Origin of the sequence: Rhizobium sp. SL86, assembly GCF_026672545.1 — a bacterium.
Lineage (GTDB): Bacteria > Pseudomonadota > Alphaproteobacteria > Rhizobiales > Rhizobiaceae > Neorhizobium.
The window spans coordinates 56,876-979,621 of record NZ_JAPPRJ010000009.1 but is presented as its reverse complement, the minus strand read 5'-3'; the positions used below and the strand labels follow the sequence as shown (position 1 = coordinate 979,621).

835 protein-coding genes, 16 tRNA genes, 1 other RNA gene, 11 pseudogenes, 1 CRISPR repeat array and 1 riboswitch (2 of these 865 only partly in view) are annotated in these 922,746 nt (G+C 61.6%); of the genes and pseudogenes, 429 read left to right on the top strand and 434 right to left on the bottom strand.

Annotation, left to right across the window (positions count from 1 at the left end):
- Positions 1-927: the 3' end of an NAD-dependent DNA ligase LigA gene (gene ligA, locus OU993_RS27755; protein ID WP_268162356.1), read on the top strand. The gene continues 1,233 nt to the left of window position 1, outside the view; the window shows 927 of its 2,160 coding nt (coding positions 1,234-2,160); its start codon lies beyond the left edge, outside the window; the stop codon is at positions 925-927.
- A 262-nt stretch (positions 928-1,189) separates the two neighbouring features.
- Here ligA and OU993_RS27750 read toward each other — a convergent pair whose 3' ends face one another.
- A complete protein-coding gene (locus OU993_RS27750; RefSeq protein ID WP_268162354.1) occupies positions 1,190-1,720 on the bottom strand; it encodes a GNAT family N-acetyltransferase in 531 nt (176 codons plus the stop codon).
- Positions 1,721-2,035: 315 nt separating this feature from the next.
- On the opposite strand from OU993_RS27750, the gene OU993_RS27745 reads away from it, so the two are divergent.
- The 3 genes from OU993_RS27745 to OU993_RS27735 all read left to right on the top strand — a co-directional run bounded on the left by OU993_RS27745 (position 2,036) and on the right by OU993_RS27735 (position 3,495).
- Complete coding sequence (locus tag OU993_RS27745; RefSeq protein WP_268162352.1) at positions 2,036-2,281, top strand: DUF982 domain-containing protein; 246 nt, start codon at positions 2,036-2,038, stop codon at positions 2,279-2,281.
- Positions 2,282-2,321: 40 nt separating this feature from the next.
- Complete coding sequence (locus tag OU993_RS27740) at positions 2,322-2,912, top strand: 3'-5' exonuclease (protein WP_268162350.1); 591 nt, start codon at positions 2,322-2,324, stop codon at positions 2,910-2,912.
- Between the two features lie 88 nt (positions 2,913-3,000).
- Positions 3,001-3,495 (top strand): CreA family protein, encoded by a 495-nt coding sequence (locus OU993_RS27735; RefSeq protein ID WP_268162348.1) that lies wholly within the window; start codon positions 3,001-3,003, stop codon positions 3,493-3,495.
- Between the two features lie 70 nt (positions 3,496-3,565).
- On the opposite strand, the gene OU993_RS27730 is transcribed toward OU993_RS27735, so the two are convergent.
- Together OU993_RS27730 and OU993_RS27725 are read right to left on the bottom strand one after the other, a co-directional pair.
- Positions 3,566-4,030 (bottom strand): chemotaxis protein CheW, encoded by a 465-nt coding sequence (locus OU993_RS27730; protein ID WP_062554154.1) that lies wholly within the window; start codon positions 4,028-4,030, stop codon positions 3,566-3,568.
- A 2-nt stretch (positions 4,031-4,032) separates the two neighbouring features.
- The gene (locus OU993_RS27725; protein WP_268162346.1) at positions 4,033-5,967 is read right to left on the bottom strand and encodes a methyl-accepting chemotaxis protein; all 1,935 of its coding nucleotides are present in this window, start codon (positions 5,965-5,967) and stop codon (positions 4,033-4,035) included.
- 278 nt (positions 5,968-6,245) lie between these two features.
- On the opposite strand from OU993_RS27725, the gene OU993_RS27720 reads away from it, so the two are divergent.
- The 3 genes from OU993_RS27720 (at position 6,246) to OU993_RS27710 (ending at position 8,091) form a co-directional block, all read left to right on the top strand.
- A complete protein-coding gene (locus tag OU993_RS27720) occupies positions 6,246-6,374 on the top strand; it encodes a hypothetical protein (RefSeq protein WP_268162345.1) in 129 nt (42 codons plus the stop codon).
- Positions 6,375-6,520: 146 nt separating this feature from the next.
- Positions 6,521-7,120 carry an SCO family protein gene (locus tag OU993_RS27715; protein ID WP_268162344.1) on the top strand — a complete coding sequence of 200 codons (600 nt, stop codon included), beginning with the start codon at positions 6,521-6,523 and terminating at the stop codon, positions 7,118-7,120.
- Between the two features lie 89 nt (positions 7,121-7,209).
- Positions 7,210-8,091, top strand: coding sequence for a 50S ribosomal protein L11 methyltransferase (locus OU993_RS27710; protein WP_268162343.1), 882 nt, complete (start codon positions 7,210-7,212; stop codon positions 8,089-8,091).
- A 218-nt stretch (positions 8,092-8,309) separates the two neighbouring features.
- On the opposite strand, the gene OU993_RS27705 is transcribed toward OU993_RS27710, so the two are convergent.
- A complete protein-coding gene (locus OU993_RS27705) occupies positions 8,310-8,483 on the bottom strand; it encodes a hypothetical protein (protein ID WP_268162342.1) in 174 nt (57 codons plus the stop codon).
- Positions 8,484-8,733: 250 nt separating this feature from the next.
- Between OU993_RS27705 and OU993_RS27700 the strand changes: the two genes are divergently transcribed.
- Positions 8,734-10,563, top strand: a complete 1,830-nt coding sequence (locus tag OU993_RS27700) for an aminopeptidase P family protein (RefSeq protein ID WP_268162341.1) — start codon at positions 8,734-8,736, stop codon at positions 10,561-10,563.
- An 8-nt stretch (positions 10,564-10,571) separates the two neighbouring features.
- Here the strand turns inward: OU993_RS27700 and OU993_RS27695 are convergent, their stop codons facing one another.
- The 3 genes from OU993_RS27695 to pncA all read right to left on the bottom strand — a co-directional run bounded on the left by OU993_RS27695 (position 10,572) and on the right by pncA (position 12,316).
- Complete coding sequence (locus tag OU993_RS27695; protein ID WP_268162340.1) at positions 10,572-10,874, bottom strand: AzlD family protein; 303 nt, start codon at positions 10,872-10,874, stop codon at positions 10,572-10,574.
- On the bottom strand, positions 10,874-11,587 hold the full coding sequence (locus OU993_RS27690) for an AzlC family ABC transporter permease (protein WP_268162339.1): 714 nt from the start codon (positions 11,585-11,587) through the stop codon (positions 10,874-10,876). The genes OU993_RS27695 and OU993_RS27690 overlap by 1 nt, the downstream gene beginning before the upstream one ends.
- A 102-nt stretch (positions 11,588-11,689) precedes the next feature.
- Positions 11,690-12,316 (bottom strand): bifunctional nicotinamidase/pyrazinamidase, encoded by a 627-nt coding sequence (gene pncA / locus OU993_RS27685; protein WP_268162338.1) that lies wholly within the window; start codon positions 12,314-12,316, stop codon positions 11,690-11,692.
- Between the two features lie 188 nt (positions 12,317-12,504).
- On the opposite strand from pncA, the gene OU993_RS27680 reads away from it, so the two are divergent.
- Both OU993_RS27680 and OU993_RS27675 read left to right on the top strand, forming a co-directional pair.
- Positions 12,505-13,731 (top strand): YeeE/YedE family protein, encoded by a 1,227-nt coding sequence (locus tag OU993_RS27680; protein ID WP_268162337.1) that lies wholly within the window; start codon positions 12,505-12,507, stop codon positions 13,729-13,731.
- 290 nt (positions 13,732-14,021) lie between these two features.
- The gene (locus OU993_RS27675; RefSeq protein ID WP_268162336.1) at positions 14,022-15,389 is read left to right on the top strand and encodes a DUF2778 domain-containing protein; all 1,368 of its coding nucleotides are present in this window, start codon (positions 14,022-14,024) and stop codon (positions 15,387-15,389) included.
- Positions 15,390-15,398: 9 nt separating this feature from the next.
- On the opposite strand, the gene OU993_RS27670 is transcribed toward OU993_RS27675, so the two are convergent.
- Positions 15,399-16,544 (bottom strand): amidohydrolase, encoded by a 1,146-nt coding sequence (locus OU993_RS27670; protein ID WP_268162335.1) that lies wholly within the window; start codon positions 16,542-16,544, stop codon positions 15,399-15,401.
- A gap of 57 nt (positions 16,545-16,601) precedes the next feature.
- Positions 16,602-17,228: a cupin domain-containing protein gene (locus OU993_RS27665; protein WP_268162334.1), complete on the bottom strand. Its 627-nt coding sequence runs from the start codon at positions 17,226-17,228 to the stop codon at positions 16,602-16,604.
- A gap of 142 nt (positions 17,229-17,370) precedes the next feature.
- Here OU993_RS27665 and OU993_RS27660 point away from each other — a divergent pair, with 142 nt between their 5' ends.
- Positions 17,371-18,309 carry a LysR family transcriptional regulator gene (locus tag OU993_RS27660; RefSeq protein ID WP_268162333.1) on the top strand — a complete coding sequence of 313 codons (939 nt, stop codon included), beginning with the start codon at positions 17,371-17,373 and terminating at the stop codon, positions 18,307-18,309.
- A 74-nt stretch (positions 18,310-18,383) separates the two neighbouring features.
- Here OU993_RS27660 and OU993_RS27655 read toward each other — a convergent pair whose 3' ends face one another.
- Entirely contained in the window at positions 18,384-18,938 is a 555-nt protein-coding gene (locus OU993_RS27655; RefSeq protein WP_268162332.1) for a hypothetical protein, read from the bottom strand.
- Between the two features lie 167 nt (positions 18,939-19,105).
- Entirely contained in the window at positions 19,106-21,601 is a 2,496-nt protein-coding gene (locus tag OU993_RS27650; RefSeq protein ID WP_268162331.1) for an ATP-dependent helicase, read from the bottom strand.
- 256 nt (positions 21,602-21,857) lie between these two features.
- On the opposite strand from OU993_RS27650, the gene OU993_RS27645 reads away from it, so the two are divergent.
- The 4 genes from OU993_RS27645 to OU993_RS27630 all read left to right on the top strand — a co-directional run bounded on the left by OU993_RS27645 (position 21,858) and on the right by OU993_RS27630 (position 31,500).
- The gene (locus tag OU993_RS27645) at positions 21,858-23,063 is read left to right on the top strand and encodes an efflux RND transporter periplasmic adaptor subunit (protein WP_268162330.1); all 1,206 of its coding nucleotides are present in this window, start codon (positions 21,858-21,860) and stop codon (positions 23,061-23,063) included.
- Positions 23,060-26,215: an efflux RND transporter permease subunit gene (locus OU993_RS27640; RefSeq protein ID WP_268162329.1), complete on the top strand. Its 3,156-nt coding sequence runs from the start codon at positions 23,060-23,062 to the stop codon at positions 26,213-26,215. The genes OU993_RS27645 and OU993_RS27640 overlap by 4 nt, the downstream gene beginning before the upstream one ends.
- A 130-nt stretch (positions 26,216-26,345) precedes the next feature.
- Positions 26,346-27,773 carry an FAD-binding oxidoreductase gene (locus tag OU993_RS27635; protein ID WP_268162328.1) on the top strand — a complete coding sequence of 476 codons (1,428 nt, stop codon included), beginning with the start codon at positions 26,346-26,348 and terminating at the stop codon, positions 27,771-27,773.
- A 61-nt stretch (positions 27,774-27,834) separates the two neighbouring features.
- Positions 27,835-31,500: an AsmA family protein gene (locus OU993_RS27630; RefSeq protein WP_268162327.1), complete on the top strand. Its 3,666-nt coding sequence runs from the start codon at positions 27,835-27,837 to the stop codon at positions 31,498-31,500.
- A 60-nt stretch (positions 31,501-31,560) separates the two neighbouring features.
- Here OU993_RS27630 and OU993_RS27625 read toward each other — a convergent pair whose 3' ends face one another.
- The 5 genes from OU993_RS27625 to OU993_RS27605 all read right to left on the bottom strand — a co-directional run bounded on the left by OU993_RS27625 (position 31,561) and on the right by OU993_RS27605 (position 33,993).
- A complete protein-coding gene (locus OU993_RS27625) occupies positions 31,561-31,782 on the bottom strand; it encodes a ribbon-helix-helix domain-containing protein (RefSeq protein WP_268162326.1) in 222 nt (73 codons plus the stop codon).
- A gap of 29 nt (positions 31,783-31,811) precedes the next feature.
- Positions 31,812-32,042, bottom strand: a complete 231-nt coding sequence (locus OU993_RS27620) for a DUF4169 family protein (protein WP_268162325.1) — start codon at positions 32,040-32,042, stop codon at positions 31,812-31,814.
- A 16-nt stretch (positions 32,043-32,058) separates the two neighbouring features.
- The gene (locus OU993_RS27615; RefSeq protein WP_268162323.1) at positions 32,059-32,568 is read right to left on the bottom strand and encodes an SspB family protein; all 510 of its coding nucleotides are present in this window, start codon (positions 32,566-32,568) and stop codon (positions 32,059-32,061) included.
- Between the two features lie 131 nt (positions 32,569-32,699).
- Positions 32,700-33,078: a transfer-messenger RNA gene (gene ssrA / locus OU993_RS27610) on the bottom strand.
- A gap of 63 nt (positions 33,079-33,141) precedes the next feature.
- A complete protein-coding gene (locus tag OU993_RS27605) occupies positions 33,142-33,993 on the bottom strand; it encodes a PhzF family phenazine biosynthesis protein (protein ID WP_268162321.1) in 852 nt (283 codons plus the stop codon).
- A gap of 138 nt (positions 33,994-34,131) precedes the next feature.
- On the opposite strand from OU993_RS27605, the gene OU993_RS27600 reads away from it, so the two are divergent.
- From OU993_RS27600 to OU993_RS27580, 5 genes are all read left to right on the top strand, one after another.
- Positions 34,132-34,926, top strand: a complete 795-nt coding sequence (locus OU993_RS27600; RefSeq protein WP_268162318.1) for a thymidylate synthase — start codon at positions 34,132-34,134, stop codon at positions 34,924-34,926.
- Positions 34,923-35,459, top strand: a complete 537-nt coding sequence (locus OU993_RS27595; protein WP_268162316.1) for a dihydrofolate reductase — start codon at positions 34,923-34,925, stop codon at positions 35,457-35,459. Before OU993_RS27600 ends, OU993_RS27595 begins: the two co-directional genes overlap by 4 nt.
- 145 nt (positions 35,460-35,604) lie before the next feature.
- Positions 35,605-36,732, top strand: coding sequence for an FtsH protease activity modulator HflK (gene hflK / locus OU993_RS27590; protein WP_268162315.1), 1,128 nt, complete (start codon positions 35,605-35,607; stop codon positions 36,730-36,732).
- On the top strand, positions 36,729-37,682 hold the full coding sequence (locus tag OU993_RS27585; protein WP_268162314.1) for an SPFH domain-containing protein: 954 nt from the start codon (positions 36,729-36,731) through the stop codon (positions 37,680-37,682). The genes hflK and OU993_RS27585 overlap by 4 nt, the downstream gene beginning before the upstream one ends.
- 167 nt (positions 37,683-37,849) lie before the next feature.
- The gene (locus OU993_RS27580) at positions 37,850-39,382 is read left to right on the top strand and encodes a DegQ family serine endoprotease (protein ID WP_268162313.1); all 1,533 of its coding nucleotides are present in this window, start codon (positions 37,850-37,852) and stop codon (positions 39,380-39,382) included.
- Positions 39,383-39,412: 30 nt separating this feature from the next.
- Here the strand turns inward: OU993_RS27580 and OU993_RS27575 are convergent, their stop codons facing one another.
- Together OU993_RS27575 and serB are read right to left on the bottom strand one after the other, a co-directional pair.
- A complete protein-coding gene (locus OU993_RS27575; RefSeq protein ID WP_268162312.1) occupies positions 39,413-39,997 on the bottom strand; it encodes a GNAT family N-acetyltransferase in 585 nt (194 codons plus the stop codon).
- Positions 39,994-40,884 (bottom strand): phosphoserine phosphatase SerB, encoded by an 891-nt coding sequence (gene serB, locus OU993_RS27570; protein WP_268162311.1) that lies wholly within the window; start codon positions 40,882-40,884, stop codon positions 39,994-39,996. Before serB ends, OU993_RS27575 begins: the two co-directional genes overlap by 4 nt.
- On the opposite strand from serB, the gene miaA reads away from it, so the two are divergent.
- Positions 40,883-41,809: a tRNA (adenosine(37)-N6)-dimethylallyltransferase MiaA gene (gene miaA / locus OU993_RS27565; RefSeq protein WP_268162310.1), complete on the top strand. Its 927-nt coding sequence runs from the start codon at positions 40,883-40,885 to the stop codon at positions 41,807-41,809. The genes serB and miaA overlap by 2 nt on opposite strands.
- A 64-nt stretch (positions 41,810-41,873) precedes the next feature.
- Here miaA and OU993_RS27560 read toward each other — a convergent pair whose 3' ends face one another.
- On the bottom strand, positions 41,874-43,853 hold the full coding sequence (locus OU993_RS27560) for an ATP-binding protein (protein ID WP_442793050.1): 1,980 nt from the start codon (positions 43,851-43,853) through the stop codon (positions 41,874-41,876).
- A 462-nt stretch (positions 43,854-44,315) separates the two neighbouring features.
- Here OU993_RS27560 and OU993_RS27555 point away from each other — a divergent pair, with 462 nt between their 5' ends.
- The 4 genes from OU993_RS27555 to ilvN are packed head-to-tail and all read left to right on the top strand — an operon-like array spanning position 44,316 to position 47,458.
- Entirely contained in the window at positions 44,316-46,094 is a 1,779-nt protein-coding gene (locus tag OU993_RS27555; protein WP_268162308.1) for an acetolactate synthase 3 large subunit, read from the top strand.
- Between the two features lie 58 nt (positions 46,095-46,152).
- Positions 46,153-46,473: an AbrB/MazE/SpoVT family DNA-binding domain-containing protein gene (locus OU993_RS27550; RefSeq protein ID WP_268162307.1), complete on the top strand. Its 321-nt coding sequence runs from the start codon at positions 46,153-46,155 to the stop codon at positions 46,471-46,473.
- Positions 46,454-46,855: a type II toxin-antitoxin system VapC family toxin gene (locus OU993_RS27545; RefSeq protein WP_268162306.1), complete on the top strand. Its 402-nt coding sequence runs from the start codon at positions 46,454-46,456 to the stop codon at positions 46,853-46,855. Before OU993_RS27550 ends, OU993_RS27545 begins: the two co-directional genes overlap by 20 nt.
- Positions 46,856-46,885: 30 nt before the next feature.
- Positions 46,886-47,458, top strand: coding sequence for an acetolactate synthase small subunit (gene ilvN, locus OU993_RS27540; protein WP_268162305.1), 573 nt, complete (start codon positions 46,886-46,888; stop codon positions 47,456-47,458).
- A gap of 91 nt (positions 47,459-47,549) precedes the next feature.
- On the opposite strand, the gene OU993_RS27535 is transcribed toward ilvN, so the two are convergent.
- From OU993_RS27535 to OU993_RS27510, 6 genes are all read right to left on the bottom strand, one after another.
- Positions 47,550-47,957 (bottom strand): hypothetical protein, encoded by a 408-nt coding sequence (locus tag OU993_RS27535; RefSeq protein ID WP_268162304.1) that lies wholly within the window; start codon positions 47,955-47,957, stop codon positions 47,550-47,552.
- A 161-nt stretch (positions 47,958-48,118) separates the two neighbouring features.
- Positions 48,119-48,964, bottom strand: coding sequence for an aldo/keto reductase (locus OU993_RS27530; protein ID WP_268162303.1), 846 nt, complete (start codon positions 48,962-48,964; stop codon positions 48,119-48,121).
- Positions 48,965-49,149: 185 nt separating this feature from the next.
- Positions 49,150-49,692: a hypothetical protein gene (locus OU993_RS27525; RefSeq protein WP_268162302.1), complete on the bottom strand. Its 543-nt coding sequence runs from the start codon at positions 49,690-49,692 to the stop codon at positions 49,150-49,152.
- Between the two features lie 104 nt (positions 49,693-49,796).
- Positions 49,797-50,441 (bottom strand): hypothetical protein, encoded by a 645-nt coding sequence (locus OU993_RS27520; protein ID WP_268162301.1) that lies wholly within the window; start codon positions 50,439-50,441, stop codon positions 49,797-49,799.
- A gap of 66 nt (positions 50,442-50,507) precedes the next feature.
- Positions 50,508-51,116: a protein rhiA gene (locus tag OU993_RS27515; RefSeq protein ID WP_268162300.1), complete on the bottom strand. Its 609-nt coding sequence runs from the start codon at positions 51,114-51,116 to the stop codon at positions 50,508-50,510.
- Positions 51,117-51,473: 357 nt separating this feature from the next.
- Positions 51,474-52,544: a helix-turn-helix domain-containing protein gene (locus tag OU993_RS27510; protein WP_268162299.1), complete on the bottom strand. Its 1,071-nt coding sequence runs from the start codon at positions 52,542-52,544 to the stop codon at positions 51,474-51,476.
- Between the two features lie 196 nt (positions 52,545-52,740).
- Between OU993_RS27510 and nthA the strand changes: the two genes are divergently transcribed.
- The 3 genes from nthA to OU993_RS27495 are packed head-to-tail and all read left to right on the top strand — an operon-like array spanning position 52,741 to position 54,453.
- Positions 52,741-53,412, top strand: a complete 672-nt coding sequence (gene nthA / locus OU993_RS27505; protein WP_268162298.1) for a nitrile hydratase subunit alpha — start codon at positions 52,741-52,743, stop codon at positions 53,410-53,412.
- Positions 53,409-54,068 carry a nitrile hydratase subunit beta gene (nthB, locus tag OU993_RS27500; RefSeq protein ID WP_268162296.1) on the top strand — a complete coding sequence of 220 codons (660 nt, stop codon included), beginning with the start codon at positions 53,409-53,411 and terminating at the stop codon, positions 54,066-54,068. Before nthA ends, nthB begins: the two co-directional genes overlap by 4 nt.
- A complete protein-coding gene (locus tag OU993_RS27495) occupies positions 54,055-54,453 on the top strand; it encodes a nitrile hydratase accessory protein (protein ID WP_268162294.1) in 399 nt (132 codons plus the stop codon). Before nthB ends, OU993_RS27495 begins: the two co-directional genes overlap by 14 nt.
- Here the strand turns inward: OU993_RS27495 and OU993_RS27490 are convergent.
- The 3 genes from OU993_RS27490 to OU993_RS27480 are packed head-to-tail and all read right to left on the bottom strand — an operon-like array spanning position 54,432 to position 56,146.
- The gene (locus OU993_RS27490) at positions 54,432-55,208 is read right to left on the bottom strand and encodes an anti-sigma factor family protein (RefSeq protein WP_268162292.1); all 777 of its coding nucleotides are present in this window, start codon (positions 55,206-55,208) and stop codon (positions 54,432-54,434) included. The two genes, OU993_RS27495 and OU993_RS27490, sit on opposite strands and share 22 nt — an antisense overlap.
- Positions 55,205-55,720, bottom strand: a complete 516-nt coding sequence (locus OU993_RS27485) for an RNA polymerase sigma factor (protein ID WP_268162290.1) — start codon at positions 55,718-55,720, stop codon at positions 55,205-55,207. Before OU993_RS27485 ends, OU993_RS27490 begins: the two co-directional genes overlap by 4 nt.
- Before the next feature lie 21 nt (positions 55,721-55,741).
- On the bottom strand, positions 55,742-56,146 hold the full coding sequence (locus OU993_RS27480) for a COG4315 family predicted lipoprotein (protein WP_268162288.1): 405 nt from the start codon (positions 56,144-56,146) through the stop codon (positions 55,742-55,744).
- A gap of 131 nt (positions 56,147-56,277) precedes the next feature.
- Here OU993_RS27480 and OU993_RS27475 point away from each other — a divergent pair, with 131 nt between their 5' ends.
- Positions 56,278-57,402 (top strand): ATP-dependent DNA helicase, encoded by a 1,125-nt coding sequence (locus OU993_RS27475; RefSeq protein ID WP_268162287.1) that lies wholly within the window; start codon positions 56,278-56,280, stop codon positions 57,400-57,402.
- 9 nt (positions 57,403-57,411) lie between these two features.
- Here the strand turns inward: OU993_RS27475 and OU993_RS27470 are convergent, their stop codons facing one another.
- Together OU993_RS27470 and OU993_RS27465 are read right to left on the bottom strand one after the other, a co-directional pair.
- Complete coding sequence (locus tag OU993_RS27470; RefSeq protein WP_268162286.1) at positions 57,412-57,918, bottom strand: DUF4405 domain-containing protein; 507 nt, start codon at positions 57,916-57,918, stop codon at positions 57,412-57,414.
- Positions 57,919-58,056: 138 nt separating this feature from the next.
- Entirely contained in the window at positions 58,057-58,737 is a 681-nt protein-coding gene (locus OU993_RS27465; protein WP_268162285.1) for a MerR family transcriptional regulator, read from the bottom strand.
- Between the two features lie 248 nt (positions 58,738-58,985).
- Here OU993_RS27465 and OU993_RS27460 point away from each other — a divergent pair, with 248 nt between their 5' ends.
- Positions 58,986-59,738 carry a pyridoxine 5'-phosphate synthase gene (locus OU993_RS27460; RefSeq protein WP_268162282.1) on the top strand — a complete coding sequence of 251 codons (753 nt, stop codon included), beginning with the start codon at positions 58,986-58,988 and terminating at the stop codon, positions 59,736-59,738.
- A 28-nt stretch (positions 59,739-59,766) separates the two neighbouring features.
- Here the strand turns inward: OU993_RS27460 and OU993_RS27455 are convergent, their stop codons facing one another.
- Both OU993_RS27455 and OU993_RS27450 read right to left on the bottom strand, forming a co-directional pair.
- The gene (locus OU993_RS27455) at positions 59,767-60,690 is read right to left on the bottom strand and encodes a bifunctional helix-turn-helix transcriptional regulator/GNAT family N-acetyltransferase (protein ID WP_268162279.1); all 924 of its coding nucleotides are present in this window, start codon (positions 60,688-60,690) and stop codon (positions 59,767-59,769) included.
- Between the two features lie 111 nt (positions 60,691-60,801).
- The gene (locus OU993_RS27450; RefSeq protein WP_268162571.1) at positions 60,802-61,686 is read right to left on the bottom strand and encodes an SDR family oxidoreductase; all 885 of its coding nucleotides are present in this window, start codon (positions 61,684-61,686) and stop codon (positions 60,802-60,804) included.
- 136 nt (positions 61,687-61,822) lie between these two features.
- On the opposite strand from OU993_RS27450, the gene OU993_RS27445 reads away from it, so the two are divergent.
- Positions 61,823-62,233: a winged helix-turn-helix transcriptional regulator gene (locus OU993_RS27445; protein WP_268162277.1), complete on the top strand. Its 411-nt coding sequence runs from the start codon at positions 61,823-61,825 to the stop codon at positions 62,231-62,233.
- A 24-nt stretch (positions 62,234-62,257) separates the two neighbouring features.
- Here OU993_RS27445 and OU993_RS27440 read toward each other — a convergent pair whose 3' ends face one another.
- Complete coding sequence (locus tag OU993_RS27440; protein ID WP_268162569.1) at positions 62,258-62,623, bottom strand: DUF4087 domain-containing protein; 366 nt, start codon at positions 62,621-62,623, stop codon at positions 62,258-62,260.
- A gap of 223 nt (positions 62,624-62,846) precedes the next feature.
- On the opposite strand from OU993_RS27440, the gene OU993_RS27435 reads away from it, so the two are divergent.
- The 7 genes from OU993_RS27435 (at position 62,847) to OU993_RS27405 (ending at position 68,586) form a co-directional block, all read left to right on the top strand.
- The gene (locus OU993_RS27435) at positions 62,847-63,485 is read left to right on the top strand and encodes a TetR/AcrR family transcriptional regulator C-terminal domain-containing protein (RefSeq protein WP_215567462.1); all 639 of its coding nucleotides are present in this window, start codon (positions 62,847-62,849) and stop codon (positions 63,483-63,485) included.
- 40 nt (positions 63,486-63,525) lie between these two features.
- On the top strand, positions 63,526-64,545 hold the full coding sequence (gene ilvC, locus OU993_RS27430; RefSeq protein ID WP_268162276.1) for a ketol-acid reductoisomerase: 1,020 nt from the start codon (positions 63,526-63,528) through the stop codon (positions 64,543-64,545).
- A 384-nt stretch (positions 64,546-64,929) separates the two neighbouring features.
- Positions 64,930-65,667 (top strand): GntR family transcriptional regulator, encoded by a 738-nt coding sequence (locus OU993_RS27425; protein ID WP_268162275.1) that lies wholly within the window; start codon positions 64,930-64,932, stop codon positions 65,665-65,667.
- Between the two features lie 21 nt (positions 65,668-65,688).
- On the top strand, positions 65,689-66,474 hold the full coding sequence (locus OU993_RS27420; protein ID WP_268162272.1) for a transporter substrate-binding domain-containing protein: 786 nt from the start codon (positions 65,689-65,691) through the stop codon (positions 66,472-66,474).
- Positions 66,475-66,546: 72 nt separating this feature from the next.
- Positions 66,547-67,218 (top strand): amino acid ABC transporter permease, encoded by a 672-nt coding sequence (locus OU993_RS27415; RefSeq protein WP_268162269.1) that lies wholly within the window; start codon positions 66,547-66,549, stop codon positions 67,216-67,218.
- Positions 67,215-67,874: an amino acid ABC transporter permease gene (locus OU993_RS27410; RefSeq protein WP_268162267.1), complete on the top strand. Its 660-nt coding sequence runs from the start codon at positions 67,215-67,217 to the stop codon at positions 67,872-67,874. Before OU993_RS27415 ends, OU993_RS27410 begins: the two co-directional genes overlap by 4 nt.
- On the top strand, positions 67,852-68,586 hold the full coding sequence (locus OU993_RS27405; RefSeq protein ID WP_268162265.1) for an amino acid ABC transporter ATP-binding protein: 735 nt from the start codon (positions 67,852-67,854) through the stop codon (positions 68,584-68,586). Before OU993_RS27410 ends, OU993_RS27405 begins: the two co-directional genes overlap by 23 nt.
- Positions 68,587-68,639: 53 nt before the next feature.
- Here OU993_RS27405 and OU993_RS27400 read toward each other — a convergent pair whose 3' ends face one another.
- Positions 68,640-69,761 (bottom strand): GGDEF domain-containing protein, encoded by a 1,122-nt coding sequence (locus OU993_RS27400; protein WP_268162263.1) that lies wholly within the window; start codon positions 69,759-69,761, stop codon positions 68,640-68,642.
- A gap of 362 nt (positions 69,762-70,123) precedes the next feature.
- Between OU993_RS27400 and OU993_RS27395 the strand changes: the two genes are divergently transcribed.
- From OU993_RS27395 to OU993_RS27345, 11 genes are all read left to right on the top strand, one after another.
- The gene (locus tag OU993_RS27395; protein ID WP_268162260.1) at positions 70,124-71,350 is read left to right on the top strand and encodes an aminotransferase-like domain-containing protein; all 1,227 of its coding nucleotides are present in this window, start codon (positions 70,124-70,126) and stop codon (positions 71,348-71,350) included.
- A 129-nt stretch (positions 71,351-71,479) separates the two neighbouring features.
- Positions 71,480-72,310, top strand: coding sequence for an SHOCT domain-containing protein (locus OU993_RS27390; protein WP_268162258.1), 831 nt, complete (start codon positions 71,480-71,482; stop codon positions 72,308-72,310).
- Positions 72,311-72,421: 111 nt separating this feature from the next.
- The gene (locus OU993_RS27385; RefSeq protein WP_268162256.1) at positions 72,422-73,405 is read left to right on the top strand and encodes an ABC transporter substrate-binding protein; all 984 of its coding nucleotides are present in this window, start codon (positions 72,422-72,424) and stop codon (positions 73,403-73,405) included.
- Between the two features lie 13 nt (positions 73,406-73,418).
- Entirely contained in the window at positions 73,419-75,113 is a 1,695-nt protein-coding gene (locus tag OU993_RS27380; protein WP_268162255.1) for an ABC transporter permease, read from the top strand.
- Positions 75,101-76,132: an ABC transporter ATP-binding protein gene (locus OU993_RS27375; RefSeq protein WP_268162254.1), complete on the top strand. Its 1,032-nt coding sequence runs from the start codon at positions 75,101-75,103 to the stop codon at positions 76,130-76,132. The genes OU993_RS27380 and OU993_RS27375 overlap by 13 nt, the downstream gene beginning before the upstream one ends.
- Positions 76,133-76,182: 50 nt before the next feature.
- Positions 76,183-77,289, top strand: coding sequence for an endonuclease/exonuclease/phosphatase family protein (locus tag OU993_RS27370; protein WP_268162253.1), 1,107 nt, complete (start codon positions 76,183-76,185; stop codon positions 77,287-77,289).
- Positions 77,289-78,029: an NUDIX hydrolase gene (locus OU993_RS27365; protein ID WP_268162252.1), complete on the top strand. Its 741-nt coding sequence runs from the start codon at positions 77,289-77,291 to the stop codon at positions 78,027-78,029. The genes OU993_RS27370 and OU993_RS27365 overlap by 1 nt, the downstream gene beginning before the upstream one ends.
- A 75-nt stretch (positions 78,030-78,104) precedes the next feature.
- On the top strand, positions 78,105-79,022 hold the full coding sequence (locus OU993_RS27360) for a PhzF family phenazine biosynthesis protein (protein WP_268162251.1): 918 nt from the start codon (positions 78,105-78,107) through the stop codon (positions 79,020-79,022).
- A gap of 350 nt (positions 79,023-79,372) precedes the next feature.
- Positions 79,373-79,591, top strand: coding sequence for a hypothetical protein (locus OU993_RS27355; protein WP_268162250.1), 219 nt, complete (start codon positions 79,373-79,375; stop codon positions 79,589-79,591).
- A 180-nt stretch (positions 79,592-79,771) separates the two neighbouring features.
- The gene (locus OU993_RS27350; protein WP_268162249.1) at positions 79,772-80,710 is read left to right on the top strand and encodes an NAD(P)H-dependent flavin oxidoreductase; all 939 of its coding nucleotides are present in this window, start codon (positions 79,772-79,774) and stop codon (positions 80,708-80,710) included.
- Between the two features lie 219 nt (positions 80,711-80,929).
- Positions 80,930-81,154, top strand: a complete 225-nt coding sequence (locus OU993_RS27345) for a hypothetical protein (RefSeq protein WP_268162248.1) — start codon at positions 80,930-80,932, stop codon at positions 81,152-81,154.
- Between the two features lie 206 nt (positions 81,155-81,360).
- Here OU993_RS27345 and OU993_RS27340 read toward each other — a convergent pair whose 3' ends face one another.
- Together OU993_RS27340 and OU993_RS27335 are read right to left on the bottom strand one after the other, a co-directional pair.
- On the bottom strand, positions 81,361-81,504 hold the full coding sequence (locus tag OU993_RS27340) for a DUF1127 domain-containing protein (RefSeq protein WP_165218874.1): 144 nt from the start codon (positions 81,502-81,504) through the stop codon (positions 81,361-81,363).
- 260 nt (positions 81,505-81,764) lie between these two features.
- Positions 81,765-81,911 carry a DUF1127 domain-containing protein gene (locus tag OU993_RS27335; RefSeq protein WP_268162245.1) on the bottom strand — a complete coding sequence of 49 codons (147 nt, stop codon included), beginning with the start codon at positions 81,909-81,911 and terminating at the stop codon, positions 81,765-81,767.
- Positions 81,912-82,634: 723 nt separating this feature from the next.
- On the opposite strand from OU993_RS27335, the gene OU993_RS27330 reads away from it, so the two are divergent.
- A tRNA-Leu gene (locus OU993_RS27330) sits at positions 82,635-82,719 on the top strand.
- Positions 82,720-82,879: 160 nt separating this feature from the next.
- Positions 82,880-84,376, top strand: coding sequence for a trigger factor (tig, locus tag OU993_RS27325; RefSeq protein ID WP_268162561.1), 1,497 nt, complete (start codon positions 82,880-82,882; stop codon positions 84,374-84,376).
- Positions 84,377-84,789: 413 nt separating this feature from the next.
- Here tig and OU993_RS27320 read toward each other — a convergent pair whose 3' ends face one another.
- Positions 84,790-85,041, bottom strand: a complete 252-nt coding sequence (locus OU993_RS27320; protein WP_268162244.1) for a CrpP-related protein — start codon at positions 85,039-85,041, stop codon at positions 84,790-84,792.
- A 278-nt stretch (positions 85,042-85,319) separates the two neighbouring features.
- Between OU993_RS27320 and OU993_RS27315 the strand changes: the two genes are divergently transcribed.
- Positions 85,320-85,637: a DUF6894 family protein gene (locus tag OU993_RS27315; protein WP_268162243.1), complete on the top strand. Its 318-nt coding sequence runs from the start codon at positions 85,320-85,322 to the stop codon at positions 85,635-85,637.
- On the opposite strand, the gene groL is transcribed toward OU993_RS27315, so the two are convergent.
- Together groL and groES are read right to left on the bottom strand one after the other, a co-directional pair.
- Positions 85,634-87,259: a chaperonin GroEL gene (gene groL, locus OU993_RS27310; RefSeq protein ID WP_268162242.1), complete on the bottom strand. Its 1,626-nt coding sequence runs from the start codon at positions 87,257-87,259 to the stop codon at positions 85,634-85,636. The genes OU993_RS27315 and groL overlap by 4 nt on opposite strands.
- 69 nt (positions 87,260-87,328) lie before the next feature.
- Positions 87,329-87,643, bottom strand: a complete 315-nt coding sequence (gene groES / locus OU993_RS27305) for a co-chaperone GroES (protein WP_268162241.1) — start codon at positions 87,641-87,643, stop codon at positions 87,329-87,331.
- Positions 87,644-87,921: 278 nt separating this feature from the next.
- Here groES and OU993_RS27300 point away from each other — a divergent pair, with 278 nt between their 5' ends.
- A complete protein-coding gene (locus OU993_RS27300) occupies positions 87,922-88,194 on the top strand; it encodes an usg protein (protein WP_268162240.1) in 273 nt (90 codons plus the stop codon).
- Positions 88,195-88,232: 38 nt separating this feature from the next.
- Here the strand turns inward: OU993_RS27300 and glgB are convergent, their stop codons facing one another.
- From glgB to OU993_RS27275, 5 genes are all read right to left on the bottom strand, one after another.
- Entirely contained in the window at positions 88,233-90,443 is a 2,211-nt protein-coding gene (glgB, locus tag OU993_RS27295) for a 1,4-alpha-glucan branching protein GlgB (protein ID WP_268162239.1), read from the bottom strand.
- On the bottom strand, positions 90,440-93,724 hold the full coding sequence (treS, locus tag OU993_RS27290; protein WP_268162559.1) for a maltose alpha-D-glucosyltransferase: 3,285 nt from the start codon (positions 93,722-93,724) through the stop codon (positions 90,440-90,442). The genes glgB and treS overlap by 4 nt, the downstream gene beginning before the upstream one ends.
- Positions 93,725-93,748: 24 nt before the next feature.
- Positions 93,749-97,009 carry a maltotransferase domain-containing protein gene (locus OU993_RS27285; RefSeq protein ID WP_268162238.1) on the bottom strand — a complete coding sequence of 1,087 codons (3,261 nt, stop codon included), beginning with the start codon at positions 97,007-97,009 and terminating at the stop codon, positions 93,749-93,751.
- Positions 97,010-97,199: 190 nt separating this feature from the next.
- Entirely contained in the window at positions 97,200-97,421 is a 222-nt protein-coding gene (locus OU993_RS27280; protein WP_268162237.1) for a DUF982 domain-containing protein, read from the bottom strand.
- A 106-nt stretch (positions 97,422-97,527) separates the two neighbouring features.
- The gene (locus tag OU993_RS27275; RefSeq protein ID WP_268162236.1) at positions 97,528-99,423 is read right to left on the bottom strand and encodes a diguanylate cyclase domain-containing protein; all 1,896 of its coding nucleotides are present in this window, start codon (positions 99,421-99,423) and stop codon (positions 97,528-97,530) included.
- 194 nt (positions 99,424-99,617) lie between these two features.
- Between OU993_RS27275 and OU993_RS27270 the strand changes: the two genes are divergently transcribed.
- Both OU993_RS27270 and OU993_RS27265 read left to right on the top strand, forming a co-directional pair.
- Positions 99,618-100,298: a thermonuclease family protein gene (locus OU993_RS27270; protein WP_268162235.1), complete on the top strand. Its 681-nt coding sequence runs from the start codon at positions 99,618-99,620 to the stop codon at positions 100,296-100,298.
- Positions 100,299-100,428: 130 nt separating this feature from the next.
- The gene (locus OU993_RS27265) at positions 100,429-100,683 is read left to right on the top strand and encodes a DUF6074 family protein (RefSeq protein ID WP_268162234.1); all 255 of its coding nucleotides are present in this window, start codon (positions 100,429-100,431) and stop codon (positions 100,681-100,683) included.
- 218 nt (positions 100,684-100,901) lie between these two features.
- Here the strand turns inward: OU993_RS27265 and OU993_RS27260 are convergent.
- Positions 100,902-100,977 (bottom strand) — tRNA-Lys (locus tag OU993_RS27260).
- 270 nt (positions 100,978-101,247) lie between these two features.
- Between OU993_RS27260 and OU993_RS27255 the strand changes: the two genes are divergently transcribed.
- A complete protein-coding gene (locus OU993_RS27255; protein ID WP_268162233.1) occupies positions 101,248-101,739 on the top strand; it encodes a heme-degrading domain-containing protein in 492 nt (163 codons plus the stop codon).
- A 75-nt stretch (positions 101,740-101,814) separates the two neighbouring features.
- On the opposite strand, the gene OU993_RS27250 is transcribed toward OU993_RS27255, so the two are convergent.
- The gene (locus OU993_RS27250) at positions 101,815-102,066 is read right to left on the bottom strand and encodes a GlsB/YeaQ/YmgE family stress response membrane protein (protein ID WP_268162232.1); all 252 of its coding nucleotides are present in this window, start codon (positions 102,064-102,066) and stop codon (positions 101,815-101,817) included.
- 213 nt (positions 102,067-102,279) lie between these two features.
- Between OU993_RS27250 and OU993_RS27245 the strand changes: the two genes are divergently transcribed.
- The 4 genes from OU993_RS27245 (at position 102,280) to OU993_RS27230 (ending at position 109,888) form a co-directional block, all read left to right on the top strand.
- Positions 102,280-104,775 carry a mechanosensitive ion channel family protein gene (locus OU993_RS27245; protein ID WP_442793049.1) on the top strand — a complete coding sequence of 832 codons (2,496 nt, stop codon included), beginning with the start codon at positions 102,280-102,282 and terminating at the stop codon, positions 104,773-104,775.
- A 194-nt stretch (positions 104,776-104,969) separates the two neighbouring features.
- Positions 104,970-107,483, top strand: coding sequence for a GcvT family protein (locus OU993_RS27240; protein WP_268162230.1), 2,514 nt, complete (start codon positions 104,970-104,972; stop codon positions 107,481-107,483).
- Between the two features lie 146 nt (positions 107,484-107,629).
- Positions 107,630-108,487 carry a response regulator gene (locus OU993_RS27235; protein ID WP_268162229.1) on the top strand — a complete coding sequence of 286 codons (858 nt, stop codon included), beginning with the start codon at positions 107,630-107,632 and terminating at the stop codon, positions 108,485-108,487.
- 18 nt (positions 108,488-108,505) lie between these two features.
- A complete protein-coding gene (locus tag OU993_RS27230; RefSeq protein WP_268162228.1) occupies positions 108,506-109,888 on the top strand; it encodes a diguanylate cyclase in 1,383 nt (460 codons plus the stop codon).
- A gap of 4 nt (positions 109,889-109,892) precedes the next feature.
- On the opposite strand, the gene OU993_RS27225 is transcribed toward OU993_RS27230, so the two are convergent.
- Positions 109,893-110,912 carry a GlxA family transcriptional regulator gene (locus tag OU993_RS27225; protein ID WP_268162227.1) on the bottom strand — a complete coding sequence of 340 codons (1,020 nt, stop codon included), beginning with the start codon at positions 110,910-110,912 and terminating at the stop codon, positions 109,893-109,895.
- Positions 110,913-111,177: 265 nt separating this feature from the next.
- The gene (locus tag OU993_RS27220) at positions 111,178-111,393 is read right to left on the bottom strand and encodes a hypothetical protein (protein ID WP_268162226.1); all 216 of its coding nucleotides are present in this window, start codon (positions 111,391-111,393) and stop codon (positions 111,178-111,180) included.
- A 149-nt stretch (positions 111,394-111,542) separates the two neighbouring features.
- On the opposite strand from OU993_RS27220, the gene OU993_RS27215 reads away from it, so the two are divergent.
- A complete protein-coding gene (locus OU993_RS27215; protein ID WP_442793048.1) occupies positions 111,543-112,481 on the top strand; it encodes a LysR family transcriptional regulator in 939 nt (312 codons plus the stop codon).
- Between the two features lie 331 nt (positions 112,482-112,812).
- On the opposite strand, the gene OU993_RS27210 is transcribed toward OU993_RS27215, so the two are convergent.
- A complete protein-coding gene (locus OU993_RS27210) occupies positions 112,813-113,589 on the bottom strand; it encodes a formyl transferase (protein ID WP_268162222.1) in 777 nt (258 codons plus the stop codon).
- A gap of 230 nt (positions 113,590-113,819) precedes the next feature.
- Here OU993_RS27210 and OU993_RS27205 point away from each other — a divergent pair, with 230 nt between their 5' ends.
- Entirely contained in the window at positions 113,820-113,933 is a 114-nt protein-coding gene (locus tag OU993_RS27205) for an entericidin (RefSeq protein WP_268162557.1), read from the top strand.
- An 81-nt stretch (positions 113,934-114,014) separates the two neighbouring features.
- On the opposite strand, the gene OU993_RS27200 is transcribed toward OU993_RS27205, so the two are convergent.
- From OU993_RS27200 to OU993_RS27180, 5 genes are all read right to left on the bottom strand, one after another.
- Positions 114,015-114,365: a hypothetical protein gene (locus tag OU993_RS27200; RefSeq protein ID WP_268162220.1), complete on the bottom strand. Its 351-nt coding sequence runs from the start codon at positions 114,363-114,365 to the stop codon at positions 114,015-114,017.
- 207 nt (positions 114,366-114,572) lie between these two features.
- Entirely contained in the window at positions 114,573-115,640 is a 1,068-nt protein-coding gene (locus OU993_RS27195) for a quaternary amine ABC transporter ATP-binding protein (protein ID WP_268162218.1), read from the bottom strand.
- Positions 115,633-116,541 (bottom strand): ABC transporter permease, encoded by a 909-nt coding sequence (locus tag OU993_RS27190; RefSeq protein ID WP_268162216.1) that lies wholly within the window; start codon positions 116,539-116,541, stop codon positions 115,633-115,635. Before OU993_RS27190 ends, OU993_RS27195 begins: the two co-directional genes overlap by 8 nt.
- 161 nt (positions 116,542-116,702) lie before the next feature.
- Complete coding sequence (locus OU993_RS27185) at positions 116,703-117,701, bottom strand: ABC transporter substrate-binding protein (protein WP_268162214.1); 999 nt, start codon at positions 117,699-117,701, stop codon at positions 116,703-116,705.
- Positions 117,702-118,342: 641 nt separating this feature from the next.
- The gene (locus OU993_RS27180) at positions 118,343-118,486 is read right to left on the bottom strand and encodes a hypothetical protein (RefSeq protein WP_268162212.1); all 144 of its coding nucleotides are present in this window, start codon (positions 118,484-118,486) and stop codon (positions 118,343-118,345) included.
- Positions 118,487-118,935: 449 nt separating this feature from the next.
- Here OU993_RS27180 and cobU point away from each other — a divergent pair, with 449 nt between their 5' ends.
- Entirely contained in the window at positions 118,936-119,475 is a 540-nt protein-coding gene (cobU, locus tag OU993_RS27175) for a bifunctional adenosylcobinamide kinase/adenosylcobinamide-phosphate guanylyltransferase (protein ID WP_268162210.1), read from the top strand.
- Between the two features lie 3 nt (positions 119,476-119,478).
- Here cobU and OU993_RS27170 read toward each other — a convergent pair whose 3' ends face one another.
- A complete protein-coding gene (locus OU993_RS27170) occupies positions 119,479-120,264 on the bottom strand; it encodes a TSUP family transporter (protein WP_268162555.1) in 786 nt (261 codons plus the stop codon).
- A 181-nt stretch (positions 120,265-120,445) separates the two neighbouring features.
- Between OU993_RS27170 and OU993_RS27165 the strand changes: the two genes are divergently transcribed.
- From OU993_RS27165 to OU993_RS27135, 7 genes are all read left to right on the top strand, one after another.
- Positions 120,446-121,405, top strand: a complete 960-nt coding sequence (locus OU993_RS27165; RefSeq protein ID WP_268162208.1) for a nucleoside hydrolase — start codon at positions 120,446-120,448, stop codon at positions 121,403-121,405.
- A 135-nt stretch (positions 121,406-121,540) separates the two neighbouring features.
- Complete coding sequence (locus OU993_RS27160) at positions 121,541-121,819, top strand: acyl carrier protein (protein ID WP_046797252.1); 279 nt, start codon at positions 121,541-121,543, stop codon at positions 121,817-121,819.
- Positions 121,820-121,840: 21 nt separating this feature from the next.
- Positions 121,841-122,314, top strand: a complete 474-nt coding sequence (locus tag OU993_RS27155; RefSeq protein ID WP_268162202.1) for a 3-hydroxyacyl-ACP dehydratase FabZ family protein — start codon at positions 121,841-121,843, stop codon at positions 122,312-122,314.
- A 36-nt stretch (positions 122,315-122,350) separates the two neighbouring features.
- Positions 122,351-123,556 (top strand): beta-ketoacyl-ACP synthase, encoded by a 1,206-nt coding sequence (locus tag OU993_RS27150; protein ID WP_268162201.1) that lies wholly within the window; start codon positions 122,351-122,353, stop codon positions 123,554-123,556.
- A gap of 10 nt (positions 123,557-123,566) precedes the next feature.
- A complete protein-coding gene (locus tag OU993_RS27145) occupies positions 123,567-124,856 on the top strand; it encodes a beta-ketoacyl-ACP synthase (RefSeq protein WP_268162200.1) in 1,290 nt (429 codons plus the stop codon).
- A gap of 66 nt (positions 124,857-124,922) precedes the next feature.
- Positions 124,923-125,951, top strand: a complete 1,029-nt coding sequence (locus tag OU993_RS27140; protein WP_268162199.1) for a zinc-binding dehydrogenase — start codon at positions 124,923-124,925, stop codon at positions 125,949-125,951.
- 4 nt (positions 125,952-125,955) lie between these two features.
- The gene (locus OU993_RS27135; protein ID WP_268162198.1) at positions 125,956-126,891 is read left to right on the top strand and encodes a lipid A biosynthesis lauroyl acyltransferase; all 936 of its coding nucleotides are present in this window, start codon (positions 125,956-125,958) and stop codon (positions 126,889-126,891) included.
- A 230-nt stretch (positions 126,892-127,121) separates the two neighbouring features.
- Here OU993_RS27135 and OU993_RS27130 read toward each other — a convergent pair whose 3' ends face one another.
- Positions 127,122-127,544, bottom strand: coding sequence for an SRPBCC family protein (locus OU993_RS27130; RefSeq protein WP_268162197.1), 423 nt, complete (start codon positions 127,542-127,544; stop codon positions 127,122-127,124).
- 216 nt (positions 127,545-127,760) lie between these two features.
- Between OU993_RS27130 and gndA the strand changes: the two genes are divergently transcribed.
- The 3 genes from gndA to OU993_RS27115 all read left to right on the top strand — a co-directional run bounded on the left by gndA (position 127,761) and on the right by OU993_RS27115 (position 130,904).
- Positions 127,761-129,191, top strand: coding sequence for an NADP-dependent phosphogluconate dehydrogenase (gene gndA, locus OU993_RS27125; protein WP_268162196.1), 1,431 nt, complete (start codon positions 127,761-127,763; stop codon positions 129,189-129,191).
- A gap of 132 nt (positions 129,192-129,323) precedes the next feature.
- Positions 129,324-130,367: an L-glyceraldehyde 3-phosphate reductase gene (gene mgrA / locus OU993_RS27120; RefSeq protein WP_268162195.1), complete on the top strand. Its 1,044-nt coding sequence runs from the start codon at positions 129,324-129,326 to the stop codon at positions 130,365-130,367.
- 201 nt (positions 130,368-130,568) lie between these two features.
- Positions 130,569-130,904, top strand: coding sequence for an RcnB family protein (locus OU993_RS27115; protein WP_268162194.1), 336 nt, complete (start codon positions 130,569-130,571; stop codon positions 130,902-130,904).
- A 55-nt stretch (positions 130,905-130,959) separates the two neighbouring features.
- Here the strand turns inward: OU993_RS27115 and zigA are convergent, their stop codons facing one another.
- A complete protein-coding gene (zigA, locus tag OU993_RS27110) occupies positions 130,960-132,165 on the bottom strand; it encodes a zinc metallochaperone GTPase ZigA (protein ID WP_268162193.1) in 1,206 nt (401 codons plus the stop codon).
- A gap of 89 nt (positions 132,166-132,254) precedes the next feature.
- Complete coding sequence (gene znuA / locus OU993_RS27105) at positions 132,255-133,328, bottom strand: zinc ABC transporter substrate-binding protein ZnuA (protein ID WP_268162192.1); 1,074 nt, start codon at positions 133,326-133,328, stop codon at positions 132,255-132,257.
- Between the two features lie 100 nt (positions 133,329-133,428).
- Between znuA and OU993_RS27100 the strand changes: the two genes are divergently transcribed.
- The 3 genes from OU993_RS27100 to OU993_RS27090 are packed head-to-tail and all read left to right on the top strand — an operon-like array spanning position 133,429 to position 135,561.
- Entirely contained in the window at positions 133,429-134,343 is a 915-nt protein-coding gene (locus OU993_RS27100; protein ID WP_268162191.1) for an ATP-binding cassette domain-containing protein, read from the top strand.
- On the top strand, positions 134,336-135,163 hold the full coding sequence (locus OU993_RS27095; RefSeq protein WP_268162190.1) for a metal ABC transporter permease: 828 nt from the start codon (positions 134,336-134,338) through the stop codon (positions 135,161-135,163). The genes OU993_RS27100 and OU993_RS27095 overlap by 8 nt, the downstream gene beginning before the upstream one ends.
- The gene (locus tag OU993_RS27090) at positions 135,160-135,561 is read left to right on the top strand and encodes a Fur family transcriptional regulator (protein WP_268162189.1); all 402 of its coding nucleotides are present in this window, start codon (positions 135,160-135,162) and stop codon (positions 135,559-135,561) included. The genes OU993_RS27095 and OU993_RS27090 overlap by 4 nt, the downstream gene beginning before the upstream one ends.
- Before the next feature lie 25 nt (positions 135,562-135,586).
- On the opposite strand, the gene OU993_RS27085 is transcribed toward OU993_RS27090, so the two are convergent.
- The 7 genes from OU993_RS27085 to OU993_RS27055 form a co-directional block, all read right to left on the bottom strand.
- Positions 135,587-136,792, bottom strand: a complete 1,206-nt coding sequence (locus tag OU993_RS27085) for a GGDEF domain-containing protein (RefSeq protein ID WP_268162188.1) — start codon at positions 136,790-136,792, stop codon at positions 135,587-135,589.
- Between the two features lie 102 nt (positions 136,793-136,894).
- Positions 136,895-137,422, bottom strand: coding sequence for a gamma carbonic anhydrase family protein (locus OU993_RS27080; RefSeq protein WP_268162187.1), 528 nt, complete (start codon positions 137,420-137,422; stop codon positions 136,895-136,897).
- A 25-nt stretch (positions 137,423-137,447) separates the two neighbouring features.
- Entirely contained in the window at positions 137,448-138,134 is a 687-nt protein-coding gene (locus tag OU993_RS27075; protein ID WP_268162553.1) for a fumarylacetoacetate hydrolase family protein, read from the bottom strand.
- 180 nt (positions 138,135-138,314) lie between these two features.
- Positions 138,315-138,950 carry an outer membrane protein gene (locus tag OU993_RS27070; RefSeq protein ID WP_268162186.1) on the bottom strand — a complete coding sequence of 212 codons (636 nt, stop codon included), beginning with the start codon at positions 138,948-138,950 and terminating at the stop codon, positions 138,315-138,317.
- Positions 138,951-138,991: 41 nt separating this feature from the next.
- A complete protein-coding gene (locus OU993_RS27065) occupies positions 138,992-139,639 on the bottom strand; it encodes an SH3 domain-containing protein (RefSeq protein WP_268162185.1) in 648 nt (215 codons plus the stop codon).
- A gap of 9 nt (positions 139,640-139,648) precedes the next feature.
- On the bottom strand, positions 139,649-139,903 hold the full coding sequence (locus OU993_RS27060) for a hypothetical protein (protein WP_268162184.1): 255 nt from the start codon (positions 139,901-139,903) through the stop codon (positions 139,649-139,651).
- 20 nt (positions 139,904-139,923) lie between these two features.
- Positions 139,924-140,229 carry a hypothetical protein gene (locus tag OU993_RS27055; protein WP_268162183.1) on the bottom strand — a complete coding sequence of 102 codons (306 nt, stop codon included), beginning with the start codon at positions 140,227-140,229 and terminating at the stop codon, positions 139,924-139,926.
- A 221-nt stretch (positions 140,230-140,450) separates the two neighbouring features.
- Between OU993_RS27055 and OU993_RS27050 the strand changes: the two genes are divergently transcribed.
- Both OU993_RS27050 and OU993_RS27045 read left to right on the top strand, forming a co-directional pair.
- The gene (locus OU993_RS27050) at positions 140,451-141,170 is read left to right on the top strand and encodes a response regulator (protein ID WP_268162182.1); all 720 of its coding nucleotides are present in this window, start codon (positions 140,451-140,453) and stop codon (positions 141,168-141,170) included.
- On the top strand, positions 141,170-142,558 hold the full coding sequence (locus tag OU993_RS27045; RefSeq protein WP_268162181.1) for a sensor histidine kinase: 1,389 nt from the start codon (positions 141,170-141,172) through the stop codon (positions 142,556-142,558). The genes OU993_RS27050 and OU993_RS27045 overlap by 1 nt, the downstream gene beginning before the upstream one ends.
- A 100-nt stretch (positions 142,559-142,658) precedes the next feature.
- Here the strand turns inward: OU993_RS27045 and OU993_RS27040 are convergent, their stop codons facing one another.
- The 13 genes from OU993_RS27040 to OU993_RS26980 all read right to left on the bottom strand — a co-directional run bounded on the left by OU993_RS27040 (position 142,659) and on the right by OU993_RS26980 (position 160,778).
- Positions 142,659-144,389 carry a PP2C family protein-serine/threonine phosphatase gene (locus OU993_RS27040; RefSeq protein WP_268162180.1) on the bottom strand — a complete coding sequence of 577 codons (1,731 nt, stop codon included), beginning with the start codon at positions 144,387-144,389 and terminating at the stop codon, positions 142,659-142,661.
- Complete coding sequence (locus OU993_RS27035) at positions 144,379-146,475, bottom strand: hypothetical protein (RefSeq protein ID WP_268162179.1); 2,097 nt, start codon at positions 146,473-146,475, stop codon at positions 144,379-144,381. The genes OU993_RS27040 and OU993_RS27035 overlap by 11 nt, the downstream gene beginning before the upstream one ends.
- Positions 146,472-147,545 carry an ABC transporter substrate-binding protein gene (locus OU993_RS27030; RefSeq protein ID WP_268162178.1) on the bottom strand — a complete coding sequence of 358 codons (1,074 nt, stop codon included), beginning with the start codon at positions 147,543-147,545 and terminating at the stop codon, positions 146,472-146,474. Before OU993_RS27030 ends, OU993_RS27035 begins: the two co-directional genes overlap by 4 nt.
- 25 nt (positions 147,546-147,570) lie before the next feature.
- A complete protein-coding gene (locus OU993_RS27025; protein ID WP_268162177.1) occupies positions 147,571-149,739 on the bottom strand; it encodes an MFS transporter in 2,169 nt (722 codons plus the stop codon).
- Complete coding sequence (locus OU993_RS27020; protein ID WP_268162176.1) at positions 149,729-150,520, bottom strand: hypothetical protein; 792 nt, start codon at positions 150,518-150,520, stop codon at positions 149,729-149,731. Before OU993_RS27020 ends, OU993_RS27025 begins: the two co-directional genes overlap by 11 nt.
- Before the next feature lie 75 nt (positions 150,521-150,595).
- A complete protein-coding gene (locus OU993_RS27015) occupies positions 150,596-150,961 on the bottom strand; it encodes a hypothetical protein (RefSeq protein ID WP_268162175.1) in 366 nt (121 codons plus the stop codon).
- Positions 150,962-150,963: 2 nt separating this feature from the next.
- Positions 150,964-152,814, bottom strand: a complete 1,851-nt coding sequence (locus OU993_RS27010) for a tetratricopeptide repeat protein (RefSeq protein ID WP_268162174.1) — start codon at positions 152,812-152,814, stop codon at positions 150,964-150,966.
- 12 nt (positions 152,815-152,826) lie between these two features.
- The gene (locus OU993_RS27005; RefSeq protein ID WP_268162172.1) at positions 152,827-153,492 is read right to left on the bottom strand and encodes a DUF3540 domain-containing protein; all 666 of its coding nucleotides are present in this window, start codon (positions 153,490-153,492) and stop codon (positions 152,827-152,829) included.
- Positions 153,493-153,507: 15 nt separating this feature from the next.
- Positions 153,508-154,485, bottom strand: coding sequence for a hypothetical protein (locus tag OU993_RS27000; RefSeq protein ID WP_268162170.1), 978 nt, complete (start codon positions 154,483-154,485; stop codon positions 153,508-153,510).
- A gap of 41 nt (positions 154,486-154,526) precedes the next feature.
- A complete protein-coding gene (locus OU993_RS26995; RefSeq protein ID WP_268162168.1) occupies positions 154,527-156,044 on the bottom strand; it encodes a type VI secretion system Vgr family protein in 1,518 nt (505 codons plus the stop codon).
- Between the two features lie 46 nt (positions 156,045-156,090).
- Positions 156,091-156,495: a PAAR-like domain-containing protein gene (locus tag OU993_RS26990; RefSeq protein ID WP_268162166.1), complete on the bottom strand. Its 405-nt coding sequence runs from the start codon at positions 156,493-156,495 to the stop codon at positions 156,091-156,093.
- Between the two features lies 1 nt (position 156,496).
- A complete protein-coding gene (locus OU993_RS26985) occupies positions 156,497-157,609 on the bottom strand; it encodes a pentapeptide repeat-containing protein (protein WP_268162164.1) in 1,113 nt (370 codons plus the stop codon).
- A complete protein-coding gene (locus tag OU993_RS26980) occupies positions 157,599-160,778 on the bottom strand; it encodes a DUF2169 family type VI secretion system accessory protein (protein WP_268162162.1) in 3,180 nt (1,059 codons plus the stop codon). Before OU993_RS26980 ends, OU993_RS26985 begins: the two co-directional genes overlap by 11 nt.
- Before the next feature lie 426 nt (positions 160,779-161,204).
- Between OU993_RS26980 and OU993_RS26975 the strand changes: the two genes are divergently transcribed.
- The 4 genes from OU993_RS26975 to OU993_RS26960 all read left to right on the top strand — a co-directional run bounded on the left by OU993_RS26975 (position 161,205) and on the right by OU993_RS26960 (position 168,137).
- Complete coding sequence (locus OU993_RS26975; protein ID WP_268162161.1) at positions 161,205-161,717, top strand: Hcp family type VI secretion system effector; 513 nt, start codon at positions 161,205-161,207, stop codon at positions 161,715-161,717.
- A gap of 441 nt (positions 161,718-162,158) precedes the next feature.
- Positions 162,159-164,831, top strand: coding sequence for a type VI secretion system ATPase TssH (gene tssH, locus OU993_RS26970; RefSeq protein WP_268162160.1), 2,673 nt, complete (start codon positions 162,159-162,161; stop codon positions 164,829-164,831).
- 118 nt (positions 164,832-164,949) lie between these two features.
- Positions 164,950-166,602, top strand: coding sequence for a sigma-54 interaction domain-containing protein (locus OU993_RS26965; RefSeq protein ID WP_268162159.1), 1,653 nt, complete (start codon positions 164,950-164,952; stop codon positions 166,600-166,602).
- 62 nt (positions 166,603-166,664) lie between these two features.
- Complete coding sequence (locus OU993_RS26960; RefSeq protein WP_268162158.1) at positions 166,665-168,137, top strand: serine/threonine-protein kinase; 1,473 nt, start codon at positions 166,665-166,667, stop codon at positions 168,135-168,137.
- 25 nt (positions 168,138-168,162) lie between these two features.
- On the opposite strand, the gene OU993_RS26955 is transcribed toward OU993_RS26960, so the two are convergent.
- From OU993_RS26955 to OU993_RS26940, 4 genes are all read right to left on the bottom strand, one after another.
- On the bottom strand, positions 168,163-168,939 hold the full coding sequence (locus OU993_RS26955) for a MinD/ParA family ATP-binding protein (RefSeq protein ID WP_268162157.1): 777 nt from the start codon (positions 168,937-168,939) through the stop codon (positions 168,163-168,165).
- A 122-nt stretch (positions 168,940-169,061) separates the two neighbouring features.
- Positions 169,062-169,505 (bottom strand): hypothetical protein, encoded by a 444-nt coding sequence (locus tag OU993_RS26950; RefSeq protein ID WP_268162155.1) that lies wholly within the window; start codon positions 169,503-169,505, stop codon positions 169,062-169,064.
- 83 nt (positions 169,506-169,588) lie between these two features.
- On the bottom strand, positions 169,589-170,011 hold the full coding sequence (locus OU993_RS26945) for an ATP-binding protein (RefSeq protein WP_268162153.1): 423 nt from the start codon (positions 170,009-170,011) through the stop codon (positions 169,589-169,591).
- A 14-nt stretch (positions 170,012-170,025) separates the two neighbouring features.
- The gene (locus tag OU993_RS26940; RefSeq protein WP_268162152.1) at positions 170,026-170,379 is read right to left on the bottom strand and encodes an STAS domain-containing protein; all 354 of its coding nucleotides are present in this window, start codon (positions 170,377-170,379) and stop codon (positions 170,026-170,028) included.
- A 104-nt stretch (positions 170,380-170,483) separates the two neighbouring features.
- Here OU993_RS26940 and tssA point away from each other — a divergent pair, with 104 nt between their 5' ends.
- From tssA to OU993_RS26840, 20 genes are all read left to right on the top strand, one after another.
- A complete protein-coding gene (tssA, locus tag OU993_RS26935; RefSeq protein ID WP_268162151.1) occupies positions 170,484-172,274 on the top strand; it encodes a type VI secretion system protein TssA in 1,791 nt (596 codons plus the stop codon).
- A gap of 152 nt (positions 172,275-172,426) precedes the next feature.
- Positions 172,427-172,930, top strand: a complete 504-nt coding sequence (gene tssB / locus OU993_RS26930) for a type VI secretion system contractile sheath small subunit (RefSeq protein WP_268162150.1) — start codon at positions 172,427-172,429, stop codon at positions 172,928-172,930.
- 91 nt (positions 172,931-173,021) lie between these two features.
- Positions 173,022-174,503 carry a type VI secretion system contractile sheath large subunit gene (gene tssC, locus OU993_RS26925; RefSeq protein ID WP_268162149.1) on the top strand — a complete coding sequence of 494 codons (1,482 nt, stop codon included), beginning with the start codon at positions 173,022-173,024 and terminating at the stop codon, positions 174,501-174,503.
- A gap of 88 nt (positions 174,504-174,591) precedes the next feature.
- Positions 174,592-175,002 carry a type VI secretion system baseplate subunit TssE gene (tssE, locus tag OU993_RS26920; RefSeq protein ID WP_268162148.1) on the top strand — a complete coding sequence of 137 codons (411 nt, stop codon included), beginning with the start codon at positions 174,592-174,594 and terminating at the stop codon, positions 175,000-175,002.
- An 11-nt stretch (positions 175,003-175,013) separates the two neighbouring features.
- The gene (gene tssF / locus OU993_RS26915) at positions 175,014-176,762 is read left to right on the top strand and encodes a type VI secretion system baseplate subunit TssF (protein WP_268162147.1); all 1,749 of its coding nucleotides are present in this window, start codon (positions 175,014-175,016) and stop codon (positions 176,760-176,762) included.
- 56 nt (positions 176,763-176,818) lie between these two features.
- Complete coding sequence (tssG, locus tag OU993_RS26910; RefSeq protein ID WP_268162146.1) at positions 176,819-177,823, top strand: type VI secretion system baseplate subunit TssG; 1,005 nt, start codon at positions 176,819-176,821, stop codon at positions 177,821-177,823.
- Positions 177,820-179,736: a type VI secretion system-associated FHA domain protein TagH gene (tagH, locus tag OU993_RS26905; RefSeq protein ID WP_268162145.1), complete on the top strand. Its 1,917-nt coding sequence runs from the start codon at positions 177,820-177,822 to the stop codon at positions 179,734-179,736. The genes tssG and tagH overlap by 4 nt, the downstream gene beginning before the upstream one ends.
- Positions 179,733-180,218: a type VI secretion system lipoprotein TssJ gene (gene tssJ, locus OU993_RS26900; protein ID WP_268162144.1), complete on the top strand. Its 486-nt coding sequence runs from the start codon at positions 179,733-179,735 to the stop codon at positions 180,216-180,218. Before tagH ends, tssJ begins: the two co-directional genes overlap by 4 nt.
- Before the next feature lie 72 nt (positions 180,219-180,290).
- Positions 180,291-181,631, top strand: a complete 1,341-nt coding sequence (gene tssK, locus OU993_RS26895; RefSeq protein ID WP_268162143.1) for a type VI secretion system baseplate subunit TssK — start codon at positions 180,291-180,293, stop codon at positions 181,629-181,631.
- On the top strand, positions 181,628-182,512 hold the full coding sequence (gene icmH / locus OU993_RS26890; RefSeq protein WP_268162142.1) for a type IVB secretion system protein IcmH/DotU: 885 nt from the start codon (positions 181,628-181,630) through the stop codon (positions 182,510-182,512). The genes tssK and icmH overlap by 4 nt, the downstream gene beginning before the upstream one ends.
- A 9-nt stretch (positions 182,513-182,521) precedes the next feature.
- Positions 182,522-186,085, top strand: a complete 3,564-nt coding sequence (gene tssM / locus OU993_RS26885; protein WP_268162141.1) for a type VI secretion system membrane subunit TssM — start codon at positions 182,522-182,524, stop codon at positions 186,083-186,085.
- A 12-nt stretch (positions 186,086-186,097) separates the two neighbouring features.
- Positions 186,098-186,862 carry a type VI secretion system-associated protein TagF gene (tagF, locus tag OU993_RS26880; protein ID WP_268162137.1) on the top strand — a complete coding sequence of 255 codons (765 nt, stop codon included), beginning with the start codon at positions 186,098-186,100 and terminating at the stop codon, positions 186,860-186,862.
- Positions 186,852-187,541, top strand: coding sequence for a PP2C family protein-serine/threonine phosphatase (locus OU993_RS26875; protein WP_268162134.1), 690 nt, complete (start codon positions 186,852-186,854; stop codon positions 187,539-187,541). Before tagF ends, OU993_RS26875 begins: the two co-directional genes overlap by 11 nt.
- Positions 187,534-188,472 carry a serine/threonine-protein kinase gene (locus OU993_RS26870; protein WP_268162131.1) on the top strand — a complete coding sequence of 313 codons (939 nt, stop codon included), beginning with the start codon at positions 187,534-187,536 and terminating at the stop codon, positions 188,470-188,472. Before OU993_RS26875 ends, OU993_RS26870 begins: the two co-directional genes overlap by 8 nt.
- A gap of 346 nt (positions 188,473-188,818) precedes the next feature.
- Positions 188,819-190,645 carry an ABC transporter permease gene (locus OU993_RS26865; protein ID WP_442793047.1) on the top strand — a complete coding sequence of 609 codons (1,827 nt, stop codon included), beginning with the start codon at positions 188,819-188,821 and terminating at the stop codon, positions 190,643-190,645.
- Between the two features lies 1 nt (position 190,646).
- Complete coding sequence (locus OU993_RS26860) at positions 190,647-191,756, top strand: ABC transporter ATP-binding protein (RefSeq protein WP_268162128.1); 1,110 nt, start codon at positions 190,647-190,649, stop codon at positions 191,754-191,756.
- Positions 191,757-191,842: 86 nt separating this feature from the next.
- Positions 191,843-192,955 carry an ABC transporter substrate-binding protein gene (locus OU993_RS26855; RefSeq protein ID WP_442793046.1) on the top strand — a complete coding sequence of 371 codons (1,113 nt, stop codon included), beginning with the start codon at positions 191,843-191,845 and terminating at the stop codon, positions 192,953-192,955.
- A gap of 70 nt (positions 192,956-193,025) precedes the next feature.
- Entirely contained in the window at positions 193,026-193,859 is an 834-nt protein-coding gene (locus OU993_RS26850) for an inositol monophosphatase family protein (RefSeq protein WP_268162126.1), read from the top strand.
- Positions 193,860-193,883: 24 nt separating this feature from the next.
- Positions 193,884-194,501 (top strand): protein phosphatase, encoded by a 618-nt coding sequence (locus OU993_RS26845; protein WP_268162124.1) that lies wholly within the window; start codon positions 193,884-193,886, stop codon positions 194,499-194,501.
- Positions 194,502-194,513: 12 nt separating this feature from the next.
- A complete protein-coding gene (locus OU993_RS26840; RefSeq protein ID WP_268162122.1) occupies positions 194,514-195,530 on the top strand; it encodes a LacI family DNA-binding transcriptional regulator in 1,017 nt (338 codons plus the stop codon).
- Positions 195,531-195,561: 31 nt separating this feature from the next.
- Here the strand turns inward: OU993_RS26840 and OU993_RS26835 are convergent, their stop codons facing one another.
- A complete protein-coding gene (locus tag OU993_RS26835) occupies positions 195,562-195,684 on the bottom strand; it encodes a hypothetical protein (protein ID WP_268162120.1) in 123 nt (40 codons plus the stop codon).
- A 1,060-nt stretch (positions 195,685-196,744) separates the two neighbouring features.
- On the opposite strand from OU993_RS26835, the gene OU993_RS26830 reads away from it, so the two are divergent.
- Both OU993_RS26830 and OU993_RS26825 read left to right on the top strand, forming a co-directional pair.
- Entirely contained in the window at positions 196,745-198,052 is a 1,308-nt protein-coding gene (locus OU993_RS26830; RefSeq protein ID WP_268162118.1) for an HlyD family efflux transporter periplasmic adaptor subunit, read from the top strand.
- Positions 198,053-198,109: 57 nt separating this feature from the next.
- Complete coding sequence (locus OU993_RS26825; protein ID WP_268162116.1) at positions 198,110-200,110, top strand: glycosyltransferase family 2 protein; 2,001 nt, start codon at positions 198,110-198,112, stop codon at positions 200,108-200,110.
- 555 nt (positions 200,111-200,665) lie between these two features.
- Here the strand turns inward: OU993_RS26825 and OU993_RS26820 are convergent.
- The gene (locus tag OU993_RS26820; RefSeq protein ID WP_268162114.1) at positions 200,666-201,676 is read right to left on the bottom strand and encodes a helix-turn-helix domain-containing protein; all 1,011 of its coding nucleotides are present in this window, start codon (positions 201,674-201,676) and stop codon (positions 200,666-200,668) included.
- Between the two features lie 420 nt (positions 201,677-202,096).
- Here OU993_RS26820 and bcsA point away from each other — a divergent pair, with 420 nt between their 5' ends.
- The 6 genes from bcsA to OU993_RS26790 all read left to right on the top strand — a co-directional run bounded on the left by bcsA (position 202,097) and on the right by OU993_RS26790 (position 211,532).
- Positions 202,097-204,331, top strand: coding sequence for a UDP-forming cellulose synthase catalytic subunit (gene bcsA / locus OU993_RS26815; RefSeq protein WP_268162112.1), 2,235 nt, complete (start codon positions 202,097-202,099; stop codon positions 204,329-204,331).
- Between the two features lie 2 nt (positions 204,332-204,333).
- On the top strand, positions 204,334-206,637 hold the full coding sequence (locus OU993_RS26810; protein WP_268162105.1) for a cellulose biosynthesis cyclic di-GMP-binding regulatory protein BcsB: 2,304 nt from the start codon (positions 204,334-204,336) through the stop codon (positions 206,635-206,637).
- Complete coding sequence (locus OU993_RS26805; protein ID WP_268162103.1) at positions 206,634-207,725, top strand: glycosyl hydrolase family 8; 1,092 nt, start codon at positions 206,634-206,636, stop codon at positions 207,723-207,725. The genes OU993_RS26810 and OU993_RS26805 overlap by 4 nt, the downstream gene beginning before the upstream one ends.
- Entirely contained in the window at positions 207,704-209,563 is a 1,860-nt protein-coding gene (locus OU993_RS26800; RefSeq protein WP_268162101.1) for a hypothetical protein, read from the top strand. The genes OU993_RS26805 and OU993_RS26800 overlap by 22 nt, the downstream gene beginning before the upstream one ends.
- A gap of 256 nt (positions 209,564-209,819) precedes the next feature.
- Positions 209,820-210,035 (top strand): transposase, encoded by a 216-nt coding sequence (locus OU993_RS26795; RefSeq protein WP_268162100.1) that lies wholly within the window; start codon positions 209,820-209,822, stop codon positions 210,033-210,035.
- A gap of 288 nt (positions 210,036-210,323) precedes the next feature.
- A complete protein-coding gene (locus OU993_RS26790; protein WP_268162099.1) occupies positions 210,324-211,532 on the top strand; it encodes an MFS transporter in 1,209 nt (402 codons plus the stop codon).
- Positions 211,533-211,579: 47 nt separating this feature from the next.
- Here the strand turns inward: OU993_RS26790 and OU993_RS26785 are convergent.
- The 3 genes and pseudogenes from OU993_RS26785 to OU993_RS26775 all read right to left on the bottom strand — a co-directional run.
- Positions 211,580-211,708 (bottom strand): annotated as a pseudogene (locus OU993_RS26785) (IS3 family transposase); the annotation flags it as partial.
- Positions 211,709-211,738: 30 nt separating this feature from the next.
- Positions 211,739-211,909, bottom strand: a pseudogene (locus tag OU993_RS26780) (ATP-binding protein); the annotation flags it as partial.
- A gap of 141 nt (positions 211,910-212,050) precedes the next feature.
- A complete protein-coding gene (locus tag OU993_RS26775) occupies positions 212,051-212,998 on the bottom strand; it encodes a LysR substrate-binding domain-containing protein (RefSeq protein WP_268162098.1) in 948 nt (315 codons plus the stop codon).
- Between the two features lie 1,328 nt (positions 212,999-214,326).
- Between OU993_RS26775 and OU993_RS26770 the strand changes: the two genes are divergently transcribed.
- The 5 genes from OU993_RS26770 (at position 214,327) to OU993_RS26750 (ending at position 221,755) form a co-directional block, all read left to right on the top strand.
- Positions 214,327-214,650: a hypothetical protein gene (locus tag OU993_RS26770; RefSeq protein WP_268162097.1), complete on the top strand. Its 324-nt coding sequence runs from the start codon at positions 214,327-214,329 to the stop codon at positions 214,648-214,650.
- Positions 214,650-215,957: a type IV secretory system conjugative DNA transfer family protein gene (locus tag OU993_RS26765; RefSeq protein WP_268162096.1), complete on the top strand. Its 1,308-nt coding sequence runs from the start codon at positions 214,650-214,652 to the stop codon at positions 215,955-215,957. The genes OU993_RS26770 and OU993_RS26765 overlap by 1 nt, the downstream gene beginning before the upstream one ends.
- A 24-nt stretch (positions 215,958-215,981) precedes the next feature.
- The gene (locus OU993_RS26760) at positions 215,982-216,701 is read left to right on the top strand and encodes a hypothetical protein (RefSeq protein ID WP_268162095.1); all 720 of its coding nucleotides are present in this window, start codon (positions 215,982-215,984) and stop codon (positions 216,699-216,701) included.
- A gap of 116 nt (positions 216,702-216,817) precedes the next feature.
- Complete coding sequence (locus OU993_RS26755; RefSeq protein ID WP_326493871.1) at positions 216,818-217,267, top strand: phage regulatory CII family protein; 450 nt, start codon at positions 216,818-216,820, stop codon at positions 217,265-217,267.
- Positions 217,268-217,411: 144 nt separating this feature from the next.
- Complete coding sequence (locus tag OU993_RS26750; RefSeq protein WP_268162091.1) at positions 217,412-221,755, top strand: DUF2610 domain-containing protein; 4,344 nt, start codon at positions 217,412-217,414, stop codon at positions 221,753-221,755.
- A 207-nt stretch (positions 221,756-221,962) separates the two neighbouring features.
- Here the strand turns inward: OU993_RS26750 and OU993_RS26745 are convergent, their stop codons facing one another.
- From OU993_RS26745 to OU993_RS26735, 3 genes are read right to left on the bottom strand one after another with little or no spacing between them, the layout of a single operon-like run.
- Positions 221,963-224,698 (bottom strand): hypothetical protein, encoded by a 2,736-nt coding sequence (locus OU993_RS26745; RefSeq protein ID WP_268162090.1) that lies wholly within the window; start codon positions 224,696-224,698, stop codon positions 221,963-221,965.
- The gene (locus tag OU993_RS26740; protein WP_268162089.1) at positions 224,695-228,108 is read right to left on the bottom strand and encodes a toll/interleukin-1 receptor domain-containing protein; all 3,414 of its coding nucleotides are present in this window, start codon (positions 228,106-228,108) and stop codon (positions 224,695-224,697) included. Before OU993_RS26740 ends, OU993_RS26745 begins: the two co-directional genes overlap by 4 nt.
- A gap of 56 nt (positions 228,109-228,164) precedes the next feature.
- Positions 228,165-228,419 (bottom strand): toll/interleukin-1 receptor domain-containing protein, encoded by a 255-nt coding sequence (locus tag OU993_RS26735; RefSeq protein ID WP_268162088.1) that lies wholly within the window; start codon positions 228,417-228,419, stop codon positions 228,165-228,167.
- 757 nt (positions 228,420-229,176) lie between these two features.
- Here OU993_RS26735 and OU993_RS28800 point away from each other — a divergent pair.
- The 3 genes from OU993_RS28800 (at position 229,177) to OU993_RS26720 (ending at position 235,788) form a co-directional block, all read left to right on the top strand.
- Positions 229,177-229,383, top strand: coding sequence for a helix-turn-helix domain-containing protein (locus OU993_RS28800; RefSeq protein ID WP_326493870.1), 207 nt, complete (start codon positions 229,177-229,179; stop codon positions 229,381-229,383).
- Between the two features lie 316 nt (positions 229,384-229,699).
- Complete coding sequence (locus OU993_RS26725; RefSeq protein ID WP_268162086.1) at positions 229,700-233,890, top strand: nSTAND1 domain-containing NTPase; 4,191 nt, start codon at positions 229,700-229,702, stop codon at positions 233,888-233,890.
- A 23-nt stretch (positions 233,891-233,913) separates the two neighbouring features.
- Positions 233,914-235,788, top strand: coding sequence for a hypothetical protein (locus tag OU993_RS26720; RefSeq protein ID WP_268162085.1), 1,875 nt, complete (start codon positions 233,914-233,916; stop codon positions 235,786-235,788).
- Between the two features lie 14 nt (positions 235,789-235,802).
- Here the strand turns inward: OU993_RS26720 and amrB are convergent, their stop codons facing one another.
- The gene (gene amrB, locus OU993_RS26715; RefSeq protein ID WP_268162084.1) at positions 235,803-237,404 is read right to left on the bottom strand and encodes an AmmeMemoRadiSam system protein B; all 1,602 of its coding nucleotides are present in this window, start codon (positions 237,402-237,404) and stop codon (positions 235,803-235,805) included.
- Between the two features lie 238 nt (positions 237,405-237,642).
- Between amrB and OU993_RS26710 the strand changes: the two genes are divergently transcribed.
- A complete protein-coding gene (locus tag OU993_RS26710) occupies positions 237,643-238,749 on the top strand; it encodes a WG repeat-containing protein (RefSeq protein ID WP_268162083.1) in 1,107 nt (368 codons plus the stop codon).
- A 372-nt stretch (positions 238,750-239,121) separates the two neighbouring features.
- On the opposite strand, the pseudogene tnpC reads toward OU993_RS26710, so the two are convergent.
- From tnpC to OU993_RS26690, 4 genes and pseudogenes are all read right to left on the bottom strand, one after another.
- A pseudogene (gene tnpC / locus OU993_RS26705) lies at positions 239,122-240,712 on the bottom strand (IS66 family transposase).
- A gap of 54 nt (positions 240,713-240,766) precedes the next feature.
- Positions 240,767-241,120, bottom strand: coding sequence for an IS66 family insertion sequence element accessory protein TnpB (gene tnpB / locus OU993_RS28975; protein WP_442793045.1), 354 nt, complete (start codon positions 241,118-241,120; stop codon positions 240,767-240,769).
- Positions 241,108-241,575 carry an IS66-like element accessory protein TnpA gene (gene tnpA, locus OU993_RS26695; protein ID WP_268162082.1) on the bottom strand — a complete coding sequence of 156 codons (468 nt, stop codon included), beginning with the start codon at positions 241,573-241,575 and terminating at the stop codon, positions 241,108-241,110. The genes tnpB and tnpA overlap by 13 nt, the downstream gene beginning before the upstream one ends.
- Before the next feature lie 475 nt (positions 241,576-242,050).
- Positions 242,051-244,453: a transketolase-like TK C-terminal-containing protein gene (locus tag OU993_RS26690; protein ID WP_268162081.1), complete on the bottom strand. Its 2,403-nt coding sequence runs from the start codon at positions 244,451-244,453 to the stop codon at positions 242,051-242,053.
- Between the two features lie 125 nt (positions 244,454-244,578).
- On the opposite strand from OU993_RS26690, the gene OU993_RS26685 reads away from it, so the two are divergent.
- Positions 244,579-245,061 carry an Lrp/AsnC family transcriptional regulator gene (locus OU993_RS26685; RefSeq protein WP_268162080.1) on the top strand — a complete coding sequence of 161 codons (483 nt, stop codon included), beginning with the start codon at positions 244,579-244,581 and terminating at the stop codon, positions 245,059-245,061.
- 213 nt (positions 245,062-245,274) lie between these two features.
- Here the strand turns inward: OU993_RS26685 and OU993_RS26680 are convergent, their stop codons facing one another.
- Complete coding sequence (locus OU993_RS26680) at positions 245,275-245,538, bottom strand: pyocin activator PrtN family protein (RefSeq protein WP_268162079.1); 264 nt, start codon at positions 245,536-245,538, stop codon at positions 245,275-245,277.
- A gap of 786 nt (positions 245,539-246,324) precedes the next feature.
- Between OU993_RS26680 and OU993_RS26675 the strand changes: the two genes are divergently transcribed.
- From OU993_RS26675 to OU993_RS26655, 5 genes are all read left to right on the top strand, one after another.
- The gene (locus OU993_RS26675; protein WP_268162078.1) at positions 246,325-248,562 is read left to right on the top strand and encodes a ParB/RepB/Spo0J family partition protein; all 2,238 of its coding nucleotides are present in this window, start codon (positions 246,325-246,327) and stop codon (positions 248,560-248,562) included.
- Between the two features lie 838 nt (positions 248,563-249,400).
- On the top strand, positions 249,401-249,712 hold the full coding sequence (locus OU993_RS26670) for a DUF736 domain-containing protein (protein WP_024896525.1): 312 nt from the start codon (positions 249,401-249,403) through the stop codon (positions 249,710-249,712).
- Positions 249,713-250,084: 372 nt separating this feature from the next.
- Entirely contained in the window at positions 250,085-251,281 is a 1,197-nt protein-coding gene (locus tag OU993_RS26665) for a DUF932 domain-containing protein (RefSeq protein WP_268162074.1), read from the top strand.
- A gap of 340 nt (positions 251,282-251,621) precedes the next feature.
- The gene (locus OU993_RS26660; protein ID WP_268162071.1) at positions 251,622-252,599 is read left to right on the top strand and encodes a GHMP family kinase ATP-binding protein; all 978 of its coding nucleotides are present in this window, start codon (positions 251,622-251,624) and stop codon (positions 252,597-252,599) included.
- Positions 252,596-253,606, top strand: a complete 1,011-nt coding sequence (locus OU993_RS26655; RefSeq protein ID WP_268162068.1) for a PLP-dependent cysteine synthase family protein — start codon at positions 252,596-252,598, stop codon at positions 253,604-253,606. Before OU993_RS26660 ends, OU993_RS26655 begins: the two co-directional genes overlap by 4 nt.
- Positions 253,607-253,916: 310 nt before the next feature.
- Here the strand turns inward: OU993_RS26655 and OU993_RS26650 are convergent, their stop codons facing one another.
- The 8 genes from OU993_RS26650 to OU993_RS26615 form a co-directional block, all read right to left on the bottom strand.
- The gene (locus OU993_RS26650; protein WP_268162066.1) at positions 253,917-254,372 is read right to left on the bottom strand and encodes a PIN domain-containing protein; all 456 of its coding nucleotides are present in this window, start codon (positions 254,370-254,372) and stop codon (positions 253,917-253,919) included.
- Between the two features lie 2 nt (positions 254,373-254,374).
- Positions 254,375-254,614 carry a type II toxin-antitoxin system prevent-host-death family antitoxin gene (locus OU993_RS26645; RefSeq protein WP_024896532.1) on the bottom strand — a complete coding sequence of 80 codons (240 nt, stop codon included), beginning with the start codon at positions 254,612-254,614 and terminating at the stop codon, positions 254,375-254,377.
- Between the two features lie 212 nt (positions 254,615-254,826).
- Complete coding sequence (locus OU993_RS26640; protein WP_268162063.1) at positions 254,827-256,335, bottom strand: tripartite tricarboxylate transporter permease; 1,509 nt, start codon at positions 256,333-256,335, stop codon at positions 254,827-254,829.
- Positions 256,335-256,760, bottom strand: a complete 426-nt coding sequence (locus OU993_RS26635; protein ID WP_268162061.1) for a tripartite tricarboxylate transporter TctB family protein — start codon at positions 256,758-256,760, stop codon at positions 256,335-256,337. Before OU993_RS26635 ends, OU993_RS26640 begins: the two co-directional genes overlap by 1 nt.
- On the bottom strand, positions 256,757-257,719 hold the full coding sequence (locus OU993_RS26630) for a Bug family tripartite tricarboxylate transporter substrate binding protein (RefSeq protein WP_268162549.1): 963 nt from the start codon (positions 257,717-257,719) through the stop codon (positions 256,757-256,759). Before OU993_RS26630 ends, OU993_RS26635 begins: the two co-directional genes overlap by 4 nt.
- A 61-nt stretch (positions 257,720-257,780) precedes the next feature.
- On the bottom strand, positions 257,781-259,028 hold the full coding sequence (locus OU993_RS26625) for a pyridoxal-phosphate dependent enzyme (protein ID WP_268162059.1): 1,248 nt from the start codon (positions 259,026-259,028) through the stop codon (positions 257,781-257,783).
- On the bottom strand, positions 259,028-260,218 hold the full coding sequence (locus tag OU993_RS26620) for a M24 family metallopeptidase (protein WP_268162057.1): 1,191 nt from the start codon (positions 260,216-260,218) through the stop codon (positions 259,028-259,030). The genes OU993_RS26625 and OU993_RS26620 overlap by 1 nt, the downstream gene beginning before the upstream one ends.
- Positions 260,208-261,005, bottom strand: coding sequence for an IclR family transcriptional regulator (locus OU993_RS26615; RefSeq protein ID WP_268162055.1), 798 nt, complete (start codon positions 261,003-261,005; stop codon positions 260,208-260,210). Before OU993_RS26615 ends, OU993_RS26620 begins: the two co-directional genes overlap by 11 nt.
- A 129-nt stretch (positions 261,006-261,134) precedes the next feature.
- Here OU993_RS26615 and OU993_RS26610 point away from each other — a divergent pair, with 129 nt between their 5' ends.
- The gene (locus OU993_RS26610; RefSeq protein WP_268162053.1) at positions 261,135-261,338 is read left to right on the top strand and encodes a helix-turn-helix domain-containing protein; all 204 of its coding nucleotides are present in this window, start codon (positions 261,135-261,137) and stop codon (positions 261,336-261,338) included.
- Between the two features lie 77 nt (positions 261,339-261,415).
- Here OU993_RS26610 and OU993_RS26605 read toward each other — a convergent pair whose 3' ends face one another.
- On the bottom strand, positions 261,416-261,649 hold the full coding sequence (locus OU993_RS26605; protein ID WP_268162051.1) for a helix-turn-helix domain-containing protein: 234 nt from the start codon (positions 261,647-261,649) through the stop codon (positions 261,416-261,418).
- Positions 261,650-261,912: 263 nt separating this feature from the next.
- On the opposite strand from OU993_RS26605, the gene OU993_RS26600 reads away from it, so the two are divergent.
- From OU993_RS26600 to OU993_RS26525, 16 genes are all read left to right on the top strand, one after another.
- Positions 261,913-262,137 (top strand): helix-turn-helix transcriptional regulator, encoded by a 225-nt coding sequence (locus tag OU993_RS26600; protein ID WP_024896541.1) that lies wholly within the window; start codon positions 261,913-261,915, stop codon positions 262,135-262,137.
- Positions 262,138-262,260: 123 nt separating this feature from the next.
- The gene (locus tag OU993_RS26595) at positions 262,261-262,473 is read left to right on the top strand and encodes a transcriptional regulator domain-containing protein (RefSeq protein WP_268162046.1); all 213 of its coding nucleotides are present in this window, start codon (positions 262,261-262,263) and stop codon (positions 262,471-262,473) included.
- Positions 262,451-263,098, top strand: a complete 648-nt coding sequence (locus OU993_RS26590) for a DUF2285 domain-containing protein (RefSeq protein ID WP_268162044.1) — start codon at positions 262,451-262,453, stop codon at positions 263,096-263,098. Before OU993_RS26595 ends, OU993_RS26590 begins: the two co-directional genes overlap by 23 nt.
- Positions 263,099-263,236: 138 nt before the next feature.
- Positions 263,237-263,509 (top strand): helix-turn-helix transcriptional regulator, encoded by a 273-nt coding sequence (locus OU993_RS26585; RefSeq protein ID WP_268162042.1) that lies wholly within the window; start codon positions 263,237-263,239, stop codon positions 263,507-263,509.
- 17 nt (positions 263,510-263,526) lie between these two features.
- Complete coding sequence (locus tag OU993_RS26580) at positions 263,527-264,402, top strand: replication initiator protein A (protein ID WP_268162040.1); 876 nt, start codon at positions 263,527-263,529, stop codon at positions 264,400-264,402.
- Positions 264,403-264,663: 261 nt separating this feature from the next.
- Positions 264,664-265,203, top strand: coding sequence for a DUF2840 domain-containing protein (locus OU993_RS26575; RefSeq protein ID WP_268162038.1), 540 nt, complete (start codon positions 264,664-264,666; stop codon positions 265,201-265,203).
- Positions 265,200-265,757 carry a S26 family signal peptidase gene (locus OU993_RS26570; RefSeq protein ID WP_268162036.1) on the top strand — a complete coding sequence of 186 codons (558 nt, stop codon included), beginning with the start codon at positions 265,200-265,202 and terminating at the stop codon, positions 265,755-265,757. The genes OU993_RS26575 and OU993_RS26570 overlap by 4 nt, the downstream gene beginning before the upstream one ends.
- A 35-nt stretch (positions 265,758-265,792) precedes the next feature.
- Positions 265,793-266,119: a DUF736 domain-containing protein gene (locus tag OU993_RS26565; RefSeq protein WP_268162034.1), complete on the top strand. Its 327-nt coding sequence runs from the start codon at positions 265,793-265,795 to the stop codon at positions 266,117-266,119.
- A 47-nt stretch (positions 266,120-266,166) separates the two neighbouring features.
- Positions 266,167-267,132 (top strand): lytic transglycosylase domain-containing protein, encoded by a 966-nt coding sequence (locus tag OU993_RS26560; protein ID WP_268162032.1) that lies wholly within the window; start codon positions 266,167-266,169, stop codon positions 267,130-267,132.
- 241 nt (positions 267,133-267,373) lie between these two features.
- Positions 267,374-269,113 (top strand): relaxase/mobilization nuclease domain-containing protein, encoded by a 1,740-nt coding sequence (locus OU993_RS26555; protein ID WP_268162030.1) that lies wholly within the window; start codon positions 267,374-267,376, stop codon positions 269,111-269,113.
- A gap of 22 nt (positions 269,114-269,135) precedes the next feature.
- Positions 269,136-271,121: a conjugal transfer protein TraG gene (locus OU993_RS26550; protein ID WP_268162028.1), complete on the top strand. Its 1,986-nt coding sequence runs from the start codon at positions 269,136-269,138 to the stop codon at positions 271,119-271,121.
- Positions 271,122-271,130: 9 nt separating this feature from the next.
- Positions 271,131-271,568, top strand: coding sequence for a CopG family transcriptional regulator (locus tag OU993_RS26545; protein WP_268162026.1), 438 nt, complete (start codon positions 271,131-271,133; stop codon positions 271,566-271,568).
- Positions 271,569-272,281: 713 nt separating this feature from the next.
- Positions 272,282-273,226, top strand: a complete 945-nt coding sequence (locus tag OU993_RS26540; protein WP_268162024.1) for a M15 family metallopeptidase — start codon at positions 272,282-272,284, stop codon at positions 273,224-273,226.
- Between the two features lie 36 nt (positions 273,227-273,262).
- Complete coding sequence (locus tag OU993_RS26535; RefSeq protein ID WP_268162022.1) at positions 273,263-275,494, top strand: lysozyme inhibitor LprI family protein; 2,232 nt, start codon at positions 273,263-273,265, stop codon at positions 275,492-275,494.
- A gap of 82 nt (positions 275,495-275,576) precedes the next feature.
- Positions 275,577-276,677: an IS110 family transposase gene (locus OU993_RS26530; RefSeq protein WP_268157561.1), complete on the top strand. Its 1,101-nt coding sequence runs from the start codon at positions 275,577-275,579 to the stop codon at positions 276,675-276,677.
- A 500-nt stretch (positions 276,678-277,177) separates the two neighbouring features.
- Entirely contained in the window at positions 277,178-279,514 is a 2,337-nt protein-coding gene (locus tag OU993_RS26525) for a hypothetical protein (protein WP_268162019.1), read from the top strand.
- 112 nt (positions 279,515-279,626) lie between these two features.
- On the opposite strand, the pseudogene OU993_RS26520 reads toward OU993_RS26525, so the two are convergent.
- Positions 279,627-279,777, bottom strand: a pseudogene (locus tag OU993_RS26520) (IS3 family transposase); the annotation flags it as partial.
- Between the two features lie 44 nt (positions 279,778-279,821).
- Positions 279,822-279,965: pseudogene (locus tag OU993_RS26515) on the bottom strand (IS630 family transposase); the annotation flags it as partial.
- A gap of 211 nt (positions 279,966-280,176) precedes the next feature.
- On the opposite strand from OU993_RS26515, the gene OU993_RS26510 reads away from it, so the two are divergent.
- The 9 genes from OU993_RS26510 to OU993_RS26470 all read left to right on the top strand — a co-directional run bounded on the left by OU993_RS26510 (position 280,177) and on the right by OU993_RS26470 (position 306,742).
- A complete protein-coding gene (locus OU993_RS26510) occupies positions 280,177-282,483 on the top strand; it encodes a hypothetical protein (protein ID WP_268162017.1) in 2,307 nt (768 codons plus the stop codon).
- 400 nt (positions 282,484-282,883) lie between these two features.
- Positions 282,884-284,182, top strand: a complete 1,299-nt coding sequence (locus OU993_RS26505) for a TolC family protein (RefSeq protein WP_268162014.1) — start codon at positions 282,884-282,886, stop codon at positions 284,180-284,182.
- A gap of 79 nt (positions 284,183-284,261) precedes the next feature.
- Positions 284,262-285,653, top strand: coding sequence for a VCBS domain-containing protein (locus tag OU993_RS26500; RefSeq protein ID WP_268162012.1), 1,392 nt, complete (start codon positions 284,262-284,264; stop codon positions 285,651-285,653).
- The gene (locus OU993_RS26495) at positions 285,637-299,922 is read left to right on the top strand and encodes a VCBS domain-containing protein (RefSeq protein ID WP_268162010.1); all 14,286 of its coding nucleotides are present in this window, start codon (positions 285,637-285,639) and stop codon (positions 299,920-299,922) included. Before OU993_RS26500 ends, OU993_RS26495 begins: the two co-directional genes overlap by 17 nt.
- The gene (locus OU993_RS26490; protein ID WP_268162008.1) at positions 299,919-302,108 is read left to right on the top strand and encodes a type I secretion system permease/ATPase; all 2,190 of its coding nucleotides are present in this window, start codon (positions 299,919-299,921) and stop codon (positions 302,106-302,108) included. The genes OU993_RS26495 and OU993_RS26490 overlap by 4 nt, the downstream gene beginning before the upstream one ends.
- A gap of 41 nt (positions 302,109-302,149) precedes the next feature.
- The gene (locus OU993_RS26485; protein WP_268162006.1) at positions 302,150-303,451 is read left to right on the top strand and encodes an HlyD family type I secretion periplasmic adaptor subunit; all 1,302 of its coding nucleotides are present in this window, start codon (positions 302,150-302,152) and stop codon (positions 303,449-303,451) included.
- Between the two features lie 831 nt (positions 303,452-304,282).
- Positions 304,283-305,782 (top strand): IS21 family transposase, encoded by a 1,500-nt coding sequence (gene istA / locus OU993_RS26480; RefSeq protein ID WP_268154920.1) that lies wholly within the window; start codon positions 304,283-304,285, stop codon positions 305,780-305,782.
- Positions 305,775-306,548 (top strand): IS21-like element helper ATPase IstB, encoded by a 774-nt coding sequence (gene istB, locus OU993_RS26475; protein WP_268154921.1) that lies wholly within the window; start codon positions 305,775-305,777, stop codon positions 306,546-306,548. The genes istA and istB overlap by 8 nt, the downstream gene beginning before the upstream one ends.
- Positions 306,545-306,742 (top strand): hypothetical protein, encoded by a 198-nt coding sequence (locus OU993_RS26470; RefSeq protein WP_268155107.1) that lies wholly within the window; start codon positions 306,545-306,547, stop codon positions 306,740-306,742. Before istB ends, OU993_RS26470 begins: the two co-directional genes overlap by 4 nt.
- A gap of 157 nt (positions 306,743-306,899) precedes the next feature.
- Here the strand turns inward: OU993_RS26470 and OU993_RS26465 are convergent, their stop codons facing one another.
- The 11 genes and pseudogenes from OU993_RS26465 to cas3 all read right to left on the bottom strand — a co-directional run bounded on the left by OU993_RS26465 (position 306,900) and on the right by cas3 (position 322,176).
- Entirely contained in the window at positions 306,900-307,535 is a 636-nt protein-coding gene (locus tag OU993_RS26465) for a transglutaminase-like cysteine peptidase (RefSeq protein ID WP_268162005.1), read from the bottom strand.
- Positions 307,536-307,674: 139 nt separating this feature from the next.
- On the bottom strand, positions 307,675-308,520 hold the full coding sequence (locus OU993_RS26460) for a LysR family transcriptional regulator (RefSeq protein WP_268162548.1): 846 nt from the start codon (positions 308,518-308,520) through the stop codon (positions 307,675-307,677).
- Between the two features lie 33 nt (positions 308,521-308,553).
- Positions 308,554-308,822: pseudogene (locus tag OU993_RS26455) on the bottom strand (integrase core domain-containing protein); the annotation flags it as partial.
- Between the two features lie 359 nt (positions 308,823-309,181).
- A CRISPR array of direct repeats spans positions 309,182-313,542; the repeat unit is 29 nt; unit sequence GGGTCTATCTCCGCGGGTGCGGAGGAACC.
- A 52-nt stretch (positions 313,543-313,594) separates the two neighbouring features.
- Positions 313,595-313,906: a type I-E CRISPR-associated endoribonuclease Cas2e gene (gene cas2e / locus OU993_RS26450; RefSeq protein ID WP_268162003.1), complete on the bottom strand. Its 312-nt coding sequence runs from the start codon at positions 313,904-313,906 to the stop codon at positions 313,595-313,597.
- Positions 313,906-314,802 carry a type I-E CRISPR-associated endonuclease Cas1e gene (gene cas1e, locus OU993_RS26445; RefSeq protein ID WP_268162000.1) on the bottom strand — a complete coding sequence of 299 codons (897 nt, stop codon included), beginning with the start codon at positions 314,800-314,802 and terminating at the stop codon, positions 313,906-313,908. The genes cas2e and cas1e overlap by 1 nt, the downstream gene beginning before the upstream one ends.
- A 1-nt stretch (position 314,803) precedes the next feature.
- A complete protein-coding gene (locus OU993_RS26440; protein WP_268161997.1) occupies positions 314,804-315,619 on the bottom strand; it encodes a type I-E CRISPR-associated protein Cas6/Cse3/CasE in 816 nt (271 codons plus the stop codon).
- On the bottom strand, positions 315,616-316,380 hold the full coding sequence (gene cas5e, locus OU993_RS26435; protein ID WP_268161994.1) for a type I-E CRISPR-associated protein Cas5/CasD: 765 nt from the start codon (positions 316,378-316,380) through the stop codon (positions 315,616-315,618). Before cas5e ends, OU993_RS26440 begins: the two co-directional genes overlap by 4 nt.
- Positions 316,367-317,500: a type I-E CRISPR-associated protein Cas7/Cse4/CasC gene (cas7e, locus tag OU993_RS26430; RefSeq protein ID WP_268161991.1), complete on the bottom strand. Its 1,134-nt coding sequence runs from the start codon at positions 317,498-317,500 to the stop codon at positions 316,367-316,369. Before cas7e ends, cas5e begins: the two co-directional genes overlap by 14 nt.
- A complete protein-coding gene (locus tag OU993_RS26425; RefSeq protein WP_268161989.1) occupies positions 317,497-318,027 on the bottom strand; it encodes a hypothetical protein in 531 nt (176 codons plus the stop codon). Before OU993_RS26425 ends, cas7e begins: the two co-directional genes overlap by 4 nt.
- Complete coding sequence (locus tag OU993_RS26420; RefSeq protein ID WP_268161987.1) at positions 318,020-319,612, bottom strand: hypothetical protein; 1,593 nt, start codon at positions 319,610-319,612, stop codon at positions 318,020-318,022. Before OU993_RS26420 ends, OU993_RS26425 begins: the two co-directional genes overlap by 8 nt.
- A gap of 2 nt (positions 319,613-319,614) precedes the next feature.
- Positions 319,615-322,176, bottom strand: coding sequence for a CRISPR-associated helicase Cas3' (gene cas3, locus OU993_RS26415; RefSeq protein ID WP_268161985.1), 2,562 nt, complete (start codon positions 322,174-322,176; stop codon positions 319,615-319,617).
- 1,117 nt (positions 322,177-323,293) lie between these two features.
- Between cas3 and OU993_RS26405 the strand changes: the two genes are divergently transcribed.
- The 14 genes from OU993_RS26405 to OU993_RS26340 all read left to right on the top strand — a co-directional run bounded on the left by OU993_RS26405 (position 323,294) and on the right by OU993_RS26340 (position 335,645).
- On the top strand, positions 323,294-323,938 hold the full coding sequence (locus tag OU993_RS26405) for a hypothetical protein (RefSeq protein ID WP_268161981.1): 645 nt from the start codon (positions 323,294-323,296) through the stop codon (positions 323,936-323,938).
- A gap of 147 nt (positions 323,939-324,085) precedes the next feature.
- Positions 324,086-325,090 carry a P-type conjugative transfer ATPase TrbB gene (gene trbB, locus OU993_RS26400; protein WP_268161979.1) on the top strand — a complete coding sequence of 335 codons (1,005 nt, stop codon included), beginning with the start codon at positions 324,086-324,088 and terminating at the stop codon, positions 325,088-325,090.
- Entirely contained in the window at positions 325,087-325,431 is a 345-nt protein-coding gene (locus OU993_RS26395; RefSeq protein ID WP_268161977.1) for a TrbC/VirB2 family protein, read from the top strand. The genes trbB and OU993_RS26395 overlap by 4 nt, the downstream gene beginning before the upstream one ends.
- Positions 325,431-325,712 (top strand): VirB3 family type IV secretion system protein, encoded by a 282-nt coding sequence (locus OU993_RS26390; protein ID WP_268161975.1) that lies wholly within the window; start codon positions 325,431-325,433, stop codon positions 325,710-325,712. The genes OU993_RS26395 and OU993_RS26390 overlap by 1 nt, the downstream gene beginning before the upstream one ends.
- 10 nt (positions 325,713-325,722) lie before the next feature.
- Positions 325,723-328,227 carry a conjugal transfer protein TrbE gene (gene trbE, locus OU993_RS26385; protein ID WP_268161973.1) on the top strand — a complete coding sequence of 835 codons (2,505 nt, stop codon included), beginning with the start codon at positions 325,723-325,725 and terminating at the stop codon, positions 328,225-328,227.
- Complete coding sequence (trbJ, locus tag OU993_RS26380; RefSeq protein WP_268161971.1) at positions 328,224-328,970, top strand: P-type conjugative transfer protein TrbJ; 747 nt, start codon at positions 328,224-328,226, stop codon at positions 328,968-328,970. Before trbE ends, trbJ begins: the two co-directional genes overlap by 4 nt.
- Before the next feature lie 14 nt (positions 328,971-328,984).
- Positions 328,985-329,272, top strand: coding sequence for a putative entry exclusion protein TrbK-alt (gene trbK-alt, locus OU993_RS26375; RefSeq protein ID WP_268161969.1), 288 nt, complete (start codon positions 328,985-328,987; stop codon positions 329,270-329,272).
- On the top strand, positions 329,269-330,654 hold the full coding sequence (trbL, locus tag OU993_RS26370) for a P-type conjugative transfer protein TrbL (protein ID WP_268161967.1): 1,386 nt from the start codon (positions 329,269-329,271) through the stop codon (positions 330,652-330,654). Before trbK-alt ends, trbL begins: the two co-directional genes overlap by 4 nt.
- A complete protein-coding gene (gene trbF / locus OU993_RS26365; protein WP_268161965.1) occupies positions 330,654-331,343 on the top strand; it encodes a conjugal transfer protein TrbF in 690 nt (229 codons plus the stop codon). The genes trbL and trbF overlap by 1 nt, the downstream gene beginning before the upstream one ends.
- Positions 331,340-332,380, top strand: coding sequence for a P-type conjugative transfer protein TrbG (gene trbG, locus OU993_RS26360; RefSeq protein ID WP_268161963.1), 1,041 nt, complete (start codon positions 331,340-331,342; stop codon positions 332,378-332,380). Before trbF ends, trbG begins: the two co-directional genes overlap by 4 nt.
- Positions 332,377-333,597 (top strand): TrbI/VirB10 family protein, encoded by a 1,221-nt coding sequence (locus OU993_RS26355; protein WP_268161961.1) that lies wholly within the window; start codon positions 332,377-332,379, stop codon positions 333,595-333,597. The genes trbG and OU993_RS26355 overlap by 4 nt, the downstream gene beginning before the upstream one ends.
- Positions 333,594-333,830, top strand: a complete 237-nt coding sequence (locus OU993_RS26350) for a DUF2274 domain-containing protein (RefSeq protein WP_268161959.1) — start codon at positions 333,594-333,596, stop codon at positions 333,828-333,830. Before OU993_RS26355 ends, OU993_RS26350 begins: the two co-directional genes overlap by 4 nt.
- 335 nt (positions 333,831-334,165) lie before the next feature.
- A complete protein-coding gene (locus OU993_RS26345; protein WP_268161957.1) occupies positions 334,166-334,783 on the top strand; it encodes a type IV toxin-antitoxin system AbiEi family antitoxin domain-containing protein in 618 nt (205 codons plus the stop codon).
- Complete coding sequence (locus tag OU993_RS26340; protein WP_268161955.1) at positions 334,776-335,645, top strand: nucleotidyl transferase AbiEii/AbiGii toxin family protein; 870 nt, start codon at positions 334,776-334,778, stop codon at positions 335,643-335,645. Before OU993_RS26345 ends, OU993_RS26340 begins: the two co-directional genes overlap by 8 nt.
- A 72-nt stretch (positions 335,646-335,717) precedes the next feature.
- Here OU993_RS26340 and OU993_RS26335 read toward each other — a convergent pair whose 3' ends face one another.
- Positions 335,718-336,791 carry a site-specific integrase gene (locus OU993_RS26335; protein WP_268161953.1) on the bottom strand — a complete coding sequence of 358 codons (1,074 nt, stop codon included), beginning with the start codon at positions 336,789-336,791 and terminating at the stop codon, positions 335,718-335,720.
- Positions 336,792-336,972: 181 nt separating this feature from the next.
- Between OU993_RS26335 and dusA the strand changes: the two genes are divergently transcribed.
- Positions 336,973-338,001: a tRNA dihydrouridine(20/20a) synthase DusA gene (dusA, locus tag OU993_RS26330; protein WP_442793062.1), complete on the top strand. Its 1,029-nt coding sequence runs from the start codon at positions 336,973-336,975 to the stop codon at positions 337,999-338,001.
- Positions 338,002-338,052: 51 nt separating this feature from the next.
- Here the strand turns inward: dusA and OU993_RS26325 are convergent, their stop codons facing one another.
- From OU993_RS26325 to OU993_RS26315, 3 genes are all read right to left on the bottom strand, one after another.
- On the bottom strand, positions 338,053-338,250 hold the full coding sequence (locus OU993_RS26325; protein ID WP_268161950.1) for a hypothetical protein: 198 nt from the start codon (positions 338,248-338,250) through the stop codon (positions 338,053-338,055).
- Positions 338,251-338,315: 65 nt separating this feature from the next.
- The gene (locus OU993_RS26320) at positions 338,316-338,747 is read right to left on the bottom strand and encodes a hypothetical protein (RefSeq protein ID WP_268161949.1); all 432 of its coding nucleotides are present in this window, start codon (positions 338,745-338,747) and stop codon (positions 338,316-338,318) included.
- A 1,959-nt stretch (positions 338,748-340,706) separates the two neighbouring features.
- A complete protein-coding gene (locus OU993_RS26315) occupies positions 340,707-341,987 on the bottom strand; it encodes a hypothetical protein (RefSeq protein ID WP_268161948.1) in 1,281 nt (426 codons plus the stop codon).
- A gap of 236 nt (positions 341,988-342,223) precedes the next feature.
- On the opposite strand from OU993_RS26315, the gene OU993_RS26310 reads away from it, so the two are divergent.
- Positions 342,224-343,435, top strand: a complete 1,212-nt coding sequence (locus OU993_RS26310; RefSeq protein WP_268159800.1) for an IS256 family transposase — start codon at positions 342,224-342,226, stop codon at positions 343,433-343,435.
- Between the two features lie 367 nt (positions 343,436-343,802).
- Here the strand turns inward: OU993_RS26310 and uvrB are convergent, their stop codons facing one another.
- Positions 343,803-346,958, bottom strand: a complete 3,156-nt coding sequence (gene uvrB, locus OU993_RS26305; protein ID WP_268161947.1) for an excinuclease ABC subunit UvrB — start codon at positions 346,956-346,958, stop codon at positions 343,803-343,805.
- Positions 346,959-347,277: 319 nt separating this feature from the next.
- Entirely contained in the window at positions 347,278-348,471 is a 1,194-nt protein-coding gene (locus OU993_RS26300) for an IS701 family transposase (RefSeq protein ID WP_268161945.1), read from the bottom strand.
- Positions 348,472-348,576: 105 nt separating this feature from the next.
- On the opposite strand from OU993_RS26300, the gene OU993_RS26295 reads away from it, so the two are divergent.
- Complete coding sequence (locus OU993_RS26295) at positions 348,577-349,182, top strand: class I SAM-dependent methyltransferase (RefSeq protein WP_268161943.1); 606 nt, start codon at positions 348,577-348,579, stop codon at positions 349,180-349,182.
- 13 nt (positions 349,183-349,195) lie between these two features.
- Here OU993_RS26295 and OU993_RS26290 read toward each other — a convergent pair whose 3' ends face one another.
- On the bottom strand, positions 349,196-351,124 hold the full coding sequence (locus OU993_RS26290) for a putative bifunctional diguanylate cyclase/phosphodiesterase (protein WP_268161941.1): 1,929 nt from the start codon (positions 351,122-351,124) through the stop codon (positions 349,196-349,198).
- Positions 351,125-351,590: 466 nt separating this feature from the next.
- Between OU993_RS26290 and OU993_RS26285 the strand changes: the two genes are divergently transcribed.
- Entirely contained in the window at positions 351,591-352,931 is a 1,341-nt protein-coding gene (locus tag OU993_RS26285; protein WP_268161939.1) for a DUF1800 family protein, read from the top strand.
- Between the two features lie 2 nt (positions 352,932-352,933).
- Complete coding sequence (locus OU993_RS26280; RefSeq protein WP_268161937.1) at positions 352,934-354,073, top strand: DUF1501 domain-containing protein; 1,140 nt, start codon at positions 352,934-352,936, stop codon at positions 354,071-354,073.
- A gap of 6 nt (positions 354,074-354,079) precedes the next feature.
- Here the strand turns inward: OU993_RS26280 and OU993_RS26275 are convergent, their stop codons facing one another.
- A complete protein-coding gene (locus OU993_RS26275; protein WP_268161935.1) occupies positions 354,080-354,469 on the bottom strand; it encodes an acyl-CoA thioesterase in 390 nt (129 codons plus the stop codon).
- A 174-nt stretch (positions 354,470-354,643) separates the two neighbouring features.
- Between OU993_RS26275 and OU993_RS26270 the strand changes: the two genes are divergently transcribed.
- The 4 genes from OU993_RS26270 (at position 354,644) to OU993_RS26255 (ending at position 359,836) form a co-directional block, all read left to right on the top strand.
- Positions 354,644-356,458 (top strand): methyl-accepting chemotaxis protein, encoded by a 1,815-nt coding sequence (locus OU993_RS26270; protein WP_268161933.1) that lies wholly within the window; start codon positions 354,644-354,646, stop codon positions 356,456-356,458.
- Positions 356,459-356,609: 151 nt separating this feature from the next.
- Positions 356,610-357,188, top strand: coding sequence for an NAD(P)H-dependent oxidoreductase (locus tag OU993_RS26265; RefSeq protein ID WP_268161930.1), 579 nt, complete (start codon positions 356,610-356,612; stop codon positions 357,186-357,188).
- Between the two features lie 122 nt (positions 357,189-357,310).
- Complete coding sequence (locus tag OU993_RS26260; RefSeq protein WP_268161927.1) at positions 357,311-358,618, top strand: extensin-like domain-containing protein; 1,308 nt, start codon at positions 357,311-357,313, stop codon at positions 358,616-358,618.
- Positions 358,619-358,783: 165 nt separating this feature from the next.
- Positions 358,784-359,836, top strand: a complete 1,053-nt coding sequence (locus tag OU993_RS26255) for a D-alanine--D-alanine ligase family protein (protein ID WP_268161924.1) — start codon at positions 358,784-358,786, stop codon at positions 359,834-359,836.
- On the opposite strand, the gene OU993_RS26250 is transcribed toward OU993_RS26255, so the two are convergent.
- The 3 genes from OU993_RS26250 to OU993_RS26240 all read right to left on the bottom strand — a co-directional run bounded on the left by OU993_RS26250 (position 359,785) and on the right by OU993_RS26240 (position 361,409).
- A complete protein-coding gene (locus OU993_RS26250; RefSeq protein ID WP_268161921.1) occupies positions 359,785-360,462 on the bottom strand; it encodes a tyrosine-protein phosphatase in 678 nt (225 codons plus the stop codon). The genes OU993_RS26255 and OU993_RS26250 overlap by 52 nt on opposite strands.
- A gap of 138 nt (positions 360,463-360,600) precedes the next feature.
- Positions 360,601-361,143, bottom strand: a complete 543-nt coding sequence (locus tag OU993_RS26245) for a cytochrome b/b6 domain-containing protein (protein WP_442793043.1) — start codon at positions 361,141-361,143, stop codon at positions 360,601-360,603.
- Complete coding sequence (locus tag OU993_RS26240) at positions 361,143-361,409, bottom strand: PepSY domain-containing protein (RefSeq protein WP_268161919.1); 267 nt, start codon at positions 361,407-361,409, stop codon at positions 361,143-361,145. Before OU993_RS26240 ends, OU993_RS26245 begins: the two co-directional genes overlap by 1 nt.
- 158 nt (positions 361,410-361,567) lie before the next feature.
- On the opposite strand from OU993_RS26240, the gene OU993_RS26235 reads away from it, so the two are divergent.
- The 6 genes from OU993_RS26235 (at position 361,568) to OU993_RS26210 (ending at position 367,198) form a co-directional block, all read left to right on the top strand.
- Positions 361,568-362,233, top strand: coding sequence for a response regulator (locus OU993_RS26235; RefSeq protein WP_268161917.1), 666 nt, complete (start codon positions 361,568-361,570; stop codon positions 362,231-362,233).
- A complete protein-coding gene (locus tag OU993_RS26230) occupies positions 362,226-363,581 on the top strand; it encodes a sensor histidine kinase (protein ID WP_268161916.1) in 1,356 nt (451 codons plus the stop codon). Before OU993_RS26235 ends, OU993_RS26230 begins: the two co-directional genes overlap by 8 nt.
- Positions 363,582-363,673: 92 nt before the next feature.
- A complete protein-coding gene (locus OU993_RS26225; protein ID WP_268161914.1) occupies positions 363,674-364,597 on the top strand; it encodes an ABC transporter ATP-binding protein in 924 nt (307 codons plus the stop codon).
- Positions 364,598-364,599: 2 nt separating this feature from the next.
- Positions 364,600-365,361 carry an ABC transporter permease gene (locus OU993_RS26220; RefSeq protein WP_268162546.1) on the top strand — a complete coding sequence of 254 codons (762 nt, stop codon included), beginning with the start codon at positions 364,600-364,602 and terminating at the stop codon, positions 365,359-365,361.
- 205 nt (positions 365,362-365,566) lie between these two features.
- Complete coding sequence (locus OU993_RS26215) at positions 365,567-366,724, top strand: hypothetical protein (RefSeq protein ID WP_268161907.1); 1,158 nt, start codon at positions 365,567-365,569, stop codon at positions 366,722-366,724.
- Positions 366,725-366,739: 15 nt separating this feature from the next.
- Positions 366,740-367,198, top strand: a complete 459-nt coding sequence (locus OU993_RS26210; protein WP_268161905.1) for a hypothetical protein — start codon at positions 366,740-366,742, stop codon at positions 367,196-367,198.
- 70 nt (positions 367,199-367,268) lie between these two features.
- On the opposite strand, the gene OU993_RS26205 is transcribed toward OU993_RS26210, so the two are convergent.
- From OU993_RS26205 to cobS, 3 genes are read right to left on the bottom strand one after another with little or no spacing between them, the layout of a single operon-like run.
- Positions 367,269-367,973 carry a retropepsin-like aspartic protease family protein gene (locus OU993_RS26205; protein WP_268161903.1) on the bottom strand — a complete coding sequence of 235 codons (705 nt, stop codon included), beginning with the start codon at positions 367,971-367,973 and terminating at the stop codon, positions 367,269-367,271.
- Positions 367,970-368,206 carry a DUF1289 domain-containing protein gene (locus tag OU993_RS26200; protein ID WP_268161901.1) on the bottom strand — a complete coding sequence of 79 codons (237 nt, stop codon included), beginning with the start codon at positions 368,204-368,206 and terminating at the stop codon, positions 367,970-367,972. Before OU993_RS26200 ends, OU993_RS26205 begins: the two co-directional genes overlap by 4 nt.
- Before the next feature lie 18 nt (positions 368,207-368,224).
- On the bottom strand, positions 368,225-369,040 hold the full coding sequence (gene cobS / locus OU993_RS26195) for an adenosylcobinamide-GDP ribazoletransferase (protein ID WP_268162545.1): 816 nt from the start codon (positions 369,038-369,040) through the stop codon (positions 368,225-368,227).
- A 101-nt stretch (positions 369,041-369,141) separates the two neighbouring features.
- Between cobS and cobT the strand changes: the two genes are divergently transcribed.
- Positions 369,142-370,179, top strand: a complete 1,038-nt coding sequence (cobT, locus tag OU993_RS26190) for a nicotinate-nucleotide--dimethylbenzimidazole phosphoribosyltransferase (protein WP_268161899.1) — start codon at positions 369,142-369,144, stop codon at positions 370,177-370,179.
- Between the two features lie 4 nt (positions 370,180-370,183).
- On the opposite strand, the gene OU993_RS26185 is transcribed toward cobT, so the two are convergent.
- Entirely contained in the window at positions 370,184-370,492 is a 309-nt protein-coding gene (locus tag OU993_RS26185) for a type II toxin-antitoxin system RelE/ParE family toxin (RefSeq protein WP_268161897.1), read from the bottom strand.
- Positions 370,471-370,698: a hypothetical protein gene (locus OU993_RS26180; protein ID WP_268161895.1), complete on the bottom strand. Its 228-nt coding sequence runs from the start codon at positions 370,696-370,698 to the stop codon at positions 370,471-370,473. The genes OU993_RS26185 and OU993_RS26180 overlap by 22 nt, the downstream gene beginning before the upstream one ends.
- Positions 370,699-370,853: 155 nt before the next feature.
- Between OU993_RS26180 and OU993_RS26175 the strand changes: the two genes are divergently transcribed.
- Positions 370,854-371,969, top strand: a complete 1,116-nt coding sequence (locus tag OU993_RS26175) for a hypothetical protein (RefSeq protein ID WP_268161893.1) — start codon at positions 370,854-370,856, stop codon at positions 371,967-371,969.
- A gap of 18 nt (positions 371,970-371,987) precedes the next feature.
- Here OU993_RS26175 and OU993_RS26170 read toward each other — a convergent pair whose 3' ends face one another.
- Positions 371,988-373,523, bottom strand: coding sequence for a sensor histidine kinase (locus tag OU993_RS26170; RefSeq protein WP_268161891.1), 1,536 nt, complete (start codon positions 373,521-373,523; stop codon positions 371,988-371,990).
- Between the two features lie 147 nt (positions 373,524-373,670).
- On the opposite strand from OU993_RS26170, the gene OU993_RS26165 reads away from it, so the two are divergent.
- From OU993_RS26165 to OU993_RS26155, 3 genes are all read left to right on the top strand, one after another.
- Positions 373,671-374,240: a thermonuclease family protein gene (locus OU993_RS26165; RefSeq protein WP_268161889.1), complete on the top strand. Its 570-nt coding sequence runs from the start codon at positions 373,671-373,673 to the stop codon at positions 374,238-374,240.
- An 8-nt stretch (positions 374,241-374,248) separates the two neighbouring features.
- Positions 374,249-374,881 carry a uracil-DNA glycosylase family protein gene (locus OU993_RS26160; RefSeq protein WP_268161887.1) on the top strand — a complete coding sequence of 211 codons (633 nt, stop codon included), beginning with the start codon at positions 374,249-374,251 and terminating at the stop codon, positions 374,879-374,881.
- A 67-nt stretch (positions 374,882-374,948) separates the two neighbouring features.
- The gene (locus OU993_RS26155; RefSeq protein WP_268161885.1) at positions 374,949-375,437 is read left to right on the top strand and encodes an Lrp/AsnC family transcriptional regulator; all 489 of its coding nucleotides are present in this window, start codon (positions 374,949-374,951) and stop codon (positions 375,435-375,437) included.
- Between the two features lie 76 nt (positions 375,438-375,513).
- Here OU993_RS26155 and OU993_RS26150 read toward each other — a convergent pair whose 3' ends face one another.
- From OU993_RS26150 to OU993_RS26125, 6 genes are all read right to left on the bottom strand, one after another.
- Positions 375,514-377,445, bottom strand: a complete 1,932-nt coding sequence (locus OU993_RS26150) for a methyl-accepting chemotaxis protein (protein ID WP_268161883.1) — start codon at positions 377,443-377,445, stop codon at positions 375,514-375,516.
- 265 nt (positions 377,446-377,710) lie between these two features.
- On the bottom strand, positions 377,711-378,580 hold the full coding sequence (locus OU993_RS26145) for an NAD(P)-dependent oxidoreductase (RefSeq protein ID WP_268161881.1): 870 nt from the start codon (positions 378,578-378,580) through the stop codon (positions 377,711-377,713).
- Positions 378,581-378,659: 79 nt separating this feature from the next.
- Positions 378,660-379,070, bottom strand: coding sequence for a CopD family protein (locus OU993_RS26140; RefSeq protein WP_268161879.1), 411 nt, complete (start codon positions 379,068-379,070; stop codon positions 378,660-378,662).
- A 6-nt stretch (positions 379,071-379,076) separates the two neighbouring features.
- A complete protein-coding gene (locus OU993_RS26135) occupies positions 379,077-379,637 on the bottom strand; it encodes a DinB family protein (RefSeq protein ID WP_268161877.1) in 561 nt (186 codons plus the stop codon).
- Positions 379,638-379,721: 84 nt separating this feature from the next.
- Entirely contained in the window at positions 379,722-380,540 is an 819-nt protein-coding gene (locus OU993_RS26130; protein WP_268161875.1) for a class I SAM-dependent DNA methyltransferase, read from the bottom strand.
- A gap of 81 nt (positions 380,541-380,621) precedes the next feature.
- Entirely contained in the window at positions 380,622-380,888 is a 267-nt protein-coding gene (locus tag OU993_RS26125) for an usg protein (RefSeq protein ID WP_268162544.1), read from the bottom strand.
- A gap of 323 nt (positions 380,889-381,211) precedes the next feature.
- Here OU993_RS26125 and OU993_RS26120 point away from each other — a divergent pair, with 323 nt between their 5' ends.
- Positions 381,212-383,359, top strand: coding sequence for an OmpA family protein (locus OU993_RS26120; protein ID WP_268161873.1), 2,148 nt, complete (start codon positions 381,212-381,214; stop codon positions 383,357-383,359).
- A gap of 55 nt (positions 383,360-383,414) precedes the next feature.
- Here OU993_RS26120 and mobB read toward each other — a convergent pair whose 3' ends face one another.
- The 4 genes from mobB to OU993_RS26100 are packed head-to-tail and all read right to left on the bottom strand — an operon-like array spanning position 383,415 to position 386,707.
- Positions 383,415-383,942: a molybdopterin-guanine dinucleotide biosynthesis protein B gene (mobB, locus tag OU993_RS26115; RefSeq protein ID WP_268161871.1), complete on the bottom strand. Its 528-nt coding sequence runs from the start codon at positions 383,940-383,942 to the stop codon at positions 383,415-383,417.
- Positions 383,939-384,571 (bottom strand): molybdenum cofactor guanylyltransferase MobA, encoded by a 633-nt coding sequence (gene mobA, locus OU993_RS26110; protein WP_268161869.1) that lies wholly within the window; start codon positions 384,569-384,571, stop codon positions 383,939-383,941. The genes mobB and mobA overlap by 4 nt, the downstream gene beginning before the upstream one ends.
- Complete coding sequence (locus tag OU993_RS26105; RefSeq protein ID WP_268161868.1) at positions 384,568-385,782, bottom strand: multidrug effflux MFS transporter; 1,215 nt, start codon at positions 385,780-385,782, stop codon at positions 384,568-384,570. The genes mobA and OU993_RS26105 overlap by 4 nt, the downstream gene beginning before the upstream one ends.
- 19 nt (positions 385,783-385,801) lie before the next feature.
- Complete coding sequence (locus OU993_RS26100) at positions 385,802-386,707, bottom strand: DMT family transporter (RefSeq protein ID WP_268161867.1); 906 nt, start codon at positions 386,705-386,707, stop codon at positions 385,802-385,804.
- Positions 386,708-386,959: 252 nt separating this feature from the next.
- Between OU993_RS26100 and OU993_RS26095 the strand changes: the two genes are divergently transcribed.
- Positions 386,960-389,503, top strand: a complete 2,544-nt coding sequence (locus tag OU993_RS26095) for a methyl-accepting chemotaxis protein (RefSeq protein ID WP_268161866.1) — start codon at positions 386,960-386,962, stop codon at positions 389,501-389,503.
- A gap of 53 nt (positions 389,504-389,556) precedes the next feature.
- On the opposite strand, the gene OU993_RS26090 is transcribed toward OU993_RS26095, so the two are convergent.
- Both OU993_RS26090 and moaA read right to left on the bottom strand, forming a co-directional pair.
- Positions 389,557-390,006 carry a hypothetical protein gene (locus OU993_RS26090; protein WP_268161865.1) on the bottom strand — a complete coding sequence of 150 codons (450 nt, stop codon included), beginning with the start codon at positions 390,004-390,006 and terminating at the stop codon, positions 389,557-389,559.
- Positions 390,007-390,009: 3 nt separating this feature from the next.
- Positions 390,010-390,996: a GTP 3',8-cyclase MoaA gene (moaA, locus tag OU993_RS26085; protein WP_268162543.1), complete on the bottom strand. Its 987-nt coding sequence runs from the start codon at positions 390,994-390,996 to the stop codon at positions 390,010-390,012.
- Positions 390,997-391,200: 204 nt separating this feature from the next.
- On the opposite strand from moaA, the gene OU993_RS26080 reads away from it, so the two are divergent.
- From OU993_RS26080 to OU993_RS26070, 3 genes are all read left to right on the top strand, one after another.
- The gene (locus OU993_RS26080; protein WP_268161864.1) at positions 391,201-391,599 is read left to right on the top strand and encodes a DUF971 domain-containing protein; all 399 of its coding nucleotides are present in this window, start codon (positions 391,201-391,203) and stop codon (positions 391,597-391,599) included.
- Between the two features lie 6 nt (positions 391,600-391,605).
- Positions 391,606-392,817, top strand: a complete 1,212-nt coding sequence (locus OU993_RS26075; RefSeq protein WP_268161863.1) for a low temperature requirement protein A — start codon at positions 391,606-391,608, stop codon at positions 392,815-392,817.
- A gap of 62 nt (positions 392,818-392,879) precedes the next feature.
- Positions 392,880-393,488, top strand: a complete 609-nt coding sequence (locus tag OU993_RS26070; RefSeq protein ID WP_268161862.1) for a pyridoxamine 5'-phosphate oxidase family protein — start codon at positions 392,880-392,882, stop codon at positions 393,486-393,488.
- A gap of 18 nt (positions 393,489-393,506) precedes the next feature.
- On the opposite strand, the gene OU993_RS26065 is transcribed toward OU993_RS26070, so the two are convergent.
- Together OU993_RS26065 and fumC are read right to left on the bottom strand one after the other, a co-directional pair.
- Positions 393,507-394,577 (bottom strand): GGDEF domain-containing protein, encoded by a 1,071-nt coding sequence (locus OU993_RS26065; RefSeq protein WP_268161861.1) that lies wholly within the window; start codon positions 394,575-394,577, stop codon positions 393,507-393,509.
- A gap of 272 nt (positions 394,578-394,849) precedes the next feature.
- On the bottom strand, positions 394,850-396,238 hold the full coding sequence (fumC, locus tag OU993_RS26060) for a class II fumarate hydratase (protein ID WP_268161860.1): 1,389 nt from the start codon (positions 396,236-396,238) through the stop codon (positions 394,850-394,852).
- A gap of 455 nt (positions 396,239-396,693) precedes the next feature.
- On the opposite strand from fumC, the gene OU993_RS26055 reads away from it, so the two are divergent.
- Entirely contained in the window at positions 396,694-398,616 is a 1,923-nt protein-coding gene (locus tag OU993_RS26055) for a L,D-transpeptidase family protein (RefSeq protein WP_268161858.1), read from the top strand.
- Between the two features lie 246 nt (positions 398,617-398,862).
- On the top strand, positions 398,863-399,657 hold the full coding sequence (locus tag OU993_RS26050; RefSeq protein ID WP_268162542.1) for a class I SAM-dependent methyltransferase: 795 nt from the start codon (positions 398,863-398,865) through the stop codon (positions 399,655-399,657).
- A 29-nt stretch (positions 399,658-399,686) separates the two neighbouring features.
- Here the strand turns inward: OU993_RS26050 and OU993_RS26045 are convergent, their stop codons facing one another.
- On the bottom strand, positions 399,687-400,331 hold the full coding sequence (locus OU993_RS26045; protein ID WP_442793061.1) for an HAD family hydrolase: 645 nt from the start codon (positions 400,329-400,331) through the stop codon (positions 399,687-399,689).
- A 242-nt stretch (positions 400,332-400,573) separates the two neighbouring features.
- Here OU993_RS26045 and rpiA point away from each other — a divergent pair, with 242 nt between their 5' ends.
- From rpiA to gor, 3 genes are all read left to right on the top strand, one after another.
- Positions 400,574-401,269, top strand: coding sequence for a ribose-5-phosphate isomerase RpiA (gene rpiA, locus OU993_RS26040; RefSeq protein ID WP_268161856.1), 696 nt, complete (start codon positions 400,574-400,576; stop codon positions 401,267-401,269).
- Positions 401,270-401,287: 18 nt separating this feature from the next.
- Positions 401,288-401,851: a DUF2059 domain-containing protein gene (locus tag OU993_RS26035; RefSeq protein WP_268161853.1), complete on the top strand. Its 564-nt coding sequence runs from the start codon at positions 401,288-401,290 to the stop codon at positions 401,849-401,851.
- A 137-nt stretch (positions 401,852-401,988) separates the two neighbouring features.
- Positions 401,989-403,380 carry a glutathione-disulfide reductase gene (gor, locus tag OU993_RS26030; RefSeq protein WP_268161850.1) on the top strand — a complete coding sequence of 464 codons (1,392 nt, stop codon included), beginning with the start codon at positions 401,989-401,991 and terminating at the stop codon, positions 403,378-403,380.
- Between the two features lie 93 nt (positions 403,381-403,473).
- Here the strand turns inward: gor and OU993_RS26025 are convergent, their stop codons facing one another.
- Positions 403,474-404,724: a pilus assembly protein TadG-related protein gene (locus OU993_RS26025; protein WP_268161847.1), complete on the bottom strand. Its 1,251-nt coding sequence runs from the start codon at positions 404,722-404,724 to the stop codon at positions 403,474-403,476.
- Between the two features lie 309 nt (positions 404,725-405,033).
- On the opposite strand from OU993_RS26025, the gene OU993_RS26020 reads away from it, so the two are divergent.
- From OU993_RS26020 to bluB, 5 genes and pseudogenes are all read left to right on the top strand, one after another.
- Positions 405,034-406,407 carry a class II 3-deoxy-7-phosphoheptulonate synthase gene (locus OU993_RS26020; RefSeq protein WP_268161845.1) on the top strand — a complete coding sequence of 458 codons (1,374 nt, stop codon included), beginning with the start codon at positions 405,034-405,036 and terminating at the stop codon, positions 406,405-406,407.
- Between the two features lie 360 nt (positions 406,408-406,767).
- Positions 406,768-407,166 carry a GFA family protein gene (locus OU993_RS26015; protein ID WP_268161843.1) on the top strand — a complete coding sequence of 133 codons (399 nt, stop codon included), beginning with the start codon at positions 406,768-406,770 and terminating at the stop codon, positions 407,164-407,166.
- Positions 407,167-407,249: 83 nt separating this feature from the next.
- A pseudogene (locus tag OU993_RS26010) lies at positions 407,250-408,924 on the top strand (NAD+ synthase).
- Positions 408,925-408,973: 49 nt separating this feature from the next.
- Entirely contained in the window at positions 408,974-409,807 is an 834-nt protein-coding gene (locus tag OU993_RS26005) for a TolB family protein (protein WP_268161841.1), read from the top strand.
- A complete protein-coding gene (gene bluB / locus OU993_RS26000; protein WP_442793042.1) occupies positions 409,804-410,511 on the top strand; it encodes a 5,6-dimethylbenzimidazole synthase in 708 nt (235 codons plus the stop codon). The genes OU993_RS26005 and bluB overlap by 4 nt, the downstream gene beginning before the upstream one ends.
- A gap of 9 nt (positions 410,512-410,520) precedes the next feature.
- Here the strand turns inward: bluB and OU993_RS25995 are convergent, their stop codons facing one another.
- Entirely contained in the window at positions 410,521-411,201 is a 681-nt protein-coding gene (locus tag OU993_RS25995; RefSeq protein WP_268161837.1) for a hypothetical protein, read from the bottom strand.
- Positions 411,202-411,296: 95 nt separating this feature from the next.
- Positions 411,297-413,627, bottom strand: a complete 2,331-nt coding sequence (locus OU993_RS25990) for an NADP-dependent malic enzyme (RefSeq protein ID WP_268161835.1) — start codon at positions 413,625-413,627, stop codon at positions 411,297-411,299.
- A 223-nt stretch (positions 413,628-413,850) separates the two neighbouring features.
- Between OU993_RS25990 and OU993_RS25985 the strand changes: the two genes are divergently transcribed.
- A complete protein-coding gene (locus tag OU993_RS25985) occupies positions 413,851-414,669 on the top strand; it encodes a UDP-2,3-diacylglucosamine diphosphatase (RefSeq protein WP_268161833.1) in 819 nt (272 codons plus the stop codon).
- Between the two features lie 261 nt (positions 414,670-414,930).
- On the opposite strand, the gene OU993_RS25980 is transcribed toward OU993_RS25985, so the two are convergent.
- The gene (locus OU993_RS25980; RefSeq protein ID WP_268161830.1) at positions 414,931-415,443 is read right to left on the bottom strand and encodes a ClbS/DfsB family four-helix bundle protein; all 513 of its coding nucleotides are present in this window, start codon (positions 415,441-415,443) and stop codon (positions 414,931-414,933) included.
- 310 nt (positions 415,444-415,753) lie between these two features.
- Between OU993_RS25980 and OU993_RS25975 the strand changes: the two genes are divergently transcribed.
- Entirely contained in the window at positions 415,754-416,962 is a 1,209-nt protein-coding gene (locus tag OU993_RS25975; protein WP_268161828.1) for an MFS transporter, read from the top strand.
- On the opposite strand, the gene dgcA is transcribed toward OU993_RS25975, so the two are convergent.
- Entirely contained in the window at positions 416,914-417,894 is a 981-nt protein-coding gene (dgcA, locus tag OU993_RS25970; protein ID WP_268161824.1) for an N-acetyl-D-Glu racemase DgcA, read from the bottom strand. The genes OU993_RS25975 and dgcA overlap by 49 nt on opposite strands.
- Before the next feature lie 90 nt (positions 417,895-417,984).
- On the opposite strand from dgcA, the gene OU993_RS25965 reads away from it, so the two are divergent.
- The 5 genes from OU993_RS25965 to OU993_RS25945 all read left to right on the top strand — a co-directional run bounded on the left by OU993_RS25965 (position 417,985) and on the right by OU993_RS25945 (position 422,706).
- Positions 417,985-419,148: an ABC transporter permease gene (locus tag OU993_RS25965; protein WP_442793041.1), complete on the top strand. Its 1,164-nt coding sequence runs from the start codon at positions 417,985-417,987 to the stop codon at positions 419,146-419,148.
- A gap of 7 nt (positions 419,149-419,155) precedes the next feature.
- Positions 419,156-419,992: an ABC transporter ATP-binding protein gene (locus tag OU993_RS25960; RefSeq protein ID WP_268161819.1), complete on the top strand. Its 837-nt coding sequence runs from the start codon at positions 419,156-419,158 to the stop codon at positions 419,990-419,992.
- Positions 419,993-419,997: 5 nt separating this feature from the next.
- Positions 419,998-421,368, top strand: coding sequence for an MlaD family protein (locus tag OU993_RS25955; RefSeq protein WP_268161817.1), 1,371 nt, complete (start codon positions 419,998-420,000; stop codon positions 421,366-421,368).
- A 23-nt stretch (positions 421,369-421,391) separates the two neighbouring features.
- Positions 421,392-422,012 (top strand): ABC-type transport auxiliary lipoprotein family protein, encoded by a 621-nt coding sequence (locus tag OU993_RS25950; RefSeq protein WP_268161815.1) that lies wholly within the window; start codon positions 421,392-421,394, stop codon positions 422,010-422,012.
- A gap of 67 nt (positions 422,013-422,079) precedes the next feature.
- Complete coding sequence (locus tag OU993_RS25945) at positions 422,080-422,706, top strand: LysE family translocator (RefSeq protein WP_268161813.1); 627 nt, start codon at positions 422,080-422,082, stop codon at positions 422,704-422,706.
- Positions 422,707-422,932: 226 nt separating this feature from the next.
- Here the strand turns inward: OU993_RS25945 and OU993_RS25940 are convergent, their stop codons facing one another.
- Positions 422,933-429,979, bottom strand: coding sequence for a hypothetical protein (locus OU993_RS25940; protein WP_268161811.1), 7,047 nt, complete (start codon positions 429,977-429,979; stop codon positions 422,933-422,935).
- A 455-nt stretch (positions 429,980-430,434) separates the two neighbouring features.
- Between OU993_RS25940 and OU993_RS25935 the strand changes: the two genes are divergently transcribed.
- Positions 430,435-430,803: an Hpt domain-containing protein gene (locus tag OU993_RS25935; protein WP_268161809.1), complete on the top strand. Its 369-nt coding sequence runs from the start codon at positions 430,435-430,437 to the stop codon at positions 430,801-430,803.
- Between the two features lie 144 nt (positions 430,804-430,947).
- Entirely contained in the window at positions 430,948-431,268 is a 321-nt protein-coding gene (locus OU993_RS25930; RefSeq protein WP_268161807.1) for a 2Fe-2S iron-sulfur cluster-binding protein, read from the top strand.
- 431 nt (positions 431,269-431,699) lie between these two features.
- Here OU993_RS25930 and OU993_RS25925 read toward each other — a convergent pair whose 3' ends face one another.
- Positions 431,700-432,317, bottom strand: a complete 618-nt coding sequence (locus OU993_RS25925) for a DUF922 domain-containing Zn-dependent protease (RefSeq protein WP_268161805.1) — start codon at positions 432,315-432,317, stop codon at positions 431,700-431,702.
- A gap of 109 nt (positions 432,318-432,426) precedes the next feature.
- Between OU993_RS25925 and folP the strand changes: the two genes are divergently transcribed.
- The 3 genes from folP to folK are packed head-to-tail and all read left to right on the top strand — an operon-like array spanning position 432,427 to position 434,172.
- On the top strand, positions 432,427-433,296 hold the full coding sequence (folP, locus tag OU993_RS25920; RefSeq protein ID WP_268161803.1) for a dihydropteroate synthase: 870 nt from the start codon (positions 432,427-432,429) through the stop codon (positions 433,294-433,296).
- Positions 433,293-433,658, top strand: coding sequence for a dihydroneopterin aldolase (gene folB / locus OU993_RS25915; RefSeq protein WP_268161801.1), 366 nt, complete (start codon positions 433,293-433,295; stop codon positions 433,656-433,658). Before folP ends, folB begins: the two co-directional genes overlap by 4 nt.
- 10 nt (positions 433,659-433,668) lie before the next feature.
- Positions 433,669-434,172 carry a 2-amino-4-hydroxy-6-hydroxymethyldihydropteridine diphosphokinase gene (gene folK, locus OU993_RS25910; protein ID WP_268161799.1) on the top strand — a complete coding sequence of 168 codons (504 nt, stop codon included), beginning with the start codon at positions 433,669-433,671 and terminating at the stop codon, positions 434,170-434,172.
- Positions 434,173-434,174: 2 nt separating this feature from the next.
- Here folK and OU993_RS25905 read toward each other — a convergent pair whose 3' ends face one another.
- The 4 genes from OU993_RS25905 to OU993_RS25890 form a co-directional block, all read right to left on the bottom strand.
- Positions 434,175-434,729: a hypothetical protein gene (locus tag OU993_RS25905; RefSeq protein ID WP_268161797.1), complete on the bottom strand. Its 555-nt coding sequence runs from the start codon at positions 434,727-434,729 to the stop codon at positions 434,175-434,177.
- A 103-nt stretch (positions 434,730-434,832) separates the two neighbouring features.
- The gene (locus tag OU993_RS25900) at positions 434,833-435,903 is read right to left on the bottom strand and encodes a YcjF family protein (protein WP_268161795.1); all 1,071 of its coding nucleotides are present in this window, start codon (positions 435,901-435,903) and stop codon (positions 434,833-434,835) included.
- Positions 435,900-437,372 (bottom strand): YcjX family protein, encoded by a 1,473-nt coding sequence (locus tag OU993_RS25895; RefSeq protein ID WP_268161794.1) that lies wholly within the window; start codon positions 437,370-437,372, stop codon positions 435,900-435,902. The genes OU993_RS25900 and OU993_RS25895 overlap by 4 nt, the downstream gene beginning before the upstream one ends.
- Before the next feature lie 39 nt (positions 437,373-437,411).
- Positions 437,412-438,314 carry a LysR substrate-binding domain-containing protein gene (locus tag OU993_RS25890; RefSeq protein ID WP_268161793.1) on the bottom strand — a complete coding sequence of 301 codons (903 nt, stop codon included), beginning with the start codon at positions 438,312-438,314 and terminating at the stop codon, positions 437,412-437,414.
- A gap of 84 nt (positions 438,315-438,398) precedes the next feature.
- On the opposite strand from OU993_RS25890, the gene OU993_RS25885 reads away from it, so the two are divergent.
- Positions 438,399-438,782: a tautomerase family protein gene (locus OU993_RS25885; protein ID WP_268161792.1), complete on the top strand. Its 384-nt coding sequence runs from the start codon at positions 438,399-438,401 to the stop codon at positions 438,780-438,782.
- Between the two features lie 81 nt (positions 438,783-438,863).
- Complete coding sequence (locus tag OU993_RS25880) at positions 438,864-439,382, top strand: HIT family protein (RefSeq protein ID WP_268162539.1); 519 nt, start codon at positions 438,864-438,866, stop codon at positions 439,380-439,382.
- On the opposite strand, the gene OU993_RS25875 is transcribed toward OU993_RS25880, so the two are convergent.
- Complete coding sequence (locus OU993_RS25875; protein ID WP_268161791.1) at positions 439,372-439,881, bottom strand: SixA phosphatase family protein; 510 nt, start codon at positions 439,879-439,881, stop codon at positions 439,372-439,374. The two genes, OU993_RS25880 and OU993_RS25875, sit on opposite strands and share 11 nt — an antisense overlap.
- A gap of 274 nt (positions 439,882-440,155) precedes the next feature.
- On the opposite strand from OU993_RS25875, the gene dksA reads away from it, so the two are divergent.
- Complete coding sequence (dksA, locus tag OU993_RS25870) at positions 440,156-440,575, top strand: RNA polymerase-binding protein DksA (protein ID WP_062554305.1); 420 nt, start codon at positions 440,156-440,158, stop codon at positions 440,573-440,575.
- 122 nt (positions 440,576-440,697) lie between these two features.
- On the opposite strand, the gene OU993_RS25865 is transcribed toward dksA, so the two are convergent.
- Positions 440,698-441,819, bottom strand: a complete 1,122-nt coding sequence (locus OU993_RS25865; RefSeq protein WP_268161789.1) for a flagellar biosynthetic protein FliO — start codon at positions 441,817-441,819, stop codon at positions 440,698-440,700.
- Between the two features lie 353 nt (positions 441,820-442,172).
- Here OU993_RS25865 and cckA point away from each other — a divergent pair, with 353 nt between their 5' ends.
- From cckA to OU993_RS25840, 5 genes are all read left to right on the top strand, one after another.
- Complete coding sequence (gene cckA, locus OU993_RS25860) at positions 442,173-444,785, top strand: cell cycle histidine kinase CckA (protein WP_268161786.1); 2,613 nt, start codon at positions 442,173-442,175, stop codon at positions 444,783-444,785.
- 226 nt (positions 444,786-445,011) lie between these two features.
- On the top strand, positions 445,012-446,100 hold the full coding sequence (gene recA, locus OU993_RS25855) for a recombinase RecA (RefSeq protein ID WP_268161783.1): 1,089 nt from the start codon (positions 445,012-445,014) through the stop codon (positions 446,098-446,100).
- A gap of 165 nt (positions 446,101-446,265) precedes the next feature.
- Positions 446,266-448,926 (top strand): alanine--tRNA ligase, encoded by a 2,661-nt coding sequence (gene alaS, locus OU993_RS25850; protein ID WP_268161782.1) that lies wholly within the window; start codon positions 446,266-446,268, stop codon positions 448,924-448,926.
- 115 nt (positions 448,927-449,041) lie between these two features.
- Positions 449,042-449,911 (top strand): tRNA 2-thiocytidine(32) synthetase TtcA, encoded by an 870-nt coding sequence (ttcA, locus tag OU993_RS25845; RefSeq protein WP_268162538.1) that lies wholly within the window; start codon positions 449,042-449,044, stop codon positions 449,909-449,911.
- Positions 449,912-449,920: 9 nt separating this feature from the next.
- The gene (locus tag OU993_RS25840) at positions 449,921-450,736 is read left to right on the top strand and encodes an inositol monophosphatase family protein (RefSeq protein ID WP_268161781.1); all 816 of its coding nucleotides are present in this window, start codon (positions 449,921-449,923) and stop codon (positions 450,734-450,736) included.
- A gap of 85 nt (positions 450,737-450,821) precedes the next feature.
- Here the strand turns inward: OU993_RS25840 and OU993_RS25835 are convergent, their stop codons facing one another.
- The 11 genes from OU993_RS25835 to purC all read right to left on the bottom strand — a co-directional run bounded on the left by OU993_RS25835 (position 450,822) and on the right by purC (position 458,626).
- Complete coding sequence (locus tag OU993_RS25835) at positions 450,822-452,027, bottom strand: multidrug effflux MFS transporter (protein WP_268162537.1); 1,206 nt, start codon at positions 452,025-452,027, stop codon at positions 450,822-450,824.
- 132 nt (positions 452,028-452,159) lie between these two features.
- Positions 452,160-452,495, bottom strand: a complete 336-nt coding sequence (grxD, locus tag OU993_RS25830) for a Grx4 family monothiol glutaredoxin (RefSeq protein ID WP_268161780.1) — start codon at positions 452,493-452,495, stop codon at positions 452,160-452,162.
- Positions 452,496-452,635: 140 nt separating this feature from the next.
- Complete coding sequence (locus OU993_RS25825; RefSeq protein ID WP_268161779.1) at positions 452,636-452,869, bottom strand: BolA family transcriptional regulator; 234 nt, start codon at positions 452,867-452,869, stop codon at positions 452,636-452,638.
- A gap of 88 nt (positions 452,870-452,957) precedes the next feature.
- The gene (gene purL, locus OU993_RS25820) at positions 452,958-455,165 is read right to left on the bottom strand and encodes a phosphoribosylformylglycinamidine synthase subunit PurL (protein WP_268161778.1); all 2,208 of its coding nucleotides are present in this window, start codon (positions 455,163-455,165) and stop codon (positions 452,958-452,960) included.
- A 114-nt stretch (positions 455,166-455,279) separates the two neighbouring features.
- Positions 455,280-455,855 carry an acyloxyacyl hydrolase gene (locus OU993_RS25815; RefSeq protein ID WP_268161777.1) on the bottom strand — a complete coding sequence of 192 codons (576 nt, stop codon included), beginning with the start codon at positions 455,853-455,855 and terminating at the stop codon, positions 455,280-455,282.
- A gap of 166 nt (positions 455,856-456,021) precedes the next feature.
- The gene (locus OU993_RS25810) at positions 456,022-456,414 is read right to left on the bottom strand and encodes a hypothetical protein (RefSeq protein ID WP_268161776.1); all 393 of its coding nucleotides are present in this window, start codon (positions 456,412-456,414) and stop codon (positions 456,022-456,024) included.
- 34 nt (positions 456,415-456,448) lie between these two features.
- A complete protein-coding gene (purQ, locus tag OU993_RS25805; protein ID WP_165219319.1) occupies positions 456,449-457,120 on the bottom strand; it encodes a phosphoribosylformylglycinamidine synthase subunit PurQ in 672 nt (223 codons plus the stop codon).
- Positions 457,117-457,374 carry a hypothetical protein gene (locus OU993_RS25800; RefSeq protein WP_442793040.1) on the bottom strand — a complete coding sequence of 86 codons (258 nt, stop codon included), beginning with the start codon at positions 457,372-457,374 and terminating at the stop codon, positions 457,117-457,119. The genes purQ and OU993_RS25800 overlap by 4 nt, the downstream gene beginning before the upstream one ends.
- Positions 457,367-457,576 (bottom strand): hypothetical protein, encoded by a 210-nt coding sequence (locus OU993_RS25795; RefSeq protein WP_268161775.1) that lies wholly within the window; start codon positions 457,574-457,576, stop codon positions 457,367-457,369. The genes OU993_RS25800 and OU993_RS25795 overlap by 8 nt, the downstream gene beginning before the upstream one ends.
- A gap of 24 nt (positions 457,577-457,600) precedes the next feature.
- Complete coding sequence (gene purS, locus OU993_RS25790) at positions 457,601-457,843, bottom strand: phosphoribosylformylglycinamidine synthase subunit PurS (protein ID WP_268161774.1); 243 nt, start codon at positions 457,841-457,843, stop codon at positions 457,601-457,603.
- Positions 457,844-457,861: 18 nt separating this feature from the next.
- Entirely contained in the window at positions 457,862-458,626 is a 765-nt protein-coding gene (gene purC, locus OU993_RS25785; RefSeq protein WP_268161773.1) for a phosphoribosylaminoimidazolesuccinocarboxamide synthase, read from the bottom strand.
- Between the two features lie 234 nt (positions 458,627-458,860).
- Here purC and OU993_RS25780 point away from each other — a divergent pair, with 234 nt between their 5' ends.
- Positions 458,861-459,175 carry a DUF1476 domain-containing protein gene (locus OU993_RS25780; RefSeq protein WP_268161772.1) on the top strand — a complete coding sequence of 105 codons (315 nt, stop codon included), beginning with the start codon at positions 458,861-458,863 and terminating at the stop codon, positions 459,173-459,175.
- Positions 459,176-459,251: 76 nt separating this feature from the next.
- Positions 459,252-459,566 carry a DUF1476 domain-containing protein gene (locus OU993_RS25775; protein ID WP_268161771.1) on the top strand — a complete coding sequence of 105 codons (315 nt, stop codon included), beginning with the start codon at positions 459,252-459,254 and terminating at the stop codon, positions 459,564-459,566.
- 73 nt (positions 459,567-459,639) lie between these two features.
- Here OU993_RS25775 and OU993_RS25770 read toward each other — a convergent pair whose 3' ends face one another.
- Together OU993_RS25770 and OU993_RS25765 are read right to left on the bottom strand one after the other, a co-directional pair.
- Positions 459,640-462,183 (bottom strand): sensor domain-containing protein, encoded by a 2,544-nt coding sequence (locus tag OU993_RS25770; RefSeq protein WP_442793039.1) that lies wholly within the window; start codon positions 462,181-462,183, stop codon positions 459,640-459,642.
- A gap of 131 nt (positions 462,184-462,314) precedes the next feature.
- Positions 462,315-462,869 carry an RBBP9/YdeN family alpha/beta hydrolase gene (locus OU993_RS25765; RefSeq protein WP_268161770.1) on the bottom strand — a complete coding sequence of 185 codons (555 nt, stop codon included), beginning with the start codon at positions 462,867-462,869 and terminating at the stop codon, positions 462,315-462,317.
- A gap of 169 nt (positions 462,870-463,038) precedes the next feature.
- Between OU993_RS25765 and OU993_RS25760 the strand changes: the two genes are divergently transcribed.
- Positions 463,039-464,694 (top strand): tannase/feruloyl esterase family alpha/beta hydrolase, encoded by a 1,656-nt coding sequence (locus OU993_RS25760; protein ID WP_268161769.1) that lies wholly within the window; start codon positions 463,039-463,041, stop codon positions 464,692-464,694.
- A gap of 75 nt (positions 464,695-464,769) precedes the next feature.
- Here OU993_RS25760 and purB read toward each other — a convergent pair whose 3' ends face one another.
- From purB to OU993_RS25740, 4 genes are all read right to left on the bottom strand, one after another.
- On the bottom strand, positions 464,770-466,071 hold the full coding sequence (purB, locus tag OU993_RS25755; protein WP_268161768.1) for an adenylosuccinate lyase: 1,302 nt from the start codon (positions 466,069-466,071) through the stop codon (positions 464,770-464,772).
- 93 nt (positions 466,072-466,164) lie between these two features.
- Positions 466,165-466,668 (bottom strand): hypothetical protein, encoded by a 504-nt coding sequence (locus OU993_RS25750; RefSeq protein ID WP_268161767.1) that lies wholly within the window; start codon positions 466,666-466,668, stop codon positions 466,165-466,167.
- Positions 466,665-467,342, bottom strand: a complete 678-nt coding sequence (gene rpe, locus OU993_RS25745) for a ribulose-phosphate 3-epimerase (protein ID WP_268161766.1) — start codon at positions 467,340-467,342, stop codon at positions 466,665-466,667. Before rpe ends, OU993_RS25750 begins: the two co-directional genes overlap by 4 nt.
- A gap of 79 nt (positions 467,343-467,421) precedes the next feature.
- Entirely contained in the window at positions 467,422-468,489 is a 1,068-nt protein-coding gene (locus OU993_RS25740) for a branched-chain amino acid ABC transporter substrate-binding protein (protein ID WP_442793060.1), read from the bottom strand.
- A gap of 295 nt (positions 468,490-468,784) precedes the next feature.
- Between OU993_RS25740 and OU993_RS25735 the strand changes: the two genes are divergently transcribed.
- From OU993_RS25735 to OU993_RS25705, 7 genes are read left to right on the top strand one after another with little or no spacing between them, the layout of a single operon-like run.
- Positions 468,785-469,234 (top strand): flavin reductase, encoded by a 450-nt coding sequence (locus tag OU993_RS25735; RefSeq protein ID WP_268162534.1) that lies wholly within the window; start codon positions 468,785-468,787, stop codon positions 469,232-469,234.
- 24 nt (positions 469,235-469,258) lie between these two features.
- Positions 469,259-470,188 (top strand): AAA family ATPase, encoded by a 930-nt coding sequence (locus tag OU993_RS25730; protein ID WP_268161764.1) that lies wholly within the window; start codon positions 469,259-469,261, stop codon positions 470,186-470,188.
- Positions 470,189-470,192: 4 nt separating this feature from the next.
- On the top strand, positions 470,193-471,458 hold the full coding sequence (locus tag OU993_RS25725) for a vWA domain-containing protein (RefSeq protein ID WP_268161763.1): 1,266 nt from the start codon (positions 470,193-470,195) through the stop codon (positions 471,456-471,458).
- Complete coding sequence (locus OU993_RS25720; protein ID WP_268161762.1) at positions 471,455-471,775, top strand: XdhC family protein; 321 nt, start codon at positions 471,455-471,457, stop codon at positions 471,773-471,775. The genes OU993_RS25725 and OU993_RS25720 overlap by 4 nt, the downstream gene beginning before the upstream one ends.
- On the top strand, positions 471,775-472,473 hold the full coding sequence (locus tag OU993_RS25715; protein WP_268161761.1) for an XdhC family protein: 699 nt from the start codon (positions 471,775-471,777) through the stop codon (positions 472,471-472,473). The genes OU993_RS25720 and OU993_RS25715 overlap by 1 nt, the downstream gene beginning before the upstream one ends.
- Positions 472,470-474,104, top strand: coding sequence for a molybdopterin-binding/glycosyltransferase family 2 protein (locus tag OU993_RS25710; RefSeq protein ID WP_268161760.1), 1,635 nt, complete (start codon positions 472,470-472,472; stop codon positions 474,102-474,104). Before OU993_RS25715 ends, OU993_RS25710 begins: the two co-directional genes overlap by 4 nt.
- A gap of 3 nt (positions 474,105-474,107) precedes the next feature.
- Positions 474,108-474,431, top strand: a complete 324-nt coding sequence (locus tag OU993_RS25705; RefSeq protein WP_268161759.1) for a TfoX/Sxy family protein — start codon at positions 474,108-474,110, stop codon at positions 474,429-474,431.
- Positions 474,432-474,437: 6 nt separating this feature from the next.
- Here OU993_RS25705 and OU993_RS25700 read toward each other — a convergent pair whose 3' ends face one another.
- The 5 genes from OU993_RS25700 to bcp all read right to left on the bottom strand — a co-directional run bounded on the left by OU993_RS25700 (position 474,438) and on the right by bcp (position 479,282).
- The gene (locus OU993_RS25700; protein WP_268161758.1) at positions 474,438-474,854 is read right to left on the bottom strand and encodes an NUDIX domain-containing protein; all 417 of its coding nucleotides are present in this window, start codon (positions 474,852-474,854) and stop codon (positions 474,438-474,440) included.
- Between the two features lie 8 nt (positions 474,855-474,862).
- The gene (locus tag OU993_RS25695; protein ID WP_268161757.1) at positions 474,863-476,386 is read right to left on the bottom strand and encodes a DEAD/DEAH box helicase; all 1,524 of its coding nucleotides are present in this window, start codon (positions 476,384-476,386) and stop codon (positions 474,863-474,865) included.
- A gap of 178 nt (positions 476,387-476,564) precedes the next feature.
- Positions 476,565-477,869: a M23 family metallopeptidase gene (locus OU993_RS25690; RefSeq protein WP_268161756.1), complete on the bottom strand. Its 1,305-nt coding sequence runs from the start codon at positions 477,867-477,869 to the stop codon at positions 476,565-476,567.
- 89 nt (positions 477,870-477,958) lie between these two features.
- Complete coding sequence (locus OU993_RS25685) at positions 477,959-478,801, bottom strand: ferritin-like domain-containing protein (RefSeq protein WP_268161755.1); 843 nt, start codon at positions 478,799-478,801, stop codon at positions 477,959-477,961.
- Positions 478,802-478,814: 13 nt separating this feature from the next.
- Positions 478,815-479,282 carry a thioredoxin-dependent thiol peroxidase gene (gene bcp, locus OU993_RS25680; RefSeq protein ID WP_268161754.1) on the bottom strand — a complete coding sequence of 156 codons (468 nt, stop codon included), beginning with the start codon at positions 479,280-479,282 and terminating at the stop codon, positions 478,815-478,817.
- A 114-nt stretch (positions 479,283-479,396) separates the two neighbouring features.
- On the opposite strand from bcp, the gene OU993_RS25675 reads away from it, so the two are divergent.
- Positions 479,397-482,801 (top strand): YhdP family protein, encoded by a 3,405-nt coding sequence (locus OU993_RS25675; protein WP_268161753.1) that lies wholly within the window; start codon positions 479,397-479,399, stop codon positions 482,799-482,801.
- A 57-nt stretch (positions 482,802-482,858) separates the two neighbouring features.
- On the opposite strand, the gene tyrS is transcribed toward OU993_RS25675, so the two are convergent.
- Positions 482,859-484,115 carry a tyrosine--tRNA ligase gene (tyrS, locus tag OU993_RS25670; protein ID WP_268161752.1) on the bottom strand — a complete coding sequence of 419 codons (1,257 nt, stop codon included), beginning with the start codon at positions 484,113-484,115 and terminating at the stop codon, positions 482,859-482,861.
- A gap of 220 nt (positions 484,116-484,335) precedes the next feature.
- Here tyrS and OU993_RS25665 point away from each other — a divergent pair, with 220 nt between their 5' ends.
- The gene (locus tag OU993_RS25665; RefSeq protein WP_268161751.1) at positions 484,336-485,508 is read left to right on the top strand and encodes a GGDEF domain-containing protein; all 1,173 of its coding nucleotides are present in this window, start codon (positions 484,336-484,338) and stop codon (positions 485,506-485,508) included.
- Between the two features lie 60 nt (positions 485,509-485,568).
- On the opposite strand, the gene OU993_RS25660 is transcribed toward OU993_RS25665, so the two are convergent.
- On the bottom strand, positions 485,569-486,246 hold the full coding sequence (locus tag OU993_RS25660) for an alpha/beta hydrolase (protein WP_268161750.1): 678 nt from the start codon (positions 486,244-486,246) through the stop codon (positions 485,569-485,571).
- 211 nt (positions 486,247-486,457) lie between these two features.
- On the opposite strand from OU993_RS25660, the gene OU993_RS25655 reads away from it, so the two are divergent.
- From OU993_RS25655 to sufA, 8 genes and pseudogenes are all read left to right on the top strand, one after another.
- A complete protein-coding gene (locus OU993_RS25655; protein WP_268161749.1) occupies positions 486,458-487,624 on the top strand; it encodes a cysteine desulfurase family protein in 1,167 nt (388 codons plus the stop codon).
- A 141-nt stretch (positions 487,625-487,765) separates the two neighbouring features.
- Positions 487,766-489,235, top strand: a complete 1,470-nt coding sequence (gene sufB, locus OU993_RS25650) for a Fe-S cluster assembly protein SufB (protein WP_268161748.1) — start codon at positions 487,766-487,768, stop codon at positions 489,233-489,235.
- 173 nt (positions 489,236-489,408) lie between these two features.
- On the top strand, positions 489,409-490,164 hold the full coding sequence (sufC, locus tag OU993_RS25645) for a Fe-S cluster assembly ATPase SufC (protein ID WP_268162533.1): 756 nt from the start codon (positions 489,409-489,411) through the stop codon (positions 490,162-490,164).
- Positions 490,165-490,189: 25 nt separating this feature from the next.
- A pseudogene (locus OU993_RS28970) lies at positions 490,190-490,400 on the top strand (Fe-S cluster assembly protein SufD); the annotation flags it as partial.
- Between the two features lie 113 nt (positions 490,401-490,513).
- Positions 490,514-491,464, top strand: a pseudogene (gene sufD, locus OU993_RS25640) (Fe-S cluster assembly protein SufD); the annotation flags it as partial.
- A gap of 83 nt (positions 491,465-491,547) precedes the next feature.
- Positions 491,548-492,768, top strand: a complete 1,221-nt coding sequence (locus OU993_RS25635; RefSeq protein ID WP_268161746.1) for a cysteine desulfurase — start codon at positions 491,548-491,550, stop codon at positions 492,766-492,768.
- 10 nt (positions 492,769-492,778) lie between these two features.
- A complete protein-coding gene (locus OU993_RS25630; protein WP_165219402.1) occupies positions 492,779-493,159 on the top strand; it encodes an SUF system Fe-S cluster assembly protein in 381 nt (126 codons plus the stop codon).
- 236 nt (positions 493,160-493,395) lie between these two features.
- Positions 493,396-493,788: a Fe-S cluster assembly scaffold SufA gene (sufA, locus tag OU993_RS25625; protein WP_268161745.1), complete on the top strand. Its 393-nt coding sequence runs from the start codon at positions 493,396-493,398 to the stop codon at positions 493,786-493,788.
- Between the two features lie 28 nt (positions 493,789-493,816).
- Here sufA and OU993_RS25620 read toward each other — a convergent pair whose 3' ends face one another.
- The 4 genes from OU993_RS25620 to OU993_RS25605 all read right to left on the bottom strand — a co-directional run bounded on the left by OU993_RS25620 (position 493,817) and on the right by OU993_RS25605 (position 497,762).
- The gene (locus OU993_RS25620) at positions 493,817-494,458 is read right to left on the bottom strand and encodes a GntR family transcriptional regulator (protein WP_268161744.1); all 642 of its coding nucleotides are present in this window, start codon (positions 494,456-494,458) and stop codon (positions 493,817-493,819) included.
- A 74-nt stretch (positions 494,459-494,532) separates the two neighbouring features.
- Complete coding sequence (locus tag OU993_RS25615) at positions 494,533-495,735, bottom strand: ABC transporter permease (RefSeq protein WP_268161743.1); 1,203 nt, start codon at positions 495,733-495,735, stop codon at positions 494,533-494,535.
- Positions 495,725-496,441 carry an ABC transporter ATP-binding protein gene (locus OU993_RS25610; RefSeq protein ID WP_268161742.1) on the bottom strand — a complete coding sequence of 239 codons (717 nt, stop codon included), beginning with the start codon at positions 496,439-496,441 and terminating at the stop codon, positions 495,725-495,727. The genes OU993_RS25615 and OU993_RS25610 overlap by 11 nt, the downstream gene beginning before the upstream one ends.
- Positions 496,442-496,454: 13 nt before the next feature.
- A complete protein-coding gene (locus OU993_RS25605) occupies positions 496,455-497,762 on the bottom strand; it encodes an efflux RND transporter periplasmic adaptor subunit (RefSeq protein ID WP_268161741.1) in 1,308 nt (435 codons plus the stop codon).
- A 237-nt stretch (positions 497,763-497,999) separates the two neighbouring features.
- Here OU993_RS25605 and OU993_RS25600 point away from each other — a divergent pair, with 237 nt between their 5' ends.
- The 6 genes from OU993_RS25600 to OU993_RS25575 all read left to right on the top strand — a co-directional run bounded on the left by OU993_RS25600 (position 498,000) and on the right by OU993_RS25575 (position 501,493).
- Positions 498,000-498,260, top strand: coding sequence for a DUF2171 domain-containing protein (locus OU993_RS25600; RefSeq protein ID WP_268161740.1), 261 nt, complete (start codon positions 498,000-498,002; stop codon positions 498,258-498,260).
- A gap of 144 nt (positions 498,261-498,404) precedes the next feature.
- Positions 498,405-498,480: transfer RNA gene (locus OU993_RS25595), tRNA-Lys, on the top strand.
- A 130-nt stretch (positions 498,481-498,610) separates the two neighbouring features.
- Positions 498,611-499,234, top strand: a complete 624-nt coding sequence (locus tag OU993_RS25590) for a DUF2799 domain-containing protein (protein WP_268161739.1) — start codon at positions 498,611-498,613, stop codon at positions 499,232-499,234.
- 54 nt (positions 499,235-499,288) lie between these two features.
- A complete protein-coding gene (locus OU993_RS25585; RefSeq protein ID WP_268161738.1) occupies positions 499,289-499,621 on the top strand; it encodes a hypothetical protein in 333 nt (110 codons plus the stop codon).
- Between the two features lie 113 nt (positions 499,622-499,734).
- Positions 499,735-500,481: a cytochrome c biogenesis CcdA family protein gene (locus OU993_RS25580; protein WP_268161737.1), complete on the top strand. Its 747-nt coding sequence runs from the start codon at positions 499,735-499,737 to the stop codon at positions 500,479-500,481.
- A 49-nt stretch (positions 500,482-500,530) separates the two neighbouring features.
- Entirely contained in the window at positions 500,531-501,493 is a 963-nt protein-coding gene (locus OU993_RS25575) for an AEC family transporter (protein WP_268161736.1), read from the top strand.
- On the opposite strand, the gene OU993_RS25570 is transcribed toward OU993_RS25575, so the two are convergent.
- On the bottom strand, positions 501,458-502,672 hold the full coding sequence (locus OU993_RS25570) for a UbiH/UbiF family hydroxylase (protein ID WP_268161735.1): 1,215 nt from the start codon (positions 502,670-502,672) through the stop codon (positions 501,458-501,460). The genes OU993_RS25575 and OU993_RS25570 overlap by 36 nt on opposite strands.
- A 153-nt stretch (positions 502,673-502,825) precedes the next feature.
- Between OU993_RS25570 and pcsA the strand changes: the two genes are divergently transcribed.
- The 9 genes from pcsA to OU993_RS25525 all read left to right on the top strand — a co-directional run bounded on the left by pcsA (position 502,826) and on the right by OU993_RS25525 (position 513,063).
- A complete protein-coding gene (gene pcsA / locus OU993_RS25565) occupies positions 502,826-503,560 on the top strand; it encodes a phosphatidylcholine synthase (protein WP_268161734.1) in 735 nt (244 codons plus the stop codon).
- Positions 503,561-503,703: 143 nt separating this feature from the next.
- Positions 503,704-505,302, top strand: a complete 1,599-nt coding sequence (locus tag OU993_RS25560) for an ABC transporter ATP-binding protein (protein ID WP_268161733.1) — start codon at positions 503,704-503,706, stop codon at positions 505,300-505,302.
- A complete protein-coding gene (locus tag OU993_RS25555) occupies positions 505,292-506,380 on the top strand; it encodes an ABC transporter permease (protein WP_268161732.1) in 1,089 nt (362 codons plus the stop codon). The genes OU993_RS25560 and OU993_RS25555 overlap by 11 nt, the downstream gene beginning before the upstream one ends.
- Entirely contained in the window at positions 506,377-507,297 is a 921-nt protein-coding gene (locus tag OU993_RS25550; RefSeq protein ID WP_268162532.1) for an ABC transporter permease, read from the top strand. The genes OU993_RS25555 and OU993_RS25550 overlap by 4 nt, the downstream gene beginning before the upstream one ends.
- Before the next feature lie 44 nt (positions 507,298-507,341).
- Positions 507,342-508,415 (top strand): BMP family ABC transporter substrate-binding protein, encoded by a 1,074-nt coding sequence (locus tag OU993_RS25545; RefSeq protein ID WP_268161731.1) that lies wholly within the window; start codon positions 507,342-507,344, stop codon positions 508,413-508,415.
- Positions 508,416-508,547: 132 nt separating this feature from the next.
- Positions 508,548-509,936, top strand: coding sequence for a bifunctional UDP-N-acetylglucosamine diphosphorylase/glucosamine-1-phosphate N-acetyltransferase GlmU (glmU, locus tag OU993_RS25540; RefSeq protein ID WP_268161730.1), 1,389 nt, complete (start codon positions 508,548-508,550; stop codon positions 509,934-509,936).
- Between the two features lie 106 nt (positions 509,937-510,042).
- Positions 510,043-511,869 (top strand): glutamine--fructose-6-phosphate transaminase (isomerizing), encoded by a 1,827-nt coding sequence (glmS, locus tag OU993_RS25535; RefSeq protein ID WP_268161729.1) that lies wholly within the window; start codon positions 510,043-510,045, stop codon positions 511,867-511,869.
- Positions 511,866-512,369, top strand: a complete 504-nt coding sequence (locus OU993_RS25530; protein WP_268161728.1) for a GNAT family N-acetyltransferase — start codon at positions 511,866-511,868, stop codon at positions 512,367-512,369. The genes glmS and OU993_RS25530 overlap by 4 nt, the downstream gene beginning before the upstream one ends.
- A gap of 13 nt (positions 512,370-512,382) precedes the next feature.
- Complete coding sequence (locus OU993_RS25525; RefSeq protein ID WP_268161727.1) at positions 512,383-513,063, top strand: DUF502 domain-containing protein; 681 nt, start codon at positions 512,383-512,385, stop codon at positions 513,061-513,063.
- 31 nt (positions 513,064-513,094) lie between these two features.
- On the opposite strand, the gene OU993_RS25520 is transcribed toward OU993_RS25525, so the two are convergent.
- Positions 513,095-515,389, bottom strand: a complete 2,295-nt coding sequence (locus OU993_RS25520; protein ID WP_268161726.1) for an FdhF/YdeP family oxidoreductase — start codon at positions 515,387-515,389, stop codon at positions 513,095-513,097.
- A gap of 139 nt (positions 515,390-515,528) precedes the next feature.
- A complete protein-coding gene (gene recG / locus OU993_RS25515) occupies positions 515,529-517,643 on the bottom strand; it encodes an ATP-dependent DNA helicase RecG (protein ID WP_268161725.1) in 2,115 nt (704 codons plus the stop codon).
- Positions 517,644-517,736: 93 nt separating this feature from the next.
- Here recG and OU993_RS25510 point away from each other — a divergent pair, with 93 nt between their 5' ends.
- Together OU993_RS25510 and mfd are read left to right on the top strand one after the other, a co-directional pair.
- Positions 517,737-518,066 carry a succinate dehydrogenase assembly factor 2 gene (locus tag OU993_RS25510; RefSeq protein WP_268161724.1) on the top strand — a complete coding sequence of 110 codons (330 nt, stop codon included), beginning with the start codon at positions 517,737-517,739 and terminating at the stop codon, positions 518,064-518,066.
- Positions 518,063-521,578, top strand: coding sequence for a transcription-repair coupling factor (mfd, locus tag OU993_RS25505; RefSeq protein WP_268161723.1), 3,516 nt, complete (start codon positions 518,063-518,065; stop codon positions 521,576-521,578). Before OU993_RS25510 ends, mfd begins: the two co-directional genes overlap by 4 nt.
- A gap of 147 nt (positions 521,579-521,725) precedes the next feature.
- On the opposite strand, the gene OU993_RS25500 is transcribed toward mfd, so the two are convergent.
- From OU993_RS25500 to OU993_RS25490, 3 genes are all read right to left on the bottom strand, one after another.
- On the bottom strand, positions 521,726-522,664 hold the full coding sequence (locus OU993_RS25500; RefSeq protein WP_268161722.1) for a DMT family transporter: 939 nt from the start codon (positions 522,662-522,664) through the stop codon (positions 521,726-521,728).
- Positions 522,665-522,740: 76 nt separating this feature from the next.
- On the bottom strand, positions 522,741-523,412 hold the full coding sequence (locus OU993_RS25495) for a DsbA family oxidoreductase (RefSeq protein ID WP_268161721.1): 672 nt from the start codon (positions 523,410-523,412) through the stop codon (positions 522,741-522,743).
- 34 nt (positions 523,413-523,446) lie between these two features.
- Positions 523,447-525,258, bottom strand: a complete 1,812-nt coding sequence (locus tag OU993_RS25490) for an extracellular solute-binding protein (protein ID WP_268161720.1) — start codon at positions 525,256-525,258, stop codon at positions 523,447-523,449.
- Between the two features lie 271 nt (positions 525,259-525,529).
- Between OU993_RS25490 and OU993_RS25485 the strand changes: the two genes are divergently transcribed.
- On the top strand, positions 525,530-526,165 hold the full coding sequence (locus tag OU993_RS25485; protein WP_268161719.1) for an invasion associated locus B family protein: 636 nt from the start codon (positions 525,530-525,532) through the stop codon (positions 526,163-526,165).
- A gap of 73 nt (positions 526,166-526,238) precedes the next feature.
- On the opposite strand, the gene hspQ is transcribed toward OU993_RS25485, so the two are convergent.
- From hspQ to OU993_RS25465, 4 genes are all read right to left on the bottom strand, one after another.
- Positions 526,239-526,568, bottom strand: coding sequence for a heat shock protein HspQ (gene hspQ, locus OU993_RS25480; RefSeq protein WP_268161718.1), 330 nt, complete (start codon positions 526,566-526,568; stop codon positions 526,239-526,241).
- Positions 526,569-526,656: 88 nt separating this feature from the next.
- Entirely contained in the window at positions 526,657-527,583 is a 927-nt protein-coding gene (locus tag OU993_RS25475; RefSeq protein ID WP_268161717.1) for a DMT family transporter, read from the bottom strand.
- Between the two features lie 114 nt (positions 527,584-527,697).
- The gene (glnA, locus tag OU993_RS25470; protein WP_268161716.1) at positions 527,698-529,107 is read right to left on the bottom strand and encodes a type I glutamate--ammonia ligase; all 1,410 of its coding nucleotides are present in this window, start codon (positions 529,105-529,107) and stop codon (positions 527,698-527,700) included.
- A 63-nt stretch (positions 529,108-529,170) separates the two neighbouring features.
- Positions 529,171-529,509, bottom strand: a complete 339-nt coding sequence (locus OU993_RS25465; protein WP_165219483.1) for a P-II family nitrogen regulator — start codon at positions 529,507-529,509, stop codon at positions 529,171-529,173.
- A gap of 330 nt (positions 529,510-529,839) precedes the next feature.
- Here OU993_RS25465 and OU993_RS25460 point away from each other — a divergent pair, with 330 nt between their 5' ends.
- Positions 529,840-531,324: an NAD(P)H-hydrate dehydratase gene (locus OU993_RS25460; RefSeq protein WP_268161715.1), complete on the top strand. Its 1,485-nt coding sequence runs from the start codon at positions 529,840-529,842 to the stop codon at positions 531,322-531,324.
- Between the two features lie 16 nt (positions 531,325-531,340).
- Here OU993_RS25460 and OU993_RS25455 read toward each other — a convergent pair whose 3' ends face one another.
- A complete protein-coding gene (locus tag OU993_RS25455; protein ID WP_268161714.1) occupies positions 531,341-532,147 on the bottom strand; it encodes a DUF72 domain-containing protein in 807 nt (268 codons plus the stop codon).
- 160 nt (positions 532,148-532,307) lie between these two features.
- Positions 532,308-535,229 (bottom strand): excinuclease ABC subunit UvrA, encoded by a 2,922-nt coding sequence (uvrA, locus tag OU993_RS25450; RefSeq protein ID WP_268161713.1) that lies wholly within the window; start codon positions 535,227-535,229, stop codon positions 532,308-532,310.
- Positions 535,230-535,495: 266 nt separating this feature from the next.
- On the opposite strand from uvrA, the gene OU993_RS25445 reads away from it, so the two are divergent.
- Positions 535,496-536,044, top strand: a complete 549-nt coding sequence (locus OU993_RS25445) for a single-stranded DNA-binding protein (protein WP_268161712.1) — start codon at positions 535,496-535,498, stop codon at positions 536,042-536,044.
- A 243-nt stretch (positions 536,045-536,287) separates the two neighbouring features.
- Here the strand turns inward: OU993_RS25445 and OU993_RS25440 are convergent, their stop codons facing one another.
- Positions 536,288-536,917, bottom strand: coding sequence for a MarC family protein (locus OU993_RS25440; protein WP_268161711.1), 630 nt, complete (start codon positions 536,915-536,917; stop codon positions 536,288-536,290).
- A 218-nt stretch (positions 536,918-537,135) separates the two neighbouring features.
- Between OU993_RS25440 and gyrA the strand changes: the two genes are divergently transcribed.
- Positions 537,136-539,955, top strand: coding sequence for a DNA gyrase subunit A (gene gyrA / locus OU993_RS25435; protein ID WP_268161710.1), 2,820 nt, complete (start codon positions 537,136-537,138; stop codon positions 539,953-539,955).
- A gap of 151 nt (positions 539,956-540,106) precedes the next feature.
- Here gyrA and OU993_RS25430 read toward each other — a convergent pair whose 3' ends face one another.
- Positions 540,107-540,241, bottom strand: coding sequence for a hypothetical protein (locus OU993_RS25430; protein WP_268161709.1), 135 nt, complete (start codon positions 540,239-540,241; stop codon positions 540,107-540,109).
- A 33-nt stretch (positions 540,242-540,274) separates the two neighbouring features.
- The gene (locus tag OU993_RS25425; protein ID WP_268161708.1) at positions 540,275-540,430 is read right to left on the bottom strand and encodes a hypothetical protein; all 156 of its coding nucleotides are present in this window, start codon (positions 540,428-540,430) and stop codon (positions 540,275-540,277) included.
- Positions 540,431-540,854: 424 nt separating this feature from the next.
- On the opposite strand from OU993_RS25425, the gene coaD reads away from it, so the two are divergent.
- The 5 genes from coaD (at position 540,855) to tgt (ending at position 544,849) form a co-directional block, all read left to right on the top strand.
- Complete coding sequence (gene coaD, locus OU993_RS25420; protein WP_268161707.1) at positions 540,855-541,349, top strand: pantetheine-phosphate adenylyltransferase; 495 nt, start codon at positions 540,855-540,857, stop codon at positions 541,347-541,349.
- A 29-nt stretch (positions 541,350-541,378) separates the two neighbouring features.
- Entirely contained in the window at positions 541,379-541,945 is a 567-nt protein-coding gene (locus tag OU993_RS25415) for a peptidylprolyl isomerase (RefSeq protein WP_268161706.1), read from the top strand.
- 33 nt (positions 541,946-541,978) lie between these two features.
- Positions 541,979-542,494, top strand: coding sequence for a peptidylprolyl isomerase (locus OU993_RS25410; RefSeq protein WP_268161705.1), 516 nt, complete (start codon positions 541,979-541,981; stop codon positions 542,492-542,494).
- Positions 542,495-542,639: 145 nt separating this feature from the next.
- A complete protein-coding gene (queA, locus tag OU993_RS25405) occupies positions 542,640-543,725 on the top strand; it encodes a tRNA preQ1(34) S-adenosylmethionine ribosyltransferase-isomerase QueA (RefSeq protein ID WP_268161704.1) in 1,086 nt (361 codons plus the stop codon).
- Positions 543,725-544,849 (top strand): tRNA guanosine(34) transglycosylase Tgt, encoded by a 1,125-nt coding sequence (tgt, locus tag OU993_RS25400; protein ID WP_268161703.1) that lies wholly within the window; start codon positions 543,725-543,727, stop codon positions 544,847-544,849. The genes queA and tgt overlap by 1 nt, the downstream gene beginning before the upstream one ends.
- Before the next feature lie 21 nt (positions 544,850-544,870).
- On the opposite strand, the gene OU993_RS25395 is transcribed toward tgt, so the two are convergent.
- Positions 544,871-545,296, bottom strand: coding sequence for a DUF4864 domain-containing protein (locus OU993_RS25395; RefSeq protein ID WP_268161702.1), 426 nt, complete (start codon positions 545,294-545,296; stop codon positions 544,871-544,873).
- Between the two features lie 234 nt (positions 545,297-545,530).
- Here OU993_RS25395 and OU993_RS25390 point away from each other — a divergent pair, with 234 nt between their 5' ends.
- Positions 545,531-546,733, top strand: coding sequence for an MFS transporter (locus OU993_RS25390; protein ID WP_268162531.1), 1,203 nt, complete (start codon positions 545,531-545,533; stop codon positions 546,731-546,733).
- Between the two features lie 59 nt (positions 546,734-546,792).
- The gene (locus OU993_RS25385) at positions 546,793-547,374 is read left to right on the top strand and encodes a J domain-containing protein (protein WP_268161701.1); all 582 of its coding nucleotides are present in this window, start codon (positions 546,793-546,795) and stop codon (positions 547,372-547,374) included.
- A gap of 275 nt (positions 547,375-547,649) precedes the next feature.
- Here OU993_RS25385 and OU993_RS25380 read toward each other — a convergent pair whose 3' ends face one another.
- Both OU993_RS25380 and OU993_RS25375 read right to left on the bottom strand, forming a co-directional pair.
- Positions 547,650-547,880, bottom strand: a complete 231-nt coding sequence (locus OU993_RS25380) for a hypothetical protein (protein WP_268161700.1) — start codon at positions 547,878-547,880, stop codon at positions 547,650-547,652.
- Positions 547,881-548,067: 187 nt separating this feature from the next.
- Positions 548,068-548,259, bottom strand: coding sequence for a CrpP-related protein (locus OU993_RS25375; RefSeq protein ID WP_268161699.1), 192 nt, complete (start codon positions 548,257-548,259; stop codon positions 548,068-548,070).
- 172 nt (positions 548,260-548,431) lie between these two features.
- On the opposite strand from OU993_RS25375, the gene OU993_RS25370 reads away from it, so the two are divergent.
- The 3 genes from OU993_RS25370 to OU993_RS25360 all read left to right on the top strand — a co-directional run bounded on the left by OU993_RS25370 (position 548,432) and on the right by OU993_RS25360 (position 551,311).
- Positions 548,432-548,749: a hypothetical protein gene (locus OU993_RS25370; protein ID WP_268161698.1), complete on the top strand. Its 318-nt coding sequence runs from the start codon at positions 548,432-548,434 to the stop codon at positions 548,747-548,749.
- A 317-nt stretch (positions 548,750-549,066) separates the two neighbouring features.
- Complete coding sequence (locus OU993_RS25365) at positions 549,067-549,777, top strand: TetR/AcrR family transcriptional regulator (protein ID WP_268161697.1); 711 nt, start codon at positions 549,067-549,069, stop codon at positions 549,775-549,777.
- Positions 549,758-551,311: a carboxylesterase/lipase family protein gene (locus tag OU993_RS25360; protein ID WP_326493867.1), complete on the top strand. Its 1,554-nt coding sequence runs from the start codon at positions 549,758-549,760 to the stop codon at positions 551,309-551,311. The genes OU993_RS25365 and OU993_RS25360 overlap by 20 nt, the downstream gene beginning before the upstream one ends.
- Before the next feature lie 96 nt (positions 551,312-551,407).
- On the opposite strand, the gene OU993_RS25355 is transcribed toward OU993_RS25360, so the two are convergent.
- Positions 551,408-551,497 (bottom strand) — tRNA-Ser (locus tag OU993_RS25355).
- Between the two features lie 339 nt (positions 551,498-551,836).
- Between OU993_RS25355 and OU993_RS25350 the strand changes: the two genes are divergently transcribed.
- The 7 genes from OU993_RS25350 (at position 551,837) to OU993_RS25320 (ending at position 559,373) form a co-directional block, all read left to right on the top strand.
- Positions 551,837-553,006 carry a septal ring lytic transglycosylase RlpA family protein gene (locus OU993_RS25350; protein ID WP_268161695.1) on the top strand — a complete coding sequence of 390 codons (1,170 nt, stop codon included), beginning with the start codon at positions 551,837-551,839 and terminating at the stop codon, positions 553,004-553,006.
- A gap of 67 nt (positions 553,007-553,073) precedes the next feature.
- Positions 553,074-554,246: a D-alanyl-D-alanine carboxypeptidase family protein gene (locus OU993_RS25345; protein ID WP_268161694.1), complete on the top strand. Its 1,173-nt coding sequence runs from the start codon at positions 553,074-553,076 to the stop codon at positions 554,244-554,246.
- 135 nt (positions 554,247-554,381) lie between these two features.
- Complete coding sequence (gene tmk / locus OU993_RS25340) at positions 554,382-555,065, top strand: dTMP kinase (protein WP_442793059.1); 684 nt, start codon at positions 554,382-554,384, stop codon at positions 555,063-555,065.
- Positions 555,062-556,090, top strand: a complete 1,029-nt coding sequence (locus OU993_RS25335; RefSeq protein WP_268161692.1) for a DNA polymerase III subunit delta' — start codon at positions 555,062-555,064, stop codon at positions 556,088-556,090. The genes tmk and OU993_RS25335 overlap by 4 nt, the downstream gene beginning before the upstream one ends.
- A gap of 112 nt (positions 556,091-556,202) precedes the next feature.
- Positions 556,203-557,762, top strand: a complete 1,560-nt coding sequence (gene metG / locus OU993_RS25330; protein WP_268161691.1) for a methionine--tRNA ligase — start codon at positions 556,203-556,205, stop codon at positions 557,760-557,762.
- Positions 557,763-557,766: 4 nt separating this feature from the next.
- Entirely contained in the window at positions 557,767-558,549 is a 783-nt protein-coding gene (locus OU993_RS25325; RefSeq protein WP_268161690.1) for a TatD family hydrolase, read from the top strand.
- Positions 558,550-558,554: 5 nt separating this feature from the next.
- Positions 558,555-559,373, top strand: a complete 819-nt coding sequence (locus OU993_RS25320; RefSeq protein ID WP_268161689.1) for an MBL fold metallo-hydrolase — start codon at positions 558,555-558,557, stop codon at positions 559,371-559,373.
- A 130-nt stretch (positions 559,374-559,503) separates the two neighbouring features.
- On the opposite strand, the gene OU993_RS25315 is transcribed toward OU993_RS25320, so the two are convergent.
- Complete coding sequence (locus OU993_RS25315) at positions 559,504-559,893, bottom strand: nuclear transport factor 2 family protein (RefSeq protein WP_268161688.1); 390 nt, start codon at positions 559,891-559,893, stop codon at positions 559,504-559,506.
- Positions 559,890-560,099, bottom strand: a complete 210-nt coding sequence (locus OU993_RS25310) for a hypothetical protein (protein ID WP_268161687.1) — start codon at positions 560,097-560,099, stop codon at positions 559,890-559,892. Before OU993_RS25310 ends, OU993_RS25315 begins: the two co-directional genes overlap by 4 nt.
- A gap of 462 nt (positions 560,100-560,561) precedes the next feature.
- Between OU993_RS25310 and proV the strand changes: the two genes are divergently transcribed.
- The 5 genes from proV (at position 560,562) to OU993_RS25285 (ending at position 564,543) form a co-directional block, all read left to right on the top strand.
- Entirely contained in the window at positions 560,562-561,794 is a 1,233-nt protein-coding gene (gene proV / locus OU993_RS25305) for a glycine betaine/L-proline ABC transporter ATP-binding protein ProV (RefSeq protein ID WP_268161686.1), read from the top strand.
- Between the two features lie 24 nt (positions 561,795-561,818).
- Positions 561,819-562,712, top strand: a complete 894-nt coding sequence (locus tag OU993_RS25300; protein ID WP_268161685.1) for an ABC transporter permease — start codon at positions 561,819-561,821, stop codon at positions 562,710-562,712.
- A 54-nt stretch (positions 562,713-562,766) separates the two neighbouring features.
- Positions 562,767-563,648 carry a glycine betaine ABC transporter substrate-binding protein gene (locus OU993_RS25295; protein WP_268161684.1) on the top strand — a complete coding sequence of 294 codons (882 nt, stop codon included), beginning with the start codon at positions 562,767-562,769 and terminating at the stop codon, positions 563,646-563,648.
- A gap of 86 nt (positions 563,649-563,734) precedes the next feature.
- Positions 563,735-564,064, top strand: coding sequence for a helix-turn-helix domain-containing protein (locus OU993_RS25290; RefSeq protein WP_268161683.1), 330 nt, complete (start codon positions 563,735-563,737; stop codon positions 564,062-564,064).
- A gap of 317 nt (positions 564,065-564,381) precedes the next feature.
- The gene (locus OU993_RS25285; protein WP_268161682.1) at positions 564,382-564,543 is read left to right on the top strand and encodes a hypothetical protein; all 162 of its coding nucleotides are present in this window, start codon (positions 564,382-564,384) and stop codon (positions 564,541-564,543) included.
- Positions 564,544-564,551: 8 nt separating this feature from the next.
- On the opposite strand, the gene OU993_RS25280 is transcribed toward OU993_RS25285, so the two are convergent.
- Positions 564,552-565,952, bottom strand: a complete 1,401-nt coding sequence (locus tag OU993_RS25280; RefSeq protein WP_268161681.1) for a sensor histidine kinase — start codon at positions 565,950-565,952, stop codon at positions 564,552-564,554.
- The gene (locus tag OU993_RS25275) at positions 565,949-566,626 is read right to left on the bottom strand and encodes a response regulator transcription factor (protein WP_268161680.1); all 678 of its coding nucleotides are present in this window, start codon (positions 566,624-566,626) and stop codon (positions 565,949-565,951) included. Before OU993_RS25275 ends, OU993_RS25280 begins: the two co-directional genes overlap by 4 nt.
- Before the next feature lie 151 nt (positions 566,627-566,777).
- On the opposite strand from OU993_RS25275, the gene OU993_RS25270 reads away from it, so the two are divergent.
- The 5 genes from OU993_RS25270 to OU993_RS25250 all read left to right on the top strand — a co-directional run bounded on the left by OU993_RS25270 (position 566,778) and on the right by OU993_RS25250 (position 572,222).
- A complete protein-coding gene (locus tag OU993_RS25270; RefSeq protein WP_268161679.1) occupies positions 566,778-567,848 on the top strand; it encodes an ABC transporter substrate-binding protein in 1,071 nt (356 codons plus the stop codon).
- Positions 567,849-568,058: 210 nt separating this feature from the next.
- Positions 568,059-569,003 (top strand): tripartite tricarboxylate transporter substrate binding protein, encoded by a 945-nt coding sequence (locus OU993_RS25265; RefSeq protein ID WP_268161678.1) that lies wholly within the window; start codon positions 568,059-568,061, stop codon positions 569,001-569,003.
- On the top strand, positions 569,000-569,491 hold the full coding sequence (locus OU993_RS25260) for a tripartite tricarboxylate transporter TctB family protein (RefSeq protein ID WP_268161677.1): 492 nt from the start codon (positions 569,000-569,002) through the stop codon (positions 569,489-569,491). Before OU993_RS25265 ends, OU993_RS25260 begins: the two co-directional genes overlap by 4 nt.
- A gap of 10 nt (positions 569,492-569,501) precedes the next feature.
- Entirely contained in the window at positions 569,502-571,019 is a 1,518-nt protein-coding gene (locus OU993_RS25255) for a tripartite tricarboxylate transporter permease (protein WP_268161676.1), read from the top strand.
- 213 nt (positions 571,020-571,232) lie between these two features.
- Entirely contained in the window at positions 571,233-572,222 is a 990-nt protein-coding gene (locus OU993_RS25250; protein WP_268161675.1) for a lysylphosphatidylglycerol synthase transmembrane domain-containing protein, read from the top strand.
- Here OU993_RS25250 and OU993_RS25245 read toward each other — a convergent pair.
- Positions 572,219-573,484 (bottom strand): DUF763 domain-containing protein, encoded by a 1,266-nt coding sequence (locus OU993_RS25245; protein ID WP_268161674.1) that lies wholly within the window; start codon positions 573,482-573,484, stop codon positions 572,219-572,221. The two genes, OU993_RS25250 and OU993_RS25245, sit on opposite strands and share 4 nt — an antisense overlap.
- Positions 573,485-573,714: 230 nt before the next feature.
- Here OU993_RS25245 and OU993_RS25240 point away from each other — a divergent pair, with 230 nt between their 5' ends.
- The 7 genes from OU993_RS25240 (at position 573,715) to OU993_RS25210 (ending at position 581,364) form a co-directional block, all read left to right on the top strand.
- Positions 573,715-575,601, top strand: a complete 1,887-nt coding sequence (locus OU993_RS25240) for a peptidylprolyl isomerase (protein WP_268161673.1) — start codon at positions 573,715-573,717, stop codon at positions 575,599-575,601.
- 18 nt (positions 575,602-575,619) lie between these two features.
- Positions 575,620-576,636 carry an anthranilate phosphoribosyltransferase gene (trpD, locus tag OU993_RS25235; RefSeq protein WP_268161672.1) on the top strand — a complete coding sequence of 339 codons (1,017 nt, stop codon included), beginning with the start codon at positions 575,620-575,622 and terminating at the stop codon, positions 576,634-576,636.
- A 7-nt stretch (positions 576,637-576,643) separates the two neighbouring features.
- The gene (gene trpC, locus OU993_RS25230) at positions 576,644-577,459 is read left to right on the top strand and encodes an indole-3-glycerol phosphate synthase TrpC (protein WP_268161671.1); all 816 of its coding nucleotides are present in this window, start codon (positions 576,644-576,646) and stop codon (positions 577,457-577,459) included.
- Positions 577,459-577,974, top strand: coding sequence for a cyclic pyranopterin monophosphate synthase MoaC (moaC, locus tag OU993_RS25225; RefSeq protein WP_268162529.1), 516 nt, complete (start codon positions 577,459-577,461; stop codon positions 577,972-577,974). Before trpC ends, moaC begins: the two co-directional genes overlap by 1 nt.
- 4 nt (positions 577,975-577,978) lie before the next feature.
- On the top strand, positions 577,979-579,208 hold the full coding sequence (locus OU993_RS25220; protein WP_268161670.1) for a molybdopterin molybdotransferase MoeA: 1,230 nt from the start codon (positions 577,979-577,981) through the stop codon (positions 579,206-579,208).
- A 59-nt stretch (positions 579,209-579,267) separates the two neighbouring features.
- Positions 579,268-580,722, top strand: a complete 1,455-nt coding sequence (locus tag OU993_RS25215; protein ID WP_268161669.1) for a cryptochrome/photolyase family protein — start codon at positions 579,268-579,270, stop codon at positions 580,720-580,722.
- A 69-nt stretch (positions 580,723-580,791) separates the two neighbouring features.
- The gene (locus OU993_RS25210) at positions 580,792-581,364 is read left to right on the top strand and encodes an NADPH-dependent FMN reductase (RefSeq protein WP_268161668.1); all 573 of its coding nucleotides are present in this window, start codon (positions 580,792-580,794) and stop codon (positions 581,362-581,364) included.
- 39 nt (positions 581,365-581,403) lie between these two features.
- On the opposite strand, the gene OU993_RS25205 is transcribed toward OU993_RS25210, so the two are convergent.
- The 4 genes from OU993_RS25205 to OU993_RS25190 form a co-directional block, all read right to left on the bottom strand.
- A complete protein-coding gene (locus tag OU993_RS25205) occupies positions 581,404-583,032 on the bottom strand; it encodes a CTP synthase (protein WP_268161667.1) in 1,629 nt (542 codons plus the stop codon).
- Between the two features lie 136 nt (positions 583,033-583,168).
- Positions 583,169-583,552, bottom strand: a complete 384-nt coding sequence (gene secG, locus OU993_RS25200) for a preprotein translocase subunit SecG (RefSeq protein ID WP_268161665.1) — start codon at positions 583,550-583,552, stop codon at positions 583,169-583,171.
- A 117-nt stretch (positions 583,553-583,669) separates the two neighbouring features.
- Positions 583,670-584,440, bottom strand: a complete 771-nt coding sequence (gene tpiA, locus OU993_RS25195) for a triose-phosphate isomerase (protein ID WP_268161664.1) — start codon at positions 584,438-584,440, stop codon at positions 583,670-583,672.
- 153 nt (positions 584,441-584,593) lie between these two features.
- Positions 584,594-585,478 (bottom strand): alpha/beta hydrolase, encoded by an 885-nt coding sequence (locus tag OU993_RS25190; RefSeq protein WP_268161663.1) that lies wholly within the window; start codon positions 585,476-585,478, stop codon positions 584,594-584,596.
- Between the two features lie 209 nt (positions 585,479-585,687).
- Here OU993_RS25190 and parE point away from each other — a divergent pair, with 209 nt between their 5' ends.
- Together parE and OU993_RS25180 are read left to right on the top strand one after the other, a co-directional pair.
- Positions 585,688-587,745: a DNA topoisomerase IV subunit B gene (gene parE, locus OU993_RS25185; RefSeq protein ID WP_268161662.1), complete on the top strand. Its 2,058-nt coding sequence runs from the start codon at positions 585,688-585,690 to the stop codon at positions 587,743-587,745.
- 286 nt (positions 587,746-588,031) lie between these two features.
- Complete coding sequence (locus tag OU993_RS25180; protein ID WP_268162527.1) at positions 588,032-589,144, top strand: AI-2E family transporter; 1,113 nt, start codon at positions 588,032-588,034, stop codon at positions 589,142-589,144.
- A gap of 8 nt (positions 589,145-589,152) precedes the next feature.
- Here OU993_RS25180 and OU993_RS25175 read toward each other — a convergent pair whose 3' ends face one another.
- The gene (locus OU993_RS25175) at positions 589,153-589,632 is read right to left on the bottom strand and encodes a GNAT family N-acetyltransferase (protein WP_268161661.1); all 480 of its coding nucleotides are present in this window, start codon (positions 589,630-589,632) and stop codon (positions 589,153-589,155) included.
- Positions 589,633-589,723: 91 nt separating this feature from the next.
- Here OU993_RS25175 and OU993_RS25170 point away from each other — a divergent pair, with 91 nt between their 5' ends.
- Positions 589,724-590,143, top strand: a complete 420-nt coding sequence (locus tag OU993_RS25170; RefSeq protein ID WP_268161660.1) for a hypothetical protein — start codon at positions 589,724-589,726, stop codon at positions 590,141-590,143.
- 32 nt (positions 590,144-590,175) lie between these two features.
- On the opposite strand, the gene OU993_RS25165 is transcribed toward OU993_RS25170, so the two are convergent.
- The 3 genes from OU993_RS25165 to OU993_RS25155 all read right to left on the bottom strand — a co-directional run bounded on the left by OU993_RS25165 (position 590,176) and on the right by OU993_RS25155 (position 592,662).
- Positions 590,176-591,312, bottom strand: a complete 1,137-nt coding sequence (locus OU993_RS25165) for a DUF2336 domain-containing protein (RefSeq protein WP_268161658.1) — start codon at positions 591,310-591,312, stop codon at positions 590,176-590,178.
- Between the two features lie 157 nt (positions 591,313-591,469).
- The gene (locus OU993_RS25160; protein WP_268161657.1) at positions 591,470-592,075 is read right to left on the bottom strand and encodes a flavin reductase family protein; all 606 of its coding nucleotides are present in this window, start codon (positions 592,073-592,075) and stop codon (positions 591,470-591,472) included.
- Entirely contained in the window at positions 592,075-592,662 is a 588-nt protein-coding gene (locus tag OU993_RS25155) for a nitroreductase family protein (protein WP_268161656.1), read from the bottom strand. The genes OU993_RS25160 and OU993_RS25155 overlap by 1 nt, the downstream gene beginning before the upstream one ends.
- A 107-nt stretch (positions 592,663-592,769) precedes the next feature.
- Here OU993_RS25155 and OU993_RS25150 point away from each other — a divergent pair, with 107 nt between their 5' ends.
- Positions 592,770-593,744: a hypothetical protein gene (locus tag OU993_RS25150; RefSeq protein ID WP_268161655.1), complete on the top strand. Its 975-nt coding sequence runs from the start codon at positions 592,770-592,772 to the stop codon at positions 593,742-593,744.
- 52 nt (positions 593,745-593,796) lie between these two features.
- Here the strand turns inward: OU993_RS25150 and OU993_RS25145 are convergent, their stop codons facing one another.
- The 5 genes from OU993_RS25145 to OU993_RS25125 all read right to left on the bottom strand — a co-directional run bounded on the left by OU993_RS25145 (position 593,797) and on the right by OU993_RS25125 (position 598,172).
- Entirely contained in the window at positions 593,797-594,636 is an 840-nt protein-coding gene (locus tag OU993_RS25145) for a lysophospholipid acyltransferase family protein (RefSeq protein WP_268161654.1), read from the bottom strand.
- A gap of 105 nt (positions 594,637-594,741) precedes the next feature.
- Positions 594,742-596,763 (bottom strand): threonine--tRNA ligase, encoded by a 2,022-nt coding sequence (gene thrS, locus OU993_RS25140; protein WP_268161653.1) that lies wholly within the window; start codon positions 596,761-596,763, stop codon positions 594,742-594,744.
- Positions 596,764-596,900: 137 nt separating this feature from the next.
- Positions 596,901-597,326, bottom strand: a complete 426-nt coding sequence (locus OU993_RS25135) for a DUF2267 domain-containing protein (RefSeq protein ID WP_268161652.1) — start codon at positions 597,324-597,326, stop codon at positions 596,901-596,903.
- A 3-nt stretch (positions 597,327-597,329) separates the two neighbouring features.
- Positions 597,330-597,725, bottom strand: coding sequence for a membrane protein insertion efficiency factor YidD (yidD, locus tag OU993_RS25130; protein ID WP_268161651.1), 396 nt, complete (start codon positions 597,723-597,725; stop codon positions 597,330-597,332).
- Between the two features lie 3 nt (positions 597,726-597,728).
- Positions 597,729-598,172, bottom strand: a complete 444-nt coding sequence (locus tag OU993_RS25125) for an iron-sulfur cluster assembly scaffold protein (RefSeq protein WP_268161650.1) — start codon at positions 598,170-598,172, stop codon at positions 597,729-597,731.
- Positions 598,173-598,491: 319 nt separating this feature from the next.
- Between OU993_RS25125 and folE the strand changes: the two genes are divergently transcribed.
- From folE to OU993_RS25110, 3 genes are all read left to right on the top strand, one after another.
- Positions 598,492-599,100 carry a GTP cyclohydrolase I FolE gene (folE, locus tag OU993_RS25120; protein ID WP_268161649.1) on the top strand — a complete coding sequence of 203 codons (609 nt, stop codon included), beginning with the start codon at positions 598,492-598,494 and terminating at the stop codon, positions 599,098-599,100.
- A 27-nt stretch (positions 599,101-599,127) separates the two neighbouring features.
- Positions 599,128-599,589, top strand: a complete 462-nt coding sequence (gene hisI / locus OU993_RS25115; protein WP_268161648.1) for a phosphoribosyl-AMP cyclohydrolase — start codon at positions 599,128-599,130, stop codon at positions 599,587-599,589.
- A 106-nt stretch (positions 599,590-599,695) separates the two neighbouring features.
- Complete coding sequence (locus OU993_RS25110) at positions 599,696-600,658, top strand: patatin-like phospholipase family protein (RefSeq protein ID WP_268161647.1); 963 nt, start codon at positions 599,696-599,698, stop codon at positions 600,656-600,658.
- Between the two features lie 67 nt (positions 600,659-600,725).
- Here the strand turns inward: OU993_RS25110 and OU993_RS25105 are convergent, their stop codons facing one another.
- On the bottom strand, positions 600,726-601,160 hold the full coding sequence (locus OU993_RS25105; RefSeq protein WP_268161646.1) for a CBS domain-containing protein: 435 nt from the start codon (positions 601,158-601,160) through the stop codon (positions 600,726-600,728).
- A gap of 133 nt (positions 601,161-601,293) precedes the next feature.
- On the bottom strand, positions 601,294-602,055 hold the full coding sequence (locus tag OU993_RS25100; protein WP_442793058.1) for a rhomboid family intramembrane serine protease: 762 nt from the start codon (positions 602,053-602,055) through the stop codon (positions 601,294-601,296).
- 330 nt (positions 602,056-602,385) lie between these two features.
- On the opposite strand from OU993_RS25100, the gene OU993_RS25095 reads away from it, so the two are divergent.
- From OU993_RS25095 to OU993_RS25065, 7 genes are all read left to right on the top strand, one after another.
- On the top strand, positions 602,386-604,311 hold the full coding sequence (locus tag OU993_RS25095; protein ID WP_268161645.1) for an acid phosphatase: 1,926 nt from the start codon (positions 602,386-602,388) through the stop codon (positions 604,309-604,311).
- 125 nt (positions 604,312-604,436) lie between these two features.
- A complete protein-coding gene (locus OU993_RS25090; protein WP_268161644.1) occupies positions 604,437-605,024 on the top strand; it encodes a PAS domain-containing protein in 588 nt (195 codons plus the stop codon).
- A 67-nt stretch (positions 605,025-605,091) separates the two neighbouring features.
- Positions 605,092-605,697, top strand: coding sequence for a PilZ domain-containing protein (locus OU993_RS25085; protein ID WP_268161643.1), 606 nt, complete (start codon positions 605,092-605,094; stop codon positions 605,695-605,697).
- Positions 605,698-606,346: 649 nt separating this feature from the next.
- Positions 606,347-606,910 (top strand): transglutaminase-like cysteine peptidase, encoded by a 564-nt coding sequence (locus OU993_RS25080; protein WP_442793057.1) that lies wholly within the window; start codon positions 606,347-606,349, stop codon positions 606,908-606,910.
- Positions 606,911-607,034: 124 nt separating this feature from the next.
- Positions 607,035-607,796, top strand: coding sequence for a hypothetical protein (locus OU993_RS25075; protein WP_268161641.1), 762 nt, complete (start codon positions 607,035-607,037; stop codon positions 607,794-607,796).
- A gap of 176 nt (positions 607,797-607,972) precedes the next feature.
- A complete protein-coding gene (locus OU993_RS25070) occupies positions 607,973-609,391 on the top strand; it encodes a serine hydrolase (RefSeq protein ID WP_268162524.1) in 1,419 nt (472 codons plus the stop codon).
- Between the two features lie 94 nt (positions 609,392-609,485).
- Positions 609,486-609,755: a hypothetical protein gene (locus OU993_RS25065; RefSeq protein ID WP_442793038.1), complete on the top strand. Its 270-nt coding sequence runs from the start codon at positions 609,486-609,488 to the stop codon at positions 609,753-609,755.
- A gap of 106 nt (positions 609,756-609,861) precedes the next feature.
- Here the strand turns inward: OU993_RS25065 and OU993_RS25060 are convergent, their stop codons facing one another.
- A complete protein-coding gene (locus OU993_RS25060; RefSeq protein WP_268161640.1) occupies positions 609,862-610,299 on the bottom strand; it encodes a DUF1489 family protein in 438 nt (145 codons plus the stop codon).
- A 57-nt stretch (positions 610,300-610,356) separates the two neighbouring features.
- Positions 610,357-611,760, bottom strand: coding sequence for an L-serine ammonia-lyase (locus OU993_RS25055; protein WP_268161639.1), 1,404 nt, complete (start codon positions 611,758-611,760; stop codon positions 610,357-610,359).
- A gap of 537 nt (positions 611,761-612,297) precedes the next feature.
- Between OU993_RS25055 and OU993_RS25050 the strand changes: the two genes are divergently transcribed.
- Together OU993_RS25050 and OU993_RS25045 are read left to right on the top strand one after the other, a co-directional pair.
- Complete coding sequence (locus OU993_RS25050; RefSeq protein ID WP_268161638.1) at positions 612,298-613,002, top strand: DUF599 domain-containing protein; 705 nt, start codon at positions 612,298-612,300, stop codon at positions 613,000-613,002.
- A 36-nt stretch (positions 613,003-613,038) separates the two neighbouring features.
- Positions 613,039-614,007, top strand: a complete 969-nt coding sequence (locus tag OU993_RS25045) for a heparan-alpha-glucosaminide N-acetyltransferase (protein ID WP_268162522.1) — start codon at positions 613,039-613,041, stop codon at positions 614,005-614,007.
- 18 nt (positions 614,008-614,025) lie between these two features.
- On the opposite strand, the gene OU993_RS25040 is transcribed toward OU993_RS25045, so the two are convergent.
- Together OU993_RS25040 and mgtE are read right to left on the bottom strand one after the other, a co-directional pair.
- Positions 614,026-614,412 carry a MerR family transcriptional regulator gene (locus tag OU993_RS25040; RefSeq protein ID WP_268161637.1) on the bottom strand — a complete coding sequence of 129 codons (387 nt, stop codon included), beginning with the start codon at positions 614,410-614,412 and terminating at the stop codon, positions 614,026-614,028.
- 86 nt (positions 614,413-614,498) lie between these two features.
- On the bottom strand, positions 614,499-615,914 hold the full coding sequence (gene mgtE / locus OU993_RS25035; RefSeq protein ID WP_268161636.1) for a magnesium transporter: 1,416 nt from the start codon (positions 615,912-615,914) through the stop codon (positions 614,499-614,501).
- A 203-nt stretch (positions 615,915-616,117) separates the two neighbouring features.
- Here mgtE and OU993_RS25030 point away from each other — a divergent pair, with 203 nt between their 5' ends.
- Together OU993_RS25030 and OU993_RS25025 are read left to right on the top strand one after the other, a co-directional pair.
- The gene (locus OU993_RS25030; protein ID WP_268161635.1) at positions 616,118-616,612 is read left to right on the top strand and encodes a peptide deformylase; all 495 of its coding nucleotides are present in this window, start codon (positions 616,118-616,120) and stop codon (positions 616,610-616,612) included.
- Between the two features lie 63 nt (positions 616,613-616,675).
- Positions 616,676-617,173: a BON domain-containing protein gene (locus OU993_RS25025; RefSeq protein ID WP_268161634.1), complete on the top strand. Its 498-nt coding sequence runs from the start codon at positions 616,676-616,678 to the stop codon at positions 617,171-617,173.
- 3 nt (positions 617,174-617,176) lie between these two features.
- On the opposite strand, the gene OU993_RS25020 is transcribed toward OU993_RS25025, so the two are convergent.
- The 12 genes from OU993_RS25020 to OU993_RS24965 all read right to left on the bottom strand — a co-directional run bounded on the left by OU993_RS25020 (position 617,177) and on the right by OU993_RS24965 (position 632,775).
- Positions 617,177-617,605: an OsmC family protein gene (locus OU993_RS25020; RefSeq protein ID WP_268161633.1), complete on the bottom strand. Its 429-nt coding sequence runs from the start codon at positions 617,603-617,605 to the stop codon at positions 617,177-617,179.
- 127 nt (positions 617,606-617,732) lie between these two features.
- Entirely contained in the window at positions 617,733-618,812 is a 1,080-nt protein-coding gene (locus OU993_RS25015; RefSeq protein WP_268161632.1) for an alpha-hydroxy acid oxidase, read from the bottom strand.
- A complete protein-coding gene (locus OU993_RS25010) occupies positions 618,809-619,471 on the bottom strand; it encodes a tetratricopeptide repeat protein (protein WP_268161631.1) in 663 nt (220 codons plus the stop codon). The genes OU993_RS25015 and OU993_RS25010 overlap by 4 nt, the downstream gene beginning before the upstream one ends.
- On the bottom strand, positions 619,471-620,157 hold the full coding sequence (locus tag OU993_RS25005) for a Fe2+-dependent dioxygenase (RefSeq protein ID WP_268161630.1): 687 nt from the start codon (positions 620,155-620,157) through the stop codon (positions 619,471-619,473). The genes OU993_RS25010 and OU993_RS25005 overlap by 1 nt, the downstream gene beginning before the upstream one ends.
- 81 nt (positions 620,158-620,238) lie before the next feature.
- Complete coding sequence (locus OU993_RS25000) at positions 620,239-622,512, bottom strand: TonB-dependent receptor (RefSeq protein WP_268161629.1); 2,274 nt, start codon at positions 622,510-622,512, stop codon at positions 620,239-620,241.
- A 302-nt stretch (positions 622,513-622,814) separates the two neighbouring features.
- Positions 622,815-624,236, bottom strand: coding sequence for a YncE family protein (locus OU993_RS24995; RefSeq protein WP_268161628.1), 1,422 nt, complete (start codon positions 624,234-624,236; stop codon positions 622,815-622,817).
- Between the two features lie 133 nt (positions 624,237-624,369).
- The gene (locus tag OU993_RS24990) at positions 624,370-625,146 is read right to left on the bottom strand and encodes a 2,3-dihydro-2,3-dihydroxybenzoate dehydrogenase (protein WP_268161627.1); all 777 of its coding nucleotides are present in this window, start codon (positions 625,144-625,146) and stop codon (positions 624,370-624,372) included.
- 1 nt (position 625,147) lies between these two features.
- Positions 625,148-629,044 (bottom strand): amino acid adenylation domain-containing protein, encoded by a 3,897-nt coding sequence (locus OU993_RS24985; protein ID WP_268161626.1) that lies wholly within the window; start codon positions 629,042-629,044, stop codon positions 625,148-625,150.
- Between the two features lie 26 nt (positions 629,045-629,070).
- Positions 629,071-629,307, bottom strand: a complete 237-nt coding sequence (locus tag OU993_RS24980; protein ID WP_268161625.1) for a phosphopantetheine-binding protein — start codon at positions 629,305-629,307, stop codon at positions 629,071-629,073.
- 3 nt (positions 629,308-629,310) lie between these two features.
- Positions 629,311-629,958 (bottom strand): isochorismatase family protein, encoded by a 648-nt coding sequence (locus OU993_RS24975; protein WP_268161624.1) that lies wholly within the window; start codon positions 629,956-629,958, stop codon positions 629,311-629,313.
- 4 nt (positions 629,959-629,962) lie between these two features.
- Complete coding sequence (locus OU993_RS24970) at positions 629,963-631,597, bottom strand: (2,3-dihydroxybenzoyl)adenylate synthase (RefSeq protein ID WP_268161623.1); 1,635 nt, start codon at positions 631,595-631,597, stop codon at positions 629,963-629,965.
- The gene (locus tag OU993_RS24965; protein ID WP_268161622.1) at positions 631,594-632,775 is read right to left on the bottom strand and encodes an isochorismate synthase; all 1,182 of its coding nucleotides are present in this window, start codon (positions 632,773-632,775) and stop codon (positions 631,594-631,596) included. Before OU993_RS24965 ends, OU993_RS24970 begins: the two co-directional genes overlap by 4 nt.
- Positions 632,776-633,054: 279 nt before the next feature.
- On the opposite strand from OU993_RS24965, the gene OU993_RS24960 reads away from it, so the two are divergent.
- The 7 genes from OU993_RS24960 (at position 633,055) to OU993_RS24930 (ending at position 641,494) form a co-directional block, all read left to right on the top strand.
- A complete protein-coding gene (locus OU993_RS24960; protein ID WP_268161621.1) occupies positions 633,055-635,370 on the top strand; it encodes a bifunctional salicylyl-CoA 5-hydroxylase/oxidoreductase in 2,316 nt (771 codons plus the stop codon).
- A gap of 11 nt (positions 635,371-635,381) precedes the next feature.
- Positions 635,382-636,170, top strand: coding sequence for an SDR family NAD(P)-dependent oxidoreductase (locus tag OU993_RS24955; protein ID WP_268161619.1), 789 nt, complete (start codon positions 635,382-635,384; stop codon positions 636,168-636,170).
- Positions 636,167-637,018 (top strand): enoyl-CoA hydratase family protein, encoded by an 852-nt coding sequence (locus OU993_RS24950; RefSeq protein ID WP_268161618.1) that lies wholly within the window; start codon positions 636,167-636,169, stop codon positions 637,016-637,018. Before OU993_RS24955 ends, OU993_RS24950 begins: the two co-directional genes overlap by 4 nt.
- 2 nt (positions 637,019-637,020) lie before the next feature.
- Positions 637,021-638,193: an acyl-CoA dehydrogenase family protein gene (locus OU993_RS24945; RefSeq protein ID WP_268161617.1), complete on the top strand. Its 1,173-nt coding sequence runs from the start codon at positions 637,021-637,023 to the stop codon at positions 638,191-638,193.
- A gap of 29 nt (positions 638,194-638,222) precedes the next feature.
- Positions 638,223-638,618, top strand: coding sequence for a RidA family protein (locus OU993_RS24940; protein ID WP_268161616.1), 396 nt, complete (start codon positions 638,223-638,225; stop codon positions 638,616-638,618).
- A gap of 11 nt (positions 638,619-638,629) precedes the next feature.
- Positions 638,630-640,597, top strand: a complete 1,968-nt coding sequence (locus OU993_RS24935) for a 3-hydroxyacyl-CoA dehydrogenase NAD-binding domain-containing protein (protein WP_268161615.1) — start codon at positions 638,630-638,632, stop codon at positions 640,595-640,597.
- Between the two features lie 96 nt (positions 640,598-640,693).
- Entirely contained in the window at positions 640,694-641,494 is an 801-nt protein-coding gene (locus OU993_RS24930) for an endonuclease/exonuclease/phosphatase family protein (RefSeq protein WP_268161614.1), read from the top strand.
- 76 nt (positions 641,495-641,570) lie between these two features.
- On the opposite strand, the gene OU993_RS24925 is transcribed toward OU993_RS24930, so the two are convergent.
- Positions 641,571-641,655 (bottom strand) — tRNA-Leu (locus tag OU993_RS24925).
- A 188-nt stretch (positions 641,656-641,843) separates the two neighbouring features.
- On the opposite strand from OU993_RS24925, the gene lipB reads away from it, so the two are divergent.
- The 8 genes from lipB to sugE all read left to right on the top strand — a co-directional run bounded on the left by lipB (position 641,844) and on the right by sugE (position 648,625).
- Complete coding sequence (lipB, locus tag OU993_RS24920) at positions 641,844-642,566, top strand: lipoyl(octanoyl) transferase LipB (RefSeq protein ID WP_268161613.1); 723 nt, start codon at positions 641,844-641,846, stop codon at positions 642,564-642,566.
- A gap of 87 nt (positions 642,567-642,653) precedes the next feature.
- Entirely contained in the window at positions 642,654-643,583 is a 930-nt protein-coding gene (locus OU993_RS24915; RefSeq protein ID WP_268161612.1) for a DMT family transporter, read from the top strand.
- A 111-nt stretch (positions 643,584-643,694) separates the two neighbouring features.
- Positions 643,695-644,822 carry an S-(hydroxymethyl)glutathione dehydrogenase/class III alcohol dehydrogenase gene (locus OU993_RS24910; RefSeq protein ID WP_268161611.1) on the top strand — a complete coding sequence of 376 codons (1,128 nt, stop codon included), beginning with the start codon at positions 643,695-643,697 and terminating at the stop codon, positions 644,820-644,822.
- A gap of 93 nt (positions 644,823-644,915) precedes the next feature.
- Complete coding sequence (locus OU993_RS24905) at positions 644,916-646,151, top strand: class I SAM-dependent methyltransferase (RefSeq protein ID WP_268161610.1); 1,236 nt, start codon at positions 644,916-644,918, stop codon at positions 646,149-646,151.
- A gap of 4 nt (positions 646,152-646,155) precedes the next feature.
- A complete protein-coding gene (locus OU993_RS24900; protein WP_268161609.1) occupies positions 646,156-646,629 on the top strand; it encodes a YaiI/YqxD family protein in 474 nt (157 codons plus the stop codon).
- A complete protein-coding gene (locus OU993_RS24895; RefSeq protein ID WP_268161608.1) occupies positions 646,626-647,312 on the top strand; it encodes a DUF1345 domain-containing protein in 687 nt (228 codons plus the stop codon). Before OU993_RS24900 ends, OU993_RS24895 begins: the two co-directional genes overlap by 4 nt.
- 24 nt (positions 647,313-647,336) lie before the next feature.
- Positions 647,337-648,170, top strand: a complete 834-nt coding sequence (fghA, locus tag OU993_RS24890) for an S-formylglutathione hydrolase (RefSeq protein ID WP_268161607.1) — start codon at positions 647,337-647,339, stop codon at positions 648,168-648,170.
- Positions 648,171-648,310: 140 nt separating this feature from the next.
- A complete protein-coding gene (gene sugE, locus OU993_RS24885; RefSeq protein ID WP_268161606.1) occupies positions 648,311-648,625 on the top strand; it encodes a quaternary ammonium compound efflux SMR transporter SugE in 315 nt (104 codons plus the stop codon).
- Between the two features lie 63 nt (positions 648,626-648,688).
- Here sugE and OU993_RS24880 read toward each other — a convergent pair whose 3' ends face one another.
- From OU993_RS24880 to crcB, 7 genes are all read right to left on the bottom strand, one after another.
- Positions 648,689-649,084, bottom strand: a complete 396-nt coding sequence (locus OU993_RS24880) for a DoxX family protein (RefSeq protein WP_268161605.1) — start codon at positions 649,082-649,084, stop codon at positions 648,689-648,691.
- Positions 649,085-649,233: 149 nt separating this feature from the next.
- Positions 649,234-650,544: an alpha/beta hydrolase family protein gene (locus OU993_RS24875; RefSeq protein ID WP_268161604.1), complete on the bottom strand. Its 1,311-nt coding sequence runs from the start codon at positions 650,542-650,544 to the stop codon at positions 649,234-649,236.
- A gap of 106 nt (positions 650,545-650,650) precedes the next feature.
- The gene (locus OU993_RS24870; protein WP_268161603.1) at positions 650,651-651,139 is read right to left on the bottom strand and encodes a hypothetical protein; all 489 of its coding nucleotides are present in this window, start codon (positions 651,137-651,139) and stop codon (positions 650,651-650,653) included.
- A gap of 51 nt (positions 651,140-651,190) precedes the next feature.
- Complete coding sequence (locus OU993_RS24865) at positions 651,191-651,979, bottom strand: ATP12 family chaperone protein (protein WP_268161602.1); 789 nt, start codon at positions 651,977-651,979, stop codon at positions 651,191-651,193.
- A 14-nt stretch (positions 651,980-651,993) separates the two neighbouring features.
- Positions 651,994-652,647 carry an HAD-IA family hydrolase gene (locus tag OU993_RS24860; RefSeq protein ID WP_268161601.1) on the bottom strand — a complete coding sequence of 218 codons (654 nt, stop codon included), beginning with the start codon at positions 652,645-652,647 and terminating at the stop codon, positions 651,994-651,996.
- Complete coding sequence (locus OU993_RS24855; protein ID WP_268161600.1) at positions 652,644-653,630, bottom strand: RluA family pseudouridine synthase; 987 nt, start codon at positions 653,628-653,630, stop codon at positions 652,644-652,646. Before OU993_RS24855 ends, OU993_RS24860 begins: the two co-directional genes overlap by 4 nt.
- A gap of 96 nt (positions 653,631-653,726) precedes the next feature.
- Positions 653,727-654,104 carry a fluoride efflux transporter CrcB gene (gene crcB / locus OU993_RS24850; RefSeq protein WP_268161599.1) on the bottom strand — a complete coding sequence of 126 codons (378 nt, stop codon included), beginning with the start codon at positions 654,102-654,104 and terminating at the stop codon, positions 653,727-653,729.
- Between the two features lie 111 nt (positions 654,105-654,215).
- Here crcB and OU993_RS24845 point away from each other — a divergent pair, with 111 nt between their 5' ends.
- On the top strand, positions 654,216-654,488 hold the full coding sequence (locus OU993_RS24845; protein ID WP_268161598.1) for a hypothetical protein: 273 nt from the start codon (positions 654,216-654,218) through the stop codon (positions 654,486-654,488).
- A gap of 58 nt (positions 654,489-654,546) precedes the next feature.
- On the opposite strand, the gene OU993_RS24840 is transcribed toward OU993_RS24845, so the two are convergent.
- Positions 654,547-655,569, bottom strand: a complete 1,023-nt coding sequence (locus tag OU993_RS24840) for a DUF1775 domain-containing protein (protein WP_268161597.1) — start codon at positions 655,567-655,569, stop codon at positions 654,547-654,549.
- 75 nt (positions 655,570-655,644) lie between these two features.
- On the bottom strand, positions 655,645-656,049 hold the full coding sequence (locus tag OU993_RS24835; RefSeq protein WP_268161596.1) for a hypothetical protein: 405 nt from the start codon (positions 656,047-656,049) through the stop codon (positions 655,645-655,647).
- Positions 656,050-656,190: 141 nt separating this feature from the next.
- A riboswitch (glycine riboswitch) is annotated at positions 656,191-656,278 on the top strand.
- 156 nt (positions 656,279-656,434) lie between these two features.
- On the opposite strand from OU993_RS24835, the gene gcvT reads away from it, so the two are divergent.
- The 5 genes from gcvT to OU993_RS24810 all read left to right on the top strand — a co-directional run bounded on the left by gcvT (position 656,435) and on the right by OU993_RS24810 (position 662,318).
- Complete coding sequence (gene gcvT / locus OU993_RS24830) at positions 656,435-657,571, top strand: glycine cleavage system aminomethyltransferase GcvT (protein WP_268161595.1); 1,137 nt, start codon at positions 656,435-656,437, stop codon at positions 657,569-657,571.
- Positions 657,572-657,767: 196 nt separating this feature from the next.
- Positions 657,768-658,130, top strand: a complete 363-nt coding sequence (gene gcvH / locus OU993_RS24825; RefSeq protein ID WP_268161594.1) for a glycine cleavage system protein GcvH — start codon at positions 657,768-657,770, stop codon at positions 658,128-658,130.
- On the top strand, positions 658,130-660,994 hold the full coding sequence (gene gcvP / locus OU993_RS24820) for an aminomethyl-transferring glycine dehydrogenase (protein WP_268161593.1): 2,865 nt from the start codon (positions 658,130-658,132) through the stop codon (positions 660,992-660,994). The genes gcvH and gcvP overlap by 1 nt, the downstream gene beginning before the upstream one ends.
- A 290-nt stretch (positions 660,995-661,284) precedes the next feature.
- The gene (locus OU993_RS24815) at positions 661,285-661,608 is read left to right on the top strand and encodes a flagellar basal body protein (protein ID WP_268161592.1); all 324 of its coding nucleotides are present in this window, start codon (positions 661,285-661,287) and stop codon (positions 661,606-661,608) included.
- Positions 661,609-661,703: 95 nt separating this feature from the next.
- Positions 661,704-662,318: a LysE family translocator gene (locus OU993_RS24810; protein WP_268161591.1), complete on the top strand. Its 615-nt coding sequence runs from the start codon at positions 661,704-661,706 to the stop codon at positions 662,316-662,318.
- 64 nt (positions 662,319-662,382) lie between these two features.
- Here OU993_RS24810 and OU993_RS24805 read toward each other — a convergent pair whose 3' ends face one another.
- The 4 genes from OU993_RS24805 to OU993_RS24790 form a co-directional block, all read right to left on the bottom strand.
- Complete coding sequence (locus OU993_RS24805; protein WP_268161590.1) at positions 662,383-663,207, bottom strand: ferredoxin--NADP reductase; 825 nt, start codon at positions 663,205-663,207, stop codon at positions 662,383-662,385.
- A gap of 130 nt (positions 663,208-663,337) precedes the next feature.
- A complete protein-coding gene (locus OU993_RS24800) occupies positions 663,338-663,841 on the bottom strand; it encodes a DUF934 domain-containing protein (RefSeq protein ID WP_268161589.1) in 504 nt (167 codons plus the stop codon).
- A gap of 17 nt (positions 663,842-663,858) precedes the next feature.
- Entirely contained in the window at positions 663,859-665,529 is a 1,671-nt protein-coding gene (locus tag OU993_RS24795; RefSeq protein WP_268161588.1) for a nitrite/sulfite reductase, read from the bottom strand.
- A gap of 8 nt (positions 665,530-665,537) precedes the next feature.
- Positions 665,538-665,852 carry a DUF2849 domain-containing protein gene (locus OU993_RS24790; protein WP_268161587.1) on the bottom strand — a complete coding sequence of 105 codons (315 nt, stop codon included), beginning with the start codon at positions 665,850-665,852 and terminating at the stop codon, positions 665,538-665,540.
- Positions 665,853-666,143: 291 nt separating this feature from the next.
- On the opposite strand from OU993_RS24790, the gene OU993_RS24785 reads away from it, so the two are divergent.
- Genes OU993_RS24785 through OU993_RS24775 form a run of 3 tightly spaced genes read left to right on the top strand, consistent with a single transcriptional unit; the run spans position 666,144 to position 668,372 of the window.
- Positions 666,144-666,731 carry a deaminase gene (locus OU993_RS24785; RefSeq protein WP_268161586.1) on the top strand — a complete coding sequence of 196 codons (588 nt, stop codon included), beginning with the start codon at positions 666,144-666,146 and terminating at the stop codon, positions 666,729-666,731.
- 25 nt (positions 666,732-666,756) lie between these two features.
- Positions 666,757-667,590, top strand: a complete 834-nt coding sequence (gene mazG, locus OU993_RS24780) for a nucleoside triphosphate pyrophosphohydrolase (protein WP_268161585.1) — start codon at positions 666,757-666,759, stop codon at positions 667,588-667,590.
- A gap of 5 nt (positions 667,591-667,595) precedes the next feature.
- Complete coding sequence (locus tag OU993_RS24775) at positions 667,596-668,372, top strand: hypothetical protein (protein ID WP_268161584.1); 777 nt, start codon at positions 667,596-667,598, stop codon at positions 668,370-668,372.
- A gap of 9 nt (positions 668,373-668,381) precedes the next feature.
- On the opposite strand, the gene hflX is transcribed toward OU993_RS24775, so the two are convergent.
- The 8 genes from hflX to dusB form a co-directional block, all read right to left on the bottom strand.
- On the bottom strand, positions 668,382-669,722 hold the full coding sequence (gene hflX, locus OU993_RS24770) for a GTPase HflX (protein WP_268161583.1): 1,341 nt from the start codon (positions 669,720-669,722) through the stop codon (positions 668,382-668,384).
- A 274-nt stretch (positions 669,723-669,996) separates the two neighbouring features.
- Positions 669,997-670,239: an RNA chaperone Hfq gene (hfq, locus tag OU993_RS24765; protein ID WP_165221854.1), complete on the bottom strand. Its 243-nt coding sequence runs from the start codon at positions 670,237-670,239 to the stop codon at positions 669,997-669,999.
- Positions 670,240-670,502: 263 nt separating this feature from the next.
- The gene (trkA, locus tag OU993_RS24760) at positions 670,503-671,879 is read right to left on the bottom strand and encodes a Trk system potassium transporter TrkA (RefSeq protein WP_268161582.1); all 1,377 of its coding nucleotides are present in this window, start codon (positions 671,877-671,879) and stop codon (positions 670,503-670,505) included.
- Between the two features lie 53 nt (positions 671,880-671,932).
- Positions 671,933-673,297, bottom strand: coding sequence for a nitrogen assimilation response regulator NtrX (gene ntrX / locus OU993_RS24755; protein ID WP_268161581.1), 1,365 nt, complete (start codon positions 673,295-673,297; stop codon positions 671,933-671,935).
- A complete protein-coding gene (locus tag OU993_RS24750) occupies positions 673,287-675,554 on the bottom strand; it encodes a sensor histidine kinase NtrY-like (protein WP_268161580.1) in 2,268 nt (755 codons plus the stop codon). Before OU993_RS24750 ends, ntrX begins: the two co-directional genes overlap by 11 nt.
- A gap of 197 nt (positions 675,555-675,751) precedes the next feature.
- Entirely contained in the window at positions 675,752-677,203 is a 1,452-nt protein-coding gene (gene ntrC / locus OU993_RS24745; RefSeq protein ID WP_165219758.1) for a nitrogen regulation protein NR(I), read from the bottom strand.
- Positions 677,204-677,222: 19 nt separating this feature from the next.
- Positions 677,223-678,347, bottom strand: a complete 1,125-nt coding sequence (locus tag OU993_RS24740) for a two-component system sensor histidine kinase NtrB (protein WP_268161579.1) — start codon at positions 678,345-678,347, stop codon at positions 677,223-677,225.
- Positions 678,344-679,363, bottom strand: coding sequence for a tRNA dihydrouridine synthase DusB (gene dusB / locus OU993_RS24735; protein WP_268161578.1), 1,020 nt, complete (start codon positions 679,361-679,363; stop codon positions 678,344-678,346). Before dusB ends, OU993_RS24740 begins: the two co-directional genes overlap by 4 nt.
- Positions 679,364-679,532: 169 nt before the next feature.
- Here dusB and OU993_RS24730 point away from each other — a divergent pair, with 169 nt between their 5' ends.
- Positions 679,533-680,729, top strand: coding sequence for a bifunctional 2-C-methyl-D-erythritol 4-phosphate cytidylyltransferase/2-C-methyl-D-erythritol 2,4-cyclodiphosphate synthase (locus OU993_RS24730; RefSeq protein WP_268161577.1), 1,197 nt, complete (start codon positions 679,533-679,535; stop codon positions 680,727-680,729).
- Positions 680,726-681,226, top strand: coding sequence for a CinA family protein (locus OU993_RS24725; RefSeq protein WP_268161576.1), 501 nt, complete (start codon positions 680,726-680,728; stop codon positions 681,224-681,226). Before OU993_RS24730 ends, OU993_RS24725 begins: the two co-directional genes overlap by 4 nt.
- Here the strand turns inward: OU993_RS24725 and OU993_RS24720 are convergent.
- From OU993_RS24720 to eno, 13 genes are all read right to left on the bottom strand, one after another.
- The gene (locus tag OU993_RS24720) at positions 681,217-681,660 is read right to left on the bottom strand and encodes a type II toxin-antitoxin system RatA family toxin (RefSeq protein WP_268161575.1); all 444 of its coding nucleotides are present in this window, start codon (positions 681,658-681,660) and stop codon (positions 681,217-681,219) included. The two genes, OU993_RS24725 and OU993_RS24720, sit on opposite strands and share 10 nt — an antisense overlap.
- Before the next feature lie 160 nt (positions 681,661-681,820).
- The gene (locus OU993_RS24715; RefSeq protein ID WP_268161574.1) at positions 681,821-682,222 is read right to left on the bottom strand and encodes a hypothetical protein; all 402 of its coding nucleotides are present in this window, start codon (positions 682,220-682,222) and stop codon (positions 681,821-681,823) included.
- A 9-nt stretch (positions 682,223-682,231) separates the two neighbouring features.
- The gene (lipA, locus tag OU993_RS24710) at positions 682,232-683,209 is read right to left on the bottom strand and encodes a lipoyl synthase (RefSeq protein WP_268161573.1); all 978 of its coding nucleotides are present in this window, start codon (positions 683,207-683,209) and stop codon (positions 682,232-682,234) included.
- Between the two features lie 36 nt (positions 683,210-683,245).
- Positions 683,246-683,494: a GlsB/YeaQ/YmgE family stress response membrane protein gene (locus tag OU993_RS24705; protein WP_268161572.1), complete on the bottom strand. Its 249-nt coding sequence runs from the start codon at positions 683,492-683,494 to the stop codon at positions 683,246-683,248.
- A 77-nt stretch (positions 683,495-683,571) separates the two neighbouring features.
- Positions 683,572-685,017 (bottom strand): dihydrolipoyl dehydrogenase, encoded by a 1,446-nt coding sequence (gene lpdA, locus OU993_RS24700; protein ID WP_268161571.1) that lies wholly within the window; start codon positions 685,015-685,017, stop codon positions 683,572-683,574.
- Positions 685,018-685,102: 85 nt separating this feature from the next.
- On the bottom strand, positions 685,103-685,369 hold the full coding sequence (locus OU993_RS24695; protein WP_268161570.1) for a YdcH family protein: 267 nt from the start codon (positions 685,367-685,369) through the stop codon (positions 685,103-685,105).
- 98 nt (positions 685,370-685,467) lie between these two features.
- Positions 685,468-686,106 carry an SGNH/GDSL hydrolase family protein gene (locus tag OU993_RS24690; protein WP_268161569.1) on the bottom strand — a complete coding sequence of 213 codons (639 nt, stop codon included), beginning with the start codon at positions 686,104-686,106 and terminating at the stop codon, positions 685,468-685,470.
- Positions 686,107-686,113: 7 nt separating this feature from the next.
- The gene (locus tag OU993_RS24685; RefSeq protein WP_268161568.1) at positions 686,114-686,347 is read right to left on the bottom strand and encodes a hypothetical protein; all 234 of its coding nucleotides are present in this window, start codon (positions 686,345-686,347) and stop codon (positions 686,114-686,116) included.
- A gap of 90 nt (positions 686,348-686,437) precedes the next feature.
- On the bottom strand, positions 686,438-687,775 hold the full coding sequence (locus OU993_RS24680; protein WP_268161567.1) for a pyruvate dehydrogenase complex dihydrolipoamide acetyltransferase: 1,338 nt from the start codon (positions 687,773-687,775) through the stop codon (positions 686,438-686,440).
- 15 nt (positions 687,776-687,790) lie between these two features.
- On the bottom strand, positions 687,791-689,200 hold the full coding sequence (locus tag OU993_RS24675; protein ID WP_268161566.1) for a pyruvate dehydrogenase complex E1 component subunit beta: 1,410 nt from the start codon (positions 689,198-689,200) through the stop codon (positions 687,791-687,793).
- Positions 689,201-689,218: 18 nt separating this feature from the next.
- Entirely contained in the window at positions 689,219-690,259 is a 1,041-nt protein-coding gene (gene pdhA, locus OU993_RS24670; RefSeq protein WP_268161565.1) for a pyruvate dehydrogenase (acetyl-transferring) E1 component subunit alpha, read from the bottom strand.
- A 145-nt stretch (positions 690,260-690,404) separates the two neighbouring features.
- Positions 690,405-690,722, bottom strand: coding sequence for an FtsB family cell division protein (locus OU993_RS24665; RefSeq protein WP_268161564.1), 318 nt, complete (start codon positions 690,720-690,722; stop codon positions 690,405-690,407).
- A 157-nt stretch (positions 690,723-690,879) separates the two neighbouring features.
- The gene (eno, locus tag OU993_RS24660; protein WP_268161563.1) at positions 690,880-692,154 is read right to left on the bottom strand and encodes a phosphopyruvate hydratase; all 1,275 of its coding nucleotides are present in this window, start codon (positions 692,152-692,154) and stop codon (positions 690,880-690,882) included.
- Positions 692,155-692,463: 309 nt separating this feature from the next.
- Here eno and OU993_RS24655 point away from each other — a divergent pair, with 309 nt between their 5' ends.
- Entirely contained in the window at positions 692,464-694,284 is a 1,821-nt protein-coding gene (locus OU993_RS24655) for a methyl-accepting chemotaxis protein (RefSeq protein ID WP_268161562.1), read from the top strand.
- Between the two features lie 55 nt (positions 694,285-694,339).
- On the opposite strand, the gene kdsA is transcribed toward OU993_RS24655, so the two are convergent.
- The 11 genes from kdsA to OU993_RS24600 all read right to left on the bottom strand — a co-directional run bounded on the left by kdsA (position 694,340) and on the right by OU993_RS24600 (position 703,205).
- On the bottom strand, positions 694,340-695,188 hold the full coding sequence (gene kdsA / locus OU993_RS24650) for a 3-deoxy-8-phosphooctulonate synthase (RefSeq protein WP_268161561.1): 849 nt from the start codon (positions 695,186-695,188) through the stop codon (positions 694,340-694,342).
- 376 nt (positions 695,189-695,564) lie between these two features.
- Positions 695,565-695,957: a helix-turn-helix domain-containing protein gene (locus tag OU993_RS24645; protein WP_268161560.1), complete on the bottom strand. Its 393-nt coding sequence runs from the start codon at positions 695,955-695,957 to the stop codon at positions 695,565-695,567.
- 71 nt (positions 695,958-696,028) lie between these two features.
- Positions 696,029-696,607 (bottom strand): hypothetical protein, encoded by a 579-nt coding sequence (locus OU993_RS24640; protein WP_268161559.1) that lies wholly within the window; start codon positions 696,605-696,607, stop codon positions 696,029-696,031.
- Positions 696,608-696,764: 157 nt separating this feature from the next.
- A complete protein-coding gene (locus tag OU993_RS24635; RefSeq protein WP_268161558.1) occupies positions 696,765-697,658 on the bottom strand; it encodes a Mu-like prophage major head subunit gpT family protein in 894 nt (297 codons plus the stop codon).
- Positions 697,655-698,623 (bottom strand): phage protease, encoded by a 969-nt coding sequence (locus tag OU993_RS24630; protein WP_268161557.1) that lies wholly within the window; start codon positions 698,621-698,623, stop codon positions 697,655-697,657. Before OU993_RS24630 ends, OU993_RS24635 begins: the two co-directional genes overlap by 4 nt.
- Before the next feature lie 229 nt (positions 698,624-698,852).
- A complete protein-coding gene (locus OU993_RS24625) occupies positions 698,853-699,101 on the bottom strand; it encodes a hypothetical protein (RefSeq protein ID WP_268161556.1) in 249 nt (82 codons plus the stop codon).
- A gap of 170 nt (positions 699,102-699,271) precedes the next feature.
- A complete protein-coding gene (locus OU993_RS24620) occupies positions 699,272-699,712 on the bottom strand; it encodes a regulatory protein GemA (RefSeq protein ID WP_268161555.1) in 441 nt (146 codons plus the stop codon).
- Positions 699,705-700,106 carry a hypothetical protein gene (locus OU993_RS24615; protein WP_268161554.1) on the bottom strand — a complete coding sequence of 134 codons (402 nt, stop codon included), beginning with the start codon at positions 700,104-700,106 and terminating at the stop codon, positions 699,705-699,707. The genes OU993_RS24620 and OU993_RS24615 overlap by 8 nt, the downstream gene beginning before the upstream one ends.
- A gap of 96 nt (positions 700,107-700,202) precedes the next feature.
- Positions 700,203-700,985: an ATP-binding protein gene (locus OU993_RS24610; protein ID WP_268161553.1), complete on the bottom strand. Its 783-nt coding sequence runs from the start codon at positions 700,983-700,985 to the stop codon at positions 700,203-700,205.
- Positions 700,985-702,778, bottom strand: a complete 1,794-nt coding sequence (locus OU993_RS24605; RefSeq protein ID WP_268161552.1) for a hypothetical protein — start codon at positions 702,776-702,778, stop codon at positions 700,985-700,987. Before OU993_RS24605 ends, OU993_RS24610 begins: the two co-directional genes overlap by 1 nt.
- A 226-nt stretch (positions 702,779-703,004) precedes the next feature.
- Positions 703,005-703,205, bottom strand: coding sequence for a DNA-binding protein (locus tag OU993_RS24600; protein WP_268161551.1), 201 nt, complete (start codon positions 703,203-703,205; stop codon positions 703,005-703,007).
- A gap of 59 nt (positions 703,206-703,264) precedes the next feature.
- On the opposite strand from OU993_RS24600, the gene OU993_RS24595 reads away from it, so the two are divergent.
- Both OU993_RS24595 and lexA read left to right on the top strand, forming a co-directional pair.
- Entirely contained in the window at positions 703,265-703,819 is a 555-nt protein-coding gene (locus OU993_RS24595) for a helix-turn-helix domain-containing protein (RefSeq protein ID WP_268161550.1), read from the top strand.
- Between the two features lie 330 nt (positions 703,820-704,149).
- A complete protein-coding gene (lexA, locus tag OU993_RS24590; RefSeq protein ID WP_268161549.1) occupies positions 704,150-704,866 on the top strand; it encodes a transcriptional repressor LexA in 717 nt (238 codons plus the stop codon).
- Here the strand turns inward: lexA and OU993_RS24585 are convergent.
- Complete coding sequence (locus OU993_RS24585; protein ID WP_268161548.1) at positions 704,847-707,225, bottom strand: ComEC/Rec2 family competence protein; 2,379 nt, start codon at positions 707,223-707,225, stop codon at positions 704,847-704,849. The two genes, lexA and OU993_RS24585, sit on opposite strands and share 20 nt — an antisense overlap.
- Before the next feature lie 128 nt (positions 707,226-707,353).
- Here OU993_RS24585 and OU993_RS24580 point away from each other — a divergent pair, with 128 nt between their 5' ends.
- Positions 707,354-707,575, top strand: a complete 222-nt coding sequence (locus OU993_RS24580; protein WP_268161547.1) for a hypothetical protein — start codon at positions 707,354-707,356, stop codon at positions 707,573-707,575.
- Positions 707,576-707,695: 120 nt separating this feature from the next.
- A complete protein-coding gene (gene gltA / locus OU993_RS24575; protein WP_268161546.1) occupies positions 707,696-708,985 on the top strand; it encodes a citrate synthase in 1,290 nt (429 codons plus the stop codon).
- Positions 708,986-709,093: 108 nt separating this feature from the next.
- Here the strand turns inward: gltA and lpxB are convergent, their stop codons facing one another.
- The 13 genes from lpxB to rpsB form a co-directional block, all read right to left on the bottom strand.
- Positions 709,094-710,263, bottom strand: a complete 1,170-nt coding sequence (gene lpxB, locus OU993_RS24570; RefSeq protein WP_268161545.1) for a lipid-A-disaccharide synthase — start codon at positions 710,261-710,263, stop codon at positions 709,094-709,096.
- On the bottom strand, positions 710,260-711,147 hold the full coding sequence (locus OU993_RS24565) for an LpxI family protein (protein WP_268161544.1): 888 nt from the start codon (positions 711,145-711,147) through the stop codon (positions 710,260-710,262). Before OU993_RS24565 ends, lpxB begins: the two co-directional genes overlap by 4 nt.
- A 1-nt stretch (position 711,148) precedes the next feature.
- A complete protein-coding gene (lpxA, locus tag OU993_RS24560; protein ID WP_268161543.1) occupies positions 711,149-711,964 on the bottom strand; it encodes an acyl-ACP--UDP-N-acetylglucosamine O-acyltransferase in 816 nt (271 codons plus the stop codon).
- Positions 711,964-712,428, bottom strand: coding sequence for a 3-hydroxyacyl-ACP dehydratase FabZ (fabZ, locus tag OU993_RS24555; RefSeq protein ID WP_268162521.1), 465 nt, complete (start codon positions 712,426-712,428; stop codon positions 711,964-711,966). The genes lpxA and fabZ overlap by 1 nt, the downstream gene beginning before the upstream one ends.
- Positions 712,421-713,482: a UDP-3-O-(3-hydroxymyristoyl)glucosamine N-acyltransferase gene (gene lpxD / locus OU993_RS24550; protein WP_268161542.1), complete on the bottom strand. Its 1,062-nt coding sequence runs from the start codon at positions 713,480-713,482 to the stop codon at positions 712,421-712,423. Before lpxD ends, fabZ begins: the two co-directional genes overlap by 8 nt.
- 50 nt (positions 713,483-713,532) lie before the next feature.
- On the bottom strand, positions 713,533-715,860 hold the full coding sequence (bamA, locus tag OU993_RS24545) for an outer membrane protein assembly factor BamA (RefSeq protein ID WP_268161541.1): 2,328 nt from the start codon (positions 715,858-715,860) through the stop codon (positions 713,533-713,535).
- A gap of 188 nt (positions 715,861-716,048) precedes the next feature.
- A complete protein-coding gene (gene rseP / locus OU993_RS24540) occupies positions 716,049-717,173 on the bottom strand; it encodes an RIP metalloprotease RseP (protein ID WP_268161540.1) in 1,125 nt (374 codons plus the stop codon).
- Between the two features lie 28 nt (positions 717,174-717,201).
- Entirely contained in the window at positions 717,202-718,035 is an 834-nt protein-coding gene (locus OU993_RS24535; RefSeq protein ID WP_268161539.1) for a phosphatidate cytidylyltransferase, read from the bottom strand.
- The gene (locus tag OU993_RS24530; protein ID WP_268161538.1) at positions 718,035-718,778 is read right to left on the bottom strand and encodes an isoprenyl transferase; all 744 of its coding nucleotides are present in this window, start codon (positions 718,776-718,778) and stop codon (positions 718,035-718,037) included. The genes OU993_RS24535 and OU993_RS24530 overlap by 1 nt, the downstream gene beginning before the upstream one ends.
- Positions 718,779-718,828: 50 nt before the next feature.
- Positions 718,829-719,389, bottom strand: coding sequence for a ribosome recycling factor (gene frr, locus OU993_RS24525; RefSeq protein WP_268161537.1), 561 nt, complete (start codon positions 719,387-719,389; stop codon positions 718,829-718,831).
- Positions 719,390-719,445: 56 nt separating this feature from the next.
- Positions 719,446-720,171 (bottom strand): UMP kinase, encoded by a 726-nt coding sequence (gene pyrH, locus OU993_RS24520; protein ID WP_268161536.1) that lies wholly within the window; start codon positions 720,169-720,171, stop codon positions 719,446-719,448.
- Positions 720,172-720,269: 98 nt separating this feature from the next.
- Positions 720,270-721,196 carry a translation elongation factor Ts gene (gene tsf / locus OU993_RS24515; protein ID WP_268161535.1) on the bottom strand — a complete coding sequence of 309 codons (927 nt, stop codon included), beginning with the start codon at positions 721,194-721,196 and terminating at the stop codon, positions 720,270-720,272.
- Between the two features lie 241 nt (positions 721,197-721,437).
- On the bottom strand, positions 721,438-722,205 hold the full coding sequence (gene rpsB, locus OU993_RS24510; RefSeq protein ID WP_165219824.1) for a 30S ribosomal protein S2: 768 nt from the start codon (positions 722,203-722,205) through the stop codon (positions 721,438-721,440).
- Between the two features lie 294 nt (positions 722,206-722,499).
- On the opposite strand from rpsB, the gene OU993_RS24505 reads away from it, so the two are divergent.
- Positions 722,500-722,853 carry an STY0301 family protein gene (locus OU993_RS24505; protein WP_268161534.1) on the top strand — a complete coding sequence of 118 codons (354 nt, stop codon included), beginning with the start codon at positions 722,500-722,502 and terminating at the stop codon, positions 722,851-722,853.
- Positions 722,854-722,877: 24 nt separating this feature from the next.
- Here the strand turns inward: OU993_RS24505 and OU993_RS24500 are convergent, their stop codons facing one another.
- A complete protein-coding gene (locus tag OU993_RS24500) occupies positions 722,878-723,714 on the bottom strand; it encodes a cell envelope integrity EipB family protein (protein WP_268161533.1) in 837 nt (278 codons plus the stop codon).
- 127 nt (positions 723,715-723,841) lie between these two features.
- Here OU993_RS24500 and OU993_RS24495 point away from each other — a divergent pair, with 127 nt between their 5' ends.
- The 5 genes from OU993_RS24495 (at position 723,842) to OU993_RS24475 (ending at position 727,981) form a co-directional block, all read left to right on the top strand.
- Positions 723,842-724,312 carry a RidA family protein gene (locus OU993_RS24495; protein WP_268161532.1) on the top strand — a complete coding sequence of 157 codons (471 nt, stop codon included), beginning with the start codon at positions 723,842-723,844 and terminating at the stop codon, positions 724,310-724,312.
- Positions 724,309-725,046, top strand: coding sequence for a glycerophosphodiester phosphodiesterase (locus OU993_RS24490; RefSeq protein ID WP_268161531.1), 738 nt, complete (start codon positions 724,309-724,311; stop codon positions 725,044-725,046). Before OU993_RS24495 ends, OU993_RS24490 begins: the two co-directional genes overlap by 4 nt.
- Complete coding sequence (locus OU993_RS24485) at positions 725,043-726,272, top strand: GNAT family N-acetyltransferase (protein ID WP_268161530.1); 1,230 nt, start codon at positions 725,043-725,045, stop codon at positions 726,270-726,272. Before OU993_RS24490 ends, OU993_RS24485 begins: the two co-directional genes overlap by 4 nt.
- The gene (locus tag OU993_RS24480) at positions 726,253-726,678 is read left to right on the top strand and encodes an HIT family protein (RefSeq protein WP_268161529.1); all 426 of its coding nucleotides are present in this window, start codon (positions 726,253-726,255) and stop codon (positions 726,676-726,678) included. The genes OU993_RS24485 and OU993_RS24480 overlap by 20 nt, the downstream gene beginning before the upstream one ends.
- Positions 726,679-726,844: 166 nt before the next feature.
- Complete coding sequence (locus tag OU993_RS24475; protein ID WP_268161528.1) at positions 726,845-727,981, top strand: GGDEF domain-containing protein; 1,137 nt, start codon at positions 726,845-726,847, stop codon at positions 727,979-727,981.
- A gap of 13 nt (positions 727,982-727,994) precedes the next feature.
- Here the strand turns inward: OU993_RS24475 and OU993_RS24470 are convergent, their stop codons facing one another.
- From OU993_RS24470 to OU993_RS24435, 8 genes are all read right to left on the bottom strand, one after another.
- A complete protein-coding gene (locus tag OU993_RS24470; protein ID WP_268161527.1) occupies positions 727,995-728,330 on the bottom strand; it encodes an AzlD domain-containing protein in 336 nt (111 codons plus the stop codon).
- Complete coding sequence (locus OU993_RS24465; protein WP_268161526.1) at positions 728,323-729,096, bottom strand: AzlC family ABC transporter permease; 774 nt, start codon at positions 729,094-729,096, stop codon at positions 728,323-728,325. The genes OU993_RS24470 and OU993_RS24465 overlap by 8 nt, the downstream gene beginning before the upstream one ends.
- A gap of 95 nt (positions 729,097-729,191) precedes the next feature.
- Positions 729,192-731,723 (bottom strand): ATP-dependent Clp protease ATP-binding subunit ClpA, encoded by a 2,532-nt coding sequence (gene clpA / locus OU993_RS24460; RefSeq protein ID WP_268161525.1) that lies wholly within the window; start codon positions 731,721-731,723, stop codon positions 729,192-729,194.
- Between the two features lie 9 nt (positions 731,724-731,732).
- Positions 731,733-732,086 carry an ATP-dependent Clp protease adapter ClpS gene (gene clpS / locus OU993_RS24455; protein ID WP_268162520.1) on the bottom strand — a complete coding sequence of 118 codons (354 nt, stop codon included), beginning with the start codon at positions 732,084-732,086 and terminating at the stop codon, positions 731,733-731,735.
- 260 nt (positions 732,087-732,346) lie between these two features.
- Positions 732,347-732,697, bottom strand: a complete 351-nt coding sequence (locus OU993_RS24450; protein ID WP_268161524.1) for a phasin family protein — start codon at positions 732,695-732,697, stop codon at positions 732,347-732,349.
- 208 nt (positions 732,698-732,905) lie between these two features.
- On the bottom strand, positions 732,906-733,109 hold the full coding sequence (locus OU993_RS24445) for a DUF3126 family protein (RefSeq protein ID WP_268161523.1): 204 nt from the start codon (positions 733,107-733,109) through the stop codon (positions 732,906-732,908).
- A gap of 126 nt (positions 733,110-733,235) precedes the next feature.
- On the bottom strand, positions 733,236-734,060 hold the full coding sequence (gene cysE / locus OU993_RS24440; protein ID WP_268161522.1) for a serine O-acetyltransferase: 825 nt from the start codon (positions 734,058-734,060) through the stop codon (positions 733,236-733,238).
- A gap of 83 nt (positions 734,061-734,143) precedes the next feature.
- Positions 734,144-734,929 carry an alpha/beta fold hydrolase gene (locus tag OU993_RS24435; RefSeq protein WP_268161521.1) on the bottom strand — a complete coding sequence of 262 codons (786 nt, stop codon included), beginning with the start codon at positions 734,927-734,929 and terminating at the stop codon, positions 734,144-734,146.
- A gap of 155 nt (positions 734,930-735,084) precedes the next feature.
- Between OU993_RS24435 and OU993_RS24430 the strand changes: the two genes are divergently transcribed.
- Positions 735,085-735,330 (top strand): zinc-finger domain-containing protein, encoded by a 246-nt coding sequence (locus tag OU993_RS24430; RefSeq protein WP_268162519.1) that lies wholly within the window; start codon positions 735,085-735,087, stop codon positions 735,328-735,330.
- A gap of 16 nt (positions 735,331-735,346) precedes the next feature.
- Positions 735,347-736,516: an FAD-dependent oxidoreductase gene (locus OU993_RS24425; protein ID WP_268161520.1), complete on the top strand. Its 1,170-nt coding sequence runs from the start codon at positions 735,347-735,349 to the stop codon at positions 736,514-736,516.
- Here the strand turns inward: OU993_RS24425 and OU993_RS24420 are convergent, their stop codons facing one another.
- Positions 736,517-737,707 (bottom strand): cystathionine beta-lyase, encoded by a 1,191-nt coding sequence (locus tag OU993_RS24420; RefSeq protein ID WP_268161519.1) that lies wholly within the window; start codon positions 737,705-737,707, stop codon positions 736,517-736,519.
- Positions 737,708-738,065: 358 nt separating this feature from the next.
- Here OU993_RS24420 and OU993_RS24415 point away from each other — a divergent pair, with 358 nt between their 5' ends.
- From OU993_RS24415 to OU993_RS24400, 4 genes are all read left to right on the top strand, one after another.
- Entirely contained in the window at positions 738,066-739,088 is a 1,023-nt protein-coding gene (locus tag OU993_RS24415) for an amino acid ABC transporter substrate-binding protein (RefSeq protein WP_268161518.1), read from the top strand.
- 120 nt (positions 739,089-739,208) lie between these two features.
- Positions 739,209-740,411 carry an amino acid ABC transporter permease gene (locus OU993_RS24410; protein ID WP_268161517.1) on the top strand — a complete coding sequence of 401 codons (1,203 nt, stop codon included), beginning with the start codon at positions 739,209-739,211 and terminating at the stop codon, positions 740,409-740,411.
- A gap of 1 nt (position 740,412) precedes the next feature.
- Positions 740,413-741,567, top strand: coding sequence for an amino acid ABC transporter permease (locus tag OU993_RS24405; RefSeq protein WP_268161516.1), 1,155 nt, complete (start codon positions 740,413-740,415; stop codon positions 741,565-741,567).
- 17 nt (positions 741,568-741,584) lie between these two features.
- Entirely contained in the window at positions 741,585-742,364 is a 780-nt protein-coding gene (locus OU993_RS24400) for an amino acid ABC transporter ATP-binding protein (protein WP_272955615.1), read from the top strand.
- Positions 742,365-742,449: 85 nt separating this feature from the next.
- On the opposite strand, the gene OU993_RS24395 is transcribed toward OU993_RS24400, so the two are convergent.
- Positions 742,450-743,106, bottom strand: a complete 657-nt coding sequence (locus tag OU993_RS24395) for a hypothetical protein (RefSeq protein WP_268161515.1) — start codon at positions 743,104-743,106, stop codon at positions 742,450-742,452.
- 422 nt (positions 743,107-743,528) lie between these two features.
- Here OU993_RS24395 and OU993_RS24390 point away from each other — a divergent pair, with 422 nt between their 5' ends.
- On the top strand, positions 743,529-743,690 hold the full coding sequence (locus tag OU993_RS24390) for a hypothetical protein (protein ID WP_268161514.1): 162 nt from the start codon (positions 743,529-743,531) through the stop codon (positions 743,688-743,690).
- A 196-nt stretch (positions 743,691-743,886) separates the two neighbouring features.
- On the opposite strand, the gene OU993_RS24385 is transcribed toward OU993_RS24390, so the two are convergent.
- The 7 genes from OU993_RS24385 to OU993_RS24355 form a co-directional block, all read right to left on the bottom strand.
- Positions 743,887-750,129: an autotransporter outer membrane beta-barrel domain-containing protein gene (locus OU993_RS24385; RefSeq protein ID WP_268161513.1), complete on the bottom strand. Its 6,243-nt coding sequence runs from the start codon at positions 750,127-750,129 to the stop codon at positions 743,887-743,889.
- 262 nt (positions 750,130-750,391) lie between these two features.
- The gene (locus OU993_RS24380) at positions 750,392-750,547 is read right to left on the bottom strand and encodes a hypothetical protein (protein ID WP_268161512.1); all 156 of its coding nucleotides are present in this window, start codon (positions 750,545-750,547) and stop codon (positions 750,392-750,394) included.
- 212 nt (positions 750,548-750,759) lie between these two features.
- Positions 750,760-750,836, bottom strand: a tRNA-Arg gene (locus tag OU993_RS24375).
- Positions 750,837-750,865: 29 nt separating this feature from the next.
- The gene (locus OU993_RS24370; RefSeq protein ID WP_268161511.1) at positions 750,866-751,171 is read right to left on the bottom strand and encodes an ETC complex I subunit; all 306 of its coding nucleotides are present in this window, start codon (positions 751,169-751,171) and stop codon (positions 750,866-750,868) included.
- A gap of 147 nt (positions 751,172-751,318) precedes the next feature.
- Positions 751,319-751,395 (bottom strand) — tRNA-Pro (locus OU993_RS24365).
- Positions 751,396-751,477: 82 nt separating this feature from the next.
- A complete protein-coding gene (locus tag OU993_RS24360; protein ID WP_268161510.1) occupies positions 751,478-751,966 on the bottom strand; it encodes a DUF192 domain-containing protein in 489 nt (162 codons plus the stop codon).
- 2 nt (positions 751,967-751,968) lie between these two features.
- A complete protein-coding gene (locus OU993_RS24355; RefSeq protein ID WP_268161509.1) occupies positions 751,969-752,547 on the bottom strand; it encodes a cold-shock protein in 579 nt (192 codons plus the stop codon).
- 214 nt (positions 752,548-752,761) lie between these two features.
- On the opposite strand from OU993_RS24355, the gene gloA reads away from it, so the two are divergent.
- From gloA to OU993_RS24330, 5 genes are all read left to right on the top strand, one after another.
- Positions 752,762-753,202 (top strand): lactoylglutathione lyase, encoded by a 441-nt coding sequence (gene gloA / locus OU993_RS24350; RefSeq protein ID WP_268161508.1) that lies wholly within the window; start codon positions 752,762-752,764, stop codon positions 753,200-753,202.
- A gap of 118 nt (positions 753,203-753,320) precedes the next feature.
- Positions 753,321-753,950, top strand: coding sequence for a hypothetical protein (locus tag OU993_RS24345; RefSeq protein ID WP_268161507.1), 630 nt, complete (start codon positions 753,321-753,323; stop codon positions 753,948-753,950).
- A gap of 152 nt (positions 753,951-754,102) precedes the next feature.
- Positions 754,103-754,177 (top strand) — tRNA-Glu (locus OU993_RS24340).
- Between the two features lie 174 nt (positions 754,178-754,351).
- Positions 754,352-754,426 (top strand) — tRNA-Glu (locus tag OU993_RS24335).
- A gap of 174 nt (positions 754,427-754,600) precedes the next feature.
- Positions 754,601-754,675: transfer RNA gene (locus tag OU993_RS24330), tRNA-Glu, on the top strand.
- Positions 754,676-754,768: 93 nt separating this feature from the next.
- Here the strand turns inward: OU993_RS24330 and recJ are convergent.
- The 5 genes from recJ to OU993_RS24305 form a co-directional block, all read right to left on the bottom strand.
- Complete coding sequence (gene recJ / locus OU993_RS24325) at positions 754,769-756,571, bottom strand: single-stranded-DNA-specific exonuclease RecJ (protein WP_268161506.1); 1,803 nt, start codon at positions 756,569-756,571, stop codon at positions 754,769-754,771.
- 81 nt (positions 756,572-756,652) lie between these two features.
- Entirely contained in the window at positions 756,653-756,871 is a 219-nt protein-coding gene (locus OU993_RS24320) for a hypothetical protein (RefSeq protein ID WP_268161505.1), read from the bottom strand.
- Between the two features lie 123 nt (positions 756,872-756,994).
- On the bottom strand, positions 756,995-758,314 hold the full coding sequence (locus OU993_RS24315; RefSeq protein ID WP_268161504.1) for a homoserine dehydrogenase: 1,320 nt from the start codon (positions 758,312-758,314) through the stop codon (positions 756,995-756,997).
- A 61-nt stretch (positions 758,315-758,375) separates the two neighbouring features.
- On the bottom strand, positions 758,376-759,599 hold the full coding sequence (locus OU993_RS24310; RefSeq protein ID WP_268161503.1) for an LL-diaminopimelate aminotransferase: 1,224 nt from the start codon (positions 759,597-759,599) through the stop codon (positions 758,376-758,378).
- Between the two features lie 95 nt (positions 759,600-759,694).
- Entirely contained in the window at positions 759,695-760,009 is a 315-nt protein-coding gene (locus OU993_RS24305) for an SHOCT domain-containing protein (RefSeq protein ID WP_268161502.1), read from the bottom strand.
- Positions 760,010-760,243: 234 nt separating this feature from the next.
- Here OU993_RS24305 and OU993_RS24300 point away from each other — a divergent pair, with 234 nt between their 5' ends.
- The 7 genes from OU993_RS24300 to sthA all read left to right on the top strand — a co-directional run bounded on the left by OU993_RS24300 (position 760,244) and on the right by sthA (position 767,037).
- Positions 760,244-762,085, top strand: a complete 1,842-nt coding sequence (locus OU993_RS24300; protein ID WP_268161501.1) for a PHA/PHB synthase family protein — start codon at positions 760,244-760,246, stop codon at positions 762,083-762,085.
- A gap of 10 nt (positions 762,086-762,095) precedes the next feature.
- Positions 762,096-762,812 carry a DNA/RNA nuclease SfsA gene (sfsA, locus tag OU993_RS24295; RefSeq protein ID WP_268161500.1) on the top strand — a complete coding sequence of 239 codons (717 nt, stop codon included), beginning with the start codon at positions 762,096-762,098 and terminating at the stop codon, positions 762,810-762,812.
- 33 nt (positions 762,813-762,845) lie between these two features.
- Complete coding sequence (map, locus tag OU993_RS24290) at positions 762,846-763,685, top strand: type I methionyl aminopeptidase (protein WP_268161499.1); 840 nt, start codon at positions 762,846-762,848, stop codon at positions 763,683-763,685.
- A 39-nt stretch (positions 763,686-763,724) separates the two neighbouring features.
- The gene (radC, locus tag OU993_RS24285) at positions 763,725-764,519 is read left to right on the top strand and encodes a RadC family protein (protein ID WP_326493869.1); all 795 of its coding nucleotides are present in this window, start codon (positions 763,725-763,727) and stop codon (positions 764,517-764,519) included.
- 99 nt (positions 764,520-764,618) lie between these two features.
- On the top strand, positions 764,619-764,897 hold the full coding sequence (locus OU993_RS24280) for a type II toxin-antitoxin system Phd/YefM family antitoxin (protein WP_268161497.1): 279 nt from the start codon (positions 764,619-764,621) through the stop codon (positions 764,895-764,897).
- An 11-nt stretch (positions 764,898-764,908) separates the two neighbouring features.
- Complete coding sequence (locus OU993_RS24275; RefSeq protein ID WP_268161496.1) at positions 764,909-765,355, top strand: plasmid maintenance toxin (PemK-like); 447 nt, start codon at positions 764,909-764,911, stop codon at positions 765,353-765,355.
- A 182-nt stretch (positions 765,356-765,537) separates the two neighbouring features.
- The gene (sthA, locus tag OU993_RS24270) at positions 765,538-767,037 is read left to right on the top strand and encodes a Si-specific NAD(P)(+) transhydrogenase (RefSeq protein ID WP_268161495.1); all 1,500 of its coding nucleotides are present in this window, start codon (positions 765,538-765,540) and stop codon (positions 767,035-767,037) included.
- A 107-nt stretch (positions 767,038-767,144) separates the two neighbouring features.
- On the opposite strand, the gene rpsD is transcribed toward sthA, so the two are convergent.
- On the bottom strand, positions 767,145-767,762 hold the full coding sequence (gene rpsD, locus OU993_RS24265) for a 30S ribosomal protein S4 (protein WP_268161494.1): 618 nt from the start codon (positions 767,760-767,762) through the stop codon (positions 767,145-767,147).
- Between the two features lie 427 nt (positions 767,763-768,189).
- Here rpsD and OU993_RS24260 point away from each other — a divergent pair, with 427 nt between their 5' ends.
- The 3 genes from OU993_RS24260 to OU993_RS24250 all read left to right on the top strand — a co-directional run bounded on the left by OU993_RS24260 (position 768,190) and on the right by OU993_RS24250 (position 771,068).
- On the top strand, positions 768,190-769,182 hold the full coding sequence (locus tag OU993_RS24260) for a TerC family protein (protein WP_268161493.1): 993 nt from the start codon (positions 768,190-768,192) through the stop codon (positions 769,180-769,182).
- A 122-nt stretch (positions 769,183-769,304) separates the two neighbouring features.
- The gene (gene pepT / locus OU993_RS24255) at positions 769,305-770,552 is read left to right on the top strand and encodes a peptidase T (protein WP_268161492.1); all 1,248 of its coding nucleotides are present in this window, start codon (positions 769,305-769,307) and stop codon (positions 770,550-770,552) included.
- Positions 770,553-770,597: 45 nt separating this feature from the next.
- Complete coding sequence (locus OU993_RS24250; RefSeq protein ID WP_268161491.1) at positions 770,598-771,068, top strand: hypothetical protein; 471 nt, start codon at positions 770,598-770,600, stop codon at positions 771,066-771,068.
- A gap of 5 nt (positions 771,069-771,073) precedes the next feature.
- On the opposite strand, the gene OU993_RS24245 is transcribed toward OU993_RS24250, so the two are convergent.
- Together OU993_RS24245 and OU993_RS24240 are read right to left on the bottom strand one after the other, a co-directional pair.
- On the bottom strand, positions 771,074-772,600 hold the full coding sequence (locus tag OU993_RS24245; protein WP_268161490.1) for an ATP-binding protein: 1,527 nt from the start codon (positions 772,598-772,600) through the stop codon (positions 771,074-771,076).
- 123 nt (positions 772,601-772,723) lie between these two features.
- On the bottom strand, positions 772,724-773,359 hold the full coding sequence (locus tag OU993_RS24240) for a LysE family translocator (protein ID WP_268161489.1): 636 nt from the start codon (positions 773,357-773,359) through the stop codon (positions 772,724-772,726).
- Between the two features lie 124 nt (positions 773,360-773,483).
- Between OU993_RS24240 and OU993_RS24235 the strand changes: the two genes are divergently transcribed.
- Both OU993_RS24235 and OU993_RS24230 read left to right on the top strand, forming a co-directional pair.
- Positions 773,484-774,194 carry a helix-turn-helix transcriptional regulator gene (locus OU993_RS24235; RefSeq protein WP_268161488.1) on the top strand — a complete coding sequence of 237 codons (711 nt, stop codon included), beginning with the start codon at positions 773,484-773,486 and terminating at the stop codon, positions 774,192-774,194.
- A 47-nt stretch (positions 774,195-774,241) separates the two neighbouring features.
- Positions 774,242-774,619: a VOC family protein gene (locus OU993_RS24230; protein WP_268161487.1), complete on the top strand. Its 378-nt coding sequence runs from the start codon at positions 774,242-774,244 to the stop codon at positions 774,617-774,619.
- Here the strand turns inward: OU993_RS24230 and OU993_RS24225 are convergent.
- From OU993_RS24225 to OU993_RS24200, 6 genes are all read right to left on the bottom strand, one after another.
- Positions 774,595-774,978, bottom strand: coding sequence for a GNAT family N-acetyltransferase (locus OU993_RS24225; protein ID WP_326493866.1), 384 nt, complete (start codon positions 774,976-774,978; stop codon positions 774,595-774,597). The genes OU993_RS24230 and OU993_RS24225 overlap by 25 nt on opposite strands.
- Positions 774,979-775,164: 186 nt before the next feature.
- A complete protein-coding gene (locus OU993_RS24220; protein ID WP_268161486.1) occupies positions 775,165-775,386 on the bottom strand; it encodes a hypothetical protein in 222 nt (73 codons plus the stop codon).
- A gap of 410 nt (positions 775,387-775,796) precedes the next feature.
- Positions 775,797-776,603, bottom strand: coding sequence for a glutamate racemase (murI, locus tag OU993_RS24215; protein WP_268161485.1), 807 nt, complete (start codon positions 776,601-776,603; stop codon positions 775,797-775,799).
- Positions 776,581-777,429, bottom strand: coding sequence for an RNA methyltransferase (locus OU993_RS24210; protein WP_268161484.1), 849 nt, complete (start codon positions 777,427-777,429; stop codon positions 776,581-776,583). The genes murI and OU993_RS24210 overlap by 23 nt, the downstream gene beginning before the upstream one ends.
- Positions 777,430-777,536: 107 nt before the next feature.
- Positions 777,537-778,052: a hypothetical protein gene (locus tag OU993_RS24205; protein ID WP_268161483.1), complete on the bottom strand. Its 516-nt coding sequence runs from the start codon at positions 778,050-778,052 to the stop codon at positions 777,537-777,539.
- A gap of 89 nt (positions 778,053-778,141) precedes the next feature.
- Positions 778,142-778,675: a hypothetical protein gene (locus OU993_RS24200; RefSeq protein ID WP_442793056.1), complete on the bottom strand. Its 534-nt coding sequence runs from the start codon at positions 778,673-778,675 to the stop codon at positions 778,142-778,144.
- A gap of 188 nt (positions 778,676-778,863) precedes the next feature.
- On the opposite strand from OU993_RS24200, the gene OU993_RS24195 reads away from it, so the two are divergent.
- The 3 genes from OU993_RS24195 (at position 778,864) to trmFO (ending at position 782,361) form a co-directional block, all read left to right on the top strand.
- Positions 778,864-780,078 (top strand): NADP-dependent isocitrate dehydrogenase, encoded by a 1,215-nt coding sequence (locus OU993_RS24195; protein ID WP_268161481.1) that lies wholly within the window; start codon positions 778,864-778,866, stop codon positions 780,076-780,078.
- A gap of 133 nt (positions 780,079-780,211) precedes the next feature.
- Positions 780,212-780,838: a glutathione S-transferase family protein gene (locus OU993_RS24190; protein WP_268161480.1), complete on the top strand. Its 627-nt coding sequence runs from the start codon at positions 780,212-780,214 to the stop codon at positions 780,836-780,838.
- Between the two features lie 50 nt (positions 780,839-780,888).
- Positions 780,889-782,361 carry a methylenetetrahydrofolate--tRNA-(uracil(54)-C(5))-methyltransferase (FADH(2)-oxidizing) TrmFO gene (gene trmFO, locus OU993_RS24185; RefSeq protein ID WP_268161479.1) on the top strand — a complete coding sequence of 491 codons (1,473 nt, stop codon included), beginning with the start codon at positions 780,889-780,891 and terminating at the stop codon, positions 782,359-782,361.
- On the opposite strand, the gene OU993_RS24180 is transcribed toward trmFO, so the two are convergent.
- The 5 genes from OU993_RS24180 to yajC form a co-directional block, all read right to left on the bottom strand.
- The gene (locus OU993_RS24180; RefSeq protein WP_268161478.1) at positions 782,317-782,790 is read right to left on the bottom strand and encodes a hypothetical protein; all 474 of its coding nucleotides are present in this window, start codon (positions 782,788-782,790) and stop codon (positions 782,317-782,319) included. The genes trmFO and OU993_RS24180 overlap by 45 nt on opposite strands.
- Before the next feature lie 78 nt (positions 782,791-782,868).
- A complete protein-coding gene (locus tag OU993_RS24175; protein ID WP_268161477.1) occupies positions 782,869-783,723 on the bottom strand; it encodes a phytoene/squalene synthase family protein in 855 nt (284 codons plus the stop codon).
- Between the two features lie 26 nt (positions 783,724-783,749).
- The gene (locus OU993_RS24170; protein WP_268161476.1) at positions 783,750-784,136 is read right to left on the bottom strand and encodes an Mth938-like domain-containing protein; all 387 of its coding nucleotides are present in this window, start codon (positions 784,134-784,136) and stop codon (positions 783,750-783,752) included.
- Between the two features lie 2 nt (positions 784,137-784,138).
- Positions 784,139-786,703: a protein translocase subunit SecDF gene (gene secDF / locus OU993_RS24165; protein WP_268161475.1), complete on the bottom strand. Its 2,565-nt coding sequence runs from the start codon at positions 786,701-786,703 to the stop codon at positions 784,139-784,141.
- Between the two features lie 57 nt (positions 786,704-786,760).
- Positions 786,761-787,111: a preprotein translocase subunit YajC gene (gene yajC / locus OU993_RS24160; protein WP_268161474.1), complete on the bottom strand. Its 351-nt coding sequence runs from the start codon at positions 787,109-787,111 to the stop codon at positions 786,761-786,763.
- A 200-nt stretch (positions 787,112-787,311) separates the two neighbouring features.
- Here yajC and OU993_RS24155 point away from each other — a divergent pair, with 200 nt between their 5' ends.
- Entirely contained in the window at positions 787,312-788,184 is an 873-nt protein-coding gene (locus OU993_RS24155; RefSeq protein ID WP_442793036.1) for an ATP-binding protein, read from the top strand.
- 110 nt (positions 788,185-788,294) lie between these two features.
- Here OU993_RS24155 and OU993_RS24150 read toward each other — a convergent pair whose 3' ends face one another.
- From OU993_RS24150 to OU993_RS24085, 14 genes are all read right to left on the bottom strand, one after another.
- Positions 788,295-789,860 carry a LysM peptidoglycan-binding domain-containing M23 family metallopeptidase gene (locus tag OU993_RS24150; RefSeq protein WP_268161472.1) on the bottom strand — a complete coding sequence of 522 codons (1,566 nt, stop codon included), beginning with the start codon at positions 789,858-789,860 and terminating at the stop codon, positions 788,295-788,297.
- Positions 789,861-790,017: 157 nt separating this feature from the next.
- Complete coding sequence (locus tag OU993_RS24145; protein WP_442793055.1) at positions 790,018-790,659, bottom strand: protein-L-isoaspartate(D-aspartate) O-methyltransferase; 642 nt, start codon at positions 790,657-790,659, stop codon at positions 790,018-790,020.
- An 8-nt stretch (positions 790,660-790,667) separates the two neighbouring features.
- Complete coding sequence (gene surE, locus OU993_RS24140) at positions 790,668-791,435, bottom strand: 5'/3'-nucleotidase SurE (protein ID WP_268161470.1); 768 nt, start codon at positions 791,433-791,435, stop codon at positions 790,668-790,670.
- 5 nt (positions 791,436-791,440) lie between these two features.
- Complete coding sequence (gene serS / locus OU993_RS24135; protein WP_268161469.1) at positions 791,441-792,724, bottom strand: serine--tRNA ligase; 1,284 nt, start codon at positions 792,722-792,724, stop codon at positions 791,441-791,443.
- Between the two features lie 95 nt (positions 792,725-792,819).
- Positions 792,820-793,650: a twin-arginine translocase subunit TatC gene (tatC, locus tag OU993_RS24130; protein WP_268161468.1), complete on the bottom strand. Its 831-nt coding sequence runs from the start codon at positions 793,648-793,650 to the stop codon at positions 792,820-792,822.
- Positions 793,647-794,447 (bottom strand): Sec-independent protein translocase protein TatB, encoded by an 801-nt coding sequence (gene tatB, locus OU993_RS24125; RefSeq protein WP_268161467.1) that lies wholly within the window; start codon positions 794,445-794,447, stop codon positions 793,647-793,649. The genes tatC and tatB overlap by 4 nt, the downstream gene beginning before the upstream one ends.
- 50 nt (positions 794,448-794,497) lie before the next feature.
- Positions 794,498-794,695: a twin-arginine translocase TatA/TatE family subunit gene (locus tag OU993_RS24120; RefSeq protein ID WP_268161466.1), complete on the bottom strand. Its 198-nt coding sequence runs from the start codon at positions 794,693-794,695 to the stop codon at positions 794,498-794,500.
- 42 nt (positions 794,696-794,737) lie between these two features.
- Positions 794,738-795,841 (bottom strand): ABC transporter ATP-binding protein, encoded by a 1,104-nt coding sequence (locus OU993_RS24115; RefSeq protein WP_268162518.1) that lies wholly within the window; start codon positions 795,839-795,841, stop codon positions 794,738-794,740.
- Between the two features lie 97 nt (positions 795,842-795,938).
- A complete protein-coding gene (gene scpB / locus OU993_RS24110; protein ID WP_268162517.1) occupies positions 795,939-796,604 on the bottom strand; it encodes an SMC-Scp complex subunit ScpB in 666 nt (221 codons plus the stop codon).
- A gap of 50 nt (positions 796,605-796,654) precedes the next feature.
- The gene (locus OU993_RS24105) at positions 796,655-797,536 is read right to left on the bottom strand and encodes a segregation and condensation protein A (protein WP_268161465.1); all 882 of its coding nucleotides are present in this window, start codon (positions 797,534-797,536) and stop codon (positions 796,655-796,657) included.
- Between the two features lie 37 nt (positions 797,537-797,573).
- Positions 797,574-798,596 carry a beta-N-acetylhexosaminidase gene (gene nagZ, locus OU993_RS24100; protein WP_268161464.1) on the bottom strand — a complete coding sequence of 341 codons (1,023 nt, stop codon included), beginning with the start codon at positions 798,594-798,596 and terminating at the stop codon, positions 797,574-797,576.
- Positions 798,597-798,699: 103 nt separating this feature from the next.
- Positions 798,700-801,696 (bottom strand): SPOR domain-containing protein, encoded by a 2,997-nt coding sequence (locus tag OU993_RS24095; protein ID WP_268161463.1) that lies wholly within the window; start codon positions 801,694-801,696, stop codon positions 798,700-798,702.
- Between the two features lie 65 nt (positions 801,697-801,761).
- Positions 801,762-803,519 carry an arginine--tRNA ligase gene (gene argS, locus OU993_RS24090; protein WP_268161462.1) on the bottom strand — a complete coding sequence of 586 codons (1,758 nt, stop codon included), beginning with the start codon at positions 803,517-803,519 and terminating at the stop codon, positions 801,762-801,764.
- Positions 803,520-803,584: 65 nt separating this feature from the next.
- A complete protein-coding gene (locus OU993_RS24085) occupies positions 803,585-804,802 on the bottom strand; it encodes a deoxyguanosinetriphosphate triphosphohydrolase (RefSeq protein ID WP_268161460.1) in 1,218 nt (405 codons plus the stop codon).
- A 148-nt stretch (positions 804,803-804,950) separates the two neighbouring features.
- Between OU993_RS24085 and erpA the strand changes: the two genes are divergently transcribed.
- Together erpA and xth are read left to right on the top strand one after the other, a co-directional pair.
- Positions 804,951-805,283: an iron-sulfur cluster insertion protein ErpA gene (erpA, locus tag OU993_RS24080; RefSeq protein WP_268161459.1), complete on the top strand. Its 333-nt coding sequence runs from the start codon at positions 804,951-804,953 to the stop codon at positions 805,281-805,283.
- Between the two features lie 75 nt (positions 805,284-805,358).
- Complete coding sequence (gene xth / locus OU993_RS24075) at positions 805,359-806,144, top strand: exodeoxyribonuclease III (RefSeq protein WP_268161458.1); 786 nt, start codon at positions 805,359-805,361, stop codon at positions 806,142-806,144.
- A 77-nt stretch (positions 806,145-806,221) separates the two neighbouring features.
- Here xth and exoR read toward each other — a convergent pair whose 3' ends face one another.
- From exoR to OU993_RS24050, 5 genes are all read right to left on the bottom strand, one after another.
- A complete protein-coding gene (gene exoR / locus OU993_RS24070) occupies positions 806,222-806,989 on the bottom strand; it encodes an exopolysaccharide production regulator ExoR (RefSeq protein ID WP_326493868.1) in 768 nt (255 codons plus the stop codon).
- A gap of 587 nt (positions 806,990-807,576) precedes the next feature.
- Positions 807,577-808,809, bottom strand: a complete 1,233-nt coding sequence (locus tag OU993_RS24065; RefSeq protein ID WP_268161457.1) for an OmpP1/FadL family transporter — start codon at positions 808,807-808,809, stop codon at positions 807,577-807,579.
- A 356-nt stretch (positions 808,810-809,165) separates the two neighbouring features.
- A complete protein-coding gene (locus tag OU993_RS24060; protein ID WP_268161456.1) occupies positions 809,166-812,081 on the bottom strand; it encodes a valine--tRNA ligase in 2,916 nt (971 codons plus the stop codon).
- A gap of 116 nt (positions 812,082-812,197) precedes the next feature.
- Positions 812,198-813,175 carry a PopZ family protein gene (locus OU993_RS24055; protein ID WP_268161455.1) on the bottom strand — a complete coding sequence of 326 codons (978 nt, stop codon included), beginning with the start codon at positions 813,173-813,175 and terminating at the stop codon, positions 812,198-812,200.
- Between the two features lie 182 nt (positions 813,176-813,357).
- The gene (locus tag OU993_RS24050; RefSeq protein WP_268161454.1) at positions 813,358-814,011 is read right to left on the bottom strand and encodes a protein-L-isoaspartate O-methyltransferase family protein; all 654 of its coding nucleotides are present in this window, start codon (positions 814,009-814,011) and stop codon (positions 813,358-813,360) included.
- A gap of 178 nt (positions 814,012-814,189) precedes the next feature.
- Here OU993_RS24050 and OU993_RS24045 point away from each other — a divergent pair, with 178 nt between their 5' ends.
- The gene (locus tag OU993_RS24045; protein WP_268161453.1) at positions 814,190-814,384 is read left to right on the top strand and encodes a hypothetical protein; all 195 of its coding nucleotides are present in this window, start codon (positions 814,190-814,192) and stop codon (positions 814,382-814,384) included.
- A gap of 107 nt (positions 814,385-814,491) precedes the next feature.
- Here OU993_RS24045 and OU993_RS24040 read toward each other — a convergent pair whose 3' ends face one another.
- The gene (locus tag OU993_RS24040; RefSeq protein ID WP_268161452.1) at positions 814,492-815,265 is read right to left on the bottom strand and encodes a GntR family transcriptional regulator; all 774 of its coding nucleotides are present in this window, start codon (positions 815,263-815,265) and stop codon (positions 814,492-814,494) included.
- Between the two features lie 176 nt (positions 815,266-815,441).
- Between OU993_RS24040 and dctP the strand changes: the two genes are divergently transcribed.
- The 5 genes from dctP to OU993_RS24015 all read left to right on the top strand — a co-directional run bounded on the left by dctP (position 815,442) and on the right by OU993_RS24015 (position 819,504).
- Positions 815,442-816,449 (top strand): TRAP transporter substrate-binding protein DctP, encoded by a 1,008-nt coding sequence (gene dctP / locus OU993_RS24035; protein WP_268161451.1) that lies wholly within the window; start codon positions 815,442-815,444, stop codon positions 816,447-816,449.
- 76 nt (positions 816,450-816,525) lie between these two features.
- Complete coding sequence (locus OU993_RS24030) at positions 816,526-817,017, top strand: TRAP transporter small permease (RefSeq protein ID WP_268161450.1); 492 nt, start codon at positions 816,526-816,528, stop codon at positions 817,015-817,017.
- Positions 817,014-818,309 carry a TRAP transporter large permease gene (locus OU993_RS24025; RefSeq protein WP_268161449.1) on the top strand — a complete coding sequence of 432 codons (1,296 nt, stop codon included), beginning with the start codon at positions 817,014-817,016 and terminating at the stop codon, positions 818,307-818,309. Before OU993_RS24030 ends, OU993_RS24025 begins: the two co-directional genes overlap by 4 nt.
- Before the next feature lie 21 nt (positions 818,310-818,330).
- Positions 818,331-819,290 carry a dihydrodipicolinate synthase family protein gene (locus OU993_RS24020; RefSeq protein WP_268161448.1) on the top strand — a complete coding sequence of 320 codons (960 nt, stop codon included), beginning with the start codon at positions 818,331-818,333 and terminating at the stop codon, positions 819,288-819,290.
- 140 nt (positions 819,291-819,430) lie between these two features.
- Positions 819,431-819,504, top strand: a tRNA-Cys gene (locus OU993_RS24015).
- Between the two features lie 545 nt (positions 819,505-820,049).
- Here the strand turns inward: OU993_RS24015 and OU993_RS24010 are convergent.
- Complete coding sequence (locus OU993_RS24010) at positions 820,050-820,577, bottom strand: hypothetical protein (RefSeq protein WP_268161447.1); 528 nt, start codon at positions 820,575-820,577, stop codon at positions 820,050-820,052.
- Positions 820,578-821,040: 463 nt separating this feature from the next.
- Here OU993_RS24010 and OU993_RS24005 point away from each other — a divergent pair, with 463 nt between their 5' ends.
- On the top strand, positions 821,041-821,412 hold the full coding sequence (locus OU993_RS24005) for a hypothetical protein (RefSeq protein ID WP_268161446.1): 372 nt from the start codon (positions 821,041-821,043) through the stop codon (positions 821,410-821,412).
- 594 nt (positions 821,413-822,006) lie between these two features.
- Here the strand turns inward: OU993_RS24005 and OU993_RS24000 are convergent.
- A complete protein-coding gene (locus tag OU993_RS24000) occupies positions 822,007-822,330 on the bottom strand; it encodes a hypothetical protein (RefSeq protein ID WP_268161445.1) in 324 nt (107 codons plus the stop codon).
- A gap of 246 nt (positions 822,331-822,576) precedes the next feature.
- Between OU993_RS24000 and OU993_RS23995 the strand changes: the two genes are divergently transcribed.
- Complete coding sequence (locus OU993_RS23995; protein WP_268161444.1) at positions 822,577-822,780, top strand: hypothetical protein; 204 nt, start codon at positions 822,577-822,579, stop codon at positions 822,778-822,780.
- A 109-nt stretch (positions 822,781-822,889) separates the two neighbouring features.
- Here the strand turns inward: OU993_RS23995 and OU993_RS23990 are convergent, their stop codons facing one another.
- Positions 822,890-823,129 carry a hypothetical protein gene (locus tag OU993_RS23990; protein ID WP_268161443.1) on the bottom strand — a complete coding sequence of 80 codons (240 nt, stop codon included), beginning with the start codon at positions 823,127-823,129 and terminating at the stop codon, positions 822,890-822,892.
- A gap of 215 nt (positions 823,130-823,344) precedes the next feature.
- Between OU993_RS23990 and OU993_RS23985 the strand changes: the two genes are divergently transcribed.
- Entirely contained in the window at positions 823,345-823,482 is a 138-nt protein-coding gene (locus OU993_RS23985) for a hypothetical protein (protein WP_268161442.1), read from the top strand.
- Positions 823,483-823,618: 136 nt separating this feature from the next.
- Positions 823,619-824,260 (top strand): exopolysaccharide biosynthesis protein, encoded by a 642-nt coding sequence (locus tag OU993_RS23980; RefSeq protein WP_268161441.1) that lies wholly within the window; start codon positions 823,619-823,621, stop codon positions 824,258-824,260.
- A gap of 33 nt (positions 824,261-824,293) precedes the next feature.
- Here OU993_RS23980 and OU993_RS23975 read toward each other — a convergent pair whose 3' ends face one another.
- Positions 824,294-824,575, bottom strand: coding sequence for a hypothetical protein (locus OU993_RS23975; RefSeq protein WP_268161440.1), 282 nt, complete (start codon positions 824,573-824,575; stop codon positions 824,294-824,296).
- 139 nt (positions 824,576-824,714) lie between these two features.
- On the opposite strand from OU993_RS23975, the gene OU993_RS23970 reads away from it, so the two are divergent.
- The 11 genes from OU993_RS23970 (at position 824,715) to OU993_RS23920 (ending at position 833,337) form a co-directional block, all read left to right on the top strand.
- Positions 824,715-824,789 (top strand) — tRNA-Asn (locus OU993_RS23970).
- Between the two features lie 169 nt (positions 824,790-824,958).
- Entirely contained in the window at positions 824,959-825,132 is a 174-nt protein-coding gene (locus tag OU993_RS23965; protein WP_268161439.1) for a hypothetical protein, read from the top strand.
- Positions 825,133-825,262: 130 nt separating this feature from the next.
- Positions 825,263-825,568 (top strand): hypothetical protein, encoded by a 306-nt coding sequence (locus tag OU993_RS23960; RefSeq protein WP_268161438.1) that lies wholly within the window; start codon positions 825,263-825,265, stop codon positions 825,566-825,568.
- Between the two features lie 212 nt (positions 825,569-825,780).
- Complete coding sequence (locus OU993_RS23955; RefSeq protein ID WP_268161437.1) at positions 825,781-826,818, top strand: cysteine synthase A; 1,038 nt, start codon at positions 825,781-825,783, stop codon at positions 826,816-826,818.
- Positions 826,819-826,831: 13 nt separating this feature from the next.
- A complete protein-coding gene (locus OU993_RS23950; RefSeq protein ID WP_268162516.1) occupies positions 826,832-827,569 on the top strand; it encodes an alanyl-tRNA editing protein in 738 nt (245 codons plus the stop codon).
- A gap of 41 nt (positions 827,570-827,610) precedes the next feature.
- Positions 827,611-829,032, top strand: a complete 1,422-nt coding sequence (gene sseA, locus OU993_RS23945) for a 3-mercaptopyruvate sulfurtransferase (RefSeq protein ID WP_268161436.1) — start codon at positions 827,611-827,613, stop codon at positions 829,030-829,032.
- A 90-nt stretch (positions 829,033-829,122) separates the two neighbouring features.
- Positions 829,123-829,590 carry a DUF1203 domain-containing protein gene (locus OU993_RS23940; RefSeq protein ID WP_268161435.1) on the top strand — a complete coding sequence of 156 codons (468 nt, stop codon included), beginning with the start codon at positions 829,123-829,125 and terminating at the stop codon, positions 829,588-829,590.
- A 109-nt stretch (positions 829,591-829,699) separates the two neighbouring features.
- Positions 829,700-830,131 (top strand): hypothetical protein, encoded by a 432-nt coding sequence (locus OU993_RS23935; protein ID WP_268161434.1) that lies wholly within the window; start codon positions 829,700-829,702, stop codon positions 830,129-830,131.
- 137 nt (positions 830,132-830,268) lie between these two features.
- Positions 830,269-830,595, top strand: a complete 327-nt coding sequence (locus tag OU993_RS23930; protein WP_268161433.1) for a PilZ domain-containing protein — start codon at positions 830,269-830,271, stop codon at positions 830,593-830,595.
- 232 nt (positions 830,596-830,827) lie between these two features.
- The gene (locus tag OU993_RS23925) at positions 830,828-831,199 is read left to right on the top strand and encodes a PilZ domain-containing protein (protein WP_268161432.1); all 372 of its coding nucleotides are present in this window, start codon (positions 830,828-830,830) and stop codon (positions 831,197-831,199) included.
- A gap of 149 nt (positions 831,200-831,348) precedes the next feature.
- On the top strand, positions 831,349-833,337 hold the full coding sequence (locus tag OU993_RS23920) for a bifunctional 2',3'-cyclic-nucleotide 2'-phosphodiesterase/3'-nucleotidase (protein WP_268161431.1): 1,989 nt from the start codon (positions 831,349-831,351) through the stop codon (positions 833,335-833,337).
- Positions 833,338-833,516: 179 nt separating this feature from the next.
- On the opposite strand, the gene OU993_RS23915 is transcribed toward OU993_RS23920, so the two are convergent.
- Positions 833,517-834,236 carry a Crp/Fnr family transcriptional regulator gene (locus tag OU993_RS23915; RefSeq protein ID WP_268162515.1) on the bottom strand — a complete coding sequence of 240 codons (720 nt, stop codon included), beginning with the start codon at positions 834,234-834,236 and terminating at the stop codon, positions 833,517-833,519.
- Positions 834,237-834,464: 228 nt separating this feature from the next.
- Here OU993_RS23915 and OU993_RS23910 point away from each other — a divergent pair, with 228 nt between their 5' ends.
- Entirely contained in the window at positions 834,465-834,722 is a 258-nt protein-coding gene (locus tag OU993_RS23910; protein WP_268161430.1) for a hypothetical protein, read from the top strand.
- Between the two features lie 41 nt (positions 834,723-834,763).
- Here the strand turns inward: OU993_RS23910 and OU993_RS23905 are convergent, their stop codons facing one another.
- The gene (locus OU993_RS23905; RefSeq protein WP_268161429.1) at positions 834,764-835,126 is read right to left on the bottom strand and encodes a hypothetical protein; all 363 of its coding nucleotides are present in this window, start codon (positions 835,124-835,126) and stop codon (positions 834,764-834,766) included.
- A 134-nt stretch (positions 835,127-835,260) separates the two neighbouring features.
- Positions 835,261-836,229, bottom strand: coding sequence for a LysR family transcriptional regulator (locus OU993_RS23900; protein WP_268161428.1), 969 nt, complete (start codon positions 836,227-836,229; stop codon positions 835,261-835,263).
- Positions 836,230-836,359: 130 nt separating this feature from the next.
- Here OU993_RS23900 and OU993_RS23895 point away from each other — a divergent pair, with 130 nt between their 5' ends.
- Positions 836,360-836,974, top strand: coding sequence for an FMN-dependent NADH-azoreductase (locus tag OU993_RS23895; protein ID WP_268161426.1), 615 nt, complete (start codon positions 836,360-836,362; stop codon positions 836,972-836,974).
- A 66-nt stretch (positions 836,975-837,040) separates the two neighbouring features.
- Here the strand turns inward: OU993_RS23895 and amt are convergent, their stop codons facing one another.
- From amt to ilvA, 3 genes are all read right to left on the bottom strand, one after another.
- A complete protein-coding gene (gene amt, locus OU993_RS23890; protein ID WP_268161424.1) occupies positions 837,041-840,145 on the bottom strand; it encodes an ammonium transporter in 3,105 nt (1,034 codons plus the stop codon).
- 204 nt (positions 840,146-840,349) lie between these two features.
- Complete coding sequence (locus OU993_RS23885; RefSeq protein WP_268161422.1) at positions 840,350-840,670, bottom strand: HlyU family transcriptional regulator; 321 nt, start codon at positions 840,668-840,670, stop codon at positions 840,350-840,352.
- Between the two features lie 74 nt (positions 840,671-840,744).
- Entirely contained in the window at positions 840,745-841,995 is a 1,251-nt protein-coding gene (gene ilvA / locus OU993_RS23880; protein ID WP_268161421.1) for a threonine ammonia-lyase, read from the bottom strand.
- Between the two features lie 119 nt (positions 841,996-842,114).
- Here ilvA and OU993_RS23875 point away from each other — a divergent pair, with 119 nt between their 5' ends.
- The 3 genes from OU993_RS23875 (at position 842,115) to OU993_RS23865 (ending at position 845,517) form a co-directional block, all read left to right on the top strand.
- Entirely contained in the window at positions 842,115-843,569 is a 1,455-nt protein-coding gene (locus OU993_RS23875) for a TrkH family potassium uptake protein (protein WP_268161420.1), read from the top strand.
- A 290-nt stretch (positions 843,570-843,859) separates the two neighbouring features.
- On the top strand, positions 843,860-844,444 hold the full coding sequence (locus tag OU993_RS23870) for a hypothetical protein (protein WP_268161418.1): 585 nt from the start codon (positions 843,860-843,862) through the stop codon (positions 844,442-844,444).
- Positions 844,441-845,517 (top strand): DUF262 domain-containing protein, encoded by a 1,077-nt coding sequence (locus tag OU993_RS23865; protein WP_268161417.1) that lies wholly within the window; start codon positions 844,441-844,443, stop codon positions 845,515-845,517. Before OU993_RS23870 ends, OU993_RS23865 begins: the two co-directional genes overlap by 4 nt.
- 130 nt (positions 845,518-845,647) lie before the next feature.
- Here the strand turns inward: OU993_RS23865 and OU993_RS23860 are convergent, their stop codons facing one another.
- Positions 845,648-846,208 carry a recombinase family protein gene (locus OU993_RS23860; RefSeq protein WP_268161415.1) on the bottom strand — a complete coding sequence of 187 codons (561 nt, stop codon included), beginning with the start codon at positions 846,206-846,208 and terminating at the stop codon, positions 845,648-845,650.
- 133 nt (positions 846,209-846,341) lie between these two features.
- Positions 846,342-847,535 (bottom strand): hypothetical protein, encoded by a 1,194-nt coding sequence (locus tag OU993_RS23855; RefSeq protein ID WP_268161414.1) that lies wholly within the window; start codon positions 847,533-847,535, stop codon positions 846,342-846,344.
- Positions 847,536-848,216: 681 nt separating this feature from the next.
- Between OU993_RS23855 and OU993_RS23850 the strand changes: the two genes are divergently transcribed.
- Positions 848,217-849,269, top strand: a complete 1,053-nt coding sequence (locus OU993_RS23850; protein WP_268161412.1) for a type I restriction endonuclease — start codon at positions 848,217-848,219, stop codon at positions 849,267-849,269.
- A gap of 17 nt (positions 849,270-849,286) precedes the next feature.
- On the opposite strand, the gene OU993_RS23845 is transcribed toward OU993_RS23850, so the two are convergent.
- Together OU993_RS23845 and OU993_RS23840 are read right to left on the bottom strand one after the other, a co-directional pair.
- Entirely contained in the window at positions 849,287-850,927 is a 1,641-nt protein-coding gene (locus tag OU993_RS23845; RefSeq protein WP_268161411.1) for a hypothetical protein, read from the bottom strand.
- 95 nt (positions 850,928-851,022) lie between these two features.
- A tRNA-Leu gene (locus OU993_RS23840) sits at positions 851,023-851,107 on the bottom strand.
- A gap of 185 nt (positions 851,108-851,292) precedes the next feature.
- On the opposite strand from OU993_RS23840, the gene OU993_RS23835 reads away from it, so the two are divergent.
- On the top strand, positions 851,293-851,547 hold the full coding sequence (locus tag OU993_RS23835; RefSeq protein ID WP_268161410.1) for a hypothetical protein: 255 nt from the start codon (positions 851,293-851,295) through the stop codon (positions 851,545-851,547).
- 86 nt (positions 851,548-851,633) lie between these two features.
- A complete protein-coding gene (locus tag OU993_RS23830; protein ID WP_268161409.1) occupies positions 851,634-852,050 on the top strand; it encodes a response regulator in 417 nt (138 codons plus the stop codon).
- A gap of 68 nt (positions 852,051-852,118) precedes the next feature.
- On the opposite strand, the gene wrbA is transcribed toward OU993_RS23830, so the two are convergent.
- Positions 852,119-852,718, bottom strand: coding sequence for an NAD(P)H:quinone oxidoreductase (gene wrbA / locus OU993_RS23825; RefSeq protein ID WP_268161407.1), 600 nt, complete (start codon positions 852,716-852,718; stop codon positions 852,119-852,121).
- 240 nt (positions 852,719-852,958) lie between these two features.
- On the opposite strand from wrbA, the gene OU993_RS23820 reads away from it, so the two are divergent.
- From OU993_RS23820 to OU993_RS23790, 7 genes are all read left to right on the top strand, one after another.
- Positions 852,959-853,732, top strand: a complete 774-nt coding sequence (locus OU993_RS23820) for a competence/damage-inducible protein A (protein WP_268161405.1) — start codon at positions 852,959-852,961, stop codon at positions 853,730-853,732.
- A 121-nt stretch (positions 853,733-853,853) separates the two neighbouring features.
- Positions 853,854-854,696: a universal stress protein gene (locus OU993_RS23815; RefSeq protein WP_268161403.1), complete on the top strand. Its 843-nt coding sequence runs from the start codon at positions 853,854-853,856 to the stop codon at positions 854,694-854,696.
- A 149-nt stretch (positions 854,697-854,845) separates the two neighbouring features.
- Entirely contained in the window at positions 854,846-855,343 is a 498-nt protein-coding gene (gene gpt / locus OU993_RS23810; protein WP_268161402.1) for a xanthine phosphoribosyltransferase, read from the top strand.
- 441 nt (positions 855,344-855,784) lie between these two features.
- Positions 855,785-857,566, top strand: a complete 1,782-nt coding sequence (locus tag OU993_RS23805; protein ID WP_268161401.1) for a methyl-accepting chemotaxis protein — start codon at positions 855,785-855,787, stop codon at positions 857,564-857,566.
- Between the two features lie 98 nt (positions 857,567-857,664).
- A complete protein-coding gene (locus OU993_RS23800; protein ID WP_268161400.1) occupies positions 857,665-858,243 on the top strand; it encodes a hypothetical protein in 579 nt (192 codons plus the stop codon).
- A 250-nt stretch (positions 858,244-858,493) separates the two neighbouring features.
- The gene (locus tag OU993_RS23795) at positions 858,494-860,347 is read left to right on the top strand and encodes an ABC transporter ATP-binding protein (protein WP_268161398.1); all 1,854 of its coding nucleotides are present in this window, start codon (positions 858,494-858,496) and stop codon (positions 860,345-860,347) included.
- 126 nt (positions 860,348-860,473) lie between these two features.
- Entirely contained in the window at positions 860,474-862,639 is a 2,166-nt protein-coding gene (locus OU993_RS23790; RefSeq protein ID WP_268161397.1) for a TonB-dependent siderophore receptor, read from the top strand.
- 78 nt (positions 862,640-862,717) lie between these two features.
- On the opposite strand, the gene OU993_RS23785 is transcribed toward OU993_RS23790, so the two are convergent.
- Positions 862,718-864,625: a methyl-accepting chemotaxis protein gene (locus OU993_RS23785; RefSeq protein ID WP_268161396.1), complete on the bottom strand. Its 1,908-nt coding sequence runs from the start codon at positions 864,623-864,625 to the stop codon at positions 862,718-862,720.
- Between the two features lie 666 nt (positions 864,626-865,291).
- On the opposite strand from OU993_RS23785, the gene OU993_RS23780 reads away from it, so the two are divergent.
- From OU993_RS23780 to OU993_RS23765, 4 genes and pseudogenes are all read left to right on the top strand, one after another.
- Positions 865,292-869,107 carry a vitamin B12-dependent ribonucleotide reductase gene (locus OU993_RS23780; RefSeq protein ID WP_268161394.1) on the top strand — a complete coding sequence of 1,272 codons (3,816 nt, stop codon included), beginning with the start codon at positions 865,292-865,294 and terminating at the stop codon, positions 869,105-869,107.
- A 420-nt stretch (positions 869,108-869,527) separates the two neighbouring features.
- Positions 869,528-869,812: a GIY-YIG nuclease family protein gene (locus OU993_RS23775; protein ID WP_268162514.1), complete on the top strand. Its 285-nt coding sequence runs from the start codon at positions 869,528-869,530 to the stop codon at positions 869,810-869,812.
- A gap of 213 nt (positions 869,813-870,025) precedes the next feature.
- A complete protein-coding gene (locus OU993_RS23770) occupies positions 870,026-870,271 on the top strand; it encodes a hypothetical protein (RefSeq protein ID WP_268161393.1) in 246 nt (81 codons plus the stop codon).
- A gap of 24 nt (positions 870,272-870,295) precedes the next feature.
- A pseudogene (locus OU993_RS23765) lies at positions 870,296-870,433 on the top strand (helix-turn-helix domain-containing protein); the annotation flags it as partial.
- 362 nt (positions 870,434-870,795) lie between these two features.
- Here OU993_RS23765 and ftsZ read toward each other — a convergent pair.
- From ftsZ to OU993_RS23750, 3 genes are all read right to left on the bottom strand, one after another.
- Positions 870,796-871,767, bottom strand: coding sequence for a cell division protein FtsZ (gene ftsZ / locus OU993_RS23760; RefSeq protein ID WP_268161391.1), 972 nt, complete (start codon positions 871,765-871,767; stop codon positions 870,796-870,798).
- A 220-nt stretch (positions 871,768-871,987) separates the two neighbouring features.
- Entirely contained in the window at positions 871,988-872,629 is a 642-nt protein-coding gene (locus OU993_RS23755) for an outer membrane protein (RefSeq protein WP_268161390.1), read from the bottom strand.
- Between the two features lie 242 nt (positions 872,630-872,871).
- On the bottom strand, positions 872,872-873,285 hold the full coding sequence (locus tag OU993_RS23750) for a c-type cytochrome (protein WP_268161388.1): 414 nt from the start codon (positions 873,283-873,285) through the stop codon (positions 872,872-872,874).
- Positions 873,286-873,642: 357 nt separating this feature from the next.
- On the opposite strand from OU993_RS23750, the gene OU993_RS23745 reads away from it, so the two are divergent.
- Positions 873,643-873,960, top strand: coding sequence for a DUF1883 domain-containing protein (locus OU993_RS23745; RefSeq protein ID WP_268161386.1), 318 nt, complete (start codon positions 873,643-873,645; stop codon positions 873,958-873,960).
- A 12-nt stretch (positions 873,961-873,972) separates the two neighbouring features.
- Here the strand turns inward: OU993_RS23745 and OU993_RS23740 are convergent, their stop codons facing one another.
- Positions 873,973-875,289 carry a replication-associated recombination protein A gene (locus OU993_RS23740; RefSeq protein ID WP_268161385.1) on the bottom strand — a complete coding sequence of 439 codons (1,317 nt, stop codon included), beginning with the start codon at positions 875,287-875,289 and terminating at the stop codon, positions 873,973-873,975.
- Positions 875,286-876,686, bottom strand: a complete 1,401-nt coding sequence (locus OU993_RS23735; protein ID WP_268161384.1) for a DegQ family serine endoprotease — start codon at positions 876,684-876,686, stop codon at positions 875,286-875,288. Before OU993_RS23735 ends, OU993_RS23740 begins: the two co-directional genes overlap by 4 nt.
- Before the next feature lie 208 nt (positions 876,687-876,894).
- On the opposite strand from OU993_RS23735, the gene OU993_RS23730 reads away from it, so the two are divergent.
- Positions 876,895-877,263 carry a lysozyme inhibitor LprI family protein gene (locus OU993_RS23730; protein ID WP_268161383.1) on the top strand — a complete coding sequence of 123 codons (369 nt, stop codon included), beginning with the start codon at positions 876,895-876,897 and terminating at the stop codon, positions 877,261-877,263.
- A gap of 75 nt (positions 877,264-877,338) precedes the next feature.
- On the opposite strand, the gene OU993_RS23725 is transcribed toward OU993_RS23730, so the two are convergent.
- A complete protein-coding gene (locus OU993_RS23725) occupies positions 877,339-877,671 on the bottom strand; it encodes a hypothetical protein (RefSeq protein WP_268161381.1) in 333 nt (110 codons plus the stop codon).
- 305 nt (positions 877,672-877,976) lie between these two features.
- On the opposite strand from OU993_RS23725, the gene OU993_RS23720 reads away from it, so the two are divergent.
- Positions 877,977-879,161, top strand: coding sequence for an endonuclease/exonuclease/phosphatase family protein (locus tag OU993_RS23720; protein WP_268161380.1), 1,185 nt, complete (start codon positions 877,977-877,979; stop codon positions 879,159-879,161).
- A gap of 12 nt (positions 879,162-879,173) precedes the next feature.
- On the opposite strand, the gene ilvD is transcribed toward OU993_RS23720, so the two are convergent.
- Positions 879,174-881,009, bottom strand: a complete 1,836-nt coding sequence (gene ilvD / locus OU993_RS23715; RefSeq protein WP_268161378.1) for a dihydroxy-acid dehydratase — start codon at positions 881,007-881,009, stop codon at positions 879,174-879,176.
- Positions 881,010-881,258: 249 nt separating this feature from the next.
- On the opposite strand from ilvD, the gene msrP reads away from it, so the two are divergent.
- The 3 genes from msrP (at position 881,259) to OU993_RS23700 (ending at position 883,368) form a co-directional block, all read left to right on the top strand.
- Positions 881,259-882,206 (top strand): protein-methionine-sulfoxide reductase catalytic subunit MsrP, encoded by a 948-nt coding sequence (gene msrP / locus OU993_RS23710; protein WP_268161377.1) that lies wholly within the window; start codon positions 881,259-881,261, stop codon positions 882,204-882,206.
- 2 nt (positions 882,207-882,208) lie between these two features.
- The gene (gene msrQ, locus OU993_RS23705) at positions 882,209-882,841 is read left to right on the top strand and encodes a protein-methionine-sulfoxide reductase heme-binding subunit MsrQ (RefSeq protein ID WP_268161376.1); all 633 of its coding nucleotides are present in this window, start codon (positions 882,209-882,211) and stop codon (positions 882,839-882,841) included.
- A gap of 158 nt (positions 882,842-882,999) precedes the next feature.
- Positions 883,000-883,368: a YciI family protein gene (locus tag OU993_RS23700; protein WP_268161374.1), complete on the top strand. Its 369-nt coding sequence runs from the start codon at positions 883,000-883,002 to the stop codon at positions 883,366-883,368.
- Between the two features lie 117 nt (positions 883,369-883,485).
- Here OU993_RS23700 and OU993_RS23695 read toward each other — a convergent pair whose 3' ends face one another.
- Entirely contained in the window at positions 883,486-883,812 is a 327-nt protein-coding gene (locus OU993_RS23695; RefSeq protein WP_268161372.1) for a DUF1330 domain-containing protein, read from the bottom strand.
- An 11-nt stretch (positions 883,813-883,823) separates the two neighbouring features.
- Positions 883,824-884,225, bottom strand: coding sequence for a hypothetical protein (locus OU993_RS23690; protein ID WP_268161371.1), 402 nt, complete (start codon positions 884,223-884,225; stop codon positions 883,824-883,826).
- A gap of 128 nt (positions 884,226-884,353) precedes the next feature.
- On the opposite strand from OU993_RS23690, the gene OU993_RS23685 reads away from it, so the two are divergent.
- Complete coding sequence (locus tag OU993_RS23685) at positions 884,354-885,175, top strand: helix-turn-helix domain-containing protein (RefSeq protein WP_268161369.1); 822 nt, start codon at positions 884,354-884,356, stop codon at positions 885,173-885,175.
- 84 nt (positions 885,176-885,259) lie between these two features.
- Here OU993_RS23685 and rplQ read toward each other — a convergent pair whose 3' ends face one another.
- The 31 genes and pseudogenes from rplQ to rpsL all read right to left on the bottom strand — a co-directional run bounded on the left by rplQ (position 885,260) and on the right by rpsL (position 904,531).
- Complete coding sequence (gene rplQ / locus OU993_RS23680; protein WP_165220107.1) at positions 885,260-885,685, bottom strand: 50S ribosomal protein L17; 426 nt, start codon at positions 885,683-885,685, stop codon at positions 885,260-885,262.
- A 45-nt stretch (positions 885,686-885,730) separates the two neighbouring features.
- Positions 885,731-886,751: pseudogene (locus OU993_RS23675) on the bottom strand (DNA-directed RNA polymerase subunit alpha).
- A 182-nt stretch (positions 886,752-886,933) separates the two neighbouring features.
- Positions 886,934-887,323, bottom strand: coding sequence for a 30S ribosomal protein S11 (rpsK, locus tag OU993_RS23670; protein WP_015915761.1), 390 nt, complete (start codon positions 887,321-887,323; stop codon positions 886,934-886,936).
- A gap of 129 nt (positions 887,324-887,452) precedes the next feature.
- Positions 887,453-887,821: a 30S ribosomal protein S13 gene (gene rpsM / locus OU993_RS23665; RefSeq protein WP_066875641.1), complete on the bottom strand. Its 369-nt coding sequence runs from the start codon at positions 887,819-887,821 to the stop codon at positions 887,453-887,455.
- A 247-nt stretch (positions 887,822-888,068) separates the two neighbouring features.
- Positions 888,069-888,659, bottom strand: a complete 591-nt coding sequence (locus OU993_RS23660) for an adenylate kinase (RefSeq protein WP_268161367.1) — start codon at positions 888,657-888,659, stop codon at positions 888,069-888,071.
- The gene (secY, locus tag OU993_RS23655; RefSeq protein ID WP_268161365.1) at positions 888,656-889,996 is read right to left on the bottom strand and encodes a preprotein translocase subunit SecY; all 1,341 of its coding nucleotides are present in this window, start codon (positions 889,994-889,996) and stop codon (positions 888,656-888,658) included. Before secY ends, OU993_RS23660 begins: the two co-directional genes overlap by 4 nt.
- A gap of 230 nt (positions 889,997-890,226) precedes the next feature.
- Positions 890,227-890,700, bottom strand: a complete 474-nt coding sequence (gene rplO, locus OU993_RS23650) for a 50S ribosomal protein L15 (protein ID WP_268161363.1) — start codon at positions 890,698-890,700, stop codon at positions 890,227-890,229.
- 16 nt (positions 890,701-890,716) lie between these two features.
- Positions 890,717-890,914, bottom strand: a complete 198-nt coding sequence (rpmD, locus tag OU993_RS23645) for a 50S ribosomal protein L30 (protein WP_268161362.1) — start codon at positions 890,912-890,914, stop codon at positions 890,717-890,719.
- A 12-nt stretch (positions 890,915-890,926) separates the two neighbouring features.
- The gene (gene rpsE / locus OU993_RS23640) at positions 890,927-891,496 is read right to left on the bottom strand and encodes a 30S ribosomal protein S5 (protein ID WP_165220119.1); all 570 of its coding nucleotides are present in this window, start codon (positions 891,494-891,496) and stop codon (positions 890,927-890,929) included.
- 132 nt (positions 891,497-891,628) lie between these two features.
- Entirely contained in the window at positions 891,629-891,991 is a 363-nt protein-coding gene (rplR, locus tag OU993_RS23635; RefSeq protein ID WP_268161360.1) for a 50S ribosomal protein L18, read from the bottom strand.
- Between the two features lie 12 nt (positions 891,992-892,003).
- Complete coding sequence (gene rplF / locus OU993_RS23630) at positions 892,004-892,537, bottom strand: 50S ribosomal protein L6 (RefSeq protein ID WP_268161358.1); 534 nt, start codon at positions 892,535-892,537, stop codon at positions 892,004-892,006.
- Positions 892,538-892,579: 42 nt separating this feature from the next.
- The gene (rpsH, locus tag OU993_RS23625; RefSeq protein ID WP_165220125.1) at positions 892,580-892,978 is read right to left on the bottom strand and encodes a 30S ribosomal protein S8; all 399 of its coding nucleotides are present in this window, start codon (positions 892,976-892,978) and stop codon (positions 892,580-892,582) included.
- A gap of 12 nt (positions 892,979-892,990) precedes the next feature.
- Positions 892,991-893,296 (bottom strand): 30S ribosomal protein S14, encoded by a 306-nt coding sequence (rpsN, locus tag OU993_RS23620; RefSeq protein ID WP_268161356.1) that lies wholly within the window; start codon positions 893,294-893,296, stop codon positions 892,991-892,993.
- Between the two features lie 32 nt (positions 893,297-893,328).
- A complete protein-coding gene (gene rplE, locus OU993_RS23615; protein WP_268161355.1) occupies positions 893,329-893,886 on the bottom strand; it encodes a 50S ribosomal protein L5 in 558 nt (185 codons plus the stop codon).
- The gene (gene rplX / locus OU993_RS23610) at positions 893,879-894,187 is read right to left on the bottom strand and encodes a 50S ribosomal protein L24 (RefSeq protein ID WP_268161353.1); all 309 of its coding nucleotides are present in this window, start codon (positions 894,185-894,187) and stop codon (positions 893,879-893,881) included. Before rplX ends, rplE begins: the two co-directional genes overlap by 8 nt.
- Positions 894,188-894,202: 15 nt before the next feature.
- Entirely contained in the window at positions 894,203-894,571 is a 369-nt protein-coding gene (gene rplN / locus OU993_RS23605) for a 50S ribosomal protein L14 (protein WP_007770138.1), read from the bottom strand.
- Positions 894,572-894,807: 236 nt separating this feature from the next.
- Complete coding sequence (rpsQ, locus tag OU993_RS23600) at positions 894,808-895,044, bottom strand: 30S ribosomal protein S17 (RefSeq protein WP_210102768.1); 237 nt, start codon at positions 895,042-895,044, stop codon at positions 894,808-894,810.
- Positions 895,045-895,056: 12 nt separating this feature from the next.
- The gene (gene rpmC / locus OU993_RS23595; protein WP_268161352.1) at positions 895,057-895,257 is read right to left on the bottom strand and encodes a 50S ribosomal protein L29; all 201 of its coding nucleotides are present in this window, start codon (positions 895,255-895,257) and stop codon (positions 895,057-895,059) included.
- Between the two features lie 12 nt (positions 895,258-895,269).
- Positions 895,270-895,683, bottom strand: coding sequence for a 50S ribosomal protein L16 (gene rplP, locus OU993_RS23590; protein ID WP_268161351.1), 414 nt, complete (start codon positions 895,681-895,683; stop codon positions 895,270-895,272).
- A 38-nt stretch (positions 895,684-895,721) separates the two neighbouring features.
- Entirely contained in the window at positions 895,722-896,441 is a 720-nt protein-coding gene (gene rpsC / locus OU993_RS23585; protein ID WP_165220146.1) for a 30S ribosomal protein S3, read from the bottom strand.
- On the bottom strand, positions 896,441-896,830 hold the full coding sequence (gene rplV / locus OU993_RS23580) for a 50S ribosomal protein L22 (protein ID WP_165220158.1): 390 nt from the start codon (positions 896,828-896,830) through the stop codon (positions 896,441-896,443). Before rplV ends, rpsC begins: the two co-directional genes overlap by 1 nt.
- 2 nt (positions 896,831-896,832) lie before the next feature.
- Entirely contained in the window at positions 896,833-897,111 is a 279-nt protein-coding gene (gene rpsS, locus OU993_RS23575) for a 30S ribosomal protein S19 (RefSeq protein ID WP_028735901.1), read from the bottom strand.
- A gap of 16 nt (positions 897,112-897,127) precedes the next feature.
- Complete coding sequence (gene rplB / locus OU993_RS23570) at positions 897,128-897,964, bottom strand: 50S ribosomal protein L2 (RefSeq protein ID WP_268161349.1); 837 nt, start codon at positions 897,962-897,964, stop codon at positions 897,128-897,130.
- Between the two features lie 17 nt (positions 897,965-897,981).
- Positions 897,982-898,275 (bottom strand): 50S ribosomal protein L23, encoded by a 294-nt coding sequence (locus OU993_RS23565; protein ID WP_165220162.1) that lies wholly within the window; start codon positions 898,273-898,275, stop codon positions 897,982-897,984.
- Complete coding sequence (gene rplD, locus OU993_RS23560) at positions 898,272-898,892, bottom strand: 50S ribosomal protein L4 (RefSeq protein WP_268161347.1); 621 nt, start codon at positions 898,890-898,892, stop codon at positions 898,272-898,274. Before rplD ends, OU993_RS23565 begins: the two co-directional genes overlap by 4 nt.
- Before the next feature lie 15 nt (positions 898,893-898,907).
- Entirely contained in the window at positions 898,908-899,549 is a 642-nt protein-coding gene (gene rplC / locus OU993_RS23555; RefSeq protein WP_268161346.1) for a 50S ribosomal protein L3, read from the bottom strand.
- 36 nt (positions 899,550-899,585) lie between these two features.
- Entirely contained in the window at positions 899,586-899,894 is a 309-nt protein-coding gene (rpsJ, locus tag OU993_RS23550; RefSeq protein ID WP_003547547.1) for a 30S ribosomal protein S10, read from the bottom strand.
- Positions 899,895-900,229: 335 nt separating this feature from the next.
- Complete coding sequence (tuf, locus tag OU993_RS23545) at positions 900,230-901,405, bottom strand: elongation factor Tu (protein ID WP_268161334.1); 1,176 nt, start codon at positions 901,403-901,405, stop codon at positions 900,230-900,232.
- Positions 901,406-901,480: 75 nt separating this feature from the next.
- Complete coding sequence (gene fusA / locus OU993_RS23540) at positions 901,481-903,580, bottom strand: elongation factor G (protein ID WP_268161343.1); 2,100 nt, start codon at positions 903,578-903,580, stop codon at positions 901,481-901,483.
- Between the two features lie 33 nt (positions 903,581-903,613).
- Positions 903,614-904,084: a 30S ribosomal protein S7 gene (gene rpsG, locus OU993_RS23535; protein WP_268161342.1), complete on the bottom strand. Its 471-nt coding sequence runs from the start codon at positions 904,082-904,084 to the stop codon at positions 903,614-903,616.
- A 75-nt stretch (positions 904,085-904,159) separates the two neighbouring features.
- Positions 904,160-904,531 (bottom strand): 30S ribosomal protein S12, encoded by a 372-nt coding sequence (rpsL, locus tag OU993_RS23530; protein WP_003507760.1) that lies wholly within the window; start codon positions 904,529-904,531, stop codon positions 904,160-904,162.
- A 647-nt stretch (positions 904,532-905,178) separates the two neighbouring features.
- On the opposite strand from rpsL, the gene OU993_RS23525 reads away from it, so the two are divergent.
- Positions 905,179-905,472, top strand: a complete 294-nt coding sequence (locus OU993_RS23525) for a transcriptional regulator (protein ID WP_165220178.1) — start codon at positions 905,179-905,181, stop codon at positions 905,470-905,472.
- 184 nt (positions 905,473-905,656) lie between these two features.
- Here OU993_RS23525 and rpoC read toward each other — a convergent pair whose 3' ends face one another.
- The 13 genes from rpoC to OU993_RS23460 all read right to left on the bottom strand — a co-directional run bounded on the left by rpoC (position 905,657) and on the right by OU993_RS23460 (position 920,213).
- On the bottom strand, positions 905,657-909,871 hold the full coding sequence (gene rpoC / locus OU993_RS23520; RefSeq protein ID WP_268161341.1) for a DNA-directed RNA polymerase subunit beta': 4,215 nt from the start codon (positions 909,869-909,871) through the stop codon (positions 905,657-905,659).
- 186 nt (positions 909,872-910,057) lie between these two features.
- A complete protein-coding gene (gene rpoB, locus OU993_RS23515; protein ID WP_268161340.1) occupies positions 910,058-914,194 on the bottom strand; it encodes a DNA-directed RNA polymerase subunit beta in 4,137 nt (1,378 codons plus the stop codon).
- A 257-nt stretch (positions 914,195-914,451) separates the two neighbouring features.
- On the bottom strand, positions 914,452-914,829 hold the full coding sequence (gene rplL, locus OU993_RS23510) for a 50S ribosomal protein L7/L12 (protein WP_268161339.1): 378 nt from the start codon (positions 914,827-914,829) through the stop codon (positions 914,452-914,454).
- Positions 914,830-914,889: 60 nt separating this feature from the next.
- Positions 914,890-915,408, bottom strand: a complete 519-nt coding sequence (gene rplJ, locus OU993_RS23505; RefSeq protein WP_143128065.1) for a 50S ribosomal protein L10 — start codon at positions 915,406-915,408, stop codon at positions 914,890-914,892.
- A gap of 357 nt (positions 915,409-915,765) precedes the next feature.
- A complete protein-coding gene (gene rplA, locus OU993_RS23500; protein ID WP_268161338.1) occupies positions 915,766-916,461 on the bottom strand; it encodes a 50S ribosomal protein L1 in 696 nt (231 codons plus the stop codon).
- 2 nt (positions 916,462-916,463) lie between these two features.
- Positions 916,464-916,895 (bottom strand): 50S ribosomal protein L11, encoded by a 432-nt coding sequence (gene rplK, locus OU993_RS23495; RefSeq protein ID WP_062553865.1) that lies wholly within the window; start codon positions 916,893-916,895, stop codon positions 916,464-916,466.
- Between the two features lie 146 nt (positions 916,896-917,041).
- Positions 917,042-917,572: a transcription termination/antitermination protein NusG gene (gene nusG, locus OU993_RS23490; RefSeq protein WP_268161337.1), complete on the bottom strand. Its 531-nt coding sequence runs from the start codon at positions 917,570-917,572 to the stop codon at positions 917,042-917,044.
- A gap of 17 nt (positions 917,573-917,589) precedes the next feature.
- Positions 917,590-917,790 carry a preprotein translocase subunit SecE gene (gene secE, locus OU993_RS23485; protein ID WP_268161336.1) on the bottom strand — a complete coding sequence of 67 codons (201 nt, stop codon included), beginning with the start codon at positions 917,788-917,790 and terminating at the stop codon, positions 917,590-917,592.
- Between the two features lie 191 nt (positions 917,791-917,981).
- A tRNA-Trp gene (locus OU993_RS23480) sits at positions 917,982-918,057 on the bottom strand.
- A gap of 118 nt (positions 918,058-918,175) precedes the next feature.
- Positions 918,176-918,478 carry a hypothetical protein gene (locus OU993_RS23475; RefSeq protein WP_268161335.1) on the bottom strand — a complete coding sequence of 101 codons (303 nt, stop codon included), beginning with the start codon at positions 918,476-918,478 and terminating at the stop codon, positions 918,176-918,178.
- A gap of 201 nt (positions 918,479-918,679) precedes the next feature.
- On the bottom strand, positions 918,680-919,855 hold the full coding sequence (gene tuf, locus OU993_RS23470) for an elongation factor Tu (protein ID WP_268161334.1): 1,176 nt from the start codon (positions 919,853-919,855) through the stop codon (positions 918,680-918,682).
- A gap of 174 nt (positions 919,856-920,029) precedes the next feature.
- A tRNA-Gly gene (locus tag OU993_RS23465) sits at positions 920,030-920,103 on the bottom strand.
- A 25-nt stretch (positions 920,104-920,128) separates the two neighbouring features.
- Positions 920,129-920,213 (bottom strand) — tRNA-Tyr (locus OU993_RS23460).
- Positions 920,214-920,409: 196 nt separating this feature from the next.
- On the opposite strand from OU993_RS23460, the gene rlmB reads away from it, so the two are divergent.
- Positions 920,410-921,291 (top strand): 23S rRNA (guanosine(2251)-2'-O)-methyltransferase RlmB, encoded by an 882-nt coding sequence (rlmB, locus tag OU993_RS23455; protein ID WP_268161333.1) that lies wholly within the window; start codon positions 920,410-920,412, stop codon positions 921,289-921,291.
- A gap of 30 nt (positions 921,292-921,321) precedes the next feature.
- Here rlmB and OU993_RS23450 read toward each other — a convergent pair whose 3' ends face one another.
- Together OU993_RS23450 and OU993_RS23445 are read right to left on the bottom strand one after the other, a co-directional pair.
- The gene (locus OU993_RS23450; protein WP_268161332.1) at positions 921,322-921,732 is read right to left on the bottom strand and encodes a response regulator; all 411 of its coding nucleotides are present in this window, start codon (positions 921,730-921,732) and stop codon (positions 921,322-921,324) included.
- Positions 921,733-921,822: 90 nt separating this feature from the next.
- A protein-coding gene (locus tag OU993_RS23445; RefSeq protein WP_268161331.1) for an HD-GYP domain-containing protein crosses the window boundary here: on the bottom strand, positions 921,823-922,746 show its 3' portion. Its footprint extends 138 nt past the window's final position; the window shows 924 of its 1,062 coding nt (coding positions 139-1,062); its start codon lies off the right edge, out of view; it ends in the stop codon at positions 921,823-921,825.

The window sequence follows — 922,746 nt, the reverse complement described above, 5'->3', positions numbered from 1 at the left end:
CTCGACGTGGTGCTGGAGAAGCGCCCGGCGGAAGCCGTGGCTTACACTTTCCCGAAGAAGTGCCCGGTCTGTGGCAGCCATGCGGTGCGCGAGCGCAACGAAAAGACCGGGCGGCTCGATTCCGTCACCCGCTGCACCGGCGGTTTCGTCTGCCGGGCACAGGCGGTGGAGCACCTGAAGCACTTCGTCTCGCGCAACGCCTATGACATCGAGGGGCTCGGGTCGAAACAGATCGATTTCTTCTTTGAAGCCGAGGATCCGTCTCTGCAGATCCGCACGGCACCCGACATCTTTACGCTGAAGAAGCGCCAGGAGGCGTCAGTCCTCACCAAGCTCGAAAACATCGAGGGCTTTGGCAAGGTGAGCGTGAAAAAGCTCTTCGACGCGATCGACAATCGTCGCGAGATCGCGCTGAACCGTTTTATCTTCGCGCTTGGCATCCGCCATGTCGGCGAGACGACGGCGAAGCTTCTGGCACGGGCTTATGGCACCTATGAAGCCTTCGAGAGTGCCATGCGGCAGGCCGCTTCCTTCTCCGGCGAGGCCTGGGAGGAGTTGAATGCCATCGAGGGCATTGGCGAGATCATGGCGCGGGCCATCGTCGAATTTTTCAAGGAACCGCGCAATGTCGAGGTGATCTCCCGGTTGCTCATGGAGGTGACCCCGCAGGCGATGGAACAGATTGCCGCCAGCGACAGCCCGGTGGCCGGCAAGACGGTGGTGTTTACCGGTTCGCTCGAAAAATTCACCCGCGACGAAGCGAAGGCTCGCGCGGAGAGCCTGGGTGCCAAGGTTTCCGGCTCTGTGTCGAAGAAGACCGATATTCTGGTCGCCGGTCCCGGTGCCGGTTCGAAACTCGACAAGGCCCGCGAACTCGGCATCCAGACGCTCGACGAGGATGAGTGGCTGGCGTTGATCGGCGGGTGAGGAACCGTGTGCGGCGCGAGACCCCTCCCCAACCCCTCCCCACAAGGGGGAGGGGCTAACCTGTGGCGCATACAGTCCCTCAGTAAACCTGGCTTCGGTCGTAATCGGGTCGATTGATGCCAGGGAGTGCCACATGCGGTCTCCCCCCTTGTGGGGGAGATGGCCGGCAGGCCAGAGGGGGATTTGATAGGCCGCACCATTGGCTTTCCCTCGCCCCGCTTGCGGGGAGAGGGTCAGGATGAGGGGCGAAGACTGCCCGTGTTCACGCCTTCAACCGCGCCATGGTCAGTGCATCCACAAACGCCCCGTCGCGGAAGGCGAAGTTGCGCAGCGTGCCTTCCACCTCGAAACCGAATTTGCTGTAGAGGGCGAGGGCGGGATCGTTGTCGGCATAGACGGTCATTTCCAGCCGTTTGAGATTGTACCAGTTGTCGGCAGTCGCGACGATTTCGCCGAGCAGGGCCGAGCCGATGCCCCGCCCACGATAGGCGTCGTGTACGCCCATGCCGAAACTGCCGCTGTGCGCCCGGCGCCCGGAATGACGCGTCAAGCCGATGTCGCCGACCACCTGGTCGTCCAGGATCGCGACGAGCGCCGTTGTCGTGGCCGACTGGTTTTCGATGCCTTTGCGGATTTCCTCGGCGCTGTGATAGGGCGTGCGCAGCGTGCCGTAGCGGTAACCGGGCAGATTGTGCAGGGCGCAGATGCCGGCTGCATCGGAGGCCAAGCGAGCGCGGATGGTGAGGCCGTCCGGCCATCGGGCGTCGGGATTGATGGGGAGTATGGTCGTCATGGCGTCTGTCCTTCGGAGTGGCCGAGGCAGAGCGGATGAAACCGAAACCCTGCCAGATCGGCAGGGCGTGCGGGGAATGATCAGATCAGGTTATCAGAACCCGCACACCGATCGTCCACGCGCCCTGCAGGGCGAATGGTCATCACGAGATGCATATGGGTTGCCGTTCTGATCATGCCTCATAGAAGGCCGGAAAAGTGGCCGCGGGTCAAGTCCTCCCGTCCATGGGATCTTCCATCTTCGCCCTCGCACGCCGCCCCGATTGCGGTTAAGAGACGGGTTCGTGATTGACAGACTGGACGATGGAGACGAAGCGTGAGCAAGGACTGGAACAAGGGCGTTACATTGGCTCTCGAAGGCCCTGGCCAGTTCCGGACGATCGAGACGGTGCAGGAGGCCTCCTGGGTGCTGATCGAGGACTGGCCGCTGGAAGACGGGACGGAACTCGACAAGGCGCTGATCGTGTTCGAGGCGGTGCTGAAGGGCAAGAAATCGCCCGAGGCGGCGCGGCTTGCCTTCATCGCCGCCGCCATGGAGGCCGGCATCGAGGTGAAGGCCTGACAGCCGCGACCCACAACACATCATTGACCGGACCCATGCCGTGAAGACCATTGCCATCGATTTCGAGACCGCCAACGAACAACGCGCCAGCGCCTGTTCGGTCGGCCTTGCCTGGATCGAAGACGGGCGGGTGGTGAGAGTGGAGGAGCGGCTCATCCGGCCGAAGGAGATGCGCTTCTCCTCGTTCAACATCGCCGTTCACGGCATCCGTCCGGAACATGTGGAGGATGCCGGCGAGTTTCCCGAGGTGATGGACGAGTTCCTCGACGATTTTGCCGACGCGACGATGATCGCCCACAATGCCGCCTTCGATTTCAGCGTCTGGCGCGCCTCGCTCGATCTCTACCGGCAGTCCTATCCGGCGCTCTCCTATCTCTGCAGCGTCAAGATGGCGAAATCCATCTGGCCGCATCTCACCTCGCACCGGCTGAACGTGCTGGCGGCGCATCTGGGGCTGAGCTTTGCCCATCACCGGGCGGGCGAGGATGCGTTGGTCTGCGCCGAAGCGACGCTGGCGATGGCACGGGCCGTCGGTGCTGCGAAACCACACGAAATCGCTGAGCGGATCGGCATGACGGCGGGCCGGTTGTTTGCCGGCGGTTATACGCCCTGCACGCTCAGGAAGCGCTGACGCGCTCGCGGGCTTTGCAACGCCGGGCGTATTGTAAATGCGTGCGGCGATCTTATCTCGGGATCACGATCCGTTGATGGAGTATCCCATGCGCCGCTTCCCGCTGTTTCTTGCTGCCGCCGCTCTTCTGACCGGTCTCGGCACCGCCGCCGTCCGCGCCGAGGAGGTCGGCAAGGTTGGGGTCGACTGGATGGGCAACGATATCGTCGTTGATGCCGTCAACGATCCGAAGATCAAGGGGGTGACCTGCCACGTCACCTATTTCGACCGCGGCATGCTGGATCGCCTGAAGAACGGCAACTGGTTCGAGGATCCGTCGAACAATTCGATTGCCTGCCGCCAGACCGGGCCGATCGAGATCGGCGACATCGACCTGTCGAAGGAAGGCGAGGAAGTCTTCAAGCAGGGCATGTCGCTGATCTGGAAGCAACTGGTCGTCAACCGGATCTACGACAAGGCGAACAACACCTTGATCTATCTCGTCCATTCGCGCCAGATCGTCGACGGGTCGGCGAAGATGGCGATTTCCACGGTGCCGCTCTTCAACCAGTCCGTCACGTGGAAGAACGGCGAGCCGAAATAAACCGAGAAACGCCCAAAACCCCGGTCGCAAAGACCGGGGCCGGACCATCCAGCAGCAATGTTTCGGCCGGTCAGGCGGCCTGAGCGAGCTCGTCGGCGATGACCGTGTCGAGGTTCAGGAAGCAGACCATCGTCTTTTCCAGCGCCACGATGCCGCGGCAGAAGGCACGCTGGGCTTCCGGAATGATTTCCGGTGCCGGCTGCAGGTCTTCCGACTTGATCGTCATCATGTCCGACACCTGCTCGACCAAAAGGCCGACCAGCTTGCCGGCGATGTCGGTGACGATGATGGCGGCGCGTTCCGACGGCTCGGTCATTTTCATGCCGAGACGGCAGGCCATGTCGATGACCGGGATCACCGCACCGCGCAGGTTGATGAGGCCGAGCACGTAAGGCGGTGTGTGCGGCATCGGGGTCACCGGGGCCCAGCCGCGGATTTCGCGGATGGCCATGATGTCGATGCAGAATTCCTGATCACCGAGGTGGAAGGAGACGATCTCGAGATAGGCGCCGGACTGCTTGATTGCATTGCTCATGGTTAGAACTCTTCCCATTTTTCATTGGTTGCCGTCGCAAGTGCCCTTGCGGCGGGGGTGCTGCTGGTGATGGCGCTCGCAACCCTGTTCATCAGGTTGCGGGCGGGAGAGGGGCGTGACGGGGCCGCATGGTCTGCCGTTTCCACGGCGCGGGGTCGTGTTGTGTCGACCTGGAACTGACTCATGAGGCGGGTCAGATTGTCAGCATCGCTCGCCAGCGTGTGGCTTGCGGCATTGGTCTCTTCCACCATGGCCGCGTTCTGCTGTGTCGTCTGGTCCATCTGGCCGATGGCCGTGTTGATCTCGTTGAGGCCGGTCGACTGTTCACGCGCCGAGGTGGCGATCATGCTGACATCGTCGTTGATCTTCAAAACGTCGTCGCCGATGCGGGTCAGCGCGTCGCCGGTTGCCTTGACGAGGTCGACGCCGGTCTGAACCTCGGCACTGGACCGGGTGACAAGCGCCTTGATGTCCTTGGCGGCGCCGGCTGCGCGTCCGGCAAGCTCGCGCACTTCCTGGGCCACGACGGCAAAACCCTTGCCGGCATCACCGGCACGGGCGGCCTCGACACCGGCATTCAGCGCCAGAAGGTTGGTCTGGAAGGCGATCTCGTCGATGACATTGATGATCTTGCCGATCTCGCCGGTTGCTTCCTCGATACGCTGCATCGCGGACATCGCATCGGTGACCACGGCAGAGGAGGTTTCGGCAAAATCCTTGGCATTGCTGACGCGCTTGCGTGCCGTCTCGGCGCGTTCGGTTGCCGTGCGCACGGTGCGGGTGATCTGTTCGAGAGCCGCGGAGGTTTCCTCAAGCGAAGCGGCCTGCTGTTCCGTGCGCTTGGCGAGATCATCGGCACCCGAGCGCATCTGCTGGGCGTTGGCCTGAATGGAAGCAGCGCTGGTATTGATTTCGCGGATGACCGTCTGAAGTTTGCCGGTCAGGCGATTGAAATCGGCGCGGACCGGTTCCAGATCGGCCGGGAAGGGGGTGGTGAGGGAGACGTTGAGGTCACCGTCGGAGAGGCGCGTGAGAGCCTGGGCCAGCTGCTGGGTAGCCTTGCCAACGGCTTCCGAGGCGGCGCGTTCCGCCTCCATCCGCCGACGCTCTTCCGCATCGAAACGCTGGCGTTCGCTGGCGGATTGCTGTTCCAGGCGGATCTTGTCGAGGCTCGATACACGCAGCACCTCGGCTGCCCGGGCCATGTCGGCGATCTCGTCGCTGCCCTCGGCCCCCGGAACCGGAGCGTCGCAATCGCCATCGGCGATGCGTCTCAGGCTGTGCTTGATGCCGCTGATGCTGCGGCGGATGGCTGTTCCCTGCGTGTATTGCAGAAGACCGACCAGCAGCATGGCTGCGGCGCCTGCGATCAGCTGCATCGACAGGGACTGGGTGATCCGATCCTGTGTCGTCTGGATCATTGCTTCGCTATGTGCCGTCGCAAGCGTCGCCAACTCGTCCAGCCGATTGCCGATCTTCTCGCTCGTGCCGTCAATGGCATCGTCGATCGCGTCGAACTGTTCGTCCGGCGCGCCGGTTTCCACCAGGGTTCTGAGATCGGTCTGAATGAGCTTGGAGACGAGTTCGATGTCGCGCGGCAGACCTTCCGTGAGATCCGGGCGGCCGATGATCTTGGCCAGCGCCGCGACCGAGGTCATCTCCTGCTTCAGATAGCTGCTGCTGTCCTGAAATGTCTTGATGCGCTCCGGCTGAACGGCCTTCTCGTCCTTGTCGACGATCGTGTCCATGGCCGTCAGCGTCAGTTCCAGGTTGGTCGCCTTCAGCGAATTGATCGTCTCGAGCAGGCCGGCGATCTGGCTGACCTGGTGAAGCGCGCTGTCAACCTTCGTCTGCTGGTACCAGCCGAGCCCGACGATGACGCCCACGCCTGCGAAGGCGGTAATCCCCAGCGTCATCAGCCGCTGGCTGATCGACATTGTTTTCCTGCCGTTATTGCTCGCCATGATGTTCACTGGTTCCCGTTGTCGCGGATCGTTTGGATGACATGTCGCAAGCCGGTCAGGATCGGACTTCAAGGCTGCGGCATCATGCCCTTGCGGATGGTGTCACGTCATCGAAACTGTCTCAAACAGGGGTTAAACATTCGCTAATCCTGTAATACGTTGTTTCCCATGTATTTACCGGGGAATCGCTAGGATTTTTCCGATTGTCGCAGTAGACTGTTGCTATGTCGTTACCTGTCGAACCCCGTTTGTTGCCTATCTGGTGCGCCGTCATCCTTCTGATCGCGGCGCTGTTCGGCGTCGCGTCCTATGGCTGGATGCTGCATGGGACCGATATCTTTCTTGCCATGTCCGAAAGCTTGGCCGCCTGGTGCATGTGACGGCGCCTCTCAGACGCTGGCGCGGGACGGGACAAAACCGCACGTCTGCGTGACAATTCCGCACAATCTTGCATCGACAATTGCGGGCGGGGACGCCTCGGCGTATCCATGGGCGCAAGACGTAAAGTGGGAGCCAGGCATTTATCATGAAGACCGTCCGGATCATCCTGTGGGCTGCCGTCGTGGTCATGGCGGGGGTTCTCGGCTGGCTGACGCTGGAAGTCACCCGCACGAAGGACCAGATCGCCGAGGGACCGTTCGGCGTGCCGTTCCAGCTCGTGGCACAGGATGGCAAACCGATCACCGAAGCGGCCTTCCAGCAGAAGCCGACGGCGGTGTTCTTCGGTTTTACCCATTGTCCGGAAGTGTGCCCGACGACGCTCTTCGAAATGAATGGCTGGCTGCACAAGGTCGATCCCGACGGCACGAAACTGAACGCCTATTTCGTCACCGTCGATCCCGAGCGCGATTCGCCTGAAATCCTCGGGCGTTACGTCTCCAACGTGACGGACCGCGTGATCGGCATCTCCGGTTCGCCCGACAAGGTGGCCGAGATGGTCAAAGGGTTTCGCGTTTATGCCCGCAAGGTTCCGGTCGACGAAAAGAACCCGAACGGCGACTACACGATGGACCATACGGCCTCCGTCTTCCTGCTCAACAATGGTGGCCGTTTCGTCGGCACCATATCTTATGGCGAGGCGACGGAAACGGCCGAAAAGAAGCTGCAGAACCTGATCAAGGGCTGAGTGCAGCCTCCTACCGTCAAGCCGGTTGAAGCGAGGGGGCCTTCTGTGGCATTGCAGCCGCACATTCATCAGTCGGAAAGAAAAGAACCGTGAGCGAGCTGCGCCTCTACGTCACCGTTACCGAACGGCAGGCCGAAGATATCCTGGACATGTTGTCCTTCACCTTTGGCGAGGAGGATTATGCAATCGGCACCACCGAGGTGGACGAGAAGGCCGATCGCTGGGAAGCTTCGGTCTACATGCTGTTCGACGAAGAGGACGAGGTTCGTCCGCGTTTCGAGGCGACGATTGCCGAAGCCTATCCGGACCTTCCGATCGAACGCGAGGTTTTGCCGGAGATCGACTGGATCGCCAAATCGCTGGAGGGATTGAAGCCGGTCAGAGCAGGGCGTTTCCTGGTGCACGGCTCGCACGACCGCGACAAGGTGCGCATGGGTGATCTTGCCATCGAGATCGATGCCGGTCAGGCGTTCGGCACCGGTCATCACGGCACGACCGCCGGCTGCCTGGAGATGATCGAACGTGTGACGCGGGCACATCCGCCGCGCAATGCGCTGGATCTCGGCACCGGCAGCGGCGTGCTGGCGATTGCCGTTGCGAAACTGAAGAAGATCCCGGTGCTGGCCACAGACATCGATCCGGTGGCGGTGCGTGTGGCGGCGGAAAACGCCGGGCTGAACGGTATCGTGAGCAGCCTGGTGCTGGAAACGGCGCCTGGGTTTCATTCCTCGGCCTTCCGGCGGCACGGGCCCTTCGATCTGATCATCGCCAACATTCTGGCGCGGCCGCTGATCAAGATGGCGCCGCAGCTTGCCACGCATCTTTCTCCCGGCGGCGATGTGATCCTGTCGGGCATTCTGGCCGCACAGCGCTGGAAGGTGATTGCCGCCTATAACGGCGCAGGGCTTGCCCATGTCCGCACCATCTGGCGCAATGGCTGGGTCACCATTCACCTGCGGCACGAGGCCTGACGTCTGTTTGCATTGCAGCATTGCATCTTGTGCATGTCTGCGCAGTCAATTTCGGGGGCAGATACAAGAAGGGCGACACCCGGAGGTGTCGCCCTGGATCGTGCCGGGAGAGGGCAGATCCGATCCCGCGAGCCTTGGAGGAGGAGGGCTCGAGCGGGTCATGCCGTGTTCTGTCAGGGCCGCGGGTTTGGGAGGAGGAGAACCACCGGCCCCGGTGATTAGAACACGTAGCGGGTTGCGCCCTTGCGGTGCAGCTCTTCGCGGGAGGTGCCGAGCGCCTTCAGGCTCTCGTCGTCGAGATACATCAGTGCGCCGTTGACGTAACGGCTGGCCTGGCGCTCGCGTGCGGCGACAACGCGGTCGAATGCATTGCGGAAGAACGAGTTTGCCATGTGAGTGGTCCTTGGATCGTGGGGCGATGCGTGTTTGCTCGCCGATGATTGGAATATAAGCGTCCTCTGTTTGCTTAGTCAGTGGGCTTGCCTCAATGGTGTTATGCATTGAGCGCATGGATCGCTGTCTTTTGTCTCTTGCCGCCTGTGCAATTGCACAAAGGGTGGGCGGCCCTGCAAGATGCTGGCCTCGGCGAGGATTTTCGCTAACATCCGCCCTCTGTCCGGAATCGCGTTTGAAAGCAGCTCCATGTTCCAGTCCTTCGATACCACCTCGTCTCCTGCCTTCGGTCCCGCCCGCGTCGAGAGCCTCCGCTCCCGTTTCGACGAACTGGGCATCGACGGTTTCCTCGTGCCGCGCGCTGACGAATTCCAGGGGGAATATGTGCCGGCTTCGGCGGAAAGGCTGGCCTGGCTGACGGGATTTACCGGTTCTGCCGGTGTGGCGCTGATCATGCGCCGCCAGGCGGTGGTGTTTGTCGATGGCCGTTACACGACGCAGCTTGCCCAGCAGGTGGATGCCGGAACCTTCACGCCCGGGGATCTGGTGGGCGAGCCTCCGCATAAATGGCTGAGTGCCCATGCGCCGGTCGGTTTCCGTCTTGGCATCGATCCCTGGCTGCACAGCGGGGCCGAGGTTGCCCGGCTCACAACGGCCCTTGCGGCGAAGGGCGGTTCACTCGTCTTCGTCGAGGCCAATCCGGTCGACGCGCTGTGGAGCGACCGTCCGGCGCAGCCAATGGGCGCCGTCGTCGTGCAGCAGGAAAGCCATGCGGGCAAGTCAGCCGCAGAGAAGATCAGGGAGATCGCCGAGGGTGTGGCGGCCAAGGGGGCGGCCGGCGTTTTGATTTCCGATCCGTCCTCGGTCGCCTGGATCTTCAATATTCGCGGTGCCGACGTGCCGCACACGCCGCATCCTTTGGCGCGCGCCATCATCACCGCTGCTGGCAAGGCGGAGCTTTTTATCGATGCCGGCAAGGTGGCCGGGGAAGCGGCGGATCACCTTGATGCGCTCTGCACGCGTCATGCTCCGGCGGAATTGACGGGGCGGCTGGCGGCGCTGGCAACGGATGGGGCGAAGGTTCTGGTGGATGCGGACACCACGTCGGTTGCTTTGTCGAAGGCGATCGAATCGGTCGGCGGCGTGGTGGTCGAAGCGATGGACCCGGCCCGCTTGCCGCGGGCGGTGAAGAATGCGGTCGAACTTCGCGGTTCGGCCGAGGCACATGTGCAGGATGGTGTCGCCATGGTGCGTTTCCTGCACTGGCTGGATGCCCAGGCACCCGGCAGCGTCAGCGAGATTTCCGCGGTCAAGGAGCTTGAAGCCTGCCGCGCGCGCGTCGGCGAAAGTCTGCAGAACCCGCTGAAGGATATTTCCTTCGACACGATTTCCGGTGCCGGCGAACATGGCGCCATCATGCATTACCGGGTGACGACGGAGACCAACCGCACGCTGCAGCCGGGTGAGCTCTTCCTCATCGATTCCGGCGCGCAATACGTTAATGGTACGACGGACATCACCCGCACGGTCGCCATCGGCAGCGTGCCGGAGGAGCAGAAACGTTTCTTCACGCTGGTGCTGAAGGGCATGATTGCGATCTCTGTCGCCCGTTTCCCGAAGGGCACGCGCGGCTGCGACCTCGATCCGTTGGCACGCATTGCTTTGTGGAAGGCCGGTGCCGATTTTGCCCATGGAACCGGCCACGGGGTCGGTTCTTATCTATCGGTGCATGAGGGCCCGCAGCGGATCGCGCGCCTGTCGACGCAGGAATTCCTGCCGGGCATGATCCTCTCCAACGAGCCCGGTTATTATCGCCCCGGCTCTTTCGGCATCCGCATCGAGAACCTCGTCTACGTGACGGACCTTGCAATGATCGAGGGCGGTGACCTGCCGATGATGGCGTTCGAGACGCTGACCTGGTGCCCGCTCGATCGCCGTCTGATCCTCAAGGATCTTTTGACCGCCGAGGAACTGGCCTGGGTCGATGCCTATCATGCGACGGTGTTCAAGAAGCTCTCGCCGCTCATCTCCGAGCCCGATGTGCAGGCCTGGCTTGAGCGGGCGACGCAGCCGCTCTGAATCCGGTTTCAGACGAAAGGCAGGTGGCGCAGCAGCAGAGCTGCGCCCCAACCGGCTGCAATCAGCAGCAGGCCGGGATGCCGGAGCCCGACAAGAAGCGCCACGATCATCGCCACCTTGACGTCCCAGCCGCCATCGAAGAAGGCGGGTGCGACGAGTGTGGTGAGAACCGCCGCCGGCACGGCGTTCAGCGCCGTTTCCATGCGTGGCGGAATGCGTGACATGCGGGTGACGAGCACGTAGCCGGCAATACGGGTGACATAGGTGGCGAGCCCTGCCGCGAAGATGATGAGCGTCGTGTGCAGATCCATCAATGTTGATCCTCGCGCGGCACCGCGTTCGCCGGTGCGTCGCGGTGGAACAGGACGGCCGCCAGCACGCCGGCCAGCGCGCCGATGCTGACATGCCAGGGTGATCCGACCGTATGGGCCGCGATGATCGAGGCGGCGGCGCTGACTGGTACGACCAGCAGGAAGAGCGGCCGTTTGCGGAAACCGAGCACGAGGCCGAGGAAATAGACCGGCAGCAGCACGTCCATGCCAAGGGCGGCTGGATCGCCGATCAGGCTGCCGAAAACCGCCCCGAGCGCCGATGCCGCAACCCAGATGACATAGATGGTCAGCGCCATCGCGAGATAGAAGCGCGGCTCCAACACCCCCTGCTGGTCGATCCGCCGAGCCGATTCGGCAAATTGCGGATCGGTGAGGAAAAACAGGCTGACATAACGTGTCAGCGGCGAGAAATGCCGGATATGCGGGGCAAGCGCCGCCGAATAAAGGATGTGGCGGAAGTTGACGGCAAAGACCGACAGGATGATCAGCCAGGCAGGCACATGGCTGCCGAACATCTGCACGCCGACCAACTGGCTTGCGCCCGCAAAGATGATGCCGCTCATCAGGGTTGCGTGCAGGGGTGTCACGCCTCCGTCCACCGCCACAGCTCCGAACAGGAGGCCGAAGGGGCTGGTCGAGAGGCCGATGACGAGCCCTTTGTGGGCTCCCTTCCAGGTTATGGTGTCGAGCATCGGCCGTCCTTGATCGGTGAACCCGGCTCGTAACGCCGCAGAGACGCAACGACAAGTCAGCAAAGCTGATGGAATAATGACGGAAATTGAAGCGGGCGTCGCTCAGTCGGCCAGGATTTCCGTGCTGTGGACGACGGTGACGCCCGCCTCTCGCATCTCGGCGATCGCCGCCTTGACGCCGTCGGCCGCGATGCCGCGGCTCGCATCCTCGATGAAGCGCACCTTGACGTCTGGCAGCATGTCGCGGGCATCGAGCGCCGAGAACTTGACGCAATAATCGGTCGCGAGCCCGCAGACATCGAGTTCCGTCACCAGTTGTGCTTTCAGATAACCCGCAAGGCCGGTGATGGCGGCCTGGTCATTGTCGCGGAAGGCCGAATAGCTGTCGACCGCGGGGTTCTCGCCCTTCTGCTGGATGTAATCGAAGGCATCCGTGATGAGGTCGGGGTGGAAATCCGCGTCCGGCGTCCCCTGCACGCAATGATCCGGCCACATCACCTGCGGCTGGCCGGAGAGCGTGCCCATGTCGAAGGGTTTCATGCCGGGATGCTGTGAGGCGAAGCTGCCGTGATTGGCGGGGTGCCAGTCCTGCGAGGCGACGATCAGATCATAAGCGCCGTCCTCGATCAGCTGGTTGATGATCGGCACGATCGTGTCGCCCTCCGGCACCGGCAGGTTGCCGCCCGGGCAGAAACCGTTCTGGACATCGATGATCAGCAGGGCCTTCATGTTCGTCTCCAAATCGCAGTTATCCACCATGCCAAGGGCTGCGTGCGCAATCAAGCCGCAGGTCTCGCGGTTCCGTGGCACGCTCGGGGCAATCTATTCCGGGAAGGCAGGGTAACATTGGTACAGCATGCTTCGAAGTGGACGGGATAGCCGTCTATCTTCGGCGCAAAACTTTAGGAGATTTTATCATGTCTATTGCACAGACTTCACCGACCGGCCGGGCGTCGAGCCTTCCGCCGCTGGGCGCGCCGGGACTGGCGGCGCTGGTGGTGCTGGTTGTCGGCACGCTTTGGCTCGGCAGCGCTTACGGAACGGCGCAAGGCGCGCTCTTTCTCATCGGCGGCGCGCTCGGGATCTCGCTTTATCACGCGGCCTTCGGCTTCACCTCCGCCTGGCGGGTGTTCATTGCCGAGGGCAGGGGGCGCGGCCTGCGCGTGCAGATGCTGCTTCTGGCGCTTGCCGTCATCCTGTTTTTCCCGGCGCTTTCGAGCGGATCGCTGTTTGGCCATGCGGTGCGCGGCAATATTTCGCCGGCCGGCATCGGGGTGATCGCCGGTGCCTTCATGTTCGGCATCGGCATGCAGCTGGGTGGCGGATGCGCGTCCGGCACGCTGTTTACCGCCGGCGGCGGCAATGCGCGCATGCTGGTGACGCTGTTCTTCTTCATCGTCGGTTCGGTTCTGGCCACCATCCACTTCGATTGGTGGGCAAGCCTGCCGTCGCTCGCCCCCGTTTCGCTCTACCAGCCCTTCGGGGCGCTTGGCGGCATTGCGGTCTCGCTTGTAATCTTTGCTGCGATTGCGGCGCTCACCGTCTATGTCGAACGTCGCCGGCATGGCAGCCTTGAGCTGGAGGCACCGTCGCCCCGTCATGGCCTGCAGCGTTATCTGCGCGGCCCCTGGCCGCTGGTGGCGGGCGCGATTGCGCTGGTCGCCCTCAACTTCCTGACGCTCGCGATTGCCGGTCGCCCCTGGGGCATCACCTCGGCCTTTGCGCTTTGGGGGGCCAAAGGCGCGCAGCTGATCGGCATCGATCCGACGCAGTGGGCCTATTGGCAGACGCCGGGCAATGCCAAGGCGCTGGCGGCCAGCGTGTTCGCCGATGTCACCTCGGTCATGGATTTCGGCATCATTGCCGGTGCCATGCTGGCGGCGGCGCTGGCGGGGCGGTTCGCGCCCTCCTTCGATATTCCGCTGCGCTCGGTGCTGGCAGCCGTCGTCGGCGGCCTGCTTCTCGGTTACGGCGCGCGCATCGCCTATGGCTGCAATATCGGGGCCTATTTCTCCGGCATCGCATCCGGCAGCCTGCACGGTTACCTCTGGGCGATCGCCGCCTTTGCCGGAAACGTGATCGGGGTACGTCTGCGCCCCTGGTTCTTCTTCGAACGTTCGGTCGTTCGGCGTGCGGACGGCTAAAACGCCCCGAAATTGACAAAAGTGAAGCGAAGCTGCGGCATTTTGGACCTTCTGCCGCGGCTTTGCCGCATTCGCATTAAAGTTTAGCCCCACCGCACATATATCGCATGAAAGGGACACACAGGGGCGCTTGTAAACACATTGGTTACCATAATCCGTCATTCTATCAGCTCGTCGGCATGCAGGTTTCGCTTCGTTCAGCGGCTTGCTCAGTGGTGCCGACAGCAGAGTTCCGGCCAGGTTCAGTTGGTGCCGGGTGTGTGTATGACGGGTAAAGGGTAACGCGTATCATGGCATTGGCTTTTGCAGCGGCGCAGGCCGCATCTCCTTCCCGCCGCCCGTCCATTTCCCGTTCGAAGACGTCTCTGCAATCCGGCCTGCTGAAGGCGACCGCCGCGCTTGGCCTTACCCTTGCCGTTGGCGGCTGGATGATCGGCGCACTGGCCACCGTCCAGAACGTCGCTTCCGTCAAACCGCGTGGATTTTCCTACGATCTGCGTGCTTCGCTCGATCTGAAGCCGCTTCAGGCGCCGGTTTCGGATGAACAGCGGGCGCTCAAGATTGCCAAATTCTCCCGCCTGTCGACGGTTGCCGCACCGAAGGGGGCGCGGCTTGATGGTGCGCATCTGGCGCATCTGGAAGCTCAGCGCCCGTCCGAGGGCGAGGTGAAGGATATGCTGTCGCTCGCCTTTGCCCGCGAACAGGCGGAACAGCGTTTTGCCGCGCTCGCCGAAAAACGGCCGGCCGATTCCGAGGTGAAGAGCGTGCTGGCCTCCGCGCTCCAGGATACGGTTCTGGTGGCACCGCCGAGCGAGACCGCCTGGGATGCCAACCCGCCCGGCAATGCCGAGGATGGCCAGGTGGAGGTCGCCGACCTGCAGAGCCCGGCGGAACTGGCTGTCGCCGAAGCCACCGGTCCGACCGAAGACAACAGCCTGCCGATGGCCGGGCCGCTGCCGGTCGGGCGTCCGCCCGTCAATGCGCTCGCCATGGCGATTGCGCCGTCTGCGGCAAAACCGGCCGTCCGTGCCCCCGTTGTTGCCGAGGATGAGGAAGAGGATGAGGCGCCGAAGGCACTTGCTTTCGCCAAGCCGGAAAACCCGATGAAGAGCACGGCGCGCTCCGTTCCGTGGCCGGATCGTGGCACGAAGATCGCCGTTTATGACATCACCGCCGCCAAGGTCTACATGCCGAGCGGTGCCGTTCTCGAGGCGCATTCCGGCATTGGCCCGATGCGCGACAATCCGAAATTCACCCATGTGAAGATGCGCGGCCCGACGCCGCCGGGCACCTACAAGCTGTCGATGCGTGAAAAGCCGTTCCACGGGGTTGCCGCCATCCGCCTGACGCCGACCGATGGCGTGGCACCGCTTGGCCGTACCGGCCTGCTGGCCCACACCTATCTTCTGCGCAGCGCGCCCGGGGATTCGCACGGCTGCGTCGCCTTTGCCCAATACGACAAGTTCCTGAAGGCCTTCCAGCGGGGCGAGGTGACGCACATGATCATCGTGCCGCGCCACGACGGCAGCATCCCGATGGCGGCACTGCGCAAGATCAACCCGCGCGCCAGCACCTCGTCCAACGTCGCGGCGACGCCGGTCTCGTCCGATGGCGACAGCCGCCGCACGCTGATGGATTACCTGAAGAACGACGGCTGAGGGTTTGCCTCAGCCAAGAACATCGCTCGCTATCCTGAGAAAGATGCGCGAACCGATGCCGATCAGCGCATCGGGAAAATCATAGTCCGGATTGTGCAGCGCCGGGTGTTTCTCTCCGGCCCCTAAAAAGAACATTGCGGATTTCGAGACGGTCCCGAACCGGCCGAAATCCTCCGAGGCGCGAAAAGCCTTTCCCTCTTCGAAGGGCAGGTCCTCCGCGGCGATCGCCCGGCGGATGATGTTGGCGGCCTGCGGATCGTTGCGGCAATGACCGAATTGATCGTGATAGCTGAAACTGACGGCAAGGCCATGCGCCTCTGCCGCTCCGCGCGCCATGCGTTCGGCCTTATCCTTGAGGGCTGCCATCTGGTCGTCGGAGACGGTGCGCAACGTCACCCAGATCTCGCCGTCTCCCGGCGCGATGCCGAAGGCCGCTTCGCCGATCGCCACATGGGTGACGGTTGCGAGCGTCAGGTCGCCGTCCTCCAGCGTGCCCTTCGCTAGTGCGGCAAAGGCCGGAATGAGGGCTGCAATTGCAGGGGCCGGCGAAATCCCGGTCTCCGGCATGGAGGCGTGCGCCGTCTTGCCAGTCAGGCGGATCGTCAGGCCCGCGGAGGCGCAATTGGCCGGTCCATCCTTGATCCAGCTGGTGCCGAGCGCAATGCCCGGCATGTTGTGAAGCGCGAAGGAAAAATCGGGCGTGAGCGGCTTGAACTTGGCATCCGCCAGGACGGCCGCGGCGCCCGCGCCGTTTTCCTCCGCCGGCTGGAACAGCAGCACCACGCGGCCGCGCGCCGGGCGCTTGCGCTGGAAGGCGAGGGCCAAGGCGGCAAGGGTTGCCATATGGCCGTCATGGCCGCACATATGCCCCTTGCCCGCGATCCGCGAACGGTAGGGCAGGTCGGAGATTTCGGCGATCGGCAGGGCATCGAGTTCGCAACGGAACAACACCGTCGGACCCGGTTCGTGCCCGCTGAATACTGCCGCGACTCCGGTGCCGCCGAGCCCCGTGACGATGACATCCGGCTCTGTCTTTTCCAGGAAACGCACGACCTCGGCTGCCGTCTCATGCTCGGCTCCCGAAACCTCCGGCATCGCGTGCAGTTGGCGGCGCCAGAGGGTGAGGTCGGAGAGGTCGGTGTCGGTGAGCGGCATGGCAAAATCCTGGAATCAACTACCAGGAGAATAGTAGCCTTGCCGCGATTTCGGGAGTCAGTTGCCTCGCACCTGCGCCAGAGTCCGGCTCGCCTCCGGTGCCGGTTGCTGCCGACGGACGGACGGCTTGATGGCGAGGCGCCTTCCGGTTAGCCCGGCAATCGGCGCCAGCACGGCAAAAAGCAGCTTCTGAAACCAGATGGGCGGTCCCGCGATGTAAAGATGATCGCGATAGGCATGGAGCGCCAGCGCCATGGGCAGGAGCTTTGCGTCTCCCTTTGCCGAAAAGTTGCGGGGTTCTTCCGCCGTCCACATCGCCAGATTGAGAAAAAAGCGCAGTTGCTGCTGTGGAGGGTGGAAGGAGACGGTCGCGCGCGTCTCGCCCGAAAAGGCATTTCGGAAACAGTGCGCGCTGCCTTTCGGCACCGTCACGGAATGGCCAGCCTCAACGATGTGCGGCGTGCCGTCAATCATCACTTCAAGGCATCCCTCCTGAACATGGAAGGTCTCGTCAGCCTCCGGGTGAATGTGCGCGATGGCATTCCCGCCGCCGCTGCCGCCTTCACCCAGAATGACGTCGAAACGGGCCGGATCTTCGCCGTCATAGGGATGCGTGAAGACGAAGGTTTCCTTGTTGTAGGCATTGGTGATGTGAGTGTTGGCGGTGACAAGCGCCTGCTGCATGACCGATCTCCTCGATGTTGTCAGAGAGGGTTCCGATGAGAACCGTTTGGTGATTTCGGGAGGACGTGTAAGTTGACGTGCTACAACCAGCAAACACCGTTATTGCCGTGAACTTCTGCAAATTTGCATAACGAGGGGCAGCATGAATTACGATGATCTGCGCTACATGCTGGCCGTTGCCGAAACCGGATCCACTCTGTCCGGCGCAAAGATGCTGAGTGTGAGCCAGAGTACCGTGTCGCGTCGCATTCTGGCTTTGGAGCAGTCACTCGGCCTTGAGATCTTCGACAAGCGGCCGAGCGGGTATGTTCTGACAGACGCTGGAGTGGAACTGCTGGAACGCGCGCGCGCCGTGCGCGATGCCGCGCACCAGTTTTCGATGACTGCGGAAAGCCTTGCACGCGATGTGTCAGGAACGGTGCTGTTCACCACAAATGAAGTGATGGCCGGACTTTTTCTGGCGCCGCTGATTGGTCGCCTGAAGCGACTTCATCCCGGCATCAGGCTGGAAGTCGATACCACCAATGCCTTGCGCGACCTGAAGGCCGGTGAGGCGGATGTCGCTCTTCGAGCCGCACCGCCACCGACTCAGCCCGATCTTGTCGGCTCCAAACTGACCTCGGACTGGTGGAACCTTTATTGCTCTCGCGATTATGCTGCAGCACATGGGATCCCTCACGACCTCGCAAGCCTTGTCGATCATGCTCTCATAGGCCTTGATCCGCACGGTCGTCACCACGATGCGGTGGATTGGGCTGCCCGGAACTTTCCCGAAAAGGCCATTGTCGTGCGCCAAAACTCCATTCCGGCCGCGTTCACCAGTATTTTGGGTGGCGTGGGCGTCGGCTTTTTCTCCGAAATCCTTGCGGCCGGACGCGACGATCTTATCCTCTGTTTCCGCCCCGACCTGCCGCCGACAGCCGAGATCTGGCTGCTCACGCATGAAAGATTGCGAAACGTTCCGCGCGTCCGCGCCGTCATGCAGGTTGTGCGGGATCTGTTCCAGGAGCATCTGGTGAAGCTTCGGCAAGATCGGATTGTCAGAGGCACGGGGGTCGTCGAATCGCAGGAAAACGCGTGACTATCGACGGTATTGAAGTGCAGGGCGATGTCTCATGAGTGGAACGCCCGGGGCTATATCGCATCGCCCTAATCTCAGCCTTTTTGCACCTGATAGATGCCGATGTCGCTCGATATGACCGTGAGTGCCTTTGAGGTATCGTCTTCCTCGGCGACGCCCGCTTCCCGTGCCAGGGCCGTTTCCAGCTTCTTGGTTACGTCGCTGTTCGGCTGTGTCATGGAATCGATCAGGTCTTCCAGGGAGATGCCGAGCTTGTCCAGACCGAGTTCTTTCTCGATGGGACGCAGGCTTTTGCCTTCGATCTTCAGCTTCCCGACGGCCTGCCGAAGGGCGTCGGCATATTCGCCAATGTCTTCGAAATCATCCTGATCGACGCCCAGCGCCTCTCCCGTCTTCCGGTAGAGGTCGAGCTTCATCGACTGCGCGTCGACATGATTGACGCTGAAGATGGTGTCAGAGATCTTCGAGGCGGACGGGTCGGGCTGCGTCTGCGAGCTGACTTTTGCGCCATTGGCAACGGCGACCAGATCCGGCTCGACCTTTTCCTGATCGGACTGGATGTTGGCCTGCTGCGTGGATTGCAGGATCAGGAGAGCTGCGTTCTGGGTGGTGATGCCTGAAACGGTCATCGCGGGTCTCGCCGACTGGCCGGGCGGGGGGCATGTCCGCACGCAGTCCTGCTCCCTCGCATCATGCAAAGGCGTGGTCGTTGAACGGCTGCATGGTTGCCACAATGCGACGTCAGAATGCCGCAACGTGGTTAACGCACGATTACTGCCGGGCGGCGGGCCCCCTGTCACACCCTCTCCACAAACCCATCCAGCACGCGCTTCTGCCCCGCGCGGTCGAAGTCGATGGTCAGCTTGTTGCCCTCCACCGTCACCACATTGCCATTGCCGAACTTGATGTGGAAGACCCGGTCGCCGACGGAAAATTTCGAGGGCTGGTCGGCCACGGACTTGGCGATCAGTTCACCCTCGATCGTCTTCGTGCGCGGGCCGCTCTCGCCGTAGCCGATGCGCTCTACCGCGTGGCCTGAGCGGCTGCCCCAATTGTCGCGCGTCGCATCGCTCTTGTTGGCCTGGGCACGTTTCCAACCGGGTGTCGAATAGGAATTGGCAAAGGGATCGGCCTTGTCGAAGCGCGACTGGCCGTAACCGCCGCGGCCATAACCGCCATAACCGCTGTCTGCCTCCGCCACATCGACATGCGCCGGTGGCAGTTCGTCGAGGAAACGCGAGGGCATGGTGGATTGCCAGAGGCCGTGGATACGCCGGTTGGAGACGAACCAGATATGGCAGCGGCGTTTGGCGCGTGTGAGGCCGACATAAGCGAGGCGACGTTCTTCCTCCAGTCCGGAACGGCCACCTTCGTCGAGCGCCCGCTGGTGCGGAAACAGGCCTTCCTCCCAGCCGGGCAGGAAGACGGTGTCGAATTCCAGCCCCTTGGCCGAATGCAGCGTCATGATCGAGACGGCATCCATGTCCTCGTTCTGCTCGGCATCCATGACCAGCGAGACGTGTTCGAGGAAACCGCGCAGGCTTTCGAAGGCCTCCATCGAACGGATGAGTTCCTTCAGGTTTTCGAGCCGACCCGGCGCCTCCGCCGACTTGTCGTTCTTCCACATGTCGGTATAGCCGGACTCGTCAAGAATCTGCTCGGCGAGTTCCGTATGCGGAGTCGTTTCAAGCAGTTCCGACCAACGCTTAAAACTTTGAATCACGTCAAACAGCGCCTTGCGGGCTTTTGGTTTCAGTTCGTCGGTTTCGATCATATCGCTCGCGGCGGCGAGCATCGGAATGTCACGGGCACGGGCGTAATCGTGCAATGCGCGCACCGTCGTGTCGCCGAGCCCACGCTTCGGTGTGTTGACGATCCGCTCGAAGGCGAGATCGTCGGCCGGCTGGCAGACGAGGCGAAAGTAAGCCATCGCATCGCGGATTTCGAGCCGTTCGTAGAAGCGCGGGCCGCCGATGACGCGGTAATTCAGGCCGAGCGTGACAAACCGGTCTTCGAACTCGCGCATCTGGAAGGAGGCGCGCACCAGGATCGACATGTCGTTCAGATTGTGCTTTTTGCCGGAGGAATCGCCGCGCTGCAGCTGCTCGATCGTTTCGCCGACGGCGCGGGCCTCTTCTTCCGAATCCCAGGCGGCGTGCACCACCACCTTCTCGTCATCCGGTTCGCGCCGTTCGGTGAACAGCGTCTTGCCGAGGCGGCCTTCGTTATGGGCAATCAGATGGCCGGCGGCACCGAGAATGTGTTCGGTCGAGCGGTAATTGCGCTCCAGCCGGATGACCTTGGCACCGGGAAAATCCTTCTCGAAGCGCAGGATGTTATCCACCTCCGCGCCGCGCCAGCCATAGATCGACTGGTCGTCGTCACCGACGCAGCAGACATTCTGCGCAACATCCTTCGGGCGTTGGGCGAGCAGCCTGAGCCACATATATTGGGCGGTGTTGGTGTCCTGGTACTCGTCCACCAGGATGTAGCGGAACCGCTGGTGGTATTCCTTCAGGATATCGGGGTTGCGGCGGAAGAGATCGATCGGATGCAGCAGCAGGTCGCCGAAATCGCAGGCATTCAGCGTCTTCAGCCGCGCCTGGTAGGCGGCGTAAAGCTCGCGGCCCTTGCCATTGCCGAAGGCGCGGGCATCGCCCTCCGGAATATCCTTTGGTGTCAGACCCTTGTTCTTCCAGCCGTCGATCATGCCGGCGAACTGGCGGGCCGGCCAGCGTTTGTCATCGAGGCCTTCCGCCTGGATCAACTGTTTGACGAGGCGGATGACGTCGTCCGTATCGAGAATGGTGAAGTCCGAGCGCAGGCCGGCCAGTTCCGCGTGGCGGCGCAGCAGTTTGACGCCGATCGAGTGGAAGGTGCCGAGCCAGGGCATGCCTTCGACTGCACCGCCGACGAGAACGCCGATGCGTTCCTTCATCTCGCGCGCCGCCTTGTTGGTGAAGGTGACCGCCAGGATCTGGCTTGGAAAGGCGCGGCCCGTGGCAAGGATATGGGCGATGCGGGTGGTCAGCACACGGGTTTTGCCGGTGCCGGCACCGGCCAGCACCAGAACCGGACCGTCGACGGTTTCCACCGCCTCGCGCTGTTCCGGGTTGAGGCCGGAGAGATAATCCGGCGCCCGGTTCTGGTCGCGGGCTGCCATGGCGCGCGCGGCAATGCCAAGGCCACCCGCCGCCGGTTGGTGCGGGGCAGGGTGCTGGCCGGGCTTGTTGCGCGGGGCGTGATCCGGCTCTTCATCGAAGAACGGAATATCATCAAAACTGTTCGTCATCAGGCCAATCTAATGATTCCGGGAGAACATGGCCATAGAGCATGTTCTGGTTTTATTCCAGCAAACGCGATCAACTGCGGTAAAATGCGACAGAACCCGCCCGTCGAACGGCGAGATTAAGGCCGCTCTCATCGTTTTCACGCCAGCGTGATGGTTTTCAGATTACAATTCAGCAAGGTTGCGCATCCGACCATTGCCGAACAACCGTAGAGACATGATACTTCGCCCGAAAATTGTTCTCCCCTCGGAGTTGTGAATGCGAATCTGGAAGCAAGTGCTCCTCAGTCTTGCCGTGCTGTTTGCCGGCCTCTGTCTCTGGCTGTTCGTTCGCCCGGATGCAGCATCCACTCTTGTTGGTTTCGGCGTGCCGCAGTCTCTCGTTTCGATGATCCAGCCGGCACCCGCCGCACCTCCGTCCGGCAATCGGCCGGCACAAAGCGGTGCAGGCCAGGGGGCAGGCCAAGGGGCTGGCCAGGGGCCAGGGCAGAGCGGTGCGCCGCGCGGCGCACTCGTGGTGGTCGAAGCGGCAGACATCGGAACGGTGAATGACCGGCTGGCGGCCATCGGCGACGGCCGGGCAATCCAGACGGTCGTGGTGATGCCGCAAGTGAGCGGCACCATCACCGAGATCCATGTCGCCTCCGGCCAGGCCATCAAGAAGGGCGACCTGCTTGCCAGGCTCGACAATGAGGAACAGTTGATCGAACGCGACAAGGCGCAGGTGGCGCTGCGCAGCGCCCAGGAGAAGTCGCAGTCCTACAAGAACCTCCAGTCGGTGCCGCGCCTTGACGTGCTGGATGCGCAGATTGCCGAGGAATCGGCGAAGCTGGCGCTCAGCACCGCGGAGCTCGACCTGCGCCGGCGCGATATCGTGGCGCCCATTGATGGCGTGGCCGGCATCGTTGCCGTCAATGTCGGCGACAACGTCACCACGCAGACGAGCGTTGTGACCCTCGACGACCGTTCGAAGATCCTGGTGGATTTCTGGGCGCCGGAGCGCTTTGTCGCCCAGCTGAAGCCCGGCCAGCCTGTCGAGGCCAATCCCGTCAGCCGTCCCGGCGAGACCTTTACCGGCGAAATCGAATCGATCGACAACCGGGTCGATTCGGCAAGCCGCACCATCCGCGTGCGCGCCAAGATCGACAATGCCAGGGACCAGTTGCGTGCCGGCATGTCCTTTAATGTCACCATGCGGTTTGCCGGCGAACCTTATCCGGCTGTCGATCCGCTCTCCGTCCAGTGGGACGCTGAAGGCGCGTATGTCTGGAAGGTGGCGAATGACAAGGCACAAAAGGTGCGTGTGCGCATCATCCAGCGCAATTCGGACCGGGTTCTGGTCGATGCCGACCTGAAGGCCGAGGACATGATCGTGATCGAGGGCCTGCAGCGGGTGCGGCAGGGCCAGCCGGTGCGGATCCAGGGTGCGCCGGCGCCGAAGGTGGCGGAGGCTGCGCGCACATGAGCGAGACCAACGAGATTTCGACGGAAGACGCCAAGGCGACCTTTACCGCGCTCTTCGTGCGCCGCCCGATCCTGGCCGCCGTCATCAATACGCTGCTCGTCGTGGCCGGCCTTGCCGCCTTTGTCGGCGTCGAGGTGCGTGAGTTACCGGACGTGGACCAGCCGGTCATCACGGTGCGCACCACTTATGACGGTGCATCGCCGCAGACGATCGACCAGGAACTGACCCAGGTCATCGAAGGGGCAGTTGCGCGTGTCAGCGGCCTCAAGGCGCTGTCGTCGGAATCGCAGTTTGGTTCCAGCCGCGTGACGATGGAATTCTCCGACAATGTCGATCTGGCTGAGGCGGCAAACGACGTGCGCGATGCGATCGGCCGCGTGGCCGGCCAGCTGCCCGACGATGCCGACGACCCTCGGATCGTCAAGGCGGATTCCGATTCGCAACCGATCATGCGCGTTGCGGTGACTTCGCAGACCATGTCCATGGAGAACCTGACGCAGCTCGTCGACAACGAAATTGTCGACCGGCTCGCTGCCGTCGAAGGTGTCGCCGATGTCGAGCTTTACGGCGACCAGGAAAAAATCTTCCGTGTCGACATCAACCAGGCGGCGCTCGCCAGCCGCGGGTTGACGATTGCCGACGTGTCGAACGCGCTCGCGACGGCGGCGCTCGATGTTCCGGCCGGCTCTCTGACCAGCCGCACCCAGGACATCGTGGTCAGGGCAACCGCCAACCTGTCCACGCCGGAGGACTTCGGCAATGTGCTGGTGAAGGACAATATTCGCCTGCGCGATGTGGCCAACGTGCTGCTCGGTGCCGATGACGGCACGACGACGCTGCGTTCCAACGGCGTGCAGGGCATCGGGCTTGGCATCATCCGCCAGGCGCAGTCGAACACGCTCAACATCTCGACGGGCGTGAAGGCCGTTGTGGACGAGTTGCAGAAGGCGATGCCGGAGGGCACGCGCATTTTCGTCACCAGCGATGACGCCGTCTTCATCCGCGGCGCCCTGCACGAAGTCGAGCTGGCGCTTGGCCTATCGGCGCTCATCGTCGTCGTGGTGCTCTATCTCTTCCTGCGCGACTGGCGGGCGACGCTCATTCCGGCGCTGACCATGCCGGTGGCGCTGATCGGCACGCTGACCGCCATCTATCTCGTCGGATTTTCGATCAACATTCTCACTCTTCTCGCAATCGTGCTGGCGACGGGCCTTGTCGTCGACGATGCGATCGTGGTGCTGGAAAACATCGTGCGGCGGCGCACGGAAGGCATGGGGCCGCGCGCGGCGGCGGTGCTTGGCACGCAGGAGGTGTTCTTCGCGGTTCTGGCGACCACGGCAACGCTGGCCGCGGTTTTCATTCCGCTCTCCTTCCTGCCCGGCCAGCTGGGCGGCCTGTTCCGCGAATTCGGCTTCGTGCTCGCCTTTGCGGTCGCGCTCTCCTCGATCACCGCGCTGACGCTTTGCCCGATGCTTGCCTCGCGGATGCTGACGCGGCCGATGAGCGAGCCGAAGGGGCTCTTGCCTTCCTTCGGCACCCTGTTTGCCCGCGTTTATGCCTCAAGCCTGCGTTTTTGCCTCAACGCGCCGCTGGTGGTGATTGCCGGCTCGCTGCTGTTTGCCTTTGCCGCCTTCGTCACTTTCGGCACCATCAAGAGCGAGTTGACGCCGCAGGAAGACCGTTCGGCGGTGCTACTGCGGCTCACCGCGCCGGAAGGCGTGAGCCTTGCCTATACGCAGGACCAGTTGAAGCGCATCGAGGAAAACCTGCAGCCGCTGTTGCAGTCGGGCGAGATCCAGAACGTGTTTTCCATCTCCGGCATGGGAGGCTCCACCAATAGCGGCTTCATGGTCCTGACCCTGGCACCCTGGGAAGAGCGCAGCCGCAGTCAGAATGCCATTGCGAGCGACGTGAATGCCGCCGCAGCACGGGTGCCGGCGCTGCGCGGTTTTGCCATCCAGACCAACAGCCTGCGCATCCGTGGGGCCGGCAGCGGCATCCAGGTGGCACTTGTCGGTTCCGATCATGCCCGCCTGACGGAGGCTGCCGTCAACCTCGTCCAGGCCATGGAGCAGAGCCCGTCCTTCGAGACGCCGCGCCTCGACAACGAGCCGACCCAGGTGCAGCTCTCCGTGTCGATCGATCGCGAACGCGCCTCTGATCTCGGCATCGACATCACGGGTTTGTCGACCGCCATGCAGGCGCTCCTGGAAGGCCGCTCCATCGTCGATGTCTTCGTTGAAGGCGAGGCGATCCCGGTCAAGCTCACCTCCAGCATGCAGCCGGTGGATGACCCGACGGATCTCGAAAACATCTTCCTGCGCACCGGCGACGGGCGCGTGGTGCCGATGTCGACGATCGCCACGCTGAAGGAAGGTGCAGTCGCACCGGAGCTCAACCGCGAACAACAGCTCGCCGCGGTTTCGCTTTCGTCCGGGCTCAAGAACAATGTTCCGCTTGGCCAGGCGCTCGACGAGGTGATCCAGCTCGCACAACCGCTTCTGCCTGAGGGGGCGCGGGTGATGCCTCTCGCCGAAGCCAAGACGCTCGGCGAAAACTCCAATGCCATGGCGATCACCTTCGGCTTTGCGATCGCCATCATCTTCCTCGTGCTGGCCGCCCAGTTCGAAAGCGTGCTGTCCTCGATCATCATCATGACAACGGTGCCGCTCGGTCTTGCCTGCGCCGTCTTCGCGCTGGTGCTGACCGGCTCGACGCTGAATGTCTATAGCCAGATCGGCCTTGTGCTGCTTGTCGGCGTCATGGCGAAAAACGGCATCCTGATCGTCGAATTCGCCAATCAGCTGCGTGACCAGGGGGCAGGGGTGCGCGATGCCATCGAGCGCGCCTGCAGCATGCGCTTGCGTCCGGTGATGATGACGATGATCGCCACCATCCTCGGCGGCGTGCCGCTGGTCCTGGCTGCGGGCGCCGGTGCGGAAGCCCGCATCGCGCTCGGCTGGGTCATTGTCGGCGGCCTGGGGCTTGCCACGCTGGTGACGCTGTTCATCACGCCGGTCGCCTATCTGCTGCTTGCCCGCTTCGCCAAGCCGCATGCCCATGAGGAACAACGGCTGCATGACGAGCTGGAACTGGCACAGAACCGCGCCGCCAACGAAGAGAAGAAGCCCCCTCTGCTGGCCGCAGAGTGAGCGGATTTGCCAACAGTGAAGAGAAGGGCGCGGGAGCGTCCTTCTTTCGCATATGGACAACCCCGGATGTCTCGCTTACCAAACGTTGCAGAGACTGTCGGCCGTCATGGCCGGATCTGGAGACATCGCAATGGTAATGAGAGACGTGCAACCCGGTCCGCGCAACGAGGAGGGGATTGCCACCGTCCTCTCGATCCTGAAGCAGCAGCTGGGTGAACGGTTGCAGACCGGCCAGGCCTTTCGCGAACAGCATGCCCACACCACCACCTATCTGCCGCGGCAGATCCCGGACGGGGTCGTCTTTGCCGAAAGCGTCGAGGATGTGAAGGCGGTGGTGAAGGTTTGCGCCACGCATCGTGTCCCCGTCATTCCCTTCGGCACCGGCTCGTCGCTCGAAGGTCAGGTGAATGCGCCGTCCGGCGGTATCTCCATCGATTTTTCCCGCATGGACAAGGTTTTGCGGGTGTCCCCGGAGGATCTCGACGTGACCGTCCAGCCGGGGGTGACGCGCGAGGCGCTGAACACCTATCTGCGCGACACCGGTCTGTTTTTCCCGATCGATCCCGGCGCCAACGCTTCGATCGGCGGCATGACGGCAACCCGCGCCTCGGGCACCAATGCCGTGCGCTACGGCACGATGAAGGACAACGTCCTGTCGCTGACGGTGGTGACGGCGGATGGCGAGGAAATCTCCACCGGCACGCGGGCGAAAAAATCCTCTGCCGGTTACGATCTGACGCGGCTCTTCGTCGGCTCGGAAGGCACGCTGGGCGTCATCACCTCGATCACGCTGAAGTTGCAGGGCATTCCGGAAAAGATCGGCGGCGGGGTCTGCGCCTTTCCGAGTGTCAAGGCCGCCTGCGATGCGGTGATCATGACCATCCAGATGGGCATTCCGATCGCCCGTATCGAGCTGCTCGATTCCATGCAGATGAAGGCCTGCAACGCCTATTCGGGCCTTGCCTACGCGGAAAAACCGACGCTGTTCCTGGAGTTCCACGGCACAGAGGATACGGTGCGCATGCAGTCGGAACAGTTTGCGATGATTGCCGCCGAATGTGGCGGCGACGAATTCCAGTGGACGGGTGACGCGGCCTCGCGCGCCAAATTGTGGAAGGCACGCCACGACGCCTATTGGGCGGCCCGCGCGCTTGCCCCGCATCTTGGCGCCTTGTCGACCGATGTCTGCGTGCCGATCTCCAGGCTCGCCGAATGCGTGGCCGAAACCCATGCGGATATCGTCGAGAACAATTTCCTCGCCCCGATCGTCGGGCATGCAGGGGATGGAAACTTCCACCTTCTTTTGTTGTTCGATGAAAAGGATCCGGCCGACATTGCCCGCACGGAAGCCTTTGTCGAACGCCTCAACCGGCGCGCGCTGGCCATGGACGGCACCTGCACCGGTGAACATGGCATCGGGCAGGGGAAAATGAGCTTCCTGGAACAGGAAGCGGGCGCGGCTCTCGCGCTGATGGGCACCATCAAACAGGCGCTCGATCCGCACAATATCTTCAATCCGGGCAAGATCTTGCGCCCGAAGCGTGATGGTATGTGCTAAGATCTTGCCGCAGGGAGAGGTCGGATTAAACTCTTCGCCCTGACCCAAGGAGAATGGTGCGGTGCTCGGACGGATATTGCTGGTGATCAGCGGCCTGGTGGTCGTCGCCTTGTTCACGGCCCTGTTGGCGCCCTTCTTCGTCGATTGGTCAAGCTTCCGGCGCGACTTCGAACAACAGGCAAGCCGCATTCTCGGCAAGAAGGTCACCGTCAACGGCACGGTGGATGCGAGGCTCTTGCCCTTCCCCTCGGTGACCATGACCGATGTGCGGGTGGGGCAGGATACCGATGGCACGCCGATCGTTCAGGTGGCGGCGTTTTCGATGGATATGGAGCTGGCGCCCTTCCTCTCCGGTGAGGCGCGCATCTTCGACATGCGTCTCGACCGGCCGAAGGCCCGCATTCGTGTGCTGAAGGATGGCAGGCTCGACTGGATGCGCGGTAGCCGCCCTGAGCTTCCGGCGCGCAATGTCGTGCTCGAGGATGTGCACGTCACCGGTGCGGAGATCGAATTCGTCGACGAGGCGACGGGCCGCACGCGCCTGCTGACGGGGCTCACGGCGGAAATGTCGGCCAGTTCGCTTGCCGGCCCCTGGCGCGCCGACGGCAATGCGACGCTCGACGGTTATGAGGCGAAGTTCACGCTGTCCAGCGGTGAACCCGATCCTGCCTCCGCCAGCGTTCCGCTTCGGATGCGGATCTGGCCGGATGTGCAGCCGGTCGAAGTGCAGCTCGATGGCGCGCTTGCCGTCAACGAGGCCAAGCCCGAATACAAAGGCGAGTTCAGCCTGAGTTTCCTTGACCAGCCGATCAATCCGGTGCTGCCGCGCACCGCCGAAAAGCCGGTGCCGCCGCCGCGCACCAAGGGCAAGTTTGAACTCACCAATGACCGCATCCGGATTGCCGAATACAGAACGGAGATCGGCGGGCTCGACAATCCTTACGTGGTCACCGGTGAGGCGACGCTCGATACCGGCGACAAGCCGGAATTCCTGCTGACGGCCGAGGGCCAGCAGGTGGATGTGAACCGCCTGACGGCCGATCTCGTGAAGGGCAAGACGGCCCGCAACCCACATGTCTCCGGTCAGCAGCGGCTGAATGCTTTGATCGCGATGGCGGCACGCGTGCCCATCCCGCAGGTGCCGGGCAAGGCGACCATCCGCCTGCCGGCGATCGTCGCGGATGGAACGACGATCCGCGACGTGCGGCTGGACCTGCGCCCGGCCGGCAAGGGTTGGAGGGTCGAAAATGCCGTTGCAACTTTGCCCGGCCGCACCCAGGTTGAGGCGCAAGGCGCGCTGCGGCTCGACGGCGCTGCCTCGTTTGCCGGGCGTATGCTGCTTGCCTCCAACCAGCCATCCGGTCTGTCTGACTGGCTAACCGGCAAGGTCGATCCGGCGATCCGCCAGCTGAAGGCGGCCGGTTTCTCTGCCTCCGTCAACCTGACGCCGACGCTGCAGCGGTTCGACAATCTGGAACTGGCGGTGGGCGCCGCGACGCTGAAGGGCAGGGTGGAGCGCGAATCGCCTGCGGACGCGACGCCGACACTCTCCATCAATCTCGCCGGCGACGAGGTCGATCTCGACGCGCTGCGGGCGCTTGCCTCGCTGATGACCGGCGACGATGCGGGCGAGGACGTGCTCGACCATCGCCTGGCGGCGCAGATCAAGGCGGGCCGTCTGACGGCCTTCGGCATCGCCGCCGAAAAGGTCGAGACGGTGCTGGAACTCGGGGCCGGCAAGCTCTCGCTGCAGAAGCTCACGATCGGAAACGTCTCCGGCGCCAGCATCACGGCAAAGGGCACGGCGGAAGGTTCCTTCCTCTCCTATTCGGGGACGGGTTCGGTGACCTTTAGCGCCTTCGACCCGACGCCGTTCATCACCATGCTGCACCAGAAGCTGCCGCGCCATCCGCTGCTGGACAGGCTGCTGCGCAATGCCGCCTGGTATGCCGATACCAATCTGTCCGCCAATGTCGCGCTGCAGGACGGCGCATTGGCAGCCAATATCAGCGGCCGCAGCAATGGCAGCGAGGTCAGTGCCAATCTCGACCTGCCGAACCTCTTCGACATCACCGCCGAGACCAGGCTGGACCTGACGGCCAAGCTCGCCAATCCCCAGGCGGGCACGCTGCTTGGCCAGATGGGGCTCGATTCATTGCCCTTCGACGGTGACAGCAACGCCACGTTGTCCCTCGAACTGCATCAGGTTGGCAGCAAGCCGGCCCGAACGGTCCTGGCTTATGCGACGGATCGCACGCAACTCTCGGCGAACGGTACGGCGGCCCTGTCGGCCGAGGGTTTTGGGGTTGGCCAGTTCGAGGTGGCGCTGAAAAGCGAGGATCTGGAACCGACGCTTCTGACGGCGGGTATCGGCCTGCCGCAGTTCGGGCTCGGCCTTGCTGCGGATCTGTCCGCGACGCTTGCCATCGCACCACAGGCGGCCCGTTTCGACGGCATTCGCGGCGTGATCGGCGGCAATGGCGTCAATGGCACCGTCACGATCGACCGCACGGCGACGACGGCCAAGGCCAGCGGCGAGGTGACGCTCGATCTCGTCGATCTCGGCTGGCTGGGCGAGGCGGTCTATGGACCGCTGACGGACGGCGAGACGGGCGCGCTGTCACAGAAATCCTTTGCTCTGCCGATGTTTGCCGGCACCGATCTTGCCTTTACCCTGCATGCCCGCACGCTCAAGGGTTTTGGTCTGCCGCCTGCGCAGGATCTCACCGCGCGGCTGACCAGCCGCGCCGGCGGGGTGACGATCGAAGAAGCCAGGGGCCAGTGGCTCGGCGGGCAGGTTGCCGGGCGTGTCGCCATGTCGAACAGCGAAGGTGTCGGCCTGTTCCAGACACGGCTCAGCGTCGAGAATGCCGATCTTTCGCCGCTTGTCTGGCAGTCACAGGGGAAGCCGGTTGCGACCGGGCGGGCCTCCTTCGAACTTGCGGCGGAAGCGACCGCAAAGACGCCGGCTGGTTTGCTGTCCGCCGCCAGTGGTTCTGGCGCCCTGCACCTGACAGATCTTTCCCTGACGCGGCTTAATCCCGCGCTCCTGCCGTCGCTGCTGCCCCGCGCAGACGGTATCGACGGGGAGGTGACCGAAACGAAGGTCGAACCGCTGCTCGAAGACCTCATCCATCAGGGCACGGCGAGCCTCGGCCGGGTGGATATTCCCTTCACCATGACCGGTGGGCAGGTGCGTGCGCAAAACATTGCGGCCATGGCCGGAGATACCGGTCTGAGCGCCGATCTGCGCATCGATCTGGTCGAGGAGGCGCTGGAGGCGCAGTTACAGGTGAGCTATCAGCCCGGCGAGGACGCCATAGCCGGCGGCGATGCGTCCCTGAGGCTGCTTTATGCCGGCGCTCTCTCGGATCCCGCTGAGACGCTGGATGCCGGCGCGCTGACCAACTATCTTTCGCTGCGGGCCTTTGAACGGGAACGGCGGCGGGTCGAAACCTTGCAGGCGAGCGTGCTCGAAAAGCAGCGCCTGCGCCGCGAGGTGGCGCTTTACACCTTCGAGGACAATCGTCGGCGTATCCTGCGCGAAAAGGCCGAGGCCGAGGCTCGGGTGAGGGCAGCGGAAGAGGCGCGGCTTGCGGCGGAGGAACAGGCGCGTGCTGCCGAGGAGCAACGGCGCCGCGAGGAGGCCGTGCCGCAGCTGAGTGTTCCGCCGACAGGCGATGTCTTCCGCCAGAACGGGTTTGCACCCGGCGCTGCTGGAAACTGAGCCGATAAAGGGGGGTGACCGGCCGTGCCGCGGCGGGTCACTGCTGTCCGGTCTATCGTGTTAAGCCTTGGTGCCCTGCTGTTTCAGCCAGGACAAGACATACAGTCTCAACGCCGAAGAGAGATTGCTGTCGGCGGGACGGGCGTCATCGATTTCGGCAATCAGGGCCGCGATGCTGAGCTTGCGGGCGGCGGCGATCAGTTTCAGCTCGTCCCAGAAGGCGTCTTCCAGCGAGAAGCTCGTGCGGTGTCCGTGCAGTGTGGCGGAGTGTTTTCTGATCATCGACGCGCCCGCCACCTGAGCCTTTGCGGCTATTTCCGCTCGACGGGCGCGGTTTTTCCGTCCGTGCCGTCGGAGGGGCCGGTTCGTTCGATCCGGCCCTGATCCAGCCTTTTTTCAGCCTTCTCGTTCAGCGCCCTCGTCAGCGTCTTTTCCTGCTTCGTCCGACCGAAGCTGATGCGGTTCTGCTCGGCCTGGCGTTCTTTTTCGGAACGCGCCTTGGCCTTGCGGGCCAGACGAAGGTTGACGATCTCGGCGCTCATCGGAGCCTCGTTCGGTTCAGTGCTTTTTGCGGAAGGAATCGAGCGAGACGACCGAGCCCTGCTTCTTTTCCTCGTCGGACTTAGCCTCGTCCTCGGTTTCCGGTTTTGCGGCGACGGCTTCGACCGGATAGGCGGTGATTTCCGCCGACTGATCGTCTTCCTCGATCAGCGGAACTTCGAATTCGAGTTCGAAATTCACCGAAGGGTCATAAAAGCCGCGAATCGCGTTGAACGGGATGGAGAGGCGTTCGGGCGTGTCGGAGAAGGACAGACCCACTTCGAAATGGGTGTCATGCACCTTCAGGTCCCAGAACTGGTGCTGGATGACGATCGTCATCTGCTCGGCATATTTCGCCTTCAGATGCGGCGAAATGCGAACGCCCGGGGCGCCGGTCAAAAATGTGATGAAGAAATGATGATCACCCGGAAGACGGCCGGTTGCTGCCACTTCGGACAGAACCTTGCGGATAACGCCGCGCAGAGCATCCTGCGCCAAGATATCGTAACGGATGTGATCCTGCCCCATAGGTGCTTTCTTCCAATCAATTTGCGTGTGTCACAGGCGATTTGTCCGCCCGTTATACGGCAGGTCCCGTCCTCGCGGAAGACCTTGACAGCTTATCGGGCCATCATAACCAAAAACCGATGAAGGGAGAAGGTGAAGGCTTCTGTTGCCAGGTGCCTTCGGACCCCGCCTCAAGGGGCTAACCAAGAGGACTTAGAGCGGAATTCCCGCACCGCCATTAGGCAGCGAGAGCGTATTCCTTAGCGTTGTTGTCGTTTGCAACTACACTTGTGACCCGATAACGGCGGTATCATGCCGAGCAAAAGTTCGATCTTTACGCCCTTGTCGATCCTATTTCGCCCCCATCAAAAGCCGGTCTGACCCTGTGCAGGAAGACCGACCGGTTTTTGGTGGAGGCGCCGGGTACCGCCCCCGGGTCCAATAGGTTTATTACACCGACCGTTTATTGCCATAGCCGGAGCAAGCCCCGGCACGAGTGATATAAGTCTTTCGCAGGCCGATGAAAAGGGGCAAGCATCGAACTCGTTGTCATTGTTGGGCGGGACACTCCAGGCTGCGGTCTTGCGCAGTCATTCAAGGAGCGGTGGTGCCCGTTTCGAACTCTGCCTTGCCCGAAATCACGGTATGGCAGTGACCACCGAGCCAGATCTCGCCGCCGTCACGGGTGACATGCAGGCGGGCCTTGCGACCGATCATCGTTCCCTGCGCGGCCACATAGCGGTTCGGCGCGTGACCGTTCCCGGTCAGCCAGACGGCAAGGCCGGCATTCAGACTGCCGGTTGCGGCATCCTCGAAACCGGCGGCGGTGAAGGCACGCACTTCGAAGTCGCAGTCTGTCCCGTCACCCGTTTCGACCGGTCCGATGACGCCGACGCGCATCCCTTTCAGACGTGGGAAATCCGGCTTGATTGCGAGCACGTCGAGGCTCGATCGCAGCAGGAGCCCCATCCAGCCCGGACCATTGTCGACCCATGCTGCATCGACCACCGTTTCCGGCGTCAGTCCGGTTCCGTCCAGGGCTTTTGCAAAAATCTCCGGTTCGACCGCGCCGGATCGCACGAGCGGCGGCGCCTTGAAGGCCAGCCGGTCGTCCTCCCGACGTACCTCGATGAGGCCGGCGGCACATTGCTGCACCACGCGGTCGCCGGACGCCTTGCCGCCAGCGCGGAGCCAGGCATGGCAGGAGCCGAGCGTCGGATGGCCGGCAAAGGGCAGTTCCTGCAGCGGCGTGAAGATGCGCAGCCGGTAGTCCGCATCCGGCACCGTCGGTTTCAGCAGGAAGGTCGTTTCGCTGAGGTTGGTCCAGCGGGCAAAGGCGGCCATGTCGTCGTCCGTCAGGTCATCCGCATCATGCACAACGGCAAGCGCGTTGCCGCGCGTGGGGCTGGCCGAGAAGACATCGACCTGGGTGAAACGATGGGACATGGCATTACCTTATCTGTCGGGGATAGGCCCCGCCTCAACCGAGGGGCATTCATTGCATGGGGACGGGGGATGGGAAAGGCTGTCGTTTCGGGCCACACGCGCCTATAATTGCGCCGCGACAAGAATCGGCAGGACCCAATGAAACAATATCATGATCTTCTTCGCCACGTGATGGAGACCGGCTCGGACCGTGGTGACCGGACCGGCACCGGCACGCGCTCCGTCTTCGGTTATCAGATGCGTTTCGATCTTGCCGAGGGCTTTCCGGTTCTGACCACGAAGAAATTGCACCTGCGCTCGATCATCCATGAGCTTCTGTGGTTCCTGAAGGGTGAGACGAACATCGCTTACCTCAAGGAAAACGGCGTTTCCATCTGGGACGAATGGGCCGATGAAACGGGTGAACTCGGGCCCGTCTACGGGTACCAGTGGCGCTCGTGGCCGAAGCCCGATGGCGGCCATGTCGACCAGATCGCCAACCTGATCGAGGGCCTCAAGACCAATCCGAATTCCCGTCGCCACATCGTGTCGGCCTGGAACCCGGCGCAGGTGGACGACATGGCGCTGCCGCCCTGCCACTGCCTGTTCCAGTTCTACGTCTCGGACGGAAAACTCTCCTGCCAGCTCTACCAGCGCTCGGCCGACATCTTTCTTGGCGTGCCCTTCAACATCGCCTCCTACGCGCTCCTGACGATGATGGTGGCGCAGGTGACGGGCCTGAAGCCCGGCGACTTCGTCCACACACTCGGCGACGCGCATATCTATTCGAACCATTTCGAGCAGGCCGAACTGCTTCTCACGCGCACGCCGAAAACGCTGCCGGTGATGGAGATCAATCCGGCGGTCAAGGATATCTTTGGTTTTGCCTTCGAGGATTTCTCGCTCGTCGGTTACGAGGCGGACCCGCATATCAAGGCACCGGTGGCGGTATGAGTGCTGCGGCCGTTCCCGTCGTGCTGATTTCCGCGGTGTCGGAAAACAATGTCATCGGCCGCGAGGGCGACATGCCGTGGAAGCTGTCGACCGATCTCAAGCGCTTCAAGCAGATGACGCTCGGCAAGCCGGTCATCGTCGGGCGCAAGACGCTGCAAAGTTTTGGCGGAAAGCCGCTTCCCGGGCGTCCGCATGTGGTGGTGACAGGCGATCCCGCCCGCGTGGTTGAGGGGTGCCGCATGGCGGCGTCACTCGACGAGGCGCTGCTGATTGCGCGGCAGATCGCTTCCGACACGGGGGCGTCGGAAATCTGCGTGATCGGCGGCGGCGAAATCTATGCGCAGGCGATCGGCAGGGCGGACGCGCTCTACATCACCCATGTCGAGACGGTGATCGAGGATGGTGATACCCTGTTTCCTGCGATCGACCCCGCGATCTTCGAAAAGGTTGAGGAAGTCTCCGTACCGGCCGGGGAAAAGGACAGTTTTCCCACCCGTTTTGCCTGTTATCGGCGGCGGACTGCGGCAAACTGAAACATTTCGTTACCCAACACCGGGAAGTGACGCCATCGCGCGTTGAAAGGCGCACCTCTCATACCTATAACGGGGCATGACCCGATTGCCGCAATTGTGACGCGGCGCGTCGAGGGGTGGGAGTGACTCGAACAAAGAGGTTTTGATGCCCTGGAGCAATCAGAATGGCGGCGGCCCCTGGGGGGGCGGCGGCAATAATCAGGGGCCATGGGGCCAGGGGCCGAACCGCCCGCGCGGTGGCGGTGGCGGCAATGGCGGTGGTGGCAACGGAGGGCCGCCGGATCTCGAGGACATCATTCGCCGCAGCCAGGACCGGCTGCGCGGTGTGGTGCCCGGCGGCTTCAATGGTGGCATCTTTGCCATCATTCTGGTCGTGATCGCCGCGTTTTTCGTCTTTCAGTCGATCTATACGGTCCAGCCGGATGAACGTGGTGTCGAACTGCGCTTCGGCAAGCCGAAGGACGAGATTGCCGGCCCTGGCCTGCACTTCCATTTCTGGCCCTTCGAGACGGTCGAGATCGTCAAGGTCACCGAACAGCAGATCAATATCGGCGCGCGTGGCAATGCCAATTCCAGCGAAGGCCTGATGCTGTCGGGTGACCAGAACATCGTGAATGTGCAGTTCTCGCTGCTCTTCACCGTGACCGATCCGCGTGCCTATCTGTTCAACCTGGAAACGCCGAACGCCACGCTGCAGCAGGTCGCCGAAAGCGCGATGCGCGAAGTGGTCGGCCGGCGTCCGGCGCAGGATGTCTTCCGCGACAACCGTGAGGGGATTTCCACGCAGGTGCGCGACATCATCCAGGGCACCATGGACACCTATGGTGCGGGGGTAGCGATCAACGCCGTTCCGATCGAGGATGCGGCACCGCCGCGCGAAGTGGCCGATGCCTTCGAAGAAGTGCAGCGCGCCGAGCAGGACGAAGACCGTTTCGTCGAAGAAGCCAACCAGTATGCCAACCAGAAGCTTGGTCAGGCACGCGGTCAGGCGGCTCAGGTTCGCGAAGAGGCGTCCGCCTACAAGGATCGCGTCGTCAACGAGGCGACCGGTGAGGCGCAGCGCTTCATCTCGATCTACGATGCCTACAAGACGGCGCCGGATGTCACGCGTGAGCGTATCTTCCTGGAAACCATGGAGCAGGTCCTGAAGAACTCCAACAAGATCATCCTCGATGACAAGCAGGGGGTCGTGCCCTACCTGCCGCTCAACGAGATGCTGCGCCAAAACAATGCGCAGCCCGGCGCGGCAACGAACCGGGGAGGCAATCCATGAACTCGAACCGTCTCCCCGCTCTCCTGATCGGCCTCGGCATCGTCCTTTTTCTCGTTTATTCGTCGATCTTCGTGGTCAACGAAAAGCAGCAGGCGATCGTGCTCCGCTTCGGCCAGATCCAGGACGTCAAGACCGAACCGGGCCTCTACTTCAAGCTGCCCTTCGCCTTCATGGATGCCGACAGCGTCCAGTATGTCGAAGACCGGGCCCTGCGCCTCGACCTCGACAATATCCGCGTCCAGGTGCGTGGCGGTGCCTTCTATGAAGTCGATGCCTTCGTCGTCTATTCGATCACCGATGCCCGCCGGTTCCGGTCGACGGTATCGGGTGACCGTGATTCGGCAGAGGCACGTCTGCGTACCCGTCTCGATGCGGCGCTTCGCCGGGTCTACGGTCTGCGCGATTTCAGCGCGGCGCTCTCCGATGAGCGTTCCTCGATGATGCAGGAGGTCCGCAACGATCTGCAGGCCGCAGCCGAATCGCTTGGCCTGTCCGTGCGCGATGTGCGCATCCGCCGGACCGATCTCACGCGGGAGGTCTCGCAGCAGACCTACCAGCGCATGAAGGCGGAACGTCTGGCGGAAGCCGAACTGATCCGCGCCCGCGGTAACGAGCAGGGCCAGCGTCGCCGGGCGATCGCCGATCGTCAGGTGGTCGAGCGCGTCTCCGAAGCCCAGCGCGATTCGGAAATCCTGCGAGGCGAGGGCGATGCCGAGCGTAACCGCATCTTCGGCGAAGCCTTCTCGCGCGATCCGGGCTTCTTCGAGTTCTATCGCTCGATGCGGGCCTATGTCGGCGCGCTGTCGAACACGGGAACGACCATGGTCCTGAGCCCTGATTCGCAGTTCTTCCGGTATTTCAACGAAAGTGCGGGTTCGAATGCGCCGGCTGCCCAGCCGCCCGCGGCTCCGACCGCTCCGGGGACGGCGCCCCAGGCGACGCAGCCCTGATCAAGGCACAAACAGGACGAAGGGCGGCGAAAGCCGCCCTTCTGCATTGGGCCCGGATGGTCCCGCCATTGCGATCTTCTGGGGGTCTCACGAAAAGGTAATTTCCACCGTCTTCATTCCGCCTTATGCTTGTCCAAAGCTGCCGTCTTTTCAACCGAGGATGCCTGATGGTGAACTCCCTTCGATTGTCGTATCGACACTCCCTGGCAACCGTGATGGCGCTGACGCTGCTCGGAAGCACTGCCGCTCCCGCCTTCTCTCAGACCGCGCAACCGGCGCCGCCGGCCTCGATGTCGTCGGGGCCTGCCTCCGTCGCCGATCTGGCGGAAGGGCTGCTGGATGCGGTCGTCAACATTTCGACCTCGCAAAGTGTCAAGTCGAATGGCAGCGGGCCAAAGCCCGTCGTGCCGGAAGGTTCGCCCTTCCAGGAGTTCTTCGACGACTTCTTCGACGGCGACAACAACCAGCAGGGCAACCGCAAGGTCAACTCGCTGGGCTCTGGTTTCGTCATCGATCCCTCCGGTTATGTGGTGACCAACAACCACGTGATCGAAGGCGCCGATGACATCGAGGTCATCTTCCCGAACGGCAACAAGCTGAAGGCGAAGCTGGTCGGCACCGATACCAAGACCGACCTTTCGGTGTTGAAGGTCGAGCCGAAGGCGCCGCTGAAGGCGGTCCGCTTCGGTGATTCGAAGACCATGCGCATCGGCGACTGGGTCATGGCGATCGGCAATCCCTTCGGGCTTGGCGGTTCGGTGACGGTCGGGATCATCTCGGCCAGAGGCCGCAACATCAATGCCGGCCCCTACGACAACTTCATCCAGACCGATGCGGCGATCAACAAGGGCAATTCCGGCGGTCCTCTGTTCAACATGAAGGGCGAGGTCATCGGCATCAACACCGCGATCATCTCGCCGAGCGGCGGGTCGATCGGCATCGGTTTTGCGGTGCCGACTGAGCTTGCGCAGAACATCGTGCAGCAGCTGATCGAGTTCGGTGAAACCCGCCGCGGCTGGCTGGGCGTCCGGATCCAGCCGGTGACGGAGGATATTTCCGCCAGCCTCGGCATGACGACGGCGCGTGGCGCGCTCGTCTCGGGTGTCATCAAGGGCGGTCCGGTCGACAATGGCGTCATCAAGTCCGGCGACGTGATCCTGACGTTCGACGGCAAGCCGGTGAAGGAAATGCGCGATCTGCCGCTTGCGGTGGCCGAAAGCCCGGTCGGCAAGGAAGTCGATGTGGTGATCCTGCGTGACGGCAAGGAGCAGACGGTCAAGGTTACGCTCGGTCGCCTTGAAGACAGTGCTGATGCGGCAGCAGAAGGCGAGGATCCGGCGCTGGCCCAGGGCGACGAGCAGAAGGAGCCCACCGATCAGGATCAGGCCAGGGCCGAAGCGCCGGCGGAAGCCTTCGGCATGAAGGTCGAGATGCTGAGCGACGAAAAACACAAGAGCCTCGGCATTGCCGACAGCGTCGAGGGTGTGGTGATCACCTCGGTTGCTCCCGGCTCGCCGGCTGCGGAAAAGGGTCTGAAGGCTGGCGAGGTGATCGTCGAGATCGGCCAGGACTTCATGGAAACCCCCGGCGACGTGATTGCCCGTTTCGAGGAGCTGAAGGGCGAGGGGCGCCGCAACGCGCATATCATGGTGGCAAACCCGGCGGGCGAGCTGCGTTTCGTTGCGTTGCCGCTGGAATAACCGCCTGTCCTCATCCGGCGGCAGGTCCGTTCAGACTTGTTGTCCGGCAGCCTTCGGGTTGACCATGGCGTAGGTCACATGGCGTTTCAGGTGCGGGTGGGTTTCCGGCACCTTGGGGCTGTCGAAATCCATGTCCGGGCAGGCGAACATGCCGATCCGCTTCATCACCGCGATCGAGCGATGATTGGTCTCGACCGCGAAGGAGACGACGGCCTTCAGTTGCAGGTCCTCGAAGGCATAGGTGAGCAGCGCGCTTGCCGCTTCCGTGATATAACCATGGCCCCAGAACCGTGTAGCCAGCCGCCAGCCGATCTCGATCGTCTCGGCCGGAAAGATCGCCGGCATGTTGGCCGGCGCCAGGCCGCAGAAGCCGACTGCTTCGCCGAGTTCCTTCACCTCCACCGCATAAAAGCCAAGTCCGTCCTCGCGGATCATGGCGTTCACCCGGTCGAACAAAAGATCCGCCTCCGCATAGGTGCGCCGGAACGGAAAGAACTCCATCACCTTGGGATCGGCATTGATCTCGCGAAACAGGTTGCGGTCGGCTTCCGTCCAACTGCGCAACCGCAGCCGGTCCGTTTCCAGGATGATGCGCGGTTCCGGCTGTTCGGTCACGGTGTCACGAAGTCCGTCTTGCGATAACCCTGGATATAGAGAAGCGCGGTCAGGTCGCCATGGTCGATGCGCATCTTGGCCTGGGCTGCCACCGTCGGTTTGGCATGCAGGGCGACACCCGAACCGGCAAGTCCGATCATGCCGAGATCATTGGCGCCATCGCCGACCGCCATCGCCTCGTCCGGTGTGATGCCGAGGCTTGCGGAAATCTCCTCCAGCGCATCGACCTTGGCCTGTTTGCCAAGGATCGGTTCGGCCACCTCGCCGGTCAGGATGCCGTCCTTCTCGATCAGGATGTTGGCGCGGTTCTCGTGGAAGGCCAGCATCTCGGCGATGCGGCTGGTAAAGACCGTGAAGCCGCCGGAGACGAGGGCTGTATGGAACCCCTTGGCGCGCATCGTGGCGATCAGTGCCGGACCGCCGGAGGTCAGCGTGATGCGTTTTGCGATCACCTCGTCGACGACGGTGATCGGCAGACCCTTCAGCAGCGCCACGCGTTCGCGCAGCGCCGGTTCGAAGGCGATCTCGCCGTTCATGGCGCGTGCCGTGATGGCCGAGACCTTTTCCTTCAGGCCGACGACGTCGGCCAGTTCATCAATACATTCCTGGCCGATCATGGTGGAATCCATGTCGGCGATCAGAAGTTTCTTGCGCCGGGTTTCCGCATCCTGCACCACGAGATCGATCGGCAGGCTTGCGATCACCGCGCGCAGATTGTCCTCCGCAGCCTTCGCATCGGTACCGTCGGGAAGCGCGATATCGCAGGCAATGCCATCCGCCAGCCAATAGAGGCCGGCAGCCTTTGCGGCTTCGGCCGCCTGTTCTCCCAGCTTTCCATCGAGAACGGGATTTGACGGATGGGCGATGAGCGTGGCAACCAGAGCCATGATGAAAAACCTTCGGACACATTGCGAGGCCATCCTGATAACCGGGCCGACGGCGAGCGGCAAGTCGGCGCTTGCGCTGGAACTTGCCGATCGGCATGGCGGCGTGGTCGTGAACGCCGACAGCATGCAGGTCTACGATACGCTGAGGGTGCTGACGGCGCGTCCCTCGGAGACCGAGATGGCAGGCATCCCGCACCGGCTCTATGGCCATGTGCCGGCCACCACGGCCTATTCCACCGGCGACTGGCTGCGTGATGTGGAGACATTGCTCGCCACGCTGCGCGAGGAGGGCCGTCTGCCGGTCTTCGTTGGCGGCACGGGGCTTTATTTCAAGGCGCTCACCGGCGGCTTGTCCGACATGCCGACTATCCCGGACGAGCTCCGCGAGCGGCTGCGGCAACGGCTGATCGAGGAGGGGCCGGCTCCACTCCACCGGGAGCTGGCCGTCCGTGACCCGGTTTCCGCCGGTCGGCTGCAGCAGAGCGACGGGCAGCGGATCGTGCGTGCGCTGGAGGTCGTCGAGGCAACCGGCCAGTCGATCGTGACCTATCAGGAACGGCGGGGCCCGATACTGGTCGATCCGGATCGGGCTGAAAAGATCGTGGTGCTGCCGGATCGCGCGCTTCTCCACCGGCGGATCGATCGCCGTTTCGAGATCATGCTGGAAACGGGCGCGATCGACGAGGTGAGGGCGCTTCAGGCGCTGTCGCCCTCGCCGGACATGCCGGTGATGAAGGCGATCGGTGTTGCTGAAATTTCCGCGCTTCTGCGTGGCGAGATGACGCCTGCGGCCGTCATCGAGCGCGGATCAGCCCTGACCCGTCAATATGCCAAACGTCAGATGACCTGGTTCCGCAACCAGATGGACGAGAGCTGGCGGCGCCACGATCCGCTTGCTGCGGTCGGGACCGGGGAGCCGTCCTGATCTGCCGAACCGCGCCTGCGCATCGGCCGGCAGGATCAGCGGCAGCCTGGCTACGCGAAACGTCTCAGTCCTTGTCGTAGAGGCTGCTCAACGGCTTCTTGAAAAGACTGTCGCGCAAGGATCCCTCCCGCCGCAAGGAGAGCCCACGGGCGGCGCTGGCATCGTCATATGCGCTGCCTGCCGAAGGAAGCGGGTCGCGGCGGATGATGCGGCTGTTGTCCGGTGGCGCCTGGTACAGATCCGGGCGTGCGCCCGGCAGCATGTCGGGTCGGTAGGGCTCCAGCGGCGCTTCTGCTGCTGTTTCCACGGGGTGCCGTTCGGTCTCGCCGGTCAGTTCGCGCCGCCAGCGTTCGAATTCGGCGTTGCCCGCCGGTGCATCCGGCGCCAGGCGTGGACCTACGTCGCTGCCCGACACGCTTTTCTGGAAGGCCGTGATATCCGGTCCTGACACGGCCCGCATACGGGCAATTACGGTGCGCAGGTCGACATTGTCCGGTGTGATTTCGCTGCCCTTGTCCGATACCCCGTTCGCTTTCGGCAACATGTTCGCCTCGACACGCGAAAACTTCATGCGCATCGGCACGCTGATCGCTTCACCAAAGGCGATGGCCTCGCCATTGCCGATCGACGACAGGAAACTGATCGTCGACAGCGAAGAATTCGGAATGGCGGAGCGAATGATCTCCTGGTCGCTGTCATTGGCCAGACGCATGGCAAAGACGGTAGAGCACTGCGACAGGATGGTCTGATCGAGTTCGCCGGGGCGCTGCGTGATGACACCAAGCGAGACGCCGTATTTGCGGCCTTCCTTGGCGATACGGGCGATGGCCTGCCGGGTGGGGAAGAAACCCAGCTCGCGGTCTGCCGGCACATAACGGTGCGCTTCCTCACACACCACCAGCATGTGGATCGCGCCCTCGCTCCACAGCGCCAGCTCGAACGACATGCGGCAGAGGATGGAGGCGACCGAATTCACCACTTCGGACGGAATGCCGGCCAGCTGGAAGGTCGAGATCGGGCGATCTCCACCCGGAATGCGGAAGATGTGCGCGATCGTCTCCATGATCGTGTCATTGATCGTGTTGTTGGAGAACATGAAATGATAGCGCGGATCGTTGATCGCCGAGGTGATGCGCACTTTGAGCGAACGCAGCGCCGGTTTTTCGGAGCGACCTTCCAGGCGACCGATCCGTTCGTCGATCAGCGCCAGGAGGTCGGCGATACGATAGGGAACCGGCGTATCGGCGGTGACAGAACTCTTCTCGCTGGTGCGCCGCATCAGGGGGTTATCGTTGCCGCGAAAGGCGCGTTTGGCCTCCGGGATCACGTCACGCAGGATGTCGAGTTCTTCGGCCACCGGCGTGCGACCGCGAAACAGAACTTCGGCAAACTCTTCGAGCCGCATCAGCCAGAAGGGCAGGTCGAGCGTGTCGGTGTCGATCACGACGGCCTTGTCCGGGAAGGCGGCGGCAAATTCGTTGTGCGGGTCGAGGATCAGGACACGCAGCTTCGGATCGGACTCGATCGCCTTGTGCAGCAGAAGCGAGACGGCGGTGGATTTGCCGACGCCGGTGGAGCCGACAATGGCAAAGTGTTTCGACAGCATGGACGGGATGTGGATCGTTGCGTCGATCGAATCATCCTGGGTCAGCTTGCCGATGACACAGGTATCGGCCTTGCCCGTATCGTAGATGCGCATGAGGTCGGCCGAGCGGATCCGGTGGGCGATGGCGCCGAGATAGGGATAACTCGAAATGCCCCGTGAAAATTCCTCGCGCCCATCCGGGCCGACATGCACCTCGCCGAGCAGTTCCACCTCGATACGGAATTCGTTGTCGCGGCCTTCCGACCATTCCTGCGAGCCGGTCGACATCGAGCAGGTGAGGGCGACCACGCGGTTGTGACCGACGCTGATCGAAATCAGCCGCCCGACGGACCAGAGTTCGGTGAGATCGGTGGTGCCGCTTTCGGCAACGGCGGCTATGGTTGCCCTTGCGCCGCCGCAAGCGACCACGCGGCCCAGCAGCCGGTTTCGCGGGTGCATGCTATCACGCCGATCCTGCTCGCCGGCAGATATGGAGTGGTGCAACTCGTGATTACGCAAACGTCGCCCCTGTCATCGGGCTGGAACTAAGGCACTCTGGCGAAACCGATTTTTGTCGATAACAGCGGGACCATAGAGGCTGCGACTTAACAACTTCTTTCCGAGCCCCGCTCATGAAGTTCGGTTTTGCGACAGCGGTTACCCGTATGCATGCCGAAAGTTACAGCAGCGGCTGACGTTTTGTTGCGCAGTTGCATTGACGTTTCGTAATTTTATGGCTAACAGTTCCCGCCATGATCGTATCGAACGCACTTATCGTGGTGGGAAGGCGCATGGGCAGGACGGTGTAACCGTCCGGCGATAGCCACCCATGCGCAAACCGAAGGCTCCTCAAGGGGCCTTTTTTTATGCCTTCAATCTGGCTACGGCCTCGTGACAATCAGAGCAGACGGACTTTTTGACATGACGGGTACAGACAATCGGATGACTGGGGCGGAGATCGTCCTGAAAGCCCTGAAGGATAACGGGGTCGAGCATATCTTCGGTTATCCGGGCGGCGCCGTGCTGCCGATCTATGACGAGATCTTCCAGCAGGATGACATCCAGCACATTCTCGTCCGTCACGAGCAGGGCGCCGGCCATGCGGCCGAAGGTTATGCCCGCTCCACCGGCAAGGTCGGCGTCATGCTGGTGACCTCGGGCCCAGGGGCGACGAATGCGGTCACCCCGCTGCAGGATGCGCTGATGGATTCGATCCCGCTCGTCTGCCTGACCGGCCAGGTGCCGACCTCGCTGATCGGTTCGGATGCCTTCCAGGAATGCGATACCGTCGGCATTACCCGCCCCTGCACCAAGCACAACTGGCTGGTCAAGGACGTCAACGAGCTGGCTGCCACCATCCACGAAGCCTTCCGCATCGCCCAGTCTGGCCGTCCGGGTCCAGTCGTCGTTGATATCCCGAAGGACATCCAGTTCGCTACCGGCACCTATACGCCGAAGGCGGATCACGTTGCGCAGAAGAGCTACAAGCCGAAGGTCGAGGGCGATCTCAACGCGGTTCGTGCCGCGATCGAACTGATGGCCTCGGCGCGTCGCCCGATCCTCTATACCGGCGGCGGCGTCATCAATTCCGGGCCGGAAGCCACGAAGCTGCTGCGGGAACTGGTGGAACTCACCGATTTCCCGATCACCTCGACGCTGATGGGGCTCGGCGCCTATCCGGCCTCGGGCAAGAACTGGCTCGGCATGCTCGGAATGCACGGCTCCTACGAGGCGAACATGGCGATGCATGATTGCGACGTCATGGTCTGCATCGGCGCGCGTTTCGATGACCGCATCACCGGCCGCCTCAACGCATTCTCGCCGAATTCGCGCAAGATCCATATCGATATCGATCCCTCCTCGATCAACAAGAATGTCCGCGTCGATATCCCGATCGTCGGTGATGTCGGCCGGGTGCTCGAAGATATGGTTCGCCTGTGGCGGGCGCTGCCGAAGAAGCCGGAGGCGGCGCAGACCGCCGAATGGCACCAGCAGGTCGATCGCTGGCGGGCACGCAAGTCGTTCGCCTACAAGAACTCCAACGATGTCATCATGCCGCAATATGCGATCCAGCGGCTCTACGAGGCCTCCAAGGGGCGCGAGACCTATGTGACGACGGAAGTCGGCCAACACCAGATGTGGGCAGCACAGTTCTTCGGCTTCGAGGCGCCGAACCGCTGGCTGACCTCCGGCGGCCTCGGCACCATGGGCTATGGCTTGCCGGCGGCGATCGGCGTACAGGTCGCGCATCCCGAAGCGCTTGTCATCGACATTGCCGGCGACGCCTCGATCCAGATGTGCATCCAGGAAATGTCCTGCGCCATCCAGTACGGTCTGCCGGTCAAAATCTTCATCCTCAACAACCAGTACATGGGGATGGTGCGCCAGTGGCAGCAGCTGCTGCACGGCAACCGCCTGTCGAATTCCTATACGGAGGCCATGCCGGATTTCGTCAAGCTGGCGGAGGCCTATGGTGCGGTCGGCATGTATTGCGACGATCCGAAGGAACTGGACGACAAGATTGCCGAGATGATCGCGGTCAAGCGCCCGGTGATCTTCGATTGCCGGGTTGCCAACCTCGCCAACTGCTTCCCAATGATCCCGTCGGGCAAGGCTCACAACGAGATGCTGCTGCCCGACGAGGCGACCGACGAGGTTGTCGCGTCGGCGATCGACGCCAAGGGGCGGCAGCTCGTTTGATCGACGGTGGGGGACAGGCTAGACTGATCCTGTCCCTTTTCCGATGGAGGTCGGTGCCATGGCCAGAGCAAGAATGAGCGAGGACGGCGCGGTGGTGATCCCGAAATCGATGCGCGATGCGCACGGCTTGAGACCGGGCAGCGAGTTCGAAGTGATCGACGGTGGCGAGACGATCACCTTGCGTCCGCTCGAGACAGACTTGCCGGCCCCTTTTGGTGGGCAGACGCTGACGATGGCGGAATTTCTGGCGTCCATCCCCAAATATGATGGGCCGCCGCTCGATCTGTCGCCTGAGGCATTTCGTCATGCCATCGATCAGGTCGTTATTGAGGATTGGCAGAGGCTGGAGCGCCAGTGGGATGACGACAAGAACGGTTGATACGAACATTCTTGTGCGCCTGCTGGTGCGGGACGACAGCGAGCAGTGGGCGACCGCCGCAAGGCTTGCTGCGGACTACCGTATCGTGGTCGTGCCGACTGTCCTTCTCGAAACGGCATGGGTGCTTCGAAGCCGTTTTCAGTTTGCGCGTGAGCAGATGGTTGTGCTGTTTCGTCACTTGGCGAGCACGCAGGACGTCGTTCTCGTCGAGAGGGAAAACGTGCTGAAGGCCATTGACGCATTTTCGAAAGGCATGGATTTCGCCGACGCCATGCATCTCTACCTCATGAACACGGGTGACACCTTCATCACGTTTGACCGTGATCTGGTGCGGTTCGCCAACACACATCTCAATTCCGTCAGCGTCGAGCTGGCTCGCTGAACAAGAACGTTAGAGGAAATGGACAGACCCATGAATGCACAGCTTCAACCCACCGGCTCGGCCTATTTCATCTCGCCGGAAACCGCGCGCCAGGAACGGCACACGCTCTCGGTTCTGGTGACCAACGAGCCGGGCGTGCTGGCCCGCGTCATCGGCCTGTTTTCCGGCCGTGGTTATAATATCGAGAGCCTGACCGTGTCGGAAACCGAGCATGAGGCCCATCTGTCGCGCATCACCATCGTGACGACCGGAACCCCGACCGTTCTCGAACAGATCAAAGCGCAGCTCGACCGCATCGTCCCTGTTCACCGGGTTGTGGATCTGACGGTGCGCGCCAGCCAGCTCGGCCAGGAACGGCCGATCGAGCGTGAAGTGGCATTGGTGAAGGTTGCCGGTTCCGGCGAAGGCCGCGCCGAGACGCTGCGTCTGGCCGATGCCTTCCATGCCAAGGTGGTGGATGCGACGGTGTCGCATTTCATCTTCGAGATCACCGGCAAGTCGTCGAAGATCGACCAGTTCGTCGCCGTCATGCAGCCGCTCGGGCTGATCGAGGTCTGCCGCACCGGCATTGCCGCGATGAACCGCGGCCCGCAGGGCATGTGATTGTTTGGGAGGGCGGATGGTCGATTGATCGTTCGCCCTTGCCAACCTTATCTGTCCGGAACGGGTCTATTGCGCGATCCTGCCAACGATCTCAGGGCGTCTTGTCGTCGACGACCTGGACGTCCATCACCTCACCGGTCTCAAAGTTGCCAAAGATCATCCAGTAGGTGGGATACGGGATGAAGGGGGCAGTCATGTTTGGCTGCGCCTCCGTGACGAAGGTGCCGGAGCCGGCCATTCCGATGCCGACAGCCGTGTTGTTCGGCGCCACGCTGGAAAACGGTTGGGTTGCCGGTTTCAGCACCGTCGTTTCCGTTGGATTGAAACGATAGTCCGCGTTCCAGGCTGAACTGCTGCCTGCACCGGTTTGCCCGGGGCCTACGACCCAAGCCAGAGAGAAGGGATGGTTTGGTGGGTAGAGTGCCGGATTTTTCTGGAATATCGCCCAGCTGTGACTCAGTTTGTCATCATTTTGGAACGTTAGGGAATAGGTCGGCATCAACTTGCTCCCGCCCACGAGCCGCTCCGTTGGTAGCGTCTGCGGCTTTATTGCGTTGCTCTTGCCGTCATCATTCCACATCTCTACCTAAATTCAACCTGTGATTTCAGGTGAAGTGATGGTGCAGATCGCGGCGATAGAGGCGGGCGAGCCTCCCGTTCTCACAGCATCTCAAGCGGCTGCTTGCGTGTCGGCGGCGGGAAGGCGGCGTCGAGGACGGCCCAGTCCTCATCGCTGATGTCGAGATCAACGGCGCCACGGTTTTCCTCGACGCGTGCCACGCTCGAGGTCTTCGGGATCGCTACGACACCGTCGCGTTCCAGCACGAAGGCCAGTGCCAGCTGGGCGGGCGTTGCCTGGTAGGCCTTGGCGATGCGGATGAGGTCTGGATGCTGCAGAAGCCTTCCCTGTTCGATCGGAGAATAGGCCATGACGGCGATGCCGCGATCCTGGCACCAGGGCAGCAGGTCGAACTCGATGCCGCGGCGCGACAGGTTGAACAGCACCTGGTTGGCGGCGCAGTTTTCGCCGCCCGGCACCGCCAACAGTTCCTCCATGTCATCGACATCGAAGTTGGAGACGCCCCAGGCACCGATCTTACCGGCCTTCTTCAGGCTCTCCATGGCGGCAACCGTGTCTTCCAGCGGATGTTCGCCGCGCCAGTGCAGGAGATAAAGATCGAGATGATCGGTGCCGAGCCGCGTCAGACTCGCCTCGCAGGCCTTGATCGTGCCTTGGCGGCTGGCATTCCACGGATAGACCTTGCTGACCAGGACCACGTCATTGCGCCGCCCGGCGATTGCCTCGCCGACCACCTCCTCGGAGGCGCCGTCGCCATACATTTCCGCCGTATCGATCAGCCTCATGCCGTGGTCGATCGCGGCCCTCAGCGCCGCGATTTCCGCCCGGCGCTGGCCAGGATGTTCGCCCATCTTCCAGGTGCCGATGCCAAGCACCGGAATTTCGGCGCCGGAGGGGAGGGTGACGGAGGGCATGTCTTCATGCATGGCGGGATCCTTCGAACTCAAACGTGCAACCGGCGCGGAAACGTCCTCCAAGATAGCTATGGTTCTTATTCCGATTTCAAGCGTCGGGTCGCAGATGCTCTTCATTCTGCCGCAGCTTCGCGGGAGGAGGGGGCTCACAGTTGAAGCGCCCCTGCCGGATGGCAGGAGCGCTCGGCCTTGCGGCATCAGTTGAAGGAGTTGAAGGATTTGGGGCGATCGCGGCAATCATCGTCGCTGTCGCGTCCGGGAACGCCGACGATATAACGATCGTTGAACCTCTCGGGGTTGTCGATCGCCTCCGCGCGCAGATCATTGGCGAATTCCTGCGCGGGATTGGCGACAGGGACCCCTGGGCTTGGCTGAACACTGACGTGCCCGATCGGAAGGAGAGGCGGGTTCTGATCGAAAGTTGCGGTGAAGATTGCGAAGCCCGCGAGCGGCGAGCTATCGCCGACGTTCGGGATGGGCGCTGTCGTGTTCATGCGAAGCGCGCAGCGAAAGTTCGAAGGTGCCGCGGCGATCTGATTGAGGTCCTTGTTGAACGACAAGGCCGGATTGAACTGGAAGCGGTTGGTTCTCAGATCAAGCGCTCCCTGTCCGTCAATGAGCAGCCCGCGGTAGATGTATTCTGCCGCTGCTGGGCCTGCTGCAAACAGCAGGGCCATCATCAATCCTGTCACGGCCAACAGGCGTCTCATCGTCTGAAGCATGTAGATGTGCGTGTTCATGGTCTTATCTCCATGTGAGGTTGAAGGGTCGCCCGCGAGGCTGTGCCGGCTCCGCCCAGGCCGGAGTTCCATGACGCAGTCTGTTGCTGCGTAGAGCGTGCAGGTCAGTTGCCGGGTCGCGACCGTATCCAGGACGCCTCGGCGACCGGCCGGATGATGTTGTCTGTTCCCATGCTGACGGTTTGGGCTGGCCGCGACGCCGTAAACTCGAGACGTTGGCTCCCATCCAGTTGGGCCTGGTCAAGCAGCTCGCCGGCCCTGCAGTCGTTGAAATGGACCCAGTAGGTGACGGGGTCGACCACAAAGGTCGTGCTGACGTTCATGTGGAACGGAGCGATCAATAATGGGGCGCTGTCGCGGGCGATCCCGTGAAAGATCGGGTAATCAAATCGCGCATTAAGCTGACGGATCGTCAGACCGTCCGAGGAAGGCGTCGCCCGCAGGTTGCTGAAAGCCGGCGCACCAAACGGACCTGCGCGCAGATCGACGAGATTGTCGCGGTCGATATCGGCTTCAATCTCCTGCGATGTGATGAAACGCGGGCTCCCGCCATATTCTCCATGTTCGCCCCAGATGAAGGCGGTGCTGGTCTGCCAGCAGAAGGTCACCCGGGTTCCGGGCGCGGTGGCGCGCGATTGCCAAGCAAGGCTGCGGATATGTGCCGACCCTTCGCTGCGTTCGGGGCGTTGATACAGCACAAAGTTGCCGTGCATGTCCGAATTGTTGATGCAGGTGAGCCGGTATTCCATTCCATGGTCCTCCAGGTGCTACAAGTGTGTGGGTGGCCACACCGACAGCGTGGCCACCTTGTCCGGTCAGGAAACCGTGATCATGTTGTCGAGGTTGAGGACGGCGTTGCGCGAGGTGCGGGCGCCGCCATAGGTGACTTCCACAGCGTTGGTGACGTCTTCGACGTCCATCACGTCACCGGTCTCGAAGTTGCCGAAGATCACCCAGTAGTTCGGATGCGGGGTGAAGACGGCCGTCATGTTCGGCTGTGCCTGCACGGCAAAGGTGCCGGAGCCGGCCATGCCGATGCCGACGGAGGTTTCGTTCGGCTTGACGTTGGAGAGCTGCTTGATCGTCAGCGAGCCGAGCGAACCGCCGGCACTCAGCCCGGAGAAGGTCGTCGCACCGTAATCGTCCTTCTTCAGTTCGATCTGGTTGAGCGCGTTCGGATCGGCCGGAACAACCTGCGAGGCGGCAAAATTGATGCCGGGTTTCAGGATGCCGGTTTCCGACCAGGTGAAGCTGTAGTCCAGCCCCCAGGTGAAGGTGACCCGCGTGCCGGGTGCCGTCGGGCGGGCAAACCAGGCGAGCGAGAAGACATTGCCGGGCATGGTGGACGGCAGCGGCTTCTGGAAGACCGCGAAACTGCCGGAGAGCTGGGAATCGTTGACGCAGGTGAGCGAATAGGTGGTCATGTGTTTAACCTTTCTGTTTCGGTGGGTTCGCCCTGGTGAGGGTGGGGAGCCGACGCTCTTGCCGAGGGGGCGGGCAAGACGCGTCGGCTCATCCGTTCCCCGCTGGTCGCGGGCGGTGGTTCCAGCAGGGGCGGATGTCAGGTCGTGCCGAAGGCCTTGCGGTTCCGGCGCGAAAATCTTGTCGGACGCGGCGTGTCTGCGGCGTCGGTAGCTGTTGTTCCGTGTCTTTTGGGGTGCCCGGCTCCTGTTGATCCGCTGCATCTCGTCTCGACTGGGGTGAGACTAGCCAAGCGGCTTCCCGGCGTCCGGTGGCGAGCGTTCCAAAAACTTGCACCAGCGTTCCAAACCGTCGTCGGATCAGGCATCGCGCAATTGTTCCAGCCAGGAGAGGAGACGCTCCGCCGGCTGCGGGGCTGCTGCGCCCGCCTCTCGGCTGCCGGGCCGGATTCCGGTTCTGCCACCCTTGCGAAAGGCGCGCGGCGTCGTGCCATAGGTGGCGCGGAAGAGCCGGCTGAAATGCGCCTCGTCGGCAAACCCCGCCGCATAGGCGATCTCGCCGATATTGCGGCTCGACAGAGCCGGGTCGGCGAGATCGACGAGCGTGCGGCGCAGCCGACGGCGGCGAATATAGGTTTCGACGCCGCCTGCACTGTCGAACTGGCGAAACAGCTGGCTGCGCGACAGCCCGAACCGGGCGATGATCTTGGCGGGGACGAGATCCGGATCGCCGAGATTGTCCTCGATGAAGCGACGGATGTCCCGCCCGCGCCGCAGTGTCTCGCGTGCCGTCTCGGGTCCCTCCGCAGCGGCAAGGCAGAAGGCGAGCGGTGTGCGCAAGACTGCGGCAAGCCCCGAGGCTTCCCCTCGATCGGCATAGGCCGGCATGCGGATCAGCATCTGCGCGAGATCGATCAGAAAACGGGCGGCAAGCCGTTCTCCCCGCAGCAGGCGAAGCTCGGATATGTCCGGCGGTGCCACCGATGCCGGGAGAAACATGCGCGGCAGGATGAGATGGACGGCCTCGCCCGGCCCCATCGAGAAGGCGAGTTCGCCCCGCAGATCCGCCACAGCCACATCGCCCGGCCGCAGCCGCTGCGGGCGCGGCGCGCAGAATGCCAGCGATCCCTGCAACGGGATCGTCACCACAAGGTGATCAAGATCATCGAGGTTCAGCCGGATCGGCGTCCGCCGGAACCGGCCCGTCACACCGGTCATATGGCAGACGAGAAAGAAACCGAAATGATGCACCGACAGGCTTTCTGCACCATCCATGCGGCGGCGTGCGGGAAACGGTTTCCAGTCGAACAGCGTGCTGACCAGCGACTGCCAGCCGGGCGTGTCTCCGGCGGCCGCCACGCCGACGGCAATCCGCTCCATCGGCTCGGACGCAACAACAGATGCGGTGCTGGTCGGATCGCGTGATCCCACATATGTCCCCGGAAGAGAAATGTGGGAAGGAATATAATCCTATTAACTTTCGATTGTATAGGAGTTAATTCAATCAACCTCCGGTGACGTGGCGTGATGATTGCCAATCAGCTGCCCGATCCGTCCCCTGCCTGGTTGCCCGCTTGACCCATTGGCCGTTCGGTGCTGTCTAGCTGTGATCCGTCGGGAGAATGTGATGAGCGGCCAAGACCACCACCATGACCATGATCACCCTCATGATGACCATCATGAGCACGCGCATGACCATGACCACGAGAACCACTATTCCGACATGCAGGCGAGGGTTCGGGCGCTCGAAACACTTCTGACGGAAAAGGGGCTGGTGGATCCGGCGGCGATCGATGCGATCGTCGAGACCTACGAGACGAAGGTCGGCCCGCGCAATGGTGCCCGCGTCGTGGCGACCGCCTGGAGCGATCCGGATTTCGCCGACTGGCTGAAGCGCGATGCGACCGCAGCAATTTCCAGTCTCGGTTATACCGGCCGCCAGGGCGAGCACATGCGGGCGGTGTTTAATACGGAGGAGACGCACAATCTCGTCGTCTGCACCTTGTGCTCCTGTTATCCCTGGTCGGTGCTGGGTCTGCCGCCGGTCTGGTACAAGGCGCCGGCCTACCGCTCGCGCGCCGTCATCGATCCGCGCGGGGTGCTTTCGGAATTCGGCCTTGATCTGCCTGAGGAAACAAAGATCCGTGTGTGGGATTCGACTGCCGAATTGCGTTATCTGGTGGTGCCCGTGCGCCCTCAGGGAACAAAGGGCTGGACAGTCGAGCAACTCGCCGATCTCGTCACCCGCGACAGCATGATCGGCACCGGCCTTGCACGTCAGCCGGAGGTGCTGCGATGAACGGACCGCATGATCTCGGCGGACAGATGGGGTTCGGCCCGGTCGCGCCGGAGCCGGATGAGCCTTATTTTCATGCCGAATGGGAAGAACGGGCGCTGGGGCTCACTCTGTCCTGTGGTGCCTTCGGGGCCTGGACGATCGACGAGAGCCGGCATGCACGGGAAAATATTCCTCCGGCCGCTTATCTCTCGGCGAGCTATTACGAGATCTGGATCCGCGCGCTGGAGACGCTGTTGTCGCGCCACGGTTTCGTGACCCCTCGGGAGCTGGCAGCAGGCCAGTCGGAGACGCAAGGTGCTCTTCCGAAGCGGGTGCTCAAGGCCGACATGGTGGCGGGCGTTCTCGCACGCGGCGGGCCATGCGACCGGCCGGTCGAGGCGGCGCCGCGTTTCGTGGTGGGGCAGGCGGTGCGCACGAAAAACCTCAATCCCGTGACCCATACCCGCCTGCCGCGTTATGCCCGGGCCAAGACAGGTGTCATCGAAGCGGTGCAGGGCTCCTTCGTTTTTCCCGACGACAATGCGCATGGCCACGGCGAAAACCCGCAATGGGTCTACACCGTCGTTTTTGACGGGCTGGAGATCTGGGGCGAGGGGAGTGACCCGACGCTGACGGTGTCGGTCGATGCCTGGGAGAGTTATCTTGAGCCAGTGTGAAACGTCGTCCCCGCTTGTCCAGTCGCCGGGGCTGCCAAGCACGGAGAACGGGGAGCCGGTGTTTGCCGAACCGTGGCAGGCGCAGGCCTTTGGCCTCACGGTGCATCTGTTCGAGCGTGGGCTGTTTTCCTGGAGCGAATGGGCGGGTCATCTGTCGCATCAGGTGCATCGCCCGGAACGGGCCGCGGACGGATCGGATTATTTCGAGGCCTGGGTCGCGGCACTCACCCATCTTCTCGTCGAAAAAGGCATAGCCGACGAGGCAAGCGTGTTTGCCCTGCAGCAAAGCTGGCAGCGGGCGGCAGAAGCCACCCCGCATGGCCGGCCGATCGAACTGTCGAACGATCCGATGGCAAAACCGCGTCAGGCGGGAAACTGTTTATAACATTCCTCCGCCACGTCTCGCAGCAGATCGCGTGAGATCTCCCCGGTCACGGCATAACCGAAGCCGTTGTCGATCCAGTAGAAGGTTTCCACCGATCCGCTGGTCGCGAAACGAAAGCTTGTTTCCCGGTTCTCGGCATTCCGACCGACCAGCATGGTCAGCCTTTGCCCCTGCTGATCCTCGTACATAAAGAGGGCACCAGGCCCGCCTTCGACGGGTACCAGGCGGCCACCGACCAGTTGAAAACCAAGCCGCGATAGATCGGGCACCGCAAGCCGCTCATAGGAGAGGCGTTTGCCGAGCCAGGCGGCGAGGTGCGCCTCCTGCTCCGCGGCCACTTCGACGGGATGGCGTTTTTCGCTGGCATAGATCAGGTAGGCGGTTTCGGCCTCCTGCGGCAGGCTGGTGCGCTGGAGAGGTGCTGCAGCGTCCGGATGCTGGGTCAGGGAAATCAGATAACCGGTGCCGCAGCCGGTCAGGAACAGAAGACAAGCCGCGGCCACCCGGTTCCAGGCGAAGCGTGGCGAAGGGCGTGGCTGACGCACCATGGCTGCGTCGGATGGCGTCCGCCGGGCATGGCCGGCAAAGGCCTTGCGGATGGCGTCGTTCTGGGCCTGCCAATCGGCGACCTGTTTTGCCGCGTGCGGGTGATCTGCCAGCCACAGACGGATGGCAGCCTGCCTCGCTTCATCCAGAAGACCGTCGGCGAACGCGTGCAGTTCATCCTCATCGGGTGCGGGAGGGTGGGCGGTCATGTCTGTCTCCTCAGCGGAATGACGTTTTCCGCTGCCATCGTATCGGATATCTTCTGCCTGGCGCGCGAGAGGCGCGACATGACGGTGCCAAGCGGGATCTGCAGCAGGTCAGCCACCTCCTGGTAAGGCATGCCCTCGATGACCACCAGCATCAGGACCATCCGCTGGTCCGGCGACAGGCTGTTTAATGCCGCCTCCAGACGCATTCGTCCGATCGGGTCCGGTTCCGCCTGGGGCACCGGCACATCCAGGGCTTCGTCCAGCGGCGCGGTCGGGTGGCGACCATGGCTGCGCCGGCTGTTGCGGTAACGATTGCTGATGATGGCGAGCATCCAGCTGCGCAGGTTCAGGCCGCGCCATTGGGCGCGGCGGGACAGGGCCGCCACGATGCCATCCTGCAGCAGATCCTCGCCTTCGGCATCCGACCGCGCCAGACTGCGGGCGAAACGCCTGAGCGCCGGGAGGAGGGCCAGCAACTGGCCCTCGAAGCTTATATCCTGCGGCTCCGTCATGGTGCTGACGCTAACAGAGAATCAGGGTCTTGCCACGTCCCAGACACCGTTGACGCCGTCCCCGGTTGTATCGCCGGCGGCCTTGTCCTTGATCCAGAAATACAGCGGCATTCCGCCCTTGGCCCATTGTTTGGTGCCGTCCTTGCGGGTGATCACCGAAAAGGCGCCGTCTGCCTTCGCGTCGGCGGCGGCCGTCAGCGGCGGCCAGTTGGCCAGGCACTGGCCTTCGCAGTTGGAAACGCCCTGCGTATCCTTGCGGAAGGTGTAGAGCGTCATGCCGTTTTCGCCGGCAAGGGCCTTTCCTTTGGTGGTATCGACCGTCTTTACCGGAGCGCCGGCGGCGAATGCGGACGTGACCGGTCCGGAAATCCCGAGCGAAAGCGCGAGGCCGGCAAGAGCGATGAATGCGTTGCGGTTGGAAAACATGAAACTTTCTCCCTCAATGAACCGGTCGTCGTGACCGGACAAACAGGAGACACCGCAGCCTTCCTGTTTATTCCCGCCCTTCCCGGATTTTTTCGGTTGTCACCGCAGGCAGAATCCTGCCAAGTCGCGCCATGCAGTTTGCTCCGCAACAGGATGAGGCCCTCAAGGCCGTTTCGAAATGGCTGAAGGACGGGCGAAGCCCTGTCTTTCGCCTGTTCGGTTATGCCGGAACGGGCAAGACGACGCTTGCCCGGCATTTTGCCGAAAATGTCGATGGCGACGTGTTGTTTGCCGCCTTCACCGGCAAGGCAGCGCAAGTGCTGCGGTCACGCGGCGCCTCCAATGCGAAAACCATTCACTCGCTGATCTACCGCCCGCGTGGCGAGGAAGCGGTGGAAGATGAGGAAACGGGCAAGACCTCCGTCTCGCCGATGTTTTCCATCAACCGGCAAAGCCCGGTCGCCAAGGCGGCACTGATCGTCATCGACGAGTGCTCGATGGTGGATGAACAGCTCGGCCGCGACCTGATGAGTTTTGGCACGCCGATTCTCGTCCTCGGCGATCCCGGCCAGCTGCCGCCCGTCTCCGGCGGTGGCTTCTTCACCGAACAGGAGCCGGATTATCTCTTGACGGACATCCACCGCCAGGCGCGTGACAATCCGATCATCCAGCTCGCCATGCATGTGCGTGAGGGCAAGGAGATCATGCACGGCGATTACGGAACCGCGCAGGTGATTTCCCGCAACGAGGTCAACCAGCAACTGGTGCTGGAGGCGGACCAGGTGCTGGTCGGCACCAACAAGACACGGCGGCGCTACAATCAGCGCCTGCGCGAGCTTAAAGGGTTTTCGCTGCCCTATCCGCAATCGGGCGACAAGCTGGTCTGCCTGCGCAACGATCCGGCCAAGGGGCTGCTCAACGGCTCGCTCTGGCAAGTGATGAGTTCTTCGCGCGAAACCGTCAAACCCGGCATCAACCTGATGATCCGTCCGGAAGACGACGACATGGATCGCGGTGCGGCGAAGATCAAGCTTTTGAAGCAGGCCTTCGAAGAAGAGGGGGAGATCCCCTGGACGACCAAGAAGCGCTACGATGATTTCGATTTCGGTTATGCGCTGACCGTGCACAAGGCTCAAGGGTCGCAGTGGAACAAGGTCGTGCTGTTCGACGAAAGCTGGGCGTTTCGCGATACACGCGAGCGCTGGCTCTATACGGCCATCACCCGCGCGGCCGAGACGATCACCATCGTCCGCTGACGACCTCCGTTACCGGCGAAGCGAGGCGACATGTACCATCAGGTCGCGGTCGCTCTTGCCGGAGGATTGCGCGATATCGCCCATCGAACGATCCGCGGCGGCGGCGGCAAAACCCTTGTCTTTGAGGAAGCTGATCACCTCTTCCTCCGTCCGGCCGACCAGGCTTGCGATCTGCGAGGGCTTTGCTGCGGAAATCAACTGCAGGATGGCGACCTGCGGCGGCGCGCCCTTCTGGCCGTTGCCGGAGCCAAGCGGGATGAAGAAGGCCAGCGAAGCCAGGAGCGACAGCGCAAGCGCAATCGCCATCGGTGCCCGCTTGAAATAGGCCGTCATCGGCCGCCAGTTCTTCCATAGATGCAGCACGAAGGGCAGGATCAGCACCATGCTCAGCCATTCGTGGATGCCGTGGAAGGCCATCGGTCCCCAGTGAAAGAACAGTGCGATGCCGGACACCAGCGACACCAGAAACAGACCGGTGATCAGCGGTGTCGCGTAACGAAGGAGAAGGTTTGCCATCAGGTTCCTGCTTCAGATTAGAATCGTTCTGAAGAAAACCTAAAGGGATGGCTCGCCGCCGTCACGTTACAAAACGGCAATCATGGTTTTGCCATAATTCAACTTGGGTCCTGTCCCACGCATGGTTGGGAGCGGAAACTAATGGGGCATGATGCCGATCATGACGGCCTTGGCCGCGGCCTGAAACCGGTTGCTGGCGCCGAGTTTCTCCATCAGCTCGTCTTCGAGCCGGACGAGTGCCGCAAGGTCGATCCCCAGCCGTTCGGCCAGTTCCCGGCCACTGTAACCTTCCATCATCAGGATCAGGCAGCGCCGTTCGAGATCCGATACGGAGGGGCGATGTTCGACACGCACGCCCGACAGGACTTCTGTGCGTTCGATCAGGGTCCGGATCTGCTGGATCTGGCGGTTGATCGAGGAGAGATCGGCGGTGATTTCCCGTTTGCGCGCTTCCAGCGCCTGCTGGAACAGATTGTCGGCCTCTTCCTGGGTCCGGGCGTCGCCCAGTTCCTCCATCAGGTCCTGGATGGCGGCGAGCGAAATGCCGATCTCGCGGCAGGCGCAGATGACGGCCATCCGGCGGATGTTCTCCGCGTCATAGACCCGCATCGTTCCGAGCCGCTCGGCCTTGATCAGCCGCTTTTCCTCGTAGAAATGCAGGGTTCGATGGGTGACGCCGAAAAGATCCGCCATATCGGCAATCGGCAGAGGTGCGTGGCGCGCTGCATCCGCCCGGGCGAACCTGGGCAGAAAGACCATTGTTTCCTGCCGGCCCTCCCATGGTTCGGCTGGTTTGCCGTAAAAGAAATCCGATTGCATTGACACCTCCCGCATCTGGCCGAAAGCCCGCTTTCGGCATTTTATCGTTTCCTTCCCAGCGACGGCTCTGGCCGTCTTATAGTTGTTCTAAAATTAGCAACTTTTGATATAAATGAAACTGCGATTCCATCACCACAAGAATTCATAGAGGCTTCAGCATTTTGCATGTGTTCTGGCGGCGCGTGCCGTTGCCGGCCTGCTGCGGTTTGGTCTAGACAATCTACTCATCTGCCGAAGGAACAACCGCGATGCCCGCCAAGCTTTCCGTCAATCTGAATGCCGTCGCCATGCTGCGCAATCGCCGCGATCTGCCCTGGCCGAGTGTCGCTCACCTCGGACGGATCGCGCTGGAAGCAGGCGCCTATGGGCTGACGGTGCATCCGCGCCCTGACCAGCGGCACATCCGGTTTTCCGACCTTCCGGTGCTGCGGGCATTGATCGATGATGCGTTCCCCAATGCCGAGTTCAATATCGAAGGGTATCCGAGCGAGGATTTTCTCGCTCTGTGCGAACGCACCGAGCCGGAACAGGTGACGCTGGTGCCGGATGATCCGTCGCAGGCCACCTCCGATCACGGTTTCGATTTCCGCCAGCAGGGCGAGATGCTGAAGCCGATCGTCGCGCGGCTGAAAGCCAAGGGCATGCGTGTTTCGCTGTTTGCCGATGGCGATGGCGACGAAGAGGCGGTGAAGCTTGCCAAGGCGACCGGTGCCGATCGCATCGAGCTTTATACCGGCCCTTATGGCGGCTGTTTCGATGCGCCGGACAAGGCCAAGGAGATGCTGGAGCTGCTGGGACGGACCGCCGATGCGGCCAAGGCCGAGGGTCTCGGCGTCAATGCCGGGCACGATCTGACGGTCGCCAACCTGCCGGCGCTGGCAAAACGCATTCCGCATCTTGCCGAAGTCTCGATCGGTCACGGGTTGACCGCCGATGCGCTGGAATACGGCATGGCCGAGACCGTGCGCCGTTTCCGTCGCGCCTGCGGCGAGGCAATCTGACCCCATTCTTCTGACCTTAGCAGGCCGTTCAGGCGGGCCTGAGGTCCAGCACCCAGGTCTGGCCGGTCAGTTCCGGCCCGAACATCCTGTGCCGCTCCTCGGACACCAGGCGAAAACCTGCCTTCCGGTAGATCGACCGCGCGGCCTCCAGATTGTCATTGGTCCACAGCGATAACTGACGATAACCGCACTGGCGGGCGAAGTGGATCGCCTCGGCGACGAGCAGTTTGCCGAGGCCGAGACCGCGGGCGGTGCCATCCACATAAAGCAGGCGCAGTTTGGCGATGCCCTCGCCGCCGTTGGCAATAAAGACAGAGCCGACACGGCGTCCGTTCCGTTCGGCAATCCATCCCCGTTCCAGAGCCGGGTCGAAGCTCTTCAGGTATTGCCCTGCTACCTCGGCGGCCAGCGCCTCGAACTGGTCATTCCAGCCGAAGGTTTCGGTGTAGAATCGCGTTTGCGCCTCGATCACCCAGCCCATGTCGCCGGGCCGGTGCTGACGCAGGATCGCCGGAGTGTTGTTGTTCTCTGCCAAATCAAGCAGATCCCGGACAGTCTTCATGGCGTCCACCAGGGTGTTTTTCGCGTCGGTATCAAGCGGCGCCAGCGACTGTTCGATCTGCCGGCGCGATTGGTCGCCAAGCGTTTGCCACTCCGATTGGCCGGCGTCGGTCAGAAACAGGTTCTGGCTGCGGCGATCGTTGGCGTCGCGTTCGCTGCGCAGCAGGTTTTCCGCGCGTAACCGCCGCAGGATGCGGCTGAGATAAGCGGGATCGAGCGTGAGGTCGCGGGTGAGATCTGCGGCGGTCACGCCGGGCCGTGCACCGATTTCGTAGATCACCCGCGCTTCCGTCAGGGAATAAGGTGACTGCAGATAGGCTTGCGACAACAGGCCGAGGTGGTCGGTATAAAAGCGGTTGAAGCGCCGGATGGTATCGAGCAGATCGGACATGGTCGCCTCCCATATAGGAGACTTTGTCCATTATTTCGTTGACTGAGTCAACTATATGCCGGCGGCGCGCAAGGCGCACGCCACCGGCTCTTCCGGCTGATCAGGCGGTGGTCAGCCGAGCGCTGCCTTGTGGGCGGCGAAGAAGTCCGCGACGGTCTGCGGCTTGCGGCCGGTCAGGCTCTCGAAATCGTCGGTGACCATGTCGAAATTGCCGGCGCGAATATTGGCATCGGCGGTGACCACCAGCTGGACGACAAATTCCGGCATGCCGGCACCGCGCAGGCCACCGGCGAGCTGTTCGTCGCTGACCTGGACCACAGCGAGCGGCTTGCCGGTCAGGTTCGAGACGATCTCGGCAATCTCTTCGGCGGTCAGAGATTGCGCGCCCGTCAGCGTCAGGAGGGCGTTGCCTTCCGGCGGAGAGACCAGTGCGGCGGCCGCCGCTGCCGCGCAGTCCGCACGAGAAATGTTCGGCAGGCGACCGCCTGCCTGCGACGTGTACCAGCTGCCGACCTCGAGCGCGTGCGGCAGGCCCATGAAATGGTTGTCGGTATACCAGGAATTGCGCAGGATCGTGTAACGCAGGCCGCTCGCCTTGATGGCCTCTTCCGTTCCCAGGTGATCCGGGGCGAAGCTGATCAGCGATTTGTCCGGGTTCGGCATCGACGTATAGAAGATGTGCTTCACGCCCGCCTTGACGGCGGCGGCAACGGCTGCCTTGTGCTGCGCAAGCCGCTTGCCGGGCACCGCCAGTTCATCCGTCGAAATCAGCAGAAGGCGGTCGATACCGGCAAAGGCGGCTTCGAGGCTTGCCGGATCGTCGAAATCGGCAGCGCGGGTTTCGACGCCCTTGCCGGCAAGGTCGGCAAGCTTGGCCGGATTGCGGCTCGCAGCCACGATCTGATCGGCGGCAACGCCGTCATTTGCCAACAGATTGGCCAGCACGGCGCTGCCCAGTTGGCCGGAGGCACCGGTCACGAGAAGTTTCGTCATCAGTCATGTCCTTCACTGGAGACTGCGGGATGCAGCCTTGAAACTTGCTCTCAATTTGAGAGTAGCACTAGACTATGAATTGACTGCGGCCTGTAAAGAAGGCAGTTTTGCGGGAGATCGTTACCTTCAGGGAACCAGCATGGATCAGCGCACGCCTCGCGAACTCTTGAGTTTTTCATCCTGCGACAAACAGGAATGGAATGCCGACAATTGCCCGGTGCGCGATGTCATGAACCAGATCGCCGGCAAGTGGGCGACGCTTCTTCTACTGGCGCTGTCGGAGAAACCCTACCGTTTCGGCGAGTTGCGCCGTCTCGTCCCCGATATCTCCCAGCGCATGCTGACCCAGACGCTGCGCGACCTGCAACGCGACGGTTATGTGGAACGGACGGTTTTCCCGACCAAACCACCGAGCGTCGAATACAAGATGACACCACTCGGCCATTCGCTGTTTTCGCGGTTGCAAGGCGTGATGTCCTGGGCCGCTGCGCATCATGGGGAGATCCGGGCGGCGCGCGAAAAATTCGATGCGTCCGAGCTCGCTGCCTGACGTTTCTTTCGGTGCCAGCGGTTTTCAGCCTTCCGGGTTCGGCAGCGTCCGGTCGTTCTTGCACTTCGACAAGGGAAGCTGTTTGACGGAGCGGATCTCGGTGATGCGCATCTCCGCCTTGTCGGTTTCCACCGACATGCAGGCGCAGGCGTAACCGTAATAACCATTGGTCTGCACGAACTGGCCGGCAGAAAAATCCGGCATGTTGTCGATGCCGTCCGGTTCCAGGTCCGAGCCCTGGGTCAGGATCGTCCACGATCCGTCGCGATCATCCAGCCAGTAATTGCCGGGCGTCGGGTTCTGCACCCAGCCGCAGCGGTTTTCCGCTGCCGTTGCCTGCGATGCCAGAAGCCCGGTGCCGACCGCCAAGGTCAGCGCAAGAAAATTCATCCGCATGGTCGCCACTCCCTCCACTTCCTTCGCCTTGCATAAGATGTTGTTGCGATTCTTGCCAGACCTTCCGATTCCCCTCTTGACGTCTTCGGTCCGCCCGCTTAAACGGAAGGAACCGTACCGTACGGTACGCAAGACTGCGTGATGCACCGATGTGCGCTCAGCAGCGTTATGATGTGCAAGAGGGAGGGTTTGCAACGTGTCCGCCGAGCTGTCAGAAATGCCGGAGTTTTCGCCCCGCCAGAACGAGGTTCTGGAGCAGGCGCTCAAGCTTCTGGTGGATGGCGGCGAAAAAGCGTTGACGACCTCCGGCCTGGCGCGGGCTGCCAACTGTTCCAAGGAAAGCCTCTACAAATGGTTTGGCGATCGCGACGGTCTTCTGGCCGCGATGATCGCCCATCAGGCGAGCAAGGTGCGCACCTTCGAGCGGGGTTCGGCGCGGCTGACGCCCGATCTTCTGCGCGAGCATCTGGAAACCTTTGGTCGTGACCTGCTGGAAGTGCTCTCCGGCGAGGTGTCGCTGGCGCTCAACCGTTTGGCGATCGGCCAGGCCAGCCGCGAAGGCTCCAAGCTCGGCCGGTTGCTGATCGAGCACGGCCGGCGGCAAATCGACCGGCGCGCCATCGGCCTGATGGAGGCCGGGCGCCGGGCGGGGCTGTTGCGTTTCCACGATGCCGACAGCGCCTATCACACACTTTACGGCCTCATCGTCTCGGATCTGCATGTGCGCATGCTGCTCGGCGAACCGGGGCTGAAGGACAATCAACGCCAGGCGGCGAGGGCGGTCGACGCCTTCCTGCAGCTGCATGGCGTCTCAACGGATACCGGGGGCGCCCAGCGGGCGTCTGCGGGCAGGTAAACCAAGCTTTATAACAACGCATAGGGAAGGACGAACTCACATGCGCGTCTATTACGATCAGGATGCCGATCTCAACCTCATCAAGTCGAAGAACGTGGTCATCGTCGGCTACGGCTCCCAGGGTCGCGCTCACGCGCTGAACCTGAAGGATTCCGGCGCAAAGAACGTCGCGATTGCACTGAAGGCCGGTTCGCCGACCATCAAGAAGGCCGAAGCCGACGGTTTCAAGGTGATGACCGTTGCCGAAGCCGCTGCCTGGGCCGACCTCCTGATGATGGCGACCCCGGACGAACTGCAGGCCGACATCTACAAGGCCGATATCGCACCGAACATCCGTGATGGTGCCGCAATCGCCTTCGCACACGGCCTCAACGTGCATTTCGGCCTGATCGAGCCGAAGTCGACGGTCGACGTCGTCATGATCGCGCCGAAGGGCCCGGGCCACACGGTTCGCGGCGAATACCAGAAGGGCGGCGGCGTGCCGTGCCTGGTTGCCGTTCATCACAATGCTTCCGGCAACGCGCTTGATCTGGCGCTCTCCTACGCCTGCGGCGTCGGCGGCGGCCGTTCGGGCATCATCGAGACCAACTTCAAGGAAGAGTGCGAAACCGACCTCTTCGGCGAACAGGTCGTTCTGTGCGGCGGTCTCGTCGAGCTGATCCGCGCCGGTTTCGAAACCCTGGTCGAAGCCGGTTACGCGCCGGAAATGGCCTATTTCGAGTGCCTGCACGAAGTGAAGCTGATCGTCGACCTGATCTATGAAGGCGGCATCGCCAACATGAACTACTCGATCTCCAACACGGCCGAGTGGGGCGAATATGTCACCGGTCCGCGCATCATCACCGCCGAAACCAAGGCTGAAATGAAGCGCGTTCTGCACGACATCCAGACCGGCAAGTTCACCTCGGAATGGATGCAGGAATACCGTTCGGGTGCTGCCCGTTTCAAGGGCATCCGCCGCATGAACGACAGCCACCAGATCGAGGAAGTCGGCACGAAGCTGCGCGCCATGATGCCCTGGATCGGCAAGAACAAGCTGGTCGACAAGTCCGTCAACTAAGGCGGCTCGCCGATCCCGGTCATCTCCGTGGCACGCCTTCGGCGATGCGGGATCGGCAAGAACAAGCTGGTCGACAAGTCTGTCAACTAAGTCGGCTTGCCGATCCCGGTCATCTGGTTCGCACGCCTTCGGCGATGCGAGGATCGGCAAGACCAGGCTGGTCGACAGGTCGGTCAATGAAGACCTGAGCCCGTTCGGGCTGGACAAGGCAGACAATCAAAACGAGGCCGGGCAGTCATTTGCCCGGCCTCTTTCGTTGGCGCTCTGCCTGCTTTTTTACGGTCGTCCGCCTTAGAGATCGGCATATGCCTGATGTCTCATGCAGCCAAAACGCCGATCTGATGGGTTTTCGGTTCTGGCACGCCGATTGCTTTCCAGTCTTGTATGCAAGATTTGTCCACCTCGCCGCCACAGCTCCAGTCGATCGACAAGGCGATTGTCGATGCCATCCTGTCGGCGCGCATCCAGCCGGGCGCGCGGCTCAACGAAAACCAGCTCGCGACGCTGTTCTCCGTCTCGCGCACCCGTGTGCGCGAAGCGATGATGCGGCTTGAGGCGCGCTGCATCGTCACCGTCAGCCCGCGGCGCGGCTGGTTCGTGGCCGAACCCTCCGCCGAGGAGGCGCGGCATGTCTATGGCGCTCGCCGCATCGTTGAATACGGGCTGTTGCGCTCCATGCCGGCGCTTTCCGAGGCGGATCGGGCAGCACTCCACCAGCATCTGGAGGAAGAACGCCAGGCGATTGCGGCCGGCGACCGGCAGAGGCTCACCTGCCTGATGGGAGATTTCCACATTCGTCTTGCGGAGATTGCCGGCAATCCGGTGCTCCGCGAGGTGCTGCGTGACCTGACCGCGCGCACCATCCTGATTTCGCTGCTCTACCAGTCGGAATTCCACGCCCTGCAATCGCATGAGGGCCATTGCGCCATCGTGACCGCGCTGGAGGCCGGAGAGCCGGAGGCTGCGGCGGCACTCGCAATCCAGCATCTCGACGAGGTGGAGGAGGGGCTGGATCTCACGCGCCGCCCCGATCCGCTCGCCGATCTGCGCCGCAGCCTTCAACCGGATTTGGAGGCGGGTCTTTCGTCCCTGTCGTCCATGCCATTCACCAACCACAGATAACCCTCAAAGGAGAACGCATTCATGTTGACCAGACGTCTTTTTGTCGCCGCCGCTGCCCTTGCCGCTTCGCTCGGTTTTGCCGGTGTTTCGCATGCCGATGCCCTGGCGGACATCACCGCCCGCGGCACGCTGCGGGTGGCCGTGCCCCAGGATTTCCCGCCCTTCGGCAGCGTCGGCGCCGACATGACCCCGCAGGGTTATGACATCGACATGGCCAAGATGATCGCCGAGAAAATGGGCGTGAAGGTGGAACTGGTGCCGGTGACCAGCGCCAACCGCATTCCCTACCTGCAGACCAACAAGGTGGATCTCGTCATCTCCAGCCTCGGCAAGAATGCCGAGCGCGAAAAGGTCATCGACTTCTCGACCGCCTACGCACCCTTCTTCAACGGCGTGTTCGGTCCGGCCGATCTGGCGCTCTCCAAGGCCGAGGACCTGAAGGGCAAGACGGTTGCCGTTACCCGCGGTTCGGTCGAAGACCTGGAACTGACGAAGATTGCGCCGTCGGACGCCACCATCAAGCGCTACGAAGACAATAACGGCACCATCTCCGCCTTCCTCTCCGGCCAGGTGGAAGTCGTGGCGACTGGCAACGTGGTTGCTGCCGCCATCCTCGCCAAGAACCCGCCGAAGCGCCCGGAGATGAAGTTCCTGATCAAGAACTCGCCTTGCTATATCGGCCTCAACAAGAACGAGGCAGCGCTTCTGGAGAAGGTCAATGCCGTGGTCGCCGCTGCCAAGGCTGACGGTTCGCTGAATGCGATTGCCAAGAAGTGGCTCGGCCAGGACCTGCCGAAGGATCTCTGATCCCGTCATCGCTAAGCCATCCCGGTTCTGCCGGGATGGCACCTTCTCCGGCCAGCGCAAGGGGATCCTGACGTGAGCTACCAATTCGATTTCCTGTGGCTTGGCGAATACTGGCCGCAGATTGCCAAGGGTATTGCCATCACCGGCCAGCTGACGCTTGTCGGCGGGGTGGTCGGCGTGTCGCTCGGCATTGCCTGTGCCTGGGCGCGGGCGCTTGGCCCAGGCTTCCTGAAGCCGGTCGTCGGCGCTTATGTGGAACTGATCCGCAACACGCCCTTCCTCATCCAGCTGTTTTTCATCTTCTTTGGTCTGCCATCGCTCGGGGTCCAGCTCGGCGAGCTGTCGGCCGCCAATCTGGCGATGATCATCAATCTCGGCGCCTACAGCTGCGAGATCATCCGCGCCGGCATCCAGGCGACGCCGAGAGGCCAGTTCGAGGCGGGCGCGAGCCTTGCCATGACCCCCTTCGAGACCTTTCGCCATGTGGTGCTGGTGCCCTCGCTGCAGCGCATCTGGCCGGCGCTCTCCTCGCAGGTGGTGATCGTCATGCTGGGCTCGGCGGTTGTCTCGCAGATCGCCGTGGAAGACCTCACCTTTGCCGCGAACTTCATCCAGTCGCGCACCTTCCGCGCCTTCGAGGCCTATATCGTCTCGACCCTGATCTATCTGGCGCTCGCCATCCTGCTGCGGCAGGCCATGCTGGCGCTCGGCGGCCTTGTCTTTCCGAGGAGGGCGGCACGATGACCGAATTCACCACCTGGGACATCCTGCGCAACCTGTTGCTGGCGACGCGCTGGACGCTGCTGCTGTCGCTCGTCTCCTTCATCGGCGGCAGTGTGGTCGGCCTTTGCCTTCTGTGGCTGCGCATCAGCCCGCGGGCCGCGCTGCGCCGCCTCGCCAAAGGCTATATCGAGCTTTTCCAGGGCACGCCGCTTCTCATGCAGCTGTTCATCGCCTTTTTCGGCCTCGGCCTGTTCGGCATCGATGTGCCGGCCTGGCTTGCGGCGGGGGTGGCGCTCGTCCTCTGGTCGGCGGCGTTCCTCGCGGAAATCTGGCGCGGCTGCGTCGAAGCGATCGCCAAGGGGCAATGGGAGGCGTCCGCCAGCCTCGGCATGGGCCGGCTGCAGCAGATGCGCTACGTGATCCTGCCGCAGGCGCTGAAGATCGCCATTCCGCCGACTGTCGGTTTTTCGGTGCAGGTCATCAAGGGCACGGCGCTCACCTCCATCATCGGCTTCGTCGAACTGTCGAAGGCCGGCACCATCGTCACCAATGCCACCTTCCAGCCCTTCACGGTTTATGGGCTGGTGGCGCTCATCTATTTCGCCCTCTGCTGGCCGTTGTCGAAATCCAGCCAGATCCTCGAAAGGAAGCTCAATGTCGCTCATCGAAATCACTGAAGTCCGCAAGAGCTTTGGCGACAACGAGGTGCTGAAGGGCATCAATCTCGATGTCGAACCGGGTGAGGTGATCGCCATCATCGGCAAGAGCGGATCGGGCAAATCGACGCTTCTGCGTTGTATCAATGGTCTTGAGACGATCAGCAGCGGCTCGATCCAGGTGGCCGGGGCCCAGCTTCTCGATGACGAGCTACACCTGAAGGCGCTGCGGCTGAAGGTCGGCATGATTTTCCAGCAGTTCAATCTCTTCCCGCACCTGACGGCGGGCGGCAATGTCATGCTGTCGCAGATGGTGGTGAAGAAAACGCCCAAACCGGAAGCCGAAGCCATGGCCCGTCGGATGCTGGAACGGGTCGGGCTTGCCCACAAGTTCGATGCCTTTCCGGATGAACTGTCGGGCGGCCAGCAGCAGCGCGTGGCGATTGCCCGTGCGCTTGCCATGCAGCCGATCGCGCTTTTGTGCGACGAGATCACCTCGGCGCTCGACCCGGAACTGGTGTCGGAGGTGCTGGCCGTCGTGCGCGAACTCGCCAAGGAGGGCATGACGCTTCTGATGGTCACCCACGAGATGAAGTTTGCCCGCGACGTCTGCTCGCGCGTTGTCTTCATGCATCAGGGGCGTGTGCACGAGATCGGTCCGCCGGAGGAGGTATTCGCCAACCCGCAGACGCCGGAGCTGCGCCAGTTCCTCGGCCTGCAGGCGGCGGCCTGATCGTCGTTCGACGCACGGTCGGGTAGACGGAGCCTCCGCGCATCGACGATGGTTTACGCCATTACGAGGTCGGGATCCTCATGCTCCACCCTGTTCCGGCCCAGCTGTTTGGCGCGGTAAAGGGCCGTATCGGCTTTCATCAGCAGGCGCGACCGGTCGTCCGTCGCGCCCGCCGCCAATGTCGCAACGCCGAGGCTGGCGGTGATGCGCGCGCTGGAGCCCGAGGCCTGAATCTCGATTGCCGCCAGCTTCTGTCGGATCTTTTCCGCCAGCCCGATGGCCGTTTGGCCATCCGTCCGCGGCAGGATGACCACGAATTCTTCCCCGCCATACCGCGCCACCAGATGGTCCTGTGGCAGGGGCAGGGCGCGCAAGGCGTCGCCGATCGCGGCAAGGCAGGTGTCGCCGGCCTGATGGCCGTGCGTGTCGTTGAACGGCTTGAAGTGGTCGACATCGAAGAGGATCAGAGAATAGGGCGTCAGCCTCGGGTCTCGTCTCGGATCATGGGCCTCCATCCAGCGGTCGAGGGCGCGCCGATTGGGCAAACCGGTCAGAACATCGGTCAGCGCCGTCTTGTGCAGCAGCTCGTTTGCCACGCGAAGGTCCTCATTGGTCCGGGCGACCTGCTGCAGCAGGGCATCCTTTTCCGCCTCTGCCTGCAGCTGCCGCAGACGAAAGCGGATCAGGCTTCGCATGTGCCCCAGCTGGAAACCGGCAAACAGGATGGCGGCCGGCGCTATGATCCAGTCTCCATGGTAAAGACCGACGCCGACGATCTGGATGATGAGGAGAGAGGTCTGGCCGATCAACGGCAGCGGCGCCATGAATGCGCGTGCGGTGGCCGACTGGATGATGACGCAGGCGACGGTCAGGATCAGATAACGGTCGCTTGGCGTCGCGCCATGCAGAAGAAGCATGATCGAGGCGCCCCAGGCGGCGCCGGAGATGAGTGCCGACCAGACGAAGACGTTCATCCAGAATTTTGGGTTCTGCCGGTTTGCGCGTCGATAATACCATTGTCCGCCGGCCCATCGAAATAAAAGGTGGCAGACCGCCACTGTAATGGCGAGCCCGGCATAGGTGCCGCCGCCGCCCCAGAGCGTAAAGGCTGCCGTGAGAAGGATCCCCGCCATGGCAATGACATGCGGCCAGGGTGCAAACAGCTCATCCAGCATCTGCCAGGTTAGTTCACCTGACGCATCTGTCTTGAAGAGGGTCGTTCGAAATAGGTCTGACCACAATAATTTCATGTTTTTGCTACGTTTTTCTCTAATATGCGTAGAGCTTATAGAGTAAGGTTGAATAAAGTATTAGACGCGTGGCCAGATCGCATCCGCTTCCCATCCGGCGGTTCTCTCTGCTAGATCGAGATCGCGATGGAGCAGCAAGATCCGTATGATCGTCGGTCTCGACGTGGAGAATGCATCCGTCCGGATTAATGGCGGCGGGATGGAAAATCTCGATAGGTCAGTATTGCTGACCTGTTAGAGTTTGTGCTAAGAAAACCGCCATAAGATTGAAATAAGAGGAAACACCGGTGCTCGATTGGGATCATATTTTTGCGACGCGCTCCTCGCGCATGCGCGCTTCCGAAATCCGCGAACTGCTCAAGCTTTTGGAGCGTCCGGACATCATCTCGTTTGCCGGCGGCATTCCTGATCCCGCACTGTTCCCGGACGTGGCGTTCAAGGATGCCTATTCGGAGATCTTTTCGAGCCCCCAGGTGAATGCCGCCCTGCAGTATTCGGTCAGCGAAGGTTACAAGCCTCTGCGCGAATGGCTGGTCGGCGAAATGGCGAAGATCGGCATCGCATGCGGCGTCGACAACGTCTTTATCACCTCCGGTTCGCAGCAGGCGCTGGATTATCTCGGCAAGCTGTTTTTGTCGCCGAAGGATACCGCGCTCGTCACCTGGCCGACCTATCTCGGCGCGCTGCAGGCCTTTAATGCCTATGAGCCGAACTACGACCAGCTGACGCCGAACGGCAACCGCACGCCCGACACTTACCGCGAGACGGCGGCCAAAAACGGCGGCGCGGTGAAGTTCGCCTATCTGTCGGCCGATTTCTCCAATCCGACTGGCGAGACTGTGGACCGCCAGGGCCGCGAGAAGGTGCTGGATCTGGCCGACGAACTCGACATCGCCGTCATCGAGGACGGCGCTTATCAGTCGCTGCGTTACAACGGCGAACCGATCCCGCCGCTCTTGGCGATCGAGATTGCCCGCAAGGGCGGCATCGAGAACACCCGGACGATCTATTCCGGCAGCTTCTCGAAGACGCTGGCGCCCGGCCTGCGTGTCGGTTTCGTCGTCGCCAACAGGTCGGTCATCCGCAAGCTGGTGTTGATGAAGCAGGCCGCCGACCTGCATTCCTCGACGATCAACCAGATCGCCATCGCAACGGTCGCCGAGCGGATCTTCGATGCGCAGGTGGCGAAGATCAAGGCCGCCTACAGTGCCCGGCGTGATGCGATGCTGTCGGCGTTGTCGAAGTATATGCCAGCCAGCACCAGCTGGACGAAACCGGAAGGTGGCATGTTTATCTGGGTCACGCTGCCGGCGGGGCTGGATGGTGCAGAACTTCTCGCCCGTTCGATCGAGACGGAAAAGGTGGCCTTCGTTCCGGGCCAGGCCTTCTTTGCCGATCGCTCCGGCGCCAACACGTTGCGTCTCTCCTTCTCCTGCGCCAACGAGGCGATGATCGAGGAGGGCATCCAGCGTCTCGGCCGCCTGATCCGCAATGCGGAGGCGAAGGCCGCCTGAGGCCCGCTTGGGCAAGCAAACGGCTTCCCTCTCCAATCTCTTCGCTTTCCCGGCGGGGCTGTGCCATAACAGGCGCATGGCCCCGCCGGGCGCTTTCGCATGCCGGCGCGAAGGCAGGAGAACAAGCTGATGCAGGGCATTTCCGAGGATACACGCCGCGTGCTGGGCGAGATTGCCCGTCAATACGGGGTCAGCGAGGATGCGGCCCTTGCCATGCTTTGGGCGGTGCAGCGCGGGCAGGGCACCATGGCTCAGTTCAATATCGGCGAACTCGGCGGTAGCGGCCAGTGGATGCAGGGCGGCATGACCATGGTCGGCGACATGTTCAATTACGGGCTGAAGAATACGGTGGACGGGCTCTGCAATGCCTTGTCGCAGGCTTTGTCGTCGGGGCGCATCCATCTGCCGAGTGCCACCGGTGCCGCCTCGGCCTGGTGGCCGCAATGGCTGGGTTCCCCCTCCAGCACCGGCGCGCAGAATGACAGCGCCTATGCCGTGTTCCCGAGCCATCGGCGCCTCGCCATCAAGGATGGCGGCGGCGTTCATCTCTACGATACGGGCGACCATTTCATCTCGGGTGTCGGCCAGCAGCAGGGCTCGAATACCGGCCTGACCTTTTCCAGCCAGTATGGATCGTTTTCCGTCAGCAGCCTGCGGCGCGTCGATGACGGGGCACCATCCACGACACCGGTGACCGACGCCGTCACCACCAAGGCCGATGCCTGGTCTCCGGCGGCAGCCGCATCGGAGGTGGCCGAACCCGTGGCAACCGAGCCGGTCGCCATCCCCGCCGTGCAGCAGCCCTCGGCATCTCCCGTTGTATCGCCGGTTGCGGCTCCAATGGCTGACAGCAGCGCGATCCTTGCCCTCATCGAAAAGCTTGCGGCACTGCGCGAGGCCGGCATTCTGACGGAGGCGGAATTTGCGGCCAAGAAGACGGAGCTTCTCTCGCGTCTCTGACGGATCGTGCCATGGGTCGGCTGTTATTCCTGCATCCACAGGTCGACTTTGTCACATCTCTGTTAGACAGCCATGATTTAGCGGGGGCAACGTTCACGAGGAGTTTGCCCCATGAAGACGCTTCTTTCCGCCCTGACCGCTGTTGTCGCCTTTGGCGCCCTGGCAACGTCCGCCACCGCTGCCGATCTCGTCATCTATACCAGCCAGCCGAACGAGGATGCGCAGGCAACCGTCGACGGTTTCAAGGCTGCTAATCTCGGCCTGCAGGTCGAGTGGGTGCGCGACGGAACGACGAAGATCATGGCCAAGCTGATGGCCGAGATCGAGGCCGGCAATCCGGTCGCCGACGTGCTCTTGATCGCCGATACCGTGACGCTGGAGCGCCTGAAGCAGGACAAGCGCCTGCTGGCCTACAAGTCGCCGGAAGCCAAGGCCTATGACGCCTCGCTCTTTGATGCCGACGGCTTCTATTACTCGACCAAACTGATCACCACCGGCATCATGTACAACACCCAGGCTTCGATGAAACCGACCAGCTGGAAGGACCTGGCGAAGCCGGAAGCCAAGGGCCTCGTCACCATGCCGAGCCCGCTGACCTCGGGTGCTGCCCTTATCCATGCCCAGACGCTGACCGCCGATCCGGCCCTCGGCTGGGATTATTACCGTGCCCTGAAGGACAACGGTGCAACCGCTTCTGGTGGCAACGGTGCCGTGCTGAAGTCGGTTGCCTCGGGTGAAAAGGCCTATGGCGTCGTCGTCGATTACATGCCGATCCGCGAAAAGGCGAAGGGTGCGCCGGTGGAGTTCGTCTTCCCGGCTGAAGGCGTGTCTGCCGTCACCGAACCGGTCGCGATCATGGCCGGTACCAAGCACCAGGATGCCGCCAAGAAGTTCGTGGACTACGTTCTCTCCGAAAAGGGCCAGGAAGGTTTCCTGAAGCTCGGTTATATTCCGGCCCGCAACGGCATGCCGGTTCCGGCTGGTTTCCCGGCTCGCGACAAGATCAAGCTGATGCCGTTCAACGCCTCCGACGCCCTGAAGAACACTGACAAGGATCTGAAGACCTTCTCCGAGATCTTTGGCGGCAACGGCTGATTTTCGGCGCGCCATGCCCCGTTTTTTGACCTTGGGAAACAGCCAGCCGCGCTGGCTGTTTCCTTTTGTACTGAGCGTTCTGTTTCTGCTCAGCATACTGCCGCTTGGCCGGCTTGCCATAACGGGCATCCTGTCGCTTGTACGTGGCGGCGGAGATGGACTGCTGTCCGATCCCGGACTCTGGGCGGCGCTGTGGAACACGCTCACCACTTCGTTTTACGGCATGTTGGTCTCCGTCCTGATCGGAGGCAGCTTCGCGCTGCTGCTGACGCTGTTCGACATTCGCGGCAAATGGATCCTCGGTTTTCTCTTCATGCTGCCGATGATGATCCCGCCGCAGGTGACGGCGCTCTCCTGGGTCGGGCTGACGGGACCGTCCAGCACGCTGTTGAAGGCGATCGGCATGGCGCCGCCGCTCGGCAGCCCGCAACCGCTGTATTCGATCGGTGGCATCGCGCTTCTGCTCGGTGTACAGAATGCGCCGCTCGTTTATCTGGCGCTCAGGGCCGGGCTTCTGGCGCTGCCGCGCGATGGCATCGAGGCGGCACGGCTTTCCGGTGCCTCGGCGCTGCAGGTGTTGCGTGACATCATCCTGCCTCTGGCTTTGCCGGGTTTTGCCGCCGGTGCCGCCATGGCCTTCGTCTCGAATGTCGGCAATTTCGGCATTCCGGCGATCCTCGGCATTCCCGCCTCGATCTACACGCTGCCGACGCTGATTTATGCGAAGTTCGCAAGCTTCGGCCCCAGCACTTTTGCCGATATCTCGTTGCTGTCGGGCCTCATCGCATTGCTCTCGGTCGCCGGCCTGCTGGTCGAGGAGCGCGTGCTCCGCGGCCGGGATTATCGCATTATCGGACTGTCGGGTCGCACGGCCGTCTTCCAGCTGAAGGGGTGGCGCGCGGTCAGCGAGATCCTGTTGTGGCTGGTCCTGCTCCTGATCCTCATCCTGCCGTTTGCGGCCCTTGTTGCCAGTTCGCTGGCGCCCGCTTACGGCGTGCCGCTCAGCCTGAAGACGGCGACCATCCACGCCTATGAAGAGGTGCTGCTGCGCCAGTCGGTGACGCAGACGGCCTTCCGCAATTCGATCGGGCTGTCGCTTGCCACCGCCTTCGGCCTGCTGCTGGTGACGGTGCTGATGGGCTATGTCGTTGCCCGCAGCGGACGGCGGCTGGCGGCGCTGATCGGTGCGCTTGCCGATATTCCCTATGCGCTGCCGGGCATCGTGCTCGCGGTCGCCTGTATCCTTTTGTTTGCGGCACCTTTGCCGGTGTTCGGCGTGTCGATCTACGGCACGATCTGGATCCTGCTGTTTGCCTATTTCTCCAGTTTCCTCGCCGTCAGCCTCAGGCCGATCGCCAGCGCCTTCCGCCAGCTCGATCCGTCGCTGGAGGAGGCTGCGCGGCTTGCCGGAGCCGGTTTTGCCCGGCGTATGCGCGACATCCTGGTGCCGCTGATTGCGCCGGCGGCGGGCGCGGCGGTGATCCTCGTTTTCCTCATTGCCTGCAACGAGTTGACGGTCTCGGCGCTGCTCTGGTCGGCGGGCACGCAGACCCTCGGTGTTGCGATCTATAATCTCGATGACAGCGGCAGCTTCAATCTCGCCTCGGCACTGTCCGTGCTGGTGGTGGGAATGGTGGTCGTCATGATGTTTCTTCTGGAACTTCTGGCGAACCGGCTGCCCAAAGGAGTGGTGCCGTGGCGCAGTTGATCCTCAACCACCTGTCGAAGGATTTCGGCACCGGCAAACCCGCCGTCACCGGCGTGTCGCTGAAAATCCGCGAAGGCGGTTTTCTGGCCCTTCTTGGCCCGTCCGGCTGCGGCAAGACGACCGTGCTGCGGATGATCGCCGGTTTCGAACAGCCGAGCGATGGTGAGATTTTTCTCGGCGAATGGCGGCTGGCGGATGTGAATGCCATGGTGCCGCCGGAAAAACGCAACATGGCGATGGTCTTTCAGTCCTATGCGCTCTGGCCGCATATGTCGGTGGCCGACAATGTCGGTTATCCGCTGACGGTGCGCGGGCTTTCGCGTGATCTGCGCGACCGCAAGATCCGCGAGGCGCTGGAGGCGGTCAGGCTCGACGCCTATGCCGACCGCCGCCCGGCCGATTTGTCGGGCGGCCAGCGTCAGCGTGTGGCGCTGGCCCGCTGCCTCGTCACCGATCCCGACGTCGTGCTGCTCGACGAGCCGCTGGCCAACCTCGACCGGCATCTGCGCCAGGAGATGGAAGAGACCTTCCGTGAGTTTCACGCGCGTTCCGGCGCCACGATGATCTATGTGACGCATGACCAGGCGGAAGCCATGGCGCTGGCCACCGATGTGGCCGTGATGGCGGAGGGCAAACTTTTGCAGGTCGCCCCGCCGCAGGAAATCTATGCGCATCCGGAAGGCCGCATCGTCGGTGGGCTGATCGGGCAGGGGGCGATCCTGTCTCTCCCCTGGCCGGACCGCGCGGAGCGCGAGGCGGACTGGTCGGTGATCCGGGAGATGTTTTCGCCGCAGGCGCTGTTCACCCAGTCCTTCGCCGATGTGCTGGTGCGGCCACAGGATGTCATCCTCTCCGACGAAGGTCTGGACGCGACGGTCGAGGCCGCCGTTTTCGAAGGTGAACGGCATGCGCTGCGCCTGAGGCTCGAAAACGGTCAGCGGCTCAGGGCCTTCAGCCGACGCCCGCATGGAGTGGGCGACCGGGTGCGGGCCGTCATCCGGTCCGGTTGGCGGTTGTAACAGCGGGCAGGCGCGCTATGCTTCTTGTCCCGTCGCCTTGAAAGCCTGCCATGCCGCTTCGCCTCGCCACCTTCAACATCGAAAACCTGATGGCCCGCTTCGATTTCTCCGGTTTCCGCAAGCATTGGCGGCAGGATCGGGTCGTCCGCCTGTTCGATGTGGAGGATCAGGAGCTCTACCGCGATCTGGAACGGGCGCGACTGATTTCCGAGACCGACGATACACGCCAGCTCTCCGCGCTGGCGATTGCCGAGACGGGTGCCGACATTCTCTGCCTGCAGGAGGTGGACGACATGGCCGCCCTGCAGGCCTTCGAGGAAAGTTATCTCTTTCGTATGCTGGGTTATGGTTACCGGCAAAAGATCCTCGTCGAGGGCAATGACAGCCGCGGTATCGATGTCGCGGTGATGATGCGCGACAGGACACGCGATGGTCTGCCGATCGAACTGGTCGACGTGCGCAGCCATGCGACGCTGACCTATCAGGATCTCGACCTTTTTACCCCGCAGATCGCGCTGACCAACCAGCCGCAGGACCGGATCTTTCGCCGTGACTGCCTGGAGGTGGATGTGAAGATCGGCGGCAAACCACTGACCCTCTACGTCGTGCATTTCAAGTCGATGGCCGGTTCGCGCGAGGATGGCGATGCGCGCATGGCCACCATGCCGGTGCGTGAGGCGGAGGTGCGCGCCGTCCGTCACATCATAGAGCAGCGTTTCGGCCGGGACACGGGCAACCGCAACTTCGTCATCTGCGGCGACATGAACGATTACCAGGAACGGGTGAAGGTGATCGGCGACCGTCTCGACGGGTATCGGTTCGAACCGGTGCAGGACGAGATGAGTGCGCTCGACATTTTTAGCCGCGACGGTTTTGCCGAAAACATCGTGCGTCGCCGCCCGGAACTGGACCGCTGGACGCTCTACCATGCCCGCGGGCCGGAGGAACAGCATCTCTGCCAGCTCGATTATCTGTGGCTCTCGCCGGCGCTGTCACGCGCCAATCCGGACGTGGTGCCGCAGATCATCCGCAACGGCCAGCCGTACCGAACCGTGTTTCCGCCGGGCCAGACGGTGGAACGGTTTCCGCGCATTGGCTGGGACCGGCCGAAAGCCTCCGATCATTGCCCGGTCGTCGCGTCTTTGGAGATTGCGTGATGTGGGGACATGCAGGTTTGCCGGCGGATGGCCAGGTGTTTGCCATTTCGGGGATCGACATGCGCCTCGAACCCGGGCGGCATTCGTTCGAAGAGGCCGAAGAAGCGGCGATTGCCGAGAACTGGGAGCGCGAAATTGCCGCCAATCCGGCGCTCTTCAACGGACCGATCGTCCTGCAGGAGGAGATTGCGCTTCTGGGCGGTGCCGTGCAGGCGCGGGCCCGGATGAGCAATTTCGCGACGCTGCTGTGGTGGCGAAAACAGACGCCGCCGCGAAGCGGACGGATGCTGGTTGCAAGCGCGGTGCCGATTTCGTCTGATGGTGCGGCGATTGCGATCCGTATGGCGTCGCACACCGCCAATGCCGGTATGGTGTATTTCGCCGCCGGTTCTCTGGATACCTCGGATTTGAGGACGGACGGAACGGTGGATGTTCTGGGCAGCATGGGCCGGGAAATGGTCGAAGAGACGGGGCTTCGGGTGGAGGATGCGACCGCCGATCCTGTTGTCTATGCGGTCTCGTCTGGCAACTGGTTCTACCTGTTCCGTTTGCATCGGTTCCCCTGGACGGCCGCCGAGATGTGCCGCCGTGTCGAGGCGCATATGGTGGCCGATCCAGATCCGGAGATCGATGCCGTCTATCCGCTGACCAGCGCCGACCTTGGCCTGCATCGTTACGATCGTCTTGCCCGGATCATCCTGCCTTTCTTTTTCGGGGACGAGACGAACAAGGCGGGTTGATGCAAAAGCCTGTCTCGGGCAGGTTGTCGCGCATGTTTCGGACAGCTTTGTTGGATGCCGCGGCGGGAGGTTTTGTTGGTACTGCGTTACATGATCTACGATGTCTTCACCGACACCCGCCTTGCCGGCAATCCGCTTGCCGTCGTTTTCGGCGCGGATGCGCTGTCCGATGAACTCATGCAGGCGCTGGCCGGCGAAATGAACCTGTCGGAGACCGTCTTTGTCCAGACGGCCCAGAATCCCGCGCATGCCGCACGCCTCAGGATCTTCACGCCCGCCCGCGAGCTGCCTTTTGCCGGCCACCCGACGGTTGGGGCGGCGATCGCCATTTCCGAAGTCAACCATGCGGAAAAACATCCGGACTTCGATATCGTCTGTGTGCTTGAGGAGAATGTCGGCCCGGTGCGTTGTGCGGTGAAGCTGTCGGACACCGGCGCCAGTTTTGCCGAGTTCGACCTGCCGCGTAACCCGACGCGCACCGATCTCAATCTCGACCGGCAGGGGCTTGCGGATGCGCTCGGCGTCAAGCTCTCCGATCTCGGTTTCGAAAACCATGTTCCCGCCATCTGGAGTGCCGGCGTGCCGTTCTTGATGCTGCCGCTGCATAACCTTGCCGCCGTCGAAGGCGTCGAATTCGACGTGACCCTGTGGGAAAAGGCGGCACCGCTGGTGGAGGGCCGGCTTGCCTCGGCCTATGTTTATTGTCGCGGCGGCGTGCACCATGCGGCGAAATTCCATGCGCGGATGTTCTCGCCCGACATGGGCATTGCCGAGGATCCGGCAACCGGTGGTGCGGCGGCGGCACTGGCCGGTGCCATCCACCAGTTCGATGCGTTGCCGGATGGCTTGCACCCGATCCTGATCGAGCAGGGGGTGGAAATGGGCCGTCCCTCCTTCATTCATCTTCACATCGACGTGAAGGATGGAGCAATCTCCAGGGCCCGTATCGGCGGTCAGGCAATCCGGATCGCCAGCGGCGAATTCCACCTCTGAAATTTTATCCGACAGAGGGAACCGGATTCCAATTCCGCCGTTATAGGGCGCGAGCGGGAGAAGGACGATGCAGCCCCTTATCGAGATGATACGCCACTGGTGCGTCAGGCCACGCGGGACGCGGCTTGACCCGTCGCGCGCCACCTTTGTCGCGCGGGATCGATCTTGATGCTGCAGTTCCCTTAATCGGCCGGATGGCGGACTGCGCAAGCGGGGTTTCGACCCATGCCGGTCCCTTCGGCAGACCTCCTTTCCCAATCACCAGATTGTCGCCGTCTTGTTGGGGCCTATGGCCCGGCCGAATCCACCGCAGAGGTGATTCGCAAGATGCATTTCATGCAGGAGTACCCATGATCAGGAGTGAGAAGAGACCGAGCGAGGAGCCCCTGAATTCGGAGGATCTGGCGCGCTGCCAGCAGGTCTTCGAACGGCTCAAGGCCGATATCTGCCTCGACGAGGACCATGAGGAGATCAACCGTCTCGCCGCCATCACCATCGAGCTCTATCGCCAGGGCGTGCGGCGGGAAGAACAGCTGCGCGACATGGTGGCGGCCGCCCGCGGCCATTGAACACCGGACGCGCTCATGACGTGACGCAGGCGCGGCCTTGATCGAGGTCGCGCCTTTTTGTTTCCGTCTCGCCTGCCGCAACACCGGAAGACTTGCCGTTTACGTAAACTGCGGTTTATAACCGAACCCACGAGGCCGGGCGTTTTTGCGAGCGCTCATCATCATCCTGGGGAGGATCTCATGCCGTTGCCGTCGCGCTTTTCAAACCTGCGTCTGCCTGCCGTTGCCGCACCGATGTTTCTCGCCTCCGGCCCCGATCTGGTGGTCGAAACCTGCCGCTCCGGTATCGTCGGCACGTTTCCGGCACTCAACCAGCGGACCACGCAGGGTTTTGTAGATTGGCTCGCCGAAATCCACGAGCGCCTGAGTGCCCACGCCAATGCCGCGCCCTATGGCGTCAATCTCATCGTGCATCGTTCCAATCCGCGCATCGAGGCGGATCTGAAGGCGGTGGTCGACAACAAGGTGCCGCTTGTCATCACCTCGCTCGGTGCCGTGCCGGATGTGGTGAAGGCGGTGCATTCTTATGGTGGGCTCGTCTTTCACGATGTCATCAGTCGTCGCCACGCGGAAAAGGCAGCCGAGGCGGGTGTCGACGGTATCATCGCGGTCTGTGCCGGCGCCGGTGGCCATGCGGGCACACTCAGCCCCTTTGCGCTCATCCCCGAAATCCGTTCCTTCTTTGCCGGCACCATCCTGCTCTCCGGTGCGATGAGCAATGGGGCCCAGATTGCCGCCGCCCGGATGATGGGCGCCGATCTTGCCTATCTCGGCACGCGCTTCCTCGTCACCAAGGAATCCCTGGTCAGCGACGAGCAGAAGCGGATGACGATGGAGGCGAAAGCCGGCGACATCATCTACACCGACGCCATTTCCGGCGTGAATGCCAATTTCCTGCGCCAGAGCATCGTCGCGGCCGGGCTCGATCCCGCCAATCTCGTCTCGCATGGCCCGATGGACATGGCGAACGAGGCAAAAGCCTGGAAAAATGTCTGGTCAGCCGGGCAGGGTGTCTCGGCGATCGACGACATCCCCGCTGCGGCTGAGCTCTGCGAGCGACTGATTGCGGAATACCGCGCCGCCATGCAACAGGCGCTGGCTGATCCCTTCGCGCACTGATCCCGGTTCTCTTTTGGCGAGGGCTATCCTTTCGCAGTCGCGGAAAAGTGAGCATCCACGGGGCAATCTGGCCGTTGATGCGCCATTTTCTGCTGCCCATATCATTGTGCATGGCAGCAGGAACAGTTGCCGCTCGACGGCGCGATCTTCGGATCGGCCGACGTCCGGTTGTCTCGGATGGTCCGCTTGCTGCCCGCCTGTCGAAAAGGAGTTTCTGAGATGAAACGAGTTGCAGCTCTTGCCCTTGTGGCTCTTCTGGGTGCCGGAACCATCGCATTCGCCACGGAACTTTCGCATGCCAGCGAAGGCCGACTGAGTATCCATTCGGTGGGCGATACCGTGTCGCAGGTGGATGTCGTGCACGGCGAGCGGGTGGCGGAAACCTACCGCGTGAAACCGGACCACACGTTGACGCTCGTGGCCCGCACGCCAATCGACGGCTGAGCGCCGGAACCAATTCCAGGACAGATCACGAGGATAAGCCCGCCGGTCCGGCGGGTTTGTTGTTTTCACCTCAGGGCCACTGCCTCCGGCTCTTCTTGGTGGATGCCGGACAGCAAAAAGCCCCCGAAGGCCAAGCCTGGGGGCTGCATGCATGCTTTTGGTCGGTCTGCGGCGATCATCCCGTGGGAGACGCCGCTCTCCTGTCCTTAGCGGAAGGAGCGGGATGCGATGTTACGGATGTCGTAACGGGTCAGGCCGATGTCGCTGAGGGCCTGGTTGGAAAGGCTGCTCAGCTCGTTCATCGTGCGGCGATAGCTGATCCAGCTCTTTGCGAGACGAATCGGGTTCATTGGGTGTTTCCTCGAACTTGTTTGCCAACCGACATCTGATCGGTTGTGATGCACTCTTATAGCCCAGCTCATCAAGGTTGTGCACTGCAAAAGGCAGAGTGCTGCTATGCAAATGTGCAATGTGATGCCGAAAAAAGCATCTGTGGCCACAAACTGGGCTGCTGCAGGCGTGCGCAGCCGGAAAACGTGCACAAAAAAACGCCCCCCGATTGGGAGGCGTTTTGGCCGGGCGGCGGTTGTGCCGCGGCGGGTCGGCTTGATCAGAAGCCGACGGCAGTGCGGGCAACGCGACGGATGTCGCCACGGCCGATGCCGAGGTCGTTCAGTTCGCGGTCCGACATGCGGCCGAGTTCGGTTACGGTCTGACGATACTTGCGCCAGTTGTTCAGCGAGCGTGCGATGTTCATGGTCATCTTCCTCTTTGGTGTCGTCGGAGCGGAGCGTTTCCGTCTCTCGATCTCTTGAGGTCTAATATATGCTGCACTGCGCAAATGAACAGCGCCCATCCCGTATGTCACCCATGCGCTCTGTGCATCGCTGGTTGATGCTTGTTAACCCGTGTGGCGAAAAATTGAGCGGCGGTCGAAGTGGGGTGAGGTGGGATGCGTATGGTCCGCGCGCATGGCGGCCACCTCGGCGGTGTCGGGTGATTGCGGTGATGAGGCATGGCCCAAAAACAATAACGCTCACCGGGGGAGGAGGTCCGGTGAGCGTCATTTGGGGTGGCTGGCGATTGGGAGGAGGAGGGTCGCCAGTCCAATCGAGGTCCGCTGGGAGGAGGAGATGCGGTGCCTCGAATATGTGAAGCAGACTGTCGTCCGCTGTTGTCGCCATCATACGCGCAGCTGCCGATTTGTGCAGTGCGATAAAAACATGTGAGCTATACGAAAAACGCATGGCTCGAAAACGGCATGGAACGAGGCTACGACAAGTCTATTAGAAAGTGGTAAATAGTGCCGATTTGCGTCATGATGCGACGCTGAACTTGGAAAACCGTAAAAACCGCCGCTCCGAGGACGATAGGGGCGAGAACTGTCATTTTTTCTTTGCGTGGGGAAAAAACGGTTGTTATAGAGACGCGCGCTCCGGGAGGCCTCTGCGCGAGGTGTTTTTCGACGCGGCTTTGGGGCGCGGGTATGGTGAAATTGGTAGACACGCCAGATTTAGGTTCTGGTGCCGCAAGGCGTGGGAGTTCAAGTCTCTCTACCCGCACCAGTTCCGCGGCAGCTTCTGCCGCAGGTCTGATCCGGCTGGCGGCCTCTCGCCCCAGCGCAAACGAGATTGCATCGAAGCCACGACCGGCGACAGGTTCCGGCGTCGTGCTCATGGAAACCACGGCTGTCTGAGCACCGCCGCATGATATGAAGGTATGACAATGCAGGTTATCGAAACGCTCGCTGAAGGGCTGAAGCGCGAAATCAAGGTCGTAATCCCGGCCAAGGACATGGAACAGCGCATGAATGAGCGCCTGGCGGAAGCCAAGGACAAGGTGCGCATCAACGGTTTCCGTCCGGGCAAGGTGCCGGTTGGTCATCTGAAGAAGATGTACGGCAAGTCGATCATGGCCGAACTCGTCAACGAAATCGTTCGTGACCGTCCGAGCGCGATCCTGTCCGAGCGTGGCGAAAAGTCGGCCACCCAGCCGTCGATCTCGATGACCGAAGACGAAGCCGAAGCCGAGAAGATCCTCTCCGCACAGGCCGACTTCGAGTTCACCCTCTCCTACGAAGTCATCCCGCCGATCGAGCTGCAGCCGACCTCCGGCATCAAGGTGACCCGTGAGGTCGTTGAAGTCTCGGAAGACGAAGTCAACGAGCAGATCCTCAAGATCGCCGAAAGCGCCCGCGCTTACGAAGCCAAGGACGGCGCTGCCGCAACCGGCGACCGCGTCACGATGAACTACCTCGGCAAGGTCGATGGCGTTGCCTTCGATGGCGGCGCTGCCGAAGATGCCGATCTGGTCATCGGTTCCAACCGCTTCATCCCGGGCTTCGAAGACCAGCTCGTCGGCGTCAAGGCTGGCGATGAGAAGGTCATCACCGTCACCTTCCCGTCGGAATATCCGGCTGCGAACCTTGCCGGCAAGGAAGCCACCTTCGACATCACCGTCAAGGAAGTTGCTGCCCCGGCCGAAACCGAACTCAACGACGAACTTGCGTCCAAGCTTGGCATCGAGTCGCTCGACAAGCTGAAGGAAATCGTTCGCGATCAGATCCAGGGCCAGTACGGCAACGTCACCCGCCAGAAGGTCAAGCGTCAGATCCTCGACCAGCTGGACGAGATGTACAAGTTCGAAACCCCGGCCGGTCTCGTTGACGCCGAATTCGACAACATCTGGCGCCAGATCAACACCGATCTGCAGCAGTCCGGCAAGACCTTCGCCGACGAAGACACGACGGAAGAGGAAGCCCGCGAAGAATATCGCAAGCTGGCCGAACGCCGCGTCCGCCTCGGCCTCGTTCTCTCCGAAATCGGTGAGAAGGGCGGCGTCGAAGTGACCGAAGAAGAAATGCAGCGCGCGCTTTACGCCCAGCTGCAGCAGTTCCCGGGCCAGCAGAAGGAAATCCTGGATTTCTTCCGCAACACGCCGGGCGCCGCCGCTTCGCTGCGTGCACCGATCTTCGAAGAGAAGGTCATCGACAAGCTGCTCACCGAAATCGACGTGACGGACAAGACCGTTTCGAAGGAAGAGCTTCTGGCTGACGACGAAGACGGTGCTGAAGGCGCTGTGAAGTCGGACAAGAAGAAGGCCGCTCCGAAGAAGAAGGCCGCCAAGGCTGACGCCGCCGAAGCTGCTGAAGGCGAAGAAGCCGCAGCGCCGAAGAAGAAGGCTGCTCCGAAGAAGAAGGCCGCCGAAGGCGACGCCGAATAATCTTCGTCGCAAGACACAGATTGAAAGAACCCCTGGCAGCAATGCCGGGGGTTTTTCGTTTGGGGAAGACGTCGGCGGCCATCCGATACGGCGAACGACGGCCGGTGACGGGAAAGACGCGGGAGGGGATGCGGAGAGGGGCTCACGGCCCTGTGCGGGCGCTATAGACGCGTTTCGCGGTCATCGGCCGTGGTCCAGGCGTGTCGGGCTGATTGGAGAAAGCCGCCTGTTGCGGCTCTGGAAAGCTTGGCGCCCGATCGTGATGTGGGCGCCAGGTCTTGGCAAAGAACGCTGTGTTCCGCGGGCGTCCTGTGTTTGGACGGGGCTCACCAACTCTTGCGAGCAGGGGGTCCGCGAGCCCCTAACCGGCATCATGCCGGCTGCGCCCAACTAACGGTTCCCTTTGCGTTTCCTCAAGTCTGAGGCGCGCGAAGCCCCGCCAAAGCTGCCTCTACCCTTAGGAAACCGTAAATACCCGTATCGATCTGGCGCACCGTGTCCTCGATTGCCCAGCCGAATGCCCAGGCTTCGTACAGGGCGTTACGGTCTTCCTCATGACGACAGTCCGGCGCCGAATCAGCATAGGGGTTATCGGCGGCTGACAGGCCGAGGATACGGGCATTCGCCCCGCGTTCCTGGCTGTTCAGGAGAGACTCAAAATTCATGCACTTCACCTTCCAAGAGGAGGCGTATTAGGGGTCCCTATGAGAGCTTGCAAGTGTACAGATGCGGGACGAACGGCTTTTCCAACATCGTTCGGGACATAACAAAAGACAGGCGAATCAAAAACTTCCTGAGATAACGGCATATGAATGGCTTGTCGTAGTGCCGCGCCTGACGCACCAGTGGTTCCTGTTTCTCGTCGAGGTCCCGCGGCTGGCGCCCTCGACGGACGGAACAATGGCGCCGAGCCGGAGTTTCTATCTGAAATCAGGATCTTGGCATGGCCCTTTATCATTTCAGCCTGGGCAGCGACGTCGTGGCGACGACGGATGTGGCAATTGTCGAACTGTCGTCACCGCAGGCGGTCGTCGAGGAGGCGGGACGTATCCTCGCGGATATGGCGCGTGACGAATTTCGCGGGCGCGACCGCGCATCCGTCTTTTTGATGGTGAAGGACGAGGAAGGGCGGCCGGTCTTCGTCTCCAGCTTCTCCTTTGCCGCCGTCTGGCCGGATCCGCCGCCGGAAGGATCGAAACGAAAAGGCCCGCCCCGGATGAGGAGCGGGCCAGATGCTGGCGCGACGCGTCAGGGCGATTAGAAGTCCATGCCGCCGGCCGGCATGGCCGGAGCCGCTTCCTTCTTCGGCTTCTCAGCGATCATCGCTTCCGTGGTGATCAGCAGGCCGGCAACGGAGGCGGCATCCTGCAGCGCGGTGCGCACGACCTTGGCCGGATCGATGACGCCCTGGCCGAACAGATCGCCGTATTCACCGGTCTGCGCGTTCCAGCCGTAGGAGAAATCGGTTTTCTCACGCAGTTTGCCGACGATGATCGAACCCTCGGCGCCGGCATTTTCGGCGATCTGGCGCACGGGGGCTTCGATGGCACGGCGAATGATGTCGATGCCAACGCGCTGGTCCTCGTTGACCGGCTTCAGGCCATCGAGGGCGGCAACCGAGCGCAGCAGGGCCACACCGCCGCCCGGAAGAATGCCTTCCTCCACGGCCGCACGGGTGGCATGCAGCGCATCGTCCACGCGATCCTTCTTTTCCTTCACCTCGACTTCGGTCGAGCCGCCGACACGGATGACCGCGACGCCGCCGGCAAGTTTTGCCAGCCGCTCCTGCAGCTTCTCGCGATCGTAGTCGGAGGTGGTTTCCTCGATCTGCGCACGGATCTGTGCGGCGCGGCCATTGATCTCGGTCTTGGAACCGGCACCATCGATGATAGTGGTGTTCTCCTTCTCGATCGAGACCTTCTTGGAGCGGCCGAGCATGTTGAGTGTCACGTTTTCCAGCTTGATGCCGAGATCCTCGGAGATCACCGTACCGCCGGTCAGGATCGCGATGTCTTCCAGCATGGCCTTGCGGCGGTCACCGAAGCCCGGTGCCTTGACGGCGGCAACCTTCAGGCCGCCGCGCAGCTTGTTGACGACAAGGGTGGCGAGCGCTTCGCCTTCGACATCCTCCGCGATGATCAGAAGCGGCTTGCCGGACTGCACGACAGCTTCCAGCACCGGCAGCATGGCCTGCAGGTTCGACAGCTTCTTTTCGTGGATCAGGATATAGGGATCGTCGAGTTCGACGCGCATCTTGTCCTGATTGGTGACGAAATAGGGAGAGAGATAACCGCGGTCGAACTGCATGCCTTCGACGACTTCCAATTCGGTCTCGGCGGTCTTGGCTTCCTCAACGGTGATGACACCCTCATTGCCGACCTTTTCCATGGCCTCGGCCAGATAACGGCCGATCTCGGTATCGCCATTGGCGGAAATCGTGCCCACCTGGGCGATTTCCGAATTGCTGGTGATCTTTTTGGCCTTCGCCTTCAGATCGGCCACCACGGCGTCGACAGCAAGGTCGATACCGCGCTTCAGGTCCATCGGGTTCATGCCGGAGGCCACCGCCTTGGCGCCTTCCTTGACGATGGCCTGGGCGAGCACGGTTGCGGTCGTCGTGCCGTCACCGGCCAGGTCATTGGTCTTGGAGGCCACTTCGCGCAGCATCTGCGCGCCCATGTTCTCGAACTTGTCTTCCAGCTCGATTTCCTTGGCAACAGACACGCCATCCTTGGTGATGCGCGGTGCGCCAAACGACTTGTCGATGACGACGTTGCGCCCCTTCGGGCCGAGCGTGACCTTGACCGCATTGGCCAGAACATCGACGCCGCGCAGCATGCGTTCACGGGCATCGGTATGGAATTTGACTTCCTTGGCAGCCATGTTCCTTACTCCTCAATAGGCAGCATTGTGATGACTGAGTGTTGTTGGGTTTTTGAAGGACGGTCGGTTTTAAGCCGCCTTCTTGGCTTCCGCCTGGGCTTCGATCACGCCCATGACATCGCTTTCCTTCATGATCAGCAGATCCTCGCCGTCGATCTTGATCTCGGTGCCGGACCACTTGCCGAACAGGATGCGGTCGCCGACCTTCACGTCGAGCGCGACGATCTGGCCCTGCTCATTGCGCGCACCGGGGCCAACCGCGATGACTTCGCCTTCCTGCGGCTTTTCCTTGGCGGTGTCTGGGATGATGATGCCGCCCTTGGTCTTTTCTTCGGACGAGACGCGGCGGACGAGGATGCGATCGTGAAGCGGTCTGAACGTCATGTTTTCCTCCTGGACAAACAATCGTGGACAAATCTCCCCTGCCGGACCGGTGACCAACCCGGCCGGGTGCCTGACCCTCTCCGGCATCAGGCGGCAGAACATCTGGTTTTTCGATTTTTCCGTTTCAAGAGGATGGGCGCGAAAAAATCAGCACTCGCGCCTATTGGCTGCTAACACTCTGAATTTGATCAGAAAAATCTTCATTGATCTTGTCACATTCGGTCTTTTGCGCAAGCATGGTCGGTAGATGCAGTGGCAAGGAGAAAGGAGACATCCGCATGGCAGCCTCTTCGGATTTCGAGCTTCAGCTGAACGGTTACGGCCTGACGACGGCGCATATCTTCTATCGCATGCCGGACTTTCAGTCCGTGCTGCAAACCTATGTCTGGCAGGATTACGATCTGGCGCCTGATTTTCCGGAAATGACAAAGTTCCTGAGCTTCTGGGAAAAGAATCTCGATGGCGCCCTGCATTCCGTCCGCTACATGCACAAACGGCTGATCGGCCCCAATGAATGGCGCAAGGTCAACGGCGAGTTTAAGCTGCATTAGGCATGCGGGACGTCTAGACGCCCCGCACAGGCTGGGCATCACTCTGCGTCAAATCTGAGGTAGATCGTTGCCAGAGGCGGGAGCGTCAGCAGGATCGACTGCTCGTGCCCATGCGCCGGCTGGGCCTCGCTCCAGGCCTCGACATTGCCGAGGTTTGATCCGCCATAGACGCCCGCATCGGTGTTGAGGATTTCCCGCCAGCACCCGGCTTTGGGAATACCGACGCGGTAGCCGGGGCGAGGGACGGGGGTGAGGTTGCTGATGGCGAGAACAAGACCGTTCCCGTCGGCCGATTTGCGCAGCATGCCGAAGACGGAATTGGCGGCATCGTCACCGATCACCCACTCGAAACCCTCCGGGTGCAGATCGCCGTATTGCAGGGCGGGTTCGGCGGCGTAAAGCCGGTTGAGGTCGGAAATCAGACGCTGAAGCCCGGCATGGTCGGGTCGGTCGAGCAGGTCCCAGTGCACGGAGCCATCATGGTTCCATTCGGTGATCTGGCCGATCTCGCCGCCCATGAACATCAGCTTCTTGCCGGGATGGGCCCACATGAAACCGAAATAGGCGCGCAGGTTTGCCATCTTCTGCCAGTGATCGCCGGGCATCTTGCCGACCAGCGAGCCCTTGCCATGCACCACCTCGTCATGGCTCAGCGGCAGCATGAAACGCTCGGAATACGCATAGACCATGCCGAAGGTCATCATGCCGTGGTGATACTGGCGAAAGAGCGGCTCCTTTTCCATGTAGTGCAGCGTGTCGTGCATCCAGCCCATGTTCCACTTGAAATCGAAACCGAGGCCGCCCTCTTCGACAGGCTTGGTGACGCCCGGCCAGGCGGTCGATTCCTCCGCCACCGTAAAGGCATGCGGGCAACGCTGGTGGATGATGCTGTTCAGGTGCTTGAAGAATTCCACGGATTCGAGATTCTCGCGCCCGCCATACTGGTTCGGTATCCATTCGCCGGCATCGCGCGAATAGTCGCGGTAGAGCATCGAGGCCACCGCATCGACGCGCAACGCATCGATGTGGAAATGTTCGAGCCATTCGAGCGCGGAGGCAATCAGGAAACCCTTCACCTCGTTGCGGCCGAGATTGTAGATCAGCGTGTTCCAGTCCTTGTGGAAGCCCTCGCGCGGGTCCTCGTGTTCGTAGAGTGCGGTACCATCGAAGCGTGCCAGCCCCCAGACATCGGTCGGGAAATGCGCGGGCACCCAATCGAGGATGACGCCGATGCCGGCGGCATGGCAGCGGTCGATGAAATAAGCAAAATCCTCCGGCGTGCCGTAACGGCCGGTCGGCGCAAAAAGGCCGAGCGGCTGGTAACCCCAGGAACCGCCGAAGGGGTGCTCCATGATCGGCAGCAGTTCGATATGGGTAAAACCGAGCTTCTGTGCATAGGGCACCAGGCGCTGGCTGAGTTCCACCCAGTCCAGCGAACGATTGTTTTCCTCGGCGATCCTGAGCCACGAGCCGAGATGCACTTCGTAAACGGATATCGGCCCTTCACCGGAGCGGAGTTCGGTGCTTCCGCGCATCCATTCGTCATCCGTCCAGCGGAAGGGCTGGCTGGAGGCGACGATGGAGGCGGTGGCAGGCGCCGCCTCGCTGGCGCGTGCCACCGGATCGGCCTTCTGCGGCAGGACGGTGCCGTTGCGGTCGACAATTTCGAACTTGTAGCGATCGCCCGGCCCCAGCCGTGGCACAAAGAGTTCCCAGACGCCGGAGGCCTGGCGAAGCCGCATCGGGTTGCGGCGTCCGTCCCAGGCATTAAAATCTCCGACGACGGAAACGCGTCTGGCATTTGGCGCCCAGACCGAGAAGCGCACTCCCGACACTCCGTCGACCTCCATGGCGCGGGCACCGAGCGTGCGGCCGAGATCGTAATGTGTGCCCTGGCCGATCAGGTGCAGGTCGAGGTCACCAAGCAACAGATCGAAGGAATAGGGGTCTTCCGTCTCCTGCACCGCGTCCGGCCACTGAATGCGCAGGCGATAACGGCTGCCGCTTTCGACCGCGGCGGCAAAGATGCCGCCGGGGTGGATCGCATGCATCTTCGCGTCCACATGGCCGGTGTCGCGGTTCAAGATCTCGACCCCCTCGGCACCGGGCAGGAAGGCGCGGATAATGCTTGCGCCCTGCACCGGATGCGGGCCGAGGATCGAGAACGGGTCGCCGTGACGGCCTTCGACCAGCGCGGTGAGCGCCTCGCGGTCGAGGCCGGTCGTCAGTTCGGAGCGTTCGATGTTCATGCGGTCTTCTCCGTCAGCCGGTCCACGATGGCGGCAAAACCGCCGAGCGGGATGGGCAACCATTTCGGGCGGTTTCTGGCCTCGTAGCCGATCTCGTAGGCGGCCTTTTCGAGGAGGTAGAGGTCGAGCATGCGAAGGCGGCGTTCCGGATCGACGGCGAGCGCCTCCGACTGGTCGACGGTCGCCAGATACCCATCGAGGAAGGCCCGTTCCGCCTGGTCGGTGAAACGGCGGATCAGTGCCGTCCGGTCCGGATTTTCCGTCTCCGTCACAGCCTCGTTTTCCAGATCCGCGGTGGCGGCGAGATAGCTCAACGACCTTAGGAGACCCGCCACGTCGCGCAGCGGGATCGTCTTGGCACGCCGTTCGGAGAGGTCGCGGGCGGGCTCGCCCTCGAAGTCGATGATATAGGCATCGGCTTCCGCCACGAGGATCTGGCCGAGGTGGAAATCGCCGTGATTGCGGATCATCATCGCGCCCTCGGCCGCCGTTGCGAGTTCGGCGGCAAGGCCCAGCAATTCGTCGCGACGGGCAAGAAGCGGTTGCGCCATGGCGGTCGTCTCGGCATCGAACTCGCCGTTGTCGTCCTCAAGGATCGACAACGCCTTCTCGATCTGGCCGACGGCACTCAGCCGCCACAGTTCAACATTCTCGGCCCTCGCCGGCAGCGGGCGAAAATCCTCGTCGTCAGTGTCGATGGCCAACGCCGCATGCAGTTCGCCGAGCCGCGTTCCGATCATGCCGGCCATGGTGACGAGCGGGCGCAGCATGTCGTCGATGGCCTCGTCTTCCGGCTGTGTCAGTCCGATATCATCGAGCGCGCGGCGCAGGTTGGTGAGCATCCAGTTCCAGGCGTCGCCCTGGTTGCGGATGGCGCCCTGCACGAGGATGAGAGTAAAACGCGTGCCGTCGGGTGCGATACGCGCCACTTCGCCGAGCAGCGGTGCGGTGTTTTTGTACCCAACCTTGGTCAGATATCGGGTCATTTCCACTTCCGGATGCACGCCGGAGAAAATGTGGCGGATGAGCTTCACCATCGCGAGGTCACCGATGATCAGCGAGCTGTTCGACTGTTCGGCAGAAAGCCAGCGGACTTCCATCTCGTCGCTCAACGTCATGCAGTCCAGATGATCGCTGCCGAGGAATTCGAGCGTGCCGGCCCTGCCGGAAATGACCGACCGTTCGCAAAGCCCGCGAATGACGCCGCGCGCCAAAGCTTCCACGGCAAATCCATCGGTCAGAAAGCCCACCCGGCGGCCCTGGCGGATGCGGGCGAGCGCCAGCTGCTGGGAAAGGGCGGAGGGCTGCTGTTCGTCCCAGACCGGGGTCAGCGGCAGAAGATAGGTTTCGGTGTGGCCTTCCAGCTCGGCTTCCAGTTCGCCCAGCATGATGTTGTGGGTAAAACCCATCGGCGTTGCCGCCACCAGCCGCGCGCTTTTCAGCTTCTCGCCTTTCGAGCCGAACCAGCGGCGTTTGGCGAGATAGGCCGGCAGCACGTCGCGCGACAGCGCCGAGGAGAGCCGCGGTTCGTCGACCAGTTCCGTCAGGTCGCGGCGAACGACAAGCGTGGTGAGATCCGGCAGCTGTTCCGGCGGTTCGGTACGCCAGGCGGGACCATCCGCCTCTGCCACCAGCTGGAACCAATAGAAGGAGAAGGGCGGCAGCGTTAAAAGATAAGTCAGCTGGCCGATCGGCGGGAAGGGCGACATGCCGGTGAGTTCGATCGGGACGCGACCCTGGAATTCCGACAGATCCAGTTCGACGGCCTGCGGCAGGCGGGAAAGGTTCGCGACACACATGATCGTTTCGCCGTCATATTCACGCAGATAGGCGAGGATTTTTCGGTTGCCAGGTGTGAGAAAGCGTAGCGAACCGCGGCCGAAGGCTGGATGGCGACCACGCAGCGCCAGCATGCGGCGCGTCCAGTTAAGCAGCGAATGCGTATCGACGCTCTGCGCCTCGACATTCAGCGCCTCATAACCATAGAGCGGATCCATGACCGGCGGCAGAACGAGACGGGCTGGGTCGGCGCGGGAGAAACCGCCATTGCGATCCGGCGACCATTGCATCGGGGTTCGCACCCCGTCGCGGTCGCCGAGATAGATATTGTCGCCCATGCCGATCTCGTCGCCGTAATAGAGAACGGGTGTGCCGGGCATGGAAAGCAGCAAGCCGTTCATCAGTTCGACGCGGCGGCGGTCGCGCTCCATCAGCGGCGCCAGACGCCGGCGGATGCCGAGATTGATGCGCGCTCTCTGGTCGGACGCGTAGATGCTCCAGAGATAATCGCGCTCCTCGTCCGTCACCATTTCCAGCGTCAGTTCGTCATGATTGCGCAGGAAGATCGCCCACTGGCAGTTTTCCGGGATCTCCGGTGTCTGGCGCATGATGTCGGTGATCGGAAAACGGTCCTCCTTGGCGATCGCCATGTACATGCGCGGCATCAGCGGGAAGTGGAAGGCCATGTTGCATTCATCGCCGTCACCAAAATATTCGCTCGTATCCTCCGGCCACTGGTTGGCTTCGGCCAGAAGCACCTTGCCCGGGTGGGTGGCGTCGAGGGCTGCGCGGATCTTCTTCAGGATGTCGTGCGTCTCGGGCAGGTTCTCGTTGATCGTGCCTTCGCGCTCGACGAGATAGGGGATCGCGTCGAGGCGGAAACCGTCGATGCCGGTCTCCAGCCAGAAGCGCATGACGTTCAGGAGTTCATCCAGCACCTGCGGATTGTCGAAGTTGAGGTCCGGCTGGTGGGAATAGAAGCGGTGCCAATAATAGGCGCCGGCCACCGGGTCCCAGGTCCAGTTGGATTTTTCCGTATCGAGAAAGATGATCCGGGTTTCCGGAAACTTCTGATCCGTGTCCGACCACACATAAAAGTCCCGCTCGGGCGATCCGGGCGGCGAGTTGCGGGCCCGCTGGAACCAGGGATGCTGATCGGAGGTGTGGTTGATGACAAGCTCGATGATGACGCGGATGCCCCGGGCATGCGCCGCATCCACGAAGGCGCGGAACTCCTCCATCGTGCCGTAGTCCGGGGAGACATTGCCGTAATCGGCAATATCGTAACCGTCATCGCGGCGTGGCGAGGGAAAGAAGGGCAGCAGCCAGATCGCGGTCGCGCCGAGCGAGGCGATATGATCGATCTTTTCCGTCAGCCCGGCAAAATCGCCGATCCCGTCGCCGTTGCTGTCATAGAAGGATTTGACGTGCAGCTGATAGATGATCGAATCCTTGTACCAGAGCAAGTTCTGGTCGGTCTGCTGCGTCGGTGCGCTCTGCATCATATTCATTCTTGTCTCCTCCCGTTACCGCACGCGCCAGATGGAAAAGGGCAGGTGCGGCTGAAGCCTCAGCCTCTGCCACTTGCCCGTCGCCACGAAGGTCTGGCCCGTGACGAGGTCTTCCAGGTTAAGCGCGCCATGGTCCGGGAGGTTCCATGACCAGAGCGGTATCTCGACATCGGCCTCCTGTGCGGCGTGCGGATCGAGGCTCACCCCGACGAGCAGGACGTTCTCGCGGCCCGGGCTCGCCTTCTCGTAGAACATGATGTTGTCGTTCCAGGCGATGAGCTGGGTGAGGCCCAGATGCGAATGCAGCGCCGGGTTTTCGCGGCGGATGCGGTTCAGCAGGGCGATCTCGCCCTTGATGTTGCCGGGACGGTCGTAATCCCAGGCGCGGATCTCGTATTTCTCCGAATCCGCATACTCCTTGCGCTTGGCATCCGGTCGGCCTTCGCAAAGCTCGAAACCGTTATAGACGCCCCAGAGGCCGGAGAGCGTGGCGGCGAGTGCTGCACGGATGAGATAGGCCGAGCGCGGCGCGTTCTGCAAAAAGTCCGGGTTGATGTCGTGCGTGTTGACGAAGAAGTGCGGCCGGAAGAAATCCTTTGGCGCCTCTGTGGTGATCTCGCGCATATAGGTTTCCAGCTCCCACTTGGTGTTGCGCCAGGTGAAGTAGGTGTAGGACTGCGAGAAACCGACCTTGGCGAGGCGGTACATGACCTTCGGCCGGGTGAAGGCTTCCGAGAGGAATACCACCTCCGGATGGCGGTTGCGGATATCGGCGATCAGCCATTCCCAGAAGGGCAGGGGTTTGGTGTGGGGATTATCGACGCGGAAGAGCTTAACCCCGTTGTCGACCCATTTCTGCACCACGTCGCGCAGTTCTGCCCAGAGCGAGGGCACAGCATCCCTGGCATAGAAATCGACATTGACGATGTCCTCGTATTTCTTCGGCGGGTTTTCGGCATATCGCACGGTGCCGTCCGGCCGCCAGTCGAACCAGCCGGGATGCTCCTTCAGCCAGGGATGATCGGGCGAGGCCTGAATGGCGAGGTCGAGCGCGATCTCCAGCCCGTGCTCTTTGGCGGCGTCCACCAGCCGGCGGAAATCCTCGAAAGTTCCAAGTTCGGGATGGATCGCGTCATGGCCGCCGTCCTCCGAACCGATGCCGTAGGGGCTGCCCGGATCGTTCGGCCCGGCCGTCAGGGAATTGTTGCGGCCCTTGCGGTTCGTCTTGCCGATCGGGTGGATCGGCGGAAAATAAAGAACGTCGAAACCCATCTCGCGGATGGCGGGAAGCCGTTTGATGACGTCGTCGAAGGTGCCGTGGCGGTTCGGATCGCCGCTCTGCGAGCGCGGAAAGATCTGGTACCAGCTGGCGAAAGCCGCCTCCCGCCGCTCGGCATCAAGCGGGATGGCTTTGGAGCGCACCCGGTGCGGGCGCCGGTCTGCCTTTGCCATCAAGGCATAGGTTTCCGGCGACAGCAGAAGCGCGATACGCTCCGCCTCCGGCGCCTGCTCCAGCCGGGTCAGAAGGTCCTCCAGCGCCGCTGCCGTTTCTCCAGAAGTCCCGTCGAGCGTCGCACGGATCAGGTTCAATCCCTCCTGAAGCTCCAGCGCCAGGTCGAGACGTGCCTCGTGTTTCTTGGAAAGCTCGTAGCGGAAGATCTGGAAGGGATTGCGCCAGGTCTCCACGGCGAACTCGTAGCGGCCCATGCGGCGCGGGGTGAAGTCCGCTCGCCAGCGATCGTTTTCGACGAGGCGCATCGGGACCTCGGTCCAGTCCGTTTCGTCGGCGGCGCGGAAGACGAGGGCGGCGGAAATCGGGTCGTGCCCGTCGCCGAAGAGATCCGCCTCCACGGTTACCGTCTCGCCGACGATCCTTTTTACCGGAAAACGACCGTCATCCACCGAAGGCGTAATGGCCTCGATGGCAAGGCGAGGGGAGGCGGCGGCCTCCATCACATCCTGCGCCGGAACCGCGTCGCGGATTGCCGGCGAGGCACTGCCTTCCAGAAGGCGAAGTTCTCCCGGCTGAAGGCGAAGCGCGGACGGAATGGCGTCGGCCTCGGGCTGATCGATGGGCTTCAGCGGCAGGAATGCGGAGGCCGCTTCGCGCAGCGCATTCAGCGGTGCCGGGGCTGTGCGGCGCAGGTCGCGGTTGACGACGACGAGGCGCACGCCGCCGGCCGTCCGCGTATCCTCGCTGTCGGCCTGCAACAGGGCAAGCGCCGGGCTCTGCGTGCTGGAAATGAGGCGCAGCGGCTTCTGGGAAAAACGGTCGTCTGACCGGTCGAGCCGCTCATTGGTGGCGCGGATATCCGCCGAAAGGTCATAGGTCTGGCGCTCGGCGAGGCCCCGAAGCCCCTCGCCATCACCAAAGGTGGGGTCGAGCGGCGACGTCGCTCCATATTCAAAACCCATCGGCACCATCAGACCCTGGCCGAGCGTTGCGGCGAGTTGCAGCGCCTGGTGTGCCCGCCGCAAGCGGATTTCGGTGCTCTCCATGCCATGCGCCAAACGCCGTCCGAAAGGCGCTTCGGGAAAGGCGATCTGCCAGGCAAAGCGTCTCTGGATCTCGTATTCTTCGATGAACCAGCGGCTTTCCAGGTCCCACCAGGCCAGCGAGGAAAAACAGCCGTCGAAACCGAGACCGGGCAGGGTCCGGCGCAGCTCGAAACTGGTGCCGGGCGTCCAGGCGAGGAAGGCGGTCGAGGGATCGGCGGCGCGGCCTGCCTCGATCAACCGGCGCCAGGTGTCTTGCGGTACGCGGTCGAGGCCAAGGCACCGGAAGCCGGATATCCCGGCACGCGCCATCCTCTCCACACGGGCACGCCAGCTCTCTTCCAGACGGTGTGCCGCGTCGACGTCCGTTTGCCCTGGCAACCGGCTGCCCCGATCATTGGGGGAGAGGCGGGGATCGGCCAGTACGGGCGAAGGATCGGTGTCATCTGCCGCTTCGCGGTCAATCACGAGATCCATCATGAGGCGCAACCCGTGGGCGGCGGCAAGCTCTGAGAGACGTTTCAGTCCCGGCTCAAGCTCCTCGCCGAGGCCGTAGGCGGGATCGATACGGGTGGCGTCGCGCGCCACGAAGACACTGCCGCCGGCGGCGCGCGCAAAAAGCGGGGCGGTCAAAACCGTGTCGAAACCGAGGCTGCTCGCGTGCCGGAACAGGGCCTCCCAGGCGCCGCCATCGGAAAACATCAGCGGATGAACGTAATACAGCCGGGGCGGTCGGGAAGGGGTGGTGATCCTGGACGACAGCGGCTCTGCGGCATTCATGGGAAACGTCCTCCTTGGCGGGTGTGCCTGGGCCTAACGCCAAGAGGAGGGGCAGGTTCCCGCAGAACACCATGAGGTTCCGCGGGGAGATGCCGAACGCCGTCCGTTCGAGCGGACGGCAAAAGACGATAGGGCACGGGATGCCTGTGCCCCCACGGTCCCGGATTCCGTTTCTGATCCCGGTCTGGGTTCAGTGCACCTGCGCTTCGTCGACGGCGTCCTTGAAGCTTGCCCGCGCGCCATCCGCCGGCTCGCGGCCGTCAAGGGCTGCGAGGCAGGCCTGGTGTGCCTCGGCAAAACTCATGGTCTTTTTGCCCGGCCACTCGCGATCCATGAAACGGATCGCCTCGAGCGGATTGTGGATTGCTCGTCCGCCCGCCTGGACGGGTTTGCGCCAATGTGCCTCGTGCATGTCTTCCTCCCGATGTGCTGCCTGATACGGCAGGCAAACTACGGAGGGGCGCGAAAGGTTCCCGTTCGGATCTTTTCGGCCGCAGGACGGGATTCTGGGAGGGATTTTAGACGTTGACGACCTTGCCGATATCCTGGCCGTGTCCCGGTTCGTCATCGCAGACGACACGGTTCCGACCTGTCTCCTTGGCCGTGTAGAGCGCCGTATCGGCCGATTCGAAGAGTTTCTGCGCCGTATTGGCCGCGATTGCGGTTGCATCCGCGGTCGCGGTGCCGACACTGACGGTCGTATAACCCCAGGGCAGGTTACGTTCGTGCGGGTGTCTCAGGGCGACGACGGCTCGACGTATTTTTTCCGCCACCACCCGCGCGGTATCGCGATCGGCTTTCCCCAGAATGACGGCGAATTCCTCTCCGCCATAACGCGCCGCAAGATCGTCGCGGCGCACGGCGGAGCGGATCGCGGTGGCGACAGCCTTCAGGCACTGGTCGCCGCTCGCATGGCCGTAGGTGTCGTTGTAGAGCTTGAAGCGGTCCACATCGATCATCAACAGCGAAAGCGGCGTTCCCGTATCGCGGGCCGTCTGCAGGCGTGCGGCAAGAGCAGTATCGAAGGCGCGGCGATTGGCAAGGTCGGTCAGCGTATCGGTATTGGCGAGCGCATCCAGTTCGTCGTGGCGCTGCTTGCGGCGCGTCACATCCCGAGTGATCGCGACGAACCCGCGCAACACACCCTTGGCCTGTAGCCGTGTGAGTGTCGTCTCGAGCCAGGCCTCGCTTCCGTCCGGGCGGATGTAGTGCGTGACCACACGTTTGATCTCGCTGCCGTCGCGCTTGAACTCGACGAATTTCTCGATCGGCGTGTTACGCTCTGCGCCGGAGAGGTGATCGAACACGCCGGTGCCGATCAGATCGGCGGGGCGGCAGCCCAGCACGTCGATGGCGGCGGCGGACACGTATTCTCGAACCCCGTCGACACTCAGGCGCTCGATGAGATCGCCGGAGGCATCGGCAAGAAGCTGCAATTCCTGTTCACGCTGGCGCAAGGTCGCGACGCTTGCATGGTGGAGTTTCGCCTGCTGGTGCCAGCGCAGGCTGAGCGCAACCGCCCCAACCAGCATGGCGATGCCGATGAGCCAGCGGCTACGGCTCTTGGAGGCCCATTGCTGCGCAACGGTCTCCGTCGTCACGCCGATGAAGATGGTGAATGGCGGATGACCGGAGGCGAAACTCGCTGTCCGGCGCAGCCTGTCATCGAGCGGCCACGTGGTCTCCGTCACTTTCGACAGGGTGGTTTCGTCCGGCTGGACGGACGAGGCATTCAACGAAACCTTCTCTCCCACCAGTCCGGAAAATTCGCGGGTTGCCGCCAGGAGCGTTCCGTCTCTGTGGACGAGCAGCGCGCTCGCATCACCGAAAGCGCTCAGGTAACGCTCCAGCAACGCGTTAAATTGGTCGATGGACAGATGCGCGACAAGCACGCCGGCGAAACCGCCTGCCGGGTCGTTCAGGCGTTTGGTGATCGTGACGATGCGTTCACCGCTCAATCGGCTGAGGATCGGTGAACCCAGCAGAGGCTCGTCTGTGGAATTGGCGGCGTGGAACTGAAAATAAGCGCGGTCCGCAAAACCCTTGCCCGTATCCGCATTGGGAACGGTGGTTGCGAGCAGCCGCCCCTCCTTGTCGATCACATGCAGGTTGCGCAGATCCTCAGCATGTTCCGCAAGTCGGGTGATCATCAGTTCGAGCCGACCGCCCATTTCCCGAACCCCGCCATAGGCGGAAATTTCGGCCTCTAGGCCGACCAGGACGAGGTCGGCGATCTCGATGCTGTCGCTGATATTGTTGCCGAGCGAAAGGGCCGACTGGCGCAGCGCCTCGTCGAGCCCCTCCAGATGGGCGTTTCTGCTGGTGTGTTCGGCCCAAAACGCCAGTCCGGCCACAGCGAAGATACCGCTGAGCATGACGATCAGAATATGCAGAGGGTTCCGAGGTTCGGTCATTCTCAGGCGGTTCCAGCATGAAGCTCGGATCACCTTATAAGCGGCGAGTTAGCAACTGCTAAATTCGCCCGATGCGCGCGCCGCAAGACCGCCCGCTCCAGGAAATACGATGAACGAGCCGTTAAAAAGTCTGCGTCGAAAACACTTTGGCAACCTCCTCATCCGATGATGCGCTGCATCAGGATGGGACGCTCATGGCACAGGCAACCGCAAGCAAAGGACGCCGTCCGCGGCGCAAATCGGGACGCAGCCGGCAGGCCGGCGCGAAAGGCCGCACCTGGCCCTGGCTCGTCGCCCTTGTTGCGACGGCGGGTGCGATTGCGGCTATCGATCACAAACAGGACGTCCTGCAGTGGCTGCCCCCAAGCAGCCTGCTCGGCACAAAACCCAAGACGGTGACCGAACGCACTTCGCCGGCGGGTGAGAAAACCGCGCCAGCGCTCCCGACGCATCCGGCCCAGCCACTGGCCCGTCCCGCTGCGGCTCCGGCCAAGGCGGAGGTGAACGAGATGACCGGCAAGGGTTTGACCGGCACATTCTATTTCTGCGGCACGTCCGGCCTCGACAACTGCGTGGAGAGTGGCGACCTCTTCTGGTTCCGCAAACAGGCGGTCAACCTTGCCGATGTGGTGGCGCCGGAAACCGAAAAGGCACGGTGCCAGGCGGAGCGCGACAAGGGGTTCGCCGCAAAGGTGAGGTTGCGCGATCTGCTGAATGCCGGCGCATTCGATCTCGTCGACTGGCCGAACAGCGACACGGATGCACGCGGCCGCAAATTGCGGGTGGTGATGCGCAACGGGCAGTCGATCGGCGGACAGATGATCCGCGAAGGGCTGGTACACGGTGTATCCGACCGGGCGAAAGGGTGGTGCTGAAGGAAGGCGCGGTTGTGCCGGCGCGGGAATCAACTCGAAGTCTCTAAGCTTTGTTTAGAATTTGGGAACCACTTCCGGCGATTGTTGCGGTCTAGTCAGTGATTCGAAGATGTGTGTATCAGGAGAGAGTATGACGCTTGCACATTTCCCAGCCGACAGGCGGACGGCAGACATTCGGCGGTGTGCGCAGGCGCTCCTTTCTCTTCACGGTGAAGAGGCAAATCTCTTCTGGCGCCAGGAGATGGCGGTGTTTGCCCGTACTCTGGCAGCCCAGGGTGCCGAACCTGCCGAAATTTCCCATCAGGCAGCCTTGTTCATGAACGCCGTGCAGATGGAATTGCAGCATCTGTTTGCGGAAGACGAGGCACTGGACGCCTGGGCCTGACACTTTTATCGGTCTGCGCCGAAGCCTTGAGCCGTCGCCGAAAGCGACGGCTTTTTCATGTGCCGTGCACTGATTCGGCCGTTCGAGCGAAAGCGGTCGCGATTTCTGGATCTGCCATGGCGAGGACGGACGCGTCTTTTGAACGACGACATTGCGTTGTCTCTGCAATGCTCGTGTTATCAGCGTCTTGGAATGTTTTGTTGAAGTCACCGGTTAAGTGGTGGGTGATGTAGGGCTCGAACCTACGACCCGCTGATTAAGAGTCAGCTGCTCTACCAACTGAGCTAATCACCCGTCCGTTTGGCTTCCGTTTGTCTCGGCGCCGCCGGTGTGATGGGGCGTATAAAGAGGAAGTTTCGGCTTGTCCAGCACCCAAACAAAAAAACTTTCGGCTTTTTTGGGCGCAGCCTTTCCAGGACTGCGAAAAGCCCCGGAATTGCGCGCTTCGCAGTGCAAACAAATATCTCAAAAAAATCTGCACCGGTTCCGCAAAGGCACCTCCTTTACAGCCGCCAGGGCACAAGCCATCTAGTGACAGCCATTTTTGTCGGGAGGATGAAGGCTGTGAGCATCAAGAGCGATATCGCACGGATTGCGGACCAGGAGCGGGCCCTGAGGTTCGATCGGTTTGATCTGGGGGCGGCCTGGTCGGTGGGGCAACATATTCGCGCGGTCGCGGCGGCAGCGGGCCATGTGCTCTCGGTCGATATCCAGATCAACGGCATGCAGGCCTTTTTTGCCGCCATGCCGGGCGCGAGGCCCGATTTCGAGCATTGGATCCGCCGCAAGCGCAACATTGCCTTGCGTTTCCTGCGCCCCAGTTACGCCATAGGCCTCGAGCTTGCGGCGCAGAAGACGACGCTCGAGGAGAAGTGGGGGCTTGCGACCGCCGATTATGCCTCACATGGCGGCAGTTTTCCGATCCTGGTCGAGGGCGTCGGCTGCATCGGGGCCGTTACCGTCTCCGGGCTTCCGCAACGCGATGACCACAATCTGGTCGTTGAAGCGCTGGCGGTGCATCTGGGGCTCGATCCGCAGGATCTGCGTCATCCCTGACAAGGCGGCTAGCCGGTGCCGACAAAAAAGGGCCGCCCGAGGGGCAGCCCTTTTGTCCGATCCTGTGCCGAAAGCCTATCGCCTGATCATGCGGGCAACGGCAATCAGGATACAGGCGCCGATAAAGCCGGCAATGAGATAACCGATCCAGCCGCCGAGCACGATGCCGAAGATGCTGAGAATGGCATTGGCGATGATCGCGCCGACGATGCCGAGGATGACATTCATCAGAATGCCCATGTTGCTCTTCATGAACTGCTCGGCGAGCCAGCCGGCAATGCCACCGATGATGATCGCCGCGATCCAGCCGATTCCTGCGCTTTCCATAACCTTACTCCCTCTGTTCCAGTGTCGGCCAGTTAACGGCGAAGCTGCGTCTTGGTTCCCGGCGAGTTCCCGGTTCGGAACAATCGCCTTAGTTCTGCCCGGTCTTTTCTGTTGATGAGCCGCCCGGCTGATCGGTGGTTGCCCGGCTTTTCTTCCACGCCGCTTGCCGGTATCTGGTGATGTCCCTGTCGAAGGTTTCTCATTGTGCGGATCATGTCCTTGCGCTCCATTCTCGTGGTCGTCTCCTACCTGTTCGTGCTTTCTCTGTCCGCCGTGGCTGCGCCGGGTATCGGATCGATGTTTGTCGCCTCGGCCGCGGCACAGACCGCCCCGGCACCATCCGCTGCGCCGGCCAGCCAGGAATCGCTTCCGGCCCGCGCGCAGGCCCTGACGGCCCAGGCACGCAAGACGCTTGACTCGCTGACGGCGCGTTCCGCCTCTGAAAATGTCGAGGATGTCCAACTTGCCGACTTCAAGGTCCAGGCGGATGAATTGGGCGGACAGCTGGACGGGTTTCTCGCCGAGACGAAACAAAGGCAGGACCAGATCCTGGCGCGCCTGACGGAAATCGGCGAGCCGCCGAAGGAGGGGCAGCCGCCGGAGGCTGCGGTGGTGACGGAGGAACGCAACCGCCTGACCGCCGAGCGCACCGAACTGACCGCGATCAGCAGCGAAGTGGGGCAACTTGCAGCCACCTCACGCGCACTGTCGGCAAAGATTACCGAACAGCGCCGCCGCCTGTTTTCGGCGACCATTCTCAAGCACACGGACCTTTCGCCGGCCGTCTTTTCCGATGCCGCGTCGGCCTTCCTGGCCGAGGTGGGTGCCTTTGGCGAGACGCTGAAGAGCTGGCTGACCTTTGCCTGGAAGTTCAAGACGCTGTCGCTGCTCGGCGCGGTGGTGCTCTCGATCGGTGCTGCCCTCCTGTTTCTTGCCGGCGGTTACCGCCTGTTCGGCAGAATGGTCACACGTGATCTGGCGATGGAGAACCCGCCCTATATCACGCGGCTGTCCTTCGCCTTCTGGTCGCTGATCATCCAGACGGTGTCGCTGTCGGCCTTCCTTCTTGCCACTTTCTTTTTCCTGTCGAGCTTCAACGTGTTGCGGCCGGATATCGCGCCGATCATCGCCTCCTTCCTCGGCATGATCTGGGTCGTCGTTTTTGTGGCGAGGCTCGGCGGATTGATCTTTTCGCCGGCCCATCCGCACTGGCGCCTGATCCGGCTGTCGAACCTCGGCGCGCGGCGCCTCTACTGGCTGACGATGATGATGGCGATCATCAACAGCCTCGACTACTGGCTTGCCGAAATCAGCGAGGTGCTGAACTCGCCGGTCGCACTCACCATCACCAAAAGCGTCGTGGCGACGGTGCTGATCGGCACGATCCTGATCCTGATGTCGTTCATGAAGCCGGTTCTGGCCGAGGACAAGGATCCCGAAGCGCCGGGCCGGCCCTGGCCGAGGGGTTTTCCGCTGTTGCTGCGGCTGGCCGGTGCGGCCCTCATCCTGGCGGTGCTGTCCGGTTATGTCGGACTGGCGCGGTTCGGTGCGACGCAGATCGTGCTGACCGGCGCGATCGTGGTGACGATGTATATCGGCATCCTGTCCGGCCGGGCGGTCGGCAAACAGGGGGCCTTCACCAAAACCGCCGTCGGGCGTTATCTCGCAAACCGCTACAAGCTGAGCGAGATTGCGCTTGACCAGATCGGCCTCGGCGCGGGCCTCAGCATCTATGCGGTGGCGCTTGCGTTCGGCGTGCCGCTCATCTTGCTGACCTGGGGGTTCCAGATCCAGGACATCCAGACCGCCGCGGTCCGGCTGTTCACCCAGATTTCCATCGGCAGCATCTCCATCTCGCTGATCGGCATCCTGGTCGGTATCCTTCTGTTTGCGGCCGGTTATTTCGTCACGCGTTTCGTGCAGGGCTGGATCGACCGCAACGTCATGGCGCGCAGCCATGTGGATACGGGTGTGCGCAACTCCGTCAAAACCGGCATCGGTTACATTGGTGTTGCGGTTGCGGTGATCATCGGTGTCTCTGCTGCCGGCATCGACCTGTCGAGCCTGGCGCTGGTCGCCAGCGCGCTGTCGGTCGGCATCGGCTTTGGCCTGCAGAACATCGTGTCGAACTTCGTCTCGGGCCTGATCCTGCTCGTCGAGCGTCCGTTCAAGGTCGGCGATCACGTGGTGACCGGCACGACGGAGGGTATCGTCAAGCGCATCTCGGTGCGCGCCACGGAAATCGAAACCTTCCGCAAGCAGACCATCATCGTGCCGAATTCCGACCTGATCAACGCATCGGTCGGCAACTGGACCCATAAGAACCGCATGCAGCGATCGGAAATTCCGGTCGGCGTGACCTATGGTTCGGATCCGCGCAAGGTCATGGAGATCCTGCTCGACATCGCCTTGACCACGCCGAACGTGCTGCACAATCCGGAACCGCATGTCGATTTCATCGCCTTCGGTGCCTCCTCGCTCGATTTCGAACTCCGGTTCCATCTGGCCGATATCAGCGACGGGATTGCGACGCGGGCCGCGGTACGGACGGAGATCCTGCGCCGCTTCCAGGAGGAGGGGATCGAAATTCCCTATCCGCATCAGGACGTCAATATCAGCGGAACCGTGTTCACTGTGCCGGCCCGCGATCGTGGCACGGTGACTGCGGGCGAAGCGGAAAGCGCACCGGCTGGAGAGGTCGCGCCATGACATGGCAACGGGGACTGGAAGCCCTCGGCTCGTTACAGCCAGGGGCAAAGTGTACCTCGTCGCGGCAAAGCGTCGCCCATGTCGTAAACAGGCGTTTGGACCGTCGACGGGAATTGCATAGTCCGCTCGAATGAGATGTCACCGCTTGGCGCACATGCCTTGGCCGGTGGTTCGTACCAGAGGGGTCGAAAGCGATGAAGACACAGGCGCGGGCAGTGGTGATCGGAGGCGGCGTGGTCGGTGTGTCCACGCTCTATCACCTGGCAAAAAAGGGCTGGAGCGATGTCGTCCTGATCGAGCGCAAGGAGCTGACCTCCGGTTCGACCTGGCATGCGGCGGGTCTTCTGCCGCTGTTCAACCTGTCCTATTCGGTCGGGCAGCTGCACAAATATTCGGTCCGCTTTTACGAGGAACTGCAGGAAGAGACCGGCATGAATGTCGGTTTCTCGAAGGTTTCCAACATTCGTCTCGCCCGTACCAAGGATCGCTGGGACGAATACATGTATTATGCCGGTATTGCCGAGACGATCGGCGTCAAGGTCAATATCCTGACGCCGGGTGAGGTGAAGGAGATCTGGCCGCTCTGCGAAACCGACGGACTGCTCGGCGCCATCCAGCACCCGGATGACGGATACATCCAGCCGGCGGATCTCACCCAGGCGCTCGCCAAGGGCGCACGCGACCGCGGTGCCACGATCTATCGCAATACCACCGTCACCGGCATCGAACAGCTTGCCGACGGCCAGTGGAAGGTGACGACCGACAAGGGTGAGATCACCGCCGAACACATCATCTCCTGTACCGGTTCCTTTGCCCGCAAGACCGGCGAGATGGTCGGGATCAACATTCCGGTCATCCCGGTCGAGCACCAGTACATCGTCACCGAGCCGCATCCGGCGATCCAGGAGCGCCGCAGGCAGGGCCTGCCGGAAATGGGGGTTCTGCGTGAGTCCGATTCCGCCTGGTACATGCGCGAGGAAGCGGGCGGCCTGATTCTAGGCCCCTATGAGGTCGGCGCACCGGTCTGTTATGTCGATGGTCCGTCGGACGAGAGCGAATACGAGCTCTTCCAGGAGGATCTCGACCGCCTGATGCCGCATATCGAAACGGCGATTGCCCGCGTGCCGGCCTTCGGCGAAGTCGGCATCAAGAAAGTCTATAACGGCGCGATCGCCTATACGCCGGACGGCAACCCGATCGTCGGTCCTGCACCGGGGCTGAAGAATTTCTGGCTGAACGAAGGCCATTCCTTCGGCATCACCGCCGCCGGCGGTGCCGGCTGGCAGCTGGCCGAATGGATCGTCGACGGTGAACCGACGGTCGACCTTATGGGCGTCGATCCGCGCCGTTTCGGCCCCTATGCGACCGAAGGTTACCTCATCGCCAAGAACGAGGAGGCCTATGCCAACGTCTTCACCATGCATTATCCGGACGAAGAGCGTGCTGCCGCGCGTCCGCTGAAGACGACGCCGATCTATGATCGCCTGAAGAAGCTCGGCGGGGTGTTCGGTTCCCTGTATGGCTGGGAGCGCGCCAACTGGTATGCCCCGGAAGGTTACGAACTGCCGGAAAGCGAAAAGGGTGTTGGTGCTGATGTCATCACCAACCACAATTATGCAGCCCCCCTCGAAGACGGGCGTTATGTCGAAAAGTGGTCGTTCCGTCGCTCCAACTATTGGGAACATGTCGGCAACGAGGTGAAGAACGTCACGACAAATGTCGGCGTGCTCGACATGTCGCCGTTTGCCAAGATGGAAGTATCCGGTCCCGGCGCGCGGGAATGGCTGGAGACGATTTTCGCCAATGCCATCCCGAAGAAGCGTGGCCGTATCGCGCTCGCCCATATCCTGACGCCGGCCGGTGGCGTGCGTGCGGAATTCACCATCTATGAATGGGCGCCGGGCCGATTCTACATGGTGTCCGCAGGCGGTCTGGAAGCGCATGACCACGATCTCCTCTGGCGTCTTGCGCCCAAGGATGGCTCCGTCGTGCTGCAGCCCATCACGCAGAAATACGGCGTGCTCGTTCTGGCAGGACCAAAGTCGCGCGCCGTCCTGAAGAAGCTGACGCGTAGCAGCCTGGAGAACAAGGATTTCCCCTGGCTGACAGGCAAGCAGATTTCGGTCGGTGTGGCCTCCGCGCATGCTCTTCGCGTGAACTTCGTCGGCGAATTGGGCTGGGAATTGCACCACCCGATCGAGATGCAGGCCTATATCTTCGACCGGCTGATGGACGCTGGCGCCGAGTTCGGCATCAAGCCCTTCGGCATCCGGGCGATGGTGTCGATGGCGGTCGAAAAATCCTACCGCAACATGGGCCGTGAACTGTCGATCGAATACAATGCCTATGAATCCGGTCTCGACCGTTTCCTGAAGCCGGAAAAGCCGTTCATCGGCCGTGACGGTCTCGTCGCCTACAAGAACAACGGCTTGAAGTGGATCTTCTCGACGCTTGAGGTGAAGGGCACGACAGAGGTCGACGCCCGCGGCTCCGAAGCGATCTATGACATGACGGGGGCTCTGGTCGGTCGCGTGACAAGCGGCGGTTATGGCTGGCGTGTCGGCAAGTCGCTGGCGCTTGCCATGCTGAAGCCTGAGCGTTCCGCCATCGGTACGGCGCTGAAGATCAAGATCCTCGGCACGCTCTACGAAGCGGAAGTGGTTGGCGAAAGCCCGTTCGACCCGGAGAATGCGGCGCTCAGAGCCTGAGAAACCGTTTGTTGACCACGCCAAGAAAGCGGTCCGTTTCGGGCCGCTTTTTTCTTGCAAATCCAGATTGCAAGCAATTCCGCTTAATGTTTCAGCAAGTCACGATGTGTAGGGTGTATCGTCAGAGATCACACTAAAGGTTGACCATGACTTATCTGGGCGTATCTGGAATGCAGTATTCTGGCGAACAGTTTCCGGAGGCCCGCATTATTGTGGCGGAAGACTCCAATGTCTTCACCTCGATGATTCGGCAGCGCCTGAAGGAGATCTTCGGTATCGAAGCCGAGATTTGCCGGACCTACGAAGATCTGATGATGGCCAACGAGTTGTCGGAGGAGCCTGTTACGCTGGCGATCTCCAACATCAACCTTCCTGGCGCCGAAAACGGCGAGGCGCTGGAATATCTGCTCGATCTCAACATCCCGACGGTCGTCTTTACCGGGACCTTCCAGGAACAGACCCGCGAAAAACTGCTCGCCAAGGATATCGTCGACTACATCCTGAAAGACAACGTCTTTGCCGTCGAGATGCTGGTCGAATCGGTCTGCCGCTTCCTGACCAATCATCGCCACCACGTGTTGATCGTCGACGACAGCCCGACCGCCCGGGCCCTCTTGTCGACCCGCCTGAAGCGTTACAATTTCCGCGTCAGTGTCGCCGAAAGCGGCGCCAAGGCGATCGAGCTTCTGAAGAAGAATGCCGACATCGGCCTCGTCGTGACGGACTACAACATGCCGGATATCGACGGTTTCGAATTGACGCGGCGGATCCGTTCCGTGCGCGGTTCGCATGAACTGCGCGTCATCGGCGTTTCGTCCTCCACCGATCGTCTTTTGTCGGCACGCTTCCTGAAGGCCGGCGGCAACGACTTCATGTTGCGACCATTCATCGACGAAGAGTTCTACTGCCGCGTTAACCAGAACCTAGACACTCTGGTCCAGATTAAGTCGATGCAGGCCAGCCAGGAACGGCGTCCCGCAGGAAAGGCCGCGGTGCCGGCGTAATCGAGGGAAGGGGCCGGAATGCCGTATGTTCATCAGATCGTCGCACCCAAGCGCGATCGCAATGACGGGCCGGTGCTTCTTGTCGAGGATTCCCGCACCTTTGCCTCCATCCTCTCCTATCGCTTCCGGGAAGAGATCGGCCGCACTGTCGTCCACTGCGCCTCAATGCTGCAGCTTGAAGAGACGCTGAAGCGCGGCGAGCAGAATTTTCCCATCGCCGTGGTGGACCTCAATCTTCCCGGTTCGCCGCATGGCGAAGTTCTCGATCTCGTCATCCGTTACGGTATTCCCGTCGTCGTTTTCACCGGCAGCTTCGACCTTGCCGCGCGTGAACGGATTCTCGATCGACATGTCGTCGATTACGTCATCAAGGACAATGAGCGCGCCTGCGACATGATCGTGGAATCGGTTCGCCGGGCGCTGGCCAACCGCGATGTACGTGTGCTTCTGGTGCATGAACCCGGTGAGGCGCGCGACCAACTGGCCACACTGCTGCGGGCACAACTCCTGACCGTTGTCGAGGTGGCGACGGGCGAGCAGGGACGAAACCTGATCGAGACCAATCCGGACATCGAACTCGTGCTGATCGGCCAGAATCTGCCGGATATGGACGGACTGCAGTTCTGTCGACGGATTCGCCGCAAACATGGCGACGATCGTCTGCGCGTGATCGGCATTCTGTCGACCGCCGATCGGTTCCTGTCCGTCGGCTTCATCAAAGCCGGTGCCAATGACGTGATCTACCAGCCGCTGCTTGCCGAAGAGGTCCAGTGTCGCGTCGCGCATACCATCGACACGCTGTCGCAGATGAAGCAGCTGCGCATCGCGGCCTCCAGCGATTACCTGACCGGGCTGTGCAATCGGCGTTACTTCTATATGATGGGTCCCGAACTCATCGAGAAATGTCTGCAGACCGGCATTGCCTGTACCATGGCGTTGATCGACATCGACCACTTCCGACGCGTCAATGACACCTATGGAAGTGATGCGGGCGACACCATCCTGATCGGGCTCGCCTCGCGCGTGCAGCAGCTTCTCGACACGGACAAGCATCTCGTTTCCAGGCTCGGCGGCGAAGAGTTCGCTGTGCTGCTGCATGGCATGGATGGCGCCCGGGCCTCGATCTTCTGCGAGATGCTCCGTCAGGAGCTCGCCAAGCTGCGCTTCATCGCCGGGGGACAGGAAGTCTCCGTCACGGTCTCGATCGGGGTTGCCGAAATCGAGGCGCGCGAGACCTTCGACAATTATCTCAATGCAGCCGACCAGTTTCTGTTCATGGCCAAACAGAGCGGCCGTGACCGGGTTTTCTCCGATCACTGGATGCGGGTGATGGGCGAGGCCGGACAATCGCGCCGCCCGCAGCCCTTCGAGACGGGCGGCGACGTTCTCTACCTCAGCTGATCCGTCACACCACCACGCCGGTGCGCGACGGGTTCATTGTCAGCTTGCGCTCGGCGCGCTCCTGTTGCGGCGAGCGATTGTAGACCTCGCGATAACACTTGGAAAAATGCGAGGCGGAGACGAAACCGCAGGCAACCGCCACCTCCACCACCGGCATGGACGACTGCACCAGAAGGTGCCGTGCGCGGTCGAGCCGGATCTCCAGATAATAACGTGCCGGAGAGCGGCCCATTTCCTGGCGGAACAGGCGCTCGATCTGGCGCCGCGACAGGCCGACCTGGTCGGCGATCTCGACGAGCGACAGCGGCTCGGCCAGGTGGCTTTCCATCAGCTCGATGATCGACAGCACCTTGCCGTTCTGCACGCCGAGACGGGCGCGCAGCGGCAGGCGCTGGCGGTCGTGCGGGTTGCGCACCCGGTCCGTCAGCTGTTGTTCGCAGACCCGGTTGACGAGTGTTTCGCCAAAATCCTGGCCGATCAGGTTCAGCATCATGTCGAGCGACGCCGTGCCGCCGGCACAGGTGTAGAGATTGGCATCGACCTCATAGAGGTCGGCATAGACCTCCACCTGCGGGAAGGCTTCGGCAAACCCCGGCAGGTTTTCCCAATGGATCGCGCAGCGCTTGCCGTTCAGCAGTCCTGCCTGGGCCAGCACATGCGCGCCCGTACAGAGGCTGCCGACGGCCACACCGCGATTGTAGGTCTCGCGCAGGAAGGCGTTGACCGACTTGTTGTTGAATTCCTCGACATAAATGCCCGAACAGACCAGCACCATGTTCGGCCGATGCTCGCCGCTCAGGTTACGGCGCTCGTCGGCGAGCGAGGAGTTGACTTCGATCGCGATGCCGCTGGAGGAGTAGACCTTCTCGCCATCGGCAGACGTGAGCCGCCAGTCATAGGCGGGATAACCCAACATGCGGTTGGCAATGCGCAGGGTTTCGACGGCGGCTGCAAAGGGCAGCATGGTGAAATGCGGGACGAGGAAAAAGACGAGCGTACGCTTCTTGGCGGGGGACTTGTTCATCGAGGGTCGGGCTCCGTGGCGGCTCGATATTCCTCGCGTGGAATTGCGGTTTCTCAATGTCCTATATGCGACATATAAGTCGGTATCTGCGCCTGCCTGATGAAAGCCTTCGGTTTCATTGTTCCCTGTGCGACGCAGCATGCCGCAAGTTTGCGCAAATGGCTGGAAGCTGGGCGGTGTCACGTATAAAAATGATGCAGAGCGTAAAAAGGCCCTTGCTTGCGGTCAGGCAGGCAAGGGCCTGTCGGGACACGGCATCTGCATGTCAGCGGTTCTCGCGGGCAGTCATGTCGTGGGCAGGCCAGCCGATATCCTTGCGGACATCGAACGGGAGGCTGGCGAGTTCGCGTGCGGTCCGGCGGGCGGCGTGCTCGCGCCGAAGCCGGGTGACGTCCTCCTGAAGCTGACTCAGCTGCACTTCGAGCCAAACGAGGGCACGGTGCGTGTAGGAGGGGGGACGGTGCTCGATGATCAGGGTCATGGCGGTTCCTTTCTCTGCGCGTGACGGCATCAGCATTGCTGCGTCCGGATCGATCAATCAAGCGAATGAATTTTATATCACTCATGACATTCGGTGATCTTTCCGTTGCAATGAAACCCTGGACCTCCATTGACGATCAATCAAACGAAATGATATGGTGCTTAAGTTCATTTATTTTGAAAGAGAGCCCGATGAACGCCCCCTTCCGCCAAGCGCTTCCGCTGCTTGATAATGACGTCCTGAGGACATTCGTCGCGATTGCCGACACCGGGAACTTCTCCACGGCGGCGGAAGCGGTGCTGAGAACGCCGTCTGCCGTCTCGATGCAGATCAAGAAACTGGAAGACCAGCTGCGCACGACGCTGTTCCTGCGCGATGCCCGCTCGGTGACGCTGACGCCGCATGGCGAAATGCTGCTGTCCTATGCGCGCCGCATGATCGCGCTGTCGAACGAGGCCGTGTCGCGTTTCGTGATGCCGGAGCTCGCGGGCGTGGTGCGGCTCGGTGCGGCGGATGATATTGCCGAGCGCCTGCTGCCGAGCATCCTCAAGGATTTTTCCGGCAAGTTTCCCGGGATCATGGTGGATGTCACCGTCGACATGAGTATGAAGCTTCGCCGGCGCATGGAGGAGCAGAGGCTCGACCTCGCCCTTGTCAACTATTCCTGCATGTCACAGATGCCGGTGGGCGAGGTGGTCTATCAGGATCGGCTTGTCTGGGCGGGGGCGAAATGCGGTACGGCGCATCTGCGCGATCCGCTGCCGATTTCGATCTGGGAGGAGGGTTGCATCTGGCGCCAGGCGGCCGTCACCGGCCTCGAGCAGATGAAGCGCCCCTACCGGATCGCTTATCTCAGCGCCAACACGATGGCGCAGCGCGCCGCAGTGGTCTCGGATCTCGCCATTGCGCCATTCCCGCGCTCCTACATCACCGACGACATGGTCGTACTTGGCCCCAAGGAAGGTTTGCCGGAGCTGATGTCCTTCGACATCCGCCTACTGTCGGCGCCGCAACTGTCGGTGCCAGCAAAGGCCGTCGCCGAGCGGATCCGGGATGCCTATGTCGATTACGAGAAGGCCGCGGCCTAGACGCCGGCAGAAAAGATGCTCTGCAGCCGGCCGGGCGCGAGGTCGGCTGCAGATCGGGAGAACTCAAACGACAGCCATCACTGCGATGGCGAGCAAGGCCGTTACGGATGTGATCACGAAGCCGAAGCGGACGAACATGCGACGGCGGTAATCACTCCCGGTCCAGTCATATTGCATATTGCGGCCTTTCCACCTGCCGCACCCAGGCTCGTCATGAACGGGCCGGTGGTCCTGGCGGACTGTCCATTCCGCCTGATTGCTAATATAGGCGGCAAAACCTGCGCGAGACTGACGAAAAATCGTGTCCGATGGCCCGGATGGTGCAGGCTTTCTACCAGATTTTGCGTGTCAGCCCGTGGAAGAGATAGGTCCAGACCGGTGGCGGAAAACGCAGCACCGAGGGTCCTGCGGGCGTATAGGGCCGCGCAGTGCCATCCAGAACCTCCGACAGCACCCGTATCGTCGTCTCGGTGCCCGCTGCCGTCAGCAGCAGCGGATAGGTCGAGATCGTGTCGCCGGGGGCGGGCCTGACTCGGATTTCACAAAGCGTCTGGCCGGTATCCGTGCCGGCGTCGACGAGGTGCAGGGTGGCGCCGAAATTCTCCTCGTCACGCTCCACCCGCGCCCAATAACCGCCCATCTGGCCGCGATAGGCTGGGTTGATCCCCGCATGGAAGTTGACGATGGGGCAGGGGATGGCGGCGAGCGTGGCGCGCGTCAGCAGGCGGCAGGAAATCGTGAAGACAAGATCCGGTCTCAGCGCGGCGATGGCGGCATGCGCAGCCGCATCGTTGAGCGAGGACACGCGCGTCACGGGAATGGCGGGGTCGGCATCGGCCGAGAGACCGTAGGCAGCGAGGATTTCGGCCGTGCGCCGGCTTGCCAGGCGTTTGCCGAAGCGGGAGACGACCATGGTCGCCAACTGTCCGATCGCGGTCAGCCAGCCGAGCCTGCGAGCCCGTCGCCGCAACAGGACGGATTTCGGCTCATAGGCTTCCTCGATCACGAAAACGGTCTCGAAGTGGCGTGCGAGCGCGTTGATCATGACCTGCGGGTTTGGTCCGCCCGCCGTCAGCACCACGAGTCTTGCCTGTCTCGTGCCCTGCATCGTCCATCGCCGCCAAGATTGTGGCGGCGAGTGTGCCTTGCGCCCGGCAAGAAACCGTTAATGAACGCGAATGCCCGATCACGTTCTCGTAAGAGGCCTCGTGAACTTTTTGCCTCCTCGAACGTTCCAGTGCCGGAAACATGATTTCCAAGCGGATCTGGTTCAATTCTTCTGGAGTTTACAACATGACGGTCAAGACAATCACCGTAGTCGCTGCGCTCGCCACCACGATGCTCTCGCTGACGTCCTGCGGCAACACGATCCGCGGCATGGGCCAGGATACGGCCAACACGGTCAATGCCACGCAGGATGCAGGGCGCCGCGTCGAGCGGGCCGCCAACTGATCCTCCCAGGCGATCCTGTCGCCGATATCCGTGCCGTCAGCGGTTTGACATCAACAGCCGCTGACGGCTATTTTTTTGTGCTCAGACGGGAGCCTTCGGGTAAGCGCGCTCCATGCCGCCGGAGCGCACGAGCCCCTCGCGGAAGGCCTGATAGGCGGGATGCTGGCTCGATTTCGCAGCTTCCATCAGCCGGATCTGGATGCGGCCCGGTGCGGTGTTTCCGATCCATTCTCCAGTCTTCTGCAGCTTCAGCGAATTCAGGAATCGGCTTTCGGAGGCGCGGTCGAGAAACAGATGCAGCCCGTCGAGCAGGACGTCGTCGGACTTCGGATTTTCCATCATCAACTGAAGCCAGGACTTGTTCTCGTCGGAGAACCCGTTGAGGGCGTCTGCGACGGATTCGCGGGTGCCGATGGTGGCCATGCTGCTCATGTTCGTCTCGCGTCTTTTGTCCGTGATCACCAGCCCGCAGGCCCTCTGCAGTCTGCGTCCCTTGCCGCTGCCGTGGCGCCCAAAGGACATGGATCCGGGGATCACGTGTTGCCATTCCCGCGCCGGGCGGCGTGATTTGCCGCCTGCACAGGCTTCAGCCTTTCTCAGATCCGCCTTGCGTCAGCCTTGCACGGGACGGCGCCCGGCCTATTCCGCCGCCAGGCTCGGTGGCTTTTCGTGGTCGGCGGGTGTCACCATCGCCCCGATCAGGCTCTGCAGGTCGAGTTGGCCGACCGGTCTGCCCTCGGCGCTGACGATCTGCACCAGTGCGACGCCGCCGGCCGTCATGGCCTTTGCCGTTTCCTCGAGCGTCGTCCCGACCGGGATCGGCATGACACCCGATGCGGCAGCTGCCTGGCCGGTCAAGGGTGTCATCACCGTCTGCACCTGGATCACCCGGCCGCGATTAACCTCCCGGACGAAGGACGCGATGTAGTCATCCGCCGGGCTCAGCACGATCTGCTGGCCGCTTCCCTGCTGGATCACCTCGCCATCCCGCAGGATGGCGATCTTGTCGCCGAGCCTCAGCGCCTCGTCGAGATCATGGGTGATGAAGACGACGGTCTTCTTCAGCTCGGCCTGCAGGTCGAGCAGCACTGTCTGCATGTCGACGCGGATCAGCGGGTCGAGTGCCGAATAGGCCTCGTCCATCAGCAGGATGTCGGCGTCGTTGCTGAGCGCGCGGGCAAGCCCGACACGCTGCTGCATGCCACCGGACAACTGGTTCGGATAATGGTTCTCGAAACCGGAGAGGCCCACCCGGTCGATCCAGTAACGGCCCTTCTTCGTGCTTTCGCTGCGCGGCACGCCCTGGATATCGAGGCCGTAGACGGTATTTTCCAGCACGGTGCGGTGCGGCAGGAGGGCGAATTTCTGGAACACCATCGCCGTCTTGTGGCGGCGGAATTCCCTCAGTTCCTTGACGCTCATACGGCAGACGTCGGTGCCGTCATAAAGAACCTCGCCGACCGTCGGTTCGATCAGCCGGTTGATGTGGCGGATGAGCGTGGATTTGCCCGAGCCGGAGAGGCCCATGACGACGGTGATGCCGCCGCCGGGCATGGAGATGTTGATGTCCTTCAGCCCCAGCACATGGGCGTGCTTCTCGTTGAGTTCGGCCTTGGACATGCCCTCCTTCACCGATTGGACGTGCCTTTGCCCTTCCGGGCCGAAGATCTTGTAAAGGCCGCGAATCTCGATGCCGTGGCTAGCCATGCACCACCTCCGTATGTTTCTGCAGGCGCTTGCCGAATGTCTGGCTGGCCCGGTCGAAGATGATGGCGATGGCCACCAGCGCAAACCCGTTCATGAAGCCGAAGGTGAAGAACTGGTTGTTGATGGCCTGCAGCGTGTTTTTGCCGAGCCCGCCGACGCCGACCATGGACGCGACGACGACCATGGCGAGCGACATCATGATCGTCTGGTTGATGCCGGCCATGATGGTGGGGAGCGCCAGCGGCATCTGCACGTTCCACAGTTTCTGCCCCGGCGAGGAACCGAAGGCATCGGCCGCCTCCAGCACGTCGCGGTCGACGAGGCGGATGCCGAGATTGGTGAGCCGGATCATCGGCGGCACCGCATAGATCACCACCGCAATCAGTCCCGGCACCTTGCCGATGCCGAAGATGACGACGACCGGGATGAGATAAACGAAGCTCGGCAAGGTCTGCATCACGTCGAGGATCGGGTTGATCGCTCCCTGCACCCGGTCGGAGCGCGCCATCAGGATGCCGATCGGGATGCCGATCAGGATCGCGATCAGTGTCGCAACGGTAACGATCGCCAGCGTCACCATCGTATCCTGCCAGAGGCCGATCAGGCCGATCAGCACCATGCCGACGGCCGTGCCGATGGTGATCGCGATGCTGCGGCTCGCCAGGTAGACGATCGCCAGCATGACGGCGAGCACGAGGATCCAGGGCGAGTTGACGAACAGCCGTTCCAGCGCGTTGAGAAAGACCTGCAGCGGCTGGACCACGGCATCGATCAGGTGAGAATATTCCCGCACGAGGCCGCGAAAGCCGTCGTCGATCGTCTTGCGCGCCAGGCGGATATAGCTGTCGCTGACGGCCGGAAAGCTGCAGAGCACGTCCGGCAGGATGGAACAGGAGGCCATCGTTTTCCCCTTTATGTCGTGTCGTCGTGCCGCGTCTTTTGGGACCGCCTGACCTCGATGCGCTGCTCTTTCAGCACCCGGTGGCTGCGGTCATTCTTGCGGCAAACGGTGATGCGGCCCCGCGCCGGGGAGGGCGGGGCCTGTTGGCTTTAGGGGCTTTTTCAGAGTGCGGCCTTGACCTTTTCGGCAACGTCCGGTGCCACCCACTTCGTCCACATGTCGGGATAGGTCTTCAGGAAGTGGCGTGCGCCATCCTCGTTCGTCCCCTGGTTTCCGTCCATCCAGGCGAGAACCTTTCCGACCGTCTGGTTGTCCCACTGACGTGTCTTCACATAGGTCATGGCGACACCTGCCTTTTCGGCGAAGTTTTTCGTCACGACGGTGAAGACATCCGAGATCGGATAGGAATTGACCTTCGGCGTGGGGCAGTCGGGGATTGCCGTGCACTTATCCCATTCGGCCTTTTCGTGCGGCACGCCGAACGACAGGCGCACCATGTCGTATTTGCCGAGGATGGCCGTCGGCGCCCAGTAATAACCGAGCCAGCCCTTCTTGTTTTCGAAGGCATTGGCGATCGAGCCGTCAAGGCCGGCGGCGGAGCCGGTGTCGACCAGGTCGAAGCCTGCCTTTTCGGCGCCGAGCGCGCGGTAGAGGTTGGCGGTGGAGACCTGGCAGTTCCAGCCCGACGGGCAGTTGGTCACGGCCCCCTTGGAGGGATCTTCCGGAGCCGGGAACAGCTTGGGCTGCTTCAGCGCATCCTGAACCGTCTTGATTTCGGGGTGGGCGTCGGCGAGGAATTTCGGGATCCACCAGCCTTCGACACCGCCATCGGACAGAAGCGGTGCGGCCTGGATCAGGCGTCCCTCGGAAATGGCCTGGTCGAGCGCGGTCCGCACCGCATTGACCCAGAGTTCCGGCGCCACGTCCGGCTGACCCTTTTCGTTCATCGAGGTGAAGGTCGGCATGGTGTCACCGGTCACCAGCGTCACGCTACAGCCGTAACCCTTTTCGAGGATGATCTTGTCGACATGGGCGGCAACACCTGCCGAAGCCCAGTTCATTTCGGCGATCGAGACATCGCCACAGTCTGCCGCCTGGGCCGAGCCCGCCATGGCGTAAAGACCTGCAACGAGTGCGGTAGAAGCGAGGAGTTTTTTCATCGTCTAAGACCTCCCAGTCTTAACTTGACTTCATTTACATCGGGGCACACCAGACTTCACGAAACATAGAGCCCTGTCATTGTTCGCCCATGGCAAACATCATCGGCTATTGGGCCGGTTGAGCCCGGCCTCCGTTCAAGACCTGTCCGCGTCGTCCGTGTCTGCCGGACTTACGCGTTGGTTGTGACAGTCATTAAAGCCTACGGTTTCCTTGCGGAAAATCAACCTTGGCAGGCTTCTTCTTCATGAGTAGGCGCTGAATTACGCGTTATCGAGAGGGCTTGGCGGCGTGATCTTTTGAGCGTTTGCCCTAAATCTGGGCAGGCTTGCGCGGCGGATCGAGGTGCGGATCAACACTGCGAAAATTGTCACCTCCGACATTTGACAAGCACTGTCCGAAAAGCGGCGCGGCAAGCCGGACGGCCCGCCGGTACGGCGACAAAATTTTTTTTGAAGGAAGCAGAAAAAGATGTCCGAGATAACGGCTCGGTAAGAAATGAGCGGCTATCAGTCGTGCGTGGCCAAGCCGCGAAGGCTCCGGATGGGTAGTGCGTCCCGGAGCCCATTTTCCTCTCCCGCCGGGTGGCAGGAGAGGCCGTTCAGGAAAGGCCGATGCGCGAGCGTAAGGCGCCGCCTTCCTTTCAGCCTGAATTTCCCGTGCGAATGAAACGAAGCCAGGGGCGGCGGGTGTCGAGTTGATTCACACGGCTTTCTGGCTGCCGGACGGGCGCCTTCGAACCCCAGGCGATGGCGATCCCATCGCCGGTCTTGAAGATGTAGAGCATGGGTTTTCCTCGGTGGCGCACGGTGTTTCCGGCGCTTGGTTGTTTGCGCCATCCGATACGCCTTTCCCGGCCTCGCCGCGCGTGGGGGCTGCGACGGGTCCTGTCGCAAACACGATAGTGCGACAATCGGCAACACAACCGTTCCGCCGGCCTTCGGGGGCGTTGACAGACTGCGGCTCTTCGCGCACCCTTGCGCGACTACCGCGTCGGTTTCGGCCATGCGGCAGACGGGCAACCGGTCGCCATCTTTGCTTTGATGGCGCCAGCAGGTGGAAGGTGCCGACGGCCGCATGGGCGGCGGGTGTGTTTCTCCTCGCTGAACCGGGGCCTGCACGAATGCACCATGATCAGCCGGGCGGCGACCTCTTGATCTACGAATTCGCCGCTTTTCATGGACATGCCTTCGCGCAGGCCGGCCCCGTTTCTCTTTTCCCGTCACAGGTTCAGCCATGATCTCCAGTACACTCGGCACGTCTGCCCGCAGGATCAGCCTCGTGCTGGGCGGTGCGCGGTCCGGCAAATCCCGCTTTTCCGAAAACCTTGCCCTGGAGAGCGGCTTGCTGCGCCACTACGTCGCCACTTCGCAGATCTTCGACGAGGAGATGCGTGCGCGGATCACACAACACCGCGAGCAGCGCGGTGAGGGCTGGGTGACGCATGAGGAACCGCTGCGCCTCTCAGAGGTGCTCCGCGACGTGGCGGGACCTGACCGCATCGTGCTTGTCGACTGCCTGACGCTCTGGGTGACGAACCTGATGATGGCCGAAGCCGACGTGGAGGAGGAGGGGAGGGCGCTTGTGGATTCCCTGTCGCGGCTCTCCGGTCCGGTGATCTTCGTGTCCAACGAAGTCGGGCTCGGCATCGTGCCGGAAAACCGCATGGCGCGCGCTTTCCGCGATCATGCGGGGCGCCTGCATCAGTCGCTCGCGGCGGCGGCGGACGAGGTGTTCTTCATCGCCGCCGGTCTGCCGCTGAAGATGAAGGGCTGAGGATCAGATCCCCAGCCAGATGCGGATCGGATGCGCCGGGTCCGACAGGAGTTTCGTCGCCATCGCGATGCAGGAGATCACCAGGAGCGGCTTGATGATCTTCGCGCCGCCGCGCATGGCAAGCCTGGACCCGATCTGCGCCCCGATCAGCTGACCGACGCCCATCATCAGGCCGAGCTTCCAGAAGATCGCGCCGTTGACGGCAAACACACACAGCGAACCGAGGTTGGAGCCGAGGTTCAGGAGTTTTGTGTGGGCGGTTGCCTTCAGCAGGCCAAACCCCGCCAGAAGCACGAAACTCAGCATATAAAAGGAGCCGGCGCCGGGGCCGAAAATGCCGTCATAAAGTGCCACCGCCGGCACGGCGAAGGCGGCAAACAGGCCGGTCGTCAGGCGTCTTGTGCGGTCCTCGTCGGAGAGGTTCGGCTTCAGGGCAAAAAAGAGCGCGATGCCGACGAGCAGGAAGGGAATGGCGGCGCCGAGAAAACGGCCCGGCACGTGCGAGGCGATCAGTGCACCGACACCACCGCCGACAAAGGCGATCAGCGCCATCGGCACCTGTTCCCTGAGGTTCACATGCCCACGTCTGGCATAGGCGATCGTGGCCGACGCTGCGCCAAACGGACCCTGGACCTTGTTGGTCGCGAGCGATTCGAGTGGCGGGATGCCGGCGAGCAGCAAGGCCGGGATGGTGATCAATCCGCCACCGCCGGCAATCGAATCGATGAAACCGGCGAGGATGGCAACGAGGAACAGAAGCATCAGGATCTGAGGGGCAAGGTCTTGCACGGGAAGGCTCTGGCTGGCGAGGAAGGAGTGGCAATGAGGGGCCGGCCCTTCTGGCACCGCGTATCCTCGCTGGCAAGCCGTCCTTCAGGGACATCCGGCATGGTCCGCCAAAGCACGCTCTTGCGTCTTGGCCGCGCGGCGTTATGGTGCGCCGCTTTCCATACCCTGCAGGACACTTCTGATGCACAAGGTCATATTCGACACCGATCCCGGCATTGACGATGCCATGGCGCTGCTTTTCCTGCACAAGCACCCGGAAATCGATCTCATCGGTGTCACCACCGTCTTCGGCAATGCGCCGATCGACATCACCACCCGCAATGCGCTCTATCTTGGCGAGGCATGGAATATTGCGGCGCCCGTCGCCCGCGGCGCCGACCAGACCTTTGATCCGGCGCGCGGCGGCAGCTATTGGCCGACCGCCATTCACGGTCACAACGGCATCGGTGACGTGCCGGTGCCGGACACGATTGCGCGTGAGCCGGATCCGCGTCCGGCCTACCAGTTCATTATCGACACGGTGCGCGCCCATCCGGGCGAGGTGACGCTGATTGCCGTTGGCCGCATGACCAATCTGGCGCTCGTTCTGAAACACGATCCGGATGTCGCGGCCCTCGTCAAGCAGGTCATCATCATGGGCGGTGCCTTTGATTTGAACGGCAATGTCTCGCCGGCGGCGGAGGCGAATATCCATGGCGATCCGGAAGCCGCTGACGTGGTGTTTACCGCGCCGTGGCGCGTCGTGGTCGTCGGCCTCGACGTCACGATGCAGACCGTCATGACCAGCGGCTATCTTGCCGAGATGGTGGCGACGGGCGCGCCGGAGATCCCACTGCTCTCCGACATCTCGCAGCTCTACATCGATTTCTACAAGTCGCGGGTCGGCGACGGCATGGTGGTGCATGACAGCTGCGCCTGCGTTTATCTCGTCCGCCCGGACCTGTTTCAGACGCGCAGCGGCCCGATCCGTGTCGTTTGCGGCGGCATTGCCGATGGCCAGACGATCCAGAAGCCGGACGGCAAGACATTCCCGCCCGGTCCCTGGGACGGACATCCGAGCCAGCTGATCACCACCGGTGTCGATCCGGACGGGGTTTTGTCCGTCATCCGCGCCGCCCTGGTGGAAGGCCGGGCTCTCTAAGCGCTTTTCGCTTCCGATTGCCGTTGGGCAACAGTAAAGGTGCAAAATTCCGCCCCCGGCTTCGCAGGCCATTGGCATCGAAGCCGGTTTTCCCTATGTGGAACATCAAACGATCAGAATTCAGAGGATAACAGCGTGACCGCTACCTTCGACAAAGTCGCCGACATCATCGCGGAAACCAGCGAGATCGATCGCGAGACCATCACCCCGGAAAGCCACACGATCGACGATCTGGGCATCGACAGCCTGGACTTCCTCGACATCGTGTTTGCGATCGACAAGGAATTCGGCATCAAGATCCCGCTCGAGCAGTGGACGCAGGAAGTCAACGAAGGCAAGGTTTCGACCGAGGAATACTTCGTTCTGAAAAACCTCTGCGCCAAGATCGACGAGCTGAGGGCAGCCAAGGCCTGATCGGCCGGCTGACGAAGCCTGATGCTTCTTGAATATTTTCAGATGATCGACCGCGTGGAAGCGGTTGATCTTCAGGCCCGGACACTTTCGGCGCGTTCCGTCGTGCCCTCCAAAAGCCCCGTCTTCGAAGGCCATTTCCCCGGCATGCCCCTGGTGCCCGGCGTTCTCCTTATCGAGACCATGGCCCAGGCGAGCGGTTTTCTGGTGCTGGCTGCGACGAATTTCGCCGCCATGCCGTTCCTGATGTCCGTCGACGGCGCCAAGATGCGCACCTTCGTCGAGCCCGATGCGGTGCTCGACATCGAGGCGTTTCTGGAGCATGAGGGATCGGGTTATGCGGTAACGAAGGCGAAGATCTCGTCGGCGGGCAAAAAGGTCTGCGATGCGCAGTTGAAGCTCCGGACCATGCCCTTCGATCAGGTCCCGCTTGCCGATATCGTTCGCAAGCGTGCCGGCGAAGTCGGCCTTTTGGATGCACTTGCCGCCCGCGCCTGATCGGCCAACGGGACGGGTGAGAAGGATGATCTCGAAATGAGCAGTTCAGACAAGGATGTCGTGATCACCGGGGTTGGCATCGTGACGTGCCAGGGCGTTGGCAAGGAGCCGCATGTCGCGCTTCTGACCGGTTCGGCACCGGCCCGCCCGCCGGTGGAGACGGATCGCTTCAAACCCTATCCCGTGCACCCCATGCCGGACATCGACTGGTCGCAGCAGATCGCCAAGCGTGGTGATCAGCGCCAGATGGAAAACTGGCAGCGTCTCGGCGTGTTTGCTGCAGGCCTCGCGCTCGATGATGCGGGCCTGAAGGACAATGCGGAAGCTTGTGGCACGATGGACATGATCGTCGCGGCCGGCGGCGGTGAGCGCGACATCAAGGTCGATTCTTTGATCGTCGACGAGGCGCTGAAGCGTAACGACCGCGAAATGCTGCTGAACGAGAAGCTGACGACGGAGCTGCGTCCGACGCTGTTCCTGGCGCAGCTGTCCAACCTGCTTGCCGGCAATATTTCCATCGTCCACAAGGTCACCGGTTCCTCGCGTACCTTCATGGGCGAAGAGGCGGCGGGTATTTCCGCCGTCGAAACCGCCTATCATCGCATCAAGGCCGGCCAGTCCACCCATTCGCTGGTGGGCGGGGCTTTTGTTGCTGAACGTGCCGATATCATCCTGCTGGTCGAGGGCATCCGTGCCCATGCGACCGGTGACTGGCATCCGCTCTGGTCGCGCGCCATCGAAAACGGCGGTGGCATGATTATGGGCTCTGTCGGTGCTTTTCTCGTTATGGAAAGCCGCACCCATGCGGAAGCCCGCGGCGCGCATATCTATGCGGTCATGGACAGCATCGAGGGTGATCGCGGCAGCCGCGACGACCGGGGCCTCGAAAAGCGTCTCGGCCGGATGAGCACGCTCGCCGCCGATGCCACTCCGGGCGATCTCGTCGTGTTCTCCGGTTCGAGCGGTGTTGTCGATCTGGCAGCCCGCGAACGGGCGGCGCTGGAAGCGGAATTCCCCGGTGCGGCGATCCGTGGTTATGGCGGCATGACCGGGCATGCCATGGAAGCGCAGTTCCCGCTGGGGCTGGCGCTGGCCGCCCTTTCTCTCGACCAGGGCACTGGGGTGCCGGTGTTCGATGCGGATCACGAAAAGCCGATGAGCGGCGGTGCGACCCATGCCGTGGTAACCACTGTCGGTTACCTGCGCGGCGAAGGGCTTGCAGTGCTCTCGAAGAACGGCTGAGGACGACATCATGAGCAATGCTGCTTTTAAAGACCATCTTGGCCGTCCCATCATCGCCATCACCGGCATGGGCGTCATCACCTCGCTCGGTCAGGGGCTTGCCGACAACTGGGCGGCGCTGACCTCCGGCACCTCGGGCATCCACAAGATCACCCGTTTCCCGACCGAAGGGTTGTCGACCCGCATCTGCGGCACGGTGGATTTCATCGACGTGCCGCATCCGAATTCGGTCGAGCGTTCCTTTGCCATGGCGCGGGAAACCACGACGGAGGCCTTGGCGCAGGCGGGGCTTTCCGGCGATTTCGCCGGTCCGCTGTTTCTGGCCGCACCGCCGGTCGAGCCGGAATGGAGCGCCCGTTTCGAGCTTGCCGACCGCGCGCCGCCGCCGCAGGCCGAAGCCGATGCCTATGACCGGTTTCTTGCGGCCATGCGCGAGCGCCCCGATCCGGTGTTCCTGGAAGCCGTGCAGTTCGGCTCGATCTCGGAGCGTCTTTCCGACCATTTCGGCACGCGCGGCCTGCCGGTAACGCTGTCGACCGCCTGTGCGTCCGGCGCGACCGCCATCCAGCTCGGTGTCGAAGCGATCCGCCAGGGCCGCACCGACCGGGCGCTGACTGTTGCGACCGACGGGTCCGTCAGCGCGGAGGCGCTCATCCGCTTCTCGCTGCTGTCGGCACTCTCCACCCAGAACGATCCGCCCGAAAAGGCTTCGAAACCCTTCAGCAAGGATCGCGACGGTTTCGTGATTGCCGAAGGGGCGGCGACGCTCGTGCTGGAATCGTTGGAATCGGCGGTTGCCCGCGGCGCCAAGGTGCTCGGCATCCTGAAAGGCTGCGGCGAAAAGGCCGACCATTTCCACCGCACGCGCTCCTCGCCGGACGGTGGTCCCGCGATCGCGACGATCCGTGCCGCGCTCGAAGATGCCGGCATGGACGAAAGCGGCATCGGCTACATCAATGCTCACGGCACCTCGACGCCGGAAAACGACAAGATGGAATATGGCGCGATGCTGGCCGTTTTCGGCGACCGGCTGAAGGATGCCATTCCATGCTCGTCCAACAAGTCGATGATCGGCCATACGCTGACGGCGGCTGGTGCGGTCGAAGCGGTGTTCTCGATCCAGACCATGCTGACGGGCACGCTGCCGCCGACGATCAACCACGTCAATCCGGATCCGGCGATCGTTCTCGATGTCGTGCCGAACAAGAAGCGGGATCAGCAGGTGACGGCAGTTCTGTCGAACTCCTTCGGTTTCGGCGGGCAGAATGCCAGCCTTGTCATGACGGCGGAGCCGGCCTAAAAGCCGTCCCCATTCGGCTATCATGCCCAAACACTCTTTGACGCCTCCGGGCGAAGGGAAAGACTTATGCGCGCCTTGCAACTGATCGATGACCGCCGTCTTGAAGCGACCGACATTCCGGAACCGGAAGCGCCGGCACCGGGCGAGGTGACGCTCCGGGTCAAGGCGGTTGCGCTCAACCACATCGATGTCTGGGGCTGGCGTGGCATGGCCTTTGCCAAGCGCAAGATGCCGCTGACGATCGGCGCGGAAGCCTCCGGCGTGGTGGAAGCGATCGGCCCCGGCGTGTCGAACGTTCTGCCCGGCCAGCTCGTTTCCGTCTACGGTGCCCGCACCTGCGGCCTCTGCAAGCCCTGTCGCGAGGGCCGTGACAACCTGTGCGAACACGTGGCCGGTGTCCACGGTTTCCACCTCGACGGTTTTGCCCAGGAAAAGATCAATATCCCGGCCCGCCAGCTTGTTCCGGCCCCGCCCGGCATCGATGCGGTCGCAGCCGCTTTGGCCCCCGTGACCTTCGGTACCGTCGAGCACATGCTGTTCGACAATGCCAAGCTCGAACCCGGCGAGACGATCCTCGTGCATGCCGGCGGCTCCGGCATCGGCACGGCGGCGATCCAGCTCGCCAAGAAGATGGGCTGCACCGTGATCACGACCGTGGGCTCGGACGACAAGATCGAAAAGGCCAAGGCACTCGGCGCCGATCACGTCATCAACTACCGCACCGACCGTTTCGAGGGCGTGGTGCGCAAGCTGACCAAGAAGAAGGGCGTCGACGTCGTCTTCGAACATGTCGGCAAGGATACCTGGGCGGGTTCGATGCTCTGCCTGAAGCGCGGCGGCCGCCTCGTCACCTGCGGCTCCACGTCGGGCGTGTCGACCGAAATCAACCTGATGATGCTGTTCCAGCAGCAGCTGAAGCTGCTCGGCTCCTTCGGCTGCCGCATGGAAAACATGGCGAACGCCATGCAGAAGATGGCGCGCGGCATCGTGCATCCGGTCATCGATACGGAAGTCACCTTCGGCGAGATCGACAAGGCGCTGGAGCGTATGGAAGGCCGCCAGATCTTTGGCAAGATCGTGTTGAGGATGGACTGATCCGTTGAAGATGCTGATCACGCGGATCGTTTTGGCTTTGCGCCACTTCCAGCAATGGCTGGTGGCGCAGGCGGCGTTCGGTTTCCTCAACCTGTTGAAGATCCTGCCTGCCGATCCGGCGATCCGTTTTGCCGACTGGCTGGTGCGCAAGATCGGCCCGCTGACCAACCGCCACCGGCTGATGCTCGTCAACCTCGCCAATGCCTATCCGGAGAAATCCGAGGCCGAACGTGAGGCGATTGCGCTCGCGTCCTGGGGCCACATGGGCCGGCTTGCGGCGGAATATGTCTTTCTCGATCAGCTGTTCGACTTCGACCCGGAATCCACCGAACCCGGCCGTATCGAGGTGGACGGCATTCCGATCTTCCTCGATCTGCGCGACAATCCGCGGCCTTTCATCGTCTTTACCGCCCATACCGGCAATTTCGAACTGTTGCCGGTGGCCGGCAATGCGTTTGGCCTGACGGTGACGGTGATGTTCCGCCCGCCGAACAATCCCTATATTGCGGAAAAGGTGTTTTCCTTCCGTGCGGCGCGCATGGGCAAGCTCGTTCCCTCGCATGCCGGCTCCTCCTTCGCGCTGGCGCGCCAGCTGGAAGCGGGCAGGGGGATCGGGGTGCTCGTTGACCAGAAGTTCCAGAAGGGGCTTTCGACGGATTTCTTCGGCCATCCGGTGCAGACCAATCCGCTGCTCGCCAAGCTCGTGCGGCAGTTCGATTGCGAGGTCTACCCGGCCCGCTGCATCCGCCTGCCGAACAATCGCTATAGGCTGGAGATCGAACCGAAGATCGACATTCCGCGCAACGACAAGGGCGCAGTCGATGTTCAGGCGACGGGCCAGCTTCTCAACGACAAGGTGGAAAGCTGGGTGCGCGAACATCCCGAACAGTGGCTCTGGTATCACGACCGCTGGAACATCAAACACAGCCTGAAGGGCTGACGAGATACCCAGACCCCTCCCCACAAGGGGGAGGGGCTTATCGTGCCGCGCCCGCCGTTCCTCGATGCACCTGACCCTTTGTGTTCTTCGCAGAGATTGAAGCGGGGCGTTACCTCACGCAGTCTCCCCCCTTGTGGGGGAGATGGCGGCAGCCAGAGGGAGCTTCCTCCCATACGCTTTAGCCCGCTGCCAGGCGGGGAGCGGGCGGCGTCGCGCTTCGCGGAGTCGCCTCAATCCTCCGCGGCAGCACCTTCCTCCTCCAGGATCGCCTTCAGGCAAGCGAGGTCCTTGGCGACGTGGGCGACGTCCTGTTGAAACTGTTCGATCGTCTGCTCCGGCAGGCGGGTGACGAGAAAGATCGCTTCGGCGCCATCGCCGTTCGGCACGATGCGGAAGGCGTTGTGCACCTTGAGGCCGGAGGGCATGTGCACGACATGGTCGATCACGCCAAAGTCATTGGCCGGTGAAAAATGGACGCGCACCTGGCCGATCGGCCCGCCATCCGCCAGCCAGTCTTCGCCGTCGCGGGTCAGGCCACTGCCGAGGCCGGAGGCCCATCGGGCCATGTTTTCGGGCTTGCCGGCAAAGGCATAGACGGCGCGCCAGTCCCGGTTGATCGATAGATGCACGGCTTTCGCCTCCATCGGCGGCATGGGTTTTCCTCCTTATATGTTCATGTAATGTTCTTTATGGATCAGATTGCCGGAAAGGCAAGGGGCGTGACCGCGTACGGTTGCCGCGCCTGTCCGTCGTCTGATGCATGGCGGTTATGCTGGCGGCAAATTTAAACCGTTTCGATCGGCTCTGACCTTGCCGTTCGTCAGTTTGAGTGCCAAAACAGCCACGCAACTGTATTGGAGGCATCCCCCGTGGAACAGGCAGAAATCGGCCTTATCGGCCTTGGCGTTATGGGTTCCAACCTGGCTCTCAACATCGCGGAAAAAGGCAACAAGATTGCCGTCTTCAACCGCAGCCCCGAGGCGACACGAAAATTCTTTGCCGAGGCCGGCAGCCTGCAGGGCCAGATCATTCCCTGCGAGACGCTTGAGGAATTCACCGCCGCCATCCGCCCGCCGCGGCCGATCATCATCATGATCAAGGCCGGTGATCCGGTGGACCAGCAGATGGAACTGCTGAAGCCGTATCTGTCCGCCGGCGACATCATGATCGATGCCGGCAATGCCAATTTCCGCGACACGATGCGCCGTTTCGAGGCGCTGAAGGACAGCCCGCTCACCTTCATCGGCATGGGTGTCTCCGGTGGCGAAGAGGGTGCCCGCCATGGTCCGTCGATCATGGTCGGCGGCACGGAAGAAAGCTGGAAGCGCGTCGAGAAGGTTTTGACCTCCATCTCCGCCAAGTTCAACGGCGACCCCTGCGTCGCCTGGCTCGGCAATGACGGCGCCGGCCATTTCGTCAAGACGATCCACAACGGCATCGAATATGCCGACATGCAGATGATCGCCGAAATTTATGGTATCCTGCGCGACGGGCTGAAACTGTCGGCCGCCGAGATTTCCCAGGTCTTCGGTCGCTGGAACGAGGGCCGCCTCAACTCCTACCTGATCGAGATCACCGAAAAGGTGCTCGCCGCCACCGATCCCGTCACCGGCGAGCCGATGGTGGATGTCATTCTCGACGCCGCCGGCCAGAAGGGCACCGGCAAGTGGTCGGTCATCGAGGCGCAGAATCTGGGCGTTGCCGCAACCGGTATCGAGGCTGCTGTCGCCGGCCGCATTCTCTCCTCGCAGAAGGCGGAACGCATCGAAGCCGAGAAGATCCTCGGCCTGCCGGATACGGTCGCCTTCCCGGCCACCGATGGCGTTTCCTTCCTGCATGATCTCGAAAACGCGCTGCTCGCTGCCAAGATTGGCGCTTATGCGCAGGGCTTCGCGGTCATGGCGGCAGCCTCCAAGGAATATGGCTGGAACCTGCCGATGCCGACGATCGCAAAGATCTGGCGCGCCGGTTGCATCATCCGTTCGCAGTTCCTCGACGAGATCACCTCGGCCTTCACCAAGGAGCCGGATGTGGCCAATCTCATCGTGACGCCGGCCTTCGCGCAGCTGGTCAAGGACACCGACGCGTCGCTGCGTCGTGTCGTATCAACCGCCGTCATGGCCGGGCTTCCGGTTCCGGCGCTTGCTTCGGCGCTGGCCTATTTCGACAGCTATCGCCGCGCGCGCGGCACAGCAAACCTCATCCAGGCGCAGCGCGATTTCTTCGGCGCGCACGGGTTTGACCGCGTCGATGGCGTCGACAAACATCATGGCCCCTGGGGCAGCGGCCTCAACGCCTGATCACGATCGCGCGCGGCAGGACCTTTTGTTGCCTGCCGCGCCCTTCGCCGCGCGCCCTCATGATCTGCGCGCGGCTTTCCGTTCCCGTCCGGAACGAAAACCACCCAAGCATAATGATGGAGGAGACACACCATGGCCTGGACGCCTTCCGAAGACCGTTATTCGCGCATGACCTACAACCGCTGCGGTCGCTCCGGTTTGAAGCTGCCGGCGCTGTCGCTCGGCCTGTGGCACAATTTTGGCGATGACACGCCGCACCAGCGCAAGCGCGACATCTGCCGCACCGCCTTTGACCTCGGCATCACGCATTTTGACCTTGCCAACAATTACGGTCCGCTGCCGGGCAGCGCGGAAACGGCCTTCGGCGAGATCCTGAGGACCGATTTCGCCGGTTACCGCGACGAGCTGATCATCTCGTCCAAGGCAGGCTACAACATGTGGCCGGGTCCCTACGGCGAATGGGGCAGCCGCAAGTACCTGATCGCGTCGTGCGACCAGAGCCTGAAGCGCATAGGTCTCGATTACGTCGACATCTTCTATTCGCACCGTTTCGACCCGGATACGCCGCTGGAAGAGACCTGCGGTGCGCTCGATCACATCGTCCGCTCCGGCCGCGCGCTTTATGTCGGCATTTCCTCCTACAATTCGAAGCGCACACGGGAAGCGGCGGCGATCCTGAAGGACCTCGGCACGCCCTGCCTCATCCACCAGCCGAGCTATTCGATCATCAACCGCTGGGTGGAAGAGGATGGCCTGCTCGATACGCTGGACGATCTCGGCATCGGCTCGATCGTCTTTTCGCCGCTCGCCCAGGGCATGCTGACGTCGAAATATCTCGGCGGCATTCCGGAGGATAGCCGTGCGGCGCAGGGCAAGTCGCTGCGTCCGGCCTTCCTCAACGAGCGCAACGTGGAAAACCTGCGCGGCCTCAACGCGATCGCCGAAAAGCGCGGCCAGACGCTGGCGCAGATGGCGATTGCCTGGGTGCTGCGTGGTGGCCGGGTGACTTCGGCGCTGATCGGTGCCAGCCGGCCGGAACAGGTGGTCGATTGCGTCAAGGCGCTGGACAAGCCCGATTTCACCGATGCGGAACTCGCCGAAATCGCCGTCTTTGCCAAGGATGCCGACATCAATCTCTGGGCGGCATCGGCCGAGCGCGAAGGTCCCTCGCGCTGAGGACACGCAGCGTTTTCACTCTTCAGGTAAGCCCGGCCTAGTGCCGGGCTTTTCCGTCTCACGTAACGGCAGGATCTTTCCGAGTTGAGGCAGGATCCTTGAATAAGGCCATTGTTTTATTGCTAATTTTTAATGTGCGGTTCATCTGACATTCAGTCAGAAAATCGCAAGGTCAGGGTGTCAAACACGAGGAGACACCCGATGAAAACGATCCTTTCCATTCTGACCGCCGCCACCATTCTGGCCGCACCCATGGCCCAGGCGCAGGATTATCGCGGACACGACCGTGGCCGTCATGCGCCGGTCGAGCGTAAGGTGATCATCGAAAAGAAGAAGGTCGTCGTGCATCGCGGGCATTGGAAAAAGGGCCAGAGGCTCAGCCGTGCCGAACGCGCCCGTTATGCGGAAATCCGCGATTATCGCCGTTACCGCCTGTCGGCGCCGCCGCGCGGTTACCACTGGGTGCGCGCCGATAACGAGTTCCTGCTGATCGGCGCCGCGAGCGGCCTGATTGCTGGCATCATCGCCGGCCGTTGAGGCCATCCGACTGCAAACAACGGGCCGCCGGATCGCTCCGGCGGCCGTCTCTGTCTCAGGCAGCCTGCCGGCTCCAGCTGGCGAAGGGATCGGGCAAATCCCTCCAGCGATCCGGATGAAAGCGGCTGTCTGGCAGGAGACAGATGTCGAGCTGGTTGCGGATCCAGTGTTCGTCCATCGGGTTTGCACCGATAAAGACGATTTCCTGACGCCGGTCGCCCCAGACGGGATCGAGATATCGGGCGAGCCCGTCGCGGAAACCCTGGTCCTGCGGCCACTGTTCGCGTGGCACTGCATCCCACCACAGGCCGAGTTTCTGCGTGCGGATGAGCGCGCCGGCCTGGGAAATCTCGCCGACGTGGTAGGGGCGTGTCGCCAGCCAGAAGAAACCCTTGGCACGGATGACGCCCGGCCAGGGTTGGTTGATGAAGGCGTGCAGCCTTGCCGGATCGAAGGGTCGGCGGGCCCGGTAAACGAAGGAGCGGATGCCATATTCTTCCGTTTCCGGCACATGCTCCTTGAAACCGTGCAACTCCTTGAACCACAGCGGATGCGTTTCGGCCTTGGCGAAATCGAAGAGCCCGGTGCCCAGGAGATCGCCGGAGGCGACCTGACCGAAATCGGTCTCGATGATCCGCGCATCCGGGTTGAGGCCAGCCACGATCGCTCGCGCGGCGGCGCGTTCGTCCGGCGTTGCGGTCGAGACCTTGTTGATGATCACCACATCGGCGAACTCGATCTGTTCCACCAAGAGATCGACGAGCGTCCGGTTGTCGCCGTCGCCGGCAGTCTCGCCGCGATCGGCCAGGAAGTCGGAAGACCCGTAGTCCTTCAACAGGTTGGCCGCATCCACCACCGTCACCATGGTGTCGAGCCTGGCGACATCGGACAGGCTGTCGCCGTTTTCGTCGCGGAACTCGAAGGTGGCGGCGACCGGCAGAGGTTCGGCAATGCCGGTGGATTCGATCAGCAGGTAATCGAACCGCTTCTGCTCGGCGAGCTGACGCACCTCCTTCAGGAGGTCGTCGCGCAATGTGCAACAGATGCAGCCATTGGTCATTTCGACGAGCTGTTCCTGTGTGCGCGACAGTTCGGCCCCACCGTCGCGCACCAGGGCCGCGTCGATGTTGACCTCGCTCATGTCGTTGACGATCACGGCGACACGCAGGCCGTCTCGGTTGGTCAGGATGTGGTTGAGGAGGGTGGTCTTGCCGGCGCCGAGGAAGCCGGACAGGACCGTCACGGGAAGCCGCTGATCCATGGGAGAAAATCCTAATTGTTATAACATTACATAATGTGATCCAGAAAAAGGCGGATGTCGACCGCCTTTTCCAAGAGCCTGCATGGTTCTCAGCTGTCGCGGCCGAGGCATTCCGAGAGCGACGCGGCGATGCCGGTCATCAGCTGGAAGTACAGATCCGGCCCGGCCTTCAGCGTGGCACCTTCGGGATCGAGCACGCCGGACTTGGCCTTCGTTCCTTCAGTCACGACATTGATGAGCTTCGGCGTGAACTGCGGTTCGGCAAACACGCAGGTGGCGCCAAGATCGGTGATCTTTGCCTGGATTTCCTTCAGCCGCTCGGCACCGGGGGCGGTTTCCGGGCTGACGGTGATGGAGCCTGCGACCTTTACGCCGTAATGATGCTCGAAATACTGGTAGGCGTCGTGGAAAACGACGAAGGGTTTGTCCTTCACCGGTGCGACGGTTCTGGCAATATCGTCGTTCATCGCATCGATGCGCTTCAGAAGTGCCACGGTGTTCTTCGTGTAGATGGCAACATTGGCCGGATCGGCTGCGACGAGCTTGGCCTCGATCGCCTTTGCCATGGCCTTGGCATTTTCCGGATCGAGCCACAGATGGGCGTCGAAACCTTCGTGTTCATGCGCATGGCCGGCATGACCATGGTCATCGTGATCGGCATGGGCTGCCTGTTCCGCCGGCTTTTCCGCCCCATGGTCGTGGCCGTGATCGTGTCCGGCATGCGCAGCGTCGGCATGGTTCTCGGCGCCATGGTCATCATGGTCTTCGTCACCATCGTCATGGGCTTCGAAGGGGCCGCCCTCGCGGAATGGCAGCTTTTCGATACCGGCCACGTCGCCGAGCGCCACGACGGTGGCCTTGCCGGCCAGCGCATCGAGCGGCTTGTCCAGGAAGGCCTCCAGGTTCGGGCCGATCCAGAACACCACGTCGGCACCTTCGATGGTGCGGGCATTCGACGGCTTCATCGAGAAGGTGTGCGGCGAGGCCGCACCATCGACGATCAACTTCGGTTCGCCGACGCCCTGCATCACGGAGGCGACCAGCGAATGGATCGGTTTGATCGACACCACGACATCCGGCGCTGCCGCGGCGTTGGTCGCTGCCATGGTTCCAGCAGCGAAAAAGGCGGCCGATGCGAAAAGGGCGGTTGCGGTTCGCGTCATGCGTTCGCTCCTTGAATGGTCGTGTTATGTTATTACATAGATTGCGTTACGCTATAACGCGTGTCATAGCAAGAGGGCAATGCCGCCTGAGGTTTTATGAATGTTGATGCATGTTGAACCGCGCGAGGGGCTGCTGGTCTCGCTGAGCCAAGCCGGGGTCGTCCGGCAGGGACGCTGGCTCGTGCGCGGGGTGGACCTCGCGATTGCCAGGGGCGAAATCGTCACCCTGATCGGTCCGAACGGCGCTGGCAAATCCACGACGGCCAAGATGGCGATCGGCGTTCTGGCCGCAGACGAGGGCAAGGTGCAGCGTGCCGACCGGCTCGTTATCGGTTACGTGCCGCAGAAGCTTGCGATTGACCGCACCATGCCGCTTTCCGTCGAGCGCCTGATGCATCTGACGGGCCGGCTCTCCCGTACCAAGCTCGAAGCCTCGCTGGAGGCTGCCGGCGTGCTGCATCTGCGCAACGCCGAAGTCCAGCATCTCTCGGGCGGAGAATTCCAGCGGGTGCTGCTCGCGCGGGCCATCGCCCGCGATCCGGATCTCCTCGTGCTGGATGAACCGGTGCAGGGTGTCGATTTTGCCGGCGAAAGCGCGCTCTACCAGCTGATCGGCGATATCCGCGACCGCACGGGCTGCGGCGTGCTGATGATCAGCCATGACCTGCACATGGTGATGGCGCGCACCGATACGGTGATCTGCCTGAACGGCCATGTTTGTTGCCGCGGCACGCCGGCAGCCGTCAGCCAGAGCCAGGATTACCAGCGCCTGTTCGGTCAGGCGCCGGCCGGCCTTGCTTTTTACGATCACCGTCATGACCATACGCATCTGCCGGATGGCCGCGTGCTGCATTCGGATGGCAGCGTGACCGATCACTGCCATCCCGGCGACGGGCATCATCACGACCATGGCCATTCGCATCCCGAGGACGCGCATGATCATGATCACCACCATGACCATGCACATCATCACGAAGCGGGGCATCATCACCGCGAGGACGGCCGTCATGCTTGACGATTTCTTCGTGCGCGCGCTGATTGCCGGTGTCGGCTTGGCTTTGACCACCGGTCCGCTCGGTTGCCTCGTCGTGTGGCGGCGGATGGCCTATTTCGGCGATACCATGGCGCATTCGGCGCTGCTTGGTGTTGCCCTGTCCTTGTTCTTCGAGATCAACCTGCTCGTCAGCGTGTTCGCCGTAGCGGTCGGGGTCTCCCTGCTGCTTCTCCTGCTGCAGAAGCGCCAGGCGCTGTCGGCGGATTCGCTGCTCGGCATCCTCTCCCATTCGACGCTGGCGATCGGCCTCGTCCTTGTGGCCTTCATGTCGTGGGTGCGGATAGATCTCATCGCTTTCCTGTTCGGCGATATCCTTGCCGTCACGACGCAGGATATCCTGCTGATCTGGGGCGGCGGCGCCTTGGTGCTCACCTGCCTTGCCTTCCTCTGGCGTTCGTTGATCGCGTCCACTGTCAGCCACGAACTGGCCGAGGCGGAGGGGTTGAGGCCGGAGCGTGCCCGGTTGATCTTCATGCTTCTGATGGCGCTGGTGATTGCGATCGCCATGAAGATCGTCGGCATCATGCTGATCACCGCGCTCCTCATCATTCCGGCGGCGAGCGCCCGACGTTTTTCCGCCAGTCCGGAGATGATGGCGGTGCTGTCGTCCGTCATCGGCGCGCTGGCTGTCGTCGGTGGCCTCTTTGGGTCACTCTACGGCGACACGCCGTCCGGCCCGTCCATCGTCGTCGCCGCCCTTGTCCTTTTTGTCGCGAGCCTGCTTCCCTCCGCCGGCCGGACACTTGCAGGCCGCCAAGCCCTCCCGGGAGACCGCCCATGAACACCCCGAACTTGACCAAGAACCAGGCTCTGGTGCTCGACGTCCTGTCGCGTTCGGAGCAGCCTATGAGCGCCTATACCATCCTCGACAAACTGCGCGACAATGGATTTCGCGCGCCGTTGCAGGTTTATCGGGCGCTGGAGAAACTTCTGGATTTCGGCCTCGTGCATCGGCTGGAAAGTCTCAATTCCTTCGTTGCCTGCTCGCACAAGCATGAATCCTGCTGCCAGCACCACGGCACCGTCGCCTTTGCCATCTGCGAAAAATGCGGTCAGGTGAGCGAATTCCATGACCATGCCATTGATGACCGTCTGCGTGGCTGGGCGCAGCAGAAGGGCTTCAAGGCGGAAAAGACGACGATCGAACTGCGCGGTCTCTGCAGCGCCTGCATGGGCTGATCTCTGTTGCGGAGGGGCGGTTGCCTCAGGCGGCGGTCGCGGTGATGATGGTACAGTTGCGGCCGCGGTCCTTGGCCTCGTAAAGGGCCTTGTCGGCGGCTGCCATGATCGCTTGCGCCGCGGGGCAGCGCATGATCGCAAGTCCGATACTCACGGTGACCGGCGCCAGCCCCTCCGGCCAGCAGACCGCCAGAGCGGAGTGAATGCGCTCTGCCACCTTGCGAGCGCCTTCTTCGGTCGTTTCCCGCAACAGGACTGCAAATTCCTCCCCGCCGATGCGGGCCGGCAGGTCGCGCTCGCGACGCACCTGCTGGGCAATCGTCGTCGCCACCTGCTTCAGGCAGGCATCGCCGGCCAGATGGCCGTGCGTGTCGTTGTAGCGTTTGAAATGATCCACATCGACGAGCAGTAGGCCAAGCGTCGCGCGGCCGTCGCATGCGGTGCTGCAGGCGGTTTCAAACTGCTTGTCGAACAGGCGTCGATTGGCGATCCCCGTCAGCGGATCGGTCAACGACATTGCGGTGAGTTCCTGGTTTGCCCGTTGCATGTCGCCGGTCCGGATCTGCTCCCTCAGGATCATCAGGTAGAGATGGCGCATCGTGCACTCCAGGCGAAAGTTGGCGAGGAGTGTCACGACAGCCGTGACGGCTACAAAGAGGATCGCCAAGGCATCTTGCGGCGAAGGGCCTTCCAGTCGCGACGACAAAAAGCCCGCCGTAACCAGCATGACGGCAATCGAGACGCAGATGGCGACCGTCGTGCGCAGATGAAAGACAATGTTCGTGACAATGATCAGGATCGCGACGCTGAAGGCGATGTAACCGGGTGGCACGCCGCGCATGGCAACCAGAATGTTGACGCCGAAGCTGATCCAGATGAGGCTTGCACCGGCGATCCAGTCCCTGAGGGCAACGGCTGAGACCCTGCTGCTCAACCAGACGAGAAACAGGCAGGGAAGGGTGGCAAATACGCAGCGCAGCAACAGGAACTCCCAGAGGAGGTCCGGCCGCGCGGCGTAATCCATGAAGATTCCCAGATTGAAGATGATCAGGCAGGCAATGGCTGCCCGCATCGCCTGACGCGATTTCACCGACGCGGCATATCTTTGGTAGGCCGTCTCCAGAGGCTGCGGGAACCGGTGGAGGCTGGTGCGGCCTGACGCCAGAATCTGATCCACCTGCGGCGCGAGTTCATGTGCGGAGGCAGAGGAGTCCTGATGCAAATCGGTCATGAATACATCTACCCGTCCGGACAGAGCGGCAGCGAAAGCGCAGTGAATCGTATCGAAAAAGTATGAATGATCACTTATTGGGAGTGGTCTACAGCCAATGCGTCAGATCTCCTGCAGACTGCAAGCAAAACGTTGCCAATTCTTGACATAATTTTCCGCAGACAGGCGCAATTTTGCGACACCGGCCTCGTCAATCGTCCGGATGGCCTTGGCCGGTGCCCCGACGATCAGCGAATTGTCGGGAAACTCCTTGCCTTCGGTCACCAGCGCATTGGCGCCGACGAGGCAGTTTCTGCCGATCCGGGCACCGTTCAGCACAGTCGCGCCCATGCCGATCAGCGAATTGTCGCCGATGCTGCAGCCATGGATGATGGCGCCATGACCGATGGTGCAGCCTTCGCCGATCGTCACCGGAAAACCCCAGTCCGTATGGATCACGGTGTTTTCCTGGATGTTGGTCCGGGCGCCCAGCGTGATCCACTCGTTATCGCCGCGGATCGTCACGCCGAACCAGATGCCGACATCCTCGCCGATCTCGACCTTGCCGATCACATGGGCGCCGGGGGCGACCCAGAAACGATTAGGCTCCGGTGTCTTCGGGGCCTGGTCTTCGAGTGCATAGAGCGGCATTATCGTCTCCTCCCGTTTTTTGTTTTCAGATGACCTCGACCTCAAGCTCCGCGACGCCCTCGACGGCGCACAGGATTCGGTCGCAGCGCAGGATCGGCCCGACACCCGCCGGCGTTCCGGTCATGATGATGTCACCGGCGGACAGGGTAAAGAGCTTCGAAAGTTCAACGACGATTTCCGGCAGTTTCCAGATCATCTGGGCGAGATCACCCGATTGTTTGCGCTTGCCGTTGACATCCAGCCAGATCGCACCCTGCTGCGGATGGCCGATTTTCTCCGCCGGCACCAGCGGCGAGACCGGGGCGGAGGCTTCGAAGGCCTTGGCAGCCTCCCAGGAGCGGCCGGCCTTCTTCAAGCCGTCCTGCAGGTCGCGGCGGGTGAAATCGATGCCGACACCATACCCCCAGACACAATTGAGCGCGTCGTCCACGGCAATGTCGTTGCCGCCGGCCTTCAGCGCCATCACCAGCTCGACCTCGAAATGCACATTGGACGAAAGCGGCGGATAGGGAAAAAGGCCGTCCGTCACCAGGTTCTGCGGGTTCTTCTGGAAAAAGAAAGGCGGTTCGCGCGAAGGATCATGCCCCATCTCGATCGCATGGTCGGCATAGTTGCGGCCGACGCAATAGACCCGGCGCACCGGGAAGACAGCGTCCGAACCGGCAACGGGCAGAAGCACGGGCGCGGGCAGGGGAATGACGGTGACGGGCAGGGTGGCCAAAGGAATCTCCCTCGGAATGATGATCTGTCGTTCATCCCTGTCCTAACGGAGGTCCGTTGATTTGTCTTGCCTTTCCTGACGGCGTGCCGTGAACGCGGCTTTTATCTCGCCCGGCGCCGAAGACCGGTATGGCACCGATCTTGTCTTGTGTGTTTGGCGGAAGGCCTCGCGTCAGAAACGACGCTTGAGGCCGAGATTGATCGACTGGGCGCGGTAGCTGCTGTCCACCGCCACCCCGGCCGAGTTGACGGTTGCGTGCTCACCCGTCCAGACATGGCGGTAGTCGGCAAAGGCATCCCATTTGTCGTCGATCTTCAGCGACACACCGGCGATCGCCTGGCCGGCGATCGTCGTATAGTCGTCATGCACCGTATCGCCGGCGACGCGCTGCACCAGCCCGTGGCTGACATGGGCAACGCCGATGCCCGCGCCGAGATAGGGTGTGAAGCGGCTTTGTGTGTCGATGTCGTAGATGATGTTGGCAAAGGCGGTATCGGCGCGTGTCTCGCCGCCATCCGCATCGGTGATCGAGGTGTCGATGTTGGAGATATCGTTCTGCCGGATGCCAAGTTCCAGTTCGGCGCGCAGACCCTGTCCGAAGGCGTAGCCGGCAAAACCGGACAGGCCGTAACCGAGATCGTATTCGGCTTCATCGGTGCCTCCGGCATGGGAGAAATCGGTTCGGGCGCCGGTCAGGGCTCCGGATGCGCCAAGATAAAATCCGGCGTCGCCTGCCTCGGCCGCTGCCGTTCCGGTGAGCAGGACAAGGACGGCGAGGAGGGGCGGACGATTGAGCAAAAATGCCATGGAACGGGTATCTCCAATCACGGGTGTCTTGAAACACGGGGTCAACGCTGGATGATGCGGGTATGGCTGTTGCCACGCGGGCCGGTGCGGCTGAGCGAACAGCTCTGGTCCGGCCGGCTGCAGGTCCGTTCGCGGACGGCCTGTCGGCCAGCCGGACCAGTCACCACACGCTCTCCGGTGCAGGCGCCGTGGTCACACCGGATCGTGCGGTCGACGGTGGTTCCCGGCGGCGGCAGAGGGTGCAGGGGCGGGCGGTAGGGCGGTGGATAGACAGGTCTGTAGGGCCAGGGCGCGTACCAGGGGTAACGCAGGTAATGGCGTTCCCAGTAGGCCCGGTCGTAGTTCACCACGACAATCCCAAGACGCGGCGCCACGGCAGGTGTCACGATCACCGGGGCACTGCGGTAGATGACCTGCACATAAGCGGCAGAAACCCAGCCGCGATGGATGCCGTAGGCGATGTCGCACCAGCTGTAGCTCGCATTGCAGCCATGAAGCGAAATCGCGTTGCCCGCCGGCACCACAGTGACGACCGGATAGGTGGTGGAGGGGCCGGCCCGCAGGTTGACGGTGGTGACGGCAATCGCGGCGGTGGCAGCCTTCGCGGCAGTGGCGGACAGTGCCGCCAGCACCGCCGCCGCAACGATCAGGGCGCGTTTCGGTATCTGGTTCAATACGTGTTTCAACATGGCAGCCTCCTATCGCGGCATCAGATCGGAGAGGGCTGCACCGCAGGGCGGCGAGAGCTTCTCGCGGTTGTCGCGCAGGCAGGCGGCAATACGGCCTTCGCCGGGTTCGACGCGGGCGCACAGCGTCCTGATATCGGTGCGGCAATCCCGTGCGACCGTCTGTGCCTTGGCGCGCATGGCGGGGGTTACCTGCATCTGGGCAGAGGCCACGTTCGAAAGGCTGCCGGCCAGCAGGAGGGAAAACAGGAGATGGGGCGTCGTCATGATCAGGCTCTGCCGTCTTGTCAGTAACGCGCAATGCTGCCGGAACGACTGACGGCGCCACCATTGGGGCCCGTCGTGGTGCGGCTGCCGGTGCAGCGACCATCCGCACAGCTCACCGCACCGCTGCGGGAGGTGGTGGCGCCCTGCGGCCCCGTGCGGGTGATGGAGCGCGAGCAGGTGCCGCCGGCGCAGCTGCCTTGCGCGTGGACATTCGCACTGCCGTAGGGACCGGAGACGGTGCCCTGGCGGCTGAAGGCATTAGCCGGGCTGGTGGCGGCGAGCAGCAGAAGTGCGCTGAACACACTGGCGGAAACTGTCTTGAACATGGGCTCATTCCTTGCGTCTCGGGTTCCTGCGCCAGAGCCGGCGGAACCGGGGCAGAACCGGCCACGGCAGTTCCGGCGCAGGGCAAAGAATGAGGCCCGCATGTCGTTTGCCTGTGTCGCGCGCGTGTCGATGTGTAGAGATTTGTCGGCGCTTTGTAGCAATTTGTATCGCCGCCCCGCGGGCGCTTGATTTCCGGGGGCCGCTTGTTCATCGTCCCGCCATGGACCACACGCCTCAGACAATCCTCGTCGTGGATGACGATGCCGACATCCGGCAGCTCGTCGGCGATTTGCTGCGGCGCGAGGGTTTTCTGGTGGAGACCGCAGAGGATGCATCCGCCATGGACGGGGTGCTTGCCCGCCACCTGCCGGATCTCGTGATCCTCGACCTGATGATGCCGGGCGAGGACGGCTTGTCCGTCTGCCGCCGCCTCAGGGCGAGCCAGGCCGCTCTGCCGCTCTTGATGCTGACGGCAAAAAGCGACGAGACGGACCGGGTCGTCGGCCTGGAGCTCGGCGCCGATGATTATCTTGTCAAACCCTTCGGGCCGCGTGAGCTTCTGGCGCGGGTGCGCGCATTGCTGCGCCGGGCCTCGTTGCAGACGTTGCGTCCGCCAAGCCGCCGTTATGCCTTCGACCGTTTCACGGTCGATCTCGACGCGCGGCAGGTGGAGGTGGACGGACGGGAACTGCTGGCGTTGACGAGCGGCGAATTCGACCTGCTCTCCTGTTTCGTGCTGCGCCCACGCCGGGTGCTGTCGCGCGACCAGATCCTCGACTGGACCCATGGCCGCAGCGCCGATCCCTTCGACCGGACCGTCGACCTCCTGATTTCTAGGCTGCGCCGGAAGCTTGATACGGCAAGCCCTGGCACTCATCTGATCAGCACCGTGCGCAATGGCGGTTATCTGCTGACAGCACCGGTGAGACAGGTGCCGTGATGGCCGCGCTCAGCCTGTCGCGTCGGCTGATCGCCATCGGCGGCGCGAGCCTGCTGGCCCTCTGGCTCTGTCTGCTGGGTCTCTATTATGTCGCGAATGGCTACAGCCGCGCCAGCGTCGATCCGACACCGCAACAGCTGCTGGCCATGACCCTCTTGTTTCGCCAGCAGGATCTCGACGACTGGCCGTTGCTCATCGATGCACTGGCCACGCCCTATCTCGCCGTCACCGTTACGGCGGAGGGTGCGCTTGCGGATGACACGACGGATCTGGAAGGGTTGCCGGACTACGGCGCCTACCGGCAGATGCTGGGAGATCAACTGCTGTCGATCCGCCTGCTGGCGCCCGACCGTGGACGGCGGTGGCTCAGGCCCTATATGGGCGCCCGAAATCCGGTGCAGTTCCGCATCCGCCTGGAGGCCGGTCGGGTGCTGGTGATCGAGACGCGGTCTCCCGTCATCTTTAATGGCCTCGGCCTGCCTGCGGGACTGGGCGCCGGGCTGATCGGCACCCTGTCCGGCGTGGTGGCCCTGCTGCTGCTGCACCGGGAAATCCGCCCGCTCACGCGGCTGGCGGAGGCGGTCGATCGGATCGACCCGACCGGCGCGCCGGTGCCGTTGCCCCAGCTGAAGGGCGCGGCCCCGGAAACCCGTGCGCTGGTAACCGCCTTCGAGCGGCTGCAGAGCCGGCTTCACGTCCTGATCCGGGCACGCCTCGCCTTGATCGGCGGCATCCAGCACGACGTGCGCACCTTTGCCACGCGGCTGAGGCTGAGGCTTGAGCATATTCCGGACGAGGCCGTGCGGGAGAAGGCGGTCTGCGATATCCGCGACATGATCGACCTTCTCGACAATGCGCTGCTGACCGGGCGCGCCGGTGTCGGGGCGCTGGACGAAGAACTGCTCGATCTCGCAACGCTGCTGGAACAGGAGGTGGCGGATCGCCGCGCGACCGGGGCACCTGTCTCCTTTGCCAGGCAGGGGAGCAAGGCCGTGGCGGACACGGCAGGCGACACTGGCGACATGGCGGCTCTCGTGCTCGGCGACCGCCTTGCGCTGCGGCGCGTTTTTGCCAATCTCATCGACAACGCGCTGATCTACGGTCATTGCGCGGAGGTGACGCTTCACGAGGGCACACCGGTCCTGACGGTCACCATCGACGACGAGGGCCCGGGAATCCCGGCAGAGCAACGCGACCTGCTGCTCGAACCCTTCGTGCGGCTTGAGGCCTCGCGGGCCCGCAAGACGGGAGGAGCGGGCCTCGGCCTTGCCATTGCCCGCACGCTGGCGGAAGCCCATGGCGGCAGACTGCGTCTTCTCGATTCCCCCCGCGGCGGCGCCCGTGCCGAACTGCAACTGCCCCGCTTCTGTGACGCACCCGCGTCCTGATCTGCTCCAGGACAGCAGTGTTCGCAAGGAGGCCGAGCGGACGTCAGGAACTGGAGAGGCTCTTCATCACGGGTGAACCGCGTACGGCAATGACCGGGTGTCAATCCGCGCCCGGGCTCGCGCTCCGGCCAAACGCGCCGATGCAGAGCGTGATATCGTCATATTGCTCCCGGTTGCCCGTGAAGGTCAGCAGATGTGTCTGGACTTCCTGCATGAGCGTCGCCGGATCCTTCGTCGCAAGCGAGCCGACGAGGCGCAACAGCCGGTCGTCGCCGAACTGGTCGTCGTGTTCGTTGTGGGCTTCGGGTATGCCATCCGTGTAGCAGAGCAGCATGCTTCCCGGCGCAAGATCGATCTCGGTCGTCGTATAGGTCATGTCGGAGATCATGCCGAGCACGAGATCGTCGGTGGCGGGCAGGTAGGCGACCTCGCCGGCAGCGGATTTGATGATTGGCGAGACGTGGCCGGCATTCGCATAGGAGAGCGTTTTCCGACTGCGGTCGAAGACAGCGTAAAAGATCGTCACGAACAGGTTCTGGTCGTTTGATTCCGCCAGCGCGTTATTGGCGTCGCTGAGAACGGTGCCTGGGGGGCGGCCGGTCATGGCGAGCGAACGAATGATGGTGCGTGACATGGCCATGAAGAGAGCCGCTGGCGTGCCCTTGCCGCAGACATCGGCGATCAGGAAACCGACACGCTCGTCGTCGATGGTGAAATAGTCGAAATAATCGCCGGCAACCTGCTGCGAGGGAACCATCTGGCCAAGCAGGATGACCCCTTCGGCCCGCAGCGGGGCATTCGGCAGAAGCGCCTGCTGGAGTTCCGAGGCAATTGCCAGTTCGGCCTGCAGTTTGTGCAGGGTTTCCTGATTGGCCTGAGCATGCCGGAGCGCTTCGACCGCGCGGCTGAGACGCTGGATCTCGATGCTGCCGGTGCTGGTGTCGAGCGGGGGCGCTTCCTCGCCGTGGGTCAGACGGTCGATGACGTCGATTGCCGCATCGAGGGGTGCGAAGGCACGCTTGATCATCCAGACCAGTCCGCCGAGCAGATGCCCCACCAGAACGACGACCAAACCGCCCGACAGCCATTGCAACCAGCGCGCCTGCGCCAGATCGGCCGACGGATCATCGGTCACGCGCAGCAAGGCCAGGGAGCGTCCGTGCGTGAAACCGTCGGCAATGGCAATCACCGCCTTTTCCGCGTCAAGCGAGCCCGTATCGACGGCTGATACATCCGGCGCGACGGGCATCGACAGCGTCACATCGAGCGACATGCCATGGTCGAACTGCTGGACAAGCCCGGAGAGCGGCGTGGCCACCAGCGCATAACCGACGACCCCGAACCGGAAGCGCAAGGGCGCGATCTTCAGCCGATAGATCGAATTGCCTGAACCGAGATCGAATTCGGCGTAACCTTCGCCGTCGCTGGCGCGCACCATGCGCGTCAGTGCCGGCTGAAAGCCTGTGGGGAGGGGCAGGTCGCTGCTGACAAAGAGCGGGTTGAGCGCCTGATCGACGAGAATGACCAACCGGCTCTCGCGGTCGAGGCCAGACAGGGCCTCCGTCATCCTGTCCGCAAGATCCTCGCTCTTCTGCTGGAAGATGTCGTTCAGAATTTCCGTATCCCGCCGGATCGTGGCAATCAGCTGCTCTTGCGCCTGTGCCTCATCCCGCTCGTATTTTTGCCAGATCGCGCCGATCAGCACGTTCATGTCGCGTTTTGCGGATTGATCGGTCACGCGCACGCTGAGGAAGACCTGGAGAACGAAGATCAGGCTGAGCAGCAGCGTCGCAACGCCGACGAAAAGCGCTACTCGGGTTCTAAGCGGCATCGGGAGCCTCATGCCTGCGGCGGACGCGCCAGGAGGGATTGGCCGCTGCCAGCACCGCAAATGCCAGCGGCGCAAGTGCGATCAAGGCGATAACGACGGCTGGCAGAGCCGCCTGATCGGGCGTGTCGATCCACAGTCCACAGGCAAGGGCACCGGCCAGGATCGGCAGTTGCAGCCCGTGGGCGATGGTTGCGCCGGCTCGCGGCGACGGGGCGGCAAATGGAAGGCTGGCGCTCCAGGAGAGCGCGCTGCCGGAAAGAAAGGCTGCGATAGCGCCCGCCAGCGCGCCGCTCAGAAGATTCATGTGGCTGCCGGCAAACAGAATGACCGCGGCGATCACCGACAGTTCAAAACAGATCCAGCGGATGCGCAGGCGCCAGTCCGTCGTCAGGCCGGCCAGGAATTGGCCGATCAGTGCGAGCATCCAGCCGATGAGCCCGTAGGCAAGCGGGCTCGCCGCCGTGATGTCGGCCTCGCGGCGCGCCGTGACGATCAGGAGCAGCAGCAGGCAGGCGTGAATGACGCCGATCGAGATCCAGGACCAGAAGCCGCCGATGAGACCCATCCGGACGCGGGCCCGGGCCATGGCTTCGCCGCCAGCCGGTGCTGCCGTCGTGACCATCAGGCCGGCCAATCCGAGCAGTCCGAGGGCGAGGCACACGCCCATCACGATCGCCGGCTGACCCGGTGCCGAAAGCACTCCTGCATAGATGACGGCGGTGGGAGCCAGCGTCGCCGCCATCAGGTGTTTGACCGATAGGGTACGGCCGATGGTCTTGACCGAGAGGCCACCCATCAGGCCAAGCCCACCGGCAAGCAGGCCGGCATCGAAAAAGGGCGCGCTCAGCATCATCGCGGCAGCGAGAGCCGCCATCGGGCCTTTCCAGGTGGTCGGTATCATCGATGACACACCAAAAGTGACGCCGATCACGAGCATCCAGGGCGCCTGCGCCAAGCTTGATCCCATCGCCAGCTGGTCGGCGCCGAATAATGCGGCCAGGAGGGCCGCCGGCGCTGCCGCCATTGCCGCCGGGGCAAGAGCCCCGTCACCGCGCCGGCCGCAGGCGACCAGCCAGAGCAGGCTCGCCGCCCCGCAGATGAAGACCAGCAGCAAGGCGGCCAAACCGCCCATCTCGGTGAGGATCGGCTGGACCGCGATGGCGGCGTCAATCCGGACGCCGCTGGGCAGCGCATGGTTGACGTTCAGATCCGCCAGCCACTGCGCAAAGGGCAGGGACCCTAACAGGCTGCTGCCCAGGCGTCCGGTGTCTGCCTGCGCCAGAAAGACATACCCATCCGGTGCCATCACGCTCAGGGCATCAAGGGCGCGGTTCGCCTGCAGTTTTTCCGTCAGATAGTCGTTGGCGCCGACGAGATCGGTGAAACCGATGCCAAGTTCGGCGGCGCGGCTGAAATCCGACGCCGTTTCCATGACGGAAACCGTGGCTGCCTGGCGGAAGATCACGGCGGACTGTTCAAACAACGATGCAAGCTGGACGGCCGCCACCAGCACGAAACCGGCCATCGCAACGCCCAACACGCTGCGTGGTCGCGCAGCAGCGTAAACCTGCACAGCGCCAAGCGTCAGGGCGACGACAAGGATCAGGCCCGCAACCGTCAGCAGGCGCGAACGGGTCGCCGTCTCCAGACCTTGCATCGAACGTCCGAGAGACAGGTTCGCCACCGGCTCGCCATGGCTGTCGAGGACCTGCTGGGTGACAACAAGCTGGCCGTCCCGGTTCGTCGGAGCGGAGGACGGCTCCCGTTCGCGTGCTTCTCCGAGACCGACCTTTCTCAAGGACAGCGAAAGCGCATTCGGGCCGGTTGCGATCGAGGGTGGCAATTGCAGTGACTGGGCAATGCTGTCCTCGCCCGAAAGCGGCAGGCCGAAGTCGAGCAGGGCCTGCGCGTGGCTGACATAAGTATTCGTCATCAGCCTCAGGCTCTGCTCCAGCCGTTTTTCGATACGTTGGTTGACCAGCACATCGAGCGCCAGCGCGCCGACAATAAGAAGCACGACCGCGACGACCCATGTCAGCGCTCGAGCAAAGAGGCTGCCGGACGGGCTCGCGTGTTGTGCGCTCATGGCTGGCCAGACTGTCCCGGCTGCGGAGACTGCCCAGGCTGCCCAGGCTGGTTGACGATTTCCGCATAACTCAGCAGCGTCATGGGGGGGTAGAGCTTCAGAGCCGCAGCCGTCTTCATGTTGATGACGTAGGAATGCCGGTCGAGGGCCGCGATCGGCAGATCGATCGGTTTCATCTTGTCGACGAGCATTCGCTTGGCCTGGTAACCGGCCAGGCGCCCGACCATGCTGTATTTCGAGGCGACAGCCAGCAGTGCGGCACTTTCCGTCACCGACGTCTCGTAGCTCGACGCAACGGGAATGCCGACCTTGAGGGCTGCCTCGGTGTAGATGTCGTCATGAACGCTGATGAACGAACTGCTGCCGATATACAGGAATTCGGCGCCGCGGTCGGCGGCCTCCTGGATCAGCTGCGGAATGTCGGCCGGATCCGGTTTGCCGTTCTTCAGGGGCATGGGCAGCATCACGAGGTCGATACCCAGTTCGTCTGCGGCACGTTTCACCACCTCGGCATTCAGTTTGGAATTCAGCTCGTCCTCGTTGTAGATGATGGCGAACCGCTTGAAGGGCCTGTATTCCAGCATCGCCTTCAGCTGCGTGATCTCGGGCACGCGGTTGCGGGTGCCGCTGACATAAGGGCGTCCCGAGCTTTCATAGGATTTCACGATCTTGGCTTCGACGGGATCGGCCACCACCATGAAGATGCTCGGAATGTCACCGATGAAACGGGACTGGTCCGGCGCGTCGTAGGTTCCGACCATCTGCAGCGTGACGGTCGTCCCCCAAGTGATGACGAGATCGGGACGCGTCTGTTTGACTTCGTCGATGAAGCCGGTCAACGCCTTCTTGTCGGTCTTGGCATCCCGCACGATGACCTCGGCCGGTACGCCGCTTTCCTGGATGTAATCGATGAAGCCCTGGCAGGCTTCCTCACATCCACGCCAGGCCGCCATGTAGATCCTGAACGGCTTTGTTGGTGTCGCCGCAGCCTTGTCTTGCGCAAGCGCGACACCGATGCCGGCAAAGGTCAGGTATAGGCCTGTCAGCAATGTCATGACCATCCGCAACATGGCGGGACCTCCTCTTGCAACGCGTTCAGGTCGAAACGGCCGGTTTCGGTTTGCCGGCACCTTCCCGCGCAATGATGATGTAGAAGAGCGCGGAGGATGCGACGATCGCGATCCCGACGATCTGGATCGTGTTCTGGAAACCGAACTGAACCACCAGGAAGGCCGCCATGACCGGTCCGATGACGCTGCCGACGCGCTCCAGCGTGCGCAGCACGCCAAGCACCGTTGTGCGACCGATCCGCGTTGCCTCCTCCTCGGCGATCTCCAGGGCATAGGCGATCTGCGGGCTTTTGGTGACGGAATGGCCCAACCCCATCACGAAGACCATCAGCACCACCGACCAGATATTCTCCCAGCCGGAGAAGACCACCAGGCCGATCGCCGAAATAACGCCCCCGAAGGCCAGCATGAAACCGGTGCGCCCCAGCCAGTCGACGACCCGGCCGCTTGCGGATCCGAGCAGAATGATGGTCAGCGAATACAGCAGCATCACCCGGCCGATTTCCGCCTCGTTCGAGCCGAGGCTCGCGAGATAAAGCGGTACCAGATAGAACAGGAAACCGGTCAGCAGGATTTTTGACGGAATGGCCGCAAGCAGAACCATGGCGGTATAACGGGTGTTCTGCATCAGGGCGGTGATGCCGCGCATCAGGCTGAGCTTCGGCGAGTTGTCACCCGCCAGCTCCGACAAAAGCATGGAGCGGGCGAGAAGCCCGGCGGCAATCGACAGGCCGACCGAAATCCAGAAGACGGCACGATAGCCGACGCGATCCGCCAGCACGCCGCCGATCGCTGTTCCGCACATGGTCGCGCTCATCAGGACACCGACGAACATCGCCATCGCCCGGCCCCGGTTCTCGCTGGTCGCGATGGCGGCGATATAACCCTGGCACGAGATGATGATGATCGAATAACCGAAAGCCGTCACCCCGCGGCCGATGATCAGGTACAGGGCATCCGGCGCGACAGCACAGATGACATAGCCGGCAATGGCGGGGAACAGGCCGAACAGGAACATGGTCCGGGCGCCATAGGTGTCGGACCAGCGCGACGCGAAGGGCGTGACGATGGCAATCGTCGCCATGTAGACGGAAATCGGCAGGCCGATCAGGATCTCCTGCGAGATCATCGATCCGGATCCCACCAGGCTCGTGGCGTAAAGCGGCAGCCAGGACTTCTGCAATTCGTCGGCGAAGCTGAACAGGAAAAGCGGGACGCGCACGTCGACGAAGCTGCCGATGAACAGACGGCGAGGGCCCTCCGCATTGATGTTGTAACGGGACGAGGCCTCTGCCAGCCGATCCTGCAGGCCGGGGGCGGTGGTTCCAAGCGAGGACATCAGATGCACGAAACGCCGGTGCAACCCGATGATCACGTCGGAAACGCGTTTGGTGATCTGGCCGATCTCGTCGTTGTTCTTGGGGTCGATATAGGTGTCGAAGCGGCCCTGTGCGCCATTGACCACGAGAAAGATCAGGCGGCGGATCGGGCTGACAATATGAAACAGAATGAAGGCCGTCATGATCTCGAAGGCCACCAGCAGCGACACGATCAGGATGACGACCATGTCGAACAGGATGTCCTGGAACTGGCGGTTGATCACGTCCGGCGCGACTTCCACGAGAAGCGCTCCGTAAAGCTCACCCTGATGCAGAATGGGCTGGCGGACCACCGGAACGGAGCTCGACAGGATGCCGAGGATGCTCTCGGCGCCGGATATCAGCATGAGGCTCAGGCTGTCTTCCTCTGGCTCGATCCGGCTTCCTTTGGCAAGGCCCGGCAGCTCCGTCGAGGCCCCGGGTGTATGATTCATGGTGCTCTGATGCTCCGGACTGTAGGAGACCTTTGCCAGCACCCTGCCGTTCGGAGCCGTCAGCGTCAGCGACCGGATCTGCGGATTGTGTTCGAGTGTGTCGCGAAAGAAGGCTTCCACGCCGGTCAGGCGATCGATCGGGATCTCCAGCTTGGCGGCATAATCCAGCGTGTTCGTCAGGGATTGGGCAATCTGGGTGCTCGCCGCGCGGATATCCGGCTCCAGGTCCTTCTGGAAGGCCTGGATCATCAGGATGAACAGGCCGCAGCTGGCGAGGACGACGAGGGTTGCGACTGCAATGCCGATATGCCGGGTGATGCGCTGCGCCGCATGGTCAACGAGACGCTCGCTGTTGACCATGCTGTCTGTGTCATTGACCATGCTTGCCACTCTCCATCCGCGCCAGGGTCTCGATCGCGTCGAGGGTTTCGTCCGCTTCCTTGCGCTGCTTTTCCAGATCTCCGAAGATGCGGCTGAACCACTGCAGCGTGGGTGCCAGCGGACCCGTCGTCAGGTTCACGCCGTCTGGCTGCTCACGCTCTTCCACGACGTTGCGCATGGCGTGGATCGACCGTCCGAGTGGGCGGATGCTGAAGAAGATCAGAACGGCGGCCAGGATCGCTGTTGGGACGAGGACGATCACGCCGAACTGAATGATGCGCGCAAGCATGGCGTCATCGCGCGTTTCGATGACCGCATCCGGGAGGAGGGCAACGATGGCCCCTTCCGCTTCGCCGAAGGAGTTGATCACGGTCGTGCCGGCGATCAGGAAACCTTCGGCGCGCAGGTGCCAGCTTTTCTCCTTGGCGGCGATCCGGTCAGCCATCAACTCGGTCGAAAACGGCAGACGCTGCTGTTCGCCGCCGACGGCGATCGGCCGTCCCGTCATGTCGAGGGCCAGAACGGTCGCGGTGCCGGCCAGCAATTGCCGTGCGCCGGCGACCGGACCTGTCGGCTGCTGCGCCAGCGAGCGCAATGTCACGCCGAGGGTTCCCGCCTTCTCGATCGAGGAGCCGGTGTCATCCACGACGACGGAGAGCCGCTTGGCCAGCGTCTCGGTCAAGATGGTCTCGTATTTGACAATGCTCATCATGCCGAGCAGCGCGAGCGCCGCGATGATTACGAGCATGCTGTAGAGATAGACACGCAACCCCACGCGCATGGCGTCTTTCCCTTCCCCCTGGCTATCAAGGGGTTGTAACATCGCCGCTTGACACTTCCGTGAAACCCTTGGCGCTTACCTGGCCCCCAGCGGATCGCGTAGGACGCTGCGCAGAGAGACGTCGAGGAACAGGAAACTGCGGGTTTCCACGTCAATTATGGCCTTTCCGGTCACCGCGTGGCCGGCCCGCGTATCGGCAGCCTGACCGGTAACCGCGAAGACGAGGGCAGGCCGCCCGCCGTAACCTGTTTCCTCCTCCAGCGTCAGGGACAGGTCGATACCGATTCGGCTGGCATCGGCCAGGACAACTTGCGCCATGCCGAGCGGATAGGCGCCCTGGTTCGGGCGGGTCATAACAAGGCCCGCACGGTCGCGCAGATAATCGAGAAGTGCGGCTTTCAGCGGATCGGGCTCGCGCTCCATGGGTCTCCAGTCGGTCATGGCTATGCCATCTCCTCTGCGAACGGAACGGGCGAAGCAGGCGTCTCCTTGGACAGGGTGACGTCCAGGGCCCGGCAATAGTCGGTGATCTCCTGCCGAAGGTCGTCTCGCCGCAGCGCCCAGTGTCCGGTGTCACGCGCCTGCATTACCCGAAGCGAGGGGTACCAGACCGATCGTCCATCGCGGTGCAGCCAGTACCACGGGGCGCCGGGCTGGATCATGACCGCACCGGGGCGGCCGAGGGCGCCGGCCATGTGCAAGGGCAGACCATCAGGGCCGATCACGGCGTCGCAGAGGGTCAACAAGGCCGCCAGATCCGCGAGCCCGCGAATGTGGACGCCGGCGTCGACGATGTGCGGATACGCGCGCAACTGATGCCGGCTGTCGTCCCAGGCGACGCCGATCAGCGTACCCGTCTGGTCGCTCAGCAGGGGCGCCAGGTCGGCCAGCAGCATGCCGGGCCGATGTTCGTTCCAGGCGAGCGCGATCCAGGGCCGCGGAAAAGCCGCCAGCGCCGATTGCCAACGCTGCACGGCATCGCGGGGCGCCTGGATATAGGGGCGGTTCCAGGCGGCACGTTCGGGGTTTGCGAGAGACAGTTCGGCCAGTTGCACGAGCCCCGGTGCCATTGGAGACGGCTCACCGGTCTTGAGGGTCTCGAAGTGCAATCCGGGGACGAGGGCGAACAATTCGGCCAGAGGCTGCGGTCCGATCAGCGTGATGCCCGCCTCGCCCTTCGAACTCAGGCACAGGCGAAGGAGAGGAATTACCTCGGTTGCCGGAGTGGCTGCCGCAATCGCGATGCGATCCGGCAGAAGGAGCGCATCGACGCCGATCTGCGCCGTTTGCTGGTCGGGCTGGCCGACATTGCCTCGCGCAAGCTGCAGTTCGCGGTCCAGAGCCTCGGCGATCTGCCGCTGGTCCTCGGTGAGTTTCGGCGATTTGCGGAGCGAGGCAAGCAGCCTTGCCGCCGTTTCAAGCTCGCCGCAGGCGCGGTAGCCCTGGATGAGGCAGATGACGGCGCTCATCTGATCCTTGTGCCGACGGGTGATCTCGGCAAAGCGCTTCAGGCTTTGGCCTGCCCTTCCTTCCAGCACGGCGATCTGGATGGCAACGTGCCAGACGGGCAGGGCATCGGGAGACAGGGCCAGCGCACGGTCGATGAGCCGGCGGGCTTCCGTCAGTTCGCCGCATTTGGCGTGCGTGTCCGCCAGTCCGGCCATGATCGACAGGTCGGAAGGTTTGGCAAGCAGCATCTTTTGCCGCCAGTGCAGCGCGGAGCGGTGGTCGTGCAGCAGCTCCAACTGCCCGGCCAGATGGCCGAGGGCTGTGAGATCCGATGGCGCCAGATTGACGGCTTTTTGCGACAGGGAAAGCCCTTCCTCCGTCATGCCGAGCATAAAGTAGAGACGCGACAGGGCCAGGATCAGCGCCACCGTCTCGGGCGCCTGCTGGAGTGCATCGACGAGGATCCGTTCGCATTGCATGAGGTCGCCGGTCAAGGCTTCCCGTTCGGCCCGCAGAAGGGCGGTTGCCGGACCGTCAGGATCAAGCGCGACGATCTGGTCGAGGAGCGCCATACGGCGCGTCTGGTCGCCGGATGCGGCACTCAGGTCCGCCAGCAGCTTTAATGCCTCCACATCGTCTGGCTGTGCCGCAACGGACGCATTGGCCGCGTCCAGCGCCGCATCCAGCTGTCCCAGTCTTGCCTGAACGGTCGCCGCGCCCGTCAAGGCCTTGCTGTTGCGCGGATTGATGTCGAGGACGAGCTGGTAGAGGACCAGCGCATCGTCCAACCGGTCTTCGCGCGCGTGGCGGGCGGCTTCTTCCAGCTTGCTGTCGGCGGAAAGCATGAGTGTCATCTCCTAACCGACGCTGACGCGTTCGCCGTCCAGGCGAATGTCGCGCGACGCGGTGATCAGCGCGATTTCGCTGTTGTGCGTCGAGACGGTCTCGACCGTCTGCACCTGCATGCGCGCCTCCAGCATATCGACCTCCTTCACCAGGGTCGTGCGGTTGTGAAAGGTCGCAGTGAGGGAGCGCGCCGAGGAGATTTTGTCGCTCACGGTCTCCGTCATGCGCCGGAACCGGGAGGTCAGGGACTCTCCCGCCAGCAGCAGCGTTTTCGACAGGATCTCGATCGCGCCTGCCGCAAGGCCCACCGTCTGCGCCGACAGGTTCAGCCGACCGGCAACCGAGAGGGTCACATCCGTCGCATCCGGCACGCCGAGTTCGGCGGTGCGCGCCGCGGAGCGTTCCAAGACAGCGAGGATGTAGGAGTCGTCCGCCGCGATATGCACGAGTACGGTGTCGCCGATGGCCGGCGCGAGCAGGCAGCTCGCCGCCTGGCGGGCCATCACCGTGTCACCGTTCGGCAGATCGAGCTTGAACTGGCTCGGTGTCAGCAGGAATTTCACAACGGCACGGCTGAGCGGGATCGGAGCAGGAGCTGGATCAAACTGTCCGCGGGATGCCGCCGTCAGGTCCTGCGGTGGCCGATCGTCATGGTTTGGCCGGGATCGTTCGAGCATCAGTAATCTCCGACCCTAGTTGACCAAGTTGATGCCATTGGTGGCGCTGTCGACCCCGCCATTGTTGGCGACCACACCGGAGTTTGCCGTGTCTACGCCCGTAGTCGTTGCATCAACGCCGGTCGTTTCGTTCTTGGTGGCGTTCAACTCTGTTTTGTTGGCCGACGCTTTGAAAACCTGTCGCTTGTAGGACCACTTGAAGTCTTTAAACTCCCCTTTCCAAAGACAAATGTCGATCTTTTGAATGCCTACATCGATTTTTCCCAGGTATAGGGTGATGTCGTATGTAGCCTTGAGGGCCAGGGACACCGACAGGTTCAGGGATATTGCGATGCCGGCCGTGATCGAGATGTTCGAGCCGAAGAATACGGACCATGAGTCGCTGCAGGTCAGTGCAAATGTCTGCCCGAGTCGGTAAGTGTGCGTGTCGGCCTTGATCAGCTTGTACTCGTTCTTGTCCGTGATCGTGAATGTCTCTCCGATATGCCTTTCCGTCTTCTTCGCCGTGGTCATCGTCAGATCTGCATTTCCTTCGTCGGCGGAAATGGTAATGCCTTTTTTATTGTAGGTCCTGATCGTCATGGCGTCGCCGGATTCGATATTCATCGTGCCGGTTGCCGCGATCTTCATGTTGGCGTTGGAATCGATGTCCATGTCGCCGACGGATTGCAGGTAGAATTTCTCGCCGGTGCGCATCAGCATGCGCCCGTCGCAGGAGAGAAGGATGCCGCCGCGATAACCGCCGGAGGAGGGACCGACCGCGTTCGTCAGGTTGTTGCCGCCCTCCGCCGCGTTGTGGTTCTCTGGATAAAATTTCGTAAGATCGGTCGCGGCCTGCTCGACGCTCGAATAACCGCCAAGGCGCAGGATTGCGCCCGGCTCCTTCGAGTCGTCCGAGGTCGACCGGGTCCGGCCGGCATCGTAGGGCACGAAGAGATGGGCTGAGCCATCCTGAATGGAACTGCGTTGGTTGGTCGACGATCTCGTGCTCACGAAGGGTTCCTCCAGCTTGCGCTTCTATTGGTTCACACGGTTCAGAAACCGCCATCGTTGAATTCGAAGATGATGCCGGAGGCGGTGCGCATCCGATGCGCGACGGAGGCATTTGCATCCAGCACCGGATTGGTCTTTTCCGCGTTGGACATGGCGCCGAGGATGATCGGCCGGTCGGGATCGCCATGGACGAAGGTCAGCATGATCTCCGTACCGACCAGCAGGGTCGAATGCGAACCATAACCATCGCCGCCGCCATAGGGCTCGAGCTTGCGCACGAGATGGCTGGCATTGCCGCCCGTCAGGCCGCTCTCGTCATCGAGCAGGCGCAAGCGATAACGGCCCTGCGCGTCGACTACTGCCCTCGTTGCATCTTCGGGCCCGTCAACAAGCGCATGAAGCACGCCGTGAACCACCGGTCGCGGTGTCTTCAGGCCCGGACGATAGGGCGTGTCCATCGGAATGCAGCGGAATTCGTTGGTGTATGGTTCGGCAATCTTGTCGGCGGACGAAAAGCCGAGCGGTGTCGGTTCGGTGATGCGGTGCGTCACCTCGGTCACGACATAGGTTGTGTCGAGAGCACTGTCCGGGTGATCCGCAAGCCTGAAAAAGACGCCGGGCCGCAGCAGCGGCACATTGCTGCGGCCGACAAAGGTCAGTCTTTCGGCGGCCATCAGTTCCGTTCGGAGTTTGGCGAGCATCTGGCCGACCTGGGTGTCCGGATAGTTCTCTCCATAAAACACGCGGACACCCTGGCCGTCGAACGGGGCCGAGGCGGATATGCTGAGATCGACACTCGGGGTTTCATCATTGTATTCGCGCAATTCGATGCGGGAGGGCTGCACCTGCCATTGCGCATTAAAGGAGCGGATGGCGAAATCCCCGGTGCTCGCCAGTTGCTCGGCGCTGCGGTAGGCAAGTTCCTCGTCCAGATTTTGTCCGGACAGACGGGTGAAGTGGACATTGCGGTCGCACAGGACGATCTCTTCCCCCTCGTCCTTGTGCTCGAAACGATAGAAGATGCCGAATTTTTCGCAGAGCCGCGACAGGAAATCGAGGTCGCTTTCCCGGTATTGCAGGACGAAATCGAGCTTCGGATACTGGCCCTGTGCGAGCATCTGGAACGGGATGCGGCGAGCGACACGCGCGCCGCCGGTGCGCGAGCCGGTCTTGACCGCGTCATTGAGCTCGGCTTCGAGGATCTCGATCACGGTCATGTCGCGATCCGTGCCATAGACCTGGTTCTGGCCGCTGAGTGCCATCAGCGACAGGCGCGGACCGATCCGCAGCCGGTAACAGAATTCCCGGTTGCGCGTGGCATCGAGACCGAAGGCGGCCAGTACGATCCCCTTGACCGGCAGGCTCTCCTCGAGGATGCGCACGGTCAGCGCGGCGGATTTTCCGATCATCGCCTGCAGATCGAGCGCGCGCGGCGAGATCACGTCGACGTCGAAACTGTAGGGTTCGTTCATTGCCTCGCGACCCTGCACCCGGTCGGCATGGACGGCATCCTCGGACAGGCCGGGAAGCGAAATCTTGATGTCTTGCGCAGTCGTCATCGTATCCACCTTGATATTCTCGCCACGGACGGGGTGCGATAGTCGGCTAACCGCTCGGGTTGAGCAGTCGGATTTGCGAGGGCACGATGGTCGTGCCGAAAGAATTGGGAGACATGCCGTTCTGGACGGTCGGATCCATCAGGGCGCGTGTCGCCGGCATCGCCTGGATGATCAGCTTGACGGACCCCTTCATGTTGGCCGTCTTGGAGCAAACCATGCCGGAGAGAACGCCTGGTCCCGGTCCGGCAATACAAACGGGAGCCGCGTTCATCAGGTTATGGCTCGGCATGCAGCTGATCAGGAACCGGAAACAGGTGGGGATCTCGGTCGGGCGCATGCCGACGGAGGGCATGGGCATGGGGATTGGCCCGACGGGTGTCGGCTGCAGATAGATATCGGGAAAGGAGAAGTCGATGCCGGGGATCGGCCCCTGCGAGTTGACGAACGGCATGTCAGTGTCCTCCCGATGGCAGGTCGCGGTCCAAAAGGACCTTGCGCGGGGCGTAGAGCTCGGCGATGGCGCGCGGCTGGTCGGTGCCGATCGTCGTTCCGGATGCGCCGAAGGTGAGCGCGCCTTCGACCCGTGCGGCATGCATCTTCGTGTTGTTGAACTGCGCGCCCGAGAGATTGGCGCCCCGAAGGTCGGCATGTGACAACTCGGCCTGCGACAGATCGACATTCTCCAACTGCGCGTTGCGGCAGTCCGTCTCGCTGAAAACGGCGGAAGCGAGGGCGCTGCCGTTCAGCCTTGCCTGTGCCAGCTGCGCGCCGTGAAAGTTCGCCATGGAGAGATCGCTGCCGCCGAGGTCGACCCCGTGCAGCCGGCTTTTCGTGAAGGCTGTCATGCGTGCCGTGACCGCGTGCAGCGAGGCGCCGGCAAAATCGCAGGCATTAAAGACGCTGCCGCTGAGACGCGCGCCATCGAGATTTGTGTTGCGCAAATCCGCCTCGTGAAAGGTGCAGCGCTGCCAGAGCCCGCCGCTGAGGTCGAGACCGGAAAAATCCGCCTCGCTGAACACGCCGCCATCGACGCGCAGATTGTCGATGTCCGCCCTGTTCATCTTCGCTTTCGTGACGGCCAGTCCGTTGAACAATCCGTCGCGGAAGCTGGCGCCGATGATCGAGGCGTCAAGAAAGGCGCATCGTTCGCCGGTCGAGCCGCTGAAATCCGCCTGATCGAGTTCCGTCGTGGCAAACTGCGTGCGATCAAGCGACACCCCGGAAAACCGTGCCGCTGTGGCCGTTCCGGCGGCAAACATCGTCTCTTCCAGCTCACATCCGTCGAACCGGCTGCGTGTCAGCCGGCAGGAAACAAAGCGTGTGCGTGTCAGCGCAGCGCCAGCGAAATCGGCACCGGTCAGGTCGCAGTTGACGAACACGGCATCAACGAGGTTGGCGCCGCGAAAGCTCGCATCGATCAGATCGCAATCGATGAACTGGCCTTTGGCGAGATCCTGACCATTAAGATCGATGGCGCGCGCCGCCTTCATCAGGACCGGCGCGCTGTGTGCCAGATAATCCAGGATCTCGTTGACATCCGTCTGCGCGCGTTCGTCAATAACCATGCGCTTTGCGCTCCATTGCCGTTCCGCTGAGATTGGCACCCGTCAGGTCGCAGGAGGCCAGGATGGTGTCCTGCAGGACGCCCGCATAAAGATTGGCGCCCCGAAGCGAGGCCCTCGTCAGATCGCTGCCGGTCAGCGATGCGCCGAAAAGATCGGCGCCAAAGAGATCGGCGCCGACGAGGCCGGTCTTTTCCAGGCGGCAGGCACGCAGCCTTGCGAGCCGCAGGTCGGCCGCCGTCAGGGTGCAGGCATTGATCATGCAGCCGTCCAGATCGACACGGGCCATGGAGACTTCGGTCATGTCGGCGGTCATCCAGGACGAACTCTGTGCCGTGACGTTCTCGAAATTGGCGGACTTGATGCTGCTTTTGCCGACAAAACTCGAGCCGCTGAACCGCGCGCGTGAAAAGTCGACGCCATCGGCCTGTGTTTCGATGAAGCTCGTGCGGGCAAAGGCGGTGTCGGTCAATCGGGCCTTGCCGAGGCTGGTCTGAATGATGGTCGTGGTATTGATCTCGGCTTGCGAGAGATTGAGGCGGTTGGCGCGGCACTTGATGATCTGCACATCGGTGAGCGCGCACTGCGACAGATCGGCATCTTCGAGATTGCATTCGATGAAGGTCACTTTGTTCAGCTGTCCCTGCCGCCATTGCAGACCGCTCAAGTCCATCTGAATGAAGCGGCATTCGGCCAGCCGGATACCGTCCAGGCAGGCCTTGACGAGGGAGGTCGATCCGAGGTTCGTTCCCACCAGGCTGGCGCCGGCAAACATGGCGCCGTCCAAGCGCGCGCCGGCAAACACGGCGCCATCGAGATTGGCCTGACGGAAATCCGCCTCGCGCAGATCGCATTGCTCGAAGAATGTCCCGCGCAGATCGGCGCCGCGAAAATCCGCCCCATGCAGGTTCGCACCGGCGCAATCGGCGCCGGCGAAACTGATGCCGGCCTGCATCTGCATGCGGATCCAGTCGCCGAAGCGTCTGGCCGCGGTCTCTGTCAGAGGTTCCATCGGGAAGAGGGGCGCCGGCGAGGCGGTGCGGGCCTGACGCATCTCCTTTTCGACATCCTCCTGCATGCCGTCCAGCCGCTCCAGGCTGCTGCTGACGGCAGCGTTGTGCCGTTCGCGCATGGTCGCGCCGCTTGCGCCCTCATCGCTGGGCACGGTCGCCATGAGTTCAGCCAGAATGTCGTCGAGCCCGCCGCCATTCTTGACGGCATCGAGATTGGGAAGCAGGCCGGCGATCGCCTGCGCGCCCGGCAGTGGCGGAAGCGTCACATCGTTCGGGATGAAATCGTTGGACAGGCCATCGCTGAGCCCGGATCGCGGTGCGGCGGTCTCGGCCACCAGTTGGTCCAGATCCGGGATCGATGCCTGGAATTGCCGCTCGAAGTCATCAGTGCTGTCGAGGTCGCCGAGACCCACGGGCGTGAGGGACGACTGCGCCTTCATGTCTTCCAGCGTGCGGCGCGCTTCGGCCATGGGGCCGGTCGCGGCCGGGTCGAAAGCCCGCGCGCACGCCTCCTGGAACTGCCGTTCTGCCTTTTCCTCGTCGTCTATCCTCGGCAATTCGATGAGTTGTGCAATTTGCGCATCGAGATCGGCACTGTCAAAACCCTCGAATTCGCCGGGCTGAAGCCTTGGCGGTGTGATCAGTTGATGACCGGGTGCCTGGCCGTGAAGGCCGCTCGTCAGACCCGGGAATTCACCGAGTGCCTCGTCATCCGCCAAGGCTTTTTTGAGGATTGCGGGCTGAAACTGCTCGGGAATGTTCGTCTCGAGCCAGCGTCGATCAAGCTCTGCCTCCGCGATGTGTTTGCGGACGCGCGCCTGGTTGTGGTCGTTCAGCTTCTTCAGGTCGTCGAGGATTTCCGCCAGGTCAAAATCGCCCTTTTCGATCTCCTCGCGTGTCGGTGTCGCGACAAGCGGTTCGTCGCCGGCATCGTCCACCGAAAACGGCCGGAGCAGTTTCGGCGACAGGCCCTGATCCGCTGCCATCTTGAACATCGACCAGTTCTGGTTCTCGATGAAGCGCTCGCGGTCCTGGCGTGCCCGCTCGAGACGCGCCTTACGTCGTTCACCGACGGCGGCCTCGTCGCGCTTCGGCATCAACTGGAAATCCGAGAGGGCATGTTTGTAGCCTTCGTCGGGATGCGTGCGTTTGCGGAAGATCTCGCCGTAATAGGCGGCATCGCGCGGCACGTCGTCGGCATGCTCGGCGGCAAGCATGACGCTGCCGATATCGTCCGCAAACGAGGTGTCGCAGCGGATGAGGCCGCGGAAGGCGAGCGACATCTTGGTGATATTCGGGAACAGCGTGACCGTGTCGCAGACCATGCGGATCTCCGTCAGGTTGTCATCGGCTGGCCGGTGCACGAAACAGCGCATGACGGCGTTCGGCAAAGCCCCCGCGGCAAAGCCGCCGCGTGTCATGCCGGTCACGGAAAAGGCTTCGCTGCCGGTGAAGTAACCGGCAAGCCGCTGGTCCTCCGGCGCGTCGCAATAAAACAGCGGATTGAAATCGTCCGGCTTAAGCGGAGCCCGCGTCTTCAGCCAGGCCTGGTCATAGGTGCCCGCATAGCGCAACCGACTGGCCGCATCTGGCGGCATCGGGCCGATCCGGGCAGGCACCACGCTATCGTCCGGCTGACGGATCAAATGCGCGGACAATTCGACATTGGGAAGCGGCGCGTCGAAACCTGCCTCGAGCAAAGCCCTTGCGTCATGCCCTTTGCCGCGCGGATTGGCCTTGAAGGCCTGACCGCCGAAGGCGTGCGCGTCGTCGATCGGCATGCTGTGAAAGGGGGTGGCCGGCAGCAGGGTGACGCCGCGATCCGTGCGCCGCCAGAAGCGGTCACCAAACACCGAAAGCCGTTTTTCGACAGCGCCGAGCCGCACCGTCACCGTCAGGCCGGTGACGGGATCTTCGCCGGGCGACAGGGCCGCCCCGGCAATGATCCATTCACCGCACGGCTTCAGGCTGCCCTTGTCGAAGATGGCCTCTCCCATCTGTTCGGCAACCATCGGCCACAGCGCTTGCTCGCTCAGAAACTGGCGGGGGCTCTCGAAGTCCGACAGCAGGAAGGCCGAGACCGTCAGCAGGCCGCCATCCGGCGTCGGTTCGGCGCGAACCGCGGCGGCGACACTGGTCGGTTTGATGATCGCTGGCATCCATTCCCCCCGGTTTCTGCGCCGACAGTCCGGCGCATCCCGTGGCTTGGCAGCCTTCCATCCTGCGTTGTCGGCGTCAATGAACGCTTTTCTGCACAGCAGCAGGAGGACCCACGAGACCTGCGGAAATTCGTCAATGCTTTCAAAGCAAGCGTGCAATGACCGTCGCGCCGCAGGGAGGGGCTGACACGAAAAGCCGTTCGGCCGGCGCGGGGGAAACTGCGCTGTCGTGGCCGCAACTGCGCGCTTTCCTTCTCAGTGCGAAGCAGGCGGGTGGACGTGCCTTCCCGAAAATTGCCCCGTTGCGTCAAGGGGTTGCGAAAATGCTTCGGCCTTGAAGCCCGGCTGGCACGCGGTTTGCGGCACGAGGGGCATCGGCTGCGGCTGATAGAGTTTCCTCATCACAAGCACCCATTGGAGGGCAACATGGCTAGCATCGCATACGTGAAAATCAGCGGTAAGACGCAGGGCGAGATCACCAAGGACGCCTCGAGCGACAAGTCGATCGGCAACATCTGGCAGGAAGGCCATGAAGACCAGTCGATGGTCTTCGCCTTCGAAAGCAATGCCATCGTTCCGCGCGATCCCAATTCCGGCACCGCCATCGGTTCGCGCCGGCACGAGCCGGCCACGTTCATCAAGCCGCTCGACAAGGCGTCGCCGATGCTGTGGCAGGCCCTTTCCACCGGTGAGAACCTCGAGATCGAGATGCAGTTCTTCCGCACCGGCACTGACGGCAAGCAGCAGCACTACTACACGATCAAGTGGACGGACGCCGTGCTCGTCGGCGGCAAGATCATGCTGCCCGACACCACCGACGATGCCAATGCCAATCGCGGCCATCAGGAACAGTGGTCCTTCACCTATCGCGTCTGCGACTGGACCCATGAAGTGGCCGGCACCTCGGCATCCGACGATTGGCGCAAGCCGGTCGCCTGATTTTTTGGCCTCACGCCAAAGGGCGGACAGCTGTCCGCCCTTTGGCTTGCCGAGATGAAAGCCGTTCCATCGAACGATAGCGAGCAAGGGCCGGTTGGCGGTCCGTCCGGCGCCGATTTTCGGCGCAACGCAGCGATCATGCGTGTTTGAGAAATTACTGTCACAGACGTGCCTTACGCCTAGGGCGGGGACACTTGCAGATCCGCTCGTCGGCCGGGCCATACGTCACGGCGCCATATGTGACGGCGAGAGGACAGGATCGGGACGCGCATTTTCGTGGAATGGATGAAGCCGGTCATATGCCCCCGAACGGGTGCAGGGCCGTGAATGACGCGGACCGGCCATGCGTCCAGGCCTTGGAAGGGTCCGCGCCAGGACTTCGGATTTTTGCCTGTTTGAGTCAATTTCCGGCCGATTGCGGCCCAACACGGGACATGAGTTGTGATCGATATCGACCTTCGCCGCCTGATCAACCGCCTCAACACCTATTCGCGACGCGCCCTGGAGCAGGCCGCAGGTCTGGCTGTTTCGCGGGGTCACTACGAAGTGTCCATCGAACATCTTCTGGCGGTGTTTCTGGAAGATCCCCAGCATGACGTACAGACCGCCTGCCGCCACTTCGAGGTGGACGTGGCGGGCCTCAAGCGCCGGCTGCAGGCGATCCTGGAGAATTTGCGCAGCGGCAATCAGGGGCGGCCGGTCTTCTCGCCTTTGCTCATCGAATGGCTGACGGAAGCCTGGCTTGTCGCCTCCGTCGAATTTTCTCTCGACCAGCTCCGCTCCGGCGCCCTGTTTGCCACCGTTTTTGCCAAGCCCAACCGCTTTGGTGACGATCGCTGGCTGTCCGGTCTCGAGGCGATCACCTATGGCCGCTTCAAGGCGGACTTCAAGGCGATCGTCGACATGTCGCAGGAGACGACCGCGGCGGCGGTGAGCGCCGAGCGGGCGGCGGGTGCGTCCGCACCGGGTATCAGCGGCGATTCCGCGCTTGCGAAATTCTGCACCAATTTCACCGAACAGGCGCGCAAGGGGCAGATCGATGCCGTGTTCTGCCGCGATCGCGAAATTCAGCAGATGATCGACATTCTCGGTCGGCGGCGCAAGAACAACCCGATCTGCGTGGGTGAGCCCGGTGTCGGCAAGACGGCGGTGGTGGAAGGTCTCGCCCTGAAGATTGCCGAGCAGGATGTGCCGCAATTCCTCAAGGACGTCGAATTGATCGGTCTCGACCTCGGCATGCTGCAGGCCGGCGCGGGCGTCAAGGGCGAGTTCGAGAGCCGGCTCAAGGGCATCATCGATGAGGTGAAGGCATCGGTTAAACCGATCATCCTGTTCATCGACGAAGCGCATATGCTGATTGGCGCCGGCGGGCAGGCCGGTGGCGCCGATGCGGCCAACCTGCTGAAGCCGGCCTTGGCGCGTGGCGAACTTCGCACCATCGCCGCCACCACCTGGAGCGAATACAAGAAGTATTTCGAAAAGGATCCGGCGCTCGCCCGCCGTTTCCAGCTGGTGAAGCTGGACGAGCCGAGCCCGGAACAGGCGGTCACGATCATGCGCGGTCTGCGCGGCGCCTATGAAAAGGCCCATGGGGTCTATATCCGCGACACGGCGGTCGAGGCGGCTGCAAAACTTTCCGCCCGCTACATTTCCGGCCGTCAGCTGCCGGACAAGGCCGTCGACGTTCTCGATACCGCCTGTGCCCGCGTTAAGCTGTCCCTGTCGTCGACGCCGCCGATCATCGAATTGAAGCAGAAACGGGTGGCGGAACAACAGCGGGCGCTGGAAGCTCTGCGCCGCGATCACCACCATTCCGGTGGCGCATCGACCGATTCCAGGCTGGCCGAGATCGAGGCGGATATCGTAGCACTGGAGGCGGAGGTCGAACGGCTGTCTGCCAAGCGCGAGGAGGAACTGGCTCTCGTCCATCGCATTCTGGAGATCCGGCGCAGCCTGGGGCTTTCCATGGAGGGCGATGCGCAGGCGAGCGTCGACGAGGACGCCGCAGCCGAACCGGTCGATGAAGCCGCGCTGCGTGCGGAATTCGACCAGGCGGTTCGCTCGCTTGCCGAGATGCAGCGGGGTGATCCGCTCGTCTCCTTCGAGGTGACGGCGGATTCGGTCGGTCAGGTCATCGCCGACTGGACAGGCATTCCGATCGGCAACATGGTGAAGGACGAGGCCAACGCGATCCTCTCGCTGGCGGACAACCTGTCGAAGCGGGTCATCGGCCAGGATCAGGCGATTAAGGCTATCGATGATGGGGTGCGTGTGGCGAAGGCCGGTGTGCAGAACCCCGATGCGCCGCTCGGCATCTTCCTGTTCGTTGGCCCCTCCGGTGTCGGCAAGACCGAGCTTGCCACGGCCATTGCAGACCAGCTGTTCGGCGGCGAACGGTTCCTGATCGCCATCGCCATGTCGGAATTTCAGGAGAAACACACGGTCTCGAAGCTGGTCGGTTCGCCGCCCGGTTATGTCGGTTATGGCGAAGGCGGGCTGTTGACCGAGGCGGTGCGCCAGCGTCCCTATTCTGTGGTCTTGCTCGACGAGGTGGAAAAGGCCGATCTGGAGGTGATGAACCTCTTTTATCAGGTTTTCGACAAGGGCGTGCTGACCGACGGTGAGGGCAGGCTGGTCGATTTCAAGAACACCATCATCGTGCTGACCAGCAATCTCGCGACCGACATCTTGACGGACCTTGGCACGCGCGAGGATCGGCCGGCACCCGATCAGCTCGTCGAAGCAATCCGGCCGGTGCTCAGCCGCCACTTCAAGCCGGCGCTTCTCGCGCGCATGCAGATCGTTCCCTTCTATCCGCTGATCGGTGAGCCGCTGCAGAACATTGTCCGGCTAAAGCTCAACAAGATCGGCAAGCGCCTGGCGGAAAACCAGAAGATGAGCTTCCGTTATACGGATGCCGTCGTCGACGCCATTGCGGCCCGCTGCACGGAAGTCGAGACCGGTGCGCGCAACATTGACCACATCGTCAACCGCACGCTGCTGCCGGAACTGGCGACGGAGCTTCTCAGCAACATGGGAGAAGATGCCAAGGTCTTCGATGGGGTGACGATCGATGTCGGCGATCAGGGACAGTTTGTCTATCAGCTTGCGTGAGCGGGTCGGTGCAACACCCGGTCCCGCCCAGGCATCTGACCCCCGGCAAGCACGGGTGCGCCCCGTCGCCGGGACGATGCCGGCGGAAAACTGCGCAACTGGCAAGGGGACCGTGCCGATGAGCGAAGGGGCCTATGAGGAACTTCTGGAACTGACGATACGGCTTGCCAAGGAGCGTCGGGTGGAAGCCCTTCTGGTGCATGTTATCGAGGCTGCCCTGCGACTGTCCAAGGCCGAGGGGGTGGCGATCTTCACGCTCGACCGTCTCGCGCGTCATCTTCACCGTGTCTGCTTCAACTATCGCGGCATGACGGTCTCCGGCCATTCGGAAAACCGCATCGCGCTCTATGATCGTTCGCTCGCTCCGAACCTGAAGGATCCGGCGACGTTTGCCGCATCGACCTCGTCGATCGTCGCCGTGGCGGACATCGACAATGCACCCGGTTTCGACTTCACGAGCCTGAGGGAATTCGACAAGACGATCGGTTTTCGCACCCGTTCGGTCACGGTCCTGCCGATGAACGTGGAGGGAGAGGAGACCATCGGCGTGCTCGTCCTCGTCAACCTGCCCGATCGCAGCGGCAATCTGCTTGGAACATTGCCAAAGTCGATGGTGCGGCCGATGCAGGGACTTGCGGCGCATGCGGCGGCGGCCATCCGCAATGCCAGGCTCTTCGAGGAAAACCAGCGTCTCATTCGCCAGCTGGGCCGAATGAACGAGGAACTCCAGCAGGAGAATACCCGCCTGATCAGCAATGCCCGCCGCTCGGGCAAACCGCGCGGCCTCATCGGCAACAGCGCACCGATGGAAAAGGTTTTCGACCTGGTCGAGCGTGCGTCCGGCTCCTCCGTGCCGATCCTTTTGCGCGGCGAAACCGGCACCGGCAAGGAGATGCTGGCGAAATACATCCATCTGTCGAGCGTACGCAGCGGCACTCCCTTCGTCGCGCAAAACTGTGCGGCGCTGCCGGAAAACCTCCTGGAAAGCGAACTCTTCGGTTACGTCAAAGGTGCCTTCACCGGTGCGGTTGCCAACAAGCCGGGTCTGGCGCACGAAGCGCATGGGGGAACGCTGTTTCTCGACGAGGTGGGCGACATGCCGCCCGGCCTGCAGGCAAAGGTGCTGCGCCTCTTGCAGGAAGGCGAGATCCGGCGCGTCGGTTCGACCAAGACCGAAATCGTCGATGTGCGGATCGTGGCTGCAACCAATGTGAACCTGGAAGAGAAGATCGAGCGGGGAGAGTTCCGCAAGGATCTCTATTACCGGCTGAATGTGTTTCCGATCATCGTGCCGCCACTGCGGGAGCGGCCCTCGGACATTCCAAGGCTGATCGAACATTTCCTCAGCGAGGCGGCAAACGACCCGCAAAACCGGCCGGAACTGATGCCGGAAACGCTCGATACCCTGCTCAGGTGGAGCTATCCCGGCAATGTGCGCGAACTCAAGAACATTCTCGAACGAGCGGTGCTGCTTGCCAATCGCGGCGAGCCGATCCGACCGGAACACCTGCCGGCGGAAATCGCCGGTTTCCGCAACGACGATCAGACGGTGCGCCAGCCACTCGTGACGGATGGCGATCTGAAGACGATTGTGGGACAATACGAGGCGATGGTGATCGAGACCAAGCTGCGCGAGGTCAACTGGAACCAGAGCCATGCGGCGCGCGACCTCAAGGTAAGCCGCCGGACCATGGTGGAGAAGCTGAACCGGTACTCCATCCGCAAGCCGAGAAGCGCGGATCGGTACCCAGTCGAAAGAAGCGAAAACTGAGATTCTTTGGCGGCAGGAACGGCGAACGCAAGCAGACACCCGAGGCCAACGGTCCCGAGGCCGTGCTTGCCGCGTTTCTGGCGGGACGGCTGAGTTATGACGTCGTGGTGGAGCGCCTTGCGGCGGAAACTGCCCTTGATGCCCGGCAAGTCTGGTCCGCGATCGCCACCTTGAACGATGCCGGACGTCTGCCGGACGACGTGGCCGCCGTGCTGCGTTCCGCGCTGTCGCTCAGCCCGCCGCCGGCCGGATCCCCCACCGGCACTTCGCCGGCAGACAGTCTTTTCGACGAAGCCACCATACCACATGCGTTTGCACCAAAGGGCGATTGGGGCGCGGCGGAGAAGGCTCAGCAGGCGAGGCCTGCAGAACGGATTGAGACGGCGGACGTGGTTCTGCCGCCGGTTCCGGCACCTGTGCCTGCGGGCGTCCTGCCGCCATCGGCCTCACCGGCGGCCGACGCGTTGCCGCAGTTTCATCACCTGCAGGCGCGGGTCGATGATGCGGTTCTGTCCGGCCTGATCGGCGACTACAAATCCATGCGTGGCGGTCGAGGCTCGGAGGAAGCGGGCGCCGGACGCCCGGATGGCCTGAATTCGCTGCTCGGCACCTATCGCAGTGCGCGGTTTCGTTCGGATGCGCGGCGTATCGCCAGGCAGGGGGCGGGCAGCGCCTTGTCCCTGTCGCAGCTCAGCGATCACAGCCAGCAGCGGGCAGGGATCGGCTCGATCCTGCGCGACCGCTTCATCCTCGATGCGGAGATCGGACGGGGCGGCATGGGCATCGTTTATTCCGCGGTCGATCGTCGGCGGCTTGAGGCGGGCAGTGCGCAGCCCTATGTCGCGGTCAAGCTGTTGAACGATGCCTTCCGGTCGAATTCGAATGCGCTGCGAGCGCTGGAGGCAGAGGCCCGCAAGGCGCAAAGCCTTGCCCATCCGAACATCGCCACCGTCTACGATTTCGATCGCGACAAGGCGGAGGTCTTCATCGTGATGGAGCTCCTGAGCGGTACGCCGCTCAACAGGCTGCTGGCCACCTCGACGGGGCAGGCGATGCCGGCCGGCGCCATTGCCCGGATCCTGCGCGGGATCTGCTCGGCCATTGCCTATGCGCATGCCAATTCCGTCGTGCATTCGGATCTGAAGCCGGCCAATGTGTTTGTTGGCGAGGGCAACCAGGCCAAGGTGATCGACTTCGGTCTCGCCACGGCGGCCTCCGGCTTCGATGCAAGCAGTCTCGGCGGGCTTACCGCCGCCTATGCCAGCCCGGAAATGTTCGACGGGGCGATCCGGGATCCGCGCGACGACATCTTTGCCATTGGCTGCATCGCCTACCAGATGCTTGCCGGCTTTCATCCCTTCGCCCTCAAGCCGGCGAACGAGGCACGCGATCGGGGCCTTGTTCCCGAACCGGTCCCCGATCTGGACCCGGCCGCCTGGTCGGCGCTGGCAGGGGCGCTTGCCTTCGATCGCGGCGAGCGCATCGCCTCCGTCGAGCTGTTCGTTTCAGCCTTCTTCGAAAGCGACGGGCCGTGACAGTCCTGTCATCGGCCGCCGTCGCTCAGTCGAGGATCGCCTCGACCAGGCTTTCGATCCCCTGCGAAAAGGGATGGTCCGGGTAAAGCACGCGCATGAGGCCGGTGCTGCCGATGCGCACGAGATCGGTCGACAGCGGCAGAACTGCCGCGACCGGCGTGCGGTAGCTGGAGAAAACCCGTTGGGCGAGATCGCGGAAATCGAAGCTTTCCAGAGCCTTGTTGACAACGAGAAGCAGCTGCGGCACTTCCAGCTTGCGGGCAAGTTCGAGTGTGACGGCCGTGCCCTGATAATCCTGGATGTCCGGTCTCAAGAGCAGCATTAACGTATCGGAGATTGCGATCGACAGCAGCGTCTCCTCGTTGACGCCGGGATGCGTGTCGATCAGCAGGAAATCGAGATCCAGTTCGTGGCACAGATCGTGGAACCCGTTGTTCAGATCCTCGACATCGTATTTTTCCTTCAGAATGCGTGCGATCTCTCCCGTCTTGATACTGGATGGCACGAGAAACACCTGTCCACCCGCTGGCACCTGGCAGACACCTGCCTCGTCAACAACGCCCGAGGTCACATCGAGGGCTGCCTCGCGGACCCCGCATTTACCCCAGAGGTAATCGTTGAGCGTGAAGTGGACGCTGTGTGGATCGACGCGAAAAAGCGTGTGGATGCCCGGCGACTGGATATCGGTGTCGACGACCGCGACCCGAAGGCCGCGCAAGGCGAGGCCGGCCGCCAGATTGGCGGTGACGTTGGATTTGCCGGTGCCGCCCCGATAGGAATGTGTGGAGATGATCTTTGTCATGCCGCCTTACCGTTCCGCTCACATTGAATGCATTTTGGAATGCGCTGGGGAATGCATTTGGGATTACGCGTCGGGTGATGTGTCCGCTGTCGCGACCGCGCGGACGCACCGATTACGCAAGTCTACCGTTCCCGCTTAAAACGCTGGCGCAGTGACTTCGCCCGCTGTTGAAGATCCTGGAAATATTCGCTCTGAACGATTTCCTGGATTTCGTGCTCCGCCTGTTCCTCGTCGAAATCGACATCGAGCTTCTTCAGCTTTTCCCGCAGGTCGAGGTTCTCGCGCTTCAGCGCCTGTTGTGCCGTCTCCAGCTGGCGCTGCGTCTCGCGCAACTCCTCGATCAGCTGATTGGCGTGGAATTCGCGTGCCTCGATCTGCACGACCATGCCGGCAAAATTCTCCGCCAGTTCCCGGATGTCCGAGGGCAGGGCCTCGTCGGAGATGATCGAAAACAGCTGGTCCATGTCGTCGAAACGACCGTGCGCGATCGCCTCGCAGGTGAGAACCAGGCTTTCCATCGCCGTGCGGTGGGGGGATGCCGGGGCCTGCTGATCATCGGAGTGCATGTCTGTCCTTTCGCGGCATGGAGGGGCCATTGGGGCCGCCGACCGGAGGTGCCGGCCCTCCGTCCGTCCGGCGTGGATCGGGTTCAGATGCCATCGAGCACCACTTGCGTTCGGTTGATGCCGTCGCGGCGCTCCCAGGAAATCTGGCGGGCCAGTTGATGCACCAGAAAGACGCCAAGGCCACCCACCTTCATATCCTCGAGGCTTACCTCTTCCGGAGAGGGAGGTGGTTTGGACACGTCGAAGGGTTCGGACTGATCGTGGATCTCCAGACGCAGGCGGCCATCGTCCATCACGCTGATGCCGATCGTGACGGTATCTGCCGCGGCTTGCTCATAACCGTGGCGGACGATGTTGACGAAGAGTTCCTCGACCACGAGAAGCAGGGTGTGTTGTGCCTGGTCGTCGAGGGCATTGCTGCGGGAAAAATTCTGGATCGCCGTCTGCACGCGCGCAAGCTCGTCGAGGTCGTTGGTGACGTCGATCGTGCAGGCGCGACTGGTCATCGCCTTTTTTCCTCTCAAGCCTGTGCTTGCGGAGCGGCGAGGGCGATGGCATCCGCCGCCGAACCGACCACCGCGATGATCTTCAGGAAACCCGAAATCCGAAGGACATCGTGTACGGGAGGCTGAAGCGCAAACAGGATGTATTTGCGGCCCGAGGGGGCCAGCTGTTTGGCGGCAACCAGCAGCGATCGCAGCCCGAAGCTGCTGACATAGTCGACCCCGCTCATATCGATGACGACCGGCCCCGTGCCCTCGTCGATGTGCCGCTTCAGATGCGCCTCGAAGGCCTTGGCGGTCAGTGTGTCGATCTTGCCCTTCGGCTCGATGACCACCAGGCCTTCCTCACTGCGTTCCGTGATATCGATCATGCCGTTGACGTCCTTCCCCGATCCAATCCGCGGGCTCTGCAGCCTCTGATCGGACCCTCTCGTCTTTTCATAGAAGTTACAATTTACACGACTATGACCAAGTATTGATTTTCGAACAGATCGATCAGGCAGTGTTCATCGCCATGTCACAAGGGCGGCGCTGCTGCCGCAACCCGAAGGACACGCAGCGGATGCCGGATCTGGACCTTGATGCTCTTCTCGATGATCCGCGCGCAGGGGTTGGCAGGCAGCCGATCCCTGGCGATGAACCGTCCGGGCGCGACCTGCGCGGCGAGGCCTCCTTCGATGAACTGGACAACGAGGTCCGCAAGATGGAAAGCGACGGACCGAAGGCCGTCGACTGGAAACTCGTCAACCGCAAGACTCTGGAAATCCTGGCGGGCCAGTCGAAGGACCTGGTCCTCGCATGCCGGCTTGTCTACGGCCTGCATGTCGCGGAAGGTTATAAGGGGCTCGCCGTTGGTGCCTCGATCCTTGCAGGCATGGCACAAGACCACTGGAACGGACTGTTCCCCGGCTTGAACCGGGAACGGGCGCGGGCCGGCAGCCTCGACTGGATGGCCGAACGTCTGGCGCAGGTGGTGGAAGGGCAACCGCCGGCCTCTGCCGATGCGAAGCTGTTTGCGCTTGTGGCGCATGACCGGCTGGTCGATCTGGACAATGCGGTCAGCCAGCGCATGACCAAGTTTCAGCCGGCGCTCGGCCCGCTGATCCGGGCCCTGCGTCCCTTTGCTCGCGAGACAAGAGCAGAGCTGGAGGCGAAGGCTGCGGCAGAGGCCGCGGCGAAGGAGCCGCCTCCGGTCGCAGACGTGAAAGCGCAGGACACCACCGCCAGCCCGCCGCAACCGGCAGCGGAGCAGGCCAGCCCATCGGCAGCCAACACCGCTGTGTCGACGCCCCCGCAGCCGGCACCCGCGGCCGACCGTGGGGTGCCCGCGCCGCCGCTGCCGGCGCTTGGCGCCATTCCGGTTGCGGAAGGTGTCGATGCTGCCTTCGACGCACTGTTTTCGGCAGCTCTGCGCGTTTCCGGCGCCTTGAGGGAGGGAGCCTCCCAGGATGCGCGCGTCTATCTGGCATCGCGTTTCGGCGCCTGGAGCAATCTGCGCCAGGCGCCGCCGGAGCGGGCGGGAAAGACACTCATTCCGCCGCCGCAGCGAACGAAACTGGCAGAGCTTCAGGCGCTCACCGCCGCCGGCAATCACCTGGGCCTGCTGATGGCAGCAGAAAGTGCCTTCATCACGTCGCCCTTCTGGTTGACCATGCAGTTCACCATCAATCGCATGATGCTGCAGCTCGGCGCGCCCTATGACGGATGTCGTCAGGTGGTCAACCAGTCCCTCGCGCTGCTGCTCGAGCGCATCCCGACGCTCATCGAACTCAGCTTTTCCGACGGGACGCCCTTTGCCGACGCCGATACCCGCGCCTGGATCGCCACCGAAGTTCTGGTCTCGCGCAGCTCTGCGCAGCCGGGTGGCGAACTGGAGGACGGGCTGGCGCAGGCCGAACGGCTTGCGCAGGACGGCAAGGTCCTGGAGGGGCTGAAACATCTGGCCGATCTTGCCGATCAGGCCGCCGATGGACGCCGCCGTTTCCAGGCAAAACTCACGCTGGTTTCCTTCTGCCTGCGTCACGATCTCGTCCAGCCGGCCGCCGCGCAGATTGCGGCGCTGGAGCGGATTGCGGAGGAGTGGCGGCTTGCCGCGTGGGAGCCGGCGCTTGTGTCACGCCTGCTCGTCCTGTCGTGGCAATGTCACGATCACAAGAATGCCGTGCGCCTGTTCGGCGAGGCGGGCGTCGTTCAGGCCAAGGCGAAAATTGCCGAACGCCTGGGCAGTATTGACGTCGTTCAGGCGGCGCGGCTCGTGTTGTCTTGAAGTTTCCGCGCTAGTTTAGGCCCGCGTTATAAAAGTTACACGGAAACCCGCCAAGATGGTGTCGATGGGGATGAAAAAGGCATAATTGTCGGGCTGTTTGCCCTTTCGACCCCGTGCGACATGAATTCATTGTTTTGGCGGGGGATTTCAGCATGACGAAAGATTCGACAGTTGCGCCCAAGGAACGGGTGAATATTCGCTACAAGCCGGCGACGGGCGACAGCAAGGAAGAGGTCGAACTGCCCCTGAAGATGGTGTTCCTGGGCGACTATACGATGCGCTCGGACGATACGCCGGTGGAAGATCGTGAACTCGTCAATGTCAACAAGGACAATTTCAACGAGGTCATGAAGGGCCACGATCTGCGCCTGGACCTCGCAGTACCGAACCGCCTCTCCGAAGAGACGGATGCCGGCGAGATGTCGATGTCGCTCAAGTTCGAAAGCATCAACGATTTCAGCCCGGAAGCGATTGTTCGCCAAAGCTCGGAAATGAGCAAGCTGCTCGAATTGCGCGAGGCTCTCGTCGCTCTCAAGGGTCCGCTCGGCAACATGCCGGCCTTCCGCAAGGCCATCCAGGGTGTGTTGGGTGACGAGGCCGCACGGGAACGGCTTCTCGCAGAGCTGACCGGTGCTGCCGCCAAGGAAGAGAAATAAATTTTCCGCGATGTGAGGGCGTGCCGCCCGCTGCCCGATCCCCATGCAGGTTTCGGGCTTTCTCCGTCCATTCTGAAGAAAGATTGCGTTCATGGCAGAAAGAGAATCCGCGCAGCAGCAACTGGCCGTCGAACAGACCGAGGTTTCGCTGCTTGACCAAATCCTGCAGGAAACCCGGCTGACTCCCAGCGATGATGGGTACGACACCGCGCGCAAGGGGATCAGCGCCTTCATCTCCGAACTGTTGAAGCCCACCCGTGCGGATCAGGCCGTCAACAGCGCGGCGATCGATCACATGATCGCCGAGATCGACAAGAAACTGTCTGCCCAGGTGGACGAGGTGCTCCATCACCAGGACTTCCAGGCCATGGAATCCGCGTGGCGCGGGCTGAAGTTTGCCGTCGACCGGACCGACTTCCGGCAGAACATCAAGATCGAGATCATGAATGTCTCGAAGGACGATCTTCTGACCGATTTCGAAGACAGTCCGGAAGTGACCAAATCCGGCCTCTACAAACACATCTACACCGCAGAATACGGCCAGTTCGGCGGGCAGCCGGTCGGCGCCGTCGTCTGCAATTATGCCTTCGGTCCCGGGGCTCAGGACGTGAAGCTTGCGCAGTATTGCTCCAGCGTCGGCTCCATGTCGCATGCGCCGTTCATCGCTGGCGCGGCTCCTTCGATGTTCGGTGTCGAGACCTTTGAGGAAATCCCGAACCTGAAGGACATGGAATCGATCTTCGAAGGCCCGAAATACGCAAAGTGGAATGCCTTCCGCCAGACCGAGGACGCACGCTATTTCGCCCTCGCTCTGCCGCGTTTCCTGCTGCGCACGCCCTATGGAGCGGACACGGTTCCCGTAAAGAGCTTCAATTACGAGGAACGGGCAGCCGGAGAGACCGGCAATTACGTCTGGGGCAATGCCGCGATTGCACTGGCGACCCGTATTTCGGACAGCTTTGCCAATTTCCGCTGGTGCCCGAACATCATCGGTCCGCAGTCCGGCGGTGCCGTCGAGGATCTGCCGGTCCACACCTTCGAGGCCATGGGCCAGCTGCAGAACAAGATCCCGACCGAGGTTCTGATTTCGGATCGCAAGGAATTCGAACTGGCAGAACAGGGCTTCATTGCGCTGACCATGCGCAAGGGCAGCGACAATGCCGCCTTCTTCTCGGCCAATTCGGTGCAGAAGCCGAAGGCCTTCGGCAACACGTCGGAGGGCAAGGCTGCCGAACTCAACTACAAGCTCGGTACGCAACTGCCCTACCTGATGATCGTCAACCGCCTTGCCCACTACATCAAGGTGCTGCAGCGCGAGAACATCGGCAGCTGGAAGAACCGCGGCGAACTCGAGTCCGAACTCAACAACTGGATCCGCCAATACGTCTCGGACCAGGAGAACCCCTCGGCAGAAGTTCGCTCCCGCCGTCCGCTCCGCAAGGCGCAGATCACCGTGTCGGATGTCGATGGCGAACCCGGTTGGTACAGCGTCGGCATGGCTGTGCAGCCGCACTTCAAATACATGGGCGCCGACTTCACGCTGTCTCTCAAGGGCAAGCTGGACAAGGCCTGACCTGTTTCAGGTCACAGGCATGCGGCGTTCAGGAGGATTGGTCGTCCGCATGCGGCGGGCGGCCAAGAGTGCAGAGTCGAGGTAGGCAATGGTGTCCGTCAGTCTTCTTCAGCGTCTTGAGCTCGATAGCACAAGTGCGGGGATGGCTGACGTGACCAGCGATTATGCCGTGATGCAGAGCATTCTGCGCAATCTGCAGATGATCCTCAACAGCCGGAAGGGCTGCTGCGAGACACGCCCCGACTTCGGCCTGTCGGACTTCAATGCGACGGGCGATTACCGGAATGCCCTGATGTCGATCGCCCGAGATGTCGAACGGCAGATCCGTGCCTTCGAGCCCCGCCTGCGCGGCGTTGCCGTGCGGCCGGTCGAAGACAGATCGCGCCTGACGGAATTCCTGTTCCATGTCGAGGCCGAGCTGGCGGATGAAGGGCGCGTCGTCAAGGTCCGCTTCGATTCCGTCCTCGGTTCGGACGGCCGCCTTCGGTTCAACGGGTAGGGGCGGGCGGCATGGCGATCAACACCTATTACCGCGACGAACTTGCCTATCTGCGGGAGCTCGGTGCGCTGTTTGCCCGCGAAAATCCGCGCCTGGCACGTCATCTCGGACATGAATCCTCCGATCCCGACGTGGAACGTCTGCTGGAAGGGGTCGCCTTCATGGTCGGCCGGTTGCGCCAGCGGCTCGATGTCGAAATGCCGGAGCTTGCAACCTCTCTGTTGCGCCTCGTCTGGCCGCATTATCTGCGTCCGGTGCCGCCCATTACGATGATGGCGATGCGGTTTGCCGAAGGGGCGGCAGGCGCCTCGATCCAGGTTCCGCGCAACACCCGGATCCAGTCGCGGCCGATCGACGGTGTCCCGGTTGTCTTTTCGACCTGTTATGACCTGACCGTCCTTCCGTTCGAGCTTCAGAACGCGCATCTGGACAACCGCAAGGGTTCCAGCCGTTTGACCCTATCCTTCCGCAGGCTGGCGGGGGCGGGGCTCCAGCCGCTGGCGCTCGCTCCTCTGACGCTGTTCTTCAACAGCGTCAAAGACCCGGGGACGGCGCGACGGCTGTTTCTGTTCTTCCTGGAACGTTGCCGCGGCATCCAGTTTTCCGCCGGTTCGGGAACGCCGGAGGCGGCGGACCTTCAGATCGAACCGATGGGCTTTGCCGCGGAGGAGGCGGTTCTGCCCTATCCCGAAGGGTCATTCGATGGGTTCCGCCTGATGCAGGAATATTTCGCCTGCCCGGAAAAGTTCATGTGCGTGCGGCTGCGTGGTCTGGAACGTTTCGCGGAGCGGGCTGGCGACGGTTTTTCGCTGTCCTTCGAATTCAACCAGACCTTTTCCGAAACCAGTCTGCTCGACAAGGGGCTCTTCGTCCTCAACGCGACGCCCGCCGTCAACCTCGTGGAAACCGAAGGCCGGGCGCTGACCGTCTCGCATGAGCGGTCCGAATACCCGGTGCGGCCGGTGGGGGACGCCAGCCATTTCAGCATCCACACGGTGGAAAAGGTGGAGGGCTGGGTCCAGGGCAGCGGTCGTCGGATCGAATACGAGCCCTTTGAGAGCTTCCGGCACGATTCTCCCGACGAGACCCAGCGGAAGCTGTATTTCCGCACGCAGGTTCGTTCCGCCATCGTCGGAAACGGGATCGACCATAACATTTCCTTCGTCACGCGGCTGGGAATGCTCGGTTTGCCGGAGACGGAAACGGTGTCTCTGAAGCTGATGTGTTCGAACGGGCCGCTGGTGCAGCGCCTCGGGATCGGCGCCGTCGACCAGCCGACATCCTCGACGCCTGCCAAACTTGCCTTCTCCAATGTGACGCCGGTCCTGCCGGAGGTCGCGCCGCCCATCGATGACAGTGTTCTGTGGACGCTGATCGCCAACCTCGCCAGAAATTTTGCCTCCATTGTCGATGTCGATGCCTTGCGTACGGTCGTTTCCGCCTACGATTTCCGGGCGCGTTCGGACCGTCAGGCCGCGCTTCAGCGTGACGCCCTGCTGAAGAGTTTCCGGGCCTTCGAACGCAAGGCCGTCGATGTGATCAGCCATGGGCGGCCGGTGCGGGGCTTCGAGCTGAGGCTCTCCCTTTCTGAGGGGATGATGGGCGGCGAGGAGGAGGTCTATCTGTTCGGCACGATCCTCGATCGTTTTTTGAAGTCCTATTCCAGCATCAACAGCCTGCATCGTTTCTCGATCCAGGGCATCGATGCCAATGTGGTGTTCCGCTGGGCGCCGAAATGGGGCGAGGCGACGACGCTATGAGCAAGACCGGGCTTGACCTTGCGGCCGCCGTCGGGCCTCTCGCTGGATCATCCGCAATGACGGACGATGCCGCGGCCTTTCACGAGTTCCGTTTTCATCAACTTGTGGCGCTGATGGAACTTCGCCGCCAAGACCGGCCGGCGATCGGTCAGATCGGTGATCCGGCGCTCGAATATCTGCGCTTTCGCGCGGCGCGTTCGCTCAGTTTCGGCCCCTCGGACATCCGCAGCGTCACCCATGATGCGGAGGCTGACCGGCTGGAACTGCGCGTGAACTTCTTTGGCCTGTATGGGCCGTCATCGCCCCTGCCGCCCGCCTTTACCGAAGCCATTATCGAGGCCGACCTCACGCCCGATCCGGTGGAGGATTTCCTCGATCTCTTCAATCATCGTCTGATCAGCCTGCTGCATGTGATCTGGCGCAAGAACCGGTATTATCTGCGATATGCGCCGGGCGGCAGCGATGCGCTTTCGCAGCGTTTCCTTGCCCTGTGCGGATTTCCGATCGAAGACCGCAGCACGATGGGCAGCATCTCGCGGGCTGCGCTTCTGCCGCATATGGGTCTGATCTCGCTGTTTTCGAATTCCGCCGATGTGGTCGGGGCCACGTTGTCGAATTTCTTCGCCATTCCCTGCCGGATCGAGGAGTTCATTGCGCGGACGGTGGACATTCCGGAAACCTCGCAGCTCTGCCTGGGTATCGCCAACAATCAGTTGTCGGAGGACGCGATCCTGGGGGTCGAACTCTCCGATTCCCTCGGCAAGTTCCGCATTCATATCGGCCAGGCGGATTTCCATCGCCTGGCTCGGTTCCTGCCGCATGGATCGGAACACCGACGCTTCTGCGATCTGCTGACCATGGTGACTCGCGAGCCGCTCGACCTCGACCTGATGTTCGATTTCATTCCGGAGACGGTTCCCCAGGCACGGCTCGGCGCGTCCCGGCTCGGCTGGAGTAGCTGGCTTTCGGCGACCGCATCCGCCGATGTCGAACATGCGGTGGTCATCTTCATCGACCCGTCGCCTGCGACTGCTTCCGGGACAGATGGAGGGCTCCAATGAGGCTGCGGCTTGTGACGGTCGGGACAACGGAACGTATGGAGCATGTTTTCGGTCCGGAAGGCGGTGTGTTCGGCCGTTCCGCGCGCTGCGACTGGGTGCTGCCTGATCCGCAGCGCATTCTCTCCTCCGTGCATGGCCGGATCATCATGCAGAATGGTGGTTTTCTCCTCATGGACGAAAGCACCAACGGCATCTTTCTGCAGGGCGCAACCGATCCGGTCGGACGCGGCAATGCCCTGCCGCTGACGAATGGCATGCGCTTCCATGCCGGCCAGCTGACGGTCGAGGCCGAGGTTCTGCCATCGGCGTCGATGGCCGGTGGACTGCCGGTCCAGGCGGCCCAGTCCAACCTTCTGCAGTCCTCTCCCCTGCGGCCCACCGGTCTCTCGTCAACGCAGCAGGCGGAAAACGCGCTTCGCGAGCGGGAGCAACTGGGGGATCTGTGGGGCCGTCATTCGCAGGATCCGCTCGACTATCTCTCCGGCGCGGCCGCACCCTTAGGGCGCCCGGCCTCTGTGGCGACCGATCCGCTTGTCGATGTGGGGCGTGGCTCTCTCCTGCCGCCCGACGTGCTTGCACCGGCGCGTTCCCCGGCAAACGCGTCCGCGCCGCCTGGCGCGGCCGGTAACGGTGCAGCCAACGTCGGGCATGCCGACCGTGTCCCGCGCGGCCCGAGCATTTCGCCTCTGCCCGACAGGGACCGGCCGGCAGATGCCGCAGTCTTTCCTCCGGCGCCGCAGCCGTTGATCGAGGTCTCGCCGGTTGCCGCCCCGGGTCCTGCCGCGGCGGCAGCGCCCGCAAGGCCGGCTGATCGCCCGGTGTCAAACAAACTGATCCCGGATGATTTCGATCCGCTGTCGATGCTGGGTGTCGTGCCCCGCACGGCGGCGGAACCGCCAAAACGTCCTGCCGATGCCGGAAACTGGCCGTCACCGCAGCCGGTGCGCCGTCCGCTCAGTCCCGAACTGATGGCGGATCTGATGGCGATCGAACCACGGCAGGCCCCGTTGCCGGCGATGCCGCGCGCGCCTGTTCCGGCACCGCCCATGCCAGAACCGCCCATGCCGGAGATTGCTGGGCAGGGGCCGGCAGATTTCGATCCCGCGCAGGTGATGCGCCAGCGCAGCGACGAACGGCGGGCGCGCCTTCAGGACAAGCTTGTTCAGCGGGGAGGTGTGCCCGCCTCCGTTGTCACGCCGGTCGGTACTCGTCCAAGTGTGGCGGCTGCCGGTGGTCTTCTGCCCGCCGAAGCCGTGCAGGTTTCCGCATCCGCGCCGCCGGTCAGCACAGCCGGCGGCGCGGACGGGGCAATGAGCCCGGCCGCACGCGCGCTTTTCCGCGGCATGGGGTTTGCCGACGCCGCGGTGTCGCGTGCCGATGAAGAGCGCATCATGCAGGATGTCGGGGAGATGGTCCGGGCCTTGACCGATGGCCTCGTTTCGCTGCTGGCGGCGCGGCGCATGGTCAAGAGCGAGTTCCGGATGGATGAGACGCAGGTCCAGCCGGAGGAGAACAATCCCTTCAAGCATTTCCGGATGGCCGAACTCGCCCTGGACGAACTTTTCCTCACCCGATCCGGCGGTTTCCTGCCCCCCGGCGAGGCGGCTGCTGCGGCGCTCGACGATGTCAAGGCGCATGTGATGGTCACCATGGCCGCGATGCAGCGGGCGATCCGCCTGTTTGCCGAACGCCTCGACCCCAAGCTGATCGCCCGCGAAGACGGCGAGGGGGCGGACCGCATTCGCGGGTTCGGCGCGCGGAAAGGCAAATGGGAAAGCTACGTGGACATCCACCAGCGCCTCTCCGCCAACCTGGATGGCGTTGCCCGGCAAATCATTGCGGAGGCCTTTGCACAGGTGCAGGAGGAACACGCACGTCAGGCCGTTTCCCAGTTTCGAGAGGATAGACCATGAACCTTACCCGGCGTGATTTCTGTGCCAAGTCGCTGATTGCGACGCCGTTCCTCCTGGCGGGCTGCTCCAGCCTCCCGGATCCGACGCCGATCGATGTCATCATCAATGCGGATGCCAACATCAATCCGGGCGAGACCGGCCAGCCATCCCCCGTCGTTGTCCGTATCTACGAACTGAAGGGTATCAAGGCCTTCAACAATGCCAGCTTCTTCGATTTCGACGACGATACCAAGCTGCTCGGTGCCGATCTCATCTCCAGCCGCGAATATGAACTGCTGCCCGGAACGGAGCGGAAATACGACTCCGAGATCTCCAGCGAGGCGGCGCATATCGGGATCGTCGTCAGTTTCCGCGACATTCAGGCTGCCAAATGGCGCGACAGCATCGAGCTCGAAAAGGGCTCGAAGAACCGTTTCATCATCTACGTGACCAGTCTTGCGGTCCGCATACAGAAATATTCCCGCTTTTCGCTCGGAGGCTGACATGGCGCAGCCGCGGTCGGGAGGTCAGCATTACTGGTTGTCGCGGAAGCACGGGCCTGAAGGAGGTTTTCATTGACGTCGAACGGCAAGCCCATCTGGCTCGAGGGCATGTTTCTGCGCCCGCAGCATTTTCAGCAGTATGACCGCTGGATCGAGGCATCCATTGATCAGCGCGTTGCGCCGCTGACACCATTCCCCTGGGGTATCCGCAGGCTCGAATTCGATCGCGAGGCGCTGAAGGTCGGTCAGCTTCGTATCACGGAGATCGAGGCGACCTTTCCGGACGGAACGACCTATACCGCTCCGGACAAACAGCCGCTGCCACCGGCAGTCCACGTCGGCAGCGAACAGCAGGGCAAGCAGGTCTATCTGACCCTGCCGATCCGCACGCCGGGCGGCGTCGAGGTTGGCGAGGCGGAGGCCGGGCATCAACGCCTGCGCCCGGCTCCCTTGCAGGTCATCGACAACAGCAAGGTGGCGCGCGCCGCCGTCGATATTCAGGTGGGGCTTCTCAATGCGCGACTCCTGTTCAACGACCAGCCGCTCGATGAACTGACCGTCCTGCCGCTCGCGGAGATCGAGGCGGTCGACGCGCTGAACAATGTGACGATGTCCGAGACCTTCATCGCGCCGGTGACGGCCACCGGTGCAAGCCGCCGGCTGACCGGCATCATCGAACAGATCCGGGGACTGCTGAGAAGCCGTGCGGCGGCGCTCGCAGCCGGTGCGCTTGGGCAGGCCGGCGAAAGCCGGTCCGGCATGCTCGACATCATGATGCTCGGCATCGTCAACCGCTTCGAGGCGAGACTTGCGCATGTCAGCCGGATTGGACTGCATGCTCCGGAAACCGTCTACCACGATCTCGTGGCCCTGGCCGGCGAGCTGTCCGCCTATGCCGGCTCGACGCGGCTGCCGCCGGAAATGCCGCCCTATCGGCATCTGGACCTGCGCGCAACGTTCGAACCGCTGCTGGCTCTTCTGCGTACGATGCTGAGCGTCATCGTCGAGCGCAACGCCGTCTCCATCGCGCTGACCGAACGGGATTTCGGGATTTGGCTCGGCCAGATCGAAGATCGGATGACGTTTGCCGAGCGCCGGTTCGTGCTGATCGCCCGCGCCAATGTCGCGCAGGAAGTGGTTCGCCAGCAATTGCCGATCCACATCAAGATCGGTCCGGTCGAGCAGATCCGCGATCTGGTCAATCTCCAGCTTCCGGGCATTGCCATCCAGCCGCTGTCGGTGGCCCCGCGGGAAATTCCCTTTTTGCAGAACGCCGTCTATTTCGAGGTGGACACACGCAACCCGCTCTGGGCGCGGTTCCGTGAATCCGCGGCCATCGCCCTGCATGTCAGCGGTGACTATCCCGGCCTCGTCCTTGAGATCTGGGCAATCCAGCGCGAGGCGAACGGATGACCCCCGGCGACGACGACAACGATCCGCCGACCGTGCTGCGTCCGCTCAGCCCGCGCGCACGTACGGCCCTCGCCGCCGGGGAACCGGCGGATGAGCCGACGGTTGTCGTTCGTCAGGCGCCGCCTGCCGCAACGCCGGCGCCTGCTGCTGCGGCTGCTCCTCTGCAAAGTTCCGTCGCTCTGGTGCAACAGCTCGATGCATCGCCCGAGCGCCGGCTTGTCCGGGCCGCAGCACCGCTCCTGCTGATTGCGGCGCAGTTGCGCGCCTCCACAGAACGCGCCGATGTGACGGCCCTGCGCCGCCAGGTCATCGAGGAGATGGACCGGTTTCAGCAGCTGTCGCAGAAACAGGGCGCCGAGGCCGGAGATATCATCGCCGCACGGTACGTGCTCTGCGCGCTGATTGATGAGACCGTTCTGATGACCCCGTGGGGCAGCCGCAGCGAGTGGAGTTCCAATACGCTGCTCAATCATTATCACAACGAAACCTGGGGCGGTGAGAAGGTCTTCTCCATCCTGGAACGGGTGACGGCGCAGCCGGTTCAACGACTGCCTTTGCTGCTTCTCATCCACAACTGCCTCATGCTTGGTTTCGAGGGGCGTTACCGCGTGATGGAACGCGGTCGCGATCAGTTGGAGGATCTGCGCAACGATGTGTCGCGGACGATCCGCCGTTATCTCGACACGGCGGCCGATGCACCGCTCTCGGCGGTCAGCCGGGGAGCAGGCGGCGGGCGCAAGATCCGCAGCTTTCTGCCACTCTGGCTGGCGGCAACGCTCGCCGCGCTGCTGCTTGCGGTCATCTATCTTTCCCTGGAATTCCGTCTCTCCGGCGTCATGGCTCCGCTGCTTGCGAAGATCGCCGCCCTGAACCTCGGTTAGGATGCCGGCATGCTGAGGACCTATTTTTTCAACCTGCTGCGCCCGTCGAACCTCATCATCCTGATGCTGCTGGTGCTGCTCGCCACCTTGTTCTGGCTGTTTGCGGGCGCACTCTCGTTCGGCGGTATCGCACCCTTCGCGGACGAATTCCTGCGCCTGGTCCTCGCCATCTCGGCCGTCGTGCTGTTCTTCGTCATCACCTTCCTGCGCTATTATCTGGCGCGGCGTGCCAATGCCCGCCTGATCAACTCCATGCTGCAGAACGACGAGCTGGTGTCGATGAGCGGCTCGATGTCGTCCGACGAGATCGAGATGATCCGCCAGCGGTTCGAGAGCGCGCTGACGACATTGCGGGACCGGCCGCTCGATGGGCGGCGCAAGCGGGAATATCTCTTCGATCTCCCCTGGTACATCATCATCGGGCCGCCCGGCACGGGCAAGACGACGATTCTCAAGAATTCCGGGCTGGACTTTCCACTGGCCGACCAGGATTCGGTCGCATTGCAGGGCATTGGCGGCACGCGGTATTGCGACTGGTGGATTTCCAACGAGGCGGTGCTGATCGACACGGCGGGCCGCTATACGACGCAGGATGTCAATCAGGGGATCGACGCGGCTGCCTGGAACGGTTTTCTGAAGCTGTTGAAGGAGAACCGCAGCCGGCGCCCGATCAATGGTGTCCTTTTGGCCATCAGCGTCGCTGATATCGTGCTGGCAAGCGAAAGCGAACGCCAACGGCACGCGGAAATCCTGCGTCAGCGCCTGCGGGAACTGCATCGCAATTTCGAGATGCGCCTGCCGGTTTATGTGATGCTGACGAAGTGCGATCTGATCGCCGGTTTCGAGGAGTTCTTCGACGACGCGACGGATGCCGGCCGCGAGCAGGTTTGGGGCATCACGCTGCCGCGCGATGACGATCAGGTGACCTTCGGTTCGGCCTTCGACAAGGGTTTTGCCGATCTGGTGGAGCGCATCGAAAAACGGCTTCCGGCCAAGCTCTCTGCGGAGCGCAACAACAGCCGCCGTTGCCGCATCTATGGTTTCCCGCACGAATTCGCATCGCTGGGCGATACCTTGCGCGGCTTCATCAGCGATGTGTTCCGCCCCAATCGTTACGAGGCGCAGCCGCTACTGCGGGGGGTCTATTTCACCTCCGGCACGCAGGAAGGCACACCGTTCGACCGGCTCCTCGGGGCGATGGGCCGCAGTTTCGGCCTTGCTGCCGGGCGGCAGCCGGCCATGAGTGGCAAGGGCAAGGCCTTTTTTATCCGCAAGGTGCTGACGGACATCGTGTTTGCCGAACAGAACCTGGTCGGTCGCAACAAGCGGCTGGAGAGGCGACTGATCCTGGCACGATCCGGTACGTACGCCGCCATCGCGCTCTTTGCCTTGCTGATGATCGGATATTGGCTCTACGGCCTGCAGACATCGATGAACGTCATCCGTCAGGCCAGTGCCGCGGTCGACAAGATGGCGGACAGCATCGCCCAGGCCGGCAATGACCGTTCGATGCAAAGCATTCTGCCGGTGCTCGACAGCGCGGGCGAGTTGCGTCGCATCGCACGATCCGGTCTACCGCTGCCGGATATCCTGTCGATCGACGCGCGCCCCGAACTGCGGGAGGTTTCCGAAACTGCTTATGACAAGCTGCTGGACGCCTATCTTCTGCCCGCCGTCGTTGCGCGGCTGCAGACGCAGATCCAGCTGCTGTCCACCTCGGCTGACCCGAATAATCTTTTGCTGCGCGATCAGCTGGAGGCCTATCTGATGCTCACCTCCGGCGAATCCTTCGACCGTGCCAAGGTCGAGGAGGAATTTCGCCGGCAGAGTGAGGCTGCTTTCGTTCTGTCCCCGGATGCGCGCAGCCGTATGGACGAACACACCGGGCGCCTCGCGATCCTCCTGCCCAAACGCGTCGCTTCCGATGCGCCCACCGTGCAGGCCGCCCGCATTCGTCTGAACGAGGTCCCGCAAGCCGCCGACATCTATGCGCGTATGGTTTCGGATGCGCAGCGCCGCTATCAGCTGACGCCGATCAGCATCGTCAACATTCTTGGCGGCGGTTCGCTGCAGGTGGATGCCTCGGCCGCTGGCAGCGGCGTCGTGCCCGGGTTCTACACGAAGAACGGCTTTTACCAGTTTTTCTTGCCGCGACTGCCGGAATATATCCGCAGTTCGACCGGCACGGACTGGGTTCTCGGCACCAACAGCATCAGCAACGACGCGTATCAGCAGCTCGCCAAGGAGATTGCCGCCGCCTATGTCAAAGACTACATCGCGGCCTGGCGGAATGCGGTCAACCAGGTGCGGGTCGTGGATTTCGACAACCTCAACCGCGCCCAGACCGTGTTGCGCGACCTGTCGAGCCCCCAGTCACCTCTGGTGGCCTTGCTGACACGTCTGCGTGAGAACACCGAATTGCCGCTTCCCGGCGACGAAAAACAGCAGGCCGCGGCGCAGCCGGGGCAGGCCTTGCCTTTGCCTGGCGTTGCGCAGCCGGTGGTGGGGGCAGTCAAGGACGCTCTTGCCAGCACGGCTCTGTCCACGGCTTTTGGTGATGCCCCTTGGCCGGGCACGACGATCGGTTCTGCCTTTGCGCCGTTGACACGTCTTGTCGATCCGCAGTCCGGCCAGAATCTCAACCAGGTGCAGCAGCTGTTTGCCGATCTTTACGGAACGGCGGCAAGCATCGCCGCGGCGCCGAGCCCAGAGGCTGCGGCCTTCGATTATGTGCAGCAGCGGATCAAGAACCCGACCAATGACAGCTTTTCCCGGTTGCGCTCCGAAGCTTCGACCAAACCCAATCCGGTGCGGCCGATGGTGGAATTTGCCGCCAACCGCACCTGGCTGATCCTGCGGCGGCTTGCCTATAACCATGTGAACCAGCGCTGGCAGCAGGAGGTTCTTCCGGTCTGCGACATGACGCTCCGCGGGCGTTACCCGTTCGCGGCCGCGTCACCCGATGAGGTGTCGCTGCAGGACTTCTCCGATGTCTTCCGGCCGGGTGGCCTGCTCGACCAGTTCTACAAGGACAATCTGCTTCCGTTTACGGTGGTGCGCGGGCGTCAGGTCATTCCGATCGGCGAGCAGACGGGCGGCATCGGCCTGTCTCAGGAGTCGTTGTCGCAGTTTGCGCGCGCCCAGCAGATCCGCGACGCCTTCTTCGGCGCAAACGGCACGACGCCCGAGGTGACCTTCACCATCGAGCCGGTCTATCTCGACCCGAAGGCGCTCCGGTCGAATTTTGTGCTGGATGATACGGAACTCGTCTACCGTCATGGCCCGATCCGCGGGCAGAACTTCACCTGGCCCGGCAAGCGGGATGCGAGCACGGCAACGCTGCGGATCACGCTTCTCGACAACACGACGGAGACCGTGGAAAAGACCGGCAATTGGGCGGTGTTCCGGGCCTTGACCGCCACCGGCCTTGCCCGCTCGGCGGGGCAGGAGCAATTCGAATTCGGTATCGAGAAGGACAAGGTGCGGGCAAGCTTCCGTCTGCGGGCGGCAAGTGTGGTCAATCCCTTCAACGGCGCACTGCTGGCATCCTTCCGCTGCCCGCCGGCTCTTTGAGGAGGCGCACTCGTGGAAGCGGCAGGTTTTTTCGGAAAACTCCCCTCCGAGCGCGACTTCGTTTTCCGTGACCTTCCTGCGCAACTGACCGAAGCCTGGTCGGCCCGCATCGCCGCCTGGATGCAGGCCGGCCGCCAGGCGAGCGGTGAACTGACCTGGAAACAGTACTTTCTCGGCTCACCGGTGTGGCGTTTCGTCCTGCCCGAAGGCATGCCGGAAACGGGCGGTGCGCCTCTCGCCGGGGTGATGGCCGGGTCGATGGACGGGGCAGGCCGCCTTTTTCCCTTCACCGTCCTGATTGTCTGGACCGCTTCATCCGGCCAGATGCCGCGGCTTGATTGGCTCGACCAGATCCTTGATACAGTCGAACCGCGGATGCTCGCTTATCTCGACGGCCAGGGTGAGCAGGAGGCGCTGGTGCAGGCCGTGTTCCGGGCCGGGCAGGCCTTGCAGCAGCAATCCACGGATACCGCACCACTGCCGAACCTGCTGTGTAGCGGCGAGCAGGCCGCGCTCCTCCTGCACGGCGCGCCACCCTGGCGTGGCGATCTGGCGCCGCGGATCTTGGCGCGTGTCGATCGTGGCGAAGACAGGAATTCTGCCGACGCCTGTGAAACGCTCTGGTGGCATGACGGACTGGGGGAGACGCTGGAGCCGCAATGCCTGGCGGTGCGCGGACTTCCGGCGGTGGCATCCGCGGCCCCGCTCTTTTGTCCGATCCTGACGTCCGACTGGCAGGAACGGCAGGCGGATCCGGGAGCCTTCGATGACAGGTGATCATGGCCATCTGACCGTTCTGGATGCCGAAGCCGCGAGCCGCAGGGGCACTCAACACACGGTCAATGAGGATGGGTATCTGGTACTCGCCGAGCGGGGCATCTTTTGTGTTGCGGACGGCATGGGAGGGCATCGGGACGGTGAGGGAGCCAGCCGCAGCCTCATCCAGGCGCTTGACGCAGCCGCAGCCGGCGAGGGCGGTTTCGAAGAGAGGATCCGCGGCGTGGAGACGGCGATCCTTGCCGTCAACGAGGCGCTGCACGCACCGACCCGGACGGTGCCCGGTCTGGATATTTCCGGCACGACCGTCGTGGTGCTTCTGGTGGGTGATGGTTATGCCTGTTGCCTCTGGGCGGGGGATTCCCGCCTCTATCTGGTGCGCAGTGGACGGCTTTATCTGGTCTCGGAGGACCATGCGGCGGCCGGCGGCGCATTGACCCGGGCGGTCGGCGCCAGCGCGCATCTCGTGCTCGACCGCCGGGTGATCGAAATCGCCGAGGGCGATGTTTTTCTGCTGTGCACCGACGGCCTGTTGAAGGGGATCGGCGAGGATGACATGCTGGCCGTGATCGGGGCACCGGATGGTCATCCGGCCGAGCGGTTGATCGCCAAGGCAGTCTCCGGAGGTTCCAACGATGACATTACCCTCGTCATGGCCTGGATCGGTCGTCATGGATGAGGCCGAGAGGGGGCCGGGTGAGGATATTGCCGTTGCCCGCCCGCTCGCAGCACCGGCCGTGCCGGCAGTTCTGCGCGGCCGTTTCGAGATCATCGAGGAGATCGGTCGCGGCGGTCTGACCTGCGTCTATGCGGCGCGTGATCTGGTCGCGGCGCGCGCCGGGCTGGCGGAACCGATGGTCGCCCTGAAGATCATTGCCGAGGACGAGGGCGTCGATCCCGATCTCGTGGCCCTGATGCATCGCGAGGCCCGGCGGCTGCGCGACCTCGTCCATCCCAACATCGTGCGTGTCTTCGACATGGAGCAGGACGGCAGGCTGCATTTCATGGTGATGGAACGGCTGCAGGGGCAGTCGCTGGCGGCGCTGTTGCGCAAGGCCGAAGGGCATCGCCTGCCGATTGCCGGCATCGACCGCATCGTCGTCGAGGTCTCAGCCGCTCTTGCGTTCGCCCATGACCGTGGCATCGTGCATGCCGATCTGAAGCCGGGCAATATTTTCCTCGAGAGCGGCGGGCGCATCAAGCTGATCGATTTTAACATCGCCTTTCCGCTGGCGCGCCGGCCGAAGGCGAAGGAGGAGGACACCATCGCCATTCTCGGCCGGCTGGGTGCGCTGACGCCGGCCTATGCCTCGCCGCAACGGCTGGCGGGCGCAGAACCCGGCAGCGGGGACGATGTCTATGCGCTGGGGGTGGTGGTCTATCAGGCTCTGACCGGGGAGAAACCCTATGGCGGGGCCACGGCAACCGAGGCACAGGCCTCCGGCACACCGCTGAAACGGCCGCCCGGCCTTTCCTTCTGGCGCTGGCAGGCGCTGCGGGCGGCGCTTGCCCTCGACGACGGACGACGGATCTCCGACATTCGCCAGTTCGCCGACCTGTTCCTCGGACGTCCGGGCAGCTGGATCGCCTGGCGACTCGGTTTGCGCTGACGAGAACAGCCGCGCTCTGCATCCTCCATGACGGTCACGTCCGTGTCGTCTTTGCCGTAGCGCACATCCAACGCGGTGCCGAGATGCTCCTCCATCCTGTTGCTGAACAATAGGGATGCACACGCTTGCAACCTATTGACCCGATTTCCGTGGAACCTCTCCGTGAGACGGGCGTATTGCCCGCCACAGTTGGTCTATTTGTGTCGTCCATGACATCTAAAATTTGCACATAGGTGCAAATTGTCATCGCCCTGTCATCTCGCAGCCTTAACCGTCCCTCGACCGGCGGACGAAGAAAGACGCCCTGCCGCTCGAGATGTTTGACACGAAGAGAAGGAGCCGGAGGATGGTACATGCGCTGGAACCCGCCGCTCGCCATCCGGCACCGCTTCAACGTCTTGCACGCATGGTCGCCGTCATGCGGCACGAGCCGGCACTGGCCATCGGCGCTGTTCTGACCCTTGCCTTTGCTTATCTGATCGTTGCGCCAGTGGTTTCGATCCTGCTGCAGGCGGTCGTGGTGCAGCCGGGGGATTCGGCCCGCCTGCATCAGGGGGAGGGGGCATTCACCCTCTATTATCTCGCCCGCGCCTTCGCCTCGCGCATGTCCGGCATCCTGCTCTGGGGACCGCTCGTTCATACGCTGACCATTGCCGCGGGTACCGTGGCACTGTCGGTCAGCCTTGGGGTCGTGCTCGCCTGGCTGGTCAACCGGACGGATCTCGTCGGCCGTGGCTGGTTCGCCACGGCCCTCGTCGTGCCCTTCATGCTGCCCACCTGGACCTTTGCGCTGGCCTGGACCACCATCTTCAAGAACGGCGTCGTGGGCGGTCAGCCGGGCTGGCTGCAGGCCATGGGTTTTGCAACGCCCAACTGGCTGGCCTATGGCACGCTGCCGATCATCGTGATCCTGGTGCTGCATTACACGCCGCTGGTCGTCCTGATCGTCGGCAATGCGCTGCACCGGCTCGACGTGCAGATGGAGGAATGCGCCCGCATTCTCGGCGCAGGCCCGCGAATGATCGCCTTCTCCATCGTGCTGCCGCTGGTGCGGCCGGCGCTTTTGTCAGCGGCACTGCTGATCTTTGCCGATTGCATCGGCGAATTCGCCGTGCCCTATATTCTCGGCCTGCCGGTCAATTACGACACGCTGTCCACCGGGCTCTACCGGGCGCTTTCCTCGCGCCAGACGGGGGTCGCCGCAGTGCTCGCCGGCGCGATCATGATCATGGGTGTCGTCACGCTGATGATCGACCTGCGGATGATGCGCGAGGCGCGCCGTTTCGTCACCGTCGGCGGCAAGGGTGGCCTGATGCGGCGCCAGTCGCTCGGCCGGCTGCGGCATCTGGCGGCCCTGCTGCCGGCCGCCGTGGTGCTGATCGGCGTGGCGTTGCCGCTGCTTGCGTTGTTTCTTTCCACCGTGATGATCCTGCCCGGTCGCTTCACGCCGGATAATTTCACCCTCGACTTCTGGATTGGCAGCAACCTGCATACGGTCGCGCTGCGCAACGGCATCCTGCTGACACCGGAATTCTGGGCTGCCGCCTGGAATACCGTGCGCATCGTCGGCATTGCCGCGGCCATTTCCGGCACGCTCGGCCTGCTGGTCGGTTATGCGGTGCTCAGAAGCCCGGTGCGGCTGATCGGCCAGGTGCTGCGGCAGATCACCTTCCTGCCTTATCTGGTGCCGGGCATCGCCTTTGCCGCCGCCTTCCTGTCGTTGTTTGCCGTCAGCAGAGGCCCGATCCCCGCGCTTTACGGCACGCCCTTCATCCTGATCCTGGCGCTGGTGGCGGAAAACATGCCCTTTGCCAGTCGCTCCGGCATCGCCGCCATGACCCAGCTCGGCCGCGAGCCGGAAGAGGCGGCGCGCGTCGCGGGCGCCGGTTTCCTTACCCGGATGCGCCGCATCGTCATCCCGATCCAGGCTGGGCCGCTCGCAACCGCAATCCTGCTGCCCTTCATCTCGGGCATCAAGGGCGTCAGCCTGTTCGTCATCCTGGCCGTGCCGGCCACCGACGTGCTGACCACCTATTCGCTGCGCCTGCTGGATTACAACTACGATCAGGCCGCCAATGCGGTGGTGCTGATGATCGCCCTGATTGCCTGGCTTGGAACCGTGCTGATCCAGCGGATCTGCGGCACGGGACTTGCCCGCGGACTGGAGAGCTGACATGCCGGACATCCTTCTTGAAGGCCTGACCAAGACCTATGGCAAGGGCGCGGCCCCTGCCGTCGACGGCGTCAGCCTCACCGTGCCGCACGGCGAATTTCTGTGCCTGCTCGGCCCTTCCGGTTGCGGCAAGACGACGATCCTGCGGATGATCGCCGGCATCGAGCACGCCACGGGCGGCACCATCCTGATGGATGGCGAGGCGGTCGACAGTGTCGATCAGGCGCGTTTTGTGCCGCCGGAGCGCCGCCGCGTTGGCCTCGTCTTCCAGAACTATGCGCTCTGGCCGCACATGACGGTGGCGCGCAATGTGGATTTCGGCCTGCGCCTGCAGAATGTCTCGCCCGCCGAGCGCGAGGCGCGTTGCCGCGACGTGATGACCAAGCTGAAGATCGCCGACTATGCGGATCGTTATCCCGCGCAGCTGTCCGGTGGGCAGCAGCAGCGCGTGGCGCTTGCCCGTATGCTGGCGATCAACCCGGATGTCCTGCTGCTTGACGAGCCGCTCTCCAATCTCGATGCGGCCCTGCGTCTGGAGATGCGCGCCGAACTGCGGCGCATTCACGAAACCTTCGGCACAACCATCATCTTCGTCAGCCATGATCAGTGGGAGGCAATGACGCTGGCGAGCACCATTGCCGTGATGGATCGCGGCCGCCTGCAACAGGTTGGCTCGCCTGACGAGATCTATGCCCGTCCCGCCAATCGCTTCGTCGCCGAGTTCATCGGCAATCCGCGCATCAACATGGTGAACCTCGCGGACACGCCGGCAAGGGCAGGGGAGAGTGTTGCGGCCCATCTTGCCGCGCGCCTTCCGCAGGCCGCGGGCGCAAGCGTCTGCGGCATCCGCCCGGAGGAAATCCGGCTCGTCCCTGAGGTTTCCGGCGATGCGCTGTGCGTCACCGTCGCCGGCATCATGCCGACCGGCGGCAGCTGGGTGATCGAACTGGCATATGGCGCGGATCGCCTGTTTTTCTCCACCCAGAGCCGCCCGAAGGTGAAACCCGGCGAGCGGATCGGCTGCATGCTGCCCGACGAGGCGCTGCACCTGTTCGACGCCGAGGGTCGGCGTCTTGCCATTCCCGGCTACGGCCTCTCCGAAGCCGCCTGACATGGTGGCCGCGGGGTGCCGCGGTCGCCAGAATACCTGGCCGAGCATCCGGTCAGTCCCCTTTTCAACCTCAACGGAAGACGACCATGACCTTTTCCATGAAGACCAGCCTTCTGGCATTCGCGGCCTGCCTTTCCGCAGTCTCGGGCGCCGCTGCCGCCGAACCTTTCGACCTCGACGCACTGATCGCCGCCGCCCGCAAGGAAGGCCCGATCCATGTCTACGACTCCACCGGCAAGATCGTCGAGCAGGCGAAGGCCTTCTCCGCCAAGTATGGCGTTCAGGCGATCGGGACCAAGGCCAAGGCGCCGGACATCCTCGAAATCGTCAGCCGCGAGGCACAGGCCAAGAACGTGCAGGCGGACGTGGCGATCATCTCCGATGCGCCGGCCGCCCAGGAGCAGCTGATCGCCAAGGGTTATGCGACGAGCTGGGTACCCGGTGATCTCGCCGGCGATATTCCGGCCACCTACCAGAACCCGCTGACCGTGATCCTGGCGCCGAATGTCTGGACCTACAACACGGCGCTGAACGCGTCGTGCCCGGTTACCAACATCTGGCAGCTGACGGAGCCGAAGTGGAAGGGCAAGGTGTCGATGCAGGACCCGGTGGGCAAGCCTTCCTATACGGACTGGTTCAACCAGATGGCCAAACATCACGACAAGGACCTGGCCAAGGCCTATGAGGCCGAATTCGGCAAGCCGCTGCCCGCCGGTGAGGAAAGCGCCACCGCCGCCTTCGTCAAGGCACTGGCCGCCAATGGCCCGCTGCTGACCGATTCCGATGGTGCGGCAGCCGATGCTGTCGGTGCCCCGGATGTGAAGGAGGCCTTTGTCGGCCTCGTCAGCACCGCCAAATACCGCGAAAACAAGAACGGCATGAAGCTCGGCATCTGCGCCGGCCTGCAGCCTTTTGCCGGCTGGAGCTATCCCTCGCTCGGCCTGATTGCCAGCGGCTCGAAGAGCCCGAATGCGGCAAAGCTGTTCATCCACTACATGATGACCGCCGAGGGCATTGCGCCCCAGGCCGACGACGGCAAGATGTCCACCAATGTCAAGGTCACGCTGCCGGCAGACGAACCTTCCGGCATCGCCAGGATCAGCAACCAGATCATGGGGTATGACGCCGCGACGGCCGCCGACGACTGGCAGCGCCGGCAGGATTGGCAGGACCTGTGGAGCCTGAACTACAAGAAGTGATCTCCCTCAGGGATCGGCCGTCCGGAGGCTCCGGACGGCCATTACATGATTTTTTTTGGACAGACAGCCCTTGATCGATACCCTCACACATCTCCATCCGACGGACCTTGAGATCGACAGGCGCGAGGCCGTGCTCCACGACCTGATCCGCAGCGCCGGCGCGCTTGCGCTCTCCTGCTACCGCAGCCGCAAACCCGGCGATTTCAGCCTGAAGGGCCGGCAGGATTTCCTGACTGAGGCCGATGGACGGGTGGAAACCTTCATCCGCGCCGAGCTGGCAAGGATCCTGCCGCTGGACGGACTGCTTGGCGAAGAAACCGGCGGAACGGTCGATGCGCGTCCCCTCTGGGTCGCCGATCCGATCGACGGCACCGCCAATTTCGCCCGGGGCATCGATCACTTCTGCGTCTCGATGGCCTTCGTGCAGGATGGCGTGACCGAACTCGGCGCCACCTTCAATCCGGTAACGGACGAACTTTACCTTGCGCGGCGCGGTCGCGGCGCCGTCAAGAACGGAAAGCCGCTTTCCACGGCCACGACGCCTGAACTGGCGCAGGCTTCGGTCGAACTCGGCTGGTCGCCGCGTGTCGGCAATGCCGCCTATCTAAAAACCTTCGGCGCCATTCTTGATAGCGGCGCCAATATCCGTCGCGGTGCTTCAGGCGCGCTGGCGCTGGCCTGGGTCGCCGAAGGTCGCAGCGATGCCTATGTGGAATTTCACATGAATGCCTGGGATTGTCTGGCAGGGCTGCTGATGGTGCGTGAGGCCGGCGGTCGTATCGGTCTCTTTCCCGCGTCGCACGCTGCAATTGCCGACGGCGGCCCGATCATCGCTGCGGCCCCCGCCATTGCGGAGGCGCTTTCGGCGGCTGTTGCCATGCCGCTTGCTCCGTCCGCCCCCTGACCGAATTGAAAGGCCGACAATACGATGTCTGCGCATGCCACCAAACATTATCCCCGTCCGCCGATCAGCCTGATTGCCGAAAACCTGCCCGGCTGGGGCATCAATCTCTATATCGGCGGCTCCGACGGTGCGGCCGATGCGGCACTTCTCGCCGAACACGGCATCAAGGTGGTGCTGAACTGTGCCGTCAATCTCGATATCGACCTTGTCGATGTCGCGAAGACCGGCGTTGCCGCACATCTGCTGCGGCACGGCGCCGGCCATGTCCGCTATTACAAGCTCGGCCTCGTCGACGGTCCCGGCAATCCCGAGGTGATGATGCTGGCCGGTTACCACATGCTTCGCTCCTTGCTCGACCAGCACCTGCCGGACAAACCCTCCTATCCGCTGCGCGACAAGGGCCATGTGCTGGTGAATTGCCGGGGGGGACGCAGCCGTTCGGTCTCGCTCGTCGCGCTGTTCCTGCATCTGGAGTTTCCCGATCGTTATCCGGCATTGGCCGATGCCATCGCCCATGTGCGCCAGGCGCGTGCGCTGCATCCGGACGAATGGCACGAGACGCCGAAGCCGGAACTGGTGCATCTTGCCGAGCGGGCCGCCGCCATGGCAAAGCTTTTGAAACAGGCAGGCTACGGCCTCTGAGACGGACTGCGGATGACCGGAAAGACGCCGAAGACCATTGCCAGCGCCGCCGAAGTGGCACGCCTTGCCGGCGTGTCCCGTTCAGCCGTCTCGCGCACGTTTACGCCGGGCGCCAGCGTGTCGGATGAGACGCGCGAGCGCGTGCTGGCAGCCGCCGAGCAGCTGAACTACCACGTCAACCATCTGGCACGCGGTCTTTCCACCGAACGCAGCCGGCCTGTGTGCATTCTCGGCGCCGATCTCAACGCCCCCTACCAGTCGAAGCTGTTGGATGCGCTGACGCAGCGTCTGCAACTGGCCGGCCGCGCCGTCATGCTGATCAATACGGCCGGCGGCGAGGCGACCGCCAGTGCAGCACTCCGCCAGACGCTGAACTACCGCGCCTCCGCCACCATCGTCTTGTCCGGCACGCCGCCCGCCTCGCTGGTGGATACCTGTGTGAAGAGCGGCCAGCATGTCATCCTGGTCAACCGTGCCGGCCAGTTTGCAGGCGCCGACCATATTTCCGTCGACCATGCCGGCGCCATGGCGGATGCGCATCACATGCTGGCGCGCGCCGGCTGCCGGCGGCTGGCGGTCGTCTCCTCCACCATCGGTTCGCCCAGCCTGACAGCACGCGAGCGCCTGTTTCAGGCCGCAGCAGAGGCGGGGGGACACGAATGCCGCGTGCTGCGTGCCGGTCCGACCAGTTATGCCACCGGGGTGGAGGCGGCCCGCCGGCTGCTGGCGGCCCGCGACAGGCCGGACGGCGTCTTCTGCGCAACCGATCTGATCGCCTGCGGTTTCATGGACGCTGCCCGCCAGGAATTCGGCCTCTCGATTCCGCAGGATCTCTGCGTCGTGGGTTTCGACGACATCGAGATGGCCGGCTGGTCGAGCTACCGGCTGACCACCTTCGCCCAACCGCTTGCCGAGATGGCCGAGGCCATCGCAGCCCTGCTGGAGCGATCCGGCGAGGCGGAGCGGACCGAGGCGCATCACCTGTTTGCCGTCCCCCCGGTCTGGCGCGGCAGCGTTCGCCCGGCCTGACGCAGAGCGCCGGGCGTGGCTGCGCGGTTAATCACGCCCCCGGCCGGCCAGTTCGCCCGCGCACCTTCAGCACCACGTCGACGACCGCGACCAGCGCGCATGAGGAAACCGGCTTGGTCAGATGGGCAAGCAACCGCGCCCCGATCTTGCGCATGACGGAACCCCGGTGAAACTGACCGTCACCTTGCTGTTTGGCGAACGTCATCGAGCATTATATGATACGCAAATTTAATATGAAATGTGTCGTCGTCGCGACTTTGTATTACTTATTATTGGAAAATTTCTATGTAACTCGTCTTTTCAGCTGAAATATAATATCTTGTCCAAGATATTTTCAATTATGAATTCATTTTAGTCCTTAGATATTGCGGGGTCATAATCGCCATCCAAGGTCGAAACTATCTATAAAGATGCAAATTACGGGATTCGTCAGAATGCCGTCAGCGCTGCAGATCTATGCATGTGACTTCAGACAAAGAGCGCAAGAACACGGACTTTGGCGCAAGGATCCGGACGCCCATCTTTCGTCGATGATCAATAGTTCATTAATATTGGTTAACGGTTGCCATGTTTGGGACCATCCCTGTCGGGTGTTTTGTGCCTGGGCTGGCCTGCGCGACCTAGCTGGAAGTCTGCAATTGCAACGGGGAGTGCGCTACCTTGGTTAGGGTCCTGACAATCGGCTTCTGGTTCTGCATTACCGTCGTGAATATCCTGTTTGTGGCCGAGTTCGTCGGTCATTCCACGAGGCTCAGCCTGCCTCTGCTGATGATTGCCATCTTTGCGGCAGTCATGCTTTTCCGGCTTGGGGACAATTGGCGCGATGTTTTTGCTGCACTGGGAGTAGCAGCAGCCTGCAATATGTCGACTGGTAAACCACGAGCATATTCCGCCTATGGCCAACCTGACCTCGTTCTACCGGCCAGACGTTAGTACTCGAGACGGCTCGGGCCCAGTCACTCTTGGCGGCGCGTGCCGCGATGATCACCGTCGGCGAAGCACTCACTGTTACGCCGGAAAATTGGGAGGGTTCATTCTATTGTCGAGTCTGCGTCGTGGGGGCGGCGCAAGCTAGGTCCAGGCCTTTCGTGTCCAGGCCATCATCAAAACTGAATAGGACGCATTTCTCGGATCTCAAGGCACCTGCTCGGAGGAGGATAATTGCAGGTACGCTTCGACATCTTGCCATAGCATAATCAGGGGCTTGACGTTAGATGAAGTCGAAAATTATCCGGTACACGATTGTATGGTCCGTTGTGCTGGCTGCGTCCTACTTTGCGGTCAGCCCCATCCTCTTCCCCCGCAGTATCGAGGCTATCATCAATGCACCAATCGAGGTGGTGCGGGCGCCAATCGATGGCCGCGTTTCCGCTCGTTCTGTGCGTGCAGGCGAATTCCTGGCTTCCGGAACAAGAGTCGCCAGCATTGCGAATGAACGCGTTGATGAAAAATTCCTGCTGGAGATGAACAACAGCATTGTTGCTTCCCGTGCCGAGATGCTCTCCTTGGACAATCAGATACTACGGCTAAAAAGCCAGTTGGATGATTTGCGAGACCTGATCGCGATGTCCAGCGGCAGTGCAGTCGAGCGCCTTCAATCGCAATATCGTCAAAAACAGATCGACGCAGCAGCACTTGCGACCGAACGTGATCTGCTGATTGAGGAGGCGCAGCGTGCGGAGCGGCTTGCACATCAGCAGATCAAGTCCGGATCGGAAGCTATCAGGGCGCGCCGTGAGGCCGATATTGCCGCATTTCGTACCGAAATCGCACGCGAGGAAGCCGCCGAACTATTGCTGCGTATCGAGGCAGTTAAGGCGCGTCTAATTACCGATTTCGATTCATCCATGTCGAGTTTGCGTATTCGGGAAAGTGAGATGACCGAGCGGCTCGAGGAGAAGCGCAATGAGCGGGATGCCGTTGCCCTGTCGGTGGCGCAATTTGAAAAATCAGCGCGTGCGGAAGCACTGCGCACCGAGCGTCTGCGGCAGGTGGAGCTGACGGCACCGGTCGGCGGGCGGGTGTGGCAGATCGCCATGACCGACAGCGAATTCGTGCAGGAAGGCGACACCCTCATTGAGGTTGCCAACTGTGCCGCGGAAGTCGTGACCGCAACGGTGACTGAAAGGATTTTTAACACGATCCGTGTGGGGCAACCCATCGACTTTGTCGCGGAGAGCGATCGAATCCGTCGTCCAGGAGTGATCATCCAGGCCAGTGGTCCTGCCTCACGCGTGGATGAGGTGCGCTATGCCATCCGCTCCAGTGCCAACGAAAAGAAGGAATTCCGGATTGCAGTGCGTCTTGATCAGGCCGAAAACGATCCGGACGTCTGCAGCATCGGTCGGACCGGCAAGATCCTGTTTCGCAGTCGTCTCGGCGATGAAGTTGAGCTCTTGTCCGTGGCGATCAAGGGCTGGATTGGCAAGATGTGGCTGACAACAGCACAGGCCTTCCCCCTGGTGCAGGAGGGCAACTTCCCTGCTGACCACGCAACAGGAACACCTGATGCATCTCGCTGACGGCGGCTAAACCGCCTCGAGTGAAGCCTATCGGATCAGCCCTTGTAGGAGCGGGATGTGACATCTTTCCTTGACTTCGGTTTTATAACCGAGTTTGCCGGACTTGATTGGCGTGGCGTGCTGATCCTCGTCGTTCTTGTGATGTGCCTCACAACGTCGCCGACGAGGTCTGGTATCCGACTTCTGATGGCATGTTTCGTCCTTTTTCTTGCTGGGCGTTATCTGGTTTGGCGCTTTGAGACGCTTCCCGATCTGACGCGCACGCCTTTGCCTGTTGTGTGCTGGCAGGTCGGTTTCTTTGTCGTGGAGGGGCTTGCGCTCAGCGGCGCGTTTCTGACCTGGTTGTTTCAGTCGCGCTATGTTGATCGCTCGGCCGAATCCACCCGGCTTGCAGGTCTGATGGAAAGGCAGCCGTTGGTCGATGTCTTTATTCCGACCTACAACGAATCTGCATATATCCTGGAGCGGACCTTATGCGGCGCTACCGCGATGGATTACGATAACTATCGTGTCTGGTTGCTGGATGATGGCAAACGGGATGAGATAAGAGACCTGGCGGAGGACTTCGGCGTCGGCTATCTGCGCCGCTCCGACAATGCCCATGCGAAGGCTGGAAACATGAACCACGCACTTCGACATGTTTTGGCGGACGTGCGCCCCCCAGAATTGATTGCCATCCTCGATGCTGATTTTGTCCCGACACCGCGTTTTCTGTCACGGGCGGTTCCCTTCTTTGAACGTGGGGATGTCGGTCTTGTGCAGACACCACAGCATTTCTTCAATCCGGATCCCTTGCAGGTGAACTTGAAAGGCGAGGGCCTGTTGTCGGACGATCAGCGTTTTGCACAAGGAGTGGATTTGCCGGCACGGGATGCCTGGGGGATCGCAACTTCATGCGGAACATCCTCGTTGGTACGGGTCGCATCGCTGCAGGCGATCGGAGGCTTTCCGACAGAAAGCGTCTGCGAAGATACACTCACCTCCGTCAAGTTCTGGACAATCGGACAAAAGACCGTGTTCCTGAATGAGATCCTGACCCAGGGATTGGCGGTCGAGGGCATTGGCGAGCTGCTTGGGCAGAGGGGGCGCTGGTCGCTGGGCAACATGCAGATCGTTCGATCCGAATGGGGCCCGTTCAGCCGCCATTCCATGCCGGTTCTGGCGCGTCTGTTTCTCCTCTCTCTGCTGATGGGGGCTGTCATCTCTCCGCTCATGCGATGCCTGATTATCGTGGCGCCGATCCTGTACCTGTTTTTCGGCGTGCTCCCGGTGTCGGTCGATGTGGTAGAATTGTTTGCCTATCTCGGCCCATTTCTGTTTGTCCACTATGTCGGGATGGCCTGGCTGTCGCGTGGCAGCTGTCTGCCGATTTTGACGGAGGCGATCACCACGGTCGAATATTTCTCGACCTTTCGGGCGGCATTGGTGGGGCTACTGAAACCCCTGGGTCACAAGTTCAAGGTGACTGCCAAGGGCGTCGAACGTTCCGCAAGCGTGTTTCACTGGCGACAGATTATGGTGCTCTCCCTGCCATTGATAGCATACGGCGTGGGCATCTATCTTAATCTTGTCGAGTTTCCGTTGAACGTGGCCAATGCCGAAACGATGATCGTGATTTGCGCCTGGTGTTACTTTAATTCTCTGATGCTCATCATCGCCATCTATCTCTGCATCGATCTGCCGCGTTCGCCCCATACCGATCTCATACACCTCGACCGACCCGGCGAACTGGTCCTGGACGGGCAGAGGCAAAGGGTCATCATCTCATCGTTGTCGCCGCACAGCGCTATCGTCAAAGGGCCGGCGCTGAAAGATCCATGCATTGATCAGGCAATGACTTTGCACGTCGAAGACTTCGTTTTGCCTGCGCGCTTGGAACAAACGAACGGGAAACCGGAAGGCCGCGACGGTCTGGTTCTCCGTCTGGAAACAGATGCGGCGACGAGGCGCCGCCTGATCAGGCGCCTGTTCAGTGGAGAGATGGTCAATTCGGTTGAAAAAACGGAGGCGCTTACGGCGTTTGCACTAGCGCTTTATCGTCCTCTACGGACGACGTGACAGGGAGCCATGACCTTCCATTCCGGCAATTGCTAAGAGGCTGCCTGAAAAAGAGATGGGCGATTTCGAAAGGTTATGATTCCTTCGGATTTGCGACGATTCGATCGAGGTCACGATGGCCTGAATAGAAATCGCCCGTCGGCATTCTGCCCGGCCGACGGTAGCTGTACAAGCGACAGCACAGACCGGGATTGCGCACTGCTTGAGCCGTTGCTGCCGATATCCCGCGGCTGGATCGGCCTCGCATCACTGATTTGCCGAGGGCCGTCCAACGATCCCGCCAAATGACACTGGAAACGATCGCCGCAATGAGCTGATGATCCGTTGATCGGTCTGCCACCCGCCACTCATCCCTCCCTCTGGGACGAACCGTGGTCGTCGAAGCTACACAATGTCCTGGGACGCGATCCCTTTTCGAGTCCGTCTCTTATGGAACGCTGTCGGCCAGATCGCCACACTACTTCGAACTGCAAGAATACGCCAATCACTTCAAATCATGCGGATATCACTCCGAATAAAGTGGTCATGCTCTAAGCGTCTCCAGATCGATTACATTTAATGGGTGCGCGCCGAAAGACCCGAAGGGCGGTCCTGCATGCTGTCGGATTTCCTAAACATATCGATGGGCACTATTTGCTTCATGCGAAATTTACTGGGTGATTGTCCCAGTTTCGTAATGAACAACTGTCGCATGTTGGCTTGACTTCCAAGTCCGCTGAGACGTGCAATATCCTTGATCTTGCGGTCGGAGTTCAGAAGCAAATCGCAGGCGTGCCCAAGGCGAACGGATAGGATAAAGCCCCCAAGGGTCTGACCAGTCCGATCCTTGAACGTCCGTGACAGCGTCTTTTCGGTCATGGATACCATTTTGGCAAGCGCAGGAACCGTGAGGTCAGCGCTCGGATTCTGCTCTATCCAGTCCTTTAGCTTATCCATGGATGAACTTCGCACCGAATTGCGAGATCCACTGACCATCTGGCTCATTCGCTCAAAGACTCCGATGCGCCTGGCAAGCTCCTGGGCGAACGGCAGCCCGAATTCGCTCCCCACCAAAGCCAATACGACGTTCTTTGCCCTGTTGTTGGATGTCCAGGTCCAGAGAAAGCCAGCATCGCAAAAGTCCGCAAAAGGTTCGATGGTTGCCCGACGATCAATGGACAGAATTGCTGGGACGTCCGCAGGGTCGCAGGCAATCCTGCGCCCCTGGGTCACGCCGGATGCCGCCGCGAAGACGACACCGTTCCCCCATGCGCAGACCCGACGGACATTGTTGCGGGAAGCAAAAAAGGTCACGCAGTCAGCGTCTGAGGCTTTGGGGGTCAAACACTCCGCCGGCGGTATCAGAATGATCTCAAAATCATCAGGCACCTCCTCCAAGCTATAGGCAGCACTGCACACCAACCACGTGCCAATACGTGACACGGCCCCTCGCGATTTTGCGAAGGTTGTCAGCGAGAAGATCTCCTGTCCCGCAAGCTTATTGACCATTTCGATACACTTCGCGAGATCAGCCATCTCGGCAAGTGATACATTGTCCCAGAGTAAGACGCCAATCCTCTTTGTCATGCCGAACCTTCTCGTCTATTAACAAAGCATATAAGCGGAATTCATGATCTAAATTCCATCATGCAGCGCACAAAAAAAGAACATATTGCTACGAAATTGTGACTATTTTTTCATCTCACTCGATTAATTCGAAGCAATATGCGCATCAAGATCGAACTTACGGTGTGGATATTTGTATGAATATATATTCACGGGTAAATTTTCGGTCAATACTTTAATTATACGCGTACGATTCTGGACAATAAGCATAAGAAAACGGACAAAGCCGCAACAATTGAGACAGACGCCTTTCATTGCGGATTAACCTCTCCTTTACCTTACGAAAGTGGGCACGCCTCGACTGTCGATCTTGCTGAACGCACAGCCTTTGTCGTCTCACACACGAAGTGATGTTCGTAACCCACATGGGAGTGCGTTATCTTGGTTAAAGCCCTTACATTTGGCTTTTGGTTCTGCGTTGCCTTGCTGATGCTCCTGCTGGTCGCTCAACCCGTCGGGCATTCGACGCGGCTCAGCCTCTCGCTGCTGGTGATTGCCATTCTTGCGGTGATCATGCTCTTCAGACTTGGCGGTGTATGGCGGCATGTCTTTCTGGCTTTGGCCAGTATCGTCATCTTGCAATACGCCTACTGGCGCACCACAAGCACCATCCCGCCCGTCGATGACTTGTATTCATTCGTGCCGGGTATTCTGCTCTACGCTGCGGAGATGTTCTGCATCCTGATGCTCGCCATCAGCCTCTTCGTGATTGCCGATCCTATCGAGCAACCTCCTGCGCCGGAGATCGACGACGCTGACTGCCCCACAATCGATGTCTTCGTGCCAAGCTATAACGAGGATCGAGAAATTCTGGCGCTGACTTTGGCGTCCGCGGCAGCTATGGACTATCCTGCAGACAAATTCACGGTCTATCTGCTGGATGATGGCGGCACGGACGCCAAACGGCTCAGCAGCGATCCAGACACTGCCGCAAAGGCAAATGCAAGGGCCGCGGATCTGATGAGTCTGTGCAGCGACCTTGGCGTCGTCTATCTGACGCGGGCGGAAAACCTTCATGCCAAGGCAGGCAACCTCAACGCGGCCCTGTGGCGCACAACCGGCGAACTGGTCGTCGTCTTTGACGCTGACCATGCACCAGAGCGAAGCTTCCTGCGGCAGACGGTGGGACACTTCCTGACGGATCCCAAGCTCTTCCTGGTTCAGACGCCGCACTTCTTTTCCAATCCGGACCCGATCGAACGCAATCTTGGCACTTTTGGCAAGATGCCTTCGGAAAACGAAATGTTCTACGGCAAGATCCAGAAGGGACTGGATCGTTGGAACGCGTCCTTCTTTTGCGGATCTGCAGCTGTTCTTCGGCGCGAAGCTTTGGAAGAAGTCGGTGGGTTTTCCGGAATTACGATCACCGAAGACTGTGAAACGGCCCTTGAGCTTCACTCTCGCGGCTGGAACAGTCGCTACATCGACAAGCCGCTTATCTCCGGCCTTCAACCGGAAACCCTGGCAAGCTTCATCGGCCAACGTTCTCGCTGGTGTCAGGGAATGGTCCAGATCCTTCTCCTGAAGAATCCGCTGTTCAAGCGCGGCCTGAGCTTTCCACAGCGTGTCAGCTACCTATCCAGTGCACTCTTCTGGTTCTTTCCGTTCGTACGGGCGGCATTTCTGATCGCGCCCATTCTCTTTGTATTGTTCAACATGAAGATCTTCGTCGCATCCTTCGAAGATTTTATCGCCTATACGGTGATGTATATCATCGTTGCTGAAATGGTTCGCACGTATCTCTACGGAAATGTACGCTGGCCCTGGGTTTCAGAGCTTTATGAATATGTTCAGAGTGTCTACCTCATCAAAGCCATCGTAAGCGTCATTCTCAAGCCGAAAAGTCCAACCTTCAAGGTCACGGCAAAGGGCGTTTCGCAGAAACATGACAGCATTTCCGAGCTGGCATTGCCTTACGTCGTCATCTTTGCGGTTCTGGCCATCACCCTCTTTGTTGCGGCTTACCGCTACAATACAGAGCCGGAAATTTCGAGCCTGCTACTGATCGCTGGTATCTGGAACTGGATGAACTTGGTTATCGCCGGGGCAGCACTCGGCGTGGTGACGGAACGAGGCCAAGATGTTGCCGGGGTCGAACTGCCCGTGCGGGCATCCGTGGAAGTCGAGTTTGGTGAGACGGTGCTGAAAGGGGCAATCATCAATGCCTCTGCACGTGTTGGCCGCCTTGTGCCGGTTGAAGCGACCACGCGCCAGTTGCGCAAAGGTGAGTACGGCCGACTTCGCCTGCTCGATCCATCTGCGAATATGCTCATCACCAGCCTGCCGGTTCACATCGGTGCTATTTCAGGCACCGGCGACAACAGCATCGAGTTGAAATTCGAAGCAGAAGCTCATCATTTCCCGATTATCGCTGAACTGATGTTCCGAGATCTTTCAGTTGTGCGAAATCAAAGGGAGCTTCGCCGGAAGCCCAAGAGCCTGATCGCAGGGAGCATCCGCTTCATCCGCTGGGCGGTGACCTGCCCGCTTTCCGCTCTGTCGATTGCATTGAGCGGTACTCCGAACCAGCCGGTCGGCGAGCGCAAAACGAAGTCCGTTTCCACCTCTCCGGTTGTCGCCACGGCTGCCTTGCGCCATCGGGAGATTGGAGAATGAGAATGTTTTCGCGTCTGGCCACATCGGCTCTCATCCTGACAATCCTGGCGGAAATTGCTCACGCCAGCTCGGCCACTGGCGGCTTCGTTCTCGCGCCAAAAACGCGCCCTCAGCCAACGGCACCTCAGACGACGCAAATCGACCGATCCTTGCGTCCCATCATGGCCGATAGCAATGAGCTGTTTTTCGCTGGCGAAGCGACAAGTCGCGAGTTCCCGTTCCTCGTCCTCCCCTCGGAAATGACGGGAACGACAAAACTCATCATCAAGCTGCAGACGGCAATTTCGGTTGCTCCGGAACGCTCCCGCTTGCGCCTGTTCGTCAATGACCAGGATATTGGCAATGTCGAGCTACTCTCGGGCAATGCCCGCCGCATTGAATTGGACGTGCCAAAGGGCGTGTTGCAGCCGGGTTACAACTCTCTGGTGATCCTGGCCGACCAGTCCCATCGGGTCGATTGCTCGATCGATGCGACCTATGAACTCTGGAGCCAGATCGATCCTGCCGGTACCGGCTTTTCGTTCACCAAGTCCTCCGGCGATAAAGGCGACGATTTGTCAGCCCTGCTGGCCTACAGCAATATGACGGGTCGTCCTGCTGTGCGAGCCATCTTGCCGCGTACAGCATCCAGCAACGAAGTCGATCAAACCATATCAATGGTTCAATCTCTGGTGATTGCCGGGCAGCTCGATCGAGCCGTCATCAACATCGCCAGCGCTCCAACCAAAGAACCTGGTGTTGAACTGGCGGTCGGAACGTTTGCAACGCTACGGCAGGCACTGGGAGAAAAGGCAGGCGATCTTACCGAAGGGATCCGCATCGAGACCAATGCTGAGACAGGGGAGGCCAGACTGATTGCATCTGCCCGATCCGACGAGGCACTTGCCCAGTTGGTGGACCAGTTCGCGCTCGACAGTCGGCAGCACTACAAGGACGGATCTATCCAGGGCCGCCGGGCAATGGAGAACAGGCGCGGTCAAACACTGAATTCCGGTAGCCGCACAGCGCTCTCCAACCTCGGCTTCATTTCGCGTCCGTTCTCCGGTCGGCATTATGATCAAGATTTCGCATTCAATCTTCCTGCGGACTTCTATCCCGGCGATTATGGCGCAGCCACCCTCAATCTCAATGCGGATTACGCCGCCGGACTGTCCTCCAATGCGCGGCTGCTCGTGCGAGCGAACGGAGACACGGTTGCCACGGTGAGCCTTGCCGACGGACGGTCAGGCCGCATCGTGGACCAGCATCTCCCCATCCCGCTTAACAAGCTGCGTCCGGGCAAAAACATTATCCGCTTCGAGGCTGATCTGAGTGCTGGTGCGGATACCGTGTGTGATCCCCAAACCCTGATGTCCGTGGCACCCCGTCTGCATGTGAAAGCGGACAGCTCCCTGGAAATGCCGGTTTTCGCGCGGGTTGGTCATTCGCCAGATCTGGCTGTTGCCACGGCCGGCAACTTTGCCGGTGGCAGCCTCAGCGAGGCGATCCCTCTTTATATCAGGGATTACAACAAGCCTTCGCTTGGGGCGGCAGCTACCTTCCTTGCCAAGTCAGCCTACCTCTCCGGTGTGGCCACAAAGGTGACCTCCACCAGCGAATGGCCCGCTGATCGCACGACCCCTCTGCTGGCGGTTGGCACCTTCGGCGATCTCGGCCGAAACGTGCTCTCGGACCTGCGCATCGATCTTACTCCCACGCTCGGCAACCTGACTGCAGCGAACACATCCATGACTGTGTTGGGAGATACGGGCTTTGCAGCATTCGGCGACAATGGTTCCAGCGACATACCCGCAGCGCAAGACGGTAAGCTGAAGCAATATGCCGATCTGGCTAAAACTGTTGCGGAAAATGCCTATGAGCGTCTGAAGGCCCAGGCCGCCCATCTCCAAATGATCGGCAACCCCCAGGTCCTTCCAAACGACGAAACCTACGAAATGCCGGTCCAGGCGGATCTTGTCTTGGCTCAACGCAATACCGCGCCAAGGTCCTCATGGACGATATTGGCGGCACGGGATGAGGCGGTTCTTCAAGAAAGCGTCAACGCAATGACGCAGGCAAAAGCCTGGAGCCAAATTGGCGGTACCGTTCAGGCGTTTGACCGCGGCGGAAAGCTGATCGAAAGAAAAGAAGCACAGAGCCAGGAGCTTTATGAAACGCAGGCAATGTCGCTGCGAAACGGAAGGCTCATTTTGGCCGGTTGGCTGGCGAACAATCCGCTGGAATTCACCATCGCACAGGTTGTTGCAGCAATCTTGCTGGGGGTCTCCTCGTTCTTCGTCCTTCGGGGAGGTCGGCGCAAGCAATGATGGCATTAAAGAAGCTGATCATTCCCTTCGCGGCGATGATGTTGTGTTTAGGTCCGCCTGTTTCGATGGCACAGCCTTCGGGAGGCGACAACCCGGCGGCGGACCTCGCCTCCGGAGCGTGGGAACTTTACCGGCATAAATTTGTGACCGGTGAAGGACGTGTCATCGATAACAAGGCGGGCGATATCAGCCATAGCGAAAGCCAAGGTTATGGCATGCTGATGGCTGTGATCGCAAACGACCGCAGATCCTTCGAGTCGATCTGGAAGTGGACACGCGCCAATCTCATGACGCGCGACGATGCACTGGCATCATGGCGATGGGATGGATCACAAAAACCGCACGTCAAAGACAAGAACAATGCAACGGACGGCGACCTGCTCATTGCCTGGGCGCTGTTGCGCGCGAGCAAACTCTGGGGACGTGCGGACTACAAAAAACTGGCGCTTCAGATTGCACAGGCCATTACCGCGAAGGCAACGCTCGACACGGCTTACGGCAAGATGCTGATGCCGGGAGTTCACGGTTTCAAGGCGAATGATCAGCCCGATGGTCCGATCGTCAATTTATCCTACTGGGTATTTCCGGCGCTCAATGACCTGGGGTTGACGTCGGAGGCTTTTCCGGCGCGGCCACTGTTGCGGAGCGGACTGTCGCTGATGAGGGAGGCCCGCTTTGGGCCGGCGCAACTGCCGCCGGACTGGATCTCCCTGTCTCAACGGGAGCCAAGGCCTGCAAAGGGATATCCGTCGCAATTCGGATACGATGCGATCCGGGTGCCGCTCTATCTTGCCTGGTACAGCGCCGAATATCCTGAACTGCTTGAGGTGTTTGCACGTCAGTGGCGCAAGACGCCAGCAAACGGCCTGGCGGTGGTCGAACTGGCAACGGCGACTCAGACCTCGTTCTTGACAGACGCCGGATACAAGGCGGTGGCCGAGGTTGTCGAATGCAGCTTAGGCAGACCCTTGAATGTCGACGCGATCTCTAACTTTACGCCAACTGATTACTACCCCTCAACTCTCCACGTTCTCAGTCTCATGGTCATCGCAGAAAGGTACCCGACATGTTTGACCGGCTCTCGCTGAAGTCCGTTCTACTCGGTGGTTGCTGCCTGATCTTGCCAATCAGCTATGCGACCGGCGAAAACGGCACATCCAGTCCTCTTGGAACCGTCCTTCCCGCGGCTTCTCCTCAGACATCCCCTCTGCATGCTGCCCATGTAAGCGCTGTCTTGCCAGCATCGGTACAGTCACCTGATTATGCGCCCAACGGGGCGGTTCAAGCGAACCCGGTCACGACCAAAATTGCCATGACGGTGGCGCCGGCTGCACCGGTAGCGAACGCTCCGGTTGTCGTGCCGATCGCCCCCAATGCGACGTCGGTGCCGGCTCAGGTTCAGACAATTCCATTGAGGCCGGGCGAAAACCCGTTTTCGCCGCAGCCGCGTGCCCAGACGACCGTCGGAGTGGAACCGCGACTGAATGAGCAACAGCTGCTCAGCGTTGCTCCTTCGGCACCGCGCACGCCCGCCGAGGCGGCAAATCAGCCGGAAAAGGCAGTGGATGAAACCGCCTTGCGTTATTATGCCTCGCAGCGAGACTTGAAGCGACTGGGGGCAGAAATTCGACGGCTGAAGGCACTCTATCCGGAATGGGAGGCACCGGAGGACCTATTCGATCAACCGACCAATATTTCCGAGCAGCCCCTGTGGGACATGTTCGCACGCGGTGACTATGCGGGCGTACATAACGAGATCGCCCGATTGCAGGTCGATAACGTCAACTGGAAACCCTCGTCCGACCTGCAGAACAAGCTTGCACTTGCCGAAACGCGAACACTGATGGAGCGATCTTTCGCACAGCGTAACTGGAACCAGGTCATCATGCTTGCCGAAGCGACACCAGGCCTGATGGTGTGCCAAGAGATGAACGCCATCTGGCTGACGGCTGAATCACTCGCCCGCGTTCAGGACTTTTCGCGATCGTTTGATCTCTACAAATACGTGATCAGCACGTGTGACAATGCCAATGAGCGTCTTGCAACCGTCCAGAAGGCCAGCTTGGTGCTCCCTGAGGCTGGCTTTATGAGCCTTGCGATGATGGGCAAGCGACTTCCCGATGGAACCTCCGAGTTCGAGGATGTCGCTTTCAACCCATTGCGCGCAAAAATGGGTAGTATCGCCCGCGGCGATGTTCTCAGCGATCCCGTTTCGAATGACGAATTGCAGCGCTTTGCCGATTTCGTACAGCGCAAGCAACTGATGAACGACGCGTCTCTGTTCGGTTGGTATTACTACAGTCAGAAGGCGTGGAATGCCTCATACCAGTGGTTCAATCTTGCCAGCCGACTTGGCTACGACACCAAGAATATCGAAGGCATCATATTGAACAAGCGTAACATGGACCAGTTGGACGAGGCAATCGCCCTAGCAAAAGCTCATCTTGCCGACAGCAAGGAGATCACCAAGATCTACATCGAACTGATTGCCGACGGTCTCACAAACGAGACACCTATGGTGCTGAAGGGCGATGACTTCCAGTTCTTCAAGGGTCTCGTCCTGGAGCAGGAATCCGCGCTTGGTGCCCAGGCCCTCGGATGGTACCTGATGTCACAGAAAAAGACGGCTGAAGCCAGTGAACTCTTTAACAAATCCGTCGCCTGGGAGCCGACGGAAGGTGGTGTCATGGGACAAGCCGTTGTGGCAGCGCGTGCTAAACGGTGGTCCACGGTATCATCCATAAAGGCAAAATACGGCGATGAATTTGAGGGCCTTTCTCAGATACAGGTCTACCGCACAAAGTACACGCCAAGGCGAAACGCCGGCACAGCGTCCCAGCACGAGCCGCCGAACCTTGTCGATTGGCTGAGTGATGACAAAAAGAAAGAAAAGAGAAAGAAGATTTATTATACGTTTGCCGACTGATATCCCGCAGGCGGCGGCATCCAGGCTGTGCTGAAAATGCCCAGCAACATGTGTGTAGCGAGATTGGGCGCCGATATGCATTGGGCAACTGCATACCGGCGCCCGTTTGCCTGATCACTGTCGATCTTCATCCGGAGAAGCAGCGGAAGCCCCGCCCGGTGGTATCCCTTCCATGAAGATCGTCTGCCCTGAATTGCTGATTGTCTTTAAGTCCATGCCTTATGACATGCGCTAAATCATTTCGCCCATTGAGGTCTTGCCGCCCGATGATCTTGGTCGCCGACGGGATTGGTCGGATGACGAGAAGCTTCTGACCGTCGAGGAGAGCCTGCAAGGCTTTCGGCAGGGTGCGGTGACGGCGCGGCTTTATGGATTGTCGCGGTCACTGTTGACCCGTTGGCGTCGCGACTACCGAAGCGGGTTTCTGCACGTTTCCGCGTCAACGGGCTTCGTGCTGCTTGCGATTTCGTGACCGCCGGCGGCTATCTTGCGAGATAGCCTCACTGGCCACAATGACAGCAAAGTTAACACCGCGGCGTGATGTCACTGGTGCTACCGAAGGGCAGGTCGCAGGATATCGCGATATCGGCCCCATCACACTATCCCTAGGCCAAATTGCGTATGGGAAGACGGAAAATGACGATATAGGCAAATTGAGTAATTTTTTATCAGAGTCCCGGAAGACTGACAGTTGACGCTGTTCGCGATGGAGGGATGCGGCTGCTCTCTCGATGCCGACGTATTGCTGTCTGGAGTAGGAATGCGCTTAACCTATTGGCTTTTGTTTGCGATCTACGCGGCGAACTACCTTGACCGGCAAATCTTCAGCGTGATGCTCGAGGCGATCCGCCAGGAACTTGTCCTTGGCGATGTGGAAATGGGACTACTGTCTGGCCTTGCTTTCTCTCTCACCTACGGACTTGCATCCATCCCGGCGGCGGTCTGGGCTTCGATTGGCAACCGTCGCAACCTCGTTGCCTGTTCCGCCTTGATCTGGGGGCTGATGACCATGATGACGGGACTTGCGACGGGCTTCTTTCAGCTCTTCGTTGCGCGGGCGGCAATCGCTGCAGCGGAAGCCGCCTCGATCCCCGCCTCCCATTCGATCCTTTCGGATTCCACTCATTCCAGCGGGCGTGTGAAACTGTTCGGGCACTTTACCAGCGCTTCCGCCGTTGGAGGCCTGTTTGCCGTCCTGATCGGCGGCGTCGTTGGACATTTCTATGGCTGGCGGGTGGCCATGATCTGCGCTGGACTTGTGGGTATCCTGCCGGGTCTGCTGCTGTTTCTGGTGCCGGAGCCGAAGCGGGACTATCCCGCGAGACGGCCGGGCGAACCGTACCGCTATACGGTTCTTGGCACCGCTCTCCAGGCGATCTATGCCAACCGCCGCGCCAGACTGATGTTCTCGGCCGAAACGATCAACCAGATCGTCCTGTCGGGTGCCATTGCCTGGTATCCGGCCTTTCTGGTGCGCCAGCATGATTTTTCGCAGATCCAGGCAGCGGCAACCGCCTCCGTCGGCGGCCTTCTCGCCATCATCGGCACGATTACCACAAGCCGCATCATTGCACGCCTGACGGATCGAGACCGTGATTGGCTGTCCCTTGCGCCTTCGCTGGTCATCCTGCTCGGCAAACCGTTCAGTCTGGTCTTTCTGCTCGCAGGAGATCCGATGCTTGCGCTCGTCGCCTTCGTCGTTCCGGCGGCCCTGTCGCTGTCCACTTACCCGCCAACGCTCACAGTGTTGCACGAAACCGTATCCCCGGTGGAACGCCCTGTCGCATCCGCCATGCTGATTTCCTTGGCAACGGTTTTGGGGCTGGGCGTCGGGCCGACATTGGTTGGGCTTCTGAGCGAGGCAATTGGCGGCCCGATCTCGCTCAATCTTGCCCTCGTTTGTCTGCAAGGGTTCGGGCTGGTGTCGGCCTACCTCTATTGGCGGGCATCCCGCGCGCTCAGTCAATAATCACTAAAGAATGTTGCTTGGGAGGTGCGGACGAATTCTTGGACTGCTTATGCCGCAATTCCGAGATTCCGGCGGTATTTAGCTGGGCCACTGCCGCCCGATGAGAGCTTTATGCGATGCTGATTGTACCACTGGATGTAAGCGTCTAGCTGCTGCATGAAGTCGATAGCGGTCGTGATCTTCGCGTCGCCGAAGAGGGTGGCTCAGTCGCTGAAGCTGAGGTTGGTGGGGATGGTGCCGCCGCTGCGCTCATAAAGCTTGCTCCTCAGGTGGAAGAGCAATGGGCCGCCCGAAGCGCTGACCGGAAGATGCCCGAGTTCATCGAGTATCAGCACATCGAGGCGAACCAGTGCTTTTGCGATCTGACTGTTACCGCCATGGTCCCATCCGTAGGTGGATATGAGACATTGTTACGCTCTCAGTTTTGTCTGGGCGTTTACGTCAGTCTGCACAATTTCAACGGTGGCTTATTTAGGAGTGTGTCTCTCTCCAAAGGTTTGACCTTATGGTTATCGAATCTATGTCGTCGAGAGCCAGTTCTCTTCGCTGGCGTTCTGGGTGGCGGCCTGATGAAGCTGGAGGCGAAGCCATTGGATGCCCGGATCCGTCGTTTTGTCGGAAAGCGTGGCGATCTGCAGCCGCGGCCCGGATGATTGGAAGGGCAGCGGCAGAACCTGCAGGTCGTAATGCCGCGCCGCATTCCTGGCGAAAGGGGCCGGCAGAACGGCAATCAGGTCCGTCGTGGTGATCAGAGACGGGATCATGATGCAGTTCGAAACTTCGCAGATGATGCGTCGTGTGACACCCTGCGACAGGAGGATCGCCTCCGCATGCGCCCGCATGCGTGAGTCCTGCCTGAGCACGACGTGCCCGAGCTCGGAAAACTGCTGCTTGCTGATCTCGCCCTGCAGGATCGGATGACCACGGCGGGCGACGATCACGCCCTGCGGAATGTGCAGAGGAATGAAATCGACACCGGGGACCTCCTTCATGAAGCTGTCGAGTGCCACGTCTGCTTCGCCCGCCAGCAGCGCGTCGATCGGCGGCATGACTTCATGGCCGATCACGTACAGCTTCACGCCACTGGCGCGCCGGGTGATCTGGTTGAGAAGATCCGGGATGAGCCCGACCACTGTGAAGTCGTTCATCGCCAGGCGGAAGGTGCGCACCGCGTTGGCGAGATCGAAATCCCGGTTCATCGAAAGAGTGTCCCGCAAAATCGACAGCGCCTGGCGGATCGGAAAGATCAGACTTTCGGCGAAGGGGGTCGGCGCAACGCCTTTTTCCGCCCGTTGAAACAAAGGATCATCAAACTGACCTCTCAACCGGCCGAGTGCATTGCTGACGGTCGGCTGGTTCATGCCGAGCTGCTGCGATGCGCGTGTGATATTTCCTGCCGTGTAAACTGCCTCGAAAATGATCAAAAGGTTGAGATCGATATTCCTTAGGTCAATATTCTGCGGCATGGCCATCCTATTTTGCTTGGGACTTTGTCTTCGCGACAGGCCCGAGTGAAAAACATAATGATATTGGCCCTGTCCAATAATTTATATCTCGTGTCTGGCTTAACGCGGGTGATCATACGACAATGTAACTGTAGGCTGTATAGTGTCTGTTTCAACCTGGTACTTATCATCACTTCCGCTTCGCCATTTCTAAGGGGCAGGGGTGTGCCGATTATTATAGTCCTGTCTACATCATCATCGACATGTTGTTCAATGGAGAGAGAGCTGGTTCGGTTTGTCGGATCGGTGCCGGCCCCTTATCTCAATTCTTCATGCATGACGGCCATCTTCTCTGTCACGACGCCGATCGGGATCGTGCACCGGGGAGAAGGTCGCTCCTGTCTGACAAGATGTCATGGTATACGGGGAAGCGAGGGCGCGGTGACTGCCGCCCGCCTATCTGGCTATCAAATCTCTGCGCCTCGTGGTACGTGACGCCGTCGCGCTTAACGGTTACATGTGCCCAAGAGCCTAAGGCTTGATCGTTTCGCTTGCGCGGTGATGCTGTCCATCGACGTATGCGCAATTGCTGCATGGCGACTTGCATTGGACCCCAGTGCCAGGAGGGGCTCCGGAAGAGATCGATTTGGCACAGGCGGGAGGACGAGACGGAGACGAAATCATTGCAAAAATCCGAAGCAAAAGAAAAAAAGAATCATCTCAAAGCTCCCGTTTTCGCCGTTGCGCCGATGATCGACTGGACGGATCGGCGCGATTTGTTTAGATATAACAGCATGATATGCCAATGTGCATGTACCAAGTACCAACTATTTCTTGAGTGAATCGTGATCGGAAAATCGATTTTCGATTTTCGATTTTTCGTAACAGGTCTGCCGCCTGGATGCTTCGCGACGGACTGCATCACCATAGCTGGACATCTCGCGGCAATCGAATCGAGGCTGGAGACCATCCCCGTTGATTGGGGTGCGTTTGCACGTATTTGCCTTCGCTTCAACCATTGCGCCCTGACTGGGTTGAAGGAGCACGACGGCTTGGCCCTGCCGCGGCAGATGATGCAGCCGAGGCTTGAGTGCGGAGGACGTCATATGTGCTGCCGGAACCCATCGAGGTTGCAACAGCGCGTCCTCTGAACTCCGCCTGCATGGTGGCGAAGATCCTTGCTGTGACATCGTTATCTTACCCTTATGATCCCAGAGGCGGGTGGCTCGCCGTCAAAATCGGTCCATTCGTTTTGATGGCATACAATGTCTAAGGCAGCATAACCTTTTCCTGGATTGTAGCTCAGCGTCGTCGCGGGCATCAGGAATAGGAGGCATAGGTCGTTCGCCATGATCGAGGACAGGCAGAAAACCGTCATGACCTTCACAGGCCGGCTCATTGCGCAAGGCAGCCAGGAAGTTGCCAAACTCAAGGCCAAGGACAGTACGGAGCGCTGGGCCTACTACGTGGTTCGGCTGAAGCCCGGCCGCGAGACGGCCTTTCATCGGGCCGTGGATGGTGTGGGTATGATCGACCTGTGCACCTATGGCGAGGTCCTGGCCTCGACCTATCTCGACGACACCGGAGAAATCCCCGCCGAGTTCATCGCAAGCACCAAGGCGTGGTTCGGCATTGAGCTGACGCCGCTGAACAGCTTTGGAGGGCGGCGCTGATGTCCGGGAAAGGTTTTCTGCTCGGTGTCGAGGGTGATATTGTGCCAAGGGCGGCGATCGGCTTTTCGGCCCGCAGTGCCGCTGAAGGCGGGGCGTCCGGCGCGATCCTGTCTCAGGGCCCGGATGACGGGCATCTGATCGTGGTTGGGGCCACCGGTACCGGAAAATCGGCCTCATTTGCCATTCCGAACCTGCTTGCCTGCGACGACAACGGGATGATCGCCATCGATATCAAAGGCGAACTCTATAACGTCACCCATCGGTATCGCCGTGCCCTCGGGCCGGTGCTAGCCATTGACCCATTCGGCCTGCTGCCCAAGGTCGAGCGCTCCGGCTTCAATCCGCTGTCGCCGCTGAGCATCGACGACGGCGATTTCGAGGATGGCCTCTATTCGCTGGTTGCGATGTTGTGCACTGGCGATGCGGCCTCGCGGTCCGGTGTCAACGACGCCGAGTTCTGGCACGAGTGGTCTGCCATCGTCATTTCCGGAATGCTGGCCTTCAGCAAGTCAAGCGAGGAGCCTGAACATCATCATCTGGGGCGAGCCTATGAAATCTTTTCCGCCGATGACGCCGTCTATGCCTTGGCCCGTCTTCTGGACGAGCACCCGGCGGCCCATCGCCTGGCAGGGTCAAATCTTGGCAAATTCCTGTCACTGCCGGACATTACCCGCGGCGGCGTGCTGTCCACCGTGGTCCAGCATCTCAGGATCTTCTCCAGCCAGAATGTCCGCGACAGTCTGAGCTTCAATAGCCTCACGCCTGCCGAAATCCAGGCGGCGGATCAGCCCTATACCATCTACCTCATTTTCCCGCCCGACCGTTTGAAATCCCATGCGGCGCTGCTCCGCGTCTATCTGACCAGCCTGATGCAGTTGATGACCCGGCGCAGGCATCGTCCTGCCCATCCCACCCTGGTGCTGGCTGACGAGGTGGCGCAGCTCGGCAATGTGCCGGCGCTGGTATCGATGACCACGCTTGGGCGCGGTTATGGTGTGCGGATCGCCTGGCTGCTGCAGAGCCTGACGCAGTTGCAGGCGACCTATCACCACGATTACCGCGCCATCCTGGAAAATTGCGACATGCTGGCCATGGGGCCGATGAAGAGCTTTTCCATGGCGGCGGGCCTCAGCGAAGCCGCCTTTGGCGATGTCACCGCCGACAGCCTGTTTGCGCTGAAACAGCGGGAGGCGGTGGTCAGCAGGGCGGGCGAGAAAAGCCGCGTCATCACCAAACTCGATTATCGCCACCATCCGCTGTTTGCCGGGCGTTTCGACGATAATCCGCTCTATGCCAATGCGCGTTGATGCGCCAGACACGAGGATCATTGCATGTACGACTACGTTTCGTCCCGCAGGCGCCGCCTTTCGCGCATCGCGCTGGGCATGCTTCTCTCCAGCCTCGCCGCCGTGCCGGCGGTGGCAGCCGAGATCACCACGCGGCGCATCTCCTGTTTCCAGCACATCCATATCGAAGGCGAGATCGGCAGGGGCGATGATCTGCGCATCGAGCAGCTTCTGAGGGAGAATCCTCAGAATGTCGTCTCCTTCAACGGGGTTGGTGGCGATGCCATCCTTGCCGCCCGCATCGGCGCGGCAATTTCGGAGCATCGCGCCTGGACCTTCGTTCTCTCGGAGGCCACCTGCCAGCGCGGCTGTGCGCTGGCATGGCTGGGCGGGGTGAAGCGCTATATGGGCCGCGATGCGGTCATTCGCTTCGGCCAGGCCAATCCGCCGGCGCCGGGCGAGGAGGACTTAAGTTTTGCCGCCAGCACCACGGGCTATGCGCTGACAGGGGCTTATCTCGCCCGGCTCGGCTTCAAGGAAACGACGATTGCCCGGATCGTCCGCGAACCGCTGAATTCGCCACCCGCCCTCAAGCGACCAGAAAAGGATGATCGCCTGACATTCGATGAGGCCGAACAGCTCGGTATCGATGTGCTGGAAGTCGAGAGCTACACGGCCGATACCTGCCGCAAGGCCAGCCCCGACGATCCCGATCCCACCGGCGATATAGCGCAGCAGATGAAGGGCCGGCGGTGCAAGGGGTAGGATAATCTCGGGTCCGCATGCCGCCACCCAACACCCACTGACAGGCTTGAAACCTCGGCCAATTCCTGTTCAATCCGCCAGGGGACGGAACCGGGCGGCAGGGACAAGGGGTGAGCATGGCGGATCGTGGGGCGGAATTTGCGCAGCTCATCTATCAATTGCTGGTGGTGGAAAAGCGCGTGAGCGTGGAGCAGGCGGCGCGCGCCATCGGCATGGGCACTGATGCCCTTTACGCCAGGCTGAACGGACGCACGGTGTTTTCCGCCGATGAAATCGCCGCCCTGCTCGGCTCAATCCCCGATCCGCGCCCGCTGGCCTATCTGGTCAAACAGAGCCGCTATCTCGCCGTCGAGCGGGTCTCTGGCGCGCTGGACGATCCCGAAACCGATATCATCCGCGCCACCCACCGCATCTTGCTCGAAGCCGCCGACGTGCTGGAAGCCGTCGACACCGCCATCCACGACGGCCGCATCGACCACCGCGACGCCCTGGTGATCCAGCGCGAAATCGAAGTGGCCGAACGCGCTTTGGTCTCGCTGCGCGAACATGTGCGGGCGCTGGCGTGAGCGTGGGTCAACGACACATCAAGGATAGAATTATTCCTTTCGGACTCCACTATTGATCGAGTATAATTTCTAAAACTATTCGCGGAAGATTTTTAAGACTGATAGACTGCTGAGGCAAAACCCACAGATCGACAGGGCGGGGTGATGACGCGGATTTTTGTCAGCCATTCAAGTCTTGACAACGCTGCGGCTGCGGCGATCGACGGCTGGCTGCGCAAAGCCGGCTGGGACGATGTGTTTGTCGATTTTCATCCCGAGCGTGGCATCGCGGCAGGCGAGCGCTGGGAAGAGGCGCTGACAAAAGCCGCGAACCGCTGCGAGGCGGTCATCTTCCTCGTCAGTCGAAACTGGCTAGGGTCGGAATGGTGCACACGGGAATTCGATCTGGCCAGACGGCTTTCCAAGCGCCTTTTCGGAGTCCTGATCGACGACATCACCCTTGAGGCCATTCCGCTACGGTTCAAGGAAACATGGCAGTTCACCGATCTCAACGCTGGCGAGGATCACGAGATCTTCCCTGTCACCGTTCCACCGGATGGTCGACAGGCGCATGTTACCTTTTCCAGGGGCGGCCTGACGCGGCTGCGCGCCGGTCTTGTCAAAGCCGGTCTGGATCCGCGTTTTTTCGAATGGCCTCCTGCGGAGCAGCCAGACCGGTCCCCTTATCGCGGCCTCGCCCCGCTCGATGGGGTTGATGCTGGCATTTTCTTTGGCCGCGAGGCCCCGCTGGTTCAAGCCATGGACGCGCTACGCGCGCTGTCCGAGCGTGCAGCGCCACGGCTTTTCGTGATTCAGGGAGCGTCCGGCGCGGGCAAGTCCTCCTTTCTGCGGGCCGGACTTTTGCCGCGCTTAGCACGGCAAGACCGCATCTTCTGCCCCCTGCCGGTCATCCGCCCCGCCCGAGCCGCGCTGACGGGCGACACCGGGCTTGCTGAATCACTGCTGAAAGCTCTTGAGCTTGCTGGCATGCCTGAAAAGCGGGCGGCCATCCGCGACCTTGTGGACGATCCTGAGGCCGTGGCCGCCCGCCTTGCTGCCATCGCGGCAAATCGGCGGGTTCCGACCATGCCCGGCGAAGCAGAGGCGCGACAGCCGGTCATCGTGATCCCGGTTGATCAGGCAGAGGAACTCTTTCTGGCCGACGGCGGCGCAGAAGCAGCGCGCTTTCTGGAACTGCTCCGACATCTGACCGAAATCGATCAGGTGACCATGGAGCGAGCCGAACCGCTCCGAGCGATCGTCCTGTTCACGATCAGGACCGACAGCTATGGATCGCTACAATCCGCCCCCGCCCTGTCAGGCCTCTCGCAGTCCGTCTTCAGTCTTGCACCCATGCCGAAGGGCGCGTTCGAGACGGTGATCGAAGGCCCGGCACGCCGCCTCAATGCCGCCGGCGGCAAGCCCTTGCGCATCGAACCGGCTCTGACGGCGGCGCTGCTGGCGGATATCGAGCATGGCGGCGGCAATGATACCCTGCCGCTGCTGGCGTTCACCCTCCAGCGCCTGTTTGCCGAGCAGGGCGGCGATGGAAATCTCTCTCTTGCCGAATATGAAGCATCGGGGAGACTGGCCGGCGCCATCGAGGCCGCCGTGGCGTATGCCTTTGCGGCCTGCGATGGCGACCCGGCGGTGCCCCGCGATCACGCAGCCCGTATTGCCCTGCTGCGGCGCGGACTGATCCCCTGGCTTGCGGGAATTGATCCGGAGACCCGACAGCCCCGCCGCAAAGTTGCGCGCCTGTCGGAGATCCCGGAGGAAGCGCGCCCCCTGATCCGCCATCTGATCGACGCTCGGCTCTTGTCCACCGACCAGGCCCCTGGCGCCGATGAACCGACCATTGAACCGGCGCATGAATCGCTGCTCCGGCAATGGGCGGCGCTGGCCGGCTGGCTTCAGGAGGATCAGGCGCACCTCGCCGCGCTTGAAGGGGTGCTTTCGGCCACGCGGGACTGGCTTGCCAACGACAAGCGGAGCGACTGGCTTGCCCATACGGCGGGCCGCCTGGAGGATGCGGAAAACCTCCTTCTGCGACCCGACATGCTGGACGAAACAAGCGGTGAAGACGACCGCCGCCGCGCTCAGATCGGCCTGAAGCTGGGTCGTGAGGAGCGCGCCTATCTTGCCGCCTGCCGCGCAGCCGACGATGCGCGGCGAGACCGCGAGCTGGAAGATGCGCGGCGTATTGTCGAGGAAGCCAACCGCCGGGCCGAAGCTGAACGCAGCCGCAGCCGTGCACAACGCATTGGCCTTGCAGTTGCAACGATATTACTGGTTATGGCTTCTGGGTCTGGGATTCACGCGCTGCGCACCGGTTGGGCGTTGGAGGAACGGAATACCGAACTTGCCGTAGTCAACGGTGAGCTCGCCGGTGCAAACACCGCGCTCGAATCGGCGAACGTAGAGCTTGCCCATACAAACACTGAGCTTACCCAGACGCTTGGCACACTTGAGCGTACCAACACTAAATTGGCCGCGGCTGTTCGCATCTCGGAACTCCGGTTGGCAACGGCACGAGGCATCATTGACCAGGTCCTTCGAGAGATTTCGAGTGCGGATATGTATGAAGTATGGGGGTTTGACAAAATTAACAACAGGATCGTCAGCCAACTAGGCAAGGCGCAGGTCGATCTCGCGGCAGGCGACAGTGCGGTGGACGCTCGCGTTCTGGCGCTTGCTGAATTGCGGCAGGCCGAAATCGTGGCAGAAAACGATAACGTGCTCGCCGACCTTGCGCTGTACGAATCAGCGTATCAGCGGATTCGACCGCTTGTTTTGGTCTCTCAACCCAGGCCCGATGATATTCGATTGTTTGCCAGAGCGTCCTATCGCTATCATCAGGCTTTGTCCTTGATCGGCGATCCGCGACAGACGCAAGTCGTCGCTGACATATTGAACGTGCTGTCCGATCCGCTGTTGCCTCTGCTGGAGAATTTTTCATCGACCGACGTAACCTGGATTAGTTGGAGTCTTGATTCGGCGCGCCGGGATGCCCAGAACCGAGGGGATCTGAGGCTAGCTTTGGAGATCAGCGCCCGCAGTATCGAAGTTGCTGAGGCGGCGGTTTCAAAGGCACCGCAAGGCACTGCTGCCGTTGTAGACCTGAATACGTTGCGTCAGAACTATGCACTTATCCTGACCTTGCTGGGTCGAGCTGAGGAAGCCCGCAAGATTAATGACGAGGCATGCGACTTCTTTATCGGCAGTCTGGTGGAGTATGAAGGCAACCGGCAGTTCAGGCTCCAGACTCTCTCTTGTTTATTCGACCGTTCAAAAGCTGCGCGGGATTCGGGTAACCGCGATCATTCCCTTGACCTTTTGTCTCAAGCGACAGAAATCGCGGAATCGGTAACTGATGTCGATTCAACTGGCACCTTCTCAAATGCTATTGCAAAGATCCTGTACGAACGCCATTTCATCGCGCGATATGTCGATAAGGACATAAAGGCCGCGCTTGACTATGCCCGTCGATCGACCGATGCCTATCTAACTGGCATTGAGCGGGCCAGTACCGCTAACAGTTTTGACCATTCTGGCGACGCCGCGGGTGATGTCGTAAATTTACTTCTCGAATTGGAAGTTGCCGGAGACTCGAGTGTATCAGCGGCTCAGGTGACAGCTGAAATCCTCGATTTACACCGGCGGTTGATGGTTTGTGCAAATGTGTTGGGAGGCGGCGCAAATTGTGGTGCAGGTGCGCGCACTGCCAGCCTTTCCGGTGGCAAGCGCCTTCTAAAGGACGGGCGGACTGCCGAGGCAGTGGCGATCTTGCGCGACGCCGTGAAATTGAGTGAAGGACGTGTCGCTGATCCGTACTATTTAAGATTCTCGGAGCCCATTCAGCAACTTTGCGAGGCCCGTCGTGAACTTTCCCGCGCCCTGATTGCGGACTCACAGGTTGATGCAGCAATTGCGCTCTTGGACGAGAACATAAGCTATTGCCGCACCGCTTATCTGGAACGGTTCCCGGATGATTTTTACGTCCGTAGTGCATGGTTTGGGTCCGTGGCGTTGCGTGCCAGTGCTTTTGTAGCCCTCGGACGGCTAGAAGACGCCAGAGGCGCATATCGCGACTGTGTCGCAATCTACCATTCCGGTTGCTATGCGCCTTATGCCGAAATGCTAGAGAACGGTGCCGGCGGCCCAATTGCGATGGATGAGGCCGAACGGGTGCGCGCCCTGACAGCCAATACGCAGATTAAGCGATTTACGGTTCCGGTCGCGGCGCCGGGCTCCTCTGTGACATTTCCTTTCCACGTCTATATATTCAATCGTCCCCCTGGTTGGCCTTGGCGGGGGATAGAGGATCAGGCGGAATGGTTGCGTCGGGAAAGGGACTTGGTTGTACCGCAGGATGTGCGGGATTCGTTCATTAAATTGGAGAACATTGCCGAGAAGAATAACGTCTCATTCCCCGACCTCGCGATCTATGCTTTGGGTACTGCACAGGATAAAGACACCGCCAAGGATGCAAAGGGCGCAAAGGAGTGATCAACCCTAAACTGAAGGATTCTCTGAATTTCGGCGAGAAGCCGCCAGCTGCTTCTTCAGGTGCATGTAAAAGAACTTGAGCAGACGGGCCTGACCTTGCCGGAGAACTGCGACACCTATAACCCGCCGATCCCGCCGCTGGGGTCGCAATGACGCGCGCAGGGCAATTCAAGCGCGCCGCTCTGCCCCATTTCACGCGGGCGCTGGTTACTCCGGCCCAACCCCCATCACCCTCTTCCCCCCCTCGCGCGCCCGTCGCACCGTCTCCACCGTCCCACCCGCCAAGGCTTCCCGGCTCTCGTCCACCACCGCGACGATCCAGTCCGCGCGCGCCAGCAGCGTTTCCGCCTGGGCTCGGTGGCCGGTGCCACTGTCCGGAAGGGTCGGCGCGCCGATCCGGCTGAGGGCGGTCTCGGCAAACTGAGTGTCGGGCGTCGCCTGGCTTGGGTCGTCGGTGTGGAAAATGCGGCCGCCGGCTTCGGCCGTTTGGACAAAAGGAAAGATCAGGCGGGGGGCGGGCATGCCGAGCGAGGTCCAGGCCTTGACCGCCAGTTGATCGGCGCCGGGGGCATAGCCGCAGACGAGGTGTTCCACGCCGTGGCGTGCGATGAGCGACATGAAGGCCTGGCGCAAGCGTTCGACAAGGGTCTCGCGGTCGCCGAAGCCGGTGAGGTCGCGGTGGCCGACCACGCCTACGGTGCGGCCCTCGGCCCGCCACGACCAGAGCGGCTCGATCCTCAGCGCCGATCCACGGCGCTTCAGCAGTTCCGTCGCCAGCCGATTGGCCAGCGCCAGCGTGCGTTCGCCCGGCGGCCGGGCAAAATCGAAGCGCAGCCGGCGCGGCGGGATCTGGCGCTCGGGGTCGAATTCCCGTTCCAGCGCGGAAAGAAGCGCAGCAAAACAGGCGTCGGGATCGGCGGGTTCTCGTGCCAGGCAGAGATGCACCTGCAGTTCGGTCACATCCCGGCCCTCCGCCGCGCCGAGATCCGAGACATGAGGCGCGCCGACACGCCCATCGGCCAGGACCGGCAGGAACAGGATGCGGGCCCGCTGCCGTCGCGCCGTCGCCTGGCTGCCATCGCCGGAGCGGGAGAGAAGGCCCCGCAGCATTACCACATCGTAGCGGCGGATCGTCGCCTGCTGAAGCGCATACCAGTCATGCATGTTGTTGTGCAGGCGGCGGGTATCGTCGCGTAGCGCCCGGTCGGGCCGCTCGGTCGGCACGAATTGCTCCAGCGCCCGCTCGATGGTCCAGCGATTGTGCTCGCAGATCGCCGCATCGCGCAGGCGGATCGCGGTCTCGGCGTCCTCGTCCGCAAGGGTCTTGCCAGCGGCAACCCAGCCGCGCGGGTCGCCGTCGCGGTCGATTCGGGCGTAGTCCAGCGCGGCATCCACCCGTTCCAGGCGATGCAGCAGGCCGGCATCGGCCTTGGGCGGCATGGTCAGCACCGGCTGGGCCTCGGCGCCGAAATCCTCGAGCTTCATGGCCGCATGGCGGAACAGCGCCCGGTTGGCCTTGCGCTTTGCCTCGGAAAGGCTCTCCCATTCTTCCGGCTCAGCGGCAAGACCCATGGCGACACTCGCCTGCGCATAGGCGGCATGAAGCGCCTTGGGCATGGCATCTGGATCGGGCAGGAGCAAGGGCGAGCGGGCAATCACCGCATCGATGGCGCCAAAGGTGCGGGCCATGGCAAGTGGCTGGCCGACGAGGTCAGGGGCTTCCTCGGCATGGCCGCTTGGAATGCGCACATGGATCGGCGCCGGGTCGATCCGGCGCTGGGCCATCGCCCGGTGCAGGGACAGACTGGCGCGCAGGTTCAAGGCATCATTGCCAGTGGCGAAGACCCAGGCCGTCACCCCATCGCGCAAACCCTCAAGACAGGCATCGCGCGCGAAATCCAGCGTCTCGGCATCGCAGGCGCGGAAATCGAGCTCAGGCCGCGCGGCTTGCGGCAGGGCCGCGCCTTTTTCCTTCAGGAACCAGGCCGGCATCCGGCGGCGCAGGCGCGCCTCGATCCCGGCCTTGTCCCGATCGAGAAAGGTGATGCGCGGGGGCCCAAGCGTCGTGCGCCAGCCGGTAAGCAGGGTTTCCACGGCAATCGCCTCGCCCTGGCTGCCGCAGCCAAGGATGACGAGATGCAGCCGCTCGGCCCCGGTCTCCACCGCCACCCGGTCGAAGCGCGCCTCGGCCATCAGCAGCCGGGCGGTCTCATCGGCGAGCGAGAACCAGGCAAGGCCCGCCACGCCGAGAAAGCCGCTGCCCGCCGCCTCGGCCATCTGCCCGGCCACGGCGCTGTCATTGAGCACCACGCGAATATCCCGACCGGCATCGCCTGCATGTTCACGCACGGCAACGGCCGTGTCGATGGCGCGCAGGTCGTCGCTGTCGCTCACATAGATCCGCTCCGCCTTGCGGGCAAAGACATGGCCGAGCAGGCGCGGATCGGAAGGGTCGCCCTCCAGAAGCAGAACGCCATCCATCGCCGCGCGCGCGCCAAGCTCGGGCGTCAGCGCGCGTTCAACGGCGGTGATGCGACGGATGCCGCTATCGGTCTGCCGCAGGCCGGCGCCGATTGCCTGACCGACGGGGCCATAGCCGAGGATCAGGGCGCAGCTCGTGCCACTGCGGCGCATCAGGCGGAGGATGGTCTGGCGCACCTGCGGGAAGAAGGCCTTGAGGATGACCCAGACCGTGGTGACGAAGGCGCCGAAGCGGGCGAGTTGCAGCGGGAGGCAAATCGGCTCGACCTTTTCACGCGGGTCCTCGAAATTCATGAAGAACAGTTGCAGCGAGCGATAGGCGGCTTCAACCCAGGACCCGTCCCCCGCCTTATCAACCTCATCAAGCAAGCCGTGAAAGCCCCAGGTCCCCAGCAGAAAGCTGGAGACCGCCAGCACGGCCAACGCAATGTCGAACCAGTCGCGCGGACGGCGAATGTTCATGCTGTAGCTCCGTCTGGGTTAGCGGCAGCGCGGGCCTTGGCGAGGGTGGCAGTAAGTAGATCCATCAGCGCCTGATGCGCGGCGGGGCGGCGGACATGATGGGGAGTTAAGAGGGCTATGCCCTCTTCGGCCGCAGCAGCCGCCTCGGCCCTGCGGTCGAACGGAAGGAGGTGATCCGACATGTTGTTGAGGCTTGCAGCGAGGCGCGGCTCGAATGTTTCCGGATGCACGGCAGCCAGACGGCGCCCAATTGCCACTGCCTCCTCGGTGGCGGCCAGCGCTTCCACCGTACGACCGAGGTTGAAGAGGTCAACTCCGAGGTCAGTAAGACTACTTGCTAGGCTTGGCTGGAATGCCGCTGGGTTTGCGACGGCCAGCCTGCGGTGGATTGCAACTGCTTCCTCTGTCGCTACTATCGCCTCCGCACTGCGGCCGACAGCAGCGAGAAAGCATCCACGGTTATTCAGATTTCGTGCAAGGCTTGGCTCATAGGCGTTGGGGTGGGCTGCGGCCAAACGCCGATAGATCTCTAACGCCTGGTCTGTTGCCGCAAGCGCCGCTTCCAGTCTACCGAGATGGTAAAGGTGGACACCGTAGCAAGTGAGATTGTCTGAAAATTCAGCCTCAAAGGCGTCAGGGTGTGCTTCGACGAGACGGCGGCGAATCATCAATGCTTCTTCTGTCGCTACCAATGTCATTTCGTGCTGGCCAAGATGGCCAAACCTGTTCCCGAGGTTTTGCAATCCTCTTGCAAGGTCCGGCTCGAAGACGTCTGGACGCTCTGAGGCGAGACGGCGGAGGATTGCCACTGCGTTCTCAGTTGCGACAAGTGCTGCTTCGAGCTGGCCGAGATTGGAAAGTGAGTTCCCGTGGTTGACCAAGCATTTTGCGAGGTCTGGTTCGAAGGCGTCCGGGCGGGCGGCGGCGAGGCGATTGTAGATTGTCAAGCTCCCCTCAGTCGCCGCCAACGCCTCCTCCCGCCGGCCGAGATCGGCAAGACGGATTCCGAGGCTGTATAGACTTGAGGCAAGGTCAGGTTCGAAAACGGTTGAGCGTGAAACCGCGAGACGGCGATAGATCGCCACGGCCTCTTCAGATGCCACGACAGCATCCACGTGGCGTCCAAGCTCCGCCAGAGAGATGCTCAGGCAATCAAGGCCATGAGCTAAATCCTGCTCTGCGGCGTCTGCACGGTTGGATGCAACATGGCGTAGAATTGTGACAGCCTCATCCGCGGCCGTCAGCGCCTGATCCCTTCGACCTAGACATGAGAGAGTGAGACTGAGATTACTAAGACTTTTCGCAAGCTTGGGTTTGGTGCCATCCAACTGGGTTGATATGAGCTGTCTGCCAGTTGCTACGGCCTCCTCCCATACTACTAAAGCGTCCTCCCAGCGGCCAAGCATGTGAAGCGACCGCGCCCGATCGTGCAGGACCTTTGCGAACGCAGCTTGGGCAATTTCGTCGTTCGTTGATGGTTCGCTGGCGCGCAAGTCCTTTTCGCGACGGGTGACTATGGCTTCAGCTACTCCAGCGAGCCTCACCGTTAACGCAGGAACGGACGCTTCGATAGCTGCGAGCACATCAAATGGCACGGTCGGAACCAGCTCCTCGATCACGCCAGCGAGTGGCCCCTGTGTCTCTATCGCCACCGCGATCAGGTCCGGCACCTCGTCCTCGGTCAGCCCGGCTACCAGATGACGCGACAGCGCCTCCGCCACCCGGGCGCTGGCCCCGTGTTCGCTCCGCGCGGCGCGTTGCAGCATGGTGAACAGGATGCGGCGACGCGGGCTGCGGTCGGGCTCGGGCAGTCCGTCGATCCAGGCGCGGCAGGCGTCCAGCATATCCTCGTCGCCCGAGGACAGGAGTTCGTGTTCCCCGATAAGGTCCGGCTCCAGCGGGGCCACCCAGGTCTGCCCCCGGCCATAGAGCCTGTTGAGTTCGGACAGCGGCATGTCGATGGGCGCACGCTGCCCAAAATAGAGGTCGCGCTGCATCAAGCGTTGCAGCGCGGGCTTGGCATCCACCCCGCCCAGTGCGGTAACCTGACTGATTCCCCGGCGCATCGCCATTTCGCGCCGCCCGTCATCTGCCAGCCCGACGATCACCTTGCGCCAATGATTCCGCTCCAGCAGCAACACGCTTTCAAGAAGTTCCGCAATCTCGCTGCCACTCTCGCCGGCCAACGACAACAGTGCCTCCATCTGCAGGGCGAGTGGGCGCGCATAGGCGGTGTTCGTCGCCAACCGGTCGCGCTTGTCCTGTAGCAGTGCGGTCTCATTGACCGGCGGAAAGCGTCCGGCGGCGGCCTGTTGCGCGACGATGGGCGCTAGCGCGGCGCGCATGGCGTCGAAGACCTGCAACCGTTCGGGACCTTCGGGCAAGGGCGCTGCCGCGATCACGTCGCCATGCGGTGCGCCGCGCTTGTTGAAGACGACCTGCACCTCGGGCTCGGTGCGGTAGATATCCTGCCACCAGCCCTCGCCCCGCGAAAGGAGCACAAGGCGGAACGGGCGGATCGCGTCATCCGGGCGTTTGCGCGCCATCCGGGCCAGTTCGATCACATCGGAGGCGCGCGACTCGGCATAGTCCAGCACCATCAGGACGCCTGATTCAGGTCCATGCGACAGCACCTGCTGGATGGCCAGACGCCGCATGTCACTGCGCGCCGGGTCGCCCGTGGGCGCGGCCGGGTAGAACCCCGCCAGCCAGCCCTCGGCCCGCAGGCGACGCACGGCCTCGATCATCAACCGGGTCTTGCCCAGGCCCCCCGGCCCATGCAGCAGGCGCCCTGCGGCCAGACGATTGATTTCTGAATAAGTCCCGGCGCCGTGGCACCAGTCCAGCATATCGGCAAGGACGCCCGCAGCATCGGCATAGTTTGCCACCTCAAATGGGGCCTGCAGTAGCACCGAGGGGGTGACCATTGCCGGGTCCTTGGGCAGGGCCTGCCTGCGTGGATCGAACAAGGACTCGCCGAACCTCTCGCGGTAGTGCTCGTGCAATTGTCGTGCGCCGACAAGGGTTTCGCCGCGGCGGACCGTGTCGATCGCCTTGAGCACTGGCGCGAGGTCATCCAACTCCAGTGTCTGAATATGATCCACCGCAGCATAGTTCAGGGGGACGTCACTCAGCGGAAAGTCCGGCGCGCGGAGATTGACAAGCTTGCGTGACAGGAGCGCCCGCTCAACCTCGGCCTTCACGAATCGCGACGCGACGGCACCCGGGCTCCAGATGACGACTACAACATCCGCAGCAAGAAGCGCCTCGTTGATCTGGGGTTCGTATTCACCCCAAGCTTCCAGTTCGCGATCCCACCAGACGGTGAGACCTTCAGCAACCAAACGGGCCGCAAAGTCCCGCGTAAGATCGCGGTGCCGGGACGAGTAGCTGATGAAGACCTTTGCCATGTAACGGCTCCCCCCAAAATTGAAGTGCAGGCAATTCTTATCGACGCATCACGACATCATTGTCGCAACGAAGCTGTATCTTGAATAGCGGACTTCGACCGCAGCCAGTGATCGGTGACGACGATCACCACCGCCTGCGCCCGCTCCACCTCGCGATACAGCGTTCTTTCCCATTCGGCGCCGGGCTGGATTCCGCTGTCCTTGTCGAAATCCAGAAAGGTCTGCTGGAAGCCCTTGCTTTCCAGCCAGAGCTTCAGGTCGGCGGCGGCCTCGTTGTCCAGACTGGAATGGGAAATGAAGATCCGGGCCATTCGTTAAACCTTCTGAACGAGGCAGCGCAGGATTGGCCTCGGCGAAAAACAATCCGCAATGTCTGCGCATGGAGGCGTGGCGGGCAGAGAATAGCGTGCCAATAGATGGGTCATGGCAGGTTTTCCGCAAGCAACGAGTCTGCAACTTCAATAAGAGGCGTGAATGACATCTTCGCGTTCACGAGATCGTTTTGGAAGCGTTTTTTGTGGGATGTCGAACAAAACGGAGCCGTCGTTTTTGTTGATGCTGTGGGCCGGGCGGCGATGGCGACGAAGTCCGCGGCGATGCGTTCTCGCGGTCCGCCGCGATCCGACGTGTCGTCGATGCAGCAAGGGGGGAGGCGCGCCTGGTCTCTGCAAAATTGACAAAACGACGCGTGGCTTTTCGACTTCGACGAGCGTTTAGCCGGCATAAGACGCACGAGATCGATTAGCGGATGTCGCGGCTAAAACGACGCGATATCCGCAATTCGCTGTCCCTGCAACTTCGCAGGGGTATACCCCAATTCTGCGTTGGGTGTGATACTAGAGGGGTCCGTTCGCGTGAGAATGGAACGGGCTATTCTTACGGGGGGCTTTCTCATCATCTCGTTTTTTGACGGCACCTGGCCGAAGTCGGGCGGAAACTCCTGCCCGCTCGAGCCCCGACACAAGTATCGTGATCGTCAGACTTGGTTGGTCTGCCTTTGCCGATGCTCTGACCCTAGCCGCCCAGACTGGTCTCAAGGACCATGCCAGGCTGGCTCTGGCGCGTCAGATGTTGCAGTGTGAGTTCATGCGGAAGCTCGACGGACGGCGTACGTCTTCTAGGTCGTTTGGGCTTGTAGAGCTTGTGATGGCGACGCCGTTGATCTCGGCAGGCGCGGCGGCGAGGGCACTTGATGTCGCGCCACAGGCGGTGCGGCGCATCGTTCAGAAGTTCGGCTTTCGCGCGATGATGGTGAGAAGGAGGTTTCGGGCTTAGGGCGCGAAAATGGTGGCTGGATACCTGAATTTGCAATTCGCAGAACATGACCATTGATGATGCTTGAAGTCTCTGGTGAGTAATGATTTCAGCGGCACAATATGATCTCGACGCTGCGTAGCCGGCGGCTCTGCCGCTTTCCCTGCTGCGGGTAACGGAGAATTTTTCCTCTTGCACTTGCCGGCCGCATTGGAAAAGATTGAGATCCGCAAGTAATAGGTGTGCGCCATGGGCGCGTGCGCGCAGGACATTAGTGAAATGGTACGCGAAGGCATGCATTAGGATTTGAATGCAAGATTGACGGGAAAGGCGCTTGATGACCGGTCAGGGACGGCTGTTCATAAGTCACGCAAGTGCTGACAACGCCGAAACTCTGGCGTTGAAGGACTGGCTGCGAGATGAGGGATGGTCACGGCTTTTCCTGGATATAGATGAGGTAGAGGGCATAAAAGCTGGTACCCGCTGGCGGGATGAACTGGCGAATGCTATAAGGCAATGTGATGCCGTTCTGGTCCTATTATCCCCCGCATGGACCGCATCGAGATGGTGCCTTGCAGAACTCAATACAGCCAGTCTCCAGCACAAGCCTGTCATCGCCTGCATTGTAAAGCCGCTTCCCTACGATGAAATTCCCGCCGCGCTTACCGCTGAATGGCAAATTGTCGATCTGACGCAGGGTGTGCTTGATCATATTGTGGAAGTTCCCTATGGCGACGGCAATCAGCCAGTTTCCGTTGCGTTCTCCTCGACCCAACTTCGTCGGCTGAAGATCGGCTTGCAATCGATGGGCGTCGAGGCGGGTTATTTTACTTGGCCGCCCCCCGGTGATCCTGGCCGCCTGCCTTATCCCGGCCTTGCGCCTCTTTTGGAAGAGGATGCGGGGATATATTTCGGGCGAGACGGTAAGATCAGTGATGCCTTGAAACTGCTGCGTCGGATCAGGTCCGACGGCAATTCAAAGATGATGGTCATTCTAGGCGCATCGGGTTCGGGAAAGTCTTCCTTCATGCGGGCAGGTCTGCTGCCGCGGCTGAAGCGCGACGATCGTCATTTTTTGTGTTTGCCAGCCGTTCGCCCTGCGATGCGGCCGCTCACAGGTCAGACCGGGCTCGTTCCCGCGCTTGTCGCGGCCTTTCGCGCGGCTGGAATACCTCGCAGCCTTGACGCGGTGGAAGCCGCCGTCGAAGCCGGCCCACAACATGTGCATGACATGCTGTGGGCGCTTGTCGCCGCAAGGCCTGTCGACGTGTTCGCCGACACGGCAAGCTCCGAGCCAACTTTGGTGCTGCCGGTCGATCAGGGGGAAGAACTGTTAGTTGCCAACGCGACTGGTGAGGCGGGACGCTTTCTTGAATTGATAGAATGGCTAATGACGCGCGACCGTGGCGAGAACGAAACCAATGCGTTCCAACTCGTTGTGCTCATGACGATAAGAACCGATCATTTTGACGCTTTTCAGTCCTTACCGCGTGAAAAGGATATCCAGCGCGAGGATTTCAGTCTCCCGCCCATGCCCATCGGTGAGTACGGCGAAGTTATCCGCGGACCGGGGCGTCGGCAGGTGGAAGCCGGGAGACCGCTTGCGATCGATGATGCTCTGATCGATGCGTTGCTGAGCGACATCCAGAATGGCGGAACCAAGGATTCACTGCCGCTTCTGGCCTTCACGTTGCAGCGCATGTACCGTCGTTTCGGGGATAGCGGGGCGATGACGCTCGAGGGGTATGAAAAACTCGGTCGTCTTCGCGGTTCGATCACGGCGGCTATCGAGCGGGTGATGGAACTGGCCGATGAGGACCGTCGCATACCGGTCGACCGCAAGGCGCGCATGGTCCTCATGCGCCGGGGGCTCATTCCATGGCTGGCGGGGATCGATCCGGAGACGAATGCCGTGCGGCGGCGGATCGCACGAATGTCGGAAATCCCCGAGGAGGCGAGGCCGCTAATGGACATCATGCTGAGAGAGCGTCTGCTTTCCAGTGACCGGGATCCTGAAAACGGCGAGGTCACAGTGGAGCCAGCGCACGAGGCATTGCTTCGGCAGTGGAGCGATCTCGATGAATGGCTCAAGGAGCGGCTGTCCGATTACAGCACTGTCAACGGCGTGCAGCGCGCCGCGATGGAGTGGGCGGCAAATGGAAGGAGCGAGAACTGGCTTTCCCATCGCGGCGACCGGTTGAAGCATGCGGAAGTCTCGGCGGAGAAAGAAGATTTTCATAAGCTTCTGGAGCCGACTGATTTCGAATACATCGACGCCTGCCGCACGATGGAGGAAGCGATTGAGGCCGCGAAGACCGAGGCGCTACGTAAGGAAGCGGACATGGCGCGCAGGATCGCCCGCACGCTTAAGCGATTACTGAACTTAGCTTTGGCCACAACCGGAATCGTCGCGGTCGCCGCTGTTCTCGTTTTCTATCTTTACCGGCAGGCCGAGGCTGAACGGACGAATGCGTTGGCCGCACTGGATGTTATACACTCGCAGGATGCCCTTCTGGATGGCGACTTTGTGGATGCGGTTTCAAGCGGCTTGTCAGCTTTTCGACGTGTGGAAAACGAGGAAACCCGTTCGGCATTTCTCGGGGCCGCGCTGGAGATATCTCCTTACCTTGACTTCATCTATCCGCTGGCAAACGCCGCGCCGATGTCAATCGCATGGAGATCGGACGGGAGGCTCGATATAGCTGCGCGTCAGGGGTTCCTACTGACCGTGCCGTCTGCCGGCGACGCTTTTCGTCGTGGATTTGCGCGGAAGGGTGATGCACCCGAAGATTCTACGATTACGGTCGGACTCTATCCGGCCTTCGGCGGTATGCTCGGCCTGTTAGCTGAAGGTGGTCTGCTTTTCTACGACGGGCGGACTTCGGCGGTCGAAATACCGACGGAGGCCGACGATTTGCCTTTGAAGCAGCGTGGCGTCGCGGCTGATGCCTCGCAGGACGGGCACGTTATTGCCGCCGTAACCGCCAATGGCATGGCTGCGATGTGGTCTTGCCATTCAAAAGATCAGGAAGAGGCACCCGTGTGCAAGCGTCGTCTAGCGGATCTTGAAAATGTAACCGCCGTAACGGTCGGGGCCGATGGAACGCGCATTCTAGCTGGTGACTCGTATGGCATAATACGCGAAATAGGCGGCGACAAGATTACCGATACCGAATTCGCTTACGTTCCTGGTGGGATCGAAGCTATGGATCTGTCCAGAGATGGGCGCTATCTTGCCACCGCCCGCGCAAACGGAGAGGTCTATGTACTAAACCGGGACATCGGGAGGGGAGGGCAGGCGCTGAGGATTGCGGTTAATGGCTCGCGGGTTCCTCTACTTGCTTGGTCGCCCGCGCGTGACGAACTTCTATACGCCTGTGGCTCTACAGCTCTATGCCTATGGCGGGTCGGAGCGGGTCAGGAGCAGCGGCCCGCTTCATTTTTCGGCCACAGTCAGATGATCCTTCAGGCGGCATGGGCGGAGGATGGAGAGCGCGTTGCTTCTATCGACGGCGAGAACTTGCTGGTCTGGACCCGGACGCCGGACGTCCGTGTCAGGACAACTCTTGCCGGTCCCGATATCGCTCCGAAAAGCTTCGCCCTTAATCGCGCTACAGGCACCTCGGCCATCGGCGATGAAGAGGGATGTATCTGGCTGGTCAGCCGTGATGGTTCGTTTGGGCGATGGGATGTGGAGAATGCGCCTAAGGCCCGCGTCTCCGGCCTCGCATGGGGCGCGGATGGGCGGCTGGCAGCGCTCTTCCGGCGGACAGGTTTCGCCGTGGGAGCGACGTCGATGCCGGGCGCCTTCCGCGCTGTTGAGGTTGCGGGGGAAATGCAGAATATCGCTTGGGCGGGGGGCGAGCGATTGGCGTTGATGCCGATTCGTTCCTCCGAGATCGCAATTGCGGCTGTCAGCGGCGGTGCGCCGACGGTTCTTCTGCCTAAAGTGGGTGAGCCCGTTGCGCCGTGGGGCGCGATTGCGAATGCCGCGGGCGATCTGCTCTACGCGAATTATACCGATGGTTCACTGCGGCGCTGGGCTATCGCGGATGCGACGTTCGAGACGCTTCTGGAGGCTGCTCCTGCCGGTCCGAACAAGCGGATCGGTATGAAGAGTCTTGTGCTTAGCGGCGATGAAAGGACGATCGCCACGACCGAACAAAAGGGTAATATTATGCTCGTCGATGTCGATGGCGGCGGCATGCGTTCGTTGCGAACGAACAGCCCAACTTCGAAAACCGTGGCGTTTTCACCGGCAGGAGACCGCCTTGCAGCACTGTCGACGGAGGGGGATCTTTATGTCTGGCGGTTGGCTGATGATGAACGGATACTGTCCCTAAGGATTGTACCGCAACGTTCGTTCGCCGGGGAGCTGAAGAACGGCGTGATGAAGGCGGTTTCTCTGGACTGGTTTGACGATGGCCATCTCGCTGTGGCGACTGGGACTGGCGACGTCGAGATCGTAGCGCTTGATGCGGTGCTTTGGGAAGAACGTGCCGGCGCTGTCTTGCGCCATTTCAAATGAATGCCAAGACAAGAGGGGTGGTCATGAAGACTGAGGGAATCGTTGCCGGTTTTCGGGAAAGCGCGATGTTGGTCTACGCTGTGCTTGCTGTCGCCACTTCTCTATCCGGCAGCGCCAATGCCGGTTCGGCTGTGCGTCTCGCGGCTGCGAAGGAAACGGCGGAGGCCACCGTGCTTCCCGGATTTTCCGCCGGGGCGTGGCGTGATCTCGTCCAACTCGTATGGGACCGCCATGAAAAGCGTCTCGTTCGTCGAAACTATCGGGTGTGGGACCCGCTGGCCGCGCAGGGGTACGCGTTGACGTGGCTGGCTGACGATGTGACCGCGGACCGCGACGGTACCGTGACTGGCAGCGGTCGTCTTGTTTGGCGCGAAAAAGGAGCGGCCTCTTATGACAAGAGTGCGGCGGTGGCACGGTTTATCGGGACGCTGATCGAGGGGCATGCCGAAGGTCAGGGAGTATACCTGCACCGGGCAGGCGCCAGCTATAGAGGTAGTTGGAAAAATGGTCTGATGGATGGCCATGGACGCCTGCAATTACCGAATGGAGACGAGTATGCGGGGTTCTTCCAGAGTGGTAAGCGTCATGGCAACGGTGTCTACATCGGCCGCACAGGGATAGTGTACGAAGGCGGGTTCGCCGCTGGACTGCGCGACGGAATGGGACGCATTCGTATCGGCGACGGTCCGGCACTTTATGCACGCTGGCAGGCCGGCAACGAAGTCGAAGGGTCGCGCGTGATGCCCGCGGATCCGGGGCAGGTGGAACTCTTGCTTGCCAAGTACGACAACGCTGCGAACATTGAGGCAGGTCTTGTGGTCGATAGGCGTCAGGTGATCGACCCCGTCGCCGATGTTCAGGCGCTCGGCTACACATCGCAGGCTTCTGGCGAAGTCTTGAAGGTTTTGCCAGACAATGCAAGGCTTTTCGATGTGTGGCGCGGCAGGGTTCCGATTCAGATTACTCAAGACGAGCGGTTTTCGGTCATCACAGAACTAAGCTTCCTAGGTCCGATCGAATATTACCAGCCAACCCCGTTCATTCTCGATTTGAGCAATCTTTCCGAGGAGACGGTTCGCATAGCTGGCGGTTATATCGATGTCAGCCGAAGCGTTTCCGATCGCGAACCGGCAGTTCAGGTCGATGGGCCGTTCCCGGGAGCCTGCCAAGGTCCGGAGTTCACGACGGCCTTCGACGTGCAGAATTTCGGTTGGAGCGACATGTCAAAGGTCAAGGTGACAGGCACGCTCGCCGTCAAGGACAAAGTTTTATTCGAACTTCCCCTGCAGGCTTTCGAGAAGATCGCGGAATTGCAACACGTGGACTACGCGCCGTTTTTCAAGCAATTCGGCATCGAAGATCAGGTGGCGCTTGAATGCGACAGAGAAACAATTGGGGCTTGCCAGAAGGCGATCAAGGAGCATCCTTCTCTGGAGAAGTTCGCCGAAATCGTGACCGTCGATTATGGCAGCTTTGTCGTGCCCTATCACGGGGAGATTGCCTATGAATGGGCGGACGCGAATGGCGAGACGCATATGAAGACATCGTCTTTCGATCTGAGTTTCCAGATCGCCTACAGTCCCTCCATGATTGAATGCGGCGAGGGTGGTACGGAAGAAGGCAAGTTCCGCAAGCCGTTCAAACTGAAAGCGGACGGCGAGAATTATCGCATCCCGCTCCAGCTTGCTGACGACATTCCTCCAGGCGTTACGGGGCGCTGGCGCGTACAGATTGAATCCGACATGAGCGCCGTTCACGATTTTCGCATCGTATTGCAGCTTGCCGATGGCCGTGACGTTGCTACGCGCCCTGTGAATCTCACCTACTTCAAGCCGAGACCCCAGCCGGAAAAGACTGACGATGACGGTGACGAATATGACGGCGACGGAAAGGAATAAAATACATCCTACCGTTAGTTCCGATCCCTGTGGAGTGCATTGGCGAGATCGAACAGATTCGGCAACGGCACCAGCCGTGTAACGATTGTACCCTGCTGAAAGCTGCGCAATTCCAATAGGGCACTGGAACTGCGTGTTCCATTCTGATCGAAGAGGAAGTTTCCAAGCGAGAAGACGGATTGCGTATGGCCGCTGATCAGGTCGATCCTGTCGGAGGCCAGATGGCTGTGGGCACCGATAATTGCCGATACGCCGCAAGCCGCAAGCGCTTCGGCTGCGCTGAACTCTTCCGGCCCGGTTCGCGAGGTGTATTCCGCGCCCCAATGCGCCATGACGATAAAGGGTGGCGCTGCATCTGCGCGGCAGGCGGCGGCAATGGCTTCCTCTACACGCTTTTTGCCGCCGGGTATGGTTGTCGGAAGTGTGAGGGGCATGAGACGGAAGGTTCCGAAATCGCTGACCTGCCCTGCGCGCAACGGTTTCACGCCGATTGTTTCAAGAGCCGCGACCGTTCCCTCGAGCCCTTCGGACCCGAAGTCGCCAGCGTGATTGTTGGCCAACCCGGCAGCGGTAATGTTCATGACGCGAAACAGGGGAGCGGCGACATCGGTATGCATAAGGTGTGCGCCCGGCGGCGGATTGGTTACGACCTCGGCGCTCAGCACACCTTCGAGATTAACGATAATCTCGCCGCCCGCGGTTTTCGTTCTGACAGCATCTGCCAGCCTCGATACGACGGCTTCGTCTGTCAGGGACGGTAGGAAGAAACGGCCCACCAGTGTGTCGCCGCCGAAGTAGGTGACCGAATGATCCGGATAGCGCGCGGCGGAAAACGCATCCGGTTGCCGATGGTAGACCGTTACGACGTAGCTTGTGGTATTGTCTTGCGATCCGCCATATTCGGCGGAATTCCGGTTCGCGAGAATGGTTGGCGCTGCGGCGAAGACGTCTTCCTGCAAGCGCATCTGGATGAACTGCGCGGCTTTCGAGTCCATATGCGCTGGTTGGAGCATGGCGACAACCGCGGCTGGATCGCGCGCAGTGATAGCTGCTATCGTTTCTTGGTCGCGTTGCACCGCCTCGCTGAGGGGTAGGTAGTGGGAATAGTCGGTCGACTGCACTACCAGCGTATCTTCGTCGATGGTTCGGCGGAGAAGATCGGCTGCGGCCTTCCAGTCCTCGGGCGTCGTGAAGATGGAAGCGAGCACGGGCACGACTTTCGCTTCTGGAAAGAAATGACGGATGAACGGCATTTCCGCCAGTAGCCCGTGTTCGGCGTCAAAGCTGGCGGTTTCGAAGAGGCTTTTTTCCTCTAGGAGCTTTTCTACGGCGGCGTGATCAGCGTCGAGGGTGCCGAAGACGGTTTTGAATGAAGTATATCCGGTTGCAAAACGGCCTTTCACCAAACGAAAATGATCGGGCGCAAGCACGATAACGCGTTTGTAGCTCTTTTCCGATGCCGCCCAGAACCCTCTGGCGATTAGATCGGCGGAGAGCAGGTGGTGCGGCACCGTAATTCCTGTCACGCCAGTGGGCACGGGAAAGGACGGTTTTTCGGCAGCTATAGCACCGGACAACAGGGCCCTGTCATAAACGGGGGCAAGCAATTGGTCCATCGGTCCTGCGGCTGGCGCTGGTTTAGCCGTGAAAAGACACACGAGAATGGTGGCGAGCACGCTAGCCCGCGATGGCCTCAGTTTTATCATCACAAGCGTCTTACCTATGATTGTTGCATCATCATAGTCTTGCTGTCGTGATGGCACAACTTTGCGCTTTTCCTTTCTTTCGTCTGGCGTAATCTGTCCGGGCGATGACGATATTCACCGTTTTGCGATAGGAAAAAGGGAAGACGCCATGCAGCAACGCACAGAACCCTTCCAGTTCAGGCTGACGGTCAATCGTATTAGTGCCGTGATGATATTGGCTTTCCTGTTTTGGTGTCCGCCCGGCGGAGGCTTTGCGCAGGAATTGGTCATTGCGCCGACCTTTGATGAAGTCGGGCATTTTCACGAGGGAATCGCACCGGCCCTGTTTGCCGGGAAATGGGGTTTCATAGACAAGTCTGGGAAATGGGTTTTGAAGCCCAGGTTCGACGAGGTTCAGACCGGAAGTGGTGGGCGCTTCGGTGTGCGGGCCGGTAATGTTTGGGGATTCCTCAATACCGCGGGAAAAGTCGCGGTAGAGCCGGTTTATGAAGCGGTCAAGCCGTTCTCGAGCGGCTTGGCGACCGTGCGTGAGAACGGCATGTGGGGCTACATCGACCCCGCTGGAACGATGGTGGTGGAGCCAACTTATACATTCGCCGGTGAAGTCTTTAATGGCTTCCGGTTTGTAAAAGATGACGAATCCGGATTCCGCATTCTCACCGGCTCTGGTGTTCCGGTGGATATATATCTGGAAAGTGACTCCGAGCACTTCGAGGCAGGGGCCTTTGCCGATAACGGTTGGGCGCCGGTGAAAAGCGGTGGTGCGTGGTATTTCAGTTCGGTTCGGGGTGATGTGATGTCGACGCCGTTTAAGAGTGCACGTGGCTTTAGCGAGGGTCTTGCTGCGGTGAGCGTGGATGGCAAGCTTTGGGGATTTACCAATGTTGAGGGCAGGATGGTAGTACCTGCCCGTTATGAGGGCGCGCGTGACTTCGTAGGCGGCGTCGCGCCGGTAAAGATTGGCGGTAAGTGGGGTTTCATCGATAAGAAGGCGAAGGTTGTTCTTTCTCCACGATACGACAACGCATATCCGGTCAGGGACGGTTGGGCGATTTTCCGTGTCGGGGACCGGCGCGGTTTTCTGAAGGTGTCGTCGCCCGTGGATATAGTGGAGGCCGTTAAGGCGCGCTTCGAGGATGTCTATTCGCCAAAAGAGGGGCTAGCTCCGGTCAAACTCCACGGGAAATGGGGATTTATAAGACTTTCCGAAACAGGCAGTTTGGTGCGGGATGTTGTCGATCTTGATGGTCAATGAGGCTTCGATAGGCGATCCTCACAAGCTTGAAATCTCTAGCGGGTCGCACGAACATAATGTCCCTGGTGGACTTCACGTCAACCGCAATTTTAAGTTCGTCAGGACGCCGAATTGCGGGCGCAGACGAGCTCATTCCATGGAGAACACTTCTGGATCGACTGCTAGCGGAGAGCGGCGGCGCAAATATGGGCCAAGGTAGTGGCTTGATGGTGCGGCTTCGGCGGGGAAACGCTGGCCCCCTATTTTCCTTCTGCTATGAATAAATGAGACGCGAAAATACACGCCGTCGAGTGATCAGTGAGTAAGCGCTTGTTTCCATGCACATTGACGCAGCGTGTTTGACCGGATTCGCTGTCATCCGGTCGTATCGGATCAGGCAGCGACGGTTTTGGCGAAGTTGAATGGCAGCAGGTCGGTGATATCGGCGTCTGTGGCGCGCTGCGGCAATTCGGTCAGGACATGGCGCAGGTATGCCAAGGGTTCGACGCCGCACGCCCGGCATGTCAGCATGATGCTGTAGACAACAGCACTGGCTTTGGCTCCCTCGACAGTGTCGCTGAAGAGCCACGATTTTCTACCCGTTGCAAAAATCCTGATGTCACGCTCAAGAAGGTTGTTATCGATCGGCATCCTGCCGTCTTGCGCGTAGCGGGTCAAATAGTCCCATTGGTTCAAGGTGTAGGAGATGGCATCGCCGAGCTTGCTGTCCGGCAAGACCTTCGGCTTGATGTCATCGAGCCATGTCTTGAGGGCATTGAGGATGGGGACACTGTGAAGCTGGCGAACGCGGCGAATGCAATCGTCTTGCGTTTCGCCTTCGTTCGGCGTTTCCTCCTTCGCCAATCTTTCTATCCGGTAGAGCTGCTCGAAGAACTTCAGCGCCTGCTCCGGCGGACCACCACCTTTCTTTCTCGCTTTGAGGGCATTGACGAAGCGTCGTCTGGAATGGGCCATGCATCCGATATGGGTTGCCCCCTCCAGGGTGCGCCAGGCGGTGTAGCCGTCACTCATGACGATGCCGCGATAACGCCCAAGGAATGTCTGCGGATGGATCTGGCCGCGGCCCGGCTGGTAATCGAAGAGAACGATCGGCTCCTCGCTGTCCTCGCCGCTGCGATAGGCCCACATATAAGACGTGTCAGCGGCCTCCCTGTCCTTTTCCTTCAGGACCTGGACCGTCGTCTCGTCGCCATGGATGAGCGGCTGCGCCCGAAGTCGCAGTTTCAGCGCGTCATAGATGCGGGAGAGATGCCGCTCGCTCGAGCCGATCACCCAGTGACCCAGAGCGCCGCGGCTGACGGGAACACCGGCACGCTCGAAGGCCTGGGCCAGACGGTAGAGCGGTGTGCCGTCGACATATTTGTGAACCAGCGCAAAGGCCAGCGTTGAAGCCGTGGCAATGCTGCCAGGCAGCGGCTGCGCGGGCATCGGCGCAAGGACAACCGGCGTGTTGATGCCGGTTCGATCGCAATGACGGCAAGCGTACTTGAACCGCACATTCTGCAGGACCTTGGCCTTCACCTCGATATGGAGCTGCTCGGTGACGGCTTCTCCCATGCGATGCATCTGATGCCGACAGCAGGGGCAAGCCTTCTCATCGTCGGCAAGGTCGTATTCGACACGCTCGCGGGGAAGGTTTTCCGGCAAGGGCTTACGGCCACGCTTCTTGCCTTCGGGCCTTTCCGCAGGCGGCAGGCCAGTGTCCGGCAGGTCAACGAGATCACCGTCGTCACCAGCATCCTCGTCAACGGCAACCTGCTCGGCTTCATTGAACAGGCGATCGACGTGCTTTTCGCTGCGAGGCGCAAAGCGATGCAACCGCGCCAGCGCCAGCTCTTCCTCAAGTTTGACGATGCGCTGCGAAAGCGCTTGCCTCTCGGCCTTTGAGCGCGGCGATCTCGGCAGCATGCGCCGCCAACTGCGCCATCAACTCCGCAACATCAGGTTCGCCGGTTCGATTCATCAAATTCTTGAATCGAAAGCAGGCCGCTACGTCAACTCCTCGATTCGAGATGCGTCAGCCAGCCACCTGATATTGCCGCACCGGATGGCGCACCATCGCGTCGATGTCGATGCCGTCGAGAATCCAATGGAGCTGCTCGGTCGAAAGCGACACCACGGCCGTCTCCCGACGGGGCCATCGGAACCTGTCTTCTGTCAATCGCTTCAGCACCATCACAAAACCGGATCGATCGAAGAACAGGAGCTTCATCCGGTCACGGCGACGGTTGCAAAAGGCAAAGACCGCTGGCGCAAACGGATCCAGCTCCATATCCTCCTGGACCAGGACAGCAAGGCTGTTGATCCCAGCCCTGAAGTCGATGGGCTCGCGATGCAGGTAGACCTTGAGATCAGCGCCTAATCGGAACATGGCACCGCCTGAACCCGACCAAGTGCGCCGATGATCGCCGTCAACGCGTCCACATCACCACATTCCAGCGAGAGCTTTACGCCGTTCGGCAGCAAAGCCCGGATTTTGGAAGAACCTTGCAGCACCGCCGTCCTCTCCACTGATGCCGCTTGGTCTTCACCACCTGCGACCGCCATATCCAGCGAACGGGCCCCGACAGGCTTGCCGCAGTCTGCGGCGATGACCGGGATGAACGCAGAACGGACAGGTGCTGCCGACAAGCCAGCCTCCCTGGAATCCTTCACCCATTTGCGCAGAACGTTGGCGTTGATCCCATGGGCAAGCGCCATGCCTGATATCGAAACGCCAGGCTCAAGACAGGCCGCTACAAGCCGGGCCTTTGATGCTGGGTCATAGCGGCGTCGGCCATCACGCCCCACAAGGCGCACACGCAGTGTCTGCTCTTCGTCACTCATAATTTAGTGTCCACCTATTTTACGTGGACGCTTCATGCGGCAGGGCGATCAACGGGAAAAGGTGCGCCGAAATGAGCGCTTTCCTCAGTGAAGGTTCGACTGGCTTGCTCGGAAGCGATGTGCTGGAGCCATGTTGCAAAGCCTTTCGACATTATCGCCTGGCAGCGTTGCGAGAATCTGGTCGTATTTGAGACCATCCGGTTATCGACAGCAAGTACCGATACGGCGCGCGAACCTGTATGCGGTTGTCTCGACCATAGGTCACGGTCTCGATGGGGATAGGCAAGTGCCGGCCAAGCAGCGGCGTTTGGCCGCCTTCCCAGCAAAGAAGCCAATCGCCAGATCTCCATGGAGTTTAGGCGGCAACTAGCGCTGCGGGTTTGTGAGCCACTGAGAAAATTTGCACGAAACGTTTTCTGGAACAACCATTTTACGGCTTGAACTGATTAGGGCGAAATCCAACCACGTTTGACACTCAACCGACAGCCGAAAATCCGGGGTTATATCTCTGACTGTGTCGAACGGTCGCCTCCGCTGCTTCCACGATCGAATGGGTATCGATGCCGAAATGCGCGTAGAGATCTGATATCGTTCCGGTCTGACCGAAATGCTCGACACCGAGGCTTGTCAGCGCATGGCCGTACACGGAACCCAGCCAGCCGAGTACTGCCGGATGACCGTCGGTCACGGTTATCATATGGGCGTGCTGGGGCAGGGGGGCGAGCAGGTTTTCCACGTGGCTGCGGGCCGCTGCATATCCGTGTCGCCTGGCGCGCTGTGCTGCCGTCCAGCCGGCATTGAGCCGGTCAGCCGACGTGACCGCCAATACGGCGACGTCCCGATGGCGCTCCGCGAGGCGTCCGGCAGCGGTCAGCACATCAGGCGCAACACAGCCCTGATAGGCCAGGACCAGAGACGTATTCGGTTGCGGTTCGCGAAGCCAGTAGGCGCCATCGACGACGCCTTGACGAAACGCCTCGCTCTCGCGGCGCACCGGCTGTTCCAGTGGCCGGGTCGTCAGGCGCAGATAGACCGAGCCGCCCGCTTCGTCCCGCAACCAGGTCCGCGGGTCATGCCCGCCTTTGCCTTCCCGCTGCATATAGTCGAACGACCAGTCCATGATAACAGATAGCTCATCGAGATAGGCCGGTTCGAAACTCGCCAAGCCATCCTGGCTCATGCCGATCAATTGCTGCCCGATGGACTGGTGCGCGCCACCCTCCGGCGCCAGCGTCACGCCCGATGGCGTGCCGACGATCATGAAGCGGGCATCCTGATAACATGCGTAGTTCAGCGCATCGAGACCGCGGGCGACGAATGGATCATAGACGGTGCCGATCGGGATGAGCCTTTCCCCGAAGATAGAATGAGACAGTCCGGCGGCCCCCAGCAGCAGGAACAGGTTCATCTCTGCGATTCCGAGTTCGATATGCTGTCCCTTCGGCCCGAAGGACCATTTCTGCGTGGAGGGGACTTTCTCGTCCTGGAACGTATCCGCCAGCGCGTCCCGCGCAAACAGTCCGCGCCGGTTCACCCAGGGCCCGAGATTGGTGGACACGGTGACGTCAGGTGCTGTCGTGACGATCCTGTTGGAGAGGTCGTCGTTGCGCCTTGCGATCGCATCCAGGATCTTGCCGAAGCCTGCCTGCGTCGACAGTTCGCGATCCTCCAGGAAGACTGGCCCCGGCGATGCAACACGAGCAGCGGCATAGCGGCGCGTGCCCTTGGCGAAGAAGGGCACGGTCTTCATATAGGTCTGGACCGGCGTTGGATTCGGGATAGCGCCGAACTCCTCCCATTCCTCGCCTGCGGCGACCCCGATGCGGTTCTGGAACGCCTCCATCTGGGCCTTGGTCATCAGGCCGGCGTGATTGTCCTTATGGCCGGCAAGCGGCGTGCCCCAGCCCTTGATCGTATAGGCCAGAAACACTGTCGGGCGATCATGGTCGATGCTGTCGAAGGTGTTCGTCAGCGTCTCGATGCAATGGCCGCCGAGGTTGTTCATCAGCTCGGACAGTTCCGCATCCGAGCGCCGGTCGATCAGTTGCGTGACCTCGCCCTGGTCGCCGATCTCGTCGGTGAGGCGCTTTCGCCATGCCGCTCCGCCTTGGAAGGCGAGGGCGGCATAGAGTTGGTTCGGGCAATGGTCGATCCAGTCGCGCAGCGCCGTGCCGCCGGGTTCTCGAAATGCGGCCTCCTGCAAGGCGCCGTATTTGATGACTTTCACCTCCCAGCCGAACGCCGCAAATATGGCCTGGATGCGCTTCCACAGTCCCTCGCGCACGACGCCGTCAAGGCTCTGCCTGTTATAGTCGATGATCCACCAGGTGTTGCGCAGGTCGTGCTTCGAGCCCTCCTGCAGGCATTCATAGATATTTCCTTCATCCAGTTCGGCATCGCCTGCAAGTGCGATCATTCGGCCCATGGGGCGCGGCGATGACAAGGACTTGGCGTCGATATAGTCCTGGATGAGCGAGGCAAAGGCCGTGATTGCCACGCCCAGTCCGACCGAGCCGGTGGAGAAGTCGACGTCGTCGACATCCTTGGTGCGGCTCGGATAGGATTGGGCGCCTCCGAAACCACGGAAATTGACGAGATTTTCACGGGTCTGGTTGCCCATCAGATACTGGATCGCATGAAAGACCGGGGAGGCGTGGGGCTTGACTGCGATCCGATCCTCCGGCTTCAGGCTGTGGAAATACAGTGCCGTCATGATCGACACCATCGAGGCGGAAGACGCCTGGTGGCCGCCCACTTTGACATCGCCCTTTTTGCGGATGTGGTTGGCGTTGTGGATCATCCAGCACGCATGCCAAAGCACCTGCCGTTCAAGTTTCTTCAGGATCTCAAGCTTTTCCTGCGACAGGCTCGATTTCATCTGCGGTCCTCCCCTTCTGCAGTGAAAAGGTATCACCCATGATGGGGATTTACTGGTCTAACTCGCTTGCTCTTTCTCCATTCTTCGGTAAGATTTACCGGCTTGATCAGGAGAATGGAAATTTCATGCCTGCTGTCAGTTATGATGCCGCGACGTTGAAGCTTCTGGATCTTTTGCAGCACAATGCCGAACTCAGCACGGCGGAACTCGCATTGGCGACCGGTCTGTCGGCGTCTCCCTGCTGGCGGCGTGTCAATGACCTGAAGGAAAGCGGTGTGATCAAGGGAACGGTTGCGCTCGTGGACGCGCAATCCCTTGGTCTCGCCGTCAATGTGTTCGTGCATATCTCGTTGAAGCAACAGGACAGGGCATCCCTCGACATCTTCGACGAGGCTGTGCGGTCCATGCCTGAAGTCATGGAATGTTATCTGATGACCGGCGAAGCGGACTATCTTCTTCGTGTTGTCGTCGAGGATCTCAGGAAATACCAGGCGCTCGTCATTGACCGGCTGACGACCATTCCCTGCGTCTCCAACATCCGGTCCAGCTTTGCCCTGGGCCAGGTCAAGTATACGACCGCACTGCCAACCACGCATCTTCGGAAATAGCACGGAGACGAAGATCAACTGATCGGATACGCGTGGTTACGCGTTCGAAGTGCCGGATTGCGAATGAACGGTTTGAATCTGTGTCGATCTTTCGGTGCAGCAATCCACCCTCTTGGCAGCCGCAGTCGGCAGCAGAACAGCGATTGGGAAAGATGCTCTGGAGTTCCACCGCGCCGTCATTCATGGCGACAACGTATGCTGATATCATCCAAATCACCCTTTGCCATGAAGCTGCTGGCATTCCTTCACTGCGGCGGCGCGACGCTCGTCTAGATAGGCCGCGAGGTCGTTGAGATGCACGCCCTTCGCACATTTTTGCGAAGCCTCCATGCGAACAAGGGGAAGGGCGATGTCGCCGGCCGACACCTTGCGAACAAACTTGTCAGTTGTCAGCCCGAAGAAGCTCTTCGCCACTTCGTCGGCCGGTATGATCGGTCGGCCGGAATACATCGCCATCAAAAGGAAAGCCGTGTCCACGATTTCACACTCGCTTTGATGACGTCCTGGGTCGTGCTGATCGCCAATTGGGGCCAGACCGAATGCCCGGCATGCTTACCTTTTGGACAGTCGGCGTATAAAATGCGGTGCGCGCATAGCGCTCCATTCGTGGCGACGCCAAAACCACCTATGCCGCACGGCTGCAATTCTCCACGGCAGGCTGTCGGTATGTCGTCGACAGATTTTGTGACGACACCGCTTCTCGGACGTCGCGGCACCATAATGTTTCCGTTCTCGTTTTCTTGCCTCAGGTTCGGGATTCAGAGTGGCTCTGTCGGCGGCGTTGTTTCCTGATGGTCTAGACTTTCATGGAAACGCGCCGAAGGGAATGCGCGTTCGCGCGCAGTTTCGCGCGTGGGGTCGTATCCCAAAGGGTTTCATCGTTCATGCTCACCGCTGGGCGGAGTGATGACACTCACTGTCGGGGCGACCACGGGAAAGCGGCCGCCGACCCATCTTTTCAACGGCACCGACTTTCGAATTGCAAAGCTTCGCAACTTGAAGTCGATCCCGCTGGGGAGGAGAGGGAGCCAAGGGGTCTTACCCCTTGCTCCCCCGCAAATGCCACCTGCGCATGGCAGGGCCGCCGCCTCGCAGGCCGGCGCCCGATAGCCATGACAATCCCAGAGTTCAGATCCGTCCCGCCTGGCCTGGCAACCCGGCCGTGCTCGCTGGCATTTGCCCCCTCCATCCCCGCGCGCTCGCGCGCCCCCGGGAGGCATGTCGGGGACATGCCTTCGGCATTAACGCGAAAGGATTGGAACAATGGTAAGGACACAGAAGAAGACGAAGGTCGTCACGGTTGCACCGGTGGACGTGGTGGAGGCGGTGGCACCACGTGCGGAGGTATGCAGCATTCGGGAAGCAGTGGCAGAGGTGATGCTAGCCTCGCCCGGACCCGGCGCTGCTGCTGAGATCGTCTCCGTGATGGACGCCGTCGAGGGCGCCGCAAACGGTGCGGAACTCTTCATTCCGCTCGCAAAGCTCAAAAAGTCGCCACGCAATGCAAGGAAGACCCCGCACAGCGAGGCGCATATCGAAGCGCTTGCGGCCAGCATCGGCGCCAAGGGCATGCTGCAGAACCTTGTGGTGGAGCCGGAGGTGGACGAGGTAGGTCAGCCGACCGGCTTCTATTTCGTGACGGTCGGCGAAGGCCGCAGGCTGGCGCATTTGCTCCGCGTGAGGCGCAAGGAGATAAGGAAGTCGGAACATGTCCGGTGCGTGCTGGATACCGCCAACGATCCGCAGGAAATCAGCCTTGACGAAAACATCACCCGCGAGGCGATGCACCCGGCAGACCAGTTCGAGGCATTTCGCGCGCTTGCAGAACATCGCGGATGGGGGGCCGAGGAAATCGCTGCCCGTTTCGGGGTGACGGCGCATGTTGTGAAGCAGCGAATGCGTCTCGGCGCCGTCAGCCCGACACTCATGCAGGTCTACCGCGATGGCGAACTGACGCTGGACCAGTTGATCGCTTTTGCCGTCACCGACGATCATGCGCGGCAGGAACAGGTCTATGCCGGGCTTGGCTATAACCGTGAGCCGTGGATGATCCGCCGCGACCTGACACGGACACATGTGCAGGCGAACGACCGCAAGGCCATATTTGTCGGAGCGGAGGCCTATACCGACGCGGGCGGCACCATCATCCGTGACCTGTTTACCGAGGATCGCGGCGGATATTATGACGATCCCGCACTTTTGGACCAGCTTGTCATCGCAAAGCTGGGCGGAATCGCCGCAGGCCTCAGAGAAGCCGAAGGCTGGAAATGGGTGCAAGCCTTCATCGATTTCCCGCACGCCCATGGTATGCGGCGTGTCTATCCGCAGACGGTGGCGCTTTCCGAGGAAGACGAAGCGGCCCAAGCGACTGCGCGGCAGGAGTTCGCTCACCTGACGGCGGAATGGCAGAACACGGACGACGACCCGCCGCCCGATGTGGATGAACGTTTTGCCGAGCTTGAAGCCGAGATCGAGCGGATCGATGCCATGCGCGAAGGTTATGATGCCGGCGACATCAGCCGGGGCGGCGTTTTCGTCACACTGAACCATGATGGAACGGTCCGGCTCGAACGCGGCTTTGTCCGCCCGGAGGATGAAAACCCGGAACCGGAACAGGTGGGTACAGGAGGCGTCATCGATGGTATCCGCGTTACCGCAGATGGCGAAGTCATCGAAGACGATGCGCATGACGGGGAGGGCAACCCCATATCCGACCTTGCGCCGCAGGAAGAGGCGGAGGGTGATGCGGGTCAGCCGCTTACCGATCTTCTGACGCGCGACCTGACCGCGCACCGGACGCTTGGCCTTCGCCTCGCACTTGGTGAGCAGCCGGATATCGCCCTGATCGCCGTCACCCATGCTCTTGCCGCACAGACATTCTATCGCGGCGTCGATGCCCACGCTCTCGAAATCCGCCCCGGCAGTGTATCGCTTGGCGGGCATGCCGATGGAATCGAAGACATGGCGGCGGCGAAGATGCTGGCGCATCGTCATGACGGGTGGGCGGCAGACATGCCGCGAGACGTGGGCGAACTCTGGGACTTCATCGCGGGACTGGATCACGTGAGCATCATGGCACTCTTCGCCCATTGCGCGTCCCTGACCGTCAATGCCCTCAAGCTGCCATGGGAACAAAGGCCCCGCGCGCTACGGACCGCCGACAAGCTGGCGACGGCGCTCGCGCTGGACATGAACCAGCACTGGACGCCAACGGCGCGCACCTATTTCGGGCGGGTCACCAAGGCGCATATTCTGGCAGCTGTGCGGGAAGCGGTGGGCGACGAGGCGGCGGATCGGATCGCCACCATGAAGAAGCAGCCCATGGCGGAAGCAGCAGAGCCGTTGCTGGCAGGCACCGGATGGTTGCCGCCACTGCTGCGCACCGCGTGGCCTGGGTCGACATTGGCACCGCAAGGGTCGAACGGCAGCCGTGCGGCCTTCGGCACCGATGAACCTGATCCGGATCTGGGCCAGCTCGTTCTCCCGGAAGCAGCCGAATGAGGCCACGGGCCGGGGCATACTGCTCCGGCCTTCCTCATGGTCTTGACGAAAAAAATCGGCCGCGCCCATGGGACGCGGCCGTACCTCGGAGGGAACACGCACGCCATGACCAACAAAATGCGCTGGCGCAAGGGCGGCGAATGGCGACAGACCGATCGCGCTGCTCGGCCCCGTCATATCCTGGGCCTGGTGGCGTCCATCAGAGGGGAAACACTTTGCCACACCAGGCATGGACTGCCCTGCGAACCTGACCAGAGCCATGCTGGCGGGTGCGGCGACGAAGATGGATTGCTCAGTTTGATGGTATGGAAAGTGGTGTCCATGGCAGTACGTTCCGTATCGACTCGAATGCCGTGACGCATGAGAGCGAACTACGAAAATACCGGGCGGAAGGGCCGCTCCGATCGGCAAAGGTTCAACGGTCAGCATGAGCGGAAGGCCTTGCCCCGCGTGAGCCGAAACGTCTTTGTCTAGAGGCAGGCGAGGGTGCCGACATCGGCCGTGACGCGATTGTCTGTCTTACCGAACAGATTTCGCCCAACACGAACTCGATTGATCTGGTCTGACCGAAGCCCGGCGGCAAGCCAGCCGCCTCGATCTCAGTTCCGCAACGTCGGTCATCCGCTTTTTTCCGCCGCCGGCCAGATGGCCCGCTTTGCATCGCGAATTCAAAATAGCGGCTGTCCGACGCCCTCCATTTCATTGCGGCCCAACGCGCCACCCCATTGCGCCAAGCGCAACAGGGACCCCGGGGGTGCGTCTCGATCGTCTCCGGTCCGTCGACCATCATCGAGGTCGCGATGGGCGCGATCCGATCAGCAAAAAGGACTTAAATCTCATGGCAACGATCGGCACCTTCACCCGCACCGACAACGGCTTCACGGGCTCGGTCAAGACCCTCACCCTCAACGTCAAGTCCGTGAAATTCGTGCCCGCCGAGGGCGACACCGACAACGGCCCGGACTACCGCGTCCTCGCATCCAACGTGGAATTCGGGGCCGCATGGAAAAAGCAGTCCGACAAGGGCAACGCCTATCTCTCCGTCAAACTTGACGATCCGAGCTTCGCCGCTCCGATCTATGCCAGCCTGGTCGAGGCGGAAGGCGAGGAACTGTCCCTCATCTGGTCGCGCCGCCGCACGGCTAACTGATATGGTCAACGGCCGGGCCCCGCGAAAGCGGGGCTTTGCCATGCTCAGGCCCGCCGCCCTTCGAATATGCGGAGAGCTGCGCTCCCATTGTCCTGATCGGCTTCACGGGTGTTCAGCTGATCGATGCGGGGAGCCAAGGGGAACTTTTCCCCTTGCTCCCCGCAAACGCCGCCTGCGCATGGCAGGCCCGCCGCTTCGCAGAACGGCACGGATCCCCCTATGCGATCTCCGCCATGTGGTTCCGCTTAAGCCTGGCAGGCCGGCCATGCTCGCCGGCATTTGCCCCCTCCATCCCCGCGCGCTCACGCGCCCCCGGAAAGCATGTCGAGGGACATGCCTTCGGCATTAACGGGAAAGAAAAGGAGCAAGGTCATGAATTTAATCGATACCAGGGAGACCACCCAGCAGGTTGACAAGGCGTTTCGGGTCGACGTGTCGCGTGGCGTGCATGACGGTCGGGTTTCTTCGGAATGGTTTTCGCGTCCAGATGATGAGCGCTACCTGTCGTTGCCGGACCTCTATGACAACGTCAAGGCGAGGGCGGATCGTGCCACTGCCCGCACAGTGGAAAGCTGCGCGGTGCGTGTCGAGGCAAGCCGAGACAATGCCGAGCGGTTGACGCTGATCGTGCCCGGACGCGATGAACCCATCGCCCCGACCCATTGGAGCTTTGGCCAGCTCTGCAGCCTTGTCGGTGCACCATCCACCTATCTGCGCCACCTGCCTGCGCCGCTGGCAGCCATCAACCTGCAGCACGGCCTGCTGTCGCACCGCTCCGAGTTCGTGAAAACCTATGAGGCGGACAGCGGGCGCATCGAGCTTCGGGCGGTCACCGGTCCCGACTACGGCAGGATATTCGACCATGAACTGGTGGCGGCGGTGATGAAGATCGCCGGCAATGGGGTCGGCGATACCATCTGGAAAGTGCCCGGCGTGCTGGACTGGGCGTCGATGACGCACAACCCTTTCGTGGACGTCACCAAGGACACGACGACCCTTTATGCCAGCGACCGGGATGTGTTCCTGTTTCTGGTTGACGACACGCATCCGATCGAGGCCGGACGCCTGCCAAACGGCGATCCCGACCTGTATTTTCGGGGCTTCTATTGCTGGAACAGCGAAGTCGGCGCCAAGACGCTCGGTATCGCCTCCTTCTATCTTCGCGCCGTGTGCATGAACCGCAATCTGTGGGGCGTCGAGAGTTTCGAGCAGATCACCATCCGCCACAGCAAGTTCGCCGCGCAGCGCTTCGCCTATGAGGCGGCACCCGCATTGATGAGCTTTGCCAACTCGAGCGCCGCACCTTTCGTTGCCGGGATCAAGGCGGCGCGGGAAAAGATCGTTGCCCGCACGGACGAGGACCGCGAAAGCTTCCTGCGCAGACGCGGTTTCTCCAAAGCGGAAACCGGCAGGATTATCGAGACCGTGTTGCGCGAGGAAGGCCGCCCGCCGGAAAGTATCTTTGATTTCGTGCAAGGTCTGACTGCCCATGCCCGTACGAAAACGCATCAGGACGGGCGCCTTGAACTGGAGGCGAAGGCAAAGCTCCTGCTGGAGCGCGCAGTATAAACGACAGGACCGGGCGCGGCGTTGCATAGGCGTCGCGTCCGGTTTCCCCGGCCAGACGCGCGTTCTTCCGATTTATGACCGAGCGAATGCCGTTCGCGAAGGGTGGATCTCGCTGGCGGCGGCGGTGCCTGATGCACCGCCGCCGCTCGCCGGGCGTCGCCCGGCTCGCAAGATCACCCACTGGCCCCGCGAAATGACCAGCGATCAAATCTTCCAGGGCAGTCGGCACTCGTGCCGTAGTGCGGCGCAAGGGTCTGACAACTCCTGATATGTGAGGAGGGACGCAAGCGCCGACTTGTAGGAAAGTCGGAGAAAGCGAAAGATCACGGGAGATTGCGGCATGACCCAGTCAGACGCGAACCATTCTTCTGCGGCGATCACGCCAGGTGGAACGACTTCGCGGTCCCTGCAGGTTGGCTCCGGCACGGCCATGGCCCATCACGGCGAAATTCTCCAGGGTGTCTTTCCAGCCGATGACGGCAGACTTCACCGAGGTTTGCTGACGCTCCCGCTTCCCGGCAAGCAATCGCATGTCACTTTCTGGCCTGATGACGGACCGGGCATTCGCACCCGCCCCGAAGGCAGAGCCAAGGCGGCCCGCGCAGCCCGGCTCGCGCTTGATGCGCTGGGCCATCCAAATGTCCAGGGCTGCCTGACAATTGAAAGCTCGATACCGCTGGGCTGTGGTTACGGATCATCGACGGCCGATGTCGTGGCGAGTATTTACGCCATTGCGGCGGCGGCCCGCGCGCAGATCAGTCGCACAACTCTGTGCCGCCTTGCCGTCGCCGCAGAGACCGCGACAGATGCGATCGCCTTTGCCGGGCAGGCCGTGCTGTTTGCCCATCGCGAGGGGAGGGTGCTCGACTATCTCCCCGGCGATTATCCGCCGCTTTACGTCATCGGGTTTTCCTCATCGGAGGACAAACCGGTCGATACGGTCGGCATGCCGCCCGCGCGTTACACCAGCACGGAGATCGAGACCTTCAGGGTTCTGCGGGGCCATGTGCGCCAAGCGATTGCGCAGCAGGATCCGAAATCGATCGGCCGCGTCGCAACAGCCAGTGCCCGAATCAACCAAGGCTATCTGCCGAAGCGGCGGTTCGGCGACCTCGTCCGGCTGGCGCAGACCGGTGGCGGCCTTGGCGTGCAGGTCGCGCATAGCGGAAACCGCATGGGCATCCTCCTCGATGCGCGCGACGACAGCGCAGCCGATCGGGCCGAGAGCATTGCGCGTGCCGCTGAGACGGAAGGGTTCACCGATATCATCCGCTTCGCGGTGAATGCGGACGGTGCGCCAGCATGGGTGCTGGAATGACCATCGAAAGCTATCTTGCGGATTACGAAACGCCCCGGATCGTGCCGCTCTTGCCAAACCTCCATGCCGCGCAGTTTCGGCTGATGAAGCTGCTGCCTGCCCGTTTCATGCTGGATCGGGCCGAAGAGCGCGGGCTCCTGAAGCGCGGCAGTCATATCGTCGAGACGAGCTCCGGCACCTTTGCCCTGGCCCTGGCGATGCTGTCGGTCGAGCGCGGCTACACGCTGACGATCGTCAGTGCCACAAGCCTCATGGATGCGTCGTTTAAGGAGAGACTGGAGCAATTGGGTGCATCCGTTATCCTGGTGGAAGACGAGGGGCGCACTGGCAATCAGGGCGGCCGCCTTGCAGCACTTCGCCGCGTCCTCGACAGCCGTCCGGATGCGTTCTGGCCGCAACAATATGATAATCCCGACAATCCTGCCGCCTATTCACGGCTTGCGGAAATCCTTGTCGAGAAGATCGGTCGCATCGACTGCCTGGTTGGCTGTGTCGGATCGGGCGGCTCGCTGTGTGGCACGGGGACCTATCTGCGCCGGTTGTTTCCCGGGTTGCGTGCGATCGCGGTGGATACGCACAACAGCGTTCTGTTCGGGCACCAGGCTGGTCCCCGCCTGCTGCGTGGGCTCGGCAACAGCATTATGCCGAAGAACCTCGATCATGCACTGATCGATGAGGTGCATTGGGTCGGTGCGTTTCAGGCTTTTGCCGCCACCCGCGACCTGTATCGCCATCATGCCATGTTCGTCGGACCCACCAGCGGCGCTGCCCATCTCGTGGCCGACTGGTTCGCCAGAGCGCACCCGGACGACACTGTTGCGGTGATCCTGCCGGACGAGGGGTATCGCTACCAGTCCACGGTCTATTCTGACGACTGGCTAAAAAGCATTGAGGGATGGCCGTCTGTGAGGAGAACCGCACCGTCGAAGCTCTTGCACATCGCGCCGGCGAGCGAAGACGCGTGGACGCATATCGAATGGTCGCGGCGCCGGCTGCAAAACGGCTGATCCAAGATGAGCGTTGGGCCACGCGGCAGGGCAGCGCGTGACGCCGTCATTCGGCCAGTCAGAAAAGTCGCACCATACGGAACGTTTTTGCCGGGGGACGTCGATCCCGGTTTCCGCTTCGCGGCGCGATGCTAAACCTCCTGCGGCGTCCCTGCTTCCGTCAAAAAGCGTGTCGAGAATTCCCGCTTTCGCGGCCCTTCAGACAGGCCCGCCGCTATGCTGAAAGCTCCGATGCTCTACATTTTTCTCCGGTAGAACGGCCATCTGCAGGGCCTTGGTATGGAACGTATCCGGATGCTTCCGACCCGCCCTATCCAGATCGTTCGCCCAGGAGAATGGCGAGAAGTTCGTGCCGCGTGTCCGCGAATGGATTGACGACTGTCACGCCGCCCCAGGTGAACCCCTCATGCATGTCTTCCGACAACAGGATACGGCAACCGGCCTGCGCGGCGACGGTGAGGATGACGGCATCCCAGATGCTGAACTGGTGATCGCTGACGAGATCCATGGCCGTCACCATCGTCTCGGCCGTGGTGGCCGCAATCGGAAACGTATCGCGCCAGCCAAGCACCGCATCACGCGCATCGCTGTGGCTTTTGCCCGCCTTGCGCACCAGGACGTTGAAGAGTTCACCGAGTGCCTGAACCGGGATCACGACCGACGTCTGGGAAATCCGTTGCAGCAGATCAAGCGCGATATCCCGCTTGTCGCTGTTGTTCACGCCCTCCGCATAGGCGAGAACATTGGTGTCGAAAGCGACCTTCACGCTCAGTCCTCGTAAAGCTCATCGCGCGACCAGCGTCCGGCATCGACAACCGGTTGTTTGGCAAGGCGAGAAAGCAGGGCGGAGCGCGCGCCGGATGTCGTTTCCTCCTGTGCATCAGCCGGCAGGATACGGGCGACAGGCTTGCCGTGGCTGGTGACCACATAGCTGTTTCCCTCCCGCACACCACGCAGGATAAGGGAGAAACGACGATTGGCATCTGCGGCCGAAACGGCTTCGTCCATGATGAACCCCAGAAAGTAGTGATACAGCCTACAATAGGATTGTTGGTTCGGTTTGACAAGATGTCATGGGGGCTGCAGCAGCGAGCGGCTGGCACGCGCAGGACTTCGGATTCGACGCTCTGAGATCAGGCCAGGCGTGCGGGTCGCTGGGCTGAGAATGAAAGCCGTGTCTCGGACAATGGCGCGATGACCTGACATCGCGCCATTCTGTGTCAGCATGACTTGCGCGCCATCCGGGTTTTCAGTCCCTTTGCCAGCGGGGCCATCAAGACCGCGATCGTGAAGAGGATCACCGTCAGGCTGATCGGACTGTCGAGGAAAACCAGCGGATTGCCGAGGCCAAGGATCAGCCCCTGGCGGAGGTTTTCTTCGAATAGCGATCCGAGCAGAAAGGCGAGCAGCAGCGGAGCCAGATCGAACCCGGCCTTGCGCAGCCCATAGGCGATAAAGCCACACCCGATCACCACCCCGACATCGAACAGACTGTTGTTCATGCTGAATGCGCCGATGACGCAGAAGAGCACGATGAGCGGCGCCATCATCGCCTGCGGTATCCTCAAAAGCAGCACGAAGACCCGGATCAGCGGCACGTTGAGGATAATCAGCATGGCGTTGCCGACCAGCATGCTGGCCACGATGCCCCAGAAAAGCTCGGGATGTTCCGTCATGATTTGCGGACCCGGCACGACATTCTGCATCAGCAGCGCGCCCATGATGATGCCGATAACCGCATTGGCCGGAATGCCAAGGCAAAGCATGGGAATGAAGCTTGCCTGGGCGGCGGCGTTGTTGGCGCTTTCCGGTCCCGCGACGCCTTCGATCGCGCCCTTGCCGAAACGTTCCGGCGACCGGGAGATCTTTTTCTCCAGCATGTAGCTGGCGAAACCGGCAACGAGTGCGCCACCGCCGGGCATCAGCCCGAGAAAGAAGCCGAGCACCGTCCCGCGTGCGATCGGCCCGGTTGAGACCTTCCAGTCGTTCGCTGTCGGAAGCAGGTCCCGCAAACGGTAGGACGGCATCGGGGCTGTGTCGGGCGATGCTTTCCGCTCGATCAGCATCAGCATTTCGCTGACGCCGAACAGACCCATGGCAAGGACGGCGATATTGAATCCGTCGCGCAGATAGCTGACCCCGAAGGCGAAGCGCTCCTCGCCGGAGATCAGGTCGACGCCCACCGTCGACAGAAGAAGACCGAGCGAGACCATCGTCCAGGCCCTGATGCGCGGTCCTTCGCCGATGCTGGCGGCCAGCACTAAGCCGAGCGCCACGATGGATGTCTTTTCGATGGGGCCGAAGGCGAGAGCAACCGAGGTGAAGGCCGGACCAACGATCGTGATGGCAAGGGTCGCACTGATGCCGGCGATGAAACTGCCAAAGGCGCTGATGCCAAGGGCGGCGCCCGCGCGGCCCTGTTGCGCCATCGGATACCCATCGAAGCAACTCACAAGGCTGGCGGCTTCGCCCGGCACGCGCATCAGGACAGAGGTGATGGACCCACCATAGAGCGAGCCGTAATAAATGCCGGCGAGCAGGATGATGGCGCCGGTCTGGTCGAGCATCATCGTGACCGGCAGCAGGAGGCTGACCGTGGCAGAGGGCCCAAGGCCTGGGAGAACGCCAACGGCTGTTCCCAGGATTGCGCCGAGGAGCGCGATGGCGAGATGGGTAGGCTCGAGCGCGATACCGAGACCCATGACCAGTTGCGAAAAGGAATCGAGCATCACAGCCTCCATTCGCCGCGCGGCAGCGGGACGGACAGGAGCCCTTCGAACAGGCCCCAGGTCGAAAAGGCGAAGCCGAAGGCCAGAAGCAGCGACCAGGTCCAGCCCATTCGTTCGATGAACCTGAAGACGGCGACAAGAAAGAGAAATGCAGAAAGCGCAAATCCGATCAACTGCAGCATCAGGCAGAAGAGCCCCAGCGCTGTGCAATAGGTCAAAAGACGGGAAAGCTCGACGGGCTCCGTTGCCGCCGTCTTCTCCAAGCTGCATCCGAGGCTTGTGCAAATCAGGAGAATTGATGCCAGGAAGGGGAACATGCCCGCGCCGGGTTCTCCATAAGCCCAAAGCTGGAGATTGGCGGCGTTCACCGCCGCGCCAAGGCCAAGGACCGTCAGTGTGTATGGGACAAGGCGGGCGATGCTCATAGACGGATCCCCATCTCGTCGATCTGTTGCCCGATCCGGGTATAGGCTTGCCCGGCCATCTGTGTAAATTCAGCACTCTTCAGGAACAGCGGATAGCCGTTGATGACCCGGATGAAGTCGGCATACATCGGAGTGGCGATCATCTCGCCGATCGCGTCTTCCCACCAGGCAATGACGTCCTTGGGCAAACCCGCTGGTCCAAACAGGCCATAGGAGGCCGGAATGGCAATCGGATAACCCCGCTCGGCAAAGCTGACTATGCCGGCATGTCCCGCATTCGGATTGGGGCTGGTCTCCGCCAGCAGGCGCACGGAGCCTGCGGCCAGATGCGGTCCGAAGTCGGAGGATACGACCATATCGATATGGCCGCCCAACAGGGCCGTCACTGCATCGGCACCTCCGCGAAACGGCACAAAGGTCGCCACTGCTTTCTCCGTGCGGAATGCCGCATCGGTTGCGATATGGGCTAGGCCCCGGGGTGCAGCGGTTGCCCATCGCAGCTTTGACGGTTCCTTGCGGGCATAGTCGAGCAGCTCGTCCCAGGTTTGGAAGGGGCTGTCGCTGCGCACGAAGCAGGGCACCGAGATCCCGGCATAGCTTGCGATAAAGGTGAAATCGCGGGTGGAATTGTAAGGGACCTTCTGAAGGTGCGGCGCAACAAGCAAGGGGCTGACCGAATAGAGTGACAGGACCGATCCATCAGCGGGTGCGCGGCGCACCTGATCCGTCGCGATCGTGCCGCCAGCACCTGGACGAAAGTCTGGCGTGGCCACGACGCCGCGTGCCTCTTTGAGATAATTGGCAACGACGCGGGTGGCGATATCGCCGGCGCCTCCGGCAGCAAAGCCGACGATCAGAGTTGGATTTTCCGGTGGATAGCCGTTTTGCTGCGACCAGGACATTCGCGGCGCAATTGTCGTCAGAAATGCGGTGGCTGCTATAAATTTTCTTCTTTCCATAGGCATAGGTGTTCCCCTTATTCTTGAAACATATGCGTGGCCGGCCCATCGTTGGCCGATGTCAGTGCAGTCCTCCATTCGCGAAGACCGCGAGGGCGCTTTCGACATCACCAAAGGGCGTTGCCGTGTCCGGCGATGCGGATCTGTCAATGTCTTTCAGGCCGGATGCCGTCACCACCGCCACGACCGTTTCATCCCGGGTGATGACGTCTCGCTGTCTGGCCTCTCTGATCGCTGCAATCGGGATCGTTGAGGACAGTTCGAGAAACAGGCCTTCGGTGGCTGCGACTTTCTCTTGCAGGGCCACCAGCCCCGCATTGGAGATGGCCAGGGCAGCGCCTTTGGTTTGGCGCAGCGCCTTCAGCGCCTGGAAGGTGCTGCGGGTCGCGCCGATCGAAACGGCCAGCGCGTCGAAGGCTGCTGGCATATCCGGGATACGATCCGTCTGCTGCGCGATGGCCCGCTCCAGCGACCCGTGCACTTCGGCCGCCAGCAGTTTTGGCATCCGGTCGATCGCACCACGCTGAAGCATTTCGTGAAAACCAAGCCAGGTGCCAGCCAAGGCGTCGCCGTAACACACCGGCAAGGCACACCAGTCAGGGGGCTTGCCGCCCATCTGTTCGACGATTTCGAACGCAATCGTCTTGTAACCCTCGATGCCGATCGGGTGGCTGCCGACGACAGGGTGGCGATAGGGTGAAGTCGCAAACCATCCGAACCGCTCGACGCCTTCCGCGAGAAAAGCCCAGCGGTCCGACTTGTCCTTGAAGGGCACGACCTGTGCTCCATATTTCCGGATCTGCGTCAGCATCGGGCCAGCCGATCCGGCAAGCGTTGCGACGATACAAGACAGTCCGGCTCGCGCGGCATAGGCGGCAAGCGATGCCCCCGCATTGCCCGTCGAGCTGGTGGCCATCAGTTTTGCTCCCGATTGGACAGCTGCCGTGATCGCGACGGTCGAAAAGCGATCCTTGTGCGACCAGGTTGGATTGCAACCCTCGTTCTTCACGAGAAGACCGGGGACACCGATTGCCGCGCCGAGCTTTGTCCCCGGCAGCAGCGGCGTGAGCCCTTCGCCAAGCGAAATCGCGTCCCGCCTGTCAAATGGCAGCCTGTCAGCATAGCGCCAAAGCGAGGGCAGGGACCTGTTCGAACTGACCGGCGGACCGCCACCCGCATGTCGATAGACCATGTGGAGGTTCGACGGCGCCTCGGCAAAGCAGGTAGGGCATCCCCTGGAGTCGATCACCAGATCAAGCGGGAATTCCTGCCCACATCGGTAACAGGCATAGGCCGCGGCGCGGGCCATTAGCCCAGCACCGTCATGCTGTTGCCGTTGTTCGACAGCATTTCCGCGCCATCGGCCCGGACGACGATCATGTCCTCGACCTGCAGGCCGATCCGACCAAGCTCGTAATAGGGCGTCTCGATGCAGACGACCATGCCTTCCTCCAGCACGTCACTGCTTGTCGCCGAAAGCAGCGGCGCGTCGTAGCCGTCAAGGCCAATGCCGTGTCCGACATGGCTTCGCTGATACTGAGCGATCCCTTCGCTCCGGACGGTCTCGACAACAGCCTGGAAGACGTCGCGGGCAGCGAGGCCCGGCCGGATCAACTCGATGCCGCGTTGAACGCCCTTGTTCAGGGCATCATATTTCATCTGGATCTCCTTGGAGGGTGAACCCAGGCTGGCGATGCGGGCAATATCGGCGCGGTAATTGCCATAGTGACCGCCCACGTCGAAGCGAATGATGTCGCCCTGGCGCAGCCGTCGCTCGGAAGGCTGGACGTTCATCAGGGCGCTGCGTTCGCCAAAGCCGATACACCCGAGAACGGGGACAGCATCCTCGCGTACCGTTTGGCCGTGAAATGCCCTGGCAAGCTCGATTTCGGTCACGCCCTCCGTCGCTATAGCGAGTGCCGCCGCGACAGACCGCTCCGTGATGGCCGCGACCGTTCTAAGCCGGTCGATCTCCAGCGGCGTCTTGACGGCACGGATGTTGCGAAAGATCGATGTCGCCATGACCCATGTCACACCGGGCAGTTCGCTGCGCAGTCGTTCGGTGTCGCCGGGGAGAAGCCCCATTTCGTCGATACCGATCCGGGCTTTCACAAGTCCGGCCTGCCGGATTTCCAGGACAAGGGCCTTGATCGCATCACCGTCGTCGCCAAGGGCATGAAGCGCCGCCTGACGGGCGCTAACCGGGTCGAGATCAATCGACGGCGCGTGATCGATGGGGAAGGTACCAAACCGGCGTATTCGCGCTGCCACCTGTTGATCCGCCACCAGGTCCAGTGTCGATGTGCCGGCGATGACGACAGGCTGCCCATCGCCTTCACCTGATGTCCAGACGACAAAGGCCTGTGGGCCACGCCGTATCCATTGTGGCAGCGACCAGAACCCGCTGGTGTAAAGCACGTTCTCAGGTGCCGTGGCGACAATGACGTCGAGTTGATGCGCGGACATCGCAGACCGCAGCCGCTCGTGATTAAGCAACATCGGTTTCTGGCCTCCCTTTGCTCGAAGTGGTTTCGTCGAACCCCATGGCTTTGGAAATGCGGGCTGCAGCGCCCAGCACTTTTTGCGCAATGTCTGTGATCTTGGTCTTCGGTTGGAGCGCGCGGGGGAAGGCGACACTCATCGCGGCGATGGTGCCGCCGCCGGCATCGTAAATCGGCGCCCCAACGGAGATCACACCCTCGATATTTTCCGAGATTGCGGTGGCATAGCCGAGCGAATTGGCGAGATGCAGCTGTTCAATCAGGCCTTGTAGGTTCGTCAGGGTCCTTGACGTACGGGACTCGAAAGGACCTTCCCCGAGGAGGTTAGCGACTGCCTCATCCGACAGGTTGAACAACAGCGCCTTTCCCAGCGCCGTCGAATGCAGCGGCATCACTTCCCCCGGTTGGGCGCGAATGACCACCGGACTGTCGGACTGCACCGCCAGCACATAGACGCCGGTGGCACCTCGCCGCACGCCCAGGAATCCGTTGAAGCCACTTTCCGATGCCATGGTCTGCAGCTCAGCCTCTGTGAGCGACAGCAGCCGCCCGCGCTGAAACACATGCTGCGCCAGTCCGAGAACCGCGTAACCAATCTGATAGCGGCGGGTATCTGCGTCCTGCTCGACATAGCCTTGCGAGGCCAGCGTGTTGAGCATCCGCTGTGCAACGGCCGGGCTCAGATCCAGCCGGCGCGCGACCTCTCTGACGCCGAGCGCTTCGTTCGAACTTTTCAGGAGGCCGAGGATGTGAAGGCCCTTTTCGAGGGAAAGGCTGTTAGACATCTAGTGTTCCTAATATCGAAACAGTGTTCCATATAGTGCACATTAAATGCACCCGCACCGTGTCCTGTCAAGATGAATGTTCACTATAGTGTGTCGTCATAGAGTGTGCGCGAACCGAAAAATCACCCGATGGATATACGGGCGATTGTCGGTCTCAATGTTCTGCGCATCCGGCGTGAGCGGGCTCTTTCACAGGAAGAGCTGTCGCATCGCTCTGGGCTCACGCGGGCTTATCTCAGCGGTCTCGAAGCAGGCCGGCGCAACCCGACGATTGTGTCGCTCAGTCGCCTGGCAGCGGCCTTGGGCGTCGAGGTAAAGGATCTGGTTTCGTAAATGACGACGATCGGATCTTAGATTTTCTCTCACTAAATCAATTTATTATGCGAGACTTTCGCAACGCTCTTCAGACCTCAGTGCCTTTTTGGGGCATCGGGAGGCTGTCGCCGGATCAGAACCTCGAAGTCGATCTGCATGGCAGATGACAGGGCCTCGACCGCGTCCAGCGTCGGAGAACTCAGCTCGCGTTCCAGCTTGCCGATGTAGCTTCGGTCAAGCCCGGCGAACACAGCCAGGCGTTCTTGCGAGAGCCCGCATTGCTGCCGACAGAGTCGAAGATTTCTTGCAAAAATCGCCGTGAGTTTCATGGGGAAAAATAATCAAATCGCGGCCTCATAGACCACATACTATAGTCATCATTCGCAAGCTCCGGGACTTGTGTCGCCGCTTTTCGATGATGATAATCGGCTCAAGGATTGTTGTTCTTTAGAACGTTACGGATGATCCTTGGCGGCTTACATCGCAGATTTCCGCATTTTGTTGCGGCTATAGAACTGAATTGAACATCGGCCTCACCACTCAGGCGAGGCTCATGAATGCCTTTTCATGCCTTTTGCTCGTGAGACGACGAATGATGGGTCTATCGATTTCACAGTTCAGAAAACTGACGCCCCGGGAAGTCGAGGTTCTCACCTGGACTTCGCAAGGCAAGACGGCCTGGGAAGTGTCCGTCATCCTGAGCATTTCGAAAAACACGGTGAACACCCATCTTCGAAATTCGAAAGACAAACTCGACACGTCGAATGTCGTTCATACTATTGTTGAAGCAGTGCGGCGGAATCAGATCAAGATCTGACGTCACGCCATAGTTAACCTTCCCCTCCAGTTCGTCTGTTCATCGGTCCGTTTTGTCCCGATCCGCTGCTGGCCGTGTCGTCAGCGGTCCTGTGCTTCCTGTTGTTTCGCGTAGGAGTGTCCCATGGTTTCCGAGACGGTTTGGTCCTCGCCGCAGTTCGCCATTCAATTCCCGCCCCTTGATCGCAGTGGGTTTGCCTTCGAATTTCTCCGACGAAACAGCGATTATCGATCTGACTTTGCTGCCTTTGCCAATGAAGGCGGCACGGTTTCGACACGCAAAGCCCGGCAGGTCCTGACGACCCGATGGGGGATTGCCTTTCGCGCTGGACCCTGATGTCCCTGCATGGCTGGCGCACCCTCTTTGGCGCCCCGATCTTGATCCGGAGGCCATCGTCGTTGCTGACGCTCCAGCCGGATTTTCAGGATGCCTGGAATTTGATCCAACAGATCTGCCGGCATCGGTGAGTGGAGTGGATCGCGATAGTGCGGTCTACGTTCCAGCCACTGAGGTGAGTGCCAGTTTGCGGATCTGGTTTGCCGGGAGCGCGCCACCCTCCAGACTGGCTGTCATGCTGGCGATGGACGCGGATCTCGATATTCGTCTGCACAGCCTGCGACGAATGCACGGATGGCTGACGCGCAAAGAGGCGGGGCCTGCCATGCGCCAGCAACAGATTTCAGCATTTCATCGCCATCGCTTCATTCTCATGCTGCGGATCCTGGACGGGCTTCGTGACGGCGCAACGAGGCGTGAGATTGCCAGTGTCGTCTTCAGTCGTGACTTTCGGACCATCTCGGCCGTGGACTGGCAAAATACCTCTGCGCGACGGCACCTTGCTCGTCTTATCGCTGAGGGCAGGGATTATGTCGGCGGTGACTACCGTCGCATCTTGCGGGGTAGTCCGACCAAGGGACAGCTTTTCCGCAACGCCGCTCATAAGCGCGCCAGCTCCGCATGAATGGCGGTGTGGCCGGCGTTCGTTCGCGGGGGGACAGGTTGCTTGCTAGCGAATTCTGTCACTCCGCCGGACCGCATTTTTTTCGCCACTGTCGCAGCCGACCCGCCGCTTTGACGGCAGCCGCGATGGAGGCAGACGATGCAGGAAAAAACCGACAGCACCTGGCCGCGCTTCGTGCGCACCCCCGAAGCGGCCCGCCTTCTCGACCTTTCGCCCCGCACGCTCGAAAAGCATCGCTGCGACGGAACCGGGCCGATCTATCACAAACTCGGCGGCCGCGTTGTGTATACCGTCACCGACCTCAACGCCTGGATTGATGCATCCGCACGGCGGTCCACGTCGGAGGCCGTTTCGAGCCCGCGCATGCCGCAAATGTCGATGGCCGCTCGCGCCATTGGAATGACGCGTTGATCGCCCGGATGGCCGCGATGCCCGGGCACAGGACATATCAGGGACAGCAGCTTGAGCTCTTTCAGCCAAGTGGCGGCAATATCGCCGCCCGCGATGCGCAGGATCTCATGTCCTGGCCGTTCTTCTCACTGGCCAAATCCCGCCGCGTGACACCGATCGATTTTCGCATGGGCGAGGTATCGATCCGCGTGGAGGCGACTGCCGAACACGGCATGGCGACGATATGGGACGCGGACATCCTGATCTGGGCTGCGTCGCAGATCGTCGAAGCCCGCGACAATGGCTTGCGCACATCCCGGCTGATGGCGGCCACCCCTTATGAAATCCTCACCTTCATCCGCCGGGACGATTCCGCCCGCAGCTACGAACGGCTGAAGGCAGCCCTCGACCGGCTGCAATCCACCACGATCGCCACCACGATCCGCCAGCCATCCGAACGGCGCCGGCATCGCTTCTCCTGGATCGCCGAATGGAAGGAGCGGCTTGATGCCCAGGGCCGCCCGCTCGGCATCGAGCTCATCCTGCCGGACTGGTTCTACGCCGGGGTCATCGACGATGCGCTGATCCTCACCATCGACCGAGACTATTTCGATCTCAGAGGCGGCTTTGAACGTTGGCTCTACCGGCTGGTGCGCAAGCACGGCGGTCGCCAGACAGGGGGCTGGAGCTTCGATCTCAAGCACCTGCATCTGAAGTCCGGCAGCCTCTCGCCCCTCAAGCATTTTGTCTATGACCTGCGCGGCATCGTCGAGCGTCAGCCGCTGCCTGGCTATCGCCTGGGACTCGTCACCGATCCGGACGGTCGTACCCGCCTGACCTTTCAACCCACCTCAACCGATCCGTCTGGCATCGCTGCGTTGCGCGCGCCGCGTCGCCGGACGATCAGACTGTGAGCAAGCTGTGGACAGACCCGTGCTATTGAGGACCACGAGGTCCGTGCTACCGGGGACCGGATTCCCGTGCTATCCGGGACCGAAAGCGGACTTAAACCTCCGTATTCCCTCGGTTATTCGCTCCCCTAACGTTCCTAACCTGGATTCCTTCGGGATCTTTCTAACGGACCGCCCTGCATCGGCGGCCGGTGGATCGCATGAAGCGTCATACGCCTGCACCCTCATTGTCCCCCTCTCGCCTTCCACCTTGGGAGCGGGACGATGAAGATGGGGACGCACAGTGGCAGCATTTCGCCCAGTCGAACGCTGGTTGAGCTGACATGGCGCGAGAAGCGGATCGAGCACTGGATCCGCTTCGGTCGCATCGCTGAAGAACAGCGCATCGATCGCCACCGCCGCATCGTCGGCTTTACGCCCGGTAGCGTGTTCGCCTTCGTCCGTTGGGCGGCGAACGATTACGGCACGGTCGTTTCCCGTATCGATATTCTGCGCGCGGTGGCGGCAGGCGAAGCGTTCCAGACGCTTCCCTTCGTGCGTCCCGGCGGCGACATCCTGTTGCGCATCCATGGTTGGCCGAAGGTCGAGACGGTGCTCAACACCATCGACGGGATCGAAGCACTTGGCATCGATCCGGCCGAGGTCGCGCCAAATCACTGGCGGCATGTCCACAATCGCCTCAGCGTCAACGAGCCGTTTCGGACCTACACCCGCGAGCAGCATCGTGCCTGGCTCAAGCGTAGAAGCTTTCTCCCAACCGCAGGCCACACCACCGCCAACGATCGCACTGGAGGCACAGCATGACGCGCTTTGCATGGGTGATGGTGACATACTTTTCGGCACTCACCACCGGTGCTTCGGCATTTATCGAAATACCAAAGATGCTGATCTGGAACGCCAGCGCCAGTGCGCCGGTTGGGCTTTATCGAGTCGTTCCGGTCGATCGCATCGACGTCACCGATCTGGCTGTGGTCATGCCGCCCGACGAGCTGGCAAACTTCCTTGACGAGCGTCGCTATCTGCCGAAGGGCTTGCCGCTTCTCAAGCGCGTGCTGGCGCTCGGTGGCACCGAAGTTTGCCGCTCCGGCACTGACATCACCGCTTACGGCATGAGTTACGGACAGGCTCGCGGGCGCGACAGCCAGGGCCGATCGCTGCCCGTCTGGCAGGGATGCCGGCAGATCGCCGAGAGCGAAGCCTTCTTCATGAACTGGGATGCACCCGACAGTTTCGACAGCCGCTATTTCGGACCGCTTCCCCTCACAACCGTCGTCGGCCGGGCGGTCCCACTCTGGACGGCCGACGATCCCCATCCGGCCGCAGAGAGTTTCCACGAGCCGGTATCCGACGAGCCGTGAATGGCTTGCTCCCCCACCAACGAAAGGATTTATCCATGACCCAGATCGGGACCTTCACCCGCAACAGTGACGGCTTTTTCGGCCGCATTCGCACGCTCACCCTTGATGCCGAGGTGACCATTTTGCCAGCCGATGAGACCGACGCCGAAAATGCGCCGAACCATCGCATATTCGGCGATGGAATTGAGGTTGGCGCGGCGTGGGATCGCACTGGGGAGAGGGCAGGGGCGTATCTGTCCGTGACCATAGATGATCCGTCCTTCGTCGAGCCGATCCGCGCCCGGATGTTCGAGTCTGGCACCGAGAAGGATGTCTGGGCCCTTCACTGGACGCGCAAGACGCGGCGCGATGAACAGGGGTGACCGCCATGCGCTGCCGTCCTTCCCGCGAACCTTCAGGCGTAATCCCCTTGATCGATCGAGCGCTGATCAATCCCCTCGACCCGATCGCCTGCAAGCAAGCCGTTGCGCGCAGCGCAGGTCAGGGGCGGTGGCCTGTTTTCCGGGAAGTGGACACGTCATCAGGCGTCGACCGTCCGGAAAATAGTGGTCGGCGGCGAAGCCTTGCCCTTGACCGAAGCGAGCACGATGGCAGGCTCATGGCGTTTCTGGACGGCGGTGCTTACGCTGCTGTCCCGACGATCACGGCGATGTTCGTCGCGGTCATCATGATCGTCACGCAGCCATGCATAGCGTTGGCTGATCCCCTGAAACCCGATGCTCTGTCGGATCGCGCAGTCACGATCGCTTCGCTGTCCGATCCATGGGCAAAGCATATCAATGAAGCTGCCAGCCGTTTCGCCATTCCCGAACGATGGATAAGCGCCGTCATGCAGGCCGAAAGCGATCGTGACCCGCTTGCCGTCTCGCCGAAAGGCGCGATGGGCCTGATGCAGATCATGCCGGCGACATGGACAGAATTACGCACCCGGTATCGCCTTGGCGCCGATCCTTATCAGCCACGTGACAACATTCTCGCGGGCGCTGCCTATCTCGCAGAACTGCATGATCTCTATGGCTTCCCGGGTTTCCTCGCGGCCTACAATGCCGGCCCAGGTCGCTATGAAAAACACCTTGTTTCAGACGAACCACTTCCGTCCGAGACTGTCGATTACGTTGCGAAGATCCTGTCGCTGATCGACGGGGATCCAGCGCCCGTCATGTGCAAGCGAGTTCAGCCGTCACGCTCTTCATGGTCGATTGCGCCGCTGTTCGCCGCGCGTTCTCCCGCCGGAAATAGTGATGATAACAGGACCGCCAATCTCCCCTCCGACCGTCCTTCTCACGACCGTGCGATTGTCGATCTGTCGGCGCTTACACCGCCGTCCGATGGCCTGTTCGTGGCCCGCAACGTCGAACAGGAGGCATTGCGATGATTGTCGTGGTCTCTGTTGTTGCATGCGGCTGGATCGTAGGGATTGCGGGGTGGGGAGGGGTAGCGGGAGACACGACCGAGGGAGGGCGAGATAAAAGCAGGCGATGTGCGCCTGTGTTCGGTCGTGTGTTTTCAGTGGCTTATGGCGCATTTGCGCGAGGTGCGCCTGATCGGCGCAGCCTGTCTATTTGCCATTTTAGCAAGGATTTCCGGGAGCTTGCGCGATGTGCGGGACCGGGGACATGAGCGGTGAGGACGATTTCCGCCTCCGGCCTGGCCGTATCCGCTCCACCCGAACGCAACAGGCGCGGCCCTTCATCGCCCAAGCGCTCGCGGCCGCGGAGCGGGCCGGTGGCAGCGTCTCGCGCTCCGGCAAGATCAGCTCGGGCAGCCGCTCGCGTTTCGGGCGCGGCCAGCGTGCAACCGTGCAGGCCAATCGTCTGCTCACCAGCCGATCGCGCAACACAGTCATCAAGACGCGCGTCGTCCGGCACACTGCTCGGGCCGCGCCGTTCTCCGCCCACCTCAGCTATCTCCGGCGTGAGGGCGTTACCCAGGATGGTGAGAAGGCGCGGCTGTTCGGGCCGGAGACCGAGGACGCCGATCCAAAGGCCTTCGCCGAGCGGATCCAGGACGACCGGCATCATTTTCGCTTCATCGTCTCGCCCGAGGATGCGGTAGAGATGTCCGGCCTCAAGAGATACGCCCGTGAGCTCATGGGACGAATGGAGAAGGACTTGGGCACCCGCCTCGACTGGGTCGGCGTCGATCACTGGAATACGGATAACCCCCACGTCCATATCATTCTGCGCGGGCGCACCGATGACGGCCAGGACCTCGTCATCTCCCGCGACTACATCAAGGAAGGCATGCGCGCCCGCGCACAGGATCTCGTTACCCAGGAACTGGGGCCCCGCACCGATCACGAGATACGCCGCAATCTGGAACGCCAGATCGAGGCCGAGCGTTGGACCAACCTCGATCGCCAGCTTGCTCGAGACAGCTATCGCACCGGCGTCGTCGATCTCGCCCCGCACGCCGCTCAGCAACCCGACGAATTCCATGCGATGAAGGTCGGTCGGCTGCGGAAGCTGGAGACGCTCGGCCTCGCCGACCAGATCGGTCCCGGTCAGTGGGTGATGGCGGACAATGCCGAGGCGACGCTGCGCGAGCTGGGCGAACGCGGCGACATCATCAAGCGCATTCATCGTGGCCTGACCGACCGTGGCATCGAGCGAGGCACGGCCAACTATGTGCTCGCCGGCGAAAGCCTCGACGAGTCCGTCGTTGGGCGGTTGGTCGATCGTGGTCTCGATGATGAGCTAAAGGGCACGGCCTATGCCGTGGTCGATGGCACCGACGGGCGCACCCATCACATCAAGCTGCCCGACCTTGATGCCGCTGGCGACAGCGCGCCGGGCTCGATCGTCGAACTGCGTAAGTTCGATGATGCGCAGGGCCGCCGCCGCGTCGCGCTCGTGGTCCGCTCCGATCTCGACATCGAACGGCAGGTCAGTGCGTCCGGCGCGACGTGGCTCGACAGGCAAGCGATCGCCCGCGAGCCGTTGGCGCTCGGCGGCGGTGGCTTCGGCGCGGAGGTGCGCCAGGCGATGGACAGGCGCGCCGAACATCTCGTTGGCCAGGGTCTCGCCGAGCGGCAATCGCGCGGCGTCAGCTTCTCGCGCGGTCTCATTGACACGCTGCGTCAACGCGAGTTGGACGCTCTCGGCCAGAAACTCGTTACAGACACCGGCCGGCCGTTCACCAAAGCCGAGGCCGGAGAGTATGTCGCCGGCACTTATCGGCAGCGCTTTGCGCTCGCGTCTGGCCGCTTTGCCATGATTGACGACGGACTCGGCTTCCAGCTCGTGCCCTGGACGCCATCCCTCGAAAAGCAAATCGGCCAGCATGTTTGCGGCGTCTCGCGCGGCAATAGTGGTGTCGACTGGAGCTTCGGGCGCAAGCGCGGGCTCGGAATGTAACCAACCAAGGAAGGAACACGCCATGTCGGCGACCAAGATCCTGTGGGGCCAAATCATCACCGTCTGCCAGATCGTCCTCATGACGATCTGGGCGGCGACACAGTGGACCGCTTGGCGGCTGGGGTTCCAGCCGCAACTGGGTATCCCCTGGTTCGAGCTGGCGGGCTGGCCGATCTACTATCCGCCGGCCTTCTTCTGGTGGTGGTATTTCTACGATGCCTACGCACCGCCGATCTTTGTCGAAGGCGGATTGATTGCTGCTTCCGGGGGCTTCATCGCTGTTGCCACGGCGATCGGCATGTCGGTCTGGCGCGCGCGGGAGGCGAAGAATGTCGACACCTACGGCTCCGCCCGCTGGGCGGGTCCCGACGAAATCAAAGCGGCCGGTTTGCTCGGCGCCGATGGTGTCGTGCTCGGTAAGCACGATCGCGATTACCTTCGCCATGACGGGCCGGAGCATGTGCTATGCTTTGCGCCCACGCGGTCCGGCAAAGGCGTCGGCTTGGTGGTGCCGTCGCTGCTGACCTGGCCTGGCTCAGCGATCGTCCACGACATCAAGGGTGAGAACTGGACGTTGACCGCTGGCTTTCGCGCCCGCCATAGTCAGGTCTTGCTCTTCGATCCGACCAACGCGAAGTCTGCCGCCTACAATCCGCTGCTGGAAGTTCGCAAAGGGGAATGGGAGGTTCGCGACGTCCAGAATATCGCCGACATTCTGGTGGATCCGGAAGGCTCGCTGGAAAAGCGCAATCACTGGGAGAAGACCAGTCACGCGCTGCTGGTTGGAGCGATTCTCCATGTCCTCTATGCCGAGGCTGACAAGACACTCGCTGGCGTCGGGGCCTTCCTGTCTGATCCAAAGCGGCCAATCGAGTCGACGCTGGCCGCCATGATGAAGACGGCGCATCTGGGCGAGGCGGGGCCTCATCCCGTCATCGCGTCCGCCGCGAGGGAACTGCTGAACAAATCCGATAACGAACGGTCCGGCGTGCTGTCGACGGCCATGTCGTTCCTCGGGCTCTATCGTGACCCTGTCGTCGCCGAAGTCACACGCCGCTGTGATTGGCGCATCGTCGACATCATCGGTGCAGAACATCCGACCACGCTCTACCTTGTGGTGCCACCGTCCGACATAAACCGGACAAAGCCGCTGATCCGCTTGATCCTCAATCAAATTGGACGCCGCCTGACCGAGGAGCTGCAGGCGAAAGGCAACCGCTATCGGCTTCTCCTGATGCTCGACGAATTTCCGGCACTCGGCCGCCTCGACTTCTTTGAAACTGCGCTTGCCTTTATGGCCGGATATGGCCTCAAGGCATTCCTGATTGCCCAGTCGTTGAATCAGATCGAGAAGGCTTATGGCCCGAACAACTCTATCCTCGACAACTGCCATGTGCGCGTCAGCTTCGCGACCAATGATGAGCGTACGGCCAAACGGGTATCCGACGCGCTCGGCACCGCCACCGAGATGAAGGCGATGAAGAACTATGCCGGCCACCGGTTGTCGCCGTGGCTGGGGCATCTGATGGTCTCACGCTCCGAGACGGCACGGCAGTTGTTGACGCCGGGCGAAATCATGCAGCTTCCGCCTTCGGACGAGATCGTCATGGTGGCCGGCGTCCCGCCGATCCGGGCGAAGAAGGCGCGGTACTACGAGGATAGCCGACTTCAGGAGCGTATCCTGACCCCGCCGACGCTGACCAAGCCAAAGGCAGGACAAGCCGACGACTGGAGCAGTCTGGCCCTGCCCAAGCCGCTCGACCTGAACACGCTCATCGCGACGCAGGAGGTGGCAGACGACGACCCGACGGAATCCGAGCCTCGCCATCAGCCCGAACTCAGCCGGACGAAAACCGTCGAACGTAAGGATGTGATCGAGAACGAGTTCGAGATCAATTCCCGCGATGAGGTCGAAGAGGACGCCGCCCGTTTCAGCCGCATGAACCAGACCATACGCCAGGTGGCGCGGCAGGCCGCGCTCGACCCAGGTGATGGTATCGAGATGTAGGAGAAGATTGTGATAAAATCTCCGAAGAAGCAGCGCCTTTCTGTCTATCTCGATCCTGATGTCATGAAGGCGCTTGTGGCGTATGCTGCGCGGCGCGATCAATCGTTATCACTGATCGCCGAAGCGGGTATTGCGTCTTTCCTGTCGCCGGACGCGGCCGAGCGACAGGAGGCCGCTACCACGAAACGGCTCGACCAGTTGGACCGCCGCATGACACGCATTGAACGCGATGTCGGCATTTCCATCGAGACGTTGGTAGTGTTCGTGCGATTTTGGTTGTCGACGACTCCAGCCCTGCCAGAGCCTGCCGCACAGGCTGCACGAGCCAAATCAAGCGAGCGCTATGAGGCGTTTGTCACCGCCTTGGGGCGCAGGCTGGCGAAAGGTCCCAAGCTAAGACAGGAGATTTCCGAAGACATTGGGCAAAGTGGCCACGACGACCGGTGATCTTCTTTCATATGCGATGTGTTTGTCATCGGATTAGCCGCCGGAAATCTCGTAGCATCGTCCACTTGATTTCCTCTCCGCTCGAATAACCGTGTATCCAGCTGCCTTCAGTGCCGCCTCTTGTATCCGCCAAGTCCTGACCAATCGTGCTGACCCGCGCATACTCATAAATCGCCATCAAACGTATCATTAGGTTCTAGACCTCGATTGAGGAGCGTCTCACAATGGCAAAATCAACCCAAATGATACGCCGATACGTGTCTCACGGATGATGTCTCAGTATGTATACCCAACGATACATTTGTTGCGGCTCCCAATCAGCCGCTTTATCGGCAGACCTTGAACGATCACGGCATCTTTTAACGAAACTCGTGGTAGGATGCTGAAGATCGGCTTCGTTGGTTGTTTTGCTGACGCATTCGATTGGCTATTGGACTTGATGCCGTAAGCGTCAGTCGGGGCCTTTCGCCATGCGCCGGTCGAGCATGGCGAAGGTTGCCCCGCGCCCGGGCAGTCGAGCCATCGGCATCAGTTCGCGATCAACAGCAAACTTGTCGCATTTTCCTTTGGGGCGGGCCGATGCAGCAAAGCCGGCTTACGACTGCCGGTCATCTTACAACCTCTCAACATTGTCAGGTTCCTTGTTCTGAGGACGTGTGCTATCCTCTTGCCCGACGAGCGCTGAGACCGTCTTTGTCTACTGGGATCTGAACATGATCGAGCGACACCGAACCACAGGCATGGCACTGGTGGTGTCGCATCCTGTTTGCAAAGCGCGTTTCGTGCCTGCGACAGGTCCGGCCAAGACCATGCGATCGCGCGTTCAGGCGGGAATGAACTTTCTGCCTTTGGCGCTTGTACTTTGGCTGTCATTGACAGTAGCGTCCGCAGTTGCATGCGAAGCCATGCGCTTTACAGAAATTCCGATCGTCAGAATGTCAGCATCGCCTGCCAAAGATGCCGTGCGACTGGCCTATCCGCAGTCCCGTTTTTCCACCGATGGCAGGACGCTGACGCTTGATGGCCAGCACTGGTTGGATTGGGGCGAAGTGAGGAGTGTGGTGCCGGAAGAGATGCTTGAAACGCCGACGGTCGCCGAGCAATTTCGCTATATATACCCGCTCGAATTTGATCTTCGCCAGCGGGAGGAGGCCTTCTTTGATCCGGGACGAATACGGAATCATGGCTTCTTTTCCACCCTTTATTTCGCGGAGGAAGCAAGCTCCCGGCGCAGCCTCGTATCGGTGCGACATGAGGGACTCGGCAACGCTTCATTCCAGGTTACTTCACGCAATAATGTCTCCTGCCAACTCGCAGCGGCACTCGCTGCACTGGCCGATATGAAGCAGGATTTCAGTCCCTTTTTTCGAGAGGTTGGTGGCGGCTTCTTCTGGCGCAAGGTCAGCGGGACAGATCGTCTGAGCCCGCACAGCTTCGGGATCGCCATCGACCTCAATCCCAGACTGGGAGGCTATTGGCTTTGGTCGGGCGCTAGACCCGGAAAAGTCGGTCGCTATGACAACCACATACCGGAAGCCATCGTCCGCACGATGGAGAGTTTTGGCTTCATATGGGGTGGCAAGTGGCACCACTATGACGGGATGCATTTTGAATATCGACCTGAGATCATTATCCATGCCAGGATGATGAAACCCTAGCCATCCATGCCCGGATAACAAGGAAGGAACGGCAGAATGACACCCTTCGTTCAGAATGAGAAAATCGTGTCAGGCTCATCAGGAACCCGCTCTACATTTCCTGCAGTGCTGCTTGGATCTATTCTGAGCGTGGTTGCCGCACTCGGCATGGGTATTCCTGACGTGCGCGCGCAGGAACCGAGCTTCGACTGCCAGCGCGCGACGAGCAAAGCAGAGCATGCAATCTGCGGCTCTCCACAACTGATGCTTCTCGACCGTCAGCTCGCTGAGCTCTATGCGATCATCATGGGCAAGGCGGGCGCCGCCGAGGCATCGCAATTGAAGCAGTCGCATCGCAATTGGCTTGTCGCTCGCGATGCCTGCACGACCGTAGATTGCTTGTCCAAAAGCATGCTGGAGCGGTTTGGCACACTGGTCTCGGAGAGCGGAGGGGCAAGCACACAAGCCCAAACCAAAACGCGGTCTACCTCCGGGGATATTGTCGAGACTTATACCGCCGTCATTGCTCAAGCCGATCGACGCAATTCCAGCGGTGCGTCTCTTCGTTCGGTCGCAGATATCCTGGCGCAGGACCGGGCAAATGTGCATCGGTTCGGCATCCGGCAAACGGGCGACAGCGAAGACAGCTTTTTTCGCGACCGAGTTAATCGTACCCTGCTCCCTCGGCTGCTTGCGCGTGGCCGGGTAGAACCCGACGCCGAGCAGGCTATTCTGTCCGGGGGCGATGTCGCCATTCGCGTTGAATTGCACGGGCTATCCGATACGGTCGAGTCCGTCAGCGTACAGCTCGACAACCCTGGCGTATCCTCGCTTGTGTCCTCGGCGCAGCCCATTCTACCGGGGCCGTTTTCCCGGCAGAAGAACCCTGCCGGCAGTTGGCTTTCCGCACCCCAACAGCAACCCGCGTCGGGGCAGGGTGATCCTGGCACGGCGGCTCTTGGTAGTGCACCCGCCGGCGGCCTCGAGCAGGGCGCCGGAGAGGGCGTTTTCATTCAGGGCAATGAGGAGATTGCGAGGCATCTGGCCCTCTGGGTCATCGGCCAGCGTCCGTGGCTCGTGCGCGAACCCGGCGTCTATCTGGAGTTCAGCAACAACCCATTGCCGCCGGATTTTCCAACAATGAATTACAATGGCGCCAAGGGCCGCGAGGAGATTGCGAGGGTAACCAACCAGTATCTCGACGCGATCGCCGCGAAAGCGGCAGACTACGCGTTACCGGACAGGATCGCGGTTGATGTCAGGGTGTCCTTGACCCAGAAGGTTGACGGTTCGCAGGTCCGGTTAACACTTAGCGACGTCTCCACACCCCATGCAAATATGGGACTGGAAGAGACGGTCCCGGCGGCGTTGCGCACGCTTCAAATCCAGTCTCCCTACGATTCCGGAATGGCGAGGCTGACGGAGGTCAGGCCGGTGCCCTTGCCGCTTCCCGAAGGCCTGGCCAAGGACAAGACAGAGGTTACCCTGGGGTCGAAGCCCGACCAATGGGTGGATGTCTTTCCGGAAAACAACGTCTATGTGCGTTTTACCCTGGCCCTTCGGGAAGGCCGAATCATACTTACCAAGGCTCCTGGCAGGGCCCCAGGCAACCACAACGTGGCCGCCGAAATCCAGATGCATGTGCTCGACGCCGTCCTGATCCGCCAGCCATGGGGAGGGAAGAAAGGCGCGCGTCCCGACGAGATTATCGTTCATCACTGGGAGGTTGAAAACACCGATGCGCCGATGTCCGTCGCGAGTCTGGACAGTCTTGAGGAGGTTGCCGCGCGTTACAATCTCGGGACGAGCAACGACGGAAGACTGATCCATCTCAATTCTTTTCTCCGTAAGGAGTTGGGTCTTGGCACAGAGAAGGGGGGGTGGGGCGATAGCACCAATCGTGCGGCCGATCTGGCTCTCCGGGCTGCAGCCGTGATCCGCGCCTATCCTGAACGCAAGCTGGACGTGCTTCTGGCCGTAAAGCTTGCGTTCGACGCCATGCTACCGGCCGAGCGTGATGCAATTCTTCCAGTTGGCTTCCAGCCTACGGCGCAGGACTCGTCGATGAACGACCTAGAGTGGAGCATCGCACTGAGGGAAGCGGAGCCGTATATCCGGAAGGCAATGCTTGCCTCCGCGCCGCGACTTCCTCTGTCCGTTCGAAGCTATGTCAACGCAAGGCTTGAAGAATACTCGCTCGAGCTTGGCGGATTTCCCGTTCGTGTCGAAGGCGGGCTGGATTGGCTGCCTGTACCGCCAGCGGAGGTGGGGCTGAACTGCCGCCCGTAATCGGCAGGTCGCGTGCGCGGCGCCGACTGAGGCGCCTGGCGCTGATAGTATTGCCGCCTCGAAACCATGCAGGAGGCGGATGATGGAGTATTTTTGCGGACTAGACGTTGCGACGGTGGAGACGGCGGTTTGCGTCGTTGACGATCATGGCGAGGTGCATCTGGAGGTGAAGGTGGCAACCGATCCGCAGGCCTTGCTTGCGGCTCTGAAGCCGTTCCTTTCCCGTCTGCGGCGTGTCGGCCACGAGGCCGGCTCGCTGTCGCCGTGGCTGCATCCGGAGCTTGTCAAACTTGGCATTCCGGCTGTCTGCCTGGAAACGCGGCATGTGCGCGCGGCGATGGCGGCGCAGCGCAACAAGACGGACCAGAAGGATGCGCTGGGCATTGCGCATATGATGCGCACCGGCTGGTTCCGCCGTGCCCATGTGAAGACGCCGGAATGCTACCGGCTGCGATTGCTTCTGACGCACCGGCGCAACCTGAAGCGCAAGTTTCTCGATCTGGAGAACGCCATCCGCCATTCCCTGAAGGCATTCGGCATTCGCCTGAAAGGCACGGGTCGGACCGGCTTCGAAGCGGCGGTTAGAGAGGCGGTGGCGCAGGATGAGCTGACGCGCGACCTGATGGATGCCATGCTGTCGGCGCGCGCAGCGTTGTGGAAGCAGTACAAGCGGCTGCACCAACTTGTCGTGCAGTTTGTTGCCCGCCATGAGCTTTGCCGACGCTTCATGGCGATACCGGGTGTCGGGCCGGTGGCGGCACTTTCGTTCATGACGGCGGTAGAGGACCCGGCGAGGTTCCGCCGTTCGCGCGATGTGGCAGCCTACTTCGGGCTGACATCGCGGCGATGGCAGTCTGGCACGTCGATCGATGTGCAGGGGCGAATATCGAAAGCCGGAGACCCCGACGTGCGGCGCGCGCTCTACGAGGCGGCGTCGGCGCTGATGACGCGCTTTCGCGGCAAGGACAAGGTGAAGCAATGGGGTGAGAGCCTGGCCAAGCGCGGCAGTCACCGCAAGGCAACGGTCGCGGTGGCGCGCAAGCTGGCGGTGATCATGCACGCCATGTGGAGCGACGGAACGTTTTATGTCGGCGACCCGTCGGCGAGCGAGACGGATCTGGCGGCGCGGGCAAAGGGCAAGGAGCTGAGGCTTCTGGGTGCCCAGGCGTTGCGCGGCCTATGATGCGGGATGCAGATGGGAGCGAACAGTTTACCGCCGCTTTGACGGTGGTGTGACGGACAACACGGCTCCGCGTGAGCGGATGGGAAAGGTACAGACCAGGAAGACGGGACGCACGTTATCTTGCCTGTGGCCGCACCGACGACAAGACGGGTGGACCACGTTTTGACTGCCTGTGACGTTGCCCCGTCCATCCGATGGTAAAATGCACCGCGATGGCAAAAGCGCTGCCAAAGGTCAGCCCGAAAAAGCCTTCGATGCGTGCGCAAGAGTGCACGGCGTACCCGACCCCGATGATCACCGGCAGTGGCGTGTTGCAACGTCAAACATTATGGATTTTAATCAACAGCAGGAAAGGTTGCGATTATGGAAAACACACCAAAAAGTCGACCGATTAAGAGCGCAAGATAAAGGAAATCCCCGATTTCCTGCAGATCGACGAAGAGGCGGCCCTCGCGCTTCTCGAACGCTTGCGTCTTGCCTCGAATGATCCGCGACGGCTCTTGTTCGCCCTGGATTTCGAGGTGGGGGAAATCTCGGTGCCTGTCCTGAAGCGAGAGACGACCATAACCGAGGACGAACTGAAAAACATCGTCATTCCGATCAAGCCCGAAAGGCTGACCCTCGTGGAAGACATTGCTGGCACGCGAGTCCTGCTGGAACGTCAAATCGAGCAGCAGGCGATAGCAGAAAATGCCGGTTTTCCAGACGACTATTACGCGACATCAGTCGATTCTCTCAGGGCGGCCATGCTGAACTTTGAAGGCGGCCTGGAGCTCGTGACCGAGGGCGTGGGGCAGTACCAGGGCATTTTCCAGGCCTCGCCAAGCGCCAAGCCACCACTTGTCGCGCAAGAGCTTCAACGTTTGACATCGCTGATCCGGGAAACCTATCTGGTCGGTGCCAAGCTCAGCCTCGGCAAATACGACGAGGAACGAGGAGGCTTTCCTGCCAGGCTCGAGGGCTTCTATCCCGTGGTCCACGATCAGGACGTCACCCGATTCCGTGAGGGGCCACCCGATTTGGTAACGAACGATCGTGACGGCTATGCCTTCCTGCCGGCAACCGCGATTGACGCGGCCAGAATTGCGACATTCCAGCGCGGCAACGAGATCATGACCCTGGTGCGCGTACGTCCACTCGGTATCGACAGGTATCAATTGGTGGTGTCGCGACCGAGCGAAGTCATGATTGGCCCGCTGCTAAAAGGCGGCCCTGCTCTTCAACGCATTGCACTGACAATCGAGATGGCCGCCAAACCGCAATTCGGGGCTGCGTCGCCACAGATGATTTCTCCACCCGAACGGTTTTATCTGGACCATGAAACGGTAGACCTTTTCGCCCTCGCAAGCGCTGCGGAGCTTTATGATGACGATGCCTTCCGGCGGATGATGCTCGAGCGCATCGCCAAGGAGCGGTACTATGCGAAGAACGAAGCCGTGGCCCCCTGGGGTATGTTTTTCGAAAACCCGCATCTCGAACTGACCGACCAGATTTTGACGGAACTGTTGCCCGCCTTCACCGACTGGACGAAGGCAAGAGCGGCGGCTCTTCCAGACAAGGTGATCCTCTCAATCATGGGCCGCCATCCGGTCACTGCTTGTCAGGAATTTCGCGAACTGGAACGTGGCAAGACCGAACTTACAGTCAGCGCACGCTATGACGATATACTGGGAGCCCGCGCCGATGCATTGGCGCAGGGGTTCGGCCGGTATGTCAGTGGTTCTTCGCCCCTGCCCGGCGGCGACAGGGTCTTTGCCATGTCGGGCAGGCCGAGCCAGACAACCCGGCTGACGGATTTCCTGACCTGCGAGTGGCTGAGGAGCGATTCCGATAACGACATAGGCCAGAAGATAGCGAAGTCGAAGACCGACACGTTACCTTATGTCGATGCCATCGTCGTAGCACAGGCTCTTCCCAGCCCGGGATCGATAAAGGGTCACCCGGACGCTTTTGACTATCACCTGCGGCTGGAGGACGTCAGCATCAAGCCCGTCGAAAGGGGTGATGCAGATCTTCCCGGATTCCGAGGCGTGCTCGTGTTTGACGCGCATGTCGAAGGCATCGACGTATGGTCCAAGGAGAATGGGAAGCCATCAAAAATCGTGAAAAGCGTCAAGCCGGAAGACTGGCAGGTGGCGCTGCCTCAAAACGCGGCGGCTATGGACATGTTGGGGCTAACACTCGGCGCGAAATATGAGGAGTTCACGGCCCTTGCCGCGCAGCGACTTCCTGATGGTATTTCCTATCACAGCATCGCCAGAGAAAGGCGCGGACTTTTCGATGAGGCTTCGGCAGTTGTCAAACCCGATGGTACCGAAACGTTTCTGGCCATCACTCGCTCGGTTCAGGAAGGCAAGCAGGTCATCGGCCTGATGCGTCACCTCGTCTTCGCGCCGGGCAAAGCAACCAGCCAGGCTGTCAGGGACAGTCTGGTTAAAAAATACGGTGCGGCCAGTCGTGAGGAACGAGGCGAACTCTATTGGGGAATCCCGTCGAAAGAAATCGACGGCTACCAAGTGTGTGGCGGGCCGATGCAATTTGTGCATTCCGACGCGCCGACGGCCATGCCCGATGAAAAGGATAAAACTGTCCAGGACAAGACCGGGATATGGTCGGAGGCATGGAATATCTTCGGCTGGCCACGTGAAATCCAGGGAATGCCCGAGCCTTTCGTAAAGAATGCTCTACCTTATTGCGGACCGACCATCTCGGCCCGCGTCCGGGAAACGATCGGAGACCAGGTGGATCTCACTCTCTGGATCCACGATCTCAATTTCGCGATCGAGCTCGACAAGCGCAGGGTTGAGGAAAAGGTCACCCTTGATATCGATCTTTAGTTTCGGGAGAAGAGGCTGCAACAATCGGCATCCTTAAATTCTGGATCACGGCAGCGCAGCAATATGTTTGACTGTAAAACGGTATGAATAGCACTCACCTGCCACTGAACTTTCATCCGGCAGCGATTAGAGCCTCGGCGATTTTTTGATACGCCAAGTGGCGCGGTGGGAGCAACCGGTGGAAACGCGTAGCTTTCACATTGCGCAGCGTTGGAACCGGTTGCGGCGATGGTTCCGGCATAGGCAGCCGGGGTCTGGTATCCTGCGCCTATCCGGAGTAGGCCGGCCTAATACGCATCCTCACTGACTAGAACCCATTTGCCCATTGTCTGCGCCCTATGGACATGATGCGCCAAGGCTGGCTTTCGAGCTTTCGCCAGGCATCGCAGCAGTGAGCGACAATGTCGTCGTAGGATTTGAAGATGCGGTTCGATAGCCAGTTCTCGCGGATCTTGACGGCGATCGAGGAACGCGTGAACGAAGGCGACCTTCCCGACTGGCGAAAGCTTCGTAAGGTCGTGAAGAACGCTGTAAACCGACCACCGTTCTATGGCCAGCCCATTGCAAAGCCCGGTCTCAGGTGCTTCCTTAAGACTGGTACCAGGCGAATTGAAATAATGCGTCCGAATCTGGATTAGATCGAACGATCTGGAGGGCCTTACGTGAAGATATATACACTGACAGTGTTATGTTCTCTTTTCTGCTCGCTGGGTTGGGCTGCCGATGCTGCCTGCACCGCGCCAGAGCAAGTTCACCTCCGCCCAAGTTTGGACTCAAGATTCGAAAGCGTCTGGACGGCTTATGCACCAGCCAAGGGGTGCATCGATCTAAAAATGTTGATCGGAAAGTCGGTTGAGATCACGTCTTCACGGGTCGATAAGTTAACCGGCTGGATCGGTGACACGCTTCTTCGCGATGACTTCAACAACCTTGTCGAGATTACCCCGCAAAACGCGAGGATTGAGGTTACCGAATTGGGTCAGGAACATCCTTATCGGAAGGCGGTACATCCATTTGAAATCCGCGTTCGCAAGGCCGCCCTGGCATCGACAATTCTTGACACTTACTGGGTATTTCGGGGTGGGGAAGGGATCTCCCCACCTCAGGCCATTCTCACCGACGGAATGAGCGAAATTGTTCGCTTCACCTGCCCTCGGGGCGAATTGTCGACACCCCGCGACTACGGGGACTTTTCGACGGATCGACGGTTTGAGGCAACGCTCAAACTGGAAGACCGCACACCAGTAGATTGGCTGGAGAACTACAACTCGAGAGTGGACGGAACCGGCAGGCATCTGGGGATCAATAACGAGTATCTCGGAAACGCAATCCCAGAAAATATGACGCAACGGCATAGGTCATTCGCAGACTCCCAGGTCATCTGGTTAGGAACCGGCGCCACGGCGGCCCGCAACCTGGGAGCGGGGCCAGCCTACGCGGCACTCAAGCAGTCCTGTCGTGTCGGGACGAGTTTCGGGAGCGGGGAAGCGGACATCTGCACCAGGGTCCCCCGCGAAACGGGTAGATGCGGCGGTTACGCCGAAGTCGGCACGCTCACGCGCAAAGCGGCCGACGCCTATGCCATGATCAGCGAGCGCATGTCTCTTTCCGAGCTGAAGCCTTATTGGGAGAGCTATGCCAATACGCTGTATTTGGTGAGAAAATGTCGGACAGACAATACGCTGGACTCTGACTGCGCAGTGGAACAGCTGGAGCGTCTAATGCTGAAATTTGAACCGGCACTTCCAGCAAACCTATCATTGGACGAAACCGTTGCGCCGGATGTCGACAGCTATCCCGTGCCCGATGCCGAACTGCTTCAGGAACTCACGAAGCATGGCTTCTCCGCCGAACAGCTGCAACTGGCGAAGCTGGTCGGAGAGACCCTAGACTTTTCCTACGTCCTGCAGTTTGACAAGGAAAACAGAAAAAGCGACGCCATTCTGATTGTCTTGCATCACAAACAGGCCGGTCGCGATCTCTCGCGCATAATGATCGACCCCATAGCTGCCGTCCATGATCGTATCGGCGGCAAGGTGATTGCACCTTATATTGTTTCCAACCGGGCGCGTGAGCAAAAGCATCGTCAGGTCACGGGCGGGCAATCTGTTAAGGTGATGCACTTCGTCGAAGGATCGAGAGATCGGCATCCGGTGCCGATCGACCAGGGGCCCAGACCGGTCGCGCATGCCGTGTATGCGGCGCGGGGCGAGATCTTCCCGGATGGTGAGATAGCCGCCCAGTGGAGCATTAGTCATCGAGGATCGCCCGCCATCCCGGAGGAGGTTATTGCCAGGGACATCCTCGATGAGGAGCAGCGGGAAAAGCAACTGCAGGCTCTCGAGCGCCGCATGAAGGAGGACACGGAGCGGGAAAGACGTGAGGCTGCGGCCGCCGCCGCGAAAGGCTATATCTACAAGTCGCCCGAGTTCTGGGAGAAGAACTTCACCGATGGAGATCTTGTTCGAAAGGTGTTTGATGGAAAGTCTCACGCCGACGATCGCCTTATCCTCGGCTGGTCTGTCGCTTATGATGATCAATGCCGGCGATACCTCGGCGAAAATACATATGTTTTCAAGGACTCGGTCGTTACCACGTGGCGCAACGGTTACGGCCGGGTAGTCGATCGCCGAACGCATCTCCAGGAATTTCATGTCGATATCCGCTTTGCCGCGGCAGTTGATCGCGGCCGCCAGTCGCGACTTCCGGCAGCTGAAGCCTTGTCGGCACTCAATTTTGGCGGACAGCGTTTGAGCTTCGACTTTTCGCGTATCCGGCAAGCGGCTGAGAAAATCGCTCAGCCCTATCGTGACTCCCTTGCGATTATCGCTGCTGGAGGCTGCAACGGTCCCGTCGCGCAGCAGTATCATAGAAACCTGCTGTGGAGTGTTGGACAAAGCCCATCGGCGCAGCAGGCTCCTTTCATGCCACGACAGGAGGTCGAGGCGATCACCGACCCTCCACCATGAACTGCTTGACGGGCATCATACTCCGATGCCGGCCGGAGGGGGCATCCACCCCATCAGTTCACTCGCAATGGCGATCCTTTATCGCGGATAATTCTCGCGCTTAGGTGAAGTATTCTCATATTGAATAATGGCGGTGCCAAAATTTACCATGAGATCGGAAACATGCGCCAAATGACGTAGGCAGGCAACACGCCGGTGACGAGATATTTTTCCTAACAGCCTGTTTTGATTGAACTTCGTTCTTTTCTTTGGCTGCCTCTATTCAGTTTTGAAATATGCTATATTTGAATAAACGTAATTGTTGACCTGTGCGTGCTGAGCTACACCCGCTTCCAGTGTTAAGAACTGGTATACGGGGGTAGCAATGGTGGGGATGAGTGTATGGAACTGGTACAGTTCCGTGCGAAAAGTGAGCGAGCTCGATGCGCTTAAGCATTGCTCCGCGCTCATCGTCGCAACGGTTGTCCTGTCCTGTTGCGTTGCCACAAGTTCCGCTGCGGCCGAGACGGTCTACTCGACGATTGCTACGGTCACTGCCAATCATCCGTCGATATCCTCTGTCCGTAAGCTCCAACGCTCCGCCGATGAGGATCTGACGGAAGCGCGTTCGGGCTATTTTCCGGTCATCACGCTCGACGGTAAGATCGGCACGACAAAGGTTGATCAACTCACGGGCAATGGCGGGACGCACACATCCGAAATCGCCGGCGGCGTGAGCGTACCCCTGTATGACGGGATGCGGACGCGCAACCTGACGAGAGCTGCCAAAGCCAGCCAGGAAGTTGCCGCGTTCGAGGTCATGAACCAGCAGGTCAAGGTTGCCTTCGAGGCAGCGCAGGTCTTCATTGATGTACAGCGCACGCGGGAGCTGGAAACCGTCAGCCGCGCCAACGTCGGTCGTGTCAACGATCTCAGCCGCAAGCTTGCGGAGCGGGCCAAGAGCGACCCGGGTTTGCGCTCGGAAATAACACTGGGTGCGGCGAGCGTGACGGAGGCCGAAATCGAAGCCAACATCGCCTCTCAGGACGCTGTGCTCGCTGCGGATCTCTTTCTTCAGCTTGTCGGCCGCAAGCCGAACGCCCTGACCCAGGTGAATCTCAGGTCTCTGGCCTTACCTTCCTCGATGGAACAGGTCCTGCAGACCGTGACCCTCGATCATCCATCCGTCCGTTCCGCCAATTCTGAAGCGGAGAAGGAAATGGCGAAGGCGGAGGCAGATCGGAGCCGGCTTCATCCCAATATCGACCTCGTCGGCCAGATCCGTGCCGGTGAAAACCTCGACGGGAATATCGGGCGGGACAATTCCAGCTTCGTCGGCCTGAAAATGTCCTTCAAGTTTTCGACGGGGGGAGGGGATATTGCGCACGCGAGATCCTCGACGCTGCGCGCCGAGGCCAGCAAGGATCAGGTGCTTGAGGCGCAGTTGCGGGTTCGCAAGCAGGTGTTGACGGTCTGGTCGGAATGGCAGGTCGCAAACAAGAACTACCAGACGATCGTCAAGCGCAAACGCAACAGCGACGAGATGATGCGGGCCTATGAAGGGCAGTTCGCCGCGGGCGGGCGCAACCTTCTCGAATTCTTCTTCGTGTTGAAGGAACAGAACGAGGCGCGCAAGGCCGAGGTCAACGCAAGATACGACCGCATTCTCGCCGGCTTCAAGCTGCTGGCGGCCATGGGACGGATGCCGGCCTCCGGCTGACGACCGTCGCCAGAACGACACACAAAAACGAACCTTCCGCATGAGCAGGCGACCCGTGGAGGCGCCGCAAGGAGAGATCATGTCGCTTCGTCTCAAGATCGTCCATGCCGATGGCACCGCCGAAATCATCACTCTGGGTGGGAATGACCGGCTCGCTTACGCGCCAGGAACCGTTGTCAGCATCGATCAGATCGACGGGTTGAAGGGGGCATCGATCAGTGCAGATGGCACGCTCGTTCTCGTCTTCTCTGACGGCGAGGTGGTCCTGGCAGGCATCCCCCTTGATCAACTCCAGCAAATGGAGCCGATGATTGATCCGAACGCGGTCGAAACCGCTTCGCTCGGAGGTGATCAGTCTGACGATACGTCCGGTTCGATGAGCGGCCTTCTGGGGTGGACCTATCAATCTGCCGGTACGTCCGTCGACACGTTCGGCCAGCCCATAGCAACGGGGTTTGAAAGCGCATTGATCCAGACCGGCGCCGGTCTTCTGGTCAACGGCGACGGCACACGCGCGGGGGAGAGCACCCTTGTTCAGAACGCCGTCCCCGTGATCGCCGGTACGGCGCGTAGGACTGTGGTCGAAGATCTGACCCCGACAATATCCGGCACGCTAACGATCAGCGACGCCGATGACGGGCAGTCCCTCTTTGTGGCACAGGCGGATCAAGCCGGTCTCTACGGACGGTTCACCCTGCTCAGCGACGGAAGCTGGTCCTACGTGCTCGACAACGGCCGCACCGAAGTCCAGGCGCTCGGCGCCGGCCAGAACCTCACCGAGAGTTTTGTCGTGCTTTCTGCCGATGGTACAGCATCGCAAACGGTCACCGTTGCAATCACCGGCACGAATGATGCGCCTGTGGTGAGCGGTGCGGTGCTGGGTTCTGCGACGGAAGACGGCGCGGTGGTCTCGGTCAATGCGCTCGCCAATGCCTCGGATGTGGATGCCGGGACGGTTCTGTCGGTGGTGGCACCGTCCGAACTTCCGTCCGGTGTCAGCTTCGACGTGGCAAGCCAGAGCTTCCGGCTTGATCCGAGTGTGTCGGCCTACCAGTCGCTGGCGGCAGGCCAGACGATAGAGGTCACCGTCCGCTACGGCGTCTCGGATGGCACGGCAACGACACCGGCAGAGGTGCGCTTCACGGTGACCGGCACGAATGATGCGCCTGTGGTGAGCGGTGCGGTGCTGGGTTCTGCGACGGAAGACGGCGCGGTGGTCTCGGTCAATGCGCTCGCCAATGCCTCGGATGTGGATGCCGGGACGGTTCTGTCGGTGGTGGCACCGTCCGAACTTCCGTCCGGTGTCAGCTTCGACGTGGGCACGCAGAGCTTCCGGCTTGATCCGAGTGTGTCGGCCTACCAGTCGCTGGCGGCAGGCCAGACGATAGAGGTCACCGTCCGCTTACGGCGTCTCGGATGGCACGGCAACGACACCGGCAGAGGTGCGCTTCACGGTGACCGGCACGAATGATGCGCCTGTGGTGAGCGGTGCGGTGCTGGGTTCTGCGACGGAAGACGGCGCGGTGGTCTCGGTCAATGCGCTCGCCAATGCCTCGGATGTGGATGCCGGGACGGTTCTGTCGGTGGTGGCACCGTCCGAACTTCCGTCCGGTGTCAGCTTCGACGTGGCAAGCCAGAGCTTCCGGCTTGATCCGAGTGTGTCGGCCTACCAGTCGCTGGCGGCAGGCCAGACGACGGAGGTCACCGTCCGCTACGGCGTCTCGGATGGCACGGCAACGACACCGGCAGAGGTGCGCTTCACGGTGACCGGCACGAATGATGCGCCTGTGGTGAGCGATGCGGTGCTGGGTTCTGCTGCGGAAGACGGCGCGGTGGTCTCGGTCAATGCGCTCGCCAATGCCTCGGATGTGGATGCCGGGACGGTTCTGTCGGTGGTGGCACCGTCCGAACTTCCGTCCGGTGTCAGCTTCGACGTGGGCACGCAGAGCTTCCGGCTTGATCCGAGTGTGTCGGCCTACCAGTCGCTGGCGGCAGGCCAGACGATAGAGGTCACCGTCCGCTACGGCGTCTCGGATGGCACGGCAACGACACCGGCAGAGGTGCGCTTCACGGTGACCGGCACGAATGATGCGCCTGTGGTGAGCGGTGCGGTGCTGGGTTCTGCGACGGAAGACGGCGCGGTGGTCTCGGTCAATGCGCTCGCCAATGCCTCGGATGTGGATGCCGGGACGGTTCTGTCGGTGGTGGCACCGTCCGAACTTCCGTCCGGTGTCAGCTTCGACGTGGCAAGCCAGAGCTTCCGGCTTGATCCGAGTGTGTCGGCCTACCAGTCGCTGGCGGCAGGCCAGACGACGGAGGTCACCGTCCGCTACGGCGTCTCGGATGGCACGGCAACGACACCGGCAGAGGTGCGCTTCACGGTGACCGGCACGAATGATGCGCCTGTGGTGAGCGATGCGGTGCTGGGTTCTGCTGCGGAAGACGGCGCAACCGTTTCGATGAATGCGCTCGCCAATGCCTCGGATGTGGATGCCGGGACGGTTCTGTCGGTGGTGGCACCGTCCGAACTTCCGTCCGGTGTCAGCTTCGACGTGGGCACGCAGAGCTTCCGGCTTGATCCGAGTGTGTCGGCCTACCAGTCGCTGGCGGCGGGCCAGACGACAGAGGTCACCGTCCGCTACGGCGTCTCGGATGGCACGGCAACGACACCGGCAGAGGTGCGCTTCACGGTGACCGGCACGAATGATGCGCCTGTGGTGAGCGATGCGGTGCTGGGTTCTGCGACGGAAGACGGCGCGGTGGTCTCGGTCAATGCGCTCGCCAATGCCTCGGATGTGGATGCCGGGACGGTTCTGTCGGTGGTGGCACCGTCCGAACTTCCGGCCGGCGTCAGCTTCGATGTGGCAAGCCAGAGCTTCCGGCTTGATCCGAGTGTGTCGGCCTACCAGTCGCTGGCGGCGGGCCAGACGACAGAGGTCACCGTCCGCTACGGCGTCTCGGATGGCACGGCAACGACACCGGCAGAGGTGCGCTTCACGGTGACCGGCACGAATGATGCGCCTGTGGTGAGCGGTGCGGTGCTGGGTTCTGCGACGGAAGACGGCGCGGTGGTCTCGGTCAATGCGCTCGCCAATGCCTCGGATGTGGATGCCGGGACGGTTCTGTCGGTGGTGGCACCGTCCGAACTTCCGTCCGGTGTCAGCTTCGACGTGGCAAGCCAGAGCTTCCGGCTTGATCCGAGTGTGTCGGCCTACCAGTCGCTGGCGGCAGGCCAGACGATAGAGGTCACCGTCCGCTACGGCGTCTCGGATGGCACGGCAACGACACCGGCAGAGGTGCGCTTCACGGTGACCGGCACGAATGATGCGCCTGTGGTGAGCGGTGCGGTGCTGGGTTCTGCGACGGAAGACGGCGCGGTGGTCTCGGTCAATGCGCTCGCCAATGCCTCGGATGTGGATGCCGGGACGGTTCTGTCGGTGGTGGCACCGTCCGAACTTCCGTCCGGTGTCAGCTTCGACGTGGGCACGCAGAGCTTCCGGCTCGATCCGAGTGTGTCGGCCTACCAGTCGCTGGCGGCAGGCCAGACGATAGAGGTCACCGTCCGCTACGGCGTCTCGGATGGCACGGCAACGACACCGGCAGAGGTGCGCTTCACGGTGACCGGCACGAATGATGCGCCTGTGGTGAGCGGTGCGGTGCTGGGTTCTGCGACGGAAGACGGCGCGGTGGTCTCGGTCAATGCGCTCGCCAATGCGTCGGATGTGGATGCCGGGACGGTTCTGTCGGTGGTGGCACCGTCCGAACTTCCGTCCGGTGTCAGCTTCGACGTGGGCACGCAGAGCTTCCGGCTCGATCCGACTGTGTCGGCCTACCAGTCGCTGGCGGCAGGCCAGACGACGGAGGTCACGGTCCGCTATGGCGTCTCGGATGGCACGGCAACGAGCCCGGCAGAGGTGCGCTTCACGGTGACCGGCACGAATGATGCGCCGGTGGTGAGCGATGCGGTGCTGGGTTCTGCGACGGAAGACGGCGCGGTGGTCTCGGTCAATGCGCTCGCCAATGCCTCGGATGTGGATGCCGGGACGGTTCTGTCGGTGGTGGCACCGTCCGAACTTCCGGCCGGCGTCAGCTTCGATGTGGCAAGCCAGAGCTTCCGGCTTGATCCGAGTGTGTCGGCCTACCAGTCGCTGGCGGCGGGCCAGACGACAGAGGTCACCGTCCGCTACGGCGTCTCGGATGGCACGGCAACGACACCGGCAGAGGTGCGCTTCACGGTGACCGGCACGAATGATGCGCCTGTGGTGAGCGGTGCGGTGCTGGGTTCTGCGACGGAAGACGGCGCGGTGGTCTCGGTCAATGCGCTCGCCAATGCCTCGGATGTGGATGCCGGGACGGTTCTGTCGGTGGTGGCACCGTCCGAACTTCCGTCCGGTGTCAGCTTCGACGTGGGCACGCAGAGCTTCCGGCTTGATCCGACTATGTCGGCCTACCAGTCGCTGGCGGCAGGCCAGACGACGGAGGTCACGGTCCGCTATGGCGTCTCCGACGGCACGGCAACGACACCGGCAGAGGTGCGCTTCACGGTGACCGGCACGAATGATGCGCCTGTGGTGAGCGGTGCGGTGCTGGGTTCTGCGACGGAAGACGGCGCGGTGGTCTCGGTCAATGCGCTCGCCAATGCCTCGGATGTGGATGCCGGGACGGTTCTGTCGGTGGTGGCACCGTCTGAACTTCCGTCCGGTGTCAGCTTCGACGTGGGCACGCAGAGCTTCCGGCTCGATCCGACTGTGTCGGCCTACCAGTCGCTGGCGGCGGGCCAGACGACAGAGGTCACCGTCCGCTACGGCGTCTCGGATGGCACGGCAACGACACCGGCAGAGGTGCGCTTCACGGTGACCGGCACGAATGATGCGCCTGTGGTGAGCGGTGCGGTGCTGGGTTCTGCGACGGAAGACGGCGCGGTGGTCTCGGTCAATGCGCTCGCCAATGCGTCGGATGTGGATGCCGGGACGGTTCTGTCGGTGGTGGCACCGTCCGAACTTCCGTCCGGTGTCAGCTTCGACGTGGGCACGCAGAGCTTCCGGCTCGATCCGACTGTGTCGGCCTACCAGTCGCTGGCGGCAGGCCAGACGACGGAGGTCACGGTCCGCTATGGCGTCTCGGATGGCACGGCAACGAGCCCGGCAGAGGTGCGCTTCACGGTGACCGGCACGAATGATGCGCCGGTGGTGACTGCGGATCATGTGAGCCAGACGGCGGAAGAAGGTTCTGCCTTCAGCTATGTGGTTCCCGAAGATGCCTTCACGGATGTGGATGCGGGTGACGTTCTGAGCTTTGAGGCCTCTGGCCTGGCGGCCTGGCTGTCCTTTGATACGGCGACGCGCACCTTCTCCGGCACGCCGGCGAATGGTGATGTCGGATCATTCAAGGTGACGCTGACGGCGCGCGACGGGGCCGGTGCTGCCGTCCAGACGATCACCTTTACCGTCGGCAACGTCAACGATGCGCCGGTGGTGACGGGTGCGGTTCTGGGGTCTGCTGCGGAGGACGGCGCAACCGTTTCGGTCAATGCGCTGGCGAATGCGTCGGATGTGGATGCCGGGACGGTTCTGTCGGTGGTGGCACCGTCCGAACTTCCGGCCGGCGTCAGCTTCGATGTGGCAAGCCAGAGCTTCCGGCTTGATCCGAGTGTGTCGGCCTACCAGTCGCTGGCGGCGGGCCAGACGACGGAGGTCACGGTCCGCTATGGCGTCTCCGACGGCACGGCAACGACACCGGCAGAGGTGCGCTTCACGGTGACCGGCACGAATGATGCGCCGGTGGTGACTGCGGATCATGTGAGCCAGACGGCGGAAGAAGGTTCTGCCTTCAGCTATGTGGTTCCCGAAGATGCCTTCACGGATGTGGATGCGGGTGACGTTCTGAGCTTTGAGGCCTCTGGCCTGGCGGCCTGGCTGTCCTTTGATACGGCGACGCGCACCTTCTCCGGCACGCCGGCGAATGGTGATGTCGGATCATTCAAGGTGACGCTGACGGCGCGCGACGGGGCCGGTGCTGCCGTCCAGACGATCACCTTTACCGTCGGCAACGTCAACGATGCGCCGGTGGTGACGGGTGCGGTTCTGGGGTCTGCTGCGGAGGACGGCGCAACCGTTTCGGTCAATGCGCTGGCGAATGCGTCGGATGTGGATGCCGGGACGGTTCTGTCGGTGGTGGCACCGTCCGAACTTCCGTCCGGTGTCAGCTTCGACGTGGGCACGCAGAGCTTCCGGCTTGATCCGACTGTGTCGGCCTACCAGTCGCTGGCGGCAGGCCAGACGACGGAGCTCACGGTCCGCTATGGCATCTCCGACGGCACGGCAACGACCCCGGCAGAGGTGCGCTTCACGGTGACCGGCACGAATGATGCGCCTGTGGTGAGCGGTGCGGTGCTGGGTTCTGCGACGGAAGACGGCGCGGTGGTCTCGGTCAATGCGCTCGCCAATGCCTCGGATGTGGATGCCGGGACGGTTCTGTCGGTGGTGGCACCGTCCGAACTTCCGGCCGGCGTCAGCTTCGATGTGGCAAGCCAGAGCTTCCGGCTTGATCCGAGTGTGTCGGCCTACCAGTCGCTGGCGGCAGGCCAGACGACGGAGCTCACGGTCCGCTATGGCGTCTCGGATGGCACGGCAACGACACCAGCAGAGATCCGCTTCACGATCACAGGGACAGACGACGTGCCGATTGTGGTGGCCGATAAGGGCACGATGACCGAGGATACGGTGTCTCAGATTTTTGACGTTCTGGTCAACGACACGCTCGACAAGGATGCGGGGGCGAGCAATGCATTGTCGATCAGCGGGGTTAGCGTTGTTGGTCCGACCTATTATGGGATCGACGCCAACGATGTCCGAGTGAGCTTCAATCAGGACAACAAACTGTTGGTGGAACTCCTCGGTTCCGACTGGCAGAAGCTGCCGAAAGGCGCCTCGATGGTGCTGAAGGTAAGCTACAGCATTGAGGGCGACCATGGGAGCGTCGGAGGCACCCTGGATGTCACGGTGACAGGCATCAATGACGCTCCGGTGCTGGATGCCTCCGCCGATCTGAGCGTCACCATCACGGAGGATGCCGGTGCGCCGCATGGTGCCGTCGGTTTCCTGGTCTCTGATATCATCGATCCTGCCACGAGTGGCGGCGCTCTCGACAATGTCTCGGATGCGGATCTGTTTGCGGCTAGCGGGATCGCCTTGTCGGGCATTAATAGCGATCACGGCACCTGGTACTGGTCGCTCGACAACGGCACGACCTGGATAAAGATCACTTCCGCGTCGGAGAGCAAGGCGCTGCTGCTCTCTTCTGACTATCGGCTCTACTTCCAGCCTGCTGCCAACTATTCCGGTACGGGTGATGCCGCGCTGACATTCCATGCCTGGGATCGCAGCTTTGGAACGCCCGGAGACACGGTCGATCTCACCGTCGCTGGTGCCACGGGTGGCTCCACCGCCTTCTCAGTCGCAAGTGATACGGTGACCGTGACCGTCGAGGCGGTCAACGATACCCCCGTTCTGACGCTCCCGCAGCCGGGCTCGATTGCGGAGGCGGCGAATGCCTCGGCGCAGGACATCGCTGCGGTAACCGGCAATCTGACGGTGTCGGATGCCGATATCGGCGATCTTCTGACGGCAAGCGCCGGAACGCAGACACTTTCCTGGAGCGGCGGCCCTCTGACGAGCGCGCAAGTGGCCGCGCTGACGGCGGCTCTCGCCGATGGAACGCTGACCTTCGGCGATCCGGTGACGGCCAACGGCGCAACGCAGACGATTGGCTGGACCTGGGACCCGATGGCGGCAAACCTGGATTTTCTGGCGAAAGGCCAGACACTGACGGTCAGCTACGACATAACCGTCGGCGACGGTCATGGTGCCTCCGCGACAAAGACCCTTGCCTTCACCATCACCGGGACCGACGACAAGCCGCTCGCGCTCGCCGATAGTGGCACGATGACGGAAGACGCCGCGGCGACCTCGTTCGATGTGCTGGCCACCGATACGCTCGACAAGGATGCGGGCGCGCTCAACACCGTCACCATCGGCAATGTCGCTGTTTATAGCAACAGCTACGGACTGACGGCGTCTGATCTTTCCGTGACGGTGACCGCCGACAATCGGATCCAGGTGGCGCTCACGGGTGCTGGCTGGCAAAAGATGTGGAATGGGGAGCAGATTCCTGTAACCATCACCTATCGTCTCAATGGCGACAATGGCGACTACTCCACCAACCAGCTTCAGCTTACGGTTCTGGGCCGCAACGACGCCCCCGTCCTCAATGCGGACATGGATCTCTCCATCGTCTTGGACGAGGGCTCGACTTTGCCCCGTGTCGGCGGCGGCATCCTCGTGTCCAGCCTTGTCAGCCGGGTTGGGACCGGCGGGCCTGAGAATGTCACCGACGACAGCTTCGTGACCGGTATCGCTATTGTCGGCGCCGATACCAGTCATGGAACGTGGTACATCTCGACCTATGATGACACTAATGGCGGCTGGACTGCCTGGAAGGCGCTGGGAACGGTGTCGGACAGTCATGCGATGATCCTGCGCGGGCAGGACCGGCTTGTCTTCGTGCCGGCGGCGGGTTTCAGCGGAACGGTGGACGCTGGTTTGACCCTCCGTGCCTGGGACGGCAATGGCGCCACCTATGGTAGCTATTGGAACACCACGACCAATGGCTGGACGACGGGCTATTCCGCCGCAACCGATACCGTCTCCGTGACCGTCAATCATGTCAATCACGATCCGGTCATCAACGAAGCGACCTCGACGCTCAGTGCCGCGACTGACGAAGACAAGGCCGTGACCGGCTCAATTGTCGCCGAGGACGTCGATGGTGACACACTCACCTATGCACTTGCGACCGGCAGCGCTCCGGCGCATGGCACGGTGACCTTTACCGGCAGTCGGTACACCTATACGCCGGTTGACAACTACAATGGAGCCGACAGCTTTACGGTTGTCGTGTCCGACGCCCATGGCGGAACAGACACCGTTCTGGTCAATGTCACGGTGGCGCCGGTTAATGACGTGCCGGTTCTGGGTGGCGACGTCGCAGGTTCGGTGAAGGAAGACACGACACTTTCAGCAAGCGGCACTCTCACCATCGTCGATCCAGACGCCGGCGAGTCCAGTTTCGTGCCTCAGACCAACGCGTCAGGCCACTACGGAACCTTCACCGTCGATGCCTCCGGTCACTGGACCTATACGCTCGACAACGACAAATCCGACGTCCAGGCACTGGGCGAGGGCCATACGCTGTCGGACACGTTTACCGTCACCTCCGCCGATGGCACTGCTTCGAAGACGGTGACCATCACTATCGATGGTACCAACGACGTGCCGGCCATCGACGAAGCGACCTCGTCTCTCATCTTGTTGACCGACGAGGACAGGGCGGTCACGGGCACGATTGTCGCCGGTGACGTCGATGGCGACGCGCTCACCTATGCGCTTGCCAACGGCGGCGCGCCGACGCATGGCACGGTGACCTTTACCGGCAGTCGGTACACCTATACGCCGGTTGACAACTACAATGGAGCCGACAGCTTTACGGTTGTCGTGTCCGACGCCCATGGCGGAACAGACACCGTTCTGGTCAATGTCACGGTGGCGCCGGTTAATGACGTGCCGGTTCTGGGCGGTGACGTCGCAGGGTCGGTGACGGAAGACACGACACTTTCAGCAAGCGGCACTCTCACCATCGTTGATCCGGACGCCGGCGAATCCGGTTTCGTGCCCCAGACCAACGCCCTAGGCCAATACGGAACCTTCACGGTCGATGCCTCCGGTCACTGGACCTATACGCTCGACAACGACAAATCCGATGTTCAGGCGCTGGGCTTAGGCGATACGCTGACGGACACGTTCACCGTCACCTCCGCCGATGGCACCAACTCGCAGACGGTGACCGTCACTATCGATGGTACCAATGACATGCCGGTTACGGTGGCCGATATGGCGTACATGTCAGAAGATTCTCCGGCAACCGCATTCAGAGTTCTCGAAAATGACACGCTCGATCGTGATGCGACCGCGTTGAACACCGTATCCGTGACGGAGATCGCAATTGAGGACAATCCGTACGGCTTGACGGCGGACGATGTGCAGGTTTCTATCCTAGCAGATAACAGGCTGAATGTTACGCTAGGGTCGAAGTGGCAGCTTCTGCCGCAAAGCGTCAGTAAGCAGATCACAATCACCTATAGCCTGGAAGGCGATCCGGGCGCGTCCTCGAGCAGCACGCTGACGATCAACGTAGGCGGTAGCAACGACGCCCCCCTTCTCGACCAGTCTGTCGATTTGGCCATAGCGGTGGAGGAGGGTACCGAGCTTCCCGGAACAGGCGGTGGAATTTCGCTATCCGCTCTAGTCGATTTTGTCGGAGGAAGCGGTCTCAACAATGTCAGCGACGACGGCACTATCCTCGGCGCCGCCATCGTCGGGACAAATACGGCGAACGGTCAGTGGTATGTCTCATCGAATAACGGCGAGACCTGGCAAGCAGTTGAGACCGTTTCGGACAGTCACGCCCTCATTATCGCGTCGTTCACAAGGATCGCCTTCGTTCCGAATCCCGGATTCACAGGCACGATGGCGGATGGCCTCGTCATTCGCGCAATCGACGATCTTATGTACGCTGGCGACTATCGAGATTTGACTGCACTTATCGGCGTGAAAGCTTCGATTAATACCGACCAAGTTCAGTTGACGGTGATTTCCACGAACCACGCGCCCGTGGCGATCGGCCAAAGCGTCACTATTGACGAGGACCATGCGTTGACGGGCACAGTCGGTGCGATCGATGCGGATGCGGGCGATACGGTGACCTTCACCGCAGTTGCGGGCTCTGCCGTGGGAGGCACCTTGACGGCCTTCGATTCGGCGACCGGTGCCTTCACGTTCGTGCCCAACGCGAACTTCCACGGAAGCGCTTCGTTTCAGTTCGTCGCCAATGACGGTCGTGCGACATCGCAACCCGCGACGATCTCGATCGATGTCGAACCGGTCAATGATGCGCCGGTGCTTGCGCTCACTCAACCCAATGCCATCGCGGAAGCAGCAAATGCCGCGGCGCAGAATATCTCGGCGGTTAAGGGCAACTTGACCATCAGCGATGTGGATCTTGGTGATGCATTGTCTGCGCAAGTCGTCGGATCACCGGCACTTGCCTGGAGCGGCGGTCCGCTGACATCAGAACAGCAGACAGCGCTGACGGCTGCTCTTGCAACAGGCGCACTCGCTCTCGGCAGCAGCGCCATTGCCAACGGAACTTCGCAGACAATTGCCTGGACCTGGGATCCGGCTGCGGCGAACCTCGACTTTCTCGCCACCGGCCAGACCCTGACGGTGACCTATCAGGTGGCGGTATATGACGGCACGGTCACGTCAGTGGCCCAGCCACTCACCTTCACAATCTCGGGTGCCAACGATGTGCCGGTCATCGGGGGAGGGACAACTGGATATGTCGTCAAGACCGGTTCGCTTTCAACGAGCGGGACGCTGACGATTGTCGACAAGGATGCCGACCAGTCAGGTTTCGTGGCGCAATCCAACGCTTCGGGCAAGTACGGAACGTTTACAACGGATTCGGAGGGACACTGGAGTTACAACCTCGACAGCAACAACGCCAGTGTGAAGGCTCTTGCTGGAACGGCGAAACTGACGGATACGTTCACCGTCACATCACTCGACGGAACAGCCAGCAAAACCGTCAGCGTCACGATCTACGGATCCAATACGGCGCCGGTCGCGACGAATGTCGATATCACGCCCGTCTTGTCAACGACAGAATTTCGGGTCAACACCAGCAATACGGGCTATCAGTTCCAGCCAAGCATCGCAACGCTTGCCGACGGCGGCTTCGTCATCGCCTGGGAGAATGCCAATTCCAGCAAAGTGGGAGATATCGCCGCCCAACGCTACGACGCTGTGGGCAACAAGATCGGGAGTGAATTCGCCGTCAACAGCGTAACGACCGGCGACCAGCAATATGTAAAGGTTGCCGCCCTGACAACGGGTGGATTTGTCGTGACGTGGGAGAGTACCGACGGTGGAAGCGACAATTCGGGATACGGCATCAAGGCACAGCGCTATGCGGCCGATGGGTCGAAGCTGGGTACCGAGTTCCTTGTGAACACCGTGACGACAGGTGACCAGACCCGGCAGGGCATTGCGGCACTGCAAGACGGAAAATTCGTCATTGTCTGGCAAAGCACCAGTGATGCTACCGATACGTTCGGCGCAAGCACGAAGGGGCAGATCTATAACGCCGACGGCAGCAAATCGGGCGGTGAGTTCCTCGTGAACACTACGACCGCGTATGACCAGATGGATCCCGAGGTCGAGACGCTTACCAACGGCAATTTCGTCGTGACATGGTACAGCTACGACGGGACGGTTGACACGAGCGGTGCCAGCATCCGGGCGCAGATATTCAGTGCCAGCGGACAGAAGGTCGGCAGTGAACTGCTGATCAACACGACCACGGCTGGTGATCAGATACAACCCAGTGTCACGGGCCTCGCCAATGGCGGATTTGTCATTACCTGGGGCAGTTCAGATACGGTCCTGGATACGAACGGTGGCGCGATCAAAGCACAAATTTATTCGGCAACCGGTGCGAAGGTTGGGACAGAGTTCCTCGTCAACACCTACCAAAACGGAACTCAGGAAAGGCCCGTCATCACCGCGCTGACAAACGGTGGATTCGTAGTTTCCTGGATCAGCGACACGGACAGCGTCGACACCTCTGCGGACAGCATCAAGGCCCAGATATTCGATTCCGCCGGCAACAAGGTCGGAAACGAGATCCTGGTCAACACCGTCATAACCGGCTCGCAGTTCGACCCCTCCGTTACGGCACTCGACAGCGGAGGCTTCGTCGTGACCTGGTACAGCGCCGAAGCCGGCAACCAGATCAAGGCACAGATCTTTGATGCCACTGGTCAACGCGTTCAGGAGGTTCCCAGCAGCGAGACGGTTTCCACGTTTGCCGTCTCGAAACTGCTGGCGGGAGCCAGCGATGCAGATGGCGACGCTCTGACCGTTACCGCGACATCCGCAACAAGCACCAAGGGCGCAACAGTCACGCTGCTTGATACGGATAGCAACGGCACCTACGATAGCGTGCGGTACGATACGTCGACATCCACCTCCATTGGTGCGCTGATTACCGGGGAAACGATAGAGGATACCTTCACCTTCACCGTTTCCGACGGGCGGGGCGGAACCAGTACGGCAGTGGCCAGCATCACCGTTGCCGGCAAGAACGACAATGCTGTCATCAGTGGCGTTTCCAGCGGTTCCGTCGAGGAAGATGGAACGTTGACCGCCAGCGGCAAGCTGACCAATGCCGACCCCGACGCCGGACAGGCTTCGTTCGTGGTGCAGACAGCAACGACCGGAAGCTATGGCACATTTGCCATTACGGCTGCGGGAGCCTGGTCCTATAAGCTGACAAACAGTCTCGCCGCCGTTCAGATGCTGAAGACGGGCGAGACCCTCACCGAAACCTTCACGGTCACCTCCTTTGATGGCACCGCGACGCAACCGGTGACCATCATCATCAACGGCAAGGACGACACGTCGGTCATCACGGGTACGTTGACCGGACTGGTGGCTGAGGACACTCTCTCGACGGCGACCGGCGCGCTTTTGGCCAAGGACGGGTCCACCGTGCTCGGCTTCATTGCCCAGACCGCAACGCAAGGGACGTATGGCACATTCGCCATCACTGCGGCAGGGACGTGGACCTACACCCTTGATAACAGTCGCACAGCCACTCAGGCCCTGGCCTCTGGTCAGTCGGTCAACGAGACGTTCACCGTCATATCCAAGGAAGGGACAGCTGCGAGCGTCGTGACCGTTACCGTCTACGGCACCGCGGAACCAGGCGAGAAGATCGACACGGCATCCTTGTCGAGCAGCGTCGGTCTCGAGTATGTTGGAACTGCGGCCGGAGACAAGCTCTCTACATCGATGTCCGCCGTTGGGGACATCAACGGCGACGGATACGACGACTTCCTGATCGGTAGCCCCTATGACGACGAGGGCGGCTCCAATGCCGGCGCGGTGTATGTCGTGTTTGGTTCGTCTTCAGGTGTGCAGTCAGGTCTCGGCACAATCACCGAGGGCGCCGGTGGTTTCAAGATCACCGGTTTGACCGCCAGCAGGACACTTGGCTACGCGGTGTCCGACGCGGGCGATGTGAACGGAGATGGTCGAGACGATTTCATCGTCGCGGATACCAACAGCAGTTACGTCATCTACGGATCCTCCAACCTATCGACTGTGGATTTGAGCAGCATCAAGGCCGGGGTCGGCGGGTTCTCGATCCAGAACGTCAACTTCGCGTTCGCGGCAGCCGGCGACTTCAACGGCGATGGTCATGATGACATCTTGATCGGTGATCGCTTCAATGATGTCAGCGCGTCAGACGCGGGCGCCGCCTATATCCTCCTCGGGTCGAGCACACCAGCGACGAATGTCGACATTTCGGCTGCCGTCAGTAACGGTACTGCGCTCCGCATTCTGGGAGAAAATGCAACAGACTACGCAGGTTTCAGCCTGTCTTCTGTCGGAGACTTCAACCATGACGGCTATGATGACATCGTCATCGGTGCTTACGGTAACGATACCGGCGGATCGAACGCCGGGGCGGCCTATGTGATCTATGGCTCGGCAACCGCAGCATCGACGATATACTTGTCCGACGTCGCGAACGGAATAGGTGGCTTCAAGATCTTTGGTGAATCACAGAACAATCAAGCGGGCTATAAGGTCTCATCAGCCGGAGACGTCAATCATGACGGCTATGACGATGTCCTGATTGGAGCCAACGGAACATCAACTGGCGCAGGCGCTGCCTATGTCGTTTATGGAACGCATACTGCGCTGACGACCGTTAATCTTGACAACGTCGCCTCTGGTTCCGGTGGCTTCAAGATCGAAGGCGAGGGATCATTCAACTATGCTGGCTACAGTCTAGCGGATGCCGGCGATATCAACGGTGACGGGATTGATGATCTGGTCGTTAGCGCCTACGGCAACCAGGAGGGTGGGACGACCGCCGGGGCCGCCTATGTCGTGTTCGGAAACGCGGCGGGCCTCAGCACTATCAGCCTCAGCGACGTGGCGGCTGGCACCGGTGGTTTCAAGGTTCTGGGCGATACCGGGGATTCGCTCGGGAAGACGTTGTCGGCGGCGGGTGATGTCAATGGTGATGGCTATGACGACATCCTCGTCGGGGCGCCTGACAGCGACGCCGGAGGAACGGACAGCGGAGCAGCCTTTGTCATCTACGGCAGTGCTAACTATGGCGGCCAGACCTATGTCGGGACCAATGACAGCGACAGGTTCAGCGTTGCAAACTCCTCGTTAGTCTCTGCTGACGGAGGATCGGGCTTCGATACGCTTGCTCTCGATGGCGCCAACCTCGTTCTCGACTTCACCAAGGTCGCGCAGGACGCCGTCAAGAGCATCGAAGCGATCGACATCACGGGATCCGGCGACAACCTGCTGCAGATCGCAGCAGCCGATGTGCTCGACATGTCGAGCAATGTTTCCGGTGGGGTGACGACACTGACCGTGAATGCCGATACCGGGGATACCGTCAGCCTGACGGGTACCGGCTGGACGAACGCCGGCACAACTTCATCGGGCGGTGTCGATTATGCGGTCTACAACAATGCCTCACAGCATGTCTCCGTGCTCGTTGACGATCATGCAAATGTGGTTCTGGCGGCATGAATATCATCGCGAGTGAGGTCGTCGCCGAAGAGGCGGGAACCTGGGCGTCCGTTGGCAAGCAGCAGCCGGATTTCATGCCGGCGCTGCTGGATGCTGTGCAGTTTTATGGGCGCCGGGGAAGCATAGCCTCGCTTGGCCGCAATTTGCCGCTCGATGAGGACAGGTTGCCGCGCGAGCATCTGGCCGAGGCGGCGTCGCATGCCCGGCTCTCGGTCAAGCCGCTGGCCGGGCTTGCCCTGCTGGGGAAGGCCAGCCTTCCTGTCATCGTGGAACTGGCTGACGGACGTGTCTTGACGCTCCTGAAGCGGGAGACGGCGGGCTATGTGGCGGGAAGCGGCGGACGCCCTGAGCCCGAGGGCTTCCTGTCCTTCGAGGAACTCAAACGGAATGCGCCGCGTGCGGCCTGGTACATCCGACCGGATTTCTTCTTCGACCACCGCAGCGTGCATTTTGATCTTCCCGAGCGGCGCCATTGGCTGATCAGCCCGTTGATGGCCAATGCTTCGACCTATGCCTATGCGGCGCTTGCCGGACTTGTGGTCAACGTGATCGCGATTGCCACGTCGCTCTATTCGATGGCCGTCTACGACCGCGTTTTGCCGAACAATTCGCTCGACAGCCTGATCGGGCTGACCAGCGGCGTTCTGATCATCATCGCCGCTGATCTGGTGCTCAAGATAACCCGGGGCTATCTCGTCGATGTCGCCGGCCGACGGTTCGATGTCGAGGCGGGGTCGCGGGTCTTTTCGCAGATGCTGTCGGTCCGTCCCGAGGCTAGACCCGCTTCATCCGGTGCGCTTGCGCAGCTGGTGCGCGAATTCGATTCCGTGCGTGATTTCTTCACATCCGCCACCTTGCTGGTGCTGGCGGATCTTCCTTTTGTCTTCTTCTACCTGGCCATCATCGCCTTCGTCGGTGGCTATCTCTTCTTCGTCACCCTGACCGCCATCACTTTGCTCATCCTCGCCGGCGTCGTGATCCAGTGGCCGATGAAGCGTAGTCTCGCCAAGGGGTTTCGTGAAAGCAACCAGAAGGCTGCGTTTCTGCACGAGGTGGTCTCCGGCCTTGATACGCTGCGCGCGTCCAATGCCGAGGCCTGGGCACGCCGGCAATGGGAGCACTTCATTGCCCAGAGTTCGGCAACCAGCATGGAAACGCGCGGCCTGTCGCTTGGTTTCGGCATTCTGACGGCATCGATGTCGCAGATCGCCTGGGTGGCAACGGTCGCTTTGGGCGCCGTGCTGGCGTCGCATTCGGAAATGACGAGCGGCGGCATCATCGCGGCCGTCATCCTGTCCAGTCGTTGCATCGCGCCCTTCACCCAGGTGGCCGGGTTGATGGCACGCTGGCAGCAGGTCCGGCTTGCCGTTGGCGCGCTCAACCGCTTCATGCAGGCGCCAACGGACGTTGCGGCGGGACAGCACGCCCTGCAAAACTTTGAGGTGAAAGGAGCGATCGAATTCAACGCCGTGCGGTTCACCTATCTGGCCGAAGGCATGGCTGCGGCGGGCAACATGGCCGCGCTGACGGACCTCTCGGTGCGGATCGGCGAGGGAGAAGCGGTCGGCGTGATCGGGCGGGTCGGCTCGGGCAAGAGCACGTTGCTCAAGCTTCTGGTGCGGCTGATGGATGCGCAGGAGGGGCACATCCGCCTCGACGGTGTCGACATCCGCCAGATCCATCCGGCCGAACTGCGCCGGCAGCTTGGCTATGCCGGGCAGGATACGGTCCTCTTTCACGGCACGATCCAGGAGAACCTCCTTATTGGAAAACCGTCCGCCTCAGATGCGGAGATCCTCGATGCGGCCAAGGCTTCGGCACTCCTGGATGTGATCGGCAACTCGGCGCTGGGACTTGCAACCCCTGTGGGGGAGAGGGGCGGCAATCTTTCCGGCGGGCAGCGACAGGCCGTCGGCCTGGCGAGGGCACTCCTCATGAACCCACCCGTCCTGCTGCTGGATGAGCCGACCAGCATGATGGATTCAACGACCGAACAGCGTTTTCTTGCGGAGCTTGCCGAGCGGCGGCGCAACAGGACGACGTTGATTGTAACCCATAAACTTCAACTGCTGCGACTTACGCCGCGTGTTCTCGTGCTCGATGGGGGCCGGATCGTTGCGGACGGGCCGCGCGATGAGGTGATCGCGCGGCTGACAGCGAAACCATCGGCGGAGGCGCTGTCATGAGCTTCGCATCCACTGCAAGCACGTCCGGAAGAGACCAGGCCATGACGGATATGTCGGCAGTTGCCGAACCTTCGTCCGGGCCAAGGCGCGCCAGCCTCCTCGTGGTCGTGACCATTGTTCTCCTGGCTTTCGCCATGCTCGTCTGGGCAAACGTTTCTACGTTGGAAATCTGGGCAAGCGGCCCCGGAAAGGTCATCCCCTCCAGCCAGATCCAGGTCGTCCAGAATCTGGAGGGGGGGATCGTGCGCGAAGTCTTCGTGCGGGAAGGGGACCTCGTTCATCTCGGGCAACCGGTGGCACGGATCGAGGCGATAGAGGCGCAGTCGAAATACCAGGAATATCTGGTGACATGGCAGGGTCTGTCGGCGCTGGTCGCGCGGCTTCAGGCTGAAGCGAATGGAACGCCGCTCGTTTTTCCGGCCGATCTGCAGGATGGGTCTGCCGGCGCTGCAAATGCAATTGCTGCGGAGCGTGCAGCCTATGCCGCGCGCAGTCAGGAACTGAACTCGACCCTGAGCGTGTATGACCGCCAGAGGACCGATCAACTGCAGTCGGCCGAGGATGCTTCCGTCCAGGACGAGAAACTCTCACAGATCGATGCGCTGGTCGCCAAGCAGATCGACATGCTGAAACCGCAGGTCGCGAAGGGACTGGTGTCCGAGACGGAACTTTTGAAGGCTCAGCGAGAACTAGCCGATACCGCCCTCAAACGCGCGGATCTGCAGGCGGCCATCAATGCGGCAACACGCAAAGCACATGAGATCGAAGCGCAAATGCAGGCGACGCGCGCCAAGTTTGTGGCGGAAGCCAATGGCAATCTGTCGGAAAAGAAGACCGCACTGGCCGGCATGGCCGAGCGAGTGATTGCCTCCAAGGATCAGGTCACCCGCAGCCTCATTACGGCGCCCGTGGAAGGTATCGTCAAGCAGGTCAAGGTGACGACCCCAGGCGAAGTCGTCAAACCCGGCGACACCATTGCGGAATTCGTGCCCACCAGGGATGACCTGCTGATCGAGGTACATGTCAGTCCGAAGGATATCGGTTTCATTCGCACGGGCCAGGAGTCCACCGTCCGGCTCACCGCTTATGATTCATCGATCTACGGTTCGCTGCCGGCTGTCGTGGAACGGGTGGGGGCGGATACGCTGGTGACGCGGGATGGCGACAGCTATTATTCGGTCGTCGTGCGCATCACCAATGCCGCAGCCGCGAATGGACAAGAACTCGACATCATTCCCGGCATGATGGCAGTGGTTAACATCACCACCGGACATCGCACGATCTTCGACTACATCTTCAAACCGCTGACGAAGATCGGAAGTACGGCGTTTCGCGAACGGTGAACCATTTGTCGGTGGCTGTTGAGAACCGCGCATATTTGGTGCCGAGACGGGATTACGGCGAATCTGGACGCGGCGGACAGGGCCCTGAGATTATTGCAAAGGTTTTGATGGGGGAGATGAGCGCGGGATGTGGCGTCAGGAGCCCGGAGGGCGACTGAGGCACATCCCGCGCTGCGTCCGTCAATGATAGACTGGCGGAGCGCCGCAAACAGACATCGACCAAAGCTACCAGGCCAATTCGATGTCCAATCCCTCAGGCATCTGTGAGATGACGTGGCTGTCATCACGCAGGACTGCCGACTGGTTCACGGTGAGCGTCATTATAATGGTATTGGCGCATTCCGTCGAGCTTCTCCGATCAATCCCGACGGCGCTTCGAAAGGTGCGCCGCCGCGATGCAAACTGCTCGTTTCTTCCTCTGCGGGCGGTGTCGCGCGCAGGTTCTGCTTTGCCGCCATTGCGATCGGGGTCAGCGCTATTGCGGTTCTGCCTGCGCCCATGCGGCGCGCCGTGACAGCCTGCGGGCAGCCGGACGGCGCTACCAGAGCACCCGGCCGGGGCGCTTTGCCCATGCCGATCGCTCCCGCCGATATCGGCAGGCTCGCAAAAACGTGACGCATCACTCTCCACCCGTCGTTCCAGAGGGTTCACGACTGAAGGCGTCCACAAACGGCGGCATCGTTGCACCGGGCGATGGCACCGCTGGCGTGGTGTCATCGATCGAGCCGTGGTGCCGGCGCTGCGGCAGCTCTGTGCCGCTGTTCTTTCGCCGCGGCTTCGTGCGTCGCCGGGGGACACACGTGCGTCCATTCGACCATGGAGATCGAACCGATGACCATATCTGCCGAGAAGGAAGCGATGATCCTGCGCCTGTACCACGTTGAGAAGTGGCGCTGCGGCACGATCGCCAAGCAATTGCATTGCCATCACACCACCGTCTTCAGGGTCCTGAAGGACGCGGGCTTGCCTCGACACAGGCCGGTGATCCGCCCCGCCGAGATCGACCTGTACCTGCCGTTTATCCAGCAGACGCTGACCAAATATCCTGACCTGACGTCCAGCCGCCTTTACGGGATGGTGCAGGAGCGCGGCTATAAGGGATCGCCCGACCACTTCCGGCACATGGTGGCGCTGCACCGACCACGGAAGGCGGCGGAAGCTTATCTACGACTACGCACCCTGCCGGGTGAGCAGGGCCAGGTCGACTGGGGTCATTTTGGCCACATCGAGATCGGCAGGGCCCGCCGCCCGCTGATGGCCTTCGTCATGGTGCTATCCTACTCGCGCGACATCTATCTGCGCTTCTTCCTTGATGCCCGCATGGAAAACTTCCTGCGCGGCCATGTCGGCGCATTCAACGACTGGAACAGCCTTCCCAGAGTGCTGCTCTACGACAATCTGAAGTCCGCCGTCCTTGAACGGCAGGGCGATGCCATCCGCTTCCATCCGACATTGTTGGCCTTCGCGGCTCATTATCGCTTCGAACCCCGTCCTGTCGCGGTAGCACGGGGCAACGAGAAAGGCCGTGTCGAGCGCGCCATTCGCCACATCCGGGAAGCCTTCTTCATCGCCCGCACCTTCAAGGACCTCGACGATCTCAATGCCCAGGCCGAACACTGGTGCCGGACCCAGGCTGCCGACAGGCCATGCCCGGAGGACCGGGCAATGACGGTGCGTGAGGCGTTCTCAAAAGAACAGCCCATGCTTCTGCCCTTGCCGGCCAATCCCTATCCCGTCGAGGAGCAGGTGGCCGTGAAGGTTGGCAAGACACCCTACGTGCGCTTCGATCTGAACGATTACTCGGTCCCTCATACGCATGTCCAACGAACACTCACCGTTCGCGCCGATCTCGTCCAGGTCAGGATATTCGACGCCGCCACGATGATCGCCAGCCACCGTCGCAGCTTCGATAGGGGCCAGCAGATCGAGGATCCTCAGCACCTGAAGGCACTCGTCGCCGTCAAGCGCGAGGCACGCCAGCATCGCGGCCTCAATAGCCTGACGCGGGCCGTGCCGGCTTGTCAGAAGCTGATGATGCATGCCGCAGAACGTGGCGCCAATATCGGCGCAATCACCAACGCCATGCTGACGTTGCTCGACCTCTACGGCGCCCAGGAACTCCAGGCGGCCGTCGAAGACGCTTTGCGCGCCGGCGCCTCGCATTCCAAGGCGGTTCGATCAGTGCTCGAACGCCGCCGGATTGCGCGGGGCGCTCCGCCCCCGGTCGAAACCAGGCTGCCCGAGCATGTCCGCAAGAAGGACACGACTGTCATTCCCCACAAGCTCGACCGTTACGATCAACTCACATTGAAAGGAAACGACGATGAATAAGATCGACACCCTGTTCAATCGCGCCAGACAATTGCGCCTTTATGGCCTGACGGCCCATTGGGACGAGATCGCCACACAGGACTGGGTGCCGACCGTGATCCGGTGGGAAGAAGACGAGCGCTCCGACCGCTCGCTGCTGCGACGCATGCGCACCGCCAGGCTCGGCCACTTCAAGCAAATGGCCGACTATGACTGGAAGTGGCCGCGCCGCATCGACCGCGCCACCGTCGAGGAACTGATGACGCTGGCATTCATGAAGGATGCCACCAACATCGTCTTCATCGGTCCGAACGGCGTCGGCAAATCGACGCTCGCCCTCAACATCGCCTACCAGGCACTCATCCGGGGCCATTCGGTCCTGTTCCGCACCGCCAGCGAAATGCTCGGCGAACTCGCCGCCATCGACAGCGATTCCCTGCTGCGCCGCAAGCTTCAGTACTATGCTTCCCATGACGTCCTGCTGATCGACGAGATCGGCTACCTATCCTATTCCAACCGCCATGCCGATCTGCTCTTCGAGCTCATCAGCCGCCGATACGAGAAACGCTCGACCATCGTCACCACCAATAAACCCTTTGCGCAATGGTCGGAGGTCTTTCCGAACGCCGCGTGCGTCGTCAGCCTGGTCGATCGTCTCGTCCACCACTGCGAAGTCGTCGCGATCGAAGGAGATTCCTATCGCTTCAAGGAAGCCAACGAGCGCTCCATAGCCCAGCGTCAGCAACGCGCCAGTCACCAATCCGGCGAAACAGAGCCCGCATCATGACCGAAAAGACGCACCACTCTTCAGGTCTCAAGCGTGGCCTGCCAATCCTCATCAGTGCCGAATGGACCCCCGAGCAGGCATGGGCCGTCTTCGAACTCCTCGATGATCTGCGCGACGCCATCTGGAACCATTACGCCCCTGACATCCAGCACATGGTCCAAAACCAACAAGCTTCCGACGATAATCAAGATTAGCAACACTGAAGGCGGCTTCTTCAGCCGCTTTCAAAGTTCTCAATCCTCGGCACCATTTATCCGCGCTTTTGGACAGCCGCCAACACCATTCACCGTCCTGACGCGATCATCTGGCCGGAAGACCGCATGATGATGTCGAACGGTCCAATTCCATGAGCTACATGATCAGGGGAGCGAGCACCGGCTTTGCCACGGCCAGCCAGACTCGTGGATCCTCCGAGGACTGGATCTTCAGCCACTGCAGTCCCGCTTCCCGCCAATCCCGAATGTCATCGGTGCGGTTGTCCAGAACCCAGTCGCCATCCGTCGTGCTCACCACCAGGACGGCGTGACCTTCGCCGGTTAGCGTGCGGGTGACGGCGAGGCGAAGAGCCGGTGCCGGCCATCCGGCGGCGATCAAGGCAGCCCGTTTGGTAATGGCGTAATCCTCGCAGTCACCGCTTTGCGGCCATAGGCTCCAGACATCCGGGCCGGTATCGTTGGCCGGGATAATGGCGGCATTGATGCGGGCGTTGAGAGCCTTCAGGTCATCCATCTTCGCACTGTCCACCGTCGCAAGCGGGGGGGCGTCAACGACCGCGCATTCTTGCGGCGATTTAAGGCAGAACCTGACATGCGCAAAGGGCGCCAGCGTTGCTTGCGAGGTTGCGATGCGGCTCGTCGACAGATCGGGATCTGCGTTCCGGGCAAGTCCTGCAGGTCCTGCTGCCGCCACCTGAACTGCAGTCAAACCGAGGGCGATCACGCTCGAGACAAACAGAGATCCAAGATTTTTACCGACCTTCACCATCATCGTCCCATTCCGAAGTGGACATGAGACCGTGGTACGCTCTGACCTTTGTGAGGGCGCTTAAGTCAGTCTGTGCAATTTTAACGATGAACCATTGAGAGGGTGTCTGGGTGCGGATGATCGACGCTATGGTTATCGGAATCTATGCGGTAGAGAGCCAGTTTTCCTCGCTGGCGTTTTGGCTGGCGGCCTGATGCAACTGGAGGCGAAGCCATTGGATGCCCGGATCCGTCGTTTTGTCGGAAAGCGTGGCGATCTGCAGCCGCGGCCCGGATGATTGGAAGGGCAGCGGCAGGACCTGTAGGTCGTAATGCCGCGCCGCATTCCTGGCAAAAGGGGCCGGCAGAACGGCAATCAGGTCCGTCGTGGTGATCAGAGACGGGATCATGATGCAGTTCGAGACTTCGCAGATGATGCGTCGTGTGACACCCTGCGACAGGAGGATCGCCTCCGCATGCGCCCGCATGCGTGAATCCTGTCTGAGCACGACGTGCCCGAGTTCGGAAAACTGCTGCTTGCTGATCTCGCCCTGCAGGATCGGATGACCACGGCGGGCGACGATCACGCCCTGCGGAATGTGCAGAGGAATGAAATCGACACCGGGGACCTCCTTCATGAAGCTGTCGAGTGCCACGTCTGCCTCGCCCGCCAGCAGCGCGTCGATCGGCGGCATGACCTCATGACCGATCACGTACAGCTTGACGCCACTGGCGCGCCGGGTGATCTGGTTGAGAAGATCCGGGATGAGCCCGACCACCGTGAAGTCGTTCATCGCCAGGCGGAAGGTGCGCACCGCGTTGGCGAGATCGAAATCCCGGTTCATCGAAAGAGTGTCTCGCAAAATCGACAGCGCCTGGCGGATCGGAAAGATCAGACTTTCGGCGAAGGGGGTCGGCGCAACGCCTTTTTCCGCACGCTGAAACAAAGGATCATCGAACTGACCTCTCAACCGGCCGAGTGCATTGCTGACGGTCGGCTGGTTGGTAATCCTCCCCGTTTTAACGGGGTTCAGCGGTAGAATTCACGCGGCCATTTTCAGTTTCTGAGCGGGTGTAATGCCGCCAATGCCCACGTTGGGCCGCTCGTGGTTATACGTCCAAAGCCATCCGTGGCGATCTCCTGCACCTCCGTTATGCTGTCAAAAATATACAGATCGAGCCATTCATGCCGAACAGTTCGGTTGTAGCGCTCGACATAGGCGTTCTGCTGAGGCTTGCCGGGCTGAATGTAGTTCAATGCGATCCCTTGCTTCTCTGCTCATTCGACCAGCTTCGAACTGACATATTCGGGTTACATATCGGAAGTGAGAGTGTTCATATCAGGATGGGTGAGATGACGGACAATAATGATCAAAAAAGGTCTATTTAATAAATTTTTTACTATAAATTCAACGCCTTGTTACTTTTCGAAAATCCCGAGGACGGGGTAAGCGGGGCTAATCCTGTGGATTTTAGCTGCCAATTTCAATTGAAGCGCTGAGCCAAAAATCCGACATGCGATTTGACCTAACGCCTCCGTAATGCGGTGAGGGATGGATTCTTAGCAGGAAAGCGTTGTTCTTTTCACACCTTAAAGACGAAGCTATTTAAATACGAAACCTAAGAAGCGCGAAGGAGCCGTCAAGGCTGGGCCGGGGGGAACATCGCTCCGGGTCTATCTCCGCGGGTGCGGACGAACCTACACTAGCTCGCTTCCCCTTTAGGGTGCCGAGGGTCTATCTCCGCGGGTGCGGAGGAACCAGCCAATCGGCCTCTCGGCTCCCCGCCGACAAGGGTCTATCTCCGCGGGTGCGGAGGAACCTTGAAGTCATTCCGGCCAAGGTCCCAAAACGTGGGTCTATCTCCGCGGGTGCTGAGGAACCCCGGTACTGGTCGAACAGTACCGGGTCCTTCCGGGTCTATCTCCGCGGGTGCGGAGGAACCAACACGCGGCCCATCCGCACAAACTCGACCATGGGTCTATCTCCGCGGGTGCGGAGGAACCCCAGGACGAATGATCCATTCCGGGATGGCAAAGGGTCTATCTCCGCGGGTGCGGAGGAACCCGCATGGTGCGCGCCCGGCTTTTCTATGAGGAGGGTCTATCTCCGCGGGTGCGGAGGAACCACCTCGAAGTGACGCTGTCGGTCGAAGCTGATGGGTCTATCTCCGCGGGTGCGGAGGAACCCCATTCCACCGCCGCCATGATCTCCTGTGTGCGGGGTCTATTTCCGCGGGTGCGGAGGAACCCCGATCGCTTTCGCATCGTCGCGAAACTGATTGGGTCTATCTCCGCGGGTGCGGAGGAACCGCGGGAAAGCCGCCCTTTCATGCGCTTTTTGCGGGTCTATCTCCGCGGGTGCGGAGGAACCCATTGGATTTCTACAGCACAACGACGCCATACGGGTCTATCTCCGCGGGTGCGGAGGAACCATTGAGCGTCTGGCCGGCAAAGGCGGCAGCCAGGGTCTATCTCCGCGGGTGCGGAGGAACCCGGCCGCACATTTCGCGCGTCTGGTTTGCTGAGGGTCTATCTCCGCGGGTGCGGAGGAACCGGTGTCGGCACACCGATCGTCCGGCCGTCGCTGGGTCTATCTCCGCGGGTGCGGAGGAACCCGGTCCATGATTTTCAGCGGATTGCCGATCCGGGGTCTATCTCCGCGGGTGCGGAGGAACCATCGGCCGGATCCTCGGCGCCTTTGACGACAAGGGTCTATCTCCGCGGGTGCGGAGGAACCGAATTGCGTGTCACCGACGCCGGGAAGATATGGGGTCTATCTCCGCGGGTGCGGAGGAACCTGGCGTGGAAAACCGCGGCTGGCCGGGCGACAGGGTCTATCTCCGCGGGTGCGGAGGAACCGCCATACGGATGCAATCGCCTCCGCCTGATCGGGGTCTATCTCCGCGGGTGCGGAGGAACCGGGCAAAGACCGGAGATGTGGTGCTGGCGCAGGGGTCTATCTCCGCGGGTGCGGAGGAACCTGGAAAAGATCTCTGATGACGAGATTATCAAGGGGTCTATCTCCGCGGGTGCGGAGGAACCTCCGGCTTCTACTGGTCGGAATGCCTTGGCCGGGGTCTATCTCCGCGGGTGCGGAGGAACCCCCCATTCCTTTGCGGGATCATTGCGGATGTCGGGTCTATCTCCGCGGGTGCGGAGGAACCCGCTGACAAAGCACAACCGGACGAACAGGCTGGGGTCTATCTCCGCGGGTGCGGAGGAACCGTTTCCGTGCCGTCTCCGCGCTTATCTTGCCAGGGTCTATCTCCGCGGGTGCGGAGGAACCGAATTGTGTTATTTCAATAACTTAGGTGTGCCGGGTCTATCTCCGCGGGTGCGGAGGAACCCGACATCGGCGGCCAGAACTTCACCGTCGAGGGGGTCTATCTCCGCGGGTGCGGAGGAACCGCCATTGCCAAACGGGAAGGCTGCGACGTGGTGGGTCTATCTCCGCGGGTGCGGAGGAACCGCTCTGATAAAACGCGTATCCCCGGCTTCATGGGGTCTATCTCCGCGGGTGCGGAGGAACCCGGCAAGATCCGTCACGCGCACAATCCAGTAGGGGTCTATCTCCGCGGGTGCGGAGGAACCGGCGTTGGCGGGATTGGTTTGGACGATTTCAGGGGGTCTATCTCCGCGGGTGCGGAGGAACCGCGCCGCCTGCCGAAGCCGATTAATACCATAAAGGTCTATCTCCGCGGGTGCGGAGGAACCCCGCTACTTGGCTCTCCCACGCGGCTTCTGGGGGTCTATCTCCGCGGGTGCGGAGGAACCCCAAGGGCCTCTGCCGCCGTTGTTTGGTTGCCGGGTCTATCTCCGCGGGTGCGGAGGAACCGGTGTGGGTGTTGACCCGGGACAGGCGGTGACGGGTCTATCTCCGCGGGTGCGGAGGAACCCCTGGTGGTGACGGTTGTCTCCGAGGTGAAGGGGGTCTATCTCCGCGGGTGCGGAGGAACCACAACATAATTGCCGCCGCCTATGTATTTGTAGGGTCTATCTCCGCGGGTGCGGAGGAACCTTCAGCAGATCGTCCCAGACGCTCGAAACAAGGGGTCTATCTCCGCGGGTGCGGAGGAACCGGCGGGCTGTCATGGGGCTGCGTCCTTGCTCGGGGTCTATCTCCGCGGGTGCGGAGGAACCGCAAAAATGGAAGCACCTTCATGCCGCGCCAGGGGTCTATCTCCGCGGGTGCGGAGGAACCTGTGACGGTGCAGGGCAATCTGCAGGCGACCGGGGTCTATCTCCGCGGGTGCGGAGGAACCACCTTGGCAAGGCCCGCAAAGATATCCAGCGGGGGTCTATCTCCGCGGGTGCGGAGGAACCCTTTACCCGCATTCACCGGATCGAGCCGCATGGGGTCTATCTCCGCGGGTGCGGAGGAACCTTGCAGAGCTTGCGCATGCCGTCAACGAACTGGGGTCTATCTCCGCGGGTGCGGAGGAACCATCTCGCGGATGTCCTCGCGGATCTCCTTGAGGGGTCTATCTCCGCGGGTGCGGAGGAACCTTCGCTTTCCGCTTCCTTGGCCTTCTGTGAGCGGGTCTATCTCCGCGGGTGCGGAGGAACCCGCAGCGTCTCGCGACTGTTGCCGGCAATCAGGGGTCTATCTCCGCGGGTGCGGAGGAACCAAGCAGCCGGTGCACACCACCATGGGCGTCGTGGGTCTATCTCCGCGGGTGCGGAGGAACCGTTTCGAACGTCTCGCCGCGGATCTCGCGACCGGGTCTATCTCCGCGGGTGCGGAGGAACCCATCCGACCATGCAAGACACGTCCTGCGCTTCGGGTCTATCTCCGCGGGTGCGGAGGAACCGGGAACTGCACCTCGCCTGGGGATTCAAAGCAGGGTCTATCTCCGCGGGTGCGGAGGAACCCTATGCCTGAAATGGTGCGGGTGGTCATCTCGGGGTCTATCTCCGCGGGTGCGGAGGAACCCAGCATCGGGGATGCGGTGATCGTGTAAGCCTGGGTCTATCTCCGCGGGTGCGGAGGAACCCAAGCATTTCCGCGTTGTCACCATCCTGGCGCGGGTCTATCTCCGCGGGTGCGGAGGAACCCTTGACCGTGGCAACGAACGTGTCGGTATGGCGGGTCTATCTCCGCGGGTGCGGAGGAACCATGGTCAGGAAGTACCAGTCGCTGTCATAGGCGGGTCTATCTCCGCGGGTGCGGAGGAACCCGAACATAAGCCCGAAACGAGCGACATTCTTTGGGTCTATCTCCGCGGGTGCGGAGGAACCCCATTCCGTTTGCTGAAGTCCGCACCAGCCAGGGGTCTATCTCCGCGGGTGCGGAGGAACCGGTGTGGGTGTTGACCCGGGACAGGCGGTGACGGGTCTATCTCCGCGGGTGCGGAGGAACCGTGGTGGCGGCGGAGGATCTTTCGGGCGCGGCGGGTCTATCTCCGCGGGTGCGGAGGAACCTTTGGGCAAACCAGGCAGGCCACCTTTTTGGCGGGTCTATCTCCGCGGGTGCGGAGGAACCAGCCAAGCCGAACTTGAGGCAGTGCTGTGACGGGGTCTATCTCCGCGGGTGCGGAGGAACCGGCGCTACGGCCTTTGCCTGGTCATGCGTCAGGGGTCTATCTCCGCGGGTGCGGAGGAACCCGGTAAACATCGGATCGGCGGCGCTGACTGCTGGGTCTATCTCCGCGGGTGCGGAGGAACCTTATTGCGCATGTCGACCACGGCGCGGAAAGCGGGTCTATCTCCGCGGGTGCGGAGGAACCGCGCGGAAAAGGCGCAACAGTCGCTCGATTGGGGGTCTATCTCCGCGGGTGCGGAGGAACCTCACTGTGACGCGCAAACCATCAAACTCACGCGGGTCTATCTCCGCGGGTGCGGAGGAACCCCGTCAACGGCAAAGTCGAAAAGGAATGGGTGGGGTCTATCTCCGCGGGTGCGGAGGAACCCATTCGAAGAGATACCCCATCACCTTCATGAAGGGTCTATCTCCGCGGGTGCGGAGGAACCGGAGGCTGGAACCTCGACCACCGGCGTCTGAAGGGTCTATCTCCGCGGGTGCGGAGGAACCTCTTGCAGTTAAGTGCCTGAAGAATTTAACAATGTCAAAGAACAGTTCGCGATTACGGGCTTGCGTTGGCAATCGTTCTTCGAACGAGCAACATCGCATCATGCGCCACGATCTGCTTGGGCGGCTCGCCAAGGGTGGACAAACCAAGGCCGCCATGAGCGGCGCTGTCGGCCCAGGTCATGACGATACTACCCTGCCGCAACTGGCCATGCCAATCCACCATGACATCCCAGATGCGGTTCCTAACGCCGGCGCTCATGCGGGGGTGTGCATAGACACCGGAAGAGAGTTCGAGCATGATTGAGCCGAGGAAGCCACGGTAGCGGGCTTCCACATCGCGGGTCATGATCACCACCATCGGCATCAGTCTTCGTCCTCGCTCGGCGGTTCGGCCTTGTCCGCCTCAGGCCCCACAAGTAGTTTGATGCGGTCAATCATTGTGGGAATGACATCTCGCTGGCGAAAAAGCTTTGCCGCGCGTTGTCGAGTCAGGCGTTCCACCGGTTCTCCTGATTTCAGCGCCTCCTTCGCCGCTCCAAACGCGATGTCCAGCGTCACATCATGTCGGTAGAGATCGGCGATATCGAGCACGAAGGATTGGCCGGAATCCTCATGCACGAAACCCAGTTGCGGAATGGCACCGACGCTGGCCACCGCAACCGCTGCGGCGGCCCGCATGGCACTTGCGGCATGGTTGATGGCCTGATTGGGCACATCACCGGCATTGGGGTTGTTGCGATCGTAGTTGCGCCCTTTCCAAGGCACGCCGTGACGCTCCGCTGCCAGCTGATAGCTGCGTTTGATCCGCGCACCTTCCTGCCCGCGCAGCACGTCGATATCGCGCGTGCGCACGATTTCATCGAAGCGGATGGCATACATGGCGCGCGCCACCTCCATGCGTTTCGCGGGGTCTGCCCATCGGCGTACCTGCTCGCGGGCCAGCGCAGAGGTATCCGGCATCAGGGGAGAGGCGGTGTAGAAGCGCACCGCACCCTCGCCAATCGCCGCCAGCGCGGAGCCGTGGCGTGCCAACAGGCGAAGTGCATCATGCGTGACGCTGGAACCTGGACCCAGCAGGATGATCGAAATCGCCTGATGCGGTATCTGATAGTCGCCGGCGGCAAGCTCTCCGCCTCCCGCCGTCACGAAGCGGAGGCAACCGTCTTCCACCTCAAGCCGTCCGCGGTCCAGCCAAACGAGGCCGTGCCTGTCAGAATGGGGGATACGGGCTTTTTCGAGACCCAGACGACCGATTAGCATGTCAGGAACCTCCGGGGCGCAGCAGCAGCATCCCAAAGCCAAAGGCGGTGTGACGCCCGACACCCGAGGTGAGAAGCTTTTGAAACGCGTCCCCATCCGTCACCGTCAGTTCGCCATGGAAGGTTGCGTCTGGCCCTTCTGAGATTGCTTCCTTCCCATTTTCGGCGCTGCGCTGAACCCGATTGCGTGCAAAGCGCGTCATTCTCGTTGCTTGCCGGTCAAGCACTGCGGCACCTTCAAAGCGCTCGGCCAGCCAATCGAGATAAATGCTTTCCCGAGAGAATTCGCCCGTCTCCGCATCTTCCGGCAGACCTTCGGGAAATTGCCGCAGCCGGGAAATCAGGAAGGCATCCACTTCACTGCCTTTTTTCATCGGCCCGCGCAGATCCTCACCCTTCAGCCCTCTGCGGTTTTCTTCGCGGCTCCAGCCCTCCAGCGGCTTCAAAAGCCGCCGAACCGGCCGTACCCGCAGATCGAAGGCCAAGCGTCTGCCTTCACGCCAGGTCTCAGGCATTTCCCGCAGCGCCAGATGCGCGGTTCCCAAAGCGTTCAACAGTTCCGGTGCGGCGAGTTCCAGATTTTCCCGCAACACCTCTTCCGGCGTTCCCGTATAGGCATAGAGCGTTGCCCCATGCCCACCGCCAGTCCCCTTGGGCGCAGGCATCAGCCGGAAGGGTTGCAACAGGCCCTTGCCGAAGGTTTCGCTGAGCAGGTGGTGCAAGGCACGGCCTTCGTCCGCTCCAAAGCCGCGAAACGCGGCCAACCGGCGAAACTCACGCAGGTTTATTGGCAGGCTTGCCAGGTGTAGCGCGCTCATGGTGCCACCTCTTCCAGCCTCACAAAACCCTCGATGATCCTGCGATGACCACCGTGCAGGCCGCTTTTCCAGTTTCTCAAGTCCGGCAGATCGTAGATGTGTACTACGGCTTCGCCCTCTTCAGGGCCTTCTCCCGGCGGCCAGAAGGCGCGCAGCCTGTCCTTCCGGCTCTGTCTGTCGGCAGCGGGTAGGCGTGTCAGTGCGGCATAGGCTGTCGGGGCATCAACGAACCAATCGTCGCGCCGGGCAGCGAGCATCGGCCGGGAAGGAAGGCAGGGCTTACGGCCGATAAAGAGTGGTCGCGCCGGGCGATAAAGCGCCTCGGCCAGCCTTTCCAGATCGGGTTCGCCATTGGCAGGTTCGAGCCTGATGGCAATCACCATACGTGCATCCATATGGTAATCCCGCTTGCGGCGAAGAGGGGCTTTATATGTGGCGTCACTTCCATCCCGCTCCTCAACGATGCCCCACGTGGTCCAGCCTTTGTCGTTTTTTTTCAGCTGGGCGTTCTGCATGTCGGTTAAGGTGCCGGCGGGAAGCTCCCGATCAATGCGGGCGGCAAAGACTAGCCGATCCTGCAGCCCCTGATGCTTTTCCGCCTCTGTGCGTTTCCACCCCAGCGCATTGGCAAACAGCCCGGTCAGCATGGAGGCTGCCGGGAAGTCACGCGTAGCGCCGATCTGGTCGATCACGACACCGCCAAAGGCGAGCAGCGGCGCTTCAAGATCGAGGATCAGCCACCGCTTCTCAGTTATCGGCATCGACCGCATCCTTCACCTGTTCGGCTGCCCAGGCTGCCAGATCCGAAAGCGGCATTTTGTCGATGTCGTGCAACTTCCCCTCGACGCTCAGATGACGGCGCGCTTCGCCGGTGGCATAGGCTTGATCGAAGGCGGCCAGTTGCCGCGCCAATGCATCGCGTCCCTCGGCAAAGCTGTGCCCCACGGCCTTGCGATAGGCCGTCGACAGTGAACGCGGCTGACGATCTCCCGCCTCCACCAGCATCAGTTCCGCGCGGCCATAAGGTGCCGTAGAACCGAGCTTGGCACCCGGCGAGACTTCCGCAATCAGATAGAGGAGATTGTGAACAACGCGGGCGGCCAGTTCGCGATCCCCGCCGCAATTCTTAATCAGCCCTGGCAGATCAATCACCACATAGCCGTAATAGAGGCCGGAGGTGAGTTCGGTTTCTTGGATGGTATCAGCGCCGCTATCGTCATCATCCCGCTTCAGATCATCCACAGCGGTGAAATAGTCGTCCTCGCTTTCCGCCGGGTGAATAGTGAAGGCATGCGCCACATGCACCGGCGCATCAATGTTAGCGGCGGGATCAGATGTCACCATGCGGCCGAAGAGAGCGGCCGTCAGACCGCCCGGCAGGCTTGCGCCCTCTGTCATGGTTTTGAAGTTCTTGTCCTTTGCCCATTCCGCGACGGCCTTTTCGGCAGCCTTGGCATCTGTGGCCGATGCGGCAATGTCTTCGGCGCGTGCGGCGAGCCAAGTGATTTCCGGCTCACCGAGCAGCAGCGTCTGGCGGCTCTTTTTTCCTTTTGCACCATTGTCGCCATAGACGAGTTTCTGGAAGGCTGGCTCCAGCGCATTAACTACCTCATCGGCAAAACGGCCACGCAGCGGCTTGATGACCTTTTCCGTTACCAGTTCGCGGGAGCGGAAGGAATCCACATAGCCGGCAAGCTGTTTCAGCGCGTGCGGGTCGTTCTCTGCCTTGCGCCAATGGCGTTTCAGGCTTTGGGAGGAAATGCGGGTGCGCGTGGTGCCACCATATACGAGACGCTTGGCCTGACCGGTATCGTCACGGTTCAGCAGGGCTGCCGTATAGGTATGAAGAGTATGAATTTGCAGAAAGCGGGGCTTGGTCATTTGTCGTCTCCCTTGGCCTCAGCGGCGGCAATGCGGTCAGATGCCGTGTAATAATGTCTTGCGAGCTGGCGCAGCGGCCAGACGTCGTCCACGAAGAGAAGCTGGGCGATATCGACACAGTTCACGCCGCTTTCCATTTTGCGCGTGATGAAGCGTGCAATGCCTTCCAGCGTCTCTGCGCGCCGGGCAAAGGGCAGGGCCATGAAGCTTGCCAGCCGCTTTTCGGAGAAACCAGCTTCGGCCAGAACCTCGCCAAGCGGTTCGCCCAGCCTGTGAAAGGGAGCGCGTGATCCAACGTCGCCACGCGGTGCCAGCAGTGCGAGGATCTTCACCAGCTGCATGCCGGATGTATCGCTGCGAATGCTGGTGCCGTGCACGAGACGCCAGAATTCCAGTTCGCCGGGGCCATCCGTATCCATGCGGCGTAACCGGGCCAACTCGCCGGGATCGAGTTTCATCATCTTGCCGACGACAGCGGCGATATTGGACTTCAGATCGTCATCTTGTGTTTGGACGGCGTCATGCATCTTCCGTCACCTCTCTCGCGTTGTGAGCCGTGAACAATTCGGGGTAGTTTTCCCGTAGGTCTTGTGATCGAAGCGCCCGCCGTGCCCGCACTTCGGCTCTCAGCCGATAGAGGGAATGGCAGGGCATATCCGGCAGGAACTGCTCGAAAATTGCCTGCGTGCGCTCCCAAAGGCGGGAGGCAAAGGCAAGCGCTTCCGCCTTTCTGGCAGCCTCGTCCAGTTCCTCAACCTCGAAGCGCTGCCAGAGATGTTCGAAGAAAATCGTATCGGCAAAGCGATCCAGCGCGGCTCTGGCTGATGTTGTGAGTTGATAGCTGTCTCGGTTGATGCGCTCTTTCTCGCCAGAGGCCGCCGCAAGCACCAGCGAATAGGCCAAGGCCTTGCCGAAGCGGTCGATCGCCTTTGTCTGCTCTTGTGCCAACAGTCGCAAAACTTCCTGCGATCGGGCAGCGCCCCACCCGCGTATAATTTGCTGGCTTTCAAGGGGAACAATGCGGGAGCGAAAGCCGCCAGTCTTCGAATTGCCGCGCGCCAAGGCCTGGGCAACAATGGCAAGCGGCGTATCCGGCCCCTCAAAGGAGGCGCGAGCAGCAAGAAGCGGAAGCACCCATTCCCCGGAAAAGAGCAGTTTGGTCAGTGTTCGATAATCGAGCTCGCCTTCGTCTCCAATCGTCAGGCTCTTGTTTTCCGCCTTGTGGATGGGCGCCCAAGGATCTTCCAAACTGCCTTTGGCCGATTTGGCCGCAATGCGGGTTTCACGCGATGTGCTTTTGACCGCCGTCATAACCCCGTCGCGGTTCAAAACTCGTACCCTTCGGCACACTTCGATGAACCATATGTCTAGATCCTTCAATTGAAGCTGATCACCCTCTGCCCAGGACTCCAGCCAAGTCAGGCCAATCCCGTTATCCGAATATGGGATTAGGGTGGCTTCAAGAACGCGCTCACGCGTTTCCAGGAGAACCCGCACATCCCGGCGAAACCATGCACCGGGCCGGACGACCATTGCCTTGGCCGTCGCCAAAGGTGCCAAGGTCAGCATAGCGCGGGACGAGGAGCCGCCATTCATTCGGACAATCCCCTGATTGCCAGCACCACCGTAACCTTCGCCGGTCTGAAGCGAGACAAGTGCAAACAGCCAGTCCTCTGCCGATCCTTCGCGCGCAATCATCTGCTTCAAATCATGATTGCGCGATGTGATCAGAAGATCCAGCCCATCAGCGGTCGCGACATCGTTGCCAAGCTTCACACCTTCAGGCACGGGTGGCTGCAGAAAGGCGGGCTTCAACCAGTCATCGACACTCAGGCACCAAGGCTCGTCGTTCGGGTAAGCCGGTGTCAGGCCCCGCAGCAGCGCTAACCATTCGTCCTCACGGTCCGGGATATCCTCCTGTTCGGCCTTGTGCAGCGCAAGCGCTGCCAGTTGCACCAGAAACATATGCCAGGCTGGCCCTTGATGGGGCCGAAGGGATGTAAAGCTCTCGAGTTCGTCACGCGCCAGTGCTGCCAGAACGTCGGGAAGCGTGAGGTTGGCAGAAGGTGAGACGGTGATAAGCGGCTCCTGAAGAAGATTCGTTGTGACCAAATTTAATCCTCCCGCATCAGACCAGTCCGCCCGTAGCGGAAGGCCGCGTCATTGATCCTGAATGTGATTGACCCGCTGTCCGTGACGGCCTCGACCGGCTCTTCGGAAAACACACCCTGCCAGTGCGAGGGCAGGTTGATGCCGGTGATCTGCTGCCCGAACGGGCTGGTGACGGGCGTGGCAAATTCCACGCGCGCGCCTTCTGCGCCCAGCCGGGTGCGAATCCTTTCCTCCACATCCGCAAAGGGCGGCAGGCTCATGAAATCGCATTCGACTGGCAACCGCAGATGCTTGGCTGATTGAGCATCGGCGACATCCTTGCCGTAAACGCCGTTCCAATAGGTCTGCCACAGCGGCCCCAGTTCCCCATTTAGCGCTTCAATGCGTTCCGGGTGGGTCGCGCTTTCCACGAGAAAGCGGTTCATCTCCGGAATTTTCCAGGTGGGATGATCGAGCACCAATCTGCGCGTCAATTCACAGGAATGCAGGTTGCGATAAACCCCGCCGCCATCACGGAACTGTCCGAGACCGTTTGCGAAGGCGGGCTTTGCCAGTCGTTCCAGCCCATCCTGTGGCGACAGCACCAGACATTGCGGCACTTCGAAACCTGCCGGACGGGCCAGCCTGTGACGGTGCAGCCGGCCAATGCGCTGAAGAAGCACATCCACCGGGCAGAGATCAGTGATCAGCAGATCGGCATCAATATCCAGAGACTGTTCGAGCGTCTGCGAACCGACGATGATCGCTCCCTCTCTGTCGCGGACACTTTCGTCAGGGCTCAGCAGGTGTTCCACATGCGCGTCGAGAAGCGTCCTATCTTCCGCGGCAAAGCGTGAATGGTGCAGCGCCGGCCCACCCACCACCTGCATGAGGAGGGCCTCAGCACCCATGCTGCGCGCGGCTTCGAACGTCTCCTGCGCCGCGCGCACCGTGTTTCTGATAACCAGAACTTTGGCACCCCAACGGGCTGCTTCTATGGCGCGGCTTGCGGCGATTTCCGCCGACCATTCGTCCACCAGCGTCATCGCAACCTCTTTGCCGGGCTGCTCTGCCTGCCTGGCATCGCGCACGCCATCGCGGCGGCCCCAAACTGCGGGATAGGGGGCGGCAATCGCATCCTGCAACGTTGGTAGTATCCGACTTCTGCGATCGGTTCCCAGCCATGCCACTCGGGCCTCGGCGCCAAGTGTGGCCGACATCAGCATGGCATGACCGCCACGCTCCAGATGCATCTTCAACAGATGGGTCTGGATATTGCTCATATAGCGATCGGACGAATGGATTTCGTCGATGACAAGCAACGAACGGGAAAGGGCGGCTGCGCGCAGGTGGGCATGTTTCACCTGAAGTGCCGCCAGCATGGCTTGATCCACGGTGCCAACGGCAACAGTTGCCGCCAGATAGCGTCGCCCGCTTTCAGCCGCCCATCGAGCAATGCGCCGGGCTTCATCGGGGTCGTCGTCCCACAAGACCTCAAAGGCTGGTAGCCTTTTGCCGGAAATTTTGCCCGAACGAAGATAGCCTGGCACGGCCTGCACGGCTTCGGGCGCATTGTCACCCATCAGCCGCTTCAAAACATCATTCACCCGCTGATGGATCTGGCGCGCAGCGGCGCGCGTCGGCAGCGCGAAATAGAGGCTATCCACTTTCCCCGCTTCAAAGAGTTGTGCAAACCGCCAGAGCGCTGCTTCCGTCTTGCCGGATCCCGTTTCCGCTTCGAGAATAACGAGCGGATCATCCAGCGACCACTCACCGGTTACCTGTTGTGCCCGACGCGCAGGTTTTCCGCCGGAAAGCACGCCGAAACTTGCCTTGCCTTGAATTGCATCTCGCCAGTGCCGGACATCCAGCCCGATACCGCTCACCGCACGGACCGCCTGTTGTTTGGCACGCTCCATGTAACCGGGATCGCATTCGGCCACGAATGGAAAGAGGGATTGAGTAGACCCCAGCCAATCCGCCAGCGACACCAGCCCGCAAAACAGATGCTGGAAGTCCGGACGAACTGGAAGCGCGGCGCCCCCTTCCGAAAAGGCAAGCGGGAACCATGTGCGCATCAAGCCGCCCAGTTGATGCGCCGCGGCAAGGGGTGCGTAGGCAGGCCGCAATACCTGCTCCCACCCCTTTTTGGCTTTCGGCTCTACGGAAAACGGCCGTCCATGATGCGCGATTGCCGCCCAGAGAAGACCCTGACTAACGTTCCATGCTCGTAACTCAGCGAAGTGTAGCGCTTCGGCCAAGGCACTATCTTGGATCCTGTCAAAGATCGCCGCGCCTTCCTGGACGTGACCGTGGAGGGTGAGCGGTGGCCATGAGATCCCGTCGATATCTCCCTTGGCCTGGAAGCCAGGATGAAGTTTGCCGCAATCATGCAGAAAGGTCAGTGCTGAAAGGCGGGAGATATCGGTATTCGTGAGGACGCGTCCCGCCGATTGCTCCATTCGGCTACGCACGACTGAAAGATTTGTCAAAGCCTCAAAACATGCGGCTACATCCGCACAATGGTGCGCGAGATGGTGCGTCAAACCAAACGACGACTTTCCCCAAGGAAGCAGGCGCTCCACAGGGACTCTCCCTTGTCATTACACAATGCAACCAGAAGAGTGGTTTTTCGGGTTTTGCGCAACTATTATGTTTGATGCCTCACAGAAAATTGGGCGTAAGTATTTCTTCGCAGGGAGAAAAATCGTGAAATATTGAACGCCAGCGTTTCAATGTCACAACGGAAGACGGTAATCCCGATGTTGTATAATATACGCATGATCTATGCGCTTGATGATCAGGTATTACATGGGCGCGCCACAAAAAGATGCTAATGCACTGCGAAGAAATTTTCTTCACCGCCTCGTCGATGAACGTTCCAGGCGTCTGTCACTTGAATATACTTAGTATATAAAGATCACTGATTTAGTGGTGCGCCTTCAGCGTCGATGATGCATTTTCATTCAGGCTTTTAGAACGTTCCGGTTGTGAGATATACAGGGCCAAACGTCCTTACTAACGCAACGTCGTCTGTTTTCCGCTTTGCGGATTCGATAAGCGGAATCAGATGGTTCGGTGATTGCGATGACTCTAATAATTACGGGTCGGTGGAGCGAATCCGCTCAAGGCGAGGGACCTCCAGGTTCGAGCCATTGAAGTGCAGGAGTTGGCGCATCAGCCGTTCCACGGCAAGCGCGTTCGACTAACGGGCCGGCGAGCATTTTACTGGCAACGCCAGAGACTGGGGTGGGGTAGATTGGAGTTCGGGCACGAGATCTGGGCCGTGGCTGCGAGGTAGGCCTATTCCGTCCCATCTCTACCATGCGGCCGGGATGAATTTGTTAGCCGAACACCCACGCCCTTGCCATCGATCTCGTCTATAAACTCGATGCCTGCGGACCGAAAAACTGTCGCAATAGATTCCTTGGTCGCTGCACGCAGCGGTTCTCCACGTTCGAATCTCACAATGGTATTCGTCGACACCTTTGCAAGCTTGGCGAGGTCTAGAACGCCGAGCTGCAAAGCGGCCCGCGCCATGCGGCATTGCATCGAGTTCATTTTCTAAATCGCCATAATATGTTCATAGCTGTTGATCTGATGACTCGCCCTAGTGTATCGTTTGCCCAGAACTAGCGGCCAACAGCATGTGTCAGCATCCTGTTGGCCTGACCGTAACCCAAGTTGATAGGAACTCGGATCATGGCTGATTCCGACAATAGCAGAACTTTGCCTGTCGTCACGCGACGCAGATTGCTTTCCGTCTCTGCGACGTGGCTGGCGGGGTTGGTTGGTGGTGTGGGAGAGGGGCTCCATTTCGCCGGCGGTCGTAATGACCGTGCCGATCCGGCGCTTATGTTGTGGCAGGAATGGTGGTCAGTCCATGAGCTTGTCGAGAAGCTCTGCCGAAAACAGCAGCGCCTTGAAACTGCTCTGATCGCTGCTGTCGGGTTTCCCCATGTCGAAATTGCCTTGCCCGATAAGGGTTGTGTGGTGGCGGCGTTCTCCGCGGAGGAAATCGATCGTCGTTTTGCGGGTTTGCCGGAAGATGCCGAGGAGAAGGCGACGGCGGTTTTGGCAGATCGGCAGGCTGCCTGGGACGCGCTGGACGAGCGGCTTGGATACAGTCGTGCCAAGCGGGCGGAGGAAGAAGCCTTTGCGCTGCGGGCAGAACGATTGGATGGGCTGTTTGCGATGCGGGCTTGCTCGGTTGCTGGTGTGGCCGCCAAGCTGCATGCAGTACTTGCTATGGGAGAAGAGGGCCCAGCCGATGAGTTTCCGTGGCCGCAGATTCGGGCTGCGATGACGGACCTGCTCAGTCTCACTAGCGGACCTTCGGGAGTTTGAGGTGCCGCGCTCTGCAAGTATTTTTTCGCTCGTCTACGCCGGCCTGCGATGCCTGAGAGAATAGTGTTGCGGGCGCTTAATTTGTGCCTTTCTTGATTGTCCCTGTTGCCATCCGACCGTTTTGCGGATGGCCCGAACGGGGACATCATGGCCAACCATCATCACCAAGGGCAGTCTGTATCACGCGGCGAGCGAATGCTCCGCACGGCGCTCGGTCCTGCCATCGCCCGCTATCTCGAAGATCCCAGCATCGTTGAAGTGATGCTGAACCCGGACGGGCGTCTGTGGATCGATCGTCTGAAGGAAGGTCTTGTCGCAACGGACGAAATACTGATCCCGGCTGATGGCGAACGCATCGTGCGGCTGGTCGCCCACCATGTTGGCGCCGAAGTTCATGCCGGCGCGCCCCGCGTCTCGGCCGAGCTGCCCGAAACCGGCGAACGCTTCGAGGGACTGCTGCCGCCGGTCGTTGCCGCCGCGACATTTGCCATCCGCAAGCCTGCTGTCGCTGTCTTCACCCTCTCCGATTATGTCGCCGCTGGCATCATGACGCAGCACCAGGCTGAGGTGCTTCGGCTGGCGGTGGTGAAGCGCAAGAACATACTTGTCGCCGGTGGCACATCCACCGGCAAGACGACACTCACCAATGCGCTGCTGGCGGAAGTCGCCAAGACGTCCGATCGCGTCGTGCTGATCGAGGACACCAGAGAGCTGCAATGCGCCGCTCCCAATCTCGTGGCGCTGCGCACCAAGGATGGCGTGGCCTCGCTTTCCTCTCTGGTGAAGTCATCGCTCCGCCTGCGACCTGATCGCATTCCGGTAGGTGAGGTACGCGGCGCTGAAGCCCTCGACCTCCTGAAGGCCTGGGGCACCGGTCATCCTGGCGGCATCGGCACGATCCACGCTAACACGGCGATAGGCGCGCTGCGGCGGTTGGAGCAACTCGTACAGGAAGCCGTGGTCACGGTTCCGCGCGCGCTGATCGCCGAAACCATCGACGTCATCGCCGTTCTGTCCGGCCGTGGTGCCAACCGCCGCCTTGTGGAAATCGCCCTGGTCGACGGGCTCGATCCCGTCTCCGGCGATTATCGCACCCTCAACGCTCACCTTCCTCCCGCTCACCAACCACTCCCGAAAGGAGACCAGCAATGAATACGTTTGTCTCGTCTGTCCTTCGTCGTGCTCGCAATCGCTTTGTCCATACAACAGCACTCGCCTCGATCACCCTGTTGATGGCGGCGCCCGCCCGCGCTTCCGGCTCGTCCATGCCATGGGAGGAGCCGCTGCAGCAGATCCTGGAATCTATCGAAGGACCGGTCGCCAAGATCGTTGCGGTGATCATCATCATCGCCACCGGCCTGGCGCTTGCCTTCGGCGACGCGTCCGGCGGCTTCCGCAAGCTGATCCAGATCGTCTTCGGGTTGAGCATCGCCTTTGCGGCCAGTTCCTTCTTCCTATCATTCTTTTCCTTCGGCGGCGGAGCGCTGGTCTGATGGCGGGCGGTTTTCATGAGGAAGGTGAGGTGCGTGGTTACTTCGCCACCGTCCACCGTTCGCTCGCCGAGACGATCCTGCTCGGTGGTGCTCCGCGTGCCGTTGCCATTGCGAACGGCACGCTTGCGGCTGCTGTCAGTCTCGGTCTTCGTCTCTGGATTGCCGGGCTGGTGATCTGGGCCATCGGCCATTTCGCGGCGGTCTGGGCAGCGAAACGCGATGCGCAGTTCGTCGATGTCGGGCGCAGGCACCTGCGCTATCCGGCGCATATGGGCGTGTGAGGTCTTGCCGATGATGAACCTAGCCGAATACCGCAAACGCGCTTCCCACCTCTCCGACTTCCTGCCATGGGCGGCGCTGGTCGCACAGGGTGTCGTCCTGAACAAGGACGGTTCGTTCCAGCGCACTGCACAGTTTCGGGGTCCCGATCTCGATAGCGCTACGCCGGCCGAACTGGTCGGCACCACGGCACGGCTCAACAACGCACTGCGTCGCCTTGGCTCCGGCTGGGCGATCTTCGTCGAAGCACAGCGCAATCCGGCCACCGACTATCCGGAAAGCCTGTTTCCGGATTCCGCATCTGCGCTTCTCGACATTGAGCGGCGTGAACAGTTCGAGGAATCCGGCCTTCTCTACGAGAGCAGCTATTTCCTGACCTTCGTCTGGCTGCCGCCTGCGGAAGAAGCCTCGCGCATGGAAGGTTGGCTCTACGAGGGCAGGGAGATTAGCGGGGTCGATCCTTGGGAGCTTCTGAACAGTTTCGTCGATCGCACGGACCGTGTCCTCTATCTCGTGGAGGGCTTCGTGCCGGAAGCCGCATGGCTGGATGACGCTGAGACGCTCACCTATCTGCATTCGACCATTTCCACCAAACGCCACCGTGTCCGTATTCCGGAAACACCTGTCCACCTCGACGCGCTGCTGGCCGATCAGCCTTTGGCCGGTGGTCTGGAGCCGAGGCTTGGCGACTTCCATCTGCGTACGCTGACGGTGATCGGGTTTCCGACGGTCACCTTTCCCGGCATCCTCGACGATCTCAACCGGCTGGCCTTTCCCTATCGGTGGAGCACCCGGGCGATCATGCTCGACAAGACCGACGCGACACGGCTGGTGACGAAGATCAGGCGGCAGTGGTTCGCCAAACGCAAATCCATTGCCGCGATCCTGAAGGAAGTCCTGACCAACGAGCAATCGGCGCTGCTCGACAGCGATGCCGCCAACAAGGCGGCAGATGCCGATGCAGCCCTGCAGGATCTCGGCTCCGATCAGGTTGGTGAAGCCTACGTCACCGCCACGGTGACCGTGTGGGATGCCGATCCGGCGATTGCCGATGAGAAACTGCGGCTGACGGAAAAGGTCTTCCAGTCACGCGATTTCACGGCGATCTTCGAAAGCGTCAATGCCATCGAGGCATGGCTCGGCAGCATTCCCGGCCAGACCTATGCCAATGTCCGCCAGCCACCGATCTCGACGTTGAACCTCGCCCACATGATCCCGCTGTCCGCCGTCTGGGCGGGGCCGGCGAAGGACGAGCATTTCGAGGCGCCGCCATTGTTTTATGCCCGCACCGAAGGATCGACGCCGTTCCGGTTTTCTCTGCATGTCGGCGATGTCGGTCATACCATGATCGTCGGCCCGACGGGTGCCGGAAAGTCCGTGCTGTTGGCGATGATGGCCCTGCAGTTCCGCCGCTATCTCCGTTCCCAGGTCTTCGCTTTCGACTTCGGCGGAAGCATAAGGGCAGCAACGCTCGCAATGAATGGCGACTGGCAGGACTTGGGCGGCTCGCTCTCCGACGATACATCGCCTCTTAACACCGTATCACTCCAACCGCTCGCCGGGATCCAGGACACGCCGGAACGTGCATGGGCCGCCGACTGGCTTGTCGATATCCTCGTCCGAGAGGGCGTTACCATCACGCCTGACATCAAGGAACATCTCTGGACGGCGTTGACGTCCCTGGCTTCTGCACCGGTCGGGGAGCGGACCATCACCGGCCTGACGGTGCTGTTGCAGTCGTCGGCGCTCAAGCAGGCTTTGCGGCCTTACTGTATCGGTGGCCCATACGGTCGCCTGCTCGATGCAGAAATGGAATGGCTTGGGGACGCGCAGGTCCAGGCGTTCGAGACCGAAGGACTGATCGGCACGGGAGCGGCGCCCGCCGTTCTTTCCTATCTGTTCCACCGGATTGAATCCCGCTTCGACGGACGGTCAAGCCTGCTGATCATCGACGAAGGCTGGCGGGCGCTGGATGACGGCGGCTTTGCCCAGAAAATCAAGGAATGGCTGAAGACGCTGCGCAAGAAAAATGTCAGCGTTATCTTCTCCTCCCAATCGCTTGCCGACATCGAAGCCTCGCCGATCGCGCCCGTCATCGTCGAAAGCTGCCCGACGCGCATCTTTCTCGCCAACGAGCGGGCCATCGAGCCGCAAATCACCTCTATCTATGAGCGGTTTGGGCTCAATGCGCGCCAGATCGAGATCATCGCAAGGGCGACCCCGAAGCGGGACTATTACTGCCAGAGCCGGCGGGGCAACCGGCTGTTCGAGCTTGGCCTTGGCTCCGTTGCGCTGACGCTTTGTGCTGCATCCACAAAGGTTGACCATGCGCTGATCGATGAACTGATCCGCGACGGCGCGCGCGCTCACTTCCTGGAAGCCTGGCTCGAGGCCAAAGGCCTGCGCTGGGCAGCCGACCTTGTCCCCCACCTCACAAACGTCGTCGACCAATCGGCGGAAAAGACGGCTGGTCCGGCCTCCATCCCCCCGTCACCAGAAGAGGAGATTGCCCCATGAACCATGTATCCCTGAGCGTCAGCTGGTGCCGTGTCCTTTCAACCAGCGTTCTTGCCGTCACACTGGCATCCACACCCGCATCGGCGCTGATCGTCTACGACCCGACAAACTACAGCCAGAACCTGCTTTCGGCCGCGCGGGCACTGGAGCAGATCCAGAACCAGGTCACATCGCTTCAGAATGAAGCCCAGATGCTGATAAATCAGGCGAAGAACCTCACCAGCCTGCCAACCTCGATGCTGTCTGAGATCGAGGGGAATTTCTCTGAGATGAAAAGCCTGCTCGGTGAAGCGGACCAGCTTGCCTATGGCGTCCAGATTATCGAAGAGCAGTTCAACGCCACCTATCGTGATTTCGCTGCCGGCGATCGGTCGGCCTCTCAGCTTGCATCCGCCGCGCAACAGCGCTGGCAGCAATCGGTTTCCGCTTTCGAGCATTCGCTAAAGGCGGGAGCCGTGGCAGTCGACAATATCGAGGGGACTCAACAGCAGACCAGCGAACTGGTCAATGCCAGCCAGTCGGCAGTCGGCGTGCTGCAGGCGACCCAGGCCGGCAATCAGCTCATGGCCGTGCAGGCGAAACAGATCGCCGATCTGACCGCCATGCTCGCTGCGCAGGGCAGGGCCAGTTCGCTGGAGCAGGCGAGGGCTGCGGCAGCACAGGAACAGGCCCGTGAGCAGTTCAGCCGCTTCATGACCGGCACAGCCTACAGTCCGTCCAGCGTCCGCATGTTCCACGATTGAGGGGCACGGAGACAATGGACCTGAAGATCGCCGCCCGAATACTTGCCGTCTTTGCACTTGGTGCAGGGCTGACCGCCGCAATCGCGGCCCTGCGAGAAGAAGACGCAACCGATGCCGATACCCCCCGCATCGGGCGTCCGGGCGGCGAGCCTGTCAGTACCGGGCTCTCTCGCTGCCGTGACCTTGGCGTGGCCGCTGCCGATGATGCCGCCTGCCGCAAGGCCTGGGCGGAAAATCGCCGCCGGTTCTTCGCAACCGATCGGCCGGTCGCGCCGAAGACCGGCGAGGTGCCGTCGCCATGAACAACACCGGCATCATCGATCGTTTCCTCGAAACCTTCACCGCCTACATCGATAGCGGTTTCGGCTTGCTCGGCGGGGAGGTGGCTTTCCTGACCTCGACGCTGATCGTCATCGATATGGTGCTGGCCGGCCTGTTTTGGGCATGGGGCGCGGATGAGGACGTCCTGCAGCGGCTGGTGAAGAAGACTCTCTATATCGGTTTCTTCGCCTTCATCATCGGCAACTTCAACAAGCTCGCGGGCATCGTCTTCGAAAGCTTTTCCGGGCTTGGCCTCAAGGCCGGTGGCTCCAGACTGTCGGCCTCGGACCTATTACAGCCCGGCCGTGTGGCGCAGGTCGGTATCGACGCCGGCAATCCAATACTCAAGGCGGCCGGTGAGCTGATGGGCTACATCGCCTTCTTCGAGAATTTCGTGCAGATCTTCGTGCTGATGGTCGCCTGGGTCATCGTTCTCGTCGCTTTCTTCATTCTCGCCATCCAGATCTTTGTCACGCTGATCGAGTTCAAGCTGACGACGCTTGCGGGCTTCGTCCTGATCCCCTTCGCGTTGTTCAACAAGACGTCCTTCCTCGCCGAGAAGGTGCTCGGCAACATCGTCGCCTCCGGCGTCAAGATACTGGTGCTGGCCGTCATCGTCGGCATCGGCTCCGGCCTGTTCGACGAATTCACATCCGGTTTCTCCGAGCAGCCGACCATCACCGAAGCACTGTCACTGGTGCTGGGCGCGCTGTCTTTAATGGGCCTGTCGATCTTCGGTCCCGGCATTGCAAACGGTCTCGTGTCGGGCGCCCCGCAACTCGGAGCAGGCGCTGCCGTCGGAACCGGTCTTGCAGCGGCCGGTCTCGGAGCCGCCGGCTATATGGGTGCCAGGGCTGGACTTGGTGCTGCCGCAAGTGCTGCCAGCGGTGCGGCAAGGGGAGGGGCCACACTCGCCGGCGGCGCCAGGACCGCATACGGTCTTGGTGACGCAACCGCCGGATCGACAGGGACCGGCGGTGGTGCTGCCGCTTTTGCCGGTGTCGCAAAAGCAGCCGCGGGTCTTGCCATGAACAAGGGCAGGGCCATGGCATCAGGCGCATCCCAATCCATGAGCTCCAGCTATCGCAATGGACAGGCCGCCGCATGGAAAGCGACCGGCGGCAAGAACGACGCCGGCATGCCCGAAGCCACCAACGATCCATCGTTTGCCGGTTCACAGTCCGCAACCTCCGCCACCGTGTCCGGCTCCGACATTTCGTCCTCGACGCCGCCCGAATGGGCGCAGTGGATGAAGCGGAGCAGCACCGTCAGTCACGGTGTCAGCACCGCCGCCCATACGGTCCGCTCTGCCGATCACGGCGGCGGTTCCATGTCCGTCTCTCTCAATCAGGATGACCGTTGATGACCATCTTCAGACGACCTTCCGTGCGTTACGCACGCACCCCGGAACCCGAAACGCCCTACCAGAAGGCCGCGCAGGTCTGGGACGAGCGCATAGGCTCCGCTCGTGTGCAGGCGAAAAACTGGCGGCTGATGGCCTTCGGGTCTCTGTTTCTAGCTACCGGTTTTGCATCGGCGCTGGTCTGGCAATCGACGCGCGGCACCGTGGTGCCGTGGGTGGTGCAGATCGATAAATTCGGGGAGGCGCAGGCCGTTGCCTCTGCCGCGACCGACTATCGACCGACTGATCCACAGATCGCCTGGCATCTCGCCCGTTTCATCGAGCAGGTTCGCAGCATTCCTGTCGATCCCGTCATCGTACGGCAGAACTGGCTTCGCGCCTACGACTATACCACCGATCGCGGGGCGATCGCGCTCAATGATTATGCCCGTGCCAATGACCCGTTCACGAAGGTTGGCAAGAACCAGATCGCCGTCGAGATATCCAGCGTCATCCGTGCTTCGCCCGACAGCTTCCGTATCGCCTGGACCGAACGACAGTTTGAGAACGGTCAGCTTTCGGCCACCGAACGCTGGACCGCCATCCTGACCGTCGTGATCCAGCCGCCGCGCACCGCTGAAAAGCTGCGCTCCAATCCACTCGGCGTCTACGTCAACGCAATCAACTGGTCGAAGGAGCTTTCGCAATGAAGGGGGCATACAGGAAAAGTGCATCGCTGCTGCTGGCAACGCTAATATCCACATCGGCGCTTGCCGGCTGCGCGAAAAAGTACATTCCGCCGGAGATCGACTACGATGATGCGGCACCCGCCGTGCTGACTGCCGATCCGGTCGGGCCCGTGAAGGTGGTAGAACTGCCGAAACCCCTGCCGCTACCCGGCCAGTTGAAGCCGATCAACGGGGAGAAGGCGAAGGCCGAGCCTGTCGATCCGAAGGCACGGATTACGTTGGCCAACGAAGCCGCCCGCATCCAGCCGGTTCGCGACGGCTTCATCAACGCCGTGCAGGTCTATCCCTTCTCGGGCGGCGCGCTCTATCAGGTCTATGCAGCACCGGGACAGGTGACGGACATTGCCCTCCAGGCCGGCGAGCAATTGGTCGGCTCAGGCCCTGTGGCTGCCGGTGACACCGTGCGGTGGATCATCGGCGATACCGAGAGCGGTATGGCAGCTTCAAAGCAGGTACATATTCTGGTGAAGCCGACGCGCGCCGATCTCCAGACCAATCTTGTCATCAACACCGACCGGCGCACCTACCATTTGGAACTGCGTTCCACCCCTTCGACCTACATGGCATCGGTCTCATGGCAATATCCGCAGGACCAGTTGATCGCGCTGCGACGGCAGAATGCGCGGGCGACGGAGACGCAAGCGGTCGCCACCGGCGTCGATATCTCGAAACTGAACTTCCGTTACCGCATCGAGGGCGATCCAGCACCATGGCGGCCAATGCGCGCCTTCGACGATGGTGCAAAAGTCTACATCGAATTCCCGTCCGGGATCGGACAAGGCGAAATGCCGCCGCTGTTCGTGATAGGACAGTCCGGGAATTCCGAACTGGTCAACTACCGCGCCCGTCAGAACTACTATGTCGTCGATCGGCTGTTTGCTGCGGCTGAATTGCGGCTGGGCGACAAGGACAGCCAGAAGCGTGTTCGCATCGTCCGCACCGATGGCCGGACAGTGGCTAAGCGGACCACGTTGTTCTCCTCGGAGCGCAGCCGATGACAGGGGCTGCAAAATCATCGGATATGGGCCTCAGGGCTGAACTGCGCCTGCGGCCGGAGCCGCGGCGTGTCGCGCGGTTGTCTCGTAAGGTGTTGATCGGTCTCGGCGGCGTTGCCAGTATCGCCATTTCGGCGGCGCTGTTCTGGGCGCTCGACACCAACCGGCGCGGCACCCAATCCGCGACGGAGCTCTATAATGTCGACAACACGACACCAGCCGATGGCCTGGCCGGCCTGCCGAGAGATTACACCAACATTCCGAAACTGGGTCCGGCGCTGCCGGGGGACCTCGGCCGGCCGATCCTGCGGGCGCAGGAGGCGGGCAAGCCGGTCGTAACACCTAGCATCCAGACACCGCGCGTCGATCCCGAGGAGCAGCGCCGTCTTGCCGAGATCGAGGCCGCCCGTCTTGCAAAGCTGTTCACCGACAGTCGTGGGGAGCGAACGACGGGAGCCCAGACAAGCCCATCGGCAACTTCACCCGCTTCTGTCGTCGATCCCTCCACCGGCATGTCGATTCCGTCCGAAACGCTGCCGTTGGACGCCGGGTCCGCGCAGAACATGCAAGATCGCAAGCTCGCCTTCCTCAATGGCGCGACTGACCGGCTAACCGTCAGTGCCGACCGCGTGCAGGAGAAGGTTTCTCCCTATGTCGTGCAGGCGGGTACCGTCATTCCCGCGGCCCTGATTACCGGCATTAAATCCGATCTGCCCGGCCAGATCACCGCACAGGTGACGGAACACGTCTATGACAGCCCGACCGGTTCGCATCTCCTCATTCCGCAAGACACGCGCCTGATCGGCCAGTACGACAGCCAGGTCGCCTTCGGGCAGAGTCGTGTGCTGCTGGTCTGGAACCGCCTCATCATGCCGGACGGTTCGTTCATCGTGTTGGAGCGTCTGCAGGGCGCCGACACTCAAGGGTTCTCCGGGCTCGAGGACGAAGTGGATTATCACTGGGGACAGCTGTTCAGGGCCGCAGCGCTTTCGACGCTTCTCGGTATCGGCGTGGAACTCTCGGCCGATGACGAAAGCGACATCGCTCGCGCCATCCGTGAGAGCGCCCAGGACAGTGCATCCGACATCGGCCAGCAGATCGTTGGTCGCCAGCTCAACATCCAGCCGACGCTGACGATCCGGCCGGGTTTTCCTGTCCGTGTGATCGTCAACCGCGATCTTGTGATGAAGCCCTACGGAGCGGCGAGGGAGCCGACATGACGAAACTAAGGCTATCCAGTATTCCCGATGACCGGCCAGTCAAGATTACGGTCGAGCTTCCGGCGGCGGTGTTCAGGGATTTGCAGGCCTATGCCGCGATCCTCGCGCATACCGCTGGCGAAGCTGCTCCACCCGACCCAGCCAAACTCGTCCCTCCGATGCTTCAGAGGTTTATGGCGACGGATAAGGGGTTCACCAAGGCGAAGCGTGCTGCCCCATTGTGGGAGAATTGATTCGAATTTTAAAGCCTGACCCACCGGGTCACCGTGCAGCGGGACGTGAGGTTTCTGGAGGCATCGTTGATGTCATGTCCACGATGCTTTTAAACGCAGGCAGATGTTTCGGACGGTTGACGATCAGATAGCTGCGGGAATTTCCGAGACGTCGTTTGAGGTGATCTTTGTAGGGCAATTGCTTTTTCGACTGCGTCAGCTCGCTCCAGACGCGGCGTTGTGATTATGATCTGGTGCCTTGTTGAAAAATTCTAGAGCGTCAAAGCTTCCCTTAACGGTCGATTTTTGATACAAATCCTCGGAGAGTGAATTCTTAGTTCCGAGCTATCGTATCAATGCCCGCATCCATCTCGCAGCGTCAAATAGCCCAAGACCTTCTGAAGGCGCGTGGAATTGCGCGGCTTGTAGAGCTGCGCGACGCTGGCGTAACGGCCGCTACGATGAGCCGCATGGAGCGGGATGGGGAGGTGCTCCGGCTTGCACGGGGCCTTTATCAGCTTTCCGACGCCCCGCTTGATTCCAATCATAGCCTGGCTGAGGCCGCCAAACGGGTACCCAAGGGGGTTGTCTGCCTTGTGTCGGCCCTCGCGTTCCACGGCCTGACCGACCAGCTTCCAAGACAGGTATGGCTGGCCATCGGCCAAAAGGACTGGACTCCGAAACCCGACAGCACGCCGATCCGTATCGTGCGTTTTACCGAGAGGCTGCTCAATGAAAGCGTAGAGAGCCATGTTGTCGAGGGTGTGCCCGTAAAGGTCTTTGGGATCGTCAAAACGATCGCGGACTGTTTCCGATATCGCAATAAGATCGGCCTGTCGGTGGCGATCGAGGGCCTCCAGGAAGCGCTTCGGCAGCGCAAGGCCACGCCCGGCGAAATTGCAAAACAGGCAGAGCACGGCGGCGTCATTACGGTGATCCGGCCTTACCTTGAGGCGCTGACCGCAAATGGCTAAGGAGATCAAGAACATCGGCGCGTCGGTGCGCGCACGCCTACTGCAACTCGCCAAGGCAGGTGGCCAGAGCTTCGACTTGGTTCTGACACGCTTCGCTCTTGAACGCTTGCTTTTCCGGCTCAGTCAATCACCCTACGCAGACCGCTTCGTACTGAAAGGTGCGATGCTAATGATGAGCTGGTTCGATGATCCGCACCGCGGCACGCGCGATCTTGATCTGCTGGGCTTCGGCGATCCCAGCGCCGAGCCAATGCTGGCGACGTTTCGTGAGATCCTGATGCAGGACGCCGGTGACGGCGTGGAATTCGACGCTGATGCACTTCGCGTTGACCGCATTCGAGAGGAGCTGGAATATGGCGGGCTCAGGCTACGGACGACGGCCTCGATCAGCGGCGCCCGAATCAGTGTGGCGATCGACATCGGCTTTGGTGATGCGCTGGAGCCTGGCGCCGAAGAATTGGATTATCCTTCAATGCTTGATTTCCCAATACCCCGACTGCGGGGCTATGCGCGGGAAACCGTCATTGCTGAGAAATTCCAGGCGATGGTGGCGCTCGGGCTAGCCAACACTCGGATGAAGGATTTCTACGACATCTGGATTCTCAGCAGGTCGTTTGATTTCAACCAGGACAGGTTGGTACGGGCAATTACCGCCACTTTCGATCGGCGTGAGACGCCGATCCCAACGTTAATACCGGATGCTTTAACGGAAGCATTTGGCAAGGATCAGCAAAAGCAACGGCAATGGCGAGCGCTTGTTGAAGAACTTGCCCATAATCCAGGTGAATTGATGGCTGTCATCACGGATATCGCTGCATTCCTGATGCCTCATGCTGTTGTAGCCGCGAACCGGGGCAAATGAGCGGCCTGGTGTCTACCGTTTCCTGATGCGAAGCGTCGGCCAATGTGATCTGCCAAGGATATGGTAAGTTCTCTATTTGGTCTCGATCGCCATCTTGAGCCCATCCCAGCCCGCATATTTATCGCCCGTCTCGCGAATGTGCGTATATCGCTTGAGGCTGATCCATGAACGGTGCCCGCTGACAGCAGCCACATGCGGGATATTCCAACCCATCTCAAACAACCGTGAAATGCCCTCATGGCGCAGGTCGTGAAAGCGGAGATCATCGATGTCCAACAACTTGCAGGCTCGCGTGAAATTCGCTGAGATGGCGTCGGTCGAGTAGGGGAGTATCTCTGACTTGTCCTTTGGCATGCTGCCGATGATCTGGATCGCCTGATCGGGAAGGTCTACCCAGGTGTGATTGCCGATCTTTTCTCCAGGATGCTTCATATCGCGCACAAGGACACGCTTGTGCTCTCTCTGGAAGTCTTTCCATCTGATCCGCGTAATTTCCTCCTGGCGACGGGTCGAAAACAGCGCGAAAGCGATGACTTTGTGCATCGGCATTGCTTGCGGGACCTTCTTCCGCCGTTCAATGAAATAGCCGATCAGACGATCGAGTTCATCCAACGTGGGTCTTCGATCGCGTTGCGCTGACCGGGATATGATACCCATCCGGCGGGCAACCTTGACAGCGTCCTTCATCTCCTGCTCGTCAAGCCGATAGCCCCACATTGGCCGCGCGATCGCGAAGATCGCAGCGAGATGGCTGGCGTAGTTTCCGACGGTCTGCGGCTTTGACGTGAGTGCCTGCAGGAATTCAACGATGTCTTTCGATTTGATAGAAGAGCAGGGCATGTTGGCGATGTCATAGTTCTTGATCGCCGTTAGGACCTGCGCTTTTGTCCGACCAATCTCCTTGACGGTCTCCTCAATGTAGCGGTCGATGACCTTGGCCAATGTTGTCGGATCATCATTTTTAGATTTGGCGACTGCCCCTGGTTTGGAGAGTTCCCGTTCGCGTTTTGAAATCCAGGCAGCAGCCGCAGGACGTCTGTCAAAGGTCTCGGTCTCGTGATAAGTCACGCCATCCTGCATGACCCGCACCCGCGCCCGGTAGGCGACGCTGCCATCCTTGCGCTTGCGCGCGCTGATAGTGCCCATGGCCGGCTCCTAATTTGGTCCACGGATTATTGTATTTGGTCCACTGGACCAAATCCAGTGCTAAAATCGGCGGAAATAGACCCGAATGAGTGTAAACGAGACGATGAAGAAAGTGCCGTAAGTGTCTGTAAAACAACAAAACATCAATTATTTCAAGGCTCCCGTGTTTGCCGTTGCGCCGATGATAGACTGGACGGATCGGCATTGTCGGTATTTTCACCGGCAGCTGTCGGGGCGGGCGGTGTTGTTTACCGAGATGGTGGTGGCGGATGCGATCCTTCATGGGCCGCGCGAGCGGCTCTTGGGGCATGATGCGGCCGAACATCCGGTCACGTTGCAGCTCGGGGGCTCGGATCCGGCAAAACTTGCCGAGGCGGTGAGGATTGCGGCGGATTTTGCCTATGACGAGATCAACCTGAATGTCGGCTGTCCGTCGGACCGGGTGCAGAGCGGCACGTTCGGTGCCTGCCTGATGAAGACGCCGGAGCTGGTGGCGGAGTGTGTGGCGGCGATGAAACGGGTGACGACGCTTCCCGTCACCGTCAAATGCCGCATCGGGGTGGATGACCAGCAGCCGGAACAGGTGCTGCCGGAGTTCCTTGCGCGGGTCATCGAGGCGGGCAGCGACGCGGTGTGGATCCATGCGCGAAAAGCCTGGCTGCAGGGGCTGTCGCCGAAGGAGAACCGGGAAATCCCGCCGCTCGACTACGATCTCGTTTATGCGATGAAACGGGAGTTTTCGAAGACCTTCATCGGCATCAATGGTGGGATTGCCGATCTCGATGCGGCAGTGGCGCAGCTGGCGCATGTCGACGGGGTGATGCTGGGGCGCGCCGCCTATCAGAATGCCGGACTTTTGACCGGCGTCGATGCGGCGATTTATGGGGAAACACCCCTCCCTGATGCCTCCCCGCAGGGGGGAGGGACAGCCTCGTTCGACTGGCTCGCGCTGCGCGACACGATGATGGCCTATGCGGAGCGGGTGATGGCGGACGGCGGGCGGCTGCACCATGTCACGCGCCACATGGTCGGCCTGTTCCAGGGATTTTCGGGCGCCCGGCGTTATCGGCAGATCCTGTCCTCGGAGGCGACAAAAGCGGGCGTCGGGCCAAAACTGATCGCGGAGGCCTTTGCGGCGGTCGATCTGTCGGCGGGACCGAAACCGGCGGTGCGGGACGGGGCGACCGAGGCGGCACGGCTGGCCGGCTGAGCGCGGCATCGGCCTCGATGTCGTCGGCCGGGGCTGGCCGCCGCGCGGTTTTCAGGCGGCGGCGCGGCTCACGAGACGTGCCTGCACCTCGTCGACGCTGCCGCGCACATAGATGGTGACCGGTTTGCCGGCGCCGCCCATCACCGCGAGCGCGATGATCGAGACCTCGGCCTCGTAGACGGTGACATAGAGCACCTGGGCCGGGTTGACGTAGACGGGCTGGTTGTGCGTGTTGATAAAGCCGATCATCGTATTCCTGCAGTTTCGACTATGCGTGCAAACACATGTTCTGGCATGGCCGGGTTGACGCGGGTTTAACGCGCCGCGTTTTTGTGTCGCTTCGATGTCGGCTTGCGCCGCGACGGCAAGGGGGAGGGGATGCCGGCTTTTGCCAGCGCCCGCCGGACCCAGCGCCATCGGCGTTTTGGAATCATGCGGAGAAACAGGGTGACGGCCATGGCGCTTTCGGCGGGATCGGCCGCCTTCAGCCGATCGATCGGTTCGCCTCTCAGGATATGGCCCCCGATGACGGAATGCAGGTCGCGGATCCCGAGGAACTGGTCGTGGGCGTCGCTGGGCAGGCGCCCGTAGCAGGGAGTGTCCTCCATCTCCAGTCCGCTGCCGGCGCAGCGGCGATGGCGGCGGCAGGATCGTCGCCCGCAGGCCAGCGCCGGGGCGGCCAGGGCCTCCATCGTCCACCGCATGACGGACGCCACATCGGTGTCCTTGCCAGGCTCCTTGCTCATCAGCGACAAAATCCTCCGCCGGCTGCCGCGCAGCCCCTCCCGTTCACGCGACCTGTCGGCCCGTGGTTTGATCCTTGTTTCTCTCCACATCCCCCTTCGGAGATGGCATCGGCCGGGGCGCTGAAAGCTGCCTCGTAAGCAAATAATAATGTGGCACCTCTCAGCGCCCCGTTCGGCATTTTTATCCGCCGGTCGATCCCTCTGACTGGATGGATGGGCGGGAGACGTTGCCATCACCGTTCCCGGCGTCATTCCTGATCGGACGACGCGGGCGGACAACGGGCGATGCGACCCCCGACCTCCATCCCCTTGTGTGCCCCATAAGGCACGTCCGGCGCGCAACGCTGGGAACTCTGGAGACACTGCGCTGACGTCCGACGCGCATTGCCTCCACCCGGTCGCCGGAGGGGGATCCTGTTGACGGACTCAGGTCATGAGGCTTTGCGTCTTGTCCTCATGACCCGAACCGGCCCCGCATCGCCGGCACGCCTGCCGGTGTATCCGCTGCGGGACGAAAGGATTGTAGGCACAGGTGTTGGGGGCGGGGATGAACTATTTTTGTCGTCATCCTCGGGCTTGACCCGAGGATCTAGAAAAAGCTGTTTTGCAACAGTGTCTTAACGAAGTCGGTGCGTCGGCAAAAACACCCCCTCTGGCTGCCGAGCGGGTTTAGAAAGTCCCCCTCTGGCTGCCGCCATCTCCCCCACAAGGGGGGAGACACTTCGCGGCACCCGCCCGGGCTTCAATCAGCTCCGGCGGGTCGGCCGGGTTAAGCCCTCCCCCTTGTGGGGAGGGTTGGGAGGGGTCTTTTGGTGCTTGATGACAACATATGTTGGCGTGCCGGTGGCGCACCCCCCTCTGTCCTGCCGGACATCTCCCCCTCAAGGGGGGAGATCGGCAGAGTGGTTGGCCGCTCTGTCTATAGAGAGGTCGGTGCGGTGCTTCGATTGCGACGGTCATGGGGCGGGAAGCCGGTGCCGCGATGCGATCTCCCCACCCTTGGGGGGCGAAGGACGGGTTGAGACCCGTGGCTCAACCCCGGTCAGCCCGGCAGGGCAGAGGGGGGGCTGGCGGGGGTGGGCGGTGACATGGATCCTCGGGTCAAGCCCGAGGATGACGACGTTGGTGGGGGGCAGGTGGTGCCACAAGAGATTGTGCTGCTGGTTCCCGGGAGGACGCTGGTATTCGTGGTGGGGCAGGAGCCTCTCGGTCGTCATCCTCGGGCTTGACCCGAGGATCTATGGAAAGCGTTGTGAGATCATTGGGGTGTCTGTCTCACGGTGAGCGTTTGCGGGTGGCGCACCCCCCTCTGTCCTGCCGGACATCTCCCCCTCAAGGGGGGAGATCGGCAGAGTGGCTGGCCACTCGGTCTATAGAGAGGTCGGCGCGATTTCTTCGATTGCCACGGTCATGGGGCGGGAAACCGGCGCCACGATGCGATCTCCCCACCTGTGGGGGAGATGCCCGGCAGGGCAGAGGGGGGGGCTGGCGGGGGGTGGGCGGTGATATGGATCCTCGGGTCAAGCCCGAGGATGACGGCGTTGGTGGGGGCAGGTGGTGCCACAAGAGATTGAGCTGCTGGTTCCCGGGTGGACGCTGGTATTCGTGGTGGGGCAGGAGCCTCTCGGTCGTCATCCTCGGGCTTGACCCGAGGATCTGCGGAAAGCGTCGTGAGATCATTGGGGTGTCTATCTCACGGTGAGCGCTTGCGGTGGTGCACCCCCCTCTGTCCTGCCGGACATCTCCCCCTCAAGGGGGGAGATCGGCAGAGTGTTTGGCCGCTCGGTCTATAGAGAGGTCGGTGCGGTGTCTTCGATGGCGACGGTCAGGGGGCGGGAAGCCGGCGCCGCGATGCGATCTCCCCACCTGTGGGAGATGCCCGGCAGGGCAGAGGGGGGCGGGGAATGCGCCTCCCGGAGCTTAACGCCCCCTTGGGAAGAAACACAGCGAAAACGCTGACTACTGTCTTGGCAGAAAGCCAGCAAACTGCGCGTGCCGCTTCAATGTTACCTGGACTGCAGATGCTATCGTTGAAGGCATTGTGTTGTCTGGACTAAACGCCTTTATTTCCACAATAACGTTGGGGGGCGATGTATGCGTCCTATTTACTAGAATATCCGCCCGAACTTTGCCGTGAGTTGAGGAAATTGTTTTTTCGTATTCTGCAGACACGCCGGATCTGTTTAGGCAAGTAGCCAATCTCTTGCCAAGCAGTGTCGGCTTTGAAGTGACAGTCTCATACCATTCTCTTGCTGCGGTGGCGCGTTTCGAAGTACGCTCGCGAAGAGGTGCGTAATTCTCCGGAAGCCAACTCCCGTTTATAATCGAGAAAAAATGCGTTTTCTTCAGGCGCTCCAAGTAACTATCGCCAAGATCATAGTCATCATCTTCTAAATCTCTACATAATGGGTGTATGTCAGCAGCCGCAATCGGCACGAGTCTGAAATCAAAATAAAGCCTTGCTCTATTGAATTCCCTTAATGGTAGTTGGCTTTGATCATCGGAGTTTAATTGTCTATACCATGAATTCCAGTCAAGTTTGTATCCTTGGCGAGGATCTGTGAACTGCTGTATCCTTGATATTCTAAGTCCATCGGTAACTGGCCAAAGCATTATTACCTGATAAGTCGAAAGGTCGTGAAGAGTGCTTGCATAGTTTGCCAGCTTGCTACCGACCCGCTCTATTGAGCTACCAAGTGTGTTTTCATTATAAGTAATTTGCTCGACGTCAACATCCAGAATTTCGTAGTCTGAAAGACTTTTATCTTGATTGTGAAACTGAAAAGTCTCCTGAATAATTTCAGGCCATTCATTTCGATCGATGCTCGAAATCTCAAAATCTTGTGACAATAGTATTCTTTGATTTCTACTCGTTGCCTGAGACAGTGAAGACTGGAATTCGCGACTAGTTGTTAACCATATAAATAATATGGGGGTGGATATATTTTTGTTTCTGTCTAGCAGGCTAAGTGCCTCAACGAAGTTAGAAGGAATTGCTGTGCGTTGAGCGGCTACTTCTTCATATTGATCAATGACGGCAACAATTTTTTTATCTCTGCCCTTTCTGATCTCTGACAACAAGGTTGCGTTTAAAGTTTCGGGCTTTTCTATTGCCTCTCTCGGCAGCAAAAATACGTGAAGTTCGGGAAGATGTGTTGCAATCTCTAATGATGCTGAAGTCTTCCCGCTTCCACTGCTCCCGAACACTGGTAAAAATCGGATTCCACCGCTTATCTCCATGGATTTAAATGCTTGCTGAGTAATCGTTATAAGTGAGCGGTTCGGCTTCAGCCGTCCTCTGAATGCCAGATCCAGATCTTGATAACGTCCGCGCAGCTGGTGTAATTTCGGGGGCGATTTTCGTGGAGAAAGCGGTGGAGATTTCGCTTTGGTTTTCCGCGAGACGTCAGGTGGGCACCGGGCCCGTCGGAGAAGGTGGAGTTGCGAGACTTCAACCTGACCGAAAGGAAGACCCGATGACCGACGACAGATTACCTCTTGCCGAGCTTGCCGCGAAGAGCGGCGATCCGGATTTTCTTCGATTGATTGCCGAAAGCGTGCTGCAAATGATCATGGAGGCCGATGTGGACGGCCTGATCGGAGCCGGACGCTACGAGCGTGGCGAAAGCCGCCAGACCTGGCGCAACGGCTATCGCGACCGGACGCTCGACACGCGGCTCGGCACCTTGAACCTGAAGATCCCGAAGATGCGCTCCGGCAGCTATTTTCCCGGCTTTCTGGAGCCGAGGAAGACGGTGGAGAAGGCGCTGGTGGCCGTCATTCAAGAAGCCTGGATCAATGGTGTATCGACCCGCAAGGTCGATGAGCTGGTGCAGGCCATGGGGATGACCGGTATCTCCAAATCCTCCGTTTCCAAGCTGTGCAAGGATATCGATGAGCGTGTGAACGCCTTCCTCAGACGCCCACTTTCCGGCGCCTGGCCGTATCTCTGGCTAGATGCGACCTATCTGAAGATGCGCGAAGGCGGACGCATCGTCTCTGTCGCGGCAATAATCGCGGTGGCTGTCGACACGGACGGCAAGCGGGAAATCGTCGGCCTGCATATCGGCCCTTCCGAAGCCGAACCGTTCTGGACGAGCTTCCTGCGTGATCTGGTGCGCCGAGGGCTGACGGGCGTCAAGCTCGTCATCTCCGATGCTCATGAGGGATTGAAGGCCGCCATCACCCGTGTGCTCGGCGCGACGTGGCAGAGATGCCGGGTTCACGCCATGCGCAATGCACTCGCCTATGTGCCCAAGGGACAGCACACCATGGTGGCCGCCGCGATCCGCCAAGCCTTCATCCAGCCTGACCATGACGGAGCCGTTCAGACCTGGCGGCATGTCGCTGACCAGCTCCGCGCCAGATGGCCGAAGCTCGGAGCCTTCATGGACGATGCAGAGACTGACGTACTTGCCTACATGGCGTTCCCGTCCCAGCATCGCACCAAGCTCCACAGCACGAACCCTCTGGAGCGCTTGAACAAGGAAGTGAAGCGCCGCGCTGATGTCGTCGGCATCTTTCCCAACGAGGACAGCATTGTCCGGCTCATCGGAGCCGTGCTCCTCGAAGCCAACGACGAATGGCAGCTTCAGCACCGCTACATGCAGATCGAGGGCATGGCAGAGCTCAACACACCAAGAATTGAGGAGGAAAAGCCCCTTCAGATGACACCAAAAGCCGCCTGATCATGACGGCCCGGTCCAGCGCCCGAATTTACACCAGATTGACGGACGCTATCCAGATCTTCATACCGAGACGGTAGTCGTATGCTCATATTTCGGTTTCTCCAGAATCGTCTATGATTTCAATATACAACCATATGTGGAAACCGTAAGTTAATCTTTAAACTAAGCGCGCGCGTAATTTGGAAATTTTCAAATTTGCTGACCTTTTCTCCAGTGCGTTTGGCGTCGTCGCCATCGTCTTCAGGTTCTTGCTGCGATTGGCGGCGGATGGATGTGCTTGCTTTGCTTCCGGCGTAAGGCGGGAGCGCCCCGGCCCCTCATCCGCCCTGCCGGGCACCTTCTCCCCAAGGGGAGAAGGGACTCGGGGTTACCGCCCCGGTCGGCCCGTCTTGCCCTTCGTGCGGCCCTTGCGTTTGACCTCGGCCGGGTCCTCGTAGGAGCCGATGCCGGTTTTGCCGCGCACGAGGGGGCGGGGGTCGTCGCGGGATTGCCCCTCATCCGCCCTTCGGGCACCTTCTCCCCCACGGGGAGAAGGGGAAACCGGCTTTTCCGGCAGTTTTCCCGGCAAAGGTTTTTCCGTGCGGCCGACGGTCATTTCGTCCAGGGTGTTCTTGCGGAACAGGGGTCCTCGGGTCGAGCCCGGGGATGACGGAATACTGGCGTCCGTGCCCGGGCCCATGTCGTCGAGCGAGGGTTTGGCGAAGTAGGAGGCCTGCGGCTGCCCCTCACCCCGACCCTCTCCCCGTTCTGACGGGGAGAGGGGGAGCGACGCGCGTGCGGCTTGTCCCTTCTCCCCGTCTGACGGGGAGAAGGTGCCCGGCAGGGCGGATGAGGGGCTGTTGCCGCCCGTTTGCGCCAGCGACGGGTCGAGCGACTGGCGGGTGGCTTCGGCGCTGCGGCGCACGCCTTCCTGGGCCCGGGTTTCTTCGCGGGCGATCGGATCGTCCATCGACGCCAGTTCGACGGCCTTCAGGCGCTTGATCTCGTCGCGCAGGCGGGCGGCCTTTTCGAAATCGAGGTCGGCGGCGGCGTCGCGCATCTGTTTTTCCAGCGCGTTGAGATGGCTCTGCAGGTTGTTGCCGACGAGGTGGCCGCCATCGGCAAAACCCTTGCCGGCGGCACCGGAAATGTCGGCGCGGACGTGGTCGCGTTCGTAGACCGAGTCGAGGATGTCGGAAATGCGGGCCTTGACCGATTCCGGCGTGATGCCGTGTTCGGTGTTGTAGGCCATCTGTTTTTCGCGGCGGCGCGCGGTTTCCTCCATCGCCCGTTTCATCGAGCCGGTGATGGTGTCCGCGTACAGGATGACCTTGCCGTCGACGTTGCGCGCCGCGCGGCCGATGGTCTGGATAAGGGACGTTTCCGAGCGCAGAAAACCTTCCTTGTCGGCATCGAGGATGGCGACGAAACCGCATTCGGGAATATCGAGGCCCTCGCGCAGCAGGTTGATGCCGACCAGCACGTCGAAGGCACCGAGGCGGAGATCGCGGATGATCTCGATGCGCTCCAGCGTGTCGATGTCCGAATGCATGTAGCGCACGCGCACGCCCTGTTCGTGCAGGTATTCGGTGAGATCTTCGGCCATGCGTTTGGTGAGCACGGTGCAGAGGGTGCGATAGCCCTTCAGCGCCGTCTCGCGGATTTCGCCGAGCACGTCGTCGACCTGGGTGCGGGCCGAGCGGACTTCCACCGGCGGGTCGATGAGGCCGGTCGGGCGGATGACCTGTTCGGCAAAGACGCCGCCGGACTGGTCCATCTCCCAGCCGCCGGGCGTGGCGGAGACGGCGACCGTCTGCGGCCGCATGGCGTCCCATTCCTCGAAGCGAAGCGGGCGGTTGTCCATGCACGAGGGCAGGCGGAAGCCGTATTCGGCGAGCGTCGCCTTGCGGCGGAAGTCGCCGCGATACATGCCGCCGATCTGCGGGATGGTGACGTGGCTTTCGTCGATGAAGATCAGCGCGTCGTCGGGGATATATTCGAACAACGTCGGCGGCGGTTCGCCGGGGCGGCGGCCGGTGAGATACCGCGAATAGTTTTCGATGCCGTTGCAGGAGCCGGTCGCCTCCATCATCTCGATGTCGTAACGCGTGCGCTGCTCCAGGCGCTGCGCCTCCAAGAGGCGGCCGGCCTTTTCCAGCTCGGCAAGCCGCATCTTCAGCTCGTCCTTGATCGCCTTGATCGCGCCGTTCAGCGTCGGGCGCGGCGTGACATAATGCGAATTGGCGTAGATCTTGACCGATTTCAGGTCACCGGTCTTGTGGCCGGTGAGCGGATCGAATTCGGTGATGCTGTCGATCTCGTCGCCGAACAGCGAGATGCGCCAGGCGGCATCCTCCAGGTGGGCGGGGAAGAGTTCGATCGTATCACCGCGGACGCGAAAGGAGCCGCGGACGAAATTGATGTCCTGGCGTTTGTATTGCTGGGCGACGAGATCGGCGAGCAGTTGCCGCTGGTCGATGCGGTCGCCGACCGACATCTGGAAGGTCATGGCGGTGTAGGTTTCCACCGAGCCGATACCGTAGATGCAGGAGACGGAGGCGACGATGATGCAGTCGTCGCGCTCGAGGATGGCGCGCGTCGCGGCGTGGCGCATGCGGTCGATCTGCTCGTTGATCGAGCTTTCCTTCTCGATATAGGTGTCCGAGCGGGGCACATAGGCCTCCGGCTGGTAATAATCGTAGTAGGAGACGAAATATTCCACCGCATTGTCGGGGAAGAAGTTCTTGAACTCCGAATAGAGCTGGGCGGCGAGCGTCTTGTTCGGCGCGAGGATGACGGCGGGGCGCTGGGTCGCCTCGATCACCTTGGCCATGGTGAAGGTCTTGCCGGAACCCGTGACGCCGAGCAGCACCTGGGAACGTTCGCCGGAGTTCAGGCCCTCGACGAGATCGGCGATCGCGGTCGGCTGGTCGCCGGCCGGCTGGTAGTCGGAGACCATGCGGATCGGGATGCCGCCCTCGGATTTTTCCGGCCGGGCGGGGCGGTGCGGCGTCCACAGCTTGCCGTCCTTGAACAGCGGATTGCCGCTTTCGATGAGTTTTGCCAGCGCATCGACGGTGGCGGTGACCGCACCCGGCGCGAGAGACTGGGCCTCTTCCAGCGACACATCCATGCCGGCGACCGGGTTGAGGCCGGCGGCGGCGCGCGTCTTCGGATCGGAGGAGGCGCCGATCGACACGCCGCGGGAGGTTTTTTGCGAGGTGGTGTTTTTGGCTGTGCCGGATTTTGCCGCCTGGCCGCTGCGCTTCGCTCCGGCTGCCTGCTCCTTCGCTCTGGCGGCTTCCTCTTCCTTCGCCTCGCGGATCGCCTGTTCGCGGGCGGCGATCTCGATCTTCTTGCGGTGTTTGCCGGCCTTCGAGGCGATCTCGCGCTGGGTCTCGACGGAGGAGGCTTCCGCCTCCGCCTCCAGCTGTTTCACCCAATCGGCCACGGAGCCGGAGAGGGGGGCGCCCTCGAACGAGGACTGGGGAGCCTCCGCAAATCCGGGGGCCTTGGACGGGGATGGTTTCGGCGCTTTCGACATGGCCGGAATATGGAGGGAGTCCGGCGGAAATGGAAGGGTGGCGGCGAAACAAATTGGGAACAGAACCGGGCGCCGTTGACGCGATTTTGAACGCTGCACCGCAGCATGGGCTCTGGCCAGACGCGGGCTTTACCCTAGTACTACAGTTGGATTTTTTGTTGTTGCAATCCCTTTCGATGAGCTATCGCCGCTTTCAACTGATGGCGTCTTCGCCATCGGGACCATTGCCAGATGAGTGGAACGGAAACCGATCGCGATAAAATCATCGCCGTCAGATGCAGTATTTCCGTAGTCGTGTAGGACTGCTTGAGCCTATGGATCACGCCACAGCCATCACCTGATCGTCTGGACTCGTTTCGTTCCATTTCCCGAATGCGTGGCGGCGTTGCTGAGCACTGATCTTCACGAGAAATGCAGCTGCAACCATCACCAGGCTCATATGACGATGCCACCCATGCCAGGAGCGCGCCTCGCAATGGTCGAGACCTAGATCATCCTTGGCGCGCAGGAAGCATTCTTCGATTGTCCAGCGCAATCCGGCAGCGGCCGCAAGTTCAGCCAATGTCGTCTCAGCAGGAGCGTTTGCGAAGTAGTAGGCGATAGCGTCTGGATTACGCAGACTACGCCGCGCAAGAAGCCAGCGCTGAAAGCCATCTTCATTGGGTCGGGCAATTGGCAGACGTGTCCATTCATAAAGGCGCGGCCCCTTGGTTCCTTCTCCCGCAGACAGTGCCTGCCATGCCTGTGCATCCAACTCATCGATCATCGTTTCCGTATCCGTGAGGATGAGCTGTTCTTCGCGAAAGATCCGCAGTGTATGGTTCGAGCGAACCGCGAGGACATAAGGCTGTTTGCGCCTTTCCAGTGCACTCCTGAATTTGCTGTCCGAGCCATAAAGAGCATCCGCCAGCACGAAGGCGCATGGGACGCCCTCGTCAAGAATCCGTTCAATCATCATGCGCGCGATCGTAGGCTTGGTCGCAAAGGCAAGATCCTCCGGAACGCTCGCTTTTTGCAGACGCTCCGGATCTTCGGCCCATTCCTTGGGAAGGTAGAGTTGCCTATCGATGAGAGCATGACCAAAACGACTGGCATAGCCGGCAAATACGCCTACCTGACAGTTCTCAATCCGACCTGCTGTCCCGGAATATTGTCGTGCGACACCGACAGATTGATCGCCTTTCTTCAAGAACCCCGTTTCATCAACGACAAGAACTCCGTCAGGGTCCCCCAGCGCCTCGATCACATAATGGCGAACACGTTCACAGAGCTCATCCGCAGACCACAAGGACCTTCCCAATAATGACTGGATACGATAGGGGCGATCCAGGCCGGCTTCTTCCGCCAGCATCCAGCCCGTCTTACGTTCAGCGCGGGATAAAAGCCCATCGATGAAAATTCCAGCGGTCTGCCTCTGCTCAATGCGCTTGAATGCGGGGGCAATGAACCTCTTTATTTCCGTCAGTGTACGCCGCCAATCGACAAGCCCGCCCGCCCAGGATGAAACAGACATTGCGTATCTCCCTATTCGCCAACCAGCGGAAGGGAATCATGATTTACCCCAAAACACAACTGTAGTACTAGGTTAGGCGCATCTGTCATGGAGTGTCTCCCACCGATGTTATCGCTTGACCAGCGGATCGCGCTGAAAACCAGCACGCCGCGCACCATGTTGTCCCCGCAGCACACCGAACATTGCCGCGTTTTGCCGAACCGCACCGACCTGCTGCATCGCCTGCCGCAAGGCGGCGTCGCGGCGGAAATCGGTGTTGCCTTCGGCGATTACACCGCCGAGATCCTCGCCCACAACCGCCCCGCCCGGCTGCATCTCATCGATGCCTGGGATCTCAGCCGTTATAACGAGGGGTATGAACGGGTGACCAGCCGTTTCGCCGAGGAGATCGCGGGCGGGCAGGTGCAGCTGCATATCGGCGGTTCGACCGAGCAACTGGCGGGTTTTGCCAATGCGACCTTCGACTGGGTCTATATCGACACCGACCATTCTTATGCCAACAGCTGGAACGAGCTGGTGTTGTGCCAGACCAAGGTGAAACCGCACGGGCGCATCTGCGGCCATGATTTCTGCACCGGCAATGTGATCAAACCGGTCGTCTATGGCGTGGTGCAGGCGGTCAACCGGTTTTGCGTCGAGTATGGCTGGCAGTTCGAGTTCCTGACGCTCGATCCGGATGCGCATTTTTCCTACTGCCTGAAGCGGTTGTGAGAACCGCCTTCGTTCAGCCGATCAGGCGCGTGCGCTGTTCCTTGTCCTGCCGTTCGGCGATCCAGCCGGCAATACGTTCGACCGGCATGGGCCGGGCAAAAAGATAACCTTGGCCCTGTTCGCAGCCGAGCGCACGCAGCGCCTCGGCATCTGCTTCCGTTTCCACCCCTTCGGCCAGCATCTCCATCGACAGCGCATCGCCAAGACTGATGAGCGCGGAGACGATCGCCTGGTTGCGTTTGGAGGCGGCGATGTGGGCGATGATGCCGCGGTCGATCTTCAGCCGGTCGACCTTCAGGTCGATCAGCCGGGTCAGCGAGGAATGGCCCGCGCCGAAATCGTCGACGGCAAGCGCAAAACCCGACTGTTCGAGCCGTTTCAGCTGTTCGCCGGCAATCACCGTGTCGAGCAGCGCCTCTTCCGTGATCTCGACTTCCAGCAGTTGCGGATCGATGCCGTGGCGGGCAACGGTCGCATCCAGCAGGTCGGCGACCGAATAGAGGGCAAACTCGCGCGGCGAGACGTTGACCGCAACGGTTGCCTCCGGCAGGCCCAGTCCGGGCAGGTCGATGAGCAGCCGGCAGCATGCATCGGCAATCGCGCCCGTCAGCTTGTCCGACTGGTGCACCGTATGCGCGGCCGCCACGATTTCCGGCGGGGCGATAAAACCGAGCGTCGGATGGTGCCAGCGCACCAGCGCCTCGAAACCGGTGATGCGCTGGGTTTTCAGGCAGACTTGCGGCTGGAACCAGGCCTCCACCTGGCCCGTCTCGATCGCCGGCACCACGTCGGTCTCGATCTGCCGCTGGCGTTCGGCCGCGGCGCGCAGTTTCGGATCGAACTTGCGCCAGCGACCACGCCCCTGATCCTTCGACCGGTACAGCGCCATATCCGCGGAGACGAACAGTTCGTCGGCGGTTGTGGCATGGTCGGGATAGATCGCCAGCCCGATGGAGGTGCCGACCATACAGGTCTGGCCATTCAGCACAAAAGGTTTGCGGCCCTGGCGCAGCACCGCTTCGGCAACGCGCGGCCCTTCCGCCGCCGGATCGCGGCCGGACACGATGATGGCGAATTCATCGCCGCCCAGGCGTGCAACGACGGTATGGGCCGGCGGAAGATTGTTGCGCAGGCGGGTGGCGAATTCCGTCAGAAGCTCGTCACCGATCTTGTGCCCCATGGTGTCGTTGACGTGCTTGAAGCGGTCGAGATCGATGACCAGCAGGCTGAGTTTCTGCTCCGAGGCCGCCGCCTCTGCAATGCCGTCACGCAGCGCCTCGTTGAAGGCGGCGCGGTTGGCAAGACCGGTGAGCGGGTCGCAATTGGCCAGAAGTTCCAGACGGGCATTGACCTGCAGAATGTCGTGGTTGGCCTCCTGAAGCGAGGTTGTCATGGCATTCGCTTCAAGCTTTCGGTTGGTGCTTTCGATGAAGATGCTCTCGCCCATGATGGCACTACGGTGCAGGATGATGGTCAGCGCGACAACGTTGAGGGCCAGGATGATGCTGGTGAGGCCATCCTGCAGCAGCAGCGACAGGGCGACGGACAAATGGCAGGGGAGCGCGAAGGCAAGGCCGTTCCAGCGATAACCGATGCTCATCAGGACGGCACCGGTGGCGACGCCGAGGATCATCAGATAAAAGCCGCCGTCGACACTATAAACGCTGAAGTCGTTGAGAACGAAGGGAAGCGAGGCCCAGGCGAAACCGCTGCTGCCCGCACCCGAGGCGAGCAGGGTCAATGAGCGTTCCGGATTGCTGTTCTGAAGCCGCTTACGGAGGATCAGGCTCCTGAGGACCGCACGCGCCACGAGTGTCGCAAGCACCGTGGTGAGCCACCACCACGCCGCCTTATCGCCCGGTGCACGCAACCAGACAAGTGCAAAGGCCGACAACGACACCAGCATATTGGTGACCAGCGTCGAGGGCAGGCGCTGCAGCAAGGTTTCCGCCTGGATGCGGTGGACCTCTTGAATGGAGGGTTTGTCTGCTTTGATCGTAGGCCTCCCCGGTCGTGGCATGACCGACCTGCATCTTTATTAGAAAAACTGACAGGCTCTTGATAAAATTCCCTTAAACACAGGCCGTCCGGGGCAACCAGAAGACGAAAATCTGTGGATCGGGCCGGCTGATCCCGACGATCCCCAGCGGGATGGGAGAAACTTCCTGCTGGCGATGCCGGAAAATGGCCTCATTCAGGCACCTCTAAGGACGTGATGACACGGCTGATGTCGAGCGAGGGTGTCGAGCGCAGGCCGGCGGGCTGGCGGACGGGCATCGCCGGAAGAGGAGCCCAGGGCCACATGACGGCATCTTTTGCGACAGTGGCGGCGCGGCGCTACGGTTACGGCCTTTGCCCGGGCGAAACACCTCCGGGCGACATTGATGCACTCATGCGGCAGGTCACCCGTGGGGCTGGCCGCCAAACCGGTCTTTCCGCGGGAAGGTCTGACCGGGCGCAAGGAAGCGGTCGGCCGTCTGGTCGCCGTGCGCACTGTCGAGGCGAAGGCGGCGCAGCAGGGGCGACCGAACACCGCGCTGCGGCAGGACAGCGAACGCGAGGCCGAGCGGATGTTTGCCCGCGACGCCCTTGCCAGGCTGTTCCAGGCGGTGCAATCGGAACTTGGCTTCTATGAACGGCTGGTCTCGTTCTGGATGGACCACTTCGCCATTGATGCCCGCGCCCGTTATGAAACCCGGCTGATGATCGGCCTGTTCGAGGCGGAAGCCGTTCGGCCGCATCTCGGGGGTGCCTTTGCGGATCTGCTCCGCTCGGCAACCCTGCACCCGACTATGCTGATCGCCTTCGACCAGACACGCTCCGCAAGTCCTCAATCGCCGTCCGGTGCCGCTGCTGGCGCCGAACTGCGGGATCATCTGGCCCGTTATCTCCTGTTTCACCAGACCATGGGCGGGACCGGCGTCACCGAGGAGGACGTGCGGGGTGCCGCGCTCCTGCTGGCGGGGGTTGGTGTCGATCCGGCAACGCTTTCGCTGACGCATGTTCCGGCGCAGGCGGATCCTGTCGCGCAGGCCGTGCTGGGCAAGACCTATGGCGCGGAGGGGCGCAAACCCGACGATCACCTGCGGCTGATCGAGGATCTTGCCTCGCGGCCGGAGACGATCGACCATATCTGCCGCAAGCTCGCGACGCATTTTCTCGGCGCCGAGGTGGCCGGTGAGGTGACGGACGGCATGCGAGCAGCCTGGGTGGCGAGCGGCGGAACGCTGAGTGCCGTCTACCGGGCGATGCTGGCGCATCCGGCGGCGTTTTCGCCGCAACCGCGGGTCTTGCTGCGGCCGTTCGATGTCGTCGTTTCCGCCTTGCGCGCCTTCGGCCTTCCGGCACGGCAACTGGACGAGATTGCTGCCCAGGCGAGCGGCGTGCCGATTGAAAGTTCGGCGGAGCCGGAGGCGAAGACGGGCGCGCGGCTTGCGCCAGGTGTCGCCGCGCAACTCACGCTGGACGGTTTGCGCCGCATGGGCCAGCCGATCTGGCAGCCGCCGGTGCTGGACGGGCCGCCGGAGGAGGAAACGTCATGGCTGACGGGGCCGTTGCTCGACGAACGAATTGCCTGGGCGCGGCTGGCGACACGGGTACTGCCGATCACACCCGATCCGGAACACCTGTTGCAGGCAGCACTGGCGGATGCGGTGCCGGACGATCTGGTGAGGCTGGTGCGCGAGGCGCCGAGCCGGTCGCAGGCGCTGACCATGGTTCTCGTTTCGCCGGCCTTCAACAGGAGATGATCATGCCCCTGTTTGCATGCCTTTCCCGACGCGCCTTCCTGGGGGGCGCCGCAAGTTTGCCGCTGATGCCGGCACCCCTGTTTGCCGCCGTGCCGGGCGACAATCGTCTCGTCGTCATCCTGCTCAGGGGCGGCATGGACGGGCTCAGCCTGGTGCAGCCGCTGGACGATCCGCATCTTCAGGTGCTTCGGCCGGAGTTGGCGCTGACCCTTGACGACGGACTGCTGGATCTCGACGGGCAGTTCGGCCTGCATCCGGCGGCGTCACCGCTTCTTGCCTTGTGGCATGCGAGGGAACTGGCCTTCGTGCACGCCATTGCCTCGTCCTATCGCAGTGCCACGCCCCGGCATTTCGAGGCGCAGGACATGCTGGAGGCGGGGGAGGCGCATGGCGCGACGCTGCCGACGGGCTGGCTGAACCGCGCTCTCTCCTCCATTCCCCGTGCCGGCGCCCGCAAGGCGGAGAATCTCGACGGCCTGCACGGCCTGTTGCTGTCGGGACCGAACGACAACATGGTGAATGCGAGGCCGCAGATCCCGCCGCTCGGTGTCGATGAGATCGCTTTCCTCGAGCGGCTTTATGGTGATGATGCCGGTTTCCGCGATGCGCTGCGTGACGTCGGGCCTTTGCAACAGGGCGACGACTGGATTGCCAGCGTGATGGGCCTGGTCGTGGAGCGGCTGACCGGCGAGGCGCGCCTGGCAAGCCTGTCCCTGCCCGGTTGGGATACGCATGCCGATCAGGCAACGCTGCTTGCCACGCCGATCAGCCAGCTTGCGACCGCAATCCTCGCCTTGCGGGCGGCCGTGTCCCCCGCCATCTGGGCCTCGACCGTTGTCCTGGCGGTGACGGAGTTCGGCCGCACCGTGGCACAGAATGCCGGCGGCGGGACCGATCACGGGACGGCCAGCCTGGCGCTGGTCGCCGGCGGGACGGTGTCGGGTGGTCGTGTGCTCGGCACCTGGCCGGGCCTTGCGCCGGAGCAATTGTACGAGGGCCGCGACCTGATGCCGACAACGGACGTGCGGGCACTGGCTGCGGCGCTTCTGCACCGCCAGTTCGACATCAGCCACTCCAATCTTGCCGGGCGGGTGTTCCCCGGGCTCGACCTGTCGCAGGCGTCCGACGTTCTCAGCCTCTAGGCGAGGTCAGTCCTGCGGCACTTGTGCCGGCTTGCCCTCGGCATCCAGCGCAACCATGATGAAGGTGCCTTCCGTGACCTTCTCCTTGTTGCCGATGCGGGAACGGTTGACCCAGGCCTCGACCTGCAGGGTCAGCGACGTGCGGCCGATGCGGGTGAGTTCCGTATAGATGCTCAGCGTATCGCCGATCTTGACCGGGCGCTGGAAGGCCATTTCCTTCACCGCTGCGGTCACCACACGACAGCGGGCCCGTTCTCCGGCACGAATGCCGGCCGCCAAGTCCATCTGCGCCATGACCCAGCCGCCGAATATATCGCCGGCGGGATTGGCATCACCCGGCATCGCCAATGTTCTGAGCGTCAGTTCACCTTCAGGTACATCGCTGGTCTTCGTCATGGGATCCGCACTTATGTTGCGTTGCAAAACAACGCGACTGTATTGCCGCCGATCCGTGCTGGCAATCGGCTTCGTTTCGGAATGCGAAGAAAACAGAGTGTGTATCGGCATTTACCAGTCCTAAAGATTGTAAATGTTATTAGCTCAAATGCTGAATTTTTTGGGGGACTGCTGATGAACAACTTGCGACTCTCGACTCGCCTCTACTTCCTGGTCGCACTCGCCGTGGTCATCCTGGCGGGCGCGATGACGATCAGTCTGTCACAAAGCTACGAAGCACTTGAGAAGGAACGAAAATCAGCGCTTGCTTTCATGAATGCGAACGCGCTCGGCGTGCTGAAGATGTATCATGAGCAGGAAAAGTCCGGCGCGCTGACCCGCCAGCAGGCGCAGGAGGCGGCCAAGACGATCCTCGCAGCCATGCGTTACGACAATGGTAGCGGTTACTTCTGGATCAACGACATGCATCCGAAGATGGTGATGCATCCGATCAAGCCGGAAATGAACGGCTCGGACCTGACCCAGAACAAGGATCCGAACGGCAAGTTTCTTTTCGTCGAGTTCGTCAACACGGTGAAGGCGAGCGGCCAGGGTTTTGTCGATTATGACTGGCCGAAGCCGGGTGCTGACCAGCCGGTCGAGAAATATTCGCATGTGGCGGGCTTCGAGCCCTGGGGCTGGGTGGTCGGTACCGGCGTTTATGTCGACGACCTGGAGGCCCTGTTCTGGCAGAAGGCGCTGCGGTTCGGCCTGATTTCCTCCGCCGGCCTGCTCATCTTGGCCGCCGCCGCTTTCCTGATCGTCAAGAGCGTTACCGGTCCGGTCGGCCAGCTGCGTCTTGCGCTGCAACGGATGGCGACCGGTGATGCGAACGTGGAGATTGCCAGCGCCGAGGCCCGTGACGAGCTGGGCGACATCGCCCGCTCCGTCATCGTGCTGCGGGATGCGGTGAACGAACGGGCGCAGCTGCAGGCACGCGATGCCGACCAGCAGCGCGCCATTGCCGCGGACCGTGAGCGGACGGCGCAGGAAGCGCAGCACAATGCCTTGCGCCAGGAACGGGCGATGCACGAGCTGGGACATGCGCTGGAGGAACTGGCACGCGGCAATCTTGCGGTGACGCTTGGTGATCTCGGCGAAGACTATGCCAAGGTGCGGGACGACTTCAACCGCGCCGTCGGTTCGTTGCGCAAGACGATCACCGCGCTCGCCGAGACCGGCCATGTGGTGCACGGCAGCGCGTCCGACATTTCGAGCGCGACCGGCAACCTGTCGCGCCGGACCGAACAGCAGGCGGCAGCCCTCGAGGAAACGGCCGCGGCGCTGGAAGAAATCACCGCGACCGTCAAGACCGCCTCCGAACGGGCCGCCGAAGCCCGCGCCATGGTGGCCGAGACGAAGCAGAGTGCCGGCCGCTCCGGCGAGATCGTCAGCAAGGCGATCACCGCGATGGGCCGGATCGAAGATTCCTCCAGCCGGATCGGCCAGATCATCGGGGTGATCGACGAGATCGCCTTCCAGACGAACCTCCTGGCGCTGAATGCCGGCGTGGAGGCCGCGCGGGCGGGCGAGGCGGGTCGCGGTTTTGCGGTCGTCGCCCAGGAGGTGCGGGAACTCGCGCAGCGGTCCGCCAATGCAGCTAAGGAAATCAAGTCGCTGATCCAGAACTCCACCAGCGAGGTGGAGGCCGGTGTCTCGCTGGTGCGCACGACGGGCGAGGCGCTTGTCGAGATCGTCACGCTGGTCGAGCGGGTGAATGCGCAGGTGGAAGGCATTGCCACCGCCTCGCGCGAACAGGCAACCGGCCTGCAGGAGATCAATTCCTCCGTCAACCACATGGACCAGATGACGCAGCAGAATGCCGCCATGGTGGAGGAGACCACCGCGTCGAGCCAGACGCTTGCCGAACAGAGCCGGCAGCTGCAGGCGTTGCTCGCCGGTTTCCAGCTGGGGCAGGGCGGTTTTGTCCAGAGTTCCAGGGCGGCCTGAGGCGGCTGACCCAGCGCCCAAGCATACAGAACGCCCGCTGTGCAGAACGGCGGGCTTTTTGTTGATCCCGCGTTGATCCGCCGCAAGGAAGGGCCTGTTCGTCCGGGCGATACAGGAGCGCAACCTGCTGTTTGGCACGGGGAGACGGACAATGACGAAGATCGTGATCATCCAGGGCCATCCGGATCCGGCGGGCGACCATTTGTGTCATGCGCTGGCGGGCGCCTATGGCGCGGCGGCGGAGGAGGCGGGGCATTCGGTGACCCACATCGATATTGCCCAGCTCAGGATCGAGTTCCTGCGCAACCAGGCGGAGCAGGAGGAGGGCATGCCGAACGAGGACATCCTGTCTGCCCAGCACAAGATCCGCGAGGCGGAGCATCTGGTCTTCGTCTATCCGCTCTGGCTCGGCGGCATGCCGGCGCTGCTGAAGGCGTTCCTCGAGCAGGTGGCGCGGCCGGGTTTTGCCTATGATCCCAGCAAGGGCCCGTTTGGCGGCAAACTTCTCTCCGGCCGCTCGGCGCGGGTGATCGTCACCATGGGCATGCCGGCCTGGTGGTATCGGGTCGTCTATCGGGCGGCGAGCCTTGCGGCGCTGCGCATCGGCATCCTGAACTTCGTCGGCATCAAGCCGGTGCGGGCCACGCTGATCGGCATGGTGGGGGCCAAGGATTTCGATGCGGATGGCTGGCTGATGCGGATGGCCAAACTTGGCGGTGACGCAGCCTGATCCGTCACCGAAAGGCCGGGACATCGCCCTGAAATGACCTTGATCGTGAAAGTGTTCGTTTACCGTGTCCGCCTACACTTGTCCTGTGTGGCATTTCTGCACGCCGGGATTGGGCAGATTGTATGGCGTATGCTTTTTTCGCAAGGCGGGCAGCAGCCTTCCTGATGATATCGACGCTCGTGGTGAGCTGTACCGCTGACGGCCTGGTGCCGCCGGCCGCGATCGATCGGGGCACGCGTGTCTCCGCCATCGCTCCGCAGCCGATCGAGGCCGCCCCTTCCTATCCCGTTGAACCGCAGCCCTTGCCTCCGCAGTCCTCCCAGGCCGCAAAACCGATGATCGACAGCGACGAAGCATTGGCCCTGACCCAGCCGCAGATGCAGGCGCCTGCCTATCATGCGCCGCGGGTGATGGGCGCGCCGGCAAGCAATCTCGGCACGCTGACCTATTCCGCCAATGGCGTGAACATCGATTCCGAACTCGGCCTCGGCGAGGCTGCCGCCCCGCGGGTCGTTGGTCTGGCGGAAGAACAGAATGCCGACATCGCGGAAGGCGTGAGCAACCAGCCGGTGGTGGACGGGATCGGGACCGATAACCCGCGCCCCGTCGGGCGCCGGCCCGCTTATCCCGTGGCGCAACCCATGTCGGCGCCCGTATCCGCGCCGGTGGCACAGACCCCGGATGTGATCACGATCCCGCCGAAACGCAGCGGGCAGAACCAGCGCAGCGATCTCGGCCAGCAGCCGCGCTGGGCCGACCAGTCGCTGGTGACACCGCCGAGTACACCGCAGACGCAGGAAGTGGCGATGCTGATGCCGAAAAAACCGAGCACCGACGCGCCACCACTGAGCCCGCGTTTCGACGAGCCGATGCCGGCCTCGGAACTCGCCTGCCGCCGTGAGCTGAAACGGATGGGTGTCATCTTCACCGACAAGCCGCGGATTTACGACGGGCCGAGCTGCGGCATCGATTATCCGGTGTCGCTGACGGGGCTTTCCGGCAATATTTCGGTCAGCCCTGCCGTGACCTTGAATTGCGAAACGACGCTGGCCTTCGCGAAATGGGTCAAGAACGAACTCGCGCCCTCGGCACGGGCCCGTTATCTGACCGGCATCGGCTCGATCCAGCCGATGGGCGGTTATTCCTGCCGGAGGATGAACAACAGCCGCCAGCGCTACAACCCGATGTCGGAGCATGCGCGGGGGAACGCCATCGATATCGGCCGTTTCACGCTGAAGAACGGCCACGAGATCGATGTGCGCAAGAAGGGTTTCTTTGCCTTCCGCGAAAAGGGTCTCTTGAAGGCGGTGCGCACCGACAGCTGCAAATATTTCAACACGGTGCTGGGTCCGGGCAGCAATCCCGAACACTGGAACCATTTTCACTTCGACCTGCGTGACCGGGCGTCCGGCAACCGTTACTGCGACTGAGTTTTTTGGGACACGGCACGGTGGCTGCGACCGCCGGTGCCCGGTCTCATTGTCGACACAGAGGCATTGATGCTTGGCGCGCCGGCGCATCCTCGCCTGCTGATTCCAAGCCACCTCATTTCATTCCAAATTCTTCGCCACACCCTCCCAGAAAGGATTTTCCGCATGAGCCTCATTACCGTCGGCGTTCTCTATGGCGGCCAGTCGGCAGAACACGACGTGTCGCTGATGTCGGCGGCCAATGTGATGAAGGCCATGGATCGTGCCCGCTACCGGGTGGTGCCGATCGCGATCGGCCGCGACGGGATCTGGTGGCTGAATGCGGATGCGGGCGATGGAGCGGTTGCGCAGCCGGGTGGCGGCGTGCAGGTGGCGCTCGTGCCGGGCGGCAAGGGCCGTCTGGTCGCAGTCGATCAGCCCGGCGCCGGCGACCTGCCCAAACTCGATGTTCTGTTTCCTGTCCTGCACGGTCGTTTCGGCGAGGATGGCACGGTGCAGGGTTATGCCGAAATGGCGGGTTTGCCCTATGCCGGCTGCGGCATCCTGGGCTCTGCGGCGGCGATGGACAAGGATGTCGCCAAACGGCTGTTGCGGGAGGCGGGCGTGCCGGTGGCGCGGTCGATCTGCCTCGATGCACCCGCGACCATAGATGCCGATGCTCTGGAGCGACAGTTCGGTTATCCCTTCTTCGTTAAGCCCGCGCGGCAGGGCTCTTCCTTCGGCGTCTCGCGCGTCGATGGCGCGCAGGCGGTGCGTCCGGCGCTGACCAAAGCCTTCGAGTTCGACACCAAGGTGCTGGTGGAAGAGTTCCTGCCCGGCCGCGAAATCGAGTGCGCGGTGCTGGAGCATGCCGACGGCCGGCTGACGATCTCGCCGCCCGGCGAGATCGTGACGGCAAAGTCGCACGACTTCTACAATTACGAGGCCAAATATTTCGACCCCGACGGCGCCAAGATCATCATCCCCGCCGAGGTGGGCGAGGATGTGGTGGAGCGCGCCAAGGCGATGGCCGGGAAGGCGTTCCGGGCGCTCTCCTGCGAGGGGATCGCGCGCGTCGATTTCTTCCTGCTGGAAGACGGCCGCCTCTACCTCAACGAGATCAACACCATGCCCGGCTGCACGAACCGCTCGATGTATCCGCTGGCGCTTGCCGAATGCGGCGTGAGCTATTCCGGCTGGATCGACGTGGCGATCGAATTCGGGGTGAAGCGGGGGTGATGGCTGGTCGTCGGGCCTGTGAAGCCCAGCCAAGGCTCCAGCGCTTCGAAGGTACGGTCCATGGCCTGTTCGGCGATGAAGGGCAGGGGCAGATGGCCAAAGTAGAGCGAGAGCTGCTGCTCGGCGACCGCTTCGCTCTGTCCCGCAAGCGCGGCGAGGTAGAGAGCGCTGGCAAGGCCTGAGCGATCGGCGCCGGCCTTGCAGTGGATCAGGAGCGGCTTCGGGGCATCGCGCATCAGGTCGATCAGCTGCTCCGCCTTCTCGCGGGTCAGCTCCTTTCTGGCACTGATGCCGAAATCGATATGGACGATGCCGAGTTCGCGCGCGGTGGCGACTTCGTCGTCGTACCAGTCGCGTCCCTCGTTCTCGCCGCGCAGGTTGATGATCGAGCGGATCTTGTGACGCTCGACGTAGCTTTGCAGTCTGGCCGGTGTCGGCTGTGCGGACCGATAGAGTTCGCCCGGAATGACGGGAGCAAAATTGCCGAAAAGCTGCAGGTAACCGAGATAGGCGCCGATCACGCCGAGCGTCAGCAGTGCCGCGAGCAGCAGCCGCGAAAAAACTGCGACGAGCAGCTTTTGGTCGATGCGGTTGTTCCCGGTTGTCTGCAGTGTTCTTGTGTTCATTCGACGGAAGCCTTCGGCACGGATCGGATGGTGGGTGGCGGTGATGGCTGTCTGGGCTTCTTTCCTGACAGACAGCTGAACGCTTTCCGCTGCCGCGGCCTTGCAACAGCGCCGCGGCGGTGATCACTGTGTCAGAGGTCAGCCGAGGTCGCTGCCCGAGGCCGCCCGCTTGCGTCCGGTGATCATGGCGGCCACCAGGTTTTCCCGGTGACGGCGGCTGGCATGGATGACGCCCAGCACATGCAGCGGGATCGCGACGAGGAAGATGTTGGCGAGCGTCTCATGGGTCTCTTCCACCCATTCGACACCCCAATAGGCATCCGTCGTCTGCAGCCAGCCGGTCAACGCGACGGCCGCCGTCAGGGCGATCAGCAGAACCACCATGGCGGCGCCGAGCGGGTTGTGCCCGAGATAGCGCGCCTCGCGGTGTCTGAGCATGTCGCTGGCATAGAGCCATGTCTGGCGCGGGGAGCGGATGAACTGGCCAAACCGCGCATAGCGGCTGCCGACGATGCCGAGCACCAGCCGCACGACAATCAGGCTGCCGGCGGCATAACCTGCGAATTCATGCAGGTTCTGCAATTCGTCGGCGGTGAGCCATGCCGTCACGATGGCTGTCGCCAGTCCCCAGTGGAAGACCCGCAGCAGCGGGTCCCAGACCTTGACAGTGGCGGTCGCCATCAGTCGCCGCTCTTCGTGCTGACTGCCTCGAAGGTCTTCGGATTGAAGTAGGCTTCCACCTTCTTGCCCTTGGCATCGATGGCATAGGCCTCGTAGCAGCCGTCTTCGGTCTTGATCGAGCGCACCTTCCAGCCTTCGCCTTCCAGCTTGGTTTTCAGGGCTTCCCGGGGTTGCCAGTCGTTCATCGGCACAGAACACTTGTCGGAGGCGTGTGCGCTCGATCCGAGGAGGGCGGTGGTTGCAAGTACTGCAACAAAAATACGCATGTTCGTCGTCCTTTCCGTTGTGGATGATGCAAGCTGGGTGCAGAACCTGACGCGCTGCTGAACGCGTCTGCCGGGCAAAACTTGCGCTGGCTTCAGCAGGCTGTCAGCTTTGACTGCCAGAGCCGTCGTTTCGGAATCGGTGGAGGGGGAGCCTGTCTGTGCGAGTCTTGCTGGTCGAGGATGACGACCTTCTGGGAGATGCCGTGCGCACGCATGTGGCGCGCCAGGGCCATGCGGTGGACTGGGCCGAGGACTGCGCGGCAGCGGAGGCGTGCCTGGACGCCAGCCGCTACGATCTCATTCTGCTCGACCTGCGCCTGCCGGATGGGCATGGCCTCGACATCTTGAAGCGCCTCAGGGTTCGGCGCGACGTGACACCCGTGATCATCCTGACCGCGCATGACCAGGTCTCCGACCGGATCGCCGGGCTGAATGCCGGTGCCGACGACTATCTGGTCAAGCCGGTGGATCTGAACGAGCTTCAGGCGCGCATTCACGCGGTGTCGCGTCGCTACCATGCGCAGGCCCTGCCGGAGGTGGCGATCGGTGCGCTGCGGGTGCTGCCTTCCGAGCGACGGGTGGTCGGACCGGACGGCCAGGACATCGGCCTGTCATCGCGCGAATGGGCGGTTCTGGAACGGCTCGTTGCACGCCGCCAGGCGATCCTCTCCAAGACGCAGCTGGAAGATGCGCTCTACGAGTTCGGCGCGGAGGTGGAGAGCAATACGGTCGAGGTCTATGTCAGCCGGCTCAGGCGCAAACTCGGCAAGGACGTGATCGAGACCGTGCGCGGCCTGGGCTACAGGGTGGCCGGCGATGCGTGACAAATCCTTCAGCCTGTCGCGCAGGCTCATCCTGTCGCTGGCAATCCTGCTCGTTCTCTTCTGGGCATTGGCGACCGCGCTTGCCATTCATGCGATGCGCGAAGAGTTCGACGACGTCTTCGACAGCGCCCTGCAGGAGACAACAGAACGGCTGGTGCCGCTGGTGGTGAACGACCTTTTCCACCGGGATGCCAATGCCGAGCCGGTGATATTGCAAGATCTTCCCCCGGGTGATGACGACGGGCAGCTGGGCTATCAGGTGCGCGATGCAAGCGGGCGCGTGCTGCTGCATTCCTCGTATGCGCCTGCGACTGCTTTTGCCGCCCCGCTGACGCCCGGCTTCTGGAGTGATGATCACTACCGCTTCTTCACCGCGGCGACCGTCAGCGGCAGCCTCTTCGTGCAGGTGGCCGATTCGCTTGACCACCGGGCCGAGGCCAATCGCGGCGGCGCGCTGTCGCTCATCCTGCCGGTCCTGCTGCTTTTGCCGCTCGGCATGCTGGCTGTATTATGGGTGGTGCGCCAGGCGATGGCGCCGGTGGAGCGGCTGCTGGTGGCGATTGCCGAGCGCGACGGCACCAATATGACGGCTATCCGCGTGGCGGACCTGCCGCGCGAGCTGGCGCCCATCCCGGCCTCGATCAACCGGCTGCTCGAGAGATTGCACGGCGCGCTGCTGGCGGAGCGGGAACTCGCGTCCAACAGCGCCCACGAACTGCGCACGCCGGTGGCCGGTGCCCTGGCGCAGACCGAGCTTCTGGTCGATGAACTGAAGGACAGTTCCGCCCAGCCGCGGGCGCGGCAGGTGCTGAAGGGGCTACGCCGGCTTTCGGTGATGCTGGAAAAGCTGCTGCAACTGGCGCGCGCCGAGGCGGGCATCGGCATGGCGGAGGAACCGGTGGCGCTGGGCGGTCTATTTGATCTGGTTCTCGCCGATGTCCGGCGCGCCCATCCCGCGCTGGATCTTGCGGTGGAACGCAGCGCCGCCGGTGCGGCCGTCATGCGCCACATCGATCCGGACGCTTTCGGGATCGTCTTCAAGAACCTGCTGGAAAACGCGGTGCGCTATCATCTGCCCGGCTATCCCGTCCACGTCCGCCTGACCGCAGACGGATGCATCTCGGTCACGAATGCCACGCAGCCGCTTGCCGAAAGCGACGTCAACCTGCTGCGCCAGCGGTTCCGCCGCGGCACCTCCAGCGCGCCGGGGTCCGGGCTCGGGCTCGCCATCGTTGACCGGCTGATGCTGCAGATGGGGGGCAGGCTTCTGCTTGCCACCCGCCAGGCGGGCGAGGACACGGTGTTCGAGGCGGTGCTGGATTTTTCCGGAGCCCAGGCGCAGGCCTAACGCCTTCAGCGGATGCGCGGCCCTCGCAATCTCCCCGGCATGCCTATATAGATGGCTTCAACCTGCCTCTTCCTTGAGCATTCCGGGAAACCATGTCCTCCATCGTATCCATCAAGAACCTGACGAAGACCTATGCCAATGGATTCCAGGCGCTGAAGGGCGTCGATCTGGAGATCCGCGAGGGCGAGATTCTCGCTTTGCTGGGGCCGAATGGCGCCGGCAAGACGACGTTGATTTCCATTGTCTGCGGGCTTGCCATGCCGTCCTCCGGCACGGTGCTGGTGGGTGGGCATGACGTGGTCAAGGATTTCCGTGCGACCCGAAAACTGATCGGTCTTGTGCCGCAGGAACTGACCACCGACCAGTTCGAGACGGTGTGGAACACGGTCAGTTTTTCGCGTGGCCTGCATGGCGAAAAGCGCAACCCGGCGCTGATCGAACAGATCCTCAAGGATCTGTCGCTCTGGGAGAAGAAGGACAACAAACTGCGGGAGCTCTCCGGCGGCATGAAACGCCGCGTGCTGATTGCCAAGGCGCTGGCGCACGAGCCGCGCATCCTCTTCCTCGACGAACCGACGGCGGGCGTCGATGTGGAGCTCAGGCGCGGCATGTGGGCGGCGATCGAGCGGCTGCGCGAGACCGGCGTGACCGTCATCCTCACCACCCATTACATCGAGGAGGCGGAGGAGATGGCCGACCGGATCGGCGTGATCCGCAAGGGCGAGCTTCTGCTGGTGGAGGAAAAACGGGCACTGATGCAGACGCTCGGCCGCAAGGCGCTGCATCTGGAGCTGAAGACGCCGATCATTCTGCTGCCGCCGGCGCTTGCCGCGCTCGGCGTGACGCTCGGGGCGGATGGCCGCGAGCTGGTGCACGAATACGGCAATGGCGCCGGCGACGCACGCATCGGCCAGGTGCTGGCCACTGTCGAGGCCGAAGGACTGTCGATCTCCGACATTTCCACCCGACAGAGTTCGCTGGAAGACATTTTCGTTTCGCTGGTGGAGACGCACTGATGATGAACATCGAAGCGATCAAGGCGATCTATTATTTCGAGATGGCGCGCACCGGCCGAACCCTGCTGCAGAGCGTGATTTCGCCCGTCATCACCACCTCGCTCTATTTCATCGTGTTCGGCACGGCGATCGGCTCGCGCATCAACGAGGTGGGCGGTGTCTCCTACGGCGCCTTCATCACGCCGGGACTGATCATGTTGACGCTGCTCTCGCAATGCATCAGCAATGGCGCGATCGGCATCTATTTCCCGAAATTCACCGGTACGATCTACGAGCTTCTGTCCTCGCCCGTCTCGATGGTCGAGATCGTCATCGGTTATGTCGGCGCGGCTGCGACCAAGGGTCTGATGATCGGGCTGATCATTCTCGCCACCGCCTCCTTCTTCGTTGACCTGACGATCGAACATCCGCTTCTGATGCTGATGTTCATGGTGCTGACGGCCGTGACCTTTTCGATGTTCGGTTTCATCATCGGCATCTGGGCGGATAATTTCGAGCAGCTGAACCTGGTGCCGATGCTGGTGGTGCCGCCCTTGACCTTCCTTGGCGGCAGTTTTTATTCGATCGACATGCTGCCGCCCTTCTGGGCCGCCGTCAGCCATCTCAATCCGGTGCTCTACCTCGTCTCCGGCTTCCGCTGGAGTTTCTATGGCATTTCCGATGTCAATCCGCTGGTCAGCCTGGTGATGATCGGCGTGTTCCTGGCCGCCGGCATGCTGACGCTCGGCCGGATTTTCAAGACGGGGTACCGGTTGCGGAAGTAGGACAACCGACTCCAGCGCGGACGGCCATCCGGCCGCGTTCGGCTGGGATGAACTTGCGTCCGCCGGTGAGTTGTGCAATTATATATTTACAACCGATAATTCGATCTATCCGACGCCCGATCCGGGCCGAGTTGCGCATTTCTCACGCCTGAAAGTGCTGTGCCTGTCTGACCGCAAGACCGTCCGGGGGACGGAAGGGGGACGCATGCCAACGTGTCTGCAATGGGGTGAAGAACGCGTGGAAAGCTGCACGAGCTGGGCCGATCAGGGCCACAGCGAATGCACACAATGGCGGGATGACGGCTACAGCAGTTGCACCGCCTACGAGGCCGATTGTTGCGACTGGTGGCCGTGCAGCTGGGCCTGCAAACTGGTGAGCTGGATCTGCGTGGCGTCCGTGTGGGTGTCGAGCTGGGTCTGCATCGCCGCTGTCTGGATTGCCAAATGGGTCTGCGTGGGCTGGACCGTGGTCACGACCGCCATCTGCGTGCTGTGGGATGTCGTGACGACCATCGTCAATGCGGTGCTGGTGACGCTGGAGGGCCTGATCGGATGGGTTCTGTCGCTGATTGCGGCGGTCGTCGAGATCATCCTGTCGATCCCCATCATCGGGGCCATCCTGCGCTGGGTGATCAGCCTTGTGACGGCCGTCATCAACATCGTTGCCAGCATCGTCGACATTCTCGCCGGCCTTGTCGGCATCCGGCCGGAAAAGATCCTGCGGGTGTGCCCGGTCATCCTTGCCGACGAGTTTTCCCGGCCGGTCGGCAATCTTGCCCATGCTGTCGATCAGTTGCAGGTGGCAGCCGACATGCTGAAGCGCGACTGCAATATCCGGCTGGTGCCGAGCGGTCCCTTTCAGTATTCCACGGGCTTCAATGGCGCGCCTCAGGTGACCGAAGGATGGATCAAGGTGCTGTCACGCGAGGTGGGGGACCCGGATACGCTGGATCCGAGCTGCAATGCGGAGGGGTTCGGCAACGATCTCGGAAAGGCCGGTTCGAAGTTCAACCTGCTGATGACAACCCACTGTTTCTTCGGCAACTGGCGACGGCTGACTGGTTATGGTGCGCCGGTTGCGGTGTTCTTCGTCCGCAGTGTCGGGGGTGCCGAGGGATGCGGATTGTGGATCACCGATTTCGTGACCGTGGTGGGCCGTACCATGCCGGTGCAACCGGATCTGCGTCGTATCACCACGCATGAAATCGGTCATGCGACCAATCTCTGGCATGTTCCCGTGGCGAGCAATGGCGACAACCTGATGTCCGTGCCTCGGCCGATGCTTCCTGACGTCATGCAGTTTCGGTTCTACGATTGGCAGGTCTTGCTGGTGCGTGCCTCCAAGCACGTCAGTTATTTCTAAAGGAGGGTGTAGGTCATGGAGCAGATCGAAACTTCGCCGATGCCGAAAGGGCGGGTGCTGCGCCCCGTCACCCATCCGGACGACCTGAAGGGCCTCTCGGTCATGCCCCTGATGCATCCCAATCCGCGCGGGCGGCTGGTCCTGCAGGACAAGTCCTTGCCGGATGAGGTGCGCTCCAGGTGGGAAAAAGATCTCAACCGGGCCTATGCGGCCTGCGGCTGCGGCGAGGCTTCGCTGGGCCTTGTGGTCGGATTGCTGGCGGCTCTGATTTTCATCGCCGCGCAGGTTTTGTCCGGCATTCCACTGACCGGCTGGCATGGCCTGTGGCTTTTCCTTGCTGTCGCCATTGGTCAGGGGCTCGGCAAATTCGCCGGCCTTGTCCGGGCCCAGTCTCGGCTTGCCCGCCTTGTTGTGGAGATCGGACGGGACTGGCGGGCAGAACCGCGCGCCCACAGCCACGACGCCTGCGGCTGACTGCTGCACGACGCCCGCGCCTTCAAACGGATCATCGGCGCGCCGCCGAGCGTCTTCCGCCGGGTGGCGGTCAGTCCCGCAGCCTGAGCTGGTCGGTCTGGATCTGCAGCGAGCCGAGGGTGGAGAGGAAACTCATGCCGAGCAGGCTTTCGGCAAGACGCCCGTCTTCCGTCACCAGCGCGCGGATATTGCTGCGCGTGATCGGGCCGATGGCGATGGTCTCCAATCTGACGGGCGCGGCGCGGGCCTCGCCATTGGCGGTCTGGACGCGCACGGAATAACTCAGGTTCTGCGGATCAAGGCCGAGGCGCAGCGCATCATCGTAAGCGAGCACAACGGCGCTGGCGCCGGTATCGACCAGCATCGGGATCGTCTGACCATCGACGGTGACCTGCGCCTGGAAATGGCCGCCGCGGCCACGATAGATCACCACTTCCTCACTGCCTTCACTGGTGGTCATGACGACCGGGCTTCCGGGGATGAGGCCCGCGGTGATGCGGGCGGCGAACTGGTGCAGGTCCGAGCGGTAAAGATAACCGGCAACAAGCACGAGTGCGATCAACAGCCAGACGGCGATGTTGCGCAGGACTTCGCCGGCCCGTCCGCGCCTCCCGGCCAGCACACCCGCCGACAGCAACACGACCAGCGCCGAAAGCTGCACCAGATGGCCGAAATCATCGGTGCCGATGCCGAAAATCTGGCCGGAGTCGTGGTTGAAGATCAGGAGGGCGAGGCCGCCGGCGAGAATGACCAGCAGAACGGTCAGCATGTTCATGCGCGTTTCTCCTCCCGTCGGCGTCCCTTGATCTCGGTCGATCCGTCCTCCGACGAAATGAGGCCCTGTGCGGCCAGGGCGGTCAGGCGCGCCGGCAGTTCCGCCATCACCCGGGTTCGTCCGTCGTCGGTATAGCTGCTCCAACTGGCGATTTCGCCGAGTGTGCGGCCACAGCCGAGGCAGAGCGCCGTTTCCTCATGAATCGTGCAGACGCGGATACAAGGTGTGATCATGGCGTTTATATCATGGCCTCAGAGCACAACCGCAAGGGCACAGAGAAATGCCGTTTCCGTGATCTGCTGGATCGCGCCGATCGTGTCGCCGGTATGGCCGCCGATCGTCTGGCGGACCTTGCGCGCGAAGAGGATGGCCGCCATTGCCGCGGTGGCGACGGCAAACGTGAGGGGCAGCGGCGGCGCACCGCCGAGAAGCGGCAGGACGAGCGCGAACACGCCGCCCAGGGCGAGGGCCGCGTTGCGCGAGGCCGGTGACGGCTGGCCGACGGCGGCGGCGGTTCCGCCGGGGCGGGCGGGCGGCAGCGCCTGCCAGTGCCAGACCATGATCGCCCGCGACAGACAGGCGGCGGCAAGAAGAGCGAGCGGCGCAAGGGGCGATGTGGGGGCCATCACAACGAGAGCGGCCAGCGCTGCGGTCCGCAGGCCAAACGAGAGGATCAGGGCGATCACCCCATAAGCGCCGATCCGGCTGTCCTTCATGATGGTAAGTGCGTGTTCCCGGTCGCGGCCACCGAACAGGCCGTCGGCGCTGTCGGCCAAGCCATCTTCGTGCAGCGCACCGGAGAGGAGCGTCGAAAGGGTGAACGCCAGGAAGGCCAGGAGCAGGGCGGTTTCCGCACGGTGCGGCAGAAGCGTGAGGAGCACGGCGGAGGGCGCCGCAATCACGAGGCCCGCCAGCGGAAAGACGCGCGCGGTCCGGCCCATGCTACCGTCATCGCCATCGAAAAAACGGGCCGGGACGGGCAGGCGGGACAGAAAACCGAGCGACCGCGCAAGATCAAGGGCGAGGTCGCAAATGGAAGCGGAAAACCCTTCACGCGCGTTTGGCAGTTGTTCCTCCGTCGATGCCTGATAAAGAGAGGCACACCAAATCAGATTCCGCCGCCCGAAACAAAGGCGGCGTGAGACGACGCACAAGGAAGAGTGATCCGATGAGCTTGAGCGGCCTGCCTTTCGACGATTTCCGCACCCTGTTGCGGGACCTCCCCGGCCCCGACGCGCATGCGCTGGTGGCGGCGCGCGACCGCAATGGACAGTTGACGAAACCGGCGGGTTCGCTGGGGCGGCTCGAGGAAATCGCCTTCTGGCTTGCCGCCTGGAGCGGCCGGGCGCCGGCGGTCAATCGTCCGCTGGTGGCGATCTTTGCCGGCAATCACGGCGTTGCCCGCCACGGCATCACGCCTTATCCGCCATCGGTGACGCAGCAGATGGTGGAAAACTTTGCCGCCGGCGGTGCGGCGATCAACCAGATCTGTGCGACCTATGATCTCGGCCTGAAGATCTTTGACCTGGCGCTCGATTATCCGACCGGCGACATCACCGTCGAGCCGGCACTCTCCGAACGCGATTGTGCGGCCACCATGGCGTTTGGCATGGAAGCGATTGCCGGCGGCACGGATCTTCTGTGCATCGGCGAAATGGGCATCGGCAATACGACGGTGGCGGCTGCCATCAACCTGGCGCTTTATGGCGGCGAGGCGGAAGACTGGGTCGGGCCCGGCACCGGTTCGCATGGCGAGATGCTCGCCCGCAAGATTGCCGCGGTCAAACAGGCGGTCGCCTTCCACAAGGATCATCTCTCCGATCCGCTCGAAATCCTGCGCCGGCTGGGTGGCCGGGAAGTGGCTGCCATGGCCGGTGCGATCCTCGCCTGCCGGGTGGAAAAAATCCCGGTGCTGATCGATGGTTATGTGGCAACGGCTGCCGCCTCCATCCTCAAGGCCGCCAATCCGACGGCGCTCGACCACTGCCTGATCGGCCATGTCTCGGCCGAACCCGGTCACCTGAAGGCAACCGAAAAGCTCGGCAAGACGCCGCTTCTGGCACTCGGCATGCGGCTTGGCGAAGGCACGGGGGCGGCACTTGCCGCCGGCATCGTCAAGGCGGCCGCCGCCTGCCATTCCGGCATGGCGACCTTTGCACAGGCGGGCGTGACGACGGCCAGCGAGCCGACACCACATCAGCATTGATGGCTCAGAGGTCCGGGAAGGTGCTCGGATCCTGGACCGCGTGGCGAAAGGCGAGGATGACGATGTCCTCGTCGCCGACCTCGTAAAAGACCAGGTACGGGTAAGGCCGCACCGGCAGAACCCGAAGCTTCGGGATCTGCGACAGGCGTCCCATGCACGGATGGGACGGCAGCAGGTCGATCAACGGTTTGAGGCGGGCTGCGACCTTGTCTGCCGCGGCGGGGGATCGATGCCGGATATAATCGAGAAGCGCCGCCAGTTCTGCGGCGGCGAGCGGTGTGTAGCGCAGGTTCAAAGGCCGTGCTTGGACCATATCGTGCGGACCTCGCTCTCATCGGCAAATTCACGCTTCTTCACCTGTTCCAGCGAGGGTCTCAGTCCTTCGATGTCGTCCGGCGAGAGAAGAAAAAGGCTCTCGCCCTCTTCCGCCATTTCCAGCACAAGGCGCGCAATCTCGTCCTGCTTTTCCGGAGGAAGCAGCCGGGCAGTCTCGATGGCAAGGTCGAACAGAGTGGTCATGGGCGTTATTATGCGCCCGGTTTTCCGCCGAGGGAAGGTGTTTCAGGCAAAACTCTCCCGTGCGGCTCGCGGAATCTTGCATCAACAATCGCGTGCATATTGCAACTAAATGTTGAATTTGCTAGCCTCCGCTCAGTTATTCCAAGGGGGCGGGGTTGGCAGGATCGAACAAAGGGTGGGGGCTTTTACCGAATGTCTCTAACGCGGCGAAGGACGCGGAGCCGCCGCTCGCCGTCATCCATGTCGCCTGGATGGCCATCCTCGCCGCCCTGGTTGCGCATGGCCTGTCGCAGTCAGGTGGCATGGGGGGCGCCATCGGGATCGGTGTGCTGATCACCATTGCCGGTGCTGCGGTGGGCGGGCTCGTCGGTTTCCTTTTTTCGTTGCCAAGGGTCCTATCCGGCGATCCGTCCCCGGTGGATGCGGCGGGCGAGGGAAAAGACGGGCCTCCTGTCACGTCGTCGGAAACCCGCGCGCGCAAACGAGCGAGGCTGCTCGGCTCCAATACCAATCTGGAGCGGATTTCCGAATGGCTGACCACCATGCTGGTCGGCGTCGGCCTGACGCAGATCCCGTCGCTTTTCACCTATGCGGCAAAGTTCTCAGACTTCGTCCGCACCAATGCTGCCGTCTTTCCTGGTGTCAACGGCCAGCCAGCCTCGGCCGGCGTACTTCCCATGGCCGCACCCCTGCTGCTCGCCTTCGGGGTGATCAGCGGCTTCCTGTTCTTCTATCTCTACACGCGGTTGGCGCTCTCGCCGCTGTTCCTGGAGGTGGAGGATATTCTGGCGCGTGAAGTCGAGCAGGAGGCGGTGGAGGCTCAGGCCGAGGAGGGGTTTCGCACGGCTGCGGCGAGCCTTGCCGATGCCTGGGAAGATCCTGTGATGCGACAGGTCGCAGCCGCTCCGACCATCTCGGTCGGCGAAAGTCTCAATGTCATCACGAGTGCGCTCTATGAAGAGGGGGGTCATGACCGTGCGATTGCTCTTGGCTACAGCCTGGCCAGTACAGCGGCGACGGAACTGGCGCGTTACTGGTTCCTGATGGCGGCGGCCTTCGGCCAGCGGCACCATGCGCTGCTGAATCGTCCGGACGTGCCCAAGACTGAGCTTGCCGTTGCCCGCCGTTCGGCGCTCAATGCCGTCAAGGAAGCGCTCAAACGCGATCCCCGGATGAAGGCGACATTGGCCGCCATGCTCGAGCCGGAAGCAATCGACAACGATCTTCAGGATTTCCGCGAGGACGAGGAGTTCAGGACGCTTTTGCGGTAAGCCCGGTTTGCCCGTGCCTCAGGCAAAACTCCGGCGGCGCGGTTCCACGGATTTGGCATCCGCCACGGCGGCCACCGACTGCAGCACGCGGGTTTTGGGCAGGATGGCGATTGCCTCTGTGCCTTCACGCAGCTTCGAGCGGAGGATGAACTGGCCGTCGTGTTTGGCAAGGATCGCCTGCACGATGGGAAGGCCAAGCCCGGTGCCCTGCTCTGCGCTCTTGATCGCGATGGAGCCCTGGCCGAAGGCCGACAGCACGATCGGGATTTCTTCCTCGGCAATGCCCGGACCATTGTCCTTGATCGCCACATACTGGCCGCCGCCGGCGGTCCAGCCGACCTTGACGGTCACCTCGCCGCCCTGGCTGGTGAATTTCACGGCGTTCGACAACAGGTTCAGGATCACCTGGCGGATCGACTTCTCGTCGGCCCAGACCTGCGGCAGGTTCGGCTCGAACTGCTGGTGGATGGTCATGTTTTTGGCGCGGGCGCGAAGCTGTACCATTCCGATACAATCCTCGGCCACTTCCAGAAGCGACAAAGCCTCCTCCGAAAGTTCGTAACGGCCGGCTTCGATGCGCGACAGGTCGAGGATCTCGTTGATCAGGTTGAGAAGGTGCTGGCCGGAGCGGTGGATATCGCCGGCATACTCCTTGTAGGTTGCATTCTGCAGCGGCCCCAGCACCTCCTGCGCCATGACTTCGGAAAAACCGAGGATGGCGTTCAGCGGCGTGCGCAACTCGTGCGACATCGAGGCGAGGAAACGCGATTTGGCCAGATTGGCCTCTTCGGCCCGCCTGCGCGCTTCGTCGGAGACGGATTTGGCGACCTCCAGCTCGGCGATCAGATCGTCCTTTTCCGACTGGTAGGCCATCAGCGTCAGGCTGGAGCGGTGCAGCCGGTCGGCGATGTAATGGAAGAGCAGCAGGGCCGTGGCGCACATGCCGATCAACCCGACATCCAGGACATCGCGCGACAGATAGGCCGAGACGGAGAGCACGAGGATGACCGGCACAAAGGACAGGAGTGTCGCCTGCCTGAGCATGATATTGCCCATGGCGGAGATCGAAATCGCCACCAACAGCACGGCGCCCTTGTAGAAATAGAAGCCGTCGCCGCCGCACGCCATGCAGTCGTTTGCGGCAAACAGCGCCAGGCAGCAGCCCAGCAGGATCTGGCCAGCCAGCAGGATACGGCGCCAGCGCGGCGTGTTCGTTGTCGTCAGGTCCCGGCGGGAGGCCTGTTTGGCGAGCAGAAGATTGATCGAGTGGACCGCCAGCGTCAGCAGGGCCCAGGTGAGGTAACGGGCATCACCGGTGATGTAGATGCCGGCTGCGGCGACCAGCGCGACGAACAGCGGCAGGATAAGCGCGCTCTGCAGCACGGTGTGCACGTGCAGAGACAAGGTTTCCTTTTCGAAGACCTGACTGCCGACGGAGGTGGATTGCAACCGCTCACGCGTCACGCGCACTGCCTTCGACACCGCCTTGTTGCGGTGTTGACGCGACTTGTCGACAATGTTCTTGTCGGTTGTGGTGCTAACGCCGCTACTCATGACCATGGGTTACTCTGACCGATGCTGGCCAGACTAGGGGCGAAATCTTAAGAAGATCCTGCCAAGCAAGGTTTTGTTTGCCATCTTCCCCAATCTTCCGTTTGGACTTTGGACCGAAACGTGACGCGTGCCCGACGATATCGCCGGATGAGCCGGCTGAAGGACCTGCTGCTGACGGTCTCCTTCCTGTTCCTGCTGGTCTTGATCGCCGCAAGACTGGCCGGTCCGGGTGAGGAGAGCGTCTTTGCCGGCCCCTTTTTTGTCATCGATGGCGACACGCTCGCCGTCGGGTCCGCACGTCTCAGGCTTTCGGGCATCGATGCGCCGGAACTCAAGCAGACCTGCCTCGACGAAACACAAAGACCCTGGGCCTGCGGCGAAGAGGCGCGGGCGGCGCTCGTCCGGCTGATGCACGAAACCCAAGCGGAATGCCGGGGCGAGGCACGCGATCGTTACCGGCGGGTGCTTGTATCCTGCGTCAGCGGCGGGCAGACGGTGAACGGCCGCATGGTGGCCTCCGGTTTTGCGCTCGCAACCGGCGCCCTCACATTTAGGCGGGAACAGAGTGCCGCCGAGACGGCGCATCGCGGGATCTGGCGCGGACCGTTCGACCATCCGCGGGTGTTTCGAGACCGCGCCGGGCTGATCGATCAAGAGCAGGAAGGAGAGGGCGTTTGGCAGAGCATTTACGATCTGCTGTCGCTGGCCTGGCTGTGACCGGGCAAATGGCAGGACCGGACCACCTGAAAACCCTGCGCGAGATGATCGGGCACTGTCGTGTCTGCCGGGATACACCGTTGAAGGGGCCCGAACGACGTCTGCCGCATGAACCGCGTCCGGTCGTGGTTATCTCGCCGGTCGCGCGCATCCTGATTGCCGGTCAGGCGCCGGGCTTGCGCGTCCACGAGAGTGGACTGCCGTTCAACGATGCCTCCGGCGACCGGCTGCGCGCCTGGCTGGGCGTCGACCGGCAGACCTTTTATGATCCGGACACATTCGCCATCGTGCCGATGGGCTTCTGTTTTCCCGGTTATGACGTGAACGGTCACGATCTGCCGCCGCGCGTCGAATGCGCGCCGCTGTGGCGGCGACGCGTGATCGAGGCCATGCCGCAGATCGAGACGGTTCTGGCGATCGGCCAGCATGCGCAGGCCTGGCATCTGGGCGGGCGGCGCCAGAAGACGATGACGGAGACCGTGCGCGACTGGCGCTCCGTGTTTTTCAGCAATGAGGGGCCGCGGGTGATGCCGCTGCCGCATCCGAGCTGGCGCAACAGCGGCTGGCTGAAGAAAAACGCCTGGTTCGAGGCAGAGTTGCTGCCTTCGCTCCGCGCTTATGTGGACAGCCTGATCCGCTGAAAGGATTTTCGGTTACAGGGCCCGAAAATCGCGATATGTAGAATATAGTTTCCCCATAGGAGTTGAGATGGACCGCCTCGACCGCAAGATCCTGCGCATTCTGCAGGAAGATTCCACGCTCGCCGTCGCCGATCTTGCCAAGAAGGTCGGACTTTCCACGACGCCCTGTTGGCGGCGCATCCAGAAGATGGAAGAGGATGGCGTCATTCGCCGGCGGGTGGCGCTGCTCGATCCGGCCAAGGTCAACACGAAGGTCACGGTCTTCGTGTCGATCCGCACCAACAGCCATTCGATCGAGTGGCTGAAGCGCTTTTCCGAGGTGATTTCGGAATTCCCCGAAGTGGTGGAATTCTACCGGATGAGCGGCGACGTGGATTACCTGCTGCGCGTTGTGGTGCCGGATATCGCCGCCTACGATGCCTTCTACAAACGGATGATCGCCCGCATCGAGATCCGCGACGTGTCCTCGGCCTTTGCGATGGAGCAGATCAAATACACGACGGAACTGCCGCTCGATTACATGATGCTCGACAACCAGAAGGCCGGTGAGGACTGAGAGGTCCTCAGCCGCTTCAGACAGGAAAAGGCCGGTGACGCGGGTCGCGTCACCGGCCTTCTTGTTTGCGTGGGGATCAGAATTCTTCCCAGCTTTCGGCTGCCGCACCGCCGCCACCAACGGCCCGTGCCACCTTGCTCACCAGCCGGCGTGCCGGCGAGGGGGCGGGGGAATTGCGGGAGGCGGATGCGACCAACGGTGCATGCGCGGCAGCGCCGCCCTGCAGCTGGAAGCGGGAGATCAACTGGCGCAGCTTTTCCGCTTCGCCGGCAAGGCCGGTGCTGGCGGCCGTTGCCTCTTCCACCATGGCGGCATTCTGCTGGGTGACCTGATCCATCTGGTTGACCGCTGTATTCACCTCTGAGAGGCCGACCGACTGTTCCTTGGCGGAGGTGGCAATCGCATCGAGCTGCGTATTGATCGAGACGACATGGCCCTCGATGACCTTGAGCGCTTCGCCGGTTGCCTTGACCAGGCGCACCCCGTTATCGACTTGATCGGCCGAGGTACGGATGAGGTCCTTGATCTCCTTGGCGGCCTGGGCAGAGCGTTGCGCCAGCTCACGGACCTCCTGGGCGACCACCGCAAAGCCCTTGCCGGCTTCGCCCGCGCGGGCTGCTTCGACGCCGGCATTGAGCGCCAGCAGGTTGGTCTGGAAGGCGATCTCGTCAATGACGCCAATGATGCTGGAGATCTGGTTGGACGATTGTTCGATGCGCTGCATCGCATCGACCGCGTCGGCCACGACCCTGCCGGACTGGTGTGCGGCCCGATTGGCCTCGACGGCGACGGTGCGTGCCTCGTCCGTCCGTTTGGAGGCGTTGGAGACGTTGGCAGTGATCTGATCGAGCGCTGCGGCGGTCTGTTCGAGCGAGGCGGCCTGCTGTTCCGTTCGTTTGGACAGATCGCCGGCGCTCTGGCTCAGCTCGCGCGAGCCGCTGTCGATGGAGACGGCGGAGCTTGCCACCTGGGTGAGCGTGTCCTTCAGGCGGGTGGCGGCCGCATTAAAATCGTTACGCAGGCCTTCGAACTCCGCCGAGAAGGGGTGGGGCAGCTGGACGGCAAGATTGCCATCGGCGAGCTGGTGGAGGCCTTCGGCGAGCCCCGCGGTGGCCTGTTCCATGGCCGCGGCACGGGCGCGGTCCGCTTCGGCATTGTTGCGTCGTTCCGCTTCGGTGACGGCGCGCTCCTCAATGGCCCTTACCTCGAGTTCGCGGGCTTTCGTGCCGTTATCCTTGAAGACCTGCACCGCACGCGCCATCGTGCCCACCTCGTCGCGCCGCTCGGCACCCTCCACCGTCACCGTCAGATCGCCATTCGCCAGAACGCCCATGGTGGAGGCCAGCGTATGGATGGGTTTGATGACCGAGAGGCGGATGATCATAAATCCGAAGGCGCAGACAGCGACAATGCCGGCGCTGATGATCACGAGCATGGTGATCACAGTGGATGACGTTTTTGCGGTCAGCGCATCTCCCTTTTCCGTGGCGCTCTTCAGAATGCGCATGGTGTTCTGCGTCATGGTGTCGCCGAGTCGCAGGAAGTCGGGCTGGCACTTTTCGTAGAACTGCGCCTGAATCTTCTGGTTCTGGACGGGATCGGTTGTCGCCATGCCGGCCTCGATCACGGCCCGGCACGAGACGTCGACGATGCGGAGACCTTCGGCCTTGAGATCCTGCAGTTGCCGCTCCTGAGGGAGGGCCGCGATGGCGCTGTCCATCATCTCGGCAAATCGGGCACGTGTGTCGGTAAACTCCTCCTGCGAGCGGTTCAGGACGGCCTGATCGGTGGCCATGATGATATCGCCGATGGCCGCACGCATGGACTGGAGGTTGCGGTTGGCCCGGGCGATCGCCACCGACGCCGTCGAATCGTGATCGATCAAGGCGTTATAGTCCGCATCCACATCCTTCATCGCGATCGAGGCGTTGATCGTGACGCCCAAGGCAAAAAGCGCAAACATCCCCATGATGATGAAAAATTTTGCAAGTATCGGCAGATTTCCCATCGCGAACAATCCTAATTTAGATTTATCTTTTTCATTTAATCGTCAGGCGCCAAGCACCTTTTTGTTTGCGATTATGTTCCAAACTGGAAATGGATGGTTAAAATTATACTGTAAGTAGTCGAGCTGTGGGTGGGCCGGTTCCAGAGCGGGACAGCCACTTAGGGCGCGGGAGGCGGGTGTCCTGGGCGGAGAAAATCCTGAATTGACCGACTCGTCCAGCGCAGTTGGTCTGCGCCGGACATATCAGGCATCGGAAGAGGGGGAGTTACTTTTCCAGTCGTGCGAGCAGGGACGAGGTATCCCAGCGATTGCCGCCGAGCTTTTGAACCTCGCCGTAAAACTGGTCGACCAGGGCGGTGACTGGAAGCGTCGCGCCGTTGCGCTTGGCTTCGTTCAGCACGATGCCGAGATCCTTGCGCATCCAGTCGACGGCGAAACCGAACTCGTATTCGCCCCTCGCCATCGTCTTGTGACGGTTTTCCATCTGCCAGGAGCCGGCAGCGCCCTTGGAAATCACCTCGACGACCTTTTCGATGTCGAGGCCGGCCTTCTTGCCGAAATGGATGCCTTCGGCGAGCCCCTGCACGAGGCCGGCAATGCAGATCTGGTTGATCATCTTGGTCAGCTGGCCGGCGCCGACCGGGCCCATCAGGCCGACCATGCGGGCATAGGCATCGATGACGGGTTTTGCCTTGGCAAAAACTTCCTCTTCGCCGCCGCACATCACTGTCAGCACGCCGTTTTCGGCACCCGCCTGGCCGCCGGAGACGGGGGCATCGATGAAGGATACGCCCTTGTTCCGGGCGGCGGCGTCGAGTTCACGGGCGACCTCGGCGGAGGCGGTGGTGTTGTCGATCAGGATCGCGCCCGGCTTCATGGTTTCCAGAACGCCGCCTGGACCGGTGGTCACCGAACGCAGGTCATCGTCGTTGCCGACGCAGGTGAAGACGAAATCGGCGTCCTGCGCCGCTTCAGCCGGGGTCTTGCCATAGGCGCCGCCGAATTTTTCCACCCAGCTCTGCGCCTTGGCGGTGGTGCGGTTGTAGACCGTGACATCGTGTCCGCCCTTGGTCTTCAGGTGGCCGGCCATCGGGAAACCCATGACACCGAGACCGATAAACGCAACTTTCGCCATTGTTCAAAAATCCTCCAGTAACCGAAACCTGAGGTCTATTGCCTTTTGGTGCGGATGGAAACCCGCCTGTCCGTTGCCGTCAGAAGGGTTTGACGATGGCGAGCAGCACGACGACGACGGTGGAAACGAGCACGATCGGCATGCCTTTCGCGACAAAGGCCGGCGGATCGAGGAGCGGATTGGCTTCCATGCGGCGCAGCCAGGCGCTCTGCATGCCGTGCAGGGCGGACAGCATGATCACGATCAGAAGCTTCAGGTGCAACCAGCCGCCGGAAAAGCCGACATAACCGAAGGCGAGGATGAGGCCGAACACCCAAGCGCCGCCGAGCGCGGTCGTGGTGACCAGCCGGTCGTAACGGCGCAGCGCCGAAATGACACCGGTGCGGATCGGTGCCGGCACCATGCCGATCACAAAGGCATTGATCAGCATGCCGCCGACCCAGAGAATGTCGGAGGCGACGTGTAGGCCCTTGATGACGAAATACAGCATGTAAGGTCAGCTCCAGATCAGGGTTTCGGAAAAGCCGAGTTCGGCAAAATCAGCGCGCCGCAACGCCTGTTCTGCGGGATCAGCGGGGAAGAACTCGTCAAGTTGCGGCGGTCGGACGGAGGTGCCCGACAGCATGGCATGCACCTGGCCACGATGGTGGATCTGGTGCTGGAAGAGGTGCAGGAGAATCCGATCGGTGCGCTCCACCTGCACATGCTCCCGGCGGGGAATGTCGATCTCCTGCGCCAGCGTTTGTGCATCGAGCTGACGACAGTGATCGATCAGGCGGCGGTCGATGGCGCGCTGTTCGCGCTCCACGTCGGCAAAAAGGGCAAACGGGATTTCCGGCTCGAAGGCGGCAAGGCCGATCGGCCGGCCTTCCAGCGCGCTCACATAAAACCAATCGACCGTCAGGATATGGTTCAGCGTGTGGATGATCGACGGGAAAAAGCTGGTGCGTTCCGCGTGCAGTTGCTCGGCCGACAGACTTCGACAGCAGGCGAGCAGACGATGATTGGCCCAGGCATTGTTATAGGCCTGGGCCAGAAGATAACGTTGCGGTGTCATAAACCCCTCCCTCATGCGGGAAGGAACTTAGTGTGCCGCGGCCCGATTGGGAATGGCCTGTCGCGTCGCGGCACAAGGGTTTCCTCACGCCCCCCGGAAGCGGGCGATCACCAGGTGGCCGGGGGTCGGGTTGCCGTCCTGCATGCGTACGTTGATCTCGGTGATCTCGACAAGGTCGAAGCCGGTATCGGAAAGCCGTTCGCGGACATAGGTTTCGGCATGGGCGAAGCGCTGGTGCGGGCCGACCATATAGGGGCGACCGTCCAGCACGTCCGCGGGCAGGGTTTCGGAGGAGAAGATGAAAAGGCCGCCCTTGACCATGTTTTCGGCGGCACCGAAGAACAGCGGCTCCAGCGCGCCGAGATAGGGCAACACATCGGTGGCGGTGACGAGGTCGAAGGGCTCGTCGTCATTGTCCTCGAGGAAGTCCTCGACTTCGGCCACGTAAAGCGTCTCGTAGAGATCCTTTTCATGGGCGATCTCGACCATGTTTTCGGAAATGTCGATGCCGGTGATGTCGTCCACCAGGTCGCGCAGCGTGCCACCCGTCAGGCCCGTGCCGCAGCCGAGATCGAGCATGCGCTTGAAGGGGCCGAGCTTCAGCTCCTGCAGGCGCTGGCGCACCAGGACCGGCACCGCGTAACCGAGCTGTTCGACGAGGATATCCTCGAAACTTTCGGCATGCTGGTCGAAGAGGGTTTCGACATAGGCGTCCGGCGCTTTGGGCGGGGTTTCGCCACGGCCGAGCGAGGCCAGCCGTACGGCGGCGCCGCCGTGGTCTTCCGGGTCGATCTCCAGCACCTCGTGATAGGCGGCGACCGCGGCATCGATCTCGCCGGCCTTTTCGTGGGCGAGCGCGCGGTTATAGGCCTCCGCAAGGGCTTCTTCGTCGATCTTGGTCATGGCCGCCTCTGGTTGTCCGTGGTGCCGCGGGTTTAAGCCGGGCATGGCCGCTTGGCAAGCAGGGGCGGGTGGATCCGGTGGTCAGTGGAGGATGAATTCTCCCTTCAGCGCCCGCCATTCGCCGGCTGCGATCAGCTTGCGGTGCACGTAACGTACCGAATGCAGCGGACCGTCGAGCTTTTCCTGCCAGAATTTCAGAAACCCCTGCATTTCCGGAAAATCGGGGGCGAGGTCGTAATGTTGCCAGAGAAAGCTCTGCAACAAAACCGGGTGGTCCGGCATGCGGTAGAGGATCTGCGCGGTGGTGATGCCATAACCTTTCAGCATCATCTCCATATCGGCTGCCATCTGTGTTGCCATCGTCTTGTCCCTCGGAGTTGACCTTGGGCGGCGTCTTTGAGCCGCCAAGGGAATTGCACCAGCTGGGACTTAACCGAGGCTTAACATGTGCTATTTATGACGGCGCTTTCTCCATAAAATTCAGATGTTTAGCACTCAATGTGAATGATTGCTGCCACGCTGCTTCAGGCAAGGTTCATCAAGGACCGCCTCTCCTTGGCGACGGAACCCGTGACCGGTGCGAAACGTTAGCGATGCCGGTCGCCTCGACCATGGACGATGACGGTGCCCCTTCTGCACAGGAAGAGGGCACCGCGCCTCAAGGAGAGAACATGCCCAAGCGAAACGGACTTCTGGCCGGTGTTGCCCTGCCTCTGATGTCGCTCAGCCTGCTGGCCGAGCCCGCGCTGTCGCAGATGCGTATGCCGCAGGCGCCGGTAATACCCGAACTGCCGCTGGTGCGGGTGCAGGCGCAGATCCTGCCGCCACCCGGCGGACAGCCCGGGGCTGAACCGGAACAGCCGCCGGCCGAACAACGGGCGGAACCGCCGGCGGAGACCGCCCCCACAGCGCCACCGGCAGAAGCACCGCCTGAGCCGGAGCCTCAAGCCGCCCCCGAACCGCCGCGTGAGGCGGCTCCGCCCGCGCCTGCGGCTCCCCAACCCGAAAGTGAGGCGGTGAAACCACCTGCGGAAGAGCCCGCTCGCGACGCGCCGGCTGCCCCGCCGGCGGAAGCACCCGTTCCGGAGACCACCGCACCGCCCGCCGAACAGCCGAAGGCCGAGGAGCCGGCACCTGCCGACGCTGAACGGACGGATCCCGCACCTGCCGCGCCAGCCCCGGACGTTGCGCCGGACGCGACAACGCCAGCACCCCAGGCTCAGCCGCCGGCGCCCGCCGACCAACCTTCTACCGACCAGCCTTCTGGGGACCAGCCGTCACCGGGACAGCCTGCCGCCCCACCGGCAGAGGCGACGCCTTCGCCGCAGGAGAACACGGCACCCGCTGGGACAGCGCCCGCCGAGGGCGCGGCGCCCAGTGGCCCGCCCGCCGACGGCAGTGCGGTCGGATCTCCGCCGGCTGCCGGTGCGCCGGGCGCCGATGGCGCCACAGCACCGGCCGCACCGGGGGCAGCACCAGATGCCGCAGCGGCTCCGCCTCCGCCAGGTGCAGCGCCTGCAGCTCCTGAGGTTGCCTCTCCCACCACGCCGGAAGAGATCGAACGTGCGCGCCGCATTGCGCAGGACCCAGCTTCCAGCGACCAGCCGGTGGTTCTGCCGGTCGAAAATGGCGCTGCGGTGCTGGACAGTGCCAAGGAAACACCCGCGGCCCAGCCGGAAGGGACCGGCACACCGCCGGCACCGGGCACCGGTCCACGCGAGCGACGTGACGGACCACGCGGAAATCCGCAGCAGGGCGAGATACCGCCAGCATCCCCGGAAGCGCCTCCTGGGGCCCAACCGGCGGCCCCGCCGGCTCCGGCACCGACCTCGGATGCCGAGGCCCAGGCGCCTCTCTCCGGCCAAGCGGCTCGACCGCTTCGTATCGAACCGGCAACGGCAGAACGCGGCGAGCGTCTGCGGGAGCGCCCTCGGTATGAACGGCAGCGCGGCTTCGAGGAGCAGCGCGAGGAAAGGGACGGCCGTGTCATCATCTCGCTCGACAACCGTACGATCGTCCGCCACGACGACAGCCGCCGGTTTTACGAGGAGGGTTACCGGCCGCAATATGAGCAGCTGCGCGGCGAGCGGACGCGCGAGGTGATCGAACGCGACAACGGCGTGCGGATCGTCACCATCCGCAACCGCTACGGCGATATCGTGCAGCGTTCGCGGATCGGCCGCGACGGGCGCGAATATGTGCTCTATTACGCGCCGGAACTGACGGATCAGCGCCGCGACCCGGATTATGTCTGGCGCGACCCGGGCATTGACCTGCCGCCGATGCGCCTGACCGTGCCGGTCGACCAGTACATCATCGACACCTCCACCGAACCGGACCGGGACTATTACGAATTCCTGGAACAGCCGCCGGTCGAGCGGGTGGAGCGGGTCTATTCGCTGGACGAGGTGCGTTATTCGGCCCGTATCCGCGACAAGGTGCGCCGGATCGACCTCGATACGATCACCTTTGCGACGGGGAGTGCGGAAATCCCGATGACGCAGGCCCGGTCACTGCGCAAGGTGGCCGAGGCGATGAAGGCGGTGCTGGACAAGGATCCAAGCGAGACCTTCCTGATCGAGGGCCATACCGATGCCGTCGGCTCCGACGACAGCAATCTCGTCCTGTCCGACCGACGGGCGGAATCCGTTGCCGTGACACTGACCGAAGTCTTCGGCATCCCGCCGGAAAACCTGGCCACCCAGGGGTATGGCGAACGCTATCTGAAGGTGAGGACCGAAGGCCCGTCGCAGGACAATCGCCGCGTGACGATCCGCCGGATCACGCCTTTGGTGAAGCCGGTGGCGCAGAACCGGTAAAGGTCGAGATCACGACAAGGCATCGCCGGACCGGTTCCGGCGGTGTCTTTGCGTTTTACCTGTTGAACGTTTCCGCAAGCCCCGTCTTTGCCAGCACGAAATCGGCGATCGCCTTCGTGTCGTCGAGGTCGAAGACGGGGAGGTCGGTGCCGTCCACCGGATGATCGGCGGCGATCGCGCAGATGTGCGGATCGGTGGGGGCCAGCGCTTCGGTTTTGGATGCCTCGCGGCGGCGTGCCTCGATCTTGGGCACCGGTTCGCGTTTATAACCTTCGATCAGCACCAGGTCGCAAGGCGCTAGGCGGGCGAGGATCTCGGCAAAGCTCGGTTCGGCGGCGCCGCGCAATTCGTGCATGATCGCAAAGCGGGTGCCGGAGACGAGCGCCACTTCATGCGCGCCGGCCTGGCGGTGGCGGTAGCTGTCGGCGCCAACCTTGTCGATGTCGAAATCGTGGTGCGCGTGTTTGATCGTCGAGACCCTCAGCCCGCGGGCAGTGAGTTCGGTGACGAGCCGCACCATCAGGCCGGTCTTGCCGGAATTTTTCCAGCCGGCGATGCCGAAGACTTTGGGCGGCTGTGTCATCCAGCCTCCGACAGGAAGGTTTCGGCGCTCTTCAGGTCGTCCGGCGTGTTAAGGTTCAGGAACGGATCGAGCGGGCCTTGCGCCGTCTCGATCAGCGGGAAATCCACCAGCGCGGTCTTCTGCCCCTCCAGGAAGGTTTTGACGCGGGGTTCGTCCGGGCCGTCGAGGAAGGCCTGCAGCGCATCGGCGAGCGAGACCGGCCAAAGACCGCAGACGGGGTGCATCGCACCTGCCGAAGCGGCAATCGCGATTGCGTCATTAGCATGGGCTTCCTCGGCCAGGCGCGTGACCAGATCATGCGGCAGAAAGGGGCTGTCGATCGGCACGGTCAGAACGTGCGAGGCATGCGCGTGCTGTTCGGCGCCGTGGCGCATCGCCGTCAGGATGCCGGCGAGCGGGCCGCGATGGCCGGCAACGACGTCGGCAATCACCGGCAGGCCGTGCGGGGCGTGAACGTCGGGATGCGCGTTGAGCGCAATGGCCGAGACCTGCGGCAGGAGGCGGGCAACAACATGATCCAGCAGCGATCGGTTGCCGAGCATGACGCCGGCCTTGTCATGACCCATGCGGCGTGAGAGGCCGCCGGCGAGAATGACCGCCGGTGGGTTGAGGGGTTCCTGACCTTTCATGCGGAGGGATCACTTTCTCTGGTGCGGCGGATCATCTCGGTAAAGACAAGCGCCAAGATAGCGGAGATCAGCATGAGGAAAAGCACCGGCATGACACCCGTCTCTTTCGTCAGCATCCAGCCGGCCAGCACGGAGAGCGCCGCACCGCCGCCGACATAAAGCGCGCCGCCAAGACCGGAGGCGGAGCCGGCCAGATGCGGGCGCACGCTGACCAGCCCCGCGTTGGCGCTCGGAAGCGTCACGCCGTTGCCGAGTCCGACCAGCACAAGTGGGCCGAAGAAGGCAAAGGCGCTGTCGCTGCCCGATCCGACCAGGGCAAGCGAGATGGCGACGCCAAGGACGGACAGCAGATTGCCGGCGGTGATCATGGTGAGCAGCCCGAAACGGCTCGCATAACGCCCGGAAATGAAGTTGCCGAGCGTGTAACCGATGGCGAGCAGCATGAACTGCAGGCCGAGCATGGCAGGCGTCAGGCCATAGATGACGGTGCCGATGAAGGGCGCGCCGCCGAGGAAGGCATAAAAGATGCCGGAAGCGAAACCGCAGGTGAGCGCATAACCCCAGAAGGCCGGCGCCCGCACAAGCTCCGGCCAGGCCTTGAACTGTGCCGTGATGCTGGCCGAGCGGTGATGGTTCGTCTCGCCGAGATCAAGGTAGGTGATCAGCAGGCAGGCGAGGGCATAAACGATCATGACGACGAAATTCGCCTGCCAGCCATAGGCATCGTTCAGCACGCCGCCGAGCGCCGGCGCGACCATCGGAACGAGCGACATACCCATGGTGACGTATCCGATCATCGAGGCGGCCTCGTTGGCGGAGACCATGTCGCGCACGATCGCGCGCGACAGGACGAAACCGGCGACGATCGCCGTCTGCAGGATACGGCCGACCATGAAGACGGTGATGTTGGGCGCAAAAAGGCAGATCAGCGAGCCGAGTGCCAGAAGCGCGATGCAGCCAAGCATCACCGGACGGCGGCCAAAGAGATCCGACAGCGGGCCGATGACGAGCTGCAGGGCGGCGGTTCCTGCAAGATAGGCGGAGACGGCAAGCTGCATGACGGCATAACTGGTGCCGAAATGGGTGGCCATGCTGGCCAGAGACGGCAGGAAGATGTTCATGGTGAGCGCTGCAAGCCCCGCCACGAGGACGAGCGTGGAGATGTGCGGCGGCGTGCTGCGGTCGAGATAGATGATGTCGGGCTTCGTCACGGTCGTGTTCCTTGCCCGGTCATTGCGGGGTGCGCGGCAGGGTTTCCGCCGCGATGGTGCGGGCGCGCACCTTTTCGCGGTAGAAGGCATAGAGGCCGGAGGCGACGATCAGGCTGCCGCCCACGGCCATGTAGCTGTCCGGGGTCTCGCCGAAGAAATAGAAACCGAGGCTCAGCGAAAAGATCAGGCTCGTATAACGGAAGGGGGCAACAAAGGAGATTTCGCCCGAACGCATGGCCATGATGATCGACAGATAACCGGCGAGGATCAGGATGGCGGCCAGTGCGAGGTAGAGAAGCGCCGACAGGCTGACGGGGTTCCAGCCGCCCATCACCGGGATCAGAAGGCCGCCCACCAGCGTGTTCGTCAGCCCGGCAAACAGCGAGATGATCAGCGTCGGCGTGCCGCTGGCGATCCGTTTGGTGACGAGGTCGCGCCCGGAGGTGAAGAAAACGGCGCTGACGGCAAGAAGCGAGGCGGGCACGAAGGCTTCCGGACCCGGCCGCAAGACGATGATGACGCCGGCGAAACCGACCAGGATCGCCAGCCAGCGCCGCCAGCCGACCGCTTCCTTGAAGATCAGCCAGGCGCCGAAGGTGACGGCGAGCGGCAGAGACAGGAGGATGGTGGCCGCGACCGCCAGATCGATATGGGCCAGCGCCGAGATGTAGGTGATGGCGGCACCGATTTCGAAAACCGACCGCAATAGAACCTTCGGCTGGAACATCATGCGCCACTGGTGCAGGACGCCGTAGTGCCGCGCCAGAAACACCAGCATGATGGTGGTGAGCGTGCCGCGGATGAACATGATCTGGCCCGTGTTCATGTCGGGCGTGACCATTTTCACGAATGCATCATTGGTGGTGAACACACCCATGGCGAGCGTCATCATCAACGCACCGCGGGCATTCTGCGACAAGTTCATTTCCGATTCCCTAGACCTATTTTTACCCGAGCTTTAAAGCATAGATTGCAGAACGGCCAGTTGCTTTGTCCGGCGGCGGACCGGAGCGCGTACTGGAGCGTGGTGGCACGAAAAGCGGCGCATCGGTTCGATTTCGTTAACGCATGTTCAACATGTTTTGGTCAGTTTGCAGGAGTGCCCGCATGAGGTGGGACGATGCCTGACCCGTGCCCAATGACTGTGGAGCGACCGGCATGGCATGGGGGAGATGCAATGTCGTTCCTGGATCGTCTGCTGCAGAGCCGCAGGATCGTCACCAAGGTTCTTCTGTTCGTTGTACCGCTGATCCTTTTGATCGCGGGCGTCGGCCTTGCCGGTTTTTATACCGCACGGATGTTGAACGGGCACATGACGGTCACGCGCGCGACCATTGAAAACATCGGCGACTTCGAGCGGCTGCAGGCAGCCCTGCTCGGTTTCCTGGCGACCCCAACCAATACCACGCTGAAGACGCTCAACCAGTCGATCGAGGCGCAGGAAGGTGGCATCAAAACGCTGGAAGACCTCGTGACGACGGCCGAGGACAAACAGCGCCTGGCCATCGTGCAGCAGACAGGTCCCGCCCTTCGCGAGGCGACCGGTACGCTCTGGGAGCTGGAGCGCAGCCTGACGCGCACCGAACAGGCCATGGAAGCGAGCGTCGACGAGATCCGCGTGCTGGGCAGCGCCGTCAGCACCCAGTTCGAGACCGTGCGCAAGGAAGGCGAGGGCAAGGAAAAATTCGCCAAGGGCTCGCTCTTTGACGCCTATGTCCTGAAAAGCATTGCCGCGCGGATCGACGCCATCACCGATGCGGCCAAGAACGTCACCGAGGACGAAACCCTGCCGCGTGCGACTGCGACCTATCTTGCGCTTTTGCAGAAGGAATTCACCAAGGTCGAAGGCAAGGCATCGTCGCGTGTCCTGCGCATGCTCGATGCCGTCAAACAACAGGTCGCGGCCATCGACGGGCTGATCAAAAGCGACAAGCCCGCGCCGGAAAAGGCTGCCGCCATTCGCGAGGTGGTGGCCGCCATGGTGCCGGTGCGCGAGGTCTTCCTCAAGGAAATGGACAAAAGCACCTCGACGGCTGCCGACCGGTTCGCCAACCTGGAGGACGACCTGCAGCTGAACCGCAAGCTGCTGACAGCACTTGGCGAAGCGTTTCGCCTGAACGACATGTTGCAGCTTCACACCGAGCGTCTGCGGACCGCGTTGACCAACGAGGCGCGCGAAGAGTTCATGAGCACGGTGCGGGCTCTGACGGCGGCAAGCCAGCAGGTCTCAGAGCTTGGCAAAAAGAACCAGACGATGAAGGATTTTGCGCCGCAGCTGCTGCCGATCCTGGATGACCTGACGAACAAGTCGCAGGGGCTTCTCGATCTCTCCGCCAAGTGGAAGGCGGCCCGCAAGGTTGCCGAAGACAGGCTGGCGGGTGGCATGCAGGGCCTGAAGACTTTTGTGGCGGAAGCCCAGGAGGCCGGCAAGCAGGACAGCGAACGCTCTGCCAATCTTTCGGTTGCCGCCACCGTGATCGGAACGCTGCTGGCGATCGTCGGCGCGTTGATGCTGGTCGAGACGCTGCGCGGACCGCTGCGCCGCGTGACCGAGATCATGACGCGGCTTGCAAGTGGCGACCTGGAGGTCAAGATCGACGGCCGCGAACGCGGCGACGAGATCGGCGACATGGTGCGCTCGGTCAGCGTGTTCCGCGATGCAGCTCTCGAAAACGTACGCCTCGAGCAGGAGGCAAATGCCGCCCGCGAAGCCTCCGCTGCCGAACAGGAGCAGCGGGCGGCCGAACGGGCCCGCATCTCCAACGAACAGCGCCAGGCGCTGTCGGCGCTCTCCGACGTGCTGCATCTGCTGGCTGACGGCGATCTCGAGCGCGAGATGAGCGACAACCTGCCGGCCGACTTCGTTGATATGGCGCGCACCTATAATCAGGCAGTGCGGACGCTGCGTGCGACGCTCGCCGATGTGCGGGCCGTCGCCGATGACATCAACAGCGGCACCGGTAATCTGGCCGCTTCCGCCGATGATCTGGCACGCCGCACCGAACAGCAGGCGGCGGCGCTGGAGCAATCGACCCGCGCCCTTCGCCAGCTGAGCGATCTCGTCAAGACCACTGCCGGCAGCGCCCAGCGCACCGCCCAGTCGGTGAACCAGACGGAGGCCTTTGCCAGCCAGTCCGGCCAGGTCGTGACCAGTGCGATCCAGGCCATGGGCGAAATCAGCCGCTCGTCGGAAAAGATCTCGACGATCATTGGCGTGATCGACGAGATCGCCTTCCAGACGAACCTCCTGGCGCTGAATGCCGGCGTGGAGGCCGCGCGTGCCGGCGAGGCAGGTCGTGGTTTTGCGGTCGTGGCGCAGGAGGTGCGGGAACTTGCCCAGCGCTGCGCCAATGCCGCCAAGGAGATCAAGGGCCTCATCTCGGCAAGCGCCCAGCAGGTTTCAAACGGCGTACATCTCGTCGAGCAGACGGGCACGGCGCTCTCCGAGATCATCGCCCATATCGGCACGGTTCAAAAGCTCGTCTCCGACATTTCGTCAGCCACCGGCGAACAGTCGGTCGGTATCAATGAGGTGTCGCAGGCGCTTGGCGAGGTGGAAATGATCACGCAACGCAATGCGGCGATGGTCGAGGAGAACACCGCTGAAATCCACGGCCTGCGCGGTCGGGTGGAGGCTCTGTCCGACAAGATCGAGCACTTCAAGACCGGCCAGTCCTTCGGCGAGGGTCAGGGTTCGGCAGGACGCTTCCGCGCTGCCTGAGCTGGTCGAGGAACCATCATCAGCCGCTCCGGTTTGACGCCGGGGCGGCTTTTCTATGTTTGCGCTGCAGTCGAGATGAAGGGGCGGATGCGCTCGACCGTCTCGCCACAAAAGAGGATGAGGTAGCCGCCCTCTGCCTCGGTCTTCTGCGCCATCTGCAAGAGATCCGCGGCATGGGGCTCGCTCCGCCAGATGCCGTGCCGGGAGGGATCGACGAGTACGGTGAGCTGCGCGCCCTGGCGGTAGACCAGCATGCCGGTTTGCGATGGTTGCCAATGCGCACCGAGTGCATCGTCGGTCACCCAGAGACAGAGAAAGTCCCGGCAGAGCTGCGGGCGCAGATCGTAGGCGCGGCAACCCTGGCCCACGCTGCAATGCGGACAGGGCAGATCCGCCGGCTTCTGCAGCGCGCCGATTTCCGGCAGCACACAGCAGGCGGTGCATCCGGCGCAGCTGCGGCCGGGCGATCCGGATACATCGTGTGACAGGCTGTGCGGCGTCACCGTTCAGCCGCCGGTGACGCTCATGTGGCGGGCCACGGCGGGGCGGTTGTTGCGATCGATGATGAAATCGTGGCCCTTCGGCTTGCGGGTGATCGCCTCATCGATCGCGGCCGACAGATAACCGTCGTCCGGCGAGGCACGCAGCGCGGTCCGCAGGTCCGCGGCATCGTTCTGGCCGAGGCACATATAGAGCGTGCCAGTGCAGGTGAGGCGGACCCGATTGCAGCTCTCGCAGAAGTTATGCGTCATCGGCGTGATGAAACCGAGGCGTCCGCCGGTCTCCGCGACCTCGACATAACGGGCGGGACCACCGGTCTTGTAGGGGATCTCGGCCAGCGTGAATTCCTGTTCGAGGTTTTGCCGGAGATCGGACAGCGGCATGTACTGATCCGTGCGGTCCTCATCGATCTCGCCCATCGGCATGGTTTCGATGACGGTCAGATCCATGCCGCGGCCATGCGCAAAGCGCAGCATCTCGGGGATCTCGTGATCGTTGAACCCCTTCAGCGCAACCGCGTTCAGCTTGATCTTCAGGCCGGCCTTCTGCGCCGCCTCAATGCCTTCCATCACCTTGTCGAAATTGCCCCAACGGGTGATCGCCTGGAATTTCTCCGCGTTCAGCGTGTCGAGCGAGACGTTGATGCGCCGCACGCCGCAGTCGTAGAGTTCGTCGGCATAACGGGCGAGCTGCGAGCCGTTGGTCGTGAGCGTCAGCTCCTCCAGCGTGCCTGCCTCGATATGGCGACCCAGCGCACGCACCAGAAACATGATGTTCTTGCGCACCAAAGGCTCGCCGCCGGTCAGCCTGAGCTTGCGCACGCCCTTGGCGATGAAGGCGGAACAGAGCCGGTCGAGTTCTTCCAGCGTCAGAAGATCCTTCTTCGGGAGGAAGGTCATGTTTTCCGCCATGCAATAGGTGCAGCGGAAATCACAGCGATCCGTCACCGAAACGCGCAGATAAGTCACCGCACGGCCGAACGGGTCGATCATCGGCCCCTGATCGGCGATCAGGCGCGCGGCGGGCGAGGGGGTGTTGACGAGGCTGTTCAAGGCAATCTCTCCATCCGCCCAAGATGGGTCTTGAACTGGTTGCCGTCAAGGCGGATACGAAGGGAAGGCGTGCTGCCGTCCGTCGCTCTTGCAGTGTCGCGTTTGCGCGCCATGTAGTGTGCTCAGAATGGATGGATTCCGACAATGGAAAGCTTGGATGCTCCGGCTGCCGAAAACGTCTGGCCGACCGAACTGCGTGTTTCGGAGGACCGCCGCACCCTGACGGTGACCTTCGATGACGGCGCGCGTTTTGCAATCCCCGCCGAGACGATGCGGGTGCTGTCGCCCTCCGCGGAAGTGCAGGGGCATGGGCCGGGCCAGAAGGTGACCGTGCCCGGAAAACGCATGGTCGCGATCCGCAATGTGGTGGCGGCCGGCAATTATGCGGTCCGCATCGCCTTCGACGACGGACATGACAGCGGCATCTTCACATGGCGTTACCTGCGCGAACTCGGCGAAGATGGCGCGCGGCTGTTTGCCGCCTATGAGGCCGAGCTTGCCGAAAAGGGCATGAACCGCGACAACCCGGCAATTGCCAGATAGGACCCGATGACCAAGGGCGTGGACAGCACTCGGCACTGGTTGCGCCATGAAGAGCAGGAAGACAGGCAGGTCGGGTTTCCCGAGCTGTTCTTCGACCTCGTCTTCGTCTTTGCGCTGATCCAGCTCTCGCATTTCATCGTCGAGGAATTTTCCCTGCCACGATTGCTGGAAGGTACGGCGATCGCGCTTGCGCTGTGGTGGGTCTGGAACCATACGGCCTGGGTGACCAACTGGCTCGATCCGGCGCGCATGCCGATCCGCGCCATGCTGTTCGGCCTGATGTTTTTCGGCCTGCTGATGTCGTCGGCCATTCCTGACGCCTTCGGCGACAAGGGGGTGATGTTTGCCGGCGCCTATATTGCCATGCAGCTGGGGCGGTCGCTGTTTGCCGTCTATGCCTTCCGCAACGTTTTGCCGGCGGTCCGGCGCAATTTCGCCCGGGTGTCCCTGTGGTTCTGCCTTTCGGCCCTCTTCTGGTTGTGGGGGGCGTTCAGCGGCGAGGAGATGCGGCTCATCCTGTGGTTTTCGGCGCTTGCCATCGAATATGCGGCGCCGGAAGTGCGTTTCTTCATGCCGGGGCTCGGCCGCTCGCATGCCAGCGACTGGAACATTTCCGGCGAGCACATGGCCGAACGTTGCGCTCTCTTCGTGATGATCTGTCTCGGCGAGAGCATCCTTGCCATTGGCCGCAGCTTCGCCGACGAAGACCTCTCGCCGCTGGTGATCGCGACCTTCGTCGCCGCTTTCTTCGCCAGCGTTACGATGTGGTGGATCTATTTCCATTTCGGCCAGGCGAAGACGAAACGGGAGATGGAGGAGACGGACGAGCCGGGCGAACTGGCGCTGCACGTCTTCACCTATGGCCACATGCCGGTGGTGGCCGGTATCATCCTGGTCGCAATCTCCGCCGAACATCTGCTCGCCCATCCGGGCGAGACCGGCGATGCGGCCCGTGCTCTGGTGATCCTCGGTGGCCCGATCCTGTTTCTCGCCGGCAACCTCTTCGTCAAACGGGTGACGACCGGCAGGTTGCCGCGGTCCCATCTCGCGGGCATGGCACTTGCCGTGCTGTTCATTCCCGCCGGCTTCTGGCTTCACACCTTCTGGACGGGGCTTGTCGGGCTTGGCGCTTTGCTGCTGGTGGCCGTCCTCGAATATCGCGGCCTTGCGCGCACACCACACGCATCAGACGAGGTTGGCGAACTGGACGGCGAGTAGCGTGGCTTGAGCGTCGACCGGAACCGGATTAGCGTGCCGCCCGCCCCAACCGGAGGAACGCCATGTCCATCATCACCAGCCCCGAACAGTTGCGCGAGATTTACGCCGGCGCATCGGAAGCAGCGCTCGTCAAGGTGACGCCGCAACTGACCGTCGAATACCGTGCCTATATCGAAGCCTCTCCTTTCGTGGCACTGGCAACGGTGGGGCCGGAGGGGCTGGACTGCTCGCCGCGCGGCGATCTTGGCGGCGTGGTGCGCGTCGACGACGAAAAGACGGTGCTTCTGCCGGATTGGCGCGGCAACAACCGCGTCGACTCGCTGATCAACATCGTGCGCGATCCACGGGTCGCACTGATGTTCCTGATCCCCGGATCGAACACGGTGATGCGCATCAACGGCCGCGCCGTCGTTTCGATCGACCCGGACCTGCTGCAAAGTTTCGAAATGGATGGCAAACACCCGCGCTCCGTGACGGTGGTGACGATCGACGAGGTGTATTTCCAGTGCGCGCGGGCGGTGATGCGGGCCGAACTGTGGAATCCGGAACACTTCATCGACCCGGCGAACCTGCCGACCCCCGGCGACATGCTGAAGGCGGCCAAGGCGGATTTCGACAAGGACACCTATGATCACCAATGGGCGGCGCGTGCCGCCGCCACCATGTGGTGACCAGAAGGCCGCCCGCTTCTACTTCTTGTAGATCAGCCAGCCCTTGCCGGCATAATCCTTGCGCATGCCGTCCTCGTAGAGGACGGAGCGGTTGCGGCCGGCATTCTTGGCGGCGTAAAGCGCCGTGTCCGACTTGGCGTAGAGATCGCCCGGATCCTCCGCCTGGCTGCCGGTGGCATAACCGAGCGACAGCGTGATCGGCCCGTAGTCGATCCCGGTGCGTGAATTGCGGAAGGGTCTGGTCTCGAGCGCCCGGCGGACACGCTCACACATGGCCATCACTTCGTCCGGCGTGTTGCCCTCGATGATGAGGGCGAATTCCTCGCCGCCGGTGCGGGCGATGAAGATGTCCTTGCGCACGTTCGAGCGGATGACGGAGGCCACCGAGGCGAGCACCTTGTCGCCGACCGGATGGCCCCAGGTGTCGTTGATCTTCTTGAAATTGTCGATGTCGGCGAGCACCAACGCCGTCAGCGGCAGGCGCATCGGGTCGTCGTAGAGGGAACTCAGCTTCTCGTCGAAGGCACGCCGGTTCGACAGGCGCGTGAGCGAATCCGTATTGGCGATCCGCTTGTATTCGTCGAGCTCGCGGCGCACCTGTTCCATCTCGTGCGACTTCTGCGCCACGCCTTCGACAGTGCGTTCGCCGCTGGCAATCGTTTCGCCGGTCGCCTTTGTCAGAAGCACGATCGCGTTGCGCAGAAGATCGGAAGAGGCGTTGCTCTTCGAGCTGATCCGGTTGGCGGTCTCGCCGAGAAGGCGATTATAGGTGACGAGCGACGACTGCTCCTGCTGAAGCAGCTTCAGCAGCGCATCGAGCTGGCCCAGCAATTCGACATGCGCCTTTTCCACCACCTGGCCCTGGGCCGAGCCGAGGAAGGTGGCGGACAGTTCGTCCAGCTCTGCCTGCGTTGCCCGATTGCCGAGAAGTGCAAGTTCGCGCGTCAGATCCGGATTGGTGCCGACATAGGCTTCGTAAAAAAGATGATAGTTTCTCGGGATAGGTGACGCACCCATTGCCCGCATAGCGTGCAATATCTGACTTGTGATATCGGGGACCTGCACCTTTGGTGCAACAGCCGTTGTCATCCCTCAACTCCGACAGTCTTACTTGATTAGATGTCGTAGGATTAGACCGTAATTGTTTGAAAATGATTAAATTTGGTTAGATTCAACAACTTGTTCGGATTGTTGTGGATGTTTTGTCTCGCTAATATAGACGCGATTTCATCCGCTTGCACGAAATTGACACCGTGCAGAAAATTTTTTCGGAACTTTTGAGTTGTGTTTTTCGGGATCGATTGACGGGAAAGCAAGCAAAAGGGCGGCCGCCGGGGCCGCCCTTTTCCCATCGTTCGGCGTTACTTGGGGCCGATCATGTTTTCCGGGCGCACATACTGATCGAATTCTTCGTTCGTCAGATAACCGCCGCCGACGGCTTCTTCACGCAGCGTCGTGCCGTTCTTGTGAGCGGTCTTGGCGATCTTGGCGCAGATATCATAACCCAGCTTGGAGTTGAGGGCGGTGACCAGCATCAGCGAGTTTTCCACGCCGCGCTTGATGTTGTCCTCGCGCGCCTCGATACCGACGACGCAATTGTCGGTGAAGGAAACGGCGGCATCGCCGAGCAGTTGGACCGACTGCAGGAAGTTGTAGGCCATCATCGGATTGTAGACGTTGAGCTCGAAATGGCCCTGGCTGCCGGCAAAGGTGATGGCGGCATGGTTGCCGAAGATATGGGCGCAGACCTGGGTCATTGCTTCCGACTGGGTCGGGTTGACCTTGCCCGGCATGATCGAGGAACCCGGCTCGTTTTCCGGCAGGGCCAGTTCGCCAAGACCGGCACGCGGGCCGGAGCCGAGGAAACGGATGTCGTTGGCGATCTTGAAGAGAGCTGCGGCCGCGGCGTTGATCGCGCCATGCGCAAAGACCATCGCGTCGTGGGCGGCGAGCGCTTCGAACTTGTTCGGCGCGGTGACGAAGGGTAGGCCGGTGATCTTGGCGATCTCTTCGGCGACCTTTTCGGCGAAACCGACCGGCGCATTGAGGCCGGTACCGACGGCCGTGCCGCCCTGGGCCAGTTCATAAAGGCCGGAAAGCGAGATTTCGAGGCGCTTGATGGCGGATGCGACCTGGGCGGTATAACCGCCGAATTCCTGGCCGAGCGTCAGCGGCGTTGCATCCTGCGTGTGCGTGCGGCCGATCTTGATGATATGGGCAAATGCCTTGGCCTTGGCGTCGAGCGCCGCGTGCAGGTGCTGCAGGCTCGGGATCAGGTGACGGACGATCTGCTCGGCGCAGGCGATGTGCATGGCCGTCGGATAGGTGTCGTTCGACGACTGGCTCATGTTGACGTGGTCGTTCGGGTGAACCGGCTTCTTGGAGCCCATCACGCCGCCCAGCATCTCGATGGCGCGGTTGGAGATCACTTCGTTGGCATTCATGTTCGACTGCGTGCCGGAACCGGTCTGCCAGACGACGAGCGGGAAGTGGTCGTTGAGCTTGCCGTCGATGACTTCCTGGGCGGCTGCGATGATCGTTTCGCCAATCTTGGCGTCGAGGCCGCCAAGCGCCATGTTGGCGCGGGCCGCCGCCTGCTTGACGATGCCGAGCGCACGCACGACGGAGAGCGGCTGCTTCTCCCAGCCGATCTTGAAGTTGCCGAGCGAGCGCTGGGCCTGGGCGCCCCAGTAGCGGTCGCTTGCGACCTCGATCGGGCCAAAGGTATCGGTTTCGGTGCGCGTGGTCATCGTTCTGCCTCTGTGTGACACGGGATCTGGATAAGGTCTCGCGGGTCTGGCTGGATCGTGCCGCCATGCCTCCCGCAAGCCCGGGCGCGCGAATTACTATACGAATGATTGGCGACTGCAAGCACTGCGAAGGTGTCAGGCCGAGAGCGCCAGCCGTGTTTTTCCGGTCACGCTCGCAAAAAGTTGTGCGATGCCAAGTGCTGCTCGGGGCAAGTCCCGGCTGGATGACCACGCCGCGTCAGTAAAAATTTAACGAATGCTTTCTTAAGGTTCTGGAAACGATTGGCGGTGGCCGCTGCCCGTAAGCGCGACTGACATGCTGCCTTTCGTTTACTTTTCACGCCGCGCGTGATCCGCTAGACAGGCGCGACAGAATTCCAGAAGCCCACTGATTCAAGGCTCACAAGGTGACGGGGACCCAATTGCCGCACGCCCATAAGAAGAAGACTTCGCTGATGCTCGCCCTGATGTCGGGCATTTCCGTCTGTTCGCTCGCCGTTCCATCGGCGAATGCGCTGACCCTGATGGAGATGCTGCGCGGCAAGCGCCAGAGCATCCAGGAGCAGGTGGAAGGCCGGGCCGGCGCGGCTGCGGTGTCGCCCACCGACCAGCGCGCGATCGACATGAGCGATCCGGAGCCGCTGCCGAAGGTATCTGGTCCGAAATACTATACCTACAAGACCGACAGCATGCGGGCCCTGAAGACGGCCGGTTTTGCGGCGGCCTCCGCCACCGATGACACGCGCTTCCTGATGGATGCCAAGGTTGCAGCACCCTCCGATATCGCCGCTGCGGTGGAAGCCTTTTATCGCACGTCTGCCAAGCCGCTCTGGGTGGAGCAGGGCGATGTGAACGAGCGCGCCCGCGCCGTTCTGGCGGCGTTCGAAAAGGCCGCAGACTACGGTCTCGATCCGGCCGATTACCGGGTTAACGTTCCGGCGCTGACGACCGCAAGCGTGACGGAGCCCACGGCACCCGTTGCCGCCGGCGAGACCGCTTCCCCGGTCACCACCATTGCCGCAGCTCAGCCGGATGTCGCCGTTGCGCCGCCTGCAACGCCTGCTGCACCGGCTGACCAGCCGCAGAAGGATCTGATGCAGTTCGAGCTGGCGCTCTCGGCGAAAGCCCTGATGTTTGCGCAGGACATGGTGCGCGGCCGTATCGATCCCAACCGGATTTCCGGTTTTCACGACCTGAAACGCAAGGACGTCGATCTCGCCGCTATCCTGCCGGCGATCGGCACGGCACCGGATGCCGGCGCCTATCTCACAGGTTTTGCACCGCAGAGCCCGCAATTCCTGGCGCTGAAGACCGAGCTGCAGCGCCTGCGCAGCGAGGCGGTTGCGACCGAACAGCCCGTGCAGCTGCCGGACAACCTGCTTCTCAAGCCCGGTGAAAAGAACGCCGAACTCGCCAAGGTGGTCGAGGTCATCGAACGCCGGGCCTCCGAGCAGCTGAAGAGCGAACATGCGGCAACGCTTGCCGCCTATCAGGATACGCCGGACTATGCGCCGGAGCTGGTGGAGCTGGTGAAAGGGTTTCAGAAGGAACTCGGCCTGAAGCCGGACGGCGTCGTTGGTCCGGCGACGGTGCGCGCCATGACCGGCCACACGAGCGAAAGCAAGATCGACAAGCTGATCGTGGCCATGGAACAGGCCCGCTGGCTGCCGGACAATCTGGGCGACCGTTACGTCTTCATCAACCAGCCGGCATTCCAGGTCTATTATCACGAGCACGGCCAGGAACAGTTCGCCATGCGGGTCGTCGTCGGCTCGCGCTCCAACCAGACCTATTTCTTCCAGGACCAGATCGAGACGGTCGAGGTGAACCCCTATTGGGGCGTGCCGCAGTCGATCATCATCAACGAGATGCTGCCGAAGCTGCGGCAGGATCCGAGTTATCTCGACCGGCTTGGTTACCAGGTCGAGGTTGCCGGCCGCGCGGTTTCGTCCACGGCTGTCGACTGGTATTCCTCGACCCAGTCGGTCTCCGTGCGCCAGCCGCCGTCCAGCGACAACGCGCTGGGCGAACTCAAGATCCTGTTCCCCAACAGCCATGCGATCTACATGCATGACACCCCGCAGAAGGCCTTCTTCAAGCGCGACATGCGTGCCTTGAGCCATGGCTGCGTGCGTCTGGCCGAACCGCGGAAGATGGCGGCTGCCGTGCTCGGCGTCAGCGAGGCAGAGGTCGGACAGCGGATCGCCCAGGGCAAAAACGCCGCCATTCCGGTGACGGCGAAGATCCCGGTCTATGTCGCCTATTTCACCGCCTGGCCGAACAAGGACGGGCATGTGGAATTCTTCGACGACGTCTACGGCCGCGACGAAGCGGTGGAAAAGGCCTTCGCGGCAACCAGCAAGGCCCGCGGCGCCTGATCCATTTTGCGCTTGCAGCAATCGGGGCCAGCATCCGTCTGGCCCCTTTTTTATAGAGAGCGTCCACGGTGCCACGAAGGACGTTTCGGTCAGACCGTGACGGCTGTTCGACGAGAGTTAGGCGTCAGCGTGCTTGTGCGCCGGTCGCCCGATGACGAAGGTGTGACCGGAACTGTCAGTTTTCGCGGGTTGCACCGATACGCCAGATCCGACAGCCTGCTGCCTGGCAAGGCAGCGGCAGGAGGACTGACAGTGTCCGAGGCGGAAAATGCCAGACAGTATGGCGATGTCCACAAGATCGCCGCACGGGCTCGACTTCACACCCGTTATACGATTGCGGACATTGGCTGGTTTCCCTGGGTTGCCGCGCAACTGCCGATGTTTGATGGCGCGCACCTCCTCGATGTCGGATGCGGGCCGGGCTGGTTCTGGAGATCCTGCGGTCCGCTGCCAGCCGATCTTAACCTCACGCTGACGGATCGTTCGGCGTTCATGGTGGCGGATGCCCGGGAGCGTTGTTCCGCGCTTGCCCTTGGCAGCCTCTCGGGCGAAACCGCCGACGCCGTAAACCTTCCCTTTGCCGATGACTGCTTTGACGGCGTGATCGCCATGCACATGCTCTATCATCTGGACGATCCGGCACGGGCGATTGCCGAGATGGCGCGTGTTCTCAAGCCGGGCGGTTTCCTGGCCGTCACCACCAATGGCATCGGCAACATGCGGGAGATCTACGCGCTGACGACCGTGCTTGGCGGGCTGCCAATGGACCCGGCCGCTGCCCGTTTCGGGTTTGCCGAGGCGGAAAACCTGATGCGACAGACTTTTGGCGCGGTCACCGTCCGGCGACATCCGTCCCGCATGCGGGTAACCGGACCCGAGGACATCTTCCTCGCTATGACGTCTTTTCCTCCCTGCGAGGATGCCGGGGAGGCGGATCTCCTCGCCTTCCGGCATGCCATAAACGAGGCCTTCGCGAGAGGCGGCGGGGCGATCGAGACCGAGCAGGAGCGGGGTCTCTTCCTCAGCCGCAAGGCGGTGTGATCCGGGGCGCGTGTGCTACAGCGCGCCGGTCAGCCGGCGTTTTCCGCAATCACCGCATCGACCAGATCCGGGGTCAGCTCGCGGAAATGGCTGATGATGCGGGTGGGCTGAAGGTCGGCGATCGGGACGTCGGAATACCCGAAGGTCACCCCGACGGAGCCGATGCCGGCATTTTTTGCCGCCATGATGTCGTTCACGCTGTCGCCGATCAGGATGCTTCTCACCGGGTCGCCGCCGGCGCGTTCGATGGTGCCGAGCAGGTGGCGGGCATCGGGCTTGCGCACGGCAAACGTATCGCCGCAGGTGATCGCGACAAAACGCGCCGACAGCTGCATCCTGTCGAGCAGCGGCAGCGCCAGCTGTTCCAGCTTGTTGGTGCAGACGGCAAGCCGCATGCCGGCCTCTTCCAGCCGGTCGAAGCAGGCGTCGAGCCCTTCATAGGCCTCGCTCTTGCCCGGCATATGGGCCAGATAATGATCCAGGAAATGGCCAAGCAGCCGCTCCACCTCGGTGTCGTCGATCGGCACCTCGCGCAGCTTGAAAGCGCGGCGGATCATCACACGCGCGCCCTGGCCGACGAGGTGGGTGAGATCGTCGAAGGTGACAGGGGCGAGATCCCGCAGCGCAATGGTGTCGTTCAGACTGTCGATCAGGTCGGGCGCGGTGTTGATCATGGTGCCGTCGAGATCGAAGACGACGAGTGGCTTGACGGATGACGGATGGATCACGGCATGTCCCTGGCTGGCATGGAGGAATGGGGAAGACCCCGCCTGACTTAGCGGCAGAACCTGTCATTTGCAATTTACTGCCGCTCTATCCTGACAATCTCGGTCAGATTGCTTGGAGGAGGGACTTTTGTTTGGCGGACGGGGCGTGTAAACAGCACCTCGGCGAAACAGACGGGAGCTTGCGGCGCATGGACGCCCGGGAAATGAAAATCAAGGCGGCCGAGGCGGCCCTCGCGCATGTCGAAGATGGAATGCGGCTCGGCATCGGTACCGGTTCGACGGCCGAGGAATTCGTGCGGCTTTTGGCGGAAAAGGTGGCGGACGGCCTGAAGGTCGAGGGGGTTCCGACCTCTGAACGCACCGCAAGGCTCTGCCTGGAGCTCGGCGTTCCGCTGAAATCGCTCGACGAACTGCCGGAACTCGACCTGACGATCGACGGCGCGGACGAAGTGGATGCCGGCCTGCGGCTGATCAAGGGCGGCGGCGGCGCACTTTTGCGCGAGAAGATCGTCGCGTCCGCATCGGCGCGCATGATCGTGATTGCCGACGAGAGCAAGGTCGTCGACACGCTCGGCAAGTTTCCGCTGCCGATCGAGATCAATCCCTTCGGCATGGCAACCACGCGGATCGCCATTGAAAAGCTCGCCGGAAAGCTTGGCCTGACGGGCGACATCAAGCTGCGCAAGTCCGGTGACGGGGTGTTTACCACCGATGGCGGACACCATATCTATGACGCATTTTTTGGCCGTATTCCTGATGCAGAGGCCTTAGCGAGCCAACTCAATTCCATTCCCGGCGTCGTCGAACACGGGCTGTTCATCAACATGGCGTCCTTCGCGATCATTGCCGGACCGGCGGGTGCGCGGACGCTGAAGGCGAATTAAAACAGGAGCATTGAAACCATGATCAGACAAGCGGTTCTCGGCCGTGTCGCCGCGCTCGCAATCCTTCTTTCGGGCACCGCCTTTGGTGCGTCTGCCGGTGCTCAGGATCTCACCCCCGAACACCTGAAGGCGGCGCGCGACGTGATCACCGCCCTCAATGCGACCGCCCGTTACGACGCCATCCTGCCGAACCTCGCCGAGCGGCTGAAGAACGAATATACGCTCGCTTCGCCGAACTATGTCGACCAGATCAGCAAGACGGTCGATGCCGAGGCACTGGCTCTGGCGCCGCGTCGTGCCGACCTGGAAAAGGAAGTGGCCTCCACCTTCGCCCGCTCCTTCACCGAAGCGGAACTGAAGCAGATCGCCGCCTTCTACAGCTCGGATGTTGGCAAGAAATATCTTCAGACACTGCCGCTGATCCAGCGTGAATCGGTGCGTGCCGCCGAAATCTGGGCGAACGGCATTTCCCGCGACCTCACCAACAACAGCGGCGCGAAGTTGCGCAGCGTCATGGACGCCACCGTCGTTCAGCCGCCGGTTGCCGATGTTGGTGGCCAGGCCCCGGCCGCCAAACCCTGAGCGGTTTGGACGATCCTGAGATCTCGTGATTGGCCCGGCTTGTCCGGGCTTTTCAATGGGCGCTTGCGCGTCCTATATGCGGTGGCGAGGCTTTGTCGCCGCCTCGCCATCCGAACCGCTGATGCAAGGAGTTTGCCATGACCGCCTATGATTATGATCTGTTCGTGATTGGCGGAGGTTCCGGCGGGGTTCGTTCCGCGCGGCTTGCCGCTTCGATGGGCAGACGCGTGGCGATTGCCGAAGAATACCGGTTCGGTGGGACCTGCGTGATCCGCGGCTGCGTGCCGAAGAAACTCTTTGTATATGCCTCGCAGTTCCACGAGCATTTCGAGGATGCCGCCGGTTACGGTTGGACTGTCGGTGAAAGCCGGTTCGACTGGCCGACGTTGATCGCCGCCAAGGACAAGGAAATTGCGCGTCTGGAAGGGCTTTACCGCCGTGGGCTGGAAAATGCCGGCGCCGAACTTCTGGACACGCGCGCTGTTCTGACCGGCCCGCATGAAATCCGTCTTCTGAAGACGGAAAAGACCGTGACGGCGGAAACGATCATCATCGCAACCGGCGGCACGGCCAATCCGCATGCCTCTCTGCCCGGCCATGAGCTGTGCATCACATCCAACGAGGCGTTTCATATCGAGGAGCTGCCGAAATCCATCCTGATTGCCGGCGGCGGTTACATTGCGGTCGAATTCGCCAACATCTTTCATGGGCTTGGCGTCGACACGACGCTGATCTATCGCGGCAAGGAAATCCTGTCGCGTTTCGACATCGACATGCGCCAGGGGCTGCACAAGGCGATGGTGGACAAGGGCATCCGCATCGTGCTGACCGATGTGATCGAGGAAGTGACGAAGTCGCCGGCTGGTGGGCTCACGGCGCGCACCAAGGCCGGTGCGACGATTGCCGCCGACCAGGTGATGCTGGCGCTCGGCCGCGATCCGAATACGGTCGGGCTCGGGCTGGAGACGGCCGGGGTCGCCGTCGACCATCGTGGCGCCGTCGTCGTCGATGCCTATTCGCGCACCAACGTGCCGCACATCTTTGCGCTCGGCGACGTGACCGACCGCGTGCAACTGACCCCGGTCGCGATCCACGAGGCGATGTGTTTCATTGAGACGGTCTACAAGAACAACCCGACCGCACCGGACCACGACCTCATCGCGACCGCCGTCTTTTCGCAGCCGGAGATCGGCACCGTCGGCCTGTCGGAGGAGGAGGCTTCGGCCAAGTTCGACGAGATCGAGGTCTACCGGGCCGAGTTCCGTCCGATGAAGGCGACGCTCTCCGGCCGGGCCGAAAAGATGATCATGAAACTCATCGTCAACGCCGCCGACCGCAAGGTGGTGGGCGCGCATATTCTCGGCCACGACGCCGGCGAAATGGCGCAGCTGCTCGGCGTTTCGCTGAAGGCGGGCGTGACGAAGGATGATTTCGACCGGACCATGGCCGTGCATCCGACCGCGGCGGAAGAACTGGTGACGATGTACAAGCCGAGCTACCGGGTCAAGGGTGGCGAGCGCATCGCCTGATGTGTCCTGTTGAAGGACCAGCGTGACGGTGAAGAGAAAAGAAAGGGCCGGCGAAAGCTGGCCCTTTGACGTATCTGGAAGACGGTGCGCCGCTCAGCCCGTCAGGCGCGGTGCGCTGATCACCTTGCGGAACAGGGCCTGCATCGCTTCCGTGATGCCTTCGCTCGGCGAGACCTCGAAATAATAGCCGGGGGAGGCGCAGGCTTCCATATTGGTGGGAATCTGGCTGCTGAACGGCTTGATCCAGTTCTTCCACCAGCTGTCGTCCGGCAGATCGAGATAGGTCGTATAAAGCACCGCGATCTTCACACCCTTGTCCTTGATCGCCTTGCAGTAGCTCGGCTGTAGCGGTTCTTGACAGCGGGTCGGCTGTTTTTCCGGCATGCTTCGCGTGCAGTTGGTCGTCTGGTAATCGGCAACCCCATCCGAGACGAAGAACAGGACCTTCTGGCGGTCTGTGCTGGAATAGCCGGCGCCGCCGGTGCCGATCTTCGTCTTCATGGACGTTAGTGCGGCATTAAAATCCGTCAACTGATTGGCGAGATAGTTGTTCTTCTTAGTCGTCATGAGATCGACCGCATCGGTTGCGGTGCGAACCTTGGCCATGTCGCTGTTCATCGCGATGATTTCGGTCAGGCCAGCTGTATCGGCCGTTGCTCCGAATGTGTAAACGGCCATCCGATACTGGTTGGTCACGCGCATATATTCGGTCGCGTCATGGGTCAGCGCCTGGGTTGCTTCGCGCACGACGTCGATGCGCATCTTCACGCCGAGGTTCTTGGCGATCAGGTAGGTGTTCTGATCCGCATCAGCGGTGGCATGGCAGGCGAACGCGCAAGGGTCGTCACCAGTGTTCTTTTCCATGAGCGTGATGCCGGCCTGCGTGGCCGCAAGCCCCATCGACGGCGTGTTGTCGAGCAGCATGTAGAAATCGACGAAGGCATTTGTCTGGTAACTGGCCGTGGCGCTTCCCGAAACGGTGACGCTGTCCTTGCCGAAGATGTTCATGAACGAGGTGGGCACGCGCGCCTCGAAGTTCAGCTGCGAGGTCATCTCGTTGCCGGTGCGCAGGATGCTGATATTGGTGGAAAGGATGCGGTCGCGCATCTCTTCCGGCACCTGGGCCAGGAACAGTGTTTTTGCATCGGCATCGGCGACATCGACGGCACCGTCCGATGTCATCGCGAGCGCGGCCGCGACACCTGCCGACTTTTCAGCCAGTGCGCCAACAGCGGCTGCATCGGCGGCCTTCATCAGCATTTCCTTTTGCTCGAACGCATAATTCACATCGACGGCCATGCCGGCGGCGCCGATCAACGGGACGGCGAGCAATGCCGTCATCATGCCGAAGTTTCCGGTACGGTCGCGTAAGAAATCTCTGAAAATCATTGCGGACACCAAATAGAATACGATCCACGGGCGATACCCTGCCGCATGCAGGCCTTAGACGGCGTCATTCCGCCTTCATTTGGCCGACCACAATAACGGCAAAGCCTCAGCAATCTGATAAGATGCAAGGTAAATTTTCGGCTGCGGGACAGCTTCGAATGCTGCGCGACGCTTGGCCTATGCAAACGGGTGTCGAAGGAGTATAAGCCGCGCCTATTCTAACAATCCCGGCCCGACCGGCTCGATGAACGACGGAATACGGACATGGCACAGAACTGGACCCCGAACACCTGGCGGCAGAAGCCCATTCAGCAGGTGCCGGACTATCCGGATGCGGAGGCACTCGTTGCAACCGAGGCGCAACTCGCCACCTTTCCGCCTCTGGTGTTTGCCGGTGAAGCCCGCCGGCTGAAGAAGAGCCTTGCGCAGGTTGCCGAAGGCAATGGTTTCCTGCTGCAGGGCGGTGACTGCGCCGAAAGCTTCATGGAGCACGGCGCCGACACGATCCGCGATTTTTTCCGTGCCTTCCTTCAGATGGCCGTGGTGCTGACCTTTGGCGCCCAGCAGCCGGTGGTGAAGGTCGGCCGTATCGCCGGCCAGTTCGCCAAACCGCGCTCGTCCAACATCGAGAAGCAGGGTGACGTGGAACTGCCGTCCTACCGCGGCGACATCATCAACGGCATCGAGTTCACCGCAGATGCGCGTATTCCGAACCCGGAACGCCAGCTGATGGCCTACCGCCAGTCGGCAGCGACGCTGAACCTTCTGCGCGCCTTCGCCATGGGTGGTTATGCCAACCTCGAAAACGTGCACCAGTGGATGCTGGGCTTCGTCAAGGATTCTCCCCAGGGCGAACGTTACCGCAAGCTGGCCGACCGGATCTCCGAAACCATGGACTTCATGAAGGCTGTGGGCATTACCTCGGAAAACAATCCGGCGCTACGCGAAACCGATTTCTTCACCAGCCACGAGGCGCTGCTTCTGGGTTATGAGGAAGCGCTGACGCGCGTCGATTCCACCTCGGGTGACTGGTACGCGACCTCCGGCCACATGATCTGGATCGGTGACCGCACCCGCCAGGCTGACCATGCGCATGTGGAATTCTGCCGCGGCATCAAGAACCCGATCGGCCTGAAATGCGGCCCGTCGCTGCAGGCGGACGATCTTTTGCGCCTGATCGACATCCTGAACCCGGCCAACGAAGCCGGGCGCCTGACGCTGATTTGCCGTTTCGGCCACGACAAGGTCGCCGATCATCTGCCGCGCCTCGTCCGCGCCGTCGAGCGCGAGGGCCGCAAGGTGGTCTGGTCGTGCGATCCGATGCATGGCAACACGATCACGCTCAACAACTACAAGACCCGGCCGTTCGACCGGATCCTGTCGGAAGTTGAAAGCTTCTTCCAGATCCACCGCGCCGAAGGCTCGCATCCGGGTGGCATCCATGTTGAAATGACCGGCAAGGACGTGACGGAATGCACGGGCGGCGCGCGCGCCGTCACCGCCGGTGATCTGCAGGATCGTTACCACACCCATTGCGATCCGCGGTTGAACGCCGATCAGGCGCTGGAACTGGCGTTCCTGCTGGCCGAGCGCATGAAGAGCGGCCGCGACGAAAAGCGTATGGTCGCCAACGGCTGAACCTGACGCGACGTCCATTCCATCGAGAAAAGAAGAAAGGCCGGCATTGGGGGGAAATGCCGGCCTTTCCATTACCCCGTCCGACGTGCTGAAGGGATGACGGGTATTCAAACGTGCCGGGCGATTGGGGGAACACCGCGCCGGCGAATTCCTATTTGCTTATCTGCGAATATAATCACAGGTTGCGGTTAACGGCAGGTTAACGCGCGACAAAAAATTTTTCCGCAATTTTCTGGTGTTTGTCCGTTTCCGCGTGAGGGGTCGCTCAATACTATTGATGATTGCGATCAACAGAATGTGTTTGTGATTATCCGCTCCGGCGACCACACTGCCCTGGTTCAATTTTCGGGAGCCTATGAGATGATGCGGACCGGACAATGCCTTTGTGGATCTGTCAGGCTTAAGATCAACGGTGAGGTCGGGCCGGTGATTGCCTGCCATTGTTCGCAATGCCGGCGTCAGACGGGTCTCTATTTTGCCAGCGCCGACGTACAGCGTGCCGATCTGACCATCGAGGGCGAGGCATTCATTTCCTGGTATCATGCGAGCGACAAGGCGGCGCGCGGTTTCTGCAACCGCTGCGGATCGGCGCTGTTCTGGGCGGCCGTGGGGTCGCCGAAGATTTCCGTCATGGCCGGTCTCTTCGATCAGCCCTCGGGTCTCTTGATGGACCACCACATCTATTGCCGGGACAAGGGTGATTTTTACGTGATTGCCGATGGCCTGCCGCAGTACGATACCTATCCGCAGCAGGCGTAGCGGCGATTTCCCCGTCACACCGTCGCAAAAATTTCGCGGCGTCCGACGTTGCTCCGGCCCAAGGTGCACGCTAAATCAATCTCATGACCCAAGCTGTTGCCCAGACCCTCCGCATCGCCCTTGCCCAACTCAATCCCATTGTCGGCGATGTCGCCGGCAATCTGGCGCTGGCGCGCGAGGCGCGCAAAACCGCAGCGCAGCAGGGCGCGGAACTCATCGTGTTCAGCGAACTGTTCCTCTCCGGTTATCCGCCGGAGGACCTGGTGCTGAAGCCCGCCTTTCTGAAATCCTGCTGGCGCGCGCTGGAAGCGCTGGTGGAGGACAGCAAGGATGGCGGACCCGGCATCATCATCGGGCTGCCGCGCCAGAGCGACAAGGGCCGGCACAATTCGGCGGCGATCGTCGATGGCGGCAAGATCCTCTCGCTGCGCGACAAGATCGACCTGCCGAATTACGGTGAATTCGACGAGAAGCGTGTCTTCGACGAAGGCGAGATGCCGGGACCGGTGAATTTTCGCGGCGTGCGGATCGGCGTTCCGATCTGCGAGGAGATCTGGAACGATCTCGGTGTCTGCGAGACGCTGGCCGAAAGCGGCGCCGAGCTTCTGATCGTGCCGAACGGATCGCCCTATCATCGCGGCAAGGTGGATGTGCGCCATCAGGTGGCGCTGCGCCAGGTGATCGAAAGCGGGCTGCCGCTGATTTTCGTCAACCAGTTGGGTGGCCAGGACGAGCTGGTCTTCGATGGTGCGAGCTTCGGCTTTAATGCCGACAAGACGCTCGCCTTCCAGATGCCGGAGTTCGAGACGGCGCTTTGCCTCACCGAATGGCAGCGGCAGGGCGAGACCTGGGTGTGCACCGACGGGCCCGTTGCGGCGATCCCCGAACAGGAGGAGGCCGATTACCGCGCCTGCCTGCTCGGCTTCCGTGATTATGTGAACAAGAACGGTTTCAAGAGCGTCGTGCTTGGTCTGTCCGGCGGTATCGACTCGGCCGTTTGCGCCGCGATTGCGGTCGATGCTCTGGGCGCGGAGCGGGTGCGCACTGTGATGCTGCCTTATCGTTATACGTCCGAGGACAGTTTCAAGGATGCGGCCGATTGCGCCACGGCGCTCGGCTGCCGGTACGACATCGTGCCGATCATGGAGCCGGTCGAGGGGTTTCTTTCGGCACTTTCCGACATGTTCGAGGGAACCGAGGAAGGTATTACCGAGGAAAACCTGCAGAGCCGCACGCGCGGCACGATCCTGATGGCGATCTCCAACAAGTTCGGCGCCATGGTCGTGACGACCGGCAACAAGTCGGAAATGTCGGTCGGTTATGCCACCCTCTACGGCGACATGAACGGTGGCTTCAACCCGATCAAGGACCTCTACAAGATGCAGGTCTATGCGATCGCCGAATGGCGCAACCGGAATGTGCCGCACGGGGGCGCTGGGGCCGGGCGGCGAGGTGATCCCGGAAAACATCATTGCCAAGGCGCCATCCGCCGAACTGCGGCCGAACCAGACCGACCAGGATTCGCTGCCGCCCTATCCGGTGCTCGATGACATCCTGGAATGCCTGGTCGAGGGCGAGATGGCGGTGGACGACATTCTGGCGCGCGGGCATGATGCGGCCACCGTGCACCGGGTCGAACACCTGCTTTATCTCGCCGAATACAAACGCCGCCAGTCGGCGCCGGGTGTGAAGATCACCAAGAAGAATTTCGGCCGTGACCGGCGGTATCCGATCACCAACCGGTTCCGGGATCGGTAACCGCATCCTTCGCACGCCACAAGCGGAGTCAGACGAGCGGGAGCAAGACATGCGCAGTTCGATCGAGATCTACGACCTGAAGACCCGGTCCTCGCGCATTGTCTGGCAGAGCGAGGCCCTTTTCGAAGCGCCGAACTGGTCGCCGAAAGGCAACTGGCTGATGCTGAACAGCGAGGGCCGGATGTATCGTTTGCCCGTTGATGGACGCATGGCTCCCGAACGGATCGACACCGGTTTTGCCATCCAGTGCAACAACGACCACGGCATTGCACCGGATGGCCGGTTCATCGCGGTTTCCGACAAGTCTGAATTCGGCAAGTCGGCGATCTACATCCTGCCGGTTGCCGGCGGCGTACCGACACTGGTGACACGCGACCTGCCGTCCTACTGGCACGGATGGTCGCCGGACGGGGCGCATTTTGCCTATTGCGGCATCCGCAACGATGTTTTCGACATCTACACGATCCGCACGGACGGGACCGACGAGCGCCGCCTGACGCAGGGCGAGGGTCGCAATGACGGACCGGACTATTCTGCCGATGGCCGCTGGATCTATTTCAATTCCAGCCGGAGCGGGCGCATGCAGATCTGGCGTGTGCCGGCTGACGGTGGTGAGGCCGAGCGTATCACCGACAGTCCTTACGGCGACTGGTTTCCCCATCCCTCACCGGATGGCCGCAAGGTGGTTTTCCTGTCCTATGACGGTGACGTGTTCGACCATCCGCGCGATCTCGACGTGCGCATCCGGATGATGGATCCGGACGGCGCAAACGTCGAGACATTGTTCGAGCTGTTTGGCGGCCAGGGCACGATGAATTCGCCGAACTGGGCGCCGGACGGTTCCGCCTTCGCCTATGTGCGGTATGCGCCGGTCCAGCCATGAACAGTCCCTGTGATACTTCCAAAGGCGAGGCGCTGATGCCCGCCGGTCCGTTCGCGCCTGCCGCGCGCGAGGCGGTCTATCGGGCGATCCATACGCGGCGCGATGTGCGTGACCAGTTTCTGCCCGATCCGCTGCCGGAGGATCTGGTGTTGCGGCTGCTTCAGGCGGCGCATGCGGCGCCGTCGGTGGGCTTCATGCAGCCCTGGAGCTTCATCCTCATCCGCGATGGGGAGACGAAGGCCAAAGCCCATGCGGCCTTCCAGCGTGCCAATGACGAGGCGGCGGCGATGTTTGCCGGCGAACAGCAGGCGCTTTACCGCAACTTGAAGCTAGAAGGCCTCCTCAAGGCGCCGCTTTCGATCGTCGTCACCTCGGATCCCGATCGCGCCGGGCCCGTGGTGCTGGGGCGCACGCACAATCCGAAGATGGATCTTTATTCCACAGTCTGTGCCGTACAGAATCTCTGGCTTGCGGCGCGGGCAGAAGGGGTCGGTGTCGGCTGGGTCAGCATTTTCCGCGACGAGGATGTGCGGGCGCTGCTGGGCATTCCGCAACGGGTGGAAATCGTCGCCTGGCTCTGCCTCGGTTATGTCGGCGATCTTTATGTCGAGCCGGAACTTGCCATCAAGGGCTGGCGCCAGCGCCTGCCGCTCGAGGATCTCGTCTTCGAGGGGCGTTGGGGCGATGCGAAGGCGTCGGAGTAACGGACAGGCCTACTGCTGCGGTTGTGCGCCCGGCGTTGCGGGATTGGCGAGATCGATGCGGCTCTGATCGGGAAAGAATTGTGGGCCGACCATACGCACCGGACGGTCGGGCTTCCACTCGCGCTCCGGCACGGCTGGTGTCGGATCACGTCGCGCTTCCTGCTGTTTCGGCTTAAACTCGATGATCGACTGGGCAGGGGGCAGGCTGGTGCTGGGGCGCAGGCTTCCATCCGGCGCGATCGAGGCGGGAATGGTCGCGTAGTCGATCTCGCCGCACCGCAGGAGGCGCATCTCCTCGCGAAGGGCCGCCTCGTCACGGCCGAGCGAATTCACCACCTTCATGGATGTCTGTCTTTGTTCGATGATGGCGCGGCGGTTGTCTTCCATGGCCGATAGCGTCGCCTGGAAATCCTCGCAGACGTCTGCGGGGGCGCCGATCTCGACGATGCTGCCGGAACTGCAGCGCATGCGGGACATTTCCCGGCGGATCTTGCGGATTTCCTGCGCCTGCTGGGACAGGACGTCCGCATAACTGCGCGCAACGTCCGTATCGCCAATCACCTGCGTTGTCCCTGCAATTTCGCGGCCAAGCGCCATGCAGCGTTCGGCATTGGCCGCGACATCGCTGGCGGCCATGGCGGTTGCCGGCACGAACAGGAGGAGGGCGGAAAGGAACGGTTTTACCGGCATGAAAGGCTCTCGTCTTTCAGATGTCTGACCCGGAGGATACGTCCTCCGGGTTCACAATGTGATAAGGCGCCATCCGTTCCAGCCAGGCCTTCGCCTTAGGCCGGCATGGTCGCAAAATCGCTGTGCGAGGCTTCGACAACGGCAAGGGCCGCCATGTTGACGACGCCGCGCGAGGTGACCGAGGTCGACAGGATATGCGCCGGCTGGGCCGCGCCGAGCAGGATCGGGCCGACATGCAGGGCGTCCATCATCGTGCGCACGATGCCGAGCGAGATGTTGGCCGAATCGAGGTTCGGGAAGACCAGCAGGTTCGCTTCGCCGGACAGGCTGCTGTTCGGCATGGCGCGTTTGCGCAGCGCCTCGGAGAGCGCCGAGCCTGCCTGCATTTCGCCATCCACCTCCAGTTCGGGCGCGCGCTGGCGGATGAGTTCGAGGGCCGCGCGCATCTTGCGGGCGCTGTCCGAATTGCGGGAGCCGAAATTCGAATGCGAAATCAGCGCGGCCTTCGGCGTGATGCCGAAACGGCGGATTTCCTGGGCGGCGAGAGCGGCGATCTCGGCGATCTCTTCATAGGTCGGATTGTCGTTGACGAAGGTGTCGGTAAAGAAGACCGGGCCCTTCTGGGTGATCAGCAGGCTCAAGCCGGAGAAGGCCTTGACGCCCGGGCGTTTGCCGATGATCTGGCCGACATCCTTCAGGTGGCGGTCGAAACGGCCTTCCACGCCGCAGATCATCGCATCCGCATCACCGCGCTTGACGGCAAGTGCCGCAATCACCGTGGAGTTGGTGCGCACGATGGTGCGGGCGGCTTCCGGATTGATGCCGAGACGGCCGACAAGCGCGAAATACTCGTCGACGTAATCGCGGTAACGCGGATCGTCTTCCGGGTTGACGACGGCGAAATCCTCGTTGGGCCGTAGGCGGATGCCGAAACGCTTGAGACGGGCATCGATGACCGAGGGACGGCCGATGAGGATCGGCACGCCGGTCTTTTCTTCCAGCAGCACCTGGGCGGCGCGCAGCACACGTTCATCTTCGCCTTCGGCAAAGATCACCCGCTTCTTTTCCGCCTGTTTGGCGCTGGTGAAGATCGGCTTCATGACGAAGCCAGAGCGCCAGACGAAACGGTTCAGCTGGTCGAGATACTGTTCGAAATCGGTGATCGGGCGCGAGGCAACGCCGGTCTCGGCGGCAGCCTTGGCCACCGCCGGCGCAATGCGCAGGATGAGGCGCGGATCGAACGGCGAGGGGATCAGGTAATTCGGCCCGAAGACCGGCGTTTCGTCGGCATAGGCACGCGCGGCAACGTCGGAGATTTCCTCGCGGGCGAGACCGGCGATCGCCTTGACCGCCGCCATCTTCATTTCTTCGTTGATCGTCGTCGCACCACAATCGAGTGCGCCGCGGAAGATGTAGGGGAAGCAGAGGACGTTGTTGACCTGGTTGGGGAAATCCGAACGGCCGGTGCAGATCATCGCGTCGGGGCGGGCGGCGCGTGCCAGTTCCGGCATGATTTCCGGCGTCGGGTTGGCGAGCGCCATGATCAGCGGCTTTTCCGCCATCTGTTCCAGGAGTTCCGGCTTCAGGACACCGGCGGCCGACAGGCCGAGGAAAACATCGGCGCCGCCGATCGATTCGGCCAGCACCCGTTTCTCGCTCTTCTGGGCGTAGATTTCCTTCCACGGGTCCATCAGTACGTTGCGGCCGTCATAAACGAGGCCCTCGATGTCATGCACCCAGATGTTTTCGCGCTTGGCACCGAGGGAGACAAGAAGGTTGAGGCAGGCGAGCGCTGCGGCACCGGCACCGGAGGTGACGATCTTGACGTCCTCGATCTTTTTGCCGGCGAGTTCCAGGCCGTTCAGGATCGCGGCGGCGACGATGATCGCCGTGCCGTGCTGGTCGTCGTGGAAGACCGGAATGTTCATCTTTTCGCGAAGCTGGCGCTCCACCTCGAAACATTCCGGCGCCTTGATGTCTTCGAGGTTGATGCCGCCGAAGGTGGGTTCGAGCGCCGAAATCGTCGAAACCATCGAGTCGACGGATTCGGCATCGATCTCGATATCGAAGACATCGATGGCGGCGAATTTCTTGAAGAGGACGGCCTTGCCTTCCATCACCGGCTTGGAGGCCAGCGGGCCGATATTGCCGAGGCCGAGAACGGCCGTGCCGTTGGAGATGACCGCGACCAGATTGGCGCGCGCGGTGTAATCGGCGGCCGTTTCCGGATTGTCGCGGATGGCAAGGCAGGGGGCGGCAACACCCGGAGAATAGGCAAGCGCCAGGTCCCGCTGGTTGCCGAGCGGTTTGGTCGCCACGATCTCCAGCTTGCCGGGCCGCGGATAACGGTGGAAAAACAGCGCCTGCTCGTCGAGATCCGCCTTCGGTGCCTGTTTGTCCGAAGAACCGTTCGCGTTTTCGCCCATCGCCATCTCCTTTCAGATCTTTTTGTTTTGCCGTGTCATACATCAAACCGGCCGGAGGAACAGCAGGGATTTCGACGATCCCGACAGGATCATCCTCCAAAAGCTGCGCGATTCTCCTCCCGGCCTCCGCCGAAAGTTCCCTATCAGGGCCGGCTGTCATCTTCCTGATAAACGAGTCTGTTTTTCAGAACGTGAGGGGCGGTACGGCGAAAGGGCGACGGACGTGACAGACGCAGTGGAAACGAGGCATTTTCGGACTCTCTTCATCTCCGACGTTCATCTGGGCTCGAAAGCGGCCCGGACGGATTTCCTCCTGGATTTCCTGCGGTATCACGAGGCCGATACGATCATTCTCGTTGGCGACATCGTCGATGGCTGGCGCCTGAAGCGCAGCTGGTACTGGCCGCAGGGCTGCAACGACGTGGTGCAGAAGCTTCTGCGCAAGGCGCGCAAGGGCGCCCGCATCGTTTATATCCCCGGCAATCACGACGAGTTCCTGCGCTCCTTCCCGGGCGTGCATTTCGGTGGGATCGAGGTGGCGGAGCGGATGATCCACGAGGCGGCCGACGGCAAGAAATATCTCGTGCTGCATGGCGACGAATTCGACGTCGTGGTGCGCAACATCCGCCTTCTCGCTTATCTCGGCGACTGGGCCTATGACGCGGCGATTGCCATCAACGTGGTGCTGGCGGCGGTGCGCCGGCGGCTTCACCTGCCGTACTGGTCGTTTTCCGCCTGGGCCAAGCTGCAGGTCAAACAGGCCGTCAACTTCATCGGCGAATTCCAGAAGGTGGTCGCCGAAGAGGCGCGCCGCAACAATGTCGACGGCGTCATCTGCGGCCATATCCACCATGCGGTGATGGAGGATATCGAAGGGATCCGCTACATCAACACCGGCGACTGGGTGGAAAGCTGCACGGCGATCGCCGAGCACATGGACGGCACATTCGAACTGATTTCCTGGCAGAAGATCAGCCAGAGCGCCGAAATCATGGCGCTTCCGGCACCCAGCACGCCGGTCGGCAAGGTGCAGGCAGCGTAAACCGTCGTATCGCGGCCGCCTGTTCGGCCGACGCGCGAATGAGGCATGGCGTCTCGGCTGCGCGGAGTGCAGCGGCTGCGTTTTTGCGTGCGTCGTTGATGGCCGATGTGGGGCCGTGAGGGGATAGTCCGATAGCGGGTGCCGAATAGCGAGAGCGGACAACGATACTCGGAAAAATCGGACGCTCTTTCCGACTTTCGCGACTGGCGAACGGCGTTATTTGTTGGTTTTGATACGGGCAGCTTCCGGCGTCGGACAGAGTTAAACGCCCCTAGCCTTCATCCACTTGCGCAGACGGCCGCGCGCATTCGCATAGGGCGATGACGTGTTGAACTGAATCATGCGCCCCATCGTCCATTTCCCTTCATACCAGGGGCGTTCATAGAGATCGTCGTTGTTGCGGGCCTCGATCTCCGCGATGATCCGGCGATTGGCGGTTTCCAGTCGATCAAGGAGCTGCGAATAGGAGATCGCTTCATAATCGCGATAGAATTTCTGAGCGAGGCGGCCAAGTTCATTCCATTTAAAGCCGCTTTCAGGGAAATCGATTGGCTCACCGGCTGCGTATCGATCGAGCCATTTCAGCACCAACTCGTTCCATCCCAAAAGGTAGGCGGCAAGGTTCGCCACGCTCATCATAGTGCCCTTGGCGTGGCCCTCTAGGCTGCATTCATCGACGATCGCCAACGGGATCGCACGCAGGTCTTTTATCAGCTTACCGAAATTTTCGTTTATTGCTTTCAGCAACTCGTCCTTGTTTTGCGGAACAGCCACGATCGTTCAACCCCTCCCGTTGGTCTCCCGACAGAGGACATGATTACCTCCGCACGTGCGTTGATCCTGCGCAAGTCTCCGCGACGGCAATGACCGAAATGATGACCGCTCTCGGCGCGAAAGTATCACCCCGCAAGCTGAACAGATGTCCGCTTGTCCAGGGCGCCCGTTGCCGCGCCTACGTCCGAAATGACGGCGCCAATCCGCCGTTCCTGACTTCCAGCGTCCGGTCATCCGCCATGGCCAGCCGCCCGGTTTGCGTGTATGAGGACAACCTCTTTCGCATCCGTCATCTGATTCCGGAGCCCTCGTGGCCCAGCCTTCCTCTCACCTGCCGGTTCCTGCCTGGTTTGCGCTGCGCTGTTCGCTGGCCTATGCGGCAGCGCTCGGCGTCAACGGCATTCTTCTGCCGTTCTTTCCCGTCTGGCTGAAATCGCTTGCCTTCAGCGATGTGGAGATCGGGGTGATCCTGTCCTTGCCGATCCTCTTGCGTATCCTGGCGGGGCCGGTGTTCGGCTTCTGGGCGGACCGGATGGCGGAGCGGGCGCGGGTGCTGCTGTTGTCCGCCGGTCTTTCCATTGCAACCGCGCTTGCGCTGACGAAGGTCGAGGGGTTCTGGCCGGTGCTGGTGCTGTTTGCCCTGCAGGGGGCGGCCTTTGCGCCGTTCACGCCGGTGCTGGAATCGATCACCGTCATGGGCGTGAGGCGCTGGGGTTTTCGTTATGGTTCGATCCGCGTCTGGGGTTCGATCGGTTTCGTCGTCACGACGCTTGTTGCGGGCGAGGCGGTCTCGCGCTTTTCCGGCTCGATCGTTCCGGTGGCGGCAGCGCTTGCCTTTCTGTTCACGCTTGGTGCGGCCCTCATCGTGCCGCGCCTCGGGCGGGCGGCGAAAACGGTGGGTGCGGGGAGTGGCGCGCTGATGCCTTCCGGTTCGGTCACCGGCGGGCTGTTGCTTCTGATGATCGGCTGCACGCTCGTCCAGTCAACCCACGGCATGTATTACGGTTTTTCCGGTATCCACTGGCAGACGCTCGGGTTCAGCGGCTCGCAGATCGGTCTGTTGTGGGCGGCCGGCGTGGTGGCGGAGATCCTGTTCTTTTTTCTCGCCGGCCATGTCGCGCGCCGTTTTTCGCCGATTGCGCTGATGTTGTTCGGCGGGGTGATGGCGGTCATCCGCTGGGCGCTGTTCGTGCAGCCGCTCGATTTCCTGCCGGCGCTACTGCTGCAGTGCAGCCACGCCTTCACCTTTGCCTTCCTGCATTTCGGCATGCAGCAGAAGATCGTCGAGCTGGTGCATGAGAGCCGCGAATCCTCGGTGCAGGGCACCTATTTTTTCTACAGCGGCTTGTTCCTGGCGATCTCCACCGTCCTGTCCGGTGTGCTGTACCGGTCGTTCGGGCAGGAGAGTTATTATGCGATGTCGCTGCTTGCCGGCATCGGTCTTCTGATCTGTTGGGTGGCGGCGCGCGCTCAGCCCCAGAGCGCAGGCTCCGGCGGGAAGACCAGCGATCCGTCGTAACGCAGGGCGGGGTCCCGGTCGGTCTTCAAGAGCAGCGGCCCGTCGAGATCGGCAAAGGCTGCCCCTTGCGCCAGAAGCACGGCGGGTGCCATGGCAAGCGAACTCGCCAGCATGCAGCCCACCATCACCGAAAAACCGAACCTCTCGGCCTCCTGTTTCATGGCGAGCGCCTCGGTGAGGCCGCCGGTCTTGTCGAGCTTGATGTTGACGGCGTCGTAACGGTCCCGGAGGTTTTTCAGATCGCTGGTCGCATGCACGCTCTCGTCGGCGCAGACGGGGACGGGCCGGTGGATGTTTGCCAGGATCGCATCCTGGCCGGCGGGAAGCGGCTGTTCGATGAGCGCGATACCGGCTTCTGCTGCGACCGCCAGATGCCGCTCGATCGTCTCGTCGCTCCAGCCCTCGTTGGCATCGAGAATGATGGCGGCGTTTGGCGCTGCCGCCCGGACGGCGCGGATATGGGCGCTGTCGTCCGGCGTACCGACCTTGACCTTCAGGAGCGGGCGATGGGCGTTTTTTGCGGCGTGTTCGGCCATTACCTCGGGTGCTGCCAGCGAAATCGTATAGGCCGTGACGAGCGGTACGGCACCGGGGGCGATCAAGGCGGCAACCCGCCTACCGCTCGTTTTTGCCTCGAGATCCCAAAGCGCACAATCCACGGCATTGCGGGCAGCGCCCGGCGGCATGACCTGCTGCAGGGATGCCCGCTCGAGCCCGCCTTCGATCCTCTCCGAAAGGGCGAGGATGGCATCCGTTACCCCCTCGATCGTTTCGCCATAACGCGCATAGGGCACACATTCGCCGCGACCGACAAAACCGTTCTCCTCGATCGTGCAGGTCACCACACGGGCTTCGGTCTTTGCGCCGCGCGAAATGGTGAAGACGCCGGCAATCGGGAAGATTTCGGTTGTGACTTTGAGGTGACGGGGCATGGAAATCCTTGGGCGGCGCATGGCAATTCGGCAATGGGTGTTTATATTGCCGGTCTGACCGGAAGGTTCAACCGTGTGTTCGGACATGACATGAGTGCGAAGCGTAAGGCGGCCGATGAACGGCCCGCGACAATCGAGATGGCAACGGCTGCCGATGGCGCGGAACGGATTGTGCTCTCCGGCGACTGGCGCAATCGCGGCATCGGTCCTGTCGTTTCCGAGCTGACCCGTTTCGAGAAAAGCCATGTCGAGGGGCGGCTGGTGGTCGATGCCTCCGGTGTCGGCATGGTCGATACCTCCGGTGCCTGGCTCATTCGCCGGATGATCCTGCGCCAGCAGGCCTCAGGCCGCGACGTGGAACTGACCGGCGCCACGGAAACGCTGTCCGCGCTGATCGATGCTTTGCCCGAACACGAGCCAAAAGGCCCGACTGAGCCGCAGGACGACCGCTCCCTCTTCCAGAAGATCTTTGAGCCGGCCGGCAAGGTGATCGTCAGCCTTGCCGATGACGCGGTGGCCGGCATGCATATCCTCGGCTCGGCGGTTGCCGGTGCGCAGGTGAAACTCGGCCGCGGATCCGGTGTGTCGCCGGCTTCCGTCGTCACGCATATCGACCGCATGGGCGTGCGCGCCGTGCCGATCATCGTTTTGATGTCCTTCCTGATCGGTGCGATCATTGCACAGCAGGGGGCTTTCCAGCTGCGTTATTTCGGCGCCGAACTTTTCGTGGTCGATCTCGTCGGCATTCTGCAGTTGCGTGAAATCGGCGTGCTTTTGACCGCCATCATGATCGCGGGACGTTCCGGCAGTGCCATCACCGCCGAGATCGGCTCGATGAAGATGCGCGAGGAGATCGACGCGCTGACGGTGATCGGGCTGAACCCGATCGGCGTTCTGGTGTTTCCGCGGCTGGTGGCGCTGACGATCGCGCTGCCGCTTCTGACGATCATCGCCAATTTCGCGGCATTGTATGGTGCCGCCATCGTTGCCTGGGCCTATTCGGGCATCACCTTCGACACCTTCGTCACACGCCTGCACGAGGCGGTGGATTACACCTCCGTCGCGGCCGGCATGATCAAGGCGCCGTTTATGGCGCTTGCCATCGGCATTGTGTCGGCGGTCGAAGGCATGAAGGTGGGCGGCAGTGCCGAATCGCTCGGGCAGCATGTCACCTCCTCCGTGGTGAAAGCCATTTTCGTTGTCATCCTCATGGATGCCTTGTTTGCAATTTTCTATTCCGCAATTGATTTCTAGGAGCCTCATGGCCGTTGTTGAGACCGATACTGCCGAGAAGAACCATCCCGACGATGACCGGGTGGTCCTGTCCGTGCGTGATCTGACGGTCGCCTTCGGATCGAAGACGGTGCTTGAGCATCTCGATCTCGATATCTATCGCGGCGAGATTCTCGGCTTTGTAGGGGCGTCGGGAACCGGCAAGTCGGTGCTGATGCGCACCGTGCTGCGGCTTGTGCCGCACCGTTCCGGATCCATCCGCATCCTGGGAATCGATTACGAAAATGCCGACGATCAGTCGCGCATGTCGCTCGACATGCGCATGGGGGTGCTCTTCCAGCACGGCGCGTTGTTCTCCTCGCTGACGGTGAAGGAAAACATCCAGGTGCCGATGCGCGAATATCTCGACCTGCCGCAGTCGCTGATGGACGAACTCGCCTATCTCAAGATCGAGATGGTGGGGCTTGCCGCCGATGCGGCCGACAAATATCCGTCCGAACTCTCCGGCGGCATGATCAAGCGTGCAGCGCTTGCCCGAGCGCTGGCGCTCGATCCGGATCTCGTTTTCCTCGACGAGCCGACCTCCGGCCTCGATCCGATCGGCGCTGCCGAATTCGACCAGCTGATCGCCAGGCTGCGCGACACGCTGGGCCTCACCGTCTATATGGTGACGCACGACCTCGACAGCCTGTTTTCCGTCTGCGACCGGATCGCGGTTCTGGGACAGAAGCGGGTTCTGGTCGAGGGCACGCTCGATGACATGCTCGCCTGCGATGATGCGTGGGTTCAATCCTATTTCCGGGGCAAGCGGGCCCGGTCAATCGTAACCGACGACGCCTCCCACAGCGCGGCGCCAGGAAAGTAAGAGCCATGGAAACTAAAGCCAATTACGCCCTTGTCGGCTTCTTCACGCTGCTGGTCGTTCTTGCCGCCTTCGGCTTCGTCTACTGGATGGCCCAGTATGGCCGCGGTGGGCCGACGGCTGAACTCGCGATCCGCATTCCGGGCTCTGCCAACGGTCTTTCGGTGGGATCCGCTGTGCGCTTCAACGGCATTGCGGTGGGTACCGTCCGGAGCCTGCGGATCGATCCCGACGATCCGCGTTATTCGATCGCCTTTACCGAGGTGCAGACGACGGCACCGGTCTATCCGTCCACCAAGGCGGTGCTGGAAGTGCAGGGCCTGACGGGGGCCGCCTATATCGAACTCTCCGGCGGCAAGACGGGCGAGGAGAACCTGCTGCGGAAGGCGGAGGAGACCGGGCGCCCTGCCGTGCTGATCGCCGACCAGTCGAGCGTCACCAACCTTCTGGCGACCGCCGACAAGATCCTGCAGCGCGCCGACGACGCCATCGGCCAGATCCAGGGGTTCGTGACCGATGCGCGCGGGCCGCTGACGCAGACGATCCGCCATGCGGAAACCTTCACGGCGGCGCTCAGCGAAAATTCCGGCGCGATCGACGAATTCCTGCAGAGCCTGTCGTCGCTCTCCGGCACGTTCAACACGGTGTCAGAGCGCCTCGATTCGACACTCAGCGCCGTCGACAGTCTGGTGCGCGCCGTGGATGCGCAGAAGGTCAACAATATCCTTTCCAATGCCGAAAAGGTGTCGGGTGACGTCGCCAATGCTACGGGCCAGCTCGGCGACATCATGACCGAGGTGAAGGACGCCGCCTCGGGCTTCAACCAGGCGAGTGCCGATGCGCAGGTGGTGCTGAAGCGGGCAGACAGCCTGCTGGCGGCCGTCGATCCGGATCAGGTGAACCGCGCCGTGTCCGATATCACGGCAGCCTCTGCCGATGCCCGCGGCGCGATCGCCTCGGCGCGTGACGTTGTCGATGGCGTTGCCGCCAAACGCGACGAGATCAACCGGGCGATCGAAAACTTCACCGAACTGGCGCAGAAGCTGAACCAGGCCTCCAACCGTGTCGATGGCATTCTGGCGAAAGTTGACGGCATGGTGAGCGGAACCGATTCCCAAGGTCTGTTTGCCGAAGCCCAGAAGACGCTCGAATCGATCCGCGCGACGGCTGACAACCTGAACGCCCGCATCGGCCCGATTGCCGACAACCTGACCCGCTTCTCCGGCACCGGTCTCAGGGACGTCCAGTCGCTGATCACCGATACCCGGCAGGCGGTGGACAATCTCAACCGCACGATCACCAATTTCGACCAAAACCCGCAGCGCTTGATCTTCGGCGGCGAGACCGTCAAGGAATATGACGGCAGGACGCGCCGTTGATGAAGCCAGGCAGGATAACGACCATGAGGGACAAGACCGTGGCAAGTGAACTCGACAACCGTTCGATCCCGCGGATCCTGCTCGTGCTGCCGCTGACCGCGGCACTCCTTTCCGGCTGCGGTACCGCGGCCAACAACGACACTTTCGACCTGTCGGTGTCGCCGATTGCCGACGGGCCGTCCGCCCGCAACCGGCAGATCCTGGTACCGGTGCCAACCGCCCTGAAGTCGCTCGACAGTTCGCAAGTGCTGGTGCGCGTCTCGCCGTCCGAGATCCAATACCTCGCCAATTCGCAATGGGGCGACAGCCTGCCGCGCATGGTGCAGTCGAAGCTCGTCGAGGCCTTCGAAAACACCGGCAAGCTCGGCGGCGTCGGCCAGCCGGGGCAGGGGCTCGCGATCGATTACCAGGTGGTGACCGACATCCGCGCCTTCGAGATTGACACCAGCGGGGCGGATGTCGCCCGGGTCGAGATTTCGGCAAAAATCCTCAACGACCGCAATGGCAGCGTCAGGGCCCAGAAGGTGTTCCAGGCGACCGTGCCGGTGCGCGGTTCGGAGAATGCGCAGTTCGTGGCGGCGATCAACACGGCCTTTGCCAAGGTGGGGGCCGAGATTGTCGACTGGACGCTGAAATCGCTCTGAGGCGGCGGTCTTGTTGATTCGCAGGGACAGGCGCTTCCGCCGTCATCAGCAGAGGCAGGATTTGGCTATGACACTCGTTCAAATCCTACTTTTTCTGCCTGCCGCCGCAGTCGTAGCAGCCTCCCCGGGCGCGAACAACCTTCTCGCTTTTGCCAATGGTAGTCGGCAAGGTTTTCTGCCATCGGCTATCGCTCTCCTCGGGCGATGCCTCGCCTTCGTTATCATGATCGCCATCGTCATCGTGGGCCTCGGTGCACTTTTGGAGACATCCGAAATTGCGTTCCAGATCATCAAATGGGCGGGCGTGGTTTACCTTGTTCACCTCAGCGTCACGATGATAATCGCCCGCAATCACGGGTCCGCAGACGATACTCGCGGTGCGCAGAGAACCTACGATTTGGCGCGGCGCGAGTTTCTAGTTGCCATGACCAATCCCAAGGCTGTCCTGTTGTTCACAGCGTTCGTGCCACAGTTCATCACACGGGGCGGCGAAAGCTCCTTCACGGTGCAGCTTATCGTGCTGGGGGCGATTTATATCGCCCTGGAATTTATCGCTGCAATGGGATGGGCGTTAGCTGGCAGCATTATTCGTTCCTTGCAGCCATCCGCGAAGCGGATGCTTCTGCTGAATCGGATGACAGGCGCACTGATGCTTGGTGCGGCGGGGATGCTGGCCTTCACTAGGCGGGCGTAGAAGAGGCCCGATTGACTTCGACCGTTATGCGCTGACATCCGCCGGCCGACTGATACCCTCCATTGGCTGCCCGTGTTGTGGGCGCATCCTGTTCCCTGTTTTCCGCCTCAGGAGACCGTCGCTACCGGTGCCGCACGGCCGCCCCCAGCCCAACGGTGCCCCCCAACGCAAACGGCCGCCCGTTTGGGGCGGCCGTCGCAAGACTGGGTGGTGTGCCGTCAGCGCCTCAGTTGAAGCGACCGGAAGCGTGGGCCAGCATGGTGTAGACCTTGCCGGTGTCCGAGGTGAGATAACTCTGCGTGACGCTGCGGTCGCGGTCGGTACGGGCGACGTCGGCCAAAAGCTTTTCGAAATCGGCGATGTAACGGTCGACCGCGGTGCGGAATTCCGGCTCGCGCTGGTACTTGCGCTGGATCTCGTCAAAGGTCTGCTGACCCTTCAGCGTGTAGAGGCGACGGGTGAAGACGTCGCGTTCGCCGCGCTGGTAACGCCGCCAGAGGTCGACCGAGGCATCGTGATCGATGGCGCGGGCGATATCGACGGAGAGCGAGTTTAGCGATTCGACCATGTGGCGCGGATTGCGCTGGTCAGTGGCGCGCGGCTGCGCTTCGGCGGCACGCGGAGCCTGCTGGCGTACCGGCTGAACCTCGTCCTGCTCCTCACGCGAGGCTGCGCGCAGGAGATCGCTGATCCAGCCACCGGTTTCCGAACGTGGCGGTTCCGGCTGGCGCGGGGGAACCGCGACGGTGCGTTCTGCCGGCAGGCTGCCACGCAGGCCATTGCCTGCAACATCTGAGCGGGGGGCGGGCTGCGGCGGGGCAACCGGTGCACGGGGTGCCGCAACCGGGGCGATCGGCGCCTGCTGGCGGACGGGTGCCGGCTGGGGCGCGGGCTGCGGGGCCGGCTGGGGAGCGACCTGGGCCGCCGGGCGGGCCGGAGCCGGCTGCGAGATTTCGAGCGTCTGCGCGGACTTTCCGACAAGCGCCGAAATGTCCTGAAGCGCCTTGATCTGTTCGGAGACGGCGCGGCGCATTGCGGCAGCGCTTTCCTTTGCCTCTTCCGGCAGATCGAAGGCGCCGCGCTTCAGTTCCTGGCGCGTGTCGTCCAGTTCGCGGCGGATCTCGTTTGCCGAGCGGCGGATCTCGTCGGTGGCGCCCGAAAAGCGGGAAATGGCGTCCTCGACGGCCTGCTGCAGCGCATCGCGCAGGTGGGCGGCGGCAAGATCCGACTTGCCGGCGGCATCGGAGAGCAGCCGTTCGACATCGGTCAGGGAGCCGGCGATACCGTTGCGGATATTGTCTGCGAGCTGGCGCGAGCGCTTTTCCGCCGAGGAGAGGGTGCTCTCGATGGACTGGGTTGCCTCCTCGCCGGCACCCATGAGGGCCGCCCGCATGCCTTCCGCCGTTCTTGCGGCGCGCTGTTCGGTTTCACTGAGGCCACGGCCGATTTCGGCGAGCGAGCCCTGCAGATCGGCGCGCAGGCGCTGGCCGACTTCCATCGTGCGCTCTTCCGTCTGGCGGAAGGCGCCGTCCACGACGACCGAGAGATTGCGCATATTGGCTTCGATCTCTTCCGACCGCTTGACGAGGCCGACGGAGAGGTTGCGCAGCGCATCCTGGCGTTCGCTGAGTGTGCTGGCGAGATTGGACTGCGCAGCCCCGAGAAGCTCCGCCGCCTGATCGAGCACCTTCGTATATTCGTCAAAACGACCGACGATGCCGCCGACCTGCGTCAGCGTCTGGCCGGAAATGTGCGACAGGCGATCGACGTTGTTTTCCAGGAGACGGCTGGAGCTCGAGACCATGTCTGCGGCCTGGCTGGTCTTTTCGCTGAAGCGGTTCGCCGTCGCATCGAGCTTCTGGTCGGCAGCGGAAAGCTGCTCCGTTGCGCGGTCGATGGTGACGCCGATTTCGCGTGCGGCGGTTTCCACGAGCGCCGCAATGCCGGTATTGCTGTTTTCCAGACGCGTGATGAGATCGTTGACGTTGGCGGCCAGACCCTGCTCGACATGGCGCAGCGCGCCAGCGGCCTGCTGGGTGCGCTCGCTGATCGCCGAGAGCGTGTCGTTGGTGCGGGCGGTGATCGCTTCGACCAGTGCGCCGTTTTCCTGGCGCAGGCGCTGGGCGTTGAGCTGGGCTGCGGCCACCAGCCGTTCCGTGCTTTCGCCGGCAGCCGATGCCAGCCGTTCGGCGGCGCTTCGGCCGGTCTCGGCATACTGGTCGACCAGCGGCTTGGCCTTTTCGTCGATCAGGCGCGACAGTTCCGCCGAGCGGGAGGCGAGCATGGAATTGAGGTCACGCGAGCGGTTGTCGAGGCTTGCGCGGATCGCTTCGCCGCGGGCTTCGAGCGCCTTGTCGACGGCGGCCATGGCGGCGTTGATCTCGCCAGCCGTCTGCGACAGCGAGGAGCGCAGGCTCTCGCTGTGTCCGGCGAGAGACTGATCGACGGACTGCAGGGCGGCGTTCACGTTGTCTGCCGTCTGAGCGAGCGAGGTGCGGATGGCTTCGCCACGCGCATCGAGTTCGCGGCCGGCTTCGTCGAGCGAACCGGTGATGTTGCCGACCTGCCGGCGGACCAGGTTTTCCGCTTCGGAAACCTTGTGCATGATCGAGTTGCCGGCTTCGGAGAAGGCCTGGGCCACGGCGGCGGCCTGTCCGGCCAACCGGTTCTGGGTCTCGCCGATGCGACCGGCGATCTCGCTGGAGCGTTCTTCCAGGGCGCGGGCAAAATCGGCATTGCGTGCCTCGACGTCCGCCGAGAACTGGGCGCTGAGCCGCGACAGTTCCTCGGCAGAGCGCATGGCTTCCGTGTCGAGTTCGCGGGCGGCCGTCGTCACGGCATCGCGCAGCGACGAGGCGAGGGTAGACGCCTTGCCCTCGATGGTGCGCGAGACGTTGTCGAGGCCGATGGTGATCGCCTTGTCCATGGTGGTGAGGCGCTCGTCGACACGGGCGGTTCCGCTGTCGAAGGCGCCGGTGATGCGCTCGTTGGCCTCGCCGGAAATGCGTTCGAATTCGGAGGTGCCACGCTCGACGGTTTCCGCCAGGCGGCCGACGCTGGTGTTGCTGATGCGCTCCAGTTCGCTGGCGCGTTCGGCCAGGCGTTCGGAGAGGGTGCGACCGGCGGTATCGACGACGCCGCTGACGGCCTCGACCTGAACGCGCATCCGGTCTTCCAGGCCGGCAAACGTGCCTTCGATGCGCCGGCCGGTTTCGTCCAGCGTCGAGGACACGCCGCCGACCGTCTGTTCGACACGGCTGGAGAAGGTGTCGGCCGAGGTGGAGATTTCGCGGGCAGCCTCGCCAAGGCGACCGGCAATATCACCGGCCGTCGTGCGCAGACGTGCGTCGAGATCCTGACCGGCCGTGTCGATGACACCGCGCAGCACGTCCTGCTGGTTTTCGAGCGACAATTCCAGCATGCCGGCGCTGGTGGCGATCGTCGTGCCGATGTTCGTCGCCTGGTCGAAGAGCAGGTCGTTGATCTGCTCATTGGCGTCGGCGAGCGTGCCGGCAATCATCTGACGGCGCTCATCCAGGGTGGCGCGCAACTGGTCGTGGCGCTGATCGAGCGTTTCGGCCATCTGTTCGTGCGCGGACGACACCACGGTCGAGATCTTGCGTTCGCCGTCGCCGAGCAGGCCTTCGACGCGCGCAATGCCATCGCCGAGACTGCTTTCGAAACGCTGCGTGCTGGAGGACAGGGCATTCTCGATGCGGCCGGCGGCCGAACCGACGCTGCGGTCGATGACCTCGCTGCCGAAGGACAGGGTGCGTGCGATTTCCGCATTGCGTTCCGCAAGCGTGCGGCCGAGACGCTCCTGGTTCTGATCATAGGTCGCGCGCAGCGCGTCGCCATGGGCGGCAAAACTTTCGGCAACGCGATTGTCGGCGGTATCGATGGTCGAAAGGATCGAGCTTGTCTTGTCGTCCAGGGCGGAAACCAGCCGTTCCTCGCCGATCGCCAGCGAGGTCGAGAGCGTGAGGGCCCGGTCGTCCAGCGTCTCGGCAATACGCTCGCTTGCTCCGCCGACGATGTCGCCGAGCGCATCGATGCGGCGACCGAGGTTGCCCTCGATCCGATCGTGGCCCTTCGCCAACGTTTCCGACATGGTCTCGATGCGCGTGTCGATGAGGTTCGACAGGCGATCCTCATTGACCGACAGCGTGGTGGTGAGCGCCATGGTCCGGTCGTCAAAGGTTTCGGCAAGCCGGTCGCCGGCGCCACCGACGATCTCGCCGAGCTCGTTCATGCGGCGGCCGAGATCGGTTTCGATCCGATCGTGACCCTTTGTGAGCGTCTCGGACATGGTCTCGATGCGCTTGTCGATGAGGTTCGACAGGCGATCCTCATTGACCGACAGCGTGGTGGTGAGCGCCATGGTGCGGTCGTCAAAGGTCTCGGCAAGCCGGTCGCCGGCGCCACCGACGATCTCGCCGAGCTCGTTCATACGACGGCCGAGATCGGTTTCGATCCGGTCGTGGCCCTTTGCGAGCGTTTCCGACATGGTCTCGATGCGCGTATCGATGAGGTTCGACAGGCGATCCTCATTGACCGACAGCGTGGTGGTGAGGGCAAAGGTCCGGTCGTCAAACGTTTCGGCGATGCGCTCGCCGGCGCCACCGACGATCTCGCCGAGTTCGTTCATGCGGCGGCCGAGATCGGTTTCGATCCGGTCGTGGCCCTTTGCCAGCGTTTCCGACATGGTCTCGATTCGCGTATCGATGAGGTTCGACAGGCGATCCTCATTGACCGACAGCGTGGTGGTGAGGGCAAAGGTCCGGTCGTCGAACGTTTCGGCGATGCGCTCTCCGGCGCCGCCGACGATCTCGCCGAGTTCGTTCACGCGGCGACCGAGATTGTCCTCGATCTGTTTCTGACCCCGGCTGAGGGTGTCGGACATGGTTTCGATGAGACCCGACAGGCGATCCTCACTGACCGACAGCGTGGTGGTGAGCGCCATGGTGCGATCGTCAAACGTTTCTGCGATGCGATCACCGGCGCCGCCGACGATCTCGCCGAGTTCGTTCATGCGGCGACCGAGATCGGTTTCGATCCGGTCGTGACCGCGCGACAGGACGTTCGACATGCTGTCGATGCGGCTGTCGAGCAGGCTGGAGAGACGCTCCGGTGCGCCGACGACAGCGTTTTCAAGGGCCGCGGTCTTGGCATCCAGCACATCGGCGAACTGCTTCTGACTGCCGGTGACGGCATCGACAATCGCTGCGGAGCGGTTCGAGACGGTTTCGGCAAAACGGGACTGGCTCTGGTCGAGTGCGCTGGTGAAGGCCTGTGTCTGCTCGCTCATCACGGCGTCGATGCGCTCATGGGCGGAGGCGACATTTTCCGTCAGGACCGCCGACTGGGCGGCGAGCGAACTGGCAAGCTGGATGTTGCGGTCGTCGAGATCGTCGATCAGCGCACGCGAGCGTGTATCGAAATCCTGGACGAGAGCGCGGCTGCGCGTGTCGAGACCTTCCGTGAGGGTGCGGTTTCGCTCTTCGAGTTCGGCGGTCAACTTGCGGGTACGGCTGTCCAGAACCTCGTCGATCTGGCTGCTGCCGCGTTTCATGGTCGCTTCCAGCACTTCCTGGCTGGTGCCGAGCGTCGTGGCGAGGGTCAGCGAATGATCGGTCAGGGTGGAGCCGAGGCGTTCGATGCTCGTCGAGAGGATGCCTTCGATCGAATCGGAGCCACCGTTGACGGTGGCACTGATGCGCTGCAGGCTTTCGGTCAGCTTGGAACCGAGGCTGCCGGCGCGGCTGTCGAAGGCTTGGGTGAAATCGTCGAGGCCACGGTCGAAGGTGGCGCTCAGCTGGCCGATCGTTCCCTGGAGGCGCTCCTCGAACATGCCGGTGCGCAGATCGAGATCCATGATGGTGTCGTCGGCGGCACTCTGCAGGCTCTGGCGGAAGCTTGCGCCCTTTTCCTCGAGAGACCGGTTGAGGTTGGTCAGAACCGTGCCCAGCGTTCCACCGATGGTACGTTCACCGCTCGTCAGGGTGTCGTTGATCTCGCGGGTGCGGGCGAGCAGCGTCTCGTTGAGCATACGCGTGCGGTCGGCAAGCGCCGCATTGAGCTTTTCGGTGCTGGCATCAAGGGTCGAGGCGCGGGTCTCGAAACTCTTGAGGATTTCGTCGCCGCGGCTGGAGAGCGTGCTGCCAAGCTGTGCGAGACGGGTGTCGAATTCGTTGGCGAGCGAAGACCCGGACGCGTTCAGCGCCTTGATCAGCGAATCCGTCTTGGCCGACAGCAGCGAGCCCAGGGCTTCGCCGGCGGCATTCGACTTTTCCATGATCGTGGCGGAGCGCGTCTCGATCATTGACGCGAAGGCTTCGCCGGAGGTCGCAAGGCGAACCGCGATTTCTTCGGTGGCGAGCGACAGGTCTTCCTTCAGCTGGTCATGGGCATCGACGATGGAGGACCGGATGCGTTCGGCATGATTGACGATCGCGTCGCGTTCGGATCCCAGTTCGTGGACGAGGCCGCGCACCCGCAGCTCGTTGTCGGCATAACTGCGCTCCAGCGCGCTGACTTCCGAATGGACCAGCGTTTCCAGCTCGGTGGCGCGCGCAATCGTGCGCTCAATGCCCTCGTTCATCGCCGAGACTTCGCGGCGAACGGCCTGGCCGACCGACATGATACGGTCGGTGGCAATCGTTTCCGGTTCGGCAAGACGCAGGGCGACTTCCGCCATGGAACGCGCCGCATTGCGCAGGTCCTGGGCTCTCGCCATCATGATGGCAAAGGCAAAGAACAGCATGACGGGGACGAGGATGCCGACGAAGATCGCCACGACACCCGGCATGGACACGAGTTCGGCGACCGACGAGACACTCCACATCTGCCCGCCATAGAGAAGCTGGGCGAAGCCTATGCCGCCGATCGTCCACAGCAGCGACACGATGCCGGCATTCCGCAGCGCTGAGCGCATCGAGCCGCTTTCGAGCGAACGAAGGATCGCAGTCGTTGCCCGGCGACCACTGTCATTGGCCGGTTCGAAGCTAGGAGATTTCGGCGCGACCGCTTCGGCCGCCTGAGCGCGTTGTGGCTGGGAAGCCTCGGGCGTACGGGTCCGTCGTGGAGCGGCTTGGCCGCGCTGTTCCGGCGTCTCTTGCACTGAGGCCTCGCGGGAAGGAGAAGTCGACGTTGCTTTCGGCGTCTTTGGCGTGGCCCGTGGCTGCGGGTCGTCGCTGAAATCGATCTTCAGCGCGTCTTCCAACGCCTGGAACGCGGTCTCATCGATCGACTCGCCGTGCGGTTTCTTCGCCATATGGATACGCCTCGTTACACACCACTCGACCGATCGCCGTTCCATCATGCCGCCTGCGGACGGACCAGCGATCTGCCGTACCGGACAGAGGCGGCAAGCCGCATTCCTGTCCGATGTCATTCCAGTCGGGGAGCTCCTTCATGACAAACCAGTCGTAATAAAGGCTTACACCCGCATTCCCACCAATCAGGACCTCATGTCCACACTGGTTTTAGTCGTACTGTAGTGGCACATTCGGCCCTGCGACACAATTCTGAGGCTTGGGGGCTCTACCGCATGGGCGTCTTGTTAACAGAAATTAAACCGGCATCCGCGGCGATTCCATCGATTCTGTAGGTGTTTAACGAAAATTAACCATGGCTGGAGAAATTCCGCCGCGTTTGTGCCGAATTTTAACGGAATAGGCACGGGAGCCCGGTCAGCATCGGGTCCTGTTGGAACAAGGGATAGATTTCATGTCTGCGGCCACTATCGCGTTCGAGGCTCCCGACAATGCACGCGGCGCCCACACGCCCAAGGCACGACCGATCGATCTGGTGCATCTTGCCGTCCAGACGATGGGGGACAAGGTGCTTGAGGTGGAGGTGCTCAACCTCTTTACCCGGCAGGCCCGTATTGCGCTGCATGAAATCGCGCAGTTCGACAATGACGGTGTATCGGCAAGCGCCCATCGGCTGAAAAGTGCCGCCAACGGCGTCGGTGCCTTCGTCGTGGCCGCGGCGGCCGGCAAGCTCGAGGCGTCGCCGGGTGATGCTGCACTGCGTGCAGCCGTGGCGGCTGCCGTGCTGGACGCGGAAAACTTCATCCTGAAGCTGATGCGCTGAAGAGACGAGCGGCGGGTGAAACCCTTCTGGCGCACCTGACAGATGCGCTTGATTGCCAAAGCACGCGACATCCCCATAGATTGACTGAGGCGGCGATTTGTCGGAAGACGGACGCCGCTTTTTGTTCAGTTTCAGGATGAAGACATGACCAAGCTTACCATCGTTGCCTTCGACGGCACCCGCTTTGACCTCGACGCGGAACAGGGTTCCACGGTCATGGAGAATGCGGTGCGCAATTCCGTGCCGGGCATCGATGCCGAATGCGGCGGTGCCTGTGCCTGTGCCACCTGTCATGTCTATGTCGACGATGCCTGGACGGGCATCGTCGGCGGACCGGAGCCGATGGAAGAGGACATGCTGGATTTCGCCGTCGATGTCCGCCCGACGTCGCGGCTCTCCTGTCAGATCAAAATCACGCCGGCGCTGGACGGCCTGGTCGTCCACGTGCCGGAACGCCAGGGCTGACTCCTGTTCCTGTTTGCCTCTGCGCCAAAAAATAGCCTCGCTGCGCTGATGAGAGCGTCGAGCGAGGCTGAGGTGGGCGTATCGCCTGCAGGCGCGGGAGGAGTCACCTGTGGCACAAAGACACGCCGGGAGAACGCCGGAGCAACACTCGACTGACTTTCGCACCACCTGGGTGCCGAACGCTTGGACCTGGCAATGGCTGCCGAAACCGGATTGGTCGTTGCCGCATGCGCCGCCTCACATGCGGCAACCGACCCGATCACCGAAGACCTCGTCTCTCGAGCTGCTTCAGTGATTTCGAATATATTAGCGTCGGATCACATTTGCTATTGGAAGAAGTCACCGGTCATTCACCGTAGGAGGCGCAGGTTTCGCGCAAGCTTCGTGCGGCAGCCACCGTTTCGGTGGAGGGAAGGGCGGTGCAATCGGTGTCAATCCGTGAGGCCGGCCCGGTTTTTCAGGAGACGCATCATCCGGGCGTCGAAGTTCTTCGATTCGATGATATCGAATCGCAGCTGTTCCTTGTCATGATCATCAACGATGCGGCGTGTGGTTTCCGACACGCGTTTTTCCATCTGTGTGCAGTCGGAGGCCGGAGCGAGGTCGCGAAGCGTGGCTTCCAGCGTTCTCGCATAGGTGCGGGCGATCTCCGCGTGGCGTTCCTCGTGCCGTTTGATGTCGGCGGCCAGTGTGTCCCAGATCACGCCGAGAGAACCATTCGCCTGTGAGCGGTTCTTCCAGCGCGGCAGGATGATCTTCGTTGAGAGCGTAACCTTGACCTCGCCGACCGAACAGCGCCGATCCGTCTCCAGATAGGTGATCTCGCCGCCGAACTTGATCTCGGTTGCGCCGGGATGGCGAAAGCCGGTGCTCTTGGTGAGCGGGCCGCGGCGGCTGAGCTCATTGTCGAGATCTTCCGCCGTTCGTCCGGCAATGGTGAAATAGGAATAGCTCTTGGAAATCAGGGGGCTCGCAGAGGGTATCCCCGGCAGCACGACAAGCGCGACGGCAGCCCAGAGAAAGGCTTGGCGGGGGCGGACGGCAGACATAGTGGGCCTTGCGAGATTGAGTTTGGCGAGAGCTTGGGGCATAGCGCATAACATCGCAACAGAACCTTGCGAAAATGTTCGTGACCAGAATCGATTGGAACCTTTCTCCTTGACCCTTGCCGGTGAGACAGTTTGGCAGCTTGGCCATGGCCGCAGCCTATCGCTTGGCGCGCACGGCCATCTGATGGCCATCATCAACTGCACGCCCGATTCCTTCTCCGACGGCGGGCGGCATGCGGGGGTGGAGGCTGCCGTTGCGCATGCGCTCGCCTGCGTCGAAGAGGGGGCATCGATCCTCGATATCGGCGGCGAATCGACCCGGCCGGGCGCTGAGCCGGTCTCGGCGCAAGAGGAACAGGCCCGTGTGCTGCCGGTGATCGAGGCGCTTTCTCGGCAAACCGAAGCGCTGATCTCCATCGATACCTACCGGGCCGAGACGGCACGGCTGGCGGTTGCTGCCGGTGCCCATATCGTCAACGACGTCTATGGGCTTCGCTACGATGCGCGGATGGCAGAGGTGGTGGCGACCTCCGGCGCCGGGCTCGTCATGATGCATACCGGCCGCGGCCGCGCGGCGGAAAAGCTGGATGACGTGATCGCCGACCAGGACCTGTTTTTTTCGACCTCGCTGAAGATCGCGGACGAGGCCGGCATCGGCCGCGCGCGCATCGTGCTCGACCCCGGTTTCGGTTTTGCCAAGGACCGCGAGGAGGATCTGGCGCTGATGGCGCGCTTCGAGGCGCTGCAGGCGCTTGGATTTCCGCTGCTCGCCGGAACCTCGCGCAAGCGGTTCATCGGTGCGATTACCGGGCGTGACGTGCCGGCAGACCGCGACGTGGGAACGGCTGCCACGACGGCGCTGTTGCGCATCAAGGGCGCGCATATCTTCCGTGTTCATGCGATAGCGCCCAATCGGGACGCGCTTTTGATGGCCGATGCCATGCTCGCCGCCAGCCTGCGGCAGGAGAGACATTCGTGACAACCTATACGATCACCATGAAAAATTGCGCCTTTTATGCGCGCCACGGCGTGCTGAAGGAAGAATCGGTGCTCGGCCAGCGCTTCTTCATCGACGCTGAGCTCGATGTGCCGGTGAGTGCCGCGCTCACCGATGACGATCTCTCCGCCACCCTGCATTACGGCCATGCCTTCGGTGTGATCGAAGAGGTGGTGACGAAGACGAGACGGGCGCTGATCGAGGCGCTGGCCAACGATATCGCACTTGCACTGTGCGCCCGATTCCCGGTCATCCGGCGCGCAGCGATTACCGTGCGCAAACCGAGCGTGCCGATCCCCGGCATTCTCGATTACGTGGAGGTGCGCGTTGAGCACCGCCCGTGAGGAGACTGGCATGATCCGCGCGGCCCTCGGGTTTGGCGGCAATCTGGGCGATCCGCGTCAAGCCATGGCCGAGGCGCTACGGATTTTTGATAGCCGGCCGGACTGTCGCGTCGTGGCAGTATCCCGGCTCTACCGCACGCCGCCCTGGGGCAAGACAGACCAGGCGGATTTCTTCAACGCCTGCGCCTTGATCGATACAGAGCTTTCGCCGAAGGCGCTCCTCGACCTCTGTCTCGACATCGAGCGCGGCATGAAGCGGGTGCGCATCGAGCGCTGGGGGCCGCGCACGATCGATATCGACGTTCTGACCTATGGCGAAAAGACCGTGCACGAGGAGGGGCTCGACATTCCGCATCCGCGCATGGTGGAACGTGGCTTCGTGCTGATGCCGCTTGCCGATATCGCCCCGGATCTTCCGGTGATGGGCCAAACGATAACGGCCTGGCTGAGCCAGGCCGATCGATCGGGCATTGTCGTGGCGGATGCCACCAACGACTGGTGGCGTCAGCGGTAGGATTACGGCTTGATCGAACCGACCGCCATCTGGTCCATGTCGCGGGTGAGCGCCAGGCCAATCACCGGCACCATCTGGTCCTCGACCTTGACGGAAATCGTCACGTTCAGCGCATTGTTGTCCTGCATGCGGGCGATCATCGCACCGTTCAGCTTCGCCCGGTTGATGCCGACGACGATCTTGTCGCCATTGACGGCGCCGGAGACGATGTCGAGGCCCTTGCCGTCGGCGCCGTCGAGGAACTTGCCCTTGTAGGTGCTGCCCGTCTGGGTGATGACGGCGCTCATCGGCTGCTTAAAGACGCCGACGCGGCAGGTGCCGTCGAGCTTGATTCCGGCATCGCCATCCGTGGTCGGCTCGCCGATCAGGTTGCAGGTGAACTTGGTGCCCTTGTATTTGCCGGCGACGATTTCACCCGGACCCTTCCAGGCGCCGGCTGCGCTTTCGAAGAAGACCTTGTCGCGCGAGGCGGCGCCGGCAGGCTGCGTAGCGGCAAAAGCGGCGATGGAGGTGGCGGCGATGAGCCCGACTTTCGGCGAAAAGATGCGCGAGACCATAAAACTTTCCTTGGGCGAGCGGCGTGCTGAACAGCGTTAACAATAGCCCCGGAATGGTTAATGAGCGGTTGAAGTCTCGCCTTCGGACACGGTTCGGCGCCGCTCAGGGCGTTCGTTTTACGCCCGGTGCGATATCGGACAGAAAGTCACCGACGCCTGGACGCTTCAGCGCCTTGAAGGGAAGCGGGCGGCAGAGATCCATCGCGGCAATGCCGATTCGGGCCGTTAAAAGCCCGTTGATGACGCCTTCGCCGAGCCTTGTGGAGAGTTTTGCCGCCAGGCCGTGACCGAGCACCTGCTGGGCCAGACTGTCGCCGACGGCAATCGAACCGGTGACGGCAAGATGGGCGATCACGTCGCGCAGGAGGCGCAACAGGCCGAGCGTTCCGGGGCGTCCACCGTAAAGTTCTGCCATGGCGCGCACCAGCCGCGTGACCTCAAACAGCACGTAGGCGAGATCCACCACGGCGCGCGGACTGACGGCGGTGACGACGGAGGTGCGTTTGGAGGCGCCGAGAATGAGAAGGCGCGCCTGCCGGTCGAGCGGCGCCAGCAACTCGCGTTCGGTAAGCTCCAGCAGCTGCGGCGCATCGATGACGTCGTCCTTCGTCTCGGCGAGCAGCGCCCGGCCCTTGGCGGTTTCCGCCCGGTGGGCAAGCAGGCCTTCCAGCCGGCCAACCAGATGGCGTGCCGCCTTTGGTGCCGTTCGGGCAGAAATCTCAAGCGCTTCCCCCTTCAGCGACTGGACGGCGCCGAGCCGCATCAGGCCGATGATTTCCCGCCCGACGACAACGGCAAGTCCGACGACCGCGAGGGAGACGGCGGCGATTGCCAGATAACCCAGCCAGTCGGCGCGTGAAAACAGGTCACGGATGACCTGGTCGGCCCAGAGCCAAAAGGCCATGGAGAGAAAAGCGGTCAGCGCGCCGAGCGCCAGCTTGCCCCAGGAAAAGCCGCGGCGCCTGGGTTTGGCAATCGCAAGCTCCGCTTCGCTGAGCTCCGGTGGTGTGACGAAAGGATCATCGGCATCGGCGGTCAGTTCAAAACCGTCATCGAAGGCCTGTGGCGCACGCCGGACGGATTTTGTCTCGCCGCCGGCATCGATGTCGAAGGCGCCGGGACGGCGGGTGCCGGTCTCGGTTCGTGTGCCCGGTGTCTTGTCGTTGTTCCTCATGCCAGCCGGTCTCCGAACAGAAATTCCAGGGCCCGGTCGAGCCGGATATGCGGCACCGAGAGCGTCGCGCCACCCGATTCCTCCAGCTCCGGAGGCCGGAAACGGACGATATTCAAATGCGGTAACGGCATATCTTCAGAGATTGAGTCCGGTACCTGAAAAAGTGAATCCGGTTTTTCCGGCAAGTCACCGGGAAATATGGCTGTTTTCCGTTTTCCGTCAAAGATTTCGCCATTGATGCGTTCGCCCGCCATCGGCGTGCCGGTGATGACGGGAAGCGTTTCGCCGCCATGGCGCACCGTGCCTTCGCGGGTGGCGCGGACCGATGCGATCGCCATGACATCGATGCCGGCACCCGACATGCCGATGCGATGGATGGCGCGATCCACCAGCCGACGCGTGAGCGCCTCCAGCCGGTCATGGCTTTCGTGATGCAGGTGATCCGCCTTGGTGGCTGCGACCAGCACCTTGTCGATCCGCCGGCCGAGCAGCGACGAAAGGATGGAATTGGAGCCCGGGCGGAAACAGGCGAGCACATCCGACAAAGCCCGTTCGAGATCGGCCAGCGCTTCCGGCCCGCGGTTCAGCGCCTGCAGCGCATCGATGAGCACGATCTGCCGGTCGAGCCGGGCAAAGTGTTCGCGGAAGAAGGGTTTGACCACCACCGACTTATAGGCCTCGAAGCGGCGTTCCATCATGGCACCGAGCGTGCCCTTTTCGAAGCGCGCCTCGCCGAGATCCGGCAGCGGTGCGAAGGTGAGGGCGGGCGAGCCATCCAGATCACCCGGCATCAGGAAACGGCCGGGCGGCAGCGTGGAGAGCGAGCGTTCGTCCGCTTTGCAGGCCCTGAGATAGGCGGCAAAGGCCTCTGCCAGCCGTTTGGCGGTCATCTCGTCGGCCGGGGCGGAGGGGTCGACGCTTTTTGCCAGCGCCAGCCAGTGTTCGGCGAGTTCCCGGCGGATGCCGCGGGAGGCGAGATCGACCGTTGCGGCGCTGAACGTCCGGTAATCCTGGCCGAGTAGGGGCAGGTCCAGCAGCCATTCGCCCGGATAATCAACGATATCGATGGACAGGCGCCCGGCGGAGAAGAGCCGGCCCCAGCCGCTGGCGCTCTGGTAATCGATCGTCAGCCTGAGTTCGGAGATCGCTCGGGTGGAATCCGGCCAGACACGTTCGCGCACCAGCGCCTGGATGTGGTCCTCGTACTGGAAACGCGGGATGGCATCGTCCGGCTGCGGTTCGAGCCTGACGGAGGAGACGCGACCGGAGCGCAGCGCCTCGAACAGCGGCAGGCGGCCGCCATGCAGAAGATTGTGGACGAGCGAGGAGATGAACACCGTCTTGCCGGCGCGCGACAGGCCGGTGACGCCCAGCCGGATCGTCGGATGCACAAGGCCTGCGGCACGATCCGTCAGGTTGTCGAAGGCAATCAGGGCATCGTCTTTGAAGGAGGTGAGGGATGGCGGCAAGGCAGGAACCCGGTGCTGTTTCTGATCCCTATATAGAGATCATGGCGGCGGGAAAAAGGTAAGCGTCAGCGCTTTGCAGGCAGACGCTCGAGGATCTCTCGTTCGAGGGCCCGGGCGGCCCGGCGACGTTTTGGTGTTGGCGTGCAGCACGAGCGTGATCTTTCCGAGATCCGGTAGGCCCGCGGACAGAGGCGCGAGTGCGGGGGGAAGATTTTCGCAGGTTCTGGCCGTCACCCCAAGACCGGCCCGGACCGCGGCGTAGAGTCCGCTCAGGCTTCGGCTGGTGAAGGCGGGCCACCAGGCAATTCCGGCACGATCAAGGCTTGTCGTTGCACGGTCGCGAAAGCCGCAGGGCGGATCGAACAAAACGAGCGGCAGAGGTTTCGACGCATCGTGGCGCCAGTCGGACGCCGCGATAAAGACCATATCCTGTTCGACGACGGGCCGGGCTTGAGGCGCGTCCGGGTTTGCCCATGTGAGTGCGAGGTCGAGTTTGCCGCTCTGGAAATCGGCTTGCAGGTGAGCGCCGCTGTCCACCCTTGCCTCCAGCCGCACGGCGGGATGCATATCGGCAAAGCGGGCGAGCAAAGGCGGCAGCCAGGTCTCGGCCAGATCCTCCGGAATGCCGAGACGAACCTGCCCATCAAGGGCAGTTACCTGCGACAGGGCGGAAAAGGCTTCGTCATTCAACGTTAGCAGGCGCCGCGCGTAACCGAGCAAGAGTTCGCCCGTTTCGGTCGGCACAAGTCCGCGTCCCTGCCTGCGCAACAAAGGTTGCCCCACCTGTTCTTCCAGCTTGCGCATCTGCAGACTGATTGCGGACGCGGAACGGCCCAACCGGTCGCCGGCACGCGCAAAGCTGTTGAGTTCCAGGCCCGTGACAAAGGTGCGGAGCACATCGAGTTCGAAGGTCTGTCGCGACCAATTGTTCAGTTTTTCCAAACCCAGAGTTCCATGGTTTCAAATTTTCGAAGTGACTGTGCCCGCGTAAGGTCATCGCGTCAATCGGACCGAGGAGAAGATGAGATGCCCTTCATTCATATCAGGCTTGCCGGCGAAACTGATGCGCGGCAGGATTATCGTAGGCTGCAGAAGGATGTGACGGCCCTGATCGCCGATGTCCTGAACAAACGCGCCGATCTGACGTCGGTGCTGGTCGATCCTGTGGATGTCTCCCGCTGGTCAATCGGCGGCGAGGCAATTCAGGCTGGCGCGCATCTCGACGCCTACATCACGCGCGGGACCAACACGGATGAGGAAAAGCAAACCTTCATCGCCGGGGCTCATGCGCTTCTGGAGCGCTTCTGCGGTGGGAGCCTGCCGCTCGCGACCTATGTCGTCATCCACGAGATCGATGCCGAAGCCTGGGGGTATGGCGGCAGGACGCAGGCGGCGCGGCGTGGCGTTTAGGGGGGCGCATGTTAGGATCGTCTTGGCCCGGTATCGGACCGGGCCTTCCGACGTCAGGAGGCAGGTTTGCGAGCGCCCGCAGTGGAGATCCCCCGGCAGTTCCATCTGATGGAAACGGAGCACTGGCTCGTCAACCACCGTATGAACTCGGCCTTGCCCGGTTATCTGATGATCGGCTCGAAGCGGGACGAAGATGATCTGGCGGCTCTTTGTCCGGAAGCGCTGGCCGAGCTTGGTCCGCTTCTGGCCCTTGTCCAGCGTTTTTTACGGGAACGGCTGAGCGCGGGGCGTGTCTATCTCGGACGTTTCGGTCATACGCCCGGCTTTGCCGTGCATTTTCACGCGATACCGGTCTATGGCTGGGTTGAGCAGGCTTTCCTGCAGGATGTTCGCTACCGGGCGCTGGACGGTTTGCGCCGGGCGGATCTCGGGCATGCGCCAGATGGAGCGGATCTGACGCTGTATGTGACCCGCGAATTTTGCGAACGTACGCCGCCGGCGCCGATCGAGGGGCCGGGCGTTGATGTGGTCATGGCCTTGGCGCGTCGTGAATTGCCGGATCTTGCAACAGTACTTGGTCTGGTGCCGGTCAGGCGGTGATAAAATCCTTCACCGTCCAGGTGCCGGCCATGGCCTGGTGGGGGCCACCGTGCTCCAGCACGGCAAGGCCCGCCGTCGGGTAACCGCTCGGAATGAGGGCCGCCATGCGGTCCGGCCCCAGAAGTGCTTCCAGAAGCTCCTCGAGTGTCGGGTTATGGCCGATGATCATCACGGAGCGGACGTGCTTCTGGCCCGTCAGCACTTCGAGATACACATCGAGCGGGGCGTTGTAGAGGCTGTCGATGGCGGAGATTTCCAGATCCTCGCCAAACGCCCTGTGGATGGCGTCCGCCGTCTGCCGGCAGCGCAGCGCGGTCGACGACAGGATGAGGTCCGGGGCGGGGTGCCGGTCGGCCGCCTTGACCGCCACGAGCTCCGCCTCGGCGAAACCGTGGTCGTCGAGCGGACGGTCGAAATCGCGTCCGCCGGGTTGAGGCCAGGCCGCACGGGCGTGGCGGAGCAGAAAAATGCGAAACGGAGGTGGATCAAGAACGAGCATTTTTTGGTCTTCGCGCACGGTGGCCAAGAGCTTCGAGTAGCCTGTTGTGCCGATGTCCGTCAACCGTCCCGAAATGGGGCGCAACTTTTCCCGAAGGCGAACGGATGTCAGCCTGAACATTTGTCAGTTTTACTGAAAACGCATAAGGAATAGCCAGTTAGCCGATTTTTGTGTCAGTTTTAAAAATGCCTAAATGCTGGTCCCAAGGCTTGAATCAGCGGGTAGGAATGGAGTATAGGACCCGGCGTGAGAGCTGTTCTTCAGGAGAATCGCGTTGAGTGAGAAGATCGACCTTAGCAGCTACGTCCTCTCGGAAGATGAAGAGTTCATGAATGCCAATCAGCGGGCATACTTCCGAGCCAAGCTCATAGCCTGGAAAAATGATATCCTGAGAGAAGCGCGCGAAACGCTCGACCACCTTGCTGAAGAAAGCGCAAACCATCCCGATCTCGCCGACCGGGCATCCTCCGAAACCGACAGGGCCATCGAACTTCGTGCCCGCGACCGCCAGAGAAAGCTGATCTCCAAGATCGACGCCGCTCTGCAGCGCATCGAAGATGGTACCTACGGTTATTGCGAGGAAACCGGCGAACCGATCGGTTTGAAGCGACTCGATGCACGGCCGATCGCGACGCTTTCGATCGAGGCGCAGGAACGCCACGAACGTCGGGAAAAGGTCTACCGGGACGAATAGGCCCGGTCGGCAGATAATCCGACCTCAGAAATTTCCAGGCACGCCCTTGTTGCGTGCCTTTTTTATTGTCGGCTGCACGGCAGAGCCGTCAAGGTTTTGTTGTGAGTTGCACGGCAGAGCCGTCACGGGCGGTCGTCGCGGGTGACCGACATCTCGCCGAAGATGCGCGCCACTTCCTGCTGCAGCGATGGTTCCGGCGAGGCGCCGGTGAGGCGCGGATTGGCGGGGTCGCGGCGGGGAAGCGCGCCGGCAGGCGCGGCGTGCACCTCGGCGAGGTTGTTGGCCATCTCTTCTTCGAGGATCCGGTCGAAATCGCTGCCGAGCCCGCGTGGGGCCTGGGGTTCCGGCTGAGTGGCCGGGGGGGATGGCCGGTCGAGTTCTGCCCCGACGTTTGCAGGCATAGGGGCGGTTTGTTGCGGTGTGCGGTCGAGCGCCGGCTGGAAGACCCGCCGGCGCGCGGCATCGAGCGCATCGCTTGCCGCACCGATATCGGGCACATCCGCCGGTGCGGCCTGTCGGGCGGGTGCCGGCGGTTCGATCTCGGTGACGGTTTCGCGGGCCGGTTCCGGTTTCGGCGGTTGGGCCGGCTCTGCCAGACGCGGTTCTGGCAGGCGAGGTTCCGGCTGCGGCGTGGCCGGGGCGGTGATCATGGCGGACGGCGCCGGGTTTGACCGCTCGGAGGCCGCGATGGCCGGCTCGACCTTGGTGGCGACCGGGGATTTCTGCTCGCGGCGGGGGGCTGCGGCGACAGACGCGGTGGCAGAGGCGGGCGCCGCAAGCACACGCTCGCGCAGCGAGGCCGTTGCGGCCGGTTCAAGGGCAGGCATGGCCGCGGCAGTCGGCGCCGACAATTGCGGCTGGCGGGCCGGCGCCTGCAGGCGTGGCTCCGGCGCCGGTTGCGCAAAACCTGCCGTTTCCTGATCCTGCGGCGTGTGCGGGACGGGTCTTGCCGGCATGGCACCAATGCCGCTTTCGATCACCACATCCGTCGGGCCGCCGATCATCACCAAATGTTCGACGTCGTCGCGGCGGATCAGCACGATGCGGCGGCGGGCATCGACCGCTGCGGCATCGAGAACCTGCAGGCGCGGCTGGCGGTTTTTACCGCCACGCAGAAAGGGCGCCGGGCCGGTTCTGCGGCGCATCATCATCAAAACGACGAACAGGCAGAGCAGACCGAGCCCGACGCCGGCGATTGCGATGAACAGCCTGCTGCCGTAATCGCTCATCAGATCCTCGATCATGCGCTCGTTCTCCTTCGTATCCTCGTCACTCTTGCCGGGCTTTCGGCGAAAATGCCAGAGCCGCCCGGTTTCTTCCCGTCTTCTGTGTCATCCGCAACACCTGGAGACACGTCACGCGCATCGCAAGGCTGCGGCAAGCCAGCGCGAGGATACCGGAGATTGAGGTCTTCGCGCGGCAAAGACGGCATTCGTGCACGAATATGGACGGTGCGGCGGGCGGAGCAAGAGCAGTTGCGGCATCTTCAACGGGTTTCTGCGTCGTGGCGCTTTTTGCCTGCCCCGCAACTTGCTAAGGAAGACTGGTGGACCGATTCCATGGCCGTCCTTCGCGACTGGTCGAAATGCGAGGTATGATGACGAAGTCGCAGCCGGCCGGCAGCTACGATGCCCCACTGGTGGACCGCGGCAGGCGGGGCGGAACCGTTTTGCGCCTGCTTGTGCTGGCGCTGGTGTTGATTGGCGTCTCCATCGCCTTCGTCATCTTCAAGGGTGCCATGGACAACGAGGTGGTGCTTGGCATCCTCGGCGTTCTGGCCATGGTCGGCATCTTTTTTGTCGTTTCCTCCATCATCGGCCTTGTCGAGGTGATGCCGCAATCGCGTTCCGACGAGTTTGCCGGTGGTTATCTGGCAAGCCATCCGGACGGTATCCTGATCACCGATCCGCGCGGGCGTATTCTGTATGCCAATGCCGCCTATGGCCGGCTGACCGGGGCGACGAAGGCCGCGAACGCGCAATCGCTCGAGGCGCTGCTTTCCAAGAACCGCGAGGCGACGGAAGCGCTCTACCGGCTGACGGCCGCCTTGCGCGAAGGGCGCGAGGGCCACGAGGAATTTCGCCTGCTGAAACCGCTCGGGCGCAATTCCGCCAGCGGTTCCGGTGCACACTGGTACCGACTGAAGGCGAGGCTTCTGACCTCGCCGCAGCAGAAATCACCGCTCGATGTGTGGCAGATCGCCGACATCACCTCCGAGCGCGAGGAGCAGGAACGTTTCTTCCGCGAGCTGCAGAACGCCATCGATTATCTCGATCATGCGCCGGCTGGTTTCTTCTCCGCCGGCAAGAAGGGCGAGGTCTTTTATCTCAACGCGACGCTTGCCGAATGGCTGGGCCTCGACCTCACCAAATTCGCCGCCGGATCGATGACGATTGCCGACATGGTGGCGGGCGAGGGCATGGCGCTGATCCAGTCCGTGCAGGCCGGTCCCGGCCAGACGCGCACCGAGACGCTCGATCTCGACCTTCGCCGCGCCAATGGCCAGAGCCTGCCCGTGCGGCTGGTGCACAGCGTGTCGTCCATGCGCGACGGCGCGCCCGGCGAAAGCCGCACGATCGTTCTGGCGCGGCCGAAGGGCGAGGGGGCGGACCAGTCCGCTTCGGCCATGCGCTTTACCCGTTTCTTCAACAACACGCCGATGGCGATTGCCTCGATCGGCCGCGACGGCCGGATCCTGCGCATCAATGCGCCGTTCCTGCGCCTGTTTGCCGGCGTTGTCTCCCGCGATGAGGTGGAGACCGGCGTGACGCTGGACGCCATCGTGCATGACAGCGCGCGCGCCGATCTGGAGCGGGCGCTGGCCGCCGCCAAGGACCGCCAGGGCGATATCGCGCCCATCGACTGCCGCCATCCCGGCGACGAGACCCGCCACGTGCGCTTCTACGTGAATGCCGTGATCGACGAGAGCGACGAGGCACCGGAAGAGGTGGCGATCGTCTACGCCGTCGAGACTACCGAGCAAAAGGCGCTCGAGACGCAGATGGCGCAGACGCAGAAGATGAATGCGGTCGGCACGCTGGCCGGCGGCATCGCGCATGACTTCAACAATGTGCTGACGGCGATTCTTCTGTCGTCCGACCATCTTCTCCTGCAGGCGCGGCCCTCCGACGCGAGTTTCGCCGATCTGATGGAGATCAAGCGTAATGCCAACCGTGCCGCCGTTCTGGTGCGCCAGTTGCTCGCCTTCTCGCGCAAACAGACGATGCGGCCCGCCGTCCTCAACCTCACCGATGTGGTGGGGGACCTGCGTATGCTGGTTGACCGGCTGATTTCCGGCACCAATGTGAAGCTGGAGGTGGATTACGGCCGCGACCTCTGGCCGGTGCGCACCGACCTGTCGCAGTTCGAGCAGGTGCTGATCAACCTCTGCGTCAATGCCCGCGATGCCATGCCGAGTGGTGGGCAGATCCGCATCCGCACCCGCAATGTGGAGGCTGCGGAAGCGGCAGGGTTTGCCAATGCCCGCCTTCCGGCAGAAGATTTCGTGATGGTGGAAGTGGCCGACAGCGGTACCGGCATTCCACCCGAAATCATGGACAAGATTTTCGAGCCCTTCTTCACCACGAAGGAAGTGGGCAAGGGGACCGGCCTCGGCCTGTCGATGGTCTACGGCATCGTCAAGCAGTCCGGCGGATACATCTATCCCGAATCGGAAGTCGGCAAGGGCACCACCTTCCGTGTCTTCCTGCCGCGCCATGTGCCGGAGGTGAAACCGATCGAGGAAAGCTCGGCCGGAAACGCGTCCGCCGGTGAACAGCCGCCGGTTGCCGCCGTGGCCGCGACCCCGGCCAGCCAGGATGTCGACCTGACCGGCAATTCCGCCGTCGTGCTGCTCGTCGAGGACGAGGAGGCTGTGCGTCGCGGCGGAAAACGCATGCTCGAGACACGCGGTTACACCGTGCACGAGGCCGGTTCCGGCACGGAAGCGCTCGACATCATGGAGGAACTTGACGGCAAGGTGGATATCGTCGTCTCCGACGTGGTGATGCCGGAGATGGACGGGCCGAGCCTGCTGCGCGAACTGCGCAAGACCTATCCGGATCTCAAGTTCATCTTCGTTTCCGGTTATGCGGAGGATGCCTTTGCCCGGAACCTGCCCGCCGATGCGAAGTTCGGATTCCTGCCAAAACCGTTTTCGCTGAAGCAGCTGGCGGTGGCCGTGCGCGAAATGCTGGACCGCAAGGATTGATCTCTGCTGCTGGCGAATCGACGGAGTGAAACGGGGCTCTGGTCCCGTGGCTTCGGCCAATGCTGCCTGATTCAGAACAACGGGCGGACGAAAAGAGAACACTCGTGAGATTTGTTCGAAATTTCAGGGCCTTAGGCGGGCCTTGCAAAACGAGAACAAAAAGAGTACATATCAGTCATCGGATGTTTGTTGCCCGCCGGGCTGCAATAACCTAAAGGTGGATCAGATGGCACAGAATTCATTGCGGCTGGTAGAGGACAAGACGGTGGATAAAAGCAAGGCGCTGGAGGCGGCCCTTTCGCAGATCGAACGTTCCTTCGGTAAGGGTTCGATCATGAAACTCGGCGCGAACGAGAGCGTGGTCGAGATCGAGACGGTGTCGACGGGCTCGCTTAGCCTCGATATCGCACTTGGCATTGGTGGCCTTCCCAAGGGCCGTATCATCGAGATCTATGGCCCGGAAAGCTCGGGCAAGACGACGCTGGCATTGCAGACGATCGCGGAAGCCCAGAAGAAGGGCGGCATCTGCGCCTTTGTCGACGCCGAACATGCGCTTGATCCGGTCTATGCCCGCAAGCTCGGTGTGGATCTGCAGAACCTCCTGATCTCGCAGCCGGATACCGGCGAACAGGCGCTGGAAATCACCGATACGCTGGTGCGTTCCGGTGCGGTCGATGTGCTGGTTGTCGATTCGGTTGCAGCTTTGACGCCGCGCGCCGAAATCGAAGGCGAAATGGGCGACAGCCTGCCGGGCCTGCAGGCGCGCCTGATGAGCCAGGCGCTGCGCAAGCTGACCGCCTCGATCTCGCGTTCCAAGTGCATGGTCATCTTCATCAACCAGATCCGCATGAAGATCGGCGTCATGTTCGGCTCGCCGGAAACGACGACAGGCGGCAATGCGTTGAAATTTTATGCCTCCGTGCGCCTCGATATCCGCCGCATCGGTGCGGTGAAGGAACGTGAAGAGGTTGTCGGCAACCAGACCCGCGTCAAGGTCGTCAAGAACAAGATGGCGCCGCCCTTCAAGCAGGTGGAATTCGACATCATGTATGGCGAAGGTGTCTCGAAGACCGGGGAACTGGTCGATCTCGGTGTGAAGGCGGGCATCGTGGAAAAGTCCGGTGCCTGGTTCTCCTACAACAGCCAGCGGCTGGGGCAGGGGCGTGAAAACGCAAAGACCTTCCTGCGCGACAATCCGGAACTGGCACGCGAGATCGAGATGGCGCTGCGCCAGAATGCCGGCCTGATCGCCGAGCGTTTCCTGGAGAATGGTGGTCCGGATGCCAATGATGGCGATGGGGACGCCGACGCCTGATCGGGCGCTTCATTCATCCCTCGAATTCGCAAGCCGGCCGTGCATCGCAGGAAGATGGACGGCCGGCTTTTTGTCGTGCTGGACAGGGTCCGGCTGGAACGATAAAAGCCAGTGGTTTTTGACGCGGTAAAACCGCCCGGCGGGCGGGGGAACAAGGGCTGTTGCATGAGTGGCGTGAATGAAATCCGGTCGACCTTCCTCGACTATTTCCGGAAAAACGGTCACGAGGTGGTTTCCTCGAGCCCGCTGGTGCCGCGCAACGACCCGACGCTGATGTTCACCAATGCCGGCATGGTGCAGTTCAAGAACGTCTTCACCGGTCTTGAATCGCGGCCCTATTCCACGGCGACCACCTCGCAGAAGGTCGTGCGCGCCGGCGGCAAGCACAACGATCTGGACAATGTCGGTTATACCGCACGACACCTGACCTTCTTCGAAATGCTCGGCAACTTCTCGTTCGGCGATTATTTCAAGGATCGGGCGATCGAACTCGCCTGGAACCTGGTCACCAAGGGGTTCGACCTGCCGAAGGAGCGCCTGCTCGTTACCGTCTATGCCGAGGATGAAGAGGCAGCCGCACTGTGGAAGAAGATCGCCGGACTGTCGGACGACAAGATCATCCGCATTCCGACCTCCGACAATTTCTGGCAGATGGGCGATACCGGCCCCTGCGGCCCCTGCTCGGAAATATTCATCGACCAGGGCGAGCATGTCTGGGGCGGCCCGCCCGGTTCGCCGGAGGAGGATGGCGACCGCTTCCTCGAATTCTGGAACCTGGTTTTCATGCAGTTCGATCAGGCGGCGCCTGGCGAACGGACGCCGCTGCCGCGCCCGTCGATCGATACCGGCATGGGCCTGGAGCGCATGGCCTGCATCCTGCAGGGTGTTTCGAGTGTTTTCGACACCGACCTCTTCAAGGCGCTGATTGCCGCAACCGAGGACGTCGTCGGCGTGAAGGCCGAAGGCGACCAGGCTGCAAGCTTCCGCGTGATTGCCGATCACCTGCGCTCGTCGGCCTTCCTGATTGCCGACGGTGTGCTGCCGTCGAATGAAGGCCGCGGCTACGTGCTGCGCCGAATCATGCGCCGCGCCATGCGCCACATGCAGCTGCTCGGCGCGCGCGAGCCGCTGATGTATCGCCTGCTGCCGGCGCTTGTCGGCGAAATGGGCCGTGCCTATCCGGAGCTTGGCCGCGCCGAGGCGCTGATCTCAGAAACGCTGAAGCTCGAGGAAGGCAAATTCCGCACGACGCTGGCGCGGGGTCTGTCGCTGCTTTCCGATGCGACGGAGACGCTCAACAAGGGCGATTCGCTCGACGGCGAAACCGCTTTCAAGCTCTATGACACCTATGGTTTTCCGCTCGATCTGACGCAGGATGCGTTGCGCGCCCGCGGCATCGGCGTAGACCTGACCGGCTTTAACGATGCGATGCAGCGCCAGAAGGCGGAAGCGCGCGCCAACTGGGCGGGCTCCGGCGAAAAGGCGACAGAAGGCGTGTGGTTCGAACTGAAGGAAAAGTTCGGCGCCACCGAATTCCTCGGTTACGACACCGAAAGCGCCGAGGGCGTGGTGCAGGCGATCGTGCGCGATGGCGTCGTGGTGAACGAGGCCAAGGCTGGCGAGACCGTGCAGATCGTCGTCAACCAGACGCCGTTTTATGGCGAATCCGGTGGCCAGATGGGCGATACCGGGATCATGTCCACCGATGGCGCCAAGCTGTCGGTGACGGATACGCAGAAGAAGGGGGAAGGTATCTTCGTCCATTCGGCAACTGTCTCCGAAGGCTCTCTCAAGGTCGGCGATGCGGTGGTGCTGACGGTCGATCACGCTCGTCGTTCGAAGCTGCGCGCCAACCATTCGGCGACCCACCTGCTGCACGAGGCGCTGCGTGAGGTGCTCGGCACCCATGTGGCGCAGAAGGGCTCGCTGGTGGCACCGGAGCGCCTGCGCTTTGACGTCTCGCATCCGAAGCCGATGTCGGCGGAAGAACTGCAGAAGGTCGAGGATATGGCGAACGCCATCATCCTGCAGAATGCGCCGGTCACCACCCGCCTGATGAGCGTCGATGACGCGATTGCTGAAGGCGCCATGGCGCTGTTCGGCGAAAAATACGGTGACGAAGTGCGCGTCGTGTCGATGGGCACTGGCATCGAAGGTTCCAAGGCCGGCAAGGCCTATTCCATCGAACTCTGCGGCGGCACGCATGTCGCCTCCACCGGCGAGATCGGCATCGTGCGGGTTCTCGGCGAAAGCGCCGTCGGTTCCGGCGTGCGCCGTATCGAGGCGGTGACGGGTGAGGGCGCGCGCGCCTATCTGTCCGAACAGGACGAACGGGTGAAGGCGCTTGCCTCCGTGCTGAAGGTGCAGCCGGCCGAGCTTCTGCCGCGCGTCGAGGCGCTGATGGAAGAGCGCAAGAAGCTCGAGAAGGAACTGGCGGATGCGCGCCGCAAGCTTGCCATGGGCGGCGCCCAGGGCGGTGGTGCGGAGGAGGTGCGCGAGGTTGCCGGCGTCAAATATCTCGGCAAGGCCGTGTCCGGCGTCGATGCCAAGGACCTGAAGGGTCTGGTGGACGAAGCGAAGACCGGTCTCGGCTCCGGTGTGGTCCTGCTGATCGCGGTCAGCGAAGACGGCAAGGCCAGTGCCGTGGTCGGTGTCACGGCGGATCTAACGGCGCGTCTCAGCGCCGTTGATCTGGTGCGTGTCGCGTCTGTGGCGCTCGGTGGCAAGGGTGGCGGTGGTCGTCCGGACATGGCCCAGGCCGGCGGGCCGGATGGCGACAAGGCGGATGCCGCGATCGAGGCGGTCGCTGCGGCGATCGCCGGCTGATCGCCAGCGCAGCCCGGATGGAATGTGCGATGGACCGGGTGGCTGATCCGGTCCGGCAATCGATGAGGAGAAGTCTGTGACGCTGGATGGTATGACCGATGAGATCGGCAGCGGGATGGGCGATGACACCGTTGGTGGGCCTGATGGCCTGCCTGCGGATGGTGATGGTTTCCTGCATGGGCTGTATGCCCAAGCGCCACAGACGACGGCCTTCAACAAGCTGCGCAAGCGGCTGTTGCGCCAGGTGCGCCAGGCGATCGACGATTTTGGCATGCTGAAGGACCAGCGCCGCTGGCTGATTGGCCTCTCTGGCGGCAAGGACAGCTATTCGCTGCTCGCGCTTCTGATGGATCTCCAGTGGCGCGGGCTGTTGCCGGTCGAACTCGTTGCCTGCAACCTCGATCAGGGCCAGCCGAATTTTCCCAAACACATCCTGCCGGAGTATCTCGCCGGCATCGGCGTGAAACACCGCATCGAATATCGCGACACCTATTCGGTGGTGAAGGAAAAGGTGCCGGAAGGCGCCACCTATTGTTCGCTCTGTTCGCGTCTGAGACGCGGCAATCTCTATCGCGTGGCGCGCGAAGAGGACTGCGAAGCGCTGGTGCTTGGCCATCACCGCGACGATATTCTCGAAACTTTCTTCATGAACCTCTTCCATGGCGGGAGGCTCGCCGGCATGCCGGCGAAGCTCTTGAACGACGAGGGGGATCTTTTCGTGCTCCGCCCGCTTGCCTATTGCGCGGAAGAGGATCTGGCGAAATTTGCCGCGGCCATGCAGTTTCCGATCATCCCCTGCGATCTCTGTGGTTCGCAGGACGGACTGCAGCGCAATGCGATGAAGCAGATGCTGTCCACGATGGAAGCGCAGATGCCCGGCCGCAAGGACCGGATGCTGCGGGCGCTCGGCCACGTGAACCCGTCGCATTTGCTCGATCCGAAACTGTTTGATTTTGCCTCCCTTTCCCCCTCTCCAAAAGACTGAGGTTTTTCAATGCCGATTGATGTGATGGCGCTGGCGGACGTTTTGCGACGGGCGGCCAAGGCTGAAATTTTGCCGCGGTTTCGCCGCCTCAACCTGGGCGATGTGCGCGCCAAGTCGGAAGCCACCGATCTGGTGACCGAGGCGGATGTGAATGCCGAGCGGGTGATCCGGGCCGAGATCGAGAGGATTGCGCCTCAGGCCCTGTTCATCGGCGAGGAATCGGTCGCGGCCGATCCGGCGCTTTTGTCGAAGCTGAAGGATGCGGAACTGGCGGTGATCGTGGATCCGGTCGATGGCACGTTCAACTTCGCCTCCGGCATCCCGGCCTTCGGGGTCATGGCCTCCGTCGTCTACAGAAACGAGACGGTGGCCGGCATCATCTACGATCCGATGGGTGATGACTGGGTGATCGCGGAAAAGGGCAGCGGGGCTTTCCTGCGTCGGCCGGATGGCGAGGCCATGCGCCTGTCGGTTGCCGACGCAAAACCGCTCGAGGCAATGATCGGCATGGCATCCGCCGGTTATTTCTTCGGCGAGCAGCGCGAGAAGATTCTCAGCAACCTCGCCAAGGTCAGGATGTTCGCCTGTTATCGCTGTGCGGCGCATGAATATCGCACGCTGGTCGGCGGCCATGTCGATTTTGTCATGTACAACAAGCTGATGCCCTGGGACCATCTCGCCGGGACGCTGATTGCGCAGGAGGCCGGCGGCCACGCAGCACGTTTCGACGGCAGCCCCTATCGCCCGACCGATCTCGAAGGCGGCCTGCTGGTGGCGAGCAATCCGGAGAGCTGGCGTATTCTGCGTGATGAGATCATCGCCTGAGGGGCGTTTCTCGGCCAATTGCTGAACGACAAAAGCCCTGGCATCGGTTCGATGCCAGGGCTTTTTGATGTTGAGGGCGGATCAATCAGACCCGCGGGTTATGCGCCTGGAAAAGCTTGCCTTTTTCGGCGATCAGCACGAACAGCAGGCCGACGAATGAGACGGAACAGAAACCGGCCACCATGGGCAGCGCCGTACCGTTGAAGGCCTGCCCGATGACGGCGCCGATTGCGGCGCCGCCGACCGTGCTCATGAAACCGAGGACGGACGAGGCCGTGCCGGCCACGTGGCCAAGCGGCTCCATGGCAAGCGAATTGAAGTTCGCACCGATCCAGCCGAACATGAACATGGCAAGCCCGAAGAAGCTGATGAACAGCAGGAAGGGCATCGGCTGCGGTCCAACGAGCTGGACGAACAGCCACAATGCGTTGATGACGATGAAGGCAAGCAGCGAGGCATGTGACAGGCGCCGCATACCGAAGCGACCGACGAGCTTGGCATTGATGAACGAGGCGAGTGACATGAAGGCTGCGACGGCGGCGAAGGCGACCGGGAACCAGGGGCCGAGGCCATAGATGCCGACATAGACCTGTTGCGCCGAATTGATGAAGCCGAACAGGGCACCGAAGATGAAGGTGGCGGCGATCGTGTAGCACAACGCGATACGGTTGGTGAGGACGATGCGAAAGCCGCCGATAATCGAGGAGAAGGTCAGGGGCCGCACGTCGTTCGGAGACAATGTCTCGGGCAGCCGGATCATCATCCAGGCGAGGATGGCCATGCCCATCACCCCGATGAAGAGGAAAATCAGGTGCCAGTCACCGCCGAGCATGATCAGCTGGCCGGTTCCCGGCGCGATGATCGGCACGATCATGAAGACCATCATGATCAGCGACATGACTTCCGCCATGGCGCGGCCACCGAAGACGTCACGCACGATCGAGACGGTGATGACGCGGGTGGAGGCTGCACCCGCACCCTGGATGAAGCGCAGTGCCAGCAGCCCGCCAAAGGAGGGGATCGCAACGATTGCGAGCGCACAGATGATATATAGCGACAGCCCGAAGATCATCGGCATGCGGCGGCCGAACCGGTCGGAGATCGGGCCGTAAAGCAGTTGCGCAAAACCGAAGCCGAAGAGGTACGAGGAGACGATGAACTGACGCTGGTTGACATCCTCGACTTTGAGCGCTTCGCCGATCTGCTGCAAAGCCGGCAGCATGATATCGATGGCGAGCGCATTCAGGGCCATCAACATGGCCATCATTGCAATGAATTCTGCCTTGCCCATGCCTTTCAGCCGGGGTGGCGCCGCGTTTGTTACGGTGGTCACGTTCTAAATCCTGAAAATACAAAGGCGCCGCGGGATGGCGGCGCCTCGATCTTTATCGATTAAAGCCGGTAGATCCGGCAAGAGGCCCGTTCAGGCAGCGCCGCGAACGGCGATACCCTGTTCCTGGAAATGGCTCTGCAACTCGCCGGACTGGAACATCTCACGCACGATGTCACAGCCGCCGACGAATTCGCCCTTGATGTAGAGCTGCGGGATCGTCGGCCAGTTGGAGTAATCCTTGATGCCCTGGCGGATTTCCTGGTCCGCCAGAACGTTCACGCCCTTATAATCGACGCCGAGGTAATCGAGGATCTGCACGACCTGGCCGGAGAACCCACACTGGGGAAACTGGGGCGTACCCTTCATGAAGAGCACGACATCATTGCCCTTCACTTCGCTGTCGATCAATTCGTGAATTCCGCTCATGGCTCCAATCCTTTCCTTCCCGGGTTCAAGGTCCGGGGTTTTCGAGCCTTTAGATAACATGGCGCGCCGTAATTTCCAGCCACTGCAGGCGTGTTGATGGATCAAATCGCCCTGATGGGATCGGAATTGTGGCGCGCGTCTCAATCCGGGGCAGAGGTCTGCAGAGCCAGGGCGTGCAGGACGCCGCCCATATTGCCCTTCAGCGCCTCATAGACCATCTGGTGCTGCTGCACGCGGCTCTTGCCACGGAATGCTTCGGCCACAACTTCCGCCGCATAATGATCGCCATCACCGGCGAGGTCCCGGATCGTGACCTTGGCACCCGGAATTCCTGCCTTGATCATGTCTTCGATATCACCCGGGCGCATCGGCATCTTGGTCATTCCTTCCTGTCAATCACAGCATGCTTTTATATCAGAGTGCCAAAAAGCACGCGATTGTCAAAGCGCTTCCACGGGTTGTTCACGCCATAAAGGTCGGGAACCAGCTTTCGTGGGCATTGACCAGATCCACCACCGCGACATCGACGATCTCGTCGATGACGAGGCGCTCGCCACCCACCGTGCCCAGCGTGCGGAACGGAACACCGGCCGATTCGGCATTGGCGCGCACGAAGTTGGCAAGATCGGCGGGAACTGCGATCACATAACGCGCCTGGTCCTCGCCGAAGAGCAGCGCATGCGGCGCGCCCTTGCACTCGCCGAGCGACAGCTTCGCGCCCTTCACGGCACCCATGCACATTTCCGCCAGCGCAACGGCAAGACCGCCGGACGAGATGTCGTGGCAGGCGGTGACCTGACCGTTGCGGATGGCAGTGCGGACGAAATCGCCGTTGCGGCGTTCGGCAGCAAGGTCAACAACGGGCGCCGGGCCATCGGTGGAGCCCAGCAGATCGCGCAGATAGACAGACGAGCCGAGGTGGCTGCCGTCGACGCCGATCATGATCAGCACGTCGCCGTCCTTGGCCGAAGCGATACGGGCCATCTTCGACCAGTCGGGCAGCAGGCCGACGCCCGCAATCGTCGGCGTCGGCAGGATCGCGATACCGTTGGTTTCGTTGTAGAGCGAGACATTGCCCGAGACGATCGGGAAATCGAGCGCCCGGCAGGCTTCGCCGATACCCTGGATGGCGCCGACGAACTGGCCCATGATCTCCGGCTTTTCAGGGTTGCCGAAGTTCAGGTTGTCGGTGGCGGCGAGCGGCTCGGCACCGGTCGCGGTGATGTTGCGCCAGCATTCGGCCACCGCCTGTTTGCCGCCTTCGACCGGATCGGCCTCGACGTAACGCGGCGTGACGTCGGAGGAGAAGGCGAGCGCCTTGGTCGGATGGCCTTCGACGCGCACGACACCGGCATCGCCGCCCGGAAGCTGCAGCGAATTGCCCTGGATCAGCGTGTCATACTGTTCGTAGACCCAGCGGCGGCTGGACTGGTTGGCAGAGCCGACGAGTTTCAGGAGCGCCTCGTTGTAATCGGAAGGGGCGGCGACCGCGTCGGCCGGCAGGGGCGGGCGCCCGTTGGAGGCCTGCCAGGGGCGGTCATATTCGGGGGCCTGGTCGCCGAGATCCTTGATCGGCAGGTTCGCGACTTCCTCGCCCTGATGGATGATGCGGAAGCGCAGGTCGTCCGTGGTTTTGCCGACGATGGCAAAGTCGAGGCCCCACTTGACGAAGATCGCCTTGGCTTCCTCTTCCTTTTCCGGGCGCAGAACCATGAGCATGCGCTCCTGGCTTTCCGACAGCATCATCTCGTAGGCCGTCATGCGCTCTTCGCGCACCGGCACCTTGTCGAGGTCAAGCTCGATGCCGAGGTCGCCCTTGGCGCCCATTTCGACCGCCGAGCAGGTGAGGCCGGCAGCGCCCATGTCCTGGATCGCGATCACCGCGCCGGTTGCCATCAGTTCGAGGCACGCTTCAAGCAGGCATTTTTCGGTGAAGGGATCGCCAACCTGGACGGTCGGGCGCTTTTCCTCGATCGACTCGTCGAATTCGGCCGAGGCCATGGTGGCGCCACCGACGCCGTCACGGCCCGTCTTGGCTCCGAGATAGACAACCGGCAGGCCGACGCCTTCGGCCTTGGAGTAGAAGATGGCATCCGTCTTGGCGAGGCCTGCGGCAAAGGCGTTGACGAGGATGTTGCCGTTGTAGCGGGCATCAAATTCAACTTCGCCGCCGACCGTCGGCACACCGAAGGAATTGCCGTATCCGCCGACACCGGCGACAACACCGGAGACGAGGTGTTTCGTCTTCGGGTGATCCGGCGCGCCGAAACGCAGCGCATTCATCGCGGCGACCGGGCGGGCGCCCATGGTGAAGACGTCGCGTAGGATGCCGCCGACGCCGGTCGCAGCCCCCTGGTAGGGTTCGATGTAAGAGGGGTGGTTGTGGCTCTCCATCTTGAAGACGACACAATCGCCGTCATCGATATCGACAACGCCGGCGTTTTCGCCCGGACCCTGGATGACGCGCTTTCCCTTGGTCGGCAGGGTGCGCAGCCACTTCTTCGACGATTTGTAGGAGCAGTGCTCGTTCCACATGGCCGAGAAGATGCCGAGTTCCGTGAAGCTCGGCTCGCGACCGATCAGATCGAGGATCCGCTGGTATTCATCGGGCTTCAGGCCGTGGGCGGCAATGAGGTCGGGCGTGATCGCAATCGTGTTGGAAATGGTCATCGTCTTCTCTAGTGGCGGTCCGGAATGGCGTCTCTTTAGCCCAGAAGGCCGAAGGGCGCGACAGGAATTTTCCCGTCGCGCCCTGCTGATTGTGTGCAATTGGCCCTTGGCCGGTCAGAACTTGTAGCCGACCAGCACGCCGGCTCGTGTGAGGCCGCTGTTGTCGTCGCCACACAGATCCGCATGCGAGGAATGTTCGACCTGGGCGACGATGCTCCAGTTCTTGTCGAGATTGACGCCGGCCGCCAGATATTCATGGAACAGCGTGGCGCAGCCGACGAAGGGGCCGCGGGTGCCGTCATTGTGCTTCTTGGCATCCGTAACGGCGCCGCCGAAACCGGCTTCCAGGAAAAAGCGCTCGTTAAGATGGGCGGTCCAGGAAAAGCCCGCATAAAGCTGGTTCGCTTCGCCGGCCGTGGACAGATCGCCGCCGATATGGACGCGGGGCCGTGCCAGACGCTCCCATCCCGTGGCCGACTTGCTGTCGAATGGATCGAAGAACAACATGCCGGTGATGAAGGCACCCTTCTCGTCGTTGAGATAGGTGTTGTCGATCGCGCCGAAAACGCCGAACCGCGCCTCGTCAAAAATCTGGTCTTGGGAGAAGGAGGCGGTTGCAGAGCCGGCAAGGATGCTGGCTGACACCGACAGGGACAGGGCAAGTCGCGTCAGCAATGATGAATTCGACATTCCGGTATGGTCTCCGAATCGGATCTGGGCGAAGCGGCCTTGGCCGAAGCACCTCGGTGACGGAAACTAAACCTTCGTAAACACGGATGACAAGTGCGAAAATGGCCGAAAGGTGGCGCGATCTGCGCGCGACCGCGATCTGTTGCGTTAAGGGTACGCAACCCTGTCAGCAGCGCTTGTCACCGTTCGCCCAGCGAACCACGTCCTGGCGAATCCGGCTGCCGGCAGCGCCGTCCATCATCGGCCCGAATGCATCGAGCCGCGCGGGATTGCCCTCCGCCTGGACGACGAGGAGCGGCCGTGATTCGGGGCTCGCCTTCGGAACGGCCAGAATGCGGGGACGTCCGGAAAACGAGTTGAGTTCCGGGGCCAGTCGATAGGCGGAAAATACCGGATCGCCCGATTTGAACCAGCAGGCATTGGCGGCAAGTGCGACCCGTTCCATCGTCGGAAGTGCCGCACGGTTCGTCGTCGGAGCCGGCGATTTGGACTGGCAGCCGGTCAGCACGACGAGAATGGCTGCGCCGGCAAGCGGCGCATATCGGGTGAAGTTGTGCATGGAGAGGCTCCCGCCGCAGCGTCTGGCTTGGCGTTCAGGCGGCGATGACGTCAAGGGCGGAGGCGAAGATGCCGCGGCCATCGGTTCCGCCATGGGCGGCTTCGATGAGGTTTTCCGGATGCGGCATCATGCCAAGCACGTTGCCGCGCTCGTTGACCACGCCGGCAATGTCCAACATGGAGCCGTTCGGGTTGGTCCCGTCTGCATAACGGAAGACCACCTGGCCCTTGTCCTGCATGGCCTTCAGGGTCTCATCCTCGACGAAATAATTGCCGTCGTGATGGGCAACCGGGCAGCGGATGATCTGGCCCTCGGCATAGGCGCGGGTGAAGTCGGTGTCGGCGTTGACGACCTCGAGCTTGACCTCCTTGCAGACGAACTTGAGCGAGGAATTGCGCATCAGGGCGCCCGGCAGCATGCCGGCTTCGACCAGAATCTGGAAGCCGTTGCAGACCCCGAGAACCTTGACGCCCTTTTCGGCCTTCTCGCGCACGGCCTGCATCACCGGCATGCGGGCGGCAATCGCGCCACAGCGCAGGTAGTCACCATACGAAAACCCACCGGGGATGACGATCAGGTCGACATCCGGGATTTCCGTTTCGGTCTGCCAGACGGTGACCGGAGCCTGTCCGGAAATGCGGGTGAGGGCGGCGATCATGTCCCGGTCGCGGTTCAGGCCGGGCAGCTGGAGGACGGCGGACTTCATGGGTGAGGCTCAAACCTTGCTTGTGCTTCTGACAGTTCTCGGAGCTCGAGACGGTTCTCTATCCGCTCCATGCGTGCATCGAGTTCATGAAGCGCGCCATAGAGGTTGTTGATGTCGTTTTGATGTGCCTGAAGAAGCAGGCGCACCGAAGTTAACTCATTGCGCAGTTCCCGGGCAATCACGTCAGCTTTGTCAGCACGCTGATGAAGCCGACGCAGTAATTCGTTGATCAGGTCCTGCGAAACGTCAGCCAAGAACAGCACCTTGTCTATCAAAGCGGTTGCCGAACAGGGCTTTCTTCAAGGCGTCGGTCTTGGCCCGGCCTTCGGCGAGCTCGCGGTTCATGTCTTTCATGAACACGACGAGCTCGTGATAAGATTCCGCCAGCTCTCTTGACCGCTCATCGAGCTTCAGGAGTTCGGCATACAGCATGTCTTGCGTCATCTCACCGGCCATGCGTGCATCCTCCGCTGGAGAAGCCTAGAGCAGGGCGATAGAATAGTTCTCGATGACGGTGTTGGCCAGCAGCTTTTCGCACATGGCCTTCAGCTCTTCTTCCGCCTTGGCGCGATCGGCGGTCTCGAGTTCGAGATCGAAGACCTTGCCCTGGCGGACCTGGTGGACGCCCTCGAAGCCGAGGCTGCCGAGTGCGCCCTCGATCGCCTTGCCCTGCGGGTCCAGAACGCCGTTCTTCAACGTGACGGTGACGCGTGCCTTGATCACTGACTGCTCCTCGGGGTCTTACTGAACCAGGACCGGGCCGGTGCCGCGGATCGGTTCGTTTTCGTTGATGATGCCGAGGCGGCGGGCCACCTCCGAATAGGCTTCCAGAAGGCCACCCAGATCGCGACGGAAACGATCCTTGTCCATCTTTTCCTTCGTCTCGATGTCCCACAGGCGGCAGCTGTCGGGCGAGATTTCGTCCGCCAGGATGATGCGCATCATGTCGCCTTCGAACAGGCGGCCACATTCGATCTTGAAATCGACGAGCTGAATGCCGACGCCGAGGAAAAGGCCGGACAGGAAATCGTTCACGCGGATGGCAAGCGCCATGATGTCGTCGAGTTCGGCCGGATTGGCCCAGCCGAAAGCGGTGATGTGCTCTTCGGAGACCATCGGATCGCCGAGCTGGTCGGACTTGTAATAGAACTCGATGATCGAACGCGGCAGAACGGTGCCTTCCTCGATGCCGAGGCGATCGGAGAGCGAGCCGGCGGCGACGTTGCGCACGACGACTTCCAGCGGAATCATTTCGACTTCGCGGATCAGCTGCTCGCGCATGTTGAGCCGGCGGATGAAATGGGTCGGAATGCCGATCTTGTTCAGATGCGTGAAGATGTATTCCGAGATCCGGTTGTTGAGGACGCCCTTGCCATCGATGATGTCATGTTTCTTCTTGTTGAACGCGGTTGCGTCATCCTTGAAGAACTGGATCAGCGTGCCCGGTTCCGGACCCTCGTACAGGATCTTGGCCTTGCCTTCGTAGATACGGCGGCGACGGTTCATATTGTTGTTTCTCATTTGTTCGGGCGTCCCCCTGGACGCCGTGGATGGGGTTTGAGCGGTCCAATAACGGAAAACCGCACGTTTAACAATGTGGCTTGACGCGATCGACCTGCCCCAGATCGCTGCAATTCAATTCGTTCACCTTTTTGCTGAACTCTATTTCAAGTATTTCCCATTATGTTGCGCATATCGGCAGAAGACCGAAGAACAGGGACAATAAATCAGGAGAATTCGATGGTTTCGTTGCGTGATCGTGCCAATGCTTTTGAAACTCAATTCGCCCATGAGCAGAGCTTTCTGTTCTGTGCCCAGTCACGCCGCAACCGGTTGCTCGGCCTTTGGGCCGCGGAGCAGCTGGGTGAAAGCGATCCGCAGTCTTATGCACAGTCGCTCTGTGACTGGTCCGTCGAACATTTTTCCGACGAACAGTTGATCAGCAAATTGTGCCAGGAATTCGACCGTGCCGGCCAACAGCTCGACCTCGACTGTCTGACACAACGCATGCATGCACTGCTCGGTGACGTCCTTCACGACATGCGCTTCGCCTGATTTTCATGAGGGCTCTCTTGCAGGTTCCCGCAGATGTTCCCAAATCTCGAATGTCCATCCGGAAGGGAGAGTTCTGATGAGCAACATGAAGGAACGCGAGAAGAGCTTCGAGGCCAAATTCGCACTGGATGAAGAGCAGCGTTTTCGGGCCATCGTCCGGCGCAACAGGCTGCTGGGAAGCTGGGCGGCCGAGTTGATGGGACGTGCCGATGCCGAGGCCTATGCGCAAAGCGTGGTTGAGGCTGATTTTGAGGAGGCGGGCGACGACGACGTGCTGCGCAAGGTTGCCGGCGATCTGACATCCGCAGGTGTGGCGGTCTCCGAAGAAGAGATCCGCGCGAAAATGCTGGAATTCATGGCGCAGGCTGCCATGCAGGTTCAGCAGGGGTAACCGGCCCTACGTCATCGGTGCCTTTGTTTTTTCAGGCGCAGCAGCGGATGTTCCGTGCTGCGCCTTTTCGTATTCAGTCGTCGGATCGCCAGCTTCCCGTCCGGATGAAGGATGCGATCTGCGCGTAGGGCATGGGTCTTGCCAGCGCATATCCCTGGAGCACGTCGCAGCCGATCTCCTTGAGGATGCGGGCGTGCTGCATGGTCTCGACACCTTCGGCCACGACGCGGATGCCGAGCGACTTGCCGATGTCGATGATGGCGCGCACCAGCCGTACCTGATCGCGCGATTCCGGCAGGCTGCGGATGAGTTCCCGATCAATCTTGAGGGCTGAAGGCGACAGCCGCATCAGGCTGACGATCGAGGCGTGGCCGGTGCCGAAATCGTCGATCTCGATGCCGATCCCGAGCTTGCGGATGCGTTTGAGGCTCATCATGACGCTTTCCTCGCAGTCGTCGAGGAAGGTGGATTCGAGCAGTTCGAAGGCCAGCGTCTGCGGCCTGATCGACAGCCGCCGGACCGTCTTGGTCAGGGCAGGATCGCGCAGCCGTCGATAGGAGACATTGACCGACAGTTTCGGGATGGCGACGCCGGCGGATTGCCAGGCTGAAAAATCCTCCAGAGCCTGTTCGAGAATCTGCGCGTCGATCGTCGCCATGGCGTCGATATCTTCGGCCGTCGGGATGAACTTGTCCGGGCTGAGCGTGCCTTCGTGCGGGTGGCGCCAGCGGGCCAGCGTTTCGACACCGCAGACATCCAGGGTGCGTGCGTCGAACTGCAACTGATAGACGGGGAAAAATTCGCGGCGTTCGAGCGCCTGCAGGATCTGATCGGAGAGCGCTTTCGTCTTGGCGATTTCGATCTGGGTATCGGCCGAGAAGAATTCGTGGCGGTTGCGGCCGTTGTTCTTGGCGCGGTAGAGGGCGATATCGGCATTCAGCAGGATCTGCTTGGGATCCAGGATGCCGGCGTCTGCCCAGGCGATACCAATGCTGGCGCCGAAACGGCATTCACGGCCTTCGCAGGAGACCGGTTTGCGCATGTCGCGGATGATGCGTTCCGCGAGGTTCGACAGCCGGCGCGGATTGCCTTCGAAGCGCGCGAGAACGACGAACTCGTCACCGCCGATCCGGGCGACAAAGTCTTCAGCCCGGACGTTGTCGCGCATGATTCGCGCCGCGTGCCTGAGGACCGCATCGCCGGTATTGTGGCCGAGCGTATCGTTGATCTGCTTGAAGCGGTCGAGATCGAGATGCAGGACCGCCAGCGCCTGGCCTTTGGCCGCACATTCGCTGGCATAAAGGCCGAGCATCTCGTCGAGATAACGGCGGTTGGGAAGCCCGGTCAGGTAATCGTGCATCGCATTGTGTTCGATGCGCACCCGGGCGGTCTCGAGTTCGATGTTGCGCGCCTCGGCGAGCGATTTTGCCCGCTCCAGCTCCCGCTGCAGGATGACGTCCTCGGTGATGTCCCAGTTGGCGCCAACGAGCTTCACATGCCCGTCGGTGTCGATAAAGGTCATGCTGCAGCTGCGGACGTAGCGTTCGCGACCGTCTTTCAGGAGGATCCGGTACTGGTCCGAGAAACAGCGATTGTGTTCGGTTCTGCGGGCCACATTGGCGAGAACGGCCTCCTTGTCGTCCGGATGCAGAAAACTCTCCCAGGTCTCCCCGACACGGATTTCCGTATCCATCGACACATCGTAGATTTCGTGCATGCGCCTGTCCCAGTCGACCACACCGGTCACCAGGTCGGCTTCGAAGACACCGACGCCGGAAATGGCAAGCGCCATTTCGAGACGGCGCGAGACCTGCACCGCGCGGTGCTGAGCCTCCTTGCGCTCGGTGACATCGGTATCGGTGCCCACGACACGCAAGGGGCGGCCATCTTCGGCGCGGTCGATGCAGGCGCCGCGGCATTCGATCCAGACCCAGTGCCCGTCCTTGTGCCGCTCCCGGTATTCGAAGACCTGGTAGGCCGGGTCTCCTTCTTCCTGGCGCTGCATGGCATAAAGCGTATGTTCCACATCGTCGGGATGCAGCAGGGCCAGCCAGGCTTCCTTCGAGGGCGGCAAGGGATCTTCGAGGTCCATGCCGCGGATCTGGCGCCAGATCGGTGAGTAATATTTCTGGCCGATCGCATAGTGGTGGTCCCACACGCCGGAGACCGAACTGACGAGGGCCGCGTTCCAGCGTGTCTCGCGTGCGATCACATCGTCGAGCAGCCGCTTCTGGACCGTAAAATCAACGAGTTGCACAACGAAAAGCTGGGCGCCCGGTGCCTTTTCCGGTTCGAAGGCACGCGCATGCAGTTCAGCCCAGCGAACGGTTCCGTCCGGACGCGGCAGGCGCAGCATGCAGGTGGTGCCGAGCGGTGAGGGCGGATCGGTGTGGCGAAAGGCATCCTGCAATTGCCAGAGGTCATCCTGATGCACAAGCGATGCGAGATCGCGTGCAGGCCGTCCGAGCCATTCCGTGCGGAACAGGTGATTGGCATGTACGAAACGTCCACCGTCCGGTTCCAGCACAGCCGCTGGCAAGGGCAGATGGTCGATGCTGACTGCCAGAGCCGCAAGTTCATCGGCCCGCAATGGATGGGATTTCAGCTTTGGAAACACGGACCAGATCGCTCCGACAAACACCTTGTGCGGAGGCTATTTTGACGAATCTGTATTAAATGAAACTTAAGGAAATGCGCGCCGTGCGGGACGATTGCCAGAATGTGGCAAGCTTGGGTTGTTTTTGCGATTCACGCTTTCAATCCTGCGAGGAATTTTGCAAAGACCATCGTGCCTTCCGGCCAGGGGCCGTGGCCTGAATCCGCATTGATATGGCCAGCTTCTCCGGCATCGACCAACAGTGATCCCCAGGCATTGGTGATCTCATCGGCATGCTCATAGGAGCCGAAGGGATCGTTGCGGCTGGCGATTGTCATGGATGGAAACGGCAGCGGATCACGCGGATAGGGGCCGAACGTCATCAGGTGTTTCGGCCGGATCGCCGGATTGGCGACATCGGGCGGCGCAACGAAGAAGGCGCCGGCCACACGGTTGCGGAAATGCGGGATCGCATGGATCGCCGTCGGAACGCCCAGCGAATGGGCCACCAGCACGACGGGACGGGTCGATGCGTTGACCTCCTCCGCAACACGCGCAACCCAGTCCTCCCTGACCGGTTTCGACCATTCTGCCTGTTCCACGCGCCGCGCGGTCTGCAGCTTGGTTTCCCAGCGGGTCTGCCAGTGGGATGGGCCGGAATTGGTGTAACCGGGGATGATGAGAATGTCTGCGTCGGAAGCCTTCATAGCCTCCTATCTGCGTTTGACGGCGGGCCGCGTCAAGAGTTTCTGACCGGGCCGAAGCGTGAAAAATAATATGCAACACATACTATCTTGCCTCCGCGACGAATGTTAATCTTTCCGCGACACCGCATGGGAGGAAAGTTGCGGTGTCGAATCTGAGCGGGAGGACCTCATGAAACGAACCTTTTGGTGCGGCGCGGCAGCAATGGCATTGCTGCAGGTGCCGTCATTTGCGGCTGCGGCGACGGCATGTGCCGATCTCAAGACGAGCGGCGCTCACCCTGCCGGCGTGGAGATCACCGAGGCTGCGGAGACTGCGTCGACGCCGGAGATCCCGGTGGAACATTGCCTGGTGCGCGGCAAGACGCCGGACCGCACGGGCGTCGACGGCAAGACCTATGCCATCCGTTTCGAGCTGCGGTTGCCGAAGGCCTGGAACGGCCGTTTCGTGCACCAGTTCAACGGCGGCAATGACGGTGCGGTCGTTCCTGCGCTGGGGCCGACCCTGGGCGGCAACAAGGCCGATACGGCACTGGCGCGCGGGTATGCGGTCGTTTCGAGCGATGCCGGCCATGATGGAAAAGCCAATCCGGACAAGGGGCTTGCCGGAGGCGCGGCATTCGGTTTCGACCCGCAGGCACGCCGCGATTACGGTTATGGCGCGGTTGCGACCCTCAATCCGCTGGCCGAGGCGCTGGTCGAAACCCATTATGGCAAGAAGATCGCCTTCCGTTACGGCATCGGCAGTTCGAATGGCGGCCGTCATGGTCTGGTGGCAGCCACCCGGACGCCGGCGATGTTCGACGGTATTCTGGCGGGTTACCCCGGTCTCAACCTGCCCAAGGCTGCCCTTCAACATGCGCTCGACGTGCAGGCCTGGTCGAAGGTGAACCCCGAGATCGCGAAGGCTTTTTCGCGCGAGGACATGCAGGTGCTGGCCAAGGGCATTCTGAAGGCCTGCGATGCTCTCGACGGATTGCAGGACGGCATCGTCGCCGATTCCGATGGATGCGAAGCGGCGTTCAAACCGGAGAGCCTCGCCTGCGCCAAGGAGGGTGACAAGGATTGCCTGTCGACCGCGCAGATCGCAGCGCTTGTCACAAGCCACAAGGGACCGCTGAATGCCAAGGGCGAGCAGCTCTATAGCAGCTGGGTCTGGGATCCCGGCATGGCGTCCAACAACTGGCGCGGCTGGAAGCTCGAAAGTCCGGTGGAGGCCTGGGGCAAGCGGCCGATCATCGGCGTGATGGGTGCTGCTTCCTTGGCGCAGGTCTTCATCACGCCACCGGTCCCGGTTGGCGGGACGCCGGAGGACCTGCAACGTTTCTTGCTGAACTTCGACATCGAAGGACAGGCATCCAAGGTCTTTGCCAAGGACGCGACCTTTACCGAATCCGCCGCTGATTTCATGATCCCGCCCGGTGCCGACAATCCGGACCTCAAGGCGTTTCGTGATGCCGGCCACAAGATGATTGTTTTCCATGGTAACGCCGATCCGGTGTTTTCCGTGGTCGACACGGTCAACTGGTACCGGAAACTTAACGAAAACAACGGCGGCAAGGCGGGCGATTCTGTCAAACTCTACCGCGTGCCGGGCATGCCGCACGGGGCAGGCGGTCCGTCCTATGACGACTTCGATTTCTTCTCACCGTTGGTTGCCTGGGTGGAAGAGGGCAAGGCGCCGGGTGCGGTTGCGGCTGGTGTGACGGCTGGCAACAAGGAGGCCGAACATCTGAAGGAGACACGTTTCCTTTATTGCCCCTATCCCGAGGTGACCCGAGCGACCGGTGCCGCGGGGTCTGGCGAAGACCGGTTCGCCTGCAAATAAGCGTCGACAGAAAAAATCGGCCGGGACGGCGATCCGTCCCGGCCGATTGACAATTGTGCGGACCCTGGTCGCGGATCAGCCGAAGACGCGCTTGAAGATCGTGTCGACGTGTTTGGTGTGGTAACCGAGGTCGAATTTTTCGCGGATCGTCTCTTCGGACAGCGCCGCGCGCACCTCCTGGTCGGAGAGCAGTTCCTCCAGGAAGTCGGCGCCGTGTTCCCAGACCTTCATGGCATTGCGCTGCACGAGGCGGTAGGCATCCTCACGCGACACGCCGGCTTGCGTAAGGGCAAGCAGGACGCGCTGCGAATGAACAAGTCCACGGAACTTGTTGAGATTCTTCAGCATGTTCTCCGGATAGATGACCAGCTTCTCGATCACGCCGGCCAGCCGGTTCAGCGCGAAATCGAGCGTGATGGTCGTGTCCGGGCCGATGCCGCGCTCGACGGAGGAGTGCGAGATGTCGCGCTCGTGCCAGAGCGCCACGTTTTCCAGCGCCGGTACCACCGACATGCGCACCAGGCGGGCAAGACCGGTCAGGTTTTCCGTCAGCACCGGGTTACGCTTGTGCGGCATGGCCGACGAACCCTTCTGGCCCGGCGAGAAAAATTCCTCCGCTTCCAGCACTTCCGTGCGCTGCATGTGGCGGATCTCGATCGCGACGTTTTCGATCGAGGAGGCAATGACGCCGAGCGTGGTAAAGAACATGGCATGGCGGTCGCGCGGAATAACCTGGGTCGAAACCGGTTCCGGCACGAGGCCGAGCTTTGCGCAGACATGTTCTTCGACGCGCGGATCGATGTTGGCGAAGGTGCCGACGGCGCCGGAAATTGCGCCCGTTGCAATCTCGGCGCGGGCATTAACGAGACGGGCGCGGTTGCGGGCCATCTCGGCATAAAAGCGGGCAAAGGTGAGGCCCATGGTCGTCGGTTCGGCATGGATGCCGTGGCTGCGGCCGATGCGGATCGTGTCCTTGTGTTCGAAGGCGCGGGTCTTCAGCGCGGCGAGCAGGCGGTCCATGCCGGCAATCAGGATGTCGGCGGCACGCACCAGCTGGATGTTGAGCGTCGTGTCGAGCACGTCGGACGAGGTCATGCCCTGGTGCACGAAGCGCGAGTCCGGACCGACGAATTCGGCGAGATGGGTCAGGAAGGCGATGACGTCGTGTTTGGTGACGGCCTCGATCTCGTCGATGCGCGCCACGTTGAATTCCGCAGCATTGCCCTTTTCCCAGATGGTCTTTGCCGCGTCCTTCGGGATCACGCCGAGCTCGGCCAGTGCGTCGCAGGCATAGGCTTCGATTTCGAACCAGATGCGGAACTTGGTTTCGGGCGACCAGATGGCGACCATTTCTGGCCGGGAATAACGGGGGATCATCGAGGTTTCCTTGGCGGTTTTCGGAGGATTTGCGCCCGCTTTAGCAAGAAGAGCGGGCAATACCAAGCCTCGATATTGGGTCCCCTTGGGACCTCAGCGCGTCGTGCGCAAAAGCAGCGCCGTTGCGCCTGCCAGAACGAGCGGTCCATAGGGCAGGTACATGCGCAGACCGATAACCAGGAACTGGTAGACGGCGGAGGCGGTGGTGAAGGCCTGCTGCAGGAACCAGTCCCGGCTGAAGGCATCGGCATGCCAGCGGGCGTAGAAGGCGCGGTAATCGAGGGCAAACAGGCCGGCGGTGACCGTGATGGTGGCAAGGCCAAGCCCGAGGAAAGCCACCAGAACGAGTGTGATCGGTGATGTGACGAGAAGGGGACGCAGAAGCGCCAGGCAGACGACCGACATGAGCCAGGAGAGCGCCCCGCCCGCGGCATAGACCGTCAGGATGGCGGAGAGGTTGAAACCGTCGAAACGGCCGGTCTGGGCGAGATGAAGGGCGGCAATCAGGCCCGCGGCAAAACTCCAGGCGATTGCGCCGGCCAGCACCGGAATGGCCGGCAGGCGCAGGATTGGTCGGGAGCGGCGCGCTTCGATCAAACCACGATGCTTTCTGATGCGGCACGCAGCGCATCGATATTGCTGCGGTAAGCCGCAACGCTGTTGCCCTTAAAGACGGCGGAGCCCGCCACGAAGACATTGGCGCCGGCCTTGACCGCGGCGCCGATCGTGTCGGCGGTGATGCCGCCATCGACCTGCAGATCGATCGGCCGGCCGCCGATCAGGCTTTTTGCGGCGGCGATCTTGTCGATCATGGCGGGGATGAATTTCTGGCCGCCGAAACCCGGATTGACGCTCATGATCAGGATCAGGTCGACGTCATTGATGACGTTTTCGAGAACCGAAAGCGGGGTTGCCGGATTGAGCGTGACGCCGACCTTCTTGCCGAGCGCGCGGATGGTCTGCAACGAGCGGTGCAGATGGGCGCCGGCTTCCGCATGGACTGTGATGCTGTCGCAGCCGGCCTTGGCGAAGGCTTCGAGATAGGGATCGGCGGGCGCGATCATCAGGTGGCAGTCGAAATAGGCGTCCGTGTGCGGGCGAAGCGACTTGATGACATCCGGGCCGAAGGAGATGTTGGGCACGAAATGGCCGTCCATCACGTCGAGATGGATCCAGTCGGCGCCCGCTTCCACGACATCGCGCACCTCCTGGCCGAGCTTGGAAAAATCGGCGGCGAGAACGGACGGGGCAATCAGGATCGGCGACGGCATGGGGTTCCTCCGGGTCGGCAGTGTGCTTTGCGCCCGCTTAACACTCCCTTTGCCTGCACACAATTGGCGCTCGCTCTGCTTATTCGGTTTCCGGTTCCACCAGATGGAAGGCATTGTTGCGCCATTCCTGCAGGCGGAACGGGTTTTCGGCGAGCTCCCGGTCGTCACCGAACCGGATGCGGCCGATGACCGTCTCTGCCGCAAGGTTCTTCAGGGCTTCTGCCGGCGGTTGAGGCGACTTTGCCAGCGCTGCCTTTGCGATCTGCACGGCGGCATAGGCCGGCAGCACATAGCCTTCCGGCTCGATGCCCTGGCTTCGGAGCCTTGCGGAGGTTTCGTTTGCCGCCGGAAGATCGGCATAAGGCGGCAGCGCAACGGCCAGTGTGCCATCCGTCAGCGGCACCGGGCGGTCTGCGGCGCGCATCACGTCGCCGCCGACAAAGGTGAGGGAGGCGCCGTCGTGGGCCGCATCGCGGGCCATGGTGGCCACATCATTACGGTCACCGCCCACCAGAACGTGGCTGGCACCGGCGGTCACGAGACGGCGGACCAGCGCCAGCTGCTGTTCCTGGCCGGGGCGGAAGGTATCGGTGAAGACCGGTTTGATGCCGCCGGCCTCGATCTGCTGGCGTACCGCGCTCAACAGTTCGCGGCCATAAATGGTGCCGTCATCGACGAGCGCGATCGGGCGGTTCTGCCAGCGGCTGAGGATCACCTCGGCGATCTTTTTCGCCTCCATGCCATCGACCGGGGCCAGCCGGAAGAAGGGCCACTGGTAACGTTCCGCGTCCTCCATCAGGATTTTCGAGCGGACGGAGACGGAGATGGCCGGGATGGCGTCCATCTTCAGGCGGGGCAGCGCTTCCGCCGCGGTTTCGACGCAGAGAAATCCGATCGCGACCGCGACATTGGCCGCCATCAGCCGGTCGGCGACATCTGTGCCATTGCCCTGTTCGCAGGTCTCGTTGAGGGCAATGATCTGGTCGGCCTCTCCCGCTGCGGCCCGGGCGCCAGCCAGGATCTGCGCGCCGAGCGAGGCATAAGGTCCTTGCTGCGGCGCCACAACGCCGATCACGGCAGCCCAGGTCGTATCTGCCGCAAGCAGGGCTGAGACGAGCGGAAGCGCAAAGCGAAACGGACGTGGCATCATGCGGCGATTTTCCCTATCATTGCCTCACATTTAGCTGCGCTGCAGCGTGGGTCAAAGAAATTCCGCAACCGTCCCGCGGCAGGCTGGCGATAAGCCGGCCGGAGGTGCGCGACAGGCCGACGCAGGAATGTGGTCTTCAGGCCCCTTCGCTGCTGCGCCGGTGGACAAGCGTCAACCATTTGTCCATATGCTTCGGATGTGGCCTGTCCTTGGCCGCAAGGGAGGAGATTGCGTGACCTTATCCGAAAAACCCGTCCCGGTGCCCGTCGATCCCGCCATCTACCGCAACGGTATGGCACGTTATGCCGGCCATGTGCAGGCGGTCACCACCGAATGGGAGGGCGTTCGGCGGGGTGTCACCGCGACCGCGGCCTGCTCCGTCTCCGATGACCCGGCGACCGTTCTGGTCTGCCTCAATGCCAGCAATGCAAAAAATTCGATTTTCGAGGAGAGCGGCCGTTTTGCGCTGAATGCGCTCGCCGCCCATCATCAGCCGCTGGCCCGTGCACTGGCCGGTTTTGACGAACTGCCGGTCGAGGACCGTTTTGCGCTCGGCACCTGGCAGCGGCTTGCAACCGGTGCGCCGGTTCTGTCCGATGCGCTCGTGGCCTTCGATTGCCGGCTTCTGGACATTCGCCGCATGTCGACGCATTTCGTGCTGTTCGGAACGGTGGTGGCCATGCATTTCGGGCCGGACAATCCGCCGCTTCTTTATCTGGACCGGGCCTTCCACGCGCTGTAGCATCACCACCATGGGAGGATCACCATGGCTGAAGAGACCGCGCCGCATCTGCCGCAATCCATCGACGAGATGATCACCTTCCTGGAGGCGCAGGATTATCTTGCCGGCCGCGGACTTGCGACAGTGATCTTTCTGGCGCTGAAGATGAAACGGCCGCTTTTCCTGGAGGGCGAGGCGGGCGTCGGAAAGACGGAAATCGCGAAAGCCTTGTCGAAGGGGCTGAACCGGCCTTTGATCCGCCTGCAGTGTTACGAGGGGCTCGACGTCTCGTCTGCCGTCTACGAATGGAACTATCCGGCGCAGATGCTGGACATTCGTCTGTCCGAGGCCGCCGGCCTCGAGGACCGCGACCGGCTGGAGGCCAATCTTTATTCCGAACGCCACCTGATCCGGCGTCCCGTGCTGCAGGCGCTGGGGCACGCGGGGGAGGCGGCGCCTGTCTTCCTCATCGATGAATTGGACCGCGCCGACGAGGCCTTCGAAGCCTATCTCTTGGAAGTGCTCTCCGATTTTCAGGTGACGATCCCGGAACTCGGCACGATCAAGGCGGCGGAACCGCCGATCGTCATCATCACCACCAATCGCACGCGCGAGATCCACGACGCGCTGAAACGCCGCTGCCTCTACCACTGGGTGGATTACCCCAATGCGGCCCAGGAACTGGCGATCCTTACCCGCAAGGTGCCCGGTGCCGCCGAGGCGTTGTCGCGGCAGGTGGTTTCCTATGTGCAGAAGCTCCGCACCGTCGATCTCTTCAAGAACCCGGGTGTGGCGGAAACCATCGACTGGGCGACCGCACTCACCGAACTCGACCGGATCGCGCTCGACCCGGAAACGATCTCCGATACGCTCGGCACGCTTCTGAAATACCAGGATGATATTGCCCGCATCCGGGGAGGCGAGGGCGAGCGTATCCTCTCCGAGGTGAAGGCGGAACTGCTGGCGGCGGGCTGATCTCATGAGCCTGTCCCGCGACGGTGCCGTCCTGCCCCCTGTTCCCACCGGCGATGGGCGCCTGGCGGAAAACATCCTCTATTTTTCCCGCGTGCTGCGCCGGGCGGGCCTGAAAACCTCGCCGCAGGCAACGCTCGACGCAGTGGCTGCCGCCGAGGCGATCGGGTTTGGTGCACGGGATGAGTTCCACGCCGCGCTTTCGGCCGTCTTCGTCAAGCGGCGCGAGGACATTCCGGTCTTTGACGAGGCGTTCCGGCTGTTCTGGCGCAAGCGCGATCTCATCGAAAAGATGATTCAGATGATGTCGCCGAAAATCGCCGACACGCGGGAGAAGCAAAAACCGAAACCCGCCTCTTCGCGTGTCAACGATTCGCTGGTGGCCGATCAGGCCAGGCCGCCGAAACGCGAGGCGCCGCCGGAGATCGAAACCGATGCACGCTTTACCGCCTCCGGTTCGGAAGTGTTGCGCAAGACGGATTTCGCCCAGATGAGCGCCGCCGAACTGGCGCTGGCGCGCCGCGAGATCGCGAAACTCGTCATGCCGCTTCAGACGGTGGTGACACGGCGCTTTCGGGCCTCGTCGCATCCGCCGCGGCTGGACCCGCGCGCAACGCTGCGCGCCGCCATGCGCACCGGCGGCGATCTGATGCTGCCGAAATTCCGCAGCCGGCGGCGCGAGACACCGCCGCTGGTGGTGCTCCTCGATATTTCCGGCTCGATGAGCCAATACAGCCGGATCTTCCTGTCGTTCTGTCACGCGGTGATGGAAAAGCGGCGGCGCTGCCATGTCTTCCTATTCGGCACACGGCTGACGAATGTGACGCGGGCCCTGCGCCAGCGCGATCCGGACGAGGCGCTGGCCGCCTGCACGGCGCAGGTTTCCGACTGGTCCGGCGGCACGCGCATCGGGGCGACGCTTGCCCGCTTCAACCGCCATTGGGGGCGGCGGGTGCTTGGCGGCGGGCCGGTGGTGCTTCTGATCACCGACGGGCTGGAGCGCGACGGCGTGGAGGAACTGGAGCTCGAAATGGATCGTCTGCATCGTTCCTGTCGACGGCTGATCTGGCTCAACCCGCTGCTGCGCTTCGAGGGTTTTGAGGCGCGAGCGCGCGGGGTGAGGGCCATGCTGCCGCATGTCGACGAATTTCGGCCTGTGCACACCCTGAATTCGCTGGCAGATCTTGCGGCAGCCCTTTCCGGACATACATCGAAGGCAGCAGATCCGCGCCGCTTTCTGACCGGCCGGCATTTTTCCGGGAGACCATCATGACGGGCACCATCGATCCGCTGCTGACGGCAGAAGGCTGGCGACGCGACGGTCGCAACGTGGCGCTTGCAACGGTCATCGAGACCTGGGGTTCTGCGCCGCGACCAGCGGGAAGCCATCTGGTGATCGACCAAGACGGCAATTTCGAAGGCTCCGTCTCGGGCGGCTGCGTCGAAGGGGCGGTGATTTCCGAGGCGCTCGACGTGATCGCCTCCGGCACACCGAGACTGCTCGAATTTGGCGTGGCGGACGAAACCGCCTGGCGAGTGGGGCTTTCCTGCGGCGGGCGCATCCGCGTCTATGTCGAAAGGCTCACCTGATGGATCTCTCGGTTCTTGCCGCTCTGAACGCCGCGCGCCGGGCCCGCCAGGGAAGCCTGCTTGCGACCAATCTTTTGACCGGCCGGTCCGTGGTTCTGACGGAAGGCGAGGCCTGGCCGGACACGCTCAGGGAGGCGGCGGAAAAGGCCTTGCGTGCTGGAAAATCCGGCACGGTGGAGATCGAGGGCGAAACCGTATTTCTCAACGTCCACCTGCCGCCGCCACGGATCGTGGCGATCGGTGCCGTGCACATCACGCAGGCGCTGGCGAAGCTGGCGCCGATCGTTGGATATGATCTCACCATCATCGATCCGCGCACCGCCTTTGCCACACCCGAACGCTTCGAGGGTGTCGATCTTATCGCCGACTGGCCGGAGGATGTTTTGCCACAGCGGCCGCTCGATGCCTATACGGCGCTTGCGGCCGTCACCCACGATCCGAAGATCGACGATTTTGCTCTGGCGGAAGGGCTGCGCCGCGGCTGTTTTTATGTCGGGGCGCTGGGCAGCCGCAAGACGCATGGCAAACGGCTGGAACGGTTGGCGGCGATGGGGCTCACCGAGACTGAGCTTGCCCGCATCCGGGCGCCGATCGGCCTTGATATCGGTGCCTCCAGCCCGGAGGAGATCGCGCTCGCCATCATGGCCGAGATCGTACAGGCCTTCCGCCGCCGCACACTGTCGGGAGAGGCCGCATGATCTTCGGCCCGGTGCCGGTCAAAAATGCGGAAGGGGCGATTCTCGCCCACGGCATCCTGTTGTCCGGCGGGAAACTGGCCAAAGGCACGCTGCTTTTGGCGGACGACGTGCGGCAGCTTCAGGCCGACGGCATCGAGACCGTCATCGTTGCACGCCTGGAGGCCGGCGATCTGACCGAGGACGCGGCAGCGGAGCGCCTCGCCGGCGCACTCGACCTGACCGGCCTGCGCAAGACGGAAGCAAGCACCGGGCGTGTCAATGTCTATACGACCGTCAACGGCCTGTTTCGCGCCGACCGCGAGCTGATCGACCGGTTCAACAGGATCGATCCGGCGATCACCATTGCCTGTCTTGCCGATCATGCGGCTGTCCAGGCTGGCGACATGGTGGCCACCATCAAGATCATTCCGCTTGCCGTTCGTGCCGAGACGGTCGAGGCGGCACGGGCTGTTTTGGCCGGCGGGGCGGCGGTGAGGGTGAAACCCTACAAGTCGCATTCCGTCTCGCTGATCCAGACACAACTGCCGCAGATGAAGGCCTCGGTGCTCGACAAGACAGCGCAACTGCTGCGTCGCCGCCTCGATGCGTCGGGCAGCGTCATTGTGTCGGAACGGCGAGTGGTGCATCGGCAGGATGAGGTGGCAGAGGCGATCCGCGCCGCGCTTCAGGCGGATGGCGGCAGAAGTGCGCGGATGGTGATCCTCTTCGGCGCCTCCGCCGTCTGCGATGCCTTCGATGTTTTGCCGCAGGCGATCAGGCTGGCCGGCGGCGTGGTGGATCGGGTCGGGCTGCCGGTCGATCCCGGCAATCTGCTGGTTCTCGGCCATGTCGGCGCGGTGCCGGTGATCGTTGCGCCCGGATGCGCGCGCTCGCCGAAAGAGAATGGGTTCGACTGGGTTCTCAGTCGGCTGTTAGCCGGCGAAACACCGGAGGATGCGGTGTTGGCCGGTCTGGGTGTCGGAGGATTGCTGATGGAAATTCCAAGCCGGCCGCGGCCGCGCGAGGCGGCACGCGCGACGTTGTCCGAGCGGGATCTGGGCGCTGTTCTTCTGGCGGCCGGGCGGGCGAGCCGCATGGGCGAGGCGGGCCACAAGCTGCTTGCCGAGTTCGAGGGCGTTCCTCTGGTCCGCCGCATCGCCGAGCGGGCGCTCGATGCGCTTCAGGGGCCGCTCGTGGCGGTGACCGGGCATCGGGCGGCGGAGGTGTCAGAGGCTTTGACGCACCTGCCGCTAACCATCGTCGACAATCCGGATTTTGCGACCGGCATGGCGAGTTCACTGAAGGCGGGTCTGTCTGCGCCGGTGCTGGCCGATGTCGCGGGCGTCATGGTGCTGCTGGCCGACATGCCGGGGCTCAAGGTCGAAGATCTCGAGCGGCTAGCCGTCGCCTTCCTGGAGGCGGAGGGACGTGCGATCGTGCGGGCCGTCGCCAACGGCAAACGTGGCAATCCGGTCATCCTGCCGCGTGCCACCTTCGCCGATCTGATGCTGCTGGAGGGGGATGTCGGCGCTCGGCATGTGATCGAGACCTGTGGCCTGCCGATCATCGACGTGGAGCTTGGGGCGGCCGCGCATGTGGATGTCGATACACCCGAGGCGGTGCAGGCCGCCGGTGGTATTCTGAGGGGATGAGTGATGGACAATGCCGCCATCGAAGAAATGTTCGAGAGCCTTGGGACGATCAGCAACCGCCGTATGTTCGGCGGCAAGGGCATTTACCACCAGGGGGTGATCTTCGCGCTGGAACTTTATGACGAGATCATGCTGAAGGCGGATGCCGAGACGGCGCCGTTGTTTGCCGAAGCGGGTGCCCGGCAGTGGTCCTATGAGGGGAAATCCGGCAAGCCGGTGCTGATGCCCTACTGGACGATCCCCGATGAAGCGTTGGACGACCCTGACATCATGGCGCGCTGGAGCCGGCTTGCCTTCGAGGCGGGACTGCGGAACGCCAAAAGCTGATCCGGCTCACGATCTTTCCAGAAGCCGGATGGCTTCCTGGGTAAAAACGGAGAGTGGGGAGGGCAGGGCGTCGGTTGCGAACCAGCCGAATTCGGAGAGCTTGTCCGGCTCCGTCAGAGCCGGTTCGCCGCTGAATTCCTCGGTGAGGTAAAGCATCGAGATCCAGTGCTGGCGGTCAGCCTCGATGCGTTGCTCGCAGACGCCGAGAAATGTCACCGGCCCGATCGACAGGCCGGTCTCCTCTTCCGCCTCGCGACGCGCCGCGTCGGCGGAATGCTCCATATGATCGACCTTGCCGCCCACGATGTTCCAGTGGCCGGCTTCCGGTGCTTTCATCCGCTTGTAGAGCAGGATTTTCCCATCGCTTCGCCGGATCACGAGACCCGTGCCGAAGCCCGGAAAATCAATGCCGGGCAGGCCCATCGCCGGGCTCAGCCCTTGGCGTTGGCAACGATCAGCATGAATGCCGGGATATCGTCGCCAAAACCGACCGGTGTCGGGCCGTCATCGTCGTCACGGCGGCGACGGCGCTGATGGTCGTCGTTGGCCGGATAGGGGCGTCCCGGATTGCGGCCGCCATGCTGCTGCTTGCGATGTTCCGCCTTCTGAGGTTCTGCTGCCACGCTGTCCGTCCTTGTTTCCCGGGGTGTGATCTCTGCGACGTCATCCGCATCTTGCTCCACGCGGATGTCTGCTTTGTGACCACGCTTGCCGCGGCCACGATCTCTGTCTCTGTCTCTGTCTCTGTCTCTGTCCTTGTCGCGCTCACGGCCTTTGCCGCGCGCACGGCCGCTGTCCTGGCTCTCCATCGGAGCCGGCAGGGCGGACAGGTCGCAGTTCGCCCATTCGATCTTTTCGCCGATCAGCTTTTCGATCGCGTCGAGATATTTGGCGTCGGACTTGGTCACCAGGGTAAAGGCGCGACCGGAACGTCCAGCGCGACCGGTACGGCCGATGCGGTGGACATAGTCTTCCGCATGGATCGGCACGTCGAAATTGAAGACATGGCTGACATCGGGGATATCAAGGCCACGGGCGGCAACGTCGGAGGCGACGAGCAGCGTGATCTGGTTGTCCTTGAAACCGGCGAGCATGTTGGAGCGCGAGCGCTGGTCCATGTCGCCATGCAGCGCACCGACGGAGAAGCCGTGGCGTTCCAGCGAGCGGAACAGGTCGGCGACATCCTTCTTGCGATTGCAGAAGATGATGGCGTTCTTCAGGTCGTCCTGCGCACGGATGAGATCGCGCAACACGGCGCGCTTCTCATAATCCTTGTTGTGCGCGGCAACGAGCCGCTGTGTCACGGTCTTTGCGGTGGACGACGGCGGTGCCACTTCCACCCGCTCCGGGTTCTGCAGGAAGCGGTCGGCCAGCTTCTGGATTTCCGGCGGCATGGTGGCCGAGAAAAACAGCGTCTGGCGGGTGAACGGGATCATCTTGGCGATCCGCTCGATATCCGGGATGAAACCCATGTCGAGCATGCGGTCGGCCTCGTCGATGACGAGAATTTCGACGCCCGTCATCAGCAGCTTGCCGCGTTCGCAATGGTCAAGCAGGCGACCGGGCGTGCAGATCAGCACATCGGCACCGCGCTCCAGCTTGCGGTCCTGGTCTTCGAACGAGACGCCACCGATCAGAAGAGCGACGTTCAGCTTGTGGTTCTTGCCGTATTTTTCGAAGTTTTCCGCAACCTGCGCTGCGAGTTCGCGCGTCGGTTCCAGAATGAGCGTGCGGGGCATGCGTGCCCGGGCACGACCCTTTTCGAGCAGGGTCAGCATCGGAAGCACGAAAGAGGCCGTCTTGCCGGTCCCCGTCTGTGCGATGCCGCAAATATCGCGGCGCTGGAGGGCGGGCGGAATCGCGCCAGCCTGGATCGGCGTGGGCGTCGAATAGCCCGCGTCGGTTACAGCGGAAAGGACTTTCTGGCTCAAGCCAAGATCAGCAAATGTGGTCAAAGAGAAAACTATTTCCGTTAGGTTCCGGAGAAGAACACCGTGAATCGGATCTACATTTCGTCCGACGATGGGCGCGACATAAGCGCAATAGCCGGCAAAGTCAAGAAAAGCAGCCGTGAAGAGGCGTGAATGGTGAATTTCGCCTGCGCATGGTCAACAGCCAAGTAAGAATAAAGTTTTACATGTAGGTGGTGAGTTTCAGCCCGGCATTGAGGAACCGCATCGGGTCGATGGCATCGCCGTTGCGGCGCACCTCGTAATGGATGTGAGGGCCGGTGGAGCGCCCGGTGGAGCCAGCCCGGCCGATGACGGCGCCGGCCTCGACCTGATCACCGACCGAAACGAGAATGCTGGACAGATGGCCGAAGCGGGTGGTGATGCCCTGGCCGTGGTCGATCTCGACCATATTGCCGTAACCGCCCGAATATCCGGCAGAGATCACCTTGCCGCTGCCTGTCGCGCGCACCGCCGTGCCAACATCGGCCTCGAAGTCGATGCCCGCATGCAAAGCGAGGCGGCCGAGGAAAGGATCGATGCGGTTGCCGAACGGGCTCGTGATGTCGCGGCCCGGCGCCGGATTGGCAAAGGGCAGTTCCTTGGCGGTCTGGCGCACCGTGTCCAGACGGTTGAGTGCCGTATCCAGCCGGTCGAGCGAAGCGTCGAAGGCATTGACCCCGATCGGCTCGACGAAGGGGCCGCCGAGGCCGTTCTTGCTCTTGCCGCCATTCGCGCCGTTGTCGGCATCCTCTGCGGGAAGGGCAACACCGGTGCGGCGCATGATGGACGCCATGGCGTCGGCCTTGCGGTCGGCATTGGCCGTAAGCTCGTGGATGCGGGCGAACTGTTCCTGCTCGATCGCCTTCAGAGACAGTGTCACCTTGGAAAAGACCCGGTCGGCGCGGTCGGCCACACTTTCTCCCGCCGGCGCAAAAGCGGAGGCCGAGGATCGTGCGGCGGCGTGCGGGTCGGTCGCCAACAGACGGTCGATGGCCTTCAGGCCGCCGGCCAGCCCTGCCTGTTTTTCCTTCGGCACAGGCTGGAATGCGTTGACGGGCTGCGGGCTATCCACCGTCAGCCCCTGTTCTTCTGCGCGTTCCATCAGGTTGCCGAGCTTGCCGTGCCGGGAGAAAAGCGCATTCTGCTGTTCGAGCAGTTTTTCGACCTTCTGTTCGACCACCTGTTGATCGAGCAACTGGCGGGAGGTGATTCGGTCGAGTTGGGCACGCAGCGCCGAAATGCGGTCTTCGTAATCATGCTGGATTCGTGCCTGACGCGCCATCGATGCGGCAATCAGATCGTCCCTCAGGACGAGATAAGTGGTGGCGGCGAGATAACCTATGGTGAAGAGGGCGATGAAGCAGATCGCCGTGGCCGTCATCCACGGACGAATGACCATGTGACGCAAGCGGTCGCCGGAGGCCAGGATCAGCACATGCTGGGTTGTGCGTTTGCCAAACACGCGATGATCGCCTGTGCCTGCCACCTGTCTCTCCCGCACCTGTTCCGCCGCCCGGTCACCACTAAAACTGACTACACAATGTTAAGGTTAATGGGCGGTTAATTGTGGCGGTTTCAGCCGTTGCTGGTGGAGGTAAGCGCGCGATAAAAGGAGGGGGTCAGGCCGGCTTCGGCGCGGGCGAGGTCGTTGAAGGGCGGCTTCAGCGCGCCGCGGAAATTGGCGCGCACCAGTTGCTGAAAGGTGGCGGCCGGATCCCGCTTTTCCCGGGCGCAGAGGAAACGGAACCATTTGGCGCCGATCGCCACATGCCCCTTTTCGTCGGTGTAGATGACGTTCAGGACATCTGCAGTCTCGATATCGCCGGTCTCGCGCATCTTCTCCTGCAGTGCCGGCGTGACGTCGAGGCCGCGTGCTTCGAGGATGAGGGGCACGACGGCAAGCCGGGCCGTCAGGTCGTTGCGGGTCGCGTGTGCGGCCTGCCACAGCCCGTCATGCGCGGGCATGTCACCATAATCGGCGCCAAGCTGGCGCAGCCGCTCGCGCACCATACGGAAATGTTTCGCCTCCTCGAAGGCGACCTGCATCCAGCCGTCGAAGAAGGAATGTGGCACGGGTTCCAATGCGTAACGGGCGACGATGTCGAGCGCCAGATCGACGGCGTTGAGCTCGATATGGGCAATTGCATGCAGCAGCGCGATGCGTCCCTTGACGGTGTGCAGCGAGCGTTTCTCGACGAGTTTCGGCGGAACCAGTTCGGGTTTCTCCGGCCGGCCCGGACGATCCGGCAGCGGCGGGTCGAGCGGCGAGCGCAGGGACAGGCGGCGCTCGAACCAGCGGGTGGCCGTTTCCTGTGCCAGCGCGGTCTTGCGGTCGAGATCGGCAGAGGCGATCGCCTCGATCGTGCCGCCACGCAACGAGGCAATCTTGAGGGTTGAGGATGCGGGAGCATGGGTCATGCCCCCGTCCTTGTCACAGCGCCTTGACGGCTTCAAGTACCTCTTCGGCGTGACCGGCCACCTTCACCTTCGGCCAGACCTGCGCAACCTTGCCGTCGGCGCCGATCAGGAAGGTCGAGCGCTCGATGCCCATGTACTTCTTGCCGTACATGCTCTTTTCCTTCCAGACGCCATAGGCGTTGGCGGCCAGCTGTTCCTCGTCGGCAAGGAGCACCACCTTCAGCTCGTGCTTCTTGATGAACTTGTCGTGCTTGGCAACCGAATCAGGCGAGATGCCGATCACCGTGGCGCCAGCCGCGGCAAAGGCATCGGCCAGGCTCGTGAAGTCGATGGCCTCCGTCGTGCAGCCGCTGGTGTCGTCCTTCGGATAGAAATAGACCACCACGGGTTTGCCTGCGAAATCCGACAGCGACACGGTGCCGCCACCGTCGCGCGGCAGGGAAAAATCGGGCGCGGGCGTGCCGATTGTGATTTCAGACATGGTTTTCCTTTCTTTCGCCAGCATCTTGGGAGAGGATTGTGTCGAATGTTATATACTGGCACCTGACGGGTCCAGATCACCCGCGTGCGCGCATCGTTTCGGAAACAGAGGCAAATGGCGGAAATCAGAGGGGAAAAGGTCATTTTCCGCCGCAAGGACGTTATTGATCTGCACAGTCTGCCGTCGGCCCAGGCGCATGATCCGTTGATCGTCCATTGTCCGCCGCCCCGTTCGCGGGCGAGCGGTGTTTTGCGCTACCTCACACTCTTCGTTTTTCTGGTGCTGCTCGCCTGCGCCAGCATCTTCATTGCCATCGAAACAGGAACGATCGACAGCACGCTGCAGGCGCGGGCCCAATCGGCCCTTAGCGGCGCGATCGGCCCGCGTTACCAGGCGACGGTCGGATCGACGGCCCTGCGCTTTGATTCGGACATGCGGATCGCCATCGAGGCGCGCGATGTGGACATTACCGAGGTGGCGACCGGCGCGCACCTGACGCGCACCGGTGCGCTGCGCCTTGCGATCGATCCCCTGGCCCTGTTGCGCGGTCAGGTGTCCATTCGCCACATCGAGGCGGAAAACATCAACCTCGACACGGCGCTCCTGCCGGCCGGCGATCCGATGGATCTCGCCCAGATGCGCATCGACAGGCTGCCGGCCTGGCTCGAACAGGCCTTCCAGCGGCTGGATGAGGCACGCGGCGTCATCGAGCGCACCGGCACCGGTTCGATCAATATTTCAGGGATCCATATCCAGTTTCCGCCGGACCGTGAGGGCAATGTCTCGACGCTGGTGGTGGACGACCTGGTGTTTTCGATGTCGGAAAGCCGGCAGGTGGTTCTGACGGGGACCGTCGAACTCGATGGCCGGCCGGCCGGACTTGTCGTCAATGCCTCGTCGGTCAACGGTGTGACCCGTTCGCTGGAGGCCAAGGTATCCGGTCTCGATCTGACGCCGTTCCTGCTGCAGCGAACGGCGGACGGGACACCGCGCGAGGGGCTGCAGGGGGCGGTGACGCTGAACCTCTCCGCTTCCCGCGATACGGTGGAAACCGAACCCGCCATTCGCGCGCAGATCGACCATGCACCGAGCGTGTTTTATTTCGACGGTATCGCCCAGGACCTGACGGGCGCCGAGGTGCGGGTGGCCTATGACTTTGCCAAGCATTCGATCGAGATCCTGCCGTCCGAACTTCGGTTCGGACCGACCGTCCTGCCGCTGAGCGGCGCGGTGGTGGATCTCGACCGCATCAATGCCAACGAGACAAGACCCGGTTTCGGGCTTGACCTTCTGGTGAGCGGCGCACGCGCGCAGGGTGCCTCCGGTGCCGATGCGCCGGTCTTCTTCGACTTGAAGGCCAATGGACGGTATCTCTCTGGCGAGCGGGTGCTGGAATTCGACGACATGTTCGTCTCGAGCCCGATGGGACAGATGGCGGCATCGCTGAAACTGCGCCTGCTCGGCAATGTCTCGCCGGAAATCAGTTTCGGCGGCCAGTTGCCGCGCATGGATGTGGCCGCCGTCAAGCAGCTCTGGCCGTTCTGGATGGCGCGCAAGCCGCGCGACTGGGTGACGGCCAACATGTTTGGCGGCACCGTGACGAACGGGTCGATCTCCGTCTTCATTCCGGCAGGCAAGATGAAGGGGCCGGGTATTCCGCTGGAGCTCAACGATGACGAACTGCTCATCAGTTTCGACATTGCCGACAACCGGCTGAACATCACGAACGGCATGCCGCCGGTGCGTGACCTGAGCGGCCATTTCGACCTCAAGGGTGAGCGGCTGAAGGTCGACATCAAAAGCGCCCGTTCCTATTTCGGTTCGGGGCGCAGTATCACGGCCGAGGGGGGCGCGTTCACGATTGCCTCCACCTACACCAAACCGTTGATGGCGGATCTCAGCCTGCGATTGTCCGGGAATGCGGATGCTTTGGCGGAACTGGCCAGTTTCCCGCCCATCAATGGATTAAAAGACACGCCCTTCAAGGCGGCGGATTTTTCCGGTGATGCGACAGCCGATGTCACCGCGCGTTTCGGCCTCATCCGCGACCAGAATCCGCCGGCACCGGTCTTCACGGCGGGGATCGACCTCAAGGATGTCGATCTGGCGGCGCCGATCGAGGGCCGCAAGATCATGGATGTGACGGGCAGGCTCGATATCGACCAGAAGGCCGCGCGGCTGCATGCGAAGGCTGCTATCGATGATGTGCCGGCGGATGTCCGGCTCGTCGAGCCGATCGGTTCGGCATCCACGGTCGGGCGCGAACTCAACGTCAAGGCAACGCTCAACAATCAGCAGCGGGATCAGCTGGCGCCGGGGCTTGGCGACGTGGTCAACGGCCCGGTGGACGTGGAAATGTCGCGCCTGGATGCGGAGCGCCAGTCGGTGCAGCTTGATCTGACGCGCGCAACCCTCTCGGCGCCGTGGGTCGGCTGGCAGAAGGGGCCGGGCGTGCCGGCAAAGGCCGAACTGGAAGTGCGCGCCAAGGACGGCGTGACCGACATCAGCAAGCTGAATGTCAGCGGCGATGGTTTCGGCGTTGCCGGAAAATTGTCGTTGAACAAACAAGGACTGCAGGCGGCCGAGTTCTCACGCGTGCAGCTTTCCAGCGGCGATGATTTTGCGCTGTCGCTGCAGCGGTCAAAGTCCAGTTACGACATTGCCGTTTCCGGCAGTTCGGCCGATCTGCGGCTGATCCTCACCAAGATGAAATCGCAAGGCAGTGGGCCGAGCGAGGATGACGACGGCAGCGCCCGCATCAAGGCGAAGCTCGACCGGGTGATCGGTTTCAACGACGAAGTGCTGCGCTCCGTCAACTTCAGCGGTGCCGTGAGCAACGGTGACATGAAATCCATTGAACTCGCGGCGGTGACAGCGAGCGGGCAGGCGATCGTCGGCAAGACGCTCGGTGGTGACAGTGCCGGTACGATCACGCTCACCAGCGGTGATGCCGGGGCGGTCGCCCGGTTCGCCAATCTCTACGACCATATGCGGGGCGGCCTTTTGAACATCCGCCTCACCAATGAAGAGGCCGGTGACTGGAGTGGTTACATCGACCTGCGCGGTTTTTCGCTCGTCAACGAAAGCCGCCTGCAATCGATCGTTTCGACGCCGGTCGGCGAAGACGGACGCAGCCTGAATGCTGCCGTCAAACGCGATATCGACGTCAGCTCCGCGAAGTTCCAGCGCGGTTTCGCCCGGGTGGTCTACAGGCGCGGGGCGCTGTCGCTGGAAAATGGTGTTGTACGGGGAGAGCAGATCGGCGCGACCTTCCAGGGGATGTTGCGCGACGCGGCCGGCAACATGGACATGACCGGGACCTTCATGCCCGCCTACGGGCTGAACCGGCTGTTTGCCGAATTGCCGATCATCGGATCGATCCTGGGCAACGGACGCGACCGCGGTCTGCTCGGCATCACCTTCAAACTGACCGGTCCGTTCGACCAGCCGAAACTGGCGATCAATCCGCTGTCCATCATCGCGCCCGGCGTGTTCCGGCAGATCTTCGAGTTCCAATAAAAAAGCCCCGCCCTTGTCGGCGAGGCCTTCCGTTCATCCCGTGAGAACCGTCTGGCTTCAGGCCGGACGGACGAGGATGTGTTTCTTCTTGCCGAGCGACAGCTTGATGACGCCGTCTGCCGTCACCTCGGCGCTGCCGATCGACTGGCGTTCGTCCGACACCGGCTGATCGTTGATGCGCACTGCGCCGCCCTGGACGTGCCGGCGTGCTTCGCCGTTCGATGCGGCAAGGCCGGCGCGGACCATCAGCGCGAGAAGGCCGATCCCGGCATCCAGTTCGGTCGTCGGAACATCGACGGAGGGGAGGTTCTGCGAGAGGGCCCCCTCTTCGAAGGTCTTGCGCGCCGTTTCCGCAGCCCCTTCGGCCGCTTCGCGTCCGTGAAGGATCGCGGTGATCTCCGTTGCCAGGATCTTCTTGGCTTCGTTGATCTCGGAGCCGCCGAGGGCAGCGAGCCTTGCGATCTCGTCCATCGGCAACGTCGTGAACAGCTTCATGAAGCGCTCGACGTCGGCATCCTCGGTGTTGCGCCAGTACTGCCAGAAATCATAGACCGGCATCAGTTCGGCGTTCAGCCAGACAGCGCCCGAGGCCGACTTGCCCATCTTGGCACCGGAGGCGGTGGTGAGAAGCGGCGATGTCAGCGCGTAAAGCTGCTCTGTGCCCATCCGGTGGCCGAGATCGATGCCGTTGACAATGTTGCCCCATTGGTCGGAGCCGCCCATCTGCAGACGGCATTCATACCGCTTGGCCAGCTCGACGAAGTCATAGGCCTGGAGGATCATATAGTTGAATTCCAGGAAGGACAGCGACTGCTCCCGGTCGAGGCGCGTCTTGACGCTGTCGAAGGAGAGCATGCGGTTGACCGAGAAATGGCGGCCGACATCACGCAGGAACTCGAGGTAGTTCAGCGGGCGCAGCCATTCGGCATTGTTGATCATCAGCGCGCCGCCCTTCGGGCCGGCTTCGTAGTTCAGGTAGTTGGCGAAGACGCGTTTGATCGAGGAGATGTTCTCCTCGATCATGTCGACCGTCATCAGCTTGCGGGCCTCTTCCTTGAAGGATGGGTCGCCCACCATGCCGGTGCCGCCACCCATCAGCGAAATCGGCCGGTGGCCGGTCGCCTGGAACCAGTGCAGCATCATGATCTGTGTCAGGTGGCCGACATGCAGGCTGGAGGCCGTCGGATCGTAACCGATATAGGCCGTCACGGTTTCCTTGGTCAGCAGGTCATCCAGGCCAGTCTCGTCGGAGACCTGGTGGATGAAACCGCGTTCGTCGAGCGTGCGGAGAAAATCGGACTTGAACCTGGACATAATCAATCTCTGGCAGGTGTTGGCTGAACTGTGTGAGGCCGGCCTCTAACACTGTTTTTCAGTGGAATCACCCCAAAAGTGTGGGTTAAGGCGCGCGCCCTTCGGTTGGACGCGGTGTCGCGCCGTGACGAGGCCGTCAAACGTTAACGCTTCCTTCTTTTCGGAGCGCTACGATCGACGGTGACTGATTCAACATCGATGCGCATATGGGGAGGCCGGGGTGAACGGAGCCGACTTTTTCCTGGTGACGAACTTCCTGATCGGTCTGTCGTTTGCGGTCGTCTTCCTGATCGTTTCCACCCGCAGCCGGTCGCGCATTGCCGCCCAATGGATTGCCGCGGCTTATGCCGTTGCCTCCTTCTCGACGATTTCCGAACTGCTTGTGGCCCATACCGACTGGGTGAAGCTGTTTGCCGTTGCCGCCTTTGCGACGGTGCTGGCCGGATTGCTGCTGATCAGGGTCGGGATCGGGCGCCTCTACGGCGTACCGGCGCGCCCCGGACTTCTGATCTCGCTCTTTTGTGTGTCGATCGGGCTTGATCTTGCCATCTACGACCTGCCGCGCGGTACCTGGGTGCATTCGCTCACCTACCAGACGCCGTTTGCGCTGGCGGTCTTCTTCAGCGCCGCGGCGGTTCTGCGCTCCTCCCGTCGCACGGCCATTGACCGCGCCATGGCCGTGCTTCTTCTTGCGGCAGGCCTTCAGTTCCTCTTGAAGGCGGTGACGGCCGTGCTGGTGGGGGCGGGGCGAACGGCGGCGGATTATGTGCATTCCTATTATGCACTCGTCTCGCAGAGCATGACCGGCGTCTTCGTCGTGATCATCGGCCTGATGCTGCTCTCTGTCTTTGTGCTGGAAATCATGGCCGAGGAACGCAGCAATTCCGAGGTGGATGCGCTGTCGGAAGTGCTGAACCGGCGCGGTTTCGACAATCATTGCGATCTGGCACTGAGGCGTATCCGTGGTCCGCATGCCGTCGTGCTGTGTGATCTCGACCACTTCAAGAAGGTCAACGACACCTATGGCCATTATGCCGGAGACTGCGTCATCCGCGCCTTTGCCCAGTTGCTGCAGGCGAGCGCGCCGGACACTGCCGTCATCGGCCGGCTGGGCGGCGAGGAATTCTGCGTGATGCTGCCCGGGGTGCCGATGGATGCGGCGCTGATGTTTGCACAGGCGGTGCGGGGATCCTTCGCCGTACAGGCAATGCCGAACATGCCGCACGGTTTTCGCATGACGGCGAGTTTCGGTGTCGCGACATTCCACAATGCCGTGGAGCTTTCGGCGGCGATCCGTAATGCCGATGGCGCGCTCTACGATGCCAAGGCCTCCGGGCGTAACTGCGTGCGCAGCCACCGGGAACGCAGCGGTGTCTCGCTGGTCGTACTCTGACGCAGCAGAAACAAAAAAACGGCCCCGAAGGACCGTTTTCCAGATGCGATTTGAACCGGATCAGCGAATGCGCTTGGCGGCAGGTTCCGGCACGAGTTCGCCGTTCAGGCGACGGTCGAGATAATCCTCGCATTCGCCCATCAACTGCTCCACCTGACCGTTGAAGAAGTGGTTCGCCCCTTCGACCGTGCGGTGGGTAATGAGAATACCCTTCTGCGTCTTCAGCTTCTCGACGAGCGTGTTGACGTCCTTCTCCGGTGCCACCTTGTCCGAATCGCCGTTGATGATCAGGCCGGAGGAGGGGCAGGGGGCGAGGAAGGAGAAGTCATAGATGTTCGGCTGCGGCGCGATCGACAGGAAACCTTCGATTTCCGGACGGCGCATCAGAAGCTGCATGCCGATCCAGGCGCCGAAGGAATAACCGGCCACCCAGCAGCTTTTCGAATCGGGATGCAGGCTCTGCACCCAGTCGAGGGCGGACGCCGCATCCGACAGCTCACCAGCGCCATGGTCGAATTCGCCCTGGCTGCGGCCGATACCGCGGAAATTGAAGCGGAGCGTCGTAAAACCGCGCTTCTGGAACATGTAGAAAAGCTGGTAGACGATCTGGTTGTTCATCGTGCCGCCGAACTGCGGGTGCGGGTGCAGGATGAGGGCGATCGGTGCGTTTTTTTCCTTCGACGGCTGGTAGCGGCCTTCGAGACGGCCTGCGGGGCCGTTGAAAATGACTTCGGGCATCGTGACTCCGGTCAGCTTTTTGACGTTTCCAACCGTTTCATGACGGCTTTGACTTGACGAAGCCGGTCACCTTTTCTAGAAACAGTTTAGAACCATTCGAAACTTGAGGCGGTAAGGCCGCCCAGTTGGTCGTCTCATACGGCATGCACGACGAAAATTTCAAGGGAAATGCGTCGCTGCCGCTGATCTAGACCTGGAACCGTGGCGGACAATGGCAAGAAGACGGGCATATCTGGACTGGAACGCGACCGCGCCACTTGGTGATGCGGCAAGGCGCGCCATGATGGAGGCCTATGAGCTGCCCGGCAATGCCTCCTCCGTGCATGGCGAAGGACGTGCCGCGCGTGCCGGCATCGACCGGGCGCGTCGGCAGGTGGCCGCTCTCGTTGGTGCCGATCCGCAGCATGTAACCTTTACCAGTGGCGCGACCGAAGCCGCCAATCTCGTGCTGACCCCGGACTACCGCATGGGCCGCGCGCCGCTTGCCGTCAGCCGGCTTTATGTCTCGGCAATCGAACATCCCGCCATCCGCGAAGGCGGGCGATTCGCCAAGGCCGATGTGGTGGACGTGCCGGTGACGGCGCAAGGTATCCTTGATCTTGGCGCTCTGGCCGCGCTTCTGGATGCCCACGATGGCGCAACCGGACTGCCGATGGTGGCGCTCATGCTGGTCAACAACGAGACCGGCGTCATCCAGCCGGTCGCAGAGGCGGCGAAGATCGTGCATGCCAAGGGTGGACTGCTGGTGGTCGATGCGGTGCAGGCGGTGGGGCGTATTGCTGTCGATATGACCGTGCTGGACGCGGACTTCCTGATCCTGTCCTCGCATAAGATCGGTGGTCCGAAGGGTGTCGGCGCGCTTGTCTCGCGCGGCGAGGTGATGATGCCGCGCCCGCTGATCCACGGCGGTGGCCAGGAAAAGGGACATCGCTCGGGCACGGAGAATTTTCCGGGCATTGTCGGTTTCGGAGCTGCGGCAGAGGTCGCCGCTCAAGACCTTGATGCCCGCAATCAACGGATCGGTGCCTTGCGGGCGCGCCTGGAGAAGGGAATGCGAGACGCGGCGGCGGACGTCGTCGTTCACGGATCGGATGTGGCGCGGGTTGCCAATACGACCTTCTTCACCCTGCCGGGTTTGAAGTCGGAGACCGGGCAGATCGCGTTCGATCTCGAAGGCGTTGCGTTGTCGGCCGGTTCGGCCTGCTCGTCCGGCAAGGTGGGGCAAAGCCATGTGTTGGCGGCCATGGGCTGCGATCCGGACATGGGCGCGCTGCGTATCTCGCTGGGAGCGGAAACAACGGACGATGACATCGATGCGGCGCTGGCCGCATTCACAAAAATTGCCGCCCGGCGCACTGGCGCCGGCAGGGCGGCATAAGCGTTACCTTAATTGCGGAAACGCAAAAATCTGCTTGCCAAAAGGTGGGAAAACCGCCTTCTGGCGCCTACATGAAGGCGGATCCCGCCAAGAACTGACAAGCTGCCGGACCCTTGATTCCGGCAAGATTGGAGAATGACCATGGCTGCCGTGCAGGAAACCATCGATCAGGTTCGCCAGATCGATGTCGACCAGTACAAATACGGTTTCGAAACCGAGATCGAAGTCGACAAGGCTCCGAAGGGGCTGTCGGAAGAGATCATCCGCTTCATTTCCGCCAAGAAGCAGGAGCCGGACTGGATGCTCGAATGGCGTCTTGACGCCTATCGCCGCTGGCTTTCAATGGAAGAGCCCAGCTGGGCGCGCGTCGACTACCCGAAGATCGATTTCAACGACATCTATTATTACGCGGCGCCGAAGACGACGTCTGGTCCGAAGTCGCTGGACGAGGTCGATCCGGAACTGCTGAAGGTCTATGAAAAGCTCGGTATTCCGCTGAAGGAACAGGAGATCCTGGCCGGCGTCGACAAGCCGCGCGTTGCCGTCGATGCCGTGTTCGACAGTGTCTCCGTCGTGACGACCTTCAAGAAGGAACTCGCCAAGGCCGGCGTGATCTTCATGTCGATCTCGGAGGCCATCCGCGAATACCCGGATCTGGTGAAGAAATATCTCGGCTCCGTGGTGCCGACGACCGACAATTATTACGCGACGCTGAACTCGGCGGTCTTCACGGACGGCTCCTTCGTCTATGTGCCCAAGGGCGTTCGTTGCCCGATGGAACTGTCGACCTATTTCCGCATCAACGAAAAGAACACCGGCCAGTTCGAGCGCACGCTAATCATCGCCGACGAGGGCGCCTATGTGTCCTATCTCGAAGGCTGCACGGCGCCGCAGCGCGACGAGAACCAGCTGCATGCGGCCGTCGTCGAGCTCGTCGCGTTGGACGATGCCGAGATCAAGTATTCGACCGTGCAGAACTGGTACCCGGGCGACAAGCAGGGCAAGGGCGGCATCTACAACTTCGTCACCAAGCGTGGCGATTGCCGTGGCGATCGTTCCAAAATCTCCTGGACTCAGGTGGAAACCGGTTCGGCGATCACCTGGAAATATCCGAGCTGCATCCTGCGTGGTGACGACAGCCGCGGCGAGTTCTACTCGATCGCCGTGTCGAACGGTCACCAGCAGATCGACAGCGGCACGAAGATGATCCATCTCGGCAAGAACACGTCGAGCCGCATCATCTCGAAGGGCATTGCCGCTGGCGTCTCGCAGAACACCTATCGCGGCCAGGTGTCTGCGCATCGCAAGGCGACCAATGCCCGCAACTTCACGCAGTGCGATTCGCTTTTGATCGGCGACCGCTGCGGTGCGCATACGGTGCCCTATATCGAGGCGAAAAACTCGTCGGCGCAGTTCGAGCATGAGGCGACCACCTCGAAGATCTCCGAAGACCAGCTGTTCTATTGCCTGCAGCGCGGTATTCCGGAAGAGGCGGCGATTGCGCTGATCGTCAACGGCTTCGTCAAGGAAGTCATCCAGGAACTGCCGATGGAATTCGCCGTGGAAGCGCAGAAGCTGATCGGGATTTCGCTGGAAGGATCGGTTGGCTGACCGTCAGGTGTTGTCATCCTCGGGCTTGACCCGAGGATCCACGGCTTGAGGCTTGCGCAGAGAACGCGAATTTATGGATCCTCGGGACAAGCTCGAGGATGACGAATTGGGCGCCGGGATGGCGCAGACGAAGACAGGCGGCTTTGAACCGCCCTATGAACAGGAACATGAAGATGCTTGAAATCAAGAACCTGCACGCCCGCATCGCCGAAGACGGCACCGAGATCATTCGCGGTCTGAACCTGACCGTGAAGGCCGGTGAAGTGGCCGCCATCATGGGGCCGAACGGCTCGGGCAAGTCGACGCTTTCCTACATTCTCTCCGGCCGCGAAGACTACGAAGTCACCGAGGGCGAGATCCTTTACAACGGCGAGAACATCCTGGAACTCGACCCGGCCGAGCGTGCTGCAAAGGGCATCTTCCTCGCCTTCCAATATCCGGTCGAAATTCCGGGCGTTGCCACCATGCAGTTCCTGAAGGTGGCGATGAACGAGCAGCGCAAGGCGCGCGGCGAGGCGGAACTGACAACGCCGGACTTCATGCGCCGCGTCAAGGAAGCCGCCGCCGAACTGAAGATCAATCCGGACATGCTGAAGCGCCCGCTGAACGTTGGTTTCTCCGGTGGCGAGAAGAAGCGCGCCGAGATTCTGCAGATGGCACTGCTGGAGCCTAAGCTGTGCGTTCTTGACGAAACCGATTCCGGCCTCGACATCGACGCGCTCAAGATCGTCGCCGATGGCGTCAATGCGCTGAAGTCGCCGGATCGTGCCGTGATCGTCATCACCCACTACCAGCGCCTGCTCGACTACATCGTGCCGGACACGGTCCACGTTCTCTACAAGGGCCAGATCATCCGCACGGGCGACAAGAGTTTGGCGCTCGAACTGGAAGCCAACGGCTACGCCGACATCATCGGCGAAGCGGCCTGAGGGCAGTGGCGAAAGGATTATTGGCATGAACATGCAGACGACAAGCCGGCTGACTGCCGCGGAATCTGCGCTGATCGAGGCCTATAACCAGCAGGTCGGCGACCTGCCGGGCAATGGTGCCGTGATTAGTGCACGCGATCGGTTGCTGGAGGATCTGAAGACCAATGGTCTTCCGACGCGCCGGGTGGAAGCCTGGCATTACACGGACCTGAAGACGTTGCTGCGCGCCGTTCCGGCAGCGCAGCCTGCATCGACGTTCGCCGCACCCGCGGCGCTCGTCGAGGCGGCTTCCGTGATCGTGATGCGGGATGGCAGAAGCGATTCCAGGGCCGCCGTCGACGGCATTGTCCTCGGTTCCTTTGCGGACATGTTGCGTGAGGGCACCGCGGCGCCCGGCCTTTCCGTCATCGACCGCGATGATACGATCGGCAAGATCAATGGCAGTTTCGTGCGCGACGGTTATGTACTGGAATTCCCGGAAGGCGCCGAGATCGAGCAGCCGATCGAGATCCAGGCGCTGCACGGTGCGGGCCAGGTCCATACGCGCTTCCCGGTCAGCTTCGGTGCGCGCTCCAAGGCAACCGTGATCGAACGCCATATGGCGAGCACCGAGGGCCAGGCACTTGTCTCCACCGTCAGCGACATTTCGCTGGAGGATGGTGCCGAGGTAACCTGGATCGTGCTGCAGGAGCAGGGTGCGTCCGATACCCATCTCGGCCAAGTGCGCATTCGCGTGGGGGCAGATGCCAAGCTGCGTCTCTTCGTCATCAATGCCGGCGGCAAGCTGGTGCGTCAGGAGCTGCGCATTGACGTGGCGGGCGAGGGCTCTGACCTGCAGCTGCGAGGCGTCAATCTGCTCGGCGGCGATACACATACCGATGTGACGCTGGTGCTGGGTCACAATGTGCCGAACACCACTTCGACGGAAATCTTCCGCAACGTGGTGTTCGATCGCGCCCGCGGCGTGTTCCAGGGCATGATCAAGGTTGCCCTCGACGCCCAGAAGACCGATGCGCGTATGGCCTGCAACACGCTTCTGATGTCGGACGATGCCGAGTTCGCCGCCAAGCCGGAGCTCGAGATCTTTGCCGATGACGTGCAGTGCGGTCACGGTGCGACGGTCGCCGATATCGACGACAACCATCTTTATTACCTGATGGCCCGCGGCATTCCGCGCAACAAGGCACGCGCCATGCTGGTCAACGCCTTCGTGGCGGAGATCGTCGAGGAGCTGGAGGACGAGGCGCTCGTCGAGGCACTCGAAGCGATCGTCAGCCGCTGGCTGGAAAAACATGCCTGATACGATGCCGGCGGGACGTTCAGTCGCCGCCGGCATTCTCCCGGCAGGCAGAGCGTGCCGCCGAATTTACGGGATGGCCATCCATGACCTATGATGTCGAAGCGATCCGTCGCGACTTTCCGATCCTCACCACGATGGTGCACGGCAAGCCGCTCGTCTACCTGGACAATGGCGCCTCCGCGCAGAAGCCGCAGAGCGTGATCGACGCGATTTCGCATGCCTATTCGCATGAATATGCCAATGTGCATCGCGGCCTGCATTACCTGTCGAATGCCGCCACCGAAGCCTATGAAGCGGCACGCGAAAAGGTGCGCCGTTTCCTCAATGCGCCGTCCATCGACGATATCGTCTTCACCAAAAATTCGACCGAGGCGATCAATACGGTCGCTTATGGCTGGGCCATGCCGCATCTGAAGGAAGGTGACGAGATCGTTCTGACGATCATGGAGCACCATTCCAACATCGTGCCCTGGCACTTTTTCCGCGAACGACAAGGCGTCAAGCTGGTCTGGGTGCCGGTGGATGACGAGGGCGCCTTCCATCTCGAAGATTTCGAAAAATGCCTGACGGACAAGACACGGCTGATCGCCATGACGCATATGTCGAATGCGCTCGGAACGGTCGTGCCGATCAAGGACGTCTGCCGCATCGCCCATGAGCGCGGCATTCCGGTGCTGGTCGACGGCAGCCAGGGCGCCGTGCACATGCCGGTCGACGTGCAGGATCTCGGCTGCGACTGGTACGTGATGACCGGCCACAAGCTTTACGGCCCCTCCGGCATCGGCGTGCTTTACGGCAAGAAGGAGCGGCTCTACGAGATGCGGCCATTCCAGGGCGGCGGCGAGATGATCATCGACGTCGACCAGGAGTTCGTCACCTATAATGATCCGCCGCACCGGTTCGAGGCCGGCACGCCACCGATCGTGCAGGCGATCGGGCTTGGGTTTGCGCTGGACTACATGGAGAAGATCGGACGCGACGCGATTGCCGCGCACGAGGCGGATCTGACGGCCTATGCGACCGAACGGCTGACGGCGATCAATTCGCTGCGCATCATCGGCAATGCGCCGGGCAAGGGGGCGATCTTCTCCTTCGAACTCGCCGGTATCCATGCCCATGACGTGTCGATGGTGATCGACCGCAAGGGCGTTGCGGTGCGTGCCGGGACCCATTGTGCCATGCCGCTCTTGAAACGGTTCGGTGTGACCTCCACTTGCCGGGCATCCTTTGCGATGTATAACACGCGCGCCGAAGTGGACGCGCTGGCCGATGCGCTGGATTATGCGCGCAACTTCTTTGCCTGAGGACAGACACATGTCGACCGAAGAAACCATTCCGAAGTGGGATGCCCGCGAAGGCATCATCAACTCGCCGATCCCGGCGGACGAACTCGCCCGCCTGTCCGATGACATCGTTGCGGCGTTGAAGACCGTCTATGATCCGGAAATCCCGGCGGATATTTTCGAACTCGGTCTCGTCTACAAGATCGACATCGAGGACGACCGCATGGTGAAGATCGTCATGACGCTGACCGCGCCCGGCTGCCCGGTCGCCGGCGAAATGCCGGGCTGGGTGGAAAATGCCGTCAGTGCGGTCGAGGGCGTGTCCGGTGTCGAGGTCGAGATGACGTTTGATCCGCCGTGGACGCCGGAGCGCATGTCGGAAGAGGCGCAGGTGGCCGTCGGCTGGTATTGAACCGGCCGATGCGTTCGTGTTTTTCCGCATGCACGCGGAATCCGCATCATGGCGCGCGCATCCCTTTCGTCTCGAACTGACCGAAGACGTGTCGTCGCATTGAGGTGGAGTTTGAGCGTCACAGTGCCTCCAGGGGGCGCTGACGCGGGGTTATTGATCGAGCGCCGCCTTGCGCCTACATTGACAAGAGAAACCGCCGGGCCTTGAACCCGGATGGCGTGAAGGAGAATGAGCCCATGGGCTTTGCAGTGATGACCATGACCGATGCCGCCGCGAACCGCGTGAAGGCGATCGTCGAAAAATCCGGCCCCGATGCGAAGGGCATTCGCGTCGGCATCAAGAAGGGCGGATGCGCCGGCATGGAATACACGGTCGATCTGGTGACCGAACCGAATGCCAAGGACGATCTGATCGAACACGCAGGTGCGAAGGTCTGGATCGAGCCGTCGGCGGTTCTTTACCTCCTCGGCACGCAAATGGATTTCGAGGTGACGAAGATGCGGTCGGGTTTCACCTTCATCAACCCGAACCAGACATCGGCCTGCGGCTGCGGCGAATCGGTCGAGCTGAAACCGGCGGATCTGGCGGCTTTGGCGCGCGAACGGGCAGGCGAGGCGACGCCGGCCTGAGGACAGCGGCGCTCCGTCGTCCCCTCCGTCACAATTTTTCAGACAGATAATCGAGCAGCCGTTCGGTCGCAGCGGCAGCTTCCGTTGTGTCGCGTTTCTGGATGGCGCGGATGACGCTGACATGCAGGCTGACCGAGCGGTCCATCGCCTCGATGGTGGCAGTCGCGAACCAGAGGCGCCGCGAATGGGTCTGCAGGGCGGCAAGCGAGCCGGTCAGGAAGCGGTTCGGGCAGGCTTCCTCCACGAGGTCATCAAAACGTTTGTCGGCGGCGAGGAAAGCCTGCATGTCCGCCATCGCGGCGGCGGCTCCCATCTCGCGCGCACAATCGATCAGGCGCTCCCGTTGGCGCTCGTCAGCGTGACTTGCGACCAATGAGGCCGCATAGGGCTCCAGGCGGCGCCTGACCGCCAGAATCTCCCGGTGGTCGGACGCGACGATTTCGCTGATCTGAAGGCCGATACGCGGCCTGACCGTGATCAGCCCCTGCCATTCAAGTTTCTGGATTGCCTCTCGCACCGGCGTGCGGCCGTGGCCCGACAGGTCGATCAGCTGTTTTTCCGTCACCAGCGCGCCGGGCGCGATCCGCAGAGTGACGATCATCTGCTCGAGCGCACGATAAGCCTGACGGGCAAGCGAATTGGACGACGGTGGCGTGTCGAAAATCTCCATCCTTTTCTGATATATCAGATCGAGACCCGGTACAAATCCAGATCGGTTGGGATCTGATATATCAGGCTCCTCGATCACTCGTGCCGCAGGGCTTCGATTGGGTTCAACTGGGCTGCACGGCGGGCCGGGAAATAACCGAAGACGACGCCGATCAGGGCGGAAAAGGCAAAAGCGATGGCGATGATCGTCGGGCTCACCACGAAGGGCACGTTGAGCAGGCTGACGACGCCATAGGCCAGGCCGAGGCCGGTCAGGATGCCGGTGACGCCACCGAAGACGGAGAGCATCACGGCCTCCACCAGGAACTGGGTGAGGACCTGGCCTTCCAGGGCGCCGATCGCCAGGCGGATGCCGATCTCGCGGGTGCGTTCCGTGACCGAGACCAGCATGATGTTCATGATGCCGATGCCGCCGACCAGCAGGCTGACGGCGGCGACCGCACCCAGAAGGCCGGTCAGCAGCGTCGTGGTGCCGGTCATGGCGGAGGCGATCTGGGTCATGTCGTTAACGGAAAAATCGTCGTCCTTGCCGATGGCGATGCGTCGGCGTTCCCGCAGCAGGCTTTCCACATCGGCCTGCACCTTGGATGTCGACACCCCGTCTTCCGCCGAGAGCGTAATGGTGGAAATCGTGGTCGTGCCGCCGAGGCGCCGCTGGTGCAGCTTGAGCGGCATCAGCACGGTATCATCCTGATCGTCGCCCATGCCGGACTGGCCCTTGGTGGTCAGCACGCCGATGATCGGGCAGGCGACATTGCCGACACGGATCATCAGGCCCACGGGATCGGCCGAACCGAACAGTTCGCGGCGCACCGTCTGGCCGACGATGCAGGCAGCGGTGCCGCGTTCCTCGGAGGGCAGGAATTCGCGGCCGAGCGCCAGCGGCCAGTCCTGCGCCACCAGATAGTCATTGGTCGTGCCGATGATGCTGGTCGAGCGGTTCTGGCCGCCGGCAATCACGGTGGCGGTCGTACGGTTGATCGGGGCCACGGCCCTCAGACCCGTTACTTGGTCACGGATGGCCTCCACGTCCGAATCGCTGAACCGTTTGGCCTCGGTACTGGCGCGCCCGGGACCCCATTGGCCGGGACGCACGAAGAGCGTGTTGGTGCCGAGCCGTGACAGTTCCTGGCGCACCTGCGCGGTCGTGCCATTGCCTACCGTCACCATGGCGATCACGGCGGCAACGCCGATGACGACGCCGAGCACGGTCAGGAAGGAACGCAGCAGGTTGCGGCTGATTGCCCGCCAGGCCAGCCGGATGGTTTCAAACAGCATGGGCAGGCTCCTGTCCGGCGGCGCTGTCGGAGGCAAGCCTGCCGTCGACGAAACGCAGCTGCCGCTCGGCATAAGCGGCGATGTCTTCCTCATGCGTGACCATGATCACGGTAATTCCCTGGTCGCGGTTCAGCCGGGTGATGAGCTCCATGATCTCGACGCTCGTCTTCGTATCGAGATTGCCGGTCGGTTCGTCGGCAAGCAGCACCGCAGGGCTGGTGACGATGGCGCGTGCAATCGCAACGCGCTGCTGCTGGCCGCCGGAAAGTTCCTGTGTCGTGTGGTTTTCACGCCCCTTGAGCCCGACCTGCTCGAGTGCGGCCAGTGCCAGCGTCCGGCGTTCGCGGCCTTCCATGCCGCGATAGACGAGCGGTAGTTCGACGTTTTCCACGGCGGATGTGCGGGCCAGCAGGTTGAACCCCTGGAAGACAAAACCCAGCATATGGCGGCGCAGCAGCGTCAGTTGCTGCCGGTCGAAGCCACTGGTCGGGACACCCTGGAACAGGTAGTCGCCGGAGGAGGGCACGTCGAGACAGCCGAGAATGTTCATGGCAGTCGATTTGCCCGACCCGGACGGCCCCATGATCGAAACGAACTGGCCGGCGGAAATGGAGAGATCCACCTGATCGAGCGCGCGGATCGTCGCTTCGCCGCGCCCGTAATAACGGGAGACCTTGCGAAACTCGATGAGGGGGTGCTCCTGCATGTCGGGCAGCTCCTCAGTTCGAACGGGTGGAAGCGGATGTGATGAGCGCATCCCCTTCCTGTATGTCACCCGATTTGACGATGGTGAACTGACCGTCCGTGGCGCCGGTTTCCACCATGACGCGGCGTGGCTGTCCGTCGGTCAGCACGAAGACCGGCCGTCTGGTCTGGCTGCTCTGGTCCTGATCCTGCTGCCGGTTTCGGGAACCGCCGGGCGGACGCGGCGGCGAAAAGAGCCGGCTCAGCATGCTGCCGCTGCTGCGCTGTGTGGTGGCCGGCGGTGAATAGCGAAGGGCGCCGTTCGGCACCAGCAGCGTGTCCTTGACCGCCTGCACGGTGATGTCGGCCGTGGCCGTCATGCCTGGACGCAGGAGCAGATCCTCGTTGTCGACCGACAGGATCGCCTTGTAGGTCACGACGTTCGAGACCGTTTCCGAAGCGAAACGGACCGTCTTGATGCGGGCAGGGAAGGTGCGTTCCGAATAGGCGTCGACGGTAAAGGTGGCCGGCTGGTTTTCCCGCACCTGGCCGACATCCGCTTCGTCGACGGAGACCTGCAGTTCCATACGCTTCAGGTCGCCGGCAATGGTGAAAAGCACCGGCGCGGAAAGCGACGAGGCCACCGTCTGGCCGGGATCGACATCCCGGGTCAGTACAACGCCATCGATCGGCGAGACGATCTTTGCCTTGGCCAGGTTGACTTCTGCGAGCCTCAGGTCGGCTTCGGAGGAGAGAACCGAGCTTTCGTTCATTTCCTTCGTCGCGACCGCCGAATCATAGGCGTATTGCGCCGTGTCGAGGTCCTGCTGGCTGGAAATGCTCTTGTCGACGAGCGATCTCAGCCGTTCGAGCTTGATGCGCGCCGAGTTCAGTTCGGCATCGGCCTTCACAACGTTCGCCTTGGCGGAGGCAAGTTTGGCGCGGGCGCTCTGCACATCCGCCTGCAGTTTGTTCGTGTCGAGTTCGGCGAGCACCTCGCCGGCCTTGACCGGGCTGTTATAGGTGACGTTGACCTTACGCACCGTTCCCGACAACTCGCTCGAAATGTCGACCTGGTCTGTCGGCTCCAGCGACCCGGTGGCCGTGACGATGACGGAAAGGTCGCCGCGCTTGACGGGTTGCGTCGTGTAGGTGAAGGCCGGGCCATCCTGGTTGAGGTAGAAATAGGCGCCTGCACCGCCGCCTGCCAGGATGGCGAGGGTCAGCGGCCACACGAACCAGCGCGAGCGCCGGCGCTTGCCGCGCGAGGATGCCAGAATGGCGGCAAGGTCGGGTGCCGTCTGCGGCTTGTGTTGGCCCGGTTCCCCAGTCTGTTGGTTCAAAGCGTCACCCGTAATCATGAGTTGAACGAGGCGGCCCAAGCGGGCGCCCTGGCGGCAAAATGCGCGCTCTGGTGTGTGGAGTGCAAATGGCATGTTCATTGCCGCTCTCCAAATGAAAAAACGGTAAGGTGTTTGGCTGGCCCGACCACACACCGCCCCTTGCGCTTTTCTTCACCGCCTCCGCATCTTTTGCTCTGTCCGATCGTTCTTGTTGGAGACTGACAAAAGGAGAGTGTCATGATCGACCAGAACCAGATTCGGGAACATCAGGAAGTCATCGGTGCGGATGGTGCACATGTCGGCACCGTCGACCGCGTCGAAGGCGGGCGCATCAAGCTGACCAAGACGGATAGCGGCGAAGGTGCGCATGAGGGGCACCACCATTTCATCCCGCTTTCGCTTGTTGCCGACATCGAGGCAAACCGTGTGCGCCTTTCGGCAAAGGGTGCGGATGCGGTGAGCTTCGAAGAGGAAGAGGGCGGCAAGGCGACCCACTGAGTTTAGGGGTCCGTCCAAACAGGATCCGCGCGAACAGCGCCTGTGGACAAAACCGGCAGTTTTTTGTTTCTCGCGGGTTGACCGCGGGAAACACCACGAATATGTTCCGCGCACTTTCGGCGGGGCTGATTTGCTCCGTTGCGTGAGAGCGTAGCTCAGCCGGTAGAGCAACTGACTTTTAATCAGTAGGTCCAGGGTTCGAATCCCTGCGCTCTCACCACTTTCTCCCCGATAAATCGACCTTCGTACCGGCCTTTCCACATTTCCGTTGGGCGTTTGCCCTTACGCTTCATGGCGTATTCAGAAACTATTTACTATAACCCTGACGCTACGTGACTTCGGGGGTTTTCATGATGCGTCTGGTTGTTTTCTGCGTGGGGCTTTTCGGGCTCCTGATTCTCGCCTCGTGCCATTCCATGTCGAAAGAGGAATGCATGGCCGCCGACTGGCGGGTGATTGGTGATGCTGATGGCGCGGCGGGTTACAGCCCGCAGGATCGGTTCGGCGCGCATGTCGAATCCTGTGCCCGCGTCAAGATCGTACCGGACCAGACCAAATGGAACGAAGGATATCAGGTGGGCCTGCAGCGCTATTGCACGCCGCTCAACGGTTTGGCGCGCGGCGAGGCAGGCGACACCTATTACAGCGTCTGCCCACCGCAGACGAGCGAGGGTTTTCTGCGCGGTTACGGTCTCGGCCGCAAGCTTCACGACGCGCGGTCGCGGCTTGATTCGTTGCGGGGCGAGATCAGCTCGAAGGAAAGCCGCATGGATGAGCGTTATCGCGCCCTGAAAGAGGCGAAGGACGACAACCAGCGACGCAATATCCGCAACGAGATCGACGATCTCGACCGCGACATCCGCCGTGCCCAGCGGGAAATCTCCGACCGCCAGTATGATGTCGATCAGGCGCAGCGGGATGTCGACTGGTTCCGCGCCAATCCGAAGGCGCCGTTGCCGGTGCCGGGTTACTGACGGAGCGACGAAGGCCGGCCTCTGCGGGTTGACGTCACGGGAACGGAGAGACCGGTGATGATCGACTGGAGTTATATCCAGGCGGAGTGGGACTGGGCCGGCCATATTGTCGAGGCGCTGGCCATCGCCCTTGTGGTTGCCCTTCTCTTTCGGCCCTGGGTTGCGACGCGCCCGGCGCTGGCGCTCGGTCTCGTTTTTGCGATCGGCCATTTCCACGGCCGTGAAAAACGGGACTACGAGGTGAGCGTCGCCATGCCGCCGCCGCAGATTGACGCCTATGCCTTGTGGCGCTGGTCCTTTGATCAGATGACGGATTTCTGGCCGGTGGCGGTGGTCTGCTGCGGGCTTCTGTTTCTGCTCTGGTGGCGGGGCCGCAGAGATGTTTGAGTGCCGGCGGCGGGCGTTGCGCGGCATCATGCCTCTGTCCTCTACAGCAAAAGGTGATTGGCAGGCCGTGCCGTGTGACCGTATGAGGGGGCGAACGTGATGCGGAGCAGACCTTGTCGATTGCCGAAATTTCCCTGCTGAGTGCGCTTCTGGCCGGAGCGCTGTCGTTTCTGTCGCCCTGCGTGCTGCCTCTGGTGCCACCTTATCTCTGCTATATGGCCGGCATTTCCGTCGATCAGTTCCGGGGTGAGGCGCGGGTAGAGACCGTCACGGCACGGCGGGCGGTGATGTTCTCGTCACTGTTCTTCACGCTGGGTTTTGCCACCGTCTTCGTGGCGCTTGGGGCTGGCGCCACCTCGATCGGCGTGTTGTTGCGCCAGCACATGGATCTTCTCTCCAAGATCGGTGGGCTGATCATCATCATCATGGGGCTGAATTTTCTTGGCCTCTTCCGCATCGGCTTTCTGTCGCGGGAGGCGCGTTTCCAGTCGGGCGGAAAACCGGCGACGATCTCCGGCGCCTATGTGATGGGCCTGGCTTTCGCCTTCGGCTGGACCCCGTGCATCGGTCCGGTGCTGGGCGCCATACTCGGCATTGCCGCCTCGCGCGAGACGGTGGGAGACGGGGCGATCCTGCTGGCCATCTATTCGCTGGGGCTTGCCGTTCCTTTCTGGATCGCCGCAGCGTTTTCCGGCGCCTTCATGCGGTTCCTGTCGCGTTTCCGCCGGCATCTCGGCACCGTGGAAAAGATCATGGGCGGGCTTCTGGTCGCCACCGGCCTTGCCTTCATCTTTGGTTTCGTCAGCGACATGGCGATCTGGTTCCAGCAGACCTTTCCAATCCTGATGCAAATCGGTTAAGCCAGCACACGACGCCCCGCCGCAACCGGTGCGGGAGCGGAGGAATATCATGGCAGCCATTCTCGCGCTTCTTTTTCCCTTCTTCGGCCTGATCCTGATCGGACATGTCGCCGCCAGGGTCTCCCGGCAGGGGGCGGAAGCGCTGGGCTGGATGAACATCTTTATCGTCTATGCGGCCCTGCCGGCTTTGTTCTTCAAACTGGTGTCGCGCACGCCCATCGAGGATCTCACGCGCGTCGATTTTATCCTGACGCAACTTGCGGCGACCTATGCGGTCTACGCGCTGGTCTTCCTTGTCGGCTTCGTCATCCGGCGCGCCAGCTTTGGCGACTGCACGATCCAGGCCTTCGGCGGCGCCTATGGCAATATCGGTTATATGGGGCCGGGCCTTGCGTTGCTCGCGCTCGGCGACCAGGCGGCGGTGCCGGTGGCGCTGATCGTCTGTTTCGAAAACGCCCTGCATTTCATCACGGCACCGGCGATGATGGCGCTTGCCGGTGGCGACAAGCGGCCGCCGCTCACTCTCGCAGCCGATGTCGTCAAACGGGTCGTTTTGCACCCGTTCATCCTGTCGACGGCGGCAGGTTTTGCAGTGGCGGCGCTTGATTTTCAGTTACCCGACGCCGCGTCCCGGCTGGTCGATTATCTGGCGCAGGCAGCAGCGCCCTGCGCACTGTTTGCGATGGGTGTGACACTCGCGCTTCGGCCGCTGAAACGTGTGCCGGTCGAGATCGGTTACATCGCTCTGGCCAAGCTCGTGCTGTTGCCGGCCGTCATGTACGGGGCGCTCAGTGCCGTCGGCGGCATCGAACCGATCTGGATGTATTCGGCGGTGCTGCTTGCCGCACTTCCGACCGCGACGAATGTCTTCGTCATCAGCCAGCATTACGGCGTGTGGCAGGAACGGGCCTCCGCCACGGTGCTGATCACCACGGTGCTGTCGATCCTGACGCTGCCGGTGGTGCTTTACCTGATCTCAGCCGGCCTGCTTCCGGCTGAAGGGATGCCGTAAGGTCTCGGCCAGATCCTTGAGGCTGCGGCCAGGCTCGATGCCTTCGCGCATCAGGACGTTGCGCAAGGGGCCGACCGCGGTCAACAGATGCAGGCCCGCGGCGCGTGCCACCTGCATGGGCAGGAAATCCGAGAGCAGCGAGCGGTTGAGGAGATCCACACCGAAGGTGCGGGTCATGATGTCCGGCCGGCGCTTGCGGTTGAAACGGTCGCCGAAATCGGCGCCGATCGGGCTGTCGCCGCTTGTCTTCAGCAAATCGACCAGTTCCATCACGTCGCGCAGCGACAGATTGAGGCCCTGCGCGCCGATCGGCGGAAAGGCGTGTGCTGCCTCGCCGATAAGCGCCACGCGTCCCTTGCCGAAACGTTCGGCCATCAGGCTGGAAAGCGGCCAGGATTCGGCGCCGGGCTCGACCGTCACCTTGCCGAGCATCGACTGGACGCGCTCTTCGACCGCCAGCGACAGGGCGCTATTGTCGAGGGAGAGAAGCCGCGAGGCCTCTTCCGGACGCACGACCCAGACGAGGCTGGAGCGGTTGCCGGGAAGCGGAACCTGCGTGGCCGGCCCGGTCTCGGTGTGGAACTCGGTGGAGACGTTGTTATGGGGCTGTTCATGTGCAAAATTCAGCACAACGGCCGTCTGCGGATAGGACCAGCGGCGTGTGCCGATGCCGGCACCCTCGCGCACCTTCGAACCACGCCCATCCGCGCCGATGACGGCTTTCGCCGTGACGGTCTCGCCCGTCGACAGCGTCAGTGTCACGGCATCGCCGGACAGGTCGATCTGGGCAAGGCTGGCGTTTATGCGGCTGATATTCGGTTCATCGGCAAGCGCATTTGCCAGGACGGATAGCAGCACCTTGTTTGGAATGTTGTAACCGAAGGCATAAAGGCCGACATCGGCAGCCCGGAACTGTGCCGGCGGCGCGCGAAACAGGCGTTTTGTCCCGTCGAGAATCTGCATGGTCGAGAGCGCGGCGGATTCGGCGGCGATCTCATCCCAGATACCGAGCGAATCGACGAAGCGGATCGACTGGTCCATCAGGGCCGTGGTGCGTTCATCCTTGCGGTCGACCTTCGGTGCGACGACGGCGACCTTGCGTCCGGCCCGGGCCAGGGCGAGTGCGGCGATGGAGCCGGCCAGACCTTCACCCACGACGGCAATCTCGATGTCCTGCATGATCCGTTCTTCTCTGTCGGTTCTGATTGGAGGTCTATGTAGGCAAACTTGCCGCCGTAATCCATGGGCTGTTGATCAAGCGATGGGGAATGGTTGCAAAGCGCGCCGATTGGCCGCATATCCTCCCTTGCAACACGGATTTCGGAGCAGGGCGTGATCAGGCGAATCTTCAACTACCGCAAAGTGCCCTATGCCGAAATCAGGGCATTTTCCGTGCATGTGCTGACGGCGTCCGGTTCCTTCCTCGCCTTTCTCGGTGTGGTCGCAGCCGCCGAACACCGGTTTGTCGACATGTGGTGGTGGCTCGGGCTTGCGCTTCTGATCGACGGAATCGATGGACCGATCGCCCGCAAGGTGCGCGTCAAGGAAGTTTTGCCCAACTGGTCCGGTGATACGCTCGACAACATCATCGACTACGTGACCTATGTGCTTCTGCCCGCCTTTGCGCTCTATCAGAGCGGCATGATCGGTGAGACCTGGTCCTTTGTTGCCGCCGGCATGATTGTTGTCTCCAGTGCCATTTATTATGCCGATACGGGCATGAAGACGGATGAGTATTTCTTTTCCGGCTTCCCCGTCGTCTGGAACATGCTGATCCTGACGCTCTTCGTCATCAAGGCAAGCGAAACGACGGCGCTGATCGTGGTCACGGCTGCCGTCTTCATGACCTTCCTGCCGATCCATTTCCTGCATCCGGTGCGGGTTAAGCGGTTGCGTGGCCTCAATCTCGGCATCTTTTTCCTGTGGTGTGCGCTCTCCGGTTATTCCTTGCTGCTGCATTTCGATTCCCCGACCTGGCTGGTGTGGGGCGTCGTGATCACCGGCATCTATCTCTTTTGCATCGGCGGTATCCTGCAACTCTTCCCCAATCTCGGAAAAAGCCGTTAAACTCTCTCCACGGCTCGACTTATTTGTTGTGCACGGCAACAAAACGGGTATCAATCGGGATCCGCGCCGGTGCTGTGTTATGGGACATATCGCAGCCGAAAGCCTCAAAAGAAGGTGGGTGCGGGGAGAATGAGGGGATATGTGTGACTGACGTCGAGGCTCCTGCCACGGGTTCGCTTCTCAAGATTCAGGGGCTGACCAAATATTTCGGCACGTTTGCCGCCTGCAGCGGGATCGACCTTGCCATCCAGCCGGGTGAGATTCACGCTTTGCTGGGCGAGAATGGGGCCGGAAAATCCACGCTGGTGAAAATGCTGTTCGGCGTTCTTCAGCCGAGCGAGGGCCGCATCCTGTGGGACGGGCGCCCCGTCTCGATTGGCTCGCCCGGCGAGGCGCGCCAGCTCGGCATCGGTATGGTGTTCCAGCACTTTTCTCTGTTCGAGGCGCTGACGGTTGCCGAAAATATCGCGCTCTCGATGGATCCCAAAATCCCGCTCGCCAAGATCGCCGAAGAAGCTGCCTCGCTCTCGAAAGCCTATGGCCTGCCGCTTGATCCGAACGCGCATGTGGCGGATCTGTCCGTCGGCGAGCGCCAGCGCATCGAGATCGTCCGGGCGCTGCTGCAGAACCCCAAGCTGATCATTCTCGACGAACCGACTTCGGTCTTGACGCCGCAGGAGGCCGACAAGCTGTTCGAGACGCTGTTCAAGCTTCGTTCGGAAGGACGTTCGGTTCTTTATATCAGTCACCGCCTGGAAGAGGTTCAGCGCATCTGCGATCGGGCGACCGTTCTGCGCCATGGCAAGGTGACGGGCGCCTGTGACCCGAAAGGCGAGACACCGGCATCGTTGGCCCGCATGATGGTGGGGTCGGATGTCGCCTCCGTTCATCGCGAGGCTGCGGCAAACCTCGGCGATGTTCTGATCGATGTCGTGAACCTGTCGGTGCCCGCCCGTACACCCTTTGCCGTCACCCTGCGCGAGATCGGCCTTCAGGTCCGCGCCGGCGAAGTGATGGCGATTGCCGGTGTGGCCGGCAACGGACAGGGAGAACTGTTCGACGCGCTGTCCGGCGAATATCCCGTCGCCGACGCCGAAGCGATCCGCCTGCGGGGCAAACCCGTTGGGCGTACCGGCATCAACGGACGCCGGCTGCTCGGTGCCGGTTTCGTGCCGGAAGAACGGCACGGCCATGCGGCCGTCTCCGACATGTCATTGTCGGACAATCTGCTTTTGTCGCGCAGCCAGTCGGACCGCGCGGCCTTCCTGACCGGCGGGTTTGCCGCGATCATCCGCCACGATGTGATCCGCTCTGCCGCCAAGCGCATCTGTCAGGTGATGGATGTGCGCAAGAGCGGCGAGGATCCGGCAGCAGGATCATTGTCGGGCGGCAATCTGCAGAAATTCATCATTGGCCGCGAACTTGATCGCCAGCCCTCCGTTCTCGTCGTCAACCAGCCGACCTGGGGCGTCGATGCGGGGGCCGCAAGCCGCATCCGCCAGTCGCTGATCGATCTCGCGCGTGCCGGTTCGGCGGTCATCGTGATCAGCCAGGATCTCGACGAGATTTTCGAAGTGGCCACCAACATCGCCGTCATCTCGGAGGGCAGATTGTCGAAACCCTATCCGGCCGCCGAACTGACGCTGGAAAGGATCGGCCTTTTGATGGGCGGCATCCACGATTCGACCGGTCATGCCGGTTCTCCGACAGCCCCTCACGCGGGAGGCGTCCATGCGCATTGAGCTCGAACGCCGCGCCGGGGCCTCCGGCCTGTTTGCGATCGTCTCCCCGCTTCTGGCGCTGGCGCTGACGCTGATCTTCGGCGCCATCATGTTCTGGATGCTCGGCAAAAATCCGGGGCATGCGCTCTACAGCTTCTTCATCGAACCGCTGCTGGAAGTCTGGTCGCTGCACGAACTGGCGATCAAGGCGGCACCGCTGATCCTGATCGCGGTGGGGCTCGCCGTCTGTTACCGGTCGAACAACTGGAATATCGGCGCCGAGGGGCAGTTCACCATCGGCGCGATCACCGGCTCGATCCTGCCGATCCTCGTGCCGCAATGGCATTCCGTGCTGGTGCTGCCGCTGATGCTGATCATGGGCGCCATCGGCGGTGCGGTGTTTGCCGCGATCCCGGCGCTTCTGAAGACGCGTTTCAACACCAACGAGATCCTCGTCAGCCTGATGCTGGTCTATATCGCCCAGCTGTTTCTCGACTGGCTGGTACGCGGCCTCTGGCGTGATCCGAAGGGGTTCAATTTCCCGCAATCGATCAGTTTTTCGACTGAGGCAGTGCTGCCGGAGATCCTGTCGTCCGGCCGCGCGCATTGGGGCATCGTCTTTGCACTCGTTGCGGCGGTGGCCATCTGGTTCATGATGCGCTTCATGCTGAAGGGGTTTGAAGTCAGCGTGCTCGGACGCTCGGAACGGGCAGGGCGGTTTGCCGGTTTTTCCGGTCGCCGCATGGTCTGGTTCTCGATGATGCTGTCCGGCGCGCTTGCCGGGCTTGCCGGCATTTCGGAAGTCTCGGGCTCGATCGGCCACCTGCAGCCGAGCATTTCGCCGGGTTACGGCTTTACCGCCATCATCGTCGCCTTTCTCGGCCGCCTCAATCCGCTCGGCATCATCGCCTCGGGTTTCGTGCTGGCGCTGACCTATCTCGGCGGTGAAGCGGCGCAACTTTCCATCGGCGTTTCGGACAAGGTGACGCGCGTTTTCCAGGGGTTGCTGTTGTTTTTCGTGCTGTCCTGCGACACGCTGATCCTTTACCGCGTGCGCGTCATCTTCGGTGCGGGCCGTGCCCCGGCGGCGAGGTCCTGATCATGATCGAAGCCATTCTTCTGACCATCATCACCGCCGCGACGCCGCTCGTCATCGCCGCCATCGGCGAACTGGTGACCGAACGGGCCGGCGTCCTCAACCTCGGCGTCGAGGGCATGATGATCATGGGCGCCGTCTGCGCTTTTGCCGGCTCTTACCTCACCGGCGTGCCTCTGTTCGGCGTGCTGGCTGGTATTCTCGGCGGCGCGCTGTTTTCGCTTCTTTTCGGTTTCCTGACACTGACGCTCGTCACCAACCAGGTGGCGACGGGTCTGGCGCTGACGCTTCTCGGCCTCGGCCTGTCCGGCCAATTGGGCGAAAGTTTTGTCGGCATTCCGGGCGTAAAACTGTCGCCGATCGTCTTTCCGGTTCTCTCGGATATTCCGTTTATTGGCCCGCTGTTGTTTCGCCAGGACATCACCTTCTATCTGTCGATCGCGCTTGTGATCGGCGTGAACTGGTTCCTGTTCCGCAGCCGGACGGGGCTGAAGCTGCGCGCGATCGGCGACAGCCACGGTTCGGCACATGCGCTGGGCATCAACGTCATCCGCACCCGTTATCTCGCAGTGATGTTCGGCGGTGCCTGCGCCGGTCTGGCCGGCGCGCAGCTCTCGCTCGTCTACACACCGCAATGGGTGGAAAACATGACCGCCGGCCGCGGCTGGATCGCGCTGGCGCTGGTGGTGTTTGCCTCCTGGCGTCCGCTGCGGGTGCTGATCGGCGGTTATATTTTTGGCGCGGTCGGCATACTGCAGTTGCACGCGCAGGCATTTGGCGTGGGCATTCCCTCGCAGTTCCTGTCGATGTTGCCTTACGCCGTCACTATTGTCGTTCTCATCATCATTTCGCATAATCGCCGCACGACGCTCATCAATACGCCGGCATGTCTGGGGAAACCCTTCGTTCCGGATCGCTGACGCGGCCGCCCCATTCGCAGCTTCAAGCCAAACAGAGGTTGAATATGAAGAAGCTCATCATCGCACTGGCCGCAACGGCCGCCGCCCTCAGCGGCTTCGTCAGCGGCGCCCAGGCCCAGGAAAAAACCAAGGTCTGCTTCGTTTATGTCGGCACGAAGACCGACGGCGGCTGGACGCAGGCACACGACCTCGGCCGGCAGGAACTGCAGAAGGCGCTCGGCGACAAGATCGAGACGCCGTATCTGGAAAGTGTGCCGGAAGGCCCGGATGCCGAACGTGCCATCGAGCGTATGGCCCGTTCCGGCTGCGCGATGATCTTCACCACCTCCTTCGGTTTCATGGATGCGACGGTGAAGGTTGCGCAGAAATTCCCGAAGGTGAAGTTCGAGCATGCCACCGGCTTCAAGGCGGCCGAAAACCTCGCCACTTACAATTCGCGTTTCTATGAAGGCCGTTACATCCAGGGCCAGATCGCCGCGAAGATGTCGAAGAAGGGGCTGGCCGGTTACATCGCCTCCTTCCCGATCCCGGAAGTCGTCATGGGCATCAACGCGTTCGAACTCGGCGCGAAGTCGGTCAACCCGAACTTCAAGCTGAAGGTCGTCTGGGCCAATACCTGGTTCGACCCGGGCAAGGAAGCCGATGCCGCCAAGGCGCTGATCGACCAGGGCGTTGATATCCTGACGCAGCACACCGACACGACCGCGCCGATGCAGGTCGCTGCCGAACGCGGCATTCTCGCCTTCGGCCAGGCCTCCGACATGATCGCCGCCGGCCCGAAGACGCAGCTGACGGCAATCGTCGATACCTGGGGCGCCTATTACATCAAGCGTACCAAGGCCCTGCTCGACGGCACCTGGAAGTCCGAACAGGTCTGGGACGGCCTGAAGGACGGCATCCTGACCATGGCGCCCTACACCAACATGCCGGATGACGTGAAGGCGATGGCGGAAGAGACGGAAGCCAAGATCAAGTCCGGCGAACTGCATCCCTTCACCGGTCCGATCAACAAGCAGGACGGTTCGGCCTGGCTGAAGGCCGGCGAAAAGGCCGATGACGGCACGCTGCTCGGCATGAACTTCTACGTCGAAGGCGTGGACGACAAGCTGCCGCAATAAGCGCTTCGTCCGAGAAACAGGAAATGGAAGGCGCCTTCGGGCGCCTTCTGCGTTTGCGTCACATGCTGTTCGCCGTTGGCGAAAGCGCATGACTGCTGATAAGAAGCGCTCGATTGATTTGAGGGAGATCCCATGACCCGAACCTGCCTTGCCGTGATCCTTGCCGCCGGCGACAGCACCCGGATGAAATCCTCGATGTCGAAGGTGCTGCACCCGATCGCCGGGCTGCCGATGATCGCGCATGTGATGACGGCGGTGCGTGCGGCCGGCATGCGCGATGCGGTGCGTGCGGCCGGCATGCGCGATGCGGTGCTTGTTGTTGGCCGTGATGCGGAGCAGGTGACAAAGGCCGGGTCAATTGCGGACATGGTGGTGTCTGCCGTGCTGCAGACCGAACGACGAGGTACAGGCCATGCGGTGCTGACGGCGCGCGAGGCGATTGCCAAGGGTTATGACGATGTGCTCGTCACCTATGGCGACGTGCCGCTGGTGCGACCGGAGACCTTTCTTGCGGCACGCGCCAAACTGGCGGAGGACGCCGATGTGGTCGTGATCGGCTTCCACGCTGCCAATCCCTTTGGTTATGGGCGCCTGCTGGTCAAGGACGGCGAACTCGTCGCGATCCGCGAAGAAAAGGATGCGACGGAGGAGGAGCGCAAGGTCACCTGGTGCAACAGCGGCCTGATGGTGATCAACGGCGCCCGGGCGCTCTCCTGGCTGGAAAAGATCGACAATAAAAACGCAAAGGGCGAGTTCTACCTGACCGACATCGTCGAGATCGCCCGGGCCGAGGGCGGCCGGGTCGTGGCCATCGATGCGCCCGAAGCGGAGCTTGCCGGCTGCAACACGCGCGCCGAACTGGCGGCCCTTGAGGCGAGCTGGCAGACGCGTCGCCGGCACGAGCTGATGCTGTCGGGCGTCTCGATGATCGCACCGGAGACGGTTTTCCTCGCGCATGACACGGTGCTGGCACCCGACGTGCTGATCGAGCCGAACGTCGTCTTCGGTCCCGGCGTAACGGTCGAAACGGGCGCTGTCATCCACGCCTTTTCGCATCTGGAAGGCGCGCATGTGGCGGAAGGCGCGACGGTTGGACCGTTCGCGCGGCTGCGTCCGGGGGCTAATCTTGGCGAAGGTGCCAAGGTTGGCAATTTCTGCGAGGTGAAAAAGGCCGAGATTGGCGCCGGCGCCAAGGTCAACCATCTGACCTATATCGGCGATGCCTTTGTCGGCGCGGGCACCAATATCGGCGCCGGCACCATCACCTGCAACTATGACGGCGTGAACAAACACGAGACGCGGATCGGCGAAAACGCCTTCATCGGTTCGAATTCGGCACTGGTGGCGCCCGTCTCGATTGGCGATGGCGCCTATATCGCCTCCGGCAGCGTCATTACCGAAAACGTTCCCGATGACGCATTGGCTTTCGGCCGGGCGCGCCAGGAGGTGAAGCCGGAGCGGGCCAAGGTGGTGCGCGAGCGGGCGCTTGCCCTCAAAGCATCCAAGAAAGCGGAACGGTAACGTTCTGTCGGTTACTGTAAGAAATTGAAATTGACCCCCGCTGCCGTTGCATAAGGCGTGCGGTGCGGTAGGACATTGCGCATTCGCAACAGAAGATGAGGCTCATATGTGCGGGATCGTTGGTATTGTCGGCAGAGAACCGGTTGCGGAGCGGCTGGTCGATGCGCTGCGCCGGCTGGAATATCGCGGTTACGATTCCGCTGGTGTCGCCACCATCCATGACGGCATGATGGAGCGCCGGCGCGCCGAAGGCAAACTGTTCAACCTCGAAAAGAAGCTGGCGGGTGAACCGCTTCCGGGCACGATCGGCATTGCCCATACCCGTTGGGCAACCCACGGTGTGCCGAACGAAACGAACGCGCATCCGCATTTCGTCGAGGGCGTGGCCGTCGTCCACAACGGCATCATCGAGAATTTTTCCGAACTGCGCGACGAACTTCTCGCCGAAGGCGCGGTCTTTACCAGCCAGACAGATACCGAAGTCGTGGCGCATCTCTTGGCAAAATACACCCGCGATGGCATGGATCATAAGGCGGCGATGCTTGCCATGCTGAACCGCGTTTCCGGCGCCTATGCGTTGGTGGTGATGTTTGCCGATGATCCAGGCACCATTCTCAGTGCCCGTTTCGGACCGCCGCTGGCCATCGGCCACGGCAAGGACGAGATGTTTTTGGGCTCAGACGCCATTGCGCTCGCCCCCTTCACCAACCGCATCACCTATCTGGTCGATGGAGATTGCGCCGTGATGACGGCAACCGGTGTCGAGATCATGGATTATGCCGGCAAGCCGGTCTCGCGTCCGGTGCAGATCTCGCAGGCGGCCGCTCTGATGGTCGACAAGGGCAATCACCGCCACTTCATGGAAAAGGAAATCTACGAGCAGCCGGAGATCATCTCGCATGCGCTCAGCCACTATGTGGATTTCGCCACCGGTGCGGTGAAAAGCCAGAGCGAGGCGATCGATTTTGCCACACTGCGCGGGCTTGCCATTTCCGCCTGCGGTACGGCCTATCTCTCCGGCCTGATCGGCAAATACTGGTTCGAGCGTTATGCGCGCCTGCCGGTCGAGATCGATGTCGCCTCCGAGTTTCGCTACCGCGAAATGCCGCTCTCCAAGGACCAGGCGGCGCTGTTCATCTCGCAGTCGGGCGAAACCGCCGATACGCTCGCCTCGCTGCGGTATTGCAAGGAGGCAGGGCTTCCGATCGGCGCGATCGTCAACGTGAAGGAATCAACGATTGCCCGCGAGGCCGATGCGGTGTTTCCGATCCTCGCCGGTCCTGAGATCGGGGTCGCCTCAACGAAGGCCTTTACCTGCCAGCTTGCGGTTCTCGCGGCGCTCTCCATCCAGGCGGGCCGTGCGCGCGGCACCTTGACGGAGGCGGAAGAAAAGGCGCTGGTGCGCCACCTGATCGAAATGCCACGGGTGATGAGCAAGGTGCTGAACCTCATCCAGCCGCAGATCGAGACCCTGTCGCGCGATCTGTCGCGCTTTAAGGACGTGCTCTATCTCGGCCGTGGCACGAGCTTCCCGCTGGCACTCGAAGGCGCGCTGAAGCTCAAGGAAATCTCCTATATCCATGCCGAGGGTTATGCGGCGGGTGAGTTGAAGCACGGGCCGATCGCGCTGATCGACGAAAACATGCCGGTGATCGTGATTGCCCCGCATGACCGTTTCTACGAAAAGACCGTGTCCAATATGCAGGAAGTCGCGGCACGCGGCGGCAAGATCATCTTCATCACCGATGAAAAGGGGGCTGCCGCCTCCAAGCTTCCGACCATGGCGACCATTGTGCTGCCGAATGTCGACGAGGTGATCACGCCGATGATTTATGCGCTGCCGATCCAGCTGCTTGCCTATCACACGGCCGTCTTCATGGGCACCGATGTCGACCAGCCGCGCAATCTGGCGAAATCGGTGACGGTGGAGTGATCCTTCGCGGCGAACGACAAGGCGATGAGGCGGCCATCCGCGCGGTGACCGCCGCCGCCTTTACCGGAAAACCTTACAGCGACCAGACCGAACCGCAGATCATCGAACGGCTTCGTGTGGCCGGCGCGCTCGATCTGTCGCTGGTCGCCGAGGACGGCGGGGAGGTGATTGGCCACGTCGCGTTCTCGTTGGTGGAGATCGAGGATGGTGCCACCGGCTGGTATGGCCTTGGCCCCGTCAGCGTTCACCCGGATCGCCAAAGCGAGGGCATCGGTTCGGCGCTGATCCGCCGGGGGCCTGCCGATCTTGCGGGGCTTGGCGCTTCCGGTTGTGTGCTGGTCGGCAGTCCGAAATTCTATCCGCGATTCGGCTTCCGGCACTGCCGGGAGCTCGTCTATCCCGGTCTTCCTGTCGAATATTTCATGGTTCTGCTCTTGCGGGGGGAGATGCCCTCCGGCATTGTCCGGTTTCACCCGGCCTTTTACGGCAATGCAGCATGAGTGACGGGCAGGCATGACGGACATTCCGGAACGGATCACCATAATTGGCCGCCTGCGGAATAATTTCCTCACCGGCCTCATCATCTGCGCACCACTTGCCATCACGATCTGGCTGACCTTCGCCTTCATCGACTGGGCGGACAGCTGGGTGACGCCCTACATTCCGCAGCGGTACAATCCGCAATATTATTTCGACATCACGATCCCCGGCCTCGGCCTGCTGATCGCGGTCGTCTGCATCACCATGATCGGTTTCCTCGGCAAGAACCTGATCGGCCGGTCGATCGTCAATGTCGGTGAATCGGTGCTGCATCGCACGCCTTTGGTGCGCACGCTCTACAAAAGCCTCAAACAGATCTTCGAGACGGTGCTGAAGGACCAGTCCACCTCCTTCAAGAAGGTCGGGCTGATCGAATTTCCCGGCCCCGGCACCTGGGCGCTGGTGTTCATCTCGACCGAGGCGCAGGGCGAACTTGCCTCCCGTTTCGACGAGATGGGCGAAGAGATGATGGCGGTCTTCCTGCCGCCGACGCCGGTACCGACGGCAGGTTTCCTGATCTTCGTGCCGAAAAACAAGATCATCATGCTCGACATGACGCCGGAAGATGCGGCGAAACTTCTGATCTCGGGCGGTCTCATCACGCCGAACTGGAAACCGAAACCGACGGCTCCCCCGGCTTTGCCGCAGGAATGAGACCCTCGTCTCATCCTGCGATCGTCCGCCGTCAGGCGCCCTGCGACGGTGTGACCTTGACGGGAACGCCCTTGTAGGCCGGCGTGCCGGATTTCGGGTCATGATCGCCAAGCGCCACCAGCACGTTCATCTCCGGATAATAACCGGCGATGGCCCCTTGCGGGATGTCGTAGGCGACGGCGGTATAGGCCTTGACGACCCGCTCGCGGTCGTCGCCCCGCCAGACGGAGGCGACATCGATCAGATCGCCATCCGCAATGCCGATCGCCTGCATGTCCTTTTCGTTGATGAAGATGACGTCGCGCCGGCCGAAGACGCCGCGGTAACGATCGTCCATGCCGTAGATGGTCGTGTTGTATTGGTCGTGCGAGCGCAGCGTCGTCAAAAGCAGGGCTTTGTCATCAGCCGGCAGGTCTTCCTCGAGGCCGCGTGCGGTGAGGAACATCGCCTTGCCGGTCTCGGTGTTCCAGTGCCGGTCGGAGGCGCCGACGGTGAGCCGGAAGCCGCCCTTAACGCGGACGCGGCGGTTGTAGTCGCGAAAATCCGGAAAGACGATTTCGATCTTGTCGCGGATCCGGTCGTAATTTGCCACCATGCCGTCCCAGTCGATGCCGTAACGATCGCCGAGCGTCGCTTTTGCCATACCGGCGACGATGGCCGGTTCGGAGCGCAGCGTCGGGGCCGGCGCGTTGAGGAAGCCGCGCGAGGCATGCACCATGGACATGGAGTCCTCGACCGTCACCGATTGCGGCCCACCTTCCTGCACATCAAGATCCGTGCGCCCGAGGCAGGGCAGGAGAAGGGTGACGCGGCCCGGCACCAGGTGCGAGCGGTTCAGTTTGGTTGCGATATGCACCGAGAGCTCCAGCTTGCGCATGGTCTCCAGGCAGAGATCTGAATCGGGCATGGCGACCGGCAGATTGCCACCGAGGCAGATCAGCGCCTTCGATGAACCGTTCAACATGGCCTCGATGGTCTCGACCGCGTTATGGCCTTTTTCCGCCGTCGGGCGGAAACCGAAGGCGCGTTCCATGCCGTCGAGGAGGGCCTTGGTCGGGATCTCGGTGATGCCGACAGTGCGATCGCCCTGCACGTTGGAATGACCACGCAGCGGGCAGATGCCGGCGCCCTCTCTGCCGATATTGCCGCGCAGCAACAGGAAATTGGCCAGCTGCTGGACGTTTTCCGTGCCATGCGCGTGTTGGGTGATGCCCATGCCGTAACAGGCGATCACCCGTTCCGCTTTGATATAGACATCGGCAGCACTGGTGAGCGCCTCGCGCGAGAGTCCCGACTTGGCAATGATCGCCTCCCAGGAGGTCTCGTCGATGTCGCGGCGCAGGTCGTCCAGCCCCAGCGTATGTTCGGCAATGAAGGCACGGTCGAGGACGCCCGCACCGCCTGCTGCGCGCGCCTCGTCGTCACGTTCGAAGATCGCCTTCATCAGGCCCTTCAGCGCTGCCAGGTCGCCACCGGCCTTCACCTGGTGATAAGCCGAGGCAATCGGCGTGGAGGAGAGGGTTGCCATTTCCACGGCATTCTGCGGCGAAGCAAATTTCTCCAGCGCCCGTTCCTTCAGCGGGTTGAAGACGATGATCGGCACGCCGCGGCGGGCCGCCTCATGCAGCGTTGCCATCATGCGCGGATGGTTGGTGCCGGGATTGTGGCCGAAGCTGAAGATCGCGTCGCAATGGTCGAAATCCTCCAAGAGCACCGTGCCCTTGCCGACGCCGATCGACTTCGGCAGCCCAACGCTGGTCGCCTCGTGGCACATGTTCGAGCAGTCCGGGAAATTGTTGGTGCCATAGGCCCGCACAAAAAGCTGGAACAGGAAGGCCGCCTCGTTGGAGGCGCGGCCGGAGGTGTAGAATTCCGCCTGGTGCGGGTTTGCAAGCGCGTTGAGGCGCTCGCCGATCAACCGGTAGGCTTCGTCCCATTCGATCGGCTTGTAGCGGTCGATTGTCGCATCATAAACCATCGGGTGGGTCAGGCGGCCTTGGTCCTCCAACTGGTGATCGTGCCATGACCAAAGCTCGGACACGCTGTGCAGCGCGAAGAATTCAGGCGGCACGCGTTTTGCGGTCGATTCCCAGGTGATCGCCTTGGCGCCGTTTTCGCAGAATTCGAAGGAGGAGGTGTGTTTGGGGTCCGGCCAGGCGCAACCGGGGCAATCGAATCCGTCCGGCTGGTTCGCCTTCAGCAGCGTGGAGCTGCCCTGGGTGACAATCTGCTGGTGGGCCAAGGTCTTTGCGACGGCGCGCAACGCCCCCCAGCCACCGGCCGGTGCGTCATAGGGCTCGATACCGCGGGGGCGATTGCTGGACATGCTGACTCCGATGCTGGGAAGGTCGGGCGAGACGGCCCTAAATTGACGGATGTCATATATTTAGCCCGGATTGCGGCGAAGTCTTGCCTTATTCCACGGCAAACGCATGGGTCTGCTGCCGAACCGGCGTGCGCTGCGGTTAACCAGCCCTCAGATAACGGATCGCTTCGTCGCGGCGGTGCAGATAGAGCAGTACGCGCAGCGCCTGGCCGCGCTCGCTCACCAGTTCGGGGTCTTTCTCGATGATGTAGGCGGCGTCCTTGCGGGCGATCTCCAGCAGATCCGCATGTGCCTCCAGGCTTGCGATTCGAAAGCCCGGTGTGCCGGACTGGCGGGTGCCGAGAAGTTCACCTTCACCGCGCAGCTTCAGGTCTTCCTCGGCGATCAGAAAACCATCCTCGCTGTCGCGCAGGATGGAGAGCCGTGCCCGTCCCGTTTCCCCAAGGGGACCTTTGTAGAGCAGGATGCAGGTGGAGGCCTCGTCGCCGCGGCCAACACGCCCGCGCAACTGGTGCAGCTGGGCGAGACCGAACCGTTCGGCATGTTCGATCACCATGATCGTTGCATCCGGCACGTCGACTCCGACCTCCACAACGGTGGTGGCGACGAGCAGGCGCAGATCACCGGCCTTGAAGGCGGCCATCACGGCGTCCTTGTCGGCGCCATTCATTCGGCCATGCACGAGGCCGACTTTTGCGCCGATCTGGGCCCCAAGCGCCTTTGTCAGAACTGCATGGCGCTGTTCCGCCGACATCAGGTCGGACTCTTCCGACTCCTCCACCAGCGGGCAGATCCAGTAGGCCTTCTTGCCGTCGCCGATGGCGGCGCGGAGCCGCGCGATGATCTCGTCGGTGCGTTCCGTCGGCACGGTGACGGTCTGGATCGGCTTGCGGCCGGCAGGTTTTTCGGTGAGCTTGGAAACATCCATGTCGCCGAAGGCGGCGAGCACCAGCGTGCGCGGAATGGGGGTTGCGGTCATCACCAGCATATGCGGGGCGATGCCCTTGGCCGTCAGCTTCAGCCGCTGGTGCACGCCGAACCGGTGCTGTTCATCGACCACGGCGAGCATCAGATCGTGATAGGTGATGGCATCCTGGAAGAGCGCGTGCGTCCCGATGATGATCTGCGCTTCCCCCGACGCGATGCGGGCCATCACCTCGTCCCGCTCCTTGCCCTTCACCCGTCCGGTCAGCACCTCGACCGTCAGTCCGGCGGAGGCGGCAAAACGGCTGATGGTGGCAAAATGCTGGCGGGCGAGAATTTCCGTCGGCGCCATCAGCACCGCCTGGCCGCCGGCCTCCACCACATCGGCCATGGCCATCAGCGCGACCAGTGTCTTGCCGGCACCGACATCGCCCTGGACGAGGCGCAGCATCCGCTCGCTTTTCGCCATATCCGCCCGGATCTCGGCAATCGCCACCTCCTGGCTGCCGGTCAGCGAAAAGGGCAGGGCGGCGCGGATCGTCGCACCGATTCGACCCTCTACCCGCACCGGGCGGCCGGACGCCTTGCGCATGCGCTGGCGCACCAGGGCCAGCGACACCTGGCCGGCGAGGAACTCGTCGTAAGCCAGCCTTCGTCTTGCCGGCGCCTGCGGATCAAGATCGTGACCGTCGCGCGGATCGTGCAACTGGCGAAACGCCTCTGCCACATCCGGCAGGCCCTGGCGTTCCTGAAGGGCCGCATCCATCCATTCGGGAAAGCGCGGCAGGCGGGCAACCGCACCTTCGACCGCGCGGCGCATCACCTTCGGCACCAATCCCGCCGTCAACGGATAGACCGGCTCAACCAGCGGCATCTCGCCCGCTTCCGACACCTTCACCATCAGGTCCGGATGGACCATCGAGGCGCGGCCGTTGAACCAGTCGACCTTGCCGCTCACCATCACCTGCTCGTCGATTGGCAGCGCCTTTTCCAGCCAGTTGCCTTTAACCCGGAAAAAAGTCAGCGCCAGTTCGCCGGTCTCGTCATGCAAAAAGACCCGGTAGGGCTGGTTGGTGTGTGCCGGTGGCGGCTGGTGACGATCGACCCGGCCTTCGATGGTGACGATGGCGCCCTGGGGTGCCAACGCGATGCCCGGCCGGTTGCGCCGGTCGATGATCGAGGAGGGGGCATGGAACAGCACATCCACCACCCGGCAGTCTTCCGCATCCTCGCGATTCGTCACGCGGGCGATCAGATCCGCCAGTTTCGGCCCGATACCGGGCAGGCTGGAGACCGAAGCGAACAGGGGATCGAGCAAAGCAGGGCGCATGGGCGGCAAAATGCGTCGGAATTTGCCTGCTTGGCAAGGCTGACATTCAAGAGAATTCATCCTATATCAGCCGCGCAACAAGGTTTTACGCTCATGACTGGACTGTCGCGCTCCAGCGCCGATCTCGATCCCCGGCGCCGCAGAATTCTCTATCGCTGTTGGCATCGCGGCATCCGCGAGATGGATCTCGTTTTCGGCCAGTTTGCCGAAGAGCAGATCGCAACGTTGTCCGAAACCGAGCTGGACGAACTCGAGGCCGTGATGGCCGAGGAGGACCAGGATCTCAACCGCTGGATCACCGGCGCCGATCCGGTGCCGCAACACCTGCAGACGCCGATGTTCGAGCGGATTGCCGCCTATCGGCCCGATTTCGACATCGTCACAAAGGCGAGCCTCGACGAGAAATTCGGGCGCGGCGAATGATCGAAGGGTTTAGCGCGAAGGCTGTCGCCGCTTCTCCGGCGGGGCTCACGATTGCCAATGTCCAGGCGGGCATGGAGCCGCTCATTCTGGCGGAACTCGCAAGGTCCGGCCAGCCGGTCGCCTATGTGATGTCGGATGGCCAGCGCATGGCCGATATCGAGCAGATGCTCTCTTTCGTCGCCCCCGACATTCCGGTCCTGACGCTGCCGGCCTGGGACTGCCTGCCGTATGACCGCGTTTCACCGAGTGCGGATGTCTCCGCCCGCAGGCTCGCCGCACTTTCCGGCCTGATCGCGCATGCCAAGAAACCGCATCCGGCGATTGTGCTCGTCACCGTCAATGCGATGATGCAGAAGATCGCGCCAGCGGCGGTGATCGAAAGCCTCGCTTTTTCTGCCAAGCCCGGCAACACGATCCGCATGGACGACATTGCCGCACGCCTCGAGCGCAACGGCTTCGACCGGGTCTCGACGGTGCGCGAGGTCGGCGAATTTGCCGTGCGCGGTGGCATTCTGGATGTCTTCGTGCCGGGTACGGAAGAACCGGTGCGCCTTGATTTCTTCGGCGACACGCTGGAATCGATCCGCACCTTTGATCCGGCGAGCCAACGCACCACGGGGCAGGCCCGCGCGCTCGATCTCAATCCGATGAGCGAGGTGACGCTGACGCCGGACACGATCAGCCGGTTCCGCAAATCCTATCTCTCCACCTTCGGTGCCGCGACGCGCGATGACGCGCTTTATCAGGCCGTCTCCGAGGGCCGGCGGTATGCCGGCATGGAGCACTGGCTGCCGCTGTTTTACGAGACGTTGGAAACCGCCTTCGATTACCTCAAAGGCTTCCGCATCATCACGGATCACACGGCGCGCGAGGCGGCGCAGGAACGCTCCAAGCTGATCTACGACTATTTCGAGGCGCGGCAGACTTCCGGGCATTCGGGCAAGGCCGGCATGGCGCAATCGACGCCCTACAAGCCGGTGACGCCGGGCCAGCTCTATCTCGACGGTTCGGTCTTCGTGAAGGAGCTGGATTCGGCATGCGCCATCCGCCTGACGCCGTTCAACGAGATCGATGCACAGGCCAAACGCGTCGTGATGCTGGAGGCGAAGTCCGGTCCGCGCTGGGCACGCGCCCAGGCCGAGGCCGAGCAGCAGAACCGCGACGAGCGCGTCAACATCTTCGACCTCGTGGTCAAGCACATTGCCGACAAGCGGGCAGGCGGCGCCAAGGTGCTGATCACCGGCTGGTCCGCCGGCTCGCTCGACCGCCTGCTGCAGGTGCTGGACGAGCACGGCCTGAAGCGCATCAAACCGATCGAAAAACTCTCGGATATCCGCAACCTCGCAAAGGGCGAGGCGGCCTCGGCGGTCTTGAGCCTCGAAGGGGGCTTCGAGACCGGCGATCTGGTGATCATCGGCGAGCAGGATATTCTCGGCGACCGCATGGTGCGCCGCTCCAAACGCCGCAAGCGCGGTGCCGATTTCATCTCGGAAGTGGCCGGCCTCGACGAAGGTTCGCTCGTCGTGCATGCCGAACACGGCATCGGTCGTTTTGTCGGCCTCGTGACCATTGAAGCGGCGGGTGCACCGCGCGCATGCCTGGAACTGCATTATGCCGACCAGGCCAAGCTGTTCCTGCCGGTCGAAAACATCGACCTGCTGTCGCGTTATGGATCTGACGCTGCGGAAGCCCAGCTCGACAAGCTCGGCGGCGGCGCCTGGCAGGCGCGCAAGGCGAAGCTGAAGAAACGCCTGCTCGACATGGCGGATGCGCTGATCAAGCTCGCGGCCACCCGCATTACCCGCCGTGCGCCGGTGCTGGCCACGCCGGAAGGGCTCTACGACGAATTTGCCGCGCGTTTCCCCTATGACGAGACGGAAGACCAGGCAAATGCCATCGATTCGGTGCGCGAGGATCTTGCCGCCGGCCGGCCGATGGATCGCCTCGTCTGCGGCGATGTCGGTTTCGGCAAGACGGAGGTGGCTTTGCGTGCCGCCTTCTTCGCGGCCATGAACGGCGCGCAGGTGGCCGTCGTCGTGCCGACGACACTTCTCGCCCGCCAGCACTTCAAGACCTTCCGGGATCGTTTTCGCGGGTTGCCGATCCGGGTGGAACAGGCCTCGCGCCTCGTCACCGCCAAGGAGCTGAACCAGACGAAGAAGGATCTGGCCGAAGGCAAGGTCGATATCGTTGTCGGCACCCATGCGCTGCTCGGAACCGGCATCACCTTCGCCAATCTCGGTTTGCTGATCATCGACGAAGAGCAGCATTTCGGCGTGAAGCACAAAGAAAAGCTGAAGGAGCTGAAGAGCGACGTGCATGTGCTGACGCTCTCGGCCACGCCGATCCCGCGCACGCTGCAGCTCGCCATGACCGGGGTGCGCGAACTGTCGCTGATCACCACGCCGCCGGTCGACCGCATGGCAGTCAGGACTTTCATCTCGCCGTTTGATCCGCTGGTCATCCGCGAAACGCTGATGCGTGAGCATTATCGCGGCGGCCAGAGTTTTTACGTCTGCCCGCGCTTGGCGGACCTGCCCGACATTCAGGCCTATCTGCAATCCGATGTGCCGGAACTGAAGGTGGCGGTCGCCCATGGCCAGATGCCGGCGGGCGAGCTGGAAGACATCATGAATGCCTTCTACGACGGCAAATATGACGTGCTTCTCTCCACCACGATCGTGGAATCGGGCCTCGATGTGCCGACGGCCAATACGCTGATCGTCCATCGCGCCGACATGTTCGGCCTTGCCCAGCTTTACCAGTTGCGCGGACGCGTCGGGCGCTCGAAGGTGCGCGCCTTTGCGCTCTTCACGCTGCCGGTCAACAAGCAACTGACGCAGACTGCCGAACGCCGCCTCAAGGTGCTGCAGTCGCTCGACACGCTGGGCGCCGGTTTCCAGCTGGCGAGCCACGACCTCGATATCCGCGGCGCCGGCAATCTGCTGGGCGAAGAACAGTCCGGCCACATCAAGGAGGTCGGTTTCGAACTCTACCAGCAGATGCTGGAAGAGGCCGTGGCCGAAGTGAAGGGCGAGGACGAGGTGCTCGATACCGGCTGGTCGCCGCAGATTTCTGTCGGCATCACCGTGATGATCCCGGACAATTACGTGCCGGACCTGCATCTGCGCATGGGGCTGTACCGCCGCCTTGGCGAGCTGACCGAACTCTCCGAGATCGATGGTTTCGGCGCGGAAATGGTCGACCGGTTCGGCCCGATGCCGGTCGAGGTGCAGAACCTGTTGAAGGTCGTCTACATCAAGTCGCTCTGCCGCATCGGCAATGTCGAGAAGCTGGAGGCCGGACCGAAGGGCATCGTGCTGCAGTTCCGCGACAAGCAGTTCCCCAATCCGGCGGGCCTGGTCGGCTACATCGCCAAGCAGGGGACGATGGCAAAGATCCGCCCCGACCACAGCGTTTTCCTGACTCGCGACCTGCCAACGCCGGAAAAGCGGCTGTCAACGGCGGCGCAGATCATGGCGCAGCTATCGGAACTGGCGAAACAGGGCTGACGCACTTCTCTGCGGTGATGGCGGCGGTTGAGCGATTCTCCTTCTCCCCGTTCTACGGGGAGAAGGTGGCCGGCAGGCCGGATGAGGGGCAAATTCACAAGCTTTTCCGTCGCAAAAGCCTCTCTTCCCGCAAGCCGGGCGAGGGGCTTACCGTTCCTCTTCCGGCTTCACCGCCAATGCCGCTTCCGTTTGCCCGGCGACTGGCGGCGGAAGGGGCGTGCCGCGCTTGCGCTCCCGTACCAATGTCAGCAGTCCGGAGCCGACGATCAGCGCGATGCCAACGCCCATCCACAGATCGACGTGATCGCCAAAGATCAGATAACCGAGCAGGATCGCCCAGAGCATCTGGCTGTATTGCAGCGGCGTGACGATGGCGGCCGGCGCGTAGAAGGAGGCGATCATCAACAGAACCGTGCCGACGGCGGCGAGCAGGCCGAAGACGACGAGAAGCGAGAGGTCGTAAAACGTCGGTGTCGTCCATTGCGGGATCATCGCCACGGCGCAGACGATCAGGCCGCCGAGCAGACCCGCGCCATACATCGAGATGTTCTTTTCGCTCGGCCCCAGGTAGCGATAGATGATGACGGAAACGGCGCCGGTGAAGCCGGAGGCGAGTGCCGTCAGGTGGCCGATCGAGAGTTCGCGAAAACCCGGCCTCAACACGATCAGTACGCCGATAAAGCCGACGATGACGGCGGCCCAGCGTTTCATCCCCACCTGTTCCTTCAGGAAGATCACCGACATGATGGTGGCGAAGGATGGCAGCAGGAAGATCAGGCAGAAGGCTTCCGCCATGGAGAGTTCGGTAAAGGCGATGATGCTGCCGACGGTGCCGATCGAGGAGCAGACGAAGCGCAACAACCAGAGCGGCCGGTTCGTCGTGCGCAGCATGTCGCGCCAGCTGTCGCCGCGCTTCAGCAGGAAGGGCACGGCCGCAAATCCGACGAGCGTTCCAATAAAACCGGCCTGGAAGGGCGGCACACGGCCATCCACAAGCTTTACGGCAGCATCGCTGAAGGAATAGGCGGCAAAGCAGAGGAGGGCGATGACGACGCCCTTGAAAGTGGTATCGGAGGAGGAGGACACGCGGGCATTCCGTCAGGTGGGAGACTTTAGACGGAATTAGGCCTGTCGCACTGATGCGTCAATTGTGTCGCCGCGCTCAGTTGAGATTTGCGCGCGCTTCGGCCTTGGCGGCGGCGATCTGCCGGAAGGCATCGGCCAGCACATCTGGCGTCTGTGCGCCGCTGACGGCATATTGCTGGTCGATGATGAAGAAGGGAACGCCATTGACGCCCATCTTCTGGGCGGCGGCGATCTCGCCGATCACCAGATCCTTGTCGGCCTCGGAGGCGAGAAGGGCGGCAATCACCGAACGCTCCAGCCCCGCCTGTTCGGCGATGTCGAGCAGCACGGCATGGTCGCCGACATTGCGGCCCTCTTCGAAATTCGCCTTGAACAACAGCGTTACGACACGGTCCTGGTGCTCGCGGCTTTCCGTCATCGCCCAATGGATCAGGCGGTGCGCATCGAGCGTGTTCGGGCCGATCTTGATTGCGTCGAAATCAAAAGCGATGCCGACCTCCCGGCCGAGCTCGGACAACATGGCATGCCCGCGGGAGACGGCTTCTGCCCCGCCGAGCTTGGCTTCCAGCGCTGCCTTCTGGTCGACGCCTTCCGGCGGATAATCCGGATTGAGACGGTAGGGCCGCCAGTTGATGTCGATGCCGACCGTATCCTGCACCTCGGCAATCGCCAGTTCGAGACGGGCCTTGCCGAGGTAGCACCAGGGGCAGACCACGTCGGATACGAGGTCGATCGTCAGTCTTTCCATGGTCTTGTCCTTTCGGGTTGTTGGAGGGCGGCGCTTACTTCTGGGCGCGGGCATCCCACCAGGTCGGCAATTGATAACCGTAGAGCGGCGTTGCGCTGGGATGCTCTATATGCTTCCAGCGCGCAACCCATTGTTCGCCGATATGGTAAAGCGGCACGAGATAGTGACCGGAGAGCAGCAGCCGGTCATAAGCGCGGACAGCCGCCGTGAAATCCTCCGTGCTGCGGGCATTCAGCATGGCCTGGATGGCGCGATCGACATCCGCATCGCCAAGGCCGGCGAAATTGAAGCTACCGGGACGGTCCCTCGAATCGGAGCCCCAGCGCCCGACCTGCTCGATGCCCGGCGACAGCGACGAGGGATAGGACTTCATGATCACGTCGTAATCGAAGGAGCCGGACCGGCTCTGGTACTGCGCATCATCGACGGTGCGGATCGACACCTCGACGCCGATCATCTTCAGCGTACGCTGATAGGCGATCGCGACTTTCTCCTGGTCCTGGTTCTGCGTCATGATCTCGAAGGCGAGCGGGGTGCCGGAGGCGTCCGCCATCTTGCCATTCTTGATTCCATAACCGGCCTTCTTCAGTGTCTCGACCACTTCCTTGAGGATCTTGCGGTCGCCGCCCGAGCCATCCGATACCAACAGGGTCGGTTTGCCGGCGAGAATATCCGGCGAGATCCGGTCCTTTGCCGATCCGAGGATGGACAGTTCCTTCTCATCGGCTGCACGGCCGAGCGAGGAGAGGCGCGAGTTCTGCCAGAAACTTTCGGTGCGCGTATAGGCGCCATCAAACAGGTTGCGATTGGCCCATTCGAAATCGAAGGCCATCGACAGGGCCTCGCGCACGCCGGCATTCTGGAAGATCGGCCGGCGCAGGTTAAAGACGAAACCCAGCATGCCGGTCGGCAGTTCCGGCTTGAAGACGTCCTTCACCACGTCGCCATTGCTGGCGGCCGGAAAATCATAGGCGCGTGACCAGTGCGTCGGATTGCCCTCGAGATAAACGTCGATCGCGCCCTTCTTGAAGGCTTCGAACAGCGTGTTCTCCTGCAGGAAATATTCGACGGAGATCTCGTCGTAATTGTCGAAACCGACCTTGGCGGGCACGTCCTTGCCCCAGTAGTTGGGATCGCGCTCGTAGACGATCTTCTGGCCGGGGGTAACGGACTTCACCTTGTACGGTCCGGAGCCGACGGGGATGTTCAGCGTCGACTGGTCGAAGGTTGCCGCATCGATCGCATGTTTCGGCAGAATCGGCGTGGCGAAGGCGAGAATCAGAGGAAACTCGCGATCGACCTTGTTGTTGAAGGTGAAGCGCACGCTGTGTGCACCAACCTTTTCCATCTTGTCGACCGGCTTCAGACGGTTGCTGAACGGGGTGCGGCCCTTGTCGCGCAGGACCTCCAGCGAAAAGATGACATCCTCCGGCGTTACCGGCTGGCCGTCCGACCATTTTGCCTTCGGGTTGAGATTGAACTGGATGAAGGTGCGGTTTTCATCCCATTCGACGCTTTCCGCCAGCAGACCGTAAAGCGCAAACGGTTCGTCGGACGAGCGCACCATCAGTGATTCGTAGACAAGGTTGCCGAAGATGTTGTCCCACATGCCGCGTGCGGTGGTGCGGATGCTCTTCAGGTTAAAGGGGTTCAGGCTGTCATAGGTGCCGACGACGCCATAGGCGATCTTGCCGCCCTTCTTCACATCCGGATTGACGTAAGGAAAGTGCTTGTAATCGGCAGGCAGGGCCGGTGTGCCGTGCATGGCAATGCCGTGGACGGGGTCGGCCAGCGTCTGGCCGGCGAAAAGAACAAGGGTCAGGGACAACAATGTCAGGCGGCGCATGGTCACCTCGTGTCAAACGTTGGAAGCGTGATTCGCGTAAAGCTAACGTATCGGCGTGGCAAAAACCAATTGCCGATCCACGAAACTTCAAAGCAAACGCCAAATCGATGAAGTTAAGACTGGATATCGAAGGATCGGCGATGTAACAGGTGAGGCGAACGGGCGGGTCATTCAATTGCCTCATTTAAACGACAGGTGGTGGCGAAAGACCCCCGGCACGAAGCAGCCGTTGCAGGCTTCGGAAAACCGCTTTCAGGAGACGGATCTCGGTATGACGATCAACGCACACAAAGTTATCAGGACGGCTGTGTCCGCCCTTGCCCTGTCCATCTGTGCAGGCCCCGTGGCTGCGATTGCGCAGGACGCTGCCGCATCGGCCGGCGCCCCGCCGCTCGGCTGGTTCAAGACCTGCGACAAGCAGGGCGATAGCGATGTCTGCGCCGTGCAGAACGTGCTTCTGTCGCAGAACGGCCAGCTGATCACGGCCGTTGGCCTCATCACGGTCGAAGGCCAGGTGAACCGGAAGATCATGCAGGTGTCGGTTCCCTCGGCTCGCCTGATCCAGCCGGGCATCACCATGCAGATCGACGGCGCCAAGGCGCAGAAGCTCGACTACGTTCTGTGCATTCCGGACCGCTGCACGGCCGAAATTCCGCTGACGGACCCGATGATCGCCAGCCTCAAGAAGGGCACGGAAGTGGTCTTCACCTCGGTCAACTTCCGCCGCGCTGCAAACCCGATCAAGGTTTCGCTGAACGGCTTCACCGGCGCTTTCGATGGCAAGCCGATTTCGCAGTCGCAGCTTGCTGAGAGCCAGCGCAGCCTGCAGGAAAGCATGCAGAAGAAGGCCGAAGAAGCGCGCAAGAAGCTGGAAGACGCCCAGAACGCCGCCAAGGCCGGCCAGTAATCAGGCTGATCAGACCAGTACACATTCGAAGGACGCCCATCGGGCGTCCTTCTGCGTTTCAGGCTTTGGAGGATCAGTGGGCGAGGATCGCCTTCGGCTTCAGCTGGCCCGACGGTGCTTCTTCGAAGATCTGGGCGATCTGCGGGTTCTTCAGCGGAATGCCGCTGCCATCATGCTCCAGGTTCTGTTCGGAGACATAGGCGACATAGGCCGTCTCGTCGTTTTCCGCCAGCAGATGGTAGAAGGGCTGGTCCTTGTGTGGACGGATTTCGGCCGGGATTGCGTTCCACCATTCTTCGGTGTTGGCAAATTCGGGGTCCACATCGAACACAACTCCGCGGAACGGAAAGACCTTGTGGCGAACGACTTCGCCGATCGTGAATTTTGCGTTTCGTTGTTTCATGGCGCGAATTTCCTTTCGCATCCCATGTGGGCATTCACAAAACTGACATCAAGGGTGAGTGTTTCAGACAGCGCAAGAATCTGGACGCTCACCCGGCTGCCTTCAGCGCCTGCCGCTTCTGCGCGGTTGCCAGAACGACCCCGCCGGTGACCAGCACGATGCCCGCGGCATGATAGGCCTCGAAACTTTCGCCCAGAAACAGGATGGCCAGCAGGATCGAAACCGGCGGCATCATATAAAGCGTCATGCCGGCTTTTGCCGGGCCGAAGACCCGCACGGAATGCTGAAAACAATAGAAGGCCGAGAGCGAGGCAAAAGCGATGATGCCGGCGAGTTTCAGCCAGTCGTCGGCACTGTCCGGCAACGGGGCTGCGGAAAAAAGCTCGATCACGGCAGGCGGCAGCAGAACCAAGGCGCCGGAGGCGGCCAGAAGCCCGAAGAGCGAGATCGGTTTTATGGTGGCGATTGCCGGTTTGCGCAGCAGCATGGAATAGACCGCAAAGGCGACGGCGGCGACGAGAACGCCGAAATCGCCGACATTAAAGCGGAAATGCCGGACGGCTTCCGGATCCCCCTTGAGGACGATGACGGCGACGCCGGCGAAGGCGATGATCATGCCGAGGATTTCCCGGCCGTTCAGGCGGCGCCCCTCGAACAGCCACTGGAACAGGATGATGAAAAGCGAGGATGTCGTGTAGATCAGCGTGGCGTTCGACGCCGTCGTCAGCGTCAGCGCCCAGTAGACGAACCCGCCGCAGATGCCCATGCCAAGCACGCCAAGGAGAAGCCACAGGCGGCTGTGCTGCCTGACGAAGGCGAGGCAGGCGTCTCGATCCCGATAGAGGAAGGGCACCATGATCAGTGTTGCACCGAACCAGCGCAGGAAGGCGGTGATGAAAGGGCCGATATCGCCGGTGATTCCCCGGCCGAAGATGATGTTGGAGGAGAAGAACACCGGGACGAGCAGGAAGAGGACCCAGTCGAGCGGACGGGGCTTGCTTGTGCTTCGGGGCATCACATTCTCCTGATCCGCCGGTCTCACCGGGTGTGGGACACGGGGTATGCTTCAACGTAAAACACCGGCAGCCTGGGCTGCCGGTGCGGATGGTGTCTGACCTGACGGAAGGGGTCAGGCGGAATAATACATGTCGAACTCGACCGGATGCGGGGTCATTTCGAAGCGCATGACTTCCTGCATCTTCAGGTCGATATAGGCGTCGATCTGGTCGTCATCGAACACGCCGCCGGCGGTCAGGAACTTGCGGTCCTTGTCGAGGCTGTCGAGGGCTTCGCGCAAGCTGCCGCAGACCGTCGGGATCTTCTTCAGTTCCTTCGGCGGCAGATCGTAAAGATCCTTGTCCATGGCCTTGCCCGGATGGATCTTGTTCTTGATGCCGTCGAGGCCAGCCATCAGCATGGCGGCAAAACCGAGATAGGGGTTCTGGGCCGGATCGGGGAAGCGCACTTCGACGCGCTTGGCCTTCGGGCCGGAGCCGAACGGGATACGGCAGGAGGCCGAACGGTTGCGTGCCGAATAGGCGAGCAGAACCGGCGCTTCATAACCCGGAACCAGACGCTTGTAGGAGTTCGTCGTCGGGTTGGTGAAGGCGTTGATGGCCTTGGCATGCTTGATGATGCCACCGATGTAATAGAGGCAGCTTTCCGACAGGCCGGCATATTCATCGCCCGCAAACGTCGGCTTGCCATCCTTCCAGATCGATTGATGCACGTGCATGCCCGATCCGTTGTCGCCGTAGACCGGCTTCGGCATGAAGGTGGCCGTCTTGCCATAAGCATTGGCGACCTGGTGCACGACATACTTGTAGATCTGCATCTTGTCGGCATTGCGCACCAGCGTGTCGAACTTCACGCCGAGTTCGTGCTGGGCAGACGCCACTTCGTGGTGATGCTTTTCGACGACAACGCCCATTTCGGCGAGAACCGTCAGCATTTCAGAGCGCATGTCCTGCAGACTGTCGACCGGCGGGACCGGGAAATAGCCGCCCTTGACGCGCGGACGGTGGCCAAGGTTGCCGGTCTCGTAATCCGTGTCGTCGTTCGACGGCAGTTCGGAGGAATCGAGCTTGAAGCCGGTGTTGTAGGGGTCGGCCTTGTACTTCACGTCGTCGAAGACGAAGAATTCCGGTTCCGGCCCGACGAAAACGGTGTCGCCGATACCCGACGCCTTGAGATAGGCTTCCGCCTTCTTGGCCGTGCCGCGCGGATCGCGGTTGTAGGCTTCGCCCGAGATCGGATCGAGAATGTCACAGATGACCACCATGGTCGACTGGGCGAAGAAGGGGTCCATATGGACCGTCGCCGTGTCGGGCATGAGGACCATGTCGGACTCGTTGATCGCCTTCCAGCCGGCAATCGACGAACCGTCGAACATGACGCCATCGGCGAACATGTCTTCATCCACGGCCGAAACGTCCATCGTGACGTGCTGCAGCTTGCCCTTGGGGTCGGTGAAGCGCAGATCGACGAACTTGACGTCGTTCTCCTTGATTTGTTTCATGATGTCGCTTGCGGTCGTCATGGAAGCTCCCTTGAACTTTTAAGATTGGTTTGCTTGCCCGGTGTTTAGGAAATCCGGGTTCTTTTAGATGGCGTCCACGCCCGTTTCGCCGGTGCGGATACGCACGACTTCCTCGATGTTGGACACGAAGATCTTCCCGTCACCGATACGGCCCGTCTGTGCCGCATTACGGATGGCATCGATCACGGCATCAACATTCTCGTCAGCCAGAACGACTTCCACCTTCACCTTCGGCAGGAAATCCACCACATATTCGGCACCCCGGTAAAGCTCGGTATGCCCCTTCTGGCGACCGAAACCCTTGGCTTCCGTCACCGTAATGCCCTGCAGTCCGACCTCTTGAAGCGCTTCCTTAACTTCATCCAGTTTGAAAGGCTTAATGATCGCTTCGATCTTTTTCATGAGAAAATATCTCTCCGCTTCTCCCTTGGGACGGGCTTTGTCCCGTCCGCCCGTCGTTATGCAGGTATCGTGCCAAACGCGCACAGGTTCCTGCTGATGCTTCCCGCCGTGACTGGCTTAAAGCCGGCAGTCTCCCCGCTTGCCGCATTGCAGGCTATGGTTTCGCGAGGTCGCTGGCAAGAGGCTGGATGACGCGGCAGCTGCAGTGCCCCAGGATTTTCCATCGGCCTGCAGTTATTGATTATTTTCAATGCAAAAGCTGAAAGTTTATGCACATCGACCTCTGGAAAGCCGCTTGTCTTTTCGCCCGGCGGCGGCTTCAATGATTGCATGTCGGCAATTGCAAAAATTCTGCTCACTCCGGACGAAATGACGACGGCGGATGCCGCGGCAAGCGCGTCCGGGCTCGACTCATTTGACCTGATGGAGAGGGCAGGCCGGGCGGTGGCGGCCGCAGCCCTTCGCCATTGGCCGGGTGCTCTCCGCTTCGTGGCTCTCTGCGGCCCGGGCAACAATGGCGGCGATGCCTATGTCGCGGCCGGTGCGCTGGCGGAAACCGGGGCTGACGTCGCGTTGTTTTCGTTCGGTGATCCGGATCGGCTGAGGGGCGATGCGCTAACCGCCTTTCGGCGGTGCGGCCTGCCGGTACTTCCGCTTGTCGATTACACGCCGAGACCAGGCGATGTGGTGATCGACGGCATCTTCGGGGCCGGGCTTTCACGAGAGGTGCCGCCCGAAGTGGCAGCCATCATCGCACGGGTTGAGGCCGCACAATTGCCGGTACTTGCCATCGACCTGCCCTCCGGCCTCTGCGGTCTGCGGGGAAGAGCGCTCGGTGCGGCATTCCAGGCGGCGCGCACGGTGACCTTCATGACGCGCAAGCCGGGGCATCTGCTGATGCCGGGACGCGACCTCTGCGGTCCGATCGAGGTCTTCGATATCGGCATTCCTCATCGGATCATCCGGGCGTCGGCCGGCAGGATCGCCGTCAACGGACCAGAGATCTGGGCCGCATCGTTTCCCCGGGTGGACAGCGGTGTCCACAAATATCGTCGCGGCCATCTTGCCGTGTTCAGTGGTGGTGCGGAGAAAAGCGGGGCGGCGCGGCTTTCGGCCGCAGCCGGCCTCACGGCGGGTGCCGGGCTGGTGACCGTTGCTTCGCCGGCCGATGCGATGGCGGTGCAGGCGCCGGCGCTGACGGCCGTCATGCTGCGCCAGACGGACACCGAGGCCGAACTATCGGGCTTTCTGTCCACTGCGAAACTGCACGCCTTCGTCATCGGCCCGGGGTTTGGCATCGGTGACAGGACACGGCGTTTTACGCAGCGCGTCAGCTCCTACCCGGTGGTTGTCGATGCCGATGCCATCACCTCCTTTGCCGAAGACCCGGACCGTCTGTTCGACGCATTTTCCGCGGGCGATCCGCACCTTGTCCTGACGCCGCATGAGGGAGAATTCGCGCGCCTGTTTCCCGACCTTGCGGCCGATGGCGGCCTCGGAAAGGTGGGACGCGCGCAGGCGGCCGCAAAACGGGCGCATGCCGCCATCGTCTACAAGGGCGCCGACACCGTCATTGCGGCACCGGATGGGCGGGCGCTGATCAACGAGAATGCACCACCCTGGCTTGCCACCGCAGGCTCCGGCGACGTGCTGGCCGGCATCATCGGCGCATTTCTGGCGCAAGGCATGCCGACCTTCGAGGCGGCCGCCGCCGGCGTCTGGCTGCACGGCGAGGCAGGTGAACTGGGTGGCCGCGGCCTGACCGCGGAAACGCTGATCCTGCACATTGCCGAGGCGGTGCAACGCCTCGGTTAAGGCGTGACCTGTCTGTTCAGCCCGCCACTCTTTTCTGCAACAGGCGCGCGCCATTCGGCGCATTGACCTTGCCGCCGGTAATGAAGAAGGCAAAGACGTCGCGCGGGCTGTCAGGAGCCCGATGGTCCGGAGCGTTCAGCGGCAGATCGGCCGGAACGCCGCCCTTCGCATAGGTCTCCAGCCGGTCCGCCCATCGGCCGATCTCGGCCTCCGGATAACAGGTCGCAGTGTCATCCGTGCCACGCTGCAGCCGCGCATAAACGAAATCGGCGGTAACATCGGCAAACATAGGGTAATCGGCATGATCGGCGCAGACCGCCGCCACGTTGTATTTGGAAAGCAGCCTCACAAAATCCGGCTTGCAGAAGCTTTCATGACGTGGTTCCACCACGTGTCGCAGGGGCAGTCCTTCAAGCTCTTTCGGCAACAGGGCCAGAAAAGCTTCGAAGTCCTCCGGTTCGAATTTTTTCGTTCCCATGAACTGCCAGAGGATCGGCCCCAGATGGGGGCCGAGTTCGGCAATACCCTGGCCCAGAAATTTCTCGATCGACGGGCCCGCTTCGCCCAGTATCTTGCGGTTGGTGCAATACCGGCTTGCCTTCAGCGAAAAGACAAAATTCTCCGGCACTTCGGCTGCCCATTTGGCGAAGGTTTCTGGCTTCTGGCTGGAATAATAGGTGCCGTTCACCTCGATCGCCGTCAGTTCACGGCTGGCAAATTCCAGCTGCCGCTTCTTCGGCAGCTTTTCCGGGTAGAAGGTGCCCTCCCAGGGATCGAAGGTCCAGCCGCCGATGCCGGTGCGGATGATGCCGCTTGATGTCATGTGAAGCTCCCATTGAGACCCGCAGGTGAAAGGACTAGATTGACGTTTCGATGAGCGTGAGGCGGGCGAGGAGATCGTGCCGGCCCGCGAGGATGCCCCGCTCGTCACAGTGGATGCCGCCTTCCGTACCTTTCCCATCGGCACCATCTGGTGAGGTGCATCACTCCGCCGCCTGAACCTTCCGCATTGGCCGCCGCTCCAGAAGTTCCTTCAGGAACTGACCCGTATAGGACCGCTTTTCCTTCACAACATCTTCCGGCGTGCCTGTCGCCACCACCTCGCCGCCGCCGGTGCCGCCTTCGGGGCCGATGTCGATGATCCAGTCCGCGGTCTTGATGACCTCCAGATTGTGTTCGATCACCACCACCGAATTGCCCTGGTTGACCAGTTCGTGCAACATTTCCAGAAGTTTCGCGACGTCATGGAAATGCAGGCCGGTGGTCGGCTCATCCAGAATGTAGAGCGTTCTGCCGGTCGAGCGTTTCGACAGTTCCTTGGCGAGCTTCACACGCTGCGCCTCGCCGCCGGACAGCGTGTTCGCCTGCTGGCCGACCTTGATGTAGCCCAGGCCGACCTCGAACAGCGCCTGCAGTTTGTCGCGCACCGCCGGCACGGCGGAAAAGAACTCCACGCCTTCTTCCACCGTCATGTCCAGCACGTCGGCGATGGACTTGCCCTTGAACAGCACGTCCAGCGTTTCGCGGTTGTAGCGTTTGCCGTGGCAGACATCGCAGGTGACATAGACATCCGGCAGGAAGTGCATCTCGATCTTGATAACGCCGTCGCCCTGGCAGGCTTCGCAGCGGCCGCCCTTGACGTTGAAGGAAAAGCGACCGGGCTGGTAACCGCGCGCCTTTGCTTCGGGCAGGCCGGCAAACCAGTCACGAATCGGCGTAAAGGCGCCGGTATAGGTGGCCGGGTTGGAGCGCGGCGTGCGGCCGATCGGCGACTGGTCGATGTCGATCACCTTGTCGATGAATTCCAGCCCGTCGATGCGCTCGTGTTCCGCCGGGATCTCGCGGGCGCCCATCACGCGCCGCGCCGCCGCCTTGTAGAGCGTCTCGATCAGGAAGGTCGATTTTCCGCCACCGGAGACACCGGTGACGGCGGTGAACAGACCAAGCGGCACCGAGGCGGTGACATTCTTCAGATTGTTGCCGCGGGCGCCGACGACCTTGATCTCCTTGCCCTTTTTCGGTTTGCGCCGTTCGGCAGGCACGGCGACACCCAGTTCGCCGGAGAGATACTTGCCAGTCAGCGATTTTGGATTGGCCATGACCTCCTTCGGCGTGCCGGCCGCCACCACCTGGCCACCATGCACGCCGGCGGCCGGGCCGATATCGACGACATAATCGGCCGTCAGGATCGCATCCTCGTCGTGCTCGACGACCAGCACCGTGTTGCCGATGTCGCGCAGGTGCTTCAGCGTATCGAGGAGGCGCGCATTGTCGCGCTGGTGCAGGCCGATCGAGGGTTCGTCCAGCACGTAGAGAACGCCGGTCAGGCCGGAACCGATCTGCGAGGCGAGCCGGATGCGCTGGCTTTCGCCGCCTGACAACGTGCCGGAGGAACGGGACAGGCTTAAATAATCGAGGCCCACATCGTTGAGGAACCGCAACCGGTCGCGGATCTCCTTCAGGATCCGCACGGCAATCTCGTTCTGCTTGGCGGTCAGCTTGTCGGGCAGCGCCTCGAACCAGTCGCGTGCCACCTTGATCGACATTTCTGTCACTTCGCCGATGTGCAGCCGATCGATCTTGACCGCCAGAGCCTCCGGCTTCAGCCGGTAGCCGGCACAGGCAGGGCAGGGGGCGGCCGACATGTACCGCTCGATCTCTTCCCGCGCCCAGGCGCTGTCGGTTTCCTTCCAGCGGCGTTCGAGGTTCGGCACGATACCCTCGAAGGTCTTCGTCGTCTTGTAGGAGCGCGCGCCGTCGGCGTAACTGAACTCGATCTTCTCTTCGGTTCCGTGCAGGATGGAGCGCTGCGCGTCCTTCGACAGTTTCGACCAGCGGTCCGTCAGCTTGAAGCCGAACACCTTTCCGAGGCCCTCAAGCGTCTGGTTGTAGTAGGGCGAGGTGGATTTGGCCCAGGGCGCGATCGCGCCATCTTTCAACGTGCGTTCCGGCTCAGGAACGATCAGGTTCTCGTCCACTTTCTGCTGCGCGCCGAGACCGTCACAGGTCGGGCAGGCGCCGAAGGGATTGTTGAAGGAAAACAGGCGCGGCTCGACTTCCGGAATGGTGAAGCCGGACACCGGGCAGGCAAATTTTTCCGAAAACAGCACGCGTTCATGCGTCTCGTTCAGCGACTTGTTGGCCGAACCGCCGGCAGCCGTTTCCTCCGGCGGCAGCGGCTTGTCGGCAAATTCCGCCACGGCCAGACCATCGGCCAGCTTCAGGCAGGTCTCCAGACTGTCGGCGAGACGCGCGCCGATATCACTGCGCACCACGACGCGGTCCACCACGACGTCGATATCGTGTTTGTATTTTTTGTCGAGCGCCGGAACATCGGCGATCTCGTAGAACTGGCCGTCGACCTTGACGCGCTGGAAGCCCTTTTTCATGAGCTCCGCCAGTTCCTTTTTGTATTCGCCCTTTCGTCCGCGCACCATCGGGGCGAGGATGTAGAGGCGGGTGCCGTCGCCGAAGGCGAGTACCCGGTCGACCATCTGGCTGACCGTCTGGCTCTCGATCGGCAGGCCCGTGGCCGGCGAATAGGGCACACCGACACGGGCGAAAAGAAGGCGCATATAGTCGTAGATCTCGGTAACGGTACCGACCGTCGAGCGCGGGTTCTTCGAGGTCGTCTTCTGTTCGATCGAAATCGCCGGTGACAGTCCGTCGATCTGGTCGACATCCGGCTTCTGCATCATTTCCAGGAACTGGCGTGCATAGGCCGACAGGCTTTCGACATAGCGCCGCTGGCCTTCCGCGTAGATCGTGTCGAAGGCGAGCGAGGACTTGCCCGACCCCGAAAGACCGGTCATCACGATCAGGCTGTTGCGGGGCAGATCGAGATCGATGCCCTTGAGATTGTGCTCACGGGCACCGCGGATGGAAATCGTCTTGAGTTCGCTCATCGTGAAAAGGCTCTTTGGGAGGACAAGCCCCTTATTTAGTGATCCCTCGGCTGGTGTCGAGCCGAGACTTGCCGTGACTGCGGCTTTCGATTCGATCCCTACGTCCAAGGTTGTTGACAGGATCATAGCGAAATACTAGAACAAATAAAGAACAAATTTGCTTGTGGATTAAGGCAGCATGATTTCCTGCGGCTGGCGGTGATGGTTTACACTGCCGCCCCAAACCAATGCGAATGGCCGCGCGAGGCGGCAGACAGGGTGATGAGATGGCTGGCAGCGTCAACAAAGTGATTTTGGTCGGGAATGTCGGGGCGGATCCGGAAATCCGCCGCACGCAGGACGGCCGGCCGATTGCCAATCTTCGCATCGCGACGTCGGAAAGCTGGCGCGACCGCAACAGCGGCGAACGGCGCGAAAAGACCGAATGGCACAATGTCGTGGTCTTTAACGAAGGCCTCTGCAAGGTGGTCGAGCAATATGTGAAGAAGGGCGCCAAACTTTACATCGAAGGCGCGTTGCAGACCCGCAAGTGGCAGGACCAGAACGGCAATGACCGCTACACGACGGAAATCGTGCTGCAGGGCTTCAACTCGACGCTGACGATGCTCGATGGCCGTGGCGGCGGCGAGGGCATGAGTGGTGGCAATGTCGGGTATGGCGGCGGTCGCAGCGGCGGCAATGCTGGCGGCGATTTCGGCGGTGGTTATGACGATTACGATCGCGCGCCGGCAAGCGCCGGCCGTGGCGGCAGCCAGTCCTCCGGCAGCGGCAGCGGCGGTTTTGCGCGCGATCTGGACGACGATATCCCGTTCTGAGAACGGCGTTTCCAGAGGCGGCGAACGGGGCGGTTTTCGCGGTATCGTTCGCCGTTTGGGATGTTCAGACGTGTCGGCCGGCAGGTGTGTGGGATCAGCAGCTGCCGGTCGTTTGTCTTTGACAGCATGTCGCGCAAAAGCGGGCGGCGGTTTTGCGATAACGACATCTGAAAAAACAAAGACCTAAAGCGCGGTCGCGGCTCTGAAGGATCGTGACGAGTTTTGGCGTGGAGCCCCCGTTCTCTAGAGCGCAAAGGCCGAACGGACACCATCCACGACGAACTGTACCGACAAAGCGGCGAGCAGAACGCCGAGCAGGCGTGTCAGAATCGCGCGGCCCGTCACGCCGAGAAAGCGGTCCAGCCGGTCGGCCACCAGAAGCGCCGCGAGTACGATCGCCATTGTGACAACCAGCATGCCGATCAGAATGACCCTGTCGAGCGGTTCGGCAAAGGAACCGGCGAGAAGGACCGTTGCCGAAATGGCGCCGGGGCCGGCAATCAGCGGCAAGGCCAACGGAAAGACGGCGATGTTCTGGATGTGGTCGATGGTGATCGCCGTCTTCGAGGTCTCTTCCTTGCGATCGTTGCGCTTCTGGAAGATCATCTCGAAGGCGATCCAGAACAAGAGCAGCCCGCCGGCGATGCGGAAGGCGCCCATGGAAATGCCGAGCACCGAAAGGATGCCGGCGCCAAACAGCGCAAACACGGTGAGGATCGCAAAGGCGATCAGCGTGCCTCTGAGCGCGACCTGGCGCCGTTGGGCGCGATCGAGCCCTGCGGTGAGGCCGAGGAAGATCGGCGCGAGGCCGGGCGGATCCAGGGTGACGAGGAGCGTGGTGAACGCGCTCATGATGCTGTCTGCCGTCGCCAATGCCGTTTCTCCCTGTTCGCGTGCTTGCCGAACGTCTCCGGCAAGGATAGACCACATTGCATGAACAAACAGCTCTTGACTGAGGGCCCAGGGGGCATTCTGGTGAAATGCCCTGCAAATGGCGCAAAAGCCTGTTCAAAACCATCGCGCAAATTGGCGTTCGCACAGCCGTTCCGCTATAAAGAAACAACTGATTCCGAACAGAGATCGTATCCGATTTGACTGAGCAGAGCACCCCCGGCGGCGGAAAGCTGCCTCCCGGCATCGAACCTATTTCCATCATGGAGGAGATGCAGCGCTCCTACCTCGATTACGCCATGAGCGTCATCGTGAGCCGCGCGCTTCCCGACGTGCGTGACGGTCTGAAGCCGGTTCATCGACGCATCCTTTACGGGATGAACGAACTCGGGCTGGACTGGAACAAGAAATACGTGAAGTCGGCGCGTGTGACCGGTGACGTGATGGGTAAATACCATCCGCACGGCGATGCGGCGATCTACGACGCCTTGGCCCGCATGGCGCAGGACTGGTCGCTGCGCATGCCGCTGATCGACGGTCAGGGCAATTTCGGCTCGATCGACGGCGATCCGCCGGCTGCCCAGCGTTATACGGAATGCCGCCTGCAGAAGGTGGCGCATTCGCTGCTCGACGATCTCGACAAGGAAACCGTCGACTTCCGCGACAACTACGACGGCACGCTGTCGGAGCCGGTCGTGGTGCCTGCCAAATTTCCGAACCTTCTGGTCAATGGTGCAGGCGGTATCGCCGTCGGCATGGCGACCAATATTCCGCCGCATAACCTCTCCGAGGTCATCGACGGCTGTATTGCGCTCATCGACAATCCGGCGATCGAACTGCCCGAACTGATGCAGATCATTCCGGGCCCGGATTTCCCGACCGGTGCGCTGGTGCTGGGCCGTTCCGGTATCAAGTCGGCCTATGAGACCGGCCGCGGTTCCGTCATCATGCGCGGCCGCGCCCGCGTCGAGCCGATGCGCGGCGACCGTGAGCAGATCATCATCTCCGAAGTTCCCTACCAGGTGAACAAGGCGACGATGATCGAGAAGATCGCCGAACTGGTGCGCGAGAAGCGCATCGAAGGCATTTCCGACCTGCGCGACGAATCGGACCGCCAGGGCTACCGCGTCGTCATCGAGCTGAAGCGCGATGCCAATGCCGATGTCATCCTGAACCAGCTCTATCGTTACACGCCGCTGCAGACATCCTTCGGTTGCAATATGGTGGCGCTGAACGGCGGCAAGCCGGAACAGCTGACGCTGATCGACATGCTGAAGGCTTTCGTCACCTTCCGTGAGGAAGTCGTTAGCCGGCGAACAAAATACCTGCTGCGCAAGGCGCGTGACCGTGCGCATGTCTTGGTCGGTCTCGCCATATCGGTGGCCAATATCGATGAGGTGATCAGCCTGATTCGCAGGGCTCCGGACCCGGCAACTGCCCGCGAACAGCTGATGGAACGCCGCTGGCCGGCCAAGGATGTGGAATCCCTTATCCGGCTCATTGACGACCCGCGTCACCGGATCAACGAGGACGGCACCTATAATCTTTCGGAAGAACAGGCCCGCGCGATCCTCGAACTGCGTCTGGCCCGCCTGACCGCTCTCGGCCGTGACGAAATCGCGGATGAGTTGAACAAGATCGGCGCCGAGATCAGCGATTATCTCGATATCCTGTCGTCCCGCCTGCGCATTCAGACCATCGTCAAGGATGAACTGGCCGCCGTGCGCGACGAGTTCGGCACGCCACGGCGCACCGAGATCATGGATGGCGGCCCGGATATGGACGATGAGGACCTCATCGCCCGCGAGGACATGGTGGTCACCGTCTCGCACCTTGGTTATATCAAGCGGGTGCCGCTCACCACCTACCGGGCGCAGCGCCGCGGCGGCAAGGGTCGCTCCGGCATGGCAACGCGCGACGAGGATTTCGTCACGCGCCTGTTCGTCGCCAACACCCATACACCGGTGCTGTTCTTCTCCTCGCGCGGCATCGTCTACAAGGAAAAGGTCTGGCGCCTGCCGATCGGCACGCCGCAATCGCGCGGCAAGGCGCTCATCAACATGCTGCCGCTGGAGCCCGGCGAGCGCATCACGACGATCATGCCGCTGCCCGAGGACGAGGACAGCTGGGCAAATCTCGACGTCATGTTCTCGACGACGCGTGGAACGGTGCGCCGCAACAAGCTGTCCGACTTCATCCAGGTGAACCGCAACGGCAAGATCGCGATGAAGCTGGAAGAAGAGGGTGACGAGATTCTCTCCGTCGAGACCTGTTCGCCGCCGAATCCGGATCTCAACATGCCGGGTGACGACGTGCTTTTGACGACGGCACTTGGCCAGTGCATCCGTTTCCCCGTGGACGACGTGCGCGTCTTCGCTGGCCGCAATTCGATCGGCGTGCGTGGCATCACGCTTGCCGACGGCGATCGCCTGATCTCCATGACCATTGTCGGCCATGTGGACGCGGAACCGTGGGAGCGTGCGGCTTATCTCAAGCGGTCGGCTGCCGAGCGTCGCGCCGCAGGCGTGGATGAAGAGGATATCGCTCTCGTCGGCGAAGAAGTGACCGAGGAAGGTCAGCTGAGCGACGAGCGCTACGAGTATCTGAAGGCGCACGAACAGTTCGTTCTGACCATCTCGGAGCGTGGTTTCGGCAAACGTTCCTCGTCCTACGATTTCCGCACCTCGGGCCGCGGCGGCAAGGGGATCCGCGCCACCGATACGTCGAAGACCAACGAGATTGGTGAACTGGTTGCCGCCTTCCCGGTCGATGACAAGGACCAGCTGATGCTCGTTTCGAACGGTGGCCAGCTGATCCGCGTGCCGGTGGACGGCATCCGTATCGCCAGCCGCGCGACGAAGGGTGTGACGATCTTCTCCACCGCCAAGGACGAGAAGGTTGTGTCCGTCGAGCGCATCAGCGAGCCGGAAGGCGACGACGAAAACGGCGTGCTGGCAGAAGAGATCACAGCGGAAACCGGTGATCTGGGCGAACCGGCGCCGGGCGGCGAGACGGAATAGGACGACGGAAGCGCCGATCGGGTGGCGGGACTTTCCGCCGCCCTCGGCTTCAGTGTCTGTTCAGGTTTCTGAACGTCAGACGACAACGAAAAAAGCCGGGTTCATGACCCGGCTTTTTTCTTGAGGAGCGTCTTGGTCCTGGGAGGGAAGATCAGAACGCGCTGTGGCGCCGCGCAAACTCGCGAAGATTTTCGCGCTCGCGCCGAAGTTCGGTAATGGAGGTTGCCACGGATGCAACGAACATGGTGCTAATCAATCCGGCAAGCACAATCATAGCAACATACATGGCAGTAACTCCTGTCTCTGTGAGCGTCAGCCCTCAGTAGTAGGGCTGCTCGTTATACTGACCCGTGAGCTGGGTATAGTTGAACTGAGGCGCTTCGGACTTGCCCTGGTAAAGAGTGAAAGTTGCAGTCATCATGACGGCGATCATTGCGGTCCAGACCAGATTGATCATCGTAATCGTGTCCGGCATGGCCGTTTTCCTCTTGGCGAACATTTCCAAGTTCCTTCTTCTCTCAAGAACGCGTTCGATGCGAACAGGTTCCGCACCAGTATGAAAGAGCTTTAACCTTTTCCCTCTGAAGCCACCCTGAAAGCGCCGTTCATCTGGCGTTCAGGAATCTTTAAGGATTTGTCTCACGACAGGTCGAACATCCATTCGATCCCGAAGGACGTCAGCACAGCGGCAAGAACGAGAACGGCAAGCATCGTTTATCTCCATCCGACCGGGCCTGGAGGTTTTCCTTCCGGTCAGTGATGGCACTAAACCATTGTCGGGCTGAAACGGGCTTGAACGGGCCATTCATCCGCGGTTCATGGGCAACCGCGCTTGCGAAGCCGGCGCCGGCATGACACAAGGCGGTGGAATCGCCAGACAGAATGCCCCGAGAGGTATCATGACGACCGCCTTTTATCCCGGTTCCTTCGACCCGATGACCAACGGCCATCTGGACGTGTTGATCCAGGCGCTGAATGTGGCCGATCGGCTGGTCGTGGGCATCGGCGTTCATCCGGGCAAGGTGCCGATGTTCAGCTTCGAGGAGCGCGCAGAGCTCATCCGCCGATCGCTCGCCGAAGCGCTGCCGGAACGTCTGGAGACCCTGGAGGTTGTTGCCTTCGACAATCTGGTCATCCACGCTGCACGCGATCAGGGCGCGAAAATCCTGATCCGGGGGCTGAGGGACGGCACGGATCTCGATTATGAAATGCAGATGGCGGGCATGAACGCGCAGATGGCGCCGGACATCCAGACGGTCTTCCTGCCGGCAGGTACTGCCTCGCGACCGATTACGGCCACATTGGTCCGCCAGATCGCCTCCATGGGCGGCGACGTGAAGGCCTTCGTGCCGGGCGCCGTTCTCGATGCGCTGACACAGAAGCTGAAACGCTGACTGTCCTCATTCCCAAACGGAGTTGTCCGATGAAATTGATGACCCTTGCCTTTGCCGGTGCACTGGCTGCCGCCTCCTTCGTCTCGCAGGCGCTGGCCGCAGCCGATGATTTCCTCACCATCCAGCTGAAGGATGGTCCGGTTGTCATCCAGCTGATGCCGGAGGTTGCGCCCAAGCACGTTGCCCAGGTGAAAAAACTGGCCGCTGAGGGCAAATACAACAATGTTGCCTTTCACCGCGTGATCGACGGCTTCATGGCCCAGACGGGCGACGTGCAGTATGGCAATATGGACAAGGGATTTGATGCCCGGCGCGCCGGCATGGGCGGCTCCGAGCTCCCCGACATCCCGGCCGAGTTCTCGAAGGTGCCCTTCGAGCGCGGCACGGTCGGCATGGCACGCTCGCAGGATCCGAACTCGGCGAACTCGCAGTTCTTCATCATGTTCGACAAGGGCTCGTTCCTCAACGGCCAGTACACCGTCATCGGCAAGGTCGTGTCCGGCATGGAGAATGTCGACAAGATCAAGCGTGGCCAGGGCGGCAATGGCGAAGTTTCCAGTCCCGACCGGATGATCAAGGTCACCGTTGGGAAATAATGGGCAAAACGCCCCAACACCAAGGAGAATAACATGGCCGAGATCAAGGATCCGGAAAACACCATCATCATGGAAACCACCAAGGGCAAGGTCGTCATCGCCCTGATGCCGGATCTCGCGCCCGGCCATGTGGCCCGCATCAAGGAACTCGCCCGCGAAGGTGCTTATGACGGCGTTGTGTTCCACCGCGTGATTGCCGATTTCATGGCGCAGACCGGCGACGTGAAGTTCGGCAAGAAGGGTGGCGAGAGCTTCAACCCGGGCCGCGCCGGCATGGGCGGTTCCGACAAGCCGGACCTGAAGGCCGAGTTCTCGGCTGTTCCGCATGTGCGCGGCACCTGCTCCATGGCCCGCTCGCAGAGCCCGAATTCGGCCAATTCGCAGTTCTTCATCTGCTTCACCGATGCTCCGTGGCTGAACAAACAGTACTCGGTCTGGGGTCAGGTCATCGACGGCATGGACTTCATCGACCAGATCAAGAAGGGCGAGCCGGTTTCCGATCCGGACTCGATCGTTTCGATGAAGGTCGCGGCCGATATCGCCGCCTGATCCTGACATCATGAGCGAAAACGGGCGCCCCGGGTTCTCCGGGGCGCTTTTCTTTTTGCGCCCCAACCTTTATCAGCGTGCCCGAACCGACGACATGACACGGCGATGACAGCCTGATGGTATTCAAAAACACCCGGAACCCACGATGCGTGTAGACCTGTTCGATTTTGACCTGCCGGAGGAGAATATCGCGCTGAGGCCCGCAAGCCCGCGCGACAGCGCCCGTCTGCTCGTCGTTCGGCCGGATGGAGCGCAGACGCTGGCCGATCATGTGGTTCGCGACCTGCCGTCCTTCCTGAAAGCCGGCGATGCGCTGGTCTTCAACGATACGAAGGTCATTCCGGCCCAGCTGGAAGGCATCCGCTCGCGCGACGGTGCGCCGGATTTGCATGTCTCGGCGACGCTGCACATGCGCATTGCCCCGGATGCCTGGAAGGCCTTTGCCAAACCCGGCAAGCGGCTGAAGATCGGCGATCGCATTCGCTTCGGTCATTCCGGCAGCGCCTGCTTTCTTGGCACGCTCGATGCGGTGCTGGAGGAGAAGGGCGAGGGGGGCGAGGTCACGCTCCGGTTCGATCTTTCGGGTCCTTCGCTCGACGAGGCGATCATGGCCGTCGGGCATATTCCGCTGCCGCCCTATATCGCCGCCAAGCGCCCGGAAGATGAACAGGATAGCCGCGACTACCAGACGATCTATGCCCGCGAAGAGGGCGCAGTTGCGGCGCCGACTGCCGGCCTGCATTTCACGCCGGATCTGTTTGCGGCATTGGATGCGGCCGGCATCGAACGGCATTTCGTCACGCTGCACGTCGGAGCCGGCACCTTCCTGCCGGTCAAGGCGGACGATACCACCGAACACAAGATGCATTCCGAGATCGGCCATGTGCCCGCATCCACCGCCGACGCGCTGAATGCGGTTCGGGCGCGGGGAGGGCGGATCGTCTCCGTCGGCACCACTTCGCTCCGGCTTCTCGAAAGCGCCGCAGAGCCGGACGGCACGCTGAAAGCCTGGTCCGGGGCGACCGATATCTTCATCACGCCGGGTTATCGTTTCCGGGCGGTTGACGTTCTGATGACCAATTTCCACCTGCCGCGTTCGACACTCTTCATGCTGGTCTCCGCCTTTGCGGGACTTGAGACGATGCGCGCTGCCTATACCCACGCAATTTCCACGGGCTATCGCTTCTATTCCTATGGCGATTCCAGCCTGCTCTTCCGGAAGACCTCCTGATGACCACCGAAAACTTCCAGTTCACCCTGAAGGCCACCGACGGCAAGGCGCGCCTTGGCGAAATCTCCATGCCGCGCGGCACGATCCGCACACCGGCCTTCATGCCGGTCGGTACCGTCGGCACGGTCAAGGCCATGTATCTCGATCAGGTGCGCGAGGGGGGCGCCGACATCATTCTCGGCAATACCTACCATCTGATGCTGCGGCCCGGTCCGGAGCGCGTTGCCCGACTTGGCGGTCTGCACGAACTCATCCGCTGGCCGGAACCGATCCTGACCGACAGCGGCGGTTTCCAGGTGATGTCGCTCTCCGGCCTACGCAAGCTCGACGAGAAGGGCGTGACCTTCAAGAGCCATGTGGATGGCAGCACGCACCACATGTCTCCGGAGCGGTCGATCGAGATCCAGGGCCTGCTCGACAGCGACATCCAGATGCAGCTGGACGAATGTGTGGCGCTTCCCGCCGAGCCGAAGGAGATCGAACGGGCGATGGAGCTGTCGCTGCGCTGGGCAGAGCGCTGCAAGATCGCCTTCGGCAACCAGCCGGGCAAGGCGATGTTCGGCATCGTGCAGGGCGGCGACCAGCCGGCGCTGCGCGTGCGCTCCGCCGAAGGACTGAAGGCGCTGGATCTGAAGGGTTATGCCGTCGGCGGCCTGGCGGTGGGCGAACCGCAGGCGGTGATGCTGGACATGCTCAACATCACGTTGCCGGTACTGCCGACCGAAAAGCCGCGTTACCTGATGGGCGTCGGCACGCCGGACGATATCCTGAAATCGGTTGCCTGCGGTATCGATATGTTCGACTGCGTGATGCCGACCCGTTCGGGCCGCCACGGTCTCGCCTTCACCCGCAAGGGCAAGGTGAATATCCGCAATGCCAAACATGCCGAGGACATGCGCCCGCTCGACGAGCAGTCGAACTGCCCGGCGACACGCGATTATTCGCGTGCCTATCTGCACCATCTGGTGCGCTCCAACGAGGCGCTGGGCGGCATGCTGCTCTCCTGGAACAATCTTTCCTATTACCAGGAACTGATGCAGGGCATCCGCAAGGCGATTGCCGAAGGGCGTTACGAGGATTTCATGGCCGAAACCCAGGAAGCCTGGGCGCGCGGCGACGACTGAGCGGCGGATCTTCTGCGGCTGTCAGATGCCGGTGCTGCTGGTTTTCGCCAGCACCCGAACCCCATTGACCTTGTAGCTGCCATCATCCTGCAGGCGCATCTCGTAGATGGCGCTCCAGTCCTTGGCGTTCCGTCCGGTGACGATCACCTCCTGTAGTACGAGTTCGCCGCCGCCGACCAGTTTCGACCGGCCGAAGGCGTAGTGGCCGGGGCTGGAAAGGGGCGCGTATTGCTTTTTCACCATGTCGAGGAAGCGGATTTCCGACGGAAACAGGCTTCTGATGGCTGGTGATGCAAAGGAATAGGCGACGGCGGCATCGCCGCTCATCAGCGCGCTGATCTGGCTGGCGATGATCTTCTGCGCGTCCGAAACCGGATCTTCGGCGGCTGCCGAAGGCAGGGCGGCACACAGCAGACAGAGCAGGGCGTAGGCGGAACGGAAAAGCATGCGCATTCTCCCCGATTGTGACAACAGGATAACGCAGTCCACAGAATTGTGAAGCATTCGCACGGCAGACTGGCGTGGAGCCTGCGGCAACTGTTTCCTGAAGGTCACTACGGTCGGTTTCGCGAAAGCGATCAGCCGCACGCGAGGCCTTCGTCCTTGTTCTTGCCGAAGTGTGGTGCAAGGGTGCCGGCGATCTTCCCGCCCCCGGATAAACCAGCATGATTCTCGCGCCACCTGCGTTGCTGTTCTTTTGCAACGCGCTTCTCTTCGTTTCCTTGTTCACCCGTCTGCCGTCGATCCAGGAGGAGGCTCGGCATCGACAAGGCAGTACTGGGGCTCGCCCTGCTCGGTGCACCTGCCGGGACCTTTCTCGCTTTGCCGATTGCCGGACGGGTCACGGATTACCTGACGCCACGGGTTGCTGCGCCGCTGATGTTGTCGATTGCGGCGCTCATCACGCCGCTTCTGACGATCATGCCGATCCTCGGTTTCTTCCTCTGTTTCCTGCTGTTCGGTTTCTTTCGCACCATCCTGGATGTGGCGGCCAACATGATCTCGACCGGTATCGAGCAGCGCACGGGGCAAAAGGTTCTCTCCCGCAGTCACGGTTTCTGGTCCGTCGGGCTTCTCGTCGGTTCGCTTGCCTCCGGTTTTCTGGCCGAACACGGTGTCTCGCCCTTTCACCACCAGTTGGGCGCTGCGCTGATCGTCGTCCTCTGTTGCCTGATCGTCCTGAAGATCGCACCGAAGGAGGAGCGCATGCCGCGGATTGCCACCGGCCGGCGCAAAGTGTTTGTCCTGCCGGACCGGATCATCATCCTGATCTGCGTCATGGTGTTCGGCATCGGTATCAGCGAGGGCGCCGTTTATGACTGGGGCATCTTTTACCTGCGCGAGGTGCTGAATGCGGATGCGGCGACCGCCGGCATCCTCTATGCAGGCTTTACCATCGGCATGGGTGCGACGCGCATGGTGGGCGACAGTCTGCGTGAACGGTTCGGCACCATGACCCTGGTGCGCGGGTCGGCCACCTGTGTGGCCCTCGGTCTCGTGCTGCTTCTCTCCACCGGCAGCCTTGCCGTCGCTGCCGTCGCGCTGTTTCTGATGGGGTGCGGCGTGGCGCTCGGTTTCCCGCTGGCGGTCGCGACCACCATCACGCTCGGCCGCGGTTCGATGGCCGACAATCTTGCCGCGCTCGCGTTGACGCTTCTGATTGCCAATATCGGTGTGCCGCCGATGCTCGGCTTCGTTGCCGAACATGCGAGCCTGACGGTCAGCTTCATGGTGCTCTTGCCGTTTCTCGGCCTCAGCTTCATCATGGCACCGGTCGCCCAGGGCCGCGTGCCGTCTTTCCTGCGCGGGGCCATCAAAGGGCCCAAGGATGGGGATAAGGAGCAGCCGGCCCCGGTTTCGCCACAAGATGCGGCGAGGGGTTGAGCCTTCCTGCCGATAAGCCTACGAGGTTGGACTTGGAGCATTCGAAACCAGGTGGAATCGTGATCGACCCCTACAAGTTGCTGGGCGTGCCGCGGGATGCGGATGGCGCGGCCATCAAGTCCGCCTATCGCACGAAGGCAAAGTCCTCGCACCCGGACACCGGCGGCGACGTGGACGCCTTTGCGAAACTCACGACCTCTTACGAACTGCTGCTCGACCCCGTGCGCCGCAAGATCTACGACGACACCGGTTTTGATCCGCAACTGACGGATTCGAAGGATCTGGAAGGACTGCTGGTCCTCGATACGCTGGTCAACGACATCATCCTCGACGAACGGGCGCCGGGAAGTTTTGATCCCGTGGCGGCCATGCGCCGCAAGCTGACCGACAAGGTGGTGAATACCCGTTTCCACATTCTGGAGCTGGAGCGCCACCGCGGCCGCATCCGCAACCACCTCGACCGCATTGCGCGGCGGCCGGAAAGCGATGTGTTGGGCCGCATGCTGACGGCCCGTTGTGACGCGATCGCCGATGCCATCGGCAAGGCGGAAAACGAGATCAAGGTGATCGAGCAGGCTTATGCGATGCTGGACGGTTATTCGTACGAGCTGGAAGCGGAACCGCAGAAAGCGGCGGAATGATCGCTGATCGGCCCGTTCGGACGGGAATGCTGTGACCCCGGACCGGACAGGTGGGAAGCTCGCCTGCCATTTCGTTGGCCATGGGCAGAAAGCGGAAAAATACCCATGTTCTCCATCCCTGTCGCGTCCGCTTGACACGGTCCGGGTTCGTTTGGCGAACCCGCCACCGGCATTTTCGTTCCAGGAATAGTCGCCCAGATCTGTGGCATGGAAAAACCGGCCCGAAGACGGATCGGAATTTGATTTGCAGGAGAGGGCGGTGGTTGCCGCGCGGCCTAATGGCCGAGCGGTTTCTGGCGCGCCGCGAGTTCGTCCTCGTCTGCGCAGCTGGCGAGACGCAGCACGTAATCCTCGGCTGCATCCGCAAGCGACAGGGCGATTTCCGCGGTGCTCAGACCTTGCCGCCGCAGGTCCTCGATCATGGAGAGCATCGCCGCCTCCACCTTGAAGCGGCACCCTATGCTCGGCTCGAAAGCATCGTCTGCGCTGGAATGTCTCTGTGTCATGAACCTATGGTCCCTTGCCCGAATTCGAGCATGACACATGTTCTCAGGTCTGCAAGTCCTTGGTTAAATAAGGGTTAATGTGCCAAATAGAACGTTTCGAAACGAAACAGGCGTCATTTTTGCCATGACGGAATCGGATGTTTTGCCCCAGCTTGGCACATCCGCCGCAATCCTAGTTGCGACAATCTTAGTTGCGACAGGCATCCTCGATGCTCCAGCCGAACAGCCAGGCATCACATTTCTCCTGCCATTCTCTCATATGACGCCCGTCGCGCGGACGGTGCTTCAACAGTGGGTTCTGTTGCGGCTTCAGGCCCAAGACGCGCGCATGCATGCCGCGCTGCTGCCAATCCAGGACAACGTGATCGTCATTCAGCATTCGTTTCGATCCTCATGATCTCGGCCAAGCCATCATGGCTGCAATTTCCGATACCATATCGGTTAGAGCCCGAAGCTTGCGCGAGACTGGTGTCGTCTGCAGCCATCCCGTGTCCGAACGCGATCGGGAACCAGAGCGAGTGGCCTGTGTTGGGAGGCAAAGGAGAACCGACATGACAGCCGAACCATCCAAGACAAAAAGCACCCTGACCAGCCTTGCCGCCGAAATGGGACTTGTGCCCGCCGACAAGGCGCAACCAAGGGAAGCGGATACCGATGCGCCGCTGGACCGCGGCACCGCGGTGCTGGGCGAGGACCACGATATCCAGCGCTCGGAAGAAGGCAGAGACCGCAGCCCAGGTGAACCACGCCACGACATGGCCCGCGAGGCCGCAGAGCACGAGGTGGCGATGCGCGAAGCCAAGAGGGAGGGGGCACGTCCAGCCGGCGGGATTGTGCCGGGTGCGGCAACGAAAATGCCGCCGGATTGACAGGGGATACTCGGCATTGATGGCGGGCCGTGCCCGACAATGATGAGCACTATGCCTACACTATAACCCTCTAACGCCGCACCTAGGAGAGGGTGAGGTTGTTGGTCTTCACCGCCTTTATGAGCGCCTCCATCATCACCGCACTTTGGTGGTGAGGTCGCGCGAGCGCGGCCAGAGCGCAGTCATGGGGACGTCTTCCGCAGGGTGGGACTTGGCACCACGTCAAACCGCTCGGTGCGAAGGTCGTCCGCCGCCAGTCAAGCAATCCGGTTAGCCTGCCGGATTAATGAAACGACACCGTTGCATTAATGGCTTGAGTGACCTATCTTGGCGCAGGAAATCTAGAGGTTCCTGCGATGCCCAAGCCCGGCCGTCCATTAAAAGAGCAGTCTGAAGATCTGACGGACCGGATGGTCGCTGTCGCTACGCGCCTGTTTCTGGAGAAAGGCTACGCTGGCACGACCATCGACGAACTGGCGCGGCGCCTCGGTTCAGCCAAGCGCAGCGTTTACAGCCGCTTCACCGACAAGGCCGATCTCTTTCGGCTGGTGACCACCACTTATGCCGAACAGAGCCTTCGTCAGTTGGGGCCGGTCGTGGTCGATGAGCGCCCGCTGTCGGAGCAGCTTCAGAGCGTCTGTCTGGATACCCTGCGGCTGTTCCTGGAGCCGGATGTCATCGCCATCGAACGGGTCGTGGTGGCCGAAGCGGTGCGGTTTCCGGAGATCGTTCCCATTCTCGAGTCGGCACGGCTGAGCGCCATGGAACGCTTTTATCCGGTCCTGTTGAGGCTCGGCTGCGGCCCGACAGAGGCGGCAACCCGCGATCAGGCGCAGATACTCTGGGACTTGGTCGTGGCCGCACCGGTCAGGGCCGCAGCCCTCGGACTCTGGCCGCGATCGGAGTTGGCGATGGAACAGTTCGTCGCCCAGCGCGTCACGCTGTTTCTCGGTGGGCTGCCGACCCTGCAAAAGACCGATTCCGGGGTTGAGCGCCTGAACTTCGAACATGCGGCACGAAAGGACTGAAAACATGCAGGTGACATCGGACGCGGCCAGCCTCATTTGCCGCACGCATCAGGGGGATGTTCTCGGTGTGGTCGCCGACGGCGTGCGAAGCTGGTTCGGCATTCCCTATGCTCAGGCGCCGGTCGGCCCCTTACGGTTTCGGGCGCCGCAGCCGCCCCAGCCGTGGCAGGGCGTGCGTGAGGCCAAGACGTTCGGCCCGCTTCCCATTCAGAAGCGAGGCTTCGAGGCCATCGGTGGAGCCGGCGCGCAGACCCCGATGTCGGAAGATTGTTTGACGATCAATATCTCGGCGCCCGCCGACCCGTCGGATCGGCCCCGGCCAGTGGTGGTCTGGATCTATGGCGGCGGCTTCTCGCTGGGTGGAACGCGCACGCCCCTCTATCGCGGCAAAGATCTCGTCCAAAACGGCGACGTGGTTTTCGTCAGCTTCAACTACCGGGTGGGCGTGTTCGGATTTACCGATTTCAGCAACTGGTCGACGACCGACGATCCCATCGACAGCAATCTCGGCCTGCGTGATCAGGTGGCCGCGCTGCAATGGGTGCAGCAGAACATTGCCGCCTTCGGTGGCGATCCCGACAACGTCACCATCTTCGGTCAATCGGCGGGTGCCGCATCGGTCGTGTTCCTGATGTGCGTGCCCAGCGCCAAAGGGTTGTTCCACCGCGCCTTTGCCATGAGTCCGGCGGGCTTCAGCGTTTATGACCGCCACCGCCATGCTATCTTCGCCGATGACATCATCCGCACGCTGGGGCTGGATCCGGACGACCGGCAGGCGACGGGGCCGGCCCTCAAGCGGCTGGATTGCGAACAGCTCAACGCAAGGGCCAGCCAGTTCTTCTACGATGTCGCGCCCGACAAGTATCCGGGCCTGCTGCCGACATCGCCGGTCATCGACGGCGATTTCCTGCCGCTCCACCCCATCGAGGCGTTCAGCCAAGGGCATGCGACACGCCTGCCGCTGGTGATCGGCACCATGAAGCGCGAAGGCGCGATGTTGCACAAGGCACTGCCTGTGATCAGCACCCGCGTCAGCCAGCTCGAAGCGATGTTCGCCAAGGCCGCGCCGGACGGTCTGCGCCAGCGCCTTGTCGCCGCCTATCCGGGCTTTCCCTCCAAAGCGACCGCCATCGACATGGGCGGCGATTTCACCTTCTGGCTGCCCGCCTTGCGCATCGCCGAAGGCCATTCGGCCTTTGCCGATTGCTGGGTCTACCGCTTCGATTATGCCACGCCGCTCACGCGTCTGTTGTTTGGCGCAGCGACCCACGGCCTTGATCTGCCAATGGTGTTCGGCAGCACCGGCGAGGGGGAGCTGGGCAAACTCGACCTCTTCTATCGCAAGCGATCCAAAGCGGTCAGCCAGCGTTTCCAGGGTGCTTTTCTCGACTTCGTGCACGGGCGGACACCTGGCTGGAGCTGCTATGACACGGATCTTCGCAGGACGCGGATTTTTGACGCCGAAGACCGCGAAGACCGCGACCCCAACAAAGCTACCCGCCTTGCCTGGGGTGATTATCGCGGGCCTGCGTAGGACCGTGAAGGGGCAATGATCGGCCGATTGCCGTTGTCCGTCTTCCTCGCCGGACGTGGCGATGCCCGTCTGGCGAAGGGCGGCTATAGGCGGCAATGGCGGAAGAGGTGGGATTCGAACCCACGGTACGGTTTCCCGCACGCCGGTTTTCAAGACCGGTTCCTTAAACCACTCGGACACTCTTCCAATGCCAAGAACAGCGCTATCGCTGGTGCTGGCCTTATAGCGGGCGCGGGCGTCACGTCAACTCCTGTGTGCCGGCGCCGGTCGCCTGGCGTTGTGCCAAACCCGACTTTGTTTGTCCGCCGCGGCCAAGTCTATTTTTACAGTATATTAACCATACGGAATAGAAATTCCATTTATCCACGAATTTGGTTCGCATTTTAGCCATCTTGGGGGCAAAAGTGGACGCGTGGCCCGGTTAACCATACCTGCCGGGGCAAGTGTTTGAGTTGCGGCCGAGGCGGCCACGAGAGCGGCGTGGGGCATACATTGAGATCTGGCAAGGATAGGCTCCTTCTTGGGGTGAAGTGGCTTGGAGTGGCGTGCGTTTGTCTTGCCGTCACCTCCTGCGCATCGACACAGACGGCGACGACACAAAAGCCGAAGCCGAAGAGCAAGGAATATTTTGCCGAGAGCGAATATGGCGTCAAAGCCAGCCCGCGGGTCGTTGCCGATGGTCAGCCCGTTCCGAAGGGTGGCGGCCGTTTCATGGTGGGCGATCCCTACCAGGTGAAGGGCAAGACCTACGTTCCCAAGGAAGATCCGCGCTACAACAAGAGTGGCCTGGCCTCCTGGTACGGCTCTGCCTTCCACGGGCGCGTGACGGCGAATGGCGAGGTCTATGACAGCGACCATATCTCGGCTGCCCATCCGACTTTTCCGCTGCCGAGTTATGCGCGCGTGACCAATATGGATACCGGTTCGTCGGTCATCGTGCGCGTCAACGATCGCGGTCCCTTCCACGAGGGCCGTATCATCGACGTGTCGAGCAAGGCTGCGGAACTGCTTGATTTCAAACGCACCGGCACGGCGCGCGTCAATGTGCAGTATGTCGGCCGCGCCCGTATGGATGGCCGCGACATGCCGTTCCTGATGGCCTCCTATGTCCGCAAGGGCGAGCGTCTGCCGGGCATCCATCCCGATGGCCAGATCGCAACCGGCGTGATGGTTGCTTCCAACCAGTCGCTCGGTGACCAGTTGCAGAGTTTTGGTAACGGCCTGCCGGAACCGGCACGTGCCGGCGCCGCCAACCGCGTGCCGACCAAGGCTCCGACAACGACCGCGCGGCCCGCCAATCCGACGATTGCCGCACCGATGCCCGTCGAGCGCCCGACCACCGTTGTGGCAGCCGCGCCGAAGAACACCGGTTATCAGGTGGCATCGTTGCCGGCGGCGCGCCCTGTCGCCGTGGCACCGAAGAATGTTGCACCTCTCCAGAAGCCGGTTGTGGCAACTCCGCTTCCGGCTGTCGCCCCGGTCCAGAAACCTGCCGTTGCGGCGCGCCAGCCGGCGCCCGCAGCTGTTCAGGTTGTTCGTCCGGCACCGGCTCCTGCGCCGGTTGCCACCGCCTATGCGGCACAGCCGTCCAGCCGCAACGAACCGCGTGTCATTTTCGGCAATGTCGTGTTGCGCGGTGATGGTGTCATCGAAAAGACCGACCAGGCTCCTACCGGAAAAGCACCGACCCGGTAAGCTTGGGTGGTTGCACTGCAGAATGGTGCTTGCTAGTCAGGGGCGCATCCGGTTGACGAGGACCTTCATGCGCCCACGGCCTTTTACGTCAAGCCTTTCCGTCCTGATGGCCCTGTGTGTCTGGGCGATGCCGCCGGCTAGCCTGGCGGCGGAACAGAAACTGTCCGATCTGAAGGCCAAGCAGATTTATCTGGTGGAAGCCAAGACCGGCACCGTTCTTCTGGCGCAAAACGAGAACCAGGCTTTTCCGCCGGCCTCGCTTGCCAAGCTGATGACGATGGATCTCGTTTTCGAGGCGATCCGCAAGGGCGAGGTCTCACCGGCAACAGCCTTCCCGGTTTCGGAATTTGCCTGGCGCACCGGCGGCGCGCCTTCCGGCACCACAACGATGTTTGCCGCGCTGAAATCCGAGGTGCCGCTCGACGACCTGATCCGGGGCGTCGTGATTCAGAACGCCAACGATGCCTGCATCATCATCGCCGAAGGCATGGCCGTCACCGAGGCACAGTTTGCCGAACGCATGACGGCGCGTGCCCGCGATCTCGGCATGATGCGCAGCAGCTTTGCCAATGCGACCGGCCTGCCGGAGCAGGTGAGCGTGACGACGGCGCATGACCTCGTCATCCTCGCGCGCCACATCTACACGAACTATCCGGACTATTACCGCCTCTATTCGGCGCCGGACTTTACCTGGAACAAGATCTTTCAGCGCAACAAGAACCCGCTGCTGCAGCTTGGCATCGGCGTTGATGGCCTGGGCGCCGGTTTTGCCGAAGGGCACGGCTTTGCGGTCGTCGCCTCGGTCGAACGGGACGGCACGCGGCTTTTCCTCGCCATGGGCGGGCTCGCGAGCGAAAAGGAGCGGCTGGAGGAATCCCGCCGGGTGCTGGAATGGGCGCTGTCCTCCTTCGAGACGAAGCTGATCTTCAAGCCGGACGAGACGATCGGCGAGGCGGCGGTTTACGGCGGCAACGCTTCGCATGTGGCGCTCATCGCCGCAGAGCCGGTGGATGTTTACGTACCGAGCCGCAACCCGGAGCGGCTGACGGGTCGTATCGTCTACGACTGGCCGCTGCGCGCGCCGGTCAGGAAGGGGCAGCCCGTTGGGACGCTCCGGCTTTTCGAGGGCGAACGGCAGATCAAGGAAGTCCCGCTTCAGGCCGCAGCCGACGTTGCGGAAGGCACGCTTGTTTCGAAGGCGACCGATGCGCTTTTCGAATTGCTGTTCTTCTGGATTTGACCCGTTCCGACGCGGATTGCGCGTTCCGCTCGTCATCGTGATGGGGTAGAAGGGTTCGCAAGAACCGAGCAAACAGATGTAGGCACATTGGCGAAATCATCCGGAGCATTATCGTCGGACGCACGACCAACCGGTCTGTTCGTGACATTCGAAGGCGGGGAAGGGGCGGGCAAATCCACGCAGATCCGCCGTCTTGCCGATTCGCTGTCGCAACGGGGATACGACGTGCTGGTGACGCGCGAGCCCGGCGGGTCGGCCGGCGCGGAAGCCGTCCGGCATGTGCTTTTGTCCGGTGCAGCGGAAGATTTCGGCGTGCGTATGGAAGCCATGCTGTTTGCCGCGGCCCGCAACGATCATGTCGAGGAAGTCATCCGCCCGGCCCTGATGGCGGGCAAGATCGTGCTCTGCGACCGGTTCATGGATTCCTCGCGTGTCTATCAGGGGATCACCGGCAACCTCGAAGTCGAATTCGTCGATGCGCTGGAACAGGTGGCGATCCACGGGCTTCGTCCGGATCTGACGCTGATCCTCGATCTGCCGGCCGAAAAGGGGCTGGCGCGGGCGAGGCGCCGCAGCAGCGAGGCCGGCGAGGGGACAGCTCCCGACCGTTTCGAGAAGGAGGAACTCGAGGTGCACGAAATGCGCCGCCAGGCCTTTCTCGATATTGCCGCAATCGACGAACAGCGCTGCCGCGTGATCGATGCGGATCAGAGTGTCGGCCGCATTGCCGCGGAAATTCTGGCGCAGGTGGAGGCGGTTCTGCCGACGCTGACGGGGAAGGCTGACGTGCGGGCCGAACAGGCGGCGCCGACGCCATGAGCGAACAATTGCCTGGCGTTCTCGACGGTGCGGTGCCGCCGCAACTGAATTCGCATCTGTTCGGGCATGAAGAGGCGGAAGCCTTCCTGTCGCGGTTCTACCGTTCCGGCCGCAGCCATCATGCCATCCTGATCGAGGGGCCGGAAGGAATCGGCAAGGCAACGCTTGCCTTCCGGTTCGCCAATCATGTGCTGTCCCATCCGGATCCCGCCACCGCGCCCGAAGAGCTTGCCGATCCGGATCCGCAGTCGCCCGTCAGCCGGCAGATCGCCTCGGGCGCCTCGCATAACCTCCTGCATCTGACGCGCCCTGTGGATGAAAAGACCGGCAAGGTGAAGACCGCCATCACCGTCGACGAAGTGCGCCGGGCAGGACATTTCTTCTCGCAGACCTCCGGCACCGGCAACTGGCGCATCGTCATCATCGATCCGGCGGACGATCTCAACCGCAATGCGGCGAACGCCATCCTGAAGATCCTCGAGGAGCCACCGAAACGTTCGTTGTTCCTGGTGCTGAGCCATGCGCCGGGAAAACTTCTGCCGACGATCCGCTCGCGCTGCCTGCCGCTGAAGCTTGCTCCTCTCGGCAGGGAGGATCTGACGCTGGCGCTCTCCGCCCTTGGCCTTGCGCCCGATGGCGGGCGGACGGCGGAAGAAGTGCTGAACGCGGCCGGCGGCAGCGTGGCACAGGCGCTGAAGCTGATGAATTATGGCGGCACGGAGATCATTTCCGCCTTCGACGAGATGCTGCGCGCCTCGGGCCCTGCGGCACGGCGGGCGATGCACCGTCTCTCCGATGTGTTGTCGGCCAAGGACAATGACGTGATCTTCGGCTTTTTCCTCGATCACCTGCGCGATCACCTGATGGAGCGGGCACGCCACGCGGCACTCTCCGGCGATCTGATGGCCGCCGACCGCGCCTCCCGGCTCTCGTCCGAGATCGGCGAGCGGATCGGCATCTCGCAGGCCTATAATCTCGACCGCAAGCAAACGATCCTGTCGCTCCTTGAAGACATCGCCCGCTGACCAGGGCAGGGCGGTCGGTGGCGCAAACGGAAACTTGCTGTTTCGCATCCGCGAAACTTGGTTTAAGACGCGGGACCTGAGACCCTGAACAAGAACGGTAATGCTGGCCGCAATGTCCACGAAGACCCCCTATTACATCACGACCGCCATCTCCTATCCGAACGGCAAGCCGCATATCGGCCATGCCTATGAGCTGATTGCGACCGACGCCATGGCGCGTTTCCAAAGGCTCGACGGCAAGGATGTGTTCTTCCTGACCGGGACGGACGAGCATGGCCAGAAGATGCAGCAGACGGCCCGCAACGAGGGGATTACCCCGGAGGCACTTGCCGAGCGCAATTCGAACGAATTCCGCGCCATGGGCAAGTTGCTCAACGCTTCGAACGACGATTTCATCCGCACCACCGAACAGCGTCACCACGTGACGGTGCAGGAGGTCTGGCGCCGGATGGCCGCCAATGGCGATATCTACAAGGACAGCTATGCCGGCTGGTATTCGGTCCGCGACGAGGCCTATTACCAGGAAGAGGAAACCGAACTGCGCGCCGATGGCGTGCGGTACGGACCGCAGGGCACGCCGGTCGAATGGGTGGAAGAGGAAAGCTATTTCTTCAAGCTCTCGGCCTATGAAGACAAACTCCTGAAGCTCTACGAGGATCAGCCGGATTTCATCGGCCCTTCCGAGCGCCGCAACGAGGTCATGTCCTTCGTCAAGTCGGGTCTCAAGGATCTGTCGATCTCGCGCACGACCTTCGACTGGGGCATCAAGGTGCCGGACGACGACAAGCACGTAATGTATGTCTGGGTCGATGCGCTGACCAACTACATCACCGCCACCGGTTATGTCGAAGACCAGAACGGCCCACGCGCCAAATATTGGCCGGCGGATGCGCATATCATCGGCAAGGACATCATCCGTTTTCACGCCGTCTACTGGCCGGCTTTCCTGATGTCGGCCGGCCTGCCGCTGCCGAAACGCGTCTACGCCCACGGCTTCCTGCTCAACAAGGGCGAGAAGATGTCGAAGTCGCTGGGCAACGTGGTGGATCCGGTCAACCTCGTGAACCATTTCGGCCTCGACCAGGTGCGTTATTTCTTCCTGCGCGAAGTCTCCTTCGGCCAGGACGGCAGCTATTCGGAAGAAGGTATTGCCACCCGCATCAACGCCGACCTCGCCAACGGCATCGGCAATCTTGCCTCGCGCTCGCTGTCGATGATCAACAAGAACTGCGAGGGCAGGGTGCCGCAGCCGGGCGCGCTGACGGAGGCCGACAAGGCGATTCTCGCCACCGCCGACGAGGCAATCGCCATCTGCCGCGAGGAAGTGGGCCGCCAGCAGATCCACAAGGCGGTGGCAGCCGTGATCAACATCGTCAACGAGGCCGACCGCTATTTCGCCGCCCAGGAGCCCTGGGTGCTGCGCAAGACAGATGTGCCGCGCATGGAAACGGTGCTGTGGGTGACCGCCGAGGTCGTGCGCGAAATCGCCATCCTGTTCCAGCCGATCATGCCGCAATCCGCCGCCAAGATTCTCGATCTGGTGGCCGTTGCCGAGGAAGACCGTGTGTTTTCTAAGCTGGGCGAGGCGGGTCGCCTGAAACCCGGCACGGAACTGCCGGCTCCCTCGCCGGTTTTCCCGCGCTATGTGGCGCCGGACGCCGACAAGGCCTGAGATTATGCTGATCGATACCCACTGCCATCTGGATTTTGCCGATTTCGACGCCGAACGCGACGCGTTGGTGGCGCGCGCCCATGCGGCGGGTGTCGCCCAGATGGTGACGATCTCGACGCGCGTGAAGAAGCTGCCGACGCTTCTGGCCCTGACGGAACGTTATCCCTCGGTGTTCTGTTCGGTCGGCACGCATCCGAACAATGCCAATGAGGAACTCGACGTCACCGCCGACGATCTGGTGCAACTCGCCGAAAACCACGACAAGATCGTCGCAATCGGCGAGGCGGGCCTCGATTATTTCTATGACACGCAGACGCCCGCCGACCAGCAGACAGGCTTTCGCCGGCATATCGAGGCAGCGCGGCGCACGCAGCTGCCGCTCGTCATCCACAGCCGCAGCGCCGACGAGGACATGGCGGCGATCCTGACCGAGGAAACGGGGAAGGGCGCCTTCCCCTTCATCCTGCACTGCTTTTCCGCCGGCCAGGCGCTGGCCGATTGTGGTGTGGCGCTTGGCGGTTACATCTCCTTTTCCGGCATCCTGACATTTCCGAAATCCGAAGAGATCCGGGAGATCGCCAAGACAGTGCCGCTCGACCGGCTGCTGGTGGAGACCGACGCACCCTATCTTGCGCCGAAACGCTGGCGCGGCAAACGCAACGAGCCGTCCTATGTGGTCAACACGGCAGAGGTTCTGGCGGAGGTGAAGGGCGTTTCCTACGAGGAGATGGCCGGCATCACCACGGAGAATGCCTTCCGCTGCTTTTCGAAGATGACCAGGGTGTGAGACCGGTGGCGGGTCTGCGGCAGCGGTTCACCATCCTTGGCTGCGCCTCGTCGCCGGGTGTGCCGCGGCTCGATGGCGACTGGGGCGCCTGCGATCCCACCGAGCCACGCAACCGCCGCCGGCGCGCTGCCTTCCTCGTCGAGCAGATCGCCCCGGACGGCGCGACGACCACGGTCGTCATCGACACGGGACCGGATTTTCGCGAGCAGATGATTTCCGCCGGCGTCACCCGGATCGACGCCGTGCTCTACACGCATGCGCATGCCGATCACCTGCACGGGATCGATGACGTGCGTGGCTATTTTCATTCACAGCGCATGCGCATCCCGATCTTCGCCGATCCAGTCACCATGGCGCGCATCCGACAGGGATTCGGATATTGCCTGGAAACGCCGCCGGGCGGCAATTATCCGCCGATCGTCGAACCGCGGCTGATCGAGGATCTGGCGCAGCCGATCACCGTCAGCGGGCCGGGCGGCGCGCTGTCCTTTAAGGCGCATCGACAGGTGCACGGCGATATCGAGTCACTCGGCTTTCGCATCGGCAACGTGGCCTATTGCAGCGATGTGAGCGACTTTCCGGACGAGAGTGTCGCAGCGCTTCAGGATCTCGACGTGCTGATCATCGATGCACTTCAGTACCGGCCGCATCCGAGCCATCTATCGCTCGACCAGGCGTTGACCTGGATTGATCAGCTGAAGCCAAAACGCGCCATCCTGACCCACATGCATATTCCGCTGGACTACCGCACGGTGCTGGACGAGACACCGGCGCATGTGGAGCCGGCCTATGACGGGATGTGCTTCGAGTTCGACCTGACCTGAGGCGGCGGCGGCAAGCCATTCTGTGGGTTGCAGATATGGCTTTGTTCCATAATCTACCTTATCCTGCATTTGGATCTGGACAGGGTATATTCTATTCCCAAGTGCAGCACGGTCGTCGAATGCCCTGCTGCTAAAAGATCCTTGGCTCGCCTAGCTTGAACCAGGCCTTGGCAATCTTGCCCTCCGACACCTCGTAGAGGCAGATCACGTCTACTTCGCCCTTGCCCTCCGGAAAATTGCGCGTGACGACCTCATGATCCATCACGAGATTGCCGACGCAGGCGCGCTGGATGAGTTTGCCGTAGAGGTCCGGTTCGCGGAAACGTTCGACATGGCGCGCGCGGATTTCGGCGGCGCTGGAGGCCAGAAGCGTATTGGGAAACGCGTAGTACTGGCAGTCGTCCGCCCACCAGAGCATGAAGGCGTCAATGTCGCGGGCATTGTAAGCGTCTAGCTGCCGTTCGACCGGCAACAGGATGTCCGCCGTGGTCGAGGTGTCACCGCTTCTCACCGACGTCACAACGATGCGCCGGGAATCGAGCCGCCGAGTTGCGGTTCGACGAACTGGAAATACGCCCAGGCCGCGGCAAACAGCGCCAGAATGATGACGATCGCCAGGGACCGCCCGATCTGCGGCGGGCGCCATTTCGGTGGACCGGATTTCGGCGCCCCGGTTTTGGGCGCCTTTTCCGGTTTCGGCTTTTCGAATTTGATGACGTTGCTCATACCCGATCCATTACAGATTCGAAGATCTTCTGCCTAGGCAGATACAGGATTCGTCGCCAGTTCCGAAGCCCGTCCTTGCTTGTGTCTCTCCCGCGCGCGTGCCGGAAGGTGTTGTAATTGCGGCAGGATTCCTGGCCGATAAGCGACATGGTGGCCCCACCTACCCGCCCCCAACACACAAAATCTAGATTTTTTCATGGACTTTGGAACTTTCGGACTATATCTAGAGACACACAAGCGCTGTCTTGCCGTGACATTCGGTCGAAAGGCGCTTTTGTGATTATTCTGCTGCCGGATCGAGCGCTTCATGCCCCGGCAGCCTACCAGCACGGACACTGCGGCAGTTCTGCCGTGAACGAAAACAGATCGCGTTCTCCCGGCTGCTCGCAAGGGCCGCCGGTGATGAACCTTTCGCCAATAAAGGAGCGTTCCCCAGCTACCGAGCCGGGGGCTTGATTGCTTATGGCTATGACAACTGAAACCGACGGGACGGCGAAAGCCGGAACGCCCAAGATCAGTCTGAAATCCGTCTTCAAAGTGTTTGGCGAGCGGCCGGAAAAGGCGCTCGACCTTTATAGAACCGGCAAGTCGAAGGCCGAGGTTCACGCCGAAACCGGCAATTCCATCGGCGTCGTCGACGCCAGCTTCGACATTTTCCCCGGCGAAATCTTCGTCATCATGGGCCTGTCCGGTTCCGGCAAATCGACGCTGTTGCGCCTGCTGAACCGTCTGATCGAGCCGACGGACGGTGTCATCGAGATCGATGGCAAGGATATCACGCGCATGTCGCGGCAGGAGCTCATTGCGCTTCGCCGCCGCGACATCAGCATGGTCTTCCAGTCCTTTGCGCTGCTGCCCAACCGCACGGTGATCAACAATGCGGCGTTCGGCCTGGAAATCGCGGGCATGGGCGAAGAGGAGCGCAAAAAACGCGCGCTCGCCGCGCTCGAAGCCGTCGGTCTGTCCGGTTATGCCGACAGCCGTCCGGACCAGCTCTCCGGGGGCATGAAACAGCGTGTCGGACTCGCTCGCGCCTTGGCGAGCGAACCGACCATCCTTCTGATGGACGAGGCCTTTTCCGCGCTAGATCCGCTGATCCGAACCGAGATGCAGGATGAACTTGTCCGCCTGCAATCGGAGCACAGCCGCACCATCGTTTTCGTCAGCCACGATCTGGACGAGGCCATGCGGATCGGCGATCGGATCTGCATCATGCAGGACGGCGCCGTCATCCAGGTCGGCACGCCGGACGAGATCGTCATGAACCCGGCCAACGATTATGTGCGCTCCTTCTTCCGCAACGTGGATGTCAGCCAAGTCTTCAAAGCCGGCGACGTGGCACGCCAGACGCAGGTGACGATCATCGAACGCCAGGGCGTTTCGGCTGCCGCCGCGCTGGAGCGCATGAAAAGCTACGATCGCGATTATGCGATCATCCTTGGCCGTGATCGCAGTTATCACGGCATTGTCAGCCGCACCTCTCTCATCGAGAAGCTGCGCGACAAGGATCCGGACCCCTACCGTGCCGCCTTCCTCAGCGAGGTTGAGGCCATTCCGGCCGACGAGCCGCTGTCAAACGTGCTGGGGCGTGTCGCCTCCAGCCCCTGGCCCGTGCCGGTCATCGATGCCCGCCGCCGTTATGTCGGCTCCATCAGCAAATCCGCCCTGCTTGAAACGCTCGATCGCGCAAGCTGATCGCGACACAGAGAGGTGACCTTCATGAACTTCGAAATCGGTGACGGTGTCGATGCCATCGTCAATTACATTCTCGACAACCTTTCGCCTGCCCTCGACGCGATCGCAGCCGCCATCGGCTTCGTCACAGGCGGCATCCTTGATCTGCTGGCTGCCCTGCCGATGCCGCTCGGCATTGCGATCTTCGTTGCGCTGTCCTTATGGCGTGTCGGTTTCGGTTTTGCCGTCTTTACCGGCATCTCGCTCTGGCTCGTCCAGCATATGGGGCTCTGGGCGGCGACCATGGAAACGCTGTCGCTCGTGATTGCCTCGACGCTGATTGCGATGATCATCGGCCTACCGCTCGGCATTGCCATGGCGCGCAAGGATACGGTTGCCGCCGGCATACGTCCGGTGCTTGACCTGATGCAGACCATGCCGGCTTTCGTTTACCTGATCCCGGCCGCGATGTTTTTCGGCCTCGGCGCGGTGCCCGGCACGATTGCGACCGTCATCTTCGCCATGCCGCCTGTGGTGCGGCTTACCAATCTCGGCATCCGCCAGGTGCATGGCGAATTCATCGAAGCGGGCCAGGCTTTTGGCTGCACCGCGTCACAGCTGTTGTTCAAGGTGCAATTGCCGAACGCCCTGCCCTCCATCATGGCCGGCATCAACCAGACGATCATGCTGTCTCTGTCGATGGTGGTGATCGCCTCGATGATCGGCGCCGGCGGCATCGGCAACACGGTTCTGACCGGCATCCAGCGGCTGGATGTGGGCACCGGCTTCGAGGGCGGCCTTGCCGTCGTCATTCTCGCGGTCATCCTCGACCGCATCACCCAGAGTTTGGGCAAGGAACGCAGCAGCCTGCGCTCGCTCTTTGCCTGGAAACCAGCGGAGACCAAGGTTGCGCAGCCGCGCACCGCGACCTCCGTCTGATCGAGGGCGGGGTGGACCCCGCCGAATGCGAACCTTTGAAGAAAAGGAGCAACCATGTTCAAGACAATCGCGTCGCTCGGCGCAACCATCGGGCTCGCTGCGGTTCTCGCCAGCGGAACCGCCACCATCGCTGTCGCCCAGGACAAGGAGCCGGTGAAGATCGGCTGGTCGGCCTGGTCGGACGCGGAATTCGCCACGAAGCTCGCCGCGAAGATCATCGAGGATGATCTCGGCCGTAAGGTCGAACTGGTGCAGACCGATGTCGCCCCCCTTTATCAAGGGGTCAGCCGCGGTGACCTCGATTTTATGATGATGGCCTGGCTGCCGCAGACACATGCCGATTATTACAAGCGCGTCGAAGGCCAGGTCGAGACGCTCGGCACTGTGTATGACGGCGCAAAACTCGGCTGGGTCGTGCCCTCCTATGTGCCGGAAAGCGAGATTGCGTCGATTGCCGATCTCAACAAGCCGGAGGTTAAGGAAAAGCTCAGCAACACCGTTCAGGGCATCGATCCCGGCGCCGGCCTCACCCGCCTGTCGCAGGAGGCGCTGAAGGCCTATGAGCTTTCCGACTACAAACTGCAGATCTCCAGCGAAGCGGGCATGCTGACCACCGTCGATCGTGCCTATCGGTCCGAGGACTGGTTCGTCGCCACCTCCTGGAGCCCGCACTGGATGTTCGGCAAATACAAGCTGCGTTACCTCGACGACCCGAAAAAGGCGCTCGGTGAAGCCGAACATGTCGACATCCTGGCACGCACCGGCTTCAAGGACGAAAATCCAGAGGTTGCCGACTTCCTGTCCCGCATGAAGTTGCCGATCTCCGACCTGGAGCAGGCGATGTTCAACGCGCAGGAGACCTCTTACGAAGAGGCTGTGGCCAAATACATCAAGGACCATCCGGACCAGATCAAGACCTGGGTCGGCGAAGACTGAACCAAGCGCGACATGGCCGGTCGTTTCGCGACCGGCCATGGATACCATCGACTGTTAGAGTGGCCATGTCACATGGAGGGTTTCCCATGGGAAACGACGAGTTCGGCTGGAGCTTCGATGCCGACGATACGCTGGGCGGGCGCATGTCGCTCGCGCGCGAGGCCCGCAACCTGACGGTCGAGCAGGTGGCGCATGCCATCAACTCCACGCCGGATACGGTGCGATACTGGGAAAACGACCGGGCGGCACCAAGTCTCGACAGGCTTCTTATCATCGCCGATGCGCTGGATGTGGCGGCCTCCTGGCTGATGACCGGCTTCGGCCATGGTCCGAATTGGGACGATCTGACCGAACTGCCGCGTGACAATCTCGCCCGCTCCCGCCCGTCCGGCAGCCCCTCGCAGAGCGCACGCTGACGAGGGCCGCCAGGCTCCAAGGCACGCCTTTCTTCGCATCGCCATTACCGCGCACCTGCCATTTTTCTGAAAATCTTCTTCTTCCGCCATTGACCTTGGCGGATGTTCGGTCAATTTCTCTCCCGGTTCCGGTCGTCGCCCTGCCCCATTTTGCATCAACAATGGGAACGGCGCTGTGCCGAAACGGTTCGCCGTCATCATGAGCGTCCGGTCAGACCCCTGGCCGGTTTCAGGCGCGATCCAGCCAGACGCAAGCGACGCGGCTTATGGCTGGTCGTGCAAGCCGAAATGGATACGGCGAATCTTGGGGGCATGACATGAACGACATGGAAAACCAGACGATGGACAGCCAGGAAGCAGCAATCGCACTCTTCCTCGAAAACAATGATCCGGACCAGTTGACGGACATCCTGGTCGCGGCGCTCGACGATGCGCTGCGCCTGCTGCAGGAAGATGCCGCACGCGATACGCTGCACTGACGACGCTGTTAACGGCTGTCGGGCATTTCGGAGCGTGGCAGCGTCACCGTGACCTTTAATCCTCTGCCATCGCGCCCTTCAGACAGAAGTATAGTTCCTTTGTGCAGGACGGCAATTTCCTCGACGATCGGAAGCCCGAGGCCGGTGCCACGGCTGTCCTTGGCATCGGCCCGGTGGAACCGTTGCATCACGTCGGCCCGCTTGTGCTCGGGGATGCCCGGGCCATCGTCTTCCACCTCGATGAGGATGGCGGCCTGTTCCGCTCGCGCCCGAACCGTGACCTCCGCGCCGCTGCCGGCATACAGGATGGCGTTCGAGATCAGGTTTTTCAGCATTTCGGCAAGCAGCAAGGTCTCGCCGCGCACCCGCGCCTCCGTGTCACCTTCGTAACCGAGATCAATGCCGGCTTCCGCCGCTGACGGAACATGATCGGCGGTGATCTCCTGTGCGAGCCTCGCGATGTCGAGTTCTTCCATGCCACCATGCGCATTACGGGCGGCGGCATCGATGCGCGACATCATCAGAAGCTGCGCCAGAACACGTTCCGCATGGGCGACGGCGGAATCGGCGCGGTGGATCGCAGCCTGGACATCGGCGGCGTCGCCTGCCCGCTCCGCCAGCGCCAATTGCGTTCGCACGACCGCAAGCGGGGTCCTCAGCTGATGGCTGGCATTTCCGGTGAAGTGGCGCAACGCTTCGAGCGAGGATTGCAGCCGCAGCATGAAGGAATTGACGGTTTCGACAAGGCCCTCCACCTCACTTGGAACACTTTCGCCGATCGGCTGGAGATCATCCGGGCTGCGTCGGGCAATCGCCCCGCTCAACCGGTAGAGCGGCCGCAGCGAGATCGACACGGCAATCCAGACGATGATTGCGGCGCCCAGGATCATCAGGCCGATCCGCGCTGCCGAATGCAGCAGGATCGACTGCGCAAGCTGGCGCCTAGCGATCGTTGTTTCCGCAACCGTGACCGTGAAGGGGACGGAGGAGACGCCGGTCGAGGCGGAGCGCGCCAGTGTCGCGACCCGGATGGGTTCGCCGCGAAACACCGCATCGGCAAAGGCGGTGGACTGGCCCTCGCCGCGCGGCAGGGCCGGCAGGGTCTGATAACCGGTGATGAAGGTTCCAGGCGGCCCGTCGACCCGGTAAAAGACACGGTCCTGTGCCGCGGATGTCAGCATTTCCAGCGCCACGTAGGGAATGTCGACTTCAAGAGACCCGTCTTCCGCCACCACCACGCGCTCGGCAATCGCCAGCGCCGAACCGGCCAGGACGCGGTCCGAGACGTCATCCGCCGTCTGTTGTGCCTCCCGCCATGTGTCGGCGAGCGCCGCCACGCCGAGAGCTGCCGTAGCCGCGAGAAGCCAGGCGAGCAGGCGTCCGCGAAGCGAGCGGGTGATCACCCTCATCCCTCGGCAGCCACAAGATCGAGATAATAACCGATGCCGCGGGCGGTGCGGATCGTCAGGCCGTGGCTCTGCAGGCGTTTTCGCAGCCGGCTGACATATTGCTCGATTGCATTGGCGGACAGATCCTCGTCAAACCCCGTCAGCGAATCGATGATCGTGTCCTTGGAGACCACCTTGCCGGCCCTCAGAAACAGCAGCTCGAGCAGGCCGAGTTCGCGGGCAGGAATATCGATCGGACGTCCGGCCGCGGTAAAGCTGCGCGAGGTGAGGTCGAAGGTGAGTGCTCCGAATTCCACCCGCGATGTTCGAAGCCCCGCCTGGCGGCGCAGGAGAACACGGATGCGCGCCTCCAGTTCGGAAATCTCGAAGGGCTTCGTCAGATAGTCGTCGGCGCCGAGGTCGAGCCCCCTCACCCGCTCTTCCGGTGCGCCGCGGGCGGTGAGAATCATGACGGCAGCCTGGTTCTGCCGCGCCCGGATCGAGCGCAGCACATCGAGCCCGTCCATTTCGGGAAGGTTGAGGTCGAGGATGATCAGGTCGAAGTTCTGGGCGGCGGCGGCAGCCTCGGCCGATAACCCGTCCGAGACGGTGTCCACGGCATAACCGCTCCCGCGCAGGATGGCGGACAGGCCATCCGCCAGCGTGTCGTTGTCCTCAACCAACAGAATGCGCAAGAAATTTTCCCCCAATTCGCGGCGGAAGATAATGGGGAATTGGCAGACTGTCATCCGCGTTGATCTGCCCTGGACTTTGGCGTCTGCGACGGCTGCATGGCGGATGGCATTGCAGCTTGTGTGTGCCCGTCCCATGCGGCATCATGGCGCCATGAAACTTCCCCTCGCCACCGTCCTTTGCCTTCTCGGCTTTGCGCCGTTCGTCCGGGCGGACGTTACCTTCTATGCGGCGCCATCCGGGCGCGCGGATGCGGCCGAACTCGTCGTTTATTCCTCGCTCGACGATCCTTTGGCCCGACCGATGATCAAGGCCTTCCAGAAGGCCAATCCGGATGTTGCGGTGCGTTACGAGGACATGCTGACGGGCGAGATCTTCGATCGGGTGGTGGCCGAGACCGACAAAGGTGGCGGCACGGCGGATTTCGCCTTTTCCTCCGCCATGGATCTGCAGGTGAAGCTCGCCAATGACGGATATGCGCAGGTGAGCCACCTGCCGATGAGCGCGCGCTGGCCGACTTGGGCGAACTGGCGCGACACGGCCTATGCGTTGACCTTCGAGCCGGCGGTCTTCGTCTATCACAAGCCGAGTTTTGCCGATGAGGCGCCGCCATCGACGCGGGCGGAATTTGTCGATTACCTGTCGCGCAAGGACGAAGCGGTGTTCGGGCGGATCGGGACCTATGACATCGAACGGTCGGGTGTGGGATTTCTCTTTATGTCACGCGACCAGGAACAGTTCGATGATATCTGGTCGGTGGTGCGGGCCATGGGGGCCGCGGGCGTCAAACTCTATTCGACCAGCCAGGCGATCCTCGAACGGGTGGCGGATGGCCGTTTCGTGCTCGGCTACAACATTCTCGGTTCCTATGCCGCCGACTGGGCCTCCAGCCATCCCGATGTCGGGATCGTGCTGCCGAAGGACTATACGGTGGTGATGTCGCGAATCGGCCTGGTGCCACAGGCTGCGCGGTCGGCGGAACTCGGCCGGCGTTTCCTCGCCTTCTTCATGTCGCGGGAGGGGCAAACGATCCTGACCCAGGAATTGCAGATCCCGGCGGTCAGCCCGGACGTGGCGCAGGGAAATACGGCAAACGCCATGCGCGAATTGCTGGGCGGACAGCTGAAACCGGTTCCGGTCAGCCCGGGTCTCATGGTCTATCTGGATCAGGTAAAACGTGCGAGGCTGATCGAAAAATGGAATGATGCCCTTCGTCTCCAGTAGATTCTGGGGGCCAAAGGCGGATTGCGCACTGCACACGTCAGGTAAATGACAGCATAATGTGATGGCTTTGTGGCATTCGGGCTTGAGGAGGCTTGCCCGGACAGCATGGGAGGGGGCACGGTCAAGGTCTTGGAAGACCCACCGCTCGGCCACGTCCTCCCGGCTGAGTGAGGAATAACGCGTCATTCGACGCCAACGGAGGACCGACCCTTGAAACATTTCATTCTCGCATCGATCGTTGCCGGCGCCATGGCCCTGCCAGCCGCCGCTGCCGATTACACCATCATGGCCCCAGCAGGCCCCGGCGGCGGCTGGGACCAGACCGCCCGCTCGCTGCAGGCGGCCATGCAGCAGGAGGGCATTTCCAAGAATGTCCAGGTTCTCAACGTTCCGGGCGCCGGCGGCACCATCGGCCTTGCCCAGTTCGCCAGCCAGCAGAAGGGCAATGCAAACGCCCTCATCGTTGGCGGTTACGTCATGGTCGGCGCCATTTTGACCAACAAGGCACCGGTTACGCTGAAGGACGTCACCCCGATCGCCCGCCTGACCGGTGAAGACGAAGCCATCGTGGTTCCGGCCGCTTCGCCGCTGAAGTCGATCGATGACCTGATCGCTGCCCTCAAGAAGGATCCGGGTTCGGTAACCTGGGGTGGTGGTTCGGCCGGCGGCGTCGACCACATCGCAGCTGGCCTGATTGCCAAGGCTGCCGGTGTCGATCCGACCAAGGTCAACTACATCGCGTTTGCCGGCGGCGGCGAAGCGCTCGCGGCCATCCTCGGCTCGTACGTCACGGTCGGCATCTCCGGTTATGGCGAATTCGAATCGCAGATCAAGTCCGGTACGCTGCGCCTGCTCGCCACCTCGGGTGAAAAGCGCGTTCCTGGCGCAGACGCTCCGACGCTGAAGGAAGCCGGCCTCGATATCGCCGTGCAGAACTGGCGCATGGTCGCCGCAGGTCCCGGCCTGACGGCCGAGCAGAAGGCAGCCATCACCGCCGACGTCAAGAAGCTCGCCACCTCCAAGACCTGGCAGGAAACGCTGAAGACCAAGGGCTGGCAGGACACCTATCTTGATGGTGATGCCTTCAGCCAGCAGCTGGCCAAGGACATTTCCGCGACGGAAACCGTCCTGAAGGAAATCGGACTGGTGAAATGAACCAAGAACCTGTGAAACAGGCAGAGGAGCGCCGCCCCGATTGGGCGGCGCTTGTCATAGCCGCCGTTCTCGTCGTCATAGCCGCCGTCATCTTCGCCGATGCCTCGCGCCTCCGGGAAGTGATGGGATATTCGCCGGTCGGCCCCGCGACCGTTCCCATGGTCATTGCCTTCGTGCTGATCCTGTTGGCCGTCTGGACGGTGTTTGCCGCCTTCCGGCACGATTTCCCCGAGCGGGAAAAACAGGAGGTCCAGCCGGTCGCCTGGATCGTCGGCGGACTTGCCGCGCAGATGCTGCTTCTCAACACCGCAGGCTTCTCGATCGCCACCGGTGTTCTGTTTGCCGCGACCGCTGCCGGTTTCGGCAAGCGCCGTTTCTGGATCTCGCTGCCGGTCGGCATGGTCCTCTGTCTGATTGTCTGGCTTATCTTCGCCGGTCTTCTCCAGCTCTCCCTGCCCGCCGGGCCGCTTGAGCGCCTCTTCCAGTGAAGGATGAGCGATGAGCACGTTTGAATTTCTTCTTCAGGGCCTGATGACCGCGGCCCAGCCGATGAACCTGCTTTATGCCCTGATCGGCGTGACGCTGGGGACGGCGGTCGGCGTTCTGCCCGGCATCGGTCCGGCGCTCACCGTGGCGCTTCTTCTGCCGGTGACCTATCGGCTGGATCCCGCCGGTTCGCTGATCATGTTTGCCGGCATCTATTACGGCGGCATGTATGGCGGTTCGACCACCTCCATCCTGCTGAACACGCCAGGCGAGAGCGCCTCGATCGTCACCGCGCTCGAGGGCAACAAAATGGCACGCGCCGGGCGGGGGGGACCCGCACTGGCCACGGCGGCCATCGGTTCCTTCGTGGCCGGCCTGATCGCCACCATCGGGCTTGCCTTCATCGCGCCGCTCGTCGTCAAGCTCGCTCTAGTCTTCGGTCCGCGCGAATATTTTGCGCTGATGGTGCTGGCCTTCGTCACGGTCTCGTCCGCCTTCGGCGATTCGACGCTGCGCGGTCTCACCTCGCTGTTCATCGGCCTAGCCTTTTCGCTCGTCGGCATCGACCAGCTGACCGGCCAGACGCGGCTTGCCTTCGGTGTGCCGGATCTGCTCGACGGGATTGAAGTGACCACCATGGCGGTTGCGATGTTCGCGATCGGCGAGACGCTCTTCATCGCCGCTCAGGGCGACAAGGGGCCGGACAAGGTGGAAGCGGTCAAAGGCTCTGTCTGGATGAATGCCGCCGACTGGGCGCGCTCCTGGAAACCCTGGCTGCGCGGCACCTTCATCGGCTTCCCGATCGGTGCGATGCCGGCCGGCGGCGCCGAGATCGGCACCTTCCTTTCCTATGCGACCGAAAAGAAGCTCTCCAAGCATCCGGAGGAATTCGGCCATGGTGCGATCGAGGGCGTGGCTGGCCCGGAGGCTGCCAACAACGCATCGGCGGCCGGCACGCTTGTGCCGCTCCTGACGCTTGGCCTGCCGACGACCGCGACCGCCGCGATCATGCTTGCCGGTTTCCAGCAGTACGGCCTGCAGCCGGGTCCGCTTCTGTTTGCGACCAATCCGCAGCTGGTCTGGGGCCTGATCGCCTCGCTCCTGATCGCAAACTTCATGCTGCTCGTGCTCAACCTGCCGCTCGTCGGTCTGTGGGTGCGGCTGCTGACCATTCCGAAGCCCTGGCTTTATGCTGGCATCCTGCTGTTTGCGACGCTCGGCACCATCGGCGCCAACCCGTCGGTCTTTGAACTCGGCATGCTGCTTACCTTCGGTCTGCTCGGTTACCTGATGCGTGTGTTCGGATATCCGATCGCGCCGGTCGTCGTGGGGCTGATTCTCGGTCCTCTGGCCGAACAGCAGCTGCGTCGGGCGCTTGCCATCAGCCAGGGCGATTTCACGGTGCTGTTTACGTCACCGATCGCCGCCGGTCTTCTGACGGTCGCCTTTCTTGCGCTGGCGGTGCCGCTGATCCTGCGTGCCCGCGGCCGCGGTGAAGTGCTGTCGCAGATGGCGGCCGACGAAGACTGATCGTTTCGGATATTCCATCGCAACCAAACCCGGCGGGCACGGCCCCGCCGGGTTTTTTGTAAGCCCCTGCCCCGCGTGGGAACCAAGCCCCCGATGCCGCGTTCTCGTCCACTTCCTCAGGTAGACGATGATGGCCACTGGCAGACACACTTCCCCTCCATCCCGACAGACCAGCAGAGGCGGCCGCCGCTCGCAACAGAGCGGGAGATGCCGATGACCTCCGGACGCCGCAAGCTCTTTACCTATGGCACGATGATCTTCGGCTTCGGACTGGCGGGCTACCTGCTCTATGTCGGCCTCAGCCAGTTCACCTTCGAGGAGATCGTCCAGTCGGTGCGTGCCATTCCAGCCTGGAACATGACGCTCGCGCTGATCTATTGCGCCCTCTCCTATCTCTGCCTCACCGGCTTCGACTGGACCGGCGTGCGGTATGTGAAGAACGATCTTGCCTATCCGAAGATCGCGCTTGCCTCGTTCGTGGCGTTGGGTCTTGGCCAGAGCATCGGGCTTGCGGGCTTGAGCAGCGGCGCGATCCGCTATCGCTATTATGCCCATTGGGGCATGTCGACCGAGGACGTGGCGAAGATCGTGCTGCTCTCGGGCGTCACCGTCGGGCTCGGGCTTCTGGTGCTCGGTGGCATCGTCATGGTGCTCAATCCGCAGGACACTGCCGAAATACTCAGGATCGCCCCGTCCGCGGTGCTGATATTGGGCGCCGCTTTTCTGCTTGCGGCCGCTGGCTACGTGGCTCTCGCAGCCTTCCTGCGCACACCGCTGAATATCAAAAGCTGGTCCTTCCAGATGCCGCGCGCCCGGATCGCCATGGCACAGATCGTCATCGGCACGGCGAATTTCGCGCTCGTCTCGGCCTGCCTGATGGAGTTGATGCAGGCGACGGAAAACGTCAGCTACCTCAAGGCCGCGACCGCCTTCGTGCTCGGCAATATCGCGATTCTCGTCACCCATGCGCCGGGAGGTCTCGGCGTGCTCGAGGTGACTGTCCGCAGCGTGATGGGCGATCAGGCCTCGATCGGTGCGCTGGTCGCCTTCCGGGTGATCTATTTCTTCATTCCGTTCTTCATCGCGCTGCCCGTTTCGCTGATCAGCGAGGCCGTGTTCCGCGCGCGCAAGGCGAGACGCTCCGGAGAAGCCGGCCATGGGGACCGCGACGTGACGCCGGCGGTCCGGGCGCCTTCCATCTAACCCTGGGTCTTCCGCCCGTGTGTCTGGCTCGCCTGCAGATCTTCTTCCCAGCCGAACACGCTGCGGCCGCCATAAGAAGGCGAGCGGCGGAATTCGCCGGCCACGATCTCCTTGAAGTCCGGCCCGGTCACGTAACGCTCCATCATGCGCGCCTGATCGTCCAGCCGCTTCAGTGCATCAAGCTCTTCCGAGCGACCAAGCCGCCCCTTCGTGACAGCCGATTTCATCACGCGGATCGTCTCGTCGTAGACCTTGATGGGAACCGGAAACGGATGACGGTCCTTGCCGCCATGGGCAAAGGAGAAGCGTGCGGGATCGGTGAAGCGGCAGGGTGCGCCGTGCACCACCTCCGTCACCATGGCGAGCGCCTCGACGGTGCGGGCACCGACGCCCGGCGTCAGAAGCAGGTCCTGGAAATCCTGCGGACCGCGATCGGCGGCGGCGGCGAGCGCCCCGTGCAGGCGGCGCATATGCACGTCCTTCTCCCGCACATCGTGATGATCCGGCATGACGAGATGCGGCAGGAAGGGCTGGGGAACCGGCAGGGCCGTCTCGGCACGCAAGGCTGCCAGTTCCCGTATGATCCTGTCCGGGCCCAGATCGGCGAGCAGGTCGAGCTGTCCGTCGCGCGAGCGGGCGGCACGATGATCGGCGAGATTGACGATATCCCCCTGCCCCTCGCCTTCGATTGCCGCATGCGGCGAATCAAGAAAGCTCGTCATGCCCTCCGACATCCAGTGGTACCGGCGCGCCTGGCGCCGCGCATCGTTCATGCCCTGCTGCACCACCACCCATTTGCCGTCATCGGCGACGATGAAGCCATGCAAGTAGAGATCAAATCCATCCTGTACGGCGGCGCTGTCGATCTTCGCCACGAGTCGGCTGGTGCGTGCCATGCCCGCGCCGTCGAAACCGATGCGGTGACCGATCGCCATCAACTCGTCCGGGGTTTTGCGGGAATGCTGGCCGCGCCCGCCGCACACATGCACGCCGAGCTCACCGGAAAGTGGCGCGAGGCCCCGCTTCAGCGCACCGATCACGCTGGTGGTGATGCCGGAGGAGTGCCAGTCCATGCCCATCACCGCGCCGAAGGACTGGAACCAGAACGGGTTGGCGAGGCGCCTCAGGAATTCGTCGCGGCCATAATGCTGGACGATGGCTTCGGTGATCAACGCGCCAAGCCGCGTCATCCGCTGGCCAAGCCAGGCGGGAACGCGTCCTGAATGAAGCGGTAGATCCGCGCTGCCGGCTCGTCTTGTCATGTTCGTCTTTCGTTCCTTTTCCTCTGGATAACACGGGAGACACGAAGGGAAAACCGGTTTCCCATTGACACTCACCCGAAGAGCCAATCGGCATCGCAGTGGCGACGGTCAGGCAAAGCTATCGTTCTTTTGAGCCGGAACAGCTTCATTTCCGGTGAAGTTTGTTCTAGAGACATTCCTTCAAACCCGCCGGAGGCGGAATTCTACCCTTTGCAAGGTATTGTCGATCGATGCTTGATTCCCTCAGAAGCGCTGCCCGGTCTTGGGTTGCGAAACTGCTCCTTATGCTGCTCGTGGTCTCGTTTGCCATCTGGGGCGTGTCCGCATCCATCCTGTCGCCCAGTAGCAATGCCGTGATGACGGTTGGAGACCAGCAGATCTCGCCGGAAGAGTTCCGCCTGGCCTATCAGCGACAGCTTTCGTCGTTGAGCCGTCAGTTCGGCATGCAGCTGACGACGGAACAGGCGCGCGCGCTCGGCGTCGAACAGCAGGCCTTTGCGCAGCTCGCTGCCGGTGCTTCGCTGGACCAGCTGTCGGAGGATATGCGGCTTGGCCTGTCCCAGGACCGGCTCGCCAACCTGATCGCCGAAGATCCGGCCTTCCGCGGCAATGACGGTCGTTTCGATCGCCAGCTCTTCTCCGCCCGGCTGCGCAATGCCAGCCTGCGCGAAGAGGATTATATCAACGAACGCAGCAAGGTCGCCGTACGCAGCCAGATCGTCGACGCGGTGGCCGATGGCTTCCAGGCGCCCGAAGTGCTCGTCGATGCGTTGAAGACCTATCGCAACGAGGCACGCGATCTCGATTACATCCTGCTCTCCTACGCCAATATCGATCCGATCAAGGCGCCGACGGAGGATGTCCTGGCCGCCTGGTTCGGCGACAAGAAGAGCCGTTATCGCGCGCCGGAACTGCGCAAGTTCGCCTATGTCACCCTGCAGCCGACCGACGTCGCCGATCCGAACAGCGTGACGGATGCGCAGGTGCGGGCCGAATACGACCGCCGCAAGGACAGCTACAAGACGCCGGAGACCCGGACGATCGAGCAGTTGAGCTTCCCGAGCAAGGAAATGGCGGATGCCGCGCTGGCGCAGATGAAGGAACGCCAGCTGAGTTTCGACCAGCTGGTTGCGGATCAGGGCAAGACGCCCGCCGACGTGATGCTCGGCGATTTCACCAAGGAACAGGTGCCTGATCAGGCCATTGCCAATGCCGCCTTCGCACTCGGCCCCCAGGGCGGTGTGACGCCGGTTGTCGAAGGCCCCTTCGGCCCGGTCGTCCTGCGCGTGACCAATGTCCGTCCCGAAACGACGAAGACCTTTGACGAGGTCAAGGACGAACTGCGCAACCAGCTGTCGCTCTCGGCCGCCGCCGAGGCCGTCCAGTCCGTGCACGACCGATTCGAGGATGTGCGCGGTGGCGGTGCGTCGCTCCAAGAGGCTGCCAAACAGCTGAACCTCAAGTCGAGTGTCGTCACAGTGGACAGCAGCGGCAATGACGGCGACGGCAAGCCGCTTCCAAACCTGCCGGCGGGCCGCAACCTGCTGACGGAAGTATTCCGTACGGATGTCGGTGCCGAGGCACTCCCCGTCAATCTCGGCAATGATGGTTACGTCTGGTTCGATGTGCGCGAGGTTATTCCGGAGCGCGACCGGGCGCTGTCGGAGGTTCGCGAAAAGGCCGTAACCGACTGGACGAACGAACAGCAGCGCACGGCACTTGCCGCCAAGGCTGCCGAACTGAAGGCCCGTCTCGACAAGGGCGAAACACTTGCCGCGATTGCCGGCGAACTGGGCCTAGCGGTCGAAACGAAGACCGGGCTGCGCCGTCAGGGCGCGGATGCCGTCTTTGGTGCCGATGCGATCAAGGCCGCCTTCTCCGGCCCTGTCGGTCTCAACGTGGCAGCGCTTGGCGCCGATGGCGAAACGCAGCTTCTGATGCGGGTGACCGCCGTCAACCAGCAGCCCGGCGATGCGCTGAGCGATGGCGACCAGGAGGTCCGCCAGATCGCCCGTGCGAGCGGCGACGACATGCTGGATCAGGTGGTCAACCAGTTGCAGAAGAACTACGGTGTCTCGATCAACCAGGCGCTTGCCGAGCAGGCCATGGTGCGCTGACGGCCTGGGGAGGAGAACATGCCGGAATTGAAACCCTTCATTGCCAAGGTCGCGAACGGCGAAGTGCTGTCGCGGGATGAGGCGCGCGCCGCCTTCGACATCCTGATGTCGGGGGAAGCCACGCCGTCTCAGATCGGCGGTTTCCTGATGGCGCTTCGGGTGCGGGGCGAAACGGTCGAGGAGATCGCCGGCGCCGTCTCCACCATGCGTGCCAAGATGCTGCCGGTGCATGCGCCGGCCGATGTCATCGACATCGTCGGCACGGGTGGCGACGGTCTTGGCACCTACAACATCTCGACACTCGCCTCGATCATCGTGGCGGGTGCCGGCGTCAAGGTCGCCAAACACGGCAACCGCGCGCTCTCGTCGAAATCCGGCACGGCGGATGCGCTGACCGCGCTTGGCGTCAAGCTGGATATTCCGCCGGCGCTGATTGCGAAATGTGTCGAAGACGCCGGTATCGGTTTTATGTTCGCACAGGTGCATCACGCTGCCATGCGGCATGTCGGCCCGAGCCGCGTCGAACTCGGCACACGCACCATCTTCAACCTGCTGGGCCCGCTCTCCAATCCCGCCGGCGCCAAACGTCAGCTGCTCGGCGTGTTTTCGCCGCGCTGGCTGCAGCCGATCGCCGAAGTGATGCGTGATCTCGGATCGGAAACGATCTGGGTGGTGCATGGCGAGGGCATGGACGAAATCACCACCACGGGCGTGACCCATGTCTGTGCGCTGGAAAACGGCGCGATCCGCAGCTTCGAGCTGACACCGGAGGATTTCGGGGTCGCCCGGGCGACGATCGACGAGCTGAAGGGCGGCGACGGCGAGGTGAATGCGAAGGCACTGCGCGACGTGCTGTCCGGCGCCAAGAATGCCTATCGCGACATCGCGCTCTGCAACGCCGCCGCCTCGCTGGTCGTGGCCGGCAAGGCAACCGATGTGCTGGAGGGCATGATCCTTGCCACCCAGTCGCTGGACAGCGGCAATGCCGCGGCCGTGCTCGACCGCCTTGTCGCGGTCTCCAACGAGCCTATCTGAGGTGGTCATGAGCGACATCCTGAAAAAGATCGAGGCCTACAAGCTGCAGGAGATCGAGGCGGCCAAGGCGCGCGTCTCGTTGTCCGACCTGAAGGCCATGGCCGCCGACCAGGAGGCGCCGCGCGGCTTCTATTCTGCGCTGCGGGCCAAACAGACGGCGGGTGTTTTCGGCCTGATTGCCGAGATCAAGAAGGCGAGCCCCTCGAAGGGTCTGATCCGTCCCGATTTCGATCCGCCGGCGCTCGCCAAGGCCTATGAGGCCGGTGGGGCTGCCTGTCTTTCGGTTCTCACCGACACACCCAGTTTCCAGGGGGCACCAGAGTTCCTGACCGCCGCCCGCAAGGCTTGCCATCTGCCGGCACTGCGCAAGGATTTCATGTTCGACAGCTATCAGGTGCATGAAGCGCGTGCCTGGGGCGCGGACTGCATCCTCCTGATCATGGCTTCGCTCTCCGACGACCTCGCAAAACGCCTGGAAGACGAGGCGCTTGCGCTCGGCATGGATGTGCTGGTCGAGGTGCACGACGCGGAAGAGATGGAGCGGGCGTTGAAACTTGCCTCGCCGCTCGTCGGCATCAACAACCGCAATCTCCGCACCTTCGAGGTGAGCCTGGACGTGAGCGAAAAACTGGCAGCGATGGTGCCAGAGGATCGGCTGCTTGTCGGCGAAAGCGGCATCTTCACGCATGCGGATTGCCTGCGGCTGAAGGCGAGCGGCATTTCCACCTTCCTCGTCGGCGAAAGCCTGATGCGCAAGGATGACGTGACGACGGCAACCCGCGCGCTTCTCTTCGGGGAAACCGCCAGCCAGGCGGCAGAATGATGGCCGAGGAGGCGCGGCTCACCCATATCACCGCCTCCGGCGAGGCGCATATGGTGGACGTGGCCGACAAAGCGGACACGGTGCGGATTGCCACCGCCTGCGGCTTCGTCCGCATGCAGCCAGAGACGCTGGCCCTCATACGGGACGGCAATGCCAAAAAGGGCGACGTGATCGGCACCGCACGGCTTGCCGGCATCATGGCCGCCAAACAGACCGCCAACCTCATCCCGCTCTGCCACCCGCTGATGCTGAGCAAGATCGCCGTCGAGATCACCGAAGATGCCGCCCTGCCCGGCCTGCGCGTCGAAGCGACGGTGAAGCTCACCGGCAAGACCGGCGTCGAGATGGAGGCGCTGACCGCCGTTTCGGTTGCCTGCCTCACCATCTACGACATGGCCAAGGCCGCCGACAAAGGCATGGAGATCGGCGGCATCACGCTTCTGGCGAAGAGCGGCGGGAAATCCGGCGATTGGCACCGCGCCGACGCCGACAGCAAGGCTGACAACAAGGAATGACACCATGGCCGGCCCGCTTCTTCCCGTTTCCGAGGCGCTGAGCCGGCTTCTCGCACGCGCACGGCCGATGACGGCAACCGAGACGGTTCCTCTTCGGCAGGCTGCGGGACGCGTACTGGCGGGGGATCTCGCCGCGCGTCTGACCCAACCTCCCTTTCATGCGTCGGCCATGGATGGCTACGCGCTGCGCGCCGAGGATGCGCCCGAGATCGGCTCGGTGCTCAGCGTCATTGGCCAGTCGGCGGCCGGTCATGCCTTTGCCGGTTCCGTCGGCGAGGGCGAGGCCGTGCGCATCTTCACCGGTGCGCCGGTGCCGGAGGGCGCCGATACGGTGCTGATCCAGGAGGATGCGGAAACGCTGGATGGCAACCGCATCCGCACCACCTTTGCGGTAACCGCAGGCCGGCATATCCGCCCCCGAGGTCAGGACTTTGCCGAGGGCGAGGTGGTGCTTTCCGCGGGTACCCTGCTCGATGCGGCCCATGTCACCGTTGCCGCGGCCATGAACCATCCCGGCCTTAGCGTCTACCGCCGGCCCCGCGTGGCGGTGATTGCAACCGGCGACGAGTTGATCGCGCCGGGTGGCGCACCGCGTCCCGACCAGATCATCGCCTCCAATACATTTGGTGTCGCGGCGCTCATCGGGGCGGCCGGTGGCGAGGTGCTGGACCTCGGCATTGTCGGTGACGACCGTTCTCTCATCGAGGCGGCGATCGGCCGTGCGATCGAGGCGCAGGTGGATGTGCTCGTCACCCTCGGCGGTGCCTCGGTCGGTGATCACGATCTCGTCCAGGCAAGCCTGAAGGCCAAGGGTATGGAACTCGATTTCTGGCGGATCGCTATGCGGCCGGGAAAACCGCTGATGGTCGGTTCGCTCAGGGGCATGCAAGTACTCGGACTTCCCGGTAATCCGGTCGCCAGCCTCGTCTGCGGCCTCCTTTTCCTGGAGCCGCTGATCACGACGCTTGCACGACGCCCCTTGCGCGACCGTTCCGGTTCTGCCGTGACCGCAACGAGCCTGTCGGCCAATGACCAGCGGCAGGATTATCTGCGTGCGACGCTGTCGCGCGACAATCAGGGACGGCTGGTGGCGGAAGCCTTCGGCAAACAGGATTCGTCGATGATGAAGATCTTTGCGCAATCGGATGCGCTGATCATCCGGCCGCCGCACGCGCCGGAATTGCCCGCCGGCGCCCCCTGCCCGGTCCTTCTGCTACGCCCGACAGGCAGGTGATCCGCGAGCGGCGTCAACCCGTAACATGCGGTATCAGTTGACAGATTTGGAGCTTCCGCATGTCCGATCAGGCGCCCGTGCTTCTCTGGTTCCGCAAGGACCTGCGGCTCGACGACAATGGCGCGCTGACAGCTGCGGTGCAGAGCGGGGCGCCGGTCGTCTGCGTTTATCTGCGCGAGCCGGCATCGGACAAGGTCGGCCCGTTGGGTGCTGCGCAGGAATGGTGGCTGCACCATTCTCTTGAGGCTCTCGACCAGGCGCTTCGGAAAAAGGGAAACCGGCTCATTCTTCGCAGCGGCAGGGCGGTCGAAGTGTTGTCCGCGCTCGCGGACGAGATGGGGGCAAAGGCCATTTACCTCAACCGGCTGTACGAGCGCGACGAGATCGACCCCCTCATTCTCGAGGCGCTGCATTGCAAGGGTCTCGAGGTCAAACGCTTCAAGGGACAGTTGCTGCACGATCCGAAGACGATGCGCACCGGCAGCGGCGGGACCTACCGGGTCTATACGCCCTTCTGGCGGGCGCTGGAGAAGGAAGGCGAACCGCGCGAGCCCGTGGAGACGCCGAAAGCCGTCCCCGCGCCAGCACGCTTGCCAGCCTCGGATGTGTTAAGCGAGTGGGACCTGTTACCGACGCGCCCGAACTGGGCCACGGAGTTCGAAAGACTCTGGCAACCAGGCGAGGACGGCGCCCATCGACGGCTCAAGGAATTCGTCGACCGTCCGATCGCAACCTACAAGAAAGACCGCGATTTCCCGGGCCTGGAGCACGCAACCTCCATGCTCTCGCCGCACCTCGCCTTCGGCGAGATTTCCCCGGCGCGCATCTGGCATGCGACGCGGGGGCTGCCAGCGACGGAAGACCTTATTCATTTCCGCAAGGAACTGGTCTGGCGCGAATTTTCCTACCATCTGTTGGTGGAATTCCCGAAGCTTGGCGAGGCCAACTGGAACGACCGTTTCGATGCCTTTCCCTGGCGGTTCGACGCCGCCCAGTTCAAGGCCTGGACGAAGGGCATGACGGGTTACCCGGTCGTCGATGCCGGCATGCGCCAGCTCTGGCGGCACGGTTACATGCACAACCGCGTGCGGATGATCACCGCCTCCTTCCTGATCAAGGATCTGATGATCGACTGGCGGCGCGGCGAAGCCTGGTTCCGCGACACGCTTGTGGATGCCGATCCCGCCTCAAACGCTGCCAACTGGCAATGGGTGGCGGGATCCGGCGCGGATGCCTCGCCCTTCTTCCGGGTTTTCAACCCGATCCTGCAGGGCGAGAAATTCGATCCGGACGGCGACTATGTTCGCCGCTTCGTGCCGGAACTGGCAAAACTGCCCAACAAATACATCCACAAACCCTTCGACGCGCCGCTCGAGGTGCTGCACAGGGCCGGCGTAAAACTCGGCACGACCTATCCGAGGCCGATCGTCGACCATGGCATCGCCCGCGACGAGGCGCTGGCAGCCTATGCGCATGTCACGGGCCGAAGTTCCGAAGCCGACCCACGCGACTAGCGGATGCCTTGCCGGGACGGCGGCGTGCCTTACTTGACGACATCAGTCAGCACACAGGGAGCATCATCTATGGCGGACTTCAAGATCGGCATCATCATGAGCACAACGCGGGAAGGACGCTTCGCCGACAAACCGGCCGGATGGTTGAAGGCGATTGCGGATCAGAGGTCGGACATGGAGTTCGAACTGATCGATCTCAGGGATTTCCCCTTGCCGTTCTTCAACGAAAAAGGATCTCCCGCCTCGCAGCCGTCGCAACACCCGGTGTCGCGTCAGTGGGCGGAAAAGATCGGCCGTCTGGACGGCTTCATTTTCATCACCGCGGAATACAATCACGGTTATTCCGGCGTCCTTAAGAACGCGATGGACTACATCTACACGGAATGGAACCGCAAACCGGCAAGCTTCGTCGCTTACGGCGGCGTCGGTGGCGCCAGGGCTGTCGAACAGCTGCGGCTCGTCTGCGTGGAACTGCAGATGGCCCCGCTGCGCAACGCGGTCCACATCGGCCGGGAACAGTTCGGTCCGGTCATGAAGGGCGAAAAGCAGCTGTCCGATTTCGACGCGCTGACCAAGGCGGCGGGCGGGATGCTGGATGAGCTGTCCTGGTGGACAAAAACGCTGAAGGCCGGCCGCTCTTGAGAGCACCCGGCCTTCGTAGGATCGTCGTTCAACGATGCCTCAAACGAGGCGGCTCTGCTCAAGCGCCGCTTCGATGAAGCTTGCAAAGAGCGGATGCGGATCGAGCGGCCGGCTTTTCAGTTCCGGGTGATACTGCACGCCGATGAACCACGGATGATCCGGATATTCGATCGTCTCCGGCAGAAGGCCGTCCGGCGACATGCCCGAGAAGACGAGGCCGCAGTTTTCCAGACGTTCCTTGTAGTCCACGTTCACCTCGTAACGGTGGCGATGGCGTTCGGAAATGTCCGTCGAGCCGTAGATGTCGGCGATCTTCGTTTCGCGCTTCAGGGCCGCCTTGTAGGCACCGAGGCGCATCGTGCCGCCGAGGTCACCGGACGCGGATCGCTTCTGCAGCTCGTTGCCCTTCACCCATTCGGTCATCAGGCCAACGACCGGTTCCTTCGAGGGACCGAATTCGGTCGATGAGGCCCCTTCGATGCCGGCCAGGTTGCGTGCCGCTTCGAGAACGGCCATCTGCATGCCGAAACAGATACCGAAATACGGGACCTGGCGTTCGCGGGCGAATTTCGCCGCGTTGATCTTGCCCTGCGCGCCGCGTTCGCCAAAACCGCCCGGAACCAGGATGCCGTGGACCTTTTCCAGGTACGGAGCCGGATCTTCCTTTTCGAAGATCTCCGACTCGATCCACTCCAGCTTCACCTTCACGTGGTTGGCGATGCCACCATGATGAAGCGCTTCGATCAGCGATTTGTAGGCGTCCTTGAGGCCGGTGTATTTGCCGACGATCGCGATCGTCACCTCGCCTTCCGGCGTGCGGATGCGGTTGCAGACTTCTTCCCAGGCTTCCAGGCGCGGCTTCGGCGCCGGTTCGATGCCGAAGGCGGCCAGCACTTCCGAGTCGAGACCTTCCTTGTGGTAGGCCATCGGCACGTCGTAAATGTTGGCGACGTCGAGCGCCTGGATGACAGCCGACGGGCGGACATTACAAAACAGCGACAGCTTGCGGCGCTCGGCCTCAGGGATTTCCCGGTCGGCGCGCACCAGCAGAATGTCCGGCGCAATGCCGAGCGCCTGCAGTTCCTTGACGGAATGCTGCGTCGGCTTCGTCTTCAACTCGCCGGCAGCCGGAATATAGGGCATCAGCGTCAGGTGCAGATACACGGCGGAACCGCGCGGCAGTTCGTTGCCCAGCTGACGGATGGCTTCGACGAAGGGCATGGCCTCGATGTCACCCACCGTGCCGCCGATCTCGCAAATGACGAAGTCGTAATCGTCATTGCCCTCAACGACGAAATCCTTGATCTCGTTGGTGACGTGCGGAATGACCTGGACGGTTGCGCCGAGATAGTCGCCGCGCCGTTCCTTGTCGATGATGTTCTTGTAGATGCGGCCCGTGGTGATGTTGTCGGTCTTGGTGGCCGAGCGACCCGTAAAGCGCTCGTAGTGACCGAGATCCAGGTCCGTCTCAGCGCCGTCATCGGTGACGAAGACTTCGCCGTGTTGCGTCGGGCTCATCGTGCCCGGATCGACGTTGAGGTAAGGGTCGAGCTTGCGGAGCCGGACCCGGTAACCGCGGGCCTGTAACAGGGCTCCGAGGGCTGCAGCCGCAATTCCCTTGCCAAGAGAGGAAACCACGCCGCCAGTGATGAATACATATCGCGCCATGGGAGTCACCGCATACCTTTTCACGATCGATTCCACCAGCCGAAAAATGCCATCGGTCGGTTAAAGCTGTTGAAATCTGGACAAAAGAAAACCGGCAGGTTTGCCACCTGCCGGAAGCTTGGATGGTGTACGACCGTTACTGACCGGTCGGAACAGCGGCCGGATCCGCAGGCGCTGCCGGTGCGGCCGCGCCATTGGCCGGTGCCTGCTGGGCGGGCGCCGGGCCAAGCGAATCGAGGATGCCGTTGCCGCTTCCCTGCTGGGTGGCCGGAATACGGTCGAGAATGTCCGTCGGACGCGACTCGTAGCGCGCCAGGATGCCGAGCGCGAGCGAGGTGATGAAGAACAGCGTCGCGAGGATCGCAGTCGTGCGGGTCAGCGCGTTCGCGGTGCCGCGGGCGGACATGAAACCGGAGCCGCCGCCAATGCCAAGGCCGCCACCTTCGGAGCGCTGAATAAGCACCACGCCGACAAGGGCGAGCACGATCATGAGATGGATAACGATCAATACGGTCTGCATATCAGTCCAGTCCTGCGCGCCCGTCTGGCGGCATACATACGAAATCTGGCCGGCTCTTTACCTGAGCCTGACCAGCATTCCAAGGGCTAAAACAAGAATCGGACGCCTGACGCCGTTTTAGGCGGTCAGTGCCTCGTAAGCCCGATAGATGGCAAGGAAGTCCGAAGCTTTCAAGCTCGCACCGCCGACAAGAGCGCCATCGACATTGGCAACATCCATCAACTCCCTGGCATTGCTCGGCTTTACCGAACCGCCGTACAGGATGCGCATGCGCTTGCCTTCGTCCTTGAAACGGGCTGCCAGTTCATCACGCATGAAGGCGTGCGCCTTTTCCACATCGTCAACCGTCGGCGTCAGGCCGGTTCCGATCGCCCAGACCGGCTCGTAGGCAATCACGGTGTTGGTGGCGGTAGCGCTGTCAGGTACGGAGGCCGCAAGCTGGCGCTTCAGCACGTCCAGCGTCTGGCCGGCCTTGCGCTCGTCGGCCGTCTCGCCGATGCAGATGATGGCCGTCAGATCGGCAGCATAGGCGGCTTCCGCCTTGGCGCGCACCAGATGATCCGTCTCGGCATGGTCGCTGCGACGCTCGGAATGGCCAACGATCACATAGGTGCCGAAGCAGTCGGCGATCATTTCGGCGGAGATGTCGCCGGTATGGGCGCCCGACGGATTCTGATGGCAATCCTGCGCGCCGATCGCCAACGGACTGTCCGTGCACAAGGCCGTCGCCACGTAGAGAAGCGTTGCCGGCGGGCAGATCAGCGCCTCGACCTTTGCGGCAAGCGGGCCATCCACGCCGGCGGCGATCGCCTTGATCTGGTCGAGCGACGCGCGCGTGCCGTTCATCTTCCAGTTTCCCGCCACGAGCGGGCGAACATCTGGCGTCATTTCCTCATCTATCCTTCAGCTCCCGGACAGCCCCGGACGGGATTGTCCACCCCAAATTGTCTTTCTCACCATGCCTCTTAGACGGTAACTGATCCAAATGGTATGAGAAACCGCCACTTTGGTTCAGAAGCGTGGTTAAAAACGCCAGCCGCCTCACTTTCCCGTCAGGATGAAGTTGAGGATGTCGCGCCAGTCACTCATCCGGATCGGTGTGCCGTGCCCCCCGGTATTATAGAGGCGAAACTGCACCGGATATTTCTTCGCGGCCATCTTCTGATAGAGCGCGATCTGCTCGCTTGCGGCATAAACCTTGTCGGCGCTCCCATGCGCCATGTAGACGGGCAGCTTCAGCCGGGCGGCCGGCGTCGTCAGGAAACCCGGATCGGGCGGACCACCCATCATGACCAGCCCCTTCAGATAACGCACCGCCTCCTTGTCGCGGCTGACGCTCTGACAGATGAAACCGCCCATCGAGGCACAGGCAAGAATGACCGGCCGGCCCTTCGAGAGTTCGAACACATAACGGATGAGGGCTGCGACATCGGCCGCACCATTCGGATCGAAGGATTTGATCGAAGGTGCGTAATAGGTGCCGCCGTTGAGGACGGCGAGGTTCTTCAGGCGGTTGAAATTGCCGCCGAAGGTCATGTCGTTGACTCCGAGCCTGCGGTCGCCGCCCCGTCCGTGGATGAAGATGACCGTGAAAGCGGCGTTCTCGGCCGGTCCGACGCGGGCCACATCCAGACGCCCCCCCGGCAGATGCAGCGTCTCGTTCACCTGGAACCGGCGCACGCGGGTATCGACATACTGCGACTTCACCCGCCGTTCGGGTTCCTCGTCACGGTCGTTGATGTCACGCTCCTCGATGTAGTCGATGATCTGGAAGGCACCGCCATCCCGTGATTCGATGACACCCTGGCGGGAAAAAAGCTCGTCCTTGAACGGGCGAATCGGCCCGTCGCGCCCCACCGCATCGGTGGCGACGAAAAGGCTGACGGCCAGCAGAAAGACCCGGACGACGAAATGATCTGTGGACATGCGGCCCTTCGCTCAGTTACCCGTAACGCGCCGCCTTGCCTTGCAGCATGGGGCGGCGCAAATCCAGTCATGACAAGGTGCCACGGCTGTGGCATCGCGAAAAAGCCGGATATCTGGCACACTCGCAACCGATTCGATAGCCAAGAGCTGCCGGCCCTTCCCTCCCCGGCCCCGGCGGCGTGGCCGACATGCGGATTAGAACGGAACCCATGGACGATACAAGCGACCTCTTTGCCAGCATCCCCGCCGCAGCCGCGAAGGCTTCCGATGTGCCGGCGGAGGTGCAACCCAAGGCCCAGCCAGCACCGCCGAAGCCGGCCCCGGTCTCCCCCGCCGCAGGCGATACCTATGACGCCTCCTCGATCCGCGTGCTCGAAGGGCTTGAACCGGTGCGCATGCGTCCCGGCATGTATATCGGCGGAACCGACGAGAAGGCACTGCACCATCTGTTTGCCGAAGTCATCGACAACTCGATGGACGAGGCCGTCGCAGGCCACGCGAATTTCATCGAGGTGCATCTCGATGCCGAAGGGTTCCTGACCGTCACCGACAACGGCCGCGGCATCCCGGTCGAAAACCATCCGCAGGTCCCCGGCAAATCGACGCTCGAAGTCATCATGACGAAGCTGCATGCCGGCGGCAAGTTCGACGGCAAGGCCTATGAGACCTCCGGCGGTCTGCACGGCGTCGGCGTATCGGTGGTCAATGCGCTGTCCGACCTCCTTGAAGTCGAGGTGGCGCGCAACCGAAAACTCTACCGCCAGCGCTTTTCGCGCGGCGTGCCGCAGGGCGGGCTCGAAGAACTCGGCGATGTGCACAACCGCCGTGGTACGCGGGTGCGGTTCCACCCCGACCCGCAGATTTTTGGCGATCACGCCCGTTTCGAACCGGGGCGCATCTTCCGCATGGCGCGGTCGAAGGCCTATCTGTTCGGCGGTGTCGAAATCCGCTGGAGTTGTGATCCGGGCGTCGTGCCGGCCGGCGGCGAGATCCCTGAAAAGGCGGTCTTCCACTTTCCGGGCGGCCTGAAGGATTATCTGGCGGCGACGCTTGGCAAGGACTTCACCGTCACCCGGGAGATCTTCTCGGGCCGCACGGAAAAGACCGGCGGCCATGGCGCACTCGAATGGGCAATCACCTGGTATGGCGGCGATCCGCAGATCCATTCCTACTGCAACACCATCCCGACCCCGGAAGGCGGCACACACGAGGCGGGGCTTCGCATCGCCCTGCTGAAGGGCCTGAAGAACTATGCCGAACTGACGCAGAACAAGCGCGCCAAGGACATCACCACCGATGACGTGATGATTTCGGCCGTCGGCATGCTGTCGGTTTTCATCCGCGAGCCGGAATTCGTCGGCCAGACCAAGGACAAACTTGCGACCGTCGAAGCTCAGCGCATCGTGGAAAACGCACTGCGCGATCCCTTCGACCATTACCTCGCCGGCAATCCGGCCGAGGCGGCGAAACTGCTCGACTGGGTGATCGAACGGGCGGAAGAACGGCTGCGCCGCCGCAAGGAAAAGGAAGTCAACCGCAAGACGGCGGTGCGCAAGCTGCGCCTGCCGGGCAAGCTTGCCGACTGCTCGCAGAACACTGCCGAAGGTGCCGAACTCTTCATCGTCGAGGGCGATTCGGCTGGCGGCTCCGCCAAGCAGGCCCGCAACCGCATGAACCAGGCGATTCTGCCGCTGCGCGGCAAGATCCTCAACGTCGGCAGCGCCAGCCGCGAAAAACTTTCCGCCAACCAGCAGATCGCCGATCTCATCCAGGCCCTCGGTTGCGGCACGCGGACGAAATATCGCGAAGAAGACCTGCGTTATGAGCGCGTCATCATCATGACCGATGCCGACGTCGACGGCGCCCATATCGCCTCGCTGCTGATCACCTTCTTCTACCAGGAAATGCCGGAACTGATCCGTGGCGGTCACCTCTTCCTCGCCGTGCCGCCGCTCTACGTCATTCGCCAGGGCGCCAAGACTGTCTATGCCCGCGACGACATCCATCGTGCCGAACTGATGGAGACCGTGTTCAAGGGCAAGAAGGTCGAGATCGGCCGCTTCAAAGGTCTTGGCGAGATGATGCCGGCCCAGCTGAAGGAAACCACCATGGATCCCGGCAAACGCACGCTCCTGCGCGTCGAGATCGACGTGGTGGATTTCGAGGGCACACGCGAGGCAGTCGACAACCTGATGGGCACCAAGGCAGATGCACGGTTCCGTTTCATCCAGGATCGCGCTGCCTTCGCCGACAATCTCGACATCTGAGGCACCAGCGCCCGGCAGCCTTTCGCGGTTCCGGGCGCTTTGCTGCGTCATACTCCCGTCATGGTTCCGGTGTCATTGCAGCTTCACAGCGCCAAGCACTATTTACTTTGCTTTCAGTTTGTCAGTCGCTAGACGATGAAGAGTGTCGATGTATTAATCGGTCGCTGCGATAGCTGGTGGGATATGTTTTGGATTGATCCGGCGCGCGACATAAGGATGACGTTGTACCGTGACTGAGAAAGAGAAGAATTTCGTCGGACCGCGGTGGCTTGGCCCGGTGGCCCCGATGCGGATTGCCCTCATTCCACCGCTGACGGCAGCGCGCTGGCTGCTCGTTCTCATCGTGCTGGCCGGAATCTACTTCTTTCACGGTTTCCTTGTGCCGGTTCTCGCGGCGCTCGTCATCGGTTTTGCCAGCTGGCCGCTTTATCGTGATCTGTTGCGCCGTATCGGCGGAAACAGCACGCTCGGCGCGACGATCGCCATTATCTGTGTCGTCGCCTTCATCGTTGTTCCGATCAGCTTTGCGATTTCCTACACGATCGGCGAGCTGCGCCAGTGGATCGCCTGGGCACTCGAAGTGAACCGTTATGGCGCGCCACCACCCGCCTGGATCATGGGTCTGCCGATTGCCGGCGAATGGCTGGGGTCCATGTGGGTCCGCCATGTGGGTGAACCGGGTGCCATCGGCCAGCTCGTGCAGCTCGTCAGCGGCGCCAATATTGGCAACATCTACCGCGCGGTGATCGCGGCCGGCGACGGCGCTTTCCACCTGCTGCTGACCCTGCTGTTCATGTTGATCGCGCTGTTCTTCGTCTACCGCGACGGAGCGGCCTTCTCACGGCAGATCGACATGCTGGGGGAACGCATCCTGCCGAGCCGCTGGGAGCGGATTTCCCGCGTCGTGCCGGCAACCATCAGTTCGACGGTGACGGGCATGACGCTGATCGCGATCGGCGAAGGCATCGTCCTCGGCGTCGCCTACTGGATCGCCGGCGTGCCCTCGCCCGTGACGCTGGGCGTGCTGACGGGCGTGATGGCACTCATCCCCGGCGGTGCGCCCCTCTCCTTCACGCTGGTGTCCATCTACCTCGTCGCCAGCGGCTCCTATGTTGCCGGTGCAGCGCTCTTCGTCTGGGGTTCAGTCGAACTCTTCATCGTCGACAAGACACTTCGCCCGCGCCTGGTCGGCGGCCCGATCAAGCTTCCCTTCCTGCCGACATTCTTCGGCCTTGTCGGCGGCGTAAAGACGATGGGTTTCCTCGGCCTGTTCATCGGCCCGGTGCTGATGGCGCTGCTCGTCGCAATCTGGCGCGAATGGATGCGCGAGATCGAGATTGCCGCCGAGCACGATAGCGCACGAAGCGACGACAGTTCGCCGGTCAGAAAGCTCGCCTGACCGAGCGGTCAGGCGGTTTGGGTCTCAGTCACTCTCTTTTCCATGAAAAGGCTCAAGGGATCGGGCTTGTAGCTGCCGAACGGCTCGATCTCGACATACCCTGCCGTTCGATAGAGTCCGATCGCCTCCGGCTGGTAGATCCCGGTTTCCAGGCGGATCACGCCGATGCCGAGCCGGCGTGCCTCGTCTTCCAGGGTCTCCAGCAGCCGCTTGCCGAGCTTCAGGCCACGCGCCTCGCTGTCGACGAACATACGTTTGATCTCCGCGGTCCCGTCCTCATACCGGACCAGCGAGGCGCAACCAAGAACGTCTGTGCCGCGACGAGCGACGAAGAAAGAAACGCTCGGTTCCTCAAGTTCTTCCAGCGGCAGCATGTGATTGCTTTCCGCGGGATAAAGCGAGGCGGCGTAGGCACTCGACAGCTCGAGCAGCCGGATGACGCCCGGCTGGCGTGGCGGTTCGCGCTGAATGACGACTGTCTGCTCCATGATCTCAAGCCTTGCTGATTTGTCACTTGCCTTGCCGGCGTCATGATCGTTTCTTTAAAGGGATGACAGGCCCGTTGCCAAGGATGACGACATGCGAACTGCACTTGTGATGATGACGATTCTTGGTTGCGACGATTCCGCGACGGATTGCCACTACGTGGCGACCATCAACCAGCGCTGGCCGACAATCGAACTGTGCAATGCGGTGTCGGAAAAAGAACTGTCTGCCTTCACGAATATCTCGTTTCCGACGGTCGTTGCCGTCTGCCAGGATCCGACTTCCGCAACCGTCAAGGCCGACACGCTTGCGGCGGGCGACGCACTGCCCTTGCCGAAGGCAACCACACCGGATCCGGCAGAGGAACGGGCCGAGGAACAATCGCTTGCGCGCCAGGCCCTGACCCGGCTGAAGACGGTTCTGCCCAGCCGGAAGAACATGCGCAATATCGTGGAACGGCCTGTGCACCTGGTCGAAGACGGTTATACCTGGGTGATCCGCAAACTTCGATAGCGGTGGATGATGCCGCATCCGCCTGGCAGGCGTCAGGCGGCGATGGCGGCCTCGCTGGCGAAGGAGCGCGCCAGCTGACGTTCTTCGCTCAATTGCAGTGATTCGACCAGATCGAGAAGTTCGTCGACGGCCGACATACGGTCGGGGTTGCGCTTGAACTTCTGCATCAACGCCGAGCAGATGCTTTCGCCGCCCATCTGTCCGCCACGATGGCTCAGATCACGCCAAAGCAGGGTCGCCTCGGCAAAGACCTCGCAGATGGCCCTCTCGAGGCCCGCCGATTCGTAAAGGGCGCGCACCGCATGGTGCCGTGCCGTCGCCATCAGCGAACGGACGCGCCGCTCTTCAAGCCCCGTCAGGTAGGTCATCGCGGCAGCGAAAAATTCGATGCGGCCACTGCACAGGGCGTGCATCAGGAAGGCAGGTGTCAGACGCTCGGAAGCTGCCAGATGTTCGACGAGCAGCGGAAGGTCTTCGCTTTGGGTCTCCTTGGCCAGCGTAAGGGCCGCCAGCTCGCTTGCCTCGCGGGTGACATGGGCAATTCGCGACGGGCTCATGGTGGACCGCACGAGGCCGGACTGGGCAAGGAGCGCCGAGACATGACCGATCAGGAGATCGCGCGCTTCTGCGGGCAAAGCCTCCCTGGCAAGCAGAAGATTGCGCACGGAGGCTTCCCGGCCAAACCGCTCGGCAAGCCGCTTCAGGCTGTAGCGGCTGACATGCGCGCTGGAGTTTTCCAGCAGAATCAGAATTTCACCAATGTCACCTACTTCGGCGATGGCGGCGGCGACACTGCGCGAAAGATTTGGCCGTGCCGCGATCAGACCACGGGCCATGGCGCTGCCACGTCCGCAGAGGTCGACCAGATCGGCATCGGTCAGCACAGGTGAAAAGGTCAGGACGTGACAGGCGACATCCGGCTGATCCTCCGAGAGGGCAAGAATGACCGCGCGCGGCGCCATGGGGGACGGCGCCAGAGTTTCGGCGAGTGCCTGGCGGACCAGGGCGGAAGGATCATCGAGAAGATGGATCATCGCATGCACCGCGGCGCGGTGTTGTTCATCGGTCGGCGGGCTTCTGAGAAAGGCCTTGGCAAGCGCAGTCGCCGCCTTGGCGCGGTCACTTGCCGTTGCGGTTTCCGCCCACCGAAGAAATGCCTTGATGATCACTGATACGCCTCACTCGCAGGGGGTCTGAACGACCAGTTTTCCCTTGTCCGTGAGGTTAGGCGGAAATGGTTTATGATCCGTTCACCATACCCGTTAAGCTTCTACGCCGTATGAGATAACAGTCACTTGCCGCACGAGCGCCGCCCGCGTGCGGCCCTCAGGCGTTCGGTCGCCTGAGCTGGAAGACATCCGCACCGCCATCCGAGTAATCCATATACCCCATGCGGGCGATCGGCCGTGCCAGGCCCATGTCGATGCGCCCCTCGCGGATGATCGCCTCGCTGATATGGATTGCAACCACCTGACCGAACACCATGAAGGATTCGGCCAGCCCACCCTCCAGCGTCGGCGGCTGCAGGATCTGCGTCACCCTGCATTCGAGCGCTGCGTAAGCCTCCTCGACAAACGGCGCATCGACCACTCTCCCCATCCTGGGGGTGAGTTTCGACAGAGCAAACTCATCGACGCCATAATCGACCGGAGCCGACGAGGCGTTCATCTGATCCACCAGATGGCGGCTGACGAGGCTGGCGGTGAACTGGCCGGTGTCTTCGGCGTTCTTCAGGCTGTGCTTGCGGCCACTCGAGGAAAACATGACGATCTTCGGGTGATCCGAAACGATGTTGAAGAAGGAATAGGGCGACAGGTTCTGCGAACCGTCACGGCCCTTCGTACCGATCCAGCCGATCGGGCGGGGTGCCACGATCGCCTTGAACGGATCGTGGCGCATGCCGTGCTCATTGGTATCGGTCGTATAAAACATCAGGCCTCGTCCCCGCCGGTCCAGGTGACGATGGCAGAAAGGTCCGGTCGCGGCCGGTCGGTCTGCGGAAAATCGCTTTCGCCGATGTAGACGAAACCGGCGACCTTTTCGTCGGACTTGATCCCGAGCGCGGACTTTGCCTCGTCATTGTAGGCGATCCATTCGGAGAGCCAGTTGGCGGCAAAACCATGCGCGTTGGCGGCCATGAACAGGTTGAGGCAGACCGCGCCAGCGCTCAGTTCCTGCTCCCAGACCGGGATCTTCACATGTTCACCGGCTGTACTGATGACCGCAATCACCACCGGCGCCCGCGCCAGGCGTGTGCGTTCGATCTCGCGCATGTCGTCACTGATCGCCGGATTGGCGGCCGCGGCGATTGCCGCCAGCCGCTCGCCAATCGCCAGACGTTCGTCGCCGCGATAGACGATGAACCGCCAGGGGGCGAGTTTTCCGTGATCGGGCACACGCGTGGCCAACGTCAGGATGGACTGGATCTCGTCGCGATTCGGCCCGTCGCCCTTCATCTGGAGCGCCGGAATCGAACGACGTGTGCTGAGGTAATCGAAAAGAGGCTGGTTCTTGGCCATGATATCACGCTGTCTGAGGCGTTTACGACGAGCAGCATCTTGAAATTGCCGCGAGGTTGGTTTTCAAGTGGCCTTTGGACAAAGAAGAGTCAACGGTCAAGGATGGTATGAGCGCGTATTCGAAGGCCGGTCTTGCAATGGTTCTGGTAGCCGGCTCCGTTCTTTGGGCGGCTCAGCCTGTCCAGTCTCAGGATGCGTTCAAGACCTTTCGCCAGCTCGACAGCACGGCCAAGATGCCGAAGCTGAACGCGTTTTCTCCGGCCCTCGGCACGGTTGCTCCCGTGGCGCGCGATGTGAAGATGCAGGCGAAGCTGACGGCGGACGGACCGTCGATGAAGACCGGTCTCAGCTGGCGTGTGTTCAGTCCCGAACCCGGGCCGGATGGCAAGCTGCCGCTGGTCGCTTCCGCCGAGGGTGGTGACGCGCATTTCCAGCTCACACCCGGCTCCTACTTCGTCAACGTCGCCTTCGGGCGGGCGGGCGTCACCAAGCGCCTCAACGTGCCCGCGAGCGGTGAGGTGCCGGCGGAACTGCTCGTGCTCGATGCTGGCGGCATTGTGCTGAATGCAGTGTCCGGTGTGGATCATCGTGTCCCGCCAACCAAACTTAAGTTTTCCATCTACTCTTCCGAGGTGCGCGAAGACGGCGAACGTCCCTTGGTCATGGCCGACGTCAAACCCAACACGATCGTGCGGCTCAATGCCGGCAACTACCACATCCTCTCCGAATACGGGGATGTGAACGCGTCGGTGCGCGCCGATGTGCAGGTGGAGGCCGGCAAGCTGACGGAAGCGACACTGCAGCACCATGCCGCCCAGGTAAGTTTCAAGCTCGTCTCGCAGATCGGTGGCGAAGCGGTTGCCGATACGGCCTGGTCCGTGCTGACGGCCGGCGGCGACGTCGTGGCGGAAAGCGTCAGCGCCTTCACCTCCATGGTGCTCACGGAGGGCGACTATACGGTCGTGGCGCGCAACAAGGAAAAGATCTACCAGAAGGACTTCAACGTCGAAGCCGGCAGGGATGTCGATGTCGAGGTGCTGATGAAGGAACAGCAGGCCGTTTCGGTCAACGATACCGAATAGCGCTCTCCGGCGTTCCGTGATCCGCCGTCATAGAACTCTGCGCCTCGCGGGGTTACCCAGCGCGGCGAAACCGCGAGCGGACGGGATCACGCATCGCAAACACGGCGTGATGCAGCTGCGCCAGAAGATCCTTCCGGTCGGAGGTCGACGACATGTCCTCCCAGGTCATCAACGGGCCGATCTTGGCGTGAATGGCCGTGCCGGACAGTCGCTTGAACTCACGAATGAGAAGCGACAGGCGCAAGGTCAGCGAGACCCGGCTTGCCAGGTGAAACAGCCGGCCGTTCTGGCCGCGGAAATAGACCGGAATGACATTGGCCTTGGCCGCCTGGATGAGCCGGGCCGGAAACATTTTCCACGGAAGGTCCTCGGCGCGACCGAAGCCGCGTTTTGCGGTCGCGACACCACCGGCCGGGAAGATGATGATGGTGACACCTTCCTTCAGCAAACGCACCGCCTCTCGCCGCGTCTCCATGTTCATCGCCAGCGCCTCCTTCGTTTCCTCGAAGCAGACCGGTAGCGAATAAGGTGCTATCTCCGGCACCTTCAGAAGTTCGTTGTTGATCAGCACACGGAAGGGGCGGCCGAGTTGTTCGGCAAGTGCGAGAATGGCAATGCCGTCGCCGATTCCGAAGGGATGGTTGGCGACAATCACCAAAGGCGTGTCGGGCAGATCGCGCGGCGGCCATTCGCCCTCGATATCCAGGCGGACCTTGATCAGTTCCAGCATGCGTCCAAACACGCGGTCGGACCGTCCGACCACGTCATGGCGCCAGATATCATACAGACGGATATAACGATCGCGGCCGGAAAGACCTTCGATCGAGCGGATGAGCCAGCGTTTCAGCCGCGGATCGCGGTCGTTGGCATAAGACAGTTCCTTGAAACGCAAGTTCCCCTCACCGGGCCAGACCGCCCAAACCTCGGCACATTTATTACATTTTTGCGAAGCTTTTCTGACAGCCCCTGTTCCGCCAGGAACAGGGGCTGTCCGGTGTTATTCCGCAGCCGCCTTGCGCAGCGCTTGCCGGCGCTTGACGTCCGGCGGCGTTGCTTCGTCGGTCAGCGATGCGACCGCATCGGCAAGCGACATCGGCGTCTGCGCCTGAGACCCCAGGCGGCGGATATTGACCGTACGGTTTTCCGCTTCCTGACGCCCGCAGACGATGATGACCGGCACCTTGGTCACGGAGTGCTCGCGGATCTTGTAGTTGATCTTTTCGTTGCGGAAATCCTCCTCAACGATCAGACCCGCATCGCGCAGCGTCTGCACCACTTCGCGACCGTAATCGTCCGCATCCGAGGTAATGGTCGCGACGACCACCTGCAGCGGCGCGAACCACAGCGGCATGTGACCGGCGAAGTTCTCGATCAGGATGCCGAGGAAACGCTCCATCGAGCCGCAGATGGCGCGGTGGATCATCACCGGCTGCTTCTTGTCGGAGTTCTGATCGATGTAGAAGGCGCCAAACCGTTCCGGCAGGTTGAAATCCACCTGCGTGGTGCCGCACTGCCATTCACGGCCAATGGCATCCTTCAGCGTGTATTCGAACTTCGGACCGTAGAAAGCGCCCTCGCCCGGCAGAATGCCGGTTTTGATGCGACCGCCGGACTGTTCCTCGATGGTCTTCAGAACCTCCATCATCACGCTTTCGGCGCGATCCCAGAGGTCGTCGGAGCCGACGCGCTTGTCCGGACGGGTGGACAGCTTCACCACCACTTCGTGGAAGCCGAAATCCTCATAGACCGAGAGGATCAGGTCGTTGATGCGCAGGCATTCCGCCGCCATCTGCTCTTCCGTGCAGAAGACATGCGCATCGTCCTGGGTGAAGCCGCGCACGCGCATCAGGCCATGCAATGCGCCGGAGGCTTCATAACGATGCACGAGGCCAAATTCCGCAAGACGAACAGGCATTTCGCGGTAGGACTTCAGACCGTGCTTGAAGATCTGCACGTGCCCCGGGCAGTTCATCGGCTTCAGCGCGAAGACGCGGTTGTCCGCCTCCTCGTCATCGGGGTTGACGAAGGCATGGGCGGATTTCACCGCAAACATGTTCTCGTTGTACCAGCCCCAGTGACCGGAGGTTTCCCACAGCGACTTGTCGAGCACCTGCGGCGCGTTCACCTCTTCATAGGTGTTGGCAAGCCTACGGCGCATATAGGCCGTCAGCGTCTGGAACATGCGCCAGCCCTTGCCGTGCCAGAAGACGACGCCCGGACCCTCTTCCTGGAAATGGAACAGATCCATTTCGCGGCCAAGCTTGCGATGGTCGCGCTTTTCGGCTTCCGCCAGCACGTGCAGATACTGGTCGAGTTCCTCCTGGGTCGCCCAGGCGGTGCCGTAGATGCGGCTCAAGACCGGGTTGTTGCTGTCGCCACGCCAATAGGCACCGGCAACCTTCATCAGCTTGAAGGCGGTGCCGATCTGACCGGTGGAGGCCATGTGCGGACCGCGGCAGAGATCGAACCAGTCGCCTTGGCTATAGATCTTCACGTCCTGGTCGGCGGGGATCGCATCGACCAGTTCGACTTTGAAGCGCTCGCCCTTTTCGCCGAACACCTGCTTGGCCTTGTCGCGCGACCAGACCTCCTTGATGAACGGCTTGTTGCGGCCGATGATGTCCTTCATCTTCTTTTCGATCTTCGGCAGATCGTCGGGCGTGAAGGGCCAGTCCTCACCGCTGTCATCATGGACGCGCTTGAAGTCGTAATAGAAGCCGTTTTCGATCACCGGGCCGATGGTGACCTGCGTGCCGGGCCACAATTCCTGGACGGCCTCGGCCATCACGTGAGCGGCATCGTGGCGAATCAGTTCGAGCGCGCGGCCATCGGTGCGGGTGACGATCTCGATCCGGCCGTCGGTGACGGGGTCGGAGAGATCGCGCAGCTCGCCGTCGATCGCGATGGCGACCGCCTTCTTGGTCAGCGACTTGGAAATGGATTCGGCGACCGCCAGACCGGTTGTGCCGGCTTCATAGGAACGGATCGAGCCATCGGGGAAAGTCAGGGAAACGGACATTTTATGCTCCATGTTATCCAGTCCCGCCAACGAATGCGGGTGGTTTGATCTTGCCGTCTGAAGACGGCGTGCAACGCGCGCGTAGATACGCGTGAAAGGGCTGTTAGTAAAGGGAATGCCGCGACAGCAACGGCGGGCTATGTCCGCAAGCCCCAGAAGTCCAGAGCGCCGGCTGGCAGCTTCCCCAGAAAGGCCTGCAGCTTCGTTTCGTCCACATGCCGGCGAAGTGCCGCCGTCACGTCATCAATGGCGCTCGGGGTCGACAGGTTGTGATTGTGCCGCAGCTGCCGCACCTCCGCCATCAGGCTGTCGCGATCGGCGAAGGGCAGAACCGGTTCCTGCGTGTCCCAGTCACTGACAAAGATTGCCCTGACCACGGGCGGCAGCAGACCGGCAAAGCCGATGGCTTCGGCAAGCGTCAACCGTCGGCGGAACACCTGCAACACCGCCTGCAGCATCGTGTAAGCCTGGTGGCGGGTCTTCAGCAGCGAGATCTCGAGGAGATCGTCCATGAAAGCCTCGAAATCCCGCGAGGCATGATGATATTCCATCGGGATCGGCATGACTTAGCGCACTTCTTCGGCGACGATTCCGTGCCGCGTCGAGCCGTTGCGTTCGTAGGCCCAGGGCCTCCACCAGTTTTGCCGCGCCGAGAGAACCTCCGGCACCGGATCGAGGCCGGAGGAGCCGAATGGGCCGCAGCGGGCAAAACGCCAGGCGGCCATCCAGCCGCCGTACCAAAGGCCGTGGCGGGCGACCGCCTCATAGCCGAATTCCGAGCAGGTGGGGAGATGCCGGCAGGAATTGCCGACGAAACCAGAGAGCGTCAGCTGGTACAGACGGATCAGGCCCATGCCGAAAAGCCGGCCGGGCGTCTTGCGGAAAGGCCCGCTCCAGTTGCGGCCATGGCGTACCGGCCGCTCGTCGTCATCGTCTCCCGCAGCGTCGCACTGTTCGCACATGGTTCAGCCCGTCCTTGCCACCTGCCCCGCCTCGATCTGGTCGAGACAGTCGACAACGGCATCGAAGGTCAGCATGGTCGAGGCGTGACGAGCCTTGTAATCCTTCACCGGCATCAGCACCCGCATCTCCTCGAAGCGGCCGTCCGGGCCGTCGCCGCCCTCCTTCAGCATGGCAAGCATGGCGTTGCGGGCGTTCCGGATTTCCTCTGCCGTGGCGCCGACCACATGCCGCGCCATCACAGAAGATGAAGCCTGGCCGAGTGCGCAGGCCCGCACCTGGTGGGAAAAATCGCTGACGACGCCGTCCTCCATCTTCAGGAAGACCCGAACCTTGGAGCCACACAGCTTGGAGTGTTTTTCAGCCGTCGCATCGGCATTTTCCAGCACGCCTGCCCGTTCGATATTGCCGGCCAACTGAAGGATTCGCGCGTTGTAGATATCGTCCATGCAGATTGCTCACTTGAATAACGCCTGCCCGGTCTCGCGATTACGAAACGCACTGTCAACGCGGCGGACCGGATTGCACGGCGACCACGGGCTGTTACGGGGTGGTCATGTCGGCTCACCGACATTATATGATGGGCCGGCGGGCAATCATCAAGACGGAAAGATGTACCCCAAACCATTCCGAAATTGGCAGGCGCTATCTTGTAAAAAAAGATCCGCCGGGCCAGATAGCCCGTAATGATGTAACGGCTGAACAAAGACCGCCACAGCCTTCGGCTGGTCGGATGCGGCCAGGTTCCGCATCAGGAGAGATGAAGCTATGGACGCCATCGTGAAAAATTTCCCCGCCGGCCAGAAAGAGGCGCGCCCGACGCAGCAGGAGGCCGAAGAGGCCGTGCGCGTGCTTTTGCGCTGGGCGGGCGACGATCCGAACCGCGAAGGACTTCTCGACACCCCGAAACGCGTGGCCAGATCCTATCGCGAGCTGTTTGCCGGTTACGAGCAAACGCCGGAAGAGGTGCTTGGCCGCACCTTCGAGGAGGTCGCCGGTTACGACGACATGGTGCTGGTCCGCGACATTCCTTTCTTCTCACATTGCGAACACCACATGGTGCCGATCATCGGCAAGGCGCATGTCGCTTATCTGCCGAAGGGGCGTGTGCTGGGTCTGTCGAAGATCGCCCGTCTCGTCGAGACCTATGGCCGCCGGCTACAGACGCAGGAAGCCATGACGGCGCAGATCGCGCATGCCATCCAGGACGTGCTCGAGCCGCGTGGCGTTGCCGTGATGATCGAGGCCGAACACATGTGCATGTCGATGCGCGGCATTCAGAAGCAGGGTTCTTCGACCCTGACGACGACCTTCACCGGCCAATTTGATGCCAATGCCGCTGAACAGGCACGTTTCCTCATGATGATCCGGCGCTGAGGCGCCCCTCTTCCTGGACTGATTTCAATGACGATCGATTTTCCGGCCGCGCCCGCCGACAAGACGGCGCTCGAAGGCCCCGGGGCCTTCACTCCGCGGTTTGACGAGGCTGGCCTCGTCACCGCCATCGTGACCGATGCGCGGGATGGCCACCTGCTGATGGTCGCGCACATGAACAGCGAAGCGCTGTCGCTGACGATCGAGACCGGCATTGCCCATTATTACAGCCGGTCCAGGGCCAAGATCTGGAAGAAGGGCGAAACCTCCGGCAATCTGCAGACGGTGGTGGAGCTTCTCACCGATTGCGACCAGGATGCCGTCTGGCTGAAAGTCCAGGTCGCCGGCCATGATGCGAGTTGCCATACGGGCCGCCGGTCGTGCTTTTATCGAACAGTTGAATACCGTGATGGCACGGCAGTCCTTGAAGTTACCGATGAAGCGCGACATTTTGATCCCGGCCAGATCTACGGCGACGGGAAGGTTTCCTAGGCATTTGCCTAGTATTTTGTCACTCCCGCTGCAGATCAACGGATTGGAAACGAATGTCGGCGTTAAATGAACGTCCGGCGCTTTTCGCCTTGAGGACGGGAACGAAATGCTGAACTGGACCTGGAATCGCAGCGAACCACAAGGCAACACGAACGATCATGGTGCCGGAACCCCGACGGGCACGGAGACGGCTCCGGCCAAACCTCAGCGAAAGGCAAAGCTGGCGCTGGCGCTCGGTGGCGGTGCGGCACGGGGCTGGGCTCATATCGGTGTGCTGAAGGCGCTCGACGAGGCGGGGATCGAAGTCGGCATGATTGCGGGCACCTCGATCGGCGCGCTGGTCGGTGGCTGCTATCTCGCCGGCAAACTTGATGAACTCGAGGGGTTTGCCCGGTCGCTGACGATGCGGCGTATTGCAGGACTACTCGACCTGACGATCGGCGGCGGCGGCCTGCTCGGCGGCATGCGCCTGACAAAACGCATGCAGGAACACCTGTCCGACATCGCCATCGAAGACCTGGACCGCCCCTTCGTCGCCGTTGCGACGGAACTGCACAGCGGGCACGAGGTCTGGATCACCAGCGGTTCCCTGATCACGGGCCTGCGGGCCTCCTACGCGCTCCCCGGCATTTTCGAGCCGGTCAAATGCAACAACCGCACCCTGGTGGACGGCGCTCTGGTCAATCCTGTCCCGAGTTCTGTCTGTCGCGCTTACGAGCAGCCGCTCGTTGTGGCGGTCAACCTCAACTACGATATTTTCGGCCGGTCCGCCGTCGTCAAACACAATGCCAGCGTACAGCCGGTGATCGAAGGCCAGCACACGAAGGTGCATGAGGCCAAACTCGGCATGCCGAGCGTCATGGTGCAGGCTTTCAACATCATCCAGGAGCGGATCTCACGCGCGCGGCTGGCCGGCGATCCGCCGGATCTGGCGCTGCATCCGCGCCTCAGCGACATCGGGCTTTCGGAGTTCCACCGTGCCGGCGAAGCGATCGAACGCGGTTACAACGAAGCACAGACGCGGATTGCCGAACTGAAGCGCATGCAGGAAGTCTTCGCCTTCGCCTGAGGGCGTGCGGAGCTTTCGGCCGCGCACGCCGCTTTGGGGCAATGACCGGCGATTGGACCGTCGATGGTCAGCTCGCGATATAGGCGCGGATCTGCTCGGCTTCGGCTTCCACTTCCTGGATGCGGGCCTTGACGATGTCCCCGATCGAGATGATGCCGACCAGGCGACCCTGGTCCTCGACGGGCACGTGACGGAAGCGGCCGCTGCTCATGATCTCCATCAGCTCGTTGAGCGTGGTTTCCTCGCGGCAGCGGGTGACGGTGGTGGTCATGGCAGAGGAGACCGGCTGCGAGAGAACGCCGGCGCCCTTTTCGGCGACGCAACGCACGAGATCGCGTTCGGTAAAGATGCCGGCGATGCGGCCCTCCAGGGCGGTGATGACGACCGCGCCGATGCGGTTTTCATTGAGGATGGTTGCCACCTCCTCGATCGTCTTGTCGCGGGTGACGGCAATGACGTTCCGGCCCTTGGCATCCAGCATGTGTCTGACGGAAACAGGCATCAATTCCTCCTATTGACGAACCCTTCGCACCGCACCGCCTTCGCTCCCCCAAGCCGGCGGCACCGGCGCCTTCAAATGGTGCGCCTCAGATCGGTCAAATGCAACAGGTTTCCGTGGGTGGTTAACGACTTACTCATACACCTGTCCGCGGGCGAACCGCGACCGGAGGGTCAAAGGCGGCAAACAGCAGATAACCAAAGAGGAAGCCGCCGATATGGGCATCCCAGGCGATGGCGCCGGTCCCATCGCCCACCAGAGGCACACCAACGGCGATCAGGACATTGCCCAGGAACCAGAGCAGCGTAAAAACAAGGACGGTGCGATTCGTCAGTGCCTCGATCACGCCCTGGCGCGGCAGGTGATGAACGTCGGCGCGGGCAAGCCCTCCCCCCTGGCGCGGAAAGGCGAAGCGGCAGGCACCTGCCATCAGAGCGGAAATCACCCCGGACGCGCCGATCAGCACCGTCTCCTGGCCCCAGTTGAGGAAGGCATGGAAGAAGGCCGAGGCGGCCGCCGAAAGGGCCCAGAAGACGAGAAAGCGCAGCGCGCCCAGACGACGCAGCACGGGCGCACCGAAGGCTGCCAGCCAGAGACTGTTGAAAGCGAGATGTTCGGCGCTGCCATGCAGCAGGGAATAGGTCACCGGCGTCCACAGCCACTCCATGCCCTGCGAGGACAGCGGATAGATGTAACGAAGCGGCGTGAAGGCGAGTTCGTAGAGCAGAAGGTAACGGGTCTCGTCATTGAGGAGATAGGTTTCGACAAGATAAAGGCCGATGAGCAGCGCCAGGGCGGCAATGAGAAGCGGCGGCAGATTGATGGCCGGTTGCCGCGCGCGCATCACCGGTTCGTTGACCGTCGGCCGTTCGACGCCACGGCCACCGGCAGAATGCATTTCCGGTGCATGCGGCCCCGGTGTCTTTGGCGAGTCGTCCATCGAATGTTCCTTTGCGTCTGGCGTCCAGACATACAGCAGCCTCCCTGTCTGACAATCCCGCATTCGGCCACAAGCCCGTGAGAGGCACACGCCGGCGATGAAAAATATGAACAACAATCGGCTTGTTGAAAAACTGTCGTGTTCCTCCGTTATGCGCAAGGCCGCGTCCGCCCGAATGGGAGCAGTGTGCAGCAAAGCTCGGTCTTGCTCCATCCAGATTCATTCGGCACCATGACGAATAAATTAATTGACCTTTCGCCCCGATAGCCAATCCTGAAGGACCTCGGCATGATCCGTCTTCCGCTTTCTTCCCTCACAGCCAGCCTGCTTATGGCAACTGCGCTGAGCCCCGCTTTCGCAGATCCGGTCTCGCTTCCCCCCGTGCCCGCTGGTCTCGGCAAGGCCGATACGGCTCCGGTTCAGCAGGGCATTCCGGCCTATGTCGATACGGGTGCCAGCAACCAGCGTGGCGATGCCTGCCTCTCGACGCTCGAGACCAATGCGGCGGTCCGCCTTCTCTCCGGTTTCCTGGACATCTGGACGCCGCGCTCGCCCTTCGTGGATGCCGATCAGGAGGCTCCAGCCAAGGACGGTTGCCCCGCCGTTGCAAAATCGGACTGGGACGGCGTGCCGAAGAGCGCCACGGACGGCACCATGAAACATCCGGAGGTGCATGCAGCCAACCTTGCCTATGTCATCAAGACGACGAAGGCGAACACCCCGGAAGACGATCAGGAAGCCTATCTGGACGATCGCCGCGGCAAGAATGTCAGCATCAGCGACGGCCTCGGCCCGCTGGCGGATGCCTGGCGCAAGGGCGTGCAGCAGACCACCACGATCACCGAGATGCCGGCCGATGCCACCAGCGTCAAATATGACGACAAGGGCAACAATCGCGGCGTTGGCTCCGACAAGGGCAATACCGAGATGGGCAAGGCCGTCGATCTCGTGAAGGCCGGCAGCGAGGACGGCTCCACCGAGCCGGCAAAACGTTACTTCAAATATGCCCGCCCCTATCGCTGGAGCGAAGAGGTACGGGTGGTGCCGCAGCTGGTGCCCGCCAAGAGCAGCAAACCGGCCGGCGACGGCGGTTTCCCGAGCGGCCATACGGCGGAAGCCTGGCGCGATGCACTGATCATGGCCTACCTCGTGCCGCAGCGTTACCAGGAAATGGTGACCCGTGCGGTTCGCATGGGTGAAAACCGCATCCGGGCCGGCATGCACCAGCCCTTCGACGTGATCGGCGGTCGCATCCAGGCGATGGCCGTCGTCTCCTACAACCTCAATCGGTCGCAATATGCGACGCTGAAGACCGAGGCGTATGAGCAGACGCAGACCTTCATTGCCAAGCAGACCGGTGCAACGAGTTTTGCCGAGCTGATGAAGCTTGCGCATTCGGCGCCGGCCGGTGCGGATCGTTTTGCCGATCGTGCCGCCAATGCCGCCTTCGTCGCGCCGCGCTTCACCTATGGCCTGCCGCGCATCGGCCAGGCGGATCAGCCTGCGGTGGTGCCGAAGGGCGCCGAGACCCTGCTCGAAACCCGCCTGCCTTATCTTTCGGCCGATCAGCGCCGTGTCGTCTTGAAGTCGACGGCGCTGCCTTCCGGCTTCCCGATCATGAGCGATCCGGAAGGCTGGGGATGCCTGAACCTGTTTGCTGCCGCCGATGGCTACGGCGCCTTCGATGGTGACGTGACGGTTGCCATGGACGCTGCCAAGGGTGGTTTCCATGCCGCAGACAGCTGGAAGAACGATATCGCCGGCGCCGGACGTCTGGACAAACAGGGCAGCGGCCGCTTGACGTTGTCTGGCCGCAACTCGTTTACCGGCGGTCTTCTGGTCGAAGACGGCGCCGTGGTCGCGGCCTCCGAGTCGGCTTTCGGCAAGGGTGACGTTTACGTCGCCGGCGGCAGGATCTCCGCCGAACAGCCGCTTGCCGTGGCCGGCAATCTTGCCGTCCGCAAGGCAGGTGCTGTCGAAGTCGCCTTTGCCGGCAAGGACAACGGCGGCATCACCGTTGCCAAGGCTGCAACCATCGAAGGCGGCCGCCTGATGCTGAGCTTTGCCCAGGGTTACAAGCCTGCGGCCGGCGAGACGCTGAACCTGATCAAGGCCGAAACCCTTGACGGCACGTTCGACGAGATCGTGCTCGACGGTTACAAGACGACCCCGATCTACAGCAAGACCGGCCTCAGCCTGCGCATCGACGGCTAAGCGCTCCATGCGGCGGTTTGCTCCGGCAAACCGCCGCACCCGCCAACTGGCACGCATTTCGCTCCTTTACGAATGGTTAAGGTCATGATGACCGAAACCGGCCCGGAACGAGACAGTTGGTATCGATGCAGAGCGAACGTACGCAGGACGTCTATGAGTATTGGAACAGCCTGAGACACGGCCAGTCCGCCCCCTTGCGTTCGGATTTCGACCCCGCTGTCCTGCGCCGGCGCCTGCCGGATCTCTTCATGCTCGAACTTCGCGGCCCGGACCTTCTCTTTCGGCTGGCCGGCACGCGGATCTGCGAACTCTACCGGCGGGAACTGCGTCATGAGCGGTTTCTGTCCCTCTGGCAGGTGGCGGATCGCGACAAGGCTCTTGAAGCCGCGCTGGCCGCGCTGCGAACCGAGGAGGCCGTCGTTATCAGCCTAGCCATGCGGCACGCTCTCGGCGACACGCCGTGCGAGATGCTGCTGATGCCGATCCGTTCGTCCGGCAAGCTCGCCGACCGTCTGCTGGGCTGTCTTTTGCCACTTACATCGGTTTCCATCGGCAAGGTGTTTTCGCTCGGATCCATGCAGGCGAAGTACTGGTTGCCGGCAACGGATACCCATGTGCCCGAAGAGGCAGTGTCCACCGGCTTGACCCGCCCCGACATCCGCCCTCTTCTTCAGCGCCTGGTCGATGCTGCACGTATGACGCGCAGACGCTAGATCAAGAACCATATGTTAACTCGCCGGCTGTATGTCTGGACTGCAACACGACAGACGAAAGACTGCGATGTTTTCTTTCCAGGCCGCCACTCCTTCCACACAACCGCCGCCACCGCGTAGCTTTCAGCGTGTCTCGGTGAACATGACGGGGCGCCTGATGCTGGCAAACCGTGAGGAATATCCGTGCGTCGCAACGGAAATGTCCCCCGGCGACGTGGTGATTTCCTGTGTCGGCCTGCCGCGGGTGGGCGAGCGTGTGATTGCCTATATCGACCATCTTGGCCGTCTGGAGGGCCAGGCTTTCCAGCTCTACGAAACCGGCTTCATCATGTCGGTGACGGCGACGGACCGCAAACGCGAGAAACTCGCCGCGCAGCTAACCTGGCTTGCCAACCGCCATGAGCTCGGCCTGCCGGAAGACCGCCGCCACGATCGCCTCACCCCACGCATCACCCGTGCGGAACTGAGCCTCGAAGACGGTACGCGTTATCCTTGCCGTCTGGTGGACCTGTCTCTATCCGGCGCTGCCGTCGATATCGAGTTCCGTCCGCCGATCGGCACGGTGGTCAGCCTCAACCAGATGCGCGGGCGCGTCGTGCGTCACTTCGCCGAAGGTGTCGCGATTGAATTCGCCCATGTGCAGACCCGCGAGAGCCTGCGCGCGTTCCTTTGATCCATCCCTGTTTTTTGTCGACCTGACGCCCGGCCGGATCTTCCGCCGGGCGTTTCTGCGTTTGTCACGGCCGTCCCGCTTGCCAGACGCGGGTCCAGCGATGGATGGGGCCTGCTGACCACCGCCTCAGACCGCATCACTGACGGCCACTTTGCCGGCCCAATTTTGCCCCCTGTGCGAAAAAGAAGCGCCCCCCGAAACTTTTTTCTCGGTCCGGCACACTTTTTTCGACCTCGATTTCGCACGATTTGACGCTCCGGAGGCGGTCGAAATGCTGTTCGACGGTCGAGGACGGCGGCGTGCGCCAACACCGAAACCTCCGGCAGCGCGGAGGAACAGTGACGCGACGGCGCGAAGCCCGTCCGAAAAAGCCCGCTCGTCTCAATAGCTTGCCGCCTGAAGATCGGCATTTTATCCGATTTTGCATCGCATTTGAGGCAAATACGCCTCGAATTGCCTTCAAGCTTGAGTCAAATTCCAATCGAATTCAACGCGAATTCGAGACATGTTCTAATAAAACAAGCCATTGTTTTGACTGGTAAATTTCGCGAGCAATCAAGGCGTCTGTGAGAGCTTTTCCCCATCGAACGGGGAGAAAAAAAGAATGTCTCACGCCAAGATGATCGGAACCGGCCTCGCCGCCCTTTGCATGACCCTGATGTCCACCAGTGGCGCCTTCGCGGCAGCCGGTGCAATGAAAATAACCGGCAAGGCGAACCCGCCGATCGGTCACTACGAATTCTGTCAGACCTATCGCAGCGAATGCGTTCCGACGGTCTCCGATGAAGGCGCCATGACGCTGACCGAAGACAAGTGGCGCAAGATCCTTGACGTCAACTTTTCCGTCAACACCTCGATTACGCCGATGACCGACCAGGAAATCTATGGCGTCGAGGAGCGCTGGGCCTATCCGCGCACTGTCGGCGACTGCGAAGACTTCGTTCTGTTGAAGCGCAAGATGCTCATCAGCCAGGGGTTCAGCCCGGCCGACCTGCTGATCACCGTCGTGCTGCAGCCGAACGGCGAAGGCCATGCGGTGCTGACGGTCCGCACCGACCGCGGCGATTTCGTGCTCGACAACATGCGCAACAAGGTCCTGCTCTGGTCCGACACGGAATACACCTATCTGAAGCGCCAGTCCTCCTCGGACCCGGCAGCCTGGGTCAAGCTTCAGGATGGCCGCGCGAATGCGGTGGCGAGTGTGCGCAAGTAACCATCGCCGCCCGCCGAACGTGATCCCTCATCGGATTTTAACCGATCATTAACCAAGCTCGCCGAATGATGACGATACGGGACGTCAGTGAGTCCCGCATCGTCACCTCCTTCGGAAGAAGCCTATGCGCCAGGGCCACGCATCACACGTCAGCGAGCATGAGCCCCTTTTGTCGAATGCCCTGATCGCCAAGGTGACCGGAGCGATTGCCGCGCTTGCACTTCTGGCTACCGGCATCAGTTACGCCGGCCACTGGTATGGCCGCACACTTGCTCTTGCCGGACATACCGACAGCACCCGCAACGCCAGCATCGCGATCGGCAGCGACACCGTCACGGTCCCGGTCAACATGATCCGCTTCCACGAGCAGCGGAAGGATGGGCCGGCTGAGCGCCTGAACCTCTATCTCGCCTGGCCCGAAATGCAGGGCTACAGCGAGGCGCTGAGCGCCCGCTTCGACCAGTTGAACCTCGCCAACAACCTGATTTTTCTCGAGATTACCCAAGCCACCATGTCACGCGACATGTCTGGCAGGCTGGAGCCGATCTATACGCGGCTCTTTGACGGCGAGGCCGAAGATGCCGGTCATGGCCTGACGCTGCACCGGCTCCGCGCCGACAGCGGTTACGGTGGAGAGGCGGTGCTGACCGCAAGGCGGGCCGGTGCGCCGGACTATGTCGTCCGGTGTGTCCTGCCTTTATCCGGCGCTCCTGCCGGAAGCGGCGACTGCCAGCGCGATATCCATCTCGGAGAGGGGTTGAGCGTGCTTTACCGCTTCTCATCCACCCTTCTTCCCGCCTGGGACCATATTGATGCCGCGATTGCAACCTTTGTCGGGACGCATCTTGCGGAGGAGCGGATGCCTAAAATCCAACCGAATTCCTGAAGCTCCCGTTCATCATAAACCACTTGGTAACGCCCCCTCCCTACTATGGCGAGAACGGAAGTTCGCGGGGGCGCTCCGGAAATGACAATTGAAATGCAGTGAGTGAGTGCACCGTGCTGAACAATCTCAACACAACGTCCTGCCCCAAGGATGGCGCCTCGTTTTTCAAGAAGGCCATGGGTTATCTTGTTGGCGTAATCGTCCTCACAATGGTTGCGAGCAGTCCCGCGCTGGCAAATGCGAAATATGCCGGCATCGTGGTCGACGCCAAGACAGGCAAGGTTCTTTACAGCGAAGATGCAGACGCGCTTCGTTATCCGGCGTCGCTCACGAAGATGATGACGCTGTATTTGACCTTCGAAGCGTTGGAAAGCGGCCGTATCTCGCTCGATTCCCGCGTTCCCGTTTCCGCCCATGCGGCGTCGGAGCCGCCGACCAAGCTTGGCGTGCGCCCTGGCGGGACCGTGACGGTCGAACAGGCGATCAAGGCCCTGATCACCCGCTCCGCCAATGATATGGCGACTGCGCTTGCCGAATATGTCGGTGGCTCCGAGGCCCGTTTCGCGCAGTTGATGACCAACAAGGCCCGCGCCCTTGGCATGACCCGTACCACCTATCGGAATGCACACGGCCTTCCGAACACCGCCCAGATGACCACCGCACGCGACCAGGCTCGCCTCGGCATCGCGCTGCGCCAGCATTTTCCGCAATATTACCCGTATTTCTCGATCCGCTCCTTCCAGTTCGGCAAGCAGACGATCGGCAACCACAATCGCCTCCTCGGCTCGGTCAAGGGCGTCGACGGAATCAAGACCGGTTACACCCGGGCATCCGGTTTCAACCTCGTCACCTCGGCGCAGGCCGATGGCCGCTCCGTCGTCGGTGTCGTCATGGGTGGCACGAGCGGCGGTGCACGTGATGCGCAGATGCGAAAGCTGATTGCCGAATACATGCCGAAGGCTTCCACCGGTCGTGGCAGCAACCTGATCGCCGAAGTTCGTACGCCTTCGCTTCCGGCGACTGCGGTTCCGGTTCCCGTCCAGCCGCAGACTTCGCCTGCCGTCCAGGCAGCGAGCCAGGAAGTGGCATCGATCGATCCGTCGGCGACGGTTCCGGTTCCGGCCGGTCGCTACGACGACAAGCTTGCCGGCGCCTCGGCCTATGCCTCGGAACCGAAGCGTAATGGTGCGGCCGCTGCCGTGACCGCGGCCATGACGACCGCTCCGAATGTCGGTGTTCCGACGCCGGCTCCGGCCTATATGCCACCGGTTCGCGATCAGGCCGCTGTCGAGACCGACAAGGTCACCACCGCATCGACCCGCAAGAGCGACGTCAAGACAGAAACACCTTCGGGCTGGGTCATCCAGATCGGCGTATCCGCCGACCACGGCTCGGCCATGGAACTCCTGCACAGTGCGCAGGATAAAGGCGGTCAGGTATTGCGTACCGCCAAACCTTTCGCGGTTGCCGTCAACAGCGGCGGCAGCCAGCTCTATCGCGCCCGCTTTGGTGGCTTCGGTGACCAGAAGGATGCGATCAATGCCTGCAATGCCTTGAAGAAAAAGGGCGTCTCCTGCTGGGCATCACAACAGTGACTGAATGAACAGACGGGCCGGTCGACCGGCCCGTCTGTCGGGTTTTTACCCGTGTGTACGACCCTCGATTTGTTTTGCGTTACGAGGTCATCAAATGGCAATGAACGAGAATAATCTCGATTTCCCGCTGCCTGCGGGGAGCGAGACCAAGATCAGGGGCAGCGGCCTGCATCCGCTGCACGAAGCCGCATTGAGGCTGGCCGGGCTTGGCATCCATCGTCCGAAGGAGCGTACGCGCGATCTGGTGACGATGCTTCTGTCACATGGGGCACGGGCATGGCGCCATTCACAGCCGGAGGCGCGCATCTACATGCACCTGTCTCCGAAAGCCGGGCGCCTGCCGATCCGGCTGAAGCTGCGGTGAACCTGCCACAAAAGCTTTCGAAAAAGGCGCCGACATGGGCGCCTTTTGTCGTTGTGGTCACACATAACCTTCCGGAAAAGCCGCTAGGTGCTTTTGCTCGACGTGCTCAGAGCAGACCGAGATCGGCCAGTTCCCGCCGCAGGTCTTCCGGCATGGCGGCTGCATCGTCGCCGATCGAGGATAGATCCCTCGGCGCATCCTCCGCCGTCAGATAACGCCAGCCCTGGAACGGCCGCTTCGGTTGCGGAACAGTCTCGATGATGTCCGGCCCAAGCACGAGATTGCACCGTCCGATCCCGTCGGCGCCGGTGAAGGTCTCGATGCCGAGAAGCGGCTGGCGTGCACTCACCTGCCCTTTGATCACCCAATAGAGCGAACCGCCGTTCAGCAGTTCGTCGACGCGCTTCGGCACCATACGGGTGGTGTGGGTCGTGTGCGGTTCGAGCCCGGCCGCCATGGCGGTCAGCGAACGTTCGCTTACCCAGTCCCGGAGGTCCTGAAGCGAATCGGCGCCGACGCAGAGTTTCAACAGATGAAGTGTCATGGCGCGGTTGAAAACCGATCCGCGCCTCTGGTCAAGGGCCAAGCAGCGCCTGGCCCATCAACATTCCACGACATTGACCGCAAGGCCACCGGTGGAGGTTTCCTTGTATTTCTCGCTCATGTCGTTTCCGGTCTGCCGCATCGTCTCGATAGCCGCGTCGAGCGGCACGAAATGAGCGCCGTCGCCCTTCAACGCAAGCGAGGCGGCCGTGACGGCCTTCACCGCCCCCAGTGCGTTGCGTTCAATGCACGGCACCTGCACGAGGCCGGCGACCGGATCGCAGGTCATGCCAAGATGATGTTCAAGCGCGATCTCGGCGGCGTTCTCGATCTGCTCGGGCGAACCATCCATCACGGCGGCAAGGCCTGCGGCAGCCATCGCCGCCGCTGATCCCACCTCGCCCTGACAGCCGACTTCTGCACCGGAGATCGAGGCATTGTGCTTGATGATGCCGCCGACGGCTGCCGCCGTCAGCAGGAAGGTGCGGATATCCTCCTGGCTCGCATCGTCATGGAAGTGGAGAAAATAACGGATGGTCGCGGGAATGACGCCGGCGGCACCATTGGTCGGTGCCGTCACCACCCGTCCGCCACCGGCATTCTCCTCGTTCACTGCCATGGCATAGACGGACAGCCAGTCATTGGCGAGCAGCGGATTGAGCCGGTTACTCCTCACGTCCGCCTTGAGTTTGTCGTGGATCGACTTTGCCCGCCGGCGCACCTTCAGACCGCCCGGCATAATGCCCTCGACCTTCAGCCCGCGGTCAATGCAGCTGTTCATCGCGTCCCAGATGCGGTCGAGGCCGTCGTTCAACTCCGGCTCGCTCATGCGGGTCAGTTCATTTGCCCGCTTCATGTCGGCAATGCCGAGGCCGGAGGCTCGTGCCATGTCCAGCATCTGACGGGCCGTGGCAAACGGATAGGGGACACGGTCGCTGCCGGCCTGGGTGCTGCGGCGCATCGCCTCCAGCTCGGTGTCGGTCACCACAAAACCGCCGCCGATCGAATAATAGATCCGCTTCAACAGCAGGCGTCCGTCCTTGTCGAGACCGGAAAAGCTCATGCCGTTCGCATGCCCCGGCAGGGCCTGTTTCTTGTCGAAGATGAGGTCGGTCGCCGGCTGGAAACGATAGCCCGTCAGCGGATGGCCCGGTGGCATGACGCGGCCGCTTTGCTCGACCGCCTCGATGATGGCGTCCATACGATCGGGATCGACGCTGTCCGGTCGCTCACCCGTCAGGCCGAGGATGACCGCCCTGCCCGTTCCGTGACCGATGCCGGTAAACGCCAGCGAGCCATGCAGGCTGACCTGCAACGCCTCCACTCGGGCACCTGCCGGCCTTGGCCATTCATCCGAGAGGACGAGATCGAGAAAACGGTTCGCGGCCGACATCGGCCCCATGGTGTGGGAACTCGATGGACCGACGCCGATCTTGAAGACGTCAAAGACGGAAAGAAACATGAGGCACGATTCCTGGGTGGCAGACGGGTCTAGACTACCTCGCCTCCCTCGACTGTCCAGCCGCTCGACCGACATGGGCTGGGAGCGGAAACGACACGGACCCTTTCCAGGTCAGCATCGGTCATGGGCGAATTGGGAAACGGCAGGAATGCGTATGACGGATGATCAGATGGTACCGAAAAGATAGGCCAATGCCAGTACACCGGCAAAGCCACACAGTGCCTTCACGGTTACGCCCCAGCAGGACTTCTGTACAGTGTCTTCCATAATTGCTCCAGTTGCGGCCGCGGCGTATTGTGCCGCGCAAGCCCTTAACCGTATATTAATCACGTTCACATTTCGCAACTGCAAAATTCGACACATTCACAGCTGCGCCGGCCTTTGTGCACAGCTGTTCACGCATTGCAAGGGTGCAAGCGCCTCAATCCCGCCCAGATGGTAAACGACGCGGCTTGAGATCGCGGCCGACCTGACGCATAGGATGATCGTGATCCAACCCGTTCCTTTGTCCCTGGACCTCATTCTGGCGCTCCTTCCATGACCATTGCCGATTATCTTGCGCTTGGCCTGTTTGCTTTCCTGTGGTTCGGCTACTCCTGGCTGACGAGCGGCGAGCCGGTCCTGCCACGCCCAAGCCTCAACCAGGCCATGGCGGAGCGACGCCGCCTCTGGATCTACAATTCGCTTGGCCGCGACCTCAAGATGATCGACACGCAGATCATGGCGGGCCTGCAGAACGGAACCGCCTTTTTCGCCTCCACCTCGATCTTTGCGATCGGTGGCTGTTTTGCGCTGCTTGGTGCGACGGACCAGGTGGATGCCGTGTTCCGGGACCTCGCCTTCGTCAGCTACAGCGGCCGCGCCGCCTTCGAGGCCAAGGTCGTCGGGTTGACGGCCTTGTTCGGTTATTCCTTCTTCAAGTTCGGCTGGTCCTATCGGCTGTTCAACTACTGCACGATCCTGTTCGGCGGCCTGCCGATGGCAGCGGAATACCGGGCCGACCCGGAGACCGCCAAACGCGATGCCGAGCGGGTGATCCGGATGAACATCATCGCCGCGCGTCACTTCAACGCCGGCCTGCGGACGATTTTTTTGTCCATCGGCTATCTCGGCTGGTTTATCGGGCCCTACATGTTCATGGCGTCGACCCTCTTCGTGATCATCGTTCTGACACGAAGGCAGTTTTTCTCCGAAGCGCGGCTTGCCTTGATGGACGAGAGCGAAAGCCGCGCCAAGAAGTAAGGAAATCCGTTGTCCTCTCCCGACACGTCTTCCGGCATGTTCCGCACGCCGCGCATCCCGCTGATCGATACGCTGCGCGGCATCGCGCTTGTTGCGATGGCCTCCTATCATTTCACCTGGGATCTCGAATTCTTCGGTTACCTGGAACCGGGTACAGCGACCGAGGGCGGCTGGAAGATCTATGCGCGGCTGATCGCCTCGAGCTTCCTGTTCCTCGTCGGTGTCAGCCTCGTGCTCGCCCACCGGCCGGCGATCCGCTGGAAACCGTACGTGCGCCGGCTCGGCATGGTCGCGGCTGCCGCTGCCGTGATCAGCGTCGGAACCTATGTGGCGCTGCCGCAGGAATGGATTTTCTTCGGCATCCTGCATGCGATTGTCGTATCAAGCCTGATCGCACTTCTCTTCCTGCCGCTGCCGCCGCTGGTAACGGCGGGGACGGCCATCGCCATTCTCGTCGCCTTCATTATCGACGGCTGGGTGATGCCGGGCGTGGTGCGTTCGGCCCTCTTCGATTCGCGCCTCATCGCCTGGATCGGGCTTGCGGAGACGCCACCACGATCCAATGATTTCGTGCCGCTGTTTCCCTGGCTTTCCGCCGTGCTGGCCGGTGTGGCCGTGGCGGGCCTGCTTCGCCGCCATGGCGGCTTCGCACGCCTGCAGACATGGCAGCGGAAGGAAAACATCCTGACCCGGGCAGGACAACACAGTCTCGCCTTCTACCTGGTTCACCAGCCGGTGCTGATCGGGATCGTTTATCTGGCGACGCTCGTTGCGCCCCCGCCCGCACCGGACCCGATTGCCGGCTACAACAGAAGCTGCCAGGCAACCTGCACGGCCGGCGGCAATGACGCCGGGCTTTGCCAGCGTTTCTGCGCCTGTACGGCGGATCGGCTGGTGGCCCAGTCGCTGTTCCAGCCAATGCAAAAGGGTGAAATCAATCCGTCGAAGGATCAGCGGGTGCTGGATATTGCCGGGCAATGCACGGCAATCAGCATGGAAAACTAGTTCTGGTGCTCGGGGTCGTCAGGTCCCGACGCCGATTTCCGCCAGCCGGGTGAGACAGGCCTCTTCGACCTGATCGAGTTCGGCGAGCGTTTCCTCGATATCCTTGCGTTTCTGACGCAATTCGTCGCGCTTCTGATCGACGTGCTTCATCAGCATCTTGAGCTGGCCAAGTTCGCCGGGCGGCTCCTTGTAGACCTGGATGATTTCGCGGATTTCAGCAATCGTGAAACCGATACGGCGACCGCGCAGGATTTCCTGGATCAATCGGCGATCGGCGGCGCGAAACAGGCGTGTCCTGCCCCGGCGCTCCGGGTGGATCAGACCTTCGTCTTCATAAAAACGCAGGGTCCGGGTCGAAACGCCGAATTCTCGTGTCAGCTCAGTGATGGTATAGTATTTTTGCACGCCAGCTTCCTCTGTGACGGGAAGGCTAATTGACTTTTACGTATAAGTCAATTTTTCGAAGGCCGTTTGCCGGCAAGGTGGCCGGTTCAACTGATGGCAAACCACCAGGTCGCGAGCCCGAGAAACGAGAAGAAGCCGGTAATATCGGTGACCGTCGTGACGAAGACGGCGGAGGCGACGGCGGGGTCCGCCCCGATCCGGTCGAGCAGCAAGGGAATCATGATGCCGGCCAGTGCTGCGGCCATCATGTTGATCAACATGGCGGTTGCGATGATGCCGCCGATGTTGGGGTCCTGAAACCACAGGCCGGCGGACAGGCCGATCAGCACGCCGAAGATCGCACCGTTCAGCAACCCGACCCCTGCCTCGCGGCGCACGACGCGCCAGGCATTGTGAATGTCGAGATTGCGGGTCGCAAGCGCGCGCACCGTTACCGTCATCGTCTGGGAACCGGCATTGCCGCCCATGCCGGCGACGATCGGCATCAGCACGGCGAGCGCCACGATCTGCTGAATGGTCGCCTCAAACAACGAGATAACGGATGCTGCCAGCATGGCGGTGACGAGATTGACCAGCAGCCACGGCACGCGCGAGCGCGAGGTATCGAGCGCCGAGTCGGAGAGTTCTTCGTCACCCACGCCGCCGAGGCGCATGATGTCTTCCTCGGCCTCTTCCTGGATCACGTCGACGACGTCATCGATGGTCAGCACACCGACCAAGCGGCCATTGTCGTCCACGACGGCCGCGGAAAGAAGGTCGTACTGTTCGAACAGCTGGGCCGCCTCTTCCTGGTCCATGTCGGCAGGGATCGGATAATTCGTCTCCCGCATCACCGCCTCGATCTTCACCTGGCGTTTGGTGCGCAGGATACGGTCGAGATCGACGACGCCCATCAGCTTGAAGGTCGGATCGATGACAAAGATCTGCGTAAAACTGTCGGGCAGATCGTCGTCCTCGCGCATGTAGTCGATCGTCTGCCCCACCGTCCAGAACGGCGGCACGGCGACAAATTCCGTCTGCATACGACGACCGGCCGAGCTTTCCGGATAATCGAGGGCGCGACGCAGACGGACACGCTCGGTGAAAGGAAGCTGCGCGAGGATCTCTTCCCGGTCTTCCTTGTCGAGGTCTTCGAGAATGTAGACGGCGTCGTCCGAATCGAGTTCGCCAAGGGCGGCAGCGATCTGCGCATTGGGCATCTGCTCGACGATCTCGAGACGGATCGCCTCGTCCACCTCGGTGAGCGCCGTCAGGTCGAAGTCATTGCCGAGCAGCTTGACGAGCGCCAGGCGCTGATCCGGCTGCATGGATTCCAGGAGGTCGCCCAGCTCGGATTCGTGCAGGCTCGCCACTTCCTGCCGCAGGAACAGCAGATCGCGGTCGGCAATGGCCGCACCGACGAGCGCCAGGAAATCGCCGCGCACGGAGCCGTCTTCGCCGTAAATGTCGTCATGCACGTCATCGTGATGCGGGCGAACGCGGTCTTCGTCGATATTCGTCATGCCGCCGCTCCTCGCATCACCTGCCGCCCGTATCCTCGCGCCTGCAGGATGACGGGCAAAAACCGATTGTCAACAATTAGATAGCTGGAACGATGCAAGAGGCCTGCACGCCCGCCGAAACCCTGCTAGAACAAGTTGAAGCGCCGGTCTAGCCATGCTGAACAGGCCGGCACCGCCTTCTTGTCGAACCCTTGCGAGTGCCCGTGACGATCCGACCGATCCTGCGTTATCCCGACCCCCGCCTCCTCGAACCCTGCCAGCCGGTGGTGATGTTCGATAACACATTACAGGACCTGTGCGACGATCTTCTTCAGACGATGCGTGCAGCACCCGGCGTCGGGATCACCGCCGCGCATGTGGGTGAACTGGTCCGGGTATCGGTCATCCAGCTGGCGCCGGACGAGCCGCTTCTCATCCACATCAATCCGCACATCATTTCTGCCTCCACCGAGCTGCAGCGGTTTACGGAGGGCAGCGTCTCGATGCCCGGCTTCACCGAGGAGGTGGAGCGGCCGGCCCGCATCCGCTTCGGGTTTCAGGATCTGAGCGGAACAGCGCACGAAGGCGAGGCCGAAGGCTTCCTAGCCACCTGCATCCAGCACGAGATCGACCAGCTGGACGGCCTCTTCTGGCTCAAACGTCTGTCGCGGCTGAAACGGGACCGGCTCATCAAGAAATGGGAGAAGCACACGCGTTGAGGGCAACCTCGAACTTCTGGCCGACTGGCGCGTTATCTCGCCGACCACAGTCAGGAGACCGTCATGGCCACGAAGAAGCCCGTCCATCAAATTTCCCGCGAAGAAGACTACCGCGACTACGACACCCGCAACATCGATGACGGCTGGCCCTATGCGGACCAGGCGGGTGCCGGAGCGGGTCCTGTCGACAATGCCGCCTATGGCGATCCGAGCGCCAATTTCGACCGCGAGCGCAACAAAGGCTACAGCGTGGACAGCGCCGATGCCGATGGGCTGGAGGAACCCATCTCCGATCGCCGCACACCGGCCACGGCCGGGCTCGAAGAAAGCGACGATCTGGAAGAGCGGATCAGCAACGCGATCGATGAACTCGACCTGGTGCCGATGGAGACGATCGACATCCGGGCCGACGGCACCACGGTGACGATCGAAGGCGAAGTCGATGATCAGCAGACGGCCCGCAAGATCATCGCAACCGTCAAGCGCGTGCCGGGTGTGGGCCGCGTCCAGAACGAACTGACGCTGCTCGGCATCGACAGCCTCATTCCCGACGACGACTGAGCCTTAAAGTTTTTCCGCGACGAGTTGGACGGACGGCAGGTAGGTCAGGGTATTGCTCACGGTGCAGAGCTCCTTGGCAAGCCGGACGATATCCTGCCGTTCCTCGTCGCTGTAATCGCCGCCGATCCGGATCACGCAGTGCATCGTCTCGACCCGCGAGGGGCCGTCATGCGCCTTTTCGCCGGTCACATGCGCCGAGACGCCCTCGAAACGTTCCATGAGCTGCAGCCGCGAGACGGCACCCTTGACGCTGAGCACGAGGCAGGCCGCGAGCGACGAATAGAGCAGATCCAGCGGATTGAACCCAGGGTCCGACACGGATGTCACCACGTCGAGCGTGCCGCCCGTCTCCGTGCGCAGGCTCGCCTGCCCGCGTGCGGCCATCGTTGCCGTCGCGCCGGTGGCGCGCGTTTTCATCTTGATTTCGACCATGGGCAAACTCCTTGCAATCGTGTCCCGGATTGGAGGCTCTGACCTGTTATGGACCGATTAGAGAGCAGTTTCTTTAACGAAAGCGCCTCGGCATGTGGAAAATGCGTTGGATCGAGACGATTTCGTCTCAGGGCCGGAAGAGGACGGAGGCATCGACATCGGACAGTGTCGGCCGCCCGGCCAGCGCCATGGCGACCTCCAGCTCGGTCTGCAGGATGGTGAGCATATGCGCAACCCCGACCATGCCACCAACCGCCAGGGCATGCAGCACCGGCTGCCCGACGAGAACAGCCGCTGCCCCTGATGCGATGGCCTTCAGGACATCCGTTCCGCGCCGGATGCCGCCGTCGAGGAATACCGGCACCCGTCCCCTCGCGGCCGAAACGACAGCCGGCAGGGCTTCGATGGTCGCTGGCAGGGTGTCCAGCGTGCGGCCACCGTGATTCGAGACGATGATGCCGTCGACACCCAGATCAACGGCCCTGCCCGCGTCGTCCGGATTGAGGATACCCTTGAGCAGGATCGGCAGGCGCGTCTGCGACCTCAGCCAGCGTATGTCCTCCCAGCGCGCCGCATGCTGCAACATGCCGCGAAACACTGGGCTTCCCGCCCCGCCCACGGGATCGGTCGCCACCATACCGGCCATGTTGACCGCGGAAATATCCGGCGGAAGCACAAAACCCGCGCGCTGCTCGTGGTTGCGGATACCGGTGACCGGCGCATCCACCGTGACCACGAGGGCGCGGTACCCGCTGTCTTCGGCTCGGCGCACCAAGGTCAGCGTCTCCTCCCGCAGAGGGCGCAGATAAAGCTGGAACCAGAGAATGGCGTCGCCTGCGGCCTCAGCCACCTCCTCCAGGCGAAGAGACGCCTGCTGGCTGACGACATAGGGCGTGCGGGTAAGACGGGCGGCTTCGGCGGTTGCCCGTTCGCCGGCCGGATGGACAAGGCGATGATAGGCGGTCGGTGCGATGAGGATCGGAAAGGGCAAGCTCTCGCCCAGCAGGGTGCAGGCGGCGGAGGCCTGCCGCAGATCGACGAGGCTTTTCGGCATCAGGCGCAAGGCATCAAAGGCCTTGCGGTTGGCCGCCTGCGTCAGGCCGTCGGCGGCGGCCCCGGCGATGTAACCGATCACACCCTCGTCTGCGCGGTTCAGAAAATGCCGCTCGTAATCGGCCAGGGACACTGTGTCTAGCGGAACCGTCATGGGCGAACGCCCGCAAGCAGACGCCGCGCCTCTGCACCGATTGCCGCCAGGCGGGGATCAGCATTTCCCTCCAGCGCCTCCGCCAGATGACGGAAATAGTCGGGAAAACCGGTTTCAAACGATGCCGTCAGCCAACGAATGGCCTCGTCGGTCGTGCCCCTCGACAGAAGAAGGCGAGCCGCATTGAACTGCGCCCAGCAATCACCGGCCTTGGCGCCCGCTTGGAAAAAGGACAACGCCCTGTCGAGATCACGCGGCACAGCTGCTCCATCCTCATGAAACAGACCCAGCATGTTGAGGGACTTGGCGTGACCGCGCCTCGCCGCCTCGGCATAAAGCGCATAGGCGGCAGTCTCGTCACGTTCCACGCCCTCGCCCCGACAGTGAAGATCGGCAAGGTTGAACATCGCCCACACATCACCACGCTCGGCCGCCTCGCGAAAATAGACGGCTGCTTCTTTCGTATTGGCCGCGATCCCCCAACCCCGCTCGTAGGCCCTGCCCAACATGTTGAGCGCACGCGCATCGCCACTGCGGGCCGCGGCACGGAACCATTCGAGCGCCTTGTCCGGTTCGCCACGATCGAGATGCATCTGGCCAAGCGCCAACTGCGTCTCGACGAGCGTGTCCGGATCAAGGCTCGTTGTTTCAGCCTTCATCACAGTTCGGCCCAGCGTCTCAGCAGGTTGTGATAATGGTTCACCAGACCGAGAACAGCCGGATTGTCGTCGCCGAGCTGCTGGCGGATCTGGATGATCGAGACATCAAGATCATAGAGCATGGCGCGCAGGCCATCGTCCTTGATCATCGACTGGGCCCAGAAGAAACTCGCCCAGCGGCTGCCCTTCGTGATCGGCACCACACGATGCAGGCTCGACGACGGGTAGACCACCATGTGGCCGGCCGGTAGTTTCACCGCATGGGTGCCGAACGTGTCTTCGATCACCAGTTCCCCGCCCTCATAATCCTCCGGATCGGACAGGAAGATGGTGGTGGAGACATCGGCGCGCATCCGCATGCCGCCGGTGCCGGGAACAGTGCGGATCGAATTGTCCACATGCGCACCGAACGTCATGCCGACATCATAACGATTAAACATCGGCGGCAGCACACGCAGCGGAAGAGCGGCGGAATTGTAGGTCGGGTTTCGAGCAAGCGCGTTGAGGATGAGATCACCGAGCTGTTGCGCTTCGGCGCTTTCGGCCGGGATCTGCAGATTGTTCTTCGCCTTGGCGGCCTGATCGCCGGCGGTCACGCGTCCGTCGACCCATTGCGAAGCCTCCAGAACGGCGCGGCAATGACGGACTTCGTCCGCAGTCAGAACATCTGGAACCTGGATGAGCATGGGATTGGCCTGTTGTCTGTCATGCAAAATGCCATGCGCCGTCCTCCGGCGCATGGCTGGTTTTCAACACGGGACCGACGATCAGAACGTCGTGCCGATGTTCACCATGAAGGTACGACCCGAGGCCGGAACCGCGCGGCCCGACTGACCGGACGAATAGTTCTGGTGATCCGTCAGGTTGTAGCCGTTGAGCGAGATGCGGAACTTGTCCGTCTCGTAGGCAACAACGGCATCAAGCGAGAAGGCTTCCGGGATTTTGTAGGTGTTGTTCGCATCGAGCCAATAGGAGCTTGCATATGTGACGCCGCCACCGACGGAGACCTTGCCCGGCAGAGCCGAGGACAGTTCTTCGGCAATCGTGTAGTTCGTCCACAGGTTGACGGTGTGCTCGGAGACGTCCGGAGCCGTCTTGCCGACCTGCGAGGCCGTGGTGGAGGAGGTGATTTCACCATCCATGTAGGCGTAGTTGGCAAGAATGGTCCACGCGTCGGTGATCTTGCCGCTGACGCCAACTTCCACGCCGCGAACGCGGCGGCTGGTGGGCGCATCCAGCGCACCGCCGGGAAGACCGGTCACTTCATTGTAGGCATTGTCCTTGTCGACCTGGAAAAAGGCCGCCGTCAGGCCAAGACGACCGTCGAGAAGATCAGCCTTGGCGCCGATTTCCCAGACGTCGGAGCGTTCCGGAGACAGCGGTGCCGTGTCGGAGGGAAGCTCCGAAGCGTTGCCTGTGAGGGCAGCGATGTCGGTCGCCACCGGCTTGTTGGTGCGCGAGAAGGAGGCGTAGAGCGAATAGTCTTTCGTCGGCTCCCAGATCACCCCGAAGGACGGATTGTAGTTCGTGTCGCTCTGATCGACGGAGGCGCCACTCTGCTGCATTTCCGTCTTGAAATAATCCATCCGCAGCCCGCCGAGGACCGAGAAGGCGTCGTTCAGATAAATGCGGTCGCTGGCGAAGAGGCCGACATTCGTCGCATCCAGCGTGCGCTTGGCGGCATAATCGTAGACCGGCGAGAAATTGTAATAATAGCGCGGGCTGAACAGCGATTCGACGCTGCGGTTGCTCCAGGTCGGCCACGAACCGTTGACGCGCTCATCGTTCTGGTAGCTCACGTCGAGGCCCACAACGGCCTTGTGGCGGATCGAGCCGGTCTCGAATTCCATCTGGGCCGAGGTAACGTTCTGGATCGCCCAGCCGTCCTGCTGATAGGTCAGGCCGCCGCCGGCACCCAGCGAATAGGTGGCAGAGAGCCTGCGGTTGAAGAAGTTTGCGGCGCAGCCATTGCTAATCGAGCAAGAGCCCGGCGGCGTGCCGCCAAAGTCACGGCTGTAGAAGGTCAGCCGCGTGTCATTGGTCAACGTCAGCCAGTCGGTCAGTTCGCTCCGCAGGCTGGAGCCCAGCATGTGGTTGTTGGTCACGTCCTGGTTGGTCGAGCGGACATAGGAGATCGACGGGTCGAAACCGTATTCGGCGGCCGGCAGGTAGATGCCATTGGACCCCTGCACCATCGGCTGGCCGTAATCCGGCACACCGTCGCCATGCAGGTAGCTGTAGCTGAGGTGCCATTCCGTCTCGGTGCCGATGCCGGTGCCGAAATCGACGGCGAAGCCGCGGCGGTCGGCCGTGACGTTGTCACGATCGGCCACATCCTGCTTGTGGAAGACGCCGTTGAAGCGCACCGCGCTTGTTTCGTTGACCTGGTAGTTGGCGTCCACCGTCGTGCGGTAAGTCGGGCCGCTGCCGATCGCCTGGTCCACCTTGGCAAAGGTTTCGAGCTTGGCGCGCTTGCTGGTCTGGTTGATCAGGCCACCGGTATTACCGCCGCCGAAATTGTCCCCGGCCGGGCCCTTAAAGACCTGGACGCTTTCCGTGTTGAACGTGTCGCGCGAATAGACACCGAAATCCTTGAGGCCATCGACATAAACGTCGGAGCGGGCCTGGAAACCGCGGATACGGAACTGGCTGCCGTTCTGGCCGCCATTGCCTTCGCCGGTCGAGAGCGTGATGCCTGGCACGTTGCGCAGCACCTGCTCGAGCGTCGTGGCGCGCTGCTGCTCAATGATTTCTTCGGAGACGACGTTGATGATCTTCGGGGTTTCCTTGATCGTCGCCGGAAGGCGGGCGATGCCCGTCGTCGTCTGGTTGGTATTGCCGGAGGACGCAGCACCCTGGCCGGAGACCGTGACGCGGTTCAGTACCGTCTCGTTATCCGCGGTCGCCGTTGTCGAGCCTGCCGAGGCGGTCTGCGCATTGGCGACAGCCGGCACACCCGAGACCGTCATGGCAAGGCCGGCGGTTGCCGCAGCGCCGGAAATCAGCGGCCGCAGCGGCCCAAACGTCTTTTCTTGTAACATAGCCCACTCCTGAAACATGCGAGGCCTACCGCAAGGATCAGCGGTTCCGGTTTTCAGTTGAAGCTTCCCCATGGAGCCGCCGAAAACCTGCCTTCGTCACTCCAGTAACTGAGGCAGAAAAGTGGAGTCAACTTGTCTTCAATATGACCTGTTAAAATATGAATATAATAATCATCTTTGTGGCGAATTTGCTTCACCAGCCAGGCAAGCAGATGCCGAAGGTCTTGAATCGACGTCTCGCCAAGACAAACGGAACGCGCCGCGCAGGAATGCGCGGCGCGTCACTTTGATGAAAGGACGAGTTACTTGGCCGGCGTGATCAGGGTCACACGGTCGCCCTTGTCGTCTTCCGGATTGAGCGACTTGTTGACCGCGTAGACGCCGCCCTTGCCGTCCGAAACAACGTGATTGGCAAACGGCGCGACGGACAGGTTCGCGACGATCTTGCCGTCCGCATCGACCACCGTCACTGTGCCGGCATCACGCGCCGAGACATAGGCGGTCTTGGACACGGGTTCGAATGTCACGTTGAGGGCGCCAGCGCCGACGGCTACGTCATGCAGGAGATCGCCTGTCTTGGCGTCGAGAATCAGCAGGTCGTCGCTGCCCTGACCGGCGACGAAGATGCGATTGTCGGCGGCGTCGTAGGCAACGCCGATGGTCGACAGACCGCCCTTCACAGGGAAGACGCTCTCAACCTTGCCGGCAACCGAATCAATGACAGCCACTTCGTTGGACGACAGGCTGACGACGAACAGCTTGCCGCTCGCCGGATCGAAATCCATGCTGGCAGGCGAGAACCGTTCACCGCGGACCTTCGACTGGATCTGGATGGACGCAAGCTTTTCCAGCGTCTTCGTGTCGAAGACGGCGACTTCCGGCACCCCTACCTGGCTCACATAGGCCTTGCCGTTCTTTTCATCGACCTTCACATCACGCGCATGTTCTGCCGCACCGGGTGCGAACTGCTTCACCAGAGACAGATCCGACTGCTTATAGACGGCCACCGTGTTCTGGCGGGTATTGGTGACCCAGACCGTATCATTGGCATCATCGACGCCGATGCCATAGACGGCAAAAACACCGCCGCCGCGCTCGCCCTGCGCCGGGGCTTCAGCCGGCGTCACCTTGGCAATGGTGGAAAGTGTCTGCGGATCGAGCTTGATGAGCTCGGAATTCTTGACCGGCGGGCGGCCGGATGAGGCGGTCACGAACAGCGCATTGTTCTTTTTGCTGAAGGCAACCTGATACAGTCCGGAGCCCGGCTTTTCCGATTTCATGGCGAACTTGTCTTCGCCCGACAGCGGCACCTTCGGAGAAATCTTCAACTTCACCACATCCGCAAAATAGGGAGATTCCGTCGTGACGATCAGGGGATGCGTACCGACGACCGCATCGGCCGGCAGGCTGAACTTGCCCTGGATCTTGCCCTCGGCATCGGCGGTGAAATCGCTGAGGGCCGTTGTGCCGCGCAGCAGCTGAACCTTCTGGCCAGGCTTGAAGTTCTGACCCTGGACGGCAACTTCGCCACCGGCGTTGAGCGGCTGTCCACGCTGGGCGGCACTGACGCGGACCTGTCCCTTGTAGTCCTTGTCGAGCGTATCGAAAGCGCTCTGCGCATGCGCGCCGGTCAGTCCAAGCGCCATAGTTCCTGCGATGAGGGCCAGGCGGCTGAGCCCGATCTTGAAGGGGAGCGCTGCGGTCGATGTCGTCTGCTGCTTCATGGTGCTTGTCCTGCTTTCGAGGGTCTTGGTGCGTCGCTTGGGCAACGTGTCCGGCTGCGAGCACTATATAACATGATTTACTTTCTCAAGATAAATCTCGACGTCCGTTTCTCATGTCGTCGAACTCACGGCCTCAGGCCCGCAGCGTCGCCCCGCCATCCACATAGAGGTCGGCCATGGTGATGTGCCCGGCCTGATCGGACAGCAGGAACAGCACCGACTGGGCGATATCCTGCGGCGTCGCGAGTTTCTGCAGCGGAATGCCGGCCTTGAACTGTTCCGGTACGCCGGCAATCACACGCTGCGCCCCCCGCTCATCCGCCCACATGCCGGTCTGCATCGGGGTCAGCGTCGAACCCGGAGCCACGATGTTGCAGCGAATGCCGAGCGGGGCGAGTTCCAGCCCCAGGCATCGGGTGAACATGGTCGTCGCCGCCTTCGAGGCGGCATAGGCTGCCATGGCATGGCGCGGCACGCCGGCGGCATTGGAACTGACGGTAACGATCGCCCCGCGTCGACGCGGGCTCATGACACGCGCCAGCGCGCGTGAGACGTGAAAGACGCCATCGGTATTGACGGCAAACACGTTGCGCCAGTTCGCATCGTCCGTCTCGACAACCGTCGTGGTGGAGAGAATGCCAGCGACATTGATGCCGAGATCGATCGGCCCGAGGTCACGTTCCACCTCCACCACCAGATCATCGACCGCGGTGCTGTCGCGGACATCGAGAACATGGCACACAACCTGTTCCGGTGCGTGGTGGCGATGCATATCCAGCATGGCCGCTTCATGGTCCGTGGCAACGACCCTTGCGCCGCTTTCGACCAGCAGATCGACCACCGCACGCCCGATCCCGCCGCCCGCGCCGGTGACCAGCGCGATCTTTCCCTCAATGCCTGTCAGGCGCATGTCATGTATCCTCAGATCTGTCGAATGGCTGGAGACGCCGCGCAAGTTCCGGCGCGATCTGCGCTGTCGCGTCCGGCGAGGTCAGTTGCGGATGCAGGAAGGGCACGTCGATACGATCGATCGCACCGACATGCGGGTCCCACAGCTGCGGCGTCAGTCCGCGTCCCTGGTGATCGAGCGCGGCTCGCACATGGATGACCGTTCCGCCAAACCGCCGATGGTAGTGGCCCCGCACGAGGCGATTGGTATCGAGCACCACGCGGATCACCCCGTCGAGTGCGGCATCCGGCAAGCTCCCGAGGGGACTCTTTCCCTTGCGCAGGAATGTGGTGATCGCGGCCCGTGTCGTCAGTTCCGGATGCGCTTCGGGGTCATGGCCGGCAATGGCAAGCAAGGCCCGCAGGGCAGCGGTCTGATCCGGCTCCGGCTCCGCCCGCCAGCACTCGCAGGGATAGCTGTCCAGCATGGCAATGACACCGGTCGCAAGCCCCCTCGCCTCCAGCTCTGCCGCCATCGCCTGGGCAAGGATGCCGCCCACCGACCAGCCGGCCACATGGTACGGCCCGCTCGGCCAGGTTTCGACCATCCGGTCGACGTAGGTCTGTGCCAGCACCTCGAGACTGTCCGGCAGGGCCTCGTGCGGGTCGAGCGCCGGCGATTGCAGGCCGTAGACTGTTCTTACGCCGCCCAGCGCACGGGCCAGATGGCGATAACCCCAGGAAATTCCGCCGGCGGGATGGATGAGGAACAGCGGCGCACGCCGCGCATCCCCGTCGGCAAGCCGGATGATCGGACCCAGGCCATGATCGATTTCGGCCCGGTCGAGCACGGCGGCAAGGGCCGCAATCGCCGGCTGCTCGAAGATGGCGCCAAGTCCCGGATCGCGGCCGGTCTCTTCCTTGATGCGCAGAACCAGATGCACCGCCAGAAGCGAATCGCCGCCGAGGCAGAAGAAGTCGGCCTCCGCATCCGGCAGGCTCTCGAGGCCGAGGAGGTCGTGGTAGAGCCGCGAGAGGAGTTTTTCGCTCGGCGTTTCCGCCGGCCGGCCCCCGCCCAATTCCAGATGCGGTGCCGGCAGGGCGGCTCGGTCGAGCTTGCCATTGGCGGTGACCGGCAATTCCTCCAGGCGCAGGATTGCCGAAGGCAGCATGTAATCCGGCAGACGCGCCCGGATTGCCGCCTTCAAAGCGTCGCCATCGAAGTCAGGGGCTGCGACGACATAGGCAACAATCCGCTTGTCGCCGGCGCGGCCCTCCCTGGCGATCACCACCGCCTCGCGCACAAGGCCGGAGGCCATGACAGCCGCCTCGATCTCCCCGAGTTCGATGCGCAGCCCGCGGATCTTCACCTGATGGTCGGAGCGACCGAGGAAGACCACGGCGCCGTCTTCACGCAGACGCGCAAGATCGCCCGTCCTGTAGATGCGTCCGCCCGGGCGGAACGGATCTGCGAGAAAACGGTCCGCCGTCAGGTCCTCGCGGCCGAGATAACCGCGTGCGAGCTGGACGCCGCCAAGGAAAAGGTGTCCTGCGACACCGGGGGGCACCGGCAGATGATTGTCGTCCAGCACATAAAGGCTGGTGTTCCACACCGGAAAACCGATCGGCAACGGTGCCGAACGATCATCGCGCCCGGCCGGCCAGAAACTGACATCGACCGCCGCCTCCGTCGGCCCGTAGAGATTGTGCAGTTCGCCGGCAATGCGCTGGTGGAACCGGTCGCGCTGATCCGGCGTCAGCTCCTCGCCGCTGCAGAAGACGCGGTGAACCTGTAGCCCTTCGGACTCCGGTGCAGCCAGGAAGGCCGAGAGCATCGACGGCACGAAATGCAGCGTCGTGATCGCTTCTTCGCGGATCAGCCGGGCGATCGCCTGCGGATCGCGATGGGCATCGGGTGGCGCGACGATGAGCGTCGCACCGGAAAGCGCCGGCAGGAAAAATTCCCAGACGGAGACATCGAAAGTCGCCGGTGTCTTCTGCAGGATCCGGTCATCCGGGCCGAAACCGTAATGCTCGCGCATCCATTCCAGCCGGTTGACGATGGCACGATGCTCGATCATCACGCCCTTCGGCTCGCCGGTCGAACCGGAGGTGTAGATCACATAAGCGAGGTTGCCCGGTTCCGGCGGCGTCAAGGTGGTGCCGATGGGGTCCCGTTGCCAGTCTTCGGGCGGCAGGATCGTTTGCTCGAACAGGTGGCCGTCTTCAAGGCCCGCCAGCACGGCAACGGGTTTTGCAGACGCCAGGATCCGGCCGATCCGCTCCTTCGGGTGTTGCGTGTCGAGCGGCAGATAGGCGGCGCCGGCTCTGAGAATCGCAAAAAGCGCAACAACGAGATCCAGCGATCGCGGCAGGGCCACGGCGACCACGCTGTCGCCTCCAGCGCCGAGCCCTGTCAGTTGTTCGGTCAGCGCGCGACTGCGCCGATCCAGCTCGGCATAGGACAGGACTTCCGGGCCAAACGAAACAGCCGGTGCCGCGGGCGTCTCCCGCATCGACCGTTCGATGAGATCAACCAGCGTCACCTCGGGCACGGCATGCGCCGTGGCATTGGCATCAAACAGATAACGCTGGACTTCGGACGGGCTCGCAAGCGGCACGTCCGCCAGCCGCTTAGCGGAGACAGCGGCCTCGAGATAAGCGAAAAGCCGGTCGGCATGGGCCGCGGTGTCGGCGGCAGAATAAAGCGCCGGATTGCTGTCGACCTCCATCATCAGCTTCGTCTTCGCATCGCCGCGGAAGGTGAAGGTGATGTCGTCCACCGCGCCCGCGCCCAGAATGTGCAAGGTCACATCGAGACCGGCAAAGGCCGGCGGCATATCGAAGGGCTGGATGTTGACGAGCGGGCCAAACAGGCGGCGTTGGCCGCCGATCAGACCGAGATCCCGGCGCAGCTGTTCGCTGCGGTAACGTCCATGCCGCCGGCAGGCCATCAGCGTGCGGGCTCCCTCGACCGCAGCCTCCTGTAACGACAGGTTTTCGAGGTCGGAAAACCGCACGGGCAGCACGTTCATCAAGGTGCAGGGCACCCGCGCAGCCTTGCTGCCGAGCCGACCCATGAACGGCAATCCGACGACGATCTCCGGCGCAGCCGCGAAGCGGCGGCAATAACTTGCCACCAACACCGTCAGAAGGTCCGGCCAGGTCACGTTGAGGGCCTGAGCCCGTGCGGTCAATGCTTCGAACAGCGATGCCGGCAGATGCGTGGTCTTGCGGTGGAATGTGTGACCGGAGACCGCACGGCCGCTGGCCAGGCTTGCGACTTCCGGCAGGCGGGAAAGCGCGTTTTTCCAGAATTCGCGGTCCTTCTCGCGCCGTTCGCCCGTGAGATAGGCCTGGTCCTCGGCAATTGCCGCCGAAATCGGCGCAAAGGATGGAGATGGCGTGGCGCCCGTTTTCAAGGCGGAGTAGATTTCGCCGACACGGTTCGTCACCAGCACGATGCCGTAGCCATCGATCGCCAGATGATGGATCCGCTCGTACCAGAGGCAATGGCTGTCCGACAGCTGGTAGAGCACGAAGGCCGAAACAGGTCCCTTGGCGAGGTCGACCGCGGTCGCGGTATCCTTCGCCATAGCCTCCAGAGCTTCGGCCATCGGATCGGCTGCAGCCGTCAGATCGACCACTGTCAGCGCGGGTCGCGTGGACATGTCGCGCCGCTGCGCGGGGCCGAAAGCGGTCTCCTCAAACACCAGAGACAGGCATTCCGCCTCGTCCACCATCGTCTCGAAGGCACGCCGGAAAAGCGCGAGATCCAGCTCGCCCTTCAGCTCGACATATTGGCTGGCATTCAGGATCGGATTGTCCGGGTCGATCTTCTGAACATACCAGAGGCCAGCCTGGGCTTCGGTCAGCGGAGACCGATCCTCCGTTGCTCCCGCGACGTCGATGAGGGTCATCGCGGTACCGTCTCTTCGTTGTGCCGTCATCCCTGTGCCCGCTTCGCCTCGATCGCGCGCCACCAGCCGGACAGCGTGAACTCTTCGGCAAAGCTGCCGAAATCGAGATCAACGCCGGCTTCCTGCCAGGCGAGGATCAGGTTCATCAGCCGCATGGAATCGAGACCGAGATCCATCAGGTTGTCGTCCAGGCCGACATCTTCCGGCGCCTCGTGGATCATGGCGGCGACATCGGCGCGCATACGCTCCAAGGTGATCGTCATCGGTCAGGCTCCGGTTGCGGCAAGGCGTTCGAGAATGGAATCGGTCGTCATGGGAATGCCGCAACGGCCTGCGACCCAGGCGATGGCCATGTCATGCTGGTCGCGGGAGAAATCGGCGAGCGCATCGGCAGCGAAAAAGGCTTCGATATCGCGCTGGAAGGCTTCCGCCGCCGTCATCATGCAGCCAATGTGGGCGTAGATGCCGGTGACGATCAGCTGGTCGCGGCCGCGGGCGCGCATCATGGTCTCAAGGTTCGAGCGCTGGAAGGCGCTGTAGCGGTGCTTGACCAGCACGAAATCGATAGATTCCGGCAAAAGCTCGGGAATGATCGCCTGATGTTCCGGCGCGGACGTCATGCCGGGCCCCCAGAGATCGGCCTGCAGGCCGCGGTCGCGCCGGTCCTGATCGCCATTCTGCGCGGTGTAGAACACCGGAATGCCGCGCGCGCGGGCGCAGGCCGCAAGCTTTACGATATTTGCCGTGGCCGGTGTGATCGGCGCGGCATCCGGCGTGAAGATGTTGACGAAATAGTTCTGCATGTCGTGGATCAGCAAGGCTGCACGAGAGGCCTCCAGCATCCAGGTGCCTTTGGGAACCGGAAGTTCCTCCGCTGTCGGCAGCGGATAAGGAGCGATTTTCGGCAATGCCATGATGTTATTGTCCTGCTTTCAGCTGTTCGTCGGCGAGGAACTGGGCGCGCAATCGGGCGCGCAGTTCCTTGCGGCTGACCTTGCCAACGGCCGTCAGATCGAAGGCCTCGACGAAAACGATCTGGTCCGGCACCTTGAAGTCGGCGACCTTGCGGGTGCGCATGAAGGCTTTCAGCGCCGGCGCCTTGGGTTTTTCCCCTTGCGGGATGACAAAGGCGCAGGTGCGCTCGCCGAGAAACTGGTCGGGGATCGAGACCACCGCCGCATCGAAAACGTTCGGATGGGCGAGCAGATGATCCTCGATCTCATCGGCCGAGATCTTTTCGCCGGCGCGGTTGATGTGATCGGTGGCACGCCCCTGGACCACGAGGTAGCCTTCGGGCGTCCGCTTCACCACGTCGCCCGTCTTGTAGAAACCGTCCTCGGTGAAGGAGCGGGCATTGGCACCCGCATCGTTATGATAGGCGCGGATCGTATAAGGACCGCGCGTCAAAAGATTGCCGGCCTCGCCATCGGCCACCGGATTGCCCTGGTCATCGACGATCAGAACTTCGTCGGCCTCGCTGATCGGCCGCCCCTGCGTTTCGACGATGATCTCTTCGGGATCATCAAGCCGCGTGTAGTTGACAAGGCCTTCGGCCATGCCGAACACCTGCTGCAGCGTGCAGCCCAATGTCGGGCGCACCCGTTTGGCCGATTCCGGCATGAATTTCGCGCCGCCAACCTGCAGCACCTGAAGGCTGGAGAGGTCGTATTTCGACGTTGGCGCCGCCTGCAACCAGAGCAGCGCCAGCGGTGGCACGAGCCCGGTGATCGTCACCTTCTCCCGCTCGATCAGTGGGAAGGCGGTTTCGGGACTTGGTGAAGGCGCGAGCACGACAGTCGCACCGACATAAAAGGCACCGAAATATCCCGGCGAACTCATCGGAAAATTATGGGCCGCGGGAAGCGCGACCATGTAGACGCTCTCGTGCGTCAGACCGCAGATCTCGGCGCTCGCCCGGAAGGAATAGATGTAATCGTCATGAGTGCGTGGGATGAGTTTCGACAGGCCGGTGCTGCCGCCGGAAATCTGCAGGAAGGCGACGGATGACGGCTCCGGATCGGAAAATGCCTTCTCCGGATCATACGTGAATCCGGAAAAGGCCGTGAACTCCTGCGCCTCTCCGACGACCACGACATGGCCAAGATCCGGCAGTTCCTCACGCACAGAACGGGCCAGCACCCGATAATCGAACCCATCATGCGTTGCAGCAACAACGTAAGCTGCAGCTTCCGAACGGCGCAGGAAATGCACCACTTCCGTCTGGCGGTGCGCAGGCAACGCATAGACGGGAACAAGGCGCGCGAGGAACAGGCCGAAGACGGTGGAGAAAAATTCCGGAATGTTCGGCAACTGGACGACGACGCGGTCGCCGGGTTTCAGGCCAAGCCGCAGGAAACCGCAGGCCGCCGCCTCGGCCCGCGCCAGAAGCTCCGTATAGGTCCACCGCTGATCGCCACCAATGACGGCAAGCCGGTCACCGAAACGTGCTGCCCGGTCCCGCAGCATCTGCGGAAAGGTCTCGCCACGCCAGAAACCCGCCTCACGATAACGTTCGGCGAATTCCGGCGGAAACGGCTGGACGAGCGGTATCATGCGGCATTCTCCTGGAACGGGCGGCCATGTTCATCGATCCCGAAGGCATTCAGCATGGCCTGGAATTTGGCTGAGGTTTCCTCGGTTTCCTTCTGCGGGTCGGAGCCCAAAACGATCCCGGCACCGGCAAAGACGCGGGCGCGGCGTCCGGCAACTTCGGCGCAGCGGATCGACACGTACCATTCGCCATCCTGCCGAGCGTCGATCCAGCCGACAGCACCGGCATAAAAACCGCGGTCGTATGTTTCAAGCGAACGGATGGCGTCTGCGGCGCGCCGGCGCGGCATGCCGCAGACGGCGGGCGTCGGGTGAAGAAGGCGCAGAAGGTCGCCGACCGGAGTGTCGCGGTCCTTCAACCGGCCAACGATGCGCGTGCCGAGATGCAGCATGGTCGCGGTGGCACGCAGTGTCGTGCCATCCGGCGCACCAAGCTCCATGCAATAAGGCGACAGCACATCGAAGATCGCCTCGGTCACGGCGCGATGTTCGCGCTGGTCCTTTTCCGAATTCAGCAGATCGCGGCCGGCCTGGCGATCCGCAGAGGGGTCGGAGGAGCGCCGCGCGGAGCCGGCGAGCGGATGGGAGACGACCTGATCGCCCTTCTTGGAAACCAGTAGTTCGGGCGTGGCGCCAATCATGACGGGGGCGAGACCAGCCTGTTCCGGCAGAGGCGTTTTAAAGACCGTCACGGATGGATCGATGCTCAGGCGGCGCAAGAGGCTCGCAACCGAAATCGGCTGGTCCGATTCGAGCCGCAGGCTGCGCGAGAGGACCGCCTTCGACAGCCCGCCCGTCACGCCGTCTTCGGCTTTGAGGACCGCAAGGCAATTTGCGACCGCCGCCGCATAACCGGCCGCCGATGGTTCCGGTTCAACCAGCCAATGGCGGCCAAAGGCGGCCTGCTCTGCAGCAGCGATCTGTTCGCTGCCGCCGATGCGTTCCGGCTGGAAGAGGTGATCGTCGCCTTCCACATCAAATGGCAGGGCCCCGACGAGAAGCGCCGGTCCTTCGTCGCACCTGGAGAAGAAATCCGTCGTGCGTTTGGCGAGACTGGCAAGCGGGCCCTGCGGCAGGATCTGCCGAAGGCCTTGGGTCTGGAGGAGAAATTCGGGAGTTGCGAGACGAAAATCGCTCTGCGCACCCTGGGAGCGGCGCTCGAGAGAGGATTGCTCGGCCATTGCGGCCTCCTTTGACTGCACGGCAATTCATTCAGACAGATGCGGGCGCCGCATCTGCCCTCAACCGACGTGCACGGGTTACATGTCGCGGCGCCATAACTACTAATATGAATGCGTTTGTCAACTTATCTGATACGGATTCAGGTGACTGTCCCCTGCCTTCGTGCATGCCGGCCTGAGGCAATTTGGCGCTTGACGCTTCCGCCATGCTGAGACTATTTTAAACTTAAAATAATAATCGGAACAGCATTCGACAGATCCAGGGAAGGACGGGACAACATGCGCATCGTCTGCATCGGAGGAGGCCCCGCCGGTCTTTATTTCGCGCTCCTGATGAAAAAGCTGCACCCGGAGCATCACATCCGGGTCGTCGAGCGAAACCGCCCCTACGACACATTCGGCTGGGGCGTCGTGTTTTCCGACGCAACGATGGTGTCGATGCAGGCGTGGGACGCAGAGAGTGCCGCGGAAATACAGCAGGCCTTCAATCACTGGGACGATATCGAGGTCTTGTTCAAGGGTACAAGGCAGCGCACGAGCGGTCATGGCTTTGTCGGCATTGGCCGCAAGAAACTCCTCAACATCCTGCAGCGCCGCTGCGAGGCGCTTGGGGTCGAACTGGTCTTCGAAACGGATGCGGAAGGCGATCAGGATTTTCCCGATGCCGACCTTGTCATTGCCTCGGATGGGGTGAATTCGCGGATCCGCCAGAAATATGCCGATGTGTTCGAACCGGACATGCTGGTGCGTCCCAACCGTTATATCTGGCTCGGCACCAACAAGCTGTTTGATGCCTTCACCTTCGATTTCCGTAAGACGGAACACGGCTGGTTCCAAGCGCATATCTACAAGTTCGACGAAAACACCTCCACCTTCATCGTTGAGACGACGGAGGAAGCCTACCAGGCCCACAAGCTCGGTGAACTCGACCAGCAGGGTTCGATCGATTTCTGCCAGGACCTGTTCGCGGAAGTGCTGGAAGGTGCGCCGCTGATGACCAATGCGCGGCACCTGCGCGGTTCGTCCTGGCTGAACTTCCAGCGGCTGATCTGCGGAAAGTGGAGCCATTTCAACGGTAACAGCCATGTCGTGCTGATGGGGGATGCCGCTCATACCGCCCATTTCGCTATCGGTTCCGGCACCAAGCTTGCGATCGACGATGCGATCGAGCTTGCCAACCAGTTTAACAAGGCCGGCCACGGCAGCGACAAGATCCCCGCGGTCCTCGATACCTATGAAGAGATTCGCCGCGTCGATGTGGCACGCATCCAGAATGCCGCCCGCAACGCCATGGAATGGTTCGAGGTGGTCGGTACCCGTTATGCCGATACGCTGCCGCCGGAACAGTTCATGTATTCCATGCTGACCCGCTCGCAACGCATCAGCCACGAAAATCTCCGCCTGCGTGACAAGAGCTGGCTGGAAGGTTTCGAGGCCTGGTTCGCCAGCCAGGCCGGTGCCACGGCCGGGCGCAGCGGCAAGGTGCCGCCGCCGATGTTCACGCCGTTTACCGCCCGTGGTGTGACCCTGCCGAACCGGATCGTCGTCTCGCCGATGGCGATGTATTCCGCCACCGACGGCCGGTTTGATGATTTCCATCTGGTACATTTGGGCAGCCGCGCCATGGGCGGCGCAGGTCTGGTTTTTGCCGAAATGACCTGCGTGTCGCCGGACGCGCGCATCACCCCCGGCTGCCTTGGCCTGTGGGACGACGGGCAGATCGCCGGCTGGAAACGGTTTGTCGATTTCGTTCACCAGAACAGCGCCGCCAAGGTCGGCATCCAGCTTGGCCATGCGGGCCGCAAGGGCTCGACGAAACTTGCCTGGGACGGCATCGACCAGCCGCTGGAAGATGGCGGCTGGCCCCTTATCTCGGCCTCTGCCCTGCCCTACCTCAAACACAGCCCGGTACCGAAGGCGATGGACCGCGCCGATATGGACCGCGTGACGGCGGATTTCGAGGCGGCCACCCGCCGCGCAATCGAGACAGGCGCCGACTGGCTGGAATTCCACGCCGCGCACGGTTACCTGCTCTCCTCCTTCCTGTCGCCGCTCACCAACCGGCGCGACGACGAATATGGCGGCAGCCATGAGAATCGGGCGCGTTATCCGCTGGAAGTCTTCAAGGCCGTGCGCGCCATCTGGCCGAAGGACAGGCCGATTTCGGTGCGTCTCTCCTGCCACGACTGGTTCGACGGCGGCAATACGCCGGACGATGCGGCGATCTTCGCAATGATGTTCAAGGAGGCCGGTGCCGACCTGATCGACTGCTCGTCGGGCCAGGTGTGGAAGGAGGAAAAGCCGGTCTATGGCCGCCTGTTCCAGACGCCGTTTTCCGACAAGATCCGCAACGAGGTGGGTATTCCGACGATTGCCGTCGGGGCAATCTCGGAGGCCGACCACGCCAACTCGATCATTGCCGCCGGCCGCGCCGATCTTTGCGCCGTTGCCCGTCCGCATCTTGCCGATCCCGCCTGGACGCTGCATGAGGCGGCAAAGATCGGGCTCACCGACATCGCCTGGCCGAAGCAGTATTATTCCGGCAAGAGCCAATACGAGACAAACCTCGCCCGTGCCCAGCAGCCGGTGAAATAGGATTGCCGATAATGGTCACCAAACGTCTCGACGGTCGCCATGCCCTCGTCACCGGTGCCGGTTCCGGCATTGGGCGTGCGATTGCGACGGCGCTTGCGGAAGCGGGCGCGCACGTTTCACTCGCCGGCCGCCGGCACGAACCGCTGCAGGACCTCGCAGCAATGCTCGGGACGGAAAACGCGCTGGCCGTGCCCGGTTTCGACGTGACCGATCCGCAGGCGATCACGGTGGGGCTCGAGACGGCACATGCGGTCTTCGGGCCGGTCGACATCCTGGTCAACAATGCCGGCGAAGCGCCGACCGCGCCTTTCGACAAAACGACGCTCGAGATGTGGAACCATGTGCTGGCCGTCGACCTGACCGGTGTCTTCAACGTGACGCAGGCGGTGCTGCCGGACTTGAAACAGCGGGGCCCTGGCGCCCGCATCATCAATCTTGCTTCGACCGCCGGCCTGACCGGTTATGCTTATGTCTCCGCCTATTGCGCCGCCAAACACGGCGTGATCGGCCTCACACGGTCGCTGGCGTTGGAACTGGCGAAGACCGGCGTGACCGTTAATGCGGTGTGCCCCGGCTTTACCGATACGCCGCTGGTGCGTGCTGCGATCCAGACGATCATCGACAAGACAGGCCGCAGCGAAGCGGATGCGCTGAAGGAACTGACGAAACACAATCCGCAAGGCCGGCTGGTGAGCCCGGAGGAGGTCGCAGACGCCGTTCTGTGGCTGGCCTCGCCATCCGCGCAATCAATCAACGGTCAGGCGATCGCGGTCGCCGGTGGGGAGGTTTTTTCGGGATGAGCACAGATCAGCCGTCGATGGCATCACACCTGAAGCCCTTCAGGGATTACAAGGCCCGGCACTTTCTCCTCGAGGTCGACGAGACGTCGCGCGTCGCCACCATCCGGCTCAACCGGCCGGAGCGCAAGAACCCGCTGACCTTCGATAGCTACGCGGAACTGCGCGACCTCTTTCGCGATCTCGTCTATGCCTCCGATATCCGCGCGGTGGTACTGACCGGTGCGGGCGGCAATTTCTCCTCCGGCGGCGACGTTTTCGAGATCATCGAACCGCTCACCCAGATGGCGATGCCCGACCTTCTGGCGTTTACGCGCATGACCGGCGATCTGGTGAAGGCCATGCGCAAATGCCCGCAGCCGATCATTGCGGCCATCGACGGCATCTGCGCCGGAGCCGGTGCAATCCTGGCCATGGCCTCCGATCTGCGTCTCGCCACCCCGGAAGCGAAGACGGCATTCCTGTTCACCCGCGTCGGCCTTGCCGGCGCCGACATGGGCGCCTGCGGGATCCTGCCGCGCATCATCGGCCAGGGCCGCGCCGCGGAACTGCTGTTCACCGGTCGTGCCATGAGTGCGACCGAGGGGCATACCTGGGGCTTCTTCAACACCCTGCACGAGGCTGCTTCCCTTGAGGCGGAAGCGCTGAAGCTGGCGCAATCGCTCGCCGACGGCCCCTGGTTTGCCCACACGATGACCAAGACCATGCTGAACCAGGAATGGGCGATGGGGATCGAGGAACTCATCGAATCGGAAGCCCAGGCTCAGGCGATCTGCATGGCGACGAAGGATTTCCGCCGTGCCTTCGAAGCCTTTGCCGAAAAGCGCAAGCCGGTCTTCGAGGGGAACTGACAATGGCCAGCATCACCAGGCTTGCGGGCCCTTCCCGCGATCATCTCGACTGGCCGTTCTTCGATGCAACACACCTGGAACTCGCCGAACAGCTCGATCGGTTTGCAACCTCCGGCGCCCTCTCCGGCATCGACCACGACGACACGGACAGAACCTGCCGATCGCTGGTGAAGGTGCTTGGCGAGGCCGGACTGCTGGATGCCGCAACAGGCGGGGGCGGCAAGGCGCCAATCGACAGCCGTGCCGTCTGCCTGACCCGCGAGACACTTGCCTGGCATGACGGTCTTGCCGATTTCGCCTTTGCCATGCAGGGGCTGGGCACGGGTGCCATCGGCCTTGTGGGCTCCGACGCACTGAAGGCACTCGTCCTGCCCAAGGTGCAGGCCGGTGACTGGATTTCGGCCTTCGCGCTTTCGGAAAAGGACGCCGGCTCAGACGTCGCCGCGATGCAGTGTGGTGCGCGACGTGACGGCAACCACTTCGTGCTCGACGGCGAGAAAACCTGGATCTCGAATGGCGGGATCGCCGATGTCTACACGGTGTTTGCCCGCACGGGCGAAGCGCCCGGCACGCGCGGCATTTCGGCATTTGTCGTTTTTTCAGACGATCCAGGCTTTTCGATCGCCGAGCGCATCGATGTGATCGCGCCGCATCCGCTCGCAACCATCCGCTTCGAGAACTGCCGGGTTCCGGCGGATCGCCTGCTCGGCGAGCCGGGCGAAGGGTTCAAGATCGCGATGCGCACACTCGACATCTTCCGGGCCTCGGTGGCTGCAGCCTCGCTCGGTTTCGCCCGGCGTGCGCTTGATGAAGCCTTGGCGCATGCAAAAGCACGCCCGATGTTCGGCGCGACACTTGGAGACCTGCAGCTGACGCAGGCAGCCCTTGGCGACATGGCGGCGGAGATCGATGCGGCGGCCCTTCTGACCTACCGGGCGGCCTGGCGGCGCGACGTGCAGGGCCTGCCGACCACCAAGGAGGCGGCCATGGCCAAGATGGTCGCCACGGAGAACGCGCAGAAGGTGATCGACCGGGCCGTGCAGATGTTCGGCGGGCGCGGCGTCCAGCGCGGCGAGATCGTCGAGAGCCTCTATCGGGAAATCCGGGCGCTGCGCATCTACGAAGGCGCCACCGAGGTGCAGAAGCTCATCATTGCGCGCGAGCTTATGAAATAAGAACTGACGGTAAACGGGAGACCGAAGAGATGCACACCATCCTGCAGCCGGAAGGCTGGGCCAAACCGATCGGTTATGCCAACGGCATCGCAGCCACCGGGCGGCAGATCTATATCGGCGGACAGATCGGCTGGAACGCTCAATGCCAGTTTGAGACTGACGACCTTGTCGATCAGGTTCGCCAGACCCTGCAGAATGTCATTGATGTTCTGGCGGAGGCCGGCGGACGGCCCGAACACATCACCACGATGACGTGGTATTTCGTCGACAAGGCGGAGTACCTCGCCAATCTGAAGGGGATCGGTGCCGCCTACCGCGAGGTGATCGGCCGGCATTACCCCGCCATGGCCGCCGTTCAGGTCGTCGCGCTGATGGAAGACCGGGCGAAGATCGAAATCCAGGCCATCGCCGTCATTCCGGAATAAGGGAGGTTGCCATGACGAGGATCTCGTTTTCCGACACGGTCAAGGGTGAGGAACGGGACGGCATCCTCGTCGTGACGATCGACAATCCGCCGGTCAATGCCACATCGGCCAGCGTGCGGGCCGGGCTGATGGCAGCGCTGGCCCATAGCCGCGACCATGTGCATCTTGCCGGGATCGTGCTGACCAGCACCGGCACCACCTTTATCGGCGGGGCGGATATCCGCGAATTCGGCCTTCCGCCGGTCGAACCGATCCTGCCCTTCGTCATCGAGATGATCGAGGCCCATGAGAAGCCGGTTGTTGCGGCGCTGAACGGTGCGGCCCTTGGTGGCGGCCTGGAAGTGGCGCTTGCCTGCCACGCGCGCCTCGCTCTCTCCTCCGCTATCGTCGCCCTGCCGGAGGTGAAGCTCGGCCTGGTACCGGGGGCCGGGGGAACGCAGCGACTGCCGCGCCTGATCGGGGCACTCGGCGCACTGGAGATGATTGCTTCCGGGCGGACGGTAAAGGCCGGCGAAGCAAAATACTGCGGCATCATCGATGACATTGTCGATCATGATCTCCCGGCTCAGGCCATCGCGCTGGCGCGCACTCTGGCGGGCCAGACGCTGCGGCGTACCGGAGACCTCGCGCCGCCGGCGCTGAACGTGTCTGCGTTTGAGGAAGCCGCAACCAAGATAACCGCCAGGGCCCGCGGCCAGAAAGCGCCCGCAGAGGCGGTGCGGCTTGTCCGTCTCGCCTGCGAAGCTCCCCTTGCGGAGGGACTTGCAGCGGAACGTCAGACATTCCTGTCCTTGCGCGACGGCATGGAGAGCAAGGCGCTCCGACATGTGTTTTTTGCCGAACGCGAGGCCGGCAAGGTGGCCGATCTTGCCGAGATTGCGCCACGCCCGGTCGAGACGCTCGGCATTGCCGGTCTCGGCCTGATGGGCTGCGGCATTGCGGTAGCGGCTCTTGGCGCCGGTTACGCCGTGATCGGCCTCGACCAGACGGCGGAGGCGGCGACCACGGGGCGTGAACGCATTCTGGGAATCATCGAAAAATCGGTCGCGAGCGGCCGGTTGTCGCGCGAGGCTGCCGACGCACAGGCGTCACGCCTTTCGGTCACGGCCGTGGATGCCGACCTCGCGGATGCCGATCTTGTCGTCGAGGCGGTGTTCGACGACCTTAACGTCAAGATCGATCTTTTCCGCCGGCTGGATGCGGTGCTGCGCCCGGAGGCTATTCTGGCGACCAATACCAGCTATCTGAACCCGGACGAGATCGCTGCGGCGACCGCCATCCCTCAGCGCGTGCTTGGCCTGCATTTCTTCTCGCCCGCCCATATCATGCGCCTGTTAGAGGTGGTGCGCTGCGCAAAGACGGCGCCGGACGTGCTGGCGACCGGACTTGCCTTTGCCAAACGGCTGAAGAAACTGGCCGTCGTTACCGGCGTCACCGAAGGCTTTATCGGCAACCGGATCTTTTCCGCCTACCGGCGCGAGGCCGAATTCCTGATCGAAGACGGCGCCCTGCCGCACGAGATCGACGCAGCGCTGGAGAATTTCGGTTTCCCGATGGGCCTGTTTGCCGTCTATGACATGGCGGGGCTGGAAATTGCCTGGGCGCGGCGCAAGCGCCAGGCGGCAACCCGCGATCCTGCCGATCGCTATGTGCCGATCGCCGACCGACTGTGCGAGCTTGGCCGCTTCGGCCAGAAAGCCGGTCGTGGCTGGTATGCCTATCCGGACGGCAAACGCCAGGTCGATCCGCAGGTGACGGCCCTGATCGAAGCCTGTCGCGCGGAAAAGGGCATCACCCCGCAAACCTTCTCCGGCGAAGAAATCCTGAATCGGCTGCTTTCCGCCATGGCGGCGGAAGGGCGCGCGCTGCTCGCCGAAGGCATTGCCGCGCGCGAAAGCGACATCGATCTGGTGATGATCAACGGCTACGGTTTTCCCGCACATAAGGGCGGGCCAATGTTCTGGGCGGCACCGGCGTAAAGGGCACGGCCCTCACACCGATCCCACAGGGCATTGCATTTCCAACGCCGCGCGGGCAGCCTATCCTCGTTGATGATGAGATGAGGCCTGCAGCCGTTGAAGATTGTTTCGCTGAATGCCTGGGGCGGCAAGCTGCATGACGTGCTGATGCCTTATCTGCGGCAGGCCGATCCGGACGTACTCTGCCTGCAGGAGGTGGTGCATACGCCTCTCGCCACGGATGACTGGCTGACCTACCGTGACGGCGACCATGTTCTGCCCCAGCGTGCACGGTTCTTCCGCGACCTCTGTGACGCGTTGCCTGAACACGCGGCGATCTTCTCACCGAATGCCGAAGGCGTGCTCCATGGAAAGGACACCGACTTTGCTTCGCAGTTCGGCCTGGCAACCTTCATACGCCGGGATATCCCGGTCATCGGGCAGGCAGTCGGCTTTGTTCACGGCGCCTTTTCGGCACATGGTTACGGGGAACATCCACGCCCCCGCAATGCGCATGTCGTGCGCCTTTACGACAGGAAGCAGAATCGCGTCTTGACCATCGGCCACATGCACGGTTTGCGGGATCTTCGCGGAAAGATGGATACGCCACAACGCACGGTGCAGGCCGAGCGGTTTGCCGACCTGCTGCGCTCGGTCGCCGGCCCGGATGATGGGCTGATCGCCTGCGGTGATTTCAATGTCGAACCGGGCAGCATCACCTTCGATATTCTCGGGACGTTGGGACTGGTCGATCTCGTCACCACGCGCGGTTTTAAGAGCACGCGCACGTCGCATTATACCAAACAAGGACGGTTTGCCGATTACATGCTGGTCAATGCCGCCGTCGACCCGCGTGACTTCACGATCGTCACCGATCCGGAAGTCTCCGACCATTGTCCACTGCAGTTGGTGACGTGAAGCCGGCTCGCGCCGCTGGCGCCGGTGTCCAAACCATTGCCAGACAACAAAAAACCCGGCTTTCGCCGGGTTTGTTTGGTGCGGTCGAGAAGACTCGAACTTCCACGGGTTGCCCCACAGCGACCTCAACGCTGCGCGTCTACCAATTCCGCCACGACCGCATCGTGGTAGGCCGTCTTGCGTCGGCGAGGGAGCATCTAGCAAAGCGTTTTCCCCGGCGCAAGTGTGCCGTGACAGTTTTTTGAAAGATAAAACTCCTCAGCGATTTCCTATATAGGGAAAGCCCGGATTTGCAGGTATTGCGCCTGTGGATACCGCGTTCAAAAAAGTTCGACGAAAAGAAGACGCCATGCTGACCCGCACCGATCTCGACCACACCATGTTCGCCAGAGAGGATTCTCCGCCGGTGCGCTGGCGCATTTCCGATTCCCTGGTGCCGTATGAGGAGGCGCTTGCGGTCATGGATGCCGAAGTGGCGGCGATCGCTGAGGGGCGCGCCGACGAACTCGTCTGGCTGCTCGAACATCCGCCGCTCTATACGGCCGGCACCAGCGCCGATTCGGCAGATCTCATCCAGCCGGACCGCTTCCCGGTGTTTTCCACAGGGCGCGGTGGCGAATACACCTATCACGGCCCCGGCCAGCGGGTCGCCTATGTCATGCTCGACCTCAAACGCCGGCGCCAGGACGTGCGCGCTTATGTGGCTGCGCTGGAAGAGGTCATCATCCGCTGTCTCGGTTCGATGAACGTGCGCGGCGAACGGCGGGAGGACCGCGTCGGTGTGTGGGTGCGCCGGCCGGAAAAACCGGTGCTGCCGGACGGAACGGTAGCCGAGGACAAGATTGCCGCGCTCGGCATCCGCCTGCGCCGCTGGGTAAGCTTCCACGGCCTGTCGCTCAACGTCGATCCGGACCTGTCGCACTTCTCCGGCATCGTGCCCTGCGGCATCTCCGCCTATGGCGTCACGAGCCTTGAGGATCTCGGCATGCTGGTAATGATGCAGGACGTCGACATGCGCCTGCGCGAGGCCTTCGAGGAGGTGTTCGGCCCGACGGTTCTGGAGCGAAGCTGACGGCACCAGCAGCGTAGTTACGGACCGGGCCTGCTTGTCAGGGAAGCGCCGCCTGTGGTTCAAGGGATAACCACAGGAACGTGATTCATGCCCCCGCACCCGCCTGCCCCCGAATCCTCCGTCAAAGGCATGGCGCTGATGGCGTCCTGCATGATCGTGCTGCCGATGATGGACGCGATCGCCAAATACATGGCGACCTTCGAGACCATGTCGCCGGGTCAGGTGACCTTCTACCGATTCCTGGTGCAGCTCATCGTGCTCGCGCCGCTCTTCTTCTGGACGGTCGGCGGTTTTGGTCAGGTCAAACGGCCCTGGATGAACATGCTGCGCGGCGCGCTGCATGCCGGCGCCAGCCTGATGTTTTTCACCGCCGTCAAATACATGCCGCTGGCGGACGTCTTTGCCATCTATTTCGTCGAACCCTTCATGCTGACGATCATGTCCGCCCTCTTCCTCGGCGAAAAGGTCGGCTGGCGGCGCTGGCTCGCCATTCTCGTCGGCTTTGGCGGCGCGATGATCGTCATCCAGCCGAGTTTCGAGATCTTTGGCTGGACGTCGTTGCTGCCGGTCGCCTGCGCGGCACTCTTCACGCTTTACCTCTTCCTCAACCGGGCGCTCGGTGACGCCGATTCGCCGCTGACGATGCAGATGATGTCCGGCGTCGGTGGAACCGCCTTCATGGGGGGCGTGCTGCTGGCCGGCGACGGACTGGGGATCGCCGACTTCGACATGTCGCTGCCCGCCTCCAGCCTCGGTATCGTCCTGCTCCTCATTCTCGGTTCTCTCTCCGGCTACGTGCATCTGCTTGTGGTGCGCGCCTTCCGCATGGCCTCGGTCTCGCTGCTCGCCCCCTTCCAGTATTTCGAGATCATCTCGGCCACCGTGCTCGGTTACCTGTTGTTTTCCGATTTCCCGACACCGTCGAAATGGCTCGGAATCGCGATCATCGTCGCCTCCGGCCTGTTCATCATCTGGCGGGAACAGCAGCGCAACCGGATGCAGGAAACCGTCGCCTGACGACCTGGCCGATCGCAAACGGGAGACGGTTCATGTCGCCTTTGTCACTTGAGGCAGGCGGCTGCCCATGCCACAACCATCTCCGGAATCAGAATTTCAGGGAGATGAGATATGGACGTTCGCGCCGCAGTCGCCGTTCAGGCCGGCAAGCCGCTGGAAGTGATGACCGTGCAGCTGGAAGGCCCGCGCGCCGGCGAAGTGCTGGTCGAGGTCAAGGCCACGGGCATCTGCCACACGGATGATTTCACGCTGTCCGGCGCCGATCCGGAAGGCCTGTTCCCGGCGATCCTCGGCCACGAGGGTGCGGGCATCGTCGTCGATGTCGGGCCGGGCGTCACCTCGGTGAAGAAGGGCGACCATGTCATTCCGCTCTACACGCCGGAATGTCGCGAATGCCCCTCGTGCCTCTCCCGCAAGACCAATCTCTGCACCGCTATCCGCTCCACGCAGGGCCAGGGCCTGATGCCAGACGGCACGAGCCGCTTTTCGATCGGCAAGGACAAGATCCATCACTACATGGGCTGCTCCACCTTCGCCAACTACACGGTTCTGCCGGAGATCGCGGTCGCCAAAGTCAACCCCGACGCCCCCTTCGACAAGATCTGCTATATCGGCTGCGGCGTGACGACGGGCATCGGTGCCGTGATCAACACGGCCAAGGTTGAGATGGGCTCGACCGCCATCGTCTTCGGTCTCGGCGGCATCGGTCTCAACGTCATTCAGGGCCTCAGGCTTGCTGGTGCCGACATGATCATCGGCGTCGATCTCAACAACGACAAGAAGGCCTGGGGCGAACGCTTCGGCATGACGCATTTCGTCAACCCGAAAGAGGTCGGCGATGACATCGTGCCCTATCTCGTCAACATGACGAAACGCGGAGCCGACCAGATCGGCGGCGCGGACTACACCTTCGACTGCACGGGCAATACCAAGGTCATGCGCCAGGCGCTGGAATCCTCGCATCGCGGCTGGGGCAAGTCGGTGGTCATCGGCGTTGCCGGCGCCGGCCAGGAAATCTCCACCCGTCCCTTCCAGCTCGTCACGGGCCGGACCTGGATGGGCACGGCCTTCGGTGGTGCGCGCGGGCGCACGGATGTGCCGAAGATCGTCGACTGGTACATGGAAGGCAAGATCGAGATCGATCCGATGATCACCCACACGATGCCGCTCGAAGACATCAACAAGGGTTTCGAGCTGATGCATGGTGGGGAAAGCATCCGCTCGGTTGTGATCTACTGACGGGCGTCGTATTGCCTTCTGTCAGGATGGGCAGCGCGAACGTGCTGCCCATACATTCGCGACGAACGTAAGCGGCGCGGCACAGGAGCAGGCATGTCGGAACGGGTATTATCGGGATTGGTGAAGGCAGATGGCCAGGTCGCACGCGGCAACGGCTTCCATGTGTCGCGCAAGTCCGCAGGTCAGTACCTGATTATCTTCCAGCCGCCACTCGTCACCGTGATGCGGGGGGATGTGCAGCTGATGGGCGACAAGGGCGGCACTTCCTGCGGAGCCAGCCTGCGTTCCTTCGACGGGCTCCACGCCATGGTGGAGGTGCGGTCTGCCGATGGTTCGGCAATCGACGCCGATTTTTCCTTCGTTTTTTCCGGTGAAGGTCATCCGGAGGCCGCCGGCGTGCCCGGCGTGGCGAGCGATCCGACCGGCGTTCTGCCGGATCCGGCGATCGGCAGTCCATCCCAGCCCGTCCTCAACTTTCGTCAGCCGGAACGCACGCCGCCCCAGGGCCAGGCGCCGCGGGAGCCGATGAACCGGGCACAGGTTGATCCGGTGATCGCCGCGCAGCAGGAACAGATCCACCGCCTGCAGAAGATGATGCAGCAGGTGCTGCAGCCGCTGCAGGCGGAAAACAAGATGCTGCGCTCTCGGCTCGACCTGCTGAAGCAGGCCCAGGGACAGGCAGCGCCGCCGGCAAGCGACCTGCTGCCCGTCACCTACGGGCTGCCGGCGGCGATGGCGCTTGCGAAGCTTCTCTCGGCCTATGAATTCGAAACGGTGCTGGATTTCGGCCCCGGCACCGAGGAGCGCAGCCTTGCGCTCTTCCGCGTCGGGCGCATGGTGACGACGCTGGTGGCACCTGACAAGGAGATCGAGAGGCTGCCGGAGGACATCACCGTCCGCCGGGGCGATCTTCACACCGCCCTTTTGCCGACCACGTTCGATTGCATCATCGCCGCCCACATGCTGCACCGCCAGCGCGATCCGCAGCGTTTCCTGCGGCGGCTGCACGACCTGCTGCCGGAATGCGCGATCCTGGTGCTGACGGTTCCGGCGCTGCGTTACCCCATGCTACACGGCGAATTGTCGATCTGGAGCCCGGGCCTGGTGCTGTATCACCTGGTTCTTGCCGGCTTCAACTGTTCCAGCGTCAAGGTCCTGACGCAGGGTGAGGAGATCTCGGTGATCATCGAAAAGGACACGATCGATCCCTGGGTGGAGGGCACGCCGCTGCCGCCTCTCGTCAGTCTTCGTCGTTATCTGCCCGCCCGTGTCGATTTCGTGCTGGAGCCGGCCTGCTTCAACGGCGACATTCCGAATCTCGACTGGTGACCCGATGATCTATGTCGATGCCGATGCCTGCCCGGTGAAACCCGAGATCCTGAAGGTCGCGGAACGGCATGGGCTGGAGGTGACCTTCGTTGCCAATTCCGGCCTGCGCCCCTCGCGCGATCCGATGGTGAAAAACGTCATCGTCTCCGGCGCCTTCGATGCCGCCGATGACTGGATCGCCGAACGCGCTGCGACCGGCGATATCGTCGTCACCGCCGATGTGCCGCTTGCCTCGCGCTGTGTTGCCGCCGGTGCACAGGTGACGGGGCCGACGGGCCGCGTGTTCGACGAGGCCAATATCGGCATGGCAAGCGCCATGCGCGACCTTGGCGCGCACCTGCGCGAAACCGGCGAAAGCAAGGGTTACAACGCCGCCTTTTCGCCCCGCGACCGCTCCAGTTTCCTGTCGACCCTCGACCGCCTCTGCCGACGCGCAAAGGTGATCGCGGCAGAACCGCCGGAAGGCCCGGCATCATGAGCGAGGCGGAAAAACGGACGTCTCCGGAAGTGCTGACTGGCTGGCGCCATCGCCGCCACAGTCCCTTTTATGCGGCAGGCGTGGCCGGGTGTGCCGCGCTTCCGCTGCTCCTGGCTTTGACGCCGCGCCTTGCCATCGAGATTGCCGCCATCCTGTTTTTTCTCGTCTATCTGGCGATGATGGCAAGGCGTGTCCCGCATCTGACCGTCAACCGCCTGAAGACCAGTCGTGAGCGCGACGATGCGCCGGCCTATACGATCATGATCGTCACCCTCTTGGCGGTGGTCGCTGCCATCGGCGCGCTCTTTAACGCACTCAACCGGGCGCATGATCCGAGCCTCTTCGAAGTCGCCCTCGCCTTCCTCTCGGTGATCGGCGGCTGGCTGACGATCCACACGATGTTTGCCATGCACTACGCCCATCATTACTGGCGGCGCGTGCCGGATGCGCAAGGCGCCTTGCATCTGCAGGGAGGGCTTGCCTTTCCCGAGACGGCGGAACCGACCGGCACCGATTTCCTCTATTTTTCCTTCATCATCGGCATGACGGCGCAGACCTCCGACGTGACGATCACCACCACGGCCCTGCGGCGCATCAACCTGCTGCACAGCCTTCTGTCCTTTTTCTTCAACACCGTCCTCGTTGCCGCCGCCGTCAATGCGGTCGTTTCGCTGGCCGGCTGACCGTCCAACAGGAGACCATCTGCCATGAAAATCCTTTCCCAGAACACGGCGTTTGGCGGCATGCAGGGTGTCTTCCAGCACGAGTCTCAGGCCTGCAACTGCGAGATGACCTTCGCCGTCTTTGTGCCGCCCCAGGCGATCCATGAAAAGCGGCCGGTGCTCTGGTATCTGTCCGGCCTCACCTGCACCCATGCCAATGTCATGGAAAAAGGCGAATACCGGCGTCTCGCCGCCGAACTCGGCCTCATCATCGTCTGCCCGGATGTCAGCCCCCGCGGCGACGACGTGGCGGATGAAAAGACGAACTGGCAGATGGGCAAGGGGGCCGGCTTTTACCTCGATGCGACGGAAGCGCCCTGGGCCGAGCACTATCAGATGTACACCTATGTGACTGAAGAACTGCCGGCCCTGATCGCCGAGCAATTCCGCGCGGACATGGACCGGCAGGGCATTTTTGGCCACTCCATGGGCGGCCACGGTGCCATGACGATTGCGCTCAAACATCCGGAGCGGTTCCGCAGTTGCTCGGCCTTTGCGCCTATCGTCGAACCTTCGACCGCCGACTGGTCGGCACCGGCCTTCGAAAAATATCTCGGACCCGATCAGGCCGCCTGGCGTGCCTATGACGCCTGCGCGCTGGTGCGGGATGGCGCCCGTTTCCCCGAATTCCTGATCGACCAGGGAACTGCAGATGGTTTCCTGGAAAAGGGTCTCCGGCCCTGGCTGTTCGAGGAGGCCGTCAGGGATACCGGCATCAAGCTCACGCTTCGCATGCAGGAGCGTTACGACCACTCCTATTATTTCATCTCCACCTTCATGGACGATCATCTGCGCTGGCATGCCGAACGGCTTGCGTAAGCAAAAAGCCACACGGACAGCCCTTGAACGGTTCGCGCAAGGCACCAGATAGGTCTTGCGCGGACGACCGCTGTGGCCAGCCGAACTGGCGACATATTTCCGGGTGGGGACGACCTCGCTCTCCTGACACGGAGCGAACCATGCCCTGGTTCTACCTGATCATTGCCGGTCTGCTGGAAACCGGCTGGGCGATCGGCCTCAAATACACCGAAGGTTTTTCCCGCCTCGTCCCTTCGCTGCTGACGCTTGCCTGCATGGCGGTCAGCATCGGCCTGCTCGGCCTTGCCATCCGGGATCTGCCGGTCGGCACGGCCTATGCGATCTGGACCGGGATCGGCACCACAGGCGCCGTCATCCTTGGAATGGTCCTTTTTGGCGACCCGGCCACCCTGCCCCGCCTTTTCTGCATCGCCCTCATTCTTGCCGGCATCATCGGCCTGAAGCTGGCCGGCTGATCGACATGAAAACGCCTCCGCCGGCGAGGCCTGCGGAGGCGTTTTCTCAGTTCGCGGATGCGATCACGCCTTGCGGTTATCCACGGACCATGCCCCGGCCCCGGAGAAGACGAAGAACAGGAAGATGAAGCAGTAGAGCACTGCCGCATCACCGCCGTTCAGCGACGGGAAGAAGCTTTTCGGAAAATGGAACATGAAATAGGCAACTGCCATCTGCCCCGACAGGATGAAGGCAACCGGCCGGGTGAAGAGGCCGATGGCCACCAGTGCGCCGCCGATGAGTTCGATCAAGGCTCCCACGAGGAACAACATCGGGATGGGATCCGGCAGGCCCGGCTGTGGTCCGGGGAAAGCGAACAGTTTCATGGTGCCATGCGCCAGAAACAGAAGCGCCGCCATGATACGCAGCACGGCGAGCGCCTGCGGTTGAAATGCGTTGAGACGTTCGGAAATCGACATAAACCCTCTCCGTTCACAAATTGAACGGCGAAAGGGTTATCGCTGCACCGCAGCAAAGAACAATCAACAGCGTTCGCGCCTCATCACGTTCCGTTGATCTGGATGCGCATATTGCCGCAGATGCGCATCCAGGACGCTTGCCGGGGATCTTATTGTGGCAAACGATGCTCGAGCCTCAGACCTTCGGCGGTGCGGTTCCGGAAGCCTGCCCAATAACTATGCTCCGGCTTGACGGTACCGTCCTTCTCGATCGCATGGACACCATCCTTCGAGCGCTCGACCAGATCGAGATAACGGTCCTTCGTCGCGTCACCCTTCAGCATCCTGTCGAACCAGGCGGTGGCGAAATGCTGAGCGATGTTGTTCATCCTGACCGAATCCCAGACCGGGTCGGCGTAATGTTCGAAGGGTGCGAATCCGAGATCCTTGTTGAAGGCCCAGGATTCGACCGGGGCCGGCATGGGGGCCGCCGCATTGTGTTTGGCGTTGTCGAAGGTCAGAAGATAACGGTCAACCTTCTTTGCCCCCTCGAACAGCGGCCGGATGCCCTTGTCGTAATCGGATACATCGTCCGAGCTGCCTGCCATGAAGAAGATCGGCACCTTCAGTTCCGCAAGGCCCTTCTCGTCCCACATGCCACGCTGCATGCCCCAGGGCGCGATGGCGATGACGGCCTTCAGGCGCGGATCAAAGAGACCCGCATGGCTTTCCGTGCCGGCCTGGTGCTTTGCAAGAAGGCCGTCTGGCGCACTCCAGTCGGCCTTCACGGCCGCGTCGGACACACCGGCGCCAGCACTGATGACAGCCCCGTAAGCCCCCATGGAATAACCGACAAGTCCGACGCGCTCGGCATCCACCAGACCGGCAAGGAAGCTGTCCGGCGTGCTCGACAGTCGGGCAATCTCGCCAAGGATAAAATGCTGGTCGAGCGGCCGGTTGACGAGCGTACTGCCGAAGGCGGCTCGATCATTATAGGTGCTGTCGGTATGGTCGATCGAAGCGACGACATACCCCTTGCTCGCCAGGTTTTCCGCCAGCGGCGACAGGAGATAACGATTGCCCGGATAACCGTGGGAGACGATGACGAGCGGATAACGCTCCCCCGACTGAGCCTTTGCCGGTTCAGCATCGCGCACGGCACGGCCGGCGACCGAAACCTCCGTTTTTCCGTCCCGCATGAAGACACGGTAGACGCCTCCGGCTTGACCGACGCGCGCCGGATACCAGACCTCGACCGTCAGCGGCCGGTCATAACGGGGGCCGTCCTGTCCGGGTTTTACCTTGAGAACATCAAGCTGATCCGGATTCGACAGGCTGATCGTCCGGACCCCAATGTCATGCGGCCCATAGGCCGCCAATTCCGGCGCGTCCGGACGAATACGGTCAACGCGGTTTTCTTCGGCGGGCGTCGTCGTCGGCAAAAGCAGTGTCATGACTAGGGCAAACCTGGCAGGTTTCATGGATGGTGTCTCCTCTCCGAGTGCCGGAGAAGATAGACCAGATGTCGCCCGCGAAAAGGGAAAAGCATCATCCTCCACACCCGCAGAGACCGCGCCTGCGGAACCGTCAGGGAAAAAGCGCCGTTGCCAAGGTGGAGGGGCCGGCATTCTGCAGACGGAATTCGCGGGCCACCCGTTCCGCAATCCGTTCGGCCAGGCGCGCATCGGCATGTTCGGCATCGAGTGCAAATGTTGAGACCGTGAAGCCGCCGACGGCAATCTTTTCACCGTTGCCGACAGCCGTTGCCTCGATCGTCACCTTGGCGCGGAAACGTGCACCAACCACCAATGGCAGGTAACCCGCTTCGCTGATGCGCACGGTCAGGATCGTGCGGGGCAGAGCCTTCTGGCGCACGGTCGCCCGGATGGCACTGTCGACGAGCCTGTCCGTTCGAGCGATCAATCCAGGAGACACATCCGCACGCGCCGTGACGAAAGCGCCGCGGACATCGTAGAGCAAGGGTTCTGACGGCTGGTCACCGGCGGTCATGCGGAAGCTGCTGAGCAGCAGCCAGCTGGTGAAGAGGAAGGCAACGCGGACAGACAGCGAGGACATGGATCACCGGAACACTTTTTCCGATGATCTGAAAACAGGGTTAGAACTTGGTTAAGCGGCAGGGCGCAATGCAGAAAAAACGGCAACCGCTGCCTGCAATTCGAGCAACCGCTTCTGTCGGCGGGCTTCCGCCTCCAGATCCGTGCCCCAATGTTCGTTGGTCCAGTCCTCGTCGAGGTGGGCAAGGCTCCAAGCCTCGTCCGCATCAACGAACCCCTCCGCATAGGCAATCGTCAACAGGGCGGAGCCCGTCAGCGTGGTGACCGTGTGGAGGGCCGCGAGTTCGAGCGGCGTCTCATAACGGCGAAGGGCACGCCCGAGCGCTTCGATTGCCTCAGGAGGCTGATCCTGCGGCATGATCCCTTCGATCAGGATGAAGCGCGCACCGAGCCTGTTCGCTGCCCAATCCAGGATAGGGTCCCATCGCTGCCCCTGGCGATCGACGAGTTCCACGGGGGAATCCGCGCGGTAACACAGCATGTCGCTGCCGGAAAACTTCAGGATGTCCTCGAAGACGGCGGCCTGATCGTCGGCCACGCCGTCGATGGCGGTATTGACGAGCCGGGTCACCGGCATGGTCGAGGGATCGATCACCTCGCCCTGCGCCTGCCATTCGCCGCAGATGATCTCGGCAAGCGCCTTCGTCGGCACCAACAGCGCACGCTTGGCCGGCGTCTTGACCGGCCGTCCGTCGAGATGGATGGCGTGTCCGTTCTCGGACGAGGCAACGCTCGCTTCAGTGTAGAACCGCTTCGGCAGCGGTTTCTTCATCTGGATCTGCGCGCGGCGCGTGGGATCAGGATGGCTCAACCCTTCGGGCAGGTCAAAAAGCTCTCGCATGACGTCAGTGATCCTCAGAGGATATGGTTCAACAAGTCGCGGGGATGATCGACGATCACGTCGGCACCGGCATCACGCAATTGCGCAACGGATGCATAGCCCCAGGAGACGCCGATCGCGGTCGCTCCGGCGGCCTTTGCCATCTGCATATCGTAAATAGCATCGCCGATGACCAGGGTATCGCGAGGACGAACACCCATCTCGTCGCAGCACTCCGTCACCATGGCCGGATGCGGTTTCGACGGGCAATCATCCGCCGTGCGCCCGACGACGAACCATGTGCGAAAGTCATGGGTGTCGAGCACCAGATCCAGCCCGCGACGGGACTTTCCGGTGACGGCACCGAGCAACAGGTCGTCACGAGGCCCGAGTGTCTCGATCACATCGCGGATGCCGTCAAACAGCGGTTCGCGGAAATTCATGTCCGTCCGCACGGTCGCAAACAGCGATTTGTAATAGGCCATCATCTGCACGGCCTCGTCATCGGCATGCGGCTTTCCCTGCATGCGGGCAATCGCGATATCGAGCGTGAGCCCGATGATCGACTTCGTTTCCTCAACGAGCGGTTCCCGTTTGCCGAAATGCGCGAAGGTGCGGCGCATGGTTTCGTGGATCAGCGCGGCACTGTCCACCAGCGTGCCGTCGCAATCGAACAGCACCAGTTTCATTCGTCATCCCCTTCGCCGAGACTCTGGTCGAAACCGAGCAGGTTCCAGCTTTGCACCATATGCGGCGGAAGCGGCGCCGTGACCTTCAGGCGGCCACCGGACGGGTGTGGAATGTCGATGTGGCGCGCATGCAGATGCAGGCGTTTCTGGATGCCGCCGGGAAAATCCCAGTTCGGATCGTCGATGAAATATTTCGGGTCGCCGATGATCGGATGGCCGAGATGCAGCGCGTGGACACGCAACTGATGGGTGCGCCCGGTATAGGGCTCCATCTCCAGCCAGGCGAGGCTTTGCGCCGCCGTTTCCAGAACGCGGTAATAGGAGACGGCGTGATCGGCGCCCTCCTCGCCATGCTTGGCAATGCGCATGCGGTCTCCGTCCGGCGTCTGTTCCTTGACGAGCCAGGTCGACAGCTTGTCCTCGTGCTTGCGCGGCACGCCCTTGACCAGGGACCAGTAGGTCTTCTTGGTGTCGCGTTCGCGAAACGCCGCCGTCAGCTTCTGCGCCGCACCGCGTGTGCGGGCCACAACGAGAACGCCGGAGGTGTCGCGGTCGATCCGGTGCACGAGCCGCGGCTTCTCGCCTTTCGGGCTGATGAAGGCCTCGAGCATCTGGTCGATATGACGCGTGACACCCGAGCCACCCTGCACGGCAAGGCCGGCCGGCTTGTTCAGCACGATCACCTTGTCGTCCTCATGCAGGATCATGCGGGACAAAAGTTCGAAATCGCCGGAGTGTTTGAGGTCCTTGCCGGCGATCGGGCCCTTCTTGGCATCGACGTCGAGCGGCGGCACACGGACGATCTGGCCGGGCTGCACACGGGCGTCCGATTTGACGCGACCGCCATCGACGCGCACCTGGCCGGAGCGCAGCAGTTTCTGCAAGGGCCCGAATCCGAGGCCCGGATAATGCACCTTGAACCACCGGTCGAGGCGCATGCCAGCTTCGTCCGCCTCGACGCGGATATGCTCGATGCCTGCCATCTGTTCTCTTTCATGTTCGGAATGGCCATGTGGCCTTTGCTCCAGCCTTTAGATGATTTCGAGGCCGAAGGGAAAGCAGAAATCCGACCGATTTCCTTAGAGCAGCGTGCGGCCGACGCTCAGACCGGCGAAAGCCGCGAGTAAGGACAGGACCACGCTGCCGACCACATAGATCAGCGCCGCAGTCGTCGCCCCGCGTTCGAACAGAACCATGGTATCCAGTGAAAAGGAGGAGAAGGTGGTGAAACCGCCGAGGAAACCGACGACGATCAGAAGCCGCATTTCCATCGAGGCATTCAGCCTGCGCGCCACGAGTTCGGTCAGGAAACCGATGGCAAACGAACCGACGATGTTGACGGTCAGCGTGCCCCAGGGAAAGGCCATGCCCAGCAGGCGGGTCATCAGGAGGCCGGTGAGGTAACGGCAGACGGAGCCGAGGGCGCCACCGACGGCGACAATGAGGATATTTACCATCTTTGATTCCAGCCTTGGGAAAATCAGCATTCGTTCAAATCTGAACAAGTCGTTTAAGGGGCGACCAAGAGGCCGACCCTATCCTTCTAGTCGAAGGAGATGGTGCGTGTCATGACTCAAGTGGTTTCCGTTTCGGCCAACACGGCCGCCTATGCGATGGAGGCGGCGAAACCCGCTCGCCGTCTGTCAACGGCCGATCAGGTCAAGGACACCCGTATCAGTTCCGAACGCAACGAAGTGCGCAAGGCTGGAGCCGATACCGACGACATAGCAGGGCTTATTCCCGCCGTGCCCCTGGCACTTGACGTGACCAGCAGCCGCCAGCGCCCGCCGCAGCATCAGATGAGCCAGCAGCAGGCGGAAGACGCCTATCGCGAGATCTGAGATCGATCGGTAGCGCCCTGCCGGCAACGGAGCCGCTGCCGGCCAGGAGTTGTGTCGATCAATTGTGCTGATGACCCGCTGGACCTGCCGCTGCGACCGGCATCTCCACTTCAACCGTGCCTGCCTTTTCGAACACGAAGGTCACCGGCACGGTGTCGCCCTTGGCGAAGGGCGTTTTCACCTTCATGAACATCAGGTGCAGGCCACCGGGCTTGAGTTCCACCGCCGCGCCGGCGGGGATCTCGATCCCGTTTGCGAGCGGTCGCATGACCATGACATCACCGTTCATCGACATCTCGTGCAGTTCCACCGTGCCAGAGCGTGGCGTGGAGGCAGAGACGAGGCGGTCTGCCTCTGCACCGCCATTGGCGATCGTCACGTAACCGCCACCGACCGGCTGCCCCGGCAGCATGGCCTTCAGATATCCCGCCGAAAGCGACAACGCGCCGAGCTTGACAGGTTTCATGGCCGGCGCTGCCGCATCGGTCGCGGCAGCCTGCCCCATCGCGTCATGGTTCATCGCCCCATGCCCCATGGCGGAATGATCCATTTCGTCGGCCGGTTTTTCTCCGGCAATTTTCAGAAGCGGTGCCGGATCCTTCAGGCTGTGCGGATCGATGCCGGGGGCGGCCACCTCGTCCCACCGTTCGGTCGCGTCGCCGCAGACCTGGATGGTCTTGAAAGCGAGACTTGCGCCATCGGCCACACCGGCAATCTTTCCCTGGATCGCGAAGACATCATAATTGTCGTCCGGCAGATTGCCGTTCTTCCAGCGGATTTCGACGGGGCCAGAGCTGACCTTTGTGCCGTGGTTGTCATAAGGCTTGGCATAGTCGCCCTTGATGATCTCCAGCTCCCAACCGGCCTTCGGCTGCGGTTTTGCGCCGTAAAAACCCTCCGGCAACGTGACCCGGACCTCGTTCGTCGGTTTGCCGGCGCAGCCATGCGGCACCTGCAGCTGAACGACCGTATAAGATTCCGGTTTTGCCGTGCCATTGACCAGGGTGACATGAGCAAAGGCGCTGCCGGACATGGCGGCAAACAAAAGGCTGCTCATCACAAGAATGCGTGTCGTGTTCATCGGTTTTTCCTCTCGCGGCGAGGCACGCCTGGCCTTCAGCCGCATGATCGTTTCATAGGGGATTATTCGACGATCTCAGACGAGGACGGGTGGTGCCCGCGAGCGTGGCGACGGGATCGACAACGTGCCGGCGACGGCTGCTTCCTGGCGAAGAGGATTGGAAAGAAAGGCCAGATGGATGGACAGCCAGGACACATCATCCGGCGCCGGCAGCAGAGCGGAGGTGCAGAGCAGACACACCTCGCAGCGCACCGGCTTGAGGTGTGATCCATGATCCTCCATGCCGACGCACAGCGTCGGCATCGTGCCATCGGGCAGCAGGAAGGCGTCGTCTGTCCAGGGCGCAGCGCTTGCGGCTACCGGCGGGGCATGGTGAGCAAGGCCGAGCGACAGGAAGACGACGGCGCAGATGATGCGCAGGACCCTCTCCCGACCGGCTTGCCTCAGATGCATCTTGAACTCCCCTGTCGATGTTTTCATAGCCGAGTCCGGGTGGCTCTGCAAAAGCCGGATTGTCGCGCCTTGGCGGTGTCCGCGTCATGCCCTGCGAGGGCGCGACAAAATTCATGTCGGTTGCGACATTTGCCCCTTGCCAAGCAGGGGGTCTCCCCCATAATGAGCGCGACCCCGCTGGGAGAAACCGCTTCGATGCGGCGCCGAAGGAGCAACCGCCCCGGAAACTCTCAGGCAAAAGGACCAGCGGGACCTGCAGGACTCTGGAGAGAAGCCCGCCTAGTCGCGAAGGGCTCGCCGAAGGGATAACAATCTCAGGCGCACAGGACAGAGGGGGCTCATGAAACGGCGTGGACAAGCGCCATCAACTGAGCTCGTGCGGCCGGAATCCGCACATGACCTGGAGGCTTTATTGACCGACCACGCTCCCCTTTTGACCACGCCCCTGCATGCGCTACACCTGTCGCTTGGCGCCCGCATGGTGCCGTTTGCCGGTTACGACATGCCGGTGCAATATGCCGCCGGCGTGCTGAAGGAACATCTGCATACGCGCGCCAAGGCCGGCCTGTTCGACGTCTCCCATATGGGCCAGGTTCTGGTGAAGGCAAATTCCGGCTCGGTGGCCGATGCCGCCCTTGCTCTCGAGCGCCTCGTGCCGGTCGATATTCTCGGCCTGAAGCAAGGCCGCCAGCGTTACGGCTTCTTCACCGACGAAAACGGCGGCATCCTCGACGACCTGATGATCACCAATCGTGGCGACCACCTGCTTGTCGTCGTCAACGCGGCCTGCAAGGGTGCAGACCTTGCCCACATGCAGGCGCACCTTGCCGGCTGTTCCGTCACGCTTCTCGATGATCGGGCGCTGATTGCGCTGCAGGGTCCGGCGGCGGAAACCGTGCTCGCTTCGCTTGCTCCCGAAGTCGCGACGATGAAGTTCATGGATGTGCGTGACGTCACGCTCGTCGGCGCCGCCTGCATCGTCTCCCGTTCCGGTTATTCCGGCGAGGACGGCTTTGAAATCTCCGTTCCGGCGACCAAGGCCGAGGAACTGGCGCGCGCGCTTCTGGCCCATGAGGATTGCGAACCGATCGGGCTCGGCGCCCGCGATTCGCTGCGGCTCGAAGCCGGTCTTTGCCTCTATGGCAACGATATCGACACGACGACCTCGCCGATCGAAGCCTCGCTCGAATGGGCGATCCAGAAGGCCCGCAAGGCCGGCGGCGAGCGCGAAGGCGGTTTTCCGGGCGCGGACCGCATCCTGGGGGAACTCGCAAACGGCACCGAACGCCGCCGCGTCGGCCTGAAGCCGGACGGCAAGGCTCCGGTGCGTTCGCATGCCAAGCTTTTTGCCGATGCGGAGGGCAAGAACGAGATCGGCGAAGTGACGTCCGGCACCTTCGGTCCGTCGGTCGAGGGTCCGGTCGCCATGGGTTATGTACCGACCGCCTTTGCCAGCGCCGGAACACAGGTGTTTGCGGAAGTGCGCGGCAAGTATCTTCCGGTCACGGTCGCCGCCCTGCCCTTCATCACGCCGACCTATAAGCGGTAAACATATGTTTTTAGCTGCCCCTCATCCGGCTGCCGCCACCTTCTCCCCGTCAGGACGGGGAGAAGGAGCAAGCCGCGCCCACTCATCCCATCCAAGAGGTTGAGCCAGGCACGTCCCCTCTCCCCGCCTGCGGGGAGAGGGTTAGGGTGAGGGGCAGATCACACCAACACGTCGATTCCAGAGAGGACTCAAAACCATGCTGAAATTCACCGCTGAACACGAATGGCTGAAGCTCGAGGGCGATGTCGCGATCGTCGGCATCACCCAGCACGCCGCCGACCAGCTGGGTGATCTGGTGTTCGTCGAACTGCCGGAGGTCGGCGCCACCTTCGATAAAAACGGCGAAGCCGCCACCGTCGAAAGCGTCAAGGCGGCCTCCGACGTCTATTGTCCGCTGGCCGGCGAAATCGTCGAAATCAACGAGGCAATCACCGCCGATCCGGCGCTCGTCAATTCCGATCCGCAGGGCAAGGGCTGGTTTTTCAAGCTGAAGCTTGCCAACGTCGCCGATGCCGACGAGCTGCTGGATGAAGCCGCCTACAAGGAGCTGATTGGCTGATGTCCGACACCCGCGATTTCCATTTCACCGACTACCAGCCCTATGATTTTGCCAACCGGCGTCATATCGGCCCCTCGCCCTCCGAAATGGCGGAGATGCTGAAGGTCATCGGTTACCGCTCGCTCGATGCCCTCATCGATGCGACAGTGCCCGCCTCGATCCGCCAACGCGAGCCGCTCGCCTGGGGGGCGGCGCTCACTGAACGGGAGGCGCTTGACCGCCTGCGCGAGACCGCCAACAAGAACCAGCCGCTCACCTCGCTGATCGGCCAGGGTTATTACAGCACGATCACGCCGCCGGTCATCCAGCGCAACATCCTGGAAAACCCGGCCTGGTACACGGCCTACACGCCCTACCAGCCGGAAATTTCCCAAGGCCGCCTGGAAGCGCTCTTGAACTTCCAGACGATGATCTGCGACCTGACCGGTCTCGACGTCGCCAATGCCTCGCTGCTCGATGAGGCAACCGCTGCCGCCGAAGCCATGGCGCTCTGCCAGCGCCAGGCAAAGTCCAAGGCGACCGCCTTTTTCGTCGACGCCAGCTGCCACCCGCAGACAATTGCGCTGATCGAAACCCGCGCCGCGCCGCTCGGCTGGTCGGTCGTTGTCGGCAATCCGTTCACCGATCTGGACCCGGTCGATGTCTTCGGCGCCATTTTCCAGTATCCCGGTACGCATGGCCAGGCGCATGATTTCTCCGGCCTGATCGCCCGCCTGCACCAGACCGGCGCGGTGGCGGCCGTCGCCGCCGACCTTCTGGCGCTAACGCTTCTGAAGTCGCCCGGCGAAATGGGCGCCGATATCGCCATCGGCTCCTCGCAGCGTTTCGGCGTACCGATGGGTTACGGCGGTCCGCATGCGGCCTTCATGGCGGTCAAGGATGCGCACAAACGTTCGATGCCTGGCCGTCTCGTCGGCGTCTCGGTCGATGCGCGCGGCAACCGCGCCTATCGCCTGTCGCTTCAGACTCGCGAGCAGCACATCCGCCGCGAAAAGGCGACGTCGAACATCTGCACGGCACAGGTTCTGCTCGCCGTCATGGCCTCCATGTACGGTGTCTTCCACGGACCGGAGGGCCTGAAGGCGATTGCTCAGCAGGTGCACAAAAAGGCCGTGCTGATGGCCAAGGGCCTGGAAAAGCTCGGTTACACGGTGGAGCCGGAAACCTTCTTCGACACGATCACCGTCGAGGTCGGCCACATGCAGGGCCTGATCCTGCGCGCCGCCGTTGCCGAAGGCGTGAACCTGCGCAAGGTGGGCACGACGAAGATCGGCATGTCGCTGGATGAACGCACGCGGCCGGTGACGCTCGAAGCCGTCTGGCGCGCCTTTGGCGGCAACTTCAAGGTCTCGGATTTCGAGGCAGATTATCGCCTGCCGAAGGATCTGCTGCGGACGTCCGCCTATATGACGCATCCGATCTTCCACATGAACCGCGCGGAAAGCGAGATGACCCGTTATATCCGCCGGCTGTCGGACCGCGATCTGGCGCTCGACCGGGCGATGATCCCGCTCGGCTCCTGCACCATGAAGCTCAATGCCACCGCGGAAATGCTGCCGATCACCTGGCCGGAATTTTCCGACATGCACCCGTTTGCCCCGGCTGAACAGGCTGCCGGCTACAAGGAGATGATCGAGGATCTGTCGGCCAAACTCTGCCAGATCACCGGTTATGATGCCTTCTCGATGCAGCCGAATTCCGGCGCGCAAGGGGAATATGCGGGGCTTCTGACGATCCGCAACTACCACATCGCGCGTGGCGACACACATCGCGATGTCTGCCTCATCCCCACCTCCGCGCATGGCACCAACCCGGCCTCCGCCCAGATGGTCGGCATGAAGGTGGTGCCGGTGAAGGCGAAGGACAACGGCGACGTCGATCTCGACGATTTCCGCGCCAAGGCGGAACAGTATTCCGCAAACCTTGCCGCCTGCATGGTGACCTACCCGTCCACGCATGGTGTGTTCGAAGAAACCGTCAGCGAGATCTGCGCCATCACCCATCAGCATGGTGGCCAGGTTTATCTCGACGGTGCGAACATGAACGCCATGGTGGGCCTGTCGCGTCCGGGCGATATCGGCTCCGACGTATCCCACCTCAACCTGCACAAGACCTTCTGCATTCCGCATGGCGGCGGCGGTCCCGGCATGGGTCCGATCGGCGTCAAGGCGCATCTCGCCCCTTACCTGCCCGGTCATCCGGAATGGGATGGACGTGAGGGCGCGGTTTCGGCAGCCCCGTTCGGATCGCCGTCGATCCTGCCGATCTCGTGGTCCTACTGCCTGATGATGGGTGGCGAAGGCCTGACCCAGGCGACGAAAGTGGCGATCCTCAACGCCAACTACATCGCCGCCCGTCTCGCAGGTGCCTATGACGTGCTCTACAAGTCCGCTGCCGGACGCGTGGCGCATGAATGCATCATCGACACCCGCCCGCTGGCGGCGTCGGCCGGCGTCACGGTGGATGATGTCGCCAAGCGCCTGATCGACTGCGGTTTCCACGCCCCGACCATGAGCTGGCCGGTTGCCGGCACGCTGATGATCGAGCCGACCGAATCCGAAACCAAGGCCGAGATCGACCGCTTCTGCGACGCCATGCTTGCGATCCGCGAGGAAGCGCGCCAGATCGAAGAGGGCAAGATGGACCGGGAGAACAACCCGCTCAAGAATGCCCCGCATACGGTCGAGGATCTCGTCGGCGAATGGACGCGGCCCTACTCGCGCGAGCAGGCCTGCTTCCCGCCGGGCTCCTTCCGCGTCGACAAATACTGGTCGCCGGTCAACCGCATCGATAATGTGTATGGCGACCGCAACCTCGTCTGCACCTGCCCGCCGATGAGTGACTATCAGGAAGCGGCTGAATAACGACCGGCCGTGATCGATCGCGAAGAAAAACAAGCTCTCCCTCGACCTCCGGGGGAGAGCTTTTTCGTTGCGCTTGCGAAGGCATGGTACCTCCCCTGGCTGCAGCGACCGCGCGGAAAACACGAAGCCGTGCCGCCAATGGACGGTTGGTTGCGGAATGATGAATCCGGTCTGTCGAGACTTCAAAGCCTTTACCCGTCATCAATCCTGATCGGTCAGACTGCGGGACAGGGTTTCGTCCGTGCCTATAATACGTGATCAGGCATATTTGCCTGGAGAGGTGGCAAGAGATGACGATCAGCGCCGTGACCACAACCGCACTGTCAGGCATGCAGGCAAATACTGTGCGGATCGCCACTGCGGCCAACAACATCGCCAATGCCGATACGATCGGCTATTCGCCCCTCTCCGCCCAATTCAGCACCGCCCCGACCGGCGGCGTTCAGGCGCATGTCACCGAGGATACAACCGTACCGCCAGACAGCACCACGATCGACCTTGCCGGGGAAATGACCGACCTGATCGGCGCCTCCCTGTCGTTCAAGGCCAATGCAGCGGTTTTCGAAACCGGCGCGGATCTGTGGGAGGCGCTGGCCACCATCAAACGCGACTGACTGCGTCCGACCCACCGCGATTGAACTCTATAGCTGACGCAAAGCCGTTTTTTTCTGTATATAGTGCCAACGTTGTCAAACCTCTGGGAATGCTTATGGATCTGTGGTCGGTCGCCATCTTCGCCGGAGCCCTGCTGCTGAACGCAGGCACTCCCGGTCCGAGCATTGCCGCGCTGGTATCGCGTGTGATGACCAGTGGCTGGCGCGACGTCATTCCTTTCGTTGCCGCCATGTGGGTCGGAGAAGTCGTCTGGCTCTCCATGGCGATGGCCGGGCTCACCGCGGTGGCGCAAACCTTCCAGCTGGGTTTCCACATTCTGAAATGGCTGGGTGTGGCCTATCTCTGCTGGCTGGCGTTCAAGATGTGGCAAAAGCCGGCAGACGCGAGCGGTGATGATCTTCCCCATCGCACCTCGCCATTGTCCATGTTCGGTGCGGGCATGGCGCTCACGCTGGGCAATCCGAAGATTGCCGTCTTCTACCTCGCCCTTCTTCCATCCCTGATCGACCTGTCGACCACGGGTCTGCGGGAATGGTCCGTCCTTGCCATGGTCACGCTCGTGACACTGGCAGCGATTGACCTCACCTGGATCTTCCTCGCCCACAAGGCGCGGCTTCTGTTGCGGACACCTCGGGCCACACGGCTCGCCAACCGGATCGGCGCGATCGCTCTTGGCGGGGCCGCTGCCGCAATCGCCACCCGCAACTGAACAATCTGAAGATCAGGAGCACATGGGCAAGACCTGGCGGACACTGCGGCCCGCCGGACCTATTTTATCCCACGAAAGCCCGCTCAATGACGAATTCGGCCGGCTTGTTGTTGGCGCCTTCGGTGAGACCTGCTTTTTCCAGCAATTCCTTGGTGTCCTTCAGCATAGCCGAGGAGCCGCAGATCATGCCGCGGTCGATGGCCGGGTCGAGCGGCGGCACGCCGAGATCGGTGTAGAGCTTGCCGCTTTCCATCAGGTCGGTGATGCGGCCCTGGAAGGGATAGTCCTCACGCGTCACGGTCGGATAATGCTTCAGCTTGTCGCCGACGATCTCGGCCAGGAATTCGTGGTTGCGGATCTCTTCCATCAGGTCGAAGCCGTATTTCAGCTCCGCCACCTCGCGGCAGGTATGGGTGAGGATCACTTCCTCGAATTTTTCATAGGTTTCCGGGTCGCGGATCAGGCTGGCAAAGGGGGCAATGCCGGTGCCGGTGGAGAACATGTAGAGCCGCTTGCCGGGGGTTAGCGCATCGAGCACCAGCGTGCCCGTCGGCTTCTTGCGCATCAGAACCGTATCACCCGGCTTGATCTTCTGCAGGTGCGAGGTCAGCGGACCATCCGGTACCTTGATCGAGAAGAATTCGAGTTCCTCGTCCCAGGATGGGCTTGCAATCGAATAGGCACGGTAGATCGGCTTCTCGCCGACCATCAGGCCGATCATCGCAAATTCGCCGGAGCGGAATCGGTAACCGGCCGGGCGTGTCATGCGAAAACGGAACAGACGATCGGTGTAATGCTCAACCGAAAGAACGGTCTCGGCATAGACGCCGTCCGGAATGGCTGCGGTCGCCTTCGGGGCAAAATCTTCGGTCTTGGCGGAAACGTTCATGCCGGTCGTCTCGTCTCGTTCGGTTTGGTTGCGTCCGCGAAATATACCATGCGCACGCACATTTGAAGGCATCCGCGTTCATATGCCGCGGATGCACTGGAAAAATATGCTTTTCCTACTCAGCTTTTCATCAGGCCGACCGACGGCGCCAGCTATAGGCCTCGCCCGCCGCTGCCGTACGGGCCGTTGGCTGGTAGTGCACGGAAATGCCCGGCAGCCGGTTTTCCGAAAGCCGCTTCAGTGCCGTGGCATTGGTTACGGCGAAGCTGTCGAAACCGCAGCGCAGCATCAGCGGCACCTGGTCGATCAGAACGTCGCCGACAGCGCGCAGCTCGTTTTTGTAACCGAGCCGCTCACGCAGCAGCGAGGCATGGCTGAAACCACGACCATCGTTGAAGGCCGGAAACTCGACAGCCACCAGTTCCAGGCGGTAAAGATAGGGCTCCAGTCGACGGACGTCGTCGGCCGGTTTGACCACAACGCCGAAGCCAACTTCGTTGCTGGTATCGGCCAACTCGATGAGTTGATCGATGGAGAGCAGCGGGCGCTCCTCGCCTTCTGCCTTCTTCTCGTCCGTCTCGATCACCCAGGGATCGTTCGCGACGAAACCGGTTTCTTTCCAGATGCGTGTCATGTGTCTATCCCCTGCCCTCAGGCCGCCTTTGCCGCTTCGCCGTAGAGCGCATCCTTGAACGGCTGCGGCCCGACGCGACGATAGGCGTCCAGGAAGGTTTCCTCCTTCGATAGGCGAAGACCGAGATAGGTATCGACCACCTTCTCCACGGCATCCGTCACCTTGTCCGGCTCGAAACCGCGGCCGATGATTTCGCCGATCGAGGTGTTTTCATCTGCCGAACCGCCGAGCGTGATCTGGTAGAGTTCGGCGCCCTTCTTTTCGACCCCGAGCAGGCCGATATGGCCGACATGGTGATGGCCGCAGGCATTGATGCAGCCGGAGATCTTGATCTTCAGCTCGCCGATCTCCGCCTGGCGTGCGGCAGAGCCGAAGCGCGAGGAGATCGCCTGTGCCACCGGGATCGAACGGGCATTGGCAAGCGCGCAATAGTCCAAGCCGGGACAGGCGATGATATCGGTGATCAGACCGGCATTGGCGGTTGCAAGCCCCTGCGCGACAAGCGCGCGGTAGACCGGCTCCAGGTCGGCCAGCGCCACATGCGGCAGGATGACGTTCTGCTCATGGCTGATACGGATCTCGTCGAAGGCATACTCTTCTGCGATGTCGGCAATCGCTTCCATCTGGACGTCGGTCGCATCGCCCGGAATACCGCCGATCGGCTTCAGCGAAATCGTCACCATGCCATAGTCCGGATGTTTGTGCGGCTGGACGTTCTGGTCCACCCAGCGGGCAAAAGCCTCGTCCGCCTTCTTCCAGCCGGCCAGCTGCGCCCAGCCTTCCGGCCGTTCGGCAAGCGCCGGCGGTGCGAAATAGGCCGTGATCGCCTGGATGTCGACCTCGGGCAGCTTCAGTTCGGTGCCCTGCAGGTGGGCGAACTCTTCCTCCACCTGACGGGCCAGTTCTTCCGTACCCGTCTCGTGCACGAGGATCTTGATACGTGCCTTGTATTTGTTGTCGCGCCGACCGTGCAGGTTGTACACGCGCATGATGGCAGTCGTATAGGAAAGCAGGTCCCCTTCCGGCAGGAAGTCGCGGATCTTCTTCGCCACCATCGGCGTGCGGCCCTGGCCACCACCGACATAAACGGCAAAACCGATCTCACCTTCCTCGTTCTTTTTCAGATGCAGACCGATGTCATGCACCTGGATCGCCGCACGGTCGCGCTCGGCGCCCGTCACGGCGATCTTGAACTTGCGCGGCAGGAAGGAGAATTCCGGATGCACGGAGGACCACTGGCGCAGGATTTCCGCGTAGGGGCGCGGATCGGCCACCTCGTCAGCGGCCGCACCGGCAAAATGGTCGGCCGTGACGTTACGAATACAGTTGCCGGAGGTCTGCAGCGCATGCATCTCGACAGAGGCCAACTCTGCCAGAATGTCCGGCGTGTCCGACAGTTTCGGCCAGTTGTACTGGATGTTCTGGCGCGTGGTGAAATGGCCGTAACCGCGGTCATATTTGCGGGCGATATGGGCCAGCATGCGCATCTGCCTGGAATTCAGCGTGCCATAGGGAATGGCAACCCGCAGCATATAGGCATGCAGCTGAAGATAAACGCCGTTCATCAGGCGCAGCGGCTTGAAGGCGTCCTCGGCCAGTTCGCCCGACAGGCGGCGCGCCACCTGGTCGCGAAACTGTTCCACGCGGGCGGACACGAAGGCGTGGTCGAACTCGTCGTAGCGGTACATGAAATTCCTCAGGCTGCGATGAAGGCGGGATCAGCGGGGGCATAACCGCTGGCATAATCCATGGTCGGGCCGGCGACGCGAATGCGCTCGCGCAGGCGCAGCGGCCGGATCTGGCCGGCGACCTCTTCCACCTCGATGACATTCACGTCAACAACGAGATTGGCGGAAAAATCGCGCTTGCCGATGGCTTCCAGCGAGGCTTCCGCCTCCGCGTGACGGGCGACCAGCGCATCCTGCAGCCGCTCCGTCCATTCACCGCTGGCATTCAGCCAGACGGCAATGCCGTCGGTCAACCGGTTGGCGGTCAGAACCTTGTCTGTCATTGCCTCTTGATCCCTGTCAGTCTGCGCGCGGCAACGGCCGTGCGTGTCACTCATTTTCGATGATTATGACAGAACGGCTCCTCCGCTTGAAGAAACGGCAATCCTTGCTCCTTGCTCCTCGCGTATTTCTGTTCCGGCAATGGCGAAGGCTTGAGAAAATGCACCCGGTTGCTCTTGGCGCATGGTCATCCACAGGATGGCTTGCCCGCTCGGCGGCAAATGCTGTTTCCTGCATCGCACACACGGCATAAGGTGGAGCGATCGAACCGCCTTTCCAAGGGATCACCGCCTGTGAGCACCAAGACCATCGCCGCCCGCCTTCTGGATGTGATCGAAGAGGATATCATTCCGCTGACGGCCAGGGGTGTTTCCCAGGGCAACAAGGTGTTCGGGGCGGCGATCCTGCGCAAGTCCGACCTGTCTCTGGTGCTGGCCGAAACGAATAACGAACTGGAAAACCCGCTCTGGCATGGCGAGGTGCACACGCTGAAGCGTTTCTACGAGATGGGCGAGGTTCCGGACACGAAGGAGCTGATCTTCCTCTCCACCCACGAACCGTGCACCATGTGCATGTCGGCGATCACCTGGGCGGGCTTCGACAATTTCTACTATTTCTTCAGCCACGAGGATTCGCGCGATGCCTTCGCCATTCCGCACGATCTGAAGATCCTGAAGGAGGTGTTCGATCTCGAACCCGGCGGCTATCGTCGCAACAACGCCTTCTGGAATTCCTTTGCGATAGCCGACCTGGCGGAGACGGAAGAGCCGGGGGAACGCGATGCGCTGAAGGCGCGGATCGCCGCGATCAAGACACGCTACAATGCGCTGTCCGACACCTACCAGGCGAACAAGGCCGACAACAAGATTCCGCTCAACTGACGCACTGCCCCGGAAAGGAACGAGGATGGAACCCTCCAAGGATATCGCACGCCTGCTCGACCTGATGGCAGCGCTGCGCCACCCCGAGACCGGCTGCCCCTGGGATATCGAGCAGAGTTTCGAGACAATCAAGCCCTACACGATCGAAGAAGCCTACGAGGTGGCGGATGCCATCGAGCGCAATGACATGGACGACCTGAAGGACGAGCTGGGCGACCTTTTGTTCCAAGTGGTGTTCCACGCGCAGATGGCCTCCGAAGCGGGCGAATTTTCGTTCGGCGACGTGGTGGAGGCGGTGATGACCAAGATGATCCGCCGCCATCCGCATGTCTTTGCCCGCTCCGATGTCTCGACGCCGGACGCGGTGAAGGTGCAGTGGGACGAGATCAAGGCGGCGGAAAAACGCGAACGGACTGAGCGGCGGGCGCGCCGTGGCATCACGGAGGATTTCAAGGCCGGCTTCCTCGGCTCCGTCCAGCGCAGCCAGCCGGCGCTCACCGAGGCACTCAAACTGCAGGAACGGGCCGCCAAGGTCGGTTTCGACTGGTCGGAGGCTGAACCGATCCTCGACAAGATCGAGGAGGAAATTGCCGAACTGCGCGAGGCGCTGAAGGCGGGCGCACCGGAGAAGGTCAAGGACGAACTCGGCGACCTGATCTTTGCACTCGTCAATATCGGGCGGCATGTGAAGGCGGATCCGGAACAGGCGCTGCGCGGAACGAATACAAAATTCCGACATAGATTCAGATACATCGAGACATCTCTTCAAGCAGATAATGTATCACTTGAAGAGGCAGATCTCGACCAGATGGAAGCGCTCTGGCAGGAAGCGAAGACCGTACCGCACGGGCGCGAGTGACGCTGATGTCGGTGCTGCGGCGCATTCCCGTTCTGGCAGCCGGTCTTGCCCAGGTATTGGCGGCAGCCTTCGGTCTGGCGCTTACGTGGAGCCTCGCCGGAACGCTTGAACCCGGCCTGCTGCGGGGGCTGGCGCTCAGTCTGCAATGCGTTGTGGCTTTTGCTTTTACCCTGCTGTTTCGCCTGCCATCCTGGTGGCTATGGATCGCCGTGTTGTTTCCGCTGGCGCTCCAGGTCGGACTGTCGCTCGACAACCTGCCGGCCTGGCCGTTCGGTATCGCCTTCGTGGCTCTGGCGCTCGTCTTTTCCAACACGGCACGCGAGCGGGTGCCGCTTTACCTGACGAACCGGGCGACGGCGGAGGCACTTGCAGCTCTGATGACGGAAAAGAAGGCGACACGGTTCATCGATCTCGGGTCAGGCCTTGGCGGTGTCGTGCGTGCGCTGGATGGAGGCGGTCGTATCGCCCGCGGTGTCGAGACGGCACCCCTCTCCTGGCTCGTCTCCTGGTGTCTGTCGAAACTCTCCGGCCGGGGAACGATCCTGCGGCAGGACCTCTGGTCGACGGACCTCTCTCAGGAGGATATCGTCTACGCCTTCCTGTCACCGGAGCCGATGCCAGAACTTTGGGAAAAGGCGCGCCGCGAGATGAAGACCGGTAGCCACCTCGTCTCCAACAGCTTTGCCGTGCCCGGCGTCGAGCCGGACGAGGTATGGGAACTGTCCGACCGCCGCAGGACGCACCTCTTCATCTATGCGATCAAACGCGACCAGGAGGCCTGACGGGAGCACTCAGCGCTCCCAGTCTTCCTTGGCTGGCACAGGAAAGAGGCCGAGCTTTCGCTCCAGCGCATTGGCCTGTTCTTCCGAAAGCTGCAGATCGAAGGCAACCGATCCGTCCTCGCGATCCTCACGCGCCTGAACCATGGCGTTTTCGTAGACCCAGGACATCAACGACAGCTTTTCCGGCGGCAGAACCACGGTGGTTTCCGTCAGCACACCGGACAGGCGGCGCGAAATCTCCGCCATCAGGGCGTCAATGCCCTCGCCGTTGATCGCCGAGACCGCCATGACGTTCGTGCGGCCCGCCGCCTTCTCCGCCACCGCATCATGTGCCTCGGGTTCCAGCCGGTCGATCTTGTTCCACACTTCGAGAATGCGCTCGTCGCGCTCCTTCTCGTCAATGCCGAGATCATCGAGGATCCGCAGAACGTCGGCGGATTGCGCCGAATTGTCGGGGTCAGACATGTCGCGCACATGCAGGATCAGGTCCGCCTCCAGCACCTCTTCGAGCGTTGCCCGGAAGGCGGCAACCAGATGCGTCGGAAGATCCGAAATGAAACCAACGGTGTCCGACAGGATGACCGTGCGTCCATGCGGCAGCTTCATGCGGCGAAGCGTCGGGTCGAGCGTGGCAAACAGCATGTCTTCCGCCAGTACACCGGCGCCGGTGATGCGGTTGAACAAGGTCGACTTGCCGGCATTGGTATAACCGACGAGTGCCACGATCGGATGCGGCACCTTGCGGCGTTTTGCCCGGTGCAGCTGGCGCGTTCGCACCACCTGCTCCAGTTCACGCTCCAGCTTCAGGATACGTTCCTGCAGAAGCCGGCGGTCGGCTTCGATCTGGGTTTCACCTGGACCACCCATAAAGCCTGCACCACCGCGCTGGCGTTCAAGGTGCGTCCAGCTGCGCACCAGGCGGCCCTTCTGGTAGTTCAAATGAGCGAGATCGACCTGCAGCGTGCCTTCCTTGGTGGAGGCACGGCGGCCGAAGATTTCGAGGATGAGGCCGGTGCGGTCGATGACCTTCGCCTGCCATTCCTTTTCGAGGTTGCGCTGCTGGACCGGTGTCAGCGGATGATCGACGATGACGAGACCCGCATCGTGTTCGTCGAGCAGATGTTTGATCTCCTCGATCTTGCCGGTGCCGATCAGTGTCGCGGGGCGCGGCTGGCTGACCTGGACGATCAAGCCTTGCACGATCGTCAGGTCAATGGCGCGTGCAAGGCCGATCGCCTCTTCGAGGCGGCTTTCGTCCGAGCGGCGCGGCGGGGGCGCAAGGACCTCACCAGCCGCCGGGCTCGCCTGTCTTGGTTGTTTGAGAACCGGCACCAGAACGAGCGCGCGCATGTCGTCGCGGCGGCGCTCCAGTTCGGGGATCAGGGTTTCCTGTGTGGTGTCACGTGTGGCTATTGCCGTCTTCCTCTATCTTTCCGGCGTTGTCCGACCGTTCGGGCAGCGCATGGGCGATGACTGACCCACAAACGGCAGAACCGCCGACAGGGCCGGCGGTTTCAATTCGTTGCGGTGAGGACGTAAAACACACGTCCCTCGTCCCGACATAAGTGGTTGCTCGACCGGCATGTTTCAACCGGCCCGCTCCGTGTCGGGAGGCTTCGAGACCTCAGGCCGCGCCTTCTTCGGTTTCGAACATCTGCAGGGGCTGGCCTGGCATGATGGTCGAGATTGCGTGCTTGTAGACCAGCTGCGAATGTCCATCGCGGCGCAGCAACACGCAGAAATTGTCGAACGAGGTCACAACCCCCGTCAGTTTCACACCATTGATCAGGAATATGGTGAGAGAGATCTTCTGTTTTCTCACCGTGTTGAGAAACAGATCCTGAAGATTCTGAGAACGTTCCGCCATAGCGCCGCTTCTTTCTTTTTTGCCGACCAGGGCGGTCGGGATATTGATCACGCTCGGAAAAGAGGAAACGGAAACCCTCTCCTGCCTCCGTAGTCCGCAAGCTTGGTTAGCAAATCGATGTCTTTTTCGCAACGCCGAATAGAGGGGTTGATCAGGTGTCGGACAGCCACGCCTTGACCGACCGCGTGTCGGCTGCCACGACTGCGACGTCATCCACAGATTTCTTGTCAAACGACCCGTTTTCGGCCTTTCGCAGGGTTCGATCAGAAATACTGGATGGAAACCCGGAACAGCTGTTCCACGTCCTTCACCGATTTAGCGGTGGAGAACAGGACGACGCGGTCCTTCGCCTTGATCTTCGTGTCGCCGCTCGGGCGGATGACGGTTCCGTTTCGATAGATCGCCCCGATGCGGATACCGGCCGGCATCTGCAATTCGCGAAACGGACGGCCGACGAGCGGCGAGGTTTCCAGCGCTTCCGCCTCGATCACCTCGGCCGCACCGTTCTGCACGGCATAGACCGAACGAATGCGGCCCTTGCGGACGTGCTGGAGAACGCGCGAGATCGTCACGGCACGCGGGTTGATCAGCGAATCGATGTTGAGCGAGCGCGTCACCTCTCCGAGCGACGAGGAGTTGACGAGCGCGAGATTGGACTTGCAGCCGAGCGCCTTGGCCATGACGGCGCCGAGAATGTTCACCTGATCATTGTTGGTCAGCGTCACCATCAGGTCGGCGTCCTGGATATCGGCCTGCTGCAGGATGTTCTGGTCGAGCGACGAGCCATGCAGGACGACAGCGTGGCGCAGCTGCTCCGACACGGTCACGGCACGTTCACGGTCGCTTTCGATGATCTTGATTCGGGTCTTCGGCTGCATCTCCTCGATGCGCCGCGCCACATAGTGGCCGATATTGCCCGCCCCGGCGATGACGATCCGGGCCGCCTCCTGCTCCTCGTGCCCGAAGAGACCAAGCGTGCGGCGCGTGTGGTCGCGCTGGCAGATGACATAGGCGAGATCGCCCGCCTGGAGCTGGTCGGCGGAGCGCGGCACCGTCAAGCGCCCCTGTCGGAAGATGCCGACGACCGTCGCGATGAGATCCGGAAACAGCTGGCTCAGCTGTTCGAGCGGCGTGTTGATGACCGGGCAATCCTCCATGCACTCGATCGCCACCATGGCGATATTGTCATCAGCAAACCGGACGACGTCGGTCGCACCGGGGAAGGAAATGCGGCGCAGTACCATCTTGCCGACTTCGATCTCGGGCGAGATCGTGACATCGATCGACATGTTCTTGCTGCTGAACAGGTCGGCATATTCCGGCAGAAGGTAACTCTGCGCGCGGATGCGGGCGATCTTTGTCGGCACGCTGAACAGGGCATGCGCCACCTCGCAGGCAACGATGTTGACCTCGTCGTAGAGCGTCACCGCGATGATCATGTCGGCCTGTTCCGCACCGGCCTTCGACAGGACGTCCGGATGCGCGCCGTGGCCGACATAACCGCGCACGTCGAGCGTATCGGTGATGACATTGATCAGCGCCGCCGAAGTATCGATGACCGAGACGTCGTTGTCTTCCTGCGACAGACGTTCGGCAATGCCGTAACCGACCTGCCCCGCCCCGCAAATTATGACCTTCATTCTCCGTCTTCCTCCGCCGGGCGATGCGATTCACGTGCCCCGGCGAAGATGGCTTAAACGCCGAGCGACTTCAACTTGCGATGCAATGCCGAACGTTCCATGCCGACGAATTCGGCGGTACGCGAGATATTGCCGCCGAAACGGTTGATCTGCGCCACGAGATAATCCCGCTCGAACATTTCACGCGCTTCGCGAAGCGGCAGTGTCATGATGTGATGATCGCCCTTTGTCGAGACCTTCGGCAGCATATCCCCGAGATCCTGCGGCAACATGTCTGCCGAGATCGGCGTATCCGGCCCATCGGTGCGGGCGAGAATCATCAACCGCTCGATATTGTTGCGCAGCTGACGGATGTTTCCAGGCCAGTCATGCGCCTGGAGAACCGCCATGGCGTCCTCACCGATCTTGCGCGGGCGAATGCCGGCCTGTTCGGAAATCTGGCGCATGAACATGTCGACGAGGAAGGGAATGTCCTCACGCCGCTCGGCAAGCGCCGGCACCTTGACCGGTACCACCGCGAGGCGATGATAGAGGTCCTCGCGAAACACGCCTTCGGCGATCAGGCTTTCCAGATTGTAGGCGGTCGAGGAGATGATGCGCACATCCACCTTCACCCGCTTGGAACCGCCGACCCGCTCAAACTGCTGATCGACGAGAACACGCAGGATGCGGTTCTGCGTCTCACGCGGCATTTCGCCCACTTCGTCGAGATAGAGGATCCCGCGATGGGCCTCTTCCAGCGCGCCGATCTTGCGCGGCTGACCCGGACCGCCTTCGGTTCCGAACAGCGCGATCTCCATGCGATCCGGCGTGATCGTCGCCGCATTCAGCGCAACGAAGGGCCCGCCCGCCCGGCTCGATTTCTTGTGGATCATTCGCGCCACCAGTTCCTTGCCGGAACCGGAGGGTCCGAAGATCATGATGCGGCTGTTGGTCGGCGCGACCTTTTCGATGTTCTGGCGCAGCTGGGAAATAGCAACCGATGTGCCGATCAGCTCGGCGGCATCGCCGGTGCGTTTCTTCAATTCAGTCACTTCGCGCTTCAGCTTCGAATTCTCGAGCGCGCGCTCGGCGATCAGGATCAGGCGGTCGGCCTTGAAGGGCTTTTCGATGAAATCGAAGGCACCGCGCTTGATCGCCGAAACCGCGGTTTCGATATTGCCATGACCGGAGATCATCACCACCGGCAGGTCCGGGTGTCGCGAGCGGATCTCGTCCAGCAGCGCCAGCCCGTCCAGCTTGCTGCCCTGCATCCAGATGTCGAGGAAGACCAGGCGCGGCACGCGATCCGAAATCGCCGCCAGCGCGCTGTCGCTGTCATGGGCGACACGGGTTTCATGGCCCTCGTCGGACAGAATGCCCGACACGATATCACGGATGTCGGCCTCGTCATCCACGACCAGAATATCAGACGCCATATGCCACTTCCTTATTGCCTGTTTCGGCAGAGCCAGCCCCTTGGGCGTGCGGCAAGACAACCCGGATCATGGCGCCCTTGCCATGATCGAAATCCACGGGTGCGTCATGCAGCTCGAGCTGCCCGCCGTGTTCTTCAATGATCTTCTTGACGATGGCGAGGCCAAGCCCAGTGCCCTTCTCGCGCATCGTCATGTAGGGCTCCAGAATGCGGTGGCGGTTTTCCACCGGCAGGCCGTTGCCGTTGTCGATAACATCAACGCAGAACTGCTCCCGGGCCTCGTCGTACCGCGCCCGGACCAGCACCTTGCGGCCATCCCGCTCCGCATCGCTCGGCACCGCCTCGATCGCCTCCACGGCGTTCTTGATGAGGTTGCCAAACGCCTGGCCGAGCATGCGCGAATCGAACAGTCCGACAAGCGGCGTGTCACCCAGCTCGCGCAGGAACTTGACGTGGCTTGCGCCCATCTCGCGCAGGAAGATCGCATCGCGCAGGATGTCGCGCAGATCCGACTGTTCCTTGGCCGGTTTCGGCATGCGCGCAAAGGAGGAGAACTCGTCCACCATGCGGCCGATATCGCCCACCTGGCGCACGATCGTATCGGTGCACTGATCAAAGACCGCACGGTCATTTTCGTCGATCTGCTTGCCGTAGCGCCGCTTCAGGCGCTCAGCCGAAAGCTGGATCGGCGTCAGTGGGTTCTTGATCTCGTGGGCGATTCGCCGCGCCACGTCCGCCCAGGCGGTGGAGCGCTGGGCGATCACCAGGTCGGTGATGTCGTCGAGCGTGATGACGTAGGATTCGGCGCTGCTGCGGCTTTCCTCGCGGGTGACCTGCACGGAGAGCGTCCGCTCCTTGCCGCCGCGCATCAGGTTGACCTCCTTGCGCAGATCGCTGCGCGAACGCACCGTCGCTTCGCGCAGCACCTGCTCGATCTCAGGGGCGACATCGACGAGTTGCGCGCCGATCAACGCATCGGTCGGCAGGCCCAGGAAGTCTTCGGCCGAGCGATTGACGATGCTGATCCGGTGATCGTCCTCGACGCCGATCACAGCAGCCGTCACCCCGGAAAGCACCGCCTCGATGAAACGACGACGGTCATCCATCTCGTCCTTGGCAACGAGGATTTCGTCGCGCTGGCTGCGGATCTGCGAGATCATCTTGTTGAAGGTGCGCGACAGATTGCCGACATCGCCATCGGCGGCCCTTACCGGCACAACCACATTCATATTGCCTGTCGCAACGTTGTCGGCTGCCGAGATCAGCAGGCGGATCGGCCGCACGATACGGTCGGCGACCGCAATGGCCGTCCAGATGGCGGCAAGCAGCACGATCAGCGCAAAACCGAGATACAGCACCGCAAAGGCGACCTGCAGGCTCATGCGCCCGGCTTCCATCGCCTGGTATTCTGCCCGGTTGTCCTCCATCAGGCGCATGGCCGCCATGACCTTCGGATCAACCGCCCGAATGGTGTAGAGGAAAGCGCCCGGTATGGCATCGAGCTTGATGATGGCGCCAACGAGATTGGTGACACCCGGCGGAATGAGTGTGGGCTGTCCGGCGGCCGAACTTGCCAGGGCGTCGGAGGGAACCGCCGGCAGCGGCCGTTCCGTCTCGATATCGGCCTGGGCAATCGCTGCACCGTCCTCGCGGACCAGGAAGGCGCCCAGCATGCCACGGCCCTTCGCCTGGCGTGTCATCATGTCGACGAAACCGGTGCGGTCGAGGTAGAACATCGCGCGATTGCGCTCGAGGTCATTCGCCATCGAGACCGTCTGGCCCTGCAGGTAGCTGGCGTTTTCCAGCATGTAGGCGCGCGCCACGTCGAGCGACGACTGGACAATCGACTGCGTGCGGAGCGAGAACCAGCGGTCCAGGCCGACATTCAGGGTGACGCTGGCGAAAATGGCGACCAGAACGGCCGGCGTGATCGCGACAATCGAAAACAGGACAACGATGCGCACATGCAACCGCGCGGCCGCACGGCCACGTTTGCGCGCCTTCAGGAGACGGCCGACCTCGCGACCGATCAGGTAGATCAGCCCAAGGACAAAGAAGGCGTTCAGGACGGCGGAGGCGATCACGACATTCGTCGTCGGGGCAACGGGCGTCACCCCCATCAGTACGAATAGCGTCAGGACAGCGCACGAGAGCGCTCCGCCGGCGAGCACGAGGCCCGGCAGCGCGAAGACCGCGCGCCGATCCTGCACGGACACCGCCAGGTCGTCACTGGCCGTTGTCGGCGATCCTTCCGTCATACGCTGTCTTCCCTCTCCACCGGGCGTCGCCGCCCCGGAGGTCTGGCGTCAGCCCGGGAAGAGCCGACGCAAGATCGGATTGAAGTTTCTGCCGCATGTCTCCCCCAGTCCGTTCGACATGTAGCCTGCGTGACTGTGGAGCAACACTTTGTGGCGAAAATGCAACGAGCCCGGATCGGGTGTCAAGCGCCCGACGGTCAGGCCGTGCGCGAACTGCGATAAACGGAAACGCCAAGTTCCCTAATTTTCTTGCGCAGCGTGTTACGGTTGAGGCCCAAAAGATCGGCCGCCTTGATCTGATTGCCTCGCGTGGCGGTCAAAGCGGCGAGAATCAGCGGGTACTCCATTTCCGTCAGAACCCGGTCATAGAGGCCCGGCGGCGGCAAACCGTCGCCAAAACTGGCGAAATAGGTGCGCATATTCTCTTCCACCGCCTGGGAGATCGTCAGGTTGCCGGGACGCGCACCCATCTTGTCGATCGGACTGTCAGGCACATCCGCGCGCAACTCCTGATCGATGATTTCGCGGGAGATAACATCCTGTGGATAAAGGGCCATCAGGCGCCGCACGAGGTTCTCCAGCTCGCGCACATTGCCGGGCCAGGCATAGGACTTCATGATGTCGAGCGCTTCGGTATCGAAACGCTTGGCGTCCAGACCTTCCTTTTCACCCTGCTGGATGAAGTGGCGGACCAGATCCGGAATGTCCTCGGCGCGATCCCTGAGCGGCGGCAGGCGCAGCGGCACGACGTTCAGGCGATAATAGAGGTCCTCGCGGAAAAGCCCCTGATTGATCAGCTGCTTCAGATCCTTGTTGGTGGCAGCGACGATGCGCACATCGGTGCGGATCGGCGTGCGCCCGCCAACCGTCGTATATTCGCCCTGCTGGAGAACGCGCAGCAGGCGCGTCTGCGCATCCATCGGCATGTCGCCGATTTCGTCGAGGAACAGCGTGCCGCCTTCGGCCTGCTCAAAACGGCCGGTCGAGCGGTTCTGCGCGCCGGTGAAGGCGCCCTTTTCGTGGCCGAACAGCTCCGATTCGATCAGGTCGCGCGGAATGGCCGCCATGTTGATCGCGACGAAGGGGCCGTTGCGGCGTTTGCCGTAATCATGCAGCGCGCGCGCCACCAGTTCCTTGCCGGTGCCGGACTCGCCGGTGATCATCAGCGTCAGGTCCGTCTGCATCAGGCGGGCCAGCACACGGTAGATTTCCTGCATCGCTGCCGAACGACCAACGAGCGGCATGCCGTCCTGCGTGTCGTCGTCGAGCTTGGCGGGCTTGCGCTTCGGCTCGGCGAGTGCACGGCCAATGATGGCGATCAGCTCCGTCAGGTCGAACGGCTTCGGCAGATAGTCATAGGCGCCCTTTTCCGAGGCCTTGATCGCCGTCATGAAGGTGTTTTGCGCGCTCATGACCAGAACCGGCAGCTCCGGCCTCGACTTCTTGATGCGCGGCAGAAGGTCGAAGGCGTTTTCGTCCGGCATCACCACGTCGGTGACGACGAGGTCACCCTCACCCGCCGAAATCCAGCGCCACAACGTGGCGGCATTTGAGGTGATGCGCACGTCGTAGCCGGCGCGGGTCAAGGCCTGGTTCAAGACGGTCCGGATGGCCGCGTCGTCGTCGGCGACAAGGATCGTAGCGGTCATTTCAAGCTTCCTGTCGTGGTCATGGACGGCCCTCGTCAAAAGAGCCTGCATCCTTGTGCATGGGCATCAATACGCGAAAAATGGTCCGGCGCGCCTGGCTGTCGCATTCGACAATGCCGCCGTGGCCGCCGATGATCTTGGCAACCAGTGCGAGACCGAGGCCGGAACCATTCGTCTTGGTGGTGATGAACGGATCGAACAGGTGCGGCAGAAGATCGCTCGGCACGCCCGGCCCGTTGTCGATGACGCAGAATTCCAAGGGCAGCGAGATCTTTTCCCGCGTTCCCGCAACCGAAAGCCGGATGCCGGGCCGATAGGCCGTCGTCAGCATGATCTCGCCGTCCGGCTGCCCGCCGATCGCTTCGGCGGCATTCTTGATAAGGTTCAGAAACACCTGCACCAGCTGGTCGCGGTTGGCATAGACCGGCGGCAGCGAGGGATCGTAGTTTTCGAGGATCTTGATGTCGCGGCCGAAACCGGCCTTGGCGACCGCCTTCACATGATCGAGCACCGAGTGGATGTTGAGCGGCACGCGATCGACCGGGCGTTCGTCGGAAAACACCTCCATCCGGTCGACCAGCGAGACGATCCGGTCGGTTTCGTCGCAGATCAGCCGGGTGAGCGAACGGTCCTCATCGGCCACCGAGCTCTCGAGAAGCTGGGCGGCGCCGCGGATGCCGGACAGCGGGTTCTTGATCTCATGCGCCAGCATGGAGGCAAGGCCGGTGACCGAGCGGGCGGCGGCGCGATGCGTCAGCTGGCGGTCGATCTTGTCGGCCATGGTGCGTTCCTGGAAGACCACCACCACAGAACCCGGCTCACTGACGACCGGCGCCACGTAGAGGTCGACCAGCTTGTCCTGGCCGAGGCGTGGCGACGAGAGGTCGACGCGATATTCATTCACCGGCGCCTTGCGGTCGCGCACCTGATCGATCAGAGCCAGCAGCGGGCTGCCGAAGGGAATGAAGGTCGAGATCTTGTTGCGGGCGAGATGGGCGGCGCTAGCGCCAAAAAAGGCCTCGGCCTCCCAATTGGCGAAAGCGATCATGCCCTCCTGGTTCACCAGCACCACGGGGTTCTGAACCGAGTTCAGCACCGCCATGGCCAGCGCATTGGCGCCTTGATCGGCGTGGTTCGCGCTCATGCGGCCTCCTTGCAGGGTTCGCCGGTGGCCTCTGAGAGCGCGCGCTGAAGGATCTTCAGCACTTGCTCCGGGTTCTTTTCTGTCATCAATGCCGCCTTTTCCTGCGGATCCATATCCGGTGCGTTGCGGTCGAGATACCAGGCCACATGCTTGCGGGCATGGCGCAGGCCGGCCTCGCGACCATAAAAGCCGAGCATCATCTCGTAATGTTCACAGGCAACCGCCGCCCGCTCGGCCGCCGGCGGCTCGCGCCGTCCCGCCAGCACGCCGCAATGCCAGGGCCGTCCTTGTGCGCCGCGGCCGATCATCACCGCATCGGCGCCCGATCGCTGCAGGATGCTGATGGCGTCTGCTTCCGTTTCCACGTCGCCATTGGCGATCAGCGGAATGCGGGTGGCATCGCGGACGGGGCGGATCGCATCCCAATCGGCACGGCCTTCGTAGAACTGCATGCGCGTGCGCCCATGCACCGTGATCAGCTGCACGCCGGCCTGTTCGGCCCGCGCGGCGATGTGCGGTGCATTGATGGAGTTCTCATCCCAGCCAAGGCGCATCTTGACGGTGACCGGTACCTTCACCGCCGCCACCACGGCCTCGATCAGGGACAGCGCATGATCGGGGTCGCGCATCAGCGCCGAGCCGGAATAGCCGCCGGTCACCTTCTTCGCCGGACACCCCATGTTGATGTCGATGATATCGGCGCCATTGGCTTCCGCAATGCGGGCCGCCTCCGCCATGAAGTGCGCCTCGCGCCCGGCAAGCTGCACCATGTGTGGACGAATGCCGGTGCCCTTCAGGCGTTCCCAGGATTCACCCTTGTTGTGTGCCAGTTCGCGGCTTGCGACCATCTCCGTGACCACCAGACCGGCGCCATAGCGCCAGGCGAGCTGGCGAAACGGCAGGTCCGTCACGCCGGACATCGGCGCCAGCACGATGCGGTTGCGGATGACGACCGACCCGATGGCAACAGGCGATGCAAGATCGAAGGGACTCAATTGATGATCTTTCGGGCACATGAGATTTGTGCACTATTTTTATTCAGTGTTTGCGCGTTTGCCAAGAGCTAATCCCAGTGTGCGTTATTTCTAGGCGACATGCTGGAAAAGGTGCTTTTGAGTCTATAGTTCTCGACTGTCAATTCCTCATGTCAATCAAATCCCTAAGGGTGCCCGGATCCAACCACGCATGATCATTGGAACAGTCATCGTTGCCGCCGGACGCGGCGAACGCGCCGGAACGCCGCAAGAAGGGCCGAAACAGTATCGCCGGATCGGCGGCGAGCCGGTGATCCGGCACACCCTGCGCCAGTTCCTCACCTGGCAGCAGGCCGGGCCGATCGTCGTCGTCATCCACCCGGATGACCAGACGCTGTTTGCCGAGGCGTGCGAGAACCTGGCTGAGGCTGGGCGCATCCTGACGACGTTCGGCGGCGCGACGCGGCAGCAATCGGTCCTCGAAGGCCTGCGTTGCCTTTCGCAGACGGACGCCACGCATGTGATGATCCACGATGCCGCACGACCGTTCATTGGCCACGACCTTCTGAACCGTATCGCAGCCGAACTCGAGAGCGGCGAGGCCGCCGTGCTTCCGGCCCTTCCCGTCACGGACACGCTGAAGCGGGCGGGCCTCGACGCGACCGTCGAAACCACCGTCGCGCGCGCCGGCCTCTGGGCGGCACAGACCCCACAGAGTTTTGCACTGCCTGCGATCCTGGATGCCCATCTACGGGCGGCCTCTTCGGACCGCCACGACTTCACCGATGACGCATCGATTGCCGAATGGGCAGGAATTCCGGTGCGACTGGTCGAAGGTTCGCCCGACAATGTGAAACTGACGCTTAGACGAGACATCACCATGGCCGATGAAAAACTGTCCCGCCACCCTGCCCTGCCGGATGTCCGCACCGGCAATGGTTATGACGTCCACCAGCTCGTCGAAGGTGATGGCGTGACGCTTTGCGGCGTGTTCATGCCGCATGACCAGAAGCTCAGCGGCCACTCCGATGCCGATGTTGCGCTGCACGCGCTGACGGATGCCCTGCTCGCTACCTGCGGCGCGGGTGACATCGGTGATCATTTCCCGCCATCCGACCCGCAGTGGAAAGGCGCCGCCTCGCGGATCTTCCTCGCCCATGCGGCGGAGATCGTCCGCCAGCACGGCGGCATCATCACCAATGCCGATGTCTCGATCATCGCGGAGGCCCCGAAGGTGGGCCCGCACCGTGAGGCGATGCGACAGAACCTCTCGGATATCCTCGGCATTTCGATCGACCGTTGTTCGATCAAGGCGACGACCAACGAAAAGATCGGTTTCATCGGTCGCAAGGAAGGCATTGCCGCCATCGCCACGGCAACCGTCGTCTACGGGGTGCTGTCCTCATGACCGCCCTCCCGCCGGATAGTGTTCAGCTCGCCGAACAGGTCATTGCCGCCTACCGCGACAGGGGCTGGATGATCGCAACGGCAGAATCCTGCACCGGCGGCCTGATTGCCGGGGCGCTGACGGAAATCGCCGGCTCCTCCGCCGTGGTCGACCGCGGTTTCATCACCTACAGCAATCAAGCGAAGATGGATCTTCTGGGCGTGATGCCCGTAACGCTCGACGCTTATGGCGCAGTCTCATGCGAAACGGCGCTGCAGATGGTCAAGGGTGCGCTTTGGCGCTCAGCCGCCGATTGCGCCGTTGCAGTGACGGGGATTGCCGGTCCTGGCGGCGGCTCGAGCGAGAAGCCCGTCGGGCTCGTCCATCTCGCAGCCTTGAGCCGCGGCGGCAGGATGATCCACCGCGAGATGCGGTATGGTGATCTCGGCCGAGACCGCGTGCGGCTCGCCACGATCCACACCGCGCTCGAACTTCTGCTGGAGCTTGTTCAGGCGTAGATCTTGTCCGCACGCGCCTCGAAGGCTTCGGCGAACATGCGGAAGGCACGATCAAACATGGAGCCCATCACTGCGCCAAGAATGCGGCTCTTGAATTCGTAGTCGATGTAGAAGTCGACCACGCAGCCCTGCGGTGCCGGCTGGAACCGCCAGCGGTTGTCGAGATACTTGAACGGACCTTCGATGTATTTCACATCGATGACCAGTTCCGCCGGATTGAGCAGGACCTGGGTGGTGAAGGTTTCGCGGATCGCCTTGTATCCGACCGTCATATCGGCCAGAAGCAGCGTCTTCCCATCACGTTCCTTGCGCGAGCGCACGGTCAGCGCATCGCAGAGCGGCAAGAACTGGGGATATTTCTCCACATCGGCGACAAGCGCGAACATGTCTTCCGGAGAATGTCTGACGGGGCGGTGATTTTCAAACTTCGGCATGGGTTTCAGCTAATGGCGAACAGGATCATTGGCAAGTGACAGTTGGTCGCTGCACCAGCCTTTCCCCGACGCACTGGTGTTGAAGCGTCAAAACAGCGCTCGCCCGGCATAGAGCAGATGTACCGCATTTACTATTCTTCCCTCGGCTTAAAATTGTCTTTCAGCAAAGTCTTGACGAAACAACGTCACGAATGTGATCAAGGGCGAAAAGAGATGCCCACATCGGCAGAGAGACAAAGTCCGGCGTTGCATAGAGTACAGGACATACGACATGGATGATTTCACGCATATCATGCAATTGCTCGAGGGGGCTCGGCAACTTGCGGACATGAACAAGCTGCCGGTGCTTGCCTACCTCGTCGGCGTTGCCAAGGAAGAAGCACGGGCACACCGTTTTGCCCTGCGAGAAAGGAAGAACGGAGAAACCAGGACCGTCTGTCACAAGGAAACCTGACAGGTCTTTCTGTTTGCCTCGCGCGCCTTTGCCTTCCAGAAAAGAATCCGCGACAGGTTTTGCTGCGCTTGGCCATTCGGTGGCGGCGGCCGATAAAAGCGCCGTCACCGGCGCCCCTTATTCGGCTGCCGCCAGCACCTTCTTTTCGCGGGCCGCCTTCAACCGGGCGAAATCATCACCGGCATGGTGCGAGGAACGCGTGAGCGGGCTCGACGAGACCATCAGGAAGCCCTTGGTATAGGCGACGGTCTCGTAGGACTTGAATTCTTCCGGCGTAACGAACTTTTCGACCTTGTGATGTTTGCGGGTCGGCTGGAGATACTGGCCGATCGTCAGGAAATCGACGTCTGCGGTGCGCAGGTCGTCCATCAGCTGCAGGACTTCGTTGCGCTCTTCGCCGAGGCCGACCATGATGCCGGACTTGGTGAACATCGTCGGGTCGAGTTCCTTCACCCGCTGCAGCAGGCGCACCGAATGGAAGTAGCGCGCGCCGGGGCGTACCGTCAGGTAATTGCCGGGCACGGTTTCCATATTGTGGTTGAAGACATCGGGCTTGGCGGCGACGACACGCTCCAACGCGCCCGGCTTCTTCAAAAAGTCCGGCGTCAGGATCTCGATCGTCGTCATCGGCGAGGCGGCGCGGATCGCCCAGATCACCTTCTCAAAGTGCTCGGCGCCGCCATCCTCCAGATCGTCGCGGTCGACGGAGGTGATGACGACGTGGCTGAGCCCCATCTGGCGCACGGCCTTGGCCACGTTTTCCGGCTCGTCCTGATCCAGCGCGTTCGGCTTGCCTGTCGCCACGTTGCAGAAGGCACAGGCGCGCGTACAGATCTCGCCCATGATCATGAAGGTCGCGTGTTTCTTGTCCCAGCACTCGCCGATGTTCGGGCAGCCGGCCTCCTCGCAAACGGTCACCAGCTTGTGGCTGCGCACCAGTTCACGGGTTTCCTGATAGCCCTTGGACGTCGGCGCCTTGACGCGGATCCACTCGGGCTTGCGCATGACTTCCGTATCCGGACGATGCGCCTTTTCCGGATGGCGAACGCGCTTTGCATCATCCGGCAAGGCGGTGCGATCAAGAATGGTGACCATGATAACCTGCTTTCAAGGCCGGCCGAGACCGGCGAATTAGCGTCTGACGAGTTTGGCGACAAATAACAGAGCACAGGCGCCGATGAAACCGCTGACCAGCCCGCCCCACACACCGGGTTCAACCCAGATGCCGGCCCGCTGGAAGATCGCGCTGGCAAGCGCTGCCCCGACCACGCCAATGACGATGTTCATGAACACACCAAAGCGTAGATCCATCAACATGCCGGCCAGCCATCCGGCGAGACCGCCGATGATGATCGTGCCGAAGAAACCCAAACCTTCCATGACCGCCCTCCGTTTTGGACACTCATATGGTCGCTTCCGCGCCCCGACACAATGGCGGAGCGCGGTACAAGACGAACTCAGGCGTTCAGGACGCGACCATAGGCGTCGAGCACACTTTCCTTCATCATTTCCGAGAGCGTCGGATGCGGGAAGATGGTGTGCATCAGCTCTTCTTCCGTCGTCTCCAGGTTCATGGCGACGACAAAACCCTGGATGAGTTCGGTGACTTCCGCACCGACCATATGGGCGCCGAGCAGTTCGCCGGTCTTCTTGTCGAAGATCGTCTTGATCATGCCCTGGTCCTCGCCGAGCGCGATCGCCTTGCCGTTGGCAGCAAAGGAATAACGGCCGACGCGGATCTCGCGACCTTCGGCTTTTGCCTTGGCTTCCGTCAGGCCGACAGAGGCGACCTGCGGGTTGCAATAGGTGCAGCCCGGAATCTTTGCCTTGTCCATCGGGTGAACGCCCGGCACGCCTGCAATCTTCTCGATGCAGATGACGCCTTCATGCTCGGCCTTGTGGGCAAGCATCGGCGGACCGGCGACATCGCCGATCGCGTAGAGGCCGGGCACATTCGTTTTGCCGTAACCGTCGATGACGATGCAGCCACGGTCGGTCTTGACGCCCAGGGTCTCGAGACCGAGGTTTTCGATATTGCCCTGCACGCCGACAGCCGAGATCAGGCGATCTGCGGTGATCTGGCTCACCTTGCCGTCCTTCGTCTCGACGTGGGCGGTGATTGAATTCGCGCCCTTCTCGACCTTGGAGACCTTGGCCTCGGTGATGATCTTCAGGCCGCGCTTTTCCAGCTGCTTGCGGGCGAAGGTAGAGATTTCAACGTCTTCAACCGGCATGATGTTCGGCATCAGTTCGACGACGGTCACATCGACGCCCATCGAGCGGTAGAAGGACGCGAATTCGATGCCGATGGCGCCGGACCCCATGACAACGATCGATTTCGGCATGAAGTCCGGCTTCATGGCCTCGAAATAGGTCCAGATCAGCTTGCCGTCCGGCTCAATGCCGGGCAGCGCGCGGGGACGGGCACCGGTCGCAACGATGATGTGCTTGGCCGTGTAGGTGCCCTCGCCCAGCACGCCCTTCGGAACCGGGTTCTGCGGCTGAACCGCCGGCTTCGACGACGGGCCAACGACGATCTCGCCGGGCTTGGTGAGCTTCGCTTCACCCCAGATCACGTCGACCTTGTTTTTCTTCATGAGGAACGCCACGCCGCCATTGAGGCGGGCGGATACGCCGCGCGAACGGGCGACGACATCCTTCACGTCGGCGGTCATGGTGCCGTTCAGCGTCAGGCCGTAAGCCTTGGCGTGATTGGCATGATCAAGGATTTCAGCCGAGCGCAGCAGTGCCTTGGTCGGGATGCAGCCCCAGTTCAGGCAGATGCCGCCCAGATGCTCGCGCTCCACGATGGCCGTTTTCAGGCCAAGCTGTGCTGCACGGATGGCGGTGACATAACCGCCGGGGCCGGAGCCGATGATGATGACGTCATAGGATTGAGCCATGGGCGCTTCCACTCCTTCCAGAATTTGTCGAACCGGCCCTTGGCCGTCGTCTTTGTTCGTATCGGGAGTGGAAGCGGCGGACTGGTCAGGCTTCGGCCTCTTCGACCAGCGGCTCCGCCCGCGTCAACATCCCGTGTATTTCATCCTTCAGGGCCAGGCGCTGCTTGCGCAGGTTTGCCATGTGGACGTCGTCGCAAGGCTCCAGATCCGTTTCAGCCAGATGGATGCGATGATTGACGTCCTCATATTGGCTTGCCAGCCGGTGAAAGTGACCGTCCGTCTCCCGCAGGTGGCGCATCTGACCGAGATGCTCCGGAAATTCCTCTGCAAGATGGTGTGGCGTGTTCGACATGATCGTCCCTCCGTCTTCGTGACATCGAGTGTCATGCTACTCTCACCGTTTGCCTGTTCTCCTTGACCCTGATCAATCTTCCCTTGTTCGGTCGCGTCTCAAACCCCGAGCATCATACGCACGATGGGCTCCAGACCGCGGCCAACGGCCCGCGTATTCTCCGCATCGAGGTGGATGCCATCGAGCGGTGTCGTCTTCGCCACCGATCCGGCATCGAAGAAACCGCAGCCTGCCTCGTCGGCGAGATCACGGTAGAGGCTGGCGAGCATCGCCGATTCGTCCAGTGCACCGCGAAACATCGCGGCAAACTGCACATTCGCCGTCTCGCAAGTCTTTGGCGGCGCGACGATCAGGATATCCGGTCCGTCGAAATCGAAACCCCAGGCGTGATGGCGGATGAGTTGCACCAACCGCTTCATGCCGCTTGCCGCGAGTGCCGCAGACCCGGCAATGCCCCGCTTCATGTCGTTGGTGCCGAGCATCAGGATGACCAGATCCAGCGGCTTGTGCGTCTCCAACACGCTCGGCAGCAGTTTCGCGCCGTTGCGTTCACAATCGGCGAGATGATCGTCATAGGCCGTAGTGCGACCGTTCAATCCTTCCGGGATGACCCGCACACCATGGCCCAAGCCCTTCTGCAGCACGCTCGTCCAGCGGTCCTCATAGGCATGCCGACCGAGCGACACGGGATCATATCCCCAGGTCAGGCTGTCACCGAAGGCGAGGATGGATTTCATGTCTCGGTCACTTCGCCTTCGTGAAATCATCGAACCTGCGTTCGAGAGTGGCAAGCCGTTCCTCGAAATCGCCGATGACGAATTTGGACATCAGACTGTCTGCCGAAAGAGCGTTGCGGAAGCTCTTCTGCCCCTCCTCCAGCTTTTCAAGCCGTTGATTGACAGTAGCAAAGCCCTCCTGCATTTCCGTGCGCATTTCGCGCAGCATCGGCAGGATCATCTGACCCGGTTCCTTCGTCATCGTCACTACCCTCGCTGTGCGTGATTGGCCCTTTTATAAATAGGGCCAATCCGACGCAAATTCACGCCCGCACGGCAGCGGATCTGCCGATTACACCAGCATGCCCATCGGGTTTTCGATGTAACGCTTGAAGGCGCCGAGCAGTTCGGCTCCCAGCGCGCCATCGACGCAGCGGTGGTCGGTGGAGAGCGTGACCGACATGACGTTGGCGATCTTCATCTCGCCATTCTTCACCACGACCCGTTCCTCGCCCGAACCGACCGCCAGGATGGTGGCATGCGGCGGGTTGACGACGGCGGCGAAGTTCTTCACGCCCATCATGCCCATGTTGGACACGGCGGTGGTGCCGCCCTGATACTCTTCCGGCTTCAGCTTGCGGTCTTTCGCCCGCTTGCCGAGATCCTTCATCTCGTTGGAGATGGCAGACAGGCTCTTGAGCTCTGCCTTGCGGATGATCGGGGTGATGAGACCGCCCGGGATCGACACGGCAACGCCGACATCGGCATGCTTGTGCTTCACCATGTTGGCATCCGTCCAGGAAACGTTGGCCTCCGGCACGTCACGCAGGGCCAGTGCCATGGCCTTGATGACCATGTCGTTGACCGAAAGCTTGTAGGCCGGCGCGCCATCCTTGCGGGGAGCAGCATCGTTCAGCTGGGCACGCAGGGCGAGCAGCGCATCCAGTTCGCAGTCCACGGTGACGTAGAAATGCGGAATGGTCTGCTTGCTTTCCTGCAGGCGCTTGGCAATCGTCTTGCGCATGCCGTCATGCGGCACGAGTTCGTACGAACCCGGCTCGAACAGTTTCAGAACCGCATCCTCGGACATGCCCTTGGCAAGCGTCGGAGCAGCCGCCGATGCGGCAGCGGCCGGCGCAGCCGCCGGTGCGGCCTTGGCGGAACCGCCAGCGACGGCTTTTTCGACATCCGACTTCACGACGCGGCCCTTCGGACCGGAGCCGGACACCTTGGTGATGTCGATGCCGGCTTCCTTGGCCACACGACGGGCGAGCGGCGACGAAAAGACGCGTTCGCCAGAGGCGGCGGCAGGAGCCGGAGAAGCCGCAGGGGCAGCCGCCGGCGTTTGAGCCGCGGCGGGCGCCGCCTCGGCCTTGGCCGGAGCCGCTTCGGCCTTCGGTGCGGGCGCGGCAGCACCACCGCCAGCGGCAGCGGCTGCCACATCCTCGCCGTCTGCGGCAAGGATCGCGATCAGCGCATTGACCTTGACGGCCTCGGTGCCGGCCGGCACGACGATCTTGGCGACAACGCCTTCATCGACGGCTTCGACTTCCATCGTCGCCTTGTCGGTCTCGATTTCGGCGATCACATCGCCGGACTTGACCGTGTCGCCTTCCTTGACGAGCCACTTGGCGAGATTGCCCTCTTCCATCGTCGGAGAGAGGGCGGGCATGGTGATGTTGATCGGCATGAGCCTGCCCTCCCGTTACTTGTAGCAGACGGCTTTGACGGCCTGGACCACTTCGCCGACATTCGGCAGAGCGAGCTTCTCAAGATTGGCCGCATACGGCATCGGTACATCCTTGCCGGCAATCGTCAGAACCGGGGCGTCGAGATAATCGAATGCCTCGCGCTGCACGGTGTTGGCGATGAAATCGCCGACCGACGACTGCGGGAAACCTTCCTCGATCGTCACCAGACGGCCGGTCTTCTTGACCGAGGCGATGACGGTCGGAAGATCCATCGGACGCAGCGTGCGCAGATCGATCAATTCGACATCGATGCCGGCCTGTTCCAGTTCGGCGACAGCCTTGACCGCATAGGTCATGCCGATGCCCCAGGAGACGAGCGTGACATCCTTGCCGGCGCGGTGAATGCGCGCCTTGCCGATCGGCAGCACGAAATCATCCATCTTCGGCACTTCGAAGGACTGGCCGTAAAGGATTTCGTTTTCCAGGAAGATGACCGGGTTCGGATCGCGGATCGCCGCCTTCAGGAGACCCTTGGCATCGGCCGCTGTGTAAGGCTGGATCACCTTGAGACCCGGAATGTGGCTGTACCAGGCGCCATAATCCTGGCTGTGCTGGGCGGCAACGCGGGCAGCCGCGCCGTTCGGACCACGGAACACCATCGGTGCGCCCATCTGGCCGCCCGACATGTAGAGGGTCTTGGCAGCCGAATTGATGATCTGGTCGATTGCCTGCATGGCGAAGTTGAAGGTCATGAATTCGACGATCGGCTTCAGGCCGGCCATGGCCGCACCGACACCGACGCCGGCAAAACCGTGTTCGGTGATCGGGGTGTCGATGACGCGGTTGGCGCCGAATTCCTGCAGCAGGCCCTGGGTGATCTTGTAGGCGCCCTGGTATTCGGCGACCTCTTCACCCATGACGAAGACGTCCGGATCGCGGCGCATTTCTTCCGCCATGGCGTCACGCAGCGCTTCACGCACCGTCGTCATCACCATTTCGGTGCCAGCCGGAATGTCCGGATCGGCTGCAACCTCGGTCTTCGGCTGGGCCGGGACCTTGTTGTCGGCAGACGAGGCCGGCTCGTCGGCGGCTTCGCGCGCCTTGCCGCCCGCGGCATCGGAGGTTGCCGCCGGAGTGTCGGCATCGGCCTTCGGTGCGGCAGCCATGGCGTCGGCGCTTTCGCCTTCCTGCAGAAGGACGGCGATCGGCGTGTTGACCTTGACGTTTTCGGTGCCGGCATCGATCAGCAGCTTGCCGATGACGCCTTCGTCGACAGCTTCCACTTCCATGGTCGCCTTGTCGGTTTCGATTTCGGCGATCACGTCGCCGGAGGTGACCTTGTCACCTTCCTTCTTCAGCCACTTGGACAGCGTGCCTTCTTCCATGGTCGGAGAGAGGGCGGGCATGAGGATATTGATCGGCATGAGGTTCCCTCCCCGAAATCAGAGCAGAATGTCGGTGTAGAGCTCGGATACATCCGGCTCCGGATCGTTCTGGGCGAAATCGGCCGAGTCGGCCACGACGTCGCGGACATCCTTGTCGATGGCCTTCAACTCGTCTTCCGAGGCCCAGCCCTTTTCCACCAGACGCAACCGCACCTGCTCGATCGGGTCATGTTCGGAGCGCATCTTCTGCACTTCATCCTTGGAGCGATACTTCGCCGGGTCGGACATCGAGTGACCGCGATAACGATAGGTCAGCATTTCCAGGATGATCGGACCCTTGCCGGAGCGGCAATGTTCGACAGCCTCGTCGGCCGCCGCCTTGACGGCGCGCACATCCATGCCATCGACCTGCATGCCCGGAATGCCGAAGGAGGCGCCGCGCTGCGAGAAATCCGTCTGAGCCGAGGCACGCGATACGGCGGTACCCATAGCGTAGCGGTTGTTCTCGATCACGTAGATGACCGGGAGCTTCCACAGCTGCGCCATGTTGAAGCTTTCATAGACCTGGCCCTGGTTGGCCGCACCGTCGCCGAAATAGGCGAGCGAGACATTGTCATTGCCGCGATACTTGTTGGCAAAACCGAGACCGGTACCGAGCGAGACCTGGGCGCCAACGATGCCGTGGCCGCCGTAGAAATGCTTTTCCTTGGAGAACATGTGCATCGAGCCACCCTTCCCCTTGGAAAGACCGCCGCGACGACCCGTAAGTTCCGCCATGACGCCACGCGCGCTCATGCCGCAGGCGAGCATATGGCCGTGGTCGCGATAACCGGTGATGACCTGGTCGCCTTCTTTCAGCGCCATCTGCATGCCGACAACGACAGCTTCCTGACCGATGTAGAGGTGACAGAAACCGCCGATGAAGCCCATGCCATACAGCTGGCCGGCCTTTTCTTCGAAGCGGCGGATGAGCAGCATCTCGCGATAGGCCTTCAGTTCTTCGGCCTTGTCGAAGTCAGCGATTGCTCCACCATTGGATTTTGCAGGCTTTGCCGCCGTCTTGCGACCGGCTGCCGACGCGGCTTGCTTGGGCGCCATTCATAACCTCCCTGCGAGTTTGTTTGGTTGCGACTACCATAGGCAAGAAAGCATAGGCCAGCAATGCCATAAATGCATGGCTCACATGATTATTAAACCTATGAAATCATGGAGAAAACACTGAATTAACCAGAATTCGGTTAATTCAGAAGTAGCTGTTGAAGATCACGATTTCATCGTCACGCGAGACATTCAGCTGATATCGCGCGATTTCATCCAGCATGTCCTTTTCCAGCGATCCGTCGCTCATCAGCTGGACCTGCCTCTCCAAGGCCTCCCGCTTCTTGACCAACTTGGCCAGTTCGGCATCGCGGTCAAGACGCATGCGCTCGAATTTCTCGGTCGCGACGAGACCAAGATCGCCATGCACGGAATGATAGCCGAAATAGGAGACGAAGGCGACGGTGATGGCGGGAAGAACCAGGCGGCCGAATTTTCGTTTTTTATGATGTCTCGTCCACATGCGAGAATGTGCCCTGCAACGCATTACGTCTGATGACGATGGCAGAACATGCTTAAGCAATCGTTGACCGGACACCGAAACCGACGACTGCTCGGGAATCAAAAATGGCGGCGCCTCGCAGCGCCGCCATCAACTCGGAAAGGACGATTTCGCCCGATCAACCCTTCAGGATCGACCGGCCGGCATAGCTGGCCTGCGGGCCCAGCAGTTCCTCGATACGGATCAGCTGGTTGTACTTGGCGATCCGGTCGGAGCGTGACAGCGAGCCCGTCTTGATCTGTCCGCAATTGGTGGCAACCGCCAGATCGGCGATCGTCGAATCTTCCGTTTCGCCCGAGCGGTGCGACATGACGGCGGTGTAACCGGCCTTGTGGGCGGTCTCGACAGCGTCGAGGGTCTCCGTCAGCGAACCGATCTGGTTGACCTTGACGAGGATCGAATTGCCGACGCCCATCTTGATACCGTCACGCAGGCGGGCCGAATTGGTGACGAAAAGGTCGTCGCCAACGAGCTGGACCTTGGAACCGATCTTGTCGGTCAGGTACTTCCAGCCGTCCCAGTCATCTTCCGCCATGCCGTCCTCGATCGAGATGATCGGATACTTGGCGGCCAGTTCGGCGAGGTAATCGGCCATGGCTTCCGGCTCCAGCGTACGACCCTCGCCTTCCAGGGCGTATTTGCCGTCCTTGAAGAATTCGGTCGAAGCGCAGTCGAGCGCGAGCTGGATATCGTCGCCCGGACGGTAGCCGGCCTTTTCGATCGACTTCATGATGAAGTCGAGGGCTTCCGGCGCGCTCTTGAGACCCGGTGCGAAACCGCCCTCATCGCCGACGTTCGTGTTGTGACCGCCGGCTGCCAGTTCCTTCTTCAGAACGTGGAACACTTCCGAGCCCATGCGCACGGCGTCACGGATGCTGTCCGCGCCAACGGGCATGATCATGAATTCCTGGAAGTCGATCGGGTTGTCGGCATGCGCGCCACCATTGATGATGTTCATCATCGGAACCGGCAGAAGTCGGGCATTCGGGCCGCCGACATACCGGAACAGCGGCAGGCCGGACGATTCGGCGGCAGCCTTGGCAACGGCGAGCGAGACACCGAGGATGGCGTTGGCGCCGAGACGCGACTTGTTCGGCGTGCCGTCCAGCTGGCACATCAGGTTGTCGATCAGGATCTGGTTTTCGGCATCATGGCCGCCGATCGCATCGAAGATCTCGCCGTTGACGGCTTCGACCGCCTTTTCAACGCCCTTGCCATGATAACGTTTGCCGCCATCACGAAGCTCGACAGCTTCGTGTGCACCGGTGGAGGCACCCGAAGGGACGGCAGCGCGGCCCATACTACCATCTTCAAGGTGGACATCGACTTCGACGGTCGGATTTCCGCGGCTGTCGAGGATTTCGCGCGCGATGATATCGGTAATGGCTGTCATGGCTTTTCCTGCTGATAAGTGCGGTGGAAATTACCGCCTGTCTTAGCCGAGGTTACAGAAAATACAATGGCAGGAGGATGACAACTACGGTGTGCGCTCTGCACCCGGCACGTCATCTGGCGAGTAAACAATACAGTTCGTATATCCAAAAAATATCAGAATCGGAAAAACGCAACAACTTCTGCTGGTTACGCAGTGCACACAGAAGAAGATTCATTGTTTCTCAATAAAGTAATCTCAAATTCCCTGCCATTGGAGAAACAATGCCTGATTCGTTTGAGTCAGATTTTATTCGGTGGGAACAGCCTGATGAAAATAACGATTGCCCGCAGTCTCATTCTCTTTGGCTGTCTCGTCGGAGCCGGTCTTGCAACCGCGGTCGGCATCCAAAGTCGGGCCTTCGAGCGTCTACGGGTAAACGGTCCAGTCTATCAGCAGGTCATTTACGGAAAAGATCTGGTCGCGGATATTCTTCCGCCGCCGCTTTTTCTTGTCGAAGCTTATCTTCTGGCGACGGAGGGTGCCTATCACCCTCAATCGGCGAAGGGAAATATTCAGAAGATTGCCGATCTGAAGAAAAGCTATGAGGAACGGAAGGCCTATTGGCCGGCAACGGATCTTGCCGTCAACCTCAAGGATCAGCTCGCCAGATCCGTCGAACCCACATCGGAGACCTTCTGGCGGATCATAGACGGTCCCTATTCCGCAGCGATCGCGTCCGGCGACGCAAATCAGGTCCGCGAAGCGGTAACGGCCCTGCAGACGGCCTTCCACAAACACCAGGAAGAAGTCGTCAAACTTGTCGCAAGCGCCAACACCTTTCTCGCAGAGGCGGAGAAGCAGGCGGCGAGTGAAACAAGCTGGTTGACAGCGTTGTCACTGATTGCCGCCCTTGGCGCGACCACGGTGCTCGTGCTCGGGCTCTACGGCATGCACCGTCGCGCCATCCGTCCGCTGACCGGCATGCGCGACTATATGAGCATTCTCGCCAAGGGCGACTATACGCAGCCCGTCCCCTATAACGACCGCGGTGACGAAATCGGCGAAATGTCCGATGCCGTGACCGTCTTCCGCGAAAACGCCCTGGAGCGAATCGCGGCGCGCAAACGCCAGGAAACGGATCGGGAAAACGCGCTTCTGGCCGAACGCGCAGAAATGGCACGCCGGAGCAAGGAGGATGCGGATCGCGCCAGCGTCATCGAAACACTGAGCGCCGGGCTGGAGCGCCTGTCGCGCGGTGATCTGACAGCGCGCATCGAAGAGCCATTCTCCCCGGACTACGAACGATTGAGGGCGCAGTTCAACAGCAGCCTTCAGGCGCTGGAACAGACACTGGCCTATATTTCCGAGACGATGAGCGTGGTGCGCGCCGGTGTTTCCAGCATCGCGGCGGGAACCAGCGAACTGTCGCAGAGAACCGAAACGCAGGCCGCTTCACTGGAAGAAGCCGCATCCGCTCTTGGCGAAGTGACGACGACCGTCAGAACAACGGTCGATCATGCCCGAAACGCCAATGCCCGTATGACGGAAACAAAACAAGGGACGGAGAAATCGACGCGCATCGTCCGCGAAGCGGTCTCGGCCATGTCGAAGATTGAGGAATCCTCCGCACAAATCCGCCAGATCATCGGTGTCATCGACGAAATTGCCTTCCAGACGAACCTGCTGGCGCTGAACGCCGGCGTTGAAGCGGCGCGTGCCGGCGAGGCCGGCAAGGGTTTTGCCGTCGTCGCGCAGGAAGTGCGTGAACTGGCCGGCCGATCCTCCAGCGCCGCAAAAGAAATCCGTCAGCTCATCGATACATCGACCACCCAGGTGGACACGGGCGTCACGCTCGTCAATCGCACCGGCGAGACGTTGAGCGTCATCGAGGAGCAGATGGGCGCCGTATCGGGTCTGATCGAGCTGATCGTCGGACTTGCCAGCACACAATCGACGGCGCTGGCCGAGATCAGCCACGCGGTCAACGACATGGATCAGGTCACACAGCGTAATGCCGCCATGGCTGAAGAAGCCAACGCCTCCTGCCAGGAACTGGCCGAACAGGCGCAGGATCTCAGCCGCCAGATGTCCCGCTTCGAGATCAGCAAGACATCGGGTCCAAAGACGACACTTCGTATGGCGTCCTAACGTCCTTTCGGTGGCGATCCGAGGGCGAGCGCTTCGCCCTCGCGATCTTCCGGTATCAGGGCGCCTTCGCGACGGCATCGAGTGCCATCAACTTTTCCAGAAGACGTTCGAGATCGGCAAGCCGGACCATGTTCGGACCATCGGATGGAGCATTGTCCGGGTCGTCATGCGCTTCGATGAAGAGGCCGGCAACGCCGACGGCAACGGCGGCACGCGCCAGCGTCTCGACGAAACGACGTTCACCGCCGGTCGAACCACCCTGCCCGCCCGGCTGCTGCACGGAATGGGTCGCATCGAAGATGACCGGCGCGCCCATGCCCGCCATGATCGGCAGAGACCGCATGTCGGAAACCAGCGTGTTGTAGCCGAAGGAGGCGCCGCGTTCGCACAGCAGCACATTCGGATTGCCGCTGTCCGTGAACTTGGCCAGCACGTTCTTCATGTCCCAGGGCGCGAGGAACTGGCCTTTCTTCACATTGATGACACGGCCGGTCTTCGCCGCCGCAACCAGCAGATCCGTCTGCCGGCACAAAAAGGCCGGGATCTGCAAAATGTCGACCGTCTCAGACACGATCGCGCACTGTTCTTCGGTGTGAATGTCGGTGAGAACCGGAAAACCGAATTCCTTCTTCAGGTCGACAAAGACCTCCATTGCCTTGTCGAGCCCGATGCCACGTTTGCCAGACAGCGAGGTGCGGTTGGCCTTGTCGAAGGAGGATTTGTAGACAAGGCCGATGCCCAGACGGTCACAGATCTCCTTGATGGCACCCGCCATCATGAAGGCGTGGTCGCGGCTTTCCATCTGGCAGGGGCCGCAGATCAGCGAAAAGGGCGCGCTGTTGGAAAACACCACGCGGGAGGCGCCCTCACCGACCACAACTTTCGGATTGGCGTTCATCGACATCTGCTGCTCCTCGATACCTGAAGGAAACCAGCCCCTGGGCCGGTGTTTCGACAAAGGCGCGCAGCCTTGTCCGTGATGGCACGCTGATTAGCAGTGCTTTGCACCGCTGTCACCGGCAGATCGGATGCGGCTGCAGCAAATGCAAGCCCGTTGGCGCGGGAATGGCGAATCGACCGGCAAAGCAGATAGAATGGCGACGACCATGACGCTGTCGATGCCCTTCTTTACTCAAGGGAGACATGCGGACCGCAGAAAACCCACCTATTGTGCTGAATATCAATAATCTGGAACGTAGGCATTTATCTCGGAATATCCGCCATTACCCGACTATGTCCGACCAGTCTCAGCCACATCTGACAGCTGGTGACGAGGCCAATCAGAAAAATCCGGCCTTCCGCATCTTATCAACGAAGCGATAGATGGACGAACGCGACGGCGAGCGTTCTCCGAACTTCTCGACACAAGCCGCGTGGACGGCAGCGACGGTCATTGTCTGATACGAGGTCATGATGAAATTCGCCAGTTCGGGATTGAGGCCGATGCCGTAGCGCGATGCCGCCCGATAGGCCGAAATATTGATTCGTGACCGAGAGGCTGCGGCATCACTTTTCAGCTTGGTATATTCGGCAATCGATATTGACACGTTCCCTTCAGGGAATGCGTACCGGCTGCACCTGTCGCACTTCTCCAGTGCAACCGTCACGGCGGCGGCTCTGTCTTCGGTTTCACTCATCCCTTGAACCGCGGGATCTTGTTTTGGCTCAGACATTCAATTTTCCTCGTTAGCGCATTACCGGCATCTGGTAAGGCCTCGCTCCTGATCTGCCGAGGCGGAAGGCGTCAGCCCAGCCTTCTGATGATACGCGCCTTCAGCTTGTCGGCACCGGTCTCAGTCACTCGCAGACGGATGGCAACCTGTCGCACAGTCAGTCCTTGCTCAAAGTAGTTCGCCGCGAGACATTCCCTGTCCAGCGGCACACGGATGCAGCTGCCGCCATAAAGCTTCGAAAGCTTGAGGGCATCGTCGTAATCAAGGGCGCGCAAGATCTCCGAACCATCCACGTTCTGAGGTACATACAACCGCGTGCCGCCGTGGTGTTCGATCAGAAGATAGTAGGCTTTGGCGCCGAGTATGCTACGAAGCCGCTCGGAAGTTACTGTGTCTTCCGTCCACTCTCTCGTGGGGCCCCTAGCGATAGCGATGTCCTTCGCCTTCACCACGCCGCTCAGGCCCATCAGTTCGGCCACCTGAAGGATTCCCTTCATTTTCCGTTTGACGTAGGGCGTTCCCTTTTGCGTCCAGTCCTCCCGTAGCGCCGTCAGAACATCGCCCGTGGGAATGCCCAGGCGCTCGGCAACAGCCATAGCGGCGATAGACTTTTCGGACCGACCGAAAACCGTCTTGCTCGAATTCGCCATCACACGGTCCCTTCCAGAAAGTGTCACCGGCAGCGCCATGCAGCCAACGCTGCCGGTGACGAGGTGGCCGGACTGGCACGGCCACATGAGTTATAGGCTACCGATTGTGTATCGAGGTCATATTGGCATTGCGCCGCCCTGGTACCTCGGCTCGGTTTTAAGAAACGTAGGGCGTGACGATCAGCTCGGCCGAGCTGGCCCAAACGTTGCTCGCGCCGTTCCCGATCAATTGAGCCTGTAAGAGAGTGCGTGCGGTTTCTTCCAGAGTAGGCGGAACGATAAGGTGTGTTCCCATGACGCCGAGCGGCTTGCCACTGGCCCGGCGAAGATTGGCCATTGCAACACGCGCTGTCGAGTAGTTTGCGGGGTTCAAGACGGCCTTCGACATGTAGGCAAGTTGCCACAGGCCGTAACCGACATTGCATCGTCCATCCACGCCGTAAACGTACTGGTTCTGAAAGAACACATTCGCGTCGTTGGTATCGGTCATGGACACGAACTGGAAGGCGCGACGCTCCTGGTATATCAGCGGCTTCAAGGGTTGGCTGCAATCCAGCAAGTACCATGCCGGATTTTCGCCACTGGTGAAATTGGAGACCGAGATTTCCTCACCAGCTTCATCGAAGCCTTTGTGATCGGTATCAAAGAAATACTGACCATCGAAGCACTTCAGCGCCGCCCCCTTCTTCAGCAGATCGAACACCAGACCGTCGGGATGCTGCGCGACATCATAGCCCATTTTCTCCAGGCGAGGCGCATAGATGCCGTACGTGTCGTCCTCGATATCGTTGCGATTGACCGAGATCGTTTCTTCGAAGTTCTTGTTCGAGATGACGTAGCGCGCTGCCGACAAATTGTGGATTATGCGATCCCCAAGCCATTCACGAATGCCGGGGGTATCTTCAAGCCATGAATAGTTCTCCGCCGCATGAACCGACGGCACCTTCATGGCGATCTTCGGCCAATGGGATGTGGCGCTTTTCAGACCCTTGTTGAAAGAGACGTTGAACCCGGTGAACAGGTCACGAAGGGAGCTTGCATTGATGTTCATCGTTCAGTCTTTCCGCCAAAGTTCTTTACATCCTCAGCCGAGTGGCCAAGGTTCTTGTGTATGTCCGTCAGCTCAGCAAAGCCGCCCACGTCTTTTTCCCGCATCTTCGACCAGTCATAGGCAGGAGACTGAAGGCTGGAGATGAACTCACCGACCGGCTTTCCAGCGCCTTCCATGAAGTCATCGAACGCGGCCTTGTTGACCTGACAAAGGCTGACCGACCAATCCCGCATGAACGGCAAAAGCCGCCCCGCCTTGATCAATTGTTCGACTTCGAATTCCGCCGCCTGAAGCGAGATCCCGGAACGGGTCTTGTGCAACTCCGCAAGCGTCTGTTGGAAAAGGTCGATGGGCACATACCGCGCAGGATCGGCGCTTTGCGCGCTCTTACTGGTTTTGACCGCGTCGATGACCGCAGCTTCATCAGCAGTCTCGGGAAGGCCAAGGGCGGCGCGAAGATCGCGCATGAAAGTTTCGTGATCCACGGGAGAGCCTTTCTCAGCCGCGTTGAGCGACTTCAACGTGAGGTTCGGATTGTTGGTGAGCGAAGCGCGAAGAATTTTCTTCACCTTCATGTCGGGGGTATGCAGCAGGACCGGCGACAGAAAACGAAACTCTTTGTCCCGGATCAGTTGCGCCGCGCGCGGGGTCCATTCGACAAGACCCCAGACGCCGTCGCTGCGGACGTTCATTTCGGAAATCCAACCGGCTGCAGGTGCAGCGATCCCCTTCGGTGCCGCGACGTCGATGGCATGCTCATAATCGATCGGCAGCTTGTCCGTGCTGATGTTCCGGAAGGAGTTGGCCACGAGGCCGGGAGCATCCTCGACCACGTAGGGGCCGCGACCGTCTACCGTCTTCATCGCGCCCATGGTGACAAGCTGAACCCACTGGCGGCGATCTTCGCTGCTGACTGGCTTCAGTTCCAAAGGTTGGGCGCTGGATGATTGTAATGCCGCCGACACGTGACGTTTCCCCGTAACGGGCCAAAAGTGTCACCGAATGCCGCAAAAGGTCATGCCCGCTATGGCGGGCGGATCATAGACAGTTGATAGGCTTATCGCAGATTTGGCAAACGAAGTTCAGGCCCGATAGGGCGGGAGTGTGCCGGGGGGCCGGAAATCGACTTATCCCAATCACTCTCAACAGGGGTGCGCGTCCTGCTCGGCACATGTCCACTTTGCGAGTTTTCTCTCAGTTCGCAACTGGCGGCGCTTGGTATCCGGCAAGGATTTGCTCTTCCGCAATCGCCAGAGAGCCCAGGATCTCCAGCTTGGCATTCATGAAGCGGTGCGCCTGGTCCTTCGTCAGCTCTCCAGCCTCGAAAATCTCAAACAGCCTGTCATCCGCCGCGCGATGCATTTGCAGCGCCTGCCCGCGTACCTGCACCAGGAAGAAAAGCTGCTCTTTCGAAAGTGTGTTCAGGTCAATTTGCGTGTCCATTCGCGCTATCCTTCGGTTTGCTCTCAGGTGTTGATGATCGGCTCTTGTGAGCCATACCGCATGACATGTTCCAAATTCGCGTCTACGGGCTTTGAAGCGGCTTCGAAATCGATTTGAAGGAGTGACACGCCCCGGCCCGACAAAATCGCCCCACGGCCTTCAAAACCCCTTCAATTTTGATCCTGTCTCCGGGCGATCATTGCCCGGAGTGCCGAAATCACTTTCGCCGCCTTTTTGTTGTCCACGAAGCGCAAAGCCCCGACCTTGTGGAACCGCCCCAGCCACTTATTCAGTTCGGCGTCATCGGGATCATCCGCACCGCGCCATTTGACCCAAAGCGAGCGGATGAGATCGACCTGAGGCGGCGTTGCCATGGTGGGCCGATAACCATAGGTCCGCTTCGTCCAGGTGGAACGGAAGCCGCAGGCCGTCAGATACTTCATCACGCGGTTGAAGCCGGCAAGGTCGAGATCGGCGGCACTATCCACCTTTCCATACCGGGCAAGAACTGCCCGGTAGACATCATCATCAAGGCCGAGATCGCGCTTCGCCACATGAAGAAGGGCGATCTGCTTTTTTGTGACTGCCGTTGGTGATGCTGGCTCACGCATCGGCTGTCACCTTCTTCAAGACATATGGCGGCTCTTCAGAATGACGTTCTGTCGGCGGACCAAGGTTGATGCCGGTGGCAATCGAAATGACACGATTGACGACATACTTCGACGTTCCGGCCCACTCGGCAATCCGCTCGGAATTGCGAATTTCCAGCTTCGCGGCCCGGATCTCGGCAATTTCATCACGAAGAGCCCTGCGAAAGAACTCGGCATCATCGCACTGCCTTTTAAACAGCACGTAGATCCCGTGGGCTTCGACATTCAGTTCCTCCTGATGGCGGAAGGCGATCTCAACCAAAGCGGCAGCGGCCTCAATGGCCGAGTTGGTTGTTTCGAGGCCGTCCAGAAGCTCTTGGTAGCTTTCGTAGGTTTCAGTGCGGGTTGCGGGCATTGCAGTCTCTCCATAGTTAAGGCAAAGCTCCGCCTACGCCGCACAAAGGTGCGAAGCTTCAGGTTTCAGGTGATGTGAACTTTCAGAAAGCGGCGATCAGGCCGCTTCGGGTTTCAGTAACTGCGGTGATCCGAGCTTCGGATTACCTTCCAAAACTGCGCGGATATGGGCCAGTTTGATGCCGCCGCCGCTATGGGTCAGCAGCTTCGCGCTCTCGAGCAGTTGGCCCAGGAGGCGGGCGCTGGTCTGAGTGCCGTAATTTGAGACTGCTTTGTAAGTGTCCATGCCCTCGACGCCGTAGGCGGAGGCAATTAGCTGGCAGTCGTGTTCTGTCAGAGGGTTGAGGACGATTTCCATCCCTACCCGGCTGTCAATTTGTTCCCATGCGGCTTTGTCAATACGCGACCCCGCAAGGCGTACACCATTACCGCTCATCACGAGCGCGAGGTTGCAGGTTTCTTGGATATTCAGCAATTCACGCTGTGCCGTTGCGACAAGGTTTTGCACTTCATCTACGACCAGAAGCTTTCGCGGTCGCTCATGAGCCAACCCGTCCCAATTTCTATCTTCAAACGTCGAAATGACTTCCGCGAACAAGTCGCGGGTGAACTTCTTGTCGGTAATACGCCCTGCCGCTTCTAGCAGCATGCGGTACATATCCGGCGTGCTGTTCTGTGCCTGCCCTACGTGGCAATAGACCCCGCCAAGCTCTTGCGATAGGTAGTACAAGGCGGTGGTCTTGCCGCAGCCAGGAGGGCTGATAATACGTGTGGGCCATCCGAAATTCCGCGCATAAGCGATACCGCCACGGATATCGTGCACCGGCGCGATTTCAACGAAGAGGCTACGATCCGGGACTTTTGGCTTGGAGAGACGCATTAGAGGCCCTTTCCACTGATTGCGGTATTGATCATAAGCATTCGAGCCTCACGGAGACGCTGCTGTTCTTCTTCCCTTTGCTGGCGCGTCTTTTTTGCCGTCTTGGTCGGCACGATGGCCCGTTCCCGGTTCCAATCGACATCGACCGAGATCAGGGCGGCAGGCGGGTTGGGGACGACATCCGGCGTTGACTTGCCGATGTCGATCAGCTTTTCCAGCGGATCGATGTCAGGCACCGAACGTTTCATCTCGCGAAGAGCGCGCTTGCGGTTCTTGTCACGGGCGGCACTGGTCTGTGCGCCTCGCGGATCGTCGTACGGGAGTTGAACGTTCGGCTTTGCCCAGCCAATCCGTTCGCCCTGGAGCGTTTCCACCAGCAGCTCATTGAAGCCGTGATAGGCTGGCACGCGCACGATGACCGTGTTTTCGAAGCACCTGTCGAGTTCCTCGCATGTCCATTCCCGACCGCCCAGGCTGAAGACATGTTTGTTCAGCTTGCGCTTTTCCGGCTTGGTGAACGCCATATAGAACTGAGCTTCATCGATCAGCGTTGCCGCCCATCCATCCTTCACATGTGCGGCAAATGCCTGTTCTGGCGATTTTCCGCCCAAAGCACCGCCTTGCGGCAAACGCTCGTAGGCACTGAGAAGCCCGAAAACCGTTTCGCAAAAGGCATCGAAACCGTCCTCGAACGGCGGCATCGGCTTGCCGAGTTCGCGTCGTTTCGGGTTCATGCGGTTGTCATCAATCCAGCCTGGAATATGCCGGAAATACTGTTGGTTCATCTGCCGGAAGAAGCCTTCGACCACCTTGGCAGAGGCGTTGTAAGGTTTGGCTCGGATGACGCGGGCGCGATCCTCGGAATTGAAGGCCGTGACGCTGCAATTGAGCTTTAAGGCGTCTTCAAGGTAGTCTGCGAACCCGTATTCCGAGCCATTGTCGCAATAAAGCTTCTGCGGCATGCCGAAGGCCGGATGCTGGCACATGCGCTTGAAAGCGTCGATGACATCGACGTTGCGCACCCCGCCCCGCTCATTCAGGAATACCAGATCGCCGAACACGCGGTTCGTCGCCACGTCATGGAAGGCGAGAAATTTCGGCGTGGCACAGGTGCCGTTCTCCCGGCGCACCATGACGTTGATATGGTGCACATCCATCACGACGATTTCCATGGGCTGGAGACCGGCAATCGTGCGGCGGATACGGGGCTTGTTATCCTCGCTGGCCTTGCGGTCGAAATCATGCCGGTAGACGGCCTTGAAGCGCGCCTCTTGCGTAATCAGAGCATCGGGAATGCCGAAGAGCTTTTCCGCTTGTGCATCGTCATCCACCGGATAACCGTAGGCCGCTGTCAGGCGGCGCAATTCGGCGGAGGCCATGAACCGGATGATCTTGCGCGTCGTTCCCTTCACGATCAGCCCGCGAATGAACTGCACGATGTCCTCGGCAATGGTTTCCTTGGCGAAATCGTCAAAGGGAACGGCGTTCGACCAGTACTGGTTGATGAATACCCGCTTCTGCCCCTTGTCGCGCCGGACCTTCTGCGCAAGCGCGTGAATGCCCTCGTTCTCGTAAATCTCGATCCACTTGTAGAGCGTGGATTTCGTCAGCTTGCGCCGCGATCCGCTCCAATCGAGCCTCCATTCTCCGTCGAGCTTGTCGATTTCCGCCTTGCGTTCGGGGCTACGGAAGGGGTGAGCCAATGCCGGGGCGATGATCTCGTATTTCCAGGCGCGCTCGAAGCGGGCCGTATCATCGCCAAGACGAAGCCGTGAAACGGCTTCATCGGTCATTTGAAGGGCCTTCAAACGCTCCTGGAGATGCGGCGGAAGGCTGGAAACCTTGACCTGATATTGAATGCCGGATCGACCGCCGCGACCGTGGAAGGTTCGGACTTCGAGGAGGTGGCCATACCATGCGAGACCTGTAACGCTTCGCATGATAGCCGTCTGAGCAGCCCGTGCCTTAATGCCAGCGACTTTCGCGAATTGCTCAGAACCTATCCACATCGAACCGGCCTCAAGAGAATCGCTTATCTTGAGGAACCTTTTTCAAGCCAAGATCCACCGCGATCCTGTGGCTTATGCCCCTCTTTCCCCCCAGCGAACCATTCAGCACGGCGTAGACTGTTCGGGGGTTATAGCCCCGACGCTGCGCCCATTCCTTGATAGAGACACCCTCGGCCTCGAAACGCTCGATCACTTGCTCACGCTGCATCATCTCTATATCCTTTTTACCGAAACATTATGTCACGATATCGAAAAGGATATGTCACGCAAATGAAACGTCTGTCAAGGGGTGCATTCGGCGCCGAAACACTGCGTGAGATAGGTGAGCGCATACGCGCTGCGCGCGGAGCGGCTACGCAGGAAGATTTTGCAAGAAAAATCGGCGTAGGACGTACGGTATTGGCAAACTACGAAGCAGGACGGCGTCTACCGAGCAGTCAAACACTAGAAAAAATTGCCAGCACCACGGGAAATACAACGGCTTATATTTTAACAGGTGTCGAAGCCACAAAGGACCCTTTCATCGTAGACACGATATACAGTGATACGCATCTTGAAGAGGGTTACATCGTGGCGCTCTTCATTTTCGAGAAAATGAGAGGCTCATTCTTGCTCAAATCCGAAGTGGAGCGACTCAGAATATGGGCCAACGTTCTACCCAAGCTAGCCGAGCACCTGGACGATGTAATCGGCGCCAATGTCAACATCAACGACAGTGATTGGGCAACTGAGCTAGAGGCGCTTATCGAAGAGTTTCGGAACACTCCCACGGAAGATATCCTTGAGCTAATCGTGAGCCTCAATACCCAAGTTCGCCCGACCTAATCGACTTGCGCCAATCCTTGCGCCAATCAACCGAAAGACCGAGTGGAGATTGACGGCACTGCGCCAAGAATCGCAGCGGAATCAATATGATGACGTTTACGCTGGAACACCGAAGTATGTGGACGCTATTGGCGCATTGAGGAACCCCGGTTTGACGCAAAAAGCCTTTATAATTCAAGGCCGCAGAGCCGTTTTCATTCCAGAATAATTATGCGCGCCATTCCCGGTTAATTATCGCGCCTCCAGAATTCAGGGGATTTTAAGGGCTTGCGGAACACATATGGAACATATAGTGTCTGTTCTGGATTTGTTTCCATCAGGATCGTCGTCATGCTCACACGCAAACAGCAGGAACTTCTTCTGTTCATTCATGAACGCATGAAGGAGTCCGGGGTCCCCCCGTCTTTTGATGAAATGAAGGATGCGCTTGATCTGGCGTCGAAGTCGGGCATTCACCGGCTCATTACAGCGCTCGAGGAACGCGGTTTCATCCGGCGCCTGCCCAACCGGGCACGCGCGCTTGAAGTCATCAAGCTGCCGGAAGCCTATACGCCGGCGCCGCAACCGCGGCGCGGCTTTTCGCCGAGCGTCATCGAAGGCAGCCTCGGCAAACCGCAGCCGGCAAAACCCGCTCCTGCACCGGTGCAGGACGATAGCGCCTCGTCGGCCGCCATTCCGGTGATGGGCCGGATCGCTGCTGGCGTGCCGATCTCGGCCATCCAGAACACCACCCATGAAATCAGCGTGCCGCTCGATATGCTGGGATCGGGCGAACATTACGCGCTCGAGGTCAAGGGCGACTCGATGATCGAGGCCGGCATCCTGGACGGCGATACGGTCATCATCCGCAACGGCAGCACGGCCAGCCCCGGCGACATCGTGGTGGCGCTGGTGGATGACGAGGAAGCCACCCTGAAGCGGTTCCGCCGCAAGGGGGCCTCGATCGCGCTCGAAGCGGCCAACCCTGCTTACGAGACGCGCATCTTCTCGTCTGATCGCGTGAAGGTTCAGGGCAAGCTCGTCGGGCTTATCCGTCGTTATCATTGATGAGGCGCAAGAGGTGGGGCGGCACATGGTTGTCGTCCCGACCGCTACGCCAGGAATACGCGCGGTGGATCTGCCACGGCCGCGTTTCACCGGTGAAGGATGGTGTCAGCGACCATGATGTGCGGTCGCGGCCAACTGCGGTAAAGGAGAGTTCGACGGCTCCGGTGCGGCGCAGGTGCTCGCCGGTGATGAGAATTGCGCCGGACCGGCAGGCGGCCAGCCGCGATGTCGGCGCGACGACCAGATCGGCTTCATCGCAGGCCGGACCGACATAACGGGCATCCTGGAGGGCAAGAATTCTGGTCCCCTCTCCTGTGACTGAAAGGCAGGCGAGCGACGTTTGGCAGTGGAACCGTGGTCCGTCGCGCCTGGAAAAATATAGGGCAAAGACCTTGCGGGCCTCCTGGAGCTCTTCAGATGCCAAGGGCGCCCGCCGATACGGCGCATCTGCCGCCTCCTCGGTCTCTGCGGCAGATGCCGCAGGTGGAGCCTTCGCGTCAGTCGCCCCCAAACGGACAAGTTCGGCCTTTTGCGGCGTGATCGTCTCGCGGATCGGATGTACGCTCTGCCATTGCCGGTAGAGGAAATCGGACGGACGCGGCCGGTTCACATAGGCCTTTCCGTCGTGCAGCAGCGCAAGAAGGCTTCCATCCTCCGAGATCAGAAGGTCCGGCGTTTTTGGCGCCGGCGCCATGCGATCGACGGCAAGTGCTGCCACGATGACCATGATCCCGATCCAGCGTAACCCCGTCTTCGACAACACGAGCAGAATGAAGCCGGCCGAGGCAAGCGGCAGGAACAGGTCGTGTTTACGGCCGAACGACACCTCGCCGCCCCAGGAGGCGACGGCCTTTGCGATCACGATGACCCATTCGAGCCCGTAACCCATCACTGCAAAGAAAGGCGCATCGAGACCGAAGGGCATGGCAATCATGCCCGCGAGCGCCGCGGGCATGATGACGAAGGAGATGAGCGGCATGGCGGCCAGATTGGCGGCAAGCCCAAAAGTGGTGAACTGGTGGAAATGCGCGATCGAAAAGATGGCGGTCGAGGCACCGCCGATCAGCGAAGTCAGGAAGGTTCCGGCCAGCAGCAGCCAGACGGCCTTGAGGCCGGCCCAGATCAGGGACTGCGACCGGGTTGATGGCATTTTCTCTCCGTGATCGCGCGTACGGCTCGTCCATGCCGTATACCCGGCGACCAGGGCAGCCGTCGCGGCAAAGGACATCTGGAAGCTCGGTCCCATCACCGCAGAGGGTGACTTGATCAGAATAAAAAGCGCGGCAAGCGCCAGGTTGTGCAGGCTGATCGATGGCCGGTCCGCCAGCACGGCCATCAGCATGATCGCCATCATCACATAAGCGCGCTCGGCGGAGACCCCGAAACCGGAGATGAGGTAATAGAAACTGACCATCAGCAGCGCGCCCATGGCCGCAATCTTCTTGATCGGCAGCGCATGGGCTATGCGTGGGATGAGTGCGAGGCCTGTCCTGAGCCCAACAAAACAGATGCCCGCGGCAAGCGCCATGTTGAGCCCTGAAATGGCGACGATATGGGCGAGCCCCGACAGACGCAGCGCCTCCAGCGTCTCGCGGCTGATCGCGCGGCGCTCATCCGTCACGATTGCGGCGGCAAAGGCACCGGCATCGCCCTGCACCAGCCCGCGAATCCGGTCACCGATCCTGCCCCGCAAGGCAAAGACGCCCATCTGAAGCCGTTCGACTACGGTCAGGTCCAGCGGCCGCGTCGAAATCCCGACCTTGCCGTAGACGTAACCGATCGCGCCGATCCCGTCGAAGAAGGAGGAGAAACCAAAATCCGTCAGCCCCGGCAGAGCCGGTCCGGATGGCGGCGACAGCCGCACTCTGGCGGAGAACCAGCCGCCCGCTGGCAAAGGTGCCGCCGTGCTGCGAACCGAGATCGCCACGCGCTCCACCGGACGGGAAAGCCGCGGTTTTTCGGTTTGGTGAACCTTGATGATATAACGCCACCGGTTCTCGCCAGCCGCCTCCCGACGTTCGATCACCCCCTCGATCTGGGTCGTGACGGGGCTGTCGAGCAGTGTCGTTGGAAAAAGCCGGGTCTCCAGCGCGGCAAGCCCCATGCCGGCAAGGAGGAGTGAAGCCCCCATACACAAGGCCGCAGCCAGACGGTGACCGGATACCGACAGCACAGCCCACAAAACGAGAAGCGGCACGAGCAGTCCGAAGAATGCCAACGGCGGATCGTGCGGCAGGGAGAACCAGAGAACGATCCCCGCCCCGAGAAGAACCGGCGCGAATAAAAACAGCCGTCCGTGGTCAATCTCGTCCTGGCAGGCGCGCAAAAACTGCTGGGACAGCGGGGTACGGCGCGGCACGAATGTCAGCGTGTGGAGGTCGAATCTGAACGGCAGGGACCATCGCGGGCCGGAGCCTGCGGATGAAATATCATCCGCCAGACGCCGCACAGGCAGCGCCTCCCCGTCCTCCAAAGGAGGAGAGTGAAGTGCAACTGATTCTGCGGCCCGATGTGCTCCTGGCGACAATTCGAACCCCCGGTGAAATTGCCGCATCGCCTTTAACTGATCAACAACCTGCACCTGCTTATGTCGCATGGTCAATGCCGCGAACGTCCGCCTGCCGGTCGAAAACGCCATTGCATCGATTTAATTGCGCCAAAGCGGCCAATGGGCGCGCGCGCCTCAACCTGGAGACTTTTTCCGCCTAAATTTCGCGCTGCACAATTAGCCATCAGGAGTGCTTGGCAGCTCGCATCAGATCATATAGCAAGTTCATACGCTTCATTTCTCGGCGCATTTTGCGCCATTCCGACCATCGGAGGATCAGCATGACGGAAACAAGCGCACATCTTGGATTGGGAGAAAGCAAAGTCGATCTTCCCGTTCGCAAAGGGACGATCGGTCCCGACGTGATCGACATCGGCTCGCTCTACAAGCAGACCGGCGCCTTCACCTACGACCCGGGCTTCACGTCGACGGCTTCGTGTGAATCGAAGATTACCTTTATCGATGGCGACGAGGGCGTGCTGCTCCATCGCGGCTATCCGATCGAGCAGCTCGCCGAACACGGCGACTTCCTCGAAACCTGCTATCTGCTGCTCTACGGCGAACTGCCGACGGCTGCGCAGAAGAAGGATTTCGACTACCGCGTGACGCACCACACGATGGTGCACGAGCAGATGAGCCGCTTCTTCACCGGCTTCCGTCGCGATGCGCATCCGATGGCCGTCATGGTCGGCACGGTCGGCGCTTTGTCGGCCTTCTACCACGACTCGACCGACATCACCGATCCGCACCAGCGCATGGTTGCCTCGCTGCGCATGATCGCCAAGATGCCGACGATCGCCGCCATGGCCTACAAGTACCATATCGGCCAGCCCTTCGTTTACCCGAAGAACGATCTTGATTACTCGGCAAACTTCCTGCGCATGTGCTTTGCCGTGCCCTGTGAAGAATACCAGGTGAACCCGGTTCTGGCGCGCGCCATGGACCGCATCTTCATCCTGCATGCCGATCACGAGCAGAACGCATCGACCTCGACCGTTCGTCTCGCCGGTTCTTCCGGCGCCAACCCGTTCGCCTGCATCGCCGCTGGCATTGCCTGCCTCTGGGGCCCGGCCCACGGTGGCGCAAACGAAGCCGCGCTCAACATGCTGATGGAAATCGGCACGCCGGATCGTATTCCGGAATACATTGCCCGCGCGAAAGACAAGAATGATCCGTTCCGCCTGATGGGCTTTGGTCACCGCGTCTACAAGAACTATGATCCGCGCGCCAAGATCATGCAGAAGACCACGCATGAGGTTCTCGGCGAACTCGGCCACAAGGACGACCCGCTGCTGCAGGTTGCCATGGAGCTGGAAAAGATTGCACTGACCGACGAATATTTCGTCGAGAAGAAGCTCTACCCGAACATCGACTTCTATTCCGGCATCACGCTGAAGGCGATGGGTTTCCCCACGACGATGTTCACGGTGCTCTTCGCACTCGCCCGCACCGTCGGCTGGATCGCCCAGTGGGCCGAAATGATCGAAGATCCGCAGCAGCGTATCGGCCGTCCGCGCCAGCTTTACACCGGTGCACCGAAGCGCGACTACCTGCCGATCTCCAAGCGTTGATCGCAGATACCGTCTACGGAAAAGGCCCGCTTCACGCGGGCCTTTTTTGTGGGAGACATCCATCATATCAAACGACGGCAACAAGGCTGTTGCCTCAACAGTTGCGCGTCAGACGCGACCCTTTTCCGCCAGAAGCTTGAGCACCAGACTTGCCGCTTCCTCGCCCGGCGGCACGGCAGTCGAAAGCCGGTCCCATACCTCGGCAAATCCAGACAGCATGGCCTGTCGTTGCGGCGTCTCGGTGGAGAGGCATTCCGCCCAGCGCACCAGGTAACCGGGCCGCACCAGATCGTTGATATGTTCGGGGATCACCGGCTGATCGGCAATCAGGTTAGGCAGTGCCGCAGACCAGATCTTGATGCGATTTGCCATCAGGCGGATCAGCAGATCCGCCTTGTAGATGGAGACTGTCGGCACGCCGCAAAGGGCAAGCTCCAGCGTGACGGTTCCCGAGGCGGCAATCGCCATGTCGGCCGCCGCAAACGCGTCCCATTTTTCAGCGCTTGTCGAGGTCAGCTGCGGCTTGACCGGCCACTCCGCCAGGAGCGCTTCGACGAGTGCCCGCTGGCGCGGAACAGTCGGCAGCAGGAAACGCGTCGCCGGATTACGCTCCAGCATCAGCGTCACGGTATCCTTCAGCGCCGGCATCAGCGCCTTGATTTCGGTCGAGCGGGAGCCGGGCAATAACAGGATCGTCTTGTTGCCGTCGCCCGCGGCACGGGTTTTTCGCCGCTCGCGAACCGCAAGGACGTTTGCGTCCGCCGTCAGACGATGACCGACGAATTCCGTTCTCGGTCCGTCAAGCCGGCGCATGGCAGCCGGCTCGAAGGGAAGCAGTGCCAGCACCAGATCGACATAGGCCAGCATGTTCTTTGCCCGGTATTCCTTCCAGGCCCAGACGCTCGGGCAGACATAATCGACCACCGGAAGATCCGGCAGCGCCAAACGTACACGCTTGGCAACACGATGGGTGAAGTCCGGGCTGTCGATGATCAAGAGAAGATCGGGACGCGCGGCAATGATCGCGTCGGCGGTCTGGCGGATCCGCCGCAACAAAAGCGGCAGCCGTTTGAGGACCTGCGTGATGCCCATGATCGACAGTTCGGAGAAATCAAAAAGACTATGCAGACCTTCCGCCTGCAGGCCTTCACCCCCAACGCCGATCAATTCGATCGGACCCGGATAAATCAATTTCAGCGCGGCGATCAGATCGGCACCCAGAAGATCGCCAGACACCTCGCCGGCCACGACGGCAATTTTCAACGGGCGAAGGCTCATCGTAAACCGCTCCCATTTACGCCCTGGTCAATGCCGCAGACAAAAAGACCGTTCCGTTCCGCCAGCGCAATCATCTCGTCGCGATCGACCACCAGGGCGCGACCGGCCTCCACCGCAATCCCCGCCAGTCCGGCTGCGATCGCACTGTTGACTGTGGACGGACCGATGGTCGGCAGATCCGCACGGACATCCTGCTGCGGCTTGCAGAGCTTGACCAGTACGCCGCGCCGTTTGCGCGAAATACGACCGGCGGCCCGCAGTGATGCGACACGCTCCAGCATGGCATCGGTTCCCTCGACGCCTTCGAGAGCCACAATACGCCCGCCGACACAGACGGCGCCCTGGCCGACGTCCAGCTGCCCGAGCAGATGTGCGGCCTGCGCCGCCGTCTCGATATCGCGCAGATCTTCGACAACCGGCGCCGTTGTGGTGAGGCATCCGGTTTCGGCCAGCAGCCCGGGAACGATCTCCTGCACGCCAACAACACGGCACCCCATGCTTTCAAACAGGCCGATCACCATCTGCAGAACGGTATCATCGCCGCCTGCCAGCAAGGTGCGGATCACGTAAGGGATCTTCAGCAGCGAACGAAACGTCGGGTGGATATCACGCCATTCCGGCCGGCGTTTGACACCACCGGAGAGCACGACCCGCCGCACCCCTTTTTGCCGGAGGACCTGCTGGATGCCGGCAAAATCACCAACGCCGGTGACCATATGATCGAAGGTGGAAAAATCGCGGTCGGCCTCGTTCCGAAGCGCGATCACGACCGGGTCGTCCCCGGCAGCGCGCGCGGCCTCGGCGACATAAAGCGGCAGATATCCGCCGCCGGCAACGATGGCGAGCCGGCCTTCCCTCGTCGCAACGGGAGCGGCCGTGGCCATGTCAGGCTTTGCCGCGATAGGGTGAGGAGATCGGGCGATCACTGTCGGCGCCGATGAAATCGATGACTTCGAGCGCTTCCTTGCAGTCCAGGAATTCCTCACGGATGCCGGCTGCGTTCGCGCGCACGGACCCCTCCGCCTCGAAGATCTGCTTGTAGGCGCGTCGAACCTGATGAATGATCGCACGTTCAATGCCGGCGCGTGTCATGCCAACCACGTTCAAACCGCCCAATACGCCCGGATTGCCGTTCAGCATGCCATAAGGAATGACGTCGTAATTGACCGCCGCCAAACCGCCGATAAAGGCCTGCCGACCGATGCGGGTGAACTGATGCACGGCGCAGCCGCCACTCAGGATCGCACGGTCATCGACCATCACATGGCCGGCCAGCATGACGTTGTTCGACAGGATGATGTTGTTGCCAAGCCGGCAGTCATGCGCGACGTGGGAATTGGCAAGGAACAGGCAGTCGTTGCCGACGCTGGTAATGCCGCCGCCACCGACCGTGCCGGTGTTCATCGTCACGCCTTCGCGCATCGTGCAACGTTCGCCGATCACCAGACGCGAATCCTCACCGGCCTCGTGCAGGCTCTGCGAGACGCCACCGATCACGGCCATCGGGAAGATGCGGCTTCCGCGCCCGATCTCGGTCAGTCCCGTGACAACGGCGTTCGAGATCACCTCGACATCGTCATGCAGGACGACACGTCCGCCGATCCGGCAGAACGGCCCAACGGTGACGTTTTCTCCGATCACCGCGCCGTCTTCGACGACGGCGAGCGGGTGAACCCGCGCTGTGGCGGCAATTGTACTCATCAATCTTCCTTCGGACGGATCATGGCGCCAACATCAGCCTCGGCGACCAGCGCGCCCTCGACCTTGGCTTCACAATGAAACTTCCAGATATTGCCGCGCTGCTTTTGCTTCACGACATGAATTTCAACCCGGTCACCGGGAACGACAGGCTTGCGGAACCGGGCATTGTCGATCGTCATGAAATAAACGAGCTTGCCGCCTTCGTCCTGCTTGCGCGCACAGATCGCGCCGGCCGTCTGGGCCATGGCCTCGATCAGAAGAACGCCGGGCATGATCGGCTGTTCCGGGAAGTGGCCCATAAAATGCGGCTCGTTCACCGTGACGTTCTTGATACCAGTCGCGCTGTTATCGCCATCGATATCAATGATCCGGTCAACCAAAAGGAACGGATACCGATGGGGCAACAGCTTCATGATCTCCAGGATCTCAACGGAGCCAAGCACCGCCTTTTCCTGATCAACCATTTCTGTCTCCTCTTTTCCTTGCTCGCTCATCCGACCTCGCCATGATTTCCGCGATATCACGCATGAAATCCGGCATCGGCCTTGCCGGGATACCGCCGAAACGACCGCCCGCCGGAAGCGAGGCTATCACGCCGCTCATCGCCGCAATCTGCACGCCGTCACCGATGGTGATGTGACCATTGATGCCGGAGGCACCACCGATCTGAACACCGTCACCGATTTTCGTCGAGCCCGCTATACCAGCGCCACTTGCAATCGCGCAATGCCGGCCAATGCAGACATTGTGGGCAATCTGCACAAGATTATCGATCTTGGTGCCCTCACCGATCACCGTATCATCCATCGCGCCACGGTCGATCGTCGTATTGGCGCCAATCTCAACATTGTCCTGGATGATCACCCGACCGATCTGGACGAGCTTGATCATGCCACGCGGTCCGGGCGCAAAGCCGAAACCGTCCTGGCCTATCCGCACACCATTGTGGATGATGACGCCGTTGCCGATCAGCGCCGCGATAACCGAGGCACCGGCCGCGATCGAGGAATTGCGGCCAATCTTGACGCCCGCACCGATGACGACACCAGCGCCGATATAGGTGCCCGAACCGATCTCCGCATTCGCACCGATCACGGCCATCGGCTCCACGGTCACGTCCGCTTCCAGCCGTGCCGTCGGATCCACATAGGCCGCAGGCGAAATCCCGGCAACGCCCGTGACCGCCGGGATACGGGCTGCCGTCGGATGCAGATATTGCCCAGCAAGGGCAAAGGCCGCAGCCGGTCTCGACGTCAACAGGATCGGAATATTGTCCGGGATGACCGACCGGAGGGCCGGTTCGCAAATGATGGCAGAGGCGCGGCAGGTTGCGAGATCCGCCTTGTGCTTGCGCGAGACGATATAACAGATCTCGCCGTCTTTCGCCCGCGAAACCGGGGCGACGGACCGGATCAACCGGTCCGCACACATTTCGTCCACCATTTCCGCCCCGATGACCTGTGCAAGCTCACGAAGGCTCACCCCGTCATGCGGCGGAAAGAAGTCGTTGTTGTCCATCAGCCAAGGCTCCAGAACAGATTTTCACACGCAGTTCTGGACGCCAGATATCAGAACTGGTTCGCCATGCTGAAGCGGAAACGCTGTTCCTGGTCGTAATCTTCCTTGACGACCGGGACGGCATAATCGAAGCGCAGAGCACCGAAGGGCGAAGCCCAGGTGATACCCGCACCAACCGAAGCGCGCAAGGCGCTGTCGCCACCAAGTGCACCAGCACTGTTGGCCACTTCGTTGCCGTAAAGCGTGCCTGCGTCTGCGAAGACGGCAGCACGAAGACCGAAGTCCTCCGGCAGGGCCGGCATGGGAACGCTGAGTTCAGCCGATGCGGTGAAATAGGTCGTGCCGCCCAGCGTATCGCCATTCGGCATGCGCGGACCGATACCATCGCTTTCGAAGCCACGGATCTGCTTGCCGCCGATGGTGAACTGGTCGAAGACGTTCAGCTTGTCGCCGGTGGCAACCACATGGCCGGCACCAACTGCGATCTGGCCGATCAGGTCCATCTCATCCGACAGCAGGTGGAAATAACGGGCGCGACCGTAGACCTTGTAGTATTCGGAATCACCACCAAGGCCTGCGAATTCGTGCGTCACCGTCGCATAGATACCTTCACGCGGAAGGGTCATGCTGTCGAGCGTGTTGTAGGTGAACGTCTGACCGATGATCGACTGTTCGTATTTGCCACCGTTGACGAGATCGATGTACGGCTGCGACAGGCCGGTCGTCCAGCTGCCTTCGCCGGAATATTCAACCTGCTTGTAGGTGTAGCGCAGCGTTGTCGCCAGTTCTTCGGTGATCGGAGCCGTCACGCGCAGCGTGAAGCCCTGCTCGTTGTATTCGTAATAATCCTCCGAGGAGGACTGGCTCTTGAACACATCGAAACCAGCGGCCAGACGGTAACCGAGGAAATAAGGCTCGGTGAAGTTCAGCGAGTAGGTCTGCGCATCGTTATCGCCAGCACCTGCGGCAAGACGGATGTACTGACCACGGCCAAGGAAGTTCTTTTCCTCGATCGAAGCTTCGAGAACGACACCGTCATTGGCGGCGTAACCGGCGCCGATGCCGAAGGAGCCCGTCGACTGATCTTCAACATCCACGACGATCACAACGCGGTCAGGAGACGAACCCTGCTGTGTGCCGATATTGACCTTGCTGAAGTAACCGAGTGCTTCCAGGCGACGCTTTGCCCGCGTGATGGCCAACTGATTGAAAGCGTCACCTTCGCTGAGATCGAACTCGCGGCGAATGACGTAGTCACGGGTACGCGTGTTACCGCGGATCTCGATCCGCTCGACATAGGCGCGCTCACCCTGATCGACCAGATAGGACACACCGATCGTGTTGGTCTGGAAATTACGGTCACCGCGCGGGGTGACACGGGCAAACGGATAACCGGCCGAAGCAACCTGCTTCGAAATCGCTTCGATCGTCTTCTGGACGTCGCGGGCGCTATAGGTGTCGCCGCTCTTCGTTTCGACGAGACCGTTCAGCTGCGAACCATCAATCCCCGGAACGGTGGATTCGACAGAGATATCGCCAAACCGATAACGAGGACCTTCCTCAACGGTAAAGGTGATCGTGTATTCGTTCTTCGATTCATCCAGGACCGCATCAGAGGAAACGACACGGAAGTCCGGATAACCATGGTTGTAATAGAACTGGCGCAGAGCATCTTCGTCGGCGCGCAGCTTGTCGTCCGTATAGACGTCCTTGCGGGTCAGGAAGGACAGCGGACCGGATTCCTTCGTCACCAGCACATCGTGCAGGCGGCGGTCACCATAGGCCTGGTTGCCGACAAAATTGATATTGGCGATCTTCGTGCGTTCACCTTCGTTGATCACGAAGGCAATATTGACGCGGCCCTGACCAACCGGAACCACCTGCGTGGTGATCTGAACGTCGCTGCGGCCGATCTGCGTATAGGCTTCCCGAATGCGCTGGATGTCGGCATTGGCGAGCGCTTCGCTGTAGGGACCGAGCGGCTGGGTCTGGACAACGCCCTGAAGCTTGTCGTCCTTGATCTTACGGTTGCCGTTGAAGACCACCTGATTGACGAGCTGGCTCTCATTGACGGTCACGACGAGCGTGCTGCCGGAGACGGAGATCTTCACATCCGAGAAATAACCGGTCGCATAAAGACGCTTGACCGATTCATCGATGTCAGCATTCGAGAAGCTGACGCCGGGACGAATTGTGATGTTGGAACGAACAGCTTCCTGCCCGGCACGCTGCGCCCCGCGCACATCGACGCGCTGGATAACGGCGGCCTCGGCAACCAAAGGCGAGGCGATCACGACAACACCTGCACCCGACGCGACAACACCAGCAGACAGCGCAAACGCCGAGACTGCGTTCAAAAACTTTGAACCAGCTTTCATTTTCAAATCTTACCTTTTCCCGTTGTCCCTCGGCGGGTGGCACCCGACTCCGGCCACGTGTGTCGTTTTACCTGCTTTTGACCTACAAGCAAGGTATCCTGTTAATTTCTATTTACTTCCTTTGAAGGCGTGACCCAATCGCCACGGCGACTTCTCAACAAGGTAAACAGTTGGTTTCTAACCCAATATCATCCAATCCAACGGCCGATGGTGTCATTCCACGTCGCAAACACCATCAGAGTGAGGATAAGCGCAAATCCAATGCGGAAAACGATCTCCTGAAGACGCTCATTCAGCGGCTTTCCCCTCACCGCTTCAAGCGCATACAGAACGAGGTGGCCGCCATCAAGCACCGGAATCGGAAAGAGGTTCATCAATCCTAGCGAAACGGAAATGACAGCGGCAAAATTCAACACGGCGACAAACCCGAGTGTCGCCACCTGCCCTGTCGTTTCTGCGATCCGGATCGGTCCGCCGATCTGATCGGCCGACATCTTGCCGGCAAAGATATTGCCGAGATAACGGAAGGTTCCAGTGATGATGTGCCCGGTTTCGGCGACACCCTGCCCGATCGCTTCCACAGGCGTATAGGTCACACGGCGGAAATTGCCGCGCTGCTCGTCGGTCACAATGCCGATCTGACCCATCTCCACGCGGTTGCCGAACTGGTCGGTGATTTCCACCCGCTTCGGCACCATCGGCAGATCCAGCGGACGGCCACCGCGCTCGACGGTGACGACGATCGGGGTTTCCGGCCGCACGCTCACATAACGACGCACATCATCAAAGGTGCGGATCGCCTCGCCGTCGAGAGCCACCAGCAGATCGCCCGGCTCGACGCCCGCTTCAGCCGCGGCGCTGCCAGCGCGCACTTCTGCCACCACCGGATCGGCCACCATGCGACCGTAAATGCTGAAAACCGCTGCGAAAATGACGATCGCCAGCAGAAAATTGGCAAGCGGGCCCGCGGCAACAGTTGCAGCGCGTTTCCACAGCTTTGCGCCGCCCAGCGTCTGCGCACGTTCAACGGAGGACAACTGGGCAATCTGCGAACCATCGGGCCGGCTTGCGGCATCCTCGTCGCCGAAGAAGCGCACATAACCGCCAAGCGGAATGGCACTCACCTTCCAGCGGGTGCCATGGCTATCCGTGAAACCGATCAGTTCCGGGCCGAAGCCGATGGAAAAGGCCGTAACGCGAATGCCGCACCAGCGGCCAACAAGGTAGTGCCCCATCTCATGGATAAAGACGAGAAAGGATAAAACGAGAATGAACGGAATGATGTAGCCGGTAATCAAACCCAGTATCGCCATTCAGGCCATATCCTCCATCATTCGCCAGTCACAGACCAAACAGAAAGGCTGCGACCGAAGCCGTTGCCTTGTCGGACCACGCCGCATTCATGATTGCAAGTAGAAAAGCGGTGAAACCGGCGAAAACAAGTCCGTCGACGCGATCCATCACGCCGCCGTGGCCCGGAATCAGATGGCTGGAATCCTTTACGCCGAAACGACGTTTGATAAAGGATTCGAAAAGATCGCCAATCTGGCTCGCCACTGACAGGAACAGGGCGATGAACACCGTGCGCAGCGACAGAATCGGGAAATAGGCGAGCGATATCAGGCCACCGGCCAGGACACCGAAGGCCGTGCCGCCGATGGCGCCCGACCAGGTCTTGCCGGGTGAAATCCGGGGGGCGAGTTTCGGTCCCCGCAGCGCACGACCGACGAAAAAAGCAAGGATATCGGTCGCCCAGACGACGGCGAAGACAAACAACATGGCGACAAAACCGGTCTGGTCGGCGCCGCGAATGGCAGCAAGCGAAACGCCGCTCATTGTCGCGTAGAAGATGCCACCCGGTAGCCACATCGTGCCGCCCCGCGCCAGAACCCAGAGAATGGCCGTCACGGTGAAGCCGCCGATCAGCGGAACGCCCATTCCTTCATCGCCAAGGACGAGATTGAGGGACACCGAGGCGACTGCAAGCCAGCCGAGCGCATTGCCGCGGAAATCGCGATCGGCAAGCCGCGTCATGCTCGACCACTCGTAATAGACCAGTAGCGAGATGAGCGCTGCCAGCACACGGAACGACATGCCGCCGAACCAGGTCGCCACCAGAGTGACGATGGCCAGCACGATGGCCGAGACGATCCGTTTTTTGAGTTCCGGCGACATCAGCCCGCCACCGCCGTCGGCGTGGCGGAAATCCCACCGAAACGTCGTTCACGCACGGCGTAGATCCGAAGAGCCTCGGCAAAGGTCTCGGCCGTGAAATCCGGCCAGTAGTCCGGAATGAACACGAATTCGGCATAGGCCGCCTGCCAGAGAAGGAAGTTCGACAGGCGCTCCTCACCGCTCGTGCGGATGATGAGATCCGGATCGGGAATGCCGGCCGTGTCGAGCTTCGCCGTGATGAGTTCGGCGGTGATGGCTTCGGGTGCCAGCCGGCCTTCCGCAACCTCTCTGGCAAGAGTTTGCATGGCGCGCGTGATCTCGTCGCGCGCACCGTAGTTGAAGGCGATGATCAGGGTCAGCGCGCTGTTCGCCTTGGTCGTCTCTTCTGCTTCGAGCAACAGGGGCAGGATGTCGCCCCTGAGGTTCGTCCGGTCGCCGATGACACGAATGCGCACATTGGCTTTGTGCAGTTCGGCAAGATCGCGGCGGATGAAACGGCGCAGCAGCCCCATGAGATCGGAGACCTCATCTTCGGGCCGCGACCAGTTTTCGGAGGAAAAGGCAAACAGCGTCAGATATTTCACACCGGCGTCGCCCGCGGCACGCACAGCGCGCCTGACGGCTTCCACGCCTTTGGTATGACCCATCGTGCGCGGCAGGCCCCGCTCCTTCGCCCAGCGCCCATTCCCATCCATGATGATGGCGACGTGCTGAGGCACTGGTGGCAATTCACCGCTGACCATCCTAAACCGCTCACTTTCGTCCGATTGGAGACAATACGAAACCGCAGGCCTTAAACCTGCATGATTTCCTTTTCCTTTTCGGCAAGCAAGCGGTCGACTTCGGAAATCGTATCATCCGTCATCTTCTGGACCCGCTCGGACTGGGCGCGGCTGTCGTCCTGCCCCATCACGCCATCCTTTTCGGCCTTCTTCAGCGCTTCCATGCCGTCGCGACGGACGTGACGGATGGCGACCTTACTCTTTTCGGCATAGTCATGCGCAACCTTGACGAGCGACTTGCGGCGCTCTTCGTTGAGTTCCGGCAGCGGAATACGCAGGTTCTGGCCATCCACGATCGGGTTGAGCCCGAGGTTCGATTCGCGGATCGCGCGATCGACGGCGCCGACCATCGACTTGTCCCAAATGGAGACGCCCAGCATGCGCGGCTCCGGCACCGTGATGTTGGCCACCTGGTTCAGCGGCATGCGCGAACCATAGGCTTCGACCGTCACCGGATCGAGAATATTGGCCGATGCGCGGCCCGTGCGCAGCGAGGCAATGTCGCTCTTGAAGGCCGAGATGGCGCCGTCCATGCGGCGCTTGATGTCGTTCAGATCAACGGGTCCACTCATGTTCCACTCCGTTCTTATCAAAAAAGCGGCCGGCGCATCCCTGCCGCAACCTGCAATCAGATGTCCGTCACGATGGTCTTGCGGCCACCGCCGGTCAGGATTTCGCCAAAACCGCCCTTCTCGTGGATGGAGAAGACGATGATCGGGATCGAATTTTCGCGTGCCAGCGCAACCGCGGCAACATCCATCACGGCGAGGCCCTTTTCCAGCACTTCGCTGTGGGTGAGCGTGTCGAAACGGGTGGCGGTCGGATCCTTCTTCGGATCGGCGGAATAGATGCCGTCGACCTGCGTGCCCTTGAAGATCGCCTCGGCGCCGATTTCGGCGGCGCGCAGCGCACCGGCAGAGTCGGTGGTAAAGAACGGATTGCCCGTGCCGCCGGCAAAGATCACCACGCGGCCCTGGGCCATGTGGTGCAGGGTGCGGCGCTGCGAGAAGCTTTCACAGATTTCCGGCATGGCAATGGCCGACAGAACCACGGTCTCGATATCGAGCTTGCGCAGCGAGGTGGCAAGCGCCAGCGCGTTGATGACGGTCGCCAGCATGCCCATATGGTCGCCGGTCACCCGGTCGCCGCCCTTCGAGGCCACGGCCACGCCGCGAAAGATGTTTCCGCCGCCCACAACGAGGCCGACTTCAACCCCCATACGCACCGCTTCTGCGATGTCGGCGGCAATCCGATCGGCCACGGCAACGTCGATGCCGAAACCTTGACTGCCCATCAAAGCCTCGCCGGAGACCTTGAGCAGCACGCGTTTATAGACGGGTTGGGAGGAAGACATGGAAACTCCTTCGAGGATCACACCGACAGCCGGATACACGAAGGGCATCGCATTGTCACGCGATGCCCCCTGCATTCACAAGTTTTGGCGTATGAAAGTTAGTGCTTGACGGCTGCAGCCACTTCGGCCGCGAAATCGGTTTCTTCCTTCTCGACGCCTTCGCCGAGCAGGAGGCGAACCATGCCGGTCACTTCGATGGACGCACCAGCTTCCTTTTCGGCAGCCTTGACGGCTTCGCCGACGGTCTGCTCCGGATTGATGACGAAAGCCTGCGACAGAAGAGCGACTTCTTCGAAGAACTTGCGCATGCGGCCTTCGACCATCTTTTCGATGATGGCGTCCGGCTTGCCGGAGGCGCGGGACTGTTCGATGAACACGTTGCGTTCACGCTCGGCAACGGCGGCATCAACTTCTTCGGCGCGGATGGCGAGCGGGTTGGTCGCAGCGATGTGCATGGCAACCTGGCGGCCGATCGAGGTCAGAACAGCCTTGTCACCTTCGGACTTCAGCGCAACGAGCACGCCGAGCTTGCCGATGCCGTCGCCGGCGGCGTTGTGGATGTAGGTGGCGACAACGCCATGCTCGACTTCGAGCAGAGCGGAGCGACGCAGCGTCATGTTTTCACCGATCGTGGCGATCGCGTCCTTGATCGTGTCGGATACGGACTTGCCGGTTGCCGGGTAGGTAGCGGCAGCAACGGCATCAACCGTGCCGTCGGTGCCGAGCGCGACATTGGCCACGCCGCGGACGAGGTCCTGGAAGGCATCGTTACGGGCAACGAAGTCGGTTTCGGAGTTCAGCTCGATCACGACAGCCTTGTGGCCGGCGCCGGCGATACCGATCAGGCCTTCAGCGGCCGTGCGGCCCGACTTCTTGTCAGCCTTGGCAATGCCCTTGGCGCGCAGCCAGTCGATTGCGGCTTCGATATCACCATCGGTCTCGGTGAGAGCCTTCTTGCAATCCATCATGCCTGCGCCGGACTTCTCGCGCAGTTCCTTAACCAGTGCAGCAGTGATTTCAGCCATTGTTTGCCTCTTGTCCAATCAGGGGTGCGCCTGCCGGAATCGGTGGGCGGGCGCCCGTTTGGGGCACGAATGTACCCGTAAGTGTGACAGCGTGATGAATAACCGTCCGCGCGATCTCACGCGATGATTGGCGAAACTCGGGTTCCGCCGGCGCCGGACGCCTCAAATTCGTCGAAGGCCATTCTCGACAGCCTTCTGAATGCCGGGGAGGGACAGGCGCCCTCCCCGCACATCGTCATGCTCAGGCTTCGGTTTCTTCCGAGAGAGCCGGTTCGATCGGAGCCTCGGCCATGGCGCCGATGTCGCGACCCGAAGCGCCCTGCTGGCGTGCCAGGCCATCGATGGCGGCACGAGCGATCAGGTCGCAGTAGAGAGCGATGGCGCGCGAAGCGTCGTCATTGCCCGGGATCGGGTAGTCGATCAGGTCCGGATCGCAGTTCGAATCGATGATGGCAACGACCGGGATGCCCAGGCGCTTGGCTTCATCGATAGCGATCTTTTCCTTGTTCGTGTCGATGATGAACATCAGGTCCGGCGTGCCGCCCATGTCGCGGATACCACCGAGAGCCTTGTCCAGCTTCTCGCGTTCGCGCTCGAGGTTCAGGCGCTCCTTCTTGGTGAAGCCCTGGGCGTCGGAGGCCAGGATTTCGTCAAGCTTGCGCAGGCGCTGGATCGAGTTCGAAATGGTCTTCCAGTTCGTCATCATGCCGCCGAGCCAGCGGGAGTTGACGTAGTACTGAGCCGAGCGCTTGGCGCTGTCGGCGATCAGTTCAGACGCCTGACGCTTGGTGCCGACGAACAGAACGCGGCCGCCACGGGCAACCGTGTCGGAAATCACCTGCAGGGCGCGCGACAGCATCGGAACGGTCTGCGCGAGGTCGATGATGTGGATGTTGTTACGATCGCCGAAGATGTACGGCTTCATCTTCGGGTTCCAGCGATGAGTCTGGTGGCCGAAGTGAACACCAGCTTCCAGAAGCTGGCGCATGCTGAAATCAGGCAATGCCATGCCTTTTTCTCCTTGTTTCCGGTTTAACCCCCGCGAAACGAACAGTCGATCTTCGATCGACCACCGGCGGAACCGCCCGGATTTCTCCCGGACCATCCCAAGTTTCGCGTGTGGAATGGGCTGCGCATAACGGCATTGCCCAGCAAATGCAAGCCTTCGCGCTTGCGAATTTCATCGGAAGATCAAGAATAGCGGCGCTGAAGAAGCCTTGCGGCCACTTTACAGCGCATGACGCCTGTAGCAACCTCCAAAGGAACAGATCCGTCTTGGCGCTTTTTTTCCGTGAGGTCAGACTTGAAACTGCATGTCACCGTCAGCGCAATTTTGGTGATGTCGGTCGCATCGCCAGCGCTCGCAACCGGGACCGCCTGCCCGGCCCGCCCCGGATCGATCCTGATCCAGTCCGAGGTCTATGATGGGCCGGTGGAAGACAATGCGGTGCTGGCACCGGACAGTTCGACCGGCACGGCGAACAAGGGGAAAAACCGGTTCGATGTCGCCGGCGTATATACACAGGGACGCCATGTGGTTCTGGGCTGCCACTACAAGGGCGAGGCAAAGCCGGTGTTCGTCGAGATCAAGACGAAGGTCAAAACCTGTGAGCAGAGTTTCGACACGAAGGCCGGCGGCAGTCTCACCTGCCGCTGATGGAGCAATACCGAAACCCACCGATCAGCGGCAGGTCTCCGGCTGCTTGTCGAGAAGCTCGAGCTTCGACAAGGTGCCCGAGAGGACGAAATCCCCGTAATCCATCGTCAGATCGCGGGTGATGCCGTTGTCGTAGAGCTTGAACGACATGCGGTAGACCGGAAGTGCGTCCGTTTTGGCATCTTCATTAAAATAGGCGATCGTGACCGGCCAGTAGGGCTTGGCCGAGAACTCCCCGGCGCTTTTCGCATCCGGATCATCGGAAGCCGGCGTCTGTTGCAAGCCAACCACCGTGCTCGTCATCAGGCTCTTGTCGCCGTCCTCGGAACCGTCGAAAATGCGGGCCTCGAAGAAGCGTTTGCCGGCGCGAGCATTCTCGATCACTTCCAGCATGTGCTCCGTCGGGAACTTGGCCGGCGTAAGGTCCACTTCCCGCGGATCCGGCTTGGCCAGCGCGATCTTCAGACCGTTCGCATCGTCCTTCGCCTCGCCGGTCACCTGTTTGTCGAGCTTCTCATCCGTGTAGCTTTTGGTATCGAAGCGGAACTGGCCTGAATTGGCATTTTCGAAGGTCGTCGTCTGCTGGTCTGTCAGCCGCATTTCCTCGCCCGTGTCGATCTTTGTCACGAATCGGAAATTCGTGGTGAAACCGGTACAGGCCGAACCGGTGAATTCGTAGACCATGCGACCGAACATGCCTTCGATGCCGGAGCGCTCGGAAACGTCGCGCAGTTTCAGGTCATAGACGGCGCGGTGCGGCACCAGGGCGCGGGCAGCTTCCAGACCGGCCAAGGCGGGGCTGGAACCGATCGTCAGCGATGCGCTCACAAGAAGCAGGGTTCCCAGTTTCGGTCGCGACATCCACAATCTCCTATGGGACTCAATGGCCATTGTTATATGTACGCCATCGAGTGATGCGTAGGGTGATAACCCCACTCGTCCTGTGTGACGGAATCAAGTCTTTTTTACAATCAAGCTGGAGAATGAAATGTCGGATGCGATCGAAGCCCGTCTGAAAGAGCTGGGGATAGACCTGCCCGTCGCGGCGGCACCGGCCGCCAACTATGTTCCCTATGTGCTGAACGGCAACACGCTCTACATTTCCGGCCAGCTGCCCATGGAAGGCGGCAAGGTTGCCGTGACCGGCCTCGTTGGCGGTGACGTCGATGTCGCAACTGCCCAGCGCGCTGCGGAGCTCTGCGCGATCAACATTCTGGCCCAGGTCAAGGCCGCGCTCGGCGGCGATCTTGGCCGCGTCCGCCGTGTCCTCAAACTCAACGGCTTCATCGCGTCCGCGCCCGGATTCATCGAACAACACGTGGTGATGAACGGCGCCTCGAACCTCGTCGCCAATGTTCTGGGCGATGCCGGCAAACATGCGCGCGCCGCCGTCGGTATGGCCGCCCTCCCGTTCAACGCCGCCGTCGAGGTCGACGCGATCCTGGACGTCGACGCATGAGCACCGACGCAAGCTGGATCAAGGAGATCCCGGTCGCCCATCGTGGTTATCACGATCTCAACAAGGCCGTCTGGGAAAACACGCTCTCCGCCTTCAGCCGCGCGGTCGAAGCGGGTTTCGCCATCGAATGCGACATCCAATTGTCCGCCGACAGCGTGCCGATGGTCTTCCATGATGACACGCTGGAGCGGCTCTGCGCGATCAAGGGCGATGTGCGGGAAAAGATGGCGTCCGAACTCGGTCTGCTCTCGGTCGGTGGCACCTCCGACCGCATTCCGAAGCTCAAGCAGTTGCTCGACCTCGTGAAAGGCAAGGTGCCGCTGGTCATCGAACTGAAGGGCCGCAGCGCCGAGGAAGACGAGGGTTTCGTCGAAACCGTGCTCGAGGTGCTCGAGGGTTATCAGGGCCACGTGGCGCTGATGAGTTTCGATCATCATCTGCTGAAGGATCTGAAACGGGTCGGAGCACCCTACCCGGTCGGCCTGACAGCCATGGGCGATACGGCAGAAGAATTCTTCAAACACGACGAAGCGATGCAGCTCGGGCTCGATTTCATCTCCTACCACTGGGCGCATCTGCCGAACAGTTTCATCACGGCACAGCGTCAGCTCGGCATTCCGGTGATTACCTGGACGGTCAGGGATGAAAAGGCGCGCGCCCATACCTATACTCATGCAGACCAGATGACGTTCGAGGGTTTCGACCCCAGAGAAAGCAGTCCCTCTGCCGCATGACCGAAAAGCTCACCCTCCGCGTTGAAAACTCCCTCTCGTCCATAGCGCCTGAGCGCTGGGGCGAGCTTTCCGGAACACGACGCGGAGGGGCTCTGCCCTTCAATCCCTTCCTCTCGCATGCCTTCCTGTCCTCGCTGGAGGAATCGGGGTCGGCCTCGTCCAGGACCGGCTGGCTCGGCCACCACCTGCTCCTGGAGGATGAAAACGGTCGGCTCATCGGTGCCGTACCCGGCTATCTGAAAAGCCACAGCCAGGGCGAATATGTCTTCGATCACAGCTGGGCCGATGCCTTCGAGCGGGCGGGCGGGCAATATTACCCAAAAATCCAGTGCGCCATCCCGTTCACGCCGGCGACCGGGCCGCGGTTGCTGACTGGCCTAACCGATGATGTGGCCACCCTTCAGGCAACACTTGCCGCCGGGTTGGCGGAAGTCACGCGCCAGTCAGGCGTCTCGTCCGCGCATGTCACGTTCCTGCCGGAAACGGAACTGCCGGCCTTCGAGGACGCGGGCTTCCTGCACCGCACCGACCAGCAATTCCATTTCATCAACAAGGGGTATGCCAGCCACGAGGAATTCCTCGGCGAACTCTCCTCATCCAAACGCAAGAACCTGCGCAAGGAACGGCGGCAAGCGCTGGAGAACGGTATTACGATCGACTGGCTGACCGGCAGCGACCTGACGGAAGAGATCTGGGACCAGTTCTTCGCCTTCTATATGGATACCGGCAGCCGCAAATGGGGACGTCCCTATCTCAACCGGCGTTTTTATTCGCTGATCGGCGAACGCATGGCCGACGACATCCTGCTGGTGATGGCCAAGCGCGATGGCCGCTACATTGCCGGCGCCATCAATTTTATCGGCGAAGAGACGTTGTTCGGCCGGCACTGGGGCTGCATCGAGGACCATGCCTTCCTGCATTTCGAGGTGTGTTACCACCAGGCGATCGATTTTGCCCTGGCGCACAAACTGAAACGGGTGGAGGCCGGCGCGCAGGGCGAACACAAGCTGGCGCGCGGTTATCTGCCGATCACCACCCATTCCGCCCATTACATCACCCATCCGGGGCTTCGCCGCGCGGTTGCCGATTACCTGAAACAGGAGCGGCGGCAGGTGGAATATACCGGCGAGGTCTTGACCGAACACAGCCCCTTCCGCAAGGGAGAGCGGCAAGACGGCATTTCTATCAGGAAGGATTCAGACGGCCATGACGAACCTGACCTATGACGCAAACAACATTTTCGGAAAAATCCTGAAGGGCGAGATCCCCTGCCACAAGGTTTACGAGGACGACGACACGCTGGCCTTCATGGACGTGATGCCGCAGGCGCCCGGCCATCTTCTGGTGATCCCAAAGGCCGGTTCGCGCAACCTGCTGGATGCCGATCCCGCCGTTCTCGCCAAACTGTTTCCGGTGGTGCAGAAGCTTGCGGTTGCCGCACGGGATGCCTTCGAGGCCGATGGCGTGCTGATCTCGCAGTTCAACGAGGCGGCCGTCGGCCAGACGGTGTTTCATCTGCATGTTCACGTCATTCCCCGCAAGGAAGGTGAGCCGCTGAAACCACATTCCGGCAAGATGGAAGATCACGCGGTGCTGGCCGCGCATGCCGAAAAAGTTCGGGCGCACCTCTAAGCTCCGTTTCCGCCTCCTGGACCCCGATTTTTCAGGGGCAAACCGGCAAAATTGGAGAATTTGCGTCAATTTTTGGAATGAAATCATAAGAAGTTCGGCGCATCTATGATGGTGCGCCGGTCACTGGTCCGGTCAGACTGTTTTTTCCATCAGGCATCCAGACGAGATGATTGCTCGCATTTCCACCGACCGGCGTCCCGCCGTGGACAAGGAGGCTCCGATCCGGGCGGAGCTGGTGGATCTGCTGTATGCATCCACCTTCAACGTGGTCTTCATCGGTTTTGCCGCAGCCTTCTTCTGCAGCCTGATCGCCCGCAGTGCCGGAGATCCGGTCTTCGGTGCCTTCACGGTGCTGGCCCTGCTGATCGCGGGGATCCGTTTTGCCATCGACCGGGCCTATAGACGCTACCGGCAGAGCCATTCGACGCAATTCTGGGAACGCGCCCATTCGGCCGGCAGCCTGATGTTTTCCGTGCTGGTCGGCGCCATTGGCGCCTACACCTTCTGGCGGGCCTCGGGCGAAGCACAGCTGTTCTCGGCCGTCTTCCTTGTCAGCTATTGTACGGGGATCGTCACCCGGCTTGCCGTACGCCCCAAGCTTGCCATTGCCTGCGTCAAGATCGCAGCATTGCCCTACATCATCATCCTGCTGATGCATCCGCTGTTTCTCTATCAGATGCTGGCGCTGTTCCTGCTGCTGATGTCGCTTGCGAGCCTGCAACTGATCCGCACCAGCTATCGGCTCACCTTCGATGTCTTGATCACCCGTGCCGAACTGGCAGCGCTTGCCGGCAGCGACCCGCTGACGGGACTGGCCAACCGGTTCACCGTCGATCAGCAATTGCAGCGGCTCTTCCTCAGCCAGCAGGTGGGCCCGGGCCATGCGGTCGCCGTGCACTTCATCGACCTTGACCACTTCAAGGCCGCCAACGACACCTACGGTCACGCGGTGGGCGATGCGATCCTGGTCGAGGTTGCCCAACGTCTGAACGAGCTTCTGCCGTCCGACGGGATCGCGGCCCGGCGTGGTGGGGACGAATTCCTGGTGATCCAGCCCAATCTTGCAGCGTCGTTGGATGCCGTCCGCCTTGCGAAAAGGATCACGGCGTCGCTCTCTCAACCCTATACGATCATGGACGTGGAGGTGACGATCGGCGCCAGCGTCGGTGTTGCCGCGACCGACAACACGCAGGAAACACCTCAGCGGCTGATCGTTGCTGCCGATCACGCGCTCTACGAGGCCAAACGCAAGGGTCGCGGGATCGTCGAATTCTCCGACGTCGCGATCGATCAGGTTGCCTGAGACCTTTTGGCGGTCAGAGGGTGAGAAGACCAATGATCAGCAGCGAGATCGACACGACCACGCAGACGATGACCCGCTGACCGGACAGCAGGAAGGCCAGGAATCCCGCCCCCAAAGCGCCCAGGCGCAGCCAGAGCGGCGTATCGGCCAAAGTCCCCGTCGGAAACACGACAAGCTTCGAAGTCACCGCCATCACAAGCGCGGTCGCAACCGCCCTCACCCACTGCAAGGCTTCGGAATCCTCATCCAGCCGGTTTCCGATGATCACGCCGAGATAACGCCAGACATCCGTTGCCAGCCAGCCGGCCACGATGATGACGACATAGACCCACCAGCCGTTTTCACTCATGGCCGATCTCCCCGGCAGGCGATGCTGCGACCGGCGGCTTGCGCCTGCGAATGACAAAACGGTCGACGAGATAGGCAAGCGTGCCGCCGCCGATCCCGGCATAAACGACGTCGAATTCCGGCGACACGAGCGCAAAGGCCGGCCCCAGAACGACGCCCATCACAAAGGCGAGCTTCACGACCGAATGACGGGCGCTCGCCCAGATGGAACCGAAAAAATAGACCGGCGTCATCATGAACAGCGCGCCGGCAACGATCGGCGGAAACTGTGCGACGATGCCGTAACAGACGCCGACGATCAGCGCGTTGACGAGCGTCAGCGTGATGGCAAAGCCGCCGAAATAGGCAGTACGGCGTTCGCGCGGCACATCGTTCAGATGCTGGATCGCAAACACCCAGGAGGTGATCGCGACGAAATGCGACAGAAACAGCAAAAGCCAGGTCGGGCTCTTGTCGTTTTTCATGTCCGGCATGATGGAGGCGACCATCGGCATCATACGGATCGATGACAAGGTGACGGCGAGAAAACTCGCCGCCAGTGGCGCCCCGCCAGCCATGGTGCCGATCAGGATCATCTTGGCCGGCAGCGCCCAGACGGCCAGCGTCATGAACACCGCCTGGTCACGGGTGACGCCCGATTCCAGCGCAAAGGCGCTGAAGCCGACGAAGGATGTCATGAGGATGAGGGCGGGAAGAGAAAGGATACCGCGCATTCCGGTCATGAACCAGAAGAGGCCGGAACGCATGTCAGAATCGGAAGAAGGCATGGAAATGTCCGAAGGAATGCCGCCTGCAACCGGACGGCACAAAACAAATATGCCGGGGATCTCTCCCCGGCAATCTCTGTCAGCGTTGAAAACGCTTATTTCTTCTTCGGAACCCGCGGAACCGTGGAGCCCTTGCGGGGCTTGCGTTCATCCGGCTCTTCCGTCAGCACATCGCTGTCGGTCTCGAGTTTTGCCTTCGGCGCCGGTTTGTCGCGTGCGGGCGATTTCGCGCTCGGCCCGTCCGTCTTGGCCTTGCCGGCCTTCGCCTTAACGGTCGTTTCTTCGACTTCCGGCGCCACCTCGGGCTTCGGTTTTACCGGCACCGCTTCCGGGATCGATTCCAGAACAAGTCCGTCCTTGCCATCGTCCTTCTTGCCGACGGTGACCTTGACCACGCCACCCTTGCGCAGCGCGCCGAACAGGATCTCGTTGGCGAGCGGCTTCTTGATGTGTTCCTGGATGACACGCGAGAGCGGACGGGCGCCCATACGTTCGTCGTAACCCTTTTCGGCGAGCCAGGCGACGGCATCCTGGTGCAGGTCGAAGGTGACGTTGCGTTCGGAGAGCTGGGTCTCCAACTGCATGACGAACTTCTGGACGACCTGATGGATGACCTCGGTCGGCAGCGGCGCGAAGGGGATGATCGCGTCCAGACGGTTGCGGAATTCCGGCGTGAACAGGCGGTTGATCGCCTCCTCGTCCTCACCGGTGCGCTTCGACGAACCGAAACCGATTGCGGCCTTGGCCATTTCGGCGGCACCCGCATTGGTCGTCATGATCAGGATCACGTTGCGGAAGTCGATCTTCTTGCCGTTGTGATCCGTCAGCGAGCCATGGTCCATCACCTGCAACAGGATGTTGTAGATGTCCGGATGCGCCTTCTCGATTTCGTCGAGCAACACGACCGAATGCGGATGCTGGTCGACCTGGTCGGTCAGCAGGCCGCCCTGGTCGAAACCGACATAACCGGGAGGTGCACCGAGCAGACGGGAAACCGTGTGCCGCTCCATGTATTCCGACATGTCGAAACGCAGCAGCTCAACGCCAAGCGACGAGGCAAGCTGCTTGGCCACTTCCGTCTTGCCGACGCCGGTCGGGCCGGAGAAGACGTAGGAGCCGATCGGCTTGTTCGGTTCACGAAGGCCGGCACGCGCCAGCTTGATCGCGGTGGCCAAGGCCTCGATCGCCTTGTCCTGACCGTAGACGACGGAGCGCAGTTCCTTTTCCAGATTGGCGAGAACCATCTCGTCATCCTTGGACACCGTCTTCGGCGGAATGCGGGCCATGGTGGCGATCGTAACCTCGATCTCCTTTTCGGTGATCAGCTTGCGCCGCTTGGAGGCCGGCAGCAGCATCTGGGCCGCCCCTGTTTCGTCGATCACGTCGATCGCCTTGTCCGGCAGCTTGCGGTCCGAGATATAGCGGGCCGAGAGTTCGACGGCCGACTTGATCGCCTCATTCGTATAACGGAGCTTGTGGTATTCCTCGAAATACGGCTTCAGGCCCTTCATGATCTCGATCGCGTCATCGATCGACGGCTCGTTGACGTCGATCTTCTGGAAACGGCGAACGAGCGCCCGGTCCTTTTCGAAGAACTGGCGGTATTCCTTGTAAGTGGTCGAACCGATGCAGCGGATCGCGCCGGAGGAGAGCGCCGGCTTCAACAGGTTCGAGGCATCCATCGCGCCGCCGGAGGTCGCCCCGGCACCGATGACGGTGTGGATCTCGTCGATGAACAGCACGGCGCCCGGATATTCTTCCAGTTCCTTGACGACCTGCTTCAGACGTTCCTCGAAATCACCGCGATAGCGCGTGCCGGCAAGCAGCGTGCCCATGTCGAGCGAAAAGATCGTCGCATCGGCGAGCGCTTCCGGCACCTTGCCTTCCACGATCCGCTTGGCGAGACCTTCGGCGATCGCCGTCTTGCCGACGCCCGGGTCACCCACGTAGAGCGGGTTGTTCTTTGACCGGCGGCACAGGACCTGGATGGTGCGGTTGACCTCATCGTGGCGGCCGATCAGCGGATCGATCCGACCATTCTTGGCTTTTTCGTTCAGGTTGACGCAATAGGCCTTCAGCGCGTCCGGCGCCTTCTTGCCGGCACTTTCGTCCTGATCGCCGCGCGAAGCCTTCGCATCGGCTTCACCCTCGTCGACGCCACGCGGCGGACGGACCTGGGATGCGCCCGGCCGCTTGCCGATTCCATGCGAGATATAGTTGACGGCGTCGTAGCGCGTCATCTCCTGCTCCTGCAGGAAATAGGCGGCATGGCTTTCGCGTTCGGCAAAGATCGCCACCAGCACGTTGGCACCGGTCACTTCTTCGCGACCGGAGGACTGAACGTGGATGACGGCGCGCTGGATGACGCGCTGGAAACCGGAGGTCGGCTTCGAATCCTCGTCATAACCGGTCACGAGGTTGGAAAGATCGTTATCAACGTAGTCCGAAACCGTCTTGCGCAGGGCTTCGAGATCCACATTGCAGGCTCCCATCACGGCGGCCGCGTCAGCGTCGTCGATCAAGGCCAGGAGCAGGTGTTCCAGCGTTGCATATTCGTGGTGCCGCTCATTGGCGAACGTCAGTGCCTGATGCAGCGCCTTTTCAAGACTCGGCGAAAATGTTGGCACGTGCGGTCCTCACTTCTTTTCCATGACACATTGCAGCGGATGCTGGTGCTGGCGGGCAAAATCCATGACCTGGCTCACCTTGGTCTCAGCAACCTCATACGTAAAGATCCCACACTCGCCGACGCCATGATGGTGCACGTGCAGCATGATGCGGGTGGCCGCTTCGCGGTCTTTCTGGAAAAAACGCTCCAGAATATGAATGACGAAGTCCATAGGCGTGTAATCGTCATTCAGAAGAAGGACGCGGTAGAGGTTCGGCCGTTTCGTCTTGGGCTTCGTGCGGGTGATGACCGACGTGCCCCGATTGCCGTTGTCGCCGTGATCGTCCTTTTCGTTCTGCATTAAGATCGGCTCTGCGATCATCATTTCTATTCCCCATCATCCGGCTTCGCGGACACAGCAGCCATGTGAAACCGAACATCAGACGCTTTTATTTAGTTCGCCATCCGCTGATTTTAAGCCCCTTGCTCCAAGGCGCAATCACTATTCCATGACTAGCCTTGCCCGGAACAGGAAAATCGACCTCCCGGAGAGGCGCCGGAATCAAAAAGGGCCGGTCGCACGTTGCGTGCCGACCGGCCCTTCGAATTTTTGTCGCCTGGTGGCGGGCAGACGCGTGCGCGTCAGGCCGCCTGCGAAGACACGACGGCTGTCGCCTTCATCATCGGTGCCTCGTAAGGCTTGTAGGCGCTCTTGGCCAGATCGGCATACATTTCGCTGAGCTTCATGGATTCCGCCAGGAAGCTTTCGTAGGCCGTCTTGGCAAACTTCGTCTGCACTTCGTAGACAGCTTCAACGCTCCGGGCGGAGGTGAGCTGTTCCATATAGCTCACCATCTCCTGGAAGGACTTCTTCTGGTAATCGCCAGCTTCCGAGGCGATCGCCTGAAAACCCTTCATCATGTCCGAATAACTGCGCATCATGCCGTCCACCGTTTCTTTGCTTTTACGGCTGGCTTCGTCGAGATTGAACATTCTCCGCCTCCTGAGGGGTTGGTTCGCAGTTGCGAATACAATGATTCCGCAGTGCGAAAGTCAACCCGCGCAAGGCTGTGCAAGCGTTAACATTTTCGATTTATTTTCGTAGCCCCTAAAAAGCGGGGAGAGCTTTGACGAAACACAAAAAAGAATGGGGCCACGAAGGGCCCCAGGACAGTCATTGTCGATTGCCGACCGATCGACGTCACAGATCGACGTCGAGGATCGCCATCGAAAAGTTGTAGGACCGATCATCGTCCTCGTCGTCGACATAGACAACACCGAGAAATTCGTCGCCGGCGTAGACCTCGGCGGAATCGTCCTTTCTCGGGCGCGCTTTCACGCTCATCGAAGGGTTGAACACCCGCTTGAAATAGGCGTCCAGCTTCTTGATCTCTTCGGCTTTCACTGGTTTTTCTCCGTCAGCGTTCGCATTGCGGTGGCTTTTGGCACGGGACAAGTGCGAAAGTAAAGCGCAACGGCCCGTCATCCCCGCACGACTTGCCGCTGCGCAAAGGCGAGCGCGAAGGCGCTATCAATCCTCCGAACGCAACATCTGGTCCATCAACCGCGACGGTTCCGAACACCCTGCCTCTCCCACCACCTTGGCCGGAACGCCGGCAACGGTGGTCTTCGGCGGAACAGGCTTCAGCACGACGGAGCCGGCCGCCACACGCGAGCAATGCCCGATCTCGATATTGCCGAGGATCTTGGCGCCCGCACCGATCAACACACCGTTACCGATCTTCGGATGACGGTCCGCGCCTTCCTTGCCCGTGCCACCCAGGGTGACACCATGGAGGATGGAGACATTGTCGCCGATGACCGCAGTCTCGCCGACAACGAAACCCGTCGCATGGTCGAGGAACACGCCACGACCTATCCGGGCTGCCGGATTGATGTCCGTCTGGAAGACGCTCGATGCACGGCTCTGCAGATACATGGCAAAATCGCGCCGGTCGCGCTTCAGCAGCCAGTGCGCCAGACGATGGGTCTGGATCGCATGGAAGCCCTTGAAATAGAGAACCGGCTCCAGGAAACGCATGCAGGCCGGATCACGGTCGTAATAGGCCTGGATGTCCACCCGCAGGATGGCACCCCATTCCGGCCAGTCCGCCTGCATTTCCTCAAAGGTCTGGCGCAGCAGCACCGCCTGGAGATCGGGATGGTCGAGACGCTCGCAGATCCGGTGGATCACGCAGTCTTCGAGGGACCGGTGGTTCAGCACCGTCGAATAGAGGAAGGCCGCCAGCAGCGGATCACGCTCGGCCCCTGCCCTTGCCTCCTGACGGAGGGTGTCCCAGATCGGATCCACGGAGGCCACAGGCTCCGCGGAACGAATGTCAGTGCGTGCCACCATGGCAATATCCTCGTTCGCGCCAGAGCGCATTATATAGAACAGTATTACACAAACACCAATGGCGGCGGAACGGCCGGCATTTTTCAGCGCCCGCCGATCTCGCGGTGGAACTCCAGAACCGCAGCCTTGAACACCCGGTCACCGACCGCCAGCATGTGGTCGCGGTTCGGAATGTCGAGCGCCCGCGCATTCGGCATCAGTGCCGCGAGTTCCTGCGGCGATCCGGCGATGTCGTCCTTCGTTCCGACACCGATCAGGGTCGGCACGTCGATACGGCCCATGTCGGCGCGGGAGACCAGATCGCGCGAGCCACGGATACAGGCGGCAAGCGCTTCCCGGTCACTCTTCGTCTGGTCGGCAAAGGCGCGGAACATCCGACCCCTGGCATGGGTGACATCCTCCAGCGAGGGCGCCAGCAGCGCATCGGCGATCGGATCCCAGTCGCCAACACCATCGGTCATGCCGATACCGAGACCGCCCAGAACCAACGAGCGCACGCGGCCCGGATGCGCGAGCGTCGCAAAGGTCGAGATCCGCGCGCCCATCGAATAGCCCATCAGATGGGCATCCGGCAGGGCCAGATGATCGAGGAGGGCCATCGCATCCTCTGCCATCACCCAGGGCCGGTAGGCATCCACCTCACGCGGCTTGTCGCTTGCGCCATGCCCGCGGTTGTCGAGGGCAATCACCCGGTAGCCGGCATCTGCGAGCGTCTTGAGCCAGCCAGGATGCACCCAGTTGACGTTCGCCGTCGAGGCAAAACCGTGGATCAGCAGGATCGGTTCGCCGGCGGGATCGCCTTCCTCGAAATAGGCCAGCCGAAGGCCCTGATGGGTGAAGGTCGAAAACTGCGGCGTGTTGAGATTCATGATGTCGCCTTCCTGATCACGTCTGCCCCCTCCGATCCTCTGGGATCGATCGGCGCGGGCCGGATTTTTTTGACGGGCCTCGCCGTCTTCCCACTACACTTTCACGACCTGCCTCTATAATGTCCGCGCCAGAAATTCAAAGCATGGAGAAGACTATGGCCGGTCACGGCATTCCTCACTTCCAGAACGACGGTGGACATCGCCTCATCGAGGTGGGCGTCAAGGAATTCATGTGCACCGGCGCCAATGTCCCGTTCGACCATCCGCACATCTATATCGACATGGGCGACGACAACGAGAAGGTCTGCTCCTACTGTTCGACGCTTTACCGCTACAATCCGACACTGAAGGCGGAAGAAACGAACCCGCCGGGCTGCGTTTTCCACGTCAAGGCCGCCTGACCGAAGACACCACGACATGACGATCAGGAATGCCGCCATCATCGGCGCCGGTATGGCCGGCCTCACGGCTGCTCTGGCGCTGGCACAACGCGGCGTCAGGGTGCATGTGCTCGAACAGGCACCTTACCTTGCCGAAGTCGGCGCCGGCCTGCAGATTTCCCCCAATGCCTCGCGGATCCTCGCCAAACTCGGCGTCCTGTCCGGCCTTGAGGCTTTATGGACGGAGCCCGACCGCATCTCGCTCGCCTCCGGCCGCACGCTTGGCCGGGTCGCGCATGTGCCGGTGGGACGTTCCGCACGGGAACGCTGGCGAGCCCCTTATGGCGTGCTGCATCGCGCAAGCCTTCAAGGCGTGCTGCGGCATGCCGTCGAAGCCAATCCGATGTGCACCCTGCATCTTGGCCGGCGTATCAACCACGGCGATGCTGCAATCATCGCGGATGTGATCGGCGAGCCGGCGGACCTCATCGTCGGTGCCGATGGCGTGTGGTCGAGCGTGCGCGATTCCATCGCATCTGCGCCCGAGCCGGACTTTTCCCAGAATGTCGCCTGGCGCTTCATGGTCGAGGGGCATCGGGCGCCGGGATTTCTGTCGCCGCAATCGGTGACGGCCTTCCTCGGCCCATCCGCCCACATCGTCTGTTATCCGCTCAAGGAAACCGGCGGCTTCAACATCGTCGCCATTGCCGCCGGCGTGACGCCCGGGGAAACCTGGGAGGCGAGTGCGACCGCCGAGGAAACCAGCATGCTGCTCCGGCAGTTCCGCGGCTGGAATCCGCAGATCATCGAGATGCTGCGGCAATGCGAAAACGCGAAATTCTGGCCGCTCTACCAGGTCAGCAACGGCAACTGGCACAACGGGCACAACAAGGTGCTGATCGGCGATGCGGCGCATGCCATGATGCCATTTGCCGCGCAAGGGGCTGCCATGGCGATCGAGGATGCCTGGGAACTGGCACAGCAGGTGAGCCGCCCGGTCGCCGACCTGCCGCAGGGGCTTGCCGCCTACGAGACAATCCGCAAGGCCCGGATCGACAAGGTTCGGCGGCGCGGCAACTTCAACCGCTTCGCCTATCACCTGCGTGGACCGCTGCGGCTTGGCCGAGACATCGTTCTTGCCCTTCGTCCGCCGCAATCGCTCGCGGCGGATCTGGATTGGCTCTACGGCTACGAAAGCACCGTCTGATCAGACGGCGCTTGCGGCGGCAAAACCGATTTCGAGATCCTTCTTCAGGTCTGCGACATCTTCCAGGCCGATCTGCAGCCGGATGACCGGGCCTTCCGACGGTGCCTTGCAGATCGTCCGGTCGCTCAGGTTGACGTGGACCGCGAGGCTCTCGTAGCCGCCCCAGGAATAACCCAGACCGAAGATTGACAGGGCATCGAGGAAGGCATGCGCCTTCGCCTTGAAGTGCGCCTGGCTGTCTGCCTTCAGCACGAAGGAAAAGACGCCGCTTGCGCCCTTGAAATCGCGTTTCCAGATCGCGTGGCCGGGAAAACTTTCGAGCGCCGGGTGCAGCACGCGCGCCACGTCATCACGTCCCTCAAGCCAGCGGGCGATGTCGAGCGCGCTTGCCTGGTGATGCGCCAGACGCACACCCATGGTGCGCAGCCCGCGCAGGATCTGGTAGGAATCATCCGGTGCGCCACAGGTGCCAAGCGTGATCTGCGCCTCATGCAGTTTCGGCCAGTGTTTTGCATTGGCAGAGACCGAGCCCATGATGATGTCCGAATGGCCGGACGGGTATTTGGTCGTGGCATGGATCGAAACATCCACGCCGAAATCGAGGGGCCGGAAGAACAAGGGCGTTGCCCAGGTATTGTCCATGGTCACGACGCAGTCATGCCGGTGGGCAGCTTCGGCGACAGCGCGAATATCCTGCATTTCCATGGTGTTGGAGCCCGGCGCTTCGGTGTGTACCAGCCGCGTGTTCGGCCGGATCAGGGCCTCGATGTCCGCGCCCAGCGACGGGTCGTAATATTCGACCGCAACGCCGAGGCGGGTCAGCATCGTGTCGCAGAAATGCCGGCAGGGCGAATAGACCGAATCGACGATGAGGGCGTGATCGCCCGCCGAGAGATAAGCGAGAAAGGGCACGGTGATGGCGGCGAGCCCGGACGGCACCAGGATCGTTCCGGCCGCGCCTTCAAGCTCGTTCAGAGCCTCGCACAGGGCATCAGTCGTTGGTGTTCCGCGTGTCCCGTAGGTATATTTCTGCCCCCGCATTTCCATGGTCTTGCAATCCGGAAACAGGACGGTCGAGGCATGAACGACCGGCGGATTGACGAACCCATGGAAACTCGAAGGGTCATGACCGAGATGGGCCAGGCGCGTGTTGTCGCCAGCCTGGTTTAGGGAAAGCTGTTTGTTTTTCATCGGGAAGCGGCTTTCGATTGATGGATGCCGCACTGTTGTTAAACCAGGATGACCAAGGGTCAACCCCTCTCCCGGCGCCGTTGCGCCGTGCCCCCGCACACCCAGGTTCGGCTGACGCTCTATTCAGCATTGCATGCCCAGAATTTCACACTCTGCCTAATATATCAGCAGCACACGCCATTTTGTCGGATTTAAGGCGCTAATTTAAAGTGCAAGACTTGACCCCTGCCCATATTTGCGACTGAGATAGGCACAGCTCGTTTGGGAGGCCTTACGCGAGCGGTTCCGGCCTGTCGTGACGTTGGCGCGATGACGGAGCTTTGGGTCGATCTAAAAAACACAGACAAAGGTTGGGAAAATGAAAAAGACGATTCTGTCAGCCGCGATTGGCGCGGCAGTCCTTGGCACTGCCTCGGCTGCATCCGCTGCCACGCTTGACGACGTGAAGGCAAAGGGCTTCGTCACCTGCGGCGTAAGCCAGGGCATCCCGGGCTTCTCGAACCCGAACGACAAGGGCGACTGGTCCGGTCTTGACGTCGATTATTGCCGCGGGATCGCCGCTGCCGTGTTCGGTGATCCGTCGAAGGCAAAGTTCGTCGCTCTGTCGAGCAAGGACCGTTTTCCGGCCCTGCAGTCCGGCGAAGTGGACGTTCTGACCCGTAACACGACCTGGACCATCAGCCGCGACACCTCGCTCGGCTTCAACTTCCGTACCGTCAACTACTATGACGGTCAGGGCTTCATGGTGAAGAAGGGCCTGAACGTGAAGTCGGCTCTCGAACTCTCCGGCGCTGCCGTCTGCGTCCAGCAGGGCACGACCACCGAGCTCAACCTCGCCGACTACTTCAAGGCCAACAACCTGCAGTACAACCCGGTCGTCTTCGAAAAGGAAGCCGACGCAACCAGCGCCTATGACTCGGGCCGTTGCGACGTCTACACCACCGACCAGTCCGGCCTCTACGCAATCCGCCTGAAGATGAAGAACCCGGACGAGAACATGGTTCTGCCGGAAGTCATCTCCAAGGAGCCGCTTGGCCCGGCCGTTCGCCAGGGTGACGACAAGTGGTTCGACATCGTCAGCTGGGTTCACTACGCCATGGTTGGCGCCGAAGAGCTTGGCGTGACCTCGAAGAACGTCGACGAAATGAAGACCAGCGGCGGTCCGGACATCAAGCGCATGCTCGGCTCCGAAGAAGGCACCAAGATCGGTACCGACCTCGGCCTGACCAACGACTGGGCCTATAACGTCATCAAGACCGTCGGCAATTACGGCGAAGTCTTCGCCCGCAACCTTGGCCCGGACACCCCGATCAAGATCGAGCGCGGCCTGAACGCACAGTGGACGAAGGGCGGCCTGCAGTACGCCCCGCCGATCCGCTAAGCCGCCTTTCCAAAACTGGAAAACCTGAAAGGCGGGGGAATACCTCGCCTTTCTACGTATAAAAGACCCCAACACGGGCAAGAACAGCTCCAAAGAGCATGGCAAGAGGGAAAGGCGCTGATGGCAGGCTTCGCGCTGAATTTGGCAAAACCAGAAACGCAACGATCATCCACGTCATCACTCATCTACGATCCGAAGGTACGCGGCGTATTCTACCAGGTCCTGACCGTGGCCCTGGTTGCGCTCTTCGTGTGGATGGTGACGCAGAACACGATCAACAACCTGGCGAAGGCGAACATCGCCTCCGGCTTCGATTTTCTTGAAGGGCGCGCTGGTTTCGACATTGCGCAATCCCTCATCCCCTACAGCAGCGATTCGACCTACGGCCGCGCGCTGATCGTCGGTCTTCTGAACACGCTGCAAGTGGCATTCTTTGGCATCATCACGGCTTCGATCCTCGGCTTCGTCGTCGGTATTGCCCGCCTGTCGAAGAACTGGCTGATTGCAAGGCTTGCGCAGGTCTATGTGGAAATCTTCCGCAACATCCCGCCGCTGCTCGTCATCCTGTTCTGGTACAAGGGCGTCATCTCCGTCCTGCCGCAGGCCCGCGATTCCATCGCCATGCCGCTGTCCTCTTATCTGAACAACCGCGGCCTGTTTTTCCCGAAGGCGATCTGGGGTGACGGCGCGTGGATGATCGGCGTGGCACTCCTCGTCGCGATCATCGCATCCATCGTGATCTTCCGTTGGGCCCGCAAACGCCAGGCGGCCACCGGCCAGCAGTTCCGCTCCGGCTGGACCGCAATCGGTCTGATCATCGGGCTTCCGATGCTGACCTTCCTGGTGCTCGGTTCGCCAGTCACCTTCGATTACCCGATCGCCGGCCGCTTCAACCTCACCGGCGGCAGCACGATCGGTCCGGAATTCATCTCGCTGTATCTGGCGTTGTCCTTCTACACGGCCTCCTTCATCGCCGAGATCGTGCGCGGCGGCATCCTGGCCGTGCCGAAGGGACAGACGGAAGCGGCAAGCGCGCTCGGCATCCGCCCGAACGTCACCACCCGCCTCGTCATCATCCCGCAGGCAATGCGCATCATCATTCCGCCGCTGACCAGCCAATTCCTCAACCTGACGAAGAATTCGTCGCTCGCGGTTGCGGTCGGTTTTGCGGATGTCGTCGCCGTCGGCGGCACCATGCTGAACCAGACCGGCCAGGCGGTCGAGATCGTGGCACTGTGGCTGGTTATTTACCTGTCGCTGTCGGTCACCACCGCTCTGTTCATGAACTGGTTCAACGCGAAAATGGCGCTGGTGGAGAGATAAGATGGCTGTCACCGATTTTTCCTACGTCCGCCAGGAGATGGCGGGCCCGAAACCGGCTCCGTCCAGCGAGGTCGGCGTCGTCCATTGGCTGCGGACAAACCTGTTTGCCTCCGTCACGGACACGATCATGACGATCGCGGGGCTGGCGCTCCTCGTCTACACCCTGCCCGGCCTCATCCAGTGGCTTTTCCTGGATGCGTCCTGGACCGGGACTGACCGAAGCGCCTGCGCCACGGTCTCTCAGGGCGGCGTGCTGCCGGACGGCCAGTCCGGCGCCTGCTGGGCCTTCGTCTCGGCAAAGTTCAACCAGTTCATCTTCGGTCGTTATCCCTCCGAACTCTACTGGCGCCCGCTTCTGGTGATGGTGCTTTTCATCGCCTTGCTGATCCCGATGCTGATGCCAAAGGCTCCGTACAAGGGCTGGAACGCCTTGGCGCTTTTCATCGTCCTGCCGGTCGTTTCCTTCTTCCTGCTCGGCGGCGGTCTTGGCCTGGAGCCGGTTGAAACCCAGCTCTGGGGCGGCCTGATGGTGACGCTGATCCTCTCCTTCTTCGGGATCACCGTATCGCTTCCGTTCGGCATCCTGCTCGCGCTCGGACGCCGCTCGAACCTGCCGGTCATCAAGATGCTGTGCGTCCTCTTTATCGAGGTCATCCGCGGCATTCCGCTGATCACGGTTCTGTTCATGGCGAGCGTCATGCTGCCGCTGTTCCTGCCCGACGGCTGGACCTTCGACAAGCTGTTGCGCGCGCTGATCGGTGTGTCGCTGTTCTCGTCCGCCTATATGGCGGAGGTCATCCGCGGCGGCCTGCAGGCCATGCCGAAGGGCCAGTTCGAAGGCGCCGATTCGCTTGGCCTCAGCTACTGGCAGAAAATGCGGCTGGTCATCCTGCCGCAGGCGATCAAGCTCGTCATTCCGGGCATCGTCAACACCTTCATCGGTCTCTTCAAGGACACCTCGCTCGTCTACATCATCGGCATGTTCGACCTGCTCGGTATCGTCACGCTCAACCAGTCGGATGCGAACTGGTCTTCCCCCGTGACCCCGATCACCGGTTACGTCTTTGCCGGTTTTGTCTTCTGGATCTTCTGCTTTGCCATGTCGCGCTACTCCCTGTTCATGGAGCGCCACCTCGACACCGGCCACAAGCGTTAAAAGGATAAGGGTAAATCATGTCTGCAACGAACACCAAGCCGCAGGCCATGGCGGTATCCAGCACCGATGTGGCCATCCAGATCACCGGCATGAACAAGTGGTACGGTGATTTCCACGTGCTCCGCGACGTCAACCTCACCGTCATGCGCGGTGAGCGCATCGTCATTGCCGGGCCTTCGGGCTCCGGCAAGTCGACGATGATCCGCTGCATCAACCGCCTGGAGGAACACCAGTCGGGCCAGATCGTCGTGGATGGCATCGAGCTCACCAACGACCTGAAGAAGATCGACGAAGTGCGCCGCGAAGTCGGCATGGTCTTCCAGCACTTCAACCTCTTCCCGCATCTGACGATCCTGGAAAACTGCACGCTGGCGCCGATCTGGGTTCGCAAGATGCCGAAGAAGGAAGCCGAAGCGATCGCGATGCACTACCTCGAGCGCGTCAAGATCCCGGAACAGGCGCACAAATATCCGGGCCAGCTCTCTGGCGGCCAGCAGCAGCGTGTCGCCATTGCGCGCTCGCTGTGCATGAAACCGAAGATCATGCTGTTCGACGAACCGACCTCGGCGCTCGACCCGGAAATGGTCAAGGAAGTGCTCGACACCATGGTGAGCCTTGCCGAAGAAGGCATGACCATGCTCTGCGTGACCCACGAGATGGGTTTCGCGCGCCAGGTGGCCAACCGGGTGATCTTCATGGACCAGGGCCAGATCGTCGAGCAGAATTCGCCGGCCGAATTCTTCGACAATCCGCAGCACGAACGCACCAAGCTCTTCCTCAGCCAGATCCTGCACTAAGACGCACCGGCGAGCCTTCGAGGCTTTCCATGCCTGCGAAAATTAGAGCGCTCCCAAAAGGGGCGCTCTTTTTTGTGTGTCCCGGCTACCAGGTGACGGAATAATGCGCCCTGACACCCGCCGTCAGATCGGCGCCGGCTGCCTTGCCGATCCGCGCCGACAGGCTGAGGTCGTCTGCGAGCTTCTGTTCGACGGTGATGCCGGCGCCGATGCGCTTGAAGCTGTCGAGCGCTCCGAGCCTCGCCGTCAGCGAGACACCGTCAACCGGATCGGACCATCTGACCGCCTGGTGGACCTCCACGCCGTCCCAAGCCTCTCCGGCATTGTCGTAATGGATGGTGATGTTGCGGTTCATTTCGAGATCAAAATCGGACGAAACGATCTCCACGTCACGCACGCGCATCTCTGCGACGGCGTCCCCCGTTTCGACATTGGCGCGAATATTGATTTCGCGCAGCAGGATCTGGGCGGGCGTCTGTTCCGATTGCGCGGTAATGCGCCCCCAAAGTTTGACCGGCACCTCCACCGGCCCGCCCTTCCCCGACGACGTCACACCCACATCAACGCCGGCAGCTGCAAGCGACCAGCCTGGAACGCGCAGGCCAAGGCGCGCGTTATAGCTGGTGTCAGAGGTCTTCGTCGGGGTCCAGATCAGCAGACCGTCACTGGCGCCTGCAGGCTGCACCGGCATCGCAACCGTCATCAGAATCACCCAGCGCAGAAGCGTGAATTTTGCAAACATGCCATTTCCACATCGTCTCTTGCCTCCCGTTTCGCCGTTGCCGCCGACAGAACGATCCTCCTCGCCGATCGCAATTCAGGCACAAGATAGAGCATATAATTTGTACGTTATAGTACCACTATCTGATTCAGCAATGAAATTAGGGTTACCTAAAACACACAGTCGCATTCCTGCAACAGCAAAAAACGAACTTGTCATCTCCCCCTTACCTTATCTGAAGTCGTCCTAATTGGGGTTGCATGACGTTCCGTTTGCCCATTGATTAGGCTTTGATTAGGGAGAAACGAAAAGATGCACGAGCGCTGTCCTTCCACCCGCATTGCCTTACAGGCTGTTGCCGCAACCGATCGTTTTTTAGTCGTTCTTCGTTTGGCGTTGATCGAAAGCCAGCATTGAGCCAGGAAACAAGGAAACTTCGATCCATGACGAACAGATCTTTCGACAGAAAAACGGCTCCTTCCTTCCTCGACACCATCATTCGCTCTTCAGGAACTGTCGCTTCAGGCCGTTTGGTCTCGCGTCTGATGACCATGGCCGGTATCGTGATCGTTCTGGTATACTGGCGCCAGACCGGGGGCTGGTAAGAGGCCATCGGTGCGCCGGCCTGATCTTGGTCACGTTGCTTGCGCGGCTGCGTTTTTTGAAAATGTTAAATGAAAAAGGGCTCTCGGCCGGCTCGCCCTTTTCGTGATCCGGATATCTGAGAAGATCCGGAAATGCAGAACAGGCCGACGTCGGGAGCAATATCCTTGATCCAACGTCACCTCGTGACGCCCATTATTAGAAGTCGATCCTCAGCTTGGCCGTGATCGCGTGGGACCGGACGTTATCTCCGTAGGTCCCATCGTAGCGCAGATCCAGGGAAACCCGGTCATCCGAAAACAGACTGACGCCTGCACCGAAGTTGGCAACCCACTTGTCGGTCTCGAACCATCGTGTGTAGCGGTCGGAAGCCGGTGAAAATTTCACCTCGTTCGAGACCTGCGTATCCGTGCTGTGTTGAGTCCCACCGAATACAAAAGCGCGCATCTGCAGGCTTTCGGACAGGGTCAGGTCAGTGCCAATTTCGATGCCCGGCGCCACAGAGACCATAACGTCATCGTAGGAACCGACATCCAGATTGTATCCCGGCGCGCCGCTTTCCCCGTAGCCGCCGCTGCGGATGTAGTTGATGTCCAGATCCACACTGGGCTTGAGATAGAGCGAGCCCGCGGGCAGAAGATAGGCTGCCCGGAAGCGGGCCTGTACCCAGTCGGTATCGTGGCTGGCGCGTGCGGTGAGGCCCGGAGACAGGGGGATCGAGCGGCTGGAGTCCGTCCAGCCATGACCATAGGATAGACCGACGGCGAACAGCGCATGGCCTTCCACATATTTGGCAATGGCACCGACATGCGCAGTTTCCGTCTGAGATTGCGCAAGCCTGGCCTGTGATGTCAGCGTTTCATAGCCCGCTGCAAAACCCACCCGCCAGTGATCATCGACGATATACTGGCTTCCGAGTGACATCAGGACGGAATGGTCATCGCGACCGTCACCGGAATACCCGCCACCATACTCCAACCAGCGGGAAGAGACTTTGCCCCAGGCACACTCGCCTTCGTCGATTGCGGTGCTGCCTGCACCGATCTGGCCACAGCTGAGCATGCCCGACTGGAAACCTGATGCCGACGCGCGCAGTCCGGCGACCTGTTGCGTCGCGTGCTCGCTGGCGTAGGAATCGAGCAGGTTCTCATAATCTGCCAGGTTCTCTGCATTGGCGAGTGTCACCATGTCAGCATCCGTATCATCGCTTGCCAGACGCCGGTTGAGCCAGGCTCCGGTGGCGGCATCATGATCGGAAAGACCTGCTGCATCGAAGTTCACGCTGTTGACCGCAACGACGGCGTCCGCCGCTCCGAAGCCCCGTTCGCGAACGTTCAGAGAATAATCAACAACCGGCGTATCGAGAGCAGTCGCATTCATTGCCATCCCGAACAACGCGGGCGCCTGGACGACACTGAAGTGTCGCGTGGGACCAAACGAGGTCAATCGCGGACGCACTGCTCCACCCAAATGAACTGTGCTGCTTGCCTCCAGCCGGTCGGATCCGCCGCCGCGCATATCGAGATCGACTTCAAGCGTCGAGCCGGAAGCACCAACATAGACGCCTTGCAGGTTCGTGACCTGGAGCACACCCCGCCCGCCCGGCGACAGAAGGCCGAAATTCTGCAGGCGACCGTAATCGGGCAGGGTCGCCGCCGCGAGGTTATCGACGCCGAGATCGATCGCCGAGCCGGACAGCATCGAACCACTCGCCGTATTGGTCACGGAAATACCGCGCATATCGCCCTTAAAGGCCCAGACCGGGCCTGACGCCTTGATCGAGCCGGTCAAGGTTCCGGAATTGACCACGCTTGTCTTCTGATCACTGACGACGGCAAAGCCGCTTCTGCTCGACACCATCCCTGCATTGGTGATGGTGGTGGTCGCGATATGAGAGGGCGTTGCATTGGTGATGCGGATCGCATCCGACCCTTGTCCTGACACCGCGATAGTCGCGCCGGGCGCGACGGCGATATCCACCGCTGTCTGTTTTTCCGACAGAGATGCATTGCCGGACAGTTCCGCCACGATGCCGTGCGAAGCTGCACCAAAGGTATTCACGCTGCCGACGACATTCACCGACATCTGACGATGCGATTGTTCGCGCCGCCACGAATAGTCGCCATCGAGCATCGCGGCATGAATGCCGGGCGCCTGATTGCCATGCGTCTCCACCCGGCCATCCGCGTTGATCGTGACATTGCCTGCCCGGTCGCCCCGATTGTACGTCTTCGACAACAGGCTGCCGTCCGGCATCTGCACCAGGCCGCCCGGCCCGGCAATGGACTGGGCATAGATTGCGGCGGCTCCATCGCCATAGGTCCGGATGTCGCTCATTGGAGTCAATGTCACACGAATGTCGCCGCCGAAATTGAGAAGCCGCTCTGCGTGGTGAAACGGATCCGACAACCCGTAGGTCCAGCTATAGCGGTCCCGATCCTCCTTGTTGGCGATGATCGTGATGGGCGTCTCGGCATAGGTGATCGGACTGTCCGCCTGTACGAGGCCACCACCGCCGCCGACGGACTGCGCAAGCACCGCAATCGCGCCCTTGCCGCGCGTCGTTATTTGTCCGCCATTGACGATAGTGACGGCATCAGAGCGGTTGACCCGGTCCCAACTGCCGCCGAAATCAACCAGTGTCGTCGAGGCGTCGTTGTCGAGCGTGACGAGGCCACCGCCGCCGCCAATCGACTGCCCCAGAATGCCGAGGGCAAAGTCGCCGGTGGTGCTCAATGCACCACCCGAGGTGATGGTGACGGGATTTCCGCTGCCATTGCCGTTCAAAGCGCCGAGATGAACGGAGCCGGTATCGCTTGCCAGCGCGTTTGCGCCCAGCAACTCGCTGCGACGGTTTTGCACGGACAGATGGGCACCGCCGCCACCGCCGATGCTCTGCGCCACGATGGCCGACGAGAACATGCCCTTTGTGCTAACTTCGCCCCAATTGGCGACAGTCGCCTGCCCGGCATGATTGTAGGGCGAGCTTCCCTGGGTTCCAAAAAAGATCGAACTAACGTGGTGAATCGGATCGGCGAGCGCACTGGTGCCGCCGCCGCCGCTGACTGATTGTGCGAGGATGCCGATTGCACCATCCCCCTCTGTTCGGACAGAGCCGCTGTCCGCTTGCACGCGGACATCACCGCCAATCCCGAAACCGCCATTCACACCGCCCGAGGTCAAGATGAGCTTGCTGAGATCCTTGGTCGTCAGTTGTCCGTCCTGGCTGCTGAAGGTCGTCTTCTTTTCAGCCGAGAGATAGATTGATGTGGCGTGTCCTGCAGCACCGCCGCCGCCAGCGACGGACTGGGCAAAGATCCCTGTGCCCGTCTGCCCTGTAGTCTGCACGGATCCGGTGTTGATGACCTGTACCGTCCCGCCATTGCCGCCATTCCCTCCGTTTCCACCGATGGAGAGCGTGACGGTGCGTCCGTCAGACAGTTTGCCGGTGCCTTCCGAGGCCGGACGCACGGACGCCGTGACTGCCAGGGCGTTGCCGCCGTAGCCCCCGCTTCCGCCGATAGACTGGGCGATGATGCCATTCGAACCCGTACCGAGTGTCTGAAGATTGCCACTGTTCGTGACCCTCACCGGGCCACTTGCGCCACCGGCTCCTCCTGCGCCTGCAATCGAAAGCGCTATATTCTTCGAGGCCTTTTCGCTGGCCGCGGCCGAGAGTGCGGCTGAGACGGAATTGCCACCAAAGCCACCGCCGCCGCCAATCGATTGAGCGAGAACGCCATGGGCGAGAACACCGTCGGTTATGAGCAGACCGCCCAGTTCAGCCTGAACCAGGCTCCCCTGCCCGCCACTGCCGCCTGAGCCCCCGATGGCAACCGAAGCGCTCGGCTTGTTGACCTCCCCGAGGCTGAGCGTGCCGGACAGGGCGGTGCCGCCCGAGCCGCCGCCACCGCCGATGCTCTGCGCCAGGACGGCAATGGAATGGTCTCCGGTTGTCGCCAGGATGGATGATGGAGAGGTCGATACAATGGCGCCTGCCGCATTTCCGCCAGCGCCCCCCGTCCCGCCGACCGAGGTACTGAGCGGCGTGCTGCCGCTCGTTGAGGCACCGGCAGCGATGCTCAGCGAACTGCCACCCTTACCACCCCCGCCGCCGATGCTCTGCACAAGAATGGCGTTGGAAAACGAACCGGCGGTCGTCACGCGGCCGTAGACATTCGCGCCCGCATAACCGCTGCTGCCGCCACTGCCGCCGCTTCCTCCGATCGCGGCACTGAGACTGATGGATCGTCCCTCGGAGATCGCGCCCGATAGCGACACGGCGGAGCCTGCATTGCCGCCGCCGCCGCCGATGCTCTGGGAGAGCACCCCCGTCGCGTGGTCTCCGGCCGTCACCACCGATGAAGTCCGTTCCACGACGATCGACGTCGACGAACTGTTGCCGCCCTTGCCGCCGCTGCCGCCAACCGAAACGGAAATCGGCACGGCAATACCGGAGGACACGGCACCGGATATCGCCGTAGCACTGCCACCGGTACCGCCCCCGCCGCCAACGCTCAGGGCTTCGATCCCATTGGCGAAGCTGCCGCGGGTGGAAACGATGCCGCTGGTGGTGACCGATACCTCGCCGCCGCCATTGCCCTCGCCGCCGGAACCGCCCGCCGCGACAGACACTGAAATCGAGCCGGCACCGTTCGACACCCCCACCGATATGCTGCGGGCATCGCCACCCGTCCCGCCACCGCCGCCGATCGAATGTCCCACCACGGCGCTTGAAAAATCGCCGCTTGTCGTGACGGCCGTTCCGCTTTCCTGGCTGATCGTGACACGCGCGCCCTTGCCGCCCTTGCCGCCCTTGCCACCAACGGAGACCGCGGAGGTGAGCGAGACCGGTCCGGCTGCCGCCGAGACGGTGGCGGCGGAACCGCCCGTGCCGCCGCCGCCGCCAATGCTCGAGGCAAAGAGGCCGAAGGAATGCGTGCCCGACGTCTGCACATTGCCGGTGGAGGTCAAGTTGATCGTACCCGCATCGCCACCCTCTCCCCCACTGCCGCCAATGGCGACGCTGGAGGAAAAGATCGGGGAGGTCGCTCGCGCAGTTGCCGAACCCCCATGGCCACCACCGCCGCCGATGCTCTGCGCATTCACGCCATGCGAAAAGCGACCGGCCGTCGTGATGTTGCCGAAGGCGAGATCAAGGGCACCGGCTCGGCCGCCATCGCCGCCGGCGCCGCCGATAGCGACGGCCGAAAACAATCCCTCCGCCGTTGCATTTCCACCCCGACCACCGCCGCCGCCGATGCTCTGCACCATAAGGCCCAGGGCATGGTCGGCATAGGTTCGCAGCGCCCCCCGGAAGTTTACGGTGACGGAACCTCCCGAACCACCTCGCCCGCCATCACCGCCGACGGCAACATGACCCGTGGCGGACGAACCATTGCCACCGCTTCCCCCGAAGGATTGCAACAGGAGAGCATCTGATTGGGTGCCTTGCGTGGTGACGGAACTCGCCGCGTCGCCGCTGAGGCTGATCGAGGATCCATCGCCGCCATGCTGACCCGCTTTGCCCTCCAGCGAACGACCGGATGCGCCGCCGATACTTTGGGCAAGAACACCCGGTGACTGGGAACCGCTCGTGCTGACCACAGCGCTGCCCAGATCGACGCTGGCGCCCGCGGCGTTGCCGCCCGACACGGCCTGTATGCGGCCGGTTCTGCGCTGATATTCTGCCAGATCACCGCCACCTGCGCTGAGCGCTCGAATACCGGCCGCGTTGTCGCCGCCGGTGGAGATCACCGGTGCGGTTTGGGCGGCATCGCGCTGCATCACGATGCTGACGGGTCCGCCGGACTTCAAGGGTGGCCAGTTCTCCAAATCGGTCCTGAAGCCATCGCCGCCAGTACCGCCCACGCTTGATGCACTGATGCCAGCAGCAGAAGCGCCCGTGGTGGTGATCGACCCTGAATTATAGACGGTGACGGCCCCGGCGCTTCCCCCGAGACTGAGAGCGATCGCCCCGCTGTTCGTCGGCAAGATCGCCCCTTCTCCGCCCCGACTGAGCGCCGAAAGTCCACCTGTCTGCGGCACGTTGCTGAGAAGGCGCCCGCTGTTGGTGATGGTGACCGCACCGCCGTTCGTTACTCTTCCTAGCAATTTCCAATCATGTCCGAGACTTTCGCCTTGAACGAGGCCCGAGGTTCCGGCGGATTGCGTCGCGTTGGAAGGTAGGGTCACGTCTTGCTGGTTGTTCAGAACAACATCACCACCATTGACGTTCTTCATCACGACCACGGACTGAGCCGTCGCCGTCCCCTTGCTTCCAAGCAGCACGCCCGTTGCGACAAGGCTGCAAAGAGCAACCGTCGCGAGCCATCGATCCTGGTCGACATTGTCCGGCACCCCGCGCGCCACGTAGCGCTCCAAGCAAATGGTATCGGCAAACATCGATTTCGGCATGATCGCGCCCCCATGGAGCGTCATGCGTAAAACACGTTGCTTACGCGAGGCTTTTATTACATACGAATATACAATCTCTCGAAGTATCGAAGTATCAAGGACGCATTCACCGCTCGATGAAGGATGTGACAAACTGTTGTATTTGGCACGTCACGCCGATCAACGATTCAGGTCTGCACGTTGCTGTCAACGTTGGCGCCCCATGATTTGATGCGGCGTTTTTTTCGGCAATGAAGACTGTCGATCTTATCCCTCCGGCCAAATGGCAGGCGAGCGGCCGGCGGCATCACCCACCTTGAACGGCGTTGATACCCCCGTAGACCACGATGATGCCAATAAAGATGCCCAGGATTGCCACCGCGCCGCAGACCCCGACGAGGATCAATGTACTGCCCAAAAGCTTTCGCTTCGGCGGTTCCGGCTGCTTCTCTCGAGCGTCCATGACGTGTCCAATGCTGTGACCATGACAGCAGTCGAACTGCGGCAGCAAAGCTGTGGTTCCATGGAGATCGGAAGAACTCCGACATCAGCGCGGTGATGGATAGAGGTAGGGGAGATTTAGCACACCATCGAGAACCCGTTCGGCACGAGGTTGTTACCTATGTCTCCTGTACGAGGTGTCGCCCATCTCTCCTGGCCGGACAATCGAATTTGTGGCGACCCCTGCAGGACTCGAACCTGCGACCTACTGCTTAGAAGGCAGTTGCTCTATCCAGTTGAGCTAAGGGGCCGTCTTTCATCGCGAGCCTCAGGCTCGGGATCAATGGGTCCAGGGCTGGGTGCGGTTGAACCGGAAATTGTCGGAATAGGACACCGTCTGGCGCTTGGCTTCCTTCGGCGGAATGACGCGGTAATCGATACCGTTGCGCTCGGCATAGGCTTGCGCCAGTTCCTGCGTATCGAAAGTCAGGCACACCTGCTGTTTCATGTCCGAGGACGAGGTGTAACCGAGAATGGGGTCGATGCGCCGCGGCTCTTCCTGATCGAATTCAAGCACCCAAAGATGGGTCTTGGCCTTGCCGGATTGCATGGCGGTCTTTGCAGGACGATAAATCTTCGCGGTCATTTCAGTCAACGCTCCCTTGCGCGCTACAGGCTCATCAGCACGGCGGCGGTGCCTGTATCCGCTGCCGATCCCCGCCAGGTCCGTCTCCGGATCGCCTGACCGGACGATCGAGGTGGGAAGCAAGCCCCAGCACCTGATCGGCGGCGATGGTCGGAGTGGAGAGATTCGAACTCCCGACCCTCTGGTCCCAAACCAGATGCGCTACCAGACTGCGCTACACTCCGTTCCAACGATGAAAAGCGAGATACACGCTTCGCCCCTTGGCCGCAACTCTAAAATCACTCTTTCAAGAAGAGGTTAAGCGCCTCACGGGGCGTTGCCGATCTCAGCGCTTCTCACCAGGTCGCCCACAGCGATCCCACGCTTCTTCACCTCGCCCGCATTCAGTTCGAGCACGAAATCCACCGGCCCGCGCGACGAGATCACCGTTTCCGACAAAGGTACTGCCCCTTCATGGATATGGGTGATACGGCCCTCGGAATCGATGAACAGCATGTCGAGCGGGATCAGCGTGTTGCGCATCCACATCGTCACTTCGCGCGGCGCCTCGAAATCGAACAGCATGCCGGCGTCCGGTGCCATCTCCTTGCGGTACATCAGCCCCTGCTGGCGCTGCGGCGAATCGAGCGCAAGTTCAACCGTAAAAACATGGCGCTGGCCGCTGGCGGTTTCGATCACCAGCGGTTGTTTGGAGAAGGTGACATCAGCCGCAGCCCCCGCCCCGACCAGCAGTCCGGCAAACAGAAAGAGCGCCAGAACGGCGCTCAGGACAAGTTTCAGCCGCGGCAAAACCATGATCAATGCGCCCGCGGCAGGGCCACCGGCCCATCGGGGTGGATTTCCGCCGCCATCAGGCCCTTTTCGCCGGGCCCGAAGCGCACCAGCACCACCTGGCCCGGGCGAAGCTCCGTCAAACCGAACCGACGAAGCGTTTCCATGTGGATAAAGATGTCCTCGGTGCCCTCGCCGCGGGTCAGGAAACCAAAACCCTTGGTGCGGTTGAACCACTTGACCAGCGCGCGTTCGAGACCGCTCGTCGGGGTGACCTGCACATGGGTGCGCACCGGCGGCATTTGTGACGGATGCACCGCGGTCGACTGATCCATCGAAAGAATACGGAAGGCCTGGTAACCTCGGTCGCGTCGCTGGATGAGCGCCACGATGCGCGTTCCCTCGAGGATCGTCTGATAACCGTCGCGCCTGAGGCAGGAAACATGCAGCAGCACATCCTGCATTCCGTTGTCGGGGACGATGAAACCAAATCCCTTGGCCACATCGAACCACTTCACCACGCCGGTGATCTCGGTCAGCTCAACCGGCTCGCCCGCAAGTTCCTCGAAACTCGCAACGCCCTTCGATGACATTCTGTCCGCCATTCTGTCTGCCCCTGGATTACGCGTCACGGTGGCACGGTTAACTGATTCTTATAAGATATGTTAACATCGCGCCGTTCGTCCAGCGCAAGCCCCCGCCCACGCTTTATCCCACCCTTTCTAGCGCTTGCTGCTTGCCTGAAGCTGGCCAGTGCCGCATATCCAACCGATCCTCGGCAAAGCCCGCGGATTCATGCTTTTTGGAGGATTGCGACCCATGCGTTACCTGCACACCATGGTCCGGATCAAGGACCTCGATGCATCGCTCGATTTTTACACCCGCATTTTCGGCCTCACCGAAGTCCGCCGCATCGAAAACGAAAAAGGCCGCTTTACGCTGATCTTTCTCGCCGCATCCGAGGATGTCGAGGCCGGCACCAATGCGAAAGCGCCGTTGCTCGAACTCACCTATAACTGGGACACGGAAGACTATAACGGCGGCCGCAATTTCGGCCATCTCGCTTATGAGGTCGATAATATCTACGACTTCTGCCAGCAGCTGATGGACAAGGGCGTCACGATCAACCGCCCGCCCCGCGACGGCAACATGGCCTTCGTTAAATCGCCCGATGGCATCTCAATCGAACTCCTGCAAAAGGGTCCGGCGCTGGCGCCCGCAGAACCTTGGGTTTCCATGCCGAACACCGGCAGCTGGTAACACTCGCCGAATTTATTCCGGCGCCAGGCTTTCGCGGCGCCGGAACACCACCTCCCCAGCCTGACGCAGGCTTCATGCGGCATCCTTGTCTCAAACGACAGTCCAATGGACGGATGCCATGGCGAACAGCTCGACCACAAAGTTCTCTTTTCCAGCCTGCAGCAGGTGGCTTGCGCCTGCCCTTCTCGTTGCCACAACGTCGCTGTCCGGCTGCAGCCTTTCTCTCCTGAGCAAAACGGATGCGCCGAAAGCCGAGACCGCCGTGGCGAAGGCCGATCCCGCCGAACCCGTAACAAAGCCAGAAACGCAAACCGCTGCCGCCAAACCGGCGACACGGCTTTATGTTGATCCGATGCTGGCCTCGGCCGGCAAGGCCAAACCCGGACGTCGCGAGTTGCCGCTGCACACACCACCGGGTGGCACGGTGCCGCCTTCGCAGCCGGTGATGGCGCGCGCACCATCGACGCCCACCCACCCCAGCCAGCCGGCGCAAACGAGCCAGCCGATCCAACAGACGGCAGCCAACAATCTGGGCGAGGTCGTCAATCAGCCGACCGGCGTCCACGCCTACCAGAACAGCATCTTCGCGCTTGCCAATGCCAACACGCAGGCAACGGCCGATGGCAGCGTGCCCGCCTATGTGCCGGCGCGCGGCATCAATCCGATGTCCGGCAGCGTCTTCAGCGCCCGCACCGCACCAGCCCCGGTCCCCGCACCCGCTGGCGCCGGCAATGACGGGCTCTGGTAGATGATGACGCACCGGAATATCCGGTAAGCACTTGAAAAGGTGGAGAAATAGGCACTCATCCACAGTTGCGGCCAGGCATCGAAAAAATTCGAGGAACGCGAAAAAGACGCTTGCGCTGCCCAAACCTCCTCCCTATAAGGGCGCCACGGCACGCGCCCTTCGTCTATCGGTTAGGACGTCAGATTTTCATTCTGAAAAGAGGGGTTCGACTCCCCTAGGGCGTGCCACCCGCCCCTCTCCCAAATCATTGAAATACCGAACCTAAACGGCAAGGGTCGATTGCTTTTCGCCGTCCTCATGCTTGTATTGCGGCGGATTTTTCGGCGCGTTTCAGATTTCTGCGACCTCCCTCATTTTTCCCCTTGCATCGCGAAAATCTGCGCGTATAAGGGCGCCCACACGCGCCCTTCGTCTATCGGTTAGGACGTCAGATTTTCATTCTGAAAAGAGGGGTTCGACTCCCCTAGGGCGTGCCACCTCTCTCCGATATTCTCCTCATAATTCAGAAGCTTAGTGTCGCCTTTGGTCGATGATTGATTGCCGATTCCCATCGTCACACGGGCGCGAAAAAATCTGCAAAATTGGTCATCCAAATGTCATTTTGACGCTTGCATGACAAAGCGCTCGCCCCTATAAGGGCGCCACGGCACGCGCCCTTCGTCTATCGGTTAGGACGTCAGATTTTCATTCTGAAAAGAGGGGTTCGACTCCCCTAGGGCGTGCCACCCTCTCCCCTTAAAAAACGATCGTCGCAACAGGTCAGCAAGCGTCGCCTGGGTATAGCACTGCGTTTGGTCGTGTGATCATGACGCGGTCGTTTAGATCGACTTGGCGGCATCCAGGATGCGCAGTTGCATACGGCGACTTCCCTGCCAGTGATCGGCGCTGAGGCACCCTGCCAGGTGCAATTGCTGGCCGCGGGAGGAGAGAAGCAACTGACCGAGCGGCGTGTCGCCGGCTCTAAACGCAATCGCCTCCAGCCGCGTGCCGTCCATCGCCTGCAGGGTCGCCTTGACGTGTGAGGTGCCGATCAACCGCGAATCGACGATCCGGTGGGCGGGGATGGCAAAGATTGGCTGGCTGTGGCCCGAACCATAAGGGCCCGCCTGTTCCAGCTGGTCAAAAAGAGCGAGCGTCGCGCCGGAGGCGGCGAGCGCGCCATCGATCTTCAGCACGTGATTTGCCACCAGAGACGGCACTTGTGCCGTGGCAATCGATTCGAAGTGGGCGCGCAGCGCGCCGAGCTTCTCCCGCTCTACCGTCAGGCCGGCCGCCATGGCATGGCCACCGCCCTTGATCAGCAGCCCCGCCTCGACGGCACCACGCACCATCTTGCCCATATCAAAACCGGGGATAGAACGACCGGAGCCGGCGCCCTTGCCGGAGGCATCGAAAGCGATGGCAAAGGCCGGGCGCTTGAACTTTTCCTTCAGACGGGCGGCAATCAGGCCGACAATACCCGGATGCCAGGCATTGCTGGCAGTGACAATGACGCTGGCGTTTTCGCCGTCGCCATATTCGGCCACCACTTCCGCCTCCGCCTCGGCCAGCATGGCCGCTTCCATCGCCTGGCGTTCGCGGTTGAGGTCGTCGAGCCGGGCGGCGATCTCGTCGGCCTGCGGCGCATCGTCCAGCGTCAGAAGACGGCTGCCGAGCGCCGCGTCGCCGATCCGACCGCCGGCATTGATTCGTGGTCCGATCAGGAAACCCAGATGATAAGGCGTCACCGGCCCGCCGAGTCCCGTCTTGCGGAACAGCGCGGCAAGACCCGCATTGCCCATGTGGCGGGCGGCCAGCAGCCCCTTCACCACATAGGCACGGTTCAAACCCTTCAGCGGCACGACATCGCAGACGGTGGCGAGCGCCACAAGATCGAGATGCCGCAGCAGATCAAGTGAGGCAGCGCGCGGATCTCCGCGCTCGCGCATCAACCGTGCAGTCGCCACCAGCACCATGAAGACAACACCCGCGGCGCAAAGATGCCCCTGCCCCGACAGGTCGTCCTGGCGGTTCGGATTGACCAGCGCCACACAGGGCGGCAGGTCCGGCCCCATCTGGTGGTGATCGATCACAACCACGTCGCACCGCTCCTCAGCCGCCGCTGCCAGTGACTCTTGACTGGTCGAGCCGCAATCGACGGTAACGATCAGCTGAGCGCCGCCGGCAATCAACTGACGGATGGCCGCCGGGTTCGGTCCGTAGCCCTCGAAAATCCGGTCGGGAATGTAGATCTCAGCCGAGATGCCGAAGTGGGCCAGAAACCGCCACAGCAGTGCCGAGGCCGAGGCGCCGTCCACATCGTAGTCACCGAAGATCGCCACCTTCTCCCGGCGCTGGATCGCGTCGGCCAGGCGGTTCGCCGCCGTCTCGCAATCGGTCAGCGTGAAGGGTTCCGGCATCAGCGAGCGGATGGTGGGATCCAGAAAGGCTGGCGCTTCATCGACGCCAACACCACGGCCGGCCAAAACGCGCGCGATCAGCTCGGGAAGTCCGTGCACCTGCGCCATGGCGAGCGCGCGGTTCTGGCCCGCCTGGTCCAGACGGGACACCCAGCGTTGTCCGCTGACGGAGTGTTCGACACCGAGGAAGGCACGCGGGACTGGATCAACCGGTTCGGTCATGAAGCTCTTTGGTCGCAAGATCTGACCGCTTCTAACGCACCCGCATCAAAAGCCCAAGGGGAACAGGTCCTGAATCAACGGTCAGAGCGCCGCCAGCACCACGGATGCGCCGAGGCATAACGGCCAGGATGCCAAAGCGATCGCGACACCCCAATGGCGTTCGATCTCGCTCTCCAGCTGTTCGTCGGTCGTCTCGCCATCTGCTCCGCGCTGCGACAGCGGCCGGATGTCATCCGGATCTATGGTCGGCACCGGCAGGCCACTGGGCCCCTTCTGCCTGAATGGAATGATCGTCGTCACTTGGCGCCTCCCTCGCTTCGTGAAGAGAGACCACAGTGTAGACCCGAATCCCTGTTCGCACCAGAGCAGCAAAAAGCCGCCCGAAATGGACGGCTTTTCAGACCAACAGCGACTGGACGCGGCTCAGAGGGCCTTCGGGCGCTCGATACGGATGACCTGCGGTTCGCCGGACAGATAATTGCCGGCCTTGATGCCGTCGACCGCCTTGCGCACGGAATCCTCCATCGTGGCATGCGTCACCAGGATGATCGTCTTCGCGTCGCTGGAGGCGCCGCCATTGGCGCGCTGCACGATGGATTCCAGCGAGATGCCGTTCTGTGCCATCTGGGTCGCGACGCTTGCGAAAACGCCGGCACGGTCCAGGACCGTGAGGCGGATGAAATAGCCGCCCTCGTGGCTCTGCATCTGCGCCTTGCGATAGGGTTCCAGCCGCGCAGCCGGTGTTCCGAGCACAGGAACGCGCTGTGCGCCCGGCTGGCTCTTGGCGATGTCGGCGATATCGCCCAGCACGGCCGATGCCGTGGCATTGCCGCCGGCACCGGGGCCGACCATCAGAAGTTCGCCCAGAATGTCGGATTCGATCGCCACCGCATTGGTGACGCCATCGACCTGAGCGATGACCGAATCATGCGGCACCATGGTGGGATGCACGCGCTGCTCGATGCCGCTTTCGGTGCGCTGCGCGACGCCCAAAAGCTTGATACGGTAACCGAGATCGGCAGCCGCATGAATATCCTCGATCGAGATGTTGGAGATGCCCTCCAGGTAGATCTCGTCGGCCGCGATTTCCGTGCCGAAAGCGAGCGTCGTCAGGATCGCGAGCTTGTGAGCCGTATCATTGCCCTCGATGTCGAAGGTCGGATCGGCCTCGGCATAACCGAGGCGCTGCGCTTCCTTCAGGCAGGCCTCGAAGGTCAGCCCCTCCTTCTCCATCCGGGTCAGGATGTAGTTGCAGGTGCCGTTCATGATGCCATAGACGCGGCTGACCGAATTGCCGGTCAGCGATTCCCGCAGCGCCTTAATGACCGGAATGCCGCCGGCCACCGCTGCCTCGAAGTTCAGCAGCACACCCTTGTCTTCGGCAATCCGCGCCAGTTCCACGCCGCAGCGGGCAAGCAACGCCTTGTTGGCCGTCACCACATGCAGCCCACGCGCCAGCGCCGCGCGCACCGACCGGTCTGCCGATCCCTCGGCGCCACCCATCAGTTCCACGAAGACGTCGATATCGGCCTTTTCCGCCATCTCTTCCGCCGTATCGAACCAGGCCATACGGGAGAGGTCGACACCGCGGTCCTTCGTCCGGTCGCGTGCCGTGACGGCGGTAATCTCGATGGCACGACCGCAGGTCACCGCAAGTTCGTTTGCCCGCGTGGTGAGGATGCGCGCCAGAGAAGCGCCAACGGTGCCCAGACCCGCAATACCGATTTTGAGGGCGTCTGCCATAGTGTCCATTCCTGTCGATAAAGATCGGACGGCAGAACGCCGTCCGTTGCGTCAGTGAAAATCAGCGATGGGCGTTCAATGAAATGACGTTGTGAAGCGTGTCGTCCGCCGTGCCGAGGAAACGCTTGATATTGCGGGCCGCCTGGCGGATGCGGTGTTCATTCTCGACGAGCGCGATGCGCACATAGTCATCGCCATGTTCGCCAAAACCGATGCCCGGCGCGACGGCGACATCCGCCTTTTCAATGAGCAGCTTGGAAAATTCGAGCGAACCGAGCGGACGGAACTTTTCCGGCACCGGCACCCAGGCAAACATCGATGCCGCCGGCGGCGGGATGTCCCAGCCGGCACGGCCAAAACTCTCCACCATCACGTCGCGGCGGCGTTTGTAGGTCTGGCGCACCTCATCGATATGCTGCTCGATGTCCGGATCGTTGAGGGCTGCCGTCGCCGCAACCTGGATCGGCGTGAAGGCGCCGTAGTCGAGATAGGACTTGACCCGCGTCAGCGCCGAGATCAGCCGATCATTGCCGACCGCAAAGCCCATGCGCCAGCCGGCCATGGAGAAGGTCTTCGACATCGAGGTGAATTCAACCGCCACATCCATTGCACCCGGAACCTGAAGGATGGAGGGCGTCGGTTTGCCGTCGAAATAGATTTCCGAATAGGCCAGGTCCGAAAGGACGAAGATGCCGTGCTTCTTGGCGAAGGCGACGACCTCCGCGTAAAATTCGAGTTCGACCACGGTCGCCGTCGGGTTGGACGGATAGCAGAGGATCATCGCGATCGGCTTCGGGATCGAATGGGCGACAGCCCGCTCGAGCGCGCGGAAGAACTCCTCGTTCGGCTCGACGGGAATCGAACGGATCACACCGCCGACCATCAGGAAACCGAAGGCATGGATCGGATAGGACGGATTGGGGCAGAGCACCACGTCGCCCGGCGCAGTGATCGCCTGCGCCATGTTGGCAAAACCTTCCTTGGAGCCCAGCGTTGCCACGACCTGCGTGTCGGGGTTGAGCTTCACGCCAAAGCGGCGGGCATAATAGGCCGCCTGTGCGCGGCGCAGGCCCGGAATGCCCTTCGAGGAGGAATAACCATGCGTGTCCGGCCGCTGAACGGTTTCCACCAGCTTGTCGACGATGAACTTGTTGGTGGGAAGATCCGGATTGCCCATGCCGAGATCGATAATGTCCGCGCCGGCCGCTCGTGCACTGGCCTTCAAACGGTTGACCTGTTCGAAGACGTACGGCGGCAGCCTGCGGACCTTATGAAACTCTTCCATCACGAACCTCATGGGGCATTGAGAGCAAAAACGGAGCGCATCCGGAGGCTCCGTCACGCCGTTGCTTTGCGACCAAAACCGCAGGAAGGCAAGGGCTAATTGGTGATCTGCCGTTCGGCTTCGGCGGCATGATCGTTGGCGAGCCGGCGAAGTCCGTCGATGCGGCGCTGGTACTCCGCTTCGGTGATGGCGCCGCTCGCGCGGGCAGAGGCAAGCGCGGAAAGCTGCGCCTCCCGCGTCGTGTATTCCTGATCGCCGATCTGCGTGTTGGCCGCCGTAAGCGGCTTGCCGAGGCTCGGATAGGTTCCGGTATCAAGCTTTGTCAGAGCTTCCGGGCGCGCGACGGTGCGCGGACCGACGATGACGGCGGGCGGCGCGGTGTTCGGAATGCCGTCGTCCAGCGCAAACATGGAACTGGTGCCTGAACATCCCGACAGCAGAACCGTGATGCCAAGCGCGCAGATTACCATCGGCCAACCCGCTTTATGCTGCGCTCGTTTTAGCATTTCGCAATCCTACCCTTGACTTTCGAATGAGCCGCGCTCGGCCTTCATCGCTGGAACTTCTATTCTTTTTCAGGCACAATGTAAAAACCAAAACAAGCATCGGTCGGTTGCACCCGGCTTTCAGGGAGCGGAACATACATGGACGGCAAAGGTCAGTCGAGCCATGCGGGCGCAGACTCCACGGGCTTTGATCCCAAGGTGTTTGAAGCCTACGTGGTCAAAGATCCGCAGACGCTGGCCGTCAATATCGCCAAGGCTGCCGAAAATCTCGGCAAGGCCGCATCCGAATGGCTTGGGCCCCGGGAACGGGGCGAGATCATCGATGCCATCGATCCCCTGACCGACATGGTCAAGACACTGTCCAAGGTCATCGAATACTGGATGTCGGAACCGCAGCGGACTCTGGAGGCCCAAAGCCTGCTGATGGCGTCCTATATGGGCATCTGGATGAACACGCTGCACCGGCTGGCCGGCGACACCAATGTCGACGACCCCGACGACCTGCCGAAGGACAAGCGATTCGCCGACGACGACTGGCGCCGCAACCCGTTCTTTGCCTTCCTGCGGCAGGTCTATCTCGTCACCGCCACCTGGGCGGAAAAGCTCGTCGAGCGGTCCGAAGGGCTGGACGACCATACGCGCCAGAAGGCTGCCTTCTACGTCAAGCAGATGACGTCGGCGTTGTCGCCCGCCAATTTTGCCCTCACCAACCCGGAGGTCTACCGGCAGACAGTGGCAAGCAACGGCACCAATCTCGTCGAGGGCATGCGCATCCTTGCCGAAGACGTCGCCGCCGGCCGCGGCGAATGGCGCGTGCGCCAGACCGATACGACAAAGTTCGAACTCGGCGTCAACGTCGCGATCACACCCGGCAAGGTCGTTGCCCGCAGCCCGATCTGCGAGGTGATCCAATACAGCCCCACGACGGAGACGGTGTTCAAGCGGCCGCTGCTGATCGTCCCGCCGTGGATCAACAAGTTCTACATTCTCGATCTCGGCCCGCAGAAAAGCTACATCAAGTGGTGCGTGGACCAGGGGCACACTGTCTTCGTGATTTCCTGGGTCAATCCGGACGAAAGCCTCGCCCGCGCTTCCTGGGAGGACTACATCCGCGACGGCATCGATTTTGCGCTGAAGACGATCGAAACGGCGACCGGCGAAGCAGAAGTCAACGCGATCGGCTACTGCGTCGGTGGCACCTTGCTGTCGGCGGCACTCGCCTATCACGCCAAGACGCGCAACAAGGCCATCCAGTCCGTTACCTTCTTCACCACGCAGGTGGATTTCCGCTACGCCGGCGAACTGCTCGTTTTCGTCGATGAGGAGCAGATCGAGGCGCTGGAACGGCAGATGAACATGACCGGCTACCTCGCCGGCTCGAAGATGGCGAGCGCCTTCAACATGCTGCGCGCCTCCGAACTCATCTGGCCCTATGTCGTGAGCAACTACCTGAAGGGCCAGGAGCCGACGGCCTTCGACCTGCTCTACTGGAACTCCGATTCGACGCGGATGACGGCGGCCAACCATGCCTTTTACCTGCGCAACTGCTATCTCGAGAACCGCCTCACCGCCGGCGAGATGACGCTGTTCGGCAAACCGATCTCGCTCGCGGACGTAAAAATCCCGATCTACAGCTTGGCGACAAAAGAGGATCACATCGCCCCTGCCCGCTCGGTCTTCCGCGGCTGCCAGTTCTATGGCGGCGACGTGACCTTCGTGCTGAGCGGCTCGGGCCATATCGCCGGCGTCGTCAATCCGCCCGACAAACATAAATACCAGTACTGGACGAACGGACCTGTCGCAGGCGAGCTTGCAGACTGGGTGAAGGATGCCAAGGAGACACCCGGTTCCTGGTGGCCGCACTGGCAGGGCTGGATGGAGGCACAAAACGGCAAGCGCGTGCCGGCCCGCCCGGTCGGCGGCGGCGAGCTGGAGCCGCTCTGCGATGCGCCGGGCACCTATGTCATGGTCCGCAGCTGATCGCACTCGCATGCAGTTTGATCCGCCCCTCGTGCCGGCCCGGCTCATCAGCCGTTACAAACGTTTCCTGTTCGACGCTGTCCTGGAGGACGGCACGCCGATCACCGGCTCGTGCCCGAATACCGGCTCGATGCGCGGGCTGACGGCACCCGGTTCGCGCATATGGCTTTCGCAACACGACAGCCCGACGCGAAAATTCCGCCACATGCTGGAACTGGTCGAGGCGGACGGCACGCTCGTCGGCATCAATACCGGAATGCCGAACCGGCTGGCGGAGGAGGCCATCCGCACCGGCATGATCGAAAGCCTGTCCGGCTACGACACGTTGAAGCGCGAACAACGTTACGGTGCCAATTCCCGGATCGATATCCTGCTTCTGGATCAGGCCCGGCCGTCCGCCTATATCGAGGTGAAGAATGTCCACTTCACGCGGACGGCGAAACTCGCGGAATTTCCCGATTCGGTCACGGCGCGGGGTGCCAAACATCTCGACGAGCTGGGCGACATGGTGGAAACCGGCTTTCGGGCCGCAATGCTCTATGTGATCCAGCGCGACGACTGTGATGTGCTCAGGATCTGCGAGGAGTTGGACCCCATCTACGGCGCCGCTTTCCGACGGGCGCGGGCTCGCGGCGTCGAGGCCTTTGCGATTGCCTGCCGCATCACGCCGCAGGGAATTTCGCCAAGCCGGCCAATCCCGATAGACGAAGGCGACGCTGCTGTTTAAAACTCGGCAGACTAAGCACGAAAGCAGAATTCCATGGTGACCTATATCGAGGCCGCATCCGCGCCCAAAAAGAACACGGGAGCAATCCGGCTCTACGACACGAAGACCGATTTCGCCGGCATGCATGCGGCCTGCCAGCTGACCGCACGCTGCCTGGATGAATTGGCGGCGATCGTCAAACCCGGCGTGACGACGAATGCCATCGACCGTTTCGTCTTCGAATTCGGCATGGACAATGGCGCGCTGCCGGCAACGCTGAACTATCGCGGCTACAAATATTCCGTCTGCACCTCGATCAATCACGTCGTTTGCCACGGCATGCCGGATGACAAGCCTCTGCGCGAGGGAGACATCGTCAATATCGACGTGACCTATATCCTCGACGGATGGCACGGCGATTCGAGCCGCATGTATCCGGTCGGTCCGGTGAAGCGGGCGGCCGAGCGCCTGATGGAAGTCACCTATGAGTGTCTGATGCGCGGCATCTCCGTCGTGAGACCCGGCGTGCGCACCGGCGCGATTGGCCAGGCGATCCAGACCTATGCGGAGGCGGAGCGTTGCTCGGTGGTGCGCGATTTCTGCGGCCACGGCGTCGGCCAGCTGTTCCACGACAGCCCGAACATCCTGCATTATGGCCGCGCCGATGAAGGTCCGGAGCTGAAAGAGGGCATGATCTTCACCATCGAGCCGATGATCAACCTCGGCAAACCGCATGTGAAAGTGCTGGCGGATGGGTGGACGGCGGTGACGCGGGATCGGTCGTTGTCGGCGCAATACGAACATGCAGTCGGCGTGACGGCCGATGGCTGCGAAATCTTCACGCTTTCCCCGGGCGGCCTCGACCGTCCAGGACTTCCTCCACTCAAGGGATGATCCATGTCCTCTCCGGTTCCCCCGACCCATCAGCAGAGCATGCAGGACGAGTCGGAGAACCCGGGAGAACTGTTTGCCGATGAGCGCGGTTTCTTTTCCGAACAGGCGGCAAAACCCGCCAGCTTGAAAAAGAACGGCACCACCGGCAAAACGGTGGAGCCGATCGCGCATTACCACGGCCATCGCGACCGTCTGCGGACACGTTATCGCGAGCATGGCGACACGGCGCTTGCCGATTACGAGGTGCTGGAACTGCTCCTGTTCCGGCTCATCCCGCGCAAGGACACCAAACCGATCGCCAAGGCGCTGATCGAACGTTTCGGTAATCTGGCCGGCGTGTTCGGCGCCCCTCTTGCGCTGCTGCAGGAGGTCAACGGTATCGGCGAAACGGTGGCGCTCGACATCAAGCTGATCGCGAGCGTCGGACAGCGCATCCTGAAAAGCGAGTTGCGCGAAAAACAGGTGCTGTCGTCCTGGTCCGCAGTCATCGATTACTGCCATGCCGCCATGGCATACGAGGCGCGCGAGCAGTTCCGCATCCTCTTTCTCGACAAGCGCAATGTATTGATTGCCGACGAAGTGCAGGGCCGCGGGACTGTCGATCACACGCCGGTCTATCCACGCGAAGTGGTGCGCCGCGCCCTCGAACTCTCGGCCACCGCCATCATCCTGGTCCACAACCATCCAAGTGGCGATCCGACACCCTCGCGCGCCGATATCGACATGACGAAGACCATCGTCGATACGGCCAAACCGCTCGGCATCACCGTCCACGACCACATCATCATCGGCAAGGATGGACATGCGAGCCTCAAGGGCCTGCGGCTGATCTGACGGAGCGGCCGGCAAGCGTCTGAAGCAAGCCCAAGAGAGGCACGCTCTTGACGGATGCCTTATGTTACGTAACATGTGGATAAAAGCGGAGATGTGCTTATGGCGTCGGTGCCAGCTTCAGAGATCCAGAAGAATTTCGGTGAATGGCATGATCGCGCGTTTCAGGAGCCCGTCGAGATCACCAAATACGGACGGACGTCTGCATTCCTTGTCTCGGCCACGCTCTTTAAGGCCATGTGGGCGTCGTACAGGCGGACACTCCCCGCGGAATCTCTGACTGAAGCTGAAATCGAAATGATCGTAAGGTCGAAAGTGGAGAGCGAACAGCCCTATACGCTCGACGATCTCCCGGATCATGACAACAAGCCTGTAGGCTAGAAGGGTGACAGGTGAAGGTCCCTGTCGCGCCTCCTGTCGGTCACCTGATTGCCTATGAGTATCTCTGGCACTCGAAGCTCGGCACCCGCGAAGATGGGGAAAAGACGTATCCCGCCGCCGTCGTGCTCGCCAGAGGCGATATCGGACCCACTCCAGTCGCTTATGTCTTGGGAATTTCACACACGCCCCCACGACCAGGCCAACGTGCGATAGAAGTCCCCTCCAAGCTGAAACGACATCTTGGTCTGGATGACGAGCTGTCCTGGATCTATACGGATGAACTCAATATCTTCTCGTGGCCCGGTCCGGACATTCGCCCCGCCGAACACCTGTCCACCTTGCCGACAGCACGGGGTACCTGCGTTATTGGACAGCTGCCAACGGATTGGTTCGAGCGGGTAAAGGCGCACTTGATCGAGAGCTATGCGCTCGGGCTCGCGAGGACCGTTCGGCGATGACGTATTGCCCGCTTCCGCGTCAGGAAGATCGCAGGTCCGCCCCCCGTGTTGCGCCGCAGCGTCAAAATTTTGGGAACGTCGCGGGCTGACAGGAAATTGGTCAGGAATCGACGTTATGATTTGACCATCCTCTATTGTTGCGCTGCAATAGACTTCTCTCTTCCCAAGACGAGGCACACTCCATGTACCAATATGATCTGATCGTCATCGGCAGCGGCCCGGCGGGGCGACGTGCGGCCATTCAGGCAGCCAAGCTCGAAAAGAAGGTTCTGGTCGTCGAGCAGGGCCGGCGCGTCGGCGGCGTCTCGGTTCATACCGGCACGATCCCCTCGAAGACACTGCGCGAGACGGCGCTGAACCTCACCGGCTGGCGTGAGCGCGGCTTCTACGGTCGCTCCTACCGCGTCAAGCAGGATATCAGCGCCGACGACCTGCGCCGCCGCCTGCTGATCACGCTCGACCACGAGGTGGAGGTGCTGGAGCACCAGTTTGCCCGCAACCGGGTGCAGCAGATGCGCGGCCGGGCGCACTTCATCGATCCACATACGCTGGAGATCGAAAAGAGCGACGGCGAGACGCTGCGCGTCACGACGGCCTCGGTGCTGCTCGCCGTCGGTACCCGTCCTTATCGCCCCGCCCATATTCCCTTTGATGGTGACGCCATCCTCGACAGCGACGAGCTTCTGGAGATCAAGCAGGTTCCGCGTTCGCTCATCGTCGTCGGCGCCGGCGTTATCGGCATCGAATATGCAACGATCTTCAGCGCGCTCGACACGCAGGTCACCGTCGTCGAACCGCGCGACACGATGCTCGATTTCATCGACAAGGAGATCGTGCAGGATTTTGCCTATCAACTGCGCGACCGCAACATGAAGCTGATCTTCGGCCAGACGGTGGAAACCGTTGTCCGTGAGGACGGAACCGGTAAATGCCGTGTGACGCTGAAGAGCGGCCGTGCGCTGCAGGCGGAAATGGTGCTGTTTGCCGCCGGCCGCGTCGGCGCGACCGATACGCTGAACCTCTCCGCTGCCGGACTGGAAGCCGATAGCCGTGGCCGGCTGAAGGTCGACCCGGAGACGTTCCAGACGGCTGTGCCGCATATCTATGCTGCGGGCGACGTGGTCGGTTTCCCGAGCCTTGCCTCCACTTCGATGGAACAGGGCCGTATCGCCGCCCGCCACGCCGTGGGTGCACCGGCCAGCGAACCGCCGCAATATTTCCCCTATGGCATCTATGCGGTGCCGGAAATTTCCACCTGCGGCCTGACGGAAGAAGAGGTCATCCAGCGGGGTATCCCCTACGAGACGGGGATCGCACATTTCCGCGAGACCTCGCGCGGCCATATCATGGGTCTCGATACCGGTCTCCTGAAGATGATCTTCTCGCTGAAGACACGCCGGCTGCTTGGCGTTCACATCGTTGGCGAAGGCGCAACCGAACTCGTGCATATCGGCCAGGCGGTTCTCAACCTGAAGGGCACGGTCGAATATTTCGTCGAAAACACCTTCAACTACCCGACGCTCGCCGAAGCCTACAAGATCGCCGGTCTCGACGCCTGGAACCGCATGGGTGAAGGGCCGAAGGAAGCGCCGGTAGCGACCGCACAATCCACCGATGCCGCGACCGCATCCGTCGAGCCTCTTCCCGTTGCCGAACCCAAGAAAAAAGCCGCCTCGAACTGAGGCGGCCCACTTGGGGGGACGTGCGTCCCTCTGGCGGTAAACATACCGGACATAAAAAAGGCGGCTCGGAGGCCGCCTTTTTCGTAAACCGGATTAACCCGACCAGATCAACGCGAATAGAATTCGACGACCAGGTTCGGTTCCATGATGACCGGGTACGGCACGTCCGACAGGGTCGGAACGCGAACGTAGGTGGCAACCATCTTGTTGTGGTCGGCGTCGATGTAGTCCGGAACGTCACGCTCAGCGAGCTGAACGGCTTCGAGAACGGTGACGAGCTGCTTGGACTTCTGGCGCACTTCGATCACGTCGCCAGCCTTGCAGCGGTACGAACCGATGTTGACGCGAACGCCGTTGACGGTGACGTGGCCGTGGTTGACGAACTGACGAGCAGCCCAGACGGTCGGCACGAACTTGGCGCGGTAGACGATCGCGTCGAGGCGCGATTCGAGCAGACCGATCAGGTTTTCGCCGGTGTCGCCCTTACGGCGGTTGGCTTCGTCGTAGATCGCGCGGAACTGCTTCTCGCGGATATCGCCGTAATAGCCCTTCAGCTTCTGCTTGGCGCGCAGCTGCACGCCGAAGTCGGAGAGCTTGCCCTTGCGGCGCTGGCCGTGCTGGCCCGGGCCGTATTCACGACGGTTGACCGGGGACTTCGGACGACCCCAGATGTTTTCGCCCATACGGCGATCGATTTTGTACTTGGACGACGCGCGCTTGCTCATCGTATTTCCCTTCATAGGTTTCAACCGGTTTGTTGCCAAACCGGATCAAGGAAACACGCCCTCCTAAGAGGCTCCGTTTTGCGGTGCCTCTGACAGGTTTCTCACGGAGCGTCCGGAGACAACCACGGGACATGTCAAATGAAACACCGGGCGTTTCCACCCGGCGTTGGCGCGGTCTTTAGGGGGAAGTCATGGAATTGTCAACATCGGCGCGGCATTGGACCTGCCGAAGCTGCCGGGATGGCTCTCTGTCGCATCGGCAAGAGGATGTCGTCCACATTAAAATTTGTTCATCTGGTCTCTTGAACGTCAAGGCGCGGGCTCCCAATTCTGCGACCAGCACCGGGCCCCTCTGACGTGTATCGCCGGATCGACCGTGATGTCGGTGCTATTCCCATCAACTTTGATCCGGCATCGGAAAACCGTCATGGATTTTCTTTTTGTCGATCTCATGGGTAAGCCCGTCTGGATGTGGCTGACCTTCGTTGCCGTCGTTCTTCTTCTTCTCGCGCTGGATCTCGGCGTTCTCCACAAGGATAGCCGCGAAATCGGCATCAAGGAGAGTTTTGCGCTTTCCGCCTTCTACATCGCGCTTGGCCTCGCCTTCGGCGGCTGGATCTGGTTCCAGAGCGGCGAGCAGGCCGGTCTGGAATATCTGACCGGCTTTGTCGTCGAAAAAAGCCTCGCGATGGACAATATCTTCGTCATCGCGATGATCTTCACCTACTTCTCCATTCCGCGCGCCTACCAGCACCGCGTGCTGCTGTGGGGCATTCTCGGCGTGATCGTGCTGCGCGGCATCATGATTGCGGCCGGTGCGGCGATCGTCGAGAACTACAGCTGGGTACTCTATCTCTTCGCAGCCTTCCTGATCATTACCGGCATCAAGATGCTGCTGACGGCAGACCAGGAATATGACGTCGCAGCCAACCCGGTCCTCAAATTTCTGCGCAAGAAGCTGCCGGTGACCGATGGCCTGCGTGGCGAAAAATTCCTGGTACGCGAAACCGACGAGAAAAGCGGCAGGCTGAAGACGTTCATCACGCCGCTTTTCCTGGCGCTGGTGATGGTGGAACTGGCGGACGTGATCTTCGCCGTCGATTCGATCCCGGCAATCTTTGCGATCACGACAGACCCCTATATCGTCTACACCTCGAACATCTTCGCGATCCTCGGCCTGCGTGCGCTATACTTTGCGCTCTCGGCGCTGATCCACCGCTTCGCCTACCTGAAATACGCTCTGTCGGTCGTCCTGATCTTCATCGGCTCGAAGATCTTCCTGGCCGACATGCTGGGTCTGGCAAAGATCCCGCCGGTGGTGTCGCTGACGATCACGCTTGGTATCCTGGCCGCCGGTATTTTCGGCTCGCTCTGGGCGACCCGCAACGACAAGCCGGACGTCGCCAAACCGGCAGAGTGATCCGAACCGTCAAACCTCCCGCCGCGCCGGCATTTGCCCGGCGCGGTTGTCGTTTGTGGCATTCCCTTCTGCGCGTAGCAGGCTAAGATTACGTTTTACCTGTACAGAATCGGATATTGTCCATGTCTCTCCCAACCGACACCGTCCTCGACCGTTTCCTTCGTTACGTCGTCATCGACACGCAGTCCGACCCGACCTCTTCTGCGCAGCCCTCCACGGAAAAGCAGAAGAACCTCGGTCGGATCCTCGAGCAGGAACTGAAGGCGCTCGGTCTGGCAGACGCCCATCTCGACGAACACGGCAATGTCTACGCAACGATCCCGGCGACGAGCGCGAAGGCGGTACCGGCCATCTGTTTGTGTTCCCATATGGACACGGCGCCCGACTTTTCCGGCACAGGCGTCAAGCCCCAGATCGTCAGAAACTACCAGGGCGGCGATATCCGCCTCGTCGGCGATGACAGCCAGGTCATCCGGGTAGCCGAACATCCGGAACTGACGCACCAAATCGGCCACGATATCGTCACGACCGATGGCACGACGCTGCTCGGCGCCGACGACAAGGCGGGTGTCGCCGAAATCATGACGGCAGCGCAGCATCTCGTGCGCCATCCGGAGATCCCGCATGGGCCAGTCAAAATCCTCTTCACCACAGATGAGGAGATTGGCCGTGGCGCCGACAAGGTGGACCTGAAGAAACTGGGGGCCGCCTTCGGCTATACGCTCGACGGCTCGACCATCGGCGAGATCGAAAACGAGACCTTTTCCGCCGATGGCGTCACGATCACGATCAAGGGCATCGCGATCCATCCCGGCACCGCCAAGAACAAGATGGAGAACGCCATCAAGATCGCCGCCGACATCGTCGCCCGCCTGCCGAAGGACCAGGCGCCGGAGACGACCGAAGGCCGCCAGGGTTTCATCCATCCCGTTGGCATCAGCGGCGCCATGGAGAGTGCCGATCTCGGTTTCATCATTCGCGATTTCACCGAGGAGGGCCTCATTGAGAAAGAGGAGTTGCTGAAGGCGATCACCGAAGAGGTGATGAAAGCCTATCCCGGCTCCACGCACAGCTTCACGGTCAAGCAGCAGTACCGCAACATGAAGATCGTGCTCGACCGGCACCCGGAGGTGATGGAGAACCTGATCGAAGCCACCCGCCGAGTCGGGCTCGAGCCGAAGATCACCAGCATCCGCGGCGGCACGGATGGCTCGCGGCTTTCCTTCATGGGCCTGCCCTGCCCCAACATCTTTACCGGCGGCCATGCCTATCACTCGCCGCTCGAATGGGTGAGCGTGCAGGACATGGAGACCTCGGTGAAGGCGATCGTGGAACTGGTGAAGGTGTGGGAAGAACGGGCACATGCCTGACCGTCCACAGTTGAGGTGCAGTTGAACCGAAGGTAAGGCATCGCGATGTGGTTTAAACAGAGTGCGATCGTCATCGGCTTACTCCTAGCCACCCTCAGTACGGCACAAGCATGTCTCCTCAACCATGAACTCGTCCCAACCGATGTTGCTGATGCAGACAGCGTCGTCATAGCCGATGTGCAGAACTACATGGTGGTTGATGGTTACGCGCGTTTTGAGCTGGCCGTAGAAAGCGTCCTCAAAGGGAATCCACCGGCCATCATTCCGGTCGGGTGGACGAACTCCACCTTCGGCAACCGGAAAATGATGAGCGGGCTGCATTTGGTCGCTCTCTTGAAACCAGACTCCCCGTTGACAATCTGGGGGCCGCCAGGAACAAACGCGCGTTATCAGCCGGCACCGGACCGGACAAGGATGAATGTTCTGCAACGCCCCTGCACGACGGCATTTATTCTGCCCGTCCGAGATCGCAAGGTGTCAGAAATTCGCGCGGAGTTGGCACTCAGCCGTTGGTGAACCTCTCACTCCGCAGCGAACCGGTCCACACGCACCGGTTCGTCATCGGTCGCATCGGCGGCACCGGGTGCCGTCTGCACGTCGAGATCCGGGAAGGCGACGATGCGTTTGCCGGAAAAGTCGGCATGCACCACGATCAGGTTCTGCTCCTCGAAATAGCCGAGAAGCCGGCGCGCGCGGCGGGCCGAATGGGTGCCGTAGGCCTTGGCGATACGCATATCCGAGGGGCAAGGCTCGCCCGTCAACGCCGCCTTCGCCATCAGCAGGAACACGCCCTGCAGATCGTCGGAGACGCGGGCGGACAGCTCCAGCGCCGTCTGCCAGCCAGGGCTCGCGGCAGTATCCTCGTCCACCCCTGCCCGCGATATCGCAACGCGCCGGCGAAATTCCGGCATCGACATCGGCTGGCCGGGAATACGGCGCATGCGGGCGCGCACGAGGAAATCCTGGTAGAGCACGGCATCGGTCCGATAGGCGGCCTGCGGATCGTCGATGATCTCTGAGAGCACGGCTGAGAGCCGCTCCTCCCGTTCCTCCGGCGAAAGCTCCGGCTGCTGAGGCCGGCTGGGCTCCGGCGGCGCGGCAGTCATGGCCGGCGTCGAGCGCGAGAGTTCGGCGAGAATATCCGTCGTCGGGCGCGGCGCCGGCGGGGCGCGGCGCACGATCGGCCGGATGAATTCCTCCGGATCGGGCGTGAAGATCAGGTCCTCGACATCCTGCGGCGCATCGGGCAGCGGCATCAGCTTGGGGGAAGACGAGCGTGCCGAGGTTTCCACATTGCCGATGACGATCGGCAGCGGGCGGCGCGACAGAGCAGGGCCGAGGGCGACGAAATTGCCGCGCTTCAGGTCGCGGAACATTTCCGCCTGGCGGCGGTCCATGCCTAAAAGATCGGCGGCACGCGCCATGTCGATATCGAGAAAGGTACGGCCCATCAGGAAGTTCGAAGCTTCCGCCGCAACGTTTTTGGCCAGTTTTGCCAGACGCTGTGTGGCGATGACGCCGGCGAGCCCGCGTTTACGTCCGCGGCACATCAGGTTGGTCATCGCGCCGAGCGAGAGTTTTCGCGCTTCTTCGGAAACATCGCCGCCGACGGAGGGCGCAAACATCTGCGCCTCATCGACCACGACCAGAACCGGAAACCAGAATTCGCGGTCGGCATCGAAGAGACCATTGAGGAAGGTGCCGGCAGCCCGCATCTGTTCTTCGAGATCGAGGCCTTCGAGCGTCAGGACGCAGGAGACGCGGTGCTGGCGGATGCGGGTGGCAATGCCGATCAGTTCGGCCTCGGTGCGCTCGCCATCGACAACCACATGGCCGTATTTTTCCGCCAGCGTGACGAAATCGCCTTCTGGATCGATGATGACCTGCTGCACCCATTGCGCCGACTGTTCGAGCAGGCGGCGCAAGAGATGCGACTTGCCGGAGCCAGAATTGCCCTGGACCAGAAGGCGGGTGGCCAGAAGCTCCTCGATATCGAGCTTGGCCGGCTGCCCGCCGGACACAGTTCCCATATCGATGCCTACCTGCACTGCACTGACCTCTTCTCACATGCCGCGGGCCGAGCGCGCGAGCGCATCCCAAGCCCATCCGGCATTGCTCTAACAGATCTCCGGCGATTCTGCGCGCCCGAAGAGCGCGTGATCAACAGGCAATCAGCCGGCCGCGCGGCGATAACCGGCAGCCAGAAGACCGGCGCCGATCATCAACGAGCCGCCGGTGCGGTTGACGATGCGGCGAACCTTCGGCTTGCGCACGGTTTCGCGCGCCATGGAGGCGAGCAGGCCGTAAAGCGCGGCGTTCAGCGTGGCCAGCACGAGGAAGGTCGCTTCCAGGATCACCATCTGCAACGGCAGCGGATGGGTCAGATCGAAGAACTGCGGCAGGAAAGCGACGAAAAAGACGATGCTTTTCGGGTTCAGCGCCGTCACCACATAGGTGTGGAGGAAGATGCGCGAGGCCGGTTCGTTGGTCTCTGCCGGCGCATCGACATCATTTGCCTCGCCGACCGGCGCGCGCCACAACTTGATGCCGAGATAGATCAGATAGGCCGCACCGATCCACTTCAACACGGTAAAGGCGGCGGCGGAGGTCGCGAGCAGCGCGCCAAGCCCGAGCATGGAAGCGGTCATGGCGGTGAAATCGCCGAGCGCCACACCGGCCACCGTCGCCGCCGCCACCTTGCGACCGTGCGAGAGCGCATAGGAGATAACGAGCAGGATGGTCGGCCCCGGAATGGCGAGCATCACGGCGGAGGCGGCAACAAAGGCAAGCCAGTTTTCGATCGGCATGGGCATCCCCTTTCTGTCTGTGTGATGAGCAAGCCACCGATCGCGCGACTTGGCAAGCAGGTTTGCGCTATAGGGGATCGGCCTGGTCTCTAGGACAGATCGGACAGCGACACGAGGTTGATGAATGGCAAGATCGGACCGGATTCTTCTGCTGTTGCAGACGCTCAGACAGCATCGCCATCCGGTGAGCGGCGAGAGGCTGGCGGCGGATCTCGGCATTTCCCTTCGCAGCGTCTACCGCGACATCGCGACACTGCGCGCACAAGGCGCCGATATTCGCGGCGAACCCGGGCTTGGCTACGTGCTGAAATCCGGCTTCCTGCTGCCCACCATGATGTTTTCGGAAGAGGAACTGGAGGCACTCGTTCTGGGCATGCGCTGGGTGTCGGCGCGCGGCGACGACTCGCTGGCAACGGCCGCGAACACCGCGCTTTCGCGCATCACCGCCGTCCTGCCCCAAAGCCTGCGCACGCAGTTCGATGACAACCAGCTTCTCATTGGCCCCTCGCCCGCCGAGCCGCATCTCCCGGCAGATCTCAAGCCGCTGCGCGAGGCGATCCGGCACGGGCGAAAGCTGACCTTTGACTACCGGGATCTGTCCGGTGCGGCGACGCGGCGTACCGTCTGGCCATTCGCACTCGGATACTTCGATCAGGTGCGCGTTCTCATCGCCTGGTGCGAGACGCGGCAGGATTTTCGCCATTTCCGCGCCGATCGGATCAGCGATCTCAGCCCAAACGGCGAACGTTATCCCCGGCGCAAGGCCGTGCTTCTGCAGGAATGGCGGGCCTTGCAGAAAGGCGGCGCACCGGCCGTGACTACTGACAGAATCTGACAGCCGACGGCGATAGTTCTTCGGCCTCAACACAGGAGGCCAACATCTTGAAACCCGCAAACTTCATTCTTCTTCATGTGAACAGCGTTGCCGAAAGCAGCCGCTTCTACCAGACCCTCATGAACACGCCGCCGGTCGAAACCTCGACCACCTTTGCCATGTTCGTCCTGCCGGGCGGCTTCAAACTGGGGCTCTGGGATCGGCGCGGGGTCGAACCGACCACATCAGGAACAACCGGCGCCAGCGAATTCGTTCTGACCTGTGAGACGGACGACGAGGTCAATGCCGTTCATCAGGATTGGCAAAACAAGGCGGTGACGATCCTGCAGGCGCCAACCACCATGGACTTCGGCCGGACCTTCACGGCTGCCGACCCGGACGGACACCGTCTGCGGGTGTATCATGTGGCGCAGGACCCGGCCTGACCCGGCGCCAGCCAACGATAACGCACGTCCGGCTCGCGCTCTTCATTGGTTTGCCCGTCGGTCTCTTCCACGGCGATAAAACCGTGCGATTCGTAAAAGCGCTGGGCCGGTCCGTTCGTCTGGAAGGTCCATAGATCGAGGCTGATCTGCCCGAGCTTGGCTTTGCTGAGAAGAGCCGCACCGATCCCCTGCCCCTGGGCGGGGGCAAGACGTAAAGCTGATCGATCCAACCGGACCGGAAGGCAATGACACCGAGCAAATGCCTGTTGCCAAAGGCGCCGTAGACGGAACACCCCGTCAGGAGGTGATCCCGCCAGAAAGCGTGATCCTCCTGCGGAGTATGCAGGTCGGAAAGCCATGGCAGTCGATCGTTAAAGGAGGCGCGGTGCACACGGGCCGCCTCGGCCGAATCATCCGGGCCAAGCTGTCGCAATGTGAAAATGGTCATGGCTGGGCTCCTGTCAGAAGAAACGAGCAAACCCTCCCGCCGCGACGGCGGCGGGAGGGTTGCCGATCGGAACCTCCCCTTCAGGGAGGGGCGCGGGTCACAGACGGAACCCCAGCCAATAGACCATCGGCTCCTTGATCATCCGATACTCCCTGGAGAGTTCGTTGTCGGGCACGCCGATGTCGCGCAGCATGCGATCGGAGAAGTACCTCAGATCGTTTTGCTTGCGGCGCTCCTTCAGAGCGGATGCGACGAGCGCGCGGGCAACGCGCCAGAAGCCGTATTCGCGATGCAGATCGCCGACAGCGTCGGCAACCAAAGAGTGTATCCTGGACATAGATCTTCATTCCCGCGGCATCACAGCGGCGGGTCCTTTTCGGGTTGGAAAAAACGCGCGGAAAGGCATGGTGACGTCACGCGGACGTGCACGATGGTTCCGTTGCGTCGGTCAGGTTGAGGTTAAAGCGCCAAGTGGCTGGGAAATCAGGCGAAAATCGCCTGATAATGGCCGCACTCAAATGTGCCGGATAGCACCTGTGCTCGGATGGCCACATGTCCGCCGGCGAGGCGCATCTGCGGGGTAAAATCGGTCATGCTGCGCCTCCTTTCTCTTCGAGAGTTACGGACGAGGGAAAGGTGACACATGCTTTTCCGGCTCGCAAGTCTGCAATCTGGATTTGCAGAAAAACGGCAACCACTGTTGCGCCTGCGCCACAATGTCGCGATGTCTTACATAACCCGCAAACCAAAACCTTGCATCAGCCGTCGGGTGGAAAAATCCGGCGCCTCAGAGGTGAAGACGGCAAAATCATAGGCGTCGGGATGATCGGCATGCTCGGCAATCGACACCAGCCGCCGGGCCTGTCGGGCGATCGCTTCAGCCGGATCGAGCCAGTCGACCGGCCAGGGCGCAAGCTTGCGGAAGAGATTGGCCATGAAGGGATAATGCGTACAGGCCAAAACGACAATGTCGGTTCGGACCCCGTCCTTCTCCACAAAGCAGGGCGCGATCTCGGCGCGCACCGCCTCGTCCGAAACCGTCTCGCCGCGGATATAGGCTTCCGCCATGCGGGCCAGATTTTCCGAACCGACCAGGCGGACATGGCATTGCGAGGCGAAGGACTGGATGAGATCGCGCGTATAGGCGCGCTTCACCGTGCCGGGCGTCGCCAGCACCGACACGAGACCGGAGCGGGTGCGCTCCGCGGCCGGCTTGATCGCCGGCACGGTGCCGACAAAGGTCATCCCAGGGAAAGCGGCACGCAGGTCGGCACCGGCGAGCGTGAAGGCCGTATTGCAGGCGATGATGCAGAGTTCCGGGGCATAACGCTGCAGAAGTTCGCCAAACAGCGCGAGGATACGCGCCTTCAGCGCCTCCTCCTCCCAACCGCCATAAGGAAAGCCGGCATCGTCGGCCACATAGATAAAACCGCGCTCGGGCATCAGCACGCGCGCCTCGCGCAGCACTGTCAGTCCGCCAATGCCGGAATCGAAGACCAGAACCGGTTTCAGGTCAGCCGTTGTCGTCGTTTCCATGCCCTTCGTTTCCATGCCCATCGTGCCCCTTATCCTCGACCTGCGGCTTCTGCCCCTTTGGCCAGCGGCGCTGGAACTGATCGAGCGAGGAGATCACGCCGCGCAGCACGCTGATTTCCGGTTCGGTGAAACCCGGCCGGGAGAGGACAGCGCGGAGATTGTCGATCATCTTCGGCACTTTTGTGGGCGGGTGGAAATAATTGCGCGAATCCAGCGCCTCCTCGATCTGCTCGAAGAAACCGAAAAGCTGTTCCTTTGTGGCGGGCTTCTGGTCGACGGCCTGGAACGGTGTCGCTGCCTCATCCTCCATGCCGCTCTTCATCCACTCGTAGGACATCAACAGCACGGCCTGGGCAATGTTGAGGGAAGCAAAGGCGGGATTGACCGGGAAGGTGACGATCTCGTCGGCCAGCGCCACCTCCTCGTTGGTCAGGCCCCAGCGTTCGCGGCCGAAGAGAATGCCGGTCCTCTCGCCTGCGACAAAACGCTGGCGCAGGGTCTGCGCCGCCGTCACCGGCGAACGAACCTGCTTGAACCCGTCGCGCTGGCGAGCGGTCGTGGCATAAACGAAATTGAGATCGGTCAGCGCTTCTTCGAGTGTGGCAAAAACCGTCGTCCGTTCGATGACGTGATCGGCCTTGGCGGCGGCGGCCTGCGCCTTCTCGCTCGGCCAGCCGTCCCGCGGGTTGACGAGGCGCAGTTCGGCGAGCCCGAAGTTTGCCATGGCGCGGGCCACCATGCCGATATTTTCGCCGAGCTGCGGCTCGACGAGAATGATCGCCGGGCCTTCGGCCAAAAGTTCGCGCTCACTGTTGGTTCCTGCCATGATCTTAACCTGCGGTCTTCCGGATAGAAATTCCGGCCTCCCTGACACAGGCACCGGCAAAAATCAAAGCCTGTCGCGCTGGGCACGCGCCATCGCCGGTGCCGGTCTCAATTGCCCGCGAGTTCCTTGAACTGCTGGCGCAGGGACAATGCCGTCTTGCCATCCTCGCCGATATGGCGGATGTCGTCGACGAAATACCAGGGTGCTGGATCACCGACGCCTTCCTGCACCAGATCAAAATCGACCTTCGACTTTGCTTTGTTGCCCATGCAGTAGAAGGCGCTGAACTCGACGCGCACCGTCAGCCGGTTGCCCTTCTGCGGCCCGGCCTTGTAGCTGACATTCTTGACCGGGCAATTGTCCTGCCCGCCGATCACCGGCTCGAAACCCAGAAACATCTGCTCGTCATTCGCCTTCATCTTGAGAACGGCGGCGACCAGATCGCGGGTAAAGGCAACGCTGTAGAGAGCCATCAGCGAATCCGGATCAAAATATTCGGCCTTGCCTTTCGCCGTGACCTCCATGACAGCCTTGACCGGATCGAGCGGTTCGTTGGCCAGTGCCGGCTGCACCGTCGCGAGCATGATCGCAGCTGCGCCGAGACCAAGGTATTTCCTGAGCATGTTTCCCCCTTTGCTCATCATCAGAATGACGGACCACAAAGACGATCCATTGGCGCCCCCGCACCGGCTGCGATCGTCATCCGGCAGCGTTATTGGCCGCCCTTGGCGATCGCCTGCATCTCGGCCAGCACCGAATCGCGTTCGCCGTCGGCCACACGGTGAATGTCGTCGATCACCGGCTTTCCGTCTTCGACCAGCACGTCGAAGTGAACCTCGGAGACGGCATTCTTGATCTGGGGCTCGTCGATGCAGGTCCACATCTTGAAGGTCACAGTGACATCGGTCATTCCGTCCTTGACGGCGCCGGGCGCGATCTTGATCTCTTCCAGCGGGCAGCCGTCCTGCGAATTGGTGACGACGTCATAACCGAAGGGGTCGCCGGGCTCGTTGTTTTCCGTATCATAGGCCGGATGTTTGGCCGCCTCCTTGTAGGCGCCCTGGAAGCGCTTGCTGTAGAGGCTGGAAAGCGGCGCCGGATCGAAGATGTACTTCCATTCGGCATCGACGGTGCCCCAGTTGTATTTGGTCATGTCCATGACCTGTTTCACCGGGGCGGTGACATCTGCTGCAGGCGCGGCGGCGGCGAAAAGAGCAAGCCCGACGGCGAGCGGAATGGGGCGCAGGAAACGGCGCATGGCGGATGACGATTCCTTGTTGAATTTGAGACCTGAGATTATCCGCAGCCCGCGGTTTGGCAATGGCAAATCTGGCAACACGCCTTTGCGTTCTGCCACGGCAATGCTATAGCCCTCGGGACTTCCGTCCACCCTACCGGGGGCTTTTGGCTCCCGCCCATGCAAGAGGCAGATACATGAAGAAGATCAAGGTCGCCAACCCTGTCGCCGATCTCGACGGCGATGAAATGACGCGCATCATCTGGCAGCTTATCAAAGACAAGCTGATCCATCCGTATCTCGACCTCGACATCGATTATTACGACCTTTCGGTCGAAAACCGCGACGCGACGAACGACCAGGTGACGATCGACGCCGCCAACGCCATCAAGAAGTATGGTGTCGGCATCAAGTGCGCGACGATCACGCCGGACGAAGCCCGCGTGAAGGAATTCAACCTCAAGCAGATGTGGAAGAGCCCGAACGGCACGATCCGCAACATTCTCGGCGGCGTGATCTTCCGCGAGCCGATCATCTGCAAGAACGTTCCGCGCCTGGTTCCGGGCTGGACGCAGCCGATCGTCGTCGGCCGCCATGCCTTCGGTGACCAGTACCGTGCCACCGACTTCAAGTTCCCGGGCAAGGGCAAGCTGACCATCAAGTTCGTCGGCGAAGACGGCCAGGTGATCGAGAAGGAAGTCTTCGACGCCCCCGGCGCCGGCGTGGCCATGGCCATGTACAACCTGGACGAATCGATCCGCGAATTCGCCCGCGCCTCGATGATGTACGGCCTGATGCGCAAGTGGCCGGTGTATCTCTCGACCAAGAACACCATCCTGAAGGCCTATGACGGCCGCTTCAAGGACATCTTCGAAGAAGTCTACGAGACCGAATTCAAGGATCAGTTCAAGGACGCCGGCATCACCTACGAACACCGCCTGATCGACGACATGGTCGCCTCGGCGCTGAAGTGGTCCGGCGGTTACGTCTGGGCCTGCAAGAACTATGACGGCGACGTGCAGTCCGATACGGTTGCGCAAGGGTTCGGCTCGCTCGGCCTGATGACCTCGGTTCTCTTGACGCCGGATGGCAAGACGGTGGAAGCCGAAGCTGCGCACGGCACGGTGACCCGTCACTACCGCCAGCACCAGAAGGGTCAGGAAACCTCGACGAACTCGATCGCCTCGATCTTCGCCTGGACCCGCGGCCTCGCACACCGCGCCAAGCTCGACGACAATGCAGACCTCGCGAAGTTCGCAGCGACGCTCGAAACCGTCTGCGTCGCGACCGTCGAAGATGGCTTCATGACGAAGGACCTGGCGCTCCTGATCGGCCCGGATCAGCCGTGGCTCTCCACCACCGCCTTCCTCGACAAGATCGATGAGAACCTGCAGAAGGCCATGGGCGCGTAAGCCCATCCATTGCGGGAATGACATGGAAACCCGGCCGCACTGCGGCCGGGTTTTTCTTTGGCCGCCTGTCTCTTGTCATCCGGACGTCATCGCGCCATTATAGGAACATAAAGAGAACATTTTGGAGGACAACATGACATCGCTGCTGCTCTACACGAACCCCATGTCGCGCGGCCGTATCGCCCGCTGGATGCTCGAAGAGGTTGGTGTTCCCTACGAGGTGAAGGTGGTCCCCTACGGGCCGCAGATGAAGAGCCCCGACTATCTTGCGGTCAATCCGATGGGCAAGGTCCCTGCCCTGCAGCACGGCGAAAACGTGGTGACGGAATGCGCTGCGATCATCGCATACCTCGCCGATGTTTTCCCGGAAGCAGATCTTGCCCCGAAGACCGATGCGGAACGGGCCGCCTATTACCGCTGGATGTTCTTTGCCGCAGGTCCCCTGGAAGCTGCCACCGTCAACCGAAACCTCGGCTTCGTCGTTCCCGACGATAAGCGCGGCATGGTGGGCTATGGCAGCTTCGAGACAGTCCTCGGCACGCTGGAGGCGGCTCTGGCGAAAACGAGTTACATCGCAGGTGACCGTTTCACTGGCGCCGATGTCTATCTCGGTTCGCATCTGATGTGGGGCATGCAGTTCGGCAGTATCGAGAAGCGTCCGGCTTTCGAAACCTATGTCGCCCGCCTTGCGCAAAGGCCGGCTCATGTGAAGGCGACCGAACTGGACGATGCGCTGGTTGCCGCGCAGCAGACGGCCTGAGGACGCTTTGATGTTGGATGCGGGGCCGGCTCATGGTAATGAGCCGCCCCATGACACAGATCTCTTCAAAACCCGTTCATGTGGTCGGCGGCGGACTTGCCGGTTCCGAAGCTGCCTGGCAGCTGGCTGAAGCCGGCACGCCTGTTATCCTACACGAGATGCGCGGCGTGCGCGGCACGGATGCGCACAAGACCGATGGCCTTGCCGAGCTCGTCTGCTCGAACTCCTTCCGCTCCGACGATGCGACCGCCAATGCGGTTGGCGTCATCCATGCGGAAATGCGGCTGGCCGGCTCGCTGATCATGACCTGTGCCGATCGGCATCAGGTTCCGGCCGGCGGAGCGCTGGCGGTCGATCGCGACGGTTTTTCCGAGGCCGTGACGCAGGCGCTCCATACCCATCCGCTGATCACCGTCATTCGCGAGGAAGTACAGGGCCTGCCGCCGGTTGACTGGGGTCTGACGATCCTTGCCACAGGGCCTTTGACATCGGCATCCTTGGCCGCCGCCATCCAGGCGGAGACCGGCGAGGATTCGCTCGCATTCTTCGATGCGATTGCGCCGATCGTGCACCGCGAGTCCATCAATATGGATATCTGTTGGTACCAGTCACGCTACGACAAGGTCGGCCCTGGCGGCAACGGCAAGGACTACATCAACTGCCCGCTCGACAAGGCGCAATATGACGCCTTCGTTGATGCGCTGATCGCAGGCGATACCGTCGGTTTCAAGGAATGGGAAGGCACGCCCTATTTCGATGGCTGCCTGCCGATCGAGGTGATGGCGGAGCGCGGGCGCGAAACGCTGCGCCACGGCCCGATGAAGCCGATGGGGCTGACCAATGCCCATAACCCGACCGTCAAAGCCTATGCCGTCGTACAGCTTCGCCAGGACAATGCACTCGGCACGCTCTACAACATGGTCGGTTTCCAGACGAAACTGAAATATGGCGCCCAGGCCGAAATCTTCCGGATGATTCCGGGGCTTGAAAACGCGGAATTCGCCCGCCTCGGCGGCCTGCATCGCAACACCTATATCCATTCCCCGACACTGCTGGATCAAAGTCTCCGGCTGAAATCGCGGCCGGCGCTACGGTTTGCCGGACAGATCACCGGCTGCGAAGGCTATGTCGAAAGTGCCGCCATCGGCCTGCTCGCCGGACGTTTCGCGGCGGCAGACGCCAAGGGTGAAACGCCCTCGCTGCCGCCGGCAACGACCGCGCTCGGTTCGCTGCTCAACCATATCACCGGTGGCCATCTCGTTTCGGACGACGAACCAGGTAAACGCTCCTTCCAGCCGATGAATGTGAATTTCGGGCTGTTTCCGGAGCTGGCGCCGGGCTCGATCGTCAAGCCGGAAGGCGTCAAGCGCTTTCGCGGCAAGGACAAGACGGTGATGAAGCGCAAGCTTCTCGCACGGCGGGCACTGACGGATTGCGCCGGTTGGCTGGGTGTCCCCGCCCCGGTCTTCGAAACAGAATCAGACGCGGCTGTCGCCGAGCTCGGTGTGAGCGCCGCCGAGTAGGTGGCGTTCGTCCGGACCGATGTAGTTGCCGAGCAGCCAGAGCGACACTTCCGCGGCTTCTGCCGCGGATGAAAACACGTAATCGCCGCTCTGCGTCGGCGCGTCGAGGAAATCCACGTGGAAACCGCGGCCATTGCCGAGCGGCGTGACCCTGACACGACCGGGCTCGATCAGGTGGCAGGCGTAGTGGGCGCCGTAATTGCGCATGAAACCGGCCTTGTTGTCGTAAAGGCGCACGAAGACTGCATTGCCGCTTTCCGTCACATGCAGGCTGCGGATCGCTTCCGTCGGATAGGCACGCCCGAACTCGATGATCGCAAGACCGGCATCGTGGCGGTCAAGTTCGTCGCGATCCTTGCTCATGCGCGTGGCATAATAGCCCGTTGCAACGACCAGCACCGCAATGATCGACCACACGACAAGGCTCACCGGATCACCCTTCCCATTCCTTCGCGCCTGCTCATTACCGCGTGAGGCTTGCGCGAATGTGACTCTGAAGAAATGGGCCTAGAGACGCTTGACGGCAAGGGTGCGCAACATGCGCAGCTGCCGGCGCCACTGGGGTGACTGCAATGCCCCCGACAGCGCTTTGTCCGGCGCACGCGCCGCGGCTTTCAGAACCGGTTCAGCAAGCGACACCGGCAGGAAGGCCGGCAGAAGCGAGGCGGGGATGCCGTCAGCCCGCTTGGCCTTCGAGAGATGATCCAGACCGAGGCCGGCAAACGCCTCGATCGCCGCACGATGCTGCGCGCCTTCGGGCTCCGCCAGAAATGTGTCCCGGTCCAGCCCCGTGGCGGAGAGAATATCGAGCGGCAGGTAGACCTGACCGCGCTTGCGATGCAGCGGCAAGAGCAGCAGGATCCCGGCAATGGCTTGCGCGACGCCGGCATGGCCGGCAGCCTCCGAGCGCTGCATGGCGGCAGGCGCATCAAGAACGAGACCAGCAAGCTGGATCAGTGCCGCCGCCGTTTCGCCGGCATAACCTTCCAGCGCGTTGCGGTCCGGCATCGGATCGTCATAAAGATCGAAGATGCGCGCCTCGGTCATATTGACCAGCACATCGCGCGGCAGGCGATAGGCGTCGATGGTGGCGAGCACGCCTGCGGCGATCGGATTGGCGTTCGATTCGCCCTCAGCCGTGCCGGAGAGAAGATCGCGCCACCACTGCAGCCGGATTTCTCCCGCGAGCGGCTGATGGATCACGTCGCGGATGCGGGCGATTTCGGCATGGAAGGCATAAAGCGAGGCAAGCGGTCCGCGCTTGTCCGCAGGCGACAGAAGACAGGCGAGATAACGGTCGCGGTCGGTGTCGCGCAACGTCGAAAGGCAGATGTCCCAATGGTCTGCGGCACCTGCCGTCACGGTCTTTTTCTCCGCTTCTGTCACGATCACACGGCAATGAGAGCCGCAGCCACCGGCCGCGATTCTCCCAGCATGATATTGTACGTGCGAACGGCCGCTCCGGTTCCCATCGGGTCGGAGGATATTCCGCGGCTGCGCATGGCAGCCTTCAAGGCGGCCGGCAAAGGCCGGATGTCCTTGCCGGTGCCGACGAGCAGGAATTCAATCTCGCCCGCCTCGTCCAGCACCCTCTGGAAGGCGTCGACCGTCAGCGCATCGCCTTCGGTTAGATCCCAGCCGTAGACGCCACTCGGCAAAAGCAGCAGGGAGCCGCGATGCGACATGTCGGCAAACCGGAAACCACCATCGCCATAGGTGTCGATCGGGACGCGTCCTGGAAAATGCGCGTCCCGGATATGTGTCGGGCGAGCCACGATCAGACGTTCGGCTTGCCGTTAGGCAAGGCCGCACCCTTTTTGGCCGGCTTTTCGTCTTCCTTGGTGAAGACGTCCGTGCGCAGCTTGAAGGCAATCAGCACCGGCGCGGCGATGTAGATGGACGAGAAGGTACCGACGGCCACACCAAACAGCATCGCGAAGGTGAAGGAGCGGATGACTTCGCCGCCGAAGATGTAGAGCGCGCTCAGCGCAATCATCGTCGTCAGACCCGTCAGAACGGTGCGCGAGAGGGTCTGGTTGATCGAGATGTCGATCAGTTCCGTCAGCGGCATCTTCTTGTAGCGCCTCAGGTTCTCGCGCATTCGGTCATAAACGACGACGGTGTCGTTCAGTGAATAACCGACAATCGTCAGGATGGCCGCGATACTCGTCAGGTTGAACTCGATCCCGGTCAGCACGAAAATACCGATCGTCAAGATCACGTCGTGCATCGTCGCGATGATCGCACCGACGGCGAACTGCCATTCGAAGCGGAACCAGATGTAAACGAGGATGAAGAGGAGCGCCACGCCGACGCCAAGCGTTGCCGTGTAGGTCAGCTCGCTCGAGACCGCCGGGCCCACCACTTCGACGCGGCGGAATTCATAATCCTGCTCGAGATCGTTGCGGATCCGTTCCAGTGCCGACTGTTCGGCATTTTCGCCGCCGCCCTGCGCCTGAACGCGGACGAGGACTTCCTGCGGAGATCCGAAACCCTGAGCCTGCACGTCACCGAGATTCAGCTGATCGAGGCGCGTGCGGATATCGGCAATGTCCGCATTACCCTGCCGCGCCTTCAGCTCGATGATCGAGCCGCCACGGAAATCGATGCCGAGGTTCATGCCAATCGTGGCAAAACCAATGACCGAGGCAATCGAGAAGGCTGCGGCCGCGAGGAAGGTGTATTTGCGGATCGACATGAACGGCAGGCCGCGCCCGTCGAAGATCCCGGTGCGAATGCCCTTCGGCAGCTGCTTCGGCTTGGACCGCTTGACCCAGAGCGAGAACATCCAGCTGGTGAAGGTGAAGGCGGTAAAGACGGTCGTGACGATACCGACGGCCAGCGTCACGGCAAAACCGCGGACCGGGCCGGACCCCAGATAGAACAGCACGACGGCGGCGATCAGGGTCGTGAGGTTCGCATCGATAATGGTTGCAAAGGCGCGCTTAAAACCGCTGTCGATGGCCGGCAGCAGGGAGCGGCCCGATTTCACCTCTTCGCGGATACGCTCGTAGATCAGAACGTTGGAATCGACCGCCATACCCATGGTCAGCACGATACCGGCAATACCCGGCAGCGTCAGCGTCGAACCGATCAGCGTCAACGTCGCAAGAATGAGGACGATGTTGACCGCGAGCGCGACGTTGGCGAGGAAACCGAAGAAGCCGTAGAAGGCGAACATGAAGCCGGCAACTGCGACAGCGCCGATGATGCTGGCAACGACGCCGGCACGGATCGAGTCCGCACCAAGGCCCGGACCGACGGTGCGTTCTTCCACCACGGTCAACGTTGCCGGAAGGGCGCCGGCGCGCAGGAGAACGGCAAGATCATTGGCCGACTGCACCGTGAAATTGCCGGAAATCTGACCCGAACCGCCGACGATCGGCTCACGGATCACCGGTGCCGAAATGACCTGATTATCAAGCACGATGGCGAAAGGACGCCCGACGTTCTGCTGCGTTGCCTGGGCAAAACGCTGTGCACCGCGGCTGTCGAAACGGAAGGTCACGACCGGTTCGTTGGTCTGCTGGTTAAAGCTCGCCTGCGCATCGACAAGACTTTCGCCAGAGACGAGCGCCCGACGTTCGACCAGGTACGGAACCGGCGGATCGTCCATCGAATACATGATTTCGGAGCTGGCCGGCGGACGTCCGTTCAACGCCTCCTGCACCGGCATGGACGAATCGACCATATGGAAGGTCAGTTTCGCCGTCTGGTTCAGCAGTGCCTTGAGGCGCTGCGGGTCCTGAAGGCCCGGAACCTGGACGATGATGCGGTCGTCACCCTGACGCTGGATCAGCGGTTCGGTGGTGCCGAGTTCGTCGACACGACGGCGCACGACTTCGATCGATTGCGTGACAGCCGAGGAAACACGGTAACCGATGCCGGCATCGGTCAGCGTCAGCTGCAGCTGACCATTGCCCTCGTCGGAAAGCGAGACCTCCGTCACCGTTCCGCCGAACGTGCCTGCGGAGACCGGCTGCAGCAGCGGATTGAGCGCGTCCTTGGCCGCCTGGACCTGCGCCGGATCGGTGATGCGCACCTGGATCTGCTGGCCCGTTCCGCTCAGACCGGTGTAACGGACATTGGCTTCGCGCAGCACGTTGCGCACGTCGCCGACCACCGTTTCCAGGCGTTCCTTGACGATGTCCGCACGCTCGAGCTTCAGCATGATGTGCGAACCGCCCTGAAGATCAAGACCGAGCGTGACCTTCTTGGCGGGGAACCAGTTCGGGAGCTTTGCCAACTGCTCATTGCTGAGAATGTTCGGTGCCGCGACGATCGCGCCAACGGCGATGACGAACCAGATGAATAGGGTTTTCCAGCGGGAGAAGTATAGCATTGCGCTCTCGATACCTGGCGTGATCACAAAGCGCCGCCTGCTTGGCGGCGCCGGACCTTAAGACTTGGGGGCTTCGGTCTTGACCGGCTCGCCCTTGACGCGAACCTCGGCCACATAGGTGCGCAGTGCGCGGACCTTGACACCTTCGGCAATCTCGACTTCGAGTTCGTTGTCGTCGATGACCTTGGACACCTTGGCCGTGATGCCGCCGCCGAGCACGACCTGGTCGCCACGACGGATATTCGAGAGCGTTTCCTGACGCTTCTTCATCTGCTGGCGCTGCGGCCGGATGAGAAAGAAGTACCAGACCACCATCAGAGGGGCGAAGAGGAAAAGCATTTCCAGGCCGGAGCCGAAGGCAGACGGTGCTGCACCCTCGGTTTGGGCGAATGCTTCAGTAATGAACATCGAGAACTCCCAGAGATTGCGGTTACGGAGGCAGCCCCCGTTTCAAGCCGCCGGAATATAATTGCGAACGGTCGGAATGCAACAGACACACGGTCGCCAGCGTACCGATTTGCGGCGTCTTACCCTTTCGATCGGCAAAAGGCCATGCTAGGCGGCAGAAAAACGGAGGCGGCAACCGTCGCCGCACGCGGGAGAAGATGATGACCGTCGATACAACCGCCCTGCTTTTGGCCGAAGTGCGTCGCCTGGCCGATGCCGTCGAGCGCCTGGCAGGCCCTGCACCCGCTCATAATGACCTCAACGCTGCCGATTGTTTCGTTTGGGTTCCGGCCAACCACTATCTGCAGCCTGTCGCAAGACCGAACCGGGTGGCGCTGACGCTGATCCGCGGCGTCGATCACGTTCGCGACATCCTGCACGAAAACACCCTGCGGTTTGCCGAGGGGTTTGCGGCCAACAACGTCCTCTTGTGGGGTGCGCGCGGCATGGGCAAGTCTTCGCTCGTCAAGGCGGTGCATGCAGATGTGCGTGCCGCGACCGGCGCAAAGCTGAAACTTGTCGAGGTGCACCGCGAGGAGATCGGCACGCTGCCTGCCCTCCTCGACATCCTGAAGGCGTCCGACTGCCGGGCGATCGTCTTCTGCGACGACCTCTCGTTCGATCACGACGATACCGACTACAAGTCGCTGAAGGCGGCCCTCGACGGCGGGATCGAGGGGCGGCCGGACAATGTGCTGTTCTATGCGACCTCAAACCGCCGGCATCTTTTGCCGCGCACCATGATGGAAAACGAGCAATCGACCGCCATCAATCCCTCCGAAGCGATTGAGGAAAAGGTATCGCTCTCCGACCGATTCGGACTGTGGCTCGGGTTCTACAAGTGCAACCAGGATGATTATTTGGCGATGATCGACGCCTATGCCGACCATTTTGCGCTCGATCTCTCGCGCGACGAACTGCATCGCGAAGCGCTGGAATGGGCAACGACGCGCGGCGGACGCTCGGGACGTGTCGCCTGGCAATATATTCAGGATCTCGCGGGGCGTCTGCGCAAGCCTCTCTCGAGGGACTGAGGCCAAGCCACACGACAAACAAAAGAGCCCGGCTGTTGAACCGGGCTCTTTCGCATTCCCCATACGCACTACTTTTCGAGGAACGTAATTTCTAAGGGACGGGACGCCGATTACTCGAGGAAGGTCATCGGGTTGACGGGCGTTGCATCCTTGCGCACCTCGAAATGCACCTGCGGCCGCTTCGCGTCGCCGCTCATGCCGGAGGTGGCGATCGTCTGACCGCGCTGCACCTTCTGGCCGCGGGTGACAGAAATATTGGCGGCGTGACCGTAGACGGTGACCTTGCCATCGTCGTGGCGCACCAGCACCGTGTTGCCAAGCTGCTTCAGGCCGTTGCCGGCGTAGATGACCACACCGTTTTCCGCAGCCTTGATCGGCGTGCCTTCCGGAACCGAAATATTGATACCATCGTTGCGGCTGCCTTCGACATTCTGGCCATAGGAGGCAATCACCGCACCGGTGACCGGCCAACGGTACTTGCCGATGCCGGTGGCCGAGGGTGCCGCGACATTGACGTCCGACTTCTTCTCGACCTCGGACAGGCTTGCCGTCTGGGTGGCAGGCTTTTCGGTGGCGGCGGGCTGTGCCGGCGCATTTGGCTTGATGGCGACGGTTTCCGCCTTCGGCTGGCCTGCCGGTGCGGCGGGCGCCGTCTGCGGAATGGAGGCCGTCTTGACGTTGTCGCTGGCAGACGCGCCAACCTTCAGCGTCTGACCGATCCGGATGCCACCGTCCTTGATGCCATTGGCCGCCTTCAGCTGGTCGATCGGCGTCTTTGTTTCCCGGGCGATCTTGGCAAGCGTATCGCCTGCCTTGACGGTATAGGTCGCGCTGCCATCCGGCTTCGGTCCACCGGCGGGCGGAACAACCTTCGCCGCTTCCGCCTGCGACTTGTCGCGCAGGGTGGGCGTCGGCAGCATGGCTACCTTTTCCTGCTGCGGCTGAGCAGGAACCGGTTTGTCGCCGGTGCGGGCAAGATCGACTTCCCCGGCGGCGTTGCGGGCTTTGTTGCCGCCCGCATAGGTCGGGATCACCACGATCTGGCCAGCCGTCATCGCCCCACCATTGGCGCGCAGGATCTCGCGCTCCGGCACACCATAACGGGCGGAGAGCGTGGCAGCCGTTTCGCCGGGGCGCAACGTCACCTTCGGTGCATTGGCGGTCGACCAACCGGAGACACCGGTCGAGCCGGTCGTTACCTTGTCCGCGTCGACAGCGGCGGGACGCATCACCGCTGCCGTCTGGGGGGCGGCGGCCACCGGCATCGGCTGCGACAGGGCTTCCGCGCGGCTTTGCGGATCGCGGCTTGGCGCCATCGGAGCAGCACTCGGCGCGGCAAGCGAGGCGCGCTGGACGGACACGGGGGCAACGGCGGAACGGGTTGGTGACGCCTGCGTGGCGGCCGGATAGCTCGGCGCGGCACTGGCCTGCGGATAGGGCTGCGCCATGGCAGCGCCCCGCGACTGGTAATCCGTATTGATCGTCGTTCCGACATCCTCGGACGGAACCGGAGCACGGCCATAGGCGCCAAGCCCCTGCCGTTGCGGGATCGAGGCCGTCGTTAGATTATCATGATTGGAAAAAAGTCCGCTGAAGCGCGTGGCATCCGAACTGCAACCGGCAACGGTACTGGCCAGCAAAGCCGCCACGGCGATGCGCACGGCTGACTTCTTCATAGTTGAGGAACTGTTCACACGCATGACTCGACCTACACGACGCAACCAAAGTACGAGTCATTAAAGCGTGTTAGTCTTACCGCCCGGTTAAGAGACGGGACCAACTGTCATTTTCTTCGCAAATCGCTAACCATGAGATCAGACAGAAGACGCCTGATCACAAATGTGCCGCCATGTGCGCAACGAGCGGAAGATAGGGAACCGGAAACAGGTCCTCGCGCTCGAAACGGCTGCCGGTCTTGGTCAGCCGTACCATCATGCAGCTTTCGTCTTCCTGCAGCAGGGGCGCTACCATCGAGCCGCCATGCACCAATTGCTCGGCGTAAAAGCGCGGCATGGTGGAAAAGGCCGCCGTCACCAGAATCCGGTCGAAAGTCCCCTCGCCCGGCATGCCGTTGCTGCCATCCGCCTGGCGGATGATGACGTTGCGCAGACCAAGCGTATCCATTCGCCCCTGCGCCGCCGTCACCAGCGTGCGGTAACGCTCCACCGACAACACACGTTCGGCGATGCGCCCCATCACCGCCGTCATGAAACCGCTGCCTGTGCCAATTTCGAGCACACGATGGCCAGGCTTCACCTGAAGACGGGCCAGGATGCGCACGGCAAGGTCGGCCCCTTCCATGAAGGATCCGCAATCAATCGGAATGGTGCGGCTGCAATAGGCGTCCGTTGCAAACTGAGGCGGCACGAATTGCGATCGCGGCGTCTGTTCTGTGGCCGTCAGGAGGTCGAGATCCGTCAATCCCTCGGCCCGAAGCCGAAGCACGAGCGCGGCAAACCCTTCCTTCTCGACCATGCCTGATTTCAAACAGGCTCTCCCAAAGCATGTGTCACCGCATCGATCGCAGCGTGATCGGTGAGGTCCAGTTTCAGGGGGGTGACGGAAATGCGGTTGGCACGCACGGCGTGAATGTCGGTTCCGGCAGCGAACTGACCGGTGCGATCCCCGAAACGCAGCCAGAAATAGGGATTGCCGCGGCCATCCTGCCGCTCGTCGACGACAAGAGCAAAATCCGTCCTGCCCTGGGCGGTGACATCCGTTCCTTCCACCGCATCGGCCGCACAGGCCGGGAAGTTGAGGTTGAGGAAGGTGCCGGCCGGAAGCTCGCAATCGAGAAGGCGGCGGATCAGCGCCGGCGCATGGGTTTCGGCGACATCCCACGGAATGCTGCGTTTGCCGTCCGCATGGGACACGGCCTGGCTCAGCGCCAGCGAGCGAACACCCTGGATCGTTCCCTCGATCGCCCCGGCGATCGTGCCGGAATAGGTGACGTCGTCGGCAATGTTGGAACCGGCATTGATGCCGGACAGGATGAGATCGGGTTTGCTGTCCAGCACATGCCGGATGCCCATGATCACGCAATCGGTCGGCGTACCGCGCACCGCATAATGCTTGTCGGAGATCTGCCGCAGCCGCAACGGCTCGGACAAAGTCAGAGAATGGGCAAGCCCGCTCTGATCGGTTTCCGGCGCAACGATCCAGACGTCGTCGCTCAAGGTCCGGGCAACCCGCTCGAGGACCGCAAGGCCCTCGGCGTGAATGCCGTCATCATTGGTCAGCAGGATCCGCATCGGCCTCATGCACTCCGTTCGATCTTCGTCAGACCTCCCATATAGGGCACAAGGACGTCCGGAATGGTGACAGAGCCGTCTTCATTCAGGTAATTTTCGAGAACGGCGATCAGGCAGCGGCCAACGGCCGTGCCTGAGCCGTTCAGCGTATGGACGAAACGTGGCGCCTTTTCATCCTTCACGCGGTAACGCGCGTTCATACGACGGGCCTGGAAATCACCGCAGACGGAGCAGGACGAGATTTCGCGGTAGGTGTTCTGTCCCGGCAGCCAGACTTCCAGGTCATAGGTCTTGCGGGCACCGAAACCCATATCGCCGGTGCAGAGCATCATCGTGCGGAAATGCAGGCCGAGGCGCTTCAGCACTTCTTCGGCACAGGCGGTCATCCGCTCATGTTCGGCAATCGAGCTTTCCGCATCGGTGATCGACACCAGCTCGCACTTCCAGAACTGGTGCTGACGCAGCATGCCACGGGTATCGCGGCCGGCAGACCCCGCTTCCGAGCGGAAGGACGGCGTCAGTGCCGTAAAGCGCAGCGGCAGCTGTTCCTGCTCGAGGATCTCCTGGGAGACGAGGTTGGTCAGCGTGACTTCCGCCGTCGGGATCAGCCAGCGGCCATCCGTCGTCTTGAACAGGTCCTCGGCAAACTTCGGCAGCTGGCCGGTGCCATACATGGCCTCATCCCGCACCATCAGCGGCGAGGAGACTTCGGTATAACCGTGTTCCGTCGTGTGCAGATCGATCATGAACTGACCGAGCGCGCGTTCCAGCTTGGCAAGCTGGCCCGTCAGCACCGTGAAGCGCGAGCCGGAGAGCTTCGACGCCCGGTCGAAATCCATCATGCCGAGCGCTTCGCCGATTTCGAAATGTTCCTTGGCCGGGTGGTTCCAGCGCGGCTTTTCGCCAACGACGCGGGCAACCACGTTGTCGTGTTCGTCTTTGCCGGTCGGCACGTCATCGAGCGGGATGTTCGGAATGCGCGACAGGACATCATCGAGTGCCGCGATCGCGTCGCGCTCTTCCTGCTCGAGGACCGGCATTTCGTCCTTCAGGCTTGCCACTTCCGCCTTCAGTTTCTCGGCCAACTCCGAATTCTTCTGCGCCATCGCCGCGCCGATGTCCTTGGAGGCGGCATTGCGGCGGGACTGCATGTCCTGCAGCTTCTGGATGACGGAGCGGCGGGTCTCGTCGAGCTGAATGATGGCGTCGGCCAGGGGCTCGGCGCCCCGCTTGGCAAGAGCCGCATCGAGAGCCGCGGGGTTTTCACGTATCCACTTGATATCGAGCATCGTCGTTCCAGATTGCCTGCGTTGGACCGCACAGCAAACCGGCGGCCGAAAGAGTGGTGTTCCGACCCCCGAACCCGGTTCTGCCGGAACGAATGCTATGTCTGGTCCGAACTGGCCACGTTGGAGCCGGAATCGGCAGCAACAGCGGCCTCTTCGCTCGCACGTTTGCGCTCCACGAGTCGGGCAGCATAGATGGAAATCTCGTAGAGAAGGATGGTCGGCAGCGCAAGGCCGATCTGAGACAGCGGATCGGGCGGCGTCAGCACTGCTGCGACAACGAAGGCGATGACGATCGCGTATTTCCGCTTCTCGCGCAGCCAGTCGCTGGTCAAAATGCCAACCCGCGCCAGAAGCGTCGTGACGACCGGCAGCTGGAAGACGAGGCCAAACGACATCACCAGCGTCATGATCAGGGACAGATATTCCGAGACCTTCGGCATCAGGGAAATCGCGACCTCCCCTTCACCCGGCGCCTGCTGCATGGCGAGGAAGAACCACATCACCATGGGGGTGAAGAAGAAATAGACGAGCGCACCACCGAGCAGGAAGAGGATGGGCGAAGCGACGAGGAACGGCAGGAAAGCCGCCCGCTCGTTTTTGTAAAGGCCGGGCGCCACGAACTTGTAGAGCTGCGAGGCGATGATCGGGAAGGCAATCACCAGCGCGCCGAACATGGCAACCTTCACCTGCGTGAAGAAGAACTCCTGCGGCGCGGTGTAGATGAGTTCCGACTTTGCGAGATCAAGTCCGGCCCAGACCACGGCCCACTTGTAGGGAACCACGAGCAGGTTGAACAGCTGCTTGGCAAAGAAAAAGCAGACCAGAAAGGCCCCAAAGAAGGCCGCAAGCGACCAGATGAGGCGCGTGCGCAGCTCGATCAGATGCTCGATGAGCGGCTGAGGCTTGTCGTCGATTTCGCCGTTCATGCGTTATCCTTGGGGGTCGCCGGCTTCTTGCGGGCGCGGGTCGCGGGCTTGGCAGCAACAACCGAGGTTTCGGTTGTGTCTGCAGCCTTGGCGGGCGTGCGGGTTCTCTTCGGGGCGGATTTGGTCGACGCTTCGGCCTGAACCACGTCGACGGCTGGTTCCGCAGCTGCATTCGCCTTCGGCTTGCGCGGCGCGCGCGGCTTCTTTTCGGCGGCCGGTGTTCCTGCCGCAGGTGCGGACGACGACCCGGAGGGCGCCGCCTGCTGTGGACCCGACGCGGTGACGGACGGCTGGCCGGCAGCGGCGGAAGAGCCTGTGGCCGTGACAGCAACCGGTGCCGTCGTCGAGCCCTGAGCCGGCGATGGGGCTGGCGTTGCGGCAACCGAGGCCGGCGCGCTTTCCGGAAGCGAAAGCTCCGGCGCTGGGATCAGGTCCTCAAGCGGAGAAGCGGATGCCTCCCCGTCTTCAGCCTTCGCCTCGGCAAGCGGCGTCATCGTTGTGGCCTTCTGGAGATCGCTCCGGATCTCGTTGCCCATTTCGCGCAGCGGATTGATCGCCTCGCGGATCGCATTGGCCGGGTGGAAACGCTGCGCATCCGAAATCGTCTGGCGTACGTCATCCATATCGGCTTCGCGCAGGGCCTGATCGAACTGGGTGCGGAAATCGCCCGCCATCTTGCGCAGATTGGCCGTCATCTTGCCAAAGGCGCGGAGCATCGGCGGCAAGTCCTTCGGCCCGACGACAACGATCAAGACGACCGCGATGACTAAAAGCTCGGTCCAGCCGATGTCCAGCATATGTTATGCTCCTCGGAAGACGCGCCGTTTCGGGCGCGGCACCAATCAGGTTACTTGGTTTCTTCCGGCTTGTGGTCGACGGTCTTCGTCGCCGTGGTATCGGCGGTTTCTTCGTCGGACATACCCTTCTTGAAGCTCTTGATGCCCTTTGCGACGTCGCCCATCAGTTCCGGGATCTTGCCGCGTCCGAAGAAGATAAGCACGATGACCAGAACGATCAGCCAGTGCCAAACACTAAAAGAACCCATGACTCCACTCCATGATTGCGCGTCGTGTTCGATGTAAGACGTTTAGGGATCTTTTTCAAACACCAAAATGTCGTCCGGCTGAACCTTTACGGTCACGTCCGTGAGACCGTCCGGAAGCTGGTCGGCGCGGATGCGCGCGCGCAACGGCTCGGACAGTCCGTCGACCGCAAGCGTCAGCAGTTCGACGACGCCGAGGAACCGCCGCGTCAGGATACGGGCGGCAACCGCGCCGCCCTCGGGCAGAACTGAGATCGAGGAAATACGCACCGCCACATCCACATCCTCGCCATCCTTGCGGTCGCCTGCACCGCAAGACCCCAGCGGAGTCGTGACACGACCGCCGACCACCCTTCCCTCCAGACGGTTGATCTCGGAGAAGAAGCCGGCCGCGAACAAGGATTGCGGACGCCGGTAGAGGTCCTGCGAGCGGCCGACCTGGACCAGCCTGCCGTCATTCAGAAGCGCGATCCGGTCTGCCATGCGCATGGCCTCCTCCGCATCATGGGTGACGACGATGGCGGTCGCCCGCGTCTGGCGCAGCACGTCCAGCGTATCGGCGCGGATCGTATCCTTCAGGCGCGAATCAAGCCCGCTGAAGGGCTCGTCCATCAGGAGAACATTGGGACGGGGGGCGAGCGCACGGGCAAGCGCCACACGCTGCTGCTCGCCGCCGGACAGCGCATGCGGATATTTGTCCGCGTAATGGGACAGCCCCACCCGTTCGAGCGCCACCATGGCTTCGGCAACCGCCTCCCGGGCGGGCAAAGCAGTGAGGCCGAAGCGGACGTTCTCGACGACCGAGAGATGTGGGAACAGCGCGTAATCCTGGAACATCAGCCCGACACCGCGTTTTTCCGGTGGGACGAAGACGTTGGGTCCGGCCATTTCGCGGTCGTCGATCAACACACGACCACCGGTCTGGACCTCGATCCCGGCAGCAATACGCAAGAGCGTCGTCTTGCCGGATCCGGACGGTCCCAACAGGCACAGGACCTCGCCATGTTTGGCTTCGAGATCGATGCCCCGGATGGTCTCCTTGCCGTGATAGCTGTGCTCGATCGCCTCGAAGGAAAGGCTGGAGGCGAATGTGACGCCCGCGGTGCGACGAATGGCAGTCGATGCCCGAGCGGGCGTGGAATGGGTCATGCTCTCCGGCCTAACTTTATCGCCCTGTGCTGCCGCCGAACGGTCGATCGATGGTCCCATCGAACGCCGCGCAACGCCGTCCACGGCAAACGGCATGCTATTCGTCCGCTCCGCCGCCCGGTGTCAAGAGGCCGAGTTCCTCCAGATCAAGCTGCGTGATCGGGTCCTCGTCCTCGCTGAGTTCGTCGGCGCTCGCGGGAAGCGGGATGCGGAAATCCGGAGGAATACGGCCGGACAGCAGCCCTGCCCCCTTCAACTCCTCAAGACCCGGCAGGTCGCGGATTTCCTCCAGGCCGAAATGATCGAGAAACCGCAATGTCGTGCCGAGCGTCACCGGCCGGCCTGGCGTCCGCCGGCGTCCTCGAAAACGCACCCAGCCGGCTTCCATCAGCACATCAAGCGTGCCGCGGGAGGTCTGCACGCCACGAATATCCTCGATCTCGGCCCGCGTCACCGGCTGGTGGTAGGCGATGATCGCCAGTACCTCGAGTGCGGCACGGGAGAGTTTCTTGGCTTCGCCATCCTCGCGCCGGAAGACGAAGGAAAGATCCGCCGCGGTTCTGAAGGCCCATCTGTCCTCGATCCGGATCAGGTTCACACCACGCCCGGCATACAGGCGCACGAGCCGCGACATGATCGTCTTCACATCGACGTTGCGTGGCAGGCGCTCCATCAGGAAGCCTTCCGAAACCGGCTCCGCCGAGGCAAACACCAGCGCCTCGGCGATACGTTCCGCCTCAAGCTCCAGCGCGCTCGGAGCCATGTCCTGCCTGTCTTCCGTAAAAAGATCGTCATCCTCGACCGGCACGCCACTCATTCCTTATCACTCGCACGATCACCAGCCTTGTCGCCTGTACTCTTAGCGGTCGCATCACGATCAGCCAGATGCGTTCGGCCTGCACCGCGCCGCAGGTACAGCGGGCCGAAGGCACCCTCCTGACGCATCTCGATCTTGCCTTCGCGCACCAGTTCGAGCGATGCCGCAAAGGCGCTGGCGGTTGCCGTGACACGGTCCGAAGGCGAAAGAAACTCCAGGAGATAACTCTGCAGCGCCGTCCAGTCGCCGATGTCGCCCATCATCGTGGTCAGCAATTCGCGGGCCTCCACCAGAGACCAGACCTTGCGCCGCTCGATTGTCACCTGGGTTACCGCCTGGCGCTGGCGCAGGTTGGCATAGGCCTTCAGGAGATCGTAAAGCTCAGCCTCGAAGGTCGCGCCGCTCCGCTCGGCAATATGTTCCGGCGCACCGCGCGCAAAAATCTCGCGTCCCAACCGGTTGCGGTTGACGAGCCGTGTTGCCGCCTCGCGCATCGCCTCCAGCCGTTTCAGCCGGAAGGCCAGCGTCGCGGCCATTTCCTCGCCCGTCGGGCCATCATCCTGGCGCGACTGCTGCGGGATCAAAAGTTTCGATTTGAGATAAGCGAGCCAGGCCGCCATCACCAGATAATCGGCGGCAAGCTCGATACGCACACGCCGGGCGCTTTCGACGAACAGCAGATACTGTTCAGCCAACGCCAGAACCGAGATCCGCTGCAGATCGACCTTCTGGGTGCGGGCAAGATGCAGAAGCAGGTCGAGCGGACCTTCGAAACCGCCGACATCGATGACGAGCGCGGGCTCGCTGACACCCCGCGCGTCGCTGTCTTGCCAGAGCCTGTCCATCGGAATGGCAGGCTGTGATGTCTCAACGGCCATCCCCGCCCCTGTTCCCGGGGCCGTTCAAGGCTCCCGCTTATGCCTGTGCCTGGCTGACCAGTGCCCAGAACTCGGCCCTTGCCGCCCGCTCATCCGTGCCATCTGCCGGACGGAAGGCCGCTTGTGCCGCCTCTGCGCGCCGCAATGCCTCGCCCGCAAGCTCCGGCACCTCGGCCACCACCTGCTTCATTTCGTCCATCACCCCATTGCAATGCAAGACAATATCGCAGCCGCCCGCGACAATATCCGCAGCGCGTTCGCCAAGCGTGCCCTTCAAGGCGTTCATCGAGCTATCGTCAGAGAGAAGCAGGCCGTGGAAACCAATCCGGCCGCGGATGATCTCCTCGATCACCTTCGGCGAGGTCGTGGCGGGGCGGTCCGGGTCGACGGCGGTGAAGACCAGATGGGCACTCATCGCCATCACCTCGTCCTTCAGGGCCCGGAAGGGCGCAAAATCCTGCGCATCCAGGTCCTCGAGCGAGGCTGTCACCACCGGTAGGTCGTGATGCGAATCGACCATGGCGCGCCCGTGCCCTGGGATGTGCTTCATCACCGGCAACATGCCGCCCGCCTTCAACCCTTCCGAGGCGGCAGTCCCGAGGGCCGTCACCATGGCCGGGTCGCGACCATAGGAACGGTTGCCGATCGCCTGGGTGGAGCCTTCCACCAGAACGTCGAGCACCGGCAGGCAGTTGACGGTGATGCCGAGCCGGGTCAGATCGAAGGCGTGCAGACGCGACATCAGCCATGCGGCGCGAAGGCCGGCGCCGCGGTCGGCCTCATAGACCTCACCAAGCCGGGCGGCCGGCGGATAGGCTTCCACATGCGGCGCGCGGATGCGCTGAACCCGCCCGCCCTCCTGGTCAATCAGCACCGGCGCATCCGGCCGGCCGATCGTGTCCTTCAGGCTCGCCACGAGATCCCTGATCTGTTCCGGCTCGGAGAGATTGCGGGCAAACAGGATGAAACCCCAGGGGCGTTCATCACGATAGAGCGCAAGCTCATCCTTCGTCGGGGAAAGGCCGGCGCACCCGAGGATCATTGCCTTCGACTGGCTCATGGAAAAACTCTTCGTCAGGATGTGAAAACGGAGCCCGTGGCGGGCGGAAACGAAAACGGGGCGTCATCAGCGCCCCGCATTTCAGGATCGGATAAGACCACCCTTAGCGGGCGATCAGGCAGGTGCCACCGGCGGCGCGGTAACGCTCGCAGAGAGCGGCAGCCTCGTCGCGCGTGCTGCCTGCAGCAATCCGCACCCGGTAGAATGTCCCCTTGCCGGCAATCTCCGCCTTGGCGATATCCATGCCGCGGCCACCGATCACCCCTGCAAACTTGGAGGACAGGTTGCGATAGGACTTCTGGGCGTCGGCTTCAGACGGCAGAGAGGCGATCTGGATGAAATAACCACCCGCCTGGGCAGCCGGAGCCGAGGCCGGAACCGAAGCCGGCGTTGCCGCGGCAACCGGCGCGGGGGCCGGAGCAGCCGGCGTCGTTGCCGTCCTCAGATCGTTGCGGACATTGCCCTGGCTGGTGACGGCGGCCACGACCTGAACAGGCTGGTCGGTCGGACGAGCCGTCGGAACCGGTGCCTTCGGTGCAGGAACCCCGGCGGGTGCCGTCGAAGGCGTAGTTTGCGCCACGTTCGTCGCGCCCGTCAAAGCGGTGGTTTGCGCGACATTCACATCGGCAAGGTTCGTCGGCGTGCTGCTGGCGGCGGGTCCGGTTCCCGCCAGTTGCGTCGGCTCGGCAAGCGCCGGGGCTGCCGGAACCTTTTCAGTCGATACGCTCGCGGCAGGCGTCCTCACCGGCTGGGTCGCCGGCACCTCGGTCACCTGCTCCACCAGCGTTCCGTCAGGACGCACGATCATCGTCTTCACACGGCGCGGCATAACGGCCAGCTGTTCCGAATCAGCAGACTTCGCCTGCCCGGTGGGAGCGTTGGTCGGCAGAAGCCGCGCGTCCTGCGTATCGCCAACCGGCGTCATCTCCGACTGCGCCTCATCCTCGCCTTCAAGCGGCAGGGTTTCCGGCGTGAGGGTCTTCTGCACCACGTCGACCGGCTGCTCCTCGGAAGAGATCAGCGACGGCTGCTTCGGATCGCTGAGCGAGCCGCTGGCCACACGATCGTAGACGGCCTTGTCCTGGTTCGGGACGGTTTTGCCGCCCGGATTTTCCGGGACCACCTTCACCGGCTCGGAATCGGCGGCGATGACCACCGGGCTTCCGTCATTGCCGGCAGTCGATTTTCCGGTCGCGTACCAGGCATAGGCGGAGATCCCGACGATCCCCACGAAGCCGGCGATCGACAGCGGCATGGCGAAGGAAGCCAGCGACCGGCGACCGGTCTCATAGACAGGCGTTTCGTCCGCATAGGCTTCGTCGACCGGCGTCGGACGCAAGGGAGTGGCGAGGCTGCGACGGAAATCCTCTTCCAGCGCACGCTCGAAATCATCCAGCCCGTCGTCCGGCTTCTGTTTCGTCACGGTCGCAGCCGGGCTCTGAGCCGGGGCGGCAGACGCAGCAGACGGAGAAGAGGCGACGGCGGTTGCCCGGCCGAGCGTCCGCTCCTGCGGCTTTGCCGCAGTCTGGGCGGGCACAGCACGTTGAGACATGCCGGCCGTATCGAGGTAGCTGGCAAGCTCGGAATCAAGATCCAGATCGAAATCCGACGGGGGTGCTACGGGCTTTTCAGGCTCGTGTACCGGAATTTCGGGTACGTCGAGGTCCGGAACCGCTTCCGGCATTTCCTCGGCATCCGCGAGCAGGGTCGGATCGAACGCATCGCCGTCGCCAACAAGAGGGGCGGGCTGCACCGCCGGAGCCGGCACCGCGGACGGGACGGGATCAACGGGCACCGCCGGCTTCACCGCCGCCTCCGGCGCAAGCCGCGACTGGGCAAGGAAGGCCGGGATTTCCGGGGCAAGCGTCGGCACGGGCTGCGTGCGCGGCACGAAAGCCGCCGGCGACGGTTCGACAACGGGTTCGGCAACCGGCTCCCGGCGCGCCACCTCTGCCTGCGCCACCTGCGCCGGCTTCTCGTCCTGCATCAGGTCGGCAAGATCGAGCTCGAGATCATCGAGCATCAGCTCGAAGTCATCATCCATCATATCGGGTGCCTGCGCGGGCTTTACCGCAACAGGCTCCTTCAGCTGGACATCCAGATCCTGCCGACCGACCGGTTCGAAAACCGGCTCGGAGCGACGTTCACTGATCACGGGGGCCGCAGACTGCACGGCAGGGACAGGCTCGATGTCCGGCGTCCGAACGGGCTCGTCCGCTCTTTCGAAGACCTGCGCCAATTCATCCTGAAGCGACAGGACATCGACGACGGGCTGGGCAAAGACCGGCTCAACCTCAGGCACCGGCACGGGCGTCGGAACCTTCGGCTCCGGCGAAACGGGCCGTGCACGAACGGCAGCGACGTCCGAGGCAAAATCCGTGGCCCAGGTCGAGGCAACCGGCTGCGGCTGAACGTCTGCGCCGCCATCCAGAACCGGATCGACATCGTGCGGCCGCGCACGCGGCGGAGCCACAACGAAATTCGTCAACGGCATCCGAAAACCGGGCTCGTAGGCACCGCGGCTCGGCGCACGCGCCGCCAATTGCGACAGGGCCGGCGAGGCAATCGATGTCTCCAGCTCCGCGATCAGATCCGCATCAAAGCCGCTGAAATCAGGCTCAGCTTCGACATCAGGCGACGGCGGCTGCGCAAAGGCCGATGCCAACGGAGGAAGATTTTCGACCAGCAACATCCCGTCAGGCTGCTGCCAGTTATCAACGAGGGGAGCCTGAGCCAGCGACTGATCACCAGACGCACGGAACGTCACCGACGGCTGTTCCGTGGGCTCGACATCCGCAAACGGATCGGCCTCGACGCGCGCAACAGGCGCCTCCGGTTCGACGAACCGAGCGGGTGCAGCGGCAACCGGAGCGACCGGAGCAACAGGCTCCGTCCGCGGCTCGTCATATTGTTCGAATTCGCGGAGAAGCTCGTCTTCCAGGTTGAAGCTCGGCTCGCGACGAGCGGAAACGGAGGCCTGCGGGACCGCGACGACCTTTTCCTCATAGCCTGCAATGCGAGCGAGTTCCGCCAACGGATCGTCATCTGCAAAGAAGTCCGCTCCGCCGATACGGCCACGTGCAACGCTACTATCTGCCATTCCCTCGTCCACTCACCTACGCCAACGCACCAATGCCAGCGCTTTGTGGGGAAATGGTGGCGTGCTTATCGCATCTCGTCCGGAGCGGTCGTGCCGGTTATGGCAAGACCAGATTTCAGAACAGACGCTACGGCGCGCACCAACCCAAGTCTGGCGATGCTGGATTTTCGGTCGTTATCCTTAACAAACCGTAAGTCGGGATTATCTTTGCCCTTATTCCAATGCGCATGGAAGGAGCTTGCCAGATCATAGAGGTAAAAAGCAAGCCGATGGGGCTCCTGCGACTGTGCAGCGGCCTCAATCAGACGCGGATATTCGGCCAATTTGGCAACAAGCTGCATTTCAGCAGGATCCTTGATCTCCGAAACGGCTTCGGAAAGATCAAGTGATTCGAAATCCAGATCCGGAAACGCTTCTGCGGCCTGGCGGAACACCGACATGCAGCGGGCATGGGCATACTGCACGTAGAAAACCGGATTGTCCTTCGACTGCTCGGTCACCTTGACGAAATCGAAATCCAGCGGCTCGGAGTTCTTGCGGTAGAGCATCATGAAACGGACCGAATCCGACCCCACTTCCTCCACCACCTCACGCAAGGTGACGAAGTCGCCGGAGCGCTTCGACATCTTGACCGGCTCGCCGTTGCGGTAAAGCTTCACGAGCTGGCACAGAAGCACGGTGAGCTTCGCAGATCCGCCGGAGACGGCGCGGGCAACCGCCTCAAGCCGCTTGACATAGCCACCATGGTCGGCGCCGAGCACGTAAATCATCTCGTCGTAACCGCGCTCGAACTTGTCCTTAAAATAGGCAACGTCGGCGGCAAAATAGGTATAGCTGCCGTCGGACTTGATGAGCGGCCGGTCGATATCGTCGCCGACATCTGTCGAGCGGAACAGCGTCTGTTCGCGATCTTCCCAATCTTCCGGCAGCTGCCCCTTCGGCGGCGGCAAGGTGCCGCGATAGACATGGCCCTTGAAGGTCAGATCGTTGATCGCCTGGCGGATCGGCGCGCCGCCATCGGCATGCAGGGTCCGCTCGGAGAAGAAGATGTCGTGATGCACGTTGAGAGCGGCCAGATCCTCGCGGATCATGACCATCATCGCATCGATGGCGCGCTCCTTGACGAGCGGCATCCAGTCTTCGACCGGCATGTTGTGCAGACGGGTACCGAATTCCTTGGCGAGCGCCTGGCCAACCGGCACCAGATAATCGCCCGGGTAAAGACCAGCCGGGATCTCACCGACAGTCTCCCCCAGCGCTTCGCGGTAGCGAATGAAGCAGGAGCGCGCCAGCACATCGATCTGTGAGCCGGCATCGTTGATGTAGTATTCCTTGGCCACCTCGTAACCGGCAAAGCCCATGAGGTTGGCCAGCGCATCGCCCACAACGGCGCCACGGCAATGGCCGACATGCATCGGGCCGGTCGGATTGGCGGAGACGAACTCCACATTGACCTTCTTGCCAGCACCGACGCTCGAGCGGCCGTAATCGGTGCCCGCCTTGATCATGCCGGCCAGCAGGTTCTGCCAATAGGACAACGACAGGCGGATGTTGATGAAGCCCGGGCCGGCGACCGTCACCTCGATGATGTCGGCGTCTTCCTTCAGCTTTGCGGCAATGATGTCGGCGAGCGCTCGCGGATTGGTGCCGAGCGGCTTTGCCAGAACCATCGCAGCGTTCGTTGCGACGTCACCGTGGCTCGAATCACGCGGCGGCTCGATGGTGACGCGGCTGAAATCGACGCTGTCGCGCTTTTCCTTCACGATATCGATCGCTTCCAGAGCGGCTTTGATGCGGACTTCGAATTCGGCAAAAAGGTTCATGTGCTGCATCCCAGCATGCGGACCGTCCCGTGGAACGGCCCGTCAAGGTTCGTTTGGTGGGGTGCCTAGCCCAAATCCGGGGTATGGTCAAACATCCGGCGATGCGCCTTCAGCGCATAGGTGTCGGTCATGCCGGCCAGATAATCGCCCACATGCCGGGCCTTGGCCGCCTCGCTCAGCCCCGCAATGTGGCTGACCCAGTAATGGCTCTGCATCTGGCTGGGATCTGCCATGTAGGCGTGGAATAGGTCGGTGACGATGCGTGCCGCCCCTGCCCGGATCTCCATGATGTCCGGATGGCGATAGATACGTGAGAACAGAAGCTTCTTGATGGCGCGATCGGTTTCCATCATGTCAGGCGAAAAGGTCGCGATGACGTGATCGGCCTGCCGGACATCGGTCGCGCTCTGGGGTTTTAGCAGCGACAATCGGTCCTGTGCCACGCCAATCACATCCTCCACCATATGGGTGATCTGTCGGCGCATGATTTCGTTGGCAAAACGGGCCGGTTCCAGGTGCGGATATTTTGCCCGCACCTCCTGCATCATGGCCGCGAGGAACGGCACATCCTCCAGCATTTCGAATGTCAGGTAACCGGAGCGCAGACCATCATCGATGTCGTGCGTATTGTAGGCGATGTCATCGGCGATCGCCGCAACCTGCGCCTCAAGGCTGGCAAAACTTGACAGTTCCAGGTCGTTCAGCTCGCAATAATCGAGGATCGGCTGCGGCACGGGTCCGCGCGTTCCGGCGCCGATCTTGTCCACCAGCGGACCGTTGTGTTTGACGAGACCCTCCAGGCTTTCCCAGGTGAGATTGATGCCGTCGAACTCGGCGTAACGCCGCTCGAGCTTGGTGACGATTCGCAGCGACTGCGCATTGTGGTCGAAGCCGCCATAGGGCTGCAGGCACTCGTGCAGGGCATCCTCGCCGGTATGGCCGAAGGGCGTGTGGCCGAAATCATGGACAAGTGCCACGCCTTCGGCGAGATCCTCGTCAAGCTTCAAGGCCCGCGCGAGCGCACGGGCGATCTGCGCCACCTCGATCGTGTGGGTCAGGCGCGTGCGGTAATGATCACCGTCGACGCCGATAAAAACCTGCGTCTTGTGCTTGAGCCTGCGAAAGGCGGTGGTATGGACGATGCGGTCGCGGTCGCGCTGGAATTCGGACCGCGTGAGCGAGGAGCCTTCCGGAACGAGCCGCCCGCGGGTCGCCCAGGGATCGGCGGCGTAGACGGCCCGCTCTCCGGAGCCAAATCCCAGACTGCGTGTATCGATCGTCATCGGAACCCCTGCACTCATGTAGGTCTTGCGCCCGGCACATGCGAAGCACCATTGACGCTTGATTTCACCCTTCATACCTATAGAGCGTGACAGCGCAAAGCCGATCACGGCAATCTCCGGGCCTTGACCCCGGCAGAAGGGCAAGAAAATGAGCGAACAACCCGTTACCCTTTCCGAAGCGGCCGCCAAGCGGATCGCAGAAATCGTCAGCGCCGACGCCTCCAAGCAGGCCCTTCGCGTTTCCGTCGAAGGCGGAGGCTGTTCCGGCTTTTCCTACAAATTTGATCTGGTCGAGGCCCCGCAGGACGACGACCTGGTGATCGCCAAAGGCGATGCCAAGGTTTTGATCGACAGCCTGTCGCTCGTCTACATGACGGGCTCGGAGATCGATTTCGTCGACAACCTGCTCGGTCAGTCGTTCCAGATCAAGAACCCGAATGCGGTGGCGAGCTGCGGCTGCGGCACCAGCTTTTCCATCTGAGGAAAGCGGCATTTGAGGCTTCCCAAGGGCCGCCCATGCGATAAAAAGGGATCCGCATCAAGGAATCCCTTTTTCATGAAGATTGCCACCTGGAACATCAACGGCGTCAAGGCACGCATCGACAATCTCCGCCAGTGTCTGAGCGATTCCGCGCCGGATATCGTGTGCCTCCAGGAGATCAAGTCGGTCGACGAAGGTTTTCCGCGCCTGGAGATCGAGGCGCTCGGGTACCACGTCGAAACGCATGGCCAGAAGGGCTTCAACGGCGTCGCCATCCTGTCGAAAACAAAACCGGACGAGGTGATGCGCGGGCTTCCCGGTGACGAGAACGATGAGCAGTCACGTTATATCGAGGCGGTGTTTTCGGTCCCATCCGGCGTCATCCGGGTCGCATCGATCTATCTGCCGAACGGCAACCCCGCCGACGATCCGGTGAAATATCCCTACAAGCTCGCCTGGATGGAACGGCTTCGCCGGCATGCCGAGGCGCTTCTGCGTCTGGAAGAACCGCTGATTCTGGCGGGCGACTACAATGTCATTCCCGAGCCGCATGATTGTTTCGATCCGCGCGCCTGGGAGACGGACGCGCTGTTTCTGCCACAGACGCGCGCGGCCTTCCGCCGGCTGGAACAGCTCGGCCTGACCGATGCGGTGCGAGCCACGACCGACCAGACAAAACTCTACACATTCTGGGATTATCAGGCCGGCGCCTGGCAGAAGAACAACGGCATCCGCATCGATCACCTGCTGCTCTCACCGGAAGCCGCCGACAGGCTTACCTCCACCAGCATCGAAAAACATGTGCGAGCCTGGGAAAAACCATCGGACCACGTACCGGTGGTCGGCTATTTTTCGTTCTGAGCGAGCAGCCCTCGCCACAGCACGATAACCTGTGGCGGGTTTGCTGACGGCTGGCGATCGCGCCCTCAGTCTTCCGGCTATTCCGTTGCGCCGGCGGCAAACTGCTGGGCAAGCGCCACGGCGCTGCGGCGGTCACCTTCGCTCGACAGCGCAAAGGCGTTTTCCTGCATTTCTTCCATCCAGGGGCAATCCCGCTTGCTGCAACGGTCCAGCGCTGCGGTGAGGAAGGCAAGGCCGCGCACGGTCTGGCCCTCCTGGAAGAGCACGTTGCCAAAGATCGCCATGGCACCCGGATGACCCGCCTTGCGGGCCTGGTTCAGCCATTTCTTTGCCTGCTGCACGTTGGCGCTGCCACCCTCACCCGTCATCATCATACGGGCAAGCTGGAACTGCGCTTCGGCCACACCGAATGTGGAGGCAACCTGGAAATAGATCTGGCGCGCCTGGGTCAGATCGGTCTTCACCGCCGTTCCCGGAATGCCGTGCCGGTAATAATCAGCCAAAGCGAGAAGCGCATTGACGAAAAAGCCGGTGTCTTCCGAACCGGGCTCGACACCCTGACTGGCGATCTCGCTGTAGATCTTGAAGGCTTCCAGATCGTTCTGGGCGACACCATCGCCATCGGCATACATATTGGCCAGCGCCCAGCGCGAACCGGTATGGCCCTTCTCCGCCGCATAACGATAGGCTTCCACGGCATCCTGCTTCTGACCGTTTTTATAGGCCTTGAAGCCGAACTTGAAGAGATCGAAGGGACCCGACTCCTTGCTGACACCGGAATTTATGTCGAAGGAAAAACAGGGCTGCGCCGGCAGCAGTCCGATCATGAGGCCGAATGCGAGCATCCCGGCACCGGGCAAGGATAATTGCGGCATGTTCAGATTTCCTTAACCATGCCGGTGGTTAGAGTACGGGAGAATAAGCGGTCCATTGACGTTCCATCGGCTTCTGTGAGGAAGCCATTGCAATTCCGATGACGGGTCATCTTTTGTACTCCGAACACGCTATTCTCAACCGAACCAGTAAAACGGACCATTTTTGGCCGTGCCGCCAGCCTTGCGGACGATCGCAAGGCAAAACGACTGTAGGCTGCGTTTTCGGCAATACTGCGACCCCTGTCTGCGACACATGAACTGGAAGCCCGTCGAAACGATACGACTGTATCGACCGCGGCCATCCCTGCCATTTCAAAAGAGAATTCGCCCATTTTTACCCGTCACGCGCCCCGCCCCCGCAGGTCCGCACACTTTGCTGCTCTCTTCGCTGCGCCTCGTTTGTGGCGGGAAGTAGACAAAACCTTCGACGGAAACGATAGGCATGAATGTGCAAAAAAACTGTTGCAGATTCGTCACGAAGGTCTGGCCACCGGCAAGTCTAAACAAAGAAGGGCCCGGTCGTTGGAACCGGGCCCTTCAGATATCAACATGGTTGATCAGAACTTGATCTTCAGAGAGGTCGAAATGGCCGCCACGAGATCATCTTCGAAATCATAGCGCGTATCGCTACCGTAGCTGATACCATCGATCGTCACCGGACCAGACGAACCGCTCGTCAGGACACCAAGAGCACCGGCAAGGCGCAGCTCGACGTTCTGGCTCGGCGAATAGGAGACTGCGGCACCAACCGTCCAGGTGTCAGTCAGCGTGCCATATCCCTGGCTCGTGCCGCGATCCCAGGTCAGGCTCAGCGCACCGCTCCACTGATCGTTGAACTTGTGGCCGACACCGCCGCTGATCGTCCAGCCATCGCGATAACCGAGATCGAGGGACGTCACCTGACTGCGGGTCGTGCAGGTGGACACCGTACCAACGACACAGAACGGGATCGTCGAGAGCTGGCTCCAGTCGACCCACTTTACCGAACCGAACACCAGCCAGCCCGGCGCGACGCCGGTCTGCATCTTCAGTTCAAGTGTATCAGGCATCTTCTGGGCGCCGAACACGTTGAGCAGACGACCGTTGACGGTGCGCAGATCCAGCGTTCCCGTGATGTCGTCGAGATCGACTTCGCTGTTGTAGACGAGGCTCGTCCGGAAGGCATATTCCGGGATCTCGTAAGCGAGACCAGCGCGCCAGCCCCAACCGTCACCGGCCAGTTCCAGGCGACCGATCCCGTTGCCGAACGGCGTTGCGCTTGCCGGCACGACAAGACGCTCCTTGAAGCCGCTGACTTCCTGGTAGAAGCCACCGCCGATCAGACGCAACTGACCCTTGCCCAGATCGAACTTGTAAGAGCAGGTGACAGCGTAGTTGTCGCTCTCGACCTTCGTCTCGATATTTTCGTTGGCGCCGCGCCAGTTGGCGCCCGGCTTTGTGTGTGCACCCCATGGCTGAGAATAATCAGCCATACAGTCGACGCTGTCCCCGAAACCAGCCTTCACGCCGACGCGCGGCACCCAATAGCCCTCCGCGTCATCGGCCGTCGTCGTGCCGCCATTGCGCCCGTCGGACCCAAGCCCATCCGTCCGGTCAATGTCCTGAACGTTCTTCAGCTTGCGCTGTGGCGACACGTAGGTCGCGCTTGATTCCACCGCAACGGAAGACGGATCGAACAAGAGATCGATGTTGTAGCCGCCACGCTCAAGGCCGCCCGCCGTGGCCGAGGTGTGAACCGCGCAGACAGCTGCCGTGGCAAGCAGCCCCCGCATAATCGTGTTTCTTACCATAATTCTCCCACTCCCAGGTAAGTGACTGCCACAGCGTAACTGCGCAGAATCAAAAGACAATCTCCGAAACAGATACCGCACCGCAACAACAATTCTATTATTTTACGTAAACTTCTGAACCAACGGCCCGAAAAACCGACTCAGAGGAACGGATTTCCTCATTGTGGCTCACATGAACGATTTCAGGGAAATTTGTTTCAAACCAGAAACAAACGTTGCAATTCCGCAACAATGTGCCGAAACGCGAATTTTTGCCACATTTGCCTGCCTTAGCCCGGCCGGATGCAGACCTTGAATGCAAATGGCCCTGCAGAGGGCGACTCTGCAGGGCCACGAGACGAAAAAATGCTGTCGCTTCAGGTGGCTTCGTCGATTCGTTGCAGTGCTGTCTCCAGGCTCGCCTTCAGCACCAGCAGTTCTGCAAGACGCTCACGCTCGGCGGCCACGACTTCCGGATCGGCATTGGCGACGAACTTCTCGTTGCCAAGCTTCTTTTCCGCACGGTCGATCTCGACCTCGGTCTTTGCACGCGACTTTTCGATACGGGCACGCTCGGCGACCAGATCGATCAGGCTGCCGAGCGGCAGGCAGGCGGTGGCCTCACCGACAACCACCTGGGCCGCGCCACGCGGTGCGGTGTCAGCGAGTTCGATCGTCTCGACACGGGCGAGCCGCTTGATCGCGGCGTCGTGGCGCTGCAGACGGCCTTCGGTCAGGGCCGTGGCGCCCACGACGATCAAAGGAGCCTTGGCGGCAGGCGGAACGTTCATTTCCGAACGCGCCGAGCGCAGGCCGGTGACGAGGTCCACCAGCCAGTTGATCTCGGCAGCTGCCGCGTCATCCGCAAACGTGGCCACCGGCCAGTCCGTATGGCACAGAAGGCTCTCGCGGCTTGCGGTATGCGCCCACAATTCCTCCGTCATGAACGGCATGAACGGATGCAGGAGCTTGTAGGTCTCCTCCAGGACGTAAGCGACACAGGCCTGGGCTTCCGCCTTGGCGGCCTCGTCCTCGCCAGAGAAGATCGGCTTCAAGAGCTCGAGATACCAGTCGCAGACCTGGTTCCAGACAAAACGGTAGAGGCTCGCCGCCGCATCGTTGAAACGCTGGCTCTGGATTGCCGCGGTCACGTCGGCAATGGTCCGGGAGAGTTCCGTGAGGATCCAGCGGTTGACGTTGAGAACCGTCGCTTCCGGCAGGAAATGCGGGTCGCGCTTGACACCGTTCATCTCGGCAAAACGCGTCGCATTCCAGAGCTTGGTGCCGAAATTGCGGTAACCGGCAATGCGGGCCGGATCGAGCTTCACGTCGCGCCCCTGCGCTGCCATGATGGCGAGCGTGAAGCGCAGCGCGTCGGCGCCGTATTCCTCGATCAGGTCGAGCGGATCGATGACGTTGCCCTTCGACTTCGACATCTTCTGGCCGTTCTTGTCGCGGACCAGCGCATGGACATAGACAGTGTTGAAGGGTTCGACGGGGTTGCCGTCCTCGTCCTTCATGAAGTGCAGGCCCATCATCATCATGCGGGCGACCCAGAAGAAGATGATGTCGAAGCCGGTGACGAGCACGTTCGTCGGATAATAGCGCGCAAGCTCCGGCGTCTCATCCGGCCAGCCAAGCGTCGAGAAGGGCCAGAGCGCGGACGAGAACCAGGTGTCGAGCACGTCCTCGTCGCGGGTCAGGATGGCGCCCGGTTCGAAGTTTTCGAGTTTTTCCTGCACCCAGGCCTTCCACGGGCCTTCATGGGCGAGATAGTGCTGGACGGCAGCATCGAGCGCCTCTTCCTCGGTCTTTTCAACAAAGACCTGTCCATCCGGGCCGTACCAGGCCGGGATCTGGTGGCCCCACCACAGCTGACGGGAGATGCACCAGGGCTGGATGTTTTCCATCCATTCGAAATAGGTCTTTTCCCAGTTCTTCGGCACGAAATTCGTGCGGCCCTCGCGCACGGACGCCATGGCCGGCTCGGCCAGCGTCTTGGCATCGACGAACCACTGGTCGGTCAGCATCGGCTCGATGACGACGTTCGAACGGTCGCCGAACGGCTGCATGATTTTCTTGTTCTCGACGTAGGGCACGTCATTGCCTTCGGCATCCTTGACGGTGACGGCAAGGCCTTCGGCATTGATGGCGGCGACGATGCGCTTGCGCGCCTCGTAACGATCAAGACCGCGATACTCTTCCGGAACGAGGTTGATGTCATCGACCTCGGCTTCCGTTGGAAGCTTGCCGGAGCGGGTGATCTCCAGGGCCAGTTCGGCACAGCGGGCATAAGGCTCGCCGTCGGTGCGCAACTGCGCCTGCGTATCCATCAGGCGATAGAGCGGAATGTTGTTGCGCTTGGCAACCTGATAGTCGTTGAAGTCATGCGCACCGGTGATCTTCACCGCGCCCGATCCGAAGGTCGGATCCGGATATTCGTCGGTGATGATCGGGATCAGGCGGCGGTGTTCCTTCGGACCGACCGGAATTTCACAGAGCTTGCCGACGATTGCCGCATACCGTTCGTCCGACGGATGGACGGCGACCGCACCGTCGCCGAGCATCGTCTCGGGACGCGTCGTGGCGATCGAGATGTAGTTACGCTCTTCCTGCAGAACGATATTGCCGTCGGCGTCCTTCTCCACATAGGTGTAGGTCTCGCCGCCGGCCAGCGGGTACTTGAAATGCCACATATGGCCGTCGACTTCGCGGTTCTCGACCTCGATGTCGGAAATCGCCGTCTCGAAATGCGGGTCCCAGTTGACCAGGCGCTTGCCGCGGTAGATCAGGCCCTGCTTGTAGAGGGTCACGAAAACTTCCAGAACGGCCTTGGACAGGCCCTCGTCCATGGTGAAGCGCTCACGCGACCAGTCGCAGGAAGCACCCAGCCGCTTCAGCTGGTTGAAGATCAAGCCGCCGGATTCGGCCTTCCATTCCCAGACCTTCTCAATGAAGGCTTCGCGGCCCAGTTCGCGGCGGCCCGGCTGCTGGGCTTCCATCAGCTTGCGCTCGACGACCATCTGAGTGGCGATGCCGGCATGGTCCATGCCCGGCTGCCACAGCACATCCTTGCCGCGCATACGCTCGAAGCGGATCATGATGTCCTGCAACGTGTTGTTCAGCGCGTGGCCCATGTGCAGCGAACCGGTCACGTTCGGCGGCGGGATCACGATGGTGAAGGTTTCGGCGCCGGGCTTGGCGTTCGCGCCGGCGCGGAAGGCATCGGCCTCATCCCATGCGGCTGCTATCTTGGGTTCGACGGCGGCGGAATCGTAGGTTTTTTCGAGCATTTTCCGACCAGAATTTCGAGTTCGCTTTGCTTGGCTGTAAATAGGACTGACCAAGACGAGTCAATAAAAAAGGCCGCTCCGGAAAGCGGCCCTTCGGGAGTGGCAACGCGATGCGTTCAGCGGCGCGGGCCGCGCGCCACCCGTTCGATTTCCTCCCGCACCATCCGCTCCACGAGCGTCGGAAGGTTGTCATCGAGCCATTCGCGCAGCATCGGCTTCAGCATTTCCCGGGCCATGTCCTCCACCGACTGGCGCTCGATGCCGTTGAAGACATCGGCGAGCTGCTTGAAGGAACGCGCCACCTGTTCACCGGCTTCCTGCGAGATCAGCGATGCCGCTTCCTCGATCTTCACCGGAAGGGTCATCGGCTCTTCCGCGGTTTCGGCCACATGCAGGATCGGCAGCGTTTCGGACATTCCTGTTTCCGACATTCTTGTTTCCGGCACTCTCGGTTCGGGCGCCCGCATCTCGGACAGATGCATCTGGGCGCTCTCGGCACCGGACATTCGCTGCGCCTCGCCAGCCGACAGGACAGGTTCGGCGCGACGGTTGTCGGACGGCGTGTCGGCACGCATGTTGTGCAATTCGCGCAGAACCGGCGAAAGCTCCGATGCGCGTGGCTGCACCGGCGCATCAACGGCAACAACGCGCTGGCGCGGTGCGGCAGCCGACGGCATCTGCGGGACTGCAGGGTTCGGACCGGACGACGGCGCTGCGGGGCGTTGCGCCACCGGCTCCGGAACGCGGCCGGCCGCTGCCCGGACGCGTGCTGCGACATCGGCAAGCGACAGGGTCTTTTCCTCAGGTTCGGGCGTTTCAACCCGCTGCACCTGCGCCGGTTCGTGGGTCGGGCGAAGGCTGGGTGCTTCAGACGTCATGGGAGAACCCGGATCATTGGCGGGAACCTGCGAGAGGAAGGGATTGTCGACCTCGTCGGTCAGTTCAAACGCGTCTTCTTCATCCTCGAACTCGACCTCGCTGGAAGCAGATGCCCCCATGCTCTCGGTGATCGGGTCATTGCTCTCGATGATCCTGCGGATGGAAGCGAGAATCTCTTCCATGGACGGTTCACGCGCGACACTTGGCTGAGCCATATTCATCCCCGATCTGCCTTGGAGCCGCCGCAGTCTGTTTGATCCCGGACGGCCGAATCGGGAATCAGTGTAAGCGATGCATGGGGCACACCACAATTGCATGCGCCAAGATGGTTCGCCGGATGCACAGCTTTGTCGGAGGCCGGATACGAGAAGGGCGGCTCAGCGGCCGCCCTCCTGCATCAGAATACAAATTCCGCAGCCTTGCGGAAGCCCGGCAATGGCCGGACGCTGGTGTTGAAATAGACACTTTCCGACACCACACCGTGCTCTTTCAGGTACATCCGCGCCGTGGAAGCGTTGCCGTAACCGACCACCGTCACCAGGCGGCCACCATCACGAAGCTGTCCGAAGAGAGCGTCCGGAACCTCTTCGACGGCACCGTTGATGAAGATCACGTCATAGGGCGCCTCAGCGGCATGTCCCTGTTCCAGATCGCCGGTCACGACGACGGCATTGTCGCAGCCGAGGCTTGCGAGCGTCGCGGTCGCCTTGGCGGCGAGGTCCGCATCGCTTTCCACTGCGACAACCGCACTTGCCACCTGCGACAGGAGTGCCGTCGCATAACCGGTGGAACAGCCAACTTCGAGGACGAGATCATTCTTGGTGATCGCGGCCAGCTGCAGCAGCTTTGCCAGCGGCGACGCCTCCATGATGTAGCGTCCGGGCGAAACCTGGATGTCGTTGTCGATATAGGCCAGGCTCTTCATGTTTTCCGGCACGAATGCTTCGCGCGGCACCGTCAGGAAAGCGCGCAGCACGGAATGGGAGGTGACATCGGTGGTGCGCACCTGATTGTCCACCATCTTGATGCGTGCTGCTTCGTAATCGATCATTGTTGTTCGCCCCGTCAAAGCGTCTGTCTGGCGTCCGTATTACTGGTGCCGGTCCAAGCTTTCAAGACCGCAGCGTCAGTCCGGCGCCGGAATCGTTCGCGACCGGGTCCGCAGATCCGGAACAAAGCCCGGACCTTGCGAGTTGGCTATCGAACCCAAGCAACGAAGGGAGGCTTCGATGCCGACGACAATTCCCGGCGATAACCCCGTCGATACACCGCGCGGACCAACCCCGGCCCCCGGCGTTCCGGACCGTGTTCAGGAAAAACCGCCACTGACACCGGCGCAGGATCCGGCCGACACCAAGAACCCGAACGATCCGCCGCTCAACCCGGCTCTTCTGCCGATCGGCGATCCCGCGGGCGCGGCCTGAGGCCGGCCCTTGTGCCTGAATTGATCTGGCACCTCAATTGATCTGGACCGCCCGGCGCCAACGCTCCGGGCGGTCGATTCGGTGGCGGTTGCGATCGCAGACCTCGTCTAGCGTGTTGCGTCGAGACTGCCGCCCAAAGCCAGCGTCTGCGAATTCGTCACATGTGTCCTCAGCCCCTCGACAGCCTCTTCCAGCCGTCCGTCGCGCATCGCCGTCAGGAAGACCAGATGTTCGCGGATGACACGTTCGGCATTCGACGGCGTCACCTTGATGTGGCGCTGCACGGCCATGCGGGTCTTGATCGCCGTCACCCGGTAGACATTTTCAATCAGCCTGTTGCCCAGCGCCGCAACGATTGCATCGTGCAGCGCCCAGTCCAGCCTCTGGAATGCAATGGCGACCTGCGGATCCGCACTGACGGAGAGTTTTTGCTGAGCCTCCTCGTGCTCGTGGATCCAGCGCTCGACCTGTTGTTTCGGGATGGAGCGGACCGCAATGGGGCAGGCCGTCATCTCGATCATCAGCCGCATCTGGTAGGCTTCGCGGACGAAAGACACATCGAGGCTCGGCACGATGAGGCCGCGCTTCGGCAGCGTCTGCAATAGGCCTTCGGCTTCGAGGCGCGGAATGGCCTCGCGGATTGCCCCCAGCGTGAGGCCGGTTCTTTCCACCAGTTCACGCTGCGACACCACCTGCCCCGGAATCAGATCCCCCTCATTGAGGTAGGCCTCGATCTTCTCATAGGCTGCCTGGCGCAGCGGTACAGCCGGCGCCTCACGCCCGAACCCGCGCACGGGCTCCACGGGCACGATACCAGCGGCCGTCACGGCGGCTCGGTCAGCGGTCGGATCGTCAGGCCGGGCGGTCTGGTCGTTGGACATGGTCACCTCATTCACTGACATACTACTAACATGTTACCCACTTGTCACGGCAGGAAATCTCGTTATCCTCCACCCCGGGATGACGTTGCGGGAGGAAATGCGCGTCCGTCCTCAGACATTTCGAAAGCGGCGGGTCAAGCCTTGACCACGCCGGTCAACACTCTTGGGAGGAAGTCATGACCACACAACTGACCCGCCGGACGATGCTGTCGCTCGCCGCGGCCGCAGCGACGCTGCCACTCGCCGGACGCGGCAATGCTGCCGACAAGGTAACGCTCAGGCTTTCAACGCCGGCCTCCGATACGGACCAGCGCGCCGTGGCGCTGATGCAGAAGTTCGGGCCCGCGGTTTCGTCCTTCGCGACCTTCGAGCCGCACTGGAACGCAACATTGTTCAAGCAGGGGTCCGAACTGGAGGCAATTGCCCGCGGCAACCTGGAAATGTCGATCACCTCGGCCCAGGAACTTGCCGTCTTCATGCCGGAGTTTTCGATCTTTTCGGCAGGTTACGTGCACCAGAGCGCGGCGCATCAGGTCAAGGTCTTCAAGGATCCACTGATGGATCCGTTCAAGAAGAAGGTCGAGGACGAGCTCGGCGTCAAGCTGCTCAGCGTCATGTATCTCGGCCGCCGGCAGCTCAACCTGCGCAAGCCGAAATCCGAACTGACCGTGATGAAGCCGGAAGATCTGAAGGGTGTGACGCTGCGCATGCCCGGCACCGATGCCTGGCAGTTCCTCGGCAAGGCACTCGGCGCCAACCCGGTGCCGATGGCCTTCACCGAAATCTATACCGGCCTGCAGACCGGTGCCATCGATGCGCAGGACAATCCTTTGCCGACCGTGGTCGACGCGAAGTTCTACGAAGTAACGAAGCAGATCTGCATGACCTCGCATCTGGTGGATCTGAACTATCTCGCCATCTCCAAAAAGGTCTTCGACAAGCTCGGCAGTGAACAACAAGCGGCCCTGCAGAAGGCCGCCGACGAGACGGCCGAATTCGGCCGGCAGAACCAGCTGAAGAAGGAAGAGGAGCTGGTCGCCTTCCTGAAAGGCAAGGGGCTCGATGTCTACGAACCCGATCTTTCGGCCTTCCGCTCGCATGTGCAGAAGGCCTTCCTCGGCAGTGATCTCGCCGCCGCCTGGCCGAAGGGTCTGATCGACAAGATCAACGCATTGGGCGCCTGACGCGCCGCCCTCGACTGCCTCCTCCCGCGCGCCGTCTGTATGCCGGCGCGCGGGGCCTCAGGACCGGAGATCTTTGATGAATGCCTTTTCCCACTGGCTGCGCAAAGGGGCGGAAGCGATCGGCGCCCTGCTGATGCTGGCTCTGTTTGCCACGTTTCTGCTGCAGATCTTTTCCCGTTACGCGATGAACGCGCCGTTCGGCTGGACGCTCGAACTCTGCCTCCTTCTCTGGGTCTGGATCGTGTTTTTCGGCGCCGCCTTCATCGTGCGGCGCACCGACCACATCACCTTCGATCTTCTCTACCTGGCCGCGCCGAAAGGCCCGCGGCGGGTGATGGCGATCATCTCCTCGCTGTCGATTGCCGCCCTGCTCATCTGGTCCTTCCTGCCGACATGGGACTGGATCGACTTTCTGCGCATCAAACGCAGCGCCACCCTGCGCATTCCCATGCGTGATATCTTTTCCGTCTACATGATCTTCCTCGTCGCGGTGATTGCCGCCTGCCTCTGGCGGACGGTCACGCTGCTGCGTCGGGGCCTCGACGAGGACGAAGGAGCGGACGCATGAGCCTTGCCCTCTCCTTGTGCCTCCTGTCGATCCTGTTTTTGGCGGCAATCGGCGCTCCCATCGCCTATGCCATCATTGCCGGCTCTCTGATCTATCTCGGCGTCAAGGGCCAGGATCTGGCTCTCGCCGGCGAGCAGATGGTCTCCGGCATGTATGACAGTTTCGTGCTGTTGGCCGTGCCGCTGTTCATCGTCGCCGCCAACATCATGAATGCCGGCACCGTATCCGAACGGCTGCTGAAGTTCTGTGTGGCCACCGTCGGCCGCTTCCGCGGCGGGCTCGGCCACGTCAACATCGTTTCGTCGCTCATCTTTTCCGGCATGTCAGGTTCGGCTGTCGCCGATGCCGCCGGCGTCGGACGCATCGTCATCGACATGATGATCAAGAGCGGCCACTATTCGCGCGGTTATGCGGCAGCCCTCACCGCGGCTTCCGCGACGATTGGTCCGATCATTCCGCCGTCGATCCCGATGGTGCTGTACGCACTCGTCTCGAACACCTCGATCGGTTTCCTGTTTCTCGGCGGAATCGTTCCCGGACTGGTGATGGGCGTGGTGCTGATGGTGATGAACGCCCTTTATGCACGCCGCCGCGGCCTGCCGCCGGAAAGCGACATTCCACTGCGAGAGATTCCGCGGGTAACCGTCCAGGCCTTTCCCGTGCTGCTGATGCCGGCGATCCTGCTTTACGGCATCTACGGCGGTGTCGCGACGCCGACGGAGGCGGCCGCCATCGCCGCCGCCTATGCCCTGTTCCTCTCGACCGTTGTCTATCGGTCGCTATCGCTGAAGGCCTTCTACCAGATTCTGGTCGAGAGCGCGCGCCCCTCTGCAGCCGTCGGCCTGGTGATTGCAGGCGCCCTGGTGCTCAATTATATCGTCGCCTCGGAAAATATCGGCGTGCAGATCGCGCAATCGCTAACCGGTCTCAATGTCTCGCCGCTGACCTTCCTTTTCGGCATCAACATCCTGCTTCTGCTGCTCGGCTGCGTGCTGGATGCGACGACGATCATTCTGGTGATTCTGCCGCTTTTCCTACCGGCCTGCCGCGAACTCGGCATCGATCTCATCCATTTCGGCGTCGTCGCCGTCGTCAACACCATGCTCGGCCTCATCACACCGCCCTACGGCATCCTGCTGTTCGTCATCAATGCCACTGCGCGCATTCCGCTCGGCGAGATCATCCGCGAAATCTGGGGCTTCCTCGCCGCCCTGGTCTTCGCGCTGGTGCTGATGATTGTCTTTCCCGAAATCGTCCTCTGGCTGCCGCGCCTGTTCGGTTACGCCGGCTGACCCATGTTTATGGAGACCCGTATGACACCTCCCTCTTCCGCTCCGATCACGGGCATCATCCCTGTCATGATCACGCCGTTCCAGGAGGACGGCACGATCGACTGGGCGGGTTACGAGGCGCTGATCGAATGGTACATCGACAACGGCTCCGAAGCGCTGTTTGCCGTCTGCCAGTCCTCGGAGATGCGCTTCCTCTCGCTTGAGGAGCGGGTGGAGCTCTCCCGCTTCACCGTGCGCCAGGTAGCCGGGCGTATCCCCGTCGTCTCCTCCGGCCATGTCTCCGATCCGATCGAGGACCAGATCGCGGAACTGACCGCCATCGCCGACACCGGCGCGGATGCGGTGATCCTCGTCACCAACAGGCTGGCCACCGATGCCGAGCCGTCCGCCACGGTGCGGGCAACACTCGACAGGCTGCTGTCGGCCCTGCCGCACGACATGCCGCTTGGCCTTTACGAATGCCCGGCCCCCTACCGGCGACTGCTGAGCGACGACGAGATGGATTTCTGCGCCCAGTCCGGCCGATTCGTGCTGATCAAGGACGTCTCCTGCGACCTCGACACCATCAAGCGCCGCGCGGCGCTGGTTGCCGGGTCGCCGCTCAAGATCTGCAATGCACATGCCGCCATCGCCTATCCGGCCATGCAGGTGACCGAGGCCGGTTTCTGCGGCGTCATGAACAACTTTCATCCGGATCTCTATCGCTGGCTTCAGGACCACGGCGCCGAGCATCCCGAGCTTGCCGCGGAGCTTTCCACCTTCCTAGTCCTTTCGGCGCAGACCGAACCGATGGGCTACCCCAAGCTCGCAAAAATCTTCCATCGCCGGCTCGGCACATTTTCCGGCACGAGCAGCCGCGCCATCCCCTTCGACATCCACGAGCGTTACTGGGGCACGGAAGCGGTGCTGGACCATATCACACAGGGCACCGACCTGTTCCGCCGCAAGATCGCGGCACTGACCAAGACGATGGCGGCTTAAGCGCTGGAGAGGAGGAGGGCCGTCACCGCCCTCTTCCTCTCCACATGAAAAAAGAGTGACGGCGCGGAGGAAGGGGCTTGCACAGTTTCGAGATCCATTCTAAATGCGCCGTCACCACACGCACTTACAAAATCTCGGTTGGCCTCGTGGCGGAGTGGTGACGCAGAGGACTGCAAATCCTTGTACCCCGGTTCAATTCCGGGCGAGGCCTCCAACCGACCCAAATCAGACAGATAACCGCTTCAAGTGGCTACACAATTTCAAAGGTGTGGCAGTTTGGACTTGAACCGTTCCGCCACACTTCTCTGAGGTGTGGCAAAGTGTTCCTGTTTGGTCACAAAGGCGGCAACCATTTCCAGAAACACGATCGACGGCGATCGGCTCAAAACCGCAGGGGATGAAATGCGGAATTTGGACAGCAACCGATTCGCAGAGTGACAGCGACGGCAAAGGGGCCGGTAGCGGTGATTAGCCTTGTAGTTGCCAGCGGTCACTATGGGGCTGGGAGGGGACTGTCCGAAGTCGAGCGTAGAAAGGCGATAGCGGACATTAGAGGTTGGAGTGCCAGCGTCTCAGTTCGGCCCGAAGCGGACGTTGCCGAGCGAATCTGAATGGGCAGCTTTGCTTCCAAGTCAGCCGTTCAGCTCCTTTGGCGACCTCCTCAAAAGCAGACCGTAATCGGGCAATTTTTGGGGCTCCCAGACGTGGCTCGGGCCGGCACCGACTTTGGGTCAGTTGTTGGCAGATGAGCTGCGGCGCTCACTTCTTCGGGAAAAGTTTGGCCAGCGCCGCCTCATGGTCCTGATCAATTCTCAGGCCGATGGACCGCCGGACTTCGGCGGCGAGTGCCAGTGCCCGTTCGCCGCTGGCGCGCGCTCCAGATGCCACCTGAAACGGGTTGTTTTCAAAGTGCCGGGCGTAGTTCGCATACCTGTCCTCGGCCTCGATCTCATTCAGGAACGTAAGCACCTTGTAGGCCAATCCGACCTTCATGCACCGCCAGTCCGCATCTGCGGGAAACTGTGGCGGACGCGGCAGAGCCAATGACGAAACTTCCTGGTACCGATCGTATTCACTGCTCACGTCGCCCGAGAGCGACGAGCATTGTGCCGCGTAGTTCTCGAGTGCGGCGGCGACACGGCTTGCAAGATAGGAACGCTCCTGCCTTGTCTTGAGCCACGACGAAAATGCACTGCCGATCCACCCCATAGCCGTCGTGAAGATTGCCGACACTAAACCGGTGGCAATGATGGTGCCGACAATTTCCTTCGTTGTCCAATCTTCCATGACGCTCCCCCGTTGCTGGTCTCTTCCTAGACGGGCGCGTCGAAATCAGGAAGCGTCATGACACGCAGTTCTTCGGGAATATCGAAGACGTAGGCGACGGAAAGGTAAATGTGGTCCAATATAAGGACCGATTCGGCTTGCACTTCGGCAAAGAGGTTTTGAGAATTTGTCAAAAAAGAAGGGGCATTGGGGCGATTGTAGCTTTTGCGGCAGATACAAATTGACGACGCGGGAGCACATATTTCCTCGCGGTATTTATCCGCTATCGAGTGCGACCAGTAAGGTTCAAAGGATCACGATACCAGACTGCACGGCATGCAACAGTGGGACTTCCGATGATGACGCGCACTTTCGCAATGTTATGTCCGTTGCAGGTGACGCGACAGATGCGGTCCAAGAACTCTGGGAAGGACCTATTCGAAGAGGATTCGCTCAAATCGACGGCCGTCGTAGGGCGCTCGATATGTTTGCGATTATGCGGCCGGCGCCGGACGCGGGACCTGAGCGCTATCGAATATTTCCCGCAGAAGACGAGCGGATTTTGCGGAGTGTCCGCAAAATAGTACGGGGATTGTCGAGATATCACAATTTGTCGCCTGTTGTTGCCGATGGCCAGGTCTTCGCTGATGTTCAACGGGAGGAAATTCCTGAACAAACGCTGGCAGGATTTGAAATCGGCACTACTGATTCAGATATTTGCGCCTATGCTTTCCTTTCATTGGGTGGTGTCGATGGGATGCTTTCCGCGTGGGTACTCCAGTTCTTCGGGCGCACAAACTTCTTAGCAATGATCTGCGCCGATGAACAAACACGCATTACAAAGTTCGGCAAATAAAAGGTGAAACGCATCGGTCAAACGGATCGGTCTCGATGGCCATAAACCTCAGAATGAGTCGCAAGCTATCAGTCCGGTATCGGCCCCATTCCAGCCTCTAACGTCGAAGCAGTCCATGTCTCCTATTGGCGCACAGGTGAAGTGAAGTCGTCATAGAGGCATGTCTGCTTTCGAGCACCACAGGAGATTGCCTCTACGACCGACATGAAGGCACAAAAGCTGTCGCTCGCCAGCGTACCTGCTCAGCAGCCGATCGTGGCGCCTATGCGAGATACTGCTGCCGACCGGGCAGGTATTTAGTCCCAGAATGCCCAACTGGCAGTGTAGGAATTTGGCCTGCGCGGCATTGGTGGAACTTCGACCGCACGAAGCTTCGCTCCCTCTTCCATCGCGCATGCGTCAAAAGCCTCAACAGCGGTGGGCAGATTGGGTGGGTCCTCCCCAAGCCTACTCACACAAGCAGCGAACGCTCGTTGCCCCACCATGGAAGCAGCAAATGGCAGGCCGACCGCCAGAATAAGACCCATTCCAACCAAAAATAGAAACAATCTCATTTTTTATTTTCCCTCAGAGAAATAATCTCGAACAGCCTCTTCATTTCTCCAGCGGTTCCAATCGATCCCAATGAGCATGGAGCACATGAAGTTGTTGCCGGCCCGTCACGCCGGCATATAGATCAGACAGTGTGGAGGCTAATTTGGCTTCCAGCGATCCTCCCCGTCCGTCCCGATGGAAGACAATCCCTTTGTGAACACTTGGCTTGACCTCGATCGCAATCAAGTCCTGGCCAAGCAGGCCGATCGTGTCCATCCGGTCGCCAGTCGCTTCTTCATCGGACGTCAACTCACGATAGGACCAGTGCGCGGCCATCCACCCTACCGCTGCCATCTGAACGGATTTCTCTCTGTAAACATACATGACGGTGTTCCCGAGGTTCGACAGAGTTCGTCCCGCGCCAGACTAGGACGTGAATTTTTACGACTCCCTTAATCAGAAGTGGAAAGCAGACCGGACTGCGGTGGTTAGACAGTTCACCCCAATCGGTGACGACGAAGCCATATTGACTCGCCCCATCAAGAGAACATAATAGGAACGTCGTCCCGTGAGGGGTGTGAATTCGTATATCATCTTCCAGCAACGTGCACACCGCGCGACGGAGACCCGATGTCCGCACAGCAGGCCTATCCCGAACAATCTTACGTCAACGAGGTCGAAGCAGCGCTGGCCTACCATGACGGCAATGCTGAGGCGACGATCGCCACATTGTTGGAAGACCTCCGATTTCTGCGCCAACAGCTAGCATTGGCAGAAGGTGCGATGAGTACCGGCATGACGCGAGGATGGCGACCGAGCTACGAGCGAGACTGATGCCAGCCGGCTATTATGCAGGGCGCTCGCACCCCTAGCGGAGACGCCGCGCAGAGAGTTGCAAAGACTGTTCTAACGCAGTCCCGTCGCACCCATACTACCAGCCGACCTATACCACCAGCAGAGCGACGTCTTGCACCGCGGCTCCGGTGAGCAGGGTCAGCATCAACAGGCGCTTCTCCTGGATGGATCGAAGAAAACGTCGAGCGGACAGGTAGAGGCGCAGCGTTGCGGAAAACTCCGGAGCTTTGCTCTTTTTCCAGTCCAGCATCGTCTGCAGAGCATCATCCTGCTGCTGCGTGTCAGCCTTCAGACCTTGTTTTAAATTCAGTTTGTAAACAATCTTCATGAGACACAACACATAGAACTGGATTTTACGAGGCCAGATTTTCGCATAAACTCACCAGGTTGCGGAATAATTCCGAAGATATACTTAATCGTGCACGGACCAGTGCGCGCTCTGTCGCACTGTCCGACAGGCGCCTTGGAGATGCACATGTTTTCGATGGGTAATCCCGCCTGAACGTGATATGATCGTCCCGTTGGCCGTCGGGAGCGGCCACAATGGCCAGAGCAGACCGGTTGGAGGAGACCGCCATGCACTACCTGAGCATTCTGACAGACCTCAATCCATACGTCTTTGCCATTCTTGCCGCCGTGCTTGCCTGCGGGGCGTTCGACTGGTGGATCAAGACGCACTGAGAACAAAGGTTACACGGCAGACAGGATAGCGCACGCCGCGTGCGGAGCCGTTCTGCTGCCTTCAACCTTGGCTCAATCGCTGCTAATGCTGCACCACAACCATCGTGGCGATGCCACCTGAAGGCGGAGAGGCAGATTGCAGCAGGCTTACGAGTTTAAAGACACATCGAAACCCTTGAGTGAAACACTGAGGGGCCTGATCGATGGCATTGAGGGCGAAACCGTCACGCTGCGGGAACTGATGGATGCAGTGGGCGAACAGGGGCTGCTGCTGATCTGCGCGCTGGCCTCTCTGCCCTTCCTGATCCCGGTCTCGATTCCCGGCGTCAGCACGGTTTTCGGCGCCGCCATCATTCTGGTCGGCATCGCGATTTTCCTCAACCGCCTGCCATGGCTGCCGAAAAAGATCCTGGACCGCAGGCTGGAGACGGCCAAGCTCGTTCCGGCGCTCGAAAAGGGCGTCGGCATCGTCTCGCGCATCGACCGACTGCTGAAGCCACGGATGAGCGGACTGACGGCATCCGGCACGATGAACCGGGTCAATGCGCTCGGCATCACGGCGGGCGGCGTGTTGCTGATGTTTCCGCTCGGGCTCGTGCCCTTCTCGAACACGCTTCCCGCGGTCGCCATCCTGCTTCTTGCCACCGGCATGATCCAGCGCGACGGCCTCGTGGTTCTCGCGGGCTACCTGTTCCTGGTGATCACCGTGATCTATTTCGCGGTTCTCGCCATCTTGGCGGTCAGTGCCGGTCAGGGCCTGGCATCGATCTTCGGCTGAGGTCTTCGGCTGACCGAACCTCGGACGTGAAAACTACCCTCGCCGGCCCTGCCGCCGGCGAGCCCACCACAGCGTCACGCGCCGCCGTCCTCTGCGCACGAAACCAAGGTCCTGCGACAAGACCAGCAGGCCGACCGGCACCATCCAGAAGCCGAGCACCGGCAGGAAACCGAGCACCCCTCCTCCGACCAGTCCGGCACCGATGACGATACGCCCGGCTTTCGAGCGTGGCAGAGGCGTCTCGACGATTCCGAGATTGAGGCGTCCGGTTGCGGGATCAACACCGAACCTGCGTTTTTTTGCCTTCTGTTCCAATTGGTTTTCCCATCAAAACTCCTGCTGCAGATGGGAAGGGAGTGTGGATAAGACAAGCACGCGAAATTTTTTTGAAAAAACCGCTTGGCAAATCGAACGGTCCTGAGTATTACCCCGCTCACGCCGCGGCGAGCGGTGTTCCCTGGTAGCTCAGCGGTAGAGCATTCGACTGTTAATCGACAGGTCGCCGGTTCGAATCCGGCCCGGGGAGCCAAATTCCTCAGCGTTTATGCTGACATAAATCGAGCCGGTTCGTTTTTCGAACCGGCTCTTTTGTTTTTCCGTTCTCCCTCAATCGTCCTTCATCACCCATCGCTGATGTTCGCATTGACATCTCGGTTGTTTTTGATTAGAACATAACAAGAACAAACACGGAGGTGCTCATGACCAGTGCAGAACAGACCGTGCAGAATGCCCTGAAAGCGGTGGCTGTGGCGCGCGCCTTGCGGGAACGCGAGGCAGCGGAGCGACGCAAGACGTTCCAGCGGATCGAGATTGCGAGCCGCAAGCCGCTTTACGTGCCGAAGGGCGTGCAATTGACGCTGAACCTCAGCTGAGGCGGCAAGATTTTCTCCGGCGGCTCCATGTTTTTTTGCGGAACAAGTGCCGCGGATAGCTGTTTGTTAAGCGGGTACACAAGAACAGCCCACTCCCAAGCAGACAATCCAGATAACATGGAGGAAACACATGATTTCGAAACTTCTGCTGGCATCAGCCCTTTCTCTTGGCCTCGCCACCGGCGCTGTCGCACAGACCTCCAGCGGTGGCTCTTCCGGCCAGAGCGGAACGTCGTCCGGCACCACGGGTTCCGGCACCGCCGGCTCCGGCACTGATTCCGGCACGACTGGCTCGGTCAGCGGCGGCACCTCGGCTTCGGGCGGCACATCGTCCGGCACGTCGCAGACGATCAGCGGCGATTGCAGCAATGTCACGCCGAACCAGAACCAGCGCGACATCAACGAGTCGGCTTCGGCTCCGAAGCTCTGCGACTGATCGTCAGACGCTATCCGCATCTGACATAGGCACATTTGACAAGGGTCGGCTGGAAAGCCGGCCCTTCTGCCGTCCGGGCAGGCAAACGATCTCCCACCAAGTTGCAGCACGTTTTTGCCGGGGATGAGCATCTGACGGAACGGAATTCCTTGCCCGCGACGCGACAACGTAGGAAAAGCGCACAAGCACGTTTTGCAAGATAGGGCAGCTTCATGACCATTCATTCCTCCGTCCTGGATACGATCGGCAATACGCCCCTCATCCGTCTGAAGGGGCCGTCCGACCTCACCGGCTGCGAGATCCTGGGCAAAGCGGAATTCCTCAACCCCGGCCAGTCGGTGAAGGATCGCGCGGCGCTCTTCATCATCCGCGATGCGGAACGCAAGGGTCTGCTGCGGCCGGGCGGCGTCATCGTCGAGGGCACGGCGGGCAATACGGGGATCGGGCTGACGCTGGTCGCCAAGGCGCTGGGTTATCGCACCGTGATCGTCATTCCGGAAACCCAGAGCCAGGAAAAGAAGGACGCGCTGAAGCTGCTCGGCGCCGAACTGGTCGAGGTGCCGGCTGTTCCCTACAAGAACCCGAACAACTACGTGAAGCTCTCCGGGCGGCTCGCGGAGGAACTGGCCAAGAGCGAACCGAACGGCGCCATCTGGGCCAACCAGTTCGACAATGTCGCCAATCGTCAGGCGCATATCGATACGACGGCAGAAGAGATCTGGCGGGATACGGACGGCAAGGTGGACGGTTTCATCTGCGCCGTCGGTTCCGGCGGCACGCTAGCCGGCACAGGCATCGGTCTCAAGGCGAAAAACGCCGCGATCAAGATCGGTCTCGCCGATCCGGACGGCGCCGCCCTTTATGAATATTACGCGCATGGCGAACTGAAATCGGAAGGCTCTTCCATCACCGAAGGCATCGGCCAGGGCCGCATCACCGCCAATCTCGACGGTTTCACGCCTGATTTCGCCTATCGTATTTCCGATGCCGAAGCCCTGCCGCTGGTCTTTGACCTCGTCGAGCGCGAAGGTCTGTGCCTCGGCGGCTCCTCCGGCATCAACATTGCCGGCGCCATCCGGCTGGCCAGGGATCTCGGTCCAGGCCACACGATCGTGACCATTCTGTGCGATTACGGCAACCGCTACCAGTCCAAGCTCTTCAATCCGGACTTCCTTACGTCCAAGGGCTTGCCGGTGCCGGCCTGGCTGATAGAAAAGCGGGACATCACCGTTCCCTTCCAGACTGTCTGACGCAAAGCGAGTTCTGATGACCAAGGCCCTCTACCGCGACGATTTTTATCTCTCGACGGCGGAGGGCGTGGTGACCGCCATCCATGAAGATGGTGCAATCGAACTCGACCAGACCTGTTTTTATGCCACCTCCGGCGGCCAGCCGGGGGATACGGGCTTTTTCGAGCGGGCCGACGGCACACGCATCCTGCTCGGCCAGACCCGCCACGGGGCGACGAAAGAGGTCATCCTTCACATCCCCCTGGACGACCAGCCGACGCCCGTGCTGGGCGAAAAACTGGTGCTACATGTGGACTGGGCGCGACGTTACCGGCTGATGCGCATGCACACCGCCTGCCACCTGCTTTCCGTCGTCTGCCCTTATCCGATCACCGGTGCTGCCGTCGGCGAGGAGGAATCGCGTGTCGATTTCGACATGGGCGAGACGATCGATCGTCAAGACGTGACCGACAGACTGATGCAGCTCGTTGCGGAAAACCATCCGGTTTTCGTCAAATGGATCACCGATGAGGAGCTGATTGCCAATCCGGACATTGTCAAATCGAAGAATGTCCGCCCGCCGGTCGGGCTCGGGCGCGTCAGCCTCGTCTGCATCGGCGAAGACTTGAGCGTTGACAGCCAGCCATGCGGCGGCACACATGTTTCCGAAACCCAGGAGGTCGGCGCGATTCACATCGCCAAGATCGAAAAGAAGGGCAAGGAGAACCGTCGCTTCCGCATCCGGTTCGGCACAGGCGCCGAGGACGCATGAACGGCACGGTCCCTCTCCTGCCGACACATGGAGAGGACAGCATGAGCACCGGCAAAAGCCGTTTCGTCGTATCGGGCGATTGGGTCGAACAGCAGCTGGGCAAACCCGGCTTTCGTGTGGTGGATGCCTCCTGGTATCTGCCGGCCCAGAAGCGCAACGGCGCCCTCGACTATGCCGCAGGGCACATTCCGGGCGCGGTATTTTTCGATCAGGATGCGATCGCCGATCATTCCACCGGTCTTCCGCACTCCCTGCCCTCACCGGAATTTTTTGCGGACGAGATGGGAAAGCTCGGGATCAGCGAACACGACGTGATCGTCGTTTATGATGGCCCCGGTTTCTTTTCCGCGCCGCGTGTCTGGTGGATGCTGCGCGCCATGGGCGCCGAGAAGGTCTATGTGCTGGATGGCGGCCTCGATGGCTGGAAAAAAGACGGACGGCCGCTGGAAACCGAGCTTCCGGAACCGGAACCTGCCGTCTTCACCCCGAAATTCCGCGGCCGCCGGGTCACCACGCTGAACGAGATGCGCGCCATCGTCGACAGCGGTTCGGCCCAGGTGGTGGATGCGCGCGGTGCGGGCCGCTTCACCGGCGAGGAGCCCGAGCCGCGCGAGGGCATGCGCTCCGGCCATATGCCGGGCGCCCGCAGCCTGCCGGCCGCCAGCCTGTCGGAGGGCGGCCACCTGAAGGACCTCGACAGCCTGAAGGCGCTGATGGACGAAGCGGGCGTCGACCTGTCGCAGCCGGTCGTGACCAGCTGTGGTTCCGGCGTCACGGCGGCGGTTGTTACCCTGGCGCTCGAATCGCTCGGGCACACCAACAATTCGCTCTATGACGGTTCCTGGTCCGAATGGGGCGGCCGCGCCGATACGCCCGTGGTCACGGGCCCGGCCGAAAAGCTCGAACAGCCGGAACACGGACCAGTCAAGGCATATGTGACGCGGCTGGAAATGACGTCTCCGCCCCGCCAGAGCCTGCCGATGCCGGTCAACCTGCACACGGCGATCATCGTGGCAAAGGATATTCCGCTGCATTATTACCGCTATCTCTACCGTCAGGTGGGCAAGCGCTGGCACTGGTACAACCGTCTGCGGCTGTCGGACGAAGAGTTGCAGACGATCCTGCGCGACGAGCGCGTGTCGGTGACCGTTCTGTATGTCAACGGCGCGCCGGCCGGCTTCTTTGAACTCAACCGGCTGAACGATACCGTTGTCGAACTCTCCTATTTCGGGCTGTTCGAACATGCGCTGGGGCTCGGCATCGGCAAATGGTTCCTGCTGCAGGCACTCTATTCCGCCTGGCAGATGAACCCGAAGAAGGTGACGGTAACGACGAACACGCTCGACCATCCCCGTGCACTGCCGCTTTACCAGATGATGGGTTTTGCGCCGGTCGGCACCAGCGAAGCCTGGGTCGAGCCGATGTCGGATGCCGAACTGCTGGCGCTTGCCAAACGCGACTGAGCACGGCCTCAGCCCCGCAGGAATCGGGTGGCGGATATTTCGCCACCCGGCCATGGTCTCTTCTGCCAACCGAAGCCGAGGAGAGATGTGATGCCCGCCCTTCAGTTCACCGCCATGCCGGAACACGATGCCAGCGCCTTTCGCACCGGCCAGCCGGACGCCTATGGCAGCACACCCGAACGCATGATTTCGCCGGGCGGCATGCCGTGCCGCCATTGTCTTGGAATGATCGAGGCGGGCGAGGAGATGCTGCTTGTCGCCTACCGCCCCTTCCCGGCCCTGCAGCCCTATGCCGAGACCGTACCAGTCTTCCTGCACGCGCAGCCATGCGAACGTTATGCCGCAAGCGAGGTTCTGCCGCCGATGCTGGAAAGCCCGGATTACATCCTGCGCGGTTATGGAGAGGACGACCGGATCGTCTACGGCACCGGCGCCGTGACGCCGACGGAACGGATCACCGACCGGGCGGCACAACTCCTCGCCCGCGCCGATATCGCCTATCTGCATGTGCGTTCGGCCCGCAACAACTGTTATCAGTGCCGCATCGACCGGAGCTGAGACAGCCGTCGCTCATAATTCCCCGAACTCTACTTGACGAACACACAGCCTCTTTCTAGCAATACTTCCCGAGCAAACAATTCCGAGAGATGTGCAAGGGGAAACTGGTATGCGCGCCACCGTGCGGAAGATTTTTATTGCCATACCGGCGGCTTTTGCACTTGCCCTGCCCCTGCCCTCTGCACCGGTCTCTGTTGCTCGGGCTCAGGGCGTGGGGGATGCCTGCGGCATCGAACAGCCGGCGTCACCCAGGAACCGCCAGAAGGCGTCGATCCGCTTCACCAACGAGACCATGTTTGCCTACCGCATCTACTGGTCGAATTTCGATGGTGTCCTGGCTGAATATGCCATTGCGCAACCCGACGAAAGCTACAGCTACGATACCTACGCCGGGCATGACTGGTATATCGAGATCTATACGCCCGATGGGTCCGTCTGCCTCGGGCCGATCGCTGCACCTGCCGGTCGCAAATGCGACGCGCATATTGTCGACGATGGCACGGGCGAATTCCGCCTCGAGGGTCGCGGCTGCCTTTACTGAGCCCCTGTCCTCGTCGGCCCTCAGGTCAGGTGCTCGGGCCAGAGGCTGCCAGTTTGCACAGGGGTCCGGTAAGGATTTCGCAACCGCCCCCATTGCAGGATGCAACCAAGACGAGGTGGCTCGAGGGAGGCGGATTGATGCAGGCTCTGATGCTGAAGGCACGAAAGGTTCCGCGCAGCCGTTGCCGCATCGAGACCAAGGTCCGCTACTTCAACGAGCACACGGAAGGCCGTGTCCTGAACCTTTCCGGCAGTGGTTTGGCGCTTGAGTTATCCCGCCCTATCTCGGCCCGTACCGGATCCAGGATCTTTGTGGAAAGCCCCGAACTCGGCCTGATCGACGGCACCATCCAGTGGTGCCAGGGAACCCGCCTCGGTCTGCAATTCGACCGCAGTTCGAACGCCTGGGCGAAGGTCGCTTCCTATTTCCGTTTCTTCCACAATCGCCCCGGGCGCGAACGCTAATCCGTCGTCGATGCCGTCAGCGACACCGGCTGGCGGCCCTACATCACGCAGCAGAACCGACACCACCACGCCGTCCGCCACACGGATAGACCTCTCATTTTCCTGCACATATACACATAAACTGATACGTCATCATATTTAAAATGCAACCTTTTCGAGCAACCTCCGTGCAACGGATTCGAGTGCTGATATCCCGGCCTTCCAGATTGCAATGCCGGGGAACTATCAGCAAATGGTCACCAAGTCAGGAGATAACCGTCGTGCGGAACGCCTCCGCTGTCACTTCGCAGCGTTTCTCTATTCGGGCGACGATGTTGTCGAAGTCCGGTTCATCGATATATCGAGAACCGGCATCTGCATCAGCCTGAAGGACTGGATCGGCGCAAAACCGGGCAGCACCGTCCGCTTGAGGACCAACGAGCTCGGTTTCATCGAAGGCACGATCCGCTGGTACCGGGCCGGCAAGATGGGCATCAAGCTCACCGAGACCACCAATACGACGGCTCAGATCAACTCCTATTTCAAGCATTATCACAAGCAGATCGCGGCAAACTCGCCTAGCGCTCCCCCGCCGCACACCTTGATGGTCAATGGCAGGCGATGACATTGTCGAGCCGCCCCATGCTGCCGTGATGGGATAGCGTCACCCTGTCACGGCAGCGGCTGTTTCATTTCCCGCGGCCTGTCATTTTCCTGATGCGTTGGCATGACATTCGCCCTAGAGTTTCACCGCAACGACTGAGGGAGAACTCCATGTCATTCCAGTTCACGCAACCCACATTGACGCGCCGGTCTCTGCTGGGCGGCATCGCCGCCGGATCGGCGCTCGTGATGCTGCATCCCTTCGCAGCCCGCGCGCAGGCCAACCAGGCACACCTGCGCATCATGGAGACGACCGACATCCATGTGAACATCATGCCGTACGACTATTACGGTGACAAACCCAACGACACGATGGGCCTGTCGCGCACGGCAACCATCATCGACCAGATCCGCGCCGAAGCCGGAAACACGATGCTGGTCGATAACGGTGACCTGCTGCAGGGCAACCCGATGGGCGACTACATGGCCTATGAAAAGGGCATGAAGGCCGGTGATCTGCATCCGGTCATCAAGGCGCTGAACGCGCTCGGTTACGACTGTGGAACGGTCGGCAATCACGAGTTCAACTACGGCCTCGAGTTCATGAACAATGTTCTCGCCGGCGCAAATTTCCCGGTTGTCTGCGCCAACGTCACCAAGGGCCAGCTCGCCTCCGATCCGAAAAAGGATGAACTGATGTTCAAGCCTTACGTGATCGTGGAAAAGCAGATCAAGGACGGCGCCGGCAATACCAGCCCGATCAAGGTCGGCTTCATCGGCTTCGTGCCGCCGCAGATCATGGTCTGGGACGCCAAGAACCTCGAAGGCAAGGCGCAGACCCGTGACATCGTCGATGCCGCCAAGGCCTGGGTGCCGGTGATGAAGGAAGAGGGCGCCGACATCGTCATCGCGCTGTCCCACTCCGGCATCGACGGCTCAGCCCAGAGCGAGCGGATGGAAAACGCCTCGCTCTATCTCGCCGGCGTTCCGGGGATCGACGCAATCTTCACCGGTCACCAGCACCTGGTTTTCCCCGGCCCGAAGGATTTTGAAGGCATTGCCGGCGTCGATGCCAAGAAGGGCACGCTGCAGGGCAAGCCCGCCGTCATGGCCGGTTTCTGGGGCTCGCATATGGGCCTGATCGATCTTCTGATCGAAAAGGACGGCAAGGGCTGGAAGGTCGTGGACTTCACCACCGAGGCACGCCCGATCTATCACCGCGACGAAAACCGCAAGGTCATCGCCGACGTCAAGGACAAGCCGGAAGTGGTCGCTTCCGTAAAGGCGGAACACGAGGCGACGCTCGCTTATGTCCGCCGTCCGGTCGGCAAGACCTCTGCGCCGCTTTATTCCTATTTCGCGCTCGTGGCGGATGATCCGTCGGTGCAGATCGTCTCGATTGCCCAGACCTGGTACGTCAAGGACCTGCTGAAGGACGGGCAATACAAGGATTACCCGGTGCTGTCGGCTGCCGCACCGTTCAAGGCCGGTGGCCGTAGCGGTCCGGACTACTTCACCGACGTTCCGGCCGGCGACATTGCCATCAAGAACGTCGCCGATCTCTACCTCTACCCGAACACGGTGCAGGCCGTGCTGATTACCGGCGCACAGGTCAAGAACTGGCTGGAAATGTCGGCCGGCATGTTCAACCAGGTCCAGCCTGGCGCCAAGGATGCGGCACTGCTCAATCCGAAGTTCCCGTCCTACAATTACGACGTGATCGACGGCGTCACCTATCAGATCGACCTGTCGCAGCCGCCGCGCTTCGATGGCGACGGCAAGCTTGCCAATCCGGATGCGCATCGCATCGTTGATCTGATGTTCAACGGCAAGCCAATCGACCCGGCGCAGAAATTCGTCGTGGCGACCAACAACTACCGCGCCGGCGGCGGCGGCAAGTTCCCGGAGATCGCCGGTGACAAGGTGATCCTCGTGGCCCCCGATACCAATCGCGACGTGATCGTCCGCTACATCATCCAGCAGGGCACGATCAATCCGTCGGCCGACGCCAACTGGTCGTTCAAGCCGATGGCCGGAACAACCGCCGTGTTCGACAGCGGACCGAAGGGGCGTCAGTATCTTGCCGACATCAAGGGCGCAAAGATCGAAGATGCCGGCGACGGCACGGATGGTTTCGCGAAGTTCCGTCTGGTGCTCTGATCGGCAGCCCGGGCAATCAGGACGTTGGAGATCGTCGGCGGAAACGCCGGCGATCTTTTCGTTTGGGGTCTTGAAACCGTTCGCTGCCGATGTGCCACGATCTGCTGGCAAGCCGGAAAAGGAGCATTTTCGGCTGATCGGCGCGTTTTAGGACAAAATCCGCGCCTAAAAATCTGTCCCTAGGCCGGCGGGAGATCCGCGCCCTTCAACGATCCCTGCATGAGGCGACGATAGTCCTTTTCCGCCTTGCCATAAGCGTCGTGGGCGAACTGTTCCATCGCCAGCCGGTTTCGGATGGTGATGCGACCGCGTTCGGACCGGATGAAACCGTGGCCTTCCAGAACATGCAGCGCCGACGTCACGCTCGGGCGCCGCACGGCCAGCATCAAAGCGATGAAATCATGGGTCAGGGCGATCTCATTGCCGTCGACCCGGTCATGGCACATCAAAAGCCAGCGGGTCAGGCGCTCTTCCACGCTATGAACAGCGTTCGAGAGCGCGGTTGCTGCGACCTGCGCGGAAAAGGCAATCACCGCCTTCAGCAATAAGTGCTGCAGCACGGGCTGTTCATGCTGGAGCTGATCGAAGGCAGCGATCGGAAAACGCCAGCCCCGCCCGGCAAGCTGCATGACGATATCACTGTGCGCCTGCTCGGCGCCCACGGCCGCAACGGCAGGGAAAAAACCCTCGCGTCCGACAAGGCCGGCTTCCGCCCGCTTGCCGGACGACGACACGGCAATCACCGATGCGATCCCGGAAACCGGAAAATAGATGTGGCTGACGGGGACACCCGACCGGACGAGCAGGCTGCCTTTTTCAAGATGCACCAGTTCCCCGTGATGTTTCAGTTCCAACATCTCCCGCTCCGGCAGGAGCGACAGAAGGCGATTGAATTGCATCAGGGCTGCCGGATCGGTCACCTAGGCTCCTAACATTGTTCTTGACTGGCGGTCCGGCACACGTCCGATGCCGCGTTTTCCGCCGTCACGTTATGAGAAGGAACAAGAAACGGGCGTCCTTGTTCCAGAAGACGCACGTAAAACAAGGCCGCTTCGTACGGGAACGTACTGGAACTTCGATCTATTCGCCCCATTCCCACTATCGGAAAAGCCATAGGGGAGGTTGACGTGGGTAAGGGATCAATAACGTCTCCGCCGGATCGCCAGGCATTGCCGGGCACCTTGCCGAAAGGCCTGGAAGCCGAGATTACCGATCTGGTCCGGCATTTTTGCCCGCAGGAGGCAGAAGCACGGCGTCTGGTGGAAGAAGCGCTTCGCCAGACCCAGGAGATCGTCCGGGCGGCCGGCGAAGACGTCCTGCAACACGGTCAGATGCGACGCATGTTGTTTTGCCTCATCCACGCCCTGATGCAGGCGCGATCATGACGGACGGCATCCCAAGATAAACATACGGTCTATGCAGGATGTTAATGCAGGATATTCGGGTGATATTCCTCCGCCTCCCGCGCCAAGGCGTCGAGGATCGCATCGCGTGCCTCGCCATCCTCTGACAACACGAAAGGATGAACGGCGCTGCGTGTCTCGTCGCTTGTCACGACAAAAAGGAACGGCACCTTCAGCGACATCAAGCGTTCGGAAAGCGTGAAAAGCGTCGCCGAATCCAGCGACAGGTCCATCAACACACCACCTGTGCGGCGTACCACTTCAAAATCCACCAGATCCGGTTCCACAGGTCCCGTCAGGATGACACCGGCCCTATGCCAGGCCCGCCTTACATCATCGCTGACGATGCCAGGACTGGCGATCACAATCAGCTCGAAATTCTGCACCCGATGAAACCCTCCTAGGCACTGCACGACTGCCTAACAGTACGCCGAGGGTCGAGTTCGGTTCACTGCCACGTTTTCTAAAATCAAACACTTGGCCGAGAATCGATCGTGCTCCCGGTGCAGGACACCGTTCGTCATTCTGCCGCGAGGTTGCGCTCAAAGGCAATGTTGCCCTTCACCATCTGATCGAAATCCTCTCGGCTCGGGCACCGGCTCAACCGTTCGGCGAGCGATCCGATCAGCCATTGTGTCGCAGGTCCAGGCGGATTTGCGATGCGGCGAATGGCATAGAGCGGATATTCGCTGGTTTCATAGGCATCGATCTCGAGTGCCCGCAACCGGCCACTCGCCAGATCCTCGCGCACCAGTGCAGCCGGAAGCCCGCCCCAGCCAAGCCCGCCGCGGATGAGCTGATGTTTCGTGGCAATGTCACTGACGCGCCAGATCTTGTAGGAGAGCACGTTGAAGTTCCGGCCATGCGTGATGCCCGAAGCATCGGTCACGACCAACTGAACCTCTTCGCGTACGTCCGCCCGCATCAGCGGCCTGTCGAGCTTTGCAAGCGGGTGGTCGGCAGCGGCAACCGGCATCATGTAGGTATGACCGATCTTCTGGACAGTCAGCGTATCTTCCGGTTTCAGCAGCGCACCGCCGACCCCAACCGACGCCTTGCCGCTCAGCACCATGTCCATGACCATTCCGAGTTCGCCGGAGTTCAGGCTGAGCGAAACGGACGGATATCGGCTGCCGAATTCGGCGAGCGTATCGACGATGGCATCGGTCGGCACCATGTTGCTGATGGCAAGCGAAACCTCCGCCTCCAGCCCCTGTTTGAGAGCCTTGGCGCGAGCCCGCATGACCTGGAGATCGGACACGATACGGCGGCTGTCGGCGAGCAGCGCCTTGCCGGCCTCCGTCAGCTTCGTCTGGCGCGAACCGTTGCGTTCGAAAAGCGAGACCTCGAGCTGGGCCTCGAGATTGCCGATCGTGTAGCTGATCACGGATTGCGCGCGGTTCATCTGGCGTGAGGCCGCGGTGAAGCTGCCGGTTTCCGCCACGGCCAGAAAAACCTGCAACTGATCCAGCGTCGGATTCGCATCCATTAGTTCATCCAGTAATTCGATTGCTTTCTTCGACATTATCCGGATTTTCTCGATAGGTGTCCATTCCTAAGTAATCGGGCGACGCAGATGTTTTCTGCCGCCTCCCATCAACACAGTGGACCAGAACCCGATGTCTCAGATCCTTCTCGTTACCTCCAGCCCGCGTGGTGCCGAATCCGTTTCCACCAAGGTCGCGACCGATCTCGCGTCCGCACTCGCTTCGGCCAGCGGCGCTTCCGTTGCCCAGCGCGACCTCGGCGCCGCGCCGATCGCGCATCTTGATACTGTCACCACCTCGGCCATCCGCAAGGCACCCGCCGACCGTACGCCGGAAGAAGCGGCTGCGGCGGAAATGTCCGACAAACTGATCGCCGAACTGTTTGCCGCCGACCAGATCGTCATCGGCACCGGCCTGATCAACTTCAACATCTATTCCGGCCTGAAGAGCTGGATCGACAACATCGCGCGCGCCGGCGTGACCTTCCGTTATACGGCCAATGGCCCGGAAGGCCTGGTCACCGGCAAGAAGGTCTACATCGTTCTCGCCGCAGCCGGCGTCTATTCGGATGGCCCGGCCGCATCGATGAACCATGCCGTTCCCTACCTCAAGACGGTTCTGGGTTTCCTGGGCATGACGGATGTGGAAGTTCTGTACGTGGAAGGCCTCGCCTTTGGTCCGGAAGCGGTGGAAAAGGCTATGGCCGCGGCTCAGAACCGCACGCAGGAACTCGCTCGCGCGGCCTGATTGTCCGGAAAGACAAGCTTCCAAAACTTCGAGGCCGCGGCAAAACCGCGGCCTTTTCGCGTCCCGTCAGAAACGGCGCGCCATCGCCACAACGTCGCTGACATCGGCACTGCGCCTTACGTCCGGGACGGCTGCCGACATCATCTGAGCAACGATCGTCGGTTCGACCTTGATGATCCTGTCCGGGAAAGGCACCGGACGCCCCAGAAGATAGCCCTGCAGTTCGTCGCAGCCTGCCTCGCACAGGAACCGCGCCTCCTCGATCCTCTCGACGCCTTCCGCGACGATCTTCATGCCGAGGCTGGTGCCGAGGCCGATGATGGTGCGGATGATCGCCTGCTCCTTATCCGAGGCATCGACATTGGAGACGAAGCTGCGGTCGATCTTGATCGAATCGAACGGATATCGCGACAGATAGCTCAGCGACGAATAACCGGTGCCGAAATCATCAAGTGCGATCGAAAAGCCGATGTTTTTCAGATCCTTCAGGATCTGCACCGCACGCTTGTCGTCGTCCAGCAGCATGCTTTCGGTGATTTCCAGCTCGATGAGTTTGGGATTGGCATGCGCGCTCCTCAGCACATCCATCAGGTTCGACACGAAGTCCGAATGACGGAACTGCAGCGGGCTGACATTGACGCTGATCCGGCGTCCACCCAGATGCGGCAGCATCCGGCAGGCTTCCGCCACCACCCACCGTCCAAGCGGAATGATGCGGCCCGAGGCTTCTGCCACGGGGATGAAATCCGAGGGTGGTATCAGGCCTCGTTTGGGATGCCGCCAGCGCACGAGTGCCTCGTAACCCGATATCTGCGCCGTCGCCGTATCAACGCGTGGCTGCAGGTAGAGCTCCAGTTCTTCGCGCTCGAGGGCAAGTTCCAGATCGGCTTCCAGCGCACGGCGTTTTTCGATGAGTTCGTTCATGCCAGGCTTGTAGATGCGCGCCGTGCTGCGTCCGCCGTCCTTCGCCTTGTAGAGAGCAATGTCGGCGCAGCCGATCAGGGTATCGGCATCGTTGGCATGATCGGGGCAAAGCGCGCCGCCGATGCTGACACCGACATGTACCTTGTCACGCTGGCCGACGATCACCGGCGCCATCATGGCCCTCAGGACACGATGGGCGAAATCCTCCAACTGGCTGGCAAAGGCGGCCTTCGTCAGGATCACCGCGAATTCGTCACCGCCGAGGCGCGCCACGACATCCGCGGGTCCCGCCTCTGCCTGCAGTCTCAATCCGACCTCGCGGATCACGGCGTCGCCTGCCTGGTGGCCATGGATATCGTTGATGTCCTTGAAGTGGTCGATGTCGACCAGCACCACGCCACAGCGTGCACCGCGATCGGCCCAATGGATGAGACTTTCGAGGCGTTCGGCAAACAGGGTCCGGTTCGGCAGTTCCGTCAACGGATCGTGAAGCGCCATGAAACGGATCCGTCTCTCCGCTTCCTTGCGTTCGCGTAGATCCACAAGACACCCGATCCGCGCCTTCTCGCCGCGGTAACGGATGTCGCGTCCCCTCACCTGCACGGGAATACGCTCGCCATTGTTCTGCAGCAGCATGACCTCGTGAACACTGTCGTCGTTAAGGGTCATCAGCGTTGCTAGATCAGGCCCAATCCCGCTTTCGAGAAAATCCTGGAGAGGCCGCCCGGCGATCTCCGACAGCGGCAGGCCGATCAGATTTTCCAGTTGCTGATTGCCATCGACGATCTGCCCGTCGATATGAATGACGATCGCCTCGAAGGTCGAGTTGGCAAGCGCGGTGACGCGCTCGGTCTCCTCCTGATTCCGCTTGAGCTCCAGAAGCTCCCCGCGATTGCGCTGATCCTCTTCGATATTGTCCATCAACCGGTTGAACAGGCGGGTCAACCGTTCGGATTCGTCGCCGCGCACCACGGTCAGGCGCTTTTCCAGATCCGCCTGTCCGTCCAGCAGATCGGAAATCGCGTCCTCGACATGGCCGACGCCCAGCCGCGTTGCATGTTCGGCGGTGTTGAGGCCGGCCTCCTCGTCTTCCGCGGTCACACGCAGGTTCATCGTGCGGCCGAGAACCCAGAAAAAGGCGTAACCGAGACCGAAGGCCCAGTAGAAATTGATCCCGACGCCGACGAATTGCACATAAAGCTGCGCCAGCCGGCTACCGGCGGGCAGGCTTTCGACGGGTGCGAGCAATGCAAGCCCCAGCGTTCCCACCACGCCAGCGAAGGCATGGATGCCGATTGCGCCCACCGCGTCGTCCACCTTCATCCGTTGCTCGACGAAGGCGTTGCCGAACAGCGCCACCGCACCACCGATGGCACCGATCATCAGCGCGCCGCCGGGCTCCAGCAGGTGACAGCCGGCCGTGACCGCGACCAGCCCGCCCAGCATGCCGCCGTTCGATTTTTCCGGCAGAATGGCGCCATCCTGGAAATAACCGATCAGGTAACCGACACAGGTTCCCATGCCGCCCGCCAGCACGGTGTTCATGATGATCGGCGCAATGTCGGCATTGGCATGCAGTGTCGAGCCGCCGTTGAAGCCGATCCAGCCGATGAACAGGAGAAAGGCGCCGGTCGTCGACAACACCGGATTGTGACCCGCGATCCGAACCGGCCGGCCCTCCTCATCGAAACGGCCGATGCGAGAGCCGATGACCAGGCAGGCGGCCAGCGCCACCCATCCCCCGGTGGCATGGACGACCGTCGAGCCGGCGAAATCGACGAAGCCGAGCTTGCCGAGAAAGGCGGAGGTCTGCTCTGTCAGCGCCGATCCCCAGGCCCAGTGCACAAAGATGGGGTAGATGACCGCAGACAGGAACATCGATCCGAAGACGTAGACGGATAACCGCATGCGTTCGGCAACGGCGCCGGAAACGATGGTGGCGGCCGTCCCGCAAAACATCATCTGAAAAACGAAGAAACCCGATTCCCACGCATCAAGGTCCTTCAGGAAATGAAAGTCCGCATCCCAGCCGAACGGCAGGCCATCGGAGCGACCAAAGGCCAGCATGAAACCGATTGCCGCAAACGCGACCACACCGAAGACGAAATCCAGAAGGTTCTTCTGGGCGACGTTGATCGAATTCTTCGAACGGACCATGCCGGCTTCGAGCAGAAGAAAACCGACCTGCATCAGCATGACCAGCCCGGCTGCGGCCATCAGCCAGGTCAAATCGATGTTGAAACTCAAGGACTGCAGCATATCCGCTGACAATGCGGATCTCGGACCGCAAAACGGAAACGCTATACCAGCACCGATCAGTACATGAATGCTGGAGCGTAAAGACATCAATACACCGGGGAATACTCGGGTGAGGCAAAATATCCGCCAACCCTAGAGAAAACCCCTTAAAATTCAGTGATCGTCCATCAGGGAGATGTCATATCCTCACATTCAGGCCGGCCGGTTTTCCTGGCCGTCGCCAAACAGGGAGGCGCCGTTCTGGTCGATGATCTGGCGTCCCTTGCGGAACGTGCAATCGACGGCATCCTCCATTGTCGTAAACATATCCGCCCGCACAAAGGTGCGCACCAGCGTCTTGCCATCGACATCCTTCTCGATGCGGCCGGCAAGCCTGATCTGCGCACCTTCCCGCATCGGTTCGGCAAAGATCCGGCAGCCGGCATGGTCCTGCGGCTCCAGCTTCGCCTCGGCCTTCGGTTCGGCACCACCACCGGACAGCATGGAAAAGAATTTTGAGAAAATCGACGCCATGGGCTTTGCCTCTCCTGTATCGCCGGAGCCTCAAGAAAGGCCCGCGCGTGGTTATCGGGATACTTCAAACCCTGTTAGATGATCAAGTTCGCCAGGATCTCGTTTTCGGTGATGTCCTGATAACCAAGGCCTGCCGCTTCGAAGCGCTGCAGCAGATCCGCAAAGTTTTCCGAACGCTTGGTCTCGATACCGATCAGGATCGAACCGAAGTTGCGAGCCGATTTCTTCAGATACTCAAACCGGGCGATATCGTCGTCCGGTCCCAGCAGATTGAGGAAATCGCGCAGTGCGCCCGGACGCTGGGCGAGGCGCAGGATGAAATATTTCTTCAAGCCGGCGTGGCGCATGGCGCGCTCCTTGACATCCGGCAGGCGCTCGAAATCGAAATTGCCGCCCGAGACGACAGCCACCACGGTCTTGCCCCGCACCGTCTCCGGATCAAGCGATGCAAGCGCCGTTAGAGACAGCGCACCGGCCGGCTCCAGAACCACACCCTCGATATTCAGCATCTCGGTGATCGTCACGCAGATCGCATTCTCCGGCACCGCCATCACCTGCGTCGATGGAAAATGCTTGAGTGCCTCGAAATTCAGGTCGCCGATGCGGGCCACCGCGGCACCGTCGACAAAATTGTCGACCTTGGACAGCGTTACCGCCCGGCCTGCCTCAAGGCTTTGCTTCAGGCTCGGCGCGCCGGCCGGCTCCACCATCAGGAAGGCCTCGTCTCCCAGATCCGCCCGCAGGTAACCCGTCATGCCGGAGGACAAGCCGCCGCCGCCGACCGGCATGATCACCAGATCCGGTCTCACGCCTTCCGGCAACTGCGCCCGGATTTCGGCCGCGACGGTCGCCTGACCCTCGATGATGTCCGGATGATCGAAGGGCGGCACCATGGCACCATCGATCTCCTCCACATGCGCACGCGCTGCGGCATAGCACTGATCGAAAATATCGCCGACGAGGCGGATGGTGATGTATTCGCCACCGAACATGCGGGTCTTGTCGATCTTCTGCTGCGGTGTCGTCACCGGCATAAAGACCACGCCATGCACCTTGAAATGCCGGCAGACGAAGGCAAAACCCTGCGCATGATTGCCGGCGGAGGCGCAGACGAACACACGGTCGCCACCGCCTTCAGCAATCGCCTTGCGGAAAAAATTGAAGGCGCCGCGGATCTTGTAGGAGCGGACCGGCGACAGATCCTCGCGCTTCAGCCAGACGTCTGCACCGAAGCGGCTGCTGAGATGCTCGTTCAACTGCAATGGCGTTTCCGGAAAAATCTCCCGCATGGCCAGCATTGCCTCATCCACAGCTTGCATCGTCATTGTTGTCCGTCCGTTGAATTTCAAAGCAAGGCCCGCTATGCCATAGCTGATCGAGAGAGACAAAAGCTTCTTTTCGCAGCCAACAATTCGGGCCATCCAGCTTTCGGGACATTCAGCTTTTGAACGCGAACCTATTCCGCTCTTCGATTTACATCTCGGGGCTGTGTGGACTTTACCTGTCGGCGGCGATGCTGATCCCGGCGCTTGCCGATTTGTATTACGGCAATCCGGACTGGCGGATCTTCGCTTTGTCGGCCGCCATGGTCGGCGGTCTGTCGCTGGCCGCCGCCATGGCAACACGCGGCACGCCGCCGGTGTTCAACAAACGCTTCGGTTTCTTCATCGTCAATCTTCTCTGGGCGGTCTTTTCGCTGATCGGCGCGATCCCGCTCTACCTGTCGCCGATCGGGTTGAGCTTTGCCCAGGCGCTGTTCGAATCAATCTCGGCGATCACCACCACCGGCTCCACGGTGTTGAGCGGCCTCGATTCGATGCCGCCCGGCGTTCTGATGTGGCGCTCGCTGCTGCACTGGCTGGGCGGCATCGGGATCGTCGCGCTCGGGCTTTTTGTCCTGCCGTTCCTGCGGGTTGGCGGCATGTCGTTCTTCAAGATGGAATCCTCGGATACGAACGACAAACCCTTCGCCAAGATTGCGAGCTTCACCCGGGCCTTCATGGCTGTCTATGTCGGCATCACGGTCGCCTGCACGGTCAGCTACGACATGTTCGGCATGAGCCATTTCGACGCCATCAACCATGCGATGGCGACCGTCGCCACGGGCGGGTTCTCCACGCATGACGCATCCTTTGGGTATTTCCAGAGCCTGCCACTGATGTGGATCGGCACCTTCTTCATGACCCTGTGCAGTCTGCCCTTCTCGATCCTCATCCTGTTTGCGATTCGCAGACGGCTGGACAGCCTGCGTGATCCGCAGGTGGGATTCTTTCTCGGTTATCTCGTATTGTTCGCCATTCTGGCAGGCCTCTACAACCATGTCAGAAACGGCGTCGACATTTCTGTGGCGATGACGCATTCGTTCTTCAACATCTCGTCGATCCTGTCGACGACCGGCTTTGCCAGCGAGGATTACACACTCTGGGGGCCCTTCCTCGTGGTGCTCGCCTTTTTCGCCACTTTCCTCGGCGGCTGCTCCGGTTCCACGGCCGGCGGCATCAAGGCCTACCGGCTTGTGGTGATCTTCAACGTGATCCGGGCCGGCACCAAACGGCTGATCTACCCGAACGCGATCTATCCCGTTCGCTACGGCAATGCGACGGTCGATCCGGAAGTGCTGCGCGGCATCTTCCTGTTCGTCAGCCTCTACGTGTTGCTGTGGGCCTTCGGCAGCCTGTGCATGGCAATGCTCGGATATGACGTCATCACCTCGGTGTCGGCCGTCATCACCTGCCTCTCGAACGTCGGTCCGGGAATCGGCAACATCATTGGCCCGGCGGGCAACTTCTCAACGCTCACGACACCGGCGCTCTATCTCCTATCGCTGATGATGCTGCTCGGCCGACTGGAGATCCTGACCGTGATGGTGCTGATCACGCCAATCTTCTGGCGCCGGTAACAAGGCACAATTCGTCCACGGCCCACGACGCAGGGCCTCAACCAACAACAATTCTGCTGTAACTTGGTGCGGACGACGGGGGACCGGATGAAGCCGCCTTAAGCACTGATATCATTTAGCTATTTTGAACGCCCTGATTTCGTTTTGTAGCGCTGTTTGTAGCAAGTTGCCCGGGCCTAGACAACTCCATTAACGGGGATTTCCAGCCCTGCTCAAGCTCTATCTTGACTGCCGGGGAGGATTGAGTGTCAATTGAGGACACACGTTCTCGTTGACTTAGAAATGTGCAGATGGCGACACTTAAAGACTTCATCTCCAAGCTCGCGACTGAGGAATGTGACGCCATAGTCCAAGAGTTTTTCTTCGACACGCCGTCACAGAAAGTATCGATAACCCAGAAGGAGAGGATAGTAGAAGAAGTGAGATCTGCCTATGGCCTCAAGTCCCACGATCTACGCCTTCACATCACTGGCTCAGCGCACCTTGGTTTCTCGCTCGTAGAAAAGCCGAAACTCGGCCTTGCCCGATATCGCCCGTTTAGTGCTGAATCAGACATAGACTGCGCAGTCGTCTCGGCGCGCTTGTTCACGATGCTGTGGAGGGAAGTCTCCCGTCACGGACACGGACTGGCCCCATGGCCCAACTCAATCGACGGCCTCGGAAACTACATGATCTACGGATGGCTTCGGCCCGACAAACTACCAATTGACCTCTACTATCGGAACGTATGGTGGGATTGCTTTTCAACCCTGACCAAAAATCGGGTCGTGGGTTTTCATAAGATCGCCGGCGGGTTGTTCTACTCGACCGACCACCTAAAACAGTACATTGAGCGCTCGGTAAGAGCCTGCCAGTCTTTGGAGAAAATGAAATGAAGACCTCGGCGTCCAATAAGAAAATACGCGAACTCATTACGATTGTGAAAGAAAACAGGCTCGTCCCCCGCGCTGAGTTCCAGAGAAGGCTGGTGTGGACGAATAAAGACAAGGATTTCTTTCTAGACTCAGTGTTGAAGGGCTTCCCATTTCCAGAAATATACGTGGCAGATGGGGACGTAGACCTCGACTCTGGTGAGGGAACACAGCTTCTTGTTGATGGACTTCAGCGGGTGAACACATTGGTTCAGTATTTTACCGGAGACCCTTCGCTGAAACTAATCACCATCCCGCCATACAAGGAACTCGATGAAGACCAGAAAAAAGCGTTCCTTCAATATGACGTAGCCGTCAGAGACCTGGGCAATATCAAACGCTCAGAAATAGTTGAGGCATTCCAGCGCATAAACGCCACAAAGTACTCTCTTGAAGATATAGAAATAAATAACGCCGTATACTCGGGAGAGATAAACAAATTTGCTCAGAAATTCGTAGATAACCACGTCTTCTCTGATCACAAGGTATTCTCGAGCCTCGACTACAGGCGCATGGGTGACTTGAGGTTCGGCCTTACAATCATCGCGACTATGATGGCGGACTATTTCAACAGAGATGAAGAGCTTGAGGATGTGCTTAAGCTGAACAATGACGCGTTCGTCCGCGAGGGAGAAATAGCGCGTCGCATCAATGCAGTTCTTGGACTTATTGAAGAATGCGGTTTCCCGCCGAAAAGTCGGGTTTGGAGAAAGGCAGATTTGTTTACCGTATTCATTGAACTAGATCGACACCTTGAGTCGAAGGGGCCGCTCAATCCCACGACGGTGGTCGAAACCCTATCAGACTTCTTTGATGAGGTAGACGCTCAACGATTTGGAAGTGCGCAGCTCGCAAGCATTTATTACAAAGCGGCGATTCAGGCCTCTAACGACCGGCTGAACCGACTGAGGCGCGGGTTCATAGTTGAGGGCCTATTGTACGGAATGGGTGAGCAGGAGCTTCTTAAGGAGCTCGTAAGACACGAACTTGTAGATCCCTCTTCCCTACAAAGTCCGAGCGAGACCGACGAGGAATAGTCGCACCGGAAGGTGCCGCTAACGAATCGCGACCGGTTCCCCACCACAAGTGCCTTCAGCAGAAACTGGTAGCAATCCGCGATCGCGAAAACTCATTATCGCCCCCTCCAAAGCTCAGGTCTCAGCGGACCTATTCCTGGCGCAAGATGCGGAAAACACTGGACCTGCTTATCCCCAGAATTTCGACAATCTGATCGGCTGTCTTGCCTTCCCCCTTGAGCTGCCTGACCTGATCGGCCTGACGAAGCGCGGTCGGTGCCCTGCCCTTGTACTTGCCGTCCTCTTTCGCCTTGGCGATCCCTTCACGCTGACGCTCCAGCATGATGTCCCGTTCGAACTCAGCGATGGAGCCGAGGAGGTTCATCATCAGCTTGCCTGTCGGGGTGGAGGTATCAATCCCAAGTGCCAGGACTTTTAGTGTCGCACCCTTGGATTGGAGCGTATCCCGCAACTTGACCAGATCGGCCATGGATCGCGCCAAACGGTCGAGCTTGGTAACGACGAAGACATCCCCCTCGCGAACGTAATCGAGCGCCCTCTCCAGTTCGGGTCTAGACTTGTCGACCGAGGACACCTGCTCCTGAAATATCTTCTCGCAGCCGGCAGCGGTCAGGTCTCTGAGCTGGGCGTCGAGGCCATAGGTCTGATCGAGGGTGGAGGTGCGGGCGTAGCCGATAACGGTGGATGGCACATTGATCTCCTGAGGGCCAAAAGGTTCTTAGACCTTGTGACACCATCAGTGTCAAAATGCAATACCCACTTGTGTGACACCATCAGGTGATGGTTTTCAGGGGAGTCATTAGACCCTGCACGTGTGAGACACGTCAAAGATTGAGCCACGCTTGGACCCGAACTTTTAAGGCACGGAAGTAAGGGCGAAGGTCGATTATCGGCCCGCCTGGCCTCCCTTGCTTCAGGGTGATGCCGATTATCTCGCCATTCATCAAAATGGTGATGTCATCATCTTTCTCCCACTGAAGAAACGTAGCTTCGGAGAAGCGGGCGATGATCTTCGCATCTCGACAACCCGAGTTGAGACAGACGACCTCGCGTACCGTTTTCCTCTCCGCAAAGACGGTGTTGGCGGTGCCAAGATATCCGAAACTTGCGACGCATACGCAGAGGATTGCCATGTTTGAGGCTATCCGTGTTGCCGCATCGAGTGCGCCTTCCCTGTAGAGATCGTTCACATAGTCCGAAAGGGCGAAGGACAACGCCATCACTAGTGGAGGGGCGACCGCATTAAATGAACGATCACTTAGGAAGAGGTAGGCGGGGAGCAGAAAGATGGGAACAACAACGAATTGGAACCGGAGGAAGCGAAGCTGTCCACGTGATCCGTCACCGCGCGGAATTGGAGACAACAAATCTAGCGCCGGAATCAGTATGCGAAGAAGCTGCCCCGCCGCGAACGCAAGGACCAACCAAGGGCTAACCCTGAGCGCGCTTCTCGCAATATCGGTTGCAGTCAGATAACCGAAGGTGTGCCAACCAATTGCTGCACAGGTACCAGTTAGGTAGCTGACGCCCACCAAAAGGCTCGCTGACACCCCCACTGTGGAAACGTCCCTCGCCATCCCCAACCAGCTTGTCGTCGCCGTGTCTGGACGCACGTGTGTCCCCCGGCGACGCACGAAGCCGCGGCGAAAGAACAGCGGCACAGAGCTGCCGCAGCGCCGGCACCACGGCTCGATCGATGACACCACGCCAGCGGTGCCATCGCCCGGTGCAACGATGCCGCCGTTTGTGGACGCCTTCAGTCGTGAACCCTCTGGAACGACGGGTGGAGAGTGATGCGTCACGTTTTTGCGAGCCTGCCGATATCGGCGGGAGCGATCGGCATGGGCAAAGCGCCCCGGCCGGGTGCTCTGGTAGCGCCGTCCGGCTGCCCGCAGGCTGTCACGGCGCGCCGCATGGGCGCAGGCAGAACCGCAATAGCGCTGACCCCGATCGCAATGGCGGCAAAGCAGAACCTGCGCGCGACACCGCCCGCAGAGGAAGAAACGAGCAGTTTGCATCGCGGCGGCGCACCTTTCGAAGCGCCGTCGGGATTGATCGGAGAAGCTCGACGGAATGCGCCAATACCATTATAATGACGCTCACCGTGAACCAGTCGGCAGTCCTGCGTGATGACAGCCACGTCATCTCACAGATGCCTGAGGGATTGGACATCGAATTGGCCTGGTAGCTTTGGTCGATGTCTGTTTGCGGCGCTCCGCCAGTCTATCATTGACGGACGCAGCGCGGGATGTGCCTCAGTCGCCCTCCGGGCTCCTGACGCCACATCCCGCGCTCATCTCCCCCATCAAAACCTTTGCAATAATCTCAGGGCCCTGTCCGCCGCGTCCAGATTCGCCGTAATCCCGTCTCGGCACCAAATATGCGCGGTTCTCAACAGCCACCGACAAGTGCAAAGCTCACCGCAGGTTGGCAGTTCAGGTCGGTCGGACTTAATGATCTGACCGCGGATATTCGTTCAGCGATCCATGCCCAGCCGCTCGGCTAGGTCGGCATCAAACACGCGGGGCTCTTCATTGACGGTGTGAAGCGTGAGTTCGTTGGTCATTTTAATGTTCCTGACAAGCGCCCAATCAGGGTCGCGATTTCGGTTTGCTTAAGTGGGTGGTAATCCCCCTTCCGAGCAGTTGACGCAGGACCAGCGCTGGGCAACCATGCACGAATAACGTGAGGGGAGCTTGATGAGCACACTAGAAGAGAGTCTTCGCGCCATATCGGAACGCGTGAAATCCCATTCCAGCACAATGGCGACCGAGGAAGCGGTGAAGACAGCAGTGGTCCTGCCGTTCTTGCGCTCGTTGGGCTACGACGTATTCGACCCTTCCGAGGTCGTCCCTGAGTTCACCGCTGATGCGGTTGGCAAAAAGGGGGAGAAAGTCGATTATGCGATCAAGATTGACGGGGAAATTCGTATCTTGATCGAGTGCAAACCGATCTCGGTGACACTGGAGAAGAAGCACCTCGACCAGCTCTATCGCTACTTCAGCGTCACGAATGCCAAGTTTGCGATCCTGACGAACGGGCGCACATTTAATTTCTACACGGACCTCGACGCCCCAAACAAACTGGACACGCGCCCATTCTTCATCTTCGACATAGCTGACTTCAACACGGGCATCCTCAGCGAGCTGAAGAAATTTGAGAAGGCCGCGTTCGATGTGAATGCGATCTTGGCGACAGCGGAGCGGCTGAAGTACACGTCTGGCGTGAAGCAGGTCATTTCCAAACTTGTGGAGGAGCCGACAGAGGACTTCGTGCGCCTCGTCTCGGCAAGCGTCTACGAAGGCCGAATGACCGCGCAAGTGCGTGAGATGTTCACCGGGGTGGTCAGAGCGGCTTTCCGAGAGGTCATTATGGACACCGTGAAGAGCCGGCTATCCAGCGCGTTGGCTGACACCGAGGAAGTGATCGAGAAGATAGATGTCCCGGTTGAAGAGGAACCAGATGTCGTCACGACCGAGGAAGAGCGTGAAGGCTACATGATCGTGAAGGCCATCGTGCGGGACACAATCGCTCCCAAGCGTGTCGTAATGAGGGACCAGAAGTCCTATTGCGGCATCCTCATCGACAACAACAATCGCAAGCCCCTCGCCCGGCTTTGGTTCAACCGATCGGTCAAATACATCGGACTTTTCGATGGCGAGAACGAGGAGCGCGTTATCGTTGACAGCCTCGACCAGATTTATGACTTCACTGATCGGCTGAGGGCGACAGCGAAAAAATACGCAGACTGACAGCAAGGTTGGCTCTGTCAGGCCGTTTCATCTTCATCAGGGTCAACGCTGTCTCCGTCGAGAACATAGCGGGGGAACTTTTTCAGCTCTTCCGCCATGTCCTCCAGCGTGGGAGTTTCATAGATGTCGCCCACGTCATCCGACTCGTGCCCACAGAACGCGAACCTGAAGCGCTTCTCCATCCCGTGTCGTGCCGCCATTCGCTTGAAGGTGTGACGCCATGCGTGGTTGGGGCTGATGTCCGGGTCGACAATTTTCACGCTGTTGCGCACCCATTCAGCCAGCTTGTTGCGAGCGATGACATACGGCTCACGAACTGGCTTTGTCGGGTCGTCGCTCGCAGCCCTCTTCTCCTTGGGATCGTAGAAAAGCGGCCCCTCGCCGGCTGATCGAGCGAACTCAAGGAAACCCATTTCGATCAGATGCTCATGGATCGGCACCTTCCGGTAGGACGCACCCTTTACCGTGCCGTCTTCCGGCGTGATGTCGATAATCCAGATCGCTCCCTCGCGACGGACACTGGTCCCTCTGAGCTGCGTCATCTCTCCCGGTCGCGATCCTGTATAGGCACACAACCACGGCACCCATCGACGTGCAGCGGCTTTTTGCGCCTTCAGACGTCCGGTTGAGGGCTCAAGTGATGCCGCCAAAATCTTCTTCCACTCTTCATCGGTGAAGGCCCTCTCCCGACGTTTCACCTTCTTTGCGGTCGCTACACGAACGCCAGCAAACGGATTCTCGCTGATCTTCCGGTTCTCCTTGAGCCAATTGAAGATGGTGACCGCTGCCGTGATCCAGATGTCATTGGCCACCTGTCCAGACCGCTTCTCGGTGACCAGAGTGTCCTTCCACTTCACCGCATCGTCAGCGGTGATAGTGGCAACATCGCGCCTGTGGAAATGGGTATTCAGTCCGAGGAAGACGCTTCTCCAGCGGTCCACCGTTGCGGGTGCCGGCTGACGCTCCTTGACCCACGCTTCAAATGCCTGCCAGCAATCCAGACCAGCCAGCTTCTGCCCTCTGGTTGGCGTGTGAGCGGATGCCAGGGCGAAACGTGCCAGCCTCTCGTCAGGCGAAAAGTCTCCCCCAGCACGACGACGAAGCAAACCAAAGGCAGCTGGCAGCTCCAGCTCAAGGACATCGAGGAAGGCGCTGCGTGTCTCAATGTCCAGCTTCTGCGAATGCTCCGCGAGGAACGTCTCCACCTTCCCCATCTCGACGAGCTTGGCGTGAATGTGTCGTTTCGCGGCTGCACCGATCGTGTCGCGACCCTCACCGGGAAAGCCGATGTTGAAGCGATCATAGACAGCCGTCAGCATCTCGTCGCGAGAGTCCCAGTCCTCCGGTTCTCCCGGCTCGTCACTGTGCTGGTCAACGAACCACGCGTACCATTGCCCTGATAGGGCACTGATCTTCCGAGGCGTCAGACGGATTTCGCTGTCAGCCGCCTTCGCCCTGAGCGCTTCGATTCTGCTGGTGATCTCAGCATCCCAATCCCTGAAGTCGGCCTTGGCATGTCCCTGAGGCAGAGATGAGGATCGACGGAAGCGCTCCTCTCGACGCACTTTATAGGCTGCCTGATAGGCTTCACGGACATCAGCGGGAATCGCTTTTCTGGCGAACCAATCTCCGTTTGTGGCTTTGCTCAACGTCGTCATCTGAACCATGCTTTGTAGCGCCCTTTGTAGCGATGGGCGTCTGAAAAGCTTTGATATCAATCAACAATCTGAAACTACAAGGGTTTTCTTTGTAGTGGTGCGGACGACGGGGGTCGAACCCGTATACCCGAAGGTGAGGGATTTTAAGTCCCTTGCGTCTACCAGTTTCGCCACGTCCGCAATCGAGGGCCTTATTCAGCAGGTTGCGCAAAAAATGCAAGGGCATGTTGCACAAGAATCGTTCGGCCCGCCTTGATGACGGCAGGCCGCAGCACGACATCTGTCGTCGCAATCAACGATTGACCCGGTCGGGAACCCGCTCCTTGCCTGCCCGTTATCCCACGTCCAGAAAGAGGACCAGATCCATGAAGACGCTCATTGCAGCCGCCCTTGCCGGTGTTCTGCTTGCAGGCTGCACCACACCCCAGGTCGAGCCCATTCCGGGCAGCATCACCTATGGTGGCCAGCCGCGCACGAAACTGACGAAGTCACCGGCAGGCAGCCTTCTCACCCATCAGTTCTACAGCGACGGTCGGGTGGCGATCGAGACCTATGTGCTTCAGCCGGACCGCTCGCTGAAATTGATCGACCGCCGGTTCAGGCCGATCTGGGAACGGTGAGCGGGCCGTCGCGATCGGTACGTTAACAACCATTGCCACCGCTCGCGGGCACTCTATATCCGAGCGCAAGAACAAAGGCATGGCTCGTGAAACACCGATTTCTCATCGTTGAGGACAGTCTCCTCATCGCCATGGATCTGGAAGAAGCCGTCAGCCGCGCCGGCCACGAGGTGGTGGGCATTGCGCCTGACATGCGGGTTGCCCTCAACTACGCGCCAGAGGCGGATATCGCCTTCGTCGACGTACGGCTTGCCGATGGCGAGACGGGACCGCGGCTGGCGCGGATGCTGGTGGAACGCGGGCTGCTCGTCATCTTCGTGACCGGCAATCCGATGTTGCTCGAGGGACGCGATGCGGGTGCGCTCGGCGTGATCCCGAAACCCCTCACCCATCAGGCCGCGGCCGATGTCATCGATTTTGTCATCGACTGGAAAAATGGCCGCCGACGGCAACCGCCGGCCCGTTTGCGGTTGTTCCAGCCGATCAGCTCGACATTTGCCTGACAGAACGCAGGCTGAAACGACAAAGGCGCGAACCGCGGTTCGCGCCTTTGTTTCGTCTTGTCTATCGATCAGCCGGCGAGCTTGGCGGCAAGCTTTGCCACGTGGGCGCCCTGGAAACGTGCACCCTCCAGTTCGATGGCGGAAGGCATGCGGGAACCGTCACCATTGGTGATGGTGGATGCGCCGTAGGGCGAGCAGCCCTTCACCTCTTCGGTGCCCATCTGTCCCTGGAACGCATAGGGCAGACCAGCCACGACCATGCCATGATGCAGGAAGGTCGGGATGAAGGAGAGGATGGTGGATTCCTGGCCGCCGTGCTGGGTGGCGGTCGAGGTGAAGACCGAGCCGAGCTTGCCGATCAGCTTGCCCTGGAACCACAGGCCGCCCGTCTGGTCCCAGAAGTTGCGCATCTGCGAGGCAACCGTGCCGAAGCGGGTACCAGCGCCGACGATGATCGCGTCATAGTCCAGCAGGTCATCGACCTTGGCGACCGGTGCGGCCTGGTCCATCTTGTAGTGCGATGCCTTGGCGACCTCTTCCGGCACCAGTTCGGGAACGCGCATGACGGTGACATCCGCGCCTTCGGCTTTGGCGCCTTCGGCAACGGCATAAGCCATCGTCTCGATGTGACCATAGGTGGAATGATAAAGAACCAGAACCTTTGCCATGTCTCTCTCCGTTGAATGACGCGGCCCGACAGGTGCCTGCGTTGCGAGAAGAGATTTATGCATAATCTCGAAAGTTGCCAGTGCCCAACTCGCGCACGCACTGTTCATCATCCACGAACGACCGATCCAAATCGGTCACAAATCCGTAACAACCGAACACCACCGAAGTCTGCTTCCGGGACGACGGAATTTGGCTTAAAGCACGGGTGGCAGACCGCATTGTCCTGAAGAGGGGTTCCCATGACATCCGAGATCGTGACCGCCGCCATTCTTGCCATCGGCGACGAGCTTCTCTCCGGCCGCACCAAGGACAAGAACATTGGCCATCTGGCGGATGTTCTTCTGTTGGCCGGCATCGATCTGAAGGAAGTCCGCATCGTGGCGGACGAGGAGGAGGCGATCGTCGAAGCGCTGAATGCGCTGCGCGCCCGCTACACCTACGTCTTTACCTCCGGCGGCATCGGGCCGACGCATGACGACATCACGGCCGATGCCGTCTCGAAAGCCTTCGGCCTGCCCTGCGAACACGATGCCGAGGCCATGCGGCTTCTCGGCGACATGTATGCGCGCCGCGAGATGGAGTTTACCGAAGCCCGCCAGCGCATGGCGCGCATGCCGCGCGGTGCCCGTCACATTCCCAATCCCGTCTCCACGGCACCGGGCTTCATCGTCGAGAATGTCTATGTGATGGCGGGCGTGCCGCAGGTCTTTCAGGCAATGGTCGACAATATCCTGCCGGACCTGAAGACCGGCAGCCGGATGCTGACCCGGGCGCTCCCCTGCCCGTACGGCGAAGGTGATATCGGAATACTGCTCGGCGCGATCCAGAAGGCGCATCCTGAGACCAGCATCGGCTCGTATCCGAAATATGACGGACAGCGGTTTTCGACCGAACTTGTGGTGCGCGCCCGCGAACAGGTCGCCCTCGAGGCGGCGACGGATGCCATTCTTGCGATGATCGCCGAGATCACCGCCGCCAAGGCGGCAGCAAGCAATCCCGGGCCGGAGGCCTGATGACGGGCGCCGAGCGAAAATCTGAGGCTCGCCTTGTGTCTTGACCCATCTCAAAGACCTCCCATGTCTTGAAGGAGATGATGCATCATCATCTTCCGGCATGCACTGAGGAGTGACCGCCATGGGCTACAGGACGATCGTCGCCATTCTGGACAGCGAACACAATGCGAGGCCGATCAGCGATTTTGCGGCGGCGCTCGGGCGCCAGTTTTCGGCGCATGTCGTCGGTCTGCATGCGGAGACGCTGGCCACCATCCCGCTGATTGCGCCGATGGAGATCCCCGATCCGACGGCGGTCGAAGCCCTGCAGAAGGCAGCGCAGGCCGAGAGCACGCGCATCGAAGACATTTTTCGGACCCGGATGGAGCCGGAAGGGCTCTCTTATGAATTCCGACGTTACGTCTCATCCGCCGGTTACGGTTCCGACAGCGTGCTGGAATGCGTCAGAGCAAGCGACCTGATCATCGCCTACCAGACCGACGAGCGCACCGGAGCCGATAACAGCGCCAGCCTGGAGACGCTGTTGTTCGAAAGCGGTCGTCCGCTGCTTCTCGTGCCGCATGTGATGATGGAGGCGCAGCCGATCCGCCGCGCGCTGATCGCCTGGAACGGATCGAAGGAGGCGACGCGCGCCGCCTTCGACGCACTTCCGTTCCTGAAGTCCGTCGAGAGCGTCGAGATCTTTTCCGTCGATCCGCCGGGCATGCCGCGCCAGGCGCCGGAGCTTGCCGGCACCGATCTGGCCGCAGCTCTCTCCCGTCATGGCATCCACGTCAACCTGCGCACCGAAGAGAACTGCCAGATCCCGACGGCTGCCGCGATCGAGAACCGTCTGACCGAGGAAGGTGTCGATCTTCTCGTCATGGGCGGTTATGGCAATTCCCGCTGGTGGGAGATGCTGTTTGGCGGCGTGACCCGCAGCGTTCTTGAAAGCATGACGGCGGTGACACTGCTATCGCGGTGAACATTCACCGTGCCGCTTGCCTAATCCGATGACTTGCCGCTAATAGCAACGGCCAACGGACCTCGCGTGGAACACGCGTGGCCCGCGGGCTGCTCCGCATCCTCGGCGCGCCCTTTTTTTTTCGTTTCCGCGCCGTCTGGAGCCCACGCATGTCTCTACCCGATAAAGCCTTTCCCGTTTCCTGGGATCAGTTCCACCGTGATGCCCGGGCGCTGGCCTGGCGTCTTGCCGGCCTTGGCCGGGATTTCCGCGCCATCGTCTGTATCACCCGCGGCGGACTGGTTCCGGCGGCGATCATCTCGCGCGAACTCAACATCCGCCTGATCGACACGGTCTGCGTCGCCTCCTACCACGACTATGTCAACCAGGGTGAATTCCACCTTCTGAAGGGCATTGCGCCGGAACTGACCGCCAACGAGGGCGACGGCGTGCTCGTCATCGACGACCTGACCGATACCGGCAAGACCGCGTCCGAAGTCCGCACGCTGATGCCGAAGGCGCATTTCGCCTGCGTCTACGCCAAACCGAAGGGCGTGCCGACCATCGATACCTTCATCACCGAAGTCTCGCAGGACACCTGGATCTATTTCCCCTGGGACATGGGGTTCACCTATCAGGAACCGATTGCCAAGGGACACAAGGGCTGAGAAGGCCTTGCGGGCAAGCGGAATGGCACCCATCAGTGCCGGACCACCGCCTTGCCGTCCCCGCCGCCCCCCCCCAAAAAAGGTCCGTCGTTGTCGTGACGACGGGCCTTTTCACGGTAGGTTTGCTGACCGCATCACACGTCATGCTGGCATCACGAGCGGCCGCCTGCTCCAGCGCCAGAACATCCAAGGATTGACCGTTGGAATGTGCGGACAATTCTGGATGTAGTCCGTCTCCAGCCCCACCGTTTGCGGCTTTGCCCTAGCAAAACACATAGACGGAAGTTGATTGATTTATTTTAATATTTTGTAATGTACTAATATTATGAAGGAAATGCGTCACTGCATTTTGGCTGCAGAGCGGACCATGAGGGACCCATCCTGATCGCATAGAACCGTGAGGGGGATCGCTGTTCAGCGATCCATGGAGTGAGGGTATCCATGCTGCGTTCTATCAAGTCAATTTCGCTGACAGCCAAGCTGTCGGCGATCATTGTCACCATCAACCTTCTCGGTGTAGCGGGTCTTGCCGTGGTGACCTGGAGCAACGAAAGTAAGGCCATGCTGTCCATGGTGTCCGGCAATTGGAGCAAGGACACCGCCCAGTTCGCGACATTGGCCGCCGGCGGCGTCAAATGGGGCAAGTCCGAGGTGGTGGCCGATGCCTATGCGCTCTATCGCGACAATCCGGCGCTCAATCTGGTGCAGTTTGCGGCCTTTGGTGCCGATCTGAAGCCGGTCAACAGCTGGAACCGGTCCGAGGTCGCAGGCCTTCCCGCCGACGCGACCATTGCTCAGGCGGCCGGAACGAAGCCGGACAAGACCATGGTCATCGATACCGGCGCGGATAGCCATTATGTGACGATCGCCGCGCCGCTGCCGGCCGACAAAAGCGGCAAGCCGACCGGTTACGTTGTCACGACCTGGACGGCAGGGCCGATTCTTGAGCAGATCCGTATGCAGGTGCTGACATCGGTCGCGCTTGAATCGGCGGTCATCCTGATAGCGATCATCGCCTTCATCGCCACGATGAGGCGCATGGTGGGACAACCGCTGAACCAGCTCAGCAACCGGATTACCGGCCTGCAGAGCGGAGACCTGCAGTCACCTGTCGTCTTCCAGCAAAAGGGTGACGAGATCGGTTTTCTGGCACGCGCCATCGAAGGGTTTCGCCGGGACGCCATCGAACAACAGGCCCAGCGGCGGCTCGCCGAAGAACAGCAGGAAACCATCAGCAGTGAACGCACCCGTAACGCCCGTCTGGCCGAAGACAATGCCGCGACCCAGGCGCGCATCATGTCCCGCGTCGGTGCAGCACTGGAGCGGCTGGCTGCCGGCGATCTGAACACGCAGCTGGAAGATCTCGGACCGGGTTTCGACAAACTCCAGCTGGATTTCAACCGGATGGTCCAGTCCATCGCAGCCACCATCACCGAAATCAAGGGCGCCGCCCGGACGGTGGAATCCGGGGCGGTGGAACTCTCCGGTCAGGCCGAACAGCTGGCGCGCCGCACGGAACAGCAGGCCGCAGCGCTTGAGGAAACGGCAGCGGCGCTCGACGAGGTGACGGTCACCGTCAGCACCTCCTCCCACAATGCCGCCGCAACCGGAGCCATGGTCGGCGACGCCAAATCGGAAGCAGCGCATTCGGCCCAGGTCGTGCGCAATGCCATCGGCGCCATGACACGCATCCAGCATTCGTCGTCCCAGATCGGCCAGATCATCGGGGTGATCGATGAAATCGCCTTCCAGACGAACCTCCTGGCGCTGAACGCCGGCGTGGAGGCAGCCCGCGCAGGCGAGGCCGGCAAGGGTTTTGCCGTCGTCGCCCAGGAGGTGCGCGAACTGGCGCAACGTTCCGCCAATGCGGCAAAAGAGATCAAGCAGCTCATTCAGGTGTCCAACAGCGAGGTGACCAGCGGCGTGCAGCTGGTGAACCAGACCGGCGATGCCCTGCTGAAGATCGAAGAGCACATCACCAAGATCGCCGATGGCATTGTCGATATCGTCGAATCCTACCGGCAGCAGGCGTCCGGGCTTCAGGAAATCAACGCCAGCATCAACAGCATGGATCAAACCACACAGCAGAATGCGGCCATGGTGGAAGAGGTCAGCGCCGCCTCACACGACCTCCTGTCCCAGAGCCGCATCATGCAGAACGCATCCGACCGCTTCCAGCTTGAGCATGCGATCGGTGTCCAGCCTGAGCGTCGCGTCGCGTAACCATGCCTTGCATGTCGATGCCTGCGCGGGGGGACCGGCGCGGCGGGTTTGGCAAAATGGTCCCGAAAACGCGCCCTTATTCTTGAGAGGAACACCCCATGAAATATCTGCGTAACTGCTTCACCGCAGCCGCCATACTTGCCCTGTCCCATCAGGTGAGCTTTGCCGAGGAGGCGCATGTGGCGCCGGTGACGGACTATGTGAAGACCAACGTCGCATCCTGGGTCAACGATCCGGTGATCGTCAACGCCATCAAGGCGCAGAACAGCAAACATGCCGCACTCGGCGAGGCCGAGATCATCGCCCTCGACAAGAAGTGGCGGGCCGAGGTCGACGGGGCCGACAAGCCCCTGATCACCGAAACACTTGGCAATGCCGTCTCGGCCTTCCTGAAAGAGAAGCAGGCGGCCTCTGCCGGTGCCATTTCCGAGGTCTTCGTCATGGACAACAAGGGCCTGAACGTCGGGCAGAGCGATGTCACCTCCGACTATTGGCAGGGTGACGAAGCCAAGTTCAAGAAGAGCTTCGGGGCAGGCAAGGATGCGCTGTTCGTCGATGGTGCCGAAAAGGACGAATCGACCCAGGCGCTCCAGTCGCAGGCGTCCATGACGATCAGCGACGAGACTGGCGCCCCGATCGGTGCTATCACCATCGGCGTCAATCTCGACGCGCTCTGAGCGGCAGTTTTCCGCATCCCCTGCCGGCCGCCCCTTCCGGGCGGCCATTTTCGTTGGCGACCAATGGCTTGACCGGGAAAGCCCCTCTCCGCCTCGCAATTTCCGTCACCGTCGAACCGGACACATGCTCAATTTTTGATGGCGCGCGGCCATGGAAGATGCTCCACTGACGTTCGATTGCGTGTTGCGTCCGATGTTCCTGCCTTTTCCAGACGATCCCTTTCTGCAAACGCTTCCCGACAAATAGCCCATGACGATTTCCGACAGCATCTACCGCCCCTTCGAACGGATGATCCGGCCGCTGGAGATTCCCTATCGTCCGATGCCAAGCCGGGGCCCGCTTTCGGTTCTCTTTCATTTCATCCGGATGTTTCGCGGCGCGATCATCGCAATGGCGCTCACCTCGATGATGGTCGAGGCCATCAACCTGTCGATCATCTGGGGTCTTTCGGTGATCGTCGATGGCGTGACATCGCAGGGCGTCGAGGCGTTCGTCGACCAGCGTTTCTGGCTTCTGGCAGGTCTCGCCTTCCTGATCTTCCCGGTTCTGCCGATTGCCTTCTACATCACCAATATCCTGAACTCCCACACCATTGGCATCAGCTTGCCGATCGCCATCCAGTGGCAGGGGCACAAGGCGGTGGAACGGCAGGATCTTGCCTTCTTTCACGACCTCTTCGCCGGCCAGGTGGCTTCGCGCCTGAACCAGGTTGCCAATGCGGTTCAGCAGCAGATCCTGATCGCCTTCCAGACGGCGCCGCGCTTTCTGCTGCAGATCGTCGGCTCGATCGCTCTCTTGCTCAGCATGTCCTGGCACCTTGCCCTGCCGGTCGCCGTCTGGGTGGCAGCAAGCGTCCTCTATACGGTTAAGGTGGTGCCGGAATTTTCCGCCCGCGGCAGCCGCTCGGCAAAACAGAACAGTCTCGTCTCCGGCGCCATGACCGATGTCTACGGCAATATCCAGATGGTGAAACAGTTTGCCGCCGAAGACAGCGAGGCGGGCGCGCTTGGCCGGACCATGGAGAAGGCCGTTTCCACCATGCATCACGAGCAGCGTGCCTATCGAACGTCGGAACTGGTGATCATCACCGCCAACATGGCGCTCTGGCTCTCGATGCTCGGCATCGGCTTCTGGGGCCTCTATGACAAATTCCTGACCGTCGGCGATTTCGTCGCCGCCGTCTACATCCTGCAACGGCTTTCGGCGGGATCCTTCAACTTCATCCAGATGGGCCAGCAACTGTTCAAGACGCTCGGCACGATCAGGGACGCCATGCCGGTGATGACGACGCCGCCGACCATCGTCGACCGGCCGGGCGCTCAGGACCTGTGCGTCACGCGCGGCGAGATCCGCTTCGACCATGTCCGTTATGCCTATACGAGCGGGCGGTCGGTCATCGACGATGTCTCGCTGACGATCCGGCCGGGCGAGAAGGTTGGGCTTGTCGGCCTTTCCGGCGCGGGCAAGACGACGCTCGTCAACCTGCTGCTGCGTTTCTACGAGATCGATTCGGGTGCCATCCTTGTGGATGGCCAGGACATTCGCGACGTCACGCAGGCAAGCCTGCGCCGGAATATCGGCGTCATTGCCCAGGATGTCGCGTTGCTCCACCGCTCCGTCGCCGACAATATCCGCTACGGGCGCGCCAACGCCACTGAGGCCGAGATCGAGGCCGCCGCCCGCGCCGCACAGGCGGATGCCTTCATCGCCGATCTGAGCGACAAGGAGGGCCGAGCGGGTTATGAGGCCTTTGTCGGCGACCGCGGCATCAAGCTTTCCGGTGGCCAGCGTCAGCGCGTCGCCATTGCCCGCGTCCTGTTGAAGGATGCGCCGATCCTGGTGCTGGACGAGGCAACCTCTGCCCTCGACAGCGAAGCGGAGGCCGCCATCCAGCAGCAGCTCGACCGAATCATGCAGGGCAAGACGGTGGTTGCGATTGCCCACCGGCTCTCCACCATCGCCCGGATGGACCGGATCGTCGTGCTGGACAAGGGGCGGATCATCGAGGAAGGTGCTCCCGGCGACCTTACCCAAGGCGACGGACTTTATGCCCGCCTGTGGCGGCGCCAGACCGGCGGTTTCATCCCGGAAACGATCGACTGAATTTCGACAGGAAAACGGCAAGTGCGGCATATCTGCACTTGCACGGCTCACTTTTTGTTGATTTAAACGCTCAAGTTAATTTTTAGAACAGAGCCGTACTGGCTTGCATTGGACCGGGAGCCTTTCATGTCCAAACCCTTGCGTATGCGCAGATTTCCCCATCATTTTTCATTGGCACGCCTTCTGTTTGCGACCACTGCCCTGGCCGGTCTTGCCGGTTTGACCGGTGCCGCGCTTGCCCAGGACGCCACCCAGAGCGACAGCGAAACGACCGTGCTGCCGACGGTTCTGATCCAGGGCTCGACCTACGAGACGGAAACCACGAACAGCTACACGACCGACCTCATCAGCGTCGGCGACAAGGATACGCGCCCGCTGCGGGAGATCCCGCAATCCACCACCGTGCTGACGCGCGAAAGGCTTCGCGACGGCAACTACACCTCGCTCGATACGGCACTGAAAGAAACGCCCGGCGTCGTGGTTCTCACCAATGATGACGGCCGCTCCAGCCTGTATTCGCGCGGCTTCGAATTCGACAACCTCTACCTCAACGGCCTGCCGACACCGATTTCGAGCATCAACGGCACGCAGCCGGACATGGTCACCGTCGACCACGTGGAAATCCTGCGCGGTCCCTCCGGGCTGTTCGGCGGCACGGGCGAACCGAGCGGCGCGATCAACATGCGCCTGAAGCAGGCCTCTGACGAATACAAGGCCAGCATCGACACGATCGTCGGCTCCTTCGACAATCGCCGCATCGAGGGCGATATCACCGGCCCGCTCGTCGAAAGCGGCGAAGTGCGCGGCCGCCTGGTCGGCGCTTATGGCACCAAAGGCAGCTTCATCGACAATGTCGACAACAAGGTCGGCGTGATCTACGGCACGCTGCAGGCGGATGTGACCGACAACACGACGGCAACCGTTTCCATCAGCCACCACGAGCGCGACATCACCCCGTTCAACGGACTGCCGACGCTGTCGAACGGAACGCTGCTCAACCTGGACCGCTCGACCTTCACCGGTGCCGACTGGAACTACTTCGACAACAATGTCACCAATTACATCGCCGAGATCGAGCATCGCTTCGAGGATGGCGGACACGCAAAAATCTCCGCGCTCTATTCGCATGTGGATGTGGATTTCCTCTACGCCTATGCCGCCGGCGCAGCCAATTCCGCCGGGGTCGTGACCAGCGGAACCCGCTGGCTGGCCCGCGACTATACCGAGGATTCCTTCGCCCTCGATGCGCATATCAGCCGGCCGTTCGAACTGTTCGGCTTGGAAAACAACATCATCGCCGGCGTCGATTATCGCGGCACCGACAGCACGCTCTATACGGCGACCGGTGTCATCAGCGGCGCGCAGAGCCTCTACAACTGGAATACCCATCTTGCCCGGCCGACCGTCACCTACGGCTCTCCCACCGAGACACAATCGCGCCAGGGCGGTGTCTACGGCCAGTGGCGCATCAAGCCGGTCGACAAGCTGACGCTGATCGCCGGCGGCCGCTTCAGCTGGTACGATGCGGAGACCGGTTCGAGCGAGGTGAACGTCAACGGCGAGTTCACGCCCTATGCCGGCATCACCTATGATCTGACGGATTGGCTGACCGCCTATGGCAGCTATACCGAGATCTTCCAGCCGCAGTCTGTCACCGATGTTTCCGGCAATATCCTCGACCCGCGTACCGGCGAACAGTATGAACTCGGCTTCAAGGCGGATCTGTTTGAAAATGTCAACGCGACGCTGGCCTACTTCAACCTGAAGGACAAGAACCGCGCCGTCAGCGACCCCAGCAATACGGGCTATTATCTCGCCAATGGCGAGGCAAACCTGCAGGGGATCGAGCTGGAAATTTCCGGCACGATCATCGACAACTGGGAAGCGACCGCCGCCTACACCTATACCGACACGGAATTCAAGAACACGACGCGTGCCGCCGGTTCGGAATTCTACACGCCGGAACACATGGTGCAGGTCTGGACCAAATACACATTCGACGACCGCACGCCCGTCCTCGACGGCTTCTTCATCGGTGGTGGCCTGAAGGTGTTCAGCTCCTTCAAGAACGTGTCCCGGACCGCTGCCGGTGGTGCGACCACCATCGAAGCACCCGGTTACGGCGTGGTCGATCTGCAGGCCGGTTACAAGTTCAACGAACATGTCACCGCAAGCCTCACCGTCAACAATGTCTTCGACAAGAAGTATTACGAGCGCGTCGGCGGCACCTCGGTGTTCAACTTCTACGGTGAACCGCGCAGCGTCGTCTTCCGTCTCGGCACGACGTTCTGATCGTCAGACATACTCCTCTGAAATGCATGAAGCCCGCCAATGGCGGGCTTCGTTCATTAAGCAAAGGACTTGCCGTTGTCAGGCGGCCGTGCGGTAGGTCTGCCCGCCGGAGCCGGAACCGCTGAGGCGGAACTTCGACAGGGTCTCGCTGAGCTGACGGCTTTCGGAGGCGAGTACCTGGCTTGCCGCCGTCGTCTCCTCCACCATCGCGGCATTCTGCTGCGTCATCTGGTCCATGTGGTTGACGGAGGTGTTGATCTCGCCGAGTGCTGCCGACTGTTCGGAGGCGGCACGGGCGATCATCACCACCTGGTCGTTGACGCGGTTGACGAAGCTTTCTATCTCCTTCAGCGCCTCGCCGGTCGACAGGACGAGCGACACACCACCCTTCACTTCGTCGGCCGAGGCATTGATCAGCGCCTTGATTTCCTTCGCGGCGTTTGCGGAACGTTGCGCGAGTTCGCGCACTTCCTGGGCGACGACGGCGAAACCGCGACCGGCCTCACCGGCACGGGCTGCCTCGACGCCGGCATTCAGCGCCAGCAGGTTGGTCTGGAAAGCGATTTCGTCGATGACGGAGATGATCTGGCTGATCTTCTGCGACGACTGTTCGATCCGCTCCATGGCATCGATCGCATCCTTGACGATGCCGCCGGAACGGCCGGCGCTGACCTTGGTATCGCCGACAAGCTTTGTCGCCTCGTTGGCGCGGTCGGTCGACATGCGCACCGTGGTGGTGATCTCCTCGAGTGCTGCAGCCGTTTCTTCAAGCGCTGCCGCCTGCTGTTCGGTACGACGCGACAGCTGGTTGGCGGCAGACGACAGTTCGCCAGAATTGTCGGAAATCGTGCCGGCCGCGGCGCGGACGTCTTCCATCGTGGCGCGCAGCGTTGCCATGGTGGCGTTGACGTTCTTCTGCAGTTCGGCAAAGGCGCCCTGGAACTGGCCGCGCATGTCCTGGGTCAGGTCCTGCTCGGCCAGGGCCGCAATCACGCGGCGGACTTCGTTGATGCCGCGGTCGACATTTTCCACCAGTTCGTTGACGCCGGAGGCGAAACGGGCAAGGTCCTGGTCCTCGTAGGACTTGGTGATGCGCTGGCTGAAATCGCCGGCGGCGGCGGCCGCAACGATGCCGCTGATCGAGACCTGCAGGTCCTTGCTCTGGCGATTGAGTGCCGCTTCCTGTGCTTCCATCTCGCGCATGTGGATTTCGTTGGCGCGGAAGACTTCGAGTGCGCGTGCCATCTCGCCGATCTCGTCGCTGCGGTCGGTGTCGGTCATCGCCATCTCCGAATTGCCCTTGGCCATGGCCGTCATGACGAGCGTCATGCGGCGGATCGGGTTGGCGATCTCGCGGCGGGCAATGAGCAGGCTGAGCGCCATGCCGGCAATGATGCAGACGGCGGCTGTGATGCCGAGAATGTAGACGGTGAACTGTGATTCGCTAATCGCATAATCACGCGAGTGCGAGAGCGTCTTGGCGGAATAGGTGCTGTAGACCTTCACCGCGGCGGTCACCGCCTTCTGGCCGTCCAGCGCCTTGTTCAGCGCCTCGGCCATCACCTTCGGATCCTTGCCGGCCTCGGTGCCCGCGGTCTTGACCATGGCGCGGATCGTTTCGAAATAGCCGTTGAGGCTGGTCTTGATATCGGCGAGCTGCTTCTGCTCCTCCGCATCGGCGGTGGAGGCGATCTTCGGCAACCGGTCCAACATTTCCTTGGCGCGCTTTTCGGTTTCGGCGGCAAAATCGGCAGCCTTTTCCGGGGCCAGCGCCAGCTGGTAGGTCATGCGGCTGATGGCGATGATGTCGATGCGCAGGTCCATCGCCTCGCGCGCCACTTCTTCGCGCGCACCGGTATCCTTCAGCGCCGACCCGAGCGAAAACAGGCCGTTGGTGCCGACGGCTGCAATTGCCGCTGCGGCTGCGCCCATCAGTACCACGACAAGACTGATCTTTTTCAATATCGATAGGTTGCGGATATTCATGTGCAGGCTCCAACCTCGTCACAAGGACACACGCGGCCTCCCCGACCCCTCAGGTGAAACCGCTTCCTTTGCCTGCATGCTAACGTTCGAACGTTAACATTTTGACCCAGCTTGAAACGTCAAGTGATTGCGCCGCCGTGTCGTTCTAGGATCGTCCCGTTACGGCACACATTGTGCAGGACAAGGTGAGGCTTGAGCGCCAAGCCATTGAGATGCCTTATTGATTCGCTTCTCCCCGTTTTCCACAGGCAAGAGCCACAATATCTTGTGGTTAAAAATCCATTGCAATCTACGCCTTGACGGAATCACCCGTTCGAACAAGATTGGTATTCATGTTGCGGCGGCGACTGGACCGGGAATCACGAGACCGGTTCCGACAGCGAAATCAACCACCCGCGTTCAACCGGCGGGCCTGCCATGATGGCGGCGGCCGGTGCGGGTTTCGGCGTGCCGATTTCGATCTCCCGGCGCAGCAAAGGGCTTGGTGGAAAACTGTCTTTACGCTATATTTAGTGTTTGCAGCCACGATGCCTACAAGATACAGGTCGACCATCCACGGATGATTTGCCATTCGAGTTGACATGGACACGGCTGCGGGTCGCTGAAGCGATCGCCGCCGACAGGATTTTTTGCGCCTAGCGGGGCGCGGCAACGAGGACGAGAGACATGCGCATTGAACGTCGCTTCACCCAACCTGGCGCAGGAGCCTATGCGGAGATCGAATTCCGCAAGGCGACCAGCGAGATCCGCAACCCGGACGGCTCGGTCGTTTTCCGCCTCGCGGACATCGACGTCCCGGCGCAGTTTTCCCAGGTCGCGACCGACGTTCTGGCGCAGAAATATTTCCGCAAGGCCGGCGTTCCGAAGATCCTGAAGAAGGTTGAGGAGAACAATGTTCCCTCCTTCCTGTGGCGTTCGGTGGCTGATGAGAAGGCCATGAAGGATCTGCCGGAAAACGAGCGTTACGGCTCGGAAACCGATGCGCGTCAGGTTTTTGATCGTCTCGCCGGCACCTGGACCTACTGGGGCTGGAAGGGCGGTTATTTCTCGTCCGAAGAAGATGCGGCCGCGTTCCGCGATGAACTCGCCTACATGCTCGCCACCCAGCGCGTTGCCCCGAATTCCCCGCAGTGGTTCAACACCGGCCTGCACTGGGCCTATGGCATTGACGGCCCCGGCCAGGGCCATTTTTATGTCGATCCCTTCACCGGCAAGCTGACCAAGTCCAAGTCGGCCTATGAACATCCGCAGCCGCATGCCTGCTTCATCCAGTCCGTCGAGGACGACCTCGTCAACGAGGGCGGCATCATGGACCTATGGGTGCGCGAAGCGCGCCTGTTCAAATATGGCTCCGGCACCGGTTCGAACTTCTCCTATCTGCGTGGCGAAGGCGAAAAGCTCTCCGGGGGCGGCCGTTCCTCCGGCCTCATGTCCTTCCTGAAGATCGGTGACCGGGCCGCCGGCGCCATCAAGTCGGGCGGCACCACCCGCCGTGCGGCAAAGATGGTCGTCGTCGACATCGACCACCCGGATATCGAGGAATATATCGACTGGAAGGTCAAGGAAGAACAGAAGGTGGCAGCCCTCGTCACCGGCTCCAAGATCGTGTCGAAGCACCTGAAGGCCATCATGAAGGCCTGCGTCAACTGCGAGGCGGATGGCGACGATTGCTTCGACCCGACGAAGAACCCGGCGCTGAAGCGCGAAATCCGCGCCGCCAAAAAGGACCAGGTTCCGGAAAACTACGTCAAGCGAGTCATCCAGTTCGCCAAGCAGGGTTACAAGGACCTCGAGTTCAAGACCTATGACACGGACTGGGATTCGGAAGCCTACCTGACGGTTGCCGGCCAGAACTCCAACAATTCCGTCTCGCTGAAGGACGATTTCCTGCGCGCTGTCGAAAACGATGGCGAGTGGAATCTGACCGCCCGCAAGGACGGCCGCGTGATGAAGACGCTGAAGGCGCGCGACCTGTGGGAAAAGATCTCCTACGCTGCCTGGGCTTCTGCCGATCCGGGCCTGCACTTCAACACCACGATGAACGACTGGCACACCTGCCCGGCGGCCGGCCCGATCCGCGCCTCGAACCCGTGCTCGGAATACATGTTCCTCGACGACACGGCCTGCAACCTGGCCTCGCTGAACCTGCTGCAGTTCAAGGATGCCAAGACCAAGCGCATCAACATCGGCGATTACGAACACGCCGTTCGCCTGTGGACCGTCGTTCTCGAAGTCTCCGTCATGATGGCGCAGTTCCCCTCGCGCCAGATTGCCGAACTCTCCTACCAGTACCGCACGCTGGGCCTTGGTTACGCGAACATCGGCGGCCTCTTGATGTCCTCGGGCATTCCGTATGATTCGGCGGAAGGCCGCGCGATTGCCGGTTCGCTGACCGCGATCATGACCGGTGTCGCTTATGCCACCTCGGCGGAAATTTCGTCCGAGCTTGGCCCCTTCCCGGGTTTTGCCCCGAACCGCGACAACATGCTGCGCGTCATGCGCAACCATCGCCGCGCGGCTTATGGCGAATTCACCGGTTACGAAGGCCTTTCCGTCAATCCGGTGCCGCTCATCCATGCGGAAAACCCGGACCAGGATCTCGTCGCCCATGCCAAGGCTGCCTGGGACAAGGCGCTGGAACTCGGCGAAAAGCACGGCTACCGCAATGCCCAGACGACGGTGATTGCGCCGACCGGCACGATCGGCCTCGTGATGGACTGCGACACGACCGGCATCGAGCCCGATTTCGCGCTGGTGAAGTTCAAGAAGCTTGCCGGTGGCGGGTATTTCAAGATCATCAACGGTGCGGTGCCGCAAGCCCTTCGTTCGCTCGGTTACACCGAAAGCCAGATCGCCGAGATCGAGGCCTATGCGGTTGGCCACGGCAACCTCAACCAGGCGCCGGGCGTCAATCCTTCGACGCTGCGCGCCAAGGGCTTTACCGATGAGAAGATCGAAGCCGTCAACGGCGCGCTGAAGGCCGCCTTCGACATCAAGTTCGTCTTCAACCAGTGGACGCTCGGTGCCGACTTCCTGAAGGACACGCTGAAAGTTTCCGACGATCAGCTCTCCGACATGAGCTTCAATCTCCTAGAGCATCTCGGTTTTGCCAAGAAGGACATCGAGGCCGCCAATATCCATGTCTGCGGTGCGATGACGCTGGAAGGCGCGCCCTTCCTGAAGGCCGAACATCTGCCGGTCTTCGATTGCGCCAACCCCTGCGGCAAGATCGGCAAGCGTTACCTTTCGGTCGAAAGCCACATCCGCATGATGGCGGCCGCCCAGCCCTTCATCTCGGGCGCGATCTCCAAGACGATCAACATGCCGAACGAGGCAACCGTCGAGGATTGCGGCGCGGCCTACATGCTCTCCTGGAAGCTGGCGCTGAAGGCCAACGCGCTCTACCGCGATGGTTCGAAGCTGTCCCAGCCGCTGAATGCCTCGCTGATCGAGGATGAGGACGAGGAGGATGCGCTCGAGGATCTGATCCAGGCTCCGGCCGCGGCCCAGGCCGTCACGGTCACCGAAAAGATCATCGAACGGGTGATCGAGCGCGTGACCCGCGAGCGGGAAAAGCTGCCGAACCGCCGCCAGGGTTATACCCAGAAGGCGAATGTCGGCGGGCATAAGGTCTATCTGCGCACCGGCGAATTCGGCGACGGCCGCCTCGGCGAGATCTTCATCGACATGCACAAGGAAGGCGCTGCCTTCCGTGCGATGATGAACAACTTTGCCATCGCGATCTCGCTCGGTCTCCAGTACGGCGTGCCGCTGGAGGAATATGTGGAGGCCTTCACCTTCACCAAGTTCGAACCGGCCGGCATCGTGACGGGCAATGACGCGATCAAGAACGCCACGTCGATCCTCGACTACGTGTTCCGCGAACTCGCCGTCTCCTATCTCGGCCGCCACGATCTCGCACATGTCGATACGTCGGACTTTTCCAACACGGCGCTCGGCAAGGGCATCCAGGAGGGCAAGACCAACCTCGTCTCGACCGGCTGGACCCGCGGCCACAAGCCGATGCTGGTCTCCGGCGGCGCCGACCGGATCGCGGCCAACGAACCGAAAGGTTCCTTGAGCGCGGCACCGGCCAAGGCCTCCGTCGGCGGCAATGTGACGGCATTCGCCGGCTCCGCCGCCCGCAAGCTCGAACCGACGCTCGCCATCTCCACCTCGGAAGTCGTCTCCTTCAAGCGTGACTACGAAGAGCGGGCACGAGAACTGGCCGAAGAGATCGCCGACGAGGTGGTTGCCGATGAAAGCCAGCAGGCCGCCACCGCCCTCTTCTCCGACAAGGCCGCCGCCGACGCCGCAACCGCCAAGTCGGAAGCCAAGAAGGTGGAAGCCGAACGCCGCATGCGCTCCATCGCGCAGGGCTACACGGGCAACATGTGCTCCGAGTGCCAGAACTTTACGATGGTGCGGAATGGGACGTGCGAGAAGTGCGATACTTGTGGTGCCACGAGCGGGTGCAGCTGATTGGCTGAGGATTGACGAAAATGCGGCCCGGGGGAAACCTCGGGCCGATTTGATTCTATCAAAAATATCCTTGAGCGCGAGTCCCAGCGCGGGTGAACCGAATGGGACGAACGGCGGCTTGTGTGTGGATCCTCGGGTCAAGCCCGAGGATGACGGAGGATGGGAGATGCCACCCACCCAAGACATGCCCCTCATCCGCCAAAAGGGAGATACCTGCAGTTCGCCTCGGCAGGGATCATCCTCCGCCAGATCTCTAACGACGATGCTCCACGGCAGAGACTTTAGAGAGCATCATCCATGGAAACACCTTATGCGGTCATCATCCTCGGGGCCCAACGTTCTCGCCATCCTCAGGCAAGCCTCACGCGGTTGTCATCCTCGGGCTTGACCCGAGGATCCACGCACGAGCATGATGCACGTATGGCGGGATATGTTTACATCATCACCAACCACAAACGCGGAACGCTCTACATTGGCGTAACCTCCGACCTCGAGCGCAGGATCTGGGAACATCGCGAAGCGATCGCTCCGGGCTTCGCCAGCAAATACGGATGCAATCTTCTTGTGTGGTATGAGGAACACGACAGTATCGCCACGGCGATCCAGCGGGAAAAATCCCTGAAGCGCTGGTATCGAAAATGGAAGATCGAGTTGATCGAAGGCTTCAATCCGGACTGGCGAGATCTGTATCCGGAGCTTTGGTAGAGAATTCAGACAGCGCAGTGGAAGGAATGGCGCCGATAGGCGCCTCCATATCCGCGGTTACTCCCTTGAAAAGAACATAAAGAGAACAGATATAATCTGGTGCACTATAGAATAATGGGATGGCTAGCTCCTCCTGAGCGGAGGAGCGGCAACTCCAAATCGATGCTGAACTCTAGGCCGCACCACTCAGACCTCAACAGGATATCGGCAGTTATGACAAACTACATCACGATCAATCAGTTGCGCGCAGTCAATGCCCACGCAATGTCCACTTTCCAGGAGGAACCCGCAACACTTCAGCAGAGGCACGACGATCTTGAACGCTTCAAGGATGCCTGCATTAGCCACGACGCCGAATGGGAAGCTAGGCTTTATGAACTCGTTCTCCTAGAGAGGGAGAAAATGTGGAAAATGATAATGCGCGACACGAGCCCCATGACGACGACACTGAAACGGTGAATTTGCACGTTCCCCTTCAGAAAGCTCGGCACGCTCCGTGACTGGGAACAGGGCCGCTCCGTGCCGGACCATACGGCGCGGGCTTACCTCAAGGTGATTGCCGCCCATCCGGAGGACACGGCTGCGGCGCTGGGCAAGGGCGAGACACTCGCTGGTGTTTGAGCCAGGTCGGCTCCCTCTGCATCCGTAAAGCACCTCACCCTAACCCTCTCCCCGCAGGCGGGGAGAGGGTTAGGGTGAGCCACGGCGGCGGAGCAAGCCGCCAGCGCGATCAGGGCGGTCAGGGCGGTCAACCGTCTTGCGCTATCGTGGTGCGCGTTGACCGTTCTCTCAAATACGCAAGCAAACCGGAAAGAGAATCCGTTGCCATACGCGCGATGGCAATCCTGCGACCAAGGCAAACGTTCACCGGATCAGGCACCGAGCGATCCGGGAAACCATACCCCGGCGCGGGGCACGTCCCCTCTCCCCGTCCAGACGGGGAGAGGGTTAGGGTGAGGGGCAAACACCGCCCCCGAAAGCCCTTAGGCCGCGAGCCGGCCCTCGAGCCCCGTCGCCACCACGGACACCCGGAAGCGGCCGTCGAGGTTGCGGTCGAAGATGGCGCCGACGACGATGTCGGCCTCGTCCTGCACCTCGTCGCGGATGCGGCTGGCCGCCTCGTCCACCTCGAACAGCGTCATGTCGGAGCCGCCGGAGATCGAGATCAGCACGCCGCGGGCGCCGTGGACGGAAATGTCGTCGAGCAGCGGGTTGGCGATGGCCGCTTCCGCCGCGCGCATCGCCCGGTTCTGGCCTTCCGCCTCGCCGGTGCCCATCATCGCCCGGCCCATGCCGCGCATGACCGATTTCACGTCGGCAAAATCGAGATTGATCAGGCCTTCCTTGACGATCAGGTCGGTGATGCAGCCGACACCGGCAAACAGCACGCGGTCGGCGGTCATGAAGGCGTCGGAAAAGGTGGTCTTGGCATCGGCAATGCGAAAAAGGTTCTGGTTCGGAATGACGATGACGGTATCGGCGGCCTCGCGCAGCGCCTCGATGCCGGCTTCGGCCATGCGCATGCGGCGGTTGCCCTCGAAGGAGAAGGGTTTTGTCACCACGCCGACCGTCAGGATGCCGGCATTGCGGGCGGCGCGCGCAATCACCGGGGCTGCCCCCGTGCCGGTGCCGCCACCCATGCCGGCGGTGACGAAACACATGTGCGAGCCGGCGAGCTCGTTCATGATCTCCTCGATCGATTCCTCCGCCGCCGCCTGGCCGACATCCGGATGCGAACCGGCGCCGAGACCGGCGGTCACATGCGCGCCGAGCTGGATGCGGCGGGTCGCCTTCGAGGTGGCGAGCACCTGCGCGTCGGTATTGGCGGCGATGAATTCCACGCCCGCCAGTTCCTCGGTAATCATGTTGTTGATGGCATTGCCGCCGCCGCCGCCCACGCCAATGACGGTGATGTGCGGCCGCAATGCAGAAATACCGCTCTTGGCGTCGGTCATTCCATTCTCCTTCGATCGAAACCGCGCGTCACCCCTCCACCCCGGAGGCGGCGAATCGCGCGCAAGACTAACACTGGCAAAAAGGCAGCGCCGCGGCGAAAGGGGCAGTCAGCGGCGGTGTATGGCAAAAATACGGCCGGCAGGCCCGTTTCATCAAAAACGGCTCCCCCGGAAAACCGGGAGAGCCGCGGAACTCAGTCGTCCGAAACCGGACGGGCACTTAGAACTTGTAGTTCAGGCCCAGCCGGACGGCGTGATCGCTGACGTCCTTTTCCGAGCTGACGCCGGCAACGGTGCTGCGCACATTCGGCGTGCTGGTGTAGTTGTATTCCACCTTGGCGGAAATCTTCTCGTTCAGCTTCTGCTCGATGCCGGCACCGACGATGTAACCGGGCTTCCAGCCATCCGGACCGGACACCGCACCGTTGTCGCGCATGTTGGTCATCGCCACACCGGCCGTTCCGTACACAAGCGTCTGGTCGAGCGGCATGCCGGCCTTGCCCTTCACGGCAAGACGGTGGCGTTCCTTCAGGCTGCCGCCGTTGACCTTCACCTCGGTATCGCCGAGGTAGGACACTTCGCCCTCACCGCCGACGACCATGCCGCCGACATCGGCATTGTAGCCGCCCTGGACGCCAACGACGCCGCCATTGCCGCCGGAAAACAGGTTGAGTTTGCGCGAGGCAACACCGCCATGCGCACCGACATAAGCGCCGGTCCAGTCGCTGCCGGAGGAGGTGGGTTCGCTGTAGCTCGGCGGCGCCTGATAGGAGGTGAGGTCGGCGGCGGAGGCAAGCGAGGCGAAGGACGCAGTGGAAAGAAGAGTGGCCGCGAAGGCCAGGGCAAGCGGGTATCTGTTCATGTCGAAAACTCCATACACAGCCTGCATGCGGTGGACGCGCAGGCGAAACATCGGGCTTTGCCGCCCCGGGATCACGGTCTGCGGCCCACTTGGCCCCTTCACCGCAGAGATGTCCCGCACCTGACCCATTCATTTTTCACGAATGTATAAACACATCCTTAACCAGACGGGCCGGGCCACAAGGAAGTGCCGCCTTCGACGGTCACGCCCGCGTGAGCCTGTGGAAAACGTGCCGTTGCGCCTTACGGATTGGCCTTCAGATAGGCGATCACGTCATCGATCTCGGACTGGAACCAGAACCCGAAAAACCGCATCTTGGTGCCCGGCACCAGCTTCGACGGTTTTGACAGAAAGGTTGACAGCGCCGCCTCGTCCCAGACGAGACCACCCTCGCCCGCGGCCTTCATTGCGTCCGAATAGGCATAGTCCGCCACGCTTGCGGCCGGGCGACCGTAAACGCCCTTCAGGTGCGGGCCAAAGATGTTCGCATCGTCGGTGACGGCATGGCAGGACGCACAGGCGGTGCGATAGGTCGCCCTGCCCTTCTCCACATCGGCGGCAATGGCAGGCGCTGCACACGCCCATGCGCTGGCAAGCACGACACAAGAGAGGCGACAGAAGACCGCGACAGGCCGATGGCGAGATTGATCGAACATGGCGATCCTTATAGGGCAGCCACGCCTCTATCCGCCAGAGGTCGGCGGAAACGGATCGGCGGACGGCGAAGGCGGGAATCCCTTCCCTCGTTGTCATCCGGGCGATGGCTTCAAGGTTGCAGGCGGCGACACAACAAGAAAACCCCCGCCTGCGCAGGGGAGACGCAAACGGGGGTAGTAGACTGGAGTCATTCTTCTCGTTTTTGTGGACCGTAGCAGGGGAACCGGGTCCGTATTCTGCGCGAGGCTCTTTGCCGTCGCTCAAACAATCAACGAAAGCTTGGTGGTTTGGTTCCACCGTTCCTTAACTTCCGGGATCTAATCTCGCCGCAACATGGCAGACCACGGAGGATTTTTATGGCAGCTCAGACTTTCCGCTTCACCCATTATGATCTCAAGCAGCTCCGCGCTGGGACCACGGTCGAAGTCACGCTGTCGGCGGTCAACAATGTGCGTCTGCTGACGCCCGGCAACTTCCAGCGCTTCTCCGAAAAACTGGATTTCAAGTACACGGGCGGCGTCGCGAAAAAATCGCCGGTGCGCATCGTGATCCCGGAAAGCGGTCACTGGCACCTGATCGTCGATGCGGAAGGTCATGCGGGCCTGGCGGAATCCTCGGTCAAGATGATCGCCGCACCGGCGGCTGCAGCACCCCGCCAGCAGAAGGCGTCCTGACCGGCTGAGCCGTCAGCTGCCGCCGCGTTCGCGGCGCAGTTTCGCCCACCAGTCCAGGCGTTTGCGGATTTCCCGTTCAAAACCACGTTCCGGCGGATCGTAGAAGGTCTGCCGGCCCAGCTTTTCCGGAAAATAATCCTGGCCGGAAAAGGCATCCGGCTGATCGTGATCGTAGAGGTAACCGTCGCCGTACCCCTCGCCCTTCATCAGTTTGGTGGGCGCATTCAGGATATGCTTTGGCGGCAGCAGCGAGCCGTGTTCCTTGGCCGCCCGCATCGCCGCCTTGTAGGCGGTATAGACGCCGTTCGATTTCGGCGCGGTCGCGAGATAAACGCAGGCTTCGGCGAGCGCCAGTTCTCCCTCGGGCGAACCGAGATAATCATAAGCGTCCTTCGCCGCATTGCAGATGACAAGCGCCTGCGGATCGGCAAGGCCGATATCCTCCACCGCCATACGCACCAGCCGCCGGCCGAGATAAAGCGGATCCTCGCCCGCATCGAACATCCGGCAGAGGTAATAAAGTGCGGCATCCGGATCGGACCCACGTACCGACTTGTGCAGGGCGGAAATCAGATTGTAGTGCCCGTCCTGCGCCTTATCATAGACCGGCGCCCGGCGCTGCACGATGCGTGTGAGGCCCTCGGTATCGAAGACCTCGCCATCGCGTGCTGCACGCCACACCTCTTCGGCAAGCGTCAGCACCGCCCGTCCATCGCCGTCCGCCATGCGCACGAGCGCCGCACGCGCCTCACCGGTCAAAGGCAGCGGCCGTGCTTCCGCCTGCTCGGCACGGGACAGAAGTTCCGCAAGGCTTTCTTCGTCATGGGCACGGAATGTCAGAACACGGGCGCGCGACAGAAGAGCGGCGTTCAGCTCGAAACTCGGATTTTCCGTCGTGGCGCCGACCAGGATGACGGTGCCATCTTCCATTACCGGCAAAAAACTGTCCTGCTGGGCGCGGTTGAAACGATGGATCTCGTCGACGAAGAGCAGCGTCTGGCGGCCCTCGAGGCGGCGCATGCGGGCGGCCTCGAACACCTTCTTTAAGTCCGCGACACCGGAAAAGATCGCCGAGATCTGTTCGAAGGCCAGCCCCGCCTCGCCGGAGAGAAGCCGTGCCACCGTCGTCTTGCCGGTGCCGGGCGGTCCCCAGAAGATCATCGAACCGAGCGACCCCGAAGCGATCATCCGGCGCAAAACGCCGTCTTCGCCGGTCAAATGCGGCTGGCCGGTGACCTCGGAGAGTGTCGTCGGGCGCAGGCGATCGGCGAGCGGCCGTCGGCTCGCGACCGCGTCTGGAATGCGCGATGCAAACAGATCGCCGCTCATCGGAAGAACTGGCGGATGCGCTGGCCACCCCGCTCGATCTCGACCCGCCAGAAGCCGGGATTATCGGCCACCAGCGCTTCCATCGCCTTGGTGGACGGCACCGGATCGCCGTTGATCGCCACCATGATGTCCCCCGGCTGGAAACCAAGCCGTGCGGCGGGCGAACCGCGCACCACATCGGTGATCACGACGCCCGTCTTGTCGGAGGGCAGATGCAGTTCGGTCGCGATGCGCGGCGAAAGGTTGGCGACCTTCGTGCCCGCAAAGGGATTACGGCCATCGATCAGCCGCTCATCGCGCGGAACGGTCTCCGGTGCAGCGCCAAGCGCGAGCTCCAGCTGCCGCTCCTGGCGCCCTTCGGCGACCGTCAGCGCCGCCGTTCCACCGAGCCCGACCGTCGTCAACCGGTAAGCGAGCGCATCCGGGTGTTCGACGGGAATGCCGTTGACGGCAAGCACCACTTCGCCGGGCTTCACGCCCGCCTTGTCGGCGGGGCTGCCGCGCGTCACGGCCACCACGAGCGCCCCGCGCGCCGCCTTGAGGCCCAGCGCCTCGGCGACATCGGAGGTGACCGCCTGAAAGGTCGCGCCGACATATGGCCGCTCAAAACTCTTCTTGCCCTGTTCCGCAGCCGTCAGGAACACCTTGACGAGATTGGCCGGAATCGCAAAACCGATGCCGTTCGAACCGCCACCACGCGAAAAGATCGCCGTATTGATGCCGATCAGCTCGCCGTTCATGTTCATCAGCGCGCCGCCGGAATTGCCCGGATTGATCGAGGCATCCGTCTGGATGAAGAAACCGACATCGCCGTCGGTCACCTGGGTGCGGGCAAGGGCCGAGACAATGCCGCTTGTCACCGTCTGGCCGACACCGAAGGGGTTGCCGATGGCCAGCACCAGATCCCCCACCTCGACCGCGTCGGAATTGCCGATCGCAAGCACCGGAAAATCTTCCTTCGCCTTGATCTTCAATACCGCGAGATCGACGCTTTCATCCTTCAGCAGAACCTCGCAGGGAAATTCCCGGCCATCGGCGAGCGCGATCTTGATGTCGTCCGCTCCCTGGATGACGTGGTTGTTGGTGACCACCAGGCCATTGTGGGAGACGATGACACCGGAGCCGAGCGACGACTGTTTTTCCGAACGGTTCGGCATCCGCTGGCCGAAGAACTGCTCGAAGAAGGGATCGCCGGCAAAGGGGTTGGTACGCTGAACCACGCGCTCGGCATAGACGTTGACGACGGCACCGGCCGTCTGCTTGACCAGCGGCGCAAAGGAGAGCTGCATCTCGGCGCGGCTCGCCGGAACGGACTTGTCCTGAGCCAGCGCCGGCAAGGGCAGCACGATCGTCAGAAGAAGCAGACAGGCGGTAACGCTCTTTTGCAGGCTTGGCATATGATTCCTCTTGAATGACCGGCAGTTGGACTTTTAGCGCGGTAGGCTAGAAATGAAAGATGGCCGAAAATGGAGAGATTCCTCCGGCAGTGCGCCAAGAGATAGGAAGGCTGTTGGCCAAAGCCAAGCGACCGGGCGCCGTCAAAACGCTCTCTGGAACCGAATCCCGGCTGCTGCGTAGTCATCCGCGACAACGGAGACGACAGGCATGATTTCCATCACGTTGCGGGCAACCGCGCTCACCCTGCTGGTGGCGGCTGCGGCATCCTTCTCTTCACCAGCACCGGAGGCGCAGGCGGCGAGTTTCGATTGTGACCGCCCGGATCTTGCCGCGGATGAAAAGGTGATCTGCGAGGACCGTGGCCTGAACGACATGGACGTGAAGATGGCGACGACCTTCGAGCTTCTGACCGGCCTGATGCCGATGGGCAATCGCGACATCCTGCGCGACGACCAGTCGGCCTGGCTGAAGACGCGCCAGGCCTGCGGCGGTGATGCCGACTGCCTGCAAAAGGCCTATGCGGTTCGCATGCAGCAATTGCAGGAGGCCTACAAGGGCCTGATCAAGCCCCTTTGACCCCCGATGTTTGAAGTGGCGTGCCGGCAAGCCCCCCAACCGGCACGCCTGAAGGACAAGCACTTCGGTGCGGGATCAATCCCAGCTGAAGCCCTTGTCCTTCATGTAGATGTTGTCGACGCCCTTGCACCAGTCTATCTTGAAGTCATCGGCGCCGTAATTGTCCCAGCTGACACGGAAGGGCACGACGCAATCGCCCTCATTGCTGAACCAGTCCATATCGGCGGCCTCGCCCGGCCGGATGCGGCTGTTCAGCCAGTTATCGCTCCATTGGCCGTTCTGATAGGTGTAAAATCCGTTGATGGTGTAACCCTCGGCGCGATTGTGCAGGCGAAATGCATAATCGCTGGCGGATGCAGGAATTGCTGCGCACACGGCAAGGCCGAGCGCGAGAACAAGCGTCTTCATTGGACAGACCCCGATATAAAATGTGAGACAAAGAGAAGATTTGGCACAGGCAAGCTTTTCCTCCACTCACCCGCATAACCTATACTATTTCCGTCGAATGAATGCTGCATGAATGAATGATCCACATCTTTCCTCTACATATCGAAGAACATTCATCGTCTCTTTCGTGTTCAAGAATAAAACGCATATCTGCAGTTGCTACCCGACGATCTTTCGACCGCGTTCCCCAATCATGACACACGTCTATCGTGTGTTTGTGCTAGGCTCTCCCGCACCGATCTCAAGGTAAACCTCGGGGGCAAGACATGTCGCGGGCATTCAAACTGACATCGTGGAATGTGGAATGGCTGGTCGATTCGTTCGGCGTTGTGAGCGGCCGCTTTGAGGAGAATTCGAAGGGCTTTGCCGGCCGTCGTCCCAGCATGGCGGATGCCAGGGCGAAACTTGATGCCCTCCGGCTTGAGGTCCTCGAAATGGATGCCGATATCCTCTTTCTCGTCGAGGGCGTACCCGGCGCCGAGGCCATGCAGGAATTCGTGGACACATATCTGAAGGAATACCGCCTCATCCGCCATCCGGGCACCGACGACCGCGCCTATGGCACAGAGGGTCACCAATGGATGTGGTTCCTCGTCAAACCGGCTTTGGCTGACGGGCGCAATGTTCATCTTCTCGATCTCTCGGTCTGGAAATCCTATACGCAGGACGCGTCATTCGGCAGCCACAGCAACGGGAAATGGTTCTTTTCCGCCCCTTCACTCGATGAGGAGACCGAGACTGTCGGCGCCAATATCCGCCACAAGCATGACCATTACCGCCACCCGCAAGTGCTGGTCATGACCTATGAAGGGCGCCGGGTGGAGATCGTCGGCTGCCACTTCAAGAGCAAGCACATCGGCGAGAACGTCCCGACCCGCAAGGCCTCCGAAAGCAACGAGGCCTATTTCGCGCGGCCTGATGTGACCTGGTTCATGGCCAAAGCGCATGTGGCGCGCGCCAAACTGACCACCGAGGCAAGTGATGTGCGCTATTATATCGACAAGCGGTTCGCGCAGGAGGAGATCCCGATCATCTTCGTCATCGGCGATCTGAACGACGGGCCGGGCAAGGAATTGCTGGAGCGGGAATATCTGCTGCACGATCTGATCGGCGTGCTGCAGGGGGACGTGTTTTTCGCCCGGAAATTCCTCAACCACGCGCTGTTCGATTATCCGCAGGATCTGCGCTGGACGGCGCGTTTCGAGGACAAGCTCGATCCGACCCGCGCACCGACCATCCTGCTCGACCACATCACCTTTACCGAGGCGCTGAGCCGGCGGGGCCTGGGGCCGCTCATCGTTCAACCGCGGTCCGGTGTCGTGGAACACGAGATCCACGACCGGATCAACGCAACGCTGCCGGAGAAGGCCAAGACCAGCGACCATGCGCCAGTCAGTCTCGTGGTATCAAACCACGAGACGAACCCAAAACCGCGCAGTCCGCGGAAATGATGGGGGCTGCCGTTATTCCGGCAGGATGCGCACCGCGCCCTTGTCGGCGCTGGAGGCGAAGGCCGCATAGGCCTTCAGGGCGGTCGTGACGTTGCGCTTGCGCGGAGCCGCCGGCTTCCAGCCGAGCTTGTCCTGTTCGGCGCGGCGAGCCGCCAGTTCCTGCTCGCTGATCTTCAGATTGATCGTGCGGTTCGGGATGTCGATCTCGATCAGGTCGCCGTTCTTCACAAGACCGATGGCGCCGCCATTGGCCGCTTCCGGCGAGGCGTGGCCGATGGAAAGGCCGGACGTGCCGCCGGAGAAACGGCCGTCGGTGATCAGCGCGCAGGCCTTGCCGAGGCCCTTCGACTTCAGATAGCTCGTCGGATAGAGCATTTCCTGCATGCCCGGGCCACCCTTCGGGCCTTCGTAGCGGATAACGACGACATCGCCCGCCACCACCTCGTTGCCGAGGATCGCCTTCACGGCGGCATCCTGGCTTTCATAGACCTTGGCCGGGCCGGTGAACTTCAGGATCGATTCGTCCACACCTGCCGTCTTCACGATGCAGCCATCGAGCGCGATGTTGCCGTAAAGCACGGCCAGACCACCGTCCTTGGAGAAGGGCGTTTCGACCGAGCGGATGACGCCCTTGCTGCCGTCCGTATCGAGATCATCCCAGCGCGAGGACTGCGAAAACGCCACCTGCGTCGGCACGCCGCCGGGGGCTGCCTTGAAGAAGGTGCGGACGCTTTCCGAATTGGTGCGGGTGATGTCCCAGCGGTTGATCGCGTCGCCCAGCGTTGCCTCGTGCACGGTCTTGCAGTCGGTGTTGAGCAGACCGCCACGCTCCAGTTCGCCGAGGATACGCATGATGCCGCCGGCGCGGTGCACGTCTTCCATGTGCACGTCCTGCTTGGCCGGCGCGACTTTCGACAGGCACGGCACACGGCGCGACAGCCGGTCGATATCGTCCATGGTGAAATCGACGCCGCCTTCATAAGCCGCGGCCAGGATGTGCAGAACCGTATTGGTGGAACCGCCCATGGCGATATCCAGCGCCATGGCGTTTTCGAAGGCCTGCTTCGTCGCGATCGACCGCGGCAGAACGCTATCATCGTCCTGCTCGTAATACCGGCGGGCGAGGTCGACGATCAGGTGACCGGCCTCGACGAAGAGGCGCTTGCGATCCGAATGGGTGGCAAGAGTGGAACCATTGCCGGGCAGAGACAGGCCGAGCGCTTCCGTCAGACAGTTCATCGAGTTGGCGGTGAACATGCCGGAGCAGGAACCGCACGTCGGACAGGCCGAACGTTCGATCACCTGCACGTCCTCGTCCGTCACCTTGTCGTCGGCGGCCGCCACCATGGCATCTACGAGGTCGAGCGCCACCGTCTTGCCATGCAGTACAACCTTGCCGGCTTCCATCGGGCCGCCGGAGACGAAAACGGCCGGGATGTTGAGGCGCATGGCAGCGTTCAGCATGCCGGGGGTGATCTTGTCGCAGTTGGAGATGCACACCATCGCATCGGCACAGTGGGCATTGACCATATATTCCACGGCATCGGCGATGATCTCGCGCGACGGCAGCGAATACAGCATGCCGTCATGGCCCATGGCGATGCCGTCATCCACGGCGATCGTGTTGAACTCCTTGGCCACGCCACCGGCGGCCTCGATCTCGCGAGCCACCAGTTGGCCGAGATCCTTCAGGTGCACATGGCCGGGCACGAACTGCGTGAAGGAATTGACGACCGCAATGATCGGCTTGCCGAAGTCGCTATCCTTCATGCCCGTGGCACGCCAGAGACCGCGTGCACCGGCCATGTTGCGGCCGTGGGTGGTCGTTCTGGAACGGTAAGCAGGCATGGTGTTATCCTCGGGTCAGAATTGTCGGCGCTGTGCGTGGAAATGCTGAAAAAGCGCCCTGTTTTGAGGTTTTCCTACCGCAAACACCGGGAGGTGTCACTATCAGGAGACGCCAAAGCGGTACGCTGGGCCCAACCGGGCGATCACGTGAACGTGGGTTTGTTTTTGCCGTGTCGCGGTGAAACTATTTCCATCCGGTCTGCGTATCAGACATCAGACCCCTTTTTATCCCGCGCAGGAGATCGATCCATGCCGCTTTACCGCCCGCCCCGCATTGCCTCGTCCGAGATCACGCCACAAAACCTCTATCTCTCCCGACGGCATTTCCTCGGAACGGCCGCCGCCGGCCTTGCCTTTGCCGGTGCCGGCAGTGCGCTCGCCGCCCCCCTGAAGGCCAGCCCCAGCGCCTACAAAGTCGAGGACAAACCGACTTCGAAACAGGACGTGACGACCTACAACAATTTCTACGAATTCGGCACGGGCAAGGCCGATCCGGCACGTTACTCCGGCGATTTCAAGCCGACGCCCTGGACGGTCGAGATCGGCGGCATGGTGGCAAAACCGCAGACCATCGACATGGAGACCATCCTGAAGGAGATCCCGATGGAGGAGCGCATCTACCGCATGCGCTGCGTCGAAGCCTGGTCGATGGTCATCCCCTGGATCGGGTTTCCACTGTCGGCCCTTCTCGACCGTGTTGAACCGCTCGGCAGTGCGAAATACGTGGCCTTCGAAACCGTCGTGCGGCCGAAGGAAATGCCCGGACAGAGCGGTTTCTTCCAGCCGCTGGAATGGCCCTATGTCGAAGGCCTGCGCCTCGATGAAGCCCGCCACCCGCTGACAATCCTCGCGACCGGCCTTTACGGCGAAACACTTCCCAACCAGAACGGCGCACCGCTAAGGCTCGTCGTGCCGTGGAAATACGGTTTCAAGGGCGTCAAGTCGATCGTCAAAATCACGCTCACCGACAAGGAGCCGCCGACCACCTGGAACAAGATGGCGCCGCAGGAATATGGCTTTTACGCCAACGTCAATCCGGCCGTCGACCACCCGCGCTGGAGCCAGGCGACCGAACGGCGGATCGGCGAGGCAAACGGCCTGTTCGGCGGCGCGCGTTTGAACACGCTCCCCTTCAACGGTTATGCCGATGAGGTGGCAAACCTCTATGCCGGCATGGATCTGAAGAAGTTCTACTGAACATGGCAGCGCTTTCCATACCACCCCGCTTTCGCGCCCACTCCGTCTGGGCGCTCTATGCGATTGGCCTGCTTCCAGGCCTTTATGCCTTCTACCTCGGCATCAACGGCGGTCTGGGTGCAGATCCGGTGCGCGAATTCGAGCACCGGCTGGGCTTCTGGGCGCTGCGCTTCCTCTGTCTCGGGCTGGCCGTCACACCGCTGCGCGATCTTTTCGGCGTCAACCTGATCGCCTATCGCCGGGCGCTGGGGCTCCTCGCCTTCTATTACGTGCTGGCGCATTTCACGGTCTACCTGACGCTTGACCGAGGTCTGATCCTTTCGTCGATCCTCGGCGACATCCTGAAACGGCCCTATATCATGCTCGGCATGGCGGGGCTTTTGATGCTGATCCCGCTCGCGTTGACCTCCAATCGCTGGTCGATCCGCAAGCTCGGCCCACGCTGGAACCAGTTGCACAAGCTTGCCTATCCGATCCTGCTGGCCGGGCTTCTGCACTATATCCTGTCGATCAAGTCGATCACGCTGGAGCCGGTGATCTACATCGTCATCGTCGTGGCTCTGCTCGGGTACCGGCTTGCACGGCCTCGGCTGATGGACTGGAAACGCGGGCGGCGGGCACCCGTCGCGCGATAGTTCACCCGGACCACCTTCCTTTCCTCCCCGGCTGATTTACCTTCTGTCGCAACTGGCGCAGATTTTTCTCGTTCGTGATGTCGAGTGTGCCAAGCTCCGTTCATTACCGGCGTGGGAGCGCCAGACGTTGCCAGAACACCCCTGAGGAGGAGACGAACATGCGCGTGATGGTATTGGTCAAGGCAACCGAGGACAGCGAGACCGGCATCATGCCGGAACCGGATCTGTTGGAGGCAATGGGCAGGTTCAACGAGGAACTGGTGCAGGCCGGTATCATGCTGTCCGGCGACGGCCTGAAACCATCAAAGCTCGGCAAACGGATCGCTTTTGACGGTGCCGCCCGTCGGGTGATCGACGGACCGTTTGCAGCGACGCGCGAACTGGTGGCCGGCTACTGGATCTGGCAGGTCAAGGACATGGACGAGGCGGTCGCCTGGGTGAAACGCTGCCCCAACCCGATGCCGGGACCAAGCGAAATCGAGATCCGTCCCCTCTACGAGATGGAGGATTTTGCCGACATTTTATAACCGATGATCCGGGGCTGATCGTGGCAAATTGGGTGAAGGGGCGTGTCGTATGACTGCTCAGCGGGACAAGGTGAACCCGGCGAACTGACGGATCTGCGGTCAGCAGACCTCACGCCGTCATTTCGGCGAAAGGATATCGGTCGCATGATGATCTTCGTCCACGCCCTCGATCAGGAAAACAGCACCGTCAGCGTTCTTGGTTCGCAGCGGCAGAATGGTCTGATAGGCGGGCGATGCGTACCAAGATTGCGCCAGAGCCAAATTGGGGAAGGCAATCACGATCAGGTCACCCTTGAACGTTCCTTCCAGCATGTGTTTCTGCCCGCCGTGAACGATGAAGCGCCCGTCGAACGGAGCCAGCGTGGCGTCGATACTTTCGAGATAGGACACGATCGCGGCCCCCATCTCGACATGGTGCAGATAACCAATGGCATAGCACGTCATCGTGTTTCCTTTCAGATCTCGATCAGGCCGCCGCGGCGTGACGCGAACCATTCGAGGCCACCAAAGGCAGCCACGACCATCGCCTGTGAGAGGATGAACATCCAGCCAAAGCCATTCGGGAAGATCAATCCGAACATTGGCAGGGCTACACTAACCAAGACCCAAAGCGCGTTTCCAAGAACGATCATCTGAACCGCAAAGGTCGGGACGATCGGGGTCCGAGCGAAGACCCCAATGAAGCAAGCAATTGGCAACAGGAGGAGCCCGGCCCAGAACAGCAGGGCCGCGGGCACCAACGTGATGCTCGCAATAAATCCAGACGCGAAGACCAGCAGCGCACCCATGATGGCGCAGGTTGCTGCGTCCAAAGCAAGGATGGACTGCAGTGAGCTTTGGCGGAAACGATCGGTCATGACATGTTCCTTCGGTGATGGCCCCTGTTCGCAAGTGCCGGTGCGTCATCATCATCTGACAGCAAAGGACACGCATCAATTACCTCACAGGTAATGGCGCTACCTCGCGTAGCGATGTATCAAACGCCATGGATCAGGATAACAACAGCGTCGGAAGCCTCATTAGGCAGTGGCGACAGCGCCGCCGGTTGACCCAACTTGACCTCGCAGTCGATGCCGAAATATCGCAACGCCATCTCAGTTTCCTGGAATCCGGTCGCTCGCAGCCGAGTCGGGAAGTGCTGATGCAGCTGACAGACAGGCTTGCGGTCCCGTTGCGGGATCGCAATGTGATCCTCAACGCGGCAGGCTATGCCGCTCATTTCCCACAACACCCGCTGGCGGCGCCAGCGCTTCAGGCGGCAAGGGAGGCGATCGAACAGATCTTGCATGGTCATCTCCCCCATCCGGCGCTGGCAGTGGACCGGCATTGGACGCTGATCTCCGCGAATGCGGCGGCAACCGCCCTGATGTCCGGTGTCGCCCCTCACCTTCTGGAAGAGAACCCCAACGTCCTGAGGCTTAGCTTGCATCCGCAAGGGCTGGCACCACGCATCCTTAATCTTGAGGAGTGGCGGAGCCATGTGTTGGCGCGCCTCGGCCACGAGATTGAACGCTCGGCCGATCCGAAGCTGTCGACGCTGATGGACGAATTGAGCGCATATCCCTTCCCAACGTCGGGACGTCACCGCCGTTCAACTCCGAAACAACATCAGGATATCGCGGTTCCTCTGCGGATAAAGAGCGATGCCGGACCATTGTCCTTTTTGAGCACGACAACGGTATTCGGAACCGCCGTCGACGTGACGCTGTCCGAAGTCACCATCGAGGCATTCTTCCCCATGGATGCAGAAACCGCTCGGGCGATGATGAACCTGCATTCACGCGGTGCCGGATATGAACGGCGCTAAAATCACCACGCTCTGTCGCGCAAAACAATAAAGGCCGGGCGATTTCTCACCCGGCCTTTTATCCAAATCCCTTGCGGGAATGACTTATGCGGCTTCAGCAGCTTCTGCTTCGGCGGCAACGCGAGCCTTGTCGGCTGCGCCCTTGGCATTGACGTCGCGCTCAACGAATTCGATGACGGCGAGCGGGGCATTGTCGCCCTGGCGGAAGCCGGCCTTCATGATGCGCAGGTAACCGCCGTTGCGGCTGGCATAACGCGTGGCAATCGCGTCGAACAGCTTGCGAACTGCGTCGACGTCCTTGATCTGCGAAATGGCCTGACGGCGAGCGTGCAGGTCGCCACGCTTGCCGAGGGTAACCAGCTTCTCGACGATCGGGCGGATTTCCTTCGCCTTCGGGAGCGTGGTGACGATCTGCTCATGGGTGATGAGCGAAGCAGCCATGTTGGCAAACATTGCCTTGCGGTGGCTGGCGGTGCGGTTGAGCTTGCGGCCGGAATTCTGGTGACGCATCTCGTGTCTCCTTTACTTGCAGGCATGCGCCTGCAGTTTAAATGGTTAGTACTGGTCTTCGTAGCGCTTGGCGAGATCTTCGATGTTCTCCGGCGGCCAGGCCGGAACTTCCATGCCCAGATGCAGGCCCATGGATGCGAGAACTTCCTTGATCTCGTTCAGCGACTTGCGACCGAAGTTCGGCGTGCGCAGCATTTCCGCCTCGGTCTTCTGGATGAGGTCGCCGATGTAGACGATGTTGTCGTTCTTCAGGCAGTTCGCCGAACGGACCGAAAGTTCCAGTTCGTCGACCTTCTTGAGGAGCGCCGGGTTGAACGCGAGTTCGGTAACGGCTTCCTCTTCCGTTTCCTTCTGCGGCTCGTCGAAGTTGACGAAGACCGACAGCTGGTCCTGAAGGATACGAGCGGCAAACGCCACGGCGTCCTCGCCCGTGACCGAGCCATCGGTTTCGATGGTCATGGTCAGCTTGTCATAGTCGAGAACCTGGCCTTCACGGGTGTTTTCCACCTTGTAGGACACTTTCTTGACCGGGGAGTAGAGGCTGTCGACCGGAATGAGACCGATCGGGGCATCCTCTGCACGGTTACGTTCGGCCGGGACGTAACCCTTGCCGTTGTTGACCGTGAATTCCATGCGGATTTCCGCACCATCGTCGAGGGTGCAGATCACATGGTCGGGGTTCAGGATCTCGATATCGCCAACCGTCTGGATGTCACCAGCGGTCACGACGCCCGGACCCTGCTTGCGCACGACCATGCGCTTGGCATCATCGCCATCCATCTTGATGGCGATTTCCTTGATGTTCAGCACGATGTCCGTCACATCCTCGCGAACGCCCGGGATGGAGGAGAATTCGTGCAGGACGCCGTCGATCTGAACGGCGGTCACAGCCGCGCCGCGCAGCGACGACAAGAGAACGCGACGAAACGCGACGAAGGGCGTTGCCGAGCGTCAGACCGAAACCGCGTTCCAGCGGTTCTGCGACGAGCGTGGCCTTCGTGCGACCGGACGAGGTGAACTCCACCTTGTTCGGCTTGATCAGTTCCTGCCAGTTCTTCTGGATCATGTGTGTCAAACCTTCCATTCGCTGCCACTATCCAATCGTGGCAACCGAGCATGAGAAGCGCCAAGCAGAGAAGCCTGTCTTGGCGTTACGGCAAAGCCGCCAAACCTCGAAACAACGAAGTAAGGCGGCAGAACCGGAATTCGAACCGGGGCTGTGTTGTCACAGCCGCCGAAAGCATCACATTAGACGCGGCGCTTCTTGCGCGGACGGCAACCGTTGTGCGGGATCGGCGTGACGTCGCGGATGGAGGTGATCATGAAGCCGGCAGCCTGGAGGGCGCGCAGAGCCGATTCACGACCGGAACCCGGGCCGCAAACTTCGACTTCGAGAGACTTCATGCCATGCTCCTGGGCCTTCTTGGCGCAGTCTTCGGCAGCGATCTGGGCAGCGAACGGGGTCGACTTACGCGAACCCTTGAAACCCTTGGCACCAGCAGACGACCAGGCAATCGCATTGCCCTGTGCGTCGGTGATGGTGATCATGGTGTTGTTGAACGTCGAGTTGACGTGTGCAACGCCCGACGAGATATTCTTACGTTCGCGACGGCGGACGCGTGTGGCTTCCTTGGCCATGGTCTTCCTTTCGTTGATATCGTCACCGCCGTAACTCCAGCGGCTCCACCTTTTCAGGCAATAGAAATTAGGCAGCAGCCAATAGCATCCTTTGCTACCGCCTACCGCCTATTGGCTACGCCCGAAAAATTACTTCTTCTTGCCGGCAATCGCCTTCGCCGGACCCTTGCGGGTGCGGGCGTTGGTGTGCGTGCGCTGACCGCGGACCGGCAGGCCGCGACGATGACGCAGGCCGCGATAGCAGCCGAGGTCCATCAGACGCTTGATGTTCATCGCGGTTTCGCGACGCAGATCACCCTCGACCTGATAGTCGCGGTCGATGGTTTCGCGGATCTGAAGGACTTCCGCGTCCGTCAGCTGATGAACGCGACGATCAGCCGGGATACCGACCTTCTCGATGATTTCCTGTGCAAACTTCGGGCCGATCCCGTGAATGTAGGTCAGCGCGATAACAACGCGCTTCGCAGTCGGGATGTTGACGCCAGCGATACGTGCCACGCCTATTCTCCTTGGTTCCAGTTGCCATCCGGCAAGTGGTACTTCTTCCATGAGAGCAGCCACTTGAGGCCGCCAGTTCAAATCTCATCCGAGACAAGTCAACACGACCGGGTCGGATCTCCCTCACGGGAAAATCCGCGCCGATCGCTGTCAAATGTCGCGAGTTGGCGCGGTGTTTAGCGGAATCGGTCCAAAATTGCAACCGGCCCCGCCAAGATTCTTTAACAGCTGGAAAACGATCCACCGATCAGGCGGCCGACTTCTCCAGAACGCCGATAATGGCATTCGTCACCGCATCCACATCGGCCATGCCATCGAGTGCCACAAGCTCGCCCTGCTCTTCGTAATAGGCCGAAAGCGGTGCGGTCTTGGCGCGATATTCGGCAAGACGCTTGCGGAAGGCTTCCGGATTGTCGTCCGAGCGGACCGTGCCGCCGGCTGCAATCGTTTCGGCAACCCGCGATTCGATTCGGCGCACCAGCGCTTCCTCGTCGACCTTCAGCTCGATGACGGCATCAAGCGTCAGGTTCTTTGCCTTCATCGCCTCGGACAATGCCATCGCCTGCGGAACCGTACGCGGGTATCCATCCAGGATGAACCCCTTGCCACAGTCCGCCTCTTCGATGCGCTCGGCCACGATCTGGTTGACGATATCGTCGGAGACGAGACCGCCGGCATCCATCACGGCCTTGGCACGCTTGCCAATCTCCGTGCCCGCGCTGACGGCGGCGCGCAACATGTCGCCGGTCGAAAGCTGCGGGATGCCGTATTTTTCCGTCAGACGCTTTGCCTGGGTCCCCTTACCCGCGCCTGGCGGCCCCAAAAAAATCAGTCTCATCGTCCCCTCTTTCCTCCACGCAACTTGGACTTCTTGATCAGGCCCTCATACTGCTGGGCAATGAGGTGCCCCTGTATCTGTGCTACCGTATCGAGGGTAACACTGACAACGATCAAAAGCGAAGTACCACCAAGGGCTAATGGGATACCGGTGCGCGCAATGAGCGTTTCCGGAAGGATGCAGACGAAGACAAGGTAGATCGCACCGACGACGGTGATTCGCGTCAGAACGTAATCGATGTATTCGGCGGTGCGCTCACCCGGACGGATACCCGGAATGAAGCCGCCATGCTTCTTCAGATTGTCGGCCGTCTCCTTCGGATTGAAGACGATGGCCGTGTAGAAGAAAGCGAAGAAGGCAATCAGCAAGCCATAGAACAGCATGAACAGCGGCTGGCCATGCTGGAGCGAACCGAGAACCATCGTTGCCCAGCCCGGCAGGTTCGTGTTGCCACTGAAGCCTGCAAGCGTTGCCGGCAGAAGCAGCAGCGAGGATGCAAAGATCGCCGGAATGACGCCGGAGGTGTTCAGCTTCAACGGCAGGTGCGACGTATCGCCCTGGAACATCCGGTTGCCGACCTGGCGCTTCGGATACTGGATCAGCAGGCGACGCTGTGCACGCTCGACAAACACGATCAGCGCGATGACGCCGATGGCAATGACAACGACCATCAGAATGAGGGCCGTCGACAGCGCACCCGTGCGGCCAAGTTCCAGCGTACCGGCAAGAGCCTTCGGCAGGCCTGCGGCAATACCGGCGAAGATGATCAGCGAGATGCCGTTACCGATACCGCGCGAGGTGATCTGCTCGCCGAGCCACATCAGGAACATGGTGCCGCCAAGCAGCGTCACGACCGTCGAAACACGGAAGAAGATACCGGGATCGGCGACGATCCCCTGCCCGCTCTCAAGACCCACCGCAATGCCATAGGCCTGCAGCGTGCCGAGCAGAACTGTGCCGTAACGTGTGTACTGGTTGATGATCTTGCGGCCCTGCTCGCCTTCCTTTTTCAAGGCTTCGAGCGAGGGAACGACGGAGGTCATCAGCTGAACGATGATCGACGCGGAAATATACGGCATGATGCCGAGCGCGAAGATCGCCATGCGCTCGACGGCGCCGCCAGCAAACATGTTGAAGAGACCGAGGATGCCACCCGCCTGGCCGCGGAAGGCCTGCGCATAGGCTTCCGGGTTCAGGCCTGGAAGCGGAATATGCGTGCCGAGGCGGTAGACCAGAAGAGCTGCCAGGGTGAACCAGAGGCGCTTCTTGAGGTCGGTGGCCTTCGAGAATGTCGAAAAATTGAGATTGGAGGCCAGTTGTTCAGCTGCAGAAGCCATGCATTTCTCCGCCTGACCAATTCCGGCGGCAAACGATCGGCCCAGCCGGAAAGCAGTCCAAATTCAGTTTCAGAAAACCGGGAGACGGAACGGCTGCCATGCAACCTTGTGCCTCACCCCATTTTCCGCGAAAGCCCGGTTGATACCGTTGGTGCGGCCCAGGCCCGTGAGGCTCACATATGGGAGCAAAATCGCCCGAAGTGAAGCACTCCGGGCGATTCCATATCAGATTATTCGGCGGCTGCCACTGCGGCGACCTTGATCGAACCACCGGCCTTTTCGATCTTCTCGACGGCGGCCTTGGAGGCGCCGGCAACGTCGATCGAAACCTTGGTCGTCAGTTCGCCGTCGGCCAGAACGCGTACACCGTCCTTCGGGCGACGGATGACGCCGGCAGCCTTGAGGGCTGCTGCATCGATCGTGGCCGAAGCGTCGAGCTTCTTCGCGTCGATCGCGGCCTGGATGCGGCCGAGCGATACGGTGACGAAGTCCGACTTGAAGATGTTGTTGAAGCCGCGCTTCGGCAGGCGACGGTAGATGGGCATCTGACCGCCTTCGAAGCCGTTGATCGCTACGCCGGAACGGGCCTTCTGACCCTTGACGCCGCGACCACCGGTCTTGCCCTTGCCGGAACCGATGCCGCGACCAACGCGGATACGGTCCTTCGTGGAGCCTTCGTTGTCTTTGATTTCGTTCAGTTTCATGATCTTAACTCCCGGCTCACTTCTCGTCGACGACGCGAACGAGATGCTGGACAGACCGGATCATGCCACGAACGGAAGGGGTATCTTCCAGCGTGCGAACCCGGTGCATCTTGTTGAGGCCGAGACCGATCAGCGTCTGACGCTGAACAGCAGGCCGGCGAATGGGGCTACCGATCTGCTCGACCGTCACCGTCTTCTTGGTTTCGTTGGCCATCAGTGTAGCTCCTTATTCTTCCGATGCATTGCCGGAAGCGGCACGGCGAGCCTGCAGCGTGGCGTATTTCAGGCCGCGCTGAGCTGCGATGTCCTTCGGGTGCACCTGGTGCTTCAGGGCGTCGAACGTTGCACGAACCATGTTGTACGGGTTCGAGGAACCGGTCGACTTTGCAACGACGTCATGAACGCCGAGCGTTTCGAAAACGGCGCGCATCGGGCCACCGGCGATGATACCGGTACCGGCCTTGGCCGAACGCAGCAGCACCTTGCCGGCGCCGTGGCGGCCATTGACGTCGTGATGCAGCGTACGGCCGTCGCGCAGCGGTACGAAAATCAGATCGCGCTTGGCAGCTTCGGTCGCCTTGCGGATGGCTTCCGGCACTTCGCGTGCCTTGCCATGGCCGAAGCCGACGCGGCCCTTCTGGTCGCCGACGACGACGAGGGCAGCAAAACCGAAGCGACGGCCACCCTTGACGACCTTAGCAACGCGGTTGATGGCGACCAGCTTGTCAACAAACTCGCTGTCGCGCTCTTCACGGCTCGAGCGATCCTCGCGCGAGCCTCTCTTGTCCTGTGCCATTGTCCTGTTCCTTTTTCTTTTCCGGGTGCGAACGGCAGACTTTGAAAAGCCGGCAGACCCGCCATGGGGCATGCCGGCCGGTGAAGGCGTTTAAACGCCTGAATGCCGGACCGCAAGGCCCGGCATCCGATTTTAGAAGCTCAGACCACCTTCACGGGCAGCGTCGGCAAGAGCCTTGACGCGGCCGTGATAGAGGAAGGCGCCGCGATCAAACACGACTTCCTTCACGCCGGCTGCAGTGGCGCGCTCAGCAACGAGCTTGCCGACAGCAGCAGCGGCTGCAACGTCGGCGCCCGTCTTCAGAGACGAACGCAGACCGGTGTCCAGCGTCGAAGCGGCAGCCAGCGTGCGGCCGGCAACGTCATCGATGATCTGGGCATAGATGTTCTTCGACGAGCGATGAACCGACAGACGCGGGCGGCCATTGGCAACCGCCTTGAGCTGGCGGCGCACACGGCTCGCGCGCTTTGACAGTACTTCTTTCCTGCTAGCCATTTCGCGTCACCCTTACTTCTTCTTGCCTTCCTTGCGGACGATCCGTTCTTCGGCGTACTTGACGCCCTTACCCTTATAGGGCTCCGGACCGCGGTATTCGCGGATTTCCGCGGCAACCTGACCGACCTGCTGCTTGTTGATGCCGGTCACGACGATTTCCGTCGGCTTCGGAACGGCAATGGTGATGCCCTGCGGCGGCTCGTAAACCACATCGTGGCTGAAGCCGAGCGACAGCTGCAGGTTCTTGCCCTGCATGGCGGCGCGATAACCAACGCCGTTGATTTCGAGCTTGCGCTCAAAACCGTCCTTGACGCCCTTGAACAGGTTCTCGATCATCGTGCGGGACATGCCCCACTTTGCGCGAGCATCCTTGGTTTCGTTGGCCGGAACCACCGAAACGGCATTGTTGTCGAAAGAAAGCTTCACTTCGTCATTCGCAACGAAGACCAGCTCGCCCTTCGGGCCCTTGGCAGTCACCTTCTGTCCTTCGACAGAGGCCGTCACACCTGCCGGAACCTGAACGGGCTTTTTACCGATACGAGACATGTTTCAATCCTGTCTGTTCGTTAAGGAGGGCTCTGACCGATCTTAGAAGACCGAGCAGAGAACCTCACCACCAACGTTCTGTTCGCGCGCCTGATGATCGGCCATCACACCCTTCGGAGTCGAAAGGATGGTGATGCCGAGGCCGTTCGCGACCTGCGGAATGGACTTCACCGAGACATAAACTCGGCGGCCCGGCTTGGAGACGCGGCCGATCTCACGGATGACCGAAGCGCCTTCGTAGTACTTCAGTTCGATTTCGAACTCGGACTTGCCGTTGCCGTAATCGACCTGGGAATATCCGCGGATGTAGCCTTCGGCCTGCAGCACGTCGAGAACGCGTGCACGCAGCTTGGAAGCCGGCGTCGAAACCGACGACTTGCGGCGGGCTGCACCATTGCGGATGCGGGTGAGCATATCGCCCAGAGGATCAGTCATGGTCATTGAACCGTCTCCTTACCAGCTGGACTTCACGATACCGGGAACCTTGCCCAGGTTGCCCAGTTCGCGCAGCGCGATACGGGACATCTTGAGCTTGCGATAGAAGGCGCGCGGGCGGCCAGTCACTTCGCAACGGTTACGGATACGGGTCTTGGAACCATCACGCGGCAGCGAAGCCAGCTTCAAGGTAGCCTTGAAGCGGTCTTCGATCGGCAGATCCTGGTTCATGATGATTGCCTTCAGGGCAGCGCGCTTGGCGGCCTGGTTGGCAACCGTCTTGCGGCGGCGCTTGTTCTTTTCGACTGCGCTTGTCTTCGCCATATCGAGTTCCTTTTCTACGCTCGTCGTTACGGTTACGTACGGAACGGGAAGTTGAACTCTTTCAGGAGAGCCCGAGCTTCGTCGTCCGAGTTTGCCGTCGTGCAAACGATGATGTCCATGCCCCACATCTGATCAACCTTGTCGTAGTTGATCTCCGGGAACACGATGTGTTCCTTGATGCCCATGGCGAAGTTGCCACGGCCGTCAAAGCTCTTCGGATTCAGGCCGCGGAAGTCGCGAACGCGCGGAAGCGCGATGTTGACCAGGCGATCCAGGAATTCATACATGCGAGCGCCGCGCAGGGTCACCTTGGCGCCGATCGGCATGCCTTCGCGGACCTTGAAGCCGGCGATGGAGTTGCGAGCGCGCGTGATGACCGGCTTCTGGCCGGCGATGGCGCCGAGATCGGCGGCAGCAACCGTGGGCTTCTTGGAATCGGCAGTTGCCTCACCCACGCCCATGTTGATGACGATCTTGTCGATCTTCGGGATCTGCATCTCGTTGGCGTAGGAGAACTGCTCCTGCATCGCTGCGCGAATGCGGGATACATATTCCGTCTTGAGACGCGGTTCGTACTTTGCCTCAGCCATCGATGACATCTCCCGTACGCTTGGCTACACGGACCTTCTTGCCATCAACGACGGAGAAGCCAACGCGGGTCGGCTTGCCGTCCTTCGCGACGATCGCGATGTTGGACAGATGGATCGGAGCTTCCTTGTTGATGATGCCGGCTTCCTGGTTCTGGGTCTGGCGCTGGTGGCGCTTTACCATGTTCACGCCACGGACAACCGCGCGATCTTCCTTCGGCATCACTTGAATCACTTCACCGGTGCGGCCCTTGTCCTTGCCGGTGAGTACGACGACGTTGTCGCCCTTGCGGATCTTTTGCATCGCTATCCCGCTCCCTTACAGTACTTCCGGAGCCAGCGAGATGATCTTCATGTGGTTCTTGGCGCGAAGTTCGCGCGGAACCGGTCCGAAGATACGGGTGCCGATCGGCTCTTTCTTGTTATCGATGAGGACCGCTGCGTTGTTGTCGAAGCGGATGACGCTGCCGTCGGGACGGCGGATGTCCTTGGCGGTGCGAACAACGACGGCTTTCATCACGTCGCCCTTCTTGACGCGGCCGCGCGGGATAGCTTCCTTGATCGACACAACGATGATGTCGCCGATGGAAGCATACTTACGCTTGGAGCCGCCCAGCACCTTGATGCACATGACACGACGCGCGCCGGAATTATCGGCAACGTCGAGGTTTGTTTGCATCTGAATCATGTCAGGTCGCCTTCTCGTAATGACCGGAACGGTTGGGCCAAAGCCCCCTTTTCCGGCTCATGGACATATTTTTTTCGTGCGCGGGTGGGGTCTTGCCAAGGTGGTTTCCGAAGCCGGACCTTCCCTGCGCTCTCAAAGCAAAAGAACGCCCGCCGTGCGAGCGTTCTGCGCCAATGCGCTGCTTCATACAGATTTCTGCGGCAGACGCAAGGGCCCGCCGCAGTTCTCTGCGTTTTTTAAGCCTGGGCGGAAATGACCGTCCAGCACTTATCCTTGGAAATCGGCGCGCACTCCTGGATGGAGACGACATCGCCGGTCTTATACTGGTTGTTTTCGTCGTGGGCCTTGTACTTCTTGGAACGACGAACGGTCTTCTGGAGCAGCGGGTGAGCGAATCGACGCTCGACCCGCACAACTACCGTCTTGTCGTTCTTGTCGCTGACCACGACGCCCTGCAGAATGCGCTTCGGCATATTGTTCTTCCCTTAGGCCTTTGCTTCTGCCGCCTTCTGGCGGGCAATGGTTTTCACGCGAGCGATGTCCTTGCGAACTTCAGTGACGCGCGAGGACTTCTCAAGCTGACCGGTGGCCTTCTGGAAGCGCAGGTTGAACTGCTCCTTCTTAAGCTCCGCAAGCTTGTCCTTGAGCTGGTCGGCCGACAGGCCGCGTACTTCTTCGGCTTTCATGTGCCTGACCCCTTACTCTGCGATGCGCTGTACAAAGCGCGTCTTAACCGAGAGCTTGGCGGAACCGAGACGCATCGCCTCGCGGGCGATTTCTTCGGATACACCGTCAATCTCGAACATCATGCGGCCGGGCTTGACCTTGCATGCCCAGTATTCCACCGAACCCTTGCCCTTACCCATACGTACTTCGGTCGGCTTTGCCGTGACCGGAGTGTCCGGGAAGACGCGGATCCAAACGCGACCTGCGCGCTTCATGTAGCGGGTGATCGCACGACGTGCTGCCTCGATTTCGCGAGCGTTGACGCGGTTCGGTTCGAGAGCCTTGAGGCCGAATTCACCGAATGCCAGGTCGAAGCCACCCTTGGCCACACCCTTGATACGGCCCTTGAACTGCTTGCGGTACTTGGTACGCTTTGGCTGCAACATTTTCTTACTTCTCCGAGCTTATCTTTCGCCAGCGCAAATCAAGCGTTTTCGCGGCGACGGTCACGGTCGCGGCTAGCCGGACCCTGCGCATCGCCTTCGAGAGCGCGACGTTCGGAAGCCATCGGATCATGCTCAAGGATTTCGCCCTTGAAGATCCAGACCTTGATGCCGCAGATACCGAATGCGGTTTCGGCTTCCGCCGTCCCGTAGTCGATGTCTGCACGCAGCGTGTGAAGCGGCACGCGGCCTTCGCGGTACCATTCGGTACGAGCGATTTCCGCACCGCCGAGACGACCAGCGCAGGTGATCTTGATGCCTTCGGCGCCGAGACGCATGGCCGACTGAACGGCACGCTTCATGGCGCGACGGAACGCCACGCGGCGCTCCAGCTGCTGGGCGATCGACTGAGCAACGAGCGTTGCGTCGACTTCCGGCTTGCGCACTTCAACAATGTTGAGGTGCGTTTCGGCGGACGTCATGTCGGAAAGCTTCTTGCGGAGCTTTTCGATGTCGGCGCCCTTCTTGCCGATGATCAGACCCGGGCGAGCCGAGTGGATCGTAACGCGGCACTTCTTGTGCGGACGCTCGATGACCACCTTGGCGATGCCGGCCTGCTTCAGCTCGGACATCAGGTAAGCGCGGATCTTCAGGTCTTCGTGCAGCAGCTGGCCGTATTCTGCATTGTCTGCGAACCAGCGGCTGTCCCACGTGCGGTTGATGCCGAGGCGGAAGCCAATCGGATTAATTTTCTGACCCATTATGCGGCCTCCCCTTTTTCCTCGACTTCGCGCACGACGATCGTCAGGTGCGCGAACGGCTTTTCGATGCGGGATGCACGGCCACGGCCACGAGCGTGGAAACGCTTCATGGTGATGGACTTGCCAACGTAAGCTTCCGCCACGATCAGGCTGTCGACGTCGAGGTCGTGGTTGTTTTCGGCGTTGGCGATAGCAGACTCGAGAGTCTTCTTCACCTGATCCGAAATGCGCTTGCGGGAGAACTCGAGTTCTGCGAGCGCGCGGTCAACCTTCTTGCCGCGGATCATGGCGGCAACCAGGTTCAGCTTCTGCGGGCTGACGCGGAGCGTGCGGGCAACGGCCTGGGCCTCGTTGTCCTTCAGCCGGCGTTCGGTCTTAGCCTTCGCCATGATTACTTCCTCTTCGCCTTCTTGTCCGCGCCGTGACCGTAATAGGTCCGGGTCGGAGAGAATTCACCAAACTTGTGGCCGACCATGTCTTCGTTGACGCTGACCGGAACATGCTTGCTGCCGTTGTAGACGCCGAAGGTGAGACCGACGAACTGCGGCAGGATCGTGGAGCGGCGGCTCCAGATCTTGATTACTTCACTGCGGCCGCCCTCGCGAACCTTCTCAGCCTTCTTGAGAAGATATCCGTCAACGAACGGGCCTTTCCAAACTGAACGAGCCATACCTGACTTCCTTCTCTTACTTCTTCAGCTGATGGCGCGAGCGCATGATGAACTTGTCGGTCGACTTGTTCGAACGCGTACGCTTGCCCTTGGTCGGCTTACCCCAGGGGGTAACCGGATGACGGCCACCGGAGGTGCGGCCTTCACCACCACCGTGCGGGTGGTCGACAGGGTTCATGACCACGCCGCGAACGTGCGGGCGCTTGCCGCGCCAACGCGAACGACCGGCCTTGCCATCGTTGATGTTGGTGTGTTCCGGGTTGGACACTGCACCGATCGATGCAAGGCACGTGCCGTGCACCAGGCGCTGTTCGCCGGAGTTCAGACGAAGGATCGCCATACCCTGGTCACGACCGACGAGCTGGGCGTATGCACCAGCCGAACGGGCGATCTGACCACCCTTGCCGGGCTTCATTTCCACGTTGTGGATGATGGAGCCGACCGGGATGTACTGCAGCGGCATGGCGTTGCCGGGCTTCACGTCGACAGCCTTGTCAGACGCGATGACCTTGTCGCCGACAGCCAGACGCTGCGGAGCAAGGATGTAGGCCTGTTCGCCGTCAGCGTAGGATACGAGCGCGATGAACGCGGTGCGGTTCGGGTCGTATTCCAGACGCTCGATCGTGCCCTCGACGTCGAACTTGCGACGCTTGAAGTCGATCAGGCGGTAGGTGCGCTTGTGACCGCCGCCACGAAAACGGACGGTGATGCGGCCGAAGTTGTTACGGCCACCCTTGGAGGACAGGCCTTCGGTCAGTGCCTTGACCGGCTTGCCCTTGAAGAGGCCAGAACGGTCGACAATGACCAGCTGACGCTGGCTCGGTGTCGTCGGGTTAAAGGTTTTCAATGCCATTGTACTTCTTCCCTACCTCAGACGCCCGTCGACACGTCGATGGACTGACCTTCAGCAAGCGTGACGATCGCCTTCTTGACGTCCTTCTGCTTGCCGATGAAGCCGCGGAAACGCTTGGTCTTGCCCAGGCGGACGAGCGTGTTGACGGCCTTGACCTTGACGCCGAAGAGAGCTTCCACGGCGGCCTTGATTTCCGGCTTGGACGCGTCCTTGGCGACGTTGAAGACGACCTGGTTCTGCTCAGAAAGCAGCGTCGACTTTTCGGTGATCGCCGGAGAGACGATCACATCATAGTGGCGAAGATCCGTCATTTGAACCGCTCCTCGAGAGCTTCAACCGCAGCCTTGGAAAGCACGAGCTTGCCACGACGCAGGATGTCGTAAACATTGATGCCCTGAACCGGCAGAACGTCGATATTCGGGATGTTCTGTGCAGCGAGCTTGAAGTTGGTGTCGACTTCCGCACCACCAACAACAAGCGCGTTGGTGAGGCCGAGCGTTGCGAGCGTGCCGGCAACAGCCTTGGTCTTTGCGTCGGCTGCAACGAGCTGATCGACGATGATCAGTTCTTCAGCCTTCAGCTTGGCAGACAAAGCGTGACGGAGCGCCAGAGCGCGCACCTTCTTCGGCAGGTCATGCTCGTGGCTGCGGACAACCGGGCCATGAGCCTTACCACCGCCGCGGAACTGCGGAGCGCGAGCCGAATGGTGACGAGCGCGGCCCGTACCCTTCTGCTTGTACATCTTGGAGCCGGTGCGTGCGACTTCGGAGCGGCCCTTGGACTTGTGAGTCCCCTGCTGCTTCTTGGCGAGCTGCCAGCGTACCATGCGAGCCAGGATATCCTGGCGCGGATCGAGGCCGAAGATCTCATCCGAGAGGGAGACCTTGCCTGCGTCCTTACCCTCAAGGGTCGTGACGTTGAATTCCATGTTCTTAAGGCTCCCTTACTTCGCGGCCGACTTGACGGCGTCGCGGACGATGATCCAGGACCCCTTCGAACCGGGAACGGCGCCCTTGACGAGGATCAGACCGCGGTCTTCATCCGTCGAGACGACTTCGAGGTTCTGGGTGGTGACGCGGGTCTGGCCCATGTGGCCAGCCATGCGCTTGCCCTTCCAAACCTTGCCCGGGTCCTGGTTGTTACCGGTCGAACCGTGCGAGCGGTGCGAAACGGACACACCGTGCGTGGCACGCAGACCGCCGAAGTTGTGACGCTTCATGGCGCCGGCAAAACCCTTACCGATGCTCGTGCCCGTCACGTCGACCAGCTGGCCGGCGGAGAAGTGGCTCGGCGTCAACGACGCGCCGACATCAATGAGGTTGTCGGCATCGACGCGAAACTCGACGAGCTTCTGCTTCGGCTCAACCTGGGCAACCGCGAAATGACCGCGCATACCCTTGCTTGTATTCTTGACCTTGGCCTGGCCTGCGCCAAGCTGAACGGCGGTGTAGCCGTTCTTTTCAACGGTGCGCTGCGCGACAACCTGGCAGTTGTCAACGCGCAGAACCGTTACCGGAACATGTTCGCCGGCGTCGTTGTAGACGCGGGTCATGCCGACCTTCTGTGCAATTACACCTGAACGCATCGGTTCAATCCTTCTCACTCAGCCCGAGGGCAGACCTCAGAGCTTGATTTCCACGTCGACGCCGGCGGCGAGATCGAGCTTCATCAGCGCATCTACCGTCTGCGGGGTGGGATCAACGATGTCGAGCAGGCGCTTGTGCGTGCGCATCTCGAACTGCTCGCGGCTCTTCTTATCGATGTGAGGGGACCGGTTTACCGTAAACTTCTCGATGCGAGTCGGAAGCGGAACGGGGCCCCGGACACTTGCTCCGGTGCGCTTCGCCGTCGACACGATCTCGCGCGTAGAAGCATCGAGGATCCGGTGATCGAACGCCTTCAGGCGAATGCGGATATTTTGGCCGTTCATTCGACGTTATCCTTGTTCTGTTTTCTTCCCCGGCACCAAACGACGGCACAGGGGCGTTTCTCTCTCAAAGGCGGACCACCGGTGTCAAAGATCGAGGGGGACACCGGATCCAGCTCCGCTGGTCCGTATCCCCATCCACTCTTCGGGCCAGAAGCCCACCTTTTGGATTGGTCTGCCTGCCTGAATAAATCGAAGCAGGCGGCAAATCGCGCTCGCGCGCCATTTGCTACATTTTTGTGTCACAAGCAAGGGGCTTTACCCCTCAACCCGCGAACTTTTTTTCAAGCCTTGCAAATCCGGGCGAGGAGATCACCCCTCGCCCGGACCTTCAAAGATTACTCGATGATCGAGGCAACGATGCCGGCGCCGACGGTACGGCCGCCTTCGCGGATTGCGAAGCGCAGCTTTTCTTCCATCGCGATCGGAACGATCAGCTCGACGTCAACGGTGACGTTGTCGCCCGGCATAACCATTTCCGTGCCTTCCGGAAGCGTCACGATACCCGTCACGTCCGTCGTGCGGAAGTAGAACTGCGGACGGTAGTTCGTGAAGAACGGCGTATGACGGCCGCCTTCTTCCTTCGTCAGGATGTAGGCTTCAGCCTTGAACTTCTTGTGCGGCTTGACAGTGCCCGGCTTGCAGAGAATCTGGCCACGCTCAACGCCGTCACGGTTCACACCGCGGATCAGAGCACCGATGTTGTCGCCAGCCTGGCCCTGGTCGAGCAGCTTGCGGAACATTTCAACGCCGGTCACGGTCGTCTTGGAGGTGGCGCGGATGCCGACGATTTCGACTTCTTCGCCAACCTTGACGATACCACGCTCAACGCGGCCCGTCACAACCGTACCACGACCCGAGATCGAGAACACGTCTTCGATCGGCATCAGGAACGGCTGGTCGATCGGACGCTCAGGCGTCGGGATGTAGGCGTCAACCTGGGCCATCAGTTCGCGAACTGCGTCTTCGCCGATCGTCTTGTTCGAATCTTCAAGAGCGGCCAGAGCCGAACCCTTGACGACCGGAACATCGTCGCCCGGGAAGTCGTAGGACGACAGAAGTTCGCGCACTTCCAGCTCGACGAGCTCGAGAAGTTCTGCGTCGTCGACCTGGTCGACCTTGTTCAGGAACACGACGAGTGCCGGAACGCCAACCTGGCGGGCGAGCAGGATGTGTTCGCGCGTCTGCGGCATCGGGCCGTCAGCAGCGGAGCAAACCAGGATCGCGCCGTCCATCTGGGCAGCACCGGTGATCATGTTCTTCACGTAGTCGGCGTGGCCGGGGCAGTCAACGTGCGCGTAGTGGCGGTTGGCCGTCTCGTACTCAACGTGCGCCGTCGAGATCGTGATGCCGCGTGCCTTTTCTTCCGGTGCAGCGTCGATCTGGTCATACGCCTTGAATTCACCGAAGAACTTCGTGATCGCTGCCGTCAGAGACGTCTTGCCATGGTCAACGTGGCCAATCGTGCCGATGTTCACATGCGGCTTGGTACGCTCAAACTTGCTCTTTGCCATTTCAGGCTCTCCATCTGTTTCCCCGCGAAGGGCGGAGCTATTCCTAGGTCTTTTTGTAGGTCAGGGTTACCCCGGTCACTTCTGACCGGAGTACTTTGCCTGGATTTCCTGTGCGACGTTCGTCGGAACCGGAGCGTAGTGATCGAAGACCATCGAGTACTGCGCGCGGCCCTGGGACATGGAGCGCAGGTTGTCGACGTACTTGAACATGTTGGCCAGCGGCACGTGGGCGTTGATGACCACGGCGATACCGCGGCTTTCCTGGCCCTGGATCTGACCGCGACGGGAGTTCAGGTCGCCGATCACGTCACCGACGTAATCTTCCGGCGTCACGACTTCGACCTTCATCATCGGCTCGAGAAGCTGGGCACCAGCCTTCTTGGCCGCTTCACGGAAGCAGGCGCGCGATGCGATTTCGAAGGCGAGAACCGACGAGTCAACATCGTGGAAGGCACCGTCAACGAGGGTCGCCTTGACACCCAGCATCGGGAAGCCAGCGAGCGGACCCGACGACAGAACGCTTTCGATACCCTTCTGAACGCCCGGGATGTATTCCTTCGGAACTGCACCACCGACGATCTTGGATTCGAACTTGAAGTCTTCGCCTTCCGGGTTCGGTTCGAAGATGATCTTGACGCGCGCGAACTGACCGGTACCACCGGACTGCTTCTTGTGCGTGTAATCTTCTTCGTGGGCCTTCGTGATGGTTTCACGGTAGGCAACCTGCGGAGCACCGACGGTGGCTTCAACCTTGAACTCGCGACGCATGCGGTCGACGATGATGTCGAGGTGAAGTTCGCCCATGCCGGCAATGATCGTCTGGCCGGATTCCGTGTCGGTCTTGACGCGGAAGGACGGGTCTTCGGCTGCCAGGCGGTTGAGCGCGAGGCCCATCTTTTCCTGGTCGCCCTTGGACTTCGGCTCGATCGCGATCTGGATGACCGGCTCGGGGAATTCCATGCGCTCAAGGATAACCGGCTTCAGGGGATCGCAGAGCGTGTCACCCGTGGTGGTTTCCTTCAGGCCTGCGAGAGCAACGATGTCGCCTGCAAAGGCTTCTTCGATGTCTTCACGGCTGTTGGAGTGCATCTGCAGCATACGGCCGACGCGCTCGCGCTTGTCCTTGACCGTGTTCATGACCGATGCGCCCTTTTCCAGCTTGCCGGAATAGATGCGGGCGAAGGTGAGCGAACCAACGAAGGGGTCGTTCATGATCTTGAACGCCAGCATGGCGAGCGGCTCGCTGTCGTCGGCATGACGCTCGATCTCGGCTTCGGTCTTGAAGTCGATGCCCTTGATCGCCGGAATGTCGAGCGGCGACGGCAGGTAGTCGACAACCGCGTCGAGGAGCGGCTGAACGCCCTTGTTCTTGAAAGCCGTGCCGCAGAACATCGGGTGGAACTTGACGTCGATCGTGCCGCGGCGAACCAGTTCACGGATCTTGTCGTTGTCCGGCATCTCGCCGTTCAGGTAGGCTTCCATCGCGTCTTCGTCGATCTCGACAACCGTCTCGATCAGCTTTTCACGATATTCTTCGGCCTTCGCCTTCATGTCTTCCGGGATTTCGACGACGTCCCACTGGGCGCCGAGCGATTCGTCGCGCCAGACGAGAGCATTCATCTCGATCAGGTCGACAACGCCCTTGAACTCGGTTTCAGCGCCGATCGGCAGCTGCATGACAACAGCCGTTGCGCCGAGACGGGTCTTGATCATCTCAACCGAGCGGTAGAAGTCAGCGCCGGTCTTGTCCATCTTGTTGCAGAAGATCATGCGCGGAACATGATACTTCTCGGCCTGACGCCAGACGGTTTCCGTCTGCGGCTCAACACCAGCGTTGGCGTCGAGCAGAGCAATCGCACCGTCGAGAACACGCAGCGAACGCTCGACTTCGATGGTGAAGTCGACGTGGCCGGGGGTGTCGATGATGTTGAAGCGACGCATCTTGCCGTCGCGACCCTTCCAGAAGGTCGTGGTCGCAGCGGACGTGATGGTGATGCCACGCTCCTGCTCCTGCTCCATCCAGTCCATGGTCGCGGCGCCGTCATGGACTTCGCCGATCTTGTGCGACTTACCGGTGTAGTAGAGGATACGCTCGGTGGTCGTCGTCTTGCCGGCGTCAATGTGCGCCATGATACCGAAATTACGGTAGTCTTCGATTTTATACTCGCGAGCCATAGGACTGCCTTTCGAATTTCGATCGGATCTTAATTACCAACGGTAGTGCGAGAATGCGCGGTTCGCGTCGGCCATCTTGTGGGTGTCTTCGCGCTTCTTGACGGCGCTGCCACGGTTGTTGGCGGCATCCATCAGTTCGCCCGACAGACGGTCGATCATGGTGGTTTCGTTGCGCTTGCGTGCAGCTGCGATCAGCCAGCGAATGGCGAGAGCCTGGCGGCGCTCCGGACGAACATCGACCGGAACCTGGTAGGTAGCACCACCAACGCGGCGCGAACGAACTTCAACGTGCGGAGCGACGTTTTCCAGCGCCTGATGGAAAACCTGCAGCGGCTCCTGCTTGGCCTTGCCCTGGACCGAGTCGAAGGCACCGTAAACGATGCTTTCTGCTACCGACTTCTTGCCGTGCAGCATGATGGCGTTCATGAACTTCGTGACAACCAGATCACCGAACTTCGGATCCGGGTTGATTTCACGCTTCTCTGCTCTGTGACGTCTGGACATATGTTTGTCTCTTTAAATGCGACGAAGGCGCCTTAACACGCGGAGGACCTCGCGCGGCGCCGGGATCTGGGTGAATTACTTCGGACGCTTCGCGCCGTACTTCGAGCGGCGCTGCTTGCGGTTCTTGACACCCTGGGTATCGAGAACACCGCGGATGATGTGGTAACGCACACCCGGCAAGTCCTTTACGCGGCCGCCACGGATCATGACGACGGAGTGTTCCTGCAGGTTGTGACCTTCACCCGGAATGTAGCCAATGACTTCAAAGCCATTGGTCAGACGGATCTTGGCGACCTTACGCAGAGCCGAGTTCGGCTTCTTCGGGGTCGTCGTGTAGACGCGGGTGCAAACGCCGCGCTTCTGCGGGTTTTCCTGCAGTGCAGGCACCTTGTTGCGCTTTACCTGTGCCTGGCGGGGCTTACGGATCAGCTGGTTTACGGTAGGCATATACCCATCCCTTGCAAAATCTTGTCTCAAGACCCTCCACAAGGGAGAGCCACTGTTTCGCCGTCTCCGGCCACGGCACACATTTCAACATGCGCGAAACGTGGCCCAGCCGGATCTTTCCGGTGGACCACATAAAGCAGAGGACGCATCACGTGCGTCATGCGTGCAGCATACCTGTCTTCAACGTGCGTTTTGGACGCTTGTTTGAGGCCAAGAGAGGAACAGGCGTTCCAAACGGGCAAGCCTCACATAGCTTCCGATGCGGGGCGTTTACTGTTTTACCCCGGTCCCGTCAAGGGCCGGCCGCAAAGAAAGTCCCCGAAGCGCCTGCGATACAAGCGCTCTCGAACCAGCCTAGGCCTGTTGCTCGCTGTTTTCGTCACAAGAGATCATTAACCATTGGCACTGGATTGGCAAGTCCGAGCGCCCGCCCTGGCCCGTCCGCGCACGTGCCGGATGTCCCTGTGTCCCGGGCTGAACGTGTGATTCCCCGCCGCATTTCCGTGCAACCCCCGCCCAAGCCAGCGACTTGGCGCGAAATCCCCTCGACCGCATGGGTTTCCATCATCGGCTCTTGGTATAAGTATCCCTGACAGAAGTCGGCTACATCCTGAGTCGGCCCGTTCTCGAACCAGGAGTGAATCGGAATGATCACCTCGCCCGACAATGACAACAACTTCGATTCGCCCATGGTCTTCATCATCATCGGCAAGGGATACGAGACGAAGGACAGCGCCGGCACGGAGCTGCACATCCTTCTGACCGCCCCCGACGACGACACGGCCGTTCGCGAGGCGCTGAACGCACTCTCCGAGGAAGGTTTCATCGAAGCCGATCTCGACCAGATCGGTGTCCTGACCGAGGAACCGGTCGAGGAGCCGCACGCAGCGGCCTATCAGGGCGCCCTGGAGGGCGAAGTCTCGATCATCCGGTTCGGATAAGCTTTCGGCGCAAACGCCGCCCGCCCCCAACCAGCCGCCCCTGTGGTGTCACGCCGTCGGATCTCCCGGCGGCGTTTTCTTTTGTGACGAGCCGCAATGGACAAAGAAAAAAGCGCCCGGATTTCTCCAGGCGCTTTTCTGATGTCGGTTGGATGGCAGGGCGGCAGACCGCCCTCGCCTTTCCTTATTCGGCAGCCGGAACAGTGTCCGAGCCGGCCATGTTCTGCAGCATCGGCGTTGCGCTCGATGCTCCGGTCGACTTGCGGCGCTCGTCGAGGATCATCTCGTCGCGGCCGGTGGCGATGCGGCGGATCTGCGTCATGGTGCCGCCGGTACCAGCCGGGATGAGGCGGCCGACGATGACGTTTTCCTTGAGGCCCTGCAGCGTGTCCATCTTGCCGGCAATTGCCGCTTCCGTGAGAACCTTGGTGGTTTCCTGGAAGGAGGCGGCCGAGATGAAGGACGGCGTCTGCAGCGATGCCTTGGTGATGCCGAGCAGAACCGGCTCGCCGAAGGCCGGCTTCTTGCCTTCCTCGATGAGACGCTCGTTGGCATCGTCCAGTTCGATGCGGTCGACATTGTCGCCCACGATGTACTGGCTGTCGCCCGAGTCGGTGATCTCGACCTTCTGCAGCATCTGGCGAACGATCACCTCGATGTGCTTGTCGTTGATCACAACGCCCTGCAGTCGGTAGACTTCCTGGATTTCGTTCACGAGGTAGGAAGCAAGTGCCTCCACGCCCTTGATCGCCAGAATGTCGTGCGGCGCCGGGTTACCGTCGAGGATGTAGTCACCCTTTTCGATATAGTCGCCGTCCTGAAGGTGGAAGGGCTTGCCCTTCGGGATCAGGTACTCGACCGGCTCGACACCGTCTTCCGCCGGCTCGATCATCACGCGACGCTTGTTCTTGTAGTCGCGGCCCATGCGAACCGTACCATCGATCTCTGCGATGATGGCGTGGTCCTTCGGACGGCGAGCTTCGAACAGTTCGGCAACGCGCGGCAGACCACCGGTAATGTCCTTGGTCTTGGCGCTTTCCATCGGAACACGCGCAAGGACGTCACCCTGGCTGACCTTGTTGCCCGGCTCGACCGACAGGATCGCGTCGACGGAGAGCATGAAGCGGGCTTCGCCACCACGGGCGAGCTTCATGATCGAACCGCTGGCGTCCTTGATGACGATCGCCGGCTTCAGGTCGTTGCCACGCGGGGTCGAACGCCAGTCGATAACCTGACGCTTCGTGATACCGGTGGATTCGTCGGTCGATTCCAGAACCGAGACGGAGTCCACGACATCTTCGAATTCGACCGTACCCGCCACTTCGGTGAGCATCGGGCGGGTGTAGGGATCCCACTCCGCCAGACGCTGACCGCGCTTGACCTTGTCGCCATCGTCGACGAACAGCTTCGAACCGTAGGCGACGCGCTGCGAGGAACGCTCGACGCCACGCTCATCGAGGATCGTGACGGCCATGTTGCGGCCCATGGCCACAAGATTGCCTTCCGAATTGCGAAGCGCGTTACGGTTCTTGATCTGGATCGTACCCTCGTAAGAGGCTTCCAGGAACGACTGGTCGACCACGTTTGCCGTACCACCAAGGTGGAACGTACGCATGGTGAGCTGCGTGCCCGGCTCGCCGATCGACTGAGCCGCGATGACGCCGACGGCCTCGCCCATGTTGACGGGCGTACCACGCGCCAGGTCGCGACCGTAGCAGACCGAGCAGACGCCCGTCTGGACTTCGCAGGTCAGCGCCGAACGGATGCGGATCGACTGGATACCGGCCTTCTCGATCTCGACCACATGCGGCTCGAGGATCATCTGACCGGCATCGACGATACGCTCGCCGGTGACCGGATGATCGATATCGTCGAGCGCGGTGCGGCCAAGAACACGCGCACCGATGGAGGCGACGACCTGACCGGCGTCAACGATCGCCGTCATGGTCAGGCCCTTGTCGGTGCCGCAATCGACCATGTTGACGATGCAGTCCTGTGCCACGTCGACGAGACGACGGGTCAGGTAACCGGAGTTCGCAGTCTTCAGAGCCGTGTCGGCCAGACCCTTACGGGCACCGTGGGTCGAGTTGAAGTACTCGTTAACGGTGAGGCCTTCCTTGAAGTTCGAGATGATCGGCGTCTCGATGATTTCACCCGACGGCTTCGCCATCAGGCCGCGCATGCCGCCCAGCTGGCGCATCTGGTTCGGAGAACCGCGGGCACCCGAGTGGGACATCATGTAGATCGCATTCATCGGCTTCTGGCGACCGGTCTCGGCGTCGAATTCGACGGCCTTAATACGGGCCATCATGTCTTCGGCGACCTTTTCGGTGGCCTTGCCCCAGGCGTCAACGACCTTGTTGTACTTTTCGCCCTGAGTGATCAGGCCGTCATTGTACTGCTGTTCGTATTCCTTCACCAGGCTTTCGGTCTCGCCGACGATCTTCGCCTTGGTTTCCGGAATGATCATGTCGTCCTTGCCGAACGAGATGCCGGCGCGGCAGGCATGGGTGAAGCCGAGCTGCATGATGCGGTCGCAGAAGATGACCGTGTCCTTCTGGCCGCAATGACGGTAGACCGTGTCGATCATCTTGGAGATGTTCTTCTTGGTCATTTCCTGGTTGCAGATGTCGAAGGGCACCTTGCCGTTCTTCGGCAGGAGCTCGCCGATGATCATGCGGCCGGGCGTCGTTTCATAGATCTTCGAATAGGGCTTGCCCTCTTCGTCGACCGACTTAAAGCGACCGCGGATCTTGGCGTGCAGCGTCACGACCTTGTTTTCGAGCGCATGGTGCAGTTCGCCCATGTCGGAGAAGGCCATGCCTTCGCCCGGCTCGTTCTGGTTCATGATCGACAGATAGTAGAGACCGAGAACCATGTCCTGCGACGGAACGATGATCGGCGCGCCGTTGGCCGGGTGCAGGATGTTGTTGGTCGACATCATCAGCACGCGGGCTTCCAGCTGGGCTTCCAGCGAGAGCGGCACGTGAACAGCCATCTGGTCACCGTCGAAGTCGGCGTTGAAGGCCGTGCAGACGAGCGGGTGCAGCTGGATGGCCTTGCCTTCGACCAGGATCGGTTCGAAGGCCTGGATCCCCAGGCGGTGCAGCGTCGGTGCGCGGTTCAAGAGAACCGGATGCTCGCGGATGACCTCGTCGAGGATATCCCAGACTTCCGGCTTTTCCTTTTCAACCAGCTTCTTGGCCTGCTTGACGGTCGAGGAGTAACCCTTGGCGTCGAGGCGGGCGTAGATGAACGGCTTGAACAGTTCGAGCGCCATCTTCTTCGGCAGGCCGCACTGGTGCAGCTTCAGTTCCGGACCGGTCACGATGACCGAACGGCCGGAATAGTCGACGCGCTTGCCGAGCAGGTTCTGGCGGAAACGGCCCTGCTTGCCCTTCAGCATGTCGGAGAGCGACTTCAGCGGACGCTTGTTGGCGCCCGTGATGACGCGGCCACGGCGGCCGTTGTCGAACAGCGCGTCCACAGATTCCTGCAGCATGCGCTTTTCGTTGCGGATGATGATGCCCGGCGCGCGCAATTCGATCAGGCGCTTCAGACGGTTGTTACGGTTGATGACGCGGCGGTAGAGATCGTTGAGGTCCGACGTCGCGAAACGGCCGCCATCGAGCGGAACCAGCGGGCGCAGGTCCGGCGGGATGACCGGAACGACCTTCATGATCATCCATTCCGGGCGGTTACCGGATTCGATGAAGTTTTCAACGATCTTCAGGCGCTTCATCAGCTTCTTCTGCTTCAGATCCGACGTGGTGTCGGCGAGATCCGAGCGCAGATCGCCTGCGAGCTTTTCGAGGTTCATCGAAGCCAGCATTTCATAGATGGCTTCGGCGCCGATCATGGCGCTGAACTGGTCTTCACCATATTCGTCGATCGCCAGCATGTACTCCTCTTCGGAGAGCAGCTGGTGTTCCTTGAGCGCGGTCAGGCCCGGTTCGGTGACGATATAGTTTTCGAAGTAGAGAACCCGCTCGACATCCTTCAGCGTCATGTCGAGAAGCGTTGCGATACGCGAGGGAAGCGACTTCAGGAACCAGATATGGGCAACCGGAGCGGCAAGCTCGATATGGCCCATACGCTCACGGCGAACGCGCGAGAGCGTGACTTCCACGCCGCACTTTTCGCAGATGATGCCCTTGTACTTCATGCGCTTGTACTTGCCGCACAGGCATTCGTAGTCCTTGATGGGCCCGAAGATGCGCGCGCAGAACAGGCCGTCGCGTTCCGGCTTGAACGTACGGTAGTTGATGGTCTCCGGCTTTTTGATTTCGCCGTAGGACCAGGAGAGAATCTTCTCAGGGGACGCGATCGAGATACGGATCGAGTCGAACTGCTGCGCAGGCACCTGCGGGTTGAAAAGATTCATGACCTCTTGGTTCATGCCTATCTCCTTATGGGGCGATCAGCCCTCAGCTTGCAGATGGTCCGGCCCTATTGATCCCGGGAGGCCGGCCACTGCCTAAAACGGTCATAGCCGCGAAATGCGGCGAAATTCCCCTGCCCGATGAATGGTTTCCAGCGGGTGGGGCAGCGCGCGCCGTCAAGGCGCGCGCTCCAGTCGTTTTGCTTACTCGGCTGCGTCCGGCAGCGAACCAGCGTCGGACGGATCGATCTTCGAGTTCTCGAGTTCGACGGAAAGGCCCAGCGAGCGCATTTCCTTGACGAGAACGTTGAAGCTTTCCGGAATACCGGCCTCGAAGGTGTCGTCGCCGCGGACGATCGCTTCGTAGACCTTGGTACGGCCAGCCACGTCGTCCGACTTCACCGTCAGCATTTCCTGCAGGGTGTAGGCGGCGCCGTAGGCTTCGAGTGCCCAGACTTCCATTTCCCCGAAGCGCTGACCGCCGAACTGCGCCTTACCACCCAGCGGCTGCTGCGTGACGAGCGAGTAAGGACCGATCGAACGGGCGTGGATCTTGTCGTCGACCAGGTGGTTCAGCTTGATCATGTACATGTAGCCGACCGTGACCTTGCGGTCGAAGGGCTCGCCGGTACGACCGTCATAAAGCACGGACTGACCGGATTCATGCAGACCAGCCTTCTTCAGCATGGCAGCGACGTCGGGCTCATGGGCACCGTCGAAGACCGGCGTTGCGATGGATACGCCACGCTTTGCTTCTTCGGCGAGCTTCACCAGCGATTCGTCGTCGAAACGGGCGACTTCGTCGTGCGATTCCGACGCATAGATCTCCGTCAGCTCGCTGCGCAGCTCGCTGATGTCCATGGTCTTGCGATACTCTTCGAGCATCTCGCCGATCTTCTTGCCCATGCCGGCGCAAGCCCAGGCCAGATGCGTCTCGAGGATCTGACCGACGTTCATGCGCGACGGAACGCCAAGCGGGTTCAAGCAGATGTCGACATGGGTTCCGTCTTCGAGGAACGGCATGTCTTCGACCGGCACGATACGCGAGACGACACCCTTGTTGCCGTGACGGCCGGCCATCTTGTCGCCCGGCTGGATCTTGCGCTTCACAGCGACGAAGACCTTGACCATCTTCATGACGCCCGGAGGCATTTCGTCGCCACGCTGGACCTTTTCGACCTTGTCCATGAAGCGCTGTTCAAGGCGCGACTTGGATTCGTCGTACTGGCCACGCAGGGCTTCGATCTCGGCCTGGACCTTCTCGTCCTCGACGGCGAACATCCACCACTGCGAACGCGGGTATTCGGAAATGACCGCGTTGTTCAGCTCGACGCCCTTCTTGAAGCCCTTCGGGCCGGCAACCGAGACCTGACCGCGCAGCATGTCGAGCAGACGGCCGTAGACGTTACGGTCGAGGATCGCCTGTTCGTCGTCACGGTCCTTGGCGAGGCGTTCGATTTCCTCGCGTTCGATCGCCATCGCACGTTCGTCCTTCTCCACGCCATGGCGGTTGAAGACGCGAACTTCGACGACGGTGCCGAAGGTGCCGGGCGGCATGCGCATGGAGGTGTCGCGGACGTCGGAGGCCTTTTCACCGAAGATGGCGCGCAGGAGCTTTTCTTCCGGCGTCATCGGGCTTTCGCCCTTCGGAGTGATCTTGCCGACCAGGATATCGCCCGGCTGCACTTCCGCACCGATGTACACGATACCGGCTTCGTCGAGGTTCTTCAGCGCTTCTTCCGAAACGTTCGGAATGTCGCGGGTGATTTCTTCCGGACCAAGCTTCGTGTCGCGCGCCATCACTTCGAATTCCTCGATGTGGATGGAGGTGAACACGTCGTCGGAAACGATACGCTCCGACATCAGGATCGAGTCTTCGTAGTTGTAGCCGTTCCAGGGCATGAAGGCGACGAGCGCGTTGCGGCCGAGCGCCAGATCGCCGAGGTCCGTCGACGGACCGTCTGCGATGATGTCACCCTTGGCAATCACGTCACCGACATTCACCAGCGGGCGCTGGTTGATGCAGGTGTTCTGGTTCGAACGCTGGAACTTCTGCAGGCGGTAGATGTCAACGCCGGACTTACCGGCATCGAGATCTTCCGTCGCACGGATAACGATACGCGTCGCGTCGACCTGGTCGACCACACCGCCACGACGGGCAGCGATGGCAGCACCGGAGTCGCGGGCCACGACCGGTTCCATGCCGGTTCCGACGAACGGAGCCTCGGCACGCACCAGCGGCACGGCCTGACGCTGCATGTTCGAGCCCATGAGCGCGCGGTTGGCGTCGTCGTTTTCCAGGAACGGAATGAGAGCGGCGGCAACGGACACGAGCTGCTTCGGCGAGACGTCCATCAGGTTGATGTTGTCGCGCGGTGCGAGCATGACTTCGCCCGAATGACGGCAGACGACGAATTCGTCCGCGAAGGACCCATCGCTGTTCAACGCGGCATTCGCCTGTGCAACGTAATACTTCGCCTCTTCCATGGCGGAGAGGTAGATCACGTCGTTGGTCACCTTGCCGTCGATGATCTTGCGGTACGGGCTTTCGATGAAGCCGTACTTGTTGACGCGGGCAAAGGTGGCAAGCGAGTTGATCAGACCGATGTTCGGGCCTTCCGGCGTCTCGATCGGGCAGATACGGCCGTAATGGGTCGGGTGAACGTCGCGGACTTCGAAGCCGGCGCGCTCGCGGGTCAGACCACCCGGGCCAAGAGCCGAAAGACGGCGCTTGTGGGTGATTTCCGACAGCGGGTTCACCTGGTCCATGAACTGCGACAGCTGCGAGGAGCCGAAGAATTCGCGAACGGCAGCGGCTGCCGGCTTCGCGTTGATCAGGTCCTGCGGCATCACGGTATCGATTTCGATCGAGGACATACGTTCCTTGATCGCACGCTCCATGCGCAAGAGACCCAGACGGTACTGGTTCTCCATCAGCTCGCCGACAGAACGAACGCGGCGGTTGCCGAGGTTGTCGATGTCGTCGATTTCGCCCTTGCCGTCGCGCAGGTCGACCAGCATCTTGACGACAGCCAGGATGTCTTCCTTGCGCAGCGTGCGCACGGTGTCCGGGCAATCGAGATCAAGGCGCATGTTCATCTTGACGCGGCCAACGGCGGAGAGGTCGTAACGCTCCGCATCGAAGAACAGCGAGTTGAACATGGCTTCCGCGGATTCCATGGTCGGCGGTTCACCCGGACGCATGACACGATAGATATCGAACAGCGCGTCCTGGCGGTTTTCGTTCTTGTCCGCAGCAAGCGTGTTGCGGATGTAGGCGCCGACATTGATATGGTCGATGCCGAGAACCGGGATTTCGTCGAAACCGGTTTCCAGGATCTTCGGAAGGTTCTTCTCGTCGATCTCCTCGCCGGCTTCCATGTAGATTTCGCCGGTTGCCATGTTGACGAGGTCTTCGGCCAGGAAGTTGCCGTAGAGATCGTCGTTGGTGGCCTTCAGAGCCTTCAGGCCCTTGTCGGAGAGCTGACGCAGCAGACGCGGGGTCAGCTTCTTGCCGGATTCGACAACCACTTCGCCGGTATCGGCGTCGATCATGTCGGAGAGCGTCTTGGCACCCTTCAGCGCTTCCGGCTGGAAGGGAATACGCCAGCCGTCGCCGGACCGCTCGTAGGTGGCCTTCGTGTAGAAGGTCGACAGGATGTCCTCGCCATCCATGCCGAGCGCCATCAGAAGTGAGGTCACGGGGATCTTGCGGCGGCGGTCGATACGGGCGTAGACGATGTCCTTGGCGTCGAACTCGATGTCGAGCCAGGAACCGCGATACGGAATCACGCGGGCGGCAAACAGCAGCTTGCCCGACGAATGGCTCTTGCCCTTGTCGTGGTCGAAGAACACGCCCGGCGAGCGGTGCATCTGGGACACGATGACGCGTTCGGTGCCGTTCACGATGAACGTCCCGTTGTCGGTCATCAGCGGCATGTCGCCCATATAGACGGACTGTTCCTTGATGTCCTTGATGGACTTCGAGCCGGTATCCTCATCGATATCGAATACGATGAGGCGCAGCGTCACCTTCAGCGGAGCCGCATAGGTGAGATCGCGCTGGCGGCACTCTTCCACGTCGAACTTCGGCGGTTCGAACTCGTAGGACACGAATTCCAGCATGGAGGCGCCGGAAAAATCGGTGATGGGGAACACCGACTTGAAAACGGTATTCAGCCCCTCATCGGGGCGACCGCCTTCCGGCTCCTCGACCATGAGGAACTGATCATAGGATGCCTTCTGAACCTCGATGAGGTTCGGCATTTCGGTAACTTCGGGGATCTTTCCGAAAAACTTGCGTACGCGCCTGCGACCGTTGAACGAAAGGGTCTGAGCCATCGTCGCTCCTTCAAAAATTGCATCCGGGCCTGCAACGGACGGGGCACGCTGGCCAGTCGACCCCGTCTATCATGGGTTTTGTTCAATCTCGTTCCGTCACTCGGTCCGCCGGCCGGATTGCCGTGCATCACGAAGCGAAACCATCCTCTTGAAGAACCCATTACCCAAAAGCCGTTTCACCGGCTTTTGGGTAATCAGGTCCAGAGAAATGAACAATGGAAGAGGGCAAAAGTGCCCTCTTCCACCGCATTTCGATATTACTTAACGTCGACCTTAGCGCCGGCGTCTTCGAGCTTCTTCTTGATGTCAGCAGCTTCGCCCTTGGAGACGGCTTCCTTGACAGCCTTCGGAGCGCCTTCGACGAGGTCCTTGGCTTCCTTGAGGCCCAGGCCGGTGATGGCGCGGACTTCCTTGATGACGTTGATCTTGTTGGCGCCGGCATCCGTCAGGATGACGTCGAACTCGGTCTTTTCTTCTTCAACAGCAGCCGGAGCAGCAGCGCCGCCAGCAGCAGCAACGGCTACCGGAGCAGCAGCGGAAACGCCCCACTTCTCTTCGAGCAGCTTGGAAAGCTCAGCAGCTTCCAGAACGGTCAGCGAGGAGAGGTCTTCTACGATCTTAGCGAGATCAGCCATTTTGATAGTTCCTTGTATGTTCGGTTCGAACTGGTTGGTTTGTTACAGCGAAAAACCGCCTCAAGCGGCTTCGTCCTTCTTTGCGTAGGCCGCAAAAACGCGGGCGAGCTGAGCTGCCGGTGCCTGAACGACGCCTGCGATGCGGGTTGCCGGGGTCTGAATCATACCCAGCAGCTTTGCACGCAGTTCGTCCAGCGAAGGCAGGGTCGCAAGCGACTTGACGCCTTCCGCGTTAAGCGTGGTCGAGCCCATGGCGCCACCCAGAACAACGAGCTTGTCGTTGGTCTTGGCGAAATCCATGACGACCTTGGGAGCCGTGATCGGGTCGGCGCTGTATGCAATCAGCGTCTGGCCCTTGAAGAGATCGATCATCCCTTCCGACTCCGTGCCCTGAAGAGCGATCTTGGCCAGACGGTTCTTCGCGACTTTGACGGTGCCGCCAGCCGCGCGCATCTTCGAACGGAAGTCGTTCATCTGCGCAACGGTGACACCAGCATAGTGGGCCACGACAACCGAACCAGAAGCCTTGAAGACTTCGTTCAGCTCCGTGACGAATTCGCGTTTTTCCGCTCTTTCCACTGTCTGTCTCCAGTTGACAGGACCGATCGAAGGATCGGGACCTGCCGGGTTGCCTTTGCCCCAAGGGATCTCATTTTCAAGATCCCGAGCGGCGCTCGAGGATCCTGTCCCCCCGCACTTGAGCCCGAAGGCTCATGGCACAAGGCACATCAGGTTCGAACCGGAACCCTCAGGGGCGCATCACGCGCGCCTGTTGAAAATCCAGGTCTTACCCGTCTCATGCAGGTCATACGATTAAGGTCGAAACCACCCACAATCTCGGACAGGAGTATCCGGGTTTCCCCGGATCTTTCCGGGCCCGAAGGCCCGGAAATTCTTGCTCATACGACAAGGCCCGAAAGCCTTGCCGCGAAAAACTTAAGCGAGGACCGTCGACGGCTCGACGCGCACGCCCGGACCCATGGTCGAGGACAGCGCAACGCGCTTGACGTAGTTGCCCTTGGCGCCAGCCGGCTTTGCCTTCAGAACAGCATCGGCGAATGCCTTGATGTTCTCTTCCAGAGCCTTGGCTTCGAACGAGGCCTTGCCGATACCGGCATGGATGATACCAGCCTTTTCGACGCGGAACTCGACGGCGCCGCCCTTGGAGGCCTTTACCGCACCGGCAACATCCATGGTGACCGTGCCGACCTTCGGGTTCGGCATCATGCCACGCGGGCCGAGAACCTTACCGAGACGACCGACGAGCGGCATCATGTCCGGGGTCGCGATGCAGCGATCGAAGTCGATCTTGCCGCCCTGGACGATTTCGACGAGGTCTTCGGCGCCAACGACGTCTGCACCGGCAGCCTTGGCTTCGTCAGCCTTGGCGCCACGTGCGAAGACGGCGACGCGAACGTCGCGGCCGGTGCCGTTCGGCAGGTTGACAACGCCGCGAACCATCTGGTCGGCATGACGCGGGTCAACGCCGAGGTTCATGGCGATTTCGATGGTTTCGTCGAACTTCGCGGTTGCGCGGTCCTTGACGAGCGAGATGGCGTCGGAAAGAGCAACCAGCTTCGTCGGATCAATGCCTTCGCGGGTCTTCTGAATACGCTTTGCAAGCTTTGCCATGATCAAGCCACCACTTCCAGGCCCATGGAGCGGGCAGAGCCCTCAACCATCAGCATTGCGCCTTCGACGTCAGCCGCGTTCAGATCCTTCATCTTGGCTTCAGCGATCGCACGGACCTGAGCCTTGGTGATGGTGCCGGCCTTGGCGCCCTTGCCAGGCGTCTTGGAACCGGACTGGATCTTCGCTTCCTTCTTCAGCCAGTAGGTGACCGGCGGCTGCTTCATCGCGAAGGTGAAGGACTTGTCCTGGTAATAGGTGATGACGACCGGGATCGGCATACCCTTTTCCATTTCCTGCGTGGCGGCGTTGAACGCCTTGCAGAATTCCATGATGTTGATGCCACGCTGACCAAGTGCGGGACCAATCGGCGGGGACGGGTTAGCGGACCCTGCCTTGACCTGCAGCTTGAGCTGGCCGGCGACTTTCTTAGCCATTTCTCTGCCTTTCTAATCAGACCGGTTGCCCGGCCCATGTGCCACCCGACTGGGGTGACGGCTGCGGTTGCGTGGTTCGGATTAACGCGCCCGGCTATCAGGCGGCACCTCCCACGCGCGATTCGGGGATTTCTCCCCGCGTCGGATCAGACCTTTTCGACCTGACCGTATTCAAGCTCGACCGGCGTCGCGCGGCCGAAAATGGACACCTCGACCTTGAGGCGCGAACGCTCTTCATCGACATCCTGAACGATGCCGTTGAACGAAGCGAAGGGACCGTCCGAAACACGGACCTGCTCGCCGATTTCGAAGGAGATCGACGCCTTCGGACGCTCGACACCCTCCTGGACTTGGCCCAGGATTCGGTCGGCTTCATAATCCGGAATCGGAACAGGCTTATTGTCGGACCCGAGGAACCCGGTGACCTTCGGCGTGTTCTTGATGAGGTGATAAGCCTCATCGGTCAGGTTGGCGCGCACCAGAACATAGCCGGGGAAAAACTTCCGCTCGCTATCGACCTTGCGGCCGCGGCGCACTTCGACAACCTTTTCGGTCGGCACCAGAATCTTCTCGAACAGATGCTCCAAGCCCTTCTGGCGAGCCTTGTTCTCGATGTCTTCCGCAACCTTCTTTTCAAAATTCGAATACGCGTGGACGATGTACCAACGTGCCGCCATTTTCATCTCCACAGAATTCAGATGCTGATATTCAGCACGAGGCTGATCAGCCAGCCGATCAACTGGTCGGCAGCGAAGAAAAACAGCGCAGCAAAGATAACCATCACCAGCACCATGGCCGTGGAGATCATCGTCTCACGACGCGAAGGCCAGGTTACTTTCGACGTCTCGGCGCGAACCTGCTGCAGAAACGTAAATGGATTGGTTTTGGATGCCATGTCTGCCCACGCGATTACGGCGCGTAAAGCTGAATAGATCAGCCCCACGCACCGCGTGTCTGTTTAACCCTACATAAACGCCGCCTTCGCCTTTCACAAGAGCAAAAACGACATTTCCCGAAAATTGACGCCAAGGGTCAACGACCCATTATCACGGTTCTATGAAGATGACATGTCGCCGTGAAAAGAACTGGCAGGGGCAGAGGGGCTCGAACCCCCGACCTGCGGTTTTGGAGACCGCCGCTCTACCAACTGAGCTATACCCCTTCATGCTTCCTGCGAAGCGTCTCGCTGCAAGCATGGCGCTCCCTTTAAGATGGGATTGCCGGCTTGGCAAGTGAATTTCGACGCAGGCGCCAGAATTTCCATCAAGCTGTGGAAGATGTTAGCGTGATTTCTTCGCCTCGCCCTCACCCGTCGCGCAATCGCGGTTGGCTCCGGTGCCCGGCGCGTTCTCGAAGCTGCAGCGTGTCTCCGGTGGACGACCGCAGACCTTGTCGAGCGCCTGAAACCCGACGCAGCGCCCATCCGGCCCGCGGTAACCCGGCCCACCCTTGCAGCCACATCCGCGACAGGCCGGTCGCTCGGGACAGGCGGCAAGGGCAGACGCCGGATCGGCGATCGGTATCAGGCTGCCGATAAGCAGGATGACCCGGCCAAGAATGATTCGCGGTCGCGCGATTCGCATGCGGACGAATCGCCCTGCCCCAGCCGATTGCGTGTTTCCGCCGAAACCAGACAAGAGACACCTCCTCGCTTGCGGCTTCATCGACAGGGCGCCACTTTTCCGAAGACCTTAAAAACGAAAAGGCCCCGCCGTTTCCGGCGAGACCCTTTATCTTTTCAGACGTCAGGCGAGAAGAGAACCCCTCGCCCGGACCTTCAAAGATTACTCGATGATCGAGGCAACGATGCCGGCGCCGACGGTACGGCCGCCTTCGCGGATTGCGAAGCGCAGCTTTTCTTCCATCGCGATCGGAACGATCAGCTCGACGTCAACGGTGACGTTGTCGCCCGGCATAACCATTTCCGTGCCTTCCGGAAGCGTCACGATACCCGTCACGTCCGTCGTGCGGAAGTAGAACTGCGGACGGTAGTTCGTGAAGAACGGCGTATGACGACCGCCTTCTTCCTTCGTCAGGATGTAGGCTTCAGCCTTGAACTTCTTGTGCGGCTTGACAGTGCCCGGCTTGCAGAGAATCTGGCCACGCTCAACGCCGTCACGGTTCACACCGCGGATCAGAGCGCCGATGTTGTCGCCGGCCTGGCCCTGGTCGAGCAGCTTGCGGAACATTTCAACGCCGGTCACGGTCGTCTTGGAGGTGGCGCGGATGCCGACGATTTCGACTTCTTCGCCAACCTTGACGATACCACGCTCAACGCGGCCCGTCACAACCGTACCACGACCCGAGATCGAGAACACGTCTTCGATCGGCATCAGGAACGGCTGGTCGATCGGACGCTCAGGCGTCGGGATGTAGGCGTCGACCTGGGCCATCAGTTCGCGAACTGCGTCTTCGCCGATCGTCTTGTTGGAGTCTTCAAGAGCGGCCAGAGCCGAACCCTTGACGACCGGAACATCGTCGCCCGGGAAGTCGTAGGACGACAGAAGTTCGCGCACTTCCAGCTCGACGAGCTCGAGAAGTTCTGCGTCGTCGACCTGGTCGACCTTGTTCAGGAACACGACGAGTGCCGGAACGCCAACCTGGCGGGCGAGCAGGATGTGTTCGCGCGTCTGCGGCATCGGGCCGTCAGCAGCGGAGCAAACCAGGATCGCGCCGTCCATCTGGGCAGCACCGGTGATCATATTCTTCACGTAGTCGGCGTGGCCGGGGCAGTCAACGTGCGCGTAGTGGCGGTTGGCCGTCTCGTACTCAACGTGCGCCGTCGAGATCGTGATGCCGCGTGCCTTTTCTTCCGGTGCAGCGTCGATCTGGTCATACGCCTTGAATTCACCGAAGAACTTCGTGATCGCTGCCGTCAGAGACGTCTTGCCATGGTCAACGTGGCCAATCGTGCCGATGTTCACATGCGGCTTGGTACGCTCAAACTTGCTCTTTGCCATTGATGCTTCCTGTGATCGAAAAGAATGGTGGATCCGCGGGCGCGGATTTGGTGTCGCCGTTTAAGGCTTTCGCGTGCGATACGCAAGACATAATTGCGACGGCGGATGGTGGTCACGACAGGGGCGCGACCGTAATCGTCCAACGGTGCCGATGCCTGTCAACGCGTAAAGAAGTGGAGCGGGTAGCGGGAATCGAACCCGCGTATTCAGCTTGGAAGGCTGCTGCTCTACCATTGAGCTATACCCGCGGGCTTGTTCGGTCGAAGATCAGAATGGTGGAGGGAGTTGGATTTGAACCAACGTAGGCTGAGCCAACGGATTTACAGTCCGTCCCCTTTAACCACTCGGGCATCCCTCCAGTATTCTGTCTGGACCGAAGACCAAGCTTGCGACCCGCGTCGTCCGCTGCAGTCACGGCGGCGTATATGACTGCGAGTTTCGCTGCTGTCAACACGACCTGTGACGAAAATTTTGGGAAAAAAGAAATCGCGTCATCGACCTGTCATGGATCGCCCGGGACTATGCCTGATGCGCGCCGCTCGATATAAGGCGGCATGAGCAAGAAAGATCCGACTGACAAAACCGCGCGCGACACGCACTACGCAACGCTGCGCCGACAGGTCCGCGACGCCAAGCGCGAACGCGGCGAAATCCCGACTCCGGCCCCGCAAAAGCGCCGGAATGCCGGGGACTGGACGCCGCCGCAACTGGCCCCTGAACAGGTGTTTCTCTATGGCCTGCATACGGTGCGCGCCGCCATCGACAATCCACAGCGCAAGCTGATCAAGCTCTCGGTGACACAGAATGCGCTCGCCCGGCTGGAGCTTGCTTCGCCGGAAGCGCTCGACTGCCCTGTGGAAATCGTCGCACCACAGGAGATCGACCGGCAGCTCGGGCCGGACGCCATCCACCAGGGCGTCATGCTGGAAACCCGGCCGCTTCCCGTGCGCCGGCTGGAGGCGCTGACGGATACCCCCCTGCTGCTCGTTCTCGACCAGGTGACGGATCCGCACAATGTCGGTGCGATCATGCGCTCGGCGGTGGCGTTCGAAGCGGGCGCGGTGATCACCACCCAGCGCCACAGCCCGACCGAATCGGGCGTGCTCGCCAAATCCGCCTCCGGCGCGCTGGAGCTTATTCCCTATATCCAGGTGACCAATCTCGCCGACGCGCTTGGGGAACTGCACAAACTCGGGTTCCAGACGATCGGGCTCGATTCGGAAGGCCCCGCGCCGCTCGAAGGCACCTTTGCCGGGGAAAAGGTCGCGCTCGTACTCGGTTCGGAAGGCAAGGGACTGCGGCAGAAGACCCGCGAAACGGTAACCGCGCTGGCACGGCTCGACATGCCGGGTGCGATCAAATCGCTCAATGTCTCGAATGCTGCGGCGATCGCGCTTTACGCCAGCCGCCAGCACCTGTCGAAAATTGCACGATAGAGAAATCGGAGTTTTTCGGCGAGGCCCGTTTCACACGGGACGCGTTTGGGGAAACTGGCGCAGACGCTCCGGCGGAAGCGGGCTTCCGCCTGCCCTCACTTCGACTGCATATTGAATGGCGCCGATCAGTTCCAGGTCGAAGAGCGGTTTGGAGATGACGCCCAGGGTGCCCGGCACGCCGTCAGCCAGCGCCTCGGGATTTGCCGTCATGAACACGACGGCAATACCCTTCTCGGCGAGCGCCCGACCGATCTCGGGGCCCGTCGGGCCGTCCTGCAGCTGCACGTCCACGAAGGCGACGTCGCAGTCGTCCGCGTGGGCCAGCGCATCGCGTCGATTGGCGGCGATGCCCACCACGTCGTGCCCGAGCGCCAGCACCGCCTCTTCAATATGAAGCGCGATCAGAAGCTGGTCCTCGACCACCAGAACCTTACAAGACATGGCCCCCTCATTCTTGCCAATGTCGCCAACAACGCGAATGCGCGAAGAAGGTTCCTCAGCAGCAGAAGAAGATGACGCTGTCACCGGCCGTCACTCCGCGGCCTGAACCGGCTCGCGTGCAGGCTCGCCATGCCCGGAGATGATCGAAGACAGTGTCGGCATCGCCCGCAGGAAGGCATCGACGCAGGCCGGATCGAATTGCGAACCGGCGCGCTCCTTGATGTGCTGCACCGCCCGGTCGACACTCCAGGCCTCCTTGTAGGGCCGCACGGTCGTCAGCGCATCGAAACTGTCGGCGACCGCGACGATCCGTCCGGCCAGCGGAATTTCCTCACCCGACAGGCGGCGCGGATATCCCTGCCCGTCCCAGCGCTCGTGGTGGGCGCCGGCAATTTCGGCGGCCAGTTGCAACAGACCCGAGCGCGATTGCCCGAGGATCTGGCTGCCGATCGAGGTATGACACTGCATCTGCTCGCGTTCATTTTCGGTATAGACGCCGCGCTTCAGAAGAACCGCGTCGGGAATGCCGACCTTGCCGATGTCGTGCATGGGCGCTGCGAGCCGGATATCGGCACAGATTTCCGCCGGAAGGCCGTAGGCTCTGGCAATCGCTTCGGAATAGGCACCGACGCGCAGCGTGTGAAGCGCCGTCTCCGGATCCTTGTAACTTGCCGCAAGCGTCAGGCGGTAGATGATCTCCTGTTCGCGCTCGCGCAGCTCGCGCATCACCTTGTCCACTTCGTTGCGCAGCCAATCCGCCTTTTCGGCCAGCTGGTTTCGCGCGTCGATGAGGGCAACGAGGTTACGGATGCGGGCCTGGAACTCCAGCGGATTGATCGGCTTGGTGAGAAAATCGATCGCGCCGGCGTTGAGCGCCGTCATCCTGGTTTCCGTATCATTGTCCGCCGTGACCACCACAAAGGGTTTGTCACGGTATTTGTCGAAGCGGCGGATCTCCATCAGAAGATCGACACCGTTATAGACAGGCATCTGGAAGTCGATGACGCCGATGTC

Coding starts and splice junctions, on each gene's coding strand:
- OU993_RS25610 (WP_268161742.1), bottom strand. CDS start 496,441: ATGCAGGAGCACCCCCTCATCGAGTTTCGCAAGGTCTCCCGTTATTAC.
- OU993_RS24945 (WP_268161617.1), top strand. CDS start 637,021: ATGGCCAGCATCACCAGGCTTGCGGGCCCTTCCCGCGATCATCTCGAC.
- OU993_RS26580 (WP_268162040.1), top strand. CDS start 263,527: ATGCCCGGGCACAGGACATATCAGGGACAGCAGCTTGAGCTCTTTCAG.
- uvrB (WP_268161947.1), bottom strand. CDS start 346,958: ATGTCGAAAGCGCCGAAACCATCCCCGTCCAAGGCCCCCGGATTTGCG.
- OU993_RS24960 (WP_268161621.1), top strand. CDS start 633,055: ATGCGCATCGTCTGCATCGGAGGAGGCCCCGCCGGTCTTTATTTCGCG.
- OU993_RS27130 (WP_268162197.1), bottom strand. CDS start 127,544: ATGCCGCCGATGGAGGCGAAAGCCGTGCATCTATCGATCAACCGGGAC.
- OU993_RS24980 (WP_268161625.1), bottom strand. CDS start 629,307: ATGACGATCACCTTGGAGCGTATGCGCGCCGATGTCGCCGCCATGATC.
- fusA (WP_268161343.1), bottom strand. CDS start 903,580: ATGGCTCGCGAGTATAAAATCGAAGACTACCGTAATTTCGGTATCATG.
- rpiA (WP_268161856.1), top strand. CDS start 400,574: ATGGACGCCCGGGAAATGAAAATCAAGGCGGCCGAGGCGGCCCTCGCG.
- OU993_RS25765 (WP_268161770.1), bottom strand. CDS start 462,869: ATGAAGGCTTCCGACGCAGACATTCTCATCATCCCCGGTTACACCAAT.
- OU993_RS24900 (WP_268161609.1), top strand. CDS start 646,156: ATGATCTATGTCGATGCCGATGCCTGCCCGGTGAAACCCGAGATCCTG.
- OU993_RS25465 (WP_165219483.1), bottom strand. CDS start 529,509: ATGAAAAAGATCGAAGCGATCATTAAGCCTTTCAAACTGGATGAAGTT.
- OU993_RS24425 (WP_268161520.1), top strand. CDS start 735,347: ATGACGATCAGGAATGCCGCCATCATCGGCGCCGGTATGGCCGGCCTC.
- OU993_RS25635 (WP_268161746.1), top strand. CDS start 491,548: ATGACCTATGATGTCGAAGCGATCCGTCGCGACTTTCCGATCCTCACC.
- OU993_RS23740 (WP_268161385.1), bottom strand. CDS start 875,289: ATGAGCGGCGATCTGTTTGCATCGCGCATTCCAGACGCGGTCGCGAGC.
- OU993_RS26260 (WP_268161927.1), top strand. CDS start 357,311: ATGGCGTATGCTTTTTTCGCAAGGCGGGCAGCAGCCTTCCTGATGATA.
- OU993_RS25840 (WP_268161781.1), top strand. CDS start 449,921: ATGCCGATTGATGTGATGGCGCTGGCGGACGTTTTGCGACGGGCGGCC.
- radC (WP_326493869.1), top strand. CDS start 763,725: ATGCAGGACGAGTCGGAGAACCCGGGAGAACTGTTTGCCGATGAGCGC.
- OU993_RS24610 (WP_268161553.1), bottom strand. CDS start 700,985: ATGCGTCTCTCCAAGCCAAAAGTCCCGGATCGTAGCCTCTTCGTTGAA.
- rpsD (WP_268161494.1), bottom strand. CDS start 767,762: ATGAGCAAGCGCGCGTCGTCCAAGTACAAAATCGATCGCCGTATGGGC.
- OU993_RS25065 (WP_442793038.1), top strand. CDS start 609,486: ATGGCAATGAACGAGAATAATCTCGATTTCCCGCTGCCTGCGGGGAGC.
- OU993_RS25775 (WP_268161771.1), top strand. CDS start 459,252: ATGAGCAACATGAAGGAACGCGAGAAGAGCTTCGAGGCCAAATTCGCA.
- OU993_RS26035 (WP_268161853.1), top strand. CDS start 401,288: ATGATCAGACAAGCGGTTCTCGGCCGTGTCGCCGCGCTCGCAATCCTT.
- serS (WP_268161469.1), bottom strand. CDS start 792,724: ATGCTCGATATCAAGTGGATACGTGAAAACCCCGCGGCTCTCGATGCG.
- OU993_RS25085 (WP_268161643.1), top strand. CDS start 605,092: ATGTTTTCTTTCCAGGCCGCCACTCCTTCCACACAACCGCCGCCACCG.
- OU993_RS23930 (WP_268161433.1), top strand. CDS start 830,269: ATGCAGGCTCTGATGCTGAAGGCACGAAAGGTTCCGCGCAGCCGTTGC.
- OU993_RS24030 (WP_268161450.1), top strand. CDS start 816,526: ATGAATGCCTTTTCCCACTGGCTGCGCAAAGGGGCGGAAGCGATCGGC.
- znuA (WP_268162192.1), bottom strand. CDS start 133,328: ATGACGCGAACCGCAACCGCCCTTTTCGCATCGGCCGCCTTTTTCGCT.
- groL (WP_268162242.1), bottom strand. CDS start 87,259: ATGGCTGCCAAGGAAGTCAAATTCCATACCGATGCCCGTGAACGCATG.
- OU993_RS25280 (WP_268161681.1), bottom strand. CDS start 565,952: ATGAGGGTGATCACCCGCTCGCTTCGCGGACGCCTGCTCGCCTGGCTT.
- OU993_RS24225 (WP_326493866.1), bottom strand. CDS start 774,978: ATGGCTTTCCGACCTGCATACTCCGCAGGAGGATCACGCTTTCTGGCG.
- OU993_RS26995 (WP_268162168.1), bottom strand. CDS start 156,044: ATGACGACTGCGCAAGACATCAAGATTTCGCTTCCCGGCCTGTCCGAG.
- OU993_RS23990 (WP_268161443.1), bottom strand. CDS start 823,129: ATGAAGATTGTTTACAAACTGAATTTAAAACAAGGTCTGAAGGCTGAC.
- OU993_RS24450 (WP_268161524.1), bottom strand. CDS start 732,697: ATGTTCAATCTCGACGAAGCCAGCCGTAAAAGCAAAGAAACGGTGGAC.
- OU993_RS25310 (WP_268161687.1), bottom strand. CDS start 560,099: ATGAGCAACGTCATCAAATTCGAAAAGCCGAAACCGGAAAAGGCGCCC.
- OU993_RS25345 (WP_268161694.1), top strand. CDS start 553,074: ATGCGCCCACGGCCTTTTACGTCAAGCCTTTCCGTCCTGATGGCCCTG.
- OU993_RS26540 (WP_268162024.1), top strand. CDS start 272,282: ATGATCGAGCGACACCGAACCACAGGCATGGCACTGGTGGTGTCGCAT.
- OU993_RS23835 (WP_268161410.1), top strand. CDS start 851,293: ATGAAGACGCTCATTGCAGCCGCCCTTGCCGGTGTTCTGCTTGCAGGC.
- OU993_RS27020 (WP_268162176.1), bottom strand. CDS start 150,520: ATGCGCGTGGGGTTGCGTGTCTATCTCTACAGCATGCTCGTAATCATC.
- OU993_RS27455 (WP_268162279.1), bottom strand. CDS start 60,690: ATGTCCGATCTGCTCGATACCATCCGGCGCTTCAACCGCTTTTATACC.
- OU993_RS24210 (WP_268161484.1), bottom strand. CDS start 777,429: ATGGCAGGAACCAACAGTGAGCGCGAACTTTTGGCCGAAGGCCCGGCG.
- OU993_RS23770 (WP_268161393.1), top strand. CDS start 870,026: ATGACAAACTACATCACGATCAATCAGTTGCGCGCAGTCAATGCCCAC.
- OU993_RS27480 (WP_268162288.1), bottom strand. CDS start 56,146: ATGTTTTCCAACCGCAACGCATTCATCGCTCTTGCCGGCCTCGCGCTT.
- OU993_RS27435 (WP_215567462.1), top strand. CDS start 62,847: ATGCCGGAGTTTTCGCCCCGCCAGAACGAGGTTCTGGAGCAGGCGCTC.
- OU993_RS23800 (WP_268161400.1), top strand. CDS start 857,665: ATGAAATATCTGCGTAACTGCTTCACCGCAGCCGCCATACTTGCCCTG.
- OU993_RS24530 (WP_268161538.1), bottom strand. CDS start 718,778: ATGGTCAGCGGTGAATTGCCACCAGTGCCTCAGCACGTCGCCATCATC.
- trkA (WP_268161582.1), bottom strand. CDS start 671,879: ATGAAGGTCATAATTTGCGGGGCGGGGCAGGTCGGTTACGGCATTGCC.
- lipB (WP_268161613.1), top strand. CDS start 641,844: ATGCTGACCCGCACCGATCTCGACCACACCATGTTCGCCAGAGAGGAT.
- OU993_RS25825 (WP_268161779.1), bottom strand. CDS start 452,869: ATGCCGATGCGCCCGGGTGATATCGAAGACATGATCAAGGCAGGAATT.
- OU993_RS24730 (WP_268161577.1), top strand. CDS start 679,533: ATGATCATTGGAACAGTCATCGTTGCCGCCGGACGCGGCGAACGCGCC.
- OU993_RS24655 (WP_268161562.1), top strand. CDS start 692,464: ATGAAAATAACGATTGCCCGCAGTCTCATTCTCTTTGGCTGTCTCGTC.
- OU993_RS26845 (WP_268162124.1), top strand. CDS start 193,884: ATGTCTGCGCATGCCACCAAACATTATCCCCGTCCGCCGATCAGCCTG.
- OU993_RS25335 (WP_268161692.1), top strand. CDS start 555,062: ATGAGCGAACAATTGCCTGGCGTTCTCGACGGTGCGGTGCCGCCGCAA.
- cas1e (WP_268162000.1), bottom strand. CDS start 314,802: ATGCTAATCGGTCGTCTGGGTCTCGAAAAAGCCCGTATCCCCCATTCT.
- nthB (WP_268162296.1), top strand. CDS start 53,409: ATGAACGGACCGCATGATCTCGGCGGACAGATGGGGTTCGGCCCGGTC.
- OU993_RS27205 (WP_268162557.1), top strand. CDS start 113,820: ATGCTCTCGCTGACGTCCTGCGGCAACACGATCCGCGGCATGGGCCAG.
- OU993_RS27095 (WP_268162190.1), top strand. CDS start 134,336: ATGCTTGACGATTTCTTCGTGCGCGCGCTGATTGCCGGTGTCGGCTTG.
- OU993_RS25250 (WP_268161675.1), top strand. CDS start 571,233: ATGACCTCCGGACGCCGCAAGCTCTTTACCTATGGCACGATGATCTTC.
- OU993_RS24005 (WP_268161446.1), top strand. CDS start 821,041: ATGTTTGCGATTATGCGGCCGGCGCCGGACGCGGGACCTGAGCGCTAT.
- OU993_RS27030 (WP_268162178.1), bottom strand. CDS start 147,545: ATGTTGCGGATGGTCATGACATTGCTGACAGGCCTATACCTGACCTTT.
- trbB (WP_268161979.1), top strand. CDS start 324,086: ATGGCCAACCATCATCACCAAGGGCAGTCTGTATCACGCGGCGAGCGA.
- ntrX (WP_268161581.1), bottom strand. CDS start 673,297: ATGGCGTCTGATATTCTGGTCGTGGATGACGAGGCCGACATCCGTGAT.
- OU993_RS27690 (WP_268162339.1), bottom strand. CDS start 11,587: ATGCTCGACACCATAACCTGGAAGGGAGCCCACAAAGGGCTCGTCATC.
- bcp (WP_268161754.1), bottom strand. CDS start 479,282: ATGTCTGAAATCACAATCGGCACGCCCGCGCCCGATTTTTCCCTGCCG.
- OU993_RS23565 (WP_165220162.1), bottom strand. CDS start 898,275: ATGACGGATCTTCGCCACTATGATGTGATCGTCTCTCCGGCGATCACC.
- purC (WP_268161773.1), bottom strand. CDS start 458,626: ATGAACCGTCGCCGCCGTATCTACGAAGGCAAGGCCAAGATCCTGTAC.
- OU993_RS26805 (WP_268162103.1), top strand. CDS start 206,634: ATGATGGCATTAAAGAAGCTGATCATTCCCTTCGCGGCGATGATGTTG.
- OU993_RS24045 (WP_268161453.1), top strand. CDS start 814,190: ATGCCGACGACAATTCCCGGCGATAACCCCGTCGATACACCGCGCGGA.
- OU993_RS24950 (WP_268161618.1), top strand. CDS start 636,167: ATGAGCACAGATCAGCCGTCGATGGCATCACACCTGAAGCCCTTCAGG.
- rpsN (WP_268161356.1), bottom strand. CDS start 893,296: ATGGCGAAGACAAGCGCAGTCGAAAAGAACAAGCGCCGCCGCAAGACG.
- OU993_RS25810 (WP_268161776.1), bottom strand. CDS start 456,414: ATGCACAACTTCACCCGATATGCGCCGCTTGCCGGCGCAGCCATTCTC.
- OU993_RS23805 (WP_268161401.1), top strand. CDS start 855,785: ATGCTGCGTTCTATCAAGTCAATTTCGCTGACAGCCAAGCTGTCGGCG.
- tssE (WP_268162148.1), top strand. CDS start 174,592: ATGGTGTCCGTCAGTCTTCTTCAGCGTCTTGAGCTCGATAGCACAAGT.
- OU993_RS27545 (WP_268162306.1), top strand. CDS start 46,454: ATGACGACAAGAACGGTTGATACGAACATTCTTGTGCGCCTGCTGGTG.
- OU993_RS25175 (WP_268161661.1), bottom strand. CDS start 589,632: ATGGAGCAGACAGTCGTCATTCAGCGCGAACCGCCACGCCAGCCGGGC.
- rplC (WP_268161346.1), bottom strand. CDS start 899,549: ATGCGTTCAGGTGTAATTGCACAGAAGGTCGGCATGACCCGCGTCTAC.
- tssM (WP_268162141.1), top strand. CDS start 182,522: ATGCTGAGGACCTATTTTTTCAACCTGCTGCGCCCGTCGAACCTCATC.
- glmS (WP_268161729.1), top strand. CDS start 510,043: ATGTGCGGGATCGTTGGTATTGTCGGCAGAGAACCGGTTGCGGAGCGG.
- OU993_RS23735 (WP_268161384.1), bottom strand. CDS start 876,686: ATGCCAAGCCTGCAAAAGAGCGTTACCGCCTGTCTGCTTCTTCTGACG.
- map (WP_268161499.1), top strand. CDS start 762,846: ATGGTGACCTATATCGAGGCCGCATCCGCGCCCAAAAAGAACACGGGA.
- OU993_RS26575 (WP_268162038.1), top strand. CDS start 264,664: ATGAAGATGGGGACGCACAGTGGCAGCATTTCGCCCAGTCGAACGCTG.
- OU993_RS26075 (WP_268161863.1), top strand. CDS start 391,606: ATGACCAAGGGCGTGGACAGCACTCGGCACTGGTTGCGCCATGAAGAG.
- OU993_RS25615 (WP_268161743.1), bottom strand. CDS start 495,735: ATGCTGTTTGAAACCATCCGGCTGGCCTGGCGGGCAATCAGCCGCAAC.
- OU993_RS25135 (WP_268161652.1), bottom strand. CDS start 597,326: ATGCCGATCCCGATGGAATATCATCATGCCTCGCGGGATTTCGAGGCT.
- mgtE (WP_268161636.1), bottom strand. CDS start 615,914: ATGACGAATATCGACGAAGACCGCGTTCGCCCGCATCACGATGACGTG.
- OU993_RS26840 (WP_268162122.1), top strand. CDS start 194,514: ATGACCGGAAAGACGCCGAAGACCATTGCCAGCGCCGCCGAAGTGGCA.
- OU993_RS26690 (WP_268162081.1), bottom strand. CDS start 244,453: ATGAAATCGAGCCTGTCGCAGGAAAAGCTTGAGATCCTGAAGAAACTT.
- OU993_RS26150 (WP_268161883.1), bottom strand. CDS start 377,445: ATGGGAAATCTGCCGATACTTGCAAAATTTTTCATCATCATGGGGATG.
- OU993_RS24435 (WP_268161521.1), bottom strand. CDS start 734,929: ATGAATCTCAACACGCCGCAGTTTTCGACCTTCACCCATCAGGGCCTT.
- OU993_RS24535 (WP_268161539.1), bottom strand. CDS start 718,035: ATGTCGCCGGAACTCAAAAAACGGATCGTCTCGGCCATCGTGCTGGCC.
- OU993_RS24025 (WP_268161449.1), top strand. CDS start 817,014: ATGAGCCTTGCCCTCTCCTTGTGCCTCCTGTCGATCCTGTTTTTGGCG.
- OU993_RS24750 (WP_268161580.1), bottom strand. CDS start 675,554: ATGACGGAAGGATCGCCGACAACGGCCAGTGACGACCTGGCGGTGTCC.
- OU993_RS25570 (WP_268161735.1), bottom strand. CDS start 502,672: ATGCAGGACATCGAGATTGCCGTCGTGGGTGAAGGTCTGGCCGGCTCC.
- OU993_RS24370 (WP_268161511.1), bottom strand. CDS start 751,171: ATGACCGCGAAGATTTATCGTCCTGCAAAGACCGCCATGCAATCCGGC.
- msrP (WP_268161377.1), top strand. CDS start 881,259: ATGCCGCTTTACCGCCCGCCCCGCATTGCCTCGTCCGAGATCACGCCA.
- OU993_RS27370 (WP_268162253.1), top strand. CDS start 76,183: ATGCCGCTTCGCCTCGCCACCTTCAACATCGAAAACCTGATGGCCCGC.
- OU993_RS27645 (WP_268162330.1), top strand. CDS start 21,858: ATGCGAATCTGGAAGCAAGTGCTCCTCAGTCTTGCCGTGCTGTTTGCC.
- OU993_RS26215 (WP_268161907.1), top strand. CDS start 365,567: ATGCCAACGTGTCTGCAATGGGGTGAAGAACGCGTGGAAAGCTGCACG.
- rseP (WP_268161540.1), bottom strand. CDS start 717,173: ATGGCGATACTGGGTTTGATTACCGGCTACATCATTCCGTTCATTCTC.
- OU993_RS26860 (WP_268162128.1), top strand. CDS start 190,647: ATGCCGGACATCCTTCTTGAAGGCCTGACCAAGACCTATGGCAAGGGC.
- OU993_RS25945 (WP_268161813.1), top strand. CDS start 422,080: ATGACACTCGTTCAAATCCTACTTTTTCTGCCTGCCGCCGCAGTCGTA.
- OU993_RS27230 (WP_268162228.1), top strand. CDS start 108,506: ATGCCGTATGTTCATCAGATCGTCGCACCCAAGCGCGATCGCAATGAC.
- exoR (WP_326493868.1), bottom strand. CDS start 806,989: ATGCTCGCATTCGGCCTCATGATCGGACTGCTGCCGGCGCAGCCCTGT.
- crcB (WP_268161599.1), bottom strand. CDS start 654,104: ATGGTAAATATCCTCATTGTCGCCGTCGGTGGCGCCCTCGGCTCCGTC.
- treS (WP_268162559.1), bottom strand. CDS start 93,724: ATGCAGAGCGCACCGACGCAGCAGACCGACCAGAACTTGCTCTGGTAC.
- OU993_RS26800 (WP_268162101.1), top strand. CDS start 207,704: ATGTTTGACCGGCTCTCGCTGAAGTCCGTTCTACTCGGTGGTTGCTGC.
- rpsL (WP_003507760.1), bottom strand. CDS start 904,531: ATGCCTACCGTAAACCAGCTGATCCGTAAGCCCCGCCAGGCACAGGTA.
- mobA (WP_268161869.1), bottom strand. CDS start 384,571: ATGAAAGGTCAGGAACCCCTCAACCCACCGGCGGTCATTCTCGCCGGC.
- OU993_RS24795 (WP_268161588.1), bottom strand. CDS start 665,529: ATGTACCGCTACGACGAGTTCGACCACGCCTTCGTGTCCGCCCGCGTG.
- OU993_RS27015 (WP_268162175.1), bottom strand. CDS start 150,961: ATGACCGACTGGAGACCCATGGAGCGCGAGCCCGATCCGCTGAAAGCC.
- OU993_RS24195 (WP_268161481.1), top strand. CDS start 778,864: ATGAAGAAGATCAAGGTCGCCAACCCTGTCGCCGATCTCGACGGCGAT.
- OU993_RS27145 (WP_268162200.1), top strand. CDS start 123,567: ATGAGCAATGCTGCTTTTAAAGACCATCTTGGCCGTCCCATCATCGCC.
- OU993_RS25720 (WP_268161762.1), top strand. CDS start 471,455: ATGACGGGCACCATCGATCCGCTGCTGACGGCAGAAGGCTGGCGACGC.
- metG (WP_268161691.1), top strand. CDS start 556,203: ATGTCCACGAAGACCCCCTATTACATCACGACCGCCATCTCCTATCCG.
- OU993_RS25240 (WP_268161673.1), top strand. CDS start 573,715: ATGCTTGATTCCCTCAGAAGCGCTGCCCGGTCTTGGGTTGCGAAACTG.
- OU993_RS26130 (WP_268161875.1), bottom strand. CDS start 380,540: ATGACCAAGATCGACGAAGAAGCCCTTGCGGAGGCCTATAACCGCGCG.
- OU993_RS25025 (WP_268161634.1), top strand. CDS start 616,676: ATGGCCACGAAGAAGCCCGTCCATCAAATTTCCCGCGAAGAAGACTAC.
- OU993_RS25795 (WP_268161775.1), bottom strand. CDS start 457,576: ATGGCCGGTGAGATGACGCAAGACATGCTGTATGCCGAACTCCTGAAG.
- OU993_RS26875 (WP_268162134.1), top strand. CDS start 186,852: ATGACAGGTGATCATGGCCATCTGACCGTTCTGGATGCCGAAGCCGCG.
- OU993_RS25170 (WP_268161660.1), top strand. CDS start 589,724: ATGCGAACTGCACTTGTGATGATGACGATTCTTGGTTGCGACGATTCC.
- fumC (WP_268161860.1), bottom strand. CDS start 396,238: ATGACCACGCGCACCGAAACCGATACCTTTGGCCCGATCGAGGTCGCA.
- OU993_RS27320 (WP_268162244.1), bottom strand. CDS start 85,041: ATGAATTTTGAGTCTCTCCTGAACAGCCAGGAACGCGGGGCGAATGCC.
- OU993_RS25495 (WP_268161721.1), bottom strand. CDS start 523,412: ATGGAAAGACTGACGATCGACCTCGTATCCGACGTGGTCTGCCCCTGG.
- OU993_RS26045 (WP_442793061.1), bottom strand. CDS start 400,331: ATGATCAACACCGCGCCCGACCTGATCGACAGTCTGAACGACACCATT.
- OU993_RS25995 (WP_268161837.1), bottom strand. CDS start 411,201: ATGCCGGTAAAACCGTTCCTTTCCGCCCTCCTCCTGTTCGTGCCGGCA.
- OU993_RS25105 (WP_268161646.1), bottom strand. CDS start 601,160: ATGCCTGTTTCCGTCAGACACATGCTGGATGCCAAGGGCCGGAACGTC.
- OU993_RS23750 (WP_268161388.1), bottom strand. CDS start 873,285: ATGTTCGATCAATCTCGCCATCGGCCTGTCGCGGTCTTCTGTCGCCTC.
- OU993_RS26350 (WP_268161959.1), top strand. CDS start 333,594: ATGACGAAACTAAGGCTATCCAGTATTCCCGATGACCGGCCAGTCAAG.
- OU993_RS26080 (WP_268161864.1), top strand. CDS start 391,201: ATGGAAAGCTTGGATGCTCCGGCTGCCGAAAACGTCTGGCCGACCGAA.
- OU993_RS24380 (WP_268161512.1), bottom strand. CDS start 750,547: ATGGACGCTCGAGAGAAGCAGCCGGAACCGCCGAAGCGAAAGCTTTTG.
- grxD (WP_268161780.1), bottom strand. CDS start 452,495: ATGAGCGGAATTCACGAATTGATCGACAGCGAAGTGAAGGGCAATGAT.
- OU993_RS27355 (WP_268162250.1), top strand. CDS start 79,373: ATGATCAGGAGTGAGAAGAGACCGAGCGAGGAGCCCCTGAATTCGGAG.
- OU993_RS26675 (WP_268162078.1), top strand. CDS start 246,325: ATGGTAAGGACACAGAAGAAGACGAAGGTCGTCACGGTTGCACCGGTG.
- pepT (WP_268161492.1), top strand. CDS start 769,305: ATGTCTCTCCCAACCGACACCGTCCTCGACCGTTTCCTTCGTTACGTC.
- mgrA (WP_268162195.1), top strand. CDS start 129,324: ATGGCCTGGACGCCTTCCGAAGACCGTTATTCGCGCATGACCTACAAC.
- OU993_RS26170 (WP_268161891.1), bottom strand. CDS start 373,523: ATGAGTAGCGGCGTTAGCACCACAACCGACAAGAACATTGTCGACAAG.
- OU993_RS27055 (WP_268162183.1), bottom strand. CDS start 140,229: ATGTTCAAGACAGTTTCCGCCAGTGTGTTCAGCGCACTTCTGCTGCTC.
- OU993_RS27115 (WP_268162194.1), top strand. CDS start 130,569: ATGAAAACGATCCTTTCCATTCTGACCGCCGCCACCATTCTGGCCGCA.
- OU993_RS25290 (WP_268161683.1), top strand. CDS start 563,735: ATGGGAAACGACGAGTTCGGCTGGAGCTTCGATGCCGACGATACGCTG.
- OU993_RS26015 (WP_268161843.1), top strand. CDS start 406,768: ATGATGCGGACCGGACAATGCCTTTGTGGATCTGTCAGGCTTAAGATC.
- tgt (WP_268161703.1), top strand. CDS start 543,725: ATGACCACCGAAAACTTCCAGTTCACCCTGAAGGCCACCGACGGCAAG.
- hflK (WP_268162315.1), top strand. CDS start 35,605: ATGCCCTGGAGCAATCAGAATGGCGGCGGCCCCTGGGGGGGCGGCGGC.
- OU993_RS26465 (WP_268162005.1), bottom strand. CDS start 307,535: ATGATGGTGAAGGTCGGTAAAAATCTTGGATCTCTGTTTGTCTCGAGC.
- OU993_RS27695 (WP_268162340.1), bottom strand. CDS start 10,874: ATGGATCTGCACACGACGCTCATCATCTTCGCGGCAGGGCTCGCCACC.
- lexA (WP_268161549.1), top strand. CDS start 704,150: ATGCTCACACGCAAACAGCAGGAACTTCTTCTGTTCATTCATGAACGC.
- OU993_RS26405 (WP_268161981.1), top strand. CDS start 323,294: ATGGCTGATTCCGACAATAGCAGAACTTTGCCTGTCGTCACGCGACGC.
- glmU (WP_268161730.1), top strand. CDS start 508,548: ATGACCCGAACCTGCCTTGCCGTGATCCTTGCCGCCGGCGACAGCACC.
- OU993_RS26765 (WP_268162096.1), top strand. CDS start 214,650: ATGTCCGGGAAAGGTTTTCTGCTCGGTGTCGAGGGTGATATTGTGCCA.
- OU993_RS23915 (WP_268162515.1), bottom strand. CDS start 834,236: ATGCAATTCAATCGCCTTCTGTCGCTCCTGCCGGAGCGGGAGATGTTG.
- OU993_RS23780 (WP_268161394.1), top strand. CDS start 865,292: ATGCGCATTGAACGTCGCTTCACCCAACCTGGCGCAGGAGCCTATGCG.
- OU993_RS24470 (WP_268161527.1), bottom strand. CDS start 728,330: ATGAGTGAAAACGGCTGGTGGGTCTATGTCGTCATCATCGTGGCCGGC.
- OU993_RS26160 (WP_268161887.1), top strand. CDS start 374,249: ATGGCAGGACCGGACCACCTGAAAACCCTGCGCGAGATGATCGGGCAC.
- OU993_RS26025 (WP_268161847.1), bottom strand. CDS start 404,724: ATGATGACGGCATTGCTCGCCGTCCCGTTGATCGGCGCCGCCGGCATG.
- OU993_RS26985 (WP_268162164.1), bottom strand. CDS start 157,609: ATGGTTATTGACGAACGCGCGCAGACGGATGTCAACGAGATCCTGGAT.
- OU993_RS27200 (WP_268162220.1), bottom strand. CDS start 114,365: ATGAGCAGCATGGCCACCATCGGCACCCGCGAATCCGTCGCAGACGCC.
- tssC (WP_268162149.1), top strand. CDS start 173,022: ATGGCAGAAAGAGAATCCGCGCAGCAGCAACTGGCCGTCGAACAGACC.
- bluB (WP_442793042.1), top strand. CDS start 409,804: ATGAACAGTCCCTGTGATACTTCCAAAGGCGAGGCGCTGATGCCCGCC.
- rplD (WP_268161347.1), bottom strand. CDS start 898,892: ATGGAATTCAACGTCACGACCCTTGAGGGTAAGGACGCAGGCAAGGTC.
- OU993_RS27715 (WP_268162344.1), top strand. CDS start 6,521: ATGAAGACCGTCCGGATCATCCTGTGGGCTGCCGTCGTGGTCATGGCG.
- OU993_RS25630 (WP_165219402.1), top strand. CDS start 492,779: ATGTCGACCGAAGAAACCATTCCGAAGTGGGATGCCCGCGAAGGCATC.
- OU993_RS25270 (WP_268161679.1), top strand. CDS start 566,778: ATGAAACTTCCCCTCGCCACCGTCCTTTGCCTTCTCGGCTTTGCGCCG.
- OU993_RS26425 (WP_268161989.1), bottom strand. CDS start 318,027: ATGCATGACGCCGTCCAAACACAAGATGACGATCTGAAGTCCAATATC.
- OU993_RS26665 (WP_268162074.1), top strand. CDS start 250,085: ATGAATTTAATCGATACCAGGGAGACCACCCAGCAGGTTGACAAGGCG.
- OU993_RS24420 (WP_268161519.1), bottom strand. CDS start 737,707: ATGAAAAACAAACAGCTTTCCCTAAACCAGGCTGGCGACAACACGCGC.
- OU993_RS24415 (WP_268161518.1), top strand. CDS start 738,066: ATGAAAAAGACGATTCTGTCAGCCGCGATTGGCGCGGCAGTCCTTGGC.
- folE (WP_268161649.1), top strand. CDS start 598,492: ATGGACGCCATCGTGAAAAATTTCCCCGCCGGCCAGAAAGAGGCGCGC.
- OU993_RS26735 (WP_268162088.1), bottom strand. CDS start 228,419: ATGGCCCGGATCTTCATTTCCCATTCCAGTCTGGACAACGAGGCCGCC.
- OU993_RS26120 (WP_268161873.1), top strand. CDS start 381,212: ATGCCCAAGCGAAACGGACTTCTGGCCGGTGTTGCCCTGCCTCTGATG.
- OU993_RS25100 (WP_442793058.1), bottom strand. CDS start 602,055: ATGCATTCTGCCGGTGGCCGTGGCGTCGAACGGCCGACGGTCAACGAA.
- OU993_RS26830 (WP_268162118.1), top strand. CDS start 196,745: ATGAAGTCGAAAATTATCCGGTACACGATTGTATGGTCCGTTGTGCTG.
- tagH (WP_268162145.1), top strand. CDS start 177,820: ATGAGGCTGCGGCTTGTGACGGTCGGGACAACGGAACGTATGGAGCAT.
- rplP (WP_268161351.1), bottom strand. CDS start 895,683: ATGTTGCAGCCAAAGCGTACCAAGTACCGCAAGCAGTTCAAGGGCCGT.
- OU993_RS25575 (WP_268161736.1), top strand. CDS start 500,531: ATGGCAGCCATTCTCGCGCTTCTTTTTCCCTTCTTCGGCCTGATCCTG.
- cobT (WP_268161899.1), top strand. CDS start 369,142: ATGAGCTTGAGCGGCCTGCCTTTCGACGATTTCCGCACCCTGTTGCGG.
- OU993_RS24155 (WP_442793036.1), top strand. CDS start 787,312: ATGACCGTCGATACAACCGCCCTGCTTTTGGCCGAAGTGCGTCGCCTG.
- parE (WP_268161662.1), top strand. CDS start 585,688: ATGGACGATACAAGCGACCTCTTTGCCAGCATCCCCGCCGCAGCCGCG.
- OU993_RS26810 (WP_268162105.1), top strand. CDS start 204,334: ATGTTTTCGCGTCTGGCCACATCGGCTCTCATCCTGACAATCCTGGCG.
- OU993_RS26265 (WP_268161930.1), top strand. CDS start 356,610: ATGACGAAGATCGTGATCATCCAGGGCCATCCGGATCCGGCGGGCGAC.
- OU993_RS25125 (WP_268161650.1), bottom strand. CDS start 598,172: ATGGACGATATCTACAACGCGCGAATCCTTCAGTTGGCCGGCAATATC.
- OU993_RS27285 (WP_268162238.1), bottom strand. CDS start 97,009: ATGAATGCCGCAGAGCCGCTGTCGTCCAGGATCACCACCCCTTCCCGA.
- gor (WP_268161850.1), top strand. CDS start 401,989: ATGACCGCCTATGATTATGATCTGTTCGTGATTGGCGGAGGTTCCGGC.
- OU993_RS23450 (WP_268161332.1), bottom strand. CDS start 921,732: ATGTCTTGTAAGGTTCTGGTGGTCGAGGACCAGCTTCTGATCGCGCTT.
- OU993_RS25675 (WP_268161753.1), top strand. CDS start 479,397: ATGGCGGAAATCAGAGGGGAAAAGGTCATTTTCCGCCGCAAGGACGTT.
- recG (WP_268161725.1), bottom strand. CDS start 517,643: ATGCGCCCTGCTTTGCTCGATCCCCTGTTCGCTTCGGTCTCCAGCCTG.
- alaS (WP_268161782.1), top strand. CDS start 446,266: ATGAGTGGCGTGAATGAAATCCGGTCGACCTTCCTCGACTATTTCCGG.
- OU993_RS27730 (WP_062554154.1), bottom strand. CDS start 4,030: ATGAGCAATGCAATCAAGCAGTCCGGCGCCTATCTCGAGATCGTCTCC.
- OU993_RS26655 (WP_268162068.1), top strand. CDS start 252,596: ATGACCATCGAAAGCTATCTTGCGGATTACGAAACGCCCCGGATCGTG.
- OU993_RS24105 (WP_268161465.1), bottom strand. CDS start 797,536: ATGGCCGTTGAGACATCACAGCCTGCCATTCCGATGGACAGGCTCTGG.
- OU993_RS24485 (WP_268161530.1), top strand. CDS start 725,043: ATGACCGAAAAGCTCACCCTCCGCGTTGAAAACTCCCTCTCGTCCATA.
- folK (WP_268161799.1), top strand. CDS start 433,669: ATGATCCGCGCGGCCCTCGGGTTTGGCGGCAATCTGGGCGATCCGCGT.
- nthA (WP_268162298.1), top strand. CDS start 52,741: ATGAGCGGCCAAGACCACCACCATGACCATGATCACCCTCATGATGAC.
- OU993_RS25360 (WP_326493867.1), top strand. CDS start 549,758: ATGCGGCACGAAAGGACTGAAAACATGCAGGTGACATCGGACGCGGCC.
- OU993_RS25990 (WP_268161835.1), bottom strand. CDS start 413,627: ATGGGCGAAAACGCGAACGGTTCTTCGGACAAACAGGCACCGAAGGCG.
- ilvA (WP_268161421.1), bottom strand. CDS start 841,995: ATGACGATGCAAGCTGTGGATGAGGCAATGCTGGCCATGCGGGAGATT.
- moaA (WP_268162543.1), bottom strand. CDS start 390,996: ATGATCGACCCGTTCGGCCGTGCGGTGACTTATCTGCGCGTTTCGGTG.
- OU993_RS24150 (WP_268161472.1), bottom strand. CDS start 789,860: ATGAAGAAGTCAGCCGTGCGCATCGCCGTGGCGGCTTTGCTGGCCAGT.
- OU993_RS27270 (WP_268162235.1), top strand. CDS start 99,618: ATGGCACAGGCAACCGCAAGCAAAGGACGCCGTCCGCGGCGCAAATCG.
- OU993_RS25095 (WP_268161645.1), top strand. CDS start 602,386: ATGATCCGTCTTCCGCTTTCTTCCCTCACAGCCAGCCTGCTTATGGCA.
- rpsH (WP_165220125.1), bottom strand. CDS start 892,978: ATGACCATGACTGATCCTCTGGGCGATATGCTCACCCGCATCCGCAAT.
- lpxB (WP_268161545.1), bottom strand. CDS start 710,263: ATGAGCCTTCGCCCGTTGAAAATTGCCGTCGTGGCCGGCGAGGTGTCT.
- uvrA (WP_268161713.1), bottom strand. CDS start 535,229: ATGAGCGAACTCAAGACGATTTCCATCCGCGGTGCCCGTGAGCACAAT.
- OU993_RS24475 (WP_268161528.1), top strand. CDS start 726,845: ATGATTGCTCGCATTTCCACCGACCGGCGTCCCGCCGTGGACAAGGAG.
- OU993_RS26550 (WP_268162028.1), top strand. CDS start 269,136: ATGTCGGCGACCAAGATCCTGTGGGGCCAAATCATCACCGTCTGCCAG.
- ilvC (WP_268162276.1), top strand. CDS start 63,526: ATGCGCGTCTATTACGATCAGGATGCCGATCTCAACCTCATCAAGTCG.
- OU993_RS23795 (WP_268161398.1), top strand. CDS start 858,494: ATGACGATTTCCGACAGCATCTACCGCCCCTTCGAACGGATGATCCGG.
- OU993_RS25370 (WP_268161698.1), top strand. CDS start 548,432: ATGACAGCCGAACCATCCAAGACAAAAAGCACCCTGACCAGCCTTGCC.
- OU993_RS26315 (WP_268161948.1), bottom strand. CDS start 341,987: ATGGAGATAAGCGGTGGAATCCGATTTTTACCAGTGTTCGGGAGCAGT.
- OU993_RS25835 (WP_268162537.1), bottom strand. CDS start 452,027: ATGGGCAAGGCAGAATTCATTGCAATGATGGCCATGTTGATGGCCCTG.
- proV (WP_268161686.1), top strand. CDS start 560,562: ATGGCTATGACAACTGAAACCGACGGGACGGCGAAAGCCGGAACGCCC.
- OU993_RS26250 (WP_268161921.1), bottom strand. CDS start 360,462: ATGAACACAAGAACACTGCAGACAACCGGGAACAACCGCATCGACCAA.
- OU993_RS23845 (WP_268161411.1), bottom strand. CDS start 850,927: ATGACGACGTTGAGCAAAGCCACAAACGGAGATTGGTTCGCCAGAAAA.
- OU993_RS23895 (WP_268161426.1), top strand. CDS start 836,360: ATGTCTCAGATCCTTCTCGTTACCTCCAGCCCGCGTGGTGCCGAATCC.
- dusB (WP_268161578.1), bottom strand. CDS start 679,363: ATGTGCCCGAAAGATCATCAATTGAGTCCCTTCGATCTTGCATCGCCT.
- rplE (WP_268161355.1), bottom strand. CDS start 893,886: ATGGCTGAGGCAAAGTACGAACCGCGTCTCAAGACGGAATATGTATCC.
- OU993_RS24490 (WP_268161531.1), top strand. CDS start 724,309: ATGAGCACCGACGCAAGCTGGATCAAGGAGATCCCGGTCGCCCATCGT.
- rplN (WP_007770138.1), bottom strand. CDS start 894,571: ATGATTCAGATGCAAACAAACCTCGACGTTGCCGATAATTCCGGCGCG.
- OU993_RS23695 (WP_268161372.1), bottom strand. CDS start 883,812: ATGACGTGCTATGCCATTGGTTATCTGCACCATGTCGAGATGGGGGCC.
- istB (WP_268154921.1), top strand. CDS start 305,775: ATGAATAAGATCGACACCCTGTTCAATCGCGCCAGACAATTGCGCCTT.
- OU993_RS23815 (WP_268161403.1), top strand. CDS start 853,854: ATGGGCTACAGGACGATCGTCGCCATTCTGGACAGCGAACACAATGCG.
- OU993_RS26220 (WP_268162546.1), top strand. CDS start 364,600: ATGAACATCGAAGCGATCAAGGCGATCTATTATTTCGAGATGGCGCGC.
- OU993_RS25110 (WP_268161647.1), top strand. CDS start 599,696: ATGCTGAACTGGACCTGGAATCGCAGCGAACCACAAGGCAACACGAAC.
- rpsJ (WP_003547547.1), bottom strand. CDS start 899,894: ATGAACGGCCAAAATATCCGCATTCGCCTGAAGGCGTTCGATCACCGG.
- OU993_RS25705 (WP_268161759.1), top strand. CDS start 474,108: ATGGACAATGCCGCCATCGAAGAAATGTTCGAGAGCCTTGGGACGATC.
- purB (WP_268161768.1), bottom strand. CDS start 466,071: ATGATCCCCCGTTATTCCCGGCCAGAAATGGTCGCCATCTGGTCGCCC.
- wrbA (WP_268161407.1), bottom strand. CDS start 852,718: ATGGCAAAGGTTCTGGTTCTTTATCATTCCACCTATGGTCACATCGAG.
- OU993_RS25735 (WP_268162534.1), top strand. CDS start 468,785: ATGGCACGTTATGCCGGCCATGTGCAGGCGGTCACCACCGAATGGGAG.
- OU993_RS26630 (WP_268162549.1), bottom strand. CDS start 257,719: ATGGAAAGAAGAAAATTTATAGCAGCCACCGCATTTCTGACGACAATT.
- purQ (WP_165219319.1), bottom strand. CDS start 457,120: ATGAAGTCCGCCGTCCTCCAGCTGCCCGGCCTGAACCGCGACCGGGAC.
- sfsA (WP_268161500.1), top strand. CDS start 762,096: ATGCAGTTTGATCCGCCCCTCGTGCCGGCCCGGCTCATCAGCCGTTAC.
- OU993_RS26535 (WP_268162022.1), top strand. CDS start 273,263: ATGACACCCTTCGTTCAGAATGAGAAAATCGTGTCAGGCTCATCAGGA.
- OU993_RS27670 (WP_268162335.1), bottom strand. CDS start 16,544: ATGCCGCTCACCGACACCGACCTCTCCGACCTCACCCTCTGGCGCCGC.
- OU993_RS27625 (WP_268162326.1), bottom strand. CDS start 31,782: ATGATCAGAAAACACTCCGCCACACTGCACGGACACCGCACGAGCTTC.
- rpsB (WP_165219824.1), bottom strand. CDS start 722,205: ATGGCATTGCCTGATTTCAGCATGCGCCAGCTTCTGGAAGCTGGTGTT.
- OU993_RS24860 (WP_268161601.1), bottom strand. CDS start 652,647: ATGAAACTGGTGCTGTTCGATTGCGACGGCACGCTGGTGGACAGTGCC.
- OU993_RS25900 (WP_268161795.1), bottom strand. CDS start 435,903: ATGAGGAACAACGACAAGACACCGGGCACACGAACCGAGACCGGCACC.
- OU993_RS24235 (WP_268161488.1), top strand. CDS start 773,484: ATGGCAAGATCGGACCGGATTCTTCTGCTGTTGCAGACGCTCAGACAG.
- OU993_RS25300 (WP_268161685.1), top strand. CDS start 561,819: ATGAACTTCGAAATCGGTGACGGTGTCGATGCCATCGTCAATTACATT.
- OU993_RS24955 (WP_268161619.1), top strand. CDS start 635,382: ATGGTCACCAAACGTCTCGACGGTCGCCATGCCCTCGTCACCGGTGCC.
- OU993_RS27635 (WP_268162328.1), top strand. CDS start 26,346: ATGGTAATGAGAGACGTGCAACCCGGTCCGCGCAACGAGGAGGGGATT.
- OU993_RS27400 (WP_268162263.1), bottom strand. CDS start 69,761: ATGCTGGATGAGCTGTTTGCACCCTGGCCGCATGTCATTGCCATGGCG.
- OU993_RS25885 (WP_268161792.1), top strand. CDS start 438,399: ATGCCCTTCATTCATATCAGGCTTGCCGGCGAAACTGATGCGCGGCAG.
- OU993_RS24880 (WP_268161605.1), bottom strand. CDS start 649,084: ATGTCGATTTCCGAACGTCTCAACGCATTTCAACCGCAGGCGCTCGCC.
- OU993_RS25090 (WP_268161644.1), top strand. CDS start 604,437: ATGCAGAGCGAACGTACGCAGGACGTCTATGAGTATTGGAACAGCCTG.
- kdsA (WP_268161561.1), bottom strand. CDS start 695,188: ATGTCGATGAACGCCAATCCGAAAGTTGTGGTCGGTGAGGGCGCCTCC.
- OU993_RS25965 (WP_442793041.1), top strand. CDS start 417,985: ATGAGTGCGAAGCGTAAGGCGGCCGATGAACGGCCCGCGACAATCGAG.
- tatB (WP_268161467.1), bottom strand. CDS start 794,447: ATGCTGGACATCGGCTGGACCGAGCTTTTAGTCATCGCGGTCGTCTTG.
- OU993_RS26670 (WP_024896525.1), top strand. CDS start 249,401: ATGGCAACGATCGGCACCTTCACCCGCACCGACAACGGCTTCACGGGC.
- OU993_RS25000 (WP_268161629.1), bottom strand. CDS start 622,512: ATGTTACAAGAAAAGACGTTTGGGCCGCTGCGGCCGCTGATTTCCGGC.
- OU993_RS24190 (WP_268161480.1), top strand. CDS start 780,212: ATGACATCGCTGCTGCTCTACACGAACCCCATGTCGCGCGGCCGTATC.
- OU993_RS26135 (WP_268161877.1), bottom strand. CDS start 379,637: ATGACACCGCAACGTTATCTTCTGGCCCAGGCCTATAACAATGCCTGG.
- OU993_RS23995 (WP_268161444.1), top strand. CDS start 822,577: ATGTCCGCACAGCAGGCCTATCCCGAACAATCTTACGTCAACGAGGTC.
- OU993_RS26180 (WP_268161895.1), bottom strand. CDS start 370,698: ATGACCACTCTGTTCGACCTTGCCATCGAGACTGCCCGGCTGCTTCCT.
- coaD (WP_268161707.1), top strand. CDS start 540,855: ATGACGACCGCCTTTTATCCCGGTTCCTTCGACCCGATGACCAACGGC.
- OU993_RS26610 (WP_268162053.1), top strand. CDS start 261,135: ATGGATATACGGGCGATTGTCGGTCTCAATGTTCTGCGCATCCGGCGT.
- trpC (WP_268161671.1), top strand. CDS start 576,644: ATGAGCGACATCCTGAAAAAGATCGAGGCCTACAAGCTGCAGGAGATC.
- OU993_RS25930 (WP_268161807.1), top strand. CDS start 430,948: ATGACCAAGCTTACCATCGTTGCCTTCGACGGCACCCGCTTTGACCTC.
- OU993_RS26210 (WP_268161905.1), top strand. CDS start 366,740: ATGGAGCAGATCGAAACTTCGCCGATGCCGAAAGGGCGGGTGCTGCGC.
- OU993_RS26395 (WP_268161977.1), top strand. CDS start 325,087: ATGAATACGTTTGTCTCGTCTGTCCTTCGTCGTGCTCGCAATCGCTTT.
- OU993_RS26390 (WP_268161975.1), top strand. CDS start 325,431: ATGGCGGGCGGTTTTCATGAGGAAGGTGAGGTGCGTGGTTACTTCGCC.
- OU993_RS27680 (WP_268162337.1), top strand. CDS start 12,505: ATGTCTATTGCACAGACTTCACCGACCGGCCGGGCGTCGAGCCTTCCG.
- rpoC (WP_268161341.1), bottom strand. CDS start 909,871: ATGAACCAAGAGGTCATGAATCTTTTCAACCCGCAGGTGCCTGCGCAG.
- OU993_RS26155 (WP_268161885.1), top strand. CDS start 374,949: ATGGACCGCCTCGACCGCAAGATCCTGCGCATTCTGCAGGAAGATTCC.
- OU993_RS23955 (WP_268161437.1), top strand. CDS start 825,781: ATGACCATTCATTCCTCCGTCCTGGATACGATCGGCAATACGCCCCTC.
- OU993_RS26340 (WP_268161955.1), top strand. CDS start 334,776: ATGGCTAAGGAGATCAAGAACATCGGCGCGTCGGTGCGCGCACGCCTA.
- sufB (WP_268161748.1), top strand. CDS start 487,766: ATGGCTGCCGTGCAGGAAACCATCGATCAGGTTCGCCAGATCGATGTC.
- recA (WP_268161783.1), top strand. CDS start 445,012: ATGGCACAGAATTCATTGCGGCTGGTAGAGGACAAGACGGTGGATAAA.
- OU993_RS26065 (WP_268161861.1), bottom strand. CDS start 394,577: ATGACAACGGCTGTTGCACCAAAGGTGCAGGTCCCCGATATCACAAGT.
- OU993_RS25865 (WP_268161789.1), bottom strand. CDS start 441,819: ATGATCGAGGATCTGATGAGCGATTACGGCAGCAGGCTGTTCATCGCA.
- tnpB (WP_442793045.1), bottom strand. CDS start 241,120: ATGTTCCGATTAGGCGCTGATCTCAAGGTCTACCTGCATCGCGAGCCC.
- OU993_RS26270 (WP_268161933.1), top strand. CDS start 354,644: ATGAACAACTTGCGACTCTCGACTCGCCTCTACTTCCTGGTCGCACTC.
- ntrC (WP_165219758.1), bottom strand. CDS start 677,203: ATGACCGCTACGATCCTTGTCGCCGACGACGACGCGGCCATCCGGACC.
- OU993_RS27615 (WP_268162323.1), bottom strand. CDS start 32,568: ATGGGGCAGGATCACATCCGTTACGATATCTTGGCGCAGGATGCTCTG.
- OU993_RS24615 (WP_268161554.1), bottom strand. CDS start 700,106: ATGCCCGCAACCCGCACTGAAACCTACGAAAGCTACCAAGAGCTTCTG.
- OU993_RS25015 (WP_268161632.1), bottom strand. CDS start 618,812: ATGACGGTTCCGCTAGACACAGTGTCCCTGGCCGATTACGAGCGGCAT.
- dgcA (WP_268161824.1), bottom strand. CDS start 417,894: ATGCCCCGTCACCTCAAAGTCACAACCGAAATCTTCCCGATTGCCGGC.
- scpB (WP_268162517.1), bottom strand. CDS start 796,604: ATGGCTCCGAGCGCGCTGGAGCTTGAGGCGGAACGTATCGCCGAGGCG.
- amrB (WP_268162084.1), bottom strand. CDS start 237,404: ATGGACCAATTGCTTGCCCCCGTTTATGACAGGGCCCTGTTGTCCGGT.
- OU993_RS27080 (WP_268162187.1), bottom strand. CDS start 137,422: ATGCCGCTCTATGCACTCGAAGACCAGGCCCCGAAGACACCGGAGCCT.
- OU993_RS24725 (WP_268161576.1), top strand. CDS start 680,726: ATGACCGCCCTCCCGCCGGATAGTGTTCAGCTCGCCGAACAGGTCATT.
- OU993_RS25460 (WP_268161715.1), top strand. CDS start 529,840: ATGTCGGCAATTGCAAAAATTCTGCTCACTCCGGACGAAATGACGACG.
- eno (WP_268161563.1), bottom strand. CDS start 692,154: ATGACAGCCATTACCGATATCATCGCGCGCGAAATCCTCGACAGCCGC.
- gloA (WP_268161508.1), top strand. CDS start 752,762: ATGCGTTACCTGCACACCATGGTCCGGATCAAGGACCTCGATGCATCG.
- OU993_RS24405 (WP_268161516.1), top strand. CDS start 740,413: ATGGCTGTCACCGATTTTTCCTACGTCCGCCAGGAGATGGCGGGCCCG.
- rpsE (WP_165220119.1), bottom strand. CDS start 891,496: ATGGCACAGGACAAGAGAGGCTCGCGCGAGGATCGCTCGAGCCGTGAA.
- trbF (WP_268161965.1), top strand. CDS start 330,654: ATGACCATCTTCAGACGACCTTCCGTGCGTTACGCACGCACCCCGGAA.
- OU993_RS25445 (WP_268161712.1), top strand. CDS start 535,496: ATGGCTGGCAGCGTCAACAAAGTGATTTTGGTCGGGAATGTCGGGGCG.
- murI (WP_268161485.1), bottom strand. CDS start 776,603: ATGGAAACGACGACAACGGCTGACCTGAAACCGGTTCTGGTCTTCGAT.
- OU993_RS25955 (WP_268161817.1), top strand. CDS start 419,998: ATGGAAACTAAAGCCAATTACGCCCTTGTCGGCTTCTTCACGCTGCTG.
- tsf (WP_268161535.1), bottom strand. CDS start 721,196: ATGGCTGAAATCACTGCTGCACTGGTTAAGGAACTGCGCGAGAAGTCC.
- OU993_RS27225 (WP_268162227.1), bottom strand. CDS start 110,912: ATGAACAAGTCCCCCGCCAAGAAGCGTACGCTCGTCTTTTTCCTCGTC.
- OU993_RS25190 (WP_268161663.1), bottom strand. CDS start 585,478: ATGTCCACAGATCATTTCGTCGTCCGGGTCTTTCTGCTGGCCGTCAGC.
- OU993_RS27280 (WP_268162237.1), bottom strand. CDS start 97,421: ATGCACGAGGCACATTGGCGCAAACCCGTCCAGGCGGGCGGACGAGCA.
- OU993_RS27445 (WP_268162277.1), top strand. CDS start 61,823: ATGGATCAGCGCACGCCTCGCGAACTCTTGAGTTTTTCATCCTGCGAC.
- OU993_RS25655 (WP_268161749.1), top strand. CDS start 486,458: ATGGCAAGAAGACGGGCATATCTGGACTGGAACGCGACCGCGCCACTT.
- miaA (WP_268162310.1), top strand. CDS start 40,883: ATGATGAAAAACCTTCGGACACATTGCGAGGCCATCCTGATAACCGGG.
- OU993_RS23725 (WP_268161381.1), bottom strand. CDS start 877,671: ATGAAGACGCTTGTTCTCGCGCTCGGCCTTGCCGTGTGCGCAGCAATT.
- OU993_RS27550 (WP_268162307.1), top strand. CDS start 46,153: ATGGCCAGAGCAAGAATGAGCGAGGACGGCGCGGTGGTGATCCCGAAA.
- OU993_RS24720 (WP_268161575.1), bottom strand. CDS start 681,660: ATGCCGAAGTTTGAAAATCACCGCCCCGTCAGACATTCTCCGGAAGAC.
- OU993_RS27190 (WP_268162216.1), bottom strand. CDS start 116,541: ATGGCCTCCTGTTCCATCCTGCCGGACGTGCTCTGCAGCTTTCCGGCC.
- fabZ (WP_268162521.1), bottom strand. CDS start 712,428: ATGGTTGATCAGGAAAAGGCGGTGCTTGGCTCCGTTGAGATCCTGGAG.
- OU993_RS24055 (WP_268161455.1), bottom strand. CDS start 813,175: ATGGCTCAGCCAAGTGTCGCGCGTGAACCGTCCATGGAAGAGATTCTC.
- argS (WP_268161462.1), bottom strand. CDS start 803,519: ATGAACCTTTTTGCCGAATTCGAAGTCCGCATCAAAGCCGCTCTGGAA.
- OU993_RS24065 (WP_268161457.1), bottom strand. CDS start 808,809: ATGGTAAGAAACACGATTATGCGGGGGCTGCTTGCCACGGCAGCTGTC.
- OU993_RS24815 (WP_268161592.1), top strand. CDS start 661,285: ATGACGATCAGCGCCGTGACCACAACCGCACTGTCAGGCATGCAGGCA.
- OU993_RS26760 (WP_268162095.1), top strand. CDS start 215,982: ATGTACGACTACGTTTCGTCCCGCAGGCGCCGCCTTTCGCGCATCGCG.
- OU993_RS24975 (WP_268161624.1), bottom strand. CDS start 629,958: ATGGCATTGCCGAAAATCGCTCCTTATCCGCTGCCGACAGCGGAGGAA.
- OU993_RS26275 (WP_268161935.1), bottom strand. CDS start 354,469: ATGACGAAGACCAGCGATGTACCTGAAGGTGAACTGACGCTCAGAACA.
- OU993_RS24355 (WP_268161509.1), bottom strand. CDS start 752,547: ATGGCGGACAGAATGTCATCGAAGGGCGTTGCGAGTTTCGAGGAACTT.
- OU993_RS24395 (WP_268161515.1), bottom strand. CDS start 743,106: ATGTTTGCAAAATTCACGCTTCTGCGCTGGGTGATTCTGATGACGGTT.
- OU993_RS25780 (WP_268161772.1), top strand. CDS start 458,861: ATGGTTTCGTTGCGTGATCGTGCCAATGCTTTTGAAACTCAATTCGCC.
- OU993_RS25055 (WP_268161639.1), bottom strand. CDS start 611,760: ATGTTTCTTTCCGTCTTTGACGTCTTCAAGATCGGCGTCGGTCCATCG.
- OU993_RS26755 (WP_326493871.1), top strand. CDS start 216,818: ATGGCGGATCGTGGGGCGGAATTTGCGCAGCTCATCTATCAATTGCTG.
- OU993_RS24050 (WP_268161454.1), bottom strand. CDS start 814,011: ATGATCGATTACGAAGCAGCACGCATCAAGATGGTGGACAATCAGGTG.
- sseA (WP_268161436.1), top strand. CDS start 827,611: ATGAGCACCGGCAAAAGCCGTTTCGTCGTATCGGGCGATTGGGTCGAA.
- OU993_RS26615 (WP_268162055.1), bottom strand. CDS start 261,005: ATGTCTAACAGCCTTTCCCTCGAAAAGGGCCTTCACATCCTCGGCCTC.
- OU993_RS26710 (WP_268162083.1), top strand. CDS start 237,643: ATGCAGCAACGCACAGAACCCTTCCAGTTCAGGCTGACGGTCAATCGT.
- OU993_RS26185 (WP_268161897.1), bottom strand. CDS start 370,492: ATGGTCCAAGCACGGCCTTTGAACCTGCGCTACACACCGCTCGCCGCC.
- OU993_RS25710 (WP_268161760.1), top strand. CDS start 472,470: ATGATCTTCGGCCCGGTGCCGGTCAAAAATGCGGAAGGGGCGATTCTC.
- bamA (WP_268161541.1), bottom strand. CDS start 715,860: ATGAAAGCTGGTTCAAAGTTTTTGAACGCAGTCTCGGCGTTTGCGCTG.
- OU993_RS24620 (WP_268161555.1), bottom strand. CDS start 699,712: ATGCGTGAGCCAGCATCACCAACGGCAGTCACAAAAAAGCAGATCGCC.
- OU993_RS24790 (WP_268161587.1), bottom strand. CDS start 665,852: ATGACAGACAAGGTTCTGACCGCCAACCGGTTGACCGACGGCATTGCC.
- tssF (WP_268162147.1), top strand. CDS start 175,014: ATGGCGATCAACACCTATTACCGCGACGAACTTGCCTATCTGCGGGAG.
- OU993_RS24690 (WP_268161569.1), bottom strand. CDS start 686,106: ATGAAATCCATCCTCGCCTTCGGTGACAGCCTGACCTGGGGATATGAT.
- rplB (WP_268161349.1), bottom strand. CDS start 897,964: ATGGCATTGAAAACCTTTAACCCGACGACACCGAGCCAGCGTCAGCTG.
- OU993_RS23700 (WP_268161374.1), top strand. CDS start 883,000: ATGCGCGTGATGGTATTGGTCAAGGCAACCGAGGACAGCGAGACCGGC.
- OU993_RS24390 (WP_268161514.1), top strand. CDS start 743,529: ATGACGAACAGATCTTTCGACAGAAAAACGGCTCCTTCCTTCCTCGAC.
- ilvN (WP_268162305.1), top strand. CDS start 46,886: ATGAATGCACAGCTTCAACCCACCGGCTCGGCCTATTTCATCTCGCCG.
- OU993_RS23870 (WP_268161418.1), top strand. CDS start 843,860: ATGGCGACACTTAAAGACTTCATCTCCAAGCTCGCGACTGAGGAATGT.
- trbJ (WP_268161971.1), top strand. CDS start 328,224: ATGAACCATGTATCCCTGAGCGTCAGCTGGTGCCGTGTCCTTTCAACC.
- OU993_RS27735 (WP_268162348.1), top strand. CDS start 3,001: ATGCGCCGCTTCCCGCTGTTTCTTGCTGCCGCCGCTCTTCTGACCGGT.
- OU993_RS27060 (WP_268162184.1), bottom strand. CDS start 139,903: ATGACGACGCCCCATCTCCTGTTTTCCCTCCTGCTGGCCGGCAGCCTT.
- OU993_RS27180 (WP_268162212.1), bottom strand. CDS start 118,486: ATGCTCTACATCTTCAAGACCGGCGATGGGATCGCCATCGCCTGGGGT.
- zigA (WP_268162193.1), bottom strand. CDS start 132,165: ATGGATCAGCGGCTTCCCGTGACGGTCCTGTCCGGCTTCCTCGGCGCC.
- OU993_RS27140 (WP_268162199.1), top strand. CDS start 124,923: ATGCGCGCCTTGCAACTGATCGATGACCGCCGTCTTGAAGCGACCGAC.
- trbK-alt (WP_268161969.1), top strand. CDS start 328,985: ATGGACCTGAAGATCGCCGCCCGAATACTTGCCGTCTTTGCACTTGGT.
- OU993_RS25520 (WP_268161726.1), bottom strand. CDS start 515,389: ATGTCCAGCAATCGCCCCCGCGGTATCGAGCCCTATGACGCACCGGCC.
- OU993_RS27390 (WP_268162258.1), top strand. CDS start 71,480: ATGCAGGGCATTTCCGAGGATACACGCCGCGTGCTGGGCGAGATTGCC.
- OU993_RS26750 (WP_268162091.1), top strand. CDS start 217,412: ATGACGCGGATTTTTGTCAGCCATTCAAGTCTTGACAACGCTGCGGCT.
- OU993_RS25080 (WP_442793057.1), top strand. CDS start 606,347: ATGACCCTGATGTCCACCAGTGGCGCCTTCGCGGCAGCCGGTGCAATG.
- OU993_RS26965 (WP_268162159.1), top strand. CDS start 164,950: ATGAGCGAAGGGGCCTATGAGGAACTTCTGGAACTGACGATACGGCTT.
- OU993_RS27595 (WP_268162316.1), top strand. CDS start 34,923: ATGAGTGCTGCGGCCGTTCCCGTCGTGCTGATTTCCGCGGTGTCGGAA.
- OU993_RS26020 (WP_268161845.1), top strand. CDS start 405,034: ATGGCACAGAACTGGACCCCGAACACCTGGCGGCAGAAGCCCATTCAG.
- cas7e (WP_268161991.1), bottom strand. CDS start 317,500: ATGACCAAGCCCCGCTTTCTGCAAATTCATACTCTTCATACCTATACG.
- OU993_RS27660 (WP_268162333.1), top strand. CDS start 17,371: ATGAATTACGATGATCTGCGCTACATGCTGGCCGTTGCCGAAACCGGA.
- OU993_RS25410 (WP_268161705.1), top strand. CDS start 541,979: ATGGCCGAGATCAAGGATCCGGAAAACACCATCATCATGGAAACCACC.
- rplK (WP_062553865.1), bottom strand. CDS start 916,895: ATGGCTAAGAAAGTCGCCGGCCAGCTCAAGCTGCAGGTCAAGGCAGGG.
- OU993_RS24680 (WP_268161567.1), bottom strand. CDS start 687,775: ATGCCGATCAACATCACCATGCCCGCCCTCTCTCCGACGATGGAAGAG.
- OU993_RS27535 (WP_268162304.1), bottom strand. CDS start 47,957: ATGCCGACCTATTCCCTAACGTTCCAAAATGATGACAAACTGAGTCAC.
- OU993_RS24905 (WP_268161610.1), top strand. CDS start 644,916: ATGTCGGAACGGGTATTATCGGGATTGGTGAAGGCAGATGGCCAGGTC.
- lpxA (WP_268161543.1), bottom strand. CDS start 711,964: ATGAGTACAATTGCCGCCACAGCGCGGGTTCACCCGCTCGCCGTCGTC.
- OU993_RS24800 (WP_268161589.1), bottom strand. CDS start 663,841: ATGACACGCATCTGGAAAGAAACCGGTTTCGTCGCGAACGATCCCTGG.
- OU993_RS25155 (WP_268161656.1), bottom strand. CDS start 592,662: ATGGCCAAGAACCAGCCTCTTTTCGATTACCTCAGCACACGTCGTTCG.
- OU993_RS26620 (WP_268162057.1), bottom strand. CDS start 260,218: ATGTTGCTTAATCACGAGCGGCTGCGGTCTGCGATGTCCGCGCATCAA.
- OU993_RS23475 (WP_268161335.1), bottom strand. CDS start 918,478: ATGCGAATCGCGCGACCGCGAATCATTCTTGGCCGGGTCATCCTGCTT.
- sthA (WP_268161495.1), top strand. CDS start 765,538: ATGTACCAATATGATCTGATCGTCATCGGCAGCGGCCCGGCGGGGCGA.
- OU993_RS26820 (WP_268162114.1), bottom strand. CDS start 201,676: ATGACAAAGAGGATTGGCGTCTTACTCTGGGACAATGTATCACTTGCC.
- OU993_RS27560 (WP_442793050.1), bottom strand. CDS start 43,853: ATGCACCCGCGAAACCGGCTGCTGGGCCGCGTGGTCGCTTGCGGCGGC.
- OU993_RS27470 (WP_268162286.1), bottom strand. CDS start 57,918: ATGGCAAACCTTCTCCTTCGTTACGCGACACCGCTGATCACCGGTCTG.
- mazG (WP_268161585.1), top strand. CDS start 666,757: ATGGAACCCTCCAAGGATATCGCACGCCTGCTCGACCTGATGGCAGCG.
- OU993_RS27025 (WP_268162177.1), bottom strand. CDS start 149,739: ATGGTCAATGACACAGACAGCATGGTCAACAGCGAGCGTCTCGTTGAC.
- OU993_RS24250 (WP_268161491.1), top strand. CDS start 770,598: ATGTGGTTTAAACAGAGTGCGATCGTCATCGGCTTACTCCTAGCCACC.
- OU993_RS26870 (WP_268162131.1), top strand. CDS start 187,534: ATGGATGAGGCCGAGAGGGGGCCGGGTGAGGATATTGCCGTTGCCCGC.
- OU993_RS26685 (WP_268162080.1), top strand. CDS start 244,579: ATGCCTGCTGTCAGTTATGATGCCGCGACGTTGAAGCTTCTGGATCTT.
- clpS (WP_268162520.1), bottom strand. CDS start 732,086: ATGATCGCAGAGCCGATCTTAATGCAGAACGAAAAGGACGATCACGGC.
- secE (WP_268161336.1), bottom strand. CDS start 917,790: ATGGCATCCAAAACCAATCCATTTACGTTTCTGCAGCAGGTTCGCGCC.
- OU993_RS25510 (WP_268161724.1), top strand. CDS start 517,737: ATGACTGGACTGTCGCGCTCCAGCGCCGATCTCGATCCCCGGCGCCGC.
- OU993_RS27045 (WP_268162181.1), top strand. CDS start 141,170: ATGGCCGCGCTCAGCCTGTCGCGTCGGCTGATCGCCATCGGCGGCGCG.
- OU993_RS27385 (WP_268162256.1), top strand. CDS start 72,422: ATGAAGACGCTTCTTTCCGCCCTGACCGCTGTTGTCGCCTTTGGCGCC.
- OU993_RS25260 (WP_268161677.1), top strand. CDS start 569,000: ATGAACCAAGAACCTGTGAAACAGGCAGAGGAGCGCCGCCCCGATTGG.
- OU993_RS26485 (WP_268162006.1), top strand. CDS start 302,150: ATGACGGATATGTCGGCAGTTGCCGAACCTTCGTCCGGGCCAAGGCGC.
- moaC (WP_268162529.1), top strand. CDS start 577,459: ATGGCCGAGGAGGCGCGGCTCACCCATATCACCGCCTCCGGCGAGGCG.
- OU993_RS25020 (WP_268161633.1), bottom strand. CDS start 617,605: ATGGTCGAAATCAAGATGAAAACGCGCGCCACCGGCGCGACGGCAACG.
- OU993_RS26720 (WP_268162085.1), top strand. CDS start 233,914: ATGAAGACTGAGGGAATCGTTGCCGGTTTTCGGGAAAGCGCGATGTTG.
- OU993_RS24480 (WP_268161529.1), top strand. CDS start 726,253: ATGACGAACCTGACCTATGACGCAAACAACATTTTCGGAAAAATCCTG.
- OU993_RS24310 (WP_268161503.1), bottom strand. CDS start 759,599: ATGGAAGAGTTTCATAAGGTCCGCAGGCTGCCGCCGTACGTCTTCGAA.
- OU993_RS24465 (WP_268161526.1), bottom strand. CDS start 729,096: ATGCCTTCTTCCGATTCTGACATGCGTTCCGGCCTCTTCTGGTTCATG.
- OU993_RS25815 (WP_268161777.1), bottom strand. CDS start 455,855: ATGTCGAATTCATCATTGCTGACGCGACTTGCCCTGTCCCTGTCGGTG.
- istA (WP_268154920.1), top strand. CDS start 304,283: ATGACCATATCTGCCGAGAAGGAAGCGATGATCCTGCGCCTGTACCAC.
- OU993_RS27010 (WP_268162174.1), bottom strand. CDS start 152,814: ATGCTTTCCGCCGACAGCAAGCTGGAAGAAGCCGCCCGCCACGCGCGC.
- erpA (WP_268161459.1), top strand. CDS start 804,951: ATGAGCGAACAACCCGTTACCCTTTCCGAAGCGGCCGCCAAGCGGATC.
- groES (WP_268162241.1), bottom strand. CDS start 87,643: ATGACGTTCAGACCGCTTCACGATCGCATCCTCGTCCGCCGCGTCTCG.
- OU993_RS27665 (WP_268162334.1), bottom strand. CDS start 17,228: ATGCAGCAGGCGCTTGTCACCGCCAACACTCACATCACCAATGCCTAC.
- pdhA (WP_268161565.1), bottom strand. CDS start 690,259: ATGGCGCCCAAGCAAGCCGCGTCGGCAGCCGGTCGCAAGACGGCGGCA.
- OU993_RS26100 (WP_268161867.1), bottom strand. CDS start 386,707: ATGAACTTGTCGCAGAATGCCCGCGGTGCGTTGATGATGACGCTCGCC.
- queA (WP_268161704.1), top strand. CDS start 542,640: ATGCGTGTAGACCTGTTCGATTTTGACCTGCCGGAGGAGAATATCGCG.
- OU993_RS27040 (WP_268162180.1), bottom strand. CDS start 144,389: ATGCCGCTTAGAACCCGAGTAGCGCTTTTCGTCGGCGTTGCGACGCTG.
- OU993_RS25490 (WP_268161720.1), bottom strand. CDS start 525,258: ATGCGCCGCCTGACATTGTTGTCCCTGACCCTTGTTCTTTTCGCCGGC.
- OU993_RS26145 (WP_268161881.1), bottom strand. CDS start 378,580: ATGGCGAAAGTTGCGTTTATCGGTCTCGGTGTCATGGGTTTCCCGATG.
- OU993_RS24565 (WP_268161544.1), bottom strand. CDS start 711,147: ATGGCCACGGCCGCTCCCGTTGCGACGAGGGAAGGCCGGCTCGCCATC.
- trbG (WP_268161963.1), top strand. CDS start 331,340: ATGAAGGGGGCATACAGGAAAAGTGCATCGCTGCTGCTGGCAACGCTA.
- OU993_RS23525 (WP_165220178.1), top strand. CDS start 905,179: ATGATCACCTCGCCCGACAATGACAACAACTTCGATTCGCCCATGGTC.
- OU993_RS27620 (WP_268162325.1), bottom strand. CDS start 32,042: ATGAGCGCCGAGATCGTCAACCTTCGTCTGGCCCGCAAGGCCAAGGCG.
- OU993_RS24665 (WP_268161564.1), bottom strand. CDS start 690,722: ATGTGGACGAGACATCATAAAAAACGAAAATTCGGCCGCCTGGTTCTT.
- hflX (WP_268161583.1), bottom strand. CDS start 669,722: ATGCGCGCGCTCGTTCTGGTGCCGGTTCTCAAACAACCAAGACAGGCG.
- rplL (WP_268161339.1), bottom strand. CDS start 914,829: ATGGCTGATCTCGCTAAGATCGTAGAAGACCTCTCCTCGCTGACCGTT.
- OU993_RS25180 (WP_268162527.1), top strand. CDS start 588,032: ATGCGGATTGCCCTCATTCCACCGCTGACGGCAGCGCGCTGGCTGCTC.
- OU993_RS24260 (WP_268161493.1), top strand. CDS start 768,190: ATGGATTTTCTTTTTGTCGATCTCATGGGTAAGCCCGTCTGGATGTGG.
- OU993_RS24410 (WP_268161517.1), top strand. CDS start 739,209: ATGGCAGGCTTCGCGCTGAATTTGGCAAAACCAGAAACGCAACGATCA.
- OU993_RS27275 (WP_268162236.1), bottom strand. CDS start 99,423: ATGACCGAACCTCGGAACCCTCTGCATATTCTGATCGTCATGCTCAGC.
- rpe (WP_268161766.1), bottom strand. CDS start 467,342: ATGCCGTCGCCGATCCTGATTGCCCCGTCCGTTCTCGCCGCCGATTTT.
- cysE (WP_268161522.1), bottom strand. CDS start 734,060: ATGGTGGCACGCACTGACATTCGTTCCGCGGAGCCTGTGGCCTCCGTG.
- OU993_RS24205 (WP_268161483.1), bottom strand. CDS start 778,052: ATGCTCAGGAAATACCTTGGTCTCGGCGCAGCTGCGATCATGCTCGCG.
- OU993_RS25425 (WP_268161708.1), bottom strand. CDS start 540,430: ATGCCGGACACGATTACGATGATCAATCTGGTCTGGACCGCAATGATC.
- OU993_RS26095 (WP_268161866.1), top strand. CDS start 386,960: ATGTCGTTCCTGGATCGTCTGCTGCAGAGCCGCAGGATCGTCACCAAG.
- OU993_RS25380 (WP_268161700.1), bottom strand. CDS start 547,880: ATGACACAGAGACATTCCAGCGCAGACGATGCTTTCGAGCCGAGCATA.
- OU993_RS24990 (WP_268161627.1), bottom strand. CDS start 625,146: ATGCGCCTGACAGGCATTGAGGGAAAGATCGCGCTGGTCACCGGCGCG.
- OU993_RS26255 (WP_268161924.1), top strand. CDS start 358,784: ATGAGCCTCATTACCGTCGGCGTTCTCTATGGCGGCCAGTCGGCAGAA.
- fghA (WP_268161607.1), top strand. CDS start 647,337: ATGAAAATCCTTTCCCAGAACACGGCGTTTGGCGGCATGCAGGGTGTC.
- OU993_RS24915 (WP_268161612.1), top strand. CDS start 642,654: ATGCCCCCGCACCCGCCTGCCCCCGAATCCTCCGTCAAAGGCATGGCG.
- OU993_RS24345 (WP_268161507.1), top strand. CDS start 753,321: ATGGCGAACAGCTCGACCACAAAGTTCTCTTTTCCAGCCTGCAGCAGG.
- OU993_RS27675 (WP_268162336.1), top strand. CDS start 14,022: ATGGCATTGGCTTTTGCAGCGGCGCAGGCCGCATCTCCTTCCCGCCGC.
- tssB (WP_268162150.1), top strand. CDS start 172,427: ATGACGAAAGATTCGACAGTTGCGCCCAAGGAACGGGTGAATATTCGC.
- trpD (WP_268161672.1), top strand. CDS start 575,620: ATGCCGGAATTGAAACCCTTCATTGCCAAGGTCGCGAACGGCGAAGTG.
- OU993_RS27315 (WP_268162243.1), top strand. CDS start 85,320: ATGGCCCTTTATCATTTCAGCCTGGGCAGCGACGTCGTGGCGACGACG.
- OU993_RS25875 (WP_268161791.1), bottom strand. CDS start 439,881: ATGCTCGTTCTTGATCCACCTCCGTTTCGCATTTTTCTGCTCCGCCAC.
- OU993_RS25210 (WP_268161668.1), top strand. CDS start 580,792: ATGGCGGACTTCAAGATCGGCATCATCATGAGCACAACGCGGGAAGGA.
- OU993_RS25060 (WP_268161640.1), bottom strand. CDS start 610,299: ATGACACTTCATCTGTTGAAACTCTGCGTCGGCGCCGATTCGCTTCAG.
- OU993_RS24810 (WP_268161591.1), top strand. CDS start 661,704: ATGGATCTGTGGTCGGTCGCCATCTTCGCCGGAGCCCTGCTGCTGAAC.
- OU993_RS24040 (WP_268161452.1), bottom strand. CDS start 815,265: ATGTCCAACGACCAGACCGCCCGGCCTGACGATCCGACCGCTGACCGA.
- OU993_RS27195 (WP_268162218.1), bottom strand. CDS start 115,640: ATGGCTAGCCACGGCATCGAGATTCGCGGCCTTTACAAGATCTTCGGC.
- OU993_RS26660 (WP_268162071.1), top strand. CDS start 251,622: ATGACCCAGTCAGACGCGAACCATTCTTCTGCGGCGATCACGCCAGGT.
- OU993_RS27605 (WP_268162321.1), bottom strand. CDS start 33,993: ATGTCCCATCGTTTCACCCAGGTCGATGTCTTCTCGGCCAGCCCCACG.
- OU993_RS27335 (WP_268162245.1), bottom strand. CDS start 81,911: ATGAACATCGCACGCTCGCTGAACAACTGGCGCAAGTATCGTCAGACC.
- OU993_RS25925 (WP_268161805.1), bottom strand. CDS start 432,317: ATGTCTGCCGTCCGCCCCCGCCAAGCCTTTCTCTGGGCTGCCGTCGCG.
- OU993_RS24605 (WP_268161552.1), bottom strand. CDS start 702,778: ATGACCGATGAAGCCGTTTCACGGCTTCGTCTTGGCGATGATACGGCC.
- OU993_RS23960 (WP_268161438.1), top strand. CDS start 825,263: ATGATTTCGAAACTTCTGCTGGCATCAGCCCTTTCTCTTGGCCTCGCC.
- trbL (WP_268161967.1), top strand. CDS start 329,269: ATGAACAACACCGGCATCATCGATCGTTTCCTCGAAACCTTCACCGCC.
- OU993_RS24300 (WP_268161501.1), top strand. CDS start 760,244: ATGGACGGCAAAGGTCAGTCGAGCCATGCGGGCGCAGACTCCACGGGC.
- tuf (WP_268161334.1), bottom strand. CDS start 901,405: ATGGCAAAGAGCAAGTTTGAGCGTACCAAGCCGCATGTGAACATCGGC.
- OU993_RS26865 (WP_442793047.1), top strand. CDS start 188,819: ATGGTACATGCGCTGGAACCCGCCGCTCGCCATCCGGCACCGCTTCAA.
- rpmD (WP_268161362.1), bottom strand. CDS start 890,914: ATGGCCAACGAAACCAAGAAGACGGTGACGGTCGAGCAGATCGGTAGC.
- OU993_RS24020 (WP_268161448.1), top strand. CDS start 818,331: ATGACACCTCCCTCTTCCGCTCCGATCACGGGCATCATCCCTGTCATG.
- thrS (WP_268161653.1), bottom strand. CDS start 596,763: ATGTCCGTTTCCCTGACTTTCCCCGATGGCTCGATCCGTTCCTATGAA.
- yajC (WP_268161474.1), bottom strand. CDS start 787,111: ATGTTCATTACTGAAGCATTCGCCCAAACCGAGGGTGCAGCACCGTCT.
- OU993_RS27005 (WP_268162172.1), bottom strand. CDS start 153,492: ATGCTCGAACGATCCCGGCCAAACCATGACGATCGGCCACCGCAGGAC.
- OU993_RS23720 (WP_268161380.1), top strand. CDS start 877,977: ATGTCGCGGGCATTCAAACTGACATCGTGGAATGTGGAATGGCTGGTC.
- OU993_RS23775 (WP_268162514.1), top strand. CDS start 869,528: ATGGCGGGATATGTTTACATCATCACCAACCACAAACGCGGAACGCTC.
- OU993_RS24705 (WP_268161572.1), bottom strand. CDS start 683,494: ATGGAAGGTTTGGGTTTCTTCGGCACGATCATCATCGGCGGTCTCGCC.
- OU993_RS24360 (WP_268161510.1), bottom strand. CDS start 751,966: ATGGTTTTGCCGCGGCTGAAACTTGTCCTGAGCGCCGTTCTGGCGCTC.
- nagZ (WP_268161464.1), bottom strand. CDS start 798,596: ATGAGCCAGTCGAAGGCAATGATCCTCGGGTGCGCCGGCCTTTCCCCG.
- rpmC (WP_268161352.1), bottom strand. CDS start 895,257: ATGAAAGCCGAAGAAGTACGCGGCCTGTCGGCCGACCAGCTCAAGGAC.
- surE (WP_268161470.1), bottom strand. CDS start 791,435: ATGCGGATCCTGCTGACCAATGATGACGGCATTCACGCCGAGGGCCTT.
- OU993_RS24695 (WP_268161570.1), bottom strand. CDS start 685,369: ATGTCGAACACGCCACACCATCTTGCAGAGGAATTTCCGGAGCATCTC.
- OU993_RS27700 (WP_268162341.1), top strand. CDS start 8,734: ATGTTCCAGTCCTTCGATACCACCTCGTCTCCTGCCTTCGGTCCCGCC.
- OU993_RS23730 (WP_268161383.1), top strand. CDS start 876,895: ATGATTTCCATCACGTTGCGGGCAACCGCGCTCACCCTGCTGGTGGCG.
- OU993_RS27155 (WP_268162202.1), top strand. CDS start 121,841: ATGCTTCTTGAATATTTTCAGATGATCGACCGCGTGGAAGCGGTTGAT.
- OU993_RS24895 (WP_268161608.1), top strand. CDS start 646,626: ATGAGCGAGGCGGAAAAACGGACGTCTCCGGAAGTGCTGACTGGCTGG.
- sufC (WP_268162533.1), top strand. CDS start 489,409: ATGCTTGAAATCAAGAACCTGCACGCCCGCATCGCCGAAGACGGCACC.
- OU993_RS23900 (WP_268161428.1), bottom strand. CDS start 836,229: ATGGATGCGAATCCGACGCTGGATCAGTTGCAGGTTTTTCTGGCCGTG.
- OU993_RS26585 (WP_268162042.1), top strand. CDS start 263,237: ATGCAGGAAAAAACCGACAGCACCTGGCCGCGCTTCGTGCGCACCCCC.
- OU993_RS25045 (WP_268162522.1), top strand. CDS start 613,039: ATGTTCCGCACGCCGCGCATCCCGCTGATCGATACGCTGCGCGGCATC.
- rplA (WP_268161338.1), bottom strand. CDS start 916,461: ATGGCAAAGCTTGCAAAGCGTATTCAGAAGACCCGCGAAGGCATTGAT.
- OU993_RS27340 (WP_165218874.1), bottom strand. CDS start 81,504: ATGAACCCGATTCGTCTCGCAAAGAGCTGGATCAGCTATCGCCGCACG.
- OU993_RS24095 (WP_268161463.1), bottom strand. CDS start 801,696: ATGGCAGATAGTAGCGTTGCACGTGGCCGTATCGGCGGAGCGGACTTC.
- pncA (WP_268162338.1), bottom strand. CDS start 12,316: ATGAAGGCCCTGCTGATCATCGATGTCCAGAACGGTTTCTGCCCGGGC.
- OU993_RS27210 (WP_268162222.1), bottom strand. CDS start 113,589: ATGCAGGGCACGAGACAGGCAAGACTCGTGGTGCTGACGGCGGGCGGA.
- OU993_RS26555 (WP_268162030.1), top strand. CDS start 267,374: ATGAGCGGTGAGGACGATTTCCGCCTCCGGCCTGGCCGTATCCGCTCC.
- sufA (WP_268161745.1), top strand. CDS start 493,396: ATGGGCTTTGCAGTGATGACCATGACCGATGCCGCCGCGAACCGCGTG.
- OU993_RS24500 (WP_268161533.1), bottom strand. CDS start 723,714: ATGTCGCGACCGAAACTGGGAACCCTGCTTCTTGTGAGCGCATCGCTG.
- OU993_RS25050 (WP_268161638.1), top strand. CDS start 612,298: ATGACCATTGCCGATTATCTTGCGCTTGGCCTGTTTGCTTTCCTGTGG.
- OU993_RS26230 (WP_268161916.1), top strand. CDS start 362,226: ATGCGTGACAAATCCTTCAGCCTGTCGCGCAGGCTCATCCTGTCGCTG.
- OU993_RS25590 (WP_268161739.1), top strand. CDS start 498,611: ATGATGCGTCTGGTTGTTTTCTGCGTGGGGCTTTTCGGGCTCCTGATT.
- OU993_RS27555 (WP_268162308.1), top strand. CDS start 44,316: ATGACGGGTACAGACAATCGGATGACTGGGGCGGAGATCGTCCTGAAA.
- OU993_RS25215 (WP_268161669.1), top strand. CDS start 579,268: ATGTCCGATCAGGCGCCCGTGCTTCTCTGGTTCCGCAAGGACCTGCGG.
- OU993_RS27345 (WP_268162248.1), top strand. CDS start 80,930: ATGAAACGAGTTGCAGCTCTTGCCCTTGTGGCTCTTCTGGGTGCCGGA.
- secY (WP_268161365.1), bottom strand. CDS start 889,996: ATGGCTTCTGCAGCTGAACAACTGGCCTCCAATCTCAATTTTTCGACA.
- OU993_RS25255 (WP_268161676.1), top strand. CDS start 569,502: ATGAGCACGTTTGAATTTCTTCTTCAGGGCCTGATGACCGCGGCCCAG.
- OU993_RS25010 (WP_268161631.1), bottom strand. CDS start 619,471: ATGAAGGCTGAAACAACGAGCCTTGATCCGGACACGCTCGTCGAGACG.
- OU993_RS24875 (WP_268161604.1), bottom strand. CDS start 650,544: ATGAAACCTGCCAGGTTTGCCCTAGTCATGACACTGCTTTTGCCGACG.
- OU993_RS27475 (WP_268162287.1), top strand. CDS start 56,278: ATGCAGTTTGCTCCGCAACAGGATGAGGCCCTCAAGGCCGTTTCGAAA.
- OU993_RS27215 (WP_442793048.1), top strand. CDS start 111,543: ATGATATGGTGCTTAAGTTCATTTATTTTGAAAGAGAGCCCGATGAAC.
- OU993_RS25940 (WP_268161811.1), bottom strand. CDS start 429,979: ATGGCGAAGAAACCGCACGGCGAGTCGATCGATGAGACCGCGTTCCAG.
- OU993_RS25525 (WP_268161727.1), top strand. CDS start 512,383: ATGACGGACATTCCGGAACGGATCACCATAATTGGCCGCCTGCGGAAT.
- OU993_RS27150 (WP_268162201.1), top strand. CDS start 122,351: ATGAGCAGTTCAGACAAGGATGTCGTGATCACCGGGGTTGGCATCGTG.
- OU993_RS27350 (WP_268162249.1), top strand. CDS start 79,772: ATGCCGTTGCCGTCGCGCTTTTCAAACCTGCGTCTGCCTGCCGTTGCC.
- OU993_RS25620 (WP_268161744.1), bottom strand. CDS start 494,458: ATGGAGATTTTCGACACGCCACCGTCGTCCAATTCGCTTGCCCGTCAG.
- rpoB (WP_268161340.1), bottom strand. CDS start 914,194: ATGGCTCAGACCCTTTCGTTCAACGGTCGCAGGCGCGTACGCAAGTTT.
- trbE (WP_268161973.1), top strand. CDS start 325,723: ATGATGAACCTAGCCGAATACCGCAAACGCGCTTCCCACCTCTCCGAC.
- cckA (WP_268161786.1), top strand. CDS start 442,173: ATGACGAAGTCGCAGCCGGCCGGCAGCTACGATGCCCCACTGGTGGAC.
- recJ (WP_268161506.1), bottom strand. CDS start 756,571: ATGACCGAACCGGTTGATCCAGTCCCGCGTGCCTTCCTCGGTGTCGAA.
- OU993_RS27100 (WP_268162191.1), top strand. CDS start 133,429: ATGTTGATGCATGTTGAACCGCGCGAGGGGCTGCTGGTCTCGCTGAGC.
- mfd (WP_268161723.1), top strand. CDS start 518,063: ATGATCGAAGGGTTTAGCGCGAAGGCTGTCGCCGCTTCTCCGGCGGGG.
- hisI (WP_268161648.1), top strand. CDS start 599,128: ATGACGATCGATTTTCCGGCCGCGCCCGCCGACAAGACGGCGCTCGAA.
- OU993_RS25150 (WP_268161655.1), top strand. CDS start 592,770: ATGAGCGCGTATTCGAAGGCCGGTCTTGCAATGGTTCTGGTAGCCGGC.
- OU993_RS27245 (WP_442793049.1), top strand. CDS start 102,280: ATGTCCTTGCGCTCCATTCTCGTGGTCGTCTCCTACCTGTTCGTGCTT.
- OU993_RS26165 (WP_268161889.1), top strand. CDS start 373,671: ATGAGCCGGCTGAAGGACCTGCTGCTGACGGTCTCCTTCCTGTTCCTG.
- OU993_RS23925 (WP_268161432.1), top strand. CDS start 830,828: ATGGTCACCAAGTCAGGAGATAACCGTCGTGCGGAACGCCTCCGCTGT.
- OU993_RS27750 (WP_268162354.1), bottom strand. CDS start 1,720: ATGACGACCATACTCCCCATCAATCCCGACGCCCGATGGCCGGACGGC.
- OU993_RS24970 (WP_268161623.1), bottom strand. CDS start 631,597: ATGATACCGCTCGTCCAGCCGTTTCCGCCGGAATTCGCCGAACGTTAT.
- rlmB (WP_268161333.1), top strand. CDS start 920,410: ATGAGCAAGAAAGATCCGACTGACAAAACCGCGCGCGACACGCACTAC.
- OU993_RS26470 (WP_268155107.1), top strand. CDS start 306,545: ATGACCGAAAAGACGCACCACTCTTCAGGTCTCAAGCGTGGCCTGCCA.
- OU993_RS24145 (WP_442793055.1), bottom strand. CDS start 790,659: ATGGTCGAGAAGGAAGGGTTTGCCGCGCTCGTGCTTCGGCTTCGGGCC.
- OU993_RS27655 (WP_268162332.1), bottom strand. CDS start 18,938: ATGACCGTTTCAGGCATCACCACCCAGAACGCAGCTCTCCTGATCCTG.
- OU993_RS23785 (WP_268161396.1), bottom strand. CDS start 864,625: ATGAATATCCGCAACCTATCGATATTGAAAAAGATCAGTCTTGTCGTG.
- OU993_RS27440 (WP_268162569.1), bottom strand. CDS start 62,623: ATGAATTTTCTTGCGCTGACCTTGGCGGTCGGCACCGGGCTTCTGGCA.
- OU993_RS26280 (WP_268161937.1), top strand. CDS start 352,934: ATGCCCCTGTTTGCATGCCTTTCCCGACGCGCCTTCCTGGGGGGCGCC.
- gltA (WP_268161546.1), top strand. CDS start 707,696: ATGACGGAAACAAGCGCACATCTTGGATTGGGAGAAAGCAAAGTCGAT.
- OU993_RS23965 (WP_268161439.1), top strand. CDS start 824,959: ATGACCAGTGCAGAACAGACCGTGCAGAATGCCCTGAAAGCGGTGGCT.
- rplX (WP_268161353.1), bottom strand. CDS start 894,187: ATGCAAAAGATCCGCAAGGGCGACAACGTCGTCGTACTCACCGGCAAG.
- OU993_RS23865 (WP_268161417.1), top strand. CDS start 844,441: ATGAAGACCTCGGCGTCCAATAAGAAAATACGCGAACTCATTACGATT.
- OU993_RS24840 (WP_268161597.1), bottom strand. CDS start 655,569: ATGAACACGACACGCATTCTTGTGATGAGCAGCCTTTTGTTTGCCGCC.
- OU993_RS26225 (WP_268161914.1), top strand. CDS start 363,674: ATGTCCTCCATCGTATCCATCAAGAACCTGACGAAGACCTATGCCAAT.
- OU993_RS27065 (WP_268162185.1), bottom strand. CDS start 139,639: ATGTTGAAACACGTATTGAACCAGATACCGAAACGCGCCCTGATCGTT.
- OU993_RS27600 (WP_268162318.1), top strand. CDS start 34,132: ATGAAACAATATCATGATCTTCTTCGCCACGTGATGGAGACCGGCTCG.
- frr (WP_268161537.1), bottom strand. CDS start 719,389: ATGAGTGGACCCGTTGATCTGAACGACATCAAGCGCCGCATGGACGGC.
- OU993_RS24775 (WP_268161584.1), top strand. CDS start 667,596: ATGTCGGTGCTGCGGCGCATTCCCGTTCTGGCAGCCGGTCTTGCCCAG.
- yidD (WP_268161651.1), bottom strand. CDS start 597,725: ATGTGCGAACAGTGCGACGCTGCGGGAGACGATGACGACGAGCGGCCG.
- OU993_RS27490 (WP_268162292.1), bottom strand. CDS start 55,208: ATGACCGCCCACCCTCCCGCACCCGATGAGGATGAACTGCACGCGTTC.
- OU993_RS27515 (WP_268162300.1), bottom strand. CDS start 51,116: ATGACCACCTATTCGCTCACCTGCGTCAACGATTCCCAGCTCTCCGGC.
- OU993_RS24280 (WP_268161497.1), top strand. CDS start 764,619: ATGGCGTCGGTGCCAGCTTCAGAGATCCAGAAGAATTTCGGTGAATGG.
- OU993_RS26070 (WP_268161862.1), top strand. CDS start 392,880: ATGTCCATCATCACCAGCCCCGAACAGTTGCGCGAGATTTACGCCGGC.
- tpiA (WP_268161664.1), bottom strand. CDS start 584,440: ATGACGCCAGATGTTCGCCCGCTCGTGGCGGGAAACTGGAAGATGAAC.
- OU993_RS25485 (WP_268161719.1), top strand. CDS start 525,530: ATGACGATCAACGCACACAAAGTTATCAGGACGGCTGTGTCCGCCCTT.
- hfq (WP_165221854.1), bottom strand. CDS start 670,239: ATGGCGGAACGTTCTCAGAATCTTCAGGATCTGTTTCTCAACACGGTG.
- mobB (WP_268161871.1), bottom strand. CDS start 383,942: ATGACACAGCCGCCCAAAGTCTTCGGCATCGCCGGCTGGAAAAATTCC.
- OU993_RS25415 (WP_268161706.1), top strand. CDS start 541,379: ATGAAATTGATGACCCTTGCCTTTGCCGGTGCACTGGCTGCCGCCTCC.
- OU993_RS27380 (WP_268162255.1), top strand. CDS start 73,419: ATGCCCCGTTTTTTGACCTTGGGAAACAGCCAGCCGCGCTGGCTGTTT.
- OU993_RS25715 (WP_268161761.1), top strand. CDS start 471,775: ATGGATCTCTCGGTTCTTGCCGCTCTGAACGCCGCGCGCCGGGCCCGC.
- OU993_RS27580 (WP_268162313.1), top strand. CDS start 37,850: ATGGTGAACTCCCTTCGATTGTCGTATCGACACTCCCTGGCAACCGTG.
- OU993_RS26055 (WP_268161858.1), top strand. CDS start 396,694: ATGCTCGCCCTGATGTCGGGCATTTCCGTCTGTTCGCTCGCCGTTCCA.
- OU993_RS23690 (WP_268161371.1), bottom strand. CDS start 884,225: ATGACCGATCGTTTCCGCCAAAGCTCACTGCAGTCCATCCTTGCTTTG.
- OU993_RS25740 (WP_442793060.1), bottom strand. CDS start 468,489: ATGCCACGTCCGTTTCGCTTTGCGCTTCCGCTCGTCTCAGCCCTGCTT.
- OU993_RS24315 (WP_268161504.1), bottom strand. CDS start 758,314: ATGGCAGACGCCCTCAAAATCGGTATTGCGGGTCTGGGCACCGTTGGC.
- OU993_RS26140 (WP_268161879.1), bottom strand. CDS start 379,070: ATGCTGTATTTCGTCATCAAGGGCCTACACGTCGCCTCCGACATTCTC.
- OU993_RS27520 (WP_268162301.1), bottom strand. CDS start 50,441: ATGGAATACCGGCTCACCTGCATCAACAATTCGGACATGCACGGCAAC.
- OU993_RS23685 (WP_268161369.1), top strand. CDS start 884,354: ATGGATCAGGATAACAACAGCGTCGGAAGCCTCATTAGGCAGTGGCGA.
- ilvD (WP_268161378.1), bottom strand. CDS start 881,009: ATGCCTGCTTACCGTTCCAGAACGACCACCCACGGCCGCAACATGGCC.
- rplR (WP_268161360.1), bottom strand. CDS start 891,991: ATGGCTAGCAGGAAAGAAGTACTGTCAAAGCGCGCGAGCCGTGTGCGC.
- OU993_RS25005 (WP_268161630.1), bottom strand. CDS start 620,157: ATGCTCATCCAGGTTCCAGATGTTCTGACTGCGGACGAAGTCCGTCAT.
- OU993_RS27530 (WP_268162303.1), bottom strand. CDS start 48,964: ATGCATGAAGACATGCCCTCCGTCACCCTCCCCTCCGGCGCCGAAATT.
- glgB (WP_268162239.1), bottom strand. CDS start 90,443: ATGAACATCGAACGCTCCGAACTGACGACCGGCCTCGACCGCGAGGCG.
- OU993_RS24675 (WP_268161566.1), bottom strand. CDS start 689,200: ATGCCGATCAATATCCTCATGCCCGCCCTCTCTCCGACCATGGAAGAA.
- OU993_RS27085 (WP_268162188.1), bottom strand. CDS start 136,792: ATGACCGATTTGCATCAGGACTCCTCTGCCTCCGCACATGAACTCGCG.
- OU993_RS26855 (WP_442793046.1), top strand. CDS start 191,843: ATGACCTTTTCCATGAAGACCAGCCTTCTGGCATTCGCGGCCTGCCTT.
- OU993_RS26530 (WP_268157561.1), top strand. CDS start 275,577: ATGGAGTATTTTTGCGGACTAGACGTTGCGACGGTGGAGACGGCGGTT.
- lpdA (WP_268161571.1), bottom strand. CDS start 685,017: ATGGCTCAATCCTATGACGTCATCATCATCGGCTCCGGCCCCGGCGGT.
- OU993_RS23660 (WP_268161367.1), bottom strand. CDS start 888,659: ATGAGACTGATTTTTTTGGGGCCGCCAGGCGCGGGTAAGGGGACCCAG.
- OU993_RS26295 (WP_268161943.1), top strand. CDS start 348,577: ATGTTATCGCTTGACCAGCGGATCGCGCTGAAAACCAGCACGCCGCGC.
- OU993_RS27250 (WP_268162232.1), bottom strand. CDS start 102,066: ATGGAAAGCGCAGGAATCGGCTGGATCGCGGCGATCATCATCGGTGGC.
- OU993_RS27235 (WP_268162229.1), top strand. CDS start 107,630: ATGACTTATCTGGGCGTATCTGGAATGCAGTATTCTGGCGAACAGTTT.
- OU993_RS24000 (WP_268161445.1), bottom strand. CDS start 822,330: ATGTATGTTTACAGAGAGAAATCCGTTCAGATGGCAGCGGTAGGGTGG.
- OU993_RS24640 (WP_268161559.1), bottom strand. CDS start 696,607: ATGGCGAATTCGAGCAAGACGGTTTTCGGTCGGTCCGAAAAGTCTATC.
- icmH (WP_268162142.1), top strand. CDS start 181,628: ATGACCCCCGGCGACGACGACAACGATCCGCCGACCGTGCTGCGTCCG.
- tnpA (WP_268162082.1), bottom strand. CDS start 241,575: ATGAGTGACGAAGAGCAGACACTGCGTGTGCGCCTTGTGGGGCGTGAT.
- OU993_RS24400 (WP_272955615.1), top strand. CDS start 741,585: ATGTCTGCAACGAACACCAAGCCGCAGGCCATGGCGGTATCCAGCACC.
- OU993_RS27410 (WP_268162267.1), top strand. CDS start 67,215: ATGACCGAATTCACCACCTGGGACATCCTGCGCAACCTGTTGCTGGCG.
- OU993_RS26335 (WP_268161953.1), bottom strand. CDS start 336,791: ATGGGCACTATCAGCGCGCGCAAGCGCAAGGATGGCAGCGTCGCCTAC.
- OU993_RS24060 (WP_268161456.1), bottom strand. CDS start 812,081: ATGCTCGAAAAAACCTACGATTCCGCCGCCGTCGAACCCAAGATAGCA.
- rpsS (WP_028735901.1), bottom strand. CDS start 897,111: ATGGCTCGTTCAGTTTGGAAAGGCCCGTTCGTTGACGGATATCTTCTC.
- OU993_RS24385 (WP_268161513.1), bottom strand. CDS start 750,129: ATGACGCTCCATGGGGGCGCGATCATGCCGAAATCGATGTTTGCCGAT.
- OU993_RS23855 (WP_268161414.1), bottom strand. CDS start 847,535: ATGCAAACTGCTCGTTTCTTCCTCTGCGGGCGGTGTCGCGCGCAGGTT.
- secDF (WP_268161475.1), bottom strand. CDS start 786,703: ATGCTATACTTCTCCCGCTGGAAAACCCTATTCATCTGGTTCGTCATC.
- OU993_RS25295 (WP_268161684.1), top strand. CDS start 562,767: ATGTTCAAGACAATCGCGTCGCTCGGCGCAACCATCGGGCTCGCTGCG.
- OU993_RS24935 (WP_268161615.1), top strand. CDS start 638,630: ATGACGAGGATCTCGTTTTCCGACACGGTCAAGGGTGAGGAACGGGAC.
- OU993_RS25725 (WP_268161763.1), top strand. CDS start 470,193: ATGAGCCTGTCCCGCGACGGTGCCGTCCTGCCCCCTGTTCCCACCGGC.
- OU993_RS26950 (WP_268162155.1), bottom strand. CDS start 169,505: ATGCACTCCGATGATCAGCAGGCCCCGGCATCCCCCCACCGCACGGCG.
- dctP (WP_268161451.1), top strand. CDS start 815,442: ATGACCACACAACTGACCCGCCGGACGATGCTGTCGCTCGCCGCGGCC.
- OU993_RS26600 (WP_024896541.1), top strand. CDS start 261,913: ATGATGGGTCTATCGATTTCACAGTTCAGAAAACTGACGCCCCGGGAA.
- OU993_RS26940 (WP_268162152.1), bottom strand. CDS start 170,379: ATGATCGATATCACGGAACGCAGTGAGGAAGGCCTGGTGGTCATCGAG.
- OU993_RS26605 (WP_268162051.1), bottom strand. CDS start 261,649: ATGAAACTCACGGCGATTTTTGCAAGAAATCTTCGACTCTGTCGGCAG.
- OU993_RS26945 (WP_268162153.1), bottom strand. CDS start 170,011: ATGACCAGTCGCGCCTGCACGATCGACGTCACCAACGACCTCGACGAG.
- cas5e (WP_268161994.1), bottom strand. CDS start 316,380: ATGCCGATAACTGAGAAGCGGTGGCTGATCCTCGATCTTGAAGCGCCG.
- OU993_RS24940 (WP_268161616.1), top strand. CDS start 638,223: ATGCACACCATCCTGCAGCCGGAAGGCTGGGCCAAACCGATCGGTTAT.
- OU993_RS27185 (WP_268162214.1), bottom strand. CDS start 117,701: ATGAAAAAACTCCTCGCTTCTACCGCACTCGTTGCAGGTCTTTACGCC.
- OU993_RS25455 (WP_268161714.1), bottom strand. CDS start 532,147: ATGACATCAAGCGGCATCATCCGCACCGGCATCGGCGGCTGGACCTTC.
- hspQ (WP_268161718.1), bottom strand. CDS start 526,568: ATGAAACAACGAAACGCAAAATTCACGATCGGCGAAGTCGTTCGCCAC.
- OU993_RS27585 (WP_268162314.1), top strand. CDS start 36,729: ATGAACTCGAACCGTCTCCCCGCTCTCCTGATCGGCCTCGGCATCGTC.
- OU993_RS26240 (WP_268161919.1), bottom strand. CDS start 361,409: ATGCGTATTTTTGTTGCAGTACTTGCAACCACCGCCCTCCTCGGATCG.
- OU993_RS27090 (WP_268162189.1), top strand. CDS start 135,160: ATGAACACCCCGAACTTGACCAAGAACCAGGCTCTGGTGCTCGACGTC.
- OU993_RS23745 (WP_268161386.1), top strand. CDS start 873,643: ATGGCAGCTCAGACTTTCCGCTTCACCCATTATGATCTCAAGCAGCTC.
- OU993_RS27050 (WP_268162182.1), top strand. CDS start 140,451: ATGGACCACACGCCTCAGACAATCCTCGTCGTGGATGACGATGCCGAC.
- rplV (WP_165220158.1), bottom strand. CDS start 896,830: ATGGCGAAGGCTAAGACCGAACGCCGGCTGAAGGACAACGAGGCCCAG.
- OU993_RS26345 (WP_268161957.1), top strand. CDS start 334,166: ATGCCCGCATCCATCTCGCAGCGTCAAATAGCCCAAGACCTTCTGAAG.
- OU993_RS25730 (WP_268161764.1), top strand. CDS start 469,259: ATGGCTGAAGAGACCGCGCCGCATCTGCCGCAATCCATCGACGAGATG.
- OU993_RS25205 (WP_268161667.1), bottom strand. CDS start 583,032: ATGGCGCGATATGTATTCATCACTGGCGGCGTGGTTTCCTCTCTTGGC.
- OU993_RS26500 (WP_268162012.1), top strand. CDS start 284,262: ATGTCGCTTCGTCTCAAGATCGTCCATGCCGATGGCACCGCCGAAATC.
- trmFO (WP_268161479.1), top strand. CDS start 780,889: ATGACACAGATCTCTTCAAAACCCGTTCATGTGGTCGGCGGCGGACTT.
- lpxD (WP_268161542.1), bottom strand. CDS start 713,482: ATGGACAACAACGACTTCTTTCCGCCGCATGACGGGGTGAGCCTTCGT.
- OU993_RS26955 (WP_268162157.1), bottom strand. CDS start 168,939: ATGACAAAGATCATCTCCACACATTCCTATCGGGGCGGCACCGGCAAA.
- OU993_RS27265 (WP_268162234.1), top strand. CDS start 100,429: ATGACGCTTGCACATTTCCCAGCCGACAGGCGGACGGCAGACATTCGG.
- OU993_RS27525 (WP_268162302.1), bottom strand. CDS start 49,692: ATGAACACGCACATCTACATGCTTCAGACGATGAGACGCCTGTTGGCC.
- OU993_RS24805 (WP_268161590.1), bottom strand. CDS start 663,207: ATGAACGTTTCCGCCAAGACCGAAGATTTTGCCCCGAAGGCGACCGCA.
- lipA (WP_268161573.1), bottom strand. CDS start 683,209: ATGGTCACCATTCTTGATCGCACCGCCTTGCCGGATGATGCAAAGCGC.
- OU993_RS26595 (WP_268162046.1), top strand. CDS start 262,261: ATGGTTTCCGAGACGGTTTGGTCCTCGCCGCAGTTCGCCATTCAATTC.
- glnA (WP_268161716.1), bottom strand. CDS start 529,107: ATGACGACCGCAAGCGACATCATGAAACAAATCAAGGAGAACGACGTC.
- OU993_RS24010 (WP_268161447.1), bottom strand. CDS start 820,577: ATGGAAGATTGGACAACGAAGGAAATTGTCGGCACCATCATTGCCACC.
- OU993_RS27420 (WP_268162272.1), top strand. CDS start 65,689: ATGTTGACCAGACGTCTTTTTGTCGCCGCCGCTGCCCTTGCCGCTTCG.
- OU993_RS25075 (WP_268161641.1), top strand. CDS start 607,035: ATGCGCCAGGGCCACGCATCACACGTCAGCGAGCATGAGCCCCTTTTG.
- OU993_RS24600 (WP_268161551.1), bottom strand. CDS start 703,205: ATGATGCAGCGTGAGCAAGTGATCGAGCGTTTCGAGGCCGAGGGTGTC.
- OU993_RS25070 (WP_268162524.1), top strand. CDS start 607,973: ATGGGTTATCTTGTTGGCGTAATCGTCCTCACAATGGTTGCGAGCAGT.
- OU993_RS27485 (WP_268162290.1), bottom strand. CDS start 55,720: ATGACGGAGCCGCAGGATATAAGCTTCGAGGGCCAGTTGCTGGCCCTC.
- OU993_RS27405 (WP_268162265.1), top strand. CDS start 67,852: ATGTCGCTCATCGAAATCACTGAAGTCCGCAAGAGCTTTGGCGACAAC.
- OU993_RS25395 (WP_268161702.1), bottom strand. CDS start 545,296: ATGCTTTTCCGTTCCGCCTACGCCCTGCTCTGTCTGCTGTGTGCCGCC.
- tssJ (WP_268162144.1), top strand. CDS start 179,733: ATGAACCTTACCCGGCGTGATTTCTGTGCCAAGTCGCTGATTGCGACG.
- OU993_RS24855 (WP_268161600.1), bottom strand. CDS start 653,630: ATGGCAGGCATCGAGCATATCCGCGTCGAGGCGGACGAAGCTGGCATG.
- OU993_RS25760 (WP_268161769.1), top strand. CDS start 463,039: ATGAAACGAACCTTTTGGTGCGGCGCGGCAGCAATGGCATTGCTGCAG.
- nusG (WP_268161337.1), bottom strand. CDS start 917,572: ATGGCGGCACGTTGGTACATCGTCCACGCGTATTCGAATTTTGAAAAG.
- rpsG (WP_268161342.1), bottom strand. CDS start 904,084: ATGTCCAGACGTCACAGAGCAGAGAAGCGTGAAATCAACCCGGATCCG.
- OU993_RS27240 (WP_268162230.1), top strand. CDS start 104,970: ATGAAGACACAGGCGCGGGCAGTGGTGATCGGAGGCGGCGTGGTCGGT.
- OU993_RS25160 (WP_268161657.1), bottom strand. CDS start 592,075: ATGTTTTATACGACCGATACCAATGAGCACGGCATGCGCCACGATCCG.
- OU993_RS25430 (WP_268161709.1), bottom strand. CDS start 540,241: ATGTATGTTGCTATGATTGTGCTTGCCGGATTGATTAGCACCATGTTC.
- OU993_RS24240 (WP_268161489.1), bottom strand. CDS start 773,359: ATGCCGATCGAAAACTGGCTTGCCTTTGTTGCCGCCTCCGCCGTGATG.
- OU993_RS24870 (WP_268161603.1), bottom strand. CDS start 651,139: ATGTCCTCGCTGTCTGTCCGCGTTGCCTTCCTCTTCACCAGCTGGCTG.
- OU993_RS23920 (WP_268161431.1), top strand. CDS start 831,349: ATGTCATTCCAGTTCACGCAACCCACATTGACGCGCCGGTCTCTGCTG.
- rplF (WP_268161358.1), bottom strand. CDS start 892,537: ATGTCTCGTATCGGTAAAAAGCCCGTTCAGGTTCCGGCAGGTGTGACG.
- OU993_RS27220 (WP_268162226.1), bottom strand. CDS start 111,393: ATGACCCTGATCATCGAGCACCGTCCCCCCTCCTACACGCACCGTGCC.
- OU993_RS26320 (WP_268161949.1), bottom strand. CDS start 338,747: ATGAGCAAGGAGCCTGGCAAGGACACCGATGTGGCGTCCGTCATGCGG.
- OU993_RS25375 (WP_268161699.1), bottom strand. CDS start 548,259: ATGCTGAATGACGATCACGTTGTCCTGGATTGGCAGCAGCGCGGCATG.
- OU993_RS26745 (WP_268162090.1), bottom strand. CDS start 224,698: ATGAACATTCGCCGTCCGCGCGACTGGTTCGACATTGCGTTGGCCGTG.
- OU993_RS25660 (WP_268161750.1), bottom strand. CDS start 486,246: ATGCCCGAAGTCATTTTCAACGGCCCCGCAGGCCGTCTCGAAGGCCGC.
- xth (WP_268161458.1), top strand. CDS start 805,359: ATGAAGATTGCCACCTGGAACATCAACGGCGTCAAGGCACGCATCGAC.
- OU993_RS27460 (WP_268162282.1), top strand. CDS start 58,986: ATGCCCGCCAAGCTTTCCGTCAATCTGAATGCCGTCGCCATGCTGCGC.
- OU993_RS26490 (WP_268162008.1), top strand. CDS start 299,919: ATGAATATCATCGCGAGTGAGGTCGTCGCCGAAGAGGCGGGAACCTGG.
- gcvP (WP_268161593.1), top strand. CDS start 658,130: ATGTCCGACACCCGCGATTTCCATTTCACCGACTACCAGCCCTATGAT.
- tatC (WP_268161468.1), bottom strand. CDS start 793,650: ATGAACGGCGAAATCGACGACAAGCCTCAGCCGCTCATCGAGCATCTG.
- gpt (WP_268161402.1), top strand. CDS start 854,846: ATGTCTCTACCCGATAAAGCCTTTCCCGTTTCCTGGGATCAGTTCCAC.
- OU993_RS26310 (WP_268159800.1), top strand. CDS start 342,224: ATGACCGACGACAGATTACCTCTTGCCGAGCTTGCCGCGAAGAGCGGC.
- cobU (WP_268162210.1), top strand. CDS start 118,936: ATGATCTCCAGTACACTCGGCACGTCTGCCCGCAGGATCAGCCTCGTG.
- OU993_RS24685 (WP_268161568.1), bottom strand. CDS start 686,347: ATGACGAAGGAACCGGGTCAGATGATCCTGCCGATGCTGCGCGAAATG.
- OU993_RS24995 (WP_268161628.1), bottom strand. CDS start 624,236: ATGAAGCAGCAGACGACATCGACCGCAGCGCTCCCCTTCAAGATCGGG.
- OU993_RS26740 (WP_268162089.1), bottom strand. CDS start 228,108: ATGGCAAAGGTCTTCATCAGCTACTCGTCCCGGCACCGCGATCTTACG.
- OU993_RS25960 (WP_268161819.1), top strand. CDS start 419,156: ATGGCCGTTGTTGAGACCGATACTGCCGAGAAGAACCATCCCGACGAT.
- OU993_RS27465 (WP_268162285.1), bottom strand. CDS start 58,737: ATGCAATCGGATTTCTTTTACGGCAAACCAGCCGAACCATGGGAGGGC.
- OU993_RS25325 (WP_268161690.1), top strand. CDS start 557,767: ATGCTGATCGATACCCACTGCCATCTGGATTTTGCCGATTTCGACGCC.
- OU993_RS26980 (WP_268162162.1), bottom strand. CDS start 160,778: ATGCCAGCGATCATCAAACCGACCAGTGTCGCCGCCGCGGTTCGCGCC.
- rplQ (WP_165220107.1), bottom strand. CDS start 885,685: ATGCGTCACCAGAATTCCGGCCGCAAGCTCAACCGCACCGCCAGCCAC.
- OU993_RS27300 (WP_268162240.1), top strand. CDS start 87,922: ATGGCAGCCTCTTCGGATTTCGAGCTTCAGCTGAACGGTTACGGCCTG.
- OU993_RS24865 (WP_268161602.1), bottom strand. CDS start 651,979: ATGCGAGAGCTTTTTGACCTGCCCGAAGGGTTGAGCCATCCTGATCCC.
- OU993_RS26205 (WP_268161903.1), bottom strand. CDS start 367,973: ATGAACATGCTGACCGTTCTGCTGGTCATTCTCGCCGGCGGCCTCGCC.
- OU993_RS23935 (WP_268161434.1), top strand. CDS start 829,700: ATGCGCGCCACCGTGCGGAAGATTTTTATTGCCATACCGGCGGCTTTT.
- OU993_RS27365 (WP_268162252.1), top strand. CDS start 77,289: ATGTGGGGACATGCAGGTTTGCCGGCGGATGGCCAGGTGTTTGCCATT.
- OU993_RS24625 (WP_268161556.1), bottom strand. CDS start 699,101: ATGGACACGCAAATTGACCTGAACACACTTTCGAAAGAGCAGCTTTTC.
- OU993_RS26325 (WP_268161950.1), bottom strand. CDS start 338,250: ATGATCGGCTTTATCAACACGCACAACCAGCCCGTCTACGTCAACCCG.
- OU993_RS26645 (WP_024896532.1), bottom strand. CDS start 254,614: ATGGACGAAGCCGTTTCGGCCGCAGATGCCAATCGTCGTTTCTCCCTT.
- serB (WP_268162311.1), bottom strand. CDS start 40,884: ATGGCTCTGGTTGCCACGCTCATCGCCCATCCGTCAAATCCCGTTCTC.
- rpsQ (WP_210102768.1), bottom strand. CDS start 895,044: ATGCCGAAGCGCATTCTGCAGGGCGTCGTGGTCAGCGACAAGAACGAC.
- tssG (WP_268162146.1), top strand. CDS start 176,819: ATGACGGACGATGCCGCGGCCTTTCACGAGTTCCGTTTTCATCAACTT.
- OU993_RS25555 (WP_268161732.1), top strand. CDS start 505,292: ATGCGCATTGAGCTCGAACGCCGCGCCGGGGCCTCCGGCCTGTTTGCG.
- OU993_RS23820 (WP_268161405.1), top strand. CDS start 852,959: ATGACATCCGAGATCGTGACCGCCGCCATTCTTGCCATCGGCGACGAG.
- OU993_RS27165 (WP_268162208.1), top strand. CDS start 120,446: ATGCACAAGGTCATATTCGACACCGATCCCGGCATTGACGATGCCATG.
- ftsZ (WP_268161391.1), bottom strand. CDS start 871,767: ATGACCGACGCCAAGAGCGGTATTTCTGCATTGCGGCCGCACATCACC.
- OU993_RS24645 (WP_268161560.1), bottom strand. CDS start 695,957: ATGTCTGAGCCAAAACAAGATCCCGCGGTTCAAGGGATGAGTGAAACC.
- cas2e (WP_268162003.1), bottom strand. CDS start 313,906: ATGCCGATGGTGGTGATCATGACCCGCGATGTGGAAGCCCGCTACCGT.
- OU993_RS23985 (WP_268161442.1), top strand. CDS start 823,345: ATGGCCAGAGCAGACCGGTTGGAGGAGACCGCCATGCACTACCTGAGC.
- OU993_RS26200 (WP_268161901.1), bottom strand. CDS start 368,206: ATGATCACACCTTGTATCCGCGTCTGCACGATTCATGAGGAAACGGCG.
- OU993_RS24495 (WP_268161532.1), top strand. CDS start 723,842: ATGTCGGATGCGATCGAAGCCCGTCTGAAAGAGCTGGGGATAGACCTG.
- rpsK (WP_015915761.1), bottom strand. CDS start 887,323: ATGGCCAAGGAAGCCACACGCGTCCGCCGTCGCGAACGTAAGAATATC.
- OU993_RS23885 (WP_268161422.1), bottom strand. CDS start 840,670: ATGGCGTCGATTTTCTCAAAATTCTTTTCCATGCTGTCCGGTGGTGGT.
- OU993_RS26355 (WP_268161961.1), top strand. CDS start 332,377: ATGACAGGGGCTGCAAAATCATCGGATATGGGCCTCAGGGCTGAACTG.
- OU993_RS25905 (WP_268161797.1), bottom strand. CDS start 434,729: ATGGTCTCGCGCATCTTTTCGCCGAAAGTCGGGCTCATCGCCGCCACC.
- OU993_RS25475 (WP_268161717.1), bottom strand. CDS start 527,583: ATGCCCCGAAGCACAAGCAAGCCCCGTCCGCTCGACTGGGTCCTCTTC.
- OU993_RS27650 (WP_268162331.1), bottom strand. CDS start 21,601: ATGACGAACAGTTTTGATGATATTCCGTTCTTCGATGAAGAGCCGGAT.
- OU993_RS24835 (WP_268161596.1), bottom strand. CDS start 656,049: ATGAAAACATCGACAGGGGAGTTCAAGATGCATCTGAGGCAAGCCGGT.
- OU993_RS26440 (WP_268161997.1), bottom strand. CDS start 315,619: ATGAGCGCGCTACACCTGGCAAGCCTGCCAATAAACCTGCGTGAGTTT.
- OU993_RS26565 (WP_268162034.1), top strand. CDS start 265,793: ATGACCCAGATCGGGACCTTCACCCGCAACAGTGACGGCTTTTTCGGC.
- OU993_RS24845 (WP_268161598.1), top strand. CDS start 654,216: ATGACTCAAGTGGTTTCCGTTTCGGCCAACACGGCCGCCTATGCGATG.
- OU993_RS23940 (WP_268161435.1), top strand. CDS start 829,123: ATGCCCGCCCTTCAGTTCACCGCCATGCCGGAACACGATGCCAGCGCC.
- ttcA (WP_268162538.1), top strand. CDS start 449,042: ATGGGCGATGACACCGTTGGTGGGCCTGATGGCCTGCCTGCGGATGGT.
- tyrS (WP_268161752.1), bottom strand. CDS start 484,115: ATGTCCAGGTTCAAGTCCGATTTTCTCCGCACGCTCGACGAACGCGGT.
- OU993_RS27035 (WP_268162179.1), bottom strand. CDS start 146,475: ATGAGCGCACAACACGCGAGCCCGTCCGGCAGCCTCTTTGCTCGAGCG.
- secG (WP_268161665.1), bottom strand. CDS start 583,552: ATGCAGACCGTATTGATCGTTATCCATCTCATGATCGTGCTCGCCCTT.
- OU993_RS24115 (WP_268162518.1), bottom strand. CDS start 795,841: ATGACCCATTCCACGCCCGCTCGGGCATCGACTGCCATTCGTCGCACC.
- OU993_RS26625 (WP_268162059.1), bottom strand. CDS start 259,028: ATGGCCCGCGCCGCGGCCTATGCCTGTTACCGATGTGGGCAGGAATTC.
- purL (WP_268161778.1), bottom strand. CDS start 455,165: ATGACCATTTCCAACACGATTGCGATCACGCCCGACCTCATTGCCGCC.
- tuf (WP_268161334.1), bottom strand. CDS start 919,855: ATGGCAAAGAGCAAGTTTGAGCGTACCAAGCCGCATGTGAACATCGGC.
- OU993_RS25220 (WP_268161670.1), top strand. CDS start 577,979: ATGGCCGGCCCGCTTCTTCCCGTTTCCGAGGCGCTGAGCCGGCTTCTC.
- OU993_RS28800 (WP_326493870.1), top strand. CDS start 229,177: ATGTTGCAGTGTGAGTTCATGCGGAAGCTCGACGGACGGCGTACGTCT.
- OU993_RS24305 (WP_268161502.1), bottom strand. CDS start 760,009: ATGTTTGCGCTGGACGACGGCATTCCGAACACCGCGCCGCCCGCCGTC.
- OU993_RS25600 (WP_268161740.1), top strand. CDS start 498,000: ATGATCGACCAGAACCAGATTCGGGAACATCAGGAAGTCATCGGTGCG.
- rplO (WP_268161363.1), bottom strand. CDS start 890,700: ATGAAACTGAACGAAATCAAAGACAACGAAGGCTCCACGAAGGACCGT.
- OU993_RS26245 (WP_442793043.1), bottom strand. CDS start 361,143: ATGGCGACCGCCACTGTCAAGGTCTGGGACCCGCTGCTGCGGGTCTTC.
- OU993_RS26835 (WP_268162120.1), bottom strand. CDS start 195,684: ATGCGCAAGATCGGGGCGCGGTTGCTTGCCCATCTGACCAAGCCGGTT.
- OU993_RS24085 (WP_268161460.1), bottom strand. CDS start 804,802: ATGACGATCGATACACGCAGTCTGGGATTTGGCTCCGGAGAGCGGGCC.
- OU993_RS25285 (WP_268161682.1), top strand. CDS start 564,382: ATGAACGACATGGAAAACCAGACGATGGACAGCCAGGAAGCAGCAATC.
- OU993_RS24740 (WP_268161579.1), bottom strand. CDS start 678,347: ATGAGCGCGAACCACGCCGATCAAGGCGCCAATGCGCTGGCCATGGCG.
- OU993_RS26300 (WP_268161945.1), bottom strand. CDS start 348,471: ATGTCTGTTTCATCCTGGGCGGGCGGGCTTGTCGATTGGCGGCGTACA.
- OU993_RS26790 (WP_268162099.1), top strand. CDS start 210,324: ATGCGCTTAACCTATTGGCTTTTGTTTGCGATCTACGCGGCGAACTAC.
- OU993_RS26775 (WP_268162098.1), bottom strand. CDS start 212,998: ATGCCGCAGAATATTGACCTAAGGAATATCGATCTCAACCTTTTGATC.
- OU993_RS26725 (WP_268162086.1), top strand. CDS start 229,700: ATGACCGGTCAGGGACGGCTGTTCATAAGTCACGCAAGTGCTGACAAC.
- OU993_RS26640 (WP_268162063.1), bottom strand. CDS start 256,335: ATGCTCGATTCCTTTTCGCAACTGGTCATGGGTCTCGGTATCGCGCTC.
- pyrH (WP_268161536.1), bottom strand. CDS start 720,171: ATGTCTTCCTCCCAACCCGTCTATAAACGCGTGCTGCTCAAGGTCTCC.
- OU993_RS25545 (WP_268161731.1), top strand. CDS start 507,342: ATGAAGAAGCTCATCATCGCACTGGCCGCAACGGCCGCCGCCCTCAGC.
- OU993_RS26005 (WP_268161841.1), top strand. CDS start 408,974: ATGCGCAGTTCGATCGAGATCTACGACCTGAAGACCCGGTCCTCGCGC.
- OU993_RS27070 (WP_268162186.1), bottom strand. CDS start 138,950: ATGGCATTTTTGCTCAATCGTCCGCCCCTCCTCGCCGTCCTTGTCCTG.
- OU993_RS26770 (WP_268162097.1), top strand. CDS start 214,327: ATGATCGAGGACAGGCAGAAAACCGTCATGACCTTCACAGGCCGGCTC.
- OU993_RS24430 (WP_268162519.1), top strand. CDS start 735,085: ATGGCCGGTCACGGCATTCCTCACTTCCAGAACGACGGTGGACATCGC.
- OU993_RS26635 (WP_268162061.1), bottom strand. CDS start 256,760: ATGAGCATCGCCCGCCTTGTCCCATACACACTGACGGTCCTTGGCCTT.
- OU993_RS26125 (WP_268162544.1), bottom strand. CDS start 380,888: ATGGCAGCCGATATGGAGATGATGCTGAAAGGTTATGGCATCACCACC.
- OU993_RS23850 (WP_268161412.1), top strand. CDS start 848,217: ATGAGCACACTAGAAGAGAGTCTTCGCGCCATATCGGAACGCGTGAAA.
- OU993_RS23755 (WP_268161390.1), bottom strand. CDS start 872,629: ATGAACAGATACCCGCTTGCCCTGGCCTTCGCGGCCACTCTTCTTTCC.
- OU993_RS25950 (WP_268161815.1), top strand. CDS start 421,392: ATGAGGGACAAGACCGTGGCAAGTGAACTCGACAACCGTTCGATCCCG.
- OU993_RS24965 (WP_268161622.1), bottom strand. CDS start 632,775: ATGGCCGAGCAATCCTCTCTCGAGCGCCGCTCCCAGGGTGCGCAGAGC.
- OU993_RS27425 (WP_268162275.1), top strand. CDS start 64,930: ATGCAAGATTTGTCCACCTCGCCGCCACAGCTCCAGTCGATCGACAAG.
- OU993_RS27705 (WP_268162342.1), bottom strand. CDS start 8,483: ATGGCAAACTCGTTCTTCCGCAATGCATTCGACCGCGTTGTCGCCGCA.
- dusA (WP_442793062.1), top strand. CDS start 336,973: ATGATAGACTGGACGGATCGGCATTGTCGGTATTTTCACCGGCAGCTG.
- OU993_RS25700 (WP_268161758.1), bottom strand. CDS start 474,854: ATGGGCCTGCCCGGCATTGATTTTCCGGGCTTCGGCACGGGTCTCGTG.
- rpsC (WP_165220146.1), bottom strand. CDS start 896,441: ATGGGTCAGAAAATTAATCCGATTGGCTTCCGCCTCGGCATCAACCGC.
- OU993_RS24985 (WP_268161626.1), bottom strand. CDS start 629,044: ATGACCCTCATCGACGTCGCGGGAGCAACGGAGGATCGGTCTCCGCTG.
- OU993_RS24595 (WP_268161550.1), top strand. CDS start 703,265: ATGAAACGTCTGTCAAGGGGTGCATTCGGCGCCGAAACACTGCGTGAG.
- tig (WP_268162561.1), top strand. CDS start 82,880: ATGCAGGTTATCGAAACGCTCGCTGAAGGGCTGAAGCGCGAAATCAAG.
- OU993_RS26990 (WP_268162166.1), bottom strand. CDS start 156,495: ATGCCGTTCGTCAACTCGCAGGGGCCGATCCCCGGCATCGACTTCTCC.
- msrQ (WP_268161376.1), top strand. CDS start 882,209: ATGGCAGCGCTTTCCATACCACCCCGCTTTCGCGCCCACTCCGTCTGG.
- OU993_RS25245 (WP_268161674.1), bottom strand. CDS start 573,484: ATGACAAGACGAGCCGGCAGCGCGGATCTACCGCTTCATTCAGGACGC.
- OU993_RS27640 (WP_268162329.1), top strand. CDS start 23,060: ATGAGCGAGACCAACGAGATTTCGACGGAAGACGCCAAGGCGACCTTT.
- gcvH (WP_268161594.1), top strand. CDS start 657,768: ATGCTGAAATTCACCGCTGAACACGAATGGCTGAAGCTCGAGGGCGAT.
- OU993_RS23790 (WP_268161397.1), top strand. CDS start 860,474: ATGTCCAAACCCTTGCGTATGCGCAGATTTCCCCATCATTTTTCATTG.
- OU993_RS24910 (WP_268161611.1), top strand. CDS start 643,695: ATGGACGTTCGCGCCGCAGTCGCCGTTCAGGCCGGCAAGCCGCTGGAA.
- OU993_RS25935 (WP_268161809.1), top strand. CDS start 430,435: ATGTCTGCGGCCACTATCGCGTTCGAGGCTCCCGACAATGCACGCGGC.
- OU993_RS24635 (WP_268161558.1), bottom strand. CDS start 697,658: ATGAACATCAATGCAAGCTCCCTTCGTGACCTGTTCACCGGGTTCAAC.
- OU993_RS27725 (WP_268162346.1), bottom strand. CDS start 5,967: ATGTCGATCAGCCAGCGGCTGATGACGCTGGGGATTACCGCCTTCGCA.
- OU993_RS24120 (WP_268161466.1), bottom strand. CDS start 794,695: ATGGGTTCTTTTAGTGTTTGGCACTGGCTGATCGTTCTGGTCATCGTG.
- sugE (WP_268161606.1), top strand. CDS start 648,311: ATGCCCTGGTTCTACCTGATCATTGCCGGTCTGCTGGAAACCGGCTGG.
- OU993_RS25685 (WP_268161755.1), bottom strand. CDS start 478,801: ATGACCCATGCTCCCGCATCCTCAACCCTCAAGATTGCCTCGTTGCGT.
- OU993_RS26975 (WP_268162161.1), top strand. CDS start 161,205: ATGGCTAGCATCGCATACGTGAAAATCAGCGGTAAGACGCAGGGCGAG.
- OU993_RS26570 (WP_268162036.1), top strand. CDS start 265,200: ATGACGCGCTTTGCATGGGTGATGGTGACATACTTTTCGGCACTCACC.